A 917,230-nucleotide genomic window follows, 5' to 3' on the forward strand; every position below is an offset into this window, starting at 1 on the left:
CGCCGCGTCCGTGGGTTGTGCGCCGTCCTGGGATGACAGGGACGTGGACGCCCGCTCGAGGAATGGCGACGGGGCTTTACCGGCGGTGTGGTCATCTGCCCCCTTTTCGGAGGGCTGGCAAGATGGGCGGCATGGTCATCTCCGCGGACGGTCCGGACCGCTCGACGTCCGCCCGGCCGGTCGGGGGCACGCCTCCTCCAGTTCTCCGGGCGCGGCCTCCGGCACCCGGGCGGGGAGCAGCGTTGTTGGCCGTCGTCCTTCTCTCGGCCGGACTCGCCGCGTGCACCTCGGGGCCGCCGTCGGCGGATGGCGCCGCGGAGGACCTCGCCGCCGCCCTGCAGAGCGGAGATCTCACCGCCGCGCCGCTGGCGTCGGAGGGGCGTGAGACTGCCCCCGCCGAGGCCGCGGAGGTGCTCGGCGCGGTCGGTGATCTCCCACGCCAGGTGGAGGCCACCGTCGGCGGGGTCGACGACAGCGGTGAGAGCCCGGTCGTCCCGGTCGAGCTGGTGTGGACCGTCGACGTCGACTCCACGCCGGCCGACCTCACCTGGACGACGACGGCGGAGCTCATGTACGACGGCGAGTCGTGGCTGGTGCCGTGGGCGCGGACCCTTGTGCACCCTGACGTCGACGGCGGCGGTGTCCTCGACCTCAGCCGGACGCCGGCGGCGCGCGGGACCGTGCTCGGTGCGGGCGGCGTCGACATCGTCACGGAGCGGGAGGTGCTGCGAATCGGCGTCGACAAGGCCAACGCCGCCGACCCCACGGCCGCGGCGCTCGCCCTGGCGGAGATCCTGGGCTTCGACGATCACCAGGGGTACGCCGACCGGGTCGCCGCCGCGGGGGAGCGTGCCTTCGTCGAGGCGATCGTCGTCCGCCGGTTCGACCACGGCGACCTCGACGTCGAGGCTGCCCTGGCCGTGCCCGGTGTGCTCGGGGTCGAGGGCACCCTTCCGCTCGCCCCGACCGCGGAGTTCGCCAGGCCGGTCCTCGGAACGGTCGGGGCGGCGACGGCGGAGATCGTGGAGGAGTCGGAAGGTGCTGTACGGGCGGGCGACGTCGTCGGGCTCTCCGGCCTCCAGCGCCAGTACGACGACGCCCTGCGCGGGGAGCCGGGTACGACGGTCGTGCTCCGGCACGGTGATGGGACCACCGAGGAGCTGTTCGAGTCGGAGCCGCAGCCCGGGGCGGACGTCACCACCACCCTCGACCCCGAGCTGCAGATGGTCGCCGAGGGGATTTTGGAACCGGTGAGCTCGGCCAGTGCGCTCGTGGCCGTGCGCCCGTCCACCGGCGAGGTGCTCGTCGCGGCGAGCGGTCCGGGCTCCGCCGGGCTGAGCACCGCGACCCTGGGGACCTATCCCCCCGGGTCGACCTTCAAGGTCGCCACCGCGTTGGCACTGCTGCGCTCCGGCCTGGCACCGACGGACGCGCTCGAGTGCCCGGCCACGGTGGTCGCTGACGGCCGCGAGTTCCCGAACTACCCCGGCTTCCCCGACGACGGGCTCGGCGCGACCACCCTGGAGCGAGCGATCGCGACGTCCTGCAACACCGCCCTCATCGGGGTGCGGGACCGCGTGTCCGCCGGCGACCTGGCCGCGGCCGCCGCCAGCCTGGGGCTCGGGGTGCCGGCCGACGTCGGCGTGCCTGCCGTGGCCGGTGACGTCCCGGTCGACCAGGAGGGGACCGAGCTGGCCGCCGCCATGATCGGGCAGGGCCGGGTCACCGCCTCGCCGCTGGCGATGGCGACCGTGGCGGCGAGCGTCGCCGCCGGTGCGCGGGTGAGCCCGGTCCTGGTCACCGACGTCGGCGGGGAACCACCCGCGGCGTCGGAGGGGGACCGTGACGGCGCGGGCGACGACGGCGCAGGGAGTGGTGCGGATGTTGCCGAGCCGGCGCCGCTCACCGAGGAGGAGGCCGCTGCCCTGCGCGCGATGATGCGCGCCGTCGTCCTGGAGGGGACCGGCACCCGTCTCTCCGGCGTGACCGGTGACGTCCACGCGAAGACCGGCACCGCGGAGTACGGGGAGACCGGCGCCACCCGCGAGCACGCTTGGACGATCGCCTTCCGCGACGACCTCGCTGTCGCCGTCTTCGTCGAGGAGGGCGTCTCGGGGGCGGACACCGCCGTCCCGCTCGTCGCGCAGTTCCTCGAGTCGGTGCGGTAGGCCGGACCTGCCCTCTCGCCCGCCCGGCCGATCGCCCGCCCGGCCGATCGCCCGCCGCGGGCGATCCCGTCGCGAACGATCCCTTCGTCGCCGAACGATCACCCCGTAACCGAGTGAGAGTGGTCTACCGGGATCGTTCGGCAACAAAGTGATCAGTGGCGGAATGTCCCGCTGCTGCGGGCAACAGAGGGATCAGTGGCGGAATGGCCCGGTGCGGCTGGTCACAGAGCGCTCAGTCGCGAACCAGCGGCCGGGCTCGTGTTCGCCCGGGCCGCCCGGCACCCGCCCTACGGTGAGACCGTGAGCATCGACCCGAACGAGCTGCTGGCCGGTCCCCGCGGCAGGCGGCTGTGTCTCGTGCTCGCAGCGACGCCCGGTGAGGGCGGTGGTGCTCGGGAGGCCGAGGAGCTCCGCGTCGCGGTGACGTGGGCGGCGTACGACCTCGACCCGGGCCGCGGGACGTCCCGGGTCGTGCTCGCCTTCGCCGACGCGACGGGGACCGCGGAGCCCGAGGTGCCACGGTCCTCGAGCGCCGACGTCGCCCACCTCCTCGACGCCGTGCCGCTGAGCGCCCCCGGCCCGCGCACACTGCTCGACGCCCTGGGCCTGGCGGTCGACTTCGCGCGCTACTGGCAGGAGCCCGACGGCGAGGACGTCCTCGCCGCGGCCCAGGAGGTGCGTGAGGCCCTCGCCCGGGTCGCGCACGTCGTCGCCGGTGCAGCGGCGGCAGCATGGTGGACGAACCCGGTCGACAGGTCGGACCAGTGGTCGGTGACGTTCACGGACGGGCCGACGCCGACGCCGACGCCGGCGCCGCCGCCGGAGACCGTGGCCGAGCGCCTCGCGAGGTGGCGTCATGGCGCGGCCGCCGAGGAGGCGAGGGCCGCGCGGGAACGTCCCCACGATCCGAGCGCGAGCTGGAGCGGCACGTGGTGGTCGACCCCACCGTCCGACCTCAGACGCACCACCCGCAGGCTCGCGGGCCTCGGCCCCGCCGGACTGTGGCTGGTGGAGGACGCCGGGGGCTGGGACGAGGCCACCGCGCGACCGGTCACGGTCCCGCCCGAGGCGGCGGTGTACGAGATCGACGGGCCATTGGCGTGGGCGGAGCTGTGCCGGCGCTACCCCCTCGAGGTGACGGCGTCGCGCCGGCACGACTGGTACCGGACCACGGGACAGGACTCCCGCTGGGTCCAGCCGGACTGGTCCCGCGTCGCGGCCGACGTCGACGCGGTGCACCTGACGGTGGCCGGCTACCTCACGACCGCCGGCCGGGCGATCCCCGTCACCGACGACCTGCGCACCGTGCTCGCGGGCTGGAACCCGGACGAGACCTTCTGGCTGACCGACCGCGTCACGCCCGCCGCGGAGGAGCAGGGCTGGGCACGCGACGACGACGGCGGGTGGCGGGTCGTCCCCCGACCGCGCTGAGCTACGCCGGCGGCATCGCGACGATCGGCGTCGTGGTCGGCTGCGCCGATCCGCCGGCCGGCTCGACCGTCATGGCGAGGACGGCCCCCTCGGGCACCGGCGCCACCTCGGTGCTCGCCAGCCCGTCGCGCGCCTCGACGATGCCCGCCGAGGTGGGTCCGCCGTCGTCGATCACCCAGAGCTGGTAGTCCTGGTCGCCCTCGAGGGCCGGCAGGTCCCGCACGGTGAAGAACGCGCCTTCGTCGCCGACGACGGCGACGGCGCGACCCCCGCCGGTCACGTCGGCGCTGAGCAGCTCGGCACCCGGCCTGGCGAGCGCCTCGGTGATCGAGGCGACCTGGTCCTCGGCGAGCTGGGCGCGCTGGGCCTGCTGGACGGCGAGGGTGCCCGGGATCGCCGCGGCGAGCAGCACCGCGGCGGCGGCCAGCCAGCGCTGGTGGCGCGGCGCGGCGCGGCGGGCGGAACCGCTCCGGCCGGCGGTGGCGGCAGGGACTGTCGTGGGCAGGTGCGCCTCGCGCGAGGTGCCCGCGGTGCGGCCGGCGGCCGGGGCGCTCTCCTGCGGGGTCGTCGCGACGGCGGCCAGGACGGCCTCCCGCAGGGCCGGGGGCGGCGGGGCGGCCTGGCTGCCGGCGAGCATCGCGGCGGTCTCGCGCAGCGCCCGGGCCTCGGCGGCGACCTCGGGGTCCTCGCGGATGGCGCGCTCGACGGCGGCGCGCTCGACGTCGTCGACGGCGTCCAGCGCCCACGCACCCAGGAGCTCGCGCTCGGCGCGGTGATCGCTCATCGGTCCATCCCCAGACAGGTTCGCAGGCGGAGCAGGCCGTCCCGGATGCGGGACTTCACCGTCGGCAGGGAGGCGGCGACGTCCTCGGCGACCTCCCGGTAGGTCCGGCCCCCGTAGTAGGCGCGGGTGACGGCGTCGCGCTGGAGGTCCGAGAGGGTCCCGAGGCAGCTCAGGATGCGGTCACGGTCCTCGCGCTGGACGACGGTCTCGGCGACCTCGTCGAAGGGCCGGTCGTAGTCGCGGGCCGAGGCCCGGTGGTCGCGGTCGCGCTCGGACTGGACGGCGCGGACCCGGTCCACCGCCCGCCGGTGCGCCATGGTCGCGACCCACGCCAGGGCGCTGCCGCGGCCGGGGTCGAACCGGCCGGCGGTGCGCCAGACCTCCAGCAGCACCTCCTGGGTGACCTCGGCAGCCTGGTCCGGGTCCCGCAGAACCCGCAGCGCCGTGCCGTGCACCATCGGGGCGGTCTCGCCGTACAGGACCGCGAAGGCCTCCTGGTCCCCCCGGGCGACGGCGGTGAGGAGGGCGTCGACCCGCTCGGCCCGGTCGTCGCGCGTGCGGCCGGTCTCGTGCGGCGGCGTGCCGCGCCGGGTGTCCTCGCTCGGGGCGGCCTCGCTCGCGCCGGCCCCTGTCTGGGCCCGTCCGGGGAAGGTCACCCACCCATTGTGTCCCGGATCGTCCGGCCGGGCCGCCGGTGTGTCGAGAGCCGGGCCGCGCCCCCGGTCGCGACACACCGACGGCGGGCGGTGGACCGTCAGCCTCGCCATCGGTTCACCGCCCGTCGTCAGTGCTGGGGTCCGTCAGGCCTCGACCAGCGCCTCGGCGAGGGAGTCGATCGCCCCACCGAGGGTCTGGACGTGCATGGCGAGCCCCTCGGCGACGGCGTCGGCGGGCAGCTCGCCGCCGGAGATCTCCTCGAAGAACGCCCCGGCCTCGCCGCGGTAGCCGTCGAGCTCGATCAGTGCGGCCGCCGCGGCCTCGTCGTCACCGGACGCGACGGCGTCCGCGTAGTCGACGAAGTAGCCGATGTGCTCGCGCCACAGGGCGAGGAACGACTCGCCCTGCTCGGCCCCGGCGAGGGACCCGACGGCCTCGGACAGGGCCACGGAGTTCTCGTCGAGGGTGGCCGCGGCCGCCTCGAACGCCGCCGAGGACATGCCGCCGTCGGAGGTGTAGGCCGTGAACACGGCGAGCCCGGCGAGGTAGACGTGCTCCTGCAGGCCTGCGGTGAGCTGGGCGCGCAGGGTGGCGGCCTCGTCGGCCGGGTCGCCCTGGAGGCCCGCGGCGGAGGCCAGACCGCCGGCGATGACCGCGGCGCCCTCCCCGACGTGGGCGGCGGCGGCCTGCAGCGAGCCGTACGCCTCGGGACTGCCGGCGGCGAGGTCGTCGATGGCGGCGGTGAGCGTGGTGACGTGCATCTCCAGGGACATCGCGACGTCCGCGGCCGGCAGGGCGCCGCCGCTGACCTCCTCGAAGAACGCCCCGGCCTGGCCGGTGTAGCCGTCCAGGGAGGCGAGGGCCGCGTCCCGGGCGGCGTCGTCCCCGCCCTTGACGGCGACGGCGTAGTCGACGAAGTAGCCGATGTGCTCGCGCCACAGGGCGAGGAAGGCCTCGCGCTGCTCGTCCCCGGCGAGGGAGCCGACGGCGTCGGCGAGGGCGACGGAGTTGGCGTCGAGGGTGGCGGCGGCCGCCTCGAACTCGGGCGAGTCCGCGCCGGCGGTGTAGGCGGTGGCCACGCCGATGCCGGCGAGGTAGACGTGCTCCTGGAGCAGGGCGGTCAGGCCGGCGCGCAGGTCGGCGGCCTCGGAGTCGGTCTCGCCCGGGATCTCCAGGGCGGCGGCGAAGCCGGCCGCGAGGGTGGCCGCGGTCTCCGGCATGTGCTGGGCTGCCGTGCGGGCGTCGGCGAACGGGTCGCCGGTGCCCATCGGCATGACGGTGGCCGGCACCTCGGGCGCCGCCGACATCTCCTCGGTCATCTCCTCGGTGGCGTCGGTGGTCATCTCCTGCGTGGGCGTCGCCGCGGGGGCGGCCTCGGGCTCGGAGCTGCCGCAGGCGGCGAGGCCCAGCGTGAGGGCGATCGCGGCGCTGAGCGTGGCGGTGGGGCGGCGAAGCATGCGTGTGGTGGACATGTGACTTTCCCTCGTCTCGTTGGTGCGGTCGTCAGGGGTTCGGGGCCATGCCCGGATCGGATGGGTGGGAATCTGCGGAGCGGTGGTGAGCGGCGGTTCAGGCGCGGCGTGGCGAGGCCGCCGCAGCCGGTCGGCGACGCCGCCCCAGCCGGTCGACGGCGCCGCGCACCGGGGCGGTGTCGGCCAGGCCGGGCAGGGCGGCAACCGTCTCGTCGAGGTGCGCGAGGCCGAGCTCGGCGGAGGGGCCGACCCCTGCCGTGCCCGCGGCCGTGTGACCGGTGACCAGGCGTGCGGTGCCGGCCGTGACCGGGGCGTACCGCGTGCCGGGCCAGCGCCACCGGGCGGCGGCCCGCCGGGCCAGCCGGCGGGCTCCGGCGCTCGTGTTCAGCCGGCGTGCGGCGTCGTCGGCGTAGAAGGCCAGGTGCCGTGCCTTGATCCCGCCGGCGCGGGTGAGGAGCGGCTCCAGGCGGGGCTCCTCGGCCGCGAGGGCACGGTAGGTGTGGGTGAGCGCGGCGGCGTCGAGCCAGGCGGTGACGAGGTGCGCGGCCGTGACGTCGGCGCCGAGGAGGTTCGTCCGGACGGCCGCGACCGTGGGGCGGGCCCGGTCGTCCCACGTCCGTCGCAGGCGCCCGAGCGGACCGCCGGGCGGCTCGACGGCGGGACGGCCGTTCGCCTCGAGGACCGCCGCGAGCGTCTCGGCGAGCCAGAACTGCTCGTACGTCCAGGTGATGAGGAACGCCGTGACGCGGGGGTCGGCGTGGGCGGGTGTGACGAGGACGTCGCGCAGCAGGTCGAGCAGCGAGCGCTCCACGCGCCAGAGGTCCGCGAGGACGTGGAGCGCGGTCGGGGTGAGCCCGGTCAGCGCGTCGAGGCCGGCGTCCGAGGGGCGGATCTCCCGAGGGTCGGTGGTGTAGGCGCGCACGTCGAAGGCGGCCGTGGCCACGGCGTTCCGTTCCGTCGACGGCGCCCCGGCGCTCACGCCGCCACCCTCTCCAGGGCGTCGGCCACGATCGTCAGACCGGCCATCCCCGGCAGCGCGGCGACGTGGCGGTCGATCGCGTCGACCTCCTTGCGGCCCTCCGGGCCGGCGAAGAGCTGACCCATGACGTGGCTGACCTCCGCGTCGCTGGAGATCCCGGACCCGACCGGCTGCCACGCGGTGCGCAGCGCCAGGCGGGCCAGCCGCTGGGCCCGGGGGCTCTCGGCCAGCCGCGCACGGGCCTGGGTGGTGTAGAACGCGATGTGCTTGGACTCCTGCCCGGCGATCCGGCGCAGCAGCGCCGTGAGTCCGGGGTGAGCCTCGAGCGCCGCGAGCCTCTTGTACGCGGCGGCGGCCGAGCGCTCGTTCACCGCGCCCCACACCATGTGCACGGCCACGAAGTCCTTGCCCGCGAGGTTGGACAGCACGGACTGCTTGACCGGGCTCATCCGGTCGCGCCAGCCGAGCTTGACCCGGCGCGCCTTGACCTCGTCGTAGGTGACGGCGATCCCGTGCAGGCCCAGGACGTGCGCGAGCGCCTCCCCGTGCCAGAACTCCTCGCGGTTCCACATCGTCATGAACGCGCTGACCTCGCGATCCCCCCGCGAGGGCGTGACGAGCATGTCCCGCAGGTAGCACACCGTGTGGTACTCGACGTCGCACATGTAACGCAGGGTTCGCAGGGTCTGCGGCGGGAGCGGCTCATCACGGAAGACGTCGAGGTCGAGGTCGTCCCAGCCGACGGGAACGGAGTCGCGGGCGAAACGGTCGATGTCGAAGGCCATGGCCGGTCCCCCTAGGACGTCGCGCCGTCGGGGACGGCTGTCGGGGTCCGTGGGGCGAGGGGCGGCGGGTTGGGGGTCATGGTGGTCCTCCGGGATCGCACGGGCGGTGTCGTCGAGCGGTTCGGAGCTGGGCGTCGTCCGGATGGGTGCCGACCCGCGCCCATACTGGGCGCCATGGACGCCCCGCTCGTCGGCCCGGTGCGGGCGCCGGACCTGCACGTCATGACCTGGAACGTGCGGCGGCGGGTGCGTCACCTCGGCCGGCGGAGCCCGGACCTGTGGTCACGCCGCCAGGACCTCGTGCGCCGCCTCCTCGACGCCGAGCGGCCCGCCGTCCTGGGGGTCCAGGAGGCGCTGCCCGACCAGCTCGAGCTCGTCACCGCGAGCCTCGGACCCGGCTACCGGTGGGTGGGGCGGGGCCGTGACGCCGCCGGCGTGGACGAGCACGCCGCGCTCGTCTACGACGCGGGGCGGCTGCGGGTCTCCGCGCACACCCACCACGCCCTGTCCGCGACACCGCACGTCCCCGGCTCGCGCACCTGGGGCAACCTCCTGCCGCGTGCCGTCGTCGCCGCCGAGCTGACCGACCTCGCCACCGGCGCCGAGCTGCTCGTCCTCAGCACCCACCTCGACCACCTCTCCGGCCGGGCGCGCGAGGCCTCGGCGCGGATGCTCCACGACCTCGTCACGGCGGCGGACCGCCCCGTGGTCGTGCTCGCGGACGCCAACGCCCCCGTGGGGGCCGGCCCGTACCGCGAGCTCACCCGAGGAGGGGTCCTGGTGGACTCGTGGGACGTGGCCGAGCGGCGGCTGACCCCCGCGTGGGGCACGTTCTCGCGCTACCGCGACCCCGTTCCGGGCGGCGCCCGCATCGACTGGCTGCTGGTGACACCGGACGTCCACGTGCACGCGGCCGGCGTGAACGTCGCACGGTTCGACGGCGCGGCCCCCTCCGACCACGAGCCGGTCCAGGCGGTGCTCCGGCTCTGAACGGCCGGGCGGTCCCGTGCCCGGACTACGGCCCCGGCGGCGCCGACGCTCGAGCGGCACCCTCCCATATCCTGGTCAGGTGGCACGACGGAGCCCGCACCACGGTGCAGCTGAGGACGATCACGGCGCGGGCGCGGACGAGCGCGTGAGCGCGCTCGTGCTCGTCGGCCGCGGCCGGTACGAGGACCCGTGGCACGACCACGCCGCCGTCGCCCACGAGGTCGTGGAGGTCCTCGCCGACGGCGGTCTCGGCGTCACCGTGCGCGGCACCTTCCCTGGAGCGCTCGACGGCGTCGTGACCAGCGCCGGACGTCCCGAGCTCGTGGTCGTCGTCGCGGGCACCGGGCGCACCGACCCGGACTTCGACGGGACGGACGAGGACTGGTCGGGGTTCCACGCCGCCCTCGACGCTCTCGTGGGCTCCGGGGTGCCGCTCCTCGCCCTGCATGCCTCAGCCAACACCTTCACGGACTCCCCGGCGTGGGCGCGGCGCCTGGGCGGCCGCTGGGTGCCGGGAGTCTCCATGCACCCACCGATCGGCGAGGCTCGCTTCACCGTCACCGACGCCCACCCGGTCACCGCCGGGCTCGGCGACGTCACCGCCTTCGACGAGCGCTACTGCGACCTCGAGGTCGACCCCGCCTCGACGGTCCTGCTCACGACCGAGCACGAGGGCCGCGAGCACCCCGTGGTGTGGGTGGCCCCCGGGCCGGGACGAGTCCTGTACGACGCGCTCGGCCACGACCACCGCTCGTTCGCCAGTGCCTCCCGGCGTGAGCTGCTGCGCCGGGAGGTCGCGTGGCTCACCGCCCCGCCGGGGGGTCGGCGGTGAGCTCCTGAGGGTCGGGCGGCGAGCACCTGACGCCGAGCGCCGCCCGGGCGCACGGCGGTGTGGGCGGCGCCACCTACGCTGGAGATGTGCCCGTGGCGGAACTGCGCACCTGGCCCGACCTGCCCGGTGAGGACGACATCCTCGCCGCCGTCGGGCCGGGCGCGTTCGTGCGCGGCGGGCTCTACGCCCGGGAGGGGCGGGTCACCTGGCTGACCTCCGACCCGGACCGACGCGTCCTCTTCGCCGAGGTCGCAGGCAGCGAGGGCCGCCGGTACCAGACCATCGTCCAGGTGGGCGACGGAACCCGGCTCAGTCAGGGTCGGTGCACCTGCCCCGTCGCGGTGAGCTGCAAGCACGTCGCGGCCGTGCTGGTCGCGGCCCGCACCGACCTCGTCCCGGACCGGCGGCGCACCCCCTCCTGGGAGCGGCTGCTCGCCCGGGTCGTCGACGACGACGGCGAGCCGGACGGCGTCGAGCAGCCCATCGGCCTGCAGTTCGAGCCCATGGTCGTGCCGGGCTTCCGCGGGGACCCCGACTCGTTGCGGGTCCGGCTGCGCCCGGTGGTGCCGGGCCGGCGCTCCGCCTGGGTCCGCACCGGCATCGGCTGGCGGGACCTCGCGTTCCGGTGGGGTGCGCACAACCGCGTCGAGGCGCACCGGGAGGCCCTCCACGCCCTGCACGAGGCGCACCACCCGACCGGCTACACCGGCGGCGACGTCCACCTCGACGAGTTCGGTCCGGCGCTCTGGCCGCTGCTGCGGGCCGCCGCCGAGGCGGGAGTGCCGTTCGTCGACACCCGGGCCACCGGCGGCGTGGTCCTCGCCGACGCTCCCGCCACCGTCGCGCTGGACCTCGTGCGCGGCGACGACGGCGCCCTCACCGCCACGGCCGTCGTCGACCTGCCCGACGGGTACGGCCCGGACGGGCCCGGCGAGGTCTCCGCCGCCCCGCCCGAGGACGGTGAGCCCCGGCTCGCCCTGGTGGGCTCACCGGCTCACGGTGTCGTCGTCGACCGCGGCGAGCTCGTCCTCGCGCCCTTCGCCCGCGCGCTCACCGGCCGGGCCACGAGCCTGCTGGCCGCCGGTACGCTCCACGTCCCGGCCGAGGACACCGAGCGCTTCCTCGCCGAGTACTACCCCGCCCTGCGACGACTCGTGCCCGTGCGCTCCGACGGGTCGGTCGAGCTGCCCGAGGTCGCCCCGCCCCGGCTCGGCCTGACCCTGACGTACGCCGAGGACCACCACCTCACCCTGGAGTGGGACGTCCGCTACGACACGGGCGGCAGCACGCGCCGGGTGCCGCTGGGGTCCGGCGGCGGCGCCGGGCGGGACCGCACCGGGGAGCAGCGACTGCTCAGCGGCCTCGACCTGCCCGAGATCCTCCGCGCCGGCCCGGGCCCCACCGGCCCCGGCCCGATCGGGCCGGCCCCCACCCTGGTGCTGCGCGGGCTCGACGCCGCCGTCTTCAGCGAGGAGACCCTTCCGGGCCTGCGGGAGCAGGGCGTCGAGGTCGACGTCGTCGGCACCCCGCCCGCCTACCGCCGCTCCGACGCCGTGCCCGTCATCCGGCTCTCCGCCACCGAGGCCGAGGGGGACTGGTTCGACCTCGGGGTGAGCGTGGAGATCGACGGCGAGAAGATCCCCTTCGAGCGGCTCTTCGTCGCCCTCGCCCGCGGCGAGGACCACCTCGTCCTGGACTCGGGCACGTACTTCGGCATCGACCGGCCCGAGCTCGACCAGCTCCGTCGCCTCATCGAGGAGGCGCGGTACCTCACCGACCGGCCGGCCGCCGACGGCCCGCTGCGCATGACCAGCTACCAGGTGGGGCTGTGGGAGGAGCTGGCCGCCCTCGGCGTCGTCGAGGCACAGAGCGCGCGGTGGGCGTCCTCCGTGGACCGCCTCCTCGCCGGGCACGCCGCTGACCCGCCCGCCGTGCCCGCAGGCCTCGCCGCCACCCTGCGGCCCTACCAGGAGGAGGGCTTCCGCTGGCTCAGCCACCTGTGGGACGCCGGCCTCGGCGGGATCCTCGCCGACGACATGGGCCTGGGCAAGACCGTCCAGACCCTCGCGATGATCCTGCGCGCCCAGGAGACCGGGTCGTTGACGGCGCCCGTCCTCGTCGTCGCACCCACCTCCGTCGTGGCCGGGTGGGCGGAGGAGGCGGGCCGCTTCGCCCCGGGGCTGCGGGTGGTCACCCTGTCCGAGACGCAGCGCAAGTCCGGCCGCCCGCTCGCCGGCGACGTCGCGGAGGCGGACCTCGTCGTCACCTCCTACGCGCTGTTCCGCATCGACGAGGCGGCCTACCGCGGGCTCGCGTGGAGCGGCCTGGTGCTCGACGAGGCGCAGTTCGTCAAGAACCACCAGGCCAAGACCTACCAGTGCGCCCGGCGGCTCGCGGCTCCCTTCAAGCTCGCGATCAGCGGCACGCCGCTCGAGAACAGCCTCATGGACCTGTGGGCGCTGCTGTCCATCGTCGCGCCGGGGATGTTCCCCGACCCGCAGGTCTTCACCGAGGTCTACCGCCGGCCGATCGAGCGCGGCACGGACCCCGAGCGCCTCGCCACGCTGCGCGCGCGGATCCGGCCCTTCATCCGGCGCCGCACCAAGGAGCAGGTGGCCCCCGACCTGCCGCCCAAGCAGGAGCAGGTCCTCCACGTCCAGCTCAACCCGCGCCACCGCAAGGTCTACGACACCCACCTCCAGCGCGAGCGGCGCAAGGTCCTCAGCCTTCTCGACGACGTCGAGAAGAACCGGTTCACGATCCTGCGCTCGCTGACCCTCCTGCGCCAGCTCAGCCTCGACGCCGCGCTCGTGGACGAGCAGTACGCGTCGGTGCGCTCGTCGAAGGCCGACGTCTTCCTCGAGCAGCTCGAGGAGGTGATCGCCGGTGGCCACCGGGCCCTGGTGTTCAGCCAGTTCACGAGCTTCCTCGCCACCGTCCGCGACCGGCTCGACGAGCAGGGCGTCGACTACTGCTACCTCGACGGGCGCACCCGCAACCGGGCCCGCCGGGTCGAGGAGTTCAAGACCGGCCAGGCGCCGGTGTTCCTCATCAGCCTCAAGGCCGGCGGCTTCGGGCTCAACCTCACCGAGGCCGACTACTGCTTCGTGCTCGACCCGTGGTGGAACCCCGCCGCCGAGGCCCAGGCCGTGGACCGCACGCACCGCATCGGTCAGGACAAGAGCGTCATGGTCTACCGGCTGGTCGCGGAGGACACCATCGAGGAGAAGGTCCTGGCCCTCCAGGCCCGCAAGCGCGAGCTGTTCGACAAGGTCGTCGACGAGGGCGGCGCGCTCTCGGCGCCGCTGAGCGCCGGCGACATCCGCGAGCTGCTGGAGGCCTGAGGTGTGCGTTCAGCTTCCGTCGGTGAGCTGACGTCCGATCGCGGGAAGGTCGTACCTGAGGGTGTCCCACACCACCCGCCTCTCGATCGACTGGTAGTGGTGTGCGAGCTTGTCTCGCATGAGCCGGAGCTCCACCCAGGGCACCTCCTGGTGCGAGGCGCGGTAGGCCGGGGTGAGCAGGGACGCGGCCGAGCTGATGTCGATGATGATGGCCTTGGCTGCGAGGAAGAGGTAGGGCTCGTCAGGGTCGAAGAACGCCTCGGGGCCCTTCGCCACGAGACGGTCGGCGAGCCGGAGGTGCACGCGGATGTCCTCGACGTACCGGTCGTCCTTGCCGTCCACTACAGCGGCACCGCCTCGGCGCGGGCGGTCGTGAGCGCGGGAGTCGCGGGGTCGTCCACGACGATGTCGACAGGCAGGTCGAGCACGGCCCGCACCGCCTCCTCCATCCTGATGACGGCGATGAGGCCGGTGCCCTCCGGTGCGTCGACGAGGAGGTCGACGTCCGACCCGGGTTGGTCGGTGCCGTGGATCGTCGACCCGAACACCCGGATCCGCTGGGCGCCCATCGACTCGAGCAGGGTGCGGACCTCGGCGCGGTGGCGTTGCAGGGTCGGCCCCGGGCGCAGGAGTGAACGGATCGCACCCTCCACCCGGGTCAGGAGCGCGTCGCTCGTGGGCCGGCCGTTCTCGAGCGCGGACAGGTCCGGCTGGTGCATGCGGGCCGCTCGCGCGACCTCCGTCTGCGTGAGCCCGTGCTTGGTCCGCAGCGCCCGCAGCTCGCTCCCGTCCATCGTCCAAGTATAGGAGTGCACTATGGACTTGGTGATGACGGCACGTCGTCGTCGACGACGATCGCTGCCGGGCGTCCGCCGGACCTACTCGATGTCCAGGGTGGTGCAGATGTTCTGGAGGCTGTTGGCCGTGCACAGGCGGTAGACGCCGGGCTGGACCGTGTCCGGGATGGTGAGGGTGTCGGGCCCGGGGCCCTCGATCCCGATGTCCTCCCACCCCCTGCCCTCGTCGTCGTCCACGGACCACCACGAGGGGGAACCGGCGCCGTAGCCGTCGGTGACGGCGGTCAGGTAGTAGCGGGCCTGCCAGGTCTCGCCGTCCTGCTCCTCGAGGACCCACGCGATGCCCCGAGCGGTCTCCTGGGGGAACCGGACCTCGATGGTCTGCCCGGGGTTTACCTGCGACGCCGAGAGCTCCATCAGCTCGGGTCGCATCTGGGCCCCGGGATCGCTCGGCCCGAGGGTCCTCGGTGGGGTACCGGATGCGCTCGGCCCGGGAGTGCCGGGATCGCTCGCTCCAGGGGTCCCAGGCGCGCCGCAGCCTGCCAGCAGCGCAGCGAGGAGAGTCGTGGCGACGACCCGACGCCCGGATCCGCTCACGGCACCGACCTCCTGCCGTGATGCTAGCCCGGGTGTCGCAGCCGGACCATGCGCGCTCCGTCCCGGCCGGGCGACGGGTCCTCCACAGGGACGGGACGGTCGACGTGGAGCACCTCACCGGCGCCCGGCCGCCGGTCCTGCCGGTGGGTGTCACCGGTCGGTCATAGGCTGAACGGGCCGTCGACCACGGGAGGTGAACCGGTGCTCCACCTGCACCGTTCCGAGCGCGCGGACGCGCTCATCGCGCCGCTGGCCGCCGTGCTCACCGAGCCCCCCGAAGACGCCTTCGCGGCCGACGTCGTCGCGGTGCCCACCCGTGGCGTCGAGCGCTGGGTCGCGCAGCGGCTGTCCCACCACCTCGGGGCCGGTGACGGTGAGGCCGGGATCTGCGCGAACGTCACGTTCGGCTCCCCGGCCCGTCTCGTCGCCGATGTCGTCACGGCCGCCGCGGGCGTCGACCCCGACGAGGACCCCTGGCGCACCGAGCGGCTCACCTGGCCCCTGCTCGAGGTCATCGACGCCTCCGCGGGCGAGCCGTGGTGCGCGGTCCTCGACCGGCACCTCGGCGCGGGTGAGGACGACGAGGTCCGTCACGGCCGGCGGCTCGCCCTCGCCCGTCACCTGGCTCGGCTGTTCGACTCCTACGCCGCGCAGCGGCCGGGCATGACCGGTGCCTGGGCCCGTGGGCTCGACGACGACGGCGCCGGCGCCGCCGTCCCGCCGGACCTCGCCTGGCAGCCCGAGCTGTGGCGCCGCCTGCGCGAGCGGATCGGTGTGCCGAGCCCGGGGGAGTACCTCCCCGACGCGCTGCTCGCCCTCACGGAGCGGCCGGCGTCCGTCGACCTCCCCGCGCGGCTGTCCGTCTTCGGCCCCACCCGGCTGCCCGAGGACCAGCTCCGCGTGCTCCGCGCCCTCGCCGTCCACCGCGACGTCCACCTCTGGCTCCCGCACCCCTCCCCGGCGCTGTGGGACCGCGTGGCCGCTGCCCCGCGCCCGGCCTCGCCCCGCCGCCGGGACCAGCGCACCCACGCTCACCACCCCCTCCTGGCGTCGATGGCCCGCGACGCCACCGAGCTCCAGCTGCGGCTCACCGCCGAGCCCGGCGGCGCCGTCGTCGAGCACCACCCCGCGTCCGCGCCCACCCACACCCTCCTCGGTGCGCTCCAGGAGCGCCTGCGCGCCGACGACCCCCGGCCCGGGCCGCACCGCCTCGCTGCCGACGACCGCAGCGTTCAGGTCCACGCCTGCCACGGCCGCGCCCGGCAGGTCGAGGTGCTCCGCGAGGTCCTCGCCGGCCTGTTCGCCGACGACCACACCCTCGAGCCGCGCGACGTCGTCGTCATGAGCCCGGACATCGAGACGATCGCCCCGCTCGTCACCGCCACGTTCGGCCTCGCGGTGGACGAGCCGGCCGCCGGCCCGGCGGCCGAGCCCCACCCCGGGCAGCTCCTCCGCGTCCGGCTGGCCGACCGCTCGCCCAGCCACACCAACCCCCTCCTCGCCCTCCTTGCGGCGCTGCTCGCGCTGGCCGACGGTCGGGTGACCGTCTCCGAGGTGCTCGACCTCGCCGCCGGCGAGCCGGTCCGCCGCCGCTTCCGGTTCTCCGACGACGACCTCGCGCGGGTCCGGGACTGGTCCGTCGAGACCGGCGTCCACTGGGGTGAGGACGGCGCGCGCCGGGCAAGGTTCGGCCTGCCCGACCTGCGCCAGGGCACCTGGGAGGTCGCCCTCGACCGGGTGCTCCTCGGCGCCGCGATGGCCGAGGAGGACCACCGCTTCGTCGGCCACGCCCTGCCGCTCGACGACGTCGACAGCACCGACGTCGACCTCGCCGGCCGGCTCGCCGAGCTGCTCGACCGCCTCGCCGACGTCCTGCGCACCCTCGCCGGTCCGCACCCGCTCGGCACCTGGCTCGACCACCTCGACCGGGCCCTCACCCTCCTGGCCGACCCCGCCGAGGACTGGCAGGGCGTCCAGGCGCGCTGGGTTCTCGGTGACGTCCGCGACTCCGCCCACCCCGCCGGCGAGGACTACGAGGGCGCGGACCTGCGGCTGCCCGACGTGCGGGCGCTGCTCGACGACCGGCTCGCCGGCCGCCCCACCCGCGCCGGCTTCCGCACCGGGGCGCTGACCATGTGCTCGATGGAGCCCATGAGGGCCGTCCCGCACCGCGTCGTGTGCCTGCTGGGGGTCGACGACGGCACGTTCCCGCGGGGGACCTCCGCCGACGGCGACGACGTCCTCCTGCGCGACCCGTGCGTGGGCGAGCGGGACCGGCGCAGCGAGGACCGGCAGATCTTCCTCGACGCCGTCGCCGCGGCCGGCGAGCACCTCGTCGTGCTGTACTCCGGCGCCGACGAGCGCACCGGCGCCGCCCGCCCGCCGGCCGTCCCCGTCGGGGAGCTCCTCGACGCCGTCGACCAGGCCGCAGCCTCGCCCGACGGGCGGCCGGTGCGCGAGCACGTGCTCGTCCGCCACCCGCTCCAGGTCGTCGACGAGCGCAACTTCCTCCCCGGTGCGCTCGGCCGCCCCGGGCCGCTGAGCTTCGACGCCGTCGCCCACGCCGCTGCGCTCGCCGGACGCGGCGAGCGCAGCGGCGGCGGGCCGTTCCTCACGGCACCGCTCCCGCCCGAGCGCCCCGTCCCCGGCTCCCGCGCGTCGAACGGCGACGCCGGCGCCGAGAGCCCCGTCGTCGACCTCGCGGACCTCGTCGCGATGCTCGAGCACCCGGTGAAGTGGTTCCTGCGCCGCCGGCTCCAGATCTCCCTCGCGGGCGAGACCGAGGACGTCGAGGATCGGCTCCCGCTCGAGCTCGACCCGCTCGAGGCCTGGCAGATCGGCGACCGGCTCCTCACGGCGCGCCTGGACGGCGCGGACCCGAACCGGGCGTTCAACGCCGAGTGGCGCCGCGGTGAGGTGCCCCCCAAGGAGCTCGGCCGCGCGGTCCTGCTCGACGTCGGCGGGCGGGTCGAACCGGTCGCGGTGGCCGCCGGCCGGTACACCGCCGGGGAGGCGCGGGCGGTCGACCTCACGCTCTCCCTGCCCTCCGGGACCGTCCTGACCGGCACCGTCCCGGGCGTCCACGGCACCACGGTGGTGCGGGCCACGTACTCCAAGCTCGCGCCCAAGCACCGGCTGCGCGCCTGGGTGCAGGCGCTCGCGCTCGCCGCCGCGCAGGGCGGGCAGTGGCGGGCCGTCACCGTCGGGCGCCCCCCGGGGACGCGTCCGGGCGCCCTCATCGCCACGGTGACCGCTCCCGCGCAGGCGCAGGCCCTCGCCCGGCTCGACGAGCTCGTCCACCTCCGCGCCCTCGCCGCCCGGGAGCCGCTGCCCATGCCGGTGCCCGTCTCCTGCGCCTACGGCACCAGCCGTTTCGCCGGGGACAGCGAGGTCCAGGCCCTCGAGAGCGCGGGACGCGAGTGGGCGGCCGCGGCCCGCTTCCCCGACGAGCACCACGACCTGTGCTGGGGGGCCGGGGCCTCCCTCGCCGACATCCTCGGCGAGCCCACCGACGACGAGCGGCCCTGGTGGCCCGAGGACCGCAGCCGCCTGGGGGTCCTCGCCCGCCGGGTGTGGGAGCCCCTGCTCGCCCACGAGGAGACGGAGCCCGCGTGACCACGACCACCGACGCCCCCGTGTTCGACATCTGCGGCGCCCTGCCCACCGGCACCACGGTGCTGGAGGCGAGCGCCGGGACGGGCAAGACCTTCACCATCGCGGCCCTGGCCACCCGGTACGTCGCCGAGGGCGTGGCCGAGCTCGCCGAGCTCATGCTCGTCACCTTCGGCCGGGCGGCGACGTCGGAGCTGCGGGACCGCGTCCGCGAGCGGCTCGTCTCCGCCGAGCGGGCGCTGCGCGACCCCGCGGCCCGGGACAGCGACGACGCCCTCGTCGCGCACCTCGCCGCCGTGGACGACACCGAGCTGCAGGCCCGGCGCCGGCGCCTCACCACGGCCCTGTCCCAGTTCGACGCCGCCACGATCACCACCACCCACGGCTTCTGCCAGCAGATGCTCACCTCCCTCGGCGTCGCCGGCGACGTCGACGCCACCCCGACGTTCGTCGCGGACATCGCCGACCTCGTCGACGAGGTGGTCGACGACCTGTACCTGCGCCACTACGCCGCCGAGCGCTCCCCGGCGCTGACCCCCGCGGAGGCCCGCAAGCTCGGCCGCGCCGCCGTCTCGGACCACCAGGCTCGCCTCGAGCCTGCCGACGCCCCCGCCGACTCCTTGCCCGGGCACCGCTACGCCTTCGCCCGCGAGACCGCGGCCGAGGTGGTCCGCCGCAAGCGCTCCCGTCGGCTCCTCGACTACGACGACCTCCTCGTCCTGCTGCGCGACGCCCTCGTCCACCCCGAGCACGGCCCGGCCGCGGCCGGGCGGGTCCGCTCCCGTTATGCCGTCGTCCTGGTCGACGAGTTCCAGGACACCGACCCCGTCCAGTGGGAGATCCTGCGCACCGCCTTCCACGGCCACCGCACGCTCGTCCTCATCGGTGACCCCAAGCAGGCCATCTACGCGTTCCGCGGCGGCGACGTCGTCGCCTACCTCCACGCCCGCCGGGACGCGGCCGACACCTCCACCCTCGGGCGCAACTGGCGCAGCGACGCCCCGCTCGTGGACGGCCTCGGCACGCTCCTGGGCGGTGCGGCCCTGGGCGACCCCGAGATCGTCGTCCGGCCCGTCGGCGCCGAGCACCAGGGCTCCCGGCTCGACGGCGCCGGGGCACCGGTCCGGCTGCGGCACGTCACCCGGGTCCCGTTCGGGAAGAAGGGCACCGGCTCCCCGCGCGTGCCCGAGGTCCGCCAGCTCGTCGCGGCCGACGTCGCCGCGGACGTCGTGCGCCGGCTCGGCAGCACCCGCATCCGTGAGGGCGGGACCTGGCGCCCGCTCCAGCCCGGCGACGTCGCCGTCCTCGCGCGGCGCAACGCCGACGCCGCCGCGGTGCGCCAGGCCCTCGCCGACGCGGGGGTGCCGGCCGTGATCTCCGGCCTCGTCTCGGTCTTCGGCACGCCCGCCGCCCGGCACTGGCTCACCCTCCTCACCGCGCTGGAGCAGCCCGGGCACGCCGGGCGTGCGGCGGCCCTCGCGCTCACCCCGTTCGTCGGGTGGGACGCGGCCCGGCTCGCGGGCGCCGACGACGCCGCCCGGGACGACCTGTCCGACCACGTGCGCACATGGGCACGGGTCCTCGCCGACCGCGGCGTCGCGGCCCTCCTCGAGGCCGTGGGCGCCCGCCAGGCGGTCGGCGGCGGCCGGCCCGAGGGCGTCGCGGAGCGGCTCCTGCGCACGACCACCGGCGAGCGCACCCTCACCGACCTGCGGCACATCGGCCAGTCCCTCCACCTCGCCGCCGTCCACGACCGGCTCGGCGTCGCCGCCCTGACCGACTGGCTCCGACGGCGCATCGACGAGGCCGACGGCGACTACGCCGAGGACCGCAGCCGGCGGCTCGAGACCGACGCCGCCGCCACCCAGGTCGTCACGGTCCACGCCAGCAAGGGCCTGGAGTTCCCGGTGGTGTACGTGCCGTTCGGGTGGGACCGGTTCGAGAGCAAGAACCCGCCTTTGCTCGGCCACCACGACGACGCCGGGACCCGCGTGCTGCACGTCGGCGGCACCGAGGACCCCGGCTACGCCGCCGCCCGCGAACGGCACCTCGCCGAGGAACGGGGGGAGGACCTGCGCCTGCTCTACGTGGCGCTGACCCGCGCCGCGAGCCAGGTGGTGGTCCACTGGGCCCCGTCGACCAACTCCTCCGCCGGCCCCCTGAGCCGGGTGCTCCTCGGCGGCCACACACCGGGCGAGGAACCGCCGCCCCGGGTGGCGCTGGGCACCGACGACAAGGCCGCCGCCATCCTCGCCGACCTCGCCGCGCGCAGCGGCGGGACCATCGAGATCGAGAACGTCACCGCCTGGCCCGCACCGGCCCGGTGGACCCCGCCCCGCCGGGACCTGCCGCACCTCGACGTCGCGGTCTTCGGCCGCGAGCTCGACCACTCGTGGCGACGCACCTCCTACACCGGTCTCACCGCGGCGGCGCACACCGCGGGGGTGTCCAGCGAGCCCGAGACCACCGGGGTGCAGGACGAGAGCGACGACGCCGTCGTACCGGGCAGCGGTGCGGCGGGGGCCGCGCCCGGCGCCGGTGACGTGGGCGAGCCGGCCGGTGAGCTCCTCTCGCCGATGGCGGACCTGCCCGCCGGGGCGGCGTTCGGCACCATCGTGCACGCCGTCCTCGAGCAGGTGGACACCGGCGCCGCCGACCTCGGCGACGAGCTCCGGCGCCGCTGCGCAGAGGTCGGCACCGCCCGTGTGCCCGGCCTCGACCCCGGTGCGCTCGCGACCGCCCTCGCGCCCGTGCTCGCCACCCCGCTCGGCCCGCTCGCGGACGACCGCACCCTCGCCGACGTCGCCCCGGCCGACCGCCTCGCCGAGCTGGAGTTCGAGCTCCCGCTCGCCGGGGGCGACGGTCCCACCGGCGCGGCGGCCAGCCTCGGCGACGTCGCCGCCCTGCTCCGGCGCCACCTCCGCCCGGGGGACGTCTTCGCCGACTACGCCGACGAGCTCGAGGGTCTGGGCGAGGCGCGGCTGCGCGGGTACCTCACCGGGAGCATCGACGCCGTCCTGCGGCTGCGGGGGCCCGCGCCCGGTGGTGCCGGCGCCTCCGGTGGCGTCGGCGCACCCGGTGGCGAGGAGCGCTACGTCGTCGTCGACTACAAGACGAACCGGCTCGGCTCCTTCGAGGAGCCCCTCACCACGGGGCACTACCGCCCGGCGGCGATGGCCACGGCCATGATGCGGTCCCACTACCCGCTCCAGCTCCTCCTCTACCTCGCCGCCCTCCACCGCTACCTCCGCTGGCGACGGCGCGGCTACGACCCCGCCCGTCACCTCGGCGGCGGGCTCTACCTGTTCGTGCGCGGCATGGCCGGGCCCGCGACGCCCGTGGCGGACGGCACCCCGTGCGGCGTCATGGCCTGGCAGCCCCCGGCCGCCCTCGTCGTCGAGCTCTCCGCCCTGCTCGAGGGGAGGACCCGATGACGGCGACGACGGCGACGGCCGACGCCGCCGACCCACGACGGGCGCTGCGCGCCACCGGGCTGCTCGCAGACTTCAACGCCGCCGGCGTGCTCGGCGCCGCCGACGTCCACGTCGCGAGCCGGCTGGGCCGCCTCACCGGTGAGACGGACGAGCGCGTGCTGCTGGCCGTCGCGCTCGCCGTCCGCGGCGTCCGGGCCGGTTCGGTGTGCGTCAGCCTCGACGACCGCGCCGCCCTCGCGGACGCGGAGCAGGAGGTCGCGGTCGAGGACCTGCCCTGGCCCGACGGCGACGCCTGGGTGCGGGCCATCGAGGCGAGCCGGCTCGTGGCTGTCGGGGTCGACGGCGACGACAGCCGACCCGTCCGCTGGGCGGGGGACCGGCTCTACCTCGACCGTTACTGGCGCCAGGAGCTCCTCGTGCGGCGCGCGGTGGACGCCCGGCTGGGCGCCGGCGTGCTCGACGTCGACGGCGCCGCCCTCGCGGCCGCCGTCGGCCGGTTCTTCCCCGCCCGCGACGACGCCCGCCAGCGCCTGGCCGCGGCCGCGGCCGCGCTCGGCCGGTTCACCGTCCTCACCGGCGGGCCGGGCACGGGCAAGACGACGACGGTCGCGCGCATGGTCGCCGTACTGCAGGAGGTCGCCGGCCCGGGACTGCGGGTGGCGCTCGCCGCCCCCACCGGCAAGGCCGCCGCCCGGCTCCAGGAGTCCGTGCGGGCCGAGCTCGTCCGCCTCGCCGGCGGTGCGGAGGGCCGCGACGCTGGTAGCCGGGACGCCGCGACCATCAGCGGTAGCGCACCTGCCGCGGTGGCCACGACGATCCACCGCCTCCTCGGCTGGCGGCCGGACAGCTCCACCCGGTTCCGGCACGACGACCGCCACCACCTGCCCCACGACGTCGTCGTCGTCGACGAGACCTCCATGGTCTCCCTGCCCCTCATGGCACACCTGCTCGAGGCCCTGCGCCCCGACGCGCGGCTCGTCCTCGTCGGCGACCCGGACCAGCTCGCCTCCGTCGAGGCCGGCGCCGTCCTGGGTGACCTCGTCCACCGCGCCGGCCGGCCCGGTCCGGGCCCGGCCGAGGCCCTCGGCGCGGTCGTCCCCGGCGACATGCCCGAGGACGCCGCGGACCTGCGCGTGCTGCGATCCGGCGTCGTGCGTCTCGAGAAGGTCCACCGGCAGGAGCGCGACTCCGCGATCCTGCCGCTCGCGGCGGCCGTCCGCGCCGGCGACGCCGACGCCGTCCTCGGGCTCCTGCGCGCCGGCGGGGCCGGGGTGAGCTTCGTCGAGACGTCGGGGGAGCGACCCACGGAGGCCGAGCTCGCGGCCCTGCGCGCCGACGTCGCCGGCGCCGGGGCGGACATCGTCACCGCCGCCGGGGCGGGCGACGCCGCTGCGGCGCTGCGGGCGCTGGCCCGCCACCGGGTCATGGTCGCCCACCGGCGCGGGCCGTTCGGGGTGGCGCACTGGTCCCACCAGGTGGAGCAGTGGGTCGAGGAGGCCATGGGCGCGCGCGAGCGTGCCCGCGCCCGGAGCGCCCACGACGGCGTCCCGCGCGCCGGGGTGCGCCCGACCGGCACGCCCTGGTACCCCGGCCGGCCGCTGCTCGTCACCACGAACGATCGCGACTCCGGCCTGTACAACGGCGACACCGGTGTCGTCGTCGCCGACGGTCGCGGCGGGGTCATCGCCGTGTTCGGCGACCCGGCCGCCCCGCTGGCGGTGCGTCCGCACCGCCTGCCCGAGGTGGAGACCGTCCACGCCATGACGGTCCACCGCGGCCAGGGCAGCCAGTTCGAGCAGGTCTCGCTCGTCCTGCCGCCGGCCACCTCCCCGCTCCTGACCCGCGAGCTCCTCTACACCGCGGTCACCCGGGCGACGACGACCGTGCGGGTCGTCGGCACCGAGGAGGCCGTCCGCAAGGCGGTCACGACACCGGTGCGCCGCGCGAGCGGCCTGCGTGAGGACCTCGCGTGAGGCGGGCGGCGGGTGGTGGCGGCGGCGTCGACCGTGCGGTCGTCGCTCGTGCCGCGGCCGCCGGGCTCACCGCGGCGGCCGTCCTCGCAGGGTGCACCGACGCGACGGACGACGCGCTCGGCGGCTTCGGGTTGCCGGTCGTGGACCCCGACGACGTCCCGGGCGAGCGCGAGCAGCTGACCGGGGTGGTGCACGTCGAGCGGGACGGCTGCTTCACCTGGACCGGCGACGGCGACGGCGACGGCGACAGCGAGACCGACGAACGGCGCTGGGTGGTCTGGCCGCGCGGCGCCGAGCAGGACGGCGACCGGGTGCGCCTCGAGGACGGCGACGAGATCACCGACGGCGACACCCTCACCGGGACGGGCCTGCGCGCCGACGCCGCAGCCCTGCCCGACTGGGAGCTCACTGACGGCTACTTCCGCGCCTTCGGCACGTTCTGCGGCGCGGACGAGCGCGGGATCGTCGTCCTCGACGACGTCCGGCTCGACCGGCCCTGACCTCCGGCTCGACCGACCCTGAGGTCAGGGCAGGAGGGCCGCCGCCATCGTCTCGGCGACGAACGTGGCGAACTGCTCGGACGACCATCCGCGGCGCAGGACGAGCAGCTCGTAGATCTCGGCCGAGCTGCACGTCCACATGACGTCGGCGGCGTGCTCGGTGGTCACGCCGTCGCGCAGGTAGCCACGCTCCGCCAGGAACCGGGCGTTGTGGCGCATGCGCTCGAGCCGTTCGGTGTCGCTGTCGCGCAGGAGGGTGGCCATCGACGCGTCATGACCGGCGGCAGCCCTGACGATCAGCAGGACCGGCGTGAGCTGCTCGGCGACCTCGGCCGTGAGGGTGCCCCACGCCCGCATGAGGGCCCGCGGGTCCGTCTGCTCCAGCCGTACCGCGTCCGAGCGCTCGTACGCCGCCACCTGCCCCTGGCCGGCGAGGGCCCGCTCGTACAGGGCTCGGGCCAGCGCCGCCTTCCCGCCGAACGACTTGTAGATCGTCTCGACCGAGACACCCGCCTGGCGGGCGATCGCGGCGACCGTGGTCGTCGAGTACCCGACGTCGACAAAGCTGCTCCGGGCTGCGGCCAGCACCGCCTCCCGTGCGCGCGCGGCCTGGGCCCGACGGTGGGACGCGTCGTACCGCCGTCGGCTCTTGACCGGGTCCATGGTTCGTTCCATACTCCTGTAATCAGTACAGTCAACTGTATCGGAAAGTGTGAGACCGATGGGCGAACGCCACGGTGAGTCCGCACGAGTCCTGGTGGACCGACTGGCCGCGGCGGTGAACGCCCACGACCTCGACGCGCTCGTCGCCTGTTTCTCGCCGGACTACCGCAACGAGACGCCGGCTCACCCCCGTCGCGGGTTCCGCGGGGCGGCGCAGGTCCGCCGGAACTGGGAGCAGATCTTCGCCGCGGTCCCCGACCTCACGGCCAGGGTCCTCCGCTCGGCGGTGGCGGGCGAGGAGGTCTGGACCGAGTGGGAGCACGTCGGCACGCGCCGTGACGGAGTCACCCACCGGATGCGGGGCGTGGTCATCCTCGGGCTGGCCGGAGGCAGGTTCTCCTGGGCCCGGTTCTACCTCGAGCCCGTCGACGACGCCGCCGGCGACGCGGACGCCGCCGTCGCGAGCATCCTCGGGGTGACCTCATGATCCTCGTCGTCGGCGCCACCGGGGAGCTGGGCGGCCGGATCGCCCGGGCACTGCTCGACCGCGGCGAGGTCGTCCGGGCGCTGGTCCGCCGCCGGGAGGCGCTGGACGTCGTGCGCGCCATGGGCGCCGAGCCCGTCCTCGGCGACCTCCGTGATCCCGAGGGTCTCATCGCCGCGTGCCGCGACGTCGACGCCGTCATCACGACGGCGACGTCGGCGGCCGAGGGGTCGCCCGAGGCCGTGGCGGCCGTGGACCTCCGGGGAAACCTCGACCTCGTCGACGCTGCTGAGGCCGGCGGGGTCGGGCGATTCGTCTTCGTCTCGCCGCTGGGCGCGGCGCCGGACCACCCGGACCCGTTCATGCGAGCGAAGGGTGCCGTGGAGGAACGCCTGCGCCGCAGCCCCATGGCCTGGACCGTGTTGCAGTCCGACCTCTTCATGGACCGGTTGCCGATGCTCGTCGTCGGGCTCCCCGCGCTCACGGGCCGGCCGGTGGTGCTCGTGGGTGAGGGACGACGCCGCCACTCGCTCGTCGCGACCGCGGACGTCGCGGCCTACGCCGTCGCCGCGCTCGCCGATCCCGCGGCTGTGGGACGGACCCTGGTCGTCGGTGGACCCGAGCCGCTCTCGTGGCGGGACGTGGTCGCGACCTTCGCCCACGAGCTGGGCCGCGAGGTGCCGGTGGAGACGGTGGCCCCCGGAGAGCCGGTCTCCGGGGTTCCCGAGGTCGTCCAACCGCTCCTCGCAGCGCTCGAGACGTACGACTCCCTGCTCGACACGGCCCCGCTGGCCCAGGCCTACGGGATCAGGCCGACGGCGCTCGCCGAGGTCGTCCGCGGGCTCGTCGCTGGTGCCCGCGCCGCCTGAGCCGTCACCGCTCGCACACCCGCGACCGGTCCATCCCGGGCCCGTGGCGCCTGCGGGTGGGATAGGAATGACCGGTGGCCACCATGTTCCCCACCGACGTCGACTTCCCCGCCGGCCGGCACGGCGAGCGGACGGTGTGGGAGGCGCTGCGCGACCAGCTTCCCGACGAGGTCGTGGTCTGGTACTCGGTGCGGGTCCTTGACGGCGCCCGCGAGCGGGAGATCGACCTCCTCGTGGGCTGGCCCGGCGTGGGGTTCGCGGCCATCGAGGTCAAGGGTGGGCGGGTCGGCCGGACCGAGGAGGGCTGGTACTCCTCGGGCGCGGGCGGGTCCCACCGGATCGAGGACCCGGTGGCCCAGGTCCAGGACGCCCGCCACCACCTCACCAACCGGTTGCGTGAGCACGGCGTCGCGGCGCAGCGCGCGGTGGCAGCCCGGTGGGTCCACGTGGTCGCCTTCGCGGCCATGACCGTGCCGCCGTCGTGGGAGATGCCCGGCTGCCCGCGCGGCATCGTCATCGACCAGGTCGACCTCGACCACGTCGCCGAGCGCATCAGGGCCGCCATCAACCTCCACGGCACGGGCCACGCCCCGCCCGACGGTGACGACGTCCGTGCCGTCGCCGAGGCCCTCGCCGCCGTCCTCGCCGACCGGCAGGACCCGCGCACCCGCGCGCGCGAGCAGGAGACCGTCGCGGACCAGCTCACCGCCGACCAGGGCATGATCCTCGAGGCGATCCAGCACTGGCGGCGCGCCCGGATCATCGGCGGCGCCGGCACCGGCAAGACGTGGCTCGCCATGGAGCAGGCCCGGCGGCTGGCCGGTCGCGGCGAGCGGGTCGCGCTCGTCTGCTACAGCCGGGGCCTCGCCCGCTACCTGGAACGGCGGACCAGGACCTGGCGCAGGTCCGAGCGGCCCGCCTACGTCGGCCTCTTCCACGACCTGCCCGTGCGCTGGGGCGCCGAGCCCGGCGGCGACGACGACTCCGACTACTACGAGACCCGGCTGCCGCGCCGGCTGCGCGAGCTCGCCGCCGAAATGCCCCCTGCCGAGAAGTTCGACGCGATCGTCGTCGACGAGGCGCAGGACTTCTCCGACGCGTGGTGGCCGGCCCTGCTCGCCTGCCTGCGGGACGAGGATCGCGGGGGCCTGTTCGTGTTCCTCGACGACGGGCAGAAGGTCTTCCCGCGCCAGGGCCAGGACCCGATCAGCCTCGACCCGTTCCAGCTGTCGAAGAACCTGCGCAACACCAAGCAGATCGGGCAGCTCATCGGCTCGATGTCATCGGTGGCGATGATCCCCCGAGGCCTCCCCGGCCCGCCGGTCCGCGTCGCGGACGTCCCGGCGGAGAACGCCCTCGACGCCGCGGACGGCATCGTCGCTGAGCTCCTCGACCAGGGCTGGGAGCCCGGCGACGTCGCGCTCATCACGACGGCGCACCGGCACCCCGTGCAGAAGGAGCTCGTCGAGGGGCGTGGCTGGGACGCCTACTGGGACGAGTACTTCGACGGCGAGGAGGTCTTCTACGGGCACGTCCTCGGGTTCAAGGGCCTCGAGCGCCGCGTGGTGGTCCTTTGCGTCAACGGGCTGACCGGCGACCGCGCCCGCGAGCGGCTCTACACCGGGATGTCCCGCGCGACGTCGCTGCTCGTGCTCGTGGGGCCGCGCGACCTCGTCGAGAGCGTCGGCGGCGAAGGGGTCCGACGGCGGCTGACGTCCGCGGAACCGATGTAGGACGTGGGTCAGTCCGCGAGCTCCGCCGGCCACACGACGGCGAATCGCTCGAGGACGATCTCGTCGTCGTCCCGGAAGACGGCCCCCCGGGCGGCGCAGGTGCGCTCCCAGTACCGGCGGTGCTCCCGCGCCCACGATGCGAGGGTGCGGTCGTCCTCGCCCTCGTCGCGGGCGAAGGCCTCGTCGACATCGGCGATCGTCGCGATCCGCAGCTCCGTGCTGCGCAGCACGACCCTCGGGGTCCCGGCCCCGTCGCAGGCGATCCAGTGCGAGCCCACCCGCGGGAGCGGCTCGCCGCGCGCGGCGAACTCCCCGACCAGCTCCGCCGTCGCCCGCTTCGGGCCGGCCAGGACGAGGCCGAGCAGCTCGTCGGCCAGCTCGGCGGAGTCGCCGAAGCGGTCCACCACGTGCTCGGGGCAGGCGCGGACGACGGCGGGGTGGGCGGCGGCATACGCGGCCCACATCATCTCGGCCGCGGCGAGGTCGAGCGGGCCGGGCGCGGTGCGAGCGGTCATGGCCGCACGGTAGCGGTCCTCGGCGTGCGGGCTTCTCAGTCGGCCGTGAAGGTGACGTCCCGCAGCTCGTGCCAGACCTCCATGACGATGCCGCGTGCGTGGTCCTCGGCGGCGTCGACGTCACCGGTCGCCACCGCGCGGGCCAGCCGCTCGTGGTGGTCGAGGGCCTCGGCGACCGGGAGCTCGGGCGACAGGTGCAGCTGCGTGCGACCGGCGAGCACCTCGGCGATGACGTCGGCGAGCGCGCCGAGCATGTCGTTGCCGCTGGCCTCGATGAGCAGGGCGTGGAAGTCGATGTCGGCCGTGAGGTAGCCCGGGTCGGTGCCGCGCCCCTCCTCGCCCAGCCGCCGGAGCGTCGCGGCGAGCTCGACCAGCCGGGCCGCCGCCGCGGGCGTCGCCCGGAGCGCGGCCAGGCGCGCGGCCGTCGGCTCGACGGCGAGCCGCAGCTCGGTGAGCCGGCGCAGCTGCTCGTCGCGCTGGGGTCCTGAGAGCCGCCACCGGATCAGGCGCGGGTCGAGCACCTGCCAGTGCGTCGCCGGCAGCACCCGCACCCCCACGCGCCGGCGTGACTCGACCATGCCGAGCGACTCCAGGACGCGGACGGCCTCACGGATCACGGTGCGCGAGACCCCGTGGTCCTCGGCGAGGGTGGCGAGGGTCAGCACGCTCCCCGCGGGCAGCGAGCCGTGGGTGATCGCGCGCCCGAGGTCGTCCAGGACGTCGGTGTGCAGCACGGGTGCGGTGTCCCGCGCGCTTCGGTCTGTCATGCGTCCTCTTCGTCGCCGTCGGCCGTGAGGTCCACCGCCCTGTGTGGCGCCCATCCAACCAAAAGATGTGACCTTTGACAAAGGTGTGATCTTTGTGTGAGGGTGTCGCCGCACGCCTCGCGGGTGCAACTGATGGCAACTGCTTGCCGGGCCGCTGCGCCGCCGCACGAGCCCCCTGAAATCAACGGAGATCCTTCATGGAAGACTGGACACAGACCTTGGGAGCGGCCCCGCTCCTCGGGATCGCGGCGGGCGCCATCGCGCTCATCCTGATCCTGGTCATCAAGTTCAAGATGCACGCGTTCCTCACGCTCATCCTGGTCTCGCTGGCCACCGCCTTCGCCACCGGCATCCCGGTCGGCCAGATCGTCAGCACACTGGTGACGGGCTTCGGCGGCACCCTCGGCTCCGTCGCCCTGCTCGTGGGCCTCGGCGCCATGCTCGGCAAGATGGTTGAGCACTCCGGCGGCGCGAAGGTGCTCGCCGACAAGATGGTCGACATCTTCGGCGAGAAGCGGGCGCCGTTCGCCCTCGGCATCGCCTCGCTCATCATGGGCTTCCCGATCTTCTTCGACGCCGGGCTCGTCGTCATGCTGCCCGTGATCTTCGCCGTCGCCCGCCGCATGGGCGGCAACGTCCTGCTCTACGGCTTCCCCGCCGCCGCGGCCTTCTCGGTCATGCACGTCTTCGTGCCGCCGCACCCCGGCCCGGTCGCCGCGTCCGAGCTCTACGGCGCCAACGTCGGCATGGTGCTGCTCATCGGCCTCATCATCGTCTTCCCGCTGTGGTACGTCTCCGGTTACCTCTGGGGCAAGTACGTCGGCCGGAAGTGGATCTACCCGATCCCCGCGCTGTTCGGCTCCCTCGACGCCGACCAGCCCACCAACCCGCCCAAGGCCGGCACCGTCATCGGGGTCATGCTCGTCCCTCTGGTCCTCATCTTCATGAACACCGGGATCGACTTCCTCGACGCCGCCGGCGTCGTCGACGGCGAGGCCACCTGGGCCCAGGTCCTCACGGTCATCGGATCCTCCGCGGTCGCGCTGCTCATCTCGGTCCTCGTGGCCGTCTGGGTGCTCGGCACCCGCCGCGGCGAGCACGGCACGGCGCTGGAGAAGGTCGTGGACTCCGCGCTCGGCCCGGTGGCCTCGGTCATCCTCATCACCGGCGCCGGTGGCATGTTCGGTGGCGTCCTGCGTGCCTCCGGCATCGGCGACGCCCTGTCGGGCACGCTGGAGAACATCGGCCTGCCGGTGATCTTCGCCGCCTACGTCATCGCCGTCGTCCTGCGCCTGGCGCAGGGCTCGGCCACCGTCGCCCTCGTCACCGCCGCCGGGCTCATGGCCCCGGCCGTCGCCGCCGGCGACTACAGCGCGGTCCAGATCGCGGCGATCACGCTCGCCACGGCCGCCGGCTCCGTCTTCGCCAGCCACGTCAACGACTCGGGGTTCTGGCTCGTGGGCCGCCTCATGGGCATGGACGTCAAGACCACCCTGAAGACCTGGACCGTCCAGCAGACCATCGAGTCGGTCCTCGGCTTCCTCCTGACGCTCGTCATCTTCTGGATCGGCTGACGTGGCGGTCGTGAGCAACGTCTTCGACATCACCGGGAAGCTGGCGCTCGTCACCGGCTCCTCCCGGGGCCTGGGCAACGCCCTCGCGACCGGCCTCGCCGAGGCCGGGGCGCGGGTGGTCCTGCACGGGCGCGACGGCGCAGCGCTGGCGCAGGCGCAGGAGCGGCTCACGGCCCTGACCGGGACCGCCACCCCCGCCGTCTCCTTCGACGTGACCGACCAGGCCGCGGTCCGCGAGGGGGTGGCGGGGCTGGTCGCCGAGCACGGCGTCCCGGACATCCTCGTCAACAACGCCGGCATCCAGCGGCGGGCGCCGTTCAACGAGTTCGAGCCCGCCGACTGGGACGACCTCGTCGCGGCCAACCTCTCCAGCGTCTTCTACGTCTCCCAGCAGGTGACGCGGGGCATGGCCGAGCGCGGGTCGGGCAAGGTCGTCAACATCGGGTCGGTCCAGGCGATGCTCGCCCGCCAGACCATCGCCCCGTACTCGGCCACCAAGGGCGGCGTCGCCATGCTCACCAAGGGCATGGCCGCCGACCTCGCCCGGTTCAACATCCAGGTCAACGCCATCTCGCCCGGCTACTTCGCCACCGAGATGAACAGGGCGCTGGTCGAGGACGAGGCCTTCAACGCCTGGGTGGTGGGCCGCACCCCGGCCCAGCGCTGGGGCCGGTTCGACGAGCTCGTCGGCACGCTGCTCTACCTCGCGTCCGACGCCTCGAGCTTCGTCTCGGGCCAGAACATCTTCGTCGACGGCGGCATGACCTCCGTGGTCTGAGAGAGGGAGCACCATGAGAGCGATCGTCATCAACGGCAGGCTGGACCTCACCGAGGCCGAGGTCCCCACCCCCGAGCCGGGGCAGGGGCAGGTGCGCCTGCGCATGGCCTTCGGCGGGATCTGCGGGTCGGACCTGCACTACTACAACGAGGGCGCCAACGGCGAGTACGTCGTCCGGGAGCCCCTCGTGCCCGGGCACGAGGTCTCCGGCACGGTCGACCTCGACCCGTCCGGCGAGCTCGCCCCGGGCACGCCGGTCACCGTCCACCCCGCGCGGTTCGGCACCCCCGAGCCCGGCATCGAGGACCGCAGGCACCTGTGGCCCGGCGGCTCCTACCTCGGCAGCGCCTCGACCTGGCCGCACACCCAGGGCGGCATGAGCGAGTACCTCGTCGTCGAGAAGGACATGGTCCGCGTCCTGCCCGGCTCCCTGCCGCTGCGCCGCGCGGCCCTCGCCGAGCCGCTCGCCGTCGCCCTGCACGCCATCGTGGTGGCCGGCGGGGTGGCGGGGAAGCGGGTGCTCGTCTCCGGCTCCGGGCCCATCGGCCTGCTCGCCGCGGCCGCCGCGCTGGCGAAGGGGGCGGCCGAGGTCGTCGCCACCGACGTCCTCACCGGCCCGCTCGAGCGGGCCCGGGCCCTGGGTGTGCACGGCACCGTCCAGGTGGGGGTCGAGGAGATCCCCGCCGCAGCGTTCGACGTCGTCCTGGAGTGCTCCGGCGTCCCCGCCGCCATCAGCCCGGCCCTGGTCGGTGCCCGCCGGGCGGGCATCGTCGTCCAGGTCGGCATGGTGCCCAACGAGGCCAGGCCCGTGAACCTGGCCCCGCTTGTCTCCAAGGAGCTCCAGCTCCGCGGGACGTTCCGCTTCGACGACGAGATCGACGAGGCCGTGGCGATCCTCGACGCGACCCCGTCGATCGACCGGGTGATCACGCACACGCTGCCCGCGGGGCGGGCGCTCGAGGCCTTCGCCGCGGCCAAGGACTCCGAGCGGTCCGGCAAGGTCGTCGTCTCGCTGTGGGGCGACGACGAGCAGTGACCTGACGCCGGTCACCTGAGACCGGCCGACGACGGCGCGGATGTCGCACAGGGCGACGTCCGCGCCGTCGTCCGTGCTCCTGAGGCGTCACCGCCGACGACCGGGGCGTCAGGGGGGTACTGGCAGTCCCCGGACCGCCCGGCACTGCCACCACGGTCCCGGTCCGGCTTTGCTGGGTGGTGAACACGCGCCGTCGGCCACGAGCCCCGGCGCCCCACCACCCGAAGGGCACAACCACTTCCATGAGAGCAACGTTCATGTACGGCGCCGGTGACGTGCGGGTCGAGCAGGTCCCCGACCCGGTGATCCAGCAGCCGACCGACGCGATCGTGCGCGTCGTCGCCGCCTGCATCTGCGGGTCCGACCTGCACCCGTACCACTTGATGCCCGCCTCGGACCAGGGCGCCCCCATGGGGCACGAGTTCCTGGGCGTCGTCGAGGAGACCGGCTCAGCGGTGACCACCCTGCGCAGGGGCGACTTCGTCATCTCCCCGTTCGCCTTCAGCGACAACTCCTGCCCCTTCTGCCAGGAGGGCGTCCACACCTCGTGCGTCAACGGCGGCTGGTACGGCGCCGGCGGCGTCGGCGGCGGACAGGCCGAGGCCGTGCGCGTGCCGCAGGCCGACGGCACGCTCGTCGCCGTCCCCGGGGTGGACGAGGGCTCCGAGCTCCTGCCGTCCCTGCTCACGCTGTCCGACGTGTACCTCACCGGGTACCACGCCGCCCACATGGGCCGGGTGACCCCCGGCCAGGACGTCACGGTCATCGGTGACGGCGCGGTGGGCCTGTCCGCCGTGCTGGCCGCGCGGCAGATGGGCGCCGAGCGGATCATCCTCATGGGCCGCCACACCGCCCGCACCGACCTCGGCCGGGAGTTCGGCGCCACCGACGTCGTGGCCGAGCGCGGGGAGGAGGGGATCGCCAAGGTCCTCGAGCTCACCGGCGGCCAGGGCAGCCACGTCGTCCTCGAGGCGGTCGGGCACCTGCCCGCGTACGAGCAGGCCTACGGCGTCGTCCGGGCGGGCGGGGTCATCAGCCGGGTCGGCGTGCCGCAGTACGAGGAGGCCCCGATCGGCTTCGGGTCCCTGTTCGGCAAGAACGTCACCCTCACCGGCGGCCCGGCCCCGGTGCGTGCCTACATCGAGCAGGCCCTGCCCGAGGTCCTCGCCGGCCGCATCCACCCCGGCAAGGTCTTCGACGCCACGGTGAGCCTCGACGAGGTCCCCGCCGGCTACCGGGCCATGGACGCCCGCGAGGCGCTCAAGGTCCTCGTCCGGCCCTGACCCTCGTCCGGCCGGTGCCGCGACCCCGTCGCGGCACCGGCCGTGCCGACCTCAGGCCTCCGGGATCTCCCGCCCGAAGGTCTCCAGGGTGATGGCCGCAGGCTCCGGTCCGCGCCGCACGCCCTGGTCCAGGGCGTCGACGGCGGCGAGCTCGGCGCCGGTGAGCTCGAAGTCGAAGACGTCGAAGTTCTCCGCGATCCGCTCGGGCCGGGTGGACTTGGGGATCGCCGAGCGGCCCTGCTGCAGGTGCCACCTCAGCATCACCTGCGCGGGCGTCCTCCCGTGGGCGCGGGCGATCCCGGCGATCGTCGGGTCCTCCAGGGTGCTCCCGCCCTCGCCCTCCCGGTAGAACGTGATGCCGCCGATCGGCGACCACGCCTGCGTGAGGATGCCGTGCCGGGCGTCCTCGGCGATCACCTCCGGCTGCGAGAAGTACGGGTGCGACTCGACCTGGTTGACGGCCGGGACCACGGAGGTCGCCCGGAGCAGCTGGTCGAGGTGGTGGGGCATGAAGTTCGAGACCCCGATGGCCCGGACCCTGCCGTCGGCGAGCAGCGTCTCCAGCGCCCGGTACGCGTCGATGGTCAGGTCGAACCGGCTGGGCAGGGGCTGGTGGAGGATCAGCAGGTCGATCTGGTCGACACCGAGCTTGCCGGCGCTCTTGTCGAAGGCGTGCAGGGTCGCGTCGTAGCCGTAGTCGCTGATCCAGACCTTCGTCTCGACGAAGACCTCGGAGCGGTCGAGCCCGGAGCGGCGGATCGCCTCGCCGACCTCGCGCTCGTTGCCGTAGGCGGCCGCGGTGTCGACGTGGCGGTATCCCGTGCGCAGGGCGGTCTCGACGGCCTGGACCGTCTCCTCCGGCGCGGTCTGGAAGACGCCGAAGCCCAGGGCCGGCATGACGGTGGCGTTGTTCAGGGTGATGTTCACCCCCTCACGCTAGGCACGGCCGCGCGGGGGAGGGAGGGCCTGCTTGTGCCCCTCACGTCGGGAGGCGCGAGCGCCCCGTCTCACAGGCGCGAGCGGATCCAGTCGAGGTCGGCCCGGTGCTCCGCGGCCCCACCCGGGGTCTCGCACACCACCGGCGCGCCCGCGTCCCGGACGACGGCGGCGAGCAGGTCGGGATCGATCTGGCCCTGGCCGAGGCTCGTGTGCCGGTCGGCGCCGGAGTCGGCGGCGTCGCGGCTGTCGTTGAGGTGGACCAGGTCGATCCGGCCGGTGATGGCCCGGACCTGCCCGACGACCGCGGCGAGGTCGGCACCGCCGGCGTGGGCGTGACAGGTGTCGAGGCAGAAGCCCACCGAGCCGAAGCCCTCGGCGCCCGAGATCGCCTCCCACAGGCGCTCGAGGCGCTCGAGCCGGCGCGCCATCGCGTGGTTGCCACCGGCGGTGTTCTCGATGAGCAGGGGCACCTTGAGGTCGGTCTGCTCGACGGCCTTGCGCCAGTTGTCGAACCCCTTCTCCAGCTCGGCGTCCGAGCCCACGTGGCCGCCGTGGACGATGAGCCCCTTGGCGCCGACCTCGGCCGCGACGTCCATCTGCTGCTGGAGGATCTTGCGGCTGGGGATCCGGATGCGGTTGTTCAGGGTCGCGACGTTGATGACGTACGGGGCGTGGACGTAGAGGTCGACCCCGGCGGCCTCGGCGTCGGCCCGCAGAGCCGCGGCGCCGCCGTCGTAGGTCAGGACCGGCTTCTTCCACCCCTGGGGGTCGCCGACGAAGAGCTGGCTGAGCGTCGCACCGCGCTCGCGGGCGGCGGCGACCGGGTCGTCGTGGCGCACGTGGGCGCCGATCCGCAGCGTGGTGGCCGTGAGGGGGGTCGCGTCGGGCATGGCAGAACCATAGGCGCCCGCCGGGACCATGGTCCCGCAGCGGGGCCGAACTCGGGACAATTCGATCCCTAGATGTTGTGGTTGGCGTGGCGACACGCCACTACATGGTGTGTCCGTGCCCGGCGGTGGCCGTAGCGTCGGCGTTCCCACCACACCGAGGAGCGCCGCATGTCCCGTCCCGGACCCGCCCACCGCGTCGACGTCGACGCCGTCGCCACGATCGAGGAGTACCTGGACCGGTCCGACTGGCGGGTCAACGCCAACGCCAACCAGGGCTACTCCCTCGGCGGGATGATGCTCAACACCTCGGGCAAGGTCATCGCCAACTACTGGCTCTCGGAGGTCTACGCGCCCGACGCCGGCGCCGCCCACCGCGAGGGCGACCTCCACATCCACGACCTCGACATGTTCGCCGGCTACTGCGCCGGCTGGTCGCTGCGCAACCTCCTCGAGCAGGGCTTCAACGGCATCCCGGGCCAGATCTCCTCGGGCCCCGCCCGCCACCTGTCCTCCGCGCTGGGCCAGATGGTCAACTTCCTCGGCACGCTGCAGAACGAGTGGGCGGGCGCGCAGGCGTTCTCCTCCTTCGACACCTACCTCGCCCCGTTCGTCCGGCTGGACTCGCTCGGCTACGACCAGGTCCGCCAGCTCGTCCAGGAGTTCGTGTTCAACCTCAACGTGCCCTCGCGGTGGGGCACGCAGACGCCGTTCACCAACCTCACCTTCGACTGGGTGTGCCCGGCGGACCTGCGCGAGCAGGTCCCCCTCGTCGGCGGGGAGCCGTGCGACTTCGCCTACGGCGACCTCCAGGACGAGATGGACCTGCTCAACCGGGCCTTCATCGAGGTCATGACCGACGGCGACGCCGACGGCCGGGTCTTCACGTTCCCCATCCCGACGTACAACATCACCAAGGACTTCGACTGGGACGGACCGAACACCGAACGGCTGTTCACGATGACCGCGAAGTACGGCACCCCCTACTTCCAGAACTTCATCAGCTCCGACCTCGACCCGGGCATGATCCGCTCGATGTGCTGCCGCCTGCAGCTGGACCTGCGTGAGCTGCTCAAGCGCGGCAACGGCCTCTTCGGCTCGGCCGAGCAGACCGGCTCCCTCGGCGTCGTCACCCTCAACCTGGCCCGGCTCGGTCACGTCCATGCCGGCGACGAGGCCGGGCTGCTCGCCCGGCTCGACGAGCTCGTCGACATCGCGCGCGACTCCCTCGAGCTCAAGCGCGAGGTGATCCAGCAGCACATCGACGGCGGCCTGTTCCCCTACACGCGCCGTTACCTCGGCACGCTCGAGAACCACTTCTCCACCATCGGCGTCAACGGCATGAACGAGATGGTCCGCAACTTCACCCTCGACGAGGGAGACCTCACCGGCCCGGGCGGGCACGCGCTCGCGGTGCGGGTGCTGGACCACGTGCGCGCCCGGATGGTCGAGGTGCAGGAGGCCACGGGGCACCTGTACAACCTCGAGGCCACCCCGGCCGAGGGCGCCACGTACCGGTTCGCCAAGGAGGACCGCAAGCGTTTCCCCGGCATCATCCAGGCCGGTACGGCCGATAACCCGTACTACACGAACTCCTCCCAGCTGCCGGTGGGCTTCACCGACGACCCCTTCGAGGCGCTCGAGCGGCAGGAGGAGCTGCAGGGCAAGTACACCGGCGGCACCGTGCTGCACCTGTACATGGCGGAGAGGGTCTCGTCCGCCGAGGCCTGCAAGCAGCTCGTCCGGCGGTCGCTAAGCATGTTCCGCGTCCCGTACATCACCATCACGCCGACCTTCTCGATCTGCCCGGCGCACGGGTACCTCCCCGGTGAGCAGCACACCTGCCGGACGTGCGGCGCAGCGTGCGAGGTGTGGACGCGGGTCATGGGCTACTTCCGGCCCGTCTCCTCCTTCAACATCGGCAAGCAGGGCGAGTACGCCGAGCGGGAGATGTTCACCGAGGCGGCGATCGCGACGGCGGCCGTGCCGGTCGGCGCATGACGACGGCGCCCACGGCCGGGCCGCGCGCTGCCGGCCGGCCGGTGGTCGCCACCGGTGCGGGGGGCGGGGCGGCCGCGTCGCTCCAGGTCGCCGGGCTGAGCCGGCTCTCCACCGTGGACTGGCCCGGCCGGCTCGCGGCGACGGTGTTCCTCCAGGGCTGCCCGTGGGACTGCGTCTACTGCCACAACCCCGACCTCATCCCCCCGCGCACCCCCGGGGCCATGGCATGGGCGGAGGTGATGAGGTTCCTGGCCCGGCGCCGCGGGCTGCTCGACGCCGTCGTCCTCTCCGGCGGCGAGGCCACCCGCCAGCCGGGGCTGGTCGCCGCCGTCACCGAGGTGCGCGCGCTCGGCCTCGCCGTCGGCCTGCACACCGCGGGCGCCTACCCGCGCCGTCTCGCCGCCGTCCTGCCCCTGGTGGACTGGGTGGGCCTGGACGTCAAGGCGCTGCCGGAGGACTACCCGGCTCTCGTGCGCCGGGCCGGCTCGGGAGACGCCGCCTGGGAATCCCTCGACCTGGTGCTCGCCGCCGGTGTCGACCACGAGGTCCGCACCACCATCCACCCGGGCTCGCCGGCGACCACCCACGCCGTGGCGATCGCGCGCCGGTGCCGCGATCTCGGCGTCCGCTCGTTCGCGCTCCAGCAGGCGCGCGAGACCGGGGCGCGGCCCTTCCCTGCCCGCGCGCCGGGGTGGGACGACCGCGCCGCCGACCTGGCCGAGGAGATCGAGGCGCTCGGGTTCGAGGAGTTCACCTACCGATCTGCGTGATCCGACCCTCCTGGCGGGTCCGCCCCGCCCGGCTCCGCCCGGGCGGTCGGCCGCCACACCCCGCCGCGATGCCGCGTGCGGCGACCTGGGGAACAATCGAGGGGATGTCGACCAGAGTGATCGCCGGGCGCTACCAGCTCGACCAGAGGCTGGGCCGCGGCGGCATGGCCGAGGTGTGGCGCGGGATCGACCGTGTCCTGGGCCGGCGGGTCGCCGTCAAGACGGTCAGCCTCGCCGACGCGACCGACCCCACCCTGGCGGAGCGGCTGCGCCGGGAGGCCGTGGCGACGGCGGCGCTGGAGCACCCGGACATCGTCACCGTGCACGACGCGGGCGTCGACGGCGACACCGCCTACATCGTCATGGAGCGGCTGCGCGGCCAGGACCTCGCCGCCACCCTGCGCGGCGGCCCTCTGCCCCTGGGCGAGGCGCTGCGGATCGGCAGCCGGGTCGCCGGGGCCCTTGCCGCCGCGCACGGGGCGGGGATCGTCCACCGGGACGTCAAGCCCGCCAACATCCTCGTCGATGGCGAGAAGGTCACGGTGGTCGACTTCGGCATCGCGGCGTTCGAGTACCAGACCGCGGCGTCCCTCGCGGCGCCGGGCACCACCCTCGGCACCGCTGAGTACATGGCGCCCGAGCAGGCCCGCGCGGAGTCGACCGCCACGCGCAGCACCGACATGTACGCCTTCGGGTGCCTGCTCACGGCGATGGTCACCGGGCGGCCGCCGTTCGTCGCCAGCCGCGCCGGCTCGGTGCTGCACCACCACGTCTACATCGAGCCGCCACGGCTGAGCAGCCTCCGCGACGGCGTCCCGGCCGAGCTCGACCAGCTCGTCGCCGAGCTCCTCGCCAAGGACCCGGACCGCCGCCCCACCGCCACGGAGACCGCCGAGGTCCTCGCTGCGCTCGCTGCGGCCGCCGCCCCTGGCTCCGAACCCGACGACGGGCCCTCGACGCTCCCCGTCGCCGTCCCGAACGGGTTCACCGATGCGCCGACCATGGCGCCGGACGCCGTCGCCGGACCGACCATGGCGCCGGACGCCGTCGCCGGACCGACAACCGGATCGGACGGGCGGCCCCAGGAGCACCTCGAGCCCTGACCGGACCGTCAGCGACCGAGGTCGTCGGCCCGCCCCGCGGCCGCCTCGAGCGCCGCGACGGCCTGCGCCTGCGGGATGCCGGTGGCGCGCAGGACGTCGACGGCGGCACTGCGCAGCTGTCCGACGAACACCGTCCGCGCCTGGTGCCCCGGCAGCTGGGTGGACGCCGTGGTGGCGGCGTCGAGGGCCAGCCGGCGCGCAACCTCCGCCCGGCCCGCTCCCTCCACCCAGCGGCGCAGCTCGTCCAGCGCCCCTACGAGCTCCTCGGTGGCGTGGGCCAGCCCTGCTCGTGGCTCAGGCTCGAGCTCGGCGTGGCGCACGAGGTTGGCCGCCGCCCGGCACAGCCCGCGCGTCGTGGACACCATGACGGCCACACGTGCCGCGACGCCCTCGGCGGGTTCGAGGGCTGCCCGCCGTCCCCGCCGCTCGGACGGGCGCCAGGTGACCCGCTCACGGGTGGCGGCGAGCGCATCGACGATCTCTCCCCGGACTCCGTCCAGCGCCCCAGCGTCCTCCAGGGCTGCCTCCGCCTCGGCGAGGGATCCGGTCGTGAGCGCCGCACCCACCCGCCCCACGACCGCCGCGAGGCGTCCGACGGCGGCCCCGGTCACCGCCCGGGCCGCCCGGTGCGGGTCCGGTGCTGCGACGGCGTTGAGCACCACCGCCACCACGCCGCCCACCAGCGCATCACCGAACCGGATCCATGGGCCTGTGTCGAGGTAGGGCACCAGGGCCACGACGACGACCGCCGCCACCGCCGCCTGGTTGGCGAGGAGCCCGCTCGGACGGACGGTCACCGCCGCGGCCATCGCGAGGAGCACCGCGACGGCGAGCTGCCACGGCCCGGTTCCCAGCCAGCGGGTGAGCACGTCCGCCGCGAGGACCCCGAGAACCACGCCGACGGAGATCTCCGTCGCGCGGCGGACTCGCTGCCCGGCCGACAGCCCCGTGGCGACCACCGCGGCGACGGGTGCGAACACCGCGTTCTGCGGGCCGAACAACGCCCCGGCGACGAGGAACGCGAGACCGGCCGCCGTCGCCGCCAGCAGCAGCGACGGACCGTGCACGCGGACCCGGCGCGCGGCCGTGGTGACGACGGTCCCGGTCCGGCGCAGGGCGGCTGCGACGCTGCGGTGCACGGCTCGAGCTCACCCGTCCACGGGCAGGCCCGAGGTGATGGCGACGCCGAGGGCGGCCTGGCTGGTGTCGAGGTGGCGCAGCTGCGCGACGACCGGCACGTCGCTGTCCAGGACGAGCCCGTACGCGACGCCCAGCGGCACGGCCTGGGGGTCGATGAGGTCGTTGATGCGGACGTGACGCACCCGACGGGCGGGCACCGTCAGCCGGTAGGGCCCGACCGGGTCGCGGTCGGGGTGGTAGACGGTGAGCTCGACGCGGGCGTCGGCGCCGGCGCTGTTGAGCAGGCACAGCTCGTCTCGGCTCGTGAGCTCCGGCTCGTGTCCGGTGGTGCGCTCCGGCACGTGGCCGGCGGCGAAGACCCAGGTGCGGCGTCCGAGCTCGCGGTCGGTCATGACTCGTCCTCCAGGAGCGTGCGCAGGTACTCGGTGAGCAGCACGTCGCCGGGGTCCAGCCGGCGGCGGATGTCGGTGAAGGCGCCGAGGTCGGGGTACATCGCCCGGAGGTCCGGCGCCGTCCGCGTGTGCTTCTTGCCCCAGTGGGGGCGTCCGCCGTGCTCGAGCAGGAGCGGCTCCATGTCGCGGAAGTACGCCTCGTGGTCGAGGTCGGCATTCTGCAGCAGCGCGATCGTCATGGTCGGCCGCCGGTGGGCGGTGCTCAGCATCGCCTCGTCCGGCGCCACGGTCCGCACCAGCAGCCGCCAGCCGACGGATGACCGATGTCGTTCCTTGACCCGTTCCCGCACCTCTCGAAAGGTCTCGAGCCCGTTCTCGCGAGGGAGGAGGTACTCCATCTCGTCGAAGCGGAGGTCCCGCTCGTTGGGGATGATCGTGTGGGCCGGCCCGGTCTCGTCCGCACGCAGGTGTCCGGGGGCGTCCAGGTCGCCCTCCTCACCAGGTTCGTCCATGACCCGCAGCTGGGCGAGGTCGCTGCGCGGGTACCAGTAGAAGTCGACGTGGCGGTGACGGGCGGCGAGCTCGTCGAGGTGCTCGAGCACCCAGTCGACGTGCGTGCACCAGTTGCGCCGGTGCAGCTGGTAGGCGCGGCGGACCCGCAGGGTCATCGACGTCATCACGCCCAGCGCGCCCAGCGAGACCTGGGTGGCCCGGAGGAGCTCGGTGTCGCCGTCGCCGGCTGTGCCGAACGCGAGCGTCCGGCCTGCACCGGTGACGAGCGTGCCACCGGCGAGGGCGGAGGAGAGGTTCCCCAACCTCTCACCCGTGCCGTGGGTCCCGGTGGCGACGGCGCCGGCGATCGACTGGTAGTCGACGTCCCCCAGGTTCTCCAGCGCCAGCCCGACGTCGGCGAGGCCGTTGCACAGGTCGGACAGGCCGGTCCCGGGCAGGACCGTCACCAGCCCCGCGGCCGTGTCGTGCGCGACCAGTCCGGCGAGGTGCTCGAGCGAGACGAGGACGTCCGTCGTGGCGACGAGCGGGCTGGAGGAGTGGCCCGTGCCTACGGGCCGGAGCTTCCTCCCGTCGCGCGCGACCGCGCCGACGAGCTCGACCACCTCCTCGTGCGAGCGGGGCCGGGCGACCTGGGCCGGCGTGAAGCTCAGGCTTCCCGACCAGTTGGTCCACGGGCGCCCCGGTCGGACCATCGTCGCTCCCCTCGTTCCGCCCGTCGCCCCTACCCTGCGCCGTTCCCGGCCGTCGCGCACCCCGGGACCACGGGGGCGGCTCGGGGCGACCGGTCCTCGGACCGGAACGGTCCCCGCAGGACGTTTCCCGTGCGGCTCAGTAGGCTGACACACCGGCGCGGGGACAGACCGTAGCCCGGGGAGGGACGGCGCCGTGGTTGACGGGCACGCGATGGGCACGGCGCAGGGACCCGGTCCCGCTCGCGTCGACGCGCTCACCAGCGCCGAGCGCATCCTCGACTCGATCCCGACGGCGTTCTTCGCGCTGAGCCCTGACTGGCGGTTCACCTACGTCAACGCCGAGGCCGAGCGGCTCCTCGGCCGCCCCCGCCCCGAGCTGCTCGGTGGCGTGGTGTGGGAGCTCTTCCCCGCCGCCGTCGGCACCGACTTCGAGCGCCACTACCGGGCCGCCATGTCCACCGGGGAACCCGCGAGCTTCGACGAGTTCTACCCCGCCCCGCTGGACACGTGGTTCGAGGTCCGGGCCTGGCCCACGCCGGAGGGACTGTCGGTGTACTTCATCGACGTCACCGTCCGTCGGCGGCTCCAGGAGGAGACCGAGCGGATCGCCCGGCGGGCGGCGCTGACCGCCTCGGTCACCAGCGACCTCTCCCGGACCCTCGACGCCGAGGAGGCGGTCGCTGCCCTGGCCCGCACACTGGTCCCGGTCCTGGCGGACTGGTGCGTCGTCACGCTCGCCGACGTCGACGACGCGGGCCGGCAGGTCCTGCGCGACATCGGCTGGTGGCACCGTGACACCGAGGCCCTGCCGCTCGTGCGCGAGTACGCGTTCCACCGCCTCGCCTCGCTCACCGACCACTCGTTCCTGTACGAGGCGCTGCGCACGACCGACGTCATCCCCATCCCGACCGACGCCACCGCCCGGATCCAGTCGGTGCTGCGGCCGGGACGGGCCCACGAGCTCATCACCGAGCTCGCGCCGGATTCCGCGGCGGTGCTGCCGCTGCGCGGGCGGGGCCGGACCATGGGTGCCATCACGCTGTTCAACGGCCGCGGGCGCCCCGAGCTCGACGTCGAGGAGCTCGCCACCGCCCGGGACATCGCCGGCCGGGCCGGCATGGCGCTCGACAACGCCTACCTCTACGCGCGGCAGCGGCGCGTCGCCGAGGAGCTCCAGCGCTCCTTCCTCACCGACCCGCCCGTCCTCGAGAAGCTCGAGGTCGCCGTGCGGTACGTGCCGGCCTCCGAGGCGGCCCGGGTGGGCGGGGACTGGTACGACGTCTTCCCCCACCCCGACGGCGAGACGGTCGTCGTCATCGGCGACGTCGCCGGGCACGACCTCCAGGCGGCCGCCGCGATGGGCCAGCTCCGGTCGCTCCTGCGCGGGATCGCCGTGAGCACCGAGCCGGGCCCCGCCCACATCCTCACCCTCGTCGACCGCGCGCTCGGCGTTCTCGGGCAGGACACGGTCGCCACCGCCGTCGTCATGACCCTGCGGCCGACGGCGGACGGCAGCGTCGTCGCGCGGTGGTCCAACGCCGGGCACCCGCCGCCCATGGTCATCGGTGCCGACGGAGCGGTGAGATCCCTCGACGCCCGCAGCCTCGTGCTCGGCATGGACACCGAGGCCCGGCGCGGCGAGCACGAGATCACCCTCGAGCCCGGCGCCAGCGTGGTGCTCTACACCGACGGCCTTGCCGAACGGCGCGACCGGGGCCTGCGCGCCGGCCTGGACCACCTGCGGGCGGCGCTGACGGACCTGGCCGACCGTGGCGTCGAGGACCTGTGCGACGCGCTGCTGCTCCGCCTGCTCCCTCCGGCGCCGGAGGACGACATCGCGGTCGTGGTCGTCCGGGCGCCGGGCGGTCCGGCCGCGGACGGGTAGCCCCGCTGGAGCCAGGACGACCGTGTGCGAGCCGGCAGACCGCCGGTGCGTGGACGACGCCGAGCGGCTCAGCCCCGCAGGAGCTGGCAATTGGTGAAGCCGGCGTCCGGGTCGAGCACGAAGCCCTCGAGGTAGGTGCCGTCGCCGACGAAGATGATTCCGCCCGCCCCGACGACCTTGGACGCCGGGTGCTCGAAGTCGAAGTTGACGAGCACGCCAGGGCCGTTCACGCCGTCGTCGTACGGCGTGATCGACTCGATGAACCCGGTCTTGACGAGCGGCTGGGCGAAGTTGCCGCGGGTGGGATCGGACAGGCCCGCGGGGAACGGGTTGCCGTGCTCGGAGCAGAACATGCCCGTGATCTCGTGCACGGTCGCCGAGGCGGGCTGGACCGCCAGGCCGACGAGGGCCGCTGTGCCGATCAGGGTGAGGACGGTGCGCTTCATGACGTCTCCTCGAGTCCGCCGGCGAGCGCCGGCTGCGCCCATTGTTCGCCCGGCGCCTCGTGCCGCCATCCGTAGGACTGCGTAAACCGTACAAACCACATGGGGTCCTCGAGGGGTGTCCCGTCGTCCGCGCTGCTGGCGCTCGCGCTGGGCCCCGACGCGCCGCCGGGTCTTCCCCGCTTCGAGGTCACCGGGTTCGAGGTGAGCGAGGACGACGGCGAGATCGTCGTTGTCCTCCGGTTCCGCCTGCCGGCCGGTGACGGACCCGCCCTTGCGGACACCAGTCCCTGGCAGGCGCTCCGCCTCCTCACCCCGCGGGAGCAGGTGGTCGCCGAGCTCGTGGCCGGCGGCCTGCCGAACGGGGCCATCGCTCGCCGTCTGGGCCTGAGCGTCCGCACGGTGACCAGCCACCTCGACCACGTCTACGCCCGGCTCGGGATCCACTCCCGCGCCTCGCTGGCCGCGCTCGTCACCGAGCTTCGGCTGGCCGGGCCGGCGGTGGCAGACCGGCGCCCGGCGCCGCCGGAGACGGCGACGCCGGGCGGGCGGCTCAGCGTTTGACCCGGGGCGGCTCAGCGGGCGCTGACCGCCGCCGTCTCGCGCTCGGGGAACGTGCCCTCCTCGCGGATGCGCCGGTTGAGCTCGGTGAGGTAGAGGTCCTCGTCGAAGTCGAGCGGCACCTCCTGGCCCAGCCAGCTGGACAGGTGGATGGCGTTGGCCAGGCGCACGCCGTTGATGCCGTCGCTGCCCGGGGCGAGCAGCGGGGTGCCGTCGAGGATGTTCGCCGCGAAGTTCTCCAGCACGCCGGAGTGCTGCGCACCCCAGGCGGACTCGAACTCGATGGTCTCCTGGGAGTAGTACTCGGCCGGGTCCATCTCGCCCATGAACAGCTTGCGGACGTCGTCCATGCCCATGGCGTCCGAGAGCTCGCGCTCGTCCTTGACCAGGCGGGTGACGGTCGCCGTCTTCGACCCGTCGACGACGATCTTTCCCCGGTCGCCCAGGATCTCGAACCGGTCGGTGCCCACGAGGTCGTGGACCGCGGTGACGAAGGTTCCGGTGGCGCCGTCGCCGTAGTCGACGACGGCGGTGACCTCGTCCTCCACGGCGATGTCCCGGCGGAACCCGTAGGCGACCTTGGCGTAGACGGACTGCGGTACGCCGCAGATCCACTGCCACAGGTCGAGCTGGTGCGGGGCCTGGTTGACCAGGACGCCGCCGCCCTCACCACCCCAGGTGGCGCGCCAGTCGGACTGCTCGTAGTAGCCCTGCGGCCGCCACCAGGTGGTGATGATCCAGCTGGTCCGCCGGATCTTCCCGATCTCGCCGGCGTCGACGATCTCCTTGATCCGCTGGTACAGGGGGTTGTTGCGCTGGTTGAACATGATCCCGAACGTCAGCTCGGGGTGCTGGGCGGCGTACTCGTTGAGCTCGGCGACCTGGCGGGTGTAGACCCCCGCCGGCTTCTCCACCAGGGCGTGGACGCCGGCCTCGAGCGCGGCGATGCCCATCTCCGGGTGGAGGTAGTGCGGCACGCAGGTCACGACGGCGTCGACGTCGCCGCCGGCGAGGAGGGCCGTGTGGTCCTCGTAGACCGGCACGCCGTACTCCCGGGCGGCGAGCTCCCGCTTGGCCGGGTCGGTGTCCGCGATCGCACCGATGACCATGTTGGGGACGAGGCCGTCCCGGATGAATCGGGCGTACATGGATCCCTGGGCGCCGAGCCCGATGATCCCGAGCCTGACCTTGTCGGCCATGGTGGTTCTCCGTTCGTTCTGAGGGTGTGGCGGTGGTCGGTGCGTTCCGAGGGTGGCGGTGGTCAGTCGGCCGCGGCGAGCGCGGCGGCCTTGCGGGCCTCGGTCTCGGCCGTGATCTCCTTGAAGCGCTTGTCGGTCAGCGGGTACTTCGCCATGACCAGCAGGGTCAGCAGGGCGAGGACGGCCGGGACGAGCCCGGTGGCCACCCGGATGCCCTGGAGGGCGCCGTCGGTCTGGACGGCGGCGGTGCCGACGTAGCCGGTGAGGCCGATGATCCCGGCGGCGGCGAAGCCGCCGAAGGCCTGGCCGAGCTTGCGGATGAAGGAGAACACCGCGTAGGTGGTGCCCTCGGTCCGGCGTCCGGTCCTCCACTCGCCGAACTCGATGGTGTCGGCCTCCATCGCCCACATGAGCGTGTTGACCAGGCCGAGCCCGGTGCCTACGAGGAAGTAGGCCACGATCGCCATCCAGGGCGCGGACGCCGGGGTGACGAAGAGCAGGAGCGCGCCGACGATGAACGCGACCGTGCCGGCGAGGTAGCCGGTGCGCTTGCCGAACCGCGCCACGATCTTGGCGATGAAGGGGGCGAGCACGAAGATCGCACCGGTCTGGACGATCGAGAGGATCCCGAAGAGGCCGGCGTTGCCCAGGACGTCGCGGGCGTAGTAGATGCCCATGGTGCTGAACGTGATGAACGAGGTGAGGAAGAGCAGCGAGCCCACGCACAGCCACAGCAGCGGCTTGTTCTGCCGCAGCGTGTCCGTCGCCTCGCGGAAGGTGGCCCGGTCCTGCGCGGGCCGGACGACCTGCTCGCGGGCGGTGAAGAAGGTGGTGAGGTACAGCGCCATGCCGACGAAGACGAAGACCAGCGTCAGCGTGGTGAGCGAGCCCTGGAGGCCGGTGGCGGCCTCGGCCTGGGCCGCCGCCTGGGCGGCGGCGAGCTGGGCCGGGCTGGCCGCGGCCTCGCCGCCGAGCTCGGCGACCTTCTCCTGGTACAGGCTGGCCGAGCTCCACCGCTTGACCTGCGGGGCGACGACGAGCGCGAGCATGAGGCCGGTGGCCGCCGCTCCGACCGAGCGGAAGGTCGCGAGCTTGGCGCGCTCGGTGGGCACCTGGGTCATCGCCGCGGCCAGGGAGCCGTAGGGGATGTTGACCATCGAGTAGAACATCGCCAGGACGCCGTAGGAGAGGTACGCCCAGAACAGCTTCATGGTCAGGCTGTCGGCCTGCGGGATGGAGAAGACCCAGACGCTCGAGAGCAGCAGCGGCAGGGAGGACCACAGGATCCACGGGCGGAACTTGCCCCAGCGCGTGTTCGTCCGGTCGACCCAGCGGCCGACGATGACGTCGCCGATGCCGTCCCAGATGCGCACGATGAGGAAGATCGGCGCGGCGTAGGCGGGCGGGATGCCGACGACGTCGGTGTAGTACAGCAGGAGGAACATCGACGCCATGGTGAAGGCGAGGTTGTTGCCGGCGTCCCCGGTGGCGTAGCCGAGGTAGGCGCTCAGCCTGAGCTTCTTGGTCGGTGCGCCGACCGTCGTCGTCGGGGCGGTTGATGCAGTCATCGGATCAGGTCCCTTGGTCTCGAGCGCTGGTCGCGCTGCGGCTCCGTTGCGTTCACCACTGTGGGCGGACCCGCCGCGACCACCTATCTGTTGCCACGAGTTGCCATCGCTCCCGGCGACGGCGCGGCAACAGGTGGCAACCGGTAGGAGGTGTGGTGCCGGCCACCCCATGGTGGCTGTGCGACCCCTTCGACCCACGCTCAGTGAGGAGCACGCCCCATGTGGACACTCTCCGGATTCTCCGACGAGATCTCGCCCGACCTCGACGAGCAGGCCGCCCTCGTGACCAAGCTCGGGATGACGCACCTGGAGCTCCGCAGCGCGTGGGGCACCAACGTCCTGGACCTCGACGCCGACCAGCTCGCCCGGGCCCGGCGGATCCTCGACGAGCACGGGCTCAAGGTCTCGAGCATCGGCTCGCCCCTGGGCAAGATCTTCATCGACGAGGACTTCGGGCCCCACCTCGACCGGGCCCGTCACGCCGTCGACGTGGCCCACCACTTCGGTGCCCCCTACGTCCGGATCTTCTCCTTCTTCATCCGTCCGGGCGACGACCCCGACGACCACCGCGACGAGGTGCTGCGCCGCATGCGCGCCCTGGCGGACGTGGCCGAGCAGGGCGACGTCGTCCTGCTGCACGAGAACGAGAAGGAGATCTACGGCGACGTCCCGCGCCGCTGCGTCGACATCCTCGAGTCGGTCGGCTCGCCCAACCTGCGCGCCGCCTGGGACGCGGCCAACTTCGTGCAGGTGGGGGTCCGCCCGTTCACCGAGGGCTTCGCCGCCATCCGTCCCTACCTGGAGTACGTCCAGATCAAGGACGCCCACCTCGCCGACGGCGAGGTCGTGGCCGCCGGCCGCGGCGACGGCGAGGTCGTGGAGACGATCCGCGCGCTGCGCGAGGACGGCTTCGACGGCTTCTTCTCCCTCGAGCCGCACCTGTCCGCCGCGCACAGCCTCGGCGGGTTCTCCGGGCCGGACCTGTTCACCGAGGCGTGGCAGGCGTTCACCGACCTCCTGCGGGCCGAGGGCATCGAGTACCGATGAGCTCGGCCGCACCCGGGCGGGGCCGGATCGCCGTCAGCCCGCTCGGCTACCTCTGGGGGACGGTCGACGCGACGCCGCTGGAGCAGATGGCCCAGGCGTACGCGGACCTGCACGACATCGGCTTCACCGCCGTGCGCGTCGACGTCCCGGACGACCTGCCCGTGGACGACTACGCCCACTGGCTCCGGATCTACGACCTCACGCCCGCGACCGGCATCTTCGCGGCCACCTTCGACGGCACCGAGGCGCTGCCCGACATGCTCGAGCGGGCCCGGCGCACGGCCGCCCAGCACACCGCCCTCGGGCTGGACCGGGTCATGCTCATCCCCGACCCGGTGCCGTACCGGCTCGCCCGGCCGGCCGTGGGGGCCGGCGCGGACCCCGGCACCTTCGCCCGCGCCGTCGCCCAGATCGCGGCGGCCGCCGGCGTGCTCGCGGCCGAGGGCCTGCGGCCCCTGCTGCACCCCAAGGTGGGCGGGCTCGTCGAGACCGAGGCGGAGGTCCTCGGGGTCCTCGACACCCTGGACGCCGCGCTCCTCGGCTTCGGCCCCGACACCGGGCACCTGCGCTGGGCCGGCATGGACCCGGCCGCCCTGGTGGCCCGCTACGCCGACCGGGTCGGTGCCGTGCAGCTCTCGGACGTCTTCGCCGACTACGCCCGCCCCACCCGCCGCGGCCGGGGCAAGAGCTACGCCGAGCTCGTCGCCACCCGGCGGGTCTGGGCCGAGCCGGGGGCCGGCGTCGTCGACCTCGACGCGGTCCTCGCGGCCCTGCCGCCGCGCTTCGACGGCGACCTCATGGTCGAGATCGAGCGCCCCAGCAACGATTCCGTCTACCACTCCTACCTCCAGGCCCACGAGTGGGCCGCCGCCCACCTCGCCGCCGCCCTCACGTGAAGGAAGCATCATGACCACAGCAGCTGTCATCGGGTGCGGTGACGTCGCCACGATCCACTTCGAGGCCATCGAGGCGGTGGAGGACATCGAGCTCGTCGCCGTCTGCGACACGGACCCGGTCGCGCTCGCGGCCGCCGTCGAGCGGTACAGCGTGCCGGGGTTCGCCGACCACCGCACCCTCCTCGCGCACGTGCGGCCCGACGTCGCGCACGTCTGCACGCCCCACGACCAGCACGTGCCCGTGGCGCTGGACCTCCTCGACGCCGGCGTCCACGTGCTCACCGAGAAGCCGGTCGCGCACACCCTCGCCGACGCCGAGCGTCTCGCCGAGGCCGCGGAGCGCTCCGACGCCCGCCTCGGGGTGTGCTTCCAGAACCGGTACAACGCGACCTCGCAGGCCGCCCGGGCGATCCTCGACTCCGGCGAGCTCGGCGCCGTCCTCGGTGCGACCGCCACGGTCATGTGGACCCGGACCCCGGACTACTACCTCGCCAAGCCGTGGCGCGGCCGGTGGGAGCGGGCCGGCGGCGGCCTCCTCATCAACCAGGCGATCCACACCCTGGACCTCGTGCAGTGGCTCGTCGGCGACGTCGTCGAGGTCAGCGGCCGGGCGAGCACCCGGCTGTACGGCGACGTCATCGAGGTCGAGGACACCGCCGAGATGCTCCTGACCCACGCCGGCGGGGCGCGCAGCGTCGTCTTCGGCGCCCTCACGAACGTCGTCCACGCCCCCGTCACCATCGAGATCACCGCCGAGCGCGGGAGCCTGGCCATCCGCGGCGACCTCACCGTCACCCACGCCGACGGGCGGGTGGAGACGGTGACGGAGCGGCGTGCGCCCTCGGGCGGGCGGACCTACTGGGGCGTCTCGCACGAGGTCCTCGTGCGGGACTTCTACGCCCGGCTCGGCGAGCCCGACCCGTTCTGGATCGGCCCGCGCGAGGCGATGAAGTCGCTGCGCATCCTCAAGGACGTCTACGCCCAGAGCGGCCTCGACCGCGAGGTGGCCCTCGCGCGCTGAGCCGTCGCACCCACCCTCCGGCCGCGCGACGGCCGGTCCCGAACGGACGAAGGAGCTCCCCATGCCGAAGATCGGCGTGCAGATGATGATGCTCAAGGACAAGGTCGACCAGACCGGTCCCTACGAGGTGCTGCGGCGCCTCACGGACTCCGGCTTCACCGCCGTCGAGGTCTCGCAGATCGCCATGACCGCGGAGAACGTGGCCGAGATGCGCCGCGCCAAGGACAAGCTCGGCACCGACTTCGGTGCCCTGTCGGCCGGGCTCGGCGCCGGCCCGAACGACTCGCTGGTCACCGACTTCGACAAGATCGTCGACGACGCCCGCACCCTGGGGGCGTCCCGGCTGCGCATCGGCATGATGCCGTTCTCCGCGATGGCCTCGCACGAGGCGCTGCGGGACTTCTGCCGCCAGGCCCAGGAGGTCTCCACCCGGCTCGCCGACGAGGGTCTGACGCTCTACTACCACAACCACCACGTCGAGTTCGCCAAGGTCGGAGGCACCACCCTCCTCGACGTCATCCGCGCCGAGGCGCCGGACATGCGCCTGGAGATCGACGTGCACTGGGTCCAGCGCGGCGGCAAGGACCCCGTGCGCACCCTGGAGAAGTACGCGGGCCTCGTCGACCTCGTCCACCTCAAGGACTACCGCATCGGGGCGATGGACCCCTCGGCGTTCGGCGCCCTGGAGCGCGGTGACTTCGCCGCCTTCATGCAGGCGTTCACCGGCGTCGTCGAGTTCGGCGAGGTCGGCGAGGGCAACCTCGAGTGGACCGAGATCATCGACCAGGCGCTGGCTTCCGGTGCTCAGTACCTCCTCATCGAGCAGGACCAGCAGTACGGCCGCGACCCGTACGACTGCCTGAAGACCTCGCGCGAGAACCTCGTGGCCCTGGGGTACGAGCACCTCTTCTGAGGGGCGGGGCCGGGACCGGCCCCTCGTGCCGCAGGGGGTGCCGGCTGGACGCGGTGCCCCCTGTGGTCGGAGCATTCGTGCATGGGTCGACAGGGTGCGGAGCAGGGCGACGACGTGGCACGCGAGACGTACCGGACCCTGCGGCTCATGCTGGTCACGCTGCCGGTCCTGCTGCTGGTGGGCTCCCTGCTGATCTTCCTCACCACCGGCGAGGTCGAGACGTCCATCAGCGCCTACTACTTCGGGCCGATCCGGGACATCTTCGTCGGCGCGATGGTGGGCATCGCCGTCTGCCTCGTCGTGTACCGGGGCTCGTCGGCGTTCGAGGACCACATCCTCAACGTCGCCGGGTTCTACGCCGTCTTCGTGGCCCTGGTCCCGGCCGACCTCTCCAAGACGATCGAGGAGCTCGGCGCCGAGACGCCGGTGAGCGACGCCCTGCAGGAGGAGCCGTCGGTGGGCTCGCTCGACGTCGCGGCCGCGACGGTCCAGGAGCTCTCGGTGGAGCCGCTGAGGATCTCCGCCGGCGCGGCCCTGCTCGTGGCCCTGATGTTCGTCTACGTCCTGCGACGCACCCGCAGGTTCCCGGCCCCCGAGGTGGTCGCGGAGCCGAGGGCGCACGCCGCGTTCTGGGTCGTCAACGCCCTCGGCCTCGCGTTCGCGGGCCTGGTCGCCTGGCGGGTCGTCGAGGGCGCGGCCTTCGACTGGGTGCACTCCGGGGCGGCGGTCCTGCTCATTGTGAGCCTGGCCATCGCCGTCGCCAGCCACCTGTGGCCCGGCTTCTTCGGCGCCGAGGACCCCCCGAGCTACCGGTCCACCGCGATCTGCGGCCTGACCTACCGGTCGGCCTACGCGGTGATCCTGGTCCTCATGGTGGCGGGCGCCGGGGTGGTCGCGCTGGTCGCGGGGGAGTACCGGGTGATCGCCGTCGAGTGGCTGGAGGTGGCGCTGTTCGCCGTGTTCTGGGTGCTCGAGACCGCGCGGACGTGGACCCGGCTCCCCGCCCGCCGCCGGAGCCGCGCCGTCGTCCCCCCGTGACCGGGGCGCCACCCACCCACGTTCTCGGCCGGCCAGGTCCTGGTCAGCTGCTCGGGTCGAAGTGCCGCCGGCACCGCGCCTGGTAGGCCTCCGTGCCGCCGACGTGCGCCGCGGTCGGCACCTGGGCGTCTCCGACGTCACCCACCACCGTGCGCTGGTGGAAGGCGGCGTCGCGCCCGCAGACCGCGCACACCGCAGTGAGCTTGGTGACGTCCTCGGCGAGCGCCATGAGGGAGCTCAGCGGCTCGAACGGGCGGCCGTCGAAGGTCACGCACAGCCCGGCGACGACGACGGTCGTGCCGGCGAGCGCGAGCTCACCGACCGCCCCCACGAGGTCCGGCCCGAAGAACTGGGCCTCGTCGATCGCCAGGAGGTCGAGCCGGCGGCCCGCGACGACGGTGATGAGACCGGCGACGTCCGGCACCGAGTGCGAGGGCACGCTCAGCCCCGAGTGGGAGGCGACCCGGCCCGCGCCGTGGCGCTCGTCGAGGGCGTGGTTGACCACCTCGACGGCGAGGCCGGCGAGCTGCGCGCGGCGGACCCGCCGCAGGAGCTCCTCGGACTTCCCGGCGAACATCGGTCCGCACACCACCTGGAGCCGGCCCTGCGCGTCGCTGTGCATGGCGCCGACCCTACGACCGCGCCCGCGCGCGCGTCCGCGCCGGGCGTCCTACCGTGGCAGATCCCTGGTCCTCTACCGCCCGGAGCGTGATCCGGTCATGAGCACTCACCACGACGTCGTCATCGTCGGCGGCGGCAACGCCGGCATCTCACTGGCCGCCAAGCTGCGCCGGATGGGCTGCCGCGACGTCGCGATCGTCGAGCCCAAGCAGGTCCACCACTACCGGCCGCTGCTCAGCTACGTCGCCGGCGGGCTGGCCGCCATGGACGACCTCACCCGCGAGCAGTCCAGGTGCATCCCCGAGGGGTGCACCTGGTACACCGACGAGGCCATGGCGATCGACGCCGACCGCGCGGTCGTGCGCGTGTCGACCGGCGAGGAGCTGCACTACAACGACGTCGCGGTGTGTCCGGGCTCGCGGGTCGACTGGGACGCCGTCCCGGGGGCCTGGGAGGCGGTGGGGACGACGGTGGCCGCGACCAACTACCTGCCCGAGATGGCCGAGAAGACCTGGACGATGCTGTCCTCGCTCACGGCGGGCCGGGCGGTCTTCGTCATCTCCGACCGGCACGTGCCGTGCGCACCGGTGGGCCTCAAGCCGCTGTTCATGGCCGCCGACCACTGGCGCGACGCCGGCGTGCTCGGCGCCATCGAGATCGACCTGCTCGTCGAGGGCGAGCGGCTCGTCAACCACGACGGCGCCGACCGGGAGCTCCGGGCCGCGGCCGCCGACTACGGCGTCCGCGTGCGGACCGGGGCGCGGGTCGAGGCCGTCGACGCCTCGGCGCGGACCCTGCGGGTGCGGACGGCCGGCGGCAGCGACGAGCTGGGTTACGACGCCCTCTACCTTGCCCCGCCGCACCGCGCCCCGGAGTGGGTCGCCGAGAGCGGCCTCGCCACCGCCGAGAGCGACGGGTTCGTCGCGGTCGACCCCCGCACGCTCCAGCACCGCGTGCACCCGCGGGTGTGGGGCCTCGGCGACGTCGCGACCGTCGACACGCTCCCGTCCGGCGGGGCGCTGCGCAAGCAGGTGCCGGTGGTCGCCCACAACATCGCCGCGAACCGCGCCGGACGGACGTTGCGGCACTACGACGGCTACTCGGTCGCACCGGTGACCACCAGCCGCCGGGAGCTCCTGCTCGCCGAGTTCGACCGGGACGGGCGTCCGCAGCCGACGATCAGCACCCCCGACCTCGTGCGGCCGCGGCGCAGCACCTTCGTCTTCGACCGATACCTCGAGCCGCAGATCTACTGGCACCGTCTGCTCAAGGGCAACGTGAGCTGAGGTCCGCACAGGAGCGCCCCGTCGGATCACGTGGCCGCGGCTCCAGCGGAGACCTGGGCACCCCGACGGGCGGCGATGTGCTCCGCGACGTAGCGCCCGTCCCTGCTGGCGCCGAGGACGAGGCCCGAGGCGGCGGCGTACTGGAACGGCAGGCCCATGAAGTACAGCCCTTCGACGTCGTCGACCACGCCCCGTTGCTGGCGAGGGTAACCGTCCTCGGCCAGGGGCAGACCCTCGATCCAGCTCCAGTCCTCACGGAACCCGGTGCACCACAGCACGTTGCGGACGTCGAGCACCCGCCCGTCATCGAGCACCGGCAGGCCGTCGCGGGTCCCGGTCACGCGGTGGGGGAGCAGCACGACGCCGGCCCGTTCGAGGTCGGCCTTCTTGGGCCGTTCGAGCGGGGCGCCGTGGTGGCGGAACCGCTGCGCCAGCCGCCGCCCGACCGGTGTGCGGAGGGTGAGCACGTGCATGGCGGCGAACATGATGACGTGGTCCGCCACCACGCTCCCCGGCCCGCCGTTCCCGACCGGGATCTGGCCGTGGATCTTTCCGGCCAGGGAGGTCTCGTGCTCCGCTGCCGCCTCGAGGGCGAGGTCCGCGCCCGAGTGCGACGCACCGACGACGAGGACCGGCCCCGCCTGCAGCTGGCTCGGGTTCCGGTACCCGGTGGAGTGGAGCTGGAGGATCACGGGGTCGAGGTCGCGGGCGAGATCGGGCACGTACGGGCGGGTGTGTCCGCCGGTGGCGATCACGACGTCGTCGGCGTCGAGCTCTCCCTGGCTCGTCTCCACGGTGAACCCACCACCTCGGCGGCTGACCCGCTCCACGCGGACCCCCGTGCGGACGGGCAGCTCCATCGCGGCCGCGTACTGCTCGAGGTAGTCGCCCATGAGCCGCGCCGTCGGGAACTCGTGCCGTGGGCCGGGGAACGGCAGCCCCGGCAGGCCGTCGGCCATGCCCGGCGAGAAGAGCCGGAGGGAGTCGTAGCGCTCCCGCCAGGAGTCCCCCACCCGGTCTCGCGCATCCAGCACGACGGCGGGCTGCCCCAGCCGGCCGAGGTGGTAGGCCGTGACGAGGCCGGCCTGACCGGCTCCGACGATGACGGTGCTCATGGCGTCCTCCGATGTGTGACGAGCGGACCGGGACCCGGGTGGGCCCGGTGGGTCAGACCCCCAGCCGGACCGGCAGGTCGGCGTCGGCGACGCGGGTGGCGGGCTCCGTCGCGTGTGTCGAGGACCGGTAGCGCAGGCACCAGGCGAGCATCAGGGCGGAGCTGACCACGTAGAAGCCGTGTAGCACCCACACCGGCCCGACCGGCAGCGTGACCACGTACAGCGTGTGGACGACGTTGCCCGCGTTGATGAGCGCGATGTTGCCCAGGCTGTAGGAGCCGAGGTCCCTGGTCCGCGCCGCCTTGGCGAGCATCGGCAGCATGCTCCCGGCGAAGATCACCGTCGAGATGGTGCCGGCCAGCAGGGGGATGTCCATTCCTCAACGCTAGGAACTCGCGGCGCCGGCGACGTCGGCCGGATGACCACACCTTGCGCGGACGGTATGGGTAGAAATGCCCATCCCGGCACGATGGCGGCGGGGCCCGGTCCCGTCGTTCGCCGTTGAGCGCAGCGGTGCTCGCGGCCGCCTAGACCAGTCGGTGCTCGTAGGCATACGCGGTGGCGGCGGCCCGCGAGGGCAGGTCCAGCTTGGTGAAAATGTTGCTGAGGTGGCGCGCGACGGTCTTCTCGCTCAGGTGCAGCTCGCCGGCGACCGCCCGGTTGGTCCGGCCGGTGGCGACAAGGCGGAGCACCTCGACCTCCCGGGCGGTGAGGCCGCCCGGCTCCCCGTCGGCTGCGCCGAGGCGGACTGCGAGCTCGTCGGCCGCGGCCAGGTCGGTCCCCGCTCCCAGACGCTCGAAGGTCCGCCGGGCACGGTCGAGGTCCAGCTGAGCGGCCTCCACGTCCCCGGCTGCCATGCGGGCCCTGGCGAGCTTCAGCTCCACCCGACCGGCCTCGTGCGCGAGGCCGAGGGTGAGGCAGGTCTCGAGGGCGAGCCTCAGCTCACCGGCTGCCGCCGTCGCCCTGCCGTCCGCCAGCAGCACGGAGCCGCGCGCCGTGGCGGCCACGGCCACCAGGTAGGGGGTCGCCGCCTGGTCCGCGGCGTGCTGGGTGAGCTCCTCGGCCACCCGCCGGGCGCCGTCGAGGTCACCCGCGGCGAGGAGGACCTCCACCGCGGCGGGCAGCAGCCGGCACCGCGCGACGGCGTCAGGGGCCTCGGCCAGTGCCCTCCGCATGGCGGTCGCCGCCACGTCCGGACGACCCTGCGCGAGCCGCAGCAGGGCCAGGCCCGGTTGCGGTTCGAGCCCGCTCTCGTGCGCGCGCCGGTAGGCCTCCTCCGCCGCGAGCAGATCGCCGCGGACCCGGTGCAGCTCGGCCAGCTGGTACCAGGCCATGCCGGTCGCCGCGTCGTCCGCCCCGGTCAGCCTGGCGAGGGCCCCCTCGGCCTCGGTGACCGCTTCCTCCCAGCTGCCCCGGCGCTGCAGCACCTGCGACCGGTGTACCTGGCACTCGGCGCGGAAGGCCACGAGGTCCGGCTGCTGCCGGCGCCAGCGGTCGAGCGCGGCGGTCCACTCCGCTGCCCGGCCGACGTCGAACCGCTCCTCGCACAGGCCCACGACCACGCAGTAGACGATGCCCGTGGGGATCTCGGACACCGTGCCGTCACCCATCGAGAGCATGAGCTCGTCGAGCAGGGCGATGCCGGCTGCGACCCGGCCCTGACGTGCCATCGCCTCGCCCATGCCGACGGTGGCGAGCGCGATGAGGTCCTTGTCGCCGCAGTGCTCGCCGGTCGAGAGTGCGCCGGCGAAGGCCTCGAGCGCAGCCTCGGGTGCACCGGTGTAGAGCGCACGCATGGCGTGGGGGATGGTGACGTACCCGCCCAGCACACCGGACCCGGGCTGCTCGTCCGCGATGCGCTGCGCGCGGGCCAACCACCCTCCGGCCTCAGCCTGGTGCCCGCGGTTGAGGAGGCTGAAACCGACCCAGAACGCGCACCGACCTGCCTGCTCAGGATCGCCGGCGATCTCGAACGCGTGGTAGGCCTCGTCGAAGAGCTGGCAGCCCTCATCGTCCCGGCCGAGCAGGAAGGCTGCTCGGGCCAGCTCGCGCAGGTCCTCGGCCGAGATGTCGCCGCGCAGGCGTGCCGCGTGCAGGTCGGCGTAGCCGGCCGCCCACTCCTTGCGCGCGAGGGCCTGCCTGCCGAGATCGGCGAGCTCTTCCACAGTCATCGTGGCTCCGGCGGGCCCCGGCACGATGACGACGGGTGCCCGGTTCCAGGGTACGCCGCACGGATGTCAGGGCTCCATTCGCCAGTTCATCGGCATCACAGCCGCCTTGGGGGGGCCAACACGGTCCGAAGGTCGTCCGGGGAGAGGCTGCGTAGTACTTCACGAAGCGTTCGACTCCACGGACTACGCGATCGGCTACCGGCAGATCCGCTGGCCCGGGGAGACGCGGGAGCCGACCGGCGTGAATCGGCCGTTCGCACCCCCAACGAAGCCGCGGGAATGCCATGGCTTCAGCGTCGAGAACTGTGTGCCGCTGCTCGCGCAGGCGCTTGCGGACGTCGGCTGCCGGTGAGGCTTCTGAGCTGGCAGGTCCACTGTCGCAACCTGGTATCAACGTAGGCGCTGCGAGGCAGTGATCGACTACGGAGGTGAGAGGACCTTGTCCGCGAGCGTCGGGCAATTGGCCTCTCGGCTCAGGAAAATTCTACGGCTGCTCCGGCTAAGCTTCCCCTCAGGAGGCTGGCATGTCGGAATCAGTGATCGAACGCGAACTTGCCGCACGTCTCGCGGCCATCGACTGGTTAACGCGCCAGCGTGCTGCAGGCGTCGAATATTGGACGCACGCGGATCTCTCACTCTTCACATTTGACGGTACGCGGATTCCGTTGATGGACCGCCAGCGGGGGATACGAAAGCCAGCGGGCTTTGATGCGGCACTCGCCATACGAACCGTATTTCGACCTGAGGGGGCCATGCGCCCCTACGAGGACGGGATGGGCGCGGACGGGCTATTGCGATACAAATGGCGAGGCAGCGACCCGAACCACCCAGAGAACCGCGCTCTCCGGAAGGCGATGGAACGTCAGGTTCCGATTATCTGGTTCGAAGGCTTTGCTCCCGCCCTCTATACGGCCATTGCACCGGTCTACTTGCTGGCTGAGGAGCCTGAGCGGCAGCAGTTTGTTGTGGCGCTCGGAGAGGATCAGTTGGTCCTCGATGTCGGAGGGGAGGTCAATCCGCGGCGCAAGCGTTATGTCGAAACCATGACGAAACGCCGATTGCACCAGCCGCTCTTTCGGGCGGGTGTTATGCATGCGTATGAGACAAGATGTGCTATTTGTGCGTTCCGCCACGGAAACCTACTCGACGCGGCTCACATCACTCCTGATTCGACCGAGGATGGAGTTCCGGCGACATCCAACGGTTTGGCCCTCTGCAAGATTCACCACGGGGCCTACGATGCCAACATCATGGGTATCCGTCCGGACCTGGTCATCGAGGTGCGCCCGGACATTCTCGAAGAGATAGATGGCCCGATGCTGAAGCATGGCATTCAGGCACTCCACGGCGAAAAGCTCATGATGGTCCCCCGGTCGCGGAGGGAGAGGCCTGATGAGGTTCGGCTGGAAGCCCGGTACCAGCAATTTCGAACTGCGCCGGTATAACCCTTTAACATTAGAATGTCCAGGAGACGTCCAAAGAGCCAGCGGGGAGTCTGTGACGCACGTGGAGTGCCGATTGAGTCCGCGCACTTCCGCTTTCCCGAATCCGAAATGGCGGAAGGTCGCGACCTGACGCCGAAATAGGCTTCTCATACCTCTGATGGAAGCCTTGTGACCCTCAACCCGTGCTCGCAGGGCTCGGCGACGAGGCTATCACCATCTTGGTGGTCCCGCGGAGGTTGCCCGGGACGGATAGTTAACCCGGTAGCAAGAGAAGACCGTGACGGTCAGCGTACGGAACAGCGCCGTCGCGGCGAGTTCTGCGATGATCAGTGGCACCCGAGAGAAACGACAGAGGCGATCACGTGAACGAGCCGCAACATGGTACGAGCCAGTATCCCGCCTACCGCTTTGACCGGGGTGGCGTAAGTGTCTACGTCGTCGCCATGCCCATTCGTGCGGTGTCCCTGCACCTCCCTATTCCGGATCCGACGGAACCGTTTCAGGGAAACCGAAGGGTGGACGGTGCGCACGCTGAGGGTTTTGCCCAGTACTGGAAGCAGAATGAGCGGTGGGCGGCTCCGCCGCTTCTGCTCGATTCCCGAGTCAGTCTGCGCAAGTGGTTCGCGGTTAACCACACCACGGGCGGTGTTGCGCATGGAGTGCTGACGGTGCCGGACACGTCGGTCGATGCGATCAAGATCCTTGACGGTCAGCACCGTATCCTTGGGTGGAGCATCGCGGTGGAGCAGATTGAGGCCGAGTACTCCACGGCCCGGCGGGTGGCCGATCAGGCGCTTCGTGCAGGGGAGGCCCGGAGGATTCGCGAAGCCGAGACTCGGTTGGAGCGGGCCGAGCAGGCTCGGAACCGGCTGCGGCATGAGCACGTGACGGTCGAGATCTACGAGAAAATCGACGAGGTAGAGCACGGTCAGTTCTTCTCGGACATCGCCATCAACGCCAAGGGCATCAACAAGTCGGTTCTGGCAAGCCTCGACCAGCGCGACATCGTCAACCGAGTCGCGTCCGACCTTGCCGAGAGCCAACCCCTCCTGAAGGGCCTCGTGGACTTCGAGAAGGACCGGATGACCGTCAAGAGTGAGTCGTTCATCTCGGCCAAGAACTTGGGTGATGTCATCCGCGCCGCCGCGATCGGACCAGAGTCCCGCGCCACTCAACGACGCGAGGAGCGAATGCGGGCGGCCGACGTCAGTGTCGTGAGTGTTCAGTTCCTTGAGGTGCTCGAGGCGGAGATCGGCGACGTTCGGCGGCTCGCAGCCGGCGACGTCACGCCATCGGAGATCCGGGCGCGGAGCCTCATCGCCTCGCCAACGATCTTGAGGTGTTTGGCGGGAGCGTTCAGGGAGCTTGCGGTCTCGGAAGTCGAACGTGACCGTCCGCAAGTGGACCCTGAGGGCGTTGCCGTCTTCCGTCGGCTTCTCGGATCTCTCGACAGGCGGCTGGGATTCCCGATCGAGAAGCTCTGGTTTAGCACCGGGCACTTTCCAACGGAGTCCAGCAAGGCGCCCTCGTCGCGCGTACAGGACATTCGAGGTCTGACCAACACGCTAGTGATGTGGGGTCAGTTCGGCGTACCTCCCCGGACGTAGCGCGTGCGGCCCCTGGAGGTGGTCACGGCTCCGATCTCATCTGCTCAAGTGCCCTTTCGAGCACCGCACGCCACAGGTGCGGCGCGACCGTGTCCTTCAGGTCGTCTAGTACATCCTCGGCGTGGCGGTCGATGGTGCGCGCACGCCGGCTGGCCCGGTCGCCGGCGGCCACATCGCTGAAGGAATCTGTTGGCGCAGGCCGGGTGTCGTCGGCGGTCACCGGCAGCGAGTGCTCTGGCGAGGAGATCGAGACATCATCGATTGAGCCGTTGCCGTTAATGCTCCGCTCGGCCGACGGGCCGTCGTCGTCGAGATCCAGTTCCCCCGTGATCGGAACCGCGACACTCTCCGTCACGGGCTGCGAGGTACCGCCGAGTACCTCGGGCAGGTGCCCAGCAGGGTGGACGATGTTGAGGTAGTGAGTGGTCCGGGTCACCGCGATGTAGAGCATTCGGAATCCCTCGGGCCCCGCCTCGATGATCCGCTCGGGGTCGGCGATCACAATCGCGTCGAACTCCAGGCCCTTCGCCGCGACCGGACTGACGACGTTGATGGACTGGCTGAGCCCGCCGCGGTCCGCGTCGTTCCACTTCACACCCTCGCGATCTAAGAGCTCTTCGAGGTCTTGGCGGCGGGAGTCGGGGCAGATGACGCCGACGAATCGACCCACACCGCTGTGCGCCTTGACGACTTCAAGGACTGCCGCGTCAAAGTCCTCTTCGAGGTCGACCGAACGGAACTGCGGGCCGGGCGCTACGTCCCGGACGACCACCGGGGGAGTGATTCCCGGGGCAGCTTGGGTAAGGACGTCTGCAGCGAGGTCCATGACGGATCGAGGGACGCGATAACCGTGCGAGAGCTCAACGATTTCCGCCTCATATTTCCGCTCCAATTCGTCGACGACGTCGTCCCAGGAGTTGCGGGCCCAGTTCCCCGTCGACTGTGCGATGTCACCGACGACAGTCATCGAGCCCCCCGAAGAACGATTCGCGATCGCCTTGAGTTGCATCGGAGTGAGGTCCTGAGCTTCGTCGACCACGATGTGGTGGTACGTCTCCGTCGCACCGGACATTTCGCTCTGAACGGCGTCGAGTAGGACGAGGTCCTCCTTCGACCACGACTCCTCTGAGATCCGCGAGGCGGACTGGCGCCTCAGGAGTTGGATCTCTTCGCTTCCGAAGGCACGGGGAGCGGCAGCGACGAGGCGTTCGAGGCTGCCGAAGAGCTCGGACAGGAACTGCGGTGGTGTTAGGCGCGGCCAGACCCGCTCGACAAAGTTCTCGATGTCGGCCGCTCGGAGGAGCTCTTGCGGGTCGCGGCCGAGCCGGGTGCCGTCGTTGTCGAATCCACGACGGACGAGCACGCCGAGGCGGCTCATCAGGGCGGTGCGGAACCGAGCGCGACCGTTGTTGTAGTTCAACGGCAGCAGATTTTCGACAAGATCGTCGACGTCCTCCGGCGAGATCGATACCGCCCACGTGCGTCCCGTGACGGTAAACCGTGTGTCGTCCGCGGGACGCCGGACCCGGTTTCGCAGGCCGTTGAGGATGAGCTCGTCCATACGTCCGTCCCCCTTGAGCTTCGCGACGGCGGGCTCCTCTTTTCGAGTGACGCTGACGGTGACCGAGAGCATCCCCTGGAGATCGGTCTGATTGACGTTCTCGTCGCCGAGTTCGGGGAGCACCTGCCTGATGTAGCGCGTGAAGGTCGGGTTGGGGCCTACCACTAGGACGTCCCTGGGGTCCAACTGGTCGCTGTAGGTAAACAGCAGGTAGGAGACGCGATGGAGGGCCACAGCCGTCTTGCCTGTGCCAGGTCCGCCCTGGATTACGAGGAGACGCTCGAGCGGCGTCCGTATGAGCTTGCTCTGGGCGGCCTGGATCGTCTGGACAATCTGCTGAAGCTCGGGCGTCCGACCACGACCGAGTGCCTCTTGGAGGAGTTCGTCTCCCTCGATGACCGCAAGCGCCGGGTCGTCAAGGCTGGCGATCCTGCTCGCGAGCTCCGCGAAGACCACGTCATCAATGTTGATGATCCGGTTCTCGTTGATGGCTGTGGTGAAGTCACGCCGGCTACGGACATTGCTCGGATTCTCGGCGGTCGCCTCACGCATCCGCATGATGAGTGGAGCTTTCCAGGCGAAGACCTTGACCTGTCGCTTGGAATCGGTAATTGCGTGTTGCCCGACGTAGTACTCGGTGCCGTCATCCTGGATGAGCTTGGTGAAGGCGACCGCGTCCGTCGGCTTCCCGAGGGTGGAGTCGGAGTCAGCATTCTTCTTCAGAGCCGCCCGTGCCTTGGCGTCAGCGGCCTGCATGAATGCTGACTGCCGTGAGTGCCGCTTTTCCTCCCGCAACCGCAGAGCTTCGTCGAAGTAGTCCTGCTCGTGCTGAAGTTCTGGGTGCGCGTCAGTGCGCTCGATGAGGGTCATTGGGAGTTCTCTCGGGAGGTCAGTGGCTGTTTCGGTAAGTGTAGGTCTGGCCACCCAGATTTCAGCCCAGAGCGGCTGCTATCCAGCGCCGTTCGACACCGGGCTCGGCTGTCGACCACTCCCACCCACCTGTGTCGCCCAGTTCACATCCGGCGCCCGTGGTCCTCGCCTGGGAAGCCGCTGTGGGCAACGAGAATGTCTGCGAGGTCGATGACGGATGGACTTGTCCGCGGGGCGGCGCGCTGGATGCATGCTGGCATGCGGGACGTTTGAGAGAGATGTCGCCACCAGGCGCGCTGGCGCGCCGTAGTGATTAGCCCCGCTCCTTAAGGTGATGCGGGCTGGAATTCCCTGGCGCCGCCGTCGCTCGTGCTGCCACGATGACCATCCCGGTCAGCAAGCAGCCGGTCCGGCTTGCCGGGCACCGGTCCTGCGTGTCGGCGACCGGGGCCATCTGTCTGCGGAACAGATCCGGCACGGTGCGATGAGCACCTGGGGTTCAACTCCCCGAAGGACGCCGCCGTCCGGGCCATCACGGCCGGGTGCCAGCGGGCCTGCACTGCCAACGCGGAGCGCCGGTCCCCGTACCCGGCCGTGCCGGCCGGCGGCGTTCACCACGCACACGAGAGGAGGAAGGAAGATGTCGCTGTTCACCGTCACGGTGCCCGCGCGGCACTGCGCGGTCGTCTACCGGCACGGCCGGCTCGACCGCGTGCTCGAGAGCGGGCGGCACCCGCGTGGCTGGGCCACGCGGCGGGTGCTCGTCGACCTGCGCGACCACCTCCTGCCCCTTTCGCCGCAGGAGGTGCCCACCGCGGACGGCATCACCGTCAAGGTCAGCGCCGTCGTGCGGTGGGCGGTGGCCGACGCGGTGGTCTTCGTCGAGCGCGCTGCCGACCCGGTCGGCCAGGTCTACCTCGCCGCCCAGGTCGGGATCCGCGAGGCGCTCGGCGGACTCGCCGTCGAGGACCTCGTGCGCCGGGGTGCGTCGCTGCCCGTCGCCGAGCTCACCGCCGCGACGGACGCCGTCGCACGCACGGTGGGGATCGCCGTCGCCGAGGCCGTGGTCAAGGACGTGATCCTGCCTGCCGAGCTGCGGGCCGCGGCGACCGAGCTGGCCACGGCTCGACAGCGTGGGCAGGCGGTCCTGGAGCAGGCGCGCGCCGAGACCGCCGCGCTGCGGTCCATGGCGAACGGGGCCGCGCTGCTCGACGCCCACCCGGCGCTGGCGCAGCTGCGGCTGGTGCAGGCGGCGCCGATGGGCTCGACCGTGGTCCTGCACGTCGGCGACGCGAGCACGTCCACGTGACCGCGCAGTCGCCCGGATCCGCTCCGCGGGTCCGGGCGGCTGCTCAGCCCTGATCCACCGGAGTGTTGAGCGTGGCGTAGAGCGAGAGAGCCCTTCTGGGCAGGGAAGATCTGGATTGCGACGTCTAGATCCGACCACCCGGAAGGGCACCTCGTAAGTGAAACCTTCTCACACGATTCGACCGGTCTTCGATGAGTCCAATCTGGTGTCGGCGGCGGGTCTGGTCCCGGCCTTGCGGCTGGCGGAGTCCGCGGGTTTGTACGGCCTGCTCGAGGGGTTGACGGTGCCCTCACCCAACGCGGGGGTCAAGACGGCGAGTGTGGTCGGTGGGATGCTCGCCGGTGCGGACTGCATCGATGACCTGGACCTGCTGCGCCATGGCGGGATGGGCCGGGTCTTCGCCGGGGTCCGGGCACCGTCGACGCTGGGCACGTTCCTGCGCTCGTTCACCCACGGTCACGTCCAGCAGCTCGACAAGATCAGCGGCGCGCTGCTGGCAGGGCTCGCCCGGAAGGTTCCCGCCCTGGTAAGCAGCGGCGCGGGGGCGCAGGACATCGCGTTCGTCGATGTCGACGACACGATCCGGGAGGTCCACGGCTACGCCAAGCAGGCCGCGGCGTACGGCTACTCCGGGGTCCGGGGCCTGAACGTCCAGCTCGCCACCCTGGCCACGGAGGTCGCGGCGCCGGTGATCGTGCGGGCGCGGCTGCGGCGCGGGAACGTCGCCTCGCACACCGGGGCCGGCCAGCTCCTTGCCCAGGCCCTGGGGACCGCCCGCGCCGCGGGTGTGAGGGGACCGGTGCTGTGCCGGGCGGACTCGGCGTACTACGGCCACGCCTTCGTCGCCACCGCCCTGCGCCACGGGGTGTGGTTCTCGGTGACGGTGCGGATGAACCCCCAGGCCAAGGCGGCCATCGCGGGCATCGGCGAGGACGCCTGGACCCCGATCAGGTACCCGCACGCCCTCTGGGACGAGACCGAGCAGCGGTGGGTCTCCGACGCCGAGGTCGCCGAGGTCCCCTTCGTCGCGTTCACCCGTCGCCGCAAGGCCGAGCAGGTGACCTGCCGGCTGATCGTGCGCCGCGTCCGACGGCTCCAGCCCCTGGCCGGTGACGGCAGCGAGCAGGGCGAGCTGTTCGCGACCTACCGCCACCACGCGTTCATCACCAACTCCGACCTGGACACCATCGAGGCCGACCAACGCCACCGCGGGCACGCGATCGTCGAGCAGGTCATCGCCGAGCTCAAGGACGGGCCCCTGGCGCACCTGCCGTCCGGGAAGTACGCCGCGAACGCGGCCTGGGTCGCCATGGCGACGATCGCGTTCAACATCGCCCGCGCCGCCGCCGTCGCCGCGAACATGGCCACCGCCCGGTGGGCCACCCTGCGCCGCCGGATCATCAACGTCCCCGCCCGGATCGCCTCCACCGGCCGCCGCCTGATCCTGCACCTGCCCGCCCGCTGGGCCTGGGCCGAGCACTGGACCGCACTCCACACCGCCGCCACCGGGCCACCACCGGCCACCGTGTCCTGACCACCCAGCCCAACGGGCACGACCCGAGGAACCCCACCGTGGAAGAGCCGGCACAGACCGGCAGCCCCACCACGCCCAACGACCCGCTATCCCGGACACGCCACCCGACCAGCGACCACCCCGCCACGTCGGTGGATCAGGGCTCAGTGGTGGTTGCTCAATGGCCGTGGCCGTGGCCGTGGCCGTGGCCGTGGCCGTGGTGGCTCCCGTGCCCGTGGGCCATCAGCTCGGCCAGAGAGACCGTGGGCTCCTCGGCCAGCAGGGGCAGGATGTGCTCGTTCTCCTTCGCCTGGTGGCTGGAGAAGGTTTCGAACACCGCCCGCCCGTAGGCGCCCGCGGCGGCGGGGTCCTGCGTGCGTGCGGCCAGGTCGGCGAACCGCCGGATCAGGACGTGCTCGGCGAGCATGGCCGCGATGAGCAGCCGTCCCTCCGGCAGGTTCGCGGCCGCCGGGTAGGTGGTCGCCTCCTCCTGCTCGGCGTGGGGGACGAGCGTGGTGCGGATCCACTCCGTCAGCTCGGCCCGCGCCGGCGCAGGGTCGGTCCCTGACTCGGCCGCATCGACGAGCGCGGCGCTGAGCCGGTCGAGGTCGGCCCGCATGAGCGCGTGGTGGCTCCGGATCTCCTCCGCGACGTACGCGTCCGCGGCGCGGCGGTCCGTCGTCTCGGTCATGGTGCCCTCCTGTCGGTCTACGAGAGGCTCACCTCCACCTTCGCCCGCAGGGGGTCGGCTTCGCGTGAGGCCGAGGTCCCGCGACGGGAGGTGAGGTCACCGAGCACGGCCAGCGCCCGGCGCCTGGAGGGCATGAACCGCAGGAAGAACACGAGCCGGAGCACCCAGGCGACCGCGCCGGTGAACCCCACGCCGTACAGCTCGGCCACCGAGCGGCCGAGCCCGAAGGACGCCGCGCGGCCGAGCCCGCGGTAGGTGAACGGCCGCGTGGTGCGGCCGGCGATGGCCCGGGCGACGTTGTCACCGACGTGGGCTCCCGTCTTGATCGCCCACAGGGCGTTCGCCGGGACCGGCGCGTCGGTGCCCGGACGGACGACGCGTGCTGCGTCGCCGCCGGCCCAGACGTCGCCGGTCACCGACAGGTCGGGGGCGGTCACCAGCCGGCCCCGCTCGTCCCGGGTCGACCCGAGCCCGGGCAGCGGGACCGGCGCCTGCCCGACCGTGCCGAGCACGACCGCGGCGGGCAGGAACGTGCCGTCGTCGAGGTGGGCGCCCTCCGGCGTGACGGCGGTCAGCCGGGTCCCGGTGCGTACGACGACGCCGAGCCGGGCGAGCTCGCGCTCGGTCCGGGCGGCCAGGGCCGGCTGGTCGGCCCGCAGCTCCGGCACGATCCGCTCACCCGCGTGCACGAGGGTGACGGCGAGGGTGCCCCCGCCGAGGTCGGCGACGGCGGCTGCCATCTCCGCGCCCGCGAGCCCGCCGCCGGCGACGACCACCGAGGCGGCGGCCGGGTCCGCCGTCGAGCGGGCGCTCCGGTCGTCGCGCGCGGTCCGGGCGAGGGCGTGCACCGCCTGGGTGAGCGCCGCGATGTCGCCCGGTGCGCGCAGCGTGTACCCGTGCTCGCGCAGCCCCGGGACGCCGTCGACCGGCTCCTGCGCACCGGTCCCGACGACGAGGTGGTCGAACCAGAGCAGCTCCACGACGCCGTCGGTGATGTGCTCGTACGTGACGGACCGTGCCACCGGGTCCACGGCGAGCACCCTGGCGTGGACGAACCGGGCCAGAGGACACGCCTCCTGCAGTGGCGTCCGGGTGCGCTCGTAGGGCAGGAGCCCGGCCAGCACCTCGCCGGTGAAGCCGTGGAAGCTGTGGGCGTCGTCGGCGCTGACGACGACGATCTCCACCCTGCCCTCCCGCACCTCGCGGCCCAGCCGCCGCACGAGCGAGCGGTAGGCGTGCACCGTGACGTACCCACCGCCCAGGAGCACTACCCGCATCATGCCGTCACCGCCGTCGCCCGGGCGGGCACCAGGGGCGCCCCGAACGAGGTCGGCGCCGCGGGCCGGAAGCCGAGGTGCCCCTGGTCGGCCGCGACGTCGCGGATGTGGTCCACCTGCTCGAGCGTGGGGGTCCCGATCGCGAAGTGACCGGCGTGCCCGGTCAGGGCCAGCAGCGCCGTCTCGGCGAAGCAGGCGTAGGCGCGACCGTCGGGCAGCCCGATGTCCCCGCCGACCAGGCGCAGCGTGGGGATCTCCACGATGCCGCCGTCGACGACCAGGACATCCGGCCGGGCCTCGGCCAGTCCGGGCGCGGTGTTCCGCGGCTGGGTGGCGTCCAGGACGACGGCGCCCGGCGCCAGGTGGTGGGGCCGGAGCAGGGCGTCGGTGGACGCGGTGAGCAGGACGACGAGGTCCGCCTCGGCGACGACCGCGAGGTCGGTGGCCGTGACGGTCGGAACGGTGGGCCGGACGGCGTCGGCCAGCGCCGTCAGGCGGGCGGTGGAGCGCGCCACGAGGGTGAGCCGGTGCGCGGCACCGTCGCGGGCGAGCAGGCGCGTGACAGCCGAGCCGACGCTGCCGGTCGCCCCGACCACGGCCACGTGCCGGCCGCCGCGGGTGGCCAGGTCGAGCAGGTCCCGGACCTGGGCGTCGACGGTGGCGGCGGTGAACGCGTTGCCGTTGGTCACGCCGATGTCGTCCCGGGCGCGCAGGGCGAGGCCGCCGCCGGTCACGGTCGCGGTCAGCGCGCCGAGCCCGACGACGTCGGCACCGAGCCGGACGGCGCGGTCCACCGCGCGGACCACCCGGCGCCGGCCCTCGACCGGGTCCGCCAGGAGGTGCCGGGCCCCGTAGGGCACGAGGAGCACGTGGCCGACGTCGTGGCCGCCGATGCGCACGCCGGCCATGCGCACCGGGGGCAGGTCGAGACGGCGCAGGGCAGTGTCGTAGAACCGCTCGGGCACCGCGGCGAGCGGGGACCACACCCGGCCGAGGTCCTCGGCGAGGGAGGTGCGCGGGTGGACGAGGAAGGCGAAGCTGGGACTCATGATGGCTGCTCCGGGGTCAGGGGACCTGCTGACCCTGAGGAGGTGCCCGCGGCCGCGGTGATACCGCCGCGTCGCGCCCGTTGCTGCGGTGATGCGCCGTGCCGCACCAGCGCGTCTTGCCGAGGAGGACGTCAGGCAGGTCCGCACGGTCTCTTCGGCGAGCCAGGATGGTCCCGCCCTGCGGGCCGTCAGGCCGACGGCAGGGACCGGACCGTGTCCGCGAACGTGTGCAGGTTTCCCACCGGCGCGGTGAGCGGGTACGAGCAGGACGTGGCCAGGGTCAGCCCTGCGCCGCCGGCCGCCCACGCTGCACGCACGCCGGCGGCCACCTCCGCCGGGCCTCCACGTGCCAGGGCGCCGTGCTGGTCGAGCCCGCCGATGACCGCCTTCCCGGTCAGCTCCCTGCCCTCGGCGAGACCGGGACCGCCCTCTGCCGTGTGCTCCCAGCTCACCACGTTCACCGGCAGCTCCCGCGCGAGGGGCAGCAGCGGGAACGGCAGGTGGAAGTGGGCCACCCGCATCTGCGCCGGCTCGGCCGCCGCCATGACCGCCTGGTCCCACGGCAGGACGGCCTCGCGGTACTCCGTAAGCGAGAGCACGGCGGCGGAGGCAGGGAAGAGGGAGAAGTAGATCCCGTCAGCGCCCGCACCCAGGAGCGCCCGGACCAGGTCGACCGTCGTGCGGGTGACCGCGTCGAGCGCGCGGTCGACTGCCGACCGGTGCATCCGCAGATCTGCGACGAACCGCTCGCCCGCCAGGTAGCGGATCACGCTCAGCGGCGTGAAGACGGTGGGCAGGAGCGGGACGTCGGGGCCCAGCCTGTCCCGCAGGAGCCGGACGACCTCGACCTCCCGGCTGAGCGAGGGGGCGTCGGTGACGTCGATCGCCTCCAGGCGGAGCCAGTCCTCGGGCCCGGCGACCGGTCGGAAGGAGTAGTCGCGCACCCCCATGACGTCCCCGCAGTACTCGGTGCGCGCGCCCCACGCCTCGCTCATGAAAGAGGCGGACGGGGTGATCTTGAGCAGGTCGAGGCCGAGCGAGTCGTGGTGGGCGACCGCGGACCGGGCGTGGGCGGCGGCGTCCTGGTCGTCCACCGGCCAGTGCCGCCACAGGGTCATGGGCGGGCGGTCCGTCACCTCGCCCGCCAGCGCGGCGAGCACGCGTTCCCGGCCGGTGACGCTCACGTGCGCGTCCGCCCGATCTGCTGGCCGCGCGTGGCCAGGCCCGAGCGTTCGAGCGCCAGCACGGCGACGACGGCGAGCACGATGACCACCGTGGCCGCCGCGGCGACGGAGGGGTTCGCGGCGAACTGGACGTTGGTGTAGATCCGCATGGCGAGCGTGGTGGTGCTCGGCCCGGCGATGAACAGGGTGATGGCGAGCTCGCCGAACGCCAGGACGGCGGTGAAGGTGGCCCCGGCGAGCACACCGGGCAGCACGTGCGGCAGGACGACCGTGCGCAGCCGTCGCCACCGGCTCGCCCCGAGGCTCTCCGCCGCCACCTCGAGATCGGGGTCGAGGGTCTCGAGTGAGGCCGCGACGGTGCGGGCCACGTACGGCACGCCCACCAGCACGTACGCCGCCAGCAGGCCGGTGACCGAGCCGACGAGCCGGAAGGCGGTGAGGTAGTAGAGGAACGCCAGTCCCATGAGGACCTCGGCGACCATGAGCGGCGAGAGCATGAAGAGGGCGAGCGCGCCCCGTCCGGGGTACTCCCACCGGGTGATGGCGTAGCCGGCGAACGTCCCCAGGACGGTGGCGACCGGGGTGGCGACCGCCGTGAGCCAGAGGCTGAGCTGGAAGGAGCTGAGCCAGGCCCGGTCGGACAGGATCGCCTCGTACCACCGCAGGGAGATCCCCGTGGGCGGGAAGGTGAGGAAGCTGCCGGGGTTCACCGAGGCGCCGGCCACGACCACCAGGGGGGTGAGGAGGAAGACGAGGACGAGGATCCCGGCCGCGCGGGTGAGAACGACGAAGGCCCTATCGCGCACCGACGCCTCCCAGCCGTCGTAGCCAGGCGAACAGGGCCAGCAGGACGGCGGTCCCGGCCGCCGTGACCACGGCCAGCGTGAACCCCAGTGCCGACGCCGTCGGGTAGTCACCGAGCTGGAAGATCGTCTGGTAGACGCGGATGCCCAGGAAGGGCACCGTGTCGCCGCCGACCACGAGCGGGGTGACGTAGATGCCCATGGCGAGCACGAACACGAGCGTGGCCGCGACCGTCACGGAGGGCAGCGACAGGGGCAGGGTGACCCGGAAGAAGGTCCGGGCGGCCCCGGCCCCCAGGCTGGTCGACGCCGTCTCGAGGTCACGCGGCACGGCGGCGACGCCCGGGGCGATCGTCAGCGCCGCGAAGGGCAGGAGCACGTGCGTGGTGGCCACGAACGCCGCCGGGGTGTTGTAGAGCATCTGCGGCGCCGCCGAACCGGCGATCGTCTCCCACAGCGACGCCACCGCCCCGTTGGGGGCCAGGAGCACCAGCCAGCCGTAGCTGCGCACGATGACGCTCGTCAGCAGCGGGGAGAGCACCGCGATGAGGACGACCGCGCGGGTCCAGCGCGAGCGGGCCCGGGCGATCGGGACGGCCATGAGGTAGCCGCCGACGACGGCGGTGACCATGACGAGCAGGGCCAGCACCAGGGTCTCCCAGATGGCGTCGACGTAGTACCCGCTCGTCCACACCGTGCGGTAGTGCGCAAGTGTGAGCCGGCCGTCGTCGTCCTGGACGCTCGCCAGCACCAGCCGGACGAGGGGCCCGACGAACGCGACGAGCAGGAAGAGCGCGGGCGGCACCGCGGCGACCAGCGCCAGCCGCTTCCGCGCCCGGGCGCGGACGTCGGGCTCGGCCGGACCGCGGACCGCGGCCGGGGCGGCGCTCACCGGCTGCCGACCACGATGACGTCGTCGGGGTGCCAGCTCAGGGCGACGCGCTCCCCCTCGTCGGCGGCTCCGTCCAGCCGCGGCGGACCGGAGGCGTGCACCACGCGTCCGCCGTCGAGCCGGACCCGGTAGCGCCACGCGGAGCCGAGGAACGCGGACTGCTCGACGGTGCCCACGAGGCCGCCGGCCTCGACCGTGCCCACCCGGACGCGGTCGGTGCGCAGGACCACGGTCACCGGCCCCTCCGGGAGGTCCTGCCCCGGGATGGGGAAGGTCAGATCGGGCGCCTCGAGGACGGTCGTGCCGCCGTCGCCGCGGACGGCCCGGCCGTCGACCACGTTGCCGCCGCCGAGGAAGTCGGCGACGAAGGGCGTGCGCGGGCGGTGGTACAGCGCCGCCGGGGAGCCGACCTGCTCGACGACACCGGCGTTGAGCAGGATCAACCGGTCGGAGATCGTCATGGCCTCCTCCTGGTCGTGGGTGACGAAGAGGGTCGTCACCCCCACCCGCCGCTGGAGGTTGTGGAGCTCCTCGCGCATCTCGAGGCGGAGCTTGGCGTCGAGGTTGGACAGCGGCTCGTCCATGAGCAGCACGCTCGGGCTGACGGCGAGCGCCCGGGCGATCGCCACCCGCTGCTGCTGGCCGCCGGAGAGCTCGGCCGGACGGCGGGCGCCGAGGCTCTCGAGACCGACCAGGGCGAGCATCTCCCGCGCCCGCTCGTCCCGCTCGGGCTTCCGCACCCCTCGGCTGGCGAGGCCGTAGGCGACGTTGTCGGTCACGCTCAGGTGCGGGAAGAGCGCGTAGTTCTGGAAGACGAAGCCGAGGTCCCGCCGGGCCGGCGGGACCCGGACGAGGTCGCGCCCGCCCATCTCGATCCGACCCGCCCCGGCGGGTACGAAACCGGCGATCGTCTTGAGCAGCGTGGTCTTCCCGCACCCGCTCGGCCCGAGGATGCTGACGAACTCGCCCTCGGCGACCTCGAGGGAGACGTCCTTCAGCACCGGGGTGTCCCCGTAGCCGACGGTCAGCCCGTCGACCCGCAGGAACGGTTCGGGGGTGTTGGCCCCCTCAGCCACCGAAGATCTCGTTCCAGCGGTTCTGCCAGTCCGTGAGGTTCGGCGTGAGCGTGGCGTAGTCGACGAACACGTAGCTGTCGAAGGTCTCCAGGTCCGCGCTCACCGCACCCTCGAACGCCTCCGGGAACTCGGTCGTGACGTTCGACGTCGGGTACCACATCGCCTCGGCGAACTCGGCCTGTGCCCCCGGGTCGAGGAGGCTGTCGAGGAAGGCGTAGCTGGCGTCCTTGTCCGGGGCGTTGGCCGGGACGTAGAAGGTGGTCACGGCCGCGGTCGCGCCGGACTCGGGGTAGGCGAACGCGATGTTCGGGTCCTCCTGGGCGAGCGCCGCGGCGCGCCCGTCCCACCAGGGGGCGAGCCAGGCGGACCCCTGCTGCAGCGCCGTCTGGACCCCGACCGCGTTGTTGGGGGTCACCGAGACGGCCGGGGCAAGCTCCTCCAGGCGGCCGAACGCGGCGTCCACGGCCGCCGGGTCGTCCAGCGTGCCGCCCTCCTCGTGCACCAGGCCCGCGAACCACTGGGCGCCGGCCTGGAAGGTCAGCGGGAGGGCCGCGACGTGGCCGGCGTACTCCGGGTCCCACATGTCCGACCAGGCGGTGGGCGGGGTCTCGACGAGGTCCTTGCGGTAGGCGATCCCCAGCCCACCCGCCGAGAACGGCACGCCGTACTGCTCGCCGTCCTGCTCGAACGCCTCGGCGAGGGAGGGTGCGACGTCGTCCCAGTTGCTCAGGCGCGAGGTGTCGATCGGCTCCACGAGCCCCTCCTCGACCGCCTGGATCTGCTGCTCGGGCAGCAGGATCATGACGTCGAAGGGTGCGTCCCCGCCCTGAGAGGCACGGAGCTGGGCGAACCACGTCGCGTTGTCGCCGAGCGCGACCTCGACCTCCCCGCCCGTCTCCTCCTCGAACGCGGCGACCGCGCCGGCCTGGACCGCGGCCGCCCACGGGTCGCCGTACAGGGTGACCGTGACGTCGCCGCCCGCCTGCGGCGCGTCGCCCGTGGTCGTCTCGGCCGGCTCGGACCCGCCGTCGGCGTCCCCGTCCGTGGTGGGTGCCGCGCAGCCGGCCAGGGCGAGGGCGAGCGCCGTTCCGGCCAGAGCGAGGGTGCGCACGTGCTTCATGGGGGGCTCCTTGCGGATGGCGGAGACGAGGCTCCGGTCGGGGTACGTCGACCCATCCCACCCCGACGGCCCGATCCCGCGCCACCGCGACGGGGGTCGTTCCCGGATCGCGAGACGGCATCTCGACCGGCAGGCGGCCCGCCACGGGGGCGCGGGTAGGGTGACCCGGCGGCGAAGGGGGAGTGCTGGTGCGAGACATCCGGATCGGGATCGACGTCGGTGGCACGTTCACCGACTTCGCGGTCGTGGGCCACCGCGCCGACGGCACGACGGGCGTGCTCGAGCACAAGACCCCCAGCACGCCCGACGAGCCCGCGCGTGCGGTGGTCACCGGGCTGGAGGAGCTGGTCGCGCAGGGCATCGACCTCGCGCAGGTCCGGGCGGTCGCCCACGGGACGACCATCGGCCTGAACGCGATCATCCAGCGCTCGGGTGCCCGCGTGACGCTCGTGGTGTCCGCAGGGCACCGCGACCTGCTCGAGATCGGTCGGGCGCGGATGCCGCGCTCCTTCGACCTGCACGCGACGCCGGAGGTCTCGCCCGTCCCCCGCGACCGGGTGGTCGAGATCGCCGCCCGCCTGGGGTTCGACGGTGTACCGGTGGCGGCACCGGACGACGACGAGCTCGACCGGGTGGCCCGGGACGTACGCGCCACCGAGCCGGACGTCGTCGCCCTCGTCCTGGTCGGCGGCTTCGTCGACCCGGCGTTCGAGCGCGAGGTGGCCCGGGGGCTCCGAGCCCGGCTGGACGGCCTGGAGGTCGTGGCGGCCGCGGCCACCTGGCCCGAGATCCGGGAGTACGAGCGCGGTCTGGTGGCCGTTCTCGAGGCCTACATCCACCCGCTCATGACCCGGTACCTCACCGACCTCCAGGAGCGGCTGTCGCGCCTCGGGCTGACCGCCCCCCTGTACATCACCGGCTCGAACGGCGGCACGCTCTCGGTGGCGGCCGCGCTGAGACGGCCCCTGGAGACCGTGCTGTCCGGCCCGGCCTCCGGCGTCACCGCCGCCGCCCGGACGCTCGGGGCCGGCGGCCGGGCGGTCACCTTCGACATGGGCGGCACGAGCAGCGACATCGCCGTCGTCCTCCAGGGCCGCGGTGCGCTGACGACGGGGTCCCACGTCGGTGGTCTCCCGCTGATCCTGCCCGTCGTCGACGTCAACGCCATCGGCGCCGGCGGCGGCTCCATCGCCTGGATCGACACCGCCGGGGGGTCGGCCGCGCTGCGGGTGGGCCCCCGCAGCGCCGGCGCCGTCCCCGGGCCGGCGTGCTACGGGCTCGGCGGTGTCGACGCCACGATCACCGACGCGTATCTCGTCTCGGGGTTCATCGCCCCGGAGCACTTCCTCCACGGCGAGGTCCCGCTCTTCCGGCACCGGGCGGTCGAGGCGCTCGCCGGCGTCGCCGACGACCTGCGTCTGCCGGGCCGCGCCGACGAGGACGAGCGGGCGGTGGCGGCCGCCGACGCCGTGCTGCGCGTCGCGACGGCGCAGATGGCCACCGAGCTGCGCAAGCGCCTGGCCGAACGCGGTCACGAGGCGGCTGACCTCACCCTCGTGCCCTTCGGTGGAGCCGGTCCTACGCACGCCGCGCTCCTGGCGGAGGAGGTCGGGGTCACCGAGATCCTCGTCCCGGGTGCGGCGGCGACGTACTGCGCGCTCGGCGCCGCCGTGGCGCCGCTGCGCAGCGACTTCGCGCGAAGCCTGCGGCGGCCGCTGACGGAGGCCACGTTCCGCGACGTCCGTCAGGTCCTGGACGACCTGCTCGCGCGGGCCCGTGCGTGGATCGTGGACAACGGGGCACCCGTCGAGGCGTCCGTCGCCAGAGTCACGGCCGACATGCGGTACCTCGGGCAGGCCTACGAGATCACCGTCCCGCTGGCGGAGGGCCCGCTCGAGGATGCGGTCGAGCTGACGACGGCGCAGGTCGTCGCAGCGTTCGGGGCCGAGCACGAGCGGCTCTACGACTTCTCCGACCCGGCGGCGACCATCGAGGTCGCCACCGTGCGGCTCGCCGTCGTCGGGCCGGAGCCGGTGCTCCCGGTCCACGAACGACGCCGGGGCGCGGCCGACGGCACCGGCGGTGCCGCCGCCGAGCGACGGCCCCTGAGGTGGCACGGACGCTGGCACGAGACCCCGGTGGTGGAGCGCTCCGCGATCGGGGTGGGCGGAGCGGCCGTCGCCGGCCCGGCGCTCGTCGAGCAGGGCGACACCACCGTCGTGGTCCCACCCGGGTGGGCCGCGGCAGCGGACGAGGCGGGAAACCTGCGCCTGCGGAAGGACACGCCATGACGCTCACGAACGTCGACCTCGGCATCGTCGCGGCCAAGCTCGCCGCCGTCTCGGAGGAGATGTGCCTGACGCTGCAGCGGACGAGCCGGTCCCTCTACGTCAAGGAGACGGCCGACTTCTGCTGCGCCATCGCCGGCCCGGACGGACGGTTCGTCGCCTACCCCAAGGCCATCGGCGTGTCCGGCTTCGTCGGGCTCGACGTCCTCGAGACCGTCCGGGCCGCCGAGGTGGCCGGACCGCTCGAACCGGGAGACGTCGTCGTCGCCAACGACCCGTACCGCACGGGCGGTCTCGCCACCCACCTGCCGGACATCCAGATGGTCGCGCCCTACTTCCTCGACGGCGAGGTGGTCGCCTACGGGTGGGCGTTCATCCACTGCTCCGACATCGGCGGCCGCGTGCCGTCGTCGGTCTCTCCGTTCAACGACTCGATCTTCGCCGAGGGTCTGCGCATCCCGCCGGTTCGCCTGGTGCGCGGCGGGACGACGGTGCCGGACGTCGAGGCGCTCCTCCTCGCCAACACGCGTACGCCCGAGGCGAACCGCGGAGACCTCCAGGCCATGGTCAGCGCCCTGGCCACGGGGCGACGCCGGGTCGGCGAGGTCGCCGCACAGCACGGCCGCGCCGCCGTGCTGGAGGGCGGGGAGAGCGCCGTGGCGAGGACCCGCGAGCGCGCCCGCGAGGCGCTGCGGTCGCTGACCGACGGCACCTACCGGTTCGTCGACCTCCTCGACAACGACGCCGTCTCACCGGTGCCGGTGCGGATCTCGGTGACGGTCACCGTGGACGACGGGCGCATCCACATCGACTTCACCGGCACCGACCCGCAGGTGGCAGCGGCGTTCAACATCGCCTCCTTCGGCCGGCCGCACGCCTGGCTGACCACGCGCGTGCTCGCGCTCATCGGCACCATCGACCCCGACCTCGCTCTCAACGGCGGGCTCATGGACCTCATCAGCATCACCGCGCCGCCCGGGAGCGTGGTCAACGCCGTCGAGCCGGCCGCCGTCGGGGTCCGGCACGCCACCGCCTCCCGGGTCAACGACGCCCTGTCCGGGGCGCTCATCCAGGCGGCTCCGCGCATCGTTCCGGCGGCCAGCAGCGGCGTCGTCATCCCGGTGGTCCTGGCCGAGGAGACGGGCACGGGGCAGAACGTCCAGGTGGTCGAGCCCATGGTCGGTGGCACCGGGGGACGCTACGGCGGCGACGGGGTCGACGGCCGCGACGCCGGGATCTCCAACCTCTCGAACAACCCCGTCGAGACTGTCGAGGCCGAGCTCGGCGCCCGGATCCTGCGGTACGGGCTACGGCCCGACTCCGGTGGCCCTGGCACCTGGCGCGGCGGCATGGGGCTCGAGCTCGTGTTCCGGGTGGACGGGACCAGCTCCCTCCTGGCCCGTGGCCTGGAGCGGCAGGTCTTCGCGCCCTGGGGGGCGATGGGCGGGTCCCCGGGGCTGACGGCGGAGATCGTCATCAACGAGGGGACCGACCGAGCCGTGCGGGTCCGCACGGTCGACGTGCTGCCGCTCGACCCCGGCGATGTCGTGACCATCCGGACCCCCGGTGGTGGCGGGTACGGCGATCCGTTCGAGCGTGACGTCGCCGCCGTGCTCGACGACGTCCGCCGGGGGCTCGTGACACGTGAGCGCGCGCGCGCGGACTACGGCGTCGCCGTGACCGATGGCCTCACTCTCGACGAGACCGAGACCGCTCACCTTCGCGAGGAGCGCCCGAGCACCGGCTCGGGGCGTGGACTCGCGCGTGAGCGCTGGGACGCCGTCTTCACCGAGGATCTCCACGACGCGCTCGTCGAGGCGTTGGACGCCCTTCCGGTCGGCCGCCGGAGCGCTCGCAAGATCGAGATCGTCCGGGAGGTCCTCGCCGTCCTCCCGGCCGGCTTCCCCGGGGTCGACACGGCGGACGGGGAGCTCGAGGCGGCACGACGCCGGCTCGGGGCGCTGCTCGGCGGGTCGTAGCCGCGGGCTCGTGAGCATCTGACGACGCCGCGCCGACAGGTTGGCGCGGCGGTGAGTCTCGGCGCCTCGAGCGGGCCGCGCCCCATCCCTCGCCGAAGACAACGTCAGGGATGTCCTGACATTGTCTTCCGCTTGTTGTCCTCACGCCGGGTTGCGATGGGTCTCGCTCTGCGGGCGGGTGTTGGCGCCGGTCAGCGGGCCGGGCTAGCGTGAGGCCAACCCCCGGGGAGCGCTGATGTGGCGCTGAGAGTGCGGAGAGTCCGCAGACCCGTTTACCTGATCCGGTTCGTACCGGCGTAGGGAGCAGGGCACCTGCCCCACGTGCAGACGTGGGCGGGTCTCGACGTACCCGCGGGCCCGAGAAGGGACCGTGATGAGCACCCAGACCGACCGCACCACCACCGCACCGGCGCCGAACGGTGCACCGGCACCGGCGCCGACCGGTGCACCCGCACCCGCACCGGGAGCCACGCCCGACCGGCTCGGCGTCGGGATGCGCCTGAGCCTCCACCCGCACACCGACGACTTCGTCGGGGTCATCCTCGGCGCACTCGCCGACGTCGAGGCCGCCGGTCTCACCGCGGGCCTGGTCACCGAGACCGACGAGGTGAGCACCTACGTCGGCGCCCGCACCGCACCGGCCGAGCAGCGGCTGGCCGCGTACCTGACGGCGCTGGTCGCCGCGGCGTCGCGACGCTCGGGCGGCGGGCACGTGGTCGCCCACGTCCTGCTCTCCCGGGGCTGCCCGGGCGAGGTGAGCTGCGACCTCACCGTCACCGGCCTGCCGCACGCCGAGCCGGTCGCGATCGAACCGACCGGCATCCGCGCGGCGGCCCAGTGGTCCCTGTACCCGCTGCTCGACGGCGGGTCCGACGCCGGCGACCACATGGCCCACATCGAGGGCGCGATCGCCGCCGCCCAACGCCGCGGCGTCGCCGCGAGCCCGGCGCACTACGCCACGAGGCTCACCGGGGACGTGGCCGACGTCGTCGCGACCGCCGTCGACGCCTGGGCCCAGGTGGGCACGGAGGTGCCGCACGTCGTCACCCACCTGACGATCTCCGTGGGCTCGCCGAGCCCGGCACAGGCGTGAGGGGGCCGTCGATGAACGTCACCGCCGCCTCCGCCCGCCGCTGGGCCATGAAGGACCTCGTCCTCATGGTGGTCCTCGGCGTCGTCTTCGGCTTCGTCTACTGGGCGCTCGTCCAGGCCTGGAACGGCCTGAGCATCCTCATGGGCCCTGCCGGAGACCTCGCCCAGCACGTCCTCCTCGGGGGCTGGCTGCTCGTCGCGCCGATCGCCATCGCCATCATCCGCCGCCCCGGAGCCGGGATCGCCGCGGAGATCCTCGCCTCCGTGGTCGAGGTCGTCTTCCTCGGCTCACCGGTCGGCCCCATGCTCGTGGTGGCCGCCGCCATCCAGGGCATCGGCTCCGAGCTGCCCTTCGCGCTCACCCGCTACAAGAGGTACACCTGGGGCGTCTTCGCCCTCTCCGGGCTGCTCGGCGCGGGCCTGGTGTTCTTCTACTCAGCGTTCCGCGCCGGCTGGTACGGCCAGGACATCTTCGCGCTGCGCCTGGTGGTGCAGTGCCTCTCGGGCATCGTCCTGGGCGGTCTGCTCGCGAAGGTGGTCGTCGACGCCCTCGCCCGCACCGGCGTCGTGGACAACTTCGCGATCGGCCGCGAGACGGTCCGGGCGTGACCGAGCCCCTGAGTGACCGCGTCGCCCTGGAGGACGTCGGTCGTACGTCCGCCGGGCCACCCGATCAGGCGGAGACGCTCGCGCCCGGTGGAGCGGCCGTCGCGCTCGACGACGTCTCCGTCACCTTCCCGCGCCGGCCGGACCCGGTGCTGCGCGGGGTCTCCCTCCGCCTCGCGCCGGGTGAGCACGTGATCGTGCTGGGCGCGTCCGGGTCGGGGAAGTCGACCGTGCTGCAGCTCATCACCGGCGTCGTGCCGCACTCGGTCACCGCGGCGGTGGCCGGGTCGGTCGCCGTCGGATCGGGCTCGAGGTCGGGCGGCGGGACGGCGACGGCGGAGACGACCGTCGTCGAGCGGTCTCGCCACCTGGGTGTGCTCGCGCAGGACCCCGCGGCCGCCGTCTGCCTGCCGCACGTGGAGCAGGAGCTCGCCCTGCCGCTGGAGAACCACGGCGCCGATCCCGCGACGATCGGCCCGCGCATCGCAGCGGCGCTCGACGTCGTCGGGGCGACCGGGCTGCGCGGGCGGGCGACGGCGACGCTGTCCGGCGGGGAGTCGCAGCGGGTCGCGCTCGCCGCGGCGCTCGTCACCGAGCCCGAGGTGCTGCTCCTCGACGAGCCGACGTCGATGCTCGACCCGGCCGGGATCGCCGCCGTCCGCGACGCGCTCGACTCGGCCACGCAGCGGTACCGGCCGGCGGTCGTGCTGGTCGAGCACCGGCTCGACGAGTGGGCGGGTGCCGAGGGCGTCGTTGGGCTCCCGGGCCGGGCGCTGGCCCTGGCCGACGACGGCACGGTCCTCGCCGACGGTCCCACCGCCGCGGTGCTGGGGGACCACGCGTCAGCGCTGCACGCCGCGGGGTGCTGGCTGCCGCTCGAGACCGAGCTCCAGGCGCTCACCGGCGCTCCCGGCGGGCTCGGCGCAGCCGCCAACACCGCCCTGCTCACGGCGCTGGCCGAGCAGGCGGACGGGGTCGGGGAGGCTGGGCGGGGCGGCGCCGGGGCGGCTGGTGCGGACGTCGCCGGGGAGGCCGGTGGGGTCGACGCCGGAGGCGCCGGGCCGGTGATCGCGGCCCGGTCCCTCGCCGTCGGGCGCGGGGACGGGACGCGCGGGCGGCGGGGTCGGCGTCGTCGACCCACTGTGGAACCGGCTCCGGTTCTCGCCGGCGTGGACCTCGAGGTCGGCGCGGGGGAGGTGGTCGCGATCCTCGGCGCCAACGGCGTCGGCAAGTCCACCCTGCTGCTCACGCTCGCCGGGTTGCTCGAGCCGCTCGCCGGCGAGGTCACCGGGGCGCGGCCGGGACTGGTTTTCCAGAACGCCGAGCACCAGTTCCTCGCCCACACCGTGCGGGAGGAGATCGCCCACGGCCTGGCCGGCGGGGACGCCGAGGCGGTCGTGGCAGACCGGCTGCGCCGGCACCGGCTCGAGCACCTCGCCGAGCAGAACCCGTTCCGGCTCTCGGGCGGCGAGAAGCGACGCCTCAGCCTCGCCGCGATGCTCGCCCACGACCGGCCGGCCCTCCTCGCCGACGAGCCCACCCTCGGCCTGGACCGCCGAGATGCCGTCGCGACCCTGGCCACCCTGCGCGACACGGCCGCCGCGGGCACCGCCGTCGTCCTGGCCAGCCACGACCTCCGGGCCGTCGCCGCGCTCGCGGACCGCGTGGTCCTGCTCGGCGACGGCGGGCTGCTCGCCGACGGCCCGACCGCGGCGGTCCTCGGCGACGCCGCGCTGCTCGCCCGCGCCGGGGTGCGGGTCCCGCCGCTGGTCGCCTGGCTGCTCGAGCACGTGCCTCCACACGCGGTGGCGCACGTCCTGCGCGAGCTCGACGCCACGGTGGGGGTCGGCCGGTGAGCGCCTTCTCCGCGGCGCCGCTGGTGGACTCCGCGCTGGCCCGGCGGAACCCGACCGTCAAGCTCGCGCTGCTGACCGTCGTCTCGCTGGTAGTGATGTTCGTCCTGGACCCGGTGACCCCGGCGGTGCTGTACGTGCTCGCGCTCGGGGGTGTCGCGGCGTCGACCCGGCTCGCGCCGCGCTCGCTGGTCGTCGCTCACGTGCCGTTCGTCCTGTTCGCCATCGGGGTGCTCATGGTCAACGCGCTCGCCCGGCCCGGTGAGGTGCTGTGGCAGGCCGGGGCGCTGCGCGTGACGGTCGAGGGGCTGAGCGTCGGTGCGGCGCTGGCGGGACGCACCCTGCTCATCGGGGTGCTGGCCATCGGGTTCCTGGCCTCCACCGACGGCGTCGCCCTCATGACGAGCCTGCACCACAACGCCCGGCTCGGCGCCCGGGTGACCTACGCCGTCCTCGCCGGGTACCGGATGCTCCAGGAGATGCCGCGCGAGTGGGCGACCATCCGCCACGCCCACACCGTCCGTGCCGCGTTCGGCGGCGGCCGGCCGCCGCGCGGCCCCCGGCACCTCGCCGGGGTCGCATTCACCCTGCTCGTGGTCTCGGTGCGCAAGGGCGAGCGGATGGCGCAGGCGCTGGAGTCGCGCGGGCTCGGGCTCGAGCCGCGGACGACCTGGCGGCCGGTGGTGGTCACGCGCGCGGACCAGTGGTTCGCCGCCGGCGTGCTCGCCGTGGTGGCGGCCGTGCTCGCGCTGAGCGCCGGGCTCGGTTACCTGGAGGGGCCGGGTGCGCTGAGCGGGTGAGGGGACCGCCGGGCACGCCGGCCGGGATGGCGCTGCCGGGCGTGGTGGCCGGCGAGGGTGGCGCCGGGTCCACCCGGTGCGACGCCCCCGCCCGACGCTGTCCGGCGACGCGCCACCCGTAGCCGAAGAGAACGTCAGGCATGGCCTGACGTTCTCTTCGGCTCGTGCGTGACGCGACCTACGTGGTCACCACGTCCCGCCGGTGGAACGCCGCCAGCCCAGCTGCCACCCCACCGGCTGCCAGCGCGGCCAGCACCAGGACTGGGCCGAGCGTGAGGTCCTCGACCGGCAGCGCCGGCACGTGGTCCCAGGGCGAGAGCGCCGTCAGCCAGCCCGGCGGGTCGAGCAACGGCCCGAAGAACTCCATGACGAAGCCGACGACGACCACGACCCACGCCAGGGTGAGGGCCCGCGGGGCGATGCCGTAGAGCAGCGTGGCGACGCCGAGGACCAGCAGCACCGCGGGCGCGCTGACGAGCCCGGCGAGGGCGAGATCGCCCAGGTGGTGCCACTGGCCGGTGGAGGCCGCCGCCCCGAGCCCGACGGCGGTGCTGGACAGGACGACCAGGAACACCGAGGCGAGCGCCACGACGGCGACGTGCCCGCCGAGCCAGGACGTCCGGCTGGTCGCCGTGGCCAGCACCGGCTCGGCCCGGCCCTCGAGCTCCTCGGACCGGGCCCGCTGCACGGCGAGGACCGCGAACACGGCCGTGGCCACCGACATCATCGAGACCATGAGCGCGAGGTACCCGGCGACGCTGTCCTCGGCGTTGCCGAGCACCGCCGTGAGCTCGGGGGTGACGTCGACGAAGTTCTCGACGAGCGTGTCGGCCACCCCGCCGTAGACGAGGCCGGCGATCGTCAGGCCGATCGCCCAGCCGCGCACGCCCGAGCGCTGGAGCCGCCAGGACAGCGTGGTGGGTCCGTGCAGCCAGTCGGCGGCCTCGGCCCGTCCGCGCCGGGCCGGGCGGAGGCCCGCCCCGACGTCGCGGCGCAGCGACAGCGCGTACCCGAGCGCCGCCGCCCCGGCGGCGACGACGAGGGAGATCCCCAGCGGCCACCACCGCCCGTCCACGAACGGGCGGGTCTGCTGCGACCAGGCGAACGGCGAGAGCCAGGACAGGGCGGTGCCGTGCTCGCCGAGGGAGTCCCCGATGGCGCGCAGGACGAACCCGGCGCCCAGCACGGCGCCCGCCATGCTCGAGGCGGCCCGGGAGTACTCGGTCAGCTGGACCGTCACCGCGGTGACGCCGGCGAAGACCAGGCCCACGGCCGCGGTCCCGGCCCCGACCAGTGCGGCGCCGCCGAGCGGGGCGTCGAAGCCCCCGAGCGCCGCGGTGAGGACGACGGCGAGGGCGGCGTTGGCGAGGACCGCCACGACCAGCGCCGCGGTGAGCGGGGCGTGCGCGCCGACGACGTTGGCCCGGACGAGCTCGGACCGCCCGGTCTGCTCCTCGACCCGGGTGTGCCGGGAGACGAGCAGGATGTTCATCAGCGCGGCGGCGAGGAGGAAGTACAGCCAGTACACCGCGGCGAAGAAGCTCTGGTAGGTGATGTCCTCGCCCAGACCGTAGCCGGGCCCGCCGAGGAGGGAGATGACCGGGCCCTGCGTGAACGACGCCGCCTGCTGCAGGTCCGCCGTCGTGGGGAACAGCGCGCCGAACGCGGTGAAGAAGTACGGCACGAACAGGGCGATCCCGCCCACCCACAGGGGGAGCCGGACCCGGTCGCGCCGCAACATCAGACGCACGAGCGCACCGGTCCCGGCGAGCGCGCCGCGGGCGGCGTCGCGGGCGGGAGCCTCCGGGGCCACGGGGGTGGCGACGGCGGCGGTCACCGGGCATCGCCCGTCGCGGCGACCGCGTCGGCGTCGTCGACCGACCGGCGGTCGTGGCGGCGGCCCGGGCGGCGCCCGCTCCGCCCGTCGGTACCGCCCCGCCGGTCCGTGGGCGCCGGGGCAGCGGCGGCGTCGGTGGCGCCGTTGCCGTAGTGGCGCAGCAGCAGCTGCTCCAGCGTGGGCGGGTGGGCGACGATCTGGCGCACGCCGAGCTCGGCCAGGGCGCGCATGACCTCGGGCACGCGTTCGCCGTCGACCTCGAACCGGGCGGCGCCGTCGACCGGGCGCAGGTCGTGCACGCCGGGCAGGGCCGCGAGGGTGTCGGCCGGCCGGGCGGTGGTGGCCGTGACGGTGGTGCGGGTCAGGTGCCGCAGCTCCGCCAGGGTGCCGCTCTCGACCACGCGGCCCTGCCGCACGATCGAGACGCGGTCGGCCAGCACCTCGACCTGGGCGAGGATGTGGCTGGAGAGCAGCACGGTGGCGCCGCGCTCCTTCGCGCGGGCGATCTCCTCCTGGAAGACGGCCTCCATGAGCGGGTCCAGGCCCGCCGTCGGTTCATCGAGGAGGAGCATCTCGACGTCGGCCGCAAGGGCGGCGACGAGGGCGACCTTCTGCCGGTTGCCCTTGGAGTAGGTGCGGCCCTTCTTGGTCAGGTCCAGGTCGAAGCGGGTGGCGAGCTCGGCGACGCGGGCCCGGTCGGCGCCGCCGCGCAGGCGCGTGACGACGTCGATCGCCTCCCCGCCGGTGAGGTTGGGCCACAGCTCGACGTCGCCGGGCACGTAGGCGAGGCGCCGGTGCAGCGCGACGGCGTCGCGGACCGGGTCGGCGCCGAGGAGCTCGGCGGTGCCGGCGTCGGGGCGGAGCAGGCCGAGGAGGATGCGGATGGTCGTGGTCTTCCCGGCGCCGTTGGGGCCGAGGAAGCCGTGGACCTCGCCGCGGCGGATGGTGAGGTCGAGACCGTCGAGCGCGCGGGTGGTGCCGAAGGTCTTGACGAGGCTGTCGATGCGGATGACGTCGTCCATGTCGGTCTCCTGAGAGGGCGGCTGCGTCGCCGCCGGGGTGGTGCTGGCTGGGTGCCGGCCGTGCCGGTGTCGTGATCGCGAGGTGTCAGGGCTGCGGGGGCGACGGCGGGTCGGGGGCGACGTCGTGCGGCGCGGCATGGTGCCCGGAGTCGTCCCCGGCGTGCGCGGCGGCGGCGTCGACACCCCCCGCGGCGCCGCCGTCGACCCCCTCCGCCGCGAGGACCGCGTCGTAGATCGACGAGGTCGTGAACAGGCCGTAGGTGTAGAGCTCCAGGGTCGGCAGCATGGTGGTGCGCTCGAGCTCGCGCATGAAGGTCGCGACGTCGGGCCGGCGGCCCTGCGCCTCGTCCAGCCGCAGCTGCAGCAGCAGCCCGCCGAGCCCGCCGAGGGTGAGCTGGCGGGCGCGGGCCTCCGGGTCGCGGCTGGGGCGGATGACCCCGGCCGCGACGCCCTCCTCGAGGTAGGCGGTCGCATCGGCGACCATCTGCTCGAACAGGTGGGTGGCGAGCGCGCCGCCGGCGGTGAGGCTCGCGACCACGTACATCGCGATCGAGCCGTACTCGTCGAGCCGGGCGAGGTTGTCCAGGACGGCGCGCGGGTCCGCCGTCGCCAGGGACTCGGTCTTGGTCTCGCGGATGAGGGCGAGCACGTGCTCGTCGCAGGCCTCGCGCAGGCCGGCCTTGGAGCCGTAGTGCCGGATGATCAGCGCCGGGCTCACCCCGGCGTCCTCGGCGATGGCCCGCAGCCCCACGCCGAACCCCTCCGCGCCGAACCGGTGGATCGCGGCGTTGCGGATCCGTGCCCGGGCGTGGAGATCAGCGTCCGGGTCGGGCCTGCGCGAGCCATGGGGTGAACGCACGTTGATGATTGTAAACACCCGTTCAGCCCGGCGCCACCCATTTCGACGCCAACCGGAAAAGAACGTGAAACCGGAGGAAACCCCGCCGAAACGCGCGGTCCCTAGCGTCGGGAGGGTGCCGCGGGACCGGCCCCTGCGTGGTCCCGCAGCTCCTGACCCATCTGACCTCCGGAGACCCCGATGACCCGCTCATCCCGCCGCCTCGCCGGCCCCGCCGCGATCCTCACCAGCCTGGCCCTGCTCGCCGCGTGCTCCTCCGGCGCCGCCGAGCCCGCCGAGGGGGAGGCGAGCGGGACGCCCGACCTGGGCGACCTCACCGTCCAGCTCTCCTGGGTGAAGAACGCCGAGTTCGCCGGGGAGTACTTCGCCATCGAGAACGGCTACTTCGCCGACGCCGGCTTTGGCGAGGTCACCCTCACCCCGGGCCCGGCCGCGACCGAGACGATCGTCGCCTCGGGCGAGGCGCTGGTGGGCCTGTCCTCGCCGGTCGCCGCCGCGCCGGTCAACATCGAGCAGGACGCCGGCCTGCGCATCATCGGCACGACGTACCAGAAGAACCCCTTCACCATCCTGTCCCTGGCGGGGAACGCCATCGAGACGCCCGAGGACCTCGTCGGCAAGACGATTGGCGTCCAGACCGGCGGCAACGACACCCTCTTCGCGGCCCTGCTCGAGGTCAACGGGATCGACCCGGCCGACGTCGACATCGTGCCGGTCGGCTACGACCCCTCCGAGCTGACCAACGGCAACGTCGACGGCTTCTTCGCCTTCCTCACCAACGAGGCGATCACCGTCGAGCTCGCCGGGTTCGACACCGTCAACCTGCCCCTGGCCGACAACGGCCTGCCCTTCATGACGGAGAGCTTCATCGTCACCGAGGACTCCATCGAGAACGAGCGCGAGGCCCTCAAGGCCTTCCTCCACGCCGAGATCCTCGGCTGGCGCGACGCGATCGAGGACCCGGAGGAGTCCGCCCGGCTCGCGGTGGAGGAGTACGGCGCCGACCTCGAGCTGGAGATGGACAAGGAGGTCCGCCAGGCGGAGGAGCAGGTCGACCTCATCAGCACCGAGGAGACCGACGCCAACGGGCTGCTCACCATCTCCGACGAGCTGGTCGAGGCCAACATCGAGACCCTCGCCGTCGCCGGGTTCGACATCACGGCGGAGGAGCTGTTCGACCTGTCGCTGCTGGAGGAAGTCTATGACGAGCACCCCGAGCTCCTTGAGTGAGCCGACCACCCGCGCGGCCAGTGGCATCGACATCGCCGGGCTGGGCAAGACCTTCACCCTCGGCCGCCGGAGTGTCACCGCCCTGGCGGACGTCAACCTCTCCTCCGAGCGTGGCGCCTTCCTCTCCCTCCTCGGCCCGTCGGGCTGCGGGAAGTCCACGATCCTGCGGATCCTCGCGGGCCTGGAGACGGCGACGTCGGGCACGGCCACGATCGACGGGAAGACCCCTGCCGAGCTGCGCGCCGGGCGCGAGCTGGGCATCGCGTTCCAGGACTCGGCGCTCCTGCCCTGGCGCTCGGTGGCTGCCAACATCCGCCTGCCGCTGGAGGTCGCCGGCCTGCCGGTGGACGAGGCGTACATCGCCGAGCTCATCGACCTGGTCGCGCTCACGGGCTTCGAGAAGGCCCGCCCGGCGCACCTCTCGGGCGGCATGCGCCAGCGGGTCTCGATCGCCCGCTCGCTCGTCGTGCGGCCCTCGGTCCTCCTCCTCGACGAGCCCTTCGGCGCCCTGGACGACATGACCCGGCAGCGCCTGAACGTCGAGCTGCTGCGCATCTGGACCCAGAAGCCGACGACGACGCTCATGGTCACCCACGGCATCTCCGAGGCGATCTTCCTCTCGGACCACGTCGCGGTGATGAGCGCCCGGCCGGGGCGGGTGCAGGAGGTCATCGACGTCGACCTGCCCCGGCCGCGCACGCCGGAGATCATGCGCAGCCCGGAGTTCCACGCCCTGCACGACCGCGCGTCCGAGCTGCTCTTCGGCGCCGCCGGGCCGGGGGAGTGAGCATGGGCGTCATCCGCGGGGGGTCGGCCGGTGCCGGCCGCGCGAGCGGCGGCATGGCCGTCGTCGCCTTCGTGGGCCTGTGGTGGCTGGCGACGGCGACCGTCCTGGCCCCCGTCGGGCGCGCCCCCGGCGGGGAGACCGGCACGTTCCCGACCCCCGGGCAGATCGCGGCGAAGCTCGTCGAGGACGGCGCCGCCTTCCACTGGCGCAACCTCTCCCTCACCCTCGCCGAGGCCGGGCAGGGGTACCTCTGGGGCAACGGGATCGCCCTGCTCCTCGCGGCCCTCGTGCTCCTGGCGCCACGAGCCGAGGGCGTCATCACCCAGGTGGCCGTGGTCAGCTACTCCGTCCCCACGGTGGCGATCGGCCCGGTTGTCGCCCTCGTCGTCGGCGCGCCGGCCACGGGCGAGCCGTCGGGGACGGCCGTCTTTCTTGCCGCGATGTCGGTCTTCTTCACCACCCTCACCGGGGCGCTGGCCGGGATGCGGGCGGCCGACCGGGCCAGTCTCGACCTCGTCACCGTTTACGGCGGCACCCGCTGGCACCGGCTGGTCAAGGTCCAGGTGGTCGCCGCGCTGCCGAGCATCATGACCGCGCTGAGGATCGCCGTCCCCGCCGCGTTCCTCGGGGCGATCATCGGCGAGTACGTCGGTCAGGTGGACCGCGGTCTCGGCCCGGTGATGGTCAACGCCCAGCAGAGCCTCGAGGTCGCGCGCCTGTGGGGGGTCGCCCTGGTCTCCGGGCTCGTCGCCGGCGTCGGGTACGTCGTCGTCGGCCGGCTCGGCCACCTGCTCACCCCCTGGACCCGGGACGGGAGGTCCTCGTGAACAGGGCCCTGTTGCGTGCCACCGCTCGCGGGTTGGCCCAGGGGGCGGCCTCGCTGCTCGTCGTCGTCATTCTGTGGGAGGCGACGCTGCGCCTCCTCGACGTCTCACCGTTCATCGGCAAGGGCCCGCTCGACGTCTGGGGGTACCTCGTCACGGACGACGGCGCCGCCGAGAACCGCGCGGCCGCGACAGCCCTGGTGGGCCGCACCCTGGCGGACGCGGCGATCGGGTTCGTCGCCGGACTCGCCGCCGCGAGCGTCCTGGCGCTGATGTTCACCCTCTTCACCGCCGTCGAGCAGGCGCTCATGCCGCTCGCGATGCTGCTGCGCACCGTGCCGCTCATCGCGATGGCACCCATCATCGTGCTGATCTTCGGGCGGGACGCGGCCACGGTCGCCGTCATGGGCGGGATCGTCGTCCTCTTCCCCGCCCTGGTGAACATGGTGTTCGGGCTGCGCTCGGCCTCGCCGCCGATGCTCGACGTCGTGGCCGTCTACGGCGGGGGCCGCCTGGCGGCGCTGCGCAAGGTGGCTCTCCCGGCGTCGCTGCCCTCCTTCCTCGCGGCGGTGAAGATCTCGGTCCCCGGTGCCGTCACCGGCGCCGTCATCGTCGAGTGGCTCGCCACCGGGGCGGGCGTCGGGCACGGCATCGTCTACGCCATCGGGCAGGCGCAGATGGCCCAGGTGTGGAGCCTCGTCGTCCTGGTCACCCTCGCCACCGTGCTGCTCTACGGACTGGTCTCCCTGCTCGAGCGGCTCGTCCTGACGGGCGCTGGCCTGCCCGGCTCGTCGGGGGTCTGACCGCCACCGGCGCGCTCACACGAACACCTCACCGACACCGCTCCCACAGCCCTGCGCCCCACCCTCGCGCAGGACCCGAACCGAGAGGCGCCACCATGTCCACCGACCAGACCACAGTCCACAAGACAGCCGTCGACCAGTCCGCCGTCGAGAGGTCGGCCGGCGAGAGGTCGGCTGTCGACAAGTCCGCCGTCGGCACCGGCGTGCGGCAGTACCACATCGGCGTCGCGCCGGGCGAGGTCGGCACCGTCGCCCTGCTGCCCGGCGACCCCTTCCGGGTGCCGCTCGTCGCCGAGTTCCTCACCGACGTGCGGGAGGTCGCCCACCGCCGCGAGCACCGCACGATGACCGGTTACTACAAGGGCCGCCGCATCACGGCCACCTCCACCGGGATGGGCTGCCCGTCCACCGCGATCGCCGTCGAGGAGCTCGCCCGGGTCGGTGTGACCTCGGTGATCCGGGTGGGCAGCTCAGCGGGGCTCCAGCCCGGCGTCGAGCCCGGGGACCTGCTCGTCAGCGAGGGCACCCTCCGCAACGACGGCACCACCCAGGCCTACGTCCACCCCGGCTACCCCGCGGTGCCGGACCTCGCCATCACCACCGAGCTCGCCGCCGCCGCCCGGCGCCTCGCGCGGACGCGGGGCGGGTTCGCCGTCCACACCGGCATCAACGCCAGCGACGACGCCTTCTACGCCGAGGGCCCGGAGTGGATCGCCGAGCTCCACCGCCAGGGCGTCCTCAACGTGGAGATGGAGAGCGCTGCGCTGTTCGTCGTCGCACGGCTGCGCGGGATGCGCGCGGGGATGATCTGCGCGTGCTCGTCGAACCTCGTCGACGGCACCAGCGTCTACGACGAGAAGAACACGCGCCTCAAGGACGGCTGGGCCGCGAGCATCGAGGCGGCGCTGGAGACGGCGGTGCGGCTGGAGCTGTGAGACGGTCAGGCGGCGGAGGGCCGGCCCGAGCTCAGGTCATGCCGCGGCGGCGCCCGTCACCGGCGCCCGGGTCGCGCTGACCAGGCACCAGAGACCGCCGCGCCGGTCCGGCGCCGGCTCGAGGCCCTGCGCGCGCAGGACGGCGAGGATCTCCTCCGGTGGGTGCGCGAACGCCCGGTAGGTCCGCCCGAACAGGGCCTCGACGGCGTTCTCCACGACCAGGATGGCGCGCGTGAGGACGTTGGGTCGCGGGTAGGTCAGGACGACGAGCCGCCGTGCGCGCCCGGCTGCCGCGCCGAGGAGCCCGGCGAGGTCGGGGTAGCAGCAGACGACGCGGTTGAGCACGACGACGTCGGCGGGCTCCACCGCCGTCGGGTCGGTGGCGAGGTCGAGCAGCCGGCGCTGCACGCGGCCGGTCAGGCCCGCCTCGGCGAGCAGCTCGGCGGCATCGTCCTCGTAGGTCCCCACCAGCTCGAGGTTGGTGGCGGTGGCGGCGCCCCGGCGGAGCAGCTCCAGGTGCAGCGACCCCACCCCGCCGCCGATCTCGAGGACGCTGGCGCCCTCGATGCCGTGGTCCACGCAGCGCTGGACCACCCGGGCCGAGAGCCGGTCCAGACCGCGCCGCCGGTACCGCCGCGCCAGCCGGTGCGCGAACCTCGGGGTGAAGGTCGCGTCGTAGCCGCGCGGGTCGCAGCAACCCGTCATGCGGACCAGTATCCGCCCGCCGGCGCGGCAGGTCACCGGTCGCGGCGGTCTACCGGCGGGGGAACCTCGCCCAGACGTGCTTGGCCGTGCCGTCGGGGTACCAGGCGACCTCCAGGGCGATGCGCTGAGCGATCTTCAGACCGGCCCCGCCCTCACCGATCTCGCGGTTCCGGGCGATCTGCGGCGGCATGTCCGGTGCGTGGTCGATGACGTCGAGGACGAACTCGTCCGCGCCCACGAGCAGACGCACCCGGGTGGGCGGCAGGGCGTGGACGATCGCGTTGGTCGCGAGCTCGGAGGCGACGAGGACCATCTGGTCGGCTGTCCCGGTCAGGCCGCCCGAGTAGGACGCGCCGTGGTCGCGCAGGGCCTGGGTGAGGTCCGCCCGGAACGACGACAGGTGCTCGGGGCGGTCCAGGAGCCAGTGCGCGACGAGGTCGTAGGCCTCAGGCGGGTACGACTCGGTCGGCAGTCCGGGGTTCACGAGACTCCTTAGTTTGGCTAGTGAGGATTCATGGTCACGGCAGCGGGCCCCGGCGGCAACCGGAACGGCGTCCGCCGCCCCAGCGGTCAGCTCCTTGCCCCAGGGATCACGGGCAGCGCGGGGGATCGAGTGATCGAGGACACACCTGCGGGGAGGACGGGTCGCGCGGTACGGGACCTCCGTCCTGCTATGTCCGGGTTTGTCGCTTCTACGTTGTTCACGTAGCAAGTTCCGATCCGGTCGATGCCGGTGAGGCAGCAGATGAGCGGACCGCCAGGCGGTGGGCCGCACCGAAACCCTGGAGAAGAAATCATGAGCAAGTCCGCTACCAAGATCGCCGGGATCGTCTCGATCATCGCGGGGATCCTGTTCATCGTCGCTGGTGGGGTCACCTGGGGCATCGTGAGCAGCCAGCTCGCCGCGGAGAACATCACCGTGCCGGAGGACTCCTCGATGCTGCCTGGTGACAAGGTCGATGGTCCGTTCTCGGCGTACGCGCAGGCGCAGATCATCAACGAGCACGCCCTGGCCGGGACCGAGGGTCGGACGTACGCGGAGCTGGGTGCGGCGATGCGTGAGGTCGAGGAGGGCTCGGAGGAGCACCAGGCGCTGCAGCAGCAGCGGACCTCGGTGATGAACGCCTCGTTCCTGCGGGCGTCGCTGTTCACCTCGGTGGTCTCCTACGGTGTCGCGGCCCTGGTGATGGGTCTGGGTGTGCTGTGGGTCCTGGTCGGGTGGGCGCTGACCACGCTGCGGAGCGTCCCGGCCGCGCCGGTGGTGGCGCAGGACCGCACGCCGGTGACCGTCTGACACCCACCACCCGCTCCACCAGCACGACAGCCGGAGCCCCCGGCCCCCGCCACCCGGCGAGGGGTCGGGGGCTCCGCCGCGTCCGGTGCTCCCGCCGGCCACGTCGGCCCGTGACTCAGGACCGGGCGGGGTGAGCCAGCAGCGCGGAACCTCGACCTCACCCCGGAACCCTCGACCTCGACGCGGAGGTGCTGACCGGACCGGGCGCCCTGGCGTGGACGAGCGTCGCGCCGACGTCAAGCGGCGCGCGGCCGCCGAACCACGCCCGGGCCGGCTACCCCAGTCCCTGGATCGCGGTCGCCACCTGCCGGTGCCGGCGCAGGACGTCCTCGAGCCCGCCCAGGCGCAGCTCGCCCTGCCGCACCAGCTCCCGGCCGCCGACGAAGGAGGACCAGGCCCGCGACGGCCCCGTCCGCAGCCAGGCCTCCACCGGGTCGGTCAGTGCTCCCGCGAGGGTGAGCGGGGAGGACTCCCACACGACGACGTCGGCGCAGGCGCCCGGACGCAGGTGCCCGATCTCGTCGTCCCAGCCGAGGTTCCGGGCCCCGCCGCGGGTGGCCATCGAGAGCGCGTCGCGGGCCGTCATCGACCCCGGACCGTGCCGGTACCGGCCCAGCAGCAGCGCGCCGCGGGTCTCCAGCCACATCGACGCCGCGTCGTTCGAGGCCGAGCCGTCGCAGCCCAGCCCGACCGCCATGCCGAGCCCGCGCAGCGCCATCGCGTCGGCGGTGTCGCCGGCGAGGATCATGTTCGAGCTCGGGCACTGGGTGGCAGAGACCCCGGCGTCGGCCAGGCGCCGGTTCTCCGCCTCGGAGCCGTAGACGTAGTGCGCGACCCACGACCGCGGCGACGCCCACCCGACCCGCTCGAAGTACTCCACCGGCCGGCAGCCGTAGACCTCCTGGCTGTAGACGTCCTCGTCGCGGTCCTCCGCGAGGTGGGTGTGCAGCCGCACGTCGTGCTGCTCGGCGAGCTCGGCGGTGGAGCGCATGATGCTCTCGGAGACCGAGAACATCGAGCACGGCGCCAGCGCCACCCGGGTGAGGGAGCCGGGGGACGGGTCGTGGTAGCGGGCGACGAGCCGCTCGCTGTCGGCGAGGATCGTCTCCTCGTCCTGGACGACCTCGCGCGGCGGCAGCCCGCCGTCGTCGACGGAGCGCGTCATCGAGCCGCGGGTGGCCATGAACCGGAAGCCGATCTCGCGTGCGGCAGCCACCTGGGCGTCGATGAGGTTGGGTCGCGGGTGGACGTACAGGTGGTCCGACGACGTCGTGCACCCGCCGAGGAGCAGCTCGGCGATCCCGACGTAGGTGGACAGGTGCACCGCCTCCTCGTCCAGCCGCGCCCACAGCGGGTAGAGCGTGGTGAGCCACTGGAAGAGGGAGCCGTTGATCGCGGGGGCGTAGGCGCGGGTGAGGTTCTGGTACATGTGGTGGTGGGTGTTGACCAGACCCGGCGTGAGGAGCCGGCCGGCGGCGTCGACGCGGTGCGTCGCCGTCGGCTGGGGGTCGCCCGGCCCGCCGACGGCGTGCACGCGCCCGCCGTCGAGCGCGACCCACCCGCCCGGGATCTCCCAGCCCTCGTCGACGACCACGTGGGCGTCGTGGATGACGGTCTCGACCATGGCGGGCCTCCGGGCGAGCATCGCCCTCGCGGGGCGGTCGTCCCTGTCCCGGGTTCTGCTCGAGGCCCGGATCGTCACCGCTGCGCGGACGGGAAGCTGTTTCCCAACCTAGCGGGCGGCGGCGACGGCGGCGAGACTCGTCCCATGAGCGACGAGGCCTGGGTGCTGCACGTCGACCTCGACCAGTTCATCGCCGCGGTCGAGGTGCTGCGCCGCCCCGAGCTCGCCGGGCTGCCGGTCATCGTCGGCGGCCGCGGCGACCCCACCGAGCGGGCCGTCGTGTCCACCGCCTCCTACGAGGCCCGCGCGTTCGGCGTGGGGTCGGGCATGCCACTCAAGGTGGCGGTCCGCAAGGTTCCCGACGCGATCGTCCTGCCGGTGGACGCGCCCGCCTACGAGGAGGTCTCGGAGCGGGTGATGACCGCCCTGCGCGGGCTCGGCGCCGTCGTGGAGGTCCTCGGCTGGGACGAGGCCTTCCTCGGCGCCCGGACCGACGACCCCGAGGCCCTGGCCCGGCGCGCCCAGGAGGTGGTGCTCGACGCGACGGGTCTGCACTGCTCGGTCGGCATCGGCGACAACAAGGTCCGCGCGAAGATCGCGACGACGTTCGGCAAGCCGGCCGGGATCTTCCGGCTGACCGCCGAGAGCTGGGCCGAGGTCATGGGTGAGCGGCCCACCATCGACCTGTGGGGGGTGGGGTCCAAGGTCTCCCGCCGCCTCGCCGCGCTCGGCATCCTCACCGTGGACCAGCTCGCCGCCGCACCGGTGGAGGTGCTCACCGGCGAGTTCGGGCCCCGGATGGGCGTGTGGTACTCCGAGCTCGGCCGGGGGGTCGGGCCCGCGGTGGTCGACGACTCGCCCTGGGTCGCCCGCGGCCACAGCCGCGAGACGACGTTCCAGCACAACCTCACGACGCCGGAGGAGGTCACCTCCGCCGTGCGCGTGCTCGCCGAACAGGCCGCCGACGACGCCGCCGCCGAGGGGCGGGCCGTCACCCGGGTCACGCTCAAGGTCCGCTACGCCCCGTTCGAGACCCGCACCCGCAGCCACAAGCTGGCGGCCCCGACATCGGGGCGCGACGACGTCGTCGCCGCGGCGCTGGAGCTCGCCGAGGGGCTCGACCACGACCGCGAGGTCCGCCTCCTCGGGGTGCGCGCGGAGATGGTCATGCCCGACGGCGGGGACCCGGTCGAGCGGACCCCGGTGCGCGGGCGGCTGTGACCGGCGGGCTCTCACCCGCGACTCAGGCCCCGAACGGGTGGGCGCCTCCGCGCCCGGATCGTCACGCTTCGGGCGAATTCGCTGTCCCGAGGTCCGTGACCACCCCCACACTGGTCCGGTGTCCATCATCACCGCTCAGGGCGTCGTCAAGCACTACGGCAAGGTCAAGGCGCTCGACGGGCTGGACCTCACGGTCGAGCGCGGCACCGTCATGGGTCTGCTCGGGCCCAACGGCGCCGGCAAGACCACCGCCGTCCGCGTCCTGACCACCCTCCTGCGGCCCGACGCCGGCACGGCGAGCGTGGGCGGGCTCGACGTCGTGTCCGACGCCCGGGCCCTGCGCGAGCGCATCGGCGTCTCGGGCCAGTACGCCGCCGTCGACGAGAACCTCACCGGCTTCGAGAACCTCGACATGGTCGGCCGGCTCTACCACCTCGGCATCCGTCGCTCGCGCGCGCGGGCGTGGGAGCTCCTCGAGCGCTTCGACCTCACCGATGCCGCCAAGCGCCCGGTCAAGGGCTACTCCGGCGGCATGCGACGCCGGCTCGACCTCGCCGGGGCGCTCGTCGCCGCGCCGGAGGTCCTCTTCCTCGACGAGCCGACGACCGGGCTGGACCCGCGCAGCCGCCTGGGCATGTGGGAGATCATCGCCGAGCTCGTCTCGGGTGGCACGACCCTGCTGCTCACCACCCAGTACCTCGAGGAGGCGGACCGTCTCGCGGACCGCATCGCCGTCATCGACCAGGGGCGGGTCATCGCCGAGGGCACCTCCGACGAGCTCAAGGCCCAGGTCGGCGGCGAGCGCATCGAGGTCACGGTCGCGCACGAGGCGGACCTGCCCGCCGCCCGGTCGGCCCTGGCGGGCGTCGCCGTGGGTGAGGTCGCCACCGAGGAGCACACCCGGTCGCTCACCGCGGCGTCCGACGGCGGCGCCGCGACCCTCGTCGCCGCGGTGCGGGCGCTGGACGAGGCGGGCATCGAGGTGCAGGACGTCGGCATGCGCCGGCCCACGCTCGACGACGTCTTCCTCACCCTCACCGGGCACCACAGCGAGAGGGCCGCGGCCGGCCCCTCGTCCACCACCACGAGCGACCCGCCGCCGACCGCGGCGCCCGGACCCGCCGACGCGACCTCCGGAGGACGGTCATGACGAGCCTGACCCACGCGTTCGTCGACGGGTGGACCGTCACCAGGCGCAACCTCATCACGATCAAGCGGGTTCCCGACCTCCTCGTCGGCTCCCTGATCGCCCCGATCATGTTCGTGCTGCTGTTCGCGTACGTCTTCGGCGGGTCCATCTCGTTCCCCGGTGGTGCCGACGTCGACCCCGCCACCTACCGAGAGTTCCTCATCGCCGGCATCTTCGCCCAGACGGTGATCTTCGGTGCCACGATCACCGGTTCGGGCATGGCGCAGGACCTCAAGACCGGCATCATCGACCGGTTCCGGTCTCTGCCCATGGCGCCGTCGGCGGTGCTGGTGGGGCGGACCAACGCCGACGTCGTCAACAACGTCCTCACCGTGGTGATCATGAGCCTGACCGGGCTCGTGGTGGGCTGGCGGATCAGCGCGTCGGTGGCCGAGGCGGCCCTGGGATACCTGCTCATGCTCTGGTTCGCGTACTGCATCAGCTGGCTCATGGCCTACGTCGGGCTGCTCGTGCGCACCCCGGAGGTGTTCAACAACGCGGTCTTCGTCGTGATCTTCCCGCTGACGTTCCTCGCCAACACCTTCGTCCCGTCGGAGAACCTCCCCGGGGCGCTGCAGACCTTCGCCGAGTGGAACCCGGTCTCGTCGGTGACGCAGGCCGCCCGCGAGCTGTTCGGCAACGTCGTGCCCGGCACCCCGCCGCCGGACGCCTGGCCGCTGCAGAACCCGGTGCTCTACACGTTCCTGTGGGGCGCGGTCCTGCTGGTGATCTTCGTGCCGCTGACCGTGCGGCAGTACCAGCGGGCCGCGGCCCGCTGAGCCGGCCAGCTGCGCCCGCTCAGCCGACCGGTGTGCCGTTGCCGCCGGAGCAGGAGGCGCCGGGCTCGGGGGTCTGCTCGCCCTGGAGGTACTTGGTGAGGAAGGTGGGGATGCGGTCGTCCTCGGCGTCGTCGAGCTCGAGCTGCACCCCCCAGGCGGTGAGCACCACCGGGGCGGCGAGGTCGGGGTAGGGGCTCATGAGCGCGTAGGCCTCGCCCTCGACCTGGTCCCGGAGCTCGGCGACCTGGTCGGCCGACAGGTCCGGCCGGTAGGCCACCCAGACGGCGCCGTGCTCGAGCGAGTGCACGGCGTTCTCCGCGGGGACGGGGGAGTCGTAGATGCCGCAGTTCTGCCACACCGGGGCGTGGTCGCCGCCGAGCGGGGGCAGGGCCGACGGCGCGATCGTGGCCTCGACGTGCTCGGCTGACAACCCGGTCGTCTCCTCGACCTCCGGGATCGGCTGCGCGGCGGCCTCGACCACCCTGGCCTGCTCGCTCCGTGCGTCCAGGATGACCGCGGTGGTCGCGCCGGCGAGGGCGAGCACGGTCACCCCGACCGCGCCCACCGTGATGACGCGGCGTCGTCGTTCCCGGCGGTCGTGCTCGGCGCGCACGGCCGCCATCCGGGCGGTGCGCTCCTCGTGCCGCTCTTTGCTGGTGCTCACTGCTCTCCGTCGCGTCGGGGTGCCCGGCGGCGCGACCGTCGTCGCTCGTCCGGGAGTGCACCCAGCGTAGGCGCGTCGTCCGGACGCCGTGCCTTCCGGGGCCGGATCTTGACCGAACGTTCATGGGCCCGTCACCCGACCACCCCACCTGCGACGTCACGAACCGGTTACCGACGGGCAACACAGCGAAATAGGCGAGTAACCCCTCGGTATCCCCGGATCTGTACACCTCTCCTCACCAGCACCACACCGACCTCGGGAGACAGACGTGACAGAGACATCGATGGACCGGCGCACCACCTTGCTGACCCGCGCGCTCGCGCCGGTCCTCGCCGCCGGTGTGACGGCGGCGGTCGTGGCCGGGGCGATCGGCGCGCCCCCCGCGGCCGTCCCGGCGGCCGTCCACGCGACGGCGGGAGTCGTGGAGCCGGCGTCGATCCAGAGCGCGGCCTACACCACGGCCGTCAGCACGGCGAGGTCCACGACGCCCACGGTCACCGTCATCGGGACCGGCGGCACGATCTCGGCGATCGCGGACTCGCGGAGCAGCTTCACGAGCTACCGGTCCGGCCGGATCGCCATCGAGGACCTCGTGGCGCAGATCAGCCCGGAGATCGGCGAGGTGGCCGACGTCGAGACGATCCAGTTCGGCAACAGCGGCTCCAGCGGCTACACGATCGCCCAGTTCCACGAGCTCACCGCCGTGGTGGAGGAGGCGCTGGAGACCTCCGACGGCGTCGTCGTCACGAGCGGCACGGACACGATGGAGGAGTTCGCCTACTGGCTCGACCTCACCGTCCAGAGCCGCAAGCCGGTCGTCACCACCGGTGCCATGCGTCCGTGGGGCGCGCTCGACGAGAACGGTGAGCAGGTGCAGGTCTTCGGCACCGACGGGCCGGCGAACCTCTACAACGCGATCAAGCTGGCGGCGAGCCAGGCCACCTACTGCTACGGCACGGTCCTCATGCTCAACGAGGAGTTCCACGCCGCCCGCGACGTCACCAAGACCAGCTCGTACCGCGCGGACACCTTCCAGTCGCGGGAGTTCGGTGTGCTCGGCTGGATCGACGGCGACAACATCAAGGTCGGCCGCGCCCCGGCGCGGGTCGAGACGTGCGACAACCCCGAGCGCTGGGCGACGCCGTTCGACCTGAGCACGATCGAGGCGAGCGACCTCCCGCGCACCGAGGTCGTCTGGGGCTACCAGGAGGCCGGCGGCGAGGCCATCACCGCCTTCGCCGAGGCCGGGGTCGAGGGCATCGTCACCGCGGGTACGGGTGCCGGCGGGATCAGCTCCGCCCAGCGGGCCGCACGCACGGCGGCCGTCGCGGACGGCGTGACGTTCGTGAGCACGACCCGGACCGGCTCGGGCTCGGTGTACGGCGGCGGTGAGGGTGTCATCGCCGGTGACGACCTGATCCCGCAGAAGGCCAGGCTGCTGCTCCTGCTCAGCCTCGCCTTCGCCCCGGAGGACCCGGCGCAGGTCCAGGAGTGGGTGACCACCCTGGGGAACCCGGAGTTCGAGACGACGGCGCCGGTGGCCGGCACGGCGCCCGGCCAGGGCAAGGCCTGAGACCGAGGGCGGCCCGGTCCCGCTCCGGCGGGGCACGGGCCGCCCGTCTCGTTCCCCCGCGGGCCGCGGCGGCAACGCGTGCGTAGGGTCGGAGCAGTCCCGACCCGAGGAGAACCCGTGCGCACCATCGTCATCACCGGCGCCAGCGACGGCATCGGCGCCGCCGCGGCCCGCCGGCTCGCTGCCGACGGCGACCAGGTCGTGGTCGTCGGCCGCTCACCGGACAAGACGGCGGCCGTGGCCGCCGAGCTCGACGCCCCCTTCCACGTGGCCGACTTCGCCCGCCTCGCCGAGGTGCACAGCCTGGCCGAGCGTCTCGCCGGCGACCACGCCCGCATCGACGTCCTCGTCAACAACGCCGGCGGCATCATGGGGGAGCGGGAGCTCACCGAGGACGGGTTCGAGAAGACCCTCCAGGTCAACCACCTCGCACCCTTCCTCCTCACCAACCTCCTCATGGACCGGCTCCTCACGAGCCGGGCCACGGTCGTCAACACCTCGAGCGTCGCGGCACGTCTCTTCGGCCGGATGGACCTCGACGACCTCGACAACCACCGCCGGTACACCCCGGAGAAGGCCTACGGCGACGCCAAGCTCGCCAACATCCTCTTCACCCGGGAGCTGCACCGGCGCCTCAACGCCCGCGGGCTGGCCGCCGCCGCGTTCCACCCCGGCGGGGTGGCCACGAACTTCGCCGACGGCAGCACGAGCGCCATGCGGCTCGTCTACCGCACGCCGCTCCGGCACGTGTTCCTCATGAGTCCCGACCGCGGGGCCCGGACCCTGCTCTGGCTCCTCGCCCACGGCTCGCGGTGGCAGCCGGGGGAGTACTACGAGAAGAAGAAGGTCGCCCGCACCAACCCCCAGGCCGACGACGCCGACCTGGCGCGCGGCCTGTGGGAGCGCTCCGCGGAGATGGTGCGGGTTCCCGCGGTCTGACATACCGTCACCGCACCGCCGGTACGCCAGCGTCCCGGCCCCACCGATCAGGAGGCACCATGGCATTCCTCGGCAGGCTCGCCAAGACCGGGCTCGCGCTCAAGGCCGCACAGGTCATCAAGCGTGAGGCCTCGAAGCCGCAGAACCAGCGCAAGGCCCGGGAGCTGGTGGCGAAGATCGGCGGCAGGAAGAAGCGCCGCTGACGGCCGCGTCCCTCAGCCAGGGACCTCGCCCAGCCCGCCGCCCGGCCGCCTCGGCACGAGGCGCGCGGCGAGGATCCCGCCCGCGCTGTAGAGGATCGTCGCGGCGAGGACCACGAGCAGCGACGCCGTCCACCCACCGGTCGCCGAGTACAGCGCCCCGGCGACCGGTGGGCCGAGCGTCGCGGCCAGGTACCCGCCGGTCTGCACGCGGGCGGAGATCGACGCCGTCTCCCGGTCGGTCCGCGTGACCCGGGCGATGATCGAGAAGATCGCGGTGAACCCGCCTCCCTGCGCGACGCCGCCCACGAAGGACCACAGGACGTAGGCCTCGGGCGCCGCGAGCAGCCCGACCGGCAGGGCGGACCACAGCAGCCCGACGGCGGCGAAGGGCACCCACGGCGGTGTCCGCGTGGCGAGCACCGGCACCCCGAAGGCGCCCACCACCGCGGCGACCTGGAAGACCGCGGAGATCGCGCCCGCCGCCGACCGGTCCAGCCCGGGGCCGTCCGCGAGCAGCGTCGGCAGCCACGCGGTGACCGCGTAGTACGAGAACGCCTGGCCGGCGAACGCGAGCACCAGCCACCAGCCGATGCGGCTGACGGTGCCCGGCGCCGGCTGGGCCGGTTCTTCCGCCGACGCCGTCCCCGCCGCGGCGCGGCGGCGCCGGGTGAGCAGGAGCCAGAACGCCATCCCGACGACGGCGAAGCCGCCCCACGCCAGGAGCGCCCAGCGCCAGCCCACCGCCGCGGCGAGCGGCGCGGTGCCCAGGGAGGTGATCATCGAGCCGACGTTCAGCGCTGCCGTGTACGTCCCCGTCACCGCGGACGCGTGCCGCCACGGGACGTCACGCCGGATGATCACAGGGACGACGATGTTGCCCACGGTGATGGCGACGCCGATGATCGCCGTGCCGATCAGGACGGTCGCCGCGCCCCCGGCGGAGCGCACCGCGGTCCCGAGCAGCACGCCGAGCAGGCCGGTGACGACGGCGAGCTCGGGACCCACGCGCCGGATGAGCGACGTGGCCAGCGGCGTGGCGAGGGCGAAGAACAGCACGGGCAGCCCGGTGATGAGACCGGCGACCGTGGTCGAGAGTCCCACCTCGTCCTGGATCTGCCCGACGACCAGCGCCGGGGCCACGATCGGTCCGCGCAGGTTGAACGCCACCAGCACGATGCCGACCACCACCAGCCACGGCAGCGCGTCCCTGACGCGGGCGCTGGGAAAGGACGTCACCGACGTGATCGTAGGACGGCGGCACGCAGCGGACCTCCTCCGTCCAGAACCGGGCCGCCCGCCCGGTGGGTAGTGTCAGGACATGCCGCACCTGCCCGCCCTCCTCCGCCTCGCCGTCGGCCGCGACGGCGCGGCCCCCGCGCCGGACTGGGTGGTGCTCGACCTCCACGGCAGCTACCCCGCGCACCGCTCCGCCGACCCGGTCCAGGCCGTCCTCCACCGCTCGGAGTCCCTCGAGGGGCTCACGGCCCGGCTCGAGCGGATCGCCGACGCCGACTGGGTCACCGGGGTCCTCGTCCGCGTCACCGGCCTCACCGCGGGGCTGGCCACCTCCGACGCGATCGGCCGCGCGCTGGGCCGCCTCGACGCCGGCAAGCGGGTCGTCGTCTACCTCCCGCACGTGTCGATGCGCACCCTCCTCGTGGGGGCGCGGGTGAGGGAGGTCGTGGCGCCGGAGTCCGCTGAGGTCATGGTGCCGGGGTTCGCCGCCGAGCGGACCTTCTACGGCTCCTTCCTCTCCCGGCACGGGATCGCCTTCGAGAACCTGCGCATCCGCGAGTACAAGTCGGCGCTCACCCGGTTCTCCGAGGACCACATGGACAGCCACGACCGTGAGCAGCTCACCGCCTACCTCGACTCCGCCGAGCGGACGTGGCTGACCACCCTCCACGGCGCCCGGCAGGTCGACGGCGACGTCGCCCGGCGGTGGTTCGACCCCGACGAGGACCTTCCCCGGACCTGGTTCGCCGAGGAGCTCACGAACGCCACGCAGCTCCTCGAGACCGGACTGCTCACGCGTGTCGCCTACGACGACGAGATCGTCACGCCGGTCGAGCAGCACTGGGGCCGCGCCCTGGAGCTCGTGCTCGGCGAGCTCGGCGAGAGGAGGGCGGCCAGGAAGGCCGACGGCGTCACGGTCGTCCCCGTCATCGGCCCCATCGTCTCGGGCCGCAGCAGACCCACCCCGCCCGTGCCGTTCCTGCCCGGCCCGACCGCCGGCGCGGACACGGTCGTCGCCGCCCTGCGCAAGGCCGACCGGGACGAGCGGACGAGGGCGATCGTGCTCTACGTGGACTCACCGGGCGGGTCCGCCCTCGCCTCCGACCTCGTCTGCAGGGCGGTGGAGCGGTGCACCAAGCCGGTCGTCGCGGTCATGGGCGAGGTCGCGGGCTCGGGCGGCTACTACGTCCTCGCCCGGGCCGACCACGTCGTGGCGAGCCCCTTCACCCTCACCGGCAGCATCGGTGTGGTCGTGGGCAAGCCCGTCCTCACCCAGCTCAACGAGCGGCACGGCCTCAACCCCGAGGTCGTCGGGCGCGAGGAGGCCCTCTTCGACAGCCCCAACCGGCCCTTCTCCGACGCCGGGCGCGCCTGGGCCGAGCGGATGATGCACGAGGTGTACGACCGGTTCGTCGACCGGGTCGCCGCCGGCCGAGGGCTCACCCGCGAGCGGGTGGACGAGATCGGCCGGGGCCGGATCTGGAGCGGCGCCGACGCCGTCGAGCTGGGTCTGGTGGACGAGCTCGGCGACCTCGACGCGGGCGTGGCCGCGGCCCGCCGCCTGGCCGGGCTGCCGGACGACGCACCGGTGCGCGCGGCCGGGGGCGGGTTCACCCTCCCCGGCACCCCCACGTTCGGCAAGGACCCGGCGCGCCCCCTGGCCGGGCTGTGGCCGTTCGGCCAGGAGCGGGTCCTGACATGGATGGACGAGACCGTCACGATCCGCTGACGCAGCGGGTGGGCGACCCGCTCCCCGCGAGATCTCCCCGGCGGGGCTGTACTTTTCAGCGGTGATCAACCGCGACGAACGGAACGGGGCCACCGAGCTCGACGCCCTCTTCCGCTCCCGGGCGCTCGGCATCGGCCGGGGCGTCGACGGGGTGCTCGTCGACGCCAACGACGAGCTGCTGCGGATCATCGGGCGCGACCGCGACGAGCTGGCCGAGGGGATCTCCGGGCGCGGCCTCACCACCGCGCGGGACGTCGAGCGCGCGGCCGCGTCCCTGGCCGACCTCGACCGCGACGGCGCCACCAGCTACATGAGGGACCTCGAGCGCCCCGACGGCACGTCGATCCCGGTGCTGGTGGCCATCGTCACGACCGCCGGCCCCGGGCTGCGCTGGATCGCCGTCGTCGTCGACCTCAGCCGCGACGAGCGGCTGCGCACCCTGGCGACGGCCGAGGCGGCGATCGTCGCGACCCTCCTCGACGACGCCCCGATCGGCTTCACCTTCATCAGCCCCGACCTGCGCTTCCTGCGCGTCAACCGCGAGATGGCCGCGATGAACGGCTTCAGCGTGGCCGAGCACGAGGGCGTCGCGGTGTTCGACCTGCTGCCCGAGCTGCGCGAGACCGCCGAGCCGGTGCTGCGACGCGTCCTCGAGACGGGCGAGGGCCTGCGCGACGTCGAGATCGTCGGGGAGACGCCCGCGGTGCCGGGCGAGGTGCGGGTGTGGCGCGAGTCCTTCTTCCCGGTGCGGGTGCCGGACGGGCCGGTGATGGGGGTGGCGGCCGTCGCCCGCGACGAGACGGAGGTCCACCGGCTGCGCCGCGAGCTGACCGCGACCCTCGCCCGGCAACGCAGCGCCCTCGAGCGGCTCCAGACCGACCTCATGCCCGGCCGGCTGCCCGAGCACCCCTCGCTCGGCTTCGCGGCGCGGTACCTCTCGGCCGCGGAGGAGGTCCGCCTCGGCGGTGACTGGTTCGACATCGTCCACGCCGCCGACGGCCGGCTCGTCCTCTCCGCCGGGGACGCGGTCGGCCACGGGGTGGAGGCGGTGGGGCTGATGGCCCGGGTCAGCGCGGCGGTCCGGGCGTACGCCTGGCAGGGCCACGGCCCCGCGCAGATCCTCGCCCACCTCGACGGCCTCCTGCGCAGCCCCGACTCCGAGGGGGCGGCCAGCGCCGTCGTCGTCCTCCTGGACCCGGTGACCGGCGAGCTGGAGTACGCCGGCGCCGGTCACCCCTACCCCGTCCTGTGCACCCCCGGCGAGGCACCGCGCCTGCTGCGCGGCGCCCAGGGGCCGCTGCTCGGTTTCGGCGGCGGGCGGGCGTACCGCTCCGGCACCGCACACCTGGCCCCCGGCGGCGCCCTGCTGCTGTTCACCGACGGTCTGGTCGAGCGCCGCGGCGAGGTGCTCTCCACCGGCCTCGACCGGCTCCTGGACGCCGTCGGCCGCGCACCCGCCGGTGCGCAGAAGGTCCTCGACGCCGCCCTCGCCCGCTGCCTGGGGGACCGGGCGCCCGAGGACGACGTGTGCGTCCTCGCCGTCAGCCGCCGGGCGTAGCGGACCGCCGGAGGGCACTCACGCCCGCGCCTGGCCATCGACCCTCCGCGGCCACCCGACGTGAGTAGGGTCGGGAGCGATGGGCATCCTGGGCTCCGGCCCCACCGGCAGCGCGACCGGGCTCGGCGTGCACGACGTCGCGCACGCGTTCGGCGCGCGCACCGCGCTCGCCGGGGTCTCCTTCAGCGTGGTCCCGGGCGTCATCACCGGGCTGCTCGGACCCAACGGCGCCGGCAAGACGACCCTCCTGCGGGTGCTCCTGGGCGTCCTGACCCCGGACCGCGGCACCGTCACCCACGACGGGCGCGCCGTCGACACCGAGGACCGGCGCAGCTGGGGCTACATGCCGCAGGAGCGCGGGCTCTACCCGGCCATGCCCGCCGGGGTGCAGGTGGTCCACTTCGGTCGCCTCCACGGCCTGGGCCGGCGTGACGCCGTCGACCGCGCGCGGACGCTTCTCGACGAGCTCGGGCTGGGCGAGCGCTGGACCGACCGCACCGACAAGCTCTCCGGCGGCATGCAGCAGCGTCTCCAGCTCGCGACCGCCCTCGTGCACGGGCCTGACGTCATCGTCCTGGACGAGCCGTTCGCCGGACTCGACCCGGTGGCGGTGGAGAACCTCTCCCACACGCTGCGCCGCCGCGCCGCGCAGGGGTGCGTCGTGCTGTTCTCCAGCCACCAGCTCGACCTCGTCCAGGACCTGTGCGAGGACATCGTCATGGTCGACCACGGCCGGACCGTGCTCGAGGGTGACGTCGCCACCCTGCGCACCGCCACCGGCGAACGACAGCTGCGCGTCCTCGTGCGCACCGAGGACCGCTCCTGGCTCGGCCGCGTCCCGGGGGTGGTGGTCGTCAGCGACGACGCCGACGGCCTGCGGCTGGCCCTGTCGCCGGGCACCGACGCGCTCGCCGTCCTCGACGCCGCCCGCGCCGCGGGCCGGGTCGAGGACTTCGGCCTGGACCTGCCCACCCTGTCCCACCTGTTCCTGCGCGCGGCGGGCCGGGAGGCGTCATGACGTGGTGGACGGGCACGCGGCTGGTCGCCGGGCGGGCGATCCGGGAGAACCTGCGCTCGCGGACGTTCAAGATCGTCACGGCCTTCCTCCTCCTGCTCTCCGTGGCCGCGGTCCTCCTGCCCCAGCTCCTCGGCCAGGACGAGCGCGCCTTCACCCTCGCCACCGCCGGGGAGGTCCCGGCCGGGGTGGCCGCCACCCTCGACGCCTCGGCGCGGGCCGCGGAACTCGAGGTGGACTACCTCGCCGCGGCGGACGACGACGCCGTGCGGCTCGCGGTCGAGGAGGGCGACGCCGACGCCGGGCTCGCCGACGACGTGCTCTACACCGCCCAGCCCGGCGGCATCTTCCCGGCCCTGGTGGGCCAGGCGGCGGTCGCCGCCGAGCTGGCCGAACGGCTCGGCGCCGCCGGGCTGGACCCCGAGGAGATCGCCGGGGTGCAGTCGGTCGTCCCGCCCGAACAGGTGGGCGTCGGCGGCGTGGAGGACGCCGACCGGGCCGGGGTGGGGTTCATCGTCGGGATCGTCCTCTACCTGGCGGTCACCTTCGCCGGGAGCGCCATCGCCACCGCGGTGGCGACGGAGAAGTCGACCCGGATCTCCGAGGTGCTCCTCGCCGTCCTGCGGCCCAGCCAGGTGATGGTCGGGACCGTGCTGGCGGTCGGGGCCGTGACGTTCGGCCAGCTCCTCCTGCTCGCCACCCCGCTCGCCGTGGCCGTGCGGGTCACCGACGCGGTCGGGCTGCCGCCGGTCGCCACCACGGACATCGCGCTCGGCGTGGTCTGGTTCGTGCTCGGCTTCGCCACCTACGCGTTCCTCTTCGCCGCGGCCGGCTCGCTCGTGGACAAGCTCAGCGACCTCAGCGCGAGCATCACCCCGATCACCATCGTGCTCGTCGCCGGGTACATGGTGGGCGTGACGGTCGCGACGACCGACAGCGAGGGCGCCGCGAGCGTCGCCGCGTCGATCTTCCCGCTCAGCGCGCCGCTGGTCATGCCGATCCGCTGGAGCGTGGGAGAGGTGCCGGCCTACCAGCTCGCCCTGGCCATGGTGCTGAGCGCGGCGACGGCGGCGCTGCTGGCCGCGTTCGCCTCGCGCGTCTACAGCCGGGCGCTGCTCGTCACCGGGCGACGGGCCCGCCTGCGCGACGTCGTGGGCCGGGGCGCGACCGGCTGAACCCACCGGCCGCACGATGCCGGTGGAGCCACGGGCCGCGGGGTCGGCAGCGCGCCTCGGACATGGCAGCGGCCGGGCCCTGGCCGGGCCCGGCCGCGAGGGTGCGGCGGCCGCCCCTGCGAGCCGTCGGACCCCGACCTCCCAGAGGGTATTAGCCCGTCGCAGGTGCACCTGGGACGGAAGGCCCTCGCGCGGGGTGACGCCACCCTTCCCACCTGGTAGGACACCACCCGATCCGTGCAGGTCCACCCCCTTTGGTCCCGATGTCGGCGCCGCACCCGGGACGACGATGGGCACGTTGGTACCCACGCACACCGAAGGAGAACCGCAATGTCGCAGATCACTCCCGGCCGCTTCACCGGCAAGACCGCCGTCGTCACCGGCGCCGGGTCGGGCATCGGGCGGGCCACCGCCGTCCGGCTCGCCCAGGAGGGCGCCCGTGTCATCGCCACCGACGTCGTCGCGGAGCGCCTGGAGAGCCTCGCGGCCGAGCTCGCCGACGCCGATGTCACCACCGTCGTCGCCGACGTCTCGGACGAGGACGGCGTCGCCGCGGTCGTCGATGCGGCCGGCGGGCGCGTGGACTGCCTGGCCAACGTGGCCGGGATCATGGACAAGTTCCTCACCGCCCACGAGATCGACGACGCCACCTGGGAGCGCGTCATGGCGGTCAACGTCACCGCGGTCATGCGTCTGACCCGGGCCGTGCTGCCGCTCATGCTCGGTGCCGGCAGGGGCTCCATCGTCACGGTCGGCTCCGAGGCCGGCCTGCGCGGCTCCTCCGCCGGCGTCGCCTACACGACGTCGAAGCACGCCGTCGTCGGCTTCACCAAGAGCTGCTCCGTGCTCTACGCACCCAAGGGGATCCGGGTGAACCTCGTCGCCCCGGGCGCCGTGCGGACGAACATCGAGGCCCCGATGGCCTCGCAGTTCGCCGCCGAGCGCCTGGGACCGCTCATGCAGGTGGTCATCCCGCCGATCGCCGAGCCGGAGCACCTCGCCGCGGCCATCACGTGGCTGCTGAGCGACGACTCCGCCAACGTCACCGGCGCGATCCTGCCCTCCGACGGCGGGTGGTCGGCCCTGTAGGCCCACTCCGGACCGCGGCCCTGTGGCGCATGCCACGAAGTCCGCCCGGAATGAAGTTGAATGTTCACGCATTGAGGTGGAGGTACCGGACACAACCCGTCCCACCTCGAGGAGCACCATGACGAAGATCGCCATCATCACCGGCAGCGTCCGTCCCGGCCGGCAGAGCCTGAACGTCGCCACCTGGGTCAAGTCGATCGCCGACCGGCGCGACGACGCCACGTTCGAGGTCGTCGACATCGCCGACTTCAACCTGCCGCTGTGGCAGGAGCCCATGTCCCCGTCGTGGGGTCCCGCGGAGTCGGCCGAGGGCCGGGCGTGGTCGGCGAGGATGGCCGAGTTCGACGGCTACGTCTTCGTCGTCCCCGAGTACAACCACTCCGTGACCGGCGCCCTGAAGAACGCCCTGGACTACCTCAAGCCCGAGGTTGCCAACAAGGCTGCCGCGTTCGTCTCCTACGGCGCCGCCGGCGGCGCCCGGGCGGTGGAGCACCTGCGCGGGATCGTCGCGGAGATGGAGATCGCCCACGTGCGCAACACCGTGATGATGTCCCTGTTCACCGACTTCGAGAACTTCTCGACGTTCACCCCCACCGAGCAGGCCGTCGCCTCGGTCGCCCCGATGCTCGACCAGCTCCTGCCCTGGACCAGGGCCATGGAGGCCGTGCGGGCGGGCGACTTCGCCCCGGTCGGCGCCAACGCCTGACCCGAGGACGCACCGGCACGTCCCACCGACGCCCGGTGACGGCTCCTGCCGTCACCGGGCGTCGTCGTCCCCACCAAGAACCCGACCGGCCAGGACCCGGCCGGCCAGGACCCGGCCGGCCAGGACCCGGCCGGCCAGAACCTCACCGGCTCGGTGCGCGCCGTCAGTCCGCGATGTGCGCGACGACGCGGCCCGTCACGCGGTGGTTCCTGAGGTCGTCGAGCCCGCGCGGGATGTCGTCGAACCCGATCACCGTCACCTCGGGGGAGATGTCCCCGCGGGCGAGCAGCTCGTAGACCGCGGCCACGTCCTCCTTGGTCCCGCCGTTCGAGCCGACGAGGGTCGCCTGCTTGAGGATGACGTCGCGCGTGCTGATGGTGGCCTCGAGCCTGCCCATCCCCACGATGACGATGCGCCCGTCCCGCCGGATCGCGGCGACGGCGTCCGCGGTCGTGGTGCCGAAGCCCGCGTAGTCGACGATGAGGTCGAAGTCCTGGCCGGCCCACTCGGCCACGTCCTTGACGACCGAGACGGCGCCCGTCTCGCGCGCCCGGTCCCACACCGCCTCGTTGATCTCGGCGACGTGGACCTCCGCACCGTTGACGACGGCGACGCGGGCGCCCACCTGGCCGAGCCCGCCGAACCCGATGATGCCGACCTTGTCGCCCTTCCTCAGCCCGCCCTGGACCATGACGGCGTGGTACGAGGTCATCCCGGCGTCGGTGCCCAGGGCGGCGAGCTCGAAGGTCAGGCCCGCCGGCATCGGTACGAGGTCGCCGGCCAGGACGCGGTGCTGGTAGGTGAACCCGCCGTCGCGCGCGTATCCGGGTGCCCCCTCGCTCGCCGTGGGGCAGACCCCCACCCGGTCGCCGACGGCGACCTCCGTCACGCCCTCGCCGACCTGGGCCACGACACCGGCGATCTCGTGCCCGATGACGATGGGGCGGCGGGGGATGAGGGCGAGCCAGCCGGGGTCGGTCATGGCACCGACGTCGGAGTGGCACAGCCCCGCGGCCTTGATGTCCAGGACGACCTCGCCCGGGCCCGGCGTGGGCTCGGGGATGTCCGCCTCGACGAGCGGCTCGTTCGTGGTGGTGAAGTGCCAGGCCTTCATGGCGTCTCCTCGGGGAGGTCGGGTGTGATCGTCACCACCTTCCAGCACCGGAACCGTCCGATTCCGGGACCTCCGGCCCCGTCCCGCCGCGGCGGGACGCGGCTCAGGCGAGCTCGAGGACGTCCAGCCCGATGTCGAGCACCGGCGCCGAGTGGGTGACCCACCCGGCGGACATGAGGTCCACCCCGCTCGCAGCGACCGCCGGCGCCGTGGCCGCCGTCAGCCGTCCCGACGCCTCGGTCACCATGCGCCCGCCGACGAGGGTCACCGCCTCGCGCAGCTGCTCGGGGGTCATGTTGTCGAGCAGCACGGCGTCGACGGGGTCGGTGAGGACCTCGCGGAGCTGGTCGAGGGTGTCCACCTCGATCTCGATCTTCACGAGGTGCCCCACGCCCGCCCGCGCGGCGGTGATCGCCGCGCGCACCCCGCCGGCCAGGGCGATGTGGTTGTCCTTGATGAGGACGGCGTCGTCCAGGCCGAAGCGGTGGTTGACCCCGCCGCCGGCGAGGACGGCGTGCTTCTCCACGGCCCGCAGGCCCGGCGTCGTCTTGCGGGTGCACGTCACCCGTGTCGCGGTGTGGGCGACGGCGTCGGCGATCTGGGCCGTGGCCGTCGCGACGCCCGAGAGGTGTCCCAGGAAGTTCAGCGCCACCCGCTCGGCGGTGAGGATCCCGCGGGCCGGGCCGGTGACCCGGGCGACGACGTCACCCGGGGAGACCCGGGAGCCGTCCGGGCGCTGGACCGTCACCTCGGTCCGCGGGTCGACGAGCCCGAACGCGGTGACGGCGAGATCGGTGCCCGCGACGACGCCCGGGTCCCGGACCACGAGGGCCACCGTGGCGCGCCGCTCGGCAGGCACGACGGTGTCGGAGGTGAGGTCGCCGGCGCGGCCCAGGTCCTCGAGCAGCGCGGCACGCACGAGCGGCTCGACGAGGAGAGGGGACAGGGTTCTCACACGCTGCTCCGTTCGTGGGCGAGGTGATCGGCGGGCCGGCTGCGGTCCGGCTCGAGGGCCTCGGCGAGGGTGAGGGTGGTGTGGACCGGCGCGGCGGGTGCGGGGAAGTCGGTCCGGGTGTGTGCGCCGCGGCTCTCCTCCCGGCGCTGCGCGGAGGCGGCGACGAGGAACGCGGTCAGGGTGGCGTCGTCGACCGCGTCGGGACCTGCCGTCGTCACCCGCTCGCGGAGGTCCTCGACGGCGGCCGTGAGCCCCGGTCGGTCGCGCACCACGCCGACGCAGGCGCTCATGAGGGCGCGCAGGCTCGCGGCACCGTCGCTCGGGACGGCGGGCGGGAGGGCAGGCGCGACGGCGGACGAGACGGCACGCGGGAGCGGCAGCGGGAGGGGAGGCTGCGCCGCGGGCGCGTCCGCGGCTCCCGCCGAGCGGCCGGCGCGCACGTCCGCCGCGACCCACCCGGCGCAGACCGCCGCCTCGAGGAGGGAGTTCGACGCCAGCCGGTTGGCGCCGTGCAGCCCGGTGCTCGCGACCTCGCCCACCGCCCACAGGCCCGCGACCGACGTCCGGCCGTGGCTGTCCACGGCCACGCCGCCCATCGCGTAGTGGGCAGCGGGCCGCACGGGCACCACGTCGCGCGAGGGATCGATGCCGGCGGCCCGGCACGCCGCCGTCACGGTGGGGAAGTGTGCCGCGAAGCCCGGCACCGCGCGCGCGTCGAGGAGGACCTTCCCGCCCCGGTGCTGCTCGGCGAACACCGCACGGGAGACGACGTCCCGCGGGGCGAGGTCGTCGGCCAGCAGGCGTGCGCCGTCCGCGGTGACGAGGTGGGCGCCCTCGCCGCGCACCGCCTCGCTCACCAGCGGCATGGGGTCCAGGCCGACGTCGAGCGCGGTGGGGTGGAACTGCACCATCTCCAGGTCCCGCAGGACCGCGCCGGCGCGGGCGGCCAGGGCGACGCCCTGCCCGCGGGAGGCGGTCGGGTTGGTGGTGTCCCGGAACAGACCGCCGAGCCCGCCGGTGGCCAGGACCACCGCGGCGGCGGCCAGGACGGAGCGCTCGCCATCGCGCTCGACGACGACACCGGTGACCCGGCCGCCGTCGAGGACGAGCCGGCCGGCCCGGGCGTGCTCGACGACCGTGACCGAGGCGGCGGCGCGCACCGCGGCGGCGGCGGCACGCAGGAGCTCGCGGCCGGTGGCGTCACCGCCGGCGTGGGCGATCCGGTGGCGCGAGTGCGCGCCCTCGAGGCCCAGCGCGATCGAGCCGTCGGGCGCGCGGTCGAACCGGGCACCGAGGCGGGCCAGGTGGGCCACGGTCTCGGGTGCGGCGCCGGTGACGGCCTCGACGACCCCGACGTCGCACAGCCCCGCCCCCGCGTGGACGGTGTCGAGCGCGTGCAGGGCGGGGGCGTCGCCGTCGTCGAGCGCGGCCGCGATCCCGCCCTGGGCGAGGTCGGAGGAGGTGTGCTCGCCCAGCTCTCCGGTGGTGAGCACGACGCACGGCAGCGGAGCGAGGCGCAGCGCCGTGAGCAGTCCCGCGAGCCCGCCCCCGACCACGACGGCGGGTGCGTCCTGCGCGCGCGTCCTCATCGCACGGCCAGCATGCGCTCGACGGCCGCGCGGGCGCGGTCGGCCACCTCCGGGTCGATCGTCACCTCGTGGCGCATGTGCTCCAGCGCCGCCCGGATGGAGGCGAGGGTGTTGCGCTTCATGTGCGGGCAGAGGTTGCACGGACGGACGAACTCCACCGCCGGGTTGGCCGCCGAGACGTTGTCGCTCATCGAGCACTCGGTGATGAGCGCGACACGGGCGGGCTGCTCCACGGTGACGAAGTCCTGCATCTGCGCCGTGGAACCGGCCATGTCGGCGGCGTCGACCACCTCGGGCGGGCACTCCGGGTGGGCCAGGACGACGACGCCCGGGTGGTCGGTGCGGATCTGGGCGATGTCGGCCGGGGTGAAGCGCTCGTGCACCTCGCAGTGCCCCGGCCAGGTGATGACCTCCACGCCGGTCTGCCGGGCGATGTTCCGGGCCAGGTACTCGTCCGGGATCATGATGACCCGGTCCACGCCGAGGGACTCGATGACCTTGACGGCGTTGCCCGAGGTGCAGCAGATGTCCGACTCGGCCTTCACGTCGGCGCTCGTGTTGACGTACGTGACCACCGGGACGCCCGGGTGGGCGGCCTTGAGGGCGCGCACGTCGGCCGCGGTGATGGACTCGGCCAGCGAGCACCCGGCACGCAGGTCCGGGATGAGGACCGTCTTGGCCGGGTTGAGCAGCTTGGCCGTCTCGGCCATGAAGTGGACGCCGGCGAGCACGATGACGTCCGCCTCCACCGTCTGCGCCTCGCGGGCCAGGGCGAGGGAGTCCCCGACGATGTCCGAGACACCGTGGAAGATCTCCGGGGTCTGGTAGTTGTGGCCGAGGATGACCGCGTTGCGTTCCTCCTTCAGGCGAAGGATCGCCTCGACGTCGTCGGCCATCGTGGCCCACTCGACGCGGGGGATGACGTTTTGGACGCGCTCGTACAGGGCGTCGGTGCTGATCGTGACGGCGCTCATCGGCCGGCCTCTCTACTTATGCTGCAACTGAGCATTGCTAGTGCTGAGTGTGAGCATAAGCGGTCGGAGGTCGGCCTGTCACCTTGTTCTCACATCGAGAACATCGGCTCAGCGTCCGCGCTCAGGCGCCCGTGGACCGGCGTCCTCGTTCCGGCGTCGGCGGACCGGCGTCCTCGTTCCGGCGTCGGCGGCCGCGGCGCAGCCGGACGCCGCCCGGTGTGACTACTCCGCCGGGAGGGGGTTGCCCTGGTCGTCGACGAGGTCGACGATCTCGCCCACGCGCGTGACCTCGAGGACGAACTTCACCACGTCCGGCGGGTCGATCATGCGCAGCTGGCCGTCGGTGCGGCTCGCGAGCCAGGCGAGCGTGGCGACGGTGGAGGAGTCGATGAACGTCACCCCGCGGGTGTCGACCTCGACCGGCTTGCCGGCCTCGACCGCGGCGTGGGCGGCGTCGGTGAGCTCGCGGGTGAGGACGACGTCGACGGCGCCGCTGAGGACCAGGAGCACTCGGTCGTCGTGGTCGACGAGGTCGACGGAGCCCACGTCGGTCAGGTCGGCGAGAGTCTTGCGGGCCGGGACGCCGTGATCGCCGGGCGTCGTGGGGTTCGTGCTGATGATGGCCGTCCTTCTCGCCGTGCGTGGCGCCACAGAGTTCGCGGCCTGGTCCGCCCGGAAAGGGCACCGGGTGGAGACGGTACGCCGCGTGTGGCCTGCAGGACAACACCGAACCCCGGTGCCCTCCCGCCGGGTCGTTGGCGGGGAAGAACCCCGCCGGTCGGCTCCGTTGCCTTCCGGCGTTCTTCCCCTGGGAGAAGCGTGCACCCCCCTTGACCTTCTGGCAAGGGAGCGCGGCCGAGGGGGCCGAGCCGGTGGCTCGACCCCCTCGGGTGGTGCGGTCAGGCGCTCTGTCCCGTCAGGTCGTCAGCGGCGAGCCCTCGCTCCGAGGTTGACGACGTCGAAGTCGTAGTCGGCGTCGAGAACCGTGAGCTCACCAGTGGCGAGGTTGGAGATCACCACGAAGAAGTCCGCGGTGTTGCCGTTGGCGCACCTCGTGTCGAGGGCGCCCGTGCTGATGTCGCCGTGCTCGTCACCCTCGAAGCGGTAGACGAAGTTCCCCGCGTCGTCCGTGATCTCGAAGGTGCTGTCGGCGCCGGGGGTGAGGTCGCACGTGGAGACGACCTGGACGACCCACTGGTTGATCTGCTCACCCTTGATGAGGACCCAGTCGCCGCCCTCGGTCACGACGGCAGGCGTGCCGTCGACGAGGATCTCGTCGATGAACCAACCGGTGTCGAGGTAGGCGGCGTCCGTGGAGTACCGGAACTGCAGGTCGGTGGCGCCCTCGGGGACGGTCACCTCGTAGTCCAGGTACACCGGCTCGTCGACGAAGTACTCCCCGCCCGAGGTGCCGGTGATGCCGTTGCCCTCGGTGTTGTTGCCGTGCGGGTCGTCGTCCGTCGAGACGACCTCCCCGGTCGCGGCATCCCGGACCTCGAGGGTCACCCACTCGCCGCCGACGAGGGCCTCGACGAAGCCGTAGTCCCAGCCCTCCTCGATGAAGTGCCAGTTCGAGAAGGTCACGGTCTCCCCGCCGGTGATCGCGGTCTCGAGCCCGAGGATGTTGTCCGCCTGGCTCTCGTAGCCGGCCCACCAGTGCAGCTCGTCGGCGCCCTCGGCCGCGATCGTCGTCGTCGCCTCGCCGTCGAACTCGAGGCTGACCTGCGGGCCCGGGTTCCGGAACGTCTCGTAGGAGACGCCGAACGGCAGAGCCGTGGTGCCCGGGCGGTTCTTCAGCCGGTCCCACTTCGCGTCCGGCTGCGCGCCGCGGTAGCTGCCGCGGTCGTCCCAGAACAGGTCGTTGGCCAGGTCGATGGTCCAGCCGCCGGAGGCCGGTCCGAGGTCGAAGTTCTCCAGGTCCCACCTTGAGGAGTCCTCGTCGTCGAGCTTCATCGCGACGGCCCAGTCCTTGAAGAGCTCCTCCGCAGAGCGCAGGTCGTCCTCGGTCGTCGCGTTGTACGCGTCGATCGCGTTCTGGACGCCCTCCATGCCGTCCGCCTGCTCGGCGAAGATCAGGTTGATGAGGAGGTCACCGGCCGTGTCGTCGTAGACGAGGTCGGGTTCGAGGCTGTCGCCGCCGTTGCCGCCCGCCTGCTCCCACAGGTAGAGGAAGTAGCTGAACGACGCGCCGTAGTTCTCCAGGCCGCCGCCCCACCGGGTCAGCGAGGTCTCGCGGTGGAACACCTGCTGGTAGGTGAGGTGGCTGCCGGTCATGTCGTAGCCGTTGAGGAACGCCGCCATGTCGGCGAGGCCCTCGTCCACCCACGACAGCTCCCCGGCGTCGGCGTAGTTCATGAGCATGTGCTCGAGCTCGTGGGCGACGACGCCCTCGTAGAGCTCGGGCCGGTCGTTCGCCGGGTCACCGTCGGTCCACGGCTCGGCGGACGGGTCCTCGCCCACGCGGTTGGCCCAGTCGAAGGCGTCCAGCACCATGACGTTCATCCCCAGGCTCTCGGCGCTGAGGTACTCGGGGGCGAAGTAGCCGGCGGTGTAGGAGCTGACGGTGCAGTCGTAGTAGGAGTCGTCCTGGACGTTGTAGACGAGGGTGACGAGGGCGTCGCTGCCGGACGCCGCGGCACCGAGGTCACCGAAGTGCTCCTCGTTGACCGCGAGGATCTGGCCGGCCAGCGCGTCGCCGATGTACTCGACCTGGTCCTGGGTGAGGACGTAGTCGTCGGCGGAGTTGTCGGCGCACGGGACGAACTCGTCCGTCCCGTCGTGGTCGAAGGCCGGGTCCAGGCTGTGGACGCCCACGACGCTGTCGCCATCGAACGTACCGAGGGGGACGTAGACGTAGACGGGAGTCCCGTCCTCCGTCTCCCCGGCGTAGGCCCGTTCGAACGGCTGGTAGTACGTGCCGCCGGCCGCGCTGTCGTTGACGGGCACGATGATCGTGTCGTCACCGGCCGACCCGTAGTCGGCTGGCGCCGTGTCCGAGTGGGCGGCCATCGCGGGTGCGGCGAGTCCGGCCACTGCGAGTGCTCCGGCCGCGGATCCCGCGACCAGTGTGCGACGAAGTCGCATAGGTGTACCCCTTTCACGCCCTCCGTTGGGCGGATCGATCGACCTATGGAAGGAGGCGGGCGCGGGCTCATGGCGGTGACCGTCTCCGGCGACCCGGGACGAAGGTCCCAGGCGCAGGCTTCAACGTAGACCTTTCCGGCGGGCCCGGTCCATAGCCTGGACGTCCGTTCGCGTCCGCAATCCGAAGACTTCGTCCGGATTATCGTGATGAAGTCTTCTGGTAGAGCGTGCGGTGAGCCTGGAGGAGGCTCAGCAGTTCACCAGCGGCTCAGCGGGTCAGCGGTTCAGCGCGTGCGCGGGATCGGGAGCTTCGTGCCGGCGGCCTCGCGCTCGTCGAGCACCTGGCGGCGGAACCGGAAGAGCTTCGCCGGCCGCCCGCCGGTGTCGGCGTCGACGTCGCCGGTCTCCTCGACCAGCTCCTGCTGCTCCACGAGCCGGCGGAAGTTCTGCTTGTGCAGGTGCTGACCGGCCAGCGCCTCGACCGTCGTCTGCAGGCCGCCGAGCGTGAAGGCCCCGGGCATGAGCTCGAAGACGACCGGGCGGTACTGGATCTTGGCCCGCAGCCTGGCCACGCCGGTGGCGAGGATGCGGCGGTGGTGGCGGTCCATGTCGGCGCCCGGCACGCCGTCGCCGGGGCCTGAGCCGTTCCCGCCGGGCCCCCGGCGGTCCCCGTGCGCCTCGGGCACGAGCCCGGCCTCGTACAGCAGCTCGTAGCGCTGCAGCGTCAGGCCCGGCAGCCAGGGCCGGCCGTCCAGCCCGAAGGTCACCGCGGCGCGCAGGCGGCGGCGCTCACGGTCCTCGTCCCGGGCGGCCTCTGCCCAGCGGGCCAGCGCGGGGGCGATGGTGCGGGCCACCGTGTCGTCGCCGTCGCGGCGGTCCTCCCACGGGAAGTACTCGTACCAGCCGCGCCACTGCGCCGTCCGGGCCGGGACGGTCGTCAGCCCGAGGTAGGAGACCTCCAGGACGGGCCGGTCCCCCCGGTCGCGGTCGGCGAAGGTGTAGAGCTGCTCGACGTAGCCGAGGTCGTAGCCGGTCTGCTGCTCGACCCACGAGCGCATCCCCGCCTGCATGGAGCGGTGGCCGGGCTCGAGCGGGCCCGAGGGCAGGCGCCGGCCGTCCGCCGTCGTCAGGACGAGCGGTTCCCGGTCCTGGACCGCGGTGATGACGGCGACGAGCTCGGCGACGACGAGGTCGCGTTGCGCTGCCACCCGCTGCCCCCTCTTATCGCCGCCACCTGCTGCACCGCCATCATGCCAAGGTTCCGCCGGCTCGCCCGCCGGGCTCGCGACGACGCCGCGGCCGAGTCTGTGCCGGTGCGCCGCAGCCGCCGGGGAAAACGGGTCCACCGGGGGACGGCGGACGGTAGCGTCGGCCCACCGGGCGCTCATCTCGCCGGGGTCTCGGACCGGAGGAACCGCGATGCTCGACCTCGTCGACGGACTGCCGCTGCACCCCCTCGTCGTCCACGCCGTCGTCGTGCTCCTGCCCCTGGCGGTCCTGGGCACCCTCGCCGTCGTGGCGGTGCCCCGGCTGCGTCCCTTCACCCTGCTGGTGGCGCTCGTGGCGACGGCCGCTGCGGTGCTGCTGCCGGTCGCGTCCGAGTCGGGCGAGGCCCTGGAGGAGCGGGTGGGTGAGCCCGGTGTCCACGCCGAGCTCGGCGAGCAGCTGGTGGTCATCGGGATCGCCCTGGCCGTCGTGCTGTGGCTCCTCACGCTGCTGCGGCGGGGCGGCACCGGCCCGCTCACCGCGGTGGTCGCCGCCCTCGCCGTCGTCACGGCGCTCCTGGCGGGGGTCCAGGTCTACCGCGTGGGGGAGAGCGGTGCCCGGGCGACGTGGGGCGACGTCGCCGGGACGACGCAGCCGGGTGAGATCGAGGACGAGGACGAGGACGAGGAGGACTGACGCCGGTCGGCGACCGGGGGCGGTCAGCGAGGGGTCGTCAGCGCACGGGGTGGACCCCGCGCAGCTCGGCGTCGTCGTCGGGACGGTCCTCCCGGCGAACCTGGGGCCGGTCCTCCGGGCGGTCCTCGAGGCGGTTCTCCGGGCGGGACACGGGCCCGACGCGGGAGACCTCCTCCCAGCGCTTGTTGGTGTCGTGGATGCCCATCTCGACGCTGGTGAGCTGGACCTGCACGGGGATGCCGGGCCGGCCGCCGACCTTGATGAGGAACTTCCCGCGCCCGGGTGGTGCGGTCTCGCGGTTGTGGATGGGGTCCCACGCCGGCGGGTCCTGCCAGCCGATGAGCATCTCCTGCTCGGCCCGCGAGAGCGGCACGGCCTGGGTGAGCATGGCCATCTCCGCCCCGGGCAGGCCGCCGGCGATGACCATCCCCGAGCGCTCGACGAATCCGCGGGCCTTCATGCGGTCCTGCTCGGCGGGCAGCGCCAGGAGGTCCGACATCGTGTGCGAGATCATTGCCGTCCCCACGCCGCGGGTGCGGTTGAGGCGGGTGAGGGCGTCCACCCGGTCCACGAGGCCCCGGCCGGCGCGCAGCACCCGCCACAGCTCGTCGAGGACGACGAAGTAGTGCCGGCGCGGCTCCACCCCGGCGTCGGCGAGGGCGTTGGCGACGTTGACCATGCCGAACCCGGCGGACCAGCACGCGAGCATGACGGCCGCCTGGAGGTCGGTCTGGGCGTCGTCGATGTGCGAGACGTCGTAGACGACGGGCCGGTCGCGGCGCATCGGGCTCGACGTCGGCCGGGAGAACGTCCGGCCCAGCCGGCCGCCGTCGACGAGACCGATGAGCGAGGCCTCGAGGTTCTCCGTCAGCGACTGGTACCGGTCGATCGAGCCGCGGTCGAGCGCCACCTGGCGCACCGGGTCCGGCGCCTCCCGGATGATGCGGAGCAGGTCGGGCAGGACCGGCACCCCGTCGTGCCGCTCGTCCAGCACCGTCAGGGCCCGGTCGAGGATCGTCTCCTCGCGGTCCCCGGGCGGGGCGGCGCGCAGGATGGTCAGCAGCGAGGAGACCATCGCCAGGCGGCGGTCGTGGGCGTCGGCGAGGACCATCTGCCGGGCCGAGCCGGTCAGGCGCTCCGCCGCGGAGGTGGCCTCGCCGGGGTCGAGCACGTTGATGTACCCGCGTGACCCGCCGAGGGAGATGACCTGCCCGCCGAGGGCCTCGATGAGGTCGACGTAGTCGGGCTTGAGGTCGCCCAGGACGAGCGGCATGACCCCGTACCCGGCCAGCCCGGCGGCCATCCGGCGCACGAGCGTGGACTTGCCCAGGCCCGGCAGCCCCAGCACGAACGCGGACGGGTTGGAGATGAGGTTCGCGCGCTGGAACCACGAGACCGGGTCGCAGCACACCGTGGCGCCGGAGATCATGTTCCGGCCCAGCGGCACCCCCACCATGGGTGTGCCGGTGCCGATCGCGTAGGGCCACAGCCCGCACACCTGCCGCGTGGAGCCGCGCCACTCCGGGACGGGCTGGACGACCTTCGCCGCCCCGCGGCCCAGGCCGGCCCAGCCGCGGGGGCCCGCCCGGCGAGGCCCGCCGGCGTCGTCCTTCGCCCTGGTGCTCACGTTGCGCGCCCCCTCACAGCCGGTCCCGCACTTCGCTGGGCAGCGAGACGTGCCGGGGGAGTACGAGCCCGAGGGGCAGGGCGGCGGCGAACGCGGAGTCCTGGGAGCCGTACACCGGCCGCAGCCGCAGGCGTGCGGTGGCGGCGAGGTTCTCCACCGCGGCGCGGGCGTCCATCTCCCGGCCGGTGTCCATGACGGTGGCGGTGACGAGCATGCCGAAGTTGACCAGGCCGGCCCCGGCGGCCTCCTCCTGGGCGGTCAGGGCGGCGGCCCGGGTGGCCAGGACGTCACGCGCGGTGGGCTTGTCCGTGGCGGTCTGGCGGAACTGGGCGGCGCGCAGGTCCGCCTCGACGATCGCCGCGGCGGAGGCGGCGTCGATGGGCCGGTAGAGGAGGGTGACGCGCTTGCGGGCGATGTCGCGGTGCGGGGCGAGGAGCCGGGCGAGGATCGAGGACTGGACGTTGCCGCGCGGCGCACCGGTCATCGCCCAGGTGACGGACAGCCCCGAGTCGTGGCGGTAGGCGTCCCACGACGTCTCGTGGGCGGTGGGGCCGACGTCGGACCACGTGAGCGGCGGGACCTCCCCGGTCGCGTGGGCCTCGTCGATGGCGGTCGCCGCGGCGGGGTCGTAGGCGACCCGCACGATCTCGCACAGCTCGAGGGCGTCGACCGGGTGGGCCGGGCCGGCGCCGGTGGCCTGGAGCTCCGCGGTGAGCGCGGGCAGTCGGGCGCCGAGCTCGCGGGCGAACTCCGCGGGCTTGCGCCGCTTGCCGCCGCCGCGGGCGGCAGTGAAGGTCAGGGCCACGTACGCGCGGACCGTGGAGGAGCCGGCGGGGTAGTCCCGCACGGTCTCGGCGAGCAGGCGCCGGGCGAACTCGGGGGCGTCGGGGTCGAGGTGGGTCGTGACCTCGCGGCGCAGGCGCGTGCCCGTGTCGGGCGCGGTCTCGACCGTCACGGACGCGGCGATGATGCCGGGCTCGTCCCCGAGGTTCGCCAGCCACAGCCCCCAGTCCGAGACCCAGGCGTCCACCTGCTCCTCGTCGACAAGGGCCGCGCCGTCCGGCTCGGTGCCGATGACGACGGTGTACGACGTCGTCGCCGGGACGTAGACGAGGGCGAACGGCCGGCCGTAGGAGTCGTGGTGCTCGGTCAGGCGCGACGCCGCCGCGAGGCCGGGCAGCTGGTGGGTGCCCCACGGGGTCCGGCCCAGGGGTCCTGAGCGGTAGAGGTGCTCGCCGGCCGTGCGCTGGCGCCACCACCCCACGCGGGCGGTGCCCTTGTCGACGGCGTTCATCCCGTGCTTGTCGCGCACCGCGATGGAGAGCAGGACGACGCCGAGGGCCGCGGCCACGAGCAGCGCGGTGATGAGGTCGGCGAGCATGACGACCAGGACGACGACGATGAGCCCGCCGAGCAGGATCATCGTGCCGACGGTGCCCAGGCCGAGCAGGCCCGGTGACGTCGGGCGACGCCAGTTGCCGTAGGTCCGGGGCGCGTGCCCGGCGGGGTCAGCGGCTGCTGCCACGTCGACCATCTCCCTTGCTGGTCAGGCGGGGTGGGCCGCCCGTCCCGTTCGTGCCGTGCCCGTTGCCGTGCCCGTTCACGTCGGGACCATCCTGCCTCTCGGGGGCCGCCGTCGCACCGCCGTCGTCCGCCTCGGCGCTCTCGCCGTCCTCACCGGGGCCGCCGGCGGGGACCCGGCCGTCCGGGGCGATGGCGTCGCGCGCGCCGGCCGGGACGGGCAGCACGGGTGCCCCCTGGGTGGCCGCGCCGGCCGCGGCTGCGCCGGGCACCGGTGCGGCGCCGATCTCGGCGCGGGCGCCGGACGGACCGAGCTGCGTCACACGGCCGGCGGTGCCCACCGCACCGGCGGGTCCGGCGCCGCCGGCGCGTACCCGGGGGACCGGGACGGCGCCGGTGGGCAGTGCGGCGGAGGTCGACGTCGAGGTGGTCGTCGTCGCGGGCCCGGCCGTGCCGGTCACGGTGCCCACCAGCGGGGCCGCGACGCTGATGAGCGCCGGCAGCGCGAGCAGGGCCAGCGTCATGAGGATGATGCCGGTCAGGACCGGCACGAGACCGGAGCCGTCGTCGGCGAAGACGTTCTGGTCGCGCAGCTGGAAGGCGGTGGCGTAGACGATCGCGACGGCCGGCTTGTACAGGACGAACGCGATGATCCAGGCGACCACCCGGTGGAACCAGGTGCGACCGATCGCGGTGTTGGTGAAGGAGGCCGAGAGCGGGAAGATCCCCGCGAGGATGACGAGCATCGCCGCGCGCAGGACCATGAGCATGATCTGGGCGAAGGAGACCGCCAGCGCCGCGAGCCCCAGGACGATGACGATCAGGACGCCGAGGTCGTCGGAGAAGGTGAGCATCGCCTCGACCTGCGTGCCGAAGTCCGCCCCACCCGTGACCCGCTCGAGCAGCCAGGCCGCGAAGGAGTCCGCGGCGACGACGGCGAGCCCGATGACGGTCAGGCCCGCCCCGGCGACGACGACGAGCGTGAGGAGGGAGCGCACGAGGTCCCGGCCGGGGGCGGCGCGCTGCTCCCAGGCCATCTTCGCCCCGGCCACCATCACCGAGAGCACGGCCATCGCCGCGGTGAACCACCACAGCGCGTTCTGCGTCGCCGCCGCCGGTCCGCCGCCGGAGGCCGCGAACCGCTCGGGCGGGACGAGGGCGCTGACGATGGCCGAGGCGGACGAGACGAGGATGACGGCGCCGAGGACGACCCCGAGGCGGCCCAGCTGACCCTCGGCCTCCCCACGCCGGCCCTTGAGGGCCATCGCCGCGCCGAGGGCGATGATCGACATCACCGCGATGCCGAGCGAGACCCACAGCACCCAGGACAGGACGGTGTTGACCGTCTCCACGCTCCCGGGCGCCACCTCGCCCGGGGCGACCACCGGGGCGTCACCGTCGGTGAGCGACGGCGTGACGATCGACGTCCACATCGTCCCCAGCGAGCCGAGCGTGGTGTCGAGGGCCTCGCGCACGGCCCCGGCGAGCTGCTCGAGCGCGCCCGTGCCGCCGTCGGTGGTCCAGCTCGAGGTGGTGCAGGCGACGTCGAGGGGGTCGCAGCCGGTCCGGGTGCTCATCAGGCCCCCGACCAGACGGTGTAGCCGGCGAGGTTGGGGATCTGCGCCGGCGGGGTGGGCAGCGTGCCGATGTCGGTGAGGCGGACCTTCCAGTCCCCGCCCTGCCAGAGGAGGTCGACGACGAAGCTGCCCAGGGCGCCGTTGTCCAGGCCCAGGGCGATGTCGACGCTCGCGGAGGCGCCGTCGTAGGCGATGACGTGGAAGCCGCGGATCTGGTACCGGGCGACGGTCGCCGGCAGCGGGACGGGTGCGGGTGCCGGCGGGGCGGTGGTGGCTGCCGTGGGCTCGGTGGTGGCGCCCGTTGCCCCTGCGGTAGGCGTCGCGGTCACGGCGGCTGAGTCCGCTGCCGCGGCGTCCGCGGCCTCGGCGTCGAGGCGTGCCACGGCGGCGTCACGGCCGGGCCCGGTCGCGGTGAGCTCCGCCGTCGTGCGCGGCAGGAGGGCGTCGACCGACCCCATCGCGACGATGTTCGCCGCGGCGAGCAGCGCGCCGGTGGGGCTCTGGGCGTAGCAGGACCGGAAGCCGTCCGGCTCCTTCACGCCGGGGCCGGTCCCCGGCAGGGCCGGGGCGGCCACCGTGCCCACCAGCTCCCAGGCCACGCCCTCGGGCGCCCGGGTGACCGTGCCGTCCGTCTGGGCCGGGCCCATGCCGCAGACGCTCGGCTCACCCGCGGCGGCGGGGTCGGCGGTGTCGTCGGTGCCGGCCGGCGGCGCAGCGCCGGTGGCGCCGTCGCCGGGCTCGCCGTCGTCGGCGGGTCCGTCCGTCGCGCCGTCCGCGTCTGCGGTCGGGTCGTCGCTGCCGTCGGTGGTGGGGTCGTCGCCGGGCTCACCGGTGGGCTCGCCGGTGGCGGCGGCCCCGTCCGGCCCGCCGGTGGCCGGCGCCGTCGCGGCCGGCGGGGCGCCGTCGTCGCGCCGCTCGTTGGCGACGGCGAGCCACACGCCGAGGACGACGACGGCCACGACGAGGACCGCGGAGACGAGGAAGACCGGCCGAGCCCACACGCTGCGGTCGTCGAGGTCGTCGGCCATGGGGCGCCTGCTCAGGCGAGGGCTCCGACGAGGAAGTACGACGCCGAGATGACGATGACCCCGGCCAGGGCCATGCCGATCCGGCCCAGGTGCTCCCCGCCCTCACCGCGGCGGGAGCTGATGCCCATCATCGCGCCGGCAACGATGAGGCCGAGGACGCAGATGCCCAGGGCGATCCACTTGGTCCACGCCAGGACCTCGAGGAACCCCTCGGTCCCGGGTGGCGCCTCCCCCTCGCCCGGGTTGGGCACGTTGGCCAGGAGGGCCAGGGCGGCGGCGGGCAGCACCATGTGCTCAGACCCCCCGGCCCGGCAGGAGCGAGTCGAGGTCGTGAATCAGCCGGGTGAGCTCGCGCGGGACCGGCCGCGGCTCGTCGCCGAGGCGCCAGGCCTCGACCCAGGGCAGGTGCCAGACCCGCGGCACCCCGCCGCTGACGAGGTCGGCGAGCTCGCGCAGCGCCCGGGGGAGGCGGCCGGGGGCGTCGGCGAGCAGGACGAGCCCGACGAGCGTCACGCCGGGCACCGAGCCCGAGGCCCACTGGGTGGCGGCGAGCTGGGTGGCGCGCAGGCCGGTGAGGTGGGTGCGGGCGACGAGGACGACGTCCTGCGGGCGGGAGAGGTCCGAGGGCACGGGCCAGGCATGCCCGGCTGCGGCCGAGCCCGCGACCGCGCCGGCCAGGGTCGTCTCCCCGGCGCCGCCGTGGGTGCCGAGCCACCACGGGGCGGCGCGCTCGTGGCGCTCGCGGGCGGCGAGGCCCTCGGCGGGGGCGCGGACGCCGCGCTGGGGCGTGGCCGGGCCGGTGGGCAGCGGGAAGTAGTCGCCGGCCGCAGTCGAGCGTGCCCTTGTCCCTTCCGGGTGCCTGCCCATACCAACCCCATTCGCGCCGACACCTGCCCGGTGCACCAGTACGGACACCCATCATGCGTCCTTCTGGGATCATCGTGTCGTAGAACGGGATGCGAGCACAGATGTAAATGGTCCCGATCTGGCCCCCAAAATGAGGGAGCGTGCGAGCGATGGGCTCGGTGCGTGCGGGCACGGCGGTGGTGTCGCTCCTGCTCGCGGGCGCGCTCCTCGGCGCGTGCTCGGACGAGCCCGGGTCCCCGGCGCCGTCGGCGCCCGCCACCACCGCCGCTCCCGCGCCGCTGCCGGCGGTTCCGACCGCCACCGGGGAACCCATGGAGGGTGATCTCGGCTCGGCGACCGGGGCGCCCGCCCCGGTCTGGGACGAGGAGTCGCGGGCCGCCGCCGTCGCCACCGCGACCGCGGTGATGACCGCCTACGCCCGGCCCGCGCTCGACCCGGACGCCTGGTGGGGAGAGTTCTCGGGCTTCCTCAGCCCCGCCGCGCAGCAGGACTACCAGTGGGTCCAGCCCGCCTCGATCGCTGCCACCACGGTCGGGCCGGGGCCGGCCGTCCTCGTCGACGAGTCGAGCGTCTACCTCGCACGGGTCGAGGTACCCACTGACGCCGGGACGTACCGGGTGCTCCTCAGCCGTCAGGACGGGCCCACGTCGTGGCTCGTCGAGCGCGTCGAGCCGCCCGAGGGGGTGGCGTGATGCGCCTCCGTGCCAGGACGGTCGTCACGCTCCTCGTCGGGTTCCTCGTCGCCTCGCTCGTGGGACTCGTCGGGCTCGTGCTGTACATGGACGCCGACCGCTCCCCGCTGGCGGACTGCAACGTCACCGGAGGGTCGGTGCGGATCGTCGACGCCGCCGGGGTCGAGACCGCAGAGATCTCCGGGTACAGCGGCGTCCAGCTCGCCAACGCCGCGGCGATCGTCAACGCGGGCGCTGACCTCGGCCTCGGCGCCCGGGACCAGACCATCGGCGTCATGACCGCGATGGGGGAGTCCGGCCTGCAGGTGCTCGACCACGGCGACGCCGTCGGCCCCGACTCCCGCGGACTGTTCCAGCAGCGCGACAACGGCGCCTGGGGCACCTACGAGCAGCGGATGGACCCCACCGCGTCCGCGACCATGTTCTTCCAGGCGCTGTCGCGACTGCCGGACCGGTGGTCGCTGCCCCCGACGATCGTCGCCCACCGCGTGCAGATCAACGCCGACCCCTATCACTACGAGCGGTACTGGCCGGCCGCCGTCGCGGTGGTCACCGGCCTGGCCGGGCAGGACCTCGACGCGATCGCCGCCCTCGCCGGACCATCCCCCTGCAGCGCCATCTCCGCCGCCGGGCTGACCGCCGACGGCTGGACCGTCCCCCTGCTGGGCACCGTGCGCTACACCTCGGCGTTCGGCATGCGGGTCAACCCGGTCACCGGCGTTCGCCAGCTCCACTCCGGCGCCGACCTCGCCGCTCCCGACGGCACCCCGATCTACGCCGTCGGTCCCGGGGTCGTCACCATCGCGGGGCCCTCGAGCGGGGGGAACACCGGTTACATGGTGGCGGTCGACCACGGCGGCGGGGTGCAGACGAGGTACGTCCATCCCTGGCCGTCCGGCATCCTCGTGCGTGTGGGGGACCAGGTGACCGCCGGTCAGCAGATCGCCCGCGTGGGGTCCTCCGGCAACTCCACCGGCCCGCACCTGCACTTCGAGGTCCGCGTCAACGGCATCCCGGTCGACCCGATCCCCTTCATGGGGCAGCTCGGCGTCGGCCTGGCCGTGTAGGGCGGTGCGGCACGTCCCTCCGACGCCGGGACGTTCGTGCCGCGCCGCGGACCTTTCTGCTGGCGCTGGACGTTCGGGCCGCGTCCGGCGACGCCCGGCCCGCGCCGGTGCGCCGGGACCGGGTGTTGCTTCGGCGCCTGTTGGCCGATCGGGAATCGTGCTCGGCCCGGTGATCGCAGTGCTCGTTCCTGTTGCAGGCGTTCGTTCCAGTTGTAGGTGTTCGTAGCTGTTGCACGCGTTCGATGTGCCGACGGGTGCGCATGAACCGGACACGGAAGACGCCGGGCCGAACGGAACGTCCGTTTGGCCAACAGTGCTCACACATGGATCAGGTCGGAGACCTCGCCCTTGCCGTCGACAGCCCTCGCCCCCGGTCTGTGGCGGTGGCAAGGGCGGTGGTGCAGCAACCCCCGGGGATCGCGTCGTGGGACGCCTTGACGCCCTGTCGTAACCTCGGGACATGTCCAACGAAGGGCACACCGGCGTGACGACGGCGGGCGTGGACGCGCCCCCCCGACGCCCCGCCCCCGAGGTCCCGACCGGCACGGGCGAGAACCCGCCCAGCCCGGCAGACGGCGCCTCCGCCCCTACCGCGTCCCTGTCCGCCCCCGAGCTGCAGGTGCCGGTCCACCCCGTCCGGGTCGTCACGGCCGCGAGCCTCTTCGACGGCCACGACGCCGCCATCAACATCATCCGGCGCATCCTGCAGTCGCAGGGCTGCGAGGTCATCCACCTGGGGCACAACCGGTCCGTGGCCGAGGTGGTCGACGCCGTCGTCCAGGAGGATGCCCAGGCGGTCGCGGTCTCGTCCTACCAGGGCGGGCACCTGGAGTACTTCGCCTACCTCGTCGACCGGCTCAGCGAGGTGGGCTGTGGCCACGTGCGGGTGTTCGGCGGCGGCGGGGGCGTCATCGTCCCGGAGGAGATCGCCGTCCTCGCCGAGCGCGGCGTGCGGATCTTCTCCCCGGGGGACGGGCAGCGCCTGGGCCTGCCCGGCATGGTCAACACGATCGTCGCGGCCGCCGACGTCGACCCCCTGGAGGCCGCCGAGGGCAGTCCCCCCGCGCGGGACGACCGACGCGCGCTCGCCCGCACGATCACCGCCCTCGAGCTGGGCCGGCTCGACGACGCGGCGCTGACCGCCCTGCGCGCCGCCGGGTCCGCGCGGCCGGCCGCGGTCCTCGGCATCACCGGGACCGGCGGGTCGGGCAAGTCCTCCCTCACCGACGAGCTCGTCCGGCGCCTGCGCCTGGACCAGGGCGGCGACCCGCGGGTCGCCGTCCTGGCCGTCGACCCCACCCGGCGTCGTGGCGGCGGCGCCCTGCTCGGCGACCGCATCCGCATGAACGCCCTCGACGAGGGCACCTCCTTCCGCTCCATGGCCACCAGGGGGGCCGAGCTGCCCCCGGCGCTGGACGACGTCGTCCTGGCCTGCCGGGCGTGGGGCGCCGACGTCGTCGTCGTCGAGACGCCGGGGATCGGCCAGGGTGACGCGGGCATCGTCGGCCACGTGGACGTGCCCGTCTACGTCATGACGCCGGAGTTCGGGGCCGCCAGCCAGCTCGAGAAGATCGACATGCTCGACCTCGCAGACGTCGTCGTCATCAACAAGTTCGAGCGGCGCGGCGCCGAGGACGCGCTGCGCGACGTGCGCCGACAGGTCGCCCGCAACCGGGAGGTCTGGGACCCGTCCGCGGAGCTGCCGGTCTTCGGCACCATCGCCTCGCGGTTCAACGACGACGGCGTCACCGCCCTGTACCTGCACCTCCGTGACCGCCTCGTCGCGGCCGGCGCCCGCCTCGGACCCGGTCGGCTCGAACCGGTCCCCGGCCGGGTGTCCACCCGCGTCGCCCCGATCGTTCCCGCCCACCGGGAGCGCCACCTCGCCGAGGCGGCCGAGGCGGTCCGCCGCTACCACGACGACACCCGGCGGCAGGCGACGGCGGCCCGCCGGCTCCAGCGCCTGGAGGACGTCCGTGCCCAGCTCGCCGCGGACCAGGCCGACACCTCCGACGTCGACGCGCTCCTCGCCGGTGCGCGGGCCGCCGTGGACGACGACGCCACCGCCCTCCTCACCGGGTGGCCGGACGCCGCCGCGGCGGCGCGGGAGATCGAGCCGGCGCGCTCCCTCGCCGGCACCCCCGTCCCCCGGCTGGCGCTGCCCCGGCTGCACGACGACGGCGACCTGCTCCAGTGGCTGCGGGCGGAGCACCTGCCCGGGCACTTCCCGTACACGGCCGGCGTCTTCACCCGACGCCGCGTGGACGAGCACCCGGCCCGCATGTTTGCCGGCGAGGGGGACCCCGCCCGCACCAACCGGCGCTTCCACCTCCTCGCGGAGGGCCAGCCCGCGACCAGGCTGTCGACCGCTTTCGACTCGGTCACCCTCTATGGGTTCGACCCCGACGAGCGCCCCGACGTCTACGGCAAGGTCGGCAACTCCGGTGTCTCGGTCGCCACCCTCGACGACATGAAGGCCCTCTACGACGGGTTCGACCTGTGCGCGCCGGGCACGTCGGTCTCCATGACGATCAACGGACCGGCACCCGCGGTCCTGGCGATGTTCCTCAACACCGCGATCGACCAGCGCCTGGCGGCGTTCGAGCGCGAGCACGGCCGTCCGCCGGGGGCCGACGAGGCGGCGGAGGTCCGGGCTGCGGCGCTCCGTGACGTGCGGGGCACGGTCCAGGCCGACATCCTCAAGGAGGACCAGGGGCAGAACACCTGCATCTTCTCCACCGAGTTCTCCCTGCGGTGCATGGCCGACGTCCAGGAGTGGTTCATCGCCCACGAGGTGCGCCGCTTCTACTCGGTCTCCATCAGCGGGTACCACATCGCGGAGGCCGGCGCGAACCCCATCACCCAGCTCGCCTTCACCCTCGCCAACGGTCTGACCTACCTCGAGGCCTACCTCGCTCGCGGCATGGCCGTGGACGACGTCGCCCCGAACCTGTCGTTCTTCTTCTCCAACGGCATGGACCCCGAGTACGCGGTCCTGGGCCGGGTGGCGCGCCGGGTCTGGGCGATCGTCCTGCGGGAGCGGTACGGGGCGAACGAGCGCAGCCAGCGGCTGAAGTACCACGTCCAGACCTCGGGGCGGTCCCTGCACGCCCAGGAGATGGCCTTCAACGACATCCGCACCACGCTGCAGGCCCTCATCGCGCTCAACGACGCCGCCAACTCCCTGCACACCAACGCCTACGACGAGGCCGTCACCACCCCCACCGAGGAGTCGGTGCGCCGCGCCCTGGCCATCCAGCTCGTCATCGGCAAGGAGTGGGGCCCGTCGACGAACGAGAACCCCAACCAGGGCTCGTTCCTCCTCGGCGAGCTCACCGAGCTGGTGGAGGAGGCGGTGCTGGCCGAGCTCGAGAGGATCTCGGCACGCGGCGGCGTCCTGGGCGCCATGGAGACCGGCTACCAGCGCGGCCGGATCCAGGACGAGTCGATGCTCTACGAGCGGCGCAAGCACGACGGCTCGCTGCCCGTGGTCGGCGTCAACACGTTCGTCGCGCCCGACCGGCCCGCCGGCGAGCCGGACGCCGCGCACGGTCCGCGCCGGCTCTCGCGATCCACGGAGGAGGAGAAGCGGGGCCAGATCGCCCGGCTCCGGGACTTCCAGGCCCGGCACTCCGCGGAGCGGCCCGCTGCTCTCGAGCGGCTCCGCCGGGCCGCGCTGGCCGGGGACAACGTCTTCGACGTCCTCATGGACGCCGTGCGCGTGTGCTCGCTGGGGGAGATCACGCAGGCGCTGTTCGACGTGGGGGGCCGCTACCGGCGGAACGTGTAGGTGGCCGGGCGGAAACGTGCAGGTTAGGGCCGCTTCCGGCGGAACGTGCAGGTCGTGCCGCTGCCGGTGAACGAACGGGGAGGCCCGGCGGTCGTGCGGGCCCGTCAGCCGGTCAGCGCGCGGAGTGGCGCCCGGTCGCGCGCGCCGCCGCCTCCTCGGCCGCCTGGGCCTCCTCCGCCTCCTCGGCGAGGCGCTGCTCGCGCCGGGCGACGAGCACGTCGGGGAGGTTCTCGGCCAGGGCGTGCCCGTCCCGGCCCTTGACGGTCGGGACGCCGTGCTCGGCGTTGGCGTTGCGCAACGGGTTCGGCTCCTCGATGGGCTCGGCGGTGCCGTGGGAGAGGACCTGCTCGGCCGGGGTCAGCTCGCGGATCGCGATGGCGGCCACGTGGCGGGGGTGCTCGCGGGCGACCTCGTCGTAGACCATCGGGTCGTGCTGGCCGTCGTCGCCGACGAGCAGCCACCGGATGTCGGGGTAGGTGATCATGAGGTTCCGCAGCTGGGTGCGCTTGTGCTCCACGCCCGAGCGGAACAGGCCGGTCGGCGTCGGCCCCCAGTCCGTCATGAGCATCGGGCCCTCGGGGTAGCCGTGGGTCCGCATGAACCGTCGCAGGTTCGGCACGGTGTTCCACGCCCCGGTGGAGAGGTAGAAGACCGGCGCCGTGGGGTTGTCCTCCAGGACGGTGCGGTACAGCTCCGCCATCCCCGGCACGGGCTTGCGGGTGGTGGTGTGGCGCACGAAGGTGTTCCAGGCCGCGATGAACATGCGGGGGAGCATCGTGACCATGATCGTGTCGTCGATGTCGGAGACGATGCCGGCGCGGACCTCGGGGTCCACCACGAGCACCTTCGCGGTGACGGGCTCGGCGGCCCGCGCCTCGAGGACCACCTCGTGCCAGCCGGGGCCGAGCCCGTGGTCGCGGACCATGACGTCGATGTAGCCCCCGCGGTCCGTCGTCGTGCGGATCACCTGGCCGCCCGCCCGCACGACGACGGGAAGGAAGCCCGGCTGTGCGGTGAAGAACGAGCGCCAGCCGCGCTGGGCCTCGGCGGCGACGTTGATCGGCCCGACCGGCGCGATCTCCTCGCCCTCGTCACCGGCCTCGCCCGGGTCCGACATCACCACCCGGCCGAGCACGTGCAGGCTCTGGACGGAGCCGTAGCCCGTCAGGCCGATGGTGCGCGGGCGCCAGCCCTTGCTCCGGAGGTACCGGACGGAGCTCCGGTTGACGGCGTCGTCGATCGTGCCGGCGATGCGGGAGAGGCCCATGGCACCCCAACGTAGACGGACCGCGCCGCCCGGGCATGCCGAAGCGCGACGCGGTCCGTCCGGGCGGTGCTGCCCGCGGTCCGGAGCTGTCAGACCGGGTCGTTGGGGCCTCGCACGCGGCGGTCGTCGTGCCGCTCGACGTACTCGGTGTGCCGGGTGTTGGTGCGCTGCTGGTGCATGATCAGCGACGCGATCAGCCAGATCACACCGGCGACCATGAGGATGTAGCCCACCATCGTCAGGTCCACGCCGGAGATCATGTCCGCGATCGCGAAGGACAGGATCGCGCCGAGCGCGATGAGGAAGATGCTGCCTCCGATGCCCATGCGTCGTTCCTTTCGTCTGGACCCGACGGCGCGGGTCGTCCGGACCCGACGGCGCGGGTCGATACCCCCAGTGTTGCCCTCCCGGCCGGTCCCCGCACCCGGAGCGCTCCCTCGGTGACGACGCCCCCCACCCGGAGCGACCTGCACGCTTACAGCCCTGGCACCCCCGCGGCGCGCCCCGCCGTCCGGGCGAGGTGGTCCAGGTGCGACTCCCGCGCGTCGACGACGCGGTGGTAGTGGCCGAAGAGCTCGAAGCTCACGGCACCGAGGAGCACCGTCCAGGCGTCGACGACCGCGACGACGGCGCGCGGGTCGAGCCCCGCGAGCGGGTCGGCGTCCGGCATCGTCGCGGCGATCTCGGCCACCCTGGCCGCGGCGTCCGCCGCCAGGTCCGGCGGCAGGTCGGGTCCGTCCGCGGGCACCAGGCCGGGGCCGAGGGCGGCGTCGACGACGACGCCGGCCAGCAGCAGGGCCACCCGCCCGGCCGGCACGGCGGTGTCGGCCGGGGCGACGTAGCCCGGCACCGGCGAGCCGTAGATGAGCGCGTACTCGTGCGGGTGCGCCAGCGCCCAGCCGCGCACCGCGCGGAAGACCGCCAGCCACCGGCCCGCGAGGTCCTCGCGCACACACCCGGCCTCGGCGGCCTCGGCCGCGGCGCCGAGCCCCTCGTAGGCGTCGATGATGAGCGCGGTGAGGAGAGCGTCGCGGCTGGGGAAGTACCGGTAGACGGCGGACGGGGCCATCCCGAGCTCGCGGGTGACGGCCCGGACCGACAGCGACGACGCCCCGGTCTCGGCGAGCTGGCGGCGTGCGACGTCCGTGATCTCACGGGTGAGCTCGGCGCGGACGCGCTCGCGGGCGGTGGTCGGCACCGGTCCATCCTGCCACGGTCTTGTGAGCGGTGACCACTTCTGTGAACAGTGCTCTTGACGTGCGTCCGCTCCTAGAGCACAGTGTTCTCCAACAAGAACAGTGTTCTCACTCACGGAGGTCCTGCCATGCCGCTCCACGTCGTCGTCGGGGCCGGGCCCGTCGGCTCCACCCTCGCCGTCCTGCTGGCGGAGGAGGGGAACGAGGTCCGGCTCGTCACCCGTTCCGGGAGGGGGCCCGAGCGTCACGGGATCACCCGGGTGGCGGCCGACGCCGCCGTCCCCGGGGTCCTCGCCCGGGAGGCCGCCGGGGCCGTCGCGATCCACAACTGCGCGAACCCGCCGAGCTACGAGCACTGGGCGGCGCAGTGGCCCCCGCTGGCGGCCGCCCTCCTGGCCGCGGCGGAGGAGTCGGGCGCGGTGCTGGTGACCATGTCCAACCTCTACGGCTACGGCCCGGTGACCGGACCGATGACTCCCGACCTGCCGCTCGCCGCCACGGGGGAGAAGGGCAGGCTGCGGGCCGGGATGTGGCGCGACGCGCTCGCCGCGCACGAGGCCGGACGGGTCCGCGCGGTGGAGGTCCGTGCCGCGGACTACGTCGGTCCCGGCGTCGGGCCGGCCAACGGCCTCCTCGCCCGCTACGCCCGGTCGGTCCTCGCGGGCCACCTGGGTCTTCGGGGACCCCGACGCCCCGCACAGCTTCACCGACGTGCGCGACGTCGCCCGAACCCTCGCCGCGGTCGCCACGGACGAGCGGGCCTGGGGCCGGGCGTGGCACGCGCCCACGAACCCGGCGGTCCCGGTGCGGACCCTGCTGGAGGACGTCGCCCGGCGCGCCGGCGTCCGCGCACCCCGGATCCGCCGGGTCCCGCGCGCGGCCCTGCGCCCGGCCTACCCGTTCGTCCCGGTGCTGCGCGAGCTCGACGAGGTGCTGCACCAGTTCGAGCGTCCGTTCGTCCTCGACTCCTCCGCCACGACCGCGAGCCTCGGGCTGACGCCCACCCCGTGGGAGGACGTCGTCGCCGACAGCGTCGGGTCCTGGCGTGCTGCGATGCTGGTGCCATGACCGCGACGCGCCGCATCCCGCCCGGCCCCGGCGAGGAGTCCGTCTGGGACTACCCCCGCCCACCGCGCGTGGAGGCGACGTCCGCCCTGGTCGAGGTCGTCCTCGGCGGGGAGGTGCTCGCCCGGACCACCTCGGCGCTGCGGGTGCTCGAGACCAGCCACCCGCCCACGTACTACCTCCCCGTTGCCGACTTCGCCGCCGGCGCCCTCGTCCCCGCGGAGGGCTCCTCGGTGTGCGAGTGGAAGGGACGGGCGGCGTACCTCGACGTCCGGGGCGGCGGGCGGGTCGCGGCGCGCGCCGCATGGCACTACCCCGACCCGACGCCGGCGTTCGCGGTGCTGCGCGAGCACGTCGCGCTCTACCCCGGTGCCATGGACGAGTGCCGCGTCGACGGCGAGGTCGTCCGCCCGCAGCCGGGCGGCTTCTACGGCGGCTGGATCACCTCGGGCGTCGTCGGCCCGTTCAAGGGTGAGCCCGGCACCTGGGGCTGGTGAGCCGCTCCCGTCCGGGGCGCGCTTTCGGCGCGGCGGGAGGGCCCCGGACGGCGGCCCGGCTACAGGACCTTGGACAGGAACGCCTGGGTGCGCTCGTGGCGGGGGTTGGCCAGGACCTCGGTGGGGTCGCCCTCCTCGACGATCGCGCCGTCGTCCATGAAGATCAGGCGGCTGCCCACCTCGCGGGCGAACCCCATCTCGTGCGTGACGACCATCATCGTCATGCCCTCGCGGGCCAGGCCGCGCATGACCTCGAGGACCTCGCCGACCAGCTCCGGGTCGAGCGCGGAGGTGGGCTCGTCGAAGAGCATCATGTCGGGGTTCATCGACAGCGACCGGGCGATGGCGACCCGCTGCTGCTGCCCGCCCGACAGGTGGGCGGGGTGGGTGTCGGCGCGGTCGGCCAGGCCCACCCGCTCGAGCATCTCCCGGGCGACGCGGTCGGCCTCGGCCCTGCTGCGGCGCAGGACCTTCTCCTGGGCGATGGTGAGGTTGCGCAGGACGGTCATGTGGGGGAAGAGGTTGAACTGCTGGAAGACCATCCCGATCCGGGTGCGGACCTCGTCGACGTCGACCTCGGGATCGAGCAGGTCGACCCCCTCGATGCGGATGGACCCGCTGGTGGGCTCCTCGAGGAGGTTGACCGTGCGCAGCAGGGTGGACTTCCCGGACCCGGACGGTCCGACGACGCACACCACCTCACCGGTCTCGATCGTGAGGTCGATGCCCTTGAGGACCTCGTGGTCGCCGAAGCTCTTGTGCAGGTCCCGGATCTCGATCGCCGGGACGTCGGTGGTCGGGCTCATCGGGTCTTCGCCAGCTTCCTCTCGAGCACCGCGACCAGCCGGGTGAGCGGGATCGTGATGAGCAGGTAGAGCATCGCGGCCATCACCAGGGTGGTGCCGTTGGAGTTCACCGAGAGGCCGTCGCGTGCGAAGGTCGTCAGCTCCTTGGTGAAGACGGTCGAGCCGGCGATGAACAGCAGGGACGTGTCCTTGAGCAGGAGCACGAACTCGTTGGTCATCGGCGGGATGATGATCCGGAAGCCCTGGGGCAGGATCACCGAGAGCATCGTCCGGGCGGGCGACATGCCGAGGGACCGTGCGGCCTCGGCCTGGCCCTTCGGCACCGCCTCGATGCCCGCGCGGATCACCTCGGCCATGTACGCCGACGCCACGAGGATCAGGCCCACGAGGCCGGCGCCGACCTGGCCCCCCGGGACCTGCACGCCGAGCGCGATGGGGATGACGTACGCCATCGCGAAGATCGTCAGCAGGGCGGGCAGGCCGCGGAACAGCTCGATGTACGCCGTCGCGAACCAGCGGTAGGGCGGGACGGAGGAGAGCTTCATCAGCGCCATGACGACGCCGAGCACCACCCCGCCGAGGAACGAGACCACCGTGAAGACGATGGTGTTCTTCAGCGCGATGGTGATGATCTGGGGGAACTGCTCCCGGGCGATGTCCAGGCGCAGGAACTGGTTCTGCACGCGCGCCCAGTCGGTGGCGAGCACGACCGCCACGACGACGGCGAGGAACACCACGTACATCGCGCCGCGGGTGAGGCGGCGCCGGGTCGTCCTGCGCATGGCCACGGCTACGACGCGTCGGTGGCGAAGTAGGAGTCGTAGATCTCCTGGTAGGTGCCGTCCTCGCGGAGGCCGGCGAGGGACTCGTTGATCGCGTCGAGGAGCTCGGGGTTGCCGTCCTTGCTCAGCGCGAAGCCGTAGCTCTCGTCGGTGGCGTACTCCTCGACGATGACGAAGCCCTCGTCGGCCTGGGTGTGGACGACGTTGACGGGGAGGTCCTGGAGGATCGCGTCGATCTGGCCGGCCTGCAGCGCGGGCCACAGCTCGCCGTCGGAGGGGTACTCGACGATCTCGGTGCCCTCGGGGGCGTTCTCCTCGGTGTAGCTCTTCCCGGTGGTGCCCTGCTGGACGCCCACGGTCTTGCCCTCGAGGTCCTCGATCGACTCGATGCCCGAGTCCGCGGGGACGAGGAGGGACTGCAGGGAGTCGTAGTACGGCTCGGCGAAGTCGAGGTTCGCCTGCCGCTCCTCGGTGATCGTGATGGCCGAGGCGCCGAGGTCGCACTGCCCGGCGGCGAGGACCGTGCCGGACTGCAGGGCGTCGAAGCTGACGTCCTCGACGGCGAGCTCGAGGCCGAGGTCGTCGGCGACGGCCTGGAGGAGGTCGATGTCGAAGCCGCTGTAGCCGCTGGGGGCAGACGTGTCCTCGACCTCGAAGGGCGGGTAGGGCACGTCGGAGCAGGCGGTGAGGGTGCCGTCCGAGACGAGGTCGAAGCCGCCGGCCTCACCCTCCGCGGCGGGCGTGTCCGCCTCGCCGCCGCCGCAGGCGGCGAGGAGGGTCGCGGCGGCGAGCACGGTGAGACCGGTACGGAGCTGACGTGCGGACATGTGGGGGGTACCTCCCGGTCGGTCCAACGGGGCTGGCGCCCATGGAACCACGCTGGTGTTGCTCGGACGTTTCGGCGTGACCGTCCCGCGCGGGGGCCGCGACGCGCAGCGCATACTACGTGCCGCGCCGGGACCCCGCGCGGGCGCTCGGAATGTGGGCGGAAGGAGCGCGCGTCGTGGACGCGCGAGGGCGATGACATCCTTTGCCGGTGCTCACCCTCTCCGCCGGCGCCTCGACCGTCCTGGCCGTCGGCGCCCTGCTCGTCGGGCTCGCCAAGACCGCGGTGCCCGGTGCCGGGACCATCTCCGTGGCGCTCTTCGCCGCGGTGCTTCCGGCGAAGGCCTCCACCGGCGCGCTGCTGGTCCTGCTCATGGTCGGTGACCTCTTCGCGCTGTACGCCTACCGCGCGCACGCCGACCTCGCGGCCCTGCGCCGGCTCGTCCCGACGGTGCTGCTCGGTGTCGTCGCCGGGACCGCGTTCCTCCACCTCGCCGGCGACGGCGTGGTGCGGCGGGTCATCGGCGTCATCCTCCTGCTCCTGCTCGCGGTGACGCTGTGGCGCCGTGCGCGGGAGGGCCGGCCCGGCGGCGCCGCCCGGACCGACGGTGCGGGCCGGACGGGTACCGACGGCGAGCCGCGGGCGGCGGACGAGACCGGTCCGGCACGGCGGGCCGGGCGTGCGGCGCGCGGTCTGCGGTCCGGCGTCTACGGGGTGCTCGCCGGCTTCACGACGATGGTCGCGAACGCCGGTGGTCCGGTGATGTCGATGTACTTCCTCGCCTCACGGTTCCCCATGCGGACCTTCCTGGGCACCGCCGCGTGGTTCTTCTTCGCGGTCAACCTCGCCAAGACGCCCTTCTCGGTCTCCCTGGGTCTCATCACGGGCGAGTCGCTGGTCCTCGACGCCCTGCTCGCCCCGGCGGTCGTGGTCGGCGCGCTGCTGGGCCGGAGACTCGTGCGGCACATGAACCAGACCCTGTTCGACCGGCTGGTCGTCCTCCTCACCGCCGGCTCGGCGATGTACCTCCTGGTGTGAGCTCAGACGCCGAGGAGCCGGGCGAGCTCGTCGGCGTCCGCGGCGACGGCGCGGGCGCCGTCGGCCTCCTCGGGCCGGCCGTAGCCCCAGCGCACGAGGATCGTCCCGACGCCGTGGTGGGCGGCGCCGTCGACGTCGTGGTGACGGTCGCCGACCATGACGACGCCGGACAGGTCGGCCCCGGCGAGGCGCAGCCCGGCGAGCGCCTCGGCCACGACGTCCGCCTTGGAGCTGACCCGCTCGTCCGGCGAGGCGCCCTCGATGACGGTGAAGTACCCGTCGAGCCCCACCCCGGCGAGGATCTCGCGGGCGAGGAGCCGGACCTTGGACGTCGCCAGGGCGAGCGGGACGTTCGAGGCGTGGAGCCGGGCCAGGAGGTCCTCGATGCCGGGGTAGACGCTCGCCTCGAGCATTCGCGCGGCGTAGCGGCCCCGGTAGTCGTCCACGAGGGGCGTCGTCTCCTCCTCCGGCAGCCCGGTGAGCACGTGGAACGTCTCGCGGATCGGGGGCCCGACGAACCGCACGAGGGTCGCGGGCTCGTGGTGGCCGTACCCGTTGGCGTCCAGGGTCTCGGCGAGCGATCGGGTGATGACGGGGGCGGAGTCGGTGATGGTGCCGTCCAGGTCGAGGATGACGGCGGTGGGGGCGTCGGTGCGGTCGGTGGCCATCAGGGGCCCTCCTCGGGTTCGGTGTCGGTGGGCAGGTGGGCCTCGTCGCCGCGGTCGCGGGCCCGCAGCGCGGGCACGGCCGCGACGCCGGCGAGGACCGCGACGGCGCCGCTGCCGGCGACGACGACGAACCCGCCGTGCGAGCCGGCCGCGTCGATGACCGCGCCGGCGGAGGAGGCGCCCAGGGAGACGCCCACGTTGATCGCGGTGCTCAGCCAGGTCAGCCCCTCGGTGAGGCGCCGGCGCGGGACGATGTGCTGGACCATCGTGTTGCCGTTGATGATTGTGGGGGAGATCGCGAAGCCGGTCACGAACATGACCGCCGCCATGACGACGACGTTCGTCACCACGAGGAACAGCGCCGCGCCGGCGGCCAGGACGACGACGCCGCTGACGAAGCGGCGCCAGGCCGGTCCGGTCCACACCCGCGCCCCGTACAGCAGGCCGGCGAACATGGAGCCGGCGGCGAAGATCCCCAGCATGATGCCGGCGGCGCCAGGCCGGCCGCGCTCGGCGGTGAAGGCGACCACCGTGACGTCGGTGGCGCCGAAGATGCCGCCGACGAAGACGAACACGACGACGAGGCCCACCATCGCGGTGGAGCGCATGACGCTCGGGCCGTGCGTGGACGTCGCCGGGGCCGGCAGGGGTTCGGTGGAGCGCTGGCCGAGGAACGCCAGGCCGCCGAGGACCAGCAGCACCAGCGCCGTCGCCACTCCCGCCCACGGCGTCACCCCGGTCGCCAGCGCGGTCGCGGTGACCGGGCCGAGGACGAACGTCAGCTCGTCGAGGGCGGACTCGAGCGAGTACGCGCGGTGGAGCTCCTTGGGGGTACGCACCACCTGCGTCCAGCGGGCCCGGACGAGGGCGCCCATCGAGCCGGCGGTCGCCCCGGCGACCGCGGCGGAGACGAACAGCGTCCACGACGGCGCCCCGAGGGCCGCGGCGAGGACGAGGGCGAGCAGCCCGGTCGCGCTGACGGCCAGGGCCGGGAGCATGATCCGCGCCTGGCCGTGGCGGTCCACGAGCCGGGCGAGCTGCGGGGCGGCGATCGCCACGGCGACGACGAACGTGGCCGAGACCGAGCCTGCGAGGCCGTAGGAGCCGCCGAGCCCCGAGATCATCAGGACGATGCTGATCCCGACCATCGCCACGGGGAAGCGGGCGAGCAGACCGGCCGATGAGAAGGCCAGCGCCCCGGGGAGGGCGAGGATCTGCTGATAGGGGCCGGCCACTGCCTGATTCTCCCACCCCGGTGCGGGCGCACCGCTGCCGGGGCCGGTGAGATCGGACACCGGCCCCAGGTGTGTCAGGCCCGGGGACCCGTGGGGTGGGGGCCGGCGGCGACCGCCGCGGCCGGGGTCAGCCGCCGAGGGCGGCGTCGACGACCTTCTTCGCCTCCTCCTGCACGAGGGCGAGGTGCTCGGGGCCGCGGAAGGACTCGGCGTAGATCTTGTAGACGTCCTCGGTCCCGGAGGGCCGGGCCGCGAACCAGGCGTTCTCGGTGGTCACCTTGAGCCCGCCGATGGCGGCACCGTTGCCCGGCGCGGCCACGAGACGGTCGGTGATCGGCTCGCCCGCGAGCTCGGTGGCGGCGACGTCGGCCGGCTGGAGCCTGCCGAGCTTGGCCTTCTGCTCCTTGGTGGCGGCGGCGTCGATCCGGGCGTACGAGCTGGCGCCGTACTTCTCGACGAGCTCGGCGTGCAGCTCGCTGGGGCTGCGGCCGGTGACCGCGATGATCTCCGCGGCGAGCAGCGCGAGGAGGATGCCGTCCTTGTCGGTGGTCCACACGGTGCCGTCCGTGCGCAGGAACGATGCGCCGGCCGACTCCTCGCCGCCGAAGCCGACCGAGCCGTCGATGAGGCCGGGCACGAAGTACTTGAAGCCGACCGGCACCTCGATGAGGCGGCGGCCGAGCCCGCCGGCGACCCGGTCGATGAGGGCGGAGGAGACCAGGGTCTTGCCGATCGCGGCGCCGGCGGGCCAGTCGGGCCGGTGGGAGAAGAGGTACTCGATGGCGACGGCGAGGTAGTGGTTGGGGTTCATGAGCCCGCCGTCGGGCGTGACGATGCCGTGCCGGTCGGAGTCGGCGTCGTTGCCCGTGGCGACGTCGTACGGCGCGGGTCCGCCGTCGGCGCGCATCTTCTCCCGCAGGGACGCCATCGCGTACGGCGAGGAGCAGTCCATGCGGATCTTGCCGTCCCAGTCCAGGGTCATGAACGACCACCGGGGGTCGACGCGGGGGTTGACCACGGTGAGGTCGAGCCCGTGCCGCTCCCCGACGGCGGCCCAGTACTCCACCGACGCCCCGCCGAGCGGGTCGGCGCCGATGCGGACCCCGGCCTTGCGGATGGCCTCGACGTCGATGACGTTGACGAGGTCGTCGACGTAGGCGGTGAGGTAGTCGTGGCGCGAGACGTGCTCCGAGGCGAGGGCCCGCTCGAAGGGCATCCGCTCGACCTGCTCCCAGCCGGTGCGCAGGATCTCGTTCGCCCGGGCGGCGATGACGGACGTGGCGTCGGAGTCGGCGGGGCCACCGTGCGGGGGGTTGTACTTGAAGCCGCCGTCGCGCGGGGGGTTGTGCGACGGCGTGACGACGATCCCGTCCGCCCGGCCCGGTCCCTCGGTGCGCACCCCGCCGCTCGTGCCGGCGCCGTTGGCCCGCAGGATCGCGTGGGAGACCGCCGGTGTGGGGGTGTAGGAGTCCCGGGCGTCGACGCTGGTGTGGACGCCCGCCGCGGCGAGGACCTCCAGGGCCGTGCGCCACGCCGGCTCGGAGAGGGCGTGGGTGTCCCGGCCGATGAACAGCGGACCGTCGATGCCCTGGGCCCGCCGGTACTCGACGATGGCCGCCGTCGTCGCGACGATGTGGGCCTCGTTGAAGGCGGAGTCCAGGCTCGAGCCCCGGTGGCCGGAGGTCCCGAACGCCACCTGCTGGGTGGGGTCGGCGACGTCGGGCACCCGGTCGTAGTAGGCGGAGACGACCTCGTCGACGTCGATGAGGTCCTCGGGCAGGGCGGGGGTTCCGGCGCGCTCGTGCATGGTGGTGATCCTGCCACCGCGGGTCCGTCCTGGCAGCCCCTCGGCGGACGGTCGTGACCGGGGAGCCCGGCTCCGCGGACGTGGTGGGGAGCCCGGCTCCGCGGACGCGGCGGGGCGGCTCGGGCGTTGCGGATGCGCCGGGGCGGCTCGGGCGTTGCGGATGCGCCGGGGCGGTGGGTTCGTAGGCTGGTGGCATGGCTCTTCCCGACGTCCCCGGCGAGGCGGTGCGCGCCAGCGACCTCGATCCCGGGCAACCCGTCCCCGAGGGGTACGTGCTCCTCGACGTCCGCGAGCGTGAGGAGTGGGACGCCGGGCACGCCCCGGGCGCGGTCCACATCCCCATGGGTGAGCTCCCGACGCGCCTCGACGACATCCCCGAGGGGGACCTGCTCGTCGTCTGCCGCACCGGCGGACGCTCGGGCCGGTCCGTCGCCTGGCTCAACCAGGCCGGCTTCGACGCCTACAACGTCGACGGCGGGATGAAGGAGTGGGAGCAGGCCGGGCTGCCGGTCGTCAGCGAGAAGGGCGCGCCGCCTCAGGTGCTGTGACGGGCGGCGTCGACAGATCCCCCGTCGACTGATCACCTTGTCGCCCAACGATCCCTCGGTCGCCGAGTGATCCCCGCACACCGCTCTCACTCGGCAACCAAGGGATCGTTCGCGGTGCGGAGCGGCTTCGGCCGGCAACCAAGGGATCGTTCGCGGTGCGGAGCGGCTTCGGCCGGCAACCAAGGGATCGTTCGCGGTGCGGAGCGGCTTCGGCCGGCAACCAAGGGATCGTTCGCGGTGCGGAGCGGTCAACGTTCAGCAGCACCGGAGGTGCGGTGCGGCCAACCACGCGTTGGTCGACCGCGCGGCGGCGCCGGGTCCGGTGACCTCTACGCTTGGGCGCCATGGGTAAGAAGAGCCGCAAGCAGCGCCAGTCCGTGGAGTCCGCACCGAAGGTGAGGCGGGCGGAGGTCCCCTACGTCGAGCGGCCGTTCGAGGGCATCCCCGCCGAACCGGACCTCGTCGCCATGCGCGAGGTCATCCCCGCCGCGACGATGCCGGTGCGCACCACCGAGGCGTACGGCGCCCGCGAGGTCCTGCTCGTCACCCTCCTGCCGGACATGCTCCCGGCGCTGCACCGCGAGGACGGCACGGTGCTGGTCGCGCTGCAGACCCGCATGCACACCGGCGACGCCTCCCGCGACGTCGCCGCGGCCCTGCTCGACGCCCTCGAGCTCGAGCCCGGAACCCCGCTGACGACGGCGGAGCTGCCCGAGCCGGGTCCGCGGCTGCAGGACGTCCTCGTCCTCGACGCCCCGTTCGAGATCGCCGTCCACGACACCTTCGACTACTGGCTCACGGAGGAGGCCAAGCAGGAGGAGGGGGTCGGTCACGCCCTCGAGCACGCCAACGAGGAGATCGTGCCGACCGCGAAGGTCGACGGCGTCGACCACGCCTACTGGGTGCGCATGGGCCGCGAGTTCGTCCGCTGGGCGCGGCCGGAGGACCAGGAGCAGGTTCTCGACGCCCTCGCCCGCCTGCACGCCGCCCGCGCCTCGGCCATCGCCGACGGAGCGAAGTTCGTCGGCGCGTTCCGGTCGTGCGGGCTCCTCATCCCCGTCTGGGAGCTCGCGCCCGGCACGGAGGCCGACGAGCTTCCCGGCCCGATGGCGGCCTTCGGGGCGACCTTCGACAAGGCCCTCGCGTCCACGGAGCCGCTCACCGCCGAGGAGCGGCGCGCCCGCGCCGGCATCGTGTCCAGGCAGGTCGCCCTGCGGTAGCCGGTTCCCCGCGAGCTCGGGCCACCGCCCGGCTCCAGCCCGGAGGAGACCGGGCAGCGAGAGGTGCGTCACGCCGGGCGTCATGAGGTGGTCAAGGGCGCGCATGGACGAGATGCGCCATTGGTGCAGTTCGTGGATAGGCTTGCCGGGTGAGGCAGGCAGCCAGGTCGCAGCGTGTTGCGGTCATCATCCCCGCCAAGGACGAGGTGGACCGCATCGCCGCGACCGTGCGCGCCGCCCGCGCGATCCCGCACGTCGACCTGGTTCTCGTCGTCGACGACGGCTCGGAGGACGACACCCAGCACGCGGCCCGAGCCGCCGGTGCCGTCGTCGTGCGCCACTCCGTCAACCGGGGCAAGGCCTCGGCGATGGAGACGGGCGCGTCGGTCGCCGCCATGCGCGACGTCGAGGACGCCCCGCCGCGCCTGCTGCTCTTCATCGACGCGGACCTCGGCGACACCGCGGTGGCCACCGCCCCGCTGGTCCCCCCTGTCCTCGCCGGCCTGGCGGACTGCACCATCGCGGTACTGCCGCCCCAGGCCGGTGCGGGCGGGCACGGCATCGTCACCGGCCTGGCACGCCGCGCCATCGCCCGCGCGACCGGCTGGACCCCCGCGCAGCCGCTCTCCGGCCAGCGCTGCATGACGCGTGAGGCGTTCGAGGCGGCCAGCCCGCTCTCCCGCGGTTGGGGGGTGGAGACCGGCATGACGATCGACCTGCTCGTCGCCGGGCTCACCCTGCAGGAGGTGCCGTGCGACCTGCGCCACCGTGCCTCGAGCAACGACCTCGCCGGGCAGCTGCACCGCGGCGCCCAGTACCGCGACGTCGCGCTGGCGGTCAACGCCCGACGGCTGCGCGGCGTCCGGGTGCCCACCTCTCGCCGGGGCGACAACCCGGCGCGCCAACGACCCGGCCGGCCCTACCGGGCCTGGGCCCCGCCCGAGGACGTCTCGGCCGCACGGGACTCCGGTGTGGCGCCCTCCGCGGGCTCGGCACGCGTCGCCGGGGCACCCGGGTCCGCCCGTCCCCCCGGTTCACCTGGCTCGGCAGGTTCACCTGGTTCGGCAGGTTCGGCAGGCGCCGGCGCGGACCGGCGCGGACCGGCCGACTCCGGCGAGGCCTGAACCAGCCACCCGGCGAGCACGGACACCAGGAGCGGCACGGCGAGGGAGATCCCGATCGCGGGAATGACGATCCCGGAGTCGTTGACGGCGAACCCGATGGCGAACGTCGTCGCCAGCGCGGTCAGTCCCGGGACGAGCATGACGACGGCGCGGTCGATCCGGGCCGGCGGCGTTGTGCCCACGAGCCAGTCGTAGGGCCCGCCGCCGGTGCCGCGTCGCGCCGACCTCAGCGGGCGGCTCAGCAGCAGGACGACCAGGACGATGCCGCCGATCGCCAGGAACGTCAGGGTGGAGCCGAAGAGGTTGGCGAGGTTCTGCCCGGCCTTGCGGGCCACGACCGACCACAGCCCGCCGTCGAGGACGGTCTCGACGAAGCGGCCCAGGTGGGAGCGCTCGCTCGGGGGGCGCAGCCAGTCGACCACGGAGAAGCTCACCGCGACCAGCGCCGTCACGGCGAGCACGGCCAGCACCCGGCGCACGGTCAGGCGCACCCCGAGCGCGAGGAGGGCCAGGACGAGGAAACCGGGCACGAGGGCGGGCGGCCCGCCGAAGTCGGCGCCGATCGAGGGCAGGCCGTCCAGCGCCGTCGCCGTGGCCCCGATGACCGCGACCGCCGCCGCCGCGAGGCGACGCCGGCCGGTGCGCACGAGCGGCTCGGCGACGCACATCGCCACGAGGATCGTCGCGGCGGCGAAGAGGGAGAACGAGGAGTTGTTGAACCCGTAGAACCGCCCGCCCACCTGCGGCTGGATCCCCATGAGGGCCGAGACCTGCAGCCGGGCGCCGGTGAGGGCGTCGACGGCGAGGACGAGGGCGGTGAGCCCGGCGACGACGGCGACCGGGCCGAGCAGCTGCCGGCGCCACGGCCCGGCGAGGGCGACGACGGCGACGACGACCGCCAGCGCCGCGGTGGTCCCGTACAGGACCGCGCCGGGGCTGTCCGCCCGCCACCACGGGAGGAGGTTGGCGAGGTAGGAGGCCACCGGCACCGCCCCGACGACGACGGCGGCGGCGCGCAGGGCCCGCAGGGCCGTGGCCGGGCGGCGTGAGCGCAGCGCCCCGGCGAGCCGGTCACCGGTGCGGCGGCGGTCGAGCCAGTCGGCGGCACGGTCGAGGACCCGGCGGTTGAGACCGAGGGTGACGACCCCGTAGAGCAGGAGGTTCCCCAGGACGAGGGCGGAGTAGAACGGCCCGACGAGCGGACGGATCGCGACGGCGTGCCGACCGACGTCGACGAGGTGCGCGACCCGCTCGGGGCCGGTGCGCCCGTCGGGTGCGGCGCTGACCGGGGCGCCCGCCAGGCCTGCCGGGGCCTCGATGCCCAGGGCGGCCAGCACGGTCGGGGTGAGGTCGGTGGACTGGACCATCCCCGGCTGGCGGGTCGAGCGGGTGTCGAGGAGGGAGCCGCCCTCGGTGGCGGTCACGGTGGCCGGTCCCACGGTGACGAGGAGCTGCATGAGCGGCGCGGTGCCGGAGTCGGCGAGGGACGCCACGACGACGGTGGCGTCGGGCGCCTGCTGCCGGACGGCGTCGAGGACCGCGCCGACGCGGGCGTCGACGCGGGCCACCTGCGCGCTGCGCTCCGGGGCCGTGAGGAGCCAGGCCTCACTGGTGGTCGGCTCCTGCGTCTGGGAGGGGTCGGGCTCCTCGGTGGGGTCGTCGCTGCGCCCGGCCAGGCCCTCCGGCACGTCGACGAGGGGGCGGTTGCGGTCCCGGACGGAACCGACGTCGACGACGGCGAGGGCGTGCCCGGGCAGCGCCTGCGCCACCTGCTCGCCGAGGCGGTCGGCGGACGTGGAGGCGTAGGTGTGGTCCGCCGCGACGGTGCCGTCGGAGCCGGCCAGGGCGATGGCGGCGCCGGGCCCGACGGCGACGGCCGGCACCTCCTCGGCGGCGAGGAGGTCGCCGAGCAGGCCCGGCTCGGCGTCGTAGGAGGCGGCGCCGGCGGCGTCGACGTAGTCCGACCAGCCGCGCACCTGCCCGTCCGAGGTCGGCTCGCGCAGGAGGCGGCAGGTGCCGAAGGTGTCGGTGGGCAGGTCCGCCGCCCGGCGTCCCGCGGACAGGGCGAGCCACCCGTCGGCCGGGCAGGCGCTCGAGCGCACCGACCGCACGACCATGGTGGCCGCGCCGCCGGACCCGGCGAGCTCCCAGAGGTTCGGGGTGGCGAGGGCGCCGAGGTCCTCCCAGCGCAGGCCCGACGTGCCGATCACGACGAGGGGGGCGTCGACGTCGGCGACGGCGGCACGCACGGTGACGTCACCGCCGGCGGGGCGCTGATCGGCAGCCGCGGCGCTGACGAGCGGCAGGAGGAACGGCAGGATCAACACCAGCGCGACGACCGCCGCGATGACGACGGCCACCCGCCGGTTGCGCATCCTCCTCCTGCTGCCCACGCAGGAAGCGTACGTGCCGCCGATAGGCTCCCACCCGACGACCGTTCCTGGGAGGACACATGCAGCAGGACGTGCCCCGCGCCCGCTACGCCTACCTCGGCCCCGAGGGCACCTTCACCGAGGAGGCCCTGCGACAGGTGACGACCGAGGCGGAGTCGGACCTGCTGCCCTGCACCGACGTCGTCACCGCGCTGGACATGGTCCGCCGCGACGAGGCCGACTACGCCGTCGTCCCCATCGAGAACTCCGTCGAGGGCGGGGTCAACGCCACGCTGGACACCCTCGCCGCGGGCGAGCCGCTCGTCATCGTCGGCGAGATGCTCGTGCCCGTGACCTTCACCCTGGCCGCCCGGCCCGGGATGACGCTCGACACGGTCCGCCGCGTCGGCACCCACCCCCACGCGTGGGCGCAGTGCCGCGGGTGGGCCGCCCGGCACCTGCCCGGCGCGATCCACGTCCCGGCGACCTCGACCGCGGCCGCGGCAGCGCTCCTCGCGGGCGGGGAGACGGCGTTCGACGCGTCCCTCTCCTCGGCGCTGTCGGTGGAGAAGTACGGGCTGCAGGTCCTCGCCGCGGGCGTCGCGGACAACCCCCACGCCGTGACCCGGTTCGTCGTCGCGGCCCGGCCCGGGCTGCTGCCCGAGCCCACCGGGGCGGACAAGACGACCCTCATGGTCCACCTGCCCGACAACGAGGCCGGGGCGCTGCTCAACATGCTCGAGCAGTTCGCGACGCGTGGGGTCAACCTCTCCCGCATCGAGTCGCGACCGATCGGCGACTCCCTCGGCCGGTACTCCTTCTCCATCGACGCCGAGGGGCACGTCGCGGAGGAGCGGGTCCAGGCGACCCTCATCGGCCTGCACCGGGTGTGCCCCACCGTGCGGTTCCTCGGGTCCTACCCGCGCGCGGACGGTCAGGGCGCCCACCTGCGTCCCGGCACCCACGACGCCGACTTCCGGGCCGCCCGGGAGTGGGTGGCCGGCCTCCTCGAGCACGGCGGGATCGGCGCCGACGGACGCCCGGCTGCGGCGCCGGGGGACTGAGCTCCGGCGGGGGACTGAGCCCGCGCCGGCAGTGAGCCTGCGGGGCAGCGAGCCCACCGGGACGGCAGGACGCCACCGATCCCTTGGTCGCCGAGTGAGAGCGGTGTGCAGGGATCGTTCGGCTACCAAGGGATCGTTCGGCGACGGAGGGATCGTTCGGCGACGCAGGGATCGTTCGGCGACGGAGGGATCGTTCGGCTCGGCAGGGCTCTGCAGGCGCCGGCGGTCAGCCCCGGTGGGCGGCCGTGCGGACCACCAGGCCGCCCTGCTCGACCCGGGCGTGAACGACCGTGGCGTAGCCGATGAGGTCGCCGTCGACCTGCACGTGCTCGGGCTCCTCCGTGCGCACCACGACGCTGCGCGCGCGGCGGAACTCGATGAAGCCGGTGGAGTAGGGCATGACGTCCTTGCGCACGCCCAGCCCCTGGAGGGTGACCTTGCGCAGGAGGTCGGCCCACCCGATGATGCCGCCCTTGGTGTCGATGGCCGCGATGTCCAGCCAGCCGTCGTCGAGCTGGGCGTCGGGGAAGAGGACGACCCCGCCGGGCAGCCGGCCCACGTTGGCGAAGAGGATGGTCCGGGCGGTGAACGGGTCGCCCTGGCCGGACTCGCCGAGCTCGGCCGTGGCGTGGATCTTGCGGCCGGTGAGGTGCTTGACCCCGGCGAAGAAGTACGCGATCCAGCCGAGCTTGGCCTTGAGCTCGTCGTCGGCGCCGGCGACCATCGCCGCGTCGAACCCGAGCCCGCCGATGACGAGGAAGACGTGCTCCTTGTCGGGTTCCTCGGTGGGGATCTGACCGCTCTCGGCCGCCTTCTCCTCGAGCTCGCCGGTGTCCTCGGGAAGGGCGCTGTCGAGGTAGCGACCCTCGGCCGCCTCGCCGCTCTCGGTCTTCTCGGCCGACCGGGCGGTCGAGGCGTCGTCGCGGCCGCGGACCTTGCGCTCGTCGGCGTCAGAGAGGGGCTCGGTGCGCAGCCAGCCGAGGTCCATGGGGCGGTCCCGCCCGGTCAGGGCGGTGGAGACGAGCTCGCGCTCGCTCCCCAGCGGCAGGTCGAGGTTGCGGGCCAGGAGGTTGCCGGTGCCCAGGGGGATGAGGCCCATCGGCACCCCCGTGCCCGCGAGGGCCTCGGCGACGGCGCGCACGGTGCCGTCCCCGCCGGCGGAGATGACGACGGAGGCGCCCCGCTCCACCGCCTCGTGCGCCTGGCCCAGGCCCGGGTCCTCGACCGTCGTCTCGAACCACATGGGCTCGGGCAGGCCGGCGTCGGTCGCCGTCTGGGTGACCAGGCGACGCAGCGCCTCACCGTCGGCGGACTTCGAGGGGTTGAAGACGACGGCGGGCGGACCCACCGGGGGCGCGCCCTCGTCGTCCCGGTCGGGGCGCTCCTCGCCCTCGGCGGAGAACGACGGCGTGCGCCGGCGCACGGCCCGCCACGCCAGGGCCGCGAGGACCACGCCGACGACGGCAAGTACCAGCGCGACCAGCGCGACCCACTGTTCCCAACCCATGGCGCAAACGTAACGGCGCCCGCCCAGGTCGGCGCGGCGATCCGGGGTGCCCCGCACCACACACCGGGCGGCGGGCACGCCGACCGTGCCCATTAGGCTCGGAGCCATGATCGACCTTCGAGCACTGCGCGAGGACCCCGAGCGGGTCCGGGCCAGCCAGCGCGCCCGCGGCGAGGACCCCGGCCTCGTCGACACCCTCCTGGCCGCGGACGAGCGCCGGCGGGAGACGCTCGCCCGGTTCGAGTCCCTGCGCGCGGAGCAGAAGCAGGTCTCCAGGGGTGTCGGCAAGGCCTCCCCGGAGGAGCGTCCCGCCGTCCTCGCCCACGCGAAGGAGCTGGCCGAGCAGGTCAAGGCCGCCGAGGCGGCGGCGGGGGAGGCCGGCGCCGAGGTCGACGCGCTGCTCTACCGCATCCCCAACGTCGTCCTCGACGGCGTCCCCGTCGGCGGGGAGGACGACTACGTCGTCCTCCGGCACGTCGGCACCCCCCGCGACTTCGCGGCCGAGGGCTTCGAGCCCAGGGACCACCTCGACCTCGGCGAGGGCCTGCGCGCCATCGACACCAAGCGCGGCACGAAGGTCGCCGGGGCCCGCTTCTACTACCTCACCGGCATCGGCGCCCGCCTGGAGCTGGCGCTGCTCAACGCCGCCGTCGACCAGGCGGTCGCGAACGGGTTCACGCCGATGATCACGCCCACGCTCGTCACCCCGCAGACGATGTCCGGCACCGGGTTCCTCGGCTCGCACGCGGACGAGGTCTACCACCTGCCCGGCGACGACCTCTACCTCACCGGCACCTCCGAGGTGGCCCTGGCGGGCTACCACGGCGACGAGATCCTCGACCTCTCCGACGGGCCGCTGCGCTACGCCGGCTGGTCCACCTGCTACCGGCGCGAGGCCGGCTCCTACGGCAAGGACACCCGCGGGATCATCCGGGTCCACCAGTTCAACAAGGTCGAGATGTTCTCCTACGTCCCGGTCGAGGAGGCCGAGGCCGAGCACGCCCGCCTCCTGGCCTGGGAGGAGGAGATGCTCGCCAAGGTCGAGCTGCCCTACCGGGTCATCGACACCGCCGCCGGGGACCTGGGCACCTCCGCCGCGCGCAAGCTCGACTGCGAGGCGTGGCTCCCGACCCAGTCGCGGTACATGGAGGTCACCTCGACCTCGAACTGCACCACCTTCCAGGCCCGCCGGCTGGGCACCCGGGAGCGGGCGGAGTCCGGCACGCGGCCGGTCGCCACCCTCAACGGCACGCTCGCCACCACCCGCTGGCTCGTGGCGATCCTGGAGAACCACCAGCAGGCCGACGGCTCGGTGCGGGTGCCGCAGGGGCTGCGGCCCTACCTCGGCGGGCTGGAGGTCGTCGAGCCCGTATGAGCGGTCAGCTGAGCGGCACCGACGACGCCCCCGGTACGGCCGCCCCCCTGGCCGAGCGGGCCGCCCGCTGGCGCCGGCGGCTCCCCGCCGGGCTGCCGGCGGCCGGGCCGGACCTCCTCGTCGCGCTCGACATCGACGGCACGCTGCTCACCCACGACGGCGAGCTCGCCGAGGAGGTGGCCGCCGCCGTCGCCGACCTCGACGCCAGCGGCGCCCGGGTGGTCCTCTCCACCGGCCGGTCGCTCCAGGCCGTCACCCCGGTCGCGGCGCAGCTCGGCCTGACGTCCGGGTGGGCCGTGTGCTCGAACGGGGCGGTCGTCATCCGGCTCGACCCCGACCTCGAGGACGGCCACGAGATCACCGACGTCGTCACGTTCGACCCCGGCCCCACGCTGCGGCTGCTGCGCGAGGAGCTGCCCGACGGGCTCTTCGCCGTCGAGGACCTCGGCCGCGGCTTCAAGGTCACCGCGCCGTTCCCCATGGGCGAGCTGACCGGGGACGTCGAGGTCGTCGACTTCGAGGAGCTGCTCCACGCCCCCGCCACCCGCGTGACCCTGCGGGCGCCGCACCTGGCCTCCGCCGACTTCCACGCCCTGGTCCAGCGGGTGGGCCTGCACGGGGTCAGCTACGCCGTCGGCTGGACGGCGTGGCTGGACATCTCCCCGGACGGGGTGTCCAAGGCCAGCGCGCTGGAGACACTGCGGGGGCGTCTCGACGTCGCTGACGGCGCCACGGTCGCCGTGGGGGACGGCTCGAACGACCTGGAGATGCTCGGCTGGGCCGCGCACGGGGTCGCCATGGGCAACGCCAGGCCCGACGTCGTCGCCGCGGCGGACGCGGTGACCGACGCGGTGGGCGACCACGGCGCCGCCGTCGTGCTGCGCGCCCTGCTCGCCGCGCGCTGACCCTGCTCGCCGCGCGCTGACCGGGCCCCGGCGGACCGGGGCACCCGAGCGGGACCGTCGCCGCGCGCCCCTACCGCTCCGCGCGGTCGGCGTTGGCGTGGATGGCGTCACGGACGTACGCCGCCAGGCCGGGCCGGATGTCCTCGTACGTCCTGGTGAAGCGTGGGTCCGCCACGTACATGTCGCCGAGGCTGCGGTGGAACGCCGGGGTCAGGTCGTAGAACCGCTCGGCGATCTGGCGCCGGGCGGCCTCCGCGGCGTCCATCGCGGCGACGGACGTGGGCGGCTCGCCGGCGTCGAGGGCGGCGACGAACGCGGCGTTCACGGCGTCGGTCTCGGCCTTGACGGCGGCCCAGTCCGCCTTGGTGTACCGCGCGGTGCGCTCCTGCGACTGCTTCCAGGCCTCGGTGGCGCCCCACCGGTCCTGCGCCTCCGCGGCGTGGCTCTCGTCGAACGCGTCCCCGAAGAGCTCGCGCTGCTCGTCCCTGGTCAGGTCCATCCCGGTCCTCTCCTTCTCGATCGCTCGGTCGATGGCGACGACGAGGCCGCGCAGCTCCTCGAGCCGGTCGGCCACGGCGGCCCGCTGCCGCCGCAGGTGCTCCCCGACGTCGGTGCCGCCGTCGAGCAGCTGCTGGATCTGCTCCAGCGCGAAGCCCAGGCGCCGGTAGACCACCACGTGCTGGAGCCGGGTGAGGTCCGCCGCGGTGTAGAGGCGGTACCCGGCAGCGGTGCGCCCACCGGGACGCACCAGCCCGATCTCGTCGTAGTGGTGCAGCGTGCGCACCGTGACGCCGTGGAGCTCGGCCACCTGGCCGACCGTCCACGTCCCGGAACCCGTTCTCGTCGTCACGACCACCACTGTGGCGCCTCACGTCGCGTGAGGGTCAAGCCCCGTGGGCACGTCCGGCGGTCCGGCGACGAGAAGGGGGTCGGTGACGGCGAGAAAGGGTCGGCGACGGCGCGGAGCGAAGGGGGCCCGCCCGACGTTCCCCTGGGCGCAGCCCGCATTTCGGTCAGCGATATGCAGAATCGAGGCCAGAAATGCGGCGGTCCGCCTTTCCGTGCCTCGTGCTGGGGGCAGCCGACCTGCACCGTTGCAGGATCGTTACGGAAAAGAGGGTCGAGTGAGTTGAATCTCACTTCGTGGACGGGTTGGGTGTCAGTGGGAGCGATGAGCGCTCGTGACGATGATGTAACGAGGAGGACGCACGTGAAGATCACTGCGAAGAAGCGCGGCCTTTCCATGCTGGCGGGAGGTGCTGCGCTGGCCCTCGTCCTGACCGCCTGCGGCGGCGCCGACGACCTCGGTGGGGGCGGTGGCGGTGGCGGCGACGACGAGGCCACCGGCGGCGACACCGACTGCGCCGCCTTCGAGGAGTACGGCTCGTTCGACGGCGAGACCGTCTCGCTGTTCTCGTCCATCCGCGAGACCGAGGCGGACCAGCTCCAGGACACGTTCACCCAGTTCACCGAGTGCACCGGCATCACGGTCGAGCACAACGGCTCGGGTGAGTTCGAGCAGCAGATCGTCGTCCAGGCCGAGGGCGGCAACGCCCCCGACCTCGCGATCTTCCCGCAGCCCGGCCTGCTCTCGCGCATGGTGGGCGACGGCTACCTCGTCCCGGCGTCCGAGGCCGTCGAGGCCAACGCCGACGAGGGCTGGTCCGAGGACTGGAAGGCCTACGGCACGGTCGACGGCGAGTTCTACGCCGCGCCCCTCATGGCGAGCGTGAAGTCGTTCGTCTGGTACTCCCCGAGCGCCTTCGAGGAGGGTGGCTACGAGGTCCCCACCACGTGGGACGACCTCATGGCCCTCACCGAGGAGATCGCCGCGACCGGCACCAAGCCGTGGTGCGCCGGCATCGAGTCCGGCGGCGCCACCGGCTGGCCCGCCACCGACTGGATCGAGGACATGGTCCTGCGCTCCGGCGGCGGCGACGTCTACGACCAGTGGGTCACCCACGAGATCCCGTTCAACGACCCGGCGATCGTCGAGGCGACCGACATGGCCGGCGCCATCCTCAAGAACGACGACTACGTCAACGGCGGCATCGGCGACTCCCGGTCCATCGCGACGACGTCGTTCAACGACGGCGGCCTGCCCATCCTCGACGGTGAGTGCTACATGCACCGCCAGGCCTCCTTCTACGAGGCGCAGTGGCCCGAGGGCACCGACGTCAGCCCCGAGGGTGACGTCTTCGCCTTCTACCTCCCCGGCATGACCGAGGACGAGTCCCCGCTGCTCGTCGCCGGTGAGTTCGTCGGCGCGTTCAACGACAACGAGGCCACGCAGGCCGTCCAGGCCTACATGTCCTCCGGCGAGTGGGCCAACACCCGCGTCGAGATCGGTGGCGTGACCTCCGCCAACAGCGCGGTCGACCCCGAGCTCGCCTCGTCCGACGTGCTGCGCCTGGCGATCGAGCTGCTCCAGCAGGAGGACGCGGTCGCCCGCTTCGACGGCTCCGACCTCATGCCCTCCGCCGTCGGCGCCGGCTCCTTCTGGACCGGTATGACGCAGTGGATCGACGGCGAGGAGACCCAGACGGTGCTCGACCAGATCGAGGCCTCCTGGCCCGCCAGCTGACCATCGACGTGACAGGGGAGCGGTCCGTCGGGCCGCTCCCCTCTCCCGTCGGTGCCCCGTCCGTCGCCGAGGAGGGATGAGATGGACTTCTTCCTGTTTTCCAAGATCGGCCAGATGATCCTGGCCGTCCTCGTGTTCGCGGCCGTCGTCGCCCTCCTCATGGTGGTCGCGCGGCTCGCGGACAAGTACGCCGGGCGCTCCCGGACCGCCTGGGCGCTGCTCGTCTTCGCCGGTCCCGCGGCGCTGCTGCTGGGCGTCGGCCTCATCTACCCCGCGATCCGCACGACGACGATGTCGTTCATGGACAACCGGTCGGAGAACTGGGTCGGCCTGGCCAACTACGACTACGTCTTCAACAACCCCGACTCCATCCAGTCGTTCATCAACACGTTCTGGTGGGTCTTCCTCGTCCCGATCGTCTCGACGTCGGTCGGGCTGCTCTACGCGATCCTCGTGGACGGCAAGCGGTTCGAGAAGCAGGCCAAGTCCCTGCTGTTCATGCCGATGGCGATCTCGTTCGTCGGCGCCGGCATCATCTGGAAGTTCGTGTACGAGTACCGCGGGGCGGAGCAGACCCAGATCGGCCTGCTCAACGCGATCCTCGTGGGCCTCGGCATCGAGCCGGTCCGGTTCCTCCAGGACGGCCCGTGGAACACGTTCTTCCTCATCCTCATCATGATCTGGATCCAGGCCGGTTTCGCCATGGTGCTCCTCTCGGCCTCGATCAAGGCGATCCCGAACGACATCGTCGAGGCGGCGCGTCTGGACGGGGTCAACCCGTGGCAGATGTTCCGCTCGATCACGGTGCCCTCGATCCGGCCGACCCTCGTGGTGGTCCTCACGACGATCTCGATCGCCACGCTGAAGATCTTCGACATCACCCGTACCGTCACCGGTGCGCGGTTCGGCACCCAGGTGCTCGCGAACCAGATGTACGACCAGTCGTTCACCTTCGGCAACAACGGCGTCGGCTCGGCGACGGCGGTGATCATCTTCGTCCTGGTGATCCCGATCATCGTCTACAACGTCCGCCAGATGCTGAAGAACAAGGAGGTCCGGGGATGACCAGCAACCCGAGCGCGCTCGCGACGCCCGCGTCGGCCGAGACGGCCCGTCACGCCCCCCGCGTCTCCGCGGCCTCCCGCACCAAGACGATGCTGACCTCCAAGATCGCCTCCGCCGTCGCGATCTTCATCGCGTTCGTGTGGACGGTCCCGACGGTGGGCCTGCTCATCAGCTCGGTGCGCCCCGAGGGGGAGATCCGCACGACGGGCTGGTGGAGCTTCTTCACCGACCCGACCTTCACGATGGAGAACTACCAGGAGGTCCTCTTCGGGCGCGCGTCCTCCGGCGCCCTGGCGAACTTCTTCATGAACTCCCTCACCATCACGGTGCCCGCGACGGTCATCCCGCTGGTCATCGCGACCATGGCGGCCTACGCGTTCTCGGTGATGCAGTGGAAGGGCCGGGACACCGTCTTCGTCATCGTCTTCGCCCTCCAGATCGTCCCGCTCCAGATGGCGCTCATCCCGCTGCTGCGGATCTTCTCGGGCACGGAGCTGGCCGACGACTTCCCGTTCCTGCCGATCTGGGTGGCGCACGCCTCGTTCGGTCTGCCGCTGGCGATCTTCCTGCTGCACAACTTCATGTCCGAGGTGCCCAAGGAGCTCATCGAGGCCGCCCGCGTCGACGGCGCCGGGCACGTCACGGTGTTCTTCCGGGTGATGATGCCCCTCATGGTTCCCGCCATCGCGAGCTTCGCGATCTTCCAGTTCCTGTGGGTGTGGAACGACCTGCTCGTCGGTCTGACCTTCTCCGGCGGCAACAACCAGATCCAGCCGCTCACGGCGCGCCTGTCCGAGATGGCCGGCTCGCGCGGGCAGGACTGGCACCTGCTCACGTCCGGCGCGTTCGTCTCCATGATCGTCCCGCTCATCGTGTTCTTCGCGCTGCAGCGGTACTTCGTGCGCGGACTCCTCGCGGGCTCCGTCAAGGGCTGACCCGCCGGGCGGAAGGTCCCGCGCGCACCGAGGCCGCCGTGCCCCACCCTGGAGTGGTGGCCGGCGGCCTCGGTGCGTCACGGGGCCCATCGGACGCCGGGTCCGACGGGCGGAGGTCTCAGATGGGTCGCACCGACCTGCTCGGCGGCACACTCCCGGTGCTGACGTTCGGCCGCGGCCCGGACCTCGTCGTCCTGCCCGGACTCGAGGCCGCGAGCGGCAACCCGACCGGCCTGGCCCGCCGGATGGAGGAGGCCCGCTACGCGGCGTACGCGCGGACCCGGACCGTGCACGTGGTGCGCCGTCCGGTGGGCATCGCACCGGGCACGACCATGGCCGACCTCGCCGGCTCCCTCGCGTGCGCGATCACCGCGGACCTCAGCACCTCCGTGGACGTCATGGGTATCTCCACGGGCGGGTCGCTCGCCCTGCAGCTCGCCGTCGACCACCCGCAGGTGGTGCGCCGGCTGGTGCTGGTCTCCGCGGCTGCCCGGCTCCACGACGACGCCCGCGCCACGCAGCGACGGTGGGCCGAGCGGGTGCGGGCCGGCCGACGCCGGCGGGCCGCGGCCGGGCAGGCCGAGCTCATGGGCGCCAGTGCGGCGGGAGTCGCGTTCTGGCGGGCGGCGCTGTGGCTCGGCGCTCCGCTCGTGGTCCCGGACGACCCCACCGACCTGCTGCGCACGGTCGAGGCCGAGGACTCCTACGACGTCACCGCCCGGCTCGGCGAGGTCACCGCACCGACGCTGCTGGTCGCCGGGGCCCGCGACGGCAACTACGGCGCGGACCTCCTGCGGCGCACCGCGGCGGGGATCCCCGGTGCCCGCCTGCGCCTCCACCCCCGCTATGGCCACGCCGCCGCGACGAGCAGCCGCCGCGTGCCGGCGATGGTGCTGGACTTCCTCGCCGGGTGAGGCCGCTGGGGGACGAAGCTCTCCTGCGACCGTCCCGCGCCGCCGCTCCTCGTCCGCCGGCGCCGCGTCGGCCCGGGCTGCGTCCGCGCCGCGTCCGCCCGCGCCGGCGTCCCGGCTCGTCAGGGGACGAGCAGGACCTTGCCGAACACCGCCCCGTCACGCAGGAGCGCGTGGGCGCGCTCGGCCTCGGCGAGCGGCACCCGCTCCTGGACGAGCGGCCGCACGCGTCCGTCCTCGACCATCGGCCAGACGTGCTCGCGCACCTCGGCGACGACCGCGGCCTTCTCCGCGACCGGCCGGGCCCGCAGGGTCGTGGCGTGGATGCTCGCCCGCCGGGTCATGAGGGCGCCGAGGTCCAGCTCGCCGCGCCGGCCCTGCTGCGTCCCGATGACCACGAGGCGGCCGCCCGTCGCGAGCATCTCGACGTTGGCCGCCAGTGCGCCGGCGCCGAGGACGTCGAGGACGACGTCGACGCCCCGGCCGTGCGTCGCCTCCCGCACCGCCGCCGTGACGTCCTCCGTGCGGTGGTCGACGGCGACGTCGGCGCCGAGCTCGCGGCACCGCGCCGTCCGCTCCGGGCCGCCCGCCGTGGTGATGACCTGGGCGCCCAGCGCCGCGGCGATCTGGATCGCGGCCGAACCGACGCCACCGGAGCCGCCGTGGACGAGCACGGTCTCGCCGGCGCGCAGCCCGCCGGTCATGACGAGGTTCGACCAGGCCGTGCACACCGCCTCGGGCAGGGCCGCGGCGTCGACCAGGTCCACCCCCGCGGGGACGGGGAGGAGCTGCCCGGCGGGCACGGCCACGAGCTCGGCGTAGCCGCCGCCGGCGAGGAGGGCGGCCACCTCGTCGCCGACCGTCCAGCCGGTGACGCCCTCGCCCACGGCGGCCACCGTGCCGGCGGCCTCGAGCCCCAGGACGTCGCTGGCCCCCGCCGGGGGCGGGTAGTGGCCGGCGCGCTGGAGCAGGTCGGCCCGGTTGACCCCGGCCGCGGCGACCCGCACGAGCACCTCACCCGGTCCGGCCTCCGGGTCGGGCAGGTCGGTGAGCGTCAGGGTCTGGTCCTCGGTGGTGATGGCGCGCATGCCGCCATCCTGCCGGGAACGGCACAGGCGCGCGGCCCCTAGACTTGTGCGGCGTCGCCGTCGGGCTCCCGGGGCGGCGAGGAGGGCTGACAGAGCGGCCGAATGTGACGGTCTTGAAAACCGTTGTGCGGTAACCCCGCACCAAGGGTTCGAATCCCTTGCCCTCCGCAGGTGCGGACCCGGCCCGGGTGGGGGAGCCGCACGGTCGCGACGCCGGCACTGCCCTTGACGGGGCCGCGCCCACCGGGCAGGTTCGCGGCATGGGCGAGGACCGCGAGGCGATCTACTTCGACGGCCCCGCGGCGTGGCGGTCCTGGCTCGAGGAGAACCACGCCACCGAGCGTGAGGTCTGGGTCGGCTACTGGAAGAAGAGCAGCGGCCGGGCCGTCCTCACGTGGAGCGAGGCGGTGGACCAGGCCCTCTGCTTCGGCTGGATCGACGGCGTGCGCCAGAGCGTCGACGACGATCGCAGCAGACAGCGGTTCACCCCTCGGCGCGCCAGGAGCAGCTGGAGCCGGATCAACGTCGCCAAGGTCTCGGCCCTCGAGGAGCAGGGGCTGATGACCCCCGCCGGCCGAGCCGCGTTCGAGGCCCGGGTGCCGGAGCGGGAGGGGGTCTACACCTACGAGAACGGCGCGGTGGAGCTGCCCCCGGCGTACGCCGCGCAGCTCGCCGCCTCACCTCGAGCGCAGGCGTTCTTCGAGGCCCGGCGACCGTCGTACCGCAAGATCGCGAGGCAGTGGGTCATGTCGGCCAAGCGGGAGAGCACCCGCGACCGGCGGATGGCCGAGCTCGTGGCCGACTGCGAGGCGGGCCGGCTGATCCGTCCCCAGCGCTACGGCGCCGACGCCGGGTAGCGACGGCACCTGGTCGCGCTGACGCCGGGTAGCGACGGCACCGGGAAGCGACGGCACGGGTGGCCGCCGGCACCGGGAAGCGACGGCACGGGTGGCCGCCGGCACCGGGAAGCGACGGCACGGGTGGCCGCCGGCACCGGGAAGCGACGGCACGGGTGGCCGCCGGCACCGCGATGCGACGGCACGGGTGAGCGCCGGCCCGCGGCACCCCGGACGGGGACCTTCGGCCCCGGCGCGCGCGGCGCCTGTCCGGTTGCATGGGGCACCAGCCCCGCGACGGAAGAAGCCATGGACGTCGAACCCGCACGGCCCGCCGCCCCGCCCGCCGCCCCACCCTTCCCCGCCCCGCGCGCGGCCACGGCGCCGTCTGTGCGCTGCCCGTTCTCGCTCACGGCCGAGCGGATCGCCCACATGCTCAACCTCGAGCTCGCCGACCACCCGGTCTACGACGGCCTCGAGCTGCAGTGGTTCGACGACGACGTGCACGGCACCGGCATGCTCGCCTTCCTCTCGCGCCGGGCCGGCCGCGCGGTGGACTACTACGCCCAGCCGGGGCTGCGCCTGGACCCAGCCGGCTACCGGATCGGCGGCGGCACACGGTCGTGGAACGAGACCGAGTTCGCCGTCGCCCGGCTCGAGGTCGCCGACGACGGCGTCGACGCGCACGTGCGGTTCACCGACGTCGACGGCCGCGCCGTCGAGGTGCGCGTCCTCGACCGCGACGGCCGGAAGCGCCGCCGGGCGGCGCTCCTCGCCCCGGTGAGCGCCGCCGTCGAGCGGCCCGAGTCGATGCTCCTGGTGTGGATGACCGACTTCGATCTCGTCCACGTCGGACCGACGCGGCCGGTCGTGCGCATCGAGGGGCAGGACGCGGCCATCGGACGGCTCCCGGGGGAGCGGCTGCACCGCCGTCACCTCATCAAGTACGCGGGCTCGCTGTGCGCGGTGACGCTCAACCGGAACCACGACGGCCCGCTGGCCACCGCTCGGGATGCGACCGGCACCGGCTCCGCGCAGAGCCCTGACGGTTCCGGCGACGCCGGCACCGCCGTCCTCGGCGCCGACGCCGACGGGCACCGCGCCCGGGTCGTGCTCGACCCCGCGCTGCCCGACCTCACCTCGGTGACGGACGGGGCCACGACGACCGGACGCTGGCGCGTCACCGTCGACGGTGCCCGCCTCACGGGCGGGCGATGGTGGGTGCGGCGGGTCGGTGACCGGGCCGACCTTCGGCTGGACGTGAGCGAGCGGTGGCGGCCCCGCAGGCTGCCCCTGCTCATGCAGGTGGTCACCACCGTCGCCCCCGTCTTCCGGCGCTGGCCCACCACGTACCGGTGGCGTGCGCGAGTCGAGCTCGGCCCGGCGCCGGCGATGACCTCGAGGTGGGAACGGGTGGGCGGCGAGCGCGGGGCCGGGTACCGCCGTCTCACCGGCTCCTGAGCCGCCCGAGGTCCGCGGCGGTCACGGCGCCGTGCGTTTTTGACCGGCGCACCGGTCCGGGTAACCTGTGGGAGGGACTTGGAGACGTCGCATAGTCAGGTCTAGTGCGCATCCCTGCTAAGGATGTGACGGGGCAACCCGTCCGTGGGTTCAAATCCCACCGTCTCCGCCAGCGTCCGAAGGGGCCGCGAACCTCGGTTCGCGGCCCCTTCCGTGCCCGCGGCGTGGGGAACCGGACTCGCCGTCCGAGCGAGTGCTCGAACCGCTAGAGCACGTGCTGGAGCAGCTGGGCCGCCGTCACCCGCACGTCCCGGCCCTCGCTCAGGGCCGAGACGGCCGCGCCGTCGACGACGGCGATGACCAGCTCCGGTGGGCACTCGCTGCGGACCTGGCGCAGCACCCTGACCAGCGCACCGTTGAGGCGGTCTCGGCCCGTTCGGTAGGACCGCGTCACGGGAGCGGAGCGTGCTGCCGCGATCAGCTGGAGGTAGTGGCCGAGGAGCTCGTCGCCCTCCGGCAGGCAGGCCCGTAGGACAAGAGCCGTCACGGTCTCGCGGTCGGTCGGTGGTGGGTCGGCCTCCACCTCCTCTGCGACCGCTTCAGCCCGTGACGCCCACAGGCCGATGTTGATCCGGCCGGCTTCGCCGAGCAGCTCATCGAGGCTCTCGTAGTAGTAGGTCGTCAGGGACAGCGAGCAGCCCACGCGACGGGCGACGGTGCGGTGCGAGACGCCGCCCGGGCCCTCCTCGCGCAGGATGGCCGCTGCGGCCTCGGCGATCTCCGCCCGTCTCCTGCCGCCCCGGTCCGAACCGCCCTGGCGGGCAGTCGTCCGCTGGGCGACCGCTGAGCGGGTCTGTCCACTCATCGCCTGCCTCCCTCCGTCGCCGCTCCGCTGGCCACGCTCCGCAGGTAGCGGGCCACCACCCGAGCCGATAGTGCGGATCGTGCACTCGCCACCACGGTGTCGTCACGGGCGACGGTACCGACGATAGGTGCGATCCGGGCACGGTCGATCGCTGCTGCCGCCAACGGCCCGCCGCCGGGAACCGTCTCGATCACCACCAGGTCGTCCGACTGGGTCACCTTGCGCACGAGGCGCTCGAGGACGCGCAGGGACGACTGGCCAGGGCCTGCCCATCCAGCGCGCATCTCGGGCGCCGGCCCCGCGTGGCCGACCAGGGCGCTCATGCGGCACCGTCCGGCAGCACCATGGTCCCCATGTCCTCCTCGGTGAAGATCTCCACCAGCATCGAGTGCGCGTGCCGGCCGTCGATGACGTGGGCCTGTGGCACCCCACCGCGCACCGCCCGCAGGCACGCCGCCATCTTCGGTGCCATGCCGGACCGCAGATCTGGCAGCAGCCTCTCGAGCTGCGAGACCGAGACGCGACGCAGCAACGAGGACCGGTCCGGCCAGCGCTGGTAGAGGCCCTCGACGTCGGTGAGGATCACCAGCTTTCGGGCGCCCAGTGCGACGGCGAGTGCGGCCGCTGCCGTGTCGGCGTTGACGTTGAGCACGTGCTCGGGGTCGTCGATGTCAGGGGCGACGGTCGAGATCACCGGGATCCGGTCGCCACTGAGGAGGTCCTCCACGGCCTGCGGGTTCACCGTGACGACGTCGCCGACCAGGCCCACGTCGACCTCGTCCCCCGACGCGCCCGTACCCAGGCGTCGAGCGCGGAAGAGTCCGCCGTCCTCCCCGGAGATCCCGACGGCGTGGGCCACCCGGGCGTTGAGCAGCCCGACCAGCCTGCGCTGGACCTGTCCGGTGAGGACCATGCGGACGACGTCCATCACCTCGGGCGTCGTCACCCGCAGCCCGCTGCGGAACTCCGAGCTCATCCCGAGCCGGTCCAGCATCTGCGAGATCTGCGGCCCGCCGCCGTGGACCACGACCGGTTTCATGCCGACCCGGTGGAGGAACAGGACGTCCTCGGCGAAGGCCCGCTGGAGCTCCTCGTCCACCATGGCGTGCCCGCCGTACTTGATGACGACACGGCCACCGGCGAAGCGCTCGAGCCAGGGCAGCGCCTGGACGAGCACCTCCGCCTTCTGGTCGGGGCGCAGGTCTCGCTCGGTGGAGAACGCCTGCGCGACGGGGGACGGGAGAGTGGGGCGGTCGAGGGACTGTGTGGTCATGGTTGGGCCCTCAGTCGTTCGCGAGTTCGGTGAACGCGGTCTCCCGGCTCGCGATCATCGCCCCGAGGGCGAGGACCGCTGCGGCGGTGAGGTACCAGGCAGGGGCCGCTGCGGAGCCGGTCACCTGGATGAGCCAGGTGGCGACGAACGGCGCCGTCCCGCCGAACAGCGCGTTCGCCGCGTTGAAGCTCAGGGCGAAGCCGCTGTAACGCACGCGGGTCGGGAAGATCTCCGCCAGGAAGGTGGCGAGGGTGCCGTCGTTTGCGGTGAGCATGACCCCGAAAGCGATCTCCACCGCGATCACGACTGCGAGGTTGACTCCCTGCAGCAGCGTGAAGAGCGGGACCGTCAGGACGATGAAGAGCACGCACGCGAGGATCAGCATGCGCCGCCGGCCGAACCGGTCGGAGAGGTGCCCCATCGCGAAGACGGCCGCGATGTAGACGGTCAACGAGATCGTCGAGGCGAGGAACGACAGGTCCTCGCGCATGCCCAGCTCGGTGACGAGGTAGGTCGGCATGTAGCTGAGCAGCAGGTAGAAGGCCACCGCGTTGAGGCACGTCACGCCGAAGGCGATGGCGACCTTGCCCCGGTGCCGGCGCAAGACCTCCGTCACTGGCGCACACCTCGTCGTCTGCCGGTCGGCGCTCGCCGCCATCTCGCGATACTTGGGCGAGTCCTCGAGGTGGACCCGGATGTACCGGCCGACTAGGCCCAGCGGTCCGGCCAGGAGGAACGGGATGCGCCAGCCCCACGAGTCGAGCGCGGCGTCGGAGGTGGTGGCGTGCAGCAGCGTCACGAACAGCGATCCCGCGAGCAGCCCGGTCGCCGTGCTGGCCGGAACGAAGCAGGTGTACAGGCCCCGCCGCCCGGCCGGGGCGTACTCGGCGAGGAAGGCGGCTGCACCTGCGTACTCGCCAGAGGCGGAGAAGCCCTGGACCATGCGCAGCAGGAGCAGCAGCACCGGGGCCGCAAGGCCGATCGTGGCGTAGCCGGGGAGCAGTGCTATGAGGAACGTCGCCCCCGACATCAGGAGGATCGACCAGGACAGCGCCCACCTCCGCCCCTTGCGGTCCCCCAGGCTGCCCCAGAAGATCCCACCGATCGGACGCATGACGAACGAGACCGCGAAGACGGCGAACGTGGCGAGCAGCGCCGTCGTGCTGTCCGTCTCCGGGAAGAAAACGCGCGCGATGACCGTGGCGAGGAAGCCGTACGAGGCGTAGTCGAACCACTCGACGAAGTTGCCGATGAAGCTGGCCCCGGCGGCGCGGCGGAGGGCGCTGCGCTCCGCGCAGATCTCCTGAGCGGCTCGGTCGGGGCAGGTCGGCGGGGCGAGGGAACAGCCGTTGCCGAGCCTCGCGCCTCCGGCGCCCGGGACGCTGTCGTCGCTGCCGGAGACGGACGCTGCCCCGGTGTCGACGCTCGTGGAGCCAGCCTCTCGGATGTTCATGGCCGGCGTGGTCAGCGCTCGGGGAGTGAGGGAGCGGCTGCCGAGAGGCCCCCGGATCGGCGTGGCTTCATGACGAGCTCGACCAGCATGGGCCCCATCCCGCCGACGATGATGAGCACGCCACCGAGGGCGCCGATCGCCGTCATGGTCTCGGACCAGACGACCGCGCCGAGGATGATCCCGACGACGCACTCCCAGTACGACACGGTGGAGAGCTCGACCGCCATGAGGTGCTTACCCGCGACCGGGAGAAGGCCGATGGCGAACAGGCCGCAGAAGAGGAACATCCCGACCGCCCACGCCCAGTTCGTCGGCGTCATCACCTCGAGCGGGTTGGTGGGGTCCAGGGTGTTCATCCGGAAGATCATCACGGCGATGGCACCGACCGCTCCGAACGTGAAGTTCCAGAGCGACCGCACCTCGGAGCCCATGTCGCCGCGGTAGCGGTAGAAGAAGAGCGCGAGCCCGTAGAAGAGCCCGGAGGCGAGGCCGAAGACGTCGCCGAGCGTCTTGTTCGGCATCTCCGGGTCGGCGCTCAGGTCCAGGCCGACGACCAGTCCCTCGCCCAGCGTCCAGCTGACAAGTCCGATCGTCATGATCATGCCGAGGAACACCAGGAGCAGGAACAGTGCGTTCTTGAGGTCGATCCTCTCCTTGAGGAAGATCCACGCGAGGATCGCCGAGAAGAGCGGACCGGTGTAGATGAGGAAGACGGCGTTGGCGATCGTTGTCATGAGCGTCGCGGACACGTAGAACGCCAGCGACATGCCGATGCTCAGGCCTCCGGCGATGACGGCCGGGGAAAGCCTCGTCCGCCGAAGGTCGGGCATCTTCTTGAGGATGACGACGATGACGAGCATGCCGAGGGCGCCCACGGTCATGCGCCCGAAGGCGAGGAAGTCACCGGTGATGTATCGGACGCCGGTGGTGGGGTCGATCGGCGTGGAGAGCCGCCCGAATGTCCCGACGAAGCCCATGCCCGTCGCGGAGAGGAGCATCGCGGTGAAGCCGAGCTTCTTGTTCATGAGGTGCCCCGACACGGGGGCGACGGTCTGGGTGGTCATAACAGGTCCGTGACCTTTCGATGCTCGACGGCGCGGGGTCGGGTGCCGCCGGACGGCCCGCGCAGCGGGCTCTTCCATGGTGGGGTGTCGCGGTCCCGCGGGAGCGGGACCAGAGCCCTGAGGCGCGGCGGCCGGTCGGCACAGTGACGGCCGGCCGCCGCGCCTCGGAGCAGGTCAGACGAGGGTGGGGTCCTCGACCTGGTTCGGGAAGTAGTCCTCCATGCCGCCCTCGCGGTAGACGTCCGCTGTTGCGCAGTGCAGACCGCCGCCGAAGGGGTAGGCGTCGCGGAACGGTACGGGGATGACGTTCATCCCGAGCTTGTCCATCTGCTCGGCCTGGTAGACCTCGGACTCCTCGACCACGACGGTCTTGTGGTCCAGGACCAGGCAGTTCATCGACAGCCAGACCGAGGAGTAGCACAGCGGCGGCGGGCCGTCGTGGGCCGGCTTGGCGGCCTCGACGATCTGCCAGTCGTTGGCCTCGAAGATCGCCCGTTGCTCCACGGGGAGGGGACGGTGCGGGTTGTTGATGATGAGGCCCGGCCGCAGCGGCACGAACGTCGCGTCGATGTGGATCGGGTAGGGGTCCCCGGGGAAGTTCACCGAGTGCACCCGCAGGTCGGGGTAGTACCTCTTGAACCACTCCATGGCCTTGCGGTTGGTCGTCAGGCCGTGCTGGATGAACAGGTCCTTGCCCACCCGCATGACGTCCGCCGCGTCCCACATGGGCTCGACCTCGGTGGTGACGAAGTCCTTGTTGGCGGTGCGGACGAGCCGGTCCTCGAGGGAGATCTTCTCGTCGTAGTAGTTGTGCTTGTAGGACTTGTCCGTCAGGCGCGGCCGGGGGGCCTGCGACCACTTGAACTCCGGGTCGTTCTCGAAGTACTCGTTCATCAGGGGCCAGTAGGCCAGGTACTCGAAGTACCGGCACCGGAACGAGTTCGCCGAGGCCATGATCTCGTTGCCGATCGTGAGCAGGATGTCGCGGGGCGGCATCGCGGTCATCATCGAGTCGTTGCGGAAGTCCGGCGTCTGGATGTGCTGGTTCCACTGCAGCGGGGTGGGCCGGTCGGCCTTCACGCCGTGCTGCTCGAGCACCTTGACGTAGTTGTCGAGCTGCTCGTTGGCTCTCTCGACGGTCTCGGTGGGCCGCGGACCCCACATCCCGCGCATCTCGGAGTCCACCGGCACCTTCTCGGAGGTGGCCGGCTCCTCCGGCGGGATCATGCTGAAGTCGGCGCGCCCCACGATCGCGTGCTTGAGCGGGTCGAAGTCGTTCCACGAGTTGACGATCTTTGGCATCTCAGGACTCACTCCTCGTATCCGGTGCGCGGCGTCGCGCACCTCTTCTCGGTCCGGTGCGACGGGCGCACCGCTCCCGCCCCTGTGGGCGGGTCCGTCTGGCTACCCGCCGCGGTGGCGGCGGGGGACTGCTGGGCGAAGCCGTGTGCGGCACCTCGGGGGTCGCATCACCTCGTCCCGGGTGGCTCGGCTCATGCGCGGCGGATCATCGCCGTCTCGACGGGCTCGGGCAGCGGCGGCCGAATGTCGTCCGGTCCGCCGTAGTTCCCGCCCGGGGTGACGATCGTCCCGGCGTCGCCGGAGATGATCCGTGCGGCATCCTCGAGACGGCCGATGGCGGCCGTCTCGCCCGTGAGCTCGACGAATCGGCAGGCCGCCTCGACCTTCGGCCCCATCGAGCCGGCCGCGAAGCCCTTCTTGCGCATGAACGAGGGGGTCGCGCGGGGGATCTCGACCTGCTCGGGAGTTCCGTAGCCGTCGAGCACCGCCGGGACGTCGGTGAGGATCATGAGGAAGTCGGCCTCGATCGCCTCGGCGAGGACTGCGGCCGTGAGGTCCTTGTCGATGACGGCCTCGACCCCCTTGCGCAGGCCGCGCTCGTCGCGGATGACGGGGATCCCGCCGCCGCCGGCGCAGACGACGACGGCGCCGGACTCGATGAGGGTCCGGATGATCCGGGTCTCGACGATCCGCTGGGGCTTCGGGGAGCCGACGACGCGCCGGAAGTACTTGCCGTCCGGCTTCATCACCCAGCCGCGTTCCTCGGCCAGCTGTCTCGCCTGCTCCTCGTCGTACACCTGACCGACGAACTTGGTCGGGTTGTCGAAGGCGGGGTCACCGGCCAGGACGAGCGTCTGGTTCACGATCGAGGCGACGTGCCGCCCGGGAAGGTTGTTCTGCAGCGACTGCAGCATCCAGTAGCCGATCATTCCCTGCGTCATGGCGCCGAGGGTGTCGAAGGGGTACGGCTCGGTCAGGGTCGTGTCGTTGGCCGACTGGAGGGCGAGGACGCCGACCTGGGGGCCGTTGCCGTGGGTGAGGACCAGCTCGTGGTTCTCGGCGAGCGGCGCGAGGGCCCTGACGGCGCGTTCGACGTTGGCCTGCTGCGCGCGGGCGTCGGCGATCTGGCCTCGCTCGAGGAGGGCGTTCCCGCCCAGTGCGACGACGATGCGCATGATCAGCTCCCCAGGGTGGCGACCATGACGGCCTTGATGGTGTGCATCCGGTTCTCGGCCTGGTCGAACACGACCGAGGCGGGGGACTCGAACACCTCGTCGGTCACCTCGAGGGCGGTCATCCCGGTCTTCTGGAAGATGTCCTCCCCGACCTTGGTGCCCCGGTCGTGGAAGGCCGGCAGGCAGTGGAGGAACTTCACCTCCGGGTTGCCGGTGGCCGCCATGAGGGCGGCGTTGACCTGGTAGTCCTTGAGCAGGGCGATGCGCTCGTCCCACACCTCCTTGGGCTCGCCCATGGAGACCCAGACGTCGGTGTAGACGAAGTCCACGCCGCGCACGCCGGCGGCGACGTCGTCGGTGATGGTGATCCGGGCGCCCGTGGCGGCGGCGATCTCCGTGGCGGTGGCGACGACCTCGGGGGCGTTCTGGAGCTCTATCGGGGCGACCATGCGCACGTCCATGCCCAGCATGGCGCCGGAGATGAGCAGCGAGTTGCCGACGTTGTTGCGTGCGTCGCCGAGGTAGGCGAAGGCGATCTCGCCGTCGGCCTTGCCGCTGTGCTCGCGCATGGTGAGCTGGTCGGCGAGCATCTGGGTGGGGTGCCACTCGTCGGTCAGGCCGTTCCACACCGGGACGCCGGACTTCTCGGCCAGGACCTCCACGGCCTCCTGGCTCTTGCCGCGGTACTCGATGCCGTCGTAGAAGCGGCCGAGGACCCGGGCGGTGTCCGCGACGGACTCCTTGTGGCCCATCTGGGAGCCGGCCGGGTCGAGGTAGGTCACGTGCGCGCCCTGGTCGAAGGCGGCGACCTCGAAGGAGCAGCGGGTGCGTGTGGAGGTCTTCTCGAAGATGAGCGCGATGTTCTTGCCGGCGAGGTGCGCCACCTCGGTGCCGGCCCTCTTCTCGGCCTTGAGCACGGCGGCGAGGTCGAGGAGGGAGCGCCACTCGTCGGGGGTGAGGTCCAGCTCCTTGAGGAAGCTGCGCCCGTGGAGGCGGTGGGGCATCCGGACCTGCCCCGGAGCCGTGGTGCGGTCGGGGTTGGCGACCCCCGTGGTCTGTACCTGTGACATGTCAAATCTCCTCTCGGACGGTGGGGCAGCTCATGCAGCGCGGACCTCCACGTCCGCGTCCGAGCTCGGTACCGGGGACCTCGAGGACCTCGATGCCGTTCGCCCGCAGGTAGGCGTTGGTGGTGGTGTTGCGCTCGTACCCGACGACGACGCCGGGCGCGATGGCGAGGGTGTTGCAGGCGTCGTCCCACTGCTCGCGCTCGGCGGCCAGGGAGTCCTGCGGGGTGGTGAGGATCCGGATCCGGTCCAGGCCGAGGGCGCCGGCGATCACCCGGTACATGTCGTCCGCAGGGTTCGTGGTGACGGACAGCTCCTTGGGGGTCCGCCCGGGCCGGATGGTGAGCGAGGGGAGCATGCCGAGCCCGGCGTACTGGGTGAACGACTCCTGGTCGACCATGGTCATGACGGTGTCCAGGTGCATGAACGCGCGCGCCTTGGGCATCTGGAGGGCGATGACGGTGTCCGCGGAGCCCTCGGCGAACAGCCGGGCGGCGAGCCGCTCGACGCCCTGTGGGGACGTACGCTCGCTCAGCCCGACGAGCACCGCTCCGTTGCCGATCACCAGGACGTCGCCGCCCTCGACGGTCGCGACCCCCTCCGCGGTCCCGCCGGACCAGACGTGGTGCCCGGAGTACGCGAACCTCGGGTGCCAGCGGTAGATCGCCTCGTAGTTGACCGTCTCGCGCATGCGGGCCGTCTTGCGCATGGAGTTGACGGCGACACCGTCGTAGATCCAGCAGGACGTGTCCCGCGTGAACAGGTGGTTGGGCAGCGGGGCGAGGACGAAGTCGTCGAGGGTCATCGTGCCGAGGGCGACGGAGTCGGGCTCGACGATCTGGTCGAGGAGCTCGCGCTTGGTGATGCCGGCGACCAGCACGCTCGCGAGGGTGGCGCTGTCGAGGTTGTCGGCGTGGTTGCGGAGGGCGTCGATGGCGCCGAGCCCGTACACCCGCTCGTCGACGACGTGGTCGAGGACGAAGCGGCGGGCGCCGAGGTTCTCCAGCGTCTCGGCGAGGAGCTCCTCGAGGTAGAGCACCTGGACCCCCCGGCCCCGCAGGACGTCGGCGAACCGGTCGTGCTCGACCTGCGCCTGGGCGACCCAGAGGACGTCGTCGAAGAGCAGCTCGTCCTTGTTGGACGGCGTGAGCCTGGACATCTCCCGCCCCGGCCGGTGAAGGATCACCTGGCGCAGGGGGCCTACCTCCGACGCGACGCCGTACTCCTGCAGCGTCACGGTGGTGTTCAACGTCATCCTCGTCAGCCCTTCGTCTCATCCTTGAGAACCCGATGCACAGAAGTGAATCGCGTCCTGAACGGGCGTACAGGGGACTGAGGTCCCGATCCGCGGCACCTAGTTACTTAGGGCGAGCAGTATGTGGTACGTGCGTCCAGTCTGGTCATCGGGCCTGAGCCGCGGGGACCGTCCGACCGGTCCGGGACCGCAGCTGACGGCCCGCCGCGCCTCTCCGGGCGGAGAGGCGGCAGCCCGTCGGTCCACACTTGCCGGATCGCCCTGCCGGTCGGATGATCGACCTGCGGGGTGAAGTGTGGGGGCACCCCGCACGGTGCGAGGACGCGCCGTGCGGCCTCGAGGAGGAGAGCGCCATGACCATCGACCACCGCCTCGGAGACATCGGCGAGGAGGAGGAGGAGATCGAGCTCGAGCCGATACCGAGGGAGATTCCGGTCCCGGAGCCCTCGCCCGAGGAGATCCCGGCCTGACGATGGAGGCCGATGAGTTCGGCGGCCCCGCCCTCGTGCTGGGCTCGGTCCGAGGACGGCGGTCCTTCGGGGTGAGGGCTGACGGTCACCTCACCGGTGTCTTCCACACCCAGGTCTGGCACCCGGGGGAGAATCTGGCGCGGTGCCGCCGCGATGGTGGCGTCGTCGAGCGTCGACCCGACGGACGGATCGTCGTGAGGACGTCATCCTCGCGCGAGATCGGCACCGGGCACGGCCTCGGGGGGTGCACCTGTGGGTTCTACGCGTACTACCAGCAGGACCCGTACACGGCGCACCGCCGGCTTTCTGGAGTCGTCGAGGGGTACGGGCGGGTGGTGCTGGGGACCGCGGGCTTCCGCGCCGAGAAGGCCCGCATCCTTGCGCTGCTCCTGCCGGCAGAGCCGGCGTTCGATGTGCGCGGCCCCGGTGCCCCCGGGCAGCCCGTGCACCTCGACGACGTCGAGCCGGTCGAGCGACGCGAGGCTGACGTGACACGAATCCGGTCGACGTACCGGGACGTGGCCTTCTTCGCGCGCGAGGACGACATGCTCGCGGCATATCCGCCGACGGAGCGTGGTCCCGAGGTCTGACCTGGCCTGCGAGCCCCGGACCGCTCCGGGTACCCGACAGGGCGCTCCACATCGGGCGGGACGTGGGCGCCGGTGGTCGCCGCCGGTCCGGGCCGGCGTCGGGTGGGTCCGCGATGCGTCGCCGCGCTGGTCGCGGACCTTCGGACCTGGTCGTCCGGGAGGCCGCCCACCTAGCGTGGAGGTCGGCTCCTGGAACCCGGAGGTCACCATGGCAGCTGCAACCCGAGCCCGTCCGTCACGAGGGGCTCGCCGTGCCGGGTACGTCGTCTCGGTGGTGGTCAACGCGGCCCTGCTCGTGGCCGTGAACGGATGGCCGGGCTGGGAGGTGCTGCCCTTCCTCACCGCCGACACCCGGCAGGTCCTGGGCCTGGTGAACGCCTCGATCCTGCTCACCCTGGCCGTGAACCTGGTGTACATCGTCAGCGACCCGCGATGGCTGAGGGCCCTCGGCGACCTGATCACCACCACGGTCTCGATCGTCGTGACGGTGCGGATCTGGCAGGTCTTCCCGTTCGACTTCGCGGGCAGCGCCTTCGACTGGGGCCTCGTCGCCCGCATCCTCCTGGGCCTGGCGATCGGCGGCAGCGTCATCGGCGCGGTCGTCGCGCTGGTCGCCCTGGTCAGGGCTACGGCCGCACCTCCGGACGGGGGGGCCCGGAGCGGGGCCTGGCGTCACGCGTAGCGGCAGCACGGGCCCGCGCTCCCGGGTGACACCCGACACTCGACGCCCGGATGTGCCCCCGCTACCGTCGACGTCGTGGTCGACGCCGCGCTCGTCCCCTGGCTGCTGGACACCGACCCCGCCCTGCGCTGGCAGGTCGAGCGCGACCTCCTCGGCGAGCCGCCCGAGGTGTGGCAGGCCACCCGGGCCCGGATCGCGACCGAGGGGTTCGGTGCCCGCCTCCTCGCCGAGCAGGACCCCGACGGGCAGTGGGCCGGTGGCGCGTACTTCCCCGCCGACTTCGACTTTCAGGGCCCCGAGGCCGCGGAGGGGGCCGGCCAGCCCTGGACGGCGACGACGTGGACGCTCAACACCCTGCGGGAGTGGGGCCTGGACCCCGCCCCGCTGCGCGCGCGGCGGACGGCCGAGCTCCTCGCCGAGAACAGCCGGTGGGAGTACGAGAACCTCCCGTACTGGGGCGGTGAGGTCGACTGCTGCATCAACGGCTTCACGCTCGCGAACGGCGTCTGGCTGGGGCCGACGTGCGCGGCATCGCCGACTGGCTCGTCGAGCACCGGCTCACCGACGGCGGCTGGAACTGCGAGTGGATCGAGGACTCGACCCGCTCGTCGTTCCACTCCACCCTCAACACGCTCAAGGGCCTCCTCGCGTACGACGCCAGCACGGGCGGGACGGAGGCGAGCCGGGCGGCCCGCCACGGCGGCGAGGAGTACCTGCTGCGGCGCGGCCTCATCCGACGCCTGAGCACGGGCGAGCCGGTGGCCGACTGGGTGAACCACTACGCCTACCCGTTCCGGTGGGTCTTCAGCGTGCTCCACGCCGCGGAGTACTTCCGGCAGGCGGCCCTGCTCGACGGGCGCGAGCCGGACCGCCGCCTCGCCGACGCGATCGCGCTGATCCGCGCAGCCCGCCGACGCGACGGCACCTGGGTCCAGGAGCGCCGCCACGCCGGCCGGGTGTGGTTCGACATCGACGTCCCCGTCGGCGAGCCCTCGCCGTGGCTGACGCTCCACGCCACCCGGGTGCTGGACTGGTGGGACGGCCGGGACACCGCGGCTGCCTGACCCAAGGCGGCGCCGCAGGGACCAAGACCCCTGGTCAACGGCGCGGCACGGGCAGACGATGACCCCATGAGCGCGCGCCCGAACACGGTGCTGGCCGTGGTGGCGGGTCTCGTGGTCACCCTGGCGGTGGTCGCGGCGGTGGTCTCCGGTGCGCGGGAGCGCCCGGAGCTCGACCCGACCACCCCCGAGGGAACCGTCCAGCTCTTCCTCACCGCGATCTTCGACGGCGACCAGGACGCCGCGGCCGACCACCTCGACCCGGGCCTGGGCTGCGAGCCGCCGTTCGAGGCCTACCTCCCGCCCGGCGCACGCGTCGACGTGGTCAGCACCAGCACGGAGGGCGACGAGGCCCACGTCGTCGTCGACGTCGTCGAACGCACCGGCGGACTCGTCCCGGACGACTGGACGCACCGGCAGTCCTACGACCTCACCGCCGACGGGGACGGCTGGCTCCTCACCGGCGACCCGTGGCCGGTGTTCTGCGAGAAGGGGTGGTAACCGTGGGCATCGCGCTGTCGTTCATCCCGCTGCTCATCACCGTCGGGCTCGTCTACCTCGTGGTGAACGCATCACGTCGTCACGGTGGACCGGGCGCCCCGGACGCGCGCGGGGTGCGCCGCTTCTTCCAGTACGCGCTGCTGTGCGCGCTGGTGCTCGTCACGGCGACCGGTGTGTCCGACCTCCTCGGGCACCTGGTCGGCGACGGCGACCCCGACGACGAGGCGGCGCTCGCCCGCGCTCTGGCCTTCACCGTGGTCGGCGGCCCTCTCGCTGCTGCGCTGGCGTGGTGGACGCGGCGTCGCCATCTGCGCGACCCGGGGGAGACGGCGTCGACCACGTACGCGTCGTACCTGACCCTCACCGCGCTGACCGCCCTCGCCGTCGCCATGGTCCAGACGCAGGCCGCCGTGGCCGTCGCGCTGCAGGCGCGGCCGGGCTCGGCCGGTGCGGCCGTCGCCGTCCTCGTGTGGGGCGGGCTGTGGCTCGTGCACTGGTGGCTGGCCGAGCGCACGCTCAGCCGCGACCGCAACACGGGCCACCTGCTCCTGGGCTCCGCCGCCGGCCTGGGCACCGCGCTGGCAGGTTTCGTGCTGCTCCTGGCCGCGGCCCTCGACCTGCTCGTCCGCGCCGAGCCGGTCCTGGGCGGGACCGCCCGGCTGGGCACGGCCGCCGCGACGTTCCTCGTCGGCGCCGTCGTGTGGGTGCAGTACTGGGTGCTGAACGCCGCACGGGGCCCGCGCGGCGTCCCGTGGCTGCTGCTCGTCCTGCCCGTCGGTGTGGGCGGCGGGCTCGTGGTCGCCGTCGTCGGCGCGAGCGTCCTGCTCTGGGACGTGCTCGTGTGGTTCCTCGGGGACGTGCGGGCCCCGTCCGCGCTCGACCACTTCGCCGGCGCCCCGACAGCGGTGGGCGCCGTCGTGGGCGGCGCCGTCGTGTGGTGGTACCACCGCGCGGTGCTCGGCGAGACGAGGGTCGTCCGCACCGAGGTCCGGCGGATCTACGAGTACCTCGTGGCCGGCATCGGACTCCTCGCGGCCGCGACCGGCGTCGGCATGGTCGTCGTGGCCGCCGTCGAGTCCCTCACCCCGGGCGTCGACGTCGGCGTCACGGTGCGCAACACCCTCCTCGGTGCCGTCACCCTGCTCGTGGTCGGCGTGCCGCTGTGGTGGGGCTTCTGGCGGGGGATCGGGCGGGCCGTCGTCGCGAGCCCGACGACGGAGGTGGCGTCCCGCACCCGTCGCACCTACCTCGTGCTGCTCTTCGGCATCGCCGGGGTGGCCGCCGTCGTGGCCCTCATCGTGGCGGTCTACCTCCTGCTCGAGGACCTGCTGGCCGGCGAGCTCTCCGGCGCCACGGCGCGCGACATGCGCTACGCCCTCGGGGTTCTCGTCGCGGCCGCCGCGGTCTCGGCCTACCACGGGTCGGTGTTCCGCCAGGACCGCGAGCTCGTCCCGCCGACGCCGGAGCTGCCGGCCGGTCCGCGGTCGGTGGTGCTCGTCGGTCCCGCGGACGACCACCTCGCCCGCGAGCTCGCCCGGCGCACCGGGGCCCGGGTGGAGCTGTGGCCGCGCCTCGACGACGACGCCGCCGCGGCCTGGTCCCTGACGGACCTCGTGACCGCCGTCGAGGGATACCCCGGCGCAGACGTCCTGGTCCTCGGCGGGTCGCACGCGCCGGAGGTGGTCCCGGTGGGACGGCACCGCTGAGGCTGCTCGTTGCGGCCCGGTCGCGTCGAGGGCTGGTGCGGCCGCTCGGAGATCCCACCCGCGCGGTCCCGGCTCGCGCACCTCTCAGGCGCCGGTGCTGCTCAGCACGGTCGAGGCGGCGATCTTCAGCAACCCGTCCTCCTCCGCCAGACGGTAGGCGGTCCGCTCCACGACGACGCGGCCGTCGTCGAACCGGTAGGTCAGGGTCGCCTCTGCCTGGTCCGGGGGCAGGCCCTGGACGTCCGTCACCGCGACGTCCTCGATGTCGGCCCAGAAGGCCTCGTAGCTCTCGCGTCCCCCGGCGTGGCCCGACTGGTAGTCGGCGGTCATGCGCGGCCAGGCGGCGTCGGTGTCGCCCGGCATGAGCGCGTAGTAGTCGACCACCGCGGAGGCCAGCTGCGTCGCCCGGTCCGGGGCGGGCTCCTCGGCCGGGGCGGGCTCCTCCTCGGCCGGCGCCGGTTCGGGCTCGGGCTCCGGCGTCGTCGGTGCGGGGCTGGGCGGCGGTGTCGTGGCGGGCTCGGTCGGGGCGGGTGACTCCTCCGGAGCGGCCGTCGCCTCGCCGGTCGGCTCGGCGGACGGTGCGCTGGACGTCATCGGGCCGGGCTCGGCGGTGGTGCCCGGGTCGGGCCCCGTCAGCATCGCCGCGACGACCCACACCAGGGCGACCACGACGGCGGCGGCGGCCAGCACGCCGAGCAGGCGTCGGCGCGGCGGGTCACCGGCCGTGGCGCTGGTGACCGGTGGGACGGACGGTGTGCGGGCGTGCGCGGGGGGCCTGGAGGCGGGACGGTGCTGGTCCGGACGGCCGGCGGGCGGTGCGGGCGGCTCGGCGGCCGGTGCGGCTGCAGGCACCTCGTCGGTCACCGGCTCCTCGGGTGTCGCGGGGTGCGTCACCGGGACGTCCGCGGGCACCGGGACGACCGCCGGCTTCGGCTCCTCCGGCGCGGCCCGCTCCTCCCGCGCCACCTGCTCCTCGGTGGGCACGGCCGCGGTCGCCGAGAGGTGCGCGGCGACGGCTTCCATCGTGGGCCGCTCCGCCGTCTCCGCCGAGAGCATCCGGAGCAGGAAGGGGGTGAGCGGGCCGGCGCGGGTCGGTGGCTCGACCTCCGCCGCCGCGACCTTGTGCAGCAGGGCGATGGAGTTCGGCTCGGCGCCGAACGGCGGCCGGCCCTCGAGCGCCGCGTAGAGCGTGGCGCCGAGGGAGAAGACGTCGGACGCGAAGGTGGCGTCCCCGCCGCGGGCCACCTCCGGGGCGAGGAAGGCGGGGGTGCCGTGGACCATCCCGGTCGCGGTGAGGGTGGGGTCGCCCATGGCGTGCGAGATCCCGAAGTCGCTGATGTGCGCGGCGCCGTCGTCGGTGATGAGGATGTTCCCGGGCTTGACGTCGCGGTGGACGATCCCCAGCCCGTGGGCGGCGGCAAGGGCGGCGGCGACCTGCGTGCCGAGCCGTGCGACGTCGGTGGCCGGCAGGGGCCCGCGCTCGCGCAGGACGGTCGAGAGCGGTGTCGACGGCAGGAACGGCATGATGAGACAGGGCCGGCCCTCGTGCTCGACGGCGTCGAAGACGGGGACCGCGTGCGGGTGGTGCAGGCGCGCGGTGATCCGCGCCTCGCGCATCGCCCGGCTCTTCGCGAGCTCGGCCTCGGCCTCGGGGAGGCCGAGCGCGGTGTGCAGCTGCTTGATCGCGACCGTCCGCTCGAGGCGCTCGTCCCACGCCTCCCAGACCACGCCCATCCCGCCGGTGGCGATCACCCGGACGGGGCGATAGCGACCGGCGATGAGAGGCTGCGGCTCGCTCACCGGACCCCTTCCTCGTAGGACGACGCACCGAGCGTAAGGCTGGTGGTGGCCGGGCCGCCCGCCAGGGATGGCGGCGTCAGTGGTGCGCCCCGGCCTTCTTCTTCCGCGGGATGACGTGCATGACCGCGACGACGAGCGCGCCGGCGGCGAGGCCGAAGATCGCCGAGCCGAGCGTGTTGACGAGCCAGCCCACGAACGCGCCGACCGCAGGCAGGGCATGGGCCGCGGCCTCCTCGAGCTGGTGGACCAGCCCGTAGGGGCCGTGCCAGCCCAGCTCGTCCGTACCCACGAGGAGGATGTGCCCGCCCACCCAGAGCATGGCGACGAGGCCCACGGTGGAGAGGATCGCGAGGAGCTTAGGCATCGCCTTGACGAGGAAGCGACCCAGACGCTGGGAGAACGCGGACTCCCGCTCAGCCAGGTGCAGCCCGATGTCGTCCATCTTCACGATGAGTGCGACGACGCCGTAGACCAGCGCGGTGATGCCGAGCGCGACGACGACGAGGATGAGTGCGCGGGAGACGAACGGCTCGTCGGCCACCTCGTTGAGCGAGATGACCATGATCTCCGCGGAGAGGATGAAGTCGGTGCGGATCGCTCCGCTGACCATCGACTTCTCCTCCTCGGGCCCGACGACGGCGGCCGGCTCGGCCTCCTGCTTCTCCTCCTTGTGCTTGCCGGTGACGAGCTCGTAGATCTTCTCCGCGCCCTCGTAGGAGAGGTAGAGACCGCCGAGCATGAGGATCGGCGTGAGCAGCCACGGGATGAACTGGCTCAGCAGCAGGATGGCCGGGAGGATGAACAGCAGCTTGTTGCGGACCGAGCCGATGGCGATCTTCTTGATCATCGGCAGCTCGCGCTTGGCCGCGAAGCCGTGCACGTACCGCGGCGTCACCGCGGTGTCGTCGATGACGACGCCGGCGGCCTTCATGCTCGCCCGACCCGCGGCGGCCCCGATGTCGTCGACGGATGCTGCCGCGATCCTGGCCAGGGCGGCCACGTCGTCGAGCAGGGCGACGAGGCCCCCGCTCACCAGGGGCTCCCGGGTGCGCGCACGGGTCGGGCGGCGGAGGACGCGCGGGGCGTCGGGTACGTCGGCACGATCGTGAGAATAGGCGTTCGGGCGCCCGGCTGCCGCTCGGGCCGAACGGACCGGCCCGCGGCCGAGGGGCATGCCTGCGGCGGTGGTGGACAGTCCCCACTGCTCCCTCAGGGCGCGGACGGGCAGCCGGCGCCAGAGCGGGACGAGAGCGGAACGCGAGCCCGGTTTCCGGGCGTAGTGGTCCACATCTCGTCAGGTCACGACTTCGCAACGGCCCTTGACACGGTCGCGGCCGGGGCGCAAGACTCCCACCACTGCTCAAACGATTTAACACCACGGCAGGACCAACCTCGACGGGGAGGCTGATCATGACGAAGCGAGTCGGTATCCGGGACGTCGCCCGGGAGGCGGGCGTCTCCCCGGCCACCGTCTCCCTCGTCCTCAACGACCGCGCCGCGACGAGGATCCCGGCCAGCACCCAGGACCGGGTGCGCCGGGCGGCGTCGGACATCGGGTACTCACCGAACTCCGTGGCCCGGAGCCTGCGCACCCGCACCACCCGCACCATCGGCCTCATCTCCGACCAGATCGCCACCACCCCGTACGCCGTCCGGATGATCGAGGCGGTCCAGGACGGCGCGCGGGCCCACGGGCACCTCGTCTTCCTCGTGAGCACCGGGGCCGAGCGGTCCCTCGAGCGTGACGCGGTGGCCGCCCTGCGCGACCAGCAGGTCGACGGGCTGATCTACGCCTGCATGTGGCACCGCGACGTCGAGGTGCCGCAGGGGATGCCGCCGGGCTCGGTCGTCCTGGACGGGCGGCCCGACCGGGCGGGCTATCCCGCCGTCGTGCCGGACGACCGACGGGGTGCCGAGGCGGCCGTCCAGGCGCTCGTCGACGCCGGGCACCGGCGGATCGCGTACGTCGACATCGACGAGGACCCCGAGCCGCTCGCCTCGGGCCTGCGGCGCGAGGGCTACCTCGCCGTCCTGGCGGCGGCCGGGATCGACCCCGACCCCGCGCTCCACGTCAAGGGCTCGGCGGACGCCGTCGGCGCCCGGGACGCGGCCGGCCGGGTGCTCGAGCTGCCTCCCGGGCGCCGCCCCACCGCCCTGTTCTGCTTCAACGACCGCATGGCGATGGGCGCGTACTCGGCGGCCCGGCGCCACGGCCTGGAGATCCCCACCGACCTGTCGGTCGTCGGCTACGACGACCAGCAGCTCATCGCCGCCGAGCTCGACCCGCCGCTGACCACCGTCGCCCTGCCGCACTACGACATGGGGCGGTGGGCGGTGGAGGTGCTGCTCGGGTCGCGCGAGGCGCCGCCCGACCAGGGCGTGACGTTGATGCCGTGCCCTCTCATCACGAGGGAGTCGGTAGGTCCGCCGCCGGCCGAGCAGAAGGAGCCCGGCCGACGACGGACGTGAAACACCCTGTGGCCGTCGACCGACGGCCACCGAGCCGGGGGTCCGACCTTGCCCGTCGGGTCCCCAGGAAAGGAATCACGATGCGACGCAAGTCCTTCACGGCGATGGTAGCCACCACGGCGGCCCTCGGGATCGTGCTCACCGCGTGCGGACGGGCCGGTGAGTCCGACGGCGGTGGCGGCGGTGGCGGCGACGGCGAGACCACCGAGCTGACCATGTGGACGCACTCCGCCGGGAACCCGGCCGAGCTGGAGGTCTACGAGAAGATCGTCGCCGACTTCAACGACTCCCAGGACGAGTACGAGGTCGTCATGGAGTCCTTCCCGCAGGGCGCCTACAACGACGCGATCGTCGCCGCCGCGGCGTCGGGCGACCTGCCGTGCCTGCTCGACATGGACGGCCCGATCGTCCCGAACTGGGCGTGGGCGGGCTACATCCAGCCGCTCGGGCTCGACCCGGCGGTGACCGACGCCCTCCTGCCGACGGCGGTCGGGCGCTACCAGGACGAGATCTACTCCGCGGGCTACTGGGACGCGGCGCTCGCCGTCTTCGCCCGGCAGTCGGTGCTCGACGAGAACGGGATCCGCGTCCCGACCTTCGAGGAGCCCTGGACCCAGGAGGAGTTCGACGAGGCGCTGACCACGCTCCAGGGCGCGGGCTACGAGACGCCGCTGGACATCGGTGCCGAGGACACCGGCGAGTGGTGGTCCTACGCGTACTCGCCCATGCTCCAGAGCGCCGGTGGCGACCTCATCGACCGCGACACCATGCTCACCGCCGACGGGGCGCTCAACGGACCGGAGGCCGTGGAGTTCTTCACCTGGTTCCAGGGTCTGTTCGACCAGGGCCTCGCCTCGGACTCGGGCGAGATCGGCAACGAGGAGTTCAACAACGACGAGGTCGCGCTCAGCTACACGGGTGTCTGGAACGCGATGGACTCCCTGGACGCCGTCGGCGACGACCTGCTCATCCTGCCGCCGCCGGACCTGGGCAACGGCCCGGTCATCGGCGGTGCCTCCTGGCAGTGGGGGATCTCGGCCGAGTGTGACGCCGCCGACGGCGCCCGCGAGTACCTCGAGTTCAGCTTCAAGCCCGAGTACATCGCCGAGTTCGCCGACAAGCAGGTGGTCATCCCGGCGATGGCCGAGGCCGAGGAGCTGTCGGAGAACTTCGGTGAGGGCGACCCGCTCCAGCCCTTCGTCGAGCTCTCGCAGCGGTACGCGCTCGAGCGCCCCCCGACACCTGCGTACCCGGTGATCTCCAGCGTCTTCGAGCGCGCCGCGAAGGACATCATGAACGGCGCCGACGTCCAGTCCACGCTCGACCAGGCGGTCCAGGAGATCGACGCCAACATCGAGTCCAACGACGGGTACGGCTTCTGAGCCGACCGTCCTGAACGGCGGCCGGGGCGGCGCAGCCCGCTGCGACGACGCACCCAGGGTGCGCCGCCCCCACGCCCGCCGGAACGGATGTGCACCATGACCGTCCCCACCCAGCAGGTCTCACCGCACGCCGAGCCCCGCACGTCGAGGAAGGTGCGCCGCAACGCGCGTGCCTCGCGCGAGGGCAGCCGCTCCGCCTACGCGATGGTGGCACCGGCCACCATCCTCCTCGTCCTCTTCCTCATCGTCCCGGTCCTCCTCGCGTTCGGCCTGTCCTTCACCAACGCCCGGCTCATCTCGCCGAACCCGCCGCGGTTCGTCGGTCTGGACAACTTCGTCCGCGCCTTCACCAACGACCCGACCTTCATGAGGTCCCTCCTCAACACGTTCCTCTTCGCCGCCGTCGTCGTGCCGGTCCAGGCCGGCCTGGGCCTGGTGATGGCGATCCTCGTGAACCAGAAGCTGCGCGGCGTCACGTGGTTCCGCGTCATCTTCTTCGTCCCTGTCGTCACCTCGATCGTGGTCATCTCGATCCTCTGGGAGTTCATGTACCAGGAGAACGGCCTCGTGAACTCGATGATCGACACCCTCACCTTCGGCGCCTTCCAGGGCACCGACTGGCTGGGCAACACCGACACCGCGCTCGGCGCGATCATCGTGCTCTCGATCTGGCAGGCCGTGGGCTTCCACATGATCATCTGGCTCTCCGGACTCCAGACGATCCCCGGCGAGCTCTACGAGGCGGCCCGGATGGACGGCGCCAACGCCTGGCAGCAGTTCACGTCGGTGACGTGGCCGGGCCTGCGCTCGACGATGGTCTTCATCCTCGTCACCATCACCATCGCCGCGCTCGGGCTGTTCGTCCAGATCGACGTCATGACCCAGGGCGGCCCCCGCGACGCCACGACGACCCTGGTCTACCACGCCGTGCAGCAGGGCTACCGCCGGCAGGAGACCGGCTACGGCGCCGCGATCTCGCTCATCTTCTTCGTCATCGTGCTGATCATCGCGCTGGTGCAGCGGTACCTCACCCGAGAGAAGGACTGACCATGACCGCACCCGCCACCCAGACCGCGCGGCAGCGGTCCGGCGCCGCCGCCGACGCCGCGCAGCGGCGGAACCGCCGCCGCCTCGTCATCGGCTACATCCCGATGGTCCTGCTCGCGCTGTTCTTCCTCTTCCCGCTGGTGTTCATGTTCGTCTCGAGCCTCAAGCCGGACGCGCAGATCCTCTCCGACATCGACTCCCCGCAGGCCTTCCTGCCGGTGGGGGACATCTCCACCCAGAACTACGTCGACGTCTTCGACCGGGTGCCCGTCGCCCGGTTCATCCTCAACTCGGTGCTCGTCACCACGCTCATCGTCGGCCTCGGTCTCGTGGTCAACTCCATGGCCGGCTTCGCGCTGTCCAGGCTGGAGTGGTCCGGCCGGAAGGTGCTCCTGACGGTCATCATCGCCACCCTCATCGTGCCCTTCGAGACGATCGCGATCCCGATGGTCTACTGGGTCTCGAAGCTGCCGACCTTGGTGTTCGAGGGGGCGGTGCCGATGTACGACATCGGGTGGCTGAACTCCTACCACGTGCAGATCGTGCCGTTCATCGCGAACGCGTTCTCGATCTTCCTGTTCACCCAGTACTTCTCCACGATCCCGAAGTCGCTGGACGAGGCGGCCCGGATCGACGGTGCGGGCTGGTTCACCATCTACCGGCGGATCATCGTGCCGCTGGCCGGGCCGGCGTTCGCCACCGTCGCCATCCTCACCTTCCTGCCCGCCTGGAACCAGTACCTGTGGCCGCTCATGGTGGTCCAGCAGGAGGAGCTGAGGCCCGTCATGGTCGGCATGCAGTACTTCTTCCAGATCAACCCCGCCTGGGGCGAGATCATGGCGTACACCTCGCTCATCACCCTGCCGGTGCTGATCATGTTCCTGGCCTTCCAGCGGGCCTTCGTCAGCTCGATCGCCTCGAGCGGGGTGAAGGGATGAGCCTGCGACTGCCCGACCACTGGGTGTGGGACAGCTGGCCCGCCTTCGACGGCACCCACCACCACCTGTTCTTCCTGCGGGCCTCGCGGGCGCTGCACGACCCCGACCGGCGGCACCTGCGCGCCTCCGTCGGCCATGCCCGCTCGACGGACCTGCGCACCTGGGAGCTCCTGCCGGACGCGCTCGTGGCCGCCGACACGCCCGCCTGGGACGACCAGGCCACCTGGACCGGCTCGGTGGTCCAGGCCCCCGACGGCACCTGGCGCATGTTCTACACCGGGGTCGACCGGGAGGGCCGCGGGCTGGTGCAGCGGGTGGGGGTCGCCGTCTCCGACGACCTCATCACCTGGCACCGCCGGCCGGGGCCCATCACCGAGGCGGACCCGCGGTGGTACGAGAAGCTGGACCTCGACGCGTGGATCGACGAGGCCTGGCGCGACCCCTGGGTCCTCCCCGATCCCGACGGCGACGGCTGGCACATGCTCGTCACCGCGCGGGTCCCCGACGGCGACCCCGACGGCCGCAGCGTCATCGGTCACGCCCGCAGCGCCGACCTCGAGACGTGGGAGGTCCAGCCGCCGCTGACGACCCCGGCGGGGTTCGGGCAGATGGAGGTCCCGCAGGTCGCCGTCGTCGACGGCCTGCCGGTGCTGCTCTTCTGCTGCTGGCCGGACCGGATGTCCGAGGAGCGCCGCGCCTCGGCCCCCTCGGGCGGGATGTGGGTGGTGCCGGGGGAGTCGCTCCTCGGGCCGTGGGACCTCACGCGGGCGACGACGTTCGACCACCCGAGCCTCTACGCCGCGCGGCTGGTCGAGCGGACGCCGGGCGACTGGGTGCTGCTCGGCTTCCGCGACAAGGAGGACGGCGCGTTCGTCGGGGAGATCGCCGACCCGCTGCCCGTCGTCCGCGACGGGGACACCCTGCGGCTGGCGTGAGCCGGAGCGGCCGTCGGTATCTCGTGCCGACGGCCGCTCGGCGCGCCCGGACGCGGCAGTCCGGCGGCGACGTCGCCTGCCGCCCGTCGATCAGCCGAGCTCGATCGTCATGAAGGCACTGTGCGGACTCGGGCGGTAGTCGCCGAACGGCCCGCACGGGCGGAACCCGGCCCGGGCGTAGACGCGCCGCGCCGGCTCGAACGCCTCCGTCGGGCCCGTCTCGAGGCTCACGCGGGTGTAGCCCTGCGCGCGGGCCACGTCGAGGAGGTGCGCGACGACGGCGCTGCCCAGCCCCTGACCGCGGGCCTCCTCGGCCGTGTGGACCGACTTGAGCTCGGCGTGGTCGGGACCGAGCCGCTTCAGGGCGCCGATCGCCAGCAGCAGTCCGCCCTGCCGGGCGCCGAAGAGCTCCACGCCCGGTTCCGCGAGCCCCTCGACGTCGAGGGCGTGGACGTCCTCCGGCGGGCTCTGGCTGTGGGCGAAGGTGTGGTGCCGGTCGAGGATCTGGAGCACCTCGGGGGAGCGGGGGTCCTCCACGGTGATGATGAGGTCGGGCACGCAAGGAATGTAGGCGCTGCGCCGCGGTCGGGCTCCCGGGACGCCGGGATCCGGACATCGGCGCCACCATGACGCTCGTGCACGCGGCCACCATGACGCTCGTGCGCGCCGGGGCCGGTGAGGAGCCTCACCCGGTCACCGTTTGGACCGTCGGGCGGGGCACGCTAAAGTCTCCTTTGGCCCGAGTGGCCATGCGCCCGTAGCTCAATGGATAGAGCATCTGACTACGGATCAGAAGGTTGGGGGTTCGAGTCCCTTCGGGCGCACAGTGAGGCCCTGACCCGCGAGTGCGGGTCAGGGCCTTCGTCGTGGTCAGGGCCTTCGTCGTGGTCAGGGCCTTCGTCGTCCCGCGGTGTGCCACCAGGGTGCGACCCCCACGCCGGGCCGTGAGATCCCAGGGTCCGATCAGGGCTTTCCCTCATTCCGCCGCGCCCCTGCCGGGCGGTTGACTCGACAGCGACACGAACGCGAGGGCACCCGGCACGGACCGGGAGGTCCTCACCCCGGCGAGACGACAAGAGAGTCAGGCCATGATCGAGGCACGGAACCTCACCAAGCGGTACGGCGACAAGGTCGCCGTCGACCAGATCAGCTTCACCATCGAGCCCGGAACCGTCACCGGGTTCCTCGGCCCCAACGGGGCCGGCAAGTCCACGACGATGCGGATGATCGTCGGGCTCGACCGGCCGACGGCCGGCACCGTGACGGTCAACGGCAAGCCCTACGGCCAGCACCGCTCCCCGCTGAACGAGGTCGGCGCACTTCTCGACGCCAAGGCGGTGCACACCGGGCGCTCCGCCCGCTCCCACCTGCGCACCATGGCCGCCACCCACGGCATCTCCACGCGGCGCGTGGACGAGGTCATCGAGATGACCGGCCTGGCCGGCGTCGCCGGGAAGCGCGTGGGCGGGTTCTCCCTGGGCATGGGCCAGCGGCTCGGCATCGCCTCCGCGATGCTCGGCGACCCGCGGACCCTCATCCTGGACGAACCGGTCAACGGGCTCGACCCCGAGGGGGTCGTGTGGGTCCGGACCCTCGTGCGGCAGCTCGCCGCCGAGGGCCGCACGGTCTTCCTCTCCTCCCACCTCATGAGCGAGATGGCGCAGACCGCCGACCAGCTCCTGGTGATCGGCCGCGGCAGGATCATCACGGCCGGGCCCGTGCAGGACGTCATCGACGGCGCCACCGGCTCCGCCGTCCGCGTCCGCTCCCCGCAGGCTGCCGACCTCGCCGCCCTCGTCCAGGCCGACGGCGCCGCCGTCACGAGCCCCGAGGTCGGTGTCGTCGAGCTCCGCGGCATCAGCGCCGAGGAGGTCGGCGAGACCGCCGCTCGCCACGGCATCGTCCTCCACGAGCTCACGCCCCGGCGCGCGAGCCTGGAGGAGGCCTACATGAACCTGACCCAGGACGCGGTCGAGTACCGCTCCGAGACCGCCCCCGCCGCCATGGAGGCCGCGAGATGACCACCACCGTCACCCAGCCCACCACCGGAACCGACCTCCTGAGCGCAGGCGCCCGGCCACGTCCCACCAGCGACGTGCACGCCGAGCTCAGCTTCGCCGGCGTCGTGCGCGGGGAGTGGATCAAGCTCCTCTCCCTGCGCTCGACCTGGTGGACGCTCGCCATCACCGTCGCCCTCATGGCGCTCATCGCGCTCGCCGCCTCGGCGTCCCTGGCCGACATGGTCGGTGACGGGCCCGTCGACGCCCCGCTCCCGCACGGCGCCGAGTTCGTCACCACCGGGTCCCAGCTCGGGATCGTCACGGTCGCCGTGCTCGGCGCCCTGCTCATGACCGGTGAGTACTCCACCGGCATGGTCCGGTCGACCCTGGCGGCGGTGCCCACCCGGCTTCCGGTGCTCGCCGCCAAGGCCATCGTGCTGACCGTCGTCACGGTCGCGGTCACGATCGTCAGCATCGCCGCGTCCTACCTCCTCGCCCGGCCGTTCCTCGACGACCACGGCCTCGTCCCCGCCCTCGACGACGCCCAGACCTGGCAGGTCTTCGGCGGGACGGTCTACTTCTTCGTCGTGACGGCGCTCGTGGCCCTCGGCATCGCCACGGCGGTGCGGCACACCGCCGGCTCGATCACCGCGGTCCTCGGGCTGCTCCTGCTCCTCCCGGGCGTGCTGCAGTTCATCAGCATCGACTGGGTCCAGGACGTCACCAGCATGCTGCCGCTGCCCGCCTCCTTCGCCTTCCTCGGCGTCAGCGGCGCCATGGGCGGCAACGAGCTGCTCACGCCCTGGGAGGGGGTCGGTGTCGTCGCCGCCTACGCGGTCGTGACCCTGGCCGCCGGGGCCGTGCTGCTCCGTCGCCGGGACGCCTGAACCCGGACCCGGAGACGGTCTCCGGTTCGCCGCGCAGGGTGGGAGGTCGACGACCTCCCACCCTGCGTCGTCTCGGGCCCGCGGTCGGTGCCGCTGGCCGGGGCGGGCATCGGGTGGTGAGGTGTGATGGTGCGCGAGGAAGCTGCTCAGGACGACCGCGAGCCGGCGCCGGTGCTCACCGGCGTTCGTGACGCGCGCGTCGTCGCCCTCGTCGAGGGTGTCAGCGACCAGGTGGCCGTCGAGCGCCTCGCCCTCCGGCGCGGCCGGGACCTGGCCGGCGAGGGCGTGCTGGTGCTTCCGATGGGTGGGGCGACCAACGTGGGCCACCACCTCAGGGCCCTGGGCCGATGGGGGGTGCCGGCGTCCGGGTTGCTCGACATCGGGGAGGAGCGCTTCGTCCGGCGCGGGCTCGCCTCGGCGGGGCTCGGCGTGCCGGTCACCAGGTCGGACCTGGCGCGCGCCGGCTTCTTCTTCTGCGTGGCCGATCTCGAGGACGAGCTCATCCGGGCGCTCGGCGCCGCCGCCACGGAGGAGGTGCTGGCGGCGAACGGCGATCTCGCGCTCTTCCGGCGGTTCCAGCGCCAGCCGGCCCAGCGCGTCCGTCCGGTCGTGAACCAGCTGCACCGGTTCCTCGGCACCACCACCGGACGCAAGGCCCGGTATGCCGGGCTGCTCGTCGAGCACCTGGACCTCAACCGCGTGCCCGACCCGCTCGACGCCCTGCTCCGCCACGTGACCGCGTAGGACGCAAGGGGTGCGCCGCCCGGTCGCCCCTCAGCGGCGGAGGTCCGAGGCGCCGACCGCCGCCTTGCGGCCGTGGCGCAGGCCGGTGGGGAAGCCGATGACGGCGGGCTGCGCGGTCGAGCACACACCGGTCTCGGGCAGCTCGAGCTGGAGCCTGCCGGCCGCCTCGACGTCACCCGCCAGGTGGGCGGCCACCGAGCGGACCTGCTCGTACCCGGTCGCGAGCAGGAAGGTCGGAGCGCGTCCGTAGGACTTCATCCCCACGACGAAGAAGCCCGGCTCGGGGTGGGCGAGGGTGGTCGCGCCGTGCGCCGGGACCGTCCCGCACGAGTGGTGCTCCGGGTCGATCAGTGGCGCGAGGGCGCTGGGCGCCTCCAGCCCCGGATCGAGGTCGAGCCTCAGCTCGCGCAGCATCTCCAGGTCCGGCCGGAAGCCCGTCGCGCCGGCCACCGCGTCCACCCGCAGCCGCAGGGCGCCGGCGGGGCGCGCGAGCGTCACGTCGACCTGACGGCCGCCGGCCACGACCTCGAGCGAGGCGACGGTCGTCGACGTGAGGAGCTCGACCCGGCCGGCCTCCACGGCCTCCCGGACGCGCGTGCCGAGCGCGCCCCGCGCGGGCAGCGCGTCGGCGTCGCCGCCGCCGTGGGCCCGAGCGGCGGACTGCCCGCGCACCGCCCAGGTGATGCGCGTGGCGGGGGCTCTCTCCTGGAGCTCGACCAGGCTCAGCAGGGTGTTGGCCGCGGAGTGCCCGGCACCGACGACGAGGACGTGCCCGTCCTCGACGCGGGCCCGGTCGCGACCGAGCACGTCCGGCAGCGGCCCGAGGAGGAGCTCGGCGGCGTCCGCCTCCCCGGGGGCGGGCAGCCCGGCCGTGCCGAGCGGGTTGCGCCCCGACCACGTCCCCGACGCGTCCACGACCGCCCGGGCCAGGTGGTCGACGACCCGGCCGTCCACGACGCTCCGCACGAGGAAGGGGCGGTCCGCCCGCCCGGCGGCGTGGGTCTTGTCCGCCCCGTCGCGGCTGACGGCGACGACGCGCGCGCCGGTGACGATACGGCCGGACAGCGCCCGCGCGAGCGGCTCGAGGTAGTCGCTCACGAGCTCGCCCCCGGTGGGCAGGCCGTCCCTCGGCGGCGCCTGCCACCCCGTGCGCCCGAGCAGCCGCCGGGCCGCCTGGTCGACGTCGTACTCCCAGGGGGAGAACAGCCGGACGTGGGACCACTGCCGGACGGCGGCGCCGACGTCGTCCCCAGCCTCCAGGACGAGAGGCTCGAGACCTCGCTCGAGAAGGTGGGCCGCGGCGGCCAGGCCCACCGGGCCGGCACCGATCACCACGACGGGCAGGGAGTCGGCGGCGGCGGAGCCTGCCGCGCTCGCGGGCTGGGACATGGGAACCTCCGGTTCGTGCGCCGATGACCGGTCGCATTGATGAACGTCGATGGATGAAGCATGGAACAGGCATCGACGTTTGTCAATCGATCGGGCATACTGCCGGCCATGTCTCTCACCGTCACCGCCATGGAGCCGGGGCACTGGCCGCAGGTCGAGTCGATCCTCCGGGCCGGCATCGAGACCGGTCACGCGACGTTCGAGTCTGCCGCCCCCACCTGGGAGCGGTTCGACGCCTCGCACCTTGCGACGCACCGAGTCGTCGCCCTCGACGACGCGGTCCTCGACGCCGACGTCGTCCTGGGCTGGGCGGCGGTGAGTGCGGTCTCCACACGGGAGGTCTACGCCGGCGTGGTCGAGCACTCGGTGTACGTCTCGGACGCCGCGCGCGGGCGCGGCGTGGGCCGCGCTCTGCTCGAGTCGCTCGTCGCCTCCACCGAGGCCGCCGGCATCTGGACGATCCAGTCCAGCGTCTTTCCCGAGAACGTCGCCAGCCTCGCGCTGCACCGCGCGCTCGGCTTCCGCGAGGTGGGCCGTCGGCAGCGCATCGCGCGGATGACCCACGGCGAGCTCGCGGGCAGGTGGCGGGACACGCTGCTTCTCGAGCGGCGCAGCGCGGTCGTCGGGCGCTGAAGCCGGTCCCCTGGCGACGGTCGCGCCGGGATACGCTCGGCCGGTGACCGGGCCGGACGGCGTTGCAGTGACCGAGTCGATCGCCGCTGCTGCCGGGAACGCCGGGCTGGCCATGATCTTCGCGGCCTTCGTGGTCCGTGGGCTGTACCTCCGGTGGCACCGGACGGAGGCGGTCCACGTCGTCGAGGGCGGTCTGCACCGCCTTCGCTGGCACGGCCGGAGGCACATGCACGAGGTGTCCTACGAGCCGACGGGTCCCGCCCCGGCGGTGGGCGCGGTCGTGCCGCTCTGGTTCCACGCCGGCGATCCGTCCCGGTGGTCGCTCACGGCCCCGTACCGCGGCGCCCGTGCGCTGGCCGCCGCGGGTGCCGTCCTGGCCGCGGCCGGCCTCCTGCTCGGGTTCGTCCTGCCATGACCCGGTCCACGGGCGCGCCCTGACGGAAGGGCCGGGCGGGGTGCGCACCCGCCCGGCCCCGTCTCGCCATCCGCCGGTCAGGGGCGGCGGACCACCCACACCTCACGCAGGTCGACACCGGCGTCGGTGAGGAGGTTCAGCAGTGGGCAGCGGCGCCGCACCTGGTCCTTGAGCTCGGCCAGCTCGGCCTCCGGCACCGAGGTGGTGAGCGTGAGCGTCAGGGTCAGCTGCTGGAAGTGCGGCGAGACGTCCGCGGTGCCGAGGAACCCGCGGATGTCCAGGGTTCCGGTCGCGTGGCTCTCGAACGCCGCGACGGGGACGTCGAGCTCACCGGCGACGGTCTCGACGACGACCGAGACGCACCCGGCGAGCGAGCCCAGCAGGTACTCGATGGGGTTGGCGGCCTCGTCGGTGCCGCCGAGGGAGGTCGGCTCGGCGACGGTGAAGCCGAACCGGCGGGCCTCGACGGAAGTGGAGAGCCGGCCCTTCCACCGTCCGGCGGCGCTGAAGTCGGCGAGCCGGGGCGTGGGGTCGTAGGCGCGGACGGGGCTGACAGCGGTGGGGGTCTCGCTGGTGGTGCTGAGGGTGATGGGGCTGACGGTGGTGGGGCTGACGGTGGTGGTCATGGTCTTCTCCTGTGGCGGGGCGAGGGGGCGGATACGTCGTCGCCGCGCGCCCGGCAGCGCCTGACCGCCCGGGGCGGTCCGACGCGGGAGGGGGTCAGCGGATGACCCGTCCCCCGGACGCGCGGCCGCGCATTCGGGTCGCCCGGAGCAGCCGGACCGTCGTACCGGACATCGCTGCTCCCCTCTCGCGGACCTGGCCATCGGTGGATGGAGGGACGCTAACGGGTCCCCTCCCCGCACCGACCAGCGGCGACCGGCGACTGGGACGGCACAGGTGATCCGTCCCGGATGGTGGGAATTCACCGTTGACCGGTGGACGGCGAGGGCGGACCATCGAGGTGCGGCCGGCCGGGGAGTCCCGGCCCCGCCGAGGAGGCCGACATGGTCAGGAAGGTCGCGGACTGCCGGGACACCCCGAGCGTCATGGGGTGCACCCTCACCATCTCGGGTGAGGAGGAGGAGGTGGTGCGGGCCGCCGTCGAGCACGCCATCTCCGTCCACGGGCACGAGGACAGCCCGGAGCTGTGGGACGAGACGCGCCGCACCCTCAAGGACGAGGTCTAGGGCCTCTCACGCCTGGAAGATGGTCACCTCGGCCGTCTTGACGCTGAAGACGGCCTCGGTGCCCGGGGTGAGGTCGAGCGCGGCCACGGAGGCGGGCGTGATGTCCGCCGCGAGGACGTGCCCGGTGGCGGTGGTGCCCCGGACCCGGACGAGGTCGCCCTGGCGCTCGAGCGCGCCCACCCGCACGGGCAGGGCGTTGCGCGGGCTGCCCCCGGGAGGTGTCCGGTGCACCGAGACGGCGCGCGGCCCGAACGTCGCGGCGACCGCCTCCCCCGGTGCGCACCCGGCGTCGACGAGCCCGTGGACGACGAGGGCCGGCGCGCTCGTCCGGTCCGCCGCCGTCCCGGTGGCCGGTGCGATGACGGCGTCCTCGTCGTCGGCGAGGTTGCCCAGGACGAGGTTGACCCCGGCGAGCGCGGCGGCGAAGCGGGACCGTGGACGGGTCAGGACCTCCCCGACCGGCCCGGTCTCCACGACCGTCCCGCCGTCGAGCACGACGACGTCGTCGGCGACCGCGAGGACGTCGAGGAGGTCGTGGGTGACCAGGACCGCCGTCCGGCCGGAGCCGCGCAGCACGTCGCGCAGCAGGTGGCGCATCTCGGCCGCGGAGCCGACGTCGAGCGCGGAGAGCGGCTCGTCCAGGAGGACCACCTCGGGGTCGGGTGCCAGCGCCCGGGCCAGCGCCACCCGCTGCGACTGCCCACCCGAGAGCGCCGCCGGTCGCCGCCCGGCCAGGTCGGCGCACCCGACCCGGTCGAGCAGCGTCAGGGCCAGGCGGTCCGCCTCCCGGCGCCCCGCCCCCGCCGCGCGCGGCCCGAAGGCGACGTTGTCGAGCGCCGTGAGGTGGGGGAAGAGCAGGGGGTCCTGGGCGAGCAGCGTGACGCGGCGGTCGTGCGGCGGCGCCCAGGCGCGCGGGCCCGCGACGAGGCGCCCCCCGACGTGGACGGTGCCGGACGACGGCGCCGCCAGCCCCGCGACGAGCGCCAGGAGGGTGGACTTGCCCGCGCCGTTCGGGCCGAGCACACCGAGCACGCGCCCCGGCCGGGCCTCGACGTCGAGCCGCACGCCCCGGGCGGCCACCTCCGCGTGCACGGCCACCGCCGGGTGGTCGCCGGCCGGCGCGCCGGCCCGCGTGCCGTTCACCGTCGCGCCCGGTGGGTGGCCAGCACGACGACGACGGCGACCGCGACCAGCAGGACCGACAGGGCCAGGGCCGCCTCGGGGTCGGTCTCGCGCTGGAGGTAGATCTCCAGCGGCAGGGTCCGGGTGACGCCCTCGAGGGAGCCGGCGAACGTGAGGGTCGCACCGAACTCACCGAGGGAGCGGGCGAACGCCAGGGCGGTCCCCGAGCCGAGTGCGGGCAGCAGCAGAGGCAGGCTCACCCGCCGCAGGACGGTGGTCGGTCGGGCCCCCAAGGTCGCCGCCACCTGCTCGTAGCGTCCGCCCGCCGTGCGCACGGCGCCCTCGAGGGACAGGACGAGAAAGGGCAGGGAGACGAACGCCTGGGCGAGGACGACGGCCGCGGTCGAGAAGGCGATGTCCACGCCGAGCGCCTCGAGCCGGGCGCCGAGCAGTCCTCGCCGGCCCAGGGTGGCCAGGAGGGCGAGGCCCGAGACGACCGGCGGCAGGACGAGGGGGAGGAGGACCAGGGTGCGTACCACCCGCAGCCCTGGCAGCCGGGTGCGGGCCAGGACGAGCGCGAGCGGGACGCCCAGGACGACCACGATCGCGGTGGCCGCCGCGGAGGTGCGCAGGCTGAGCCCGAGGGCGGCAAGCGCGGAGTCGGTGGTCAGCAGCTCGGGCAGACGGTCCCACGGCACCCGGGCGAGCATGCCGAGGACCGGCAGGGCGACGAGCGTCGCAGCGACCGCGGCGGGCACGAACACCCAGCGGGGCAGCCCGGCGGTCCGTTCGTCGGGCCGTAGCGCGCCGACCTCGCGCGGGGCGTGGCCGCTCACGGCAGCGTGAAGCCGGCGTCGGCCAGGACGGTCCGGCCGGGCGCCCCCGTGACGGCGTCGAGCCACAGCGCGGCGAGCTCGGGGTCGCCGCCGGTCACGGCCGCCGCCGGGTAGCGGTTGAGCACGTCCGTCGAGCCGGGGACGTCGACCACCTCGACGGCGCCGCCGGCGCGGCGGGCGTCCGTGGCGTAGACGACCCCGGCGTCGGCCTGCCCGGAGGTGACCTTGCCGAGGACGTCGGTGACGGCGGACTCCTCGCTCACCGGTGCCAGCGTGACGCCGTCGCGCCGGGCCAGCTCGGCCGCGGCGGCCCCGCACGGCACCTGGGGCGCGCAGACGACGAGCGCGGCACCGTCGAGGTCGTCGAGGCCGGTGACCCCGGCGGGGTTGCCCGCCGGCACCACGAGCACGGGGGAGTTCTCGGCCACCACCACCGGGGCGGCGACGGCGCCGTCGTGCTCGGCCCGGGCCATCGTCGTCTCGTCGGCGGTCATGAGCACGTCGGCCGGGGCGCCGGCGAGGACCTGGGCCACGAGGTCGGCCGACCCGCCGAAGGAGAGGGTGACCTCGACCGAGGGGTGGGCCGCCTCGACGGCCGCGGCGAGCTCCTCCACGACCTCGCTCAGCGAGGCGGCAGCGAGGACGACGAGCTCGCCGGCTGCCTCGCCGGTGCTCCCCGCAGCACCGGCGGAGGACCCACCTGCGCCCTCGTCGCTCCCGCCGCCCGTGCAGCCCGCCAGCGTGGCCGCCACCACGGCGAGCAGGGCAGCGACGCGGCGTTGCCCCCTCACGCGCGCCCGGTGCCGGTGCGTCGTCACGCGTGCCCAGGGACGGTCTCGACGATGACGTTGGTGGCCTTGACCACGGCCGTCGCGGTCGAGCCGGGCTCGAGGCCGAGCTCGGTCGCGGCCTCCGCGCTCATGAGCGAGACGACGCGGAACGGCCCGCACTGCATCTCCACCTGGGCCATCACCGTGTCGGCGACGACGCGGGTGACCAGGCCGGTGAAGCTGTTGCGCGCCGAGCGGCTCACCCCGGCGTCCCCGGCGGGCTGGGCGGCCAGCTGCTGGGCGTGCCGGGCGAGCTCGGCGCCGTCGACGGTCTTCCGGCCCGCGGCGTCCGCACGCGCCGTCAGCCGGCCGTCGTCGACCCAGCGGCGGACGGTGTCGTCGCTGACGCCGAGCAGCCGGGCGGCCTCGGAGATCCGGTAGTGCGGCACAACGGCAAGCGTACTGCCGCAGCTGCGGCGCCAGTGAGCGGTTCTGTGTCGCGGGTGCGGGTGCGGGTGCGGGTGCGGGTGCGGGTGCGGGTGCGGAGTGTGCGGTTGTGCGGGTGTTCGGGCCCGGGTGCGTCTGCCCCGCCGTTAGTTCCGGGTGCTCGTCGGGCGGTTCCGGTCGCGGGGCCGGGTCGAGGGCTCCCAGCCACGGCGCGGGTCCCGCGTGGTGGTCCCGGCCTCGCGTGAGCGGTAGACGATGTACGGCCGCGTCGAGTACTGCACCGGCGCCGAGAAGGCGTGCACCAGCCGGGTGAACGGCCACACGAGGAACAGCAGGAACGCGGCCGTGATGTGGAGCTTGAACGGCAGCGGGACGTCCGTCATGAGCTCGGGCTGGGGCTGGAAGTACAGCAGCGAGCGCAGCCAGGGGGAGATGGTCTCCCGGTAGTCGTAGCCGTGCCCGTCGCCGAGGAGCTGCAGCTGGACGGTCGCCCAGGTCCCGAGCAGGATCGGCAGGGCCAGGAGGACGTACATGGCCTTGTCCACCCGCGTCGTCGCGAGGAACACCGGGCCGGTGCGGCGGCGGCGGTAGATGAGGATCGCCAGCCCGACGATGGTCATCACCGCGGCCACGGACCCCATGTAGGTGGCGATCCAGTGGTACCAGGTCTCGTTGAAGCCGACGGCCTCGGTGACGTCCTTGGGGATGAGCAGGCCCATGAAGTGCCCGAGCCCGACGAAGATGATCCCGAAGTGGAACAGCGGTGAGCCCAGCCGCAGGATCGTGTGCTCGTAGAGCTCGGACGAGCGCGTGGTCCAGCCGTACTTGTCGTAGCGGTACCGCCAGATCATGCCCACGACGAAGACCGCCATGGAGACGTACGGGAAGACCACCCACAGGAGGATCTCGGTGGCACTCATGCCCTCACCCCTTCGTGACTCGCCCCGCCCGGGGCGAACGGCTCCAACGGTCCGAGCGCGCTGAGCCCCACCATCTCGGTCGGTGGCCCGGCGGTGATGAGCTGGAGGAAGCGGTCCTCCACGTCGGGCGTCGGCCGGGGCAGCACCATGCACACCGCCTCGACGGCGGCGGCGTACGGGCTCCCGAGCGACGTCAGGGCCGAGCGGAGCACCTCCAGCCCCTCGCGGTGCGCGGCGAGCAGCGACGTGCCGATCTCGGCGTCGCCCACGGCGGCGAACTCGAGCGTGATCGGGAGGAAGTCGGGCAGCTCGTCGCGGTCGACCTCCCACCCGCCGGCCCGGTAGGCCTCGACGAAGCGCACGAGCGCGCTGCCGCGGCGGCGGGTGTCGCCGGTGTGGAAGTAGGACAGGTACATCGAGCACTTGCGCCTGAGGTCGAACGTGGCCACGTAGTGCCGGGCCGCGGCGTCGCCCTCGCTGCCCAGGAGGTGCTCGGCGACGGTCAGGAGGCGCTCGCGCACCTGTGGCGGCAGCTCGCCGACGCCGTCGCGGACCGCCGCGACGCGGCGGAGCTGGTCGGCGCCGGGGTAGTCCAGCAGGACCGACGCGGCCATGAACGTCACCGCCCGCTGCTCCGCGTCGACCGCCACGGTCGAGAGCCGAGGGAGCGCCGGGACGCGCGCGGGGCCGCTCATCGCCGGTCCTCCGGCCGCTCGTCCCGGCCGGGGCCCACGCCGGGCTCCTCGGGCCGGGCGCCGGTGGCCCGGGTGCCGCCCGCCTCGTGGAGCGGGTCGCCGCCGGCGTGCGGGGCGTCGGGCCCGGAGCCGGGCGCGGCCTCGGGGTCGGTGACGTCGAGGCTGCGCGGGTCCCGGCCGGTCTGGACGTCCGGCGGGAACAGCCCGTCGGTGCCGCCGCGGCCGTCCCAGTTGAGGAGGTTGACCCTCGAGCCGCCGGTGGGCACGTTCGGCGAGTCCGCGGTCTGCCGCTCCTTGAGGGCGTGGAACGTCTCCACGCTCACCGGCGTCGGGTGCCCCGAGGAGGTGCCGAACGGACCCTGACCGCCCATGCCCGGCCCGCCGTCGAAGTCCAGCGAGCAGGCCATCTCCTCCAGCCCGCGGGCGATCTCGGCGTGCGTGGTGGGGATGACGTAGCGGTCCTCGTACTTGGCGATCGCGAGGAGCCGGTACATCTCCTCGACCTGGGCGCCGGTCATGCCGACGGCCGCGGCGATCTCCTCGTCGCCCGGGTCGCCCATGTTGATGTCGCGCATGTAGGACCGCATCGCCGCCAGGCGGCGCAGCACGCGCTCGACCGGTGCGGTGTCGCCGGCCGTGAACAGCTCGGCGAGGTACTCCATGGGGATCCGCATCGTCGAGATGGCGGTGAGCAGGGTGCGGGCGTCCTCACCGTCGTTGCCCGAGCCGGTGACGACGTCGACGACCGGGCTGAGCGGGGGGATGTACCAGACCATCGGCAGGGTGCGGTACTCCGGGTGCAGGGGCAGGGCCACCTCGTACTCGGAGATGAGCTTCCAGATGGGGCTGGCCTGGGCGGCGTCGACCCAGTCGCGGGGGATGCCCTCGCGCTCGGCCGCGGCGATGACCTCGGGGTCGAACGGGTCGAGGAAGACCGAGCGCTGCGCGGCGAGGAGGTCGTGCTCGTCCTCGACGGCGGCCGCCTCGCCCACCCGGTCGGCGTCGTAGAGGACGAGGCCGATGTAGCGCAGCCGCCCGACGCACGTCTCCGAGCACACCGTCGGCAGGCCCACCTCGATGCGCGGGTAGCACATGGTGCACTTCTCGGCCTTGCCGGTCTTGTGGTTGAAGTAGACCTTCTTGTACGGGCAGCCGGTCACGCACATGCGCCACCCGCGGCACTGGTCCTGGTCGACCAGGACGATGCCGTCCTCGGCCCGCTTGTACATCGCGCCCGACGGGCACGACGCCACGCACGACGGGTTGAGGCAGTGCTCGCAGATGCGCGGCAGGTAGAACATGAAGGTCTTCTCGAACTCCATGTGGACCTGCTCGTTCATCTTCTTCAGGATCGGGTCCATCACCGCGATCTCCTGCGACCCGCCGAGGTCGTCGTCCCAGTTGGCCGACCAGGTGATGGACGTGTCCTCACCGGTGAGGAGGGACTTGGGGCGCGCGACGGGGGTGGTGCGCTGGTTCGCCGGGGCGGACAGGAGCATGTCGTAGTCGTACGTCCACGGCTCGTAGTAGTCGTAGATCGTCGGCATCTTGGGGTTGGAGAAGATCGTCGCGAGCTTCTTCAGCCGCCCGCCCGCGCGGAGCTTGAGCTTGCCCCGCTTCGTGCGGACCCAGCCGCCGCCCCAGCGCTCCTGGTCCTGGTAGGTGCGCGGGTAGCCCAGCCCGGGCCGGGTCTCGACGTTGTTGAACCACACGTACTCGGTGCCGGTGCGGTTGGTCCAGGCCTGCTTGCACGTCACCGAGCAGGTGTGGCACCCGATGCACTTGTCGAGGTTCATCACCATCGACACCTGTGCCATGACCTTCATCAGTACTCGACCTCCTGGCTGCGACGGCGGATGACCGTCACCTCGTCGCGCTGGTTGCCCGTCGGGCCGGTGTAGTTGAACGCGTAGGACAGCTGGGCGTAGCCGCCGATGAGGTGGCTGGGCTTGAGCAGGACCCGGGTGAGGGAGTTGTGGATGCCTCCGCGCCGTCCGGAGGTCTCCGTGCGGGGCACGTCGATGGTCCGGTCGGTGGCGTGGTGCATGTACACCGTCCCCTCGGGCATGCGGTGCGAGACGACGGCGCGGGCGACGACGACGCCGTTGCGGTTGTACGCCTCGATCCACTCGTTGTCCTTGACGCCGACCTTGGCGGCGTCCTGGGGGGACATCCAGATGTTCGGCCCGCCCCGGGAGAGGGAGAGCATGAAGAGGTTGTCCTGGTACTCGGAGTGGATGGACCACTTCGAGTGCGGGGTGAGGTAGCGCACCGCGACCTCGGCGAGGCCGGCCGAGCCGTCGGTCGCGTCGGCGCCGCCGGTGGTCCGGGCCCCCGGGACCGCGTCCCCGAAGAGCCGGTGCATGTCCAGCGGCGGCCGGAACACCGGCAGGTTCTCCCCGATCTCGCTCATCCAGTCGTGGTCGAGGTAGTAGTGCTGCCGCCCGGTGAGGGTGTGCCAGGGCTTGAGCCGCTCGACGTTGACGACGAAGGCCGAGTACCGCCGTCCGCCGTGCTCGGAGCCGGACCACTCGGGCGAGGTCACGACCGACTGCGGCCGGGACTGGACGTCGGCGAAGGTGATCCGGGTGCCCGCGTGGTCGCTGGAGAGGTCCGCGAGGCGGGTGCCGGTGCGCTTCTCCATGAACTCGAAGCCCTGGGTGGCCAGGCGCCCGTTGGTGGTGCCGGAGAAGGCGAGGATCATCTCGCAGGCCTTGGTGTCCTTGTCGAGGAGGGGCCGGCCGGCGGCGATGCCGGACGTCGCGCGGCCGTTCTTCTCCCCGAGGGCCCGGACCTCCTCGGTGGGGTCGAAGGAGACCCCCTTGGTGACCATCCCGACCTTGTCCGTGAGCGGACCGAGGGCGTTGAACTTCTCGAGGATGTTGGGGTAGTCGCGCTCGACGACGACGAGCTTGGGCATCGTCACCCCGGGCGTGGGCGGGAGCAGGTCCATCGCGGCCACGGCGCCGTGCGGGGTGGCGAGCTCGTCGGGGGTGTCGTGGGCGAGCGGCGCGGCGACCACGTCCCTGCGCACGCCGAGGTGGCCGTGGCTGAGCTCACCGACCCGCCGTGCGAGGGACTGGAAGATCGCGTAGTCCGAGCGGGTCTGCCACGGCGGGTTGATCGCCGGGGTGAACGCGTGCACGAACGGGTGCATGTCGGTGGAGTTGAGGTCGTACTTCTCGTACCAGGTCGCCGCCGGCAGCACGACGTCGGAGAACAGCGTCGTCGAGGTGTTGCGGAAGTCGATGGTGGTGAGCAGGTCGACCTTGCCCTCGGGGGCGTCCTCGCGCCAGACCATGTCACGCGGGCGCCGGTCGGGGGTGGACTCGGCGGCGCGGACGGAGGCCTCCGTGCCGAGGAGGTGCTTGAGGAAGTACTCGTTGCCCTTGGACGAGGAGCCGAGGAGGTTCGAGCGCCACACGGTCAGGACGCGGGGGAAGTTCTCCGGGGCGTCGGGGTCCTCGACGGCGTAGTGCAGCCGGCCGGCCGCGAGCTCGTCGACGATGTGGGCGGGGACCTCCTTGCCGGCCGCGGCGGCCTCGTCCGTGAGGTCGAGCGGGTTGCGGTCGAACGTCGGGTAGGAGGGCATCCAGCCGCGCCTGCTGGCCTCGACGAGCGTGTCCGCCGTCGTCCGGCCGGCGAACGCGCCCGTCGCGAGCGGCGAGGCGAGGGAGTCGGCGGGCAGGCCGTCGTAGCGCCACTGGTCGGTGGCCAGGTACCAGAACGCCGTCGCGATCATCTGCCGGGCCGGGCGCTGCCAGTCCAGGGAGAACGCGTACTGCGACCAGCCCGTGATCGGCCGGACCTTCTCCTGGCCGACGTAGTGCGCCCAGCCGCCGCCGTTGACGCCCTGGCAGCCGGTCATCGTCACCAGGGCGAGGAAGGTGCGGTAGATCGTGTCGGAGTGGAACCAGTGGTTGGTCCCGGCGCCCATGACGATCATGGACCGGCCCTGGGAGCGCACGGCGTTGTCGGCGAACTCGCGCCCGATGCGGGTGGCGGCCACCGCCGGGACGCCGGTGATCTCCTCCTGCCAGGCCGGGGTGCCCGGGGTGGAGGCGTCGTCGTAGCCGGTGGGCCACTGCCCCGGCAGGCCCGGCCGGGCGACGCCGTACTGGGCGAGGAGCAGGTCGTAGACGGTGGTGACGAGCCGCCCGCCGACCCGCCGGGCGGGGACGCCGCGGCGCAGGACGCCCGACCCACCGAGGTGGGCGCCGGTCTCCGAGCCGGGCTCGGGGGTGAGGTCGAAGCGGGGCAGGTCGACGGCGACCGGCTCGGAGCCGGCGATGTCGGCCAGCGACAGCAGCGGGTCGGTCTCCCCGAGGTCGAGGTTCCACCGCCCGGCTCCCTCGGGGCCGAAGCGGTCCCCGAGCGTGCCGTTGGGGACGACGGGGGTGCCGGCGGCGTCGAGGAGGACGGTGCGGAAGTCCGGGTGGGCGCCGTCGGCGAGGTGGCCGTGCTCGGCGTCGCCGGCGAGGTCGGCGGCGGTGAGGAACTTGCCCGGCACGTACGCGCCGTCGCGCTCGTCGAGGCTGACGAGGAAGGGGGAGTCGGTGTAGCGCTTCATGTACTCCACGAAACGCGGGGTGCGGTCGCGGACGTGGAACTCGCTGAGGATGACGTGGCCCATCGCCATGGCCAGGGCGCCGTCGGTGCCCGGGTGCACGGCGAGCCACTCGTCGGCGAACTTGGTGTTGTCGGCGTAGTCGGGGGAGACCGCGACCACCTTCTGACCGCGGTAGCGGGCCTCGACCATGAAGTGGGCGTCGGGGGTGCGGGTGACCGGGAGGTTCGAGCCCCACATGATGAGGTAGCCGGCATTGAACCAGTCCGCGGACTCCGGCACGTCCGTCTGGTCGCCGAAGACCTGCGGCGACGCCACGGGCAGGTCGGCGTACCAGTCGTAGAAGGACAGCATCGAGCCGCCCATGAGGGAGTAGAACCGGGACCCGGCCCCGTAGGAGACCATCGACATCGCAGGGATGACGGTGAAGCCGGCCATCCGGTCCGGGCCGTAGGCCTTGGTGGTGTAGACGTGGGCGGCGGCGACGAGCTCCTCGACCTCCTGCCACGTCGCCCGCACGAGACCGCCCTTGCCGCGGGCCGCCTTGTACTGCCGGGACCGCTCCGGGTCCTCGACGATGTCGCCCCACGCGAGCACCGGGTCGCCCAGGCGGGCCCGGGCCTCGCGGTACATCGTCAGCAGTGTCGAGCGGACGTACGGGTAGCGGATCCGGGTGGGGGAGTAGGTGTACCAGGAGAAGGCGGCGCCGCGCGGGCAGCCGCGGGGCTCGTACTCGGGTGAGTTCGGCCCGACGGTGGGGTAGTCGGTCTGCTGGGACTCCCAGGTGATGATCCCGTCCTTGACGTACACCTTCCACGAGCACGAGCCGGTGCAGTTGACCCCGTGCGTGGAGCGGACCACCTTGTCGTGGGACCACCGGTCGCGGTAGAACGCGTCGCCCTCGCGCCCGCCGGTGAGGAAGAGCTGGCGCAGGTCCTCCGAGGCCTCACCCCGCCGGAGGAACGTGCCGAGCCTGAGCAGCGGGTTGGTCTCCCGGTCGGTGGCGGGTCCTCGGGGCGTCGTTGCCGTCATGTCTGGCGTCCTTCCAGGGCTGCGGTGGGGGGTCGCGCCGGTGTCGGTCTCGGGGTGGGCCTCGTGTGGGTCGTTCGGTGGGTCTCGTCAGCCGTGCGCGTTGCGGCGCACCGGCCACCAGGTGAAGGCGGCGACGCCGATCGCCGTCGCCGCGAGCAGGAGCAGGCCGCCGGTGTAGTCGCCGGTGGTGCTGTAGAAGGCGCCCATGACCAGCGGCGGGAAGAACCCGCCCAGGCCGCCGGCGGCCCCCACGACGCCGGTGACCGACCCGACCTTCTCCGGGGGAGCGACCCTGGCCACGAGCGCGAAGCAGGCGCCGGCGGCCGAGCCGAGCATGATGCCCATGGTGAGGAAGGCGATGCTGCCGAGCGGCATGAGGGCGAGCTCGGCGGCCGCCACGAGCGCCATCACCGCGGTGACGACGAAGTTGACCACCAGCACCGGGATGGGGTGGAACCGGTCCGAGAGCCAGCCGCCGACGGGCCTGGCGAGGACGGCGAGGACGACGAAGCCGGCGGTGCGCAGCGCGGCGTCGGCCCGCTCGAGGCCGTAGGCGTTGACGAGGTAGGTGGGCAGGTAGACGCTGAAGGCGACGAAGCCGCCGAAGCCCATGGCGTAGATGAGTGAGAGCTCGAGCGTGGAGGGTAGCTTCAGCGTGGCCCACGTGCGGGCGACGAGCGAGCCGGCCGGCCGGCCCAGCCCCGGCGCGTCCCGGATGAGGGCGCGCGCCGCCACGGCGTAGGCGACGAGCAGGACCGACACGAGGATGAACGGTGCCGGGAGACCGAACGCGTCGGCGATGCCCACGGTGGTGAACGAGGCGACGGCGGTGCCGACCGTGCCCATGCCGAAGATGCCCAGCGCCATCCCGCGCCGCTCCGGCGGGAACCAGCGGTTGACGAACGGGATGCCGATGGCGAACGTGGTGCCGCCCAGGCCGAGGAAGAACCCGCCGATGAGGAGCGTGACGAAGCTGCGCGCCACCAGGCCGGTGAAGAGGGTGGGCAGCACGGTCAGGAGGGTGACCACCGGGAACATCGTCCGGGCGCCGAACCGGTCGGTGAGGGCGCCGACCGGGATCCGGCCGAGGGAGCCCACGATGACGGGGACGGCGACGGCGGCGGAGACCTGGACGGCGCTCAGCTGCAGCTCGTCGCCGTAGGTGGAGCCGAGCGGCCCGATGAGCGCCCAGGCCCAGAAGTTGAGCATGAAGCCCAGCGTCGCCATGAACAGCATGAGGTTGGCCCGGCCGGGGTCGCCCGCCGGCCTCGCGCGCCCGGTGCGGGCGGCGTCGGGTGAGCTGGGTGCCGTCACAGAGGCCTCCGTCGTTGGATGGTCGGCTCATGCGGTTCCCGCCACACGCTAGCGGGGCGGAGGGCGGAGAGCCATAGGGGTCCAGGCTGTGCGCCGGCACGCTGCGCGGAATGCCGGAACCCTCGCACGGGGCACCTCCGGATTCTCCGCGGCCTGGTCGGACGAGGCGCCGACATGCGGCTTTGCCGGCGCCTGGCAGCGATTATGCACGGCCCCGGCCGGTTGTGAAACCAGCGCGGGCGTGTCCCGTTTTATGTGATGGCTGCCTTTTCTAAATCATTCAACCAAGCGATTTCTTCCGTATTTCTCACGCCCCCACGGGCGGTCGGGGACGACGTCCGGGCGACGTCGACGGCGGGCCTCGACGCGGCCCCACGTCCCGCTACGGTGTCCCGGTGGACCATCACGACGGCGACCGGCCGAGCTCCCGGCCGGGGGGCCGGACCGCGGGGGCGGCAGCGGCCGCCGGCCCGCCGCCGACCGTGCGCGGTGCGGTCGTCACCGTCTCGGACCGGTGCGCGCGGGGGGAGGCCGAGGACACCTCCGGACCGCTGGCCGCACGCCTGCTCGCCGAGACGGGCGTGCTGGCCGAGGTCACGGTGGTCCCCGACGGCGCCGAGAGCGTCGCCGCCGCGCTCACCGCGGCCCTGGCGGCAGGCGCGCGCGTGGTGCTCACCACCGGGGGCACCGGGGTGGCGCCCCGCGACCGCACCCCGGAGGGGACCCGCCAGGTGCTCGTCCGTGAGCTGCCCGGCATCGCCGAGGCCATCCGGGCGCGTGGTGCGCGGACCGTGCCGGCGGCCGTGCTCACCCGAGGGCTCGCCGGCATCGCCGAGGGCGCCGCGGGGGAGGCGCTCGTGGTCAACGCCCCGGGCTCCCCCGGCGGGGTGCGCGACGTCGTCGCCGTCCTCGCCCCGCTCGTCCACCACGTCGTGGACCAGCTCGGCGGCGGCGACCACCCCCGCCCACCCCAGGGCTGAGTCAGGCCGGTGGCGGTCCGGCGCGGCCGGGCCCCGGCCGCCCCTCGAGCCGGTCGAGGTCGGCCCACGTGTCGACGTCGGCGGACTCCTCGCCCACGGCGCCGACCAGGACGATGTCGAGGTCGCCCAGGACGCTGCGCACGGAGCGGCCCCGCGTGCCGGCCGGGCCGGCCACCGCCGCCCGCAGCGACGCGGTGCGGTACACACCCGTGAGCCACTGGGCCGATCCCGCCGCGTCGACCAGGCACGCGCCGTCCCCACCTCCCGCTCCGGGAGCGCCCGCCGGGACGGCGCCGGCGGCCGCCGCGCGGAGCCGGTCGACCGCCGTGCCGGCCCGGGGCGCGTCGCACGCGAGCACCGCCGTCCAGGGCGCGGCGCCGTCCGTCAGCGCCGCGAGGCCCGCGGCGAGCCCGGCGACGGGGCCGCCGAGCGGCGGGTCCTCGAGGGTGCGCACGACCCCCGGCGGGACGGCGACGTCGTCGGGAGCCACGACGACCACGCGGCGGGCGCCGTCGACGGCGTCCAGGACGTGGTCGAGGAGCCGGCGCCCGGCGAGCCGGACCTCGGGCTTGGAGGCCCCGCCGAGCCGCCGCCCGGTGCCGCCCGCGAGCACCACGGCGTCGAACGGCTCGGCGTGGTCGGACCGGGCGTCGCGCGTCACCGTCAGGCCTCGGGCCGGCGCCAGTCCCCGGACCGGCCGCCGGACTTCGCGACCACCTTGACCCCGGTGATCTCCGCGGAGCGGTCCACGCCCTTGACCATGTCCACGACCGCCAGCGCCGCGACCGAGACGGCGGTCAGCGCCTCCATCTCGACGCCGGTCCGGTCGGCGGTGCGGACCGTGGCGGTGATGCGCACCCGGTCGGGGGCGAGCTCGAGGTCGACGCTGGCGCCGTGCACGCCGATGGTGTGCGCGAGCGGCAGGAGCTCGGGCGTGCGCTTGGCGGCCGCGATGCCCGCGATGCGGGCGACGGCCAGGACGTCGCCCTTGGGCACGGTCCCCTCGCGCAGGGCGGTCATGACCGTGGGGGAGCAGCGCACCTCGCCGACGGCCACCGCCTCGCGCACGGTGGGCTGCTTGGCGGTGACGTCGACCATCCGGGCGTGGCCGGCGTCGTCGAGGTGGGTGAGCCTGAGGGGCGGGGTGGTGGTCACGGCACCATCATGACGCTCACCGCGTCCCCCTCGTGGATCTCCTCGACGTCGTCGCCGACGACCGCCAGGGCGTCCGCGAGCGCCAGGCTGGCCACGAGGTGCGAGCCGGAGCCGCCCGCGGCGGCGGGCCGCACACGCACCGACCCGTCCGACCCGTCCGGCGTCTCCACGACGACGGGGATGTACTGGCGGCGCCCGGCCGGGCACCGCCACCCCTGCGCGGCGACGGCGGTGACCGTGGGGCGGGCGCCCCCGGCCACGAGCGCGCGCATGCGCGTCAGGGCCGGGTGGACGAACACCTGGAAGCTGACGAACACGCTCACGGGGTTCCCGGGCAGGGCGAACAGCGGCACCGGGCGCTCGCCGTCGCGCAGCGCGCCGAAGCCCTGCGGCTTGCCGGGCTGCATCGCGACCTTGTCGAAGGCGACGTCGCCGAGGGGGGCCAGGACCTCCTTGACGACGTCGTAGGCGCCGGCGCTGACCCCACCGGTGGTGACGACCGCGTCGACCTCGCCCAGCCGGGCGGCGAGGAGGCCGCGCAGGGCGTCGGGGTCGTCGTCGACCGCGCCGAGGAGCACCGGGACGCCCCCCGACTCGAGCACCATGCCCGCGACGAGGACGGCGTTGGAGTCGGGGATCTGACCGTGGGCGAGCGGGGCGCCGGGGGCCACGAGCTCCGACCCGGTGGAGAGCACGCCCACGCGCACGGGCGGGTGGACGAGGAGCTCGCCGTGACCGGCGGAGGCGGCGGTGGACAGGTCCCGCGCGCGCAGCGGTGTGCCGGCGCGCAGGACGACCGTGCCGGGGGCGACGTCGTCGCCGGCCCGACGGACGTGCGAGCCCGGGGGGACCGCGCGGCGGATCTCCACGGCCGTGGGGAGCGGGTGGGGACCCGGGGGGACGTCGGTGTCCTCGACCGGCACGACGGCGTCCGCGCCGGGGGGTACCGGTGCGCCGGTCATGATCCGCACGGCGGTGCCCGGCCGGACCTCGGGGCGCTCGCCGGACCCGGCGGGGAGGTCCGCGACGACCGCCAGCCGGACCGGGCCGGCGGCGGTGGCGGCACGGACGTCGGCGGCCCGGACCGCGAAGCCGTCCATGGCGGAGTTGTCGAACGGTGGCACCGCGACGACGGCGCGCACGTCCTCGGCCAGGACGCACCCGTGCGCCCCGGCGAGGGGGGTGCGCCGCGGCGTCGCCGGGCCGACGGCGGCCAGCACCCGTTCGAGGTGCTGCTCCACGCTGATCATCGCTCGGTCCTCCGGTCAGTAGGTGGGCAGGGTGGGGTCGACGTCCGCGACCCAGGCCAGGACCCCGCCCCGGACGTTGACGGCCCGCGCGCCGGCGTCGGCCAGGGCGCGGGTGGCCTGGGCGGAGCGCACCCCGCTGCGGCAGTGCACGAGCAGCTCGCGCGAGACCCCGCCGGGGTGGGCGAGGTCGAGGCGGTGCAGCGCACCCTCGGGGTCGGCCAGGACCTCGCCGAGCGGGATGCCCACGGCGCCGGGGATCGCGACGACGGTGCGCTCCGCGGCCTCGCGGACGTCGAGGAGGACGAAGTCGTCGTCCCCCCGCTCGCGGGCCGCGAGGCGACGGGCGAGCGCGGTGGCGGTGATCTCCGGGCGGTCGGCGGCGTCGTCGGCGGCCGGCCGGGCGGCGCCGGCGGGCAGGGCGCACCAGGCGGCGCCGGTGCTGCCCTCGGGGCTGCCGGTGGGGTCGTACCCGATCTCGGCGCGGGTGCGCGGCGCGGTCCCGGCGGGCCGCGGGCGCAGCGGGAGCTCCGCCCACCGGGCGGTGAGGACGTCGAGGACGAGGACCCGGCCGAGCAGGGTCTCGCCGCTGCCGGTGACGAGCTTGACGGCCTCGGCCGCCATGACCGAACCCACCTGGCCGCACATGGCGCCCAGGACCCCCGCCTCGCCGCACGAGGGTGTCGACCCCGGTGGGGGCGGAGCGGGGAAGAGGTCGCGCAGCGTGGGACCCGCGGGGGTCTCGTCGGTGGCGGGGTCGGTGGCGGCGGGGCGGGCGGCGGCGGTGACGGGGCGGGGCGCCGCCGCCGTGCGCGGCCGGGACCAGAAGACGGAGACCTGGGCGTCGAAGCGCAGGATGGACCCCCACACCAGCGGCACGCCGAGCTCGGCGCACACGTCGTTGACGAGGTAGCGCGTGGGGAAGTTGTCCGTCCCGTCGAGCACGAGGTCGTAGCCGGCGACGATCTCGCGGGCGTTGCTCGCGTCGAGGCGCACGTGGTGCCGCTCGACCGTGACCTCGGGGTTGAGGTCGCGCAGGTGCTCGGCCGCGGAGTCCACCTTCGCCCGACCGACGTCGGCGGCGGTGTGGAGGACCTGGCGCTGGAGGTTCGAGACGTCGACGACGTCGTCGTCGACCACCCCGAGGTGGCCCACCCCCGCCGCCGCGAGGTACAGCAGGGCCGGCGAGCCGAGTCCCCCGGCACCCACGACGAGCACCCGGGCGGCGAGGAGGCGGCGCTGCCCGTCGTCGCCGATCGCGCCGAGCAGGAGGTGGCGCGAGTAGCGCTGGACCTGCTCGCGGGTCAGGGGCGGCCCCGGGTCGACGAGGGGGGACAGGCGCATGGCCTCACTGTAGGCGGGAGGCTGTATCCCTCTGCGCCCCTCGTGCGTCCATGAGAGGTCAACCGCTCTGCGAGGAGGAGAACCATGAAGAAGAACATGAGCGACACCGACCGCAAGGTCCGCGCCGCCGTCGCCCCCGTGCTCGTCGTCGCCGGTCTGCTGGCCGGCCCCGGCGGCGCGCTGGCGATCACCCTGTATGCCGTCGCCGGGATCCTGCTCGGTACCGCCGCCGTCGGCTTCTGCCCGGCCTACGCCCTGGTGGGGTTCAGCACCGCACGGACGACCCGGACCGCGCCGGCGCGCTAACGTCGCCGTGGTGAGCCTGGATGCGTCGCTCGCGGACGAGGTCCCCGGTCTGCTGCGCTACGCCCGCGCGATCACGCGCGACCCGCACCGGGCCGAGGACCTCGTCCAGGCGACGCTCGTGCGGGCGCTGGAGCGGCGCGAGTCGTTCCGTGGCGACGCAGCGCCGGCGACCTGGCTGCACCGGATCCTCCACAACCTCGCCGTGGACGCCGCTCGGCGTGACCGGGAGGAGCCCAGCGACGCCGTCGCCGACGCGGTCGAGCGCAGCTGGCGCGACGACGCCTACACCGTGGACGCCGCGAGCGTCGTCGAGCGCGCCGAGACCGCGGAGGAGCTGCGGGACGCGCTCGTGCACCTGCCGTTCATCTACCGGGCAGCCGTCGTCCTGCACGACGCCGAGGGCATGACCGTGGCCCAGGTCGCCGAGATCCAGGGCGTCGGCCTGCCGGCGGCGAAGCAGCGGCTGCGCCGGGGCCGGATGATGCTCGTCAGCGAGCTCGCCCGTGGCCACGAGCGGCGCGAGGCGCTCGCCGGGGTGCCGCTGCGGTGCTGGGTGGCCCGCCGTCAGGTCTCGGACTACCTCGACGGGGAGCTGCCCCGTGGCCAGCGGGTCGCCGTCGAGCGGCACCTCGAGGGCTGCCCGACGTGCCCGCTGCTGTACACCGCGCTCGTCGGCACCCACGCGGCGCTCGGGGTGGTCCGGGACCCCGACTCGGTGGTGCCGCCGTCCACGGCCGCCCGCATCCAGCGGCTCGTGGGCGACGGCGAGCGGGTACGACGAACGCCACCCGTGGGGAACTAGATGCATGCTGCATGTACCTGTAAGTTCTGAAGGGTGTCCGAAACCCCTCACCCCTCCGCCCGCGTGCTCGACCAGATCGCCGCGCTCGCCCGCCGCAGCCGCACGAGCTCGGCCCTGGTCGCCCAGCTCTTCGGGCTGCACGCCACCCAGGTCCAGCTCCTCTTCGCCCTCCACCGCGCCTCCGAGTGCCGGGTCGCCGGCCTCGCCGAGGCCCAGCTGGTGGACCCCTCCGTGGCGAGCCGGCAGGCGGCCGCGCTGGAGAAGGCGGGTCTCATCGCCCGTCGACCCGACCCCGAGGACGGCCGTGCATCGCTGGTCTCCCTCACCGACGCCGGGCGCACCCGGGTCGCCGAGGTGCGGGCCCTGCACGTCCGGGCGGTCGCCGAGGCCCTGAGCGGCTGGCCGGTCGAGCGGATCGAGCGCCTCGCCGACGACCTCGCGGACCTCGTGGCCGTTTCGGGCGGGGTCTACGCCCGCCTCGCCGGCGAGCAGGCGGACGGGAGTGCGGCCCGGCCGCCGGTCACGGGCCCGGACGCCCGCGGGCAGGACGAGGCCGGCGCGCCGACCTCGGTGGCGGGCGCGTGAGCCGGGCACTGACCGAGCGCCGGGCCTACGCCGGGATGGAGCCTGCGGAGGCGCTCGCCGCGCACGAGGCCCACCGCGACATCCTCAAGGTCCTCACGGGGCTGCTCCTGGCGATGTTCGTGGGGAACATGTCCGCGACCATCGTGGGCAACGCGCTGCCGGTCATCGTCGGGGAGATCGGCGGCACCCAGCAGCAGTACACGTGGATCGTCACCTCGACGATCCTCGCCTCGACGGCCGTGACCCCGATCGCGGGCAAGCTCGCTGACCTCTACGACAAGAAGAGGCTCCTCCTCGCCTCGATGGTGGTCTTCCTCGCCGGCTCGGTGCTCGCGGGCCTGTCGACCTCGGCGGGCATGCTCATCGCCGTCCGTGTGGTCCAGGGGGTGGGGATGGGGGCCAACATGGTCCTCACCCAGATCATCATCGCCTCCCTCATCCCGCCGCGGCAGCGCGGCCGGTACAACGGCTACCTCGGCGCGGTCATCGCCGCGGCGACCGTCTCCGGCCCGCTCGTCGGCGGCATCATCGTCGACACCCCGTGGCTGGGCTGGCGGTGGACCTTCTGGGTGGCGGTGCCCTTCGTCCTCATCGCACTCGCCGTCCTCACCCGGTCCCTCCACGTGCCCGGTGGTGGCCGGCCCGGTGCCCGCGTGGACTGGCTGGGGGCGGCGCTGATCTCCCTCTCCGCCACCCTGGTCCTGCTCTGGGTCTCCTTCGCCGACCACGAGTTCGACTGGGTCTCCTGGGAGACCGGCGCGCTCCTCGGGGCGGCCGTCCTCGCCGCCGCGGCCTTCGTCCTGGTCGAGCGCCGCGCCCCCGAGCCGGTCGTGCCGCTGTCGATCCTCACCGCCCGCACGACGGCGCTCGCGGTGGTCGCGAGCCTCGCGGTCGGCACGGTGATGTTCGGCTCCAACGTCTTCCTCGGCCAGTACTTCCAGATCGGCCGCGGCTACTCCCCGACGGTCGCCGGCTGGCTGGGCCTGCCGCTCATGCTCGGGCTGCTCGTCTCATCCACGGTCGCGGGCAACCTCGTCACCCGCACCGGGCGCTGGAAGCCCGCCGTGGTCGGGGGCGTCGGGCTGCTCACCGTCGGCATCGGTCTCATGGCCACGGTCGGCTCGACCACGCCGGTCCCCGTGGTCGCCCTCTACCTGCTCGTCGCGGGCGTCGGGCTCGGCGCGTCCATGCAGAACCTCGTCCTGGCCGTGCAGAACACCGTCGAGCTGGGCGACGTCGGGGCGGCGACCGCGGTCGTCACCTTCTTCCGCACCCTCGGCGGCGCGGTCGGGATCCAGGTGCTCGGCGCCGTCTACGCCCAGCGGGTGACCGCGCTGACTCTCGCCGGCGCGGACGGTGCGGGGGTCGACGCCGCCGGCACCGACGCCGCGACCGCCTCGCTCGACCTCGGGGCGCTGCCCGCCGCGATGGCGGACCTCGTCCGCGGGGCGTACGGCGACGCCATCGGTTCGGTCTTCGCCGTCGCCGGCGTCGTCAGCCTCCTGGCGTTCGTCGCGACGCTCCTCATGCGGGGCTCGACGCTGCGCAGCACGTGGGCGACGGAGGTGGCCCGGGTGGCACCCGCGGAGGAGCGGCGCGCGGTCACCGACCTTCCGCCTACCGGCCGTCCATGAGGACGGCCGCGAGGTCCTGGCGCCCCCGGGCGCCTGTCTTGCGGTAGACCGACGCGAGGTAGTTGTCCACGGTGCGCACCGACAGCACGAGCCGCTCGGCGATGTCGCGTGACGACGCGCCGGCCCGGGCCATGAGCGCGACCTCCCGCTCGCGGCTCGTCAGGGGGTCGCGGGTGCGGACCAGGGCGGGCGTCGCGGCGTAGCCGGTGCGCTCGAGGTGGGCCGCTGCGAGGGCGTTGGCCCGGCCGGCGTCGCGTGGGTTGCCCGCCCGCCGGGCGAGCTCCGCGGCCTGGGCCAGCGCCTCCGCCGCCCACAGCGGCAGGCCCGCCCGGGCGAGCCCGGCGGCGACCTCCTCGAGGGCCGCCCGGTCCTCCGCGGCGAGCGCTCGCGCGTGCCGCACCCGCAGCTGCAGCAGCGGGGCGTCCCGGCCCTCGGCGAGGCGTTCGAGCGGGCCGAGGACGGCGCGGGCATCGCCGATCCGCACGGCGGCGTGGAGCTGTGCGCCCGCCCAGACGAGGTGGGAGTCCTCCGCCTCGGCCGCGTGGCGCAGGGCCAGCTCGGTCGCCCTGCTCACCTCACCGCGTGCTGCAGCGACCCAGATCTCCGCGTGGTGGACCAGGGTGCGGGTGCGCAGGTCGGTGCGCGGCACGGGACCGATCTGGTCGAGGTACCCCTGGGCGCGGTCGGCGGCGCCGAGTTGCGCGGCGCTCCGGGCGGCGACGGCCAGGGCGACGCCACGCACCCCGAGCGGGTCCAGGGCCTCCAGCCGGCGGGCCGCCTCCTGGGCCATCGCCTCGGCCTCGGTGAGGTGGCCCTGCTCGCACAGGGCCCAGGCGAGGCCGTTCGTCCAGGTGCCGACGGACGCCGGGACACCTTCGGCCGTAGCGGTGGCAAGGCCCCGCCGCGCCTCGGCGGTGGCGTCGTCCAGGCGGGCGGCCTCCATGAGGACCATGACGTGGTTGAGACCCGCCTGGTCCCGCGCCTGGGGTCGCTCGCGGTGGAGGTCCTCGGCGAGAGTCACGGCCCGCTCGGCCTCGGCGCCGGCGGTCGTGAGGTCGCCCAGGAGGGTGCGGGCGATGACCGACGCGATGAGGACGTCGAGCAGGGTCACCGGCCGCGGGTCCGGCCGCGCGAGCACCTGCTCGCAGGCGGCCAGGGCGGCCGTCATGTCACCGCGGAAGATCGCGGCGAGCGCCATGGCCGCGTCGAGGCGGTCCTGGGCGTCGGTGTCGGTGACGAGCTCCCGCGCCCTCTCCACCGTCGCGACGGCGAGATCGGGTGCGCCGCGCACGAACAGGTCGTTCGTGAAGCGCAGCAGGGTCGCCTCCGTGAGCTCGTCGTCGTCCGCGGCCCCCGCGCACGCGGCGGCGAGCGCCGTCTCGGCCTCGGCGCCGTGCCCCAGCCGGAGGAGGGTGTCCCCGCGCACCAGCAGCGCGGGCGTGCCACCGCCCCGCCGGACCGCCTCCTCCGCGAGCGTCGCGGCTCGCGCGAGGTCGCCCGCGGCGAGCACCTCGCGGGCGGCCGTGAGGAACACCGCCGGCGGCCCCTCGCGCCCGGAGCGCTGCCACAGCTCGGCCAGGGCGACGGGGTCGGTGATCTGCGCGGTCCCGTCGCCGTAGAGGTCGAGCAGCTCGCGGGCCAGGCGCACGAGACGGGTCTGGGAGGCGACCGAGCGGACGAGGGCCGCCGCCAGCGGGTGCACGAGCGTGACCCGGCGCCCGTGGTCGGCGTCGACGTGGACCGCCCCGCCCTCCTCCAGCGCCTGGAGGGTCTCGAGGTCGGTGAGGTCGGCGAGGACCTCGAGGGGCAGGCCCCCGGTCAGGGCCAGGGCCTCGACCGCCCGCCGGGGCATCTCGCCCACCTGCACCAGGTTCTGTCCGGCGAGCTCGGCCAGACGTGGGGTGACGGCCGGGACCGCGCGCAGGTGCCAGCGCCCGTCCGCCCGGTCGAGCAGGTCCTGGGACCGGGCCGCCTCGACGAGCTCGCGCAGCAGCAGCGGCCGGCCGTCGGCGAGCTCGCAGAGCCGCCCGGCGGACTCCGGGTCGAGCGGTCCCCCCAGGTCGGCCTCGAGGACGTCGGTGCTCGCCGCCAGGTCCAGCGGGCCGAGCTCCAGGCGCAGCGCGCCGTCGTCCTTCCACAGCAGCGTCAGCGCGGCGGGGACGGGGGCGTCGGCGCGTGCGGTGAGCAGGCTCGAGACCCCCGGCACGGACGCGAGCTGGCGCACGACGAGCAGCGAGCCCTCGTCGAGCAGGTGGGCGTCGTCGACGATCAGGAGCACGGGGCGCTGACGCGCCTCCGACCGCAGCAGCGAGCGGGCCGCGGCGAGGTCGGCCGTGCCGGCCCCGGGGAGCCCCAGCTGGACGAGGAGCCCGAGCGGCAGGGCGGCCGACCCCGGGGTCGCGGGGCACCAGTGGACCAGGCCGCCGGCGGCCTCCCACCGGCGCCGGACCTCCCGCGCGATCCCGGTCCGCCCCGCGCCGGCGAGGCCGTGCACGACGGCCGAACCGCCCGCGCGCAGCTGTCGCTCGAGGGCACTCACCTCGTCCCGACGACCGCTGACGGGCCACACCATGTCCGGAGACTAGCCAGACTGAGTAGCGCCGTGGGTGGAATGGAGTAACCGGGTACGGCACCGGGGTGAACGGCCCTGTGGTTGCCTGTGCCCAACGGGGTTCGATCCCCGTGGGCCTCGTGCCCCGACAGACTGCCCCCGGGTGGCAATTCCCCCCCCTGCGTCACCCGGGGGCATTGTTCGTGCACGGCGTCGGTCCGAGCGCGCGTCGCTTCGTGCACGACGTCGCCGGCGCGACCGGCTCCCTGTCCCGCGCCGCCCGGGCGGCGGGTCAGCCGTGCTGCGCGATGGCCTCGAGCCGGGCGTCCACCCACTCGATCGCCGCCCGGGTGAAGTACTCCCGGGCCGGCGCGGGGGAGAGGGCGAGGTCGTGCAGCCCGCCGGGGACCTGCAGGATCGTCACGTCCGGTCCGATCATCGGCGCCCGGGCGATCATCTGGCGCACGTCCAGCACGACGTCGGAGGAGGACAGGTCCGCCGGCCCCGGCGCCCTGCGGTCCCCGCTGCGGGTCGAGCACGCCAGCAGGACGGGGACGTCGACGTCCAGTCCCGCCGCGACCTCGGCGTGCGCGCGGCGCACCGACCGGATGAAACCCGCCCGTACCGGGAACCCCTCGTGGGGCTTGAGGGTGAGGTCGAAGTCCCACTCGCCGCCGCTGCCGGCGTGCAGGTGGCGTCCGTAGGCCTGGCGGAGGGCGCCGACCCGCAGCCCGGGCAGGCGTGCACCGACCCGGTCGAGCACGGCGGTGACCGGGCCGCGGGTGATCCACCCGGCGTTGAGGTCGAGCCACGGCGAGTTGAGCACGAGGGCGTCGACGCCGCCGGGGTGGTCGTGGGCCCACAGCACCGACAGGAGCCCGCCGGTGGAGTGGCCCAGGAGCACGACGTGCCGGGCGCCCGCCGCGCGGATCGTGGCGAGGGCGAGGTCGATCTCCTCGTGGTGGACCCGCAGGTCCCGCACGTCGGCGGGGCGGGGATGGGTGCCGGTGGACCGGCCGGAGCGCCGCAGGTCCAGGGCGTAGAAGTCGTACCCCGCCGCCGTCCACGCCTCGGCGTGGTGGGCCTGGAAGAAGTAGTCGGTGAACCCGTGGAGGTAGAGCACCGCCCGCTCCTGCGCGCCGGCGCCGTCGCGGTGGACGAGCGTGGCCACGTCCGGGGCGGCGGGGTCCTCGCCGCCGTCGAAGGTGCGCAGCGCCAGGGTGCGGGCGAGCCACGGCTCACCCAGGACGGGGTCGGGACCAGCCGGCTCCGTGGTCATCGTCAGCCGACGACGCCGTAGAGGCGGTCACCGGCGTCACCGAGGCCCGGGACGATGTACCTGCGCTCGTTGAGCCGCTCGTCCACCGCGGCGGTGACGATGGTGACGTCCCCGCGGGTGCCCACGGCCTCGTCGAGCTCGCGCAGGCCCTCGGGGGCGGCGAGCAGGCAGATGGCCGTGACGTCGCGGGCGCCCCGCTCGAGGAGGTAGTTGATCGCCGCCACGAGGGTGTGGCCGGTGGCCAGCATGGGGTCGAGCACGAAGCACTGCCGGCCCGAGAGGTCGTCGGGCAGGCGGTTGGCGTAGGTGATCGCCTCGTAGGTGGTCTCGTCGCGCTGCATGCCCAGGAACCCGACCTCCGCCGTCGGCAGCAGCCGGGTCATGCCCTCGAGCATGCCCAGACCCGCGCGCAGGATCGGCACGACGATGGGGCGGGGGGCGGCCAGGTGCGTCCCCACGGCGGACGCGACCGGGGTGGTGATCTGGACCTTGTCCACCCGTACGTCCCGGGTGGCCTCGTAGGCCAGGAGGGTGACGAGCTCGTCGACGAGGAGACGGAACGTCGGGGACTCGGTGCGCTGGTCGCGCAGGACGGTGAGCTTGTGGGCGATCAGCGGGTGGTCCGCGACGTGCAGGCGCATGGGCTCAAACTACCGTCCGCGCCATGATGGTCACATGAGACCGCACGCCGTGCCGGTGGCCACCGGGGTGACCGCCGCGATGGAGGAGGCCCTCGGCCTGGCCCGGGAGGCTCTCACCAGCGACGACGTGCCCGTGGGCGCCGTCGTCCTGGGCCCGGACGGGCGCGTCCTGGGGCGCGGGCGCAACCGGCGCGAGGCCGACGGCGACCCGACCGCGCACGCCGAGGTCCTCGCCCTGCGCGAGGCGGCCCGGGCGTTGGGGACCTGGCGGCTGGCGGGGTGCACGCTCGTCGTCACCCTCGAGCCGTGCACGATGTGCGCCGGCGCCCTGGTCCTGGCCCGGGTCGACCGGCTGGTCCTGGGGGCCTGGGACCCCAAGGCCGGTGCCGCGGGGTCGGTGCGCGACGTCGTGCGTGACGCCCGCCTCAACCACCGGGTCGAGGTGGTCGGCGGGGTGCGGGCCGAGGAGTCCGCCGAGCTGCTCACCACCTTCTTCCGTACCCGCCGGGCCGAGCCGTGATCCGCCGTCGCGTGGTGGTCCGCGGGCTCGTCCAGGGGGTGGGGTTCCGGTTCTCGTGCGCCGACGCCGCCCAGCGCGCCGGGGTGCGCGGCTGGGCCGCGAACCGGCCGGACGGCACGGTCGAGGCGGTGTTCGAGGGGGCGCCGGACGCCGTCGCGGCGATGGTCCGGTGGTGCGGGCGTGGCCCGCGCTACGCCGAGGTCACGGGCGTCGACGTGCACGAGGAGGAGCCGGAGGGCCTCGCGGGTTTCGACACGTTCTGACCGCCCGGTGGGCCGCGGCGCGGCCACGGCGGCGCGGTCAGGGCGGCGACGGCGGCGGCGCGGTCAGGGCAGCCGGTCGGCGAGGGCGGTGAGGGTCTCGGACGTGCCGGCGTCGAGCTTGACCGTGGCGAGCGGGTCGCCGCGGGTGGCGCCGCGGTTGACGATGACGACCGGCCGGCCCTGCCTCGCGGCGTGCCGGACGAAGCGCAGGCCGCTCATCACGGTGAGGGACGAGCCCGCCACGACCAGCGCGTCCGCCTCGTCGACGAGCGCGTAGGCGTCCGCGACCCGGTCCCGGGGCACGTTCTCCCCGAAGTAGACGATGTTCGGCTTGAGGATGCCGCCGCAGCGGTCGCACGCGGCCACGACGAAGTCGGCGGTGGAGGAGATGACGGCGTCGGCGTCGGGCGCGATCTCGACGTCCTCGACCCGGCGGTCGAAGCTGGGGTTGAGGGCGGTGAGCCGCTCGTGCACCGCGGCGCGGGAGACCACAGCACCGCAGCCGAGGCAGACCACCTCCTCGTAGTGGCCGTGCAGGTCGATCACCCGGCGCGACCCCGCGGCGCGGTGGAGAAGGTCGACGTTCTGCGTGACGATCCCGACGACGACGCCGCGCGCCTCCAGCCGGGCGAGCGCCCGGTGGCCGTCGTTGGGCTCGGCCCGGCGCAGGTGCCGCCAGCCCACGTGGTTGCGGGCCCAGTAGTGACGGCGGAACGCCTCGTCGCCGGCGAACTGCTGGAAGGTCATGGGGGTGCGCGGCGGGGAGCCCGGCCCGCGGTAGTCCGGGATGCCGGAGTCGGTCGAGATCCCGGCGCCGGTGAGAACGGCCAGCCGCCGTCCCGCCAGGAGGGCGAGCGTGCGCTCGAGGTCACCGGTCACGCGAGCAGGGTAGGCACGCGGGCGTGGTCCCCGCGCGTCCGCCAGCGGGCGGGGGAGGCACGGGCCTAGCGTGTCGTCATGGGCACGGACAGCGGCCAGGTGGACCACCGGCTGTACGCCCGCGGCCGCGACGTGGTCCTGTCCTACCTCACCGGCGCCGCCGGTGCCTGGGAGCTCGACGACGACGTCCTGGAGACCCTCACCCCCTCCGGCGGGCACCGGCGGATCCGGGTGTGCGTCACCGACGGCCCGCGGTGGGAGGTGCCGTGGGCCGACGCGCGGCCGCGCCACCGCCGCGAGCCGGACGGGTGGTGGGCGTTCGTGCGCCTGCGCGACGACGGCCACGAGATCTACCTCGCGGCCGAGTCCGAGGTGCGTGAGCGGCTCTACCTGGTGGCGGACGCCGGCAGCGGCGAGGACGCCCGTCCAGGCCGGGACGGGGGCCCGGACCCCGCCGCGGACGAGGTCGCGGACCCCGCCGCGGACGAGGGCGGACGCATCGTCCTGACCGACGACGACGTCAGGGCTCTCGCCCACCGCTGGGGCGAGCTCGACCTCACGCAGTGACCCCCGCCGTCGTCAGTGCTCCCCGTGCGCGGGCGGCAGCGGCTGACCGGGCTGCTCCGGGCCGACGCGGAACGGTCGCATCATCTCGTTGTCCTCGTGCTCGACGATGTGGCAGTGCCAGACGTACTGGCCCGGCCGGTCGAAGCGCATCTTCACCCGGGTGACCTGGCCCGGGTAGGCGATGACGGTGTCCTTCACACCGGTCTCCCAGGGCTCGGGCGGGGTGACGTGGCCGTCGAGGGTGGCGGGGCTCGCCACCTCGCCGAGCTCGTCGAGCACCAGGCCCTCGCGGCCGAGGACCTCGAAGGCGACCTCGTGGACGTGCATGGGGTGCGCGTCGCCCGTGGTGTTGTAGAACTCCCACACCTCGACCGCCCCGACGTCAGGGTTCTCGCTGACGGGCTCCATCCACTCCCGTGCCACCCAGACACCGGCCGGGACCTCGCCCTCGGCGTCGGAGGGCCCGACGGTGCCCAGCAGGGCCTCGACGGGGCCGTCGAGCATGTCCCCGGCGGCGTCGACGCCCACGCCCATCATCTCGATGAGTGCGAGCCCGCGCGTGCGGTCGGCGTCGGGCAGCGGCGCTGCGGCCGGCAGGCCCAGGTAGCGCGGCGGGGTGGTCGGGTCCGGCCCGCGGGCCGGCACGACCCGCAGCTGCATCACCTGGCCGGTGGTGTCCGGGTCCGCGGGCTCGAAGTCGCCCTCGTCCTCCTCGTGCGGTTCGCCGCCGCCGAACGGCTCGTCCGGGCCGACGTTGCCCAGCACGTAGCTGCCCTCGGGCACCCCGGTGAGGTCGAGGATGACGTCGGCCCGCTCCGCCAGGCCCAGGAGCAGCCGGTTTCCCGCTGCGGCCGCGAGGTCGACCGGCGCGTCGAGGAAGCCGCCCTCGTTGCCGACGACCCACGCCTCGGCGCCTGGGATCCCGCCGAAGTCGAGGATGAGGAACCGCGACTGGCAGCCGTTGAGGAACCGCAGCCGGTAGCGGCGCCGCTCGACCTCGAGGAAGGGCCACGTGTTGCCGTTGACGATGAGGGTGTTGCCGAAGAACTCGGGGTTCCACATCGGGGAGAACTCCCCGTCGGGGACGTACGGCGCGACCAGGCCGTCGAAGAACTCGCGGGTGTCGGGGTAGAAGAGCGAGCCGTCGGTGTTGAACGAGCGGTCCTGGATGGCGAGCGGGATCTCGTAGTAGGTCTTGTTGGGCGGGAAGGCGTCGTTCTCCCGGGGGGCGGGCCCGGGCAGGACGGCCCGGCGCCCGGTGCGGGTGTCGACGACCGCGTTGTCGCCGTGCGGGCCGCCGCGGATGATGTAGAAGCCGGCCGGGCCGGCGTAGACGTTGAGCCGGGTCATCCCCAGCGTGTGGTCGTGGTACCAGTTCGTCGACGCCCGGTCGAGGTTCGGGTACTGGAAGGTCGCGTACCCCCGGCCCCACGTCTCGTCGAACCCCTCCTTCGCCTTGCCCGCGAAGAAGTTGTACCAGGTGCCGGTCTCGGCGTACCCGGCCGGGACGTCGTCGGCGTCGGGCAGGTACCAGGCCTCGGCGTACCCGTCGCTCTCGTCGCCGACGCCGACAGCGCCGTGCACGTGGGTGACCATGGGCACGGGGCCGGTGTAGGGCTCCGGGGGCGCGTCGAACGTCGTCGGGCGTGTGTCACGGCCCATCGCCCCGCCCGGCGGGTTCGCCCAGTGCAGGGTGGGGTCCACCGGCAGCAGGTGGGGCAGGTGGTGGCCGTTCGCGTCCACGAGGTCGTTGATCCACCGGACCCGGACCGGGCGTCCGGCGTTCGCCTCGATGGTCAGGGACGGGGCGTTGTGGAGCAGCAGGCCGCGCGGGGCGGCGGCGCTGACCGCCCCGTAACCCCACACGGTCGTGGGCGGCAGGTCCGCGGGCAGCATCTGCTGCGCGAGCTGACGCATCGAGATCTCGTAGTAGTCCGCGTTCTGCCCGCCGCGGAGCGGGACCCGGCCGGCCCGGGGCATGGCCGGCGGGACGAGCAGCGGGGTGACGTACTTCGGGATCGACGCCGGGTCGAGGGTCCCGCCGGGGATGGCCGCGCTCGCGGGCACCTCCCAGGCGACGGGCCGGCCCGCGACCGACCCGAGCAGGAACAGCCCGAATCCGGCGCCGCCGGCCCTCAGGACCGTGCGCCGGCTGGGCCCGAGCGCGTCCCGGGCTGGGCGACGGTCGTGGGACATCCTGACCCCTCCTCGGGTCGAGCGGCCCCCCGCTAGAACCATCGAACCCGACCAACTCCGCATGTCAAGGGCCCACTGGTCCACTCAAGGGGGAACGAGGTCCCGGTTCACCCCCGTCCCACCCGCACTCCGGGCGGTGTGCCCGGGATTGTCCGATCGGTACCCTTCGGGCCATGCGGTGCGTGGTGGTGGGGGCGGGTGCCTGGGGCCTGCCGGCGGCGGCCGAGCTCGCCGCCCGCGGCCACGAGGTGCTCCTCCTCGACCGTCACGGGGTGGCCGGGCCGCTGTCGTCGTCCTCGGGGCCCACCCGGATGTGGCGCCTGAGCCACCCCGACCGGGCCCGCGTCCGCCTGGCCCGGCGTTCGGTCGAGGCGATGGAGCGGCTGGCGAGCGCCGGCGGGTCCGAGACGTACCTGCGCCGGGGCCTGCTCTGGCGCGACGACGCCACCCTCGGCGCCGTCGTGGACGCGCTCACCGCCGAGGACGTCCCGCACGAGGTGGTCGAGCCCGGCGACGTCGGCCGGTTCTTCCCAGGGTTGCGGCCCGACGGTCGCGCCGCCGTCTGGCAGCCCGACGCCGGGCCGGTGCTCGCGGCGGAGTCGATGGCGGCGCAGGAGCGGCTGCTCCGCGCGGCCGGCGGCCGGGTCGAGACCGGCCCCGAGGTCGTCCAGATCACCACCACGACGGCCGGGCCGGTGGTGGTGTGCGCGGACGGGCGGCGGTTCGCGGGCGACGTCGTCGTCCTCGCCCCGGGCCCCGGCGCGGCCGCGCTGCTGGCCACGCTCGGTGTGGACGTGGCACTGCGTCCCTCCCTCCAGCAGGTCGTCCACGTCGGCGGCCCCGGTGACGACACCGACCACCTCCCCTGCCTCTTCGAGGGCCCCCGGGACGGCGAGCCGGCGCTGTACGCGATGCCCACACCGGGACGCGGCTACAAGATCGGGCTCGACCGCGCCGTGCGCGACCTCGGGCCCGGCGACGACGACCGCACCCCCGACGCCGCCCGCACCGCCGAGATCCTCGAGCGGGTCCGCCGGGACCTGGACCTCACGCCGGTCGCGTGCGATGAGCAGGTCTGCTCGTGGACGACCTCGCCGGACGGCCGCTTCGTCGTCGACACCCTCCCGGGGGGCGTGGTGGTGGCCTGCGGCGACAGCGGCGAGGGCTTCAAGTTCTCCGCCCTCATGGGACTGGTCCTCGCCGACCTCGCGGAGGGCCGGTCGCCGGACCCGGACGTCGCGACCTTCTCCCTCGCCCGCCTGGACGGCCTCGCCCCGGGGACGCCGCACGTGCTCGGTCGGTGACCCGACCCCGGGCCGGCCACGCCGAGTTTCCTGGGCCGGGGCTGCGCCGTTTTGGCCGCTCGCCGTCTCTGCCGGTAGCATCGCCCGGCGAGGTAGCGTGTCCGAGCGGCCTAAGGAGCACGCCTCGAAAGCGTGTGAGGTTAACAGCCTCCGTGGGTTCAAATCCCACCGCTACCGCCAGCAGGGCCGAGGTCAGACCCGCTGACAGAACCCCCGTGCGGGGCCCGGAGGGGCCCCGAGCGGGGGTTCTGCCGTCCGCCCCGCCGGGGCGCGACCGGGCCGCCGCGGGTACCGTGCCGCAGATGGAGCGCAGCGAGCGGATCGTCGACGTCCTCACCGATGCCTTCGCCGACCTCATGGCGGCCGACCCTCGCGCCTTCCGTCACAAGTTCCGCGCGATGGCGGCCGACCCCTTCGCGTTCTACCGGGGCACCGCGTGCCTGTTCTACGCCGACGTCGCCGAGATCGAGGACCGGTGGGCGGACGAGCGCACCGGCCGGGTGTGGATCCAGGGCGACCTGCACGCCGCGAACTTCGGGACGTACATGGACAGCCACGGCTTCCTCGTCTTCGACGTCAACGACTACGACGAGGCCTACCTCGGCCACTTCACCTGGGACCTGCGCCGCATGGCCGCCAGCCTCGCGGTCATGGGGTGGACCAAGGCCCTGTCCGACGACGACATCGCCGGCCTCACCGAGACCTACCTCCGGGCGTACGTCGACCAGGTGCGCACCTTCGTCGAGACCGACCGGGACCACGAGTGGTCGCTGCGGCTGGACACCGCGCGCGGCGCCGTCCACGACGCCCTCCTCACCGCCCAGCTGCGCACCCGGGTGGGACTGCTGGAGAAGCTCACGGTGGTCGACGACTACGCCCGCCGGTTCCGCATCGGTCCCGGCGTGCGCGAGCTCGAGCCTGATGAGCGCGCCGCCGTGGAGGGCGCCTACCAGGCCTACCTGAGGACCATCCCCGAGTCCAAGCAGCTCGGGAGCCTGACGTACGAGCTCAAGGACGTCGTCGGCAAGGCCGGCTTCGGGATCGGCAGCGCCGGCCTGCCGGCCTACAACCTCCTCGTCGAGGGGCACACGCAGGCGCTGGAGAACGACGTCGTGCTCACCATGAAGCAGGGCGGGGTGCCCGCCGCCAGCCGCATCGCCCCCGACGCGCAGGCGGAGGAGTTCTTCGAGCACCAGGGCCACCGGACGGCCGTGTCGCAGCGCACCCTCCAGGCCTACGCCGACCCGTGGCTCGGCTGGGCGCGGATGGAGGGCGGCGAGCACGACGGCGTCGGGTTCGTCGTGTCCGAGCTCTCGACGAGATCGCGGACGTCCTCGAGCAGCTCGGCCGGGCGACGGCCAAGGTGCACTGCGTCTCCGACGTCGACGCCGAGCACGCCCCGCTCGTGGACTTCCAGACCGAGGACGCCGTCGCGGACGTGATCGCCGGCGCGGAGGACGAGCTCGTCGACGACATCGTCTCCTTCGGCCGTGACCACGGCGCCCGTGCCCGCGAGGACCACGCGCTGTTCGTCGACGCCTTCCGCAACGGACGGATCCCGGGCCTGGAGCCCGCCGGCTGAGCCGCCCCCGCGGGACGATGGCCACTTCCGCCCCCGCGGGTGCGGCGGGACCGTGGGGGTATGGCCGGTCACGAGCACCAGAGCCTGACGTTCCTCGGGGGTACGGGGACGGTCACCGGCTCGAAGTTCCTCCTCGAGGGCGGCGGCCACCGCCTCCTCCTCGACTGCGGGCTGTTCCAGGGCGAGCGGCAGTGGCGACGGAAGAACTGGGAGGCCTTCCCGGTCCCCCCGGACTCCGTCGACGACGTCGTGCTCACCCACTGCCACCTCGACCACTGCGGCTACCTGCCCGCCCTCGTGCGGGAGGGCTTCGACGGGCCGGTGTGGATGACCGAGAGCAGCCGCGAGCTCATCGAGATCGTCCTGCGCGACGCCGCCCACCTCCAGGAGCGCGACGCCCAGGACGCCCGCAGCGGCGGCTGGTCACGGCACGACCCGCCCCTGCCGCTGTACACCGTGGCCGACGCCGAGCGGTCCTTCGCGCTCTTCCGCGGGCGGCCGTTCGACACCGACACCGAGATCCGGCCCGGGACGACGGTGCGCCTCATCCGCGCCGGCCACGTCCTCGGCGCGGCGAGCGTGTCGGTGTCGACCGGCGCAGCGCGGGTGCTGTTCTCCGGCGACCTCGGCCGGCCCACCCACCCGGTCCTGCGCCCGCGGGGGACGCCCCCCGGCGCCCGGACCGTGGTCGTGGAGTCCACCTACGGCGACCGTGCCCACCCGGCCGGGACCGGCCACGCCGTCCTCGCCGACGCGATCCGCCGCACGGTCGGCCGGGGCGGCACCGTGCTCATCCCCGCCTTCGCCGTGGACCGCACCGAGCTCGTGCTGCACGCCCTGTCCGACCTCACCCGCCGCGGCCTCATCCCCCGGGTGCCGGTCTTCGTCGACAGCCCCATGGCCCTCGCGGCGCTCGACGTCTACCGCCGGGCGGCGGCGCGCGGGGAGCTGCGCGAGGACGTCGGTCCCGACCTCGTCGACCTGCCGGCCCTGCACACCGCGGCGACGCCGGAGGAGTCCATGGCCCTGGACACCGCCGTCATGCCGTGCGTCATCGTCTCCGCGTCGGGGATGGCCTCCGGCGGGCGGGTGGTCCACCACCTGCGCCACCTGCTGCCCGACCGGCGCAGCTGCGTGGTGCTCACGGGCTACCAGGCCGTCGGCACCCGGGGGCGGGCGCTCCTCGACGGCGCGCACGAGCTGAAGATGCACGGCCGCTACGTCCCGGTCCGCGCCGAGGTGGTGCTCGACGAGGAGTTCTCCGTCCACGCCGACGCCGGCGAGCTCGTCGCGTGGCTGCGGGACCTTCCCGAGGAGCCCGAGACGGTCTACGTCGTCCACGGCGAGGCCGCCGCGTCCCGGGCGCTGGCCGGGCGGATCCGCGAGGAGCTGGACTGGACCGTGGCGGTGCCCCGGCCGGGGGAGCGGGTGCGGGTCGACTGAGGGGCGGGCGACGGGGGCTCAGGCCGGGCCGCGGGCCGCCCGGGCGGCGAGCAGGCCCTCGACGAGCTCGGCGACCGCCTCGTCGGCGTGGTGGCCGATCTCGAGGTGGGCGAGCTCCTTGACGGTGGCCAGGGCGTTGCCCATCGCCACGGGGAAACCGATCCGGGTGAGCCAGACGAGGTCGTTCTCCCCGTCGCCCACCCCCGCGGTCCGGGCGGGGGAGACGCCCAGCCGGTCGAGGACCGCCGCGAGGGCGGCCCACTTGTCGGCGCCCTCGGGGCTCATCTCGAACGCCGTCGGCATCGACCGGACCATCCGCGGGAACGCCGCGCGGAGCTCCGCGTCGACGGCGTCGAGGCTCGCTGGCTCGCCGAAGACCACGGCCTTCGTCGTCCGGTCGTAGGGCAGGTCGGCGGCCGCGACGGCGAGCGTCGTCGCCTCGGGGTTCGCGGCGACCAGGAGGTCGTGGACCACGCTGCCGCGCTCGACCACCATCGCCTCGGCGGTGAACAGGCTCGGCTCCAGGGGCCGGCCCGCGCAGAAGTCGACGACCGCACGCGTCTCGGCGGGGTCCATGGTGGCCGTCCACAGAGGGCGACGGTCCCGGCTGTCGAGGGCGACGGCACCGCCGGCGGCGACGACGTACCCGTCGATCCCCGCGTCGGCGAGGATCGCGAGCGCGGCGTCGGCGATCCGGCCGGTGATGATGACCGGCTCGACGCCCGCGGCCCGGACGGCGGCGAGCGCGCGCAGCGTGCGCGGGCTCACCCGGTGGTCGGCACCGGCGAGGGTGCCGTCGACGTCGAACGCGATCGCGTCGACGTCCACCAGGTGCTCGGGCAGGTCCATGGTTCAGCTCCTCCGGGTCCGGCCCTCACCGTAGTGCGTGGTCCCGGCGGCGCGGCGCCGGGGTGCGCCGGCGCCGGCCCCCGGCAGAATCAGGTCGCATGTGGACCGCGTACTGGACGACCGGGCCCGGCGACGGGGAGCTGCGCACCGAGCCCGCCCGCGAGCCCGGGCCGGGCGAGGTGCTCGTGCGCGCGGTGCGCTCCGGCGTCTCGCGCGGGACCGAGCTGCTGGTCCACCGCGGGGACGTCCCGCCCGCCGTGGCCGACCTCATGCGGGCGCCGTTCCAGGTCGGGGACCTGCCCGGGCCCGTGAAGTACGGCTACCTCTCGGTCGGTGTCGTCGAGGCCGGCCCGGCCGAGCTCGTCGGCCGCCGGGTCTTCTGCCTGCACCCGCACCAGGACCGGTACGTCGTCCCCGCGGCCGCCGTCACGGTCGTGCCCGACGACGTCCCGGACGGCCGGGCGGTCCTCGCCGGCACCGTCGAGACCGCGGTCAACGCCCTGTGGGACGCGGGGCCGCGGCTCGGCGACCGGGTGGCCGTGGTGGGTGCGGGCATGGTGGGCTCCGCCGTCGCCGCGCTCCTGCGGCGGTTCCCCCTCGAGCGGCTGCAGCTCGTGGACGTGGACCCCTCCCGGGCCCGCCTCGCCGCGGCCCTCGGCGTCGAGCTCGTCGCACCCGAGACCGCCGCGGGCGACTGCGACGTCGTCGTGCACGCCTCGGCCAGCGAGGCCGGACTGGCTCGCGGGCTCGAGCTGCTGGGCGACGAGGGCGAGCTGATCGAGATGTCCTGGTTCGGCACGGCGTCGCCCCGGGTGCCCCTCGGTGCGGACTTCCACGCCCGCCGCCTCACCGTCCGGGCGAGCCAGGTCGGCGCCGTCGCCGCCGCCCGACGCGCCCGCCGGACCCCCGCGGACCGGCTCGCGCTGGCGCTGCGGCTCCTCGCCGACCCGGCGTTCGACGCGCTCCTCACGGGCCGGTCCCCATTCGCGGACCTGCCCGCGGCGATGGGCCGGCTCGCCGAGGACCGCTCCGCGCTGTGCCACGTCGTCGAGTACTGAGAGCGAAGGAGAACGATGTACCGCCTGACCGTTCGTGACCACATGATGGTCGCCCACTCCCTGCCCCACCCCGCCTTCGGGCCAGCGCAGCAGCTGCACGGCGCCACGTTCGTCGTCGAGCTGACGATCACCCGGCGAGACCTCGACGACGCCGGCATCGTCATCGACATCGGCGAGGCGACGACCTTGCTGCGCGAGGCGCTCGCGGACCTCGACTACACCAACCTCGACGACCACCCCGACCTCGCCGGCACCCTCACCACCACCGAGACCCTCGCCCGCGTCGTCGCCGAACGGGTGGCGGCGCGGCTGGCGCCCGGGGTCTACGCCGGCCTGGACGTCGTGCTGCGCGAGCACCCGGACGCGTGGGCGGGGTACGCCATGGACCTGGGGTGAACCTAGCGGGCCTCGCCCTCGTCACCTGGGACCGGGAGGCACCCAGCGGCGGGAACACCTACAACGACGAGCTCGTCCGAGCGCTGAGGCTGCTCGGCGCGGAGGTCGGGGTGCACCGCCTCCCTGGGACCTGGCCGGTCGCGGACGCGCTGGACCGGGCGGCGCTGACCGAGGTCCTCCTCGGGCAGCCGCTGAGCCTGGTCGACGGGATCGTGGCCTGCGGAGCCCCGGACGCCGTCGCGACCGCCGTCGCCGCCGGCCGACGGGTCGCCGTCCTCGTCCACATGCCGCTCGCGGAGGAGCGCGGCCTCACCGACGACGAGCGGGCCGAGCGGTCCGCGCTCGAGGCGCGCTCGCTCGGTCTCGCCTCGGTGGTCGTGGCGACCTCGCGCACGGCGGCGGACGACCTCCGGAGGCGGCACGGTCTCGCCTCGGTCGCCGTGGCCAGGCCCGGCGCCGTCGTGCCGGGCCGGGACTTCGTCGAGCCGGGTGGGCAGGCCGTCCTCCCGCGCGTGGAGGCCGGTGGTCGGACGACCGGGCCCGGTGCGGTGGCCGACGAGCCGCCCGGCCGTGCGCCGCACCTCCTCATGCTCGGGGCCCTCACGCCCACGAAGGATCCCCTCGGTCTGGTCCGCGCCCTGGGACTGCTGCGCGACCTCGCCTGGACCGCCACCATCGCCGGCCCGGGCGACGCCGAGCCCGGCTACGCCGGCCAGGTGGCACGGTCGGTGGCCGCGGAGGGCCTCACCGGACGGGTGCGCCTGCCCGGCCCCCTCACCGGGGCGGCGCTGGACGAGGAGTGGCGTGCCACCGACCTGCTCGTCCTGCCCTCCCGGACGGAGACCTTCGGCCTCGTCGTCGTCGAGGCGCTCGCCCACGGGATCCCGGCGGTCGTCGGGGCGGGCACGGGCGCGGAGGAGGCGCTCGGGCTCGGCCGGGGCGCTGGTGAGGCCGGGCGGGCGGCCGGGGGGCGCGAGGACGACGGGCTCCCCGGGGCCGCGGTCCAGCCGGGCGACCCTGTGCGGCTCGCGGAGGTCCTCCGGAGCTGGCTCGTCGACCCCGGCCTTCGCGCGCGGTGGCGCCGTGCGGCGTTCGAGGCCGCACCGAACCTGCCCACCTGGGAGGACACGGCGCGGGCGGCGGCGGCCGCACTCGGGCTCGTGGTGACGGGGTGGTAGGTCGGGGCGAGGTCGACGGTTCCGGCCGAGTTCGTAGGTAACGGGGCGAGTCAGCAGGCACGGGCATGCTGACTCGCCCCGTTGGCTGCTGATTCGACGGTGCTACCGGTTCGGGCGCCGGCTACCGGTTCAGGCGCGGCTACCGGTTCGGGCGCGGCTACCGGGTCAGGCGCGGCTACCGGTTCAGGCGCGGCTATCGGTTCGGGCGCCGGCTACCGGTTCAGGCGCGGCTACCGGTTCGGGCGCGGCTACCGGGTCAGGCGCGTCTATCGGTTCGGGCGCCGGCTACCGGTTCAGGCGCGGCTACCGGTGGGGCGGCCGCCGGCTCGGCGCGGGCTACCGGCTCGACCCGCCCACGCGCGCCGCGGCAAGGTCGAACTCCGTGCACACGTCGGTGCCCAGGACGAACCGCCGGGTGGGGGCGGCCAGGGCACCGGCGAGCCGGTCGGAGCCGGCAAAACGGATCCCGGGAACGCCGTCGCCGATGAGGATCGGTGCGACGGTGAGCGAGAACCGGTCGAGCAGCCCGGCGGCGAGGAACGCCGAGACGGTCCGTCCGCCGCCCTCGACGAGCACCCGGCCGAGCCCGCGCGAGTGCAGGAGGTCGAGCACCGCGGCGGGGTCGAAGCGTCCGTCGGTCACGGGGAGGCGCAGCACCTCGGCACGGGTCACCGGCACCTCCACCGACCCGCCGACCAGCCAGAGCGTCGGAGCCGCCCCGTCGGTGAGGACGCGTGCGCCGGCCGGCACCCGGCCGGCGGGGTCGAGGACCACCCGGACGGGATGCGGACCCTCGACCGCCCGCACGGTCAGGCGCGGATCGTCGGCGACCACCGTCGCGCCGCCCACGACGACGGCGTCCACGAGGGCACGCAGCCGGTGCAGGTGCTCGTGGTCCTCCTCGCCGGTGATGTTCTCGGCGTCGCCCGACCGGGCGGCGATGAACCCGTCCGCGCTCTGACCGAGCTGGGCGATCGTCGCCACGGGACCGAGGGCCACGAGCGGCCCGTACCGCTCGAGCAGGTCCGCGTCCTCGGCGCTGGGGGCCGCGGCCGGCACCCGGCCGGCCACGAGCTCGCCCCACACACCCGGCAGGGCGTCGTCGTGCCCCATGCGCATGCGCTTGGTGGTGAGGTAGAAGGCGTTCTCCGGCCGGTCGGGCACCGGCAGGCGACGCCGCGCGACCACCTCGATGCCGTGCTCCGCGAGCTTGGCGGACTTGTCGGGGTTGGACGACATCAGCCGGATGCGCCGGGCGCCGAGGTCGTGGAGGATCTCCGCTGCCTCGCCGTACGCGCGGGCGTCGGCGGGGTAGCCGAGGGCGAGGTTGGCGTCGACGGTGTCGACGCCGGCGTCCTGAAGCGCGTAGGCCTCGAGCTTGGCCAGGAGACCGATGCCCCGGCCCTCGTGGCCGCGCACGTAGACCAGGACCCCGCGCCCCTCGAGCGCGATCTCGTGCAGGGCGGCGGAGAGCTGCTCGCCGCAGTCGCAGCGGAACGAGCCGAGGGCGTCGCCCGTGAGGCACTCGGAGTGCACGCGGACGAGGGGCGCGAGGTCCTCCTCGGCCGCGACGTCGCCCATGACGAGCGCCACGTGACCCAGGCCCTCGGCGCCGTCGTAGCCGTGCATCTCGAAGACGCCGTGCTCGGTGGGCAGGGTGGTGGAGACGACGCGACGCGCTCCGTCGCGCGGGAGGGGGACGGCAGACATGGGGTCACGATGACACAGCGAGTGAGCGGCGGCACGGCGATCCTGCACCGTCGGCCCCGTCCGGGACCGCCGGCGCAGCTCCCCGTGCGCCCGGCCACGGTGCCGGCACCGGCTGTTCACCTCGTGGCGTCCTGGAGGTCACCCCGGCTCCCTAGCGTGGGCGCGCCCGGTCCACCCACCGAAGGAGTCCCGTGCCCATCCCCGCCTCCCCCCAGCCCGCCCGCCGCCCCGAACGGCGTCTGCCGGCCCGCGCGCTCGCACTCCCGCTCGTCGTCGCCCCGATGCTCGCGACGCAGCTCACCGGTACCGCCCAGGCGACGGTCGTGCCGGAGCCGGTCGTCCACTCCGCCGACGGCGCCGCCCTCGAGCTCACCCCGCTGGGCTCCTACGACAGCGGCGTGTTCGACGCCTCCGCGGCCGAGATCGTCGCCCACCACGCCGGCACCGACCGGCTGTTCGTCGTCAACGCCCAGGAAGGGGTCGTCGACGTCCTCGACGCCGCCGACGTCGCGGCGCCCGTCCACATCGGCGTCCTGGACACCGAGATCGCCCCGGGCGCCGTGGCCAACTCGGTGGCGGTACGCCCGGACGGGCTGGGCGTCGTCGCGGTCGAGGCCGCCGACAAGGTCTCCGACGGCCGGCTCGTGTTCTTCGACGCCCGCAGCCTGCAGGTCCTCGGCTCGGTGACGGTCGGCGCCCAGCCCGACATGGTCACCGTCACCCCTGACGGCCGTCGCGCCGTCGTGGCCAACGAGGGCGAGCCCGCGGCGGACTACTCCGTCGACCCCGAGGGCAGCGTCTCGGTGGTCGACCTGCCCCGCACGGTCGCCGCCCCCGACGAGGACGCCGTGGCCCACGCTGACCTCCGCGACGTCGAGCTGCCCGACGGCGTGCGCGTCTTCGGCCCCGAGGTCCCGCTCGAGGGGGAGGCGGGCTACCTCGCGGCGCAGAACCTCGAGCCGGAGTACGTCGCCGTCGACGCCCGCTCGCGCACCGCGTACGTCACCCTCCAGGAGAACAACGCCCTCGCCGTGGTGGACCTGGCCTCCGCCACGGTCACCGAGGTCCGTGCGCTGGGCACCAAGGACCACTCCCTTGCCGGCAACGGCCTGGACGTCTCCGACCGGGACGACGCGGTCGACATCGCTCCCCGGCCGGTCCAGGGCCTGTACATGCCCGACGCCGTCGCCGCTTTCACCACGCGCGGTGAGGAGTACCTGGTCACCGCCAACGAGGGTGACGCCCGAGAGTGGGACGAGGGTGAGGTGACCTGGGTCGACGCCCAGCGCGCCGGTGACCTGGGGGAGGACGGCACCCCGGCGCTGTGCGCGGCCACCGAGGCCGGCCTCGCCGCGTCCGGTGACCTCGCCGCTCTCGGCCGGCTCGAGGTGTCCGTCTCCTCCGGCCTCTCCGCCGACGGGAGCTGCGTCGAGGAGCTGCACTCCTTCGGCGCACGGTCCTTCTCCGTGTGGAGCACCGACGGCGACCTCGTCTTCGACTCCGGTGACGACCTGGAGCAGATCACCGCCGAGGCCCTGGCCTCAGTCACGGCCGACGGCGGATCGGGCTTCAACTCCAACCACTCCGCCACCGAGACCGACTCACGCTCGGACGCCAAGGGTCCCGAGCCGGAGGCCGTGGCCGTGGGTGAGGTCCGGGGCCGCACCTACGCCTTCGTCGGGCTCGAGCGTGTCGGTGGCGTCATGGTCTACGACGTCACGGTGCCGGCGGAGTCCTTCTTCGTCACCTACGTCAACAACCGGAACTTCTCGGTCTCGGTCGAGGACGCCTACGAGCAGGGCGACGCCGCGGGCGAGCAGGCTCTCGCGGACGCCGGTGACCTCGGGCCCGAGGGCCTCGTCTTCGTCTCCGCCACCGACTCCCCGACCGGCGGGCCGCTGCTCGTGGCTGGGAACGAGGTCTCCGGGACCACCACGGTGTACGCCGTCGGCGAGGTCGCCGGCGAGCGCACCGGCTGGGCCGAGGGACGCCCCGGCACCGCTCGCTGACCCTGCGGGCTCGCCGCCTCCACTGACCCCTGTCGGGCTCGTCGGGAAGCGGCGAGCCGAGGACGGCCGAGGGCCTCGACGCACCGGTGGGTGCGCCGAGGCCCTCGCGCTGCCCGGCCCGGCGGACGCGTGACCCGGCCACGCCTCCGGACGGTGGTCAGGAGGCGACGGCGGCGGGCTCGCGCCTGTCGCCGGCCGGCAGCGGGCGGCGGCGCAGGTACGCCGCGAGCAGGGCACCGGAGACGTTGTGCCAGACGGAGAAGACCGCACCGGGCAGGGCCGCCAGGGGGCTGAGGTGCTGGGCCGCGAGGCCGGCGGCGAGACCGGAGTTCTGCATCCCGACCTCGACCGCGACCGTGCGCCGGACGCGCTCGGGCTGCCGGGTCAGGGCGGCGAAGCCGTAGCCCACCGCGTAGCCCAGCCCGTTGTGCAGGACGACGGCGAGCAGCACGATGGCGCCCGCCTCGACGATCCGGTCGGCGCTGCCGGCCACGACCGCGACGACGACCAGGGTGATCGCGACGACCGAGACCCAGGGCAGCACCGGCAGCAGCCGCGTGACCACGCGGGGCAGGAGCAGCCGCACGACCAGGCCGAGCGCCACGGGGACGAGGACGATCTGGAGGATGGACAGGGCCATGGCCGGGCCGTCGACCGGCATGTAGGTCCCGGCGAGCCACAGGGCGAGCAGCGGGGTGAGCAGCGGGGCGAGCAGGGTCGACACCGACGTCATCGCCACGGACAGGGCGGTGTCGCCCTTGGCGAGGTAGGTGACCACGTTGGACGCCGTCCCGCCGGGGACCGAGCCGACGAGGATGACGCCCGCGGCGAGCTCGGCCGGGAGCTGCAGGACCCAGGCGATGAGGGCGCCGAGCAGCGGCATGATCGAGAACTGCGCGACGACGCCCAGGAGGATCGGCAGCGGACGGGTCACGACGAGCTTGAAGTCGGGGACCGTGAGCGTCAGGCCCATCCCGAACATGATGATCCCGAGCAGCGGGGTGATCCACGCCCCCAGGCCGAGGCCCGTGAACGTGCCGGGGGTGAGGAAGGCGACCCCCGCACCGGCGAGGATGAGCAGCGGGAAGAGGGTGACGGCGACGCGTGCGCTCGCATCCTCGGGGGTGGTGGTCTTGGCGTCCATGGTCGACGATGATCCGCCCGTGCCCGACATTCGGGACGCCTCATCTCGCGAATTGAGACGGTGGAACGGCTGCGCGAATGGCCAGACGGCGAGGTGCCGGGCGGAGCACCTGACGGCTCAGTACCGGGCGTAGCGCTCCACGAAGTTGCGCAGCAGCCGGTGCGCGCTGTCGACCGTGGCCGCTGCTGCCATGGTCTCGATGGCCGCCTCCTCGCCGGGCTCGTAGTACCCGGCGTCGCGGTAGATCCGCACCCGCTCCATGAGACCCGTCCGGTCGAGCTCGGGGTGGAACTGGGTGGCGTAGAGATGGGTCTTGACCCGGAACATCTGCACCGGGCAGCTGGCCGAGCGGGCGAGGAGCACCGCGTGCTCGGGCAGCCGGCTCACGGCCTCCTTGTGACCGACGAACGCCTGGAACTGCGGGGCGACACCGGCGAGCAGGGGGTCGACGAGCCCGGCCTCGGTCAGCTCGACCGTCGGCGCGGAGATGGGCTCGGCGTAGGTACCGTCGATCGAGGCGCCCTGGTGGCTGCCGAGCGTGCCGACGCCGTAGCAGGCCCCCAGGAACGGGAAGTCGACGTCGACCACCATGTCCAGCACCCGGGCGAGCTCGGCCTCCACCCGCAGCTGGGTGTCGCCCTTGTGCTCGCGCGGGATCGAGCCGGTGAACGGGCTGCCACCGACGAAGATGCCCGACCAGTCGGCCGGGTCGAGCACCGGGATCGGCACCGACTCGACCCGGATCCGCACCAGCTCGCGCTCCTGCAGACCGGCATGGCGCAGGAACGCCTCGTACTCGCCGTCGGCCGCGGCGTCCTCGGGCCGCGTGGCCAGCAGCAGGAACGGTTTCACGGGCACGAGGGTAACCGGGACGGACGACCGGTACCGGAGCCTGTCCGCGGCGCTACCCTTTCGCCCGACCAGCCCCTACGACGGCGTGGGCGCACGGCGCGATCAGCAGCGGAGGGTGACATGGCAACGACGAGGTTCGGCCGGTGGACGGTCCACGGGGACGGTGGGCACCTACCGCCCGGGGAGGTGGTCGCACCGGGGGAGCGGCTGAGCTGGCCCAGCACCATCGGCATCGGGGCGCAGCACGTGGTCGCGATGTTCGGCGCGACCTTCCTCGTCCCGCTGCTCACCGGTTTCCCGCCGGCCACGACGCTGTTCTTCTCCGCCGTCGGCACGCTCCTCTTCCTCGTCATCACCGGTGGGCGGCTGCCGAGCTACCTCGGCTCGAGCTTCGCGCTCATCGCCCCGATCACGGCGGCGACCGCCTCGTACGGGATGTCCTCGGCACTGGGCGGCGTCGTCGCCGTCGGTGTCCTCCTCGCGGTCGTCGGTGCCGTGGTGCACTTCGCGGGCGCCCGCTGGATCGACATCGTCATGCCCCCGGTCGTCACCGGCACCATCGTGGCGCTCATCGGGTTCAACCTCGCTCCCGCCGCCTGGGGCAACGTCCAGCAGGCGCCCGTGACGGCGCTGGTCACGGTGGCCGCGATCGTCCTCATCACCGTGGCGTTCCGCGGGATCCTCGGCCGCCTCTCGATCCTCCTCGGTGTGGTGACGGGGTACGTCGTGGCCACGCTGCGCGGCGAGGTGAGCTACGACGCCGTCGCCGACGCCGCCTGGTTCGGCCTGCCGGAGTTCACGACGCCCACCTTCGAGCCGGCCCTGCTCGGGCTCTTCCTGCCGGTGGTGCTCGTGCTCGTCGCCGAGAACGTCGGGCACGTGAAGTCCGTCGCGGCGATGACGGGCCAGAACCTCGACGACGTCACCGGCCGCGCGCTGTTCGCCGACGGCGTCGCCACCGTGCTCGCCGGCTCCGGCGGCGGCTCGGGCACGACGACGTACGCGGAGAACATCGGCGTCATGGCCGCGACCCGCGTGTACTCCACCGCGGCCTACCTCGTCGCCGGTGTCACCGCGCTCGTGCTGAGCCTGTCGCCGAAGTTCGGCGAGCTCATCAACACCATCCCGGCCGGCGTGCTCGGCGGCGCCGCGACGGTGCTGTACGGGATGATCGGCATGCTCGGCGTGCGGATCTGGGTCCAGAACCGGGTCGACTTCTCGGACCCGGTCAACCTCAACACCGCGGCCATCGCGCTGGTCATGGGGATCGCGAACTACACGTGGTCGGTGGGGTCGACCTCCTTCGCGGGAATCGCCCTGGGCACCGCCGCGGCGATCGGGGTGTACCACCTCATGCGGTCCGTCGCCCGGTGGCGCGGGACCAGCCAGGAGGCGGCCACCCCCGCCTCGGCGCCGGCCGGGACCGAGCTGGACCCGGAGGCGCTCCAGCACGACCGCTGACCCCGGCCGGCCGGCCCGGTGGCCGCCGGTCCGGCCGGCGACGTGGCCGCCGGGCCGCGCTCGGTCGGCCTCCGTCGGCCGGCCCCTCCGTCGGTTCGGTGCCGCCACGCCCTCAGAGAGCGCGGCCGTCGGCTCGGCCCGGCACGCTCGTCGCCGTCAGCTCGCTGCCGTCGGCTCGCTCACCGGCGTGCAGCCCTCGGGGGCGACCAGCGGGGCTGCGGGGTCCAGCGCGGCCACCTGGTCAGGGCTGAGGACGCTCTGGTAGCCCTGCCCCAGCACGACGTCGACGCTCTCGTCGGACCGGGTGGAGTCCAGGGCGACCGTCGCTCCCTCGAAGAGGCGGGCGAGGGAGTACGCCGCGCTGACGCCCAGCTGGCCGGAGACGATCTGGACGACGCCGTCGTAGGAGCCGGCCGGCCAGTTGGCCTCCTGGTTGACCACGACGCCGAGCGCGCCCAGGGCGGAGCCGGTGGCGCCGGCGAGACCGGCGCGGTCGGTGCCGTTGTAGACGTTGGCCGTGATCGAGGACAGCTCGACCGGCACCGCCCCCTCGGGCGGGCACGGCGTGACCAGGCTCTGCTCGGTGGTCTCCTCCGCGGAGAACTCCCGGGTGAACGGGGCGGGCAGGAGTCCCGTCCAGACGGCGCCGGCCACCAGGCCGGCGACGAGCAGGACCGTCACCAGGCCCCCGAAGACGACGGTCTGGCGCTGCTGGAGGCGACGACGCCGCGCGGCGCGGCGGACGGCTGCCTCGTCGGTGGTGGCGGTCACGGAGACACCGTATCCGCACTCAGGCGTGTGTGGTCGGACGCCCCGCCTCGTCCAGCTCGAGCACCCGCGCGTGGATGACGAGGCGCTGCTGCAGGGCGGCGCGCAGCGCCCGGTGCAGACCGTCCTCGAGGTAGAGGGTGCCGCGCCAGGCCACGACGTGGGCGAAGAGGTCGCCGTAGAAGGTGGAGTCCGTCGCCAGGAGCGAGCGCAGGTCGAGCTCGCTCTTCGTGGTGACCAGCTGGTCGAGCCTGACCTGCCGCGGCGGCACGACGGACCAGTCTCGTGGGGAGGTCAGTCCGTGGTCGGGGTACGGGCGACCGTCCCCCACAGCCCTGAACATCATCCCGCGATCGTACGGCCCGTCCGGCTCGGGTCTCGCCCGGGCCCCGTCCCGGGGCCCCGGCGTGTGGGGGTTGCCGGGGCCCTGGGATCTCGGCACGTGGGGGGTGCCGGGGCCCGGGACCTCGGCACTTGGGGGGATGCCGAGGTCCCGGGGTGTTACCGCGGGTACGACCTGACCGTCCTCAGGATGGGCCGGTATGTGGTGATACGGCCCGGGTGGGCCGTCGGATTGCGCCGGACGGACGGCCGGCCACCCTCAATTTTGGGGATCGGGCCACCCCAAGCCGGGGCTGCGACGGACCTGCCGCCGTCGGCGAGCATGGAGGCGCGGGGGGACCGTGGGGGATCACCTGTGGGGGTTCGACCATGAACACGACCGCGACCGCGACCGCGACGGCTCCGGCGCCGGCGCCCGCCGCCCGGCTGCGCCTGAGCGTGCGGGTCCTCGGGAACCTCTCCGTGCGCCGCGGGACGACGACCCTCGACGCCGCCGGCCTCGGGGGCCCCAAGCCCCGCCAGATCCTCGAGATCCTCGTCCTCAACCTCGGCTCGCCGGTGTCGAAGGACCAGCTGGTCGACACGATCTGGGCCGGGCGCCCGCCCGCCGAGGGCACCGCCACCCTCGAGAGCTATGTCAGCGTGCTGCGTCGTCACCTCCAGCCGGGCGCGGGCCGGACCGGTCCGCTGCGCACGACCACCGGCGGGTACGTCCTGGACCGTGACGCCGTCGACCTCGACCTGGACGACTTCGACGCCGCCCTCCGGGCCGGCGAGGCGGCCGCCGATCCCGACACCGCCTACGCCCACGTCGTGGAGGCGCTGCGGCTCGGCTCGGCGACGCTCCTCGCCGACGAGGTCCGCCCGTCGTGGGTCCAGGCCGCCCGCGACCTCCACGCCGCCCGGGTGCACGGCGCGCGGGTGCGTGCCGCCGAGCTCGCGGTGGGCACCGGTCGGTTCGCCGCCGCCGTCGGGTGGGCGCGGTCGGCGGTCGAGGACGACGTTCTCGACGAGAGGGCCTGGTGCCTGCTCATCCGGGCGCTCGAGCTGGACGGTCGTCCCGCTGAGGGGCTGCGCGCCTACGAGCGGTGCCGCCGGGTCCTCGAGCGCGAGCTCGGGTGCGCCCCTGGTCCTCAGCTCCAGGCGACCTTCGTCCGCCTCCTGCAGACCACCGCCGACGGCGCCGACGACTTCTCCCAGGCCCTCGCCGCGCTGCTCGCCATCCAGGAGCAGCTGTCCCGGGCCTCCGACGTCGCGCCGGACGCCGCGCGCCCGGTCGCTCCGGCGGTGCGGGAGACGCTCCGCGCCGCCGGCACCGTGGTCGACTCCTTCCTGAGGAGGGCCCTCGCCTTCACCTGATGCGCCCGACGGCGGACCGACCGTCCGCCGTGCCCCCACTTACGGGGCTCTGAATGGCTCCTGCGTGGGCAACCCCGGCAGGAACCGGTCAAAGCCCTATGCAGGGCGGACTCGCTGATCCATACTCCTACCCATCACATAGCGTCCGTCGGGGGGGCGACTAGTGGGGATCAGCAGTCATGACCACGGAAACACTGAGCGCCGAGATCGCCCTCACGCGCATCCTCATCATCGACGACCACACCACCTTCGCCGAGCTACTCGCCGGCGCGCTGGACCGAGAACCTGACCTCGCGGGAGTCGGCTGCGCAGCCACCGCCCAGGCCGGCGTGGTGCAGTTCCTCGAGACGACGCCCGACGTCGTCGTGCTGGACTACCACCTGCCCGACGGCGACGGGCTCGGCGTGGCCGAGCAGATCCTCGCGATGTCCGCCAGCACGCGGGTGGTCATGCTCACCGGCGACCCCACCCCCGGCGTCCTGGAACGGGCCGCCGCCCTGGGGGTCTGCGCGTTCCTGCCGAAGGACGGCTCCCTCGCGACGATGCTCGACACCCTGCGCCACGCCCGCCGCGGCAGCATGGTGGTGCACCCCTCGCTCCTCGCGCAGCTCGGCGCCCGCCGGGCACCGTCCGGCGGGGTGCCCGTGCCCACGCTCACCCAGCGCGAGCTGGAGGTGCTGCGGCTCATGGCCACCGGCAAGGACGTCCGCGGCAACGCCAAGGCGCTGGGCATCTCCCTCAACACGTGCCGCGGGTACGTCAAGTCCATCCTCGCCAAGCTGGGGGCGCACTCCCAGCTCGAGGCTGTGGTGACGGCGACGCACATGGGTCTGCTGGCCGGCCGCTGACATGGCCAGGCCCGCCGAGCGCGAGCCGAGGTGGCGAAGGAACGAGAAGGAGGACAGGTCCGAGGTTCGGGCCGCGGTCCAGCGCTTCACCGCACTCGGGCTCCTGACGTTCCTCGTCGTCGCCGTCCCGATCGCGTTGTGGCTGCGCCACCAGGCCGAGGCCGAGGCGCTCGACGACGCCGTCGGGATCACCGAGCGCCTCGCCCAGTTCGCCGTGGCGCCCCTCGTCACCGAGTCGCTCCTGGCCGGTGACCCGGACGCACTCGCGCAGCTGGAACGGCGCCTCGCCCCCTGGCTGGACGACACCCTCCTGCGGGCCAAGCTGTGGGACGAGGAGGGCACGATCATCTACTCCGACGTCGACGAGCTCATCGGTCAGAACTTCGGCCCGGACCAGTCGGCCCGCGCGATCCTCGACCCCTCCGGGTCCGACGTGAGCATCGAGGTGCACGACGACGCCGAGAACGCCTTCGAGACCGAGCACGGCGAGCTCGTCGAGGTCTACGTCGAGGCGTTCACCGACGACGGCCAGCGCCTCATGTTCGAGGGGTACTACGACGGCGCCCTCGTCCGGGACGAGCAGAACCGGGTCGTCCTCGCCACCGCCCCGGCGGTCGTCGCGGCGCTCGCTGTGCTCCAGCTGGCCCTCCTCGTCCCCGCGGTCCAGCTCGCGCGGCGCCTCGAGGGGCACCAGGCGGTGCGTCGACGCCTGCTCCAGCGTGCGGTCGAGGCGTCCGACCTCGAGCGCCGCCGCATCGCCCGTGACCTGCACGACGAGGTCATCCAGGACCTCGCGGGGCTGTCCTACGCGATCGAGGGGGAGGAGCTGCGGAGCGAGGAGGAGCACCGGCCGCTCCTCACGCGGGCCCGCACCATCCTGCAGGACAACGTCCGGGCCCTGCGGGCGATGACCGCCGAGCTCTACCCGCCCGACCTCGACGAGCTCGGCCTGCCCGGCGCGCTCAGCCAGCTCGTCCAGCCGCTCCTCGAGCGGGGCATGGTCGTGACCGTCGACCTGCCCGAGGAGTGCGACCTCGACCGGGAGCGCTGCGCGATGCTCTACCGCGTGGCTCGCGAGGCGCTGCGGAACGTCCTCAAGCACGCCGGCGCGGCGAGCGTGACGCTGCGTCTGAGCGCGGACCCGGGCCGGGTGGTGCTGCGCGTGGTCGACGACGGAGCCGGCTTCGACCCGCGGGGCGGCGCGGCGGACGGCCACCTCGGGCTGCGGCTCATCCGGGACACGCTGGAGGAGGCGGGCGGGAGCCTCGAGGTGCGCTCGGCGCCCGGCGAGGGCACCGAGGTGACCGCGGTGCTCGTCGGTGGTGCCGCCAGGTAGGTCCGGCTCAGCCGAGCTCGGAGAAGTCGACCGCGCCGTGGTCGGCCAGCCACGAGAGCGGCTCCACCGTGGTGAGGTTCTCGTCGACGTGCACCTCGAAGTGCAGGTGCGGGCCGGTGGAGCGGCCGTTGTTGCCGACGCCCGCGATGATCTCGCCGGCCTGGACGGCCTGCCCCTCGCTGACGTACAGGTCGTCGGCGAACATGTGGTTGTACCAGGTCTCCACCCACTGCCCGTCGACCTGGTGCTCGATGGTGATGAGCATCGAGGACCGGCCGTCCTTGCCCGGGCCGACGTACGTGACGACCCCGTCGGCGACCGAGCGGATGGGCGTGTCCAGCGGGGCGGCCATGTCGGTTCCCGTGTGCATGCCGGCGATGGGGAACGAGCGCATGCCGTAGCCGGAGGTGTTGCGGTACGCCCCGGCGTCGATGGGCATGACGACGGCCGGCTCCGGCGCGGGGGCGGGCTCCGGTGCGGGGGCCGGCTCCGGCTCCGGCTCGGGCTCGGGCTCCGGCTCGACCACCGCGGCGGCCGCGCCGCTCGCACCGGTGAGGGTGTCCTCGGGCAGCTCGGCGCGCTCGCTGGCGCGGGACGCGGCGGCGACCTCGGCGCGGGCGGCGGCCGCGGGGCTGGCGATGAGCTTCGTCGGGGCAGCGGCGGTGATCGAGGCCGCGGCGGCCCGCGCGTCGAGGAAGTCCAGGATGTTCGCCTGGGTGGCGACCGGGGCGGCGGCGGCACTCGCCGAGTCCTCCGTCGCGGGGAGCCCGCCGATGGGGATGGCGATCGTCAGGACCCCGAGCGCGCCCAGGACGGCGACGCGCGGGGCCATGGTGCGGTGGCGCCGGGTGGGCGCCGGCTCGGTGGCCGGCCGCAGGTCGCGCCGGTTCGCGGAGGCGAGGACGGGACGGACGATCGTGAGCGTCTGGGTGGCGTCCGGGTCGGCCATGAAGGCGCTCCCCCGGGGAGTGCCCTGGGCGGGGGTCCCGGCGGTGCCGTGCTCGGCCGCCTCGTCGACGGTGCCGGCCTCGGCCTGCGTGCGAGCCGCCTCGCGGGCCCTCTCGGCCTCACGGATCTGTCGGCGGGTCAGGTGCGTGCCGTTCGGCGCAGCACTGCCTTGCATATGTAGCCTCCTCGGACGGCCCCGAGAGAGGCCCAACGTCGATCGCGGCGCACGGGCCCCTCGTGGCGCCCGACTGAAGATAACGAAACCATAACGGGCTCGAGTTGCGGAAATCTAGCCCCTATGACTGTGGGAGCGGTCACCCGCCTTCCAGGACCTGTGGACGACAGTGGCCCCGGGGTGGACCCCGGGGCCGGCGCCGTGCCGGGGCCGATCGCCGCGCCGCTTCAGCGGCCGATCGCCTCGACGCTCGCCTCGGGCCGAAGGTCCAGACGCCGCAGCAGCTGCGCGTTGAGGGCGACGACCACGGTCGAGAGCGACATGAGGAGTGCGCCGACCGCCATCGGCATGACGAAGCCCACCGGGGCGAGGACCCCGGCCGCGAGCGGGACCGCGGCGAGGTTGTACCCGGCCGCCCACCACAGGTTCTGCGTCATCTTGCGGTAGCTCTGCCGGGACAGGTGGATGACCGAGAGGACCGACCGGGGGTCGTCGCTGGCGAGGATGACGCCGGCGGACGCGATCGCCACGTCCGTGCCCGCCCCGATGGCGATGCCGACGTCGGCCTGGGCGAGGGCGGGGGCGTCGTTGACGCCGTCGCCCACCATGGCCACCTTGCGGCCGCCGCGCTGGAGCTCGGCCACCTTCTCGCTCTTGTTCTCGGGCCGGACCCCGGCGAGGACCTGGTCGACGCCGAGCTCTGCGCCCACGGCGCGGGCCACGGGCTCGGCGTCGCCGGTGATCATCACGACCTCGACGCCGATGCGGTGCAGGGCGTCGATCGCCTCCCGGGACTCGGGGCGGATCCGGTCGGCCAGGGCGAGCGCCCCGGCGACCTGCCCGTCGTCCAGGACGTGGAGGACCGTCGCTCCCGCCCAGGCCTCTGAGTCGGTCAACGCCTGAGCGCCCCGTTCGGCCAGCAGGGCCGGTCCGCCGACCTCGACGGTGCGGCCGTCGACGGTGGCGCGGACGCCGAGGCCGGGAACGGCGCGGAAGTCCCGGGCGGTCGGCACGATCAGCGACCGGCTCGAGGCCTCGGTCACGACGGCCCGGGCGAGGGGGTGCTCGCTCGCGGTCTCGGCGGCGGCGGCGAGGGCGAGGACGTCGTCCTCGGTCCGTCCGGGTGCCGCGGCGAGGTGGGTCACGGCGGGGCGGCCCTCGGTGAGGGTGCCGGTCTTGTCGAAGAGGACGGCGTCGACGTGGCGCATGGCCTCCAGTGCCATCCGGTCCTTGACCAGGACACCGCCGCGGGCCGCGCGCTCGGTCGCGATGGAGACGACGAGGGGGATCGCGAGCCCGAGGGCGTGGGGGCAGGCGATCACGAGCACGGTGATGACGCGGACCAGGGCCTGGTCGGGCGTACCGAGAACCGTCCACGCGACCGCCGTGACCAGGGCCGAGACGAGGACGAACCAGAAGAGCCAGCCGGCGGCGCGGTCCGCGATGCGCTGGGCGTGGGTGGCGGAGGACTGGGCGTCGGCGACGAGGCGCCGGATGCCGGCCAGGGCGGTGTCCTCACCGACGGCGCTGACGCGCACCTGGAGCGCGGAGTCGGTCGCCACGGTCCCGGCGACGACGTGGTCGCCGGTCGTGCGGCTCACGGGCCGGGACTCGCCGGTGATCATCGACTCATCGACGTCCGCGCTGCCCTCGACCACCTCGCCGTCGGCGGGGACGCGCCCGCCCGGGCGGACGACCACGACGTCACCCACCGCGAGCTCCGCGGGGGAGACGGTCACGATGCGGTCGCCGTCGAGCCGTTCCGCCTCGTCCGGCAGCAGCGCGGCGAGGCTGTCCAGCGCCGACGCGGTCTGCGCGAGCGAGCGCATCTCCAGCCAGTGGCCGAGGAGCATGATCGCGACGAGGAGGGCGAGCTCCCACCAGAAGTCGAGCTCGTGGCCCAGGAGCCCCAGCGCGGCGGCCCACGAGGCGAGGAACGCCACCGTGATCGCCATCGCGACGAGGAGCATCATGCCGGGCTTGCGGGCCTTCGCCTCGGCGATCGCGCCCGTGAGGAACGGACGGCCGCCCCACAGGTAGATGACGGTGCCGAGCAGCGGGGGCAGGACGCCCAGCCCGGGCACGTCCGGGAGCTCGTAGCCCAGGAGCATCGCGAACATCTCGCTGAGCAGGACCGTCGGTACGGCGAGGACGAGAACGCCCCAGAACAGCCGGCGGTACTGGGCGACGTGGTCCCCGTGACCTCCGTGCCCGTGCTCACCGCCGTGAGCGCCACCGTGGCCGCCGTGGTCCTGACCGCCGTGCGCCTGACCGCCGTGGTCGTGGGGGGGCCCGCCGGGGCGGACGTCCTGGTCGTGGGCGGCCGGTGCAGCGGCGAGGGTGAGCGCCTTGCTCCGGTCGGGCATCGGCTCATCGCCGGTGTGGGCGTGGTGCTCGTTCATGAGAACCTCCTGGACTCGCCGCTGACGATACCCCCATGGGGTATCAATGTCACGGGGTCCAACAGGCGGCCACGTCGAGATGTTCCTGCGCCGCCGGACGGGCGGGCCGACTCCGGCCACGGCGGCGTCGGCCCACGGGACGCGCCGGTCCTGTGGCCGCGGGAGCGCGTGCCTACCAGAACAGGGATCACCGCGCCGGACGGGCGCCCCGGGACGACGAAGGGCCCGAACCGCATCGCTGCAGCTCGGGCCCGTCGCTCGGCGGAGGATGGGGGATTCGAACTGTTCGCGAGCCCCTCGCGGGCGGGATCACGGACCGGCGTTCTGGCGCGCAAACACTGGGGTTTGGGCGGGTCGGTCGGCGGATGGCAACGTTGAGATTCACCGATCTACAGGGCCGGTAGCACATGAGTTAGCACATGAAGGAGCGTTCACATGCTGTGCCGGCCGTGCGTGCGGGAAGGGGGTGTGTCCGACGGCTCATCCGGGCTATGGCGGTGGGCAGGTGCGGCGCCGACGGCGGCGAGCGTGGGCAAATCGGGGGGCCGTGACCCGATCGCCGCCAGCACAGCGGAGATCCACGCGGGTGCGAGCGCGAGCGGGCAGTCGGTGGTTCTCTCCTTCTCCTCGACGGTGGCGCTATCCAACTGCTGAAGAGGACGCGACACCGCCCCGGCGTGGGGCGGTTACAGGATCAGATCGATTCCATTCCTGAAGTAGCCCCGACATACCTGCCTCCCGCGACCCCAAGACGTGCCCACGATCGACCGAGATGACCCCTCTGCCGAGTGGTGGTGAACTGTTGGTGATGCGACATTGCCTGACCTGAACTTACTCACGCGGCCCACGACGGTTTTCTTCGTTAGCAAGAATTGCAGGTTCATGCCATGGCCTAAAGTGCCATGCTGTTCCTGTGGGTCCCGTGAACAGCAACATTACGCTCGGCTCAGTAGCTAAACGGCTACAACAGGACAAAGGGGTCACGCATGAGAATCAAGAGAACCTTCGTCGCCATCGCTCTCGCCATGACTGCGGCGCTCATGGGACCAATGGCCGTCAGTCACGCCACCGTCGAGCCGGCTCCGGATAAGTCCGACAGTACGGTCACGTATGTGCGCCCGATGACCGTTACCGGCTTCGACCCGGCAACCGCGGCGAAGTACGGCTACCCCACCGTGCGACCACTGAATGTGGTACCCGGAGATTGCGGTTCGTCGTACCTCTTTCTTGACGGACAACCACACGGTCTCAAGGTCCGCACCGGGTTTGATGTCTTCACACCCGCTGTAGGGTATTCGTGGGCGGTCGATGTCTACGGCAAGAGTGGTTTCAGAAAGACGTGGTCCGGTGTCCTGAACTCTGCGAGATCCTGGGATGGTACCGCCACGCAGGGATCGCTCGCCACTGGTACCTACAGAGGTATCGTCACCTCGCCAGCCTGGGCGCTGCTACGAGATGGGACCATTTGCAGTGCAGGCGCACCGTGGGAAGAGCAGCTCGTATTCTGAGCAATCTTGATTACGTGGGCGGAAGTGCCGGATGGGGGTTCCGAAGTTCGTCCGGCACCTTCCCCCAAGCGCTAGCCTCACATCCCCAAGATGGGCGGGCGTTAACTCTACGCAGCAGTTGCCGGCACTCCCGGCCGGACCGTATGCTGGGGAACGATGAGGCATCGACGATGACGGATGAGAGCGTGCACTTGCCACGTCTAGCAGGACAGGCCGCATCTTTGCTGCGCGAGGCATTTAAATCCTCACAGTTCCCGATCTATGGACTTGGTGCCGCCTGGAGCGGATCACGCCTCCTGCTGGGTGCCGAAACGACTGAGACCACCAGGCACTCCGACGCCAAAATTATGGCACATGCTGCCACCTTCACACTTGGCTATAATGGACAGAATGGTCAAAGCGTCACCGTCATCACAACCACGGAATCTGGCCAATCACTCGAATGGTATCTCGCCATTCATGCATTTCCAGCGATTGCACGAAATAAAAGTGAACCGCCAGAACGCATCATTGGAAAGAGTTCCGATTTTCAGCATCTGAAAGCGATGGTTGAGGTCGACGGCTCAGAGGCTGCATTCGACGTGCTTTCGCATAGGTCGGGCGCCTTTGTGGCGCGCGCTAGATTGCTACCATTTACAGTTGTGGTGGTCGGTAAGGGTGTCAGCATCGTCGATGTGAGACTCTCGACCATCTTGGATTTTTCTGAGTACAGCTCATCCTCTGACCCCATCTGACACATGTGCGTGACCTAACAGGGAGATTGGCGAAGAGCGTAGATATACGAGGGTTCCAACGAGATTGTTCTGGTGCAGCCGCACCCGGTCCCGCGCCGGGTCAGCGAGGCCATTGGCAACGTACTAGTGCGGCGTGTCGTTAGTTCCTAAATGGTTGTGAGTTGCGATCATGGGGTATGGCGAATCGTCCTGCCCCGGCGTTGGTGTTGCGTTCCGGTGATCGCGAGGCGCTGGTTCGGCTGACGCGGTCTTCGACGGTGCGGGCGGGTCTGGCGCTGCGGGCGCGGATCGTGCTCGCGGCCGCGGAGGGGGTGGCGAACGAGCGGATCGCCGAGCGGGTCGGGGTGTCGAAGGCGACGGTGCTGAAGTGGCGGGCGCGGTACGAGGCCGGCGGTCTGGCCGGGTTGGAGGACGAGGTGCGCTCGGGCCGGCCCCGCCGGGTCGATCACCGCGGCGTGGTGGCGGCGACGTTGAAACCGCCACCGAAGAAGTACGGGGTGACGCACTGGTCCTCGCGCCTGCTGGGCCGGCACCTGGGGATCGGGAACAAGACGGTGGCCACGGCGTGGCGCGAGTACGGGGTCCAGCCGTGGCGGGTGGAGACCTTCAAGTTCTCCACCGACCCGGAGCTGGTCGCGAAGGTCAGGGACGTGGTCGGGCTGTACCTGGCGCCGCCGGAGAACGCGATCGTGTTGTGCGTGGATGAGAAGTCACAGATCCAGGCCCTGGACCGGACCGCGCCGATGCTGCCGATGCAGCCCGGGCTGCCCGCGCGGCGCACGCACGACTACGTCCGGCACGGCACCTCGACCCTGTTCGCCGCGCTGGAGATCGCGACCGGCAAGGTCACCGCCGCGTGCAAGCCCCGGCACCGCCACCAGGAGTTCCTCGCCTTTCTCAAGCAGGTCGCCCGGGCCTACCCCGACCGCGAGCTGCACCTGGTGATGGACAACTACGCCGCGCACAAGAAGGCCGAGGTGCGGGACTGGCTGGCGGCGAACCCGCGGATCCGCGTCCACTTCACCCCCACCTCGGGATCCTGGCTGAATCTGGTCGAGGTGTGGTTCGGGATCATCGAGCGCCAAGCCATCCACCGTGGATCGTTCGGCTCCGTCAAGGACCTCAACGCCAAGATCCGCTCCTTCATCGACGGCTGGAACGACCGCTGCCACCCCTTCGTCTGGACAAAGACCGCAGACGAGATCCTCAAGAAAGCCAACCGTCAGACAACTTCAGACACGGGCCACTAGACACTGCACCACAGCCTATTGACTTTCGATTGATTTGAAGCGACCATCGATAGATGAACGTTATCGCCGCAAGGCTGCTGAGGGTGGCGTTAGGCGCACTTCTGCTCGGAGCGCTGCTGGCGCAAGTACTGGTGCCGATCGCCGCCACTGAAATCGGAGTGGAGTACCCGGAGGTCGCGCATCTTGTCATTCCCTACTCCGTGGTTGCCATCCTTGCAATAGCCTGCATCCAGGTGGCGCTGGGCGTGCTGTGGCGACTGCTAGGCCTAGTCAGCGGAGGCGTGATATTCACTCCCCGTGCCCTCCGCTGGGTGGACGTCATCACGTGTTGCGCCATCGCGCTCACTCTCCTGGCAGCGGGCGTCTTGGTTCATCTAGTTGGTGTCGTCCAGGTTGGGGGGCCCGGAGTCGTTCTTGTACTGGCGGCAAGCGTGGCCAGCGGCACCGCGCTCGTCCTGCTTATGGTCGTCATGCGTGGTCTGTTGAAGGTGTCCATCGCATATCGCAATGAACTCGACGCGGTGATCTGATGCCCATCGTCGTCGACCTGGACGTTATGCTTGCGCGCCGGAAGATCTCGGTGGGGGATTTTGCTGCCGCTGTGGGTATCACGCCCGCCAATATCGCGGTACTTAAGAACGGCCGCGCGAAGGCCATACGATTCTCGACCCTGGATGCGATCTGTCGCGTGCTCGAGTGTCAACCGGGTGACATCCTTCAATGGACTCCTGACCTGCCCGATTGATTCCGGCCTCGAAGTCGTCGCCGGAGCGCGTTGGTCGGCTCGCCGCTCTCGGCTATCCGATGTCTCCGCACGGTATGCTTCGCCGTTCTGTCGGCGACCTGCTCGACATGGGAGTCCTGTGACGGTCGAATTGGACATGTTTGCCCGTCTGAGGAGAATCGGCTGTCGATGCCCGGAGCCCGGCCCCGGTGGTCCCCACGGATGCGACGTCATCGGACACTTGGTACTTTCCGACGTGCTTCGTGCAACGGGAGTGTCGCCGAGGAAACTCGGACTTCGGGTAGGAGCTGATACAGCGTTATTCTGGGAACCTCTCCAGACGCACCTGCGGGCTGGGAACCTCGCCCGGGAGGACCTCGTCGTTATCCGGGACGTAGTTCTTCCCCGCGTGCTCGCACTCTGACGTCCCACACTCTGGGCTAGGCCAACTCTGATCCGCGTCTATGTGTCGAGATCGAAGAGGCGCAGGAACTTTTCGCGCGGGATGACCACGCGCCGGCCGAGCCTGACCGACGGGATCGTGCCGTTCTCGATGCCGGCGGTGACCGTGCGGGGGTCGACGCCCAGTGCCTGGGCCGCCTCCGTGCGGGTGATGACGAGGCTCCGCGAGGCGCGGAGCATGTCGATCGTGACCGTAGCGGTGCGCATTCCTACGTCCCCCGTCTCGCCTCGCCGTCGAGGTGTTCCCAGGAATCTACTCGGGGACCATTGCCGTGTCTAGCGTCGCTGTGTACGTTTCCTGTATGGAGACCAGGCAGCGGGGCAACCCGCCCGGACCCACCAACGCCCACGTGGCGGCGAACCTGCGCCGGGCGCGTCAGGGCATCGGCGTGGACCTGCGGGGACTGTCGGCCCGCGTGGCCGAGGCGGGTCGGAAGATCTCGCCGTCGGCGCTGAGCAAGATCGAGACGGGCGACCGCCGCGTCGACGTGGACGACCTGGCCACGCTCGCCTACGCACTCGAGACCACCCCGGCCGCCCTGCTCACCCCGCCCGAGGACGCACACGCCCCGACCGGGGTGCCGCCGCGGTTCGTGGCCGAGGAGATCAAGTCCTGGATCCAGGGCAAGGTCAAGCTCACCACTGAGGACCTGCTGCGCTACTGGACGGATGAGGCGCACCAGTGTCAGGGCTACATCTACCGGTTCAAGGAGCTCATCCGCGGCCAGGAGAGCATGACCCCGCCAAGTGGGCGGTGGGTCACGCCCACCGAAATGCTGCGGGAGCGCCTGGCCGGGCAGCGCGAACGCCTGTTGTTCATCCGCGGTCGGCTCCTCGAGCTCGACCCGATGGGCGTCCCCCTCGAAGAGACCAACCCCGAAGGATGGGACTGACGCGGAAGCGGAGGTAACCATGGCCCGCAGGAAGCACTCTAAGGACGGCGAAGGGACCGGCTCAGGGCGCCCACGACGCTCTCGGTCCCGGCACGCCGGGTCGATCGCCGGCTATGCCACCCGGCAGGGTCAGCGGTGGAAGTTTCAGATCTACGCCGTCAAGGACCCCGAGCGGCCCGAGCTCGGCGAGACGCGCATCACCCGCGGCGGGTTCAAGACCCTCGACGAAGCCCAGACCGCTCTCGTCGGCGCGCTCAGGAAGAAGGCGCAGAACGAGAGGTTCCAGGGCACGGTGCCCACGATCGGCGCCTACGCTGCGGAATGGATGAAGAGCCTGCGCCTCGAAGCCTCGACCGTGCAGGGCTACGAGAAGGTGATCCGCAACCACATCACGCCGGCGCTTGGGGGCATCCGCGTGGACAAGCTCACCGCCACCCGGATCGCGGCGCACTACCGCGACCTGGAAGAAGTCCGGCCGGCGCGACCAACGCGGCTACGGCAAGCCCCTGTCCGCCAACACCGTCAACAAGGTCCACGTCACCCTCGGGGCGATCCTCGAGGCTGCGCTCGCCGACGGCCTGATCAGGGTCAACCCGGCGAAGAAGAAACGGACCGTCAACGCTCCCACCGGTTCGCAGATTCGCGCGCAGCGCCCCGAGATCGTTACGTGGAGCGGTCCGCAGCTTCATGCATTCCTGGGCTGGAACCGCGACATCTTCAACGACGACCTGTTCCCGCTGTGGCGCACCATCGCTTACACCGGCATCAGGCGCAGCGAAGCCCTGGCCCTGCGTTGGGGCGATGTGAACTTCGGCACCGGCAGGCTCAGCATCCGACGGGCCGCCGACGTCACCACGCGGAACAAGGCGAAGTCGACCAAGACGGGGTCCGCCCGCGTCATCGATCTCGACGGTGAGACCCTGGCGACGCTGAAGGTCTACCGCACGAAGCGGGGCAGCATCTCGCTCGACCTCGCCCAACCCGACGCCTACGTGTTTGGCAACGACGCCGGCGCGATCCGTTCGCCCAACGAGGTCGGCAGGCGCTGGACCTACCGCGTCGAGCGTGCGCAGGCCGTGGTCGACGGCCTGCCGCGGATCACGCTCAAGGGGCTCCGGCACACGCACGCCACGCTGCTGCTCGAGCTCGGCGAACACCCGAAGGTGGTCCAGGAGCGCCTCGGGCACTCCACGATCACCACGACGATGAACATCTACAGCCACGTCACCCCGACGATGCAGAAGGCGGCGGTGGACCGCTTCGCGGCGCATCTCGACGAGGCTTAGCACATGGCTTAGCACATGGAGCGATGCTCGAAGGCCCCTGACCTGCGTTGCTGCAGGTCAGGGGCCTTGAGTACCGGCGGAGGATGGGGGATTCGAACCCCCGAGGGCTTGCACCCAACACGCTTTCCAAGCGTGCGCCATAGGCCACTAGGCGAATCCTCCTGGGAAAGACGCCTTGCGGCTGACTTCCGGTGGACGACGATACCCGAACTCACGGCCCCGACCGAACCGGTCGGGCCCCGCGGTGGCCGTGGGACTGGTCACGCTCGCCGGCCGGACGGGCCGGGTCGCGAGGGCCCCTGGGCACCGCCGAGCGTCCGCTAGACTCTTCGGCGACCCCTCGTGCGGCGTCATCTTGCCGAACTCCCCCAGGGCCGGAAGGCAGCAAGGGTAGGTGAGCTCTGGCGGGTGCACGGGGGGTCCCTTGCATCCTCCACCGGTGCGGCCTGCAGGTGTGCCCGGTGTGGGTCCCCCCGGCTAGGGTCGACCCGTGACGACCGCGCTGTACCGCCGCTACCGGCCCGAGACCTTCCAGGAGGTCATCGGCCAGGAGCACGTGACCGAGCCGCTGATGGCGGCCCTCCGGGCGGACCGCGTGACCCACGCCTACCTCTTTTCCGGCCCCCGTGGCTGCGGCAAGACGACGTCGGCGCGCATCCTGGCCCGCTGCCTCAACTGCGCGCAGGGCCCCACCGACACCCCGTGCGGGACGTGCGACTCGTGCGTGGAGCTCGCCCGCTCCGGGTCCGGCTCGCTCGACGTCGTCGAGATCGACGCCGCGAGCCACAACGGCGTCGACGACGCGCGCGAGCTGCGTGAGCGAGCGAGCTTCGCGCCGGCCCGGGACCGGTACAAGATCTTCATCCTCGACGAGGCCCACATGGTCACGCCGCAGGGCTTCAACGCCCTGCTCAAGCTCGTCGAGGAGCCGCCGGAGCACGTGAAGTTCATCTTCGCGACCACCGAGCCGGACAAGGTCATCGGCACGATCCGCTCGCGCACCCACCACTACCCCTTCCGGCTGGTGCCGCCGGACGTCCTCCTCGCCTACCTCGAGGAGCTCGTCACCGCCGAGGGGGTGCAGGTCGGCGGCGGGGTGCTGCCCATGGTCGTGCGGGCCGGCGGCGGCTCGGTGCGCGACACCCTCTCCGTGCTCGACCAGCTCATCGGTGGCGCGCAGGACGGCCGCCTGGAGTACGAGCGTGCCGTGGCCCTCCTCGGCTACACCGACGCGGCCCTGCTCGACGACGTCGTGGACGCCATCGCCGCCCGCGACGGCGCGAGCCTGTTCCGGGTGGTCGACCGCGTGATCGGCACCGGCCACGACCCACGGCGCTTCGTCGAGGACCTCCTGCAGCGGCTGCGGGACCTCGTCGTCATCGCCATGGCGGGCGAGCACGCGGCCGCGGCCCTGCGCGGCGTCCCGGCGGACCAGCTCGAGCGGATGCGCGCCCAGGCCCAGCACCTCGGTGCCGGCCAGGTCACGCGGGCCGCCGACCTCACGAACGACGCCCTCACGGAGATGAGCGGGGCGACGTCGCCGCGCCTGCAGCTCGAGCTGCTCTGCGCGCGCATCCTCCTGCCCGGCGCCGACGCGGGAGACGCGGGGTTCGCTGCCCGGCTCGACCGGCTCGAGCGCGGCGTGGCGGCAGCTCCCGCTCTCCCCGCCCACCCGACACCGGCCGGGCCCGTCGCGACGATGCCGGTGCCCGCAGCGGCGCAGCCCGGCCCTGCCGCCGAACCGACCTCGGCGGCACAGCCGTCGACCGACGGCGCGGCACCGCAGGCACCGGCGACCGCGTCCGAGCCCCGACCGGCGGCGCCCGGGCTCGACGTGCTCGATGATGTTCCGGCCGCTCGCGCCGCCGGTGAGGCAACCGCACCAGCCGCTCCCCGGGCGCACGCCGAGGTCGAGAGCCGCTCCGAGGCGCCTGCCGGCGCCGGGGGCCGGGCCCGCGACGAGGACGGGGGGCGTACCGAGGCTCCTGCCACCGAGGCTCCTGCCCTCGGGGCTCCTGCCCCCGGGGCTGCGACCGCCGCCGCAGCGACCGGCGCGGCGAACCCGGCCCGGCAGGCCGACGCGAACCGTCCCGCCGAGGGACGGCCCGCCCCGGCCGCCGCGGCGCCACCCGCGCCCGCCGCCCCCACGGCCCAGGAGTCCGAGGCGCCGGACACCGAGATGGTCCGGCACCGCTGGAGCGAGGTCGTCGCCACCCTCGCCCGGCTCAAGCGCACCACGTGGGCGCTCGTCTCGCAGAACGCCCAGGTGGGCGACATCTCCGGCGGCGCGCTGCGGCTGGTCTTCGACACCGCCGGCCTGGCCACCGCCTTCCGCGGCGGCCCCCACGCCGAGCACGTCCAGCAGGCCCTCGCCGAGACCCTCGGGCTGAGGCTCCGGGTCGAGCCGGTGGTCCGGGACGCGCCCCGCGGGGAGGCCACGCCGGCACAGCCCACGCCGTCGCGCCCGGACGCGGTGGACGCCGCCCGCTCGAGCTGGGCCGGTCCGGCGCAGCCCCCGGCAGCTCCCGGCGGGCGGTCCCAGCACGCAGGCGCGCCGGCCGACGGGACTGCGGCACCCGGCCGCGGACCCGCGGGTGGGCAGGCGCCTGACAGCGGCCCCGCGACGAGCCCGCGCGCCCCCGGAGGCGGCACCGGAACGGGTGGCCCCTCCGGTGGGCCCCGTGCGTCGTCCGCGCCCCCCGCGACCGCTCCGTCCGGAGCCACGGCTCCCGCAGTCGGTGGTCCCGCCTCCGGTGGACCGGCCGGTGCGTCACCGTCCGACGTGGCGCCGTCCGCGGAAGAGGACTACCCGCCCGAGCCGCCGGACGACGACTACGACGCGCCACCCCCCGAGGACGTCCGGCGTCCGTCGTCGACCCGGCCCGGGACGGCCACCGCGACCCGGCCCGCGAGGCCGACGCAGACCACCAGCCCGGCCCCCCGGCCGGCCGTGGTCTCTCCCGCCGACGACGTCGCGTCCCTCGACGATCCCGACGCCGAGGGGTCCGGCCTCGTGGGGGCCCCGCTGCTCGTCAAGCTCCTGGGCGGCCGGATCATCGACGAGATCACGCTGAACCCCGAGACGGGTGCGCCGTAGCGTGGCCGGGATGTACGAGGGTGCGGTCCAGGACCTCATCGACGAGCTCGGCCGCCTCCCTGGTGTGGGGCCCAAGAGCGCCCAGCGCATCGCGTTCCACATCCTGTCCTCGGACAAGGACGACGTCGCGCGGCTGGTCGCGGCCCTCACGCAGGTCAAGGACAAGGTCCGGTTCTGCGACATCTGCGGCAACGTCGCGGAGCAGGCGACGTGCCGGATCTGCCAGGACCCGCGGCGCAACCCCACCGTGCTGTGCGTGGTGGAGGAGGCCAAGGACGTCGTCGCGATCGAGCGCACCCGGGAGTTCCGGGGCCGCTACCACGTGCTCGGCGGGGCCATCAACCCCATCGACGGCGTCGGCCCGGACGACCTGCGCATCCGTGAGCTCATGACCCGGCTCGCCAGCGGCGAGATCGAGGAGGTGATCCTCGCCACCGACCCGAACATCGAGGGCGAGGCCACCGCCACCTACCTCTCGCGCATGCTGCGGGGGATGGGCATCGCCGTCTCCCGGCTCGCCTCCGGCCTGCCCGTGGGCGGTGACCTGGAGTACGCCGACGAGGTCACGCTCGGCCGGGCCTTCGAGGGGCGCCGCCGGGTCGAGAGCTGACGTGCCCGAGATCGACCTGCTCGCGCTGGCGCTCCTCGTCCTCGCGGGCCTGACCGCCGGCTGGGTGGACGCCGTCGTCGGCGGCGGCGGGCTCATCCAGCTCCCCGCACTCCTCCTCGTCCCCGGGATCACGCCGGTCCAGGCGCTGGCGACCAACAAGGTCGGCTCGATCATGGGGACGTCGGTCAGCGCGGCGACGTTCTACCGCCGGGTCGGCCCGGACCTGCGCACGGCCGCCCCGATGGCGCTGGCCGCCCTCGCGTCGGCCGTCGGCGGGGCGGCGGTCGCGAGCCGGATCCCGGCCGAGGCCTTCACGCCGATCATCCTCCTCGCGTGCGTCGCCGTCGCGGCCTGGACCCTGGCCCGGCCGAAGGTCGGCCGCACCACGGACCTGCGGTGGGAGGGCAACCGGCACGTCGGGGCCGCGCTCGGCCTCGGGGTCGTGATCGGTGCCTACGACGGCGTCCTGGGCCCGGGCACCGGGAGCTTCCTCGTCATCGCCCTCGTGGGAGTCCTGGGGTACGCGTTCCTGCCGGCGTCGGCGATCGCGAAGATCGTCAACTTCGCCACCAACGCCGGTGCCCTCATCTTCTTCGTCCCGCACGGCGCGGTCATCTGGAGCCTGGGCCTGGCGGTCGGCACCGCCAACCTCCTCGGTGCGTACCTGGGGGCACGGATGGCCGTGTCCCGCGGCAGCGCCTTCGTCCGGGTCGTGTTCATCATCGTGGTGTCGCTCCTGGTCGTCCGGCTGGGCTGGCAGACCGTGCAGGGGTGAGTCACAGCACTGCTCACCATGCGGATCGGACGATGACCGGAGCGTGAGACGGCTCTAGACTTGCCCGGAACGCACCGGCGCGCCCCCGACGGGGCGCCCGCCCCGACCCGTCCGGAGACCCAGTGGCCCTCGTCGTGCAGAAGTTCGGCGGCTCGTCCGTCGCCGACGCAGAGAGCATCAAGCGCGTCGCCCGCCGGGTCGTCGAGACCCGGACGGCGGGCAACGACGTCGTCGTCGTCGTCTCGGCCATGGGCGACACCACCGACGACCTCCTCGACCTCGCCGCCCGCGTCACCGACGAGCCGCCCGCGCGCGAGCTGGACATCCTCCTCACCGCCGGGGAGCGCATCTCCATGGCGCTGCTCGCGATGGCCATCAACGAGCTCGGCGTCAAGGCGCGCTCCTACACGGGCCAGCAGGCGGGCCTGCGCACGGACACCCGCTACGGGCGCGCCTCGATCGTCGGTGTCGTCCCGGAGCGGATCAACCGGGCGGTCGGCGACGGCCAGGTCGCCATCGTCGCCGGGTTCCAGGGCGTCAACGAGCTCAACGACGTCACCACCCTCGGCCGCGGCGGCTCGGACACCACCGCCGTGGCGCTCGCCGCGGCGCTGCACGCCGACGTGTGCGAGATCTACACCGACGTCGACGGGCTGTTCACCGCCGACCCGCGCATCGTCCCCAGCGCCCGCCAGATCAGCCGGATCACCTACGAGGAGACCCTCGAGCTGGCCGCCCAGGGTGCGAAGATCCTGCACCTGCGCGCCGTGGAGTACGCCCGCCGCTACGGCGTGCCGCTGCACGTGCGCTCCTCGTTCTCGACCAAGGAAGGCACCTGGGTCACCGACACCACCGTCGGCGACCAGGAGGAGGAAGCCATGGAAGCCCCGATCATCTCCGGCGTCGCCCACGACCGCAGCCAGGGCAAGATCACGGTCGTCGGCGTGCCCGACGTCCCCGGCATCGCGGCACGGCTGTTCGAGATCGTCGCCGCCGCGGACGCCAACATCGACATGATCGTCCAGAACGTCTCCTCCCAGGCGACCGGGCTGACCGACATCTCCTTCACGCTGCCCGAGTCCGACGGCCCCGCCACGCTCCGGGCGATCGAGGCGGCCGCGGACGACCTGCAGTACGCCGAGGTCCGCTACGACGACCAGATCGGCAAGCTCTCCCTCATCGGTGCGGGCATGCGCTCCCACCCGGGCGTCTCGGCCCAGCTCTTCGGTGCGCTGTCGGCCGCCGGCATCAACATCGAGATGATCTCGACCTCGGAGATCCGCATCTCCGTCGTCACCCGCGCCGAGGACCTCGACGTCGCGGTGCGGGCGGTCCACACCGCCTTCGACCTCGACACCGAGGAGTCCGAGGCCGTCGTCTACGGGGGGACCGGCCGATGAGCGACCAGCAGACCCACGGCGGCCAGGCCGCGCGCGGCGCCGGCGTGAGCGTCGCCGTCGTCGGCGCCACCGGGCAGGTCGGTGCCGTCATGCGCACCCTCCTGGCCGAGCGCGGCTTCCCCGCCGCCTCGGTGCGGTTCTTCTCCTCCGCCCGCTCGGCGGGGACGGTCCTGCCGTGGCAGGACGGCGAGGTCGTCGTCGAGGACGTCGCGACGGCGGACCTCACCGGCATCGACATCGCCATCTTCTCCGCCGGGGCCACCGCCTCGCGCGAGCACGCCCCCCGGTTCGCCGCCGCCGGCGCCGTCGTCGTGGACAACTCCTCCGCCTGGCGCAAGGACCCCGACGTCCCGCTGGTGGTCTCCGAGGTCAACCCGCACGCGCTGGCGCAGCGGCCCCGAGGGATCATCGCCAACCCCAACTGCACGACGATGGCCGCGATGCCGATCCTCAAGGTGCTCGACACCGAGGCCGGTCTGCGCCGCCTCGTCGTCTCCACCTACCAGGCGGTCTCCGGGTCGGGACTCGCCGGGGTCCGTGAGCTCGAGGGCCAGGTCCGCGCCGCCGTCGAGCAGGACATCACCGCCCTGGCGCTGGACGGCTCCGCCGTGACCATGCCCGCGCCGGAGAAGTACGTCGCGCCCATCGCGTTCGACGTCGTCGCCCTCGCCGGGTCCCTCGTCGACGACGGCTCCGGGGAGACCGACGAGGAGCAGAAGCTGCGCAACGAGTCCCGCAAGATCCTCGAGCTCCCGGAGCTCGCGGTCGCGGGGACCTGTGTGCGGGTGCCGGTCTTCACCGGCCACGCCCTGTCGATCAACGCCGAGTTCGCGCGGCCGATCACCGCGGCGCGCGCCACCGAGCTGCTCGCCACGGCCCCGGGGGTCGAGCTCTCCGACGTGCCGACGCCGCTGCAGGCGGCGGGCGCGGACCCCAGCTTCGTCGGGCGGATCCGCGAGGACCGGTCCGTGCCGGAGGGGCGCGGCCTGGCGATGTTCGTGGCCAACGACAACCTGCGCAAGGGCGCCGCGCTCAACACGGTGCAGATCGCCGAGCTGCTGGCCGAGGAGATCCTCGCCCGCTGACCGGCCCGGTCGTCGCCGGCGCGCCCGCCCTGGCCTGCCGCTGCCGGCCGTCGCTGCTCGCCGCCCCGTCGTGGCTTGGCGGTCGGCCCCGGGAGCCCGTCAGGGAGTGAGGTCCCGGTGGCGCCTGGCCGTCGGCGCGTTGAGCCGGTACCTGAGCCCGACCATGCGGATGCCGAAGCAGAGCACCGCGCCGGCCACCGCGCCGGCCGCACCGACCCCCGTGCCGACCGTCGCCACCGCCACCGAGGCGCCCAGCAGGGCGGGGATCGCGTAGAGCCCGCTGGTGAGCACCGAGGGGATCTCACCGATGAGCACGTCGCGGATGGTCCCGCCCCCGACGGCGGTCACCGCGCCGAGCGCGATGGCCGGCGCGGGGGAGAGGCCGAACTCGACGGCCTTGAGGGCGCCGACGACGCAGAAGAGGCTCAGCCCGACAGCGTCGAGGACGAGCATCGACCGGTAGAGCAGGCGCGGCGGCCGGCTGATGAAGAAGGCGACCAGGGCGCCGCCCGTGGCGACGGCGAGGTAGTACCACCGGGTGAACGCCGCCGGCGGGACGTCGCCGATGACGACGTCGCGGATCATGCCGCCGCCGACCGCGGTGATGATCCCCAGCGCGAGGATGCCGACGATGTCGAGCCGGACCTTCCGGGACGCGGTGATCGCGCCGTTGACCGCGAACGCGAAGGTCCCGAGCACGTCGAGCGCGAGGACCATGTCGGTGGGGCTCATCGGTCCAGATGGGCCGCGACGAACCGGAGCTGGCGGCGCAGCTGCTCGACCTCCTCGTCGTCCACGACCGAGCCGTGCCCCGAGCCGTAGGTGTACAGCTCGACCGGGCCGGCGTAGTCCTCGCGCGAGCGCAGCGCGCGGACGTAGTTGTCGATCTGGCCGATCGGGCAGCGGGGGTCGTTCTCGCCGGCGGTGATGAGGACGGGGGCACGGACCCGGCCGGCGTAGGTGATGGGGCTGGCGACACGGTACGCGTCGGGCACCTGCTCCGGTGAGCCGCCGAAGAGGGACCGGTCGAAGGCCTGCAGGTCGGGCATCTCCTCGTGGTAGGCCGCGACGTAGTCGGCCACCGGCACGTCTGCCAGGCCCAGGGTCCACCGGTCCGGTTGGGTGCCCAGGCCGAGGAGCGTGAGGTAGCCGCCCCACGACGCCCCGGCCAGGACCGACCGGGCGGGGTCGACCAGCCCGCGGCCGACGAGGTGGTCGTGCATGGCCGCGACGTCCTCGAGCTCGGTCAGGCCCACGCGTCCCTCGAGGGCGTCGCGCCAGGCCGAGCCGTAGCCGGTGGAGCCCCGGTAGTTGACGCTGACGACGGCGAAGCCGTGGTCGACCCACGCCGCCAGGTGGGGGGAGAACGCGTCCGAGCGGTGCCACGCCGGTCCGCCGTGGACGTCCACGACGACCGGGAACGGTCCCTCGCCCTCCGCGGGCAGGCGCAGCAGGGCGTGGACCGGTCCGCCCGGACCCGGCGCGCTGACCTCCTCGACGGGGACGGACGGCGCCGCGCGCAGCCCCGCGGGCGCCAGGACCTCCCGGCCCGTGCGGGCCGAGAGCACGGTGCGGGGGGTGGCCGCCGAGGACCAGCGCAGCCAGACGTCGCCGTCGGGCCGGGGCGCCGCCTCCGAGACGGACCCGTCCACCGGGCCGACCGGGGTGGTCGTGCGGGTGCCCAGCGGGTGGCGGTACAGCCGGGTGCGCGCGCGGTGGTCGACGGCGGCCAGGACGGAGCGCCCGTCGGGGTACCACCAGGCGGCGGTGACCTCGCCCGGCAGCGGCCGCCCGTCGTCCCCGGTGAGCCGGACGTCGCGCACGTCGCCCGTGCCGAGGTCCCACACCGCCAGCTCGGCGCGGCCCCGGCGCTCGTGCCCGACGAGCAGGCGCAGGTCGCCGTCGCGGGGCGCGAAGTCGTGCGCGGTCAGGGCCTTGCCGGGGCCGTCGTCGAGGTCCGCCACGACCGCGCCGGTGTCGGCCCGGACCACCCGCAGCGCCGGGTGGCGGTTGTCGCCCCGCTCGGAGTGCTCGATCGCGACGAGGTTGCCGTCGTGGGACAGGGCCGCGGCGCCGGCGTCGTTCGGGTGGGAGTAGAGCAGCACGGGCGCGGTGCCGGCCTCCCCGGCGCCGACCACGAGCTGGTGGACGTGGGTCCCACGCTCGTCCGTGCGCCCGACGACGACCGTGCCGTCCCGGGCGAGGAGGAGCCCGGCGTCGTAGGCCTCGGGCAGGTCGACGGGCGTCTCCACCCCGTGCCCGGGCGGGGAGCCGAAGGGCTGGCGGCGCCACCGGCCCCACTCGTCCCCGGCGGTGTCGTCGAACCACCAGAGCCATGACCCGTACGGGTCGATCGCGCACTCGGTGGTGCCCTGGTCACGGTCGGTGGCGACCACGAGGCGCCCGGTCGTCACGTCCCACGAGTGCACCTGGAGGATCCCGCGGTGGGTGGCCACGACGACGGCGCGGCCCGGCGCGTGCTCGGCCCACTCGGGCAGCTCGACCTGGGCGGCGCGTAGGCGCATCTCCCAGACGGGGCGGGGCCAGGCATCGGGGTCGGCGGTCATGGGGTCAGGGTAGGTCCAAAGGTTTCCCCAACCTCGCTGACCTAGCGTGCGCCGCAAGGGGGACGGGCCAGAAGTCGGGGGACAGCGATGAGGACCAGCACGCAGGTGCCGGCGCACCGCCCCCTCCGCGCGCGCCACGACCTCAGCCCGGACCGGAGCGGCCCCGGGCCGAGCGAGGGCGGCCCCCGGCCCCGTTCGGCCCGGGGCCGTGCGGCCCGGCGCACGCTCCTGGTGGTCGTCCCGCTGGTCGTCGCCGCGGCGGTGGCCCTGCTCCTGGGGGAGCGGGACGTCCCGGTCCCGGGGATCCGGGACGCCGGCCCGCTCAACGAGTCCGTCCTGCTGCTGACCCGGGCCGTCTCCGAGGTGGCGGCGGTCGGCACGGTCGGTGTCCTCCTCGTCGTGGCAGCCCTCCTCCCGGCCGACCTGGCCCGGGACCGTCTCGGCCGGCTCGGCACGGTGGCCGGCCGGTGGGCGGCCGTGTGGGCCGCGGCCTCGGTCGTCCTGCTGCTCGTGACGTGCGCGGAGATCGTCGGCCTGGGCGTGGTCGACCTCGTCCGCTCGGGCGGGCTGCCCGACCTCGTCGCCGTGCCCGCGGCGCGCGCCCTGGTCTCGACGACCGCGGTCGCGCTCGTCGTCGCCGTCGGCGCACGGGGTGCGAGCCGCCTCGTCGCGCAGGCACTGCTGGTCCTCGCCCTGGCCGGCCTGGTGCCGCCGCTGCTCACCAGCCACCTCGGTCACGGGGAGGAACCGGGGCTCGCGCTGGCGGCCCTGGTCGTCCACGTCCCGGCCGTCGCTCTGTGGGTGGGCGGCCTGCTGGCCCTGGTGCTGCACGGGCGAGGCCCGGCCCTGGGCCCGGCGATGAGGCGGTTCAGCCCCATGGCGGGGGTCTGTCTGGCGCTCGTCGCGCTCTCGGGTGCCGTGACCGCCGCGGGGCGCCTCACCGGGCTGGACGACCTGTGGTCCACGCCCTACGGCAGCCTGGTCGTCGTCAAGCTCACGGCCCTGGGCGTGCTCGGCGCCTTCGGGGCCATGCACCGGGCGCGGACCCTCCCCGCGCTCCAGGACGGGCGTCCGCGGGCGCTCCTGAGGCTGGCGTCGCTGGAGGTCGTGGTCATGGCCGCGACCGTCGGCGTCGCCGTCGGGCTCTCCACCACCGCACCACCGGTCTGACACGCACGGTTCCCGGCCGCGCAGGGGCCGCCGGGGCAGACCGTGACTGGTGGGGGAGAGGTCGGGTGGCACCGACGGGCACCGCCCGTCGGTGCCACCGTCGCGCGGCGCGGCCGGAGGGGCCCGCCCACGGGGGCCCTCGTTCACGCAGGCCTCGCCCACAGCTGGTGTCCCTCGCGCACTGATGCCGTACGGCGGTCGCGGACGGCGCCCTGCAGCAGTCGTGGGGGGCACCGTGCGGCGGTCGTGGCCGGCGCCCTGCAGCAATCGTGGGGGGCACCGTGCGGCGGTCGCTGAGGGCCGCTCGTTTGCGGGACGTTGCACGACCGTTTCACCAGTGGTTCCCAAGGTTTTCCCAGTCTGGCCGACCTACGGTTTCCACGACCGCCGGACAGTGTGCCGGCGCGGGGGCGTCCATCTCTGTGGGGGGGAAGGACAAGGAGTCATCCGATGGAAGTGACGAGGCGAGACCTCTTCAAGATCGGTGCCGTCGGCGGCCTGGGCGCGGTCGCACTCGCGGGACCCTGGGGCGGGGGCCTGCAGGGCAAGGAGGCCAGCGAGCTGCGGGACCGGAACTTCCCCGCGCGCTACGCCTCGGCGTTCTACCGGCCGCCGGTGCTGACGCCGTACGAGCGCACGGTCGACGCCGACGGTGCCCCGCTGCACAGGTACGAGGTCAGGCAGCAGGCGGGCCTGGCCAGGATCGTTCGCGGCGGCCTGCTCACCCCGGTCCTGACGTACAACGGGACCGTTCCCGGTCCCACGATCAGCGTCGACCGCGGCACGCGCATCAACCTGCGCCTGCGCAACCTGCTGCCCCTGGTCCACCCGCAGTGGGGCCACGCCCTGGACACGTCCACGCACCTGCACGGCTCGGCGTCGCTGCCCCAGTTCGACGGGTACGCCAACGACTTCACCTACCCCGCGTACAAGAAGTACTACCAGTTCCCCAACCACCAGCCGGCGCGGACGATCTGGTACCACGACCACGCCTCGCACCACACGGCGCACAACGTGTACTCGGGCCTGGCCGCGCAGTACCACATCCACGACGAGGCCGAGCGGGAGCTCCTTCCGCAGGGTGACTTCGACGTGCCGCTGACGATCGGCGACGCGATGTTCGAGGAGTCCGGGCGCCTGGCGTTCGACGACAACTCCACCTCGGGGCTGTGGGGCGACGTCATCCTCGTCAACGGCGTGGCCTGGCCGGTCATGAAGGTCCAGCCGCGCATCTACCGCTTCCGTGTGCTCAACGCCTCGATCTCGCGGTCGTACCGCTTCCGGCTCAGCACCGGGGACCCGGTGACCGTTGTCGCGACCGACGGCGGTCTCATGCCGACGGCGAGGCAGGTGACCTCCTGGCGCCACGCGCCGGCCGAGCGCTACGAGGTCCTCATCGACTTCCGGCGCCACCGCGGACGCCGCGTCGAGCTGCGCAACTCCTCCAACGACAACAACGTCGACTACGACTACACCGACCGGATCATGGCCTTCGACGTCCTCAACGTCGAGCCGACCAAGACGCGATACGACGCCCAGGGCGTGCTCGGTCCCGACCCGACGTGGGACACCCTGCCCACCACGCTGGTGAGCAGCGAGACGATGGACCTCCAGGAGTCCTGGTCGATGAAGAAGCGCCACTTCCGGCTCAAGAAGAACGACCTCGGCGTGTGGACGATCGGTGACCAGCGGTGGGACGACGTCGTCGCCTCGGGCTTCACCCAGGTCCTGGCCAACCCGGGTCTGAACGACACCGAGGTCTGGACGCTGGAGAACTCCTCGGGCGGCTGGTTCCACCCGGTCCACCTCCACCTCGTGGACTTCAAGATCCTCTCGCGCAACGGGCGACCGGCGTTCGACTACGAGCAGGGCCCGAAGGACACCGTCTACCTCGGCGAGGGCGAGACCGTCCGGCTGCTCGTCAAGTTCGGGCCGCACGAGGGCCGGTACATGGTCCACTGCCACAACCTGCCGCACGAGGACCACGACATGATGGCCCAGTTCCAGGTGGGCAACCCCGGCTTCCCCGACCCCAACGACCCGATCGAGGCAGCCCACTGCGTGCCCGACGACGACGTGTGACGATGCGCGCCCAGCCGCTGACAGGCGCGGGGCAGGCTTCGGCCGGCCCGGCGCGACCTGCCGGGCCGGGGGCACGGCGAGGCCTGCTCGTCACCGTCGTCGTCGTCGGTGCCGCCCTGCTGCTCCGGCTGTTCGTGGTGGGGTGGTACCCGGTGCTGTCGGACTCGATGGCTCCGACCGTCGCCTCGGGGGACCACGTCGTGGTCGACCGGGTGACCTGGCGCCTGGGGGGCCCGGACCGTGGTGACCTCGTGACCCTCGTCAGTCCCGAGGACGGGACCGCGCTGCTCAAGCGGGTCGTGGCCGTGGGCGGGGACGAGGTGCGCATCGACGACGCGCTCCTCGTGGTCAACGGCGTCGTGGTGGACGAGCCCTACGTCGACCACGCGCGCATCGACGCGACGTACTTCGGTCCGGTCCAGGTGCCCGCCGGCCACGTGTTCGTCCTGGGTGACAACCGGTTCGGCTCCATCGACTCGCGGGTCTTCGGCACCGTCGGCCTCGAGGACGTCACCGGCCGGGTCGTCCTCACGCTGGGGTAGGGGCACCGGTGCGCACACCCATCAGGCGCCCGACGGCGTGGCCCGTCCGCGCCCTGGCCGCTGCGGCCGCCCTCGTCGTGCTCGTCCTCGGGCCGCTCACGGGCGCGTACGCCCACGAGGACCTGCTCTCCTCGGTCCCGGCGGACGGGAGCACCGGCCCGGCCCCGGTGGCCGTGGAGCTCGTGCTCACCGCACCGCCGCTGGCTGTCGGCGCCCAGGTGGTGGTGAGCGGTCCGGCTGGACCGGTCGCCTCCGCCGCGCCGGTCGTCGACGGTGACCGGCTCACCGCCGCCCTCCCCGAGGGGCTCCCGCCCGGGGAGTACCGCGTGGCCTGGCAGGTCACCGCAGCCGACGGGCACCCGGTGACCGGGGAGCTCGGGTTCACGGTGGCCCCGCTCCCGGCCGCTACCGCGGTGTCCGACCCGTCGCCGCAGCCCGCCGGCACGGCGGAGCCGGAGCCCGCGGAGGACGCCGACGCGCCCGTGGGCGCCGGCCCGGCCGATCGTGCGGCCACCGGCGTCGCCGTCAGGCCGCTCGCGGCCGGGATCGTGGCGGTGGGCGCCGTCGCCGCCGGGTGGCTGGTCGTCCGGCGCCCCTGAGCCTCACAGGTCCGGGTGGACCGCCGCCAGGGTGAGCCAGCCCCCGGAGAGGTTGCGGGCGTCGAAGCCCTCGCCGAGGAGGATCCGGGTGGCGAGGTACGAGCGGACACCGCTGGCGCAGTGCACGCTCACGGGCCGCCCGGCCGCGGCCTCGCGCACCTGCTCGAGGTGGTCGCGCAGCTCCGTGTGGGGGATGTTGAGGGCCCCCTCGAGGTGGCCCCGCTCGTACTCCTTGTGAGAGCGGACGTCGAGGACGAGCGTGTCACGCCGGACGTCCTCGAGGTCCCACGCCTGCCACTGCGGCATCGTCCCGTCGAGGACGTTCTGCGCGACGAAGCCGAGCATGTTGACCGGGTCCTTGGCCGAGCCGAACGGAGGGGCGTAGGCGAGCTCGAGCTCGGCGAGGTCGTCGGCGGTCATGCCGGCGCGGATCGCCGTGGCCAGGACGTCGATGCGCTTGTCCACGCCGGCGCGGCCGACCGCCTGGGCGCCGAGCAGGGTGCCGTCCGGGGCGAAGCTGCCCACGAGGTGGACCTGCTCCGAGCCCGGGTAGTACCCCGCGTGGTGGCCGGGGTGGATGTGCATGACCTCGTGGTCGATCCCCGCGCGGCGCAGCGTCGCCTGGTTGAGGCCGGTGGTGGCGGCGGTGAGGCCGAAGACCCGCACGATCGACGTCGCCAGGACGTCCTTCTGCGGGGTGGTGCGCCGCCCGAGGACGGAGTCCGCGGCCCGCCGGCCCTGCCGGTTCGCCGGACCGGCCAGCGGCACCGGGATCCCGGCGCCCGTCCCGGCCTGGACGACCTCCACCGCGTCGCCGACGGCCCAGATGTGCGGGTCGGAGGTGCGCTGGTCGGCGTCGACGCGGATGGCGCCGCTCGGGCCGAGGTCCAGACCGGCCTGCTTGGCCAGGGCGGAGGCCGGCCGGACCCCGACGTTGACGACGACGAGGTCGGCGGGCAGCGTGGTGCCGTCGGAGAGGGTGACGGTGACCTGGCCGAGGGTGCCCTCGAGCTCGTCGCCGTACTCGGTCGGCTCGTCCGTGGCGGCCACGGACTGCGCGGAGACCCCCAGGTGCAGGCTCACGCCGTGACGGGTGAGCTCGTCCGCGAGCAGCGGGGCCAGCTCGGCGTCCAGCGGGGGCAGGACGTGGTCGGCCAGCTCGACGAGGTGGACCGCCAGGCCGCGGGCGGCCAGCGCCTCGACGGCCTCGAGGCCGATGAAGCCCGCCCCGATGACGACGGCGGATGGCGCGTCGCCCGCGGACCGTCCGGCCAGGACGGAGTCCACGGCTGCGCGCAGCCCGTCGACGTCGGGGACGGTGCGCAGGGAGTGCACGGCCGGGTGGTCCAGGCCCGCGATCGGGGGCCGGACCGGCACGGCGCCGGGGGCGAGGATCAGGGCGTCGTAGGGCAGGTCGTAGGTGCCCTCCGGCCCGGCGACGCTCACCCGGCGGGCGTCGCGGTCGACCCCGGTGACCCGGTGCCCGGTGCGGACGTCGAGGTCGAGGCTCGCCGCGAGGGTCGCGGGCGTGTGCAGGAGGAGGGCGTCGCGGCGGGCGATCTCGCCCGAGAGGTGGTACGGCAGGCCGCAGTTGGCGAACGAGACGTAGTCGCTCTGCTCGAGCACGACGATGTCGGCGTGCTCGTCGAGGCGGCGGGCGCGCGCGGCGGCGCTCATGCCGCCGGCGACGCCACCGACGACGACCAGGCGGGTCGCGGACATCAGCGGACCGTCCCGCCGGCGCGCTGCCACGCCGCCATGCCGCCGCTGAGGCTCGTGGCGTCGAACCCGAGGCCGCGCAGCTGCTTGGCGCCCGAGCGTGACCGTGCGCCGGAGGCGCAGACAACCACGACCGGCTTGTCCTTGGCCAGGCGCCGTGGGGCCTTCTCGCCGACCTCGGCGAGGGGCACGTGGACCGCCTGCGGCGCATGGCCGCTCTTCCACTCCTGGCGCTCGCGGACGTCGAGGAGGGAGGCGCCGTCACGGACGAGCTCCAGGGCGCGGGCGGCGTCGACGGTGGAGGGGAGCCGGCCGCCGTCGCCGCCTCCGCCGAGGAGGCCCTTGAGGCGTGCGAGGAGGCCGGGGGAGGAAGGAGGAGGAGTGGTCATGGTTGTCCTTTCGTCACCATCGACAATACCCAGGGGGGTATGGCATATTCCGGCCCGCAGCGGTGAGGACGCTCACGGCCCCACCGGGACCGAGGTCCCGCGGCCGGGCGGTCCGGGTCGGCGGTGGTCCGCACCCGGGTGCCCCGATGTGCCACCACTATGGCACCGGCCGCCGACGTGCGGGCAGGGTGGCCGGACGGGACGATCGTGAGGACGGAATATGCCAGGAGCCGGTGCGTTATACCCCGTAGGGTATCGACCGACCACGAAGGAGAACACATGTCCACCGTCAACCTGACCGCCGAGAGCTTCGAGAAGACCGTCCTGGACGGGGGAATCGTCCTCGTCGACTTCTGGGCAGCCTGGTGCGGCCCGTGCCGCATGTTCGCGCCCGTCTTCGAGAAGGCGTCCGAGGAGCACCCCGACATCGTCTTCGGCAAGGTCGACACCGAGGCCGAGCAGATGCTCGCCGCCCAGGCGTCGATCACCTCCATCCCCACCCTCATGGCCTTCCGTGACGGCATCCTCGTCTTCTCCCAGGCAGGCGCGCTTCCCGGCCCGGCGCTGGAGCAGCTCATCGACGCGGTCGAGGGTCTGGACATGGACGACGTGCGCGCGCAGATCGCGGCGCAGCAGAGCGCCCCGGTCTCCTGACGGGATCGACACGTCCGGCGACCCGACGCGCGCCGGTCCTGACCGGAAGCACGCCGGCCCCACCGGCCGGCGCCCACGACCGAACGACGAGAGGACCCACCATGAGCTACGGCATCACCGTGACCACCGCCATGCCGTTCGACGAGGCGGTCGCCGCCGTCCGGGAGGCCCTCGGGGCCCAGGGCTTCGGCATCCTCACCGAGATCGACATGGCCGCCACCCTCAAGAAGAAGATCGACGCGGACATCCCGCCCCAGGTCATCCTCGGGGCGTGCAACCCGCCGCTCGCCCACCGGGCGCTCCAGGCCGAGGAGTCCGTCGGGCTGCTCCTGCCGTGCAACGTCGTCGTGCGTGGGAGCGGCGGGGCGACGGTCGTCGAGGCGCTCGACCCGCAGATCATGGTGGGCGTCACCGGCAACGACGACCTCGCCGCGGTGGCGGACGACGCCGCGACCCGGCTCCGGGCCGCGCTGGGCACCCTGGGATGACGCAGCCCGTCACGTCGTCCCGGCCGGCCGTACCCTCAGGGGTATCCTGGGGTCCCGGGACGCAGAAGGGGGCGGTCATGGAGCTCGATCCCACCGAGATGGGCAAGGTCATCAACCGCCTCAAGCGCGCGCAGGGCCAGCTCGCGGGCGTGCTGCGCATGCTCGAGGAGGGGCGCGACTGCGAGGACGTCGTGACCCAGCTCTCCGCGGTCTCCCGCGCGTTGGACCGTGCGGGCTTCGCCATCATCGCGACGAGCATGCGGCAGTGCCTCGTGGACTCCGACGGTGAGGAGACCGTGGACGTCCAGAAGCTCGAGAAGCTCTTCCTCTCGCTCGCCTGATGCCCACCGAGGGCGTCGCGGCCTGGGACGCGCGGTACGCCGCCGCGGACCTGGTCTGGTCGGCCGAGCCGAGCCGCTGGGCGGTCGAGGTCCTCGGCGACCTGCCGCCCGGCGTCGCTCTCGACCTCGGCACCGGCGAGGGCAGGCACGCCGTCTGGCTCGCGCGCCGCGGCTGGCGCGTCACGGCGGTCGACTTCTCCGGCGAGGCGATCCGCAAGGCCCGTGCGCTCCAGCGGGCCCACCTGCCCGGCGCGCCCATCGACTGGCGCCAGGCGGACGTCCTCGCCGACCCGCCGCCGCGGGTCGCCTTCGACGCGGTGCTGCTGATGTACCTCCACCTGCCGCGGGCGCAGCACCGGACCCTGCTGCGCGGCGCCGCCCAGGCCCTCGCGCCGGGCGGCACGCTCCTCCTCGCGGGGCACGACCTGGCGAACCTCACCGCCGGGCGGGGCGGCCCGCAGGACCCAGAGGTGCTCTTCACCGCCGAGGACCTCGTCGCCGACCTCGAGGGCCTCGAGGGCCTCGAGGGGCTCGACGTCGTCCGGGCCGAGCGGGCCGAGCGAGCCGTGGGCGACGCCGTCGCCCTGGACACCGTCCTGCACGTGGTCCGGCGGGCCTGAGCACCTCGCCTGCGCCCGCCCGGCCCTTCACCGACCCTTCACGTGCGCGCCCCCACGGGCGACACGCGCGCCGCGCAGGCTCGTAGGCGCCACGGCGCCCCCGGCCGGATCCCGGGCTGGCACGCTAGGAGGGGCCGCGGTGCGTGTCGGCGGGTCAGGAGGGCTCACATGGGCAGGCAGGTGCTCGTCGTCGACGACGAGCCGGGTATCCGGCGGGTCCTGCGGGGCTACCTCGAGGGCGAGGGCCTGGAGGTGGCCGAGGCTGCCACCGGTGAGGAGGCGGTCGCCCGCGTGCGCCGTACCGGGCCCGACCTGGTCCTGCTCGACGTCATGCTGCCCGACGTGGACGGCATCGAGGTCCTCCGGCGGATCCGCACCTTCTCCGACGTCTATGTCGTCCTCGTCACCGCCCGCGCCGAGGAGACGGACAAGCTCGTCGGCCTCGCGATCGGGGCGGACGACTACGTGACCAAGCCCTTCAGCCCCCGGGAGGTCGTCGCGCGGGTCAAGGCGGTGCTCCGCCGGGGTCGTGGCGGTGCCGAGGAGGGGGCCCGGCTCGTGCTGGACGGCCTCGTCGTGGACCCCGTTGCGCACGAGGTCCACGTCGACGACCGGGCCGTGAGCCTCTCGGCCCTCGAGTTCGACCTCCTCGCCGCGCTCGCCGGCTCCCCGGGCCGCGTCTTCTCCCGCCGCCAGCTCCTCGAGCGCGTCTGGGGCTACGACTTCTACGGCGACGAGCGGGTCGTCGACGTCCACGTCCGGAGCCTGCGCAAGGAGCTCGGCGACGACGCCACCTCGCCGCGCATCATCGGCACCGTGCGCGGGGTGGGGTACAAGCTCCTCCTGGAGCCGACGTGAACCGGCTCTCGGTCCGGCTCCTCCTGAGCCATGCGCTCGTCGCCGCGATCGGCGGGCTCACCACCTACCTGCTGGTGCGGTACCTCGCCCCGCAGATGTACGACCGCGACGTGCGCATGATGGGCGGAGCGGGCGGGCCCGGCGGGCCGGGGGGCGGACCGGGCGTCGGCGGGGCAGGGCTGCGGGAGATCGCCGTCTCGGCGATGAACAGCGCCGTCCTCGTCGGGGTGCTCGCCGGGATCGTCACGGCCGTCCTGGCCGGCGCGTACTCCTCGAGCCGGGTGATGCGGCCGCTGCGTGCGGTGAGCGCGGCGACGCACACCCTCGCCCAGGGCCGCTACGACCGCCCGGTGGCCGTCCCGCGCGAGGCCGAGCTCGCCGCCGTCGCCGAGGACGTCAACGCCCTCGGCGAGCGGCTGGCCGAGACCGAGGCGCGCCGGGTGCGGCTGCTCGGCGAGGTCGCCCACGAGATGCGCACCCCGCTGACCGTGCTCGACGGGTACGTCGAGGGCATGGTCGACGGCGTCTTCGAGCCGGGTCCGGAGGTGCTCACCGAGCTCGGTGCCGAGGTGCGTCGCCTGCGCCGTCTCGCCGACGACCTCAGCGCCCTGTCCCGGGCGGAGGAGGGACGGCTGGAGCTCCGGGCGGCGGAGGTGGACCTGGCCGGGCTCGCCGTGCGTGCGGCCGAGCGGCTGCGCACCCAGCTCGACGACGCCGGGGTGCGCCTCGAGGTGCCCGCACCCACCGGTCCTCTGCCGGTGACCGCCGACGCCGACCGACTCGCCCAGGTCGTCACGAACCTCGTGGGCAACGCCCTCGCCGCGACCCCCGCCGGCGGGCTGGTCGAGGTGACCTCCCGGCGGGCGGGGGGCGAGGCCGTCGTCAGCGTGCGCGACACCGGCACCGGGCTCGCTGCCGGCGACCTCGAGCGGGTCTTCGAGCGCTTCTACCGGGTGCCCGGCGCGGACGCCCGTGCGGGCCGGCACACCGGCTCGGGCATCGGCCTGACCATCGCCCGTGGCATCGCCCGCGCCCACGGGGGCGACGTCATCGCGTCGTCCGGTGGTCCCGGACGAGGGTCCACGTTCGAGCTGCGGGTGCCGCTGAGCGGGTAGCGGTCCGGCGCCGACGAGCGCGCGGGTGCTACGTGCTGGGTGCTGGGTGCTCGGAGCCGGGTGCCGGGTGCCGGGTGCCGGGTGCCGGGTGCCGGGTCGTCGGGGCGGCGGTGCGACGGTGCGGTGGCAGAGTCGTACGCGGCTCGCTCACCTGCACGTTCTCCGAGTTCGCGGTGAGCGAGGGGGCTGCGGTGAGCGAGCGGGTCCGTGGTGACCGAGCGGGTCCGTGGTGACCGAGCGGGTCCGTGGTGACCGAGCGGGTCCGTGGTGACCGAGCGGGTCCGTGGTGACCGAGCAACGTCGGAGATGCTGAGTCGACCCGGGAGCCCCTGAGTCACCGCGGGGGGCGTCGCTGCCCGCGCGCACGGGGCGCGGCCACACCATGTGGCGCCGTCTCCGCGGTCGCCGTCCTGCGGTCACCGTCACCCGGCGTGGTGCCGTGACCGTGCCCGGCCGCGGCCGCGGCCGGGGTGCTGTGGCCGATGGTCGCCCCGATGACGGTCCACGATCGCGGTCCCGGCGCGGCTCGCGAACAGCACGTGCTCGGGGCGGCGAGACCTGCCAAGACGCATGAGCCACGTCACAGATCGGACCTTCGGTGCGCTTCGGCCAAATACCCCCGGGGGTAGGACGTACGGCCCGGTAAACCGGCAAACCGGGCGCGCATGATCGTCATGTCACCCCGAAGGCCCACGCACCACTCTGGAGGACGACGATGAAGCGTCTGGTCATTCTCGGCGGCGGAACCGCCGGGACGATGGTCGCGGTGAAGCTTCGCCGCAAGCTCAAGAAGGAGAAGTGGCAGATCACGGTCGTCGACCAGGACCTGCAGCACCTCTACCAGCCGGGACTGCTCCTGCTCCCGTTCGGCGTCTACGAGCCGCACGAGCTGGTCAAGCCGCGCGACAGGTACCTGCCGCGCGGGGTCGACCTCGTGATGGGGGAGATCGACAAGGTCGACCCCGAGGCGCAGCGGGTGGACCTCGCGGACGGCCGCACCCTCGACTACGACTACCTCGTCATCGCCACGGGTACGACCCCCCGGCCGGACCAGACCCCCGGCATGGAGGAGGGCGAGTGGCGCAAGAGCATCCACGAGTTCTTCACCCTCGAGGGCGCGATCGCCCTGCGGGAGGCGCTGGCCGACTTCACGGGCGGCCGCCTGGTGGTCCACATCACCGAGATGCCCATCAAGTGCCCGGTCGCCCCGCTGGAGTTCACCTTCCTCGCCGACGCCTTCTTCGAGGAGAAGGGCATGCGCGACAAGGTCGAGATCGTCTACGCCACCCCCCTCGAGGGCGCGTTCACGAAGCCGGTCGCCTCCGCCCACCTCGGCACGATGTTCGAGGACCGCAACATCCACATGGAGCCCGACTTCTACATCGAGCACATCGACCCCGAGACGAAGACCATGGTCTCGATGGACGAGCGGGAGATCCCCTTCGACCTCCTCGTGACGATCCCGCTCAACATGGGCGCCGACTTCGTGGCGCGCTCCGGCCTGGGTGACGACCTCAACTACGTCCCGGTCGACAAGGGCACCCTGCTCTCGACGAAGTACCAGAACATCTTCGCCGTCGGCGACGCCAGCAACATCCCCGCCTCGAAGGCCGGCTCGGTAGCCCACTTCGCGGTGGACGGGTTCACCGAGAACTTCGTCGACCACGTCCACGGCCGGCCCATGACCGACCTCTTCGACGGTCACGCGAACTGCTTCATCGAGTCCGGCCACGGCAAGGGCCTGCTCATCGACTTCAACTACGACACCGAGCCGCTGACCGGCGTCTACCCCTACCCCAAGGTCGGGCCCCTCAGCCTGCTGAAGGAGACCCGAGCCAACCACTGGGGCAAGCTCGCGTTCCGCCACCTGTACTGGAACGTGCTCATGCGCGGTCTGCCCATGCCCGTCTCCACCCACATGTCGATGGCCGGCAAGGAGACCGCCGGCACGAACGTCTGAGAGGTACGACAACCATGCCCGTCATCGAGATCTCCGGTAAGCCCGTCCACGTCAACGACGAGGGCTTCCTCACCGAGTACGACGAGTGGGACGAGGACATCGCCCGCACGCTCGCCCAGCAGATCGGCATCGACATGACCGACCAGCACTGGAAGGTCGTCCACTTCCTGCGCGACGACTTCAAGGCCCAGGGCGAGACCGCCACGACCCGCCGGATCAACACCGTCGGCGGCATCCCGGTCAAGGAGCAGTTCGCCCTGTTCCCCAAGAAGCCGGGCCGCAAGATGTCCTACATCGCCGGGCTGCCCAAGCCGCACGGCTGCGTCTGAGAGAGGCACACCGCCATGACCACCACACCTGTCACCGCACCGGCGATCGTCCCGAACTTCGACGACGAGGAGACCGACCGGAAGCTTGCGATCATCTGCTCCAAGGGCAACCTCGACATGGCCTACCCGGGGCTCATCCTCGGCAACGCCGCCCTCGGTGAGGGCATCGAGACGCACTTCTTCTTCACCTTCTGGGGCTTCGACATGATCATGAAGTCCCGGATGAACGACCTGACGTTCTCCCCGGTCGCCAACACCGCCATGCACCTGCCCATCCGGGACATGAAGCTGCCGCAGGCCCTCGCGCCGGCGCCCGGCATCAGCCGCATGACGACGAAGATGATGAAGAAGCAGATGGACGACCTCGGCATCCCCACGGTGCCGGACTTCCTCGACCAGATCGTCGCCGCCGGGGGTCACCTCTGGGCGTGCCAGCTCTCGGCCGACATGAACAAGCTCGACGCCTCGGACTTCCGGGACGACATCGAGGGGATCATCACCGCCGCGGACTTCATCGAGATGACGGGCGGCGCCCAGCTGCTGTTCATCTGAGGACCCGGACCGGGCGGCCCAGCCGCCCGGTCCGACGCCGGCGGGCCTGCGGGCCTCACCGCCGCCGGCGCAGGGGCGGGGGTTCCCTCGTCGTCACCGGTGTGGGCCGGGGGTACGCCTTCAGGGGCGGCGACGACGACGGGGACCCCCGCTTCGTCGTGCCCGGCGGGGTGCGACGGGTCGGGGACGCCCGGGTTGGGAACGTCCGGGTCGGGGACGCCCGGGTTGGGAACGTCCGGGTCGGGGACGCCCGGGCCGGGACGGCGGGCCGAGTGGAGCCCTGCCTACGGCGGGACGTGGCTCAGCGGGCGAAGAACGGCCCGCGAGCGGGGTCCTCGCGGAACGCCAGGGTGCGCGCCAGTCGCTCGCGGGAGGTCGCGGTGACGTCGTCGGGAAGCGCCCCGAGCGGGAACCAGCCCACCTCGGTGGACTCGTCGTCGCCCACGCGAGCCTCGCCGTCGACGTAGCGGCACAGGAACGTCAGGTCCAGGTACTGCGACTCGTCCCCGTTGGGGTAGGTCACGCGATGGGTCGAGGACAGGTGGGCCAGCGCGACCACCTCGGCGACGACGCCGGTCTCCTCCTCCACCTCGCGCACGAGGCCCACGGCGGGCTCCTCGCCGGGCTCGAGGATGCCCGAGACGAGGGCCCACAGCCCGTTGTCGGCGCGACGGCCGAGCAGGAGCCGGTCGTCGTCGTCCAGGACGACGCCCGTCACCCCGGGCAGCCACAGGAGGTCGTGACCGATGTGGGAGCGGAGGTGGGCGACGAAGGGCGGGACGGGCACGGCACCGAGCCTAGTGGCCTCCACCCCCGGGCTCCCTGCGCGCGGAGGTCTCCTGGGGCAACCCTCCGCCGGGGAAGAGGAAGGGCCGCGGACCCACGCGTGCGCGGATCTGCGGCCCTTCCGTCTGTCGGGGTGGCGGGATTCGAACCCACGACCTCTTCGTCCCGAACGAAGCGCGCTACCAAGCTGCGCCACACCCCGGTGGAACCGGTTCAGGATAGCCGACCGGTGCCGTCGGCGTGAAACCGGCGCGGTGAGACCCACGCCACGTCCAGGTGTCAGCGCGGGAGGAGGGTGAGCAGGCTCGCCTCGGGCCGGCACGCGAAGCGGAACGGCGCGTACGGGCTGGTCCCCAGGCCCGCCGAGACGTGCAGCCAGGTCGACCCGGCACCGCCGGGCGCGTCCGGGCGCGGGCCCGGCCAGCCGTGCAGACCCGAGGCCCGGCCCCGTTCCAGGTCGGAGTTGGTCACCAGCGCCCCGTAGAACGGCACGCACAGCTGGCCGCCGTGGGTGTGCCCGGCGAGGACGAGGTCGCAGCCGTCACCGGCCATGGCGTCCAGCACCCGGGTGTACGGGGCGTGGGTGACGCCGAGGTGCAGGTCCGCCCCGGGGCCGGGCGCGGGGAACGCGTCGCGGTCCAGGTGCGGGTCGTCCACCCCGACGAAGGAGACCGTCCGGCCACCGAGCTCGAGCGTCACGCGGGTGTTGGTGAGGTCGCGCCACCCGGCGCGGCGGAAGGCGGCGGTCATCTCCCGCCACGGCAGCTCCTCGGGGTCCTCGTGCGCGGTGCGCGCGTCGGGCAGGAGGTAGCGGGCGGGGTTCTTCGGCCGGGGGGCGACGTAGTCGTTCGAGCCGAGCACGAAGACCCCCGGACGGTCCATGAGCGGGGCGTAGGCCTCGAGGAGGGGACCGAGGGCATCGTGGTGGGCGAGGTTGTCCCCGGTGGTGACGACGAGGTCCGGCTCGAGCCGGGCGAGGTCGTGCACCCAGGCGACCTTGTCGCGCTGGACCGGGGTCAGGTGCAGGTCCGACAGGTGCAGGACCCTCAGCGGCTGCTCACCCGGGGCCAGGACGGGCACGTCGTAGCGGCGCAGCGTGAACATCGACGTCTCCGCCCACGCCCACGCGAGTGCCCCGGCCGCCGCGGCGGCGGCGCCTCCCGCGACGGCGGCGAGGCGGTGGCCGACGGTGCTCAGCCGTCTCCCTCCCCGCGGTTGCCGCTGTTGCCCGGGTCCTCCGGGGGCTGGGCGGGCGGTTCCTCCGCCGGTGGCGGCTCCTCGGCCGGCGGGGGCTCGGGGGCCGGCGCCGGGGCGGGTGCGGGGGCCGGGCCCGCGCTCGGGACGATGACGACGCTGGAGCCGGGGCTCACCCGGGTTCCGGCGGCGGGGTTGGTCGCGGCGACCGCGCCCGCCTGCCAGTCGGAGAAGACCGCGCCGCCGACGACGGGCTGGAGCCCTGCCGCGGCCAGGATGGCCTGGGCGTCGGCGACGCTGCGGCCGACGACCTCCGGGACGCCGACCCGTTCGCCGAACAGGGCGGTCTCGCCCGCGGCGGGGAAGCCGACGTGCCCAGTACCGGCGAGCGCGCGGGCGGTGTAGGCCCCCCAGGTCCGGGCCGGGTAGGAACCGCCGAAGACGTACTGGTTGTACGTCCCGGCGATCACCGCGTCGAACATGGAGATGTTGCCCTCCTGGTGGCCCATCCACACCGCGGAGGCCAGCTGCGGGGCGTACCCGACGAACCACGCGGCCGAGTCGTCGTTCGCGGTCCCCGTCTTGCCGGCCACGGGGCGGCCGTCGGGCTGGACGGCGTTGCGGCCGGTCGAGCCACGCTCGTTCGTCACCACGCGCTGGAGGGCGTGGTTGACGCCGTTCACGATGTCCGGCTCGAGCGCCTGGCTGCAGGAGGCCTCCGGCGCGGGCATCTCGTTGCCCGCGCGGTCGGTCACCGAGGTGATCGCCACCGGTTCGCAGGAGACGCCGCCGGCCGCCAGGGTCGCGACCGCCTCGGCCATGCTCAGCGGGGTCACGTTGTTGGACCCGAGGACCGCCGAGGGGTTGGGCTGCAGCGGCTGGCCGTCGCCGCGCTCGACGCCCATGCGGGCGGCGTTGTCCAGCACGCCGCACAGGTCCATCTGGTTGGCCATCTCGACGAACGTGAGGTTGACCGACTGCCGGGTGGCCTCGAGCACGCTCATCCGGGGTCCGCCGACGCCCTCGAGGTTGTTCGGCTCGTAGTCGTCGGCGTAGGTGGGGTTGCACGAGATGTTCCACGACTCGCGCGGGTACATCCGCTTGTTGGAGACCACCTGGTCGTTGAGCGTGTGACCCGTCCGCAGCCACTCGATGAGCGTGAAGATCTTGAACGTCGAGCCGGACTGGAAGCCCACGCCGCCGCCCATCGAGCGTCCGACGTTGAGGTTGACCCTCGTCGCGGAGGGGTCCTCCTCCGTGGCCGAGCCGAAGTTCGTGTTCTGGGCCATCGCGAGGATCTTGCCCGTGCCGGGCTCCACCGAGGACAGCGCCATCTTGATGCCCGAGGCGTCGTTGATCGGCACCGACGCCGTGACGGACTCGAAGGCCGCCTGCTGCTTGCCCGGGTCGAGGGTCGTCTTGATGACGAGGCCGCCGCGGTAGAGCAGCTGGCGGCGCTCCTCCGCGCTGGCGCCCCAGGCGTCGTTCTGGAGCAGGTCCTTGACGACGTACTCGCAGAAGTAGGCGGCGTTCCCGGCCGCCGCGCACCCGTTGGGGGTGGCGGAGACGTTGAGCATCTCCTCGATCGGCAGCGCGACGGCGGCGTCGAACTCCTCCTGGGTGATGAAGCCCTGGTCACGCATCGTCGCCAGGACGGTGTCGCGTCGGATCTTGGCGCCCTCGGGGTTGCGTACGGGGTCGTGCCGCGCGGGGGACTGCGTGATGCCCGCGAGCATGGCCGACTCCGGGATCGTCAGCTCCGAGGCGTTCTTGGAGTAGTAGTAACGCGCGGCGGCCTGCACGCCGTACTGGGAGGGCCCGAACTGGGCGAGGTTGAGGTAGCCGGCGAGGATGTCGTCCTTGCTCACCTGCTGCTCGAGGCCGATGGCGAGGCGGGCCTCCTCGAGCTTGCGACCCAGCGTGGTCTCGGTCGCGGCGGCGATCGCCTCCGGGTCCTCGGCGACCTTGCCGGCCTCGATGAGGACGTTCTTGACGTACTGCTGGGTCAGGGTGGAGGCCCCCTCGAGCGGGCCGCCGGCGAGATTGTTCACCAGCGCGCGGAGCATTCCCTCGGGGTCGATGCCCTTGTGGTCGTAGAAACGGCGGTCCTCGATCGCGACGACGGCGTCGCGGACGTAGGGCGAGATCTCCTCGAGGGGCACCACGACACGGTTGTCGGCGTAGATGGTGGCCAGGACCGAGCCGTTGGCGTCGAGGATGACGCTCTGCTGCGACGGCTGGGGGATGGCGAGCTCGCTGGGGAGGTCGTCGAACAGGTCGGTGGTCGCCTGGCTCACCGAGCCCACCGCGCCGACGGCGGGCATGACGAGGGCCGCGGTGAGCAGGCCACCCGTGGCCGCGACGACGACGAAGGCGAGCAGCATGACCAACAGCTGCAGGGGACGGACGGCCCGGCCGGACGCGGAGGGGGTCGACGACATGCCTCCAGCGTACGTGGCGCCGGGCCCGGGGCGCCCCGGCAACGCTCCCGGGACGGCGTAAACACATCGTCGGCCGAAATTCAATCCCTCATCTGGGGGAGGAATTCAGGGCCGGATCCGGATAATTTACGGGCCAGAGGTCCCGGTTCGGTCACAGCCCTTCCGTGGGACTGTATCCAGGGATAACGTCAGGTCGAGACAAAATACCTGCCGCGGGTCGGCGGAGGGGGATTCTGTCCTTCGACGTAGGAGGTGCCATGAAGGTCGACGACGACCAGACCTGGGCGTCACGCGCGGCCTGCGCCGGCAGCGAGCCCGACGCGCTCTTCGTGCGCGGTGCCGCGCAGCGGGAGGTCCGAGAGCTGTGCTTCGCCTGCCCGGTGAGGATGGAGTGCCTCGCCGACGCGCTGAACTCCCAGACGACCTTCGGGGTCTGGGGCGGGCTCACCGAGCGTGAACGCCGGGCGCTGCTGCGCCGCTACCCCGAGGTCGCCGACTGGTCGAGCTGGCTCGAGCGCGAGGACGACGAGCTCATCGCCGAGCTGCGGGCGCAGCGGGCGCCTCGGATCATCGCCCGGATGCGCTCGCACACGGGCTGAGGAGGCACGTTTCGCCGTGGCTCCTAGGATGTCGGCATGACGACCTGGGAGTACGCGACGATCCCCCTGCTCATCCACAACACCAAGGCGATCCTCGACCAGTGGGGTGCGGACGGGTGGGAGCTCGTCCAGGTGGTGCCCGGCCCCGCCGGCTCCAACAACCTCGTGGCCTACCTCAAGCGCCCGGCGGGGGAGCGGTGAGCACCGGTGAGCGCCTCGCCGCCCTCGGCCTGACCCTGCCTCCCGTGGCCGCGCCCGTGGCGGCCTACGTCCCGGCCGTGCGCTACGGCGACCTCGTCCAGACCTCCGGCCAGCTCCCGCTCGTCGGCGGTGCGGTCACCGTCACCGGGAAGGTGGGCGCCGGCGTCTCCCCGGAGGAGGCGACGGCCGCGGCGCGCACGTGCGCGCTCAACGCCCTGGCCGCGGTCGCGGACCTCGTGGGCGACCTCGACGAGGTCGTGCGCGTCGTCAAGGTCACCGGCTTCGTCGCGTCCGACCCCTCGTTCACCGGTCAGCCGGGCGTCGTCAACGGCGCGTCGGAGCTCCTCGGCGAGGTCTTCGGGGACGCCGGGCGGCACGCCCGCTCCGCCGTCGGCGTGCCCGTGCTGCCCCTGGATGCCGCCGTCGAGGTCGAGCTGCTCGTCCAGGTCCGCTGACCCCTCGTGAGGTCCGCTGAGCCCTGGCGCTCAGCGGGCCCGGCGGCGCAGCCGGTCGACGTCGAGGAGCAGGACCGCGCGACCGTCCAGGCGGATCCACCCGCGCGAGACGAACTCCGCGAGCGACTTGTTGACCGTCTCGCGGGAAGCCCCGACGAGCTGGGCGAGCTCCTCCTGCGTGAGCTCGTGCGGCACGTAGAGGCCCTCGTCGGTGCGCTCGCCGAACCGGTCGGCCAGGTCCAGCAGCGCCTTGGCCACGCGTCCGGGCACGTCGGAGAAGACGAGGTCCGCGAGTGCGGTGTTGGTCCGGCGCAGCCGCTGGGCGAGGGCGCGGAGCATGTGCTTGGCCAGCTCGGGACGGGTGTCCAGGAAGGCCATGAGGTCCTTGTGCTGGAGCTCGAGCAGGTGCGTGGGGGCCACGGCCGTGGCCGTCGTCGAGCGCGGGCCCGGGTCGAAGAGGGTCAGCTCGCCCAGGATCTCGCCCGGGCCGAGGACGGCGAGCAGGTTCTCCCGGCCGTCGGGCGCGGTGTGGCCGAGCTTGACCTTGCCGTCGATGAGCACGTAGAGCCGGTCGCCCGGGTCGCCCTCGTTGAAGAGGATCTCGCCACGGCGCAGGGAGGTCTCGGTCATGACGGAGCGCAGCTCGGACTGGTCCTGCTCGGCGAGCGCCTCGAACAGGGGTACTGAGCCGATCACGTTCTCTTCCACGGTGGTCCCTTCCGGCGAGTCCGTGCGGCGTCGGCCGCGACGTGACCATCCTGCCACCGCAGGTCACGGCAGGCACGGACACCGGCCGACGGGCGCGCCGTAGGCTGCCCGCATGGATGCAGCGCCTGCCGTCCCGGCCCGCCGGGCCCGCCGTCCGCGCTCGCTGCGGGCGGCCCGCGCCCAGGCGCTCGAGGTCGACCGGCGGCTCACCCTCGCCTGGCCCGACGCGCACTGCGAGCTCGACTTCCGCACCCCGCTCGAGCTGCTCGTGGCCACGGTCCTCTCGGCGCAGACGACCGACAAGCGGGTCAACGCCGTCACGCCGGAGCTGTTCGCCCGCTACCCGGACGCCGGCTCGTACGCTGGCGCCGACCGCGCCGAGCTCGAGGACCTCCTGCGCCCGCTCGGCTTCTTCCGGGCAAAGGCGCAGTCGCTCATGGGCCTGGGTGCGGCGCTGGTGGCCGACCACGACGGCGTCGTCCCCGGCACGCTCGCCGAGCTCGTGCGGCTGCCGGGGGTGGGTCGCAAGACCGCGAACGTGGTCCTCGGCAACGCGTTCGGCGTGCCGGGCATCACGGTCGACACCCACGTCGGCCGGCTCGCGCGACGGCTGGGCTGGACGGAGGAGAAGGACCCCGTCAAGGTGGAGAGCCGCATGGCCGAGCTGCTTCCCGCGGAGGTCTGGACGATGGCCTGCCACCGGCTGATCTTCCACGGACGGCGCGTGTGCCACTCGCGGCGGCCGGCGTGCGGGGCGTGCGTGCTGGCCGACCTGTGCCCGTCCTACGGCGAGGGGGAGACCGACCCGGAACGGGCGCAGGCGCTGGTGAGCCGGGGCTGACGGGGCGCTCAGCGCCCCACGGGCGCGTGCTCCGTGAGGAAGGCCAGCAGCAGGTCGCTGACGGCGTCCGAGGCCTCCTCGGGCAGGAAGTGCCCGGCGTCGTCGAGGACCTCCTGGCGCAGGGGCGCGCGGACGAGGTCCGCGTCCCGACCGAACGCGCGAGCGCCCATGAGGGGGTCCTGGCGGCCGCGGACGGTGAGGACCGGCACCCGGACCGGCGCGGCGAGCGCCGCGAGGTAGCGCCGGCCGTCGGCACGCGGCGTGGAGCGCGCCAGCCAGCGGAAGTGCTCCATCGCGCTGTGCGCGGCGAACGGCAGGCCCATCGCCTCGGTGTACAGCGCAGCCTGCGAGGTGGCGCCGTCGTTGCCCGGCGCGGACCACCGGCGCAGGAGCCGGGCCACGAGGTCCCCCTCGCGCAGGGCCCGCTCGGGGAACCACGGCACCTGGAACGCGGCCATCGTGCCGAGCGCACCCCACGGCAGGGCGGTGCCCGGGCGGTGGAGGGGCACCGGGTGGGGGTTGGCGAGGGTGACGACGGCGCGGGTCAGGTCCGGGGCCAGGGTGGGCATCGACCAGGCGACGGTGCCCCCGAACCCGTGACCGACGACGACCGCGCCCGCCGCGCCCAGGGAGCGGATGACCCCGGCGACGTCGCGCGCCAGGACGGCGGTCTCGTGCCGGCGCGGGGGTTTGTCGGAGCCGGCGAAGCCGCGCAGGTCCATGGCCGCGACCCGGTACCCGGCGTCGGCGAGCACGGGGATCTGGTGGCGCCACGCCCACCAGAACTGTGGGAACGCGTGCAGGAGGACCACGACGGGGTGTCCCTCGCCGGTGGGCCCGGCGAGCGCGACGTGGAACTGGGCGCCGTTCGCGGCGACGTTGCGGTGCTCCCACGGCCCGGGGACGAGGACGCAGCTCGAGTCGGCAACCACGTCCGGTCACGCTACCTGGTGCCCGGCCCCGCCCGTGCCTGTCACGGGGGCGCGGCGGGCGCCGTGTGCCCTCCCTCACACGAGGGCGACGAGCCCGACGTAGACACCTGTCCCGGCGACGATGCTCAGCAGGGCGTTGCGGCGCCACAGGTGAAGGCCGGCCGTCACGGCCACGGCCACGAGCTCGGGCAGCCCGTGCGGGGCGGCGGTGAGGTCCACCTCGGACAGCGTGTAGACGACGAGGACCGCCATCACCCCCAGCGGCATGGTGCGACCGAGGTAGCCGACGGCGCGCGAGCCGCCCATGCGCCGCAGGAGCAGGAACGGTGCCAGCCGGAGGGCGTAGGTGACCGCGAAGATCACCAGGAGGGTCAGGAGGATTCGCTCAGGTGTCATGGCCGCCGCCCAGGGCGAACCGTGCGAGCAGGACCAGGACGAAGGCGGTGAGGGCGATGACGAGCATGCTCCCCGGCGCCACCACGAGCGCGAGAGCGGCGCAGGCGAGCGCGACCACCAGCGTGGGGACGTCGGGGGAGGCGCGGAAGGCGTCGATCGTCAGGACGACGAAGAGCGCGGTGAGCGCGAAGCCCATGCCCTCCACCTGGAGCCCGAGCCGCGACCCGAGCAGCGCCCCGGTCGTCGAGCCGGCGACCCAGTAGGCGTGGCAGAGGATCTCGGTGGCCAGCACGCGCGTGCCGGTCAGCTGGGCGTGCGGGCGGGTGGCGAGGAGGGCGTAGGCCTCGTCGGTCAGCGCGTGGACGCCGTAGAGGCGGCCGGCGGTGGAGCGGATCTCGAGCAGCGGGAAGCTCAGGCCGTAGAAGACGTGCCGGAAGTTGACGAAGAACGTCGTCAGCGCCACCTGGGCCAGGCCGACCCCGCCGGTGACGAGGGAGATGGCGAGGAACTCCATGGAGCCGGCGTAGATGAGCACGGAGAAGACCGGCGCCCACCACCAGGCCAGGCCGCTGCCGACCAGGAGGATCCCGAACGCCGCGCCGAGCGGGAGGTACCCCATCCCGACGGCGGCCGTGTCCCGGACCGCCGCCGTGACCTCGCGCCGCTGCGCGGACGCGGCGGGGACGTCGGGCTCGGGCACGGGCCCAGGGTACGAGCGTGCGCCGGACGGCCGGGCCGGCGTCCGGGGGGAGGGGGTCGGCCGTGGTGGTGCGGCGCCGTCGGGGAGGGCCGGCCGTGGTGGTGCGGCGCCGTCGGGGAGGGCCGGCCGTGGTGGTGCGGCGCCGTCGGGGAGGGCCGGCCGTGGTGGTGCGGCGCCGTCGGGGAGGGCCGGCCGTGGGAGGCGCCGTCAGGAAAGGCCGGCCCGGTGGCACGCTCTCCGCGCCCGGTGCCCCGGCACAGATGCCGAAGGTTCCGTCAGGACTGGCCTGACGGAACCTTCGGCGTGCTGCGACCCGGCCGGTCAGCGGCTCAGCGGTGCATCCCCTGGCTGATCCGGCTCATCACGGTCGAGTCCGCCAACGTCGTGACGTCACCGGCCTCGCGCCCCTCGGCGATGTCGCGCAGGAGGCGGCGCATGATCTTCCCGGACCGGGTCTTCGGCAGCTCGGCGACGACGAGGATGGACCGGGGCTTGGCGATCGGGCCGATCTCCTTGGCCACGTGCGCGCGCAGCTCCGCGACGACGTCGGACCCCTCGCCCGCCTCGTCGGCCTTCTCGACGTGCTCGGCGCGCAGGATGACGAAGGCGACGACCGCCTGCCCGGTGGTGTCGTCGTTGGCCCCGACGACGGCGGCCTCGGCCACGTACGGGTGGGAGACGAGCGCGGACTCGATCTCCGTCGTCGACAGGCGGTGGCCGGAGACGTTCATGACGTCGTCGACGCGGCCGAGGAGCCAGACGTCGCCGTCCTCGTCCTTCTTGGCGCCGTCGCCGGCGAAGTACATGCCCTCGAAGCGGGACCAGTACGTCTCCCTGAACCGCTCGGGGTCGCCCCAGATGCCCCGCAGCATCGCCGGCCAGGGCGCGGTGAGCACGAGGTACCCACCACCGCCGTCCGGCACGGGCCTGGCCTGCTCGTCCAGGACGTCGGCGGCGATGCCCGGCAGCGGACGCTGCGCGGACCCCGGCTTGGCCGCGGTGACCCCCGGCAGCGGGGAGATCATCATGGCGCCGGTCTCGGTCTGCCACCAGGTGTCCACGATCGGGGTCCGGTCGCCACCGATCACCCGGCGGTACCACATCCACGCCTCGGGGTTGATCGACTCACCCACCGAGCCCATGAGCCGCAGGGAGCTCAGGTCGAACCCGGCGGGGATGTCCTCGCCCCACTTCATCGCCGTGCGGATCGCGGTGGGGGCGGTGTAGAGGACGGAGACCTTGTACTTCTCCACGATCTCCCACCACCGGCCCTTGTGCGGGGTGTCCGGGGTGCCCTCGTAGATCACCTGGGTCGCACCGTTGAGCAGGGGCCCGTAGGTGACGTAGGAGTGGCCGGTGACCCAGCCGACGTCGGCGGTGCACCAGTACACGTCCGTCTCGGGCTTGATGTCGAAGACGTTGCGGAACGTGAAGGCCACCTGGGTGAGGTAGCCGCCCGTGGTGTGCAGGATCCCCTTGGGCTTCCCCGTCGTCCCGGAGGTGTAGAGGATGAACAGGGGGTGCTCGGCGTCGACCTCGGCCGGGGTGTGCTCCGGGCTCGCGGCGGCCAGGGCGTCCTCCCAGCTGACGTCGCGCCCCTCGGTCCAGTCCACGTCCTGACCCGTGCGGTGCACGACGAGGACGTGCTCGACCGGCGTGCCCTTGGCCAGGGCCTCGTCGACGGCGGGTTTGAGCGCGCTCGCCTTCCCCCGGCGGTAGCCGCCGTCGGCGGTGATGACGACGCGGGCGTCGGCGTCGTTGATGCGGCTGTTCAGCGCCTCGGCGGAGAACCCGCCGAAGATCACCGAGTGCGGGGCGCCGATCCGCGCGCAGGCGAGCATGGCGACGACCGCCTCGGGGATCATCGGCAGGTAGATCGCCACGCGGTCGCCCTTGCGGACCCCGAGGGCCTCCAGCGCGCCGGCGGCCCGGGAGACCTGCTCCTGGAGGTCGGCGTAGGTCAGGGCGCGGGTGTCGCCGGGCTCGCCCTCGAAGTGGATCGCGACCCGGTCGCCCAGCCCCGCCTCGACGTGGCGGTCGACGGCGTTGTACGCGGCGTTGAGCCGGCCGTCGCCGAACCAGCGGGCGACCGGTGCGCCGGAGAAGTCCAGGACCTCGGTGAAGTCCTTCGACCAGGTCAGCAGCTCACGGGCCTGCTCCGCCCAGAAGCCCTCGCGGTCGGCGTCGGCGCGCTCGTACATCTCGGCGGTCGCGTTCGCCTGGGCCGCGAACTCGGCCGAGGGCGGGAACGAGCGGTGCTCGTGGAGGAGGTTCTCCAGGCCGCCCTGCGTCTGGGCGGTGTCGGGCTGGGACATCGGCGTCCTCTCGTTGGCGACGGCCACGACTGTGCCGTGGCTCACATTCCTGTCGACATCAAGATATCCGACTCTGGCGGATTGACCAGCCCCTGCCCGGGGCGGTCACCGGGGCGTGCGCAGCCGCTCCTCGCGCCGACCCAGCCGGCGCGCCCCGTGGGAGACGACGCCGACCACGAGCAGTCCCAGCCCGTACAGCGCGAGCCGGCCGGTCGAGACGTCGTTGTCGAGGTGGAACGCGGCGTTGTCCCCGAGGCTGCCCAGGGCGCCCAGGGTTCCCGAGAGCGTGTCGAGGAAGGTCGTGGCCTGGGCCGGCAGGGCGACGGCGACCAGGGCGAGGACCAGGACGACGGCGCCGACGGTGGTCGCGCCGAGCGAGGACCAGCGCGCGGCGAGCAGCAGCGCCGCCGTGACGACGAGGCCCGCCGCGAGCTCGACGAGGGCCGCGGGGTTGGTGATCTCGCCGGCCTGCCACTGGTTGTCGGCGCCGAGGGTGAGCCGGGCGCCGGCGTCGGTGACGAGGTACCAGGCCACCGGTGCGAGGACGAGGGTCAGCAGCAGGGCCCACCCGTGTGCCGCCGCACGCGAGCGCGGCCGCGTCTCGGTGGCGCCGTCGAGGAGCGGGTCACGGCCGACGGTGCGCTCCCGCGGCTCGGGCTGACGCGCCGCCGGTGCCGCGTCGCGACGCCCGGTGGGCGCGACGGGCGAGGCTGCGCCGTCGCCGCGCAGGCCGAGGAAGCCCTGACGCCGCGTCGCGGTCGTCTCGGTGTCCTCCCGGCGAGTCGACGGCTCGGCCGGGGTGCGGACGCCGTGGTCGTCGGCCGGCGGGTGGACGCGGGTGGTGTCGTCGGCGGGCCGGTGGACGCGGGTGGTGTCGTCGGCGGGCCGGTGGACGCGGGTGGTGTCGTCGGCGGGGCGGCCGTCGGGCTCCGGGTGCTGGTCGGTGCTGCTCACTGCGCCTCCTGGGTCTCTGGTGCCAACCTAGCCACCGGGCGCCGGGCGGCACGTCGAGCCGCGCCGGGGCACGTCGAGCCGCCGTCCGGAGGGCGGACCGCGCACTAGCCTGACCGGGTGAGCAGCGACGTCGTCCCCGCCCTCGAGCGGCTCGCGCTGCTAGACGGTGTGCCCGAGGCCGCGGCCCGAGCCCGGGAGGCCGCCGCGGACCTGCGCTGGCACGAGGGGCTGCGGCGTCGCTGGCGCGAGGCGAGGGCGGAGGCAGCGGTGCGCTCCGCCGTCGCCGGGGCCTCTCTCGACGGTGCCCGCGCTCCGGCGTCCTGGCTACGTGGCCGGGTGGCGGCCGGCGACGTCGACCCCGCCGCCGCGCGGGCCGAGGAGGCCGCCGTGCTCGCCGCCTGGCGTGCCCAGGTCCACGCCGGCGCGCTCTTCGGCGACCTGGGCGGACGCGCCCCGCGCGCCCCCGGTGCCGAGGTGATGGCCGGGCTGCACCGGGACCTCACCGCGCACCTGGTCGCGGCCGGTGCCCTGGTAGCCGGTGACGTCGGCCGGCCGCGGACCACCGGCCGGGCCCGCGACGCCCCGGGCGGGGACGAGCCGGTCGGCGTCGAGCTCGAGGCGCGCACCGCCCTCATCGTCGCCGTGCTCGACGCCGAGGCGGCGCCTGGTCTGGTGCGCGCCGCCGTCGTCCACGCCGAGGTCGCCACGGCCCGGCCCTTCGTGACGGCCAACGGCCAGCTCGCGCGGGTCCTGGCCCGCCTCGTCCTCGTGCGCAGCGGTCTCGACCCCACCGGCGTCGCCCTGCCCGACGAGACGCACGCGGGCGACGCGCTCGCCTACCGGCGGGCGCTCGCCGCCTACGCGACGGGCACCGCCGAGGGGGTGGCCACCTGGCTGGTGCACCAGGCCGAGGCGGTGACCGCCGGCGCCCGGGCCGGTGCCGGGCTGGCGACGGGTGTCCTCGCCGGCCGACCGGCGTAGTCCGGCCGCCACGCCGAGGCGCGCCGGTCACCCGTCGGGCCACGCCGAGGCGCGAGGTCACCCGTCGGCACATGGCCCGCGGGGGGACCGCCGCTCACCTCAGGCGGACCGCGGCCGCGTCGCCCAGAACCAGCCGCCCACGGCCGTCGCCACGCCGGCCAGGGCGAGGAGGACGCGGACCGGCGGCGGGCGCAGCGGCACCGGCCGCCGGAAGTGGCGCACCTGCCAGCCCCGCTCGCGGGCGATGCGCAGCAGCGCACGGTCCGGGTTGACCGCCACCGGGTGGCCCACGACCTCGAGCATGGGCAGGTCGGTGATCGAGTCGCTGTACGCCCACGACCGCGCGAGGTCGTACCCGTGGCGCTGCGCGAGGGCGGCCATCTCGGCGGCCTTGGCGGGGCCGTAGACGTAGTGCTCCGTCCGCCCCGTGAAGCGGCCGTCGGCCACCGCCATCGTCGTCGCGATGACGTGGTCGGCACCGATCATCGCCGCGATCGGCTCGACGATCTCGCGGGCCGACGCCGAGACGACGACCACGTCCTCGCCCGCGTCCTGGTGCGCGCCGACCAGGTCGAGAGCCTCGAGGTAGACCAGCGGCCGGACGGCCGTGCCCACCGCGGCCGCGACGGCGTCCCGGAACCGCGCGACCTCCCACCCGTTGACCGTGCGGGAGAGCTCCTGCCGGATCCGGTCGCTGCGGCGGTGGTCCGCGGCCACGAAGGCATAGCCCAGCTGCGCCCCGGCCGAGCGCAGGACGTCGCCGCGGCGCAAAAGGCCCGCGGCGAGGAGGGGCCGGGCGAGCGCGAGGGAGGACGACGTCGCGAGGACCGTCTTGTCGAGGTCGAAGAACGCCGCGGCGCGCCGGTCGGTGCCCATGCCACCTCCTCCCTGACCAGGCTATCCGCGCGGGCACGCCCGTGGTGCGCCACCGCGAGAGTCCCCGGCGGCGCTCCGGGGTGGGACCGCGTCCCCAGGCGGCCCGGGACCGTCGCCGTCCACAGGGTCGGGGCGGGCGACGGCGCACCCGGGGCACGGTGACGGCCTGGACAGGAGGTGGCCGATGGGGTCGTCGGGGAAGCTGCAGGTGGTGCTGCGCACGGGGGACGAGGCGGTCGCCGCCCAGGTCGGCCGGCTCACCGACCTCGCGGGGGTGGGCCTGCTCGTCGTCCCGCCGGACCGGGTGCTGCCGGCGGCCGCGGTGGTGCTGGACCACGAGCGCGCCGACCTGCCGGCGCTCAGGGTGCACGTCGACCCCGGCCGGGTGGGGCTCGTGCCCGGGTCGCCCGGGGAGATCCCCGCCGTCGTCGAGCTGCCCGGCGACACCCCCGTCCTGCTCGACCTCGTCGTCGCGGCCGGCACGCCGCACCGCGCCCGGACGGTGGGGGTGGTGGCCGCCCACGGCGGGGCAGGGGCCTCCGTGCTCGCCGCCGCCCTCGCCAGGGCGGCCGTCGACGACGGCGCGGCGACCGCGCTGGTCGACCTCGACCCGGCCGGCGGCGGCCTCGACGTCCTCCTCGGGCTCGAGCACGACCCCGGCCGGCGGTGGGCCGACCTGCGGGCCGAGCGGGGCGCGCTGCTGCCCGAGCGGCTGGCCCTCGCCCTGCCGTCCTGGCACCTCGTCCGGGTGCTCTCGGGAGACCAGCGCGGTGGGGTCGACCCGGCCGACCTCGTGGCCCGCTCCGCCGTGCGCGCGCTGGGCCAGGGGCACGACCTCGTCGTCCTGGACCTGCCGCGCCAGGTGCTCGCCGGCGGCGAGGCGGCCCGGACGTGGCTCGGCTGGTGCGGCGACGTCGTCCTCGTCGCCGGCGGTGGTGTCCGCGGCGCTGCCGCGGCCCGGGCGGGCGCCGCCGCGCTCGGGGCGAGCGGCTCCCGTGGACACCTCGTGGTCCGCGCCGGCGCGGTCGAGAGCGAGGAGGTGGCCGACCACGCCGGGCTCGGCCGGGCCGTGCGGCTGCGTGAGCAGCGGGGCCTGGCGGCGGGTGTCGAGCGCGGGCTCGCCCCCGGCGACCAGCGCCGCGGGCCGCTGCGCGCCGCGGCGTCTTCCGTGCTGCGCGACCTCGGACCGTGGCCGTGAGCCAGCCCGGCGGGGCGGCCGTCGTCGCGCGGGTGCGGGCCGCGGTGGCTGGAGGAACCCCGCTGGCCGGTGCGCTCGCGGAGGGGGCCGCCCGCACGGTGGGGGTCCGCGGGCTGCTCGACCTCGACGCGGACGTCCGCGCCCACCTGCGCGGCGCAGGACCGCTCCAGCACCTCCTGGACGACCCACGCGTGACCGACGTCCTCGTCAACGGTGCCGGTGGGGTCTGGCTCGACCGCGGCGACGGGCTCGAGCGGGTGGACGTGGGAGACCCCGCCCTCGCCGATCCCGCCGCCGTCCGGGCGCTGGCCGCCCGGCTCGCCGCGGCCAGCGGCCAGCGGCTCGACGACGCGAGCCCGGTCGTCGACGGCACCCTGCCCGACGGCACCCGCCTGCACGCCGTGCTGCCCCCGCTCTCGGCCGACGGCACCCTCATCTCGCTGCGCACCCACCGCGCGCGCGTCTTCAGCCTGACCGAGCTCACGTCGTCGGGGACCGTGCCGGCGGACGTCGAGCCCGTGCTGCGCGCCCTCGTGGACCGGCGGGCCAACGTCCTGGTCTCCGGCGCCACCGGGTCGGGCAAGACCACCCTGCTCGCCGCCCTGCTCGGCCTCGTGCCCGGTCGCGAGCGCATCGTGTGCATCGAGGAGTCCGCCGAGCTGCGGCCCGACCACCCGCACGTCGTCCACCTGCAGGTCCGCCGGGCCAACGTCCAGCGCGTCGGCGAGGTGCCTCTCAGCGAGCTCGTCCGGGCGGCGATGCGGATGCGCCCCGACCGCCTCGTGCTGGGCGAGTGCCGCGGGGCGGAGGTGCGGGACGTCCTGGGCGCCCTCAACACCGGCCACGACGGCGGCTTCGCCACGGTCCACGCGAACGCCTCGGCGGACGTCCCGGCCCGGCTCGTGGCGCTCGGCGCCCTCGCCGGGATGGCCGAGCCCACCGTCGCGGCCCAGGCCGCCAGCGCTCTCGACGCCGTCGTCCACCTACGGCGCGATCCGGCCGGCCGGCGCCGGGTCGCCGAGGTGGCGGTCCTGGGCCGCGTGGGCGCCGAGCTGCGCTGCGAGGTCGCCCTCGCCGCCACGGCGGACGGGGTGCGGCCCGGGCCGGGCTGGGGGCGTCTGCAGGAGCGGCTGGGAGCCGGGCGCCCGCCCTCGCCCGGCCGCCACGCCGCAGGAGGCACCCCGTGACGGCGGCGCTCGCAGCCGGCGCGCTGGCCGCCCTCGCCCTGGTGCTCGTCAGCCCTCCGCGCAGACGGGCGCGCCGCTCCGTCCGCCCACGCACCCCGCCCGCGTGGCCGCGCCGACGGCACCGGACCGACCTCGACCTGGGCGTGGTGGCGACCGAGGTCGCCACCCGGCTGCACGCGGGGGCCGGTGTGGAGGAGGCCTGGTCCCGTACCCTGGCCCGCGCGGGCCTGACCACGGGCGACGGCGGTGGACCCGCGGTCAGCGGCGTACCGCTCGCGCTCGCCCGGCTCGCCGGCTCCGGGCACCGGCTGGGCCCGGGCGCCGAGGCCGCCCTCCCGGCGACCGTGGCCGCCTGCCGGCTCACCCACGAGATCGGGGCCCCGCTGGCGCAGGTGCTCGAGCGGACCGCGCACGGCCTCACCGAGGCCGGCCAGGCCCGTGCCGCGCGGGCCGTCGCGCTCGCCGGCCCCCGGGCCAGCGCACGGCTCCTCGGCGTGCTGCCCGCCGCCGGGGTCCTCATGGGCGCCGCCGTCGGGGCCGACCCCGTCGCCTTCCTCCTCGACGGTGGCGCGGGGACGGCCTGCCTGCTCGCCGGCGCCGGGCTCATGGTGGCCGGGCACCGCTGGGTCGCGGCCCTCGAACGCTCCGCCCGCCACGCCGGTGACTGACGTGGTCGTCCTCGTCCTCGCTCTCGTCGCCGCCTCGCCCTGGGTCCTCCGCCGCCGGCGGCCCGGGCACCGGCGCCCGGCCCGGGCCCGGCGCGGTGCCGGCGCCGTCGACGTCGCCGTCCTGCTGGACCTGGCTGACGCGGCCCTCGAGGCCGGTGCGTCGGTCCCGGGCACGCTCGAGGCGCTGGGCCGTGCCCTCGGGGGCGAGGTGGCCGGGTCGCACGGCACCGTCCTGCGGCGAGCGGGCGGCGCGCTGCGGCTCGGCGCACCGTGGGACGAGGCCTGGGCCGGCGTCCCGCCCGCGCTCGTCCCGCTGGCGGACGCCCTCGAGCCCGCCTGGGTCGAGGGGTCGGCACCGGGCCCGCTGCTGCGGCGCGCCGCCGCGGCCGTCCGCGCGGGACGGCACCGCCGCGCCCAGGTGGCGGCCGCCCGCATGGCGGTGCGGCTCGTCCTGCCGCTGGGGCTGTGCTTCCTGCCGGCGTTCGTCCTCCTCGGCGTGGTCCCGGTGGTGGCCGCCGCCGGCGGCGGCCTCCTCGGCGGCTGACCCCGTCCGCTCCACAGCCCGGCCGGGGGCACCTGCCTCCACAGCGCCGCTGCGTGCGCCCGGTCCGCCGGGGCGGCCGGCGCGACGCTCGTCGTGTCGGCCGGCACCAGCCGGCCGTCCGGGCCCCCGCCGGGGCGGAGGGAAGGAGATCGACCATGCGAGCAGTGCGACGGCGTTGGGGAGGGGTGCGGGCATCGATGGTGCGTCGTGCCCGGACGCTGCGGCGTGAGGCGGGGATGGCGACGGCGGAGTACGCCATCGGCACGGTGGCGGCGGCGTCCATCGCCAGCGTCCTGCTGTGGATCCTCAAGAGCGACTGGGTCCGCGAGCTCGTCGCGGACCTCATCCGCAAGGCGCTCGGCCTGGGATGAGACGGCCATGTCGACCGGTGCCGGACGGGGGCCCCCGTCCGGCACCGGGCGCCGGCGCCCAGGCCGGCATGGTCACCGCCGAGCTGGCCCTGGTGCTGCCGGCGGTGGTGATGGTGCTCCTCCTGCTGCTCACGGCCGGGTCCGCGGCCCTGACCCAGGTGCGCGTGGCCGACGCCGCCCGGGCCGGTGCCCGTGCCGCCGCTCTCGGCGAGCCCGCCGCGGTGGTCGCTCGGGTCGCGGAGGACCTCGCGGGCGACCGGGCCCGGGTGCTCGTCGCCCGGGACGGCGCCTACGTCCTCGTGGAGGTCACCAGCGACCTTCCCGGCGTGATGGGCCTGACCGACCTGCGGGCACGGGCGCAGGCGCGGGCGCTGCCGGAGCCGGGCACGTGAGGCCCGGTGCCGGCCCGCCCGGGACCCGCTCGCACCGCCGTCCGGGCGACCGGGGCGCGGGCTCGGTGCTCGGACTGTCGCTCGTCGCGGTCGTCCTCGTCCTGGCCGTGGGCGTCACCGCCCTGGCCGGGGCGGTGCACGCCCGGGGCGTCGCCCAGACGGCGGCGGACCTCGGGGCGCTCGCCGCCGCCGAGGTCCTCCACGGCCGGGGTGGACAGACCGACCCGTGCGGGGCGGCGGCGCGCGTGGTGCGCGCCAACGGCGCCGACCCGGCTGGGTGCGTGGTGCGCGGGGACGTGGTCGAGGTCGTCGCACGGGTCGCCGTGCCGGTGGGTCCCGCCGCGCGGGCCACCGCCCGGGCCGGACCGGCGTGATCGGGGTGCTGCGTCGCGTCTCCGGTCGCCGGGATCACGCCTCCGGCGGCCGGCGGGCGCACCTCCGACGGCGCGCGTGAGCGCCCCTCGGTCCCCGGGCGCGGTCCGTCAGGCGGGCCCGGGCGGGGCGCTGCGCAGCAGCAGCCGGAGCAGCCGGGTCGCCCCGCGCTTGTCGAGGGGCGAGTTGCCGTTCCCGCACTTGGGCGACTGCACGCAGCTCGGGCACCCGTCCAGGCACCCGCACGCCGTGATCGCGCCGAGCGTCGCCTCGACCCACTCCCGGGCGGCGCGGTAGCCGCGCTCGGCGAACCCGGCCCCGCCGGGGTAGCCGTCGTGGACGAACACCGTCGGCTGCCCGGTCTGGGCGTGCACGGCGGTCGACAGGCCGCCGATGTCCCACCGGTCGCACGTCGCCAGCAGCGGGAGGAGGCCGATCGAGGCGTGCTCCGCGGCGTGGAGGGCGCCGGGCAGGCTCTCCTTGCCGACCCCGGCCGCCTCGCAGGCCTCGGCGCTGAGCGTCCACCACACCGCGGTCGTGGGCAGGACCCGTTCGGGCATGTCGAGGGCGTAGGAGCCGATGATGTCCATCCCCGGCAGCCGGCGCCGGTCGTACCCGGTCACCTGGCCCGTCACCTCCACGTCCCCGAACGACCACCGCACCGGCGCGCCCGCCGGGTCGTCCCAGGTGACGTGGTCGCGCTCGGCGACGATCCGGACGGTCGAGCTCGACCGCGCCCGCGTGCGGTAGGCCAGCTCCTGGTCGGCGTGGACGAGGGCGACGTCGTCCTCGAGCTGGTCGACGACGAACGTGCGGCCCTGGTGCACGTACACCGCACCGGGGTGGACCGTGCTGTCGGCGCGTGCGCCGTCGACCGTGCCCAGCACCGCGCCCGTGCCGGTCTCGACCACCTGGACCGGCTGGGACGACCCGCCGCGCAGGTCGGTGAGGTCCTGCGCCCGCTCGGGTCGTGCGAAGTTCCAGAACCAGCCCGTGGGGCGACGACGGAGCAGGTCGCGCCGGACGAGCTCGTCGAGCAGCGCGGTGCCGGCGAGACCGAAGGTCGGCAGGTCCGCGGTGGTCAGCGGCAGCTCCGACGCCGCGGCGCACAGGTGCGGGGCGAGCACGTACGGGTTGGCGGGGTCGAACGTCGTGGCCTCGACCCCCGTGCCGAAGATGGCCTCGGGGTGGTGGACGAGGAAGGTGTCCAGCGGGTCCTCGCTGGCCACGAGCACGGCCACACCGTCCGCGCCCGCCCGTCCCGCCCGCCCGGCCTGCTGCCACATCGAGACCCGGGTCCCCGGCCAGCCGGCCATGAGGACCGCGTCGAGGCCGGCGACGTCGACGCCCAGCTCGAGGGCATTGGTGGTGGCCAGGGCCAGCAGCTCGCCGCTGCGCAGGGCCCGCTCCAGCTCGCGGCGCTCCTCCGGCAGGTACCCCCCGCGGTAGGCCGCCACCCGCGCGGCCAGGGCGGGGTCGACCTCGCGCAGGTGCCGCCGGGTCTGCTCGGCGATCACCTCCGCGCCGTACCGGGAGCGGACGAAGACCAGGGTGCGTGCGCCGGCGGACACGAGGTCGGCCAGCAGGGAGGCCGCCTCGGCCCCGGCGGAGCGGCGCGGGCCGTCCAGGCTGGGGTCGTCCAGGCTCGGGTCGCCCGCGCCGTCCCCGGCGGGGTCCGGGGCCGTCGCCGCCCAGGCCTCGGCCAGGGCCGGCTGCCACAGGGCCACCGACCGGCGGCCGGTCGGCGCGGTGTCCTCGGTGACCGCGACGATGTCGGCCGGGTCGGCGCCGACCAGCCGGGCCGCGGTCAGGGCCGGCTCGGCGGTCGTGGCCGAGGCCATGAGGACCGTGGGGACCGAGCCGTAGTGCGCGGCCAGGCGGAGCAGCCGACGCAGGACCAGGGCGACGTGCGCGCCGAGGACCCCCCGGTAGGCGTGCGCCTCGTCCACGACGACGTAGCGCAGCCCGCGCAGCAGCCGCTGCCACCGCCGGTGCCCCGGCAGCATCGAGAAGTGGAGGAAGTCGGGGTTGGTCAGGACGACGTCGGCGTGGTCACGCGCCCAGTCCCGCTCCGTCAGCGGGGTGTCGCCGTCGCACGTCGCCACCCGCACCCCGCGCAGCGCTGCGGCGTCGAGGAGCCGCTGGAGGCCGGCCAGCTGGTCGGCCGCGAGCGCCTTGGTCGGGGAGAGGTACAGGGTCGACGGGCGCCGGGTGTAGGAGCCGATGCTCCCGGCGGCGGGGCCGGCGAGCTCGGCGGCCCCGGCCCGCACCGCCGACAGCGCGGGGAGCCAGGCCGCCAGGGACTTGCCCGAGCCGGTGCCGGTGGCGATGACGGTGTGCCGGCCCGCCCACGCGGCCTCGGCGGCCCGGACCTGGTGGACCCACGGCCGGTCGACCCCGAGCCGGCGGTAGCCGGCGACCACGTCCGGGTCGGCCCAGCCCGGCCAGTCCGCCGCCCGGCCCGGTCGGCCCGGCAGCTCCTCGAGGTGGACGAGCCGGCCGTCGCGCCGGCCCGCCGAGCGCAGGAGCGCGAGGACGTCGGGGCGGGGCACCGCTCCAGTGTGCCTCCCCGCCGGGATTCACGACGCGTCGGTCCCTGATCTGTTCGTCGCCCCCGCGGGGCACCGGTAGGCTCCGCGTCATCCATCCGCCCGGTGACACCGACGTCCCGGATGTGTGCTGCCAAGGAGGCCCGATGATCGAGCTCGGCCAGGGAAGCCTGACCATCGTCGCGGTGATCGGGGCGATCGCCGTCGCCGCGCTCGCCTTCGCGGTGGTGCTGCGCCGACAGGTGCTCGCCACCGACGAGGGGACACCGGCGATGAAGGAGATCGCGGGAGCCATCCAGGAGGGTGCCAAGGCCTACCTCACCCGGCAGTTCCGCACCCTCGCGATCTTCGCCGTCATCGTCTTCGGGCTGCTGTTCCTCCTGCCGGCGGAGCCGGAGATCAAGCTCGGCCGGGCCATCGCGTTCCTCTTCGGGGCCGGCTTCTCCGCCGCCATCGGCTACCTCGGCATGTCGCTCGCGGTCAAGGCGAACGTCCGGGTCGCCGCCGCCGCGACCCGGCCCGGCGGGCGCTCGGAGGGGGCGCGCATCGCCTTCCGGACCGGTGGCGTCGTCGGCATGGCGGTGGTCGGGCTGGGGCTGCTCGGGGCCGCCGGCGTGGTGCTGGTCTACCGGGGCGAGGCCCCGGCGGTCCTCGAGGGCTTCGGCTTCGGCGCCGCGCTGCTGGCGATGTTCATGCGCGTGGGCGGCGGCATCTTCACCAAGGCCGCCGACGTCGGCGCCGACCTCGTCGGCAAGGTCGAGCAGGGCATCCCCGAGGACGACCCCCGCAACGCCGCCACCATCGCCGACAACGTCGGTGACAACGTCGGCGACTGCGCCGGCATGGCCGCCGACCTCTTCGAGTCCTACGCCGTGATGCTCGTGGCCTCGCTGATCCTCGGCAAGGCCGCGATGGGCGAGCAGGGCCTCGTCCTGCCGCTGATCATCACCGCCATCGGCGCCCTCGTCGCCGTGCTGGGGGTCCTCACCACCCGGGTGCGAGGGGAGGAGTCGGGCCTGCGGGCCATCTACCGCGGCTTCTACGTCGCCGCGGTCGTCGGGGTGCTCCTCGCCGCGCTCGCCACGTTCGTCTACCTCCCGGGCACCTTCGCCGACGTCCCGGGGATCAGCGAGGCCCTCGCCGGCCAGCCCGGCGACCCGCGGCTGATCGTCAGCGCCGCGGTCCTGCTGGGCATCGTCCTGGCCGGGGTGATCCTGTGGCTCACCGGCTACTACACCGGCACCACCTCGCGGCCGACCCTCCACGTCGCGCGGACCTCGCGCACCGGCGCCGCCACGGTGGTCCTCTCCGGCATCGGCGTGGGCCTGGAGTCGGCGGTCTTCACCGCCGGCATCATCGCCGCCGCCATCTGTGGGGCGTTCCTCCTCGCCGGCGGGTCGCTCTCGCTGGCCCTGTTCCTCGTCGCGCTCGCGGGCTGCGGCCTGCTCACCACCGTGGGCGTCATCGTCGCCATGGACACCTTCGGCCCGGTCTCGGACAACGCCCAGGGCATCGCCGAGATGTCCGGCGACGTCGATGCCGCCGGCGCGCAGGTCCTCACCGACCTCGACGCGGTCGGCAACACCACCAAGGCCATCACCAAGGGCATCGCCATCGCCACGGCGGTCCTCGCCGCGACCGCCCTGTTCGGCTCCTACCGCGAGGCCGTCGACGTCGCGATGGGCGAGATCGCCGAGGCCGGCACGCAGGTGGCCGGCGGGATCGTCGGGGCGATGGTCGCCTACGACATCACCTCGCCCATCACCCTCGTCGGCGTCATCCTCGGCGGCGCGACCGTCTTCCTGTTCTCCGGCCTGGCGATCGACGCCGTCACCCGCGCCGCGGGGGCCATCGTCTTCGAGGTCCGGCGCCAGTTCCGGGAGATGCCCGGCATCATGACCGGCGAGACCCGCCCCGAGTACGGCAAGGTCGTCGACATCTGCACCAGGGACTCCCTCCGCGAGCTCGCCACCCCCGGGCTCCTGGCGGCCTCGGCGCCCATCGCCGTCGGCTTCGGCCTCGGCGTCGGCCCGCTCGCCGGGTTCCTCGCGGGCGCGATTGGCACCGGCGTGCTCATGGCGGTCTTCCTCGCCAACTCCGGCGGTGCGTGGGACAACGCCAAGAAGCTCGTCGAGGACGGCCTGCACGGCGGCAAGGGCTCCGAGGCCCACGCCGCGACCGTCATCGGCGACACCGTGGGCGACCCGTTCAAGGACACCGCGGGCCCGGCGATCAACCCGCTCATCAAGGTCATGAACCTCGTGTCGGTGCTCATCGCACCGGCGGTGGTGCAGATGTCCGTCCCGGCGGACACCAACCACGCCCTGCGCATCGGCCTGGCGCTCGTCGCGGCGGCCGTGGCCCTGGGGGCGGTGCTCGCCTCGCGGCTGCGGGCGGTGCGCTCCGAGCGCGACGACGAGCGGGACGACTCCCGGACGGCCGCCGGCGTCCTCTGACGGGGGCCCACCGGTCCCCGCGGCAGCCGCCGCGGGGACCGTCCGCTCAGCCGGCCAGGCGCTGCCAGAGGAACTCGAAGGCCAGCGCCTGCATGAACGCTGCCTGCGCGTTCGTCGCGGCGCCGCCGTGCCCGCCCTCGACGTTCTCGTAGTACGTGACGTCCTTCCCGGCCTCGAGCATCTTCGCCGCCATCTTCCGGGCGTGGCCGGGGTGGACCCGGTCGTCCCGCGTCGAGGTCGTGAACAGCACCGGCGGGCAGGGCGCCGCGGGGTCGAAGAGGTGGTACGCGGAGAAGGTGCGGATGAACTCCCACTGCTCCGGGTCGTCGGGGTCGCCGTACTCGGCCATCCACGAGGCGCCGGCGAGGAGGTGGGAGTACCGCTTCATGTCCAGCAGCGGGACCTGGCACACGACCGCGCCGAAGAGCTCGGGGTAGGTGGTGATCATGTTGCCCATGAGCAGGCCGCCGTTCGACCCGCCCTGGGCGCCCAGGTGCGCGCTGTCCGTCACGCCGCGCGCGAGGAGGTCGCGCGCGACCGCGGCGAAGTCCTCGTAGGCCCGGTGCCGGTTCTCCCGCAGGGCCGCCTGGTGCCACGCCGGCCCGTACTCCCCGCCGCCGCGGATGTTCGCGACGACGTAGACACCGCCGCGCTCGAGCCAGGCGCGGCCCACCCCGCCGGAGTAGCCCGGCAGCCGGGAGATCTCGAAGCCGCCGTACCCGGTGAGGAGGGTCGGCCGGGGGGCGTCCCCGACCGGCTCGCGCGAGACCTGGAAGTACGGCACCCGAGTGCCGTCGTCGGAGGTGGCGAAGTGCTGCTCGACGTCCAGGCCCGTGGCGTCGAAGAAGGCGGGCATGGACTTGAGCGGCTCGACGGCGAGGGTCGCGCCGTCGGCGTCGAGGTCCAGCCGGGACAGGGTGGTCGGGGTGACGAAGCCGGTGGTGGTCAGCCACAGCGCGTCCTCGGTGTCGGCGTCTACGGCGCCCACGGCCACGGTCGCCAGGGCGGGTGCGGCGGTGCCGGCGAGGTCCAGCGGCCGACGGCGCCAGGGGCCCGTGCCCGAGTCGGGCGGGGTGAGGACCTCCAGACGGTTGGTGACGTCGTCGAGGATGTTGAGCACGAGGTGGTGCCGGGTCCAGGTGTCCCCGGCGAGGGACGTCGTCGGGGTCGGGGTGTAGAGCACCTCGAGGTCACGGCTCCCGGCGAGGAAGTCGCTCAGCCGCGCGGCGAGGAGCGAGCCCGCCGGGTAGCGGTGCCCGCCCACCTCCCAGTCGTCGCGGAGCTCGACGGTGAGCCAGTCGCGCTGGACGCCCGGCTCGCTGGAGCGGGGGACGTCGAGGAGCTCGAGGGCGCCGTCCGGGCCGAGCAGGTAGGTCTCGGACTCGTAGAAGGCGATCGAGCGCACGACCACGTCGCGCTCGAACCCGGGTGTGAAGTCGTGGCCCGCGCCCACCGAGAGGTCGGTGTCCCGTCCGGCGAAGATCTCCGGCGCGTCCGCGAGCGGGGTGCCGCGGCGCCAGCGACGCACGGTGCGCGGGTAGCCCGAGGCCGTCATCGAGCCCTCGCCGACGTCGGTGTAGACGAACACGACGTCGCCGGTGGTGTCCGCCCACGCCATGCCGCCCTTGGACTCCTCGCGCGAGAACCCGTCCTCGACCCAGGTCCCGGTGGTGAGGTCGAGCTCGCGGGTGACGTCGGCGTCGGCGCCGCCGCGGGAGAGGTGGACCAGGGCCCGGTCGAAGGAGGGCCGCAGGACGCGGGAGCCGTGCCAGACCCAGCTCACGCCCTCCTCGGCGCCGAGGGCGTCGACGTCGAGGAGCACCTCCCACTCGGGCTCGGCGGTCCGGTAGGACTCCCAGGTGGTGCGCCGCCACAGGCCGCGGGGGTGCTCGGCGTCGGTCCAGAAGTTGTACAGGTGGTCCCCGCGCTGGACGACGGCGGGGATCTTCTCCGTCGAGTCGAGCACCTCGAGGGTCCCGGCGCGAAGGTCCTCGAACCGGGGCGTCGTCAGCGCCGCCACGGCCTCGGCGTTCCGGTCGCGCACCCAGTCCAGCGGTGCCGCCCCCTCGACGTCCTCGAGCCAGGCGTGGCGGTCGTCGAGGTCGGCGGGCGCGGGCGCGGCGGGGGTGGTCGGCGTCATGGCGTCATCCCATCACACGGAAGGACCCGGCAACCGTCGGTAGCCCCACGCACGGCTCGGCTGCGCGGACGTGTTCCCTGTACGCCGGCTCAGGCGACGACCCGCGCGAGGATCTCGGTGAACCGGTCGGGGTCCTCCAGGTGGGGGCTGTGCCCCACGCCGGGCAGGACGATCTCCTCGTAGGCGCCGCCGGCCGCCGCGTACCGGTCGAGGACGGCGCGCATCTGGGCGACCATCGGCTGGGCGGGGTAGGTCTCCTCGCCGGGCCAGCCCGGGACGGCGCCCGTCGCGCCGAGGTGGCCGATGTCCAGCAGCGAGGTGTCGGAGACGATCGCGTCGGCGTCCCCGCGCACCCACGTCACCGGGCCGACGCCCACGACGTCGGCGAAGGCGCTGACGTCGAAGTACCGCGGTGAGAGGGCGTTGTTCATCCCCGTGGTCCCCGGACCCGTGCCGGGCCAGTTCTCGCTGGGCACCGCCGGGCCGGGGTAGTGGTGCTCGCCGGTGCGGGTGGACAGGACCGAGTCCAGGAGGAGGTCCTCGTCCTCGAGCGCCGTGCCCGGTACGACGTAGAGCGACCGGAACACCGACAGCGGCGACGAGGCTCGCGCGGCGCCGCGCGCGCCCGCGGCGAGCGCGGCCACGAACTCGGGGTTGGCGGTCCCGCCGCCCGACCCGGCGAAGTCGGGCCAGCACGGGCGGCCCTCCGGCCCGGCGGTGCCGCCGAAGCCGTACGGCGACATCGGCGCCTCGAGCAGGACCGGCCCGACGAGGTCCGGCCGGTCGATCGCCAGCTGCATGACCGCACCGGCGCCGGCGGAGCGCGCGACGAACGCCGCCCGGGTGATCCCGAGCGTGTCGAGAAGGGCGGCGAGGTCGTCGGAGAAGTCCCGCATGCCCCGGGTGGCGTCCACCGGCAGGGGCTCGGAGTCGCCGAAGCCGCGCAGGTCCGGCGCCAGGCCGCGCCACCCGGCCGGCAGCCGGCCGAGCAGGTGGTGGAAGAACGCCGAGGACGAGCAGTTGCCGTGCACGAGCACGACCGTCCCCGCGCCGTCCGTCCGGGCCGGGTCCGCCGGCCCCGCGCCGGACGGCGCGGTCTCACGCACGTGGACCCGCCCACGTGGCGTGGTGACGTCGCGCTCGCTGATCCCCATGGTGGCTCAGCTCTCGAGCAGCAGGGCCTCGCCCTGGCCGCCGCCGCCGCACAGCGCGACACCGGCGCGGGCGTGGCCGCTGCGGTGGACCTGGTGGACGGCGTGGACGAGCAGGCGGGCGCCGGAGGCGCCGATGGGGTGCCCCAGCGAGATCCCGCCGCCGTGGGGGTTGACGCGCGCCGGGTCGGCGCCGAGCTCGCGCGTGGAGTGCACGACGACGGCCGCGAACGCCTCGTTGATCTCCACGAGGTCGAGGTCGGCGACCGTCCAGCCCTGCCGCTCGAGCGCGCGGTCCAGGGCTCGGGCGGGCTGGGCGTGCAGGGAGGTGTCAGGGCCGGCGACCTGACCGGCGGCGCGCAGGGTGGCCAGCACGGTCCAGCCCTGCTCCCGGGCGCGGCCCCGGGTGGTCAGGACCAGCGCGGCGGCGCCGTCGGAGATCTGCGACGCGTTCCCGGCCGTGATCGACCCGGTGGGGCTGAACGCCGGGCGGAGCCGGGCCAGGGTCTCGGTGGTCGTGTCGGGCCGGATGCCCTCGTCCCGCTCGACCACGGTCTCGCCCTTGCGGCCGGTCACCGTGACGGGGACGACCTCGCCGTCGAAGACGCCCTCGTCCCACGCCCGGGCCGCCCGCTGGTGGGAGGCGGCCGCGACGGCGTCCTGGTCCTCCCGCGTGACGGGGTAGGCGGAGGCGTTCCGGTCGTCGGTCGCCAGGCCCATCGAGCACGACTCGAACGCGTCGGTGAGCCCGTCGTGGGCCATGTGGTCCACCGCGGTGACGTCGCCGTAGGTCCAGCCCGTGCGCGAGCCCAGGAGTAGGTGCGGGGCGCGGGTCATGGACTCCATGCCTCCGGCCACGACGACGCCGGCCTCGCCCGAGCGGATGAGCCGGGCCGCGTCGATGACGGCGGTGAGCCCCGACAGGCAGACCTTGTTGACCGTGGTCGTGTGCGCCGACCAGGGCACGCCCGCCCCGATCGCGGCCTGGCGGGCGGGGTTCTGCCCGACCCCCGCCTGGAGGACCTGGCCCAGGATGACGGCCTCGACCGACTCGGGCGGGACGCCGCCCCGGGTGAGGGCCCCGGCGATGGCGACCGAGCCGAGCTCGGTGGCCGCCACCGGGGCCAGGGCGCCGTTCAGGCGTCCCTGCGGGGTGCGGGCGGCCCCGACGACGACGACGTCGAGGTCGTCGGTGGGTGACGTCGCAGCGGTGCTCATGCGAGGACCTCCAGGGTGTCCGGGACGGTGAGAGGGGCATCGGTGCGGGCGGCCACGTCGTCGGCGCTGACGCCGGGCGCGACCTCGACGAGGACGAGACCGGTGGGGGAGACGTCGATGACGGCGAGGTCGGTGATGATGCGGTCGACCACGCCCCGGCCGGTCAGCGGCAGGGTGCAGCGCCGGACGATCTTCGCATCGCCGTTCCTGGCGTTGTGCTCCATGAGCACGATGACCCTCCCCGCGCCGTGGACGAGGTCCATCGCCCCGCCCGGGCCCTTGACCATCTTCCCCGGGATCATCCAGTTCGCCAGGTCCCCGCCGGCGGAGACCTGCATCCCGCCGAGGATCGCGACGTCGATCTTGCCGCCGCGGATCATCCCGAAGGACGTGGCCGAGTCGAAGAACGCCGCCCCGGGCAGGGTCGTCACGGTCTCCTTGCCCGCGTTGATGAGGTCCGGGTCCACGTCCGCCTCGAGCGGGTACGGCCCCACGCCGAGGATGCCGTTCTCCGACTGCAGCACCACCTGACGCCCGGCGGGGACGTAGTTGGGCACCAGGGTGGGCAGCCCGATGCCGAGGTTGACGTAGGCCCCGTCGGTCAGCTCCGCCGCCGCCCGGGCGGCCATCTCCTGCCTCGTCAGCGCCATCAGCTCGCCCCTCCCTCGCGCACGGTGCGCTTCTCGATCCGCTTCTCGATCCCGGGGCCGACCTCGACCACCCGGTGGACGTAGATCCCGGGCAGGTGCACGCGGTCGGGGTCGAGGTCGCCGGGCTCGACGAGCTGCTCCACCTGGGCGACGCACACCCGGGCCGCCGTCGCCGCCAGCGGGTTGAAGTTCCGGGCCGCCTTGTTGAACACGAGGTTGCCGTGCCGGTCCCCGACGGCGGCGTGGACGAGGGCGAAGTCGGTGGTGATCGCCTCCTCGAGCACGTAGTCGCGCGCAGCGCCGCCGACGGTGAAGGTCCGCACCTCTTTGGCCTCGGACGCCACCGCCACCGCCCCGGCGCCGTCGTAGCGGCGGGGCAGCCCGCCCTCGGCCACCTGGGTGCCGACCCCGGTGGGGGTGAAGAAGGCCGCGATGCCGGCCCCGCCGGCGCGGAGCCGCTCGGCGAGCGTGCCCTGTGGGACGAGCTCGACCTCGAGCTCGCCGGAGAGGAACTGGCGCTCGAACTCCTTGTTCTCGCCCACGTAGGACGCCGTCATGCGGGCCAGGCGGCCCGCCCGCAGCAGAACGCCCAGGCCCCAGTCGTCCACGCCGCAGTTGTTCGAGACCACCCGCAGGCCGGACGCGCCCTGGGCGAGCAGGGCCTCGATGAGCGCCACCGGGTTGCCCGAGAGCCCGAAGCCGCCGACCGCCAGCGAGGCGCCGTCGCCGATGTCGGCCACCGCCTCCGCGGCCGAGGCCACCACCTTGTCCAGGCCGCGCGGGGGCGCGGGGGTCGTCCTGCTCATCGTCGAGCTCCTTCCAGCTGGTGGGAGACGTGCTGCGCCACGGCGCCGGCCCCGGCCCTGCCCATGATGATCGTCCAGTGGTCGGCGCCGGGCACGTCGGTGGTGCGGGGGCGGCAGCCGGACGGCCCACAGCCGGACCAACGCCGAGAGGGGGTTCGGAGTGCCGGCGTCGACGGGTGTCCGGACGTTCGGGCGCCGACAGCGGGTCGCCGTCGAGGAGGTCCCGCGGGCGCGAAGGAACGGGCCGGGCGTTGGGCGCGTCGATGGGCGGCAAGAACGAGGCCCGGGCGACGGGCGCGCCCGTGGTCGCCCCGCACCACCACGGGGCGCGACGAGGGCCGGTCCACGGTGGACCGGCCCTCGATGCTTGTTCTCCTCGCGCTGTCTGCGGTCACGCCTCCAGGGTGTGGAGATCTGCGGAGCTCACAGCCCGGTGCGCTCGCCGCCCTCGCCGAAGCCGACGTCCGGCTCGCCGTAGGTGCTGCCCTGCCCCTCGTCGAAGCGACCCTCGGGCAGCTCAGCCTCGACGTCGGAGGTCACCGCCTGGCCCTCGTCGAACCTGGCCTCGGGCAGCTCGGCCTCGACGTCGGAGGTGACGGCCTGGCCCTCGTCGAAGCGCTCCTCGGGCAGCTCGCCCTCGAGCGGCGCCGTGGCCGCCTGCCCCTCGTCGAAGCGGTCGTCGTTGTCCCGGTCGGGCAGCCCGGTGGTGCCCGGCGTCACCGCGTCGGCGCGGTGCTCGGAGTGGGCGTGGGTCTCGTGCGACCCGTGGTGGCCGTGGCTGTCGTGCGTCGCGTCGTGCTCGTGGTGGGTCATGGGGGCCTCCGCCTACTCGTCGCCGATGCGCTTGTCAGCGGTGTCGACGCCCTTGTCGAGGTGCTCGTCGTACTTGCCACCGGTCCGCTCGCCGATGAAGTCGGATCCCTTCTCCAGGGCGTCGTCGCTGTGCTGCTCGCCCTTGTCGCTGTCGAGGAAGTCCTTGGCCTTGCCGCCGAGGTCACCGATACCCATGGGGTCCCTCCCTGGAGGTCGTTGCCGTCCCGGTCGGAGCGGCTGCTGCGAGCATGTCCCCACCGATCCACGCCCGCAACTGCTGGCCCGGCACGACCCCGTCATCGCCGGGACCTGCGGTTCCGGCCCTGCCCTCGCCGGGGTCCGTCGGCTCATGCCTGCCCTCACCGCGGACGGCTGGCTCTTCCCCCGCCGGGTCGCGCCGGCTCGTGCCCCCGCCGGGGCCGCCGGCTCGGGCGACCCTCGCCCGTTCGGGTCTAGCGTGACGGGCATGACGAACCTCCACGAGCTCAGCGCGCTCGACCTGGCGGCAGCCGTGCGCCGCGGCGAGGCTTCCCCGCACGAGGTGGTCCGGCACACGCTCGACCGGGCCCGCCGCCTGGGCCCGCAGGTCGGTGCCTTCGTGCACCTCGCCGAGGAGCGTGCTTACGCCCAGGCCGTGGAGGCCGAGGAGCAGCTCGCCGCCGTCGGGGGCGCGGGCGACGGTCTCCCGCCGTTCCTCGGCGTGCCCGTGCCGGTGAAGGACCTCACGATGGTGGCCGGCCTCCCGTTCGAGGCGGGGTCCGCAGCGCTCGCCGGCTTCGTCGCCCCCGTCGACGACGGCGTCGTCACGTTGCTGCGGGCGGCCGGGACGTTCATGGTCGGCAAGACGACGACGCCCGAGCTCGGCCTGCCGCCCTACACCGAGCCCGACGTGGCGCCCCCGGCGCGCACACCGTGGGACCTGAGCCGCACGGCGGGTGGTTCGAGCGGCGGTGCGGCGGCCGCCGTCGCCGCCGGCATCGTGCCCGCCGCCCACGGCAGCGACGGTGGCGGGTCGCTACGCATCCCTGCGGCCGCGTGCGGGCTGGTGGGTCTCAAGCCCTCCCGCGGTCGCGTCTCGCACGGGCCTCACGGGGTGGCCGGATCGGGCCTGGCCACCGACGGGGTGCTCACCCGCACGGTGGCCGACGCCGCAGCCTTCCTCGACGTCCTGGCCCAGCCCTGGCCGGGCGACCACTACGTCGTGCCCGGACCGCGTAACTCCTTCCTCGAGGCGGCTCGCAGCAAACCGCAGGGGCTGCGCATCGGTGTGCTCCTCGACCCAGTCGTGGTCGCCGACGCACCCGTGCACGCCGGCGCCCGCGCCGCCGTCGAGCGGGCCGTCCGCCTCCTCGAGGGGCTGGGACACCATGTCGCCGAGGCGCCCGTGCCGTTCGCCCCCGAGCAGTGGGACGCGTTCATGCCGCTCTGGTCCGTGGGGGTGCTCCAGGCCCCGGTGCCGCGGGAGCGCGAGGAGCTTCTCGTCCCGCTCACCCGCTGGATGCGCGAGATCGGCCGTTCGTTCACGGCGCTGGACCACGCGGACGCCGTATCGGGGCTGCAGCGGCTCGCGCGGCAGACGGCGCTGGCCTGGTCGGCGTTCGACGTCGTCCTGTCCCCGACCCTCGCCCAGCCGCCGGTTGCCGTCGGGGCGATGCGCGACGACGCCGATCCTGCGCGCGACTTCCAGGCCCAGAAGGCGTTCACCCCGTGGACGTCGCCCTGGAACATCGTCGGTGCGCCGGCCATATCCCTCCCGCTGCACCGCGAGGAGGTCGACGGCGTCGAGCTGCCATTCGGTGTCATGCTCGGCGCACGGCTGGGACGGGAGGAGGTCCTGCTCGGGCTCGCGGCGCAGCTCGAGGCTGCCGACCCGTGGCCGCACTTCGCGCCGGGGTACCCGCGCGACTGAGGACCTTGCCCGCAGCGTGTCCACGGTGGGTGCGAATGGCGGGCCGCGGTGCGGTCGTGGCTGGTTGTCACGAGGTCACGCGGTTGCGGTGCGCCAGTCAGCGGAACCCGGTCAGCTGGTGGCGGTGTGCGCCCTGTCGGCTGGTGCTGAGAGCGCCCGGTCAGCTGGTGCCTGAGGCCCGTCTGGTGCGCGGTGCGCCACGTCGGTGCGTGAGGCGCCTCGTCTGGTGCGCGGTGCGCCCGGTCAGGCGGTCGCGGTGCCCTGCAGGTCGGTGGCGCCCTCGACGTGCTGGGACCCCTCGGGGCGGCCCTCGGCGTGCCGCACACTCTCCTCGGTCCGCTGGGCGTCCTCCTCGGCGGCGTGCGCGTGCGCCTTCTCCTGCTGCCACAGCTCCTTGGCCTTGCTGGCGAGGTCCTCGGTACTCATGGTCCGCCCTTCGTGTCGATTCGCTGAACGTATCCCGCACTCGCCTCGACCGCTCGTCCGGCGACTCCACCGCGCGCACCCGGCGGTCCGGCGGCTCGACCCGTCGGCCCGCCGCCAGCCTCCACGCGTAGGGCCGCTCCTCGCTCCTCGCTCCTCGCTCCTCGCTCGGCGTCGAGCTGTGGGTTGTGGTTGTCCAGTGGCCCGATTCGCAGCAACAACTTCCAGCTCGACGAAACGGCGCGCTGTGTCGGAGAGCCGGCGATGGCGTGGTCCGGCCGCGACCGCGGCGACGTCATCCCGCTCCGTCCGCGGACGATGGAACGCTGTTGCGGTTCTCTGGTCCGGGATCGCCGCAACACAGTGACATCGCCCGCCGAGACATCGCGCGCCGACACCACGCGCCGCGCACCGCGTGGTGTGACCTGGATGCGGTGTTGGCGGCTCAGGACGGGACGGTCCTCCGACCCGTGCGCGGCAAGGTTGAGCGGAATAGACTCAAGTTTGCGCAGGTTGATCTCTGCAGAACCGTTCCACCTGACCGGAGGTCCCCTTGGACACCAAGCTCACCACCAAGTCGCAGGAGGCTCTCGCCGCCGCGATCCAGGCCGCGTCCGCCGCGGGCAACCCTCAGCTCGAGCCCGTCCACGTCCTCGCGGCGCTGCTCGAGCAGGACGGCGGGGTCGCCGTCGCGCTGCTCGACGGGGTCGGTGCCGACCGCCGCGCCATCGCCCAGCGGGTCTCCGCCGCGATCGCCACGCTGCCGGGCGCGTCCGGCTCCTCGGTCGCGCAGCCCCAGACCTCGCGCGCCGCGATGACGATGATCACCGACGCCGGCAACGAGGCGAAGGCGCTGGGTGACGAGTACGTCTCGACCGAGCACCTCCTCGTCGCCCTGGCGGCCTCGACGTCGCCCGCGGGCGAGATCCTCCGGGGGGTCGGCGTCACCCGCGAGGCGCTGCTCGCCGCCCTGCCCGGCGTGCGGGGCTCGGGCCGCGTGACCTCCCCGGACCCCGAGGGGACCTTCAAGGCGCTGGAGAAGTACGGCAACGACCTCACCGCAGCCGCCCGTGAGGGCAAGCTCGACCCCGTCATCGGCCGCGACGCGGAGATCCGCCGTGTCGTCCAGGTCCTCTCGCGCCGGACCAAGAACAACCCCGTCCTCATCGGCGAGCCCGGCGTCGGCAAGACCGCCGTCGTCGAGGGCCTCGCCCAGCGCATCGTGGACGGCGACGTGCCCGAGTCCCTGCGCGACAAGCGCCTCATCGCCCTCGACCTCGCCTCGATGGTGGCCGGGGCGAAGTACCGCGGTGAGTTCGAGGAGCGGCTCAAGGCCGTCCTGCAGGAGATCAAGGACTCCGAGGGGCAGGTCGTGACCTTCATCGACGAGCTGCACACCGTCGTCGGGGCCGGCGCCGCCGAGGGCTCCATGGACGCGGGCAACATGCTCAAGCCCATGCTCGCCCGCGGTGAGCTCCGCCTGGTCGGCGCGACCACCCTGGACGAGTACCGCGAGCGCATCGAGAAGGATCCCGCCCTCGAGCGCCGGTTCCAGCAGGTCTACGTCGGCGAGCCGTCGGTGGAGGACACCGTGGCGATCCTGCGCGGCATCGCCCCGAAGTACGAGGCGCACCACCAGGTCACCATCTCCGACGGCGCGCTCGTCGCCGCCGCGACGCTGTCCGACCGCTACATCACCGGCCGGCAGCTCCCCGACAAGGCCATCGACCTCGTCGACGAGGCAGCCTCCCGCCTGCGCATGGAGCTGGACTCCTCCCCCGAGGAGGTCGACGCCCTGCGCCGGCAGGTGGACCGGATGAAGATGGAGGAGGCCTACCTCTCCGAGTCCGACGACGAGGCCTCGGCCGAGCGGCTGGAGAAGCTGCGCGCGGACCTCGCCGACCGGGCCGAGGAGCTGGCGGCGCTGACCGCGCGCTGGGAGCAGGAGAAGGCCGGCCACAACCGGGTCGGTGACCTCAAGTCCCGCCTCGACGCCCTGCGCACCGAGGCCGAGCGTGCGCAGCGCGAGGCCGACTTCGAGAAGGCCTCCCGCCTCCTCTACGGCGAGATCCCCGCCGTCGAGGCCGAGATCGCCGAGGCCGAGGCCGTGGAGGCCCGGGCCCAGGAGGACGCCCAGCGCCAGGCCCCGATGATCGCGGACAAGGTCTCCGCGGACGAGGTCGCCGAGGTGGTCGCGTCCTGGACGGGTATCCCGGTCGGCCGCCTCCTCCAGGGCGAGACGGAGAAGCTCCTGCGCATGGAGGACGTGCTCGGCCAGCGGCTCATCGGCCAGCAGAAGGCTGTGCGCGCGGTGTCCGACGCGGTGCGGCGCTCGCGGGCCGGGGTCGCCGACCCGGACCGGCCCACCGGCTCCTTCCTCTTCCTCGGCCCCACGGGCGTGGGCAAGACCGAGCTGGCGAAGTCCCTCGCGGACTTCCTCTTCGACGACGAGCGCGCCATGATCCGCATCGACATGTCGGAGTACTCCGAGAAGCACTCCGTCGCGCGGCTCGTCGGTGCCCCTCCCGGCTACGTGGGCTACGAGGAGGGTGGCCAGCTCACCGAGGCTGTCCGCCGGCGCCCGTACTCCGTGGTGCTCCTGGACGAGGTCGAGAAGGCCCACCCCGAGGTCTTCGACATCCTCCTGCAGGTGCTCGACGACGGCCGGCTCACCGACGGCCAGGGGCGCACCGTCGACTTCCGCAACACCATCCTCGTCCTCACCTCCAACCTGGGATCGCAGTTCCTCGTGGACCAGAGCCTGGACGAGGAGACCAAACGCCAGGCCGTCATGAGCGCGGTCCGCGGCGCGTTCAAGCCGGAGTTCCTCAACCGGCTCGACGACGTCGTGCTCTTCGACGCCCTGAGCATCGACGAGCTCGGGTCCATCGTGGACCTGCAGGTCGACCGCCTCGCGCGACGGCTCGCCGACCGGCGCCTGCGCCTGGAGGTCACCGACGGTGCGAGGGAGTTCCTGGCTCTGGAGGGGTACGACCCCGCCTACGGTGCGCGACCGCTGCGCCGCCTCGTCCAGACCGAGATCGGCGACCAGCTCGCCCGGATGCTGCTCGGCGGTGAGGTCGAGGACGGCGACACGGTCGTGGTCGACCGCTCCGACGACGGCGAGCTCGTCCCGGGCGAGCGGCACGGCCTCAGCCTGAGCGTCGTGGCGCCCGCGATCCGCTGAGCCGAGCGTCGTGCCGCAGAAGCTTCCGTCAGGCCCCGCCTGACGGAAGCTTCTGTGTTCCCGTGGGGTGCCGTCGCGAGCCGGTGCAGGGAGCCGGTGCAGGGAGCCGGTGCAGGGAGCCGGTGCGACGCTGGGTCTCGGCGCCGGGCGCGCTCGTGGCAGGCTGGCCGGGTGGAGATCTTCGACGTCCTGGACGAGCTCGACCACCCGGTCGCCGTGGTCGTGACCGACGCCGAGCAGGTGCTGGCCCGGCACGGCGAGACCACCGAGCCCCTGCGGTGGGCGTCGGTGACGAAGCTGGTCAGCGCGATGGCCTCGCTCGTCGCCATCCAGCGCGGGATGGTCGGTCTCGACGACCCCGCCGGACCGCCCGGGGCCACCGTCCGGCACCTGCTCGCGCACGCGGCTGGTGTGCCCTTCGACGACGGCGCGGTGCTCTCGGAGCCGGGGAGGCGGCGGGTCTACTCCAACCGGGGCATCGAGCTGCTGGCCGAGCACGTCGCCGAGCACGTCGGCACCGACTTCACCACCTGGGCCGAGCAGACCGTGCTCGAGCCGCTCGGGATGGCCACCGTGCTCATCGACGGCTCGCCCGCCCACGGCGCCGCCGGCTCCGCCGACGACCTCGCCCGGCTGGGCCGTGAGCTGCTCAGCCCCACCCTGCTGGGCCAGGAGCTCTTCGCCGAGGCGACCCACGTCGTCTTCCCCGGCCTGTCCGGCGTCCTGCCGGGCTACGGCCGGCAGAAGACCAACGACTGGGGCCTGGGTTTCGAGATCCGCGACCACAAGACCCCGCACTGGACCGGCGAGAGCTCCTCGCCCGCGACGTTCGGGCACTTCGGCCAGTCCGGCTCCTTCCTGTGGGTGGACCCGGAGGCGGGCCTGGCGACGGCGTTCCTGTCCTCGCGCCCGTTCGGCGACTGGGCGTTGACGGTCTGGCCGCCGCTCACCGACGCCATCCTCGCCGAGCACGCCCGCTGAGCCCGAACCCCGACCCGGTGGCCCCGACGGCTCACGCCGGTCCGCTGCCCCGGGTCGCGCCGGTCCGCTGACCGGGGTCGCGCCGGTCCGCTGACCCGGGTCGCGCCGGTCCGCTGACCCGGGTCGCGCCGGTCCGCTGACCGGGGTCGCGCCGGTCCGCTGACCCGGGTCGCGCCGGTCCGCTGACGTGGCCCGCGCGGGCGGCGTGTGGTCGGCCGCTCAAGCGATGTCGACGATGACGGGCACGTGGTCGCTCGCACCCTTGCCCTTGCGCTCGTTGCGGTCGATCTGCGCCCCGACGACGTGCGCCGACAACTCCGGCGAGGCGTGGACGAAGTCGATCCGCATGCCCTCGTTGCGGGGGAACCGCAGCTGCTTGTAGTCCCAGTACGTGTACTGGTCCACGTAGGGGCGTGTGACCTCGGTGAACCCGACGTCCTCCAGGGCACGGAAGGCCTCACGCTCGGGCTCGGACACGTGGGTCGCGCCCTCGAAGACCCGCATGTCCCACACGTCCTCGTCCCGCGGGGCGATGTTCCAGTCGCCGACGAGGGCGATCTGGGCGTCCGGGTCGGCGCGCAGCCACTCGCGGGCCGCCTCCCTCAGCGCCGTCATCCACTCGAGCTTGTAGACGTAGTGCGGGTCCCCGAGCGTGCGTCCGTTCGGCACGTACAGGCTCCACACCCGCACCCCGCCGCACGTGACCCCCAGCGCGCGCGCCTCGGCCGCCGCCGGCTCGCCCCATGTCGGCATCCCCGGGAACCCGACCTCGGCCTCGGCGACGCCCACGCGTGAGACGACGGCGACGCCGTTCCACTGGCTCAGCCCGTGCGTGACCACCTCGTACCCCGCGGCCTCGAAGGGCAGGAGGGGGAACTGCTCGTCCGTGCACTTGGTCTCCTGCAGGGCCAGGACGTCGGTGCCGGAGCGCTCGAGGAAGGCGACCACCCGGTCGACCCGGGTGCGGATGGAGTTCACGTTCCACGTCGCCAGTCGCATGGCGGTGACGTTACCGAACGCGACCGGCGGCCACCGCCCGGGTCTGCTGGACGGACGACGGCGGCTGGCGGCCGGGGACGGCGGCCCGGGGGACGGCGGCCGGGCGGAGGGCGCGGCCGCGCACCTAGTCTGGCTCCATGGGAACAGCACTGGTCACCGGCGCGACGTCCGGCATCGGCCTCGAGATGGCCTGGCAGCTCGCCGCCGCGCAGCACCGGCTCGTGCTGGTGGCCCGCTCCCTCGACCGGCTGGAGATGGTGGCCGAGCAGATCCGGGCCGCCGCCGGGGTCGAGGTGGAGGTGCTGGCGGCCGACGTGGGCACCGTCGAGGGCCGGGACGTCGTCGTCGAGCGGCTCCGCCGGGCCGAGCGGCCGGTCGGGCTGCTGGTCAACAACGCCGGGTTCACGCCGGGCCAGTCCTTGGTCGGCGGTGACCTCGCCCTGGAGGAGGAGGCGCTGGACGTCATGGTCCGGGCCGTGCTCGTGCTGTCCAAGGCGGCGGCCGAGGCGATGGTGGAGCGTGGTCGCGGGGCGATCCTCAACGTCTCCTCGGTCTCGGCGTTCACCGTCATGGGCACCTACGCCGCGGCCAAGGCGTGGGTCCTGACCTTCACCGAGGCCCTCGCCGCCGAGCTCAGGGGGACCGGGGTTACCGCCACCGCACTGTGCCCCGGGCTGGTGCGCACGGAGTTCCACGACCGGGCGGGGCTCGACGCCGCCGCCTGGCCGGAGGCGGGCTGGGTCGACATCGACCGGGTCGCCGCAGCGGGCCTGCGAGCCGTGCGGCGTGGTGACGTCGTCGTGGTGCCGTCGCTGCGCTACGCCACGCTGGCCACGCTGCTCCGGCACGCGCCGCGTGCGTTCGTGCGCGCCGTCGCCGGCCCGGGGACCAGCCGCCGGGCGATCGTCCAGGACCGGTTCCCGCGCCGTTAGGCTTTCGGCGTGATGACCAACGACACCCCGCGCGCACAGCTCGCCGCGCTCGTCCGTGAGCTCGCCGTCGTCCGCGGCGAGGTGACCCTCGCCTCCGGGATCACCTCGGACTTCTACGTCGACATGCGCCGTGCCACGCTCCACCACGCGGCTGCGCCGCTCATCGGGCACGTCATGCTCGACCTCCTCGAGGAGGCCGGTCTCGGCGCGGGCGAGATCGACGCCGTCGGCGGCCTCACGATGGGTGCGGACCCGGTCGCGACCGCCATCCTGCACGCCGCCGCGTCGCGCGGCCTCGACGTCGACGCGTTCGTCGTGCGCAAGGAGGCCAAGGCCCACGGGATGCGCCGCATGGTCGAGGGCCCCGACGTCGCCGGACGGCGGGTCGTCGTCCTGGAGGACACCTCCACCACCGGAGGCAGTCCCCTGCAGGCCGTCGAGGCGCTCCGCGAGGCGGGCGCGGAGGTGGCGGCGGTCGCCGTCGTGGTCGACCGCAGCACCGGCGCCAAGGAGCGCATCGAGGTCGAGGCGAAGGTGCCCTACCTGTACGCCCTGGGTCTGGCCGACCTCGGTCTCGAGGGCTGACGGTCCGGCTCGAGCTCCCGCCCGCGGGGCCGGCCCGCGGACGGGGCCCCCGACGCCAGGATCGTCAGATCAGCTCGATGAGGTCGGCGATGGAGTCGCGGACCTCGTTCGGCCGGTACGGGTAACGCTCGACGTCCTCGGCCTTCGTCGACCCGGTGAGCACGAGGTAGGTCCGCAGCCCGGCCTCCATGCCTGCCAGGACGTCGGTGTCCATCCGGTCCCCGATCATGGCGGTGGACTCCGAGTGCGCGTCGATGCGGTTGAGCGCGGCGCGGATCATCACGGGGTTGGGCTTGCCCACGAAGTACGGCTCCCGACCGGTGGCCTTGGTGATGAGCGCGGCGACGGCCCCGGTCGCGGGCAGCGGGCCCTCGCTCGACGGGCCGGTGGAGTCGGGGTTCGTGGCGATGAACCGGGCCCCGCCCTGGATGAGCCGGATCGCCTTGGTGATCGAGGAGAACGAGTAGGTGCGCGTCTCGCCGAGGATCACGTAGTCGGGGTCGGTCTCGGTCAGGACGTAGCCCGCCTCGTGCAGGGCCGTGGTGAGCCCCGCCTCGCCGATGACGTACGCGCTGCCACCGGGCAGCTGCTGGCCGACGAAGGCGGCGGTCGCCAGCGCCGAGGTCCACAGGCGCTCCTCGGGAACGTCGATGCCGGACGCGCGGAGCCGCGCAGCGAGGTCGCGGGCGGTGAAGATGGAGTTGTTCGTCAGCACGAGGTACGGCCGGCCGCTCTGGGTGAGCCGCTCGACGAACTCCGCGGCCCCGGGCAGCGCCTGGTTCTCGTGGACGAGGACCCCGTCCATGTCCGTGAGCCAGTTCTCGATCGGCTCGCTCATCGTCAGCTCCTGCGGCTCGGGTGCGAGGCGGTGCGCCCCGGCGCCCGGCGGCGCCGGGCCCACGCACAGACCTTAGCGACGACGGGGCCGCGTGCGCCGGAGTGCACCGCCGCTGGCAGGATGGCCCGGTGCACCCCGACCCCGCCGACCGCGAGGTGGGTGTCGGCCCGTGGCCCGGCGGGCCCGACGCCTGGCCGTCCGACCCCCGGCTCGACCCCGAGCTCCTGGCGGCAGGGGACCGGCGCAACGTCGTCGACCGCTACCGGTACTGGAGCGTCGAGGCGATCGTGGCGGACGTCGACGCCCGCCGGCACCCGTTGCACGTGGCCATCGAGAACTTCGCCCACGACATGAACATCGGTTCCGTGGTGCGCACCGCGAACGCGTTCGCCGTCGCGGAGGTGCACGTCGTGGGCCGACGGCGGTGGAACCGCCGCGGGGCCATGGTCACCGACCGCTACCTCCACCTGCGCCACCACCCGAGCGTCGCCGACCTCCTCGCCTGGGCCGCCGCGGCGGGCCTGCCGGTCATCGGGATCGACAACGTGCCCGGCTCGGTGCCGATCGAGCACCGGCCGCTCCCGCGGGCGTGCGTCCTGCTCCTCGGCCAGGAGTCCGCCGGCCTGAGCGAGGACGCGCTCGACGGCTGCGCGGAGGTCCTGCACATCACCCAGTACGGCTCGACGAGATCCATCAACGCCGGCGCCGCGGCCGCCGTCGCCATGCACGCGTGGATGCTGCAGCACGCGGGACCCGCCCCGGGCTGAGCCTCGCGACCGGGCGACCGGGCGACCGGGCGACCGGGCGAACAGGCTCGCTGCGAGGGCCTCGACCGCAGGCCCCGCCACCCGACTCCGACGGTTGTGACCGCCCTCACCGCGCCCCCGGGCCCCTGCGTCCTAGGCCCGGTACGGGGTGTGGTGGGAGGATGGCTCGCGTACCGACGTCGTCGACCACAGGAGAGCAGCCGTGCCCATCGCAACCCCCGAGTCCTACGCCGAGATGATCGACCGGGCGAAGGCGGGCAAGTTCGCCTACCCGGCCATCAACGTCACCTCGTCCCAGACCGTCACCGCCGCGCTCCGCGGGTACGCGGAGGCCGAGTCCGACGGCATCATCCAGGTCTCCGTCGGCGGCGCCGAGTACGCCTCCGGCTCCACCGTGAAGGACCGTGTCGCGGGCTCCCGCGCGCTGGCCGCCTACGCCCGCGAGGTCGCGGCCGGCTACGGCGTCACCGTGGCCATCCACACCGACCACTGCGTCAAGGACAACATCGACTCCTGGGTGCGGCCCCTGCTGCAGCTCGAGGCCGAGGAGGTCGCCGCCGGCAGGCTCCCCACCTTCCAGTCGCACATGTTCGACGGCTCCACCGTCCCGCTGGACGAGAACCTCGTCATCGCCGAGGAGCTCCTCGAGCTCTCCCAGAAGGCACGCACGATCCTCGAGATCGAGATCGGCGTCGTCGGCGGCGAGGAGGACGGCCACGAGGCCGCCATCAACGACAAGCTCTACACCACCGTCGAGGACGGCCTCGCCACCGTGCGGGCGCTGGGCACCGGCGAGCGGGGGCGCTACCTCACCGCGCTGACCTTCGGCAACGTCCACGGGGTCTACAAGCCCGGTGCCGTCAAGCTCCGCCCGGAGATCCTCGGCGAGATCCAGGACGCCGTCGGCAAGGAGGTCGGCAAGGACCGTCCGTTCGACCTCGTCTTCCACGGCGGCTCCGGCTCCACCGCCGAGGAGATCGCCCTCGCGGTGGACAACGGCGTCATCAAGATGAACGTCGACACCGACACCCAGTACGCCTTCACCCGGCCCGTCGTGGACCACATGTTCAAGAACTACGACGGCGTCCTCAAGATCGACGGCGAGGTGGGCAACAAGAAGGCCTACGACCCGCGCGCCTGGGGCAAGATGGCCGAGGCGGGCATGGCCGCCCGCATCGTCGAGGCCTGCGAGCAGCTCCGCTCCGCCGGCACGAAGATGGCCTGACAGCACTGACGACGGCGCCCGCCGCGGACCTCGGTCCGGGCGGGCGCCTTTGTCTCCGGCTGCGTCAGGCGGCGTCGGGCGGCCCGTCCTCCGGGAAGCCGGGGTCGGACTCGAGGACGTCGATGACGTCCCCGATCCGGGTGACCTCCAGGAGGAACCGGACGACGTCGGGCGGCTGGATCATGGTGATGCGGCCGGGGGTGCGGTGGGCCAGGCGGGCCAGCATGGTCACGCCGGAGGAGTCCATGAAGGTGACGTGCCGGGCGTCGATCTCGACGGGGAGGCCGGCGCGCTCGGCGTCGGTGACCGCCTCCGTCAGCTCGCTGCTCAGCGCGACGTCGATCTCGCCGGAGAGGACGAGCCTGGTCCGGGTGGGCGAGACCATGACGTGCACCGAGCCGCTGTCAGTGCCCGCGGGGGGCATCGGGGGCATCTCGCCGCCCGACGGGGGGGTAACCTCGCGCACCGCCTGTCCTTTCTCCGTACCGCTAGCTGGATCCCGCCGTGCGTGGCGCCCGATCCCAGTGCATCGTAGGGGACGCTAGACGATCGGAGACGTTCATGGTCAATCCCGCCGGCGGAGCGCACGCCCGCACCGGCTCCACCGACGCGCGCCCCGGCGCGCCCGGCCCGGACGCCGACCCCGGCACCGACGACCTCCTCGACCTCACCCGCCTGCCCACCCCCGAGGGTGACCGCCCGGGCTTCCGGGCCGACGAGTACTGGGCGCTGACGGTCCTCAAGCAGATGCCGCAGGCGGTGGTGGTGCTGGCCAACCGGCCCGGCGGCCGGATCGAGATCGTGGCGGCCAACCAGGCGGTGACGGTTCTCACCGGCTTCACCCGGGCGCAGATGATCACCGGCGCGCACGACCTGCGCGCCGTCGCGGGGGTCAGCCCCGAGAGCGAGCGGTCCATCGCCGAGGTGCTCGCGGCGGGGGAGGCGGCGGCACTGACGATGTCCGCCACCCACGCCGACGGGAGCCAGTACTGGGTGGCGCTGGAGCTCGCCCCGATGTCCGCCCACCCCAGCGAGGAGGACCTCTGGGTCGGCGTCATGCGCGACGTCTCCCTCGAGGTGGAGAACGCCCACCTCGAGCGCGTCCGCCTGGAGATGGAGCGCCGGGCCCGGCTGGGTCTGGCCCTGGTGGCCCGCGTCTCGGACCTGCTGCAGGAGACGGACGCGTCCGACGTGCTGCGCACCATCGCCGAGCTCCTCACGCGCCAGGTCGTCGCGTGGGCGGGGTTCTTCGTCCTGGGCCGCACCCTGCAGGAGGTCAACGGCACGAGTCCCGACCCGGCGGCGCCGATCCCGCCGGAGCTCGACACGACGGGCGACCCGGTCCTGGAGCTCCTCCAGACCCTGCGGATGCGCACCGTCGAGCTCGCCCCCGACACCCCGGCCGAGGAGGGGACCGTCACCGCCCAGCTCCTCGCCCAGGTCGCTCCGCACCTGCGCGGCAACGACGACGCCGAGCAGAAGATCCTCGTCCTTCCCGTCCTCGGACGGCGTCGCACGCTGGCGCTCCTGGTGGCCGTGCCCCGGCACGTGCCGCCCGCGTTCGCCGACAGCGCGGACCTGGAGGAGCCCCCCGCCCTGCGCGACGAGACCGGGACGGTCCTCGAGCTCGTGGCCCGCCGGGTGGGCATGGCCATGGACAACGTCCAGCTCTACGCCCGCGAGCACCTGCTCGCCGAGACCCTGCAGCGGGCGATGCTGCCGGAGCAGGCCGACGTCGAGGGCCTCGAGGTCTGGACGTACTACGCCCCCAACGCCGAGCACGCCCAGGTGGGCGGCGACTGGTACGACGTCGTCAACCTCAAGGACGACGTCGTCGCGGTGGTGATCGGCGACGTGGTGGGCCACGACGTCGAGGCGGCCGCGGCGATGGGCCAGCTCCGCTCGGTGGTGCGCGCCTACGCGGCCGAGCTCGTCGACCCCGCGACCGTGCTGGGTCGCGTCGACAGCCTGGTCAACGGCATGCGCATCCCCCGGACCGCCTCGCTCGTCTACGCCACCCTCACGCCGCGGGACGACGAGTGCTGGGACCTCGCCTACTCACGGGCCGGCCACCTGCCGCCGCTGCGGGTCCGCAGCGGCGAGGTGACCACGCTCGACGGAGCCGGTGGCTCGCTCGTCGGCTTCGGCACGGGCCAGCGCCAGACGGCGACCGTGACGGTCGAGCCCGGCGACGTGATCGTGCTGTACACCGACGGACTCGTCGAGCGGCGCGACCGGACCATGCGCGAGGGCCTCGAGGCCCTCGTCGAGCTCTGCCGCAGCGTGCCGAGTATCGACGTGGCCGGCGTGGGGGAGGAGATCCTCCAGCTGGCCGACGCGCCCGAGGACGACGTGGCCATGGTCGTCATCCGCGTCCCCGGCGGTCCCGACGGTCAGGTGGACCAGGCCGCCCCGCGCCGCCGCCGCTGGCAGATGCCGGTGGACGCGACGTCGATCGGGCGCGCCCGCCACGCGGTGCGCCGGGCGTGCGCGACCTGGGGGATCGAGAACGTCGGTGCCGCCGAGCTCGTCGTCTCCGAGCTCATGGCCAACGCCGTCATGCACGGCTGGGGCCGGATCGGGCTGCGGCTGCAGGACACCGGCGACGGCCTGCGCATCGAGGTCGAGGACGCCAACCCGGCGCCGCCCATCACCCGGGAGCGCCACACCGCCCGGGTGGGCGGGTTCGGCATGCACATCGTCGACCGGCTGGCGGACTGGGGCTGGCGCCCCACGCCGGGCGGGAAGGTCGTGTGGGCGCGTCTGCGGTCGGAGCCCGCCGCGACCGAGCCCCGCTGAGGCGGGCTGTTCGCGACGGGCGAGGCTGGCCGCTAGGCCGGCGAGGTGGGCTGCTCCCGGCCGGCAAGGTGGGCTGCTCGGCCGGCGGGCGCACCGGGGCCTGCTGCGGCGGCTGCTCGCCGGGCGCGCGTGCCCGGGTGACCGGGCGGCGCCCGGCAGGTGGGAAAGCGGCGGTCAAGGAGAGCGCCGGACGCTCGGGGAACCCGCCGGATGCGCCGGGCGCGCGCGGAACGTACAGGACGCGCCTTCGTACGCGAGCGCGCGGGAAGATCAGCCGACCTGGCGTGACGCGCCTCGGCGCGCACCTCAGGCGTCGATGTGGCGCGAGCTCCCGCGCGGTGCGGCGCTGTCGCAGAGGTGCTCGTCGTCCATGCGGAACATGTCGAGGGCACCGCAGATCTCCAGGACGAAACGCTCGCGGTCGTGGATGCCACGGAGGACGGTCGCGCCGCCCCGCTTGGCGGAGGCGTCGGCGAGGGCCATGAGGAAGGCCGCGCCGGTGGAGTCCATGAACGTGACCCGGCACATGTCGATGACGAGGAGCTGGCGCCGGAGGCCGCTGACACGCGCGGTCACCTCGGGGAACTGGGCGCGCTCGGCGAGGTCCAGATCACCTGCGATCGCCACCGTGGCGGTCGTCGCCGACGCCGAGATCTCGATCATGCCCGTGCTTCCTCTCCGTGCCACCGTGGTCGCGCCCACGCACCCGGGGGCACTCGGTCGCAGACACGACGCTAACCCGAACCGCGTCGAGATGCACACCGAGACGCGCTGGTGCACCGTTTCGGAACTGTTCGCGAACCGTGCCCAGGGGCGGCGCCGGGCGAGACGACTCCGCCCGCGCCGTCGCGGGACGGTAGCCTCGTCGGGGCGCCGACCGGCGCTCGCGGGCGGGGAGAGGACGAGTCAGATGCCAGCCGTGGTGGTCGTCGGGGCGCAGTGGGGCGACGAGGGCAAGGGCAAGGCGACCGACCAGCTCGGCTCGCGCGTGGACTACGTCGTCAAGTACAACGGGGGCAACAACGCCGGCCACACGGTCGTCGTCGGCGACGAGAAGTACGCCCTCCACCTCCTCCCCTCGGGCATCCTGAGCCCCGGCTGCACGCCGGTGATCGGCAACGGCGTGGTGGTGGACCTGGAGGTGCTCTTCCAGGAGATCGAGGGTCTGGGCGCGCGCGGCGTCGACACCTCGCGCCTGCTCGTCTCGGCCGACGCGCACATCATCCCCTCGTACAACCGCACCCTCGACAAGGTCTCGGAGCGCTTCCTCGGCAAGCGTCAGATCGGCACCACCGGTCGGGGGATCGGGCCGACCTACGCGGACAAGATGAGCCGGGTGGGCCTGCGCATCCAGGACCTCTTCGACGCCTCGATCCTGCGGCAGAAGGTCGAGGGCGCCCTGGCGCAGAAGAACCAGCTGCTCGTCAAGGTCTTCAACCGACGCGCGGTCGACGTCGACGAGGTCACCGACGAGCTCCTCGCCTACGCCGAGCGGGTGCGCCCGATGGTCGCCGACACCTCCCTGGTCCTCAACGACGCCCTCGACGCCGGCCGGACGGTCGTCTTCGAGGCCGGCCAGGCCACGATGCTCGACGTCGACTTCGGCACCTACCCCTTCGTGACCTCGTCCTCGGCGACGGCGGGCGGCGCGTGCACCGGGTCAGGGGTCGGACCCACGCGCATCGACCGTGTGGTGGGCGTGCTCAAGGCGTACACGACCCGGGTCGGCGAGGGCCCCTTCCCCACCGAGCTCGACGACGACATGGGGGAGTTCCTGCGCAAGACCGGCGGGGAGTACGGCACCACCACCGGGCGGCCGCGGCGCACCGGCTGGTACGACGCCGTCGTCGCGCGGTACGCCACCCGCGTCAACGGCCTCACCGACCTCGTGATGACCAAGCTCGACGTCCTCACCGGGCTCGAGAAGGTGCCGGTGTGCGTGGCCTACGACGTCGACGGCGTCCGGCACGACGAGATGCCGGCCGACCAGAGCTCGTTCCACCACGCCCGGCCCGTCTACGAGGAGCTGGACGGGTGGTGGGAGGACATCTCCCACGTGCGCCGGTTCGAGGACCTGCCCGAGAACGCCCGCCGGTACGTCCTCGCCCTCGAGGAGATGAGCGGCACGCGGGTCTCCTCGATCGGGGTGGGCCCGGACCGTGAGGCCACGATCGTCCGGCACGACCTGCTCGACTGAAGCCGGTCCGCCGGTCCGCCGGTCCGCCGGTCCGCCGGTCGGGTGGCCCGGCGGTCGGCCTACCCGCCGGCGCGGGTCACCGGCGGCGTCCGTCCTCCCCACCCGGCGAGGCGCTCAGTCCTGCGGCCCACCGCCGGCGTGACGCTCGAGGAAGGCGTAGACCGCGGCGTCGTCCACCCCGGGGTAGGTGCCCGAGGGCAACGGCGAGAGGACGTGGGCGTGCATCTTCGCGCTCGGCCAGGACTGCTCCCGCCAGCGCTCGGCCAGGGCGGGGTCGGGCCGGCGGCAGCAGGACTCGTCGGGGCACGACGACGCCGCTCGCCGCGTCGTCTCGCGGCCCCTGAACCACTTCGCGTGGGCGAACGGCACCCCCAGCGTGATGGAGAACTCCGCGTCGGTCCCCGTCCCGGTCTGGGTGCTGCACCAGTAGGTCCCGGCCGGGGTGTCGGTGTACTGGACGAACTCGTTGGTGCGTGAGCGCCGCTCGAACGCCGCCCGGGCCGCCCACCGCCGGCACAGGGGCTGGCCCTCGATGGTGCCGGTGGCGTCGGTCGGCAGCGGCACGCCGTCGTTGGCGTAGCCGCGGTGGAGCGAGCCGTCGTCATTGGCCCGGATGAAGTGGGTGGGGATGCCCAGGTGCGCCGTCGCGAGGTTGGTGAAGCGCTGGGCCGCCGAGTGGTGCGTGACCCCGAACGCGTCGCGGAAGTCCTCCATCGACAGGTCCTTCGCGGCCTTCTTCCGCTCGAGGAAGTCCGTCGCGGCGAAGCGCGGGACGAGGCACGCGGCGGTGAAGTAGGCCAGCTGCTGGCGCTGGCGCAGGAAGTCGCCGTAGTCCGCGGGGTGGGCGAACCGGAACAGGCGGTGCGCCATCGCCTGGAGCGCGAGCGAGCGCAGGCCGTACCCACCCGGGATCGAGGCGGGCGGGAGGTAGATGCGCCCGTTCTCCAGGTCGGTGACGGTCCGGGTGGAGCGGGGCAGGTCGTCGACGTGGATGATCGTGAACCCGAGCCGGTCGGCCATCTGGGAGACCATGTGGTGGGTGAGCGCGCCACCGCTGTAGCCCACGGACCGCACGAAGTCCTCGGCCATCTCCTCGATCTCGGGGACGTAGTTGTCCCGGGCCTGCATCTCCAGGCGCAGCTCCGTGTTGATGCGCCGGGCCTCCTCGGGGGTCGCGATCGACGCCAGGGCGCGGCGCTCGAGCTCGCCGTGGAGCGCCGCGAGCGACTCCAGGGCGTCCATCGGCAGGCGCCGCCCCGGGCGCACCGGCGCGATGCCGAGGCTCGCGAAGAGGGGGCTGCGCTGGGCCCGCTCGAGGGCGATCTCGAGGGCGGCGCGCCGGTCCGGTGGCGGCTCGGGCGCGAGGAGGTCGGCGGGGGAGGTGCCCAGGGCGTCGGCCAGGGCCGTGAGGAGGGACAGGCGCGGCTCGCGACGGCCGTTCTCCACGAGGGAGAGCTGGCTCGTCGTCGACCCGACGGTCGCCGCCAGCCGGCTGAGCGTCAGGCCACGGGCGGTGCGGGCATGGCGGATCCGCCGCCCCAGGACCAGCGGATCGGCCGGGTTTCTGGGAGCCTGGGAGGAGAGTTCGGAGGGCACCGTTTGACGGTACCGAAACTTCTGCTGTTTTTGCGCCACTGTCCGCTTGATGAGGAGCTGGAAATGGGCCCAGAGTTGAACCAGGCCGCGAGACCGCGCCAGGACACGACCTCGGAGGACAGCAGCATGACCATCACGGACCCGGACGCCCGGACCGCAGCGCCCATGAGCGGGGCGGAGATCACGGACGAGGCGCTCGCCGCCTGGGTGCGTGAGATCGCCGAGCTCACGCAGCCGGACGCCATCCACGTGTGCGACGGGTCCCAGGAGGAGTACGACCGCCTGACCGACGAGCTCGTCGAGGCAGGGACGTTCATCCGCCTGGACGAGAGCCGACGGCCCCGCAGCTTCCTCGCGCGCTCCGAGCCGTCCGACGTCGCGCGGGTCGAGTCGCGCACGTTCATCTGCTCGGAGAAGGAGGTCGACGCCGGCCCCACGAACAACTGGGTCGACCCGGCGCAGATGCGCGCCGAGCTGGCCGAGGTCTTCGCCGGGTCGATGCGCGGGCGCACGATGTACGTCGTCCCGTTCTCCATGGGCCCCGTGGGTGGTCCGATCTCCCGTGTCGGCGTCGAGCTGACCGACTCGCCCTACGTCGTCGTCTCCATGCGGATCATGACGCGCATGGGCGCCGAGGCCCTGGCCCAGGTCGAGCGCGGCGCCGACTGGGTCCCGGCGGTGCACTCGGTCGGCATGCCGCTCGTCGACGACGACGGGCTGCGCCGCGAGGACGTCCCGTGGCCCTGCAACGACACCAAGTACATCGTCCACTACCCCGAGACGCGCGAGATCTGGTCCTACGGCTCCGGCTACGGCGGCAACGCGCTCCTGGGCAAGAAGGCCTACGCCCTGCGGATCGCCTCGGTCCTCGGCCGGGACGAGGGGTGGCTCGCCGAGCACATGCTCGTCCTGAAGATCACGGGGCCCGACGGCCGGGTCTACCACCTCGCCGCGGCGTTCCCGTCGGCGTGCGGGAAGACCAACCTCGCCATGCTCCAGCCCACCATCCCGGGCTGGAAGGTCGAGACCATCGGCGACGACATCGCGTGGATGCGGCCCGGCGAGGACGGCCGCCTCTACGCCATCAACCCCGAGGCCGGCTTCTTCGGCGTGGCGCCGGGCACGGGCGAGATGACGAACCCGACGGCGGTGGCGGCGCTCGGCCACGACGTCATCTTCACCAACGTCGCCCTCACCGACGACGGCGACGTCTGGTGGGAGGGGCTGACCGACGAGGTGCCCGCGCACCTCACCGACTGGCAGGGGCAGGACTGGACGCCGGACTCGGGCCGGCCGGCCGCCCATCCGAACTCGCGCTTCACCGTGCGCGCCGACCAGGCGCCGTCGATCGCCCCGGAGTGGGAGGACCTCGGCGGTGTGCCGATCGACGTCATCCTCTTCGGTGGGCGCCGGGCCACCAACGTTCCGCTCGTCGCGGAGTCCTTCGACTGGGAGCACGGCGTCTTCATCGGGGCGACCGTGTCCTCGGAGCAGACCGCGGCGGCCGAGGGGGCCGTGGGTGCCCTGCGCCGGGACCCCTTCGCCATGCTGCCGTTCTGCGGGTACAACATGGCCGACTACTGGGGCCACTGGCTGGCGATGGGGGAGCGCCTGGGGAGTCACGCCCCGCGGATCTTCCAGGTCAACTGGTTCCGCAAGGGGGCGGACGGCTCCTACCTCTGGCCCGGCTTCGGGGACAACGCGCGCGTGCTCGAGTGGGCGCTGCGGCGTGTCAACGGCGAGGTCGACGCCGTCGATGCCCCCACCGGGCGGCTGCCGCGCCCGGAGGACCTCAACCTCGAGGGCCTGGACCTCACGGACGATCAGCTCGAGGCGCTCTTCGCCGTCGACCGTGCCGGCTGGCTCGCCGAGGCCGACCTCACCGAGGAGTACTTCGCGCAGTTCGGTGACCGGCTCCCCGCCGAGATGACACGCCAGCTCGACCAGCTGCGCGCGCGACTGGCGTGAGCTGACGGCTGCGGGCGTCTGGCGTGAGCTGATCGGTTGCGCGCGTCCGGCTTGAGCTGGCCGGCTGCGCATGCCCCGCTTCAGCTGGCCGCTGGGTGTGCCCGGCCGGCCTCAGCTCGGCCGCCAGGTCAGGCCGGCCGAGCGGCCGCCGATGTGACGGTGTGGCGGATCGGGGTCGAGTGCGAACCGCCACAGCGTTACACCGCCTGGCGCGCCGTCGCCTCGGCGGGCGGTGTGGGCGGCCGGCCGAGAACCGGTGCGCGCTGCTGGGGACCGCCCGGACGAACGGTGCGCCCTCCCTGGGTCCGGCCGGACAAACGGTGCGCTCGCTGGGGGCCGGCCGGCGGCGGGGCCCAGCCGGTGGTGTCTCGCCCGGTGGTGGGAGCCGGACGCCGTCGGCCGGCGCCCACCACCGGGGCTCTCAGCGTCGGGTCAGCCGCAGGCGCCAGGCCTCGGGCCCCTCCTCGAGGTAGGCCACCTCGAAGGCGCCGGGCTCGCGCTGCTCGACCTGGGCGAGCAGGGGCAGCGGGTTGTGCGGCGCGATGAGGTCCATGGCTGCTCCCGGCGTGATCGCGGACAGCGCACCGAAGACGGTCGCGTGCCGGATGGCGTGCGGAACGGCGCGGACGTCCAGCGCGGGCACGGCGTCGTCGTGCCCGCAGCTGCAGGCGTGGGTCTCGGTGATCTCGAGCGACATGGGGTCCTCCTGGGGTCGGGTTCCCACCTACAATAAGCAAGAAGAATTCCGTGATAAAGCCAGCGGCGGTGTGCCGGTCCCGGTGTCCGGTCTCAGGCTCGCGGACGCTCCGCCCCCGCCACGGCACGCCCAGTAGGGTGCGGTGCGTGAGGATCCTGCTGATCGGGTCGGGCGCGCGCGAGCACGCACTGGCCCGGACCCTGGCCCGAGACCCCCGCACGACCGAGCTGGTCGTCGCTCCCGGCAACCCGGGGACCGCCGGGGTCGCCACCAGCCTCGAGCTCGACATCCTCGACGGGCACGCCGTCGCGGCCGCGGCCCTGGGCATGCGGGCCGACCTGGTGGTCGTCGGGCCCGAGGCGCCCCTCGTGGCCGGCGTCGTCGACGCGGTGCGGGCCGCGGGCATCCCGTGCTTCGGGCCGAGCCGGGAGGCCGCCCGGCTCGAGGGCTCGAAGGCGTTCGCCAAGGAGATGATGGCCGCTGCCGAGGTGCCCACGGCGCTGGCCCACGTCTGCACCGACCTCGAGCAGGTCGCGGCCGCCCTGGACGCCTTCGGCGCACCGTACGTCGTCAAGGACGACGGCCTGGCCGCCGGCAAGGGGGTCGTCGTCACCTCCGACCGGGACGAGGCACTCGCCCATGCGATCGCGTGCCTGGCCAAGGACGGCGGCGGCGACGCCACGCAGGGGGTCCCCGCCGTCGTCGTCGAGGAGTTCCTCGACGGCCCGGAGGTCTCCCTCTTCTGCGTCAGCGACGGGACGGCCGTGGTGCCGCTCGAGCCCGCCCAGGACTACAAGCGTCTCGGCGACGGCGACGCCGGCCCCAACACGGGCGGCATGGGTGCGTACTCGCCGCTGCCCTGGGCGCCGGCGGACCTCACCGAGCAGGTGCTGGACCGGGTCGCGCTGCCGGTGGTGGCCGAGATGGCCCGGCGGGGCACCCCGTTCGTCGGGCTGCTCTACTGCGGGCTCGCGCTGACCTCGCGCGGGCTGCGGGTGGTGGAGTTCAACGTCCGCTTCGGCGACCCCGAGACCCAGGTCGTCCTCGCCCGGCTCACATCGTCCCTGGCCGACCTCCTCCTCGCCGCGGCCACGGGGCGCCTCGCGGAGGTGGACGAGCCCCGCTGGTCCGGCGGTGCGGCCGTCACCGTGGTGCTCGCCGCGCACGGGTACCCCGGGCAGGTGCGCAAGGGCGACGTCATCACGGGCGTCGAGGACGCCGAGGCGCTGGACGGGGTCCACGTCCTGCACGCCGGCACGTCGCGCGACGGCGAGGGCAGCCTCGTGGCCGCGGGCGGGCGGGTGCTCAGCGTCGTGGGGGAGGGCCCGGATCTCGCCGCCGCCCGCGAGCGGGCCTACGAGGGCGTCGCCCGCATCAGGTTCGACGGCGCCCAGCACCGCACGGACATCGCCGCCGGTCGCTGAGGTGCCGGCGGCCGCCGAGCCGGCAGCCCTGCCCCGCTGAGCCGCGTCGCGGAGTCGCCCGCCCCGCCCCACAGAACCGCGCCGGCGAGCCGCCCGCCCCGCCCCAGCGAGCCGCCCGCCCGCCACGTCGAGTTGTGAGTTGTTGTTGCCCTGGAGTGACCGGGATCGACCACAAGCCACAACTCGACGCGGCGTGGTGGCCGGCGTGCGGCGTGGTGCGCGGCGGTGTGGCGTGGTGGCCGGCGTGCGGCGGCGTGCGGCGGCGTGCGGCGTGGTGGCCGGCGTGGGGCTGCGCGGCCTGCGTACCAGGGGAGCGGCGTCGTCCGGTCAGCGGGCGCCCGGATACCCGGGCACCAGGTGACGGCGGCCAGACGCCGACGGCCGGCCACCCCGAGGGGTGACCGGCCGCCGGACGCGGACGAGAGGTCAGTCCTGCTGCTCCTCGGCGCGGTCGCCGGACCACAGGGTGTGGAACGTGCCCGGGCGGTCGACCCGCTGGTAGGTGTGGGCGCCGAAGAAGTCACGCTGCGCCTGGATGAGGGCGGCCGGGAGCCGGTCGGCCCGCACGCCGTCGTAGTACGCCAGCGACGAGGCGAACGCCGGGGTCGGGACGCCGTTGAGGGCGGCCTGCGCCACGATCCGCCGCCAGGCGGCCACGCCGTTGCCCACTGCCTCGGTGAAGTACGGGGCGGCCAGCAGCAGCTGCAGCTCGGGGTTCTCCTCGTACGCCTCGGTGATGCGGTTGAGGAACCGGGCGCGGATGATGCACCCGCCGCGCCAGATGCGGGCCATGGCGCCGCGGTCGATGTCCCAGTCGTTCTCCGCGCTCGCCGCGGCGATCTGGTCGAAGCCCTGCGAGTAGGCCACGACCTTCGAGGCGTAGAGCGCCTGGCGCACGTCCTCGATGAACGCGGCGCGGTCGGTCACCTCCCAGGTGCCGGCGTTGGCGGGCAGGACGCCGCGGGCGGCCTCGCGCTGAGGGACCGAGCCGGACAGGGCGCGGGCGAAGGTGGCCTCGGCGATCCCGGTGATCGGCACCCCGAGGTCCAGGCCGTTCTGCACCGTCCAGCGGCCGGTGCCCTTCTGCTCGGCGCGGTCCATGACGACGTCGACGAAGGCGTTGCCCGTCTCGGCGTCGGTGTGGGCGAGGACCTCGGCGGTGATCTCGATGAGGAAGGACTCCAGGTCGCCCCGGTTCCACTCGGCGAAGATCTCGCCGATCTCCGCGGCCGACGCGCCCAGACCCTGGCGCAGGATGTCGTAGGCCTCGGCGATGAGCTGCATGTCGGCGTACTCGATGCCGTTGTGGACCATCTTGACGAAGTGTCCGGCGCCGTCGGGGCCGACGTGGGTGCAGCACGGCACGCCGTCGACCTTCGCGGAGATGTCCTCGAGCATCGGGCCGAGGCGGTCGTAGGACTCCTTGGTGCCGCCGGGCATGATCGACGGGCCCAGGAGCGCGCCCTCCTCGCCGCCCGAGACGCCGGAGCCGACGAAGTGCAGGCCCTTGGCGCGCAGGGCGTTCTCCCGGCGGATGGTGTCGGGGAAGTGGGCGTTGCCGGCGTCGACGATGATGTCGCCCGGCTCCATCGCGGCGGCGAGCTGGTCGATGACGGCGTCGGTGCCGGCCCCGGCCTTGACCATGATGACGGCCACGCGCGGGCGCGAGAGCGAGGCGACGAAGTCCTCGACCGACTCCGACGGCACGAACGTCCCGTCGTCGCCGTGCTCGGCCACGAGCTTCTCCGTCTTGGCGAAGGAGCGGTTGTGGACGGCGACCTTGTAGCCGTGGCGTGCGAAGTTGCGGGCCAGGTTCGAGCCCATGACCGCCAGGCCGGTGACACCGATGTCGGCGACGCCGACGGGCTTCTCGCTTGCCATGTGTTCCTCCAGGTTCTCGGATCGATCCGGTGAAACCGTACGCGGTACCCGTGCGGACGTGCGCGGCTGTGCCATCAGTTGCCCGTGGCCGCCGGGACGGTCACCGCCGACGGCGTGCGACGGACCCTGCCAGGATGACCCCATGAGCATCGACGGCGGCACCGCGCCCGTGCTGGCGGGCTGGACCCACACCTACTCCGGCAAGGTCCGTGACCTCTACGTCCCCTCCGACGAGTCCTCCCACGCGGGCGGCGACGTCGTTCTCGTCGTCGCGTCCGACCGCATCAGCGCCTACGACTACATCCTCCCGACGACCATCCCGGGCAAGGGCCGGATCCTCACCGCGATGAGCCTGTGGTGGTTCGACCAGCTCGCCGACGTCGTCCCCAACCATGTGGTCTCCCTCGACGTGCCCGAGGAGGTGCGGGGCCGGGCGATGATCTGCCGGCAGCTGCGGATGTACCCGGTCGAGTGCGTCGTGCGCGGGTACATCACCGGCTCGGTCATGGCCGAGTACCGGACGTCCGGCACCGTCTGCGGGCTGCCGCTGCCGCCCGGGCTCGAGGAGGGGGCCCGTCTGCCGGAGCCCATCTTCACCCCGGCCGCCAAGGCCCAGGTCGGCGAGCACGACGAGAACATCACCTTCGAGGAGACCGCCGACCGGGTGAGCCTGCCCATCGCCCGCCGCCTGCGCGACCGCACCCTCGCCGTCTACCGTCGCGCCGCCGAGATCGCGGGCGAGCGGGGCATCATCCTGGCCGACACCAAGCTCGAGTTCGGTGCGTCCCTGCAGCCCGGCGAGCCGGTCATCGTCCTCGGGGACGAGGTGCTGACCCCGGACTCCTCCCGCTTCTGGCGGGCCGAGGACTGGGAGCCCGGCCGGGCGCAGACGAGCTACGACAAGCAGTTCGTCCGTGACTGGCTCACCTCGCCCGCCTCCGGCTGGGACCGACGCGCGGGGACGCCGCCACCGGCGCTGCCGCGCGAGGTGGTCGAGCGGACGAGCGAGCGCTACGTCGAGGCCTACGAGCGCCTCACCGGCCTCGTCCTCGAGGCATGAGACGCGGTCGAGCGCCTGACCAGGCGAAACCTACGCAAACGTAACCTCCTCTGTCGTGCGGGCCGGATCCGTGCCACACTCGGTCGCAGCGCCCGTACCCGGGCGTGTGCGGCCACGGGTCGCGCCCCTCGACCGACAAGGCGGCGGCCGTTGAGCCAGACCCTCGAACCCACGCGCACCCCGTCCCCCCGCACCCCCGGCGCGGCCCGCCGGCACCAGGTCAGCGACTTCACCGCGCTGACCGCCAAGGTGCAGGAGGCCGGGCTCATGCGGCGCGCGTACGGCTACTACTGGGCCAAGCTCATCGGCCTGACGGTGGCCGGGCTCGCGCTCATGGCCGTTTTCGTGGTCGTCGGTGACACGTGGTGGCAGCTCGTCACCGCCGCCGTGCTGGCCGTGCTCCTGACGCAGGTCGCGTTCGTCGGTCACGACGCCGCCCACCGCCAGATCTTCGTCTCGGGCAAGTGGAACGAGTGGGTCTCCCTCATCGTCATCAACCTCTACGCCGGGATGGGCCTGGGGTGGTGGCAGCGCAAGCACAACAAGCACCACGCCGCGCCGAACAAGGCCGGTGCCGACCCCGACGTCGAGCCCGGCGTCCTCGCGTACACCCCCGAGGACATCGCGGCCCGCAAGCACCCCGTCACCCGGTGGCTGGGGCGCAAGCAGGGCTGGTTCTTCTGGCCGCTGCTGCTCCTCGAGGGCGTCAACCTCCACGTCCAGGGCCTCAAGCGGGCGCTGGGCCGCGGCGAGGTGGTCAAGCGTCGTGGCGTCGAGATCGCCTTCATCACCGTCCGTCTCGTCGGTTACGTCACGCTCGTCTTCCTCGTGCTCTCGCCCGGCAAGGCCGCCGCGTTCATCGGGCTGCAGCTCGCGATCTTCGGCCTGTACATGGGGCTGTCCTTCGCCCCGAACCACATCGGCATGCCGATGGTCGCGCCGGACGTGAAGATCGACTTCCTCCGGCGCCAGGTGCTCATGAGCCGCAACATCTCCGGCGGGCGCGCCGTCGACACCTTCATGGGCGGCCTGAACTTCCAGGTCGAGCACCACCTCTTCCCCTCGATGGCTCGGCCCAACCTGCGCAAGGTCGCGCCGATGGTGCGCGAGTACTGCGACCAGCTGGGTGTGCGCTACACCGAGACCACCCTCGTCCAGTCCTACCGCGCGGTGGGGACCTACCTCAACCAGGTCGGCCGCGGCGGCCTCGACGTGTGGGCCTGCCCGCTCGCCGTCCAGTACCGGGTGTGACGGCGACGCGCCGCCCCACCCCCTGAGCCCGTCGGCCGGCTGCGGATCACCGCGGCCGGCCGTCGGCTTGTCCGGCGTCCGGCGGTGTCCGCCGTCTGGTGATGTCTGCTGTCCTCGATGTCCGCCGTCCGCGATGTCCGCCGTCCGCGATGTCGGCTGTCCCGCGACCTCCGGTGCCCGGTGACGTCCGGCACCACCCGTGGACACCCTGGCCGGGTGGCGCGCCGTGGCGGCTACCCTGGAGGCGCCGTCGTCCGCCACACGCCCAGGAGCACCGCAATGGGACGCATCGTCGTCGAGGTCATGCCCAAGCCCGAGATCCTCGACCCGCAGGGCAAGGCCGTGGCCCGCGCGCTGCCCCGGCTGGGCCTCGACCACTTCGCGGGCGTGCGCCAGGGCAAGCGGTTCGAGCTGAGCGTCGACGGCGAGGTCACCAGCGAGCTCCTCGACGCCGCCCGACGGGCCGCCGAGACCGCGCTGTCCAACCCCGTCATCGAGGACGTCGTGGGGGTCTACGAGGTCGACGAGGCCGCCCGGTGAACGGCGCGCGGATCGGCGTCGTCACCTTCCCCGGGAGCCTCGACGACCGCGACGCCCAGCGGGCCGTCCGCCTCGCGGGGGCCGAGCCGGTCGCGCTGTGGCACGCCGACGAGGACCTGCGCGGCGTCGACGCCGTCGTCCTGCCCGGCGGCTTCTCCTACGGCGACTACCTGCGCTGCGGGGCCATCGCCCGCTTCGCGCCCGTCATGGGCGAGATCGTCGCGGCGGCCGAGACCGGCCTGCCGGTGCTGGGCATCTGCAACGGCTTCCAGATCCTGTGCGAGGCGCACCTGCTGCCCGGCGCCCTCATCCGCAACGACCACCAGCTCTTCGTGTGCCGGGACCAGGACCTGCGCGTGACGAGCACATCCACGGCGTGGACGTCGGACCTCGAGCTCGGCGAGGTCATCACGGTCCCGCTGAAGAACGGCGAGGGGGGCTACGTCGCCGACGAGGACACGCTCGACCGGCTCGAGGGGGAGGGACGGGTCGTCTTCCGCTACGAGGGCGGCAACCCCAACGGCTCCCTGCGTGACATCGCCGGGATCGCGAACGCCCGCGGCAACGTCGTCGGGCTCATGCCCCACCCCGAGCACGCCGTCGAGCCCGGGTTCGGCCCGGACGAGCCGGGACGCCCGCGTGCCGGCACGGACGGGCTCCGCCTGTTCACGTCCGTCCTCGGCTCGCTCGTCAGCCGCTGAGCGTCGGCGCTGCCCGGTTTCGCGCGCCAGGTGCGCCCGGCGGGCCGATCCTCAGCCGCCGACGACCTCAGCCGGGTCGGCCGCGTCCATGCCGTGCGCCGCGGCGACGGCGGCGTTCGTCACGGTGCCGTCGTGGGTGTTGAGGCCGTGCGCCAGTGCCGGGTCGGCGCGCATCGCGTCGCGCCAGCCGCGGCCGGCGAGCTCGACCGCGTAGGGCACGGTCGCGTTGGTGAGGGCGTAGGTCGACGTGTGCGGCACGGCGCCGGGCATGTTCGCCACGCAGTAGAACACCGTGTCGTGGACGCGGTAGGTCGGGTCGGTGTGCGTCGTCGGCCGGGTGTCCTCGAAGCAGCCGCCCTGGTCCACCGAGATGTCGACGACGACGGAGCCGGGCTTCATCCGGCTCACCTGCTCGTTGGTCACCAGCCGCGGGGCCTTCGCCCCGGGGAGGAGGACCGCCCCGATGACGAGGTCGGCGTCGGCGATCGCGCGCTCGATCTCGTAGGAGTTCGAGGCGACGGTCTGGCAGTGGCCCTGGTAGATGGCGTCGGCGTGGCGGAGCTTGGCGATGTCGCGGTCGAGGAGGAGGACCTCGGCCTGCATGCCCAGAGCGATGGCCGCGGCGTTCATCCCGGCCACCCCGGCCCCGATGACGACGACCTTCGCGGCGTACACCCCTGATACCCCGCCCAGCAGCACCCCGCGCCCGCCCTGGGCGCTCATGAGGGTGTGCGAGCCGACCATGGGCGCGAGCCGGCCGGCGACCTCGCTCATCGGCGCCAGCAGGGGCAGCGTGCGGTCGCTGAGCTGGACGGTCTCGTACGCGACGGCGGTGACCCGGCGGCGCACGAGCTCCTCGGTGAGCTCACGGTCGGCGGCGAGGTGGAGGTAGGTGAAGAGGGTCTGACCCGCACGCATGCGGTGGTACTCCTCCGCCACCGGCTCCTTGACCTTGAGGATGAGGTCGCCGGCCTCCCAGACGTCGTCGGCGGAGTCGAGGATGGACGCGCCCGCCGCGGCGAAGTCCGGGTCCGGGATGGACGAGCCCGTGCCCGCCCCGGCCTCGACGACCACCTCGTGGCCCGCGCGGACGAGCTCGTGGACCCCGGCGGGCGTGAGCGCGACCCGGAACTCGGTGTCCTTGACCTCGCGCGGAACCCCAACCCTCATCGGACACACCCTTCGTCGTCGAAGCACCGCTGGGCGGCGTGCGTGGGGAAGTCTAGGGGCCCGGCGTCGTCGCAGGTCACCGGACGGGAGCGGCCTCCCCGTGCCATACTCTCGCCACGGTCGGGCCTCCACCCGGCCTCGGAGCGGCGAAGGAGCACCCCCATGCCGGAGATCGACGCGCAGCTCGGCGGCGAGTGGATGTTCGACCCGAGTCACACCCGGATCGGCTTCTCGGCCCGCCACGCGATGGTGACGAAGGTGCGCGGTGCCTTCAACGAGATCGACGGGCGCATGCACGTCGACGCGGACGACCTCTCGCGGTCCACCGTGACCGTGCGGCTCAGGACGGCGAGCGTCGACACGCGCAACGCCGAGCGGGACGCCCACCTGCGCAGCGCCGACTTCTTCGACGCCGAGCAGTACCCCGAGATCGTCTTCACCTCGACCGCCGTGGACGAGGTGGAGGACAACACGTACATGGTCGCCGGCGACCTCACGATCCGCGACGTCACCAAGCACGTGGTCATCCCGCTCGAGGCCGTGGGCGTCCAGCGGGACCCCTCCGGGGCCCTCCGTGCAGGGTTCGAGGGCACCCGGCGGGTGAACCGCCGGGACTGGGGCCTGGAGTGGCAGGTCGCGCTGGACACGGGCGGCGTGCTCGTCTCGGAGAAGATCACCCTCGAGTTCGAGATCTCCGCGGTGAAGATCGAGGACTACGGCAGCTAGGCCCGCGGCCGCCGGCCGGGCCGGCCGGTCGACAGCCGGGCGTCCGGCCGGACCTCAGACCGACTCGTCCGTGAGCCGGCCCGCGTCGAGGTGCCAGCGCCGGGTGGCGCGCACGTCGGCGAGCATGCGCCGGTCGTGCGTGACCAGCAGCAGGGTGCCGGCGAAGGACTCCAGCGCCTGCTCGAGCTGGACGATCGCGGGCAGGTCGAGGTGGTTGGTCGGCTCGTCGAGGACGAGGAGGTTGACCCCCCGCGCCTGGAGCAGCGCGAGCGCGGCGCGGGTGCGCTCGCCGGGGGAGAGTGACCCCGCGGGCCGCAGCGGGTGGTCCCCGCCCAGGCCGAACTTGGCCAGGAGGGTGCGCACCTCGGCGTCGGGCCAGTCCGGCAGCTCCTCCGCGAAGGTCGCCGCGAGCGTCCGGCCGCCGTCGAGGAGGGCGCGGGCCTGGTCCACCTCGCCCACCGCGACGCCGGCCCCGAGGCCGGCGCGCCCCTCCGACGGCTCCAGCCGCCCGAGGAGCAGGCCGAGGAGGGTGGACTTGCCCGAGCCGTTGGCCCCCGTGATGACGATCCGGTCGGCGTAGTCCACCTGAGCGGTGACGGGGCCGAGGGTGAAGGCCCCACGGCGCACGACGGCGCCGTCGGCGGTGGCGACGACCGCTCCCGAGCGGGGGGCGTGCGCGATCGACATGCGCAGCTCCCACTCCTTGCGTGGCTCCTCCACCTTGTCCAGGCGCTGGATGGCCCGCTCGGACTGGCTGACCTTGGCCGCCTGCTTCTCGGTCCGCGCAACAGCGCGGGCCTTGATGTGCTTGTCGGAGTCGCGGGCCTTGCGCCGGGCGTTGCGGACGCCCTTGTCGACCCAGCCCTTCTGCGTCTGCAGGCGCTCGGTGAGGGAGCCGAGCCGGTCCTCGTACTCGTCGTAGGCCTCGCGGGCCCGGCGGCGGGCCAGCTCGCGCTCCGCGAGGTAGGCGTCGTACCCGCCGTCGTGCACGCGCACCTGCCGCTGGGCCAGGTCCAGCTCGACGACGCCGGTGACGGTGCGCGCGAGGAACTCGCGGTCGTGGCTCACGACGACGATCGGCACCCTCGCCGCGGTGACGAACCGTTCGAGGCGGTCCAGGCCGGCCAGGTCGAGGTCGTTGGTCGGCTCGTCCAGGAGGAGCAGGTCGTAGCGCGAGAGGAGCAGGGCGGCGAGGGACGCCCGGGCCGCCTCACCGCCGGAGAGGGAGCTGGTGGGGGTGTCGAGGTCGACCGTGAGGCCGACGTCGTCGGCGGCCGCGCCGGCACGCTCGTCGAGGTCGGCCCCGCCGAGGGCGAGCCAGCGCTCGAGGAGGCGGGAGTAGTCGTCGGCGGTCGTGGGGTCCTCGGGGCGCTCACCGAGAGCGTGGGCGGCGGCGTCCATGTCGGCTGCTGCGGCGGCGACGCCGGTGCGACGGCGCAGCAGGTCCAGCACCGACTCGCCGGCCCGGCGCTCCGGCTCCTGGACGAGGTGCCCGACCGTGGCCGTCGGCGGGGCGAGCGTGATCGTGCCGTCGAGGTCCGCGCCGGTGGCGTGGCCGGCCAGGGCCGCCAGCAGCGTGGACTTGCCGGCGCCGTTGGCCCCGACCAGACCCCACACGTCACCCGGGGCGATCGTGAAGGTGAGGTCCGCGAAGAGCCGGCGCGGCCCGCGGGCGGCGCCGAGGCCGGTGACGTGCATGGTGGCGGACACACCGGAAGGGTACGTGGCCTGGCCGGCCGGTCCCGGTGCCGGGCACCCGGCGGCGGAGCGGGCCCTGTGCGGTGCCCTGCCGAGCTCACGCCCGGTGGCGCGAATGTGAAACGAAACACACTTCGCCGCGCTCCGGCGTCAACGGAGCATGGGGGCCCGCCGGGATGGTGTCCGTCCGGTGACGGCCACCCGAACACCGGGTGTCGAGGTGGTGGACGGGCCTGCCGCGACCTTCTCCACCGGTCGTCCACAGGGTTGTCCCCGGCTCTGTGTGTATGTGCACAAGCCTGTGGGTACTCGTGGTGGATAACTGACCGCCGAGACCCGTCCGGTGCTGCGCCCACCCCGACCGGCAGGGCGGGCGCAGCACCGGACGGCGTATCGGTGCACAACCGTTGCGACGCCCGGTGCAGGGGCCCCTGAGGACCACCGGCGCCGGATGCTCAGAGCGGCCGGACGGCCCCGGTGAGGTGGATCTTGCCCGAGCGCAGACCCCAGGCGGTGTACGTACCGCCCTGGGCCGCGAACGCCACGGTGGCGGGCAGGAGCACGGGCTTGCCGAACGTCGCGGTCCACTCGAAACGGTCCCCGCGTCCGGGCACGGCCGCGAGCGCCCGGGCCGCGGTGTACATCCCGTGCGCGATCGGCCGGGGGAAGCCGAAGAGCCGTGCGCCCAGGCGGGAGACGTGGATCGGGTTGCGATCCCCGGAGACCTCCGCGTACCGCCTGCCGACGTCCGGCCCGAGACGCCACAGCGCCGTCGGGACGGCGGGAGGTGCCCCCCGCTCGCCCTCGGGCAGCGCCGGGGCGAGCGGCAGCCCGGCCGGGACGCGTCCGGTGGCGAGGTACGTCGAGACGCCTCGCCACACGACCGTGTCGGCGGGTCCGGTGCTGGCCTCGACCACGAGGTCGACCTGGGCGCCCTTGCGGTGCTCGCGCGCGTCCTGGGCCCACGCCCGTACGGTCAGGCGCGTCCCGAGGTCGAGCGGGGCGAGCTGCTCGACGGTGTTGGCGAGGTGGACGAGCCCGAGGACCTGCAGCGGGAAGTCCTCGCGGACCATCACCGCCATCGCGAGCGGGAAGGCCAGCACGTGCACGTACCCGGCGGGGAGCCGGTCGGTGCCGGGCTCGTCGAGCAGGTGCTGGTACTCCGCCAGCGTGGCGACGTCCGGCCGGACGTCGTCGACCCGCAGCACGACCGGGGGCAGCCCGCCACGGGCCGCGGGGTTCCGGGCCATCACCAGCGTGCGCGTGCGTCCCACGGCCTGGGCGTAGAGCCGGCCCAGGCTGGGCATCGTGGGGAGCACCTCCTCCCGGTAGCCCGCCGGACGCCGGGACGCGGCGCGCACGCCGTCGCCGGTCACTGGCCGGTCTGCAGCTGCCCGCACACGCGGAGCACCTGCCCGTCGATACCGCCTGCCTGGGGGGAGGCGAGCAAGGCGATCGCCTCCGCGACGTCGACCGGGCGCCCGCCCTGCTGGAGGGAGCTCGCCCACCGCATGACCTGGCGAGGGACCGGCGGCACGCTGGCGGTCATCTCGGTCTCGATGAAGCCCGGGGCCACCGCGTTGACCGTCCCGCCGGCGTCCGTGAGCGACCCCGCCAGCGCCCGGGTCATGCCGATGAGGCCGGCCTTGGCGTTGGCGTAGTTGGTCTGGCCGCGGTTGCCGGCGATGCCGGAGGTCGAGGCCAGGGAGATGATCCGCGGCGCCGTCGACGGCGAACCGAGCACCCCGGGCCGGGCGAAGGTCTCGTTCATCCGCAGCGGGGCGGTGACGTTGACCGCGGTGAGGTCGTCGAACTTCTCGGCCGACATGTTCGCGAGCAGCTTGTCGCGCAGGATGCCGGCGTTGTGGACGACGACGTCGAGGTGCCCGTAGCGCGAGCGCGCGACGTCGAGGATGCGTGCGGCGGCGTCCTCAGCCGTGATGTCGAGCTGGAGGGCGACCCCGTGCACCTCGTTCATCACGGACGTGAGCGACTCCCCGGCGGCGGGCACGTCCACGCCCAGCACGTGGGCGCCGTCGCGCGCGAGGACACGGACCACCTCCGCGCCGATGCCGCGGGCGGCTCCGGTGACGACGGCGACCACCCCGGCGAGGGGGCGGGCCCAGTCCGCCGGCTCCGAGCCGGCGCCCGAGACGACCGGCAGGAGCTGGCCGTCGACGAACGCGGAGCGGGCCGAGAGGAAGAACCGCAGCGCCCCGCGAACGGAGGGCGCGCGGACGTCGACGTCGTCGGCCAGGACGACGCCGTTCGCCGTGGCGCCGTTCCGCAGCTCCTTGGCGACCGAGCGGACGAAGCCGTCCACGCCGGCCCGGGCGGCCGCGACCGCCGGGGCCGTCGTCGTGTCCGGGCCCGGGGCCCGGCGGGAGAGGGCGACGACCCGGGCGCCCGGTGCGAGTGAGCGCAGCACGGAGCCCAGCTGCATGGCGGGCGCGGACAGCGCGGCGGGGTGGGGCAGCTCGGTGAGGACCAGCACGACGGCGCCCCAGCGGGCGTGGTCCGGCAGCCGCACGTCGCGGTGGACGTCGAGGTCCCAGGCGAGCAGGCCCTCGGCGACCGTGTCGGCGTCGGCGGTGGAGGCGGCGTCGGACAGGACGAGGACCGGTCCGGGGGTCAGCGGCCGGTCGACCGACGTCGGGTCGGTGCGCCGCAGGCGGGCGGGCCGGGGGAGGCCGAGCTTCTTGGCGAGCTGCTGGGCCGGGCCGGGGGCGCCGACGAGCTTGGCGTAGGTGTCGCTCACGCTGCCTCCAGGATCATGGTGACGACCTGGCCGCCGGCCGCGCAGACCGAGATGAGACCGCGGGCGGGGGAGCCGGGGCGGACCTCGGACTCGCCGCGCTCGTGCAGGAGCTTGGCGAGCGTGCCGACGATCCGGCCGCCCGTGGCGGCGAAGGGGTGGCCGGCCGCGAGGGAGGAGCCGGTGACGTTGAGGCGGGAGCGGTCGACCGTGCCCACCGCGCCGTCGCGGCCGAGTCGGGTGCGGCCGAAGTCCTCGTCCTCGAGCGCGGCCACCGTCGCCAGGACGGTCGCGGCGAACGCCTCGTGGATCTCGACGAAGTCGAAGTCCTCCAGGCGCATCCCGGTGCGGTCGAGCAGGGTGGGGATGGCGTAGGCGCCGCCCATGAGCAGGCCCTCCTCACCGGCGACGAAGTCCACGGCCGCGGCCTGGGCGTCGACGACGTGGGCCAGGACCGGCAGGCCGCGCTGGGCGGCCCACTCGTCCGACGAGAGGAGCACGACCGACGCGCCGTCGGACAGCGGGGTGGAGTTGCCGGCGGTCATGGTCGCCGCCGGACCCTCGGGCGTGGCCGTCCGGGTGCCGAAGACGGGCTTGAGCTTGGCGAGCTTCTCCATCGAGGTGTCCGCGCGCAGCGACTCGTCGCGCGTGAGCCGGCGGTAGGGCGTCATGAGGTCGTCGAAGAACCCGCGCTCGTACGCGGCGGCGAGGTTGGTGTGGGAGGCCAGCGCCAGGGCGTCCTGGGCCTCGCGGGTGATGCCCCAGCGGGCGGTCGTGAGGGCCTGGTGCTCGCCCATGCTCAGCCCGGTGCGCGGCTCGGCGACGTCGGGTGCCACGGGGGCGAGGTCGCGCGGCCGGATCGCCGCGAAGGCCTTGAGCCGGTCCGGGAGGGTCTTGGCGCGGCTGGCCCTGAGCAGCGCCTTCCTCAGGCGCTCGGAGACGACCACCGGTGCGTCGGAGGCGGAGTCGACACCGCCGCCGACACCCACCTGGGCCTGGTCGAGGGCGATCTTGTTGGCGACGCCGACGATCGCCTCCAGGCCCGTGCCGCACGCGCGCTGGACGTCGTAGGCGGGGGTGTGGTGGTCCAGGGACGAGCCGAGGACCGTCTCGCGGGTGAGGTTGAAGTCGCGGGAGTGTTTGACGACGGCGCCCGCGGCGACCTCGTCCAGCCGTTCGCCGGCCAGACCGAAGCGGGCCACGAGGCCCTCGAGGGCCGCCGTGAGCATGTCCTTGTTGGACGCGCCGGCATAGGCGCTGCCGGCCTTGCCGAACGGGATGCGGTTCGCCCCCACGATCGCCGCGCGCTTCGCGGGGGTCTGCGGGGTGGGTGCTGAGGTCACGTCGTCGTCCTCTTCCTGCCGGTGCGGGTGTCTGCCGGGCGGGCCCGGCGTTCGCTGCGGAGCGGTCGTGGTGGGACGGGACCAAGGTCCGTCGCCCGCCGTCGACCATTGCGGTACTCACAGTACCTGATACTGTCAGTATCGTGATGCCTGTCACGGACCGCACCCCCACGCCCGGCGAGGACTCCGCGCTCGCCGGTGGATCCGGCGCCTCCCGACGCGGGGGCGACACCGGGCGCGCCGCGGGTTCTGCGCCGGCCGGTGACTCCGTGCCCGCCGGCTCCGCCCGCGCGCACGGGCGTCCGACGCCCGACGGGCGCTCCACGCGCTGGGCAGGGCACCGCACCTCGCGGCGCGAGGAGCTCGTCCGGGCGGCGCGCCGGGCCGTGCAGCACGGCGGTCCGGACCCGTCGATGGACGAGCTGGCGGCGGCGATCGGCACCTCCAAGTCGATCCTCTACCGCTACTTCACCGACAAGACCGGCCTCCAGACCGCTGTCGGCGAGGAGGTGCTCGGCCGGATGCGCATCGCCCTCGAGGAGGCGGCGGCAACGGCCGGGGGTCCGCGCGAGAGGATCTCGGCGATGGTCGCCGTCTACCTGGAGATGGTCGACCGCGCGCCGCACGTCTACACGTTCGTCACCCGCACCGAGGCCGCATCCACGGCCGGGGCGCTTCGAGGGTTCGTCGCCGAGGTCGCGGACCTCGTCGTCGACTCGCTCCTGCCCGCCCTGCGCGGCGAGGAGCCGGGTGACGGTCCCGACGACGTGACCCTCGCCGTCGCTCACGTGTGGGCGGCCGGCGTCGTGGGGCTGGTCCGCGGCGCCGCCGAGCGCTGGATCGCCTCGCGGGTGGACCGCCCCGGTGAGAGCGGGTCGGAGGCCGCGTCGACGCCGTCGGGTGCGGAGGGCGTCCTCGCCGAGATGAGCCGTGAGGAGATGACCGCCCACCTGGCCAACTGGCTGTGGGACGGAGCGGTCGGGGTGACACGGCGCGCGCGACGGCGGCCCTGAGACCGGGCGCACCGCAGGAGAGGGGCCACATCACTGACCTGTATCCACGAGCTGACCGGCAAGGACCCACCTGCACCACGAGGACCCGACCCGCACCACCGAGGATCTGACTCGCACCACCGAAGACCCGACCCGCACCACCGAAGACCCGACCCGCACCACCGAAGACCCGACCAGCAACGACGCGAACCGGAGAACCGATGAGCACCACGATCCCCACCAGCCAGAGCCCGGCGAGCCGGGCCGAGACCCTGCCCGCGAGCCCGGACGGCGGCGTCAACCCCGCCTCCCTCGAGCAGCTGCCCTCGGCCGCGACCCCGCCCAGCCCGGGCGTGACCCCGGTCGAGACCGGTGAGCGGGTCGACGTCGCCGCGCTGGGGAAGATCCTCGACGGGCGCTGGTGGCAGCTGCGACGGGCCGCCCGCGACCTCGCCCTCGACCCCGAGCTCCAGAAGATCGAGGGCCTGACCATGGACGAGCACCGGGAGCGCGTCCTGGCGCAGTCCCGGCGGCTCGCGGAGATGGGCCTCGTCCACCGTGCCTACCCGCCGGAGGTCGGCGGCAAGGGTGACCCCGGCGGGAATCTCGCCGGCTTCGAGGAGCTGGCGGTCCTCGACCCGTCGCTGCAGATCAAGGCCGGCGTCCAGTGGGGCCTGTTCGGCTCCGCGGTCCTGCACCTGGGCAACGAGGAGCACCACCGTCGGTGGCTTCCCGGCATCCTCGACCTCAGCGTCCCGGGCTGCTTCGCCATGACCGAGATCGGTCACGGGTCCGACGTCGCGTCCATCGCGACGACCGCGACCTACGACGAGTCGACGGCGGAGTTCGTCATCCACACCCCGATCACCGCCGCACGCAAGGAGTACATCGGCAACGCCGCGCTGCACGGCGTGGCGGCGGTCGTCTTCGCCCAGCTGGTCACCAAGGGCGTGAACCACGGGGTCCACGCCTTCTACGTGCCGATCCGGGAGAAGGGGGCCGACGGCGAGATGCGCTTCGTCGACGGGGTCCAGGGCTCGGACGACGGGCTCAAGGGCGGGCTCCGCGGGGTCGACAACGGGCAGCTGTGGTTCGACCACGTGCGCGTGCCTCGCACGAACCTCCTCAACCGCTACGGGGACGTCGCGGCGGACGGCACCTACTCCTCGCCGATCTCCAGCCCGGGACGGCGGTTCTTCACCATGCTCGGCACGCTCGTCCAGGGCCGGGTCTCCCTGTCCGGCGCAGCGGTGAGCGTGTCGAAGATGGCGCTCGCGATCGCTGTCACCTACGGCACCCAGCGTCGTCAGTTCACCGGCGCGGACGAGCACAGCGAGGTGGTGCTCATGGACTACCAGCAGCACCAGCGCCGGCTGCTGCCGCTCCTCGCCCGGACGTACGCGGCAACCTTCGCCCAGAACGAGCTGCTCGACCGGTTCGACGAGGTCTTCTCCGGCAAGCACGACTCCGACGAGCACCGTCAGGACCTCGAGACTCTCGCGGCCGCGGCCAAGCCGATGACCACGTGGCTCGCGCTCGACGCGCTCCAGGAGGCGCGGGAGGCCTGCGGCGGCGCCGGCTACATGGCGGAGAACCGTCTGGTCGGACTACGGCAGGACATGGACGTCTACGTCACGTTCGAGGGCGACAACAACGTCCTCCTCCAGCTCGTCGGCAAGCGTCTGCTCACCGACTACGGCCGGGAGATGGCGAAGGTCGACATCGCCGGCGCCGTCCGTTACGTCGCTGCTCGGGCGGCGGACATGACGCTGCACCGCACGCCGCTGCGCCGGGCCGCCCAGTCCGTCCTCGACACCGGTTCCCGGGCGCGCTCGGCCGGGCACCTGCGAGCCGCAGAGACGCAGCGCGAGCTGCTCGAGGACCGCGTGGAGTCGATGATCGCCGAGATCGCGACGGCGCTGCGGCCGGCCCGGCACGCCTCGCCGGTCGAGGCGGCCGCGCTGTTCAACGCCCACCAGCACGAGCTCATCGAGGCGGCGCGGTCGCACGCCGAGCTGTTGCAGTGGGAGGCCTTCACCGCCGCGCTGCCCACGGTGCGCGACCCTCGGACCCGGGAGGTCCTCACCACGCTCCGCGACCTCTACGGCCTCACCCTGATCGAGAAGAACCTCGCCTGGTACCTCATGAACGGGCGCATCTCGGGCCAGCGCGCAAAGACGGTCACGAGCTACGTCGACAGGCTGCTCACGCGACTCCGCCCGCACGTGAACGACCTCGTCGGCGCCTTCGGGTACACCCCGGGTCACCTGCGCGCCACGATCGCCACCGGTGTGGAGGCGGAGCGTCAGCGCGAGGCGCGGGAGTACTTCCGCCACCAGCGTGCCGTCGGGCGCGAGCCCATCAACGAGAAGGAGCTCCACGCCAGCCAGCAGCGCTCGGGTCTGGCGGAACCGGGAGCCTGACGCGCTTGCCCGGGACACCGGCCTCTGGGGGTCGGTGTGCCGGGCGAGCCCTCGAGGGTTCCGGATGATCCGCGTGGAGCCGTGAGCCGTGAGCCGTGAGCCGTGAGCCGTGAGCTGGTGCTGCCGCCCAGCGGTGACTCGATCGCGCGAGGATGACGGAGTGGGCATCGCCGTGGTGGACGTCTGGTTCGTCGCCGCCGGCGTGGGCGAGCAGTGGTTGACCGAGCGGGCCACCTCCGACGACCGCGGCCTGCCCGCCGAGCTGGACGCCGTTGAGGGGAGGCGCGCACGGCAGCTGCGGACGGACCGGCGAGCCGCCTTCGTGGTGGCACGCGTCATGCTGCGCCGAGTTCTCGGTGAGCGGCTGGGGCTCACTCCGGAGGACGTGCCGCTCGTCGCGCGCTGCGTGGTTTGCGGGGAGGCGCACGGGCAGGTCCATATTGAGGGCGTCGAGGGGCTGTGGGTCAGCGTGACCCGCAGCTCGGGTGTGCTCGCTGTCGCGCTGACTGACGCCGGACCTGTCGGCATCGACGTCGAGTCGGTCGCCTCCGTCGATGCAGCCCCGGTTGCGGACGTCGCACTCTCACCCGGTGAACGGCTCCACGTCGAGGCTCTCGCGCCGGCCGAGCGGCGGGACGCCGTCGCCGCCGCCTGGGTGCGGAAGGAGGCGGCGCTGAAGGCGCTCGGGACGGGTCTGCGGCGCTCCCCGTCTGACCTCGAGCTCGTGCCGCTCGTCGGCGGTGCGGCTGTCCGAGGTGTCCCCGATCTGCAGGTCGCCGACCTCGGGATCGGGGCTGGGATCGTCGGCGCGGTCGCCGTGCTGCTGCGCGGTGTTGACCCGGGCGGTGCAGCCACGGACGGACGTTCGCGGGTCGAGGTTCGGACCTTCGAGGGCGAGATCGTGCTGGCCGCGGAGCGGCGCGATCAGTAGGGCGGGGTGCCGGGGTCTGGGGGTGGATCGCCGGGTGCGGCGCCGGTGAGGTGTTTCGTCGTGGGTCGGCGGTCGGCGAGGTGGGGCGGTGTGTGGGGGAGCATGGTGATGGTGCCGTTGATCTCTCGTCGGTAGGCGTGTCCGGTGGGGGTGAGCCATTCGAAGATGCCGGGTTGGGGCTGGACGACGGTGAAGATGCCGGCGGTTTTGATGGTGTGGTCGCGGGTGCACAGGGGTCCGCCGTTGTGTGCGGCGGTGGGGCCGCCGTGGGCCCAGGCTTGGGTGTGGTCGTACTGGCAGCGGTGGGCGGGGGTGGTGCAGCCGGGGCGGACGCAGGTGCGGTCGCGTTGGCGGACGTGGTCGAGGAGGTCGGCGGGGGGCCGGTAGCGGGTGCGGCCGACGTCGAGGACGGCTCCGGTGAGGGGGTCGGTGACGATCCGGCGCCAGGTGCCGCCGGCGGCGAGGGCGCGGGCGACGTCGGGGGTGATGGGGCCGTAGCCGGTGAGGGTGGCGACACCGGCGGGCGGGTCGTCGGGGAACTCGCCGGGCACCGCGGGCGTGTCCTGCGGTGGGTCAGAGGTCGGCGTGTCCTGCGGCGGGTCGGAGGTCGGCGGGTCGGAGGTCGGCGGGTCGGAGGTCGGCGGTGACTCTGCCGGGTCGTCGGGGGGCTGGCCGGGCACCGTGGGAGCGTCCTGCGGCGGACCTGACGTCGGCGGTGGCTGCTGCGTGGTGGTGGTCGGTGGGGTGGCGGTGGCTGGTGGGAGGAGGACGGACAGGGGTACGTCGAGGCGGATGTCGACCTTGGGTGGGTCGCCGAACCACTCGCCGTCGGTGGGGATGAGCAGGTATAGCGGGGGCAGGCAGGGGCCCTCGCCGGGGTCCTGGGGGGCGGCGGGGCACCGGCAGGTCGTCCCGGACTCGACGGCCCCGGTCCCGGCATCGGCGTCGGCTGCGGTATCGGCTGCGGCATCGGCATCGGCTGCGGTGGCGGCGTCGGCGTCGGCGTCGGCGTCGCTGTTGGTGGCGGCGTGGACGTCGCCCTCGGCGTGGTCGTGGTCGTGGCCGGGGGTGTGGGTGGTGGGGCGGAAGCGGCCGGTGATGAGGGCGAGGAGGATGTCGGCTCGGAGCTGGTCGGTGGTGCGGGTGTCGCCGGCGGCGCGGGCGCTCTGGGCCATGTGGTCCAGGACGAGGTCGATCTGGACGCAGGTGGTGGCGGTGGTGACGGCGCTGATGCGGCCCATGCCGTCGGGTAGGGGCTGGGTGTGGGTGACGTGGCGGCGGGCGCGGGCGCGGTGGTGGCGGGCCTGGGCATCGTGGGGGTCGACGGCGATGAGCTTGTCGGCGAGGTCGCGCACGAGCTGGGGGTGGGTGCGCCGGTCGGCCTCGGTGAGGATGTCGTGCTCGACCATCCACGCCACGGGGGTGGGGCTGTGGTGGAGGGTGGCGACGATGGTGGCGGCCTTGCGGTAGTCGATCTGACCGGATTCGAGGTGGGCGCGGGTCGCGGTGAAGGACCGGGTCAGGCCCTGGCCGGTGGCGACGAGCTTGGCGGCGTCCTGCCGGGTGGTGGCCAGGCGTAGGGCGAGCTCTTCGGCGGTGCCGTCGATGGTCTTGGGGGCGGCGGCGCCGGTCTTGGCGTACATCACCGGTTCGGTGGCGACGTGGGCGGCGGCGAGCGCGGCCCGTCCGGCGGACCAGGACTCCAGGCGTTTGTAGGCGGCGACGACCTCGACCTTGGCGAAGGGGGCGAGGGCGTCGAGGTCGATCTCGTCCAGCAGGGCGGCGAGCTCGGGGCCCGGGGCCATCGAGGCCAGGACGTTCAGGGCCACCCCGAGGGTGGCCGCGTGCTCGGCGTAGACCTGGGCGATGACCTCCGCGATCGGCCGGTCGAGCCGACGCCGCCGCCTGACCCGCGCAGCATCTTCGTCCCCGACCCCGTCCCCGGCCGAGTCCTCACTGTCGACATCCGCGCCGGTGTCGGCGTTGGCGTCGGCAGCGGCAGTGGCAGTGGCCTCGGCGTCGGCCTCGGCGTCGGCAGCGGTGGTGTTCTCGGCCTGGTCGTCGCCATCGACGTGCGCGACGGTGGCTGAGCCGGAGCCGGAGCCGGAGCCAGAGCCGGAGCCGGCGGTCGGGTCGGTTCCGGAGTGGGCGGCCGGGTCGGTGTCAGTGACAGTGGGCAGGGGCGGGGTGAGGGTCTCGGCGACGGCCTGGTACCCGCCGGGGCCGAGGAGCTGGTCGAAGACGTCCTGGGACCAGCGGTGGCCGTCGTGGGCCTGGTCGGCCAGGCCCTTGATGCCCAGCGTGGTCAGGGTGCGGGCCCGGGCGATGCGTTCCTCGGTCCGCCACTGCCGCTGCACGGCGATCAGGTGCTCGCACCCACCGTTGGTCAGCGCGTCGGCGTAGCAGCAGTACCCGCGCTCGCGCGCCTGCGCATCCCGGTCATCGGCATCGCCGCCCTGGGCGGCCCGGGCGTCGCCATCACGAGTGTGGGTGTCCGCAGGCCGGTCGTCGCCGGCCGAGCCGCCGCGGTCGCAGGCCGCCGACTCCGGGTCCTGGTCCACCGCTCCCACCTCCACCTCGAACTGATGTTCCCACCGTAGAGAGGGGGTGTGACATCGACACCACGACTGTGAACACCGCCCCGACGACGGCCCTGTGAGCTCGCCGCTATGCCGGTACCCGAAGACGGCCTCGTGAAAGGCGGCGGACAGGAACTGAGGGTTGGCCCCCGAAGGTCAGATGGGCGTGGCGGTGGGAGAGCCCATTGGTCACGGGCCAGCGCCGGCCCCGTCGTGGCCGGCCGCCTACGACCCCGGCAGCGCGGGCAGCCGCGGGCGGTCGAGCCACGCGGTGAGGACGGCGTCAACGCGCTCGGCCAGTGCGGGGCCACCCGCCAGCTCCGCCCGATGGGCCGCCAGTGAGCGGAACTGTCCGATGGTGACGGTGCCGTACCGGTGCCGTCCGGTCCAGGTCCGCAGAAGCTCGAAGAACGCCTCGTCACCGAGCGTCCGGCGGAGCGCGTGCAGGGTCAGCGCGCCCCGCTTGTAGATGAGGTCGTCGAAGATCCGCTCGGGCCCGGGATCGGAGACGACGAGGTCCTGGGCGGCGCCGTCCAGCCGCCGGTGCCACGTCCGTGCGAGGGTGTCGGCGCTGTCGCCACCCGAGTGCTCGGACCACAGCCACTCGGCGTACGAGGCGAAGCCCTCGTTCAGCCAGATGTGCCGCCAGGAGTCCACGGTGAGGGAGTTCCCGAACCACTGGTGCGCGAGCTCGTGCGGGACCAGGCGTGCGCCGTCGTCGTCGCTCAGGTGGTTGGAGCCGAAGACCGACATCCCCTGCGCCTCGACCGGGATCTCGAGCGGGTCGGCGGTCACGACGACCGAGTACTCAGCGAACGGATAGGGCCCGAAGACCTCCGTGAAGTAGGTCATGAGCTCGCGGTGGCGCGCTAGCAGCCGCTGCGCGGCCGCGCGGTGGGCCACGGGCACGACCACCCGCTGCGGGACCGGGTGCTCACCCAGCGCGACGCTCTCGTAGTGCCCGACCTGGACGGTGGCAAGGTACGTGGCGGTCGGATGGCGCTCCTCGTAGACCCACGTGGTCGCCGAGGACCGCTCCTTGCGCGCGACCAGCTCCCCATGAGCCAGGACGAAGAAGGGCCGGTCCACCGTCAGCGCGGTCCGATAGGTGGACTTGTCGCCGGGCCGGTCGTTGCACGGGAACCACGACGGCGCCCCGGTCGGCTGGCTCGCGACGAGCACGCCCTCCTCCAGCTCCTCCCAGCCCACCGGCCCCCACGGGCTGCGCACGGGGACCGGCCGACCGCCGTAGCGCACGGAGATCTCGAGCAGCGCGCCGTCGCCGACCTCCTCCGCGAACCGCAGGACCAGCTTGTCGCCGCGGTGGCGGTAGCGCGTGAGCACGGCGCCACGCACCGCGACCTTCTCCACCGTCAGCCCCGCGAGGTCGAGAGCGATCTCGCGCACCTCCTCGCGTGTGCGCACGGTCAGCGTGGCGACGCCGGCGAGCACGTTGGGCACCACCCGGTAGGTCAGGTCCAGGTCGTAGTGCTCGACGTGGATGCTCCGGCTCCCGTGCGCGGGCTCGTACCGGTCGGTCTCCTCGTCGCCCGCGCTCACCGGCGGCTCCTCTCGTCGTCGGCACTGTCGTGGGTGGAACGTGGCCGGCCGGCCCTGTCGTCGGCACCTGACCGGTGACCGACCTTGCGGTCGCCACCAGCACGGAGGCCGGCTCCGTCGTCGTGGCGGGTTCCGTGCACGTCGGTGCGCCAGGGCGCGATCGGGTTGCCCACCCAGCGCGTGGCCGGGGGCACACGCTCGCCCCGCAGGACCAGCGACGCCGGTCCTACCGTGGCACCGTCCTCCAGGGCCGCGGCGGGGAGGATGACCCCGTGCGGGCCGAGGGTGGCCCCGTCAGCGAGGGTGACGGTGTCCAGGGCCATCACCCGGTCGTGGAAGAGGTGGGTCTGGACCACGCAGCCCGGCCCGACGGCGGCGCCGTCCCCCAGGTGGACGAGGTCGGCCTCGGGCAGCCAGTAGGTCTGGCACCAGACGCCGCGTCCGATCCGCGCTCCCATCGCGCGCAGCCACCACACCAGCGCGACGGTGCCGGCGACCGCGTCGGCGAAGAACGGGGCGGCGAGGACCTCGGTGAAGGTGTCCGCGAGCTCGCCGCGCCAGACGAACGAGCTCCACAGCGGGTGCTCCCCGGCACGCACCCGTCCCACCACGAGCCACTTCACCGCCACGGTCACCAGTGCGGCGACGGCTCCGGCGGCGAGGAGCACCAGGCCCCCCAGGGCGGCGGCGAGGCCCCAGCCGCCCGCGAGCACGAGCGCCTGGAGGAGCGCGGCGGTGCCCAGCGCGAGGAGGCCGAGCGCGACGACGGCGCCGAGCCGCATGATCTCGACCGCACCGCGCAGCCGCCTCAGCCGTGCGGGTGGGGAGTAGGTCCGCTCGCCGTCGTCGAGGGTCGCGGCCCGGGGAAGGAGGACCGGCGGGCTGCCGAGGTAGCTCGAGCCGGACCGCACCTTGTCCGGCGTCGCCGAGAGGACGGCCACGAGGCCGTTCTTCGGCACGGTCCGTCCCGGCGCCGTCATGCCGGAGTTGCCGAGAAAGGCCCGCCGGCCCACCTTCGCCCGGGCCACGCGCAGCCAGCCGCCGCCCAGCTCGTAGGCGGCGACCATGGTGTCGTCGGCGAGGAACGCCCCCGACTTCACCCGCATCATGCTGGGGATCCCGATGACGGTGGAGATTTCGGTGTCCCGGCCGACCTCCGCCCCGAGCAGCCGCAGCCAGGCGGGCGTGAGGACCGAGGAGTACAGCGGGAACAGCACGGTGCGGGCAGAGTCCATGAGCCGCTCGGTGCACCACGCCCGCCACGCCTGGGTCGAGCGGACCGGGTGGTACCCCTCCCGCAGCCCCCGGCCCAGCACCCGTACCACGGCGACGACGAGGCCCGCGTACACCGCGAACGCCACCAGCGCCGCCCCCGCCCCGGCCAGGAGGGCCGGCCCGAGCGCGGCGCCCGCGGTCGGTGCGTCGCGGACCGCCAGGCCCACCAGCACGAGCCCGACGGCGACGGCGAGCGGCCCCAGCGCCGCGATGCCCGCGCCGGACAGGGCGTAGACGAGGGGCCAGCGGCGCGGCTCGGGCGGCCGCTCGGCCGGCCACGGGTGGCGCGCGCGGCGCACCCGCGTGGCGGGCGAGCCCGACCAGTACTCGTCCTCCCCGGTGGCGCCGTGCAGGGCCGAGCCGGCGGCGAGGTCGGTGCCCGCCCCCACCCGCGCACCCGGGTAGAGCACGCTGCGGGCCCCCACCGTCGCGCGGGCACCGATGCTCACGTGCCCGACGTGGACGACGTCCCCGTCGACCCAGTGCCCGGAGAGGTCGACCTCGGGCTCCACGGCGCAGCGCCCGCCCAGCGTGAGCATCCCGGTGACCGGCGGGACGGCGTGGAGGGTGACCCCGCGACCCATGCGCACGCCGAGCGCCCGCGCGTACAGCCCCACCCACGGCGCGCTCGCCGGGGTGACGGCGCCGAAGCCCTCGGCGAGCCGCTCGGCCGCCCAGATCCGCAGGTGCACGCCCCCGCCGCGGGGGTAGGTCCCCGGCCGCACGCCGCGCAGGAGGAGGCGGGCGCCGAGGGCGCTGACCCCCATGCGTCCGAGCGGGCTCACCGTCAGGACCCAGCCGGCCACGACCCACCACCAGGACACCGGCGCCGCCCACGGCACGGCCCACGCGGCGACGAGGAGGTTGTTCAGCGCCGCGAGGGCCGTCAGCCAGCGCAGCGCGACGAGGGTGCGCAGCGGCACCAGGGCGAGGAGCTGGATGATCTGCGCGCGTCGCGGGACCGGGACGGGGACCGCGGGCGGCGCGTGCTCGACGGCCGCGGCGGGCCAGCGGGCGTCGAGGTGGTCGGCCAGGTCGCCCAGCAGCGGGTGGTCGTAGACCTCGGCGACCGTCATCTCCGGGTAGCGCCGTCGCAGCGCCGAGACGAGCTGGGCGGCGGTGAGCGAGCTGCCCCCGCGGGCGAAGAAGTCCTCGTCCTCGTCGGCGGGTCGGACCCCGATGACCTCCGCCCAACGCCCGGCCACCCAGCCGGCGGTCCCCCTCAGCGGGGACGGCGCCTCGGCGTCGCCCCCGGGGAGCGGCCACGGCAGCGCGTCGCGGTCGACCTTGCCGGACGTCCGTGTCGGGATGGAGTCGACGACGGCGAGCAGCGGGATCATCGCTGCCGGCAGGGTCTCGCGGAGGTGGGCCAGCAGCTCCGCCGGTTCCGGCGCGGGCAGGTCCTTCTCGGCGACGACGTACCCGACGAGGACGGCCACCCCCGACGGCGTGCGGCGCACCGCGCCGGCGGCCGCACCGACCCCCGGCAGGGCGAGCAGCGCGGCGTCCAGCTCGCCCAGCTCGATGCGGCGGCCGTTGACCTTGACCTGGTCGTCGGCCCGGCCGACGAACACCAGTCCCTCGGGGTCGAGCCGGACGAGGTCCCCGCTGCGGTAGGCCCGCTCCCACCCGAGCGAGGCCATGGGGGCGAACCGGGCGGCGTCGAGGGCAGGGTCGAGGTACCGGGCCAGCCCCACGCCGCCGATGACCAGCTCGCCGGTGCCGCCGGGCGGGACGTGCTCGCCGTCGCCGTCGACCACCGCGAGGTCCCAGCCGTCCAGCGGTGTGCCGATCCGCACGGGGGTGCCGGGAGTGAGCGGAGCGGCGCACGCCACCACCGTGGCCTCGGTCGGGCCGTAGGTGTTCCACAGCTCGCGGCCCGGCCGCCAGAGCCGCTCCGCCAGCTCCGGCGGCACCGCCTCGCCGCCGAAGATGAGCAGCCGCACCGCCTCGAGGGAGTCCTCGGGCCACAGACCCGCGAGGGTCGGCACGGTGGAGACGACGGTGATCTCCCGCTCGACCAGCCACGGTCCGAGCTCGGTGCCCGTGCGCACGAGCGCGCGGGGCGCGGGGACGAGGGTTGCCCCGTGGCGCCACGCGAGCCACATCTCCTCGCACGAGGCGTCGAACGCGACGGACAGGCCCGCCAGCACACGGTCCCCGGGGCCCAGCGGCTCGTCCTGGAGGAAGAGCCGGGCCTCGGCGTCGACGAAGGCGGCGGCGCTGCGGTGCGTGACCGCCACACCCTTGGGCGTGCCGGTGGACCCGGAGGTGAAGATCACCCAGGCGTCGTCGTCGGGTGAGGGGGCGGGCGGGACGTGCCGGCCGGGTGCGACCGGGGCGGGCGCGCCGCCGAGCCGGGTGACCTGGACGTCGTCACCGACCACCGCGACGACGGCCGCCTCGGTGAGCACCAGGTCGGCGCGCTCGTCGGGGTCGTCGGCGTCGACCGGGACGTACGCGGCGCCGGCGTGCATGACGGCCAGGATCGACAGGTACAGCCCGACCGTGCCGGACGTCGCGCGCACCCCGACCCGGTCGCCGGGCCGGACCCCGGCGGCGACGAGCCGCTCGGCCCGCACGGCGACGGCGTCAGCGAGGGCGGCGTAGGTGAGCTCCTCGTCGCCGTCGTCGATCGCGACGACGGTCGGGTGGCGCCGGACGGTCGCGGCGAAGACGTCCACCAGGGTGCGCTCCCGCGGCGCCCGCGACCCCGCGCGGAGGTCGGGCACCGCGGGGGCGCTGGGGGTGCTCACGGCCGGGTCCGTCCTCCAGGTCGCTCGTGGTCCGCCGCGCGGGCGGGTGGACCCGCCCGTGCGGGCGGGTGGACCCGCCCGTGCGGGCGGGTGGACCCGCCGCGCGGGGGAGGCCGGGCCGTCGGCATCGTCTCACGCGGCGGTGACGGAAGCTCCGGGACGCCCGGCAGCCGGGCGGGCGTGCGCGGGCCGGGCCGCGCGCGGTTGCGGAGCCGTGCCGGGCCCCGCAGGCTCGCCACATGGAGAGCGCGGGGAGCACGGGGAGTATGGGGAGCACCGAGGGAACCGAGGGCACGGGGACCGAGAGCGCGTACGACGTCGTCGTGATCGGCGGCGGGTCCACGGGCGAGAACGTGGCCGACCACGCTCACCGTGGCGGACTGAGCGTGGCCCTGGTCGAGTCCCACCTCGTCGGCGGGGAGTGCTCCTACTACGCGTGCATGCCGTCCAAGGCGCTGCTGCGACCGGCTCAGGCCCTCGAGGCCGCACGTCGCGTGGCCGGCGCGGCGGACGCCGTCGGTGAGGTCGACGCCCCTGCGGTGCTCGAGCGCCGGACGAGCTTCACCCACGGCTGGGACGACGCCTCCCAGGTGCGGTGGGCCGACGGCGCGGGGATCGACGTCGTCCGGGGACGGGGCCGGCTCGACGGCGAGCGGCGCGTCGTCGTCACGGGCCCCGACGGCGAACGTGTCCTGACCGCCCGGCACGCCGTCGTCGTGGCCACCGGCTCCGCGCCCGTCCTCCCGCCCGTCGACGGCCTGGCGGGCACCCGGTCCTGGACCACGCGCGAGGCCACGAGCGCGATGGCGGTGCCGCGCCGCCTCGTGGTCGTCGGCGCCGGCGTCGCCGGGACCGAGCTCGCCCAGGCCTTCGCGCGGCTGGGCTCGGCGGTGACGCTCCTGGCCCGCTCCCGGGTGCTGAGCGCGCTGCCGGCCGGCGCGGGGGACGCGGTCGCCGAGGCCCTGGTCCGCGACGGCATCGACGTGCGCACGGGTGCCGCGGTCACCTCCGTGGACCGACCGGCCGGCCCCGACGGCGAGGTGACCGTCCGACTCGAGGGTGGCGGCGAGGTCGTCGCCGACGAGGTCCTCGTCGCGGCCGGGCGCCGCCCCCGTACCGGCGACCTCGGGCTGGCGACCGTCGGCCTGGACCTGGACGACGGCGCCCCGCTCGAGGTCGACGACAGCGGCCGGGTCGGGGCGGTGGCGGGCGGGTGGCTCTACGCCGCGGGCGACGTCACCGGCCGGGCGCCGCTGACCCACCAGGGCAAGTACGCGGCCAGGGCCGTCGGCGTCGCCGTCGCCGCCCGTGCCGCCGGGACACTCGGCGACGACGTCGAGCCGTGGTCCGCCGCCGCGGCGACCGCCGACCACCGCGCCGTCCCCCAGGTGGTCTTCACCGACCCGGGCGTCGCGCACGTCGGCCTCGACGCCGACGCCGCGCGCGAGGCCGGGTTCACGGTGCGCACGGTCGAGGAGGACCTCGGTTCGGTCGCCGGCGCGTCCCTCCACGCCGACGGCTACACCGGCTGGGCCCGGCTCGTCGTCGACGCCGAGCGTGACGTCGTCCTCGGAGCGACGTTCGTCGGCCAGGACGTCGCCGAGCTGCTCCACGCGGCCACGATCGCCGTCGTGGGGGAGGTGCCGCTGTCCCGGCTCCGGCACGCGGTCCCGGCGTACCCCACGATGAGTGAGATCTGGCTGCGGCTGCTGGACCACTGAGGTCCGGGGGACCGGGGAGGAATCGGCGGTTCGGGTCGGTTCCGACGGCTGTCGGCCGCCGGAGCTGCCCCGTCGGTTGCCCCGGGGTAAACCGGGACCCGCCGGGCTGGACCGCGTCCGCGCCGGCCCGGCCGGGGCACCTAACCCAGCATCTCGGCGACGAGGTCGACGTACTGCAGGAGGTGGCGGTCGCTGAGATAGGCCTGACGCACCCGCGCGTGCGCGGTCTCGCCCAGCTGCCGGGCGAGGGCCGGCTCGGCGAGGAGCCGCCCGACGTGGGTCATGAGCTCGGCGAGGTCCCGCGGGTCGGCCACGAGCAGGCCGTTCTCGCCGTCGGTGATCTGGTCCTGGATGCCCCCGACCGCGGTCGCCACGACCGGCTTGCCCTTCCACAGCGCCTCGGCCACGGTGAGGCCGAAGCCCTCGGCGAGGCTCTTCTGGACGACGACGGTGGCGTAGCGCTGGACGGCGTTGACGACGGCGGCGCTCGCGGCCGTGTCGGGCAGGCAGGCCACGTGCACGCGGGCCCGGACGCCGGCCTCGAGCCCGGCCCACATCTGCAGGCACCGCTCGAGCACCTCCTCGCCCTCGGTGTCCTCCGGTCCGACGTCGGCGCCGGCGAGGAGGAGGTGGACGTCCTCCGGCAGCTCCTCGCACGCCTCGTCGAAGGCGATGAGCAGCCCGGTCATGTCCTTGAGGCGGTTCCAGCGCGAGAGCTGGAGCACCACCCGGGCCTCGGTCGGCACCGGACCGCCGGCCCGCACGACCGAGCCCGGACCGCCGGCCCGCACGACCGAGCCCGGACCGTCGGCCCGCGCGCCGGACCCGGGCCCGTCGAGGCCTGTGCTGCCACCGGCACCGGCACCGGCACCGGCACCGGTGAGGATGCCGACCCCGCGCAGGAGCTCACGCGCCTCGGCGTCCTCCAGCGGGCGGTTCTTCGCGGACAGCGGGTCCACGGACGGGGCGATGACGCGGACGGTGACGGCGTCGAGGAAGCCGGGCCGGTAGTCCGCGCGGCTGAACACCGACCGCTCGGCGTGGGCCAGCGACGGCTCGAGGAAAGCCCACCCGGCGTCGGAGACCTCGCCCGCCACGTCGCTGCCGATGTGGCAGCGCCACACCACGTGCGCCCCGCGCGCGGCCAGGCCCGGCGCCAGCCCCGCGGTACCGGGGTCGTGCAGGACGACGACGTCACCGGGGGCGACCTGGCTCCGGATCTCCTCGAGGTTCGCCGCCAGGACCCGGTCGTACATCGCCATCTCGTCGCGGCCGAGGGGCCCGCCGTCGCCCCGGTCGCCGTGGAGGGCGTGGTGGAGGCGGGCGGTGACGAGGCGGAAGTCGGCGTCGCCGTCGACGACGAGCCAGCGCACGTCCACGCCCGCCCCGGCCACGTAGGGCAGGAGGCTGCGCAGCAGCTCACCCACCCCGCCGACCTCGGTGGCCGAGACGTTCCACACCCGCCGGTCGGCGAGGAGCCCGCGGGCGCGGGCGGCCCCTGCCTCGAGCCGGCGGGCGGAGACCTCGTCCAGCGCGGCGACGAGGGTGGCGAGAGGGGTGGCGGCGACGTCGACGGTCCTCATGCCCCGATCAAACTCCGATCGCCCCGGACGCGCGGGGGAACGGACGGAGGAAGCGGGCGCTCACCAACGGCTCGCGACGTCCTCCGCCCAACCGACGAGGCCGTCGACCCGGCGCCGCTCACCGGCGTCGTCGACCACCCAGCCGGTCCAGGTGCCGAAGCTCTGGTACGTGGTGGTGGACAGCACGCCGAGCTTGGTCGTGGCCGAGCGGACGTGGAAGGGCCGGAGCTGCACCTGGACCCGGTCGCCGGTGACGAACCAGGTCGCGCCCCGGTCGGCCGCGTCGTAGGCCCACGAGAGGTCCTCGTTGATGCGGTGGACCCGCCCGTCCAGGACGATGGCGTTCTCGGTGGTGCCGGTCCTGTCCGTCCAACGGCCACCGAGCTGCAGGCCCGTGGTCACGCCGTCGACGAGGCCCGACCCGACGGCGGAGATCCACTCCACGGAGTACGGCCACCGGCCGCGCCCGTAGCCCGCCACCGCCCAGCTCGGGTCGTCACGCTCGACGGTGATCTCCCGCTCGTCCAGCCACATCCGACCCCGCACCGGCAGCGCGACCTGGCGCAGGCTGTACTGGAAGAGCCGGTCGCTCCACGGCACGACGACGCCGAGCGACTCGCGCTCGCGGACCTCCTCGACGACCAGGTCCAGGCGCAGCCGCGGCGCCACGGCGCGCAGCCGCATCCCCTCGGCCACCGGGTCGAACGCCACGGCGAAGGACCCGCTCTGCCCGCGGGCCGGACCGCCGCCGTAGCGGCTGGGCAGGCGCACGTCCCTGGCCAGCGGCACGGTGGCGGTCGAGCCGAGCTGGACGCCGGTGGCCCGGTCGAGGACCCAGACCTCGTGCAGCGCCGCGTAGTTCAGGCTCGAGAGCTGCAGGACGACGCAGTGCTCGGGGGTCTGGACGCTCCAGGAGTCCCACCGCTTGGTCCGCGCCCACGTGGCGGCCCGGCCGAGCGGGTCCCCGGTGCGCAGGTTGGCCCGGTGCAGCGGCGTGCGGGTCCAGCCCACCGCAGCGGGGTTGAGGGCCCCGGAGGGAAGGCAGAGGTCCACCTCGTGGGTGATCTCGGCCACCACCGCACCATCGTCGCGCACCGCCACCCCGCCCGCCCGGCGGACACGCACGAGGGCGGCCAGGACGCGCGGGTACCCTGACCCCGCACCCGACCCGAGCGGAGGAACCATGACTGGCGTGGTCGAGCCGGACACCGTCGCCCACGCGGCCGCCACCCCCGAGGTCCGGCTGCCGTACCGCGAGCTCGGGCTCAAGGACGACGAGTACGAGGAGATCGTCGGCCTGCTCGGCCGGCGCCCCACCGCCGCCGAGCTGGCGATGTACTCGGTCATGTGGTCCGAGCACAGCTCCTACAAGTCGTCCAAGATCCACCTGCGCCAGTTCGGGGAGAAGACCGACGACGCGATGCGCGAGCACCTCCTCGTCGGCATGGGCGAGAACGCCGGCGTCGTGGACATCGGCCAGGGCTGGGCGGTGACCTTCAAGGTCGAGTCGCACAACCACCCCAGCTTCGTCGAGCCGTACCAGGGCGCCGCGACCGGCGTCGGCGGGATCGTCCGCGACATCATCTCGATGGGCGCCCGGCCCGTGGCGGTCATGGACCAGCTCCGGTTCGGCGCGATCGACCACCCCGACACCGCCCGCGTCGTCCACGGCGTCGTCTCCGGCGTCGGCGGCTACGGCAACTGCCTGGGCCTGCCCAACATCGGCGGCGAGGTGGACTTCGACCCCTCCTACCAGGGCAACCCGCTCGTCAACGCCCTGTGCCTGGGCGTGCTGCGCCACGAGGACATCCACCTCGCCAACGCCTCCGGGACGGGCAACAAGGTCGTCCTCTTCGGCGCCCGGACCGGCGGCGACGGCATCGGCGGCGCGTCCATCCTCGCCAGCGAGACCTTCGTGGACGGGATGCCCACCAAGCGGCCGAGCGTCCAGGTGGGCGACCCCTTCATGGAGAAGGTCCTCATCGAGTGCTGCCTCGAGCTCTTCGCGGCGGGCGTCGTCGAGGGCATCCAGGACCTGGGGGCGGCGGGGATCTCCTGCGCCACGTCCGAGCTGGCCTCCAACGGCGACGGCGGCATGCACGTCGACCTGGAGAACGTCCTCCTGCGCGACCCCACGCTCACCGCGGGGGAGATCCTCATGAGCGAGTCCCAGGAACGCATGATGGCGGTCGTCGCTCCGGAGAAGCTCGAGGCGTTCCTCGAGATCACCGGCCGGTGGGACGTCGAGAGCGCCGTCATCGGCGAGGTCACCGGGACCGGCCGCCTCACCATCGACCACCACGGCCACCGCATCGTCGACGTCGACCCGCGCACCGTCGCGCACGACGCGCCGGTCTACGACCGGCCCTACGCGCGCCCCGCCTGGCAGGACGACCTCAACGCCGACTCCGCCCGCCACCTGCCGCGCCCGCGCAGCGGGGCGGAGCTGCGCGAGCAGGTGCTCGCGCTCGTGGCCTCGCCGAACCTCGCCTCCAAGGCGTGGGTGACCGACCAGTACGACCGGTACGTCCAGGGCAACACCGCGCTCGCCCAGCCCGACGACGCCGGCGTCGTGCGTGTGGTGGAGGAGACCAACCTCGGGGTGGCGCTCTCCACCGACGCCAACGGCCGGTTCACCAAGCTCGACCCGTACACCGGCGCCCAGCAGGCGCTCGCCGAGGCCTACCGCAACGTCGCGACCGTCGGCGCGAGGCCGCTGGCCGTGACCGACTGCCTCAACTTCGGCTCCCCCGAGGACCCGGACGCGATGTGGCAGCTGGTCCAGGCGGTCACCGGCCTGGCCGACGCCTGCAGGACGCTGGGCGTGCCGGTCACCGGCGGCAACGTCTCCCTCTACAACGGCACCGGCGAGCCGGGCCGGATCGACTCCTCCATCAACCCCACCCCGGTCGTCGGGGTGCTCGGGGTCATGGCGGACGTCACCCGCGCCACGCCCTCCGGGTGGACCGAGGCCGGGCTCGCCCTGTACCTGCTGGGCGCCACGGCCGAGGAGCTCGACGGCTCGGCGTGGGCCGACGTCGTCCACCACCACCTGGGCGGGCTGCCGCCCGCGGTGGACCTCGAGGCCGAGCGTGCGCTCGCCGAGGTCCTGCTCGGCGCCGCCGGTGGCCTCGCCCGGGCCGCGCACGACCTGTCCACCGGCGGGCTGGCCCAGGCCCTCGTCGACGGCGTGCTGCGCTACGGCGTCGGCGCGACGGTCGACCTCGATGCGGTGGTGACGCGCGACGCCGTCGACCTCACCACGCTGATGTTCGCCGAGACCGGTGCGCGGGCGCTCGTCGCCGTCGACCCCGGCCGCGCCGGGGAGCTCGAGTCCCTCGCCGCCGCGCACGGGGTCCCCGTCGCCCGGGTCGGCTCCACGGGCGGTGCCCGGCTCGACACGGGGGCCTTCTCCCTCACGATCGAGGAGCTCTCCGCCGCCTCGTCGGCGACCCTGCCGCGCCACTTCGGCTGACCCCACGCCGCGACGCGGGCCCGACCGGCGCGCCCGCGCCACCTCGACGAACGGACGACGAACGATGCAGGACGATCTCCAGGAGGTCTACGACCAGGTCCTCCACCGCAACCACGGCGAGGCCGAGTTCCACCAGGCCGTCCGCGAGGTCCTCGAGACCCTCGGCCCGGTGCTCGCGCGGCACCCGGAGTACCGGGACCACGCCATCCTCAGCCGGATCGTGGAGCCCGAGCGGCAGCTGATGTTCCGCGTGCCGTGGGTCGACGACGCCGGCCGGGTCCAGGTCAACCGCGGGTTCCGCGTGCAGTTCAGCTCGGCGCTCGGCCCGTACAAGGGCGGGCTGCGCTTCCACCCGAGCGTCAACCTCGGCATCGTGAAGTTCCTCGGCTTCGAGCAGATCTTCAAGAACGCGCTCACGGGGCAGGGGATCGGTGGCGGCAAGGGCGGCTCGGACTTCGACCCCCACGGGCGCAGCGACGGCGAGATCATGCGCTTCTGCCAGTCGTACATGACGGAGCTGTACCGCCACCTGGGCGAGCACACCGACGTCCCGGCCGGTGACATCGGTGTGGGCGGCCGGGAGATCGGCTACCTCTACGGCCAGTACAAGCGGCTGACCAACCGGTTCGAGAGCGGTGTGCTCACCGGCAAGGGCATCGGCTGGGGCGGCTCGCGGGCACGGACCGAGGCCACCGGCTACGGCGTCGTCATCTTCGCCGACCGGATGCTCGCCACCACCGGGCGGTCCATGGAGGGGCAGCGGGTGATCGTGTCCGGCTCGGGCAACGTGGCGATCTACGCCATCGCCAAGGCCCAGGAGCTCGGCGCCACGCCGGTGACGTTCTCCGACTCCAGCGGCTACGTCGTCGACGAGGACGGGGTGGACCTCCAGCTGCTCCGCGAGGTCAAGGAGGTCGAGCGGGGGCGGGTCGCGGACTACGTCGAGCGGCGCCCGTCGGCCCGGCTCGTGCGCGGCGGACGGGTCTGGGACGTGCCCGGCACGGTCGCCCTGCCCTGCGCCACCCAGAACGAGCTCGACCGGCACGGCGCGGAGACCCTCGTGCGCAACGGGGTCACGGTGGTCGCCGAGGGCGCGAACATGCCCTCCACCCCCGACGCCGTCGAGGTCTTCCAGACCTCCGACGTGCTGTTCGGGCCCGGCAAGGCGGCCAACGCCGGCGGTGTCGCGACGTCGGCGCTGGAGATGGCGCAGAACGCGTCGCGGCACGCCCGCAGCTTCGCCGAGGTCGCCTCGATGCTCGAGACGATCATGGACCGCATCCACGACACCTGCGCCTCGACCGCGGAGGAGTTCGGCTCCCCGGGCGACTACGTGCTCGGCGCCAACATCGCGGGCTTCCGCAGGGTCGCCGACGCGATGGTCGACCAGGGCGTCATCTGAGGTGGACCTCGAGATCGCCGTCCAGGACGTCGCGGGCGCGCAGACGGCCGCGGCGGGCGGCGCCGACCGGGTCGAGCTGTGCCAGGCCCTCTCCCTCGGCGGGCTCACGCCGTCGGCGGGCGCCATCGAGGCCGCGGCCGACCTCGGCGTCGCCGTGCACGTGCTCGTCCGGCCCCGCCCGGGAGGGTTCGTCTGCTCCGCCGTCGAGGTCTCGGGCATGGTGCGCGACGTCGAGGCGGCGATCGACGCCGGGGCCGCGGGCGTGGTCGTGGGGGCCCTGACCGCGGACGGCGCTGCACTGGACCGCCACGCCCTCAAGGCCCTCGTCCGGGCGGCCGAGGGTCGCGACGTCACCGTGCACCGGTGCGTCGACGTCCTCCTCGCCCGGGGGTCCGACCCGGCGGCCCTCGTCGACCAGCTCGCCGGCCTCGGGGTGCGCCGCGTGCTCACCTCCGGCGGTGCGCCGCGCGCGCTGGCGGGGGCGGGCGTGCTCGAGGCGATGACGGCGGCGGGCGGCGTCCAGGTCGTCGCCGGTGGCGGGGTCCACCCGGGCGACGTCGCCGCGCTCGCCGCCACGGGGGTGGCCGGCGTGCACCTCTCCGCCCGGGTGCGGGTGGCGGACGCCGGTCCCGCGGGCCCCGGCGGGGGCGACGACGGCTACGACGTGACCGACGCGGGGCTCGTCGCAGCGGCACGGGCCGCGGTCGACGCCGTCGCAGTCGCCGGCTGAGACGGGCTCACCGGGCGGGCTGCTCGCGCGGTCCGCGCCGGCGCCGCAGCGCGTCGAGGAGCGCCACCGTCAGTGCGACGGCGAACAGCGCGAGCGTGACCCGCAGGCTGACGCTCAGCGCCGGACCGTGCCCGCGCGCGGGACCCCCGGCCAGCGAGGAGAAGAAGACCGCCCCGATCCCGGCGACCCCGACCGAGGCGCCGATCCGCTGGGTGGTCTGGAGCAGGCCCCCGGCGGTGCCGCCGCCGGCGACGGGCACGTCGGCGAGCGTGAGCGCCTGGTTCGGTGAGATGACCGCGCCGTTGCCGAGGCCGGCGAGGGCGAACCACACCGCCATCCACACGGCGGCGGCCGGGCCGTCCAGCCGCGCGGCCGTGAGGTCGACCCCGAGCACCCCGCCGGACATGACGACGATGCCCGTCACGACCGTCCAACGGCCCCACCGCTGGACGAGCCGGCCGCTGACCGCGGCGGAGACGGCCCCGACGAGGGCGAACGGCGTCTGCACGAGGCCCGCCTGCAGGGGGCTCAGCCCCAGGCCGTTCTGCAGGTAGAGGGTGCCGACGAGGAAGATCGCGGTGAACCCGGCGAAGTAGGCGGTGCCGACGACGGCGCCGAAGGCGAACGAGGGCGTGCGCACCAGCGAGGAGGGGATGACCGGCGTGCGGCCGGCGCGCTCGACGCGGCGCTCCCAGGCGACGAGGGCCACGACCGAGGCCGCCGCGACGCCCAGGAGCCACCAGTGCGACCGCCCGCCCTCGGCGGCGTTGACGAAGGGCAGCAGCACGCACAGGACGCTCACGGCGACCAGTGCCAGACCGACGACGTCGAGGTCGAGCCGGGCGCCCGGCGCTCCCGTCGTCACCTGCCGGTCGGCGGTCGGCGGGCCCCCGGACGACGGGACCAGGGACGACGGGGCCAGGGACGCCCGGTCCGTCCGCGGCAGGTAGCGCAGGGCGAGCGGGATGAGCACGGCCCCGAGTGGGACGTTGACGAGGAAGACGGCGCGCCAGCCCTGGTCCTCGCCGAAGACGGCGAGGAGCAGCCCGCCCAGGAGGGGGCCGACGGCGGTGGAGACACCGATCGTCGCGCCGAACAGGCCGAACGCCCGGCCCCGCTCCGGGCCGGTGAAGAGCTGCTGGATGAGCCCGACGACCTGGGGGTTGAGCACGCCCGCGGCGAGGCCCTGCACGAGCCGCATCACCGCGAGCATCTCCGGCGTCGTCGCGAGGCCGCACGCGGCGGAGGCCACGACGAAGCCCGTCAGGCCCGCCACGAACACCGTCCGCCGTCCTCGCACGTCCCCGAGCCGGCCGGCGGGCACCAGGACGAGGCCGAACGCCAGGGTGTAGCCCGCGACGATCCACTGCAGGTCCGACGGGCCCGCGCCGAGCGAGGCCTCGATCGAGGGGAGGGCCACGTTGACGATGGAGACGTCGAGGAGCGTCATGAACCCCGCGCCGAGGCAGACGGCGAAGGCGCGCCACCGGTCGGTCACCTCGTCGCTCGGCACCCCCGAGGTCTAGCAGGACCGGGCCGGACGCGCGCGCAGGGCGGGCACCACGTGCCCTCCTCGTCGGGCGCAGGGGCCCCCGGTCCGAGGCCCGGACCACGCAGGGGCGACGCGGGGGATAACAGGCGGTTACGGCCGTATAACGATCCGGTCACCCCCGTTCAGGGGACTCCCGCTGTGTGTCCCGGACCACTATCGTCCGGAGCGTTTGCGTCCCCTTTTTCAGAGGTTCGAGGTCACGAATGTCACGTTCCAGAGCGCACTACCGTGCGTCAGTCCTCACACGCCCGGCGGCAGCGCTGGGCGTCGTCTCGTTGGCGGCCCTGGGACTGACCGTCCCCGCCACCGCCGACGTCACCGACCCCGGTGGAGCCGGGGTGAGCACCGGCGACATCGTCACCGACCCGGCCACGGAGCCTGCGACGGACCCGGTGACCGAACCGGCCACGGAGCCGTCCACCGAGCCGGCCACGGAGCCCGCCACCGAGCCGGCCACGGAGCCCGCCACCGAGCCGGCCACGGAGCCGGCCACGGAGCCCGCCACCGAGCCGGCCACGGAGCCCGCCACCGAGCCGGCTGCCACCGCGGAGGAGGCCGGACCGAGCACGGCCACGGTCGACGGCGACGTCGTGACCCTCGACATCCTCGGCATCACGGACTTCCACGGCGCGCTCGAGCAGGCACCCCGGATGGCGCAGGTCATCAACGAGATCCGCACGGCGAACCCGGACACCGTCTTCGTCTCCGCAGGTGACTCGATCGGCGGGTCCACCTACGAGTCGGCGATCCAGGAGGACGTCCCCACCATCGACGTCCTCAACGCGATGGGTCTGGAGACCTCCGCCGTCGGCAACCACGAGTTCGACAAGGGCTACGCAGACCTCGCCGGGCGCGTCGAGCCGCTCGCCGGCTGGGACTACCTCGGGGCCAACGTCGGCGGCGAGACCCCGGACATGCCCGCCACCTACGTGTGGACCTCGCCCGCCGGCGTCACGGTCGGCTTCGTCGGGACGGTCACCACCGACACCCCGACGATCGTCGCCCCGGACGGCATCGCCGGCCTGACCTTCGCCGACGAGGCCGCGACCACCAACGACTACGCGGCCCAGCTCTCCGACGGCGTCGACGGCAACGGCGAGGCCGACATCGTCGTCGCCCTCGCGCACACCGGCGCCACGGACGCCTTCCTCGGTGCTCTCTCCGCCGACGTCGACGCCGTCTTCACCGGCCACACCCACGTCGAGGTCAACGCCGCGACCACCATCCCGGTGATCCAGGGCGGCTCCTCGGGTGACTTCCTCTCCCGCATGACCCTCACCTACAACACGGCCGCCGGTGAGGTCACCGGCGCGACCGGCACGAACATCGCCATCGACGCCGCCGCCCCCGGCGACGCCGATGTCCAGGCGATCGTCGACGCGGCGCTCGCCGAGGCGGCCGTCCTGGGCCAGGAGGTCGTGGGCACCCTCGACGGGCCGCTCAACCACGGCTCGAACACCGGCGAGGTCGACGGCTCCAACCGCGGCACCGAGTCGCCCCTGGGCAACTTCCTCGGCGGGGTGGCCCTGTGGACGGCGGAGCAGGTGGGCCTCGCCCCCGATCTCGGCATCATCAACCCCGGCGGGATCCGCGCCGCGCTCGACGGCAACGCAGACGGCTCGGTCACCTACGCCGAGGCCTTCACCACCCAGCCGTTCGGCAACACCATCGGCACGATCGACCTCACCGGTGCGCAGGTCGCGCTCATGCTCGAGCAGCAGTTCCAGGACGGGTCCTCCCGCCCGGTCCTGCGCCTGGGCCTGTCCGACAACGTCGACTACGTCTACGACCCCGAGGCCCCGGAGGGCTCGCGCATCCTCGAGGTCACGATCGACGGCGCGCCGCTCGACCCCGCCGCGACCTACCGGGTCGCGTCGAACACCTTCCTCCTCGGCGGTCAGGACGGCTTCACCGTCTTCGACTCCGGGACGAACCTCATCGACACCGGCGTCATCGACCTCCAGGGCCTCATCGACTACCTCGAGGTCACGGGCACCGTCGAGGTCGACTACTCCCAGCGCTCCGTCGGCGTCACCGTGGGCGAGGTCGTCCCCGGCCGGTTCGCCGACATCGAGCTCTCCTCCCTGGCGTTCACCACGAACGAGCCCAAGCCCTCGACCGTCGAGGTGAGCATCGGCGGGGAGACGTTCACCGCCCCCGTCGACACGACGATCGTGCCCAGCCGCGACGAGACCGGCCGCGCCACCGTGACTGTCGCCGTCCCGGCCGACGCCCCGCTCGGCGGCGAGGTGGCCTTCACCGCGCTCACCGACGACGGCACCGCGCTGACCTGGGCGCTGCCCGTCGTCGAGGCGGTCCCCGCCCCGGCCACGGTCGACGTCCTGTCGATCAACGACTTCCACGGCCGCATCGAGGCCGACCGGCAGTCCGCCGGCGCCGCCGTGCTCGCCTGCGCGGTCGACTCCTTCCGTGCGGAGAACCCGAACACCCTGTTCGTCTCCGCCGGCGACAACATCGGCGCGTCGACCTTCGTCTCCGCCGTGGCGAACGACCAGCCCACCCTCGACGTGCTGAACGCCATGGGCCTGGACGTCTCCACCTTCGGCAACCACGAGTTCGACAAGGGCCGCGCCGACGTCGACGGCCGGGTCATCCCGGCCTCGGACTTCCCGTACGTCTCGGCGAACATCTACGAGAACGGCGAGCGGGTCTACGACGCGTACCACGTCGAGACCGTCGGCGGCGTCCGCGTCGGCTTCATCGGCGCCATCACCCAGGACATGCCGTCCCTCGTCTCGCCGACCGGCATCGAGGGCCTCGAGTTCCGGGACATGTCCACCGAGGTCAACGCCGTCGCCGCCGAGCTCACCGACGGCGACGCCGGCAACGGCGAGGCCGACGTCATCGTCGTCCTCGTCCACGACGGGGCCCCCAGCACGGACCTCGCCAGCGCCTCCGGCACCCCGTACGGCGACCTCGTCGAGAACGCCGACGACTCGATCACGGCCATCGTCTCCGGCCACACCCACCAGCCGTACGCCGTGAACGTGGACGGAACCTGGGTCACCCAGGCCGCCCAGTACGGCGAGCAGCTGGGCCACCTCAGCTTCGTCTACGACTTCGCCACGGGTGAGGTCGTCGCGACGGCGGAGCTCGTCGACCTGGTCGACGCCGACGGCGTGCCGTTCTGCGAGGGTGACGCCGACATCCAGGCGATCGTCGACGCGGCGGTCGCCGAGGCAGAGGTCCTCGGAGCGGTCCCGATCGGGGAGATCACGGCCGACTTCAACCGCGCCCAGCAGTCCGACGGCACGGAGAACCGCGGTGGCGAGTCCACGGTGGGCAACTTCATCGCCGACGTCCAGCTCTGGGCGGCGCAGCGCACGGCACCGGACGCGGAGATCGCGTTCATGAACCCGGGCGGCATCCGCGACGACCTCACCTACGCCGGCGAGGAGGGTTCGGACACCAACACCGACGGTGTGGTGACGTACGAGGAGGCGGCGGTCATGCAGCCGTTCGCCAACACCCTCGTGGTCAAGGACCTCACCGGTGCGCAGATCGTCGAGGCGCTCGAGCAGCAGTGGCAGCCGGACGGCGCCTCGCGCCCGTTCCTCAAGCTCGGCGTCTCCGCGGGCCTGTTCTACACCTACGACCCCGAGGCGCCCGAGGGCGAGCGGATCACCGAGGTGTGGCTGAACGGCGAGCCGATCGACCTGGCCGCGAGCTACAGCGTGGTGATGAACTCCTTCCTCGCCGGCGGCGGTGACAACTTCACCGTCTTCGCCGAGGGCACCAACGCCGCGGACACCGGGCAGATCGACCTCACCGCGATGGTCGACTTCTTCGCCGCTCAGGACGGCCCGGTCTCGCCCGACTACGCCCAGCGCGCCGTCGGCGTCGTGGAGAACACCGACACCTCGACGATAGAGACCGGCCAGGAGATGAGCATCGACCTCAGCTCGCTGCTGTTCTCCACCAACGAGCCGAAGCCCACCGAGCTGGTGGTCTACCTCGACGACACCGAGCTGGGCCGGTTCCCGATCGACCCGGCCATCGTCGACACCACCGACGAGGTGGGTCGCGCGAGCGCCGTCCTCACCATCCCGGACCTGTCCGGGTACGCCGACGGCGACATCGCCACCCTGGCCTTCGTGGCCGGCGAGACCGTCATCGCGTGGGAGTACGTCATCGAGGGCGTCGGCGGCGTGGTCGTCGACGGGCCCGACGACGACGGTGCTGCCGGCGACAAGGACGGCGACAAGGTCGGTCCCGGCGGGGCGCTGCCGCGGACCGGTGCGGACACGTCCGGCCTCGCGCTCGGTGCGGCCGCGCTCGTCCTGCTCGGCGGGCTCACCCTCGCCGTGACCCGGCGTCGTGGACTGGTCACCAGCGCCTGACGGTCTGAACGCCCCGCAGCCCCGTCCACCGACCCGGTGGGCGGGGCCGCGGTGCGCCGGCGCACGCGTGAGCGGACGGCCCGCACGCGGCCCCGGCACGCACTACCGTGGCAGGGTGCGCCGCCGGATCGACCCCGTGGAGGGGATGGCCGCCGTGCACCGCTGGGCCGGCGGCGACGCCCCCGCCCCGGTGGTGCGCACGGCGGTGCGTTTCGCGCTCGAGGAGCTCGCCGCGAGCTCACCGGGCAACAGCGTCGAGGTCCGGGTGCCCCCGGCCGGCGCAGTCCAGGCGATCGCCGGCCCGCGTCACACCCGCGGTACGCCGCCGAACGTCGTCGAGACGGATCCGCAGACCTGGCTCGAGCTCGCCACGGGCGCGCTGAGCTGGACGCGGGCGGTGGCCGAGGGGCGCGTGAGCGCGTCGGGCACACGCGCCGACCTCGGCCCCGTCCTGCCGCTGCTGCGGGTCTGACGGCGAGTCGGTCCCGGCCGCGGAGGACCGCCGCGGGCCTCCGGGGCGGCCGGGAGACCCGCGCGGCCGCCCCGCCCACGTGACGGCAGCACCTGCATATCAGCCGAGGATGCGGGCCGCCTCCGCCCGGGCGCTGCGCGAGTCGGGCGCGGTGAGCACCGCACGGCCGGCCTCCTGGCACTGCGCGGACGTGACCGACGCGAGCCGGGCACCGACCGCCGGGATCGCCGAGGACGCCATCGACAGCGACGTCACGCCCAGTCCCGTGAGGACGCACGCGAGGGTCGGGTCGGCCGCGGCCTCGCCGCACACCCCCACGGGCTTGCCGGCCTGCGCGCCGGCGGCCGCGGTGAGCGCCACGAGGGTGAGCACCGCGGGCTGCCAGGCGTCGGTGAGCGCCGCGAGGTGGGGGGAGAGCCGGTCGGCGGCCATCGTGTACTGGGAGAGGTCGTTGGTGCCGATGGACAGGAAGTCCACGTGCTCGAGGAAGTGGGCCGCGAGCAGCGCGACGGAGGGCACCTCGACCATGATCCCCGGCACGATCCCGCGCTCGCGCGCGAGCTCGGCGAACCGGGCCGCCTCCGGCACCGTCGCCACCATGGGCGCCATGACCCACGGGTCGGTGGCACCGACCTCCCGGGCAGCGACGGCGACCGCGTCGAGCTGGCGGGTGAGGAGCCCCTCCTCGCGCTCGGCGATGCGGATGCCCCGGACCCCCAGCGCGGGGTTGTCCTCGTGCTCGAGGTTGGCGAAGCGCAGGGGCTTGTCCGAGCCGGCGTCGAGCGTGCGCACGACGACCTTCCTGCCGCCGAACGCGCCGAAGACCTCCTGGTACATCGCCGCCTGCTCCTCGACCGACGGCTCCTTGTCCGCCGAGAGGAAACCCAGCTCTGTGCGGTAGAGGCCGACACCCTCGGCCTGCCCGCCCGCGGCCTTGCGCGCCGCCGCGCCGTCGCCGACGTTGGCGAGCAGCTGCTGCCGGACGCCGTCGGAGGTCGCGGCCGGTCCCTGCCAGCGCCGGACGGCGTCGCGGCGCTCGGCGTCGGCCGCGACCGCCGCGAGGGCCGCCTCGGGGTCGACGCCGAGCGTCAGGGTGCCGGCGGCGCCGTCGACGAGGACCGGCTCGCCCTCGGCCACCTCGCGGATCCCCGGGGCGGCCACCACGCAGGGGATGCCGAGCTGGCGGGCGATGATCGCGGTGTGGCTCGTCGGCCCGCCGAGGGAGGTGACCAGGCCGACGACGAGCGTGGCGTCCAGCCCGGCGGTGTCCGCGGGGGCGAGGTCCTCGGCGAGGAGGACGACGGGCTCGCGAGGGGTCGGCACCCCGGGCTCGGGGAGGCCCTCGAGCTCGGCGACGACGCGGTCGCGGATGTCACGGAGGTCCGTCGCGCGCTCGGCCATGAGCCCGCCCAGCTTCTCGAAGGCTGCGACGAACTGCTCCGTGGCGGCCAGGGCCGCCTGGGGTGCCGGGGTGCCGGCGCGCATGGCCTTGGTGGCCGCGCGGAGCCAGCCGCGGTCCTGCGCGAGGGCGGCGGTGGCGCCGAGCACCTCGGCGGCGGCGCCGGTGGCCCTCTCGGCCCGGGCGGTGAGCCGCCCGGCGACGGTCTCGGCCGCGGACTGGAACCGCGCCACCTCCGCCTCCCGGGCGTCCTCCGCGACGGCGGGCGCCTCGGCGGGGACCGTGGGGCGGGGCCGGGTCCAGGCCGCCGGGGCGTAACCCACCCCGGGCACGACCGCGGTGCCCTCGATCGTCGTGCTGCCCGTGGTGGTGGCCAGCGGTTCTGTGCTCATCAATGCCTCCGCGCTGAGGGGGCGGCGTGTGCCGCGTGGTATTGGCAGAACTGTACGCCAACCGCTCTTGCCAAAACAACAGAACCGGGGGTAATGTCACTCAACATCACATCCGAACGTGTGGGGATGTGTGACGACGAGGTCCACCGAAGGCGAGGACGCCCGCATGTACGCCGAGGAGCGGCAGCAGCTCATCACCCGGACGGCGCACCGGGACGGTCGCGTGTCCGTCAGTCGGCTCGCCGCCGAGCTCGAGGTCGCCTCGGAGACCATCCGGCGCGACCTGGAGATCCTCGACCGCCGCGGCATCCTGCGCCGCGTCCACGGCGGCGCCGTCCCCGCCGAGAGCCTGCGCCTCGTCGAGGTCGACGTGCCCGAGCGGGCCGCCACGCACGTGGCGGAGAAGGAGCGCATCGCCCGGGCCGCCCTCGCGCACCTGCCCGTCGGTGGCGGTGCCGTCATCCTCGACGGCGGCACGACCGCGGCCCAGCTGGCCGCGCTGCTGCCGGCCGACCCGGCGCTGACCGTCATCACCAACTCCGTGCCGGCCGCTGTGGCGCTCGCCGCCCGCGCCGTGATGCCCGTCTACCTGCTGGGTGGCCGGCTGCGCGGTGTGACCCAGGCCACCGTCGGCAACGAGGCGCAGAGCCTCCTCGGCCGTACGCGCGTCGACGTCACCTTCCTGGGGACCAACGGCATCACGGCTGCGCACGGCCTCTCCACCCCCGATCCCGACGAGGCCGGCACCAAGCGGGCCATGGTCGCGGCCGCCCGGCGCGTCGTCGCGCTGGCCGACTCCTCGAAGTTCGGCCAGGAGCACCTGGTCAGCTTCGCCCGGGCCGAGGACGTCGACGTCATCATCACCGACACGGGGGTCCCCGACGCCGACCGGGCGGCGCTGGAGGCCCTCGACGTGGAGGTCGTCGTCGCATGATCGTCACCCTGACCGCCAACCCCAGCCTGGACCGCACGGCCCACCTGCGCGGCCCCCTCGAGCGCGGCGGGGTCAACCGCATCGAGCACGTCACGGTCGAGCCCGGTGGCAAGGGCGTGAACGTCGCCCGGGCCGTCGCGCTCGCCGGCGAGGCCGCGGTCGCGGTGCTGCCCGCCCGTGGCGACGACCCGCTCCTCGCCGGGCTGGACCGGGTCGGCCTGGCCTACCGCAACCTCACGGTCGCCGAGCTCGCCCGCACCAACCTCACCGTGACCGAGCCCGACGGCACCACCACCAAGCTCAACGAGCCCGGTGCGGCGCTGACGGCCGCCGAGGTCGACGCGCTGGCGACCCTGCTCCTCGACGCCGCCGACGGCGCGGGCTGGGCGGCGCTGTCCGGCTCGCTCCCGCCCGGGGTGCCCGCCGGGTGGTACGCGCGCCTCGTGGCCGAGCTGCACACCCGGGGCGTGCGCGTCGCCGTCGACACCTCCGACGCCCCTCTGCGCGAGCTCGCCGCCCGGTTCCCCGCCGCCGCGCCCGACCTGCTCAAGCCCAACGCCGAGGAGCTGGGCCAGCTCACCGGCGCGGACGGGGCACTCCTGGAGGCGGCGGCGCAGTCGGGGGACCTCGCGCCCACCGTCGCGGCGGCCGGGGCGCTCGTCGCCCGGGGCGTGGGGGCCGTGCTCGCCACGCTCGGCGCCGCCGGTGCGCTCCTCGTCACCGCGGAGGGCGCGTGGTCCGCCGCGCCGCCCCCCATCACCCCTCGCAGCACGGTCGGCGCCGGGGACTCCTCGCTGGCGGGGTACCTCCTCGCCGCGATCGTCGGCGCGCCCGAGCCCGACCGGCTCCGACGAGCCGTCGCCTACGGCTCGGCCGCGGCGTCCCTCCCCGGGACGGCGCTGCCGCGACCTGAGCAGACCGACCCGGACCGGGTCGTCGTGACCCGCGTCCGCTGACGCCACCAAGAGCCCCAGCACCGCAAGCCAGCACCGCACCGCAGCACCGCACCCAGCACGCAGCACCGCACCGCAGCACCGCCCGACGGCTCGGCCCCGCACAGCAGCAGTCCGTCCGGCCCCATCAGGAAGGAAGACCATGTCCGCTGAGACCTCCGGGCTCATCACACCGGATCTCGTGACGCTCGACGCCGACCTCGGCTCCACCAAGGACCAGGTCATCGCGGCTCTGGCCGCCCGCGTGGCGGCCGCCGGGCGCGCCGACGCCGCCGGGCTCACCGCCGACGCCCTCGAGCGCGAGGGCAAGTCCGCCACCGGCCTCCCCGGTGGCATCGCCATCCCGCACTGCCGCTCGACGGCGGTCAGCGTGGGGTCCCTCGCCTTCGCCCGCCTCGACCCCAAGGTCGACTTCGGTGCGCCCGACGGCCCCGCCGAGCTCGTGTTCCTCATCGCCGCCGCGGAGGGCACCGGGTCCGAGCACATGAAGCTCCTCACCAAGCTCGCCCGGGCCCTGGTGAAGAAGGACTTCGTCGCCGCGCTGCGGGGAGCGGGCAGCGCGGAGGAGGTCGTTGCCCTCGTCGAGGGCGTCGTCAACCCGCCTGCCGCGGCCCCGGCGGACCAGGCCGTCGGCGCCGCCCCCTCGGCGGGTGCCGCACCGGCCGGCTCGGTGCCCGCCACGGCTGCTGCCTCCGCCACGCCGGGCGCGACGGCCGGCCCGGCCACCGCCGACGGCGCAGCCACGCGCCGCATCGTCGCCATCACGGCCTGCCCCACCGGCATCGCCCACACCTACATGGCCGCCGACGCGCTCGTGGCCGCGGGCCAGGAGGCCGGCGTCACCGTCGAGGTCGAGACCCAGGGCTCGGGCGCGACGACCCCGCTGAGCGCGGCCACCATCGCCTCGGCCGACGCGGTCATCTTCGCCACGGACGTCGGCGTCAAGGGCAAGGAGCGCTTCGCCGGCAAGCCGGTCATCGAGTCCGGCGTCAAGCGTGCGATCAACGAGCCCGGCGTGATGATCACCGAGGCGCTGCGCGCCGCCGACGACCCGTCCTCCCGCCGGGTCTCCGGCACCGCCTCCGACGCCGGCGCGCCGGCCGCCGCGGGCGGGCTGGGCATCGGCTCGCGCCTCAAGCAGGCGCTGCTCACCGGCGTGAGCTACATGATCCCGTTCGTCGCGGCGGGCGGCCTCATCATCGCCCTCGGCTTCCTCTTCGGCGGGTACGACATCGTCTTCGAGTCGGCCGACATCGTCGTCAACAACAGCCTCACGAACCTCCCCGACGGGGGCCTGACGGCCTACCTCGGCGCGGTCCTCCACCAGCTCGGGGCCGCGGCGTTCGCCTTCCTCGTCCCCGCGCTGGCCGGCTACATCGCCTTCGCGATCGCCGACCGACCCGGCATCGCCCCGGGCTTCACCGCCGGTGCCGTCGCCGTCTTCGTCGGCGCCGGGTTCATCGGCGGCCTCATCGGCGGTCTGCTCGCCGGTGTCGCGGCCCTGTGGATCTCCCGCATCGCCGTGCCGCGCTGGCTGCGCGGCCTCATGCCGGTGGTCATCATCCCGCTGGTGGCCACGGTCTTCGCCGGCGGGCTCATGTTCGTCGTCCTCGGGCAGCCGCTCGCGGCCGTGACCACGGGGCTGTCGAACTGGCTCGGCGGCCTCAGCGGCACCTCCGCCGTCATCCTCGGCATCATCCTCGGCCTCATGATGTGCTTCGACCTCGGCGGCCCGGTCAACAAGGCGGCCTACGCCTTCGCCACCGCCGGCCTGGTGGTGACCGACCCGGCCACGCTGCGCGTCATGGCGGCCGTCATGGCCGCGGGCATGGTGCCGCCGCTGGCCATGGCCCTCGCGACGGTGGTCCGGCCGAAGCTCTTCACCGAGGTCGAGCGGGAGAACGGCAGTGCCGCGTGGCTGCTCGGCGCCTCGTTCATCTCCGAGGGGGCGATCCCCTTCGCCGCTGCCGACCCGCTGCGCGTCATCCCCTCGATGATGGCCGGCGGCGCCGTCACCGGTGCCATCGCGATGGCCTTCGACGCCCAGTCCCGTGCTCCGCACGGCGGGATCTTCGTCTTCTTCGCGATGAGCAACGTCCTGGCGTTCGTCGGCGCTATCGTCGCCGGGATGCTGGTCTCCGCGACCCTTGTCATCCTGGCCAAGGAGTTCGTCGGCCGCACGGCCGACGAGCCCGCCGAGGACGTCGCGGTCGCGGCCGTCTGACCCGTTCGACAACCACCGAAGTCTGACCCGTTCGACAACCACCGAAGGAGCACACATGCCCAGCCAGACCGCCGTCGTCGGGTCCGCCGTCGGCCTCCACGCCCGCCCCGCCGCCATCATCGCCGCCGCCGCGTCGAAGTACGACGACGAGATCACCATCGCCATGGACGGCGAGGAGGCTGTCGACGCCGCGTCGGCGCTGATGATCATGACCCTCGGTGCCGAGAAGGGCGCCCAGGTCGTCGTCGAGTCCGACGACGAGACGGCGCTCGCCGAGATCGTCGCCCTGGTCGAGCAGGACCTCGACGCCGAGTGATCCGGCCGGCGGGTACGTTCGTCCTGTGAGCAGCACGAGTGTCCCCCCGCCCGACGACCGCGCCCCGGACGGCGCCGGAGCCGCGCCCACCGCGGCGGACCCGGCGCCGGACGGGGCGGTCGTGTCGCCGACGGTGGCCGACGCGCCCGTGGCGATGCAGGACCAGGCCGACGCACTCGAGGTGACGTCGGACCCGGCCGGCACACCTGACGCGACGCCTGGCACCTCCACACCCGGGGTGACCCCGGGCGCCAGCCCTGGACAGCCGGGAGCCGACGAGCAGGCCGCGGAGGAGCGCCGGGTCGCCGACGTCGTGGACCCCGCCACCGTGCGCCAGGCCCCCCGGATCGGCCGGTTCATCCTGCTGGGCGCCGTTCTCGGTACTGCTCTCGCCGCCGTCCTCGCACTGGCGACCCCGGCGTCCGAGCTCGACCGCTCCGACCTCTTCTGGTTCCTGCTGCTCGGGCTCGCGCCGGTCGGGGCGCTCGCCGGTGCGGTCGTGGCCCTCGTGCTGGACCGGCGTTCGTTCCGGGCGCGCTCCGCTCGCGGGGCGGGTGAGGGCGCGCGGCCGTAGGGTTCCCCCGTGGTCAGCCGTTACCTCCGCCTCGACGTCGCCCCGCCCGAGGAGGTGCTCCGGGCGCTCTCCTCCCTGCGCGACGAGCTGGGCATCTCCCCGGACTTCCCGCCCGAGGTCATGGCCGAGGCCGAGGAGGCCGCGGGCGGCTCCGGCGACGGCGCCGCGCCGGGTGGCGTCGCGCCCGGGGGTCCCACCCCCGAGGTGGCGACCGTGGACGCCACCGACATCCCCTTCGTCACCGTCGACCCGCCCGGGTCCCGCGACCTCGACCAGGCCCTCCACCTCGAGACCGACGGCGACGGGCTCCGCGTGCGGTACGCCATCGCAGCGGTCTCCACGTTCGTCACGCCCGGCGGGGCCATCGACCGCGAGGCCCACGCCCGCGGCGTGACCGTGTACGGCCCTGACGGCTCCTACGCCCTGCACCCGCCACAGCTCGGTGCCGGCGTCGCGAGCCTGCTGGAGGGGCAGAACCGGCCGGCCTACCTCTGGCACCTCCGCGTCGACGCCACCGGCGCGCTCGTCGACGCCAGGGTCGAGCTCGCCGTCGTCCGCTCCCGGGCCCAGCTCACGTACGAGGAGGTCCAGGCCGCGCACGACGGCCGGGCCCCGCTGCCGACCGGTGTGCCGGCGGACCTGCCGCGTCTGCTCCGACGGTTCGGTGAGCTGCGCGTGGAGCAGGAGCGCGCCCGCGGCGGGATCTCCCTCGACATCCCCGAGCAGAGCGTCGTGCGCAACGAGCACGGGTTCGTCCTGTCGTACCGCGCCACGCTCCCGGTGGAGGAGTGGAACGCCCAGGTCTCCCTCCTCACCGGCATGGCGGCGGCGGCGATGATGCGCGAGGCGGGCGTCGGCATCCTGCGCACGCTGCCGGAGGCGGACCCGCGCGACGTCGACCGGCTGCGCCGCACGGCCCGCGCGCTCGGCGTCGAGTGGCCGAGGTCGACCCCTTACCCCGAGCTCGTGCGCAGCCTCGACTCGGCGGTTCCCGCCCACGCGGCGTTCCTCAACGAGGCCACCACCCTGTTCCGCGGTGCGGGCTACCTGGCGTTCGGCGTCGGTGACGAGACCGGCGGCGACGCAGGGGGAGTCGAGGCGGGAGTCGGCGAGGCAGCGGGCGGCGAGGCGGGCGTCGGTCGGGCACGAGGCGACGCCGGTGCCGAGCCGACCAACACACGGCACGCCGCGATCGCGGCCGAGTACGCCCACGTGACCGCTCCGCTGCGACGGCTCGTCGACCGGTACGGCCTGGCGGTGTGCCTGGCCCACTGCAGCGGGAAGCCGGTCCCGCCCTGGGTGCTCGACGCCCTGCCGGGTCTGCCGGCGACGATGTCCGCGGCGACGCGGCGGGCCGGCGCGTACGAGCGCGGGGCAGTCGACGCCCTCGAGGCCCTGGTCCTCCGCGGTCGTGAGGGCGAGGAGTTCGCCGGGGTCATCACCGAGTCCGACGGAGAGGTCGCCCCGCCCGGCGGCACGGACCGCGAGGACGACCGGCGCGAGCGCGGGACGGTCGAGCTGCGGGAGGTTGCCGTCAAGGGGCGGGTCGAGGGCTCGTCCCTCCCCGTCGGCGAGGAGGTCCGCGTGCGCCTCGTCGAGGCCGACGTGCCCGGTCGGAAGGTGCTCTTCAGCCTGGTCTGACGCTCTTGCCCCGACGCTCGGACGCTCCCCACCGACGTCCCGGACGCGACGGCTCGCCCGCCACGAGGTTGCTCTTCTGGTCGCTGACAGCGACCAGAAGAGCAACCTCGTGTGCGGATCTCGGATCTCGCAGGGCTCACCCGATCCACGGGGGCGGATCTTGCCCCGGCCCGCACGGAACAGCCGGGAGCCGGGAGCCGGGCGCCCAGCGGAACGGGCGCCGTCCCAGCACCGCTCGACCATGACCGTTCTTGGCCGACTCTTGTCGAAACGTTTCAAGTGTCGCTAGTGTTCGGGTCGTCCCGGCTATGAAGCGTTTCAATCTCATCTCGACCTCTCCGGCCGGAACTCTCAACGACGAGAACCCAGGGGGAACGACAGTGTCATCACGAACGAGAAGACTGGTCGCCGCTCCGGTGGCCGTGGCCACCGCGCTCACGGCGGCGCTGGTCGGTCCCGGCGCCACGGCGGACGAGGGGCAGGCGTGGTCGTTCGACCTCGGCACCGCCGCCAGCCCCGTCGAGGCCGGGTGGACCGGCGTGCCGGAGAGCAACCGGTACACCGCCGAGGCCGGGTACGGCATCGTCACGGTGGACGGGGTGGCCCCGGTCTCGCGGTACCGCACCAGCGCTGCGGCCGACGCCGTGCGCAACGACTTCGTCCTCGCCACGGCCTGGGGCTTCGCCGTGGACGTGCCGGACGGCACCTACGACGTCCGGGTGCTCTCCGGGGACGAGCTCACCGGCACGAGCACCACGAAGACCCACATCGACCTCGAGGGCGTCCGGGCCGGCACGGTCCAGGCGCGGCAGGCCGTGTCGGAGCAGACGTGGCGGACCACCGTCGCGGACCGCCAGCTGTCGATCGGCATCACCGGCGACGGCGCGGGGGGCTATGTCAACGGCATCGAGGTGACCTCGGTCGCCGACGAGCCCGCGCCCGACCCCGAGCCCGATCCCGGCACGTCCGCCCTCGCAGCGCCGGACTCCGTGCGGATGGCCCACGTCACCGACGGGTCGGTCACGGTCCGGTGGGACGAGGTTCCCGGCGCCGCGGGCTACGTCCTGTCGCGCTCCGACGCCCCGGACGGCGAGTACACCGTCGTCGCCGAGACCGACCAGCGCACGGTGTTCGCCACGGACTCGGTCGACACGACCGTCGTCCACCACTACCGGGCGCAGGCTCGTGACGCCGAGGGACGGCTGAGCCTCCCGTCGGCGGCGGCGGTCTCCAGCCTGACCGTCGCGGCCCCGGACCTGCCCGGCTCGGGCGTCCTGAGCCTCGACCTCGGCAACGGCGACGTGGCTCCCGGCATGGTCGGCCTCGACGCCGCCACGGCCTACACCGCCGAGACCCGGATCGGGTTCGCCGACACCAGCGAGGTCACGGCGACGGACCGCGCCACCGGTGACGCCGTGCGGTCGGACTTCGTCACCGTCGCGGACACCGAGCTCGTCGTCGACCTGCCGAACGGCGACTACACCGTGGACCTCATCGCGGGCGACGCCGACGGAGGGACCGACATCGCCATCACCGCGGAGCAGATGGCGAAGGTCCAGCCCACCACCCGCGCCGCGGGAGAGTACCTGGAGATGTCCTTCGACATCGCCGTGGTCGACGGCCAGCTCAACCTCGAGCTCGCCGGCTCGGCCGCGAACCTCAACGCCCTCGTGCTCACCCAGCACAGCCCGCGCCCGGCCGGCGCCGAGCCGACCGTCTGGGTCACCGGCGACTCGACCGTGCAGACCTACACGGCCGACTACGTCCCGCAGGCCGGCTGGGGGCAGATGATCGACCGCTTCCTCACCGAGGACGTGACGGTGGAGAACAGGGCGATCGGCGGCCGCAGCTCGAAGAACTTCATCAGCCAGGGCCGCCTGGACGAGGTCCTCCGGGAGATCCGCCCCGGTGACTACCTCTTCGCCCAGTTCGGTCACAACGACAACTCCTACGGCGTCGACGACCGCTACGCCGCCCCCGGCGACTACCTCAACTACCTGCGGACCTTCGTCGACGGCGCCGTCCAGCGCGGCGCCACGCCGGTCCTCGTCACGCCCGTCTCCCGCCGCTCGTTCGACGCGGAGACCGGGCTGTTCAACGTCTCGTTCCCCGAGTACGTCGACGCCGCCACGGCGCTCGCCCAGGAGACCGGCACGCCGCTGGTGGACCTCTCCGCCTCGAGCCGGGCGTACCTGGACGAGATCGGCCCCGAGGCCGCGAAGTCGGTCTTCCTGCACGTCCCCGCCGGGATCTACCCGAACCGGCCGAACGGCACCGCCGACGACACGCACTTCCAGGAGTACGGAGCCATCCAGATGGCCCGCCTCGTCGCCACCGACGTGGCGAGCCTGGAGGTGCCGCTGGCCCAGGAGGTCGTGGAGACCGAGCCCCCCGCCAACGTCCCGGAGCCGCCGGCCGGCCTGGTCGTCGTGAGCGTGTCCCACGCCGGCGCCCAGCTGTCCTGGACCGCCGTCGAGGGCGCGGACATCTACAAGGTCCTCCGTCGGACGGCGGGCGAGGACTGGGTCCTCGCGACGACGTCCACCCTCGCCCAGGCGAGCGTCGGCGGACTGGCCGAGGGCACCGCCTACGAGATGCAGGTCGTGGCCGTCAACGGCCGCGGTGACTCCGAGCCGTCCGCGACGGTCGAGCTCACCACCAAGGCGCCGCTGCACAAGTTCGACCTGCAGCTCGCCGGGAACGTCACGATGGACGGCTACACGCCCATCGACGAGACCACGACCTACTCCGCGGAGACGGGCTACGGCTTCACCACCGACGCCCGGCCCGGCGGCCGGGACCGCGGGCTCGGCTTCGACCCCGTGCCCACCGCGCTCGAGCGCGACTTCCTCCTGCCGGGCAGTGCGCACGAGCTCGCCGTCGACGTGCCGAACGGCTCCTACGCGGTCAAGGTCTACTACGGCGACCCCCTGGGCACCGGCCGGCTCGGCATCACCCTCGAGGGCAAGGATCACGGCTCCCAGAACGCCGGCCGCGGTCGCGTGGTCTCCCGCACGCTCGAGCCCGTGCTGGTCACGGACGGCCAGCTCACCGTGGTCGGGGAGGGTTGGTTCAACGGGATGGAGGTCACCCCGCTGATCCTCGCCCCGACCGACCTGACCCACGACCTCGCGATCGACGGCGCCGACGTCGCGGTCGCCCTCTCCTGGACCGGCACCGAGGACGCCACGGCCTACCGGGTCTACCGCGCGTCCGACGCCGGCGCCGCACCCGAGGCGCTCGGCGACGTCGAGGAGCCGGCCTTCACCGACACCACCGCCGACGTCGGCCTCGAGTACACCTACACGGTGGTCGCGCTGGACGCCCTGGGCGGGGAGTCCGTCCCGTCCAACGCCGTCACGGTGGTCACGGTCGACGAGACCGTCACACCGCCGGCCGCGCCGACGGGCCTGACCGTCGGCGAGGTGGGCAAGACCGAGGTCGGGCTCAGCTGGGAGGCCGCGACGGACGCGCTGTTCTACCACGTCTACCGCGCCGACCCGCTCGCCGACGGCTCGGCGGGCACGTTCGAGCTCGTCGGACGCACGAGCGGGACCGAGTTCACCGACACCGGCGTGCTCACCACGGTCGAGTACGGCTACGCCGTCGCCGCGGTCAACGCCGGCGGACCCTCCGAGCTCTCGGGCACGGTCACCTCGCCCGCCGTCACCACGCTCGAGCGGCAGGCGGAGCGCCTCGACCGCGCTCCGGTCGCGGTCGCCACGGAGGGCGGCACCTACCTGGGCTGGCGGATGCTCGGGCTCGACGCCGAGGACGTGGCGTTCCACGTCTACCGCGACGGCGAGCGCATCACCCACGAGCCGGTCGGTGCCACCAACCTCCTCGACGCCGACGGGTCCCCCGGCGCCACCTACCGGGTCAGCACCGTCGACGACGGTCTCGAGTGGTGGGCCACGGACGAGTTCGGGGTCTGGGACGACCAGACGCTCGACATCCCGCTCGACAAGCCCGCCGACGCCTACGCCAAGGACGGTCAGCCGTACACCTACCGCGCCGGCGACGCCTCCGTCGGCGACCTCGACGGCGACGGCGAGTACGAGATCGTCCTCAAGTGGGACCCGTCCAACGCCAAGGACAACTCCCAGGCGGGCTACACCGGGAACGTCTACGTCGACGCCTACGAGCTCGACGGCACCCGGCTGTGGCGAATCGACCTGGGCCACAACATCCGGGCCGGGGCCCACTACACCCAGCCCCAGGTGTTCGACCTCGACGGCGACGGGCGCGCCGAGCTCACCATGAAGACCGCGGACGGCACGGTCGACGGCGCCGGCACGGCGATCGGCGACCCGCGCGCGGACTACCGCAGCTCCAGCGGATACGTCCTCACGGGGCCGGAGTACCTCACCGTCTTCGACGGCGAGACCGGTGCCGCCGTCGACACCGTCGACTACGTCCCGCCGCGCGGCAACGTCAGCGCCTGGGGCGACGGCTACGGCAACCGGGTGGACCGGTTCCTCGCCGGCGTGGCCTACCTCGACGGCGAACGCCCCAGCGTGATCTTCAGCCGCGGGTACTACACCCGCACGGTGATCGCGGCGTTCGACTTCGACGGCACGGACCTCACCGAGCGCTGGACCTTCGACTCCGACGTCGTGGGTGAGGACCACGCCGGGCAGGGCAACCACCAGCTCGCCGTCGCCGACGTCGACGGGGACCAGAAGGACGAGATCGTCTTCGGCTCCATGACGGTCGACGACGACGGGACCCCGCTGTACTCGACGGGTCTCGGTCACGGCGACGCCCTGCACGTCTCGGACCTCATCCCCTCGCGCCCGGGCCTGGAGGTCTTCGCGGCCCACGAGGACATGGGAGCGTCGGGCAACCTCGGCGCGACCATGCGTTCGGCCGCCACGGGCGAGGTCCTGTGGTCGATCCCGGCCGCCCGGGACACCGGCCGGGCCGCCGCGGCGGACATCGACCCCCGCCACGACGGTGCCGAGGGCTGGGCCGTCGGCGGCGACGCGGCGTGGGACTCCCCGGTCGGCGAGCTGCGGTCGGCGACGGGCGAGCTGCTCGCCGAGGAGATCCCCGCCGCCAACTTCGTCACGTGGTGGGACGGCGACCTCCTGCGGGAGATCACCGACCACGACTGGGACCAGGACGCCGGCACGGGCGTGCCCACCATCAGCAAGTGGGACTGGGACGCGCAGGAGGAGGTCGAGGTCTACCGCGCGGAGGGCACCCTGTCGAACAACGGCACCAAGGGCACCCCGGCGCTGCAGGCCGACCTGTTCGGCGACTGGCGCGAGGAGATCGTCACCCGCACCGAGGACTCCACCGCCCTGCGGGTGGCGACGACCGTCGACCTCACCGAGCACCGGCTGCGCACGCTGCAGTCGGACCCGGTGTACCGGCTCGGCGTCGCGTGGCAGAACACGTCGTACAACCAGCCGCCGCACACCTCCTACTTCCTGGGGGAGGGCATGGCCACGCCGGCCGCGCCGAGGATCGCCTACACCGGGGAGGCGACCGCGCTCGAGCGGGTGCCCGGCCCGGCCACCGGGGTCCCGGCCATTCCCGTGCTCCGCACCGACGACCCGCGCGGCCGCTCGGACGGCACGTTCACGCTCACGGCCCGGATCCCGGAGGGCCAGAACGCCAACCACGTCGTCTGGACCCTCGACGGCGAGGTGGTCGGCGAGGAGGCCCTCGTCGACCGCACGCCCGACGAGCAGGTCATGAGTCTCGCGGTGGAGGACCTAACCGCGGGATGGCACGAGCTGGGGTGCACGGTGTCGAACCAGCACGGTGACACCGTCTGCGAGCCCGTCAAGGTGCGGGTGACCGGTTGAGCGGGCGTCAGGGCACGGCCGGATCGTGACCGTCGAGGTGCCCGGCCGACCGTGACCGGGTGGACGACCGGACGAGAGCGCCACCCGTGGCCCCGAGAGGGGGCGCGGGTGGCGCTCTCGCCGTCCCGGGTGGCGCTCTCGTCGTCCCGGGTGGCGCTCTCACCATCCCGGGGAGCGCCGACGCCGTCCCGGCGTGGACGGCCTCGACGACGCCCCGGACCGGTGTGGGACCATGTGGCCGTGGCACGCGGCGACGGACGGCTTTCCCACGAGCTCCTCCCGGGCGAGAAGGGGCCGCAGGACGAGTGCGGCGTCTTCGGGGTCTGGGCCCCGGGCGAGGACGTCGCCCGCCTGACGTACTTCGGGATCTACGCCCTGCAGCACCGCGGCCAGGAGTCCGCGGGCATCGCCACCTCCAACGGTGAGCAGATCCTCGTCTACAAGGACATGGGCCTGGTCTCCCAGGTGTTCGACGACCGCGCCCTGCAGCCCCTCCAGGGCCACATCGCCGTCGGCCACGTGCGCTACTCCACCACCGGCGCCTCGGCGTGGGAGAACGCCCAGCCCACCCTCGGCCCGACGGCGGCCGGCACCGTCGCGCTGGGCCACAACGGCAACCTCACCAACACCACCGAGCTCATGGAGATGGTCCAGGAGCGATTCGGCAAGGACCTGCGCGGCGAGCTCGGCCGCGGCTCCTCCACCGACACCGCGGTCATCACCGCGATGCTCGGCGGCACCGCCCGGGCGGGGGAGCGGCTCGAGGACGTCGCGATGGAGGTGCTCCCGCTCCTCGAGGGCGCCTTCTCGCTCGTGTTCATGGACGAGCACACCCTCTACGCCGCCCGGGACGCCCACGGCATCCGCCCGCTCGTGCTCGGCCGCCTCGAGCGCGGGTGGGCCGTCGCGTCGGAGACGGCGGCGCTGGACATCGTCGGCGCCACCTTCGTCCGCGAGATCGAGCCGGGTGAGCTCGTCACCATCGACGCCGACGGGCTGCGCTCGCGCCGCTTCGCCGAGGCGACCCCCCACGGCTGCGTCTTCGAGTACGTCTACCTCGCCCGGCCCGACACCCGCATCGCGGGCCGCTCGGTCAACGCCTCGCGGCTGGAGATGGGCCGCGTCCTCGCCCGGGAGCACCCCGTCGACGCCGACCTGATCATCCCCACCCCGGAGTCCGGGACGCCCGCCGCCATCGGCTACGCGCAGGGCTCGGGGATCCCCTTCGGCCAGGGCCTGGTGAAGAACTCCTACGTCGGGCGCACCTTCATCCAGCCCACGCAGACCATCCGGCAGCTCGGCATCCGGCTCAAGCTCAACCCGCTGCGGGAGGTCATCGAGGGCAAGCGGCTCGTCGTCGTCGACGACTCCATCGTGCGGGGCAACACCCAGCGCGCCCTGGTGCGGATGCTGCGCGAGGCGGGGGCCGCGGAGGTCCACGTGCGGATCTCCTCGCCGCCGGTGAAGTGGCCCTGCTTCTACGGCATCGACTTCGCCACGCGGGCCGAGCTCATCGCGAACGGCCTGACCACCGACGAGATCCGTGCCTCCCTCGGCGCCGACTCCCTCGGCTACATCTCCCTCGAGGGCATGGTGGAGGCCACGGCCATCCCGCAGCAGCGGCTGTGCACGGCGTGCTTCACCGGTAGCTACCCGGTCCGCCTGGGTGAGCACGCCACCATCTCCGGCGCCGAGGCCCCGAGCGTGCCCCCCACCCCCGCCACCACCGGAGCAGCGCAGTGAGCGAGACGAGCCCGATCACCTACGCCGGCGCCGGCGTCGACACCGAGGCCGGCGACCGCGCGGTCGAGCTGATGAAGGACGCGGTGCGGGCCACCCACACGCCCGACGTGGTCGGCGGGGTCGGGGGGTTCGCCGGCCTCGTCGACGTCTCGGCGCTGCGGGAGTACCGGCGCCCCCTGCTGGCCACGTCCACCGACGGCGTCGGCACGAAGGTCGCCGTCGCCCAGGCGATGGACGTCCACCACACCATCGGCCACGACCTCGTCGGGATGGTCGTCGACGACATCGTCGTCGTCGGCGCCCGCCCCCTCCTCATGACCGACTACATCGCCTGCGGCAAGGTGGTGCCGGAGCGGATCGCCGACCTCGTCCGCGGCATCGCCGAGGCCTGCGCGCTGGTCGGCACCCCGCTCCTCGGCGGTGAGACGGCCGAGCACCCCGGCCTGCTGGGCGAGCACGAGTACGACGTCGCCGGTGCCGCCACCGGCGTCGTCGAGGCCGACGCCGTCCTGGGGGCCGAGCGGGTCCGGTCCGGGGACGTCGTCGTCGCCATGGCGTCCTCGGGCCTGCACTCCAACGGCTACTCCCTCGTGCGGCGCGTCGTCGAGGTCGCCGGCTGGGGCCTGGAGCGCCACGTCCCCGAGCTGGGCCGGACCCTGGGCGAGGAGCTGCTCGAGCCGACCCGGCTGTACACCCCGGCCTGCCTCGACCTCGTCGCGACCGGTCGGGTGCACGCCTTCAGCCACGTCACGGGGGGCGGCCTGGCGGCCAACCTCGCCCGGGTCCTGCCGGCCGGCCTGGTGGCGGACCTCGACCGCGCCAGCTGGACCGTGCCGCCGGTGTTCGAGCTGGTGCGCAGCCTCGGCCAGGTCCCGTGGACCGACCTGCAGAACACCCTCAACCTCGGCGTCGGCATGGTCGCGGTGGTGCCCCCCGACGCCGCGGACGCGACCGTGGCTGCCGTCCGGGCGCGAGGGATCGACGCCTGGGTGCTGGGGACGGTCCGCGACGACGAGGGCGCGCCGGGTCCCGACGGGCCGGCCGTGCGCGGCACCAAGGGGGTCGACGGCGGCGCGGTCCGGCTGCAGGGCCGCTACGTCACCGGCTGAGCCCGCCCGCCCGACCGAAGACCCCGGACGACGACGCCCGCCGGGGCGCCACGGCCCCTGCGCGGCCACGCCCGGGGGTTGGACCACGGCGCCGCAGAGCGCCTGAACGACCACGCCCGCAGGGCGCCGCTCAAGCGGTCGCACCCTGCGGGCGGTCGTCGTCACATCCCCGGCGGTGAGCCGGCGACGTCACGGGGTCCGGCGGATCTGACCCCAGTCGTCGTCGTCTTCCTCCATGGCGGGGGGGATCTCGGCGTAGTCGACATCGTCGTCCACGCCGTCAGTACGAGGAGACGTGAGCTCTCGTTCGAGAGCCCGGTAGTCGGTCTCGGGGCTGAAGTACTTCAGCTTCCGAGCGACCTTCGTCTGCTTGGCCTTCTGACGGCCGCGCCCCATGGCGTCGACCCCCTCCAACGTAGAACCGGGGCAGGCACCGTTCGGTGCGGCCCCGTGTTTATGGTCATCTGTGTCGTGGGGCAACGGTACATGCTTGCGGCCCCCCACAGCCATTCCGTGCCCGTGGGCGGGGTGTGGTCATCATCTCCGGCGCCGGGACCAAAGATGTCCATACGTCCAGAATGTCGGGACCATAGGCCCGCTCCCGTGCCCTGTACGCGTGGTTTGCTGAGTTCCACGAGGCGCCTCAGCGCCGGAGGAACGCGATCCCGGGAGGGTAGCCATGTCGATGACGGACGGGACCACTGAGCAGCTGCTCACGCCGTCGGAGGTGGCAGCTCGCTTCCGGGTGGACCCCAAGACGGTGACCCGCTGGGCGAACGCCGGCAAGATCTCCTCGATCCGGACCCTCGGCGGTCATCGCCGGTTCCGCCGCAGCGAGGTCGAGGCGCTGCTCCTGGCCAGCGGGCTGGCCGAGGAGATCCACGACAAGCCCGTCAGCGACGTCTCCACCGCAGCACGATAAGCAGGGCGGCCGCGGCCACGCTCGCACCGAGCGTGGCCAGCGCCTTGGGGTCGCGACGGCTGACGTCGTCGGCGAACGTCCTGGCCCTCTCCGTGGCGACCTCCTTCGCCGCGTCGATCTGCGCGCGCGGGTCGAGCCGGTCGCTGAGCTCGTTGACGGTGTCCGTCAGCTGAGCCCGGGTCCGGGCGATCTCGGCCTCGATCTGCTCCGGCGTGCGCTTCTTCACGGAGTCGGGCGTCTGCTTGGCGTCGCTCACTTCTTGATCCCCTTCTTCACCGCGTCGAGATCCTCCTTGATGCCCTCCTGGGGCTTGGCCTCGAACTCCTTGGAGGCGTCGATCGCTTTCTTGCCCAGGAGCGCCGCGATGCCGGCGACGACGAGCAGGACGACCGCGACGATGAGGGCGGAGAGCCACGCGGGCAGCGCGGTCGCGAGGCCGAGGACGGCGGCGGCGAGGAGCACGCCGAAGGCGTAGAGGCCCATGACGGCGGCGAAGCCGAAGAACCCGGCGCCGGTGCCCAGCCGCTTGCCCTTCTCGGCCAGCTGGGCCTGCGCGAGCTGGAGCTCGTCACGGATCAGTCGCGAGAACTGCTCGGAGACCGAGGAGACGAGCTCGCCGATGGTCTTGCCCCGCGGGGCGCCCCCTGGTGCCTGACCGCCCACGTACGCGTCCTCGACCACCGGAGTGGTCGGGCCGTCTGCCGATGTGCTCGCCACGATCTTCTCCTCGCATCCGTCTGACGGCACCGGAGCCGACGCCGACAGGCCCATGATTGCCGTCCCCGGCGCGCCCTGCACGCCAAGACTGCCAGGTTCCCACGGCGCTGACCTGCGTGTGCGGCAACCGCGCCGCCCGGCAGCCGACGGTCGCGGGTGTTTCGTCCGGGTGAACCCGATGTGAACCTTTGAGGGTTTCGGGAGATTCGGGTGGTGAAGTCCTTGACCTGCCGATTGCCGGTCAACATGATAGGGACGCTCTCCGTCGTCGATGCCGGGGGGTGACCGCGCGGCGATCCCGCGTCCGAACGATGCCGGCCCCCCGGCGCCCGAGGAGTCCTCTGTGAGTCTGTACCACCCACGCACGAGACGGACGGGGGTGGCGGCAGCCGCCCTCGGCGCCGTCGTCCTGGTCCCCGTCGTCGGCATCCCGGCCGCGTCCGCCGTCACGACCGACGGCCCCGTCTTCATCAGCGAGCTGCACTACGACAACGACGGCACGGACGTCGGCGAGGCGATCGAGGTCCAGGCGCCGGCCGGCACCGACCTCACGGGCTGGAGCCTCGTGCTCTACAACGGCAACGGCGGCACGTCCTACGGCACCAGTGCGCTGGGCGGTACGGTGCCGTCGTCCGGGGTCGTCGTCCGAGAGTTCCCGGGCGGCATCCAGAACGGAGCGCCCGACGGGATCGCCCTCGTCGACGCGACGGGCGCCGTCGTCGAGCTTCTCTCCTACGAGGGTGTTCTCACCGCTGTCGACGGCCCCGCCGTCGGCCTGGAGAGCACGGACATCGGCGTCGCCGAGGGAGCCGGCACAGCCGTCGGGCAGTCGCTCCAGAAGATCGACGGTGTGTGGACCGGCCCGCTGACGAGCACGTTCGGCAGCCTTCCGGCCGAGACGCCCGTGGACCCGCCGGCCGACACCTGCGGCGACCCGCAGGACGCCGTCGCGCTCGTCTCCGACATCCAGGGCACCGGCGCCACCTTCGAGACCACCTGCGCCGGCACCCAGACGGTCGAGGTGGTCGTGACCGCTCTCAAGCCGGGCCTGAACGGCTTCTACGTCCAGGAGGAGGCCGCCGACAGCGACGGCGACCCGCTCAGCTCCGAGGGCATCTTCGTCTTCGGTGCGATCCCGGCCGCCGTCGAGGTGGGCCAGCTCGTGCGGGTGACCGGCACCGTCGCGGAGTACTCCACCTCAGGCGCCTCCCAGACCCAGCTCGCCGACGCGACCGTGGAGGTCCTCGGTGCCGGCGCCGCGGTCGAGCCCACGCCCGTGACCTTCCCGGTGGCCGACCCGGCCGCGCTCGAGGCGTTCGAGGGCATGCTCGTCGAGCTCACCGACGAGCTCGTCATCAGCGAGTACTTCAACTACGACCGCTTCGGCGAGGTCGTGCTCGCCAAGCCGCTCGACGGCCAGGACCGCCTGCACACCCCCACCGCCGTCGTCGAGCCGGGCGCCCCCGCCCAGGAGCTCGCCGCGGAGTACGACCGCCGGGTCATCACCCTCGACGACTCCTCGTCCGCGCAGAACCCGGCGACGCTGCCCCACCCGGGCAACGGCGAGGTCTACACCGCCACGAACTCCTTCCGCGGCGGCGACACCGTCACCGGCGTCCAGGGCGTCGTCGACCACACCTTCGGCCTCTACCGGGTCCAGCCGACGACCTACGGCACGTACGCCGCCGTGAACCCGCGCCCGGAGGCCGCCCCGGCCGTCGGCGGGAGCCTCACCGTGGCGAGCTTCAACGTCCTGAACTACTTCCTCACCATCGACGACGGCACCAACGACGTCTGCGGCGCCGCCCAGAACATGGAGTGCCGCGGCGCCGACAGCGCGGCCGAGCTCGAGCGTCAGCGCACGAAGATCCTCGACGCCCTCGCCGAGCTCGACGCCGACGTCGTCGGGCTCATGGAGATGGAGAACACCCCCGGCGTCGAGCCGGCCGCCGACCTCGCCGCCGGGCTCAACGACCTCCTCGGCGCGGGCACCTACGACTACATCGACACCGGTGTGGTGGGCACGGACGCGATCCGGCTCGGGTACCTCTACAAGCCCGGCGCCGTCACCCCGGTCGGGGACCACGTGATCCTCGACTCCTCGGTCGACGCCCGGTTCGTCGACACCGCCAACCGACCCATGATCACCCAGACCTTCGACGAGGTCGCCACCGGGGAGCGGGTCACCGTCTCGGTCAACCACCTCAAGTCCAAGGGCTCCGCCTGCGACGACGGCTCGGACCCGGCCGACGGCCAGGGCAACTGCTCCGTCACCCGTGAGCGCGCCGTCGAGGCGATCGTGGACTTCCTCGCCGGCGACCCCACCGCCAGCGGCGACCCTGACCACCTGGTCATCGGCGACCTCAACTCCTACGACATGGAGGACTCGATCGACCTCCTCGTGACCGCCGGGTACACCGACCTCATCAAGGCCTTCGGCGGGGAGTACGCCTACGGCTACGTCTTCGACGGCATGGTCGGCTACCTCGACCACGCGCTGTCCAACGAGTCCCTCACCCCCCAGGTCACCGGGGCAGCCGAGTGGCACATCAACGCCGACGAGCCGGACATCCTCGACTACAACCTCGACTTCGGCCGACCGGCGGACTACTGGACGGCGGACGCGTACCGGTCCTCCGACCACGACGCCGTCCTCGTGGGCCTCGAGCTCACCAGCCCGGTCGAGCTGGTCGAGGTGACGCCGGCCCCGGTGACCTCGGTCGACGAGCCGGGCACCGAGGACGACACGTACACGATCCCGGCCGCCGAGGGCGTGGAGTACCTCGTCGACGGCGAGGTCCTCGCCGCCGGCACCTACCCCGGCAGCGGCACGGTGGTCGTCACCGCCCGTGCGACCGAGGGCTACGTCCTGGCCGAGGGTGCGGTGGCGAGCTGGGAGATCGTCTTCTCCGCCGAGCCCGCCCCGCAGCCGACGCCGGAGCCGACGCCGGAGCCCACCCCCGAGCCGACCCCGGCGCCCACCCCGGCCCCGGGTGGTGGCACCAGCGGCGGCACCGGTGGCGGCACCGGCGGCCTGCCGGTCACGGGCGCGGAGGCGGCCGGTCTCGCCGGCCTCGCCGCGATGCTCCTGGCCACCGGTGCGGCGCTGGTCTGGGCGCGTCGACGCGTGACCGCGTAGCGGACCGCGAACAGCGGCGGCCCCGCACCCTGCGAAGGGTGCGGGGCCGCCGTCGTCATGGGCAGCGAGGACGCGGGCCGGGACCGCCCGGGCGGTCCAGGCCGGGACCGCCCGGGCCGGGAGGTCCAGGCCGGGAGCGCGCGAGCCGGCAGGACGCCGGCGGGCGCCCCTGGGGCTACCGAACTCAGTCGTCGCTGACGGCCTGCAGCACCGGCAGCCGCGCCGCGCGTACCGCGGGCCACAGCGCGGCGACCACCCCGACGGCACCGGAGAGCAGGATCATCGTGGCGAGCAGGTCCCACGGGACGGCCAGCTCCGTCAGGCCCTGCTCGGCGAAGATGCTCGGCAGCGCCGAGGCCAGGCCCACCCCGACGACGACGCCGAGGATCGTGCCGTAGACCGCGGTCAGGACGGCCTCGACCGTGATCGTCGCGGCGAGCTGGAGCTGGCTGAGCCCCACGGCGCGCATGAGCCCGATCTCCCGGGTGCGTTCGATGACGGCCAGCGCCAGGGTGTTGACGATGCCGAGGACGGCGATGATGACGCTGAGGCCGAGCAGCGCGTAGAGGATGACCATCGCCTGGTCGACCTGGTCCGCCAGGGAGCCGGTGAGCTCCTCCGCGTCCTGGACCGTGAGGACGACGAACGGGTCGACCACCTCGCCGAGGGCCCCGCGCAGGTCGTCCGCGGCGATGCCGTCGGCCGCGTCGACGAGGACCGCCATGATGACCGTCTGCCCGCCGGGCACCGCCTCGGCGAAGGGCTCGGCGTCCATGACGACGGGCACGCCGAGCAGCTGGGACGCGATGACGGCGCCGACGCGCACCGGCTCGTCGAGCCCGGTCACCTCGAGCTCGTCGCCCACCGCCCAGTCACGTGCGACTGCCGCCGTCCGGCTCACGGCCACCTCGCCGTCGGCGAGCCCGGACAGGTCGCCCTCGACGACCTCGACCTCGATGGTCTCCCCGAACGCGTCGGCGGGCAGCCCGACGACCGAGACGGTGTCCGCGGCCCCGTCCGGCCCGGTGACGGTGGCGCGGCCGGTGGAGACGACGTCGGCCCGGCCGGCCTCGGGCAGGGCGGCGATCGCGTCGGCAGCGCCGGGGGGCACGGCGCGGGTGGCGGACTGGACCCAGAAGTCGGCGCGGGACTCGGTCCGCACGATCGAGCTCGTCGAGGCCTGCGCGGACTCGGCGAGGACGGCCGTGGCGCCGACGAGGGCCATGCCGATCATGAGGGCGCCGGCGGTGCTGGCGGTGCGCCGGGGGTTGCGCATGACGTTGCCGCGGGCGAGTCGGCCCACCGGCCGCAGCGCGACGACGGCCGGCCAGGCGAGCACGCCGAGGAACGCCCGGGCGATCGCGGGGGAGACCGCCAGCGTGCCCAGGAGGACGGCCCCGGCACCCACCCCGAGCCACGTGCCGGCCCGGTCCGTGCCCTCCTGGACGGACACCACGGTGGCGGCGACCCCCGCGGCGAGCAGGACGGCCCCGGCGATCGCGCGCACGTGCAGCGACCGCTCGACCACGGCGACGTCATCGCGCATCGCCTCGACCGGCGGGGTGACCGCGGCCCGCCGGGCGGGGATCGCGGCGGCCACGAGGGAGACGGCGGTGCCCAGGACGACGACGCCCGCGGCCTGTGCGGGGTCGATGACCACCTGGCCGCCCAGCTCCATGTCCATCGACGCCAGCCATCTGCGCACCACCGCGATGAGCCCGATGCCGCCGGCGATCCCGGCCGCCGAGCCGACGAGCCCGACGACCGCGGCCTGGCCGAGCACGGTCGTCATCACCTGCCCGGGCGAGGCGCCGACGGCGCGCAGGAGCGCGAACTCGCGCTGACGCTGGCGCACCGACATCGCGAACGTGTTGGCGATGATGAACCCGCCGACGAAGAGGGAGATCATCGCGAAGACGAGCAGGAACGTCCCGAGGAAGCCGAGCAGCTGGTTGATGGCCTCGTTGGCCTCCTCGCGCACCACGTCGCCCGTCGCGACCTCGACCGGCTCGCCGGCGACCGCCTCGGCGACGGCGTCGGCCAGCTCGTCGGGGTCGACACCGTCGGCGGCGAAGACGGCGACGGAGGGCACCTCGCCGCCGGGGGCGAAGGCCTCCTCGCCGGTCTCCGGGTCGACGAGGACGAGGGTCGTGCCGGCCATCGGGTTGCCGTAGGTCACCTCGCCGACGACCGTGACGTCGGTGAGGCCGCCGGAGCCGACGATGACCTGGGTCGTGTCACCGATGCTCAGGCCCGAGGTCTCCAGCGCCGTGGTCTCCAGGGCGATCTCCGAGGCGTCGCGGGGGGCGCGCCCGGCCACGAGGGTGCCGGAGGGGTCGTCCTCACGCAGCGCGCTGCCGAGGGAGGGCGCCTGGCCGTTGACGACGGCGCGGCCGTCGGCTCCGACGAGGACCACCGTGCCCAGCAGGTCCGGCACGGCCTGGTCGACGCCCTCGACCTCGCGCACGACGTCGACGAGCCCGATGTCGACGGCGGTGCGCTGCGGCCCCAGCATCTGCGTGCCGCCGCCCTGGCTGCCGCCCGGCTCCTCGGGGAGCTCGGCGCCGTCCGCGGGCAGCTCGGCGCCGCCCGGGACCTCCGGGGCGTCGGGCATGGTCGCCTCGCCGTCAGGAACGCCCGCGGAGGAGGCCTCGGCCGCGGTGGTGGGCCCGGCGGTCGGGGAGTCCTCGGCCGGGACCGCCTCGGCGTCGTCCGCGCCGGCCGACTCCAGCCCGCGGACGTAGACGTCCCCCTGGGTGGTCGAGGCGATGATCGAGGAGAACGTGTCCGAGAGGAGTGCCCGGAGGGAGAACGTGCCGGTGACGAAGGCGATCCCGAGGGTGACGGCGAGGACGCTGAGGACGAAGCGGACGAGGTGGGCGCGGATCTCGCGCAGCGCGACCCGGAGCATCAGCGGGCGGCCGGGACGGCCGCGCCCTCACGGCGCTGCTCGCGGGCGGATCCCAGGGTGCCGAGGGCGTCGAGGATCGACCCGGCGTCGGGGTCGCGAAGCTCGGCCTCGAGGCGCCCGTCGGCGAGGAAGAGGACCCGGTGGGCGTATGCGGCCGCCATCGGCTCGTGGGTGACCATGACGACCGACTGGCCGAGCTCCTCGACACTGCTGCGGAGGAACCCGAGCACCTCTGCGGCGGCGGTGGAGTCGAGGTTCCCGGTGGGCTCGTCGGCGAAGACGACCGACGGGGCGGCGATGAGGGCCCGCGCGCAGGCGACCCGCTGCTGCTGGCCGCCGGAGAGCTCGGTGGGCCGGTGGTGGAGCCGGTCGGCGAGCTCGAGGGTGCGCACGATGGTGTCGAACCGCTCGCGGTCCACCGGGCGCCGCGCGATGTCCAGCGGAAGGGTGATGTTCTCGCGGGCGGTGAGGGTGGGGACGAGGTTGTAGGCCTGGAAGACGAACCCGATCCGGGTCCGCCGGAGCTTGGTGAGCTGGCGCTGGCTCATCCGGGAGATCTCCACGCCGTCGACCTCGATCGACCCGGCCGTGGGGGAGTCCAGGCCCGCCATGCAGTGCATGAGCGTGGACTTGCCCGAGCCGGACGGGCCCATGATGGCGGTGAACTCCCCGCGGGCGAGGTCGACGTCGACGCCGTCGAGGGCGCGCACCTGTGTCTCGCCAGCGCCGTAGAGCTTGGTCAGACCACGCGCCGAGGCGATCGCGTCGGTCACCGGCCGGAAGCCGTCGGGACCGACGAGTGTCCCGTTCGGAGCGTCCCCGGGCTGCATCGGGGACGTGAGCCGGGCAGGCGGACCTGCTGTGGGCGCTGCGCCGGTCCGCTCCTGGTCGCCTGTGCCCTCTGCCTGATGTCTGCCCATGGTGAGATTCTCGCCCAGGGCGGGAGCCCGGTCGAACCGCTCCGCGGCGGGCGAACCGTGCATCCGTTCGGGCCGTTGCGGGCGAAGTACCTGACTCCCGAGAGGTGCTCGCCGGCGCGGGGCGCCGGCCGCGTCGACGGCGCGCACCCGCTAGTAGACGGGCCGGCCGCCCGAGGTACGCGCAGGACCGCCTGGGACGGCCGGAGCCGTCCCGGGCGGTCCGTCTCGCTCAGGCCGTCCGCCGCCGGGAGGCGGCGTAGAGCGCCGTCCCGCCCAGCGTGAGGAGCAGCCCCACCGCGCCCAGGCCGGCGGTCTCGGTGCCGGTCGTCGGCAGCTGCCTGGCCGGCCGGGTCACCGTCACGACGGCGGCCGGGGCGGCCGTGGGGGCGGGAGCCGGCACGACCGGTCGCACCGTGGGGATCGCCGGGGGAGGCGGCGGGAGGACGGGAGCGGCGTCGACACACACCTCGGCGGACGCCGTCGCCTCCTGCCCGGTCTCCTCGATCCAGGCGACGTTGGTGTACCCCACGCAACGACCGGCGGTGCCGGCCAGGGCGAGGTCGTACTCGAACGTCGCCGCGAGAGGCTCGCCGTCCTCGCCCGTGCCCGTGGTCCCGAGGACCACCGGGTGGTCGGGGTCGGTCCGGTCGTCCCAGACCGTGATGACGTCGTCGGTGACCTGGTCGAGGGTGAAGACGAAGTCGGCCTCGGCGGTCGCGGAGTGCCGCTCGGCCTCGTGCCCGTCGCCGTCCTCGACCTCGTGGCCGCCCTGGCCGCCGGAGCCGCCCTCGTGGCCGTCGTCGACGGCGACGACCACATCGCCGTGCCCGTCGTCGTGGCCGCCGTCGTCGTGGCCGGTCTCCCCGCGGCTCATCACCCAGGTGACCGTCACGGTGTTGGTGCCCGTGAGCACGCCGGGGGTGGCGAGGTCGGGTGCGCCGTCGAAGACGCACTCGTAGGGCAGCTCCCAGGTCGTGGCCGCGGGCATCTCGAGCTCGCGGTCGCCGACCGGTACGCCGTCGGCGTCGTAGACCGTGCAGGTCCCGCCGACGTCCGTGGTGTCGATGACCGTCACGGCCCCGACCGGACGGAAGTCGTTGGGGTTGGTCACGCTGATGACCCCGGTGACCGACCAGCCGTCGTCGACGTGCCCGGCGGGTGTCGCGGTGACGGTGTAGCGGAACTCGGCGTCGCCGTCGGCGTCCAGGGTCACCGAGTCGACGTCGACGTCCTTGGTGATCTCCCACAGGTAGGTGCGGTCGAAGGTGGCCTCGGCGGTCTTGTCCACCTGGAGCCCGCGACCCCGGCAGACCGTGACGACGGCGCTGTCACTGACCGTCGGCAGCTCCTCCAGCCACGCGGTGTTCGTGAACTCGATGCAGGTGCCCGGCTTCCCGGGGAAGGTGAGCTCGTAGCCGAAGCTCTCGACCAGACCCTCCTCCCAGGTGAGCACCCCGAGGATCTGCGGGACCCCGGCGAAGTGGAGGTCCACCGCGCTGGTGAGCACGCCGCCGTCGTCCCGGACGGTGACGGTCTCGTTCGCGGCCGTCTCGGACCACATGTCCTCGGTGATCACGACGGAGCCGGACGCGGTCCCGGTCGGGGTGCGGTGGGCCTGCGCGTCCCAGCTGGCCGTCGCGGTGTTGGTGCCGGTGGCCGGGCCGGCCAGGGTGCAGCCGTAGTCGAGCGTCAACGAGCCCTCGGCCGGCACGGTCGCAGCCGTGCCGCCCGTGACGGAGCAGGTCGCGCCGGGGAGGTCCGTGGTGTCGGTGACGTCCGCGACGACGTCCCACGTGTTGGGGTTCGTCACGGTGATGTCGCCGCTCATCGTCCACAGGTCAGCGCCGGCGACGGCGGAGACGGTGACCTCGTAGGCGAACGTGGCGACGTGGTCGGAGCCGGCGCCCTGACGGTCAGGAGGAAGCACGGCCTTCTCGAGCGCCCAGCCGTAGCTGGGCGTCAGGGCATCGACGGTCTTCGTGACGGTGAGGTCGGCGCCCTCGTTCCCCGGCTCGTGCGGGCCCGACGGGCGGGCCGCGCCTGTGGCTGGATCGCCGGACGTGGCGTCTGCGGCCCCGACCGGTGCGGCGACCGACGCCGGCCCGGCCGGGTCCGGCGCCGGCTCTGCGGTGAGCGCAGGCTCGGCGTCGGCGGGGGGCACAGTCCCTGCGACCGGCCCGGCCGGTGCGGCGACCGGCTCGGCAGGCACCGGAGCGGCGGGTGCGGTGGGCTCGGAGGCTGGTGCGACCACCTCGGGTTCGGGGGCGACCACCTCAGGTTCGGGGGCGACCACCTCTGCCGGGTCGGGCGCTGACGGCTCGGTGGGCTCGGGAGCAACCGACTCGGGTACGACCGACTCAGGGACCTCGGCCGCGGGAGCGACCACCTCGGCGACGTCGGCCGCGGCACTCTCAGGCGGCTCCGTGGGTGGGGTCGACATGCCCGTCAGGGCCACGACCACGGCCCCGGCGGAGAGGACGGTCACCGCTCTGCGGCGCCACCGTCGATCCGATCCGCTCGTCCTGGCGTGCCTGACGGTCTCCATGCCGCACACTCCCGCCCGCCCTGGGGCATCGACGCTGCGGGGCCCAACCTGGGGGAAGTCGCCCCGCTGACCACATCGTCGCGCCAGGGGCCAGAGGTGTCTCGGGTAGGAGGTCCCGGAATGCCGTCCGCACGGGGGGCGACGTCCTGGTGTCAGGGGCGGGCGCGGCAAAGTGGCGGCGCTGAGACGGAAGAAGCCGCGGACCTCGCGGTCCGCGGCTTCTTCCTCAGGTGGCTCCGACCGGCGTCGATCCGGTGACCTTTCGATTTTCAGTCGAACGCTCTACCAACTGAGCTACAGAGCCCTGACACGAACGCCCGGTCCTCTCGGACCGGGCGTCCGTACCGGCGACCCCGACGGGACTTGAACCCGCGACCTCCGCCGTGACAGGGCGGCGCGCTAACCAACTGCGCTACGGGGCCTCGTGTGAGGCGTGGAGCCTGGTACTACCTGGTGCTGATCCTGCGTGTCGTGCTGTCCTGCTGGTGGTGCGTACCCCCAACGGGATTCGAACCCGTGCTACCGCCGTGAAAGGGCGGGGTCCTAGGCCGCTAGACGATGGGGGCCCGTTGTGCTGGACGCCCGTGACGCCGCAGCGCCCCAAGACCTCGGACAGCATACGGGGAAGGAGCCCCCCGGAGCAAAATCGGCGGCCGTGTGCTCCTGGTCACGTGCCGGGCGCGGTGCGCAGGGGGCCGTGTCGCCGGGGGGCCGGGCAGGGCAGGATGGTGCCCGTGGTGGACATGACGCAGGACGCCTTCGAGGAGGCCGTGGCGGAGGCGCTCGACCTCATCCCGGTCGAGCTGGCCGAGCAGATGGACAACGTCGTCGTCCTCGTGGAGGACGAGCCCACCGCGGAACAGCTCGAGGGCAACGAGGACGAGGACCTCCTGGGCATCTACGAGGGGACCCCGCTGACGGAGCGGGACTCCTGGTGGGCGGCGGGCTCCCTGCCGGACCGCATCACCATCTTCCGCGGCCCCACCCTCCGGCTGTGCGAGAGCGCGGAGGAGGTCGTCGAGGAGGTTGCGATCACCGTCGTCCACGAGGTCGCTCACCACTTCGGCATCGACGACGCCCGGCTGCACGACCTCGGCTGGGCCTGAGGCGCCGCCCTCGTCACCTCGTCAGGCGTCGTCCTCCTCGGCGATCTCCCCGGAGGGGCGGTCCGCGCCCGTGGACATCACCGCACCCGAGCCGACGTCGACGAGCGGCTCCGCGGCCGCGACGGCGTCGGCCGCCGTGAACGAGGGCAGGGTCAGCCCGTCGTCGTCGTCGACGGGTGCGCGGACCATGGTCGCCGTGGCCCAGCCGCGCGCGAGGAGGTAGTGGTCGGTCCCGGGCTCGTCCTCGGCCTCGACACCGGAGTAGGTGAGCTGGACGTAGCCGGTGCCGACCTCCTTGACCCGGGCCTGGACCGCACCGAAGCTGGCGAGCGAGGCGGCCCGGAGCCCGCGGAGCCGGTCCGGCGCGACGTCGGGCACGTTGATGTTGAGGACCCGCTCGTGGAACGGCTCCGCGACGAGCCAGTCGTAGGCGCGGGCGGTGACGAGCCCGGCGGTGTCCCAGTGCTGGGGCTTGCCCGACGCGATGGAGACCGCCATGGCCCGGATCCCGTGGGAGGTGGCCGACAGGGCGGCACCCACCGTGCCCGAGTGCAGGGTCGCCCGGCCGGTGTTGGCGCCGAGGTTGATGCCGCTGAGGACGACGTCCGGCCGGGGCCCGAACGCGCCGAACGAGGCCACGAACGTGATGAGGGCGGGGGCGGCCTTGACCCCGAACGCCTCGACGCCGTCGGGCAGGCCCGGGGGCCGGCCCTCGACGAGCACGAGGTGCCCGTCCTCCTCCTGGGCCGTCAGCGCTGCCGACGCACCGGAGTACTGGCGGTGCGGGGCCGCGACGACGACCTCGTGGCCCGCGTCCAGCGCGACCTGGGCGAGGACGGTCAGGCCGGGCGAGGCGATGCCGTCGTCGTTGGTGACGAGAACCCGCACCGGGGACCATCTCCTTTCCGTCCGGGCGCCGACGCCGGCGCTGTCTAGAGGGACATCTCCTCGATGCTGATCCGCTGGGCGAACCGCTCGATCTGGTCCTTGCGGCCGGTGCCGAGGCCCCGGCGGGTGACGTTGAGCGCTCCCGCAGCGGCGCCCAGGCGCACCGCGTCGGCGATGTCGAGGCCCCGGCCCAGGCCGACGGCGATGCCCGCTGTCATCGAGTCCCCGGCCCCGCGGTGGTCCAGCGGGGTCATCACGGGCCCCTCGGCGAGGTGCGCGCCGTCGGCGGTGACGAGCAGGGCGGGCTCCTGGGCGCGCGAGACGACCATCGCCCCGACCCCCTGGTCGACCAGCGAGCGGGCCGCGGCGAGGAGGGAGGCCGGCTCCGGGTCCGCGGCGAGGCCGGCGGCCAGGATCTCCTCGTGGCTCATCTTCAGCACCGTCGGTCCGGCCTTCGCGGCGGCGACGGCGGCCTCGCCGGAGAGGTCGGCGACGACGGCACGACCGGCCGAGCGCAGGTCGCGCACGATCCGGCCGAAGAAGCTCGCGGGCAGGACGTCCGCGGGCTCCGCGCCGGTGACGACGAGGACGTCGGCCTCGAGGGCGTCGACGAGCAGGGTGCCGTACAGGTCGTCGAGCTCGTGGCGGTTGAGGGCGAAGGGTGGCATGTGGGCGACCGTCTCGCGGTCCTCGCCCCGCAGGTCGTGGATGTACGCGCCGTTGCCGCCGTTGTAGGTGACGCCGTGGATCGTCAGCTTCTCCGTGGTGAGCATCTGGGCGACGAGCGGACCGATCTCACCGCCGAACGGCCCGCACACCGTGACGTCCGCGCCGAGGGAGACGGCCATGCGCGCGACCCACAGGCCCTGCCCGCCCGGGTGGAGGTGGATGTCGGCCTGGGAGGTGGTGCGCCCCGGGATGGCCTGGGAGTCGGCGACCTCGACGACGAGCAGCGGGGTCGGCGCCAGGACGCAGATGCGCGGGCGGACCGGCGCGGCGTTGTCGTCGGGCGTGCGCAGGTCACGTCGCTGCGCCGCCTCCGCGGGGGACCCTCCCATGACCTGAGACTAGGGGCGGACCCCCGGCGCGGCCAGAGGGGTGTGCAGGTTCGCCGAACAGGGGCACGATGGGCGGATGACGACTCCCGAGCGCACCGCCGCACCGGCCACGCCCGTGCGCATCCTCGAGGGCCAGGCGGCCAGCGACCGGGCGGCGCGTGCGCTGGCCCAGTACTTCGCCGAGCTGGACGAGCGCTTCGCCGGGGGCTTCGACCCGGCGCTGACCGAGCAGGTCGACCCCGCGGACGTGACGCCGCCCAGGGGGGACTTCCTGCTCCTCACCGAGCTCGGCTCGGGCCGGGTCCTCGGGTGCGGCGGGGTGCGGCTGCTGCCCGGCGGCGAGGTCGAGCTGCGCCGGATGTGGCTGGTGCCCGACGCCCGTGGGCAGGGCCTGGGCCGGTTCCTCCTGCGGACCCTGGAGAACCGGGCACGGGCCCTCGGCGGGCGCCGCGTGGTGCTCTCGGTCAACGACGCGCTCACCGAGGCGGTCTCCCTGTACGAGTCGGCCGGCTACCGGCCGGCGGAGCCCTTCGAGGACAACCCCTACGTCCAGGTCTTCCTCGGCAAGGACCTCGGCTGAGCCCTCCGCCCGCGACCGGGCGCGGGCACCCGCGCCGTCCAGGGACCGTTCAGCGCACGCCCAGGGCGCGCACCTAACCTGGGCGCCATGAGCATGACCGCCCTGAGCATGACCATCGACGCAACGATCGACACCACCGTGGACGTCATCGCCCTGGTGATGTGGGTGGCCGGCGGCGTCGTCGCCGGCCTCCTCGTCTCCTACGTCGTCACCGGCGTCACCCGGGTGCTGGCCCGGCGGCACCCGGTCGCGGGGATCATCACCCGGCGCGGCCGGCGGCCGTTCCAGGCGATGCTCGTCGTCGCGGGCGCCTGGGTCGGGCTGGTGCTCGGTGCCCCGCTCGCGGCCGGGATCCGCGAGCCCGGCTGGCGGGCGGTGGCCCAGCACGTCCTGCTCATCCTGCTCATCACCGCCGGCACGTGGTTCGTCGCCCAGATGGTGCGGGTGGTCGAGGACGCCGCGCTCGAGCACATCCGCGCCCGTGGCGGTGCCGCCAGCGGGCGGGACCGGCGGGTCCAGACGCAGGCGCAGGTGCTGCGCCGGGTGGCCTTCGCGGTCGTCGTCATCCTCGGGATCGCCGCCGCCATGCTCACCTTCCCGGGCGCCCGCGCCGCGGGGGCCAGCCTGCTGGCCTCGGCCGGCATCGTCTCGGTGGTCGCCGGCCTCGCGGCGCAGACCACGCTGGGCAACCTCATCGCCGGCCTCCAGCTGGCCTTCACCGACGCGATCCGCGTGGACGACATCGTCATCGTCGAGGGCGAGTTCGGCTACATCGAGGAGATCACCCTCACCTACGTCGTCGTCCGGCTGTGGGACGACCGGCGCATGATCATGCCCTCGACGTACTTCACCACCACCCCCTTCGAGAACTGGACCCGGCAGGCGCCGGCGCTCCTGGGCACGGTGGAGCTCGACGTGGACTGGCGGGTGCCCGTGCCGGCGATGCGGGCCGAGCTCGAGCGGCTGCTCGAGGGCACGGACATGTGGGACCGGCGTGTGGGGATCTTCCAGGTGTACGACGCCACCGGGGGGTTCATCCGGGTGCGCGCCCTCGTCTCGGGCAAGGACGCCCCGACGCTGACCGACCTGAAGTACTACGTGCGCGAGCACCTCGTCGACTGGCTCCAGACCCACGCGCCCTACGCGCTGCCGCGTCAGCGCACCATGGAGGAGTGGGTCGAGACCACCGACGACCGGGCCGGCGAGCTCTACGGAGAGCTCGCCGAGGAGCTCACCGAGCTGGCCGACCTCGACGGCGCCGAGGCGCCCGAGCCGGACACCCTGGCGCTCGCGCAGACCCGTCAGGAGGACCCGGAGCAGCGTCGCCGGCGCGAGTCGGAGGCCCGTCGGGCACGACGGCGGGCGGCCCGGGAGGACCGCCGCCGCGCCCGCGAGCACGGCGGGCTGCCCGGCCGGGCCGCGGAGGAGCGGGCCCGGCCGTCCTCGGACGCCACGCGGGTGCTCGACCTCGCCGAGGTCGAGGCGGCGGCGGACGAGGAGAGCGGTGCCCGCGCCGTGGACGGCGGCGCCGCGGTCGACCGCACCGACCCGTCGGCGCCCCGGCGCACCTCGATCATCGACCGGGTCGACCCCCCGGTCGTGGTCGGGCGGGTGGCCCGCACCGGCCACGAGGCCAGCGTCTTCACCGGGTCGAAGGAGGCCGAGGAGCGGGCCAAGGCCTTCACCGGCCCGAGCGCGGAGGTGCTCCAGGAGCGCGAGATCACCGCCGAGCGCAAGCGGGCGGAGGAGTCTCCCCGCACGCCGACCGAGGGCCGGGCCGGCGAGCTGTACGGCAAGGACGCCGCACCTGACGGCGACACGGACTGAGCGCGGCGCCCCCGAGGTGACGACCGGCCCGCGGTGACGCACCATGGAGCCATGACGACGGACCGGGTCGAGAAGACCGACGAGCAGTGGCGCGCCGAGCTGAACGACTTCGAGTACCAGGTGCTGCGCCTGGCCGGCACCGAGCGACCCTTCACCGGCGAGCTCCTCGGAGAGGACCGGGTCGGGGTGTACCGCTGCCGCGGCTGCGGCGCCGAGCTCTTCCGGTCCGAGACGAAGTTCGACGCCCACTGCGGGTGGCCGAGCTTCTACGCGCCGCAGGACAGCGACGCCGTCGAGCTCGTCGAGGACCGCTCCCACGGCATGGTCCGCACCGAGGTGCGCTGCGCCCGGTGCGGCTCGCACCTCGGGCACGTCTTCGACGACGCCCCGCAGACCCCCACCGGTGACCGCTTCTGCATGAACTCGGTCTCCCTGACCTTCGAGGAGCGCGACGCCCAGCGGTGATCCGCCTCCTCACGCTCAACCTCCAGCACGGGCGGCCGGTCGCCGGCACACACGCACGCGAGACCGCGAACGTCGCGCAGCCGGGCGAACCAACCCCTTGGGGCCGTGCCCCCACCGGGCCGTCCCACGCCCTGCTCGCGGCCGCCGAGCAGGTCGCGGCCGCCCGTCCCGACGTCGTCCTCCTCCAGGAGGTCGACCGTGGTCAGCGACGCTCCGGCGGGATCGACCAGACGGCGTTCCTCGCCGGGGCGCTGGGCCTGCGCCACCACAGGTTCGCGCCGTCGCTGCTCGGCTCGGCCACCGGCCTGCGCCTGACCGCGCCGGGTCTGCTGCCCGTGCGGTGGCGGGCCGGGCGGGCGGGCTACGGCGTGGCGATCCTCAGCCGGCACCCGGTCCGCTCGTGGCACGTGCTGCGCCTGCGAGGCGGGGGTCTGCGACGGCACCCGGCGGGCACCCTGGCGTACGACGCGGGACGGGTGGCGCTCGCCGCGGTCGTGGACACCCCGGACGGTCCGCTGACGGTGCTCACCACGCACCTGTCGGTCGAGCCCACCACCGCCCGCACCCAGCTCGCCCGCGCCGCCGGCGCGCTGAGCACCCTCCCCGGGCCGCGCGTCCTCGGCGGTGACCTCAACCTCGACCCGGCCGACGTCGCCGCCGTGACCGGGCTGGGCCCCCTGGCGACGGCGCCGACGTTCACCAACCGCCGGCCGCGGCGCCAGCTCGACCACCTCCTCGGCGACGGCGTCCGGGCGGCTGGTCCCGGCCGGCCCTACCACCTCCCGGTCTCCGACCACGCCGGCCTCGGCGCGGACGTCGTGCTCGGCTGACGACGACGCGGTGGAACAATGACCGCCGGTCCAGGTCGGCGGGGGAGTGGTGTGCGTGGGTGGGGTGCTCACCGGCTTCTTCTCCCTCGGCGTCGTCGTCGCGCTGGGCTACCTCCTGGCGCGTCACGACGTTCTCGGTCCCGGCGCCGACCGGGTCCTGAGCAAGCTCACGTTCTTCGCCGCGACACCGGCGCTGATGTTCCGCACGCTCGCGGGCGCCGACGTCGGCGCCGTGTTCTCGACCGGTGCCCTGGTCACCGTCGCCACGGCGGTGACCATGGCGGTGCTCTACGCCGTGCTCGCGGCGGTGCTCCTGCGCCGCCGGGGCGCCGAGGTGACGATCGGCGCGCTGACGGCGAGCTACGTCAACGCCGGCAACCTCGGCATCCCCATCCTCGTGTTCGCCGTCGGCGACGCGACCGCCATCGCCCCGGTCCTGCTCCTGCAGCTGCTCGTGATGGTCCCCGTCGCCTTCACCGTCCTGGACCGGCAGACCGGGCGGCGCGGCGTCTCCCGCCTCGACGCCGTCACCGGGCCGCTGCGCAACCCGCTGGTCATCGGTGTCGGGGCAGGCCTCGTGGTGGCGCTGACCGGGGTGCGGCTGCCCGAGCCCGTCCTGCTGCCGGTGGACATCCTCGCCGACATGGCCGTCCCCGTGATGCTCATCGCGTTCGGGCTGTCGCTGCGGGGGGCGCCGCTGCCCGGTCGCGGCGAGGTGCGGGCGCCGATGTGGCTCGCGGCCGTCCTGAAGTCGCTCGTCGCCCCGGCGCTCGCGTACGTCCTCGGCCGGGCGGCGGGCCTGACCGGCGACGCCCTCCTCGCCCCGGTCGTGGTCGCCGCCCTGCCGAGCGCGCAGAACGTGTTCGTCTACGCCATGCGGTACGGGCGGGCGGTGGCGCTGGCCCGCGAGGTCATCCTCATCACGACGATCGCCTCGGTCGCGGTGGTCGTGGCCCTCACGGCGGTCCTCGGGTGAGCGACGCGGAGGGCCCGGGCGGGCCGGTACCAGGGGGAGCGGTCGGCGGCGCCGGGGTCGGTGGCCCAAGAGCCGGCAGCCCAGGGCCCGGCAGCCCGGGCGACGGCGGCCGGGGCCGACCGGTCGTCCCCGCGCCGGCGCTGTTCATGGCGTCGGGGGTCAGCCTGTACCTCGGCGCGGCGCTCGCGGTCTCGCTCTTCGCCGTCCTGCCGCCCGCCGACGTCGCCTGGTGGCGCATCGCCGTCGCCGCCGTCTTCCTCCTGCTGTGGCGGCGTCCCTGGCGCCGGACCTGGACCTGGCGCACCGCCGCGGGCTCGGCCCTGTTCGGGGTCGTGCTCGGCGGTATGAACCTCCTCTTCTACGGCGCCATCGCCCACCTGCCCCTGGGCACGGCGGTTTCCCTGGAGTACCTCGGGCCGGTCGCCGTCGCCGCACTCACCGGTCGCGGGCTCCGGGCCCGGCTCGCGCTCGTCCTCGCCGCGGGCGGGGTGCTGGCGATCAGCGGGTTCGGGGTGGACTGGTCCGCGCCGGGCACCGCGGCGGGGGTGGGCCTCGCCCTCGCGGCCGGGGCGTCCTGGGCGGGGTACATCCTCCTCGGCCGGCGCATCGCCGCGGGGCGCAGCGGTCTGGACTCCCTGTCCCTGGCGATGCCCGTCTCGGCGCTCGTCTACGCCCCGGTGGCCGCCGGCACGGTGGGGAGCGTCACGAGCGACCCCGCGCTCCTGCTCGCCGTCGTCGGGGTCGGTGTCCTGTCCTCCCTCGTCCCGTACGCCATCGAGCAGGTGGCGCTCACCCGGCTGCCCGCGGTGACCTTCGCGCTGCTGACCTCGCTGCTGCCGGCGACGTCGCTGCTCGTCGGTCTCCTCGTCCTGCGGCAGGTCCCCAGCGTCGGCGAGGTCCTCGGCCTCGTCCTCGTCTCCGCCGCCGTCGCGCTGGCGACGCGGGAGTAGGACGCGGGAGTGGCCCGGCTCAGCCGGGCGGGACAGGCGGCCCGGGCTGCGCGGGCGGCCCGAGGAGGGTCGGTGGCCCGGGCACAGCGGGCGGACCGACCCGGGCGGCGACCCGCTCCAGCCAGCCCGGCGGCAGCCAGGCCCCGCCGGCGAGCCGGGGATGCTCCGGGTAGCGGTCCAGGGCCCACATGGCGAAGACGAGCTCGGCCCAGTCGGTCTCGAGCAGCCAGCGCACCGGTCCGGTGGTCGAGCGCCCCGTGAGGTCCACGAGACCGCGGCGGCCCACCTCGCACGCGTCCACCGCCGTCCAGGGCCAGGGGGAGACCCCGTGCGGGCCGGAGAGGTAGAAGCCGTGGGTCGAGACCGTGAGGAGGCCGCCGCCCGCCTCGACCCACCGCGGCCGGGCCGCGCGCTCCGCCTGCCGCTTCCGGCGGCTGTTGCCCCAAGCCTGGCCGACGGCGACCGCCGCGGTGGCGGCCAGCCCCACCGCGCCCGTGGCGAAGAAGAACGCCGAGCTCTTCTGGTACGTCGCGTCCCCGGCAGCGAGCACGTACCGGGTGAACGGTCCCGCGGCGAGCACCACCTCGTCGCCGTCGAGGCTCGGCCGGACCGGTGAGGGGACGGGGACGGGCGGGTGGGGCACCCGTCCGGCGGCGCGGGCGGCGGCGATGGCGCAGGTGTGCCACAGCGCCGCGTCCGGGCCGGTCAGGCTCTCCCACCCCACGGGCACCAACCTACGTCGGCCACCCGCGGCGCGGGGGACGTGACGGGCGCCTCGCCGGGCCATCGGCCCTGATGAGGCGCGGGCGTGCCATACTTGGGGCAGGGAAGCGCCCGACTGCGGCGCCCCGACATCGCACTGCACGGCCACCGCGCCGGCGGGTCCACCGCCGATGACGAGTGAGCGGAGATGCCTGCGGTGACCTCTTTGACTGAGAGAAGCACCCCTCGTGCCCCAGAACTCCTCTGCGCCCGCCTCCTTCGACGCCCTCGGTGTCCCGAAGAAGCTCACGGCGAGCCTGACCACCCGCGGCATCGCCGCCCCGTTCCCCATCCAGGCCGCGACGCTGCCCGACACCCTCGCCGGCCGCGACGTCCTCGGCCGGGGCCGCACCGGCTCCGGCAAGACCCTCGCCTTCTCGCTGCCGCTGGTGGCCCGCCTGGCCGCGCTCGTGCCGTCAGGGGAGACCATCCCCGGGCGCTCGCAGCCGGGCCGTCCCCGTGGCCTCGTGCTGGCCCCGACGCGTGAGCTCGCCACCCAGATCGCCGAGACCGTCACCCCGCTGGCCACCGCCGCCGGGCTGAAGGTCATGACGATCTTCGGTGGCGTCAACCAGACCCGCCAGGTCGAGACGCTGCGCCGCGGCGTCGACATCGTCGTCGCCACCCCCGGCCGGCTCGAGGACCTCATGGGTCAGCGCCACGTCGTGCTCGACGCCGTCGCCGTGACCGTCCTGGACGAGGCCGACCACATGGCCGACCTCGGCTTCCTCCCCGGTGTCACGCGGATCCTGCGTGCGACCCCGGCCGGCACGCAGCGGCTGCTCTTCTCCGCCACCCTCGACCGGGGCGTGGACAAGCTCGTCAAGCAGTTCCTCGACCGGCCTCTCGTGCACAGCGTCGACCCGGCCGAGTCCGCGGTGACGTCCATGGAGCACCACGTCTTCCTCGTCGGCGACGCCACCGAGAAGACCGAGCTCGTGCACGCCCTCGCCTCGGGCAGCTCGCGGCGGCTGCTCTTCACCCGCACCAAGCACCAGGCCAAGAAGCTCGCCCGTCAGCTCACGTCCAACGGCATCCCGGCCGTCGAGCTGCACGGGAACCTCTCGCAGAACGCCCGCGAGCGGGGCCTGGACGCGTTCACCTCCGGCGACGTGCGCGTCATGGTGGCCACCGACATCGCCGCCCGCGGCATCCACGTCGACGACATCGACCTCGTCGTGCACGTCGACCCGCCCGCCGAGCACAAGGCGTACCTGCACCGCTCCGGGCGGACCGCTCGCGCCGGCAACGGCGGCGACGTCGTCACCCTCGTCCTGCCCGAGCAGCGCGGTGACTTCCGCGCCCTCGCCCGCGCGGCGAAGATCGACGCCGCCCCGGTGCGCGTCGGTGCCACCGACGACAAGGTCCTCGCGCTCGTGGGCGAGCTCGCCCCGGCCGTGAGCGCCGACAAGGCGCACGCCGCCGCGTCGCGCAAGCCCGTGGCCCAGCCGCAGGGCACTGGTCGCCGGCGCGGCGGCGCCGGGCGGTCCGGCGCACCGACCGACGGTGGCGCGGTCCGCGGCGGGCGTACCGGTGGCGCCGGGCGTTCCGGCGCCCGCTCGGGCGCCGGCCGTTCCACCGGCGGCGCCGGTCGAGCCGACGGTGGCGGTCGTTCCGACGGCGGTCGCTCCGGCGGCTCGCGCACCGTGTGGTCATCCTCGGGGGAGCGCTCGGGCGAGAGCGTCGGCCGGTCGTCGCGCGGCAGCCGCCGGGCGACGTCGCCGTCCCGCTCGGTCTGACGATCTGACGCCGGGTCGTCCGGTCCGCGCACGCGCGCGGCGGGCGACCCGGTCTCGCGTCCGGCGCGCTCGGGAATCACCGCCCGCCCGGCGCCAGCACGATGTGATGTTTCCGTAACCGTTTCAACGTGCGGCCCCCTCGCCGACCTGCCACGCTTCCCCTGTTGGATGCAAGGCCGCAGACCGTGGCACACGAAGGAAGCGAGGAACACCTCATGGGCGAACTCATCGGGCTCATCATCTTCGGCGCCGTGATCGGCGCGCTGGCCCGCCTGTTCATGAAGGGCGACCAGAACATCGGCATCATCTGGACGATCATCCTCGGCGCCCTGGGCGCCTGGGTCGGCTCGCTCATCGCGGGCCTGCTGGGCGTGGAGGACACCGCCGGCATCGACTGGATCCGGTGGATCATCTCCATCATCATGGCGATCATCTTCATCTCGATCTACATCGGTATCCGTCGCGGCGGTAGCCGTCGCGTCTGACGACGCCGACGGGCACGACGAAGGCCGGCAGCACCTCGGTGCTGCCGGCCTTCGTCGTTCGTCCGTCTCAGGCCGGTAGGGTCGGCGCCGGCACGAGGTCCCGGCTCACCAGGCCGTCCGCGATCTCGTGGGCGTAGGCGTCCACAGCCGCCCAGTCCCGGAAGTCCCCCACCGGGGCGTGCAGGCCCTCGATGGTGGCGCGGTCGTCGCCGTCGAGGACCGCCGGGTCGACCGCACCGGGGAAGACGCGGTGGTCGTAGGCGCCGACGGCGGTCGCGATGGAGCTGACGTGGACGTCCTCGGCGCGCTCGCGCGGGTCGCCGAGGGGACCCGAGGAGAAGAGCCAGACCCCGCGGGTGGCCAGGTCTGCCTCGAGCCGGTGGGCGAGCTCGCGCGCCGCGGGGAGCCAGGTGCCGGCATACACGGCACTGCCCAGGACGACGGCGTCGATGCCGTCGAGTGTGTCGACCTCACCCGGTGGTCGCTGCGTCACCTCGTGGCCGGCCGACCGGAGGACCTCGGCCAGACGGTCCGCCGTCGCGGCGGTCGAGCCGTACTTGGTAGCGGCTGTCACGAGGATGTGCATGGTGCCTCCCAGCGTCGTCGGTGGTCGTCCCAGCCTCCCCCAGGACCGTGGCGCGGGTGGTGGGACCAACGGCCCGCGGGTGGGGGCGCCTGCCGTGGTCCGGGTCCTAGGACCCGTGCGTCCGACGGTCGTTCGGCGTATCGATGAGCGTGGGCGCTCACGCGCCCGGCTCGGAGACGGCGCCGCGCCGGGGGGATGAGGACCGGGAGAGTGTCATGGCCGAGATCAGCAGGCGCAACATGCTCAGGGCGGCGGCCGTGGTGGCCGCGGGGGCGACCGTCGGGGCGCCGGTCGCCGCGCACGCCGCGCGTGGCCGGCCGGGCGGCGGTGGCGGCACGGGCGGCGGCTCGGGCGGTGGCGGGACGGTGCTCGACCCGCCGGTCGGCGGCCGGTTCGCCGACCCCGTGCTGCTGGCCGACGTCTCGGCCGACCCCGCCGTCGTCGACGTCGCGCTCACCGCGAGGATGGCCACCGTGACGGTCGGCGGGGCGACGGCGAGCCTCATGACGTACGACGGGCTCCGGCCGGGTGGGACCATCCGGGCCCGCCGGGACCAGCTGCTGCGGGTCCGGATGCGCAACGACCTGCCGGCGAGCGGCGCCCGGAACATCCTCGGCCACCCGCTCTACGACACCAACCTCCACACGCACGGCCTGCACGTCACCCCGGGGGACAACCCCAACGGCACCCACGGGGACAACATGATGGTGATGCTGAGGCCGGGGGAGAGCACGGTCTACGAGTACGACCTCAGCCTGCAGCGCCCCGGGACGCTGAACTTCTACCACCCCCACCTGCACGGGTCCGTGGCGGACCAGATGTGGGCGGGCATGGCCGGGGCGCTCGTCGTCGAGGACGAGACCGAGACGCTGTCCGCGTACACGGAACGGGTCATGGTGCTCCAGGACGTCACCGTCGTCGGCAGCGTCGCCGAGCCCCACGACGCGATGATGGACTACATGCACGGCCTCGAGGGCCGGGCCGTGACCGTCAACGGGTCGTGAACCCGCGGATCGACATCGCCCCCGGTCAGGTGCAGCGGTGGCGCCTGGTCAACGCCTGCGTCGCGAGGTTCTTCCGGCTCAGCCTCGCCGGTCACACGCTCCACGTCGTCGGTACCGACGGCGGGCTGCTCGAGAAGCCCTACGCCGTCGGCGAGCTGCTGCTCTCGCCCGGTGAGCGGGTCGACCTGCTCGTCAAGGCGTCGGGCTCGCCGTCGACGTCGTACAAGCTGCTCTCCCTGCCCTACAGCCGCCAGGGCGCCATGGGCGGGGACCAGGTCACCCTGGCCACGCTGACGTACGGCGGGAAGCGGACCCGCGTCGACCAGACGCTGCCCACCGTGGTCGACCCGGCGGCCACGCGAGCACGGATCGACACCGCCGGCCTCAAGCGGGTGCGCATGGACCTGTCGATGGGGCAGGGCCACGGCTACATCAACGGCATCAGCTTCACCGGCCACGACTCGTCGTACATGACGATGTCCGAGCTGGGGACGTGGGAGGTCTGGGAGGTCACCAACTCCAGCGGGATGGACCACCCCTTCCACCACCACACGAACCACGCGCAGGTGCTCTCCGTCACCGGTGGCGACCCCGGCTACGCGCAGCTGTGGACGAGCGCGGCGGCGTGGAAGGACGTCACCGTCGTGCCGAGGTGGGGCCGGGTCGAGCTGCTCGTGCCCGTGCGGGACCACGCCGGCATGTCGATGCTGCACTGCCACATCATCGAGCACGAGGACATCGGGATGATGGGCGTCTGGCACATCGAGGAGGCGATGGGACCGATGTAGCCGCCGGGCGCCGGCGCGAGATCCCGACGCGCGAGGACGCGGCCACGTGCCTCGAGCGCCTGCTCAGCGCCAGCCGAGGGCCGGCGCGACGTCCTCGACGATCGAACGGAGGAGGTGAGCGTTGTAGTCGACGCCCAGCTGGTTCGGCACGGTGATCAGGAGCGTGTCGGCCTCCGCGATCGCCTCGTCCTGGGCGAGCCGGCGGACCAGCTCGTCGGGCTCGGCGGCGTACGTCTTCCCGAACGTCGCTCGCCCGCCCTCCAGCATGCCGACCTGGTCGGTGCTGCGCCGCTCCAGGCCGAAGTAGGCGTGGTCCTCGGCGGTGACGAGGGGGAAGATGCTGCGGCTCACCGACACCCGTGGCTCGTGGGCGTGCCCGGCGGCGCGCCACGCATCACGGAACCGGCGGATCTGCTCCGCCTGGAGCTCGTGGAACGGTACGCCGGTGTCCTCCGTGAGCAGCGTCGAGCTCATGAGGTTCATCCCCTGGGTCCCGGCCCACTCGGCCGTGGCCCGGCTCCCGGCGCCCCACCAGATCCGCTCACGCAGACCTTCCGAGTACGGCTCCACCCGGAGCAGACCCGGCGGGTTGGGGAACATCGGTCGCGGGCTGGGCTCGGCGAAGCCCTCGCCGGTGATCACCTCGAGGAACCGGGCGGTGTGGCGTCGTGCCATGTCGGCGTCGCTCTCACCCTCGGCGGGGTGGTGGGCGAAGTGCCGGTAGCCCTCGATCACCTGCTCGGGCGAGCCACGGCTGATGCCGAGCTGGAGGCGTCCGCCGGAGATGAGGTCGGCCGCCCCGGCGTCCTCCGCCATGTAGAGCGGGTTCTCGTAGCGCATGTCGATCACGCCCGTGCCGATCTCGATGCGGCTGGTCCGTGCCCCGACGGCCGCCAGCAGCGGGAACGGGGACGCGAGCTGCCTGGCGAAGTGGTGGACCCGGAAGTAGGCGCCGTCGGCCCCCGCCTCCTCGGCCGCGACCGCGAGGTCGATCGACTGCAGCAGCACGTCGGAGGCGGACCGGGTCGCGGACTGGGGGTGCGGGGTCCAGTGACCGAAGGAGAGGAAGCCGATGCGTTTCACAGGTACGACAACGTCCTCCCTCGCCCGGCATTCCATCGCGACGACCGCACGACGGGAACAGAGGGCTGACACCGAGGGGGGAGCAGTCCCTTGGCCCGTTCCGCCACTTCCCTCAGTCGACGCACGTGTGGCACGATGGTTGTGTACCAAGCGGTAAGAAACTAGATCCCTTGAGGAGCCAGTCGTGGGGGCAGTCGGCAGACCGCGAGCGTTCGACACCGAACGTGCGCTCGATGCTGCCGTCGAGGTGTTCTGGCGCCATGGCTTCGAAGGTGCCAGCCTCGCTGCGCTGGCCACCGCGATGGGGGTCAACAAGCCCAGCATCTACGCCGCCTTCGGTGACAAGGCCCAGCTCTTCCATGCCGCACTGCGCAGGTACGTCGAGCGCAACATGGGGTACGTCGACGCCGCTCTCGCACGGCCCACCGCACGGGAGTGTGCGGAGGCGTTCCTCGTCGGTAACGCCCGAGCCGTGACCAGGCCTGACTACCCTCCTGGCTGTCTGTCCGTCCAGGCCGCCGTCGTCCCGGGGGGCTCCAACGAGTTCTCCATGCTCGCCGAGAACCGCGCAGACATCCACGAACGGTTCGCCCAGCGGTTCCGACGTGCGGTCACCGAGGGAGACCTCCCCCCAGAAGCCGACCCCGACGAGCTCGCCGGACTCCTCATCACCCTCTCCAGCGGCTTCGCGATCCGCGCGGCCGACGGAACCCCGCGTGGCTCACTGGAGGCCATTGCCCGCCGAGCCGTCGCCGTGTTCCCCACTGGCCGCGCCACCGGAACCGAACCCGTCACCCCGAAGGAGAACACCCATGACTGACTCGCCGCCTTCCCTCGCCGCAGCCCGCGAGCAGGCCCTTGCCGTCCGAGCCCTCTACGAGAACCTGGAGGAGAGACTCAACGGGAAGACCTGGTCCCTGCACGAGCTGCAGATCGGCTTCGCGAACGACGTCGGCTACATCGGCCGCCTGCTGCTCGCTCACGACGGCACCTGGGGCATCGACCGCGACCCGCGTGCGGAGCTGGAGCACAAGCTCGCCGAGTCGATGTGGTGGACCTTCGTCCTGGCCGACAAGCTGGGCATCGACATCGACGAGGCCTTCACTCGGACGATGGGCCGAATCCGCACCGGCCTGGAGTCGACCATCGCCCGAACCGACCCGGCCGCAGCCGCACACGGCTGACCACCCCGAATCCACAAGGAGAAGCCGCCACCATGAAGCCCACCGAGCACCTCTGCGCCGCGGATGACCCCGAGCACGTGCGGACGCCCCCGGTGACCTATGTTTCCGTCCTGGGCGGCGGGGCGCCGGGGACCGACGAGTTCTACCGGAAGAAGTCGCTGGTCACCGACATCGCGCGCGAGCTGAACGACGCCGAGGCGTCGCCGGTGGTGGAGATCCAGTACTGGTACCCCGAGGGATCGACCCCGGTGGAGATCGCTGACTTCTACAGCGTCAACCCCATCCCGTCTTTGCGCTACAGGGTCCTCTCCAAGGTCCAGGCAGCGACGACCCAGACGGACGTCGATACCGCCAGGACCCGGGCGGTGAGCGCCGCGGACAGGACCTCCGACGAGATAGCCGTGTTCTCCCTGCCCGAGCAGGACGTCGTCCAGGTCATGCACCACGGGCCGTTCGCCGAGGAGTACGCCACGCTCGAGCGGCTCGGCAACCACGCCCGAGGGCGCCGTGTCCGTCGCAGCGGGCCTCACCACGAGATCCATCTCGACGCCTTCACGCGCACCACGCCACAGGACACGCTGCGCACGATCCTGCGCGACCCCGTGGCTTGACCGGAGCCGCTGGGAGGGCGCACGACCTCCGTTGTCCGGGACGCACAGTCAGCATGGGACCGGGACGCCGTCGCCCGGGCCCAGGCTGGACCTCTTCCCCGCGAGGGGGCCCCGTGGGGGTGGGCCCCGTGGGGATCGAACCCACAACCCGCGGATTAAAAGTCCGCTGCTCTGCCGATTGAGCTAGAGGCCCAGGGGCCTGTCCGGTGTCCGGTCCAGCCCGCTACGGAAGTATGCCAGGCAGTCACCGGCTCGGGACCGTGCCCTGGAGCTCGGCGATCTCCGCCACGAACCGTCGCCGGAGATCGGCCTTCCGCGCGTCGGGCAGCCACGAGGCGTCCACCCCGGCCAGGGCCATCGCGGTGAGCCGCTCCACGGGCACGTGGAGCTCATCGGCGAGGATCCGGTACTCGGCGGCAAGGGTGGTGGGGAACATGCCGGGGTCGTCCGAGGCCGGGATGACGTTGAGGCCGGCCTCGATCATCGCGGCGATGGACGCCCGTCGCCACGGCCTCCACGACCGGCGAGAGGTGGTGGAGATGACGGTGAACGGGACCTGGTCCTCGCGCAGGCGCGCCACGACGTCGTCGTCCTCGAGGACGAAGTAGCCGTGGTCGATCCGGTCGCACCCGAGGAGGTCCAGGCAGGTGATCGTGTTCACCGCCACCGGCGCGTGCTCGGAGGAGTGCGCCGTCCGGCGCAGGCCCGCCTCCCCCGCCAGGGCGTACGCGGCCGCGAAGCGCTCGGGCGGACCCGCGGTCTCGAGGTTGTCCAGGCCGATCCCGACGACGTACTCGTGCGGGTTGTCCACGACGGTTCGCACCCGGTCGAGAGCCGCCTCGCCGGTGCCGCTGCGGTCGATCGCGGCGATGAGCCGGCCGGTCATGCCGAAGTCTCGCTCGGCAGCGCGAACCCCGTCGGCGAGCGCGTCGACCATGCCCGCGTAGCCGAGGGAGCTCAGGTGCTCGGGCACCGCATCGAAGGACACCTCGAGGTGGCGGGTGCTGCTCGTGCGGTGCGCGTCCTCGAACGCCTCGTAGGCGATGCGGGTGAGGTCGTCGGCGTGCCGGAGGACCTGCGTCACCCAGCCCGACACCTGGAACAGGGAGTAGGAGACGGCCGGCTCGTCGGCGCTGCGCCCCTGCGGCACCGGGATGCGCGTGTCCAGGTAGAGCGCCGGGTCGGGCGGCAGGGAGTTCACCCCGGCATAGATCTCCTCGGGCGTCGCGGGGAGCGGGAGTCGCTCCCGGCGGGCCAGCTCGGCGAAGGTGCTGCCCCGGACCGTGCCGATGAGGTGGCAGTGCAGGTCGACCTTGGGCATCCGGTCGAGGAGGTCGTGCAGTACGGGGCTGGTCATCGTGGTTCGAGACGTCCTGTTCTTCGGGCGGCGGGGCGAGGCGACGAGCGGGCGGCGAGGCGACGGGCGGCGCGCACGGCGGGACCGGCCCGGACCGCGCGGTCGCGCGGGCCGGGCCGGGCGTGCTCAGCTCGAGCTGACCTCGCGGGCGAACCGGTCGACCCACTCGGCCCGGGTCGGGACGAGCTCGGTCGGGTCGAGGGTGGCGTAGCCGGCGGCGATCGGGTCGGCGGCGATGTCGCCCACCACGTCCTCGATCGTCGTGGGCACGGTGGCCTCGGGGTTGACCGGGAGGTCGCCGACCAGCTCGGCAGAGGCGGTCTGGGCCTCGGCGGAGAGCAGGTAGTCGATGAACGCGTGCGCGCCCTCGACGTTCGGCGCACCCTCGGGGACCATGGCCCGGTTCGTGGCCATGTACCGGCCCTCGGCCGGCGGCGTCCACGCGATGGGCTCACCGGCTGCCACGAGGTTGGTCGCGAAGCCGCTGAGCGCGTCGGCGGCCACGATCTCGCCCTGGGTGAGCAGGTTCGTCACCTCGGTGGAGGACGTGTAGAACTGCAGCACGTTGGGCGCCCAGCCCGCCAGGGTCTCGAACGCGGTTTCCACGTCGTAGGGACCGTCCCCGTAGGCGTCGGCCACACCGGAGACCATGAGCTGGCCAGCTGTGACGGAGATGTCAGGCAGGGCCACCCGGCCGGCGTACTCGTCGTCGCCGTAGATCTCCCAGTCGGCAGCGGTCTCGGCGTCGAGCTCGTCGGTCCGGTACAGAGTTCCGTTGAGCTGGTAGCTGTACGCCGGGCCCATGTAGGCGTCCTCGGTCGCGAACTCGGCGATGTCGTCGATGGCGGGGACGTCCTCCGCCGTGACCTCCTGGAAGATGCCCTCCTCCTGGCCCAGCGCGGCGTAGTAGTCGGAGATCAGCACGACGTCGACGCCCGGGTCCCCGCCGGCGAGCGTGAGCTGGGAGAGCCGGTCCGCGTTCGACCCGGTCTCGACCTCGACCTCGATCCCGGTCTCCGCCGTGAACGGGTCGAACACGGCCTCCTGGAACTCCTCGACGCCGAACGGGAAGGTGCTGACGACGATCGTGCCGCCGGCCTCCGTGGCGGCCTCGCCGGTCTCGCCGGTCCCGTCGGCCGGCTCGGTCTCACCGCCGGAGCAGGCGGCGAGGAGGAGGGTGGCGGCGGTCAGGCCGGCACCCGCTCGGACGGTGTGACGTGCGGATCGCACCATGGGCGGTTCCTTTCGTGGTGGCCGTGGCGGCCTGCGGGTGAGGTTCAGTCGGCGAGTGCGACGAGGCGGGACTCCGGCGCGGTGACCGACACGGGCTGACCCGCCTCGACGCGCCCGGCCTCGGCCGCGCGCACGTCGCTGAGCAGGGTCACGGTCGCGCCGGAGGGGTCGACGGCCTCGACGGTGACGAGCATGTCGACGCCGCGGTACGCGACGTCGGTCACGGTGCCCGGCAGGGCGAGGATGCCCGCGGGCGCGGCGCCGTCGGCGCCGGCGACGACGCCGAGGTGCTCGGGACGCACCGTCAGGGTGGTGCCGTCGCGCGCGGTGAGGAAGTTCTCGTAACCGAGGAAGTCGGCGACGAAGCGGTTGGCCGGCGCAGGGAAGACGTCCTGGGGGGCGCCGTGCTGCATGATCCTGCCACCTTGCATGAGGACCATCTCGTCGGACATCTCCAGCGCCTCGTCCTGGTCGTGGGTCACGAGGATCACGGTCAGCCCCGTCTCGGACTGGATCCGCCGGATCTCGGCACGCATCTGGAGCCGCAGGCGGGCGTCGAGGTTGGACAGCGGCTCGTCGAGGAGCATGAGCCGCGGCCGGATGGCCATGGCGCGGGCGAGCGCGACCCGTTGCTGCTGCCCCCCGGAGAGCTTCTTGGGTCGCGTGTCGGCCAGGTGGGCGAGGCCGACCAGCTCGAGCGTCTCCATCACCCTGGTCCGGCGCTCACCCGAGGGCACGCGCCGCAGCTTCAGCCCGTAGCCGACGTTGTCCGCCACCGTCATGTGGGGGAAGAGGGCGTAGGACTGGAAGACCATGCCGAGGTCACGCTTCTCCGGCGGCGTCCGGGTGGCGTCGGCACCGCCGATGCGGATCGTGCCCGAGGTCGGGGTGAGGTAGCCGGCGATCATCCGCAGGGTCGTCGTCTTCCCGCAGCCGCTCGGTCCGAGAAGCGTGGTGAACCTGCCCTCGGGGATGTCGAGGTCGATGGCGTCGACGGCGGTGAAGTCCCCGAACTGCTGGCTCACGCCGATCAGCTCTGCAGCGACGGTCATCGGTTGATACCTCCGAAGATCTTGGCGAAACCCACCGTGCGCTCGGCCACGAGGGCGACGACCACCGTCCCGGCGAGCAGGAGTGTCGAGGTCGCCGCCACCATCGGGTCGTAGCTCTGCTGGACGTAGTCGAGCATCGTCACCGGCAGCGTCCGGAAGTGGCGGGTCTGCAGCAGCAGGGAGAGCGGGACGTTGTTGAACGAGGTGATGAAGCTGAGGAGCCCTGCCGAGAAGATCCCGGGCCGCAGCAGCGGGAGGGTGATCGTGAGGAACGTGCGCAGGGGGGATGCCCCCAGCCCCCGGGCGGCCTCCTCCAGGGCGGGGTCGGCCAGGGCCAGGGAGGCGCCGGTCACCCGGACGGCGTACGGGAACATCAGGACCGTGTGACCGATGAGCAGGGTCTGGAAGTTCGCCAGGCCCAGACCGATCATCAGCTGCTGGTACAGGGCCAGCCCGACCACCAGCTCGGGCACGATGAGCGGGGAGAGGAAGAGCCCCTCGACGAGGTTCCTGCCGGGGATGCGCCCCCGGTGGATCGCGAGTGCGACCGGCACGCCCAGGAGCAGGGCGAGGACGGTGGCGAGCGCCGCGAGCTGCAGGCTCGAGACCAGTGCCCCCATGAAGGGCTCGTACTCGAGCGCGGCACCGAACCAGCGCAGGGAGAACCCGTCGGGCGGGAAGCGCAGGGTGCCGCCGGCCGTGAACGAGGTGGCGACCACGAACAGGATCGGCACGATCATGATGACGTACGCCAGGACCGCGAGGGCCGCCATGACCGGGTGCCGGGTGCTCACGACGTCGCCCCCTTCCGCCCGGCCAGCGTGGCGAGCCCCGAGACGGCGAAGACGAGCACCGTCATGATGAGCGCCGTCGCCGAGGCGGCGGCCCAGTCCAGGGTCACGCTGGAGTAGGAGAAGAGCTGGGTCGAGAGCATGCGCTGCCGTGACCCGCCGAGGAGGTACGGCGTGGTGTACGCGGTGACGGAGCCGGCGAACACGAGCGTCGCCGCGACGATCAGCCCCGGCCCCGACAGCGGGATGACGACGTCCCAGAGCGTGCGGGTCCGGCCGGCGCCCAGGCCGCGGGCGGCGTCGTCGAGACCGGCGGGAACCTGAGCCACCGCGGAGTAGGAGGAGATGACCGCGAGGGGCAGGAAGAGCTGGGTCAGGCCCAGGACGATCGCGAGCTCGGTGTAGAGAAGCTGCGGGGCGGTCTCGACCAGCCCGAGGCCGGTGAGGAGCTGACCGATGACGCCGTTGGAACCGAGGATCACCAGCCAGCCGAAGGTCCGCACGACGTTGCTCAGCAGCAGGGGGAAGATCGCCAGGGCGAGCAGGAGTCCCGCCCAGCGTGAGGTCGAGCGCGCGAGGAGGTACGCGAGCGGGAACCCGAGGACGATGCACAGCACCGTGACGATCAGTCCCAGGCCGATCGTGCGCCCGATGATCCGCAGGTCGTACGGGTCGGTGAGCATGCGCCCGAGGCGGGCGAAGACCTCCGCCGTGGTCACGTCGGGTGGTGCGAGCAGCATGAGGACCGAGGGGACCAGGAAGCCGGCCAGCAGCACGACGAGGCCCGGTACCAGCAGGAGGCCCTGTCTACCTGTCCGCATCCGCATCTCCGATGTGTCCGGCATGTCCGATGTAACCGGTTGTGGAACCGGTTACGGTGGACCATAGCGGTCGCTCCGGGCGCGCGTCACCCCCCTCTCACCGAGCGGGACGCCCGGGCTGGAACAGGAAGTTGAGGGAGGCCATGGCCACGCTCTCGGACGTCGCGGACCTCGCGAAGGTCTCCAAGGCGACGGCGTCGCGGGCCCTGAGCCGGCCCGAGCTGGTCGCACCGGGCACCGTGCTGCGTGTGACCGAGGCCGCACGATCGCTCGGCTTCGTCCCCAACCGTGCGGCGCGCTCCCTCGCGCGGGGACGCACCTCCATCGTCGCGATCGTCGTCCCCACCCTGGAGAACCTCTTCTTCGCGCCCATCGTCGCGGGTGCTCAGGAGCGCGCGGCGTCCTCGGACATGCAGATCACCATCGCCGTCTACGCCCTCGAGGACGTCGGTGAGGTCACGGCCGTCGAACGGCTCGCCCGGCAGGTCGACGGGATGCTCGTGCTCGCCCCACGTGCCGAGGACGACACCGTCCGCGCCGTGGCGTCGTTCAAGCCCACGGTCCTCGTCGACCGGGAGATCCCCGGCCTGTCCTCCGTCGTCGCCGACACGGCGACGGCGTTCGGTTCGGTGGTCGCCCACCTCGTCGCCGCCGGGCACCGCCGGATCGCCTACGTCGGAGGTCCCGAGGGGTCGTGGCAGGACGCCCAGCGCACCGCAGCCGTGCGCGGGGCGGCCCGCGGGGCCGAGCTCGTCGTGCTCGGTCCGCACCCGGCCACGTTCGCCGCAGGGATCGCTGCGGTGACGGACGTCCTCGAGGTGGGCGCCACCGCCGTGGTGCCGTACGCGACACCGATCGGGCTGGGTGTGATGTTCGGTCTGCTCTCCGCGCGACGGGCGGTCCCGGGCGACGTCGTCGTCACCCTCCAGGCCGACGTGGTGGACGCCCTCGGGATGACGGACGTGCCTTCGATCGACGTCGACGGCGCAGAGCTGGGCAGGACTGCGATGGCTGAGCTGCTCGAGCTGATCGACCGTCCGGGCGCCACCTCCGACCAGCGCGTTCGTCTGCCGGTCCGGGTGAGCCGGCTCGGGCTCTGACCGTACGCCCAGCCCCGCGGCGCCCCGAGACGCGCTGACGGTCCCCCAGTGCGGGTGTCCCGGGCGGGGTGGCATCGCGGCGTCTCCGGTTGCCGGTACCGGGAGTCTCACCTAACGTCCCTGCATCCGCCGGGCGCCTCCCGCCCGGTTCTGACAACGACGACAGACGAAGGAGCACCCATGCGTTCGACCAGGAGGACCAAGAGTCTCGGGGCGGCGCTCGCCGTCGCCGCCACCGCCCTCGCCGGGGCCGTCGCCGCGGCCGCGCCCGCCGGCGGCGCCGTCACCGACGTCCCGCCCCCCGGCGCCAACGACTGGAGCTGCGCACCCCGCCCGGAGCACCCCGAGCCGGTCGTGCTCGTCCACGGCACCTTCGAGAACATGCTCAAGAACTGGTCGACGCTCGCGCCCCGCCTCCAGCAGGAGGGCTACTGCGTCTACGCCCTCAACTACGGCAACGACGCGACCGGCCCGGTGGCCGACTCCGCCCGCGAGCTCGCCCCCTTCGTCGACGCCGTCCTCGGCGCCACGGGCGCGAAGAAGGTCGACATCGTCGGGCACAGCCAGGGCGGCATGATGCCCCGCTACTACATGCACCTCCTCGGCGGGTCGAAGAAGGTCGACGACCTCGTCGGCATCGCGCCCTCCAGCCACGGCACCCAGGGACTCATCGTCGCCCTCGACGGCGAGATCGTCACCACGGCGAGCACCGTCGACAACCCCGCCTGCCCCGCGTGCCAGGACCAGCTCGCCGGCTCGGAGTTCATGCAGACCCTCAACGCCGACGGCGACACCGTCCGCGGCCCGGACTACACCGTCATCTCCACCCGGTACGACGAGGTGGTCACCCCGTACGAGAGCCAGTTCCTCGACGGCCCGGCCGACCAGGTGACCAACATCCTCATCCAGGACAAGTGCCCGCTCGACCCCATCGAGCACGACCAGACCCCGAACGACCCGGTCGTGCACCAGCTGGTCCTCAACGCCCTGGAGACCGACGGCCCGGCGGACCCGGCCTACCAGCCGAGCTGCGTGCCGGTCGGCTGACGCCGGACGGCAGCTGCCCGGGGGCGGGGCAGGGGCGCCTCGCGACGGCGAGGCGCCCCTGCGCGCTCGGCCGTCCCGTCAGGGACGGCCGGTGACGGTCAGGCGTGCCCGATCTTCTTCCCGTCGGCCCGCCACGCGACCGCGACCGACGGCCGCGGGATGGAGCCGCCGCCGTCGGGCCAGTGGGAGCTCGGGGACTCGAACGTCGAGCCGTCGGTCTCGCCGGGGTGCTGGACGCACACGAGGACCCGGTCGTCGTCGATCCACGGGCCGCAGGTCTCCGCACCGAACGGCACGGTAAGGAACTGCTTGACCTGGCCACGGTGCTCGCCGTCGACCGCCACCCCGAAGAGGCCGTCGTTGCTGCCGAGCGCGTTGCCGTCGGTGCTGATCCAGAGGTTCCCGTACTTGTCGAACGCGACGTTGTCCGGGCAGGAGATCGGCGAGACCTGAGACTTGTCGAACCCGGCAAAGTAGGTCGCGGGGTCCGCCGGGTCCCCGGCGAGGAGGAAGATCCGCCACACGAACGAGGCCGCGGCGTGGTCGCCGCCCGCCTCGGCGATCTCGACGACGTGGCCGTGCTTGTTCCCGATCCGCGGGTTGACCTCGTCCACCTGGGCAGCGGTGCGGCGGGAGTTGTTCGTCAGCGCGAGGTAGACCAGGCCGGTCACCGGGTTCGGCTCGACGTCCTCGGGGCGGTCCATCTGCGTGGCGCCGACGGCGTCGCCCGCCTGACGGGTGAAGAGCAGGACCTCGACGCCGGTCATGCCCGGGACGTGCGAGACGGCGGCGTCACCCGAGGACGTGACGAGGGGGATCCACTCGCCCGTCCCGTCGAACTCCCCGTCGGCGGGCAGCGTCCCGGTGCCGTCGATCTCGGACGACGGGGAGTCGCCGGTGAACCGGGCGACGTAGAGGGTGCCGTTGTCGAGCAGGGCGGCGTTGTGCGCGGCGTCGCCCTCGACCACGCGGTCGGTGGAGACGAACTTGTAGAAGTAGTCGAACCGCTCGTCGTCGCCCATGTAGACGGCGAGGCGCCCGTCCGCCGTGATCGTCGTGGTGGCGGCCTCGTGCTTGAACCGGCCGAGCGCGGTGCGCTTCCTGGGCGTGGAGGCGGGGTCGTACGGGTCGACCTCGACGACCCAGCCGAAGCGGTTCCCCTCGTTCGGCTCCTGGGCGAGGTCGAACCGGGGGTCGAACCGCTCCCACTTCCGCCCGCTCTCGCCGCCCGGCAGGCCGTACCGGCGCAGCCGCTCCCGCGTCTCGGGGTCGGTGACGGCGTCGGCGTTGGCGAAGTACTGGTTGAAGTTCTCCTCCGCGGTCAGCCAGGTCCCGTAGGGGGTGAGGCCGCCCGCGCAGTTGTTCAGCGTGCCGAGGACGGTACGGCCGGCGGGGTCGGCGGCGGTGCGCACGAGGGCGTCACCGGCGACCGGGCCGGTCAGCTCGAACGGGCTGCCGGTATGGAAACGGCGGTTGAGCGGGTGGTCGACCACCGGGTCGAGCGCGCCGGAGCGGCGGCCGCGCCGCCCGGCCGTCACCGCCACGACCGAGAGGCCGTGCGCGGCCCACGCCACCTCGACCTGCTCGCGGGTCGGGTTCTCCCCGTCGTACCCGGGGAACATGAGGACCTCGTCGGTGTACTCGTGGTTGGCCACCATGAGGAACTCGTGCTGGCCGCGCAGCGGCAGCAGGCCCAGGTAGTCGCAGTTGTACCCGAACTGGCGCTGCTGCCCGGCGGCGGTGTACTCGCCCGCTACGAAGTCGGGGGCGTCGGAGAACAGCTTGTCGCCCCAGCGGATGACGACGTCGGAGAGGTAGCCGCCGGGGACGGTCACGGCGTCGGCGGTGTTCGGTGCGACCGGGGCGAAGCGCAGGCCCGGCGCGCCGTCGGGCCCGCCGGTGACGGCCGGGGCGGCGATCGCCCGCTCCTGGCCGGAGGTGGCCACGGCGCCGGCGGCGGCGATGACGGCGCCAGCCTTGAGGACGGTGCGGCGGGAGAAGGCGCGGGCGGCGACGTCGCCGAAGTAGTCGTTGCCCGACGTGTTGGGCACGTCGTGGAAGCAGGCGTCGCCGCACCGGAAGCGGCAGGTGAGCGACGAGCGGTTCCCGCCGTGGTTCGACAGCAGCGGAAGGAAGCGGCGCGTGGGCGTGACGGTCATGGCACTCCTCGGGAGGTGGTCCTGGGATCGCCCACACGCTAGGAAGTCCGGCGAACCGGACGGTGAACACCGCGTGTACGCCCCGCGTCCGCCGGACGGCGGGTCGGCGGCGTCGAGGCCTAGAGCCAGCCCTTGCGCTTGAACACCGCCCACATCGTCACCGACGTCGCGACCATGAGGGCGAGGGCGAGCGGGTACCCCAGGGACCAGTGCAGCTCGGGCATGTGGTCGAAGTTCATGCCGTAGATCCCGCCGACCAGGGTGGGGGCGAAGAGGATGGCGGCCCACGCGGAGATGCGCTTGACGACGTCGTTCTGCTCCAGGGAGGTCTCCGTCAGGCGCTGGGTCTCCTCGTTCTGGCGCTGGCCGACCAGGGTGGCGTTGACGGTGAGGATGTTCTGCAGCAGCACCCGGAAGGCGTCGGCGCGCTCGGTGACACGCACCGCGTGGTCGGCGACGTCGCGCAGGCGCCGCTGGAGCTCGTCGTGCACGCCGTACTTGTCGAAGCCGCCCTGGAGCGCCTCGACCATGCCGACGAGGGGCTGGGTGGCGCGCTGGAACTCGATGACCTCACGGAAGAGGGAGTAGATGCGTCGTGAGACGTCGGGGTCGCCGCCGAAGACCTCGTCCTCGATCTCGTCGATGTCGTTCTGCAGGCCGGCGACGACCGGGGCGTACTCGTCCACCACCTGGTCGAGGATCGCGTAGAGCACCGCCTCCGGGCCCAGCCTCAGCAGCTCGGGGCTCTGCTCCATGCGCCGGCGCACCCGCGCGAGGTCGGGGGACTCCGCGTGCCGGACCGTGACGACGAAGTCCGGTCCCGTGAAGACGTGGACCTCCCCGAACTCGACCCGCTCCTCGTCCTCGAGGTAGCGGGCCGGGCGGAGCACGGTGAAGAGCACGTCGCCGTAGCGCTCGATCTTGGGTCGCTGGTGCGCCGAGACCGTGTCCTCCAGGGCGAGCTCGTGCAGCCCGAACTCCGCGGCGATCGAGCTGATCTCCGCGGCGTCGGGACGGTACAGCCCGATCCAGCCCATCCCGCCGCGCAGGCGCATGAGGTCGTACGTGACGTCGAGGGACTCCGGCTCGGCGTGCCGCTCGCCGCCGACGTAGACGGCGTTGTCCACGATGCCCATGGCTGCCTCCGTGCCGGTCAGGAGAGCCGGACCATCTCGTCGAGGTCGTCGGCGGGCAGGTCGCCCGCCACGGTCGCGTTGACGCTCAGGCGCGTGAGCCGCAGCGACGCCCCGTAGCTCGAGAGGAACGCGGTGTCGGCCGCGTCGCGGCCGGTGGCGATGCGCAGCAGCGTCTCGCGCGGGGCCAGGCTCGTGGCGTCGACGACGTGCCAGTCCTCGTCCACCCAGACCTCGGCGACGGCGTGGAAGTCCATGGGGCTCAGACCCGGGGCGTAGACGGCCGCCACGCGAGCCGGCACGTCGAGCGCGCGCAGGAGCGCGACGACGAGGTGGGCGTAGTCGCGGCACACGCCCCGGCGGGCGAGGAAGGTCTCGACCGCGCCGTCGGTGACCCGGCTCGATCCCGGCACGTAGGACAGCTGGGTGCCCACCCACGAGGAGACCGCCGTGACGAGGTCCCACCCCCTCAGCCCGCGGAACTCCGACAGCGCCAGCGGGCGCAGCCGGTCGGACTCGGCGTAGCGCGAGGGCCGGCGGTAGGTGAACAGCTCGGTGCGCTCCTGGGCGAGCGGGGGATGCGGGACGGCGCCCTCGCCGTCGACCTGGGCGCGGTAGGCGATCTCGAGGGTCTGCCCCGCCGGGGTCCCGGCGGGCAGGTCGAGGACGTGCACCACGCCCTTGTGCCGGCCCACGTGCTCGATCGGCACCAGGGCCGTCCCGTCGAGGGTGACCGAGAGCTCCTCGTCGATGTCCAGCCCCGGGATCCGGGCGACGGCGACCATCAGCTCGAGCTCGGCGGCCCCGGCCGAGGTGGTGAGCGTGATGCGGGAGGAGACGTTGCGGCGCACCGGCCAAGCGTAGGGCCGCGGGCGGCCGGTCGCGGACGAGGTCCCGAGATCGGCGGCGGGTGGTTTCGCCCTGTCCGCGTCTTGCGGCGCCCGGGCGGAGCGGGCGCTGCGGCGGGGTCGTGCGCAACGACGTGGGGGCTGCGCGCCCGGGCCCGGTGGTGGAGAATCGCGCCAGGCCGGCCACCGGCTGCGCCACCGCCGGCCGGCGGTGGCGGCCACGAGGGAGGGGACCCACGATGAGCGACAGGCGCGTACCGCGACGGCCGGCGATGCTGGACCCGATCCAGGCCGAGCTCATCGAGGGCGACGAGGACCCGGCGACCCGGTCCGACGTCGCACACACCACCGCCCAGGCGCTGGTCCACGGCGGCCGCGAGGGCGCCGACGAGGACCCCGAGCTGGTCCGCCGGCTCGTCACCCTCGTCGACCGCGAGGGCCTCGACGAGATCGCCGTGCTGTGGTCGCGCAGCCCGCACACCACCTTGCCGGGCACGCTGTGGCGGCTGTACCTCCTGCGCGAGTGGGTGCGCCGCGACCCCGACACCGTCTCCCAGCGCTACCGGCTCGGCCTCCAGCGGGCCGAGGTCGCGGGCGTCGTCGCCGGCGTGGCCTCGCCGCCGGGACCCGAGGAGGTCAGCGACGTCGTCGACAAGGTCCTCTCGGGCCTGTTCGAGCGTGACCTCGACGTCGCGCTCGAGCGGGCGTCGGCCTTCCTGCGGGTGCTGGCCACCGGCTCGGCGATGGACGCCGACTGGATCGAGGAGGACGACGACGAGCTCGCCTTCCAGGTCACGCGCCGCGCCTCGGCGCTGCTCACGACCGCCGAGGAGCTCGAGGAGGCCGCCGAGCTGCACCGCAACGGCCACCTGGACTGAGGAACGCCCACCTCGACCGGGCCGCCCCCTTCCCGCCCGCCCCCGAGTCGGTGATACTGCCGGTACCGGCAACGACGACGGGAGGCAGCATGGCTGCGACGGTGCGACCCACCGACACGACAGCCGCGCGGACCGGTGTGCGGGCGGACGGCCCGGCACACGTGAGCGAGCGCGAGTCACGCAAGGTGGCCGAACAGGCCCGGCAGAGCGATTGGAGCAGACCGAGCTTCGCCAAGGAGCTCTACCTGGGCCGGTTCCGGCCCGACCTCATCACCCCCCACCCGCGCCCCGCCCCCGAGGACGCCCGTCGTGGCGAGGCCTTCCTGGCCACCCTCGAGGAGTACGTCCGGGAGCACGTGGACGGCCTGGCGATCGACCGGGACGCCCGCATCCCCGACGAGGTGGTCCAGGGCCTGGCGCGCCTGGGTGCCTTCGGCATCAAGGTCCCGGCCGCCTACGGCGGGCTGGGGCTGGGGCAGGTCCACTACAACCGGGCGCTCATGGTGCTCGGTACGGCCAGCCCGGCCCTGGGCGCGCTCATCTCCGCGCACCAGTCCATCGGCGTGCCCGAGCCGGTCAAGCAGTTCGGCACCGAGGAGCAGAGGCAGAGGTTCCTGCCGCGGTGCGCGGCGGGCGCGATCTCCGCGTTCCTCCTCACCGAGCCCGACGTCGGCTCCGACCCGGCCCGGCTGCACACCACCGCCGCCCCCACCGACGACGGCGACTACGTCATCGACGGGGTCAAGCTGTGGTCGACCAACGGGGTCGTGGCCGAGCTGCTCGTGGTCCTCGCGCGCGTCCCCCGCTCCGAGGGGCACCCCGGGGGCATCACCGCGTTCGTCGTCGAGGCCGACAGCCCCGGCATCACGGTCGAGCGGCGCAACGCCTTCATGGGCCTGCGGGGCCTGGAGAACGGCGTCACCCGGTTCCACCAGGTGCGGGTCCCGGCCGCCAACGTCATCGGGCGTGAGGGCATGGGGCTCAAGATCGCCCTCACGACGCTGAACTCCGGTCGGCTGTCGATCCCGGCGCTGTGCGTGGGCTCGAGCAAGTGGAGCCTGAAGATCGCCCGCGAGTGGGCCGGGGCGCGCGTGCAGTGGGGCCGGCGGGTCGGCGAGCACGCCGCCGTCGCCCACAAGATCGCCTTCATCGCGACGACGACGTACGCCCAGGAGGCCGTGGTCGAGCTGGCCGGGCACCTGGCGGACTCGGGCGAGACCGACATCCGCATCGAGGCGGCGCTGGCCAAGCTCTACGCCTCGGAGAAGGCGTGGCAGGTCGCCGACGCCCTCGTCCAGGTCCGCGGCGGCCGGGGCTTCGAGACGGCGGACTCCCTCGCCGCCCGCGGCGAGCGGGCGGTGCCGGTCGAGCAGGTCCTGAGGGACCTGCGCATCAACCGGATCTTCGAGGGCTCCAGCGAGATCATGCACCTGCTCATCGCCCGCGAGGCGGTGGACACCCACCTCGCGGTTGCCGGCGACCTCGTCGACCCCGAGGCCTCCCTCGGGGCGCGGGCCGGGGCGGCCGGGCGCGCGGCGGCGTTCTACGCCGGCTGGCTGCCCGGGCTGCTCACCGGGGAGGGCCAGCGGCCGGGCGCCTACGGGGAGTACGGGCCGCTGGCGACGCACCTGCGCTTCGTCGAGCGGTCCTCGCGCCGGCTGGCCCGGTCGACGTTCTACGGGATGGCGCGGTGGCAGGGCGGTCTCGAGCACAAGCAGGGCTTCCTCGGCCGGATCGTCGACATCGGGGCGGAGCTGTTCGCCATGACGGCGGTGTGCACCCGGGCCCAGATGCAGCTCGAGGACGACCCGCCCGCGGTCGGCCGGGCCGCGCAGCGCCTCGCCGGCGCGTACTGCAGGCGGTCCCGGCTCGAGGTCGAGCGGCTCTTCGACGAGCTGTGGGCCAACACCGACGCCGACGACGAGCGGCTCGCCAAGGAGGTCCTCGACGGCACGCACACGTGGGCCGAGGCCGGGATCGTCGACCTCTCCGAGGGCACCGGTCCCTGGATCGCCGACGCGTCCCCGGGCCCGGCCCGGGCGCCCGACGTCTCGCGGCGCATGCTCGAGGTGCCCGGCGGCGTCACGTCGGTGGCCGACGTGCTCGGCGGGGCGGGCGCCGCCGCGGCGGCGCCCCGGTAGGGCGTCCGGATGAGCCCGGACGGGCCGGCCGGCCCCGCGCCGGCCGGCCCGTCCGTGCGCGCCCGCGAGGCCCGGGGGACAATGGCCGGGCGCACCCGGGGGCGGTGCGGGGAGGCGGGGTCATGGAGCTGAACGAGCCGCGCGAGCTCGGCGCACGGGCGGCGGAGGTCCTGGCCCTGGCGGCCGAGGTGGCCGTCGCGGACGGCGTCGAGGCCCTGTCCGAGCAGACACTGCTCGACGTGCGCAGCCCGGTCCGCAGCGTTCGCCACGTCCTGGCCGAGGCCGGCGGGGAGCTCCTCGGGTACGCCCAGGTCCAGCCGGGCGACCCGGCCTCGGCCGAGCTCGCCGTACGCCCGTCCCGGCGCCGGGCCGGCGTCGGGCGCGCCCTCCTCGACGCCGTGCGCGTCGAGCCCGTCTCGGTCTGGGCCCACGGGGACCTCCCGGCCGCGCGCGCCCTGGCGCACGCCGCCGGCATGGAGGCGGTCCGGGAGCTGCTCCGGATGGCCCGGCCGCTGGCCGCCGTGCGTGACGAGGCGGCGTCCGACGCCGCCACCGACGCCGCCGACGCTGACGACCACGACGACGCCGTCCCCGACGCCCGCTCGCGCCCCGCCGGTCCGGCGCCGGCGGGCGTCGTCGTCGAGACGTTCCGGCCCGGCCGGGACGAGGAGGACTGGGTCCGGCTCAACGCCACGGCCTTCGCCGCCCACCCGGAGCAGGGCCGCATGACCGTCGCCGACCTGCGCGCCCGGGAGGCGGAGGACTGGTTCGACCCGACGGTGCTCTGGCTCGCGCGGCCCGGACCCGGGGCGCCCGCGGTGGCGTCGATGTGGGTCAAGGTCGTGCCGGGCGAGGACGCCGGCGAGATCTACGCGCTCGCCGTCGACCCCGACGCGCAGGGCCGCGGCCTCGGCGGGCACCTCACCCGCCTCGCGCTCGCGGAGATGGCCGCGCGGGGTCTGCGCACGGCCACCCTGTACGTCGAGGGGGACAACGTCGCCGCGCGGCGCACCTACGAGCGGGAGGGCTTCGTGTGCGTCGCCACCGACGTCCAGTACCGCTGAGACGGCTGCTCGACGGCGGCCGCCGCCCGGGGTCCGGTCAGGTCACCCGCGGGACACCTGCAGGTGCCACCATGGGGACAGGAACACGCAGCACCGCCGCCCGCCCGGGCGGTGGGGGAGACGACGAGGTGAGGAACGTGCCCAGCACCGAGCCGGTCGGCGCCGTCGACCAGACCGACGGCGTCGAGACCGAGGCCGTCGACGAGACCGAGCCCGTCGACAGCACCGACACCGACCAGACCGACGGCGAGCGCACCGCGAGCGGGCCGGTCCGCGAGCCGGCCACCAGGCGCGGCACGCCAGCCGGGCCGGGCGACGGCGCGCTGCACCTCGACGGGCACGGGCCGTCGACCGGTGCCGACGACGACGAGGAGTCCGACGAGGACCCCGACGAGGACCTCGAGGAGGACGACGAGGACCTCCTCGCCGCCAAGGCCCGCCGGCGCTCGCGGGTCCTCGCCGGCGTGAGTGCGTCCTCGGCCTCGCTCGCCCAGCAGGCGGCCGCCGCCGTCGCCGAGGCGCGCGCGGACAACCGGCCCCCCGAGGAGGCGGACCTGCCCGAGGGCCGCTTCGCCGACCGCGAGCTGTCCTGGCTGGCGTTCAACGAGCGGGTGCTGGAGCAGGCCGAGGACCAGAGCGTCCCCATCCTCGAACGCGCCTGGTTCCTGGCGATCTTCGCCTCCAACCTCGACGAGTTCTACATGGTGCGCGTCGCCGGGCTCAAGCGGCGCATCGCCACCGGGATGGCGGTCACGGCCGCGTCCGGGCTCTCCCCGCGCCAGGTGCTGGAGGCGCTCAGCGCCCGCGCCAAGGAGCTCACCGAGCGTCACGCCCGGGTCTTCGCCGAGGACGTCCAGCCCAAGCTCGCCGAGGAGGGCATCGGCATCCTGCACTGGGAGGACCTCGCCGAGTCCGAGCGGGACCGGCTCCACAAGTTCTTCCGCAAGCAGATCTTCCCCGTCCTCACCCCGCTCGCCGTCGACCCGGCCCACCCGTTCCCCTACATCTCCGGTCTCTCGCTCAACCTCGCCGTGCTCGTGCGCAACCCCACGACCGGCAAGGAGCACTTCGCCCGGGTGAAGATCCCGCCGCTGCTGCCCCGGTTCATCGCCGTCGACTCCGAGGGCCGGCCCTACCGCCCCGAGGACGTGCCCACCGACGCCGGCGGCCGCACCTCCTACCTGCCGCTCGAGGAGGTCGTCGCCCACCACCTCGACGCCCTGTTCCCCGGCATGGAGATCGTCGAGCACCACACCTTCCGGGTCACCCGCAACGAGGACGTCGAGGTCGAGGAGGACGACGCCGAGAACCTCCTCAAGGCGCTGGAGAAGGAGCTCGTGCGGCGCCGGTTCGGTCCCGCGGTGCGCCTGGAGGTGGCCGCGGGCATCAGCTCCCACGTCCTCGCGCTGCTCAAGCGCGAGCTCGGCGTGGACGACCAGGACGTCTTCGAGCTGGCCGCGCCGCTGGACCTCACCGGGCTCAACGTCATCCACGACCTGGACCGGCCGGGCCTGAAGTACCCCAAGTTCGTGCCGGTCACCGCGCAGGGCCTGGCCGAGGTCGAGTCGGCGAACCCCACCGACTTCTTCGAGGCCATCCGCTCCCGGGACATCCTCCTGCACCACCCGTACGACTCGTTCTCCACCTCGGTCCAGCAGTTCCTCGCCCAGGCCGCCGCCGACCCCAAGGTCCTGGCGATCAAGCAGACCCTGTACCGCACGTCCGGGGACTCCCCGATCGTGGACTCCCTCATCGACGCCGCCACCGCCGGCAAGCAGGTCCTGGCCATCGTCGAGATCAAGGCCAGGTTCGACGAGCAGGCCAACATCTCCTGGGCGCGCAAGCTCGAGCAGGCCGGGGTGCACGTCGTCTACGGCATCGTCGGGCTCAAGACCCACGCCAAGCTCTCCCTCGTGGTACGCCAGGAGACCGACGGCCTGCGCCGGTACTGCCACGTCGGCACCGGCAACTACCACCCCAAGACGGCGCGCGGCTACGAGGACCTCGGGCTGCTCACCTGCGACCGGGACGTCGGCCAGGACCTCACCCGCCTGTTCAACCAGCTCTCCGGCTACGCCCCGCGCACGCGCTTCCACCGCCTGCTCGTCGCCCCCCGGTCGATCCGGCCCGGGCTGGTCGAGCGGATCGAGCGCGAGATCGAGAACAAGCGGGCCGGCAAGGAGGCGTGGGTCAGGTTCAAGTCCAACTCCATCGTCGACGAGGCGATCATCGACGCGCTCTACCGCGCCAGCCAGGCGGGGGTGCAGGTCGACATCGTCGTGCGAGGCATCTGCGCCGTGCGCGCCGGCGTTCAGGGGCTGAGCGAGAACATCCGGGTCCGCTCCATCCTGGGCCGGTTCCTCGAGCACGCCCGGGTGTACGCGTTCGCGAACGGCGGCGAGCCGGAGGTGTGGATCGGCTCGGCCGACCTCATGCACCGCAACCTCGACCGCCGGGTCGAGGCCCTCATCAAGATCGCCGACCCCGACCAGATCGACTACCTCGTCACGCTGCTGGACGTGTCCGTCTCGGACACCACCTCCTCGTGGCACCTCGACGCCGACGGGTGGCACCGCCGGCACCTCGGGCCCGAGGGGGAGCGGCTCGCCGACCTCCAGGAGATGCTCATGGCCCGGGCCCGGCGCCGCGTGGCGGCCTCGCGGTGAGCCAGGCGGCCGAGGCCGCCGCCGCGACCCGGACGTGCCAGGACGTCCAGGCGGCCGGTGCGCTCGTGTGGCGGCAGAACGGGCGGAAGCTCGAGGTGCTGCTCGTCCACCGGCCCCGCTACGACGACTGGGGCTGGCCCAAGGGCAAGCTGGACCCGGGCGAGAGCCTCGTCGAGTGCGCCGTCCGCGAGGTGGCCGAGGAGACCGGCGTCCACGTGGCCCTGGGCCAGCCGTTGTCCACGGTGCGGTACCGGCTCAAGGACGGCCGGGTCAAGCACTCGCACTACTGGGCCGCGGAGGAGATCGACGACGGCGCACAGAGCCCGCAGGGCCGACCGGCGGTCACGCCCGCCGACGGCAAGGAGATCGACGAGGTCCGCTGGGTCGAGGTCGGCGCGGCGCGGGAGCTGCTGACCTACCCGCACGACCGCGAGCCGCTGGGGGTGCTGGTGGACCAGTGGCGCGACGAACGGCTGCGGACCTGGACGATGATCGTCCTGCGTCACGCCCGCTCCCGGAAGCGCTCGGCGTGGAAGGGTCCGGAGTCCGCGCGTCCGCTCACCCCGGCGGGGGAGCTGCAGGCGCACAACCTCGTCCCGATGCTCGCCGCGTACGGGGTGGAGGAGGTCATCACCTCGCCGTGGGAGCGCTGCGCGGCGACCGTGCGGCCCTACCTCGAGGCCACCGGCATCGGGGCCGAGCTGCGGCCGGAGCTGACCGAGGACGCGCACGCCAAGCGCGCCAGGCCCGTGCGCGAGCTCGTGCGCAAGGAGCTCTCCCGGCGCAACGTCCCCGTGGTCGTGTGCACCCACCGGCCCGTGCTGCCCACGGTCGTGGCCGAGATCGCCAAGCGCACCCCGCACCGCATCATGCGCCAGGTGCCGGAGTCCGACCCGTGGCTGAAGAAGGGCGAGATGCTCGTGGTGCACGTCGCCAAGCGCCCGGGCCGCTCCGGCGTCGTCGCGGCCCTGGAGAAGTACCGCGCCCGGGAGTAGCCGGCTCGCGAGGCGGACGGTCGAGTCGCTGCCGCCCACCGTGCGGGGGGCGTGACGCAGGGCAGCCCGAGGTGCCGGGCGGCCGTGTTGCTCAACTGTGACCTGATGTGCGCTCGCGTTCATCCCTCGTTCACCCCCTGCCCGCCGACGCGTCACCCCGCTCACCTAGCGTCGATCACGGCCGGCGGCACACAGGCTCCCGGCCCACACCGACTCATCAGGGGATGGAATGACCGTCAAGCTTGGAAACCGTCGCTTCGCGAGCCTCGCCGCGATCGGCGCCCTCTCCCTCGTGCTCACCGCCTGCGGTTCGGGCGAGGCGACCGAGGGCAGCGACGAGGGCGGCGCGGCCGCCGCTGGACTGTCGGGGGAGCTCCCCGGCGCCGGCGCCTCCTCCCAGGAGAACGCCATGAACGGGTGGCTCGCCGGGTTCACCGAGGCCAACCCCGACGTCAACGCCTCGTACGACCCCACGGGCTCGGGCACCGGGCGCGAGCAGTTCATCAACGGCGCGGTCCTCTTCGGTGGCACCGACTCCACCTTCGACGAGGAGGAGCTCGCGGCCGGGTCGGAGCGCTGCTTCGGCGGCGAGGTCGTCGAGCTGCCCCTGTACATCTCCCCGATCGCCGTCGCCTACAACCTGCCCGGTGTCGACACGGAGCACATCAACCTCGAGCCCGAGACCCTCGCGGCGATCTTCAACGGCGACATCACGAGCTGGGACGACCCGGCGATCGCCGCGACCAACGAGGGAGTCGAGCTCCCCGACCTGCCGATCGTGCCGGTCAACCGCTCGGACGACTCGGGCACCACCGAGAACTTCACCGAGTACCTCGCCGCCGCCGGCGGGGACGCCTGGCCGCACGAGGCCAGCGAGACGTGGCCGGTCACCGGCACGCAGTCCGGTGCCCAGACCGCCGGCGTGGTCTCCACCATCGAGGCCGCCGAGGGCACCATCGGCTACCTCGACGCCTCGCAGGTGACGGACGTCATGGGCACCGTCGCCGTCGGCGTCGGTGACGAGTTCGTGCCCTTCTCGCCCGAGGCAGCAGCCGCCGTGGTCGACGCCTCCCCGGCCGCCGAGGACGCCAGTGACCTCCGGCTGACCATCGACCTGGCACGGGACACCGAGGAGTCCGGCGCGTACCCGATCGTGCTCGTCTCCTACTCGATGGCGTGCTCCACCTACGACAGCGAGCAGGACGCGGAGAACGTCAAGGCGCTCCTGACCTACATCGCCAGCGAGGAGGGTCAGCAGCGCGCGGCCGACCCGAGCGTCGCGGGCTCGGCGCCGATCTCGGAGCAGCTGCGCGAGAGCGTCATGGCTGCGATCGAGCAGATCACGGTGGCATGATCCGACCCGATCCAGCCTGACCTGCCCTGACCGACCCGCCGGGCGGGGTCGCGCCCCGCAGGGGGACGACCCCGCCCGCGCCTGCCTGCAGCGGGCCGTCCCCACCGGCGGGTGGTCGGGTCCCGACCGGCGGGTGGCCGGGTCGCGACGGCGGGTGGCCGGGTCTCCGCCGTGCGATGGATCGCGCGCGGATGTCCCCCTAGAGTGAGCGCTGCTGTTTCCGGCAGACGTGAGGGGCGAGGACGTGCACGCAGGATCGCGCCGGGCCACCGGGGCTCTGGGAGTCGTGCTCCTCCTGACCGCCTGCGGCGGGGCGGAGGAGGGCGGGTCCGGTCTGTCCGGCCCGCTGCCGGGCGCAGGGGCGTCCTCGCAGGAGGTCGCCATGATCGGCTGGCTCGCGTGGATGAGCGAGAACCACCCCGACGTGCTCGTCTCCTACGACCCGGTCGGGTCCGGCAGCGGACGCGAGATGTTCATCAACGATGCGATCCAGTTCGCCGGGTCCGACGCCGCGATGGAGGCCGACGAGCTCGACGCAGCGAGCGAGCGGTGCCTCGGCGGTGAGGTCATCGAGCTTCCCCTGTACATCTCCCCGATCGCCGTCACCTACAACCTCCCGGACCTCGACGTCGAGCACCTCAACCTCTCGCCGGAGACGCTGGGCCGGATCTTCGACGGCGACATCAGCACCTGGGACGACCCGGCGATCGCGGAGACCAACCCCGGTGTCGACCTGCCGGACACCGCCGTGGTGCCGGTCAACCGCTCGGACGACTCGGGGACGACGGAGAACTTCACCGAGTACCTCGCCGAGGCCGCCGGCGACGCCTGGCCGCACGAGGCGAGCGAGACCTGGCCGATCTCGGGCTCCCAGTCCGGCACCGGGACCTCCGGCGTCATCACGACCGTCCAGGCGGCCGAGGGCACGATCGGGTACGTCGACGCCGCCCAGGTCACCGAGGACCTCGGTACCGTCGCCGTCCAGGTCGGCGACGAGTTCGTGCCCTTCTCGCCCGAGGCGGCCGCCGCGGTCGTGGACGTCTCGCCCCCGGGGGACGGGGCGAGCGACCTGCGTCTGACCATCGACCTCGCGCGCGACACGGAGGAGTCGGGGGCCTACCCGATCGTGCTCGTCTCCTACACGATCGTGTGCTCGAGGTACGCGGAGGAGCGGGACGTCGAGAACGTCAAGGCGCTCCTGACCTACATCGCCAGCGAGGAGGGCCAGGAACGCGCCGGGGACCCGAGCGTGGCCGGCTCCGCGCCGATCTCCGACCAGCTGCGCGAGCGGGTCATGGCGGCGATCGACCAGATCACGGTCGCACCCTGACCGTCCTACCGCACCCGACCACGGACCGGCCGGACGGTCGGACCGTCGTCGGTGTCGACCCGGGACCCTGCTGCCGTAGTCTCCCAACGGGCCACGCCGGGGACACCGGTACGAGGATCCGGCGGCTCGTGGAGGGGAGGGGCTGTGAGGGACGGAACAGGCCGCGTTCACCGTCCGTTCACCGTGCACCCGCCGTCCGGACACCCGGGGTACCTAGGCTTGTGGTCGCCGTGTGCTGGCGAGTCCGTGCGCCCGCCGGTGGTCCTCCGACCGCTGCGTCGGGCCCTACCTACACCGGAGGAACAGTGGCCGCTGCCATGACCCCCACACCCGTGCGACCCTCACGGCTGAGCAGCGCCCCCGGCCGCGTCGGGAACAAGGTCTTCGCCGGCGTCAGCACCGGCTCGGGCCTGGTCATCCTCGTCATCCTCGCGGCGGTCGCCGGGTTCCTCCTCGTGAGGTCCTGGCCGGCCATCACCGCCGCGCAGGCCGACTACGACGCCATCGGCTTCATGCGGGGGGAGAGCCTCGCGAGCTACATCGCCCCGCTGATCTTCGGCACGCTGCTCTCGTCCGTCATCGCGCTGCTGTTCGCCGTGCCGCTGAGCATCGCGATCGGTCTGTTCATCTCGCACTACGCGCCGCGACGGATGGCGCAGGGGCTCGGCTACCTCGTCGACCTCCTCGCCGCGATCCCCTCGGTGGTCTACGGCATGTGGGGCATGACCTGGCTCGTGCCCCAGCTCAACCCGCTCTTCGCGTGGACCGGCTCGGCGCTCGGCTTCATCCCCCTCTTCCAGGGCTTCCAGGCCCCGGCGAAGAACATCATGTCCGCCGGGATCGTCCTCGCGGTGATGATCCTGCCCATCATCACGGCGACGATCCGGGAGGTCTTCCTGCAGACTCCTCGGCTGCACGAGGAGGCCTCCCTCGCCCTCGGGGCGACCCGGTGGGAGATGATCCGTCAGGCGGTCTTCCCGTTCGGCCGCTCCGGGATGATCAGCGCGTCCATGCTCGGGCTCGGTCGCGCGCTCGGCGAGACGATGGCCGTGCTGATGATTCTCTCGCCCGGCTTCCTCATCAACTTCTACCTCCTCCAGCCCGGCCAGCACCAGACGATCGCGGCCAACATCGCCAACCAGTTCCCGGAGGCCTCCGGGCTCGGGGCCGACGTCCTCATCGCGACCGGCCTCGCCCTGTTCGCGATCACCTTCGCGGTGAACCTCCTCGCCCGATGGGTCATCGCCCGCCGCGCCGAGTTCTCGGGAGCCAACTGATGCCCACCACCACCTCCTCGATCGTGCGCAAGCAGGGCGCCCTCCCGGCGTGGACGCCGTGGGCCGTGCTGGCCGGTTCGCTCGCGCTGGCTCTCCTCCTCTTCGCCGTCGTGTCCTCACCCACCCTCGCGCCGGTCGTCCTCGTGGGCGGGATCGTCTTCCTCGTGGCGAACTGGGCGGTCTCCCGCGCCGTCGAGGGTGAGCGGGTGGCGAAGGACCGGCTGGCCACCTCGCTGGTGACAGCGGCCTTCGTCATCGCGATGATCCCGCTGGTCTCGCTCGTGTGGATCGTGCTCAGCAAGGGCCTGACCCTGTTCAGCTGGGACTTCCTCACGACCGACATGACCGGCATCTTCGGCGACATGACCGAGGGCGGTGCCCTCCACGCCATCATCGGGACGCTGTGGGTGACCGGCATCGCGTCGCTCATCTCGATCCCGCTGGGGATCTTCACGGCGATCTACCTCGTCGAGTACGGCCGCGGCCGCCTGGCCCGCGCCATCACCGTCCTCGTCGACGTCATGACGGGCATCCCGTCGATCGTCGCCGGCCTCTTCGCCTTCGCCCTGTTCACGATCGTCGTCGGCCCGCAGTACCGCTCGGCGTTCATGGGTGCCGTCTCGCTCGCCGTGCTCATGACCCCGGTGGTGGTCCGCTCGGTCGAGGAGATGCTGCGGCTCGTGCCGAACGAGCTGCGCGAGGCCTCGTACGCGCTCGGCGTGCCCAAGTGGCTGACCATCGTCAAGGTCGTGCTCCGTACCGCCGTCGCCGGCATCACCACCGGCGTGATGATCGCCATCGCCCGGGTGATCGGCGAGACGGCCCCCCTGCTCATGACGGTCGGCATCGTGGCGACGATCAACAACGACCCGCTCGAGGGCCGCATCGCCACCCTGCCGGTCTTCGCCTACCGCCAGTACGCCCAGGGCGGCGTGGGGGCTGACCGCGCCTGGGCGGCGGCCCTGACCCTCGTGGCGATCGTCATGCTCCTCAACCTCGTGGCCCGCCTGGTGAGCCGGTACTTCTCACCCCGAGGGCTCGCCCGATGACACCCGTCGTGACCACCACGTCTCGAGCCGGACAGCCGGCCGCCCGCTCTGCCAGCTCCGGAAGGACCGCCCATGTCTAAGCGAATCGACGTCAAGGACCTCAACGTCTACTACGGGGACTTCCTCGCGGTCGAAGGCGTGACCATGACCATCGAGCCCCGCTCGATCACCGCCCTCATCGGACCGTCCGGCTGCGGGAAGTCGACGTTCCTGCGCACCCTCAACCGCATGCACGAGGTCATCCCGGGCGCGCGCGTGGAGGGCGAGGCGATCATGGACGGGCAGAACCTCTACGCCGACGACGTCGACCCGGTGCAGGTCCGGCGCCAGGTGGGCATGGTCTTCCAGCGCCCGAACCCGTTCCCCACGATGTCGATCGCGGAGAACGTGCTCGCCGGTGTACGGCTGAACAACCGCCGCATCAAGAAGTCCGAGGCCGAGGATCTCGTCGAGGACTCGCTGCGCGGCGCGAACCTCTGGAACGAGGTCAAGGACCGGCTCGCCCGGCCGGGCTCGTCGCTCTCCGGCGGCCAGCAGCAGCGCCTGTGCATCGCCCGGGCGATCGCCGTTCGCCCGGAGGTCCTGCTCATGGACGAGCCCGCGTCGGCGCTCGACCCGATCTCCACCCTCGCCATCGAGGACCTCATGGCGGAGCTGAAGGACGACTACACGATCGTCATCGTCACCCACAACATGCAGCAGGCGGCGCGGGTGTCGGACAAGACCGGCTTCTTCAACATCGCCGGCACCGGCAAGCCCGGCCACCTCATCGAGTACGACGCCACGGACAAGATGTTCTCCTCGCCCACCATGAAGGAGACCGAGGACTACATCTCGGGCCGCTTCGGGTGATGCCCGTCCGGGCGGCGGCCCTCAGCGCGCGGCACCCTCGAGGGACTCGCTGACGCTCTCCTCGAGCAGGAGCACGCACAGCGACTCGCGGTCCCCGGCACGCTCCCACCCGTCCTCGGTGGGGCTGAGCACCGAGAAGGACAGCTCGGACTCGGCGTACGGGACGCCGACGAAGCCTTCGAACTCGGCGGTGCACCGCTCCTCGGCCTCGACCCGGAGCTCCTCCGCCCCGGGGAAGTCGCCCTCGTGCGTGATCGCCGCGAACACCTCGGCGTCGTGCGGCTCCGAGCACTCCAGGGGCGTCACGGTGGTGACCTCGGGGCCGGCGAGCTCGGCCCGGTCCAGGCAGTCACCGACCTCCAGCGCGAGGACGCCGTCGTCGGTGCAGGCGGCCAGGGAGCCCAGGAGGGCCAGGCCCGCCGCCGTCGCGGCGACGCGATGGGCGGTGGCAGCCATGGGCACTCCTTCGGGACGTGCGGCCAGGCTAGCGCCGCCCCGGCGCCGCAGCACGGCGACGGCGCCCGGGCCGTGCCGGCACCGGTCGTGGGCGCTCAGGGTGTGAGCGCCGCCCCGAGCAGGTAGAACACCGCCGCGAAGAGGGCCGCGCCGGGCAGGGTGAGGACCCACGCCAGGAGGATGCGCGCCACGACGCTCCACCGGATCGCGGCGAGCCCGCGGGTCGCCCCGGCGCCGACGATGGCCGCGGTGATCGCGTGCGTCGTGGAGATCGGCGCCCGGAGGAGGACGGCGGTGGCGTAGGAGATGCCCGCCGCGACCGACTCGGCCACGAAGCCGCGGGGCGGGTCGAGGTCGATGACGCGCCGGCCCAGGGTGCGCACGATCCGCCACCCGCCGAAGGAGGTCCCGGCGGCGATCGCGACCGCCGAGGCGACCTTGACCCACACCGGGACCGCGGTGCCGTCCGCCAGCCCGCCGGCGACGAGCGCCAGGACGATGACGCCCATCGTCTTCTGCGCGTCCTGGAGGCCGTGGGCCAGGGCCATCGCCGACGCCGAGACGGTCTGTGCGGCGCGGAAGCCTCGGCTGGTCGAGCGGTACGGCCGGTCCCGGAAGACTGCGACCGTGAGCGCCATGAGGAGGTAGGCGAGGACGAAGCCCACGAGCGGGACGAGGAGCATCGGCAGCAGGACGGCGCCGACGACGACGTCACGGTGGACCTCGGTGGCCGAGGCCAGCCCGGCGCCGAGGAGCCCGCCGATGAGGGCGTGCGAGGAGGAGGACGGCAGGCCGAGCCACCAGGTGCTGAGGTTGAGGGCGATCGCCCCGGCGAGGGCGGCGAGCACGACCGTCAGTCCCGCCACGCCGGGCGGCGGGGTGACGATGCCCGAGCCGATCGTCAGGGCGACGCCGGTGCTGAGCAGCGCCCCGACGAGGTTCATGAACGCCGCCATCGACACGGCGAGGCGAGGCGTGAGCGCACGTGTCGTCACCGAGGTGGCGATCGCGTTCGCGGCGTCGTGGAAGCCGTTCGTGAACGCGAAGACCAGGGCGACCGCCACCACGACCCCGACGAGCAGCGGCTCCACCGCTAGGACTCCTTGAGCGTGAGCAGGGCGACCGCGCGGGCGAGCCGCTCGAAGGCGTCGGCCGCCGCCTCGAGGGCACCCGCGACCGCGGTGACCCGCTGCGCCCGCAGCGCGTCGCCGCCGTCGTCGCCGAGGACCTCGCGGAGGATGTCGTGGTAGACGTGCTGCGCCTGGTTCTCCAGGCGGTTGACCTCCACGCAGTACTCCTCCAGGCCGTCGCGCGAGCGCAGGTGCGGCACGGCGGCGGCGGTGAGCTCGGCGCAGCGCTGCAGCACCGCGACCTGCTGGCTCACGCCGTGGGGCAGCTCGCCCACCCGGGTGGCGACGACGACCCGGGCGGCCTCGTCCATGGCGTCGAGGCAGTCGTCCAGCGCCTCGACCAGACGGTGGACGTCCTCGCGCTCGTAGGGGGTGATGAAGACCCCGCCGAGGTGCGCCAGGACGGCGTGCGTCGCCTCGTCACCGGCGTGCTCGACGTCGTGGAGTCGCGCCGCGAGCTCGACCCGGCGCACCCGGTCCGATCCGAGGAGACGTGCGAGCAGCCCCGCCCCGGTGACGAGGTGCGCGGCGGAGGCGGTGAGCAGGGTGAAGAGCTCCGCGTCGCGAGGGAACGGCCTGAAGCGCAACTGATGTCTCCCCACGGGGCGTGTCCGGCAGTGTCTGCAGACAGGCTAGATGAGATCCGCGGGCGCACCGTTCCGCGTGCGACAGGCCACACCGAGGGCGGCGGCCGGGGGAGTGTGTGTGACGCCGGGCCGGAGAGCGCCAGTCGGCGCGAAGGCCGCTCTTGGCGGCTTTAGTTGGAGCCCGGGGCTTTCGCGACCCGGCGTCGCGACCACTGTACGACACCTCGTCCGCACGTGCCCAGGGAGCCGGGTCCCCGCTGGTCGGGCGGCGTGGCGGCGCTGCTCGGACGGTGTGGGGGCGTGGGGCGGACGGCGTGGGGCGGACGGTGTGGCGGCGGCGGCCACGAGCGTGACTGGCGACCCGGGTCCGGCGCGCGTGAGCGCTCAGGCGGTCGCGGGTGACGTCACCGGTGCGTCGGTGGCGTCGAGGCCGCGCGGGTCGAACCGGTAGCCGACGTTGCGGACCGTGCCGATCATCTGGTCGTGCTCGGAGCCGAGCTTCGCGCGCAGGCGCCGGATGTGCACGTCCACCGTGCGGGTGCCGCCGTAGTAGTCGTAGCCCCACACCTCCTGGAGGAGCTGGGCGCGGGTGAGCACCCGGCCCGGGTGCTGCACGAGGTGCTTGAGGAGCTCGAACTCCTTGTACGTCAGGTCCAGCGTCCGGCCGCGCACCCGGGCGGTGTAGGCGGAGGCGTCGATGACGAGCTCGCCGGCCTCGAGCTGCTCGGGCGCGACCTCGGCGGCCTCGTCCTTCGTGCGCTCGGCGACCATCCGCAGCCGGGCCTCGACCTCGGCCGGCCCCGCGGTCTCCAGGACGACGTCGGCGGCCCCCCACGTCGTCGACACGGCGGTGAAGCCGCCCTCGGCGAGGACGAGGATGACCGGCGGGGCCTCCATCGGCCCGGCGAGGAGGCGGCACAGGGTGCGGGCGGCCACGAGGTCGCGCCGGGCGTCCAGCAGCACCGCCGCGACCCCGAGGTTGTCCACCACGGACGACGGCGACGGCGGCGCGACGAGCACCTGGTGCCCCAGCAGGGTCAGGGCCGGCAGCGCGCGCGCCGCCCCTCCCGGCTCCGGGGTCAGCAACAGCAGCTGCGCCACAGGACTCCCCCTTCTGTACGAGGGGTCACTGTAGTGCCCGGCCGGGACGCCCCTCCGAGGGCGTGCAGCAGGCGGACACGGCAGGGTCTGCGACAATCGCCGGGTGCCCGCCTCATCGCCGACCCGTGCCGCCCAGCCGGGGTGGCGGCCGTGATGGGCGCATCGACCAGGGCGGCCGTCACCTCGGTGGGGGCCGCCGCGGTCGCGCTCGCCGGCTTCGCCGCCGACGGGTTGCTCGCCGGGGTCGTGCTGGCGCTGTCCATGGTCTTCGCCGCCGGGTGGTCGCGGCTGGTCGACCTCCCCACGCACCTGGGCGCCGTCGTCGTCGTCGCCGGGGTGTCCGTGGCGGCCCTCGCCGTGACCCTGACGAGCACGGTGGCGGTGCTCGGGATCGTCATGGGCCTGGCAGTCGTCGCCGCCTTCGTCCACCAGATGCTGCGCCGCGACGGCCGCCCCCGCCTCACCGAGTCGGTCTCGGGGGTCGTCAGCGGCGCCGTCGTCGTCGTCTCCGCGGCCGGCTGGGTCGCCGTCGGGACCTCGGGGTCCTCCCCGGCGCTCGTGGTCACCGGCGCGGCCACCATCGCCGCCGCCGCCGCGGTGACGACCGTCCCGGTCACCGCCCGCACGGTCGTCCTGCTCGCCCCGGCCGCCGGCGGGCTCGCCGGGCTGCTGGCGGGCGTCCTCCTGCTCGACGACGTCGGACCCGTGCCCGGGCTGCTCGTCGGCCTGGCGGCGGGCGTCCTCACCTCCGCCCTGCACGTCCTCTTCGGCCGGTTCCCCGCCTCGCGGCGGCTGCGCCCGGCCCTGGCGGCGGCCCTCCTCCCGGTCCTCGTCGTCGGTGTGCCGGTCTACCTCGTCAGCCGGCTCCTCGCCGCCTGAGGTACGCGGGTTAGCCTTGGGAGCATGGCCTTCACCATCCCCGACGACCTCGCCCCCGAGTGCCTCCCGCTCGCCTGGCTGCTGGGCAGCTGGCGCGGCTTCGGCATGCTCGGCTACCCCGGCGTGCCCGAGCAGGCCTTCGTCCAGGAGGTCCGGTTCGACCACGACGGCGGTCCGTACCTGCGCTCGCGCAGCACGATCTGGCTCGCCGACCGGTCCCGCTCGGGGGAGATCGCCCAGGAGATGACCGGGTCCGAGGGGGCGAGCGCCCTCGTGCCCGGCCAGCAGTGGTCCACCGAGACGTCGTACTGGCGACCGGTCCCCACCGCGGCGGGCGACGACGGTCCCGACGGCCAGGCCCGGGGCGCCACCGAGCTCGAGGTGCTCGTGGCCGACCCGGCCGGGCAGCTCAGCGTCTACCTCGGCGCCGTGCGCGGTGCCCGGGTGGACCTCGCCACGGACGCGGTGGTGCGCACCGCCACCGCGGCGGAGGTGGCCGGCGCCCGGCGCACCTACGGCCTGGTCCAGCACGACCTCATGTGGGCGATGGACCTGGCGGCCTTCGGCAACGAGCTGCAGTCCTACGCCTCCGGGCGCCTCTCCCGGCAGGACGGCTGAGGGCCGTGGACACCACCGATGCACCGGCCTACCGCAGCCCGCTGCTGTCGCGGCCGGGCGCCGTGGCGGCGTCGGGCCCGGACGCCGGCGTGGCACTCCACCACGGCGACCCCGTGCACGAGCAGCGTGCCCTCGCGCGCGGCCGGGGCGTGGTGGACCTGTCCCACCTCGGCGTCGTCACCGTCTCCGGCCCGGACCGCATCACCTGGCTCAACACCCTCAGCTCCCAGCTGCTGCTCGGCCTCGAGGCCGGGGCCGCGACGGAGATGCTGCTGCTGGACGTCCACGGGCACGTCGAGCACGCCCCGGCGGTCCAGGACGACGGCGAGCGGACCTGGCTCGTCACCGAGGCGGCCGACGCGCAGGCGCTAGCCGCGTTCCTGGACTCGATGCGATTCATGCTCCGGGTCGAGGTGGAGGTGCGCACCGACGTCGCCGTCCTCGGCACCGCCGCCGGCGGCTGGGCTCGACTGACCCCGCAGATCCTCACGTGGCGCGACCCGTGGCCGCGCACCGCACCGGGCTCGACGCACTACGGCCCGCCCGACGCCGAGCACCCCGGCACCGAGATCCACCGCGGCCTGACCCTCGTGCCGCGGGCGGACCTCGCCACCGTCGTCGACGCCTTCTGCGCGCCCCCGGCGGACGGTGGCCCCGCCGGCCGGCCCGCCGGCACCTGGGCGTGGGAGGCGCTGCGCGTCGAGGCGTGGCGACCGCGCCTGGCCACGGAGGTCGACGAGCGGACCATCCCGCACGAGCTCGACTGGCTGCGCACCGGCGTGCACCTGAGCAAGGGCTGCTACCGCGGCCAGGAGACCGTGGCCCGGGTGGTGAACCTCGGCCGGCCGCCGCGCCGCCTGGTGATGCTCCACCTCGACGGCTCCGACCACCTCCTGCCCGACCCGGGCGCGGACGTGAGACTGGGGGAGCGCAGCGTCGGCCGGCTCACCACGGTGGTGCGTCACGAGGAGCTCGGCCCGGTGGCCCTCGCGGTGGTGAAGCGCTCGGTCCCGGCTGACGCCGTGCTCGACGCCGGCGGGGTGGCCGCCGCGCAGGAGATCGTCGTCGACCCCGCGGGGACGACCGACGTGCGCCCGGCCGAGCGCCCCGGCGCCGGCCTGCTCCGCCGCGACCTGCGGCCGTGAGCCGGGGCCGGCGACCGTGAGCGGCGGCCGGGAGGCACGCCGCGCCACCGTGAGCGGCGGCCGGGAGGCACGCCGCGCCACCGTGAGCGGCGGCCCGCGGCGGTGAGCCGGCCCGAGGGCTCTGACGGCCCGGGCCGGCCGGGTGGGCCGGCGCAGGCGGCCCGGCTCGTCGCCGCGGGCCTCGGGCAGTCGATGGACCTGCGCCGGTGGAAGGTCTTCCTCGGGGTGCGCTCGCGCTTGGGCACCCGGCGGGTGCGAGAGGGGTTCGTGCCCGTCCTCACCGCGGCCCTCACCGCCGGCGTGGCCTACTTCGTCTCGCACGAGCTCCTCGGGCACGAGCTGCCGATGTTCGCCCCCATCGCGGCGTGGATCGTGCTGGGCCACAGCCAGGACCGGCAGGTGCGCCGCACCGCCGAGCTGGGGGCCGGGGTGACCATCGGCGTGTGGCTGGGGGAGGTCTTCGTCCAGGTCTTCGGCACCGGGGCGGTCCAGATCGCCGTCGTCCTGCTCCTCGCCGCCCTCGCGGCGCGGTTCATCGACCGCGGCCCCCTGCTCACCACGCAGGCGGGCGTCCAGAGCGTCGTCATCGTCGCCATGCCGACGACGATGGTCACCGACGGTGCCCTGGGCCGCTGGTCCGACGCGCTCGTCGGCGCCGCGCTCGGGCTGCTCGTCACCGCGCTGGTGCCCGCCGACGTCGTCGGCCGCTCACGGGCCCTGGCCCGTACCGCGCTGGACCAGCTCGCCACGATGCTCGCCACCCTCGCCCGGGGCCTGCGCGCCGGCGACCCGCAGGTCGCCGCGGACGCCCTCACCATGGGCCGGGCGTCGCAGCCGAGCCTGGACGCCTGGTCCTCGGCGATGCGCAGCGCCCGTGAGATGGTCCGGGTCAACCCGGTCGTGCGGGGCGAGCGGACGACCGTCGCGGAGCTCAGCCGGGCGGCCGTCCTGGCCGACCGCGCCATGCGCAACGCCCGGGTGGTGGCCCGGCGCGCCGTCGTCGCCGTCCAGGAGGAGGGGCCCGCGCCCGACGTCGCCGGGCACGTGGAGACCCTCGCCGTCGCCATGGGCTCCCTCGCGGCGGCGGTGGGCCGCGGTGACCCGCCCGACCACGCCCGGGCGCTGCTTCAGGAGGTCGCCGCGGCGCTGGCGCCCGAGGCCTACGCCGAGGGCTGGCGCCGCCAGACCCTCGTCTCCCTGCTGAGGTCCCTGGCCGTGGACGCGCTGGAGATCACCGGCATGTCGCACGGCGAGGCGACCGGTGAGCTCGCCGAGGACTCCTAGCCCAGGAGCACGTCCTCGCCCTCGACGCGCAGCTCCACCGGCGGCAGCGGCTGGGTGGCCGGTCCGGCGTGCACCGCGCCGTCGGCGGTGGAGAACGTCGAGCCGTGGCACGGGCACACCAGCTCGGTGCCCCGGGCGGCGACGAGGCAGGCCCGGTGGGTGCACACCGCCGAGAGGCCGTGGACGTCGCCGGCCTCGTCGCGCACGATGGCCACGCCCTCGCCGGGGCTGGGCTCCACGACGACGGCGGTGCCCGGGGCGAGGTCGGCCAGGGAGGCCAGCGGCGCGGGCCCGGCGGCGGTGCCGGTGGCAGGCCCGGCGCTGGGCGGCGCAGCCGGCTCGGCGGCGCCGCACGCGGCGAGCACCGGGACGGCCAGCGCGCCGGCGCCGGCGACGAGGAACGTGCGGCGGGTGGGGGCGTCTGCGGCGGTCATGAGGACATCGTGCCGCGCCGCTAGGCTCTGTGGGTGCTCGGAAACGTCCAGCTCCTCATCTTCCTGCTGCTCGCGGTGATCATGTTCGCCCTCGAGGTGTGGGCGCTCGTCGACGCCGCGACCCGGCCCGCGCCCGCGTTCCTCGCCGCGGACAAGCGCACCAAGAACTTCTGGCTGGCCCTGACGGGGGTCGCCGCCGCCATCGGCTTCATCGCCATCCCGCCCCCGCTGGGGCTCGGCCTCATGGGCGGCTTCCTGCAGTTCGTGGCCGTCGTGCCCGCCGCGGTCTACCTCGCCGACGTGCGGCCCGCCGTGCGCGGCTACCGGCCGCCCCGGCAGGGCCGGGGCTGGTAGCCCGGTGCGGGCCGTCCTCCAGCGGGTGACCCGCGCGGCGGTGCGGGTCGACGGCGAGGTGGTCGGGGAGGTCACCCGGCCGGGGCTGGTCGCGCTCGTCGGCGTCACCCACGACGATGGCGCCGAGCAGGTGGAGCGGCTGGCCCGCAAGATCGCCGAGCTGCGGATCCTGCGCGGGGAGACCTCCGTGGCCGACGCGGCCGCCCCGGTGCTCGTCGTCTCCCAGTTCACCCTGTACGCCGACGTCCGCAAGGGCCGCCGGCCCACCTGGAACGCTGCCGCCCCCGGGCCGGTGGCCGAGCCCCTCGTCGACGCGGTCGTCTCGGCGCTGCGGGAGCGGGGCGTCGAGGTCGCGACCGGCCGGTTCGGCGCGGACATGGCCCTCGAGCTCGTGGGCGACGGGCCGGTCACCGTCCTCGTCGACGTCTGAGTCCACAGCCGTTCGCACCGGACCGGCCGGTCACGGCAGGATCGGGGCATGAGGATCGAGGCCGTGCTCGGCGACATCACCCGTCAGGACGTCGACGCCGTCGTCAACGCCGCGAACTCCTCGCTCATGGGCGGCGGCGGGGTCGACGGCGCGATCCACCGGGCGGCCGGTCCCGGGCTGCTCGAGGAGTGCATGGAGCTGCGCCGCACCGAGCTGCCGGACGGTCTGCCCGTGGGCAGCGCCGTGCCGACGGCCGGCCACCGCCTCCCGGCGCGCTGGGTCATCCACACCGTCGGGCCCAACCGGCACCGCGGGCAGGACGACCCCGCCCTGCTCGCCTCGTGCTTCACCTCCTCGCTCGTCGTTGCAGCCGAGGTCGGCGCCCGCGAGGTCGCGGTCCCGGCCGTGGGAGCAGGGGCGTACGGCTGGGACCCCGCCGAGGTGGCCCGGGTCGCGGTGGGCGCCGTGCGGTCCTTCGCCGCCGCGCAGGACAACCGGGACGGCGCCGAGGTGTGCGGCCTTGAGCAGCGCGCCGTCGGCCTCACGCCCGTGGAGCTGGTCCGGTTCGTCCTGCACGACGAGGAGGTCCTGCGGGTCTTCAGCCGCGAGCTGGGCTGAGGCGCGGACCCGCCGTCCACCCCTCGCACCGCCCGCGACCGGGGCGGGGTCGTCACGCCGGTGGCGAACACGGGCAGTTGTGCGGGCCCCTCGCCGTTAGCCTTGACGAACGCTGCCCAGACCGGTCGCTGCCGGGCCCCGGCCGAGGTAGCCGCCCGTGAGGAGTGCACATGTTTGAGAGATTCACCGACCGTGCCCGTCGGGTGGTCGTCCTCGCCCAGGAAGAGGCGCGGATGCTCAACCACAACTACATCGGCACCGAGCACATCCTCCTCGGCCTCATCCACGAGGGTGAGGGCGTCGCCGCGAAGGCGCTCGAGGCCCTGGACATCTCGCTCGAGGCCGTGCGTGCGCAGGTCACCGAGATCATCGGCGAGGGCCAGCAGTCCCCGTCGGGTCACATCCCGTTCACCCCGCGCGCCAAGAAGGTCCTCGAGCTCTCCCTGCGCGAGGCGCTCCAGCTGGGCCACAACTACATCGGGACCGAGCACATCCTGCTCGGCCTCATCCGCGAGGGGGAGGGTGTCGCCGCCCAGGTCCTCACCAAGCTCGGTGCGGACCTCAACCGGGTGCGCCAGCAGGTCATCCAGCTGCTCTCCGGCTACCAGGGCAAGGAGCCCGTCGCCGCCGGGGGACCCACCGAGGGTCAGCCGGCCGGCTCGGCCGTGCTCGACCAGTTCGGCCGCAACCTCACCCAGGCCGCCCGCGAGGGCAAGCTCGACCCGGTGATCGGCCGCATCCTGGAGATCGAGCGGGTCATGCAGGTGCTCTCGCGCCGCACGAAGAACAACCCCGTCCTCATCGGCGAGCCCGGCGTCGGCAAGACCGCCGTCGTCGAGGGCCTGGCCCAGGACATCGTGCGCGGCGACGTGCCCGAGACCCTCAAGGACAAGCAGCTCTACACCCTCGACCTCGGCTCCCTCGTGGCCGGCTCCCGCTACCGCGGCGACTTCGAGGAGCGGCTGAAGAAGGTCCTCAAGGAGATCCGCACCCGCGGCGACATCATCCTGTTCATCGACGAGATCCACACCCTCGTCGGGGCCGGGGCCGCCGAGGGCGCCATCGACGCCGCCTCGATCCTCAAGCCGATGCTCGCCCGCGGCGAGCTGCAGACCATCGGGGCGACCACGCTCGAGGAGTACCGCAAGCACATCGAGAAGGACGCCGCGCTCGAGCGGCGCTTCCAGCCGATCCAGGTGGCCGAGCCGACCCTCGCGCACACCATCGAGATCCTCAAGGGCCTGCGCGACCGCTACGAGGCGCACCACCGCGTCTCCATCACCGACGAGGCGCTCGTGGCGGCCGCCACGCTGGCCGACCGCTACGTCTCGGACCGGTTCCTCCCGGACAAGGCCATCGACCTCATCGACGAGGCGGGCGCGCGCCTGCGCATCCGCCGCATGACGGCGCCGCCGGAGCTGCGCGAGCTCGACGAGCAGATCTCCGAGGTCCGCCGCGAGAAGGAGTCCGCCATCGACGACCAGGACTTCGAGCGCGCCGCGCGTCTGCGCGACGACGAGAAGCGCCTGGGCGAGCGGCGGCTCGAGCGGGAGAAGGCCTGGAAGAACGGCGACCTCGACGCCGTCGCGGAGGTGGACGAGGACCTGATCGCCGAGGTGCTGGCGATGTCCACGGGCATCCCGGTGTTCAAGCTCACCGAGGCCGAGTCCTCCAAGCTCCTCCACATGGAGGACGAGCTCCACAAGCGCATCGTCGGCCAGGACACCGCCATCAAGGCGCTGTCCCAGGCGATCCGGCGCACCCGCGCGGGCCTGAAGGACCCCAAGCGCCCCGGCGGGTCGTTCATCTTCGCCGGCCCCACGGGCGTGGGCAAGACCGAGCTGGCCAAGGCGCTCGCCGAGTTCCTCTTCGGGGACGAGGACGCCCTCATCCAGCTCGACATGTCCGAGTTCTCCGAGAAGCACACCGTCTCGCGGCTGTTCGGCTCGCCCCCCGGCTACGTCGGCTACGAGGAGGGTGGCCAGCTCACGGAGAAGGTGCGCCGCCGTCCGTTCTCGGTGGTCCTGTTCGACGAGGTGGAGAAGGCGCACGCCGACATCTTCAACTCGCTCCTGCAGATCCTCGAGGACGGCCGCCTCACCGACTCCCAGGGCCGGGTCGTGGACTTCAAGAACACGGTCATCATCATGACCACGAACCTCGGGACCCGGGACATCGCCAAGGGCCTGCTCACCGGCTTCCAGGCCGGCGGGGAGCTGTCCAACAGCTACGAGCGGATGAAGACGAAGGTCAACGAGGAGCTCAAGCAGCACTTCCGGCCCGAGTTCCTCAACCGCGTGGACGACGTCATCGTCTTCCCGCAGCTCTCCGAGGCCGAGATCATCCAGATCGTCGACCTCATGATCGCCCGCCTCGACGGCCGTCTGCGCGACCAGGACATGACCATCGAGCTGACCTCGGCGGCGAAGGAGCTGCTCGCCGAGCGCGGCTACGACCCGGTCCTCGGCGCCCGGCCGCTGCGGCGCGCGATCCAGCGCGAGATCGAGGACGTCCTGTCCGAGAAGATCCTGTTCGGCGAGATCAAGGCCGGGCAGAAGATCATCGTCGACGCCGAGGGGGAGGGCCTGCTGGGCCAGTTCACCTTCGAGGGCGTCAAGGTGGGCGAGATCCGCAAGCCCGAGCCCGTCGCGGTCGGTCACGGTTCGACGATCGAGCAGCGCGACATGCCGACGGCGCCCGACGGCGGCGGCGCCGGCGGGGGCGGGCAGCTCCAGCCCGAGCACTGAGCACGATCCGGGAGGGCCCGGCGGCCACGGCCGCCGGGCCCTTCGGCGTCGTCGGCCGTCGCGGCGTTGTCGGCCCTCGCGACGCTGCCGTCTTTCGCGGTTGCGGCTCCCCGGCGGACCCGGGACCGCCCGTCAGGCGGGCCGGGCGTAGCGCCGGACGAAGGCGCGCACGACCTCGTGGGAGTCGGTGACGTCGACGCCGCTGACGCGCACGACCACCGACTCGAACTCCTCCGCGGGGAAGTACCCGGCGTGGCGGTAGACGCTCATGCGGGTGATGACGGCGTCGCGGTCGGTCTCCGGGTGGAACTGGGTGACGTACTGGTTGCGGCCCAGGCGGTACATCTGCACCGGGCAGGCCTCGGACCGGGCCAGGAGCACCGCCCCCGGCGGCAGGACCGTGCAGGCCTCCTTGTGGCCGACGTAGGCGGCGAACGTCGGCGGCATCCCGGCGAGCAGGGGGTCGCCACGGCCCTCGTCGGTGAGGCTGATCTCGACGGCGGCGGTGCTCTCGGCGTACGTGCCGTCCACGACGCCGCCGGCGACCCGGCCCAACGCCCCGATGCCGAAGCACGTGCCGAGAAAGGGCAGGTCCCGCTCGTGGATCTCGCCCAGGACGACGTCGAGCTCGGCCTCGATCCGCAGCTGGTCGTCGCTCTTGTGCTCCGCCGGCACCGATGTCGTGAAGGGGCTGCCGCCGAGGAAGGTCCCCGCGAACCGGTCGAGGTCGAGCGGCGTGAACCGCCCCGACTCCATCCGGATCCGGACGAGCTCGTCGGCGCGCAGGCCGGTGAGCCGGAGGAACGAGGCGTACTCGCCGTCGGCGGCGGCGTCCTCGCTCCGCGAGGCGAGCAGCGCGAAGGGCTTGGTGGGCACGGGGAGAGTGAACACCACCGAGCCGGGCGTGTGCCTCCGTGTCCCGGGAACGGGTGTCCTCCGGATGCGGGGTCACCGGGGCGGACGTAGCGTGACGAGCATCCCCCCAGGGGGCCGACCGAGGACAGGAGCACGAGATGGGCTTGGACGACAAGATCCGCAACGCTGCCGAGGAGACGGGCGGCAAGGTCAAGGAGGGCGCCGGGAAGGCGACCGACAACGAGCGGCTCGAGGCCGAGGGCAAGGGCGACCAGGCCAGCGCGAACATCAAGCAGGCCGGCGAGAACGTCAAGGACGCCTTCAAGTAGCGAGAACGCTCGACGCGCCACCGCCCCGCGCAAGGGTGGCGAGGCCCCGCGGGAGACATCCCGTGGGGCCGTCCGCGTCCGGGGCCGCTACCGGTGCCGGGCGCTCTCGCCCAGCTCGTCCGCCGCGGTGGGCCTGGCCGCGGCTGCCTCGGTCACCGGGGCGGCCGCGGTCACCGCCGCCGCCGGGTCGTCGGCGCCCGCCCCGGCCGCCGTCGGCGTGCCCGGGGCGCCCGACGGGGAGCCCGGGACGACCGGGCGCCGCCCGGGACCGGCCGGGCGCAGGAGGTCCACCGACGGCTGCCGGGTGGACCGGCTGATGGCCGCCCCGAGAGCGAGGAGGACCGCGACGGTGACCACGGCCCGGACGACGCCGTCGCCCTGGACCGAGACGATGAGCGGCGCCAGGAGGACGGCGACGAGGTTCATCACCTTGATGAGCGGGTTGAGGGACGGGCCGGCGGTGTCCTTGAAGGGGTCGCCGACGGTGTCGCCGATGACGGCGGCCACGTGCTGGGGGGAGCCCTTGCCGCCGAGGTGGCCGTCCTCGATGTACTTCTTGGAGTTGTCCCAGGCGCCGCCGGCGTTGGACAGCATGACGGCGAGCAGCTGGCCGGTGAGGATCGAGCCGGCCAGGAACGCCCCGAGCGCCTCGGCGCCGAGTGCGAACCCGACCGCCACCGGTGTGAGCACGGCCAGCAGGCCCGGTGTGAGCAGCTCGTGCAGCGACCGCTTCGTGCACAGGTCCACCACGCGGGCGTAGTCGGGACGGACCTCGTAGGTCATGATCCCCGGCTCGTCGTGGAACTGCCGGCGCACCTCGACGACGACCTCGCCGGCCGCCCGGGAGACCGCGCGGATGAGCAGCGAGGAGAAGAGGAAGCCGACCGCACCGCCGATGAGCAGGCCGACCAGCACGTCGGGCTGGTCGACCCGGATGCCCTCGAACTGCATCCCCGCCGCGCGGAGCGCCTCCTCGAACGAGCCGAACAGGGAGGTGGCGGCGATGACAGCGGTGGCGATGGCGATGCCCTTGGTGATCGCCTTGGTCGAGTTCCCGGTGGCGTCGAGCCGGCCGAGGGACCGGGCGGCCTCGCCCTCGAACTCCCCGGACATCTCGGCGATGCCCTGGGCGTTGTCGGCCACGGGGCCGAAGGTGTCCATCGAGACGATGACACCGACGGTGGTGAGCATGCCCATGCCGGTGAGGGAGATGAAGTACAGGGCTTCGGCGGCGCCGTCGCCCATCGCGAACGCGGAGAGGATCACCAGCGCGATGGTGAGGATGGCCCAGACGGTCGACTCCAGCCCGAGGGAGAAGCCGGACAGGATCGTCGTCGCGGGCCCGGTGCGCGTGGACTCGGCGACCTCCTTGACCGGGCGGTACCGGGCGTCGGTGAAGTACTGGGTGAGGACCTGGATGACGCTGGCCAGGACGAGGCCGAGGATCACGGCGACGGCAGGTCGCAGGTCCTGCATGTACCAGCCGGACAGGGCCAGCACCGCGGCGGCCGAGAGGCCGGCGGAGAGGAAGAAGCCGCGGTTGATGGCCCGCATGCCGTGCTCGTCGTCGCCGCGCGGGTTCACCGCGACGATGCCCACCATCGAGGTGAGGACGCCGACCGCGCGCACGAGCAGCGGGAACATCACCCCGGCGATGGCGCCGGCCGCGGAGCCGGACCACGCGGCCGCGCCGAGGATGAGGGCCGCGACGAGCGTGACCTCGTAGGACTCGAAGAGGTCGGCGGCCATGCCGGCGCAGTCGCCGACGTTGTCGCCGACGTTGTCGGCGATGGTGGCGGCGTTGCGGGGGTCGTCCTCGGGGATGCCCTGCTCGACCTTGCCGACGAGGTCGGCGCCGACGTCGGCGGCCTTGGTGAAGATGCCGCCGCCGACGCGCATGAACATCGCCAGCAGCGCGCCGCCGAAGCCGAAGCCCACGAGGACGGCGGTGGCGTCCTGCTGGTAGATGAGGAGGATGACGGTGGCGCCGAGCAGACCCAGGCCCACGGTGAACATCCCGGCCACACCGCCGGCGCGGAAGGCCACGCGCATGGCCCGCCGCGCGCCGCTCTCGCGGGCCGCGGCGGCGGTGCGCACGTTCGCGCGCACGGCCAGCCACATCCCGGCGTAGCCGGTCAGCGCGGAGAACGCCGCCCCGAGGACGAACGCCAGGGACCGGCCCGCGCGCAGGACCAGCTCGGAGTGCGCGGCGTCGGCGGCGACGGGCAGGGCGAAGAACAGCACCACGCCCAGGACGAGGATGAACCACGACACCGTGCGCATCTGGCGGGCCATGTAGGCGCGGGCGCCCTCCTGGATGGCGCCGGCGATCTCGATCATCTTGACCGTGCCCTGCGGCGCCCCGAGCACCTCGCGCACGAGCTTGTACGCGAAGGCCAGTGCCAGCAGGGAGATGGCGAGGATGACCCAGAGGGCCGTCATCTCGAACGGTCCGAACACGGCCTGGAGCGGTGCGCCCTCGGCCGCCCGGAGGTCTGCGTACATGGCAACCCCGTCGTCGACAGTGGTGGCGGGCGGCTGCCCGTCTCGACCACCTCCACCGTAGGGCGGCGGCCGCGCCCCGCCGGAGGACCTTCGACCCCGCCGGGCCGGGGTCGGGTCAGGCCGTCCGGGGCGGCTCCGGCGCCGGGAACAGCGGCGGCACGTCGGTGTCGAGCACGGCCGCCACGACCGCCGGGTCGACCTTCTCCAGGGTGGGCGGGTCCCACCGCGGGCGCCGGTCCTTGTCGACCAGCTGGGCGCGGATGCCCTCGGTGAAGTCCGCGCGCGCCGCGAGACCGGCCCCCGAGCGGAGCTCCTGCTGCAGCGCCTCGCGCAGGGTCCCGCCCCGGGCGCGGGTGAGCGTCGCCAGGGCCACCTCGACGGCGGTGGGGGAGAGGGACCTGATGACCTCGGCGGTCCCACGCGCGGCGGGGTGGGGGTGGGCCGCCAGGCGCCGGACGACCGCCAGCGCCGTCGGGGCGTCGTAGCACTCGTCGATCCAGGCGCGGTGGCCGACCAGCTCGCCGGCGGGGGGCGCGACGGCGAGGGCACGGACCGCACCGGCGGGATCGCCGTCCTCCAGGACCGCGGCCGTCAGGGCCGGCAGGGACTCGGCGGGGACGAAGTGGTCGGCCAGCCCGGTGTAGATCGCGTCCCCCGGTCCCGCCACGGCGGCCGTGACGCCGAGGTGGACCCCGGTCAGGCCCGGTGCGCGGGCGAGGAGGTGGCTGCCGCCGACGTCGGGGACGAAGCCGATGCGCGTCTCGGGCATCGCGACGCGCGACCGCTCGGTCACCACCCGCAGCGAGGCGTGGGCGCTCAGGCCCACCCCGCCGCCCATGGTGATCCCGTCCATGACCGCGAGCACCGGCTTGGGGTACTCCGCGATCCGGGCGTTCAGCCGGTACTCCTGGCGGAGGAAGTCCAGGGCGCGGGCGGCCTCGCCGTCGAGCACGGCGCTGCGCAGCGCCCGCACGTCGGCGCCGGCGCACAGTCCCCGGTCGCCGGCGCCGTCGAGCAGCACGGCGGCGACGGCGGGGTCGTGCTCCCAGCCGGCGAGCGCGGCACCGACGGCGGTGAGCATGGGAGCGTCGAGCGCGTTGATCGCGCTCGGCCGGTTGAGGGTGAGGTGGCCGACCCGGCCCTCCACCCGGGCCAGCACCGACGTGCCCATCTGCGCCGCCGTCATCGCCGACCTCCCCATCGCTCCGGAAGGCCCACCGTACCGGTGGGACCGCGCGGCGCACGAGCGCTCGCGCAACCACCTCCTGTATGCAGACGCGCACTTCCGGCGTCGGAACCCGGCCGTGCGAGCCGTGTTTGTATACAAACCGCGCGTCGACGGGTACCGTCGGACCCGTGCGCGCCAGCGAACGGGTCTACGCCTCCCTCCGGGAGGAGATCGTCACCGGGCGCCTCGCCCCGGGGACGGTCCTGGGGGAGGTGGAGCAGTCCGCGCGCCTGGGGGTCTCGCGGACACCCCTGCGCGAGGCGCTCGGGCGGCTCGCCGCCGAGGGGCTGGCCGTGACCGGTCGGGGCCGCACCCTCGTCGTCTCCAGCCTGTCGGCGGTGGACGTGACCCACCTGTTCGAGCTGCGCGAGGCCCTGGAGACCCAGGCGGCCAGGCTCGCGGCGCGTCGCGGGGACCGCGCCGTCTTCACCGCGCTGCGCGAGAAGCTCTCCGCGCAGGTGGCGGACCGCCCGGACGGCGACGCCTACTTCGCGCTGGTCGCCGAGCTCGACGCCGCCCTCGACGAGGCCATGGGCAGCCCGTACCTGCGCCGGTCGCTCGTCGGTCTGCGCAGCCACGTCGCCCGGGCCCGCCGGCTCTCGCAGGACAACCCCGGCCGGCTCGCCCGCGCCGCCGAGGAGCACGCCCTCATCGCCGGTGCCGTCGCCGAGGGCAACGAGACCCTCGCGGCCCAGGCCACGGCGGTGCACCTGCGCTCGAGCCTGGAGACCATCCTGGCCGCGCTCGACCGGGCCGCCCCCAGCCCTTCCGCCCCGCCCGCACCCGCCCCAGGAGGCAGCCAGTGATCACCCACCACGTCCGTGTCCACCCCTCGAGCGCGAACCTGCCCCGCACCGACCAGCTCGCGTGGAAGATCGCCGAGGTCGCCGCCGACCCCGTGGCGGTGGCCCCGGAGGTGACCGAGATGGTGGTCAACCGGGTCATCGACAACGCCGCCGTGGCCACCGCGTCCCTCCTGCGCGCGCCCGTCGTGGCGGCGCGCGCGCAGGCGACGGCCCACCCCCGCACGCCCGGCGCGACCGTCGTCGGACTGCCCACGGCCGAGCGGGTGAGCCCGGAGTGGGCCGCGTGGGCCAACGGCGTCGCGGTGCGCGAGCTGGACTACCACGACACCTTCCTCGCGGCGGAGTACTCCCACCCCGGCGACAACATCCCCCCGATCCTCGCAGTCGCCCAGCACCTGGCGGCGCGGCGCGACCTCGGGGGAGCCGAGCTCGTGCGCGCCCTCGCCACCGGGTACGAGATCCAGGTCGACCTCGTCCGCTCGATCAGCCTCCACGCCCACAAGATCGACCACGTCGCCCACCTGGGCCCCTCCGCGGCCGCGGGCATCGGCACCCTGCTCGGGCTCGCCCCCGAGGTGATCTTCCAGGCGGTGGGCCAGGCCCTGCACACGACCACCGCCACCCGCCAGTCCCGCAAGGGCGAGATCTCCACCTGGAAGGCCTACGCCCCGGCCTTCGCCGGCAAGGTCGCGGTCGAGGCGGTCGACCGCGCCATGCGCGGCCAGACCTCCCCCACCCCGATCTACGAGGGGGAGGACGGCGTCATCGCCTGGATGCTCGACGGTCCGGGCGCCCACTACGAGGTCCCGCTGCCCGGCCCGGGCGAGGAGAAGCGGGCGATCCTGGACACGTACACCAAGGAGCACTCCGCGGAGTACCAGTCCCAGGCGCTCATCGACCTCGCCCGCCGGCTCCACCGCGAGCGTCCGGAGCTGACGGACCCCGCGAACGTGGCGTCGGTCGTCATCCACACGAGCCACCACACCCACCACGTCATCGGCTCCGGGGCCAACGACCCCCAGAAGTACGACCCCGCCGCGTCCCGCGAGACCCTCGACCACTCGATCCCGTACATCTTCACCGTCGCGCTGCAGGACGGGCGGTGGCACCACGTGGACTCCTACGCCCCCGAGCGGGCCGCCCGCCCCGACACCGTCGCGCTGTGGCGCACGGTCACCACCGCCGAGGACCCCGGCTGGACCCGGCGCTACCACTCGGCCGACCCGGCCGAGAAGGCCTTCGGCGGCCGGGTCGAGATCACCCTCACCGACGGCACGCAGGTGGTGGAGGAGATCGCCGTCGCCGACGCCCACCCCCTCGGCGCCCGGCCCTTCGCCCGCGAGCAGTACGTGGAGAAGTTCCGCACGCTCGCCGACGGCGTCCTCGAGCCCGCCGAGATCCGGCGGTTCCTCGACGTCGCCCAGCGCCTGCCCGAGCTGCGGCCCGACGAGCTCGGCGGGCTCACCGTCGTCGCCCCGGCCGCCCTCATGTCCTCCGTCACCGCACCCGAGGGGATCTTCTGATGCTCTACGCCCCCACCACCGCGGCCGCGAAGCGTGCCGCCCTGCGCGCGGCCCTGGCCGGGCCCGGCCTCCTGCGCTTCCCCGGTGCCTTCAACCCCCTCTCGGCCAGGCTCATCCAGGACAAGGGCTTCGAGGGCGTCTACATCTCCGGGGCGGTCCTGTCCGCCGACCTCGGCCTGCCCGACATCGGTCTGACGACGGCGACCGAGGTCGCCGGCCGCAGCCACCAGATCGCCCGGATGACCGACCTGCCGGCCCTCGTCGACGCCGACACCGGGTTCGGCGAGCCGATGAACGTCGCCCGCACCGTCCAGGAGCTCGAGGACGCCGGGGTGGCGGGCCTGCACATCGAGGACCAGGTCAACCCCAAGCGCTGCGGGCACCTCGACGGCAAGCAGGTGGTCGGGACGGACACCGCCGTCAAGCGCATCCGCGCCGCGGCCGACGGCCGCCGGGACCCCAACCTCCTCATCATGGCCAGGACGGACATCCGCGCGGTCGAGGGTCTCGACGCCACGCTGGAGCGGGCGCGCGCGCTCGTCGACGCCGGGGCCGACGCCATCTTCCCCGAGGCGATGACGGGCCTGGCCGAGCTCGAGGCGGTCGCCACGGCGGTCGACGTCCCGGTGCTGGCGAACATGACCGAGTTCGGCAAGTCCGAGCTCTTCACCGAGGACCAGCTCGCCTCCGCGGGGGCGCGGATCGTCATCTACCCCGTCTCCCTCCTTCGCGTCGCCATGGGCGCCGCCGAGCGGGCGCTGGACACCCTCGTGGCCGAGGGCTCGCTGCGCTCGGAGGTCGCGGGCATGCAGCACCGCGCGCGGCTCTACGAGCTCCTCGACTACCCGGCCTACAACACCTTCGACGCCGGCGTCTTCACCTTCACGGTCCCCGGCCGCTGATCACGCGGTCCCTCACGCAAAGGAGCGAGATATGACCGAGACCACCCAGGTCCGCAAGGGCCTGGCCGGGGTCGTCGCCGACACCACGGCCATCTCCAAGGTCAACCCCGAGACGAACTCGCTGCTCTACCGCGGCTACCCCGTGCAGGAGCTCGCCGCCCGGTGCAGCCTCGAGGAGGTGGCGCACCTGCTGTGGCACGGCGAGCTCCCGACGGCGGCCGAGCTCGCCGCGCTGCAGGAGCTGGAGCGGGCGAACCGGGGGCTCGAGGAGGACGTGCGCGCCGTCGTCGACCTCGTGCCCGTCACCGCCCACCCGATGGACGTCCTGCGCACGGCGGTCAGCCTCATCGGCGCCCAGGACCCGGCCGCCGGCGACCCCTCGTCCGAGGCCGCCCGCACCCGGTCGGTTCGGCTCCTGGGCCGCATCCCCGCCGTCGTCGCGTACGACCAGCGTCGCCGGCGCGGCCAGGAGCCCGTCCCCGCCCGGGACGACCTCGGCTACGCCGAGAACTTCCTCCACATGACCTTCGGGGAGGTCCCCGACCCCGTCGTCGTCGACGCTTTCCGGGTCTCCCTGGTGCTGTACGCCGAGCACTCCTTCAACGCCTCGACGTTCACGGCCCGGGTCATCACCTCGACGATGTCGGACATGTACTCCGCCGTCGTCGGCGCGGTCGGGGCCCTCAAGGGTCCCCTCCACGGCGGGGCGAACGAGGCCGTCATGCACGTCTTCGACGAGATCGGCGACGCCTCGCGGGCCGAGGCGTGGCTGGACCGGGCCCTGGCCGAGCGACGCAAGATCATGGGCTTCGGCCACCGGGTCTACAAGCACGGCGACTCCCGGGTCCCGACGATGAAGGCCGCCCTGGACACCCTCGTCGCCCACTACGCCCGCCCCGACCTCGCCGAGGTCTACGACCGGCTCGAGGCGGCGATGGTTGCGCGCAAGGGCATCGAGCCCAACCTCGACTACCCCTCGGGCCCGGCGTACCACCTCATGGGGTTCGACACCGCGACCTTCACCCCGATCTTCGTCGCCGCGCGGGTCACCGGCTGGACGGCGCACATCATGGAGCAGGCGGGCGACAACGCGCTCATCCGCCCGCTGAGCGCCTACGACGGCCCGGCCGAGCGGCACCTCCCGGACGGGCCGGACGAGGCTCCGGCGGGCGAATCGGGACGTAGGCCGTAAGTCACCCCTGTGACGTGCTCCACTCCATAACCTGGGGGCGTGACCCAGGTCACCCATAGTCTGATGATCGAGGCGCACGGACGGGCGCCGGGAGCCAGGAGGCGCGTGATGCCGCAGTACGTGTACCGCTTCAGCGAGGGCAGCAAGGACCAGAAGGACCTCCTCGGCGGCAAGGGGGCCAACCTCGCCGAGATGACCAAGCTCGGACTGCCGGTGCCCCCGGGCTTCACGATCACCACCGAGGCCTGCCGCGCCTACATGCGCGACGGCCACGTGCCGCCCGAGCTCCGGGTCGAGGTGACGATGGCGGTGCGCGAGATCGAGGACACGATCGGGCGGCGGCTGGGCGACTTCCACGAGCCGCTGCTCGTCTCCGTGCGTTCCGGCGCCAAGTTCTCCATGCCCGGCATGATGGAGACCGTCCTCAACATCGGGCTCAACGACGCCTCCGTCAAGGGGCTGGCCGAGTTCTCCGGCGACGAGCGCTTCGCCTGGGACTCCTACCGCCGGCTCATCCAGATGTTCGGCAAGACGGTCCTGGGCATCGACGGGGAGCACTTCGCGCACGCGCTGGACGAGAAGAAGCGGACCGCCGGCGCGGCGACCGACATCGACCTCACGGCCGAGGACCTCAAGGAGCTCGTCGCGGAGTTCAAGGCGATCGTCCAGGAGGACGCCGGGCGCGAGTTCCCCCAGCACCCGCGCGAGCAGCTCGACATGGCCATCGAGGCGGTCTTCGACTCGTGGAACACCGAGCGCGCGCGTCTGTACCGGCGTCGCGAACGCATCCCCAACGACCTCGGCACCGCCGTCAACGTCGTCACGATGGTCTTCGGCAACCTGGGGGACACCTCGGGCACGGGCGTGTGCTTCACCCGTGACCCGTCCACCGGGCACTCCGGCATCTACGGGGACTACCTCGCCAACGCCCAGGGCGAGGACGTCGTCGCCGGCATCCGCAACACCCTGCCGCTGGCCGAGCTGGAGACGCTGGACAAGAAGTCCTACGACGACCTGCGCCAGGCGATGCGCCGTCTGGAGACCCACTACCGCGACCTGTGCGACATCGAGTTCACGATCGAGCGCGGCAAGCTGTGGATGCTGCAGACGCGGGTGGGCAAGCGCACCGCGGCCGCGGCCTTCCGCATCGCCACCCAGCTCGTCGACGAGCACCTCATCACCATGGACGAGGCCATCTCGCGCTGCACCGGCGCCCAGCTCAGCCAGCTCCTCTTCCCCCAGTTCGACGGCGAGGCCGAGCGCCACCTCCTCACCAAGGCCATGCCGGCCTCGCCAGGCGCGGCGGTGGGCGAGATCGTCCTGGACAACGCCCAGGCGATCGAGCGCACCTCCGCCGGCGCCAAGGTCATCCTCGTGCGCCGCGAGACCAACCCGGACGACCTCGCGGGCATGATCGTCGCCGACGGCATCCTCACCGCGCGCGGCGGCAAGACCTCCCACGCCGCCGTCGTCGCCCGCGGCATGGGCAAGTGCGCCGTGGTCGGTGCCGAGGAGCTCGACGTCGACCGGGCCGGCGGCGAGGTGCGCATCAACGGCACGGTCCTGCACGCCGGCGACACCATCGCCATCGACGGCTCGAGCGGTGAGGTGTTCCTCGGCGAGGTGCCCGTCGTCGACTCCCCGGTGATGATCTACATCTCCTCCGGCCTCGAGGCCGGCCTCGCCGCCGCGGAGGACGAGGCGACGAAGGAGCTCGTCCACGCCATCGACCGGGTGCTCGGCCACGCCGACGACGTGCGCCGCATGCGGGTGCGCGCCAACGCCGACACCGCCGAGGACGCCCGCCGCGCCCGCGACCGCGGCGCGGAGGGCATCGGGCTGTGCCGCACCGAGCACCAGTTCCTCGGTGACCGGCGCGTCTACATCGAGCACGTCGTGCTGGCCGAGGACGACGAGGCGCGCCTCGCGGCGCTCGAGGAGCTGCTGCCCCTGCAGCGCACCGACTTCGTCGAGCTCCTCGACGCCATGGACTCCCTGCCCACGACCATCCGGCTCATCGACCCCCCGCTGCACGAGTTCCTCCCCGACCTCACCGAGCTCGCCGTCAAGGTGGCCCTGGCCAAGGAGCACGGGAAGGTCGACGAGCGCGAGGTCAAGCTGCTCGCCGCCGTCCAGCGCATGCACGAGCAGAACCCCATGCTCGGCCTGCGTGGCGTGCGCCTCGGGCTGAAGATCCCGGGCCTGTTCGCCCTGCAGATCAGGGCCATCGCCGAGGCGACCGTGGAGCTGCGCAAGGCCGGGAGGAACCCGCTGCCGGAGATCATGGTCCCGCTGGTGGGCTCCATGCGTGAGCTCCAGATCGTCCGGGAGGAGGCCGTGCGCATCCTCGCCGAGGTCGGCGCCGCGGCGGGCGTCACGCTCGACCTGCCCATCGGCTGCATGATCGAGCTGCCCCGGGCGGCCCTGACCGCGCACCGCATCGCCGAGGAGGCGGACTTCTTCTCCTTCGGCACCAACGACCTCACCCAGACCACCTGGGGGTTCTCCCGCGACGACGTCGAGGGAGCGTTCTTCGCCGACTACCTGGAGAACGGCGTCCTGACGATCTCCCCGTTCGAGACCCTCGACGCCGACGGCGTGGGGGCGCTGGTGGTCTCCGGCGTCACCGGGGGGCGCTCGACCAAGCCGCACCTGCACATGGGGGTGTGCGGTGAGCACGGCGGCGACCCCGAGTCGATCCACTTCTTCCACGACGCCGGGCTGGACTACGTCTCCTGCTCGCCGTTCCGGGTCCCCATCGCCCGGCTCGAGGCCGGTCGCGCCGCCGCCCTGGCCGGGGAGGATGCGACCGCCTGACGCCGCCGTCGCGCTGAGGGCTGCCGGGCTCGGCCGGCAGCCCTCAGGTGCGTCCGGCGCCGCGGCGCCACCGGCCAGGCGTCGGGACCAACGTCCCGAGCACACGTCGGCGCCACCCGACACGCTCTGACCATGTGGCTATCGGACTGCCCGGTGCCGGCGAGTGTGCGGGTCCTGGGTGTGCACGTCGACGACGACGTGCGCTCGCGGATCGCCGAGCTCGGCCTCCGGCCGGGCGCGCTCCTGCGCGTCACCCAGCACGCCGCCTTCGGCGGCATCGTCGTGGCCGCGGCCGGCTGCCGGCTGGCGGTCGACGCCGCGACCGCCCACCGGGTGGCGGTGCGGCCGGTGCCCGCGCGCTGAGCGCCGGGCGAGCGCAGGCTGATCGGTCCGTGCGCGAGAATTGAGCGGTCGTCGCGGCGATCTGTGTCGATCGATCCCGGCGTTGCCGAGCGCTCCCCGTGTTGCCGAGCGATCCCCGTGTTGTCGAGCGCTCCCCGTGTTGTCGAGCGCTCCCCGTGTTGCCGAGTGAGAGTGGTGTGCAGGGATCGCTCGGTCACAGAGTGATCGTTGGCGGCGACGAGGCGCGAGCGATCCCCGTGTTGCCGAGCGCTCCCCGTGTTGCCGAGCGCTCCCCGTGTTGCCGAGCGCTCCCCGTGTTGCCGAGTGAGAGTGGTGCGGAGGGATCGCTCGGTCACAGAGTGATCATTGGCGGCGACGAGGCGCGGGAGATCCCCTTCCCCCGCCCCCCTGCACGCGCGCGCCCGCGGGAGCGCCGTCGCTGCGACCGCACACGCCACCTGAGGCAGGCCGGCCACAGGGTGGCGACGCCGACCGGGTCCCGGACGGCGCGTGCCACACTGGCCGCCGTGAGCACCGTCACCAGCGCCGACCTGGCCGCCGAGCTCGACGCCGCCGTGGACGGGGAGGTGGACACCTCCGAGCGTCGCCGCGCCGAGTACTCCACGGACGCCTCGAACTACCGCGTCGTGCCGCAGGTGGTGGTGACCCCGCGCGACGAGGACGACACCCTCGCCGCACTCGACGTCGCCCGCCGCCTGGCGGTGCCGGTCACCGCCCGCGGCGCCGGGACCTCCGTGGCCGGCAACGCCGTCGGGCCGGGCATGGTGCTGGACTTCTCCCGGCACATGCACCGGATCGAGCGAGTCGACGCCGACGCTCGCACCGCGGTGATCCAGCCCGGGGTGGTGATGTCCTCGCTCCAGGCGGCCGCCCGGCCGCACGGGCTGTGGTTCGGCCCCGACCCCTCCACGCAGAACCGCGCGACCCTGGGCGGGATGATCGGCAACAACGCCTGCGGCCCGCACGCGGTGGCCTACGGCCGCACCGCCGACAACGTCAGCGCGCTCGACGTCGTCGACGGCACCGGCCGGCGCTTCGTCGCCGGCGCCGGTCCGGACGCGCTCGCGGCCGTGCCCGGGCTGGACAGGCTCGTCGCCGCGGAGCTCGCGACCATCCGCACGGCGCTGGGCCGGTTCAAGCGTCAGGTCTCCGGCTACTCCCTCGAGCACCTGCTGCCCGAGAACGGCCAGGACCTCGCCAAGATGCTCGTCGGCACCGAGGGCACCCTCGTCACCGTCCTCGGCGCCACCGTCGACCTGGTCCCGCTGCCCACCGCGCCCGTCGTCGTCGCGATGGGCTACCCCGACATGGCGACGGCCGCCGACGCCGTCCCGGCCCTCCTCGCCCACGCGCCGCTCGCCGTCGAGGGCCTGGACTCACGCCTCGTCGACGTCGTGCGCCGCCACCACGGCCCCGCCGCCGTGCCCGAGCTCCCGGAGGGGGCGGGCTGGCTCATCGTCGAGGTGGGCGGGAGCGACCCCGCCGACGCCCTGGCCCGGGCGCGCGCGCTCGCGGCCGACGGCGGCACCTCCGCGGTCCGGGTGGTCCCGGCCGGCGCCGAGGCCGCCGCCCTGTGGCGGATCCGGGCCGACGGCGCCGGCCTCGGCGGTCGGACGCCCGACGGTGCGCCGGCCTGGCCGGGGTGGGAGGACGCGGCGGTCCCGCCGGAGCGGCTGGGGGACTACCTCCGCGACTTCACCGCCCTCATGGCCGACCGTGGCGTGGACGGGCTCCTGTACGGCCACTTCGGGGACGGGTGCGTGCACGTGCGCCTGGACCTGCCGCTCGAGACGCCGGCCGGCATCGGGCCGTCCCGGGCGTTCCTCGAGGCCAGCGCCGACCTGGTCGCCGCCTACGGCGGCTCGCTCTCGGGCGAGCACGGCGACGGGCGGGCACGCTCGGAGCTCCTCGGCCGGATCTACAGCCCCGACGTCGTCGACCTCTTCGCCCGCGTCAAGACGCTGTTCGACCCGGCGGGGCTGCTCAACCCCGGCGTCGTCGTCGACCCTCGGCCCCTGGACGCCGACCTGCGCCGCCCCTACGCCAGGCTCACGCCTGCCGCCGACGGGTTCGCGTTCGCCGAGGACGGCGGGGACTTCGCGACGGCGGTGCACCGCTGCACCGGCGTGGGCAAGTGCCGTGCCGACACCTCCGCCGCGGGCGGGTTCATGTGCCCCAGCTACCAGGCCACCAAGGACGAGAAGGACGTCACCCGCGGCCGTGCGCGGGTGCTGCAGGAGCTGACCAACGGCTCGCTGGTGAGGGACTGGAACTCACCGGCGGTGCTGGCCTCGCTCGACCTGTGCCTGTCCTGCAAGGCCTGCTCCTCGGACTGCCCCACGGGCACCGACATGGCGCGCTACAAGTCCGAGGTGCTCCACCGCGCCTACAAGGGGAAGGTCCGCCCCCGCAACCACTACCTCCTGGGCCAGCTGCCGCGGTGGTCGGCGATGGTCACGGCCGTCCCTGCCCTGGCGCGGCTGGCCAACGTCGTGCTCGGGGCACGCCCGGTCGCGCGGGCGGTGCTGGCCGCCGGCGGGATGGACCCGCGGCGCTCCATGGTGAGCTTCGCCGACGAGCGCTTCTCCCGCTGGTGGCGCCGGCGTGAGGGGGGCAGCGCGACCTCCCGCGGCGCCGTGCTCCCGTCCCGCACCGGCACCGGCACCGAGACCGGGAACCGCACCGAGACCGGCACCGCCACCGACACCGACGCGCGGTTCGTCGTGCTGTGGGCCGACTCCTTCTCCGAGACCCTCGACGGCGCCGGGGCACGCGCCACGGTCGCGCTCCTCGAGGGCGCCGGCTACACCGTGATCGTCCCCCGGGAGCAGGTGTGCTGCGGCCTCACCTGGATCTCCACCGGCCAGCTCGACGGGGCGAAGAAGCGGCTGAGGGACCTCCTGGGGGTGCTGGCCCCCTACGCGGCGAACGGCATCCCCGTCGTCGGGGTCGAGCCCAGCTGCACCGCGGTGCTCCGCTCGGACATGGTCGACCTCCTCCCGGACGACCCGCGGGCACCGATGCTGGCCGCGCACACCTACACCCTCGCCGAGCTGCTCACCGCACCGGCCCCGGTGGGGCCCGGCCCGCACTGGGTCCCGCCGTCGCTCGAGGGCGTCGAGGTCGTGGCGCAGCCGCACTGCCACCACCACTCCGTCATGGGGTGGGAGTCCGACGCCGCGCTCCTGGCGCGCACCGGGGCACGCGTCACCACCCTGGCCGGGTGCTGCGGTCTCGCCGGCAACTTCGGGATGGAGGCCGGGCACTACGAGACGTCGGTCGCCGTCGCCGAGAACGCCCTGCTGCCGGCCCTGCGCGCGGCAGGCCCGGAGACGGTTTATCTCGCCGACGGCTTCTCCTGCCGCACCCAGGCCGAGCAGCTCGCCGGGCGCCACGGGGTCCACCTCGCCCAGCTCCTCACCGGGGACCGCTGAAGGCATCGCGCCACCCGTCCGGGACCGGGTGGTGCGGGTCCGGGCGGGGTCCCCGCGACCCTTCGCGGCGGTCGGCGTCGTGAGAAGATGAAGGCCGATCCCACCCACCCGCGAGACAGTCAGGTCGACGTCGTATGCCGTTCTTCGAGTTCGACGAGGGCCGCCTCGTCCCTGCCCAGTTCGGGCACGCCGTGACCGAGGACATCGACCCCGAGGTGCTCCAGGCGGTGCGCGACCAGGTCCTCGAGGTGGTCCAGCGGCCGCTGTTCCCCGTGAGCTGGTACGGCGACGTCCGGCGCGCGGGCACCTACGGCGCCACGGCGGCCTCACCACGGCTGACGGCGATGGACGCCTCCGGGCAGGTCGTGACCGTCGAGGTCGTCGACCGGCTCGACTCGGCCGCACTGGTCGCGGCGCTGTCGCGCTCGGGCCGCAACGCGGACCTCGGCTGGGCCGAGCTGAGCGGGCTCTACCCGCGCGGCGCCGACGCCTTCCGCCGGGAGTGGAACCTCTTCCGTGAGTCGATGCCGCCGCGCACCACGCCGGGTCCTCGCCTCGTCGTCGTCGCGGGCACCGTCGAGGAGGAGGTGCGCCCGGCGCTGGAGGTGCTCGGTGACTCCGGGGTCGTCGTCCACGAGATCGCCGTGCGGCGCATGAGCAACGGTCGCCAGTTCCTCGAGATCAACGAGCTCCGCCCCGACCTGCTCGAGGCCGGCGGTGCGCTGCTCACCTCTCGCGAGCGCTCCGTGGAGATCACCGCCACCGCCCGGCCGCGCGAGTACTCGCCGGACGAGCCTGGCAGCGTGCCGGACGAACCCGGCGGCACCGCGGACGGGTCCGCCGGTGTGCCGGACGAACCCGGCGGCACCGCGGACGAGCCCGCCGGTGTGCCGGACGGGCCTGCCGCCGCGGGGCAGCCCGACGAGACGAGCGGCGCACTCCCGCGCAACCGTGGCTCGGAGGAGAGCACGCCCCCCATGGGGGTGCCGGTCCACGGCGCGCACAGCGACGACGGTGTGACGGCCGCCGGCAGCGACGAGCCCGGGGACGAGGACCGGGAGGGCCTCGTCGTCGTTGCCGCGTCCCTCGGCTCGGACACCGTCCTGGTGTGGCACCAGCTGCGCCGAGGGGTGCGCCACGAGGCGATCCTCACGGCCGACGGGATGATCCGTCTCCCCGACGGCGCGACCTTCCTCGACCCCGACGCCGCGGCGACCGCCGCGTCGGGTCGTGACGACGTCGACGGCTGGCGGGTGTGGCGGTTCGGGGAGGCGGGTCCCACCCTGGCCGACGCCCGGTCCGAGCTGGCTGCCGCTGCGGGACGCGAGAACGGTGGCCGCCGACGCGGCTGAGCGACGGGACCGCCGCCGCTGAGTGCGGTGGCCGCCGGTCCGGCTGAGTGTCCAGGGTCCGGCTGAGCGCCGAGGATCCGGCTGAGTGTCCAGGCGGCCGCGCCCGGAGCAGGTGTTCGCTCCGGGGGGTCAGCCGGCGCAGTCGCGCTCGGCCGGCTCCTCGTACTCGGGCACCGGCCGGGCCTGCGCCTCCTCGGCGGTCGCGGCCACCCCGTTGCGCTCGATGTCCTCGATCAGCCAGTCCATCTCGAAGATCTCCCGGCGCTGCGCCTCGCTGATCTCCACGGCCAGCTCGCACACCCGGACGTCCTCGATCCCGGCCCGCTCCGAGCGGGTGATCGCCAGGGAGTGGTGAGGGATCATCCCGCGCATGAAGGAGGTGTCGTCCACCGTGGCCTGGCTGCGGTCGAGCGCGGCCCCCCCGCCGAGGAGCAGGAGGCTCACGGCGACGACGGCGATGTTGGCCTTGGCGCTCTTGTACATGTTGAGCATCCAGGCGAGCATCACCAGCCCCATCGCGCCGCCCATGGTGATCGCCATGAACACCCGGCTCTGGCTGAAGCGGATGTGGCTCCACTCCCACGAGCCGACGAACATCACGAAGTACATGACGACCATCCCGGTGAGGATCATCGCCGCGAACCGCAGGTACATCCCCTTGCCGTGGGACTGGCCGTGCCCCTCGTGGGACTGGCCGTGCCCCTCGTGGGACTGCTCCTGACCCCCGTGCGGGCGGCCGCCGTCTCCGCCGCCGCCGTCTCTGCCGCCGGCGGCGGAGCCCGACGGGCGATCGGCCTGGTGCGACATTTCGGACATGAGACGGCCCTCCTCCGTTTGCTACCTGACCTGCTCCATCCTTCCCTCCGGAGATTCCGGCGCAACCCGGCCCGGCGCCCCCACCCGGGACGCAGTCCTGCGTCGCACGACGGCCGCGAGCCCTGCCGGAGCTCAGCGCAGGACGTAGGCGCGGGCCCAGCGCCGCAGCTCGGCGTAGACCCGCCGGCGCACCGCCGCGGCCGAGAGCGTGACGTCGTGGATGGCGCCGTCGAACCGTGCGACCGTGACCAGCGGGCCGAGCTGGAGCGCGCGGCGGCGGATCTGCTCGACGTCGAGCACGGTGTCGGTCTCGCGCATCTGCTGGGACCACCGCGGGCTGACGAACGAGCGTCCCGACGTCATCACCAGCACCGGGCAGCTGATCTCGAGCTCGGCGGCGACCTGGGCGTGACCGGCGAGGATCGCGGCGAGCCAGCCCGCCCTGATCGGCGCCGCGGGTGAGGTCCGCCAGGCCGGCTCGGGGTTCCAGCCGGTGACGAACGGGTCGTCCTCGGAGCCGGCGGGGACGGGGCCGTCCGCCTCGGTCCACCCCATGAGGGCGCGCTGGTAGAAGCCGGGGTCGGCGGTGGGGAGGACGGAGCGGGGCTGGAGCCGGGCGAGGCTGCCCACGAGGGGGGTCGAGAGCGTGCGCAGCAGCGACGTGCCCTGCAGCTCCAGCCACGGGGAGTTGAGCACCAGCGCCCGCAGCGCCCCGGGGTGCCGGTGCGCCCACAGGGCCGTGGTGAGACCGCCGGTGGAGTGCCCGACGAGCACCAGGTCGGTGCCGACGCCGTGCTCGGCCCGCAGGACCTCCAGGGCGGCGTGGATGTCCTCGTCGTACGTGGAGAGGTTCTCGACGTAGCCGCGGGTCTGGTGCGACCGGAGCGAGCGGCCGTACTTGCGCAGGTCCAGGGCGTAGAAGGCGCCGCCGAGGGCGGACCACTCCCGCGCCTGCTCCCGGTGGTAGAAGTAGTCGTTCCAGCCGTGGACGTACAGCACGGTGAAGGTCGGCGTCGACGGCGTACCCGTGAGGGCCTCGGGGTCGGACACCGGGACGTGGCGCACGAGGGTGGCCACGACCTCACCCTCGTCGTCGTCGTGGAGGGGCAGCGTCCGGGCCTCGAAGCCCGCCCCGAGCACGTCCTCGACCCACCGGTCCGCCGGCGGCGGCGGGGGGAAGACGACGGCCTGCTCCGGCACGGCCTCGGCCTGGCTCGCAGCACCCTCCGTGGCGCCGGTGCCGTCCGGCGTCGACGTGGTCCCCGTCCCGCCGGCGCGCAGCCGCGCCGCCACCGCCTGCCGAACCCGTTCGGAGCGCGGGGGGACGACGTCGTCGTCCGGCGGGTCCTTGACCATGCACCCATGATGCCTCGCCGGCCCGGCGCGCGGGCGCGTCGTCGCGAGGGCTCGTCGGGGGGCCGGGAGCGGCCGGGTCAGCGCGCCGGTCGTCCCACCGGCGCCACGGCCCGGAGGAACCGGCCCAGCAGGGCGGCCACCTGGTCGTGCTCGATGAGGAAACCGTCGTGGCCGTAGGGCGAGCGGACGTACGCGACGGGCCCGGCGCCGGCGATCCCGGCGGCGATGCGCTCGGACTCGGCCGGGAAGAACAACCGGTCGCTGTCGACGGCGACGACGAGCGCCTCGGCGGTGACCTGGTCCAGGGCCGCCTCGACGCCGCCGCGGTCACGGCCGATGTCGTGGGTGACCATGGACCGGGTGAGGGTGAGGTAGGTGTTCGCGTCGAAGCGGGCGGCGAGCTTGCCCGCGTGGTGGTCGAGGTAGGACTGCACCGCGTACCGGCCGCCCTCCAGCGGCTCCTCGGCGTGCTGGGGCAGCCGGCCGAACCGGCCGTCGAGCTCCGTGGGGGTCCGGTACGTCGTGTGGGCGATCTGCCGGGCGAGGCCCAGGCCCGCGTGGGGACCGTGCCCCGGGGCGGCGTCGTAGTAGTCCCCGCCGCGCCAGCCCGGGTCGAGCTCGATCGCCTGGAGCTGGGCGTGCGCCCAGGCGATCTGCTCCGCCGAGCTCTGCGCGGTCGAGGCGACGACGGCGACGGCCCCGACCCGCTCGGGCTCCGTGACGGCCCACTCCAGGACCCGGTGCCCACCCATGGACGCGCCGACGACGAGCGCCCACCGCTCGATGCCGAGCAGGTCGGTCAGCTCGACCTCGGCGGCGACCTGGTCACGCACGGTCAGGAGCGGGAACCGCGACCCCCACGGTGCGCCGCCGGGGGCCGGGGAGGACGGACCGGTCGTGCCCTGGCAGCCGCCGAGGACGTTGGGGGCGACGACGAAGTAGCGGTCGGTGTCGATCGCCCGGCCCGGTCCCACCACCTGGGACCACCAGCCGTCGCCCTCGGGGTCGCCGGCGTGCCCGGTGACGTGGGAGTCGCCGGTGAGGGCGTGCAGGACCAGGACGGCGTTGTCGCCGGCCTCGTTGAGCTCACCCCACGTCTCGTAGGCGATCCGGACGTGGGGCAGGCGGCCGCCGCCCTCGAGGGGGAGCGCGCCGATGTCGGCGAACAGGCGCGGACCGGGGTCGTCGCCCGGGCGCCACGCCCCCGTCGCGGGGAGGGTGGCGGGGTCACGCTCGCGGCGGACGGGCCGGGCGCGCAGGGTCCGGGGCGCGGGGGCGCCGCCCGGCCGGGGGTGGCCGGGCGCTCCGTCGGGTGCCCCGTACCCCGGCGTGCCCTGCGTGCCCGGCATGCTCAGGCCTCCGCGCCGGCCGGCTCGGACGTGAAGGACGCGGCTGCGGCCAGTCCCAGCTCGAGGTCGGCGAGGATGTCGTCGATGTTCTCGATGCCCACCGCGAGACGCACCAGGCCCGGGTTCACGCCGGAGGCCGCGAGGTCCTCGGGCGAGAGCTGGGAGTGGGTGGTCGAGGCGGGGTGGATGACGAGGGAGCGCACGTCGCCGATGTTGGCGACGTTGGAGTGCAGCTTGAGCGCGTCGACGAACGCCAGGCCCGCCGCGTAGCCGCCGGCCAGCTCGAACGCCAGCACCGCGCCGGCGCCGCGCGGGGCGTACCGCTGCGCGAGGTCGTACCACGGGGAGGACGGCAGCGAGGCGTACGCGACGCGCGTGACCTGCTCCTGGCCCTCGAGGAACTCCGCGACGCGCCGGGCGTTGGCGACGTGCCGCTCGATGCGCAGCGACAGCGTCTCCAGCCCCTGCCCGATGAGGAAGGCGTTGAACGGCGAGACGGCCGGGCCGAGGTCGCGCAGGAGCTGGACCCGGGCCTTGAGGATGAAGGCGGGGGCGCCGAGGTCCTTGTAGACCAGGCCGTTGTAACTGGGGTCCGGCGTGTTGTAGTTGGGGAAGCGCTCGGGGTCGGCCGACCAGTCGAACGTGCCGCCGTCGACGATGACGCCGGCGATCGAGGTGCCGTGCCCGCCGAGGTACTTCGTGGCGGAGTGCAGCACGATGTCCGCGCCGTGCTCGAGCGGCTTGATGAGGAACGGCGTGGCGATGGTGTTGTCGACGACGAGGGGAACGCCGACCTCGTGGGCCACCGCGGCCACGGCCTCGATGTCGAGGACGGCGCTCTTGGGGTTGGCGATGGTCTCGCCGAAGAACAGCTTGGTGTTCGGCCGCACGGCCGCGCGCCAGGACTCCGGGTCGTCGGCGTCCTCGACGAACGTCGTGGTGATCCCGAACTTCGTCAGCGTGTTCTGGAGGAGGTTGTAGGTGCCGCCGTAGAGGTTGGGGCTGGAGACGACGTGGTCGCCGGCCTCGGCGATGTTGAGGATCGCCAGGGTCTCCGCGGCCTGACCCGAGGCCAGCAGCAGTCCGCCGATCCCGCCCTCGAGCGCGGCGATGCGGGACTCGACCGCCTCCTGCGTGGGGTTGGTGATGCGGGTGTAGATCGGGCCCGCCTCGGCCAGGGCGAACCGGCCGGCCGCCTGGGCGGCGTCCTCGAAGACGAAGGAGGTGGTCTGGTAGATCGGCAGGGCCCGCGCGCCGGTGGCGCTGTCGGGGGTCTGTCCGGCGTGGATCTGAAGGGTCTCGAAGGCCCAGCTCTGGGGGGTCTCGCTGCTCATGGTGGCTCCTGGTTCGGGGGAGTGGAGCGGGCAGACGAGGCTCGGCGTCGCCGCTGTCCCGTCAGCCCGCAGGGGGCCGGCAGTGACGTGCACGTCCGAGGGGGCGCCCGGTCCCGGCGGGCCGTCGTGAGGTCCCGGGGTGACGCGGCGGAGAGCCGACGTCAGGGCATGCCGAACGTGCGCGTCAGCGGCACATTCGACGGAACATGTGGCCGACTCTAGGAGCGGCGCGAACGCCTGAACAGACGCGTCTCATGTGGTGAGACCTGCGCCACCCGCGACTCGTGCGGGGCGCAGGTGGAGCGCCCCGCGCGTGCCGGGTTCGTCCCGGAGCGGGACAGGCCGGGGGCAAGGCGCTTGGTCGGCTCCAGTCGTCGTTGTCCGCGATCAGGTGCTTCGTGGGCTCAGGGTGTTGCTGGGCGAGCGATCCCTCCGTCGGCGAACGATCACCTCGTGACCGAGCGATCCCTCCACACCGCTCTCGTTCGGCAACGGAGTGATCACTCGCTGCACGACGTCGTGCGGGCGGTGGGACCTTGGTCGGTGGCGCCGGGCGTGACGGTCGCTCTTCCGCCCGGATCGGCGCTGCCGCGCCTACCTGTTACCAGTGTTACTAGAGATACGGATGTTCCCAAAGAGGTTCAAGTCCGCTACGGTGCGAGAGCGCGCGCCCCGCACGGTCCGCGCGGACCTGGAGGAACGGTGGACGCACGACCCGGTACGCGGCGGATGACGGCCGCCCTCGCCGTCCTTGCCCTGTCGACGGCAGGCTTCACGGCCGGTGCGACCGCAGCCCCGAGCGAGGACGAGATCGCGGAGTCCCGGGCCGCCGAGACGGTCACGGTCCGGTCGATCGCATCCCTCGAGGTCGAGCTCGCCACGGTGGCCGCCGAGGTCGAGGAGGCCGCGGTCCGCGCCTCGCTGACCAACGAGGACTTCCTCGCGGCGCAGGCGGCTCTCGCCGCCGCCGTCAGCACGGCGCAGGAGCGCCAGGCCGAGGCAGACGCCGCGGCCGAGGAGGTGGAGGCGGCACGTGCACAGCTCGGTCAGGTGGCCGCCGCGCTCTACCAGGACAGCTCGGTCGGACTCGCCCACATCACCCCCTACCTCTCCTCCGACAGCTTCGCGGAGGCGATGGGTCGCACGTCCACGCTCGAGCGCCTCGGCAGTCGCGCGGACAAGCACATCCAGCGCTTCCAGGCACTCGAACAGGTCCACCGCACGCTGCAGGGCCGTGCCGACGAGGCGGTCGCCGCGCAGGAACGGGCCACGGACGAGCTCGGCGCCGCGTCCGAGGCGGCCGAGGCCGGCTACGCCCAGGCGCAGGACCAGGCCATCGTTGCCGCGCAGCGGCGCGGGGAGCTCATCGTCGAGCTCGCAGCGCAGCGATCCACCACGGTCGAGCTCGAGCGTGCCCGTCAGGACGCGCTCGACGCCGATCGGCTCTCCCGTCAGGACGCCGCCGCCCGGTCCCAGGCCCTCGCCGCCATCCCGGCCGCCGCAGCGACGGGCCCTGCGCCCGCCGTCCAGAGCCCGGCTGCCCAGAGCCCCGCTGCCCAGAGCCCGGCTGCCCAGGCGCCGACCGCGCAGGCGCCGGCCGCGCCGAGCCCGGCCCAGGATCCGGAGCCCGCCCCGGCTCCCGCGCCCGCCCCGGCGCCCGCGCCCGCTCCGGCGCCCGCACCTGCTCCGGCCCCGGCGCCCGCTCCGGCCCCGGCGCCCGCTCCGGCCCCGGCGCCCGCTCCGGCCCCGGCGCCCGCGCCGGCGCCTGCTCCGGCGCCTGCTCCGGCGCCCGCACCTGCTCCTGCTCCGGCACCCGCGCCCGCACCTGCTCCGGCCCCTGCGCCCGCGCCCGCACCCGCCCCGCCGGTCAACACCTCGGCCGTCGACCGCGCGATCGCCTTCGCCCGGTCCCAGCTCGGTGTCCCGTACGTGTGGGGTGGAACCGGGAACCCCGGCTACGACTGCTCGGGCCTGACCATGCGGGCCTTCGGGGCCGCCGGGATCTCGTTGCCCCGCACCACCCGCGCCCAGTGGGACGTCGCGACCAAGGTGCCGCTGAGCCAGGTCAAGAAGGGCGACCTGGTGTTCTGGAGCAGCAACGGCCAGCGTTCAGGGATCTACCACGTCGCGATCTACACCGGTGGCAACATGCGCATCCACGCGCCCAGCCCCGGAAAGACCGTCGAGGAGGTGCCCATGTGGCACGTCAACATCATGCCGGTGGTGGGCCGCCTCTGAGCCGGCACCGCACGACTAAGGGCCCCGCCGGTCGGCGGGGCCCTCGGTCGTCGTGCGGGGACGGCAGCCGGTGGTGCGGCCAGCCCGTCGGTGACGTCAGTGGACGCCGTTGTTGTGGTAGCCCTGCTCCTTGGCCCGCTCGTACGACCGGCGGATCTCGTGCTCGGCCGCCTCACGGCCCACCCAGTGGGCGCCCTCGACCGACTTGCCCGGCTCGAGGTCCTTGTACACCTCGAAGAAGTGCTGGATCTCCAGGCGGTGGAACTCGCTGACGTCCTCGATGTCCGTGCGCCACGACGCGCGCTGGTCGGCCGCCGGGACGCACAGGACCTTGTCGTCCCCGCCGGCCTCGTCCTTCATCCGGAACATCCCCAGGGCGCGGCAGCGGATGAGGCAGCCGGGGAAGGTCGGCTCCTCGAGCAGCACCAGCGCGTCGAGCGGGTCGCCGTCCTCGCCGAGCGTGTCCTCGATGAACCCGTAGTCGTCGGGGTAGCGGGTGGACGTGAAGAGCATCCGGTCCAGGCGGATCCGCCCGGTCTCGTGATCGACCTCGTACTTGTTGCGGTTCCCCTTGGGGATCTCGATCGTGACGTCGAACTCCACGGCTACCCTTCCTCCGGCCCGGCCGCCCCACCGCGGGACGAGGGGGCGCGTCGTGTCCGCCCGGCGCGGTCCTGGCCGGACTCTCGGCACTAGTGTGTCGCACGTCAGGGGCTTTCGTGCACGCGCGGCGCCCGCCGGACCCGGGGAGGTGCCGTGGCACGGAGGAGGATCGCGGGTGTCCTCGCGGGCGTCCTCGTCCTGGGTGGGTACACCGCCGCCGACGCCGCGGACGTCGTGCCCGGGGTGCTCACCACCGATCCGGTCCCCGCCGACCCCCGGCCCTTCCCCGACATCCCGGGCGACGGCCTGCGCGCCCCCGCCGTCGCGGGCCCGGACACGGAGTCACCGGTGCCGGCGGCAGCGGCGCTGGAAGGGATGGCCGACAGCCTCCGGGCGGACCACCGCATGATCGGCGAGGCCTCCGTCGTCGTCGCCGACGGAGTGACGGGGGAGGTGCTCCTCGACTCCGAGGGCGCCACGCCGCGCCGGCCCGCCTCCTCGCTCAAGGTCCTCACCGCCGCCGCGGCGCTCGCCGCGCTCGGCCCGGACCGGGTCCTCACGACGTCGGTGGTCCAGACCGGCGACGACCGGGTCGTGCTCGTCGCGGGCGGCGACGTCATGCTCGCCGCGGGGCAGGGCGACCCCGCCGCGGTCCGGGGCCACGCCGGGCTCGCCGACCTCGCGGCCGCCACGGCGGCCGAGCTCACCGCGCAGGGGGTGGGCGAGGTGAGCGTCTCGCTGGCCGACGGCCTGTTCACCGGCCCTGTCCACGCGTCCGGCTGGAGCGGGCTGGACCTGGACTTCGTCATGCCGGTCCAGCCCCTCGCCGTCGACTCCGGCCGCGACGGTGCCGGCGGCTATCTCGACGACCCGGCCCTGGAGGCGGCCCGCACCTTCGCGGCCGCCCTGGCCGACGCCGGTGTCGCCGTCTCGGGGTCGGTCCGCCGCACCCCCCTGCCCGACGACGACCTCGAGCCGATCGCGACCGTCGAGTCCGCCCCGCTCGCGGCGGTGGTGCGCGAGGCCCTGCGCGCCTCCGACAACTCCGTCACCGAGGTCCTCGGCCGGCTGGTCGCGATCGAGCGGGGCGGAGCGGCGGACTTCGCGGGCGCGACCGCGGCGGTGCGCGACCAGCTGGCCGACCTCGGCCTCGACGTCGAGGGCGTCACCCTCGCCGACACCTCCGGCCTGAGCATGGACACCACCGTGCCGGCGCGCCTCCTCACCGACGTCCTCGTCGCCTCCCTCGACCCCGCCCGGCCCGAGCTCGCCGCGCTCGTGCCCGGCCTGCCCGTGGGCAACCTCGACGGCACGCTCGCCGAGCGCTTCACCGGCGACCTCGCCGGGCGTGTGCGCGCCAAGACCGGCACCCTCACCGTGGCCTCGTCCCTCAGCGGGACGGTGCTGACCGCCGACGGCCGCCTGCTGGTCTTCTCCGTCCTCACCGACGACCTCCCGGTCGGCACGACCTTCCAGGCCCGGCTGGCGATCGACGACCTCGTGCGCACGCTCGGCGCGTGTGGGTGCTAGGCCGCGCCGCGCGCCCGCCGACAGTAGGTTGGAGGCCATGAGCGAAGCCGTGGACTGGCAGGTCGCCGTGCGACGCGCGGGCGGCCTCGCCCGCCCGGGCCCGAGGGGCTCGCGCGCGGAGCTGCGGGCGCTCATCACGGTGCTGCGCACCGCCGCCCGGGAGGCCCCCCGCCACGTCGGCGCGATCACGGGGCTGCACGCCGCCGCCGAGGCCGCCGCCCGCGTGCCCGTGTACGTCGTGGACCGGCCGCGCTGGGCCGAGGCCAACGTCGAGATGTTCGCCCACCTCACCGACGGGCTGCTGCCCGCGGCCACCCGGCCCGGGGCCGCCCGGATCGCCGGCGAGGAGATGGGCGTGGTCCTCTCCCTGCTCTCGACCAAGGTGCTCGGCCAGTTCGACCCGTTCACCGCGGGCGCACCCGGTCGACTGCTCCTCGTCGCCCCCAACGTGCTGCACATCGAGCGCGAGCTGGACCTCGACGCCATGGACTTCCGCATGTGGGTGTGCCTGCACGAGCAGACGCACGCCGTGCAGTTCGCCGCCGCCCCGTGGCTCGCCGACCACCTGCGGACGAAGATGCGCTCGGTCGTCGACGAGGTCGCCGACAGCGACGACGCCCTCGCCCGCATCGCCCGGGCGGCCCGCGCCGTCGTGGAGACCCTCGGCTCGCTGCGCGGCGAGCCGCGCCCGCACGAGATGGGCGGCGCGCTCGTGGAGGCCTTCCTCGACGAGGAGGAGCGGGCCGCGATGGGTGAGGTCGTGGCGGTCATGAGCCTGCTCGAAGGGCACGCCGACGTCGTCATGGATGAGGTCGGCCCCGCCCGGCTGCCCTCGGTGCGCCGCATCCGCGCCTCCTTCGAGAAGCGTCGCGACGGCACCTCCGCCCCCGACGTGCTCCTGCGGCGCCTGCTCGGGATGGACGCCAAGGTCGCCCAGTACCGCAACGGCGCCCGCTTCGTCCGTGACGTCGTCGCCCGCGTCGGGCACGACGGGCTCAACGCCGTGTGGACCGGTGCCGAGCACCTGCCCAGCGCCGCCGAGATCGCCGATCCGGACGCCTGGGTGCGCCGCGTCCACGGCTGAGATGGCCGGACCGCCGCCCGACGTTGCCGCCGCCCGCTCCGCCGTCCGGACCGCGCTCGGCGACCTGCCGCCCGGCGCGAGGGTCCTCGTGGCCTGCTCCGGCGGGGCCGACTCGCTCGCGCTGGCGGCGGCGGCGGCGTTCGTCGCGGCGCGCGAGGGGTGGCAGGCCGGGGCCGTCGTCGTCGACCACAAGCTGGCCCCCGGCTCGGGGGAGGTCGCCGCCCGCGCGGCCGCGCAGTGCCGCGACCTCGGTCTCGACCCGGTCCTCGTGCGCGCCGTCGACGTCCGCGGCGGTCCCGGGGGCACCGGTGCCGGCGGCCCCGAGGCCGCCGCCCGCTCCGCGCGGTACGACGCGCTCGCCGAGGCGGCGACGGCGGTCGGCGCGGCGGCCGTCCTGCTCGGGCACACCCTGGACGACCAGGCCGAGACGGTCCTGCTCCGCCTAGCCCGCGGCTCGGGCGTCCGGTCCCTCGCCGCGATGGCACCCGTGCGGGGCCTGCTGCGGCGGCCGTTCCTCGGGCTGCGGCGCGAGCAGACCGAGGCGGTGTGCCGGGCGGCGGGGCTCGAGCCCGCCCGCGACCCGGGCAACGCCGCGGACGGCCCCTGGCGCGCCGCGGACGGCTCGGCGCTGCGCCGGGCGGCGGTGCGCGAACGGGCCCTGCCCGCCCTCGTCGCCGCCCTCGGCCCGGGGGTCGTGCCCGCGCTCGCCCGCACGGCCGAGCAGCTGCGCCGCGACGGCGCCCTCCTCGACGCCCAGGCCGGCGCCCTCCTCGACGACGCCGTCGTCGCGACCGCGCCCCTCATCCTCGACGCGGCCACCCTGGCCGCCGCCCACCCCGCGCTGCGCAGCCGGGCCCTGCGCACCGCCGCCCTGCGCGCGGGCGCCGCACCCGGTGCCCTCGCCGCGGTCCACCTCGACGCCCTCGAGGCCCTGGTCACCGCCTTCCACGGCCAGGGCGCCGTCCAGCTCCCCGGCGGTGTGGAGGCCCGGCGGCGGTGTGGCAGGCTTGCCCTGCACCCGGCCGGGACACCGCCCGGCGGCGGTACCGAGTGAGCGGGAGGGGCGCCTGCATGGACGCGCGTGACATGGGTGAGGACCTGGAGAAGATCCTCCTCACCGAGGAGCAGATCGGCACCCGGCTCGAGGAGATGGCCGCCCTCATCGACGCCGACTACGCCGGGCGCGAGCTGCTGCTCGTCGGCGTCCTGCGCGGCGCGGTGATGGTCATGGCCGACCTCTCCCGGCGGATGCACCTGCCGATCCAGATGGACTGGATGGCGGTCTCGTCCTACGGCTCGGGGACGAAGTCGTCCGGCGTCGTGCGCATCCTCAAGGACCTCGACAACGACCTCACCGGCCGGGACGTCCTCATCGTCGAGGACATCATCGACTCCGGGCTCACCCTGTCCTGGCTCGTGGCCAACCTGCGCTCGCGCGGGCCGGCCTCGGTGGAGATCGCGACCCTGCTGCGCAAGCCCGAGGCGGCCAAGGTCGACGTCGACGTGCGCTACGTCGGGTTCGACATCCCGCCCGAGTTCGTCGTCGGCTACGGCCTGGACTACGCCGAGCGCTACCGCCACCTGCCCTTCGTCGGGACCCTCGCACCGCACGTCTACGGCGGCTGAGCGCCCCGACCGGCGGCTCCGGCGCGGGCGCGGAACACCGGCACGCACCCGCCCGTTGTCCTTGAGGAAGACCCGTGCTCGGGCAAGCCCTGCGCGAACAACGGGCCGACCGGCCGGTGCCCGCCCGCCCCGGTCGGCTACCGTCGGGGAAAACGTGCGACCAGGAGGGACCGGGCCCAGGGCCCATCGTTCATGAATGCCAAGAACCTGCTGCGAGGACCACTGGTGTGGATCCTCCTCGTCCTCCTCCTCGTCTCCATGGCGTGGTCCCTCCTCGGGCAGGGGGCGACCCAGCGGATCGACACCTCCCAGGGCCTGGAGCTCCTCGCCGGCGACACCGTCGAGCAGGTGGAGATCACCGAGGGCTCCCAGCGGGTGCGGATGACCCTGTCCGAACCGTTCGTGGCCGACGACGGCGAGGGCGGGGAGGTCGACAAGGGCACCTCGGTCGAGTTCTACTACGTCGCCCCGCAGGGGGAGACGGTCGTCGGCGCCGTCGAGGCGGCCGACCCGGAGCAGGGCTACAACTCCGTGGTCCCGCAGCAGTCGTGGCTGTCCTCCCTGCTGCTGTTCGTCCTGCCGATGATCCTCATCTTCGTCGTCTTCTGGTGGATCCTCTCCCGCGCCCAGGGCGGGGCCGGCGGCATGATGAAGTTCGGCAAGTCCAAGGCCCGGATGGTCAACAAGGAGAACCCCGACGTCACCTTCGCCGACGTCGCCGGCGAGGAGGAGGCCGTCGAGGAGCTCGAGGAGATCAAGGAGTTCCTCGCCGAGCCGGAGAAGTTCCAGGCGGTGGGCGCGAAGATCCCCAAGGGCGTGCTCCTCTACGGCCCGCCCGGGACCGGCAAGACCCTCATCGCCCGCGCCGTCGCCGGCGAGGCCGGGGTGCCGTTCTTCTCGATCTCCGGCTCGGAGTTCGTCGAGATGTTCGTCGGTGTCGGCGCCTCGCGCGTGCGTGACCTGTTCGAGCAGGCCAAGGCCAACGCGCCCGCCATCATCTTCGTCGACGAGATCGACGCCGTCGGGCGCCACCGCGGCGCCGGCATGGGCGGCGGCCACGACGAGCGCGAGCAGACCCTCAACCAGCTCCTCGTGGAGATGGACGGCTTCGACGTCAAGACCAACGTCATCCTCATCGCCGCCACCAACCGTCCTGACGTGCTCGACCCCGCCCTGCTGCGGCCGGGCCGGTTCGACCGCCAGGTCGCCGTCGAGGCCCCCGACCTGCACGGGCGTCACGCCATCCTCAACGTCCACGCCAAGGGCAAGCCCATGGCCCCCGGCGTGGACCTGCGCATGGTCGCCAAGCGCACCCCAGGCTTCACCGGCGCCGACCTCGCCAACGTCCTCAACGAGGCCGCCCTGCTCACCGCCCGCTCGGGCGCCCAGCTCATCGACGACCGCGCCCTGGACGAGGCGATCGACCGCGTCGTCGCGGGGCCGCAGAAGCGCACCCGGGTCATGAACGAGAAGGAGCAGAAGGTCACCGCCTACCACGAGGGTGGGCACGCCCTGGCCGCGGCGGCCCTGCGCTACACCGACCCCGTGACCAAGGTGACGATCCTGCCGCGCGGCCGGGCCCTGGGCTACACCATGGTCATGCCCAGCGAGGACAAGTACTCCACCTCCCGCAACGAGCTCCTCGACCAGCTGGCGTACGCCATGGGCGGTCGCGTGGCGGAGGAGATCGTCTTCCACGACCCCACCACCGGAGCCTCCAACGACATCGAGAAGGCCACCGCCATCGCGCGGAAGATGGTCGTCGAGTACGGCATGAGCGACCGGGTGGGCGCGATCAAGCTGGGCAAGTCCGACGCCGAGCCCTTCCTCGGCCGCGACTACGGCCACCAGCGCGACTACTCCGAGGACGTCGCGCGCATCGTGGACGAGGAGACCCGCCGGCTCATCGAGGAGGCCCACGACGAGGCGTGGGAGATCCTCACCGAGTACCGCCACGTCCTGGACGACCTCGTGCTGCACCTCCTGGAGAAGGAGACGCTCAACGAGGCCGAGCTCGCGCGGGTCTTCGCCCCCGTCGTCAAGCGGGCGCCGCGCCCGGTGTGGCTCTCCTCCGACGGCCGGCCCGTCAGCGACCTCCCGCCGGTCCTCACCGCCGCCGAGCGGGACCGCGGGGAGCGCATGGCGCCCGAGGACCAGGCGGCCGCGGCGGGGGAGACCCCGCTCGACGGCGTCGGCCAGGTGCCGGGCGGCGGCCGCATCGGCGGGCCCGCCGAGGGGCTCTAGTGACCGGGGTCGTCCCACAGTCCCCGGAGGAGCCGGGTGGCGTCGCGGACCGCGCCAGCGACGCCGCCCCGCTGCTCGACGGCGGCACCGCCGTGCGGCCCTACGACCCCGAGGGCGTGCGGCGCGCGGTGCGCGACCTCCTCGTGGCGGTGGGGGAGAACCCTGACCGCGAGGGGCTCGCCGGGACGCCCGAGCGGATGGCCCGGGCCTACGCGGAGATGTTCGCGGGGCTGACGGAGGACCCCGCCGAGCACCTCGACGCCGTCTTCGACATCGGGCACGAGGAGATGGTCCTCGTGCGCGACATCCCCCTGTACTCGATGTGCGAGCACCACCTCCTGCCCTTCCACGGCGTCGCCCACGTCGGGTACATCCCCGCCGTCGACGGCCGGGTGACGGGGCTGAGCAAGCTCGCCCGCCTGGTCGAGGGCTACGCCCGCCGGCCCCAGGTCCAGGAGCGGCTCACCTCGCAGGTGGCCGACGCGCTCGTGGCCCGGCTCGAGCCGCGCGGGGCGATCGTCGTCGTCGAGGCCGAGCACCTGTGCATGTCCATGCGGGGCGTGCGCAAGCCCGGCGCCCGCACGATGACGTCGGCGGTGCGAGGTCGGATGCGCAACGCCGCCACGCGGTCGGAGGCCATGAGCCTCATCCTCGCCGGCACCCGCTGACGAGGCCGATAGCCTGGGACGGTGTACTCGAGCGATGGACCACGACGCCGGGCGCCGGCCGGGCTGCCGCGGGCGCTGCGGGACCGCTCGCGCACGCTCGTGATGGGCGTCGTCAACGTCACGCCCGACTCCTTCTCCGACGGCGGCCAGTGGTACGACACCGAGGTGGCCATCGCCCACGCCCGGCACCTGGTGGCCCAGGGCGCGGACCTCGTCGACGTCGGCGGTGAGTCCACCCGTCCCGGCGCCGAGCCGGTCACCCCGGCGGAGGAGCTCGCCCGGGTTCTGCCCGTGGTCGAGACCCTCGCGCGCGAGGGGGTCGCCGTCAGCGTCGACACCATCAACGCCATGACCGCGCGGGCGTGCGTCGAGGCCGGCGCCGTCGTCGTCAACGACGTCTCCGGCGGTCTGGCGGACCGGTCGATGGCGGCCACCGTGGCCGACACCGGCACCACGTACGTCATCCAGCACTGGCGCGGCACCCCCGAGACGATGGCCTCCCTGGCCGTCTACGACGACGTCGTGGGCGAGGTCTTCGCCGAGCTCGCCGACCGCATCTCCGCCGCCCACGCCGCCGGGGTGCGCGACGAGCAGATCGTCCTGGACCCGGGCCTGGGCTTCGCCAAGGAGGCGGAGCACAACTGGCGCCTGCTGGCGCACCTCGACGACCTCGCCGCCCTGGGCTACCCCCTGCTCGTGGGTGCCTCCCGCAAGCGGTTCCTCGCCGGGGTGGTCCCCGCACAGGTGGCGGCCGAGCCGCTGGCCCGCGACGCCGCCACCGCGGCCGTGAGCGCCCTGGCGGCCGCCGCCGGCGTCTGGGCGGTCCGCGTCCACGAGGTCGCCGGGACGGCCGACGCCGTGCGGGTCGCCGCGGCCTGGCGGTCGGGGCGCTGATCCGCAGGTGAGCATCCCGGGCCCCGACGGGCGCGACCTCGACCGCATCCGACTGCTCGGGCTGCGTGCCTTCGGCCACCACGGCGTGCTCGCGCACGAGCGCGCGCAGGGCCAGACCTTCACCGCGGACGTCGTGCTCCACCTCGACACGCGTGCCGCCGCCGCCACCGACGACCTCGCCGACACGGTCAGCTACGCCACGGTCGCCGAGGACGTCGTCGCCGTCCTCGGCGGGGAGCCGGTGGACCTGCTGGAGACCCTGGCCGAGCGCATCGCCGCGGTCGTGCTCGCCCACGGGGTCAGCGCGGTCGACGTCACCGTGCACAAGCCCGGCGCCCCGCTGTCGGTGCCCTTCGACGACGTCGAGCTCGTCATCCGCCGTCACGCGGGCCGCGACGACGAGGACCGCGGCACCCCCGGGATGCCGGCCGCCGGCAGCGCCGAGGACGTGAACGGCGAGGCGACCGGCGACGCGGGCCCGCTGACCACCCGCCCCGCCGCGGAGGTGCCTTTCGTCCTCGCGCTCGGGGCGAACCTCGGCGACGCCGCCGCCACCCTGCGAGAGGCCGTCGCGGCGCTGACGGCGGCCGAGGACGTCGAGGTCGGCGCCGTCTCGCCGCTCGCGCGGACCGCCGCGGTGCTCGCGCCCGGGCAGCCGGACCAGCCCGACTACCTCAACGCCGTCGTCGTGGGGACCACCGCCCTCGCGCCGCTGGAGCTCCTGGGCCTGGCGCGCCGCCTCGAGGACGCGCACGGCCGGGCCCGGGAGGAGCGCTGGGGGGCGCGCACCGTCGACGTCGACGTCATCACCTACGGCGACCTGCAGTCCGACGACCCGGAGCTGACGCTGCCGCACCCGCGCGCGCACGAGCGGGCGTTCGTCCTGCTGCCCTGGTCGCAGGTGGCGCCGGACGCGGTGCTGCCCGGCCACGGCGGCGTGGCCGAGCTCGCGGACCGGGCCGCCGACCGCTCCACCGTGCGCTGGCTGGCGCTCGACTGGCTCGAGGGTCCCGGCGAGCAGGGGGCCCGATGACCCGCACGTCGGCGCGCTCCCTCGTGCTCATCGCCGGTGGCGTCCTCGTCCTGGCGCTGCTGGTCCTGTCCGGCCTGGACGGGCGCGGCTACCTCCCCGTCCCGGTGCCGCTCGCCAGCGCCCTGGGGCCGGCCCTGCTCTCCGTGCTCCTGCTGTGGCTGGGGCGCGGGGTGCGGCGCCTCATCCGGCGTGAGCACACGTTCATGACCCCGCTCGGCGCGGCCCGGGTCGTCGCGCTCGCGAAGGCCTGCGCGCTCGTCGGCTCGGCCCTGGTGGGCTACTTCGGCGCCCAGCTGCTCCTCACCCTGGACAACCTGGGCGCCCCCCTGCCCCGCGCCCAGGCGTGGGCCGCCGGTCTCGCCCTCGTGGTGAGCCTCGTCCTCGTCGGCGTGGCGCTCCTCGTGGAGTGGTGGTGCCAGGTGCCCCCGGAGGACGACGACCCCGACCACCCGCGCGGCCCCCGGGCCGTGAACCCCGCCTGAGACGAAGGACACCATGGACGCCACCCCGGCCGTGCCGGTGCACGACCCCTTCCAGCCCGAGGGCATCACCTTCACCCCCGTCTCGCGCGGCCTCGTCACCGCCCGCCTCGTCGTCGCCGCGGCCGTGCTGGTCCCGGTCGGTGTCGTCGCCGTGGCGGCGGCGGTGATGGTGGGCGGATGGGCGTGGACGGCTCCCGCCGTCGTGGTCGCGGTCGCGGCCTGGCTCGTGTGGCTCGTGCCGCGCCAGGTCGGTGCCATCGGCTACGCCGAGGCCGAGGACGACCTGCTCGTGCGCAAGGGGATCCTCTTCCGCTCCCTCACGGTGGTCCCCTACGGTCGGATGCAGTTCGTCGACGTCGGTGCCGGCCCGCTGGACCGCCGCTTCGGGGTCGCCGGGGTGCAGCTGCACACCGCGTCTGCGCAGACCGACGCCAAGATCCCCGGCCTCCCGCCCCAGGAGGCGGCGCGGCTACGGGACCGGCTGACCGCGCGCGGCGAGGCCCGGCTGGCGGGGCTGTGACGCTCCTGCCCGGGGACGCGGCCGACGAGGGCGGGACCGTCTCCCCGACCGGGGCGGACGCCGCGCTCCGCGACGCGAGGGATCCCGGCGACGGGACGGCCCCGGGTCCGCAGTGGCGGCGGGTGCACCGCATCACCCCGGTGCTCAACGCCTGGAAGGCGGTCGTCGCGCTGCTGTTCTTCCTCGTGTGGCAGGTGACCGATCAGCTCGACACCGTGCCCACCGACCTGTGGCAGACGATGGGCCGGTTCCGGGGCGTCGCCCTGCTCGTGGTGCTGGGACTCGTCGTGGTGGTCGCGGCGGTGGCCACCCTCTACTCGGTGCTCGCCTGGCGCCGGACCCTCTTCGCGGTGGGCACCGAGTCGGTCGACCTCCACACCGGGATCCTGTTCCGCCAGCAGCGGCACGCCCGGCTCAACCGGGTGCAGGCGGTGGACGTCGTCCAGCCGCTGCTCGGCCGGCTCTTCGGGCTGGCCCAGGTGCGGGTGGAGACCGCGGGCGGCGGCGGGTCCAACGTCGTCATCGGGTACGTGCCCGAGGCCGACGCCCAGTCGCTGCGCAACGAGATCATGGCCCGCGCCGCCGGCGTGGTGGTCCCCGCGCCGGGGGAGGTGGGCGCCGGACCCGTCGCGGCGGCGCCCGAGCGTCAGGTCCTCGAGGTCCCGGCGACGCGCATCATCGGCGGGCTGCTGCTCTCCGGCGGCATGATCGGGTTCGTCCTGACGGTTGTCGGGCTCGTCGTCGTCGCCCTCGTCGTGGGCTCCGTCGGCCCGGTCTTCGGCGTGCTGCCCGCGCTGCTCGGCTCCGGCGGATACCTGTGGAGCCGCTTCGCGGGGGAGTTCGGCTTCCGCTCCGCGCTCTCGCCCGACGGCATCCGGCTGCGGCACGGGCTGCTGGAGACCCGCACGCAGACCCTCCCGCCCGGGCGGGTGCAGGCCGTGGAGCTGAGCCAGGCCCTGCTGTGGCGGCGGCGAGGATGGTGGCGCGTCCAGGTCAACGTGGCCGGGTACGGCGCCGAGACGGCGGGGAACAACGTGGTCGAGACGGTCCTGCTGCCCGTCGGGGACCGGGGCGAGGCGCTGACCTCCCTGTGGCTGGTGCTGCCCGACCTCGGGGTCGAGGACCACCGGGAGCTCCTCGACGCCGCCCTCGGCGGCGCCGGGGGCGGTGCCGGCTTCCTCACGAGCCCACGCCGCGCCCGGTGGGTCGACCCGTTGGCGTGGCGGCGCACCGGCCTGCGCATCACCGGCACGGCGATGGTGGTGCGCCGCGGCCGCCTCGTGCGGCGCGTCGTCGTCGTCCCGCACGAGCGGACCCAGTCCCTCGCCCTGTCCCAGGGGCCGCTGGAGCGTCGGCTCGGCCTGGCGGACCTGCACGCCCACTCGGTGCCCGGCCCCGTCACCCCGGTGGTGCCGCACCTCGACGCCGAGCTGGCCCGTGACCTGCTCCTGGAGCAGGCCCGCCGGGCCCGCACCGCTCGCGCGGCGGAGGGGCCCGAGGAGTGGATGCGCCGCGTGGCGGTCCCGGGGTCCGACGACGTCCCCGGCCCGGACGGCGACCGGCCCACCGGCACGGGCCTGGGATGATGGACCGGTGAGCAGCTCCACCACTCCTCGTCCGGGCCGGCTCGGCGTCGGCGTCGTCGGGGCCGGGCGGGTGGGCGCCGTGCTGGCCAACGCGCTGCGCGCGGCCGGGCACGCCGTCGTCGGCGCCACGGCCGTCACCGAGGCCAGCCGCGACCGGGTCGACGCCCTCCTGCCCGGCGTGCCGGTGCTCACGGTCGAGGACGTCGTCGAGCGCGCCGAGCTGGTCCTGCTCACCGTCCCCGACGACGTCCTGCCCGACCTCGTCCGGGGTCTGGCCGACCTGGGCCGGTGGCAGCCCGGCCAGCTCGTCGTCCACACCTCGGGCCGGCACGGCACGGAGGTCCTCGCGCCCGCCCGGGCGGCGGGGGCGATCCCGCTGGCGATCCACCCCGCGATGACCTTCACCGGCACCTCGCTCGACCTCAACCGGCTCAGCGGCTGTCCGTTCGCGGTGACCGCCGCCGCCCCGGTCCTGCCGATCGCGCAGGCGCTCGTCGTCGAGATCGGCGGGGAGCCGGTGGTCCTGGGCGAGGACCAGCGCCCGGCGTACCACGCGGCCCTCGCGCACGGCGCCAACCACCTCGTCACCCTCGTCGCGCAGGCCGGGCGTGCCCTGACCGCCACCGGGGTGGAGGAGCCGGGCCGCTACCTCGAGCCGCTGCTCACCGCGGCCCTCGACGGCGCCCTGCGCGGCGGCGAGCAGGACCTCACCGGCCCGGTCGTGCGCGGCGACGTCGGTACCGTCGGTGCCCACCTCGCCGCTCTCGCCTCCCTGGGCCCGGACCTCGAGGACGTCCTCGCAGGCTATCGGTACCTCGCCCGCGCCACCACCCGCCGGGCGCTCGCCGCCGGACGCATCGGGGAGGCGGCGGCCGCGCGGCTCCTCGACGTGCTCGTCGAGCCCGCCGGCGCTGCGCCGGTCGGCGGTGCGACCGCCGGGGCGCCCGGTGCGGTGACGGCCGCCGGGGGTGCGGCGCCCGCCGGGACGACCGGGCCCGCCGGGACGGCCGCGCCCGCCGACTCCGCCGCGTCCGCCGGGGCGGCCGCGCCTGGCGCCGGCGCGACGGCTGCCGTGGTCGAGCCGGTGCTGGCCCGCACCCGCCGCGAGCTCGCCGCCGCCCTGGCCGCGCTGCCCGGCCGGACCGCGCTGGTGATGACCATGGGGGCGCTGCACGACGGACACCTCTCCCTCGTGCGCGCCGCGCGGGAGCGGGCCGACCACGTCGTCGTCTCCGTCTACGTCAACCCGCTCCAGTTCGGCCCGGGCGAGGACCTCGACGCCTACCCCCGCGACCTCGAGGGCGACCTCGCGCTCCTCACCGGCGCAGGGGTCGACGTCGTCTTCGCACCCGACGACGCCGAGGCCTACCCCGCCGAGCCGCTCGTCCGCATCGACCCCGGTCCGGTGGCCGGCGTCCTCGAGGGCCGCACCCGACCGGGCCACTTCGCGGGTGTGCTGCAGATCGTGGCGAAGGTGCTCGCCCTCGTGCGCCCCGACGTGGCGGTCTTTGGCGAGAAGGACGCCCAGCAGCTCGCGCTCGTGCGCACCCTCGTGCGCGACCTCGACCTCGGCGTCGAGATCGTGGGCGTCCCGATCCGCCGCGAGCCCGACGGCCTGGCGATGTCCAGCCGCAACGCCTACCTCTCCGCCCCCGAGCGGACCAGGGCGCTGGCCCTCTCCCGGGCGCTGGCCGCCGGGCGGGACGCGGCGGGGCGCGGTGTCGCCGCTGCGCTCGCCGCAGCCACGGACGTCCTCGAGGCGGCCGAGGGGGTCGAGGCGGACTACCTGGCGCTGGTCGACCCCGACACGTTCCTGCCGCTGCCCGAGGGTGCGACCGGCCCCGGGCTGCTCGCGGTGGCCGCCCGGGTGGGCACCACCCGGCTCATCGACAACACCCGCGTCGATCTCGGGGGACAATGATCCTGATGACCGAGTTCACCACACCCCGATCCCTGCTCCGCCCGATGATGATCGCCAAGATCCACCGGGCGACGATCACGGCTGCCGACCTGCACTACGTCGGGTCGATCACCGTCGACGCGGACCTCCTCGACGCCGCCGACGTCCTGCCCGGCCAGCAGGTCGACGTCGTCGACGTCACCAACGGCGCCCGGCTGACGACCTACGTCATCCCCGGTGAGCGCGGCAGCGGCATCCTGTGCATCAACGGCGCGGCCGCCCACCTCGTCCACGCCGGGGACCTCGTCATCCTCATCGCCTACGGGCAGATGTCCGACGCCGACGCCCGCACCTACACCCCCCACGTGGTCTTCGTCGACGAGCACAACCACATCCTCGACGTCGGCGACGAGCCGGGCGAGGTCCCCGACGTCGACGCGGGGGAGGCGCGGCACGTCGAGCCCAGCGGGGTCTCCATCCACGCCTACCGCGACTCCCTGCCCGGTGCCCGCCGGTCCGAGTTCGACATCTGAGCGACCGCGCCGCGCGCGGCCGGGACGGGCCGTGACCGGGGTCATCCTGCGCCGGGGGATCCCGCGCGGGAGCGCGCCGCGGCCGGCGGCTACCCTTGTCCGGTGACCGAGCAGACCACCACCGTGGACACCGGCGACCTGGCGCACGACGACGCCCCCGAGCAGGTCCGTGTCCGGGCCGAGAAGCGCCAGCGCCTCATCGACGGCGGTGTCGACCCCTACCCGGTCACCGTCCCGGTCACGACGACGATCGCCGCGGTGCGCCGCGAGCACGCGGGGCTGGCCGCCGGTGAGGAGACCGACGTCGTCGTCGGCCTCGCCGGGCGCGTGATGTACCTGCGCAACACGGGCAAGCTCGCCTTCGTCACCCTCCAGGACGGCGAGGGCAACCGCCTGCAGGCGATGCTCTCGCGGGCCGAGGTGGGCGAGGAGTCGCTCGCCGCGTTCAAGACCGACGTCGACCTGGGCGACCACCTGTTCGTGCGCGGCCGGGTCATCGCCTCCCGGCGCGGCGAGCTGAGCGTCCTGGCCGACTCCTGGGCGCTGGCCGCGAAGGCCCTGCGGCCCCTGCCCAAGACGTACGAGACCGAGGACGGGCACCAGGTGGCCCTGTCCGAGGAGGGGCGGGTGCGGCGCCGTCACCTCGACCTCATCATGCGCCAGGGTGCCCGCGACATGGTCCGCACCCGGTCCGCGGTCGTGCGGTCCCTGCGCCGCACCCTCGACGAGCGCGAGTTCGTCGAGATCGAGACCCCCATGCTGCAGATCCAGCCCGGCGGCGCGGCGGCCCGGCCGTTCGTGACCCACATGAACGCCTACGACGTCGACCTGTACATGCGCATCGCCCCCGAGCTGTTCCTCAAGCGGGCGGTGGTCGGCGGCATCGAGAGGGTCTTCGAGATCAACCGCAACTTCCGCAACGAGGGGGCGGACTCCACCCACTCGCCCGAGTTCTCCATGCTCGAGGCCTACGAGGCGTACGGCTCCTACGACACGATGGCGGAGCTGACCCGCTCCCTCGTCCAGCGCGCCGCGACCGACGCCTTCGGGTCCACGACCGTGACCCTGGACACCGGCGAGCAGTACGACCTCGGCGGGGAGTGGACCACGCTGAGCCTGTACGACTCCCTCTCGGGTGCGCTGGGGGAGGAGATCACCCCCGGGACCCCGCGCGAGCACCTCGAGCGGCTCGCCGACCGCCTCGACCTCGACGTCGCCCCGCACTACACCCCGGGCAAGATCGTCGAGGTGCTGTGGGAGGAGCGGGTCGGCGACCACCTCATGGAGCCCACGTTCGTGCGCGACTTCCCGGTGGACACCTCCCCGCTGACCCGCGCCCACCGGTCGGTGCCCGGCGTGGTGGAGAAGTGGGACCTCTACGTGCGCGGCTTCGAGCTGGCCACGGCGTACTCCGAGCTCGTCGACCCGGTCGTCCAGCGCGAGCGGTTCGCCGCGCAGGCCCTCGTGGCCGCGGCCGGCGACCCCGAGGCGATGGTCCTCGACGAGGACTTCCTCGAGGCGATGGAGCAGGGCATGCCCCCGGCCGGCGGGATGGGCATGGGCATCGACCGCCTGCTCATGGCGCTGACCGGCCACGGCATCCGCGAGACGATCACCTTCCCGCTGGTCAAGCGCCGCTGACGGGCGGTCCGGTCGGCCCGGCCGGCGGGTGGGTCGGCCCGGTCGGCGGCTGCCGGGGCGGCGGGGCCTGCTGCGGGGCTGCGGCCGGCGCGAGCGGCTGGTGGGCGGGTGCCGGCCCGGGCCCACCGGGGTGCGGCGCGGCAGCCCGGCGACGGCGCCGCCACAGGGGCAGGGCGATCGCGGCGATGACGGCGGCGAGCGCGATCCACGGCAGGAGCACCCCGAGGGTCACGAGCACCGCGCCGACGAAGGAGACCAGCGCGTCCCAGCCGGTGCGCAGGCCGCCGAGGAAGCCCGAGGGCTCCAGGGTCGGCGAGCTGCGCGCCACGAGCTGGACCGAGACGGTGGCCATCGCGACCTGCTCGCCGATGTAGCGCCGCTCGGCCTTGAGCGCCTCGAGCTCGGACTGCCGCTCGTTGAGCGCGGACTCCGCGGCGATGAGTGCCTCGGAGCTCTGGGCGTCGGCGAGGAGGCCGAGCAGCCGGTCGACCGAGGCCTCGAGCGCGCCGATCCGCGCGTCCAGGTCGCGGGCGGTGCCCGTGACGTCGACCGAGCCGATGTCGAGGTCGCGCTGCTCACCCAGCTCGGCGAGCGCGTCGAGGGTGTCGTCGAGCTCGTCGGACGGGACCCGCACGACCAGCCACGCGGACGGCTCGAAGCCGTCGCCGCCGGCCTGTTCGGACCGCTCGTCCACGCGGCCGCCGGCCGCGCGGACGATGGCGGTCACCTCGTCGGCGGCCACCGCCGGGTCCTCGACGACCAGGGTCATCGAGCCGGTGCTGATGACCTGCCGGTCGCCGTCGACGACCTCCCCGTCGCTGTCCGTGACCGGGCCGTCGCCGCCCTCGTCGCCCCCGGGCGCGCCGACGCCCCCGCCGCCGGCGGACTCCTCCGCGGTGTCGCCGCCGCCCATGCTGCAGGAGGCGAGGAGGAGCAGCAGGACGAGCAGGGCCGAGAGCCGGCGCAGGAGCCTCATGCTCAGAAACTAGGGCCGCGCCGGGTCCGCCGTGGCCGCGTTGCTGGTTCGTGACAGGATCGAGGCCACCTCGTGACCTGCGGCGTCACCTCCGTGCGTCGTCACCGTGCCCCCGCCGGCCCCGTGCTCTACAGCGTCAGGGCCATCCCCACGGCCGGGTCGGTCTCGGCGAACCCGTGGCGCCGGTAGAGCGCGGCGGCGTCGGGCTCGGCGACGAGGGAGACGTACGCGCCTGCCGGGGCGTGGTCGCGCAGGTGCGCCAGGAGCTCGGCCACGACCTGCCCGCCCAGGCCTCGCCCCTGGTGCGCCGGGAGCACGCAGACGTCGACGAGCTGGAAGAAGCTGCCGCCGTCGCCCACGACGCGGCCCATCCCGACCACCTCGGAGCCGTGCCGCACGACGACGCCGTGCCAGGTCCCGGCCAGACCCGCCACGGCGGCCTCGTCGGTGCGCGGGGTCAGTCCGCACGCCGCCCGCAGCGCCCGGTACGTCTCGGGAGAAGGCCGGCCGGTCTCGACCCGGTAGCCGCCGGGCGCGGCGGGGAGGGGACGCTCCTCGGTGGCGGCTGCCCTCAGCAGGTCCTCGATCCGCGCCTCGGCCTCGTCCACCCGCACCTTCCGGGCCCCCTTGGCGGTGAGGTCGGCGATCATCGCGGGCTCGTTGCGGTACAGGCTCAGCCCGCGCCGCACCAGTGTGATCGGGGGCTTGCGGGACTCGCCGAGGTCGCGCAGGAGCCGGAACCAGAAGGTCTGGGCGCGGGGCCGCCAGATGCACAGGGCGTCGGCGAGGATGTCCTCCTCGCGGCACGCCTCGACGATCTCCGCGGCGAAGATACCCTCGGCGATGAACACCGGGAAGCCGTCCAGGGAGAGCTGGGTGGTGCCGGTGCGCCGGTTGGTGGGGATGTCGTAGACGGGCAGCTCCGCCTGCCCGGTGCTGGACAGGCGCAGCAGCGCGTCCATGGCGCCGGCCCGGTCCCAGGTGGCCGGGGAGTCCCAGTCGACGACGCCGTAGCGCCGGGGCAGGGCGGGGTGGTCGCCGTCGAGGTAGAAGTCGTCGAGGGAGACCACCGGCAGGCCCATGCGGCGGGTCAGCGACGTCTTGCCCGCGCCGGACGGGCCGGTGAGGAGCACGACCCGGGCGGTGGGCCGCCGGCTGCCCGGGGGCAGGTCGAACAGGCCCTCCTGGGGCCCGCCGGCGGGCCGGGAGGTGACGGCGTCGTCGGTGGTGGACGGCGCGCCGTCGGGCATGGTGGCTCCTGAGGTCGGGGGCTGCGCCGTCAAGGATAGGCGGTGCTCAGCCGAGGATGACGACGTCGAGGGTGCGGGGGCCGTGGACGCCCTCGACCCGGACGAGCTCGATGTCCGACGTCGCGGACGGTCCCGCGATCCAGGTCTGGGGGCGTTCGGGGTGCCGGCCGAGGACGGCGACGGCCTCGGGCACGGTGGCGACCACCTGGTCGCGGCGCAGGACGCACACGTGGTGGTCGGGCACGAGGCTGAGCGCGCGCCGGCCCTGGTCGGGCTGACCGTCGAGGACGATCGTGCCCGTCTCGGCGATCGCGACGCGGGCCGCCGTGACGACGGCGCCGGCCCGGTCGAGCTCGGCGTTGCCCAGCGGCGGGGTGTCGCCGAGGACCTCGAGGTCCAGGTGCTCCAGCAGCCCGGTCCACGGCAGGCCCGGGGGGACGACGACGGAGCCCGCCGCCGCGAGGAGCTCGGCCAGCACCTGCGGGAGGCCGGCCTCGTCGGCCGTGTGCACCCGGGCGCGGTAGTCGACGAGGCGGTCAATGAGCAGCTCCAGCGCCTCGGGTGAGCCGGGGGCGACGTCGGAGGAGGCCCGGTACGCACGGACCACCTCGGGCGCCGGGCCCTGCTGGGACCGTGCCAGCGCCTCGTGGACCCGGGCCAGGATCGCCTCGCGTGCCTCCATCACCGCTCCTCGCTCTCGTGCCGGGACCACCACTGCCGGAAGCTCTCGCGCGGGGGCGCCGGGACGTCGCGCACGGAGGTCCAGCCGGCCAGCGGCCCGGGGAGCCGGGCGATGCGCTCACCCCGGGCGACGACCCGGCCCAGGCCCGCCGCGCGGGCGGCCACGGCGAACCGCGAGCCGGACGTCATCACGGCGGCCGCGCCGCGCATCGCCGTGGCCCAGCCGGTGGGCAGCGGGCGGCGCTGCTCCGCCTCGACCATGCGGCCGCGCAGGTGCACCAGCGCCGTCGGGATGTCGATCTTGACCGGGCAGGCCTCGTAGCAGGCGCCGCACAGGGAGGAGGCGAACGGCAGGGAGGCGGTGGCGTCGTGGTGGGGCAGCGCCCCCTTGGTGCCGGTGCCCATGAGCTGGGGGGTGAGGATCGCCCCGATGGGGCCGGGGTAGACCGACCCGTACGCGTGGCCACCGGTGTGCTCGTACACCGGGCAGACGTTCATGCACGCCGAGCAGCGGATGCAGTGCAGCGCCTGGCGGCCCACCTCGTCGGCGAGGGCCTTCGTACGGCCGTTGTCGAGCAGGACGAGGTGGAACTCCTGTGGGCCGTCGCCCGGCGTGACCCCCGTCCACAGGGTCGTGTAGGGGTTCATCCGCTCGCCGGTGGACGAGCGCGGCAGGAGCTGGGCGAAGACCTCCACGTCGCGGAACGTGGGCACGAGCTTCTCGATGCCCATGACCGTCACGAGGGTCTCGGGCAGGGTCAGGCACATCCGCCCGTTGCCCTCGGACTCGAAGACGGCCACCGTCCCGGTCTCGGCGACGGCGAGGTTGGCGCCGGAGATGGCGACCTTGGCGGTGAGGAACTTCGCGCGCAGGTGCGCGCGGGCGGCCATCGCCAGCTCGCGCGGCTCGCTCGTCAGGCCCGCCGGTGCGTCGGCCATGCGGCCGGCGAAGATCTCGCGGATCTCCTCGCGGTTGCGGTGGATCGCCGGGACGAGGACGTGGGAGGGCATGTCGCCGGCGAGCTGGACGATGAGCTCGGCGAGGTCGGTCTCGGTGGCGGTGATGCCCTCGGCCTCGAGGTGCTCGTTGAGCCCGATCTCCTGGGTGGCCATCGACTTGACCTTGACGACCTCGTCGGCGCCCTTGGCCCGCACGAGGTCGGTGACGATCCGGTTGGCCTCCTCGGCGTCGCGCGCCCAGTGCACGTGACCGCCGCGGGCGGTGACGTTGCGCTCGAGCTCGACGAGCAGCGCCGGCAGCTCCGACATCACCTGGTGCTTGATCGCCGCGCCCGCGTCGCGCAGCGCCTCCCAGTCCGGCAGCTCGGCGGTCACGCGCAGGCGCTTGTCGCGGATGGTGCGGGTGGCGTGGGCGAGGTTGCGCCGCATCTGCCCGTTGGCCAGCGTCTCGTGCGCCGCCTCGGGGAACGGCTCACCCCAGCGCAGCGGGTGGGCGGGGGCGTGCGCCGGCTGCGGTCGGACGTTCGGCATGCCGAGGTAGGTGCTCACGGCTTCACCGCCTGGGCCGAGCGGGGCAGGAAGGTCGGTTCCCACGGTTGCTCCCGGGTGCTGGCGAGGATCTCGGCCAGGTGCGCCACGGTGACGCCGGTCCCGTCGCGGGAGAGGCGCCCACCCATGTTCATGAGGCAGGAGTAGTCGCCGGCGGTGAGGACCTCGGCACCCGTGGAGACGACGTTGCGCACCTTCTCCCCGACCATCGCGGCGGAGGTCTCGGCGTTCTTCAGCGCGAACGTGCCGCCGAACCCGCAGCAGGACTCCGCCTCGGGCAGGTCGACGAGGTCGATGCCCTCGACCGCGCGCAGCAGGCGCAGCGGCCGGTCGCCCACGTGCACCATCCGCAGGGAGTGGCAGGTCGGGTGGTAGGTCACCCGGTGCGGGAAGTGGGCGCCGACGTCGGTGAGGCCGAGGACGTCCACGAGGAGCTCGGAGAGCTCGTAGGTGTGCTCCGCGACGGCGGCGGCGTCGCGGGCCAGTCCCCGGTCGCCCACCCGGTCGGCGACCATGGCCTGCTGGTGGCGCACCGAGCCCACGCAGGAGCCCGAGGGCGCGACGATCGCGTCCCACTCGCCGTCGAGGACCGGCGCGAATGCCGCGACGTGGTTGCGCACGACCGGCACCGCCTGGTCGAGGTAGCCGGTGTTGGTGTGCATCTGCCCGCAGCAGGCCTGACCGGGCGGGAAGAGGACCTCGTGCCCGAGCCGCTCGAGCAGGCGCACCGTGGCGACGGGCGCCTGGGGGAACATCGTCTCGGCGATGCACGTCGCGAACAGGGCGATGCGCATGGGGCCTCCTCGTCATCGAGCGGTGACGCGGCTCACGCCGCCGGGCCAGCCTACGGCCTGAACCGGACGGTCACGGCGGGCTGGCGCCGTGGCGCCCGGCGTGATCACCCGGCGTAGGGCAGCACCGGCCGGCCGGGGACGTCCACGCGCAGGCGGAACAGCGCCCCGGCCTGCGGCTCGGGGTCCTCGAGCTTCTCCCGCGAGGTGGTGATGAACAGGTCCTTGCCGTCCTCCCCGCCGAGGGTGCAGGCCGTGACGAGCCGGACGGGGAGCTCGACCTCCTCGAGGATCTCGGCCTCGGGGGAGTACAGGCGCACCCGTCCCACGCGGTTGAGGGCGACCCAGACGTTGCCGGCCGAGTCCACGCACAGACCGTCGGCGCGCCCGTCGTCGGCGGAGTGGAACAGCCGCCGGTTCACCAGCTCTCCGTCGGTGACGTCGAAGACGTCGGTCCCGCCGGTGGCGGTGTCGTTGTAGTAGGCGCGTGTGCCGTCGGGCGAGAAGTCGATGCCGTTGGAGGTGGTGACGGCGGGCAGGACGACCGAGACGTCGCCCGCGGGGGTGATGCGGTAGAGGCGGGCGCCGCCGGGGGTGCGGTCGTAGGGCATGGAGCCGGCGTAGAGGTTCCCGGCCGGGTCGCAGCCGCCCTCGTTCATGCGGACGCCGGGGTCGGACCACATCTCCGGCAGCGGGGTCGCGGGCTCGTCGGCCGCGTCGGCGAGGCCGAGGCCGCGCTCGAGCCCGACGACGTACCCGCCGCGGCTGCGCGGGCGGACGAACGCGGCGACGTCCCCGACGTGGAGGCGGTCGACACCGCCGTCGGCGCGCAGGGTGAGCAGGTCCCCGGCGAGCATGTCGACCCAGCGCAGCCCTCCCCACGTCTCGGACCAGCAGGGCCCCTCCCCGTGGTAGGCGACGGCGTCGGTGATCTGCTCAGGAGTGCTCATGGCCCCAGTCTGTCGGCTCCGGGCGGGCCGCGCGCGGGAGCCGCGGCGCGCGGGACGAGCGCGAGCCCACGCATGCACGAGCCCGGCACGTACGAGGGCACGTACGACCCCGGGCACGTACGACCCCGGGCACGCACGACCCCGGGCACGCACGAGCCCCGGCACGCCAGGCGTGCCGGGGCTCGTGGTGCGGCGACTACTTCACGTCGTCGTCGACCCAGTCGAAGGTCCGCGTGACGGCCTTCTTCCACAGGCGGTAGGTGCGCTCGCGGTCACCCTCGTCCATCGAGGGCGTCCAGCGCTTGTCCTCGGCCCAGTTGTCGATGACGTCCTGCTCGCCCTGCCAGAAGCCGACGGCGATGCCGGCCGCGTAGGCCGCGCCCAGCGCGGTGGTCTCGGCGACCTTGGGACGCACGACGTCCACACCGAGGATGTCGGCCTGGAACTGCATGAGCGTCTCGTTGGCGATCATGCCGCCGTCGACCTTGAGCTCGGTCAGGGCGACGCCGGAGTCGGCGGTCATCGCGTCGTTGACCTCGCGGGTCTGGAACGCGGTGGCCTCCAGGACGGCCCGGGCGATGTGGCCCTTGTTGACGTACCGGGTCAGGCCCACGAGCGCACCGCGGGCGTCGGACTTCCAGTACGGCGCGAAGAGGCCGGAGAACGCCGGGACGAAGTAGGCCCCGCCGTTGTCGTCGACCGTCTTGGCGAGGTCCTCGATCTCGGCGGCGTTGGAGATGATGCCGATGTTGTCGCGCAGCCACTGCACGAGCGAGCCCGTGACGGCGATCGAGCCCTCGAGGGCGTACACGGCCGGCGCGTCGCCGATCTTGTACGCGACCGTGGTGAGCAGGCCGTTCTTCGACGGGACCGGCTCGGTGCCGGTGTTGAGCAGCATGAAGTTGCCCGTGCCGTAGGTGTTCTTGGCCATGCCGACCTCGAAGCAGGCCTGGCCGAAGGTGGCGGCCTGCTGGTCGCCGAGGATGCCCGCGATCGGGATCCCGGGCACCATGCCGCCCTGGCGACCCTCGCCGTAGACCTCGGAGGAGGAGCGGATCTCGGGGAGCATCGACATGGGGATCCCCATGTCCTTCGCGATCTCCTCGTCCCAGCTGAGGGTGGCGAGGTCCATGAGCATGGTGCGCGAGGCGTTGGTGACGTCGGTGACGTGGACGCCGCCGTCCTTGCCGCCGGTCATGTTCCACACGACCCAGCTGTCGGTGTTGCCGAAGAGGAGGTCCCCGGCCTCGGCGCGCTCGCGGGCGCCCTCGACGTTGTCGAGGATCCACTTGACCTTCGGGCCGGAGAAGTACGTGGCGAGCGGCAGACCGACCTTGGCCTTGTACTTGTCCTGGCCCTCCGAGCCGCCGAGCTCGTCGACGATCTTGTCGGTGCGGGTGTCCTGCCACACGATGGCGTTGTAGACCGGCTCGCCGGTGGTCTTGTCCCACACCACCGTGGTCTCGCGCTGGTTCGTGATGCCCACGGCGGCGATGTCGTGGTAGGTCAGGTTGGCGCGGGTCAGGGCGAGGCCGACGACCTCGCGGACGTTCTTCCAGATCTCCAGCGGGTCGTGCTCGACCCAGCCCGCCTTGGGGAAGATCTGCTCGTGCTCGAGCTGGCCCGTCTCGACGATCTGACCGCTGTGGTCGAAGACGATCGCGCGGGAGGACGTGGTGCCCTGGTCGATGGCGAGGACGTACTTCTTCTCGTCAGCCATGGTGTTCCTTTCACCTCGTTGTGATGTGCGTGTGGATCGCGGGCCGGGCGGCAGGTGGTCACCCACCGCCCGGCCGGGTGGCACCGGTCAGGGCGCGGGGTGCTGTCAGACGACCGCTGCGCCGAGCAGGCCGCCGAGGATGCCGCCGACGGCGGGGCCGGCGACCGGCACCCAGGAGTAGCCCCAGTCGGAGGAGCCCTTGCCCCGGATGGGCAGGACGGCGTGGGCGATGCGCGGGCCGAGGTCACGGGCCGGGTTGATCGCGTAGCCGGTGGGGCCACCGAGGCTCAGGCCGATGCCGACGACCAGGAGGGCGACGGCGAGCGGGCCGAGACCCGAGGGCGACGGGCCGAACAGCAGGATGACGAAGACGAGGACGAAGGTGCCGATGACCTCGGTGATGAAGTTCCAGCTGTAGCTGCGGATGGCCGGTCCGGTGGAGAACACGGCGAGCTTCGTGCCGGGGTCGGCGTCCTCGTCGAAGTGCTGCTTGTAGGCGAGGTACATGATGACGGCGCCGAGGAAGGCGCCGACCATCTCGGCGCCGATGTAGATCATGACGTTGCCGATGGTGGCCGGGATCGCGGCGATGCCGAGGTCCTCGTTGCCGCCGAAGAGGTCGCCGCCGCTGGCCCACAGGCCCAGGGTGACGGCGGGGTTGAGGTGGGCCCCGGACTTGTAGGCCACGTAGACGCCGGCGAAGACGGCGAGACCCCATCCCCAGGTGATGACGATCCAGCCGCCGTTGAACCCCTTGTTCTTGGGCAGGATGGCGTTCGCGACGACACCACAGCCGAGCAGGGTGAGCATGCCGGTGCCCATCACCTCTGACCAGAAGATGTCCAGCGCTGACAGTTCTTCCACTGTGCACTCTCTTTCCGGCGACATCGGCGTCGCCATCGATGCGTCTTGCGACGCGGAGGACGGAACACACACAACCGGGCAGGACGATCAAACACCCGGTGCGTGCTCCTGACCAGGAACGGCACCGGTCCTGGTCAGGCGTGTCGTGGGTGGCGGGCCTTTCCCCCCGCCGGTTTCACTCGGTGGCGAGGGGGCGGAGGGGGACGAGGTCGGGGGCCGCCAGGCGGGCCCGCTCGGCCTCCACGTCGGTGTGGGTGCGCAGGGCGGCGGCCTCGGCCTCCGCCAGGGCGGTGTAGGACGCCTTCTCCTCGAGCGCCCGGGCCTCGTCCCAGCCGAGCAGGGGCCGGACGATCTCCGCCATCTCGTCCAGGGCGGACAGGCCCCGGTCGGCGCTCTCGTAGAACAGGCGGATGCGGCGCGCGAGGATGTCCTCGAGGTGCAGGGCGCCCTCGTGGGTGACGGCCATGGCGACCTCGGCCCGGAGGTACTCGGGCGCGGCGGCGAGCGGACGGCCGAGGTCGGGGTCGTCGTCGATCATGGCCAGCAGCGTCGGCAGGTCGGTGCCGTAGCGGCCGAGGAGGTGCTCGAGCCGGTCCGCGGTCCAGCCGTACTGCTGGGCGATCCGGGGCGCCTGGCTCTCGTAGGCGGCCAGCCCGGCGGCCCCGACCAGCGGGGTCGTCGGCGTCACCGAGGGCTTCGCCTTCGCCTCGTGCTTGCCGAGGGCATGGTCCACGGCGTGCTCGGCCATGAGCCGGTAGGACGTGAGCTTGCCGCCGGAGATGACCGTCAGGCCCGGCGCCGCCTCGACGACGGTGTGGTCGCGCGAGACCTTGGTCGACGCCGCGCCGTCCTTGGTGCCGGGCTGGAGCAGGGGGCGCAGGCCGGCGTAGACGCCGATGAGGTCCGCGCGGGTCAGGTTCGAGCGGAGCACCGAGTTCGCGTGCTCGAGCAGGTAGTCCACGTCCTCCGCGGTGGCCACCGGGTGCTGGCGTCCCTCGACCTCCCACGGGGTGTCCGTGGTGCCGATGATCCAGTACCGCTGCCACGGGATGATGAAGAGGACGGACTTCTCGGTGCGCAGGAAGATGCCGGTGCTGCCCTTGATGCGCTCCTTCGGCACGACGATGTGGATGCCCTTGGAGGCCAGCACCTGCAGGCCCCCGCCCGTCCCGCCGAGCGCCTCGGTCTTCTCGGTCCAGACGCCGGTGGCGTTGATGACGTTCTTCGCGCGGATCTCGTGCTCGGTGCCCGTCTCCAGGTCGACCACCTTCGCGCCGGTGACCCGTCCGCCGGGTCCCTTGAGCATGTCCACGACCTGCGTGCGGGAGGCAGCCATCGCCCCGTAGGACTGGGCGGTGCGCACGAGGGTCATGACGAGGCGGGCGTCGTCGACGCGGGCGTCGTAGAACCGGATCGCGCCGATGAGCGCGTCCTCGCGGATGTCGGGGAAGACCTCCAGCGCACGCCTGCGGGTGTAGTGCTTCTGCACCGGGACCGCCATGCCCCGGTGGCCGGCGACCGCCATCGCGTCGTACATGCCCACCCCGACGGCGGAGTAGGCCCGCTCGATGAAGCGCTGCTTGAGGGGCCACAGGAAGGGCTGGGCCTTGACCAGGTGCGGGGCGGTGGTGGTGAGGAGGAGACCACGTTCGCGCAGCCCCTCGGCGACCAGCTTGAAGTCGAGGTTGTAGAGGTAGCGCAGGCCGCCGTGGATGAGCTTGGAGGACCACTGGGAGGTGCCCCCGGCCCAGTCCTGCATCTCCACGATGCCGGTGCGCAGCCCGCGGGTGACCGCGTCCAGCGCGATGCCGGCCCCGGTCACGCCCCCGCCGACGACGAGGACGTCGAGCTCCTCGCCCCCGGTCATCCGCTCGAGGGCCTCGGCCCGGCTCTCCTGCGTCAGCGCTGAAGACGTCACATCTGCTCCCCGCAACTCGGTCCCGAACGGCGACGTCCCAGGTGAGCGCCGCTGCGATTCCTCATCCTTGGGCGATTCGCACCATCGCGCAATTAGGATGCACGTATGTGCACCCCGGTGAGCGGAGCGTGAGCGAGCGTGAGGACGCCGTCTACGAGGCGGCGTCGATGTACTACCTGCAGGACGTCACGATGGAGGTGATCGCCCGGCGGATGGGCGTCTCGCGCTCGACCGTGTCCCGGATGATCAAGGAGGCGCGCTCCTCCGGGCTGGTCCGGGTGAGCATCGAGCCGCGCGGCGACGGCGCGAGCTCCCTCTCGCGCCACCTCCACCAGCGCTTCGGCGTCCGGGCCCGGGTGGTGCCGGTGCGGGCGGGCGCCACGGACGTCCAGCGGCTGGACCAGGTGGCCCGCGTGGCCGGGCGGCTCATCACCGAGTGGGTTCAGCCCGGCACCGTGCTCGGCCTGGCGTGGGGGACGACCCTGTCCGCCGTCGTCGAGCACCTCGTGCCGAAGCACGCGCCGGGCAGCGCGGTCGTCCAGCTCAACGGGGCCGCCAACCCGGTCACCTCGGGGATCCCGCACGCGGGGTCGATCATCACCGCCGCCGCGGAGGCGTTCGACGCCTCCGTCCACCACTTCCCGGTGCCGGCGTTCTTCGACTACGCCGGGACGAAGCAGGCGATGTGGCGCGAGCGCTCCATCCGCAGCGTCCTGACCGTCCAGGCCCGGGCGGACATGGCGGTCTTCGGGGTGGGCGCCTTCACCGGGGCGCTCGCATCCCACGTGTACGCCGGTGGCTACATGTCCGAGGAGGACCAGCAGCTCCTCCGGGCCGAGGGGGTGGTGGGTGACGTGTGCACCGTGCTGCTGCGCGAGGACGGCTCCTACGCCGACATCGAGCTCAACGCGCGCGCGACCGGACCGACCCCCGCCGAGCTCGCCCGCGTCGCGCGCCGGGTGTGCGTCGTCGCCGGCAACGCCAAGGTCCCGCCGCTGCTGGGGGCGCTGCGGGCGCGGGTCGCCACGGACCTCATCATCGACGAGGGGACGGCCCGGACCCTGCTGGACCGTGCGCGCCTGCCGATCCCGGCCGTGCCAGGATCGGGCCGTGGGGAACGCTGATGGCCGCTGAGCCGGTGGTGCGGCAGGCGCTGCCGGCCGACGTCCGCCAGATCTACGACCTCGTCCAGCCGTACGCCGACGAGCGCATCCTCATCGCCAAGGAGCTCATCGACTACTTCGAGGCGGTGCAGGAGTTCGTGGTCGCCGAGGAGCCGGGGTCGCCGGCCCTGCTCGGGTGCGGTGCGCTGCACGTCCTGTGGGACGACATCGCCGAGGTCCGTACCCTCGCCGTCGACGCCGCCGCCCGCGGCCGCGGGATCGGGCACCTGCTGCTCGACGCCCTCGTCGAGCGGGCCCGGTCCCTCGGCCTGCGGCGAGTCTTCTGCCTGACGTTCGAGGTGGACTTCTTCACCCGGCACGGCTTCCACGCGATCGAGGGCACGCCCGTGGGGATGGACGTCTACGCCCAGATGCTGCGCTCGCACGACGACGGCGTGGCGGAGTTCCTCGACCTCGCCAGGGTCAAGCCCAACACCCTGGGGAACACGCGGATGCTGCTCGAGCTCTGACAGCCAAGACTCAGTGGCCCGTCCGCGCGTGGTGACGGTCGGGCAGCAGCGGTGGCGCAGCAGCCGGTTGGGGGAGCAGCCGGTTGGGGGAGCAGCCGGGCGGGGGAGCGGTCGGTCAGGCGCGCCGGGCGGCGTCGGGCGCGTCGGCCTCGCCCGTCAGCCGGGCCGACCCGTCATGGGCGATGGTGCGCTGGGCTCAGCGGCGCAGCACGTGGAGCAGCGCGGCCAGCTGCGCGCTCACGAGGACGCACGCGACGACGGCGACGACCGCCTCGGGGCGCAGCAGCAGCCACGCCCCGGCGACGACCGCGAGGAGGACGAGCTCGGCGACGGCGAGGCGGCCGAGCCAGGACCGCACCGCCGTCGTCACCGTTCGGGGCGCCGCGCCGGCCACCACCCGGCGCAGCCCCCGCCAGGTCAGCGCGGCGGCGGTCAGGGCCACCAGCTGTCCGACGGCGAAGAGGCTCACCCCGGGCCACATGGTCGATGAGCCGGAGGTCAGCACCGCGACGAGCAGCCCCAGGACGCCGAGGGCGACGCTCGCCCCGGCGGTGGCGAGCAGCGTCGTGCGCAGAGCGCGGGTCGCCCGCACGGCCGGCTCCGCCGGATCCTGTTGGGCCGCCTGGTCCTGCTGGTCCGGCTGGTCCCGCTGGGCCGTCTGGTCCGGCTGGTCCGCTGTGCTCACCGGGCGAGGCTACCGGCCGGTGCGGCCGAGGGACGGAACGGGCGAAAGAGCGGGGAACGAACGACCGATCGGGTCACATCCGACGGCCAGTCCCCGCTGGACCATCCCCGATGAGCGCCACACCGATGAGCGCATCCCCGATGAGCGCGACACCGATGAGCGCGACACCGGTGAGGAAACAGCCGCGCTGGTCGGTCGAATCCTCACCGCAGGTGGCGACCACCGGCTGCCCGGTCACGGCAGGCGGTACCAGCCGGCACGGTCGTCCACCCCGGCGACGACCAGCCCGTCGGCGACGAGGGAGGCCAGCGCCCGTCCGGGCTGGGAGCGGTCGGGCAGGGCCGCCGGGTCGGCGCCGCCCGCCGCGGCCCGCAGGAGCTCGTCGTGACCGGTCCAGCCGTCGGCGCCCCGCAGCGCCGCCATGACCCGGCCGCGGGCCTGGCGGTCGGTGCCGTGCCAGGTCTGGGTCCGGCGGCGGTGCGCGTGCTCGTCCGCCGGCCGCCCGGCGCGCACCCACGCGCAGGTCGCGGCCAGCGGGCACGCCGGGCACCGGGGCGTGCGCGCCGTGCACACGAGCGCGCCGAGCTCCATGAGGCCGATGTTCCAGCGGACCGAGAGCGCCGCGTCGTCCGGCAGGTAGGTCCGCGCCCTCTCCTGCTCGGCCCGTGAGAGCGACGGCGCGGGCAGCGCCCGGCCCTCGAGGGCGCGGCCCAGGACCCGCCGGACGTTGGTGTCGAGCACGACGGCTCGCCGCCCGTGCGCGAACGCGGCGACCGCCGCCGCGGTGTAGGCGCCCACGCCGGGCAGCGCGAGGAGCGACTCCTCGTCCGTCGGCACGGTGCCGCCGTGGCGCTCGACGACCGCCCGTGCGCACTGCTGAAGCCGCAGCGCCCGGCGCGGGTAGCCCAGCCGGTCCCACGCACGCAGGACCTCGGCGGTCGGTGCGGCGGCGAGGTCGGCCGGGGTGGGCCAGCGACTCGACCAGGCCCGCCAGGCCGGCTCGACCCGCACCACCGGGGTCTGCTGCAGCATGACCTCGCTCACGAGGACGGCCCACGCCGTCGTGCCGGGGCGGCGCCACGGCAGGTCACGGGCGTTGGCGTCGTACCAGGAGACGACCGCCTCCTGGGTCGCGGCGAGGACGTCGGGCTCGGCGGGGTCCACGAAGGCAGTGTGCCGGTCCGGCGTGGGTGCCGCCGACCCGCGTGGAGCCGACGTACCGTCGCCCTGTGGCGACCACACGATCCCGACGGCCGGGGGAGCGGACCCCCACGGGCCGCACCGACGCTCCGGGCCGACCCGCCGCTCCGGCCGGCCGGGCCGCTCGCCCCGGGGCGGGCGCCGCGCCCGGCCGCACCCCGCCCCGGCGCCGTCCCAGCCGCGCGGTGATCCGGCGTCGACGGATCGTCGCGGTCCTCGTCCTGCTCGCCGTCCTGGCGCTCCTCGCCTGGGGGGTCGTCGCCGTCGTCGGCGCGGTGCGGGCGGGGGCGAAGGACGTCGCTGCGCCGGAGCCGACCACCTCCGCGGCCCCGCTCGACCCGACCGCGTGCGCGCCCGCCGACCTCGACGTCGACCTCGCCGCGCTGCCGGCGGGCGGGGGCGCACCGGTGGACCTGGACGTCACGGTGACCAACGACGGCGAGTCGCCGTGTCTCCTCGACGCCGGAGCCGGCTCGCTCGTCCTGACCGTCGTCTCGGGGGAGGACCGGGTGTGGTCCTCCGGGGACTGCGCGGGCGACGCCTCGCGGCGGCTGCTGCTGGACGCGGGGGACTCGGCCGACGCGTCCGTGTCGTGGTCCGGCGCCCGCTCTGCGCCGGGCTGCGCGGACGGGCAGGGCAGCTCGGGGGCAGGCACCTACCGCGTCGAGGCGACCCTGGGCGGGGTACCGCTGGACGTGCGCGAGGTCTTCACCCTCGGCTGACCGGGTCGCAGGCCGGACGGGCGGAACGACCGCCCCACCCGGTCAGGCGAAGCGCTCGAGGATCGAGGACTCGGCCAGGCGGGAGAGCCCCTCGCGCACGGCGCGGGCGCGGTGCGGCCCGACCCCCTCGACGGCCTGCAGGTCCTCGGTCGTGGCGGAGAGCATCGTCTGCAGGCTTCCGCAGTGCGCCGCGATGGACTCGGCCACCGAGCTCGGGAGGCGGGGGATCTTCGAGAGCACGCGGTACCCGCGGGGGCTGAGGGCCGAGTCGAGGGCCTCGCCGTCGGCGCCGCCGACGCCGAGGATGCGCGCGATGGTGGGCATGTCGATGAGCTCGGCGGAGGTCAGGCGGCCCAGCGCGGTCAGGACGTCCTCGGCGGGTCCGCCCGCGGAGGGGCCGAGGTAGTCGCGCACCACGAGGTTGCGGTCGGGGTCGAGACCGATGACGAGCTCCTCCAGCTGGAGGGAGAGGAGGCGGCCGTCCGTACCGAGCTCGATGACGTAGCCGGCGATCTCCTCGGAGATGCGCGAGACCATCTCCATGCGCTGGATGACCGTGATGACGTCGCGGACCGTGACGAGGTCCTCGATCTCCAGCGCGGACAGCGTGCCGGAGACCTCGTCGAGGCGGGACTTGTAGCGCTCGAGGGTCGCCAGCGCCTGGTTGGCCCGCGAGAGGATGACGTCGGAGTCCTCGACGACGTGGCGGTGCTCGTCGACGTAGAGCGCGACCGTCCGCATGGACTGGCTGACCGAGATGACCGGGTAGCCGGACTGCTTCGCCGCGCGCTCGGCGGTGCGGTGGCGCATGCCCGACTCGGAGGTCTCGATGCGAGCGTCGGGGAGCAGCTGGACGTTGGCCCGGCGGATCCGCCGGTGGGTGTAGTCCACGACGACGGCGCCGTCCATCTTGGCCAGCTCGCGCAGCCTGGTCGCGGAGAACTCCACGTCGAGGTGGAACCCGCCCGAGCACATCTCCTCGACCGCGTCGTCGTACCCGAGGACGACGATGGCGCCCGTCCGGCCGCGCAGGATGCGCTCGAGACCGTCCCGCAGCTCGGTGCCCGGCGCGATGGCCCGGAGCATGGCGCGGAGCTTCATCTCGGGCACTGTTCCTCACTGCGGGCGGACGGTATGGGCCACGTTCATCCTAGGGGCGACACCGACCGGGCCAGAGGTGTTCTCCGTCACTCGGTGCGCCGGTCAGTCGCGGACGGAGCCCACCGACCCGGGGTTCGTCAGGAGCATGGCCACCTCGACGGCCTGGCGCAGGTGGCGCACGGGGTGCACCTCCAGACCGGGCACGACCTTGAGGTCCTCGGCGCCGTGGTGGGGGACCACCGCGTGCCGGAAGCCCAGCCGCGCGGCCTCGGCGAGGCGGCGCTGCACACCGACGGTGGCCCGGACCTCGCCGGTGAGCCCGACCTCACCCACCGCGACGATGTGCGGCGCCAGCTCCCGTCGGTCCGCGGCCGAGGAGACGGCCATCGCCACCGCGAGGTCCACGGCCGGCTCCACCGCCCTGGCGCCGCCCACGGTGGAGACGTAGACGTCGCTGCCCCCCAGGACCGTGCCGAGCCTGGCCTGCAGGACGGCGAGGGTCATCGCGACCCGCGAGGAGTCCAGGCCCGAGGTGGTCCGGCGCGGGGAGGACAGGGGGGAGAGGGCGACCAGCGCCTGGATCTCGGTGGGCATGGGCCGGCGGCCCTCCAGCGAGATGGTCACGCAGGTACCGGGCACCGCGCTGCGGTCGCCGGAGAGGAACAGCCCGGAGGGGTCGGCCAGTCCGGTGATGCCGGTGTCGTGGAGGTCGAAGCAGCCGACCTCGTCGGTGGGCCCGTAGCGGTTCTTCACCGCCCGGACCATCCGCAGCCGCGAGTGCCGGTCGCCCTCGAACTGGCACACGACGTCGACGAGGTGCTCCAGCACCCGGGGACCGGCGATGCTGCCGTCCTTGGTCACGTGCCCCACGAGGAGGACGGGGATGCCGCGGGTCTTGGCGACGTGGATGAGGGCCTGCGCGACGGCGCGCACCTGGCTCACGCCGCCGGCGCTGCCGTCGACCGAACCGTCGGCGATGGTCTGGACGGAGTCGACGACCAGCAGCGAGGGGTCGGCGGCGTCGACGTGCCCGAGCAGCGTGGCGAGGTCGGTCTCGGCGGCGAGGAGCAGCGCCGGGGTGAGGGCGCCGATGCGCTCGGCGCGCAGGCGCACCTGGCTCGCCGACTCCTCACCGGTCACGTACAGGACGGGGTGGCCCGGCGGTGCACCGGCGGCGGCCTTCGCCGCGACGTCGAGCAGGAGGGTCGACTTGCCCACGCCGGGCTCGCCCGCGAGCAGCACGACCGCGCCGGGCACGATCCCCCCGCCGAGGACGCGGTCGAGCTCGCCGACCCCGGTGCTGCGGGCCTGGGCCGCCCGGGCGTCGACCTGGTCGATGGGCCGGGCGGGCGACGAGGGGGTGGTCGCCGTCGTCGACGAACGGGTCGCCGGGGCCGCCCCGGCCTCCTCGACCGTGCCCCAGGCCTGGCACTCGGCGCAGCGCCCGACCCACTTCGACGCGGTCCAGCCGCACTCGCTGCAGCGGAAGGCGGGTCGGGCTGTCCTCGGGCTCATGGGCACGAACGCTACCCACGCCCACCGACACCGTCCCCCGCGCCCCACGGGGTCGCCCGGCACCGTGCCCCGCGCCCCACGCGGCCGCCGGCAACTCGCCCGGCGCCCCCCGCGCCCACCCGACGGCCCGACACCGTGCGGCGGCAGGCCGCTGACGCCCTGCCGTGGCTAGCATGGACCGCACGGCCGGATGAGGGGTGAGCCATGCGCAGGTCCTTTCGGACGCGCGCCTCGGCGCCCTCCATGGCCGACGTCGCCGCCGTCGCGGGCGTCTCCCACCAGACGGTCTCGCGCGTGCTGAACTCCCCCTCTGCCGTCCGTCCCGAGACGCGCGAGCGGGTCGAGGCCGCGATCCGTGAGCTCGGGTACCGGCGCAACCCCGCCGCCCGGGCGCTGGTGACGCGCCGGACCGGGCTCATCGGCGTCGTCAACCCCGGCGAGGCGCGGTTCGGGCCGGCGAACACCACGATGGCGATCGAGGAGGCCGCGCGCGAGGCCGGCTACGCCACGACGCTGGCCGTCATGCGCGACGCCCAGGCCACGACGGTGGACGCCGCCCTGGAGTTCTTCCTGGGGCTGGGGGTGGACGGGATCGTCGTCATCGCCCCGGTGACCCAGGTCGCCGCCGCGGCCAACGAGCTCGCCAGCCAGCTCCCGGTGGTGCTCGTCGCGGCCGGGCTGCGGCCGACCTCCGAGCTGCGGGTGGTGGGCGTCGACCAGGAGGCCGGCGCCCGGCTCGCGACGCGACACCTCATCGACCTCGGCCACCGCGACATCGTCCACGTCTCCGGGCCTAACGACTGGTTCGACGCACGCTCACGCATCGTGGGCTGGCGGCGGGAGATGCACGAGGCGGGCCTGGAGGTGCCACCCCTCGTGCCCGCCGGGTGGGACGCCGTCGACGGCTACGACGTGGCCCGCACGCTCGTGCGCGAGCACCGCCTGCCGACCGCGATCTTCGCCGCGAACGACCTCCTCGCGCTGGGCATCCTCCGGGCGTTCCACGAGGCCGGCGTGCGCGTGCCCGAGGACGTCTCGGTCGTGGGCTTCGACGACACCGAGGGGGCCGGTTACTACGAGCCGCCCCTGACCACCGTGCGCCAGCCCTTCGCCGAGGTGGGCCGCCGCGCCATCGAGGTCCTCCTCGAGGCGCTCGCGGGGCACCGGTCGGAGTCGCGGATGATCCCGCCGGAGCTGGTCGTGCGGGCCTCGACGGGCGCCCCCCGCACCTGACCGGGCGTCGGGACCGCTGGCCCGCTCGCCGTCTGGGACCTCGGTCCCGCGCGCGACGGCGGCCGCCGTGGTCCGCTTTCCTGCGGCCCTTCTCGCGCCCGAAAGCGAACAGTCCAGTCCCGATCACAGTTGGATCACCTCGCTTGACAGGCCGGATGAGAGCGCTAACATCTCGTGTTAGCGCTCACATCGAGATGTGGCCGAACCGAACCGGACAACACCGCACAAGCAGGCAAGGGAGCCGTAGGCCCGTGGTCGATGTGGATCGCCAGGACGCCGTCGTCGTCGGCGTCGACTTCGGCACCCGCTCGGGCCGCGCCGTCGTGGTTCGCGTGGCCGACGGCGCCGAGCTCGGCAGCGCGGTGCACGAGTACCGCCACGGCGTGATGGACCGGACCCTGACCGCCCACGAGAACGAGCTCCTCCCACCGGACTGGGCGCTGCAGGCGCCCGGGGACTACCTCGAGGTGCTCAGGGTCGCGGTGCCGGCGGCGGTCCGGGCGGCCGGGGTCCGACCCGGCGACGTGGTCGGCGTCGGCACCGACTTCACCGCGTGCACGATGGTGCCGGTGCGGGCCGACGGCACGCCGCTCTCGGAGCTGCCCGGGCTGGCGGGCCGGCCGCACGCCTACGTCAAGCTGTGGAAGCACCACGCCGCGCAGGGTCAGGCGGACCGCATCAACGACCTGGCCGCGGACCGGGGCGAGGCGTGGATCGACCGCTACGGCGGGTCCATCTCCTCGGAGTGGGAGTTCGCCAAGGGCCTGCAGCTCCTGGAGGAGGACCCCGAGGTCTACGCGGCGATGGACCGCTGGGTCGAGGCCGCGGACTGGATCGTCTGGCAGTTCACCGGACGGTACGTGCGCAACGCCTGCACGGCCGGCTACAAGGGCATCTACCAGGACGGCGCGTACCCCGACCGCTCCTTCCTCGCCGCGCTGAACCCCGACTTCGCCGACTTCGTCACCGACAAGCTCGCGCAGGAGATCGGCCAGCTCGGGCACGCCGCGGGCGGGCTGACCGCCGAGGCGGCGGGCTGGACCGGGCTGCCGGAGGGCATCGCGGTGGCGGTGGGCAACGTCGACGCGCACGTGACGGCGCCGGCGGCCAACGCCGTCGAGCCTGGCCAGATGGTCGCGATCATGGGCACCTCCACGTGCCACGTGGTCAACGGGGCCAGGGTCGCCGAGGTCCCGGGGATGTGCGGGGTGGTCCGGGGCGGCATCGTCGAGGGCTACTGGGGCTACGAGGCCGGCCAGTCCGGCGTGGGCGACATCTTCGGCTGGTACGTGGACAACCAGGTTCCCGAGGCCTACGCGGTGGAGGCCCGGGCCCGCGGGATCGGCGTGCACGAGCTGCTCACCGAGAAGGCCGCGGCGCAGCCGGTGGGTGGCCACGGCCTCGTGGCGCTCGACTGGCACTCCGGCAACCGCTCGGTCCTCGTCGACCACGAGCTGTCCGGCCTGGTCGTCGGGCTGACGCTGACCACGCGCCCGGAGGACGTCTACCGGGCATTGCTGGAGGCGACGGCGTTCGGCACCCGCACGATCGTCGAGACCTTCGCCGCCGCCGGCGTGCCGGTCTCGGAACTGGTCGTGGCGGGAGGGCTGCTGAAGAACACCTTCCTCATGCAGATGTACGCCGACGTCACCCGCCTGCCGCTGTCGACGATCGTCTCCGAGCAGGGCCCGGCACTGGGCTCGGCCATCCACGCCGCCGTCGCGGCGGGGTACTACCCCGACGTGCGCACGGCGGCGAGGTCGATGGGCAGGCGTGTCGTGGCCGCCTACACCCCCGACGAGGACGCCGCCCTGGCCTACGACGCGCTCTATGCCGAGTACACCGCCCTGCACGACCACTTCGGCCGAGGAGGCAACGACGTCATGCACCGTCTGAAGAAGATCCGCCGCGAGGCCCTCGCCGCCCGCCCGCCCGAGCTGCGCACCGCCCGCGAGGAGAGCGCGCCGGGCGCGGGGCGCGGCGCCCGCACCGCGGGAGCCCACGCATGATCCGCCTCGACGACCTCGCCGAGGACGTGCGCACGGCGGTGGCGGCGGCCCGTGAGCGGGTGGCCGCGCTGCACGCGGAGCTCCCGCGCAACGAGCTCGTGGTGTGGACCGCGGGGAACGTCTCGGAGCGGGTCGCGGGCGCCGACCTGTTCGTCATCAAGCCGTCGGGGGTCTCCTACGACGAGCTCGCGCCCGAGGTCATGGTCGTCTGCGACCTCGACGGGACCAAGATCGACGACGGCACCGACGAGCGGCTCCAGCCCTCCTCGGACACCGCCGCCCACGCCTACGTCTACCGCAACATGCCCGACGTCGGCGGGGTCGTGCACACCCACTCCACCTACGCCACGGCGTGGGCGGCCCGGCGCGAGCCGGTCCCGTGCGTCCTGACGATGATGGCCGACGAGTTCGGCGGGGAGATCCCCGTGGGGCCGTTCGCGCTCATCGGTGACGACTCGATCGGCCGCGGCATCGTCGAGACCCTGTCGGGTTCGCGGTCCCCGGCGGTCCTCATGGCCAACCACGGCCCGTTCACCATCGGCAAGGACGCCCGCGCGGCGGTCAAGGCGGCGGTGATGTGTGAGGAGGTGGCCCGCACGGTCCACATCTCCCGCCAGCTGGGCGAGCCCACGCCCATCCCCCAGAGCGACATCGACTCCCTGTACGAGCGGTACCAGAACGTCTACGGCCAGCACGGCCCCAGCGAGGAGCAGCAGCGATGAAGAACCCCTTCGAGGGCAAGGAGATCTGGTTCCTCACCGGATCCCAGGACCTCTACGGCGAGGAGACCCTCGCCCAGGTGGCCGAGCAGTCCCAGGCCGTCGCGGCCGCGCTCGACGGCGCCGCCGACGTCCCGGTCCGCATCGTGTGGAAGCCGGTCCTCAAGGACCGTGACGCCATCCGCCGCGCCGCGCTGGAGGCCAACGCCGACGAGTCCTGCCTCGGCGTCGTCGTGTGGATGCACACCTTCTCCCCGGCGAAGATGTGGATCCTCGGGCTGGACGCGCTGACCAAGCCGATGCTCCACCTGCACACCCAGGCCAACGTCGAGCTGCCGTGGGCGGACATCGACATGGACTTCATGAACCTCAACCAGGCCGCCCACGGCGACCGCGAGTTCGGCTACATCGCCACCCGGCTCGGCGCGCGCCGCAAGACCGTCGTCGGGCACGCCACCAACCCGGCCGTCCAGGCCAAGGTCGGGACGTGGGCCCGGGCCGCGGCCGGCTGGGACGCCATGCAGCACCTGAGCCTGGCCCGGTTCGGCGACAACATGCGCAACGTCGCGGTCACCGAGGGCGACAAGACCGAGGCCGAGCTGCGCCTGGGCGTCTCGGTCAACACCTGGGCCGTGAACGACCTCGTGGCAGCCGTGGACGCGGCCACCGAGGCCGACGTCGACGCCCTCGTCGCCGAGTACGACGAGCTCTACGACGTCGCCCCCGAGCTCGGCCCCGACGGCGAGCGGCGCGACTCGCTGCGCTACGGCGCCCGCATCGAGCTGGGCATGCGCTCCTTCCTCGAGGCCGGCGGCTTCGAGGCGTTCACCACGAACTTCGAGGACCTCGGCGGGCTGCGGCAGCTCCCGGGCCTGGCCGTCCAGCGGCTCATGGCCGACGGGTACGGCTTCGGCGCCGAGGGCGACTGGAAGACGGCGATCCTCGTGCGGGCCGCGAAGGTCATGGGCCACGGCCTGCCCGGCGGTGCCTCGCTCATGGAGGACTACACCTACGAGCTGACCCCGGGGAAGGAGAAGATCCTCGGCGCCCACATGCTCGAGATCTGCCCCTCCCTCACCACCTCCCGCCCGCGCCTGGAGATCCACCCCCTGGGCATCGGCGGGCGCGAGGACCCGGTCCGGCTGGTGTTCGACACCGACCCGGGCGAGGGCGTCGTCGTGGCCATGTCCGACCTGCGCGAGCGGTTCCGGCTGGTCGCCAACGTCGTCGACGTCGTCCCCGGCGACGCCGAGCTGCCCAACCTTCCCGTCGCACGAGCCGTGTGGGTCCCCCGCCCGGATTTCGCGACCTCCGCGGAGTGCTGGCTCACCGCCGGCGCCGCGCACCACACGGTGCTCACCACCGCCCTCGGCCTGGAGGTCTTCGAGGACCTCGCCGAGATCGCCGCGGTCGAGCTGGCCGTCATCGACGCCGCCACCACCAGCCGCGGGTTCGCCCGCGAGCTGCGCTGGAACGCGGCGTACCACCGACTCGCCCAGGGCCTCTGACCACGGGCGTCACACCGACCCCACCCGTCCGGGTGGGGGGAAGACCTGGCCGGTCGAAGCCTGCTCGACCCGGCGGAGCCCGAGGGGCTCGACCAGCGCAGGTACCTTCAAGGAGGAAGAAAGATGCGTAACACCAAGATCGCGGCTCTCGCCGCGGGCCTGTCGCTGAGCCTGACCCTCGCCGCATGCAGCGGCGGCGGTGCGGGCAGCGGCGACGGAGACACCGACGCGACCGCCGGAGGTGGCGACACCGCTGCCGCCGAGGGTGGCCTCATCGGCGTCTCGATGCCGACGGAGACCTCCGAGCGGTGGATCGCCGACGGCGCCGCCGTGGAGGACGGGCTCACCGAGGCCGGGTACGAGGTGTCGCTCCAGTTCGCCGGCGACGACATCCCCACCCAGTCCCAGCAGATCGACCAGATGATCACCCAGGGCGTGGACCTGCTGATCATCGCGGCCATCGACGGCACGGCCCTGTCGGGCCAGCTCCAGGCGGCCGCCGACGCGGGGATCCCGGTCATCTCCTACGACCGGCTCATCCGTGACAGCGAGAACGTCGACTTCTACGTCACGTTCGACAACGAGGAGGTCGGCGTCCAGCAGGCCACCTCCCTCCTCGTCGGCCTGGGCATCCTCAACGAGGACGGCTCCGAGGGCGACGCCACCGGTCCGTTCAACATCGAGCTGTTCGCCGGCTCGCTGGACGACAACAACGCGCACTTCTTCTGGAAGGGCGCGATCGACACCCTGCAGCCGTACATCGACGAGGGCACCCTCGTGGTGAAGTCCGGGCAGACCGACATCGAGCAGGCCGCCACCCTGCGCTGGAGCCAGGAGACGGCCCAGAAGCGCATGGAGGACCTCCTCACCGCCGCCTACGGCGACGGCAGCAAGGTCGACGGCGTCCTCTCGCCGTTCGACGGCATCTCCCGCGGCATCATCACCGCGCTGCAGAACGCCGGCTACGGCCCGGGCATCGACGCCGGCATGCCGATCGTCTCCGGTCAGGACGCCGAGATCGCCTCCGTCAAGCTCATCGCCGACGGCGTGCAGTTCGCGACGATCTTCAAGGACACCCGCAAGCTCGCCGACCAGGCCGTCGTCACCGCCGAGGCCTACCTCGCCGGCGAGGAGCCGGAGGCCAACGACACCGAGACGTACGACAACGGTGTCAAGGTCGTCCCGTCCTTCCTGCTGGAGTCGGACATCGTCTACGCCGACAACATCCAGCCGCTGCTCGTCGACTCGGGGTACTACACCGCCGAGCAGGTCGAGAGCGGCCAGGCCTGAGCCTGATCGTCCCGGTGCGGGCGGCGCCACGGCGCCGCCCGCACCACCCGAGTCCTTAAGGAGGAGGACGCATGAGCGATCACATCCTCGAGATGCGCTCCATCACCAAGACATTCCCCGGCGTGAAGGCGCTGCAGGACGTGTCGCTCGAGGTCGAGCGCGGTGAGATCCACGCCATCTGCGGCGAGAACGGCGCCGGCAAGTCCACCCTCATGAAGGTGCTCTCCGGGGTCTACCCCGCCGGCACCTACGAGGGGGAGATCTACTTCGAGGGCGAGCCCGTGCGGTTCGGCTCGATCAACGACTCCGAGGCCAAGGGCATCGTCATCATCCACCAGGAGCTGGCGCTCGTCCCCTTCCTCTCGGTGGCCGAGAACATCTTCCTCGGCAACGAGCAGGCGAAGAACGGCCTCATCGACTGGCACGCCACCAACGCCAAGGCGGCGGAGCTCCTCGACCAGGTGGGTCTGCGCGAGAACCCCGTCACCCACGTCGGCACGCTCGGTGTGGGCAAGCAGCAGCTCATCGAGATCGCGAAGGCGCTGTCCAAGGACGTCAAGCTCCTCATCCTCGACGAGCCCACGGCGGCCCTGAACGACCAGGACTCCGAGCACCTCCTCGGCCTGCTGCGTCAGCTCAAGGAGCGGGGGATCACCTGCATCATGATCTCCCACAAGCTGGGCGAGATCGCCGCGATCGCCGACTCCACCACGATCATCCGCGACGGCAAGACCATCGAGACGCTGGACATGTCCCAGCCGGACGCGACCCAGAACCGCATCATCCGCGGCATGGTCGGCCGCGACCTCGACCACATGTACCCCGAGCACACCTCCCACCCCGGCGAGGAGGTCTTCCGCATCGAGGACTGGACGGTCATGCACCCCACGCAGGTGGGTCGCGTCGTCGTCGACGGGGCCGCGCTGAACGTCCGCGCCGGTGAGATCGTCGGCATCGCGGGCCTCATGGGCGCCGGGCGCACCGAGCTCGCCATGAGCGTCTTCGGCCAGGCCTACGGCCGGGACATCAAGGGCAAGGTCTTCATGCACGGCAAGGAGATCAAGGTCCGCACCGTGGCCGAGGCCATCGACAACGGCATCGCCTACGCCACGGAGGACCGCAAGCGCTACGGCCTCAACCTCATCGAGGACATCAAGCGCAACATCTCGGCCTCCTCCCTGGGCAAGCTCGCCCCGCGAGGGTGGGTCAACGCCAACGAGGAGATCGCCGTCGCCGAGCGCTACCGCGGCGACCTCAACATCAAGGCACCGTCCGTGATGTCGGTCGTCGGCAAGCTCTCCGGCGGCAACCAGCAGAAGGTCGTGCTGAGCAAGTGGCTCTACACCGAGCCCGACCTGCTCATCCTCGACGAGCCCACCCGCGGCATCGACGTCGGCGCGAAGTTCGAGATCTACACGATCATCAACCGCTTGGCCGACGCCGGGAAGGCCGTCCTGGTCATCTCCTCCGAGCTCCCGGAGCTCCTGGGGATCTGCGACCGCATCTACACCCTGTCCGCCGGCCGCATCACCGGCGTGGTGGACGTCGAGGAGGCCACCCAGGAGCGCCTCATGGAACTCATGACGAAGGAAAAGGACCAGGTCTCATGACCGGAACATCGAGCCTCAAGGACCTGCTGACGAGGAACCTGCGGCAGAGCGGCATCTACATCGCGTTCGTGTTCATCATCGCGCTCTTCGCGATCCTCACGGACGGCGTTCTCCTCAGCCCGGGGAACATCACCAACATCGTCCTGCAGTACTCCTACATCCTCATCCTGGCCATCGGCATGGTCATCGTCATCATCGCCGGCCACATCGACCTCTCGGTCGGCTCGGTGGTGGCGCTGACCGGCGCGATCTCGGCCGTGCTGGTCATCCAGCAGGGCATGCCGTGGTGGGTCGGGATGCTGGCCGCGATCGCCACCGGCCTCCTGGTCGGAGCCTGGCAGGGCTTCTGGGTGGCGTACGTCGGCATCCCGGCCTTCATCGTCACCCTGGCCGGCATGCTCATCTTCCGCGGCCTGACGCTCCAGGTGCTGGGCAACATCTCGCTGTCGCCGTTCCCGCGGGAGTACCAGCAGGTCGCCAGCGGCTTCCTCAACGGCCTGCTCGGTGGGCAGGGCTTCGACGCCTTCACCCTCATCATCGCGGCCATCGCGGTGGTGGGCTACGCGGTGAACTCCTACCGCACCCGCCGCCGGCAGATCGAGTACAAGCAGCCCGTCGAGTCGATGCCGCTGTTCGTGGCCAAGATCCTCGTCGTCGCGGCGATCGTCATGGCGTTCGCCTACCAGCTCTCGCGCAGCCGCGGCCTGCCGATCGTGCTCATCCTGCTGGCCTTCCTCATCCTCACCTACAGCGCGGTGACCAAGCGCAGCGTCTTCGGCCGCCACGTCTACGCCATCGGCGGCAACCTCAACGCCGCCCAGCTCTCCGGCGTGAAGGTCAAGAAGGTCAACTTCTGGATCTTCGTCAACATGGGCTTCCTCGCCGCTGTCGCGGGCATCGTGTACTCCTCGCGGTCCAACGGCGCGCAGCCGGCGGCCGGCAACATGTTCGAGCTCGACGCCATCGCCGCGGCCTTCATCGGTGGTGCGGCGGTCACCGGTGGTGTGGGCACCGTGGTCGGGGCCATGGTCGGTGGTCTGATCATGGGTGTCATGAGCAACGGCATGCAGCTCATGGGCATCGACCAGTCCATCCAGGCCGTCGTCCGCGGCCTGGTGCTCCTCCTGGCCGTCGCCTTCGACGTCTACAACAAGCGGCGCGCGTCCGGCGCCCGCTGATCGCGCGAGGAAGGGGCGGTGCCTGCGGGCGCCGCCCCTTCGTCGTCCTCGCCGCCCCTTCGTCGCCTCGGTCGCCTCGAGGTCCGGCCTGTGCTCCCTCGTCCTGGCCGCCGTGTCGTCGCGGTCGCCTTGATGTCGCTCCCCGCGTCCGGCCGGGCCGTCGCCCGACGCGCGAGCCCGCGTAGGGTCGAGGAGGACCACCGACCGCGAGAAGGAGCACGATGAGCCGTCAGATCCTGTCCGAGGACCTCCTCGAGCGCATCCGCGCCCGCGCCGCCCACTACGACGAGACGAACGGGTTCTTCGACGAGGACCTCGCCGAGCTGCGTGACGCCGGCTACCTCACCGCGTTCGTCCCGGAGGCGTTCGGCGGCGCGGGCCTCACCCTGGCGGAGATGGCCGCCGAGCAGATGCGCCTGGCCGGCGCCGCACCCGCGACGGCCCTGGCGGTCAACATGCACCACGTCTGGGTCGGCGTCGCCCGGGGCCTCAACGCCCGCGGCGACTCCTCCGCCGACTTCGTCCTGACGGAGGCCGCGGCGGGGGAGATCTTCGGGTTCGGCGTGTCCGAGCCCGGCAACGACCTGGTGCTCTTCGGCTCGCAGAGCCAGGCGCGGCCCGACGGCGAGGGCGGGTACACCTTCCACGGCACGAAGATCTTCACCTCGCTCTCCCCGGCCTGGACCCGGCTGGGGACGTTCGGGGCCGACACGGCCGGTCCGGACGGTCCGCGCAACGTGTGGGGATTCGTGCGCCGCGACGGCGGCGGCGTGAGCGTCAAGGACGACTGGGACGTCATGGGGATGCGGGCGTCGCAGTCCTGCACGACCGTGCTCGACGGCGCCCACGCACCCGCCGACCGCATCGTGCGTCGGATCCCGCCGGGGCCGACGACGGACCCGTTCGTGTTCGGCATCTTCGCGAACTTCGAGATCCTGCTCGCGGCGGTATACACGGGGATCGCGCGGAGGGCGATCGACGTCGCCGTCGCCGGGGTGCGGCGGCGGACCTCGCTCAAGAACGGTGGGGCGCCGTACTCCAACGACCCCGACATCCGGTGGCGTCTCGCGGACGCGGCGATCCAGCTCGACGGCGTGCTCCCGCAGATCGAGGTGCTCGCCCGCGACGTCGACGCCGGGGCGGACCGCGGCACCCTGTGGATGCCTCAGCTCTCGGCCCTGAAGTCCCGTGCCACCGAGGTGGCGTTGGACGTGGTGACCAAGACGGTGCGCGCGTCGGGCGGCTCGTCGTACTCCAACGGCCACGAGCTGTCGCGGCTCTACCGCGACGTCCTCGCGGGCCTGTTCCACCCCAGCGACGACGAGTCCGTCCACGGCGCGTGGGCGAACGCCCTGCTCGGACCGGTCGTGCCCTGGCCGCCGGAGGGCGAGGGGTAGCCGGCCGTCAGGCGGGCAGGGCCGCCGGGACCCAGCGCGCGGGGGCCTCGACGACCGTGGCCAGCGCGGTGAGGGCGGCGCCCCGGGCCGCGAGCGCCGGGTCGTGCCCGGCGGCCCGCACCGAGAGGGTCGCCCAGGGGGCGGCCAGTACCCGGGCGCGCAGCTCCGCCTCGACCGCGGGGGCGAGGCGCTCGGCGAGCGGGGCGAGCTCACCACCGAGGAGGATCTGGTCGATGTCGAGCAGGTTCACGGCGCCGGCGAGCGTGATCCCCAGTGCCCAGCCGGCCCGCTCGAGGGCCGCCCGGGCGGTCGCCCCGTCCGGCCCGTCGGCCCGTGCGAGGAGGTCCGCGGCGCTCGCCGTCACCGGCAGCCCGGCGGCCACCATGAGGGCCTGCTTGCCGGCGTACTGCTCGAGGCAGCCCCGCGCGCCGCACCGGCACTGCGGACCACCGGGTTCCACGCTGAAGTGGCCGATCTCCCCGGCCCACCCGTGCGGGCCGGTCATGACCTCGCCGTCGACGACGGCGGCGGAGCCCACGCCCACCTGGGCCGAGACGTAGAGGAACGTCCGGTCCGGCCCGAGGCGGCCCGGCGCCTCGGTCGCCGTGGCGAGGGCCGCGAGCTTGGCCTCGTTGGCGATGGTCACCTCGCCCAGGTCCGCCCCGAGGAGCGGCGCCGGCCGCAGCTCGCGCCAGCCGAGGTTGGGGGCGAGCAGGAGGCGGCCGGCGGGGGAGTCCACGAGGCCCGGCAGGGCGAGGACCGTACCCACGAGCCGGGCCGCCGGGCCGGCCTCGGTCACGAGCTCGCGGCCGAGGTCACCGAGGGCGGGGAGCACCACGGCCGGGTCGGAGCCGCGCATGTCCGACGGGACGAGGCGCTCGGCCACGGTCGCGCCGCGCAGGTCGAGGAGACGGCCCGCGACGTAGTCGACGTTGACCTCCAGCCCCAGGCCGAGCAACGTCCCGGGCGCGGCGCTCAGCGGCACCGCCGGCCGGCCGCGCCGGCCCGCCGGAGCAGGGTTCTCGGCGACGATCCCGGCGGCGAGCAGGTCCTCGACGAGCCGGGAGACGGTGGAGCGGGTCATCCCCGTGCGGGCGGAGAGGTCCGCGCGCGAGCGCGCCGTGGAGGACCCGAAGAGCTCCTGGACGAGCACCGCGAGGTTGTACTCGCGCAGGGCGCCCTGGCGGGCGCCGGCCGGGCCGGCAGCCGGGTCCGTGCCCGGGCCGGCACTCGGGTCCGAGGGGCCCGGCCGATCGTCGCCGGGTCCGTCCGGGCGGTGCGCGGGTTGCCCGGACCGCTCGGCGGCGGGCGTGCCCGCGCCGTCGCGGGTCGTGACAGGCGGAGTCGGCATGGGTTGACGATAGCCGTTCCCCCGTATAAGTTGCACCCAGAAACAAAACACACTCGACGAGGAGTCATGCCATGCGTACCCCCACCCCCCAGGACCGCTTCTCCTTCGGCCTCTGGACCGTCGGCTGGACCGCCCGCGACCAGTTCGGTGACGCCACCCGGCCCGCCCTGCACCCGTGGGAGTACGCCACGAAGCTGGCTGAGCTCGGCGCCTGGGGCGTGACCTTCCACGACGACGACGTCGTCCCCTTCGGCTCCGACGACGCCGAGCGCGACCGCATCTACAGCACCTTCAAGAAGGCCGTCGACGACGCCGGGCTGGTCGTGGAGATGGTCACCACCAACACCTTCTCCCACCCCGTGTTCAAGGACGGCGCGTTCACCTCCAACGACCGCTCCGTGCGCCGGTTCGCGCTGCGCAAGATCCTGCGCAACGTCGACGTCGCGGCCGAGATGGGCGCCGAGACCTTCGTCATGTGGGGCGGGCGCGAGGGCAGCGAGTACGACGGGGTCAAGGACGTCAACGCCGCCCTCGACCGCTACCGCGAGGGCATCGACACCGTCGCGGGCTACATCAAGGACAAGGGCTACGGCCTCCGGATCGCCCTCGAGCCCAAGCCCAACGAGCCCCGCGGCGACATCCTCCTGCCCACCGTCGGCCACGCGCTGGGCTTCATCGCCCAGCTCGAGAACGGCGACATCGTCGGCCTCAACCCCGAGACCGGGCACGAGCAGATGGCCGGCCTGAACTACACCCACGGCCTCGCGCAGGCCCTGTGGTCGGACAAGCTCTTCCACATCGACCTCAACGGCCAGCGGTCCATCAAGTTCGACCAGGACCTCGTCTTCGGCCACGGCGACCTGCTCTCGGCGTTCTTCACCGTCGACCTCATCGAGAACGGCTTCCCCGGTGGCGGCCCCACCTACACCGGTCCGCGCCACTTCGACTACAAGCCCTCCCGCACCGAGGGCATGGAGGGCGTCTGGGACTCCGCCCGCGCGAACATGGCCATGTACCTGGGCCTGGCGGAGAAGGCCAAGGCCTACCGGGCCGACCCGGAGGTCCAGGCCGCGTTCGAGCAGGCCGGCGTCCTCGAGCTGTCCAGGCCCACCCTCGCCGAGGGGGAGACCCTCGCCGACCTCCTCGCCGACCGCACCGCGTTCGAGGACTTCGACGCCGACGCCGCCGGTGAGCGCGAGTTCGGCTTCGTCCGGCTCAACCAGCTCGCGATCAACCACCTCATCGGCTGAGCGCACCCATGGCCGAGACGCTGGTCGCCGGGATCGACTCCTCGACGCAGTCCTGCAAGGTCGTCGTCCGCGACGCCGCGACCGGGGCGCTGCGGCGCTTCGGCCAGGCGCCGCACCCGGACGGCACCGAGGTCGACCCAGCCGCCTGGTGGGACGCCCTCCAGGCGGCCGTCGCCGCGGCCGGGGGGCTCGACGACGTCGCCGCCCTCGCGGTCGGCGGCCAGCAGCACGGCATGGTCGCGCTCGACGGCGACGGCGAGGTCATCCGCCCGGCGCTGCTGTGGAACGACACCCGCAGCGCCGGGGCGGCGGACGACCTCGTCGCCGACCTCGGCGGCGCCGCCGCGTGGGCGGAGGCCACCGGGTCCGTCCCGGTCGCGTCGCTCACCGTGACGAAGCTGCGGTGGCTCGCCGACCACGAGCCCGAGAACGCTGCGCGCATCGCCGCCGTCGCCCTTCCCCACGACTGGCTCACGTGGAGGCTCTCCGGCGCGGCGAGCTTCGACACCCTCGTCACCGACCGGTCCGACGCCTCGGGGACCGGCTACTTCGACACCGCTCGCGGTGCCTACCGCCGGGACCTGCTCGCCCTGGCCCTGCGGCGCGACGACGTCGAGGGCATCGTCCTGCCGCGGGTCCTCGGCCCCGGGGCCGTGGCCGGTCACGGCGACGGCGGCGCCGGTCTCGGCCACCTCGTCCTCGGGCCGGGGGCGGGCGACAACGCCGGTGCCGCCCTGGGCCTGGGCATGGTGCCCGGTGACGTCGTCATCTCCATCGGGACCTCCGGCGTCGTCTCGGCGATCTCGCGCGAGCCCGTGCAGGACCCCAGCGGTCTGGTCACCGGCTTCGCCGACGCCACGGGGCAGTTCCTTCCCCTCGCCGTCACGCTCAACGGCTCGCGAGTCCTCGACGCCGCGGCCCGGCTGCTCGGGGTCGACCACGCCGAGCTGGCGCGGCTCGCGCTCGCTGCCGATCCCGGCGCCGCCGGGCTCACGCTCGTGCCCTACCTCGAGGGTGAGCGCACACCGAACCTGCCCTGGGCGACCGGGTCGCTCCTGGGCCTGTCGCTCGCCGGCATGACGCGGGAGAACCTCGCCCGCGCCGCCGTCGAGGGACTCCTCAGCGGCCTGTCCGACGGCCTCGCCGCCATGCGCGACCAGGGCGTGCCGGTCGAGCGCGTGCGACTCATCGGCGGCTCCGCCCGCTCCGAGGCGGTCCGTCGCATCGCCCCGGCGGTCCTCGGCACCCCTGTCGAGGTCCCCGAGCCGGGGGAGTACGTCGCCGACGGCGCCGCCCGCCAGGCTGCGTGGGTGCTCGCGGGCACCGAGGAGCCGCCCGCCTGGACGACGTCGACGGTCACCACCTTCGACGCCGACCCGACGCCCGTCGTCCTCGAGCGCTACGCCGAGCGGCGCCACCTCGTCGTCGAGCGACCGGAGCCCGGCAACGGCTGAGCCGGGGTGCTTCCGCACGGCCGAGCGGGGTGCTTCCGCACGGCCGAGCCCGCGTGCTGACACCCGGCGGGGACGCGCCCCGTGACGCCGACGAGCGGATGGTCAGTGGATGACGGTGAGTGGCCCCTCGTCGGGCGTGGGGGCCTCGAAGTGGTCGAAGTAGTGCGCCACCGTGGACTCGTCGAGCGCGTAGTCGTCCGAGTGGTCGCCCCGTCGCTCCCGCATGCGCCGGAGCACCGTGTCTCGGTCCGTGGCGAGGTAGATGGTCTCAGGGACGACTCCCGTGGGGCGCAACAGCCTTCTCCACTCCTCGCGCATCTGACGTGACCAGAATGAGAAGTCCAGGACGACGTCTCGTCCCTCTGCGACCAGGGTGAGCAGTCGTTGTTGCAGGGTCGCTTCGATGTCTGCTCGCTCCTCAGGTCGGAGCACCGCCGTCGAGATGCCGCGATGCCACATCTCGACGTCGAAGGACAGGCGCGTCATGCCGCCGTTCTCCAGCTGCTTGGCGTACGTCGTCTTGCCCGCTCCGGCGGGACCACACATCAGCACGACGCGACTCATGCAGAGAACGTACCGAGCATTGTGGCGCGATGAGACGACCCCACGAGGTCCGCCCACGCCGATGAGCGGTAGGCGGCTCGTCGTCAGGACGAGGATCGATACCGGCGCTCAGCAGCGGTCCGGTGAGCCGCCGGTGTACGGCGTCCTGCGGTCCGATCACCGATCTGAGCGGGCCGCTGGCTCTACTCGGTGAGCTGGTTCCCACTGCGTGCCGACGACACGACGTCCACGATCGCCTGGGTGGTGGCAGCCGCCCCGCCCTCGGCCGCGACGAGCGACTGGTGGGTCTCGCCCTCGACGACCCTGTGCACACCGTTCGTCGACAAGGTGGCCAGGTGGGCGTGAGCCGCAGCGTCGCTCGGATCACTTCCGACGCCGGCAGTGAGCACGACCAGGGGCTTGTCGGCGAAGTCGACGAAGGATGCGGCTTGCTGCGCTGAGGCGTTCCCCCGCGCGAACTCCTCGACGAAGCTGCCGAAGTTGGCCGCCGTCGAGGTGGCGGCGCGAACCTCGCCCTCCGCCTGGGAGGGAAGGTTGCCCGACGTGAACTGGCTCTGCAGGCGGGCCACGCCGAGGCGGGCTGTGGCCGAGGCGAGAGCCGCCACGCGACCGACGGCGTTGTAGGAGTCGCGCCGGTCGGAAGAAGCGACCGCGGGCCCTGGCCCCGATGCCGGTGGTGTGGTGTCGATCAGGACCATTCCGGCGACCTCGTCGGGGTAACGCGCGGCGTAGGTGAGGACGTACCGGCCACCGAAGGAGTGGCCAGCCAGGACGTAGGGCCCGTCGACGTCTGCGCGTTGCAGCAGGGTGTGCAGGTCGGTGGCGATCTGTTCGGCGTCCTGGGCGGTGTCGGCGGCCTCGCTCCACCCGCGACCGGCCCGGTCGTAGACGCACACGCGTGTGCCCCGCGCCACGGCCGGCGCGATCAGCGCCATGTTGGAGGACATCTCACCCATGCCCGGCTGAAGAATCACCGTCGGGGCGCCGGAACCCGAGCAGCTCAGGTGGAGGCGGTGTCCGCCGACGTCGAACACCTGGCCGGGCATCGGGTACGCCCGGCCATCGGCCGCTGTGGCCACTGTCTGGTAGCCGCCGCCCACGGAGGCCAGCGCGAGCGTTGCGATCACCGGATAGAGCACCAGCCGCCTGCTGCGGCTGCGCAGTCGTCGGTGAGCCCGAACGACCATCCAGATGGCGAGCGCCAAGGCGACGGGGGGCCAGGCCCAGTCGAGCACGTCACGGACCGTGGGTCCGAACTCCAGCAGGAGAAGACCTCCCAGGCCCATGAGGAGCGCCGGGGCTGCGGCCCACCGCTGCGGCTGGTCGGTCAACCGCACCGAGAGCACAGCCAACAGCGCCCAGCCCAACGCCAAGCCGCACAGCACCGCCCCGGTGACGGCGTCCTCGTTCGCCGGGATGAATGGAGCGGCGACCAGCAGCACGGCGCAGAGGAGCCCCACGGCCAGCGAGCCGGCAACTATCCAGCCGATGTGTCCCTGCGGACGAGCATGCGGATCAGCGCCTGAGTCACGGTCCCGGCCGCTGTGCTCGGAGGTGGGAAGGGAGGTGGGCGTCCGGCTGGCGGTCACGATGGCTCGATTCGGCACGCACTGCTGGCGTCGCGTGAGTGCAGGGAACTGCACCTTGGACACGTGCCGTCATCTCAACGGTAGCCCCGCCCGGGCCATGTGGACCCGAGCCGACGGGGTGAGCTTGCGGGGCGTGGTCGTGGCAATGCCGAGACCCGAGCGTCAGGACGACGAGTGCGACTCGTGAGGAAGAGGGAGGTCGACAAGCAGGTGGTGGGCCACGGTGATCGGAAGTTCTGAGGTCGGTGTCAGCGGTGGTCCGGTGACACCGACCCGTCGGCCCGGATCAGCCCCGCCAACACCCCGTTGAGGGCGTGCCGGAGCTCCTCGGGGTCGAGGCCGTCAGTCGCGAGCACCGCCACGTCGTGGTCCTCGAACACGACGGCACGCACGCCCGGCACGGCGGCGAACCGCTCCTCCAGGCTCGCGTGGGCCTCACCGCCGAGCAGATCCTCGACCTCCTCCGGCAGGCTCACCTGCACGTCCCACATGCCACCCTTCAGCGCCGTCACCTCGACCGTGAGGGGTGCGGTCGCCGGCGTGGGTGCCTCGGCACGGACGACGTCGGCATCGCCCAGGGTCGGCGCACCTGCGAGCCGGCCGGCGGGGGCGTGCTGATCGATCATCCTGCGCACCAGCGCCGACAGTGGCCGACCGGTCCGGCCCGACAGCACGTCGGCCACCGCCAGCGATGCCAGCCGCTGCGGAGTGTTGACGATGCCCTGCAGAACCGGCTGGTGCCCCGTGACGAAGCGAGGATCGGTGTCGAAGACCCACTCGGCGCCTGTGCCCATGGTGATCACCTCGGCCACCGCGGCGGCGAGACCCTCGACCCACTCCGCGCCGACCTCGGTCCAGTCAGGCCGGTGCGCGGGCGCCTCGAACCAGTACGGCTCGACGGTCACCGGACCGGGGTCGTGCGCCCTCGCCGCGACGAACGCAGCCAGGGCGTCGAGCGACTCCACCGACCGGTCCACCCGGGGACCGTCCGCGGCGGCCACCCGGTCCCTGAACCAAGGCAACCGCCAGCAGAGCTGCTCGACGTAGGCACGCGCCATCGGGAGTGCGACCTCGCGTGAGGCTGGGGAGCCACTGTCGAAGTGAGGGGTCATGGCAGACAGATCCTGACCTTGATGCCGCACAATCTCAACAGCGTCCGGGGGCCGAGGTCGCCGACCGGATCTCCCGCTGTCCGCGCGAGCGGCGGTACAAGGGCCGTGGAGCCCACACCGGTGGCACCTGAGCCTCGACCGGCCACCCGAGGACCCGATCTGGAACGATCACCCCATGAGTGACCTCCCGAACCCCGGCGGGACCGCCGTGCGCCTGTCCGCGGGCCGCTACGAAGCCGTGGTCCACACCGTCGGCGCCGCGCTGGCGCGGCTGACCCTCGACGGCACCGACCTCGTGCTCCCCGTGGCCGACGACGAGCTCGCCCCGTCCTACGCCGGCAAGACCCTCGTCCCGTGGCCCAACCGGATCGTCGGGGGCACCTACTCCTTCGCCGGCCAGGACCACGAGGTCCCGGTCAACGAGCACGCCACCGGCTGCGCCCTGCACGGCCTCATGTGCTTCACCGACTACGCTGTGGTCTCGTCCTCCGGCGAGGAGGTGGTGCTCGCGGCCGACGTCCTCCCCCGCTACGGCTACCCGTTCCACCCGCGTTCGGAGGTCACCTACCGGCTGAGCGCCGGCGGCCTGGAGGTCACCATCGCCGCCACGAACGTCGGCGGCGCGGCGGCTCCGTACGGCGCCTCGTCGCACCCCTACCTCACGTGCGGTCTGGAGCCGGTAGACGGGTGCACGCTGGACGTGCCCGCGACCCGGGTCCTCACGGTCGACGATCGGCTGCACCCGGTGGCGCTCGCCCGCGTGGAGGACGAGGGGCTCGACTACCGCGGCGGCCGCGTGCTCGGCGCCGCGCAGGTCGACCACGCCTACACCGGCCTGCCCGCGGGGGAGTGGGAGGTCAGCCTCACCAGCTCCGACGGCACGGTCGTCAGCCGGTTGCGCGCCGACGCGCGGTGGCTGCAGGTCTACTCCGGTGACCTCGTGGGCCGGGTGGCAGCCGCCGTCGAGCCCATGACGTGCCCGCCGGACGCGTTCAGCTCAGGGACCGACGTCGTCGTCCTCGAACCCGGCGGGAGCCACCGGATCACGTTCACCATCGACGGCGAGGTCACCCCGCGCTGAGTTCTCGGCGCGCGGATCACCGGCCTCACGGCCGGTGCGCGAACGTCTCCAGGAGGTTGGTGTCGCCGCTGACGATGAGCAGGTCGTCCCCACCGATCCGGGTGGCCGGGGTGGCGTACTCGAACGGCTCCCCGGGCGGCTTGACCCCGATGACCGTCACGCCGTACTTCTCCCGGATGCGCGACTCGGCCAGCGTGAACCCGTGGGTCTCCCGGGGCGGGCGCATCTTGACGATGGTGAACCCGTCCTCCATCTCGATGTAGTCGAGCATCCGCCCGGAGACCATGTGCGCCACGCGCTGGCCGGCGTCGTACTCGGGGTAGACCACGTGGTGCGCGCCGATGCGCCGCAGGATCCGGCCGTGCTCGGCGCTGACCGCCTTGGCCCAGATCTGCGGCATCTTGAGGTCTACGAGGTTGGCGGTGATGAGCACCGAGGCCTCGAGCGAGGTCCCCACGCCGACGACGGCGACCGGGAACTCCTCCGCCCCGAGCTGCTGCAGGGCCTCGGGGTTGGAGGCGTCGGCCTCGACCAGGGGCAGGCGGCTGGACCACTGCTGGACCAGGGCGGCGTCCTTCTCGACGGCGAGGACCTCGCGGCCGAGCCGGTCGAGGGTGGCGGCGAGCGCGGCACCGAACCGGCCGAGCCCGATGACGAGCACGCCGGAGTCCCGGGACTGCTCCTTGGCCATGGCTTCCTTCTTCCTTGTGCTGCGGGCCGCCCTGCTCGTGCTGCGGGCGGCCGGACCGCCGGGGGGCTCAGCCGATGATCGGCCGCTCGTTGGGCATGCGGATGACGCGGCGGCGCTCCCGCAGGGCGAGCGCCGCGGCCACGGTCATGGTGCCGGTTCGGCCGGCGAACATCAGCGCGGAGAGCAGGTACTTCCCGCTGTCGGGCAGGTTCGGGGTGATGCCGGTGCTCAGCCCCACGGTCGCGAAGGCGGAGATCACCTCGAAGAGGATGACGTCCAGGCGCATGTTCGTCAGCATGAGCAGGGCAAGCGTGGAGATCCCCACCAGGCTCGAGCCGATGAACGCCACCGACACGGCCAGACGCACGGTGGACGAGCCCACCCGGCGCCCGAAGGCCTCGATGTCACGGTCGCCGCGCGCCTCGGCGACGATCGCGAGGACCAGCACGGCGAACGTGGAGACCTTGATCCCACCGGCCGTCGACGCCGAGCCGCCACCGACGAACATCAGCGCGTCCAGCATGAACCACGTCGCCTCGCGCATCTCCCCGACGTCGACCGTGGACAGCCCCGACGAGCGGGGGGTGATCCCGTGCACCAGGCTGGCGAGGATCTTCTCGCTGAGCGAGAGCGGCCCGAAGGTCTTCTCGTTGGTCCACTCGAACACCGCGACGGCCAGGACGGCGCCGACGAACAGGGCCGCGTAGGTGACGAGGGTGAGCTTGGTGTGCAGGCTCCACCGTCGCGGCGTGCGCCGGACCCGCCAGACGTTGAGGATCACGGGGAAGCCGACGGCGCCCACGAACGTGCCGACGACGATGGGCAGGCCGATCCACCAGTCGCCGACGAAGGGGGCGAGCCCGCCCTCGAGGACGACGAAGCCGGCGTTGTTGAAGATGCTCAGGGCCATGAACAGCCCGTGCCACAGGGCCGACGGGACGGACTCGCCGAGGGTCAGGAACCGGGGCACCAGGATGACCGTGAGGATGGCCTCGACGACGAGGGAGGCGACGACGACGGCCCGGACGAGGGAACCGACCTCGCCGAGCCGGGCGGTCTTGGTCTCCGACGCCGCGAGCATCCGCTGGGTCAGGCCGATCCGCCTCGAGACCGCCAGGCCGAGGATCGAGGCCAGGGTCATGACGCCGAGGCCACCGATCTTGATGCCCACCAGCAGCACGGCCTGGCCGAAGCCCGACCAGTACGTCGCGGTGTCCACGGTGACGAGGCCGGTGACGCACACCGCGGAGGTGGCGTTGAACAGCGCGTCGGCGAACGGCGCGCGCTCGCCCGAGGCCGTGGCGATCGGCAGCGAGAGCAGCGCGGTCTCGATGGCGATGATCGAGGCGAAGACGAGCAGCGCCAGCCGGGCGGGGGAGGAGCGGGCGATGTGGTCGACCCAGTCCCGGCCGGTCGCGAGGAAGCCCGGGATCGCCGAATCGCGCACCGAACCCGCCCTGCGCACCAGCCCTCCCTCACCGTGGTGGAGCCACCTTGGCACATCGGCGCCCGGTGCACCTGCCGCACCCGCCGGGCCTGCGACCTGCCCGCTACGGTGTGGCCATGCCCACCGACGCGCTGCTGGTCTGGTCCGACGACCTCGTCAGCTACGACTTCGGCGTCGGCCACCCCATGACCCCCGTGCGCCTGCAGCTGACCCACGACCTCCTCGCCGACCTCGGCGTCCTCGCGTGGCCCGGGCTGCGCGTCCTCCCCGCGCCCGTCGCCGGCGACGAGGACCTGCGGCTGGTCCACACCGAGGACTACGTCGCGGACGTCCGCGCGGCGGAGGCCGACGGCCTGCCGCGACCCGAGCGGGGCATCGGCGACGGCGACACCCCGGTCTTCGGGCACCTCCACTCCGCCTCGGCCCGGATCGTGGGCTCGACCGTGACCGCCGCGCGCGAGGTGTGGGAGGGCCGCGCGGCCCGGGCGGTGAGCATCGCCGGGGGCATGCACCACGCCATGCCCGGGCGCGCGTCCGGCTTCTGCGTGTACAACGACGTGGCGGTGGCGATCGCGTGGCTGCTCGACCACGGCGCACGGAAGGTCGCCTACGTCGACCTCGACGCGCACCACGGCGACGGCGTCGAGCGGACGTTCTGGGACGACCCGCGGGTCCTGACGATCTCGGTCCACCAGCACCCCGGCTCGCTCTTCCCCGGCACCGGTTACGCGCAGGACACCGGCTCACCCCAGGCGCGGGGCACCGCCGTCAACGTCGCGCTGCCCGAGGGGACCGCCGGACCGGCGTGGCTGCGTGCCGTCGAGGCCGTCGCCGAGCCGCTGGTGCGCGAGTTCGAGCCCGACGTCCTGGTCAGCCAGCACGGGTGCGACTGCCACGGGTCGGACCCGCTCGCCGGGCTCGACGTCTCCGTCGACGCCCAGCGCTCGGCGGCCCTCCTCCTCGCCGAGCTCGCCGAGCGGCACGCCGGCGGTCGGTGGGTCGCCACCGGCGGCGGCGGGTACGAGGTGGTCGGCGTCGTGCCCCGGGCGTGGAGCCACCTGGTCGCCATCGTGGCGGGGCGGCCGCTCGACCCGGGAACGAAGGTTCCCCCCGCGTGGCGCGACCGGGTGGAGGACCTCACCGGCGAGGGCTCACCGGACACGATGTCCGACGGCGAGGAGGTCGCGCTGCGTCCGTTCGCCGAGGGGTACAACCCCGACGACCCCGTCGACCGCGCGATCATGGCCACCCGTCAGGCGGTCTTCCCCTGGCACGGGCTCGACCCGATCACCTCCTGACGCCGCTCGTCGACGGCGCCCGCCGCCCGTCGTCGACGACGACCCCCAGGCGAGGACCGCACGCCGACGACGACACTTCTGCCCCTCGTCGGCGACACCGTTGGCCCCCGCCGGCGACACCGCTGGCCCCCGCCGGCGACACCGCTGCCGCGCTCCGATACCGACCCGGTCGTCCTGCCGGCTGCCGTGTCACCTGTGTGGCCGCTGTGACGGCAGTGAAAACGGGGGCGAGACGTCCCGCCCGCCCCTGGCGTGCGGGGCACGCGCGTCGCAGGTGCGGCGATTCGTTTCCGTACGGCGCGATCTGGCCCTATATTTCGTCGGTAGGCAGCCGCCGTGGGCGGCCCAGACGACGGACGGGTGAGCATGGGCGAGCAGATGGGGGCGCCGCGGTTCCTCACCGTCGCCGAGGTGGCCGAGCTCATGCGCGTGTCCAAGATGACCGTGTACCGCATGGTCCACGCGGGCGAGCTGCCGGCCGTGCGGATGGGCCGTTCCTTCCGCGTCCCGCAGGCGGCGGTCGAGAACATCATCGCCGAGGGTCTGGGCGACTGGGGCCAGGAGAGCGCCCAGAGCCGCTGAGCCACCGGTTCAGGCGCCGGTCCCGCCGGTGCAAGAGCCCCTCAGCCGCCGGTAGCGGCGCCGGCCCGCGTTGCGGGTAGACTCGCCCTGTTCTGCGCGCGGCCGGTCCGGCCGCGCGCGCCCGTGTCCCGCTCGATCAGCACCTGCGAGGTCCCCTATGGGTTCTGTCATCAAGAAGCGCCGCAAGCGCATGTCGAAGAAGAAGCACCGCAAGCTGCTTCGCAAGACCCGTCACCAGCGTCGCAACAAGAAGTGACGTCCCGGCGCTGACGCGCCCGCGATCCCAGGCCCGACCGTCCACGGTCGGGCCTGCGTCGTCCCTGGACGTGTCCACGTCCCCCCAGGTCCGGCGGGTCTGACGCCCCGGCCCGGCCCGTCACCTGCCCGACGGGCGTGCGCAGCGGGTCCGGGTCAGCCCCGCACGCGCCGTAGGCCGGCCCGGACGACGGCGGTGACCGCCCAGACCGTCCCCGTCCAGCTCGCCGACCTGGCGCCGGTGCGCAGGTCCTGCTTCATCGACCGTCGGCGACGAGCGAAGTCGCGGACCGGCCAGCCCTCCTCGGCGGCGCGCAGCCGCAGCCGCGGCTCGGGGTTGATCGCCACCGGGTGCCCGACCGCCGAGAGCAGCGCGGCGTCGTTGATGGAGTCCCCGTAGGCGTAGCAGCGCGCGAGGTCCAGGCCCCGTTCGGCGACCAGGGCCCGCACGGCCACCTCCTTGCCGGCGCCGTGGAGCATCGTGCCGTCGAGCTCGCCGGTGTAGAAGCCGTCCTTGCTCGCCGCGCGGGTGCCGAGCGCACCGGTGGCGCCGAGCCGTCGGGCGATGAGGTCGGAGATCTCCGTCGGGGTGGCCGTGATGAGCCAGACCTCGTGACCGGCACCGAGGTGCCCGTCGATGAGCGCCCGGGTCGCCGGGAACACCCGGGAGTCGAGCACCTCGTCGTAGACCTCCTCGCCGATCGAGATGATCTCGGCGACGGAGTGCCCGCGCATGATCCGCAGCGCGCGGGCCTTGATCCGGGCGATCCGGGTGAGGCTCTCGCCGCGCACCATGAACGCGACGGACTGCCGGGCGAAGAAGAAGATGTCGCGCACACCGAAGAACCCGCGCCGGTGGAGCTCACGGGCGAGGTGGTAGGCGCTGGCCCCGCGGATGACGGTGTTGTCGACGTCGAAGAACGCCGCCGCGCCGGTGTGAGGGGGCTGGGACACGTCGGCAGCCTACGACGTAGGGTCGCGGGCATGGACGACGTCAGAAATCCGCAACCGCGCGTGGTGCTCTACGGGCGGGTGGGCTGCCACCTCTGCCACGACGCCCGCTCGGCGCTCGAGCAGGTGGCAGAGCAGACCGGCGAGCGCTTCGCCGAGGTGGACATCGACACCGACCCCGCTATGCGCGAGCGCTACAGCGACCTCGTGCCGGTCGTCACCGTCGACGGCACCGAGCAGGGGCACTGGCACATCGACCCGGCGAGGGTCCTGGCGGCGCTGAACCGCTGAACCGCCGGGACGACGACGACGGCGGCGCCGAGGCGCCGCCGTCGCGGTGGTGTGCGGTCCGGTCGGACCGGTGCCGTCCCGGCAGCGGGCTGCCGGGACGGCGAGGGGGTCAGGCGTTGGCGTCGATCTGGGCGGGCACGGCCGCGACCTCGAGGCCGATCTTGACCTTGTCGCCGACGAGGAAGCCGCCGGTCTCCATGGCCGCGTTCCAGGTGAGGCCGAAGTCCTTGCGGGAGATCTCGGTCTCGGCGGAGAAGCCGATCCGGGGGGTGCCGAAGGCGTCCACGACGGAGCCGTTGAACTCGGTGGCGAGCTCGACGGGCTTGGTCACGCCGTTGATGGTGAGGTCGCCCTTGATGACGAAGTCCTCGCCCGAGCCCTCGACCGCGGTGGAGACGAAGGTCCAGGTGGGCTTGCTCTCGGCGTCCCAGAAGTCGGCGGAGCGGAGGTGGCCGTCGCGGTTGGCGTCGCCGGTGTTGATGGAGGCGGCGTCGATCGTGACGGTCACGGTCGAGGCGGTGAAGGGCTCCGCCACGACGACCTGGCCCTCGAACCGCTCGAACTTGCCGCGCACCTTGGAGATGCCGGCGTGACGGACGGTGAAGGCGACGTCGCTGTGGGACTGGTCGATCGTGTAGGTGCCGCTGGGAACCGTGCTCATGGTGCTCTCCTCAGGTGGGACGAAGTAGTTGACATTTGAACTATATACTGAGGGGGTCGGGACGGCGCAAGGGCTGTCCCGACGCGTGGACGGTGAGTGCGGCCACAGCCGCCGGTGACCCGGCTCAGCGCGCGGCCACCGTGTACCGACGGCACCGCCCCTGCCGTCCCGCTGCGCCCCGTGCCAGACTTGACCAGGCACTCGCCGTGCCGAGGAGGACGACCCATGCCAGCCCTGACCGAGCCCCGCTGGCTCGACGCCGACCAGCAGCGCAGCTGGCGTGCCCTGCTCCGCGGCTCCGCGAAGCTCTTCGAGGACCTCAACCACGACCTCGAGCGCGACTCCGGGCTGTCTCTCAACGAGTACGAGGTGCTGGTGCGCCTGTCCGAGGCCGAGGGGCGGACCATGCGCATGTCGGCCCTGGCGGCGGACCTGGTGCACTCGCGCTCGCGGCTCACCCACACCATCCGCCGCATGGAGTCGGACGGGCTGGTCGAGCGCACCACGTGCGCCATGGACCGCCGGGGCGTGAACTGCACGATGACCCCGGCGGGCTTCGCACGCCTCGAGGCGGCCGCCCCGCACCACGTCGAGTCCGTGCGTGAGCGGCTGGTCGACCGGATCACCCCGGCGCAGATGCGTGAGCTCGGCGAGATCATGGCCGTGCTCGCCGAGGACGCCGGCTCCGGCGAGGACGCACGGGACGGCCGCGACGCCGACGAGAGTGCACCGGAAGGCGTCGACGCCGGCGAGCGGTCACCGGACGGCACCGACGCCGGCGAGCGGTCGGAGCGCATCGCCTCCTGAGCGCCCGGTGCACGGACCGCGCCCAGGGTTTGCGACACTGGGGGGATGCAGCGAACGACCGTCCACCTCATGCGCCACGGCGAGGTGCACAACCCGCACGGGATCCTCTACGGACGCCAGCCGGGCTACCGGCTCTCCGACCGTGGCCAGGAGATGGTCCGGCGGGTCGCGGACGTCCTGCGCGAGGGCGGCAGCGACGTGCGGGCCGTCGTCGCCTCGCCGCTCCAGCGGGCCCAGGAGAGCGCGCGCCCGACCGCCGAGGCCTACGGCCTCGACCTGGGCACCGACGACCGGCTCATCGAGGCCGGGAACCACTTCGAGGGCCTCGCGGTCAACCGCAACCGCGCGATGCTGGCGCACCCGCGTCACTGGCGCTACTACGTCAACCCGTTGCTTCCGAGCTGGGGCGAGCCGTACACCGAGATCATCACGCGCATGAGCGCCGCGGTCTCCGGCGCCCTGACCACCGCGGTCGGCGGCGAGGCCGTCCTGGTCAGCCACCAGCTGCCCATCTGGACCATGCGGCGGTTCGTCGAGCGCCTCCCCCTCGTGCACGACCCGCGCCGTCGCCAGTGCGCCCTCGCCTCGCTCACCTCCCTGGACTTCGACGGGCGACGGCTCGTCGGTGTGCGCTACAGCGAGCCCGCCGGCGAGCTCCTCGTCGGTGCCACCGACATGGTCCCGGGGACCTCGGCGGCGGCGGAGAACGAGGGCGACGAGTGACGGTACGGGTCCTCACCCGGCGTGCCCTGCTCGGCGTGCTCGCTGCCGGGGTGCTCACGGCGTGCGCGCCGGGCGGCTCGACGGGGGCGCCCGGTGGCGCGGCCGACGCCGGCTACGTCGCGGGCGACGGCTCGTTCGCCACGTGGACGCCCGACGAGCGCGGTGACGCCGTCGAGCACACGGGGACCAGCTACTCCGGCGAGGAGATCGACCTCGCCACCTGGCGCGGCGACGTCGTCGTCATGAACTTCTGGTACGCCGCCTGCCCGCCGTGCCGGAAGGAGGCGCCGGACCTCGTGGCGCTGCACGAGGACTACGCGGGCGAGGGGGTGCGGCTGCTCGGGGTCAACCCGCGCGACGACGTCGGCACCGCGCAGGCCTTCGAGCGCACCTTCGCCATCCCCTACCCCTCCCTCCACGACGAGGGCGCCCGCGCCGTCGCCGCCTTCGAGGGGGTGGTGCCTCTGCAGGCGATGCCCACCACGGTCGTCCTCGACCGCGCCGGACGGGTCGCCGCACGCGTCCTCGGTCAGGTCGACCCCGTGGTGCTGCGCGGGCTCGTCGACGACGTCCTCGCCGAGGAGGCCTGAGCCGGCCGTGTGGGAGCAGATCGCTGAGCTCTTCCAGCGGACGGTCGTGGACGGGTCGATGCTGGCGGCTCTGCCCGTCGCCGTGCTCGCCGGCCTGGTCTCCTTCGCGTCCCCGTGCGTGCTGCCGCTGCTGCCGGGCTACGTCGGCTACCTCGGCGGCATGGCCGGGGCCTCGACGCCCGGCGCCCGGCCGGGGCGCGGCAACGGCCGGCTCCTCGCGGGGGTGCTGCTCTTCGTCGCCGGCTTCACCGCCGTCTTCGTCCTGCTCTCCCTCGTCTTCTCGGTGGTGGGGCTGGCGCTCGCGGCGCGGATGGACACGATCCTGCAGGTCATGGGCGTCGTCGTCATCGTCATGGGGCTGGCGTTCATGGGCTACCTCCCGTTGCTGCAGAACGAGCGCCGCCCCCACGTCGCGCCCCGGGCGGGTCTGCTCGGCGCGCCCGTCCTCGGCGCCGTCTTCGGGCTGGGCTGGGCCCCGTGCATCGGCCCGACCCTCGCGGCCGTCCTGACCCTGTCCCTCGGCGGCGCGGACCCCGCGCGCGGCGTGGCCCTGGCCGTCGCGTACTGCCTGGGCCTGGGCATCCCCTTCGTCGCCCTCGCCATGGCGTTCTCACGCTCGGCGCGGCTCCTCGGCTTCCTCCGGCGCCACCGCCGGACCATCCAGCGCCTGGGCGGCGGCCTCCTGGTCCTGCTCGGCATCGCCCTGGTCACCGGCCTGTGGGGCGAGCTCACGGCCTACCTCCAGGGGCTGGTCGCCGACTTCGAGACGGTGGTGTGATGGTTCGCCAGCTCGACACGGACCCGACGAACCTCAGCTCCAAGGCGGGGCAGGGCCAGGAGCCCGCGCCCACCGCCGGGGGGTCCGGCGGAGAGTCCGGCCGGCCTGCCGGCGGGCCCACGCAGACGGCGATCGGCGTGCGCGGCTGGCTGCGCTGGACGTGGCGTCAGCTCACGAGCATGCGGGTGGCGTTGCTGCTCCTGCTCCTCCTGGCGGTCGCGGCGGTGCCGGGCTCCCTCTTCCCGCAGGCCCCTCAGGACGCGGCGGCGGTGACCGAGTACTACCTCGAGCACCCCGACCTCGCCCCCTGGCTGGACCGGATGGGGTTCTTCGACGTCTACGCCTCACCGTGGTTCGCGGCGGTGTACCTGCTGCTGTTCACGTCCCTCATCGGCTGCATCCTCCCCAGGGTCGCCGTGCACTGGCGGGCGCTGCGCTCGGCGCCCCCGCGGGTGCCGCGCAGCTTCTCGCGTTTCGACGTGCGGGCCGAGCGTGCCCTCGGCGAGACGCCCGCCGTCGTCGAGGGCAAGGTTCTCGCGGCGCTGAGGGGCCGCTACCGGGCGGTGGTGACCCCGGACGGGATCACCGCCGAACGCGGCTACCTGCGCGAGAGCGGCAACCTGCTGTTCCACCTCTCCCTCGTCGGCATCCTCGTCTCGCTCGCCGCCGGGCAGCTCTACAGCTTCCGCGGGCAGGCGATCGTCGTCGAGGGGGAGTCCTTCGCCAACTCGGTCCTGGCCTACGACTCCTTCGAGCCCGGCACCTTCTTCGACACCGACAGCCTCGACCCGTTCACCCTCACCCTCGAGGACTTCAGCTCGACGTTCACCGTGGACGCCCAGGCCCGGGACTTCAACGCCCGGGTGCGTGTCGCGGAGCCCGACGGCACCGAGCGGACCGAGGACATCCGGGTCAACCGCCCCCTCGACGTCAACGGTGCGAACGTCTACCTCTCGGGCAACGGCTACGCCCCACGCATCACGGTCCGTGACGGCGCGGGCGAGCTCGCGTTCGACGGCACCGTGCCGTTCCTGCCGCAGGACGGGGTCTACACCTCCAAGGGGGTCATCAAGGTCCCGGACGTCACCGGCGGGCAGGAGCAGCTGGGCCTGACCGGGATGTTCCTGCCGACGGCGGTCCTGGACGACGGCGGGGCGGGCGTGCGCTCGGTGCACCCCGACCCGAGCGCGCCGCTCATGGTGCTGACGCTGTGGGCGGGCGACCTCGGTCTGGACGACGGCGCCCCGCAGAACGTCTACGTCCTCGACACCGACGCGATGCGGCAGGTGTACGAGCCCGCGGAGGACGGTTCTGCCGGGTCCGCGGACGGCGGGCAGCGACCCGTGACCCTCTTCCTCGCGCCCGGGGAGACGGTGGAGCTGCCCGAGGGGCTCGGGACGGTGACGTTCGAGTCGCTGCCGCGCTTCGCGGCGCTCGACCTGCGCTACGACCCCTCCCTCACCGCGCTGCTGGTGTCCTCGGTGCTGGCGATGGTCGGCCTGTTCGGGTCGCTGTTCGTCCCCCGTCGTCGCCTGTGGGTGCGGCTGGCTCCCGGGCCGGACGGCGGCACGCGGCTCTCGGCCGCGGCGCTCGCCCGTGGCGACGACCCAGGTCTGGCGGCCGATCTCGACCGGGTGCTCGGCGCCGTCGGGCCGCCCGCCACCGTGCCGACCGGCGGACCGGCAGGGCACAATGACGACGACGCCGCTCCCGGCGTCCCGGGTGGCACGGGTCCCCGTGCCGAGGAAGGACACTGATGCCGGAGAGCGACCTCGGGCAGCTCAGCACGCTGCTCGTCTACGGCGCGATGGCCGCCTACACGGTGGCCCTGGTGGGCTTCGCCGTCGACCTGTCGGGGCTGCGTGACCGCGGCCCGGCCGGCCGGCGCCGCCGCGCCGTCGGGATCGCGATGTCGACCACCTGGGTGGCGGCGGGTCTGCACCTGGCCGGCCTGCTCGTGCGGGCGGTGGCAGCGGGCCGGGTGCCGTGGGCGAACATGTACGAGTTCTCGCTCCTGTCGACCTTCATCGCCGTCGCGGTGTTCCTCGGCCTCCAGCGCGGCCGGGACCTGCGCGTGCTCGGCACCTTCGTCACCGGGCCCGTCCTGCTCTCCCTCGGCGTCGCGGTGTCGGTGCTCTACGTCAAGGCCGACGGCGTCCAGCCCGCACTCGCCAGCTACTGGCTGGTCATCCACGTCTCCATCGCCACAATCGCCTCCGGGGTCCTGGCCGTCGCCGCGGTGCTCTCGCTGCTCCAGCTCGTCCAGGAGCGCGCGGAGCTGCGGCGGGCGTCCGGCGACGCCGGCACCGGGACCCGCCTCGACGCCGTCCCCGGCGAAGCCGCCGGGCCGGGTGACGACGGCACGCCCCTCACCGGCACGCCTCTCCCCGGCACGGCGACGGCCGGTGGGGTGGACACGGTGGAGGCGCCTGCCGCCACGCGGACGGGCCTGTGGGGCCGGCTGCTGGAGTCCCTGCCGGTGTCCGGCGAGCTCGAGCGGCTCTCCTTCCGCCTCAACGCGGTCGGGTTCATGCTGTGGACCTTCACCATCATCGCCGGCGCGATCTGGGCCGAGCACGCCTGGGGCCGGCCGTGGGGCTGGGACCCCAAGGAGGTGTGGTCGTTCGTCGTGTGGGTGATCTACGCCGCGTACCTCCACGCACGCGCCACCCGTGGCTGGGAGGGCCGTCGCTCCGCGTACCTCTCGCTGGCCGGGTTCGCGGCGATCCTCGTGAACTACTTCGTCGTCAACCTCGTCTTCACCGGCCTGCACTCCTACAGCGGACTCGGCTGAGCTGCGGGGCGGCACTCACTCGGGATCATCTGAACGGACCCCGCCGAGCACCGGGACGGGCGTCAGGGTCAGGCCTGACGGGGCGGCTGCGCCCCGGCGTCGCCGTCCTCGACGTCGCGGCCCGGGTGCGGCTCGGCGCCGCCGTGGGCGGCCTCGTCGGGGGAGTGGGGCGCGTCGTCCGGCGAGACCTCATCGGGGGACCGGGGCGGGCGGCCGTCGTCCGTGACCGGTCCACCCGCGGGGTCCGCGGCCTCCTTCGCCCGGCGCTCACGCTCGCGGCGACGCCGCTCCGTCTCGAGCCGGGCGAGGAACTCCGGGTCGTCGTCGGGCGCGACCGGCCCGCGCGGACCGCGGGGGCCGCGCGGCGACGGGCGACCGGGTCCGCGTCCGGGCGACGGCGGGGAGGTGCGTCCGCCGCGGGCGAACCTGCTCACGGCCAGCCACGCCAGGGCGCCGAGGCCCGGGAAGACGAGGATCAGGGCGGCCCACAGGACCTTCGGGATGCCCACGGGCATGGAGTCCTCGGGCGTGCGCACGCAGTCGATGAAGGCGTACACCACCAGCGCCACGAGAAGGACGACGGGAACGATCCGGGCCATCCACCAAGGGTAGTCGGCGCGGCGTCCCGGCGCCGGACCGGGCATCGAGCCGGCACGGACCCGGCGGTCCCGTCGGCGTCCGGGGCTCCGCCGCCGCCGTACCCTGGGTGGGTGCGTCTGGTCGTCTACTCCCTGTTGCGCCTGCTCATGGTTCTCGCTGCCGCCGGCGTGCTCTACCTCGTCGGGCTGCGGTCGTGGGCCCTGTGGGCCGCTGCGATCGTGGTCGCCGCCCTGGTGTCCTACGTGGTCCTCGGGCGTCAGCGCGCCGCGGCAGCAGCGGTCCTGGCTGCGCACGACCCCACGCGGGGTGCTACCGACCGCCTCGCCAGGGCCGGTGACGCCGACGCCGCGTACGAGGACGCCGTGCTCGACGCCGACCCGCCCGCCGGCCAGAACCCTGAGCGTCAGGCCGGCGCGGACGGGCAGCTCGGCGACGGTGCGCTCAGCCCTGACCGCTGAGCGCCAGGCCGACGCCGAGCAGCACCCCGTAGGCGAGCTCGAGCAGCCCGGTGTCGCGCAGGATCACGATGAGGTCGCGGCCCGCGGCGCCGCCGAGGACGATCCGGGACAGGCGAACCACCCACGGCACCAGGACGAGGACGAGCAGCGCCCAGGGCGAGACCGTCGCGGCGAGGACGCCGAGCACGACGGGTAGGGCGATCATCGCCACGTAGGTCAGACGGGCCCGGCGGTCCCCGAGCAGCACCGCGAGCGTGGTCTTGCCGACCTGGGAGTCCGTGGGGATGTCGCGGATGTTGTTGACCATGAGCAGCGCGCACGCGACGAGGCCGACGCCCGCGGCGCCCGCCCACGCCGTCCAGGGCAGGCTGCCCGCCTGGGTCCACAGCGTGCCCAGGGTCGCCATGAGCCCGAAGAAGAGGAACACCCCCACCTCGCCGAGGCCGAGGTAGCCGTACGGACGGCTCCCCCCGGTGTACCCCCACGCCGCGGCGATCGCCAGCACGCCCAGGGCGAGCAGCCACCACGCCGCCGAGACGGCCACCAGCACCAGACCGAGGAGCGCGCCGACGGCGAGGGCGAGGATCGCCGCCCGCTTGACGGTGGCGGGGCCGGCCTTGCCGCCGCCGGTCAGGCGCGGCGGGCCGGTGCGGACGTCGTCGGTCCCGCGCACGCCGTCGGAGTAGTCGTTCGCGAAGTTCACGCCCACCTGGAGTGCCAGGGCCACGCCGGCCGCGAGGAGCGCCCGCACCGGCGACGCGGCACCCAGGCCGACGGCCGCGCCGGTCCCCAGCACGACGGGTGCGACGGCGGCGGGCAGCGTGCGCAGCCGCGCGCCCTCGAGCCAGTCGGAGAGGGTGGCCATGGGGCTCCGTCATCGTGAGGCTCGCGCGGGTCGCGAGCGGACGGCTCAGGATATCGGTCGGCCCGCGCTGCCCGTCTCGTGCGCCTGCCGGTCGATGCCGTGCCGCTCGACGCCGGGCCCTCCAGGGTCGGCCAACGCCTCGCGGGCCAGCCGGGCGACCGCCAGCCGGTCGACCTTGCCCGGACCGCGCAGCGGAAGCGCGTCGACGCGCACCAGGGCCCGCGGCGCGTGGGCGGCGCCGAGCTCCGCGGACACCGCCGCCCGCAGCTCGGCGAGGGTGCCGCCGGCGGTGGTGACGGCGGTGACCAGCTCGCCCCACTCGTCGTCCGGCACGCCGACGACGACCACGCCTGGTCCGGCCACCCGCTCGACGGCCGTCGGCGCGACCTTCACACCGCCCGTGTTGATGAGGTCGTCGACCCTGCCGAGCACGGTGAGGCGCACGCCCTGCGGGCCGTGGTCCAGCCGGCCGCGGTCGGACGTGCGCAGCCACCGCTCCCCGGCCTCGACGGCGAACGGACCGCCGTCGGGTTCGTCGAGGTAACCGCTCGCGAGCATGGCGCCGGCGATCTCCACCCGCCCGTCCGTCGTGGTACGCAACCGGACGCCCGGCAGCGGTACGCCGTCGTACACGCACCCGCCGCCGGTCTCGGTCATGCCGTACGTGGTCACCACCCTCAGGCCGGCCGCCCGGGCCTGAGCGAGCGTGGCCGGTGGGGTCGCGGCGCCGCCCACGAGGATGGCGGCGACACGACGCAGCGGCACCACGGCACCCGGACCTGCATCCAGTACCCGCACCAGCTGAGTCGGAACCAGCGAGAGGTAGCCGGGCGCGTCGTCGGGCATGGCGGTGACCGCCTCGGCCAGGGCGGCGGGGTCGAAACCGGCGGAGGTGTCGAGCAGGACGGGCGTCGTGCCGGCGACGACGGAGCGCACGAGGACCTGGAGGCCGGCGACGTGGTGGGCCGGGACCGCGAGCACCCAGCGCCCCGGCCCGCCGAGCCGCGCGTGGGTCGCTCGGGCCGATGCGACGAGCGCCGCGGCGCCGAGTGCCACGAGGTGGCCGGTGCCGGTCGTCGACCCGGACGTCCGCAGGATCACCGCCGTGTCCGCAGGGACCTCGGTCCGGAGGCGGGCGGCGACGGCGGCGAGAGGGTCGTTCTCGTCCGGGTCGTGCGGCACCAGCACACTCGGCCCGTCGATCCCGTCGATCCCGTCGATCCCGTCGATCCCGTCCGGGCCCCCGGCGCCGTCGACCCGTCCGCCGTGGCTCCCCGCCGCGACCGGGACCTCGCCGTCGTCCAGGGTGCCGCGGAGCCGAAGCTCGAGTGCACGTCGCAGCCCGGAGACGACGACGGGATCCCGCCCGCCGGGGACGGCGACGAGCCGCGCTCCGCTGCGTACGGCCGACGCGCCAGGCTCCGAGGTCACCCTGCCAGCCTAGGTCCGACGACTAGCCTGGAGCCGGACCTGGCGGGAGCGGGATCCGACCAGGCGGAGGAGCAGCACATGTGGGGCACGACGCGCGGGCGGGCAGTGCGCCGATCCCGGTTGCTCGTCGTCGCGGCGCTCGTCACGTCCGTGGCGGCATGCACGACCTCGACCCCGCCGACGGCACCGGAGCCGGCTCCGACGACAGCATCGCCCACACCGCTGCCCAGCTGGTCGGCCGGTTCGAAGGACCGGCTGCCGCCCGTCCCGCCCTCCTGGCCGCTGACCGGCCGGGCCGACGAGATCGAGCCCCGCCCCGCGCTGAGCATCAAGGTCGAGAACCACGCCGCGGCTCGGCCGCAGTCCGGCCTCGAGGACGCGGACGTCGTCTGGGAGGAGCTCGTCGAGGGCGGCCTCACCCGGTTCAACGCGGTCTACCACTCGGTGGTCCCCGACGTCGTCGGACCGATCCGGTCGGTCCGCCCCATGGATGCCGCCATCTCGGGTCCCTACGGCGGGCTGCTGGTGTTCTCCGGCGGTCAGGAGCAGTACATCGAGATGGTGCGCGACGTGGGCCTGCAGCTCGTCATCGACGACGATGACGACCCGGGCTTCTTCCGGAGCACCGACCGCGTCATCCCGCACAACCTCTACGGCAGCGGCGCGGACTTCCTCGACCAGGCCGACGGCGACCACTCGGAGCCGCCCGACCGCCAGCTCCGCTTCGCCGACGACCTGGCCACCGCGAGCGCCGTTGCCGACGGGGCGGCGGCGAGCCGTCTGGACCTGTCCTTCCCCAGCACCTCACCCGGCTGGGAGTGGGCTCCGGCCGGCGACGGGGCGTGGCGGCGGGAGGAGTTCGGACTCCCGCAGTCCTCCGCCGACGGCGATCCCTTGCTCGCCGTCAACGTCGTCGTGCTCCGCGTCCAGGTCGTGATGACGGGGGCGCGCGACGCGGCCGGGGCGCCCGTGCCGGAGACCATCCTGGAGGGCGAGGGGCCCGCGCTGCTCGCGACCGGAGGGAAGGTGGTGGAGGGCTCCTGGGCCAAGGATGGCGCTCTGGAGTCGCTCCGCCTGCTGAGCGAGGACGGTGAGGACCTCCTCCTCGCGCCGGGCAACACCTGGATCGAGCTGGTGCCGGTCGACGACGGCGCGGTCAGCTACGGCTGATCCGCCGACGTCGTGGGGGACGGGTCGAGCTCCGGCGTCGTGAACCAGGGTTGGGAGCCGGCGTCCTGAACCAGGGTTGGGAGCCGGCGTCGTGACGCGGCTTCCTCAGGGACGGCCGTGGTCCCAGTCGCTCCGGGTGCCGAGGGTGCGTCCCCGCGCCTTGTCGGCCGCGAGGATGCCGTGCTTCACGGCCGTGCGGATGACCCAGTAGCTGATCAGCAGGCCCAGCAACGCCGGGATGACGATCACGAGGAGGGACGCTAGCCCGAGCCAGTCGGTCGCGGCGGGCAGGAGCGGGTCCGAGGAACCCAGCAGAACCATTGACGCTGCCCTTCGGCCGAGAACGAGGAACGAGGAACGAGGAACGAGCGTGAGCCTAGTTGTCGGCGGATCGTTCGTCCGGGAGTTCGGGGTATCCCGGTCCCGGTCCCGACGTGGTCGCGATCCGGGCCCCGTCGTGGCGGCGATCCCGGGAGTCAGGGCGTGTACCGGTGTCAGTAGTAGTACGGGAACGCTGACCAGTCGGGCTCGCGCCGCTCGAGGAACGCGTCGCGGCCCTCCACCGCCTCGTCGGTCATGTAGGCCATGCGGGTGGCCTCCCCGGCGAAGACCTGCTGACCCGCCAGGCCGTCGTCGGCGAGGTTGAAGGCGAACTTCAGCATCCGGATCGCCTGGGGCGACTTCGTCGCCACGACTCGTGCGTACTCCAGCGCGAGCCCCTCGAGATCCTCGTGATCGGCAACCTCGTTGACCACGCCCCACCGCTCGGCGTCCTCGGCGGAGTACTCGCGGGCGAGGAAGAAGATCTCGCGGGCGCGCTTGTCGCCGATCTGGCGCGCGAGGAGGGCCGAGCCGTAGCCGGCGTCGAAGGACCCGACGTTGGCGTCGGTCTGCTTGAACCGCGCGTGCTGACGGGAGGCGATGGAGAGGTCGGCGACGACGTTGAGGCTGTGGCCCCCGCCGGCCGCCCAGCCGTTGACGGCTGCGATCACGACCTTCGGCATGGTCCGGATGAGCCGCTGGACCTCGAGGATGTGCAGGCGACCCGCCCGAGCCGGGTCGATCTGCTCGCGGCGCCGCTCCGTCGGGGCCTCGTCGTCGGCGCCCTCGGTCTCGTAGCGGTACCCGTCCCGGCCCCGGATGCGCTGGTCCCCGCCCGAGCAGAAGGACCACACCGCGTCCTTCGGGCTCGGTCCGTTCCCGGTGAGGATGACGGCCGCGACGTCAGAAGTCATCCGGGCGTGGTCGAGGGCGCGGTAGAGCTCGTCGACGGTGTGCGGGCGGAAGGCGTTGCGCACCTCGGGGCGGTCGAACGCGATCCGCACGGCGGGCAGGTCCCGCTCGGTGGTCAACCCGTCCGGCGTCGTCGTCCGCTCCACCGCCCGGTGGTACGTGATGTCGGTGAGGTCGAAGCCCTCGACGTCGCGCCACAGGGTGGGGTCGAACGTCTCGGACACTCGCTGGGGAAGATCGCTCACGCCGTCACCCTAATCCGGGCCCGACCAGCACCTCGGCACCGGGCCACCGACACCTCGGTCGTCGGTACGAGCGGGCGGGTCGGTGGGTGGGTGGGATTGTGAGCTCGGCCGGGCGGTCGTCAGTACGGCGGGGGGTCGTCGTAGCGCACTCGTCCGGGCGGGACGGGGACCGCGTCGCGGTCGGAGGTGTCCGTCACCCAGCCCAGGTAGGTGGTGGTCCCGTCCACCTCCCGCCGGTACGTGTGACCGGTGGTGCGGGAGATCCACTCGAAGATCCCGCCTGGTAGCTGCCGGACCCAGAAGTACCCCAGCGTCTTGAGCTCGTGGTCGATCTCGCAGCCGGGACCGAGGTTGGTGAGCGCGGTCGACCCTCCCTGGGAGAAGGGCCTGTTGTGGTCGAGCTGGCAGCCGCCGGCCCGGGCGGAGCAGCCCGGTCGGAAGCACGTCCGGTCCCTGGCACGAACGATCCGCGCGAGATCGGCGGGCACCCGGTACCGGCTCTGCCCCACGTCCAGCACCACCCCGCTGAGCGGGTCGGTGACGAGGCGTCGCCACGTCCCTCCGAGGGCGAGCGCCCGGGCGGTGACGGCGTCGATCGGCCCGTGACCGTCGAGATCGGCCGGCTCGTCACCCCCGAGGAGGGTGCTCAGCGGGACGGTCACGTTGATCTGCACAGGCACGCCGCCCACCGCGGCGAGCCGCACGCCCGGAGGCAGGGACGCACCGCCGTCGAGAGCGCCGAGGTCGTCCTCCCTCGCACCGTCGTCGTCCGCCATCGCCGACGGATCGGCAGATCGTCCGGGCTCCGGTAGCGGGAGGGCAGGCTGGACCGGGATCTGGCCGAACCAGCCGGTCCGCAGGGCATCGGTCCCGACACCGGTCAGCAGGTCGGCCCGCAGCTGGTCGATGGTGCGCTTGTCCCCGGCGGCGCGCAGCGAGCGCGCGGCGGAGTCGAGCGCGAGATCGAGGGCGACTCCGTCCGCCGCCGGCGCCACGAGGTAGGTTGCCCACCATGCCGTCCGGCAGTGGGCGGGGGTGGGTGATGCAGCGGCGGGCCCTCGCCGCCTGGTGCCGTTGCTGGGCGCCGTGGGGGTCGAGGCGCAGGAGGGCGTCGGTGAGGTCGTTCTGGAGCTGCCGGTGCGTGCGACGTCCGGCCCGGGGTAGCACCTCGTCCTCGACCGCAGCGGTGAGCGGGAACGCCTTGCCGTCCAGGGCCGTGGCGATGATCTCCGCCTTGCGCTGGTCGATCTGCCCACGTTCGAGCGCCTGCCCGGTCGCGCACAGCTGTCCCTCGAGCAGCACTCCGGTGCGGACGATGACCCCGGCCGCCGGGCGCGACATGCCCAGACGCATGCAGAGCTCCGTCGCGGCCACGGGAAGCCGGTTGCCCTTGCTGTCGCGGTGCAGGTTGCCCGCCGCGCCGTACTTCTCCTCGATCTTGCGCTCGAGAGAGGCCGCCGCGCGACCACGGCGTGCTTCGGCGAAGGACACCACCGCGGACCACAGCTCGACAGCGTCGACGAGGGCCGCCTCACCGAGCTCATCGGGATCGATCAGCTCGAGGGCCAACGCAAGGCTGAGTCCTCTCAGCTCGCGCGCGTGCCTGAGCGGATCGGAGCTGGGGTCGGCCGTCACGTCGCCTGTGGCGACGGCGGGGTCGGTCGTGGCGACCACGGCGGGATCGGCGCCGACCTCGTCGGAGGTCGTCCGAGGTTCCGGTCCGGGCGCCGGTGCCTCGTCCGACTCGGCGATCCCCTCAGGCATCAACAGTGCCCAGAGAGCCGACTCGAGGTTGCTGAACAGCTTGGGGTCCCGTAGGGGGAACACCACCTCCATCCGGAGGTCGGCCGTCGCCGGATGGAGCGTGTAGCTGCTCCGGAACGGCGGTGCTGCGGCGTCGTCGAACATGGGTGCGACTCTAGGGTGGGGGTCTGACATCGGACGGGGCCACGACCGCGGGTGCGGCGGATGGTCGGCCCGGGCCCTCCTATTGTGGCCACCATGCGTGCCCTGCTCACCGCCGACCCCGTGGTGTGGTCGACCCCGCTCCGAACCCGCTTCCGCGGTCTCGACGTCCGCGACGGCGTGCTGGTCCGGGGGGACGCGGGCTGGGGCGAGATCTCCCCGTTCTGGGACTACGGCGCCGAGGAGTCCGCCGTGTGGCTGCGGGCCGGGCTCGAGGCGGCCGAGGAGGGGTGGCCCGCCCCCGTGCGGACGAGCATTCCCGTCAATGTGACGGTGCCGGCCGTCGGGCCCGAGGCGGCAGCCCGGATCGTCCGTCACTCCGGCGGGTGCACGACGGCGAAGGTCAAGGTCGCCGAGCCCGGTCAGACCGTGGCGCAGGAGGAGGCCCGGCTGGAGGCGGTCCGCGACGCCCTCGGACCCGGCGGCCGGATCCGGATCGACGCCAACGGGGCGTGGGACGTCGAGACGGCCCTGGACCGTCTCGGCCGTCTCGACCGCGCCGCGGGCGGCCTGGAGTACGTCGAGCAGCCGTGCCCGACCGTCGACGAGCTGGCCGCCGTCCGGCGCCGCACGGACGTCCCGGTGGCGGCGGACGAGTCGATCCGCCGCGCCGAGGACCCCCTCGAGGTGCGAAGGCTGGCGGCGGCGGACATCGTCGTCCTCAAGGTCCAGCCCCTCGGCGGGGTTCGTGCGTGCCTCCGGCTCGCCGAGCAGGTCGGACTGCCCGTGGTGGTCAGCTCCGCGCTGGAGAGCTCGGTCGGCATCGCGGCGGGTCTCGCGCTCGCGGCGGCCCTGCCCGAGCTGCCCTACGCCTGCGGGCTGGCCACGGTCCACCTCCTCGAGCGGGACACGGTCGAGGAGCCGCTGCTGCCTGTCGACGGCGCGATCACCGTCCGTCGCCCCGAGCCGACGGAGCGGTCCCTCGCAGCGGTCCGCGCCTCCGACGCGACGTCAGCCCGGTGGTCCGAGCGCCTCGACGCCATGGTGACGGCGGGGGAGCGGGCTTGAGCGCCGTGGAGCCCTCGACCGGGACGGCACGCGAGCTCGTCACCGCACTCGTGGCCGGCGGCGTGCACGACGTCGTCCTGTCCCCGGGCTCGCGGAGCGCGCCGCTCGCCTACGCCCTGCAGTCGGCGGCCCGCGCCGGCTGGCTGACCCTGCACGTGCGGATCGACGAGCGCTCCGCCGGGTTCGTCGCTCTCGGGCTGGCACGTTCGGGCCCCGCGGCGCGGGACGGCCGGCGAGGCGCGAGCGGCCCCGGCCGGACGGGCACAGATGTTGCGGCGCAGGACGGCGGCTCAGATCCGGGGTTGCGCCCGGTCGCCGTCGTCACGACGTCGGGCACGGCGGTGGCCAACCTCCATCCCGCGGTCCTCGAGGCCGCGCACGCGCACGTGCCGCTCGTCGTCGTGAGCGCCGACCGCCCCCACGAGATGCGCGGGACGGGAGCGAACCAGACCACCGACCAGGTGGGGATCTTCGCCGGTGCCCCCCGGTACTCGGCCGACATCCCTGCCGGGACGCCCGGCGGGTCCCTGCTGACGCAGGTGGTCACCCGTGCTCTCGCCGCAGCCACCGGCGCCCGGAGCAACGACCCCGGACCCGTCCACCTCAACGTCGCGCTGCGGGACCCGCTCGCACCCGCGGCCCCGTGGGTGCCGGGCCCGGCGCCGGCAGCGCGCCGTGTCGTGGCCCCGGTCGGACCGCCCCCCGCCACCGAGCTCTCCGCCGGGCCGCGGACGGTCGTCCTCGCCGGGGACGGCGCGGGACCCGGCGCCCGGGTCCTCGCCGAGGAGGCCGGCTGGCCGCTGCTGGCCGAGCCCAGCTCCGGTGCCCGCTCGGGGCGCAACGCGGTCGGTCCCTACCGGCTCCTCCTGGACGAGGCGCGGCTGGGCCGAGCGATCGAGCGGGTGGTCGTCATGGGCCACCCCACGCTCTCCCGGCCCGTGAGCAGGCTCCTGGCCAGGGACGACGTGGAGGTCGTCGTCGTCGCACCCGCCGGGGCCTGGACCGACGTCGCAGGCACGGCGACGACGGTCGTCGGCGGCGTGCGCACACGCGCGGAGCTCGCGGGCACGTCCGGGGCGCTCGCGGGAACGACGGGCGCCCCCGCCGCGGCCGAGGAGTGGCTCGGTCGGTGGCAGCGCGCGGGTGAGCTCGCGCAGGCCGCCGTCGACGCCCTGCTCGACGACACCCGCCAGGTCGACGGACTGGTGCTGGCGCAGGCGGTGGCCGTGGCCTCGGACGCTCCCGGAGCCCCGCTGCTCGTCCTCGGCTCGTCCAACACCATCCGCGACGTCGACCTGGTCGCCCGCCCCTGGGACGGTCCGGTCGTGCCGCTCGCGAACCGCGGACTCGCCGGCATCGACGGGACCGTCTCGACGGCGACCGGCCTCGCGCTCGGCACCGGACGGCCCGTGCGTGCGGTGATGGGTGACCTCACCTTCCTCCACGACGCCGGGGGCCTCCTGCGCGGCACCCTCGAGGCCGAGGTGGATCTCCAGGTCGTCGTGCTCAACGACGGCGGAGGCGGGATCTTCAGCACGCTCGAGCACGGCGCGCCGGGGCGGGCGGGGGAGTTCGAGCGGATCTTCGGCACGCCGCAGCACGCCGACCTCGCCGCGCTCGCCGCCGGGTACGGCGCTGCCCACTCCCTCGTCGGGAGCACGCGGGAGCTGGGCCAGGTGCTGCGTGCGCCGGTCCGTGGTCGTTCGGTGGTGGAGGTCCGGACCTCGCGCGCCCACCTGCGTGACCGGCGTGCGGCGGTCGCCGAGGCGGTCCGGGCGGCGATCGCGACGCTCTGACACGGACCGCGTCGGTCTCATCCGGTCGCGACGGTCTGACCAGACCGCGTCGGTCTGATCCGGTCGCGACGGCCCGATCCCGCCGCGGCCGCGGCCCGGCGGTGCATGCAGGGAACTCCCAGGTTCTGCCAAGGCACCGGCAAGGTCGAGGCGTTCTCATGGTCCCGGACGAAACGAGACGGAGGAACCATGAGCAACGACGAGCGCACCCCGGCCCGACCGGAGGACCAGCCCCGATGGACCGCACCGAACCGCGAGAACGGCTGGACCGCCGAGCGCCCGCCCGCGCCCGCCGACGGCGCCGAGGCGCCCTTCGGGTACGAGCGCGCGGCGCGCCCCTGGCGTGACGGCCCGGACACCGTCGACGGCTCCACCACGCAGTACGGCGGCCAGGCCCACGCCCCGGGTGACACGCACCAGGGCGCCGCGCCGTACGGCGCCCCGCAGTACGGCGGGCACCCGTACGGGACGCCGCAGCGCGGCGGCCAGCCGTACGGGGGAACCCCCCCGTACACCGGCCAGCCCTACGGCGCCAGCCACGGGATCCCGGCTGCCTTCGGCGGCGGCGGGAACGCCGCACGGCCGGGCGACCCGGCCCGGCCGGGTGACCCCGGACGGCGCGGCGCCCGCCGGCCCGGCTGGGGCGCCCTCGTCGGCACCGCGGCCGCTACCGCGCTCGTGGTCAGCCTCGGCACGGCGGGGATCACCGGTGCGTTCGACGAGGAGGCGGCCCCGGCCGCGAGCACCTCCGTGACTGACAGCGCCGCCCGGGGGGAGCCGGTCGTGACGTCGACGACGGACGACCCGGACTGGGCGAACGTGGCAGCCGCCGTCCGTCCCAGCGTGGTCGCCATCGACGTGCGGACGGTCTCCGGGGAGGGTGCGGGCTCCGGCGTCGTGCTGGACGAGGAGGGGCACATCCTCACCAACGACCACGTCGTCGGGGACGCCGTCGACGGCGGCATCGTCGTCACCCTCGCCGACGGGCGCATGTACGAGGCGGAGATCGCGGGCCTCGACGAGTCCACGGACCTCGCCGTCATCACCCTCACCGACCCGCCGGACGACCTGGCGCCGGCCACCCTGGGCGACTCCGACGAGGTCGTCGTCGGTGACCCGGTCGTCGCGGTCGGCAACCCGCTCGGGCTCAGCTCCACGGTCACGACCGGCATCGTCTCGGCCCTGGACCGGCCCGTGACGACGAGCGAGCAGTCCCAGCAGCCCGGTCAGCAGGGCACGACCGTGGTGACGAACGCCATCCAGGTCGACGCCGCGATCAACCCCGGCAACTCCGGCGGCCCGCTCTTCGACGCCACGGGTCGGGTCATCGGGATCAACAGCTCGATCGCCGCGATGTCCGGCGCCGCCGGCGGCTCCTCCGGCAGCATCGGGCTCGGCTTCGCCATCCCGGTCAACCTGGCCCGGCAGGTCTCCGACCAGCTCATCGCCAACGGCGTGGCCGAGCACGCCTACCTCGGCGTGTCGATGTCGGACGGCACGGCAAGCGCCGGCGAGGTGACCCGCACGGGCGCACGGGTCGAGACCGTCCAGCCGAGCACGCCGGCCGAGTCGGCCGGACTGCAGGTCGGGGACGTCATCACCGCGATCGACGGCGACCCCGTCGGTGGCGCCGAGTCCCTCACCGGTTACATCCGTCAGTACGCCAGCGGCGACGACGTCACGCTCACCGTCGTCCGCGACGGCGAGGAGACCGAGGTCAGCGCCACGCTCGCCACCCGCGAGGACCAGCTCTGATCCGAGGGGCCCGGCGCGCGACGCGTCGGGCCCCCCAGCCCAGGGGGCGAGGGTGCGCGCGTGTCACGGGCGGGGTGCGCCGGTCTGGGCGAGCGCCTCGCGCATGGGCTGGAGCTTCGCCTCGGACTCGGCCAGCTCGGCGGCCGGGTCGGAGGCCGCCACCACCCCGCAGCCGGCGAACAGGCGGATCCGGCGGGGATCGTCGGCGGCGATCTCGCCCGAGCGCAGCCCGATGCCCCACTCGCCGTCGCCGTCGGCCCCGATCCAGCCCACGGGCCCCGCGTAGCGCCCACGGTCCATCTGCTCCGCCTCGGCGAGGACGGCCAGCGCCGCGGGTGTCGGTGTCCCGCCCACCGCGGCGGTGGGGTGGAGCGCCGCGGCGAGCGCGAGCGAGGACGGCCCCGACCCGCCCGGGGTGTGGGTCCGGTAGGTGCTCGGATGGCCGAGGGCCCCGTCGACGACGCCGGTGACGTCGCTGGCCAGGTGCATGACGTTGGGCAGGTGGAGGACGAACGGCGCCTCGGGCACGTTGATGCTCGCGCAGTACGGCCGCAGCGCCCGCACCAACGAGGCGACGGCGAGCTCGTGCTCCTCGAGGTCCTTCGACGACCGGGCGAGCTCGGCGGCGCGCCGCAGGTCGTCGGCGTCGTCCCCCGTGCGCCGGATCGTGCCGGCGAGCACCCGGCAGGCGGCCAGGCCCTTCTCCCGCCGCACGAGCAGCTCCGGCGTCGCCCCGACGAGCCGGTCGACGCTGAACGTCCAGCAGCCGGGATACCCCTCGGCGAGCCTCGTGAGCAGGTGGCGCACGTCGAGCGGCCGCTCGGTGGTGGCGACGACGTCGCGCGCCATGACGACCTTGACGACCTCACCGGCCCTGATCCGTGCGATGACGCCGGCGACGGCGGCCGACCACTCCCGTGCGCTCAGCGCACCGTCGGCGTAGCGCACCTCGCCGGGGGACGTGACGGGCGCGGGCGACGGCGTGCGCGCGGTGGCGGCGACGGAGGCGGGACCGAGACCGAGGTCGTCGAGGCCGAGGTCGTCCACGCCGGAGTGCTCGACGCCGAGGTGCTCGACGCCGGGCTGCTCGACGCCGGGCTGCTCGACGCCGAGCTCGTCGGCGCCCGGCTCGTCGCCCGCGGCACCCCGGACCGTCGTCAGCCAGCTCCGGCCCTCGCGGCGACCGAGCACGACCTCGGGCACCACGAGCACCCCGCCGGCCGGGGACCCTGCCGAGAAGGCGAAGGAGCCGAAGGCGACCGGGCCCGTGCCGGGCAGCCGGACGCCGTCCTCGACGGTCATCGCCGAGACGGCTGCGACCCACGCCCGGTCGGCCGCGGCGATGCGGTCCGCGCCGGACGTCTCGATCCGCAGCGCCTCGCCCCAGCCCACCACTCCCTCGCCGCGCCGGACCCAGGAGAAGGTGAGCGCGGGGTCGGCGTGGGGCAGGGCGGCCAGGAGGTCCCCGACGTCGTCGATCTCGACGGTCCGCACGAACAGCTCGCGCGCCGCGGGGACGGCGCCGGGCTCGGGCGGGAGGGGGCGGGGGTCGGTCGTGATCATCGCCCGCAACTCTAGGCTCCGGCGTGCGGGCGTGCCGATGGGATGATGTGCGCATGAGCCGAGCCAGCTTGGAGAAGAAGCCCCGTGAGGTCGCGGGCATGTTCGACGGCGTCGCCGCGCGCTACGACCTCACCAACGACGTCCTCTCCCTCGGGCAGGACCGGATCTGGCGGGTCGCGACGCGCAAGGCGGTCGGCGCGCGCCCGGGGGACCGGGTGCTGGACCTGGCCGCCGGCACGGGCACCTCGTCGGAGGAGTACGCCGACCGCGGGATCGACGTCGTCCCCTGCGACTTCTCGACCGGGATGATGGCCGTGGGCAAGCGCCGGCGCCCGGACCTGCCCTTCGTCGCCGGCGACGCGACGGCGCTGCCCTTCGCCGACGAGAGCTTCGACGCCGTCACCATCTCCTTCGGGCTGCGCAACGTCGTCGACACCGACCGTGCGCTGCGCGAGATGCTCCGCGTCACCCGGCCGGGCGGGCGCCTGGTCATCTGCGAGTTCTCCCGGCCGACCTTCACGCCCTTCCGGGCGGTGTACCACGGGTACCTCACCCAGGCGCTGCCGCGGGTGGCGTCCCTGGTGTCCTCCAACGCCGACGCCTACACCTACCTGGCCGAGTCGATCGTCAGCTGGCCGGACCAGGTGGAGCTCGGCGGCATCATGCGGCGCGCCGGCTGGCACGACGTCGCCTACCGCAACCTCTCCGGCGGGATCGTCGCGCTGCACCGGGCGACGAGGCCGGCCTGACGGGAGGTCGCCCTACCGAGCGGCCCGTGACACCGAAGACTTCGTCAGGGACAGCCGGACAGAATCTTCGGCCAGCACGAGACCGGCGGCCACGCGGGCCCGCCGACCGGGCCCGAACTAAGGACGACCTAACAAGACGGGTGCCGACGTGATTTGTAGACTCGAGCAGTACGGGCCGCTCTGGCCCCCGAAGCTTTTCCTGGAGCGATGACGGTGGGATCTGGCATGTCCGAGGCGGACGCCGACGTCATCGTCGTAGGCGCCGGCCCCGGTGGGTCGGCCACCGCGCACTACCTCGCCCAGACCGGGCTCGAGGTGCTCCTGCTGGAGAAGGGCACGTTCCCGCGCGACAAGGTCTGCGGCGACGGCCTGACCCCCCGCGCGGTCGCCGAGCTCATCCGCATGGGCGTGCCGACGCCCGAGGACGAGGGCTGGATCCGGAACTGGGGCCTGCGGACCTACGGCGCCGGGTACCGCCTTGAGCTGCCCTGGCCCGAGCTCGCCGAGATGCCGGCCTACGGCCTCGCCCGCTCCCGGATGAACCTCGACGAGACCCTCGCCCGCCACGCCGTTGCCTCCGGCGCGACGCTCCGCGAGGGCATGTCCGTCACGGGCCCGGTCCGTCACGAGCGCTCCGGCCGGATCCTGGGCGTCACGGCCCGCCCGGTCGACGCCGCCGGACGGCGCAGCGGCGACGAGGTCACCCTGCGTGCCCCGCTGGTCGTCGACGCCGGCGGCGTCTCGGCCCGCCTGGCCACCTCGATGGGCGTCGAGAAGAACATGAACCGCCCCATGGGGGTGGCCGTGCGCACCTACTTCCGCTCGCCGCGGCACGACGACCCGATGATGGAGTCGCACCTGGAGCTGTGGGACGGCAAGCCGGGCGAGTCCAACCTCATGCCCGGGTACGGGTGGGTCTTCGCCCTCGGCGACGGCACCGTCAACGTCGGCCTGGGCTCCCTCTCCTCGACGGCGCGGCCCACCGGGCTGGACTACAAGACGATGTTCCGCACGTGGATGGAGAACGCGCCGGCCGAGTGGGAGCTGACGCCGGAGAACCAGATCGGCGACCTGCGCAGCGCCGCGCTGCCGATGGCGTTCAACCGCAAGCCGCACTACACCCAGGGGCTCCTCCTGGTGGGGGACTCCGGCGGCATGGTCTCGCCGTTCAACGGCGAGGGGATCGCCTACGCCATGCAGGCCGGGCGCATCGCGGCCGACGTCATGTCCCAGGCCCTGGCCCGGAGCTCGGGGTACGCGCTGGAGAAGACCCTGCGCACCTACCCCAAGATCCTCGCCGAGGAGCTCGGCGGCTACTACAGCCTCGGCCAGGTCTTCGCCCGGATCATCGAGCACCCCGAGATCATGCGGATCTGCGTGCGGTACGGTCTGCCCCGGCCGGTCCTCATGCGGTTCGTCATGAAGCTCCTCTCGGACGGCTTCGACCGCCGCGACGGGGACTGGATGGACCGGCTCATCACGGCGCTGACGAAGATCGCCCCCGCGTCATGACCGACCGCACCGACACCCTGGGAATGCACAGGACCAAGGTCCCAGGTTCGAACCCCTACGCTGAGAATGTCCGTTACCGGCAGGCGCCGACGGCACGCACGACCGTGGAGGCATCATGACGAACCCGTACGTCCCGCTGCTCATCATGATGGCGGTGGCGGCAGCGATGGCTCTCGGGGGCCTCGGCGCGAGCGCGGTCATCGGGCCCAAGCGGTACAACCGGGCCAAGGTGGCCAACTACGAGTGCGGCGTGGACCCCACGCCCCGGGCGCCCAGCGCCGGCCGCTTCCCGGTGAAGTACTACCTGGTCGCCATGACCTTCATCATCTTCGACATCGAGGTGGTCTTCCTCTACCCGTGGGCGGTGGCGTTCAACGAGCTCGCCACCTTCGGGCTGGTGGCCATGCTCGGCTTCATCTTCCTGATCACGGTGCCGTACGTGTACGAGTGGCGCCGCGGCGGGCTCGAGTGGGACTGAGGTAGGACTGATGGGTATCGAGGAGAAGGCACCGGCGGGCTTCATGCTCGGCTCGGTGGAGAAGATCGTCGGCCTCGCGCGCAAGAGCTCCATGTGGCCCGTGACGATGGGCCTGGCGTGCTGCGCGATCGAGATGATGGCCACCGGCACGCCCCGCTTCGACATCTCCCGCTTCGGCATGGAGGTCTTCCGCGCCTCCCCGCGCCACGCGGACCTCATGATCGTCTCCGGCCGCGTCAGCCAGAAGATGGCCCCGATCGTGCGCAACGTCTACGACCAGATGCCCGAGCCCAAGTGGGTCATCTCCATGGGGGTCTGCGCCTCCTCGGGCGGGATGTTCAACAACTACGCGATCGTCCAGGGCGTCGACCACATCGTCCCGGTCGACATCTACCTCCCCGGCTGCCCGCCCCGGCCCGAGATGCTGCTCAACGCCATCCTCGCGCTGCACGAGCAGGTCCGGAACTCCCCGCTCGGCGTCAACCGCGTGGAGGCGGCCCGCAAGGCCGAGGAGGCCGCCCTGGCCGCCTCCCCGACCCACCGGATGAAGGGACTGCTGGCGTGAGCGAGCGCAACGACGACAAGCAGTCGGCCGCCGACGCCGCCAAGCCCGGCAACGCCACCGCCGGCATCGGGCAGTCCTCGACCGCGGCCGCCCTCGAGGGCGGGGCGCAGAACATCCCGGCCGGCCCGCTCGGCGGGCGCACCCAGCTCGAGGTCGTCGCCACCCGGCACGGCATGTTCGGCGCGGGGGAGATGGGGGACACCTCCGGCTTCGGCGGGCTCGTCACCACCGTCGCCCTGCCGCCCGCGTCCGAGCGGCCCTACGGCGGCTGGTTCGACGAGGCCGTCGATGTCCTCGTCGAGCTCCTCGCCGAGCAGGGTCTCGACCCCGACGCCGTCATCGAGCGGGTCGTCGTCGACCGCGGCGAGCTCACCCTCTTCATCGCCCGCGAGCACCTCGTCACGGTCTGCCGCAACCTCCGCGACGACCAGGACCTGCGCTTCGAGCTGTGCCTGGGCGTCTCGGGCGTGAACTACCCCGGCGACGTCGGCCGCGAGCTCCACGCCGTCTACCACCTCATGTCGGTGACCCACCGCCACAACCTCCGGCTCGAGGTCGCGGCCCCCGACGCCGACCCGCACGTCCCCTCCGTCATCGACGTCTACCCCGGCAACGACTGGCACGAGCGCGAGACGTGGGACCTCATGGGCATCGTCTTCGACGGGCACCCCGCCCTCGCCCGCACCGCCCTGCCCGACGACTGGGTAGGCCACCCGCAGCGCAAGGACTACCCGCTCGGCGGCATCCCCGTCGAGTACAAGGGTGCCGTCGTCCCGCCGCCCGACACCCGGAGGTCGTACAGCTGATGTCCGCGTCCACCACCCGCCCCACCGCCGCCGGCCCCGCCGGCGAGGCGCCGGGCGCGCCGGAGTTCGTCGCCGAGGGCGGCGACTGGGCCGAGATCGCCGCCGAGGCCGAGCGCCTGGGCGAGGAGCGCATCGTCGTCAACATGGGCCCGGTGCACCCGTCCACCCACGGCGTGCTCCGGCTCATCCTCGAGCTCGACGGCGAGACGGTCCGCGAGCTGCGCGTCGGCACCGGGTACCTGCACACCGGTATCGAGAAGAACATGGAGTACCGCACCTGGACCCAGGGCGTGACGTTCTGCACCCGCATGGACTACGTCGCCCCGTTCTACCAGGAGGTCGCCTACTGCCTCGGGGTCGAGAAGCTCCTGGGCATCACCGACCAGGTCCCCGCCCGCGCCACCCTCATCCGGGTCCTGCTCATGGAGCTCAACCGGATCGCCTCGCACCTCGTGGCCATCGGCACCGGCGGCAACGAGCTCGGCGCGACGACGATGATGACCGTGGCCTTCCGCGGCCGCGAGGACATCCTGCGCATCTTCGAGCGCATCACCGGCCTGCGGATGAACCACGCCTACATCCGGCCGGCCGGCGTCGCCCAGGACCTGCCCCCGGGTACCACCGACTACGTCCGCGAGCTGCTGCCGAACATCCGCCTCTCCGTCAAGGAGCTGCAGGACCTGACGGTGGAGAACCCGCTGTTCAAGCTGCGCCAGCAGAAGATCGGCTACATCTCCCTGGCGGGGTCCATGGCCCTGGGCCTGACCGGGCCCTGCCTGCGCGCCGCCGGCCTGCCGCTCGACCTGCGCAAGGACCAGCCGTACTGCGGCTACGAGACCTTCGACTTCGACGTCCCGGTCCGCGACTACTCCGACCCGTACAACCGCACGATGGTCCGGTTCGAGGAGTGCTACGAGTCCATCAAGATCGTCGTCCAGGCGCTCGACCGCCTCGACGCCACGCCGGGCCCGGTCATGGTGGCCGACAAGAAGGTCGCCTGGCCCGCCCAGCTCTCCATCGGCAGCGACGGCCAGGGCAACTCCCCGGAGCACATCAAGGAGATCATGGGGACCTCCATGGAGTCCCTCATCCACCACTTCAAGCTCGTGACCGAGGGCTTCCGGGTCCCGGCCGGGCAGGTGTTCCAGCAGGTCGAGCACGCCAAGGGCATCCTGGGCGTCCACCTCGTCTCCGACGGCGGCACCCGCCCGTGGCGGGCGCACTTCCGGGACCCCTCCTTCGCCAACCTCCAGTCCACGGCGATGATGTGCGAGGGCGGCCAGCTGGCCGACGTCGTCGTCACCCTCGCCTCCATCGACCCCGTCCTGGGAGGGGTGGACCGCTGATGAGCGAGTCGTTCGCACCCGAGGCCGACGCGCGCCTGCGCTCCGAGGCCGCCGAGCTGATCTCGCGCTACCCGGACTCCCGGTCGGCGCTGCTGCCCCTGCTGCACCTCGTGCAGTCCGAGGACGGCTACGTCTCCCCGCGCGGCATCGCGCTGTGCGCGGAGCTGCTCGACCTCTCCCGCGCCGAGGTCTCGGCCGTGGCGACGTTCTACAGCCAGTACAAGCGTCACCCCAACGGTGAGTACACCGTGGGGGTGTGCACCAACGCGCTGTGCGCCGTCATGGGCGGCGACATCATCTGGGAGCGGCTCTCCGAGCACCTCGGCGTGGGCCACGACGAGACCACGGCGGACGGCCGGATCACCCTCGAGCAGGTCGAGTGCAACGCGGCCTGCGACTACGCCCCGGTGGTCATGGTCAACTGGGAGTTCTTCGACAACCAGACGCCGACGTCGGCGGTCGACCTCGTCGACCAGATCGCGGCCGGCCGGCCCGTGCGCCCCACCCGCGGGGCGGACACGGTCGCCACCTTCAAGGAGGTCGAGCACGTCCTCGCCGGGTTCGAGGACGGCCGCGCCGACGAGGGCGTGGGCGCCGGGGAGGCCAGCCTCCTCGGGCTGCGCATCGCGCGCGACAACGGCTGGACCGCACCGCGCGTCGTCGCCGACGGCGAGGCCGGGGCCGGCGGGGACTCGCAGGTGCCCACGGAGTCGGCGCAGGCCGCGGACGACATCACCTCGCCGCCCGTCGGCGAGGAGGGCTCCAGCGCCGACCGGCAGCCGGTCACCGAGCGCGACGTCTCCCCCGAGACGGTCCGCGACGAGCACAAGGGGAATGTCGAATGAGCCTCACCGAGCCGGGCCGGCTCACCCCGGTCCTCACCGACATCTGGGACGCCGAGCGGTCCTGGAAGCTCGACACCTACCGTGACCGCGGCGGCTACGAGGGCTGGCGCACGGCCCTGACGATGGCCCCCGAGGACGTCGTCGGCGTCGTCAAGGACTCGGGCCTGCGCGGCCGCGGCGGCGCCGGGTTCCCCACGGGGCTGAAGTGGTCGTTCCTGCCCAAGCCCGACGGCGGTCCCCGCTACCTCGTGGTCAACGCCGACGAGTCCGAGCCGGGCACCTGCAAGGACGTCCCGCTCATGATGGCCAACCCCCACTCGCTCATCGAGGGCATGGCCATCACCTCCTACGCCATCGGCGGCAACGTCGCCTTCATCTACCTGCGCGGCGAGGTCGTCCACGTCTACCGCCGGCTCATGGCCGCGGTGCGCGAGGCCCGCGAGGCGGGCCTCATCGGCAAGGGCCTGGGCCCGAACGGCGACTACGACCTCGAGATCGTCGTCCACGCCGGTGCCGGGGCCTACATCTGCGGCGAGGAGACCGCCCTGCTCGACTCCCTCGAGGGTCGGCGCGGCCAGCCCCGCCTCAAGCCCCCGTTCCCGGCCGTCGCGGGCCTGTACGCCCGCCCGACCGTGGTGAACAACGTCGAGTCCATCGCCTCCGTGCCAGGAATCCTCGCCCACGGCAAGGACTGGTTCAGCTCGATGGGCACGCCCAAGAGCACCGGCCACGGCATCTTCTCCGTCTCCGGGCACGTGAAGAACCCCGGCCAGTTCGAGGTCCCGTTCGGCATCACGATGCGCGAGCTCATCGAGCTCGCGGGCGGCATGCGTGAGGGCCGGACGCTGAAGTTCTGGACCCCGGGCGGGTCCTCGACCCCGATCTTCACCGAGGCCGAGCTCGACGTCCCCCTCGACTACGAGGCCGTCGGGGCGGCGGGCTCCATGCTCGGGACCCGGGCGCTCATGGTCTTCGACGACACCACCTCCGTGGTGCGCGTCATCGCCCGGTGGACCGACTTCTACCAGCACGAGTCCTGCGGGAAGTGCACGCCCTGCCGCGAGGGCACCTACTGGATGAAGCAGGTCATGCACCGGCTCGAGGCCGGCAAGGGCCTGCCGAGCGACGTCGACCTCCTCCTCGACGTGGCGGGCAACATCGCGGGGCGCTCCTTCTGCGCCCTCGGCGACGCCTCCGCGACCCCCATCCAGAGCGGGATCAAGCACTTCCGCGCCGAGTTCGAGGCCGGGACGCACACGCCCGCCTGGGAGCTCTTCCCCTACGAGGCCTCCGCCCTCTTCAGCGAAGCAGGTGTCCGATGACAGCCACGACCGACCGCCCCACGACCGAGGCCGTGGAGCTGCTGACGGTCACGATCGACGGCGTGGAGGTCCAGGTGCCCAAGGGCACCCTCATCATCCGCGCCGCCGAGCGCGCCGGGATCCAGATCCCGCGCTTCTGCGACCACCCGCTGCTCAAGCCTGCCGGGGCGTGCCGCCAGTGCCTCGTCGACGTGGCGATGCCCGACCGCGAGGGCAACGTCAAGCCGATGCCCAAGCCCCAGACCTCCTGCACGATGGAGGTCGCCCCCGGGATGGTGGTGGCCACCCAGCACACCTCCGAGGTCGCCGACAAGGCCCAGCACGGGATCATGGAGTTCCTCCTGATCAACCACCCGCTGGACTGCCCGGTCTGCGACAAGGGAGGCGAGTGCCCCCTGCAGAACCAGGCGATGAGCAACGGCCGCTCCGCGACCCGGTTCGTCGACATCAAGCGGACCTTCCCCAAGCCGCTGAAGATCTCGACCCAGGTCCTCCTCGACCGGGACCGCTGCATCCTGTGCCAGCGGTGCACCCGCTTCTCCGCCGAGATCGCCGGCGACCCCTTCATCGCCCTCCAGGGCCGCGGCGGCGGCGCCCCCGGCCGGGAGCGGCACGCCATCAACGGCTCGCAGATCGGCACCTTCGACTCCAAGGTCCTGGGCATCGCCGACGACGAGGACGTCCCCGTGGTCCGCGCGGCGGACCTCACCGGTCCCGACGGCGAGGCCGGCGTGGTCGGCTCGCTGTCCTCCGGGCCGCTCGGCGTGGCGGAGGCCGACAGCTCGGGCCGCCCGTTCGCCTCGTACTTCTCCGGCAACACCATCCAGATCTGCCCCGTCGGGGCGCTGACCTCGGCGAGCTACCGCTTCCGGGCCCGCCCCTTCGACCTCGTCTCGATCGCCTCCGTGGCCGAGCACGACGCCGGCGGCTCCGACATCCGCGTCGACCACCGCCGCGGCACGGTCGTGCGCCGGCTCGCCGGCAACGACCCCGAGGTCAACGAGGAGTGGATCACCGACAAGGACCGCTTCGCCTACACGTGGCAGAGCGCCCCGGACCGCCTCACCCTCCCGCTCGTGCGGGAGGAGGAGACCGGTGAGCTCGTGCCCACGAGCTGGTCCGAGGCCCTGGACATCGCCGCGACCGCGCTGGCCGCGGCCCGCGCCGACGGCGGGGTGGGCCTGCTCCCGGGCGGGCGCCTCACCCTCGAGGACTCCTACGCCTGGTCGAAGTTCGCCCGGGTCGCCCTGGGCACCAACGACGTCGACCACCGCTCGCGGGTGCACTCGGCGGAGGAGGCGCAGTTCCTCGCCCAGCACGTCGCCGGACGCGGCCTGGGCGTGACGTTCGGCGACCTCGAGCGCGCCGGGCAGGTCCTCCTCGTCGGCCTCGAGCCCGAGGAGGAGTCCGGCACGATCTTCCTGCGGCTGCGCAAGGGGATGCTCGCCGGCACCGTCAAGGTCGCCACGATCGCGCCCTTCGCCACCCGCGGGGCCACCAAGATGCGCGCCCAGCTCGTCACCGCGGCCCCGGGCACCGAGCCGGAGGTCGTCGACGCCGTGCGCGCCGCCTCCTCCGAGCCCGAGCTCGCCGAGCTCGCCACCCGGCTGGCGGCCCCCGGCGCCGTCATCCTCGTCGGTGAGCGCGCCGCCGCCGTCCGCGGCACCCTCACCGCCGTCGTCGCCCTGGCCGAGCGCACCGGCGCCCGGCTCGCCTGGGTCCCGCGCCGCGCCGGTGAGGTCGGCGCCGTCGAGGCCGGCCTGCTGCCCGGGCTCCTGCCCGCCGGACGCCAGGTCGCCGACGCCGGCGCCCGGGTCGACGCCGGCGCCGTCTGGGGTGTCGAGCAGCTGCCCGGCCAGCCCGGCCGCGACGTCACCGGCATCCTGCGCGCCGCCCGCGAGGGGGCGCTCAAGGCGCTCGTCGTCGGCGGCGTCGAGCCGCTCGACCTGCCCGACCCGGCCCTGGCCCGCGAGGCCCTCGCCGCCGCCGGGTTCGTCCTCCAGCTCGAGGTGCGCCGCTCCGAGGTCACCGAGCACGCCGACGTCGTCCTGCCCGTCGCGCCGCCGGTGGAGAAGGCCGGCACGTTCGTCAGCTGGGAGGGCCGCCGCCGGCCGTTCGGCCAGGTGCTGGTCTCCCGGTCGATGTCGGACCGTCAGGTCCTGCAGAGCCTCGCCGCCGAGATGGGCGTGGACCTGCGCGTGGGCGACCTCACGGCCCTGCACGCCGAGCTCGCCGAGCTCTCCGGCTGGGAGGGCGCCCGCCCCGGCGCCCCCGAGGTGGCCCCCGCCGCCCTGCCCGCGCCCGGCACGGGCGAGGCGGTCCTGGCCACCTGGAAGCTCCAGCTCGACTCCGGACGCCTCCAGGACGGCGAGCCGCACCTCGCCGGCACCGCCCACCGGCCGGTCGCCCGGGTCTCCGCGACGACCGCCGCGGGTCTCGGCCTGGCCGAGGGCGCCCCGCTGACCGTCACCGGTCCCACGGGGAGCATCACCCTGCCCGTCTCGATCACCACGATGCCCGAGCACGTGGTGTGGCTGCCGCAGAACTCGCCCGGCTCCAGCGTCCACGCCATGCTCGGCGCGGGCGCCGGCGCGGTCGTCACGCTCTCGGCCAAGGAGGACCGATGACCACCCTGCTGCCGGCCACCGCCGCGCTGCCCTCAGCGGACTTCAGCCAGGACACCTGGTGGATCGTCCTGCTCAAGGCGGTCTTCATCCTCGTGTTCCTCCTGCTGTCGGTGCTCCTGGCCCTGTGGGTCGAGCGCCGCGGGCTGGGCCGGATGCAGACCCGCCCCGGACCGAACGTGCACGGCCCCCTCGGCCTGCTCCAGGCCGTCGGTGACGCGCTCAAGCTGGTCCTCAAGGAGGACTTCACGATCAAGGGCGCGGACAAGATCGTCTTCGTCCTGGCGCCCTTCATCGCGGCGTTCTCCTCGTTCATGGTCTACGCCGTGCTGCCGTTCGGGCCGGCGGTGTCGATCTTCGGCATCACCACCCCGCTCCAGCTCACCGACATCCCCGTCGCGGTCCTGTACATCCTGGCCATCACCTCCTTCGGGGTGTACGGCCTGGTGCTGGGCGGCTGGTCGTCGAACTCGACCTACCCGCTGCTGGGCTCGGTGCGCTCCTCGGCCCAGGTCATCTCCTACGAGCTGAGCATGGGCCTGTCGCTGGTCAGCGTCTTCCTCGTCTCCGGCTCGATGTCGACCTCGCAGATCGTCGACGCCCAGACCCAGCTGTGGTGGGTCGTCGCCCTGCTGCCCGCGTTCGTCGTCTACTACATCTCCATGGTCGGGGAGGTCAACCGCCTCCCGTTCGACCTGCCCGAGGCCGAGGGCGAGCTCGTCGCCGGCCACATGGTCGAGTACACGTCGATGAAGTTCGCGTGGTTCTTCCTCGCCGAGTACATCAACATGTTCAACGTCTCCGGCGTCGCGGTGACCCTGTTCCTCGGCGGCTGGCGCGCCCCGTGGCCCCTGTCGACCCTGGGCGACGGCGTCCTCAACACCGGCTGGTGGCCGATGCTGTGGTTCGTCGCCAAGGTCTGGGTGGTCATGTTCACGATGATCTGGATCCGCGGCACGCTCCTGCGCCTGCGCTACGACCAGTTCATGAAGCTGGGCTGGAAGGTCCTCATCCCCGTCGCGCTGGTGTGGCTCGTCCTCGTCGCCGTCGTCCAGGGCGTGCGCCAGTTCACCGACACCGACCTCACGACGATGCTGCTGTGGATCGCCGGGGTCTTCGCCGTGCTCATGGTGGTGCTGCTGGTGTGGCCCGCCCGCAAGGACGAGGAGCCCGTGGAGGTGGCGCCGGCCACGCGCGCCGACATCGTCCCCGGCTCCAGCGACTTCGACGCGTTCGCCGGCGGCTACCCCGTCCCGCCGATGCCCGGCCAGGTGCTCCCGCCCTCGCCGCGGCGCGCCCGGCGCGAGGCCGCCGCCATGGCCGCACAGACCCAGGAGAAGGAGGGCCACGATGGCTGAGGACACCACCGGCGGCGCGCTCGGTCGCCGCGACCGGCGCCGCGGCGAGGTCGCCAAGTTCGACCCGGCGGCGCTCGGACCGGCGCAGAAGGGCCCGGTGGGGCAGTTCTTCGCCCCGGTCGCGGGCTTCGGCGTGACCATCTCCTCGATGTTCCGGCCGATCGTCACGGAGCAGTACCCCTTCGAGAAGGTGCCCACCCAGCCGCGCTACCACGGTCGTCACCAGCTCAACCGCTACGCCGACGGCCTGGAGAAGTGCATCGGGTGCGAGCTGTGCGCCTGGGCGTGCCCCGCCGACGCGATCTACGTCGAGGCCGGCAACAACACCCCCGACGCCCAGTTCTCGCCGGGGGAGCGGTACGGCCGCGTCTACCAGATCAACTACCTGCGGTGCATCTTCTGCGGGCTGTGCATCGAGGCGTGCCCTACCCGGGCGCTGACGATGACCAACGAGTACGAGCTCGCCGGGCCCACCCGGGAGGGCCTCATCTACGAGAAGCAGGACCTCCTCGCCCCCATGCTCGAGGGGATGCTGGCCGCGCCGCACCCCATGGCCGAGGGCACCGACGACGACGACTACTACCGCGGCGAGATCACCGGACCGACCGAGGACCAGGTCGCCTGGGTGCGCGAGCGGCGCGCCGGCGACCCCACCCTCGGCACGGCCCGCGTCGCCTCGCCCGTGGGGGGGAGCACCAAGTGACCACCCTGCCCGCCGTCCTGCCGGCGACCCTGGCCCAGACCGGCACGGTCAGCGGCGGCGAGACCCTGCTCTTCTGGGTGCTCGCCCCCATCATGGTGCTGGCGGCCCTCGGCCTGGTGTTCGCCCACAAGGCCGTCTACGCGGCGCTCTGCGCCGTCGTGGTGATGATCTCCCTGGCGTTCCTCTACGTCGCCCAGGGCGCCCCGTTCCTCGGTGTCGCCCAGGTCGTGGTCTACACCGGCGCGATCATGATGCTGTTCCTCTTCGTGCTCATGCTCGTCGGCGTCGACGCCTCGGACTCCCTGCACGAGACGATCAAGGGCCAGCGCTGGGTCGCGGCCCTCGCCGGACTCGGGCTCGCGCTGGTGCTCGTGGGGGTCGTCGTCACGACGACGATGCCCGCCCCGGTCGGGATCGAGGCGGCCAACGCCGACTCCAACCCCGTGGGCGTCGCCCGGCTGATCTTCTCCGACCACGTGCTGACGATGGAGCTGACCGGGGCGCTGCTCATCACCGCCGCGCTCGGCGCGGTGACCCTCACCCACCGCGACCGGCTCACCGCGCGGCTGTCCCAGAAGGACGTCGCGGACGCCAAGATGCGCGCGTTCGCCGATCGGGGCGCCTCGATCGCGCAGCAGCCCGCCCCCGGCGTGTACGCGCGGTCGAACGCCGCGAGCGTGCCGGCCCTGTCGGCCGCGGGCCAGCCCATCGAGGACTCGGTCCCGCGCGTGCTGCGCATCCGCGGCCAGCAGGTCTCCATCGGTGAGGTCGCACCCCAGGTCGTCGAGGCGGTCGCGCGCCGCCGCGGCGCCACGCCCGCGGCCGACGTGCCCCAGTCCGGGCTGCCCGGCATGCCGGGCGAGCCGCCGCCGGCCCTGCCCGCGGCGCGCCAGGCCCCGGCCCTGACCGAGAACGCCGAGGACGGTAACCGATGAGCCTGCTCAACTACCTGGTGCTCTCGGGCATCCTCTTCGCCATCGGCGCCACCGCGGTGCTGCTGCGCCGCAACGCCATCGTGGCGCTGCTGGGCGTGGAGATCATGCTCAACTCCTCCAACCTCGCCCTGGTGACCTTCGCCCGCCTCCACGGCAACCTCACGGGCCAGGTGATCGCCTTCTTCGTCATGGTCGTCGCCGCCGCGGAGGTCGTGGTCGGCCTGGCGATCATCGTGTCCATCTTCCGAACCCGCAGGTCCGCGTCGGTCGACGACGTCAACCTGCTGAAGAACTGACCGGGAAGGCGTGAACACCACCATGCTGGGTTCTCTCACCGTGCCCACGGCCCTCCCGCTGGCCCTGCCGGGCGCCGTCGCCGAGCCGACGGCCGCCTCCGGCGCCGCGTCACTGGCGTGGCTCCTCGTCGCCGTGCCGCTGCTCAGCGCGGGTCTGCTGCTCGTCGCCGGACGCCGCGCGGACCGCTGGGGCCACTGGCTCGGGGTGCTCGCCTCGGCGGCGTCCTTCGTCGTCGGGCTCCTCGTCATCCTCCAGCTCCTCGGGCTCCCCGCGGAGGAGCGGGTCATGGACATCCACCTCTTCAGCTGGATCCCGGCCGGGGACCTCAGCGTCGAGGCCGGGATGCGGATCGACCCGCTGTCGATGACCTTCGTCATGCTCGTGACGTTCGTCGGCACGCTCATCCACATCTACTCCGTGGCCTACATGGAGCACGACCACGACCGGCGCCGGTTCTTCGCCTACCTCAACCTCTTCGTCGCGGCCATGCTCCTGCTCGTCCTCGCCGACAGCTACGTGCTGCTCTTCGTCGGCTGGGAGGGCGTGGGCCTGGCGTCGTACCTGCTCATCGGCTTCTGGAACTACCGCACCGACTACGCCGTGGCCGCGAAGAAGGCGTTCGTCATGAACCGGGTCGGCGACGTCGGCCTGCTCCTGGCGATGATGACGATGTTCGCCGCGTTCGGCGCCCTCGACTTCGCCACCGTCTTCAGCTCCGCCGCCGGCGCGGGGGAGGGGCTCCTCACTGCGATCGGGCTCTTCCTCCTGCTCGCCGCGACCGGCAAGTCGGCCCAGTTCCCCCTCCAGGCCTGGCTCGGCGACGCCATGGCCGGCCCGACGCCGGTCTCGGCGCTCATCCACGCCGCCACCATGGTCACCGCCGGCGTCTACCTCGTGGTGCGCTCCGGCCCGGTCTACGACGGGGCGCCGACCGCGCTTCTCGTCGTGGCGATCGTCGGCGCCATCACGCTGCTGTTCGGGGCGATCGTCGGTTCCGCCAAGGACGACATGAAGAAGGTCCTCGCGGCCTCGACCATGTCCCAGATCGGCTACATGATGCTCGGGGCGGGCCTGGGTCCCGTCGGCTACGCCTTCGCCATCTTCCACCTCGTCACCCACGGCTTCTTCAAGGCCGGGATGTTCCTCGGGGCCGGCTCGGTCATGCACGGCATGAACGACCAGGTGGACATGCGCCGGTTCGGCAACCTCTCGCGGTTCATGAAGATCACCTGGATCACCTTCATGATGGGGTGGCTCGCGATCCTCGGCGTCCCGCCGTTCTCCGGCTTCTGGAGCAAGGACAAGATCATCGAGTCCGCGTACGTGGGCGAGGGCTGGCAGCCCTGGGTTCTCGGCACCGTCGCGCTCCTCGGCGCCGGCATCACCGCGTTCTACATGTCGCGCATGTTCTTCATGACCTTCCACGGCAAGGCGCGCTGGACCACCGCGGAGGAGGGGGCCGAGCAGCACCCGCACGAGGCCCCGGCCCTCATGACGGTGCCCATGATCATCCTCGCGGTGGGCTCGGTGGGTCTGGGCTGGCTCATGGCCGCCGGCGACGGGTTCGTCACCTGGCTCGAGCCGGTCACCGGCCAGGTCGAGCACCGCGAGCCGGTGCTCCCGGTGCCGGTCATCGTGGTCGCCACCATCGTGCTCGTCCTCCTCGGCGCGTTCCTCGCCTGGCGCCGCTACGGCGCCGCCGAGGTGCCCGTGGTGGCCCCGGCGGGCTCGCCGCTCGTCGTCGCGGCCCGCAACGACCTGTACCAGGACGCCGTCAACGAGGGCGTCTTCATGCGGCCGTCCCAGTACCTCACCCGTTCGCTCGTCTACGCCGACTCTGCCGTCGTCGACGGGGCCGTCATGGGGCTGGCCCGGGGGACCTCCGGCACCGGCCGGGTCCTGGCCCGCCTCCAGAACGGTTACGTCCGCACCTACGCCGCGACGATGCTCGCCGGCGTGGTGCTCGCCCTGGTCGTCGTCCTCGCCTCGCGCGTCTAGGGCACTGAAGGAAGTAGAGGAAGTTGCAGACTATGAACGAGGCATCCTTCCCGTGGCTGACGGTCCTCATCGCGCTTCCGGCCGCGGCCGCCCTGGTGCTGTGGCTCGTGCGCCCGCTGCACCGCGTCGCGCGGCCCTACGCGCTGGTGGTGTCCCTGGTCGAGCTCGCCCTCGCCGTCGTGGCGGCCACCCTGTTCGACCTCGGCGCCGCCGGGGACGTCCAGCTCGGTGAGGTCACCCCGTGGATCCCGCAGCTCGGGGTCTCCTGGGCCCTGGGTGTCAACGGTCTGGGCCTGGTCATGGTCCTGCTCGCCGTGGCGCTCGTGCCGCTCGTCGTCCTGGCCGCGTGGCGCGACCAGGAGGTCGCGGTCCCCGGCACGGTGGTCGAGCGCCGCCAGATGGGCTACGTCGTGCTGGTGCTGCTCCTCGAGGCGCTCATGGTGGCGGTGTTCGCCGCCCGGGACGTGTTCCTCTTCTACGTCCTGTTCGAGGCGATGCTCATCCCGGTGTACTTCCTCATCGGCAACTACGGCGGCCCCCGCCGCCGCACCGCCGCCCTGAAGTTCCTCCTGTACTCGCTCGCGGGCGGGCTCATCATGCTCGTCGGCGTCGTCGCGGTGTACCTCGTGGGGCCCGGCGGCGAGCAGGGCTTCCTCGTCGACTCCCTCGCCGGGAGCATCACCACGAGCGTGTGGGGCGAACGGCTGCTGTTCCTGTCCTTCTTCATCGCGTTCGCGATCAAGGCCCCGATGTGGCCCGTGCACACCTGGCTGCCCGACACCGCCCAGCAGGCGCCGGCCGGCACGTCCGTCCTCCTCGTCGGCGTCCTGGACAAGGTCGGCACCTTCGGGATGATCACCCTGGCGATCCCGCTCTTCCCCGCGGCCGCCGAGTGGGCCGCGCCGGTCATCGTCGCCCTGGCCCTGGTCTCGATCATCTACGGCGGCCTGCTCGCGGTGGGCCAGCGCGACATCATGCGGATGATCGCCTTCACCTCGGTGAGCCACTTCGGCTTCATCGTCCTGGGCATCTTCGTCCGGGACGAGGTGGCCCTGGTCGGCGCGATGGTGTACATGGTCGCCCACGGCGTCTCGATTGCGGCGCTGTTCTTCGTGGCCGGGTTCCTCTCCGTCCGCGGCGGGACCCAGCACATCCCCGCCTACGGCGGGATGCAGCGCATCACGCCGGTCCTGGCGGGCACCTTCCTCGTCTCCGGCCTGGCCACGATCGCCCTGCCGGGCCTGAGCGGGTTCGTCCCGGAGTTCCTCGTGCTGCAGGGCACCTTCCGGGTCTCGGTCGTCGCCGGCGTCGTCGCCGTCCTCGGCGTCATCATCGCCGCCCTGTACATCCTGCTGCCCTACCAGCGGATCTTCACCGGCCCGCCGCAGGAGAGCCTGCTGGCGGTGCGCGACCTGCGCGCCCGGGAGAAGTGGGTCGTCGGCCCGCTCGTGGCCGCGATGCTCGCGCTGGGCTTCTACCCCGCCCCGGTCATCGACGCCGTGACCCCGCTGGCCGCGCAGCTCGCTCTCGACCAGCCCAGCTCCGTGGAGTCCGCCGACGCGGCCCACCTGCCGGCGTCCACCGCCGGGACGCACGAGGAGAACAAGTGAACACGTTCGTCGCACCCGCCGTCGACTGGGCGGCCCTGACCCCGATCCTCATCGTCCTGGGGGCCGCCGTCCTCGGTGTGCTCCTCGAGGCCTTCGTGCCGCGGCCGGCCCGCCGGGCCGTCCAGCTGGTGCTGAGCCTGCTCGCCACCGCCGCCGCGCTCGTGGCCGTCGTGTGGCGCTGGACGGTCGTCGAGGCCGAGGGGCCGCGTGAGATCGTCGGCGGCGCGCTCATCGAGGACGGTCCGACCCTGGCGGCCCAGGCGATCCTCGCGCTCGTGGGGTTCCTCGGGCTCCTCGTCATCGCCGACCGGACCGAGTCGGGCGAGGGGGCGTTCGTGGCCATGGCCGCCTCGCGGCCGGGCTCGCCCGAGGAGGCGGACTCCACCCGCGCCGCCTGGGTCCAGACCGAGGTCTTCCCGCTGACGATGTTCGCGCTGACCGGCATGCTGGCCTTCCCGGCCGCCGGCGACCTGCTCACCCTCTTCGTGGCGCTGGAGGTGCTGTCCCTGCCGCTGTACGTGCTCTCGGGCATGGCGCGGCGGCGGCGCCTGCTCTCGCAGGAGGCGTCCCTGAAGTACTTCCTCCTCGGGGCGTTCGCCTCGGCGTTCGTCATCTTCGGCATCGCGCTGCTCTACGGCTACTCCGGCACGGTGCGCCTGTCCGGCCTCGCGCAGGCCGTCCCGGCGACCGTGGGCATGGACTGGCTGCTCCTGGGCGGCTCCGTCCTGGTGATCATGGGCCTGCTGTTCAAGGTCGGCGCCGTGCCCTTCCACGCCTGGACCCCCGACGTCTACACCGGCGCCCCCACCCCGGTCACCGGGTTCATGGCGGCCGCGACCAAGGTGGCGGCCTTCGGGGCGCTCCTGCGCTTCGTCTACGTCGTCGTGCCCGACCTCGGCTGGGACCTCGCCCCGTTCATGTGGGCGGTGATCATCCTCACCATGCTCGTGGGCACGGTGCTCGGCATCATCCAGACCGACGTCAAGCGGATGCTCGCGTACTCCTCGATCGCCCACGCCGGCTTCGTGCTCATCGGCGTCATCTCCCTGCGGTCCCAGGGCATCTCCTCGGTGCTCTTCTACCTCCTCGCCTACGGCCTGGCCACGGTCGGCGCGTTCGCCCTGGTCACCCTCGTGCGCGAGCGTGACACCGAGGGCAACGTCACCGGCGAGGCGACGCACCTGTCCCAGTGGGCGGGGCTCGGGCGGCGCAGCCCGGCCGCGGCCGTCGCGATGGTCGTGTTCCTGCTGTCCTTCGCGGGGATCCCGCTCACCGGCGGCTTCATCGGGAAGTTCGCGGTGTTCTCCGCCGGCGTCGACGGCGGCGCGTGGGTCCTCGTCCTCCTGGCGGTGCTGGCCTCGGCCGCCACGGCGTTCTTCTACGTGCGCCTCGTCGTGCTCATGTTCTTCACCGAGCCCGACGGCGAGACCACCGCGGTGGTGGCCTCGGAGGGCCTGACCACGGTGGCGGTGGGCGTCGCCGTCGTCGGCACCGTGCTGCTCGGTGTCCTGCCCGGCCCGGTGCTCGACCTCGCCGCGCAGGCGGCGGTGTTCCTTCCTTGAGTACCGTTCCCCTCGTGACGACGACCATCCTCCCCCTGGGGGACGCCGAGCTCGAGGCCCGGCTCCAGCCCGCCATGACCGCGGTGGAGGAGCGGCTGCGCGCCGCCGTGGCCGGCGCCGACGCGCTCGTCGACGCCCCGGCGGCGCACCTGGCCGCGGCGGGCGGGAAGCGGCTGCGGCCGCTGCTCACCCTGCTGGCCGCCCAGCTGGGGGAGGGCACCGGCGACGACGTCCTCACCGCCGGGGTCGCCGTCGAGCTGACGCACCTCGCCACCCTGTACCACGACGACGTCATGGACTCGGCGCCGATGCGTCGCGGGGCGCCCGCCGCCCACGAGGTGTGGGGCAACTCCGTGGCCATCCTCACCGGGGACCTGCTCTTCGCCCGTGCGTCCCAGATGGTCGCCTCCCTCGGCCCGGACGCCGTGCGGGTCCACGCCGAGACCTTCGAGCGGCTGTGCCTGGGCCAGCTCCACGAGACCCTGGGGCCCGCCGACGGCCAGGACGCCCGCGCCCACTACATCCAGGTCCTCGCGGACAAGACCGGCTCCCTCATCGCGACCTCCGCGCGCTACGGCGCGACGTTCTCCGGCGCGGGCGCCGAGGTCGCCGAGGTCATGGCCCGCTACGGCGAGAAGGTCGGCGTGGCGTTCCAGCTCGCCGACGACGTCATCGACCTCTCGGCCGACGCCGCCACGACCGGCAAGACCCCCGGCACGGACCTGCGCGAGGGGGTCGACACCATGCCGGTGCTGCTGCTGCGCGAGCGTGCCGCCGCCGGCACCCTGGACGAGGCCGGCGCCGCCGTGCTGGCCCGGCTGGGCACCGACCTCGGCTCGGACGAGGACCTGCGTGCCGTCGTCGCCGGCCTGCGCGACCACGAGGTCGTCGCCGAGGCCAAGGCGCTGGCCACCGCGTGGGCCCACGACGCCGTCGCCGAGCTCGCGCCGCTGCCCGAGGGGCCGGTCAAGGACGCCCTCGGCGCCTTCGCCTCCCTGCTCGTGGACCGCCTGGCCTGACGCCTCAGGCGCGCACCAGGCGCCGGCGGGTCCGCTCGGCGCGCGCGCCGTCGACGCTGAGCACGACGATCGCGGCCCACACCAGCGCGAACCCCGCCCACCGCTCCGGCGGCATCGGCTCGTGGAAGACCGCCACGCCCACCGCGAGCTGGAGGGCGGGCGTGAGGTACTGGAGCATGCCGATGACGCTCAGCGGCAGCCGGCGGGCCGCCGCGCCGAACAGCAGCAGGGGCACCGCGGTGAGCGGCCCGGAGGCGACGAGGAGCGCCGTCAGGCCGGGGTCGGCACCGGCGACGCCGACCACCCCGGCGCCCGTCGCGCCCAGGACGACGAGGTAGGCGACCGCCACCGGGAAGAGCGCGGCGGTCTCGACGGTCAGGCCCGCCAGGGCGCCCACGGTCCGGCCCACGCGGTTCTTCACCAGCGAGTACAGGCCGAAGGTCGCCGCCAGGGTGAGGGAGATCCACGGCAGCTTGCCGTAGCCGACCGCGATGACGACGACGGCCGCCCCGCCGACCCCGGTCGCCACCCACTGCATCGGGCGCAGGCGCTCGCCGAGGACCACGACGGCGAGGAGGACGGTGACGAGCGGGTTGATGAAGTAGCCGAGCGCGGCGTCGACCGTGCGGCCGGTGTTGACCCCGTAGACGTAGACGAGCCAGTTCGCCGCCACCAGCGCCGCGCCGAGGGAGAGCACCGCCAGCGTCCGGCCGGAGCGCAGCACCGGGCGCAGGGTCCGCAGCGCACCGGTCACGGCCAGCAGGCCCAGGCAGAACACCAGGCTCCACGCCGCGCGGTGCGCGACGATCTCGACCGCGCCCGCCTCCTCCAGGAGGCGGAAGTACAGCGGGAAGGCGCCCCACATGAGGTAGGCGCCCAGGCCGTAGGGCAGGCCGCCGGTCGGCGTCGCGTCGGACGTCCGCCCGCCGGGTCCGGGGACGGTCCCGCCGGGGGCGCCGGGGGCGCCGGGGGCGGTGTCGGTCCCGGCGGCGGCTGCGGCCGGCGCTCCGGCTCCGGGCTCGGTGGGGGAGAGGCTCACCCACGCACTCTGGCAGATCCGCGGCCGGGGTGTGACGGACGCCGAACGACGCCGGACGCCCGCCGTCCTAGACTGGTCGCTGGACTTCCCAGGGCCGTGCCCAGCGCCGACGGCCCGGCACCCCGTACGAGAGGCACCCGTGACCAGCTCCCGCCCGTTGTCCGTCGCGCTCGTCGGCGCCGGCCCGGCCGGCATCTACGCCGCCGACATCCTGTCCAAGTCAGGGCTCGAGGTGTCCATCGACCTCTTCGAGCGGCTGCCCGCCCCGTTCGGCCTCGTGCGCTACGGCGTCGCCCCGGACCACCCGCGGATCAAGCAGATCATCGTGGCGCTGTACAAGATCCTCCAGCGCGGGGACATCCGGCTCGTCGGGAACGTCGACGTCGGCAAGGACGTCTCCCTGGCGGACCTGCAGCGGCACTACGACGCGGTGATCTTCTCCACCGGCTCCGACCGCGACGCCCCCCTGAACATCCCCGGGATCGAGCTGCCCGGCAGCTACGGCGCCGCGGACTTCGTCTCCTGGTACGACGGTCACCCCGACGTCCCGCGCACGTGGCCGCTCGAGGCCCGGGAGGTCGCGGTGCTCGGCGTCGGCAACGTCGCGCTCGACGTCGCGCGGATCCTCGCCAAGCACGCGCGCGACCTCATGGTCACCGAGATCCCCGAGAACGTCGCCCAGGCGCTGGCCGCGAGCCCCGTCACCGACGTGCACGTCTTCGGCCGCCGCGGCCCGGCGCAGGTGAAGTTCACCCCGCTGGAGCTGCGCGAGCTGGGCAAGGTGCCGGACGTCGACGTCGTCGTCTACGACGAGGACTTCCAGTTCGACGAGGGCTCCGAGGAGTCCATCCGGTCCTCGAACCAGACCAAGCAGGTCGTCAAGACCCTCATGGACTGGACGCTCAAGGACCCCGCCGAGCGGACCGCCCCGCGCCGCATCCACCTGCACTTCATGCACCGGCCCGTGGAGGTGCTCGGCTCCGACCGCGTCGAGGGCATCCGCACCGAGCGCACCGAGCTCACCGGCGACGGCAGCGTGCGGGGCACGGGGGAGTTCGTCGACACCCCCGTCCAGGCCGTCTACCGGGCGGTGGGCTACTTCGGCTCGCCCGTCCCGGGCCTGCCCTTCGACGAGCGGTCCGGCGTCATCCCCAACACCGAGGGCCGGGTCCTCGGCGACGACGGCGAGTACCTCACCGGCGTCTACGCCACCGGCTGGATCAAGCGCGGCCCGGTGGGCCTGATCGGCTCGACGAAGTCCGACGCCCAGCAGACGATCGCGCACCTCGTCGAGGACGCCCGGGCCGGCCTGCTGCGCGCGCACGGCGACGCCGTCGGGCACGAGGCGATGCTCGCCGAGCTCGACGCGGCGGGTGTGCGGTACACGACGTGGGAGGGCTGGGAGCTCCTCGACGCCTTCGAGCAACAGCTCGGCCAGGCCTACGAGGGGGTCGAGCGTGAGCGGGTCAAGGTCGTCGAGCGCGAGACGATGACGGCGATCTCCCGCGGTGAGGAGCACGACGGCCGCCTGCTCTGAGCAGGTCCCCGCGGCCGGATCGGCGCCGGAACCCCGGACGGGCGCCGATCGTTGTGGTCGGTGGTGGCACACCGGCCGAGGAGAGGATCGTGGATGAGGCACCACAACGGCCTGAAGACGACGCTGCTGTTCGGGGCGATGTGGGCCCTCATGCTCGGCATCGGCGCCCTCGTCGCCAACGGGACCGGCCGGTCGGCCTTCATCTGGGTCTTCGCGGTCATCGGCCTCGCCACTACCTTCTACGGCTACTGGAACTCCGACAAGATCGCCATCCGGGCGATGCGGGCCCGGCCGGTCAGCGAGGCCGAGGCGCCGGGCTACCACGCCATCGTCCGTGAGCTCGCGACGGCGGCCCGCCAGCCGATGCCCCGGCTCTACATCGCGCCCACGGCACAGCCCAACGCCTTCGCCACCGGGCGCAACCCGCGCAACGCCGCCGTGTGCTGCACCGAGGGCATCCTCCAGATGCTCGAGCCGCGCGAGCTGCGGGGCGTGCTCGGGCACGAGCTCATGCACGTGTACAACCGGGACATCCTCACCTCGTCGGTGGCCGCGGCGTTCGCGGGGGTCATCACCTCGGTCGCGCAGTTCATGCTCTTCTTCGGCGGCCGTGACCGCAACGCCAACCCGCTCGCCCTGCTCGCGACGGCGCTGCTCGCCCCGATCGCCGCCAGCCTCATCCAGCTGGCGATCTCCCGCACGCGCGAGTACGACGCCGACGAGGACGGCGCGCAGCTCACCGGCGACCCCCTGGCGCTGGCCTCCGCGCTGCGCAAGATCGAGGCCGGGACGAGCGCCCGGCCGCTCCAGCCGACGCAGCGGCTGGAGAACGTCAGCCACATGATGATCGCGAACCCCTTCCGGGGCGGCGGGGCCGCGCGGATGTTCGCCACCCACCCGCCCATGGCCGAGCGGATCGCACGTCTGGAGCGCATGGCCGGGTACTGAGCCGGTACCGTCCCCCCGTGCCGAGAGCGACCGGGTTCGACGACCGCCTGGCGTCCGTGCGCCCGAGCGCCCGCCAGCTCGCCTGGCAGGCGCGCGAGCTCTACGGGTTCCTCCACGTCGGGATGAACACGATGACCGACGCCGAGTGGGGGACCGGCCGGGAGGACCCGGCGCTCTTCGACCCGCCCGACGTCGACGCCGACGAGTGGGTCCGCTGCCTCGCCGGGGCCGGGATGACCGGTGTCGTCCTCACGGCCAAGCACCACGACGGCTTCTGCCTGTGGCCGACGGCGACGACCACCCACTCCGTCGCCGCATCCCCCTGGCGCGAGGGACGCGGGGACCTCGTCCGTGAGGTCGCCGACGCCGCCCAGCGGCACGGCCTCGCCCTGGGCATCTATCTCTCGCCGTGGGACCGCTCGCACCCCGCCTACGGCAGCGGTCGCGCCTACGACGACGTGTACGTCGCCCAGCTCACCGAGCTGCTGAGCGGCTACGGCCCGGTGTTCTCGGTGTGGCTCGACGGGGCGAACGGCGAGGGACCCACGGGCGCCCGGCAGGTCTACGACTGGGAGCGGTACCACGCCGTCGTCCGGGAGCTGCAGCCCGACGCCGTCCTCAGCGTGTGCGGGCCCGACGTGCGCTGGTGCGGCAACGAGGCCGGGCACACGCGCCCCGACGAGTGGAGCGTGGTCCCGCGGGCGCTCCAGGACGCCGAGCGGACCGCGAGCCAGTCCCAGCGCTCCGACGACCCGGGCTTCGCCCGGCTCGTGCGCAGCGACGATGAGGACCTCGGCTCACGCGCCGCGCTGGCCGGGCAGGACGAGCTCGTGTGGTACCCCGCCGAGGTCAACACCTCGATCCGCCCGGGCTGGTTCCACCACCCCGCCGAGGACGGCGAGGTCCGCTCCGCCGACGAGCTCTTCGCGCTCTACCGCTCCGTGGTCGGGGGCAACGCCACGCTCCTGCTCAACGTGCCCCCGGACCGGCGGGGCCGGATCGGGGCACCGGACAAAGAGGCGCTCGCCGGCCTCGGCCGGCGCGTCGCCGCGCTGCGGGCGTCGGCGCTGGACGCCGCCGTCGAGGCCTCCTCCGGGGAGGTCCTCGACCCGACCCTGCCGGCCGCCTCCCGGTGGCTCGGCGGCGTCGCCGGGACCGCCCCGTGGTGGCGGCCCGCGGCGGACGACCCCGAGCCGACGCTGACGCTCGACCTCGGCGCGGTCGAACCCGTGGACGCCGTCGTCGTCAAGGAGGCCATCCGCGAGGGGCAGCGGGTCGAGGGCCTCGTGGTCAGCGGCCGGCGCGACGGCGTGTGGCGCGAGCTCGCGCGCACCGGCTCGGTCGGTTACCAGCGCATCCTCGGCATCGGGGCCGAGGTCGACGCCCTGCGGCTGGCGGTCACCGCGGCCCGGGGGGTCCCCGTCCTGGCGGGAGCGGCTGCGCTGGCCGCCGGCGCGGTGCCGCCCGGCGCGGTGCCGCCCGGCGCTGTGCCGCCGCCCGGCGGCGGGTCCGCTCAGCGGTAGTTGACGAACTGGAGCGCCGCGTCGACGTCGTCGGCGCCCTTGAGCAGGGCGATGACGGCCTGGAGGTCGTCGCGGTTCTTCGAGCTCACCCGCACCTCGTCGCCGGTGATCTGGGCCTTGACGCCCTTCGGGCCGGCATCGCGGATCAGCTTGGTGATCTTCTTCGCGTTCTCCTGGTCCAGCCCCTCCTTGAGCGACCCGGCCAGCCGGTACTCCTTGCCCGAGGCGCGAGGCTCGCCGTCGCCGAGGTCCAGGGCCTTGAGGGAGACGCCGCGGCGGATGAGCTTGGTCTGCAGGACGTCCAGGACGGCCTTGACCCGCTCGGCGGAGTTGGCGGTCATGGTCACCACGTCGCCGGCGAGGGTCACCGAGGCGCCGACGTTCTTGAAGTCGTAGCGCTGCGCGATCTCCTTGGCGGCCTGGTTGACGGCGTTGTCCACCTCCTGGCGGTCCACCTTGCTGACGATGTCGAAGGACGAGTCGGCCATGCGTGTGCTCCTGTGGTCGGGACGGTCGGGATCTCACGGCTGTGACCATCATCGCGCACCCGCCCGGCGCGAGCACGCCGCGAACCTTGCTATCGTTGTCCGCGCACCAAGCCACGAGGCGGGTTACCCGAGTGGCCAAAGGGGGCTGACTGTAAATCAGCTGCGGAATGCTTCGGGGGTTCGAATCCCTCACCCGCCACCACAGGCGATGTCCGACATCGCCGCCGGCCCGGATCCTCCCAGGAGGGTCCGGGCCTCGTGCGTGCGGGCTTGGTGCGTCCAGGCCTTCGCGCGTCCAGGCCGGCCACCGAGGGCGCCCGTCGGCGGTCGCCGAGGGTGTTCAACCGCCTTGCCGGGGGGCCAACGGCGGTGTGAGCGGAGTCACCGGGCGGAGGCCGTCGACGGATTTCACGTTCGGCGCCGAGTCCATGTAGGCTCGTCCGCGCTGCCCCGATAGCTCAGTCGGCAGAGCGTCTCCATGGTAAGGAGAAGGTCAAGGGTTCGATTCCCTTTCGGGGCTCAGGTCTGCGGATCGTCGCACGGTCGACGGTCCGCCGACGAGGCGGGGTAGCTCAGTTGGTGAGAGCGCACGACTCATAATCGTGAGGTCGCGGGTTCGAGCCCCGCCCCCGCTACCGACAGACGAAGCAGCCAAACCCGGCCGCTCGCACGAGGCAGGAACGTGAGGAAACGCCGTGGCCAAGTCCACCGACATCCGCCCGAAGATCACTCTCGCCTGTGAGGTGTGCAAGGAGCGGAACTACATCACCAAGAAGAACCGTCGGAACAACCCCGACCGTCTCGAGCTGCAGAAGTTCTGCCCGCGCTGCAACGCCAAGACGGCGCACCGCGAGACCCGCTGACCCGCGGTCGTCCCCCTGCCCTAGGCTGGCGGGATGACCGAGAGCAGCACCCGCCCCACCGGCGTCGACCAGACGCTCGTGGGGCGTTCCTATGCCCCGCGGGAGACGTACGAGGTCTCCCGGGTCAAGATCGCCGAGATGGCCGAGGCGACGGGTGCGACCCACCCGGCCCACACCGACCCCGACGCCGCCTGGGCCCTGGGCTACGCCGACCTGGTGGCGCCCCCCACGTTCGCCGTCGTCATCGCCCAGCGCGCCGAGCAGGCCTACGTCGCCTCGCCCGAGTCCGGGATCGACTTCTCCCGCGTCGTCCACGCCGAGGAGCGGCTGACCCACCACCGGCCCATCGTGGCCGGGGACCGGCTGCGCACCACCGTCCACGTCGACCGCATCGTCGAGCGTGCGGGCATCACCCTCGTCACCACCCGGGCCGAGATCGCCGACGCCGAGGACGCCCCGGTCGCCACCGTCGTGTCCGTCCTCGCCGTGCGGGGTGAGGGGCGATGAGCGAGGTGCGCCGCCCCGTCCTGACCGAGCTCGAGCCCGGCACCGAGCTCTTCGCGCGGACCTTCACCGTCGACCGGGCCCGGCTGGTGCGCTACGCCGGCGCCAGCGGCGACTTCAACCCCATCCACTACAGCGACCGGGTCGCCCACGAGGTCGGGCTCCCCGGCGTGATCGCCCACGGGATGGCCACCATGGGACTGGCCGGGGCCGCCGTGGAGGACTGGGCCCAGGACCCCGGCGCCGTCGTCGACCTCGGGGTGCGCTTCACCCGGCCCGTCGAGGTCCCCGACCCGGGCGCCGCCGAGGTCGAGGTGGTCGGCACGGTCGGCGCCGTCGACCTCGCCGCCGGCTCCGTCAGGGTGGACCTGCGCGTGACGAGCGGCGGGACGTCGGTGCTGGCGAAGGCCCAGGCCGTCGTCCGGCTCGCGTGAGCGGCTCGTCCGCGGCGCACGTCCCCGGCCCCGGGCCCGGCGTGCCCGCCGAACGGCGCCGGGCCGACCGTGCCGCCTGGGCCACGTTCGCCGTCTTCACCCTCAACGGGCTCGTCTTCGCCAACTGGGTCTCCCGCCTGCCCGCCGTGCGCGACGCCCTCGACCTCACCCCGGCGCGCCTGGGGATCCTGCTGCTGGTGGGCTCGGTCGGCTCGGTCCTGGCGCTGCCCCTGACCGGGGCGGTCGTCCAGCGCATCGGGACGCGCCGCACCGTCGTCCTGGCCGCGACCCTCAACGTCGTCTCCTTCGCGCTCGTCGCCGTCGCGGTCGGCATCGGTGAGGTGGGGCTCCTCGCCCCCGCGCTGTTCGCCGCCCAGGCAGGGATCGCCGCGTGGGACGTCTCGATGAACCTCGAGGGCGGAGCGGTCGAGCAGGCCCTGGGCCGGGCGATCATGCCGCGGTTCCACGCCGGGTTCTCCCTCGGGACGGTGCTCGGGGCGGGGATGGGCGCCCTGGCCGCCCTCGCGGGGATCTCCGTGACGGTGCACCTGCTCGTCGTCCTGGGCCTGATCTACGTGGCGGTCCTGCTCAGCGTGCGCTCGTTCCTGCCCGACCCGCCACTCGCGGCTGCGGCGGATCGCCACCACGGCTGGCGCACCACCTTCCGCGCCTGGACCGAGCGCCGCACCCTGCTCGTCGGGCTCGTCGTGCTCGCCGCCGCCCTCACCGAGGGCGCCGCGAACGACTGGCTCGCCCTGGCCGTCGTGGACGGCTTCGGCACCACGAACGCGGTGGGCGCGGTCGGGTTCGGCATCTTCGTCACGGCCATGACGGCGATGCGCCTGGTGGGCACCGAGCTCCTCGACCGGTACGGCCGGGTGCCGGTCCTGCGCCTGTCCACCGCGCTGGCCCTGGTGGGGCTGCTGCTGTTCACCCTGGCGCCCGCGATGCTGCCGGCGCTGGCCGGGGCGGTGCTGTGGGGCCTGGGGGCGGCGCTGGGCTTCCCCGTGGGCATGTCCGCGGCGAGCGACGAGCCCGTGCACGCCGCCGCCCGGGTCTCCGTCGTCTCCTCCATCGGCTACACGGCGTTCCTCGCCGGCCCACCGCTGCTGGGCCTGCTCGCCGAGCAGGTCGGCTACCGGCTCTCGCTGCTCGCCATCGCCGTCCCGCTGGTGCTGGGCCTGGCCCTGGTGCCGGCCGCCCGGCCGATCGGCGCGGCGGCCCGCGAGGAGGAACCCCGCCCCTCCCGGCCGTAGCCTGGGTGCATGGCCGAAACCACCACGCCCGGCACGGACCCCGCCGGCGCCGCCCTCGCCGAGCGGCCCGTCGGCCCCCGGCCCACGCTCGCCGACCTCACCACCCTGCGTGTGGGCGGCCCGGTCGCGGCCTACGCCGAGACGCACAGCGAGGCCGAGCTCGTCGACGCCGTCCGCGGCGCCGACGAGGCGGGGACCCCGCTGCTCGTCCTCGGCGGCGGCTCGAACGTCCTCGCCGCCGACGCCGGGTTCGACGGCATCGTCGTGCGTGACGCGCGGCGCGGCGTCGACGGCGTCGCCGACTCCTCCTGCGCCGGTGCCAACGTCGTCGTGCCCGCCGGCCAGCCGTGGGACGAGGTGGTGGCCACCGCCGTCGCCGAGGGGTGGATGGGCGTCGAGGCGCTCTCGGGGATCCCCGGGTCCACCGGGGCCACGCCGGTGCAGAACGTCGGCGCCTACGGCCAGGAGGTCGCCGAGACGCTGTCGTCGGTGCGCGTGTACGACCGGCTCGAGCGGCGCACCCGGCTCCTCGCCGTCGGCGAGCTCGGCCTGGGCTACCGCACGTCGCTGCTCAAGCGCTCCCTCACCGACGGGACCGGGGGGCGGCCCTGGGGACCCACCGGGCGTTACGTCGTCCTCGACGTCACCTTCCAGCTGCGCCTGGCAACCCTCTCGGCGCCGGTGCGGTACGCCGAGCTCGCCCGGAGCCTCGGGGTCGACGTCGGGACGCGCGTCCCCGCCGCCGAGGTCCGCGAGGCGGTCCTGGCCCTGCGCCGGGGCAAGGGCATGGTCCTCGACCCCGAGGACCACGACACCTGGTCGGCCGGCTCGTTCTTCACCAACCCGGTCCTGCCCGTCGCCCTCGCCGAGGAGCGTCTGCCCGTCGACGCCCCCCGGTTCCCGGTCACCGACCACACCGCCATCGGCCAGATCGGCGGGGCCGCCCCGGTGGTCGAGGGCCTGGTGAAGACCTCGGCCGCGTGGCTCATCGCCCACGCCGGCTTCGAGAAGGGCTTCGGGGAGGGCCGGGCGACCCTCTCCACCAAGCACCCCCTCGCCCTGACCAACCGGGGGTCCGCCACGGCGGCCGACCTGCTGGCGCTGGCCCGGACCGTGCGCGACGGCGTCCGGGACCGCTTCGGCATCGAGCTCGTCCCGGAGCCGGTGCTGGTGGGCCTCGAGCTCTAGGGCGAGGTCTCGCCGCCGATCTCGGCGACGGCGTCGAGGATCTGGTCCACCACGGCCGGGTCGCCCAGCGGACGGAAGTGACCCTGGGCCGCCAGGTCCACGTTGCGGGCACCGGCCAGGCGCGACCTCCCCGGGATGTGGGGGTCCCAGGCGGGGGCGAGGGAGACGATGCGGGCGTCGACCGACCGCTCGCGGCGCAGCGTCCGCAACGACCTGGCCGTGGGCGACAGGCGGCCCACCGAGGTGAACGGCGGGAACATCCACGCCCAGACGGACCCGCGCCACGGCGTGGCGACGGCGACCATCCCCGCGACCCGGTGCCCGGCGGGGGAGAGCATCGCGGCCTTGCCGACGAGCCCACCCTTGGAGTGGGCCACGAGGACGACGTCGCGCAGGTCCCGCTCCTCGAGGTAGCGGCGCACGGCCTCCGCGCCCGCCGGCACGTCGCGGCGGTTGAGCCCGAGCGCCTCGACCACGTGCACCTCGTGCCCGGTGCGGCGCAGCCGGTCCGCGAGCGGGGCGAGGAAGCGCCAGGTCTCGAAGATCCCCGGCAGGAGGACCACGGGCGTGCCCGGCCCCTCCGCCACGCGCCCGGCGGCCGCGCCCGGTGCGATCTCCGCCAGCCCGCGCCCGGGCCGGACCTTGGCGGCGAGGTCACCGGCGCCCGCACGCACGAGGCGCGAGGTGGCCCAGACGTAGTCCGCGGCCCACGCCCGGGGGCGGGCGAGGAGCGTGCGCCGCCGGCTCACGGCGCGGCCACCGCGCGGGCCGCCGCGACGACGACGTCGGGGTCGTCCACGAGCACGGTGTGCGCGGCCCCCGGGACGGTCACCACCTCCGTCGGGGCGCCGCAGCGCCGGGCCAGGGTGGCGGACCAGTGGGCGGGCACGAGGGCGTCGTGCTCCCCCCGCACGATGACCACCCGGCCGTGGGGCGAGAGGCGGGTGATCGCGTCCTCGATCGGGTAGGCCAGCATGACCGGGACGACGTCGAGGAGCCACCGGGTGGTCGTGGCGAGGTAGGCACGCGCCACGAGGCGGACCACCCGCCCCGGCTCGTGGACGGCGGACTGGACGTAGCGCAGCACCTGACGGCCCAGCGACCGCTCACGGGCGTTGACCGGCGGGCCCACCAGGACCGCCCGGTCGTAGGTCTCGGGGCGCCGCGCCATGAGCTCCACCACCACCTGTGCGCCCATGGAGTGCCCCACCAGGACAGCCTCACCCACGCCGGACGCCGCCACCACCTGGTGCACCAGCTCGGCCTGCTCGGGTACCGAGAGGACCGCGGGCGGGGCGGGCAGACCGCGCGAGGCGGGCAGGTCCAGGAGCAGCACCTCCCCGTGCGCGGCCAGGCGCCGGGCCACCGGCAGGAGGTAGCGCGAGGACAGGCCGGCGCCGTGGACCAGGACGAAGGCGGGACCGGGCGGGCCGGGCATCCGCAACTCGCGCACGAACACCTCCCCGACGCGACGGACGGCGACCTCCTGGACCCGCCCCGGTGCGCTCCCGGCGCCGGCCCGTGGGTCCGTGACGGTCGTCGCGCCGTCGGCCGCGGTGCGGCCCTCGGGAGCCGGTCCCTCGGCCGCTGCGGGTCCCTCGGCTGCCAGGAAACCCTCGGCCGCCGCGGCTCCCCCGGTGGGCGCGCGTCCCTCGACATCCCCGGCGGGCGGCTCGACCCGGACGGTGCGCGGGCTCAGGACCGGCCCGGTCACGTCGCGAGCCAGGCGTCGACGTCGGCGAGCATGGCCGCCCGGGAGCGTTCGGTGGCGAGGGAGGCGCGGATGGATCCGCGCGCGAGGTCGGCGAGCGCGTCGTCGTCGAGCCCGTGCTCCTCCCGGGCGATCCGGTACTGGTCGACGAGCCGGGAGTGGAAGAGCAACGGGTCGTCCGCACCGAGCGCGACCTGCGCCCCGGCGTCGAGGAGCGCCCGCAGGGGAACGGCACCCGGCCCCGGGTAGACACCGAGGGAGACGTTGGAGGCCGGGCAGACCTCCAGGGCGATCCCCGCGTCGACGACCCGCGCGAGGAGGTCCGGGTCCTCCGCGCTGCGCACCCCGTGCCCGAGCCGGACGGGCTTGAGGTGGGCGACGACGTCACGCACGTGCTCGGGCCCGAGCAGCTCCCCGCCGTGGGGCAGACCGGCCAGGCCCGCACGGCGGGCGATGCGGAACGCCGCGGCCCAGTCGGCGGTGTCGCCGCGCCGCTCGTCGTTGCTCAGGCCGAAGCCGACCACGTCGCCCGGTCCGTCCCCGGCGAACCGGGCCGCGAGCCGGGCGAGGGTGCGCGCGTCGAGCGGGTGCCGGGTCCGGGACGCGGCGACGACGACGCCGACCTCCACCCCCGTCGCCGTGCTCGCCGCGCGGGCCTCGTCGACGACGATCTCCAGGGCCGGCGTCAGGCCACCGACCCAGGGGGCGTAGGAGGTGGGGTCGACCTGGATCTCGAGCCGGCGCGAGCCCTCGGCGGCGTCGTCCTCGACCGCCTCGCGAACGATCCGGCGCATGGCGTGCTCGGAGCGCACGACCGCGCGTGCGGAGTCGTAGGAGCGCTGGAAGCGGAACCAGCCGCGCTCGGATGCGGGGACGCGCAACGGGTCGGCGTCGAGGAGGTGATGGGGGAGCCGGACGTTCTGCTCGGCGGCGAGCTCGCGAAGGGTGGACACGCGCATGGACCCGGTGAAGTGGAGGTGGAGGTGGGCCTTGGGCAGCCGGGTCAGGTCACGCACCCGGCCGAGTCTGCCATCAGCGCCGCACGGCCGACGGCGCGGCGGGCCCGGGCACCCTCCCGACGACGGCGGCCGTGCCGGCGCCCCCGGCGTGCCGTGCCGACGCCCCGCGCGGCCGTGTCCGGCCGCCGGCAGCCGCGCGCTGTGGTCAACTAGGGCCATGAGCGTCCCCGTCTCCGCTCAGCACGAGCCGGCCGACGTCGCCCTGCTGACCGGCCCCGACGCCGGGGCCATGCTCGCGGACGCCCTCGGGGCGGAGGGGGGCCGACTGGTCGCCTGGCAGGTTCACACCGTCCACCACCGACCGGGCGCCGGGGTGACCGTGGGCTACACCGCCACCGTCGAACGGGCCGCCGAGGGCACCCCGGTGCGCGGCGAGGAGTACCTGTGCGCCACGACCGCCCGACTGAGCCGGCCGGCGGGACCGGGCCTGGTGCGGCTGGAGCAGGGTCCTGACGGACCCCCCGTCCACCTGTGGCGCCACCCCGCGGACCCCGAGCTGCCCGCGCTGCCCGTCGCCTGCGACCCCGCGGCGCTGAGCCGCCGCCTCGGCACCCCCGTCACGGTCGAGCTCCTCGCCTACCGGCCCACCAGGCGGGCGGTCCTGCGGGTCCAGGCACGCGAGGAGGAGTGGCGCACCGCCTACCTCAAGATCGTCCGGCCCTCGGCCGCGGGTCTCTTCGTCGACCGCCACCGGATGCTCGCCGCCGCCGGGGTGCCGGCCCCGCCGGTGCTGCGCGCCGACGACGACGGGCTGGTCCTCCTCGGCGCCGAGCGCGGGACGCCGCTGGCGAACCTCCTGGCGGAAGGGCTGGGCGAACGCGCCGTGCCCGTCCTCGACGCGCTCGTGCGCACCCTGGAGGCCCTTCCCCTCCCGCTCGTCGACCTGCCCCGGCGGCCCGCGTGGTCCGAGCGGGCCCAGCACTACGCCCACGCCGCGGCGACCGTGCTCCCCGAGCACGCGGCCCGGACCCAGGCGCTCGCGGACGGGATCGACCAGCTCCTCGCGGTGACCGACCCCGGGCCGGTCGTGCCCACCCACGGCGACTTCTACGAGGCGAACATCCTCATGGACCCGGCCGGGCCGACGGTCAGCGCCCTGCTCGACGTCGACGCCGTCGGCCCCGGCCACCGGGTCGACGACCTCGCGTGCCTCCTCGGTCACGTCAGCGTCCTGCCGCACCTCGCACCGGCGACCTACCCCCGGGTCCCACCCGTGCTCGCGGCGTGGACGCGCCGCTGCGAGGAGCTCGTCGACCCGGTCGCCCTCCACACCCGTGGCGCGGGCGTCGTCCTGTCGCTCGTCGCGGGGGCGCGCCGCACCGACGGCGCGCACTGGCGCGCCGACGCCGAGGGTCGCCTGGCCCGCGCCGAGGCGTGGCTGGCCCGGGCGCGGGAGATCCAGGCCCAGCGAGGACCGCACTGAGTAGGAGGACGCCATGATCGCCGTCGTCGGGCCCGGGGCCGTGGGTGGGCTGCTCGCCGCGCTGCTGCACCGGGCGGGTGAGGACGTCGTCGCCGTGGGACGCCCGGCGAGCGCGGCACGGATCGCGGCCGAGGGGGTGACCGTGCGCTCGGAGCTCTTCGGGGACTTCACCGCCGCCGTCCCGGCCACCACCGCGGTGCCCCGCGGGGCGGCCGTGGTGCTGGCGGTCAAGGCCTACGGGCTCGCCGACGTCCTGCCCGGGATCCGGGAGGCGCGGGCCCCCGAGGTGCTCGCGCTGCTCAACGGCGTCGAGCACGCGGCGGCGCTGCGCGACCTGCCCGGGGCGGTGGTCTCCGGCTCGGTCCAGGTCGAGGCGGACCGGGTGGACTCGGTGGTGGTCCAGCGCGGGCGGTACCTCGTCGTCACGGTCCCCGACGGCGCTGAGCACTCCGCGACCGCCCGCGCGCTGGCCCGCGCGGGTGTGAGCGTGCGCGCCGGTGGCCCCGAGGCCGAGGTGCTGTGGCGCAAGCTCTCCTTCCTCGCACCCACGGCGCTGCTCACCACGTGGGCGGGCGCCCCGCTGGGCCCCGCCCTGGACCGCGACCCCGCGGTGACAGACGCCCTGCTGGGCGAGGTCGCCGCGCTGGCCGACGCCCAGGGGTGGCCGACGACGGCGAGCGACATCGGGTCGTTCCTCCGGCGCCTGCCACCGTCGCTGGAGTCCTCGATGCAGCACGACGCCGCCCGCGGCGGGCCCACCGAGCTCGACGCGGTCGGCGGGGCGCTGGTGCGCCTGGGGCGGGTGCTGGCGGTCCCGACGCCGACGCTCGAGCGCCTCGTCGCCGAGCTTCAGGCGCGCGGGTCGACCAGCCGGTAGCCCATGCCGCGCACGGTGACCACGTGCTCGGCGCCGATCTTGCGGCGCAGGTAGCGCACGTAGACGTCCACGACGTTCGAGCCGGGGTCGAAGTCGTAGCCCCACACCCGCGAGAGGAGCTGCTCGCGGGAGAGGACCTGCCCGGGGTGGGTGAGGAACGTCTCGAGCAGGGCGAACTCGCGGGCGGACAGGTCGACCTCCCGCCCCTCGACGCTGGCCCGCCGGGTGCGCAGGTCCAGGCTGAGCGGACCCGCGGCGAGCGTCGTCGTCTCGCCCGGGGCGACGTCCTGGCGCAGCCGCAGGCGCACGCGCGCGAGGAGCTCCTCGAACCGGAACGGCTTGGCCATGTAGTCGTCGGCCCCGCCCTCGAGGGCGGCCACGGTGTCGTCCACCGAGGTGCGGGCGGTGAGGATGATGACGGGGAGGGCCGAGCCCTCGCCGCGCAGCTGCCGCAAGACCTCGAACCCGTCGACGTCCGGCAGCCCGATGTCGAGGACCATGAGGTCGTAGCCCCCCGTGCGGGCGTGCGTCAGCGCGTCGGCACCCGTGGTCACGGCGGTCGGCTGGTGGCCCGCTGCGCGCAGCCCCTTCGTGACGAACGACGCGATCCCGGGCTCGTCCTCCACGATCAGGATCTGAGCCATGGTCCTCCTCCCGCGCCCCAGTCTGGCAGGGCGGGGCGGATGCGTGCGCCGTCAGGACCGACCGGTGCGCCTGCCCGAGGGTGCGGCGCCCCGGCCCGCGCGGATCGCGGCGCCGTCGGTGCCGACGGCGCCGGTGCTCCTCGGGACCGGCAGCTCCTCGGTCGGTGGGCCGGTGACGGCGCCCCGGGCGGGGAGGTCGAGCACGAAGACCGAGCCCGCGCCCGGCTCGGAGTCGAGCCGGACCTGCCCCCCGTGCGCCTGGGTGATCGCCGAGACGATCGCCAGGCCGAGGCCCGACCCCTCGCGCGCCGGTCCGGGGGTCCGGGCGCGGGCGAACCGCTGGAAGATCCGCTCCCGCTCCTGCGGTGCGACACCGACCCCCTCGTCGCGCACCCACAGCAGCAGGCGCCCCTCGTGCAGCGCGGAGCCCAGGGCCACCGTCGAGCCCTCGTCGGAGAACTTCACCGCGTTCGCGGCCAGCTGCAGCCAGGCCTGCGTGATGCGCTGCGCGTCGACCTCGACGTCGGCCTCGAGACGGGCGTCCACGCGCCACCGGCGCGGCCCGAGGGTCCGGGCGCGGTCGAGGGTGTCGTCGGTGAGGCGCCCGATGCTCGTGCGCACGGGCTGGACGAAGTCCGGCTGGTCGGCCTTGGCCAGGACCACCAGGTCGTCGGTGAGGCGGTGCATGCGGTCCAGCTCGGCCAGGGCCAGCTCACGGGTGGCCGCCGCGTCCTCGGCGTCGGTGGGGTCCATCAGCTCGAGGTGGCCGCGGATGACGGTGATGGGCGTGCGCAGCTCGTGGCCGGCGTCGTCCAGGAGGCGGCGCTGGGAGAGGAACGCCTCCTCCAGGCGGGCCAACATGGCGTTGACGGTGCGGGCGAGGTCCGAGAGGTCGTCGTCGCCCTGGACGTCGATGCGGCCCGAGAGGTCCGTGTCCGAGATCTGCTCGGCGGTCTCGCGCAGGCGGCGCAGGGGGCTGAGGAGCCGGCCCGCGAGCCGCCAGCCGACCACAGCGAGGAGCACCAGGGCGGCGACGCTGACGAGGACGTAACGGCGGAAGGTGTCGACCACCGCGCTCGTCTGGGCGCTGCGGTCCCAGACGACGGCCAGGGCGCCGGTGGTCGCGCCGTTCTCGTCCGAGACGGGGACGATGGACAGCCGGTACTGGGAGGTGGGCGTCGTCACCGTCCTGGTCGCGCCCTTCTCCTCGTGCGCCATCGAGGAGAGCCGCTCGATGAGCACGGCGTCGTCGGTGAGGTCGACGCCGCCCGCCGACACCACCGAGACGAGCTCGAGCCGGTCACCCACGAAACCCAGCCATCCCTCGTTCGTGGCCGGCACCTCCTGGCCGATCGCGGCGCGGAGGAACTCCTTGACGTCCGGGTAGGGCCTGCCCGTGTCGGGGTCGACGGGGTCGGCGTCGGCGAACGTGCGGAACTCGGTCACCGAGCGTGCCAGGCTCTCGTCGATCGCGTCGTCGACCTGGTCGCGCTGGAGGAGGTACGCCGTCCCTCCCGCGACGAGGAGCGCCAGCGCGGTGATGGACAGGACCGTGGCGAGGATCCGTGCGCGGACGGTCAGCGCGCGGCGCGGCGCCCTCACCCCGGCAGCCGATCAGTCGCCGTCATCGTGGTCCCGGTCGTTGCCGTCCCGGTCGTCCCGGTCGTCCCGGTCACGGTCGTCGTCGTCGCGGCCGTCCCGGTCGTCGTCGCGGTTGCCGTCGTCCCGGTCGTCCTCGTCCCGGTCGTCCTGCTTCCCGTCGTCGTCCCGGTCGTCCCCGGCCCGGTCGTCCTGCTTGCCCTCGCCGTCGTTGCCGTCCCGGTCGTCCTCGTCCTCGTCGTCCTGCTTCCCGTCGTCGTCCCGGTCGTCCTCAGCTGCGACGTCGCGGGGCGGGGCGGGGCGAACCACCTCGGGGGACGCGGGCGTCAGGTCCGTGGGCGAGATCGCCCTGGCGGGCGACGTCTGCGGGGAGGGGACGGCCGCGGGCTCGGCGGGGCGTGCGGCCGGGGGTTCGGCCGTGGCGTCGACCGTGGGCGGGGCGGGGGCCGGCGCGGTCGAAGGCTCCGGCGCGGCGGACGGCGCCGAGCCCGCCCCGTCGGCGGGGACCACCGGTGCGGCGATGGGGATCTCGGCCGGAGGACGCGTCAGCGCCTCCGCCGCGACGAGCGCACCGACGCCGGCCGACAGGGCCACCAGGACCCCGACGGCCGCGACGCGCCACGTCGTCATCGCTTCATGGTCATCGGCGCTGATGAGAAGGCCATGAGACGACCCTGAGGGTTCGCGACCGGCCGTCAGGCCAGCAGCTCCTGGATGCGGCGCACGCCCTCCACCAGGTCGTCGTCACCGAGCGCGTAGCTCAGCCGGAGGAAGCCGCTCGGTCCGAAGGCCTCGCCCGGCACCACCGCCACCTCGACCTCCTCGAGGATGAGCGTGGCGAGCTCGGCCGACGTCGTGGGTGTGCGGCCCCGGATCGACCGCCCCAGCACGCCCTCGACCGACGGGTAGGCGTAGAACGCCCCCTTCGGGGTGGGCAGGACGACACCGTCGATCTCGCGGAGCATCTCCACCATCGTGCGGCGCCGACGGTCGAACGCCGTGCGCATCGCGGCGACGGCCGAGAGGTCGCCGCTCACGGCGGCGATGGCGGCGCGCTGCGAGACGTTCGCGACGTTGGAGGTCAGGTGGGACTGGAGGTTCGTCGCGGCCTTGATGACGTCGGCCGGACCGATCATCCAACCCACCCGCCAGCCCGTCATGGCGTAGGTCTTGGCGACGCCGTTGAGCACGATGGACGTCTCGACGAGCTCGGGCACGACCCGCTGGACCGGGGTGAAGACGGCGTCGTCGTAGACCAGGTGCTCGTAGATCTCGTCCGTGATCACCCAGATGCCGTGCTCGAGGGCCCAGCGCCCGATGGCCTCGGTCTCCTCGGGCGTGTAGACCGAGCCGGTCGGGTTCGAGGGCGAGCAGAAGAGCAGCGCCTTCGTCGCGTCCGTGCGTGCGGCCTCGAGCTGGTCGACCGTGACCTTGTACTCCTGGTCGGCGCCCGCGAACACCTCCACGGCGCGGCCGCCCGCGAGCGAGATCGCCTCCGGGTAGGTGGTCCAGTAGGGCGCGGGCAGCAGGACCTCGTCACCGGGGTCGACGACGGCGGCGAACGCCTGGTAGACCGCCTGCTTGCCGCCGTTGGTCACCAGGACGGCGTCCGGGGAGACCTCGTACCCCGAGTCGCGCAGGGTCTTGGCGGCGATCGCCTCCCGCAGGGCCGGAAGGCCCTTGGCGGGGGTGTAGCGGTGGTTCGCCGGGTCCTTGGCCGCGGCCACCGCCGCCTCGACGATGTAGTCCGGCGTGGGGAAGTCGGGCTCGCCGGCGCCGAAGCCGATGACCGGGCGGCCGGCGGCCTTGAGGGCCTTGGCCCGGGCGTCGACCGCCAGCGTGGCGGACTCGGCGATCGCCGCGAGGCGGGCGGACACGCGCGGCTTGGACACGGGAGAGGTCGGTGCGCTCACGGGACGTATCGTGGCACGCCTGGCCGAGCGACGGTCCGGGACGGCCGAGGGATGGTCATTGCGGCCCGGTTCGACCTTTCGCCCCAGGACCCCGTACACTCGACGCGGTGGTTGACGTCCGCCAGGCTGGAGCGCGCCCCTCGAGGTGTCTCCAGGCGGAGCGGGCGGCCCCACTGATAGGGCAGTGGCGCAATTGGTAGCGCACCGGTCTCCAAAACCGGCGGTTGTGGGTTCGAGTCCCTCCTGCCCTGCCAGGGTCGGCACCCTCCGGGGGTCGACGTCCTGAAGGCTCCGCCTCGAGGCGAGCCGCGGCCCGCCCGAGCCGGGCGGCGTCGAACCCGGCCGGAGAACCACGAAGGATGAATCTGTGAGCGAGTCTGCGAGCGCCACCTCGGGGCGGCCCGAGCGCGCCGGCAGCGCGCCGGCGCCGGGAAAGAAGGAGCGCGGCTTCTTCGGCCGGATCGCCCTGTTCGTGCGGCAGGTGATCGCCGAGCTGAAGAAGGTCGTCCGGCCCACCCGCAACGAGCTGCTCACGTACTTCGTCGTCGTGCTGGTCTTCGTCCTGGCGATCATGGCCTTCGTCGGACTGCTCGACCTGCTGTTCGGGCAGGTCGTGCTCTGGATCTTCGGCTGACTCCCATGACGCCCGCACCCGTCGGGGGCTGGCCCACCGACCAGCCCGTCCACCACTGAGCAGAAAGCAGGTCACACGTGCCTGAGGACAATCTCGAGCCCACCACCGAGGCGTCGCTCGAGCCCGAGCCGACCCCCGAGGCGCTCGAGGGCCGGGACGTTGCTGACGAGCTGGACGAGGTCGGCGGGGACGCTCCGGTCGAGGAGGCCGAGCTCGACGCCGACGCCCCCGCAGATGAGGCCGCCGAGGACGTCGTGACCGACGAGCCCGCCGTGACCGACGAGCCCGCCGTGACCGACGAGCCCGCCGAGGACGCCGTCGTCGACCCGGTTCAGGCGTTCCGCGACGAGCTGCGCACGCTGCCGGGGGAGTGGTACGTCGTCCACACCTACGCCGGCTACGAGAAGCGCGTGAAGACCAACCTCGAGAACCGCATCCAGAGCCTGAACATGGAGGACTACATCTTCCAGGTCGAGGTGCCCATGGAAGAGGTCGTCGAGATCAAGAACGCCCAGCGCAAGGTCGTGAGCCGGGTCCGTGTGCCCGGCTACACCCTCGTGCGCATGGACCTCACCGACGAGTCGTGGGGTGCGGTGCGCCACACCCCCGGCGTCACCGGGTTCGTGGGCAACACCCACCAGCCGGTGCCGCTGACCGAGGACGAGGTCTTCTCGATGCTCGGCGCCACCATCAAGGCGGCCCCCGGCGCGGGTGCGCCCAGCCGGACCACCGCCCAGGGGGCGGCCGCGTCGCCGATCGAGGTCGAGTTCGAGGTAGGCGAGTCCGTCACCGTCACCGACGGCCCGTTCGAGACGCTGCCCGCCACCATCTCCGAGATCACCCCCGAGAGCCAGAAGCTCAAGGTGCTCGTCACGATCTTCGGCCGGGAGACCCCGGTCGAGCTGTCGTTCTCCCAGGTCGCCAAGATCTGAGAGACGGCAGCATCCCCGCCGGCCGCCCGTGCCGGTGGGACAGCCAGGAAGAACCGTAAGGACCCGACATGCCTCCCAAGAAGAAGGTCGCAGGCCTGATCAAGCTCCAGATCCAGGCCGGCGCTGCGACCCCCGCGCCCCCGATCGGCCCCGCGCTCGGTCAGCACGGCGTCAACATCATGGAGTTCTGCAAGGCCTACAACGCGGCCACCGAGGCCCAGCGTGGCAACGTGATCCCGGTCGAGATCACCGTCTACGAGGACCGGTCGTTCACGTTCGTCACGAAGACGCCGCCCGCGGCCGAGATGATCAAGAAGGCCGCCGGCGTCGCCAAGGGCTCCGGCACCCCGCACACGGTCAAGGTCGCCAAGATCACCCGTGAGCAGGTCCGCGAGATCGCCCGCACCAAGGCCGAGGACCTCAACGCCAACGACATCGAGGCCGCCGAGAAGATCATCGCCGGCACCGCCCGCTCCATGGGCATCACCGTCGAGGGCTGATCCACCCCACCCGTATCCGCACCCTCCCGGGTGCGCAGTGGCAGGGTCCGCGCGGACCCGCAGACCACGACTGCAAGGAGAGAAGCAGATGGCAACGCGCAGCAAGAACTACCGCAAGGCGGCCGAGAAGATCCACGGCGGCGAGCTCTACTCGCCGCTCCAGGCCGTGCGCCTGGCCAAGGACAGCGCCACCACCAAGTTCGACTCCACCGTCGAGGTCGTCTTCCGCCTCGGCGTCGACCCCCGCAAGGCGGACCAGATGGTGCGTGGCACCGTCAACCTGCCGCACGGCACCGGCAAGACCGCTCGGGTCCTGGTCTTCGCCGTCGGTGACCGCGCGCAGCAGGCGCTGGACGCCGGGGCCGACGAGGTCGGTGGCGACGAGCTCATCGAGAAGGTCGCGGCCGGGTACACCGACTTCGACGCGGCCGTGGCGACCCCCGACCTCATGGGCAAGGTCGGCCGCCTCGGCCGGGTGCTCGGTCCCCGTGGCCTCATGCCGAACCCGAAGACCGGCACCGTGACGATGGACGTGACCAAGGCCGTGTCCGACATCAAGGGCGGCCGCATCGAGTTCCGTGTCGACAAGCACGCGAACCTGCACTTCATCATCGGCAAGGCCAGCTTCGACGAGAAGTTGCTCGTGGAGAACTACGCCGCCGCGCAGGAGGAGATCCTGCGCCTCAAGCCGGCCAGCTCCAAGGGTCGCTACATCACCAAGGCGACGCTGACCACCACGATGGGCCCGGGCATCCCGCTCGACGCCACCAAGACGCGCAACCTCACCTCCGAGGACGCGTCCTGACGCACGCATGAGACGGCGGCCCGGCACCTGGTGGTGCCGGGCCGCCGTCGTTGGTGGGGCCGTCCCGAGCGTCGTCTGTCCGAACCGTCCCGGCCGTCGTGTGTCCGAGCGGCCGTCGGGGCGGTCACTCAGTGGCGGTGCGTCGAGCGAGGACCTCCGGCCGTCGGGGCGGTCACTCAGCGGCGGCGCGCCGAGCGAGGACCTCCCGCCCCACTCGCTCACCCCGCTCTCTCCGATGTCGGCCCACCTTCCGCTCCTCGAACGGCGGATGCCTCCACCGGGCCTGGCTCGGCGGCTCACGCGCACGGCTCGCCGCTCGGCCGGCGCCTCCACAACGCGTCGCTCGGCGGGCCGCTCCCCAGCCAGTGGCTCGGCGGGTGCCTCGGGCCAGTGCGACGGGAGAACGTGCCGACATGGAGCATCCGCCCGGTCCGCCCACCCCGCCGCCGGTGATACTCACCCGTGACTACGGCCGCGACGCGGTGCGGGCGGCACGCCGACGGGGCAGGCTGACGCAGGTCCGTCGTGGCGCGTACGTCGTCCGGCCCGACGGGAGCCCGCCCTGGGTGCAGCGCGAGCACATGGCGCTCGCCGCCTGCGTCGCTGCGGCGGCTGAGCTGCGGTGCGAGTACGCGTTCAGCCACGAGACGGCGGCACTCATCCACGGCTGCTGGCTCTCCGGGATGGACGGCGACACGCACATCACGCAGCGCACCCGGCCCAGCTGCGGCGGAGGCCTCCGGCGCCATCAGGGCCGGCTCCCGGCGGGCGACGTCACCGTCGTGAACGGCCTGCCCGTGACCACACTCGGACGCACCGTGGAGGACTGTGCCAGGACGATGCCGCCGCGTCGGGCGCTGGCCGTCGCAGACAGTGCGCTACGGATACTGGCGCGGCCGGACCGTCGTGACCGCGCCGGGTCTACCGCGCGTCTGGAGGCCGCCCGCGCGGAACTGCTCGAGCGGCTCGACCGCCGCGGCGGGGACCGCGGCGTCGTCCGTGCCCGCGCGGTCATCTGCTGGGCGGATGGGTTCGCCGAGTCGGCCGGTGAGTCGGAGATGCGTTGGCTCGCGGTCGCGAACGGGCTTCCTCGTCCGACCAGCCAGATGCCGGTGCTGACCGAGAAGGGGGAGTACTTCACCGACCTTGGGTGGCGGCTGGCCGCGACCGGCACCGACGAGCGCTGGACGGTGGCCATGGAGTACGACGGTGCCTGCAAGTATCAGGCCGGACCGGAGAGCCTCTACGCCGAGAAGGTCCGTGAGGATGCCATCCGGGCGGTCGTGCACCGGTTCCAGCGGTTCGTCGCCGCCGACCTCCGCTCGCCCGACCGCGCTTTCGCGCGCATGGTGGGTGCGTTCCCTTCGGGCGTGCGGCGCGCTGTCCGCCCGGTGCGGGGACTGCGGAGCGTCCCGGGAGCCGACTGAAGCATGCGTGCGTCGCCCCGTCCGACCGGCAGGGTTGCGCTCCGCCGTCGAGACCCTGCGGCTCAGTGCGGCCCGCAAGGTTCGAAGCGCCGTGCTCAGACGGTATGAGGGTCGGCTTGGGCCTGGTTGGTCTGGTCGGGGATTCCGCTGCTGGTGATCGATGGTGGCGGTCTCCGGCGGGGAGTCAAGGCACTTCGTCCCTGCGGGCGGCCTGCGGCCGGTCTTGACTCCCCGCCGGAGACCGCGCGTTCGCCTGGATCAGGGGAATCCCCTCGACGACTGCACGGAACTCCCCTCTACCGGGGGTTGTAGTGCAGGAAACCTCCACGGCGCATAGTCGTGAGTTACCACCGGTGGCCATCCGGGACCACCGGTGGACGTCACAGTCGTCGGGAGGTTCCCTGTGTTCACCAACACTATCCCCGCCGCTCGTGAGCGGTGGGTCGTGGGCCTGGACGTCCACGCCCGTTCGATCAGCGCGTCCGCGCTGGACCTGCTCACCGGGGAGCTGATCAACGCCCGCCTGGCCGCCGACCCCGCCACGGCGTTGAGGTTCGTCACCGGCCTCGGCGCAGACTCGGCGGTGGCCTACGAGGCCGGCCCGACCGGGTTCGGCCTGGCCCGGGCCCTGGACCAGGCCGCGATCCGGTGCGTGGTCGCGGCGCCGTCGAAGATCGCCCGCGCCCCGGGTGATCGGGTCAAGACCGACAAGCGTGACGCGACCCTGCTCGCCCGTCGCCTCGCGGCCGGGGACCTGACCGCGGTGCGAGTGCCGTCCCCGACCGAGGAAGCCGCCCGCGACCTGACCCGTGCCCATGAGGACGCTCGCGCGGACCTGATGAGCGCCCGGCACCGGGCGTCCAAGCTGCTCCTGCGCCACGGCATCGTCTACTCCGGGGGAGCACCTGGAGCCGGGACCATCACGCCTGGCTGGCCCGCACCCACCTCGACCAGCCCCCCGCCCAAGACGCCTTCGAGGACGCCTACCAACAAGTCCTGCTGCTCGAGGTCCGCAAGAGGAACCTCGCCGCCAAGATCACCCACCTGGCCACCAACAGCGAGTTCACCGACGTCGTCCACGCCCTGGGCTGCCTGCGCGGCATCTCCGTGCTCACCGCGATGTTCCTGGCCGTAGAGATCGGTGACTGGGACCGTTTCACCGGCGCCTCGATCGGGGCCTACCTCGGCCTGACCCCCACCGAGCACTCCTCCGGCAGCTCACGACGCCTCGGGCCGATCACCAAGGCCGGCAACCCCCACATCCGTCTCCTGCTCGCCGAGGCCGCCTGGCACCACCGTCCCGGCTACCGCGTCGGCACCACCCTGCAAGCACGGTTCGACGCCGCCACCCCCGCCCAGGCCGCCCGCGGTCACGAGGGCAACCTGCGCCTGCACCGCCGCTGGGTCCACTTCACCACCCAGCACAAGCGCACCACGATCGCCAACACCGCGATCGCCCGAGAACTCGCCGGATGGTGCTGGTCCCTGGCCACCACCCGGTGAACAAATCCTGGGCCCCGACAACCCCCCGGCCGGGAGCAGCGTGACGGGGACGACCCACGACTGCTCTGTGAGCACCCGACCCCGACCAGGACGGACACGCCCGACCTCAGACAGTGCCGACCGTCCCCCGCCGAACACCACCGTCATGCGGCAACCAACCCGCGCATATCAGACTCGACACCCGCGTCGAACAGACACGCACCCAGCCCGGGAACCCCAGGGACCAGGAACAAGAGGAAGACCGCCGACCCGAGCACCCAGCCCGGGCCGACGGCCATCCCCTGCCCTCTTGACAAACCGACCTACATATCAGAGCAGGCGACGGCGACGGCGCCTCCATCGTGGGCACCCGGTGAGGTCGAACTGAACGGGTGAGGTCGTACCGGACGGGTTGAGGTCGGCTCGTACGCTGTGCTGGCTCAGCCCGGTTGGTGCTGAGTGGGCGCGGGGCCTCGAACTCGTTGCAGGGAGAACTCAGGGTCGGGCCGCCCACCGTCGCTGGTGGCCGGTGAGGTCGTGGCAGACGGGTGAGGTCGTAGCGAACGGGTTGAGGTCGGCTCGTACGTGGTGCTGACTCGGCCCGGTTGGTGCGGACTGAGCGCTGAGCCCCGCACTCGGCCGGGGGAGTGTGGCAGCGAACCTGACGATCGGGCTGATGGCTCCGGACTCGGCGGGGGAGCGCGCCAGGTACCCGCCGACCGCGCACGACAGCCGCCGGGCGACGGCATGCGACGCGGCTCACCCCCGCCGGGAAGGCACCGAGTTGGAGCACGGTGCCGCGACGGGGTAGTGTGCTCCTTGCCAAAGACCGCCGGTCGCCCGTCCGCCAGGACGGGGCCAAGTCCGCGAACGCGGAGCCAGCGCAGGCGTGCCAAGAGCGAGAGCATCTGATGCCCGAGCCCCGTGCCGTCTGCACGGGGCTTCTTTCGTTCTCGGACCCTCCCGGCCGCGGTTCACTATCGGAAGGAGGGCCATGGCGAGGCCTGACAAGGCGGCAGCGGTCGCCGAGCTCACGGAGCAGCTCCGTGGGTCGAGCGCCGTACTGCTGACCGAGTACCGCGGGCTCAGCGTCGCCCAGCTCAAGCAGCTGCGCCGCTCGCTCAGCGGGCACGCAACCTACGCCGTGGTGAAGAACACGCTGACGGCCATCGCGGCGAAGGAGGCCGGCCTCGACTCCCTCGAGGACGAGCTGTCCGGCCCGACGGCAGCCGCCTTCGTGACCGGTGAGCCGGTCGAGGCGGCCAAGTCGATGCGCGACTTCGCCAAGGCGAACCCCCAGCTGGTGATCAAGGGTGGTGTCCTGGAGGGTCGCAAGCTCTCCGCCGCGGACGTCACCAAGCTCGCCGACCTGGAGTCCCGCGACGTGCTGCTGGGCAAGGCGGCCGGAGCTTTCAAGGCTGCGCTCTTCGGTGCTGCCTACCTCTTCACCGCGCCGGCCACCCAGGCCGTCCGCACCATCGAGGCCCTGCGCGAGAAGCAGGCCGCCGAGGCCTGACGGTCCCGGCAACCACCAACCCCGCTGCTCGCGTAGCAGTCACTCAAGGAAGGAACGCCGCTCATGGCGAAGCTCACCACCGACGAGCTCATCGAGGCTTTCAAGGAGCTCACCCTCATCGAGCTCTCCGAGTTCGTGAAGCAGTTCGAGGAGACCTTCGAGGTCACCGCCGCCGCTCCCGTCGCCGTCGCCGCCGCTGGCGCGCCGGCCGGTGGCGCTGCCGCCGAGGAGGTCGAGGAGAAGTCGGAGTTCGACGTCGTCCTCGAGTCCGTCGGCGACAAGAAGATCCAGGTCATCAAGGAGGTCCGTGCGCTGACCTCCCTCGGCCTGAAGGAGGCCAAGGACCTCGTCGACGGCGCCCCCAAGGCCGTCCTTGAGGGCGTCTCCCAGGAGGCCGCGGACAAGGCCAAGGAGCAGCTCGAGGCCGCCGGCGCCACCGTCACCCTCAAGTGACCGCCCCCGGCCGGGGCTGAGGGCGCCCAGGCGCCCCGACCACGGCCGGCGGCACGCTCGACGACGAGGCCCGCACCGGTACCCGGTGCGGGCCTCGTCGCATCACCGTCGCTGGACACCGCCTGTGCCCGCGGCTATGCTGTCGCTTTGCGCTGACTTCTGCCTGCCCGCAGGCATCCCCACCCGTACCGGTGGTCAGTGTGTGCAAACCAATCGCAGGGAAGGACCCCCTTTGGCTGCCTCGCGCACCTCTTCCGCACCTACTGCTGACGCTATCGCCAACCGCACGGCCTCGCGCCGTGTCTCCTTCGCCAAGATCCACGAGCCGCTCCAGGCCCCGAACCTCCTCGGCCTGCAGACCGAGAGCTTCGACTGGCTCCTCGGCAACGACGCCTGGCGCGGTCGCGTCGCGGCGGCGGCCGAGATCGGCGACACCAACGTACCGTCCACCTCCGGTCTGGAGGAGATCTTTGCAGAGATCTCCCCGATCGAGGACTTCGGGCAGTCGATGTCGCTCTCGTTCCGCGACCACCGCTTCGAGCCCCCGAAGTACACCGCGGAGGAGTGCAAGGAGAAGGACTTCACCTACGCGGCACCGCTGTTCGTGACGGCGGAGTTCGTCAACTACACCACCGGCGAGATCAAGTCGCAGACGGTGTTCATGGGCGACTTCCCGCTCATGACCGAGCGCGGCACCTTCATCATCAACGGCACCGAGCGTGTCGTCGTCTCGCAGCTCGTCCGGTCCCCGGGCGTGTACTTCGAGAAGCTCGCGGACAAGACCTCCGACAAGGACATCTTCACCACGAAGGTGATCCCGTCCCGCGGCGCGTGGCTCGAGTTCGAGATCGACAAGCGCGACGCCGTCGGCGTGCGCATCGACCGCAAGCGCAAGCAGTCCGTCACGGTCTTCCTGCGCGCCCTGGGCATGACCGAGTCCGAGATCCGCGACGAGTTCGCCGACTACCCGGTCCTGCTCGAGACCCTGGAGAAGGACAACGTCCACACCCAGGACGAGGCGCTGCTGGACATCTACCGCAAGATCCGCCCGGGCGAGCCGCCCACGGTCGAGGCCGGCCGGACCCTGCTGGAGAACTACTACTTCAACCCCAAGCGCTACGACCTGGCCAAGGTCGGCCGCTACAAGATCAACAAGAAGCTCGGCCTCACGGCCGACCTGGGCGAGTCGGTGCTGCGCATCGACGACGTCACCGCCGCGATCAAGTACATCCTCGCCCTGCACAAGGGTGTGGAGGAGCTCCCGGGCACCCGCAACGGCGAGCCCGTGCAGCTGCGCGTCGAGACCGACGACATCGACCACTTCGGCAACCGCCGCATCCGCGCCGTGGGCGAGCTCATCCAGAACCAGGTCCGCACGGGCCTGTCCCGGATGGAGCGCGTCGTCCGCGAGCGGATGACCACCCAGGACGTCGAGGCGATCACGCCGCAGACCCTGATCAACATCCGCCCCGTGGTGGCCTCGATCAAGGAGTTCTTCGGCACCTCCCAGCTGTCGCAGTTCATGGACCAGAACAACCCGCTCGCGGGCCTGACGCACAAGCGGCGTCTGTCGGCCCTCGGCCCGGGTGGTCTCTCCCGTGACCGCGCCGGCATGGAGGTCCGTGACGTCCACCCGTCGCACTACGGCCGCATGTGCCCCATCGAGACCCCCGAGGGCCCGAACATCGGTCTCATCGGCTCGCTGGCGACGTTCGCCCGCATCAACCCCTTCGGCTTCGTCGAGACCCCGTACCGCAAGGTCACCGGGGGCCGCGTCACCGACGAGGTCGTCTACCTCACCGCCGACGACGAGGACCGGCACGTCATCGCGCAGGCCTCGGCCCCGCTCGACGACAACGGCACCTTCGTCGAGGACCGCGTGCTGTGCCGCCTCTCCGGCGGTGAGCCGGCCCTCGTGGCCGCCGACGAGGTCGACTACATGGACGTCTCCGCGCGCCAGATGGTCTCGGTCGCGACGGCGATGATCCCCTTCCTCGAGCACGACGACGCCAACCGTGCGCTCATGGGCGCCAACATGCAGCGTCAGGCGGTCCCGCTGCTGCGCAGCGAGGCCCCGCTCGTGGGCACCGGCATGGAGCGGCGCGCCGCGGTGGACGCCGGGGACGTCGTCGTGGCCACCAAGCCTGGCGTCGTCACCGAGGTCTCCGCCGACGCGATCCACGTCGCGGGCGACGACGGGACCACGCAGGTCTACCGCGTGGCCAAGTTCCGTCGCTCGAACCAGGGCAACTCCTACAACCAGCGCTCGCTGGTGGAGGAGGGCGCCCGGGTCGAGGTCGGCTCCGTGCTGGCCGACGGTCCCGCCACCGACGAGGGCGAGCTCGCCCTGGGCAAGAACCTCCTCGTGGCGTTCATGTCCTGGGAGGGCTACAACTTCGAGGACGCCATCATCCTGTCCCAGCGCATCGTGGCCGACGACGTGCTCACCTCGATCCACATCGAGGAGCACGAGGTCGACGCCCGCGAGACCAAGCTGGGCCCGGAGGAGATCACCCGGGACATCCCCAACGTCTCCGAGGACGTCCTGGCCGACCTCGACGAGCGCGGCATCATCCGCATCGGCGCCGAGGTCAGCTCCGGCGACATCCTCGTCGGCAAGGTCACGCCCAAAGGCGAGACCGAGCTGACGAGCGAGGAGCGGCTGCTCCGGGCGATCTTCGGCGAGAAGGCCCGCGAGGTGCGCGACACCTCGCTCAAGGTGCCCCACGGCGAGTCCGGCATCGTCATCGGCGTGCGCGAGTTCTCCGCGGACAACGACGACGAGCTGCCCCCGGGCGTGAACCAGATGGTGCGCGTCTACATCGCCCAGCGCCGCAAGATCACCGACGGCGACAAGCTCGCCGGCCGTCACGGCAACAAGGGCGTCATCTCCAAGATCCTGCCGATCGAGGACATGCCCTTCCTGCCCGACGGGACCCCGGTCGACATCATCCTCAACCCGCTCGGTGTGCCCGGCCGCATGAACGTCGGCCAGGTCCTCGAGCTGCACCTCGGCTGGATCGCGGCGCAGGGCTGGGACGTCACCGAGGCGGCCAGGGCCGCGGAGGAGTGGACGAAGAACCTGCCGCCCGAGGCGCTGACCGCCGACCCGCGCACCCCCGTGGCGACGCCGGTGTTCGACGGCCTGCAGCCCGAGGAGCTCCAGGGCATGCTCGCCCACACCCTCCCGGGCCCGTCCGGGGAGCGGATGGTCGGCACCGACGGCAAGGCGCAGCTCTTCGACGGCCGCTCCGGCGAGCCGTTCCCGGAGGCGATCTCGGTCGGCTACATGTACATCCTCAAGCTCCACCACCTCGTGGACGACAAGATCCACGCGCGCTCGACGGGTCCGTACTCGATGATCACGCAGCAGCCGCTGGGTGGTAAGGCGCAGTTCGGTGGCCAGCGCTTCGGTGAGATGGAGGTCTGGGCCCTGGAGGCCTACGGCGCCGCCTACGCCCTCCAGGAGCTGTTGACCATCAAGTCCGACGACGTCACCGGCCGCGTGAAGGTCTACGAGGCGATCGTCAAGGGCGAGAACATCCCCGAGCCGGGCATCCCCGAGTCCTTCAAGGTGCTCATCAAGGAGATGCGGTCGCTGTGCCTGAACGTCGAGGCCCTCGACGCCGACGGCAACGCCATCGAGCTCCGGGACGCCGACGACGAGGTCTACCGCGCGGCGGAGGAGCTCGGCATCGACCTGTCCCGCCGTCCTGACGCGAGCAGCGTCGACGAACTCTGAGCCTCACGGGCCCGCCGGGCCCGGGAGACCTCTCCCCAGCAGTACACGGTGTTCTACCTTCAGGAAGTAGGAACCCTTGCTCGACGTCAATGTCTTCGACCAGCTGCACATCTCCCTCGCGACCGCAGCGGACGTGCGCGAATGGTCGCACGGTGAGGTCAAGAAGCCCGAGACGATCAACTACCGCACCCTCAAGCCGGAGAAGGACGGTCTCTTCGGCGAGCAGATCTTCGGCCCCACCCGTGACTGGGAGTGCGCCTGCGGCAAGTACAAGCGCGTGCGCTACAAGGGCATCATCTGCGAGCGGTGCGGCGTGGAGGTCACCCGGTCCAAGGTCCGGCGTGAGCGGATGGGCCACATCGAGCTCGCCGCCCCCGTCACCCACATCTGGTACTTCAAGGGCGTCCCGTCGCGCCTGGGGTACCTGCTCAACCTCGCGCCCAAGGACCTCGAGAAGGTCATCTACTTCGCGGCGTACATGATCACCGAGGTCGACGACGCCGGCCGCCACGAGGACCTCAGCTCGCTCCAGAACGAGATGGACCTCGAGCGCCAGCAGGTCGAGCACAAGCGCGACACCGACATCGAGGCCCGCGCCCAGCGGCTCGAGGCCGACCTCGCCGAGCTCGAGGCCGCCGGTGCGAAGGCCGACGCGCGCGACAAGGTGCGCAAGTCCGCCGAGCGCGAGATGGCGCAGATCCGCAAGCGCGCGGAGACCGACGTCGAGCGCCTGGACCGCGTGTGGGACCGCTTCAAGAACCTCAAGGTCGGCGACCTCGAGGGCGACGAGCTGCTCTACCGCGAGCTGCAGGCCCGCTACGGCATCTACTTCAAGGGCTCGATGGGCGCCGAGGCGATCCAGAAGCGCCTGGAGTCCTTCGACCTGGTCGCCGAGGGCGACACGCTGCGCGAGATCATCGCCACCGGCACCGGGCAGCGCAAGACCCGGGCGCTCAAGCGCCTCAAGGTCGTCAACGCCTTCCTCACCACCGGCAACTCCCCGCTGGGCATGGTCCTGGACTGCGTCCCGGTCATCCCGCCGGACCTGCGCCCGATGGTCCAGCTCGACGGCGGCCGGTTCGCCACCTCGGACCTCAACGACCTCTACCGCCGCGTCATCAACCGCAACAACCGCCTCAAGCGGCTGCTGGACCTGGGCGCGCCGGAGATCATCGTCAACAACGAGAAGCGCATGCTCCAGGAGTCCGTGGACGCGCTGTTCGACAACGGCCGCCGTGGACGCCCCGTCACCGGTCCGGGCAACCGGGCGCTGAAGTCGATCTCGGACATGCTCAAGGGCAAGCAGGGCCGGTTCCGCCAGAACCTGCTCGGCAAGCGCGTGGACTACTCGGGCCGTTCGGTCATCGTGGTGGGCCCCACCCTCAAGCTGCACCAGTGCGGCCTGCCCAAGCAGATGGCGCTGGAGCTCTTCAAGCCGTTCGTCATGAAGCGGCTCGTCGACCTCAACCACGCCCAGAACATCAAGGCCGCCAAGCGGATGGTCGAGCGCTCCCGCCCCCAGGTGTGGGACGTGCTCGAGGAGGTCATCCGTGAGCACCCCGTGCTGCTCAACCGCGCGCCCACGCTCCACCGCCTGGGCATCCAGGCCTTCGAGCCCCAGCTCGTCGAGGGCAAGGCCATCCAGCTCCACCCGCTCGTGTGCGGCGCGTTCAACGCCGACTTCGACGGCGACCAGATGGCCGTGCACCTGCCGCTGAGCGCGGAGGCCCAGGCCGAGGCCCGCATCCTCATGCTGTCCTCGAACAACATCCTCAAGCCGTCCGACGGCCGCCCGGTGACCATGCCCTCCCAGGACATGATCGTGGGCCTGCACCACCTCACGGCGGACCGCGCCGACGCCCTCGGGCACGGCCGGTCGTTCTCCTCCGTGGCCGAGGCGCAGATGGCGTTCGACCGCGGCGAGCTGGACATCAACGCCGTGGTCAACATCCGCGTCGAGGGCCTCGTGCCGCCTGCCGGCTGGACCGCGCCGGAGGGCTGGGAGGCGGGCGAGCCCGTCGTCCTGGAGACCACGCTGGGCCGCGCCCTCTTCAACGAGGCGCTGCCCGTGGACTACCCCTACATCAACCACGTCGCGGACAAGAAGGTCCTCGGGACCATCGTCAACGACCTCGCCGAGCGGTACCCCAAGGTCGAGGTCGGGGCCAGCCTGGACGCCCTCAAGGAGGCCGGCTACCGCTGGGCCACCTGGTCGGGCATGACGATCGCCATCTCCGACGTCGTCGTCCCGGAGGCCAAGGCCGAGCTGCTGGAGAAGTACGAGGGCGAGGCCGCGAAGATCCAGGACCAGTACGACCTGGGCCTGATCACCGACGACGAGCGCCGTCAGGAGCTCATCGACATCTGGACGCAGGCGACGAACGAGGTCGCCGCGGTGATGCAGGAGAACTTCCCGGCCCGCAACACCGTCTACCGGATGGTCTCCTCCGGTGCGCGAGGCAACTGGATGCAGGTGCGCCAGATCGCCGGCATGCGTGGCCTCGTGGCGGACCCGAAGGGCGAGATCATCCCGCGCCCCATCAAGTCCAACTACCGCGAGGGCCTGTCGGTCCTGGAGTACTTCATCGCCAGCCACGGCGCCCGCAAGGGCCTGGCGGACACGGCGCTGCGAACCGCTGACTCGGGGTACCTCACCCGTCGTCTCGTCGACGTCTCCCAGGACGTCATCGTCCGCGAGGACGACTGCGGCACCCGCATGGGCCTGACGATGACCATCGCCGAGCCCGGCCCGGACGGCACGCTCGTGCGCGCCGACACGGTCGAGACCAGCGTCTACGCCCGCACCCTGGCCCAGGACGTCAAGGCGGCCGACGGCACCGTCCTCGCCGAGGCCGGCGCCGACATCGGCGACGTGGTCATCTCCCGGCTCGTCGCCGGCGGGGCGACCGAGGTCAAGGTCCGCTCCGTGCTGACCTGCGAGTCCCGCGTGGGCACCTGCGCGCTGTGCTACGGCCGCTCGTTGGCTACCGGCAAGCTCGTCGACATCGGCGAGGCCGTGGGCATCATCTCGGCCCAGTCCATCGGTGAGCCCGGCACGCAGCTGACGATGCGGACCTTCCACACCGGTGGTGCCGCCTCCGCGGAGGACATCACCCAGGGTCTGCCCCGTGTCCAGGAGCTGTTCGAGGCCCGCACCCCCAAGGGTGAGGCCCCGATCGCCGAGGCCGCGGGCCGGATCAAGGTCGACGACTCCGAGCGCACCCGCAAGCTCGTCATCGTGCGCGACGACGGCCAGGAGGACGTCGTCTACCCGGTGAGCAAGCGCTCGCGCCTGCTGGTCGAGGACGGCGAGCACGTCGCCGTCGGCAAGCAGCTCGTGTTCGGTGCCGTTGACCCGAAGAAGGTCCTGCGCATCCTCGGGCCGCGTGCGACGCAGAAGCACCTCGTCGAGCAGGTCCAGGAGACCTACCGCTCGCAGGGTGTGGACATCCACGACAAGCACATCGAGGTCATCGTCCGGCAGATGCTGCGCCGGGTCACGGTGCTCGACTCGGGCGACTCGCGCCTGCTGCCGGGCGAGCTCATGGAGCGCTCCCGGTTCGAGGACGAGAACCGCCGCGTCGTCTCCGAGGGCGGCACCCCCGCCTCCGGACGGCCCGAGCTCATGGGCATCACCAAGGCGTCGCTGGCGACCGACTCGTGGCTCTCCGCCGCCTCCTTCCAGGAGACGACGAAGGTGCTCACCGAGGCGGCCATGTCCGGCCGGCGCGACCCGCTGCTCGGCCTCAAGGAGAACGTCATCCTCGGTAAGCTCATCCCCGCCGGGACGGGCCTGCCGCGCTACCACGAGGTCGTCGTGGAGCCCACCGAGGAGGCCAAGGCGCAGGCGTTCTCCCGCCTGGGCTACAGCGACATCGACTTCGCCCCGGCCGGCGGCTCGGGCGAGGCCATCCTGCTCGAGGAGCTGGACTTCGGTCCGGACACCTACGGGCTGGAGTTCCGCTGACCTGACCGCGTCGGCGGCGGGGGAGACCCCGCCGCCGGCCCGGGCGGGCCACCGCACGTCCCGGACGTGGCGCAGACCACCCCGGGGCCACCTCCCTGCCTTTGACGCTGTCAACCGCCGCAGAGTACGCTGGTCGGCGGTGCCCGCGACATCGGGCTCTCGTGCGTGCGGCTGTCCCGGGGTCCCAACCCCCGGTGGAGGCAGGAGTGCGCAGGCGTTCTCGCCAGCCGGACAGGTCCACGTCTCCCCAGGGTGACGCACGACCGGGTCCACCTCTGGTCGACACGCCCGACAACGGGGGCTGGGGGAGCGAGCCTGGACGGGCCGCACGGCCCGGGCCGGTCGACCCCACGGTCGGGCGAGCAGTGACATTCGACAGCCAAAGAACTTCGAGACGGAGAAGTAGTGCCCACGATTCAGCAGCTGGTCCGCAAGGGCCGCAGCGTCAAGGTCGGGACCTCCAAGACGCCGGCCCTCAAGGGCAGCCCGCAGCGTCGCGGTGTGTGCACCCGCGTGTACACCACGACCCCGAAGAAGCCGAACTCGGCCCTTCGCAAGGTCGCCCGCGTGCGTCTGTCGAGCGGTATCGAGGTCACCGCGTACATCCCCGGTGTCGGCCACAACCTGCAGGAGCACTCGATCGTGCTCGTGCGCGGCGGTCGTGTGAAGGACCTGCCCGGTGTGCGTTACAAGATCGTCCGCGGAGCGCTCGACACCCAGGGTGTGCGCGGCCGCCAGCAGGCTCGCAGCCGGTACGGCGCGAAGAAGGAGAAGAAGTAATGCCTCGTAAGGGCCCCGCCCCGAAGCGTCCCCTCGTCGTCGACCCGGTCTACGGCTCCCCGACGGTGACCCAGCTCGTCAACCGCGTGCTGATGGACGGCAAGAAGTCCACCGCCGAGCGCATCGTGTACGGCGCGCTCGAGGGCGTGCGCGACAAGACGCAGGGTGACCCCGCGGTCGTCCTCAAGCGCGCGCTGGACAACGTCCGCCCCGCCCTCGAGGTCCGCTCCCGCCGCGTCGGTGGCGCCACCTACCAGGTGCCCGTCGAGGTCCGCCCCAGCCGGCAGACCACCCTCGCGATGCGCTGGCTCGTCGACTACGCACGCTCGCGCCGCGAGAAGACGATGACCGAGCGCCTCATGAACGAGATCCTCGACGCCTCCAACGGCCTCGGCGCCGCTGTCAAGCGCCGCGAGGACACCCACAAGATGGCCGAGTCCAACAAGGCCTTCGCGCACTACCGCTGGTGACGCCGGCCGGCCGCCGGTGACCCCGGCGGCCGTCGCCGCCCCCTGTCCAGCCCCGAGACCCGAGAAGAGAGCCTCACGTGGCACTTGACGTGCTGACCGACCTGACCAAGGTCCGCAACATCGGCATCATGGCGCACATCGACGCCGGCAAGACGACGACGACCGAGCGGATCCTGTTCTACACCGGCATCAACTACAAGATCGGCGAGACCCACGACGGCGCCTCGACGATGGACTGGATGGAGCAGGAGCAGGAGCGCGGCATCACGATCACGTCGGCCGCGACGACCTGCTTCTGGAAGAACAACCAGATCAACATCATCGACACCCCCGGCCACGTGGACTTCACGGTCGAGGTCGAGCGCTCCCTGCGCGTCCTCGACGGCGCCGTCGCCGTCTTCGACGGCAAGGAGGGTGTCGAGCCCCAGTCCGAGACGGTGTGGCGCCAGGCCGACAAGTACGACGTGCCGCGCATCTGCTTCGTCAACAAGATGGACAAGCTGGGCGCGAACTTCGACTTCACGGTCAAGACGATCGTCGACCGGCTCAAGGCCACCCCGCTGGTCATGCAGCTGCCGATCGGCGCCGAGTCCGAGTTCGCCGGCGTCATCGACCTGGTCGAGATGCGCGCGCTGACCTGGCGCGGCGAGGTCAAGATCGGCGAGGACTACGAGATCGAGGAGATCCCGGCCGACCTGCGCGAGAAGGCGGAGGAGTACCGCAACAAGCTCATCGAGCAGGTTGCCGAGGCCGACGAGGAGCTGCTCGAGAAGTACCTCGGCGGCGAGGAGTTCACCGTCGCGGAGATCAAGCGGGGCGTGCGCGCCCTGACCGTCTCCTCCTCGGCGTACCCGGTCTTCTGCGGCTCGGCGTTCAAGAACAAGGGCATCCAGCCCATGCTCGACGCCGTCATCGACTACCTCCCCTCCCCGCTCGACGTCCCCGCCGTCCAGGGCCACGACGTCAAGGACGAGGAGGTCATCCTCGAGCGCCGGCCGTCCGAGAGCGAGCCGTTCTCCGCGCTGGCCTTCAAGGTCGCGTCGCACCCCTTCTTCGGCAAGCTCACCTACGTGCGGGTCTACTCCGGCACGGTGGCGCAGGGCGCCCAGGTCATGAACTCGACCAAGGGGAAGAAGGAGCGCATCGGGAAGATGTTCCAGATGCACTCCAACAAGGAGAACCCGATCGACGAGGCCCACGCCGGCCACATCTACGCGTTCATCGGCCTCAAGGACGTCACCACCGGTGACACCCTGTGCGCCCAGGACGCCCAGATCGTCCTCGAGTCGATGACCTTCCCCGAGCCGGTCATCCACGTCGCGATCGAGCCGAAGACCAAGGGCGACCAGGAGAAGCTCTCCACCGCCATCCAGAAGCTCGCCGAGGAGGACCCCACCTTCTCCGTGCGCCTGGACGAGGAGACCGGCCAGACCGTCATCGGCGGCATGGGCGAGCTCCACCTCGACATCCTCGTCGACCGCATGCGTCGCGAGTTCAAGGTCGAGGCCAACGTCGGCGCCCCCCAGGTGGCCTACCGCGAGACCATCCGCCGCAAGGTCGAGAAGATCGACTACACGCACAAGAAGCAGACCGGTGGCTCCGGGCAGTTCGCCAAGGTCCAGATGACCTTCGAGCCGCTGGACACCTCCGAGGGCGACCTGTACGAGTTCGAGAACAAGGTCACCGGCGGCCGCATCCCGCGCGAGTACATCCCCAGCGTGGACGCGGGCATCCAGGACGCGCTGCAGAACGGCGTCCTGGCCGGCTACCCGCTCGTGGGCGTCAAGGCGATCCTGCTCGACGGCGCCTACCACGAGGTCGACTCCTCGGAGATGGCCTTCAAGATCGCCGGCTCGATGGTGCTCAAGGAGGGCGTCCGCAAGGCCGACCCCGCGCTGCTCGAGCCGATGATGGACGTCGAGGTGCGTACGCCCGAGGAGTACATGGGCGACGTCATTGGCGACCTGAACTCGCGTCGTGGCATGATCCAGTCGATGGAGGATGCCTCGGGCGTGAAGGTGGTCCGTGCCCTCGTGCCGCTGTCGGAGATGTTCGGCTACGTCGGCGACCTGCGGTCGAAGACCCAGGGCCGCGCGGTGTACTCCATGCAGTTCGACAGCTACTCGGAGGTTCCTCGGAACGTCGCCGAGGAGATCATCAAGAAGACCCGGGGCGAGTGAGTCCCACAGGTCGACCCTGCAAGTAATCCATAACCGACCCGTAGGATCCCAACCGCCCCGGCAGGGCCAGGACGCGCCTGCCAGAGCTGTGAGACAACTACCCGAGTCCTCAGGAGGACCCAGTGGCGAAGGCCAAGTTCGAGCGGACCAAGCCGCACGTCAACATCGGCACGATCGGTCACGTCGACCACGGCAAGACGACGCTGACCGCGGCCATCACGAAGGTGCTGGCCGACAAGTACCCGGACCTGAACAAGTTCACCCCGTTCGACCAGGTCGACAACGCTCCTGAGGAGCGTCAGCGCGGCATCACGATCAACGTCTCCCACGTGGAGTACCAGACCGAGAAGCGCCACTACGCGCACGTCGACGCCCCGGGTCACGCCGACTACATCAAGAACATGATCACCGGTGCGGCGCAGATGGACGGCGCCATCCTCGTGGTCGCCGCCACCGACGGCCCCATGGCCCAGACCCGCGAGCACGTCCTGCTCGCCCGTCAGGTCGGCGTGCCCTACCTGCTCGTCGCGCTCAACAAGTCCGACATGGTCGAGGACGAGGAGATCCTCGAGCTCGTCGAGATGGAGGTCCGCGAGCTGCTGACCGCCCAGGGCTTCCCCGGCGACGACGTCCCGGTCGTGCGCGTCTCCGCGCTCAAGGCGCTCGAGGGCGACCCGGAGTGGGTCAAGTCCGTCGAGGAGCTCATGGAGGCTGTCGACGAGAACGTGCCGGACCCGGTGCGCGACATCGACAAGCCGTTCCTCATGCCGATCGAGGACGTCTTCACCATCACCGGTCGCGGCACCGTCGTCACCGGTCGTGTCGAGCGCGGCCAGCTCAAGGTGAACGAGGAGGTCGAGATCGTCGGGATCCACCCCGAGAAGATGAAGACCATCGTCACCGGCATCGAGATGTTCCGGAAGCTCCTCGACACCGCCGACGCGGGCGAGAACGTGGGCCTGCTGCTGCGTGGCACCAAGCGCGAGGAGGTCGAGCGCGGGCAGGTCGTCTGCAAGCCGGGCTCGATCACCCCGCACACCAACTTCGAGGGCCAGGTCTACATCCTGGCCAAGGACGAGGGCGGGCGTCACAACCCGTTCTACTCGAACTACCGCCCGCAGTTCTACTTCCGTACCACCGACGTCACCGGCGTCATCACGCTGCCCGAGGGCACCGAGATGGTCATGCCCGGCGACAACACCGACATGACGGTGGAGCTCATCCAGCCCATCGCCATGGAGGAGGGCCTCGGCTTCGCCATCCGTGAGGGTGGCCGGACCGTCGGCTCGGGCCGCGTCACCAAGATCCTCAAGTGACGCCCCGCCGGGTCTGACCCGGCAGCCGGCCCCGGCCGGCACGCAGGACCCCCGAGGGCCCGGCAGCTGCCTCACGGCGCTGCCGGGTCCTCGTCGTCGTCGAGGTGGCGGGACGGGTGCCGCCGGATGGCGCGGGGTCGGCGCGGTCCGTTCCCCGGACGCAGCACCCGCCCGTGCGCAGCCTCACAGCCGGTGCACCGCCGGGGCCTCGCCGTCACGCCGGCCGGCTGGTAGCGTGGGTGCGCCGGATCGCGCGCGAGCGCGGCGCCGGACGTGACCGGCCCCTCATCCGGAGGAGCCTTCCGGATTAGGCAAAGCGCCTGTCCGTCTGGCAGACTGTTCAGGTTGCCTGGGCCCCGGCCCGAGGCGCCAAAGACTGCAGGATCGGGCGGCCCCGCCCAGGTCCGACCAAGCATCACAGCGACCACCCCCCGCGAGGGGAGAACCGGTCGAGCGTGTCACCAACCGCGACACGCCCGAGCGCGGGGGTCGGTGCAAGTTGCGGTACGAGAGAGGTTAGACGACGCCATGGCGGGACAGAAGATCCGCATCCGGCTCAAGTCCTACGACCACGAGGTCATCGACAGCTCGGCGCGCAAGATCGTCGACACGGTGACTCGCGCTGGTGCGACGGTCGTGGGCCCGGTGCCGCTGCCGACGGAGAAGAACGTCTTCGTCGTCATCCGTTCGCCCCACAAGTACAAGGACAGCCGCGAGCACTTCGAGATGCGCACGCACAAGCGGCTCATCGACATCGTCGACCCGACGCCGAAGGCCGTCGACTCGCTCATGCGTCTCGACCTGCCCGCGGACGTCAACATCGAGATCAAGCTCTGAGGACATCTGCCATGACTACCCTTTCCCAGCAGGCTGCCGGCCGCGCCGTCACGGCGCTGCTCGGCACGAAGCTCGGCATGACCCAGGTCTGGGACGAGGCCGGCCGCCTCGTGCCGGTCACGGTCGTCCAGGTGGGCACCAACGTCGTGACGCAGGTGCGCACCCCCGAGACCGACGGCTACAGCGCCGTCCAGCTCGCCTTCGGCCAGATCGACCCCCGCAAGGTCACCCAGCCCCTCAAGGGCCACTTCGGCAAGGCCGGGGTCACCCCCCGCCGCCATGTGGCCGAGATCCGCACCACCGACGCCGCCGAGTACTCGCTCGGGCAGGAGATCACCGCCGAGGCCTTCGAGGCCGGCGCGAAGGTCGACGTCGTGGGCACCACCAAGGGCAAGGGCACCGCGGGTGTCATGAAGCGGCACGGGTTCCACGGTGTCGGCGCCTCCCACGGTGCGCACCGCAACCACCGCAAGCCCGGCTCTATCGGTGGCGCCTCGACGCCCTCGCGCGTGTTCAAGGGCCTGAAGATGGCCGGACGCATGGGCCACGACCGTCACACCACCCAGAACCTCACGATCCACGCCGTCGTCGCCGAGAAGGGTCTCCTGCTCGTCGCGGGCGCCGTTCCCGGCCCCAAGGGTGGCGTCGTCGTGATCCGTACCGCCGCGAAGGGGGCGTGAGCCGCATGGCTACCACCCAGACCGTCGACATGCTCGACGCCACGGGCGAGAAGGCCGGCTCGGCCGAGCTTCCCGCCGAGGTGTTCGACGTCCAGACGAACGTGCCGCTGATCCACCAGGTCGTCGTGGCGCAGCTCGCCGCCGCGCGTCAGGGCACGCACGCCACCAAGACCCGCGGCGAGGTCCGCGGCGGTGGCCGCAAGCCCTACAAGCAGAAGGGCACCGGCCGCGCCCGTCAGGGCTCGACCCGCGCCCCGCAGTTCGCCGGCGGTGGCGTCGTCCACGGCCCGCAGCCGCGCGACTACAGCCAGCGCACCCCCAAGAAGATGAAGGCCGCCGCCCTGCGCGGGGCCCTGTCGGACCGGGCCCGCGCCGGCCGCGTGCACGTCGTCTCCGGGCTCGTCGACGCCGGCGCCGAGCGCCTGACCCGCACCGCGGTCAGCGCCCTGCGCACGATCGTCGCCGACCGGACCGCCCTCGTGGTGGTCGAGCGCAGCGACGAGCACACCGTCCTCGCGCTGCGCAACGTGCCCACCGTGCACCTGCTGTGGGTCGACCAGCTCAACACCTACGACGTCCTGGTCAACGACGACGTCGTGTTCACCTCCGGTGCGCTCGAGACCTTCCTCGGCGGCCCGAAGGCCGAGGAGGAGACCAAGTGAGCCTCGAGGCGAGCAAGAACCCCCGCGACATCATCGTCAAGCCGATCGTGTCGGAGAAGAGCTACAACCTGATCGACGAGGGCAAGTACACCTTCGAGGTGGACCCCCGCTCGAACAAGACCGAGATCAAGAACGCCGTGGAGAAGATCTTCGACGTCAAGGTCGCCTCGGTGAACACCCTGAACCGTCCCGGCAAGACCCGCCGGACGAAGTTCGGCCTCGGCAAGCGCAAGGACACCAAGCGCGCGATCGTCACGCTGCGCGAGGGAACCATCGACATCTTTGGCGAGGTGGCCGGCTGAGGCCGGTCTGCCGGAGAGATTGAGGATCTGATCCATGGGAATCCGTAAGTACAAGCCGACGACGCCGGGCCGCCGCGGTTCGAGCGTGGCCGACTTCGTCGAGATCACCCGGTCCGAGCCGGAGAAGTCGCTGGTCCGTCCGCTGACCAAGACCGGTGGCCGCAACTCCACCGGCCGGATCACCACCCGGCACAAGGGTGGCGGCCACAAGCGTGCGTACCGCGTCATCGACTTCCGTCGTCACGACAAGGACGGCGTGCCGGCGAAGGTCGCCCACATCGAGTACGACCCCAACCGCACCGCGCGCATCGCGCTGCTGCACTACGCCGACGGCGAGAAGCGCTACATCCTCGCCCCGAACAAGCTGCAGCAGGGCGACCGCATCGAGAACGGCGCGGGCGCGGACATCAAGCCCGGCAACAACCTGCCGCTGCGCAACATCCCGGTCGGTACGGTCATCCACGCCATCGAGCTCAAGCCCGGTGGCGGCGCGAAGATCGCCCGCTCGGCCGGTGCGTCGGTCCAGCTCGTCGCCAAGGAGGGCCGCTTCGCCCAGCTGCGCATGCCCTCCGGCGAGATCCGCAACGTCGACGTGCGCTGCCGCGCCTCCGTCGGCGAGGTGGGCAACGCCGAGCAGTCGAACATCAACTGGGGCAAGGCCGGCCGCATGCGGTGGAAGGGCAAGCGCCCCACCGTCCGCGGTGTCGTCATGAACCCGGTGGACCACCCGCACGGTGGTGGCGAGGGCAAGACCTCCGGTGGCCGTCACCCGGTCAGCCCGTGGGGCCAGCCCGAGGGCCGCACCCGCCGTCCGAACAAGCCGAGCGACAAGCTCATCGTGCGCCGTCGCCGTACCGGCAAGAAGCGCTGATAGGGAGACGACGACATGCCGCGCAGTCTGAAGAAGGGTCCCTTCGTCGACGACCACCTCCAGAAGAAGGTGGACGTCCAGAACGAGAAGGGCACCAAGAACGTCATCAAGACCTGGTCCCGCCGGTCGGTCATCACGCCCGACTTCCTGGGTCACACCTTTGCGGTGCACGACGGCCGCAAGCACGTCCCGGTCTTCGTCACCGAGTCGATGGTCGGCCACAAGCTCGGGGAGTTCGCCCCGACCCGCACCTTCCGCGGGCACGAGAAGGACGACCGCAAGGCCCGCCGCCGCTGACGCGGCCGCGGACCTCCCGAGCACACCGAACCGACAAGTAAGGCAGGAACATGGAAGCCAAGGCGCAGGCGCGATTCGTCCGCGTCACGCCTCAGAAGGCGCGCAGGGTCGTGGACGTCGTCCGCGGCAAGCGCGCCGAGGAGGCCGTGAGCGTTCTGCGGTTCGCCCCGCAGGCGGCGGCGGAGACCGTGCGCAAGGTCGTCGAGAGTGCGATCGCCAACGCCCGAGTGAAGGCCGACCAGGCCGGCGAGGCGTTCGACGAGTCCAGGCTCGTCGTCGTCGAGGCCTACGTGGACGAGGGTCCGACCCTCAAGCGGTTCCGTCCGCGGGCCCAGGGCCGGGCCAGCCGCATCCTCAAGCGCACCAGCCACATCACCGTCATCGTCGGCGAGGCTGAGACCACCGGCGCGGCCAAGAAGGCCGCTGGCACGAAGGGGAGGACCCGATAGTGGGTCAGAAGGTCAACCCGACCGGGTTCCGACTCGGCATCACCACAGACCACCGTTCGCGCTGGTTCGCGGACTCGACCAAGGTCGGCCAGCGCTACCGCGACTACGTGCGCGAGGACGTGGCGATCCGTCGCCTCATGTCCGCGGGCATGGAGCGCGCCGGCATCGCCAAGGTCGACATCGAGCGCACCCGCGACCGGGTCCGCGTCGACCTGCACACCGCCCGCCCGGGCATCGTCATCGGGCGCCGCGGTGCGGAGGCCGACCGGCTGCGCGGCGAGCTCGAGAAGCTCACGGGCAAGCAGGTCCAGCTGAACATCCTCGAGGTCAAGAACCCCGAGATGGACGCCCAGCTGGTCGCCCAGGGCATCGCCGAGCAGCTCGCCTCGCGCGTGTCGTTCCGCCGCGCCATGCGCAAGGGCATGCAGTCCGCCCAGCGCGCCGGCGCCAAGGGCATCCGGGTGCAGTGCGCCGGCCGCCTCGGCGGCGCGGAGATGTCGCGCTCGGAGTTCTACCGCGAGGGGCGCGTGCCGCTGCACACCCTGCGCGCGAACATCGACTACGGCTTCTTCGAGGCCCGCACCACCTTCGGCCGCATCGGCGTGAAGGTGTGGATCTACAAGGGCGACATGACCGAGAAGGACTACGCCCGCGAGCAGGCGGAGGGCGGCTCCCGCGGCGCCCCCCGCGGCCGTGGTGGCGAGCGTCGTGGCGCCCCGCGCCGCGACGGCGCCCCTCGCGACGGCGCCCCCCGCGACGCCCGCACCCAGGCCGCCCCGGCCCAGGAGGCCCCGGCCTCCGAGCCCGGCGCGGCGTCGACCGGAACGGAGGCCTGAGCCGTGCTCATCCCCCGGCGGACCAAGCACCGCAAGCAGCACCACCCCACGCGTCGCGGCGTGGCCAAGGGTGGCACCGAGATCTCGTTCGGCGACTTCGGCATCCAGGCCCTCGAGCCCGCCTACGTCACCAACCGGCAGATCGAGGCCGCCCGTATCGCCATGACCCGTCACATCAAGCGTGGTGGAAAGGTGTGGATCAACATCTTCCCCGACCGCCCGCTGACGAAGAAGCCCGCCGAGACCCGCATGGGTTCCGGCAAGGGCTCCCCGGAGTGGTGGATCGCCAACGTCAAGCCCGGCCGCATCATGTTCGAACTGGCCGGCGTGGATGAGGAGCTCGCCCGCGAGGCCATGAGCCGCGCGCAGCACAAGCTCCCGATGAAGACTCGCTTCGTGAGTCGTGAGGGTGGTGAGAGCTGATGGCCATCGGAACCAAGGGCATGGCCCCGGCCGACCTGGACCAGATGGACGACGAGAAGCTGGCCCAGGAGCTGGAGAAGGCCAAGGCCGAGCTGTTCAACCTGCGGTTCTCCGCCGCGACCGGGCAGCTCGAGGACCACGGCCGGCTCAAGGCCGTGCGCCGCGACATCGCCCGCATCTACACGATCGTGCGCGAGCGCGAGCTCGGCATCCGCACCGCGCCGAGCACCGAGAAGTGAACGAGGGACCCGTGAGCGAGAACACCACGCCCGCCGAGGGCGACACCACGCGCAGCACCGACCGCAAGACGGCCCGGGGCTACGTGGTCAGCGACAAGATGGACAAGACCGTGGTGGTCGAGGTCGAGGACCGCGTCAAGCACGCCCTCTACGGCAAGGTCATCCGCCGCACCCGTCGGGTCAAGGCCCACGACGAGAACGGCGAGGCCCACGTCGGCGACCTCGTCCGGATCATGGAGACCCGGCCGCTGTCCGCCACCAAGCGTTTCCGCCTCGTCGAGATCCTCGAGAAGGCCAAGTAAGCCACGACCACCAGGTCGAAGCCCACCATCCGTTCGGCAAGGCTCGCCCCGTGCGAGAACCGGCACGACGACAGGAGTACACCTCATGATCCAGCAGGAGTCGCGGCTGAAGGTCGCCGACAACACCGGTGCGAAGGAGATCCTCTGCATCCGTGTGCTCGGCGGCTCCGGCCGGCGCTATGCCGGCATCGGCGACGTCATCGTCGCCACCGTCAAGGACGCCATCCCCGGCGGCAACGTCAAGAAGGGCGACGTCGTCAAGGCGGTCGTGGTCCGCACCACCAAGGAGCGCCGTCGTCCCGACGGCTCGTACATCAAGTTCGACGAGAACGCGGCCGTCATCCTCAAGAACGACGGCGACCCGCGCGGTACCCGCATCTTCGGGCCCGTGGGGCGCGAGCTGCGAGACAAGAAGTTCATGCGCATCATTTCTCTGGCGCCGGAGGTGCTCTGACCATGGCGAAGATCAAGAAGGGCGACCTCGTCGTCGTCATCGCCGGCCGCGACAAGGGCAAGCAGGGCCGGGTGCTGGAGGTCCAGCGCGACGCCGACCGCGTCGTCGTCGAGGGCGTCCAGCGCGTGAAGAAGCACACCAAGGTGGGCCAGTCCAGCCGCGGTGCGCGCACCGGCGGCATCGAGACCGTCGAGGCCCCCATCCACGTCAGCAACGTGATGCTGGTCGACCCGGAGACCAAGAAGGGCACCCGGGTGGGCTACCGCACCGAGCAGGTCGAGCGTGACGGCCGCGACCGCAGCGTGCGGGTCCGTGTCGCGAAGCGCTCCGGTAAGGACATCTGAGCATGAGCGAGACCACCACCACCGCACTGCCGCGCCTCAAGCAGCGCTACCGCGACGAGATCGTCGCCGGGCTGCGCGAGGAGTTCCAGCACGCCAACGTCAACGAGGTCGCCGGCCTGACCAAGATCGTGGTCAACATGGGCGTGGGGGACGCGGCGCGTGACTCCAAGCTCATCGAGGGCGCGATCCGCGACCTGGCCCAGATCACCGGTCAGAAGCCGCAGGTGACCAAGGCCCGCAAGTCCATCGCCCAGTTCAAGCTGCGCGAGGGCCAGCCGATCGGCGCCCACGTCACCCTTCGCGGGGACCGCATGTGGGAGTTCCTCGACCGGCTGCTGTCCCTGGCGCTGCCCCGTATCCGCGACTTCCGCGGCCTGAGCCCGAAGCAGTTCGACGGCCACGGGAACTACACCTTCGGTCTGACCGAGCAGTCGATGTTCCACGAGATCGACCAGGACAAGATCGACCGCGTGCGCGGCATGGACATCACGGTCGTCACCTCGGCCACCACCGACGACGAGGGTCGCTCGCTGCTGCGTCGCCTCGGATTCCCTTTCAAGGAGGACTGAGATGGCGAAGACCGCTCTGATCCAGAAGGCCAACCGGAAGCCGAAGTTCGGCGTCCGCTCGTACAGCCGGTGCCAGCGCTGCGGGCGTCCGCGCGCGGTCTACCGCAAGTTCGGACTGTGCCGTGTCTGCCTGCGCGAGATGGCGCTGCGCGGCGAGCTGCCCGGTATCACCAAGTCCAGCTGGTAACACTGACGTCGCAGGTCCCGCGAGGAAACCACGACGAGGAAGGGCCGAGGCCCGATGACTATGACAGACCCCATCGCGGACATGCTCACGCGTCTGCGTAACGCCAACTCGGCGTACCACGAGTCGGTGACCATGCCGTACTCGAAGCTCAAGGCGAACATCGCCGAGATCCTCAAGGCGGAGGGCTACATCGCCGCCTGGACCGTCGAGGACGCCGAGGTCGGCAAGAAGCTGACCCTCGACCTGAAGTTCGGCCCCAACCGTGAGCGCTCGCTCGCGGGGGTGCGCCGTGTGTCCAAGCCCGGTCTCCGGGTCTACGCCAAGTCGACGAACCTGCCCAGGGTCCTCGGCGGCCTCGGTGTGGCGATCCTGTCCACCTCCTCCGGCCTGCTGACGGACCGCGAGGCGCAGAACAAGGGTGTGGGCGGGGAAGTCCTCGCCTACGTCTGGTGACCCGGAAGGAATAAGAGCATGTCCCGAATCGGTAGGCTCCCCGTCCCGGTCCCCGCTGGCGTCGACGTCACCATCGACGGCTCCACCGTGACGGTCAAGGGCCCCAAGGGCACCCTGGCGCACACGGTGGTCGAGCCCATCTCCGTCGCACGCGACGAGGACGGCGCCATCGTGGTGACCCGGCCCAACGACGAGCGCGAGGCGCGCTCGCGCCACGGCCTGACCCGCACGCTCCTGGCCAACCTCGTCACCGGGGTGACCCAGGGCTACACCAAGGACCTCGAGATCGTCGGTACCGGTTACCGCGTCCAGGCGAAGGGCTCGGACCTCGAGTTCGCGCTCGGGTTCTCCCACCCGGTGTCCGTGAGCGCCCCCGAGGGCATCACGTTCACGGTGACGGGCCCGACGAAGTTCTCGGTCTCCGGCATCGACAAGCAGCTCGTCGGCGAGGTCGCCGCGAACATCCGCAAGATCCGCAAGCCCGAGCCGTACAAGGGCAAGGGCGTGCGCTACGCCGGCGAGCAGGTCCGCCGCAAGGTCGGAAAGGCTGGTAAGTAAGCCATGGCTATCTCCATCAAGGGCAAGGGCAAGTACGTCGCCCGTCAGCGCCGCCACCTCCGGGTGCGCAAGCGCATCACGGGCACGGCCGAGCGTCCCCGCCTGGTCGTCACCCGCTCTGCCCGGCACATGGTCGCCCAGCTCGTGGACGACTCCACCGGCCGCACGCTGGCCTCGGCCTCCACGCTCGAGGCGGACCTGCGGTCCGCGGAGGGCGAGAAGGTCGCCAAGGCGCGCAAGGTCGGCGAGCTCGTGGCCGAGCGGGCCAAGGCCGCCGGCATCGAGGCCGCCGTGTTCGACCGCGGGGGCAACAAGTACCACGGGCGGGTCGCGGCCGTGGCCGACGGCGCCCGCGAGGGTGGTCTGGCCCTGTGACCACGCAGACCGTACGAGAGCAGAGGAACATCTGATGGCTGCACCGCAGCGAAGCAGGACCGGCTCCGCTACCGGCGCGGGGGAGAACCGCGAGGGCGAGAGCACCAACCGGCGCGACGGCCGTCGCGGCGGCGGCGACCGCCGGGACAACCGGCGCGGCGCCGAGGAGAAGAGCCAGTACATCGAGCGCGTCGTCACGATCAACCGTGTCGCCAAGGTCGTCAAGGGCGGTCGCCGCTTCAGCTTCACGGCGCTGGTCGTCGTCGGCGACGGCGACGGCACCGTGGGTGTCGGCTACGGCAAGGCCAAGGAGGTGCCCGCGGCGATCGCCAAGGGCGTGGAGGAGGCGAAGAAGAACTTCTTCCGCGTCCCCCGCATCGCCAAGACCATCCCGCACGTCGTGCAGGGTGAGGCTGCGGCCGGCGTCGTCTTCCTCCGGCCGGCGTCGCCGGGTACCGGTGTCATCGCCGGTGGTCCCGTCCGCGCCGTCCTCGACTGCGCGGGCATCCACGACATCCTGAGCAAGTCGCTCGGCTCGTCCAACGCGATCAACATCGTCCACGCCACCGTGGCGGCGCTCAAGGGGCTCGAGCAGCCCGAGGCCGTCGCCGCGCGTCGTGGTCTGCCGCTGGAGCACGTGGCCCCGGCCGCGATGCTGCGCCAGCGCGCCGCGGGCGAGGCGAAGGACCGCGCCGAGAAGTCGGGCGACCAGGCGACCGTCGGGGCAGGTGCGTGATGGCCGAGCTCAAGGTGACCCAGACCAAGTCCGTCATCGGCGGCAAGCAGAACCAGAAGGACACCCTGCGCACCCTGGGGCTCCGCCGCATCGGCCAGTCGGTCGTGCGGGAGGACAAGCCCGAGGTCCGCGGCATGATCCAGACGGTGGCGCACCTCGTCTCCGTCGAGGAGGTCGACTGACCATGGCTGAGAACGAGAAGAACGAGACCGTGGGCCCCGCGCTGCGCGTCCACCACCTCCGCCCCGCGCCCGGCGCCCGGACCGCCAAGGTCCGCGTCGGCCGTGGTGAGGGTGGCAAGCGCGGCAAGACCGCCGGTCGCGGCACCAAGGGCACCAAGGCCCGCTACCAGGTGCCCGAGCGCTTCGAGGGCGGGCAGATGCCGCTGCACATGCGGCTGCCCAAGCTCCGGGGCTTCAAGAACCCGTTCCGCACCGAGTACCAGGTCGTCAACCTGGACAAGCTCGGCGCGCTCTACCCCGAGGGTGGCTCCGTCACCGTCGAGGACCTGGTCGCCAAGGGCGCGGTGCGCTCCGGCAAGCCGGTCAAGATCCTCGGCACCGGTGAGCTCGGCGTGAAGCTCGAGATCGCCGTCGACGCGTGGTCGGCCTCGGCCAAGGACAAGATCGAGGCTGCCGGCGGGACCATCTCCGCCGCGTGAGCCACGACGAGGGCGGCCCGGCACACGTGCCGGGCCGCCCTCGTGCGTCCGGGGCCCCCGGCGGCCCGCGCCGGCGCGCATCCGCGATAGTCTGACGCGCGGCCCGCGCCGTGACCCGGCCGCACCCCGCAGCGGGCCGACGTGGCCCGCCACCACCATGCAGGAGGAAGTTTGCTCAGCGCATTCGCCCAGGCGTTCCGCACGCCTGACCTACGGCGCAAGCTGCTGTTCACGCTGGGGATCATGGCGATCTTCCGGCTGGGCACGTTCATCCCGGCCCCGGGGGTCTCCTACGTCAACGTCCAGCAGTGCCTGTCGCTGCAGGGCACGAGCGACCTCCTCGGCATGGTCAACCTCTTCAGCGGCGGTGCCCTCCTCCAGCTGAGCGTGTTCGCGCTGGGGATCATGCCCTACATCACGGCGAGCATCATCGTCCAGCTCATGCGGGTGGTCATCCCGCGGTTCGAGGAGCTGCACAAGGAGGGCCAGGCGGGGCAGTCCAAGCTCACGCAGTACACCCGCTACCTCACGATCTTCCTCGCGATCCTGCAGTCCTCGGTGATCGTCACGGTGGCCAACAGCGCCCTCTTCCCGGGCTGCCCCACCCCGCCGATCCCGGACGACTCCCCGCTCTCGCTCCTGCTGACCATCACGGCGATGACCGCCGGCACCGGGCTGATCATGTGGCTGGGCGAGCTCATCACCGAGCGCGGTGTCGGCAACGGCATGTCGCTGCTGATCTTCACCTCCATCGCCGCCTCGTTCCCCTCGGCGCTGTGGTCGATCGCCGGTGGCGCCGACGGCGCCGGCCGCCTCGCGATCGTCGTAGGTCTCATCCTGCTCATCACGCTGCTCGTCGTGTTCGTCGAGCAGTCGCAGCGTCGGATCCCCGTCCAGTACGCCAAGCGGATGGTGGGGCGGCGCATGTACGGCGGCTCCTCGACCTACATCCCGATCAAGATCAACATGCCCGGCGTCATCCCGGTCATCTTCGCCTCCTCGCTCCTGGCCCTGCCGACCCTCGTCGCGCAGTTCGGCGACCAGACCGAGCCGTGGGTGCAGTGGGTCATCGCCAACGTCGCGAACCCGGCCTCGCCCCTGTACATCGCGCTGTACGCGGTGCTCATCCTGTTCTTCGCGTTCTTCTACACCTCGATCACGTTCGACCCCGACGAGGTCGCGGACAACATGAAGCGGTACGGCGGGTTCATCCCCGGCATCCGTGCGGGCCGGCCCACCGCCGAGTACCTGCAGTACGTCATCATCCGCATCACGACGGCCGGCGCCATCTACCTGACCCTGGTCGCCCTCATCCCGACGATCGTGTTCGCGCAGATGAACATCACGCAGATCGCGTTCGGCGGCACCTCGATCCTCATCGTCGTCGGCGTGGGTCTGCAGACGGTCAAGGAGATCGACTCCCAGCTCCAGCAGCGGCACTACGAAGGGTTCCTCCGATGAGCGCACGTCTCGTCCTCCTCGGCCCCCCCGGCGCCGGCAAGGGGACCCAGGCCGCGCGGATCTCCGAGCGGCTGGGCGTCCCGGCGGTGTCCACCGGGGACATCTTCCGGGCCAACGTCGCCGGCCAGACCGAGCTCGGCCGCCGCGCCCAGCGCTACATGGACGCCGGGGAGTACGTGCCCGACGAGGTCACCAACGCCATGGTGCGCGACCGGCTCGCGCAGTCCGACGCCGCGGACGGCTTCCTCCTGGACGGCTACCCGCGCACCGACGACCAGGTCGTCGAGCTCGACGCCATGCTCGCCGACGCCGGGCAGGCGCTCGACGCCGTCGTCGAGCTCACCGCGGACACCGACGAGGTGGTCACCCGCCTGCTCGGGCGGGCCCAGGAGCAGGGCCGGGCGGACGACACCGAGGTGGTCATCCGCCGCCGGCTCGAGGTCTACGCCGAGCAGACCCAGCCGCTGGCCGACGTCTACGCCGGGCGGGGCCTGCTCGTGCAGGTCGACGGCATCGGTTCGATCGACGAGGTCACCGAGCGCATCATGACCGCCCTCGCGCCCCGCCTCGGCTGAGGCGGACCGTGTTCGGGCGCGAGCGGATCGAGTACAAGACCCCGGAGCAGATCGCGGTCATGCGGCGGGCGGGCCTGGTGGTCGCCGACATCCACGCGGCGCTGCGCGAGGCCGTCGCGCCCGGGACGACCACGGGCGAGCTCGACGCCGTCGCCGCCGACGTGCTGGCGCGAGCCGGAGCCACCTCGAACTTCCTCGGCTACCACGGCTACCCCGCGACGGTGTGCATCTCCGTCAACGAGGTCATCGTCCACGGCATCCCCGGCGACCGGGTCATCCAGGAGGGCGACGTCGTCTCCTTCGACTGCGGCGCCGTGGTCGAGGGGTGGCACGGTGACGCCGCCTTCACCACGATCGTCGGCGAGCCCGCCGACGAGGAGGACCGCCTCCTGGTCGACATCACCGAGGAGGCGATGTGGGCCGGGATCGCGGCACTGGCCACCGGCACCCACCTCGGCGCCGTCGGGGACGCCGTCGAGGACGTGGTCGAGCGACGCGGCGGCGAGACCGGGGTCCGGCTGGGGATCGTCGAGGAGTACGTCGGGCACGGCATCGGCTCGGCGATGCACCAGCCGCCCGAGGTGCTGAACTACCGCACCAAGGACAAAGGGCCCCGCCTGCGCCCGGGGATGGCGCTGGCGGTCGAGCCGATGCTCACCGCCGGGTCCCCCGCGAGCGAGGTCCTCGCCGACGACTGGACCGTGGTCACCCTCGACGGCGCCCGCGCCGCGCACTGGGAGCACACGGTGGCGCTGGGTGAGCACGGCATCTGGGTCCTCACCGCGCCCGACGGCGGGGCCGCCCGGCTCGCCGCGCTCGGCGTCGAGGTCGCACCCGGCTGACCCGCCCTTCGCCGCCCCATCTCTGTGTGCCCCGATCTCTTCGGGCACGAAATCCCATGTTCGGGGGATATTGCCGCCGAACCGTTCCACAACGCCGTCCCGAGGCCCACAATGGCAAGGGCACCGTACGGCGGCGCCGGCGTCCGGGGACGGACGTGCGGGGGGAGGGGGTGGCGTGGTCGCGTCGCTCCCCGCCGTCCTCGAGCTCCGGCCGCGCACGGCCCGCGAGGTCGAGGTCGACCCGGCACTGATCGCCATGCTCGACGCCCGCGCCCCGCTCACGGTCGTCCGCGGACCACGCGGCTACGGCAAGTCCACCCTGCTCGGGGCCTGGCTGGCCACCGGTGGTCCGGGGCACGCGGTCGTCTCCCTCGCGCTCACCCGCGAGGCCAACGACGCCGCGGAGTTCTGGGCCGGGGTCGCCGGTGCGCTCGAGGCGGCGGGGGTGCTCCAGCAGGAGCGGGCCGTCGCCGGGCCCGCACCGGCCGGGGACACGGACCGGCTGCGCGTCCTCGGCGCGCTCGGCGCCCGGCGCACCCCGCTGACGATCGTCCTGGACAGCTACCACCACGCCGGACGGCGGGACGCCGCAGCGGAGATCGACGACGACCTCGTCGAGCTGGTGCGCCAGAACGACCAGCTCTACCTGGTCGTCGCCACGCGGACCATGCGCCTGCTGGAGACCTCCGGGTCCCTGTCCGTCGACGCCACGATCATCTCGCCGCAGAACCTGCGGCTCGACGCGGTCGCGGTCGCAGCGCTGGCGCGCCGGCTCGGCGTGCCGATCTCCGGGCGCGACGCCGGCCGGCTCGCCGACGGGTTCGGCGGCTGGCCCGCCGCCGTGCGCGACGTCCTGGTGCGCTCGCGCACCGAGGGTGGGCAGGTCAACCTCGCCCTCGCCGACGAGTACATCGCCTCGATGGTCCGGGACCTTCGCCACGAGGCCGTGCGGAGCTTCCTCCTGCGGGCCGCCGTCCCGGAGGAGTTCGACGCGGAGGTCGCCCAGCTCCTCGCGCCCCAGGACACGACGCCGCAGATCCTGCGCAACGTCCGGGCCGCCGGGCTGCTCCGCGAGGAGATCCGCGACGGCCGGCGGGCCTACTCCTTCGCCCCGATCGTGCGGCAGGCCCTCGTGCGGATGCTGGCCGAGTCCCGCCCCGACGAGCTGCGCGAGGTCCACCGCATCCTCATGGACCACCACGCCCGCGGGGACGACCACCTGCGGGTGCTCGTCCACGCGGTCCACGCCGGCGCCTGGGAGACCGCGGAGCGCGTCCTGGAGCAGGAGTGGCACCACATCGTCACGGAGGAGCCGGTGGTCCTCGTGGCCGCCGCCCAGCTCATCCCGCCTGAGGTGGCCGCCGCGCACCCGCGGTTCCGGGTGGCCCGCGAGGACGTGACGGGGTCCCTCCCGCCCGGCGGCGACCGACCGCCGGCGCCGCCCTGGCGCACGGGCGACATCCGCGGGATCACCGCCGAGTTCTCGCCCCAGCGCACCCACGGACGTGTCGAGCCCACCTCGGTCGCCCTGCTGCAGTGGGGGGTCGCCGCCGTCCTCGCCGGGGACGAGTCCGCCGCCCTCTACGCGTTCGGGCGGGCCCGGTCCCGGGCGCAGGAGCCCGGCGGCAACCCCACGTCGGTCCGGCTCGCCACCGTGGGCCTGGCCATGACCCACGCCATCTACGCCGACGCCGACATCGCCGCCCGCTGGCTCGCCGACCCGGTCCTGGCGGCGGTGAACCGTCCGGACCACGAGGACCACGCGCTGGTGGGCCCGTGGCTCGCCCAGGCCGCCGCCCTCGTCGCGCTGGACCGCCTCGACGACGACCTCGCGGAGCGCGTCGCGGCGATGCCGCAGCGGCACCGGCGCGACGAGGTCTGGGCGCTGTCGGTCCTGGTCTCGGCCCTGCACGCCTCCCTCGACGGCGGCCCGGCCGACGTCGCGCGGTGGGCGGCGAACCTGCGCGCGGCCCGGCACTACCTGCCGCGCGGAGGCCTGACGGAGATGCTCGTGCGCACCTCCGAGGTCGAGGTCCTCCTGGCCGGCGGGCTGGACGTCGCGGCGCGCAAGGCCGCCGAGGACCTGCCGGTGTCGGTGGTCAGCGCCGCCACCCACGCGCGTCTCGCCCTCGCCGCCGGTGACCACCGCCGGGCCATGGCCCGCGCCCGGGCCGCGCTCGAGATGCCCGGTCTCACCCAGCGCTCGGTCATGGAGTGCTGGCTCGTCGTCGCGGCGGCCCACCACGCCCTGGGGGAGCGGGTGCCCGCCCGGGCGGCCTTCGTCCGCGCCGTCCGCGCCGGCGAGTCGTCCGGGCTGCGCCGGCCGTTCCTCGTCATCCCGCGCGGGGTCTTCACCGCCCTCGCCGGCGCCGACCCGCAGGTCCTGCAGATGTGGCCCGCAGGGCTCGCGCCCGCGCCCGACGCCGTGGCCGCCGGCGGGGAGGAGCTCACCGAGATCCTCACCCCGCGCGAGCTCGAGGTCCTCCAGGCCCTGCACGTCCACGCCGGCGCCGTCGCGGTCGCCCGGGAGCTGGGCCTGTCGGTCAACACCGCCAAGTCCCACCTCCGCAGCATCTACCACAAGATGCGGGTGACGAACCGCGCGGAGGCCCTGCGCCGGGCCGAGGAGCTCGACCGCTCCGCGCAGCCGGCGACCGTCGCCGGCGGAAGCGACGAGTGATGCCACCGTCGCGCCGCGACGGTGACGGACGGGGCCTGCCACGCGTCCCCGAGGCGTTCTTCCCCACCGACGCCGCCTGGTCACGCCTGAGCGGCCTGCCCGCGCTCGTCGTGGTGCAGGCCCCGCGCGGCTACGGCAAGACGACGACCGTCTCGGCGTGGCTGCGCCGGCGCGACCTGCCCGAGCACGACCTCGTGTGGGCGGCGGTGCCGCCGTCGGTGACGGGCCGTGCGGAGTTCTGGGCCGCGCTCCACGACGCGGTCGTCCTCGCGGGCCACGAGAACCCCGGCGTGGGCGAGGACGGCTGGCAGCGCCTGGCCCGCACCGCCGGGGCCCGCCGGCGCGACCTCGTCATCGTCGTCGACGCCTACGACCGCCAGCCCGAGGAGTCGGTCGACGCCGAGCTCGTCGAGCTCGCGCACGAGCACGAGCAGCTCCACCTGGTCCTGCTCATGCGGGCCACCCGGCCGGCCGTGGCGCTCGCCGGCGCGAGCGGTGACGCGGTCGTCCTGCGCGCCGAGGACCTCGCGCTGGACCCCCGGCGGGTCGCGCTGCTGGGGCGGTCGCTGGGGGTGTCCGTCAGCCCGGACGCCGCCGCCGAGCTGTGCGCCGCGACCGGCGGGTGGCCGGGACTGCTGCGCGTGGCCCTGCTCACGTCCACCCCCGACGAGGAGGGCGACCCGCTCCCCGACGTCTCCGGCATCGCCGCCTACCTGCGGGTGGTCCTGGCGGACCTCGACGCGGACGGGGACGCCGGGGCGCTGACCGCCCTGGCGGTGCCCGGCACCCTCACGAGGGAGGCCACGGCCGCCCTCCTGGCCCCTGGTGAGGCGACTCACGTCGAGACCGTGCTCGCGCGGATGGCCCGGGCCGGGCTCCTCCTTCCCGGCGGTGCCGGCGAGCTGCGCTACCCGCCGCTGCTGCGCGCGGGCGGGCGACAGATCCTCCTCGAGGACGACCCCGCCCGGTTCCGTGCCCTCAGCGCCGCGAGCGCCCGTCTCGCGACGGCGGCCGGGGACGCGCCCGCGGCGCTCCGGCACGCCGTCGACGCCCAGGACACCGATCTCCTGCGCGCCACGGTCGAGACGACGTGGGCGGCGGTCCTCGAGGGTCACCGGGACCTCCTGCGCGAGGCGCTGACCCGCCTGCCCGACGACGGTCCCCGGGTCCGGGCGCTGCGCGAGCTCGTCCTCCCCGCGTCCGTCCCTCGGTGGTTCGCCGAGGCGCTGCAGAGCGGGCTGCCGCTCGTCGAGCCGGGTGGGGAGGGCCTGCCGCTCGCCGCCGCCGCGTCCGACCCGCCCGGGCTCCCCGCCGCGATCGCCGACCTGGCCTCGGCCGAGCTGCGCGGGGCCGACCTGCTGCGCGCGGCGCACGCCTTCCACGAGGCGGCGCGCCGCGCGTCGCCCGGGCCGACCCGGCGCGAGGCCGCCTCGGGCCTCGCGCTGACCCTGGCCCTCATGGGGCACCCGCGCACCGCCTCGCGCTGGCTCGCGTGGGGCCGGCGGGACCGGGGCGGGACGGACGGGCCGCTGGAGCGGGTGGCCGCGACCGCCGTCCCCGCGATCCACGATCTCGACGCCCTGCACCCCGCGTCCGCGCCGGGCAGCCCGCCGGCGCTGGGCGAGGGCGAGCGCTGGCTCGAGGCGGTCCTGCTGTACGTGTGGGCCGGCCGGTCCCTCCACGGGACGGGCGCCGAGGAGCACCTGGCCGACCTCGAGCGCTACCGCGAGCAGCGGGGCGCCGGGGTGGAGCGCCTCACCGAGACCCTCCTGCTCACCGCCCTGGTGGACCTGTGCCTGGCGACGGACAACCTCACCCGCGCCCGGACCCTGCTGACCGACGTCCGAGGAGCCGACCCGCACTGGGCCGACGTCGCCCGGGCGAAGGTCGCGCTGTACACCGGGGACGACCGCGGCGCGCTCGACCTCAGCCGGGCCCCGGCCGGTGTGGTCCCGCTGCTCTGCCGGCCGGCGCTGGAGGGCCTGCTGGTGCACGCGGTGGCCGCCCACCGGCTGGGGGAGCGGGCCACCGCCACCGGAGCGCTGGACCTGGCCACCCGGATCGCCGAGCGCACCGGGCTGCTGCGCCCGTTCCTCCTCGTCCCGCGGGGCGACCTCGAGTCGGTCGCCGCCACCCTGCCCGGCGGGGGCGAGGTGCTCGACCGCTCGGTGCTGGCCGCGGGGAGCGGCCCGTTCCCCGAGCCGGTCCGCTCCGAGCCGCTCAGCGGGCGGGAGCTGAAGGTCCTGCGCGAGCTCGCGAGCGGCCGGCCGGTGGCCGTCATCGCCCGTCGCCTGTACGTCTCCGAGAGCACGGTCAAGACGCAGGTGCGCAGCATCTACCGCAAGCTCGGGGTCCACACCCGCACCGACGCCGTCGCGCGTGGTCAGCTCCTGGGGGTCCTGGCGCCCGAGGACTGAGGACTCCCCACACAGCCTGCTCGCCGGGGTGGTCCGCCTCACCCGGGCCGCGGTTCCGCCGGCGCCGGCGATGCCGTAGGATTGTCCGCTGGGCGTGGGCTCGCCCTGCACGCGTGCGTGCGGGTCGCCACGGCCACCTTTCGAGCACACCAACGTTAGCGGGAGTTCATGGCGAAGAAGGACGGCGTCATCGAGATCGAGGGCAGTGTCGTCGAGGCACTGCCGAATGCGATGTTCCGGGTGGAGCTGAGCAACGGGCACAAGGTGCTCGCGCACATCTCGGGCAAGATGCGCCAGCACTACATCCGGATCCTCCCCGAGGACCGGGTCGTCGTGGAGCTGAGCCCGTACGACCTCACCCGGGGTCGCATCGTCTACCGCTACAAGTAACCACCACGAGCACATCGCCGCCGTGACGGCCCCTGCGGGGCCCCGGCATGCGCGGCGGCGGAGGAAGAATCATGAAGGTCAAGCCCAGCGTCAAGCCGATCTGCGACAAGTGCAAGGTCATCCGTCGCCACGGCCGCGTCATGGTCATCTGCGAGAACCTGCGTCACAAGCAGCGCCAGGGCTGAGTCCCTGACCGCCGGGGTCCTCCCGGCAACCGCACCACCAGCACCCACGGGTGCCACCCCCGGCTCGGAGGCCGGGGCCCGCAGCAGCGGCGAGGGTGGTGAGGCAGACCTCCGACCCACAACAGGAGTCAAAGTTGGCACGTCTCTCCGGCGTCGACCTCCCCCGCGAGAAGCGGCTCGAGATCGCGCTCACCTACATCTACGGCGTGGGCAGGACCCGCGCCAAGGAGACCCTCGAGGCCACCGGGATCAGCCCTGACCTGCGCGTCAAGGACCTGACCGACACCGACCTCGTCGCTCTCCGTGACCACATCGAGGGCAACTTCAAGGTCGAGGGTGACCTCCGCCGCGAGGTCGCCGCGGACATCCGCCGCAAGGTGGAGATCGGCTGCTACCAGGGCCTGCGCCACCGTCGTGGTCTGCCCGTGCACGGGCAGCGCACCAAGACCAACGCGCGCACCCGCAAGGGCCCCAAGCGCACCGTCGCCGGCAAGAAGAAGGCCGGCAAGAAGTAGCAGCCGTCCGCGTCCGGCGCCCACCGGCGCCCGCGGACCGGTCCGACGACCTCACCCCAGGAGAGAAAGCACCTCATGCCCCCCAAGACCCGTACGGCGACCGCGGCCCGCAAGCCGCGCCGCAAGGAGCGCAAGAACGTCTCCCACGGCCACGCCTACATCAAGAGCACGTTCAACAACACGATCGTCTCCATCACCGACCCGACCGGCGCCGTCATCGCCTGGGCGTCGTCGGGCCAGGTCGGCTTCAAGGGCTCGCGCAAGTCGACGCCCTTCGCCGCCCAGCTCGCCGCCGAGGCCGCGGCCCGCCGCGCGCAGGAGCACGGGATGAAGAAGGTCGACGTCTTCGTCAAGGGACCCGGCTCCGGCCGCGAGACCGCGATCCGCTCCCTCCAGGCCACCGGCCTCGAGGTCGGCTCGATCCAGGACGTCACCCCGCAGGCGCACAACGGCTGCCGCCCGCCCAAGCGCCGCCGCGTCTGACGCGACCCCGCGGGGTGCGCACGCCCCTCGGCGCGCGCACCCCGCCTCTGCACGCAACGGCACGACCGCCGGCCGGACCAGGCCGGTCCTCAGGCGTCATATAGCGGACGCCGATCGAAAGGAAACCCACCAGTGCTCATCGCACAGCGCCCCGCCCTGACCGAAGAGGTCGTCTCCGACTACCGCTCGCGCTTCGTCATCGAGCCGCTCGAGCCGGGCTTCGGCTACACCCTCGGCAACTCCCTGCGCCGCACCCTGCTCTCCTCCATCCCCGGTGCCGCCGTGACGTCGATCCGGATCGACGGCGTCCTGCACGAGTTCTCCACCGTGCCGGGGGTCAAGGAGGACGTCACCGAGATCATCCTCAACATCAAGAACATCGTCGTCTCCTCGGAGAACGACGAGCCCGTGGTGATGTACCTGCGCAAGCAGGGCCCGGGCGTCGTCACCGCCGGTGACATCACCCCGCCGGCCGGCGTCGAGGTCCACAACCCCGACCTGCACGTCGCCACGATCAACGGCAAGGGCAAGCTCGAGATCGAGCTGACCGTCGAGCGCGGGCGCGGCTACGTCTCCGCCGTGCAGAACAAGAGCGCCGACTCCGAGATCGGGCGCATCCCGGTGGACTCGATCTACTCCCCGGTGCTGAAGGTGACCTACAAGGTCGAGGCCACCCGCGTCGAGCAGCGCACGGACTTCGACAAGCTCGTCGTCGACGTCGAGACGAAGAACGCGATCGCCCCGCGCGACGCGCTCGCCTCGGCGGGCAAGACCCTCGTCGAGCTCTTCGGCCTGGCCCGTGAGCTCAACGTCGAGGCCGAGGGCATCGAGATCGGCCCGTCGCCGACGGACGCCGCGCTCGCCCAGGACCTCGCCCTGCCGATCGAGGACCTCGGGCTGCTGTCCCGGTCCTACAACTGCCTCAAGCGTGAGGGCATCCACACCGTGGGTGAGCTCGTGGCCCGCAGCGAGGCCGACCTCCTCGACATCCGCAACTTCGGCGCGAAGTCGATCGGCGAGATCAAGGAGAAGCTCACCGGACTGGGCCTGACCCTCAAGGACAGCCCCGCCGACTTCGACCTGGCCGCCCACGCGGGCGACGAGGACGAGGACGACGACGTCTACGGCGACATCCAGTTCAGCGACGAGCAGCCCAGCTGACCTGCTCACCCGACACCATCACTAGGAGTTAGACATGCCTACCCCCTCCAAGGGTCCCCGTCTGGGTGGCAGCGCGGCGCACGAGCGGCTCATGCTGGCCAACCTGGCCACCGCGCTGTTCGAGCACACGAAGATCACGACCACGGCGCACCGGGCCAAGCGGCTGCAGCCCGTGGCGGAGAAGCTCATCACGCTGGCCAAGCGCGGTGACCTCCACGCCCGCCGCAAGGTCATGACCACCGTGCGCCGCAAGGACATCGTGGCCGAGCTCTTCGAGCAGACCGCCCCGAAGTTCGCCGAGCGCAACGGCGGCTACACCCGCATCACGCAGGTGGCGCCCCGCAAGGGCGACAACGCCCCCATGGCCGTGATCGAGCTCGTCCTCGAGCCCGTCAGCCCCAAGCAGGCCACGGTCCGCGAGGCCGAGAAGGCCACCGCCCGCGCGGCCGCCGCCCCGGCTCCCGAGACCGCCGAGGTCGAGGAGACCACCGCGGCCGCCGTCGAGGCCGAGGCCCCGGGCGAGCAGGGCTCCGCCACCGAGGGCGTCGAGGGCTCGACCACCGTCGAGGCCCAGCAGGCCGACGCCGAGACCGCGGCCGTCCAGTCCACGGACGAGGCCACCGACGCCCAGGCCGGCGCGGCCGAGGGTTCGGTCGACCCGCGCGCCTGACGCACGACGCACCACCGACGAAGGTCCGGTCCCCTCGGGGGCCGGGCCTTCGTGCGTGGCAGGCGCCGCTTTCGTGCGTGGCAGGCTGGGACGATGACGACCGTCCTCCTCGTCCACGGCATCCGCACGTCCGCGACGATGTGGCGGCGTCAGGTGGGCGCCCTCGAGGCGGCCGGGGTGCAGGCGCTGGCCCCCGACCTGCCCGGGCACGGCACCCGCCGGGGGGAGGAGTTCACCGTCGCCGGCGCGATGGCGACCCTCACCGCCGCGGCGCAGGTCCCCGGCCCGCTCGTGGTGGCGGGCCTGTCCCTCGGGGGCTACCTCGCGATCCACTGGGCCGCGACGGGGGCGCGGCCCCCGGACGCGGTCGTCGCGGCGTCGTGCAGCACCGTGCCGCGCGGGCCGGGCCTCACGGGGTACCGGGCCCTGGCCCGTCTCGTGGCCCGGCTGCCGGACCGCGGGGCGGGCCTCGGCGACGCGCTCGCCCGACGGTTCCTGCCGCCGGAGGCCGTGACGGACGTCGGCGCGGGCGGGATGGCCCTGGAGGTCATGGACGCCGCCCTGGCCGGCGTCGCCGGGCTGGACCCGCTCGCCGAGCTCGCCGCGATCACCGCACCGGTGTGGATCGTCAACGGCCGCCTCGACCACTTCCGGCTCCACGAGCGGCGCTACCTGCGCGCGTGCCGCGACGGCCGGCTCGTGCACGTCCCCGGCGCCACGCACCTGGTCGCCCTCACCGACCCGGTGCCGTTCACCCGGGTGCTCCTCGAGGCCGCCGCCGTCGCCGACGCCCGGGCCGTGCGCTAGCCCTCGAGGGGCCGGGGGGCGCCGGCCCGCGGGAGCTGCAGCTCCCACGCGCGCACCCCGCCGACGATGCCGGCGCTGTTGGGCACGACGACGACGTCGTCACCGAGCCGGCCCAGGACGGCGGCGGAGATGCGCCGGGAGTTGCCCCCGCCGACGTAGAGCCGGTCCCACAGGTACATCGGGCGGAGCGCCTCGATGACGTTGCGGACCCGCCGCGACCACATCGCGTCGCCCAGGCGCAGGCGCTCGTGCTCGCCGATGTAGTCGTCGTAGGTCAGGCCCCACTTGACCGGGCCCTGGCTGAGCTCGACGTGCGGGGCCAGCGCGCCGCCGTCGAAGACGGCGTTCCCCAGCCCGGTGCCCAGCGTGAGGATCATCTCCAGACCGGCCCCGGCCACGACCCCCGCGCCGTGGACCTCGGCGTCGTTGAGGACGAGCGCCGGCAGCCCGAGGGCATCCTCCACGGCCGAGCGCATGTCGAAGCCGGACCAGTGGAGGACGAGCTCGGGCAGCACCCGCGTGCGCGGCCCCGCCTTGGTGACGTAGTGCGGCGTCGCCACCACGACACCGTGGCGCAGCATCCCGGGCATCCCCACGGTCACCCGGTCGGCGGCCGGCAGCTGCTCGGCGAGGGAGGAGATGACCGAGACCAGGCGCGAGGGCGGCAGCGGGTACGGCGTGCTCGCCCGGACGGGCTGGGCGTGCATGGTCCCCGCGGCGTCCAGCACGGAGGCCTTGATGCCACCGCCGCCGCAGTCCACCGCCAGGGTGGTCAGAGAGGGCTCCACGAGGTGACCGTACCGGAGCGGACCTCGCGCCGGTCGTCGGGCAGCCGCCGGGTGACGCCGAGCCGGTCCAGGTGCTCGAGCAGGGGGAGCGCGACGCGGCGGGTGGTGCCCAGCGCCGCCCGGGCCTGCGCCGCGGTGAAGGGCTGGGGCAGGGCCGCCAGCCGGCCCGCAGCGGCGGCCGCCGCGTCGGGGAGCAGGACGAGCCCCGGCGCGGGGCGCAGGAGGAGGCCGGCGCGGGCGGCCGCGGCGAGGGCCCGGTCGTCGAGGCCGAGCTCTTTCAGCCGGTCGGCGGTGGGGGCCGCGAACGGCTCGGCCCGCAGGTCCTCCCGGACCCGGCCGACAGCCTCCGCGACGGCGGGGGGCAGGCCCGCGCCGAGGGTGACCCGGCCGGCGCCGAGGACGAGCGGCGGCCCGAGCACGGCGCGGGCCACCTCCGAGGGCAGCCCGAGCCGCTCGGCGAGTGCCGGCAGCGGCACCCCCGGGTCGAGCGGATGGGCGCGGTCGTGCTCGGCGACCACGGACCTGGCCGCCGCGCCCGCCGCGGCCGCCCGGTCGGCCGACAGCAGCCACCCGCCCGCGGTGACGCCCGCCTCGCCGGGCACCCCGATGCGGCGCAGGAGCTCGCGCTCGACCAGGCCGCGACGCCGGACCTCCGCCGCGGCGTCGGGTCGCCCGGTCGCCGCGGCGAGGGCGTCAGCCCGCCGGCCGGCGTCGCCGCGCCGCACGAGGGCGGGCGGGGCCGGGTCGAGGACCACCACGCCCCACAGCTCGCGGCTGCCGGGGTCGCGCAGGACCGCCCGGTCGCCGACCCGCAGCGGCAGGGCGCGGTCGAGGGTGAGCCGGGCGAGGCCGGCGCTGAGGGGGCGGTGGTGGACGGCGAGGTCCGCCGCCCCCACGTGCAGGACGGGACGCTCGGGCGGGCGCTCGCGGGTGCCCGCGGCGGCCGTGAGGCGGACGTCGACGACCGTGGTGAGGTGGAACGCGCCCGGCGTGAGGAGCACCCCGCCGCGGCCCGGGGCCGGGGCCCCGGCGAGGTTGAGCGCCACGCGGGCGGTGCCGGAGACGGACTCGACGGCGCGGCCCAGCGACTGCACCGCACGCACGCGCAGGCTCACGTCCCCACCGGTGGTGAGGGTCTGCCCGACCCGGACCGTGCCGGCCGGCAGGGTGCCGGTGACCACGGTCCCCGCGCCCGCGACCGTGAAGCGACGGTCCACCCACAGCCGCACGTCGGCTCCGGCGTCGGGCACGGGCAGGTCCGCGAGCACCGCGGCGAGCGCTGCCCGCAGCGCACCCAGACCGGCGCCGGTGCGCGAGCTCACGGCCACGGCGGGTGCGCCCGCGAGGCCGGTGCGTGCCAGGGCCGCGAGGGCGCGGTCACGGGCCGGGGCCGGGTCGGCCAGGTCCGCGCGGGTGACCGCCACGACGCCGTGGCGCACGCCGAGGGCGTCGAGGGCGGCGAGGTGCTCGGCCGCCTGGGGCATCCACGGGTCGTCGGCGGCCACCACGAGGAGCACCGCCGGGACGGGACCGACCCCGGCGAGCGTCGTCGTGAGGAACCGCTCGTGGCCGGGCACGTCGACGAACGCGACCTCCCCCGCCCCTGGCAGGGTCGTCCACGCGTGACCGAGCTCGATGGTCAGACCGCGGCGCCGCTCCTCCGCGAGCCGGTCCGGGTCCGTCCCGGTCAGCGCCCGGACGAGCGCGGACTTGCCGTGGTCGACGTGACCCGCGGTGGCGACGACGTGCATCAGCGGCCGCCGGCCGCCGCCCGCACCGCCTCGACGAGGGCGGCGTCGTCCTCCGGCGGGACGGCGAGGAGGTCCAGGAGCAGGACGCCGCGCTCGACGTGCCCGACGACGGGTCGCGTCCCCGCGCGCAGCGGCCCGGCGAGCGCCGCGGGCAGCGTCACCGCCGCGCTGGCCAGCTCCACCCCGGGCGCACCCCCGCCGCCGACGGCCGCGACCGAGCGGGCCGCCGTGGCCGCGACGACGCCGGCGAGGGCCGCGGCCACCGCCCGGGCGCGGGCGAGCAGCGCGTCCGCGTCGCCGGCCAGGGCGAGCGCCACCGGCGGCGGCGGGCCGGTCAGGGTCGCCTCCAGCGCGGCGAGGGTGAGCTTGTCGGCCCGCACCGCCCGGGCGAAGGGGTGCCGGCGCAGGCGGTGGACGAGGTCGGCCCGGCCCAGGAGCAGGCCGCACTGCGGGCCGCCGAGCAGCTTGTCCCCCGACGCCGTGACCAGGGCGGCGCCCGCGCGCAGGGCCGTGGCGGCGTCCGGCTCGGCCGGCAGCCGCGGGTGGGGGGACAGCAGACCCGACCCGATGTCGGCCACCACCGGGACGGGCAGGCCCGCGAGGTCGGCCACGTCGACCGAGGAGGTGAAGCCCGACACGACGAAGTTGGAGGGGTGGACCTTGAGGACGAACGCGGTCCGGTCGTCGACGGCGTCGGCGTAGTCCTGCGTGCGCACCCGGTTGGTGGTGCCCACCTCGCGGAGCTCCGCCCCGACGGACTCGAGCAGCTCGGGGATGCGGAAGCCGTCGCCGATCTCGACCAGCTCCCCGCGGGCCACGACCACGGTGCGCCCGGCCGCCAGGGCGAGGGTGACCAGGGCCAGGGCCGCGGCGCCGTTGTTGACGACGTGCACCCCGCCGGCGTCGGGCACCGCGGCGGCGAGCGCGGCGAGGGCGCCGCGGCCGCGTGGTCCCCGCCGGCCGGTGGCCAGGTCCAGCTCGACGTCGGTGGGCCCGGCCGCGACGGCCAGCGCCCGGACCGCGGCGGCGGACAGCGGCGCCCGGCCGAGGTTGGTGTGGACCAGGACCCCGGTCGCGTTGATGACCGGCCGCAGCGACGTGGCCGCCGCGGGCAGGGCGGCAACGGCGGCGTCGACGACGTCACCCGGGGCCAGGTCGCCGCGCCGGCACCGCTGCAGGGCCGCGGCCACCGCCTCCTTGACGGTGGCGCGGCCGAGCTCCGCCGCGGCGCGGGCCAGGCGCGGGTCGGCGAGCACGGCGTCGGTGCGCGGCACGGCGCGCCGGGGGTCACTCACGCGCGCACCTCCATCGTCCGGCGGAGGCGGACGGGAATCGAACCCGCCTGACCGGGATCCCCGGTCACTACGGTTTTGAGGACCGCGCCCGTCACCAGACGAGGTACGCCTCCGCGGCACACCCTAACGGGGCCCGGCGCCGCCGGCGCCGTGGACACCGGCCCCGGGAGTCCCAGGAGGCCCCGGCGCCGTGGACACCGGGCCCCGGTGTCCCTAGAGTCCGACAGGTGAGCGCCGGAGCCCCGCTGCGTCTGACGCAGCACGCCGCCGGGGGCGGGTGCGCGTGCAAGGTGCCCCCGGGAGAGCTCGAGGCCCTCCTCGGCGGGCTCGTCACCGGTGGGGGCCGCCGCGGCACCGCCGGCCCGGAGGGCGGGCTGACCGAGCTCATGGTGGGACCGGAGCACGGTGACGACGCCGCCGTGGTCCGCATCGAGGGCGGACGGGCGATCATCGCCACCGCCGACTTCTTCACCCCCGTCGTCGACGACCCGTACGACTGGGGCCGTATCGCCGCGACGAACGCGCTCTCGGACGTCTACGCCATGGGCGGGACGCCCCTGGTGGCGGTGAACCTGCTCTCCTGGCCGCGCGGCAGGATCCCCCTCGAGGTCGCCGCCGAGGTCCTGCGGGGCGGCTCCGACGTGTGCGCCGCCGCCGGCACCTTCCTCGGCGGCGGGCACAGCATCGACGACCCCGAGCCCAAGTACGGCCAGGCCGTCACCGGCATGGCCGACGCCGACCACCTCCTGCGCAACGACGCCGGGCTCGCCGGCACGCCGCTGACCCTCACCAAGCCGCTCGGCCTGGGGGTGCTCAACAACCGCCACAAGGCGACGGGGGAGCGGTTCGACGAGGCGGTGTCGGTCATGACCACCCTCAACCGCGACGCCGCCCGCGCCGCGCTGGCCGGGGGCGCCCGGTGCGCGACCGACGTCACCGGGTTCGGCCTGCTCGGTCACCTCCTCAAGCTCGTGCGCGCCAGCGGGGTCTCCGCCGTCGTCGACGCCTCCGCCGTGCCCTACCTCGACGGCGCGCGGCGCTCCCTGGCCGAGGGGTTCGTCCCGGGCGGCTCCCGGCGCAACCTCACCTGGGTGCGTCCGTACCTGACGTCGGGCGTCGACGACGACGAGCTGCTCCTCCTCGCCGACGCGCAGACCTCCGGGGGCCTCCTCGTGGCCGGGGAGGTCCCGGGCCACCCGGTCGTGGGCGAGCTCGTGGCGGCGGGCGAGCACGCCATCACGGTGCGCTGAGAGGGCGCGCGGCGGCGAGCGCTTCGCTACGGTGAGGGCAGGAGGAGGCGGGCCGATGGAGACCAGCAAGGTGTTCCTGTCCTGGCCGGTGCTGCGCCAGCTGACCGGCACCGACCCGCTCGGCCGCGGCCCGGCCGTCCGGTCCGCCCGGACGGAGCGCCTCACCGCCCGCACCGAGACCGCCGACCGCGTCGCCCGCAGCGTGTGCCCCTACTGCGCGGTGGGGTGCGGGCAGCGGGTCTACGTCAAGGACGACAAGGTCGTGCAGATCGAGGGCGACCCCGACAGCCCCATCTCCCGCGGCCGGCTGTGCCCCAAGGGCTCGGCCAGCAAGAACCTCGTCACCTCGCCGCTGCGGCTGACCAAGGTCCGCTACCGCCGTCCCTACGGCACGCAGTGGGAGGACCTCGACCTCGACGTCGCGATGGGCATGATCGCCGACCGGGTGGTCGACGCGCGACGCCGGACGTGGCAGGACCGCGACGAGGAGGGCCGGTACGTCCGCCGGACCCTCGGGATCGCGAGCCTGGGCGGGGCGACCCTGGACAACGAGGAGAACTACCTCATCAAGAAGCTGTTCACCGCGCTCGGCGCCCTGCAGATCGAGAACCAGGCCCGTATTTGACACTCCGCGACGGTCCCCGGTCTGGGGACCAGCTTCGGTCGCGGCGGCGCCACCGGCTTCCAGCAGGACCTGGTCAACGCGGACTGCATCGTCATCCAGGGCTCGAACATGGCCGAGGCCCACCCGGTGGGCTTCCAGTGGGTCGTCGAGGCGAAGGCCCGCGGCGCGCGCGTCATCCACATCGACCCCCGGTTCACGCGCACGAGCGCGCTCGCCGACACCTACGTGCCCATCCGGGTGGGCTCGGACATCGTCTTCCTCGGCGCCGTCGTCAACCACGTGCTGAGCAACGGGCTGGACTTCCGCGAGTACGTCCTGGCCTACACCAACGCCGCGACGATCGTCTCCGAGGACTACCTCGACACCGAGGACCTCGACGGGCTGTTCTCCGGGTTCGACCCGGAGACCCGCACCTACGACTCCGCGAGCTGGCAGTACGCCGGCAGCGAGGGGGCCGGCGAGGAGGAGGGCGAGGAGGCCCGTGACCGGGCCACCGCCCGTGCCATGGAGCACGAGACCCACGGGATGCAGGTCCCCGCCGAGGTCCGGCGAGACGAGACCCTCCAGCACCCGCGCACCGTCTACCAGATCCTGCGGCGGCACTTCGCCCGGTACACCTCCGAGGTCGTCGAGGAGGTCTGCGGCATCTCCCGCGAGCAGTTCCTCGACGTCGCGAACGCGTGGGCGGCGAGCTCGGGCCGCGAGCGCACCACCGCGCTGGTCTACAGCGTCGGGTGGACCCAGCACAGCGTGGGCGCGCAGTACATCCGCACCGGCGCCATCCTCCAGCTGCTGCTGGGGAACATGGGCCGGCCCGGCGGCGGCATCCTCGCGCTGCGCGGGCACGCCTCCATCCAGGGCTCGACCGACATCCCCACCCTGTTCAACCTCCTCCCGGGATACCTGCCGATGCCGCGCGCGCAGGACCACCCCGACCTGGAGTCCTGGGTGGGCGGGATGCGGCCCGCCACCGCCAAGGGCTTCTGGAGCATGTCCCGCGCCTACTCGATCAGTCTCCTCAAGGCGTACTGGGGCGCGGCCGCCACCGCGGAGAACGACTTCGCCTACGACTACCTGCCGCGCCTGACGGGCGACCACGGGACCTACCGCACCGTCCTGGACATGATCGACGGCAAGGTCAAGGGCTACTTCCTGCTCGGGCAGAACCCCGCCGTCGGCTCCGCGCACGGCAAGGCCCAGCGCCTGGGCATGGCCAACCTCGACTGGCTCGTGGTGCGTGACCTCTACGAGATCGAGAGCGCGACGTTCTGGCGCGACTCCCCGGAGGTCGAGACGGGGGAGATCGTCCCCGAGCAGTGCCGCACCGAGGTCTTCCTCATGCCCGCCGCCTCCCACGTGGAGAAGGAGGGCACCTTCACCCAGACCCAGCGCCTGCTGCAGTGGCGGGAGAAGGCGGTCGACCCGGAGGGGGACCGGCGCTCCGAGCTGTGGTTCTTCTACCACCTCGGCCGACTCGTCCGCGAGCGGCTGGCGGGCTCCACCGCGGACCGCGACCGACCCGTGCTCGACCTGGCCTGGGACTACCCCACCGACGGCGATGAGCCGTCCGCCGAGGCGGTGCTCCGGGAGATGAACGGGTACGAGGTCGCCACCGGCCGGCCCCTGTCGACGTTCACCGAGCTGCGCGACGACGGCACGACCGTGGGCGGGTGCTGGATCTACACCGGCGTCCTCGCCGACGGCGTCAACCAGGCCGCCCGCCGTCGGCCCGGCTCCGAGCAGTCCTGGGTGGCGCCGGAGTGGGGCTGGGCCTGGCCCGCGAACCGCCGGATCCTGTACAACCGCGCCTCCGCCGACCCGCAGGGCCGGCCGTGGAGCGAGCGCAAGGCGTACGTGTGGTGGGACGACGACGCCGGGAGGTGGACCGGGCACGACGTGCCCGACTTCGAGGCGACCAAGCCCCCCGGCTACCGCCCGCCGCCGGGCGCCACCGGTGTCGAGGCCATCGCCGGGGACGACGCGTTCATCATGCAGGGCGACGGCAAGGGCGCCCTCTTCGTCCCGTCCGGACTCGTCGACGGCCCCCTGCCCACGCACTACGAGCCGGTGGAGTCCGTCGTCCGCAACGCGCTGTACGGCCAGCAGTCCAACCCCACGCGGGTGCAGTACCGGCGCCCGGACAACCCGATGAACCCGCCGGACGACGACGTCTTCCCGTACGTGTTCACCACGAGCCGGCTCACCGAGCACCACACCGCCGGGGGGATGAGCCGGTTCCTGGAGTACCTCTCCGAGCTCCAGCCCGAGATGTTCGTCGAGGTCTCGCCCCAGCTGGCCGCCGAGCGGGGCCTGACGCACCTGGGGTGGTGCCACGTGGTCACCGCCCGAGCCGCCGTGGAGGGCAGGGTGCTCGTCACCGAGCGGCTGCGCCCGCTGCGCATCGAGGGCAGGACCGTGCACCAGGTCTGGCTGCCCTACCACTGGGGCAGCGGGGGCCTGGTGACGGGGGACGCCGCGAACGACCTCTTCGGCATCACCCTGGACCCCAACGTGCTCATCCAGGAGACCAAGGCCGGCACGTGCGACGTCCGGGCAGGCCGGCGCCCCCGCGGGCGCGCCCTCCTCGAGCTCGTGGACGACTACCGCCGACGCGCCCGCACCGACGTCGACCGGCCGATCGTCACCGCGTCGCCGGCCGCGGTGACGCGGTCCCACGAGGTGGGCGGGACCGGCGCGCCGCACGACGACACCGACGGAGGCGACGATGGCCGGTAGACACTCCCTGTTCGGGCCCATCGACCCGGCGGCCGACGCCGGCTGGGTGGACCCGCCGCCGCGCAAGGGCTTCTTCACCGACACCAGCGTGTGCATCGGCTGCAAGGCCTGCGAGGTCGCCTGCAAGGAGTGGAACCTCCTGCCCGACGACGGTTTCGAGCTGCTCGGCTCCTCCTACGACAACACCGGGGCCCTCGGGGCCACCACCTGGCGGCACGTCGCGTTCGTCGAGCAGGGCGGACGGGCGAGCGTGGACCTCGGGATGCCCGGCCTCGGGCCGCCCGCCCCGGCCGCGAGCGAGCCGCCCGCCCCGGCCGCGGGTGACCTGCCCACCCCGGCCGCGGGTGACCTGCCCACCCCGGGACCGGACGGGAGCGACCTGCGTCATGCGCACGCGACCACGCCGGCCGGGGAACGCCCGGACTTCCGCTGGCTCATGTCCTCCGACGTGTGCAAGCACTGCACCCACGCGGCGTGCCTGGACGTGTGCCCGACCGGCTCGCTCTTCCGCACCGAGTTCGGCACCGTCGTCGTCCAGCCCGACGTGTGCAACGGCTGCGGCTACTGCGTGCCGGCCTGCCCGTACGGCGTCATCGAACGGCGCCGCGGACCGGCCGGGGACCCCCTGGCCGGCATCGCCCAGAAGTGCACCCTCTGCTACGACCGGCTGCGCTCGGGCGCCCAGCCCGCCTGCGCCAAGGCCTGCCCCACCGACTCCATCCAGTTCGGCGACGTCGAGGAGCTGCGCGAGCGCGCCGCGGCCCGCCTCGACGTGCTGCGGGCCGCCGGGCAGGACGAGGCCCGGCTCTACGGCGCCGACCCCGGCGACGGCGTCGGCGGCACGGGGGCCTTCTTCCTCCTCCTGGACGAGCCCGAGGTCTACGGCCTGCCCCCGGACCCGGTGGTGACCACCAAGGACCTGCCCCACATGTTCAACCGGGCCTCCGCCGCGGCTCTCGCCCTCCTCGCCGGGGCGGCGCTGTCCTTCCTGGGGCGCCGGTGAGCCCGCGCGGGGGCGGCGAGCCCGCCGTGGTCCCCGACGCCGAGTTCACCTCCTACTACGGGCGGCCGGTGGTCAAGCCGGCGCCCTGGGAGGCGGACATCCCCGCCTACATGTTCGCCGGCGGCCTCGCGGCCGGTTCCTCCCTCCTCGCCGCCGGGGCGGACCTCACCGGCCGGCCCGCGCTGCGCCGCAGCGGCCGGGTGACCGCCCTGGCCGCGCTCGGCTTCAGCGCGGCGGCCCTCGTGCACGACCTCGGCCGCCCGTCCCGGTTCCTCAACATGATGCGCACGGTCAAGCTCACCTCACCGATGTCCGTGGGCACGTGGATCCTCGCCCTGTACGGCCCGCCTGCCGGGCTGGCCGCCGTGGCCGAGCTCGCAGCCCTGGCGGGCGTGCCCCGGTGGGTCGGCCGGCCCCTGGGAGCGGTCGGCCGCCCGGCCGGGCTCGCCGCCGGCCTGCTGGCCCCGCCGGTCGCCGCGTACACGGCCGTCCTGCTCTCGGACACCGCCACACCGTCCTGGCACGAGGCCTACCGTGAGCTCCCGTTCGTCTTCGTCTCCTCCGCCGCGGCCGCCGCGGGCGGGGCCGCCCTGCTCGCCGTCCCCGCGGCCCAGGCGGGACCGGCCCGGCGGCTGGCGGCCGCCGGGGCCCTGGCCGAGCTGCTCGCCGAGGCCCGGATGGAGCGCTCCATGGGGATGACCGCCGAGCCGCTCCACGCCGGCCGTGCCGGTCGGCTCATGCGGGCCGCCAGGCTGCTCACGGGGGCCGGCGCCGCCCTGACCCTCCTCGCCGGCCGGCGCCGGCCCGTCGCGGCGCTCGCGGGCGCGGCGCTCCTGGCCGGGTCGGCGTGCACCCGCTTCGGCATCGTCGAGGCGGGGCTCGCCTCGGCCCGCGACCCGCGCTACACCGTCGTCCCGCAGCGGCGGCGCCTGGCTCAGGCCGCGACCCGGTCGCCGCGGGCGTAGACGTTGGCACTGTCCCCGCGGCTGAACGCCACGAGGGTCAGCCCGGCCTCCACCGCGAGCTCGACGGCCAGCGTGGACGGCGCGCTCACGGCGGCCAGGAGCGGCACGCCCGCCATGCACGCCTTCTGCACCAGCTCGAAGGAGGCGCGGCCGGAGACCTGCAGCAGGTGCCCGGCGAGGGGCAGCCGGCCCTCGCGCAGGGCCCAGCCGAGGACCTTGTCGACGGCGTTGTGGCGGCCCACGTCCTCGCGCAGGCAGACCAGCCGGGCGACGCCGTCGGACCCCAGGACGAAGAGGCCCGCCGCGTGGACGCCGCCGGTGCGGTCGAAGACCCGCTGCCCCTCGCGCAGCCGGTCGGGCAGGGCGAGCAGCTCGGTGAGGCCGACCCGCAGGCCGTCGGCCGCGACGTCGAACCGCGACGTGCGCGAGACCGCCTCGATCGAGGAGGTGCCGCAGATCCCGCACGAGCTCGAGGTGTACACGTGCCGCTCGAGGGAGGGGTCGGGCGGCGTGACCCCGGCGGCCAGGGTCACGTCGACGACGTTGAAGCTCGCCCGGCCGTCGGCGTCCACACCGGGCCCGTAGGCGATCGAGGCGAGATCGTCCCGGCACCCGACCACCCCCTCGGAGACGAGGAAGCCCGCGACCAGGTCGAAGTCCGCACCGGGGGTCCGCATCGTCACCGCGTACGGCGCGCCGCCCACCCGGATCTCCAGCGGCTCCTCGCCGGCGACCGTGTCGGCGCGGCGCCGCCGCGAGCCGTCCGCGCCCAGCCGCTCGACGGGGTGCAGCCTCGTCACCCGCACGCTGCTCCCTCCGACGGTCCTGCGTGGAGGCTAGCGGGCCGCGCGCGGGTCGGTAACCTCGGGCCGTGGACGACGCAGGGGAGCCGGGCCCGGAGCCCGCCGGGCGGGCCGCCGGGCAGCGGGGCGCAGCGGAGCCGGCCGTCGGGGACCGGGGCGCCGTCCGCGTGCGTCTCGACCTCGCCTACGACGGCACGGCCTTCGCCGGCTGGGCCACCCAGCCGGGCCTGCGGACCGTCCAGGGCGTGCTCGAGGAGGCCCTCACGACCGTCCTGCGCCTGGACCGCCCGGCGCGGCTCACCGTCGCCGGCCGCACCGACGCCGGGGTGCACGCCCGCGGGCAGGTGGCCCACGTCGACGTCCCGCCGGCGGCCTGGCACGCACTGCCCGGCCGCGGTGACCGTCCGCCGGGCGAGGCTCTCGTGGCCCGCCTCGCGGGCGTCCTCGGGCGCGGCGGGACGCCGCGCGGCGCCGCCGACGTCGTCGTGCGCCGCGCGAGCCTGGCCCCGGCCGGGTTCGACGCCCGCTTCGGTGCGCTCTGGCGGCGCTACGCCTACCGCATCGCCGACGGGGTGGCGGGCCGGGACCCGCTGCACCGGGCGGAGGTGCTCTGGCACCCCCGCCCGCTCGACGCCGTGGCGATGGACGACGCCGCCGGCCGGCTGGTCGGCGAGCACGACTTCGCGGCGTACTGCCGGCCCCGGGAAGGAGCGACGACCATCCGCACCCTCCAGGCGTTCGGGTTCCACCGGGTCGGCGGAAGCGACGGTCCCCGCGAGCGCCCGGGCACCGGTGAGCCCCGCGGCACCCCCGGTGGGCCGAACGAGGACGGCGGGCTCGTCGTCGCGACCGTACGTGCCGACGCGTTCTGCCACTCGATGGTGCGCGCCCTCGTCGGGGCGTGCCTGGCGGTGGGGGAGGGACGGCGCGACGCGGGCTGGCCGGCCGAGGTCCTCGCGGCCGGCCGCCGCGACCCCGGCGTCACCGTCGCCGCCGCGCACGGCCTCACGCTGGAGGAGGTCGCCTACCCGCCCGACGCCGCGCTGGCGGCCCGGGTGGCGCAGGCGCGGAACGTGCGCAGCCTGACGCCGCCCGGCTGAGGGCCGATCAGCGCTCCCGGCGGCTCACGGCCGGTCGGGGTCGATCGTCCCGCCCTCGTCGACGGCGCCCTGGTCCTCCAGGTGCATGGCGGCCTCCTCGGGCATGAAGCGGGCGCCGTCGACACCGACGTCCTCGGCGAGGACGTCCTGGGTCTCACCGGGCAGGTCCTCGGGGCCGTCGTCGTCGGGCTCGGCGACGAGGCGTCCCACGGAGGTGTCGGTGGCACCGTCGGGAGCCGTCTCACCGCTCAGCCCCGGTCCCGCGAGCGGGGAGGCGTCGGCCCCGGGCTGGTCCTCCCAGACCTCGGGCTCCTCGCGGGCGAGGCGGTCGTCGAGGTCCTCGCCCTCGCGCTGGCCGGACTCGGTGAGGTCCAGGCCCGCGAGCGGGTCGTCGTCGGGGGCGGTGAGCCCCTCGTCGAGGACGTCGCCCGAGGGGCTGTCGAGGAGCATGTCCTCCTCGCCGGGCTGCCAGGACTCGTCGGAGAGGAACTGGTCGTCACCGGGGCTGCCGGTGGGAAGGCTGGGTGTGCTCATGCCGCCAGCGTGCCACCGGCCCGGCGGGGTGCGCACGCCGAGGCTCAGCGGCGCTCGTCCCAGACCGGTCCCCACGGGTCCGGCTCGTCGGTCAGGCCGCCGTCGCCGTCCCGGACGAGGTGCATGGCCGCCTCCTCGGCGGTGAGGTCGGCGGCGCCGGCGTCCTCGGCGAGGACGTCCTGCCACTCGCCCGGCTCGTCGGTGTCGTCGTCGTCGTCCGGCAGGGCGACCAGGCGCCCTACCGGGCGGTCGGCCTCGTCGTCGGCGAGGTCGGGGTCGTCCTCCTCCTCGACGGCCGGGTCCTCCTCGCCGTCCTCGGCCCACCGGTCGGGCTCCTCGCGGGCGAGCCGGTCGCGCAGGGCCTCGCCCTCGACCTGCCCGCGGGGACTGAGGTCGAGCCCGGCGAGCGGGTCGTCCACGGGGGCGGTGAGGCCCTCGTCGAGGACGTCCTCGCTGTCGGTCTGCAGCAGGCCGTCCTCCTTGTCGGGCTGCCAGGACTCGTCGTCGAGGAACTGGTCCCGCCCGGGGGTGCCCAGTGGGATGCTCATGCCTCCAGCGTGCCACCGGTCGCGGCGGAGCACAGCAACCTTTGGTCACGTGCCCGGGGTTCTTGCCGCCCGGCGCGCGCCGGCGGACGCCGGCGACGCCGGATATGACGTGGACCGCGGCCGGGCCCAGGAGGGATGCTTCGGCCGTGGCCCACCTCGACCTCGCCGGCATCGGCTACGACCTGCCCGACGGGCGCGGGCTCCTCGCCGACGTCTCCCTGCGGGTCGGCGCAGGTGAGCGGGTGGCCCTCGTGGGCCCCAACGGCGCCGGCAAGACGACGCTCGTGCGCATCGCCACCGGCGCCACGGCGGCGCACCGCGGCACCGTCGCCCGGTCCGGCTCGCTGGCGGTCATGGGCCAGCTCGTCGGCATCACCGACGACGGACGCACGGTGCGGGACCTGCTGGCCGAGCACGCGCCGCCGCGGCTGCGCGACGCCGCCCGGGCCCTGGCGGACGCCGAGCTGGCGATGATGACGGTCGACGACGAGCCCGCGCAGCTCGCCTACGCCCAGGCGCTCGTGGACTGGGCCGACGCGGGCGGCTACGCCGCGGAGGCCGAGTGGGACGAGATCACCGCCGAGGTCCTCGCGCAGCCGTTCGACCGGGCCCAGTGGCGCGCCGTGAGCACCCTCTCCGGCGGGGAGGCGAAGCGGCTCGTGCTCACCGCGCTGCTGCGCGGGCCCGCCGAGCTGCTGGTCCTCGACGAGCCGGACAACTCCCTCGACGTGCCCACCAAGCGGTGGCTGGAGGAGCAGCTGCGGGCCACGGCCAAGGGGGTGCTCTTCGTCAGCCACGACCGCGAGCTCCTCGCCCGCACCGCCACCCACGTCGCCGCGCTGGAGCCGGGACCGGCGGGGGCCGCGCTCTGGGTCCACGGCGGCTCCTTCGCGACCTTCCCCGCCGCCCGCGCCGAGCGCATGAGCCGGCTGGAGGAGCTGCGCCGACGCTGGGACGAGGAGCACGCCAAGCTCCGCGAGCTGGTGGTGATGTACAGGCAGAAGGCCGCCTACAACGCGGACATGGCCTCCCGGCTCCAGGCCGCCCGGACCCGGCTCGCCCGGTTCGAGGAGGCCGGTCCGCCCGAGGTGGTCGCGGGCGAGCAGCGCGTGACCATGCGGCTGCGGGGCGGACGCACCGGGAAGCGCGCCGTGGTGTGCGAGGGCCTGGCCCTGGCCGGGCTCACCGAGCCGTTCGACCTCGAGGTCTGGTACGGCGAACGGCTGGCGGTCCTGGGGGCCAACGGGACGGGCAAGTCCCACCTGCTGCGCCTGCTCGCCGCAGGCGGCACGGACCCCGGCCCGGAGCACGGTCCCGCCGACGGACGGGTGGTCGAGCCGGTCCCGTACACCGGCGTGGCCCGGCTGGGTGCGCGGGTGCGGCCGGGGTGGTTCGCCCAGGGCCACGTGCGCGCCGACCTGCGGGGGCGGACCCTCCTCGAGGTGCTCGGCCGCGGCGAGGGTGACCGCGGGGGCATGGCGCGCGAGCAAGCCGCCCGCGTCCTGGACCGGTACGAGCTCGCCCGCGCGGCCGAGCAGCGGGTCGAGACGCTCTCGGGCGGCCAGGGCGCCCGGTTCCAGATCCTGCTCCTCGAGCTCTCCGGAGCCACCCTCCTGCTGCTGGACGAACCGACCGACAACCTCGACCTGCACTCGGCCGAGGCGCTCGAGGCCGGGCTCGCGGCGTTCGAGGGAACCGTGGTCGCGGTGACCCACGACCGGTGGTTCACCCGCGGCTTCGACCGCTTCCTCCACGTCGGCGCCGACGGGGCGGTGCGGGAGACCCCGACGCCGGTGTGGGACGACGACGGCGTGCGGGTGCGCTGAGCCCGGCGCCCGGCGCCCGGCGCCCGGAACCCGCGACGTGTCGCGTCTCACCGTGGCCACGTGCCCCGGTGGTTTTGACCCTCCCGGGCGCGGGGCGGTAGTCTGGGACGTCGTTGTGCATCCCCATGCGCTCTCCGGTGTCTCCCACTCGCCGGCAGCGGCGCGGATGCGCGCAGCGAGCACCATGTCCATGGGTCGCGGCCACGCCATAGCCGCACCCGATCGAGAGAACGCTGAAGAAACGAAGGCTACGCCCGTGCGCACGTACACACCGAAGCCCGGCGACGTCACGAAGAACTGGTACGTCATCGACGCTACCGACGTCGTCCTCGGCCGTCTGGCGACCCAGGTCGCCGCTCTGCTCCGTGGGAAGCACAAGCCGACCTTCGCCCCGCACGTGGACAACGGCGACTTCGTCATCGTCATCAACGCTGACAAGGTCGCCCTGACCGGGAGCAAGCGCGAGAAGAAGCTTGCCTACCGCCACTCCGGCTACCCGGGCGGGCTGAGGGCCACCACCTACGCCGAGCTGCTCGAGAAGCGGCCCGACCGCGCCGTGGAGAAGGCCGTCCGCGGCATGCTCCCGAAGAACAGCCTGGGCCGGGCCCAGATCGGCAAGCTGAAGGTCTACGCCGGTGCGGAGCACCCGCACGCCGCGCAGCAGCCGCAGACCTTCCAGATCACCCAGGTCGCCCAGTAAGCGCGTGAGCGCTCGCGGCACCGCAGAGACAAGGACCGAGGAGAACTGTGGCTGAGACCACCGCCGAGTACGAGCTGGAGGACGAGAACGTCCCCGCCAGCTACACCACCGAGAGCGAGGCCGGTCAGGCCGGGCAGGGCCAGTCCCTGACCGCGCCGGGCCAGGCGCTCGGGCGCCGCAAGGAGGCCGTCGCCCGCGTGCGCCTCATCCCGGGCACCGGGGAGTGGAAGATCAACGGGCGCTCGCTCGAGGACTACTTCCCCAACAAGCTGCACCAGCAGCTCGTCCGCTCGCCGTTCACGCTGCTGGACATCGAGGGCCGGTTCGACGTCGTGGCCCGCATCCACGGCGGCGGGATCTCCGGCCAGGCCGGCGCCCTGCGCATGGGCATCGCCCGCGCGCTGAACGAGATCGACCGCGACTCCAACCGCGCGTCGCTGAAGAAGGCCGGTTTCCTCACGCGCGACGACCGCACGGTCGAGCGCAAGAAGGCCGGTCTGAAGAAGGCCCGCAAGGCCCCGCAGTACTCCAAGCGCTGATCCCAGCGCCCGGCCCGCGGCCCCCCACCGGCGACGGTGCGGGGCCGCGGCGCGTCCGGGCGGCCCCCGCCCGTGGCACCATGGTCCGCGGTACCGGCGCACGCCCGGCCCGCGGCGCGGCGCCCGGGCGTGCGCGCCAGCGAACGCTCACGGAGGTAGCACATGGCACGGCTCTTCGGCACCGACGGCGTACGGGGGCTCGCCAACCGCGACGTCACCGCGGAGCTCGCGCTGGGCCTCGGCGCCGCCGCCGCGCAGGTCCTGACCGCCTCGGGCGACTTCACCGAGCGCCGTCCCCGGGCGGTCATCGGCCGGGACACCCGCATCTCCGGGGAGTTCCTCTCCTCCGCGCTCGGCGCCGGGCTGGCCAGCGCCGGGGTGGACGTCACCGACGTCGGCGTGCTGCCTACCCCCGGGGTGGCGCACCTCACCGCCAGCACCGACGTCGACCTCGGCGTCGTCGTCTCGGCGTCCCACAACGCGATGCCCGACAACGGCATCAAGTTCTTCGCCCGCGGCGGGTACAAGCTCGACGACGTCGTCGAGGACGCCATCGAGGCCAGGCTCGGCCAGGCCTGGGACCGGCCCACCGGCGACGGCGTCGGCTCGATCTCCACCGAGACCGCGCTGGCGGACCGCAGCTACATCGACCACCTCGTCGCCGCCGCCGCGCCGTTGAAGGGCCTGCGGATCGCCGTGGACTGCGCCAACGGCGCCGCCAGCGACGTCGCGCCGCTGGCGCTGCGGGAGGCCGGCGCCGACGTCGTCGTCGTCAACGCCTCCCCGGACGGGCGCAACATCAACCGCAACTGCGGCTCGACCCACCCCGAGCAGCTCCAGGCCGTCACCGTCGCGGCCCAGGCGGCGTTCGGCGTGGCCTACGACGGCGACGCCGACCGGTGCCTGGCGGTGGACCACACCGGGGCGCTCATCGACGGCGACCAGATCATGGGCCTCCTCGCGACCGCGATGAAGGAGGACGGCACCCTCGCCCGGGACACCCTCGTGGTCACCGTCATGAGCAACCTCGGCCTCATCCTCGCCATGCGCGAGGCCGGGATCGAGACCGTCCAGACCGGGGTGGGGGACCGGTACGTCCTGGAGGCCATGCGCGCCGGCGGCTTCACCCTGGGCGGGGAGCAGTCCGGGCACATCATCAACTCCCACCACGCCACCACCGGCGACGGCATCCTCACCTCCCTCCTCCTCGCCTCCCGGGTGGTCTCCTCCGGCCGGAGCCTGGCCGACCTCGCGGCCGTCGTCACCCGGCTCCCGCAGCGCCTGGTCAACGTCAAGGACGTCGACAAGGCGCGCGCAGCGACCGACGAGGGCGTCGCGGAGGCGGTCCGGGCCGCCGAGGCCAGCCTCGGCGAGACCGGCCGGGTGCTCCTGCGCCCCTCGGGGACCGAGCCGCTCGTGCGGGTCATGGTCGAGGCGGCCACCGAGGACCAGGCCGAGGTGGTCGCCTACGGCCTCGCCGACGTCGTCGCCGAGCGTCTGGCCCTGTAGGCCGACGTGCTCGAGACGGCGAGGGCGGTCGAGGACCTCGTCCTGTCGCTCGCCGGCTCGCCGTGGCTCCTCCTCGTCGTCGTCGTCCTGGTCACCGTCGACGGGTTCTTCCCGCCGGTGCCGAGCGAGTCCGTGGTCATCGCCGTCGCCGCACTGACGGCCGCCGAGGGGGGCCCGCCGCTGGCGCCGCTCGTGCTCGCGGCAGCGGTCGGCGCGTTCTGCGGCGACCTCGTGGCCTACACCATCGGCCGGCTGGTGCCGGTCGAACGGCTGCGCGTGATGCAGGGCCGGCGGGCCCGGCGCGCCTTCGACCGGGCCCGGTACATCCTCGCCACCCGAGGGACCGTGCTCATCCTCTCGGCCCGGTTCGTCCCGATCGGGCGGGTCGCGGTGAACATGAGCGCCGGTGCGGTGGACTTCCCCCGCCGCCGGTTCGTCCTCATCGCCGCGATCGCCGCGCTCGTGTGGGCCGGGTACACCACCGCCCTGGGGGTCGGGGCCGGGGTGTTCCTGCAGGACCACCCCCTCGCGGCGGTCGCCGTCGGCGTCGTCGGCGGGGTGGTCCTGGGCCTCGTGGTGGATCGGCTCCTCACCTGGGTCCACGCCCGGCTCCTGCCCGGTCTGCCGACGACGGGGGAGATGCTCGAGGGTGAGGGGCCGGACTGAGCGGCTCAGAGCTTGCGCAGGCGCATCCGGTGCATCCGGTGGTCCGCGGTCTTGGTGAGCACCAGGGTCGCCCGGCCGCGGGTGGGGAGGATGTTCTCGGCGAGGTTCGGGGCGTTGATCGTCTCCCAGATCTCCTCGGCGCGGGCGGTGGCCGCGGCGTCGTCGAGGTCGGCGTAGACCCGGAAGTAGGAGTCCGGCTGGGAGAACGCCGTCCGCCGGAGCTTGAGGAAGCGCTCGACGTACCACCGCCGCACGTCGGCGGAGCGGGCGTCGACGTAGATGGAGAAGTCGAAGAAGTCGCTCACCGCCAGGGACGACGTGCCGTTCGCGGTCGCCCGGGCGGGCTGGAGCACGTTGAGGCCCTCGACGACGAGCACGTCGGGGGAGTGCACCACCTGGCTGCGCCCGGGGACGATGTCGTAGGTCACGTGGTCGTACAGGGGTGCGGAGACCTCCGGCGCGCCACCCTTGACGTCGGCGACGAAGCGCAGCAGCGCGCGCCGGTCGTAGGACTCGGGGAAACCCTTGCGCTCGAGCAGGCCCCGCCGGCGCAGCTCGGCGTTGGGGTAGAGGAACCCGTCGGTGGTGACGAGCTCGACCCGGGGCGTCTGGGGCCAGCGGCGCAGCAGCTCGCGCAGCAGACGGGCCGTGGAGGACTTGCCCACCGCCACCGAGCCGGCCACCCCGATGACGTAGGGGGTGCGGGTGGACCGCTCACCGAGGAACGTCGAGGTCGCCTGGTGCAGGGCCCGGGTGGCGGCGGCGTAGAGCTGCAGCAGCCCCGACAGCGGCCGGTAGACGGCGTCGACCTCGGCCAGGTCCAGGGGGTCGCCCAGCCCGCGGAGGTTGACCACGTCCTGCGCGGTCAGCGGCAGCGGGGTCGAGGCCGCCAGGCGGCTCCACGCGGCCCGGTCGAACTCCACGAACGGGGAGGCGGGCTCCTTGGGCGCCGGTCGCGAGAGGGACACGGCCCCAGTGTGTCCTACCGGCGCGCGGCGCGGGCCGCGCCGGGCGCACGGCCCGCCGGGCGGGCCGGGCCGGCGGCGGCGGATATCCTGGCCCGCATGTGTGGAATCGTCGGCTACGTGGGCCCCGCCCAGCCCAGCTCCCGTCCCCTCGAGGTCGCCCTCGGCGGCCTGGCACGGCTGGAGTACCGGGGGTACGACTCCGCCGGCGTCGCCCTCGTCACGCCCGACGGGCTCGCCACGGCCAAGAAGGCCGGCAGGCTCGCCAACCTGCGCGAGGCCCTGGCCGCGAACCCGCTGCCCGACGCCACCGCCGCGATCGGGCACACCCGGTGGGCCACCCACGGCGCCCCCACCGATGCCAACGCCCACCCGCACCTGAGCGAGGACGGCCGGCTCGCCGTCATCCACAACGGCATCATCGAGAACTTCGTGCCCCTGCGCACCGAGCTGCGCCAGGCCGGGGTGACCTTCGCCTCCGAGACCGACACCGAGGTCGTCGCCCACCTGCTCGCCCGCGCCTACGACGAGACCCGCGACCTCACCGCCGCCATGCTCGCCGTCACCCGGCGTCTCGAGGGCGCCTTCACCCTCCTGGCGGTGCACGCCGACGAGCCCGGCACCGTGGTCGGCGCCCGCCTGAACTCCCCCCTCGTCGTCGGCCTGGGCGAGGGCGAGAACTTCCTCGGCTCGGACGTCTCGGCGTTCATCGCCCACACCAAGGAGGCCCTCGAGCTGGGCCAGGACCAGGTCGTGACCATCACCGCCGACTCCGTCACGGTCGTGGACGGCGACGGCAACCCGGCCGAGGGCCGCCGGTACACCGTCGACTGGGACGCCGACGCCGCCGTCAAGGGCGGCTTCGCCACGTTCATGGACAAGGAGATCCACGACCAGCCCAAGGCGGTGGCCGACACGCTCCTGGGGCGCACGGACGAGGCGGGCAACCTCATCCTGGACGAGCTGCGCATCGACGAGGCCGTCCTGCGCAGCGTCGACAAGATCATCGTCATCGCCTGCGGGACCGCCGCCTACGCCGGGCACGTGGCCAAGTACGCGATCGAGCACTGGGTGCGCATCCCCGTCGAGGTCGAGCTCGCGCACGAGTTCCGCTACCGCGACCCGGTCGTCAACGAGAAGACCCTGGTCGTCGCGGTCTCCCAGTCCGGGGAGACCATGGACACCCTCATGGCGCTGCGCCACGCCCGTGAGCAGGGCTCGAAGGTCCTCGCCGTCGTCAACACCCACGGCTCGACCATCGCCCGCGAGGCCGACGCGGTGCTGTACACCCACGCCGGCCCGGAGGTGGCGGTCGCCTCCACGAAGGCCTTCCTCGCCCAGATCACCGCCACCTACCTCCTGGGCCTCTACCTCGCCCAGCTGCGCGGCACGAAGTACGCCGACGAGGTGGCCGGCTACCTCGCCGAGCTCGCCCTGCTGCCCGCGAAGATCCAGCAGGTCCTCGACCACGCGGAGGAGGTGCGCGAGGTGGCCCGCTCCATGAAGGACACCACCTCGGTGCTCTTCCTCGGCCGTCACGTCGGCTTCCCCGTGGCCCTGGAGGGGGCGCTCAAGCTCAAGGAGCTCGCCTACATCCACGCCGAGGGCTTCGCCGCCGGCGAGCTCAAGCACGGCCCCATCGCCCTCATCGAGGAGGGTCAGCCGGTCTTCGTCGTGGTCCCGACGCCGCGCCGGCCCACCCTGCACAGCAAGGTCGTGTCCAACATCCAGGAGATCCGCGCCCGCGGCGCCCGGACCCTGGTCATCGCGGAGGAGGGGGACGAGGCCGTCACGCCCTACGCCGACGTCGTCTTCCGGGTCCCGCGCACCCCGACCCTCATGATGCCGCTCGTCACGGTCGTCCCGCTGCAGATCTTCGCCGCGGAGCTCGCCACCGCCAAGGGCCTGGACGTCGACCAGCCCCGCAACCTCGCCAAGTCCGTGACCGTGGAGTGAGGCGGCCGGCCGGCGGGGGGACGCCGTGATCGTCTCGGTGGGCATCGACGTCGTCGACGTCGCCCGCTTCGTGGCCGAGGTCGAGCGCGTCCCGCGCCTGCGGGAGAAGATCTTCACCCCCGACGAGCGGGACCTGCCCGACGCCTCCCTCGCCGCGCGCTTCGCCGCCAAGGAGGCGATCGCCAAGGCCCTGGGCGCCCCGGCGGGCATGCGCTGGCACGACTGCACGGTGCACCGCGTCGTCGGCGGCCCGCCCGTGGTGGAGATCCGCGGCACGGTGGCCGCCCGGGCCGCCGAGCTCGGCATCACCCGCTGGCACCTGTCGATCTCCCACGACGCCGGCATCGCCTCGGCGATGGTCGTCGCCGAGTCCTGAGCGTCCGGCCCGTCGGCCGGTGCGGCGGCGCCCGGCGGGGCACGATGGGGGCATGATCAACGCGCACAGCGCCGCCGCGGTCCGCGCGGCGGAAGAGCCCCTCCTGGCCGCCGGCCGCCCCCTCATGGCCACCGCCGCCTTCGCGCTGGCCACCCGCGTCGCCGCCGCGCTGCGGCGCGAGGGCTACCGGGTGAGCGGCTCGATCGTGCTGCTGCTGGTCGGCGGCGGCAACAACGGCGGGGACGCGCTCCACGCCGGGGCGCACCTGGCGCGCCGGGGCTGCCTCGTCCACGCCGCGCTGCTCGGCCGCGCCCACCCGGGCGGCCTGGCCGCGGCCACGGCCGCCGGGGTCCAGGTGCACGACCTCACCGAGGACGACGACCCCGCCGGGGTCGTCCTGGAGCTCGCGGGCTGGTCCGGGGTGTGGGTGGACGCCCTCGTCGGCATCGGTGCGCGCGGGGCCCTGCGCGAGCCGCTGGCGGGGGTGGTCGAGGCGCTCGCCGAGGAGCGGGCCGAGAACCCCGGTGGCGCGATCGTCGTCGCCGTGGACGTCCCCTCCGGCATCGGGGTCGACGACGGCACCCTGCCCGGGCCCGTGCTCCCGGCGGACGTGACCGTCACCATGGGGGCGCCCAAGCCCGGCCTGCTCCTGCCGCCCGCCGCCGACCTCGCCGGCCGGGTGGAGGTCGCCGACGTCGGGCTCGACGCGCTCGACGACGCCGTCCCGGCCGTGTGCCGTCTCACCGGCGACGACGTCACCGCGCTGTGGCCCGTGCCCGGGCCCGGCGACCACAAGTACACCCGCGGGGTCCTGGGGCTGGTGGCCGGCTCCCAGACCTATCCCGGCGCGGCCGTCCTGGCCGCCGCCGGGGCCCTGCGCACGGGCCTGGGCATGGTCCGCTACCTCGGCCCGGAGGTCCCCACCGCGCTGGTCCACCAGCGCTTCCCCGAGGTGGTCGCCGTCCCCGGCCGGGTGCAGGCCTGGGTGCTCGGCCCCGGGGTGGGGCCGGAGCCCTCGGTGCGGTCGGAGGAGGTCGGCGAGGCCCTCGCCGCCGCCCTGGCGGCGCACCAGCCGGTGGTGCTCGACGCCGGGGCGCTCGCCCTGCTCGGTGAGGCCTTCACCGACCTGCCCGCCACCGTCGTGCTGACCCCGCACGCCGGTGAGCTCGCCGCGCTGCTCACGGCGCGCGGGGAGGAGACCAGCCGCGAGGACGTCGAGGACGCGCCCGCCCGCCACGCCCGCCTGGCGGCGGAGATCACCGGCGCGACGGTCCTGCTCAAGGGCGCCACCACGGTGGTGGCCGCCCCGGACGGCCCGCTCTACGCCCAGGCCGAGGCCACCGGCTGGCTGGCCACCGCCGGCGCCGGGGACGTCCTGGCGGGGATGGTCGGGGCGCTGCTGGCGGGGTACGGCGACCTGCTCGCCGGTGAGGTGCACGGCGCCCTGCCCTCCGACGGCGCGGGCCTGCCCGCGCGCCTGGCCGCCGCGGCCGCCCTGGTGCACGGCCGTGCCGCCCGGACCGCCGCGGGGCTGACCGGCGAGGACGCCGCCGGCGGTGCCGGGGCGCCCGTCACCGCCATGGACGTCGCCGCCGCGGTCCCGGCCGCGCTGCGTGCCCTGCTCGGCTGAGCCGCGATGGGTGGGAGACTGGGCGCCGTGAGCACCCCGGACGGCGAGCACGACGGCGCCCCCGCCCACCCCGCCCGGGCCGTCGTCGACCTCGGTGCCGTCGCCGGCAACGTGGCCGCGCTCCGCGGCGCGGCCCCGACCGCGGAGATGATGGCGGTGGTCAAGGCCGACGCGTACGGCCACGGGCTCCTGCCGGTCGCCCGCACGGCGGTCGCGGCCGGCGCGACGTGGCTCGGCGTCGCCCAGCTCGAGGAGGCGCTGCTCCTGCGGGCGGGCCTGCCCGGCCCGCGCATCCTCACCTGGCTCTACGCCCCCGGCGCCCCGCTGCACCTGGCGCTCACGGCCGACCTCGACCTCTCCGCGTCGGCGCCCTGGGCGGTGCGGGAGGTGGCGGCCGCCGCCCGCGCGACGGGTCGGACCGCCAGGGTGCACCTCAAGGTCGACACCGGGATGGGCCGCGGCGGCGCCCGGCCCGAGGCGTTCGGCGACCTCGTCGACGCCGCACGCCGGGCCGAGGCCGAGGGCACGATCGAGGTGGTCGGCATCTGGTCGCACCTGGCGTGCGCCGACGAGGTGGACAGCCCTGTCACCGCCGCGCAGACCGAGGCCTTCGCCGCCGCCGTCGCCGCTGCGGAGGCCGCCGGGCTGCGGCCGCAGGTCCGCCACCTCGCCGCGTCCTCCGGGACGCTGTTCCACCCCGCCACCCACTTCGACCTCGTGCGCCCGGGCATCGCGGTCTACGGCCTCAGCCCCGCCCCGGAGGTCGCCGGCGCCGAGGCCCTCGGGCTGCGCCCGGCGATGCGGCTCGAGGCCCGCCTGACCCTGGTCAAGCCCGCCCCGGCGGGCACCGCGGTGTCCTACGGCCACACCGAGCGCACCACGACCGACACCCACCTCGGCGTCGTCCCGCTCGGCTACGGCGACGGCATCCCCCGGGCGGCCTCGTCCGCCGGCCCGGTCCAGGTGGCCGGCCGGCGCCTGCGCGTGACCGGCCGGGTGTGCATGGACCAGGTGGTCCTCGACCTCGGCCCGGACGGCGGCGCGGTCGCCGAGGGGGACGTGGCGGTGCTGTTCGGCGAGGGCCGGGCGGGGGAGCCCACCGCGGACGACTGGGCGCGGGTCTGCGGCACCATCAGCTACGAGATCGTCACCAGGCTCGGGGCTCGCGTGCCCCGGCACTACCTCCCCGGGGAGCACGCATGACCACCACCGTCCACGTCGCCGACGCCGAGGCCACCCGCGAGCTCGGGCGGCGCCTCGCCGGGCTGCTCCGGGCCGGGGACCTCGTGCTCCTCTCCGGCGGCCTCGGGGCCGGGAAGACCACCCTGACCCAGGGGATCGGTACCGGTCTGGACGTGCGCGGCCAGGTGGCCTCGCCGACCTTCATCATCGCGCGCGTCCACCCCGCGCTCTCCGGCGGCCCCGACCTCGTCCACGTCGACGCCTACCGGCTCAGCTCCCTCGACGAGGTCGACGCCCTCGACCTGGACACCTCCCTCGACGACTCGGTCACGGTCGTGGAGTGGGGCGAGGGCAAGGTCGAGGCGCTCGCCGCCGACCGGCTCGAGGTGGAGGTCCGCCGCCCCCGCGGGGGCGCCGCCACGTCGATGGACGACCTCGCCGCCCCGGCGCCCCGTGAGGTGGTCCTCCGCGGGGTCGGCGAGCGGTGGGCCGGGGTGGACCTCGCCGCGCTCGCGGAGGCCGGGTGAGCCGCGGCCCGGCCGGCCGCACCACCCCCGGCCGCACCACCCCCGGCCGCACCACCGCTGGCCCGCGCACCGCGCACGTCACCGCGGCGGTCGCGCTGGCCCTGACGCTGGTCGTGCTCACCCTCGCCGCGGCGCTCGGACTCGCCCCCGCCGCGGGTGCCACCCCCGCACCGGAGGGCACGGCCTCGCCGTCGCCGTCGCCGGTGGCCGTGGCCGACGGCGTGCCGGCCGACGTCGTGGAGTGGTTCACCACGCAGACCGGCCCGGTCGTGGCCACGGAGGGTGCCGGCGAGCTCGACGAGCTCACCGCCGAGGAGCGCGGCCAGGTGGTCCCCGGCACCGTCCGGCCGGTGATGGGCTGGGCCCCGGGCGTGCTCGACGGCACCGACCTCGAGCCGCCCGCGCTCGCGACCCGGCAGTGGGTCGCGCCGCTCCTGCTGGGCGAGGAGCCGGTGGGCAGCCTCTTCGTCGCGGCCGACCCCGACGGCGCCGGCCCGGTCCTGGACCACATCGACGCCTCGGCCGACCTCGCCGCGGCCCTCGCGGAGCTCGACCCGGCGGCCTCGCTGGTGTACGACGCGCCCCTCGACGCCTGGTTCGCGGTGAGCGACGCCGTCGTCCGGCCCGTGGGCGAGGCCGCCGGCGAGGTGCTCGCCGGGGCGGTCGCCCTGGAGACCTACCAGCCGTTCCTGGCCGAGCGGTACGCGGCGGGGGACGACCCCGCCCAGGACCACGCGCCGCCGGAGGAGGGCGGCGGGTGGGGACCGGTGGCCGTCGTCGCCGCGGTCCTCGTCCTCGTCCTGGCGTGGGCGGCCCTCGTCGTCTGGCTGCGCCGCCCCGACCCCGCAGCCGGCGAGCCCGCCCCGGACCCGGCCCGGCACCCCCGCGACCCGCGGGTGCGCCGGTGACCGACTCGCGCACTACCCTGGGGCCCGTGCGGATCCTGTGCATCGACACCTCCGGCGGGAGCGCCGTGGCGCTCGTGGACGTCCCCGAGGAGGGCGGCACGACCGTGCTGTCGGCAGCGTCGGGCGAGGACCCCCGACGCCACGCGGAGAGCCTGAGCCCCCTCGTCGCCGAGGTCCTCGGCGGCGGGACGTTCGACGCTGTCGCCGTGGGCACCGGGCCTGCCCCCTTCACCGGTCTGCGGGTCGGCCTCGTCACCGCCCAGGTGCTCGCCCGCGGCCGGGGGGTGCCCGTCCACGGCGTCTCCACCCTCGACGTCCTGGCGCGCCAGGGCCTGGACGGTCTGCCGGTGGGCGAGGAGGTCCTCGTCGTCACCGACGCGCGGCGCAAGGAGGTCTACTGGGGCCGGTACGTCGCGGACGGCCCCGACGACGTCCGGCGGCTCGCGGGACCGGCGGTCGCCGCCCCTGCCACCCTCGACCCCGCCGGGGCCACCGTCCTGGGCCCGGGCGCCGCCCGCTACCCGGAGCTGCTCGTCGCCGCGCCCGGCACCCCTGCGAGCGTCGACCCGGCGGTGCTCGCCCGCGTCGTGCGGGCCCGCCTCGCCCGGCGGGCCGCCGGCGCGGAGGTCGAGCTCGGGACCGAGCCGCTGTACCTCCGGCGCCCCGACGTCCACCCGGCCGGCACCCCCAAGCGGGCGACCGCCCCCGCGCCGTGACCTCCCCGGCCCGCCTCCGCCCGCTCGTGAGCGCCGACCTCGACCGCGTCGTCGAGCTCGAGGGGGAGCTTTTCGGCCCCGGCGCCTGGAGCCGCGGGGTCTACCTCGACGAGCTCGCGGCCCCCGGGCGGACCTACCTCGCAGCCGTGGTCGACGGGACCGTCGTCGGCTACGCCGGCCTCGCCGCCGGGGAGGAGGCGCAGGTGATGACCGTGGGCGTCACCGCGCCCTACCGCCGTCGCGGCATCGCCCGCCAGCTCCTCGAGGCGCTCCTGTCCGCCGCCCGCGCGGACGGCTCGCGCACCGTCCTGCTGGAGGTGCGCGCCTCGGACGCCGGCGCGCAGCGGCTGTACGAGGGAGCGGGCTTCACCCGCATCGGGCTGCGGCGCGGCTACTACGCGGCCGAGGGCGAGGACGCCGTGGTCATGCGTGCCCGGCTCACGGCCTCCCCCGGCCCGGTGGGGAGCGAGCCGTGAGCAGCCCCCGCGAGCAGGTCCTCGTCAGCGCCGAGGAGCTGGCCGCCGAGCTCGCCGGCCCTCGTCCGCCGGTCCTGCTCGACGTGCGGTGGTCCCTCGCCGAGCCGGACGGACGCCCGGCGCACCGCGCCGGGCACCTGCCCGGGGCGGTCTTCGTCGACCTCGAGCGCGAGCTCGCCGCACCGCCGAGCCCGGCCGCCGGCCGCCACCCCCTGCCCTCGCCCGCCGACCTGGAGGCCGCCGCGCGCCGCTGGGGTCTGCGCCGCGACCGCGGCGTGGTCGCCTACGACGCCGTCGGGGCGACGTCCGCAGCCCGCGCCTGGTGGCTGCTGCGCTGGGCCGGGCTGGGGGACGTGCGCCTCCTCGACGGCGGCCTCGACGCCTGGCTCGCCGCCGGCGGTGCCCTCGAGACCGGGGAGGTCGTGCCCGACCCGGGCGACGTCGTCCTGCCGCTCGCCGCCGGCGGCCCGGCCGCGATGCCGACCACCGACGCGGACGGCGTCGCCGCCTGGGACGGGACGCTGCTCGACGCCCGTGCCGGGGAGCGCTACCGCGGCGAGCACGAGCCCGTGGACCCCCGGGCCGGCCACATTCCCGGCGCCGTCAGCGCCCCGACGACGGCGAACCTCACCGCCGCCGGCACCTTCCTCCCCGCGGCGGACCTCCGGGCCCGCTTCGACGCCCTCGGGGCGGTGGGTGCCACCGACGCCACCGACGCGACCGGCGTCGCGGTGGCCGTGTACTGCGGCTCGGGAGTGACCGCAGCCCACGAGATCGCCGCCCTGGCGAGCCTCGGTGTGCCCGCGACGCTCTACCCGGGCTCGTTCTCCCAGTGGTCGTCGGACCCCGGGCGCGAGGTCGTCACCGGCGGCTGAGACCCGGCCGGAAGTGACCAGCAGGCACACCGCCGTGCGCTGACGGGCGCCTCCATCGCGGCCGCCCGGAGGTTTCCGGTCAGATCCGTCCGTCATGCGCACAGGCGTACGCTCACGCGCTGGCCGTGGTCCCGGATGTGACCGAGAACTCGCTACGATGCAGGACCATGGTCACTGCCACTGCGCCGACGAAGCCGCGACGCGCCAACGGCACCACCGTCGCCCTGAAGTGGGCGATGGCGGTCTCGGGAATCGTCTTCGTCCTGTTCGTCCTGCTCCACATGTACGGCAACCTCAAGATGTTCTCGGGCCAGGAGGCGTTCGACGCCTACGCCGAGTCGCTGCGGGACCTGCTCTACCCGTACCTGCCGCACATGGGCTTCCTGTGGATCCAGCGCATCGGGCTGCTCGTGGCGCTCGCGGTGCACGTCGTCGCCGCCGTGACGCTGTGGCGCCGGGCGCGCGAGGCCCGCCGGGACCGTTACGTCATGCACAAGCGCCTCGCCCAGACGTACTCGGCGCGCACGGTGCGGTGGGGCGGGCTGATCCTGCTCGCGTTCGTCGTCTTCCACCTCCTGCAGTTCACGACGCTGACCATCAACGTCGGTGGCACCTTCGACAGCCCGTACGAGCGGTTCGTCGCCGCCTTCGAGCACTGGTGGCTCTACCTCGTCTACCTCGTCGCGATCGTCATGCTGACCATGCACGTGCGGCACGGGGTGTGGAGCGCGCTGCAGACCCTCGGCGCCTCGAACCGCCGTCGTCAGGGCGCGATCAACGCCACCGCCTATCTCGTCGCCGCGGCGCTGCTGGTCGGGTTCATGGCCCCCCCGACCGCCGTCCTGCTCGACTTCGTCAACTGAGGAACGAGAAGATGACAACGACTGACACGCTCGTCGCCGGCCTGTACAGCGAGGGCGAGGCGCTGGTCGACAGCAAGGAGCCCGCCGGCCCGCTCGCCGAGCGGTGGTCCAAGCGCAAGTTCTCCGCCCGCCTGGTCAACCCCGCGAACCGCCGCAAGCTCCACGTGATCATCGTCGGCACGGGTCTGGCCGGGGCGTCCGCCGCCGCCACGCTCGGCGAGGCCGGCTACCAGGTCAGCTCGTTCTTCTACCAGGACTCGCCGCGGCGCGCGCACTCCATCGCCGCGCAGGGCGGCATCAACGCCGCGAAGAACTACAAGAACGACAACGACTCCGTCTACCGGCTGTTCTACGACACGGTCAAGGGCGGGGACTTCCGGGCGCGGGAGTCCAACGTGTACCGCCTCGCCGAGGTCAGCGCGAGCATCATCGACCAGGCCGTGGCCCAGGGCGTGCCGTTCGCCCGCGAGTACGGCGGGCTGCTGGACAACCGATCGTTCGGCGGCGTGCAGGTCTCCCGCACCTTCTACGCGCGCGGGCAGACCGGCCAGCAGCTGCTCATCGGCGCCTACCAGGCCCTCGAGCGCCAGGTGGCGGCCGGCACCGTGACCACGTTCTCCCGGCACGAGATGCTCGAGCTCGTCGTCGTCGACGGGCGCGCCCGCGGCATCATCGTCCGGGACATGGTCACCGGCGAGATCGAGACCCACCTCGCCGACGTCGTCGTCCTGGCCACCGGCGGCTACGGCAACGTCTTCTACCTCTCCACCAACGCGATGGGCTCCAACGTCACCGCGAGCTGGCGCGCGCACCGCAAGGGCGCCCACTTCGCCAACCCCTGCTACACCCAGATCCACCCCACGTGCATCCCGGTCTCGGGCGACTACCAGTCCAAGCTCACCCTCATGAGCGAGTCGCTGCGCAACGACGGACGCATCTGGGTGCCCAAGGCGCCGGACGACACCCGCGACCCCCGGGAGATCCCCGAGGCCGAGCGGGACTACTACCTCGAGCGGATCTACCCCGCCTTCGGCAACCTCGTGCCCCGCGACATCGCCTCCCGGGCCGCCAAGTACGTCTGCGACGAGGGACGTGGGGTGGGGCCGGAGGTGGGCGGCGTCCGGCGCGGGGTCTACCTCGACTTCGCCGACGCGATCAGCCGCCTGGGCAAGGCGTCCGTCGCGGCGAAGTACGGCAACCTCTTCGACATGTACCAGCGCATCACGGGCGAGGACCCCTACGAGGTCCCGATGCGCATCTACCCGGCCGTGCACTACACGATGGGCGGGCTGTGGGTGGACTACGACCTCCAGTCCTCCGTCCCGGGGCTCTTCGTCGCCGGCGAGGCGAACTTCTCCGACCACGGCGCCAACCGGCTGGGCGCCTCCGCGCTCATGCAGGGCCTCTCGGACGGGTACTTCGTCCTGCCGAACACCATCAACGACTACCTCGCGGACGGCCCCTTCGAGAAGGTCCCCGCCGACCACCCCGCCGTCGTCGAGGCCGTCGAGTCCGTCCGGTCGCGCATCGCGCGCCTCCTCGGCGCCCGTGGCATGCGGTCGGTCGACTCCTTCCACAAGGAGCTCGGCCACATCATGTGGGAGTACTGCGGGATGGAGCGCACCGAGGAGGGCCTGCGCCTGGCCATCGGGCGCATCCGTGAGCTGCGTGAGGAGTTCTGGCGCGACGTGCGTGTGCTGGGTACCAACGAGGAGCTCAACCAGGCGCTCGAGCGGGCCAACCGCGTGGCCGACTTCATCGACCTCGGCGAGCTCATGTGCATCGACGCCCTCCACCGGCGCGAGTCCTGCGGCGGGCACTTCCGGGCGGAGTCGCAGACCCCCGACGGCGAGGCGCTGCGTGACGACGAGCAGTTCGCCTACGTCGCGGCGTGGGAGTGGGGCGGCGACGGCGTCCCGGTCCTGCACAAGGAAGACCTCAACTACGAGTACGTCGAGATGAAGCAGCGGAGCTACAAGTGAAGATCACCCTCAACGTCATGCGCCAGGCGTCCGCGGCCGCCGAGCCCCGTCTGGTCGCCTACGAGCTCGTGGGGATCTCCGAGGACATGTCCTTCCTCGAGATGCTCGACGTCCTCAACGAGGAGCTCACCCAGCGCGGCGAGGACCCCGTGGCGTTCGACTCCGACTGCCGCGAGGGCATCTGCGGCATGTGCGGCATCGTCATCAACGGCGTCGCCCACGGCCCCGAGCGGACGACCACGTGCCAGCTCCACATGCGCTCGTTCAAGGACGGCGACTCCATCACCCTGGAGCCGTGGCGCGCCAGCGCGTTCCCGGTGATCAAGGACCTCGTCGTGGACCGCACCGCCTTCGACCGGATCATCCAGGCCGGCGGGTACATCTCGGTCAACACCGGCGCGGCGCCGGACGCCCACGCGGTCCCGGTGCCCAAGGCCGCCGCCGACCGTGCCTTCGAGGCGGCCGCCTGCATCGGGTGCGGCGCCTGCGTGGCGGCGTGCCCGAACGCCTCGGCGATGCTCTTCACCGCGGCGAAGGTCACCCACCTGGGGCTGCTGCCCCAGGGCCAGCCCGAGCGCGAGGCCCGCGTGGTCGACATGCTCCACCAGCACGACGCCGAGGGCTTCGGCGGGTGCACGAACATCGGCGAGTGCGCCGCGGTGTGCCCCAAGGAGATCCCGCTCGACGTCATCGGCACGCTCAACGCCGACCTCGGGCTGGCGATGCGCGCCGGCCGCTGAGCCCGCCGGCGGGGCCGGGGACGCCCACCCCGGGGGGTGGTCGCCCCTGGCTTATCCTGGGGCGGTGAGCGACCCCATCGTCCTCGGCATCGAGACCTCCTGCGACGAGACCGGCGTGGCCCTCGTGCGCGGGCGCGAGCTCCTCGCCGACGTCACCGCCTCGTCCATGGACGAGCACGCCCGGTTCGGCGGCATCGTCCCGGAGGTGGCCTCGCGGGCCCACCTCGAGGCGTTCCTCCCCACCATCGACGCCGCGCTCGAGGCGGCCTCGCTCGAGCTGAGCGACGTCGACGCGATCGCCGTGACCGCCGGTCCCGGCCTCGTGGGATCGCTCACGGTCGGCTCGGCCGGCGCGAAGGCCCTCGCGCTGGCCACCGGCAAGCCGCTGTACGGCGTCAACCACGTCATCGGTCACGCCGCCGTCGACGAGCTCGTGCACGGCCCCTTCCCGGACCGTTTCATCGCGCTCGTGGTCTCCGGCGGGCACACGTCGCTGCTGCGGGTGGGGGACATCGCCACCGACGTCGTCGAGCTCGGCCAGACCCTCGACGACGCGGCGGGGGAGGCCTTCGACAAGGTGGGCCGCCTCCTGGGCCTGCCCTACCCGGGCGGTCCGCACGTCGACCGGCTCGCCCGCACCGGCGACCCGCAGGCGATCCGGTTCCCACGGGGGCTCTCGGCCGGCAAGGACAAGGTGCGCCACGCCTACGACTTCTCCTTCTCCGGCCTCAAGACGGCCGTGGCCCGGTACGTCGAGGGGTGCCAGGACCGCGGCGAGGAGGTGCCCGCGGCCGACGTCGCCGCGGGCTTCTCGGAGGCGGTGGCCGACGTCCTCACCCGCAAGGCGCTCGACGCGTGCGCGATGGACGGGATCGACACCCTCGTCATCGGCGGCGGCTTCTCGGCCAACTCGCGCCTGCGCGAGCTCGCGGCCGAACGGGCGGCCGAGCGCGGCATCACCCTGCGGATCCCGCCCATCCGGTACTGCACCGACAACGGGGCGATGATCGCGGCGCTCGGCGCGGCGCTCGTGCGGGCCGGGGCCGCGCCGTCGTCGCTGGAGCTGCCCACCGACTCGGGCATGCCGCTGGAGACCATCCGGGTCTGAGGCCCTCGGGGCCTGGGGGTCCCCACCGGTGCCGCCGCCTCCCGTCAGCCACCGTCCCGTCAGGCGTCGACCGGTCCCGGCGCGGTCCCGTCAGGCGCCGTCCCGTCAGGTGCCGACCGGTCAGGCCCCCACCGGTTCCCGGCGCCGTCCGGGCAGGACCCGCCACAGCCGCGACGTCGTCACGAAGAGCACGGCCGCCACGACGAGGCTCCACGGGACCGTGCTCGTCACCTCGAGGGAGGCCGCGTCCGCGGAGCGGACGACCGTGACCTCCGCCCACAGCAGCCGGGCGCTCGCGCCGCCGGGCAGGTCGGGCGCGACCTGGGCCAGCGCGGCGGCGAAGACGGCCAGCGCGACGAGGCACAGGAGGAGCCAGCCGGTCGCCCAGCTCAGGCCGAGGGCCCACCGGACCCGGCCCGGGGGCAGTGCGGCGGTGTACTCCTGGGCGAGGGCCCGGGCACTGCCGAGCGAGGCCACGGCCTCGCGCATCGAGGAGTGGGCGGCGGCCTCGTCGAGGTGGGTGCGCAGCTGGGCCCGCACCGCCCGTCGCTCGTGACCCGGGTGCTCGTCCATCCACAGGGCCAGGCCGGCGAGGTAGGCCTCACGGCGGGCGGTGTCGGCGAGTCTGGTCATGGGGACTCCTCGGTTCGTGGCGGCGGGGTCAGGGCCATGCGGACGACGTTGCCAAGCTGCTGCCAGGCACGGCGCTGCTCGGCCAGGTGGGTCAGGCCGGCCGGGGTGGGCGCGTAGTACTTGCGGGCGGGCCCGGACGCGGACGGCACGAGGTAGGAGCGCAGGTGGCCCTCGCGTTCCAGACGTGCGAGCACCGGGTAGACCGACCCGGCGGAGATGTCGGTCAGCCCCGTCTCCTGCAGGCGCACGACGAGGTCGTAGCCGTAGGAGTCGCGCTGGCGCAGGACCGCCAGGACGAGCATCGGCAGGACACCCTTGAGCAGCTGGGGGTCGCGCGGGGGAGCGGGGGCCACACCGAGACGGTATCGCCCGCTACTAGGTGATGACAAGTACTGGTCGATGCGGAGGAGCGCCGAGCCCGGCGCGCCGACGGGTTGGCGTTCCGCACGCGAGCCGCGACCCGTCCGCGATGGTCGCGCGCGGGGTCAGAGCGGGTGGCCCGCGCGCATCTCCCGAACCAGGGACTCCACGACCCCGTCGAGACCGGACCGTCCCGCGACGGCGAGCTGGCGCTGGTACGAGGCGCCGCCGTCGACGATCGCGGCGACGTCCGCGAGCTCCTCGACGCAGCCGAGGCGCTCGGCGACGGGCGCGAGCTCGGTGAGCATGCGGCTGACCGTCTCGCCGACCAGCTCCTCCTCGCCCGCGTCGTCGAGGATGAGGATGGCCTCCATCCCGTACCGGGCGGCGCGCCACTTGTTCTCCACCGCGAACCACCGTGGGACGGTGGGCAGCTCCAGCCCGCGGTCGAGCATCGTCGAGTAGTGCTCGACCAGGCAGTGGGTCAGCGCGGAGAGCGCCACCGTCTCGCGCAGGGTGGGTGAGGCGTCGCAGACCCGCACCTCGATCGTGCCCAGCCGCGGCGACGGACGGATGTCCCAGCGCAGCTCGTCGAAGGAGTCGATCACGCCCGTGCGGGTCATGTCCCCGACGAAGTGCTCGAGATCCGCCCAGCGCCCGAACTGGTAGGGGATGCCGGCCGTCGGCAGCTGCTGGAACATCATCGCCCGGTTCGAGGCGTAGCCGGTGTCCTCACCGGCCCAGAAGGGCGAGGACGAGGCGAGCGCCTGGAGGTGGGCGAACCGGGTGAGCAGCGCGCCGATGATCGGCAGCACCTTGGCGCGGTCCTCGATGCCGACGTGGACGTGCACGCCGTAGAGCAGCATCTGCCGGCCCCACCAGCGGGTCCGGTCCATGAGGGTGGCGTAGCGGTCCTTGTTGGTGACCTTCTGGAAGGCCGGCCGCGCGAACGGGTGCGTGCCGGCGCCGACCAGCTCGATGCGCAGCGGGTCGGTCACCGCGCGCAGGTCCGTCACCGCGCGCGCGAGGTCGGCGCCCGCCTGGCCCACGCTCTCGCTGACGCCGGAGACGACCTCGACGGTGTTGAGCAGCAGCTCGGGGTGGACGTTGGGGTGACCGCGGCCGTCGGGGAGGGCGACGCCGTCGAGGACGGCGGTGGCGGCCTGGCGCAGGTCGCCCGAGTCGGCGTCGACGAGCTGGAGCTCCCACTCCAGACCGACCGTCGAGCGCCGCGAGGGGGCGAAGGGCAGGTCCACGGGGCCAGTGTGCCGTGCGTGGCGCCCGGCCGCGACGCACGCCCGGGGCGGGTGGCCCGCGAGCGCCGGCGGCCGGACCGTGCTCGGGACCAAGGGCCCGTTCCCGGACATAGCGGGACGAGGACGCTGGGACGAGCGTGTCCTGTGTCACAGCACCGACCGATGCTGCAGGGCACCGGCTCGGAGGAACCATGAAGGCACTCGTCTACCACGGACCCGGCAACAAGGCCTGGGAGGACGTCCCGGACCCCACGATCATCGACCCCACCGACGTCGTCGTGAAGGTGGAGACCACCACCATCTGCGGGACCGACCTGCACATCCTCAAGGGCGACGTCCCCGCCGTCACCGACGGACGCATCCTCGGCCACGAGGGTGTCGGCACGATCACCGAGGTCGGCGCCGCGGTGACCACCCTCAAGGTCGGCGACCGGGTCATCATCTCGTGCATCAGCGCGTGCGGCTCCTGCTCGTACTGCCACCAGGGCCTGTACGCGCACTGCCTCGCGGACGAGGGGGCGAGCGGGATCGGCTGGATCTTCGGCCACCTCATCGACGGCACCCAGGCGGAGTACGTCCGCGTGCCCTTCGCCGACAACTCCCTGTACAAGGTGCCCGAGGGCGTCTCCGACGACGCCGCCGTCATGCTCTCCGACATCCTGCCCACCGGGTTCGAGATCGGCGTCCGGTACGGCAAGGTGGAGCCGGGCGACGTCGTCGCCGTCGTGGGTGCCGGGCCGGTCGGTCTGGCCGCGATCATGACCGCGGGCCTCTACGGTGCGGCGCGCGTCATCGCCATCGACCTCGACGACAACCGGCTCGAGATGGCCAAGGCCTTCGGCGCCACCGACGGCGTCAACAGCGGGTCGCCGGACTTCGTCGAGACGGTCAAGGCCATGACGGACGGCCTCGGTGTCGACGTCGCGATCGAGGCCGTCGGCATCCCGGCGACCTTCGACACGTGCCTCAAGCTCGTCCGGTCCGGTGGCTCGGTCGCCAACGTCGGCGTCCACGGCAAGGCCGTCGAGCTCCCGCTGCAGGACCTGTGGATCCAGGACATCGCGATCACCATGGGCCTGGTGAGCACGTCGACGACGTCGATGCTCCTCAAGCTCGTCGCCCAGAAGAAGCTGCCGGCCGAGAAGTTCGCGACCCACCGCTTCACCTTCGACCAGATGCTCGAGGCCTACGACACCTTCGGCCGCGCCGCCGAGACGAAGGCGCTCAAGGTGGTCATCTCCGGCTGATCCGCCCGGGCGCGCCGCGGAGTGCTCCGCGGCGCGCCCTCGCGCGTGCGGCGCGCCGTGGCCTCGGCCGGCCCGGGCGCTGTCACACCGGCTCGACGACGATCACGACCTGGCGTCCGGCGAGGCGGGTCAGGACCACCGTCGCGCTCGCCCGCCCGGCGAGTCCCAGCCGCCGGCGGAGCTGCTCCGGCTCGACGGCGGTGCCCCGCTTCTTGATGGTCAGGGCGCCCACGTCCCGGGTCCGGAGGTACTCGCGCAGCCGCTTGAGACCGAAGTCGAACAGGTCGAGCACCCGGTAGGAGGTGGCGAACGGGCTCGCGGCCGGGGCGTCGCCGGTGAGGTAGGCGATGTCCTCGTTCACCAGTCCGGCGCCGAGGTCCTCGGCCAGCCGGGCCACGAGACCCGCGCGGATGACCGCGCCGTCGGGCTCGTGGAGGAACGCCGCCAGCGGGCGTACCTGCCCGGCGCGCACCGGTGCGTCCGCCGGGACGGGGGCGGGCTCGGCGAGCACGGCCGCGCCGCGCGGCCCCAGGACGAGGGCCGAGCGGCCCGGGCCCTCGGGGGCGAGGCCGGCGAACCACAGGCCCGCCTCGACGACGTCACCGTCGACGCTGACCCACTGCGCGTGCGCGTCGGCGGGCAGGGCGGCGTGGGGGATGCCGGGCGCGACCTTGAGGCCGAGGTCCGGCACCCGGGTCCGCAGGTCCAGCAGAGCCCCCAGCGGCGGGGAGTACGCCGCCGGGTCGAAGACGCGCCGGCCGCCGCCGGTGCGGCGGGCCGGGTCGGCGAAGACGGCGTCGACCCCGTCGAGGGAGACCGCGAGGGCGTCGCCGTGGCGGGCCTCCACCCCGGGGAAGCGAGCGAGGTTGGCGGCGGCCAGGGCCGCCGTCGCCGCGTCGGCCTCGACGGCCAGGACGCGGACGCCCGCGGTGGCGAGGGCCATGGCGTCCCCGCCCAGGCCGCAGCCGAGGTCCGCGACCATGCCGGCGCCCGCAGCGGCGTAGCGCCGGGCGTGGTGCGCCGCCACCTCCCGGCGGGTGGCCTGCTCCAGGCCGGCCGGGGTGAGGTACATCGTCGCCGCGGCGTCGCCGAACTTCGCCCGGGCGCGCTGGCGCAGCCGGGCCTGGGTCAGGGCCGCTGCCACGAGGGCGGGGTCCGTCCCCCGCGCTCGCAGGGCCGTGCCCAGACGCAGCGCGTCCGCCTCGGCGTAAGGAGGCAGACCCTCCAGGAGGGCCCGGCCCTCGGGGCTGAGGAGCGCGGCGACGGCGGAGGGGTCCACCCGTCGATCGTGCCACCGACCGGCCGGTGGGGACACGTTGGCACTCACCTTGACCGAGTGCTAACTCACGCCTAGATTGGCACCAGACGCGGCCGCTGGCCGCGGCAGCGCCTCCGGAACCTGACGCGCCCGACCCCCGCGACGGCGGGCGTCCACGGTGATGGTGGCGTCATCCCTGATCCGTCCCATCACATGCGAAGGGGAGGTCCGCAGTGTCGGTCTCCATCAAGCCGCTCGAGGACCGTATCGTCGTCCAGACCCTCGAGGCCGAGCAGACCACCGCGTCCGGTCTGGTCATCCCGGACACCGCCAAGGAGAAGCCCCAGGAGGGCACCGTCCTGGCTGTCGGTCCGGGCCGTGTCGACGACAACGGCAACCGCGTCCCGCTCGACGTCGCCGTCGGCGACGTCGTCATCTACAGCAAGTACGGCGGCACCGAGGTGAAGTACGCCGGCGAGGACTACCTCATCCTCTCCGCGCGCGACATCCTCGCGATCGTCGAGAAGTGACCCGCGCCTGACAGCGCGACGAAGCCCCGGCCTCCTGGTGGAGACCGGGGCTTCGTCATTGTGGGGCAGACCGGGGCCTCGTCTCTTGGAGCAGACCGGGGCCTCGTCACCTCCAGTGGTCACCAGGGCCGGGTCGAGCGCGGTCACGGTGGACGAGACGTGACCCGCGCCTGACAGCGCGACGAAGCGCCTGACAGTGCGACGAGGCCCCGGCCTCCCGAAGGAGACCGGGGCCTCGGCGTGCTGGTCGAGTGGTCACGCGCCGGGCTTGCGGTGTGTCGGCGCCGAGCTGCCGGGGCTCCCCTGCAGGCCCCGGCCGCCCGCAGCGGTCAGGAGGCGCGGCGCTCGGTGGTGCCGGAGAGGATGGACAGGCGGTCGTCCTCGCTGAGGCCGCCCCAGACGCCGTACGGCTCACGGACCTTGAGCGCGTGCTCCCGGCACTCGTTGATCACCGGGCAGGTGGCGCAGACGGCCTTCGCTGCCTCGTCGCGCCGACGGCGGGTGCCCCCACGCTCACCCTCCGGGTGGAAGAACAGGTCCGGGTCGGCATCGCGGCACGCGCCCTCGTACTGCCACTCCCAGAGGTCCATCACCGGGCCGGGAAGCCTTGACAGCTCAGCCATGTCGTTCGTCCTTCCGTCACGCCGACCACTCGGCGAATCGATGTTGCCGCGCTCAACCTACCAACCGATGCGCAACTTGTTCAAGCCCCTTTCGGAACTGATTCACGAAACGTTTCGTCGGCGGTGCGGCCGGGCCGAGTGGCACGCGGGCATGGATCGCGTCAAGATCGCTTCATGACCATGTGGCAGAGGGTGGAGCCGAGGCGATGACGGCGACCCCCGACGCCGGCGACGGCCGAGACGACAGCGCCATCCAGGCCCAGGAGGGCGTCCCCCTGACCGTGGCTGCGGTGGCGGCCCGCCTGGGCGTGGCGGCGTCCACCCTGCGCACCTGGGACCGGCGCTACGGCCTCGGCCCCACGGCGCACGAGGCCGGCGCGCACCGGCGCTACTCGCCCGACGACGTGGCCCGGCTCGAGCGGATGCGCCACTTCACCCTCCAGGGCGTCGCCCCGGCCGACGCCGCCCGCGCGGCGATGAGCGCCGACCCCGAGGACCTCCAGCAGGCCCCGTCCCTCGACGGCGCGCCGGGTCCGTCCGTGCCGCACGAGCCGCTGCTCGTGGACCCGCTCTCCCTGGCCGCCGCCGCGATGGAGCCCGACCAGCCGCGCGTGCAGCGCATGCTCGCCCAGGAGGTCCGTGAGAAGGGCATCGTGCGCGCGTGGACGGCGCTGGCCCGGCCCGCCCTGTCGATGCTCGGCAAGCGCGACCGCTCGGACCGTCCCGGCGTCGACCCCGAGGAGATGGTCCAGGCCGCGGTCCTCACCGCGGTGCGCGACGTCACCGCGCAGGCCGAGCGCGGCCACCACGCCCGGACCGGTGCCGAGCCGCGGCGCACCGTCCTGCTCTGCGCCGGGCACGACCACCGGCTGCGCGCCCACGTCATCGGCGGCGCCCTGGCCGAGCGAGGCGTGAGCGCGCGGGTGCTGCGCGCCGAGAACGCCGGCGGCGCCGACGACCTCCTCGCCGCCCTGGACAGCCGCGGCGCGCGGGTCCTCGCCGTCCTCGGCCACCCGCCGGGGGCCGAGGAGCTCGTCCGTGCGGTGGCCGAGCGCGGGGACATCGAGGTGTTCCTCCTCGGCGAGCACCCGCCCGACGTCTGGCTGCCCCGCGTGCGGCGCGTGCGCACCCCCACCGCAGCGGTCGAGGAGATCGCCGGGATCCTCGAGGACTGAGCCGGCCGGTTCCCTCGAGCGACTGAGCAGCCGGTTCCCCCGAGGAGCGGGACGCCACGGCGGGCCCGCGCCGTGCGCACGTACTATCACGGGGTGAGCGAGACGACCGCACCCGCAGACCCGTTCGGCCTCGTGGGGCTGACCTACGACGACGTCCTCCTCCTGCCCGGGGCGACCGACGTCATCCCCTCCGAGGTCGACACCTCGAGCCGGCTGACCCGCGGGATCACGCTGCGGGTCCCGCTCGTGTCCGCGGCGATGGACACCGTCACCGAGGCCCGGATGGCCATCGCGATGGCCCGGCAGGGCGGTCTGGGCATCCTGCACCGCAACCTCTCCATCGAGGAGCAGGCCCAGCAGGTGCGCGTGGTCAAGCGCTCCGAGTCGGGCATGGTGAGCGACCCCGTGACCATCGGGCCGGACGCCACCCTGGCCGAGCTCGACGCCCTCTGCGGGCGCTACCGCGTCTCCGGGCTGCCGGTGGTCGACCACGAGGGCGTGCTGCTGGGCATCATCACCAACCGCGACCTGCGGTTCATCCCGCCGGCGGACTTCGCCACCCGGGCCGTCCGCTCCGCGATGACCCCCATGCCGCTGGTGACCGCCCCGGTCGGCATCGCGTCGGCAGACGCCGCCGCGCTGCTGGCGAAGCACAAGATCGAGAAGCTCCCCCTCGTCGACGACGCCGGGCGCCTGCGCGGGCTCATCACGGTCAAGGACTTCGTCAAGTCCGAGCAGTACCCGCGCGCCACGAAGGACGACGACGGCCGGCTCATGGTCGGTGCCGCCATCGGCTACTGGGGCGACGCGTGGGACCGGGCCGCGGCCCTGGCCGAGGCCGGGGCCGACGTCCTCGTCGCCGACACCGCCAACGGCGAGGCGAGGCTCCTGCTGGAGATGATCGCGCGGATGAAGAAGGACAAGGCCTTCGCGTCGCTGCAGATCATCGGCGGCAACGTCGCCACCCGCGAGGGGGCGCAGGCACTCGTGGACGCCGGCGTCGACGCCGTCAAGGTCGGCGTGGGCCCCGGGTCGATCTGCACCACCCGGGTCGTCGCCGGCGTCGGGGTCCCGCAGGTCACGGCCGTCCACCTCGCCGCCCAGGCGGCCAAGCCGGCCGGCGTGCCGGTCATCGCCGACGGCGGCCTGCAGTACTCCGGCGACATCGCCAAGGCGCTCGTCGCCGGGGCGGACACGGTCATGCTCGGCTCGCTGCTCGCCGGGTGCGAGGAGTCGCCCGGCGAGCTCATCTTCGTCAACGGCAAGCAGTACAAGCACTACCGCGGGATGGGCTCCCTCGGGGCGATGGCCTCGCGGGGACGCGTCTCGTACTCCAAGGACCGCTACTTCCAGGCCGACGTCGACACCGACGACAAGATCGTCCCGGAGGGCGTCGAGGGTCGTGTGCCCTACCGCGGCCCGCTGTCCGCCGTGGCGTACCAGCTCACCGGCGGGCTGCACCAGTCCATGTTCTACGTCGGCGCGCGCACGATCCCCGAGCTGCAGCAGCGAGGACGGTTCGTGCGGATCACCTCGGCGGGTCTGAAGGAGTCCCACCCCCACGACATCCAGATGACCGTGGAGGCCCCGAACTACGCCGGCGGGCGCTGAGCCCGGCGGGGTCACCGGCGCCGCGGCCGCCCCGGCCGGCGGAGCTAGGCGCGCCACGTGAGCCGCCCGCGCCGCCGGAACCAGCCCGACCGCCACCCGTGGCGCCGGAGCCACCCGCGGACCCCGCGACGGCACCGGGTCGTCGGCCCCACCGGCATCGGCCAGCCGGTGTCGGGTCCGGGACCGCTGGCACCACGCTCCGCCCTCGCCGCCCGAACGCCCTCGGCCCAGCTGCGGTGGTGCACCACCTGCCAGTCGTGCAGCTCGGCGAGCGTGCGGCCCGCGACGTCGGGGTACCGGGCGGCGATGCGCCCGAGGACGTCGAGGGTCGCGACGACGTCGACCTCGGCAGTGTGCAGGTCGGCCCCGTCGGCCACCGCGTAGTGCAGGCACAGGTCGCCCAGGGTCCGCCGACCCTGCCGCCCGGGGTCGAGCGCGCGGTCCAGGACCAAGGGGTCGATGACCGGCATGCAGTCGTGGCCCAGCCGCTCGGCGAGCGGGACCAGGCCGTGGCGGTGCAGCTCCCGCTCGAGGAGGGCGAGGTCGAACGCCGCGTTGTAGGCGACGATCGGCACACCCTCGCGCTGGGCACGGGCAATCTCCTCGGCGATCTCCTCCAGCGCTCGGGCCGGCGGGGCGCCCTCGGCCCGGGCCCGCCGCGTGCTCACGCCGTGGATGGCGGCGGCCGGCGCCGGGATCTCCACGCCGGGGTCGATGATCCAGGTGCGCACGGACGTCCCCGTGGCGTCGCGGCGCACCAGGGCGGCCGTGACGATCCGGTCGTGATCGACGTCGACGCCGGTGGTCTCGGTGTCGAACCCGAGGAACGGCCCGTGCGGCCAGCTGGTCATGGTGGTCTCCTTCACTGCCCCCACCCTGGCACCGACCACCCACGCCCGGGTAACCGTGCGGGGACGGGCCGGACCTAGGCTGGGCCGGTGGACAGCCACCCCGCAGCCGGCGCCCCGCCCGGGCGCGCCCGGGCGGACCTGACGGCGCTGGCCGAGCGCGGGCGTGCCGGGACCATGACGCCCCTGGGCGGCCTCCACACCTACGACGCCGCGACCGCCGCCGGCTACCGGGCCGCTGCCGTCCTGGCCCTGTTCACCCCGACCGCGGCCGGCACCGAGGTCTTCCTCGTCCGCCGCGCCGACCACCTGCGCCACCACCCCGGCCAGATCGCCCTGCCCGGTGGACGGGTGGAGCCGGACGACGCGGGCGAGGTGGGGGCCGCTCTGCGCGAGACCCAGGAGGAGACCGGCCTGGACCCGGAGCGCGTCGAGGTCCTCGGTCCGCTGCCGCCGGTCCTGGTCCCGGTGAGCCGGTACGCCGTCACCCCGGTGCTGGGCTGGACGGAGCACCCCGACGTCGTCTCCGTCGTCGAGCCGGGGGAGGTGCTGCACACCCTGCGGGTGCCGGTCGGTGACCTCCTCGACCCGGCAGCCCGGGCGACGGTGCGGATCGCCGCCCCCGCGGGCCCCGTCTTCCGCAGCGCCGGATTCCGCACGAGGAGCGGCTGGGTGTGGGGCTTCACCGGCAACCTCCTCGACCACCTCTTCGCCGAGCTCGGCTGGACGCTCGCGTGGGACACCTCCCGTGAGGTGGCCTTCGGGTACGACGCCGCCCGCGGCCTCGCCGTCCCGCCCTCGGACGCCACGTGGTGAGCGCGCGCCGCAGCGGTAGCCTCGGGGCGTGAGCAACGAGATCGAGATCGGCCGGGCCAAGCGCGCACGACGCGCGTACAGCTTCGACGACGTCGCCGTCGTCCCCTCGCGGCGCACCCGCGACCCGGAGGACGTCTCGGTGAGCTGGCAGATCGACGCGTACCACGTGGACCTGCCCGTCCTGGCCGCGCCGATGGACTCGGTCATGAGCCCGGCCACCGCGATCGAGCTCGGCCGGCTCGGCGGCATCGGCGTCCTGGACCTCGAGGGCCTGTGGACCCGGTACGAGGACCCCGAGCCCATCCTCGCCGAGATCGCCGAGCTCTCCGAGGAGCGCTCGGTGCTGCGGATGCAGGAGCTCTACGCCGAGCCGGTCAAGCCCGAGCTCATCACGGCCCGCCTCAAGCAGGTCCGCGCCGGCGGGGTCACCGTGGCGGGGTCCCTGTCACCGCAGCGCACCCAGGAGCACTGGCGCACCGTCGTCGAGGCGGGCGTCGACCTCTTCGTCATCCGCGGCACGACCGTCTCTGCCGAGCACGTCTCCTCCCGCGCCGAGCCGCTGAACCTCAAGCGGTTCATCTACGAGCTGGACGTCCCCGTCGTCGTCGGCGGAGCGGCCACCTACACCGCGGCCCTGCACCTCATGCGCACCGGCGCCGCAGGGGTCCTCGTCGGCTTCGGCGGCGGGGCGGCGCACACCACGCGCCGCTCGCTGGGCATCCACGTCCCCATGGCGACGGCGGTGGCCGACGTGGCCGCCGCCCGGCGGGACTACCTCGACGAGTCGGGGGGCCGCTACGTCCACGTCATCGCCGACGGCAGCGTGGGCCGTTCCGGGGACCTCGTCAAGGCCATCGCCTGCGGTGCGGACGCCGTCATGCTCGGCGCCGCCCTGGCGCGCGCGAGCGAGGCGCCCGGGCGCGGGTGGCACTGGGGTTCCGAGGCGCACCACCCCGTCCTGCCCCGCGGCGAGCGGGTGCACGTGGGCACGGTGGGCTCCCTCGCGGAGATCCTCCACGGTCCCTCGACGCAGGCGGACGGGACGGTCAACCTCATCGGCGCGCTGCGCCGGACGATGGCGACCACCGGGTACTCCGACATCAAGGAGTTCCAGCGGGTCGAGGTCGTCGTGTCCCCGTACAGCGGCTGACCCCACGGGGCGCTCCGGCGCACGAGCGCACGGGCGCGCGCACGAGGTGGAACCGGGCGCGGCCGATGGGCCAGGATGGCAGCGACAACGGCGCGCGGGCGCGCCGTCGCGAACCAGGGATGGAGCAGCAGTGACGCACAGCGACCACGACTTCCGCATCGAGCACGACACGATGGGGGAGGTGAAGGTCCCGCGGGACGCGCTCTACTCCGCCCAGACCCAGCGCGCGGTCGAGAACTTCCCCATCTCCGGGCGCGGGCTGTCCGCGCACCACATCGCCGCGCTCGGGCAGGTCAAGCGCGCCGCCGCGCTGGCCAACGCCGAGCTGGGGGTCCTGCCCGAGGACGTCGCCCGGGCCGTCGCCACGGCCGCCGACGAGGTCATCGCCGGCATGCACGACCGCCACTTCCCGATCGACGTCTTCCAGACCGGCTCCGGGACGTCGTCGAACATGAACACCAACGAGGTGGTCGCCAACCTCGCCGGCACCATCCTGGGCCGGCCCGTCCACCCCAACGACCACGTCAACGCCTCCCAGTCCTCCAACGACGTCTTCCCCTCCTCCATCCACATCGCCGCCATGCAGGCGGTGACCGAGGAGCTGCTGCCGGGGCTGGAGGTCCTCGCGGCGTCCCTCGAGCGCAAGGCCGAGGAGTTCGCCGACGTCGTGAAGTCCGGGCGCACGCACCTCATGGACGCCACGCCGATCACGCTCGGCCAGGAGTTCTCCGGCTACGCCACGCAGATCCGGTACGGCATCGCCCGGGTCGAGGCGACCCTGCCGCGCCTCGCCGAGCTCCCCCTCGGCGGCACCGCCGTCGGCACCGGCATCAACACCCCGCCCGGCTTCTCCGCGCGCGTCATCGAGCTCATCGCCGAGAACACCGGCCTGCCGCTCGTGGAGGCCCGGAACCACTTCGAGGCCCAGGCCGCTCAGGACTCCCTCGTGGAGACCTCGGGGGCGCTGCGGACGATCGCGGTGTCCCTCACCAAGATCGCCAACGACCTGCGGTGGATGGGCTCCGGGCCCCGGACCGGCCTGGGCGAGCTCGCCCTGCCCGACCTGCAGCCGGGCTCGTCGATCATGCCCGGCAAGGTCAACCCGGTCGTCCCCGAGGCGACCGTCATGGTCGCTGCGCAGGTCATCGGCAACGACGCCGCCATCGCCTTCGCGGGCGCCCAGGGCAACTTCGACCTGCTCGTGATGCTCCCGGTCATGGCGCGCAACCTGCTCGAGTCCATCACCCTGGTCGGCAACGTCTCGCGCGTCCTGGCCACCAAGACCGTCGACGGGCTCGTGGCGAACGTCGAGCGGTGCCTGGAGCTGGCCGAGTCCTCGCCGTCGATCGTCACCCCGCTCAACCGGGTGATCGGGTACGAGGCGGCCGCGAGGATCGCGAAGCACTCCGTGAAGAAGGGGATCACGGTGCGCGCGGCGGTGGAGGACCTCGGCTATGTCGAGCGCGGCGAGATCACCCCCGCGCAGCTCGACGAGGCGCTCGACGTGCGGTCCATGACCGCGCCGCGCCAGCCCTGAGCCCGCGGGGGTCGCCCGCGCCGAGTCAGCATCTTCGCGGCCGAGTCAGCACGAATTTTCATGCTGACTCGGCCGCTGAACTGCTGACTCGCCGCGTCCCTGCTGAGTGAGCCGTGCCGCGGGCCCTGCTTAGTCGTCGCGTCACTGCTGAGTGAGCCGGTGCGAGCGGGCGGCGGCGCGGCCGCACCTGCTGACTCGTCGCGTACCTGCTGAGTGAGCCGGTGCCGGGCGTCCCCCGGCACCGGCCGCGGCCTCAGAGCTGAGTGAGCGCCTGGCGGGCGATGGCCAGCTCCTCGTTGGTGGGCACCACGAGGACGGCCACGCGGGCGCCGGCGGGGGAGATGACCTTGGCCTCCTTCATGCGGCCGGCGTTGAGCTCGGGGTCGATCTGCACCCCGAGGAACTCCAGCCCACGCACGGCCTCGGCGCGCACGACGTCGTCGTTCTCCCCGACCCCCGCGGTGAAGGCCAGGACGTCCAGGCCGCCCATGACGGCGGCGTAGGCGCCGATGTACTTGCGCAGCCGGTGGGTGTAGACGTCCAGGCCCACCCGCGCGGCGGTGTCACCGGCGGCGACGAGGTCGTGGAGCTCGCGCAGGTCGTTGACGCCGGTGAGGCCCTTGAGGCCGGACCGCTTGTTGAACAGGTTGTCGATCTCGTCGATGCTCATGCCCGCGTTTCGCGCGAGGTGGAACACCACGGCGGGGTCGATGTCCCCGGTCCGCGTGCCCATGACCAGCCCCTCGAGCGGCGTCAGGCCCATGGACGTGTCGACGGCGTGCCCGCCCTTGACCGCCGACGCCGACGCCCCGTTGCCCAGGTGGAGGACGACGGTGCGCAGCTCGGCCAGGTCGCGGCCGAGGACCTCCGCCACCCGGGTGGAGACGTACTGGTGAGAGGTGCCGTGGGCGCCGTACCGGCGCACCGAGTACTGCTCGGCGACCTCGCGGTCGAGGGCGTACGTGGCGGCGTCGTCGGGCAGGTTGCGGAAGAAGGCGGTGTCGAAGACGGCCACGTGGGGGACGTCGGGGAAGAGCTCGCGGGCCACCCGGATGCCGGTGAGGTTGGCGGGGTTGTGCAGCGGGGCGAGCGGGGAGAGCCGCTCGATCGTGGCCAGCACGTCCTCGTCGACGCGCACGGGACCGTCGTAGTACCGCCCGCCCATGACCACCCGGTGGCCGACGGCCACGACGTGGGCCTCGGCGAGGGAGGGACCCACCTCTTCGAAGAGGCCCGTGACGATGCGCAGGCCGTCGCCGTGGTCGGCCACGGCCGTCTCGCGCTCGGTGGTCTGCGTGCCGTGCTTGTGCACGACCCGGCCCGTCCGCTCGCCGATGCGCTCGACGAGGCCCGAGGCGAGGGCCGTCCCGGCCGCGGGGTCGACCAGCTGGTACTTGATCGAGGACGATCCCGAGTTGATGACGAGGACGGTGTCGGTCATGCGGAGGCCTCCTGCGGGGCGGGTGCGGGGGTGGTGTCGGGTGCGGGGGTGGTGTCGGCGTCGGCGGCGGCCGCGGCGGCTGCCTTCTCGGCCTGGGCCTGGACGGCGGTGATGGCGACCGTGTTGACGATGTCCTGGACCAGGGCGCCGCGGGAGAGGTCGTTGACGGGCTTGTTGAGGCCCTGCAGGACCGGCCCGACCGCGACGGCGCCGGCCGAGCGCTGGACCGCCTTGTAGGTGTTGTTGCCGGTGTTGAGGTCCGGGAAGATGAAGACCGTCGCGCGGCCCGCGACGTCGGAGTCCGGCAGCTTCGACCGCGCCACGGAGGCGTCCACCGCGGCGTCGTACTGGATCGGGCCCTCGACGAAGAGGTCGGGACGGCGCTCCCGGACGATCTCGGTGGCCCTGCGGACCTTCTCCACGTCGGCGCCCGAGCCGGACTCGCCGGTGGAGTACGAGAGCATCGCGACCCGCGGGTCCACGCCGAACTGGGCGGCAGTCGCGGAGGAGGAGATCGCGATGTCCGCGAGCTCCTCGGAGGTCGGGTCGGGGTTGACCGCGCAGTCGCCGTAGACGAGGACCCGGTCGGCCAGGCACATGAAGAACACCGACGACACGATCGAGGTGCCCGGCTTGGTCTTGATGATCTCGAAGGACGGCTTGATCGTGTGCGCCGTGGTGTGCGCGGCGCCGGAGACCATGCCGTCGGCGAGACCGAGGTGGACCATCATCGTGCCGAAGTACGACACGCCCCGGACGATCTCGCGGGCCCGGTCGATGGTCATGCCCTTGTGGGCGCGCAGCCGGGTGTACTCCTCGGCGAAGTCCTGCAGCAGCGGCGAGCAGGCCGGGTCCAGGACCGTGGCGGCCTCGATGTCCAGGCCGAGCTCGGCCGCGCGGGCCCGGACCCGCGACTCGTCCCCGAGGATCGTCAGGTCCGCGACCTGGCGGGAGAGCAGGGTCGAGGCGGCGCGCAGGATCCGGTCGTCCCCGCCCTCGGGCAGCACGATGTGCTGGCGGTCCGACCGCGCCCGCTCCAGGAGCGCGGACTCGAACATCAGCGGCGTGACGACCTCGCTGCGGGGCACGTCCAGGACCCGCATGAGCGACTCGGGCTCGATGTTCTGCTCGAAGACGCCCAGGGCGGAGTCGATCTTGCGCTGGGTCCCGCGCGCGAGGAGCCCGCGGGTCCCGGCCACGATCCGCGCCGCCTCGAACGTGTCGTGGCGGGTGACGATCACCGGGAGCCGGTTCCCCAGGCCCTCGACCAGGCGCAGCACCTGGGCGGAGGGGGCGTAGCCACCGTTGAGGACGACGCCGGCCAGGGACGGGAAGCCCTCGGCGGCGTGCGCCGTCGCCAGGGTGATGAGGACCTCGGGCCGGTCGCTGGCCGCGATGCACAGCTGGCCCTCGCGCAGCCGCTCCAGGACGTGCTCGGTGTTCATCCCGGAGATGAGCATGTGCTCGGCCTCGCGGCCGAGGAGCTCGGCGTCGCCCAGGATGAGCTCGCCCTCCAGAGCGGTCATGACGTCGCGCACGATGGGGGCGGACAGCAGCGGGATCTCCGGCAGCGCCCACACCGGCACGCCGAGCCCGGCGAGACGGTCGCGGACGACGTCGAGCTGGTCCGCGCCGCAGCGGTTGGCCACGACGCCGACCGTCGCGGCGTGGGCCTGCTCGATCTCCCCGACCGCGATCTCGACGAGGCTGTGGATGTCCTCGGGGGAGCGGTTCAGCGCCGAGACGACCAGCAGGACCGGGGCGCCGAGGTTGGCCGCCACCCGGGCGTTGAAGGCCAGCTCGGTCGGGCCGGCGACGTCGGTGTAGTCCGAGCCGACGATGAGGACGGCCTCGCACTGGCGCGCGACGTGCTGGTAGCGGTCGACGACCGTGGCCAGGGCCGCGTCGGGGTCGGCGTGGACCGCGTCGTACGTCACGCCCACGACGTCGTCGTAGGTGAGGTCGACGCCGTCGTGCTCGAGCAGGAGGTTGACGATGACGTCGTCCCCGCTCGCCGAACGGGTCACCGGCCGGAAGATCCCCACCCGGCCCACCCGCCGGGCCATGAGGTCCAGCAGGCCCAGGGCCACGATGGACTTGCCGGTGTACCCCTCCGGGGAGGCGATGTAGATGCTGGAGCGAGCCATCTGGCCGTCCTTCCTCGTCGCTGCCACTACTCGTTGTCCCCGCCCGTGGCGGCCGACGCGGTCGGTCCGCCGCGCTCGGTCGCGGTGTCACCGACGTCCGGCCACACCCAGTCCGCCACGGCCGGGATGTCCTCGCCGTGCTCCCTGGTGTAGGCGCGGGCCTCGTGCCGGGCGTCGATCATCCGCTGGCGCAGCAGGCCGTGCCGGGCGGCGAGGCCGGGCACCCGGTCGATGACGTCCATGACGAGGTGGTACCGGTCGAGGTCGTTGAGCATGACCATGTCGAACGGCGTCGTCGTCGTGCCCTCCTCCTTGAACCCGCGCACGTGGAGGTTCTTGTGCCCGGTCCGGCGGTAGGTCAGACGGTGGATGAGCCACGGGTAGCCGTGGTACGCGAACACGATCGGCCGGTCGGTGGTGAAGATCGTGTCGAAGGCGCGGTCGCTCAGCCCGTGCGGGTGCTCCTTCTCGTCCTGCAGGCGCATGAGGTCGACGACGTTGACGACGCGCACCTTGAGGTCGGGGATGTTCTGGCGCAGGATGTCCGCCGCGGCGAGGGTCTCGAGGGTGGGCACGTCCCCGGCGCAGCCGAGGACGACGTCGGGCGGCGTGCCCTCGACCTCGGTGCCCGCCCACTCCCAGATGCCCAGGCCGCGCGCGCAGTGCCGGTCGGCGTCGTCGACGCCGAGGAAGTTCGGCGCGGGCTGCTTGCCGGCGACGACGACGTTGACGTACTGCTTGGAGCCCAGCACGTGCGCGTACGTCGACAGCAGGGTGTTGGTGTCCGGCGGCAGGTACACCCGGATGATGTCGGCCTTCTTGTTGACCACGTGGTCGATGAAGCCGGGGTCCTGGTGGGAGAAGCCGTTGTGGTCCTGGCGCCACACGTGGGAGGACAGCAGGTAGTTGAGGGAGGCGATGGGCCGGCGCCACGGGATGTGGTTGGTGACCTTGAGCCACTTCGCGTGCTGGTTGAACATCGAGTCGACGATGTGGATGAACGCCTCGTAGGAGCTCATCATCCCGTGCCGGCCGGTGAGCAGGTACCCCTCGAGCCAGCCCTGGCACTGGTGCTCGGAGAGCACCTCCATGACGCGACCGGCGCGGGCGAGGTGGTCGTCGGCGTCCGTGGGCAGGTAGCCGGCGTTCCACTGCTTGTCGGTGACGTCGTAGACGTCCTGGAGGCGGTTCGAGGCGGTCTCGTCCGGCCCGAAGATCCGGAAGTTCTCGGGGTTGAGGCGCACCACCTCGGTGAGGAACTTCCCCAGCACCCGGGTGGCCTCGGTCATCGGGGCCCCGGGGACGTCGACCTCGACGCCGAAGTCGCGCCAGTCGGGCAGGCGCAGGTCCCGCAGGACCAGACCGCCGTTGGTGTGCGGGTTGGCGCTCATCCGCAGGTGCCCGGCGGGGGCGAGGGAGGCGACGGCCGGGTCCAGCCGGCCCTCGGTGTCGAACAGCTCCTCCGCGCGGTAGCTGCGCAGCCAGGCCTCGAGGTCGGCGAGGTGCTCGTCGGTGTCCCGGGCGCTGGCCAGCGGCACCTGGTGGGAGCGCCAGGAGTCCTCGGTGCGCTTGCCGTCGATCTCCTTCGGACCGGTCCAGCCCTTCGGGCTGCGGAAGACGATCATCGGCCACGCCGGCCGGTCCATGTCCGGTTCGGCGGCGGCGCGCGCCTTGATCTCGGCGATCTCGTCCAGGACGACGTCGAGGAGCTTGGCGAAGCGGCGGTGGACCGCGGCGGGGTCCTCGCCGTCGAAGCCGCCGGTGAAGAAGTGGGGCTTGTGGCCGTAGCCCCGCATGAGGTCGGCCAGCTCCTCCTCGGGGATCCGGGCGAGGACGGTGGGGTTGGCGATCTTGTAGCCGTTGAGGTGCAGCACCGGCAGGACGACGCCGTCCTTGGCCGGGTTGACGAACTTGTTGGAGTGCCACGACGTGGCCAGGGGGCCGGTCTCGGCCTCGCCGTCACCGACGACGGCGAGGACGAGCAGGTCGGGGTTGTCGAACGCGGCGCCGTAGGCGTGGGAGAGGGCGTAGCCGAGCTCGCCGCCCTCGTGGATGGAGCCGGGGGTCTCGGGGGCCACGTGGGAGGGGATGCCGCCGGGGAAGGAGAACTGCCGGAAGAGGCGGCGCAGTCCCTCGGCGTCCTGGGTGATGTCCGGGTAGGTCTCGCTGTAGGTGCCCTCGAGGTAGGTGTTCGCCACCAGGCCGGGCCCGCCGTGCCCCGGGCCCGTAATGTACATGGCGGAGAGGTCGCGCTCGGCGATGGCGCGGTTCATGTGCGCGTAGAGGAAGTTCAGCCCCGGCGTCGTGCCCCAGTGGCCCAGCAGGCGCGGCTTGACGTGGTCGCGGTGGAGCGGCTCGCGCAGCAGGGGGTTGTCGTGGAGGTAGATCTGACCGACGGAGAGGTAGTTCGCCGCCCGCCACCAGGCGTCGACCCGCTCCAGGGTCTCGGCGTCCAGGGGGGCGGTCGTCGCGTCCGAGCGGCGCTGCCACGCGGCGGGGGCGGCGGAGGTGGTGGTCATCCTGGGACTCCTCGGTGAGAAGGGCGCGGCCCGGTGGCCACGGCGGGCGGCCGCGGACCGGTCGAGGTTCGGACACGCCCAGTCTGCCCGTTTCCCCCCTCCGGCGCCGCCGCTGTCGCGGCCGGGTTCGAGCCCGGGAGAGCGCGGTGTGCCCGAGAACACAGCCGGGGGGCACACCGCCGGCGACGTAGCCTAGGTCCGTGGACCCAACCGCCCCCTCCCGCGCTGTGGTGAGCGCCACGCCGGACGTCGGCGCGGGGCGGCCGGCGGTCTCGTGGACCTGGCGCGACTACCGCGCTGCCGCGCTGACACCCCGCATGATCGGGATCTTCGTCCTGCTCCTCGCCGCCGCCGTCGTGTCCGTCCGTCTGGGTGCCTGGCAGCTCGACCGTGCGTCCGTGCGCGGCGCCGCCGAGGCCGAGGCCGCGCACGCCGCGGTCCTGGCCGCCGACCCCGTGCCGCTCGAGGACGTGCTGCGCGCCCAGACCAGCTTCACCGCCGAGCACCTCGCCCGGACGGTGGCCGTCACGGGCGAGCTCGAGGACGACCACCAGGTGCTCGTCCCCGGGCGGTCGGTGGCCGGGGAGGACGCCGTCCTCGTCGTCACCGCCCTGCGGGTGACGCAGGGACCGGACACCGGGGCGATGATCCCCGTCCTGCGCGGGTGGGTGCCGGCCGACGACGTCGTCGTCGACGACGACGGCTGGCGGCCCCGCGACGCCTCGGTCGCCGCGGTGCTCGCCGTCCCGGCCGGTGAGCAGCGGGTGACCGGGTACCTCGGCGGCTCGGAGGCGGGGGTGAGCGCCGACCTGCCCGCGGGCATGGTCGCCGCCGTCAGCTCGGCCGAGCTCGCCGGGCTCTGGGGCGGGCCCACCTACGGCGGCTACCTCGTCCAGCTCACCGAGGAGGCGGGCGGCGGGCGGGCGGCCGTCTCGGCGGAGGGCCTGGCCCACGCCCCGCCGCCGTCGATGGCGCAGGAGACCGGGCTGAACTTGCAGAACCTCGCCTACGCCGTCGAGTGGGTGATCTTCGGCGGGTTCGCGATGTTCCTGTGGGGCCGCATGGTCCGCGACGAGGTGGTCTACCGCCGCGAGGACGCCGCGGCCGTCCGCCACCAGGAGGAGACGGCACCGGCGGCACCTGGCTCCTCCTGACGGCGGCGCGGTATCCCTGCTGCGAGGGGTGCCCGCGGTCTCACTCCTGCTGCCAGGAGTGCCACAGGGCGGCGTACTCCCCGCCCCGGGAGACGAGCTCGTCGTGGCTGCCCAGCTCGACGATCCGGCCGCCCTCGACGACGGCGACCCGGTCGGCGTCGTGCGCGGTGTGCAGCCGGTGGGCGATCGCGACGACCGTGCGCCCGGACAGCACGGCCGAGAGGGAGCGCTCGAGGTGCCGGGCCGCCCGCGGGTCGAGCAGGGAGGTCGCCTCGTCCAGCACCAGGGTGTGCGGGTCGAGCAGGACCAGGCGGGCCAGGGCCAGCTGCTGGGCCTGGGCCGGGGTCAGGTCGGTCCCGCCGGAGCCGACCTCGGTGCGCGCCCCCTCGGGCAGCCGGTCCACCCACTCGAGGGCGTCGACGGCGGCCAGCGCGGCGCGCATCTCCTCCTCGCTCGCCCCCGCCCGGGCCAGTCGCAGATTGTCCTCCACCGTCCCGACGAAGACGTGGTGCTCCTGGGTGACGAGGGCGACGTGGGAGCGCAGCTCCTCCTCGGGCAGGTCCACCAGGGGCACCCCGCCGACCGTGACGCTGCCGCCGCCGGGCGGGTGGATCCCGGCGAGCATGCGACCCAGCGTGGACTTGCCCGCCCCCGAGGGGCCCACCACCGCGAGCCGCTCGCCGGGCACGAGGTCCAGGTCGACCCCGTGCAGGACGTCCTGGCCCTCCCGGTAGGCGTAGCGCACCCCGGCGGCGACGACGTGGTCGTCGGCCGGGACGGCGCCCGAGGGGCTGCGGTCCGGCTCGACGAGGGTGACGCCGAAGAGCCGGGCGAGGCTGGCGTTGGCCACCTGGAGCTCGTCGATCCAGAAGAGCAGCTCGTCGACGGGGCTGCGCACCTGCATGGCGTACAGCGCCACGGTGGTGACCGCGCCGAGGGTGACGAGCCCGGCGTCGAGGAGCCAGGCCCCCCACAGCAGGGTCGCGACGATCGGCAGCGTGAAGGACAGGCCCAGCCAGAAGAAGAGGACCACCCGCATCCGCAGGGTGACGACCTCCGTGTCCCAGGCGCGCGCGACGGCGGCGTCGGTCCGGGCACGCCGGCGCCGGCCCAGGCCGAGGGCGTCGACCGTGGCGGCCTGCTCCACGGACTCGGTGAGCACCCCGTTGAGCCGTGCGTAGGCCTCGGAGTTCACCAGGTAGGCCGGGGTGGCGGTGCGCAGGTAGCGGCGGGTGGCGACCGTGATGAGCGGCACCGCGACCAGCAGGGCCAGCGCCACCAGCGGTGAGGCGAGCACGGCGGCCGCCAGGGTGAGCAGGATCGTCGCCGAGGTCACCAGCAGCCGGGGCACGCCGAACCGCACCGTCCACTGCACGCGGTCGATGTCGTTGGTGGTGCGACCCAGGAGGTCGCCGGTGCCGGCGCGCTCGACGGTGGACAGCGGCAGGTGCGTCACGGCCAGGAGGAAGTCCTCGCGCAGCCGTGCGAAGACCTCCTCGCCGAGGATCATGGCGCCGCGCTGGGCGAAGCGGGTGATGACCGCCTGGACGACGACGACACCGACGATCGTCAGGCCGACCGAGTTGACGTGGGCGAGGGTGGTGCCCTGCGCGACGGCGTCGACGAGGTCGCCGAGCAGCCACGGCACGGCCAGGGCCGCCACGGCGGCCAGGGCCTGGAGGGTGACGACGACCACGAGCCGTCGGCGGTAGCGGCGCAGCAGCGCCATCGACAGGGAGCGGACGGTGCGCGCGTCCGCGACGGGCAGCTGCATCAGCGGGCCTCCTCGGCGTGGACGAGCTCGGCGGGGTTCTCGCCGTCGCCGCCGGCGCGGGCGACGACGTCGCGGTAGGCCCGCGCGTCCGGGTCGCCGGCGGCGGCCCGGGCGAGCAGGTCACGGTGACGGCCGCGGGTGCGCTCGGCGCCGCCGACGAGCAGCACGACGTCGTCGGCGTGCTCGAGGACCAGCGGCGAGGCGGTGACGACCACCGTCGTGCGGCCGTGCCGGGCCGCCCGCAGCCGGGCGGCGATGCGGGCCTCCGTGTGGGCGTCGACCGCGCTGGTGGGCTCGACGAGGACCAGCGTCTCGGCGCCGGTGAGCAGCGCCCGCGCGAGGGCGACCCGCTGGCGCTGACCGCCCGAGAGGGACCGGCCCTTCTCGGTGATCTCCCCGTCGAGACGCTCGGGCATGGAGTCGAGCACGTCGGCGGCGTCCGCCACGGCGAGCGCCTCGTACAGGGCGTCCTCGTCGCCGCGGTCGCGCACGTCCAGCTCCTCGCGCAGCGTGCCGGTGAAGAGCTGGGGCGTGGCGTCGGCGACGACGATCCGCTCGCGCACCCGCGCGACGGGCAGGTCGCGCAGGGGCACGCCGTCCACCGTGACCTCCGGTGCGGCGTCGTCGAGACGCCCGAGCCGGCGGGCCAGCTCGGCGGCCTCGTCCGGGCGCGCGGAGACCAGGGCCGTGAGCCGGCCCGGACGCACCCGGACGCCGCTGGTGGTGTCCACGAGCAGGCCGTCACCGGCCGGCACCGCGGGGGTCGCGCCGTCGTCGGCGGCCTCGGACTCGGCCAGGGTGCCCGCCGCCGGGGCGACGGCGAGGACCTTGACGATCTTCCGGGCGCCCACCCGGGCGCGGGTGAACATGGTGATGAACTGCGTGGCGGCGCGCAGGGGCTGGGCCAGCAGGGCGGTGGCGCCGTAGAAGGCCACCAGCTGACCGGCGGTGACCTCCCCGGTCAGGGCGAGGCGGGCGCCGAGCCAGACGACGCCGGCGACGAAGAGCCCGGGCAGCAGGATCTGCAGCGCCTCGAGGAGGGAGGAGACCGCGGCGACCCGGACCCCGGCCGCGCGCACCACCTGGGACTGGGCGGCGTACCGGGCGGCGAAGACGTCCTCGCCGCCGATGCCGCGCAGGACGCGCAGGCCCGAGACGGTGTCGGAGCCCAGGGTCGTCAGGCGCCCCGTGGCCTCGCGGTGGGCGGCCTGGCGGGCGTGCAGGGGCTTCACGAGGAGGGCGAGGACGGCCATCGTCACCGGCAGGCCGACGAGGACGGCGAGCCCCAGGGTCGCCGAGTACTGCAGAAGAACCACGGCGACCGCGAGGAAGGCGACCACCGACCCGACGAACCGGGGGAGGAGCTCGGCGGTGTTGCCGACGTGGAAGGCGTCGGAGGCGACCGTGGAGACCACCTCGCCCGTGGGCATGTCCGACGCGACGGCGCTGCCGGTGCGGGTGACGTGGTGGCCGACCAGGCGCGAGACGCGGAAGGCGCTGCCGAGCCACCCCCAGATCTCCCCGATGTGGCCGAGCGCGTCGGCGAGCGCCTGGACCACGCCGATGGCGAGGAGCAGCACGCAGGCGGTGAGCAGGCCGCGGGTGAGACCACCCTCGAGGCCGGCGTCGAGGGCGGCGCCGAGGACGAAGGGGATCGCGGCGTAGGCGAGGGCGTTGACCGTGGCGAGCGCGACGGCGCCGGTGAGGACGCCGCGCTGCCGGCCGGCGATCCAGCCGAGCAGCGCCAGCGGCGAGGTCAGCGGGGGATGTCCAGGATGACCCTGGGGGGAACGGAGCACCTGCTGAGGTTACGGCCCTTCGGGCCCGCCTCTCCACGTCATTTCCGGCGTCGGCCGAGGTGCGGGGTGGGGTGCGGCCGACAGGTGAACCCGCAGGCCACGGGCGCCGGCCGGGGGAGGAGCGGCCCCGCCGCACGACGGTGCCGTGGACCCGGCGGCGGCGTGCGGTGAGAGACTGGCTCCCGTCCCCCCGTCGAGAGGCTGTCATGTCCACGTCCCGCGCCGTCGAGCCGGTCGCCCAGGCCGGGCGCAAGGCCCGCTCCGCCTTCGCCTACTACCGCGCCATGGCGTTCGTCACCGGCGCGATGCTGCTCGTCCTCACCCTGGAGATGGTGCTGAAGTACGTCCTCAACGGCGGCGAGCCGGTGATCGGCACCTGGGTCGCGATCGTGCACGGCTGGATCTACGTCGTCTACATCGTCACCGTCTTCAACCTGTGGTCGCTCATGCGCTGGGACTTCGGCCGCATCGTCGCCCTCGTGGCCGGCGGCGTCGTCCCGGTGCTGTCCTTCGTCATGGAGCGCCGGGCCCACGGATGGTTCGAGGCCGACCTGCCCGCCCTCCTCGCCCGCACGGCGGACCGGGCCCGCTGACCCGCGCCGCCGCCGTCTATCCTGACGCGGTGAGCACACCCGAGCACCTCGCGCCCGGCGAGCCGGCCCCCGCCCCGACGCCCACCGCCGGGACCCCGCGACCCGTCCTCGTCGTCGACTACGGCGCCCAGTACGCCCAGCTGATCGCCCGGCGGGTGCGCGAGGCCAACGTGTACTCCGAGATCGTCCCGCACACCATGGCGGTGGCGGACATGCTCGCGAAGGAGCCCGCCGCGATCATCCTCTCCGGCGGCCCCGCCTCGGTCTACGCCGAGGGCGCCCCGGCGACCGACCCCGCGCTCTTCGACGCCGGGGTCCCCGTGCTGGGCATCTGCTACGGCTTCCAGTCCATGGCCCGCGCCCTCGGCGGGACGGTCGCCCACACCGGCGCCCGCGAGTACGGCTCCACCGTGGTCCGCGTCGCCGGCACCGGTGAGCTCCTGGCGGGCTCCCCGGTCCAGCAGACGGTGTGGATGTCCCACGGCGACGCCGTCCACGCCGCCCCGGCCGGGTTCGAGGTGCTCGCCACCTCCGACGGCTCGCCCGTCGCCGCGTTCGAGGACCGCGAGCGGCACCTGTACGGCATGCAGTGGCACCCCGAGGTCAAGCACTCGGTGCTCGGCCAGGAGGCGCTCGAGCGGTTCCTCTACGAGGGCGCCGGGCTGGAGCCCACCTGGACCCCGGGCAACGTCATCGCCGAGCAGGTCCAGGCCATCCGCGCCCAGGTCGGCGACGCCCGTGTCATCTGCGGCCTGTCCGGCGGCGTGGACTCCTCCGTGGCCGCCGCGCTCGTCCAGGAGGCGGTGGGGGACCAGCTCACCTGCGTCTTCGTCGACCACGGGCTGCTGCGCGCCGGCGAGGCCGAGCAGGTCGAGCAGGACTTCGTCGCCGCGACCGGGATCCGGCTCGTCGTCGTCGACGCCGCCCAGCGGTTCCTCGACGCCCTCGCCGGGGTGAGCGACCCCGAGACCAAGCGCAAGATCATCGGCCGGGAGTTCATCCGCGTCTTCGAGCAGGCCGCCCGGGACGTCGTCGCCGAGGCGGGCGCGCACGGCGAGGAGGTGAAGTTCCTCGTCCAGGGCACGCTCTACCCCGACGTCGTGGAGTCCGGCGGGGGCGAGGGGGCGGCCAACATCAAGTCCCACCACAACGTCGGCGGTCTGCCCGAGGACATGCGCTTCGAGCTCGTCGAGCCGCTGCGCACCCTGTTCAAGGACGAGGTGCGCGCCGTCGGTCTCGAGCTCGGCGTGCCCGAGGCGATCGTGTGGCGTCAGCCCTTCCCGGGCCCGGGCCTGGGTATCCGCATCATCGGCGAGGTCACCGGCGAGCGGCTGGAGATCCTGCGCGCCGCCGACGCCATCGCCCGCGAGGAGCTGAGCGCGGCCGGGCTCGACCGGGACATCTGGCAGTGCCCGGTGGTGCTCCTCGCCGACGTCCGCTCCGTCGGCGTCCAGGGGGACGGGCGCACGTACGGCCACCCCGTGGTCCTGCGGCCGGTCTCCTCCGAGGACGCCATGACCGCGGACTGGTCCCGGGTGCCCTACGACGTCCTCGCCCGCATCTCCACGCGGATCACCAACTCCGTCCCGGAGGTGAACCGGGTCGTGCTGGACGTCACGAGCAAGCCGCCGGGCACCATCGAGTGGGAGTGATGCGCCGCGTCGTCCACGTCTCCGACTGCTACCCGCCCAGGGTCGGGGGCATCGAGACGCAGGTCCGCGACCTGGCCCACCGTCAGGCGGCGGCCGGCGACGACGTCCACGTCCTCACCGCCACGCCCGGCGAGGAGCCCGGGCCCGGTGGGCGACCCGGCGAGGGGGCCGGCACGCAGGGCCGCGCAGAGCCCGTCGTCCACCGCATCGCGACCCGGCTGGCCCTCGGGGTGCCCGTCCACCCCCTCGAGCGCCCGCTCCTGCGACGCGCCCTGGCCGACCTGCGGCCCGACGTCGTCCACGTCCACGCCGGGGTCGTCTCGCCCTTCGCCTACGACGGCGCCCGTGCGGCCCGCGCCCTCGGTCTGCCCCTGGTTATCACGTGGCACTGCATGCTCGACGGTGTCGTGCCCGCGTACCGGGTCGGTGCGCGCCTGACCGGGTGGGACGAGGCGGCAGCGGCCTTCACCGCGGTCTCCGCCGTCGCCGGCGCCCGGGCCGCCGAGGTGGTCGGTGGGCGGCCGGTCGCGGTCGTGCCCAACGGGCTGGACGTCGCGGCCTGGACGCCGGTGGGCGGCCCCCCGCCGCTGCCCCCCGCGGGACCGCTGCGGGTCGTCGCCACCCAGCGCCTCGCCCCGCGCAAGCGGGCCGTGCCCCTGGTGCGCATCATGGCCCGGGTGCGCGAGGCCGTCGGCCCGGGCGTGCACCTGAGCCTCGTCGGCTCCGGTCCCGCGGAGCAGGCCGTGCGCGCGGAGATCGCCCGGCTCTCCCTGGGCGGGACCGTCGAGCTGGTCGGCCGGGTGCCCCGCCGGATCCTGCGCGAGCGGTACGCCGGCGAGCACGTGTTCGTCGCGCCGGCCCGGCTGGAGGCGTTCGGCATCGCCGCCCTCGAGGCCCGTGCCGCCGGGCTCGCGGTGGTCGCGGGCCGGGGGACGGGCGTCGGGGAGTTCGTCACCGACGGCGTGGACGGCCTGCTCACCCCCGACCGCTCCGACGGGCTCGACGACGAGGCCGCGGACGCCGCGCTCGCCGGCGCCCTCGTCCGTCTCGCGACCGAGCCGGGTCTGCTCGGTGGCATCCTCGCGCACAACCGCTCGACGGCTCCCGCAGCGGACTGGGCCGACGTGCTGGCAGCCTGCGAGGCGGCCTACGCCCAGGCGTCCGACCGGGCGGTCGCCGGCGATCCGTGACGTTCTGCGCGGAGTGTGCCACGATGCCTGCTATCAGGACCTTTGTCTCATTTGCACCTGTTCTGCCCGGCCTACGTTGGTCCTGAGAGCGGGACGGGGCCCACACCCGGAACGCAGGAGCTGCCGGCTCGCGGTGAGGCGGCACAGAACCGTCCGGAAAGGACAGAGCCATGAGGAGTTCCGCCGCCAGGATCGCCGGGATCGTCTCGATCATCGCCGGGATCGTCTTCATCGTCGCCGGAGCGGCGACGTGGGCGCTCATCACGTCCAACCTCGCCGACCAGAACATCACGGTCGCCGACGACTCGCCCATGCTGGCCGGTGACGACGTCAACGGGCCCTTCTCGGCGTTCGCCGAGGCTCAGATCATCAACGAGCACGCCCTCGACGCCACTGGCGGCAAGACGTACGCCGAGCTCGGTGGCGAGGTCCGCGCCGCCGAGGAGGCGGGTGACACCGCGCTGGCGGAGGAGCTGCAGGGCCAGCGCACGACGGTCATGAACGCCTCGTTCCTGCGGGCGTCGCTGTTCACCTCGGTCGTCTCCTACGGCGTGGCCGCCCTGGTCATCGGCCTGGGCGTGCTGTGGGTCCTCGTCGGGTGGGCGCTGACCTCCCTCGGCAGGTCCACCGTCCCGGCCTACGCCGCCACGGACCGGCGCGTCAACGTCTGACCCCGCACGGCGGAGGGCGGGTGCCGTGATCACGGCACCCGCCCTCCTGTGCGTCCGCGCTCAGCCGGCCCCGTCCCGCCGGCGCCGGTTGCGCTGGAGGACGGGCACGAGCAGCAGTGCCAGGGCCGCCACCACCAGCAGCCCGATGAAGGCCAGCTGCAGGTCGATGGTGTAGCCCAGGCCGACCGCGACCGCGGTGGCGCCGCAGATCGCGAGCACCAGCCCGAGCACGACCGTGCCGGTGCGCGGCCCGCCGGGACGCACCTCCGGCGGGGCGGTCGCCGCGGACCACACCTGGCCGGTCGGCGTCGGGGCCCACGGTGTCTCGGCAGGACCGGGCGCCCGCGCGCCGTCGGGGGTGGTGGTGACGGGGCGGGTGGCCGCGCCGTCGGGGGTGGTGGTGACGGGGCGGGTGGCCGCGCCGTCGGGGGTGGTGGTGACGGGGCGGGTGGCCGCGCCGTCGGGGGTGGTGGTGGTCCGGGGGACGTCCGTGGTGGGGTCGTCGCCCGGACGGGGGGTGTCGCTCATCGTTGCTCCTCGATCAGGATGTCGGACGCGCCGGCGGTGATGACGACGACGAGGTCCGCGCCGTCCTCACCCGCGGCGGGCGAGGTCAGCTCGTGGGAGATGTTCACGCCCGACGCCCAGGTGGTGCGACGGCGCTCGGACTCGTCGGCGGACCCGGCGAAGGGGCTCACGCCGTCGTCGTCGGTCCACCCCGGGCCCGTGATGCTGGCGAGGTTGCCCGCTCCGACGTCGACCCGGACCACCGTGGCCGAGGCCTCGGGCAGGACGACGGTGACGTCACCGGCACCGACGTTGACGGGCACCGTCACGGTGCCGTCGGTGGGGTCGGCCCCGCTCAGGTCCAGGCCGGTGAGGTCGAGGCGGAGGTCACCGGCGCCGAGGTCGTAACCCTGCCGTGCCTCGTCGACCGAGACGGGGGCGGCGTCGAGGTCACCGAAGGTCGCCGAGGACTCGAGGTTGAGCGCGACCGGAGACGTCGAGACCGCGAGCGTGGCCGGGACGACCAGCAGTGCCAGGAGGACGCCGAGGATGGACAGGGCCCCGCCGCGTCGGCCGGTGACGCCGGCCGCCAGGGCGCCCAGGCCGAGCAGGGCGAGCACGATGCCGCCCAGGACGAGGGGCAGGAGCCAGCCCACGGGCTCCATCCGGTCGAGGAGGAGCAGCCCCGCGGTGGCCAGGAGCGCGAGCGCGATGACGACGGCCACGAGGCCGGAGCCCGGCCCGGGGGTGCGAGGCCTCGGCGGCACCGGCGGGGCCGGCGGCGAGGCCGGGCGGTAGGGCACCGGTGGGACCTGGCCGTAGGACACCGGCGGGGACTGGCCGTAGGACGCGGCCGCGTAGGCCGTCGTGGGGGCGGGCGGGGGCGGTCCCCAGCCCGGCCCGGGGTGTCCGGCGAGCTGCTCGGGTGACGCCGGCCCAGGACGACCGGGGGAAGCGGTGGACTGCCAGGCGGTGGGGCTGCCCGGTCGGGGTACGCCCGGGCCCGGGTACGGGGCGCCCGGCCCGCCGGAGGTGCCCCCGGTGTGCGGGTACGGCACGCCCGGGTGGGCGGAGGCGGTCGGCGCAGGTGCGCCACCCGCCGCGTACGGCGGCGGCGGGGCCGCTGCACCGCCGGGCGTGCCCACGGCCGGGCGGTGGGAGCCGCGCCGGGCGAGGGCCACGACGCCCAGGACGATGAGGGCGAGGAGCCCCAGTCCGAACAGCGGCCAGAACACACCGCCGCGCTCGTCCCAACCGGCCCACCAGGCGCCGGGCCGGGCCAGGCCGAGGATGACGAAGGCCAGCGCACCGGCCAGGGCGGCGTCGACGTTGCCGCGCAGCGCCTCCTGGAGGTGGATCCGGCCGTCCGACTCCTCCGGGAGCAGCGCCCAGGCGAGGCCGTACAGGAGCATGCCGAGGCCGCCGAAGAGCGTGAGGACGACGAGGACACCGCGCACGAGCAGCGGGTCGATGTCCAGCCGCCGGGCGACCCCCGCGGCGACGCCGCCGATCCATCGGTCCTGCCCGCGCCAGACGCCGGTCCGGCGCAGGGAGGTGAAGAAGGAGGACTCGGCTGCGCCCGCGGGCGGGTTCTGGTGGCCGGCCCAGGGCGGGTCGACAGGTGGTGTCCGGTGGGCGGACGGGAATCCCTCGTCCGGCGAGGGGCCGGCCGTGGAGCCGGTGTCGGGTGCGTTCGTGTTCATGCTCCCAGCCAACCGTCCCGGGTGGTCCCGGGACCATCGGGGACCACCCTGGTCGGACCCTGATCCTCGGTCGCGGCGACCCTGGATCCACCCCGGGCGGGCCTCGCCGCCGGGGAGAGCGTGTGAGGATGAGGACGTGAGCGCCGCCGTCCCCTCCGTGCGCGTGCCGCTGCGCCGTCCGCGCGACGGCCGCGCGGTCGCGGGTGTGTGCGCGGGGGTGGCCGCCCACCTCGGCCTGCCGGTGACGACGACGCGCTGGATCTTCGTCCTCGCCTCCTTCGTCGCCGGCGCCGGGGTCGCGATGTACCTGTGGCTGTGGGTCACCGTGCCGGTCACCGACGGCTCCGGCGGTGCCGGGCAGCGCCTCGCCCCCCGGCTGCGCCTCGGGACGCTCTCCGGCCCCGCGCGCGACGTCGCCATCGCGGTGGTGCTTCTCCTCACCGCCGGCATGCTGCTCCTGTGGCGCGCCGACCTCGCGCCGAGCGCCTCGTGGGTGGTGCCGGCGCTGGTCGTCGCGGCCGGTGCGGCACTCGCCTGGGGCCAGCTCGCCGAGGTCGCCCGGGCCGGCGCGAGCCCGACCCGACGGGGCGCCGTGGTGGCGCGGGTCGGCGCCGGCGTCGCCCTCGCCGTCGTGGGCGCGCTCCTGCTCGTCGGCCGGGGCGAGAACCCCTGGGTCCTCCTCAGCGGCGCCGCCGCGGGCCTGGCCATCGTCTTCGGCGTGGCCGTCGTCCTCGCCCCCCTGCTCCTGCGCCTGGTCCGGGAGCTGGGCGCCGAACGGGTCGCCCGCGCCCGGGAGGCCGAGCGGGCCGACATCGCCGCGCACCTGCACGACTCGGTGCTCCAGACGCTGTCGATGATCCGTGCCCGCGCCGGGGACAACGAGGAGGTGGCGCGGCTCGCCCGCGCCCAGGAGCGCGAGCTGCGCGACTGGCTCTACACCGACCGGCCCGAGCCGGGGACCTCCACCGCGGCCGTGGTGCGCCAGGTGGCCGCCGAGGTCGAGGACCTGCGCGGGGTGCCGATCGAGGTGGTCACCGCCGGCGACGCCGAGCCGGGTCCCGAGACGGCCGTCCTCGCCGCCGCCGCGCGCGAGGCCCTCGCGAACGCCGTGGCCCACGGACGGCCGCCGGTCAGCCTCTACGTCGAGGTGGGGCCCGAGGCGGTCGAGGTCTTCGTGCGCGACCGGGGCGACGGCTTCGACCCGTCGGCCGTCCCCGCCGACCGGCACGGCGTCCGCGAGTCCATCGTGGGCCGGATGGCCCGGCACGGGGGGCGCGCCGTGGTCCGCTCACGCGCGACGGGCACCGAGGTCCACCTGGTCATGCCGAGGAAGGAACAGTCATGAGCGAGCAGCCGGGGATCCGCGTCCTCATCGTCGACGACCACGCGCTGGTGCGCACCGGTGTCCGGGCCGAGCTCGGCCGCCACGCCCCCGACGTCGACGTCGTCGGCGAGGCCGAGGACGTCGAGGGCGCCGTCGCGGCCGTGCACGCCCTGGCACCTGAGGTGGTCCTGCTCGACGTCCACCTCCCCGGCGGCCAGGGCGGCGGCGGGGCCGAGGTGGTCACCCGGTGCGCCGATCGCCTCGCCACCACCCGGTTCCTCGCCCTGTCGGTCTCGGACGCCTCCGAGGACGTCGTCGCCGTCATCCGTGCCGGCGCACGGGGCTACGTCACCAAGGCGATCACCGCCACCGAGCTGGCCGAGGCGATCCGGCGCGTCGCCGCCGGCGACGCCGCGTTCAGCCCCCGCCTCGCCGGGTTCGTCCTCGACGCGTTCGGCACCGGGGCGGCGGACGTCGCCGTGCACGACGACGAGCTCGACCGGCTCTCGGCCCGGGAGCAGGAGGTCATGCGCCTCATCGCCCGCGGGTACACCTACAAGGAGGTCGCCGCCGAGCTGTTCATCTCGGTCAAGACGGTCGAGACACACGTCTCGGCGGTGCTGCGCAAGCTCCAGCTGTCCTCGCGCCACGAGCTCACCCGGTGGGCCGCAGCCCGCCGTCTCCTGTGACGCGTGCGCTGTGAGGAGCCTCTCCGCCCGGCCGGCGCCGGCGTGGCGCCGGGGCGTCGGCGACGCCCCTTAGGGTGACGACCATGTCTACCCTCTCCGGCATCCTCCTCGTCATCCACATGATCGGCTGGGCCATCGTGCTCGGCGCCACCGTGACCAACCTGCGCCCGCCGCGGATCGTCAAGGGCGTCACGCACGGCGCGCTGACCGCCCTCGTGGCCGGGATCCTGCTCGTGGGCGTGGCGGAGATGGGCGACCGGGACGTCGACAACGTCAAGATCGCCGTCAAGCTCGTGGTCGCCCTGGCCGTCACCGCGCTGGCGATCTACGGCGCCCGCCGGGAGGAGAGGGCCACCACCGCCCTCGTCGGGTCCGTCGCGGGGCTGACGGTCCTCAACATCGCCGTCGCGGTGCTCTGGCGCTGAGCACCCACCCGACCCGTCCCCCAGGAGGCCCGCATGGACCCGTTCGGTGAGCTGCTCGTCGGTGTCGCCGTCGCGATCGGCATCGTCGGCGCGATCATCCAGCTCTACCCCGGCAGCATCATCGTCCTGGCGGCGGTGGCTGTCTGGGGCGTCGTCACCGGCGGGGCCGTGGGGTGGACGGTCGTCGTCGTCGCCACGCTCGCCGTGGTCCTCGCCGGGGTCGCGAAGTACCTGCTCGCGGGCCGCTACCTCACCGGGGCGGGCGTCCCGGGCCGCACCATGGTCGTGGGTGCCGCGCTCGGCGTCGTCGGTTTCTTCGTGGTGCCCGTGGTGGGTCTGCCGCTGGGGTTCGTCCTCGGCGTCTACCTCGCCGAGACCGGCCGACGACGCAACCACGCCGACGCGTGGCGCGCGACCGTCGTGGCCATGAAGGCGACGGGCCTGACCATCCTCATCGAGCTCGCCGGTGCTCTGGTCGCCACCGGGGCGTGGGTCGTGGGGCTGCTCCTCACCTGACCCTGTGGGCCGCGTGCAGCGGTGTCGGTGGAGCCGCTTACCCTTGGGGTGAGATGAACACCTTGTTCGACAACCTCCCGCTGCCCGGCCTGTCCACCACCGACCGGCTGCCCTCCGCCGTCCCCCCGCGCGACGACCTGCCCACCGGGCGCCCGGTCGGTGACGACCCGCCCGGGAGCGCCCGCGACGTCGCCGCGGACCCGGTGGAGCGGGCCCGCCGGCGCGCCGGGCTGTCCACCGCCGGCCGTGGCCGGCCGGACGAGGCAGCCCTCCTCGAGGGGCTCAACCCCCAGCAGCGCGCGGCGGTCGTGCACACCGGCGGCCCGCTGCTCATCGTCGCCGGCGCCGGCTCGGGCAAGACCCGGGTCCTGACGAACCGCATCGCGCACCTGCTCGCCACCGGCCGGGCCCGGCCGGGGGAGATCCTCGCGATCACCTTCACCAACAAGGCCGCGGCCGAGATGCGCGAGCGGGTCGAGCACCTCGTGGGCCCCGACGCGCGGCGGATGTGGGTCTCGACCTTCCACTCCGCGTGCGTGCGCATCCTGCGCAAGGAGCACGCCACCCTCGGGCTGCGCTCGAGCTTCTCGATCTACGACGCGGCCGACTCCCAGCGGCTCATGACCCTGGTGTGCCGCCAGCTCGACCTCGACCCCAAGAAGTACCCGCCCAAGACGTTCTCCCGGAAGGTCTCCGACCTCAAGAACGAGCTCGTCGACCCCGAGGACTACGCCGCCACGGTCAGCTCGGCCAACTCCTTCGACTCCGCCCTCGCCCAGGCCTACACGCTGTACAACCAGCGCCTGCGCCAGGCGCACGCGCTCGACTTCGACGACCTCATCATGGTCACCGTCAACCTGCTCCAGGCCTTCCCCGCCGTGGCCGAGCACTACCGCCGGCGGTTCCGCCACGTCCTCGTCGACGAGTACCAGGACACCAACCACGCCCAGTACGTGCTCGTGCGCGAGCTCGCCGGGGTCGACCGGGACGCCGACGGCGCCGGCGACCGCGACGGCCTGCCCCCGGCCGAGCTGACGGTGGTCGGCGACGCCGACCAGTCCATCTACGCCTTCCGCGGGGCCACCATCCGCAACATCCTCGAGTTCGAGGAGGACTACCCGAGCGCGACGACCATCCTGCTCGAGCAGAACTACCGCTCCACCCAGAACATCCTCTCCGCGGCCAACGCCGTCATCTCGCGCAACCCCGGCCGGCGCGCGAAGAACCTGTGGACCGACTCGGGCGAGGGACCGCTCGTCGTCGGCTACGTCGCCGACTCCGAGCACGAGGAGGCCAGGTTCATCGCCGAGGAGATCGACCGCCTCGCCGCGGCCGACGGCACCCGGCCGGGCGACGTCGCCGTCTTCTACCGCACCAACGCCCAGTCCCGCGCGCTGGAGGAGGTGATGGTCCGGACCGGCATCCCGTACAAGGTGGTCGGCGGGACCCGCTTCTACGAGCGCAAGGAGATCAAGGACGCCGTCGCCTACCTGCGTGCCGTCGCCAACCCCGACGACGCCGTCAACCTGCGGCGCATCCTCAACGTCCCCAAGCGGGGTCTGGGCGACCGCGCCGAGGCGATGATCGCCGCCCACGCCGAGCGGGAGCGGGTCTCCTTCGGTGCCGCGATCGCCGACGCCGCGGCCGAGCCGGGCGCCACCCGCGACGGCCTGCCGGTGCCCGAGGTCCTCGGCCTGGCCACCCGCGCCCGCACCCAGGTCCGCGCCTTCCACCAGCTCATGGAGGACCTGCGCGCCATGGACGCGGCGGGTGCACGCCCGGCGGAGGTCCTCGACGCCGCGCTGGACCGCTCGGGCTACCTCGCCGAGCTGCGGGCGAGCGAGGACCCGCAGGACGCGACCCGCGTGGAGAACCTCGCCGAGCTCCACGCCGTGGCCGCGGAGTTCTCCGAGCAGGATGCCAAGGGTGGTCTCGGGGACTTCCTCGAGCGGGTCTCGCTCGTGGCCGACAGCGACCAGATCCCCGATGCCGCGGGCCAGGAGGCCGGTCAGGTCACCCTCATGACCGTGCACACCGCCAAGGGGCTGGAGTTCCCGGTCGTCTTCGTCACCGGGATGGAGGACGGCACCTTCCCGCACCAGCGCTCGCTCATGGAGGAGGACCAGCTCTCCGAGGAGCGACGACTGGCGTACGTCGCGCTCACCCGCGCCCGACAGCGGCTCTACCTCTCCCGGGCCGCGGTGCGCACCGCCTGGGGGATGCCCCAGGAGCTGCCCGCGTCCCGGTTCCTCGACGACATCCCCGGGTCGCTGCTGGACTGGCGGCGGGCCGAGTCCTCGATGGACACCCTGCGCGGCCGGGCCGGGTCGGGGTTCCGCACGGCCGGGCCGGGCTACCGCTCCACCGAGGGCAGGGCCGGTGACGGCCGGCGGGGCCCGGCTCGGTCCGGACCGGTGCGCACCGGCAAGCTCGAGTCGACGGGGGCGAAGCTCGGCTCCGCCACCCCCCGCGCGGACGTTCCCGGCCTGGACCTGGGGGACAAGGTCACCCACGACAGCTACGGCGTCGGGACCGTCGTCGGCCTCGAGGGGTCCGGCAGCTCGGCCGTGGCGAAGATCGACTTCGGCGGTGGGCAGGTCAAGCGTCTGCTCCTGCGCTACTCACCGGTGACGAAGCTGTAGCCGCGGCCCGCTCAGGCCCGGAGCACCGGCAGCGCCTCACCGGCCGGGGTGCCCTGGCGCGAGACCGCCTCGATCGCGGGACGCAGGCCGAGCCACCACTGGTGCCGCGGCCGGCGGGCGGACAGGTCGACCTCCTCGTCCATGTGCACGAGCGGGTGGGCGACGACGTCGCTGCCCACCAGGCCGAGGTAGCGGCCCTCGGCCGTGCCGGTCTCGAGCTGGCCGGCGAGGTCCGCGATCGCGTGGGAGACGAGCCGGGTGGCGAGGATGCGGTCGAACGGCGAGGGGTTCCCGCCCTGCTGGAGGTGTCCGAGGACCGCCTGGCGCACGTCGTACAGGCCGTGCCCCTCCTCCTGGAAGATCCGGGCGAGGACGTCGGTGGTGTACAGGTCGGAGGCGGTCTCGTTGCGGATGGCCAGGAACAGCCGGCGCCCGGCCCGGAAGCTGGCCACCATGCGCTCGGTGTCCGTGGCGAGCTCGGCCAGGCTCATGCCCTCTTCGGGCAGGTAGACCCGTTCGGCGCCGGCGGCCAGCCCGGCCATGAGCGCGAGGTAGCCGCAGCGCCGCCCCATCGTCTCGACGACGAAGCACCGCTTGGCCGCGCTCGCGGACTGCTTGATCTTGTCCAGGGCCTCGACGATGTTGTTCAGCGCCGTGTCGGCCCCGATGGACAGCTCCGAGCCGGGCAGGTTGTTGTCGATGCTCGCCGGGACGCACACGATCGGCAGCTGGAACGCGGGATAGCGGTCCCGTTCGCTGACCATGCGGTGGGCCGCGAGGTAGGCGTTGAACCCGCCGATGATGAGCAGGCCGTCGAGCTCGAGCCGCTCGATGGCGCGGCCGAGGGCGTAGAGCTGCTCGACCTCGGGGACCGCCCGGCGGGTGCCCAGACCGGCACCGCCCTCGCCGACCCAGCCCTCGACGTCGTGCCAGGCGAGCTCGGCGACGTCACCGTCGATGAGTCCGGGGAAACCGCCGTTGACGCCCAGGACCGTCATGCCGCGGTCGATCCCGAGGCGCACCGCGGCCCGGGCGGCGGTGTTCATGCCGGGGGCCAGGCCGCCGGCGTGCAGGACAGCGACCCGCCGCCGCGGGCCCGGCGCGGAGGCGACCGGTGGGCGCGACATCGTGGCGTACGTGCGCACCATCTCCGTGAAGCTCGACCCGCGCGCGGTCATCGCCCCCGCGTAGTCGCCGGCGTCCACGGCGGTGGCGACGGCGCGTGTCGCGCTGACGGCCTCGACGAGCGGGAGCAGGGTGATGCGGTTGTGCCGCACCCCGACCACGTGGGGCTCCCCGCCCGGCTCGGCGGAGAGGACCTCCTGCGCGGCGGCGTAGCCGAGCAGGGTGCTCATCCACCGGTCGTACGCGGAGGGCGCCCCGCCGCGCTGGACGTGCCCGAGGATCGTCACCCGGGCGTCCTCGGAGAGCCGGTCCTGCAGGACCCCGCGCACGTAGTCGGCGGTGATGGGCGCGCCCGCCCGGTCCCGGGCCCCCTCGGCCACGAGGACCATCGACTCGCGGCGTCCGGCGGCGCGGGAGTCGCGGAGCTTGTCCACCATCTCCTCCTCCCAGCCCGGCGCGGGCGGGGACTCGGGGATGAGGACGTAGTCGCTCCCGCCCGCGACGGCCGCCATGAGCGCGAGGTACCCGCAGTGCCGGCCCATCACCTCCACGACGAAGGTGCGCTGGTGGCTCGCGGCGGTGCTGGCGATGGCGTCGAGGGCCTCGACGATGCGGTGCAGCGCCGAGTCGGCGCCGATGGTCATCTCGGTGCCGACCATGTCGTTGTCGATGGAGCCGACGAGACCGGCCACGAAGAGCTCGGGGTGCGCCGCGGCGGTGGCGGCGTCGAGCTCGCCGGTGGCCACGAGCTCCTCGAGCAGACCGGGCCACTCGGTGCGGAAGAGCTCGGTGCCGGTGAGGCTGCCGTCCCCGCCGACGACGACGAGACGGTCGATGCCGCGCCGGAGGAGGTTGCGGGCGGCGCGGAGCCTGCCCGGCCGGGTGCGGAAGTCCGCCGAGCGGGCGGTGCCGATGACGGTGCCGCCGCGGTTGAGGATGCTGCCGACGTCGTCCCACGCCAGGGCGCGGATGCGACCGTCCACGGCGCCCTGCCACCCGTCGTCGACGGCGAAGACCTCCGCCCCGAGGTGCAGGCCGGTGCGCACCACGGCGCGCACGGCGGCGTTCATGCCCTGGGCGTCACCCCCGCTGGTGAGCACGCCCAGGCGCGAGCTGACGTCCACTGGTCCCCCTCCGGCGTTGCGACCGGACCATCATGGCCTACCCGGGAGGCCTCCCGCCGGGACCCCGGTCCGGGACCCGCCCGGGACGCCCGCCGACGGCGGCGCCCGGGCCGCGGGCCGGCGTCGTCCGCGACACCCGCGCGCCTGCCGGGCCGGGCGAGGGGCCGACCCTAGCCTGGACCCGTCGGGGAACCCGGGGAGGCGCAGATGGCCACGCAGGTCCAGGAGCGACGTCCGCGTCCGGTCGCCGCCCGTGCGCCCCGCCGTGGCGCCGGGCGCATCGAGGGGCTCGACGGGCTGCGGGCCCTGGCGATCGCAGCGGTCCTGGTCTACCACCTGCGGCCGGAGTCCCTCCCCGGCGGCTACCTGGGCGTCGACGTGTTCTTCGTCGTGTCCGGCTTCCTCATCACCACCCTGCTGCTGCGTGAGCTCGACGACCGCGGCCGCATCGACCTGCCGCGGTTCTGGGTGCGGCGTGCCCGCCGGCTGCTTCCCGCGCTCGTCGCGGTCGTCGTGGTGACCATCCCCGCCGCGTGGCTGGCCGGGACGGACCTGCTCGTCGGGATCGGCCGCCAGGCGCTGGGGGCGCTGACGTTCTCGAGCAACTGGCTCGAGATCGGTGCCGGCTCGTCCTACTTCACGGCCACCGCGCCGCAGCTCTTCGTCAACTTCTGGTCGCTGGCGGTGGAGGAGCAGTTCTACCTCCTGTGGCCCCTGCTGCTCGCCCTCGTCGTCGCCGCTACGTCCGCCGCGCGGACCCGGGCGCGGATCGCCCTGACCGCTGCGGGGGCGTCCGCCCTGGGAATGGCCCTGCTGCACACCCCCGGGGCGGACGCCACCCGCGTCTACTACGGCACCGACACCCACGCGTTCGGCCTCATGATCGGCGCCGCCCTCGCCTTCGCCCTGGCGGGCGGCCCGTTGCCGGCCGCTGCCCGGCGGTGGGCGGGACCAGCCGTCCTGGTCGCCCTGGCCGGGCTCGTGGCGCTCATGCTGACCCTGCGCCAGTCCGGGCCCCTGACGTTCCGCGGGGGCATCCTCCTCGCGAGCGTGCTGACCGCCGTCCTCGTCGCGGGGCTGCTGGCACCGGCCGGGCCGTACCGCCGGCTCATGCGGCTGCGGCCGCTGGAGTGGCTGGGGCAGCGCTCCTACGGCATCTACCTGTGGCACTGGCCGGTCATCCTCGTCCTGGCCCAGGCGATCCCCACCGCGCACGACTCGGCCGCGCACTGGGGCGTGCGGGGGCTCTCCCTCACCGTGACCCTCGTCCTGGCCGCTGCGTCGTTCCGGTGGCTCGAGGGGCCGGTCCGCGAGCACGGGTTCCGCCACAGCCTCCGCCGTGCCGGCGCCGCCCTGTGGAGCCCGCTGCGGGGCCGGCGCGTCGTGGCGCGGGCCGGCGCCGGCGCGGCCGTGGCCCTCGTCCTCGCCTCGGGGGCCGCCGTCGCCGTCGCTCCCGAGCGCTCGCAGACCCAGATCGCGATCGAGGCGGCGCAGGCGGAGGTGGACGCCTCCGCGGAGGAGGCCGAGGTGGTCGAGGTGGTCGAGGCCGACCGCTCGATGCCCACCGGGGAGGAGATCACCGGGTTCGGCGACTCGATCGTCGTCACCAGCAAGGACGGTCTGGAGTACCGCTTCCCCGGGATCATGCTGGACGCGCGCTCGATCCTGCAGTGGCCCGACGGCGAGCGGGCCGTGCGGGCCCGGCTCGCCGAGGGGACGGTGCGCCGGGCGGTCTTCCTCGACTACGGCACGAACGCCGGCGTCACCGACGAGGCCCTGGTGCGACGTGTCCTGGACGCCCTCGGGCCCGACCGGATGATCGTCGTGGTCAACCTCTACGGCGGCAGCGCCTGGGTGCCGGAGGCGAACGCCACCCTCGCCCGGATCGTGGCCGACTACCCCCACGCGGTCGTGGCCGACTGGCACGGGGCCATCTCCGCCCGGCCCGAGCTCCTCCAGGCCGACGGGATCCACCCCGGGATCGAGGGGGCGCACCTGTACGCCTCGGTCGTGGAGAAGGCCTTCGCCGAGCTGTCCGAGCGGCTCACCGGCGTGCCCGTGACCCTGCCGGGCGAGCCCGGCGACGCCCCCGCGGCGAACCCCGCGGAGAACCCCACGGCCAACCCTGCGGAGGGGTCCACGGTGAGCCCCGGGACGGGGACCGGTGATCCGGCCGGCGGCGAGACGGCGGCCCCGCCGGGGTGAGACCGCCGCCACGGCGCGGTAGTCTTCCCCGAGATGTCTTGACGTCGAGGCATCTCGCCATGTCAACGGAAGGACGCAGTCGGGTGGATCTCTTCGAGTACCAGGCTCGGGACGTTTTCGAGAAGCACGGGGTCCCCGTGCTGCGCGGGATCGTCGCGACGACACCGGCCGAGGCGCGCGCCGCCGCGGAGCAGCTGGGCGGCGGCACGGTCGTCGTCAAGGCGCAGGTCAAGACGGGCGGGCGCGGCAAGGCCGGCGGCGTCAAGCTGGCCCACAGCCCCGAGGAGGCGGAGGCCCGCGCGGCCGAGATCCTCGGCATGGACATCAAGGGCCACACCGTCCACCGTGTGATGGTCGCCGAGGGCGCCCGGATCGCGGAGGAGTACTACTTCTCCGTGCTGCTGGACCGCAGCGAGCGGCGCTACCTCGCCATGGCCTCGGTCGAGGGCGGCGTGGAGATCGAGCAGCTCGCCGTCGAGCGTCCGGAGGCGCTCGCGCGCGTCGCGGTCGACCCGACGGTCGGGATCGACGCGGCCAAGGCCGCCGAGATCGCCGCGCAGGCCGGGTTCGCGCCCGAGCTCGCCGACGAGGTCGCCGCCGTCTTCCAGAAGCTCTGGACGGTCTACACCGAGGAGGACGCCACCCTCGTCGAGGTCAACCCGCTCGTGCGCACCGAGGACGGCGCGGTCATCGCGCTCGACGGCAAGGTCACCCTGGACGAGAACGCGGCGTTCCGGCACCCCGACCACGCCGACCTCGTCGACCGGGCGGCCACCGACCCCCTCGAGGCCAGGGCCAAGGAGCTCGACCTCAACTACGTCAAGCTCGACGGCGAGGTCGGCATCATCGGCAACGGCGCCGGGCTGGTGATGTCCACCCTCGACGTCGTCGCCTACGCCGGCGAGGCCCACGGGGTCAAGCCCGCCAACTTCCTCGACATCGGCGGCGGCGCCAACGCCCAGGTGATGGCCAACGGCCTCGACGTCATCCTCGGCGACCCCCAGGTGAAGTCGGTGTTCGTCAACGTCTTCGGCGGGATCACCGCCTGCGACGAGGTCGCCACGGGCATCGTCAAGGCCCTGGAGATCCTCGGCGACAAGGAGAACAAGCCCCTCGTGGTGCGCCTGGACGGGAACAACGTGGAGGCCGGCCGCAAGATCCTCGCCGACGCCGCCCACCCCCTCGTCACGCTGGTCGCCACCATGGACGACGCCGCGGCCAAGGCCGCCGAGCTCGCCGCCGCGAAGTAAGGAACCCCCATGTCGATCCTCCTCAGCTCCTCCTCCAAGGTCCTCGTCCAGGGCATGACGGGCGCGATGGGCCAGATCCACACCCGCCGCATGCTCGACGCCGGCACCCGGATCGTCGGCGGGGTCAACCCCCGCAAGGCGGGCACCGCCGTCGACTTCGACGTCCAGCCCACCGGTCCCGGCGCGGAGACCCGGCAGACCGGCACCGTCTCGGTCCCGGTCTTCGGCTCGGTGGCCGAGGCCCGCGAGGCCACCGGCGCCGACGTCTCGGTCATCTTCGTCCCGCCGGCCCACACCAAGGCCGCCGTCATCGAGGCCGTCGACGCCGGCGTGCCGCTGGTGGTCATCATCACCGAGGGCGTGCCCGTGAAGGACACCGCCGAGTTCTTCACCTACGCCCGCACCAAGGGTGTGCGCCTCATCGGCCCGAACTGCCCGGGCATCATCACCCCCGGCCAGTCGAACGTCGGCATCACCCCGGCCAACATCACCGGTCCGGGCCGGATCGGGCTGGTCTCGAAGTCCGGCACGCTGACCTACCAGATGATGTACGAGCTCTCCGACATCGGGTTCACCACGTGCATCGGCATCGGCGGCGACCCGATCATCGGCACCACCCACATCGACGCCCTCGAGGCGTTCGAGGCGGACCCGGAGACCGAGCTCATCGTCATGATCGGCGAGATCGGCGGCGACGCGGAGGAGCGTGCGGCCGCCTACATCAAGGAGCACGTGACCAAGCCCGTGGTGGGCTACGTCGCCGGCTTCACGGCCCCCGAGGGCAAGACGATGGGCCACGCCGGCGCCATCGTCTCGGGATCCTCCGGCACCGCCGAGGCCAAGAAGGTCGCCCTCGAGGCGGCCGGGGTCAAGGTCGGCAAGACGCCGTCCGAGACCGCCCGCCTGGCCCGGGAGCTGCTCGGCGCCTGACGCCCCGCACCCCGCCACGACGGCGGTCGCCCCTCCGGGCGGCCGCCGTCCGCCGTCTTCCGACACGCCGGGGCGCGCACCACCGCCCCGCGGCGCGCAGGCCGGACGATGGGGTGGATGGCCACCACCGACACCCGCCCGCCCGTCGTCATCGACGTGCCCGGGCCCCAGCGCGTCCGCACCCTGCCGGAGGGCTGGCTGCGCGGGCTGGTCGCCGGCGGCGAGGCCGCCGTGCTCAGCTGGCTCACCGTCGTCGTGCCCGCGGTCGCGACCTACATCGCCACCGCGGCCGCCCCCGCGCTGGGGGAGGCGTCCTGGCAGGGGGCCGCCCGAACCGGCACCTCCCTGTGGCTCCTGGGCCACGGCGGGCGGCTCGAGGTCGGCGGTGGGACGGTCGTCTCGCTCGTGCCGCTCGGTGTGGCGCTGCTCTCCCTCGCCCTCGTGCACGTCTCGACCCGCCGGATGCGGCTGACCTCGGTGGCCGCCGCCGCCCTCGTGCCTGTCGGCTACGTCGGGGCGACCGCACTGCTGTCCCTCGCCGCCGCGGTCCCCGCCGGACGCGCCGGTGCCCTGGCCGGCGCCGCTCTCGTGGCGGTCACCGCGGCCGCCACCGCGGCAGCGCGGGACCGCCTCGTGCTGCCGGCTCGGGTCCACGGCGCGGTGCGCGACGGTCTCCTCGCTGCGCTGTGGTCCCTCGCCGCCCTGACCGCGGCATCCGTCGTCCTGGGGGCCGTCGCCGTCGTGGCGGGCTGGGACCGGATCGTCATGATCCAGCAGTCCTACGGCACCGACGTCGTCAGCACCGTGGTGCTCCTGGGCGGCCAGCTCGCGTACGTGCCGACCGCGCTCGTCTGGGCGCTGGCCTGGATCGCCGGGCCCGGCTTCGCCGTCGGCGCGGGCACCCACTTCGCCGCGGCCTCCGTCCAGACGGCCCCGCTCCCGGCGGTCCCGCTCCTCGGGGCCCTGCCCTCACCCGGCTCGCCCGGTCAGGGGTGGGTGGCGGTCCTGCCGGTCCTCGTGGGCCTGGCGGCCGGGGTGTGGCTGCTGCGCAGGGACGGCGATCGCGGTCTGCGCGCCGCCTCCGCCGCGGCCCTGCTGGCCGGCGCCGGCACCGCCGCGGTGGTGCTCCTGCTCGCGGCGGCCGCGTCGGGCTCGGTGGGACCGGGACGGCTGGCCACGGTCGGACCGGACCCCGTTCTCCTCGCGGCCACCGTCCTCGCCCAGGTCGGGGGCGCCGCGCTGCTCACGGTCCTGGCGGCTCACCCGCGCACCCGTGCCGCGCTCGGAGCGGGCGGGAGCGCCGCGCGGCAGCGGGTCGAGGAGCACCGGGCGGCCCGCGCCGACCGGCGGGAGGCCGCGTCCGCCCCCGACGGCCCACGCCTCGACGACGCCGTCCCGACGGTCCCGGGCCGGCTGGCCGGCGACGAGTCGGACGGGGCGGTGGAGCCGCCTGGACCGGCCGGACCCGGCACGGCGGGAACCGGCACCGCCACGGCCGTCGCGACCGAAGGCGGCGGGCGGGCAGCGACGGGTCCGGACGGTGGGTCGCCCCGGCCGCCGGTGTGGGCCCGGCTCGACACGCCCCCGGCCGACCCGCCGGAAGCGCAGCCGCAGGCCCCGGACGGCGGCCGCTGGTCCGGTCCGCGGCTGAGCCAGTGGTCGGCCACGCCGTAGCGCGCCCGCGCGGCCGCTAGCCCATCCCGAGCCGCTCGCCCAGCGCGTTCTCGAGCTGAGCGCGGCAGCGGTCCTGCGCCTGCCCGGTCAGGGCCGACCGCACGCACCGCGCGTACCGGTCGTACTCGTCCCAGAACACCGCCTGCGTGAGCGAGGTGGCGCTCAGGACCCCGGCGAGGACGAGGGCCGCCACGAGCGCGGGCCGCAGCGCGCGACCGGCGCGGGCGCGCCGCAGCCGCGCCAGCGCAACCACACCGAGGACCAGCGCGGCGAGGCACAGGACACCCGAGAGCAACGGGTAGGGCCAGGGGAGGGCGACCACCCCCAGGCCGACACCCAGGAGCAGGGTCGCGCCGAACGCGCGGACCCACCCCATGGCCCGCGCCCGGTCCGCGTCGGTCTGCTCGGGCGGGCGTGCGGTGGCCATGCGCCCATCATCGCCCAGGGGGGCACTACGCTCGCGCAGGTGAGCGCCCCCCACGTCACCGAGCCCGCCGGGCGGCCGGCGCGGCTGGTCGTCCTCGTCTCCGGCGGCGGGTCGAACCTCGCCGCCCTGCTCGACGCCACCGCCGACCCCTCCTACGGGGCGTCGGTCGTCGCGGTCGGCGCGGACCGCGACGGCACCGGCGGTGTCGCGATGGCGCGCGAGGCCGGCATCCCCACCTTCGTCTGCCGGGTGGGTGACCACGCCGACCGGGCCCGGTGGGACGAGGCGCTGACGGCGGCCGTGGCCGAGCACGAGCCCGACCTGGTCATCTCCGCCGGCTTCCTCAAGCTCTGCGGCCCCCGGTTCATGTCGGCCTTCGCGGGGCGCTACGTCAACACCCACAACTCCCTCCTGCCCGCCTTCCCCGGGATCCACGGCCCGCGCGACGCCCTCGAGTACGGCGTGCGCATCGCCGGCGCGACGCTGTTCTTCGTCGACGAGGGCGTCGACACCGGGGTCATCGTGGCGCAGGTGGCCGTGCCGGTCCTCGACGACGACGACGTCGAGACCCTCACCGAGCGGATCAAGGTCGCCGAGCGCGCCCAGCTCGTCGAGCAGGTCGGCCGGCTCGCCCGCGAGGGCTGGCACATCGAGGGCCGCCGGGTCCGTCCCGGCCGCTGACCGGCCGGGTCGCCGGCCCGCCGGCCCCCGGCGGGCCACGGTAGGATGGCCCCGGCCGTGACTGGCGAGCCAGGTGGAGACCACCACCGGGGAGCGGCCGCAGTTCCCCTGCTGGAGCACCGCGCGCCTGGGTGCCTGGGTCGGGTGCCCCGTGCACCCTGTTCGCGCCGTCGACCCAGGAGTGACCATGACCACGCCGCCCGCCGCCCCCACCGACCGCGTGCCCCTGCGCCGCGCCCTCGTCTCGGTCTACGACAAGTCCGGCCTGGAGGACCTCGCCGGCGCCCTGCACGCCGCGGGGGTGGAGATCGTCTCCACCGGCTCCACGGCCGCCCGCATCGCCGCCGCCGGCGTGCCCGTCACCGGCGTCGAGGAGGTCACCGGCTTCCCGGAGTGCCTCGACGGTCGGGTCAAGACGCTGCACCCGCGCGTCCACGCCGGGATCCTCGCCGACCGCCGCAAGGCGGGGCACCGCGAGCAGCTCGACGAGCTCGGCGTCGCTCCCTTCGACCTCGTCGTCGTCAACCTCTACCCGTTCACCGCCACCGTGGCCTCGGGCGCCGGTCCCGACGAGTGCGTCGAGCAGATCGACATCGGCGGTCCCACGATGGTGCGCGCCGCCGCGAAGAACCACCCCTCGGTCGCCGTCGTCGTGGACCCGGCCCGCTACGGCGATGTCGCCCGGGCCGCCGCGGAGGGCGGGTTCACCCTGGCGGAGCGCCGGGCGCTCGCGGCCGCAGCCTTCCGCCACACCGCCACCTACGACGTCGCCGTCGCCTCGTGGATGGGCAACGTCCTCAGCCCCGACGACGAGGTCGACGGGACGGCCACCGGCTTCCCGGGGTGGATCGGCGCCACGTGGGACCGCCGTGCGGTCCTGCGCTACGGCGAGAACCCCCACCAGCGGGCCGCGCTCTACACCGACGGTCACGGTCCGGTCGGGCTCGCGCAGGCCGAGCAGCTGCACGGCAAGGCGATGAGCTACAACAACTACGTCGACGGCGACGCCGCCTGGCGGGCCGCGCACGACCACGACCAGCCGGCCGTGGCGGTCATCAAGCACAACAACCCCTGCGGGATCGCGGTCGGCGGGGACGTCGCCGAGGCGCACCGCCGTGCCCACGCCTGCGACCCGGTCTCCGCCTACGGCGGCGTCATCGCGGCCAACCGGCCGGTCACCGCCGAGATGGCCCGCCAGGTGGCCGAGGTCTTCACCGAGGTCGTCCTCGCACCGGGCTTCGAGCCCGAGGCCGTGGAGATCCTCGCCCGGAAGAAGAACATCCGGCTCCTGCGCGTCGACGGCGCCCCCGCGGCGGGCGTGGAGACCAGGCCCGTCAGCGGTGGGCTCCTCGTGCAGTCCGTGGACCGGGTCGACGCCCCCGGCGACGACCCGGCCGGGTGGACCCTCGCCGCCGGCGAGCCGGCCGACGAGGCGACCCTCGCCGACCTGGTCTTCGCCTGGCGCTCGGTCCGCGCGGCACGGTCCAACGCCATCCTCCTCGCCCGCGACGGTGCCTCCGTGGGCGTGGGCATGGGTCAGGTGAACCGGGTGGACTCGTGCCGCCTGGCCGTCGAGCGGGCGAACACCCTCGGGGTCGGCGTCAGCAGCGACGTCGACGGGGCGGGCGGCGCGGCGAACGCGTCGGCCGCCGGTGCCCCCGAGCGCGCCCGGGGCGCGGTGGCCGCCTCCGACGCGTTCTTCCCGTTCGCCGACGGCCTGCAGGTCCTCCTCGACGCCGGGGTCCGCGCGGTCGTCCACCCCGGCGGCTCCGTCCGGGACGCCGAGGTGGTCGAGGCCGCCCGGGCCGCCGGGGTCACGATGTACCTCACCGGGACGCGCCACTTCGCCCACTGAGGACGAGGCACCGGGCGGGCGTCCGGGCCCGCACGCCCGCCCGGGCCAGCGTCGCGCCGGCGTTGCCGATGTTGCGACAGCGTCGCGCCGGTGTTGCGCCGGCGTCCGGCCGGTGTCAGCGCACGGCTCGGCGCAGCGGCACCTCGGGGTCGCTCGCCCGCCCGACGTCCAGCGCGGGGTCGGACCCCGCGGCGAGGAGGCGACGAAGTGCGGCGACGTCCCGGGGCCGGTCCGCGGTCAGGCCCGCCGCGAGGCGGTGCCCGGGCCGGAGGTAGAGGACCGTGAACCCGGCGGTGACGTCGCCGCGGAGGACGACCTCGACGTCGTCGTCCGCGGGAGGCTGACCGACGAGCGTGAGGTCGTGGCCGAGCTGGGTGGAGAACACGTAGGGGACGGGCGTGGGCGGTGCCGGCCGGCCGAGCAGGCCCGCGGCGAGGGCCGCCGGGTGGCTCAGGGCCGCGTCCCAGTGCCCGCCCGGCACGGTCCCGAAGGTCGGCGTCGTCATCTCGGCGCAGTCCCCGACGGCCCGGACGCTGGGCGGACCGCCTCGCACCCGGCCGGCGGCGTCGACCGGGACGGCGCCCTGCCCGGTGAGCGGGACCGCCCCCGCCAGCCATGCCGTCGCGGGGCGCACGCCCGTGGCCGCCAGGACGACGTCGGCGGCCACCTCCTCGGCCGGCTCCCGGGCGCTCGCGGCGAGGACCACGGCGTCCGGGCGCACGGCCGTCACCGCGCGGCCGCACCGCAGGTCCACGCCCGCCGCCGCGTACCAGGGCGCGGTCAGCGCCCCGGCGGCGGCCCCGACCTGGCGGTGCAGCGGTGTGGGGGCGGCCTCGACGACCGTGACCTCGCACCCGTGCAGGGCCGCCTGCCCGGCGACCTCGGCGCCGATCCAGCCGGCGCCCACGACGACGAGGCGGGCGCCCGGGACGAGCAGGCCGCGGAGCCGCGCGGCGTCGTCGGCGCCGTGGAGGGTCAGGGCGTGGTCCCAGGAGGACGGCCGGGCGGCGGCGGCGCCGACGGCGAGCACGACGACGTCGGCCTCGACGGTCTCCTCGGCGCCCGTGCGTGTCCCCGCCGGCGGGCCGGCCGGCGCCAGGGTCACCCGTGCGCGGGTGCCGTCCGCCTCCAGGCGTCGAGCGCGCCGCCCGAGCAGGACCCGGTCGGCGAGCTCGCCGAGGTCGCCGTAGCCCTCCTCGGCGAGCCACAGCGGCTCGGTGCGGGTGAACAGCTCCTTGGACAGGGGCGGCCGGTCGTAGGGTGCCCGGTCCTCGGCGCCGACGACGGTGAGGCGCCCGGTGAAGCCCTGGGCGCGCAGCTCGGCCGCGGTCCGCAGCCCGGCCAGCCCGGCGCCGACCACGAGGACCGAGCGCGGCGGGACGTCCCGCCCGCGGGTGGGCGCGGACTCGGGCACGATCGGGACGGGCACCCGTCCCACGGTAGTCTCGCCGGCATCATGTCCCCCGCACGCGGCCCCCGGCTGGCCCTCCTGGCGGTCCTCGTCCTCGCCGTGGCCCTCGTGGCGCTCGTGGCGGTGTGGTCCGACGCCCGGACGGCGGCCCTCGTCCTCGCCGGGCTCCTCGCCGCCGTCGCGGTCGCACGGGGGGTCCTGCCCGAGGCGCTCGTGCCGGGGTCGCGCTCGCGTCCCGTCGACGTCGTCCTCCTGCTCGCCCTCGCCGGCGCCCTGGTCTACCTCGCCCCCTGGGGCAACGCGACGCTCGCGCTGCCCTGACGGCCCGGCGCCCGCCGTGCGCCAGGATGGTGGCGTGAGCGACCTCGTCCCCGACATCGTCCTCGTCCTGCTGTTCATCGTGCTCGGCGGTGTCTTCGCCGCCTCGGAGATGGCTCTGGTCTCACTGCGGGAGAGCCAGGTCCAGTCCCTCGCGGAGCGGGGCGGGGCCGGCCCGCGGGTGGCGCGCCTCACCGCCGACCCCAACCGGTTCCTCTCCGCCGTCCAGATCGGCGTCACCCTCACCGGGTTCTTCTCCGCCTCCTTCGGGGCCGCCCAGATCGCGCCGCAGATCGCCCCGCTCCTGCGCGGCTGGGGCCTGGCGGAGGGGACCGCCTACGGCCTGGCCTTCGTCGGGACGACCGTGCTCGTCTCCTACCTCTCGCTCGTCCTGGGCGAGCTGGTCCCCAAGCGGCTGGCCATGCAGAGCGCCGAACGGTTCTCGCTCGTCGTCGCCACACCGCTGGACTGGGTCGCCGCGGCCATGCGTCCGGTGATCTGGCTCCTGGGTGCCTCCGTCGACGTCGTCATGCGGCTGCTGGGACGCGACCCGTCCGCCCCCCGGGAGGAGATGGGCACCGAGGAGCTGCGCGCCCTCGTCGCGCGCCACGAGGCGCTGGGCGTCGAGGAGCGCGACATGGTCGTCGACCTGCTCTCGGTCGGCGACCGCACCGTCCAGGAGGTCATGACCCCGCGCACCGAGGTCGAGTTCCTCGACGCCGCCCTGCCCATCGCACGCGCCCAGGCTCTCGTGCGCGGGCTCGAGCACTCCCGCTACCCGGTGAGGGGCGAGGACACCGACGACGTCCTGGGGTTCATCCACATCCGGGACCTCATCCACCCGGAGGAGCACGTGCGCAGCGTCGGCGACCTCGTGCGCCGGGTGCTGTTCTTCCCCACCGGCACCCGCGTGCTGACGGCGCTCACCGAGATGCGGGGCAGCCACGCGCACCTCGCGATCGTCGTCGACGAGTACGGCGGCACCGACGGGATCCTCACGCTCGAGGACGTCGTGGAGGAGTTCGTCGGCCAGATCCAGGACGAGTACGACCGGGAGGTTCCCGAGGTCGTCGCGACCGGGGCCACCGAGTCCGTCGCCGGCCGGCTCGGCCGCGCCGACGTGGGCAAGGTGCTCGGTCGGGAGCTGCCCGAGGGGCCCTTCGACACCCTCGGCGGCTTCGTCATGGCCCGGCTGGGGCACGTGCCCGCCCCGGGTGACACCATCACCTGGGACGACCTCGTCCTCACGGTCACCGAGATGGACGGGCGGCGGGTCGACCGCCTCGACGCCCGCCGCACGGGCTGAACGGGTCGAGCCGAGCGCGGTATCTTGACGTCGAGTAATCTGTTCCAGGCGCCGGTGCCCCGGCGCGGAGTCGAGCGCCCTCCGGGCGGTCAGGAGAGTAGCGGCACATGGCGAAGATCAAGGTGGCGGGCCCCGTCGTCGAGCTCGACGGCGACGAGATGACGAGGATCATCTGGCAGTTCATCAAGGACCGTCTCATCCACCCGTACCTCGACGTCGACCTGCGTTACTACGACCTGTCGATCCAGAACCGCGACGCCACGGACGACCAGGTCACCATCGACGCCGCGAACGCGATCAAGGAGCACAACGTCGGCGTCAAGTGCGCCACGATCACCCCCGACGAGGCGCGCGTCGAGGAGTTCGGCCTCAAGAAGATGTGGGTCTCGCCCAACGGCACGATCCGCAACATCCTCGGCGGCGTCGTCTTCCGCGAGCCCATCATCATCTCCAACGTCCCGCGCCTGGTCCCGGGCTGGACGAAGCCGATCATCATCGGCCGTCACGCCCACGGCGACCAGTACAAGGCGACCAACTTCAAGGTGCCGGGCGCCGGGCAGCTCACCATGACCTTCACCCCGACCGACGGGTCGGAGCCGGTCCAGCACGTCGTCGCGAACTACGGCGACGACGGCGGCGTGGCGATGGGCATGTACAACTACAACAACTCCATCCGGGACTTCGCCCGTGCGTCGTTCGCGTACGGCCTCCAGCGCGGCTACCCGGTGTACCTGTCCACGAAGAACACGATCCTCAAGGCCTACGACGGCGCGTTCAAGGACATCTTCGCCGAGGTCTTCGAGACCGAGTACAAGGCGCAGTTCGACGCCGCCGGCCTGACCTACGAGCACCGCCTCATCGACGACATGGTCGCCGCGGCCATGAAGTGGGAGGGCGGGTACGTCTGGGCGGCCAAGAACTACGACGGCGACGTCCAGTCCGACACCGTCGCCCAGGGCTTCGGCTCGCTCGGGCTCATGACCTCCGTCCTCATGACCCCTGACGGCAGGACCGTCGAGGCGGAGGCCGCCCACGGCACGGTGACCCGGCACTACCGCCAGCACCAGCAGGGCAAGCCCACCTCGACCAACCCCATCGCCTCGATCTTCGCCTGGACCGGTGGCCTCAAGCACCGCGGCAAGATCGACGGCACCCCCGAGGTCACGGGCTTCGCCGAGACCCTCGAGGACGTCGTCATCAAGACCGTCGAGTCGGGGAAGATGACCAAGGACCTCGCGCTGCTGGTCGGCAAGGACCAGGAGTGGCAGACCACCGAGGACTTCCTCGCCACCCTCGACGAGAACCTCTCGGCCCGCCTGGCCTGAGCACGGCCCCGACGCCCGGCCGGCCCTGCGGGGAGGCCGGGCGTCGGCGCGCCCGGGGGCCGCCAGGTGCCCGCCACCCGGACTCCCGGGTGTGAGCCTGGCCACCCGGGGTAATCTTGATGCCGAGATACTTTCCGAGCCACACGAAGGAGTGCCCCGATGACCACGACCCCGGTGAACGTCACCGTGACCGGAGCGGCCGGACAGATCGGCTACGCGCTGCTCTTCCGGATCGCCTCGGGCCAGCTGCTCGGTCAGGACACCCCGGTCCGCCTCCGCCTGCTTGAGATCCCCCAGGGCGTCAAGGCCGCCGAGGGCACCGCGATGGAGCTCGACGACTGCGCGTTCCCGCTCCTGGCGGGCATCGACATCTTCGACGACGCCCGTCAAGGGTTCGACGGCGCCAACGTCGCCCTCCTCGTCGGAGCGCGGCCGCGCAGCAAGGGCATGGAGCGCGGCGACCTCCTCGAGGCCAACGGCGGCATCTTCGGCCCGCAGGGCGAGGCGATCAACGCCGGCGCCGCGGACGACGTCAAGGTCCTCGTCGTGGGCAACCCCGCCAACACCAACGCCCTCATCGCCCAGCGCCACGCCCCCGACGTCCCCGCCGAGCGCTTCACCGCCATGACGCGCCTGGACCACAACCGCGCCCTCCACCAGCTCGCCACGAAGGCGGGCGTCGCGGTGAACGAGGTCGAGCGGCTGACCATCTGGGGCAACCACTCCGCCACCCAGTACCCGGACATCTTCCACGCGCGGGTGGGCGGGCGTGCCGCCACCGACGTCGTCGACGAGGCCTGGCTCGAGAGCGAGTTCATCCCCACGGTCGCCAAGCGCGGCGCCGCCATCATCGAGGCCCGTGGGCTGTCCTCGGCGGCGTCCGCCGCCAACGCGGCCATCGACCACGTCCACGACTGGGTCACGGGCACCCAGGGGGAGGGGTGGACCTCCGCCGCCATCGTCTCGGACGGCTCCTACGGCGTGCCCGAGGGCCTCATCTCCTCCTTCCCGGTCCGCGCCCGCGACGGCCGCTGGGAGATCGTCCAGGGGCTGGAGGTCAACGACTTCTCCCGCGCGAAGATCGACGCCTCGGTGGCCGAGCTCGTCGAGGAGCGCGACGCCGTCCAGCAGCTCGGCCTCGTGTGAGCACAGCCTGATCCTCGGCGCCCCGGCCGCACGGCCGGGGCGCCGCTCGTGCACGTCACGCCGCCGCCCGGCGGCGTCTCCCGGCCGGTCGAGCCACCTGTCGCTGGGGCAGCCGTCGCTCTCGTCGGGTGGGCGCCGGGTCTGGCTCGACCGGGTTCGCCCCGTTTCGCGCGTCTCGCCATGCGAGCCGTTGCAAGGCTTGCTGAAATGCTTGCAGAGCGGCTAGCCTCCGTCGAGACCTGCGCGAGGGCGCGCAGCCGACGAAGGAGTCCCACCGCATGCCACGCCGTCTGCGCGCCGCCATCGCGTCGCTGAGCACCGCCACCCTCGCCCTGACCGGGCTGGCCGCCCTGACCGCGGCCGCTCCCGCCCAGGCGGCCGACCGCCTGGTCACCCTTGTCGGGAACCTCCAGGACGAGCTCGGCTGCGCCGCCGACTGGGCGCCGGAGTGCCCCGACACCGTGCTCGCCCCGACCGCCACCGAGGGCCTCTACGCCACCGAGTTCGAGGTCCCGGGCGGCTCCTACGAGTACAAGGTCGCCCTCGACGGCGCGTGGGACGAGTCCTATCCCGCGGACAACCGGCCGCTCGTCCTCGCCGGGCCGGCCACGGTGCGGTTCACCTTCGACGACACCACCAAGCAGCTCGCCCTCGAGGTGCTCAGCGTCGCCGGCGGCTACACCGCCGCCGACGACGCCCTCGTCGCCGCGCCGGTGCGCACCGAGGGTGCGGGGGAGAGCTTCTACTTCGTCCTCACCGACCGCTTCGCCAACGGCGACACCACCAACGACACCGGTGGCATCGCCGGCGACCGGCTCGACCACGGCCTCGACCCGGCCGACAAGGGCTTCTACCACGGCGGTGACATCGCGGGCCTCAGCGAGCAGCTGGACTACATCGAGGGGCTGGGCACCACGGCCATCTGGCTCACGCCGTCCTTCAAGAACAACCCCGTCCAGGGCGAGGGCGCGGACGCGTCCGCCGGGTACCACGGCTACTGGATCACCGACTTCACCCAGATCGACCCGCACCTGGGCACCAACGCCGAGCTCGAGGCGTTCGTCGACGAGGCCCACGCCCGCGGGATCGACGTCTTCTTCGACATCATCACCAACCACACCGCCGACCTCATCGACTACGAGGAGGGCGTCTACAGCTACGTCGAGAAGTCGGCGAGCCCCTACCTCGACACGGCGGACCAGCCGTTCGACCCGGCCGACTACGCCGGCACGGGCGACTTCCCGGCCATGGACACGACGTCCTTCCCGTACACCCCGGTCCGGACGGGCGGCGACGTCACCCCGGCCGCGCTGAACGACGTCACGCTCTACCACAACCGTGGCGACTCGACCTGGACCGGGGAGTCGGTCACCTACGGCGACTTCATCGGGCTCGACGACCTCATGACCGAGCACCCCACGGTCGTGTCCGAGATGGTCGACATCTACCGCGCGTGGATGGACATGGGCATCGACGGGTTCCGCATCGACACCGCGAAGCACGTGAACTTCGAGTTCTGGGAGGAGTGGACCACCGCGATCGACGCCCACGCCGCGGAGGTCAACCCCGACTTCTTCACCTTCGGCGAGGTCTTCGACGCCGACGCCCGCCTGACCTCCCCCTACGTCCGCAAGACCGAGATGTCGTCGGTCCTGGACTTCGCGTTCCAGTCCGCCGCCCTCGGCTACGCCAAGGGTGCCGGGCCGGCCGGTCTGTCGAGCTTCTTCGCCACCGACGACTACTACACGACCGCGGACTCCAGCGCCGACGCCCTGCCGACCTTCCTCGGCAACCACGACATGGGCCGGGTGGGCTACCTCCTCCAGGGCAGCGGCTCCGAGCTCGAGCGCTCGGAGCTGGCGCACTCGCTCATGTACCTCACCCGCGGCCAGCCGGTGGTCTACTACGGCGACGAGCAGGGCTTCATCGGGACGGGCAACGACAAGTCGGCCCGCCAGGACATGTTCGCCTCCGCCACCGCGGAGTACCTCGGCCAGCCCACCCTCGACGGCACGTACGGCACCGGGGACCACTACGACACCACCGCGCCGCTGTACACCCACATCGCCGAGCTCGCCGCCCTGCGCGACGCCCGCCCGGCCCTCGACCGCGGCGCGCAGATCGAGCTGCACGCCGCCGACGGCGTCTACGCCTTCGCGCGGGTCGACCGCGACGAGAAGGTCGAGCACCTCGTCGCGACGAACAGCACCGGCACCGAGCAGAGCGCCACCTTCACCACCCTCACGCCGGGCGCCACGTACACGCCCCTGCACGGCACCTCCACCGCGGTGACGGCCGACGCGAGCGGCTCGGTGACGCTCACCGTCCCCGCGCTGTCCGCCGTCGTGCTGGTCGCCGACGCCACCGTCGGCGCGCCCGCCGAGGCTGCACCGATCACCCTCACCCCCGCCCACGGCGCGAAGCTCGAGGGCCTGGTCCCGGTGACGGCCGACGTCGCGGACGACGTCTGGTCCGAGACCACGTTCTCCTACCGCATCGTGGGTGAGACCGCGTGGACGACCCTCGGCACCGCCGAGGACGACACCCCCCGCGTCTTCCACGACGTCGACGGCCTCGCCGCCGGCACGCTCGTGGAGTACCGGGCCGTGACGGTCGACGCCGCCGGGAACACCGCCGCGGCCTCGACCGTGGGCTCGGTCGGCGTCGACGTCACCGGCGCCCCGCCCGCGCAGCCGGACGAGGAGCTCTTCGTCACCGTGCCGGGGGACCACAACTCCGAGATGGGCTGCCCGGGCGACTGGCAGCCGGACTGCGCCGCCGCTGCCCTGACGCTCGACGAGGCGTCCGGCAGGTACGTCGGCACGTTCGACCTGCCCGCCGGCGACTACAAGTACAAGGTCGCCGTCGGCGGCAGCTGGGACGTCAACTACGGCGTCGGCGGGGTGCCGGGCGGGTCCGACATCGCCTACACCCACTCCGGCGGGCCGGTGACGTTCGTCTACGACCCGGTCAGCCACGTCGTCACCAGCTCCGCCGAGGGTCCGTTCGTCACCCTGCCGGGCAGCTTCCAGAGCGAGCTCGGCTGCCCGGGGGACTGGCAGCCCCAGTGCCTGGTCTCGCTGATGGTCGACCCCGAGCGGGACGGCACCTACACCTTCACCACCGGTGACATCCCCGCCGGGAGCTACGAGGTCAAGGTCGCGCACAACCTCTCGTGGGACGAGAACTACGGGACGGGCGGCGCCCCCGGCGGTGCCAACTACACGTTCTCGGCCCCCGGCGACGGCAAGGCCGCGACCTTCTCGTACGACATCGCGACCCACCTGCTCACCATCGAGGTGACCGACCCGCCGCTGGCCGGGACCGGCCAGCAGCTCGCCCACTGGCTCGACGCCGACACCCTCGCCTGGCCCGCCGACCTCCTCGGCGGAGCCGACCCGGCCGACCTCACCTGGAGCCTCCACCACGCGGCGGAGGGCGGTCTCGGCCTCACCGACGGCGCCGTCACCGGCGGCGCGAGCACGGCGCTGACCTACGCCGGCACCGGCCTGGACGAGGGCCTCGCCGAGCGGTTCCCGCACCTGGCCGGCTACGTCGCCCTCGACGTCGAGGGCCTGGACCGCGGGCAGGTCGAGGAGCTGCTCACCGGCCAGCTCGCCGTCCTCCTCAGCGGGCCCGACGGGCCCGTCGCGTTCACCGGCGTCCAGATCCCGGGGGTCCTCGACGACCTCTACGCCGACGCCGCGGGCGAGCGGGTCCTCGGCGCGGACTTCTCCGGTGGCGCCCCGGCGCTGGCGCTGTGGGCACCGACCGCCAAGGACGTCACGCTCCTGCTCCACGCCGACCCGGCCGGCACCGGCGAGCCCGAGCGTGTCGCCATGGAGCGCCAGGCCGACGGCTCGTGGACCGTCCAGGGCGAGGCGGACTGGGAGGACCGCGCCTACCGCTACGAGGTGGAGGTCTACGTCCAGACCACCGGCGCGGTCGAGACCAACGTGGTCACCGACCCGTACTCGGTCGGCCTGACCCTGAACTCGACCCACTCCGTGCTCGTCGACCTCGACGACGACACCTGGGCGCCCGCCCTGTGGGCGCAGACCCCGGCGCCGGAGATCGACGACCCGGTCGACCGGACGATCTACGAGCTCCACGTCCGCGACTTCTCGATCGCCGACAGCACCGTCCCGGAGGAGCTGCGCGGCACGTACGCCGCGTTCACCCTCGAGGGCACGGACGGGATGACCCACCTGCGTGAGCTCGCCGACGCGGGCATGAACACCGTCCACCTGCTGCCGACGTTCGACATCGCGACCATCGAGGAGGAGCGCGCCGCGCAGGCGGTGCCGGAGATCCCCGAGGGCGCCGCGCCCGACTCCGCCGAGCAGCAGGCCGCGGTCATGGCCGTGCGCGACGAGGACGGCTTCAACTGGGGCTACGACCCGCTGCACTTCTCCACCCCGGAGGGGTCCTACGCCTCGGCCGGCAACCAGACCGGCGGTGCCCGCGTCGCCGAGTTCCGCTCGATGGTCGGCGGGCTGCACGACGCCGGCCTGCAGGTCGTCCTCGACGAGGTCTTCAACCACACCGCGGCCGCCGGGCAGGCGGAGACGTCGGTGCTGGACCGTGTCGTCCCCGGGTACTACCACCGGCTCAGCGGCACGGGCTCGATCGAGACGTCCACCTGCTGCCAGAACGTCGCCACCGAGCACGAGATGGCCGAGAAGCTCATGGTCGACTCCGTCGTCACCTGGGCCGCGGACTACCGCGTCGACGGCTTCCGCTTCGACCTCATGGGCCACCACAGCCGCGACAACATGGAGGCGGTCCGCGAGGCCCTCGACGCCCTGACCGTCGAGGAGCACGGCATCGACGGCGAGGAGGTCTACCTCTACGGCGAGGGCTGGAACTTCGGCGAGGTCGCGAACAACGCCCGGTTCCACCAGGCCACCCAGGGCCAGCTCGACGGCACGGGCATCGGCACCTTCTCCGACCGGCTGCGCGACGCCGTCCGCGGCGGTGGTCCGTTCGACGAGGACCAGCGCACCCACCAGGGCTTCGGCTCGGGCCTGGCCACCGACCCCAACGCCGTGGCCGCCGGCACCCCCGAGGAGCAGGCCGCCCGTCTGGCGCACGCCACCGACCTCGTCCGCCTCGGTCTGGCCGGGAACCTGCGCGACTACACCTTCCTCACCTCGGCGGGGACCGAGCAGTCGGGCGCGGAGCTGGACTACAACGGCCAGCCCGCCGGGTACGCCACATCCCCGGAGGAGGTCATCACCTACGTCGACGCCCACGACAACGAGACGCTGTTCGACTCGCTCACGTTCAAGCTGCCGGTGGAGACGTCGATGGACGACCGGGTGCGCATGAACACGCTCTCGCTCGCCACCACGGCCCTGGCCCAGACGCCCAGCTTCTGGCACGCGGGCACCGACCTGCTGCGCAGCAAGTCCCTCGACCGCAACAGCTACAACTCCGGGGACCACTTCAACCTGCTCGACCTGACCATGCAGACCAACAACTTCGGTGTCGGTCTGCCCCCGGAGCCGGACAACGGCGACAAGTGGGACGTCATGGCCCCGCTGCTGGCGAACCCGGACCTGCGTCCCGCACCCGAGCACATCGCGGCGTCGGCCGCCCAGGCCCAGGACCTGCTCCGGCTGCGCCACTCCACGGACCTGTTCCGCCTCGGCTCGGCGCAGCTCATCCAGGAGAAGGTCAGCTTCCCGGCCTCCGGGCCGGATGCGGCGCCGGGCGTGCTCGTCATGCACGTCGACGACCTCGTCGGGGAGGACGTCGACAAGAAGCTCGACGGCGTCCTGACGGTGTTCAACGCCTCGCCGGAGCCGGTCACCCAGGCCCTGCCCGAGCTGGCCGGGCGCGAGTACGCGCTCTCCCGGGTCCAGGAGCAGGGGGCCGACGCCGTCGTGCGGGGCACCACGTGGGACGCCGCCACCGGCACGGTCACCGTGCCGGCCCGCACGGTCGCCGTGCTGGTCGACGCGGCCGACGGCCCGGGCACCGGACAGCCCGGCGACCGGCCGACCGGCCCCGGCGAGCCCGCCGAGACCCCGGTCGGCCCGCCGGCCGACCGGCCCGGCCGCGGCCCGCAGCGCTAGTCGGGGTGAAGGAGGAGGGGCGCCCCCCACGGGGCGCCCCTCCGTCGTCCGTGCAGCGCCCGGGACGGCGGGTCAGCCGCGGGCGATGTCCCCCAGGCACCGCTGGAGACCGGCCGGGTCGTCCTGGTAGACCTCGACGCACTGCTCGAAGTCCGGCCCGAGCCGGGCGAACAGGGCCGCGCCGAAGACGGTGGAGGCGATGCCGAGCAGGATCGCGAGCACGCCGACGGCGATCCCCGCGACGGAGGTGCCGCGGTTGGTCGCCTCACGCCGTCCGACGCGCTGAAGGGCGACCGCCCCCATGATGACCGCGACCAGACCACCGAGCGCGCCCAGCAGCCCGACGAACGGCACCCAGGCGATGAGCAGGGAGAGGATGCCCACGACGAGCGCCCCGACGCCCAGACCGTTGCGGGGACCGTAGCCGCCGGGCCCGGCGGCGTACTGCTGTCCGTACTGCTGTCCGTACTGGGGCTGGCCGTACTGCTGGCCGTACTGGGGCTGGCCGTACTGAGGCTGGCCGTACGGGCGTTGGCCGCCGTACGGGGGCTGGCCGTACGGCTGGGATGGGCCGTCCTGCCGGCCAGCGTCCCAGGGCTGCTGCTGCCCGCCGTCCTGCTGGTCCTGCCGGCCGTGGTGCGGCTGACCGGGCGGCTGCTCCCCGTGCCCGGGCTCGCCGCGGTCGGGTGGACCGCCCTGCTGGGGCTGGTCACCGTCGGACCACGGCCGGGGCTGCTCGGAGCTCATGGTTCCTCCCTCGTCGGGAGCTCCATCGTCGCAGCCGTGGGCGCCGGCGTCGACGGTCGCTCGTCCTACGGCGTCGGCGTGCCCGCGCGGCTGCGACGACCGCCGCTACGGGAAGACGACGGTGCGGCGCCCGTCCACGAGCACGCGGTGCTCGGCGTGCCAGCGCACGGCGCGGGCGAGGACCCGGCGCTCGACGTCCTGGCCCCGGGCGACCATCTCGCCGACGTCGTCGGAGTGCGTGACCCGCTCGACGTCCTGCTCGATGATCGGGCCCTCGTCCAGGTCCGCGGTCACGTAGTGCGCCGTCGCGCCGATGAGCTTCACGCCCCGCCCGTGGGCCTGGGCGTACGGTCGGGCCCCCTTGAAGCTGGGCAGGAACGAGTGGTGGATGTTGATGACGTTGCCCGCCAGCTCGGTGCACACCTCGTCGGAGAGGATCTGCATGTACCGGGCCAGGACCACCAGCTCGACGTCGCCGGCGTGGACGATGTCCAGGAGCGCGCGCTCGGCGTCGGGCTTGGTCTCCCGGGTGACCGGGATGTGGTGGAAGGGCGCGTCGTAGGACCTCGCGACGGGCTCGAGGTCGGGGTGGTTGGCCACCACGCCCACCACCTCGATCGGCAGTCCCTGGTACCGCTGCCGGAAGAGCAGGTCCACGAGACAGTGCGGGTCCTTGGACGCCATGATCAGGGTCCGGACCGGGCGGCCGACCCGGTCGAGCTTCCAGGTCATGCCGAACTGGCGCGCGACGGCGCTCAGGGCGGCCTCGACCTCGGCGCGCGGCGCCGCGGTCTCGACCTGCACCCGCATGAAGAACAGACCCGTGGAGGGGTCGCCGAACTGCTGCGACTCGGTGATGTTCCCCCCGTGCTCGGCCAGCGCGCCGGAGACGGCGTGGACGATCCCGGGCTGGTCGGGGCAGGACAGGGCGAGGACGAGGTGCTCGGCGCTCGCGGTCGCGGACGGCTCGGCGGTGGTCACGAGAGGCGAGGGTAGCCGCCGGCGCGCCCGCCCGGCCCGGGCGTCCGCGGATGAGGACCCGGCCGGGCACGAGGTGATGCCACACTGTGGCCATGGACGACGTCAGGATCGACCTCATCACCGTCGACGAGGCCGGGGAGCTGCTCACCGTGCGACGGGCGGCCTTCGTCACCGAGGCCCAGCTCTACGGCGACCCCAACCTCCCCGCGCTGACGCAGTCGCTCACCGAGCTCGTCGCCGACATCGAGCGCCCCGACGTCGTCACCCTCGGTGCCTGGTCGGGCCACCGGCTCATCGGCTCGATCCGCGTGGAGCTGGAGGCCGAGCGCGCCACGCTCGGCCGCCTCGCCGTCGTCCCCGACCTCCAGGGCCAGGGAATCGGCACGCAGCTGCTCATGGCGGTGCTGCAGTACCTGCCCGAGCAGACCAAGGAGGTCTGGGTCTTCACCGGGCAGGACTCCAAGCAGAACATCTCCATGTACGCCAAGCACGGCTACGAGCACCAGTACGACCAGCACACCGGGGACCTCACCTACGCCTACCTTCGCCGGATCCTCGGCGAGGGGGGAGACGAGGACGAGGAGGAGACCGTCGCCGGCTGAGCGGCGAGGAGTTGGTAGCCTGTCCCCGTCGCGACTGGCGCCACAGGTGGTCCACCACCGGGGAGCGACGGCACCACCGACTCCGAGGTCGTCCGCCTGGGCCGAGGGTCACCACCTTCAGTGCTCGCGCACCGGGTGTGCGTGACCGAACCCCGGAGGAACGATGACCCAGCAAGACGCCACGTCCGTGGCCGACCAGAGCCTCGCCGAGCTCGACCCCGAGATCGCCGCCGTCCTCGACGGCGAGCTCGTCCGCCAGCGCGAGACGCTGGAGATGATCGCGTCGGAGAACTTCGTCCCGCGCGCCGTCCTGCAGGCGCAGGGGTCGGTCCTGACGAACAAGTACGCCGAGGGCTACCCCGGGCGCCGGTACTACGGCGGCTGCGAGCAGGTCGACATCGCCGAGAACCTCGCCATCGAGCGGGCGACCTCCCTCTTCGGCGCGGAGTACGCCAACGTGCAGCCGCACTCCGGTGCCCAGGCGAACGCCGCGGTCCTGCACGCGCTCGCCACCCCGGGCGAGACCATCCTGGGCCTCTCGCTCGCCCACGGCGGGCACCTCACCCACGGCATGAAGATCAACTTCTCGGGCAAGCTCTACAAGGTCGCCGCGTACGGCGTCGACGAGCAGAGCCACCGCATCGAGATGGAGACGGTGCGCGCGAAGGCGCTCGAGTCCCGGCCCAAGGTCATCATCGCCGGCTGGTCGGCCTACCCCCGCCAGCTCGACTTCGCCGCCTTCCGTGAGATCGCCGACGAGGTGGGCGCCTACCTGTGGACCGACATGGCCCACTTCGCCGGGCTGGTCGCCGCGGGCCTGCACCCCTCCCCGGTGCCGCACTCCGACGTCGTCTCCTCCACGGTCCACAAGACCCTCGGCGGCCCACGCTCGGGCTTCCTGCTCGCTCGGGACAAGGAGGCCTTCGGCAAGAAGCTGGACTCGGCGGTCTTCCCGGGTCAGCAGGGTGGGCCCCTCATGCACGTCGTGGCCGCCAAGGCGGTGGCGTTCAAGGTCGCCGCCGGCCAGGAGTTCCGCGACCGGCAGGAGCGCACCCTCGAGGGCGCGCGGATCATCGCCGAGCGTCTGACCCAGCAGGACGTGCGCGACTCCGGGGTCTCCCTCGTCACCGGCGGCACCGACGTCCACCTCGTCCTGGTGGACCTGCGCAGCTCCGCCCTGGACGGCCAGCAGGCCGAGGACCTCCTCCACGCCGCGGGCATCACCGTCAACCGCAACGCCGTGCCGTTCGACCCGCGCCCGCCGCGGGTGACCTCGGGCCTGCGCATCGGCACCCCGGCGCTGGCCAGCCGCGGCTTCGGCGCGGCGGAGTTCACCGAGGTGGCCGACATCATCGCCACGACGCTCGTCGGTGGCGCCGGCACCGACGTCGAGGCGATGCGGGCCCGGGTGCGGGCGCTGACCGAGGCCTTCCCCCTCTACCCCGGGCTGCAGCAGTGACGGCCCGGGTCCTGGACGGGCGGGCCACCGCCGCCACGATCAAGGCCGAGCTCGCCGAGCGCGTCGCGGCCCTGACCGCCCGCGGGCGCACCCCCGGCCTCGGCACCGTCCTGGTGGGGGAGGACCCCGGCTCCCGGGCGTACGTGGCGGGCAAGCACCGCGACTGCGCCGAGGTCGGGATCGCCTCGATCCGCGTGGACCTGCCGGCGACGGCGAGCCAGGCCGACGTCGAGGCCGCCGTCGCGCGGCTCAACGCCGACCCCGCCTGCACCGGGTACATCGTCCAGCTCCCGCTGCCGGCCGCGGTGGACACCAACGCCGTCCTCGAGCTCATCGACCCGGCCAAGGACGCCGACGGCCTGCACCCGACCAACCTCGGCCGGCTGGTCCTCCGGGTCAAGGAGCCCGTGACGTCCCCGCTGCCCTGCACCCCGCGGGCGGTGCTCGAGCTCCTCGCCCGTCACGGCATCGACCTGGCCGGGAAGGACGTGTGCGTCGTCGGCCGCGGGACCACCGTGGGACGGTCCATCGGCCTGCTCCTGACCCGCAAGGACGTCAACGCGACCGTCACGCTCACCCACACCGGGACGGCGGACCTCGCCCACCACGTGCGCGCGGCGGACGTCGTCGTGGCGGCGGCGGGGCAGCCCGGGATCATCACCGCCGACATGGTCCGGCCCGGCGCGGTCGTCCTCGACGTCGGGGTCTCCCGCGTGGTGGACCCGGACACCGGGAGGGCGACCCTGCGCGGGGACGTCGACCCCGGCGTCGCCGATGTCGCCGCCTGGCTCTCGCCCAACCCCGGCGGGGTGGGGCCGATGACCCGGGCGATGCTGCTGGCCAACGTGGTCGACACCGCCGAGCGCCTCGCCGGCTGAGCGCCGTCGCGTCGCGGACGTCGTCCCACCCTGTCGGTGGGATCGGGGAGGATGTCCCGGTGCTCACTGTCGCCTCCGTCAACGTCAACGGCGTCCGCGCCGCCTTCCGCCGCGGCATGGCCGCCTGGCTCGCCGCCCGCAACCCGGACGTCCTGCTCCTCCAGGAGGTCCGGGCCGACGACCGGACCCTCGCCGAGCACCTCGGTGAGGGCTGGCACGTCGCGCACCAGGCGAGCGACGCCAAGGGCCGGGCCGGGGTCGCCGTCGCGTCCCGCGTCCCGGCCGCCGCGGTGCGGGTGGGGCTGGGCAACGGCACTCCCGAGCCCGCCGTCGACACCGGCCGCTGGGTGGAGATGGACCTCGAGGTCGGCGAGCGGCCCCTCACGGTCGTCTCGGCCTACGTCCACTCCGGCACCGCCGGCACGGAGAAGATGGACCTGAAGTACGCGCACCTGGACAAGGTGAGCAGGCGCCTGGAGGAGCTCACCGGCCAGGCGCGGGCGGGGGAGCGAGAGGTCCTCGTCGCCGGAGACGTCAACATCGCCCACGGCGAGCGGGACATCAAGAACTGGAAGGGCAACCACAACAAGACCTCGGGCGCCCTCGACGCCGAGATCGCCTACCTCGACCGGTGGACCGGCGAGCTCGGCCTCGTCGACGTCGCGCGGCGGATCGCCGGGGACGTGCCCGGGCCCTACACGTGGTGGTCCTGGCGGGGAAAGGCGTTCGACAACGACGCCGGCTGGCGCATCGACTACCAGCTCGCCACCCACGGGCTCGCGGAACGGGCCGTCGACGCCGGCGTCGACCGGGCCGCCACCTACGACCAGCGGTTCTCCGACCACGCGCCCGTGGTCGCCACCTACGACCTCTAGCCGCCCGGGAAGCCGGTGAGGAGGCGCGGCACCCCACGGCCACCGGGCACCTCGGCCACGATGGCCGCCGGGTCCACGAAATCTGGGGGCGTGTGCCGGACATGTACGGGGTGAGAGGCCGGGACGGGCGGCCGCCGAGCACGAGGGGATGACGTGCCGACCGACCACACCGGCGCCGTCGAGGCGCTGTACGACCAGCACGCCGGGACCGTCCACCGCTACGTCTACCGGCGGGTGCTGGACCGGGCGACGGCCGACGAGCTGACCAACGACGTCTTCCGGATCGCGTGGCAGCGGCTGCAGACGGCACGCCCGGTGGACCTGCCCTGGTTGATCGGTGCGGCGAAGAACCTCGTCCTCAACGAGGTCCGTGCGCGTGGCCGGCGGCAACGGCTGACGGCGAGGCTGCGCGACGAGGCCGTCACGTGGGCGCCCGGCCCGGACGTGGTGCGCGACCGTGTCCTCGAGGTGCTGTCGACCATGCGCGAACGAGATCGGGACATCCTCATGCTCGCCTACTGGGACGGGTTCCGGGGGGCCGACCTGGCCGCCGTCCTGGGCTGCGGCGAGGCCACTGCCGCCTCGCGACTGTTCCGTGCCCGCAAGGCCTTCGCCCGGCTCGCGCCACCGGAGCTCGTCGGGCACGAGATCGTCATGAACGGAGGGCAGCGCTGATGGACCGCATCGAAGAGCTGATGAAGGTTGCCGACCCCGCGCGTGACGCCCCCGGCCCGCGCCCGTTCCGCCTCGCGGAGGTGGCCGGACCGTCGGTGGCGTCTACGGCGCGACGGCGTGGGCGTCGCGATCACCTCGCGGTGTGGGGCAGCGCCGTCGGGGTGGCGGCCGCGCTGGCCGGCGGCCTGGTCATCGCCCACGAGTGGCGGACCGCCCCGGACACGCCCGCCCCGCCCGCCGGCAGCGGCGCGGGCGAGGGAAGCACGCCTGCGACGACGTCTCCCGATCCCGCCCTCGCACCGACCGACCTGCCCAACGGCCTGGTCCCGGCGCACGACCAGGTCTACCTCGAGGACTCCGACGCCTGCGCCGCCCTCGACGTCACCCAGGTGCTCACCCAGGGCGACCGGGCACTCGCCACCGAGCCGTGGGAGTACCCGGTGGTCGGCTGCGTGGACGGCATCGCCGCGCTGACCATGTCCGACCGGGCGGTCCATGCGGCCGGCCTGGACGACGTCGTGACGGGTGTCGTCCTGGCCCGCTGGGAGGACGGCCGGTGGGCCGTCGAGGACCCGCGCGAGCTCGACGGCGGTCAGGTGGCGGTGCCGGTGTACCACTCCTGGCCCGCCCTCCTGGGGTACCAGCTGCCCGGCGACCCGCCCGCCGCGGAGCGGATGGCCGAGCAGTACGCGCAGATCGGCGTCGACGCCGGGACCGGTGAGCGGCTGCTCGGCCCGGAGACGACCGCCTGGACGGTCGACACCCCAGCCGGGAGCTGGACGCCCGGGGCCGCAGGACCGGCCGAGTTCTCCTGGCGGTCCGACGCGACCTGGGCGCACGACGAGCTCAGCGGTGCGGCGGCCGGTGGCGGCGCCGAGGACGTGCGTCACGAGGTCGTCTACTTCGACCCGCGGGGCAGGAGCGTCGCCCGGCTCGTGGTGACGACGTCGGCGGAGCAGGCGGGGTGCGCGCTGACGGACGCGACGTACGTCGTCGAGGGTCGCCGGCCCACCGGTCTGCGGTCGCAGCTCGGGTCCCTGGACGTCGGACTGGTCACGGCCGAGGACGTCCTGGGGGTGGAGGTCTCCACGACCAGGCTCGTCCCGTCCTCCGCACCGGACTCCGGCGCCTCGTGCGACCTGCCCGAGGAGCACGCGGTCGGCGACGTCGCCGTCCACCTCGACGGCGGCCGGTACCAGTTCCGCACCGCGCAGGAGCGGGAGGAGTACCTCGCCACCCAGGAGTACGCCGACGTCGTCCGGCTGGCCGCGTCGGTCGAGCTCGGCTGAGCCCCGGCGGTCCGTCAGCCCGGCCGCCGGGCTGCCGGACGGCCGGGTCCCCGGTCGCCTCAGCGGGCGGCGGCCCGGGCGCAGGAGACGCAGCGCGTCGCCGTCGGCCGTGCCTCCAGACGGCCCGGCCCGACCGGGTTCCCGCAGCGCTCGCAGGTGCCGTAGGTGCCGCGTTCGAGCCGGTCGAGCGCGGCGTCGACCTCGCCGAGCGTGTGCCGCGCGCTCTCGGTGAGTGCCACCACCTGGGCCCGCTCGTAGCCGATGGTGGTGCCCTCCGGGTCGTGCTCGTCGTCGGTGTTCGCCCCCTCGGCGGCGGCCACGACGTCGGCGAAGGAGCGGTCCAGCGCGGCGAGACGGGCGGCGGTCGCCGCCCGCAGCGCCGTCAGCCGCTCGCGTGCCTCGTCCTGCCCCGACACGTGCTAGCCCACGGGGGCGGCCGCGCCGGCCGGCTCGGCGACGAGGAACTCCGGCCGGGCGAACCCGGCGGCGGCGAACGCCCGCTCCACGGCGTCGGCCACCGCGGCGGCGGAGGCGGCGTCCACCAGGGCGATGGCCGAGCCGCCGAAGCCCCCGCCGGTCATCCGGGCCCCGTGCGCGCCCGCGGCCCGGGCGGCCGTCACGGCCACGTCCAGCTCGTCGCAGGAGACCTCGTAGTCCGCGGCCAGGGAGGCGTGGGACCCGTCGAGGAGCGCCCCGGCCTCGGCCAGCGCCGTCCCCGTCAGCGCGGCCCCCGGCGCCGCCGAGAGCACGCGCACCAGCGCGCGGACCCGCTCGATCTCGGTGACCACGTGCCGCACGCGCCGGCGCTGCTCGTCGTCGGCCAGCCGGTCGAGCACGTCGGTCAGGGTCGTCGTGCCCGCCGCGAGCGCGTCGGCCACCACCCGGAGCGAGGCGACCCCCAGGACCGCCGCGGCGCTCTCGCAGACCTCCCGGCGGCGGGCGTACTGACCGTCCACGAGCCGGTGCTCGGCGCGGGTGTCCACCACGAGCAGGGCCAGCCCGGCCGCTGCCAGGTCGAACGGGATCTGCGTGACGGAGCCGTCGGAGGTGTCCAGGAGCAGGGCGTGCCCGGGCCGGCAGCGCAGCGCCGCCGCCTGGTCCATGCCGCCGGTGGGGGCGCCCGCGACCTCGTTCTCCGCGCGGACGCACGCCGCGGCGAGCCGGGCCCGTCCGGCGTCGTCGTCCGGCCCGGCCTGACCGAGCCCGCCGACCCCGTCCAGCGCGACCGCGACGGCGCACTCGATCGCGGCGGAGGAGCTCAGACCCGCGCCGTAGGGCACGCACGAGTCGACCGCGACGTCGAACCCGGGCACGGGGTGCCCGTCGCCCGCCAGGGCCCACGCCACCCCGGCGGGGTAGGCGGGCCAGCCGTCGACGGCGCCCGCGGACCCGGCCGGCCCGACGCCGTCGAGGTCGACCTCGCGCACGGCTCGCCGTCCCGCCGCGCCGCCCGGCGCCGCGCCCTCCTGGGCGCTGACGAGCCGGGCGGTGCGGTCGGGCCGCGCGCGCAGCGCGACGAACGTGCGGTGCGGCAGCGCCAGCGGCAGGCACAGGCCGTCGTTGTAGTCGGTGTGCTCCCCGATGAGGTTGACCCGGCCCGGGGCCGCCCACACCCCGTCCGGCTCCCCGCCGAGCGCCTCGGCGAAGAGCGCACGCACCCGTGCGGCCCCCTCGGCGTCGGTCCACGCCGGCAGCAGCGGGACGCTCACGCCTGACCCGCCCCGGCCGGGACCACCTCGCGCAGCCGGTCGGCGATGCGCTCGGGGGTGGTGTCGGAGATCCACGCGCCCATGCCCGACTCCGAGCCGGCCAGGTACTTGAGCTTGCCGGGGGCGCGCAGGACCGAGAAGAGCTGCAGGTGCAGGCGCAGGTCGTCGCGGCCCTCGCGCACCGGTGCCTGGTGCCACGCCGCGATGTAGGGCAGGTGGATGGGGCCGCCGGAGTCCTCCTCGCCGGGCGGGACCACGAAGAACCGGTCCCCGCCCTGGAGCAGGCGCAGGTAGATCCCGGCGAGGTCGTCGCGCTCGGCGTCGGTGAGGGCGGGCAGGTCGGGCACGTCGCGGCGCGGCGCGAGGTGGACCTCGACGGGCCAGCGCGCGGCCGCCGGGACGTACGCCGCCCAGTGCTCGGACTCGGCCACCACGCGGCGGCCCGAGCGCAGCTCGGCGTCGAGGACGTCGCGCAGGAGGTTGCGCCCGGTGCGCGCGCGGTGGGCGCGCGCCTGGCGCAGCATCGTCGCGGTGCGCGGGGTGAGGTAGGGGTAGGCGTAGATCTGGCCGTGGGGGTGGTGCAGCGTCACGCCGATCTCCCGGCCGCGGTTCTCGAAGCAGAACACCTGCTCGATCCCCGGCAGGGCGGAGAGCTCGGCCGTGCGGTCCGCCCACGCCTCGATGACGGTGCGCATCCGACGACGACCGACCCCGGCGAGGGAGGCGGTGGAGTCGGGCGAGAAGCAGATGACCTCGCACCGGCCCGCCGCCGGGCGGGTGGGCCACAGCTCCTCGCCGTCGAGGGGGGTGACGACGTCGTCGACGCCGGGCACGGCCATGAGGGAGGGGAAGCGGTTCTCGAACACGACGACGTCGTAGTCGGTGTCCGGGATCTCCCCGTCGGAGTAGGCGGCGCCCGGGCGGGCCGGGGCGAGAGGGTTGGCGTCGGCCGGGGGCAGGTGCGTGCGGTTCATCCGGTGCGCCGCCATCGGCACCCACTCGCCGGTGAGGACGTCGTAGCGCATCTCCGGTCCCGTCACCGGCCGCGGCACCCCGTCCTCGCCCGTGACCGGCGCGAACCGGTCCGGGAGCGGTCGGGGGTCGTCCAGGCGGCGGGTGGCCCCGCCGGAGACGTAGGGCTCGGAGTCGTCGAAGTAGATGAGCTCGCGTCCGTCGGCCAGGCGGGTGCTGGTGCGGCGGACCGAGGCGATCTCGGGTGCGGTCATGGGTCTCACTCCTGGGTGATCTCGAGGACGATGCCGTGCTCCTCCGCGGCGGTGACGGTCGCGGGCCCGGGGGGCTCGTCGGTGACGAGCACCGCCAGCTCGTGCACGGAGCAGAAGGTGCGCAGGCCGATCGCGCCCCACTTCGAGGCGTCGACGACGGCGACGGGGGTCCGGGCGGCGCCCACCATCGCCTCGTTGGTGGCGCCCTCGGCGAGGTTGGGCGTCATGAGGCCGGTGGCGGGGTCGAACCCGTGCGCACCGAGGAACGCCCACTCCACCCGCATCCGCCGCAGCGTGTCGACCGCGAGCGGACCGACGAGCGCGTCGGAGCGGGTCCGCTCACCGCCGGTGAGCAGCACCGTGGGGGCGGGGCGGGAGTCGGCGCGGGCGCGCTCGGCCTCGTCGTGGAGGACCTGGGCGGCGGGCAGGGAGTTCGTCACCACCGTGAGGGTGCCCACGTGGGGCAGGGCGGCCAGGGCCTGGGCGACGGCGAGGGTGGTGGTGCCGCCGGTCAGCGCGACGGAGTCCCCCGGGCGCACCAGCGAGGCGGCGCGGCGCCCGATGGCCGCCTTCTCCCCGGGGTGCTGACCCACCTTCGTGCCGAAGAGCGGCTCCTCCGCGGCGCCCGCCGTGGCGACCGCGCCGCCGTGGACCCGGTCGACCAGGCCGCGCGAGACGAGCTCGGTGATGTCGCGCCGCACGGTCATCTCCGAGACGCCGAGCGCGTCGACGACCTCCGCCACCCGGACGGCCCCGTGCCGGGCGACCTGCTCGAGGATGAACTCCTGGCGCTGCCGCGCGAACAGGGGCGCGGTTCCCTCACGTTCCATGACCACCAGCATACACTGACCCGAACACGAACGAACACGGCCGAACAGGCCGGGCCCGCGAGTTCCCGAGCGGCCCCGGAGGTGCCAGGATGGGGACGTGCCCACCTCGTCCCGCGCAGCCCTCGGCCGCCACCCCGGGAGCCGGTAGGCGTGCACCTCCCCGAACGGTCCGGCGACCAGGTGCGCATCGGCGTCGCCCTGCAGGTCCCGGCCCCCTACGGCACCCTCGTGCAGGCCGTCCGGGCGCGGGTGGGCGACCCCTTCGCCCACGCCATCCCCCCGCACATCACGCTGCTGCCGCCGACCGTCGTCGAGCGGGACCACCTGCCCGACGTCGTCGCCCACCTCGCCGCGATCGCGGCGGCGGAGGCCCCGTTCGTCGTCGCCCTCGAGGGTGCCGGCACGTTCCGGCCCGTCAGCCCGGTGGTCTTCGTCAAGGTGGCCCGCGGCGCCGAGCGGTGCGCCGCGCTGGAGTCCCTCGTCCGCAGCGGGCCGCTCGCCCAGGAGCTGCGCTTCCCCTACCACCCCCACGTCACGGTGGCCCACGACCTCGACGAGGACACCCTCGACCGGGCGCACCTGCTGGTGGAGGACTTCGAGGCCACCTACGCCCAGGGCAGCATGCGGCTGTACGAGCACGGCGAGGACGGGGTGTGGCGCACCGTCGCGCGGCTGCCGCTGACGGGCACGTCGGTCCACGCGGCCACCGCGGACCGGGTCGGCTGACCACGCCCGGGCGCGGCTAGGGTGCCTGCTATGACCGAGCCCGTCCTCCACGCGATCGTGCCGGCCGGCGGTGCCGGCACCCGGCTGTGGCCCCTGTCCCGGCGTGCGGCACCGAAGTTCCTCCTGGACCTCACCGGTGCCGGCCGCACCCTGCTCCAGCAGACCCTCGACCGCCTCGCCCCGCTCACCGGCCCGGGCGGCACCGTCGTCGTCACCGGCGCGGTCCACGCCGAGGAGGTGCACCGCCAGCTGCCCGACCTGCGCGAGGCCGACCTCCTGGCCGAGCCCTCCCCCCGGGACTCCATGGCGGCCATCGGCCTGGCCGCGGCGGTCCTGCTGCGCCGGCACGGCGACGTCGTGGTGGGCTCGTTCGCTGCCGACCACGTCATCACGGACGGGGCCGCCTTCGTCCGCGCCGTGCGGGAGGCGGCCGACGTCGCCCGCGCCGGCTACCTCGTCACCATCGGGATCGAGGCCGACCACCCCTCCACGGCGTTCGGCTACGTCCGCGCCGGGGACCCGGTCGACCTCGGCGGCGCACCGGCGCCCACGGCGCGGGTGGTGCGCGGTTTCACCGAGAAGCCCGACGCGGCCACCGCCGAGCGCTACCTCGCCACGGGGGAGTACCGGTGGAACGCCGGCATGTTCGTCGTGCGGGCCCAGGTCCTGCTCGACCACCTCGCCGAGCAGCGCCCCGAGCTGGCCGCCGGTCTGGCCGCGATCGCCGACGCGTGGGACGGCCCGGCCCGGGCCGAGGTCCTCGGGCGGGTCTGGCCGGGGCTGGAGAAGATCGCGATCGACCACGCCATCGCCGAGCCGGTCGCGGCCCGGGGCGGCGTCGCCGTCGTCCCGGCCGCGATGGGCTGGGACGACGTCGGCGACTTCGCCTCCCTCGCCTCGATCGTCGCCGGCGACGGCGCGGTGCTCGGTGACCCCGGGCTGGTCATCACGGAGGCCTCGGACGGCGCCCTCGTGGTCCCCGCCGGGCGTACCGTCGCGGTCCTGGGCATCCCCGGGGCGGTCGTGGTGGACACCCCGGACGCGTTGCTGGTCACCACCCGCGAGCACGCCCAGCGGGTCAAGGGCGTCGTCGACCGGCTCACCGCGCAGGGCCGCACCGAGCTCCTCTGAGGCCGTGCGCCGACGCGGCGATAGGGTCTGAGCGTGCAGACCGCGACCGCCCGCTCCGAGACCGCCCGACGCATCACCGCCGTCGTGGCCGGGCTCGAGGACGAGCTCGTCGCGCTGCGCCGCCGCATCCACGCCCACCCCGAGCCGGCGTGGATGGAGCACGAGACGACCGCGCTGGTGGCTGAGCGCCTCCGCGCCGCCGGGCTGGCCCCGCGCCTGTTCGAGGGCACCGGCCTCATGGTCAACATCGGGGCGGACCCGCGGGGGCGGGGCCGGCGCCGCATCGCCCTGCGGGCCGACCTCGACGCCCTGCCGCTGCAGGAGACCTCCGGCCTGCCCTTCGCGTCGGAGAAGGACGGCTTCGCGCATGCCTGCGGCCACGACCTCCACACCGTCGCCCTCCTCGGTGCGGCGCTGACCCTCAAGGCGCTCGACGACGCCGGCGAGCTTCCGGTGGGGGTGCGGTGCATCTTCCAGCCGGCGGAGGAGGTCCAGCCCGGCGGCGCCGAACGGTCCATGGGGGAGGGCGTGCTCGACGGGGTGGAGCAGATCTACGCCCTGCACTGCGACCCCAAGCTCGACGTCGGCTTCGTCGGCTCGCGGATCGGACCCATCACCGCCGCGTCGGACACCGTCACCGTCACCGTCCAGGCCGAGGGCGGGCACACCTCCCGCCCGCACCTGACCGGCGACGTCGTCTTCGCGCTCGGCGAGCTCATCACCTCCCTGCCGGCGGTGCTCGGCCGGCGGATGGACCCGCGGGCGGGGGTCAACCTCACGTGGGGCGCCGTCCACGCCGGCCGGGCGTCCAACGCCATTCCGGCCAGCGGCACGATCACCGGGACGCTGCGCTGCCTCGACGGCCGGGCGTGGCAGCGGGCCGCCAAGGTCATCCAGGACGCGATCCCGCAGATCCTGGGACCCTACGGCGTCGAGGTCGACGTCAACTACGTGCGCGGCATCCCGCCCGTGGTGAACGAGGAGCGGGCGGTGCGCACCGTCGACGCGGCCGTCAAGGACATCCTCGGCGCGGACGCCGTGGTGCTCGCCGAGCAGTCCCTGGGCGGGGAGGACTTCGCCTGGTACCTCACCCGGATCCCCGGCGCGCTCGTGCGGCTCGGCACCCGCACGCCGGGCGGACCGTCCTTCGACCTCCACCGGGGCGACATCGTCTTCGACGAACGTGCGCTCGGGCTCGGCGCCCGGGTCCTCGCCCGTGCGGCGGTCCTCGCCGGCGCCACCGCCGTGGACGAGCCGGAGGGGGTCCCGGCGCGGGTGCACGGGCCGCTCTGAGCCCGCCCGGCCCGGCACGGCGCGGGGTCTGTGTCCCCGGAGTGACCGGCGGAGCACAGATCGGTAACGTTTCGCGGCACATCTCACGATGTGGCGTGGGACACCCCTTCCCGACGGCTAGTCTCGTGGGCGATACCCGCCGAGAACGGATCTGGCTGGGCACGCCGACCCTCCAGCGGCACCCGCCCAGCAGGTCCGCGGCATCTCACAGCAGGAGAAGACGCGTGAAGAAGAGCATCTACGCGACGGCGCTGGCCACCACGGCCGCCCTGGCGCTCGCCGCCTGCGGCGCTGCCCCCGAGGAGGAGACCCCCGCCGGGTCCGAGACCACGGGCGGCGAGGAGACCACCGAGACCGCCGAGGCCACCGAGGGCGCCGCCGCCGAGGACTACCTCGCCTGCCTGGTCTCCGACCAGGGTGGCTGGGACGACCAGTCCTTCAACCAGTCCGCCTTCGAGGGCATGGAGATGGCCGTCGAGGAGCTCGGCATCGAGATGGCCGACGCCGAGTCGCAGTCCGACAGCGACTACGGCCCGAACGTCGACTCCATGGTCCAGCAGGGCTGCGACCTCACCATCGGTGTCGGCTTCCTCCTCGAGGACCCGGTCCAGGCGGCCGCCGAGGCGAACCCCGACGCGAACTTCGCGCTCATCGACTCCGCCTTCTCCGGCCCGGACTTCGCCCCCGTCGAGCTCGAGAACGCCAAGCCGATCCTCTTCAACACCGCCGAGGCGTCCTACCTCGCCGGCTACGTCGCGGCCGGCGTCACCGAGACCGGCACCGTCGCCACCTTCGGCGGCATGCAGATCCCGTCCGTCGCGATCTTCATGGACGGCTTCGCCGACGGCGTCGCGAAGTACAACGAGGACAACGGCACCGACGTCCAGCTCCTCGGCTGGGACAAGGAGGGCCAGACCGGCTCCTTCTCCGGCGACTTCGAGAACCAGGCCGCCGGCCAGACCCTCACCGAGCAGTTCATCGCCCAGGGCGCGGACATCATCATGCCCGTCGCCGGCCCGGTCGGCCTGGGTGCCGCCGCGGCCGCCGAGGCGGCGGACGGCGTGAAGATCATCGGTGTGGACTCCGACTGGTACGAGTCGACCGAGTACGGCGCCATCACCCTGACCTCGGTCGTCAAGCAGATCGGTCAGGCCGTCTACGACACGGTCGAGCAGTCCTCGACCGGCGGCTTCTCGGCCGAGCCCTACGTCGGCACCCTGGAGAACGAGGGCGTGGGCCTGGCCCCGTTCCACGACTTCGACGCCGAGGTCCCGCAGGAGCTCAAGGACGCCGTGACGGCCCTGCAGGAGCAGATCATCTCCGGCGAGCTCACGGTGGAGACGCCCAACGCCCCGTGACCTGATGGACGACTGACGGCCCGGCCCTCGGGGGCCGGGCCGTCAGTCGTCACCAGCGGGTAGCGTGTCCCTCCCGGCCGCACCCCCCCACCGCGCGTCCCCTCCCGCGCACCGTGACGGATGGAGTCCTCCGACGTGAAGCTTGAGCTCCGCGGCATCACCAAGGTCTTCGGCCCCCTCGTGGCCAACGACCACATCGACCTCGTGGTCCAGCCCGGGGAGATCCACGCCCTCCTCGGCGAGAACGGCGCCGGCAAGAGCACGCTCATGAACGTGCTCTACGGCCTGTACACCCCGGACGACGGCCAGATCCTCCTCGACGACGCCCCCGTGACCTTCGCCGGCCCGGGTGACGCCGTCGCCGCGGGCATCGGCATGGTCCACCAGCACTTCATGCTCGTCCCGGTCTTCACGGTCGCCGAGTCCGTCGTGCTCGGGTACGAGCCCACCGGTGCCGCCGGCCTCATCAACGCCGCCGAGGCGCGCCGCCGCGTCAAGGAGATCTCCGACCGCTTCGGGTTCGACGTCGACCCCGACGCGACGATCGAGGACCTCCCCGTCGGCGCCCAGCAGCGCGTGGAGATCATCAAGGCGCTCTCGCGCGACGCCAAGGTCCTCATCCTCGACGAGCCCACCGCCGTGCTCACCCCGCAGGAGACCGACGAGCTCATCGCGATCATGCGCCAGCTCAAGGAGAACGGCACCTCGATCGTCTTCATCACCCACAAGCTCCGCGAGGTCCGCGCCGTCGCGGACCGCATCACCGTCATCCGTCGCGGCAAGGTCGTCGGCGAGGCGAGCCCCACCTCCACCGAGACCGAGCTGGCGTCGATGATGGTCGGCCGCTCGGTCAACCTCGGCGTCGACAAGGCCGTGGCCGCGCCCGGCGAGGAGTCCTTCGTCGTCGAGGGCCTCACCGTGCTCGACGCGGCGGGCAAGCCCGCGGTCGACGACATCTCCTTCGGGGTGCGCCGGGGCGAGATCCTCGCCGTCGCCGGCGTGCAGGGGAACGGCCAGACCGAGCTCACCGAGACCATCCTCGGCCTGACCCCCTCGGTCGCCGGGACCATCAGCCTCGACGGGCAGGACCTCGCCGGCGACGGCGTCAAGGAGCGTCTGCGCGCGGGTATCGGCTTCGTCCCCGAGGACCGCTCCACCGACGGCATCATCGCCAGCTTCTCCGTCGCCGAGAACCTCGTCCTCGACCTCTACGACACCGAGCCCTTCGCGAAGGGCCTGGCGATGAACCCCGCACGGGTGCGCAGCAGCGCGGAGCAGCGCTCCCAGGAGTTCGACATCCGGCTGACCTCCGTCGACGACCCCATCTCGACGCTGTCCGGCGGCAACCAGCAGAAGGTCGTCATCGCCCGCGAGATGTCCCGGCCCCTGCGGCTGCTCGTCGCCTCCCAGCCCACCCGCGGGCTGGACGTCGGCTCCATCGAGTTCATGCACAAGCGCATCGTCACCGAGCGCGACAACGGCACCCCGGTGATCATCGTCTCCACCGAGCTCGACGAGGTCCTCGCCCTGGCGGACCGGATCGCCGTGATGTACCGCGGCCGGGTCGTCGGCATCGTCGACGGCGACACCGACCGGGACGTCCTGGGCCTGATGATGGCCGGGGTCCCGCTCGAGGAGGCCCGGGCCCAGGCGGCCGAGCACCACACGACCACGGGCGGGGCCGACGCCGCCACCACCCAGGAGGGAACGCTGTGAGCGACCCGGTTCACGACCACCCCCAGCAGCCCGCGCAGCCGGGCGACGTCGTCGCCGAGGGTGAGCAGAAGCCGGCGCCCGAGGGGGCGCCGGCCGCCGGGGGGACCCGCACGCAGAGCTTCGTCAAGGACCTGCTCTCGGGGTCCTGGCTCGTCTCGCTCCTGGCCGTCGTCGCCGCCCTCGTCATCGGCGGGGTGCTGATCGCCCTGGCCGACCCGCGCGTCCAGGAGACCGCCGGCTACCTCTTCGCCCGTCCCGGCGACTTCGTCGGCGCGGCGTGGGACGCCGTCTACGGCGCCTACCGCGCCATGTTCCGAGGGGCGATCTTCGACTTCGAGGCCACCACGGCGGCCCGGATGTTCCGGCCCATCACCGAGACGCTCGTCTTCTCGATCCCGCTCATCCTCGCCGGGCTCGGCCTGGCGGTGGGCTTCCGGGCCGGCCTGTTCAACATCGGTGCCCAGGGCCAGATCATCCTCGGCGCCATCTTCGGCTCGTTCATCGGCTTCACCTTCGACCTGCCCCCCGTGCTCCACGTGACCCTCGCCGTCGTCGGCGCCGCCCTCGGCGGCGGGCTGTGGGCGGCGATCGCCGGCGTCCTCAAGGCCCGGACCGGGGCCAACGAGGTCATCGTGACGATCATGCTCAACAACATCGCGATCTACCTCGTCGCGTACCTGCTCACCACCACGGCGTTCCAGCTGCCCGGCTCGCCCTTCCCGAAGTCCCCGCCCATCCCCACGGACTCGGCGACCTTCCCGCTGCTGCTGGGTCCCTCGTTCCGCCTCCACGCCGGCTTCCTGCTGGCGATCGCGGCGACCGCCTTCGTCTGGTGGCTCCTCGAGCGCTCCACGCTCGGCTTCGAGATCCGCGCCGCGGGGGCCAACCCGTCCGCGGCCCGGACCGCGGGCATCTCGGTCAACCGCGTCATCGTCACCACGATGGTCATCTCCGGTGTCCTCGCCGGCCTCGCCGGCTCCTCGATCGTGCTCGGCACGGAGAAGGCGCTGACCGCCGGGGTGGCGGCGAGCTACGGCTTCGACGCCATCACCGTGGCGCTGCTGGGCCGCTCCCGCCCGGTGGGGACCTTCGTCGCCGGGCTGCTGTTCGGGGCGCTCAAGGCCGGCGGCTTCCTCATGCAGTCGACCACCGCGACGCCGATCGACATCATCCTCGTCGTCCAGTCCGTCATCGTCCTGCTCATCGCGGCCCCGCCGCTGGTGCGCGCGATCTTCCGCCTGCCCGCCCCGGGCGCCCGCCCCCGCCGCCGGCCCGCCCCGGCGGCCGTCAAGGAGGCCGCAGCATGACCGCCGTCGCCACCGCGCCGGCCGGCGCGCAGCAGCGCACCGTCCTGGCCCCCATCAGCTGGCGCTGGCCGCTGATCTACGGCGTCCTCGCCCTGGTCGCCCTGGTCTTCTTCACCCTGCTGCCCGAGGGTGGCCGGGAGACCAACTACCAGATCTCCCGCGGGGGAGACCTGTGGACGATCCCCAACTTCACGGTCCCGCTCACGGCGACGAACCTCGTTCTGTCCGTCGTCATGCTCGCGCTGACCGCCTACGTGGTCCGGGCGACGGTCGGGCGGCACCGGATCCCCACCTGGGTGCCGATCGTCTTCGGGATCGCGTTCGTCCTGGCGTTCCTCACCTGGGTGGGCGCGGGACGGGCGACGGTCATCCCTGTCACCACCCTGCTCTCCGGGGCGCTGGCGCTGTCGGTCCCGCTGGTCTTCGGTGCCCTCTCCGGGGTGGTGTGCGAGCGCTCGGGCATCGTCAACATCGCCATCGAGGGTCAGCTCCTCGCCGGCGCCTTCCTCGGGGCCGTCGTCGCCTCCCTCACCTCCAGCGCCTACCTCGGCCTGGTCGCCGCGCCGCTGGCGGGCGCCGCCGTCGGGGCGATCCTGGCGTTCTTCGCAGTGAGGTACTGGGTCGACCAGATCATCGTGGGTGTGGTCCTCAACGTCCTCGTCATCGGCCTGACGAGCTTCCTGTTCTCCACGGTGCTCACCGAGAACAAGGCCACCTGGAACGCCGCGCAGCGCCTGCCCACCCTGCCCGTCCCGCTGCTCAGCGAGATCCCGGTGATCGGGCCGGTGCTCTTCCGCCAGACCCTGCTGGTCTACCTCATGTACGCGGCGGTCATCGTCCTCCAGGTCTTCATCTTCCGCAGCCGGTGGGGCCTGCGGATGCGCTCGGTGGGCGAGCACCCCAAGGCGGCCGACACCGTCGGGATCAAGGTCAACCGCACGCGCGTGCTCAACACGATCCTCGGTGGCGCGATCGCCGGGCTCGGCGGGGCCTTCTTCACGGTCGGCTCGGGCCTGGCCTTCGGCAAGGAGATGTCCGCCGGCCAGGGCTTCATCGCCCTCGCCGCGATGATCCTCGGCCGCTGGAACCCGGTCGGTGCGGTGGCCGCCGCGCTGCTCTTCGGCTTCTCCAAGAACCTGGGGAACGTCCTGTCCACCATCGGCTCCAACGTGCCGTCGGAGTTCCTCCTCATGCTGCCCTACGCGGTGACGATCTTCGCCGTCGCGGGCCTCGTGGGACGCGTGCGCGCCCCGGCCGCCGAGAACATCCCCTACATCAAGTGAGCGGGGCGGGCATGGGCGTGGACGAGGGAACCTGGGAGTCGCTGCGTGAGCTGGCGCGCGAGGCCATGGACCGCGCGTACGCGCCGTACTCCGGGTTCCCGGTGGGCGCCGCGGCGCTTGTCGACGACGGCCGGACCGTCTCGGGCTGCAACGTCGAGAACGCCGGCTACGGGGTGACCCTGTGCGCCGAGTGCGGGCTCGTCTCCGACCTCGTGCGCACCGGCGGGGGGAGACTGGTGGCCTTCACGTGTGTCGGGGGGCAGGGCCGGCCCCTCGCGCCGTGCGGGCGGTGCCGCCAGCTGCTGTGGGAGCACGGCGGCCCCGACCTCCTCGTCGAGCTGCCCGGCGGGATCCGGCCGATGTCCGAGGTGCTGCCCGAGGCCTTCGGGCCCGAGGACCTGCGCACACCATGAGCGAGGACGCCGCCCACCCGGCGGCGCCCGCCCCACCCGCCGGCGCCCGCCCCACCCGCCGGCGCCCGACGAAGGAGAGACCCATGACCGAAGCCTTCGACGCCGTCGACGTCATCCGCGCCAAGCGTGACGGCGCCCGCCTCAGCCCGGCCCAGATCGACTGGGTCATCGACGCCTACACCCGTGGGGTCGTGGCCGACGAGCAGATGAGCGCCCTGGCCATGGCGATCTTCCTCAACGGCATGGAGCGCGCCGAGATCTCCCGCTGGACCGAGGCGATGATCCGCTCGGGGGAGCGGATGGACTTCTCCGGCCTCGACCGACCCACCGCGGACAAGCACTCCACCGGCGGGGTGGGGGACAAGATCACGCTGCCGCTGGCTCCGCTCGTGGCCGTCTTCGGCGTCGCGGTGCCGCAGCTGTCCGGGCGCGGCCTCGGCCACACCGGCGGCACCCTGGACAAGCTCGAGGCGATCCCCGGCTGGCGCGCGAGCCTGAGCAACGAGGAGATCCTCGCCCAGCTCGGCGATGTCGGCGCCGTCATCTGCGCCGCGGGCTCCGGCCTGGCGCCGGCCGACAAGAAGCTCTACGCCCTGCGCGACACCACCGCCACCGTCGAGTCGATCCCGCTGATCGCCTCGTCGATCATGAGCAAGAAGATCGCCGAGGGGACCGGCTCGCTGGTCCTGGACGTCAAGGTCGGCACCGGGGCGTTCATGAAGGACCGCCACCGTGCCGGTGAGCTCGCCCAGACCATGGTCGAGCTCGGCACCGACGCCGGGGTCCGCACCGTCGCCCTGCTCACCGACATGTCCACCCCGCTCGGGCTCACGGTCGGCAACGCGCTGGAGGTCCGCGAGTCGGTGGAGGTGCTCGCCGGCGGGGGCCCCGCCGACGTCGTCGAGCTCACCGTCGCCCTGGCCCGGGAGATGCTCGACGCCGCCGGGCGCCGCGACGCCGACCCCGCCGCGGCCCTGGCCGACGGCCGGGCGATGGACGTGTGGCGCCGCATGATCGCCGCGCAGGACGGCGACCCCGACGCAGCCCTGCCCGTGGCCCGGCACACCGAGCAGGTCCTCGCCGACCGCGACGGCGTGGTCACCGTGCTCGACGCTTACACCGTCGGCGTCGCCTCGTGGCGCCTCGGCGCCGGACGCGCCCGCAAGGAGGACCCGGTCCAGGCCGGCGCCGGCATCGAGCTGCACGCCAAGCCGGGTGACCGGGTCCGCGCCGGGCAGCCGCTCATGACGCTGCACACCGACACCCCCGAGCGCTTCGCCCGCGCGCAGGAGGCGCTCGAGGGCGGCGTCACCGTCTCCGCCCAGGAGTCCCCGCGCCCGCACGGCATCGTCCTGGGGCGGGTGGCCGGCTGATGCCGGCCCGCTGGCGACGGCTCTCCCTCGGCTCGGTCCTGGCGCGGCTGACGGCGATCGGCGACGCGGACTCAGGCGACGTGGGCGACCCCGGCGCCGCCACGCCCGTCGGCGGGGCCATGCCCGTCGACGGGGCCATGCCCGTCGGCGCTGCCGGCCTGACGGCCCCGACCGGTCGCGGGTCCGCCCCCTCGCCGGTCGACCCGGTGGCGGCGCGCGACGGCGTACCCGTCACCCTGGGCGGCGCGCCCGTACGGCAGGTCGACCCGACGACCTGCGGCTCCGCCGTCCTGCTCATGCTCGCCGCCACCGGTGACCCGGCCCTGGCGGCCTGGCTCGAGGACGGCCGGCTGCCGCACGGGATCGCCCCGCACCGGGTGCCGCCGGAGATCCCGCCCACGCTGCTCACCGGGCCGCTGGGCCCGGGTGCCGCGGCGCGCCGGATCGGGGCCGCCCAGACGCGGATCAAGGAGCGGACCTCGGCCCGGGCGGTCGGCAAGCTGTCCTGGCCCGCCTCCTACGGCACACCGCCGTGGACGGCCGCGCGCGAGGCCCGCTTCCCCGGGGTGCGGTACCACAGCCGTCCCCTGGACGACACCTCGGCGCAGGCGGCCGCGCTGCTCGCCCGTGCGCACGCCGCGACCGTGGCCGGGATCCCCGTCCCGCTGTACACCGGGGGAGACCTGGGCGCCGGGCCGGCGACCGCGGTGCCGCGCCACGTCGTCCTCGCCGTCCCGCCCCCGCCCGGCCCCGGCCGCGGGTACGACGAGCACGGCCGCCCCGTCCTGCACCTGTACGAGCCCTCCAGCGCCCGCGTCTACCGCCTGCTCGTCGCCGAGCTCCTCGGCCGCACCGAGCGATCGCGTGCCCTCGGCGGCTGGACGCACGTCGCCTGGGTGCTGCTCCCGACCACCGACGGCGCCGTGGCGGCGGGGTCCGCCGACCTTGCGTCCGCCGACCCCGCGGGCCAGGGTGGACGTGCAGGGTCCCACCGAGCCGAGGAGGAGTCATGAGCACCGAGCGCGCCGACGACGTCGAGCACGACCCGGACATCGACGGCCAGGAGCACGTCGTCGACACCGACCCGGCCCGCGCCCCGGAGGAGTACGCCCCGGAGGTCGAGGTCGACGAGCCCACCCGGGAGGCGGAGCCCGCCGACGTGGCGGAGCAGCTCATCGAGGTGCCCGTGCCCGAGGACGAGGAGAGCGACGCCGCGGAGCCCGCGGAGTACTGACCGGGCCGTTAGGCTGGTCCGCCGGGCCGCCCGCCGAGGGCGGCCCGGCCAGCACCGGGCCCGCGCCCGCACCGAAGGAGAGACGATGAGCCCCACCCGCACCGAGGTCGCCCGCATGGTCGACCACACCCTGCTCAAGCCGGAGGCCACGGAGCAGGACGTCGCCGCGCTCGTGGCGCAGGCCCGCGAGCTCGGGGCCTACTCGGTGTGCGTCTCGCCCAGCATGCTCCCGCTCACCGGCACCGGGGAGGTCAAGGTCGCGACCGTGTGCGGCTTCCCCTCCGGCGCCCACCACGCCGACGTCAAGGCCGCGGAGGCCGCCCGGTCCGTCGCCGACGGCGCCGACGAGATCGACATGGTCGTCAACCTGGCCCTGGCCACGACCGGACGCTACGACGACGTGCGCGGCGAGATCGCCGCCGTCCGTGCCGCCGCGCCCGCCCCGGTCGTCCTCAAGGTCATCATCGAGTCCGCGGCGCTGACCGACGACCAGGTCGTCGCGGTGTGCGAGGCGGCGGAGGCCGCCGGCGCCGACTTCGTCAAGACCTCCACCGGGTTCCACCCCGCCGGCGGGGCCAGCGCGCACGCGGTGGCGCTCATGGCCCGCACGGTGGGCGGACGCCTCGGCGTCAAGGCCTCCGGCGGCATCCGCACCACCGAGGCGGCCCTGGAGATGATCGCCGCGGGGGCGACCCGCCTGGGCCTGTCCGGGACCGGCGCCGTCCTGGACGGACTCTCCGACTGAGCCCGCCGGGCTCCCCGACCACCACGAACCACGACGAGCCGACGGCTCGGCGCCGACAGGACGGAACTGCCTTGGCCCTGCTGGACGGCAAGACCCTGCTCGTCACCGGAGTGCTCACGGAGGGCTCGATCGCCTTCCACGTGGCGCGGCTCGCGCAGGAGCAGGGCGCCGAGGTCGTCCTGACGTCCTTCGGACGCCAGCTCCGGCTCACCCAGGCGATCGCCCGGCGGCTGCCGGCCGCCGCCCCCGTGGTCGAGCTCGACGTCACCTCCGACGACGACCTCGCAGCGCTCGCAGCGAGGGTGGGGGAGCACACCGACCACCTGGACGGCGTCGTGCACTCCATCGGCTTCGCGCCGCAGTCGGTGCTCGGCGGCAACTTCCTCGCGGCGCAGTGGCCGGACGTGGCGACGGCGCTCCAGGTCTCGGCCTTCTCGCTCAAGGCGCTGGCCGCCGCCGCGCAGCCGATGCTCGGCCGGGGCTCCTCGATCGTCGGGCTGACCCTCGACGCGACCGTCGCCTGGCCCGTCTACGACTGGATGGGGGTGGCGAAGGCGGCCCTGGAGTCCACCGCCCGCTACCTCGCCCGGGACCTCGGCCCGGACGGCATCCGGGTCAACCTGGTCTCCGCCGGGCCCGTGCGCACCAAGGCCGCGACCTCGATCCCCGGCTTCGAGACCCTCGAGGGCGGCTGGGACGCGCGCGCCCCGCTGGGCTGGGACGTCGCCGACGCCGAGCCGACGGCCCGCGCCGTCGCGGCCCTGCTCTCCGACTGGTTCCCGGCGACCACCGGCGAGATCGTCCACGTCGACGGCGGCGTGCACGCGATGGGCGTCTGAGGGGCTCCACCACCGCCGCCGGGGGCGAGAGTCCCGGACCGCGGCGGGAACCCCGCGCCCGCCGCCGGCCCGCCCGGGCGGGCGCCGGCCCGCGCGCGGGCGGGCGCGGGCCCCCGCCCGGTCCTAGCATTCGTCCGTGGTCCTGCCTCGATCCCGCACCCGCAGGCTGCTGCGCGCGGTGGCGTTCGCGGTGGGCCTGACGATCCCCGTGGCCGTGCTCGCCTACCTCGTCCGCGCGCAGGCGAGCCCGGTCGTGGACCTCGACCACACCTCCGTGGCCGCCGGCACTGCGCTGACGCGCGCAGAGCCCGCCCTCCACTCCGTGCTGCTCGCCTGGCAGCTCGCCCTGCAGGCGCGCTGGGTGAACCTCGCGGTGACGGTGCTGTGCCTCTGGGTGTGGCGCCGGCACGGTCTGCGCACCCGGGGCGACGTGGGCGTTCGTCACGCTCATGGTGGCGTGGGGACTGAACCTCGTGGTCAAGGAGGCCGTCCAGCGGGCCCGACCGGTCGTGGCGGACTCCGTCGTGCACGCGCCCGGGTTCAGCTTCCCGTCCGGTCACGCCATGAACACCGCCGTCGCCGGGTTCGTGGTGACCGCCCTGCTGTGGCCGCTGCTCGGCCGGGGGGGCCGCGTCGGCGTCCTCGCCGGCGTGAGCGCCGTCGTGGTGATCACCGGGGTCGACCGGGTCATGCTGGGTGCGCACTACCCCTCCGACGTCGTGGCCGGGATCCTCCTCGGTGGCGCGACGGCCGGGGGCTCCCTGCTCGGCTACCTCGGGTGGAACCCCGCGCACCCCGCGGACCTGCCCGAAGGGACCTGACGATGGGATCTCTGCGCCGCTGGGAGGACGACCCGAGCCGGCCGACCCCCGGGCGGGCCCTGGCGGACCTCGGTCGCCGCGCCCTCGCGCCGGCCGTGCCGCTGTGGGGCCTCGTCGTCGGGACGGGGCTCCTGATCGTCGGACCGTTGGACTCGCTGCCCGAGGAGGAGGCGGTCAACGAGGCCCTCGCGGCCGGGCGCACCCCCTCGCTGGACGCCGTCACCTCCGTGCTGTCCAACATCGGCGCGACCCTGTTCATCGTCAGCGCCTGCCTCGTGGCGATGGCCACGCTGTGGTGGCGCACCCGGCAGTGGTGGTTCGCCGTCGTGCCCGGGATCGCGGTCGCGCTGCAGGCCGCAGTGTTCGTCACGGCAGCGGCCGTCGTCGGCCGGGAGAGACCCGACGTCGACCACCTCGACGAGGCCCCGCCGACGTCGAGCTTCCCCAGCGGTCACACCGGTGCCTCGACGGCCTTCTACCTCACCATGGCGATGCTGGCCCAGCGCATCCGGCGCCCCGTGCTGCGCCGGGTGGCGACGGCGGTCTGCATCCTCGTCCCGTTCCTCGTGGCGACGGCCCGGCTGTACCGCGGCATGCACAGCCCGACCGACGTCGTCGTCGGCATGCTCAACGGGATCGTCTGCGCGCTCCTGGGCTGGCACTACCTGCGCCGCGAGGAGGACGGGCGAAGGCGTCAGACCCGCGCGTACCGGGCCCGGCCGAAGGAGTAGACGCCGTACGCCGCCAGGCCGAGCGCGACCGCGGTGAGCAGCGCCTGACCGAACGGCACGCCCTGGAGCGACCGCAGCGCGCCGTCGAGCCCCGCGGCCCGATCCGGGTCGGCCGTGACCGCGGCGGCGACGAAGAGCGCGCCGACGATGCCCAGGGCGACCCCCTTGGCGACGTACCCCACGCGGCCGGCACGGACCAGCCACGTCCCGGGGTTCTCGCGGAGGTCTCGGAGGAACTTCGCCTTCCAGCCCTTGACCACGTGGTACGCCCCGACGGCGAGCACCCCGATCCCGACCACGGCCACGAGCACCCGGCCGAAGGGCTGGGCCATCAGGGAGGCGGTGAAGCTCTCGGTCTGGCCGGCGCCCGACGAGGACGTCCCCCGCAGCACCGACACGCCGGTCCAGGCCAGGGCCAGGTAGAGGACGGCCTTGCCGGCGCTCTTGACGCGCGACCCGGTGTCGCCGCGGGCCACCGCCTCGGCGACCTGCCAGAGGGCGAGCAGGACGAAGCCGGCGACGACGACCCACAGCAGTGCCGAGCCGACCGGGCTCTTGGCGAGCTGCGTCATGGCACCGGTCTGGTCGGAGGAGCCGCTGGAGCCGCCCCAGGCGATCTGGAGCGCCAGCCAGGCCACCAGGAGATGGATGAGGCCGCTCGCCGCGTACCCCAGGCGTGCCCCGGTCTCGAGCATCGGGTGGTCACCGGCCTGGGCGGCGGTGCCTCGTACCGTCTCGTTCATGAGGACACTGTGGCACCGCGTCGGCCACGGCGCGCGTCCGGAGGCGTGCCTTCTCTCCTCGTCGACGCCCACCGCGGCTGCGCCGAGGCCCTTGCCCGCCTCCCGTCGAGGGCGACGCCACCGCTCCGACGTCACCACCGGTGTGACCAGCACCGACGCGTCCGACCGGACCAAGGTCCCGGGGGTGGGTGACCTCCCTCCCCGCACACTGGCCGGGTCAGAAGTTACGGTGCCGTAGGTTTCGGAGAGTCCCCCATGCTCGTGCAACCGGACGACGGCGCTGCTCCGCGTGGGCCGGGCCCCACCCTGCCCACGATCATCCAGGGCGGCATGGGGGTGGCGGTGTCCTCGTGGCGGCTGGCCCGGGCGGTCTCGCTCACCGGCCAGCTGGGCGTGGTCTCGGGCACCGCCCTCGACGTCGTGGTCGCCCGCCGGCTGCAGGACGGCGACGACGGCGGCCACGTGCGCCGGGCCCTGGCGCACTTCCCGGTGCCGGCCGTCGCCGAGCGGGTCCTCGCCAGGCACTACCGGCCGGGCGGCCGCGCTCCGGGACGGCCCTACGTCCCTGTGCCGAAGGTCAGTGCCCGACCGACGACGACCGCCCTCGAGCTGTCGGTGGTGGCCAACTTCGCCGAGGTGTGGCTCGCGAAGGAGGGCCACGACGGCGTCGTCGGCATCAACTTCCTCGAGAAGATCCAGATGGCCACGCCGAGCGCCGCGTACGGGGCGATGCTCGCCGGTGTGGACTACGTCCTCATGGGGGCCGGGATCCCCACCGAGATCCCGCGCCTGCTCGACGCCCTGGCGCGGCACGAGCCTGCGTCGATCGCCCTGCACGTCGAGGGCGCCGGCCGGAGGTACTCCGTCGGCCTGGACCCGCAGGCGCTGACCGGGGGCGGCCTGGCACCGCTGCGGCGACCGCGTTTTCTGGCGATCATCTCCGCGCACGTCCTCGCCACGCATCTGGCGCGCGAGGACGCGACGCGACCCGACGGCTTCGTCGTCGAGGGACCGCGTGCGGGCGGCCACAACGCCCCGCCGCGGGGCCGGCTGGTGCTCGACGACGACGGCCAGCCCGTCTTCGGGCCCCGCGACGAGGCGGACCTGGCCAGGATCGCCGCCGTCGGCCTGCCGTTCTGGCTCGCCGGGGGCTACAGCTCACCCGAGCTCGTCGCCAAGGCCCGGGCGGCCGGCGCCGCGGGGGTCCAGGTCGGCTCGATCTTCGCGCTCTCCGCCGAGTCCGGGCTGCGGCCCGTACTCCGTGAACAGATGCTCACGGCCCTCGCCGAGGACCGGCTCGAGGTGCGGACCGACCCGCACGCCTCGCCCACGAGCTTCCCGTTCAAGGTCGTCTCGCTGCCCGGCACGCTCTCCCAGCCGCAGGTCTACGAGGCCCGGCCGCGGCTGTGCGACGTGAGCCACCTGCGGGTGCCCTACGAGCGCGAGCCCGGCGTCCTGGGCTACCGCTGCCCGGCCGAGCCGGTGGACATCTACGTCGGCAAGGGCGGGTCGGTGGAGGACACGGTCGGGCGCAAGTGCCTGTGCAACGCCCTCCTCGCCGACGTCGGCCTCGGACAGACCCGCCGCGACGGCTACGAGGAGGACTCCCTGGTGACCCTGGGCACGGACCTCGACGGGGCGGCCGCACTGGTCGCGGCCGAGCCGGCCGGGTGGAGCGCGGCCCGCGCCGTCGAGTACCTCCTGGACTGACCCCCGGGGACGCCGGCGGCCCGCTGAGAGCCGGCCTCCCGTCGCCTCGGTGCGGCCCTCGGGCGGGGCGCCCGCTGGACCGTCAGAGGCCGACCGCGGCCGCCACGTCGGCCCGCAGGAGCGCCATCCGCTCGCGGGCGTCCCGGCGGGCGCGAGCGACGTCGGTCCCGGCGCGCACCTCGCTCACGACCTCGAGGTAGCACTTGAGCTTCGGCTCCGTGCCGGACGGTCGCACGATCACCCGGTCGCCGGCGGCCGTGAGGTAGACGAGCGCGTCCGTCGCGGGCAGCTCGGGCGAGCCCTGCGCCAGGTCGGTGGTGGTCGTGACCGGCGAGCCCGCCAGCGTGGCGGGGGCGGCGGCCCGAAGCCTCGCCATGGCGCCGGCGATGAGGCCGAGGTCGGCCACGCGGAAGGAGAGCTGGTCGCTCAGGTGCAGCCCGTGCCGGCGCGCCAGGTCGTCCAGCGCTCCCGGGACGTCCCCGCCGTGGTCGCGCAGCTGGGCCACGAGGTAGGCCAGCCGCACGGCGGCGGTGATGCCGTCCTTGTCGCGCACGGCAGCAGGGTCCACGCAGAAGCCGATCGCCTCCTCGTAGCCGAACACCAGGCCCTCCGTGCGGGCGATCCACTTGAACCCCGTCAGGGTCGTGCGGTGCTCGAGGCCGTGCGCGGCCGCGATGCGGGCCAGCTGGCGGGAGGAGACCACGGAGCTGGCGAGCACGCCGTGGCCGCCCAGCGCGGCGACCGCCGCGCTCTGCTCGCCGAGGAGGGAGCCGATCTCGTCACCGGTGAGCTGGCGCCACCCGCCCGCGACGGAGTCGTCGGGCACCGCCATCGTGCACCGGTCGGCGTCGGGGTCGGTGGCCAGGACGACGTCGGCCTCGACCCGCCGGGCCAGGGCGACGGCGAGGTCGAGGGCGCCGGGCTCCTCGGGGTTGGGGAAGGCGACGGTGGGGAAGTCCGGGTCGGGCTCGGCCTGCTCGGGCACGGGGTGGACGTCGGTGAACCCGGCGCGGGCGAGCGCCTCGAGGGTGGTGCGCGAGCCGACCCCGTGCATCGACGTCAGGACGATCCGCAGGCCGCGGGTGTGCCCGGCGGGGACGAGCGAGGCGGCCCGGGCGAGGTAGGCCTCGTGGACCTGCGGGCCGAGCACCTCCCACCCGCTCTCGGCCCGGGGCACGTCCAGGGCGGGCGGCGCCGCGGCGATGCGGGCGGCGATCTCGCCGTCGGCGGGCGGGACGATCTGGACGCCCTGCCCGGCGCCGGTGGCGGCGCGGCCCCCGAGGTAGACCTTGTACCCGTTGTCGCGAGGCGGGTTGTGGGAGGCGGTGACCATGACCCCGGCGTCGGTGCCGAGGTGGCGCACCGCGAACGCGAGCACCGGCGTGGGCAAGGGCCCGGGCAGGAGCAGGGCGGTGCCGCCGGCGGCGGTGACCACCGCCGCGGTGTCGACGGCGAACTCGGCCGAGCCGTGGCGGGCGTCGTATCCCACGACCACCCGGAAGCCGGCGCCGACCTGCTCGGCCAGGTAGGCGCTCAGCCCTGCCGCCGCGCGGATGACGACCGCGCGGTTCATCCGGTGCGGACCGGCGCCGATCTCACCGCGCAGCCCCGCCGTGCCGAACTCCAGCGGTCCGGAGAACCGGTCGTCCAGGTCGGCGGCTGCCTCGTCCGAGCCCCCCGTGGCTCGCTCCAGCAGGTCCGTGAGCTCGCGGCGGGTCGCCGGGTCCGGGTCGGCCTCGACCCACGCTCGGACCTGCTCGGGGGTGACGTTCACGGTGGTGCTCCTCTCGTGGGCGCGGGCACGCCCCGCGCGGCTGCTCAGATGGCGCGGACGATCTCGGCCAGCAGGCGGGAGATCCGCGGACCCGCGGCCCGGCCGGCCTCGAGGACCTCGGTGTGGGACAGGGGCGTGGGGGAGATCCCGGCGGCGGGGTTGGTCACCAGGGAGATCCCGAGCACCTCCAGCCCCACGTGCCGGGCGGCGATGGCCTCGAGCGCCGTCGACATCCCCACGAGGTGGCCGCCCAGCCGGCGGGCCATCTGGACCTCGGCCGGCGTCTCGTAGTGGGGGCCGCGGAACTGGACGTAGACGCCCTCGGGGAGCTCGGGGTCCACCGACCGGGCGAGGGCCCGCAGGCGCGCCGAGTACAGGTCGGTGAGGTCGACGAAGGTCGCGCCCTCCAGCGGCGAGGTGCCCGTGAGGTTGATGTGGTCGCTGATGAGGACCGGTGTCCCCGGCGCCCACTCCGGTTCCAGCCCTCCGCAGCCGTTGGTCAGGACGAGGGTCCGCGCGCCCGCGGCCGCGGCGACGCGGACGCCGTGCGCGACCCGCCGCACGCCCCGGCCCTCGTAGTAGTGGGTCCGCGCGCCCAGGACGAGCGCGTGCCGGTCCGTGCCGGCGACCCGGACGGAGGAGAGCGTGCCGGCGTGGCCGACGACCGCGGAGGCGGTGAAGCCGGGCACCTCGTCAGCCGGCACCTCCGCGACGACGTCGCCGAGCAGGTCGGCGGCGCCGCCCCAGCCCGAGCCCAGCACGAGCGCGACGTCGTGGCGCTCGACGCCGGTGACCTCGGCCAGGTGCGCGGCGGCCGCACGGGCCACGTCCTGCGGATCGGTACGGGGGTCGTCGAGGTCGGGCACGGGCACGCTCATGGGCCAGACGTTATCGCGAACCCGAGGCGCCCCGGGCCTTCCCGTGGGCTCCCCGGGCCTCTCCCACGCCGTCCCGAGCCTCCCCGGGGGCGCCCCGGGGTGGGGCGGGGGCACAATGCCTCGGGTGAGCACCGCACCCGGACCCGTCCCGCCGCCCGACCAGGCCGAGCACGCCGCTCCGGCCGCCGAGCACCACGCGGGGGCCTCCCCGGTGCGCCAGGGCTCGCGCGTCGTCATCATCGGCGGCGGACCGGGCGGGTACGAGGCCGCCCTCGTCGCCACCCAGCTCGGCGCGCGCGTGCACGTGGTCGAGCGGCAGGGGATGGGCGGGTCCGCCGTCCTGACCGACGTCGTCCCCTCCAAGACCCTCATCGCCACCGCCGAGTGGATGACCGTCACCGAGCAGGCGGGCGAGCTGGGCATCGGCGCCGAGGACGACGGCGCCGGAGGCGCGCTACGGGCCGACATGGACGTCGTCGACCGGCGCGTGGTCAGGCTCGCCCAGAAGCAGTCCCGCGACATCCGCGGCCGCCTCGAGCGCGAGGGTGTGCAGATCACCCTCGGGACCGGCCGGATCGCGCCCGGCCTCAGCCCCGCGGGCACCCGGGACGTCCTCATCACGACCAGCGAGGGCGAGGAGCTGCGGGACGAGGCGGAGATCGTCCTCGTCGCCACCGGCGCCACCCCCCGGATCCTGCCGACCGCCCAGCCCGACGGCGAGCGGATCCTCACCTGGGCGCAGATGTACAACCTCACCGAGATCCCCGAGCACCTGGTGGTCATCGGCTCGGGCGTGACCGGGGCGGAGTTCGCCGGTGCCTACAACGCGCTCGGGGCACAGGTCACCCTGGTCTCGAGCCGGGAGCGGGTGCTGCCGGGCGAGGACGAGAACGCCGCCGAGCTCATCGAGGCCGTCTTCCGGCGCCGCGGCATGACCGTGCTCTCGCGCTCGCGGGCGGCGGGGGTCACCCGCACGGGTGACGGCGTCGCGGTCGAGCTCACCGACGGCCGGGTGGTCGAGGGGTCGCACTGCCTGGTCGCGGTGGGCGGCGTGCCGGCGACCGCAGGCATGGGGCTCGAGGAGGCGGGGGTCGAGCTGAGCCCGTCCGGGCACGTCCAGGTCGACCGTGTCTCGCGCACCCGGGCGCTGCGCGTCTACGCCGCCGGCGACTGCACCGGGGTCCTGCCGCTGGCGTCGGTGGCAGCGATGCAGGGCCGGATCGCGATGTGGCACGCCCTCGGTGACGCCGTCTCCCCGCTCGACCTCGGCGTCGTCGCGGCGAACATCTTCACCGCGCCCGAGATCGCCACCATCGGCGTGACGCAGAAGCAGATCGAGGACGGCGAGGTGGACGGCGACGTCACCCGCCTGCCCCTGTCGCGCAACCCGCGCGCGAAGATGCTCGGCATCAAGGAGGGGTTCATCAAGCTGTTCTCCGACCGGTCGACCGGCACGGTGCTCGGCGGCGTCGTCGTCGCCCCGCGCGCGGCGGAGCTGGTCTACCCCATCACCATCGCCGTCACCGAGCGGCTGACCGTCGACCAGCTCGCCAACGTCTTCACCATCTACCCCTCGCTCACGGGCTCCATCGCCGAGGCGGCCCGCACCCTGCACCGGGCCTGACGCGCCTTCCTCGGGTCGGCGCCTGCGCGCCGAGCGATCCCGTTGTTGCCGAGCGATCCCCTTGTTGCCGAGCGATCCCCTTGTTGCCGAGCGATCCCCTTGTTGCCGAGCGATCCCTTCGTTGCCGAGCGATCCCGTTGTTGCCGAGCGATCCCCCTGTTGCCGACTGAGAGTGGTCTGCGGGGATCGTTCGGCGCCAGAGTGATCGCTGGGCGACAGCAGGATCGTTCGTGAGCCGATGCACCCGTCGTCGCCCGTGGATCTGCGGCCGCGCCGGGCCGCCCGTTCGTCGCCCGCTGATCTTCGCCGTAGTCCGGCCGCCGAGCGATCCCCTTGTCGCCTGTCAGCGACGGTCGAAAAGTAGGCCAGTTCTGACGGCTGAAAAGTAGGCCACGTTGTGTGTGTGGTTAGTGTGCCTGGTTCTCCGCGGCTGCGGAGGGCAGTGTGTCGATCTCGGTGTGGCGGAGTCGGTAGCTGGTGCCTTTGAGGGTGATGACCTCGGCGTGGTGGACGATGCGGTCGATCATGGCCGCGGCGACGGCTTGGTCGCCGAAGACCTCGCCCCAGCGGGAGAAGGGCAGGTTGGAGGTCAGGATGATCGAGGCGTGTTCGTACCGGGACGCGACGAGCTGGAAGAACAGGTTCGCGGCTTCGGCCTCGAAGGGGAGGTAGCCGACCTCGTCGATGACCAGCAGCCCGTAGCGGCGTAGCCGGCGGAGCTCGGCGGGCAGCTTGCCCAGGGCGTGAGCGGCGGTGAGGCGGGTGACCCACCCGGTGGCGGTGTCGAACAGGACACGGGTGCCGTGCTCGGCGGCGGTGATCCCGAGCGCGGTGGCCAGATGGGTCTTGCCGGTGCCGGGCGGGCCGAGGAGGACGATGTTGCCGGCCTCGGTGAGGTAGGCGCCGGCGGCGAGGCGGTGGATCTGGCCGCGGTCCGCCGCGGGCTGGTGGTCGAAGTTGAAGTCGGTGAGGGTCTTCCTCGCGGGGAAGCTCGCTGCGCGGATGCGGATGTTCGCGCCGGAGGCCTCTCGGGCGGCGACCTCGCGGCCCAGGACGGCGGCGAGGTAGTCCTCGTGGGTCCAGTTCTCCGCGCGGGCCTGCTCGGCCAGCCGGGCGGCGGCTTCGCGGATCCGTGGGGCTTTGAGGGCCCGGGTGTAGTACTCCAGCTCCTTGACCGCCTGGGTTTGGGGGGCGCCCATCAGGCGACCTGCCCGTCCAGGCCGGTCACACCGAACGCGGTGTCATAGACCGACAGATCCCGCATCAGGTCGACGGCGTGCTCAGGGACCTCCCGCGGGGCCAGGAATCGCTGACGCAGAATCTTCGCGGTGGCGACATGGCCCGGGTCGGTCACGGTCGTGCCAGATGCCCAGGAGCGGACGTGGTCGGCGACGACCTGTCCCTCGCAGGTCACCCGAACCCGTTCGAGGTCCGAGGTGACCTCGACGAGGCGACCGATCACGGCCGGGTCGACGGAGTAGTCGTTTGTGGCGGCGCGGACGTAGTAGTCGCGTCCGAGCCGGGTCACCCACCGCGCCCCGACCGATGGCGTGACCGGCGGCAGCTGCAGCATCGCCGCCCGGTCCGCAACGACGAGGTCGACCGGCCGGGCGGCCAGGGCCCGGACGGTCCGGGCGTTGGCCCGCGGCCAGGCCTCGAGCTGAGGGTTGAAGTCGGCCGGTGAGGCGAAGACCCGACCCGGCAGGAACGAGGTCTCGAGGAACTGGTTGGCCCGCTCGACGATGCCTTTGGTCTCCGGGTCGTACGGCCTTGCCTGGACCAGCCGGGTCGCCAGCGTCCCGCAGAATCCCGCCACGCCGTCGGCGAGGCGACCACTGCGGCCGATGCCGGCCTCGTTGTCCCACAACAGCGCCCGGGGCACCGCCCCAAGCTGCGAGCTGAGCAGGTGCCACATCCCGGCGAGCAGGTCCCCGGTCGTGCGTGAGGGCAGCATCATCGCGGTCAGGAACCTCGAGTGCGACGCGGCCATCACCAGCACCGGCAACGACGCCTGCTGCCCGTTACCGACCGGGACCTTCACCGGCGGGAACCACAGGTCGCACTGCACCTGCTCCCCGGGGGCATGGGCCAACCGGTCGGCCGGGTCCACCGGCAGGTACCGCGGCCGTAGTCGCGCGACGTTCTCCCGCAGCCACGTCACCGACCCCGTCCAGCCCACCCGCTCGGCGACCACCGTGGCCGGCATTCGCGGATGCTCGGCCAGCAGCGCCCGCACCGCCGGCTCCACTCGCGACCATGCCGAGCCCGTCACCGGCGGTCGGGGCTTGTACTGAGGTGGCAGATCCGACCGCAGGGCCCGGACCACCGTGTCTCGGGCTAGCCCAAGCTCCTCGGCGATCCGCCGCTGCGACAGTCCCTCGGCCTCGTGCAGATGCCGGATCCGCGCCCAGTCCTCCACGCTCATCACCTGTCCGATACTCGTCAGGTGGCCTAGTTTTCGACCGTCGTTCCTGGCCTACTTTTCGACCGGCGCCGACATCGCCGAGCGATCCCCTTCGTTGCCGAGCGATCCCCTTGTTGCCGAGCGATCCCTTCGTTGCCGAGCGATCCCTTCGTTGCCGAGCGATCCCGTTGTTGCCGAGTGAGAGTGGTCTGCGGGGATCGTTCGGTGACAGAGTGATCGTTCGGCGAAACAGTGATCGTTCGTGCCGTGCGGCCGGGGATGCGCCGCCGCACGGGGCCTGACGCGGAGCCGGTGCCCGTCGCCGGACCCGGTGGCGGCCGACGCCCCGGGCCCGCCGCGGAACCGGTGGGGGCCGGCGCCCCGGGCCCGCCGCGGACCAGGTGCCCCGACGCCGGTTAGGGTCGGTCCATGTCCGCCTCGCCGACCTCCGTCCCGCCCGGCACGGCCGCGACCGCCCCGGCCGCGGCGCCTCTGGGGCGCCCCGCCCTGCCCGACCTCGCAAGCACCGACGTCGTCGACCTCACCGCCGCGGTGTGCGACATCCCCTCGGTCTCCGGCGAGGAGACCGCGCTCGCGGACGCCATCGAGACCGCGCTCCGTGGCCGGCCGCACCTCGAGGTGCTGCGCGACGGTGACGCCGTCGTCGCGCGCACGCACCTCGGGCGGGAGCGCCGGGTGGTGGTCGCCGGCCACATCGACACCGTGCCGGTCAAGGAGAACCTGCCCACCCGTCGCCGGCAGGGCGACGGCGGCGAGGAGGAGCTGTGGGGCCGGGGCACGACCGACATGAAGGGCGGCGTCGCCGTCGCCCTCCACCTCGCGGCGACCGTCACCGAGCCGCTCTGGGACGTCACGTGGGTCTTCTACGACCACGAGGAGGTCGAGGCCGACCTCAACGGTCTTGGCCGGCTCGTCCGCACCCGCCCCGACTGGGTGACCGGCGACCTCGCGGTCCTCGGTGAGCCCACCGCGGGCGGCATCGAAGGGGGGTGCAACGGCACCCTCCGCGCCGAGATCCGTACCCACGGCCGCACCGCCCACTCGGCGCGCGCCTGGCGGGGCGTCAACGCCGTTCACGCCGCCGGGGAGGTGCTGGCCCGGCTGAGCAGGTACACCCCGGCCGAGGTCCTCGTCGACGGGCTCGTCTACCGCGAGGGGCTGTCCGCGGTGGGCATCCGCGGCGGCATCGCGACCAACATGATCCCGGACGAGTGCGTCGTCACCGTCAACTACCGCTTCGCGCCCTCCCGCACCCCGGCGGAGGCGGAGGCCCACGTGCGTGAGGTGTTCGACGGCTACGACGTGCAGGTCACCGACCTGGCACGCGGTGCCCGGCCCGGTCTGGACGACCCCTTGGTGGCCGGGTTCGTCGCCGCGGTCACAGCCGTGACCGGCGGCGCCCCCGGGCCCAAGTACGGGTGGACGGACGTCGCGAGGTTCGCCGAGCTCGGCGTCCCGGCCGTGAACTTCGGCCCCGGTGACCCGATGCTCGCCCACGCCGACGACGAGCGGTGCCCGGTCGGCCAGATCCGCACGTGCGCCCGCGCCCTCGGGTCCTGGCTCGCGGGGACCACCGACGGCGGGACAATGGGGACATGACGCGAGAGGTGCACAACCACCACGCCCGTGGCGCGGACGACACCGGTGCGCCCGCCGGTGGCGCCACCCAGCGGGGCGAGACCACCAACGGACGCAACGGCTACCGCCGGGGACCGGTGCTGCTGCGCGGCGGACAGATCCCGGGCGAGACCACCGACGCCCGCCTCCTCAAGCCGGACCAGGACGTCAGCTGGCTCCACCTCGACCCCTGGCGGGTGCTGCGCATCCAGTCCGAGTTCGTCGAGGGCTTCGGGGCCCTGGCGGACCTCGGACCGGCCATCTCCGTCTTCGGCTCCGCCCGGATCCACCGTGACGAGGCGGAGTACGCCCTCGCCGAAGAGGTCGGGCAGCGGCTCGTCGCGGCGGGCTTCGCGGTCATCACCGGCGGCGGCCCGGGCGTCATGGAGGCCGCCAACAAGGGCGCGTGCGAGGCCGGCGGGGTCTCGGTGGGCCTGGGCATCGAGCTGCCCTTCGAGCAGGGCATGAACCGGTGGGTCGACCTCGGCGTCAACTTCCGGTACTTCTTCGCCCGCAAGACCATGTTCCTCAAGTACTCCCACGGCTTCATCGTCCTGCCGGGCGGTTTCGGCACCATGGACGAGCTCTTCGAGGCCCTCACCCTCGTCCAGACGCAGAAGGTGTCCTCGTTCCCCATCGTCCTGGTGGGGCGGGAGTACTGGGGCGGCCTCGTGGACTGGATCCGCACGACGATGGTCGCGCGCGGCACCATCGCGCCGCCCGACCTCGAGCTCCTGCCCGTCGTCGACACCGCCGAGGAGGCGGTGGAGGCGGTGCTGTCCGGGGTCGAGCTGCTGGTCAGGGAGCAGCAGGCGCAGGCTGCGGCCGCGTCCGAGGCAGGTTGGGCGGCCGAGTGATCTAGACTGGGCCCCGGCGATCACCGGCCGCTGCGCGCGACGCGAGCGGTCCGGGTGGTCGAGGATCCACCGAGAATGAGGGGTGCACCACATGGCCGCGATGAAGCCGAGGACCGGAGACGGCCCGCTCGAGGTGACCAAGGAGGGACGCGGCATCGTCATGCGCGTGCCCCTCGAGGGTGGAGGTCGCCTTGTCGTCGAGCTCACCCCGGCCGAGGCGGGCGAGCTGAGCGAGGCGCTGAGCGCCGTCGCCGGCTGAGCACCGAGAACCGCAGCACCGGCGACGGCCGGCCAGCCCCGCTGGCCGGCCGTTCGCCGTCCCTGCCGTACCTCGGGTCGTCAGCTGTCCTGCAACCACCGGTCGGCCGTCCTGCAACCACCGGTCGGCTGCCCTGCCGCCCTCCGGTCGGCCGCAGCCCTGCCTGACCCAGCCGGTTCCCCACGCCCCATCCCTGAAAGGCCGTCCCCGTGATCCAGCCGGTCCTGCCCGAGATCGTCGTCCTGGACGAGTCGCTCGCCGACCCCGCCGCATCCTGGCGGGGCCTGGGCGCAGAGGTGCTCGGCGTCGTCCGGGACACCTCCGGGACGGTCGACGACGCCGCGGACCTGTACGGGGTCGACCTCACCAGGGACGCTGACTCCCTCGAGGGCAACGGCGGCGCGAGCGCCGTCGTGACGCTTCCCCACCTGCGTGGCGGCGCCGCGCCGTGGGAGGGCCTGCCGGGCCGGGTCGTCCTGCTCGGCGAGGGTGACGGCGGCCCCGACGACGCCCGGCGCGCCGGCCTGGCGCTGGGCCGGGCCGCGACCGGCCGGGACACCGTCGTGCTCGTGCTCCCGCCGGGGGCGCGCGAGGATCGGCTCCAGGCCCTTGCGGAGGGCTTCCTCCTCGCCTCGTTCCGCATGCCCCGCACCGCGCGCGAGCCCGACGGCAAGCCACCCGCCCGTCGCCTCGTCATGCTCAGCCGCGGTGGCCCCACGGCGGACGCGCTGGCCCGTGCGCGCACCGCGGTCGAGGCCACGCTCCTGACCCGGGCGCTGGCAGCCACGCCGTCGTCGACGAAGAACCCTGGCTGGCTCGCCGACCAGGTCCTCGGGCTCACCGCGGCGGTCTCCGCCGAGATCCCCGCCTCCGCGGGCACGCTGAGCGCGGAGGTCCGCGACGAGGACTGGCTGGAGCGGCACGGGTTCGGCGCGATCCTGGCCGTCGGCGCCGCCTCGGCCACCCCGCCGCGGCTGGTGACCCTGACCTGGGAGCCCGCCGCCGCCGACGCCCCCGTCGTCGCGCTGGTGGGCAAGGGCATCACCTTCGACACCGGCGGCATCTCGATCAAGCCTCGCGAGGCCATGGTCCCCATGAAGACCGACATGGCCGGCGCGGCAGCGGTCCTGGCCGCCGTCCTGGGCGCCGCACGCCTGACGCTGCCCGTGCGGACGACCGCGGTCCTGCCGCTCGCGGAGAACGCCGTCGGCGGGGCGGCCTACCGCCCGGGGGACGTCGTGCGCACCTACGACGGCACCACGGTGGAGATCTCCAACACCGACGCCGAGGGCCGGATGGTCCTGGCCGACGCCCTCGCGTGGGCCGTCGAGCAGCTCGCGCCCGACGTCGTCGTCGACGTCGCCACGCTCACCGGTGCCGCCAGCCAGGGCCTGGGCCGCAGCCACGCCGCCCTCTACGCCACCGACGACGACCTCGCGGCGGACGTGCTGGCCGCCGGTGGCCGGGCCGGCGAGCCCGCGTGGCGGATGCCGCTCGTGGCGGACTACCGCCCGGCGCTGGACTCCGACGTCGCGGACGTCGCCCACGCGGTGCGTGACCCGCACGTGGGTGGCGGGTCCATCACCGCGGCCCTGTTCCTCCAGCGGTTCGTCGCGGACGTGCCCTGGGCGCACCTGGACATCGCCGGGGCCGGCCGTGCCGGCAGCAAGCAGGGCGAGGTCCCGGCCAACGGGCCCACCGGTTACGGCTCGCGCCTGCTGGTGGAGTACCTGCGGGCGGTCGGCTCAGCGGCGCACGGCGACGAGAAGCCCGTCCCCGCTCGGTAGCAGGGCCGGGACGAGGCGCTCGTCCTCGCGCACCCGGCGGCCGAGCTCGCGGACGGCGACGGTCGCCTCGTCGCGGCGGGCGGGGTCGGCGACCCGGTCGTGCCACAGGGCGGCGTTGACGGCGAGCACCCCGCCGCGCCGCAGGAGCCGGACGGCCTGCTCCACGTCCTCGGCGGCCTCGGCCGGGTCGCCGTCGACGACGACCATGTCGTAGGCGCCGTCGGCGAGCCGGGGGAGGACCTCCAGCGCCCGGCCGGCGATGAGCCGGGTGCGGGCGGGCCGGTGCCCCGCGGCGGCGAAGGCTTCGCGGGCGGCGCGCTGGTGCTCGGTCTCCCGGTCGATCGTCGTCAGGACGCCGTCGTCGCTCATCCCTGCGAGCAGCCACAGGCCCGAGACGCCGGTGCCGGTCCCCACCTCGGCGACCGAGCGCGCCTGGCAGGCCGCGGCCAGCAGCCGCAGGGCCGCCCCGGTGCCGGGGTGGACAGGGGTGACGCCGAGCTCCTCGGCGCGCATCCGGGCCTCCCGCGCCGGCTCGTCCTCGGGCACGAACTCCTCGGTGTACGCCCAGGACAGGGCCTTGTCGGCGGTGATGGTGGCCTCCTGGGAGCTCGGCGGCGGCGGCCGCGGGTGGGACGTGCCGATGCTACCGGTGTGGCGCCCCCGCGGGCGGGAGCTCCACCCGGCGATCCCGCCACTCACGCCTTCCCAGGCGGCTTCCAGGTTCGGTCCCTAGCATGGACGTTCACGCAGACGGGAGACGAGGACAAGATGCCCGACGCCGGCCTGACCGCAGGTCAGCCGCAGCCCCGGCCCACCGGTGAGACCCGCCCCGGTGACCCCGGCGCGGACGACCGTGCCGCCGTCACCGACGACCTGCCGGTGTGGGCGCCGCCGAGCTGGGAGCAGATCGTCACCGAGCACTCCCCACGCGTGTACCGGCTCGCCTACCGCCTCACCGGCAACCGCGCCGACGCCGAGGACCTCACCCAGGAGACGTTCGTGCGGGTGTTCCGGTCCCTGCACAGCTACCAGCCCGGCAACTTCGACGGCTGGCTGCACCGCATCACCACCAACCTCTTCCTCGACCAGGCCCGCCGCCGCTCCCGGTTGCGCCTGGACCCCATCGGCGAGGCCACGGAGCGGCTGCCCGCCGCCCGGGACACCGACGAGCCCGAGCGGGGCTTCGAGCACGCGCACCTCGACCTCGACGTCCAGGCCGCCCTGGACGCGCTGCCGCCGCGGTACCGCGCCGCCGTCGTGCTGTGCGACATCGAGGGCTTGTCCTACGAGGAGATCGCGGCGACCCTGGACATCAAGATGGGGACCGTGCGCTCACGCATCCACCGTGCCCGCGCCATGCTGCGCGAGCAGCTCGAGCACCGCCGCCCGGCCGGGGCGACGGCACCGCAGGCCGTGAGCGCGGGAAGGGCGTGATGGCGCACCTCGGTGACGACGTGAGTGCACTGGTCGACGGCCAGCTCCCGCACGAGCGTGCCGAGGCCGCCCTGGCCCACCTCGTCAACTGCGAGATGTGCGCGGCCCAGGTCGCCGTCGAGCGGGCCTCCCGGCGGCACCTGTCCTCCGCCCGTGACGTGCGCCCCAGCGCCGAGCTGACCGACCGCCTCATGGCCCTGGCCCGGGAGGTCCCGGAGGCGCCCCAGGGTGTGCGGGCCGCCGCCGGCCGGGCCTGGGCACCGCTGGCCAGCGGTCGGACCCGCCGCCGGCTGGCGCTGCGGTCCACCGCGGTCCTCGCCGGGGCCGCGGGCGTCGTCGGTGCCCTCGTCGTGGTGGGGACGCTCGCCGAGCGCACGGGGGACCCGGCCGCGATGCTCGCCCGCTTCGCCGGCCCGGAGCGGCACGAGGCCGAGCTCGTCGTCTCCGCCGACACCCTCAGCACCAGCGCCGGCGGCACCACCGCGGCGGCGCTGAGCTGGCTCGGCGAGCACGGCTGGGCGCCGCCCGTGGCGCTCCCCGAGGACGCCAGGATCACCTCGGTCACCGCCGCGGAGGGCCGCAGAGGCGAGGAGGTCCTCGAGCTGAGCGTCGTGCTCGACGGTCACCCGGTGGACGTCCTGCAGCAGCAGGCGGTGCTCGACCCGGACTCGCTCACGGGCCTCAGCGCCGTCGACGGCGAGCACGTCTTCGAGCTCCCCGGGACCGGCAGCCGTCTGGTGCTCCAGAGCGGCGACGTGACCGTGCTGGTCTCGGCCCCCGACGACCCCGCCCTCGCCCGCGCCGTCGCCGCCGCCTTCCCCGTCACCGAGCCCGGCGCGGGGATGGGGGACCGACTCGGTCGCGGCTGGCATACGATCGTGGCCTGGACGGACCTGCTGGTCGAGGCGCCGTGACCCCGCCCGCCGGGACGGAAGGAACTCCCATGGACGAGGAACCCCCGGGCCGGGACACCGAGGCACCCACGGATGCGTCGCCGTACGACTACGAGGCCACCCCGGCGCCGCGTCCCGAGCCCTTCCACCGGGTGGGGCACGGCGACGCCGCGCACCCCGCGCTCGACCGGGACGACGCCGCCGCTGCCGGACGGCGGTTCGGGGCCCGCTGGCGGCGACGCGCGACGAGCGCCCACGCCGACGACGACGGGCCGTCGCGCCGCGCCACGCCCACCTCCTGGCCCGCACCGCCGCCGTCCGACGGCGGACCGGTGCGCCCCCCGTCCTACCCGCCGGTCCGGACGTCGTTCGGACCGCCCCCCGCGCCGGCCGACGGAGCCGGCACCCGGCCGGTCGACGGGACCGGCTGGTCCCTCGGCGGCGGCTCGTCGGACGGTCCGGCGCCCGGCCACCCCGGCGGCCCGCAGGGCGAGACCCACCCCGGCCCGCAGGTCGGGACCCACCCCGGCCCCCAGGGCGAGACCCCCGGCCGCGCCGGCGCCTCGCCGGACGCGGCCCGGCACGGCACCACCACCGCCGGCCCGGCCGGACCGTGGGGGCGCCCCGAGGGTGAGCGGCCCGCGAGCCGGGGCGTGCCGTGGACGAGCGGCGCGACCGCGACGGCGGACGCCGGCCCCTGGCGACGACCTGGCTCCAGCGAACCCGGCCCGGGCGCGCCGCCCCCCACGGACGGCGTCGCCACGATCTTCGCGCCCTCACCGGACGCCGCCGGCTGGGCCCGGTACGGACCCGCCGAGCCCGAGCCGGAGCGGCAGCGCCGCGGCGTCGCCCGCGGGGTCGTCGTACTCCTGGTCCTGCTGGCGCTCGTCACCGGGATGCTGCTCGGCGCGCTGGGCGCCCGGTCCTTCTTCGACGTCGGAACCACCGGTGCCTCGGCCACGCTGCCCGTCTCCTCCGGCGCCGGGGCGGACCGGGCGCCGGAGTCGGTGGCCGGCATCGCCGAGCAGGTCCTGCCCTCGACCGTCTACATCGAGGCGCAGGGCGGGGGGCAGGCGAGCTCGGGCACGGGCATGGTGCTGCGCGAGGACGGCTACCTCGTCACCAACAACCACGTCATCGAGGTCGCGGCGGACGGCGGCAGCGTCGTCGTCGTCTTCCCCGACGGCGCGCAGGAGGCGGCCGAGATCGTCGGCCGCACCTCCGACTACGACCTCGCCGTCCTGCGGGTGGGGCGCACGGGCCTGATCCCGCTGGTCCTGGCCGACTCGGACTCGATCGCCGTGGGCGACCCCGTCATCGCCGTCGGCGCGCCGCTCGGCCTGGAGGGCACGGTCACCACCGGCATCGTCAGCGCGCTCAACCGGCCCGTCCGCGCGGGGACCACCGCGCAGACCTTCATCAACGCCATCCAGACCGACGCCGCCATCAACCCCGGCAACTCGGGCGGGCCGCTCGTCGACGCCGCCGGCCAGGTCATCGGCATCAACAGCGCCATCGCCCAGACCCCCGGCGCCTCGCAGGCCACCGGGAGCATCGGCCTGGGCTTCGCGATCCCGGCCAACCAGGTCCGGCGCACCGCCGAGCAGCTCATCGCCTCCGGCCGGGCCACCTACCCGATCATCGGCGTCGCGCTCGACACCCGGTACTCAGGTGAGGGCGTGCAGGTGATGACCGACGACGACGGCGACACCGAGGCCGTCACCTCCGGCGGGCCCGGCGCCGTCGCCGGCATCGAGCCGGGCGACGTCATCCTGGCGATCGACGGTCGCCCGGTCACCGATCCCGACGAGCTCATCGTGGCCATCCGGTCGCGCGCCCCGGGGGAGACGGTGACCCTCCTGGTCAGGCGGGGTGCGGACGAGCGGGAGGTCGACGTCGTCCTGGGGGAGGGGCCGTGACCGAGGGCGCCCGCCGGGGCGGTGCCCGCCCCGTATCCTGACGCCGTGGGTATCAACGGAGGCGAGTGGGTCGTCCTCATCGTGCTCGCCTTCCTGCTCATCGGCCCCGAGCGGCTGCCCGAGGTCGCCCAGCAGCTCGGCCGGCTCACCCGCGAGCTCAAGCACCTCGCCACCGGCGCCAAGGAGAAGGTGCGCGAGGAGCTCGGTCCCGAGATGGACGACCTCGCCGTCTTCGACCCTCGCCAGTACGACCCGCGCCGCATCGTGCGCGAGGCGCTCATGGAGGACGAGCCGTCCGCGGCGGTGCGTCCGGCCCGCCCGCCCGCCGCGAGACGTCGGCCCGCCCCCCGGACCGCGCCCGCCCCCGTCGGCCCCGCCACGGCGGGAGCCCTCGCCGGTGCGGCGGGCGGGGCGGCGGCCGCCGCCGCAGGCGCCGGCCCGGGAGCCGCGGTGGTCGCGGGAGCCGGGGCCGGGGTCGTCCCACCGGCGGGCAACCGGCCGCAGCCCGCGGACGGTCCGGGGGGCGGGTCGGGCGTCACCGGTGCGGCGACGGGCGACGAGGACGGCACCGGCGTCGCCCACGTCGACGCCGTGGTGGGTGAGGGGGCCGACCCGGCGGCCTACGTCGTCCCGTTCGACGACGAGGCCACCTGAGGTCTGGCGACGCCCGGCTCAGCGACCCAGCGGGCTGATCCCCAGCGAGCGGCCCGCGAGGCCGCGGGCGCGGTGCGACAGCGACCGCGCGAGGCCGCGCAGCGCCTCGGCCGCGGGGCTGGTGCCCTCGCGCAGCACCAGGGGCAGACCGTCGTCGCCGGCCTCGCGCAGCTCCTGGTCGAGCGGGACCTGCGCGAGCAGCGGGACCGGGTAGCCCAGGGCGGTGCCGAGCTCGGACGAGACGCGCTCGCCGCCGCCCGAGCCGAAGATCTCCAGGCGTGAGCCGTCGGGCTGCTCCAGCCACGACATGTTCTCCACGACGCCGACGACGTGCTGGTGGGTCTGCTCGGCGATGATCCCGGCGCGCTGGGCCACCTCCGCGGCGGCCACCTGGGGCGTCGTGACGACGAGCACCTCCGAGTTCGGCAGCATCTGCGCCACGGAGATGGCGATGTCGCCGGTCCCGGGCGGCAGGTCGAGGAGCAGGACGTCCAGGTCGCCCCAGAAGACGTCGGCCAGGAACTGCTGCAGCGCGCGGTGGAGCATGGGTCCGCGCCACACCACCGGCCGGCCGTTCTGGGTGAACATCCCGATGGAGATGACCTTCACGTCGTGCGCGACCGGCGGCAGGATCATGTCGTCGACCTTCGTCGGCGGGTACGTCACGCCGAGCATGCGCGGGATCGAGAAGCCGTAGATGTCGGCGTCGACGACGCCGACCTTGAGGCCGTCCGCCGCCATCGCCGCCGCGAGGTTGGCCGTCACCGAGGACTTGCCCACCCCGCCCTTGCCGGAGGTGACGGCGTACACGCGCGTCAGGGACCCGGGCTGGGCGAACGGGATGACCGGCTCGGCCTCGCCGCCGCGGAGCTGGGAGCGCAGGGCCTTGCGCTGCTCCTCGGTCATGACGCCCATGTCGACGCGCACCGCGCTCACGCCGTCCATGGCGCCGACGACGTTGGTGACGTCGCGGGTGATGGTGTCCTTCAACGGGCAGCCGGCCGTGGTGAGGTCGACGCCGACGACGACCAGACCGCCGGGTTCGACCTCGACGGAGCGGACCATGTTCAGCTCGGTGATCGGGCGGCGGATCTCGGGGTCCAGGACGTTCCCGAGCTCGGCCTGAACGGCCTCGACGGTGGGTGCACTCATGCCCTCCATCGTAGGCGGCCCGGGACCCGTCCCTCGTCGGCCCCCGGTAGTCGCGGTCTCCCGGCCGCTGCCGTCGCCCGTGCGGCCGCCGCGCTCGTCGACGCTCTCAGTCGCCGCCCTCGCCGGCGCCGCCCTCGCCGGCGCCGCCCTCGCCGGGGCCGCCCGGGCCGGGCGCGTCCGGGGGCGCAGCCGACGGGCGGAGGCCCTTGCCCTTGCCGCCCTTGCCCTTCGACCGCGCACCCGCGCGCTCGACGGTGCGCTCCATGTCCGAGAGCTCCTGCTCGAGCTCTCGGATGCGCAGCTCGCGCTCCTCGACGATGTCCTCGAGCAGTCCCCGCAGCTCCGAGCGCACGAAGTCGCGGGTGGCGACCTCGTTCATCGCCAGCCGGAGGGCCGCCATCTCGCGGGCGAGGTACTCGGTGTCGGCGAGGTTGCGCTCGGCGCGCTGCCGGTCCTGCTCGGCCGCGACCCGGTCACGGTCGTCCTGGCGGTTCTGGGCGAGGAGGATGAGCGGGGCGGCGTAGGACGCCTGCAGCGACAGCATGAGGGTCAGGGCGGTGAAGCCCAGGGCGGCGGAGTCGAACTGCAGCGGCACCGGGCCCCAGGTGTTCCACGCGAGCCAGACCGCCACGAACGCGCTGAGGTAGACGAGGAACCGCGGGGTGCCCATGAACCGGGCGATCGACTCCGAGGTGCGGCCGAAGAACTCGGGGTCCACGCGCGGGCGCCACCGCCGGCGTGCCTCGAGGGGGGTGTCGAGGCGCTCAGCCATGGGCGGTCCTCGTCATCGCCTCGTCGGTGACCTCGTCCTCGGCGTCGCGCCAGTCGTCCGGGAGCAGGTGGTCCAGCACGTCGTCGACCGAGACGGCGCCGAGGAGCCGGCCGCCCGCGTCGACGACGGGCAGGGCCGTGAGGTTGTAGGTGGCGAGCAGCCGGGTGAGCTTGCCGATGGGGTCCTCGGGGAGCACCGCCTCGACGTCCTTGTCCAGCATCGTGCCGAGCATGGTGTGCGGGGGCTCGCGCAGCGCCCGCTGCAGGTGCACGACGCCGAGCAGCTTGCCCGTGGGGGTCTCCAGCGGGGGCCGCACGACGAAGATCATCGCGGCCAGCGCCGGGGTGACGTCGGTGCGGCGGGCGTGGGCGAGGGCGTTGGCCACGCTCGCCTCGGGCGGCAGGACCAGCGGCTCGGTGGTCATGAGGCCACCGGCGGTGTGCTCGTCGTAGGCCAGGAGCCGGCGGACGTCCTCGGCCTCCTCCGGCTCCATCCGATCGAGGAGGTCGCGCGCCTTGTCCGAGGGGAGCTCGGAGACGAGGTCGGCGGCGTCGTCGGGCTCCATGGCATCGAGGACGTCGGCCGCCCGCTCGACGTCGAGGGCCGAGACGATCGCCACGCGGTCCTCCTCGCCGAGCTCCTCCAGGACGTCGGCGAGCCGCTCGTCGTCGAGCTCGCTGGCCACCTCGAGGCGCCGGACGTCCGGCAGGTCTCGCAGGACGTCGGCGATGTCGGCCGGCTTGAGGCCCTCGAGGGTGGCGAGCAGGGCGGTCGCGCCCTGGGCCCGTCCGCCGGCGAGGCCGGTGACCTCCTCGACGTCGACGACGAACGCCTCACCGCGGCGCAGCAGGCCCGTGCGGCCCGTGTGGCGGCGGACGAAGAGCTTGGTGATCATCCAGTCACCGGTGCGGCGCTGCTCGAGGGCGACGTCCTCGATGACCGCGGTGCCCGAGCCGTCGCGCAGTGTCACGGTCCGGTCGAGGAGCTCGGCGACGACGAGGGTCTCGGTGGCGCGGCGCTGGAACCGGCGGATGTTGACCAGGCCCGTGGTGATGACGGCCCCGGCGTCGATGCTCGTCACCCGGGTCAGCGGCACGAACACGCGCCGCTTGCTGGCCACCTCGACGACGAGGCCGACGGCGCGCGGGGCCCCCTTGAGGCGGATGAGGACGACGACGTCGTGGACCCGCCCCACCTGGTCGCCCAGGGGGTCGAAGACGGCCGTGCCGGCCAGCCGCGCGACGTAGACGCGGCTCGGCGGGTTCGGGCGGGCGGGGGGCGTGCTCACGCCGGCCAGCCTAGTCGTGGCGGCCGGACGGTGGTCGGTGGGGAACCGCCCGCCGAGGCGCGTCGCCGACCTCGGGCGCCGTGTGACGCACGCGACCCGCCGGCACGGAATGGTTGAACCGTCATCTAACTTGACTCCTTCGTACCCCTGACACCCCCTCGAAAGGTTCACCATGGAAATCGGCCTCCTCCTCGTCCGCGTCGTCGTCGGCGCCCTCCTCGTCGGTCACGGCGCCCAGAAGCTGTTCGGCTCCTTCGGCGGCTACGGCATCGCCGGCACCGGTGGCTGGTTCGAGTCCATCGGCTTCCGGCCGGGCCGGGCGATGGCCGTCGTCGCCGGCCTCTCCGAGCTCCTCGGTGGCCTCCTGCTCGTGCTCGGCCTGCTCACCCCGCTCGCCTCGGCCGCCATCGTCGGCACGATGGTCGTCGCCGCCTCCACCCACGCGGCCAGCGGCCTGTGGAACACCGCCGGCGGCTACGAGCTGCCGCTCGTCCTCGCCGTCGTGGGCGCCACCGTGGGCCTGACCGGTCCCGGCGCGTACTCCCTCGACGCCGCCCTCGGCCTGCAGCTCTCCCCGGTCGTGGGCCTCGGTGCGATCGCGCTCGGTGTCGTCGCCGCCCTCGTGGTCGTCGCCCGCGCCAGGGCGGCCGTGCGGGCCGTCCCCGTCGCCGCCTGAGGTCCCCGGCGCGGCCTGAGGTCCCCGGCGCGGCCTGAGCTCGCCGACGCGCCGACCGGGAAGAAGGGTCCGTCCCGTTGCGGGGCGGGCCCTTCGTCGTCGGAGCGGCCGGCTGGTGGCCCGGGAGGTGGAACGCGTGGCGACGCCCTCGTCAGGGGTGGAAGATCGACCCATGCCGTCCACGCGCAAGCAGACCGACCCGAGGCTCCCCACGCTGCCCACCGGCGTGGAGGTGGCCTCCTACACGACCTATCTCGAGGCCCAGCAGGCCGTCGACCGACTGTCCGACGAGGCCTTCGACGTGCGGGCGGTGACGATCGTGGGGACCGACCTGCGCATGGTCGAGCGGATCACGGGGCGTCTGACCTACGCCCGCGTCGCCGGCGCGGGGGCGATGAGCGGGGCCTGGTTCGGCCTCATGATCGCGCTGGTGTACTGGGTCTTCACCCCCGAGGGCACCTTCCCCGTGGTGGCGGGCGTCCTCATCGGTGTGGCGTTCGGCATCCTCTTCGCCGTGGTGTCCTACGCGTTCACGGGGGGGAAGCGGGACTTCACCTCCGCCAGCCAGGTCGTGGCCGGGCGGTACTCCATCCTGTGCGCGGCCGAGAGTGCGGGGCAGGCGCGCCAGCTCCTGCGTTCCGTCGCGGCTTCGCCCGGGTGGCGCGCGCCGTCCGCGCCCGGGCAGGGCGGTGCGTCCGGGCAGGGCGGTGCGCCCGGTGAGCGTGACGCCCCCGGGCGGGGACGGGCGGACGCCGGTCGGCCGGCACCAGACAGCCACGACAACCCCTACGCCGCCCCCGGGACGCCGTGGCGCTCCGGCGGACCGGCCCCCGAGCGACCGACGGCTCCCGCGCCGGAGCGGACCGTGGCGCCCGCCGAGGGCGCCGGCACGACGGCCGGGACGGGCGCCGGGCCGACCGGGAGGACCGAGCGTCCGCGCTACGGTCTGCGCCTGGAGGACCTCGAGGGCGCCGACGGCACCGAGAAGGAGACCGGACCCGACCGCGAGGCCGGCGGCGAGCGGAGGGAGTGAGCATGGGGATCCCCGTCGGACTGTCGACGTCCTCGGTCTACCCCGCGGGTGTCACCGAGACCTTCGCGCTGGCCAAGGAGCTCGGGTACGACGGCGTGGAGGTCATGGTCCTGCGCGACCCCCACAGCCAGGACGAGGTCAAGCTCCGTGAGCTCATGGACACCTACGAGCTGCCCATCCTCTCCATCCACGCCCCGACCCTCCTGCTCACCCAGGGGGTCTACGGCAAGGACCCGTGGGACAAGGTCGACCGGTCCACCGAGCTCGCGCACGACGTCGGCGCCCACGTCGTCGTCCTCCACCCGCCGTTCCGGTGGCAGCGCGCCTACGCCGAGCACTTCGTCGGGGCGATCGCCGAGCGCGAGCGTCTGGACGACATGCGCCTGGCGGTGGAGAACATGTTCCCCTGGCGGGCCCGGACCAAGAAGCGCGAGCGGGTGATGCAGGCGTACCTGCCGGGCTGGGACCCCCTCGAGCACGACTACACCCACGTCACCCTCGACCTGTCGCACACCGCCACCGCGGGCATGGACGCCGACGCCTCCCTCGCCATGGCCGACGAGCTCGGACCGAGGCTGGCGCACCTCCACCTCGCCGACGGCACGCCCACGTTCATGGACCAGCACCTCGTGCCCGGCCACGGCGAGCAGCCGTGCGCCGAGGTGCTGCACATGCTCGGCTCCCAGGGGTTCGACGGCAGCGTCGTGGTGGAGGTCAACACCCGCAAGATGTCTCCGGAGGACCGCCGGGCGGCCCTGGCGGAGTCTCTCGCTTTCGGGCGCGAGCACCTCGCCACGGGCGAGAGCAAACGGGTCGCCGCGCTCGTCGAGGTCCCCGAGGAGGGGTAGGGACTCGGTCGCGTGCCCGGGACGCTCAGCCGCGGAGCGAGGCCATCCACGCCTCGATCTGCCCGGGCTCGCGGGGGATGGCCGCGGAGAGGTTCTCCACCGTGCCGTCCTCGCGGATGAGCACGTCGTCCTCGATCCGCACGGCGATGCCGCGCAGTTCCTCGGGCACCTTGAGGTCGTCCTCCCGGAAGTACAGGCCCGGCTCGATGGTGAAGACCATGCCCGGGGCGAGCTCGGCGTCGAGGTACATCTCGCGCCGGGCCTGGGCGCAGTCGTGGACGTCGAGACCGAGGTGGTGGCTCGTGCCGTGCACCATCCAGCGGCGGTGGTACTGGCCCTCCGGCGCCAGCGACTCCTCGGCCGTGCCGGGCAGCATGCCCCACTCGGCGAGCCGGGCGGCCAGGACCTCCATCGCGGCGGCGTGCAGGTCGCGGAAGCGGGCGCCGGGCCGTCCGGCCCGGGCGAACGAGGCGTCGGCCGCCTCGAGGACCGCCTCGTAGACCTTCCGCTGGGCGGGGGTGTAGCTCCCGTCCACGGGGAGCGTGCGGGTGATGTCCGCGGTGTAGAGCGAGTCGACCTCGACGCCGGCGTCGACCAGGACGAGCTGCCCCGCGCGCACGGGCCCGTCGTTGCCGATCCAGTGCAGGGTGTTGGCGTGGTTGCCCGCGGCCGCGATCGTCTCGTACCCGACGCCGTTGCCGTTCTCGCGGGCGCGGGCGGCGAAGGTGCCCTCGATGACCCGCTCGCCGCGGTGGTGCGCCACCGCCCGGGGCAGGGCGCGGACGATGTCGTCGAAGCCCTGCGCGGTCGCGGCCACCGCCGCGCGGAGCTGGTCGACCTCGTACGGGTCCTTGCGCAGGCGCAGCTCGGACAGCGCGACGGCGAGGTCGGCGTCGGTCCCCTCGGTGACGCTCTGCCCGGCCTGGGCGCGGACCTCGGCCACGACGGCCTCGACGGCGGCGTCCGCCTGCGGGACCACCCGGAGCTGGACCTGGCCCGCGCCGGCGTCCTTGGCCAGCGCGTCGCGCAGGCTGTCGATGTGCTCGGCGCGCAGCCCGGTGCGGGCGGAGACCTCCGCCAGGGACGGCCGCACCCCGACCCACAGCTCGCCGTAGCGGGAGTCGGCGTAGAACTCCTCGGTGTCGCGGCCCGCACGGGGACGGAAGTACAGGACGGCCTCGTGGGTGGGCGCGTCGCCGTCGGCCGGCTGACCGCCGGTCGCCTCGTCGAGGGGGTGCAGCACGAGGACGGCGTCCGGCTCCTCGTCGGTGCCCAGACCGGTGAGGTGGGCGAAGGCCGAGTGCGGCCGGAAGCGGTAGTCGTTGTCGTTGTTGCGGGTGACGAGGCCGCCGGCGGGCACGACGAGCCGCTCGCCGGGGAAGAGGCGGCCGACGGCGGCGCGGCGGGCGGCGGCGTGGTCGGCCGCGGGGGAGCGCTCGGGCAGGAGGTCCGGCCGCGGGCCCCAGCCGTCGGCGATGAACGCGCGGAAGGCCTGGCTCGTGGGCCGCTGGGAACGGTTGTCGCCGCGCTCGGACAGGGGCTGGGCCTCCGGGCCGGTGGCGGTCGGGGGGGTGTCCTGGGCCCGGTCCGGGGTGGCGGCGTCGCTTCGTTCGTCGGTCATGGCGCCATGATCGCACCGTCGGCCGACACGGTGGGCACCGGGGTGCGCGGGCCGCACGCCGCCGCACTGGGCACCGGTGCCGCACCAGTACCCTTGCCCGTGTGTCCGGGATGCGCATCGACCTCCACGCGCACACCGCCACCTCCGACGGCACGGAGTCGCCCACCGAGCTCATGCACGCCGCTGCCGCGGCCGGGATCGACGTCCTCGGCCTGACCGACCACGACACCGTCGGTGGCTGGGCCGAGGCGCAGGACGCCGTCGCCGCCACGGGCGTCGCGCTCGTGCGCGGCGCCGAGCTCTCCACCCAGTCCCGCGGGATCTCGGTGCACCTGCTCAGCTACCTCCACGACCCCGACGACGCCGAGCTCGCGGCGGAGATGCTGCGTGCCCGCCGCTCGCGGGACGAGCGGGCCCACGACATGGTCGAGCGGATCTCCCGGGACTACCCGATCACCTGGGCCGACGTCGAGGCGCAGGTCGCCGACGGCGCGACGGTGGGTCGGCCGCACATCGCGGACGCCCTGGTCGCCGCCGGCCTGGCGCCGGACCGGTCGAGCTGCTTCGAGACGATCCTGTCCGTCCGGGGGCGCTACTACGTGCCCTACCACGCGCCCGACACCGTCGAGGCGGTGGAGATGGTCCGGGCCGCCGGGGGCGTCCCGGTCATGGCGCACCCGCGCGCCGCCGCCCGCGGGCGGGTCGTGACCGACGCCGTCGTGGCGGCGATGGCCGCTGCCGGGCTCGCGGCCCTCGAGATCGACCACCGCGACCACACCGCCGCCGACGTCGAGCACCTCGAGGCCCTCGCGTCGCGGCTGGGCCTGGCCCGGACCGGCTCGAGCGACTACCACGGTGCGGGCAAGCCCAACCGGCTGGGGGAGCGCACGACGGCGCCGGAGGTCCTGTCGATGATCGAGAGCGAGGGGTTCCTGCCGGTGGTGCGTCCGTGAGCGGCTACATCGACCTGACGTTGCTGTCGACGACCTTCTTCACCCTCTTCGTCATCATGGACCCGCCCGGGACCGTGCCGGTCTTCCTGGCACTCACCTCACGGATGACCGGTGCCCAGCGTCGCGCGGCGGCCCGGCAGGCCACGCTGGTGGCCTTCGGCGTGATCCTGACGTTCACGCTGTTCGGCCAGTACATCCTCGGCTTCCTGCACATCTCCGTGCCGGCGCTGCAGCTCTCCGGTGGGCTGCTGCTGCTCCTGGTCGCGATGGAGCTGTTGACGGGTCAGGCGGAGGAGCCCACCCCGTCGGCCTCGGGCGTCAACGTCGCCCTCGTGCCGCTGGGCACGCCGCTGCTCGCCGGACCCGGCGCGATCGTGGCGGCGATGCTGGCGGTCGAGCAGTCGGACGGCTCGACCGGCGACCGGGTGGCGATCGGCCTCGCGCTGGTGGCCATCCACGTCGTGCTGTGGCTCGCGATGCGCTTCGCGGTGGTCATCCACCGGGTGCTCGGCGAGGGCGGCACGACGCTGGTCACGCGCCTCGCCGGTCTGCTGCTGGCGGCGATCGCCGTCCAGCTCATGGCCGACGCGGTGTTCGCCTTCCTCGACGCCCGGGGCTAGCGGCGACGGTCGGCCCGACCGGAGCCGCCGGGCGCGCCCCTCGCCGGGGCGCGCCTCCGGCCTCAGCCCTGGGTGTCCTCGGCCGCCTGGCCGCCGCGGGTGCGACGGCGCGACCGGGTCCGGCGCGGACGCTCGGGGTCGCTCTCGGCGGGGCGCTCGGCGTGCGAGCCGGACCGGCCCCGGTCGTGACCGCGTCCGCCGTCCCGCCCGCGGTCGCCCTCGCGGCCGCGGTCGCCCTCGCGCCCGCGGCCACCGCCGGTGCGGCCGCCGCCGTGGCGCTTGCCGGTCTCGCCGAGGTCCTCGATCTCCTCGGCCGCCAGCCCGGCGCGCGTGCGGGCCGACCGGGGCAGGCGCCCCGTCGTGCCCTCGGGGATCGACAGGTCGGCGTAGAGGTGCGGCGAGGTGTGGTAGGTCTCGATCGGCTCCGCCGCACCCAGGCCCAGCGCCTTGTTGATGAGCGACCAGCGCGGCATGTCGTCCCAGTCGACGAACGTCACGGCCGTGCCGGTGTTGCCCGCGCGGCCGGTCCGGCCGATGCGGTGGAGGTAGATCTTCTCGTCCTCGGGGCACTGGTAGTTCACGACGTGCGTGACGTCGTCGACGTCGATGCCGCGGGCCGCGACGTCGGTCGCCACCAGCACGTCGACCTTGCCGGCGCGGAACGCGCGCAGGGCCTGCTCGCGGGCCCCCTGGCCGAGGTCGCCGTGGATGGCCGCGGAGGCGAACCCTCGCTCGGCGAGGTCGTCGGCCACCTTGGCCGCGGTCCGCTTGGTGCGCGTGAAGACGATCGTCAGGCCGCGCCCGTCGGCCTGGAGGATGCGGGAGAGCACCTCGACCTTGTTGAGGGCGTGCGCGCGGTAGACCACCTGCCGGGTGTTCTTCACCGTCGCGCCCTGGTCGTCGGGGTCCTGGGCGCGGATGTGGGTGGGCCGCGACATGTACCGCCGGGCCATGGCCACCACCGCGCCGGGCATGGTCGCGGAGAACAGCATCGTGTGCCGCGTCGCCGGGGTCTTGGACAGGAGCGTCTCGACGTCGGGCAGGAAGCCCAGGTCGAGCATCTCGTCGGCCTCGTCCAGGACCACCGTCCGCACGCGGGAGAGGTCGAGGATGCGCTGCTTGAGCAGGTCGATGAGGCGACCCGGGGTGCCGACGACGACCTCGGCGCCACGGCCGAGGGCCTCGATCTGCGGCTCGTAGGCGCGGCCGCCGTAGACCTGGACGATCCGGACGCTGCGCCGGCGCGAGGCCGCGGTCAGGTCGTCGGCGACCTGCTTGGCCAGCTCGCGGGTGGGGACGATGACCAGACCCTGCGGGGCGCCGGCGGCCTCGAGGTCGTCCCAGCCGTCCTCGCCCGGGGCGACGACGCGCTCGAGGAGCGGGATGCCGAACCCGAGGGTCTTGCCGGTGCCGGTCTTGGCCTGGCCGATGATGTCGTGGCCGCTCAGGGCCACGGGCAGGGTCAGCGCCTGGATGGGGAACGGGTGGGTGATGCCGACGTCGCGCAGCGCGCCGACGATCGGCTCGCTCACCCCGAAGTCCGCGAAGGACTTCTCCTCGAGATGGGCGGTGGCGGTCCCGTCGTCGGTGATGTCGGGGGTGACCTCGTCGGCCACGGGCAGCACGGGGGTCTCGACGAGGTCGAGGACGCCGGAGGCATTGGTTTCGGTCATGTTCAGCTGTCGCCTTGTCGCTCGAGGCGGACGGCCGGCACCGCACCGGCGCTCTGCCGGGGTGCTGGCTCCACCATGTCGTGGCAGCCGATCGTGATCATGTCGTGCCGCGTCGGCGGCTTCAGGCTCAGGTTTCTACGAGACGACCGGGCAACCGTTTACTTCCCCAGGGTAGCGCGAAGCCGCCCGGTCGTGCTGACCGGGCGGCGTGGGGGTGGTCACCCGGGGCGGCGCGGCCCCCGTCCTCGGCCTCAGACGAGACCGAAGCCCACCCGGCGCTGCTCGGTCGGGCCGAGCTCGACGAAGCCCAGGGCCTCGGCGGGGACGACGACGTGCCGGCCCTTCTCGTCCTCCAGGACCAGCGGTGCGGAGTCCTTGAGCGACGTCCGCACGGCCGCGAGCACCTCGTCCGGGCTCTGCGTGGACTCCAGGCTGATCTCGCGCGCGACGTTCCGGACGCCGATGGTGATCTCCACGGTGCTCCTCCTTCATGCGGGGTCGATGCTGTCGCCCATCGTAGGTGGTGACACCGACGGCGCCCGCCCGGCCGGGGCGGCGGACCGGGCCACAACCTGGCGTGGCGGGTGTCACGGCCCGGACCACCCGGCGTCGGAGCGGTCGTCCGCCACGGCGGTGAGAGGATGGGACCGTGCGTCCCGCTCCTGCCGCCGTCGCCGCCGTGCTCGCCCTCGCGGGCCTGCTGGCGCACGCCGCCGCTCTCGCGCCGGCCACGGCGGCGGGCCTCGCGGGCACCTCGACTGTCCTGAGCGCCTCGGTCCGCACGCCCGACCCCGACGTCTCCGCGTGGCCGCCCGAGGACGCCGGCGCCGCGGCCGAGCGTGCCGAGCGCGCCCGGGCCGGCCTGACCGCGGACGAGGTCCCCGCGGCCGCCTCCGGGAACCTCGTCACCGTCCCGGGGTCCACCGAGGCCCCGCGGCCGGCGCAACGGGTCCGCACCGTCCGGGTCCAGTTCGAGGAGGGCCTCCCGGTGGACGGGGCGGCGTTCGCCGAGCTCGTCATGGACGTCCTCAACGACGAGCGCGGATGGGGCCACGACGGCTCCGTCGTCTTCGCCCGCACCGACGGCGAGGCGGAGATCTCGGTCGTCCTCGCCTCCGGGGCCACCACCGACGAGCTCTGCGTCCCGCTGCGGACCATGGGGGAGTACTCCTGCGGGCGCAACGGACGAGCCGTCCTCAACGCCGAGCGGTGGTCCTCCGGGGCGGAGCCCTTCCTCGCCGCGGGCGCCGACCTCACCGCCTACCGCGAGTACCTCGTCAACCACGAGGTCGGCCACCTCCTGGGCCGCCCGCACGTCACCTGCCCCGCGCCGGGCACCGTCGCGCCGGTGATGGTCCAGCAGAGCATCGACCTCGGCGGCTGCCTGCCCAACGGCTGGGACGCCCTGGCCGGATGAGGCCGGGCGCGCCGCGTCGGTGCGCCCGGATGTCGGTGGGGTGTGATGGCATCGGGGGCATGGAGACGGCGACCCGCAGCACCGGCCCGCGGCTCGCCCTGCCCGCACCGGCACCCGCGCCGCCGGTCCTCGACGCCCGTCAGGCCGAGGCCGTCGCGTGGGGCGCCGGCGCCGGCAACCTCCTGGTCGTCGGCGCCCCCGGGACCGGCAAGACGACGACGGCGCTCGAGGTCTTCCTCGCGCGGGCGCGAGCCGAGGCCCCACCGGCGGGCGCCACGGTGGCCGGTGCGCAGGGGCCGCTGCTGCTCGTCCCCACCCGGCGCGGCGCGGCGCGCGTGCGCGACGCCGTCGCGGCCCGGCTGGGGCGCACCACCGGGCAGGTCCTCGTCCGGACCCCCGCCTCCTTCGCCTACTCCGTCCTGCGGCTGCGCGCCGCGCTCCTGCACGAGCCGGCCCCCACCCTGGTCACCGGACCGGAGCAGGACCAGATCCTCGGTGAGCTGCTCGAGGGGCACCGCCTCGGCCTGGGCGCGGCGGTGCGCTGGCCCGCGTCGGTGACGGCCGAGACCCTGGCCCTGCCGGCGTTCCGGGACGAGCTGCGCGACCTGTTCATGCGCGCCGCCGAGCTGGGCCTGGCCCCGGAGGACCTCGCCGAGCGGGGCGAGCGCCACGGCCGACCGGAGTGGGTCGCCGCCGCCGTCCTCCTGGGCGAGTACCAGGAGGTCACCGCGCTGGGGGAGATGACGCCCGACCGCGGGGCCCGCCTGGACGCCGCCCGCATCGTCGACGAGGCGACCGCGGCGCTGCGCGCGTGGGAGCGCGAGGTCCCCGACCACCCCCGCCCCCGGTGGTCCACGGTGGTCGTGGACGACCACCAGGACTCGACCCTCGCCGCCGCCCGGCTCCTGCGGGCGCTGGCCGACGACGGCTCGCAGCTCGTGCTGCTGGGCGACCCCGACACCGGCGTCCAGGGGTTCCGCGGCGGCACCCCGGCCCTGGTCGGCCTGGCCGAGACCCGCGCCGCCATCGGCGGGTTCGGGGCACGGCGCGTCGTGCTCGAGACCGTCCACCGGGGTGACGCGGAGCTGCGCCGGGCGACGGCGGCCGTGACCGGCGCCGTGTCGACCGCGGGCGCCGTCCGCCACCGGTCCGCCCGGGTCCCCGAGCCCGACGCCGGACCCGCCGCCGCTGCCGGTGGCGGGGCCGGCGGCGCGGGCGCGCCACCGTCCGGCACGACCGTGACGGTCCTGCGCTCCCGGGCCCAGGAGGGCGCCCTCATCGCCCGGTCGCTGCGGGAGGAACGTCTGCACCACGGCACCCCCTGGTCCCAGATGGCCGTGGTCACCCGCTCGGCGGGGCAGGTCGCGGCCCTGCAGCGGGCGCTGCGGGCCTGGCGGGTGCCGGTGGCCGGCGGCTCCGGGCCCGGCGTCCTCCGGGAGGAGCCCGCGGTCCGGCCGCTCCTCGTCGCGCTCGCCGCCGTCCTCGCCGGCACCACCACCGCCGAGCAGGCCGTGGAGCTGCTCACCTCCCCGGTCGGCGGCCTGGACGCCGTCGCCCTGCGCACCCTGCGCCGGGCGCTGCGGGCACGGGAGCGGGCCCGCGAGGGCACACGCACCGTGGACGAGCTCCTCGTCGCCGCGGTCGACGACCCCGCCGACGGGGCGGACCTGCCGGCCGGCGCCCGCCGCGGCCCGGCGCGCGTCGCCGCGGTCCTCGCCGCGGGCCGGGCCGCCCTGGAGCGGCCCGCCGCCACGGCCGAGACCGTGCTCTGGGCCCTGTGGGACGCGGCCGGGCTGGCCGAGCCCTGGCGCCGCCGCGCGCTCACGGGCGGCCCGGGCTCGGACCGCGCCGACGCCGACCTCGACGCCGTCATGGCCCTGTTCCGCGCGGCCGAGCAGTACACCGACCGCACCGTCGGCGGCGGCCCCGCCGGGTTCCTCGAGCACGTCCGCGCCCAGGACCTGCCCGCCGACACCCTCGCGGCCCAGGGCCAGCGCGCGGAGACCGTCCAGGTCCTCACCCCGGCCGCCGCGGCGGGCGAGGAGTGGCAGGTGGTCGTCGTGGCCGGGCTCCAGGAGGACGTCTGGCCCGACCTGCGCCTGCGCGACTCCCTCCTCGGGGCCGGCGCCCTCGCCGACGTCGAGGCCGGCCGGTCGCCCGACGGCCGCCGCGCCTACGGCCCGGCCCGCAGGCAGGTCCTCGACGACGAGCTGCGGATGCTCGCGGTCGCGGTCTCCCGGGCCGCGCGGCGCCTCCTCGTGACCGCGGTCCTCGACGAGGACGAGCGCCCCTCGACCTTCCTCGACCTCCTCGCACCCGACCTCGACCCGACCGACGCCCGCACCGCGCCGCCGCCGCTGGACCTGCGCGGCCTCGTCGCCGAGCTCCGCGGCGCCGTCGAGCACCGCACCGACCGGACGGGAGCCGCCGCCGAGCTCCTCGCCGACCTCGCCGCCCGCGGGGTCGCCGGGGCCGACCCCACCACCTGGTCCGGCCTCGCCGCACCGAGCACCGAGGTACCCCTGCGGCCGGCCGAGGCCCAGGTGCCCGTCAGCCCCTCCGGCGTCGAGCTCGCCACCACGTGCGGGCTCCGCTGGGCCCTGGAGCAGGCCGGCGGACGCGGGGAGCGGTCGGCGGACCAGAGCGTCGGCTCCCTCATCCACGAGATCGCGGCGGAGCACCCGCACGGCAGCGCCGAGGAGCTGCGCACCGCCCTGGCCGCACGCTGGCACGAGCTCGGGCTGGGCGAGTCCTGGGTGGGGCGGCGCCAGCGGGTCCTCGCCGAGGCCATGGTCGACCGGCTGGCGGCCTACATGGCCGGCGTGCCGGGCGACGTGGACGTCGAACGCGCCTTCACCGCCGACGTCGGCCGGGCCCACCTCACCGGGCGCATGGACCGGGTCGAGCACCTCGACGACGGCGCCGCCCGCGTGGTCGACCTCAAGACCTCCGCCAACCCGCTGCCCAAGGACAAGGCCGCCGAGCACCCGCAGCTCGGCTCCTACCAGGCGGCCGTCGAGGCCGGCGCGTTCGGGCCCGTGCGGCCCGCGGGCGCACGGCTCGTCTACCTCGGGGCCGGCGCGAAGGGCGCCACCCTGCGGCCCCAGCCGGCGCTCGCCGACGCCGCCGACCCGGCGTGGGCGGCCACGCTCGTCGGGGAGGCCGCCGAGGTCATGGCCGGCGCCGGTTTCGTCGCCCGCCTCAACGACCACTGCCGGCACTGCCCGGTGCGCCGCTCCTGCCCGGTCCAGGACGACGGGGAGCGGGTGACCCGATGAGCGCCCTGCCCCCGGCCGCCGCCCCGCCCCGCCGGCCCGCCGCGACCGCCCCACCCCGACACTCCGCCGCGGAGATCGCCGACGCGCTGCGCCAGCCCCCGCCCACCCCGGAGCAGACGGAGGTCATCGAGGCGCCCCTCGCGCCCCTGCTCGTCGTCGCCGGCGCCGGCTCGGGCAAGACCGAGACGATGTCCGCCCGCGTCGTCTACCTCGTCGCCAACGAGATGGTGCGCGCCGAGGAGGTGCTCGGCCTGACCTTCACCCGCAAGGCCGCCGCGGAGCTGGGCCACCGGGTCCGCAAGCGCCTGCGCGCCCTGCGCGGGGCCGGCCTGCTCACCACCGCGGCCGACCCCGCCGACGGCGCCGCCGTCCTCGACGTGGACCGCCCCACCATCGCCACCTACAACTCCTTCGCCGGCAACCTCGCCCGCGACCACGCCCTGCGGGTCGGCGCCGACCCCGACGCGCGCCTCATCACCGAGGCCGCCGCCTGGCAGCTCGCCGACGACCTCGTCCAGGGCTGGGCGGAGGAGCTCGCCACTGACCGCTCGCCCGGCGCGGTCACCGAGGCCGTCCTCAGCCTGTCCGGCGCGCTGTCCGAGCACCTCCTCGACCCCGCCGACGCCCGGGAGCTCCTCGCCGACCTCCGGACTGACCTCGTCGACAAGGCCGCCGGGCCGCGCGCCAGGGGCCCGCTGGCCCCGGTCGCGAAGGTCGCGGCCACCCTCAGCGAGCGCATCGCGCTCCTCGACGTCGTCGAGGCCTACGCCCGGCTCAAGCGGGAACGGGGCCTCATCGACTTCGGCGACCAGGTCGCCCTCGCCGCCCGGATCGCCGCCGAGGTCCCCGAGGTGGGCCACCAGCTGCGGGCCCAGTACCGCGTCGTGCTCCTGGACGAGTACCAGGACACCTCCGTGGCGCAGCTGCGCCTGCTCTCGGCGCTCTTCGGCGCCGGCCACGCCGTCACCGCCGTCGGGGACCCCAACCAGGCCATCTACGGCTGGCGCGGAGCCTCCGCCGCGTCGCTCGCGACCTTCCCAGGAATGTTCCGCTCCGCCGACGGCCCCGCGACCCGGACCCTGGCGCTGAGCACCTCCTGGCGCAACGACCGGGCCGTCCTGGACGCCGCCAACACCGTCTCCGCCCCGCTGCGCGAGCCGGGCGCCGTCGTCGACGTGCCCGTCCTGCGCGCCCGGCCGGGCGCCGGACCGGGCGAGGTGCTGGGCCTGTACGCCCCGACCCAGGAGGAGGAGTCGCGCCAGGTCGCCGCGTTCGTCGCCGACCGCTGGACCCCGGACTCCCCCCGCACCGCGGCGGTGCTGTGCCGCAAGCGCAGCCAGTTCCCCGACGTCGTCGCCGCCCTGCGGGACCGGGGGCTGCCCGTGCGGGTCCTGGGCCTCGGCGGGCTGCTGAGCACCCCGGAGGTCGTGGACCTGCGCGCCGCGCTCGAGGTCGCCCACGACGCCGGCCGCGGCGATGCGATGATGCGGCTGCTGACCAACCTGCGCCTGGGCATCGCGGACCTGCACGCCCTGCAGGACTGGGCCCGTGAGCTCGCCCGCCGGGCGTCCACGGCGGCGACCGACGACGCCGGCCGCCGCCTCGACCCCCGCGAGGAGTCCAGCATCGTCGAGGCGGTCGAGCAGCCGCCCGCGGCCGGCTGGTCCAGCCCCCGCGGTCACGTCTTCACCCCCGCCGCCGCGGCGCGGGTGGGGCGCCTGGGCGAGGTCCTGCGGCAGGTCAGGTCCCTGTCCTACCTCTCCCTTCCCGAGCTCGTCGTGGCCACCGAGCAGCTCCTCGAGCTCGACATCGAGGTCGCGACCCGGGCGGGGGCCGGTGGTGCCGGGGCGGCCCGGTCCGCCCTGGACGCCTTCGTCGAGGTCGCCGCCGGGTTCGCCGCCGACAGCGACCGGCCGAGCCTCGGCGCGTTCCTGTCCTGGCTCGACGCCGCAGAGGAGCGCGAGCGGGGGCTCGACGGCGGCGGCACGGCGGAGGAGGAGCCGGACACCGCGGTGGTGCAGGTCCTCACCGTCCACGCCGCCAAGGGCCTCGAGTGGGACGTCGTCGCCGTCCCCGGCCTGGTGGAGACCCAGTTCCCGGGGTACGACTGCGCCCCCCGGGACGACGGGCGCGTCACCGCCGGCGCCTGGCTGACCGCGGTGGGCGAGCTGCCCTACCCGCTGCGCGGCGACGCCGAGTCCCTCCCGCGCCTGCCCCTCGCCGGCACGGCCACCCACCGGGACGTCGCCGACGCCCTGGACGCCTTCCGGGTCGACGCCGGCGCCCACCGCGTGGCCGAGGAGCGGCGCCTGGCGTACGTCGCCGTCACCCGGGCCCGCTCCACCCTCCTGCTCTCCGGGTCCTGGTTCCGCACCGGGAAGACGGCCCTGCCGCCGTCGCGGTTCCTCACCGAGCCGCGCGACGCCGGGCACGTGACCGCCCTCGAGGACGGCTTCGTCCCCGCCCCCGCGGCCGGGACCGAGAACCCGGCGCTCGCCCAGGCGCTGGAGCGCTCCTGGCCGACCGACCCCCTCGGCCCCCGCCGCCCCGCCCGCGAGGCCGCCGCGGCCGCCGTGCTCGCGGCCGCCGGCCGGCTCGCCGCCGCGGCCGGGCACGACGACCTCCCGGTCCTGCGCCGGCTCGCGGTGAGCGACGACGACCTCGTGCGCGACTGGGCGCGCGACGCCGAGCTGCTGCTCGCCGAGCGCGACGAGGCCGCGAGCCCCGACGCCACCGTGCACCTGGCCGGGCACCTGTCCGCCTCGGCCGTCGTCAGGCTCGTGTCCGACCCCGAGACCTTCGCCCGCGACCGTCGACGCCCGGTCCCCGCCGAGCCGACCGTCGTCTCGCGGCGCGGCACCCGTTTCCACGAGTGGGTCGAGCGGTTCTACGGCCGCGCCGCCCTGCTCGACGTCGACGACGTCCCCGGCAGCGGCGACGAGGGTGCCGGCCCGCTCGCCGACGACGACCTCACCGCGCTGCAGCGGACCTTCGCCGCCTCACCCTGGGCGGCGCGGGTGCCCGTCGCGGTGGAGGTCGACCTCGAGACGCCGGTCGCCGGGACGATGGTGCGCTGCCGCATCGACGCCGTCTTCGCCGACGGCGGTGACGTCGAGGTGGTCGACTGGAAGACCGGACGGCCCCCGCGTGACGCCGAGGACCTCGAGCGCCGCGAGATGCAGCTCGCGCTGTACCGGCTCGCCTGGGCCCGGGCGACCGGCACCCCCCTCGAGCGGGTCGGGGCGGCGTTCTACTACGTCGGCGCCGACACCACCGTCCGGGCCGGTGACCTCACCGAGGAGGAGATCGTCGACCGCATCACCGCTGCGCTGGCGGTCCCGGTGAGCTGACCCGCGACCCGGAGGTCAGCTGTTCGGGCGGTCCTCGCGCAGGAAGTCGGGCAGGTCGCGGCCGAGGTGGAGCTCCTCGGTGACCGCGGCGTGGTCCTGCCGCCGTGCCGGGCCGGGAGCGGACTCGCCGGCCGGGTCGTCGGCAGGCGCGTCGACGCCGTCGTCCTGACCTTCGGTGCCCGGCTGGTCGACCTCATCTGCGGTCCCGGCGTCGACGTCGTCTGCGGGCGTGGGCCGGTCGTGGTTCTCCGGCCCGTCGCCGGCGGGCTCCGGAGCCCGGTCGCCGTCGGTGTGCGGGAGGGCGTCATCCTCGCCCCAGCCGCGGTCGGGCAGCACGACGGGCTCGCGAGAGCCGATGGGCGGGGCGTCCTCGACGTCGGCGGCGAGCTCGCGCAGCATCGCGGCCGCGTCGTCGATCACCGCCTGCTCGCCGGTGCGGGTTCCGTGGAGCAGCCACCGCGCCAGCGCGAGCTCGGAGACGAGCAGGGCGCGGTCGAGCAGGTGCTTGTCCGTGCTCTCGGTGCGGGCGAGGGAGTACGCCTCCTCGATCGCGTCGAGGGACTCCTCCGGCGCGGACGCCGTCAGCCAGGCCAGGTCCTCGGCGGGGTCGCCGACGTGGGCCTCGGCCAGGGAGAGCACGGCGCTGACCCTCCCCTCGTGGACCAGGACGTGGTCGGGGGCGAGGTCGCCGTGCACCGGCACCGCCCGGAAGCGCCACAGTGCGACGTCCTCGAGGGCGTGCTCCCACCGGTTGAGCAGGACCGCCGGCACGTGCCCGGTGCGGGCGGCCTCGTCGACCTCGGCGAGGCAGCGGCGACGGTAGGCGTCGGCGTCGTAGACGGGCAGACCCGCCTCGGCGACGACGTCGGTGTCGAGCTCGTGGAACGCGGCGATCGCGCGGCCGACCTCGGCGGAGAGCCCCGGGCCGGCGGCGAGCCTGGTGAGGTCGAGCGGGCGGCCGACGAGCTGGCGGTGGACCATCGCACGCCCGCCCTCGGGGAGGGCGGCGAAACCGGCGGGGCGGGGGACGTCGAAGGGCAGCCGGCCGTCGTCCACGGCCTTCGCGAGGTTCGCCAGGACCGCGACCTCGCCCTCCAGGGCGGCCCCGGCCGCGGCGTGCAGGGGCGCGACGACCACCCAGCTGCGCCCGCCGCCGTCGAGGACGCCGGTGGTCTGGAAGTCGGTGGTGACCCGCTGGGGTGGTCGGGTCGCCACCACGTCCAGGCCGGGCACGGCCGTGGTGGCGAGGGCGGCGAGAGCGAGGGCGGATCGGACCACGGCAACACGGTAGGCGGCGGCGGGGGCCGGTGCGCGGTGCACGCGCCGGAGGAGGGGCCACCGGTGCGGCGGTGCCACCACCGCTGGTGGCGGCGGCTCCTGTCCGCGAGGGCCGGGGAAGTTTTGTCCACAGGGGCGTGAAAACCTGCCCACGACCCTCGTCCGTCCAATATGTTCGGCCTCTGACCTGGTAGAACGCTCCAGCGGCGGCGGCGGAGGTGCGGCGTGGAGGACGGTGTGGCGCTGCTCGAGTCCGAGGTGCGGGAGCTGGTCCGCCGTCAGGGTCTGGACCCCGCCCGTGACACCGACGGTGTGCGCTCTCTCGTCGCCGCCGTCGTGGCCGACTACGACGAGCGGTCGCTGGCCGGGCTCGTCCCGCCCCTCGCGGACCCCGGCGCGGCCGCCAAGGAGGTCGTCGACGCCGTGGCCGGCCTCGGTCCGCTGCAGCGCTACCTCGACGACCCCGAGGTCGAGGAGGTGTGGATCAACGAGCCGGGCAAGGTCTTCGTGGCACGAGCCGGCCGGTCGGAGCTGACGACCACGATGCTCACCCACCAGCAGGTCCGCGACCTCGTCGAGCGGATGCTCCGGGCGTCCGGTCGCCGGCTCGACCTCTCCACACCCTTCGTCGACGCCTCGCTGCTCACCGGCGAGCGCATCCACGTCGTCATCCCGGACATCACCCGCTCCGCCTGGGCCGTGAACATTCGCAAGTTCATCACCCGGGCGCGGCGTCTCAGCGACCTCGTCGCCGTCGGGTCGCTGACGCCCCAGGCTGCGGCGTTCCTCGACGCCGCCGTGGTCGCGGGACTCAACGTGCTCGTGTCCGGCGCGACCCAGGCCGGCAAGACCACGCTCGTCACCGCCTTGGCGGGGGCCATCCCAGCCGGCCAGCGGATCATCACCTGCGAGGAGGTCTTCGAGCTCCGGCTCGCCAACCGCGACGCCGTCGCCATGCAGACGCGCCAGCCGAACCTCGAGGGAGTCGGAGAGGTGCCGCTGCGGCGCCTGGTGAAGGAGGCGCTGCGCATGCGCCCCGACCGGATCATCATCGGCGAGGTCCGTGAGGCGGAGGCGTTCGACATGCTCGTGGCGCTCAACGCCGGGATCCCCGGGATGTGCACCCTCCACGCGAACTCCGCCCGGGAGGCGGTGACGAAGCTGTGCACCCTGCCGCTGCTCGCGGGCGAGAACGTCACGGCCTCGTTCGTGGTGCCGACCGTCGCGAGCGCCGTCGATGTCGTCGTGCACCTGGAGCTCGGCCGGGACGGGCGCCGGAGGGTCCGCGAGATCGTCGCGGTGACGGGCCGCGTGGAGGACGGTGTCGTGGAGACCGCGGAGCTGTTCGCCCTGCACGACGACCGGCTCGAGCGATCCGGCGGGTACCCCAGCCACCCGGAGCGGTTCGCACTGGCCGGGTACGACCTGGCCGCACTGCTCGCGGCCGGCGACCGGGGGTAGCGGGCCGTGGGTGCGATCTCGGGACTGCTCCTCGGGACCGGTCTGCTCAGCATCTGGTTCTCCTTCTTCGAGCGCCCGGCCGTCCGCGCCGCGCCGCGCGGCTGGTCTCGACGGACCCAGGACCTGCTCGTCCAGGCGGGTGCCCCGTCCGTCTCGCCCACCTCACTGGTCCTCACCGCCGTCGGGCTCGGGGCGACCGTCCTCGTCCTCGGCGTCGCACTGACGTCCGCGCCGCCCATCGCGGCGTGCTTCGCGGCGATCGCCGCGGGCGCACCCTGGGCGCTCGTGCACTCGCGGGCGCGTCGGCGGCGGACGGAGCTGCGCACGGTCTGGCCCGAGGTGGTCGACGACCTGGTGTCCGGCATCCGCGCCGGCCGGTCCCTCCCGGAGGCGCTCATCTCGCTCGGCGAGCGTGGGCCGGAGGAGGTGCGGGAGGAGTTCCGGCGCTTCGCCGAGGACTACCGGGCCACGGGACGGTTCGACGACGCGCTCGAGATCCTCAAGGCGCGCCTGGCCGACCCGGTCGCCGACCGGATCGTCGAGGCGCTGCGCCTGACCAGCGAGGTCGGCGGCACCGAGCTCGGGCGGCTGCTGCGCACCCTTGCGCAGATGCTCCGCGATGACCTGCGGACGCGCGGCGAGCTCGAGGCCCGACAGTCGTGGACCGTCAACGGGGCACGCATGGCCGTCGCCGCGCCGTGGGTGGTGCTGCTGCTGCTCGCCACCAGACCGGAGGCCGCGAAGGCGTACGACAGCCCGATCGGGGTGGCGGTGCTCGCGGTGGGAGCGGCGAGCTCCGCGCTGGCCTACTGGCTGATGATGCGCATCGGCCGGCTGCCCGAGGAACAGCGGGTGATGCGATGAGCACCGCCCTCACCGGCGCGCTCGCCGGGTTGCTCGGCGGGACCGGGCTCTCCCTCGTGCTGTGGCGGCTGGGCTCGCGTCGCATCACGCTCTCGCAGCGACTGGCCCCCTACCTCCGGGAGCGGCCCCGCACCTCGCGGCTGCTGGCCGAGAGCCAGCTCCACACCCCCTTCCCGACCCTCGAGCGGCTGCTGGCCCCCGGGTTGCACGACGTCGCGCGCCTCCTCGAGCGACTGGGCTCGTCCTCGGTGAGCATCAGGCGCCGCCTCGTCCTGGCCGGCTCACCCGTCACCCACGACCAGTTCCGTATGGAGCAGCTGCTGTGGGGTGCCCTCGGCCTGGCCGGCGGGCTCCTCCTGGCCCTGACCGTGGGCCTGGTCCGTGGCGCCGCCGTCGTGCCGCTGCTGCTCGGGGTCACCCTCAGCGCGGTGGGGGCCGCCGTCGCGCGCGACCAGCTGCTCACCTGGCAGGTGCGGCGTCGGCAGGACCGGATGCGCGCCGAGCTGCCCGACGTCGCCGAGCTGCTCGCGCTCGCCGTCGGTGCGGGTGAGGGAGCCGTGGCGGCGCTTGAACGGCTCGCGCGGGCCACCCGTGGCGAGCTCACCGGCGAGATCGACCGCACCCTCGCCGAGGCGCGCTCCGGCGTCCCGCTCGGCCAGGCACTCGAACGCATGGCCGGACGCACCGACGTACCCGCGGTCGCGCGGTTCGCCGACGGCGTCGCTGTGGCGCTCGAGCGGGGATCGCCGCTGGCCGAGGTGCTCCGCGCGCAGGCGCAGGACGCCCGAGAGTCCTCGCGCCGTGAGCTGATGGAGACGGGCGGGAAGAAGGAGCTGGCCATGATGGTGCCGGTCGTCTTCCTGGTCCTGCCCGTCACCGTGCTCTTCGCGATCTTTCCCGGCCTGGCCGTGCTGGAGGTGGGGCTGTGACCGCCGCCTCCCGTCCGGCGCCGCCCCGCCGTGCGTACCGGACCCCGTTCGCACGACCGACCCCTCCCGAAGGAGACCGCCATGTGGATCACCCTGCTCACGCTCGCCTCGAAGCACCTCACCTGGCCACCGCCGGAGGACCGCGAACGCGGCGACGTGCCCGGCTGGGTGCTCGTCACCCTCATGACGGCGGGACTCGTGCTGACCATCTGGGCGCTCGCCGGTCCGGCGCTGGGCAACGTCTTCCAGACCGCGATGAACCGCGTGCTGGGATTCTGACGTCGCGCCCCCGGGGACACCGCCCTCGAGACGACGCAGCACGCCGGGCATTCGGACCTGGTCGTCCGCACGGCCCGGACCGCGGGTCAGCAGTGGTCGACTTCGTGCTCGTCTCGGTGCTGGTCGTGACGGTCGTGCTCGCGGTCGTCCAGCTCACCCTCGGCCTGCACGTGCGCAACACCCTCATCGACGCCGCGTCCGAGGGTGCCCGTCACGGCGCGCTCGTCGGCTCCAGCCCTGCCGCCGGAGCTGAGCGCACCCGGAGCCTGATCGCGATGTCGTTGTCGTCGCGGTACGCCGACCGCGTCTCGGCGGGCACGGTGCAGCGGGCCGGGACCACCCTCGTGCGGGTCGACGTCAGCGCTCCGCTACCGGTGCTCGGCCTGCTCGGTCCGTCCGGTGTGGTGGAGGTCAGCGGGCACGCGGTGCTGGAGCGACCCCTGTGAGGGCGCGCCTGAGACGGCTCAGCGGCGATCGGGGCAGCGCGGTGGTGGAGTTTCTCGGCGTCAGCGTGCTGCTGCTGGTCCCGATCGTCTACCTGGTCCTGACTCTCTCGCGGGTCCAGGCCGCTGCGTTCGCGGCCGAGGGGGCGGCGCGTGAGGCGGGGCGCATCCTGGCTCAGGGCGGGGAGCCCGCCGTCGCCATGGGAGCGGTGGAGCTGGCGTTCGAGGACCAGGGGTTCGACGTCTCCGGCTCCGAGGCGTTGACCTTCTCGTGCGGGACAGGGGGGTGCCAGGCGCCCGGCGCACGGGTGGTGGTGGAGGTCGCCACGGTGGTCGATCTGCCCCTCCTCCCCGACCTGGTGACTGCCGTGGTGCCGGCCGAGGTGCCGGTCAGTGCCACGCACCTGGCGGTGGTGGGCGACTTCCGGGACGCGCCATGAGGCGCAGCCGGAACGCTGGGCCGCGAACCGGCGAGGAGGGCCAGATCATGCTCCTCACCCTCGGCTTCGCGGTGCTGCTCCTCGCCCTGGTCCTCGTCGTGGTCAGCGCCTCGGCGGTCCACATCGAGCGCAAGCGGCTCCTGGCGCTGGCGGACTCCGTCGCTGCCGACGCAGCCGACGCCGTCGACCTCGACGCCTACTACTCCGCCGGCGTCCCGGCTGGCACGACTCAAGCGGGTGGTCCGACGACTGTGCCGCTCTCGGACGCGACGGTCCGTGCCGCGGTGGACGGCTATCTGGCGTCGGCGCCTTCCGCCGTCGTGGGGGAGTTCTCCGGACTGCGCGTGCTCGAGCCGACGGGGTCGCCCGACGGCGTCACCGCTGAGGTCACCCTCGGTGCGACCGTGCGTCCGCCGCTCGTGCCGTGGGTGCTCGCGCCGTGGAGCGAGGGCATCGCCCTGCGGGCGACCTCGACCGCCCGCGCCGGTTGACCGCGTGAGATGGCGACACGACTGCGCGGCCATGGCCGCAGTTCCTTCCGCCCGTCGGTCGACGAGTGCGAGCTCAGACCCGGACGAGCTTCTCCGTCAGGTCCGGCGTACCCGTCGCCCGTAAGCCGGTGTCCGTGGTGCGGGTCTCGCGCGTCCCGGCGGCGGTGCGGCGGGACGGTCGACGCGACCGTCCCGAGCGCGGTGCCGCGGCCGGCCGGCGCGACGCGACCGGGCCCTCGGCACCGGCCGGGCGCCGCACCAGCACCGGTCGGTGGAGCCCGACCGGGTGGCGCAGGTCGCGCGCGAGCCGGGCCGCGGCCGCACGCGCCCGCCGGGCGATGACGGCCCGCTTGACCGAGAGCAGGCCCTGCACCCCGATCGCGACCCACACGACGTTCGCCACGGCGGAGGGCCACGCCGCGTTCACCGACGCGCTCACGGCGAGCGCGGTGGCGCCGCCGATGTTGAGCCCCTGGAACAGCAGCGAGTCGGGCTCGATCCGGCGCTGGGTGACCATCGCGTAGGCCCCCAGGGACGCGGCGGCGCCGACCCATCCGACGATGGAGACGGCGAGCGCGGCGAAGTCGTTCATGGTGTCCATCGTGGCGCCCCCGATGGTGAAGATCAATCGAACGATCGAGCATCCGGCATACAGTTCTGCTTCATGGAGATCGACCCACGAAGACTTGGATTCCTCTTGGCCGTCAACAGGTACGGAGGAGTCCTGGCGGCGGCCGACGTGCTGCGTGTCAGCCCGTCCGCCGTCTCCCAGCAGATCGCCCGGCTCGAGGCCGAGACCGGGGTGCGGGTGCTCGACCGCCAGCCCACCGGCGCCACCCTCACCCGGGCCGGGCGGATCCTCGCCGAGACGGCCGAGCGCATCGAGTCCGAGGTGGGGGAGGCCCGCCGATCCCTCCTCACGCTCGAGGGCGACATCTCCGGCGTCGTCGTCGTGGGGGCGTTCCAGACGGCGATCCGCGCCGTCCTCGTCCCGCTGGTCACCGAGCTCGAGCAGACCCTCCCCGGTGTCCAGCTCGTCGTCAACGAGGTGCCCGAGGAGCACGGCCGCCGCGCGCTGCGCCGGGGCGAGCTCGACCTGCTCGTCATCGAGCACGACGTCTCGGCGCCGAGCCCGGCCCCGCAGGGCGCCCGCGACGTCCCCTTCCTCGACGAGCCGTGGGTGGTGGCGCTGCCCGCGGGGGAGCCGGTGCCGACGACGCTCATGGACCTGGCCGAGCGCACCTGGCTCGGGCCCGAGCCGGGCGGCGCCGCCGAGCGCGCGCTGCACCGCCTCGCCGCCGAGCTGTCGTTCGACCCGCGTACCCGGCACCGCTACCTCGACTTCGACGTGGGCCTCGCCATGGTGGGTGCGGGCCTCGGGATCGCGCTGCTGCCCTCGCTCGCCCTGCGCCGCCACCTCCCGGAGAACGTCCAGTGGGTCGCGCTGCCCGGCCTGGGCACGCGGCGGCTGTTCGTCCGGCACCGCGTCACCCGCACCGAGCCGCGGGCCGCCACGCTCGCCGTCCTCGAGCAGATGGTCCAGGTGGCCGGCGACCTCGAGGCGCTGTAGCCGGTGCGCCGTCACGTGACGTGAGTCCTGTCACGATGCCCGGCGCGGGGGTGGCGGGGGGCCCGGCGCGTGCCAGCATGAGGCAGTGACATTCCCCGCCGCCGTCCGGCCACCGGCGTCGTTCGTGCTGCTCCTCGGGGCGATGGCCGCTCTCCCCGCGGTGACCACCGACCTGTACCTGCCGTCCCTGCCCGACGTCGCCCGCGACCTGGAGACCTCGGCGGCCCTCGTCCAGGCGACGATCACCGGCGTCCTCATCGGTGGCGCGGTGGGCCAGATCCTCATCGGCCCCCTGTCGGACCGCTACGGTCGGCGTGCCCCCGTCCTCATCGGCATCTCGGTGCACATCGTCGCCTCGCTGCTGGCCGCGATCGCGCCGTCGATCATCCCGCTGCTCGCGCTGCGGGTCATCCAGGGCGTGGGGAACTCCGCCGCGATGGTCTCGGCCATGGCGGTCATCCGGGACCGCTACAGAGGCGCCGGCGCCTCCGTCATCCTCTCCCGGCTCATGCTCGTCGTCGGCGTCGCCCCGCTCTTCGCGCCCACCGTTGGCGGGCTCATCGCCCACCTGTGGGGCTGGCGGGCCAACTTCACCGTTCTGGCGATCCTCGGACTCGTCCTCCTCGTCGTGGTGGCCCGCGCCCTGCCCGAGACCCACCCGCCGGAGCGGCGCGTGGCCCGCGGGATCGGCGGGACGGCCCGCAGCTACGGCGTCCTCCTCGCCGACCGTCAGTTCATGGCGCTCGCGCTGCTCCCGGGTCTCGGCCTCGGCGCGCTCATCAGCTACGTGGCCGGATCGCCGTTCGTCCTGCGCGAGGGCTACGGCCTGTCCGAGAACGCCTTCGCGCTGCTGTTCGCGCTCAACGGCGCCGGTCTCGTGCTCGGCTCGCAGGTCAACGCCTCGCTCGTGCGCCGTTTCGAGCCGCTCAGGATCATCCGCGTGGCGATCCCGCTGGCGATGCTCCTCGCGGTGGTGCTCGTGGCGGTGGCCGCGACCGGGGCGGGCGGGCTCGTCGGGCTCATGACCCCGCTGTGGTTCATGCTCGCGGTCAACGCGTTCGTCCCGCCCAACGCCTCCGCGCTGGCACTCACCCGGCACGGGGAGCGGGCCGGTACCGCGGCCGCACTCATCGGCGCGATGCAGGCCGGCGTGGCCGGGACCGTGAGCCCGCTGGTGGGCGTGCTCGGCGGCGACGCCATCGCGATGGCCACCGTCATCCTCGGTGCCGTCGCCGCCGCGTTCGTCGTCCTCGTGGTGGCCACCCCGGCCTACCGCCGGGGCGGCGACCCCGCGGGCGAGCCCGCGTAGTCGCCAGGACGTCGGACCCGACAGCGCGAACGATCACCTCGTCGCCGAGCGAGAGCGGTGTGCCGGGATCGCTCGGCGACCGAGGGATCGGTGGGCGACCGAGGGATCGGTCGCCCACCGAGCGGGGCGGGGGCGCGGGCTCCGGACGCCTGGGTGGGAGCTGCCGTCGCCACGCGCACCGGACGGCTCAGCCGCGCTGCACCTGGACCTTCCTCGGCGGGGTCTCCTCGGGCGGCGCCGGTAGCCGCACCTCGAGGACACCGTCGCGGTAGCTGGCCGAGACGTCCTCGGTCCGCACGCCCCGAGGCACGGGCAGACGGCGGACGAAGCTGCCGTACCGGAACTCGCTGCGGTAGCTCTTGTCCTCCTTCTTCTCCGTGGACTCGCGGCGCTCGGCTCGGATCGTGAGGATCCCGTCCTCGACCGTGACGTCGATGTCCTTCTCCGGGTCGACACCGGGCAGCTCGGCGCGGACGACCACGTGGTCGCCGTCGCGGTGCTCCTCGACGCGGATCGGCACGCCGGCCGGACGACCGGCCTCACGGAACGGCCAGGGGAAGTCCCCGAACGGCCAGGACTCCCAGAGCTGCTCCGCCAGCTCGCGCGGAGAGCGGTGGAGCGGGCCGACCGCGCCCGCGGTGCGCTGCTCCGGTTCGTTGGTGGGCTCGACGTCCTTGGCGGGCTCGGCGTCCTTCATGGGGTCGACGCTCATCGTGATCCCTCCCTCCGGGCGCAGGACACGGGCGGACCGGCGCCCACCTCCAGGGTGCGACGCCGCCGGCGCGGAGGGAAGGGGCGAAGGTCGCACCCGAACGTCCCTTCCCCCCGGCACCGGTTCGGGGGACGCTGAAGCATGGGGTGGTTCGGGCAGTCGGACATCTTCCGGGACCGGGTCGAGGCGGGGCGGCTCCTCGGGGAGCGGCTCGCAGCCGTCGGCGGACTGGCGGGGGAGCGCACGGCCGACGACGACCTCACCCCGGCACGGGCCCTCCCGCCCGAGGCCGTCCGCGGTGGGCGGCACCGGCCGCCGCTCGTCGTCGGCCTCCCGCGCGGCGGGGTCCCCGTGGCGGCCGAGGTGGCCCGGGCGCTGGACGCCCCGCTGGACGTCGTCGTCGTGCGCAAGCTCGGGGTGCCCTGGCAGCCCGAGCTGGCGATGGGGGCGATCGGCGAGGAGGGCGTGCGCGTGATCAACCCCGCCGTCGCCGCGCGGGTCGACCCGGCCGACCTCGACGCGGTCACCCGCCGGGAGCAGCTCGAGCTCGACCGCCGCGTGCGGGCCTGGCGCGGTGTGGGCGCCGGGCACGAGGTCGCCGGGCGCACGGTGGTCGTGGTCGACGACGGGATCGCTACCGGCGCCACCGTCCGGGCCGCCGTCGCCGTGCTGCTCGGACGCGGCGCCGACCGCATCGTCCTGGCCGTGCCCGTGGTGGCCCGGGACGTCGCCGCCGAGCTGCGCGGCGCCGTCGACGACCTCGTCGCGCTGAACGAACCCGCCGACCTCCACGCCGTGGGCGCCTGGTACGAGGACTTCTCGCCCGTGCCCGACGAGGACGTCCGCACCCTGCTCGTCGCCTCGCGCGCCCGCCGGGCCAGGGAGCGGGAGGTCCTCGTGCCCACCGAGGCCGGTCCGCTGCCCGCCACCGTCACCCTCGCCGACGACACCGCCGGCGTCGTCCTGTTCGCACACGGTTCGGGCAGCAGCCGGCTCAGCCCCCGCAACCGGGCGGTGGCGGCCATGCTCCACGAGGTGGGGCTCAGCACCGTGCTCATGGACCTGCTCACCGAGGACGAGGGCCGGGACCGCTCACTCGTGTTCGACATCCCGTTCCTCGCCGGGCGGCTGCGGACGGCGACGGACTGGACCTCCGGTCTGATGGCGCTGCGCGGCCTGCCGCTGGGCTACTTCGGCGCGAGCACCGGGGCCGGCGCGGCCCTGTGGGCGGCCGCCGACCACCCGGCCCGGCTGCGCGCCGTCGTCTCCCGCGGCGGACGCCCGGACCTCGCCGCCCCGCGGCTCGGCGAGGTCGAGGTGCCCACCCTGCTGGTGGTGGGCGGGCTCGACACCCAGGTGCTCGAGCTCAACCGGGCCGCGCTGGAGCAGCTGCGCTGCCCCGGTGAGCTCCTCGTCGTCCCTGGGGCGACGCACCTGTTCGAGGAGCCGGGCACCCTTGAACGGGCCGGCGCCGCGGCGGCCGCGTGGTTCCGCCGCCACCTCACCTCCTGAGTCGGAGCGCCGGCGCCTGGTGGAGCGGGGGCGTCGTCGTCCGGGTGGTGTTCCCTCGACGCCGGTGTGCGGGCCGCTGGCGAGGTCGTGCTGGTCACCCGCCGGTGAGGTCGTAGGTTGCGGGACGAGTCAGCGGCTCCTGAGCTACCGAGTGAACCCGGAAGGTCCTGGGTCGGGCGGGAGCCACTGAGTGGACCCGGAACGTCCTGGGTCGGCCGCGAGTTGCTGAGCGGCTGACGAGGCGGGCTCGGCGGGCCCGTCGCCACGCGGCGAGTGCGCGCCCGGCATCGCGTAACCTTGAAGATCGTGGCCACCGACTTCTCCTCCGAGATCAACCAGCTCCGCAGCACCTACGAGTCCATCGCTGCCGTGACGGACCCGGACGCCCTGCGCGCCTCGATCGCCGAGCTCTCCGAGAAGGCCGCCGCGCCGGACCTGTGGGACAACCCCGAGGCCGGGCAGGCCGTGACGTCCCAGCTCTCCCACACGCAGGCCGAGCTCGACCGCGTGGAGAAGATGGGCGAGCGCATCGACGACCTCGAGGCCCTCGTCCAGCTCGGCCAGGAGGAGAGCGGCGCCGACGCCGACGCCTTCATGGACGACGCCGAGGCCGAGCTCACCGCCATCCGCAAGTCCCTGGCCGACCTCGAGGCCCGCACCCTGCTCTCCGGCGAGTACGACCAGCGCGAGGCGGTCGTGACCATCCGCTCCGGCGCCGGCGGCGTCGATGCCGCCGACTTCGCCGAGATGCTCCTGCGGATGTACCTGCGCTGGGCCGAGCGGCACGGTTACCCCACCCAGGTCCTCGACACCTCCTACGCCGAGGAGGCGGGGCTGAAGTCCGCCACCTTCGAGGTCAAGGCGCCCTACGCGTTCGGCACCCTGTCCGTGGAGGCCGGCACGCACCGGCTCGTGCGGATCTCCCCGTTCGACAACCAGGGCCGGCGCCAGACCTCCTTCGCCGCCGTCGAGGTCATCCCGCTCATCGAGCAGACCGACAGCGTCGAGATCCCCGAGAACGAGATCAAGGTCGACGTCTTCCGCTCCTCCGGACCCGGCGGGCAGTCCGTCAACACCACGGACTCCGCGGTGCGCATGACGCACATCCCCACCGGCATCGTGGTGTCGATGCAGAACGAGAAGTCGCAGATCCAGAACCGCGCCGCGGCCCTGCGCGTGCTGCAGTCCCGCCTGCTCCTGCGCCGCCAGGAGGAGGAGAGCGCCGCGAAGAAGGCCATGGCCGGCGACGTCAAGGCCTCGTGGGGCGACCAGATGCGCTCCTACGTCCTCCAGCCCTACCAGATGGTCAAGGACCTGCGCACCGAGCACGAGTCGGGCAACCCCGGCGCGGTCTTCGACGGCGAGATCGACGACTTCATCGACGCCGGGATCCGCTGGCGCAAGAACACGCAGAACGCGGCCGAGCAGAGCTGACCACGGGGCGCGCCCGGCGCCCCGCCCCGCTGCGCCCACGCGGTGCGGCCGACGCGTTCGACCCCGCGCCGGCCCGACGTCCCCGCGCCGCGCGCCGGCCCGACGTCCCGCGCCCCGCGCCCCGCGCCGGCCCGACGTCCCGCGCGGTACGCCGCCGGCCGCTTTCCGGCGCGGCCGTGCGGCGTGTCGGTCCGGGCGCCCGGGCGCCGCTGCCTACTCTCGGTAGCGGCCAGAGCTGTACTTCCCCACTGTCGAGACTGGCCACGAGCTGTCGTGATCAGATTCGAGAACGTCTCCAAGGTCTACGCGCGCGGGGCCCGCCCTGCCCTGGACCAGATCTCCATGGAGGTCGAGCGCGGCGAGTTCGTCTTCCTCGTCGGGTCCTCCGGCTCGGGCAAGTCGACCTTCCTGCGCCTGGTCCTGCGCGAGGAGCGCCCGACGTCGGGGCAGATCCACGCCCTCGGCCGCGACCTGTCCCAGGTCTCGCGGTGGAAGGTCCCGCACCTGCGCCGCCGCATCGGCACGGTCTTCCAGGACTTCCGCCTCCTGCCGAACAAGAACGTCTTCGACAACGTCGCGATCGCCCTGCAGGTGATCGGCAAGCCCCGCCACCACATCCTCACCACCGTGCCGGAGACCCTCGACCTCGTCGGCCTGGCGGGCAAGGAGAAGCGGCTCCCGCACGAGCTCTCGGGCGGCGAGCAGCAGCGCGTGGCCATCGCCCGCGCCATGGTCAACCGCCCCCAGGTGCTCCTCGCCGACGAGCCCACCGGCAACCTCGACCCCACCACCTCGATCGGCATCATGCGCCTGCTCGACCGCATCAACCGCACCGGCACCACCATCGTCATGGCCACCCACGACGACGAGATCGTCGACCAGATGCGCAAGCGCGTGGTCGAGCTCGCCGACGGCGTCATGGTCCGTGACCAGTCCCGCGGCGTCTACGGGGCGGGGAGGTAGGGCCGTGAGACTGCGCTTCGTGCTGTCCCAGACCTTCCAGGGACTCTCCCGGAACCTCGCGATGACCGTCTCGGTCGCCCTGGTCACGTTCGTCTCGCTCATGTTCGTCGGGGCCGCGGCGCTGCTGCAGACCCAGGTGGGCAACCTCAAGAACGACTGGTACGACAAGGTCGAGGTCTCGGCCTTCATGTGCCCGGCCGGCTCGCCGGAGCCGGGCTGCGCGGCGGGGGAGGCCACCGAGGACCAGATCGGCGAGATCGGCACCCTGCTGGAGTCCGAGGCGCTGAGCCCCTACGTCGACGAGGTCTACCTCGAGACCAAGGACGAGGCGTACGAGGCCTTCCAGGAGCAGATGGCCGACACCGTGTGGGCGCAGTCGCTCACGGTCGAGCAGATGCAGGTCAGCTACCGGGTCAAGCTCGTCGACCCCGAGCAGTACCAGATCGTCGCCGACGAGCTCGAGGGCCGGGCCGGCGTCGAGGTCGTCGTCGACCAGCGCGAGCAGCTCGAGCCGCTCTTCCTCGTCCTCAACCGCGCCACCCTGCTCTCGGTGGGCCTGGCCAGCGTCATGATCGTCACCGCCGTCCTGCTCATCACCACCACGATCCGGCTCTCGGCGATGTCGCGCCGGCGCGAGACGGGCATCATGCGCCTGGTCGGCGCCTCGAACCTGTTCATCCAGCTGCCCTTCATGCTCGAGGGCGCCATCGCCGCGCTGGTCGGCGCCGTCCTCGCCGTCGGCGGGCTGTTCCTCGGGGTGCGCTACCTCGTGGAGGACTGGCTGGCCGGCTCGACGCCGTGGGTGCAGTTCGTCGGCACGGCGGACGTCCTGGCCATCGCGCCGCTGCTGGTCCTGGCGGCGATCGCGCTGGCCGGCATCAGCTCGGTCGTCACGCTCGGCCGGTACACGAAGGTCTGAGGGGGAGACGCTCATGCACAGCTGGGGAACCGGGCGCGCCCGCCGCTCCGTGCGGCTCGGCGCCGCGCTCCTGACCGTCGTCGCGCTCGCCCTGGGCGGCACCGCCGCGCAGGCCGACAGCCGCGACGACCTCGTGCGCGAGCAGCAGGAGAACGAGGCCGAGCGCGAGCGCCTGGAGTCCTCCCTCGAGGGTGTCGAGACCAACCTGGCCGAGACCTACCTCGCGCTCGAGGACGCCAAGAACCGCCTTCCGGAGGCCCAGGAGGAACTGGCCGCCGCGCAGGAGGCCCTGGCCGCCGCCGAGCGCAAGCAGGAGCAGGTCGCCGGGCGCCTGGAGCTGGCGCAGGCGGAGATCGTCACGATCGAGACGGCGATCGCCGACAGCGCGGAGCGGATCGACTCGACCCGCTCGGCGATGGGCGAGCTGGCTCGCAGCACCTACCGCGGCGACCACGCCGTCAGCTCCCTCGAGGTGGTCCTCGACGCGTCCTCCACCGAGGACTTCCTCCAGAGCTACGCCGTCCGGGAGACGGCGGTGCGCGCCCAGACGCAGGTCCTCGACGAGCTCGAGACGGCCAGCGCCGTGACCCGCAACCAGCGCCAGCGCCAGGCCGCGGTCACCGAGCGCATCGCCGAGCTCAAGGTCGAGGCGGACGAGGCCGTCGTCGCCGCCGACGAGGCCCGGGCGGAGGCCAAGGAGCGCAAGGCCGAGATCGAGCAGATCCAGGCCGAGATGACCGACCTGGCCGAGCAGCTCGAGGAGAAGAAGGTCGAGCACACCGGCCAGATCGCCGAGCTCGAGGAGTCCAACGCCGAGCTCGCCCGGGAGATCGCCCGGATCGACGAGGAGAACCGCAGGGCGGAGGAGGCGCGCAAGGCGGAGGAGGCGCGCCGGGCCGAGGAGGCCCGCAAGGCCGAGGAGGCCCGGCAGCTGCGGCTCGCCCAGGAGGCGGCCCGCCAGGCCGAGGCGGCCCGCCGGGCCGCGGCCGAGGCCGGCCGGCCAGCGCCGGCGCCCGCACCCGCGCCCGCCCCTGCTCCGGCGCCGGCTCCCGCGCCCGCCGCGCCGTCGGCCGCCCTCGTCCCGCCCGTGCGGCCGCTGTACGTCACCTCCGCCTACGGGTACCGGGTCTACCCGATCACCGGCGGCTGGTACATGCACAACGGCGTCGACCTGCGCTCGGCGTGCGGCAACGTCCAGGTCTCCGCCGCCGACGGCACCGTCGTCTCGACCAAGCCGCCGTGGCAGACCGGCACGAGCGGCAACCAGGTGATCATCAACCACGGGATCATCGGCGGCAGCTCGTACATCACCGTCTACAACCACCTCTCCGCCTTCGCCGTGAGCCCCGGCCAGCGGGTGGGCCAGGGCCAGGCGATCGGCCGCACCGGCGCCACCGGCAACGTCACCGGCTGCCACGTCCACTTCGAGGTGTGGCGCAACGGCGCCACCATCGACCCGATGGCGCTGCCCGGGTTCTGACCGCCCCTCGATGACGACGGCGCCGCGGGACACCCTGTCCGGACCCGTGCCCGGGCGGGGACCCGCGCGCTCCGCCGACGGCGGAAAGGGTTCGTGCGGGCCCGGCCTGCTGACCTAGGCTGGGAGGTCGGCGCCGCACAGGCGCCGGGCCGCGCGCCGCGCGGCCGGAGCAGACGGAGGTAGGACCAGTGGCTGGCACGAAGGCCCCGGCACCGAGGAAGCCGGCCCAGGCGGAGCGGGCCAAGGCCGACGCGGACGCGAAGAAGGTCGTCGCGCGCAACAAGAAGGCCCGCCACGACTACCACATCGACGACACCTTCGAGGCGGGCCTGTCGCTGACCGGCACCGAGGTCAAGGCGCTGCGGATGGGCCGGGCGTCCCTGGTGGACGGCTGGGTCGAGATCGACCGCGGCGAGGCCTGGCTCCACGGGGTGCACATCCCCGAGTACGCCCAGGGGTCGTGGACCAACCACGGTCCCCGGCGCAAGCGCAAGCTGCTCCTGCACAAGGAGGAGATCGAGAAGCTCGCGGTGAGGTCCCGGGAGAAGGGGCACACGATCGTCCCGCTCGAGCTGTACTTCACCAAGGGCCGCGCCAAGGTCGAGATCGCCCTCGCCCGCGGCAAGCAGGAGTGGGACAAGCGCCAGACCCTGCGGGAGAAGCAGGACGAGCGCGAGGCGCAGAAGGCCATGAGCCTGCGCCGCCACGACTAGGGCGACCACCCGGCGCCGGTCCCGGGCGTGCGCCAGACGTCACGGACGGATGAGGCACGCACCACAGATGGACACACCATGAGCCGCGGCTGGAATAGTGCGGCGATCCCGGTGTTGGCACGGACATGGAACTCGGCCTCTACACCTTCGGTGACCTCGGCACCGGCCCCGACGCCGCCCCGGTCGGGCAGCGTCTTCGCGACGTCCTCGAGCGCGTGCGCCTGGCCGAGCAGGTCGGCCTGGACTACGCCGGCATCGGTGAGCACCACCGGCCCGACTACGCCATCTCCGCGCCGTCGACCGTCATCGCCGCCGCGCTGGCGCAGACCGAGCGCATCCACGTCGGCTCCGCCGTCACCGTGCTGTCCACCGAGGACCCGGTCCGGGTCTACCAGCAGTTCGCCACCATGGACCAGTACTCGGGCGGCCGGGTGGAGCTCCTCGCCGGGCGCGGCTCGTTCATCGAGTCCTTCCCGCTGTTCGGGGCGAACCTGGAGGACTACGACGAGCTCTTCGCCGAGAAGCTCGACCTGCTCCTCACCCTCGACGCCGGCAACCCGGTGACGTGGTCGGGCCGGTGCCGCCCGCCGCTGCAGCAGGCGCAGATCCTGCCGCGCCCGACGGCGAAGCGTGGCCTCGGCGAGCACCTGCGCATCGCCGTCGCGACCGGCGGGTCCCCGGCGTCGTCGGTGCGCACCGGCCGGCTCGGCCTGCCGGTCAACTACGCGATCATCGGCGGGGAGCCCCGCCGGTTCGCCCCGCTGGTCGACCTCTACCGCCAGGCGCACGCCGAGGCCGGCCACCCCGAGGAGCGCCGCTCCGTGGCGGTGTCCGTCCACGGCTTCCTCGCCGACGACGACCGCGAGGCGCTGGACTTCTTCTACCCGTACTACCTGCGCACGGCCACCACCATCGCCCACGAGCGCGGCTTCGCCATCCCCAACCGCATCTCCTACGAGGCGCAGGCGAGCGGGCACGGGGCGTTCTTCGTCGGGTCCGCGCCGAGCGTGGCCGAGCGGGTCCTGACCCTGCACCGGTCGCTGGGGCACGACCGTCAGATCTTCCAGATGGACCTCTCCGGCGTCCCGCAGGCGCAGTCCCTGCGCGCCGTCGAGCTCCTCGGCGAGGTCAAGCGGATCGTCGACGCCGAGCTCGGTGCCCCCGGCCGGGAATGAACGTGCAGCACGGGTGGTTGACCACGTAGCATGGAGGACGCCGGCACGACCCGTCAGGGCCGCGGCGGTGACAACTCAACAGGGGGATGATCGGTTTCGACGATGGTCGTCGTTCCAGGAGAAGCGGGTCGAGGATGCAGAGTCATCTCGTCAACGCTCTCTGCAAACCAATAGGTGCCGATTCCAAGCGCACCGAGTTCGCCCTCGCCGCCTGAGCGAGTAGCGACTCCGTCAGCCCGGGCTAGCTCTCGTCCCGGTTCCTGGCGTCATCTAGAGAGCCACTGCTCGTAGTCCTCGTCATCGGGGCTGCGGGAACACTCAGATGACTGGGCCTGTCAGCGACTTGTCTGCGAGATCGCTGGGGCCGAGAAAATCGTCAGCAGACTGCACCCGGAGAAGCCCTGGTTCCACGCCGTCGGACGCGGGTTCGATTCCCGCCATCTCCACCAACGGTGGCTGCCCGGCAGCCGTCGCTGATCACCCCAAGAACGAGAGGCCGCCCCACCGGGGCGGCCTCTCGTCGTCGTGGGGGCGGGCCTCCCGCGGGATCGAGCCCCGCGTGGTCGTGGGTGGCGAGCCTCCCGTGGGGGCGGGCCTCCCATGGGGCCGGGCCTAGGGAACCGGCGCCGCGGCGGGTGCGGCCGGGACCGGCTGGAGCCGGGCGAACAGCGCGTCGAAGACCGCGCCGCGGTCGAACTGCAGGGCGTGGGCACGGGCCTCGCGCTCGCGCCGGGCCCGCTCCTGCGCCGGCATGGCGGCCACCCGGTCCAGGGCCGCGGCGATCGCGCCCGGGTCGTCCACCGGCACGATGAGGGCGTGGTCGCCCACGGCCTCGCCGATCCCGCCCGTCTCCGTCGTGACCACCGGGCCGCCGCCGGCGAGCATCTTCTCCACCAGGGCGATGCCGAAGGTCTCCACGAACTCCGGCAGCGGCTTGCTCGGCAGGACGTACGCCGCGCAGCCGGCCATGAGGGCGGGCTTCTCGGCGTCGTCGACGTCGTCGAGGAAGACGATCCGACCGGCCGCCGGCGACGCCGCCGCGACCGCCCGCAGCTCCTCCGCCTCCGGCCCACGGCCGGCGACGACGAGGCGCAGCCCCGCTGCGCCGTCGCTCGCGGCGAACCCGGCGATGAGGTCGTCGACGCCCTTGGCGCGGCTGAGCCGGGAGAGGAAGAGGACGTAGCCGTCCCGGCGCAGCCCCCGACGGGCCAGGACCGCCTCGACCTCGGCGTCCGCCAGGTCGAGGTAGGCGCTGGTGTCGATCGCCGGGTAGGAGATGCCGATGCGCTCGCGGCACCGCCGCGCGTAGTCGGTGCCGTGACGGGCGTCGATCGCGGCGGCCTCGGCGACGATGAGGTCGCGGGTGTACGCCGACACGGCCACGCAGTGGTCCTGGGCGAGGTAGGACGACAGGACGTGGGCGGCGGCCCCGAACCGGTCCTCCTCCACGCAGGCGCGCACGACGTTGGTGACGTCGGAGCCGACCGCCTCGGCGATGGTGGTGACCTCCACCGGAAGGCCGGTGTCCCTGGCGACCCGGACGGCGTCGGCGACGGCGACGGTGTGCGGGCTGAGGTAGAGGGACAGGCACACGGTGGGCACGCCGTCGGTGAAGAGCTCGACGAGGCGGCCGGTCAGGCCGGCGAGGTAGCGCCCGTCGGGGACCTTGTAGTCCCCGACCGGGGCGGGGCGCTCGACGACGATCCCGGGGCTGTAGGGCAGGACCCCGTCGAGGGGCTTGAGGGGCAGGCCGGTGGCCTCGAGCCGCTCCAGCGGCCAGGTGAGGATCCGGACCTCGTCGAAGCCTCGCGTCAGCGCCGCCTCGGCGAGGTTGCGCGCCTCGCCGGAGTGGCCACAGATCACCGGGTCGGCGCGCACGACGATCACGAGGCGGCGGTCGGGTCGCTCGGTCATGGAACCTCCGGTCGGGGGACGGGGCGGGTGGAGGCCGACGGCGGTCGACCGTCGTTGCCCCACCCGGTGGGGGTGTCACCGAGCTCGAGGGCGAGGTGGCCACCGTGGTGGACCTCGTCGCCGCCGAGCCAGGTGCGCTCCAGGGGCTCGCCGTTCAGCGTGGCGGCGCGGACGTATTGTGCACGACCGCCGGGCTCCGGCTCGACGAACCCGGTCGTCGTGATCTCGAAGGACCCGCCGGGGACGGCCAGGCGCGCGCGGGGGAAGGACGGGGCGTTGACGAGGAAGAGGTGCTGACCCGCCACGGGGAAGAGCCCGAGCGAGGCCCAGACGTACCACGAGCTCAGCCCGCCGGAGTCGTCGTTGCCCGGCAGGCCGCCCCGGCCGGTGCCGAACTGCTGGTTGACCACGGCGTGGACGACCTCGGCGGTGCGGTCCGGGCGGCCGGCGTAGTGGTAGGCCCACGGCGCGTCCATGTCCGGCTCGTTGTTGAGCCCCTCGAACCGGCCGAGCGCGTAGCCCTCGGCGAGCTCCGCCGTCGTCGGGGCCAGGCCCGGCAGCCGCACGGGGGCAGCGCCGTAGCCGAAGAAGGTGTCGAGCATGCCGACGAACCTCTCGTCGCCCCCGGCGAGCCCGATCCGGGCGGCCATGTCGTGCAGCAGCCGGAAGGAGTAGTTCCACGGCCCGCCCTCGTAGAAGGTGGAGTCACGCAGCAGACCGGTCGCGGGGTCGTAGGCCGCGGCCCACCCGCCGGCGAGGCGGTCGAACTGGGCCGCGAGCGTCCGGTCGCCGACGTGGGCGGCCACCTTCGCCGTGCACCAGTACCCGAACGCCAGGTCGAGGGTGTGGCTGATGGGGTGGGCCACCCCGCGCAGGAGGTACTCCTCGCCGTAGGTGCGGCGAAGGTCGTTGTGCATGTGGACCAGGGCCCAGTCCCAGTCCAGCGGCAGCCCGGCCTGGCACAGGTCCGCGAGGAAGGTGTGCGCGAGCGCGCTGCCCTGCCGGGAGAACCGGTCGGCCCCGCGGGCCATGCGGTAGCCGACGGGGAGGTTGCCCTCCTCCTCGCAGATGGTCAGCAGGGCGCGGGCGAGCTCGACGGCCCGGTGCGGCAGCAGCGTCGTCAGCAGCGGCAGCTGGGTGCGGTAGATGTCCCACATCGTGGAGATGTCGAAGGCGAACGGCCCGTCCCCGGGCCAGAAGGGGCTCTCGGCCGGCGCGAAGGAGGGCTTGACGAGGGAGTGGTAGAGGGCGGTGGAGAAGACGGTCCGGCGCTCGGGGGAGGAGGTCTCGACCTCGACGAGGTCGAGGTGCTCGTCCCAGGTCCTCGCCGTCGCCGCTCGCCGGGAGGTGAAGCTCGAGCGGGCCGGACCGCAGTCGCGGTACAGGTTCTCCCTCGCCTGCTCGGGCCCGCGCAGGGAGAAGCCCATGCGCAGCTCCACGCTCTGTCCCGCCTCGGCCGGCCCGGCCCACATGAGCCCGAAGGAGCGCAGGGTGGTGGGGCGGATGGCGTCGAAGTCCAGCCGGGTCCCGCCGGGCATGAGCCGCCGGTCGTACCAGAGCAGCTGGCGCCAGTCGGTGTCGCACTCCAGGTGCACGGCCAGGGGTGCGCCCTCAACGACGATCTGCCCCTGCGCCATCCCCGGCCCCACGCTCTGCAGGTACGCCCGCAGCGGCACGGTCGCCCCGAACGGGATGGCCAGACCGCCGAGGGAGAGGTCGACGACGAGCCGCGCGTCGGGGTGGCGCGGGAACGTGTACCGGTGCACGGCGCTCTTCGGCCCCACCGTCACCTCGCACCGGATCCCCGTGGACAGCGTGGCGCTGTACCAGCCCGGCTCGGCCTCCTCGTCCTCGATCTCCCACAGCGTGCCCAGGGCGTCCAGGGGCTCGACCATGGGGGTGACGCGGAAGTAGTTGTAGTACTTGCGGATCGCTCCCGTGCCCGACTGCTGGAAGTGGGTCACGCCCGAGGCGAGCTGACGCTCGTGCATCGGCGCCGGCACGCCCTCGGTGCTGAGGTCGTAGCGCCCGTACCCGGTGGGGTACGCACCGGAGTAGGCGCACGCGGAGACCATCCCGAGCGGGTAGGTCGCGCCCGGGTGGGTGTTGCCGATCTGCGGCTTGGGCGACCACCAGCGCGCCGCCAGCCCGGTGCGGTGGGGCAGGTCGGTGACCTCGGTGCCGATGAAGGGGTCGACCCGGGCGGTGCCGGGTGCCACCGGTGCGTTCATGGCCCAACCCTAGGGACGGGCCCGCCAGGCGTCGTCGCTGCCATGCGGGCAACTTAGGTGGTGGAGATGTCCGGCGGGTTACGCCGCCCGCGGGAGAATCGGCCCATGACCTCCCGCGGCTTCACCTCCGACAACGCCTCCGGCGTCCACCCGGCCGTCCTGGCCGCCATCGCGGCGGCGGGCGAGGGCCACGAACCCTCGTACGGCGGGGACCGGACCACCGCGGCACTCGGCGAGAGGGTGAGCGAGGTCTTCGGGCCCGACGCGCGGATCTTCCCCGTCTTCAACGGCACCGGCGCGAACGTCGTCGCCCTGCAGGCGATGCTCCAGCGGTGGGACGCCGCCGTGGCCACCGAGGTCTCCCACATGGTCACCGACGAGTCCACGGCGCCCCAGCTGGTCGGCGGGACCCGGATCGTCACCGTCACGCACACCAGCGGCAAGGCGACGCCGGCCACCCTCGCGCCGGCCTTCGACGCCTACGACGGGACCGTCCACCACGCCCGGCCGGCGGCCGTGAGCCTGGCTCAGAGCACCGAGCTGGGCACGGTCTACACCGGCGACGAGCTCGCCGCCGTCACCGTGTTCGCCCGCGACCGGGGGGCCCGGCTCCACGTCGACGGCGCCCGGCTGGCCAACGCCGCCGCCCGCCACCGCGTGGGGCTCGCCGAGGCCTGCGCCGGGGCGGACGTCGTCTCCCTCGGGGCCACCAAGAACGGTGCCATGTTCGGCGACGCCGTCCTCGTCCTGGACCCCGCCCTTGCGGAGCCGGTGGACCGGCTCCGCAAGGCGTCCACCCAGCTGGCCTCGAAGATGCGGTTCGTCTCCGCCCAGCTCCTCGCCCTGCTCACCGACGACCTGTGGCTGACGGGGGCCCGCCATGCCAACGCCGTCGCCGACCACCTCGCCGCGCGGCTGGGCGACCTCGGCGTCGCGCTGCGCCACCCCGTCGAGGCCAACGCCGTCTTCTTCGCGGTCGACCCGGGCGTGCTGCCCGGGCTGGTCGCCGAGGCGCCGGTCCTCGCCTGGGACGCGGCGACCGTGCGGGCGGTCGCGTCGTTCGACTCCACCGAGGAGGACGTCGAGGACCTGGTCGCCGTGGTGGCGCGGCACCTGCGCTGACCGCCGCACTCTGTCGCACGTCCGGCGGCAAGGGTGAGAACGGGGGAGCGCGCGAGATCACCCCGGAAATCATCCTCAGCCCCCTTACCGCCGCCGGGACAAGGGCCTAAGGTCCCGGACTGTCCGGTACCGACGGGGTGCCGCTCCTCAAGGAGGACCACGATGGGGTGGAAGGCAGCACGGACCGGCATCGCACTTGCCGGTGGGCTCGTCATGGCGGGCGTCGCGGTGGCACCGGCGACGGGCGACGCCCACTACGACACGATCGTCTCGGGCCTGGCCGGACCGAGCGGGCTGTCGGTCGGCTCCGACGGGTCGATCTACGTCGCTCAGATGTTCGGCGGGGCGCTCTCCGAGGTCAGCTCGGGTGAGATCGTCGACCTCGCCCACCCGGCGGCGGGCATGCTCATCACCGGGGTCGACGCTCGCGGTCGCGGCACGCTCACCTACCTCGAGTCGGGCGGTGGCATGGGCACCACGGACGGCTTCGTCTACCGGCTCCTGCCCAACGGCCGCACCAGGCTGCTCGCCGACCTCGGGACGTACGAGGACAACCACAACCCCGACCAGGGCAACACCTACGGCCTCGTCGGCCTCCCTGAGGGCTGCACGGTGCCGGAGTTCCTCCTCCCCTACGACGGGGGCCTGGACTCCAACGTCTACTCCGTGACCATCCTCGACGACGGCAGCCGGGTGGTCGCCGACGCCGGTGGCAACGACCTGCTGCGCGTCCGTCCCAACGGCGGGGTCGAGACACTCGCCGTCCTTCCACCGATTGCCCTCACGGTGGACCAGACGGTGATCGACGTGGCCATGGCGGACTTCGGCGCCGACATCAGCTGCGCCGAGGGCGCAACACTCAACCTCGAGCCGGTCCCCACCGACGTCGAGGTCGGTCCGGACGGCATGCTCTACGTCACCTCCCTGCCGGGCGGACCGGAGAGCGACGCGCTGGGCGCGAACGGTTCCGTGTTCCGGGTGGACCCGGCCACCGGCGACGTGGAGCTCGTGGCCACGGGGTTCCTCGGCGCCACGGACCTCGCCGTGGCCCCCGACGGCACGATATATGTGACCGAGCTGTTCGGTGGCCGCATCTCGATGGCGGACGGCGACACCCCGGTCGAGGTCCTCGCCGTCGGCGGACCAAACGCCGTCGAGTACCACGACGGTGCGCTCTACGCCGCCGTGGGCTTCGGCTTCGGACCGCCGACCGGGTCGGTCATCACCTTCGTCCCGTAGGCATCACCTGCCGGTAGGCATCACCTGTCGGGCCGGCGGGACGGGCCCGGGCCCGTCCCGCCGTGCGGCCTGACGGGCCCGGGCCCTGCTGATGTCACCAGCGGTGGTGCACCTGCGCCCGGATCCGCTCGTCGTAGAGGCGCTCGACAGCGACGAGCAGCTCCTCGGAGAGCTCGGGCAGCTCGCCCGCGGCGGCGTTGGCCCGCGCCTGCTCGGCGTTGCGCGCCCCCGGGATCACCGTGGTCACGCCCGGCTGCTGGACGATCCACCGCAGCGCGACCTGGGCCGGGGTGGCGCCCGCCGGACCGAGCTCGGCGGCCAGGGCGCTGAAGTCCTTCGCGGCGTCCACGCCCGTGTCGTAGTCGACGCCCGAGAAGGTCTCGCCGACGTCGAAGCTCTCCCCGTGGCGGTTGTAGGTGCGGTGGTCGCGCGGGGCGAAGACCGTGTCGTGGGTGTAGCGCCCGGACAGCAGCCCCGAGGCCAGCGGCACCCGCGCGATGATCCCCACGCCCTTCTCCGCGGCGGTGGGCAGCACCCGCTCGAGCGGCTTGCGTCGGAAGGCGTTGAGGATGATCTGCACGCTCGCCAGACCCGGGTGCTCCATGGCGGCCAGGGCCTCGTCGCACGTCTCGACACTGACGCCGTAGGCCGCGATCCGGCCCTCGTCCACGAGGGTCTCGAGCGCCTCGAAGACGGCGTCGTCGCCGTGGACCACGGTGGGGGGGCAGTGCAGCTGGACCAGGTCGAGCCGCGCGACCTCGAGGTTCTCCCGCGACCGGTCGGTCCAGGCCCGGAACGCCTCGAGGTGGTAGTTCTCGGGCACCTGCTCGACCCGCCGGCCCATCTTCGTCGCGACGGTGACCGCCGGCCCGGCGTGGGCGCGCAGGAAGGCGCCGATGATCGACTCGCTGCGCCCGTCGCCGTAGACGTCGGCGGTGTCGAAGAACGTCACCCCGGCGTCGACGGCCGCCTCGAGCACACCGCGGGCCTGGGACTCGTCCACCTCGCCCCAGTCCGCGCCCAGCTGCCAGGTCCCCAGGCCCACCACCGAGACCTCGCGCCCCGTCGCGCCCAGCACCCGTTCCTCCATGTCCGCTTCCCCTCTCGTCGGTGTCCGGCGTCCATCCTGCCCCCGATCACGTGCCCGTGCGTGCCGGGCCGCGGGGGAGGGCGTGCCGGACGGGACCCGGCCGGGGCGGCTACCGCTCGCACCGGAGCGGCGGGCGGGACCCCGGTCCCGGTCCGACGCGGCGAGGCGCCGGTAGTGTGCCGGAACGTCCGGTTCGACCCAACGGCGGAGGAGTAGCCGTGATCCGACTCGCCATCGTCTCGGCGTCCACGAGCCCGAACCGCACGGGCAGCCCGATCGCCGCCTGGGTCGCGGAGCGGGCCCGCCACTGCCGCGCCTTCGAGGTGGACGAGATCGACCTCCAGCAGGTCGCCCTGCCCCTGTTCGACGAGCCGTTCCTGCCGCGCTACCGGCGCTACACGCACCCGCACACCCTGCGCTGGTCCGAGCGCGTCGAGAGCCAGGACGCCTTCGTCTTCGTCATGCCGGAGTACAACCGCGGGTACCCGGCCCTGCTGAAGAACGCCCTCGACTTCCTCGTGCAGGAGTGGGCGTTCAAGCCCGCCGGCATCGTCTCGTACGGGTCGGGGATGACCGCCGGGATCCGCGGCGCCGAGGCGCTGCGCGGCGTCCTCAGCGCCCTGCAGATGCATCCCGTGCGGGAGACGGTCATGGTGCCGTGCGTGGACGCGCACCTCCACGGCGGGGTGTTCGCACCGACCCCCGGCATGGTGGAGGGCGCCGAGCTGATGCTCGAGTCGATCGTGCGGGCCGACGCGGCGATGAACCTGCTCCGCACCACGACCGAGGAGGTGGGCGGGCAGCAGGGCGACGACCCCGAGCTCGCCGACCGCGGCGACGGCGGCTACGCCCCGCGACCGGCGCGGGACGAGCGGGAGGCGTGGCGGCGCTCCGCGATGGGTCCCGGCAGCGCTCGCGGCTGAGCGCACGGCGGCACGGCACCCGGCGTGCGACGCCTGTGTGACTTGTGTGACAGATGTGACGGATGAGGTGGACCGAGGGTCTCGTCAGAGGGCCAGATCGGCGCAGACACGCGGAAAGGTGGCGTGTGCGGACGACATCGGCGCCCGGCTGTGCGTAGTGTCGGGCGCAGCGGCACCCGATACGGGTGCCCGTTCCGAACGATGAGAGGGTTTCTATGTCCGTCAACCGCACCGAGCTCGTCGCCGCCGTCGCCGAGCGCGCCTCGCTCTCCAAGACCCAGGCCGACGCCGCCCTGTCCGCGCTGCAGGACGTCCTGGTGGACTCCCTCGGCAAGGGGGAGGCCGTCAAGGTCACCGGTCTGCTGAGCGTGGAGCGCGTCGAGCGCGCCGCCCGCACCGGTCGCAACCCCCGCACCGGCGAGGAGATCCAGATCCCCGCCGGCTACGGCGTCAAGATCTCCGCCGGCTCGGCCCTGAAGAAGGCCGTCGCCAAGTGACCCTGCGCTGACGCGCGAGGGACGGGCAGGACCACACCGGTCCTGCCCGTCCCGTCTTCACCGGCGCGGCGGCGACGCCCCGCGTCCCCGGCGCCCCGCGCCCCGAGCACCAGGAGAGTGACGTGGAAGTCGTCATCCAGCCCGATGCGGCGGCCATCGCCCGGCTCGTGGCCGACGAGGTCCAGAGCCTCCTCGCCGACCGTCCCGACGCCGTGCTCGGCCTGGCCACGGGCTCCAGCCCCCTGGCCGTCTACGACGAGCTCGTCCGCCGGTACGAGGCCGGCGCCCTCAGCCTCGCCCGGGTGCGGGCGTTCATGCTCGACGAGTACGTCGGGCTGCCGGACGACCACCCGGAGCGGTACCGCAACGTCATCGAGCGCGAGTTCGCCGGGCGCGTGGACCTCCCGGACGGCGCGGTCCAGGGGCCCGACGGCAACGCCGAGGACCTGCCCGCCGCGTGCACCGCCTACGAGGCGGCCATCGCCGACGCGGGCGGGGTCGACCTCCAGCTCCTCGGCATCGGCAGCGACGGCCACATCGCCTTCAACGAGCCGGGCTCCTCCCTCGCCTCGCGCACCCGCATCAAGACCCTGACCTCCCAGACCCGGCGGGACAACGCCCGCTTCTTCGACGGCGACGTCGACGCCGTCCCGCGGCACTGCCTCACCCAGGGTCTGGCGACGATCATGTCCGCCCGCCACCTCGTCCTCGTCGCCACCGGCGCCGGCAAGGCCGAGGCAGTGCACCACCTGGTCGAGGGCCCCGTCAGCGCGATGTGGCCGGCCACGATCATGCAGCACCACCCGCGGGCCACCGTGCTCGTCGACGACGCCGCGGCCTCCCGCCTCCAGCTCGCCGGCTACTACCGCGAGGTCTTCGCCGGCAAGCCGTCCTGGCAGGGACTCTGACGACGTCGGGACCTGGGTCCCTTGCGCCGTCGGCACGCGAGCGTGGCGCCCGGGTGTGGCACCCGCGGCGGTGCTTAGACTGGGTGCCATGAGCTCCACCCCCGACCGGCCCACCGGTCCGCAGCAGCCGGCACCCCCCTCCAGCGCCCCCGCGGGCGGCACGAGCGTGCTCGAGCGCGAGGAGGTGCGCGAGCAGGTCTCGCCCGGGGACGACGAGCGCTACGCCCACTACGTCCGCAAGGACAAGATCACCGCCGCGGCCGTCACCGGCCAGCCGGTGGTCGCCCTGTGCGGAAAGGTCTGGACGCCGGGGCGCGACCCGAACAAGTACCCGGTGTGCCCCACGTGCAAGGCGATCTTCGAGGGCATGAACCCCGGCGGCGACGAGGGCGGCAAGGGGCGTGGCTGGCCCTTCGGGCGCGGCCGCAAGGACGGCGCCTCCTCGGGAAGCGGGGAGTGAGCGCGGAGCACCCGCGCCGCTCGACGCCGAGCCACCCCGCCGGACCGACCGCCGTCTCCACGGCGGCGGCCGAGAGCCTCTCGCCCGCCTACCCCGCGCGGGCGGCCTGGGGCACGGCCTCGCGCCTGCGCGCCTGGCAGGCGGACGCCCTGGCGCGGTACCTCGAGCGTCAGCCGCGGGACTTCCTCGCCGTCGCCACGCCCGGGGCCGGGAAGACGACGTTCGCCCTGCGGATCGCCACCGAGCTCATCGCGGCCGGGACCGTGCGTCGGGTGACCGTCGTCTGCCCCACCGAGCACCTCAAGACCCAGTGGGCCGACGCGGCCGCGCGGGTCGGCGTGCACCTGGATCCCGCGTTCACCAACGCCCAGGGACGCCACGGCGCCTCCTTCGACGGCGTGGCCCTGACCTACGCCCAGGTGGCCGCCAACCCCGCCCTGCACCGGGCCCGCACCACCGCCGAGCCGACCCTGGTCATCCTCGACGAGGTCCACCACGGCGGCGACGCGCTCAGCTGGGGCGACGCCGTCCTCGAGGCGTTCGAGCCGGCCCGGCGGCGCCTCGCCCTGACGGGAACCCCGTTCCGGTCCGACACCGCGGCGATCCCGTTCGTGGAGTACGCGCGCGACGCCGACGGCATCCGCCGCTCCCGGCCGGACTACTCCTACGGCTACGGCGACGCGCTGCGCGACGGCGTCGTCCGCCCGGTGATCTTCCTGTCCTACTCCGGCCAGATGCGCTGGCGGACCAAGGCGGGCGACGAGGTCTCGGCGACCCTGGGCGAGCCGCTGACCAAGGACTTCACCGCCCAGGCGTGGCGCACGGCGCTCGACCCGGCCGGGGAGTGGGTCCCCGCCGTGCTCGCGGCGGCGGACCAGCGGCTGAGCGAGGTCCGCCGGCAGGTGCCCGACGCCGGCGGGCTCGTCATCGCCACCGACCAGACCAAGGCGCGCGCCTACGCGCGGATGCTTGAGCAGATCACGGGCGAGCCCGCGGTGACCGTGCTGTCCGACGACGACGGGGCCTCGGCCCGCATCGACGCCTTCTCCGAGGGTGAGCAGCGCTGGATGGTCGCGGTGCGGATGGTCTCCGAGGGGGTGGACGTCCCGCGGCTGGCGGTGGGGGTCTACGCCACCGCCACCTCGACGCCGCTCTTCTTCGCCCAGGCCGTGGGCCGGTTCGTCCGCGCCCGTCGCCGGGGCGAGACGGCATCGGTGTTCGTGCCCTCGGTCCCGCACCTGCTCGGCCTGGCCGGCGAGCTCGAGGTCGAGCGGGACCACGCCCTGGACCGGGTGCTCACCGCCGAGGAGAAGGGCACCTTCTACAACCCGGAGGACGCCCTCGTCGCCCGGGCGAACCAGGCCGAGCAGGCCTCGGACTCCCTCATGCTCCCCGGTTTCGAGGCGCTGGGCTCACAGGCGTCGTTCGACAAGGTGCTCTTCGACGGTGGGGAGTTCGGTACCGGCGCCGAGGTCGGCTCGGTCGAGGAGCAGGAGTACCTGGGGATCCCGGGCCTGCTCGAGCCCGAGCAGGTGACCACGCTGCTGCGGGCCCGCCAGGCCGAGCAGGTCCGGGCGCAGCAGCGCCAGTCGGCCGCCGAGTCCACGCGGCGGCACAACGCCGGTGCCGACGACCACCGTCGCCGGGCCGCCGCCCGCAAGGAGCTCTCCGGTCTCGTCTCGGCGTGGTCGCGGCGGTCGGGCACCCCGCACGGTGTCGTCCACACCGAGCTGCGCAACAAGTGCGGCGGACCGGAGGTGGCCCTGGCCCGCACCGAGGAGATCGAGGCCAGGATCGCCCTCCTGCGGAAGTGGTTCGTCGGCCGGAGCTGACGGTCCCGCCGCGCTGACGTGCGGTCTCGGGATGCGGGGGTGACCCGGCGGTGCCACGCTGTGACCATCGAAGGTGCACGGCACGTCCCCGAACCCCGGGGGCGGGAGTCGTTCACAGAATCGGGAGGAACCCCATGTCCCTCTGGCTCATTCTCATCATCGTCGGTGTCGTGCTGTTGGTACTCGGCATCGCGGAGGTTGTCGGTCAGGCCCTGCTCTGGATCGGCGTGATCCTCCTTGTGGTCTCACTCATCATGACGGTCATCTCGCGCGGCAAGTCGCGCGTCTGAGCCGGTCCGGGCCTCAGCGCCCGGTCCCGCAGGAGGCCGCCCCCACCCGGGGGCGGCCTCCTGCCGTCTGCGGGGGTCATCGGGGGCGCGGTCCGCGCGCGGCGGGACAAGCGGCGAGCGTGTGCGGGCGAGCGGGGACGATCTGCCGGGTCGGGGCACTTCCGACGGGTGACAGCCGCCGGATCGTCCCCGGTGAACGAGCGAGGGGTGGCGGGCAACGGGGCCCCCGCGGCCGGCCCGGCCGTCCACGCGCTCAGCGGGCGCGGCGCTCGTCGTCGCGCGGGTCGAGGTCGACGTGCCGGGTCGGGATCGCCGGCTCGCCCTCGCTGAGGCGCCAGGCCTGGTACGGCAGCTCCGCCCGTGAGGCGAGGTGACGCTGGGCGGCGGCCTCCAGGGCACCCGGACCGCGGTGCTCCTCGACGATCTCCCCGCCGACCACCAGCGGTACCTGCAGCGGCCGGGCGCCCGCCCGCTCGATCTCCGTCCGCGCCCGGGCCACGTCGGACGTGGCGACCACGAGCTCCTCGACGGCCCGGCCGGCCTCGTCCAGCACCCGGCCGGCCACCTTGTGCCCGCCCATCGAGGTCTTCGAGGCCGACGCCTTGGCGACCTCCTCCATCCGGCCCTCGGCGTCCTCCCGGACGACGATCTTGTACACGAGCTCGGCCGTGGGGTGGCCCGAGCCGGTGACGAGCTTGGTGCCGACCCCGTAGGAGTCCACCGGTGCGGCCCCGAGCGCGGCGATGGCGTACTCGTCCAGGTCGGAGGTCACCGTGATCCGGGTCGAGGTCGCACCGAGCGCGTCGAGCTGCTCGCGGACGGTGAAGGCCTGGGCCACCAGGTCGCCGGAGTCCAGGCGCACCGCGCCGAGCTCGCCGCCGGCCGCCCGCGCCGCCGCCACCGCCCGCTCGACGCCGCGGGGGACGTCGTAGGTGTCCACGAGCAGGGTGGTGCCCGGGCCGAGGGCCGCCACCTGCGCGGCGAAGGCCGCCTCCTCGTCGTCGTGGAGGAGGGTGAAGGAGTGCGCGGCCGTCCCGATGGCGCGGATGCCGTAGGAGCGGCCCGCCTCGAGGACCGACGTCCCGGCGAACCCGCCCACGACGGCGGCGCGGGCGGCGGCCACCGCGGCCGCCTCGTGCGTGCGCCGTGCGCCCATCTCCAGGCAGGGTCGCCCGTGGGCGGCCACCGTCATCCGGGAGGCGGCCGCCGCGACGGCGCAGTCGTGGTTGAGGATGGACAGGATCACCGTCTCCAGCACGACGGCGTCCGCGAAGGTGCCCTCGACCGTGAGCACCGGTGACCCGGGGAAGAAGACCTCACCCTCGGCGTAGCCGGTGATGTCCCCGCCGAAGCGGTAGCCCGCCAGCCGGTCGAGCGTCTCCCCGCTCACGACGCCCGCGGCCCCGAGGTAGTCGATCTCGGCCGGACCGAACCGGAACGCCTCGACCGCGTCGAGGATGCGGGCGGTCCCGGCGACGACGCCGTACCGGCGCCCCGCCGGCAGCCGACGGGCGAAGACCTCGAAGACGCTTCGCCGCTCGGCGGTCCCCGAGCGCACCGCTCCCTCGATCATGGTCAGCTCGTACATGTCCGTCAGCAGCGCCGTGCTCGCCGTGGTCCTCATGGCCACACGGTAGTGGGCCGCCGCTCTGCCTAGAGTGGGGGGTGTGAGTCCACCCCCCGCCGTCCCGGTCCTCGCCCTGCCCGTGGAGCAGCGTGCCGAGGAGACGGACGAGGCCGAGGAGGTCGAGGCCGACCAGCCTTGGCGGACCATCGTCTGGGACGACCCGGTCAACCTCATGAGCTACGTGACGTACGTCTTCCGCACCTACTTCGGCTACGACGAGCCCCGCGCGCACCGGCTGATGATGGAGGTCCACACCCAGGGCCGGGCCGTGGTCTCCACCGGTCACCGTGAGCAGATGGAGGTCGACGTGCAGGCCATGCACTCCTACGGGCTGTGGGCGACCCTGGACCAGGAGGCCTAGTGCACGCCTTCGTCCCCGTGCCCGGTGGGCACGCCTCGAAGCTCGCGGAGACCGAGCGCACGGTCCTGGCCCGCCTCGTGGCCGACACCGCCGAGCTCCTCGGCACCCGCCTGGCAGAGACCGGCTCGGGAGCCGGGACGGGCACCGGCGCCGGCGAGCTGCCCGCCGCCGGCGGCACCCGCCTCACCCCCGACGACGCCGTCCTCGCCGCCCTGGACTTCACCCCCGCCGAGCACCTGGCCCCCGACGCCCCCGCCGACCCGGCCCTCGCCCGGCTCCTGCCGCCGATGAGCCACGACGACCCCGAGCTCGCCGCGGAGCTGCGTGCCCTGACCGAGGGCGGCCTGCGCTCGGCCAAGGTCTCCCGGCTCGAGACGGTCTGGCGCGAGCTGCGCGGGCCCGCCCGGCCCGGCGGCGCCGCCGTCGTGCGCACGGGGCAGGAGGGGGCGTGGCTGGCCGCCCTGACCGACGTGCGTCTGGTGCTGGCCTCGCGCCTGGGGATCGAGGACGACGACGACGCCGAGGAGGTCTACGACCGCGCCCAGTCCGCCCGCTCGGGCGGCGACGACGGTGACGACGGTCACGACCCCGTGACGGACGCCCTGGCCACGATGTACGCGGCCCTGACGTGGTGGCAGGAGTCACTGCTCGAGTCCATGGAGCGGGCCCGGCGCGCGAAGTAGGCTCGCCCACCATGGACGACGCACCCATCGGCATCTTCGACTCCGGGGTGGGCGGACTGACCGTCGCCCGCGCGGTGCTCGACCAGCTGCCGGGGGAGTCCGTCGTCTACATCGGCGACACCGCCAACACCCCCTACGGGCCCAAGCCCATCGCCCAGGTCCGGGCGCTCGCCCTGGACGTCATGGACCGCCTGGTCGTCTCGGGCGTGAAGATGCTCGTCATCGCCTGCAACTCCGCCTCGGCGGCCGTCCTGCGTGACGCGCGGGAGCGCTACACCGTCGACGCCGGCGTCCCGGTCGTCGAGGTCATCCAGCCCGCGGTGCGCCGCGCCGTCGCCGCCACCCGCAGCGGGCGCGTCGGCGTCATCGGCACCCGGGCGACCATCGACTCCGGCGCCTACCGCGACGCCTTCGCCGCCGCCCCGCACCTGGACCTGACGATGGCCGCCGCCCCACGGTTCGTGGAGTTCGTCGAGCGCGGCATCACCTCCGGCCCGGAGGTCCTCGCCGCCGCCGAGGAGTACCTCGCCCCCGTGCGCGCCGCCGGGGTGGACACCCTCGTCCTGGGCTGCACCCACTACCCGCTGCTCACCGGCGTCATCTCCTACGTCATGGGGGAGGACGTCACGCTCGTCTCCTCGGCCGAGGAGACCGCCAAGGACGTCTACCGCACCCTCGTCGCGCACGACCTCGAGCGCGACCCCGCGTCGGGCCCGCCCGAGCACCGGTTCCTCGCGACCGGGGACACCGGGTCGTTCCAGCGCCTCGCCCGGCGCTTCCTCGGCCCGGAGGTCGTGGCGGTCCAGGGTGCCGCCGAGCTGGAGGGCGCGCGGTGAGGCTGACGGTCATCGGCAGCTCGGGCTCGATGTCCGGGCCGGCCTCCCCGGCGTCGTGCTACCTCGTCCAGGCCGAGGGGCCGGGGCCCGACGGCGCCGTCCGCACCTGGTCCGTGGTCCTCGACCTCGGCCCCGGCGCGATGGGCGCCCTGCTCAACCACGTCGACCCCGCCCAGGTCGACCTCGTGGCGATCACCCACCTGCACGCCGACCACATGGTCGACCTCATCGGCATGCAGGTCTACCGCCGCTGGCACCCCGACGGCGTCCTGGCCCCCGTGCCCGTCCTCGCCCCCTCGGGCGCCCTCGAGCGGGTCCGTGGCGTCGGCGGGGACCCCGAGAGCGAGACCTACTCCGGGGAGTTCCGCTTCCTCGAGCACGACCCGGCCACGCCGCTGCAGGTGGGGCCGCTGCGGGTGGAGTCCTTCCCGGTCGAGCACCCCGTCCCCGCCTACGGCATCCGGGTGACCGGACCGGGCAGCGTCCCGGGCGGGCCCGCGGAGGTCTCGCTCGCCTACACGGGCGACACCGACTCGTGCCGAGGGGTGGTGGAGCTGGCCACCGGCGTGGACCTGCTCCTGTCCGAGGCCGCGTTCCAGGAGGGCCGCGACACCGTCCGCGGGGTCCACATGACCGGCTGCCGGGCGGGCGCCGCGGCCACCGCCGGCGGCGCCCGCCGCCTGGTCCTGACCCACCTCCAGCCCTGGACCGACCCCGACGTCGTGCGGGCCGAGGCCGAGGACACCTTCGCGGGCCCGGTCGAGGTCGCGGTCCCCGGCGCGACCTGGGAGCTCTGACCCCCGCTCCTCGGCGCCGTGCCGGCCTGCTCCCGACGCCGTCTTAAGGAATGGTCATGTCGGGGTGAGGGAAACCTCACGCCCCGGTCACGGCGCGGCACCGGCGGCCCTCGGTAGCCTTCAGGACCATGAACCCACGCAGCGACGAGCACTCCCGCGGGGCGGCCCGCCACGAGGTGCCCGAGGTCATGCGCGACGACGTCCGGCTCCTGGGCGGGATGCTCGGCCGGGTGCTGACCGAGTACGGCTCGCCCGGCCTCTACGAGGACGTCGAGCGCCTGCGCGAGCTCGCCATCGGCGCGGTGGAGCAGCCCGGCGCGGACCTCACCGCCGCCGAGGAGCTCGTGGCCTCCCTCGCGCCCGGCCGCGCGGAGGAGGTGGCCCGGGCCTTCACCTGCTACTTCCACCTGAGCAACCTCGCCGAGGAGCAGCACCGCGTCCGGACGCTGCGGGCCCGCGACGGCGAGGTGCCGCTGGCCGAGCAGCGCCCCTCCGACTCCGTGGCCGCCGCCTACGCCCACCTCGCCGGCGAGGTCGGCGAGGACGAGGCCCGGCGCCGGCTCGCGGCGCTGCGCTTCCACCCGGTCCTCACCGCCCACCCCACCGAGGCCCGCCGCAACGCCGTCGCCAGCAGCGTGCGGCGCCTGGGCGAGCTCCTCGACGAGCGTGACGACCCACGCCTGGGCCCCGGTGCGCGGGACGAGAACGAGCGGCGCATGCTCGCCGAGGTCGACAACCTCTGGCGCACCGCCCAGCTGCGCCCGGCCAACCCCTCCCCGCTGGACGAGGTGCGCACCTCCCTCGCCGTCTTCGACACCTCCCTCTTCGACGTCTTCCCGGCCGTCTACCGGCGCCTGGACGACTGGCTCCTCGGCTCGGGCCGCGGCGCGGCCGAGCCGCTCGCCCCGGCGTTCGTGCGCCTGGGCACGTGGATCGGCGGCGACCGCGACGGCAACCCCAACGTCACCGCGGCGATCACCCGCCAGGCCGCCGCGCAGTCGGCGGACCGGATCCTCACCGCCCTGGAGCAGGTGACCCGGCGGGTGGGCCTCGGCCTGACCCTGGACGACCGGTTCGCCCGGCCGAGCGCCGAGCTCGGCGCGCTCTGGCAGCGTCAGCGCCAGCTCTCCCCGGAGGTGACCCGCCAGGCCACGGAGAACTCCCCGGGCGAGACCCACCGCCAGGTCCTCCTCGTGGTCGCCGAGCGCATCGCCGCCACCCGCCGGCGCGACGCCGACCTCGCCTACGCGCGGCCCGAGGAGCTCCTGGCCGACCTCGCCGTCGTCCAGTCCTCCCTCGTCGCCACCGGCGCGGCCCGCGCCGCGTACGGCGACCTGCAGACCCTCGTGTGGCAGGTGCGGACCTTCGGGTTCCACCTCGCCGAGCTCGAGGTGCGCCAGCACTCCAAGGTCCACGCCCAGACCCTGGCGTGGCTGGCGGACCCGGCGGCCGTGCCCTCGCCGGCGGTCCCGCCCGAGGAGGTGCTCGACACCTTCCGCTCCATCGCGGCGGTCCAGGCCCGCCACGGCGTCGAGGCGTGCCGGCGCTACATCGTCTCCTTCACCCAGTCGGCGCAGAACCTCGCCGACGTCTACGCCCTCGCCGAGGCCGCGATGGGCTCCGCCGAGGCCGCACCCGTCCTCGACGTCATCCCGCTCTTCGAGACCTTCGACGACCTGCGGGCCGCGCCCGACGTCCTCGAGGAGATGCTCGCCATCCCCGCCGTCCAGCGGCGGCTCGAGGCCACCGGGCGCCGGATCGAGGTCATGCTCGGGTACTCCGACTCCGCGAAGGACGTCGGACCGGTCTCGGCCACGCTGGCCCTGTACGAGGCGCAGCAGCGCATCGCCGACTGGGCCCGCACGCACGACATCACCCTCACGCAGTTCCACGGCCGCGGCGGCGCCCTCGGGCGCGGCGGCGGCCCCGCCAACCGGGCCGTCCTGGCGCAGCCGCCCCACTCGGTGGACCTGCGGTTCAAGGTCACCGAGCAGGGCGAGGTCATCCAGGCGCGCTACGGCAACCGAGACATCGCGGTGCGGCACATCGAGCAGGTCGCCGCCGCGACGCTCATGGCGTCGGCGCCCTCGACCGAGCGGCGCAACGCCGAGGCCGCCGAGCGCTACACCGACCTGGCCGGGCGCCTCGACGAGGTCTCCCGCGCCCGGTTCTACGACCTCATCCACGCCGAGGGGTTCGCCCCCTGGTTCGCCGAGGTCACCCCCATGGAGGAGGTCGGGCTCCTCGCCATCGGCTCGCGCCCCGCCCGCCGAGGCCTGAGCGTGGAGTCCCTGGAGGACCTGCGCGCCATCCCGTGGAACTTCGCCTGGACCCAGGCGCGGATCAACCTCACCGGGTGGTTCGGGCTGGGCACCGCCCTGGACGCCGTCGGCGACCTGGACCTCCTGCGCCGGGCGTACGCCGAGTGGCCCCTCCTCGCCACGATGATCGACAACGTCGAGATGTCCCTGGCCAAGACCGACCACCGCATCGCCCGGCGCTACCTCGAGCTCGGGGACCGGGACGACCTCGCCGAGATGGTCATGACCGAGCTGGACCTGACGACGTCGTGGGTGCTGGCCATCACCGGGCACACCCGCCTGCTCGAGGGCCACCGGGTGCTGGGCCGGGCCGTGCAGCTGCGCAACCCCTACGTCGACGCCCTCTCGCTCCTGCAGCTGCGGGCCCTGCGGGCGCTGCGGGACAGCTCGGCCGAGCTGAGCGAGGACGAGACCGCCGACCAGCGGCGCCTGCTGCTGCTCACCCTCAAGGGTGTCGCGGCGGGCCTGCAGAACACGGGCTGATCCCGCGGTCGAACCCGCACCCGGGGCACCCCGCCCCGGGTGCGGGCCCGGGCACGGCTGCCGCGCCCGCACCGGTAACCTCGGGGGCATGACCACCTCCCCCAGCACCGCCCTGCGCGCCGACGGCCGCGCCCCCGACGAGCTGCGCGAGGTCCGCCTCACACGGGGCTGGCTCGACGAGGCCGAGGGCAGCGTCCTGGTGGAGTTCGGCCGCACGCGCGTGCTGTGCGTGGCCTCGTTCACCGAGGGGGTGCCGCGCTGGCGGCAGGGCTCGGGCCTGGGCTGGGTCACCGCGGAGTACGCCATGCTGCCCCGGGCCACCTCCACCCGCAGCCAGCGTGAGTCGGTCAAGGGCAGGATCGGCGGGCGCACCCACGAGATCTCCCGGCTCATCGGCCGCTCGCTGCGCGCCGTCGTCGACCTCTCCGCGCTCGGCGAGAACTCGGTGGTCCTGGACTGCGACGTCCTCCAGGCCGACGGCGGCACCCGCACCGCCGCCGTCACCGGCGCCTACGTCGCGCTCGCCGACGCCATCGCGTGGGGTACCCGGGAGGGGCACGTCCGGCCGCGGGCCGGCGCGCCGGTCCTGACCGACTCCGTCGCCGCGGTCTCCGTCGGGATCGTCGACGGCCTGCCGGTGCTCGACCTGCCCTACGTGGAGGACGTGCGCGCGGAGACCGACATGAACGTCGTCGTCACCGGCGCCGGCGACTTCGTCGAGGTCCAGGGCACCGCCGAGGGCGTGCCCTTCAAGCGTGCCGAGCTCGACACCCTGCTCGACCTGGCCGTCGCGGGGACGGCCCGGCTGCGCGACCTCCAGGCCGAGGCGCTGGAGCGGCCCCTCGAGCGTCGCCCGTGAGCGGTCCGCGTCTGGTCCTGGCCACGCACAACCCGCACAAGGTCGGCGAGCTCCGGGAGATCCTCCGGCCGTTGCTGCCCGGGCTGGACGAGGACGACGTGGTCGGCGCCGCCGACGTGGGCGCCGACCCGCCCGTCGAGGACGGCGTCACCTTCGCCGAGAACGCCCTGCTCAAGGCCCGGGCGCTCGCCGCGGCCACCGGGCTGCCCGCGGTCGCGGACGACTCGGGCCTGTGCGTGGACGTCCTCGGCGGGGCGCCGGGGGTCTTCTCCGCCCGGTGGGCGGGGCGGCACGGCGACGACCGCGCGAACCTCGAGCTGCTCCTCGCCCAGCTCGCCGACGTGCCCGAGGCGCACCGCGGGGCGCACTTCGCGTGCGCGGCCGCGCTCGTCACGCCCGACGGCCTGGAGGTGGTCGAGGAGGGCACGATGCCCGGCACGCTGCTCACCGCGCCGCGCGGCACCGGCGGGTTCGGCTACGACCCGATCCTGCGCCCGGCGGGGGAGGCCCGGTCCTCGGCGGAGCTGACCCCGGCCGAGAAGAACGCCATCAGTCACCGCGGCAAGGCCTTCCGGGCCCTGGCACCCCACCTCGTGCCGCTGCTGGGCTGACACCCCCGCGCACGGCTCCCGGCGCGCGCGCGGGCCGCCGCTCGACTAGAGGTAGCGCGCGCGCCGCTCCCGTCGCCGCTCGACGACCTCGGGGACCACGCGCCAGCCGACGAGCAGGAGCCCGAGGACCCCGAGGGTCACCCACGGGAACGCGCCGGACATGCCGCCGCCCGAGACGGCCCGCAGCGCCAGGCCGATGCCGGCGGTGAACACCCAGATCATCACCCCGGAGGGCCAGATGAGCAGCGGCAGCGCCCGCACGGCCGGGACGAACCACGCCACGGCCAGGCCCACGAGGAAGGGCCAGACGATGCCGAGGTACCCGTCCGAGCCGTGGCTGAGCATGCCCACGAGCGCGAAGACCAGGACGGCGGCGGCGTCGATCCCGAACCACCACGCGGGGTGGACCTGGTCCGGGACGACCGGCTCCGGTGCGGTGTCCATCAGCGCAACCTCCCCAGGTGGGCGAGCGCCTGCCGCAGCAGGGTCGCGTGCCCCTCGATCATGTCACCGAGGATCTCCGGCGTCTGCGCCTCGGCGGCGGTGAGCCACGTCAGCTCCAGCGTGTCGTGGCTCGGCCGGCAGTCGCCGGCGACCGGGACGACGTAGGCGAGGGAGACGGCGTGCTGGCGCGGGTCGTGGAAGGGGCTCCCGGGCGTCGGGAAGTACTCCCCGACCGCGAACGGGTGCAGGGAGAGCGGCAGCCGCGGCAGCGCCATCGGCCCGAGGTCCTTCTCGAGGTGACGCTCCAGCGCCTCCCGGATGGTCTCGTGCAGGAGCACCCGGCCCGAGACCAGGGCCCGGGAGATCGTCCCCTCGTCCGTCGCCCGCAGGAGCAGCCCCACCGCCTCGAGGTCCCCGTGTGCGTCGACCCTCGCCGGGATCGCGTCCACGTAGAGGATCGGCACCTTCCGGCGCACCAGGTCCAGGTCCTCGGGGGAGAGCCACGGGCCCATGTCCCCGCTCGCGATGTCACTCACCCCCCGTTTGTATCGTGCCCGGCGCCCGCGCGCGACGCCGCCTCGCCGTTCACCGCCCCGAACACGAGCGTGCCGGCCAGTCGCAGCGTCAGCAGCGGCCGGCGGCGGGCGAGGTGGCCCAGCGGCCCCGCCGGGTTGAAGTCCCACGCCGAGCGCAGCCCGCCCACCCGGGCCGAGAGCCGGTGGGTCGCGCGGTGGTCCGCGCCGTCGAGGCGCTGCGCCGTCGCGAAGGACAGGCGGACCCGCCCGGGCAACCACCGCCGGGCGCGGGTCCGGACCCGGACGAGCGCCGAGGGCCCGTCCTCGGCGGCGGCCGGCCCGCTCGCAGGGACCGCCGCCGCCAGCGCCCCGAACGCGGCGAGCTCCTTGGGGATGCCCCACAGGGCGCGGGCTCCGTCGCGGGAGGCGGGCGAGTCCACCCAGATCTGGGTGACCGTGACCACGGGCCGCAGGCCGCAGCGGCCGAGGACGGCGACGACGAGCTCGTCGTAGGTCAGGTCACCGGGAGGTCCGTACCGGACCAGCGCGACGCCGGTGAGGAGCCTCCCGGCGAGGACCACCGGCCGACAGCCGGCCGGCGTCACCGGTCGGGCCGCCGGGGGCACCGTTGCTCGCGGGACGACGACGAGCGAGAGCGCCGCGGACGCGGTGAGCGACCACGGCGCCGCCGGCCAGTCCCCCATCCGTCCTCCTCGACCGAGGGTCGTCCGTGCGCGAGAGGGGACTCGAACCCCTACGCCCGAAGGCACCAGGACCTAAACCTGGCGCGGCTGCCAGTTACGCCACTCGCGCTCGGCGGACAGCCTACGCGGGAGGAGGGACCGCTCCGGCACCGCGTGGCCGCCACCCGCGGCGGGCCGATCAGCCGACGCCGAGCTCCTTGCGCAGCCGCGCGACGTGACCGGTGGCCTTGACGTTGTACTGGGCGAGGGTGACCGTCCCGTCCGGGCCGACCACGACGGTCGACCGGATGACGCCCACCGAGGTGCGCCCGTAGCTCGACTTCTCCCCCCAGGCGCCGTAGGCCTCGAGCACCTCGTGGTCGGGGTCGGACGCCAGGGGGAAGGGCAGCGACTCCTCCTCGGCGAAGCGGGCGAGCTTGGCGACGCGGTCGGGGGAGATCCCCACCACCGCGTAGCCCGCGGACCGCAGCGCGGCGAGGGAGTCCCGGAAGTCGCAGGCCTCCTTGGTGCAGCCCGGGGTCGCCGCGGCCGGGTAGAAGTAGACGACGACGCCGCGCTCGGTGCCGGCGCGGAGCTCGCCGAGGGCGACCTCGCTGCCGTCGGCCGTGGGGAGGCGGAAGTCCGGGGCGGTGTCGCCGGGGGCGAGACGGGGCATGGTGCGGCTCCTTGTGCGGGTCGGGCGGCGAGGGGTCAGCGGTCGAGGCCGAGATCGGCGCGCAGCGCCGCGACGTGGCCGTCCGGGTCGACGTCGTACTGCGCCAGCCGCAGCGTGCCGTCGGGCTCGACCACGAAGGTCGAGCGGTGCACGACCTCGCGGGTGACGCCGTTGCGGGTCACGGGCCCCCAGGTGCCGTAGGCCTCGGCGACGGCGTGGTCCCGGTCGGAGGCGAGGGGGAAGGTCAGCTGCTCCGCCGCGGCGAAGGACTCCAGGTCCTCGAGGGGGTCGGCCGAGAGTCCGACGACGGAGTAGCCGCCACCGCCGAGGGAGGCGAGGTTGTCGCGGAAGTCGCACGCCTCGGTGGTGCAGCCGGGCGTGGCGGCGCGGGGGTAGAAGTAGACGACCACGCCGCGCTCGCTGCCCCGGCGGAGCTCGGCGAGGGAGACCTGCCCGCCGCCGGCGGCGGGCAGGGTGAAGTCGGGCGCGGTCGTTCCGGGTTCGAGACGGCTCATGCGCCCATCCTGTCATCGCCCGGCCGGGTCCTCCCGTCGGTGCGTCCGTCCACGGCCGGACCTGCGTCCCTCGCGCGGCGTCCGCTCGGCGCCTGTACTGGGACGAGGGGGTGAGAGCGGAGGGCAGTGACATGCTGGTCGTCATCGCCGGTGGCACGGGCCGGCTCGGGACCGCGGTGGCAGGCCGCCTGGTCGAGGCAGGTCACCGGGTGCGGGTGTTCAGCCGCGGGCTCACCCCGCGCGCACAGCTCGACCCGCGCGTGGAGGTGGCCGTGGCGGACGTGCGCGACCCGGCGAGCCTGCCGCCGGTCCTCGCCGGCGCCTCGGTGGTGGTCTCCGCGGTCCAGGGGTTCGTCGGCCGGGGCGGGGCCACCCCGGCGAACACCGACCGGGACGGCAACGCCGCGCTCGTCGACGCGGCCCGGGCGGCCGGGGCGGACGTCGTCCTCGTCTCCCTGGTCAACGCCTCGCCCGACAGCCCCATGGAGCTGGCGCGCGCCAAGGCGGCCGCCGAGGAGCACCTCCGGCGCTCGGGGGTGCGGTGGACGATCGTGCGCTCGGACGCCTTCATCCAGGCGTGGGTCGCCCTGCTCGAGCAGACCTCGAAGGACGGCAGGCCCGTCGTGTTCGGCCGGGCCGACAACCCGGTGGCCTGGGTCGACGTCGAGGACGTCGCCGACGTCGTGACGGCGGCCGTGCTGGACGGTTCGCTGCGCGGGCGCACCCTCGACGTCTGTGGGCCCGAACGGCTCACGCTCGGCCAGCTCGCTCTGGCGGTCATGCGCCGGGGCGGTGTCGCGGGCAGGCCCCGGCGGGTGCCGCGCCCGGTGCTGTACGTCGCGGCCCGGACCGTGGGCGTGGCGAGGCCGGTGCTCGGCCGGCAGATGCGGGCGGCGCTCGCGATGGACGTGATGCCGCCCGCCGACGACTCCGTCACCCGCGCGGAGCTTCCCGGCCTCGCCGGGCGCGGGGTGAGCGACGTGCTGGGGCTCCGGCGCCGGTGAGCCGTCGCGGTCGCGGACCTGTGCGCCATCTCACCCACCGGGACGCCGGCCCGGCTTGGGCCCTTCCCGAGGGGTGCGGTAATGTCTCATCCGCGCCACGCACCGCTAGCTCAATTGGCAGAGCAGCTGACTCTTAATCAGCGGGTTCTGGGTTCGAGTCCCAGGCGGTGTACTCCTCGAAGGTCCTCGGCCCGCTCCGCGGGCCGGGGACCTTCCTCGTCCTGCGCTACCCGCGAAGGCGTAGCCGGTACCACCGCGGCGACGTCCTCGTCAGCGGCCACCCCAGACCTGTGGTCTCCGCGGCCTCGACGGAGACGGCCTCCCAGCCGGCGAACGCGGCCTCGACCTCCGCGCGCGTCACACCGCCGACGACGGAGCGGATCGCGGTGGCCCCGAACGCGAGCATCAGCAGTGTCGCCCCCGGTTCGGCGAGCGCGGTGACCCCCCGCCCCTCGGCGAGACGGTCCTCGGCGCCCAGGCCCTGGAAGCAGCCGACGTCGAGGAAGAAGTCGAACGAGCCCAGGCGGTCCCGCGACAGGTCCGTCACGTCGCCGACGACGAACGTGGCGTCCAGGCCCCGCCCGCGCGCCGCGTCGATCGCCCGTGGGACGTCGTCGACACCCACGAGCTGCCACCCGCGCGCCAGAAGGGCGGGAGCGTACTGGCCCCGGCCGCAGCCGAGGTCGAGCGCCCGGCCGGGTGGGTGGGGCCGTTCGGCGACCTCCCGCTCCAGCAGGGCCTCGATGCCGGCGCGGGCGGCCCGGCCGTGGCGTTCCCACGGGGTGAGCCCGAGGAGGTACGAGAGCGAGTATCTCCGCATCCGCCTCACCTCTCGTCGGTGCGCCGCGTCCCGGCCACAAGACATCGTCAGCCCTGCCCGCGACGCGCGTCCAGGGCCGCGCCGCCGGTGGCCCTCACGGTTGAAGGGCCTCGTGGCGTACGCCGCCGCCGGCGGGCACCTCGTCCTGGGCCGCGCACGGGCTACGCCGACCCCGAGGCGCGGGCGCGGACGGAGGCCAAGCCGGGGTGCCTCGCCGACGCCGCGGGGTGCGCTACCAGGAGTTCGCGAACCTCGCCGAGCCGCTGCCGGTCCAGGGCACCGACGGGCTGGCCCTGCCGGCCGGGGCCCGCGCCACCGGGTGGGCCGACGCGCTGCTGCTCGGCGGGGCCGAGATCCTCGCCCGGTACGACCACCCCCACCACGGCGCGTACCCCGCCGCGGTCACCGCCGCGCACGGCTCCGGACGGATCATCACCGTCGGCACGGTCCCGGACGACGTGTTCGCCCGGGCGCTGGTCGACATGGCCCCCGGCGGGGGAGGACCCGTGGCGCGCCCTGGTCGCCGGGTCGGTGACGGTCCTGTCCGGCACCAACGGCGCGGGCGCGCGGGTGCGGTTCGTCCACGACTGGTCGTGGGAGCCGACGTCGGTCACCGTGCCGACCGCCGTGCGGGACGTCCTCGCGGGGACGTCGAGCGACGCCGGCGGCGAGGTCGAGCTCGGCCCCTGGGACGTCCGGGCGCTCGTCGAGGAGCGAGCCGGCGGGCCCGGAGCCCGCGTGGCTCCCGGCCCGTGCCCGGGGTCCGTCAGCCCGCCCAGGCCTCGACGCGGGTCCCGCCGGTCGTGCGCGTCCGGGCGGAGTCCTCCACGGCGAGGGCGAGCATGTGGTCCTGGAGCCCGCCGGCGAGCGGGTACGGGGCCGGCCCCTCGCCGCGTCCCCACCGGGCGGCCTCGACGAGGATCGCCGCGACGGCGAGGTCGTCCTCGGACAGCCGTGCGCCGAGGAACGAGTTGCGCCACCGCACCTGGCCGTCCACCGAGATGTGGTCGAGGTCGAGGGCCCTCGAGGTTGAGGTCGGTGCCGACCACTCGGCGCAGGAGTGCGGACTCCACCGGGGTGCGGGGGTCGGCCAGCCGTACTGGAGGTGTCGAGGAAGTTCACCGGCCCGGCGAGCGCGCGTCGGAGCGTCTCCCGGGCGCGGTCCGCCGGCACCTCGTAGCCGTAGATCGCCGGTGAGCTGCCCAGGGCGCTGGCCCCGACGGAGACCTCGGTGACCGCGAGGTCCGTCCTACCCAGTGTGCGGGTCGTCAACATCGCCCCAGGCCAGTGCGACGAGGCCCGCCCGGCCGTGGTGGCCGGGCGGGCCTCGTCGGCCGTGGAGCTACCTCCTGGGTCCACCCTTGGTGCGGGCGGGCTCAGGGGCGGTGTCCGTCGTCGCCGTCGTGAACGCGGCGTCGAGCGCGGCGGGGACGTCGACGACGCCCGACCCACTCGCGTCGACGCCCCAGGCGATGGTGCGCAGGCCACCGAGGTTGGGGTCGAAGACCTCCCGCTCGCCGGCGGGCAGCGCGGTCGCCGTCTCCTCGAGGATGCGCTCGGCGTCGGCCTGGGCCAGGGCCGGATTGCGCTCGGCCATGAGTGCGACGGCGCCCGCGACGTGCGGCGACGCCATGGACGTACCGCCGAGGAAGTAGTAGCTCTGCTTGGCGTTGAGCTGGTAGGGCCCGACGATCCACGAGCCGGGGGCGGCGACGTCGAGGTCCTGGCCGGCGAGCTCGCGGGAGGAGAACTCGGCGATGTAGGCGGTCTCGGCCACGGCGCCCTCGGCGACGTCGACGCCTGTCCACCACGAGGTGTCCACCGGCGCCTGCCACTCCCCGGTCCAGCCGTTGGCGGCCACGGAGATGACCGGCTCGTACGCGCCGGGGTAGCCCATGCCGGCCTCGCCGGAGTTGCCGGCCGAGGCGACGATGAGCACGCCGGCCTCGACCGCGCGGTCGATGGCGGCCGTGCTCAGCGCGTCGTTCGTGGGACCGCCGAGGGACATGTTGATGACGACGGGCGCGTCGCCGAGGACGCCGCTCTCCTTGAGGTCGGTGACGTAGTCGATGCCCGCCGCCACGACCGAGGACCAGCCCGAGCCGTTCTGGTTGAGCACCTTGACCGGGATGACCGTGGCCTCGGGCGCGACGCCGGCGATGGCCGTGCCGTTCATGTTGTAGCCGAGGATCGTGCTGGTCACGTGCGTGCCGTGGCCGTTCTGGTCCACCGACCACTTGTTCGGCTGGTAGGAGATCGAGCCCCGCTCCCCGCCGCCGCCGCCGATGGCGACGCCGAGCTCCTCCGCGATGCGCTCCTCGCCGAAGTACGCCGGCCACGAGCTGTGCAGCCCGGTGTCGAGGACCGCCACGTAGACGCCCGCTCCCGTCTCGGCGACCTCGCGGGCCTGGGTCGCGACGTCCTGGACGTCGATCTGGTCGGTGTGCCAGGTGGCCAGGCCGTCCTCGAGGGTGGAGGTGAACGGGCTGGAGGCCACCGGCTTGCCGATGACCTCGACGTCCTTGTTCACCGCCTCGACGTAGGGCAGCCGGCCGATCCCGGCGACGGCGGAGGCGGGCGCGCGCATCGTCAGCGCGTCGATCTCGGGGTACTGCTCGTTGACCGCGCCGTACGCGGAGAGCTCGGCGAGGATCGCGGGGGTGATGTCGGTGGAGAGCACGACGTTTACGCCCACGTCGTTGCCGGCGGCCTGGGCGACCGGGACGGTCGCGAGGGTCAGGGCGGCAAGGGCGGAGAGTCCGGTGACGGCACGGCGCATGGAGCGACTTCTTCCTCTAGGTGCTCGGGCGACCCGCCCCGGGGGCAGGGGGAGGGGCCTGGTGCTCAGAGCCTAGGGGTGCCCGCTCCCCGTGCGGGGGACGACGGGCCGGTGACCTGCGGTTGTCCGCGGGGCGGCCACGCCCCGGCTGCTGCGTGGCTACCGGCGCAGGACCTTGCGCGCGAGGTGGTTGCCCAGGAACTGCACCGCCTGGACGAGGGCGACGATGACGAGCACCGTGATGTAGGTGACGCCCCAGTCGAAGCGCTGGTAGCCGTAGGTGAGCGCGAAGTTGCCCAGCCCGCCGCCGCCGACGATGCCGGCCAGGGCGGACATGTCCACGACGGCGACGAAGAGGAACGTGTAGCCCAGGATCAGCGGGGCGAGCGCCTCCGGGATGATCACGGTGAGGATGATCCGGACGGGTGAGGCGCCCATGGACCGGGCCGCCTCGATGACGCCCGGGTCGAGGGCCACGAGGTTCTGCTCGACGAGGCGGGAGGTGGCGAACGCCGCCATGATCGCCGCGGGCACGATGAAGGCGTCGGTGCCGATGCGCGAGCCCACCAGGGCCAGGGTGAGCGGTCCGACGGCCGTGAGGAAGATGATGAACGGGATCGGCCGGACGAAGTTGACCAGGACGTTGAGCGCCGCGAAGACGTACCGGTTCGCGAGCAGCCCGCCGCGGCGGGTGGTGTAGAGGACCAGGCCCAGCACCAGGCCGATCGCGCCGCCGATGCCCATCGCGAGGGCGACGATGTACAGCGTCTGCCAGAACGCCTCGAGGAAGAGGTCCCAGTCGGCCGCCCAGTCGAACTTCATCGTGTGGCCTCCAGCTCGGGGTACTCCTGGACGGTGGTGAAGTGCCGCAGCTCCGCCAGCGCGGCCCCGATCGCGGCGGGCTCGCCGGTCAGGGCCAGGGTGAGGGAGCCGAAGGGGCGCTCGCCGATCTCGGTGATGCCGCCGTAGACGATGGCCCCGTCGACGGCGTTGACGGCGAGGGTGCGCATGATCTGCGCGCTCGAGCCGTGGTCCTCCTGCACCCCCACCGTCACCAGCGTGCCGGGGTGGCTGGCCGCGAGCCGGGCCAGGACCTCGGGGGTGGGCCGGTCGCGCAGCGAGGTCCCCACGAACCGCCGGGTGGCCTCCTGCGTGGGGTGGGAGAAGACGTCGTAGACGCTGCCCAGCTCGACGACGCGGCCGCCCTCCATGACCGCGACCCGGTCGCACAGGTACTTCACGACGTCCATCTCGTGGGTGATGACGACGATGGTGACGCCGAGCTCGGCGTTGACCCGCCGGAGCAGGGACAGCACGTCCCGGGTGGTCTCGGGGTCCAGCGCCGACGTCGACTCGTCGGCGAGGAGGATCTTGGGGCTGCTGGCCAGCGCGCGGGCGATGCCGACCCGCTGCTTCTGCCCGCCCGAGAGCTCGGCCGGCCGGGCCCCCGCCTTGTCGGCCAGGCCGACGAAGCGCAGGAGCTCGGCCACGCGCTCGCGGCGCCGGTCCTTGTCCCACCCGGCGACCCGGAGCGGGTAGGCGATGTTCTCCGCGACGGACTTGGCGGAGAAGAGGTTGAACTGCTGGAAGATCATGCCGATGTCGGCACGGACCGGCCGCAGCTGCTTCTCCGTCATCGCCGAGACCGTCCGGCCGTCGACGACGACGGTGCCCGCCGTCGCCCGTTCGAGCCCGTTGACGAGCCGGACCAGCGTGGACTTCCCGGCGCCCGAGTAGCCGATGACGCCGAAGATCTCGCCCTGCGCGATCTCCAGGGTGACGTCCTCGACGGCGCGGACCGCCCCCGGGCCGTCGCCGAAGACCTTGTGCACGCCGTCGAGCCGGATGATGGGGGAGCTCATGGGGCCATCATCGCGGGCCGTGCCCGGCGCCGCCCGGCGGCACCGGGCACGTGCGCGCTCACTCGGTCAGGCCCGCCTGGACCTCGGCGAGGATCTCCTGGAGCTCGGCGGCGTCCTGGTCGGCGAAGGAGGCGGTGCCGCCCGCGGTCTCCTGGACCGCGTCGAGGACCTCCTGCTCGTGGTAGAGCTCGACGAGACGGGCGTAGGTCTCGTTGTCGGCGTCCTCGGCGCGGGCGACCCAGATGTTGATGTAGGGCCGGGCGCCCTCGCTCTCGGCGCTGTCGGCGAAGATCGCGTCGTCGGGCGTGAGGCCCGCGTCGGCGACGAAGTCGTTGTTGACGACCGAGGCGGCCACCGAGTCCAGCGCGACGACGGTCTGGTTGGCCTCGACGGGGGTGACCGTGACGGTGGAGGCGGCCTCGTCGATGTCCGACGGGGTGGGCACGGTGCCGGCGTCGTCGTCGAGGGTGAGCAGCCCCGCCTCCTCCAGGACGAACAGGGCCCGCGCCTGGTTCGTGACGTCGTTGGGGATGGCGATCTCGGCGCCGTCGGGGATGTCGGCCACGTCGTCGTACTCCTGGGAGTACACGGCCAGCGGGTAGACCGCGGTGGCGCCGATCGGGGTGAGGTCCTGCCCGTCCGCCTCGTTGTACTGGGCGAGGTAGAGGATGTGCTGGAACTGGTTGAGGTCGAGGTCGCCGTCGGTCAGGGCCGGGTTGGGCTGGGTGTAGTCGCTGAAGTCGACGATCTCGACCGCGATGCCCTCCTCGGCGGCGAGGTCCTCGAAGATCGTCCACTCCGGGTTGGCGGCGCCGACGACGCCGATGCGGACCGGGTCGTCCTCGGTGCCGCCGGCGGCCGTGGTGGCCTCCCCGCCGCCGCAGGCGGCCAGGGTCAGGGCGAGGGCGGCGCCGGCCGTGAGGGCGGCGGCGCGGCGGGGGCGGAGCGTCATGGTGGTCCTTCGCTGGTTCGGCTCGTGCTGGGTCGTCGGTCGCGGCGCGGGGCGTCGCCGGGTCCCAGGTTCGCCGCTGCCCCCGTCACGGGGCGACCCGAGACGGAGCCGTCTCAAGATCCGGACGCCCACCGGGGTGGTTTGAGAGGAGCATCACGTGGGGGCGGGAGACGTGCCGCGCCTGCCTCGATCCTGTCCTGGCGCGCAGCCGACGTGGCCGCACCTCCGTAGGAGGGCATCGCGCTCGTCCGGAGTGACACCCGACTGTGGCTCGCGTGTACCTTCAACCTTCGGCGGTGCCCCCGCTGTCCATGCCGGGGCCCACGAACGTGGCGGTCCGGTCCTCGATGGTGATGACGATGTCTACCTCGCCGGCGAGCTCGCCCCTCCGTTCGGTCAGCTCGAGATCATCGAGTGGGGCGCCGACGATCTCCACCGAAGGCTCAGAGCACTGCTCGGGGTCGGAGTCCGCGACCGAGTCGCAGAGGAAAGGGACGCCGTCCTCGGTGACCAGAGTTGTCTGCACCCGCACCTGCTCGCCGGCTTCGACGCGGTCGAGGGCATCTCTGATGGAGATCGGCTCCCGCGCGGAGGCGCTGGACGTGGGTTCGTCAGGCACTGGCGCCGGCTCTTCGGTGCATCCGGCCAGAAGCACCATGAGCGCTGTGACAGTGCAAACGCCCATCACCGTGCGCAAGGCGACCACCCACCTACTCCTTGGCTCGGACGGTGACGCTGCTCATAGCGTCCCAGTTTGCGGCACCCGAGTATCGATGGGGCCGCTTCTGGTTGACCGCACCTCAACGTATCGGGTGATATCTCTCATGGCGGGTGCTGGCGCGGAGTCCATGGCGGCTCGTTGGACGCGGACTCGGGAGTTCTTACCGACGTCACCGACAGGAGGACACCGTGAGCGAACCACGATCCGCGCCGGCTGCGGCGGACCGCGCGAAGGTGCGAACGCTGATCGGCCTGACGGCCGAGCTCGCCGCTGTACCGGAGGTGCGCCGGCAGGGTGAGGGCGACGTCGTCGACGGTGTGCGGGTGCGGCGCCTCGTGCTGACGTCACCCGACGGCGGTGACGTGCCCTGCCTCTATCTCACGCCCGGGTCCGAGGGACCCTGGCCCGGTGTGGTGGCCGTGCACCAGCACAACGACGAGTTCCATCTCGGCAAGAGCGAGCCGGCGGGTCTGGCCGGCGATCCGACCATGGCCTACGGCGCCGCGATGGCGCGGCTGGGCGTCGCCGTCGTCGTCCCCGACCTGCTCGGTTTCGAGGACCGGCGGGCAGCGGGCCCGCGCGGCGAGCGGGGGTACGAGCTCCTGGAGGCGTTCCACCTGCTCGCCGTGGGTACGACGCTGCAGGCGCAGCACGTCCGCGACGTCGCGCTGGCGGTCTCGTTCCTCGGCACCCAGGCGGACGTGACGGACCGGATCGGCGTCATCGGTCACTCGCTCGGTGGGCAGGTGGCGCTGTTCGCGACGGCGTGCGACCCGCGGATCGGCTCCGCCGTCCTCAGCTGCGGGGTGGGGACGGTGGAGTCGTTCCACCGCGAGTCCGTGCTGCACAACCCGGCCTGGTACGTGCCCGGCGTCATCCCTGCGGGTGACGTCCCCGCCGTCGCGGCGGTCGCCGCCGGGCAGACGTTCTGGGTCTCGGCCGGCTCCGCGGACCCCCTCTTCCCCCTGGACGGGGTCGAGGCGGTCGTGGCCGGGTTCCCGGCCGGAGCGGCCGAGCTCCATGTGTTCGACGGCGGGCACGCCTTCCCGCCGCAGGTCGCGGGGCCGGCGACCACCTGGCTCGCGCGTGCGCTCGGGGCGACCGTCGCCGGCTGACGTGGCGGGTTCGCCTGGGCGTGGCCCCCGCACGTGCTCACCGACCACGACCCGACAGGGACCAGATCGGTGGGTCCTGGTTCAGGACGAGCCGCGCACCACCAGGGCCGTGGGGAACTGGACGGACTCGGTGCCGCCGGTGCCCTCGAGCTGGGCCAGGAGCATCTCCACGGCGCGGCGGGACATCGCCTGGGCCGGGTTGACCACGGTCGTCAGCGGCGGGCGCGTGCGGGCCGCGAGGCCCATGTCGTCGAAGCCGACGACCCGGACCTGGTCCGGCACCGCGATCCCGCGGCCGCGCAGCACCTCCATCGCGGCCTCCGCCATGAGGTCGGAGGCGACGAACAGGCCGTCGACGTCCGGGTGGTCGTCGAGCAGCCGGCCGGTGGCGGCCGCGGCCGCGTCGGCGGTCCAGTCGGTGTGCTCGACGGCGTCGGTGGGCAGGCCCGCCGCGGCGACGACCTCGGCCCAGCCGGCGAGTCGGTCGCGGCCGGCGGCCATGTCGGCGGGTCCGGCCACCGTGGCGGGGCGCCGCGCACCGCGGGCGAGGAGGTGCTCGGCGGCGAGCCGGCCGCCGCCGGCGTTGTCGACGTCGACCCAGGTCAGCGGCAGGGACGCGTCCCAGGGGCGGCCGATGAGCACCGCGGGCACGGCGGACTCCGCGAGCGCCTCGACGACGTTGTCCATCCGGTGGTGGGAGACGACGATGGCGCCGTCGGCGTGCCCGGCCTGGAGGTAGTTGACCATCCGGGCCGCGCGCTCGCCGGGCTGGCCCACGAGCAGGACGATCTGCAGGTCGGTGCTCGACAGGGCCGTGGTCACGCCGTGGAGCACGGTCGCGAAGAACGGGTCGGTGAACAGGGTGGAGTCGGACTCGGGGATGACCACGGCGATGGAGTCGGTGCGCCGGGTCACCAGGCTCCGGGCGGCCTGGTTGGGGCGGTAGCCGATCTCGCGCACGGCGGCCTCGACGGCCGCCCGGGCCTCCGGGCTGACCCGCTCCCCGCCGCGCACGGCTCGGGACGCCGTCGCCCGGGAGACCCCTGCGAGCCGGGCGACCTCCACGAGGGTGGGGGCCGGTGAGCCGGTCCTGGTCATCGTCGCCCCCGTTCCGTTCGTCCGTGCGGGGCTGGTCGCCCCACCGGTGGAGTCTGCCACCCACCGGGCCGCGCGGGGCCCGCTCCGTGGGTCCCGCGCGGCCCGGCCGCCGCCGGCCGGGACGGTCCTAGTCCCTGCCACCGGGCAGGGACCGGCTGTGGGTGAGGTCGGCGTACCACAGCGCGCTGGCCTTGGGGGTGCGCTCGAGGGTGTCGTAGTCGACCCGGACGACGCCGAACCGCTTGCCGTACCCGAAGGCCCACTCGAAGTTGTCGAGCAGGGACCACACGAAGTACCCGCGCACGTCCGCGCCGGCGTCCACCGCGTCGGTGACCGCGGCGAGGTGGGCGGCGACGTAGTCCCGGCGCTCGGCGTCGTCGACGAACCCGTGCGCGTCGGGGGCGTCGTCGAACGCGGCGCCGTTCTCGGTGACGTACACGGGGATGCCTGCTGGGCCGGTGTACTCCTGCTGGAGCCGCACGAGGAGACGGGTGAGGCCCTCGGGCTGGACCTCCCAGCCCATGGCGGTCGTCGGCAGGCCCCGCGGCACCGCCCGCAGGTGCTCGGACCCGACGAACGGGCTGCGGCGCTGGCGCCCCCCGAGGGTGGCCTGCGGCTCCGTCGCGTCCGCCGGCCGCCCGTCCGCGGTGAGGCCGGTGGTTGCGCCGCCGTTGTAGTAGTTGACGCCGAGGAAGTCCAGGGGCGCGGAGATCGTCGCGAGGTCGCCGGCGCGGACGAGGCCGTCCGGCCAGTGGGCGGCCATGTCGGTGCGGACGTCGTCGGGGTACTCCCCGCGCAGCACCGGGTCGAGGAAGATCCGGTTGAACGCGCCGTCCACCCGGCGGGCGGCGTCGACGTCGGCGGGCTCGGCCGGGTCGGCGGGGTCGGAGACCGTGAGGTTGAGGGTGATCCCGAGGTGGAGGTCGGCGTCGCGCTCGCGCAGGGCCTCCACCGCGAGGCCGTGCGCCAGGAGGAGGTGGTGCGCGGCGGCGACCGCCTCGGCCGGGTCGGTGTGGCCGGGGGCGTGCTCGCCGGCGGCGTAGGAGAGGAACGAGGAGCACCAGGGCTCGTTGAGCGTGGTGATGTGCCGGACCCGGTCACCGAGCGCCTCGTGCACGCTGACGGCGTACTCGGCGAACCGGTGGGCGGTGTCCCGGTCGGTCCAGCCGCCCCGGTCCTGCAGCGCCTGCGGCAGGTCCCAGTGGTAGAGCGTGAGCCACGGGGTGATCCCGGCGCCGAGGAGCTCGTCGACGAGGCGGGAGTAGAAGTCCAGCCCCGCGGGGTTGACCGGGCCGCCGTCCGGGCGCACCCGCGCCCACGAGGTGGAGAAGCGGTAGGCGTCCAGGCCGAGGTCGGCCATGAGGGCGACGTCCTCGCGGTAGCGGTGGTAGTGGTCGACGGCGACCGTGCCGTCGTCGCCGTTCACGACGGCGCCCGGGACCCGGCAGAACGTGTCCCAGATGGAGTCGGTGCGCCCGTCCTCGTGGGTGGCACCCTCGATCTGGAAGGCGGCCGTGGCGGCGCCGAGGACGAACCCCGGCGGCAGGGCCCGGCCGGCGCCCGCGGGGCGGGTGGCCGTGGCCGTGGTGGCGGACTCGGCCGTGGTGGCGGTGGGGTTCATCCCTTGACAGCTCCTTGCATGATGCCGGTCACGAGGTGGCGACCGGCGAGGGCGAAGACGAGGACGAGCGGCAGCGTGGCCGCCACCACCCCGGCCATGATGAGCGAGTAGTCCTTGAAGTAGGAGGCCTGCAGCAGCTGCACGGCCACCGTGAGGGTGGGGTTGGTCGAGCCGAGCACGATGAACGGCCAGAAGAAGTTCGTCCAGGAGCCCACGAACGTGAACAGGGCGAGCATCGCCGCGGCCGGCCGGGCGGCCGGCATCGCCACGTGCCAGAAGGTGCGGATCATCGAGCACCCGTCGACCCGGGCGGCCTCGACCAGCTCGTAGGGCAGAGCCTCGGAGAGGTACTGGGTCATCCAGAACACCCCGAAGGCGGTGACCATTCCGGGGACGATGACGGCCTGGAGCTGGCCCACCCAGCCGAGCTCGGACATGACGATGAACAGCGGGACGATGCCGAGCTGGGTCGGCACGGCCATCGTCGCGACGACGAACACGAGCAGCGGACCGCGCCCGCGGAAGCGCAGCTTGGCGAAGGAGTACCCCGCGAGGGTGGAGAAGACGACGACGGAGAAGGCCGTCGCGGTGGAGACGATGACGCTGTTGCCCAGCGCGCGCCAGAACTGGATGTCGGAGTCGACCACCCGGCGGAGGTTCTCCAGCAGGTTGCCCTCCGGGACGAGGGACGGCACGGGGTTCTGGGCGATCGTGGCCGCGTCGGAGGAGGCGAGCAGGATCGCGTAGTAGATGGGGTAGACCGAGACGAGGAGGACGACGGCGAGGAGGGTGTAGGTGACCCAGCCCGGACGGCGGTTGCCCCCCCCCGCGGCGGCGGGCGGCGGCGCGGGCGGCACCCGGTCCGGCGGTCTGGCGGATGACGGCGATCGAGGGGGCGCTCATCGGGCCCCTCCCTTCGTGGCGGCGCCGGCGGAGGCGATCTTGCGGGTGAGGGCGAAGTTCAGCAGGCCGATGCCGACGATGATGAGGAACAGGATCCACGCGACGGCGGAGGCACGGCCGAAGCTCTTCTGCGCCCCCCAGCCGAGCTCGTAGAGGTACATCGTCACGGTCATCCACTGCCGGTCCGCGCCGCCCTGGCCCAGGGTGTCGAACATGCGCGGCTCGTCGAAGATCTGCAGGCCGCCGATGGTCGAGGTGATGACGACGAAGATCAGCGTGGGACGCAGCATGGGCACGGTGACGGAGAGGAACTGGCGCAGCCGGCCGGCGCCGTCGATGACGGCGGCCTCGTACAGGTCCCGGGGGACGGCCTGCATCGCGGCGAGGAGGATGAGGGTGTTGTAGCCGGTCCAGCGGAAGTTCACCATGGTCGCGATGGCCACGTGGCTCGCCAGCGGGTCGGAGTGCCAGCCGATCGGGTCCAGGCCCACGCCGGCGAGAACAGTGTTGATGAGACCGGACTGGTCGGCGAACATCTTGGAGAAGATGAGGGCCACCGCGACCGGGGCGACGACGTAGGGCAGGAGCACGCCCATGCGCCAGAAGGTCTTCGCGCGCAGGTTGGCGTCCAGGACGGCCGCCACCACGATGGCCACGACCAGCTGGGGCACCGAGGACAGCAGGAAGATGCTGAAGGTGTTGCGCAGGGCGGTGAGGAAGCGCGGCTGGGTCAGGACGTCGGCGTAGTTCTGCAGGCCGACGAATCCGCCCTGGCCGCCGATGAGGTGCCAGTCGTGCACCGAGACGTACGCGGTGTAGACGATGGGGAACAGGCCCGCGACGGCGAAGACGAGGAAGAACGGGGCGATGTAGAGGTAGGGGGAGAAGGTGACGTCCCACCGGGCCAGGCGCTGACGCAGCCCGCGGGGGGCGGTGTCGGGTCGGGCGGTGGGCCGGGACGGCGCGGGCGTCGGCGGCGCCGGGGTGGTGACGGCCATGAGGGACCTCCGGGACGGGCTGGGGGACGGGGGCCGGCCGGACGGCCGGCCCCCGCCCGGCTGTCAGAGACCGAGCTCGTCGAAGGCGGTCAGCGCCTTCTCCCACGAGGTGGCGGCGTCGTCGGTGCCGTTGGCGTCGACGCGGACGATTGCGTCGGAGACGGCCAGGTGGATGGCGAAGTAGTTCGGGCCCTTGAACGGGGTGACCGTCACGGCCTCGGCGCGGTTGGCGAGGATCTCACCGGTGGGGGCGTCGTTGAAGAACGCGTTGGTCTGGCCCAGGAGCTCCTCGCTCTCGAGCGCCTCGACCTGGCTGGGGAAGGTGCCCTTGGAGACGAACGCCTTGACCTGCTGCTCCGGCGCGGTCAGCCAGGCGGCGAGCGCCTTGGCCTCCTCGGGGTGCTCGCCCTGGGTCGGGACGGTGAGGAAGGACCCGCCCCAGTTGCCGCCACCGCCGGGGAAGACGTCGGCGATGTCCCAGCCCTCGACGCCGGCCGCGTTGCCCTCGATGACACCGAGCATCCAGCCCGGGGCCAGCATGGTGGCGAAGCCGTCGTTCTGGAAGGCGTTGGTCCAGTCCTCGCCCCACTGCTCGAGGCCCGCGGAGAGGCCGTCGTCGACGGCGGCGGTGAGCACCTCGTCGTACAGGGCCTTGACCTCGGTGTTCCCGGCGAGGTCCTTGGGCGTGCCGTCGGTCTCCTCGTAGGCGTTGGGGAGCTGGTTGACCATGCCCTGGTACGTGGCCTGGGCCGAGTCGAACCACGGGACGTCGGAGCTCTCGGCGAACTGGCGACCCACCTCGAAGTAGGTGTCCCAGTCACCCTCCAGCAGCGCGGCCACCTCCTCGCGGTCGGTGGGCAGCCCGGCCTCGGCGAAGAGGTCGCTGCGGTACGCCACGGCCTCCGGGCCGATGTCGGTGCCGTAGCCGATGAGCTTGCCGTCGGCGGTGGTGGCCTGCTCGACCTTCCAGTCGAGCCAGCGGCCCTCGAGCTCGGGGTCGGACAGGTCCACGAACTGGTCGGGGTACTGCATGAGCTCGGGGAGCCAGTCGACCTCGATGGCCTCGACGTCGGCCAGGCCGGACCCGGCGGCGAGGCGGGTGTTCATGTTGTCGCGGGCCTCGTTGGAGGTCGCCGCCTTCTTGTGCTCGACGGTGATGCCGGGGTTCTCGGCCATGTACTCGTCGAGGAGCTCCTCGTAGCCGAACTCGTTGAACGTGGCGACCGTGAGGGTGATGTCACCGGCCTCCTCGGTCGAGCCGCCGCCGCCGGCGGCGGCGTCGCCGTCGGCCTCGGTGCCGCCGCAGGCGGCGAGGACCAGGCTGAGCCCGGCCAGACCGGCCGCACCGGCCGTGAGACGTGTGATGCGCACTGTGACTCCTTCGTCGTGTGCGGCGGTGAAGCCGCCTGCGGGCGGGACCGGGGGGGGGTTCCGGGCCCTGGTGTGGGAGCGCTCTCACGTTCGCGCACGGCTTGGCGTGGGAGCGCTCTCACGGGATGGATGGAGAATGACAGAGCCGGGCCGGGCGCGTCAAGCGCGGTTCGCGACGTTCGCCGTCACGTCCGCGCGGTGGCGCCCGTCACGGTAGGTTGAGCGCGTGCCGAAGCCGATCGTGAACCTCGTGACCAGCGCCTCGCAGCCCCGCCTCGCCGCCGACGACGCCGCCCTGCCGGACGCCCTCGCCGATCGGGGTATCGAGCCGCGGATCACCGTGTGGGACGACCCGTCCGTGGACTGGAGCCAGGGGATGTCCGTCGTGCGGTCGGTGCACGACTACGCCCACCAGCGGGAGAAGTTCCTCGCCTGGGCCGAGTCGGTGCCGCGCCTGGTCAACCACCCCGACGTGCTGCGGTGGAACACCGACAAGCACTACATGCTCGAGCTGGAGAAGCGGGGCATGCCCATCATCCCGACCACCTGGTTGGAGCCGGCCGCCGGGCTCAGCAAGCACCAGCTGCACACGCGGTTCCCCGCGAGCGGCGACTTCGTCGTCAAGCCGGCGGTGTCCTCCGGCGCCCATGACACCGGCCGGTACACCTCCAACGACGCACGCTCGCGGCAGGCGGCGATCGCCCACGCCACCGAGCTGCTCGCGGAGGGGCGCACGGTCATGGTCCAGCGGTACCTGGAGTCGGTGGACCGCCGGGGGGAGACCGCCCTGATCTTCATGAACGGCCTGGTCTCGCACGCGGTGGAGAAGGACGCCATGCTCCACGGCCCGTTCCGTCAGCAGGCCGACGCCCCGGAGGAGGTGGCCCACCCCCGCCAGGCCACGCCCGCGGAGTGGCGGCTGGGGGAGAGCGCGCGCACGGCGATCCACTCCTACATCAAGAGCCGGATCGGCCGCGACGAGCAGCTCGTCTACTGCCGGGTCGACGTCGTCGAGGGCGACGGCGGCCAGATGTACGTCATGGAGGTCTCGCTCGTCGACGCCTCCCTGTACCTCTCGACGACGCCCGGCGCGGTCGAGAACTTCGCCGACGCGATCTCGGTCCGCGCCTTCTGGTGAGGCGCCCGGGGCGGGTTGGGCGACCGGCCGCCGCGGCGGGTCGTGGGCGCTCCGGCGCCTGCACCGGTCGAGGACCACGGAGCGACGACCCGGCCCACGGAGCGATGACAAGGCCCCCGCGGCGAACCGCGGGGGCCTTGTCGACGGGGTGAGTAACGGGGCTTGAACCCGCGACCTCCTGGACCACAACCAGGCGCTCTACCGGCTGAGCTATACCCACCATGCCTGTGCCGGCGAACCGGCGGCGACGACCAAGCATAGCCGACCGGCGCAGGGCGCCGGGACCGCTGCGGCGGTGGCGTGGGTCACTCGGCGGGCGCCGCGGGCTCGTCCGTCGGGCCGGCCGCCGGCTCGTCCGTCGGAACGGCAGCGGGCTGCGCGGCGAGCTCGGCGTGCCGGGCCACCGCGAGCGCGGTCGGGGCGGCGGTCACGGCGGCCGCGGCCTTCCGGGCGGTCGCGGAGTCGGGCCCGTCCCCGGCGGGGAAGAGGACCGAGCGGTAGTACCGCAGCTCGTCGATGGACTCGAGGATGTCCGCCAGCGCGCGGTGCCCGCCGTTCTTGGCGGGGGACTGGTAGTAGGCACGGGGGTACCACCGCCGGGCGAGCTCCTTGATGGAGGAGACGTCGATGATGCGGTAGTGGAGGTGGTCGACCAGCTCGGGCATGTCCCGCGCGAGGAAGGACCGGTCGGTCCCCACGCTGTTGCCGGCGAGGGGGGCCTTGCGCGGCTCCGGCACCCATCGGCGGACGTAGTCGAGGACGGCGCGCTGAGCGAGCTCCATGGTGGTCCCGCCGGCGAGCTCGTCGAGCAGCCCGGACTCGGTGTGCATGGTTCGCACGACCTCCTCCATCTGCTCGACGCTGCCGGGCGTGGGGGCGATGACGACGTCGATGCCGGCGTCGAGCGGGGTCAGCTCGGAGTCCGTGACGACGACGGCGACCTCGACGAGGGCGTCCTTGACGAGGTCCAGCCCGGTCATCTCGCAGTCGATCCAGACGATCGGGTCCTGGGGGGAGGGGTTTCGGCTCACGTGCCCCCAGCAGGACTCGAACCTGCAACCTACGGATTAGAAGGCCGTTGCTCTATCCATTGAGCTATGGGGGCGCCGGTCAATCGTACCGGGCGGGCCCCGTCCGCCCGCAGCGGCGGGCGCCCCGCGACGCCCCGCACCGGCGTGCTTGCCGCGGGCGGGAGCCCGGCTGACGGAGAATGGCCAGGTGACCACCGACGCCCCCGACTCCGCGCTGCGCGCTCCCCGGCTCGACGTCGTCACGGACCTGCGCGCCGAGATCGAGCGCGCCGCGTTCCCCCTCGACCTGCCCGGCGCCGCGGGGCTGCGGGCCCTGCGCGAGCAGCTCCTCACGCAGATCGACGCGCGCCTGCTGCCGCGGCTCGCGCGGACCGCCGGGCCCGCCGTCGTCGTCCTCGGCGGCTCCAGCGGCGCCGGCAAATCCAGCCTGCTCAATGCGGTCGTCGGCCGCGAGATCAGCGAGGCCGGCGTCCTGCGCCCCACCACCCGCCGGGCCGTCCTTGCCGTCCACCCCGACGACGTCGCCGCCCTCTCCGGCGGGCCGCTCGAGCGCCTGGCCGACGTCGTCGTCGACGAGGGGGTCCCCCGCGGGCTCGCGCTGCTCGACGCCCCGGACCTCGACTCGGTCCACCCCCACAACCGCTCCCTCTCGGCGCAGCTGCTGGAGACGGCCGACCTGTGGGTCTTCACCACCACCGCCTCGCGCTACGGCGACGCCGCCGCGTGGCACCAGCTCACTGCCGCCCACGAGCGCGGCATCACCACCGCCGTGGTGCTCAACCGGGTCCCCGGCCGCGTCCTCGCCCCGGTCCGGGCCGACCTGCTGGCCCGGATGGACGACCTGGGCCTGGGGTCGGCGCCGCTGTTCGTCGTCCCCGACGCCGGTGCCCTGGACGGGCCCCTGCCGGACGGGCTCGCGGAGGAGCTCGGGGCGTGGCTGCGCCTCGTGGCGGCCAGCCACCAGGGCGAGGGTCTCGCCGGGCGCACCACCCGCGGCGTGTGGGCGGCGCTGCGGGAGCAGCTCCTCGACCTCGCCGTCGGCCTCGACGACCAGGTGGAGGCCGCCGACGCGCTGCGCGCGGCGGTCCACCACGCCGCGCAGGGGCCCGCGGAAGGTGTCGCCGACGCCCTGCGTGCGGGCCGCGCCGGCGCGGGGGCGCCGACGACGAGGTGGCTCTCGCTCGCGTCGACCGGCGGGCCGCTCGCCCCGCTGGTGGACCCGCGGCTGCGGCCCGGCCGGCGCGGGGGTGCGGCGGCGGCCCGCTCCGCGGCGGCCGCGGGGCTGGGGGACGAGGTCGGCGCCGCCCTCGAGGTGGTCGTCGCCGACGCCGTCGCCACGGCGACCGACGCCGTCCGGCGCGCCTGGCACGGCCGGGAGCTGGGGGCCGAGCAGGTCGGGGTGGAGGTCCCCGCCGACCGCTCGCACGAGGTGGTGGCCCGGTGGCGCGCGGACGTGCGCGCCGTCGTCACGGCACCCGCGGGCGTCCTCGACGACGACGGGATCGCCGGCCTCGTGCAGGCCGGGGCCGCCGGCGTCGCCGGGGCGGCCGAGGCCGCCGCGGCGCTCGCCGGTGCGGAGGCGGTGCCCCGGGCGCGGGAGTCCCTCGCCGAGGCCGCCGCGGAGGCCGTGCGCTCGGTGGTCCAGCCGTTCCTCGACGCGGTCGACGAGCTGCCGGTCACCTCGGGAACGGGACTGAGACTGCGGGCGAGCGAGCTGAAGGAGCACGCATGAGCACCGATGTGCGCGACCACGACCTCATCGACCGGGCGGAGGAGCAGGGCGACGGGCAGGCGCCGGCGGCGGGGACCGCACCGGCGCACGACGCGCCGGCTGATGACGCGCCCGGTGGACGCGCCGGCGCCGCGGACGCGCTCACGGCCCGGGTGGCCGCGGTGCGCTCGGCGCTCGACGCCGCGCAGCAGCACCTGGACCCCCGCACGGTGGCCCGCGCCCGGACCGACCTCGACGCCGCGGAGGCCCGCCTCGCCGTCGGGGTGGACCGCACGGTGGTGGCGCTCGTCGGCGGCACCGGGTCGGGCAAGTCGTCGTTGTTCAACGCGATCTCGGGGTTGGAGTTCGCGGACGTGGGGGCCCTGCGCCCCACCACGGAGGTCGCCGCCGCGTGCGTGTGGGGCGGTGACGCCGAGGTGCTGCTCGACTTCCTCGACGTCGCCCCGACCCGGCGGATCCGGCGCGAGTCGGTCCTCGACGCCGACCGGGAGAGGGCCCTGGCGGGGATGGTCCTGCTGGACCTGCCCGACCACGACTCGGTCGCGCTCGGCCACGCCCGCCAGGTGGACCGGCTCCTGCCGCTCGTCGACCTCCTCGTCTGGGTGGTCGACCCGCAGAAGTACGCCGACCACCTCCTGCACGAGCGGTACCTCCGCGCGCTGGTCGACCGGCAGGAGAGCATGCTCGTCCTGGTCAACCAGGCGGACACCATCCCGGCCGACGCCGTCGAGAAGGTCCGGGCGGACGTCGCCGCACTGCTCGCCGCGGACGGCCTCGACCGGGTGCCGGTCCTGGCCACGTCCGCCCTGGCGCACACCGGGATCGCCGAGGTCCGCCGGGCGCTGGCCGAGGCGGTGGCCCGCCCCTCGGCCGCCGCGCGCACCGCCGGCGCCGAGCTCGACGCCATGGCCGCCCGACTCGCACCGGCGCTGGGCCGCGCCCCCGAGCCCGACCCCGAGGAGACGGCGCGGCTCGCCGCCGACCTGACCCGGGCCAGCGGCGCCGACGCCGTGGCCGGTGCCATCCGCACCGCGCTCGCCGCCCCGCGCGGCGGCGCTCTCGCCCGCCCCGAGCCGCCCGCCGCCGCGACGGTGGCCGCCGTCCGCGACCGGTGGACCACGCGCGTGGGGGAGGGCCTGCCCACCCGGTGGCGCGCCGCCGTCGACGCGGCCGTGCCGGACGTGGCGGCGCTGCGCAGCCTGACCGCGGAGGCCGCGGCCGGGGTGCCTCTGCCGGCGGGCCGCAGCACCCGCGGGACGCGCGCGCTCGTCCTCGCCGGCATCCTCGCGCTGGTCGGGATCGCGCTCGCCGTGGCCGCGGCCGGTGCGGGCCAGATCCTCCTCGGTCTCGGGGCGCTGGCCGGTCTGGGCGCGGCTGGTGCGCTCGTCGTGCGCGCGCGCGGCCTGCGTGAGCAGGACGCCGCGGAGGAGGCCGAGCGGTACGTCGCGGAGTCGCACCGCCGGGCGGTCGAGGTCGTCGAGGATCACCTCGTGCGGCCCACCGAGGAGGCGCTCGAGCCGCACCGAGCGCTCACCCGGGCGCTCGGCCGGTAGCCCGGCCCGGTCCGCCCGCCGGGCTGCGCGCGGGCGACCTGCCGGGCTGCGCGGGGGCGTGACCCGACCGGGACGGCCACCCGCGTCCCCAGGACCCGGGTGCGACTCGGCCGTCCCCAGCGCCGCCCCTGCGGCCGCACGCACGTCCCTCGCCCGCGGGCACTGTCGACCCGTGGCCGGCGCCCGGCCGGCCGGATCGGGGAGCGAACATGAAGGACAACGCCGACATCACGGTCCTGGGCAGACTGGGGAGCGAACCGGTGCTGCGGACCTCGGCCGCCGGCAGGCCGTGGGTCTCGTTCCGGGTGGTGGCCAACTCCCGCCGCCGGGAGGAGGACGGCCAGTACCGGGACGTCGCGAGCTACTGGTTCACCGTCAAGGCGTGGGACGACCTGGCGCGCAACGCGGGCTTCTCCCTCCACAAGGGCATGAGCGTGGTCGTGCAGGGGAAGCTGAGCGTCGAGACCTGGACCGGGGAGGACGGCCAGAAGTTCGACCACGTCCTCAAGGCCGACGCCATCGCCGTCGAGCTCGGGCTGGGCATGGTCAACTTCGTCAGGACGGCGCCGCCCCGGGTCACCTCCGGCGACGACGCCGCCGGCGCCGTCGCCGGCGCGGACACCGTGACCGGACCGGACGGCTCGCGGTGGGAGAGCGTGGACCTCCCCGAGGGGGAGACCGAGGTGGTCGGCGAGGACCGCGCGGGTGACGTGCCGGAGGACGTGACCGACGAGCTGCCGGGGCACGGGCCCGAGGACGACCCGGACGGTGACGACGACCACCTCGGTCTGTCCGCGGCGGTCGCGGCGAGGTAGGCCGCGGGGCGGGAGTGGCCGGATGCGGGGCCCCGCGCTGAGCACCGGGCGGTGGTGTCCTACCCTGGAGACAGCAACGGCCCGCCCCACGGCGGGCCACCACCCCCACCCACGATGCGGAGAGCAGTGGCCGAGTACATCTACTCCATGGTCCGGGCGCGCAAGGCGCACGGCGACAAGCTGATCCTCGACGACGTCACGATGGCGTTCCTGCCGGGCGCCAAGATCGGCATGGTCGGTCCGAACGGTGCCGGGAAGTCCACGATCCTCAAGATCATGGCCGGGCTCGACACGCCCTCGAACGGTGAGGCCCGCCTCACGCCCGGCTTCAGCGTCGGCATCCTCCAGCAGGAGCCGCCGCTCAACGAGGAGAAGACCGTCCTGGGCAACGTCCAGGAGGGTGTCGCGGAGATCCTCGGCAAGGTCGAGCGGTTCAACGAGATCGGCAACCTCATGGCCGAGCCCGACGCCGACTTCGACGCCCTCATGGAGGAGATGGGGCACCTCCAGACCGAGATCGACGCCGCGAACGCCTGGGACCTCGACGCCCAGCTCGCCCAGGCGATGGACGCGCTGCGCTGCCCGCCGCCCGACGCCGACGTGACCCTGCTCTCCGGCGGTGAGCGACGCCGCGTCGCGCTGTGCAAGCTCCTGCTCGAGGCGCCGGACCTGCTCCTGCTCGACGAGCCCACCAACCACCTCGACGCCGAGTCGGTGCTGTGGCTCGAGCAGCACCTGGCGAAGTACGCCGGCGCCGTCATCGCCGTCACCCACGACCGGTACTTCCTCGACCACGTCGCGGAGTGGATCGCCGAGGTCGACCGTGGGCGCCTGTACCCGTACGAGGGGAACTACTCCACCTACCTGGAGAAGAAGGGCGAGCGCCTGCAGGTGCAGGGCAAGAAGGACGCCAAGCTCGCCAAGCGCCTCAAGGAGGAGCTGGAGTGGGTGCGCTCCAACGCCAAGGGGCGCCAGGCCAAGTCCAAGGCCCGCCTGGCTCGCTACGAGGAGATGGCCGCCGAGGCCGAGCGCACCCGCAAGCTCGACTTCGAGGAGATCCAGATCCCGCCGGGCCCCCGCCTGGGCTCGGTCGTCATCGAGGCCGAGGGGCTGCGCAAGGGCTTCGACGAGCGCGTCCTCATCGACGGGCTCTCCTTCTCCCTGCCCCCCAACGGCATCGTGGGCGTCATCGGCCCCAACGGCGTCGGCAAGACCACGCTGTTCAAGACGATCGTCGGCCTGGAGTCCCTCGACGACGGCCGGCTCACCATCGGCGAGACCGTGAAGCTGTCCTACGTGGACCAGTCCCGCGCGGGCATCGACCCGAAGAAGAGCCTGTGGGAGGTCGTCTCCGACGGTCTGGACTTCATCCAGGTCGGCAACGTCGAGATGCCCTCGCGCGCCTACGTCTCGGCGTTCGGGTTCAAGGGCCCGGACCAGCAGAAGCCGGCCGGTGTCCTCTCCGGCGGGGAGCGCAACCGCCTCAACCTGGCCCTGACGCTCAAGCAGGGCGGCAACGTGCTGCTCCTCGACGAGCCCACGAACGACCTCGACGTCGAGACCCTCGGCTCGCTCGAGAACGCGCTGCTGGAGTTCCCCGGCTGCGCCGTCGTCGTCAGCCACGACCGGTGGTTCCTCGACCGCGTCGCCACCCACATCCTCGCGTGGGAGGGCGACGACGAGAACCCGGCGAAGTGGTACTGGTTCGAGGGGAACTTCGAGTCCTACGAGGCGAACAAGGTCTCCCGGCTGGGCGCGGAGGCCGCGCGGCCCCACGCCGTGACCTACCGCAAGCTCACCCGCGACTGAGCCCACGGCCGGGCGGCGACCGCGCCGCCCGGCCGTCCTCGCCGCCGCGTGCACCGACGAGAGGAAGAGGGTTCCCGGTGAGCCGGCTGACGATCCCCGTGAAGCTGCGCTGGAGCGACATCGACGCCTACCAGCACGTCAACAACGCCCGGATGTTCACCATCCTCGAGGAGACGCGCATCGCCGCGTTCTGGGCGTCCGTCCCCGGTGACGCCCATCGTGCGGAGGTGGACCGGGCCGCGACCGCGGGCGGTGCGGACCGGCCCGGCGACGCCGCGGCGGGCGGTGACGGGCACGGTGACGCCGCCGGTGACCGGCCCGGCACGCGGGTCCTCGACACCGGCCCCGGCTCGGGGACGAACACCTACATCGCCCGGCAGGAGATCGAGTACCTCGAGGCGGTGCCGTACTCGCTGGAGCCGCTGCCGGTGCAGCTGTGGATCTCCCACCTCGGCGGGGCGAGCATCGACATCTGCTACGAGATCGCCGGACGGACCGGGCCCGCTGTGCGGGCGATGACCACCCTCGTCCTCGTCGACGAGGCGAGCGGCCGCCCGCGTCGGATGAGCGAGGCCGAGCGCGCGTCCTGGCTCGAGTTCGTCGACGAGCCGCTGGTCTTCCGGCGCCGGCGGGGCGAGTAGCTCCCCCGGCCGCCGGCGCGAGCGGCTGCCGGCCACGGGACCGTCGTACACGCCGGGCGCGGCGTGGGAGTCACCCGAGCAGCTCGAGCAGTGCGCCCTCCACCGCGCCGCGGGTGTCGGGCGGGAGGAGGTCGTCGCCGTCCGCCCGACCCACGACGCGCCGGGCGAGCGCGGGGTCGATGGTCTGGCCCCGCTCGAACAGGTCGACGACGCGCGCGTCGACGTAGGACGCCCGGCACACCGCGGGGGTGTTGCCCAGGTACCCCGCGACCACCTGCACGGCCTCACGGACCGCCCGGCTCCGCGCGCGGTCGCTCGCTCCCGGCTCGACGCGCACGGCCAGCTCGACGGCAGCCAGAGCGGTGCCGTGCCAGGTGCGGAAGTCCTTGGCTGAGGCATCCTCACCGAGGAGGTCCTTGACGTAGTCGTTGATGTCGGTCGAGGTGATGTCGTGCCACTGCCCGCCCGCGCGGTGGGCGAGCAGCTCGTCACCGCCTCCGCGGCGCCGCCGGAGCATCGACACCGGCCTGATGAGGTCCTCGTCGCGCAGGCGCAGCACCCGGTGCTGTCCCGACTTGGCCGTGTAGTCGAACGTCAGGGTCCCGTCCCGGCCGATCCGCACGTGGTCCTTGCGCAGGGTGGCCAGGCCGAAGCTGCCGTTGACCTCGGCGTAGCCCTCGCCACCGATCCGGAAGTAGCCGAGGTCGAGCAGGCGGAACGCGACCGCCAGGGCCCGCTCGCGGGGCATGCCGGTGCCGCTGAGGTCCATCGTCACGCGGCGCCGCGCCGAGGGCAGCCGCCGGGCCAGCGTGACGACCCGTTCGTGCTTGGCCGAGTCCCGGCTCTCGCGCCACGCCGGGTGGTAGAGGTACTGGCGCCGGCCGGCGGCGTCGGTCCCCACGGCCTGGATGTGGCCGTTGGGCACCGGGCAGATCCACACGTCGGTCCACGCCGGCGGGATGACGAGGTCGCGGCAGCGGGTGAGGACCTCCTCGTCGGTGACCCGGTTGCCGCCGGCATCGAGGTAGACGAACCCGCGACCCACCCGGCGGCGGGTCAGCCCCGGCGTGCCGACCTTGACCTTCCGCAGCCTCATGCGGCGTACCCGGCGCTCATGGTGACAGTGTGGGGGCGCAGCGGCGGCTCCGCGCGTCGTCAGCGCAGCGAGGGGCGACGCCACTCGCCGTCGGCAGGGGTCTCCGGCACGGCACCGTCGCTCGGGGCGTCGGCGGACCGGGCGTCGTCGTCGGGCACCCGGACCATGCCCTCCTGGGCGATGGTGGCCACGTGCGTGCCGGCGCGGTCGAAGACCTGGGCGGTGCCGAGGCCCCGCCCGCCCTGGGCGCTGGGGGAGTCCTGGACGAAGAGGAGCCAGTCGTCGACCGCGACGTCGCGGTGCCACCACATCGAGTGGTCCAGGCTGGCGACGCTGAGTCCCCGGGTGCGCCAGGACAGCCCGTGCCGGCGCAGGACCGGCTCGAGGAGCACCTGGTCGCAGGCGTACGCGAGCAGCGCGCGGTGCTGGAGCTGGGTGAGGCCGGCCGGCAGCGGGGACCGCGCGCGCATCCACAGCATCTGGGTCCGCTCCGCCGACCCGGCCGGGCGCAGGTACACGTCCTGGTCGACGTGGCGGATGTCGAACGCCGCGATCGAGGACATGAACTTCGCGACCGGGTGGTCGATCTCGCCGAAGAGCGTGATGGCGCTGCGCAGCGTCTCCGGGTCCGGCGCGGTGGGGGCCGTCGAGGAGTGGTCGCGGCCGGGCTGGTCCTCCTGGTAGGAGCTGATGAGCGAGAGGATCGGCTTGCCCTGCTGCAGGGCGTGGGTGCGGCGCGTGCTGAAGGACCGGCCGTCGTGGAGCCGCTCGACGGCGAAGCTGATCGGCAGGTCCACCTTCCCGGGGCGCAGGAAGTACCCGTGGACCGAGTGGAGCTGGCGGGCGCCGTCGGCCGGGAGCGTGGCGTGCGCGGCCAGCACGGACTGCGCGAGCACCTGACCGCCGTAGATCCGGCCGCTGAGCTGCGGCAGGGACGTGCCGGTGAACTGGTCCGGGCCGAGCCGGCCCAGGCGCAGGATGCGCAGGACCGTGGCCATCGGCTCGACGTCGCTCTGCGGGACGTCGAGGGTCTCGGTGACGCCCTCGGCGTGCTCGACCTCGTCGGGCATCGACGCTCTCCTCGCGGTGGTACGACGGCGGGTCGCCGTCAGATCAGGGGGGTCCGGCCGGGGCTGTCCGTGTTGACCATGGCGTGGGCGGCCCGGACGAGATAGTCCCACAGCAGCGCCTCCGACTCGGCCGGCAGGGCGAGCTCGTCGACCGCTTCGCGCATGTGGGCGAGCCAGCGGTCGCGGGCGGCCGGGGTGACGGTGAACGGCATGTGGCGACGGCGCAGCATCGGGTGCCCGCGGCGCTCGGAGTACGTGGTGGGACCGCCCCAGTACTGCTCGAGGAACATCCGGAGCCGGTCCTCCGCGCCCTCCCAGTCGTCCTGCGGGTACATCGGGGCGAGCAGCTCGTCGGTGCGCACGCCGGCGTAGAACCGCTTCACCAGGCGCGCGAAGGTCTCGTGCCCGCCCATCGCGGTGAAGAGCGAGTCCATGTCCACGGGTTCGGTGCTCACGGCTCCCATTCTCCCAGGTGCGCGGCGGCCGCTCGTCCGTTGGTCCGCCCGTCCGCCGTCCGCCGGTCTGCCGGTCTACAGCGCCAGCTCGGCCAGGACCGGCAGGCCCGCCCGCACCCGGGCGCGGCCCTCCTCCGCGGACTCGGCGTCCACGGCGGCGCGGGCCAGCTCGCGGCAGCGCTGCAGGTCCGTGGCCGCCAGGACGGCAGCGACGTCGGGGATGGCCCGGGGGGTCATGGACAGGGTCGCGACGCCCAGGCCCACGAGGACGACGGCGAGGGCGGGGTCCGCGGCGGCCTCCCCGCACACGCCCACCGGCCGGGACTGCTGCGCACCGCCCCGGCAGGTCTCCTCCACCAGTCGCAGGACCGCCGGCTGCCAGGAGTCGGAGAGGTCGGCGAGGGGGCCCAGGAGCCGGTCCGCCGCCATGACGTACTGGGTGAGGTCGTTGGTCCCGACGGAGGCGAAGTGGGCCCGGGCGAGGATCGGCCCGGCCAGCAGGGCGGCGGCGGGCACCTCGACCATGACCCCCGACCGGTCGAGGCCGTGGGCGGCGCACGCGGCCACGAAGCTCTCGGCCTCGGCCACCGTCGCCACCATGGGCGCCATCACCCAGACCTGCGCCTCCTCCGCCGCCGCGGCGGCCGCGATCGCCTCGAGCTGGTGGTCGAGGACGGCGGGGGAGCGGCGGGCGGTGCGCAGGCCGCGCACCCCGAGTGCGGGGTTCGCCTCGGCGGTGTCGGTGAGGAAAGGCAGCGGCTTGTCCGCGCCGGCGTCGAGCGTCCGCACGACCACCTTCCGGCCGGGGAAGTGGGCCAGCACCTCGCGGTAGGCGGCGGTCTGGTCGGCGACCGAGGGCTCCTCGGCGCGGTCGAGGAAGCAGAACTCCGTCCGGAAGAGGCCGATCCCCTCCGCGCCGGCGGCGGCCGCGGCCTCCGCCCCGCGGGCGTCGCCCACGTTGGCCAGGAGCGCCACCTCGTGCCCGTCGGCCGTGCGACCGCGGCCGTCGAAGCTGCGCCGGCGTCCCGCCGCGACGGCGGCCCGCGCGAGGTCGTCGGCGTCCGGGTCCAGCCGCACGGTCCCGGCCCCGCCGTCGACGAGGACGGCCCGGCCCTCCGGCAGGGCGTCGAGCGCACCGGCCAGGGCCACGACCGCGGGGATGCCCAGGGAGCGGGCGAGGATGGCGGTGTGGGACGTCGGGCCGCCCTCGGCGGTGACGATCGCCCGCACCCGCGCGGGGTCGAGGAGGGCGGTGTCGGCGGGCGCGAGGTCCTGCGCGACGAGGACGAACGGCTCGGCCCGGGTGGGGACGCCCGGCAGCGCCGTGCCGGTCAGGACGGCGACGATCCGGTTGCGCACGTCGGTGACGTCCTGGGCGCGCTCGGCCATGTACCCGCCCAGGGCGCGCAGCTGCTCGGCGACGGTCCCGGCCGCCTCCCACACGCCGCGGGCGGCGGTGAGCCGGTCCGCCCGGACCCGGCGGGCGGCGGTCTTGACGAGGCTCGGGTCCCGCGCCATCTGCGCGGTGGTCTCGAGCAGCTCGCGGGCCTGCCCCTCGACGGTGGTTGCCGCGGTCTCGAGCCCGGCGGCGACCTCCTCGGCGGCGGCGCGGACCCGCGCGGCCTCGGCGTCGACGTCCGCCCCCGGGGGCAGGGTCTCGCGAGACGGCTCCACGGGCGCCGCACCGAGCCGCGCCACGGGCCCGGCGGCAAGGCCCGGACTGACGCCGACGCCCCGGAGGTCGCGGGCCCGCAGGCCCGGCTGGTCGTTCATGGCGCTCCTCCCTCGTCGGCGACCATCATGCCGCCTCTGCCGCAGGGTCGCCCGGCGCAGGTAGGCTCTCCCCGGACCGAGACCCCGGTCACACCTGACGACCGACGACGCCCGGAGGCACCGACGATGACCAAGGCCGAAGACATCCTCACCGCGCTGGGAGGTGCCGGGAACGTCGTCGACGTCGAGCCGTGCATCACCCGCCTGCGGGTGGAGGTCCGCGACCCGGCGGCGGTGGGGGAGCGCGACCTCAAGGCCACGGGCGCGTTCGGCGTGGTCCGCTCCGGCCGCATCGTCCAGATCGTCGTCGGTCCCGAGGCGGACGACCTGGCCGAGGCGATCGGCGCCATGCTCTGAGCCGGTCGCCGGTGCGCCCCGGCGGGCGCGGGCGGCAGCCTCTGGCAGGATCGTCTCGCGACGAGGGCGACCGACCGCCCCTCGCGACGTGAGGAGCGAGATGACAGACCCGGCCGCCGCCGAGGCCCCCGGACCGTCCCTGCACCGGCTGGCCGACGCCCTGGGCGTCGCCACGGACTTCTGGGACTTCACGGGACACCACCGGACCGTCGGTGCACCGACCATCCGTGCGGTGCTCGCCGCGCTCGGCGTCGACGCCGCGACCGAGGAGGCCGCGGAGGCGGCGCTGGCGGAGATCGACGTCGCCCCGTGGCGGGCCACCCTCCCGCCGTCCGTCGTCGTGCGGGCCGGGCGTGAGCACGACCTGGCCGTCCACGTCCCCGACGGCACCGCCGTGCGGGTGCACGTCGCGGTGGAGGACGGCCGCCGCTGGGAGCTCACCCAGCGCGAGGTGTGGACCGCCCCGCGGGACGTCGACGGCGTGCGCACCGGCCGGGCGACGTTCGTCCTGCCCGCGGACCTTCCGCTGGGCTGGCACGAGCTGGTCGCCGACGTCGAGGGCGGCAGCCGGGCGACGGCGCCGCTCGCCGTCACCCCCGCCGCCCTCGAGGCCCCCACCCTGGCCACCGACCGCGGCTGGGGGGTCATGGCGCAGCTGTACTCCGTGCGCTCGGCCACCTCGTGGGGGGTGGGGGACCTCGCCGACCTCGCCGAGCTGACCGCGTTCTTCGGTGACGTCGGCGCGGACTTCCTCCTCATCAACCCCCTCCACGCGGCGGAGACCACCGGGCACATGACGCCCTCGCCGTACCTGCCGGTCAGCCGCCGGTTCTTCAACCCTCTGTACATCCGTCCCGAGGACATCCCCGAGACCGCCTACCTCACCGGGCCCCAGCGGGCCCTGGTGGAGTGGGCCGCGCAGGAGGTCCGCCCCGCGAACACGACCAACGAGCCGCTCGACCGCGACGCCTCGTGGGCGGCGAAGCTGCGGGCGCTCGAGGTCGTCCACGCGGCGGGCCGGTCCCGGTCGCGCCAGCGCTCCCTCGACCGGTTCCGCGCCGAGGAGGGGCAGGGCCTGGAGGACTTCGCCCTGTGGTGCGCGCTGCAGGAGAAGTACGCGGGCCGGCCGTGGCCCGAGGAGCTCGCGGACGCGCGCTCGCCCTTCGCCGCCCGGGAGCGTCGCGAGCTCGCCGACCGCGTGGACTTCCACGTTTGGCTGCAGTGGGTCGCGGACTCCCAGCTCGCCCACGCCCAGCGGGTCGCCAAGGAGTCCGGGATGGGCCTGGGCGTCATGCACGACCTCGCCGTGGGCGTCCACCCCGACGGCGCCGACTCGTGGTCCCAGCGCGAGGCCTTCGCCCTCGGGATCGGTGTGGGCGCGCCCCCGGACATGTACAACCAGCAGGGCCAGAACTGGCACCAGCCGCCCTGGCGGCCCGACGCCCTGGCCCGCACGGCCTACGCCCCGCTGCGGGAGATGGCCCGCACGGTGCTGCGCCACGCCGGGGCGGTGCGGGTCGACCACATCCTCGGCCTGTTCCGGCTGTGGTGGATCCCCGACGGCATGGGCGCCGGCGAGGGCACCTACGTCCGCTACGACCACGAGGCGATGGTCGGGGTGCTCCTGCTCGAGGCCCACCGCGCCGGCGCGGTCGTCATCGGTGAGGACCTCGGGACGGTCGAGCCGTGGGTCCGCGGCTACCTCGCCGAGCGCGGGGTGCTGGGCACGTCCGTGCTGTGGTTCGAGAAGGACGCCGCCGGCTGGCCCCTCGAGCCGGGCGACTACCGCGAGCTCGTCCTGGCCACGGTCGACACCCACGACCTGCCCCCGGTGGCCGGCTACCTCGCCGAGGAGCACGTGGACCTGCGCGAGCGCCTCGGGCTGCTCACCACCCCGGTGGAGGAGGTGCGGGCCGAGGCCCGGCTCGAGCGCGAGCGGATGGTCGCGCGGCTGCGCGAGCACGGGCTGGTCGACGAGAACCCCACCGAGCGCGAGCTCGTCGAGGCTCTGCACGCCTACGTCGTGCGCACCCCGGCGGTCCTCGTGGGCGTCTCCCTCACCGACGCCGTCGGCGAGCGGCGTGCGCAGAACCAGCCCGGGACGGACACCGAGTACCCGAACTGGAAGGTCCCGCTCGCCGACGGCGCGGAGCGCGTCGTCATGGTCGAGGACCTGCCGGGGTCGGCCCGCCTGCTCTCCCTCGTGGCCGCGGTGCGCGCCGCCATGGGCGACGACGACCGGTTGGCCTGACCGGCGCGGCGGGTCGCGGTTGACACGCCCCCGCGCGCAGGGTGTCATCAGCATGACGGGCCGCACGGCCCGGCACGGCGCGCACGGCCGCACGGATGTTCCCGTCGCCCGCCGGCAGTGACGACAGGAGCGAAAAGATGAGCCAGGCCGAGCAGATCCTCGCGGCACTCGGCGGGGACGCGAACGTCCTCGACCTCGAGGCGTGCATCACCCGCCTCCGCGTGGAGGTGGAGGACCCGTCCAAGGTGGACGAGGCGGCCCTCAAGGCCGCGGGCGCCTTCGGCGTCGTGCAGCAGGGTGCCGCCGTGCAGGTCGTGGTGGGCCCGCAGGCGGACACCATCGCCGAGGACATCGAGGACCTCCGCTAGGACGCCCGACCCCGCCGCGCCCGGCGCGGCGGAGGGGTCGCGGTGCCCGGACCGGCCGGCGGGACGTCCCGCCGGCCGGTTCTCCGCGCGCCCGCTCAGGCGGTCGAGGCCACCCCGGCGTCCGCGGCCTGCGCCCGCACCGCACGGCGGGCGGCGTCGAGGTTCTCCACCACCAGGCGGCGCAGCGCCGGGGGCGCTGCAGGGTGGTCGGCCAGCCACTGCTCGGTGAGCGCGACGACGTCGACGCCGTGCTCGCCGGCGAGCCCGGCGAGCTTGTGCGGGTACAGGCCGATGACGATGTTCTGCGCCATCTCGTTGGTGCGCTCGCGCCACACCGTCTCCAGGGCGCCGAAGTACCGCCCGGCGAACGGCACGAGCAGCCCCCGGTCGTGGACCTGGGAGAACCCGCCGATGACGTTGGACTGCACCGCGTTCGGCAGCGCGTCGGAGTCGACGACGTCGGCCCAGGCGGCTGCCTTGTTCTCGGCGGTGGGGATCGCCGCCCGGGCCCGCGCCGCCTGCTGGTGCCCGGTGGCCGTGGCGTCCCGGCCGAGCTCGGCCTCGATGCGCGCGGCGTCGGCGCGCCCGCCCGCGACCAGGCCCTGCAGGAGGGTCCAGCGCAGGTCGGTGTCGACCTCGAGGCCGTCGAGGTCCACGGTCCCGTCGAGAAGGCCGGCGAGGACGTCGAGCTGCTCCGCGGTCACGGCGTGCTGGGCGAGCGCCCGGACCAGCTGGAGCTGGGTGTCGGACCCCCCGCGCGAGCTGCGGGCCAGCGCGAGGAGACGGTCCGCGACACGCGCGGCCAGGTCGGTGCGCGTCCCCGGTGCCGAGTACGAGCCCACCGCGGTCGCGAGCTGGCGGAGCAGCACCTGGACCACGGAGGAGTCCGACTCGCCGGGGATCGCGGCGAGCACGAGCTCGGTGAACTCCCGGGCCGGCCACTCGCCGTCACGGGTGGTGTCCCAGGCCGAGGCGAGCACCAGCGCGCGCGGCAGGGAGTGGGTGAAGCCGCCCAGGTTCGCCCGCGCCGTCGCCAGGGAGGCCTCGTCCAGGCGGACCTTGGCGTAGGCGAGGTCCTCGTCGTTGACCAGGACGAGGTCCGGCCGGCGCTCGCCGACCAGCTCGGGCACCTCGGTCCGGGGGCCGTCCACGTCCAGCTCGACGCGCAGGCGCCGCTCGAGCCGGTCCCCGACGACGTCGTAGCCGCCGACGACCAGCCGGTGCGGGCGCAGCGTCGGGTGCTCGGCGGGCGCCTCCTGGAGCACCGCGAAGGAGGTGACGGTCCCCTCGCCGTCGACCTCGATCTCCGGGCGCAGCAGGGTCACGCCGGCCTGCTCGAGCCATACCTGCGACCACGCCGCCAGGTCGCGGCCGGAGGTGGTCTCCAGCTCGGTGAGGAGGTCGGTGAGCTCGGTGTTGGCGAAGGCGTGCTTGGCGAAGTAGCGCTGCAGGCCCGCGAGGAACGCCTCGCTGCCGACCCACGCGACGAGCTGCTTGAGGACCGAGGCGCCCTTGGCGTACGTGATGCCGTCGAAGTTGACCTCGACGTCCTCGAGGTCGTTGATGGGCGCCACGATGGGGTGGGTCGAGGGCAGCTGGTCCTGGTTGTAGGCCCAGGACTTCTCCAGGGAGGAGAAGGTGGTCCACGCGCTCGTCCAGCGGGTCGCCTCGGCGGTGGCCAGGTGGGAGGCGTACTCCGCGAAGGACTCGTTCAGCCACAGGTCGTTCCACCAGCGCATGGTCACGAGGTCGCCGAACCACATGTGGGCGAGCTCGTGGAGGATCGTCACGGCCCGGCGCTCGACGGTGGCCTCGGGCACCTTGGAGCGGAAGACGTAGTTCTCGAGGAACGTCACCGCGCCCGCGTTCTCCATGGCGCCGGCGTTGAACTCGGGCACGAAGAGCTGGTCGTACTTGGCGAAGGGGTAGGGCCGGTCGAACGCCACCTCGTAGAAGGCGAACCCGGCCCGCGTGATGTCCATGATCTCCTCGGCGTCGACGTACCGGGCCAGGGAGGCGCGGGCGTAGACCCCCAGGGGGATGGTGCGGCCGTCGGTGGAGACCAGCTCGCCGGTGAAGCGCGAGTACGGCCCGGCGATGATCGCCGTCAGGTAGGAGGAGATGACGTCCGTCGGCGCGAAGCGCCACGTGGCCACGTCCTCACCGGCCGGCTCGGGGTCGGGGGTCGGGCTGTTGGACACCACGGTCCAGTGCTCGGGGGCCGTGACCGTGAAGGTGAACGTGGCCTTGAGGTCGGGCTGCTCGAACACGGCGAACACGCGGCGGGAGTCGGCCACCTCGAACTGGGTGTAGAGGTAGACCTCCTCGTCCACCGGGTCGACGAAGCGGTGCAGACCCTCACCGGTGTTCATGTAGCGGCACGTGGCGACGACGACGAGCTCGTTGTCCGCGGCGAGGTCGGTGAGGGCGATCCGCGAGTCGGCGAAGGCGGAGGTGGCCACGGCGGCGCCGTTGAGGGTGATCTCCTCGACCGACTCGGCGATGAGGTCCACGAACGTGCTCGCGCCCTCGCGGGCGGCGAACCGGATCGTCGTCGTCGAGCCGAACACGCGCTCGCCCCGGGTCAGGTCCAGCGCGACGTCGTACGTGGACGTCGTCACGGTCCCGGCCCGCTCCTGGGCCTCGGCGCGGGTGAGGTTCTCTCCGGGCATGGGTCTCCTTCGTCCGGGCCGCCGTGGCGCCCCACTCCCGGCGCGCCATGACGCGCACCGCCGGCGCCGTGCGCGCCGACGACGATCCTGCCACCCGGGGGCCGTCCGGGCCGAGCCCAATACCGCCCGGCACGCGGACCGGCGCGTGGACCGACGTGCGGGCCCTGGGCGGCGTCACGCAGGATGGTCCCATGACGGACACCCACCGCGCCGACTTCTGGTTCGACCCCTTGTGCCCCTGGGCCTGGATGACCTCCCGCTGGATGGGCGAGGTGGAGAGGGTGCGCGACGTCGAGGTGAGCTGGCACGTGATGAGCCTGGCGGTCCTCAACGACGACCCCGACGACGGTGAGGCCGGCGGCCGGTGGGGGCCGGTGCGCGTGGTCAACGCCGCCCGTGAGCTCCACGGACCGGGGGTCGTCAAGCCGCTCTACGACGCGCTCGGCACCCGTATCCACCCCGGCGGCCGCGGCGGGGAGCCGGGCGCCGTCATCGACGAGGCGCTCGCCGAGGTCGGGCTGCCCGCCGAGCTGGCGCGGTACGCCACCTCGGACGAGCACGACGACGCGCTGCGCGCCTCGCACCAGCGGGCGATGGACCTTGTCGGCACCGACGTCGGGACTCCCGTCGTCGCCGTCGACGGCGTCGCCTTCTTCGGTCCGGTCGTCACGCCGGCCCCGCGCGGTGAGGCGGCCGGACGGCTGTGGGACGGCGCCGTGCTGGTGGCCGGGACGCCCGGCTTCTACGAGCTCAAGCGCAGCCGCACCAGCGGCCCGGTCTTCGACTGACGGCGGCCGCTCGCCCGTCGGCGGCCCCGGTCCTCGGGCGGGACCGGGGCGCGTCAGGACCGATGGCGTAGCGTGACCTCCCGGCAAACCCGGGAACGAGGAGGGCAGATGGCACAGGCAGGCGCGCGCAGGCTCAGCGGCGGCGAGATCGCGGTGGTGGTCGTGTCCCTGCTCCTCGTCGCTGCCTTCGTCGTCATGCTGGCGGTGCGGCTGTCGACGGCTGACGACGCCGGGGCCGCCGGGGCCGGCAGCGGGTCGACACCCACCGGGACCTCCGCCCCGGGCGGCACGCCCGAGGCGAGCACGGAGCCCCCGGCCGGTGAGGACCTCTCCGGCGTCGAGTTCGACTTCGTCAGTCCCAGCGGCAACATCGCCTGCGACATCGACGGCGAGCGCGCCCTGTGCGGCATCGCCGCGTTCGACTACGCCGAGGAGATCCCGGAGGCCGAGACCCGTGCCTGCGAGGGGACCGTGGGGCACTACCTGCAGGTGACGGCGGAGGGCGCCTCCCTCGTCTGTGACACCTCCGGGCAGGCGCCCGCCGTCTCCGCCGGCACCGCGGTGCTCGACTACGGGCAGACCGAGAGCGTGGACGGCTTCACGTGCCAGTCGAGCGAGACCGGCATGACCTGCACGCACGACGAGTCGGGATACTCCTTCTCCGTGCGCCGCGCCGGCTACACCCTCTCCTGACGACGGACGCCGCCCGAGGGTCACGACACGTCACGCTCAGTGGCCGCCGGGTGAGCGCGTGGCTTCGGGGTGAGCGCGTGGCTTGCGGGTGAGCGCGCGGCTTCGGGGTGAGCGCGCGGCTTCGGGGTGAGTGCGTGGCTTCGGGGTGAGCGCGCGGACCCGGACGCACTCGCTCACCCCGAAGCCTCGACCTCGGCGCACCGGGCTCGTGCCCCCCGATGCCACCGTGCGACGCCGAGGCGTCGCGGCCGGTCACCAGATCCGCACGCGCTCCTCCGGCGGCAGGTACAGGGCGTCCCCGGGCCGGACGTCGAAGGCCTCGTGGAAGGCGTCCATGTTCCGCACCACCCCGTTGCAGCGGAACTCCGCGGGGGAGTGCGGGTCGATGGTCAGCAGGCGCACGACCTCCGCGTCCCGGCTCTTCTCGCGCCAGATCCGCGCCCACGACGCGAAGAGGCGCTGCAGGCCCGAGAGACCCTCGACCACGGGCGCGGCGTCGATGCCGGGCAGCCCCTGACGGCGCAGGGCGATCTCGTACGCCTTGAGCGCGATCGACAGGCCGCCGAGGTCGCCGATGTTCTCGCCGATCGTCAGGGCACCGTTCACGTGGTGGGACCCGTCCAGCTGGGCCGGTGAGAACGCGTCGTACTGGGCGATGAGCGCCTTGGTCCGGGACTCGAACTCGCGCCGGTCGTCCTCGGTCCACCAGTCCGTGAGCCGGCCGGTGCCGTCGTACTTCGACCCCTGGTCGTCGAAGCCGTGCCCGATCTCGTGGCCGATGACGGCGCCGATCCCGCCGTAGTTCCAGGCGTCGTCGGCGTCGGGGTCGAAGAACGGCGGCTGGAGGATCGCGGCGGGGAAGACGATCTCGTTCATCGTCGGGTTGTAGTAGGCGTTGACCATCTGCGGCGGCATGAACCACTCGTCGCGGTCCATCGGCCTGCCCAGCTTGGCCAGGTCGCGGCGCTCCTCGAAGACGTTGGCCGCGCGGACGTTGCCGAGCAGGTCGGTCGGGTCGACCTCCAGCGCGGAGTAGTCGCGCCACTTGTCCGGGTAGCCGATCTTCGGGGTGAAGGCCTCGAGCTTGGCCAGCGCCCGCCGGCGGGTCTCCTCGCCCATCCACTCCAGCGAGGCGATCGACTCGCGGTACGCCTCGACGAGGTCGGCCACGAGGGTCTGCATGGCGGCCTTGTGCGCGGGCGGGAAGTGCCGGGCCACGTAGAGCTCACCGACGGCCTCGCCGAGGGCGCCCTCGACCAGCGCGACCCCGCGCTTCCAGCGCTCGCGCAGCTCCTCGGCCCCGGTGAGGGTGCGGCCGTAGAAGTCGAAGTTCTCGTCCACCACGTCCGCGGGGAGGTACGGCGCCCGCGCGTGGACGACGTGCCACATCAGCCACATCCGCAGCGAGTCGACGTCGGTCTCGGCCCACGAGCGTGCGAAGTGGGTGATGTAGGAGGGCATGGCCACGATGAGCTGGTCGAACGCGCCCTCGGGGACCCCCAGCGCGGCCCGCCACAGCGACCAGTCGAAGCCGGGCGCGCTCGCGACCGTCTCCTCCCAGGTCATGGGGTTGTTGAGCTGGTCGGCCTCGCGGGAGCGGACCTTGTCCCAGTGGCCGGCAGCCAGGGTGGTCTCGACCTTCATGACACGCTCGGCGGCCCCCATCGCCTCGTCCTCGGTCACCAGACCGGTCAGGGCGAGCATCGCCGCCACGTGCGCGACGTAGGCGGTGCGCGTGGCCGCGTGGACGTCCTCGCGGTAGTAGGACTCGTCCGGCAGTCCCAGACCGGACTGCCAGAGGTAGACGGTGTACCGCTCGGGGTCGTTGAGGTCGGTGTCCACCTGGTAGGCGACGGCGCCGCCGACGCCGGTGGGCTGCAGGGCGCCCATCGCGCGGGTGAGGGCCTCGTGGTCGCGGGCGGCGGTGAGCGCCTCGAGGTCGGCCCGCAGGGGGGCGGTGCCCAGGGCCTCGACCCGCTCGGTGGCCATGAAGGACGCGTAGACGTCGCCGATCTTCCGGGCGTTCTCCGGGTTGCCCTCGGTGCCCCGGCCGGCCGCCGCGTCGTCGATGATGGCTCGCACCCGCTCCTCGGAGAGGTCGCGCAGGGCGGTGAAGGATCCGTCGCGCGCGCGGTCGGCGGGGATGACGTGCTCGCGCAGGAACGTGCCGTTGAACCGGCGGAAGAGGTCGTCCTGGGGACGGACGCCGTCGTCCATGGCCTCGGCGTCGCTCATCGGTGCGGTGTTCGTGGTGGTCATGCTCCGACACTACGGGGCGAGGGTGCGGGACCGCTCCCGCGCACCGGGCACAATGTCCCCATGCGCATCCACATCGCCGCTGACCACGCCGGGTTCGAGCTCAAGGCGGTGCTCGTCGAGCACCTGCGGGGAGCGGGGCACGTGGTCGTCGACCACGGTGCCGCGACCTACGACGCCGAGGACGACTACACCTCCTTCTGCTTCGCCGCCGGGGAGGCCGTCGCCAGCGAGACCGGCTCCCTGGGCATCGTGCTCGGCGGCTCCGGCAACGGTGAGCAGATCGCCGCGAACAAGGTGCCCGGCATCCGCGCCGCGCTCGCGTGGAACACCGACACGGCGCGGCTCGCCCGCGCCCACAACGACGCCAACGTCCTGGCGATCGGGGCGCGCCAGCACTCCCTCGACGACGCCGTGGGGCTGGTCGAGACGTTCGTCGCCGAGCCGTTCTCCGGGGAGCCGCGCCACCAGCGCCGCATCGACATGCTCACCGCGTACGAGGCGCTGCGCAGCCAGTAGCCCGGCCGAGCCCCGAGCGCCTCAGAACCCCCACCCGTTCGCAGGCGCGACCGGCCAGCCGAACGCGGTCGCGGCCGGCGCGAGCGCGGCGCCGTCGAGGACCTGCACCCGCCCGGCGGCGGCGAGCGCCGCCAGGGACGTCCCACCGAGGTAGGCCGAGCCGAGGTCGGCGACGTCCAGGGACAGGTGGGCCGGGGCCGTCGTGGCGGCGACCTCGGCGCCCGCCGTCCCGCCGCGCAGGTGCCAGTGGCCGGCGTTCGCCGGGACGAGGTCGTCACGGACCTCGAGGACGACGTCGACGTCGGCCGCGTACGCGCGCCCGGCCAGGGCCCGGGGGACGTCGAGCAGACGCACCCACAGGTCGTCGCTGAGGCGGACGGAGGCGCCGCGCAGGTCCGCGAGGAGGTGCAGGAGGGGGTCGTCCAGGGGGAGCTGGGCGGTCTCGACCTTCGCCATGAGGTCGAGGTCGGTCAGAGCCCCCCACAGCGCCCGCGCGGCCGGGGCGTCGAGCGCGGCGGACTCGCGGACCTTCACGGTCCCCTCGGGCACCCCCGCGTCGGACCACTTGCCCTTGCGGCGGAAGATCGCGTAGGCGCGCGGCTCACCCGCGGGGGTGCGCACCACCGCCACCCGCAGGCCCTCCATCTCCTTCCGCGCGGTGGGCCAGTCCACGAGCTGGGCCGCGCGCAGGGCGTCGGTGTCGCGGCTGATCCACCCCGGCCGCACGACGGCCGTGTGGACCTGCTCGATCACCGCGCCGTGGCGGGCGGGGTCGAGGCGGTCGAGCTCGACGACGAGGTCCGCGGCGCCGGGCACCTCGCGCAGGTCCGCGCCGCGGCCCACGGTCAGGGTGGCCGTCTGGCTCGCCACCCCGTAGCCGTAGCGGCCGTAGATGCCGGTCTCGGCGGCGTACAGGACCGACAGCGCCTCCCCGCGCCCGACCGTGCGGGCCAGGTGCGCGGTGAGCATGGCTCGGGCCAGCCCCCGGCGCCGGTGGCCGGGGTGCACCGCCACCCACGTCAGGCCCGCGGCGGGCAGGCGCGCCCCGCCGGGCACGGGCACGGCGAAGGCGTACGAGGAGTGGACGGCGGCCAGGCGGGCCTCCGCGCCCCGCTCGTCCCAGACCCCGACGGTCCGGCCGGGCTCGAGGTCCCACACCGCCACCGCCTCGTCCTCGGGCGCCATCTCGAAGGCGAAGCCCCAGCGGTCGACGTCGATGATCTGCGCACGGTGCGCGACGTCGTCGAGCTCGGCGAGCCGGTACCCGGCCGGCACGGCGGTGGTGCGGACCGCGGTGGTGGTGGCGTCGGCTGGGGTGGTGGCGTCGGCCGTGGTGGTGGCGTTGTCGATCACGCCGAGAAGCATGTCAGGGCAACCCGGGACGGGGCGAGGACATTTCGGTGGCGCCTCGCGTCGGACGCCGGACGCCTCGCGCACGACGCCGGCCGCCGCGCGGACCGGGTCAGGGCCGTTCGAGCGACCGGCGGGCAGCGAGGGCGACGACGGCGGGCGCCAGGGGCACGAGGACGACCACCGCCGGGGCCACCACGCCGAGCAGCCACGTGGCCGCCCCGACGAGGACACCCTGGGCGGCCCAGCGGGCGGAGGTCGGGTCGTGGCTCCCGCGGTCGGCGACCGCGCCGGCGCGGGCCCGCTCGCCGGCGTCGCCCGCGGTGAGCAGCAGCCGGTTCCGGGACCGGACCCGCGCGGCCTCCGCCAGCGCCGTGACCAGCAGCCACGTGGTGGCGGCCACGAGCGCCACCGCCCAGCCCGGTCCGGTGACCGCGGCGACCACGAGGGCGACGAGCGGGGTCAGGGCCGCCGTCGTGAGGGAGGCGCCCAGGACGGCGACCGAGCCGGACGTGCGCCGCCGCGCCGAGCCCGCGACGACGACGCCCACGCAGGCGACGGCGACGTACCCGGCCAGGGTCAGCCCCGCGGCGCCTGCCGCCAGTCCCGGCCCCGCGACGAGGGCGGCCAGGACCACGGCGGCCGCCGTGAGGGCCCCCGCGACGGCGACCATCGTCACCGCCCGGCGCCGCGCCGCGCGGCGGGCGCCGTCGATGACGGCGGGCACGTCGAGGTGCTCGTGGGGGACGGAGGTGTCGCAGTGGTGGCAGGCGTCGGAGGCGGGTCCGGGCCCGGCGGTGGCGTGGGTGCTCATCTCGCTTGCGATCATAGGCGGGTGCAACCCGAACGGACGGAGCTGACCGAGCTCGTGCTCGACGTCGTCGACCAGGTCCCCACCGGCCGTGCCACCACCTACGGCCACGTGGCCGAGGCGGTTCGCGCGCGGACGGGGCACGGGCACGCCCGGCACGTGGGCCAGGTCATGGCCACGTGGGGCGCGGAGGTGCCGTGGTGGCGGGTGGTGCGCGCCGACGGCACCCTGCCGCGCCAGCTGCGCTCCGGGGCGCTGGAGCACTACCGCGAGGAGGGCACACCGCTGACCCCGCACGTGCCGGTCCGCGTCAACCTCGACCGGGCGCTGTGGGACCCCGCCGACGCGTGGGTCCCGCCGGCCGGGGTGGGGGAGCACCGTGCCTGAGGGGCACACCGTCCACCGGCTCGCGCACGCCTTCGCCGAGCTGTTCGGCGGGCACCGCCTGGCCGTCAGCTCGCCGCAGGGCCGCTTCACCGACGGCGCCGCGCTCCTGGACGGCCGCGCGCTCGTGGGCACCGAGGCCCACGGGAAGCAGCTCTTCCTCGCCTTCGCCGGGCCCGACCGGCACGCCTTCGCCGGGCCCGACCGGCACCGGCCGGCAGCCCTGGGGACCGCGGACGGCAGCGACACGGCCACCGTCGAGGCCGAGCCCCGGTGGCTCCGCGTGCACCTGGGCCTGTACGGGTCGTGGACCTTCGACGGCGACGAGTCCTTCCGCGCGCCCCACGCCATCGGCGCCCCGCGCCGGCGGGTGGCCGAGGAGGAGGTGGCGGTGCGCCAGGCCGGTGTGCCCGTCGCCGGCGACTGGTCACCGCCCGCCCCGCGCGGGGCGGTGCGGGTGCGCCTGCTCGGCGAGCACGGGGTCGCCGACCTCACCGGCCCGACCGCCTGCGAGGTGGTCACCGCGCAGGAGAAGGCGGCCGTCCAGGGGCGGCTCGGGCCCGACCCGCTGCGGAGCGACGGCGACCCCGAGGCGTTCGTCCGTGCCGTCCGCACCACCCGTCGCCCGGTCGGGGAGCTGCTCATGGACCAGGCGGTCCTGGCGGGTGTGGGGAACATCTACCGCGCCGAGGCGCTCTACCGGGCGCGTCTGCACCCCCGCCGGGCCGGCCGGGACGTCCCCGCCGCCCGCCTGCGGGCGATGTGGGCGGACCTGCGCGAGCTCATGGCGGACGGCGTGGCGACCGGCCGGATCGTCACCACCCGGCCCGAGCACCGGAACCACCTCGGCGAGGCGGGCGACGTCGCCCTCGTCCCCGACGACGACGACCGCTGGTACGTCTACCACCGCTCGGGCCGGCCGTGCCTGGTCTGCGGTACGAAGGTGAGCGAGGCCGAGATGGCCGGGCGGCGGGTCTTCTGGTGCCCCCGCTGCCAGCGGGCGCCGCGCGCCTGACCTCCCCGCACGGACGACCCGACAGCGGACCGGGGCGTACCGGCGGCCGGTTCGGGGACCAGGCGGCTCAGATGTAGATCGCGGGCTCCGACCACGGGTCGAGCAGGGCGCCCGGCGGGGCCGGCTGGGCCCGGGCGGGAACGCCCACGGCGACGGCACCGGCCGGGACGTCCTTGACCACCACGGCGTTCGCGCCGACCCGCGCGTCGGACCCGACCCGGATGGGCCCGAGGACCTTGGCGCCGGCGCCGATGAGCACCCGGTCGCCGATCGTCGGGTGGCGCTTGCCCCGGCTCATCGAGACCCCGCCGAGGGTGGTGCCGTGGAAGAGGACGACGTCCTCGCCGACCTCGGCCGTCTCGCCGATGACCACGCCCATGCCGTGGTCGATGAAGAGCCGGCGGCCCAGGACCGCCCCGGGGTGGATCTCGATCCCCGTGGCGGCCCTGAGCACCTGCGAGAGCAGGCGGGCCGGCAGCTTCAGCAGCGGGCTGGCGTGCCACATCCGGTGCGCCAGCCGGTGACCCCACAGTGCGTGCACGCCGGGGTAGGCCAGCGCGACCTCGACCAGGGTGCGCGCCGCCGGGTCCCGGCGGCGCGCGGCCTGGAGGTCCTCCAGCAGCAGCTGGCGGAACGGCACGTGGGAGTCGTGCAACTCAGTCCACCAGTCCCTCGAAGAGGATGGTGGAGAGGTAGCGCTCGCCGAAGGAGGGGATGATGACGACGATCGTCTTCCCCGCCATCTCGGGCCGCTGGGCGACCTGGACCGCGGCGGCCAGGGCCGCGCCGGAGGACAGGCCCACGAGCAGCCCCTCCTCGGTGGCGGCGCGCCGCGCCCACGCCACGGACGTCGCGGCGTCGACGTCGATGACCTCGTCGTAGACCTCGGTGTCGAGGATCTCGGGGACGAAGTTCGCGCCGATGCCCTGGATCTTGTGCGGTCCGGGCTTGCCGCCGTTGAGGATGGGCGACTCCGCCGGCTCGACGGCGATGATCCGCACCTCGGGCTTGCGCTCCTTGAGCACCTGCCCGACACCGGTGATCGTCCCGCCGGTGCCGATGCCGGCGACGACGGCGTCGACCTCGCCGTCGGTGTCGGCCCAGATCTCCTCGGCGGTGGTGCGCCGGTGGATGGCCGGGTTGGCCTCGTTGGCGAACTGCCGGGCCAGGACCGCGCTCTCACGCTCGGCGGCGATCGCCTCGGCCCGCTCGACGGCGCCCCTCATGCCCGTGGACGGGTCGGTCAGGACGAGCTCGGCGCCGAAGGCGCGCAGGAGTGCACGGCGCTCCTTGCTCATCGACTCGGGCATCGTCAGGACGACCTTGTAGCCGCGCGCCGCGCCCACCATCGCCAGCGCGATGCCGGTGTTGCCCGACGTCGCCTCGACGATCGTGCCGCCCGGGGGCAGCTCGCCCGACGCCTCGGCGGCGTCGACGATCGCGACGCCGATGCGGTCCTTGACCGAGTTGGCCGGGTTGTAGAACTCGAGCTTGGCGAGCACGGTGGCGCCCGCGCCGTCCGTGATCTTGTTCAGGCGCACCAGGGGGGTGCGGCCGATGAGCTGGGTGACGTCGTCGTAGATGGTTGCCATGGTCCTCTTCCTCGGGGGTGGGTGGCCTGGGCGGCCGGGGCGCGTTGCGTCGGTGCCGCCGGGCGGCGGCGGTGTGAGGAGCGCCTGGCATGCGGTCAGGGGCCGCACGCTTGAGCCGGGCGCTCTACCGACAACGGCAGGACCGGACCGTCGAGGGCCGGTCGACGAGCGTCGTGCTCATGGCGGCATCCTTCCGACGGAGCGGCGGCGCCCACGGGCGCCGGTGCCGGGACCGGCACCTTGAAGTGTCAACAACACTAGTGCCTCGGCCGCTCCAGCCGCACCCCCTCCCAGATGGCGGCCGGCGCTCCCGGGCGGAGGCCTCGGTCGTCACAGCGGGCGCTCGACCGCCGTCGCGCCCACCAGGACCGGACGCGCCGCACCGGCGGTGAGGGCGGCCAGGCGGGTGGTGAGGGCGGCGCCGTCGACCACCGCCAGGGTCAGGCGGACGCCGTCGGGCTCGTAGGCCACGAGCTCGACCCGGACGTCGTGGTCGTGCAGGTCCGCCTCGACCCGGCCCGCGTCGGCGTGGGGGAGGGCCACCTCCCACAGCTCGTGCTCGACCACGGTCACGACGGACGCTGCGTCCAGCGCCGCCCGGACCGCGTCGCCGTAGGCCCGCACCAGCCCGCCGGTCCCCAGCTTCACCCCGCCGAAGTACCGCACGACGACGGCGGCCACGTCACGCAGTCCGGAGACCCGCAGCGCCTCGAGCACGGGCATCCCGGCGGTGCCGGCAGGCTCACCGTCGTCGCTGGAGCGCTCGACGGCGCTGGTGCCGGGCAGGTCGAGGATGAAGGCGGAGCAGTGGTGCCGGGCGTCGGGGTGGCGGGTGCGCAGCTCGGCGACCAGCGCCCGGGCGGCCTCCTCGCTGTCGACGCGGCGCAGCGTGGTGAGGAACCGTGAGCGCCGGACCTCGATCTCGGCGACGGCGTCGCCCGCCAGCCTGAGGTCGCTCATGGCACGAGTATCCCGCGACGGGAATGCGTGGGCCGGTGGGCGTGTTCGCGTCTCAGTGAGAACAGTTCTCAGGAGGTTGAGATGAAGCAGACCGTCCACCCCGACTACCACGCCGTCGTCTTCCAGGACGCCTCGGCGGACTTCCGGTTCCTCACCCGGTCCACGCTCACCTCGAGCCGGACGATCGAGTGGGAGGACGGGCAGACCTACCCGGTGGTCGACGTCGAGATCTCCTCGGCGTCGCACCCCTTCTACACCGGACGCTCCCGCGTCATGGACACGGCGGGCCGGGTGGAGCAGTTCCGTCGCCGGTACGGTGACCGGGTCCGCTGACCGTCGCGGCGCGTTCCGGGCTGTGCGCGGCCCATCTCACACCTGGGGTAGGCTGTCCCGGTTGGCCTGACGGAGCCCTCTCGTGGGAGGGTGTACGTCGGCAGGATCCCCCTCAACGACGGAAGGAGCGGCAAGGGCATGGCAGTTCCCAAGCGCAAGATGTCCCGCAGCAACACCCGCTCTCGCCGGTCCCAGTGGAAGGCCGAGCTCACCGAGCTCGTCGCCGTCCGCGTCCAGGGCCGCGAGCTCAAGGTGCCGCGGCGGCTGGCCAAGGCTTACCAGAAGGGTCTGATCGCCGCGGAGTGACGCGACGACCTTCCCTGCACGCAGGTCCCCACACCCTCGGGTGCGGGGACCTTCGTCGTTCTTGCGCCGGCCGGCCCGGCCCGGTGGCGCTGGGCGAGGCGGGTTCAGTGGAGCAGCTTGAGCCCGACCACGCAGCCGACGATGCCGCCCAGGAGCAGGATCTTCGCGAGCGAGGCCGCCTCCTCGCCGGTGAGCATCGCGTACGCCACGGTGAGCACGGCGCCGATGCCGACCCAGACGGCGTAGGCGGTCCCGACCGGGATCGAGCGCATCGCGTACGCGAGCCCGGCCATGCTCAGGCCGAGAGCGAGGAAGAACGTCACGGTCGGGGCGAGGCGGGTCATCCCCTCGGAGCGGCCGAGGGCGGTGGCCCAGACGGCCTCGAGGACGCCGGACAGGACGAGCACGAGCCAGGACATGACGGTTCTCCCTCATGGCCGTCTTGTCGCTCGCCGGGTACGGCTCCCTCGTCCGGTGCCCCGATGGGGGTCGGCGTCCGGCGCCACCCCGGAGGGGGAGCCGCCTGACGTGGAGCGGGTGACCGGGATCGAACCGGCACCATCTGCTTGGAAGGCAGAGGCTCTACCATTGAGCTACACCCGCGGGCCTGAGCCGCACGAGGAGTCTACCCGGACCCCGCCGTCGGCTCGAACCGCGTGGTGCGACGGCCCGGTCAGGTTGGTCACAGGGGCCGGTCGCGGTGGCCGAGCCCCTAGACTGCACCTTCGCACCCGCGAGGTGCGACGGGATGTGGCGCAGCTTGGTAGCGCGTCCGCTTTGGGAGCGGAAGGTCGTCGGTTCGAATCCGTCCATCCCGACGGTTGCCGGCCACGCGGTGCGGGGCGCACGGGTTGAGCTCCGGACCTGGGCTCACCGAGGGCGAGTTCGTCGCCCGCGAGGTCCCCGCGCGCCGGTGAGGTCTCAGAGCCGCCGGGTGGAACCGCGCACGACGAGCTCGGTGGGCAGCTGGACGTGGGCGTCGCGCTCCTTGCCGTCGAGCAGGTCGATGAGCAGGCCCAGCGCGGCCCGCCCCATCGCCTGCATCGGCTGGTTGACCGTGGTCAGCGGTGGCTGCGCCAGCGCCGACTCGGGCACGTTGTCGAAGCCGACCACCGAGACGTCGCCGGGCACCGAGAGCCCGAGCCCACCCGCGACCTCCATCGTCCGGATGGCCGAGAGGTCGTTCGCCGCGAAGATCGCCGACGGGCGCCGCGTCAGGGTGAGCAGCCCCCGGGCCGGCTGCTCGGCGTCGTCCGCCCGGTACCCGCCCACCCGGATGAGCTCGGGGTCGACGTCGAGCCCCGCGCGCTCGAGAGCCGTGCGGTAGCCCGCCTCCCGCAGCCGTGAGGACTCCAGGTCCGGCCGGCCGGCGAGGTGCCCGATGCGCGTGTGTCCCAGGGCGATGAGGTGCTCGGTGGCGCTCAGGGCGCCGGAGAAGTTGTCCGCGTCCACCGTGGGGAAGCCGGAGGGCCCGGTGTGCGGGTCGATCGCCACGACCGGGATGCCGTACTCGGCGTCGACGACGGTGGGCGTGACGAGGATGGCACCGTCGATGAGGGTGCCGCTGAGCCGGGAGAGGTAGCGCCGCTCCCACCCGGCGTGGCCGCCGGCCCGGCCGCCGCCGGAGTAGGCGAGGAGCTCGTACCCGGTGCCCTGGACGGCGCTCGAGACGCCCTTGAGGAGCTCGGTGGAGTAGGGCTCGAACTCGGCCACGAGGATGCCGATGACGTTGGTGCGCAGGCTGCGCAGGCTCCGGGCGACCAGGCTCGACTCGTAGCCCAGGTCGTCGATGACCCGCTGGACGCGCTGGGAGGTGGCCGCGGCGACGCCGTAGCGGCCGTTGATGACCTTCGAGACGGTCGCGACGGAGACGCCGGCTGTCCGGGCGACGTCGCCGATGGTGGTCCTGGGCCGCTGCACCCCTCCAGCGTACCCGTGTCGAAAACGTTATCGATACCGATTGACATTAGTTCGTCCATGCGGCAAAACTGTGTCCCGACCGTTAGTCAACGAAGACCGAGGGGATCGACCCATGAGGATCGTCCGAGCAGCCGGGACAGCCGTCGCGCTGACCCTGAGCGTTGCCATGCTGGCCGCGTGCGGCGGCACCGATGCCGAGAACGGCGCCGGCGGGGGTGAGGCCGGCGCGGACGGCGACGTCACGCTGACCTGGTGGCACAACTCCAACAGCGAGCCCGGCAAGGGCTACTACGAGCAGGTCGCCGCCGACTTCGAGGCGGCGAACGAGGGGGTGACGATCGAGATCAGCGCCCTCGCCCACGAGGACATGCTCACCCGCCTGGACGCCGCGTTCCAGACCGGTGACGCGCCCGACGTCTTCATGGAGCGCGGTGGCGGCGAGCTCGCCGCCCACGTCGAGGCCGGGCTGGTCAAGGACCTCACCGACGTCGCGGCCGACACGATCGACACGCTCGGCGGTTCCGTCGCCGGCTGGCAGGTGGACGGCCAGACCTACGCGCTGCCGTTCTCGGTCGGCGTCGTGGGCTTCTGGTACAACGAGGCCCTCTTCGAGCAGGCCGGCATCACCGAGGCGCCCGAGACGATGGAGGACCTCTACGCCGCCGTCGACGCGCTCAAGGCCGAGGGCATCGAGCCCATCTCCGTCGGTGCCGGCGACAAGTGGCCCGCGGCGCACTACTGGTACTACCTCGCCCTGCGCGAGTGCAGCGAGGACGTCCTCTCCGACGCCGTGACCTCGCTCGACTTCTCCGACCAGTGCTTCGTCAAGGCCGGCGAGGACCTCGTCGAGCTCATCGGCGCCGAGCCCTTCAACTCCGGCTTCCTCGCCACCCCGGCCCAGACGGGGCCGACGAGCGCCTCGGGCCTGCTCGCCACCGAGAAGGTCGCCATGGAGCTAGCCGGTCACTGGGAGCCCGGCGTCATGCAGGGCCTCACCGAGGACAACCAGGGACTGGGCGAGAACACCGGCTGGTTCCCCTTCCCGTCCGTCGAGGGCGGCGAGGGTGACCCCGAGGCCGCCCTCGGTGGTGGCGACGCGTGGGCGTGCTCGCAGGACGCCCCGGACGTGTGCGTCGACTTCGTCGAGTACCTGCTGAGCGACGAGGTCCAGACCGGTTTCGCCGAGAACGACATGGGCCTGCCGACCAACCCCGCGGCCACCGGCTCGGTGTCCGACCCGGTCCTGGCCGACCTCCTGAAGTTCCGTGACGAGGCGCCCTACGTCCAGCTCTACTTCGACACCGCCTTCGGCGAGAACGTCGGCGGCGCCATGAACGACGAGATCGCCCTGGTCTTCGCGGGCGAGTCCTCGCCGCAGGGCATCGTCGACGCGACCCAGGCCGCAGCCGACCTCGGATGACCTCGATGGCAGACGACGTGACCCACCGCACCGGCACGGCCACGGTTGCTGCCACCCCCACCGCCGCCGGCCGGGCCCCCACCCGGCCGGCGGCCCCGGGGGCGCGGCCCCGGCTCTCCTCCCGGTGGCGCAAGCGCCTGGAGATCCTGTTCTTCGTCACCCCCGCGCTCACGCTGTTCGCGATGTTCGTGGTGGTCCCCGTCGTCCAGGCGGGGCGGTACTCGGTGTTCCGGTGGAACGGGCTCGGTCCGATGGACAACTTCGTCGGCCTGGAGAACTACGCCAACGCCCTGCGCGACCAGGTCTTCACCGACGCGGTGATGCACAACCTCACGATCATCGTCCTGTCGATCCTCATCCAGCTGCCCCTCGGGCTGGCCGTCGCGCTCCTGCTCAACCGCGACATGTGGGGCCGCGCGGCGATGCGCGTCATCATCTTCGTGCCGTACGTCCTGGCCGAGGTGGTCGCCGGCGTCGTGTGGCTCATGCTGCTCCAGCCGAACGGGGTCGTGGACGCCGTCCTCGACGCCGTCGGCCTCGGCGGCCTCACCCAGCTCTGGCTCGGCAACCCCGAGATCGCGCTGTACACGGTGATGTTCGTCCTGACCTGGAAGTACCTCGGCCTGGCCGTCATCCTCTTCCTCGCGGGCCTCCAGGGGGTCCCGCCGGACCTGTACGAGGCCGCCCAGATCGACGGCGCGTCGTGGTGGCAGGTCCAGCGCCGGATCACCATCCCGCTCCTCGGGCCCACCATCCGCACCTGGGGCTTCCTGTCCATGATCGGCTCCCTCCAGGTGTTCGACATGGTCTGGATCCTCACCAAGGGCGGACCGGCCAACTCCACGGTGACGATGGCGACGTACCTCATCAACCAGGGCACCAACCGCAGCCTCTACGGCTACTCCTCGGCCGTGGCGGTGCTCCTCTTCGGCATCTCCCTGGTCCTCGCGCTGGCCTACCAGGTCTTCGTGCTGCGCCGGGACAACGAGGACGCTCCCCAGCCCAGGAAGGCAGCTCGATGACCGCGCCCCTCACGGCCGTCCCCGGACAGCCCGCGCCGCTGACCGACGCCCCGCCCCGCCGGCGCCGGTCGTTCTCCGGCGGCAGCCCGCTGGTCTACGCCGCGGCCCTCGTCGTCGTCGCGGCGACGCTCGGTCCGGTGGTCTACGCGATCCTCGGCGGCTTCCGCTCCAACGCCCAGCTCGCCGCCGATCCCGTCGGCCTGCCCGACCCGTGGGTGACGACGAACTACCTCAACGTCCTCACGTCGTCGAGCTTCTGGCGGTACGCCCTCAACTCCACGGTCGTCGCCGGGATCACCACCGTCGTCGTCGCCGTCTTCGGGGTCATGGCCGCCTACCCGCTGGCGAGGTACCGGTTCCGGGGCCGCGAGGCGCTGTTCCTCGTCTTCACCCTCGGCCTGCTGTTCCCGCTGACCGTCGCGATCATCCCGCTGTTCCTCATGCTGCGGGACCTCGACCTCACCAACAGCCTGTGGGGGGTGGCCCTGCCGCAGGCCGCCTTCGCCCTGCCGATGACGATCGTCATCCTCCGGCCCTTCCTCATGGCGATCCCACGCGAGCTCGAGGAGGCGGCGATGCTGGACGGCACCTCCCGGATCGGCTTCTTCTGGCGGATCCTGCTCCCGCTGTCCGGGCCCGGTCTGGTCACGGTCGGCGTGCTCGCCTTCGTGGCCTCGTGGAACTCCTACCTCCTGCCGCTGCTCATCCTCAGCGACCCGGCCGCGCAGACCCTGCCCCTGGGGGTGGCGACCTTCTCGAGCGAGCACGCCCAGGACACCGCCGGCGTCCTGGCCTTCACCTCCCTGGCGATGATCCCCGCCCTGGTGTTCTTCCTGGCGATGGAGAAGCGCATCGTCAACGGCCTCCAGGGCGCCGTCAAGGGCTGACCCGCCCGACGCCCGGCAAACCGACCCTCCGTCCGGCCGCCACCGCTGCGCGCCGCGACCGCCACCGCACCACCACGCAGTAAGGACATCGACGTGACCGAAGCCCAGGTCCGACCGACCACCACCCAGAACCCCCCGGACCGGGCCGGTGCCGCACCCGGCGCGGCGCAGGGGGCCGGCGGCGCCGACCGTCCCGGCGCCCTCCTCGCCGCGATGACCCTGGAGGAGAAGCTCGCCCAGATCGTGGGTTTCTGGGTGGACGAGGGCGGCGAGGTCGTCGCGCCCCTGCAGAGCGAGATGGCCGACGACGCCACCCCCGAGAAGCTCGAGGAGGCCACCCGGCACGGGCTGGGGCACTTCACCCGCGTGTACGGCACCCGTCCGGTCGAGCCTGCCGAACGGGCGGCGTGGCTGCGCGACGCCCAGCGGCGCCTCGTCACCGGGACCCGCCTGGGCATCCCGGCGATCGTCCACGAGGAGTGCCTCACCGGGCTCGCCGCGTGGCAGGCCGCGACCTTCCCCACGCCGCTGGCGTGGGGCGCCTCCTTCGACCCGGACCTCGTCGAGGAGATGGGGGCGGCGATCGGCACCTCCATGCGCGAGCTCGGGATCCACCAGGGCCTCGCCCCGGTCCTCGACGTCATCCGCGACCCGCGGTGGGGGCGCGTCGACGAGTGCATCGCCGAGGATCCGTACGTCGTCGGCACCGTGGGCACCGCGTACGTCCGCGGCCTCCAGGGGGCGGGCGTCATCGCCACCCTCAAGCACTTCGTCGGGTACTCCGCCTCCCGCGCCGGCCGCAACCTCGCGCCGGTGCACGCCGGCCCGCGCGAGATCGCCGATGTGCTCCTGCCGCCGTTCGAGATGGCGGTCCTCGACGGCGGGGTCGGGTCGGTCATGCACTCCTACGCCGAGATCGACGGCGTCCCGGTCGCCGCGGACCCCCGCCTGCTCACCGAGCTGCTGCGCGAGCGCTGGGGCTTCGACGGGACCGTCGTCGCCGACTACTTCGGCGTCGCCTTCCTCCACGCCCTCCACGGTGTGGCCGCCGATCTCGGCGACGCCGCCGGGCAGGCCCTCGCCGCGGGTGTCGACATCGAGCTGCCCACCGGCAACGCCTACCTCGCCCCGCTCGCGGAGAAGATCCGCGCCGGCGAGGTCGACGAGGCGCTCGTCGACCGGGCCGTGCTCCGCGTGCTGCGGCAGAAGGAGGCGCTCGGCCTCCTCGACGAGACCTTCGAGGCGGAGCCCCCGGCGGTGGTCGACCTCGACCCGGCCGGGCACCGCGAGATCGCCGCCCGCCTCGCGGAGGAGTCCGTCGTCATGCTCCGCAACGACGGCGTGCTGCCGCTGCGACCGGCGACGACGCGCCGGGTGGCGGTCATCGGCCCCAACGCCGACCGGGCCCCCGCGCTGTTCGGCTGCTACTCCTTCACCAACCACGTCCTGGCCCACCACCCCGACGTGCCGATGGGCATCGACGTGCCCACCGTCCTCGAGGCGGTCCGGGCCGAGGTCGGCGCCGAGGTCACCCACGCGCGGGGCTGCGCCGTCGACGACGACGACCGGTCCGGCTTCGATGCCGCGGTCGCCGACGCTCGAGCCGCCGACGTCGCCGTCCTCGTCATGGGCGACCACGCCGGCCTCTTCGGCCGGGGCACCGTGGGCGAGGGCTGCGACCGCGACGACCTCGAGCTCCCGGGGGTCCAGCGCGAGCTCGTCGAGGCCGTCCTGGCCACCGGCACCCCCGTCGTCCTCGTCCTGCTCACCGGCCGGCCGTACGCGCTGGGCTGGGCGCTGGAGGCGTGCGCCGCGGTCGTGCAGGCGTTCTTCCCCGGCGAGGAGGGCGCCGCGGCGGTCGCCGGTGTGCTGTCCGGGCGGGTCAACCCCTCTGGTCGCCTCCCGGTGAGCCTGCCGCGCTCCGCCGGGTCGCAGCCGTACTCCTACCTCCACCCGGCGCTCGGTGGTGCCTCACCCGTCACGAGCCTCGACCCGGCCCCGGCCCTGCCGTTCGGTCACGGCCTGTCGTACACCTCGTTCACCCGGACCGGGCTCACGGCGGAGGCCACCGCGCCCACCGACGGTGCGCTCACCGCCACGGTCGTCGTGACGAACACCGGCGACCGGGCGGGGGAGGACGTCGTCCAGCTCTACGGCCACGACGTCGTCGCCTCCGTCACCCGGCCGACCGCCCAGCTCCTGGGCTACCGGCGGGTCGCGCTCGCCGCCGGGGAGTCCGCGACCGTGCGGTTCACCGTCCCCACCACCCGGCTGGCGTTCAGCGACCGGGACCTGCGCCGCGTCGTCGAGCCGGGCGAGGTCGAGCTGTGGGTCGGCGGCTCCTGCGCCCACCGCGAGACCGTCGCCCGCGTGGAGCTCACCGGCCCGGTCCACCCGGTCACCGTCACCGACGCCCGGTGGGTCACCACCGACGTGGTCCGGGCATGACCGGCCGCGTGGGCGGTGGGGCGGGCCAGGCCGTCGTCGCCGTCGCCGATCCCGGTGCGGACCTGCGCCACCGGGTGACCGAGACCACCGTCACGCTGCGCGGCGCCGACGGCGCTCCGCTGGCCGCGCACGAGGTCACCGTCGAGCAGCGCTCCCACGCGCTCGGCCTGGGCAACATCGGCTTCGACCTCATCCCGCTCGCCAACGGTGAGACCACGGTCCGCCCGGCCGACGTCGAGACCTTCGGCGGGGCGTCGCTCGACGGGCTCGAGCACCTCGCCGAGCTGTGGCTCGAGGTGTTCAACACCGCCACGCTGCCCTTCTACTGGGGCGCGTTCGAGCCCCGGCGCGGCGAGCCGGGCACGGAGCGGCTGCGCCGCACCGCGCAGTGGTTCGCCGACCGCGGCGTGGCGCTCAAGGGCCACCCGCTCCTGTGGCACACCGTCACCGCCCCGTGGCTGCTCGACCTCGACGTCGACGAGATCGAGCGCGCCCAGCGGGAGAGGATCCGCCGCGAGGTCTCCGGCTTCGCCGGCCTGGTCGACACCTGGGACGCCGTCAACGAGGCGGTGATCATGCCGGTGTTCGACAAGGAGGACAACGGCGTCACCCGACTGTGCCGGGCCCGCGGGCGCATCGCCACGGTGCGGATGGCCTTCGAGGAGGCGCGCGCGGCCAACCCCGACGCGACGCTGCTGCTCAACGACTTCGACATGTCCACCGCGTACGAGTGCCTCCTCGAAGGGGTCCTCGAGGCGGGGGTCGGCGTCGACGTCCTGGGCCTGCAGAGCCACATGCACCAGGGCTACTGGGGCGAGGAGAGGACCCTGGCGGTCCTCGACCGCTTCGCCCGCTACGGCCTGCCGATCCACCTCACGGAGTCCACCCTGCTGTCCGGGGACCTCATGCCTGCCCACGTCGAGGACCTCAACGACTGGCAGGTCGAGCACTGGCCGTCCACCCCCGCGGGGGAGGAGCGCCAGGCCGAGGAGATCCTCCGGCACTACCGCACCCTCGCCTCCCACCCGTCCGTCGAGGCCGTGACGTACTGGGGCCTCACCGACGACGGCGCGTGGCTCGGCGCGCCCGCCGGGCTGGTCCGCACGGACGGCACCCCGAAGCCGGCCTACGAGGCGCTGCGCGACCTGGTCAAGGGGGCGTGGTGGCTGGCGCCGACGACGACGCGCACCGACGACGAGGGCCGGGTGACGGTCCGGGGCTGGGCGGGCGACTACCGGCTGACCACGGCCGCCGGCGTCGTCGACGTCCGGCTGGGCGGGCCGGCGCGGACCGGGACGTCCGGCGAGCCGGTGGACGTCTCCGTCAGCGGTTCCGCAGCCGGGTGAGGACGAGGTAGAGCTCGCAGCCCAGGCAGAGCCCGACGACGGCGTTGAGGAACGCCGCGACGAGGGCCGCGCCCGCCGCGATTTCGAGCGCCCACGGCACCCCGAGCAGGGCGAGGGCCAGGCCGGCGCCGGTGATGACCAGGCCGACGACCTGGGCGAACCGCGGCGGAGCCGCGTCCTCCAGCTCCACGGGGGCGGCCAGGCGCGGACGGACCAGCCCCTTGTACAGCGCCCCCTGCCAGGTGCCCTGCGCCCCGCGCGCGGCGCCGATCGCGAACGAGGCGACCACCACGCCGAGGAGCGCGAGCCCGGCGGTCGAGGCGCCGAGGAGGAGGACCACCACGAGGAGCACGGCGGTCACGGCCGCTCCGAAGCGGGGACCACGCGGGTCGATGGCCGCCTGGCGGCCGGTGGCCGCGGACGCCGCGGCGCTCATGCCGCCCGCCCGGCGCCCACGAGCCCGCCGACGATCTCGCGCGCCTGCGCCGCCGTCGGGGCGCCGCTCACCCGCCCCACCGCCGTCCCCGTGTGGTCGAAGACCAGGGAGGTCGGGGTCCGCATGACCCCGAGCGTCCGCACGAGGTCCAGGTGCTCGGCGGCGTCGAGCTCGACGAGGGCGACGTCCTCCCCGCCGACCAGGGTCCAGGTGCGCGCGCTCGCCCGGCACGGGGTGCAGACCTCGGACGAGAGCTGGACCACGACCGGTCGGCCGGGCTCGGCGAGCTGCCGGCCGGTGGCCGCGCGGAGGGTCTCCAGGGTCACGGCACCCTCGCGCTCGGTGCGCGTGGTCCGCAGCGAGCCGCGGCGCCGCTCCGCCAGCCACCAGGCGGCGGTGGCGACGACGAGCAGGAGGAGCACGGCGAGCAGCCGTGGGAGGAGGTCGGTCACCCCGCGAGGGTAGGTCGCCCGGGCCCGGACATACCGGGCAGCCTCCCGCCGTCCCGGATGGTGGACGCCGCCGGACGGTGCCCGCATCCGGACGGTGCCCGCCGCCGGACGTTGCCCGCTGCCCCGCCGCCGCCGTGCCCCGCAGCGTGGGGGAGCGGGGCCCGCGCGTGCCGCCCCGGTGGGACGTGCCCTAGGATTGGCCGGTCTGTGCTCCGTGATCGCGATCGGTCACCCGGCCAGACGCACAGCCTCCCGCCGTGACCGGCGGGCCCGTCACGACCATCCGATGAGTGGAGACCACCGCAGTGAAGAGCGCCGTCGAGAACCTCGAGCCCACCCGGGTGAAGCTGACCGTGGAGGTGTCGTACGACGAGCTCAAGCCGAGCCTCGACCACGCCTACGCCCACATCGGCGAGCAGGTCAACATCCCCGGCTTCCGCAAGGGCAAGGTCCCCCCGCGCGTGCTGGAGCAGCGCGTCGGCCGCGCCGCGGTGATCGAGCACGCCGTCAACGACGCCGTCCCCGGCTTCTACAACCAGGCCGTCTCCGAGACGGACGTCAAGCCCCTGGGCCAGCCGAGCATCGAGGTCACCGAGATCCCCGCGGTCACGGGCACCCCGGGCGGCCAGCTCGTCTTCACCGCCGAGGTGGACGTCCGCCCCGAGATCGAGCTCCCCTCCCTCGAGGGCGTCGAGCTCACCGTCGACGACGTCGAGGTCTCCGACGTCGACGTCGAGGAGCGTCTGACCACCCTGCGTGAGCGCTTCGGCTCCCTCGTGGGCGTCGACCGCCCGATCGGCGACGGCGACTTCGTCGTCATCGACCTCGCCGCCAAGGTCGGCGAGGAGGAGGTCGACTCCGTCTCCGGTGTCTCCTACCAGATCGGCGAGGGCAACATGCTCGACGGTCTGGACGAGGCGCTCACCGGCCACAGCGCGGGAGAGACCGTCACGTTCACGGCGCCCCTGGCCGGCGGCGACCACGCCGGCGAGGACGCCGAGGTGACCGTCACGGCCACTGCCGTCAAGGAGCGCGAGCTCCCCGAGGCCGACGACGAGTTCGCCCAGCTCGCCTCCGAGTTCGACACGATCGACGAGCTCCGCGCCGACCTGCGCACCCAGGCCGCCCAGGAGAAGTCCTCCGAGCAGGCCGTCCAGGCCCGCGACCTGCTTCTCGAGAAGCTCCGCGGCGGGGCTGACTTCCCGGTCCCGGCCGGGATGGTCGAGAGCGAGATCGAGCGGCACCTGCAGGCCGAGGGCAAGGAGAAGGGCGACCCGCACGGCGAGGAGGTGCGCGAGGAGGTCACCGGCCTGCTGCGCGACCAGCTGCTCCTCGACACCCTCGTCGAGAAGCTCGCCGTCGGCGTGACCCAGAACGAGCTCCTCGAGTTCCTCGTCTCCAACGCCCAGCAGTACGGGATGGACCCCAACCAGTTCATCCAGGCCGCCTCGCAGACCGGGCAGCTCCCGGCCTTCATGGGTGAGATCGCCCGCAACAAGGCCCTCGCGGTCGCGCTGCGCCAGGTGAGCATCAAGGACGGCGCCGGCAACGACGTCGACCTCTCGGAGTTCATCGGCTCCGACGAGCTCGACGCCGCCGGGCCCGAGGGTGAGGCCGGGTCCGCCGACGCGTCGGGGTCCGCCGGCTCGCCGGAGTCCCCGGAGTCCGCCGACTCGCCCGAGTCCGCTGACTCGCCCGAGTCCGCTGACTCGCCCGAGTCCGCTGACTCCGCCGGGTCCGCCGACACCCCGGACGAGGCGGCCGAGGAGCCCGCCGCGGCGCCGAAGAAGAAGGCCACCAAGAAGGCCGACAGCGCCGAGGACTCTGAGGCGAAGAAGCCTGCCGCGAAGAAGGCGGCCGCGAAGAAGCCTGCCGCCAAGAAGGCGGCCGCGAAGGACAAGACGTCCGACGAGGGCTGATCTTCGCAGGTTCGACGTCCGGCGGCGCCGGGGTGCTGACGAGCACCCCGGCGCCGCCGTCGTCGGTAGGCCCTGATGGCGGGACGCCGTCCTCCTATCACTGGGCCCGGGCCGAGTCGCCCGCGGGCAGGCGCGGTCCGCGGCTCGGCGGTGTGGTGCAGCGAGGGCGGGGTGCTTCCCGGCCGAGGTCCCGGTGGGTGCTCGTGCGGCGAGGTCGCGGGTTCCGGGGTCAGTCAGCAGAAACTGGTCTGCTGACTGGACCCGGTCGGTACTCGTTCACCGCGAGTGTGCTGACTGGGCGGAGGCGAGGGCCCGGTGCGGGGTGCTGACTGGACCCGGTCGGTACGGGCTCGTCACCGCCGAGCTCCGACCCCCGACGTGTCCGCGCCGGCCGTACCGTCCCGCGCATCGTGCGCCGTGAGCGAAAAGGCCGCCCCCGGGCGGGGTGCGGGGCGGCGTCAGCGTTAGGGTCCTGGGACAGACCCTGATGGCGACACCCGGGTGCCATGGTGCCCGAGACGAAGGAGCGTGCACGTGAGCGAGCAGATGCCGCAGGCGAGGACCGAGGGCGCCGGCATGGGCCTGAACGACAACATCTACAACCGGCTCCTCAAGGAGCGCATCATCTGGCTGGGCTCGGAGGTGCGCGACGAGAACGCGAACGCCATCTGCGCCCAGATGATGCTCCTGGCGGCGGAGGACCCGCAGAAGGACATCTTCCTCTACATCAACTCCCCGGGCGGCTCGATCACCGCGGGCATGGCGATCTACGACACGATGCAGTTCGTTCAGCCGGACGTCGCGACCGTGGCGATGGGCATGGCGGCCTCGATGGGCCAGTTCCTGCTCTCCTCGGGCGCCAAGGGCAAGCGCTTCGCCACCCCGCACGCGCGGGTGATGATGCACCAGCCCTCCGGCGGCATCGGGGGCACGGCGACGGACATCCGCATCAACGCCGAACTGATCCTGCACATGAAGCGGGTTCTCGCCGAGCTCACGGCCGAGCAGACGGGCAAGCCCGTCGAGCAGGTCAACGCCGACGCCGACCGCGACCGCTGGTTCACGGCGACCGAGGCCCTGGAGTACGGCTTCATCGACCACGTCGTCGAGCACTCCCACTCCGTGCCCGGTGGCGGCGGCACGGACTCCAAGTGACGCCCCCCGACCCGAGAACCCCAGGAGCAACCGTGACCAGCCCCTTCCTCGCCCAGGCCGGCATCATGCCGGCGTCCGCCGCCCCGGCCTCCCCGGGCGCGCGCTACGTCCTCCCGCAGTTCGAGGAGCGCACCGCCTACGGCTACAAGCGGCAGGACCCGTACACCAAGCTCTTCGAGGACCGCATCATCTTCCTCGGCGTGCAGGTCGACGACGCCTCCGCGGACGACGTCATGGCGCAGCTGCTCGTCCTGGAGAGCCAGGACCCCGACGGCCTCATCACCATGTACATCAACTCCCCGGGCGGCTCCTTCACGGCGCTGACGGCGATCTACGACACGATGCAGTACATCAAGCCGCAGATCCAGACCGTGTGCCTGGGGCAGGCGGCCTCGGCCGCGGCGGTGCTGCTCGCCGCCGGCTCCCCGGGCAAGCGGCTCGCCCTCCCCAACGCCCGCGTGATGATCCACCAGCCGGCGATGGAGGGCGGCGGCTACGCCCAGGCCTCCGACATCGAGATCCAGGCGAACGAGATCTTCCGGATGCGCGAGTGGCTCGAGGAGACCCTCGCCCACCACACGGGCACCCCGGTCGACCAGATCCGCAAGGACATCGAGCGCGACAAGATCCTCACCGCCGCCCAGGCGCGGGACTACGGGCTCGTCGACCAGGTGCTGGAGTCCCGCAAGGCTCCCCAGCTCACCGCGGGCTGAGACCCGCGTCGCCGTCGGCGCCGTCCGCTCCCGAGCGGGCGGCGCCGACGTCGTCGTGAGGACCACCACCGGCGCGCCGCCCCCACGGGCAGGACAGCACCATGCCTCGTGGTGTGGAATGGTGGGGTGAGCGCCCGAGGGCGGCACGGACGAGACGAGAGAGGGGTGGAGCCCGGTGGTACGCACGGGTGAAGGCGCAGACCTGCTCAAGTGCTCGTTCTGTGGCAAGAGCCAGAAGCAGGTCAAGAAGCTCATCGCGGGACCCGGGGTCTACATCTGCGACGAGTGCATCGACCTGTGCAACGAGATCATCGACGAGGAGCTGGCCGAGGCCAGCGAGCTCGGTCTCGTGGACCTGCCCAAGCCCCGGGAGATCTACGACTTCCTCGAGGAGTACATCATCGGCCAGGACCGCGCCAAGCGGTCCCTGGCCGTGGCCGTGTACAACCACTACAAGCGTGTCCAGGCGCGTGAGGCGAGCAGCGACGACGACGGCGTCGAGATCGCCAAGTCGAACATCCTCCTCATCGGCCCCACCGGCACGGGCAAGACCTATCTCGCGCAGACGCTGGCGAAGATGCTCAACGTCCCGTTCGCGATCGCCGACGCCACGGCGCTGACGGAGGCGGGGTACGTGGGCGAGGACGTGGAGAACATCCTCCTCAAGCTCATCCAGGCCGCCGACTTCGACGTCAAGAAGGCCGAGAAGGGCATCATCTACATCGACGAGATCGACAAGATCGCCCGTAAGAGCGAGAACCCGTCGATCACGCGCGACGTCTCGGGCGAGGGCGTCCAGCAGGCGCTGCTGAAGATCATCGAGGGCACCCAGGCCTCGGTGCCGCCGCAGGGCGGGCGCAAGCACCCGCACCAGGAGTTCCTCCAGATCGACACGACGAACGTGCTGTTCATCGTCGCCGGGGCCTTCGCGGGCCTGGAGGAGATCATCTCCTCGCGCGTCGGGCGGCGCGGCATCGGCTTCGGCGCCCCGCTGCGCTCCGCCGACCAGGACGTCGACCTCTTCGGCGAGGTCCGGCCCGAGGACCTGCACAAGTTCGGGCTCATCCCCGAGTTCGTCGGCCGCCTGCCGATCGTGGCCACGGTGAGCAAGCTCGACCAGGACGCGCTCGTGCGCATCCTCACCGAGCCGCGCAACGCCCTCGTCAAGCAGTACCAGCGGATGTTCGAGATCGACGGCGTCGAGCTCGAGTTCACCGACGACGCGCTCGACGCCATCGCCGAGCAGGCGCTCCTGCGCGGCACCGGTGCGCGCGGGCTGCGGGCCATCATGGAGGAGGTCCTGCGCGAGGTGATGTTCGAGGTGCCCTCGCGCGACGACGTCGCTCGCGTCGTGATCAACCGCGAGGTCGTCCTCGAGAACGTCAACCCCACGCTCGTGCCGCGCGAGACCGCGGCCAAGCGGCGTCCCCCGCGGGAGAAGTCCGCCTGAGACCCCTCACCGACGCGCGCGGCCGGCCCTCCGGGGCCGGCCGCGCCGTTCGTGGGGCCGGTGGGGCGAGTTCGTCGCCGCGGCCGGAGCGGTAGGTCCGGACCCTGGTCCGGGTGCCGGCGCGGGCGGGTCGCACCGCGCGCCGCCCGACCGGTGAGCGGGCCCGCCCAACCCTGGCACCGCGCCGCCGGAAGGGGCAGAGTGGGGGCATCAGTTCCCGACACAGTGAGGTGCCAGATGCGACTCGACCTTCTCACCGCCGACCTGCCCACCGACGTCCCGTTCGCGACCGTGGTGATGGACGCGACGCGGGAGAGCGAGACGGGTGACCAGGCCGTGCTGACGCGGTGGAAGGACCTGCGCCGCAGCCTCGAGGAACAGGGTGCCGACGCCGCCACGCTCGACGAGATCGGTGAGCGGGTGCGCACGATCAGCAAGGCGGCGGGCCAGCACGGCCGGGTCCTCGTGGCCGCCCGCGGGCAGATCCTCCTCGACTGCGCCCTCCACGAGCCCCCCGCCACGGACGAGGCCGTCTGGGACCACGGCGCGAGCGCCTTCGCCCTCGCCCGGGTCGCCGACGAGCACGTGCGCTACCTCATCGCCTCGGTCGACCGGTCCGGCATGGACCTCATCCTCCGCGAGTCGGCGACGGCGAGCGAGGCCGGCGGTGACGCCGAGTCCTTCGAGGGCGGTCACGACGAGCTGAGCAAGACCAACACCGGCGGGCGCTCGCAGCGCCGCTACGAGTCCCGCGCTGAGGACTCGTGGGAGCGCAACGCGGAGGCGGTCGCGGCCGAGCTCGACCGGGTCGTCGCCGAGCGCCGCCCCGAGCTGGTGCTCCTCACCGGTGACGTGCGGGCCCGCGCCCTGGTCCTCGACGCGCTGGGACGCACCACCCGTGAGCACGTCATCACGGTCGAGGGCGGCTCGCGCTCCGAGGGGGCCAAGCCCGAGACGTTCAACGCGCACGTGGCCGAGGCCGTGGAGGCCTTCCGCCTGCGCCGGCGGGAGAAGGTGCTCGACCGCTTCCGCGAGGTGCACGGGCAGGACGGCGCCGCGATCACCGGCCGGGAGGGCGTCCTGGACGTCCTGCGCCGCGGCCAGGTGGCCGAGCTCGTCGTCACCGAGGCGGTGGCCGGGCCGCCGTCGTCGCTGGCGGGCAAGAAGCTGTGGGTGGGGGACTCCCCGCTGGCGATCGGCGCGAGCCGGTCCGACGTCGAGGACCTCGGCGCCACCGCGCCCCACCAGATGCGCGCCGACCTCGCGATCGGTCGTGCCGCCCTGGCCCAGGGGGCCGGCATCACGGTCGTGGACGAGAACGCCGTCTCCCTCCACGACGGCGTGGGGGCGCTCCTGCGCTGGAACGACGCCGCCACCCCCAACGACCACGTCTTCAGCCAGAGCGGCGACCCCCACCGTGAGGCGCGCGTGCGCCGCTGAGGCGCACCCGGCGTGCCCCGGTGCCCGTCCCGACGGGTGCGCGCCGGGGCGGTGATCACCGGGCGGCCGCGGCGGCGGCCGCCCGGTTGTCGTCCGCGCCCGCGGCGTGGGCGGCGAGGCGCCGGCGGATCGTGTCGTGGCAGCCGCCGCAGCCGGTCCCGGCCCGGGTCGCCCGGCCCACCTCGGCGACGGTGGCGCACCCACCGGCGACGGCGTCGTCGATGCTGCCGAGCGTCGCGCCCGAGCACCGGCAGACCGTGGCCGAGGGGCTCGCCGGCGCCGGGGCCGGCTCCCCGGCGGCGTCGAGGCGGAACAGGCTCGTACGGTCCGCCGGGAGCTCGTCCCCCCGTTCGTACAGCAGCACCAGCTCCGCCGCGGTGCGCGGCATGCCCACGCACGCGAGCCCCTCGAGGACGCCGCCGCGGGTGACCATCTTGACGTACCGGCCGTGCTCGGGGTCCGACCACTGCGCCACCCGCAGCGGCAGGCCGTCCCCCTCCTCCGGCTCGTCCCAGGGCTCGGGGGCGACCCGCCCGGCCGCGGCGAGGTCGAGGGAGCGGGCCTTGAGCAGGATCGTCCCCGGCAGCTCGGCGCCGAGGGGTGACCCCACCGGGGCGGCCGGGACTGCCGGCTCCGTCAGGTCCCCCGGGTCGGCCCCGTGCGGGTCGCCGGCCAGGACCGCGGCGAGCCACTCCGCCTGGCGCCAGCCCGGGCCGATGAGTCCCGAGGGGCCACGGCCCTCCCGGCCCTCGCAGTCCGGGCACCGCCCGCACAGGACCTCGGCGCAGTCCCCGATCGCGAAGACCCGTCCCTCGCCGTCGGCGCGGAGGTGGTGGTCGACGAGGACCCCCTTGCCCACGGGCAGCGCGCAGGTCCGGGCGAGCTCGACGCGCGGCCGGACGCCGCAGGAGAGCACGAGCAGGTCGCCGGGGACCTCGGTGCCATCGTCCAGGCACAGGGCGCGGAAGGCGGGCACCCCGCCGGGCCCCGGCGCGGTCGCGACCCCGATCGCCGTGGCCGCGGGGTGGACGGTGATGCCCTGCGTGCGCAGGGTGGCGGTGAGCACGTGCCCGGCGCCGGCGTCGAGGTTGCGGGCCATGGGGCGCGGGCCGTGGTGGACCACGCGGACCCGCGCGCCCTCCTCCGCGGCGGCGAGGGCGACCTCGAGGCCGAGGACGCCGCCCCCGAGCACGACGATCTCGCGGCCGGCGTCGACGGCCGCCCGCAGACGGTCCGCGTCGTTGAGGTCCCGCAGGGTGGTCACCCCGGCGGGCAGGCGCCGCCCGGCGGGGTCGAGCCCGGCCAGCGGCGGGATCGCGGCATCGGCGCCGGTGGCCAGGACGAGGCGGTCGTAGCGGGCGGTGCGGCCGTCGGCGAGGACCACCTGGCGGCCGGCCCGGTCGACGGCCACCGCCCGCGTGCCCAGCAGGACGCGGACGCCGTCGGCGGCGAGGTCGCCCGGGTCGGCCAGCGCGAGGGCCTCGCGGGTGGTCCGGCCCACGGCGAGGTCGGCCACGAGCACACGGTTGTAGGCGGGCTCGGTCTCCTCGCCGAGGACGAGCACCTCGAGGCGGCCCGCCCGGACCGCCGGCAGCAGCTCCTCGACCAGCCGGGCCGCCACGGGCCCGAAGCCGACGACGACGACGCGTTCGCGGGTGCGTTCGCTCATGCGGGCTCGGCCTCCAGGGCTCGGACGGTGACCGGGGTCGACTTGAACTCCGGCATGCCGGACACGGGGTCGGTGCGGTCGCGGGTGAGCAGGTTCGCCGATCCGGCGCCGGGGTAGTGGAAGGGCAGGAACACGGTGTCGGCGCGGATCCCGGTGGTCAGGCGGGCGCGGCTCGTCACCGTGCCGCCGGCGCCGTCGACCGCCACGCGCTGCCCGTCGCGCACGCCCAGGCGGGCCGCGGTGTCCGGGTGCAGCTCGAGGAGTGGCTCGGGCTGGGCGGCGGCCAGCTCGGGCACGCGCCGGGTCTGGGCGCCGGACTGGTAGTGCTCGAGGAGCCGGCCGGTGACGAGGGTGAGCCGGCCGGTGGTGGCCGGGGCGGGGGAGACCGGCACGAGGCGGGCGCGCCCGTCGGGGTGGGCGAAGCCGTCGCGGAAGAGCCGGGGGGTGCCCGCCGAGCCGGCCGGGAAGGGCCAGTACGCGGCGACGCCGGTGTCGAGGAGGGCGTGGTCGAGGCCGGAGTAGTCGGCGGGGCCCCCCGCGGAGGCGCGGGCGAGCTCGGCGAAGACCTCCGCCGGGTCGGCGCTGAACGTGGCGGGCGAGCCGAGGCGGCGGGCGAGGTCGGCGAGCAGGCCCAGCTCGTCGCGCACCCCAACGGGCGGGGGCTGCGCCCGGCGTCGCCGCAGCACCCGGCCCTCGAGGTTGGTCATCGTGCCGTCCTCCTCCGCCCACTGCGCGACCGGCAGGACGACGTCGGCGCGCGCCGCGGTCTCGGAGAGGAAGAGGTCGCAGACGACGAGGAGGTCGAGCCGGTCCAGCCCGGCGGTGACCGATCCGGCGTCGGGCGCGGAGACCACGGGGTTGGAGCCGTGCACGAGGAGGGCGCGGACCCCGCCGGGGCGGCCGAGGCAGGCGAGCATCTCCACCGCCGGGAGGCCAGGACCCGGCAGCGCGACCTCGGGCACGCCCCACACGGCGGCGACGTGGGCGCGGGCCTCGGGGTCCGTGATCTTGCGGTAGCCGGGGAGCTGGTCGGCCTTCTGGCCGTGCTCGCGCCCGCCCTGCCCGTTGCCCTGACCGGTGAGCGTGCCGTAGCCGCACCCGGCCGTGCCCGGCAGGCCGAGCAGGAGGGCGAGGTTGATCGCGGCGGTCGCGGTGGCGGTGCCGTCGACGTGCTGCTCGACGCCGCGGCCGGTCAGGACGTACGCGCCGCCACGCCCCTCGCGGGCGTCGCGGGCGCCGGCCGCGAGGAGGTGGGCGACCTCCCGCACCCAGGGCGCCGGCACCCCGGTGACCGCCTGGACCCGTTGCGGCCACCAGGGGGCCAGGGAGCGCACGAGCGCGTCGCGGCCGGTGGTGCGGTCGCGGAGGTACCGCTCGTCGGCGAGACCCTCCTGGACGACGACGTGCGCCAGGCCGAGCAGGAGCGCGAGGTCGGTGCCCGGCGCGGGCTGGAGGTGCACGCCCGCGCCGGCACCGGTGAGGTCGGCGGTGGCCGAGCGGCGCGGGTCCACGACGACGAGGCCGCCGCGGGAGCGCGCACCGGCCAGGTGCCGGACGAACGGGGGCATCGTCTCGGCGACGTTGCTGCCGAGCAGGAGCACCACCGAGGCGTCGGCGAGGTCGGTGACGGGGAAGGGCAGGCCCCGGTCCAGGCCGAAGGCCCGGTTGGCGGCCGCCGCGGCCGAGGACATGCAGAACCGGCCGTTGTAGTCGATGCGGGAGGTGCCCAGGCCGACGCGGGCGAACTTCCCCAGCTGGTAGGCCTTCTCGTTCGTCAGCCCGCCGCTGCCGAAGACGCCCACCGCGTCGGCGCCGTACCGGGCCTGGGTGTCACGGATCCCGCCGACCACCCGGTCCAGCGCCTCCTCCCACCCCGCGGCGTGCAGCACGCCGTCCCTGCCGCGCACGAGCGGGGTGGTGAGCCGCTCGGGGGAGGTGAGCAGCGCCGTCGACGTCCAGCCCTTGCGGCACAGGCCCCCGCCGTTGGTCGGGAACTCCCGGCCGGTGGCCGTGAGGACGGTCGGCGCGCTCGCCCCGTGGCGCGGGCTCGGGGCCGGGACGTCGACGGACGCGGGAGCCAGCGTCATGGCGCACTGCAGGGCGCAGTACGGGCAGTGCGTGGCGGTGCCCACGCTCACACCCCGGCCCGGGCGAAGGCGGAGGTGGGGCGGAGGTAGACGAGCCAGGTCACGGCGAGCATGAGGACGTAGGCGACGACGAAGCCGTAGAACGCGGCGTGGTAGGCGCCGGTGACGGCGGCGGAGGCCGACAGCACCTGCGGGATGACGAACCCGCCGTAGGCGCCGATGGCGGAGACCAGGCCGAGCGCGGCCGAGGCCTTGCGCTCGCTGCCCACGGCCGGGCGAGGGGCCACGGCGTCGCGCCCCGCGTGGTCGGTCGCGACGGCGTCCGCCGTGCTCTCCGCCGACGCGACGGCGTCGGCCTCCCGGCGGCCTCGCACGGCGAAGATCGTGGGGATCATCTTGTAGGTCGCCCCGTTGCCGAACCCGCTCGCGGTGAACAGCACGAGGAAGAGGGCGAGGAAGAGCCAGAAGTTCGCGAGCGGGAGGGTGAGTACCACCGTCAGCGCGACCACCGCCATGACGGCGAAGGCCAGGACGGTCATCCGGGCCCCGCCGAACCGGTCGGCGAGCCGCCCGCCGAAGGGGCGGGTGAGGGACCCGACGAGCGGGCCGAGGAACGCCAGGGACAGGGCGGCGCCGCCGACGGCGAAGGAGGAGAACTCGGGGAAGACGTCGTTGATGAGCTTGGGGAAGACCCCGGAGAAGCCGATGAACGAGCCGAAGGTGCCGATGTAGAGGAACGCCATCACCCACAGGTGCGGCTCGCGCAGTGCGGCCAGCGAGCCGGCGACGTCACCCCGGGCGTGGGAGAGGTTGTGCATGTGCCGGCGCGCGCCCCAGGCGGCGAGCAGGATGAACGGCACCCAGACGAGGCCCGCGAGCGGCAGGTTCAGCGTCGCCGCCGCGCCGACGGAGATGACGACGGGGACCACCAGCTGGGCGACGGCGGCGCCGAGGTTGCCCCCGGCGGCGTTGAGGCCCAGGGCCCAGCCCTTCTCCCGCGCCGGGTAGAAGTACGTGATGTTGGCCATCGAGCTGGCGAAGTTGCCACCGCCGAAGCCGGCCAGGCCGGCCAGGAGGAGGAGCGTGGCGAAGGACGTACCCGGGTCGGACACCGCGACGGCCAGTCCCACGGTCGGCACGAGCAGGAGCAGCGCCGAGACGACCGTCCAGTTGCGCCCGCCCACGAGGGGGACCATGAACGTGTAGGGGATCCGCAGGGTGGCCCCGACCAGGCTCGGCATGGAGATGAGCCAGAACACCTGCGCGGTGGTGAGGTCGAACCCGACGGCCGGCAGCTGGACGGCCACGATCGACCACAGCTGCCACACGACGAAGCCGAGGAACTCGCAGAAGATCGACCAGCGCAGGTTCGTCCCGGCGATCGACCGGCCGGTGGAGGCCCAGAAGCCCTCGTCCTCGGGGTCCCAGCCGTCGAGCCAGCGGCCCGGGCGCTCGCGCAGCCCGGACGGTGCGGACGACGGAGGTGCCCCGGCGGGTGCGGACGACGGAGGTGCCCCGGCGGGTGCGGACGACGGAGGTGCCCCGGCGGGGCGGGCTGCGGTGGTGCGGTCCAGGGTCACGGCTGACCTCCAGGGTCGGTCGGAGCGGGGGTTGATCCGGTGCTTCCCACGCTAGGGAGGCGGTGTTTCGGTCCGGGCGACGGGCTGTGAAGACTGGGAAACCTTCCTCTCACCCCCGCCGCGACGGGTGGTGAGGTCACACCTCCAGCCGGTACCCGCGCTTGACCACCGTGGCCACGAGGCGGGGGTCCGGCAGGGACTGCCGCAGCCGGGTCATCGCCATGTCGAGGGCGTGCTCGTTCGCGGCCTCGGGCAGGTGGGCGATGAGCTGGGGACGGCTGAGGATGCCGCCGCGGGCGGCGGCGAGGGCCCGGAAGATCGCCAGGGGCGCGGGGGAGAGGGTTCCCACCGCCCCGCCCAGCACCACCGACCGGCCGCGCAGCTGCACCGGGCCGAGCCGGGTGGGGATCTCCTCGACGCGGCGCTCGAGGTGCTCGCACACGAGCCGGATGAGGGCGCCCATGCGGTAGCGCTCGGGGACGACCGGCCGGGCCCCGGCGGCGACGAGCGGCCCCGCGGTGACCGGGCCCACGGCCGCCGCCAGGACCTCGCCGCCGAGGGCCGAGCGCACCTGGTCGGTGAGCCCGGCGTGGGCGGCGGCGGAGAGGAAGGCGTCGACCGCGGGGGCGGAGGTGAACGTGACGGCGTCGACGGCGGCGGTGGCCACGGCCTCGACGAGCCGTGGCAGCCGGTCGACGCCGTCGGGGCGGACCCACCGGTAGGGCTCGACGGTCAGCACCGTGGCGCCGGCGTCGCGGAGGCGGTCGAGCTGGTGGCCGTCGGTGTAGCCGTGCAGCTGCACGGCCACCGTGCGGCCGGCCACCCCCTCGGCGAGGAGCATGTCCACCACCGAGGAGGTGCGCTCGTCGTCGGCGATCCCGGTGTCGTCGAGGCCGGCCGCCCGGACCGCGCCACGGGCCTTGGGACCGCGGACGAAGATGCGCGAGCCCGCCAGGACGTCCATGAGCTCCTCGCCGAGACCGGCCGCGTCGGCGCCCTCGGTCCACCGCCGCATCCCGTAGGCGGTGGTCACGACGGTGACGTCCGGCCGGGCCGCGAGGATGGCGCCGGTGTCCGCGATGAGCTCGCGGTCCTCGGCCACCGGGGCGATCCGCAGCGCGGGGGCGTGCAGCACCTGTGCCCCGCGGCGCTCCAGGGCGGTGATGAGGTCCTGCGCGCGGCGGTCGGACGTCACCGCGATGCGGAAGCCCGCGAGCTGGTCGGCCGCGAACGCGACCGGCTCGGGTGTCGTGGTGGTCCCCGCCGCGGGCGGGCTGACCGCGCCGGCCGTCACGCTCCCGCCCCCGCCAGGACGCCGACCGCGCTTGCGATCTCCGCCGGGCAGTCCCGGCCGAGCCGGACCACCTCGCCGATGACGACGACGGCGGGGTTGGCGCAGCCGGCGAGGGTCCCCCGGGCGGCGGCCGCCCCGAGCGTGGAGTACGTCGTCGTCTGGTCGATGCGATACCCGCGCTCGACGACGGCGACCGGCGTGGACGCCGCGAGCCCGGCCCGGCGCAGCCCGGCGAGAAGGTGGTGGAGCGTGCCCACCCCCATGAGCACGACGATCGTGCCGCCGAGACCGGCCAGGTGCTCGTGCTCGGCGTCGCTGAGCGGGGCGTGCCCGGAGACGACCGTGAACAGGTGGCTGACCTCGCGGTGCGTGACGGGGATGTCCGCGGCCGCCGGCACGGACACCGCGCTGGTGACGCCGGGGACCACGCTGACCGGGATGCCCGCCGCCAGCGCCGCCCCGAGCTCCTCCCGGCCCCGGCCGAAGACGTAGGGGTCGCCACCCTTGAGGCGGACGACGGTCCGGCCCGCACGGGCGTGGTCGACCATGAGCGCCTCGATCTGGTCCTGCGGGACGGCGTGGCGGCCGGGCCGCTTGCCGACGTCGACCAGCTCGGCGCCGTGGGTGAGCGCGGCGAGGTTCTGCCACGGCGCGAGCCGGTCGTACAGGACGACGTCGGCCTCCCGCAGCGCCCGCCGGGCGGCCACGGTGAGGAGCTCCTCGACGCCGGGGCCGCCGCCCACCAGGACGATCTGGCCGCCCGGCGCCGCCGCCGGCTCGGCGACGACGAGGGCCCGGCCCCGCAGGCGCTCCAGCACCGGGGCCCAGTCCTGGCCGTCGGCGACCGCGGCGACGAGGTCGACCCCCAGGTCGAACCCGGCCACCTCCGTGCCGGCCACGCCGGTCAGCTCGGAAGGCGCGGTGACGGTGCGCACGGCCGCGCCGGCGTGGGCGTAGCGCCGCACGGCCCGCCGGGCCGCGTGCGCGGCGCCGAGGACGAGGACGGTGCGGCCGGTGAGGTCGGCGTCGAGGATCATGCGCGGGCCTCCGCGGTCCGGACGGGGATCGACGCGCCGGCGACGAGGACCGGGGCGGGGCCGGCGGCGTCGGCGGCGGTGACGCCGTCGGCGAGGACGCCCGCGCGCTCGGCCGCGGTGGCCGGCCGCCGCTGGCCGCGGTCGAGGACGTAGGCGGGGTTCGCGTCGGGCTCGGCGGGGGCGTTGACGAAGGAGCGGAACCGGCGCAGCCGGTCCGGGTCCTGCAGGGTGGCGGCCCACTCGTCGGCGTAGGTGTCCACGTGTCTGGCCATGGCGGCCTCGAGGTCCGCGCCGATGCCGAGGGAGTCCTCGACGACGACCCGGTGGACGTGGTCCACGCCGCCGTCGAGCTCCTCCATCCACCGCGCGGTGCGCTGGAGCCGGTCGGCGGTGCGGACGTAGTACATGAGGTAGCGGTCGATGTAGCGGATGAGGGTCTCGTCGTCGAGGTCCTTCGCGAGGAGCTGGGCGTGCGCGGGGGTGGCCCCGCCGTTGCCGCCGACGTAGAGGTTCCAGCCGTCGGCGGTGGCGATGACGCCGACGTCCTTGCCGCGGGCCTCGGCGCACTCGCGGGCGCACCCGGAGACGCCCATCTTCAGCTTGTGCGGCGAGCGCAGGCCGCGGTAGCGCAGCTCGAGCCGGATGGCCATGGCCACGGAGTCCTGGACGCCGAACCGGCACCACGTGGACCCCACGCAGGACTTGACGTTGCGCAGCGCCTTGCCGTAGGCGTGCCCGGACTCGAAGCCGGCCTCGACGAGCTCCTTCCAGATGTCGGGGAGCTGTTCGAGCCGGGCGCCGAACATGTCGATCCGCAGGGCGCCGGTGATCTTGGTGTAGAGCCCGTACCGCTCGGCCACCCGGGCGATCACCGCGAGCCTGGCCGGGGTGATCTCCCCGCCGGGGATGCGCGGCACCACCGAGTAGGTGCCGTCCTTCTGCATGTTCGCCAGGGCGCGGTCGTTGGTGTCCTGCAGGGCGCCGCGGCCGCCGTCGAGCACGTACTCCCCGGCGGTGGAGGCCAGGATGGAGGCGACGGCGGGCTTGCAGACGTCGCAGCCACGCCCGCCGCCGAAGCGGTCGAGGATCTCCTCGAACGAGGTGAGCTCGAGCGCCCGGACGGCCTCGAACAGCTCGGGCCGGGAGAGCTCGAAGTGCTCGCACATGGCTGTGGAGACCGCGACGCCGGCCTTCGTGAGCTCGCCGTCGAGGGTCTTCTTGAGCATCGGCACGCAGGAGCCGCACTGCGTGCCGGCACGGGTGCACGCCTTGAGGGCGGCGATGTCCCGGCACGGGTCGGCGCCACCGTCGCCGCGCACCGCCGCGCGGACGGTGCCGACGGCGACGTTGTTGCAGGAGCACAGGATCGCGTCGTCGGGCAGCTCGGTCTGGGGTGCCTCCCCGCCGCCGGCGGAGAGGAACGCACCGGGCTCGGCGCCGAGCTCGCGGCCGAGCATGGGCCGCAGCGCGGTGTAGGGCGAGGCGTCGCCGACGAAGATCCCCCCGAGGAGGGTCGTCGCGTCGTCGGTGACGACGAGCTTCTGGTACATCCCGCGGGCCGGGTCGGCGTAGACGACCTCCAGGGCGCCCTCGGTGGCGGCGAACGCGTCGCCGAAGCTGGCGACGTCGACGCCGGAGAGCTTGAGCTTCGTGGCGGTGTCGAACCCGGGGAAGGTGGCCGCGCCGCCGTGGAGGTTCTCCGCGCACACCTCGGCCATGGTGTTGGCCGGGGCCACCAGGCCCACGCACCGGCCCTCGAAGGCCGCGACCTCACCGATGGCCCACACCCCGGGGACGGACGTGGCGCACCGCTCGTCGATGACGGCGCCGCCGCGGGGGCCGAGCTCGAGCCCGGCGGCGCGGGCCAGCTCGTCTCGCGGCCGGACCCCGATCGCGACGATGACGAGGTCCGCCGGCAGCGCCTCGGCGTCCTGCAGCTCCAGCGCGGTCACGGCGCCGTCGTCGTCGAGGGCGACGCCGACGGGCATGACGCCGCACCTGACGTCGATGCCGGTGGCGGTGATGAGCCGGCCCAGGGCCTGCCCGGCGCCCTCGTCGAGCTGGGCGTTCATGAGCCAGCCGGCGACGTTGACCACCGTGGCGTCCGCGCCGAGCTCCTGCACGCCGCCCGCGGCCTCGAGCCCGAGGAGCCCGCCGCCGACGACGACGGCGCGGGGCCGCCGCCCGAGGTCGGCGGCCAGCCGGGTGACCTCCCGGCGCAGGGTCGCGACGTCCTCCAGGGTGCGGTAGACGTGCGTCGCCTCCGCCCCGGGGATCCGCAGCCGGGCGGCGTCGGAGCCTGTGGCCAGGACGAGGTCGTCGTAGGCGAGCTCCGCGGTGGGGGTGCGCACGACCCTGCGGGCGACGTCGATCTCGGTCACCGGCTCCCCGGTGCGCAGCTCGACGGCGGGGTCGTCCCACACCGCCGGGTCGAAGGTGAGGTCGACGTCCCCTGTCAGTGCCCTGCTCAGGGCGACCCGGTCGTAGGGCCGGTGCGCCTCCTCGGCCAGGACGGTCACGCGGGTCCCGGCGCGGCCGCGGGCGCGCAGCGCCTCGGTGACGCGGTGGGCGGCGGGGCCGCCGCCGACGACGACGACGTGGTGCTCTGCGGTCATGTCCGGTTCCTCCGGTTCGGTCGGATGCTGCGACCGTACGGAGCCGCGGTTTCCCCGCCGTCTCGCCCGTGTTAAACCGCCGTAACACCTCGATCACCCGATGGCGCAAGAGGTGTGAGGAGAAATTTACGGACCCGCAACACCGGGATGAGCCCGGCGAAACACCCCGTCCGTAGGTTCGCCGTGCAGTCCCCGAACCGACAGGAGCGAGACCATGACCGAGACCCTGCTCGAGCCGCCCCGCACCGTCGTCTGGTCGAGGGTGTGCGCGCTGAGCGACCTCGACGTCGGCTGGGGCGAGGCCGCGCTCGTGGGCCGGGACCAGGTGGCGCTGTTCCGCCTCGACGGCGAGGAGGTGCTCGCCGTCGACAACCGCGACCCCGCCACCGGGGCGTGCGTCATCTCCCGCGGTATCACCGGCTCACGGCACGTCAGCGGGCTGGGCGAGCGGGCGACCGTCACCTCCCCGCTGCACAAGGAGGTCTACGACCTCGTGACGGGCGCGTGCCTGACCTCCCCGGCGCTGCGGCTGCGCACGTTCGCCACCCGGGTGGTCGGCGGGTACGTGGAGGTCGCCGGATGACCACGGTCACCACCCTGCGCCCGCCCGTGGGCCGGCACCCCCGCACCCGTGCCGCGGTCGCGCCGGCCCTGCTCGCCTGCTCCCACGGGACGTCGGCCCCCGATGGTCAGGCCGCCGTCGCGGGCCTCGTGGCCGCGGTCGCCGCCCGGCGCCGCGACCTCGTCGTGGCGCCGGCGTTCGTCGACGTCCAGCAGCCCGACGTGCCTGTCACCCTCGCCGGGCTGGGCGAGCGGGCGGTGCGCATCGTGCCCCTGCTGCTCTCCGCCGGCTACCACGTGCACGTCGACCTCGCCCGGGCCGCGCGCGGCGCCCACGAGGCCGTCGTCGGGCCGGCACTCGGTCCGGACCTCCGCCTCGCCGAGATCCTGGCCCGGCGCCTGCGCGAGGCCGGGCTCGGCCCGGGCGACTCCGTCGTCCTCGCCGCGGCCGGCTCGTCCGACCCCCGCGCGGTCGCCGACTGCCGCGTGCAGGCCACGATGCTCGCCGGCGTGCTCGGCCGGGGGGTGACCGCCGGGTTCATCTCCGCGGCTCAGCCGGCGCTCGCGGACGCCGTCGCCGAGGCCCGTCGGGCCCGGCCCGGCGCCCGGGTGGCGGTGGCCACGTACCTGCTCGCACCGGGGTACTTCGCCGACCTGGCGGCCGCGTGCGGCGCGGACCTCGTCAGCGCCCCGCTGCTGCTCCCGGAGGAGGCGCCCGCCGACCTGGTCGACGTCGTCCTCGACCGCTACGCGGCCCCGGCCCGACCGCCGACGCCGGCCGTCCGCCGCTGACCGGGCGGCACCGGCGCCGCCGGGGAGCCGCCCGTAGGATCGCCACCATGACGCGACCCGGGATCCACGCCAGCCCCGAGCCCGACGAGGTGCCGGCCGAGCTGCGGGCCGCCCGCGGCACGATCGACAACATCGACGCCGCCCTCGTGCACCTGCTCGCCGAGCGGTTCCGGTGCACCCAGCAGGTCGGGGTGCTCAAGGCCAGGCTGAGCCTGCCGCCGTCGGACCCGGCCCGCGAGCAGCGTCAGGTCGCCCGGCTGCGGGCGCTGGCGGAGGAGGCCGGCCTCGACCCGGTGTTCGCCGAGAAGTTCCTCGCGTTCATCGTCGAGGAGGTCATCCGGCACCACACGGTCATCGCCGACACGATCGCCACCGGCGGCGACGTCGCCGGAGCAGTCCCGGGCAGCGTCGGCCCCGGCGCGTGAGCCGGCGGGGCGTGTGAGCCGCCCGGGCGCCTGAATCGCCCCGGCGCGTGAACCGCCCCGGCGCGCGAACCGCCCCGGCGCGCGAACCGCCCCGGACCCTGAACCCCCCGGAGCCTGGGGCCTCAGGCGTACAGCGCGTCGATCTCGGCGGCGAAGTCGCGGGCGACCTCGCCCCGGCGGACCTTCATCGACGGGGTGAGGTAGCCGTTCGCCTCGGTGAAGTCCGTGGTGAGCACGCGGATCTTGCGGATGGACTCCGCGCGGGAGACCGCCTCGTTCGCCCGGGTCACGGCCCGGTCCAGCGCCGCGAGGACGTCCGGGTGGGTCGCCGCCTCCTCCACGCTGAGCGCCGGGAGCCCGTGGTTGGCCAGCCAGCCCGGCAGCAGGTCCGCGTCGAGGGTGACCAGCGCGCCGATGAAGGGCCGGGCGTCGCCGACGACGACCACCTGGGAGACGAGCGGGTGCCCGCGGAGACGGTCCTCGAGAACGGCCGGGGCGACGTTCTTACCGCCGGCGGTGACGATGATCTCCTTCTGCCGGCCGGTGATGGTGAGGAAGCCGTCGTCGTCGATCGCACCGAGGTCGCCGGTGAGGAACCAGCCGTCCCGGAACGCGGCCGCGGTGGCCTCGGGGGCGCCGTGGTAGCCGCGGAAGACGTGCGGGCCCTTGACCATGACCTGCCCGTCGTCGTCGACGGCGAGCGTGGTGCCGGGGTAGGCCGGACCCACCGTGCCGATCTTGACCTGGCCGGGCCGGTTGACCGCGGTGGGGGCCCCGGTCTCGGTCATGCCGTAGCCCTCGAGGACGACCACGCCGATGCCGCGGTAGAAGTGGCCGAGGCGCTCACCGAGCGGTGCGCCGCCGGAGACGGCGTAGACGAGGTCGCCGCCCATGGCGGCGCGGATCTTGCCGTGGACGAGACGTCCGGCCGCGGCGTGCTGGGCGCGCAGGGCCGGCGAGGGCCCGGCGCCTGAGTCCAGCGCCCTCGAGTACTCGATGGCGACCTTCGCGCCCCACCGGAAGATGCGCTGCTTCGCGCCCGAGCCGGCGCGGGCGTCGGCGGAGTTGTAGACCTTCTCGAACACGCGCGGGACGGCGAGGAGGAAGGTCGGGCGGAACGCGCCCAGGTCGGCCACGAGGTTCTTGGCGTCCGGGACGTGCGCCATGACGGCGCCGGAGTACACGCACAGCACCTGGACGAAGCGGGCGAAGACGTGCGCCAGCGGCATGAAGACCAGCGTGCGCTTGTCGGCGCCCGTCACCACCTTGCTCAGCTCGGGGTCGCGGGCGCCGTCGACGACGAGCGCGACGAGGTTGCCGTGGGTGAGCTCGACGCCCTTGGGGCGCCCGGTGGTGCCGGAAGTGTAGATGATCGTGGCGAGGGCCGCGCCGTCGGTGGCCCCGGTGCGCCGGACGACCTCCTCGTCGGGGACGTCGGCGCCGGCCGCGGCCACCTGGCTGAGCGCGAAGTCGTCGATGACGCGGACCTCGGGGCCGGCCGGCACGAGGGCGGCCTGCGCCCGGGTCTCGGTGAAGACCAGCCGCACGCCGGCGTCGGAGACGATCCACTCCACCTGGCTCGCCGAGGACGTCTCGTAGATCGGCACCGGGACGGCGCCGGCCGACCAGGCGGCGAAGTCGAGCACGGACCACTCGTAGCTCGTGCGGCTCATGATGGCCACGCGGTCACCCGGCTCGACGCCGAGGGCGACCAGGCCCTTGGCGACGGCACGTACCTCGTCGGCGAACACCCGGGTGGTGACGGGCACGAACTCCGAGCCGAGGGCGCTCTGGCGCTCGAAGATCGTGCTCTCGGGCGTCGCGGCCAGGCGGTCGCGCAGGATCGTGGGGATCGACATCTCCGGGGTGGCCAGGCCGGATCCTGGCGTGGCTGTCTGCGTGGTCACGTGGTGCGGGTCTCCTGCGGGTCGTCCGGGTCGAGCGGTCGTGGGGCTGCCGGCGCGGTCAGCGCCGCTGCTCCGGCTCGTCGAGCTCGTGCTCGGTGACGACCGCCTCGGTCTCGCCCGAGCCGAGGATCTCCAGGTCCCCGCGCACCCGCCCGGCGGCCCGCAGGTCCGTCAGGGCCTGCTGGACGGCGCCCACCTGGGCGGCGGGCAGGGCCAGGCGGACCCGGGCGAACGTGGTGCGCTGGGAGACCTTCGCCTCGGACTTGACCTTGCGCAGGGCCGCGAGGGCCTGCCCGGTGGCGCCGATGAGGGCGGGGTCGCCGTCGGCCGCCGCGGCGCGCAGCGGGGCGGCCTCCGGCCAGGCGGCGCGGTGGACCGAGCCGGGCCGGTACCAGCGCCACACCTCCTCGGTGGCGAAGGGCAGCACCGGGGCGAACAGGCGCAGGAACGTGTCCACCGCGAGGGCCAGGGCCGAGCGGGCGGAGGCGGCGTCGGCGGCGGGCAGGACGCCGTCGCGGTTGTAGGCGCGGTCCTTGACCAGCTCGAGGTAGTCGTCGCAGAAGGTCCAGAAGTAGGTCTCGGAGACCTCCAGCGCCCGGGTGTGGTCGTAGGCCTCGAGGGCGGCGGTGGCCGTCTCGACGACGTCGGCCAGCCCGGCGAGCATCGCCCGGTCGATCGGGGCCGTCACGGCCGCCGGGTCGAGGACGAGCGGGTCGTCCCCGGCCATGGTCAGCGCGAACTTGCTGGCGTTGAGGACCTTGATCGCCAGGCGGCGGCCGATCTTCATCTGGCCGACCTCGAACGCGGCGTCGGTGCCCAGCCGGGCCGAGGCGGCCCAGTAGCGCACGGCGTCGGAGCCGTGCTCCTCGAGCAGGCCCATGGGGGTGACGACGTTGCCCTTGGACTTGGACATCTTCTTGCGGTCGGGGTCGAGGATCCACCCCGAGACCGCGGCGTGCCGCCACGGCAGCGCCCCGAACTCCAGGTGGGCGCGCACCACGGTGGAGAACAGCCAGGTGCGGATGATGTCCTGGCCCTGGGGGCGCAGGTCCATGGGGTAGACGCGGGCGAAGAGGTCCTCGTCGCGCAGCCACCCGCCGGCGATCTGCGGGGTGAGGGAGGACGTCGCCCAGGTGTCCATGATGTCGACCTCGCCGACGAAACCGCCGGCCGCGCCGCGCTGGTCCTCGGTGTAGCCCGGGGGGACGTCGGTGCTCGGGTCGACCGGGAGCTGGGCGGCCTCGGGGGTCAGGACCCGGTCGTGGTCGACCTCGCCGTCGGCGCCCACCGCGTACCAGACGGGGATCGGGACGCCGAAGAAGCGCTGGCGCGAGACGAGCCAGTCGCTGTTGAGCCCCCCGACCCAGTTCTCGTAGCGCACGCGCATGAAGTCGGGGTGGAAGTCCAGCTCCCGCCCGCGGGCGAGGAGGTTCTCGCGCAGGTCGGTGCCGTCGGTGTCGGTGTGGGGGCGCCCGCCGTTGCGGATGTACCACTGGCGGGAGGTGACGATCTCGAGGGGCTTGTCGCCCTTCTCGTAGAAGTTCGTCTTGCGCTGGGTGGGGGCCGGCTCGCCGTCGAGGTCGCCCGAGTCACGCAGGGCGTCGACGACGGCGGTGCGGGCGGAGAAGGCGGTCTTGCCCGCCATCTCGGCGTAGGCCTCCTGCCCGGCGGGGTCGGTGATCCACTCGGGGGTCTCGCGCAGGATCCGGCCGTCGCGCCCGAGGACCGGGCGGGTGGGCAGGTCCAGCTCGCGCCACCACTGCACGTCGGTGAGGTCGCCGAAGGTGCAGCACATGGCGATGCCGGCGCCCTTGTCCATCTCCGCGGCCGGGTGCGCCAGGACGGGCAGCTCGACGCCGAAGACCGGGGAGGTGACGGTCGTGCCGAACAGCGGCTGGTACCGCTCGTCGTCGGGGTGGGCGATGAGGGCCACGCAGGCGGGCAGCAGCTCGGGCCGCGTCGTCTCGATGTGGACGTCGGTGCCGTCCGGGCGGTGGAACGCCACCTTGTGGAAGAAGCCCGGGTAGTCGCGCGCCTCGAGCTCGGCCTGGGCGACGGCGGTCTGGAAGGTGACGTCCCACAGGCCCGGGGCGGCCGCCTGGTAGGCCTCGCCGCGCTCGAGGTTGCGCAGGAACGCGGCCTGCGCCACGAGCCGGGCGTCGGCGCCGATCGTCTGGTAGTGCTGGCGCCAGTCGACGCTGAGGCCGAGGTGGCGCCACAGCGCCTCGAACTGCTGCTCGTCCTCGGCGGTGAGGCGCTCGCACAGCTCGACGAAGTTCTTCCGGCTCACCGGCACCTGGTCGGCGGCCCGGACGCTCTTGCCCTCCCCGCCCACGTGCGGGGGGACGAGGTCGGGGTCGTAGGGCAGGGACGGGTCGCAGCGGACCCCGAAGTAGTTCTGGACGCGCCGCTCCGTGGGCAGGCCGTTGTCGTCCCAGCCCATGGGGTAGAAGACCGACTTGCCGCGCATGCGCTGGAAGCGGGCGACGACGTCGGTGTGGGTGTAGCTGAAGACGTGCCCCACGTGCAGGGAGCCCGAGACGGTCGGCGGCGGGGTGTCGATGGAGTAGACCTGCTCACGCGTGGCGGTGCGGTCGAAGGCGTAGGTCTGCTCCTGCTCCCACGCGGCGTTCCACCGGTCCTCGAGGCCCTCGAGGCTGACCTTGTCCGGTGCCGACGGGGGCGGGAGGGTCTCGGCGTCGCGGGTGGTGGGCGTCTGGCTCATGGTCCCCGATTCTTCCACGGCGCGGCGGCGCCCCTGGTCACGCCGCGGGCCGTCACCCCTCGGCGGGCGGCCGCCCTCACTGGCGGGCGAGGGTGAGCAGCCGGTCGAGGATCCGCTCGCCGTCGGAGCGGATGCCGTCGTGGTGGTACTCGTTCGTCACCCACGGCCGCAGCCCCCGCACCGCGGCGGCGGTGGCGCGGGAGAGCTCGAGCGGGACGAACATGTCGTCGACGTACACGGCCGCGGCGACGGGCACCTCGTTGGCGGCCAGCACCTCCGGGTCGTACAGGGCGGGGAAGTCGGCCTTGGCGGCGAGGAGGTCGGCGGCGTCCGCGAGCGGGGCGAGGGCCGGGTCCTCCCGCAGCTGCCAGGGGTACACGTGCTCCCCGGTGAGGTGGTACGGCCGGGAGGTGTCGGCGGGGTCGGCGTCCTCGGCGAAGCCGTCCCACTCCTCGCGCAGGCGGTGGGCCGCCCAGCGGGTGGCCGAGCCCTGCGCGTAGATCGGCTCGTGCAGGACCGCGTAGAGCGGGTTCGTGGCGTGGCTGAGCAGGGCGCCGGCGTCGGCGAGGAAGGAGCGGGCGAGGCGGCGCGTGCCGCCGACGGTGACGAACGGTGCCTCGAGGACGTGGTGGAGCGCGTCGAAGCCGAGGTCGGCGCCGAGCCGGATGCCGATCTGGCGCAGGCGGCGGGCGGAGAGGACCTCGCCGGTGGGCAGGCGCTCCTCGGTGTCGGCCAGGTGCCGCGCGACGTCGCGCAGGGCCTGCTCGTCCGCCGGGTAGCGGGCGAGGTACTCGAGGTTGCGCGCGGCGGTGCGGGCGTAGGTGAGGCGGTAGACCTCCTCGGCGCTCGCGGTCAGTCCCGGCAGGCCGCCGGTGACGAGCACCTCGCGCAGGCCGTGCGGGGCCCGGGAGAGGTAGGTGGTCAGGACGAACCCGCCGTAGGACTGCCCGAGGGCCGACCACGGCCGGCCGCCGGTGAGCTCGGCGCGCAGGGCCTCGGCGTCGGCGACGATCGCGTCGGCCCGGAAGTGCGCGAGGTAGTCGGCCTGGGCCTCGGCGTCGCCGCACGCGGGGACGGTCAGGGCGTCCGCGGGGGTCGAGCGGCCGGTGCCCCGCTGGTCGAGCAGGACGACGCGGAAGTCGTCCAGGGCGCGGTCGACCCAGCCGGTAATCCGGGCGGGCCGGTCCGCCCGGCCGCCGGGGCCGCCCTGGAGGTAGAGCAGGTGCGGGCGGTCCGCGCCGCCGTCGCGCACGATCTCGCGGGCGAAGACCTCGATCCGCTCCCCGCCGGGGGCGGTGTGGTCAAGGGGCACGGTGAGGGTGTGCTCGAGGACGTCGTGGCCGGGCAGGCGCAGGCGGGTGGTGTCCATGGTGTCCTCGGTGGTGCGGAAGGGTCAGTGGTCGCGCAGGGTCGGGGCGGGACCCCCGCCCGGCTGGGCGTCGGAGAACCGCGCGAGGGTGGCCTCGGCCCGCCGGACCCGGGCGAGGGGGTGGCCCCGCAGAGCCTCACCGAGGAACGCGTAGTGCTCGGCGGTGGCCCGGGCGGTGCGGTCGCCGGTGCGGGCCGCCGCGACGGTGGCGCTCCACCAGTCGGCGAGGTCGCCCCACCCGGGTGCGGCGAGCGAGCCGCCGAAGTGCTGGACGGCGAGCGCCGAGCACAGCACCGCGAACCGCAGGCGCTGCTCCAGCTCCCAGCCCTGCAGGGTGGCCGTGACCAGGGCTGCGGTGAAGACGTCCCCGGCGCCGGTGGGGTCCACCGCCACCACGGACAGGGGCTCCACCCGGACCTCGGCGCCGGTGGCGGCGTCCACCGCGAGGGCGCCGTCGGCGCCGAGGGTGACCACCGCGAGCGGCACGTGCTCGGCCAGGGCCCGGGCCGCGGCGGCGGGGGAGTCCGTGCGCGTCCACGCCATCGCCTCGTCGGCGTTGGGGGTGAAGACCGCGCACCCTCCCAGCGCGGCGGCGAGCCGGGCGGGGTCCCACCGGCCGGTGGTGTCCCAGCCGCCGTCGGCCACCACCAGGGCGCCGGCGTCCGCACGGGGGCGCCACCAGGGCTCACCCCCGGCGAGGACGTCGACGACGACGGCGCGCGCAGGCGGTGCGGCCGCGGCGAGGACCGCGGCGGGCTCGGGGTCGGGGTGACCGTGGGTGATCATCGACCGGTCGCCGTCGAGAGCGACCGAGACCGTCACGGAGGAGTGCCAGTGCCGGTAGCGGCGTGCGGCCGAGAGGTCGACGCCCTCCTGCTCCCCGAGGACCGTCCACAGCCAGTCCGCGTAGGCGTCGTCGCCGAACGCGGCGGCCAGACCGGTGCGCAGGTCGAGCCGGGCGGCGGCGACGGCGAGGTTGGCGATACCGCCCGGCGCGGAGCCCATGCCGCTCGCCCACACCTCGGTGCCCGGGCGCGGGGTCTCGGGCAGGCCGGTGAAGACGATGTCGACGAAGACCTGGCCGGTGACGAGCAGGTCGAGGGGGCGGGGGTCGGCGTTCATGGTGGTCCCGATCCTGCCACCGGTAGCGTGACGGGCGTGATGCTCACGATCGTCGGCGGGGGCGGGTTCCGCGTGCCCCTCGTCCACCAGGCCCTCCTCGCCGCCCGGGACCGGGTCGACGTCACCGACGTCGTCCTCCTCGACACCGACCCGCGCCGGCTCGCGGTGATGACCGACGTCCTCGACCAGGCCGGGTCCGCCGGTGGCCCGCGCGTCCGGGCCACCACCGAGCCCGCGGAGGCGCTGACGGGCGCCGACGTCGTCTTCGCGGCCGTCCGTGTGGGCGGCACCGCCGGGCGCACCCGGGACGAGCGCGACGCCATGGCCGAGGGTCTCCTCGGCCAGGAGACGGTCGGCCCCGGCGGCCTGGCGTACGCGCTGCGGACGGTGCCGGTGGTGGACGCGCTCGCCGCGCAGATCGCCGAGCACGCCCCGGCGGCCTGGACGATCACCTTCACCAACCCCGCCTCGATCGTCACCGAGGCGATGCGCGACCGGCTCGGTGACCGCGTGGTCGGGATCTGCGACACGCCCATCGCGCTCGTGCGGAACGCCCTGCGTGTCCTGGGCCTCGACCCGCGCGGGTTCGACACCGGTGAGGTCGCGGTCGACTACGCGGGCCTGAACCACCTGGGGTGGTTGCGTGGCCTCCGCCGCGACGGCACCGACCTGCTCCCCGGGCTGCTCGCCGACGACGCCGCGCTCGCCGGGATCGAGGAGGCCCGGCTCATGGGAGCGGACTGGCTGCGTGCCCTGCGCGCCATCCCCAACGAGTACGTCTACTACTACGACTTCGCCCGCGAGGCAGTCGCGGCGCTCGCCGCCGCGCCGCGGACCCGCGGCGAGTACCTCGCCGAGCAGCAGGAAGCCTTCTACGCCGCCGCCGCCGCGCGGCCCAGCGAGGCGCACGCGCTGTGGCGGGCCGCCCTGGCCGAGCGGGAGGCCACCTACATGGCCACGGAGCGGGAGAGCGCCGACGCCGGGAAGCGGGGCGCCGAGGACCTTGGCGGCGGTTACCACGAGGTCGCCGTCGACCTCATGGCGGCACTGCTCGGCGGTGAGGAGCACCGGATGATCCTCGACGTCGCCAACGACGCGGGCGACGGCACGGCGGTCGTCCCGGGCCTGCCCGCGGACGCCGTCGTCGAGGTGCCCGTCCTCGCCTCCGCCGCCGGGGTGCGGCCGCTGCCGGTGCGCACGGGCCTCGACCCGGTGATGACCACCCGGCTGCAGGCGGTCAAGGCCGCGGAGCGGCTCACCATCGAGGCCGCCCGCACCGGGTCGGTGACCACCGCGTGGCGGGCGCTGGCCGCCCACCCGCTGGTGGACTCGGTCGCCGTGGCCCGCCGCCTTGCCGAGCGCGCCCTCGGCAGCCGGTGACTCGCCCGATGCCTGACGGTCCTGACTCGCCCTACGCGGTGCTCGGCGTCGACCGCCGCGCGTCCGCAGCGGAGCTGCGCCGCGCCTACCGGCGGCGTCAGCGGGAGACCCACCCCGACCTCGGCGGCGACCCGGCGGCCTTCCACGCCGTCCAGGTTGCGTGGGAGCGCATCGGCACCCCGGCCGCCCGGGCCGCCTACGACCGGGAGGCCGCCGGCGCGCCCCACCGCCCGGGCGGGCGCGAGGAGGAGGGGACGCGGACGTGGACGTCGGGGACCCGCGGCGGCAGCGCCCGGGCGCCGTCCCGGGCACGGTCGTACGGCCACCCGGGCGGAGCGTCCCGCCAGCGCTTCCTCACCCTGGTGCGCGAGTGGGCCGGGCGAGGTGCTCGGCTCGAGGACCCCTACGACGAGGACCTCCTCGCCCGTGCCCCGGTGGAGATCCGGCACGCCCTGGCCGACGCCCTGGCGGAGGAGAGCACGGCCCGCACGCTCGGCGCCCTCGGCTCGTCCTGGGTGCTGTGGCACGACGTGGCCACCGAGGCCGGGGAGTGGACACTACGGGCCGGTGCCCCGATCACCGATCCGCCGAAGATCGACCACGTCGCGCTCGGACCGACCGGCCTGTTCCTCGTCCAGTCCGAGGACTGGGGCGCCCCCGTGACCGTGCGGGGCAGCGAGCTCGTCAGCCCCGGCCTGCCGGTGGGGGAGGAGCCGGTGCGGGCGTTCGTCCGGCGCGCGCGGATCGTCAAGGGCTGGCGGGTCGCGCCCACCGGTCTCGTCGTCGTGCTGCCCGACGAGGCGCTGGCCGAGGACGTCGTCCTGCTGCACCGGGCCGGATGGCGCCGTCCCGCCACCTACGCGGTGCGGCGCCGCGCCCTGGCCGGGCTGCTCACCGGCGGGGCGGCCCGGCGCCTGGGGGACGAGGAGTTCTTCGCCACCCGCGACCGGCTCAACCGAGTGATCCGGTTCGTCTGATCGGGTGTGTCCGATTCGGTGCCCAGACCAGACGGTGATGTTTGCGGACATGCCGGGTTCGGGGTGTCCCACGCGCTGGCGTTGGACATCCTCATCTGCCGAGATTCGGACAACCTCGGCAGGACGCGGAGAGTCGCCGAGGATCACATCAGCGAGCAGCACGATGCTGCTGTCACTTCTCGACGAGCATCAGAATGGCTGTTCGTGCGTTGCGCCCGTGAGCGGGTCGGAACCCTATGAGCTGGTCCTGACTCCGCCGGCGATCCGTGCGATCCAGTTCCGGTTGACCGAAGGCGTGGCGGCGGCCGTCGTCGAGTTCCTCACTGGCGCCCTGGTGGTCAACCCTCGCCGGGTCGGCAAACCGCTGCGCGGCGATCTGGCGGGCATCTACGCCGTGCGAAGGGGGACTTACCGGGGTGCTCTACCGGATCAACGACGACCTGCGCGAGGTCGTCGTCCTACGCATCGAGCACCGCGCCGACGCGTACCGGCCTCGGTGATCGGAACTGCCGCCGTCCGCGCGGTCCGAGGCTCCGGCAGTGCGGTCCCCGCGACTTCAGTGACGTTCATCAGTGCGTTGGACGCGCTTCCGGGGAATCCCGGTCACCAGGGCTGGGATTCCGCGGGGCCCGCCGCTGAGCAGGTCATCCATAGTGGTAGCGACAGGCGGCGACGCGGACCTCGTTGCCGTGGATCTTGTAGACCAGACGGTGCTCGTCGGTGATGCGTCGCGACCAGTAGCCGGCGAAGTCGTGCTTGAGTGCCTCTGGCTTTCCAATGCCTTCGTTGCCGTTGCGCTGAACGTCGGTCAGGAGCGTGTCGATCCGTCTGAGAACCTTCCGGTCTTGGGCCTGCCACCAGAGGTAGTCGTCCCACGCGTTCTCGTCCCAGACGAGGAGCACGTCAGTCCGTCTCGATCAGCTCGTGCGGTTGACCGCGGCCGGCCTCGAGACGCTCCATGGCGTCGAGGAGGCGCCGGGCGTTGGCCGGGGAACGCATCAGGTAAGCGGTCTCGCGCAGGGACTCGTAGTCCTCGAGCGAGACGATGACGACGGACTCGTGACCTGAACGAGTGATGACCACCTCTTCGCGGTCGTTGATGACGCCGTCGAGCACCTCGGCGTAGCGGGCGCGCGACTCGGTGTAGCTCATCGTCTTCACAGTAGGCCTCCTGTACAGGAAACTGTACGGCAGGCAGTCCGCGGGAACAAGACACAGCATCCGCTCATGCCGCCGTCGGCCGGTCCAGGGCCCGTCCGCGCGGTCCAGGGCCCGGCTGTGCGGTCCCGCCGAGTTCAGTGACGTTCGTCAGGGCGTCTGGACGCGCTTCCGGCGGATTCCGGCCACCAGGGTCAGGGCCCCGGCCAGCAAGATCGGCAGGCCGATGGTGAGGATTGCCAGCACACCCAACGCGACCAGAGAAAGTCCGCCGAGCAGGAGAACCGCCCGCCCGTACGGGACCTTCTCCACCGCGCCATAGGCGGCCGCAGCGGCACCGCCGATCAACACAGCGACCGCCCAGGCGGCCGGTCGACCCGCCTGTTCTTGCGTCACCGAGAAGTACACGACCACCATGACCATGGCCAGCACTGATG

General features: G+C 73.9%; 807 protein-coding genes, 21 tRNA genes, 2 other RNA genes, 6 pseudogenes and 4 riboswitches (1 of these 840 cut by a window edge). Of the genes and pseudogenes, 513 read left to right on the forward strand and 323 right to left on the reverse strand.

Features of this window, described 5'->3' with window-relative positions:
* Positions 1–245 precede the first annotated feature (245 nt).
* Complete coding sequence (locus tag AAEM63_RS00745) at positions 246–2,168, forward strand: penicillin-binding transpeptidase domain-containing protein (RefSeq protein ID WP_341359837.1); 1,923 nt, start codon at positions 246–248, stop codon at positions 2,166–2,168.
* A 300-nt stretch (positions 2,169–2,468) separates the two neighbouring features.
* Positions 2,469–3,599 (forward strand): hypothetical protein, encoded by a 1,131-nt coding sequence (locus AAEM63_RS00750; protein ID WP_341359838.1) that lies wholly within the window; start codon positions 2,469–2,471, stop codon positions 3,597–3,599.
* Position 3,600: 1 nt separating this feature from the next.
* Here AAEM63_RS00750 and AAEM63_RS00755 read toward each other — a convergent pair whose 3' ends face one another.
* The 5 genes from AAEM63_RS00755 to AAEM63_RS00775 all read right to left on the reverse strand — a co-directional run bounded on the left by AAEM63_RS00755 (position 3,601) and on the right by AAEM63_RS00775 (position 8,276).
* Positions 3,601–4,383, reverse strand: coding sequence for an anti-sigma factor (locus AAEM63_RS00755; protein WP_341359839.1), 783 nt, complete (start codon positions 4,381–4,383; stop codon positions 3,601–3,603).
* Positions 4,380–5,039 carry an ECF RNA polymerase sigma factor SigK gene (gene sigK, locus AAEM63_RS00760; protein ID WP_341359840.1) on the reverse strand — a complete coding sequence of 220 codons (660 nt, stop codon included), beginning with the start codon at positions 5,037–5,039 and terminating at the stop codon, positions 4,380–4,382. The genes AAEM63_RS00755 and sigK overlap by 4 nt, the downstream gene beginning before the upstream one ends.
* A 144-nt stretch (positions 5,040–5,183) precedes the next feature.
* Positions 5,184–6,512, reverse strand: a complete 1,329-nt coding sequence (locus AAEM63_RS00765; RefSeq protein ID WP_341359841.1) for a hypothetical protein — start codon at positions 6,510–6,512, stop codon at positions 5,184–5,186.
* Positions 6,513–6,609: 97 nt separating this feature from the next.
* Positions 6,610–7,491 carry a hypothetical protein gene (locus AAEM63_RS00770; RefSeq protein WP_341359842.1) on the reverse strand — a complete coding sequence of 294 codons (882 nt, stop codon included), beginning with the start codon at positions 7,489–7,491 and terminating at the stop codon, positions 6,610–6,612.
* Entirely contained in the window at positions 7,488–8,276 is a 789-nt protein-coding gene (locus AAEM63_RS00775; RefSeq protein ID WP_341359843.1) for a ferritin-like domain-containing protein, read from the reverse strand. Before AAEM63_RS00775 ends, AAEM63_RS00770 begins: the two co-directional genes overlap by 4 nt.
* A 174-nt stretch (positions 8,277–8,450) precedes the next feature.
* Between AAEM63_RS00775 and AAEM63_RS00780 the strand changes: the two genes are divergently transcribed.
* The 3 genes from AAEM63_RS00780 to AAEM63_RS00790 all read left to right on the forward strand — a co-directional run bounded on the left by AAEM63_RS00780 (position 8,451) and on the right by AAEM63_RS00790 (position 13,442).
* A complete protein-coding gene (locus AAEM63_RS00780) occupies positions 8,451–9,266 on the forward strand; it encodes an endonuclease/exonuclease/phosphatase family protein (protein ID WP_341359844.1) in 816 nt (271 codons plus the stop codon).
* A gap of 79 nt (positions 9,267–9,345) precedes the next feature.
* The gene (locus tag AAEM63_RS00785; RefSeq protein WP_341359845.1) at positions 9,346–10,098 is read left to right on the forward strand and encodes a ThuA domain-containing protein; all 753 of its coding nucleotides are present in this window, start codon (positions 9,346–9,348) and stop codon (positions 10,096–10,098) included.
* 86 nt (positions 10,099–10,184) lie between these two features.
* The gene (locus AAEM63_RS00790; protein WP_341359846.1) at positions 10,185–13,442 is read left to right on the forward strand and encodes a DEAD/DEAH box helicase; all 3,258 of its coding nucleotides are present in this window, start codon (positions 10,185–10,187) and stop codon (positions 13,440–13,442) included.
* A 9-nt stretch (positions 13,443–13,451) separates the two neighbouring features.
* On the opposite strand, the gene AAEM63_RS00795 is transcribed toward AAEM63_RS00790, so the two are convergent.
* The 3 genes from AAEM63_RS00795 to AAEM63_RS00805 form a co-directional block, all read right to left on the reverse strand.
* Complete coding sequence (locus tag AAEM63_RS00795) at positions 13,452–13,784, reverse strand: HepT-like ribonuclease domain-containing protein (RefSeq protein ID WP_341359847.1); 333 nt, start codon at positions 13,782–13,784, stop codon at positions 13,452–13,454.
* Positions 13,784–14,236, reverse strand: a complete 453-nt coding sequence (locus tag AAEM63_RS00800; RefSeq protein ID WP_123916074.1) for an XRE family transcriptional regulator — start codon at positions 14,234–14,236, stop codon at positions 13,784–13,786. The genes AAEM63_RS00795 and AAEM63_RS00800 overlap by 1 nt, the downstream gene beginning before the upstream one ends.
* Before the next feature lie 84 nt (positions 14,237–14,320).
* Positions 14,321–14,671: a hypothetical protein gene (locus AAEM63_RS00805; protein WP_170175237.1), complete on the reverse strand. Its 351-nt coding sequence runs from the start codon at positions 14,669–14,671 to the stop codon at positions 14,321–14,323.
* Between the two features lie 366 nt (positions 14,672–15,037).
* Between AAEM63_RS00805 and recC the strand changes: the two genes are divergently transcribed.
* From recC to AAEM63_RS00825, 4 genes are read left to right on the forward strand one after another with little or no spacing between them, the layout of a single operon-like run.
* On the forward strand, positions 15,038–18,451 hold the full coding sequence (recC, locus tag AAEM63_RS00810) for an exodeoxyribonuclease V subunit gamma (RefSeq protein ID WP_341359848.1): 3,414 nt from the start codon (positions 15,038–15,040) through the stop codon (positions 18,449–18,451).
* Positions 18,448–21,882 carry a UvrD-helicase domain-containing protein gene (locus AAEM63_RS00815; protein ID WP_341359849.1) on the forward strand — a complete coding sequence of 1,145 codons (3,435 nt, stop codon included), beginning with the start codon at positions 18,448–18,450 and terminating at the stop codon, positions 21,880–21,882. The genes recC and AAEM63_RS00815 overlap by 4 nt, the downstream gene beginning before the upstream one ends.
* Entirely contained in the window at positions 21,879–23,855 is a 1,977-nt protein-coding gene (gene recD / locus AAEM63_RS00820; RefSeq protein WP_341359850.1) for an exodeoxyribonuclease V subunit alpha, read from the forward strand. The genes AAEM63_RS00815 and recD overlap by 4 nt, the downstream gene beginning before the upstream one ends.
* Entirely contained in the window at positions 23,852–24,355 is a 504-nt protein-coding gene (locus AAEM63_RS00825; protein WP_341359851.1) for a hypothetical protein, read from the forward strand. The genes recD and AAEM63_RS00825 overlap by 4 nt, the downstream gene beginning before the upstream one ends.
* Before the next feature lie 24 nt (positions 24,356–24,379).
* Here the strand turns inward: AAEM63_RS00825 and AAEM63_RS00830 are convergent, their stop codons facing one another.
* Positions 24,380–25,018, reverse strand: a complete 639-nt coding sequence (locus AAEM63_RS00830; RefSeq protein WP_246006018.1) for a TetR/AcrR family transcriptional regulator — start codon at positions 25,016–25,018, stop codon at positions 24,380–24,382.
* A 58-nt stretch (positions 25,019–25,076) separates the two neighbouring features.
* On the opposite strand from AAEM63_RS00830, the gene AAEM63_RS00835 reads away from it, so the two are divergent.
* The 3 genes from AAEM63_RS00835 to AAEM63_RS00845 all read left to right on the forward strand — a co-directional run bounded on the left by AAEM63_RS00835 (position 25,077) and on the right by AAEM63_RS00845 (position 28,104).
* Positions 25,077–25,505 carry a nuclear transport factor 2 family protein gene (locus AAEM63_RS00835; protein ID WP_123916088.1) on the forward strand — a complete coding sequence of 143 codons (429 nt, stop codon included), beginning with the start codon at positions 25,077–25,079 and terminating at the stop codon, positions 25,503–25,505.
* Positions 25,502–26,371 (forward strand): NAD(P)H-binding protein, encoded by an 870-nt coding sequence (locus tag AAEM63_RS00840; RefSeq protein ID WP_123916090.1) that lies wholly within the window; start codon positions 25,502–25,504, stop codon positions 26,369–26,371. Before AAEM63_RS00835 ends, AAEM63_RS00840 begins: the two co-directional genes overlap by 4 nt.
* Before the next feature lie 83 nt (positions 26,372–26,454).
* The gene (locus AAEM63_RS00845) at positions 26,455–28,104 is read left to right on the forward strand and encodes an NERD domain-containing protein (protein WP_341361280.1); all 1,650 of its coding nucleotides are present in this window, start codon (positions 26,455–26,457) and stop codon (positions 28,102–28,104) included.
* An 8-nt stretch (positions 28,105–28,112) separates the two neighbouring features.
* Here AAEM63_RS00845 and AAEM63_RS00850 read toward each other — a convergent pair whose 3' ends face one another.
* Positions 28,113–28,619 carry an ASCH domain-containing protein gene (locus AAEM63_RS00850; RefSeq protein ID WP_123916092.1) on the reverse strand — a complete coding sequence of 169 codons (507 nt, stop codon included), beginning with the start codon at positions 28,617–28,619 and terminating at the stop codon, positions 28,113–28,115.
* A 35-nt stretch (positions 28,620–28,654) separates the two neighbouring features.
* A complete protein-coding gene (locus AAEM63_RS00855) occupies positions 28,655–29,386 on the reverse strand; it encodes an FCD domain-containing protein (RefSeq protein ID WP_123916094.1) in 732 nt (243 codons plus the stop codon).
* Between the two features lie 197 nt (positions 29,387–29,583).
* Here AAEM63_RS00855 and AAEM63_RS00860 point away from each other — a divergent pair, with 197 nt between their 5' ends.
* From AAEM63_RS00860 to AAEM63_RS00875, 4 genes are all read left to right on the forward strand, one after another.
* Entirely contained in the window at positions 29,584–30,960 is a 1,377-nt protein-coding gene (locus AAEM63_RS00860; protein ID WP_341359852.1) for a GntP family permease, read from the forward strand.
* Between the two features lie 10 nt (positions 30,961–30,970).
* Complete coding sequence (locus tag AAEM63_RS00865; protein WP_341359853.1) at positions 30,971–31,738, forward strand: SDR family oxidoreductase; 768 nt, start codon at positions 30,971–30,973, stop codon at positions 31,736–31,738.
* 13 nt (positions 31,739–31,751) lie between these two features.
* Complete coding sequence (locus AAEM63_RS00870) at positions 31,752–32,774, forward strand: L-idonate 5-dehydrogenase (protein WP_341359854.1); 1,023 nt, start codon at positions 31,752–31,754, stop codon at positions 32,772–32,774.
* Positions 32,775–33,016: 242 nt separating this feature from the next.
* Positions 33,017–34,057, forward strand: coding sequence for an alcohol dehydrogenase catalytic domain-containing protein (locus tag AAEM63_RS00875; RefSeq protein WP_341359855.1), 1,041 nt, complete (start codon positions 33,017–33,019; stop codon positions 34,055–34,057).
* 51 nt (positions 34,058–34,108) lie between these two features.
* On the opposite strand, the gene AAEM63_RS00880 is transcribed toward AAEM63_RS00875, so the two are convergent.
* Both AAEM63_RS00880 and AAEM63_RS00885 read right to left on the reverse strand, forming a co-directional pair.
* Positions 34,109–34,984 (reverse strand): aldo/keto reductase, encoded by an 876-nt coding sequence (locus tag AAEM63_RS00880; protein ID WP_341359856.1) that lies wholly within the window; start codon positions 34,982–34,984, stop codon positions 34,109–34,111.
* Between the two features lie 80 nt (positions 34,985–35,064).
* Positions 35,065–35,886, reverse strand: coding sequence for a deoxyribonuclease IV (locus AAEM63_RS00885; protein WP_341359857.1), 822 nt, complete (start codon positions 35,884–35,886; stop codon positions 35,065–35,067).
* Positions 35,887–36,054: 168 nt separating this feature from the next.
* Between AAEM63_RS00885 and AAEM63_RS00890 the strand changes: the two genes are divergently transcribed.
* The 3 genes from AAEM63_RS00890 to AAEM63_RS00900 all read left to right on the forward strand — a co-directional run bounded on the left by AAEM63_RS00890 (position 36,055) and on the right by AAEM63_RS00900 (position 39,757).
* Positions 36,055–37,884, forward strand: a complete 1,830-nt coding sequence (locus AAEM63_RS00890; RefSeq protein WP_341359858.1) for a ribonucleoside triphosphate reductase — start codon at positions 36,055–36,057, stop codon at positions 37,882–37,884.
* Positions 37,881–38,654: an anaerobic ribonucleoside-triphosphate reductase activating protein gene (locus AAEM63_RS00895; protein WP_341359859.1), complete on the forward strand. Its 774-nt coding sequence runs from the start codon at positions 37,881–37,883 to the stop codon at positions 38,652–38,654. Before AAEM63_RS00890 ends, AAEM63_RS00895 begins: the two co-directional genes overlap by 4 nt.
* A gap of 104 nt (positions 38,655–38,758) precedes the next feature.
* The gene (locus AAEM63_RS00900; RefSeq protein ID WP_341359860.1) at positions 38,759–39,757 is read left to right on the forward strand and encodes a serine/threonine-protein kinase; all 999 of its coding nucleotides are present in this window, start codon (positions 38,759–38,761) and stop codon (positions 39,755–39,757) included.
* A gap of 8 nt (positions 39,758–39,765) precedes the next feature.
* On the opposite strand, the gene AAEM63_RS00905 is transcribed toward AAEM63_RS00900, so the two are convergent.
* From AAEM63_RS00905 to AAEM63_RS00915, 3 genes are read right to left on the reverse strand one after another with little or no spacing between them, the layout of a single operon-like run.
* Positions 39,766–40,896 (reverse strand): FUSC family protein, encoded by a 1,131-nt coding sequence (locus AAEM63_RS00905; protein ID WP_341359861.1) that lies wholly within the window; start codon positions 40,894–40,896, stop codon positions 39,766–39,768.
* 9 nt (positions 40,897–40,905) lie between these two features.
* Positions 40,906–41,289 (reverse strand): sensory rhodopsin transducer, encoded by a 384-nt coding sequence (locus tag AAEM63_RS00910; RefSeq protein ID WP_123916110.1) that lies wholly within the window; start codon positions 41,287–41,289, stop codon positions 40,906–40,908.
* On the reverse strand, positions 41,286–42,494 hold the full coding sequence (locus tag AAEM63_RS00915; protein WP_341359862.1) for a D-arabinono-1,4-lactone oxidase: 1,209 nt from the start codon (positions 42,492–42,494) through the stop codon (positions 41,286–41,288). Before AAEM63_RS00915 ends, AAEM63_RS00910 begins: the two co-directional genes overlap by 4 nt.
* A gap of 193 nt (positions 42,495–42,687) precedes the next feature.
* Here AAEM63_RS00915 and AAEM63_RS00920 point away from each other — a divergent pair, with 193 nt between their 5' ends.
* A complete protein-coding gene (locus AAEM63_RS00920; RefSeq protein ID WP_341359863.1) occupies positions 42,688–44,379 on the forward strand; it encodes a SpoIIE family protein phosphatase in 1,692 nt (563 codons plus the stop codon).
* Between the two features lie 68 nt (positions 44,380–44,447).
* Here the strand turns inward: AAEM63_RS00920 and AAEM63_RS00925 are convergent, their stop codons facing one another.
* Positions 44,448–44,825, reverse strand: a complete 378-nt coding sequence (locus AAEM63_RS00925) for a hypothetical protein (protein ID WP_341359864.1) — start codon at positions 44,823–44,825, stop codon at positions 44,448–44,450.
* 99 nt (positions 44,826–44,924) lie between these two features.
* Here AAEM63_RS00925 and AAEM63_RS00930 point away from each other — a divergent pair, with 99 nt between their 5' ends.
* Entirely contained in the window at positions 44,925–45,386 is a 462-nt protein-coding gene (locus AAEM63_RS00930; RefSeq protein WP_341359865.1) for a helix-turn-helix transcriptional regulator, read from the forward strand.
* An 11-nt stretch (positions 45,387–45,397) separates the two neighbouring features.
* Here the strand turns inward: AAEM63_RS00930 and AAEM63_RS00935 are convergent, their stop codons facing one another.
* A complete protein-coding gene (locus tag AAEM63_RS00935) occupies positions 45,398–46,582 on the reverse strand; it encodes a Gfo/Idh/MocA family oxidoreductase (protein WP_123916120.1) in 1,185 nt (394 codons plus the stop codon).
* 62 nt (positions 46,583–46,644) lie between these two features.
* A complete protein-coding gene (locus AAEM63_RS00940; protein WP_341359866.1) occupies positions 46,645–48,150 on the reverse strand; it encodes a glycoside-pentoside-hexuronide (GPH):cation symporter in 1,506 nt (501 codons plus the stop codon).
* Positions 48,151–48,369: 219 nt separating this feature from the next.
* Here AAEM63_RS00940 and AAEM63_RS00945 point away from each other — a divergent pair, with 219 nt between their 5' ends.
* From AAEM63_RS00945 to AAEM63_RS00965, 5 genes are all read left to right on the forward strand, one after another.
* The gene (locus tag AAEM63_RS00945; protein ID WP_341359867.1) at positions 48,370–49,197 is read left to right on the forward strand and encodes a sugar phosphate isomerase/epimerase family protein; all 828 of its coding nucleotides are present in this window, start codon (positions 48,370–48,372) and stop codon (positions 49,195–49,197) included.
* Complete coding sequence (locus AAEM63_RS00950) at positions 49,194–50,093, forward strand: sugar phosphate isomerase/epimerase (protein ID WP_341359868.1); 900 nt, start codon at positions 49,194–49,196, stop codon at positions 50,091–50,093. Before AAEM63_RS00945 ends, AAEM63_RS00950 begins: the two co-directional genes overlap by 4 nt.
* A gap of 10 nt (positions 50,094–50,103) precedes the next feature.
* On the forward strand, positions 50,104–51,114 hold the full coding sequence (locus tag AAEM63_RS00955) for a Gfo/Idh/MocA family oxidoreductase (RefSeq protein WP_341359869.1): 1,011 nt from the start codon (positions 50,104–50,106) through the stop codon (positions 51,112–51,114).
* Between the two features lie 61 nt (positions 51,115–51,175).
* Positions 51,176–52,027: a sugar phosphate isomerase/epimerase gene (locus tag AAEM63_RS00960; RefSeq protein WP_341359870.1), complete on the forward strand. Its 852-nt coding sequence runs from the start codon at positions 51,176–51,178 to the stop codon at positions 52,025–52,027.
* Positions 52,028–52,108: 81 nt separating this feature from the next.
* A complete protein-coding gene (locus AAEM63_RS00965) occupies positions 52,109–53,065 on the forward strand; it encodes a hypothetical protein (RefSeq protein ID WP_341359871.1) in 957 nt (318 codons plus the stop codon).
* Positions 53,066–53,108: 43 nt separating this feature from the next.
* On the opposite strand, the gene AAEM63_RS00970 is transcribed toward AAEM63_RS00965, so the two are convergent.
* Positions 53,109–53,687: a thymidine kinase gene (locus AAEM63_RS00970; protein ID WP_341359872.1), complete on the reverse strand. Its 579-nt coding sequence runs from the start codon at positions 53,685–53,687 to the stop codon at positions 53,109–53,111.
* 97 nt (positions 53,688–53,784) lie between these two features.
* Between AAEM63_RS00970 and AAEM63_RS00975 the strand changes: the two genes are divergently transcribed.
* Positions 53,785–54,972 carry an FAD/NAD(P)-binding oxidoreductase gene (locus AAEM63_RS00975; protein ID WP_341359873.1) on the forward strand — a complete coding sequence of 396 codons (1,188 nt, stop codon included), beginning with the start codon at positions 53,785–53,787 and terminating at the stop codon, positions 54,970–54,972.
* 26 nt (positions 54,973–54,998) lie between these two features.
* Here the strand turns inward: AAEM63_RS00975 and AAEM63_RS00980 are convergent, their stop codons facing one another.
* The 3 genes from AAEM63_RS00980 to AAEM63_RS00990 all read right to left on the reverse strand — a co-directional run bounded on the left by AAEM63_RS00980 (position 54,999) and on the right by AAEM63_RS00990 (position 58,258).
* Positions 54,999–56,087, reverse strand: a complete 1,089-nt coding sequence (locus tag AAEM63_RS00980; protein WP_341359874.1) for an NAD(P)-binding domain-containing protein — start codon at positions 56,085–56,087, stop codon at positions 54,999–55,001.
* A gap of 52 nt (positions 56,088–56,139) precedes the next feature.
* Positions 56,140–56,463 (reverse strand): hypothetical protein, encoded by a 324-nt coding sequence (locus AAEM63_RS00985; RefSeq protein WP_341359875.1) that lies wholly within the window; start codon positions 56,461–56,463, stop codon positions 56,140–56,142.
* A gap of 151 nt (positions 56,464–56,614) precedes the next feature.
* Entirely contained in the window at positions 56,615–58,258 is a 1,644-nt protein-coding gene (locus tag AAEM63_RS00990) for a LuxR C-terminal-related transcriptional regulator (RefSeq protein WP_341359876.1), read from the reverse strand.
* 524 nt (positions 58,259–58,782) lie between these two features.
* Here AAEM63_RS00990 and AAEM63_RS00995 point away from each other — a divergent pair.
* Together AAEM63_RS00995 and AAEM63_RS01000 are read left to right on the forward strand one after the other, a co-directional pair.
* On the forward strand, positions 58,783–59,703 hold the full coding sequence (locus tag AAEM63_RS00995) for an HNH endonuclease (protein WP_341359877.1): 921 nt from the start codon (positions 58,783–58,785) through the stop codon (positions 59,701–59,703).
* A gap of 362 nt (positions 59,704–60,065) precedes the next feature.
* A complete protein-coding gene (locus AAEM63_RS01000; protein ID WP_341359878.1) occupies positions 60,066–61,310 on the forward strand; it encodes a DNA sulfur modification protein DndB in 1,245 nt (414 codons plus the stop codon).
* Between the two features lie 22 nt (positions 61,311–61,332).
* Here AAEM63_RS01000 and AAEM63_RS01005 read toward each other — a convergent pair whose 3' ends face one another.
* Complete coding sequence (locus tag AAEM63_RS01005; RefSeq protein ID WP_341359879.1) at positions 61,333–63,741, reverse strand: UvrD-helicase domain-containing protein; 2,409 nt, start codon at positions 63,739–63,741, stop codon at positions 61,333–61,335.
* A gap of 640 nt (positions 63,742–64,381) precedes the next feature.
* Here AAEM63_RS01005 and AAEM63_RS01010 point away from each other — a divergent pair.
* Both AAEM63_RS01010 and AAEM63_RS01015 read left to right on the forward strand, forming a co-directional pair.
* Positions 64,382–65,050: a slipin family protein gene (locus AAEM63_RS01010; RefSeq protein ID WP_341359880.1), complete on the forward strand. Its 669-nt coding sequence runs from the start codon at positions 64,382–64,384 to the stop codon at positions 65,048–65,050.
* Positions 65,051–65,225: 175 nt separating this feature from the next.
* Entirely contained in the window at positions 65,226–66,584 is a 1,359-nt protein-coding gene (locus AAEM63_RS01015; protein WP_341361281.1) for an IS1380 family transposase, read from the forward strand.
* Positions 66,585–66,741: 157 nt separating this feature from the next.
* Here AAEM63_RS01015 and AAEM63_RS01020 read toward each other — a convergent pair whose 3' ends face one another.
* From AAEM63_RS01020 to AAEM63_RS01055, 8 genes are all read right to left on the reverse strand, one after another.
* Complete coding sequence (locus tag AAEM63_RS01020; RefSeq protein ID WP_341359881.1) at positions 66,742–67,254, reverse strand: hemerythrin domain-containing protein; 513 nt, start codon at positions 67,252–67,254, stop codon at positions 66,742–66,744.
* Positions 67,255–67,271: 17 nt separating this feature from the next.
* Positions 67,272–68,534 (reverse strand): FAD-dependent oxidoreductase, encoded by a 1,263-nt coding sequence (locus tag AAEM63_RS01025; protein WP_341359882.1) that lies wholly within the window; start codon positions 68,532–68,534, stop codon positions 67,272–67,274.
* Complete coding sequence (locus AAEM63_RS01030) at positions 68,531–69,580, reverse strand: saccharopine dehydrogenase NADP-binding domain-containing protein (RefSeq protein ID WP_341359883.1); 1,050 nt, start codon at positions 69,578–69,580, stop codon at positions 68,531–68,533. The genes AAEM63_RS01025 and AAEM63_RS01030 overlap by 4 nt, the downstream gene beginning before the upstream one ends.
* Positions 69,581–69,768: 188 nt before the next feature.
* The gene (locus AAEM63_RS01035) at positions 69,769–70,764 is read right to left on the reverse strand and encodes a uroporphyrinogen decarboxylase family protein (RefSeq protein ID WP_341359884.1); all 996 of its coding nucleotides are present in this window, start codon (positions 70,762–70,764) and stop codon (positions 69,769–69,771) included.
* The gene (locus tag AAEM63_RS01040; RefSeq protein WP_211338757.1) at positions 70,761–71,570 is read right to left on the reverse strand and encodes an ABC transporter permease; all 810 of its coding nucleotides are present in this window, start codon (positions 71,568–71,570) and stop codon (positions 70,761–70,763) included. The genes AAEM63_RS01035 and AAEM63_RS01040 overlap by 4 nt, the downstream gene beginning before the upstream one ends.
* Positions 71,560–72,459: an ABC transporter permease gene (locus tag AAEM63_RS01045; RefSeq protein ID WP_341359885.1), complete on the reverse strand. Its 900-nt coding sequence runs from the start codon at positions 72,457–72,459 to the stop codon at positions 71,560–71,562. Before AAEM63_RS01045 ends, AAEM63_RS01040 begins: the two co-directional genes overlap by 11 nt.
* Positions 72,456–73,535 (reverse strand): ABC transporter ATP-binding protein, encoded by a 1,080-nt coding sequence (locus tag AAEM63_RS01050; protein WP_341359886.1) that lies wholly within the window; start codon positions 73,533–73,535, stop codon positions 72,456–72,458. Before AAEM63_RS01050 ends, AAEM63_RS01045 begins: the two co-directional genes overlap by 4 nt.
* The gene (locus AAEM63_RS01055; RefSeq protein WP_341359887.1) at positions 73,528–74,655 is read right to left on the reverse strand and encodes an extracellular solute-binding protein; all 1,128 of its coding nucleotides are present in this window, start codon (positions 74,653–74,655) and stop codon (positions 73,528–73,530) included. The genes AAEM63_RS01050 and AAEM63_RS01055 overlap by 8 nt, the downstream gene beginning before the upstream one ends.
* 188 nt (positions 74,656–74,843) lie before the next feature.
* Between AAEM63_RS01055 and AAEM63_RS01060 the strand changes: the two genes are divergently transcribed.
* The 6 genes from AAEM63_RS01060 to AAEM63_RS01085 all read left to right on the forward strand — a co-directional run bounded on the left by AAEM63_RS01060 (position 74,844) and on the right by AAEM63_RS01085 (position 83,273).
* Entirely contained in the window at positions 74,844–76,946 is a 2,103-nt protein-coding gene (locus AAEM63_RS01060) for a hydantoinase/oxoprolinase family protein (RefSeq protein WP_341359888.1), read from the forward strand.
* Positions 76,943–78,922 carry a hydantoinase B/oxoprolinase family protein gene (locus AAEM63_RS01065; protein ID WP_341359889.1) on the forward strand — a complete coding sequence of 660 codons (1,980 nt, stop codon included), beginning with the start codon at positions 76,943–76,945 and terminating at the stop codon, positions 78,920–78,922. Before AAEM63_RS01060 ends, AAEM63_RS01065 begins: the two co-directional genes overlap by 4 nt.
* Positions 78,923–79,135: 213 nt before the next feature.
* Positions 79,136–79,244, forward strand: a riboswitch (TPP riboswitch).
* A 51-nt stretch (positions 79,245–79,295) separates the two neighbouring features.
* Positions 79,296–80,015, forward strand: a complete 720-nt coding sequence (locus tag AAEM63_RS01070; protein WP_341359890.1) for a YkoF family thiamine/hydroxymethylpyrimidine-binding protein — start codon at positions 79,296–79,298, stop codon at positions 80,013–80,015.
* 11 nt (positions 80,016–80,026) lie between these two features.
* Positions 80,027–80,623, forward strand: coding sequence for an ECF transporter S component (locus tag AAEM63_RS01075; protein WP_341359891.1), 597 nt, complete (start codon positions 80,027–80,029; stop codon positions 80,621–80,623).
* A complete protein-coding gene (locus tag AAEM63_RS01080; protein WP_341359892.1) occupies positions 80,620–82,476 on the forward strand; it encodes an ABC transporter ATP-binding protein in 1,857 nt (618 codons plus the stop codon). The genes AAEM63_RS01075 and AAEM63_RS01080 overlap by 4 nt, the downstream gene beginning before the upstream one ends.
* Complete coding sequence (locus tag AAEM63_RS01085; protein WP_341359893.1) at positions 82,473–83,273, forward strand: energy-coupling factor transporter transmembrane component T; 801 nt, start codon at positions 82,473–82,475, stop codon at positions 83,271–83,273. Before AAEM63_RS01080 ends, AAEM63_RS01085 begins: the two co-directional genes overlap by 4 nt.
* Before the next feature lie 178 nt (positions 83,274–83,451).
* On the opposite strand, the gene AAEM63_RS01090 is transcribed toward AAEM63_RS01085, so the two are convergent.
* The 3 genes from AAEM63_RS01090 to AAEM63_RS01100 form a co-directional block, all read right to left on the reverse strand.
* Positions 83,452–85,110 carry an ABC transporter permease gene (locus tag AAEM63_RS01090; RefSeq protein ID WP_341359894.1) on the reverse strand — a complete coding sequence of 553 codons (1,659 nt, stop codon included), beginning with the start codon at positions 85,108–85,110 and terminating at the stop codon, positions 83,452–83,454.
* A complete protein-coding gene (locus AAEM63_RS01095; RefSeq protein WP_341359895.1) occupies positions 85,107–86,132 on the reverse strand; it encodes an ABC transporter ATP-binding protein in 1,026 nt (341 codons plus the stop codon). The genes AAEM63_RS01090 and AAEM63_RS01095 overlap by 4 nt, the downstream gene beginning before the upstream one ends.
* A gap of 85 nt (positions 86,133–86,217) precedes the next feature.
* The gene (locus AAEM63_RS01100; protein WP_341359896.1) at positions 86,218–86,991 is read right to left on the reverse strand and encodes a TetR family transcriptional regulator; all 774 of its coding nucleotides are present in this window, start codon (positions 86,989–86,991) and stop codon (positions 86,218–86,220) included.
* Between the two features lie 180 nt (positions 86,992–87,171).
* On the opposite strand from AAEM63_RS01100, the gene AAEM63_RS01105 reads away from it, so the two are divergent.
* The 5 genes from AAEM63_RS01105 to AAEM63_RS01125 all read left to right on the forward strand — a co-directional run bounded on the left by AAEM63_RS01105 (position 87,172) and on the right by AAEM63_RS01125 (position 91,570).
* Positions 87,172–88,221, forward strand: a complete 1,050-nt coding sequence (locus tag AAEM63_RS01105) for an ABC transporter substrate-binding protein (RefSeq protein ID WP_341359897.1) — start codon at positions 87,172–87,174, stop codon at positions 88,219–88,221.
* Positions 88,193–89,008, forward strand: a complete 816-nt coding sequence (locus tag AAEM63_RS01110; protein ID WP_341359898.1) for an ABC transporter ATP-binding protein — start codon at positions 88,193–88,195, stop codon at positions 89,006–89,008. Before AAEM63_RS01105 ends, AAEM63_RS01110 begins: the two co-directional genes overlap by 29 nt.
* Before the next feature lie 2 nt (positions 89,009–89,010).
* A complete protein-coding gene (locus AAEM63_RS01115) occupies positions 89,011–89,835 on the forward strand; it encodes an ABC transporter permease subunit (protein WP_341359899.1) in 825 nt (274 codons plus the stop codon).
* On the forward strand, positions 89,832–90,635 hold the full coding sequence (locus tag AAEM63_RS01120; RefSeq protein ID WP_341359900.1) for an ABC transporter permease subunit: 804 nt from the start codon (positions 89,832–89,834) through the stop codon (positions 90,633–90,635). The genes AAEM63_RS01115 and AAEM63_RS01120 overlap by 4 nt, the downstream gene beginning before the upstream one ends.
* 95 nt (positions 90,636–90,730) lie before the next feature.
* Positions 90,731–91,570, forward strand: a complete 840-nt coding sequence (locus tag AAEM63_RS01125; RefSeq protein WP_341359901.1) for a nucleoside phosphorylase — start codon at positions 90,731–90,733, stop codon at positions 91,568–91,570.
* A 36-nt stretch (positions 91,571–91,606) separates the two neighbouring features.
* On the opposite strand, the gene AAEM63_RS01130 is transcribed toward AAEM63_RS01125, so the two are convergent.
* Together AAEM63_RS01130 and AAEM63_RS01135 are read right to left on the reverse strand one after the other, a co-directional pair.
* Positions 91,607–92,275: a methyltransferase domain-containing protein gene (locus tag AAEM63_RS01130; RefSeq protein ID WP_341359902.1), complete on the reverse strand. Its 669-nt coding sequence runs from the start codon at positions 92,273–92,275 to the stop codon at positions 91,607–91,609.
* Between the two features lie 49 nt (positions 92,276–92,324).
* Positions 92,325–92,759, reverse strand: coding sequence for an ATP-binding protein (locus AAEM63_RS01135; protein ID WP_341359903.1), 435 nt, complete (start codon positions 92,757–92,759; stop codon positions 92,325–92,327).
* 312 nt (positions 92,760–93,071) lie between these two features.
* On the opposite strand from AAEM63_RS01135, the gene AAEM63_RS01140 reads away from it, so the two are divergent.
* Positions 93,072–93,569, forward strand: a complete 498-nt coding sequence (locus tag AAEM63_RS01140; RefSeq protein WP_341359904.1) for an aromatic ring-opening dioxygenase LigA — start codon at positions 93,072–93,074, stop codon at positions 93,567–93,569.
* A gap of 274 nt (positions 93,570–93,843) precedes the next feature.
* Here AAEM63_RS01140 and AAEM63_RS01145 read toward each other — a convergent pair whose 3' ends face one another.
* Positions 93,844–95,193, reverse strand: coding sequence for an 8-oxoguanine deaminase (locus AAEM63_RS01145; protein ID WP_341359905.1), 1,350 nt, complete (start codon positions 95,191–95,193; stop codon positions 93,844–93,846).
* 144 nt (positions 95,194–95,337) lie between these two features.
* Between AAEM63_RS01145 and AAEM63_RS01150 the strand changes: the two genes are divergently transcribed.
* The 3 genes from AAEM63_RS01150 to AAEM63_RS01160 all read left to right on the forward strand — a co-directional run bounded on the left by AAEM63_RS01150 (position 95,338) and on the right by AAEM63_RS01160 (position 98,382).
* Positions 95,338–96,414 (forward strand): DNA polymerase IV, encoded by a 1,077-nt coding sequence (locus AAEM63_RS01150; protein WP_341359906.1) that lies wholly within the window; start codon positions 95,338–95,340, stop codon positions 96,412–96,414.
* A 118-nt stretch (positions 96,415–96,532) separates the two neighbouring features.
* The gene (locus tag AAEM63_RS01155) at positions 96,533–97,564 is read left to right on the forward strand and encodes an ATP-binding cassette domain-containing protein (protein ID WP_341359907.1); all 1,032 of its coding nucleotides are present in this window, start codon (positions 96,533–96,535) and stop codon (positions 97,562–97,564) included.
* Positions 97,561–98,382, forward strand: coding sequence for an ABC transporter permease (locus tag AAEM63_RS01160; RefSeq protein ID WP_341359908.1), 822 nt, complete (start codon positions 97,561–97,563; stop codon positions 98,380–98,382). Before AAEM63_RS01155 ends, AAEM63_RS01160 begins: the two co-directional genes overlap by 4 nt.
* Before the next feature lie 19 nt (positions 98,383–98,401).
* On the opposite strand, the gene AAEM63_RS01165 is transcribed toward AAEM63_RS01160, so the two are convergent.
* Complete coding sequence (locus AAEM63_RS01165; RefSeq protein ID WP_341359909.1) at positions 98,402–99,046, reverse strand: DUF3105 domain-containing protein; 645 nt, start codon at positions 99,044–99,046, stop codon at positions 98,402–98,404.
* Positions 99,047–99,314: 268 nt separating this feature from the next.
* Between AAEM63_RS01165 and AAEM63_RS01170 the strand changes: the two genes are divergently transcribed.
* From AAEM63_RS01170 to AAEM63_RS01180, 3 genes are all read left to right on the forward strand, one after another.
* Positions 99,315–100,619 carry an asparaginase gene (locus AAEM63_RS01170; protein ID WP_341359910.1) on the forward strand — a complete coding sequence of 435 codons (1,305 nt, stop codon included), beginning with the start codon at positions 99,315–99,317 and terminating at the stop codon, positions 100,617–100,619.
* 117 nt (positions 100,620–100,736) lie between these two features.
* The gene (locus AAEM63_RS01175; protein WP_341359911.1) at positions 100,737–101,558 is read left to right on the forward strand and encodes an SDR family NAD(P)-dependent oxidoreductase; all 822 of its coding nucleotides are present in this window, start codon (positions 100,737–100,739) and stop codon (positions 101,556–101,558) included.
* 59 nt (positions 101,559–101,617) lie between these two features.
* Positions 101,618–101,761 carry a hypothetical protein gene (locus tag AAEM63_RS01180; RefSeq protein ID WP_170175244.1) on the forward strand — a complete coding sequence of 48 codons (144 nt, stop codon included), beginning with the start codon at positions 101,618–101,620 and terminating at the stop codon, positions 101,759–101,761.
* 12 nt (positions 101,762–101,773) lie between these two features.
* Here the strand turns inward: AAEM63_RS01180 and AAEM63_RS01185 are convergent, their stop codons facing one another.
* The gene (locus AAEM63_RS01185; protein ID WP_341359912.1) at positions 101,774–102,997 is read right to left on the reverse strand and encodes an MFS transporter; all 1,224 of its coding nucleotides are present in this window, start codon (positions 102,995–102,997) and stop codon (positions 101,774–101,776) included.
* Positions 102,998–103,079: 82 nt separating this feature from the next.
* Here AAEM63_RS01185 and AAEM63_RS01190 point away from each other — a divergent pair, with 82 nt between their 5' ends.
* The 6 genes from AAEM63_RS01190 (at position 103,080) to AAEM63_RS01215 (ending at position 110,269) form a co-directional block, all read left to right on the forward strand.
* A complete protein-coding gene (locus AAEM63_RS01190) occupies positions 103,080–104,726 on the forward strand; it encodes a S49 family peptidase (protein ID WP_341359913.1) in 1,647 nt (548 codons plus the stop codon).
* Positions 104,727–104,787: 61 nt separating this feature from the next.
* Positions 104,788–106,284, forward strand: a complete 1,497-nt coding sequence (locus tag AAEM63_RS01195; protein ID WP_341359914.1) for a SpoIIE family protein phosphatase — start codon at positions 104,788–104,790, stop codon at positions 106,282–106,284.
* Between the two features lie 79 nt (positions 106,285–106,363).
* A complete protein-coding gene (locus AAEM63_RS01200) occupies positions 106,364–107,302 on the forward strand; it encodes an ATP-binding cassette domain-containing protein (protein ID WP_341359915.1) in 939 nt (312 codons plus the stop codon).
* Complete coding sequence (locus AAEM63_RS01205) at positions 107,299–108,474, forward strand: ABC transporter permease (protein WP_341359916.1); 1,176 nt, start codon at positions 107,299–107,301, stop codon at positions 108,472–108,474. Before AAEM63_RS01200 ends, AAEM63_RS01205 begins: the two co-directional genes overlap by 4 nt.
* Positions 108,475–108,804: 330 nt before the next feature.
* The gene (locus AAEM63_RS01210) at positions 108,805–109,563 is read left to right on the forward strand and encodes an SDR family NAD(P)-dependent oxidoreductase (RefSeq protein ID WP_341359917.1); all 759 of its coding nucleotides are present in this window, start codon (positions 108,805–108,807) and stop codon (positions 109,561–109,563) included.
* Positions 109,564–109,681: 118 nt separating this feature from the next.
* The gene (locus tag AAEM63_RS01215) at positions 109,682–110,269 is read left to right on the forward strand and encodes an NAD(P)H-dependent oxidoreductase (RefSeq protein WP_341359918.1); all 588 of its coding nucleotides are present in this window, start codon (positions 109,682–109,684) and stop codon (positions 110,267–110,269) included.
* Positions 110,270–110,432: 163 nt separating this feature from the next.
* Here AAEM63_RS01215 and AAEM63_RS01220 read toward each other — a convergent pair whose 3' ends face one another.
* The 7 genes from AAEM63_RS01220 to AAEM63_RS01250 form a co-directional block, all read right to left on the reverse strand.
* Positions 110,433–111,383 (reverse strand): zinc-binding dehydrogenase, encoded by a 951-nt coding sequence (locus AAEM63_RS01220; RefSeq protein WP_341359919.1) that lies wholly within the window; start codon positions 111,381–111,383, stop codon positions 110,433–110,435.
* Between the two features lie 103 nt (positions 111,384–111,486).
* On the reverse strand, positions 111,487–112,338 hold the full coding sequence (gene nadC / locus AAEM63_RS01225) for a carboxylating nicotinate-nucleotide diphosphorylase (RefSeq protein WP_341359920.1): 852 nt from the start codon (positions 112,336–112,338) through the stop codon (positions 111,487–111,489).
* On the reverse strand, positions 112,335–113,927 hold the full coding sequence (locus AAEM63_RS01230) for an L-aspartate oxidase (protein ID WP_341359921.1): 1,593 nt from the start codon (positions 113,925–113,927) through the stop codon (positions 112,335–112,337). Before AAEM63_RS01230 ends, nadC begins: the two co-directional genes overlap by 4 nt.
* The gene (nadA, locus tag AAEM63_RS01235; RefSeq protein WP_341359922.1) at positions 113,924–114,901 is read right to left on the reverse strand and encodes a quinolinate synthase NadA; all 978 of its coding nucleotides are present in this window, start codon (positions 114,899–114,901) and stop codon (positions 113,924–113,926) included. The genes AAEM63_RS01230 and nadA overlap by 4 nt, the downstream gene beginning before the upstream one ends.
* Positions 114,902–115,123: 222 nt before the next feature.
* Complete coding sequence (locus AAEM63_RS01240; protein WP_341359923.1) at positions 115,124–115,552, reverse strand: STAS domain-containing protein; 429 nt, start codon at positions 115,550–115,552, stop codon at positions 115,124–115,126.
* Between the two features lie 273 nt (positions 115,553–115,825).
* Positions 115,826–117,934 (reverse strand): hypothetical protein, encoded by a 2,109-nt coding sequence (locus AAEM63_RS01245; protein ID WP_341359924.1) that lies wholly within the window; start codon positions 117,932–117,934, stop codon positions 115,826–115,828.
* 335 nt (positions 117,935–118,269) lie between these two features.
* Positions 118,270–119,193 carry a hypothetical protein gene (locus AAEM63_RS01250; protein ID WP_341359925.1) on the reverse strand — a complete coding sequence of 308 codons (924 nt, stop codon included), beginning with the start codon at positions 119,191–119,193 and terminating at the stop codon, positions 118,270–118,272.
* Between the two features lie 211 nt (positions 119,194–119,404).
* On the opposite strand from AAEM63_RS01250, the gene AAEM63_RS01255 reads away from it, so the two are divergent.
* On the forward strand, positions 119,405–119,887 hold the full coding sequence (locus tag AAEM63_RS01255; RefSeq protein WP_341359926.1) for a DUF2231 domain-containing protein: 483 nt from the start codon (positions 119,405–119,407) through the stop codon (positions 119,885–119,887).
* A gap of 37 nt (positions 119,888–119,924) precedes the next feature.
* Here AAEM63_RS01255 and AAEM63_RS01260 read toward each other — a convergent pair whose 3' ends face one another.
* Genes AAEM63_RS01260 through AAEM63_RS01285 form a run of 6 tightly spaced genes read right to left on the reverse strand, consistent with a single transcriptional unit; the run spans position 119,925 to position 126,507 of the window.
* Entirely contained in the window at positions 119,925–121,514 is a 1,590-nt protein-coding gene (locus AAEM63_RS01260) for an ATP/GTP-binding protein (protein ID WP_341359927.1), read from the reverse strand.
* A 13-nt stretch (positions 121,515–121,527) separates the two neighbouring features.
* Positions 121,528–123,039, reverse strand: coding sequence for an SCO6880 family protein (locus AAEM63_RS01265; protein WP_341359928.1), 1,512 nt, complete (start codon positions 123,037–123,039; stop codon positions 121,528–121,530).
* Complete coding sequence (locus tag AAEM63_RS01270; protein ID WP_341359929.1) at positions 123,023–124,612, reverse strand: hypothetical protein; 1,590 nt, start codon at positions 124,610–124,612, stop codon at positions 123,023–123,025. Before AAEM63_RS01270 ends, AAEM63_RS01265 begins: the two co-directional genes overlap by 17 nt.
* On the reverse strand, positions 124,612–125,640 hold the full coding sequence (locus AAEM63_RS01275) for a hypothetical protein (protein ID WP_341359930.1): 1,029 nt from the start codon (positions 125,638–125,640) through the stop codon (positions 124,612–124,614). The genes AAEM63_RS01270 and AAEM63_RS01275 overlap by 1 nt, the downstream gene beginning before the upstream one ends.
* Positions 125,641–125,651: 11 nt before the next feature.
* Positions 125,652–125,930 carry a hypothetical protein gene (locus AAEM63_RS01280; RefSeq protein ID WP_341359931.1) on the reverse strand — a complete coding sequence of 93 codons (279 nt, stop codon included), beginning with the start codon at positions 125,928–125,930 and terminating at the stop codon, positions 125,652–125,654.
* Positions 125,931–125,934: 4 nt separating this feature from the next.
* Positions 125,935–126,507: a DUF6668 family protein gene (locus AAEM63_RS01285; protein WP_123916256.1), complete on the reverse strand. Its 573-nt coding sequence runs from the start codon at positions 126,505–126,507 to the stop codon at positions 125,935–125,937.
* A gap of 140 nt (positions 126,508–126,647) precedes the next feature.
* On the opposite strand from AAEM63_RS01285, the gene AAEM63_RS01290 reads away from it, so the two are divergent.
* From AAEM63_RS01290 to icmF, 3 genes are all read left to right on the forward strand, one after another.
* Positions 126,648–127,199, forward strand: a complete 552-nt coding sequence (locus tag AAEM63_RS01290) for a hypothetical protein (RefSeq protein ID WP_341359932.1) — start codon at positions 126,648–126,650, stop codon at positions 127,197–127,199.
* Positions 127,199–128,266: a M23 family metallopeptidase gene (locus tag AAEM63_RS01295; protein WP_341361282.1), complete on the forward strand. Its 1,068-nt coding sequence runs from the start codon at positions 127,199–127,201 to the stop codon at positions 128,264–128,266. The genes AAEM63_RS01290 and AAEM63_RS01295 overlap by 1 nt, the downstream gene beginning before the upstream one ends.
* A 460-nt stretch (positions 128,267–128,726) precedes the next feature.
* Positions 128,727–132,056 carry a fused isobutyryl-CoA mutase/GTPase IcmF gene (gene icmF, locus AAEM63_RS01300; protein WP_341359933.1) on the forward strand — a complete coding sequence of 1,110 codons (3,330 nt, stop codon included), beginning with the start codon at positions 128,727–128,729 and terminating at the stop codon, positions 132,054–132,056.
* Between the two features lie 112 nt (positions 132,057–132,168).
* On the opposite strand, the gene AAEM63_RS01305 is transcribed toward icmF, so the two are convergent.
* The 3 genes from AAEM63_RS01305 to AAEM63_RS01315 all read right to left on the reverse strand — a co-directional run bounded on the left by AAEM63_RS01305 (position 132,169) and on the right by AAEM63_RS01315 (position 134,521).
* Positions 132,169–133,323 carry a phosphatase domain-containing protein gene (locus AAEM63_RS01305; RefSeq protein WP_341359934.1) on the reverse strand — a complete coding sequence of 385 codons (1,155 nt, stop codon included), beginning with the start codon at positions 133,321–133,323 and terminating at the stop codon, positions 132,169–132,171.
* Positions 133,324–133,412: 89 nt separating this feature from the next.
* Positions 133,413–133,649, reverse strand: a complete 237-nt coding sequence (locus AAEM63_RS01310) for a DUF6458 family protein (RefSeq protein WP_123916264.1) — start codon at positions 133,647–133,649, stop codon at positions 133,413–133,415.
* A gap of 149 nt (positions 133,650–133,798) precedes the next feature.
* Positions 133,799–134,521, reverse strand: coding sequence for a TetR/AcrR family transcriptional regulator (locus AAEM63_RS01315; RefSeq protein ID WP_341359935.1), 723 nt, complete (start codon positions 134,519–134,521; stop codon positions 133,799–133,801).
* A gap of 583 nt (positions 134,522–135,104) precedes the next feature.
* Here AAEM63_RS01315 and AAEM63_RS01320 point away from each other — a divergent pair.
* Both AAEM63_RS01320 and AAEM63_RS01325 read left to right on the forward strand, forming a co-directional pair.
* Positions 135,105–135,587, forward strand: coding sequence for a hypothetical protein (locus AAEM63_RS01320; protein WP_341359936.1), 483 nt, complete (start codon positions 135,105–135,107; stop codon positions 135,585–135,587).
* Entirely contained in the window at positions 135,584–136,081 is a 498-nt protein-coding gene (locus AAEM63_RS01325; protein WP_341359937.1) for a DUF427 domain-containing protein, read from the forward strand. The genes AAEM63_RS01320 and AAEM63_RS01325 overlap by 4 nt, the downstream gene beginning before the upstream one ends.
* A gap of 59 nt (positions 136,082–136,140) precedes the next feature.
* Here AAEM63_RS01325 and AAEM63_RS01330 read toward each other — a convergent pair whose 3' ends face one another.
* The 3 genes from AAEM63_RS01330 to AAEM63_RS01340 are packed head-to-tail and all read right to left on the reverse strand — an operon-like array spanning position 136,141 to position 138,496.
* Positions 136,141–136,887: an amino acid ABC transporter ATP-binding protein gene (locus AAEM63_RS01330; protein WP_341359938.1), complete on the reverse strand. Its 747-nt coding sequence runs from the start codon at positions 136,885–136,887 to the stop codon at positions 136,141–136,143.
* Positions 136,884–137,669, reverse strand: a complete 786-nt coding sequence (locus AAEM63_RS01335) for an amino acid ABC transporter permease (RefSeq protein ID WP_341359939.1) — start codon at positions 137,667–137,669, stop codon at positions 136,884–136,886. Before AAEM63_RS01335 ends, AAEM63_RS01330 begins: the two co-directional genes overlap by 4 nt.
* 8 nt (positions 137,670–137,677) lie before the next feature.
* Entirely contained in the window at positions 137,678–138,496 is an 819-nt protein-coding gene (locus tag AAEM63_RS01340; protein ID WP_341359940.1) for a transporter substrate-binding domain-containing protein, read from the reverse strand.
* 203 nt (positions 138,497–138,699) lie between these two features.
* Between AAEM63_RS01340 and AAEM63_RS01345 the strand changes: the two genes are divergently transcribed.
* Complete coding sequence (locus tag AAEM63_RS01345) at positions 138,700–139,533, forward strand: sulfite exporter TauE/SafE family protein (protein WP_341359941.1); 834 nt, start codon at positions 138,700–138,702, stop codon at positions 139,531–139,533.
* Between the two features lie 2 nt (positions 139,534–139,535).
* Here AAEM63_RS01345 and AAEM63_RS01350 read toward each other — a convergent pair whose 3' ends face one another.
* The 3 genes from AAEM63_RS01350 to pgm form a co-directional block, all read right to left on the reverse strand.
* Positions 139,536–140,201, reverse strand: a complete 666-nt coding sequence (locus tag AAEM63_RS01350) for an HAD hydrolase-like protein (protein WP_341359942.1) — start codon at positions 140,199–140,201, stop codon at positions 139,536–139,538.
* A complete protein-coding gene (locus AAEM63_RS01355) occupies positions 140,201–141,436 on the reverse strand; it encodes an MFS transporter (RefSeq protein WP_341359943.1) in 1,236 nt (411 codons plus the stop codon). Before AAEM63_RS01355 ends, AAEM63_RS01350 begins: the two co-directional genes overlap by 1 nt.
* 127 nt (positions 141,437–141,563) lie before the next feature.
* Positions 141,564–143,243 (reverse strand): phosphoglucomutase (alpha-D-glucose-1,6-bisphosphate-dependent), encoded by a 1,680-nt coding sequence (gene pgm / locus AAEM63_RS01360; protein WP_341359944.1) that lies wholly within the window; start codon positions 143,241–143,243, stop codon positions 141,564–141,566.
* A 194-nt stretch (positions 143,244–143,437) separates the two neighbouring features.
* Here pgm and AAEM63_RS01365 point away from each other — a divergent pair, with 194 nt between their 5' ends.
* The 3 genes and pseudogenes from AAEM63_RS01365 to AAEM63_RS01375 form a co-directional block, all read left to right on the forward strand.
* Positions 143,438–143,791: a rhodanese-like domain-containing protein gene (locus AAEM63_RS01365; protein ID WP_123916303.1), complete on the forward strand. Its 354-nt coding sequence runs from the start codon at positions 143,438–143,440 to the stop codon at positions 143,789–143,791.
* Between the two features lie 344 nt (positions 143,792–144,135).
* Positions 144,136–145,011 (forward strand): DUF5926 family protein, encoded by an 876-nt coding sequence (locus tag AAEM63_RS01370; RefSeq protein ID WP_341359945.1) that lies wholly within the window; start codon positions 144,136–144,138, stop codon positions 145,009–145,011.
* 149 nt (positions 145,012–145,160) lie between these two features.
* Positions 145,161–145,868, forward strand: a pseudogene (locus AAEM63_RS01375) (glycosyltransferase); the annotation flags it as partial.
* Positions 145,869–145,930: 62 nt separating this feature from the next.
* Here the strand turns inward: AAEM63_RS01375 and AAEM63_RS01380 are convergent.
* A complete protein-coding gene (locus tag AAEM63_RS01380; RefSeq protein ID WP_341359946.1) occupies positions 145,931–148,528 on the reverse strand; it encodes a hypothetical protein in 2,598 nt (865 codons plus the stop codon).
* Positions 148,529–148,587: 59 nt separating this feature from the next.
* Between AAEM63_RS01380 and pheA the strand changes: the two genes are divergently transcribed.
* The gene (gene pheA / locus AAEM63_RS01385) at positions 148,588–149,571 is read left to right on the forward strand and encodes a prephenate dehydratase (protein WP_341359947.1); all 984 of its coding nucleotides are present in this window, start codon (positions 148,588–148,590) and stop codon (positions 149,569–149,571) included.
* Positions 149,572–149,797: 226 nt separating this feature from the next.
* Here the strand turns inward: pheA and AAEM63_RS01390 are convergent, their stop codons facing one another.
* The gene (locus tag AAEM63_RS01390; RefSeq protein ID WP_341359948.1) at positions 149,798–151,078 is read right to left on the reverse strand and encodes a diacylglycerol kinase family protein; all 1,281 of its coding nucleotides are present in this window, start codon (positions 151,076–151,078) and stop codon (positions 149,798–149,800) included.
* 106 nt (positions 151,079–151,184) lie between these two features.
* On the opposite strand from AAEM63_RS01390, the gene serS reads away from it, so the two are divergent.
* The gene (serS, locus tag AAEM63_RS01395) at positions 151,185–152,453 is read left to right on the forward strand and encodes a serine--tRNA ligase (protein ID WP_341359949.1); all 1,269 of its coding nucleotides are present in this window, start codon (positions 151,185–151,187) and stop codon (positions 152,451–152,453) included.
* Positions 152,450–153,358, forward strand: a complete 909-nt coding sequence (locus tag AAEM63_RS01400) for an HAD family hydrolase (RefSeq protein ID WP_341359950.1) — start codon at positions 152,450–152,452, stop codon at positions 153,356–153,358. Before serS ends, AAEM63_RS01400 begins: the two co-directional genes overlap by 4 nt.
* A 70-nt stretch (positions 153,359–153,428) precedes the next feature.
* Here AAEM63_RS01400 and AAEM63_RS01405 read toward each other — a convergent pair whose 3' ends face one another.
* Complete coding sequence (locus AAEM63_RS01405; protein ID WP_341359951.1) at positions 153,429–154,208, reverse strand: MerR family transcriptional regulator; 780 nt, start codon at positions 154,206–154,208, stop codon at positions 153,429–153,431.
* 360 nt (positions 154,209–154,568) lie between these two features.
* Here AAEM63_RS01405 and AAEM63_RS01410 point away from each other — a divergent pair, with 360 nt between their 5' ends.
* The 4 genes from AAEM63_RS01410 (at position 154,569) to AAEM63_RS01425 (ending at position 158,856) form a co-directional block, all read left to right on the forward strand.
* A complete protein-coding gene (locus AAEM63_RS01410) occupies positions 154,569–155,942 on the forward strand; it encodes an ABC transporter substrate-binding protein (protein WP_341359952.1) in 1,374 nt (457 codons plus the stop codon).
* A gap of 81 nt (positions 155,943–156,023) precedes the next feature.
* Positions 156,024–157,007 carry a sugar ABC transporter permease gene (locus tag AAEM63_RS01415; RefSeq protein WP_341359953.1) on the forward strand — a complete coding sequence of 328 codons (984 nt, stop codon included), beginning with the start codon at positions 156,024–156,026 and terminating at the stop codon, positions 157,005–157,007.
* Positions 157,004–157,942, forward strand: coding sequence for a carbohydrate ABC transporter permease (locus AAEM63_RS01420; RefSeq protein ID WP_341359954.1), 939 nt, complete (start codon positions 157,004–157,006; stop codon positions 157,940–157,942). The genes AAEM63_RS01415 and AAEM63_RS01420 overlap by 4 nt, the downstream gene beginning before the upstream one ends.
* A gap of 122 nt (positions 157,943–158,064) precedes the next feature.
* Positions 158,065–158,856, forward strand: coding sequence for an alpha/beta fold hydrolase (locus AAEM63_RS01425; RefSeq protein WP_341359955.1), 792 nt, complete (start codon positions 158,065–158,067; stop codon positions 158,854–158,856).
* A 119-nt stretch (positions 158,857–158,975) separates the two neighbouring features.
* On the opposite strand, the gene AAEM63_RS01430 is transcribed toward AAEM63_RS01425, so the two are convergent.
* The gene (locus tag AAEM63_RS01430; RefSeq protein ID WP_341359956.1) at positions 158,976–159,941 is read right to left on the reverse strand and encodes an NAD(P)H-quinone oxidoreductase; all 966 of its coding nucleotides are present in this window, start codon (positions 159,939–159,941) and stop codon (positions 158,976–158,978) included.
* Between the two features lie 80 nt (positions 159,942–160,021).
* On the opposite strand from AAEM63_RS01430, the gene AAEM63_RS01435 reads away from it, so the two are divergent.
* The 4 genes from AAEM63_RS01435 to AAEM63_RS01450 all read left to right on the forward strand — a co-directional run bounded on the left by AAEM63_RS01435 (position 160,022) and on the right by AAEM63_RS01450 (position 162,410).
* A tRNA-Ser gene (locus AAEM63_RS01435) sits at positions 160,022–160,109 on the forward strand.
* 92 nt (positions 160,110–160,201) lie between these two features.
* Complete coding sequence (locus tag AAEM63_RS01440; RefSeq protein ID WP_341359957.1) at positions 160,202–160,798, forward strand: YdeI/OmpD-associated family protein; 597 nt, start codon at positions 160,202–160,204, stop codon at positions 160,796–160,798.
* A gap of 288 nt (positions 160,799–161,086) precedes the next feature.
* Positions 161,087–162,238 (forward strand): hypothetical protein, encoded by a 1,152-nt coding sequence (locus AAEM63_RS01445; protein ID WP_341359958.1) that lies wholly within the window; start codon positions 161,087–161,089, stop codon positions 162,236–162,238.
* Positions 162,239–162,318: 80 nt separating this feature from the next.
* Positions 162,319–162,410 (forward strand) — tRNA-Ser (locus tag AAEM63_RS01450).
* A 93-nt stretch (positions 162,411–162,503) separates the two neighbouring features.
* On the opposite strand, the gene AAEM63_RS01455 is transcribed toward AAEM63_RS01450, so the two are convergent.
* The 9 genes from AAEM63_RS01455 to AAEM63_RS01495 form a co-directional block, all read right to left on the reverse strand.
* Positions 162,504–163,103 (reverse strand): TetR/AcrR family transcriptional regulator, encoded by a 600-nt coding sequence (locus tag AAEM63_RS01455; RefSeq protein ID WP_341359959.1) that lies wholly within the window; start codon positions 163,101–163,103, stop codon positions 162,504–162,506.
* Positions 163,100–163,426, reverse strand: a complete 327-nt coding sequence (locus AAEM63_RS01460; RefSeq protein WP_341359960.1) for a hypothetical protein — start codon at positions 163,424–163,426, stop codon at positions 163,100–163,102. The genes AAEM63_RS01455 and AAEM63_RS01460 overlap by 4 nt, the downstream gene beginning before the upstream one ends.
* Positions 163,423–164,376, reverse strand: a complete 954-nt coding sequence (gene argB / locus AAEM63_RS01465; protein WP_341359961.1) for an acetylglutamate kinase — start codon at positions 164,374–164,376, stop codon at positions 163,423–163,425. Before argB ends, AAEM63_RS01460 begins: the two co-directional genes overlap by 4 nt.
* Positions 164,377–164,386: 10 nt before the next feature.
* On the reverse strand, positions 164,387–165,829 hold the full coding sequence (locus AAEM63_RS01470) for an MFS transporter (RefSeq protein WP_341359962.1): 1,443 nt from the start codon (positions 165,827–165,829) through the stop codon (positions 164,387–164,389).
* Between the two features lie 11 nt (positions 165,830–165,840).
* Complete coding sequence (locus AAEM63_RS01475; protein ID WP_341359963.1) at positions 165,841–166,893, reverse strand: DMT family transporter; 1,053 nt, start codon at positions 166,891–166,893, stop codon at positions 165,841–165,843.
* 174 nt (positions 166,894–167,067) lie between these two features.
* Positions 167,068–168,195 carry a serine/threonine protein kinase gene (locus tag AAEM63_RS01480; protein WP_341359964.1) on the reverse strand — a complete coding sequence of 376 codons (1,128 nt, stop codon included), beginning with the start codon at positions 168,193–168,195 and terminating at the stop codon, positions 167,068–167,070.
* Positions 168,196–168,386: 191 nt separating this feature from the next.
* Positions 168,387–169,370: a carbamate kinase gene (gene arcC / locus AAEM63_RS01485; protein WP_341359965.1), complete on the reverse strand. Its 984-nt coding sequence runs from the start codon at positions 169,368–169,370 to the stop codon at positions 168,387–168,389.
* Between the two features lie 2 nt (positions 169,371–169,372).
* Complete coding sequence (gene argF, locus AAEM63_RS01490) at positions 169,373–170,374, reverse strand: ornithine carbamoyltransferase (protein ID WP_341361283.1); 1,002 nt, start codon at positions 170,372–170,374, stop codon at positions 169,373–169,375.
* 67 nt (positions 170,375–170,441) lie between these two features.
* Positions 170,442–171,668, reverse strand: a complete 1,227-nt coding sequence (locus AAEM63_RS01495; RefSeq protein WP_341361284.1) for an arginine deiminase — start codon at positions 171,666–171,668, stop codon at positions 170,442–170,444.
* Between the two features lie 496 nt (positions 171,669–172,164).
* On the opposite strand from AAEM63_RS01495, the gene AAEM63_RS01500 reads away from it, so the two are divergent.
* From AAEM63_RS01500 to AAEM63_RS01520, 5 genes and pseudogenes are all read left to right on the forward strand, one after another.
* Positions 172,165–172,752, forward strand: coding sequence for a hypothetical protein (locus AAEM63_RS01500; protein WP_341359966.1), 588 nt, complete (start codon positions 172,165–172,167; stop codon positions 172,750–172,752).
* A gap of 208 nt (positions 172,753–172,960) precedes the next feature.
* The gene (locus tag AAEM63_RS01505) at positions 172,961–173,434 is read left to right on the forward strand and encodes a hypothetical protein (protein ID WP_341359967.1); all 474 of its coding nucleotides are present in this window, start codon (positions 172,961–172,963) and stop codon (positions 173,432–173,434) included.
* A gap of 75 nt (positions 173,435–173,509) precedes the next feature.
* A pseudogene (locus AAEM63_RS01510) lies at positions 173,510–174,498 on the forward strand (squalene cyclase).
* A 66-nt stretch (positions 174,499–174,564) separates the two neighbouring features.
* The gene (locus AAEM63_RS01515) at positions 174,565–174,996 is read left to right on the forward strand and encodes a hypothetical protein (RefSeq protein WP_341359968.1); all 432 of its coding nucleotides are present in this window, start codon (positions 174,565–174,567) and stop codon (positions 174,994–174,996) included.
* Positions 174,997–174,998: 2 nt separating this feature from the next.
* Entirely contained in the window at positions 174,999–176,702 is a 1,704-nt protein-coding gene (locus AAEM63_RS01520) for a DUF5671 domain-containing protein (RefSeq protein WP_341359969.1), read from the forward strand.
* Positions 176,703–176,786: 84 nt separating this feature from the next.
* Here the strand turns inward: AAEM63_RS01520 and AAEM63_RS01525 are convergent, their stop codons facing one another.
* Both AAEM63_RS01525 and AAEM63_RS01530 read right to left on the reverse strand, forming a co-directional pair.
* Entirely contained in the window at positions 176,787–178,502 is a 1,716-nt protein-coding gene (locus AAEM63_RS01525; RefSeq protein WP_341359970.1) for a serine/threonine-protein kinase, read from the reverse strand.
* Between the two features lie 76 nt (positions 178,503–178,578).
* On the reverse strand, positions 178,579–179,535 hold the full coding sequence (locus tag AAEM63_RS01530) for a DUF808 domain-containing protein (RefSeq protein ID WP_341359971.1): 957 nt from the start codon (positions 179,533–179,535) through the stop codon (positions 178,579–178,581).
* A gap of 377 nt (positions 179,536–179,912) precedes the next feature.
* Between AAEM63_RS01530 and AAEM63_RS01535 the strand changes: the two genes are divergently transcribed.
* The 5 genes from AAEM63_RS01535 (at position 179,913) to AAEM63_RS01555 (ending at position 185,273) form a co-directional block, all read left to right on the forward strand.
* Positions 179,913–180,971 (forward strand): LacI family DNA-binding transcriptional regulator, encoded by a 1,059-nt coding sequence (locus AAEM63_RS01535; protein WP_341359972.1) that lies wholly within the window; start codon positions 179,913–179,915, stop codon positions 180,969–180,971.
* 80 nt (positions 180,972–181,051) lie between these two features.
* A complete protein-coding gene (locus AAEM63_RS01540; protein ID WP_341359973.1) occupies positions 181,052–182,353 on the forward strand; it encodes an extracellular solute-binding protein in 1,302 nt (433 codons plus the stop codon).
* A 96-nt stretch (positions 182,354–182,449) separates the two neighbouring features.
* A complete protein-coding gene (locus AAEM63_RS01545; RefSeq protein ID WP_341359974.1) occupies positions 182,450–183,400 on the forward strand; it encodes a sugar ABC transporter permease in 951 nt (316 codons plus the stop codon).
* 2 nt (positions 183,401–183,402) lie between these two features.
* Positions 183,403–184,338, forward strand: a complete 936-nt coding sequence (locus AAEM63_RS01550) for a carbohydrate ABC transporter permease (protein ID WP_341359975.1) — start codon at positions 183,403–183,405, stop codon at positions 184,336–184,338.
* Complete coding sequence (locus AAEM63_RS01555; RefSeq protein ID WP_341359976.1) at positions 184,335–185,273, forward strand: glycosyl hydrolase family 32; 939 nt, start codon at positions 184,335–184,337, stop codon at positions 185,271–185,273. Before AAEM63_RS01550 ends, AAEM63_RS01555 begins: the two co-directional genes overlap by 4 nt.
* A gap of 90 nt (positions 185,274–185,363) precedes the next feature.
* On the opposite strand, the gene AAEM63_RS01560 is transcribed toward AAEM63_RS01555, so the two are convergent.
* The gene (locus AAEM63_RS01560) at positions 185,364–185,831 is read right to left on the reverse strand and encodes a GNAT family N-acetyltransferase (RefSeq protein ID WP_341359977.1); all 468 of its coding nucleotides are present in this window, start codon (positions 185,829–185,831) and stop codon (positions 185,364–185,366) included.
* Between the two features lie 193 nt (positions 185,832–186,024).
* Here AAEM63_RS01560 and AAEM63_RS01565 point away from each other — a divergent pair.
* From AAEM63_RS01565 to AAEM63_RS01580, 4 genes are all read left to right on the forward strand, one after another.
* Positions 186,025–186,097, forward strand: a tRNA-Arg gene (locus AAEM63_RS01565).
* Between the two features lie 264 nt (positions 186,098–186,361).
* Entirely contained in the window at positions 186,362–187,294 is a 933-nt protein-coding gene (locus AAEM63_RS01570; RefSeq protein ID WP_341359978.1) for an ATP-binding cassette domain-containing protein, read from the forward strand.
* Complete coding sequence (locus tag AAEM63_RS01575; protein ID WP_341359979.1) at positions 187,291–188,160, forward strand: ABC transporter permease subunit; 870 nt, start codon at positions 187,291–187,293, stop codon at positions 188,158–188,160. Before AAEM63_RS01570 ends, AAEM63_RS01575 begins: the two co-directional genes overlap by 4 nt.
* A 126-nt stretch (positions 188,161–188,286) precedes the next feature.
* On the forward strand, positions 188,287–188,904 hold the full coding sequence (locus tag AAEM63_RS01580; RefSeq protein WP_341359980.1) for a TOPRIM nucleotidyl transferase/hydrolase domain-containing protein: 618 nt from the start codon (positions 188,287–188,289) through the stop codon (positions 188,902–188,904).
* 30 nt (positions 188,905–188,934) lie between these two features.
* On the opposite strand, the gene AAEM63_RS01585 is transcribed toward AAEM63_RS01580, so the two are convergent.
* The gene (locus AAEM63_RS01585) at positions 188,935–190,293 is read right to left on the reverse strand and encodes an FAD-dependent oxidoreductase (RefSeq protein WP_341359981.1); all 1,359 of its coding nucleotides are present in this window, start codon (positions 190,291–190,293) and stop codon (positions 188,935–188,937) included.
* 108 nt (positions 190,294–190,401) lie between these two features.
* On the opposite strand from AAEM63_RS01585, the gene AAEM63_RS01590 reads away from it, so the two are divergent.
* Entirely contained in the window at positions 190,402–190,926 is a 525-nt protein-coding gene (locus AAEM63_RS01590; protein ID WP_341359982.1) for an N-acetyltransferase family protein, read from the forward strand.
* 43 nt (positions 190,927–190,969) lie between these two features.
* A complete protein-coding gene (locus AAEM63_RS01595) occupies positions 190,970–191,341 on the forward strand; it encodes a hypothetical protein (RefSeq protein WP_341359983.1) in 372 nt (123 codons plus the stop codon).
* A gap of 77 nt (positions 191,342–191,418) precedes the next feature.
* Here the strand turns inward: AAEM63_RS01595 and AAEM63_RS01600 are convergent, their stop codons facing one another.
* A complete protein-coding gene (locus tag AAEM63_RS01600) occupies positions 191,419–191,967 on the reverse strand; it encodes an OsmC family protein (RefSeq protein WP_341359984.1) in 549 nt (182 codons plus the stop codon).
* 381 nt (positions 191,968–192,348) lie between these two features.
* Between AAEM63_RS01600 and AAEM63_RS01605 the strand changes: the two genes are divergently transcribed.
* Positions 192,349–192,531: a DUF1059 domain-containing protein gene (locus AAEM63_RS01605; RefSeq protein ID WP_123916376.1), complete on the forward strand. Its 183-nt coding sequence runs from the start codon at positions 192,349–192,351 to the stop codon at positions 192,529–192,531.
* A gap of 6 nt (positions 192,532–192,537) precedes the next feature.
* Here AAEM63_RS01605 and AAEM63_RS01610 read toward each other — a convergent pair whose 3' ends face one another.
* The 9 genes from AAEM63_RS01610 to AAEM63_RS01650 all read right to left on the reverse strand — a co-directional run bounded on the left by AAEM63_RS01610 (position 192,538) and on the right by AAEM63_RS01650 (position 204,234).
* Positions 192,538–193,674 carry an ATP-binding cassette domain-containing protein gene (locus AAEM63_RS01610; protein WP_341359985.1) on the reverse strand — a complete coding sequence of 379 codons (1,137 nt, stop codon included), beginning with the start codon at positions 193,672–193,674 and terminating at the stop codon, positions 192,538–192,540.
* The gene (locus tag AAEM63_RS01615; RefSeq protein ID WP_341359986.1) at positions 193,671–194,489 is read right to left on the reverse strand and encodes an ABC transporter permease; all 819 of its coding nucleotides are present in this window, start codon (positions 194,487–194,489) and stop codon (positions 193,671–193,673) included. Before AAEM63_RS01615 ends, AAEM63_RS01610 begins: the two co-directional genes overlap by 4 nt.
* On the reverse strand, positions 194,486–195,280 hold the full coding sequence (gene modA / locus AAEM63_RS01620; RefSeq protein ID WP_341359987.1) for a molybdate ABC transporter substrate-binding protein: 795 nt from the start codon (positions 195,278–195,280) through the stop codon (positions 194,486–194,488). Before modA ends, AAEM63_RS01615 begins: the two co-directional genes overlap by 4 nt.
* A 23-nt stretch (positions 195,281–195,303) precedes the next feature.
* Positions 195,304–195,708, reverse strand: coding sequence for a helix-turn-helix transcriptional regulator (locus AAEM63_RS01625; RefSeq protein ID WP_341359988.1), 405 nt, complete (start codon positions 195,706–195,708; stop codon positions 195,304–195,306).
* A 144-nt stretch (positions 195,709–195,852) separates the two neighbouring features.
* Positions 195,853–196,626 carry a respiratory nitrate reductase subunit gamma gene (gene narI, locus AAEM63_RS01630; RefSeq protein ID WP_341359989.1) on the reverse strand — a complete coding sequence of 258 codons (774 nt, stop codon included), beginning with the start codon at positions 196,624–196,626 and terminating at the stop codon, positions 195,853–195,855.
* A complete protein-coding gene (narJ, locus tag AAEM63_RS01635) occupies positions 196,623–197,321 on the reverse strand; it encodes a nitrate reductase molybdenum cofactor assembly chaperone (RefSeq protein ID WP_341359990.1) in 699 nt (232 codons plus the stop codon). The genes narI and narJ overlap by 4 nt, the downstream gene beginning before the upstream one ends.
* Positions 197,318–199,147 carry a nitrate reductase subunit beta gene (narH, locus tag AAEM63_RS01640; protein ID WP_341359991.1) on the reverse strand — a complete coding sequence of 610 codons (1,830 nt, stop codon included), beginning with the start codon at positions 199,145–199,147 and terminating at the stop codon, positions 197,318–197,320. Before narH ends, narJ begins: the two co-directional genes overlap by 4 nt.
* Entirely contained in the window at positions 199,147–202,920 is a 3,774-nt protein-coding gene (locus AAEM63_RS01645) for a nitrate reductase subunit alpha (protein WP_341359992.1), read from the reverse strand. Before AAEM63_RS01645 ends, narH begins: the two co-directional genes overlap by 1 nt.
* Positions 202,921–203,007: 87 nt before the next feature.
* Positions 203,008–204,234: an MFS transporter gene (locus AAEM63_RS01650; protein ID WP_341359993.1), complete on the reverse strand. Its 1,227-nt coding sequence runs from the start codon at positions 204,232–204,234 to the stop codon at positions 203,008–203,010.
* A gap of 395 nt (positions 204,235–204,629) precedes the next feature.
* On the opposite strand from AAEM63_RS01650, the gene AAEM63_RS01655 reads away from it, so the two are divergent.
* A complete protein-coding gene (locus tag AAEM63_RS01655) occupies positions 204,630–205,214 on the forward strand; it encodes a MogA/MoaB family molybdenum cofactor biosynthesis protein (protein WP_341359994.1) in 585 nt (194 codons plus the stop codon).
* Between the two features lies 1 nt (position 205,215).
* Here AAEM63_RS01655 and AAEM63_RS01660 read toward each other — a convergent pair whose 3' ends face one another.
* Genes AAEM63_RS01660 through moeB form a run of 4 tightly spaced genes read right to left on the reverse strand, consistent with a single transcriptional unit; the run spans position 205,216 to position 208,960 of the window.
* Positions 205,216–205,875, reverse strand: coding sequence for an NTP transferase domain-containing protein (locus tag AAEM63_RS01660; RefSeq protein WP_341359995.1), 660 nt, complete (start codon positions 205,873–205,875; stop codon positions 205,216–205,218).
* 2 nt (positions 205,876–205,877) lie between these two features.
* Complete coding sequence (gene moaC, locus AAEM63_RS01665; RefSeq protein WP_341359996.1) at positions 205,878–206,369, reverse strand: cyclic pyranopterin monophosphate synthase MoaC; 492 nt, start codon at positions 206,367–206,369, stop codon at positions 205,878–205,880.
* Entirely contained in the window at positions 206,366–207,619 is a 1,254-nt protein-coding gene (gene glp, locus AAEM63_RS01670; protein WP_341359997.1) for a gephyrin-like molybdotransferase Glp, read from the reverse strand. Before glp ends, moaC begins: the two co-directional genes overlap by 4 nt.
* A gap of 15 nt (positions 207,620–207,634) precedes the next feature.
* On the reverse strand, positions 207,635–208,960 hold the full coding sequence (gene moeB / locus AAEM63_RS01675; protein ID WP_341359998.1) for a molybdopterin-synthase adenylyltransferase MoeB: 1,326 nt from the start codon (positions 208,958–208,960) through the stop codon (positions 207,635–207,637).
* An 84-nt stretch (positions 208,961–209,044) separates the two neighbouring features.
* Here moeB and AAEM63_RS01680 point away from each other — a divergent pair, with 84 nt between their 5' ends.
* The 4 genes from AAEM63_RS01680 to AAEM63_RS01695 are packed head-to-tail and all read left to right on the forward strand — an operon-like array spanning position 209,045 to position 212,287.
* Complete coding sequence (locus tag AAEM63_RS01680; RefSeq protein WP_341359999.1) at positions 209,045–209,266, forward strand: DUF2892 domain-containing protein; 222 nt, start codon at positions 209,045–209,047, stop codon at positions 209,264–209,266.
* A gap of 10 nt (positions 209,267–209,276) precedes the next feature.
* A complete protein-coding gene (locus AAEM63_RS01685; protein ID WP_341360000.1) occupies positions 209,277–210,068 on the forward strand; it encodes a sigma-70 family RNA polymerase sigma factor in 792 nt (263 codons plus the stop codon).
* Positions 210,069–210,101: 33 nt separating this feature from the next.
* A complete protein-coding gene (locus tag AAEM63_RS01690; RefSeq protein WP_341360001.1) occupies positions 210,102–210,653 on the forward strand; it encodes a MarR family winged helix-turn-helix transcriptional regulator in 552 nt (183 codons plus the stop codon).
* A complete protein-coding gene (locus AAEM63_RS01695) occupies positions 210,650–212,287 on the forward strand; it encodes an MFS transporter (RefSeq protein WP_341360002.1) in 1,638 nt (545 codons plus the stop codon). The genes AAEM63_RS01690 and AAEM63_RS01695 overlap by 4 nt, the downstream gene beginning before the upstream one ends.
* Here the strand turns inward: AAEM63_RS01695 and AAEM63_RS01700 are convergent.
* The 3 genes from AAEM63_RS01700 to upp all read right to left on the reverse strand — a co-directional run bounded on the left by AAEM63_RS01700 (position 212,271) and on the right by upp (position 216,758).
* Positions 212,271–214,859 (reverse strand): LuxR C-terminal-related transcriptional regulator, encoded by a 2,589-nt coding sequence (locus AAEM63_RS01700; RefSeq protein ID WP_341360003.1) that lies wholly within the window; start codon positions 214,857–214,859, stop codon positions 212,271–212,273. The two genes, AAEM63_RS01695 and AAEM63_RS01700, sit on opposite strands and share 17 nt — an antisense overlap.
* A 271-nt stretch (positions 214,860–215,130) precedes the next feature.
* Positions 215,131–216,117 carry an alpha/beta hydrolase gene (locus tag AAEM63_RS01705; RefSeq protein ID WP_341360004.1) on the reverse strand — a complete coding sequence of 329 codons (987 nt, stop codon included), beginning with the start codon at positions 216,115–216,117 and terminating at the stop codon, positions 215,131–215,133.
* 2 nt (positions 216,118–216,119) lie between these two features.
* Positions 216,120–216,758, reverse strand: coding sequence for a uracil phosphoribosyltransferase (gene upp, locus AAEM63_RS01710; protein WP_123916400.1), 639 nt, complete (start codon positions 216,756–216,758; stop codon positions 216,120–216,122).
* Positions 216,759–216,792: 34 nt separating this feature from the next.
* Between upp and tadA the strand changes: the two genes are divergently transcribed.
* Entirely contained in the window at positions 216,793–217,278 is a 486-nt protein-coding gene (tadA, locus tag AAEM63_RS01715) for a tRNA adenosine(34) deaminase TadA (protein WP_341360005.1), read from the forward strand.
* Entirely contained in the window at positions 217,275–217,541 is a 267-nt protein-coding gene (locus tag AAEM63_RS01720; RefSeq protein ID WP_341360006.1) for an acylphosphatase, read from the forward strand. The genes tadA and AAEM63_RS01720 overlap by 4 nt, the downstream gene beginning before the upstream one ends.
* Before the next feature lie 63 nt (positions 217,542–217,604).
* Here AAEM63_RS01720 and AAEM63_RS01725 read toward each other — a convergent pair whose 3' ends face one another.
* Entirely contained in the window at positions 217,605–218,420 is an 816-nt protein-coding gene (locus AAEM63_RS01725) for an NAD-dependent protein deacetylase (protein ID WP_341360007.1), read from the reverse strand.
* A 78-nt stretch (positions 218,421–218,498) separates the two neighbouring features.
* On the opposite strand from AAEM63_RS01725, the gene AAEM63_RS01730 reads away from it, so the two are divergent.
* On the forward strand, positions 218,499–218,987 hold the full coding sequence (locus AAEM63_RS01730; RefSeq protein WP_341360008.1) for a hypothetical protein: 489 nt from the start codon (positions 218,499–218,501) through the stop codon (positions 218,985–218,987).
* A gap of 12 nt (positions 218,988–218,999) precedes the next feature.
* On the opposite strand, the gene AAEM63_RS01735 is transcribed toward AAEM63_RS01730, so the two are convergent.
* Positions 219,000–221,183, reverse strand: a complete 2,184-nt coding sequence (locus AAEM63_RS01735) for a multicopper oxidase (RefSeq protein ID WP_341360009.1) — start codon at positions 221,181–221,183, stop codon at positions 219,000–219,002.
* A 173-nt stretch (positions 221,184–221,356) separates the two neighbouring features.
* Between AAEM63_RS01735 and AAEM63_RS01740 the strand changes: the two genes are divergently transcribed.
* From AAEM63_RS01740 to AAEM63_RS01760, 5 genes are all read left to right on the forward strand, one after another.
* Positions 221,357–222,487, forward strand: coding sequence for an FAD-dependent oxidoreductase (locus AAEM63_RS01740; RefSeq protein ID WP_341360010.1), 1,131 nt, complete (start codon positions 221,357–221,359; stop codon positions 222,485–222,487).
* Between the two features lie 91 nt (positions 222,488–222,578).
* A tRNA-Ser gene (locus AAEM63_RS01745) sits at positions 222,579–222,667 on the forward strand.
* Between the two features lie 122 nt (positions 222,668–222,789).
* Positions 222,790–223,929 carry a DUF2252 family protein gene (locus AAEM63_RS01750; protein ID WP_341360011.1) on the forward strand — a complete coding sequence of 380 codons (1,140 nt, stop codon included), beginning with the start codon at positions 222,790–222,792 and terminating at the stop codon, positions 223,927–223,929.
* The gene (locus AAEM63_RS01755; protein WP_341360012.1) at positions 223,893–224,069 is read left to right on the forward strand and encodes a hypothetical protein; all 177 of its coding nucleotides are present in this window, start codon (positions 223,893–223,895) and stop codon (positions 224,067–224,069) included. The genes AAEM63_RS01750 and AAEM63_RS01755 overlap by 37 nt, the downstream gene beginning before the upstream one ends.
* Before the next feature lie 60 nt (positions 224,070–224,129).
* Positions 224,130–225,512, forward strand: a complete 1,383-nt coding sequence (locus AAEM63_RS01760; RefSeq protein ID WP_341360013.1) for an MBL fold metallo-hydrolase — start codon at positions 224,130–224,132, stop codon at positions 225,510–225,512.
* An 18-nt stretch (positions 225,513–225,530) separates the two neighbouring features.
* On the opposite strand, the gene AAEM63_RS01765 is transcribed toward AAEM63_RS01760, so the two are convergent.
* Positions 225,531–226,361, reverse strand: a complete 831-nt coding sequence (locus tag AAEM63_RS01765; protein WP_341360014.1) for an HAD hydrolase family protein — start codon at positions 226,359–226,361, stop codon at positions 225,531–225,533.
* A 98-nt stretch (positions 226,362–226,459) separates the two neighbouring features.
* On the opposite strand from AAEM63_RS01765, the gene AAEM63_RS01770 reads away from it, so the two are divergent.
* Genes AAEM63_RS01770 through AAEM63_RS01780 form a run of 3 tightly spaced genes read left to right on the forward strand, consistent with a single transcriptional unit; the run spans position 226,460 to position 228,993 of the window.
* A complete protein-coding gene (locus AAEM63_RS01770) occupies positions 226,460–227,419 on the forward strand; it encodes a zinc-binding alcohol dehydrogenase (RefSeq protein ID WP_341360015.1) in 960 nt (319 codons plus the stop codon).
* Positions 227,420–227,434: 15 nt separating this feature from the next.
* A complete protein-coding gene (locus AAEM63_RS01775) occupies positions 227,435–227,815 on the forward strand; it encodes a 6-carboxytetrahydropterin synthase (RefSeq protein ID WP_123916422.1) in 381 nt (126 codons plus the stop codon).
* Positions 227,812–228,993 carry a glycosyltransferase family 4 protein gene (locus AAEM63_RS01780; RefSeq protein WP_341360016.1) on the forward strand — a complete coding sequence of 394 codons (1,182 nt, stop codon included), beginning with the start codon at positions 227,812–227,814 and terminating at the stop codon, positions 228,991–228,993. Before AAEM63_RS01775 ends, AAEM63_RS01780 begins: the two co-directional genes overlap by 4 nt.
* Positions 228,994–229,329: 336 nt before the next feature.
* On the opposite strand, the gene ribA is transcribed toward AAEM63_RS01780, so the two are convergent.
* The gene (ribA, locus tag AAEM63_RS01785; protein WP_341360017.1) at positions 229,330–230,703 is read right to left on the reverse strand and encodes a GTP cyclohydrolase II; all 1,374 of its coding nucleotides are present in this window, start codon (positions 230,701–230,703) and stop codon (positions 229,330–229,332) included.
* 191 nt (positions 230,704–230,894) lie between these two features.
* Here ribA and AAEM63_RS01790 point away from each other — a divergent pair, with 191 nt between their 5' ends.
* Positions 230,895–232,712 carry a choice-of-anchor I family protein gene (locus AAEM63_RS01790; RefSeq protein ID WP_341360018.1) on the forward strand — a complete coding sequence of 606 codons (1,818 nt, stop codon included), beginning with the start codon at positions 230,895–230,897 and terminating at the stop codon, positions 232,710–232,712.
* Between the two features lie 157 nt (positions 232,713–232,869).
* Here AAEM63_RS01790 and AAEM63_RS01795 read toward each other — a convergent pair whose 3' ends face one another.
* Together AAEM63_RS01795 and AAEM63_RS01800 are read right to left on the reverse strand one after the other, a co-directional pair.
* Positions 232,870–233,856, reverse strand: coding sequence for a bile acid:sodium symporter family protein (locus AAEM63_RS01795; protein ID WP_341360019.1), 987 nt, complete (start codon positions 233,854–233,856; stop codon positions 232,870–232,872).
* A 117-nt stretch (positions 233,857–233,973) separates the two neighbouring features.
* Entirely contained in the window at positions 233,974–234,708 is a 735-nt protein-coding gene (locus AAEM63_RS01800) for a glutamine amidotransferase (RefSeq protein ID WP_341360020.1), read from the reverse strand.
* A gap of 120 nt (positions 234,709–234,828) precedes the next feature.
* On the opposite strand from AAEM63_RS01800, the gene AAEM63_RS01805 reads away from it, so the two are divergent.
* On the forward strand, positions 234,829–236,169 hold the full coding sequence (locus AAEM63_RS01805; protein ID WP_341360021.1) for a solute carrier family 23 protein: 1,341 nt from the start codon (positions 234,829–234,831) through the stop codon (positions 236,167–236,169).
* Between the two features lie 156 nt (positions 236,170–236,325).
* On the opposite strand, the gene AAEM63_RS01810 is transcribed toward AAEM63_RS01805, so the two are convergent.
* A complete protein-coding gene (locus AAEM63_RS01810) occupies positions 236,326–236,940 on the reverse strand; it encodes a LytR C-terminal domain-containing protein (protein ID WP_341360022.1) in 615 nt (204 codons plus the stop codon).
* Positions 236,941–236,959: 19 nt separating this feature from the next.
* The gene (locus AAEM63_RS01815; protein WP_123916438.1) at positions 236,960–237,283 is read right to left on the reverse strand and encodes a type II toxin-antitoxin system VapB family antitoxin; all 324 of its coding nucleotides are present in this window, start codon (positions 237,281–237,283) and stop codon (positions 236,960–236,962) included.
* Between the two features lie 365 nt (positions 237,284–237,648).
* On the opposite strand from AAEM63_RS01815, the gene AAEM63_RS01820 reads away from it, so the two are divergent.
* From AAEM63_RS01820 to AAEM63_RS01830, 3 genes are all read left to right on the forward strand, one after another.
* Positions 237,649–238,638: a BTAD domain-containing putative transcriptional regulator gene (locus AAEM63_RS01820; RefSeq protein ID WP_341360023.1), complete on the forward strand. Its 990-nt coding sequence runs from the start codon at positions 237,649–237,651 to the stop codon at positions 238,636–238,638.
* A 179-nt stretch (positions 238,639–238,817) separates the two neighbouring features.
* Positions 238,818–239,486 carry a response regulator transcription factor gene (locus tag AAEM63_RS01825; protein WP_341360024.1) on the forward strand — a complete coding sequence of 223 codons (669 nt, stop codon included), beginning with the start codon at positions 238,818–238,820 and terminating at the stop codon, positions 239,484–239,486.
* A 1-nt stretch (position 239,487) separates the two neighbouring features.
* Positions 239,488–240,822, forward strand: a complete 1,335-nt coding sequence (locus AAEM63_RS01830; protein ID WP_341360025.1) for a sensor histidine kinase — start codon at positions 239,488–239,490, stop codon at positions 240,820–240,822.
* 7 nt (positions 240,823–240,829) lie between these two features.
* Here the strand turns inward: AAEM63_RS01830 and AAEM63_RS01835 are convergent, their stop codons facing one another.
* Positions 240,830–241,945 carry a M23 family metallopeptidase gene (locus AAEM63_RS01835; protein ID WP_341360026.1) on the reverse strand — a complete coding sequence of 372 codons (1,116 nt, stop codon included), beginning with the start codon at positions 241,943–241,945 and terminating at the stop codon, positions 240,830–240,832.
* 227 nt (positions 241,946–242,172) lie between these two features.
* On the reverse strand, positions 242,173–244,347 hold the full coding sequence (locus AAEM63_RS01840) for a heavy metal translocating P-type ATPase (RefSeq protein ID WP_341360027.1): 2,175 nt from the start codon (positions 244,345–244,347) through the stop codon (positions 242,173–242,175).
* Positions 244,348–245,333: 986 nt separating this feature from the next.
* On the opposite strand from AAEM63_RS01840, the gene AAEM63_RS01845 reads away from it, so the two are divergent.
* From AAEM63_RS01845 to AAEM63_RS01865, 5 genes are all read left to right on the forward strand, one after another.
* Positions 245,334–245,855 carry a hypothetical protein gene (locus tag AAEM63_RS01845; protein ID WP_341360028.1) on the forward strand — a complete coding sequence of 174 codons (522 nt, stop codon included), beginning with the start codon at positions 245,334–245,336 and terminating at the stop codon, positions 245,853–245,855.
* Between the two features lie 170 nt (positions 245,856–246,025).
* Positions 246,026–246,589 carry a hypothetical protein gene (locus AAEM63_RS01850; protein ID WP_341360029.1) on the forward strand — a complete coding sequence of 188 codons (564 nt, stop codon included), beginning with the start codon at positions 246,026–246,028 and terminating at the stop codon, positions 246,587–246,589.
* Between the two features lie 176 nt (positions 246,590–246,765).
* Positions 246,766–247,839: an IS630 family transposase gene (locus tag AAEM63_RS01855; RefSeq protein WP_341360030.1), complete on the forward strand. Its 1,074-nt coding sequence runs from the start codon at positions 246,766–246,768 to the stop codon at positions 247,837–247,839.
* A gap of 53 nt (positions 247,840–247,892) precedes the next feature.
* Complete coding sequence (locus AAEM63_RS01860) at positions 247,893–248,369, forward strand: DUF2975 domain-containing protein (protein WP_341360031.1); 477 nt, start codon at positions 247,893–247,895, stop codon at positions 248,367–248,369.
* On the forward strand, positions 248,369–248,584 hold the full coding sequence (locus AAEM63_RS01865) for a helix-turn-helix transcriptional regulator (protein WP_341360032.1): 216 nt from the start codon (positions 248,369–248,371) through the stop codon (positions 248,582–248,584). The genes AAEM63_RS01860 and AAEM63_RS01865 overlap by 1 nt, the downstream gene beginning before the upstream one ends.
* 441 nt (positions 248,585–249,025) lie before the next feature.
* On the opposite strand, the gene AAEM63_RS01870 is transcribed toward AAEM63_RS01865, so the two are convergent.
* Positions 249,026–249,232: a helix-turn-helix domain-containing protein gene (locus tag AAEM63_RS01870; protein ID WP_341360033.1), complete on the reverse strand. Its 207-nt coding sequence runs from the start codon at positions 249,230–249,232 to the stop codon at positions 249,026–249,028.
* 95 nt (positions 249,233–249,327) lie between these two features.
* Between AAEM63_RS01870 and AAEM63_RS01875 the strand changes: the two genes are divergently transcribed.
* On the forward strand, positions 249,328–249,918 hold the full coding sequence (locus AAEM63_RS01875) for a helix-turn-helix transcriptional regulator (protein WP_341360034.1): 591 nt from the start codon (positions 249,328–249,330) through the stop codon (positions 249,916–249,918).
* Positions 249,919–250,319: 401 nt separating this feature from the next.
* Positions 250,320–251,204: a tyrosine-type recombinase/integrase gene (locus AAEM63_RS01880; RefSeq protein ID WP_341360035.1), complete on the forward strand. Its 885-nt coding sequence runs from the start codon at positions 250,320–250,322 to the stop codon at positions 251,202–251,204.
* Between the two features lie 77 nt (positions 251,205–251,281).
* Here the strand turns inward: AAEM63_RS01880 and AAEM63_RS01885 are convergent.
* A tRNA-Ser gene (locus tag AAEM63_RS01885) sits at positions 251,282–251,366 on the reverse strand.
* Positions 251,367–251,535: 169 nt separating this feature from the next.
* Between AAEM63_RS01885 and ffs the strand changes: the two genes are divergently transcribed.
* The 6 genes from ffs to AAEM63_RS01915 all read left to right on the forward strand — a co-directional run bounded on the left by ffs (position 251,536) and on the right by AAEM63_RS01915 (position 258,171).
* An RNA gene (gene ffs, locus AAEM63_RS01890) (signal recognition particle sRNA small type) lies at positions 251,536–251,632 on the forward strand.
* 62 nt (positions 251,633–251,694) lie between these two features.
* Positions 251,695–254,301 carry a DNA polymerase III subunit gamma and tau gene (locus AAEM63_RS01895; RefSeq protein WP_341360036.1) on the forward strand — a complete coding sequence of 869 codons (2,607 nt, stop codon included), beginning with the start codon at positions 251,695–251,697 and terminating at the stop codon, positions 254,299–254,301.
* A gap of 10 nt (positions 254,302–254,311) precedes the next feature.
* Complete coding sequence (gene recR / locus AAEM63_RS01900) at positions 254,312–254,911, forward strand: recombination mediator RecR (RefSeq protein WP_341360037.1); 600 nt, start codon at positions 254,312–254,314, stop codon at positions 254,909–254,911.
* A 1-nt stretch (position 254,912) separates the two neighbouring features.
* A complete protein-coding gene (locus AAEM63_RS01905) occupies positions 254,913–255,686 on the forward strand; it encodes a TSUP family transporter (RefSeq protein ID WP_341360038.1) in 774 nt (257 codons plus the stop codon).
* A 122-nt stretch (positions 255,687–255,808) separates the two neighbouring features.
* The gene (locus AAEM63_RS01910) at positions 255,809–257,086 is read left to right on the forward strand and encodes an aspartate kinase (RefSeq protein WP_123916456.1); all 1,278 of its coding nucleotides are present in this window, start codon (positions 255,809–255,811) and stop codon (positions 257,084–257,086) included.
* The gene (locus AAEM63_RS01915; protein ID WP_341360039.1) at positions 257,083–258,171 is read left to right on the forward strand and encodes an aspartate-semialdehyde dehydrogenase; all 1,089 of its coding nucleotides are present in this window, start codon (positions 257,083–257,085) and stop codon (positions 258,169–258,171) included. The genes AAEM63_RS01910 and AAEM63_RS01915 overlap by 4 nt, the downstream gene beginning before the upstream one ends.
* A 99-nt stretch (positions 258,172–258,270) precedes the next feature.
* Here the strand turns inward: AAEM63_RS01915 and AAEM63_RS01920 are convergent, their stop codons facing one another.
* Complete coding sequence (locus tag AAEM63_RS01920) at positions 258,271–258,903, reverse strand: trimeric intracellular cation channel family protein (protein WP_341360040.1); 633 nt, start codon at positions 258,901–258,903, stop codon at positions 258,271–258,273.
* The gene (locus AAEM63_RS01925; protein ID WP_341360041.1) at positions 258,900–260,738 is read right to left on the reverse strand and encodes a prolyl oligopeptidase family serine peptidase; all 1,839 of its coding nucleotides are present in this window, start codon (positions 260,736–260,738) and stop codon (positions 258,900–258,902) included. Before AAEM63_RS01925 ends, AAEM63_RS01920 begins: the two co-directional genes overlap by 4 nt.
* An 87-nt stretch (positions 260,739–260,825) precedes the next feature.
* On the opposite strand from AAEM63_RS01925, the gene AAEM63_RS01930 reads away from it, so the two are divergent.
* The 4 genes from AAEM63_RS01930 to AAEM63_RS01945 all read left to right on the forward strand — a co-directional run bounded on the left by AAEM63_RS01930 (position 260,826) and on the right by AAEM63_RS01945 (position 265,131).
* Complete coding sequence (locus tag AAEM63_RS01930) at positions 260,826–261,908, forward strand: CopD family protein (RefSeq protein ID WP_341360042.1); 1,083 nt, start codon at positions 260,826–260,828, stop codon at positions 261,906–261,908.
* Positions 261,909–262,358: 450 nt separating this feature from the next.
* Entirely contained in the window at positions 262,359–263,990 is a 1,632-nt protein-coding gene (locus AAEM63_RS01935) for a multicopper oxidase family protein (protein ID WP_341360043.1), read from the forward strand.
* A 2-nt stretch (positions 263,991–263,992) separates the two neighbouring features.
* Positions 263,993–264,532, forward strand: coding sequence for a signal peptidase I (lepB, locus tag AAEM63_RS01940; protein WP_341360044.1), 540 nt, complete (start codon positions 263,993–263,995; stop codon positions 264,530–264,532).
* A gap of 8 nt (positions 264,533–264,540) precedes the next feature.
* Entirely contained in the window at positions 264,541–265,131 is a 591-nt protein-coding gene (locus tag AAEM63_RS01945) for a copper resistance protein CopC (protein WP_341360045.1), read from the forward strand.
* 3 nt (positions 265,132–265,134) lie between these two features.
* On the opposite strand, the gene AAEM63_RS01950 is transcribed toward AAEM63_RS01945, so the two are convergent.
* The gene (locus AAEM63_RS01950; RefSeq protein ID WP_341360046.1) at positions 265,135–266,853 is read right to left on the reverse strand and encodes an FAD-dependent oxidoreductase; all 1,719 of its coding nucleotides are present in this window, start codon (positions 266,851–266,853) and stop codon (positions 265,135–265,137) included.
* Positions 266,853–267,239 (reverse strand): rhodanese-like domain-containing protein, encoded by a 387-nt coding sequence (locus tag AAEM63_RS01955; protein WP_341360047.1) that lies wholly within the window; start codon positions 267,237–267,239, stop codon positions 266,853–266,855. Before AAEM63_RS01955 ends, AAEM63_RS01950 begins: the two co-directional genes overlap by 1 nt.
* Positions 267,240–267,518: 279 nt before the next feature.
* Between AAEM63_RS01955 and trxA the strand changes: the two genes are divergently transcribed.
* From trxA to AAEM63_RS02000, 9 genes are all read left to right on the forward strand, one after another.
* On the forward strand, positions 267,519–267,893 hold the full coding sequence (trxA, locus tag AAEM63_RS01960; RefSeq protein WP_341360048.1) for a thioredoxin: 375 nt from the start codon (positions 267,519–267,521) through the stop codon (positions 267,891–267,893).
* A 101-nt stretch (positions 267,894–267,994) separates the two neighbouring features.
* Positions 267,995–268,381 carry a DUF302 domain-containing protein gene (locus AAEM63_RS01965; RefSeq protein ID WP_341360049.1) on the forward strand — a complete coding sequence of 129 codons (387 nt, stop codon included), beginning with the start codon at positions 267,995–267,997 and terminating at the stop codon, positions 268,379–268,381.
* 77 nt (positions 268,382–268,458) lie between these two features.
* On the forward strand, positions 268,459–268,722 hold the full coding sequence (locus AAEM63_RS01970) for a metal-sensitive transcriptional regulator (protein ID WP_341360050.1): 264 nt from the start codon (positions 268,459–268,461) through the stop codon (positions 268,720–268,722).
* Complete coding sequence (locus AAEM63_RS01975; RefSeq protein WP_341360051.1) at positions 268,722–269,342, forward strand: class I SAM-dependent methyltransferase; 621 nt, start codon at positions 268,722–268,724, stop codon at positions 269,340–269,342. Before AAEM63_RS01970 ends, AAEM63_RS01975 begins: the two co-directional genes overlap by 1 nt.
* Before the next feature lie 168 nt (positions 269,343–269,510).
* Positions 269,511–270,200, forward strand: coding sequence for a response regulator transcription factor (locus AAEM63_RS01980; RefSeq protein ID WP_341360052.1), 690 nt, complete (start codon positions 269,511–269,513; stop codon positions 270,198–270,200).
* Complete coding sequence (locus tag AAEM63_RS01985; protein WP_341360053.1) at positions 270,197–271,315, forward strand: HAMP domain-containing sensor histidine kinase; 1,119 nt, start codon at positions 270,197–270,199, stop codon at positions 271,313–271,315. Before AAEM63_RS01980 ends, AAEM63_RS01985 begins: the two co-directional genes overlap by 4 nt.
* Before the next feature lie 715 nt (positions 271,316–272,030).
* Positions 272,031–273,275, forward strand: a complete 1,245-nt coding sequence (locus AAEM63_RS01990) for an FAD/NAD(P)-binding oxidoreductase (protein ID WP_341360054.1) — start codon at positions 272,031–272,033, stop codon at positions 273,273–273,275.
* A 14-nt stretch (positions 273,276–273,289) separates the two neighbouring features.
* Positions 273,290–273,604, forward strand: a complete 315-nt coding sequence (locus AAEM63_RS01995) for a TusE/DsrC/DsvC family sulfur relay protein (RefSeq protein ID WP_123916486.1) — start codon at positions 273,290–273,292, stop codon at positions 273,602–273,604.
* A 15-nt stretch (positions 273,605–273,619) separates the two neighbouring features.
* Positions 273,620–274,156: a DsrE/DsrF/DrsH-like family protein gene (locus AAEM63_RS02000; protein WP_123916487.1), complete on the forward strand. Its 537-nt coding sequence runs from the start codon at positions 273,620–273,622 to the stop codon at positions 274,154–274,156.
* A gap of 301 nt (positions 274,157–274,457) precedes the next feature.
* On the opposite strand, the gene AAEM63_RS02005 is transcribed toward AAEM63_RS02000, so the two are convergent.
* The 4 genes from AAEM63_RS02005 to AAEM63_RS02020 form a co-directional block, all read right to left on the reverse strand.
* Positions 274,458–274,943 carry an NUDIX domain-containing protein gene (locus tag AAEM63_RS02005; RefSeq protein ID WP_123916489.1) on the reverse strand — a complete coding sequence of 162 codons (486 nt, stop codon included), beginning with the start codon at positions 274,941–274,943 and terminating at the stop codon, positions 274,458–274,460.
* 127 nt (positions 274,944–275,070) lie between these two features.
* Positions 275,071–275,144: transfer RNA gene (locus AAEM63_RS02010), tRNA-Pro, on the reverse strand.
* A 77-nt stretch (positions 275,145–275,221) separates the two neighbouring features.
* On the reverse strand, positions 275,222–276,046 hold the full coding sequence (locus AAEM63_RS02015) for a metallophosphoesterase (RefSeq protein ID WP_341360055.1): 825 nt from the start codon (positions 276,044–276,046) through the stop codon (positions 275,222–275,224).
* 89 nt (positions 276,047–276,135) lie between these two features.
* Positions 276,136–278,577 carry a penicillin-binding protein gene (locus tag AAEM63_RS02020; protein ID WP_341360056.1) on the reverse strand — a complete coding sequence of 814 codons (2,442 nt, stop codon included), beginning with the start codon at positions 278,575–278,577 and terminating at the stop codon, positions 276,136–276,138.
* Between the two features lie 257 nt (positions 278,578–278,834).
* Between AAEM63_RS02020 and AAEM63_RS02025 the strand changes: the two genes are divergently transcribed.
* Genes AAEM63_RS02025 through AAEM63_RS02035 form a run of 3 tightly spaced genes read left to right on the forward strand, consistent with a single transcriptional unit; the run spans position 278,835 to position 279,832 of the window.
* Positions 278,835–279,176, forward strand: a complete 342-nt coding sequence (locus tag AAEM63_RS02025; RefSeq protein ID WP_123916509.1) for a WhiB family transcriptional regulator — start codon at positions 278,835–278,837, stop codon at positions 279,174–279,176.
* Positions 279,177–279,212: 36 nt separating this feature from the next.
* Positions 279,213–279,377 (forward strand): DUF4177 domain-containing protein, encoded by a 165-nt coding sequence (locus AAEM63_RS02030; protein WP_123916511.1) that lies wholly within the window; start codon positions 279,213–279,215, stop codon positions 279,375–279,377.
* A complete protein-coding gene (locus AAEM63_RS02035; protein WP_123916513.1) occupies positions 279,374–279,832 on the forward strand; it encodes a RidA family protein in 459 nt (152 codons plus the stop codon). Before AAEM63_RS02030 ends, AAEM63_RS02035 begins: the two co-directional genes overlap by 4 nt.
* Before the next feature lie 30 nt (positions 279,833–279,862).
* Here the strand turns inward: AAEM63_RS02035 and AAEM63_RS02040 are convergent, their stop codons facing one another.
* Positions 279,863–280,510 carry a Crp/Fnr family transcriptional regulator gene (locus AAEM63_RS02040; protein WP_246006263.1) on the reverse strand — a complete coding sequence of 216 codons (648 nt, stop codon included), beginning with the start codon at positions 280,508–280,510 and terminating at the stop codon, positions 279,863–279,865.
* Positions 280,511–280,652: 142 nt separating this feature from the next.
* On the opposite strand from AAEM63_RS02040, the gene nth reads away from it, so the two are divergent.
* Complete coding sequence (gene nth, locus AAEM63_RS02045; RefSeq protein ID WP_123916514.1) at positions 280,653–281,381, forward strand: endonuclease III; 729 nt, start codon at positions 280,653–280,655, stop codon at positions 281,379–281,381.
* Between the two features lie 8 nt (positions 281,382–281,389).
* Here nth and AAEM63_RS02050 read toward each other — a convergent pair whose 3' ends face one another.
* The 5 genes from AAEM63_RS02050 to AAEM63_RS02070 form a co-directional block, all read right to left on the reverse strand.
* On the reverse strand, positions 281,390–282,313 hold the full coding sequence (locus AAEM63_RS02050; protein ID WP_123916515.1) for an alpha/beta hydrolase: 924 nt from the start codon (positions 282,311–282,313) through the stop codon (positions 281,390–281,392).
* Positions 282,314–282,388: 75 nt separating this feature from the next.
* A complete protein-coding gene (locus AAEM63_RS02055; RefSeq protein WP_123916516.1) occupies positions 282,389–282,709 on the reverse strand; it encodes an AzlD domain-containing protein in 321 nt (106 codons plus the stop codon).
* Positions 282,699–283,409: an AzlC family ABC transporter permease gene (locus AAEM63_RS02060; RefSeq protein ID WP_341360057.1), complete on the reverse strand. Its 711-nt coding sequence runs from the start codon at positions 283,407–283,409 to the stop codon at positions 282,699–282,701. The genes AAEM63_RS02055 and AAEM63_RS02060 overlap by 11 nt, the downstream gene beginning before the upstream one ends.
* Positions 283,410–283,738: 329 nt before the next feature.
* Positions 283,739–285,724, reverse strand: coding sequence for an acetate--CoA ligase (acs, locus tag AAEM63_RS02065; protein ID WP_341360058.1), 1,986 nt, complete (start codon positions 285,722–285,724; stop codon positions 283,739–283,741).
* A gap of 105 nt (positions 285,725–285,829) precedes the next feature.
* Positions 285,830–286,678 (reverse strand): hypothetical protein, encoded by an 849-nt coding sequence (locus AAEM63_RS02070; protein ID WP_341360059.1) that lies wholly within the window; start codon positions 286,676–286,678, stop codon positions 285,830–285,832.
* Positions 286,679–286,795: 117 nt separating this feature from the next.
* Between AAEM63_RS02070 and AAEM63_RS02075 the strand changes: the two genes are divergently transcribed.
* Complete coding sequence (locus AAEM63_RS02075; protein WP_341360060.1) at positions 286,796–287,659, forward strand: Fic family protein; 864 nt, start codon at positions 286,796–286,798, stop codon at positions 287,657–287,659.
* A gap of 99 nt (positions 287,660–287,758) precedes the next feature.
* On the opposite strand, the gene AAEM63_RS02080 is transcribed toward AAEM63_RS02075, so the two are convergent.
* Positions 287,759–288,535 carry an HAD-IB family hydrolase gene (locus AAEM63_RS02080; protein ID WP_341360061.1) on the reverse strand — a complete coding sequence of 259 codons (777 nt, stop codon included), beginning with the start codon at positions 288,533–288,535 and terminating at the stop codon, positions 287,759–287,761.
* Between the two features lie 184 nt (positions 288,536–288,719).
* Here AAEM63_RS02080 and ssd point away from each other — a divergent pair, with 184 nt between their 5' ends.
* The 7 genes from ssd to AAEM63_RS02115 all read left to right on the forward strand — a co-directional run bounded on the left by ssd (position 288,720) and on the right by AAEM63_RS02115 (position 293,269).
* Positions 288,720–289,733: a septum site-determining protein Ssd gene (gene ssd / locus AAEM63_RS02085; RefSeq protein WP_341360062.1), complete on the forward strand. Its 1,014-nt coding sequence runs from the start codon at positions 288,720–288,722 to the stop codon at positions 289,731–289,733.
* On the forward strand, positions 289,730–290,920 hold the full coding sequence (locus AAEM63_RS02090) for a TadA family conjugal transfer-associated ATPase (protein WP_341360063.1): 1,191 nt from the start codon (positions 289,730–289,732) through the stop codon (positions 290,918–290,920). The genes ssd and AAEM63_RS02090 overlap by 4 nt, the downstream gene beginning before the upstream one ends.
* Positions 290,917–291,588, forward strand: coding sequence for a hypothetical protein (locus AAEM63_RS02095; RefSeq protein ID WP_341360064.1), 672 nt, complete (start codon positions 290,917–290,919; stop codon positions 291,586–291,588). Before AAEM63_RS02090 ends, AAEM63_RS02095 begins: the two co-directional genes overlap by 4 nt.
* Entirely contained in the window at positions 291,581–292,132 is a 552-nt protein-coding gene (locus AAEM63_RS02100) for a type II secretion system F family protein (protein ID WP_341360065.1), read from the forward strand. Before AAEM63_RS02095 ends, AAEM63_RS02100 begins: the two co-directional genes overlap by 8 nt.
* Positions 292,133–292,287: 155 nt before the next feature.
* Complete coding sequence (locus AAEM63_RS02105) at positions 292,288–292,503, forward strand: DUF4244 domain-containing protein (protein ID WP_341360066.1); 216 nt, start codon at positions 292,288–292,290, stop codon at positions 292,501–292,503.
* Positions 292,504–292,520: 17 nt separating this feature from the next.
* Positions 292,521–292,895 (forward strand): TadE family type IV pilus minor pilin, encoded by a 375-nt coding sequence (locus AAEM63_RS02110; RefSeq protein ID WP_341360067.1) that lies wholly within the window; start codon positions 292,521–292,523, stop codon positions 292,893–292,895.
* Positions 292,892–293,269 carry an Rv3654c family TadE-like protein gene (locus AAEM63_RS02115; protein WP_341360068.1) on the forward strand — a complete coding sequence of 126 codons (378 nt, stop codon included), beginning with the start codon at positions 292,892–292,894 and terminating at the stop codon, positions 293,267–293,269. Before AAEM63_RS02110 ends, AAEM63_RS02115 begins: the two co-directional genes overlap by 4 nt.
* Positions 293,270–293,377: 108 nt before the next feature.
* On the opposite strand, the gene AAEM63_RS02120 is transcribed toward AAEM63_RS02115, so the two are convergent.
* Entirely contained in the window at positions 293,378–295,819 is a 2,442-nt protein-coding gene (locus AAEM63_RS02120) for a DEAD/DEAH box helicase (protein WP_341360069.1), read from the reverse strand.
* Between the two features lie 143 nt (positions 295,820–295,962).
* On the opposite strand from AAEM63_RS02120, the gene AAEM63_RS02125 reads away from it, so the two are divergent.
* A complete protein-coding gene (locus AAEM63_RS02125) occupies positions 295,963–298,272 on the forward strand; it encodes a sodium-translocating pyrophosphatase (RefSeq protein ID WP_341360070.1) in 2,310 nt (769 codons plus the stop codon).
* Positions 298,273–298,318: 46 nt separating this feature from the next.
* Here AAEM63_RS02125 and AAEM63_RS02130 read toward each other — a convergent pair whose 3' ends face one another.
* The 7 genes from AAEM63_RS02130 to AAEM63_RS02160 form a co-directional block, all read right to left on the reverse strand.
* Entirely contained in the window at positions 298,319–300,412 is a 2,094-nt protein-coding gene (locus tag AAEM63_RS02130; RefSeq protein ID WP_341360071.1) for a prolyl oligopeptidase family serine peptidase, read from the reverse strand.
* Positions 300,413–300,501: 89 nt separating this feature from the next.
* Positions 300,502–301,566 (reverse strand): alpha/beta hydrolase, encoded by a 1,065-nt coding sequence (locus AAEM63_RS02135; RefSeq protein ID WP_341360072.1) that lies wholly within the window; start codon positions 301,564–301,566, stop codon positions 300,502–300,504.
* Positions 301,567–301,572: 6 nt separating this feature from the next.
* Positions 301,573–302,781 carry an acetyl-CoA C-acetyltransferase gene (locus tag AAEM63_RS02140; RefSeq protein ID WP_341360073.1) on the reverse strand — a complete coding sequence of 403 codons (1,209 nt, stop codon included), beginning with the start codon at positions 302,779–302,781 and terminating at the stop codon, positions 301,573–301,575.
* Positions 302,778–303,431, reverse strand: a complete 654-nt coding sequence (locus tag AAEM63_RS02145; protein ID WP_341360074.1) for a 3-oxoacid CoA-transferase subunit B — start codon at positions 303,429–303,431, stop codon at positions 302,778–302,780. The genes AAEM63_RS02140 and AAEM63_RS02145 overlap by 4 nt, the downstream gene beginning before the upstream one ends.
* A complete protein-coding gene (locus AAEM63_RS02150; protein ID WP_341360075.1) occupies positions 303,431–304,237 on the reverse strand; it encodes a CoA transferase subunit A in 807 nt (268 codons plus the stop codon). The genes AAEM63_RS02145 and AAEM63_RS02150 overlap by 1 nt, the downstream gene beginning before the upstream one ends.
* A 423-nt stretch (positions 304,238–304,660) precedes the next feature.
* On the reverse strand, positions 304,661–305,050 hold the full coding sequence (locus AAEM63_RS02155; protein WP_341360076.1) for a hypothetical protein: 390 nt from the start codon (positions 305,048–305,050) through the stop codon (positions 304,661–304,663).
* Between the two features lie 12 nt (positions 305,051–305,062).
* A complete protein-coding gene (locus AAEM63_RS02160) occupies positions 305,063–305,245 on the reverse strand; it encodes an antitoxin (RefSeq protein ID WP_123916589.1) in 183 nt (60 codons plus the stop codon).
* Positions 305,246–305,516: 271 nt separating this feature from the next.
* Here AAEM63_RS02160 and AAEM63_RS02165 point away from each other — a divergent pair, with 271 nt between their 5' ends.
* Entirely contained in the window at positions 305,517–306,959 is a 1,443-nt protein-coding gene (locus AAEM63_RS02165) for an amidase (protein WP_341360077.1), read from the forward strand.
* A 243-nt stretch (positions 306,960–307,202) separates the two neighbouring features.
* On the opposite strand, the gene AAEM63_RS02170 is transcribed toward AAEM63_RS02165, so the two are convergent.
* A complete protein-coding gene (locus tag AAEM63_RS02170) occupies positions 307,203–307,385 on the reverse strand; it encodes a hypothetical protein (RefSeq protein WP_341360078.1) in 183 nt (60 codons plus the stop codon).
* 550 nt (positions 307,386–307,935) lie between these two features.
* On the opposite strand from AAEM63_RS02170, the gene clpB reads away from it, so the two are divergent.
* The gene (clpB, locus tag AAEM63_RS02175; RefSeq protein WP_341360079.1) at positions 307,936–310,569 is read left to right on the forward strand and encodes an ATP-dependent chaperone ClpB; all 2,634 of its coding nucleotides are present in this window, start codon (positions 307,936–307,938) and stop codon (positions 310,567–310,569) included.
* 171 nt (positions 310,570–310,740) lie between these two features.
* Complete coding sequence (locus AAEM63_RS02180) at positions 310,741–311,550, forward strand: serine hydrolase domain-containing protein (RefSeq protein WP_341360080.1); 810 nt, start codon at positions 310,741–310,743, stop codon at positions 311,548–311,550.
* 219 nt (positions 311,551–311,769) lie between these two features.
* Here the strand turns inward: AAEM63_RS02180 and AAEM63_RS02185 are convergent, their stop codons facing one another.
* On the reverse strand, positions 311,770–312,549 hold the full coding sequence (locus tag AAEM63_RS02185; RefSeq protein WP_341360081.1) for an exodeoxyribonuclease III: 780 nt from the start codon (positions 312,547–312,549) through the stop codon (positions 311,770–311,772).
* Between the two features lie 137 nt (positions 312,550–312,686).
* Here AAEM63_RS02185 and AAEM63_RS02190 point away from each other — a divergent pair, with 137 nt between their 5' ends.
* Together AAEM63_RS02190 and pyrE are read left to right on the forward strand one after the other, a co-directional pair.
* Positions 312,687–313,481: an SDR family NAD(P)-dependent oxidoreductase gene (locus AAEM63_RS02190; protein ID WP_341360082.1), complete on the forward strand. Its 795-nt coding sequence runs from the start codon at positions 312,687–312,689 to the stop codon at positions 313,479–313,481.
* Between the two features lie 12 nt (positions 313,482–313,493).
* Entirely contained in the window at positions 313,494–314,066 is a 573-nt protein-coding gene (gene pyrE / locus AAEM63_RS02195; protein ID WP_341361285.1) for an orotate phosphoribosyltransferase, read from the forward strand.
* Between the two features lie 64 nt (positions 314,067–314,130).
* Here the strand turns inward: pyrE and AAEM63_RS02200 are convergent, their stop codons facing one another.
* Positions 314,131–314,904 (reverse strand): HAD-IIA family hydrolase, encoded by a 774-nt coding sequence (locus AAEM63_RS02200; protein WP_341360083.1) that lies wholly within the window; start codon positions 314,902–314,904, stop codon positions 314,131–314,133.
* 128 nt (positions 314,905–315,032) lie between these two features.
* Between AAEM63_RS02200 and AAEM63_RS02205 the strand changes: the two genes are divergently transcribed.
* Both AAEM63_RS02205 and fbaA read left to right on the forward strand, forming a co-directional pair.
* Positions 315,033–315,671, forward strand: a complete 639-nt coding sequence (locus AAEM63_RS02205) for a TrmH family RNA methyltransferase (protein WP_341360084.1) — start codon at positions 315,033–315,035, stop codon at positions 315,669–315,671.
* Between the two features lie 202 nt (positions 315,672–315,873).
* Positions 315,874–316,896 carry a class II fructose-bisphosphate aldolase gene (gene fbaA / locus AAEM63_RS02210; RefSeq protein ID WP_341360085.1) on the forward strand — a complete coding sequence of 341 codons (1,023 nt, stop codon included), beginning with the start codon at positions 315,874–315,876 and terminating at the stop codon, positions 316,894–316,896.
* A gap of 64 nt (positions 316,897–316,960) precedes the next feature.
* Here the strand turns inward: fbaA and AAEM63_RS02215 are convergent, their stop codons facing one another.
* The gene (locus tag AAEM63_RS02215) at positions 316,961–317,362 is read right to left on the reverse strand and encodes an STAS domain-containing protein (RefSeq protein ID WP_246006045.1); all 402 of its coding nucleotides are present in this window, start codon (positions 317,360–317,362) and stop codon (positions 316,961–316,963) included.
* A gap of 95 nt (positions 317,363–317,457) precedes the next feature.
* Here AAEM63_RS02215 and AAEM63_RS02220 point away from each other — a divergent pair, with 95 nt between their 5' ends.
* The gene (locus tag AAEM63_RS02220) at positions 317,458–319,695 is read left to right on the forward strand and encodes a SpoIIE family protein phosphatase (protein WP_341360086.1); all 2,238 of its coding nucleotides are present in this window, start codon (positions 317,458–317,460) and stop codon (positions 319,693–319,695) included.
* 306 nt (positions 319,696–320,001) lie between these two features.
* Here the strand turns inward: AAEM63_RS02220 and AAEM63_RS02225 are convergent, their stop codons facing one another.
* Complete coding sequence (locus tag AAEM63_RS02225) at positions 320,002–320,358, reverse strand: STAS domain-containing protein (protein WP_341360087.1); 357 nt, start codon at positions 320,356–320,358, stop codon at positions 320,002–320,004.
* A 247-nt stretch (positions 320,359–320,605) separates the two neighbouring features.
* Between AAEM63_RS02225 and AAEM63_RS02230 the strand changes: the two genes are divergently transcribed.
* Positions 320,606–321,892, forward strand: a complete 1,287-nt coding sequence (locus AAEM63_RS02230; protein WP_211338774.1) for an adenylosuccinate synthase — start codon at positions 320,606–320,608, stop codon at positions 321,890–321,892.
* A gap of 114 nt (positions 321,893–322,006) precedes the next feature.
* Here the strand turns inward: AAEM63_RS02230 and AAEM63_RS02235 are convergent, their stop codons facing one another.
* On the reverse strand, positions 322,007–323,488 hold the full coding sequence (locus AAEM63_RS02235) for a helix-turn-helix domain-containing protein (protein ID WP_341360088.1): 1,482 nt from the start codon (positions 323,486–323,488) through the stop codon (positions 322,007–322,009).
* A gap of 126 nt (positions 323,489–323,614) precedes the next feature.
* Between AAEM63_RS02235 and AAEM63_RS02240 the strand changes: the two genes are divergently transcribed.
* Positions 323,615–325,456 (forward strand): phosphoenolpyruvate carboxykinase (GTP), encoded by a 1,842-nt coding sequence (locus tag AAEM63_RS02240; RefSeq protein WP_341360089.1) that lies wholly within the window; start codon positions 323,615–323,617, stop codon positions 325,454–325,456.
* A 421-nt stretch (positions 325,457–325,877) separates the two neighbouring features.
* Here AAEM63_RS02240 and AAEM63_RS02245 read toward each other — a convergent pair whose 3' ends face one another.
* Positions 325,878–326,153: a DUF2249 domain-containing protein gene (locus AAEM63_RS02245; protein ID WP_341360090.1), complete on the reverse strand. Its 276-nt coding sequence runs from the start codon at positions 326,151–326,153 to the stop codon at positions 325,878–325,880.
* 146 nt (positions 326,154–326,299) lie between these two features.
* Between AAEM63_RS02245 and purD the strand changes: the two genes are divergently transcribed.
* The gene (purD, locus tag AAEM63_RS02250; protein ID WP_341360091.1) at positions 326,300–327,577 is read left to right on the forward strand and encodes a phosphoribosylamine--glycine ligase; all 1,278 of its coding nucleotides are present in this window, start codon (positions 326,300–326,302) and stop codon (positions 327,575–327,577) included.
* Between the two features lie 426 nt (positions 327,578–328,003).
* On the opposite strand, the gene gndA is transcribed toward purD, so the two are convergent.
* Entirely contained in the window at positions 328,004–329,458 is a 1,455-nt protein-coding gene (gene gndA / locus AAEM63_RS02255) for an NADP-dependent phosphogluconate dehydrogenase (RefSeq protein WP_341360092.1), read from the reverse strand.
* A 142-nt stretch (positions 329,459–329,600) separates the two neighbouring features.
* Between gndA and AAEM63_RS02260 the strand changes: the two genes are divergently transcribed.
* The 4 genes from AAEM63_RS02260 to purQ all read left to right on the forward strand — a co-directional run bounded on the left by AAEM63_RS02260 (position 329,601) and on the right by purQ (position 333,010).
* Positions 329,601–330,518: a phosphoribosylaminoimidazolesuccinocarboxamide synthase gene (locus AAEM63_RS02260; RefSeq protein WP_341360093.1), complete on the forward strand. Its 918-nt coding sequence runs from the start codon at positions 329,601–329,603 to the stop codon at positions 330,516–330,518.
* A gap of 150 nt (positions 330,519–330,668) precedes the next feature.
* Positions 330,669–331,769, forward strand: coding sequence for an acyl-CoA desaturase (locus AAEM63_RS02265; RefSeq protein ID WP_341360094.1), 1,101 nt, complete (start codon positions 330,669–330,671; stop codon positions 331,767–331,769).
* Positions 331,770–332,048: 279 nt separating this feature from the next.
* Positions 332,049–332,309, forward strand: coding sequence for a phosphoribosylformylglycinamidine synthase subunit PurS (locus AAEM63_RS02270; RefSeq protein ID WP_341360095.1), 261 nt, complete (start codon positions 332,049–332,051; stop codon positions 332,307–332,309).
* Positions 332,306–333,010, forward strand: coding sequence for a phosphoribosylformylglycinamidine synthase subunit PurQ (gene purQ / locus AAEM63_RS02275; protein ID WP_341360096.1), 705 nt, complete (start codon positions 332,306–332,308; stop codon positions 333,008–333,010). The genes AAEM63_RS02270 and purQ overlap by 4 nt, the downstream gene beginning before the upstream one ends.
* 51 nt (positions 333,011–333,061) lie before the next feature.
* Here the strand turns inward: purQ and ald are convergent, their stop codons facing one another.
* On the reverse strand, positions 333,062–334,180 hold the full coding sequence (gene ald, locus AAEM63_RS02280; RefSeq protein WP_341360097.1) for an alanine dehydrogenase: 1,119 nt from the start codon (positions 334,178–334,180) through the stop codon (positions 333,062–333,064).
* Positions 334,181–334,342: 162 nt separating this feature from the next.
* Here ald and AAEM63_RS02285 point away from each other — a divergent pair, with 162 nt between their 5' ends.
* A complete protein-coding gene (locus tag AAEM63_RS02285) occupies positions 334,343–334,906 on the forward strand; it encodes a YceI family protein (RefSeq protein WP_341360098.1) in 564 nt (187 codons plus the stop codon).
* Positions 334,907–334,960: 54 nt separating this feature from the next.
* Here the strand turns inward: AAEM63_RS02285 and AAEM63_RS02290 are convergent, their stop codons facing one another.
* The 4 genes from AAEM63_RS02290 to AAEM63_RS02305 all read right to left on the reverse strand — a co-directional run bounded on the left by AAEM63_RS02290 (position 334,961) and on the right by AAEM63_RS02305 (position 340,702).
* The gene (locus tag AAEM63_RS02290; protein ID WP_341360099.1) at positions 334,961–336,616 is read right to left on the reverse strand and encodes an ATP-binding cassette domain-containing protein; all 1,656 of its coding nucleotides are present in this window, start codon (positions 336,614–336,616) and stop codon (positions 334,961–334,963) included.
* Between the two features lie 443 nt (positions 336,617–337,059).
* Complete coding sequence (locus tag AAEM63_RS02295; protein ID WP_341360100.1) at positions 337,060–338,004, reverse strand: MaoC/PaaZ C-terminal domain-containing protein; 945 nt, start codon at positions 338,002–338,004, stop codon at positions 337,060–337,062.
* A complete protein-coding gene (locus tag AAEM63_RS02300; RefSeq protein WP_341360101.1) occupies positions 337,977–339,362 on the reverse strand; it encodes a 3-oxoacyl-ACP reductase in 1,386 nt (461 codons plus the stop codon). Before AAEM63_RS02300 ends, AAEM63_RS02295 begins: the two co-directional genes overlap by 28 nt.
* Positions 339,359–340,702 carry an acetyl-CoA C-acetyltransferase gene (locus tag AAEM63_RS02305; RefSeq protein ID WP_341360102.1) on the reverse strand — a complete coding sequence of 448 codons (1,344 nt, stop codon included), beginning with the start codon at positions 340,700–340,702 and terminating at the stop codon, positions 339,359–339,361. The genes AAEM63_RS02300 and AAEM63_RS02305 overlap by 4 nt, the downstream gene beginning before the upstream one ends.
* A 146-nt stretch (positions 340,703–340,848) precedes the next feature.
* Between AAEM63_RS02305 and AAEM63_RS02310 the strand changes: the two genes are divergently transcribed.
* From AAEM63_RS02310 to AAEM63_RS02320, 3 genes are all read left to right on the forward strand, one after another.
* Positions 340,849–341,715, forward strand: coding sequence for a TetR/AcrR family transcriptional regulator (locus tag AAEM63_RS02310; protein ID WP_341360103.1), 867 nt, complete (start codon positions 340,849–340,851; stop codon positions 341,713–341,715).
* 200 nt (positions 341,716–341,915) lie between these two features.
* On the forward strand, positions 341,916–344,117 hold the full coding sequence (locus tag AAEM63_RS02315) for an acyl-CoA dehydrogenase (RefSeq protein WP_341360104.1): 2,202 nt from the start codon (positions 341,916–341,918) through the stop codon (positions 344,115–344,117).
* Between the two features lie 160 nt (positions 344,118–344,277).
* Positions 344,278–345,048 carry a 4'-phosphopantetheinyl transferase superfamily protein gene (locus tag AAEM63_RS02320; RefSeq protein WP_341360105.1) on the forward strand — a complete coding sequence of 257 codons (771 nt, stop codon included), beginning with the start codon at positions 344,278–344,280 and terminating at the stop codon, positions 345,046–345,048.
* On the opposite strand, the gene AAEM63_RS02325 is transcribed toward AAEM63_RS02320, so the two are convergent.
* The 3 genes from AAEM63_RS02325 to AAEM63_RS02335 form a co-directional block, all read right to left on the reverse strand.
* Positions 345,042–347,609, reverse strand: a complete 2,568-nt coding sequence (locus AAEM63_RS02325; protein WP_341360106.1) for a DUF222 domain-containing protein — start codon at positions 347,607–347,609, stop codon at positions 345,042–345,044. The genes AAEM63_RS02320 and AAEM63_RS02325 overlap by 7 nt on opposite strands.
* Positions 347,610–347,852: 243 nt before the next feature.
* Positions 347,853–349,187, reverse strand: coding sequence for a M1 family metallopeptidase (locus AAEM63_RS02330; protein ID WP_341360107.1), 1,335 nt, complete (start codon positions 349,185–349,187; stop codon positions 347,853–347,855).
* Positions 349,184–353,218 carry a Pls/PosA family non-ribosomal peptide synthetase gene (locus AAEM63_RS02335; protein ID WP_341360108.1) on the reverse strand — a complete coding sequence of 1,345 codons (4,035 nt, stop codon included), beginning with the start codon at positions 353,216–353,218 and terminating at the stop codon, positions 349,184–349,186. Before AAEM63_RS02335 ends, AAEM63_RS02330 begins: the two co-directional genes overlap by 4 nt.
* A gap of 266 nt (positions 353,219–353,484) precedes the next feature.
* Here AAEM63_RS02335 and AAEM63_RS02340 point away from each other — a divergent pair, with 266 nt between their 5' ends.
* Positions 353,485–354,939 (forward strand): NAD(P)/FAD-dependent oxidoreductase, encoded by a 1,455-nt coding sequence (locus tag AAEM63_RS02340; protein WP_341360109.1) that lies wholly within the window; start codon positions 353,485–353,487, stop codon positions 354,937–354,939.
* Between the two features lie 140 nt (positions 354,940–355,079).
* On the opposite strand, the gene AAEM63_RS02345 is transcribed toward AAEM63_RS02340, so the two are convergent.
* Both AAEM63_RS02345 and AAEM63_RS02350 read right to left on the reverse strand, forming a co-directional pair.
* Positions 355,080–356,522 carry a glycosyltransferase gene (locus tag AAEM63_RS02345; protein WP_341360110.1) on the reverse strand — a complete coding sequence of 481 codons (1,443 nt, stop codon included), beginning with the start codon at positions 356,520–356,522 and terminating at the stop codon, positions 355,080–355,082.
* A gap of 60 nt (positions 356,523–356,582) precedes the next feature.
* Positions 356,583–357,596, reverse strand: a complete 1,014-nt coding sequence (locus tag AAEM63_RS02350; protein WP_341360111.1) for a DUF2804 domain-containing protein — start codon at positions 357,594–357,596, stop codon at positions 356,583–356,585.
* Positions 357,597–357,705: 109 nt separating this feature from the next.
* Between AAEM63_RS02350 and purL the strand changes: the two genes are divergently transcribed.
* The 3 genes from purL to AAEM63_RS02365 all read left to right on the forward strand — a co-directional run bounded on the left by purL (position 357,706) and on the right by AAEM63_RS02365 (position 362,129).
* Positions 357,706–359,997, forward strand: coding sequence for a phosphoribosylformylglycinamidine synthase subunit PurL (gene purL / locus AAEM63_RS02355; protein WP_341360112.1), 2,292 nt, complete (start codon positions 357,706–357,708; stop codon positions 359,995–359,997).
* 64 nt (positions 359,998–360,061) lie between these two features.
* Entirely contained in the window at positions 360,062–361,399 is a 1,338-nt protein-coding gene (gene gdhA / locus AAEM63_RS02360; protein ID WP_341360113.1) for an NADP-specific glutamate dehydrogenase, read from the forward strand.
* A gap of 1 nt (position 361,400) precedes the next feature.
* Positions 361,401–362,129, forward strand: a complete 729-nt coding sequence (locus tag AAEM63_RS02365) for a copper homeostasis protein CutC (RefSeq protein WP_341360114.1) — start codon at positions 361,401–361,403, stop codon at positions 362,127–362,129.
* Positions 362,130–362,136: 7 nt separating this feature from the next.
* Here AAEM63_RS02365 and AAEM63_RS02370 read toward each other — a convergent pair whose 3' ends face one another.
* Positions 362,137–363,642: an MFS transporter gene (locus AAEM63_RS02370; protein ID WP_341360115.1), complete on the reverse strand. Its 1,506-nt coding sequence runs from the start codon at positions 363,640–363,642 to the stop codon at positions 362,137–362,139.
* Positions 363,643–363,884: 242 nt separating this feature from the next.
* Between AAEM63_RS02370 and AAEM63_RS02375 the strand changes: the two genes are divergently transcribed.
* Both AAEM63_RS02375 and AAEM63_RS02380 read left to right on the forward strand, forming a co-directional pair.
* Positions 363,885–368,042 (forward strand): 5'-nucleotidase C-terminal domain-containing protein, encoded by a 4,158-nt coding sequence (locus AAEM63_RS02375; protein WP_341360116.1) that lies wholly within the window; start codon positions 363,885–363,887, stop codon positions 368,040–368,042.
* A gap of 145 nt (positions 368,043–368,187) precedes the next feature.
* Positions 368,188–368,514 (forward strand): sterol carrier family protein, encoded by a 327-nt coding sequence (locus AAEM63_RS02380; protein WP_341361286.1) that lies wholly within the window; start codon positions 368,188–368,190, stop codon positions 368,512–368,514.
* A gap of 99 nt (positions 368,515–368,613) precedes the next feature.
* Here the strand turns inward: AAEM63_RS02380 and AAEM63_RS02385 are convergent, their stop codons facing one another.
* On the reverse strand, positions 368,614–370,305 hold the full coding sequence (locus AAEM63_RS02385) for a putative PEP-binding protein (protein WP_341360117.1): 1,692 nt from the start codon (positions 370,303–370,305) through the stop codon (positions 368,614–368,616).
* A 166-nt stretch (positions 370,306–370,471) separates the two neighbouring features.
* Between AAEM63_RS02385 and AAEM63_RS02390 the strand changes: the two genes are divergently transcribed.
* From AAEM63_RS02390 to purM, 9 genes are all read left to right on the forward strand, one after another.
* Positions 370,472–371,239 (forward strand): DeoR/GlpR family DNA-binding transcription regulator, encoded by a 768-nt coding sequence (locus tag AAEM63_RS02390; protein WP_341360118.1) that lies wholly within the window; start codon positions 370,472–370,474, stop codon positions 371,237–371,239.
* On the forward strand, positions 371,236–372,195 hold the full coding sequence (locus AAEM63_RS02395; RefSeq protein ID WP_341360119.1) for a 1-phosphofructokinase family hexose kinase: 960 nt from the start codon (positions 371,236–371,238) through the stop codon (positions 372,193–372,195). Before AAEM63_RS02390 ends, AAEM63_RS02395 begins: the two co-directional genes overlap by 4 nt.
* 139 nt (positions 372,196–372,334) lie before the next feature.
* A complete protein-coding gene (locus AAEM63_RS02400) occupies positions 372,335–374,416 on the forward strand; it encodes a fructose-specific PTS transporter subunit EIIC (RefSeq protein WP_341360120.1) in 2,082 nt (693 codons plus the stop codon).
* A 55-nt stretch (positions 374,417–374,471) separates the two neighbouring features.
* Complete coding sequence (locus AAEM63_RS02405) at positions 374,472–374,732, forward strand: HPr family phosphocarrier protein (protein WP_341360121.1); 261 nt, start codon at positions 374,472–374,474, stop codon at positions 374,730–374,732.
* Between the two features lie 25 nt (positions 374,733–374,757).
* Positions 374,758–375,306 (forward strand): hypothetical protein, encoded by a 549-nt coding sequence (locus tag AAEM63_RS02410; protein WP_341360122.1) that lies wholly within the window; start codon positions 374,758–374,760, stop codon positions 375,304–375,306.
* 9 nt (positions 375,307–375,315) lie between these two features.
* Entirely contained in the window at positions 375,316–376,947 is a 1,632-nt protein-coding gene (locus AAEM63_RS02415) for an RNB domain-containing ribonuclease (RefSeq protein ID WP_341360123.1), read from the forward strand.
* Positions 376,948–377,369: 422 nt separating this feature from the next.
* Complete coding sequence (locus AAEM63_RS02420) at positions 377,370–382,763, forward strand: fibronectin type III domain-containing protein (RefSeq protein ID WP_341360124.1); 5,394 nt, start codon at positions 377,370–377,372, stop codon at positions 382,761–382,763.
* Between the two features lie 240 nt (positions 382,764–383,003).
* On the forward strand, positions 383,004–384,506 hold the full coding sequence (gene purF, locus AAEM63_RS02425) for an amidophosphoribosyltransferase (protein WP_341360125.1): 1,503 nt from the start codon (positions 383,004–383,006) through the stop codon (positions 384,504–384,506).
* The gene (purM, locus tag AAEM63_RS02430; RefSeq protein ID WP_341360126.1) at positions 384,503–385,615 is read left to right on the forward strand and encodes a phosphoribosylformylglycinamidine cyclo-ligase; all 1,113 of its coding nucleotides are present in this window, start codon (positions 384,503–384,505) and stop codon (positions 385,613–385,615) included. The genes purF and purM overlap by 4 nt, the downstream gene beginning before the upstream one ends.
* A 189-nt stretch (positions 385,616–385,804) precedes the next feature.
* Here purM and AAEM63_RS02435 read toward each other — a convergent pair whose 3' ends face one another.
* A complete protein-coding gene (locus AAEM63_RS02435; RefSeq protein WP_123916691.1) occupies positions 385,805–386,011 on the reverse strand; it encodes a DUF3073 domain-containing protein in 207 nt (68 codons plus the stop codon).
* A 283-nt stretch (positions 386,012–386,294) separates the two neighbouring features.
* On the opposite strand from AAEM63_RS02435, the gene AAEM63_RS02440 reads away from it, so the two are divergent.
* Positions 386,295–386,537 carry a BldC family transcriptional regulator gene (locus tag AAEM63_RS02440; RefSeq protein ID WP_123916693.1) on the forward strand — a complete coding sequence of 81 codons (243 nt, stop codon included), beginning with the start codon at positions 386,295–386,297 and terminating at the stop codon, positions 386,535–386,537.
* Here the strand turns inward: AAEM63_RS02440 and AAEM63_RS02445 are convergent.
* Both AAEM63_RS02445 and AAEM63_RS02450 read right to left on the reverse strand, forming a co-directional pair.
* Positions 386,509–386,793 carry a DUF3618 domain-containing protein gene (locus tag AAEM63_RS02445; RefSeq protein WP_123916695.1) on the reverse strand — a complete coding sequence of 95 codons (285 nt, stop codon included), beginning with the start codon at positions 386,791–386,793 and terminating at the stop codon, positions 386,509–386,511. The two genes, AAEM63_RS02440 and AAEM63_RS02445, sit on opposite strands and share 29 nt — an antisense overlap.
* A complete protein-coding gene (locus AAEM63_RS02450) occupies positions 386,790–387,254 on the reverse strand; it encodes a phage holin family protein (protein ID WP_341360127.1) in 465 nt (154 codons plus the stop codon). The genes AAEM63_RS02445 and AAEM63_RS02450 overlap by 4 nt, the downstream gene beginning before the upstream one ends.
* Positions 387,255–387,597: 343 nt before the next feature.
* Here AAEM63_RS02450 and AAEM63_RS02455 point away from each other — a divergent pair, with 343 nt between their 5' ends.
* On the forward strand, positions 387,598–390,393 hold the full coding sequence (locus AAEM63_RS02455) for an ExeM/NucH family extracellular endonuclease (protein WP_341360128.1): 2,796 nt from the start codon (positions 387,598–387,600) through the stop codon (positions 390,391–390,393).
* 184 nt (positions 390,394–390,577) lie between these two features.
* Here the strand turns inward: AAEM63_RS02455 and AAEM63_RS02460 are convergent, their stop codons facing one another.
* From AAEM63_RS02460 to AAEM63_RS02485, 6 genes are all read right to left on the reverse strand, one after another.
* On the reverse strand, positions 390,578–393,304 hold the full coding sequence (locus AAEM63_RS02460; RefSeq protein ID WP_341360129.1) for an FtsX-like permease family protein: 2,727 nt from the start codon (positions 393,302–393,304) through the stop codon (positions 390,578–390,580).
* Positions 393,304–394,077: an ABC transporter ATP-binding protein gene (locus AAEM63_RS02465; RefSeq protein WP_341360130.1), complete on the reverse strand. Its 774-nt coding sequence runs from the start codon at positions 394,075–394,077 to the stop codon at positions 393,304–393,306. Before AAEM63_RS02465 ends, AAEM63_RS02460 begins: the two co-directional genes overlap by 1 nt.
* A gap of 376 nt (positions 394,078–394,453) precedes the next feature.
* On the reverse strand, positions 394,454–396,709 hold the full coding sequence (locus AAEM63_RS02470) for an LPXTG cell wall anchor domain-containing protein (protein WP_341360131.1): 2,256 nt from the start codon (positions 396,707–396,709) through the stop codon (positions 394,454–394,456).
* Positions 396,710–397,000: 291 nt separating this feature from the next.
* A tRNA-Phe gene (locus tag AAEM63_RS02475) sits at positions 397,001–397,073 on the reverse strand.
* A gap of 44 nt (positions 397,074–397,117) precedes the next feature.
* Positions 397,118–397,191, reverse strand: a tRNA-Asp gene (locus AAEM63_RS02480).
* Positions 397,192–397,262: 71 nt separating this feature from the next.
* Positions 397,263–397,335, reverse strand: a tRNA-Glu gene (locus AAEM63_RS02485).
* A 177-nt stretch (positions 397,336–397,512) separates the two neighbouring features.
* On the opposite strand from AAEM63_RS02485, the gene AAEM63_RS02490 reads away from it, so the two are divergent.
* On the forward strand, positions 397,513–397,875 hold the full coding sequence (locus AAEM63_RS02490; RefSeq protein ID WP_341361287.1) for a metallopeptidase family protein: 363 nt from the start codon (positions 397,513–397,515) through the stop codon (positions 397,873–397,875).
* A gap of 21 nt (positions 397,876–397,896) precedes the next feature.
* On the opposite strand, the gene AAEM63_RS02495 is transcribed toward AAEM63_RS02490, so the two are convergent.
* Together AAEM63_RS02495 and AAEM63_RS02500 are read right to left on the reverse strand one after the other, a co-directional pair.
* Positions 397,897–398,763, reverse strand: a complete 867-nt coding sequence (locus AAEM63_RS02495) for a 5'/3'-nucleotidase SurE (RefSeq protein ID WP_341360132.1) — start codon at positions 398,761–398,763, stop codon at positions 397,897–397,899.
* 44 nt (positions 398,764–398,807) lie between these two features.
* Entirely contained in the window at positions 398,808–399,821 is a 1,014-nt protein-coding gene (locus tag AAEM63_RS02500) for a PfkB family carbohydrate kinase (RefSeq protein ID WP_341360133.1), read from the reverse strand.
* A gap of 76 nt (positions 399,822–399,897) precedes the next feature.
* Between AAEM63_RS02500 and AAEM63_RS02505 the strand changes: the two genes are divergently transcribed.
* The 6 genes from AAEM63_RS02505 (at position 399,898) to AAEM63_RS02530 (ending at position 405,449) form a co-directional block, all read left to right on the forward strand.
* Positions 399,898–400,401 (forward strand): GNAT family N-acetyltransferase, encoded by a 504-nt coding sequence (locus AAEM63_RS02505; protein WP_341360134.1) that lies wholly within the window; start codon positions 399,898–399,900, stop codon positions 400,399–400,401.
* An 87-nt stretch (positions 400,402–400,488) separates the two neighbouring features.
* Positions 400,489–402,228 (forward strand): mechanosensitive ion channel domain-containing protein, encoded by a 1,740-nt coding sequence (locus AAEM63_RS02510; RefSeq protein WP_341360135.1) that lies wholly within the window; start codon positions 400,489–400,491, stop codon positions 402,226–402,228.
* A 51-nt stretch (positions 402,229–402,279) separates the two neighbouring features.
* Positions 402,280–402,693, forward strand: coding sequence for a peptide-methionine (R)-S-oxide reductase MsrB (gene msrB / locus AAEM63_RS02515; protein ID WP_341360136.1), 414 nt, complete (start codon positions 402,280–402,282; stop codon positions 402,691–402,693).
* On the forward strand, positions 402,690–403,523 hold the full coding sequence (locus tag AAEM63_RS02520) for an endonuclease/exonuclease/phosphatase family protein (RefSeq protein ID WP_341360137.1): 834 nt from the start codon (positions 402,690–402,692) through the stop codon (positions 403,521–403,523). Before msrB ends, AAEM63_RS02520 begins: the two co-directional genes overlap by 4 nt.
* A gap of 55 nt (positions 403,524–403,578) precedes the next feature.
* Positions 403,579–404,499, forward strand: coding sequence for an AEC family transporter (locus AAEM63_RS02525; protein WP_341360138.1), 921 nt, complete (start codon positions 403,579–403,581; stop codon positions 404,497–404,499).
* A gap of 146 nt (positions 404,500–404,645) precedes the next feature.
* On the forward strand, positions 404,646–405,449 hold the full coding sequence (locus tag AAEM63_RS02530) for an EamA family transporter (RefSeq protein WP_341360139.1): 804 nt from the start codon (positions 404,646–404,648) through the stop codon (positions 405,447–405,449).
* Positions 405,450–405,468: 19 nt separating this feature from the next.
* Here AAEM63_RS02530 and AAEM63_RS02535 read toward each other — a convergent pair whose 3' ends face one another.
* Entirely contained in the window at positions 405,469–406,173 is a 705-nt protein-coding gene (locus AAEM63_RS02535; protein ID WP_341360140.1) for a hypothetical protein, read from the reverse strand.
* 226 nt (positions 406,174–406,399) lie between these two features.
* Between AAEM63_RS02535 and AAEM63_RS02540 the strand changes: the two genes are divergently transcribed.
* Together AAEM63_RS02540 and AAEM63_RS02545 are read left to right on the forward strand one after the other, a co-directional pair.
* On the forward strand, positions 406,400–407,950 hold the full coding sequence (locus tag AAEM63_RS02540; protein WP_341360141.1) for a DEAD/DEAH box helicase: 1,551 nt from the start codon (positions 406,400–406,402) through the stop codon (positions 407,948–407,950).
* Between the two features lie 215 nt (positions 407,951–408,165).
* Entirely contained in the window at positions 408,166–408,435 is a 270-nt protein-coding gene (locus AAEM63_RS02545) for a GlsB/YeaQ/YmgE family stress response membrane protein (protein WP_341360142.1), read from the forward strand.
* Between the two features lie 67 nt (positions 408,436–408,502).
* Here the strand turns inward: AAEM63_RS02545 and AAEM63_RS02550 are convergent, their stop codons facing one another.
* Positions 408,503–409,021: a flavodoxin domain-containing protein gene (locus AAEM63_RS02550; RefSeq protein WP_341360143.1), complete on the reverse strand. Its 519-nt coding sequence runs from the start codon at positions 409,019–409,021 to the stop codon at positions 408,503–408,505.
* A 215-nt stretch (positions 409,022–409,236) separates the two neighbouring features.
* Here AAEM63_RS02550 and AAEM63_RS02555 point away from each other — a divergent pair, with 215 nt between their 5' ends.
* Both AAEM63_RS02555 and AAEM63_RS02560 read left to right on the forward strand, forming a co-directional pair.
* Positions 409,237–410,025: a multicopper oxidase domain-containing protein gene (locus AAEM63_RS02555; protein ID WP_341360144.1), complete on the forward strand. Its 789-nt coding sequence runs from the start codon at positions 409,237–409,239 to the stop codon at positions 410,023–410,025.
* Positions 410,022–410,813 carry a multicopper oxidase domain-containing protein gene (locus tag AAEM63_RS02560; protein ID WP_341360145.1) on the forward strand — a complete coding sequence of 264 codons (792 nt, stop codon included), beginning with the start codon at positions 410,022–410,024 and terminating at the stop codon, positions 410,811–410,813. Before AAEM63_RS02555 ends, AAEM63_RS02560 begins: the two co-directional genes overlap by 4 nt.
* A 63-nt stretch (positions 410,814–410,876) precedes the next feature.
* Here the strand turns inward: AAEM63_RS02560 and AAEM63_RS02565 are convergent, their stop codons facing one another.
* A complete protein-coding gene (locus tag AAEM63_RS02565) occupies positions 410,877–411,896 on the reverse strand; it encodes an LLM class flavin-dependent oxidoreductase (protein WP_123916767.1) in 1,020 nt (339 codons plus the stop codon).
* 184 nt (positions 411,897–412,080) lie between these two features.
* Here AAEM63_RS02565 and AAEM63_RS02570 point away from each other — a divergent pair, with 184 nt between their 5' ends.
* From AAEM63_RS02570 to AAEM63_RS02580, 3 genes are read left to right on the forward strand one after another with little or no spacing between them, the layout of a single operon-like run.
* Complete coding sequence (locus AAEM63_RS02570; protein WP_123916769.1) at positions 412,081–412,716, forward strand: TetR/AcrR family transcriptional regulator; 636 nt, start codon at positions 412,081–412,083, stop codon at positions 412,714–412,716.
* Complete coding sequence (locus AAEM63_RS02575; protein WP_123916771.1) at positions 412,709–413,080, forward strand: hypothetical protein; 372 nt, start codon at positions 412,709–412,711, stop codon at positions 413,078–413,080. Before AAEM63_RS02570 ends, AAEM63_RS02575 begins: the two co-directional genes overlap by 8 nt.
* Positions 413,081–413,112: 32 nt before the next feature.
* Positions 413,113–413,691: a hypothetical protein gene (locus AAEM63_RS02580; protein ID WP_341360146.1), complete on the forward strand. Its 579-nt coding sequence runs from the start codon at positions 413,113–413,115 to the stop codon at positions 413,689–413,691.
* Between the two features lie 120 nt (positions 413,692–413,811).
* Here the strand turns inward: AAEM63_RS02580 and AAEM63_RS02585 are convergent.
* The 6 genes from AAEM63_RS02585 to AAEM63_RS02610 form a co-directional block, all read right to left on the reverse strand.
* Positions 413,812–413,884: transfer RNA gene (locus AAEM63_RS02585), tRNA-Lys, on the reverse strand.
* 51 nt (positions 413,885–413,935) lie between these two features.
* Positions 413,936–415,048 carry a hypothetical protein gene (locus AAEM63_RS02590; RefSeq protein WP_341360147.1) on the reverse strand — a complete coding sequence of 371 codons (1,113 nt, stop codon included), beginning with the start codon at positions 415,046–415,048 and terminating at the stop codon, positions 413,936–413,938.
* A gap of 126 nt (positions 415,049–415,174) precedes the next feature.
* Complete coding sequence (locus AAEM63_RS02595) at positions 415,175–416,281, reverse strand: ABC transporter substrate-binding protein (RefSeq protein WP_341360148.1); 1,107 nt, start codon at positions 416,279–416,281, stop codon at positions 415,175–415,177.
* 44 nt (positions 416,282–416,325) lie between these two features.
* Positions 416,326–417,333 carry an ABC transporter ATP-binding protein gene (locus AAEM63_RS02600; RefSeq protein ID WP_341360149.1) on the reverse strand — a complete coding sequence of 336 codons (1,008 nt, stop codon included), beginning with the start codon at positions 417,331–417,333 and terminating at the stop codon, positions 416,326–416,328.
* Positions 417,330–418,127, reverse strand: a complete 798-nt coding sequence (locus AAEM63_RS02605) for an ABC transporter permease (RefSeq protein ID WP_123916779.1) — start codon at positions 418,125–418,127, stop codon at positions 417,330–417,332. Before AAEM63_RS02605 ends, AAEM63_RS02600 begins: the two co-directional genes overlap by 4 nt.
* Positions 418,124–418,945 carry an ABC transporter permease gene (locus AAEM63_RS02610; RefSeq protein WP_123916781.1) on the reverse strand — a complete coding sequence of 274 codons (822 nt, stop codon included), beginning with the start codon at positions 418,943–418,945 and terminating at the stop codon, positions 418,124–418,126. The genes AAEM63_RS02605 and AAEM63_RS02610 overlap by 4 nt, the downstream gene beginning before the upstream one ends.
* 143 nt (positions 418,946–419,088) lie before the next feature.
* Between AAEM63_RS02610 and AAEM63_RS02615 the strand changes: the two genes are divergently transcribed.
* Both AAEM63_RS02615 and AAEM63_RS02620 read left to right on the forward strand, forming a co-directional pair.
* The gene (locus AAEM63_RS02615) at positions 419,089–420,045 is read left to right on the forward strand and encodes a LacI family DNA-binding transcriptional regulator (RefSeq protein WP_341360150.1); all 957 of its coding nucleotides are present in this window, start codon (positions 419,089–419,091) and stop codon (positions 420,043–420,045) included.
* Between the two features lie 180 nt (positions 420,046–420,225).
* Positions 420,226–421,092, forward strand: a complete 867-nt coding sequence (locus AAEM63_RS02620) for an alpha/beta fold hydrolase (protein WP_341360151.1) — start codon at positions 420,226–420,228, stop codon at positions 421,090–421,092.
* Positions 421,093–421,190: 98 nt separating this feature from the next.
* On the opposite strand, the gene AAEM63_RS02625 is transcribed toward AAEM63_RS02620, so the two are convergent.
* From AAEM63_RS02625 to AAEM63_RS02635, 3 genes are all read right to left on the reverse strand, one after another.
* Positions 421,191–423,251 carry a PhoX family phosphatase gene (locus tag AAEM63_RS02625; RefSeq protein WP_341360152.1) on the reverse strand — a complete coding sequence of 687 codons (2,061 nt, stop codon included), beginning with the start codon at positions 423,249–423,251 and terminating at the stop codon, positions 421,191–421,193.
* Positions 423,252–423,370: 119 nt separating this feature from the next.
* Positions 423,371–424,387 carry a magnesium and cobalt transport protein CorA gene (locus tag AAEM63_RS02630; RefSeq protein WP_341360153.1) on the reverse strand — a complete coding sequence of 339 codons (1,017 nt, stop codon included), beginning with the start codon at positions 424,385–424,387 and terminating at the stop codon, positions 423,371–423,373.
* Between the two features lie 17 nt (positions 424,388–424,404).
* A complete protein-coding gene (locus tag AAEM63_RS02635; protein WP_341360154.1) occupies positions 424,405–425,235 on the reverse strand; it encodes a transglutaminase family protein in 831 nt (276 codons plus the stop codon).
* A 236-nt stretch (positions 425,236–425,471) separates the two neighbouring features.
* Between AAEM63_RS02635 and AAEM63_RS02640 the strand changes: the two genes are divergently transcribed.
* From AAEM63_RS02640 to pstB, 10 genes are all read left to right on the forward strand, one after another.
* The gene (locus AAEM63_RS02640) at positions 425,472–426,110 is read left to right on the forward strand and encodes a hypothetical protein (protein WP_246006054.1); all 639 of its coding nucleotides are present in this window, start codon (positions 425,472–425,474) and stop codon (positions 426,108–426,110) included.
* Positions 426,111–426,199: 89 nt separating this feature from the next.
* Positions 426,200–428,251, forward strand: coding sequence for an acyl-CoA dehydrogenase family protein (locus tag AAEM63_RS02645; RefSeq protein WP_341360155.1), 2,052 nt, complete (start codon positions 426,200–426,202; stop codon positions 428,249–428,251).
* Positions 428,252–428,373: 122 nt separating this feature from the next.
* Positions 428,374–429,315, forward strand: coding sequence for a GNAT family N-acetyltransferase (locus AAEM63_RS02650; protein WP_341360156.1), 942 nt, complete (start codon positions 428,374–428,376; stop codon positions 429,313–429,315).
* Positions 429,316–429,452: 137 nt separating this feature from the next.
* Entirely contained in the window at positions 429,453–431,981 is a 2,529-nt protein-coding gene (locus AAEM63_RS02655) for an RNA degradosome polyphosphate kinase (protein ID WP_341360157.1), read from the forward strand.
* Positions 431,978–432,976, forward strand: coding sequence for an NUDIX hydrolase (locus AAEM63_RS02660; RefSeq protein ID WP_341360158.1), 999 nt, complete (start codon positions 431,978–431,980; stop codon positions 432,974–432,976). Before AAEM63_RS02655 ends, AAEM63_RS02660 begins: the two co-directional genes overlap by 4 nt.
* A 229-nt stretch (positions 432,977–433,205) precedes the next feature.
* Positions 433,206–434,330 carry a phosphate ABC transporter substrate-binding protein PstS gene (pstS, locus tag AAEM63_RS02665; RefSeq protein WP_341360159.1) on the forward strand — a complete coding sequence of 375 codons (1,125 nt, stop codon included), beginning with the start codon at positions 433,206–433,208 and terminating at the stop codon, positions 434,328–434,330.
* Positions 434,331–434,616: 286 nt separating this feature from the next.
* Positions 434,617–435,660 carry a phosphate ABC transporter substrate-binding protein PstS gene (gene pstS / locus AAEM63_RS02670; protein ID WP_246006056.1) on the forward strand — a complete coding sequence of 348 codons (1,044 nt, stop codon included), beginning with the start codon at positions 434,617–434,619 and terminating at the stop codon, positions 435,658–435,660.
* A 317-nt stretch (positions 435,661–435,977) separates the two neighbouring features.
* A complete protein-coding gene (gene pstC / locus AAEM63_RS02675; protein ID WP_341360160.1) occupies positions 435,978–436,937 on the forward strand; it encodes a phosphate ABC transporter permease subunit PstC in 960 nt (319 codons plus the stop codon).
* The gene (pstA, locus tag AAEM63_RS02680; RefSeq protein WP_341360161.1) at positions 436,937–437,986 is read left to right on the forward strand and encodes a phosphate ABC transporter permease PstA; all 1,050 of its coding nucleotides are present in this window, start codon (positions 436,937–436,939) and stop codon (positions 437,984–437,986) included. The genes pstC and pstA overlap by 1 nt, the downstream gene beginning before the upstream one ends.
* Before the next feature lie 72 nt (positions 437,987–438,058).
* Positions 438,059–438,838, forward strand: coding sequence for a phosphate ABC transporter ATP-binding protein PstB (gene pstB, locus AAEM63_RS02685; RefSeq protein WP_123916811.1), 780 nt, complete (start codon positions 438,059–438,061; stop codon positions 438,836–438,838).
* Positions 438,839–438,859: 21 nt separating this feature from the next.
* Here pstB and AAEM63_RS02690 read toward each other — a convergent pair whose 3' ends face one another.
* From AAEM63_RS02690 to AAEM63_RS02705, 4 genes are all read right to left on the reverse strand, one after another.
* Positions 438,860–439,294, reverse strand: a complete 435-nt coding sequence (locus AAEM63_RS02690; protein WP_123916813.1) for a septum formation family protein — start codon at positions 439,292–439,294, stop codon at positions 438,860–438,862.
* Between the two features lie 95 nt (positions 439,295–439,389).
* A complete protein-coding gene (locus tag AAEM63_RS02695; RefSeq protein ID WP_341360162.1) occupies positions 439,390–440,385 on the reverse strand; it encodes an inorganic phosphate transporter in 996 nt (331 codons plus the stop codon).
* 2 nt (positions 440,386–440,387) lie between these two features.
* Positions 440,388–441,011, reverse strand: a complete 624-nt coding sequence (locus AAEM63_RS02700; protein WP_123916817.1) for a DUF47 family protein — start codon at positions 441,009–441,011, stop codon at positions 440,388–440,390.
* Positions 441,012–441,395: 384 nt separating this feature from the next.
* Positions 441,396–442,112, reverse strand: coding sequence for a response regulator transcription factor (locus tag AAEM63_RS02705; RefSeq protein WP_341360163.1), 717 nt, complete (start codon positions 442,110–442,112; stop codon positions 441,396–441,398).
* A 153-nt stretch (positions 442,113–442,265) separates the two neighbouring features.
* On the opposite strand from AAEM63_RS02705, the gene AAEM63_RS02710 reads away from it, so the two are divergent.
* The 4 genes from AAEM63_RS02710 to AAEM63_RS02725 all read left to right on the forward strand — a co-directional run bounded on the left by AAEM63_RS02710 (position 442,266) and on the right by AAEM63_RS02725 (position 446,038).
* Positions 442,266–442,991, forward strand: a complete 726-nt coding sequence (locus tag AAEM63_RS02710; RefSeq protein WP_341360164.1) for a hypothetical protein — start codon at positions 442,266–442,268, stop codon at positions 442,989–442,991.
* 24 nt (positions 442,992–443,015) lie between these two features.
* Positions 443,016–443,609, forward strand: coding sequence for an FABP family protein (locus AAEM63_RS02715; RefSeq protein WP_341360165.1), 594 nt, complete (start codon positions 443,016–443,018; stop codon positions 443,607–443,609).
* 5 nt (positions 443,610–443,614) lie between these two features.
* Positions 443,615–444,754, forward strand: coding sequence for a folate-binding protein (locus AAEM63_RS02720; protein ID WP_341360166.1), 1,140 nt, complete (start codon positions 443,615–443,617; stop codon positions 444,752–444,754).
* A 102-nt stretch (positions 444,755–444,856) separates the two neighbouring features.
* The gene (locus AAEM63_RS02725; RefSeq protein ID WP_341360167.1) at positions 444,857–446,038 is read left to right on the forward strand and encodes an FUSC family protein; all 1,182 of its coding nucleotides are present in this window, start codon (positions 444,857–444,859) and stop codon (positions 446,036–446,038) included.
* On the opposite strand, the gene AAEM63_RS02730 is transcribed toward AAEM63_RS02725, so the two are convergent.
* Positions 446,035–446,472: a Rieske (2Fe-2S) protein gene (locus AAEM63_RS02730; RefSeq protein ID WP_341360168.1), complete on the reverse strand. Its 438-nt coding sequence runs from the start codon at positions 446,470–446,472 to the stop codon at positions 446,035–446,037. The genes AAEM63_RS02725 and AAEM63_RS02730 overlap by 4 nt on opposite strands.
* 33 nt (positions 446,473–446,505) lie before the next feature.
* Between AAEM63_RS02730 and AAEM63_RS02735 the strand changes: the two genes are divergently transcribed.
* The 4 genes from AAEM63_RS02735 (at position 446,506) to AAEM63_RS02750 (ending at position 450,621) form a co-directional block, all read left to right on the forward strand.
* Entirely contained in the window at positions 446,506–446,826 is a 321-nt protein-coding gene (locus tag AAEM63_RS02735; protein WP_341360169.1) for a DUF2516 family protein, read from the forward strand.
* A 4-nt stretch (positions 446,827–446,830) separates the two neighbouring features.
* A complete protein-coding gene (gene dtd / locus AAEM63_RS02740; protein WP_341360170.1) occupies positions 446,831–447,256 on the forward strand; it encodes a D-aminoacyl-tRNA deacylase in 426 nt (141 codons plus the stop codon).
* A gap of 48 nt (positions 447,257–447,304) precedes the next feature.
* Positions 447,305–447,874, forward strand: a complete 570-nt coding sequence (locus AAEM63_RS02745) for an O-acetyl-ADP-ribose deacetylase (RefSeq protein WP_341360171.1) — start codon at positions 447,305–447,307, stop codon at positions 447,872–447,874.
* Positions 447,875–448,044: 170 nt separating this feature from the next.
* Positions 448,045–450,621, forward strand: a complete 2,577-nt coding sequence (locus tag AAEM63_RS02750; RefSeq protein WP_341360172.1) for an ATP-dependent Clp protease ATP-binding subunit — start codon at positions 448,045–448,047, stop codon at positions 450,619–450,621.
* Between the two features lie 132 nt (positions 450,622–450,753).
* Here AAEM63_RS02750 and AAEM63_RS02755 read toward each other — a convergent pair whose 3' ends face one another.
* The gene (locus tag AAEM63_RS02755; protein ID WP_341360173.1) at positions 450,754–451,497 is read right to left on the reverse strand and encodes a glutamine amidotransferase; all 744 of its coding nucleotides are present in this window, start codon (positions 451,495–451,497) and stop codon (positions 450,754–450,756) included.
* A gap of 137 nt (positions 451,498–451,634) precedes the next feature.
* On the opposite strand from AAEM63_RS02755, the gene AAEM63_RS02760 reads away from it, so the two are divergent.
* On the forward strand, positions 451,635–451,805 hold the full coding sequence (locus AAEM63_RS02760) for a CsbD family protein (RefSeq protein ID WP_123916857.1): 171 nt from the start codon (positions 451,635–451,637) through the stop codon (positions 451,803–451,805).
* Positions 451,806–451,892: 87 nt separating this feature from the next.
* On the opposite strand, the gene AAEM63_RS02765 is transcribed toward AAEM63_RS02760, so the two are convergent.
* Both AAEM63_RS02765 and AAEM63_RS02770 read right to left on the reverse strand, forming a co-directional pair.
* Entirely contained in the window at positions 451,893–454,247 is a 2,355-nt protein-coding gene (locus tag AAEM63_RS02765; protein WP_341361288.1) for a sodium-translocating pyrophosphatase, read from the reverse strand.
* Positions 454,248–454,425: 178 nt separating this feature from the next.
* Positions 454,426–455,496: an enoyl-CoA hydratase/isomerase family protein gene (locus AAEM63_RS02770; RefSeq protein WP_341360174.1), complete on the reverse strand. Its 1,071-nt coding sequence runs from the start codon at positions 455,494–455,496 to the stop codon at positions 454,426–454,428.
* Positions 455,497–455,666: 170 nt separating this feature from the next.
* Between AAEM63_RS02770 and AAEM63_RS02775 the strand changes: the two genes are divergently transcribed.
* The 8 genes from AAEM63_RS02775 to AAEM63_RS02810 all read left to right on the forward strand — a co-directional run bounded on the left by AAEM63_RS02775 (position 455,667) and on the right by AAEM63_RS02810 (position 467,927).
* Positions 455,667–456,344, forward strand: a complete 678-nt coding sequence (locus AAEM63_RS02775; protein WP_341360175.1) for a GntR family transcriptional regulator — start codon at positions 455,667–455,669, stop codon at positions 456,342–456,344.
* On the forward strand, positions 456,341–457,867 hold the full coding sequence (locus AAEM63_RS02780; protein ID WP_123916865.1) for an MmgE/PrpD family protein: 1,527 nt from the start codon (positions 456,341–456,343) through the stop codon (positions 457,865–457,867). Before AAEM63_RS02775 ends, AAEM63_RS02780 begins: the two co-directional genes overlap by 4 nt.
* The gene (prpB, locus tag AAEM63_RS02785; protein ID WP_341360176.1) at positions 457,867–458,769 is read left to right on the forward strand and encodes a methylisocitrate lyase; all 903 of its coding nucleotides are present in this window, start codon (positions 457,867–457,869) and stop codon (positions 458,767–458,769) included. The genes AAEM63_RS02780 and prpB overlap by 1 nt, the downstream gene beginning before the upstream one ends.
* Positions 458,770–458,800: 31 nt before the next feature.
* A complete protein-coding gene (locus AAEM63_RS02790) occupies positions 458,801–459,961 on the forward strand; it encodes a bifunctional 2-methylcitrate synthase/citrate synthase (protein ID WP_341360177.1) in 1,161 nt (386 codons plus the stop codon).
* Between the two features lie 108 nt (positions 459,962–460,069).
* On the forward strand, positions 460,070–462,778 hold the full coding sequence (gene ppdK, locus AAEM63_RS02795; RefSeq protein WP_341360178.1) for a pyruvate, phosphate dikinase: 2,709 nt from the start codon (positions 460,070–460,072) through the stop codon (positions 462,776–462,778).
* Between the two features lie 132 nt (positions 462,779–462,910).
* A complete protein-coding gene (locus tag AAEM63_RS02800; protein WP_341360179.1) occupies positions 462,911–463,141 on the forward strand; it encodes a FeoA family protein in 231 nt (76 codons plus the stop codon).
* 506 nt (positions 463,142–463,647) lie between these two features.
* Positions 463,648–466,575, forward strand: a complete 2,928-nt coding sequence (locus AAEM63_RS02805; protein ID WP_341360180.1) for an FAD-linked oxidase C-terminal domain-containing protein — start codon at positions 463,648–463,650, stop codon at positions 466,573–466,575.
* Positions 466,576–466,709: 134 nt separating this feature from the next.
* Positions 466,710–467,927, forward strand: coding sequence for a hypothetical protein (locus tag AAEM63_RS02810; RefSeq protein WP_341360181.1), 1,218 nt, complete (start codon positions 466,710–466,712; stop codon positions 467,925–467,927).
* A 129-nt stretch (positions 467,928–468,056) separates the two neighbouring features.
* Here AAEM63_RS02810 and AAEM63_RS02815 read toward each other — a convergent pair whose 3' ends face one another.
* From AAEM63_RS02815 to AAEM63_RS02830, 4 genes are all read right to left on the reverse strand, one after another.
* On the reverse strand, positions 468,057–468,743 hold the full coding sequence (locus AAEM63_RS02815; RefSeq protein WP_341360182.1) for a DUF305 domain-containing protein: 687 nt from the start codon (positions 468,741–468,743) through the stop codon (positions 468,057–468,059).
* Positions 468,744–468,875: 132 nt separating this feature from the next.
* The gene (locus tag AAEM63_RS02820; protein ID WP_341360183.1) at positions 468,876–470,099 is read right to left on the reverse strand and encodes an alpha/beta hydrolase; all 1,224 of its coding nucleotides are present in this window, start codon (positions 470,097–470,099) and stop codon (positions 468,876–468,878) included.
* Between the two features lie 77 nt (positions 470,100–470,176).
* A complete protein-coding gene (locus AAEM63_RS02825) occupies positions 470,177–471,448 on the reverse strand; it encodes a homoserine O-acetyltransferase (protein WP_341360184.1) in 1,272 nt (423 codons plus the stop codon).
* Between the two features lie 2 nt (positions 471,449–471,450).
* A complete protein-coding gene (locus AAEM63_RS02830; protein WP_341360185.1) occupies positions 471,451–472,782 on the reverse strand; it encodes a bifunctional o-acetylhomoserine/o-acetylserine sulfhydrylase in 1,332 nt (443 codons plus the stop codon).
* A gap of 702 nt (positions 472,783–473,484) precedes the next feature.
* Between AAEM63_RS02830 and AAEM63_RS02835 the strand changes: the two genes are divergently transcribed.
* The gene (locus AAEM63_RS02835) at positions 473,485–475,020 is read left to right on the forward strand and encodes a C40 family peptidase (protein ID WP_341360186.1); all 1,536 of its coding nucleotides are present in this window, start codon (positions 473,485–473,487) and stop codon (positions 475,018–475,020) included.
* Between the two features lie 96 nt (positions 475,021–475,116).
* Here AAEM63_RS02835 and AAEM63_RS02840 read toward each other — a convergent pair whose 3' ends face one another.
* Positions 475,117–475,623 carry an inorganic diphosphatase gene (locus AAEM63_RS02840; protein ID WP_123916885.1) on the reverse strand — a complete coding sequence of 169 codons (507 nt, stop codon included), beginning with the start codon at positions 475,621–475,623 and terminating at the stop codon, positions 475,117–475,119.
* A 153-nt stretch (positions 475,624–475,776) separates the two neighbouring features.
* On the opposite strand from AAEM63_RS02840, the gene dacB reads away from it, so the two are divergent.
* The 15 genes and pseudogenes from dacB to lysS all read left to right on the forward strand — a co-directional run bounded on the left by dacB (position 475,777) and on the right by lysS (position 491,364).
* Entirely contained in the window at positions 475,777–477,153 is a 1,377-nt protein-coding gene (dacB, locus tag AAEM63_RS02845; protein WP_341360187.1) for a D-alanyl-D-alanine carboxypeptidase/D-alanyl-D-alanine-endopeptidase, read from the forward strand.
* Between the two features lie 37 nt (positions 477,154–477,190).
* Positions 477,191–478,237: a zinc-dependent metalloprotease gene (locus tag AAEM63_RS02850; RefSeq protein WP_341360188.1), complete on the forward strand. Its 1,047-nt coding sequence runs from the start codon at positions 477,191–477,193 to the stop codon at positions 478,235–478,237.
* Position 478,238: 1 nt separating this feature from the next.
* Positions 478,239–479,291, forward strand: coding sequence for a tRNA lysidine(34) synthetase TilS (gene tilS, locus AAEM63_RS02855; RefSeq protein ID WP_341360189.1), 1,053 nt, complete (start codon positions 478,239–478,241; stop codon positions 479,289–479,291).
* 17 nt (positions 479,292–479,308) lie between these two features.
* Positions 479,309–479,863, forward strand: coding sequence for a hypoxanthine phosphoribosyltransferase (gene hpt / locus AAEM63_RS02860; RefSeq protein WP_123916893.1), 555 nt, complete (start codon positions 479,309–479,311; stop codon positions 479,861–479,863).
* Between the two features lie 192 nt (positions 479,864–480,055).
* Positions 480,056–482,107: an ATP-dependent zinc metalloprotease FtsH gene (gene ftsH, locus AAEM63_RS02865; RefSeq protein ID WP_341360190.1), complete on the forward strand. Its 2,052-nt coding sequence runs from the start codon at positions 480,056–480,058 to the stop codon at positions 482,105–482,107.
* 71 nt (positions 482,108–482,178) lie between these two features.
* Positions 482,179–482,775 carry a GTP cyclohydrolase I FolE gene (folE, locus tag AAEM63_RS02870; protein WP_341361289.1) on the forward strand — a complete coding sequence of 199 codons (597 nt, stop codon included), beginning with the start codon at positions 482,179–482,181 and terminating at the stop codon, positions 482,773–482,775.
* A 102-nt stretch (positions 482,776–482,877) separates the two neighbouring features.
* Positions 482,878–483,669: a dihydropteroate synthase gene (folP, locus tag AAEM63_RS02875; protein WP_341361290.1), complete on the forward strand. Its 792-nt coding sequence runs from the start codon at positions 482,878–482,880 to the stop codon at positions 483,667–483,669.
* 7 nt (positions 483,670–483,676) lie between these two features.
* Positions 483,677–484,702 (forward strand): 2-amino-4-hydroxy-6-hydroxymethyldihydropteridine diphosphokinase, encoded by a 1,026-nt coding sequence (folK, locus tag AAEM63_RS02880; protein WP_341360191.1) that lies wholly within the window; start codon positions 483,677–483,679, stop codon positions 484,700–484,702.
* Positions 484,699–485,184, forward strand: a complete 486-nt coding sequence (locus AAEM63_RS02885) for a DUF3180 domain-containing protein (protein WP_341360192.1) — start codon at positions 484,699–484,701, stop codon at positions 485,182–485,184. The genes folK and AAEM63_RS02885 overlap by 4 nt, the downstream gene beginning before the upstream one ends.
* Before the next feature lie 13 nt (positions 485,185–485,197).
* On the forward strand, positions 485,198–485,704 hold the full coding sequence (locus tag AAEM63_RS02890; protein ID WP_341360193.1) for a PH domain-containing protein: 507 nt from the start codon (positions 485,198–485,200) through the stop codon (positions 485,702–485,704).
* Positions 485,701–487,290 (forward strand): PH domain-containing protein, encoded by a 1,590-nt coding sequence (locus tag AAEM63_RS02895; protein WP_341360194.1) that lies wholly within the window; start codon positions 485,701–485,703, stop codon positions 487,288–487,290. Before AAEM63_RS02890 ends, AAEM63_RS02895 begins: the two co-directional genes overlap by 4 nt.
* Positions 487,291–487,297: 7 nt before the next feature.
* Positions 487,298–488,185, forward strand: a pseudogene (locus AAEM63_RS02900) (DUF2520 domain-containing protein); the annotation flags it as partial.
* Between the two features lie 216 nt (positions 488,186–488,401).
* Positions 488,402–489,211 (forward strand): annotated as a pseudogene (panC, locus tag AAEM63_RS02905) (pantoate--beta-alanine ligase); the annotation flags it as partial.
* A 5-nt stretch (positions 489,212–489,216) separates the two neighbouring features.
* On the forward strand, positions 489,217–489,723 hold the full coding sequence (panD, locus tag AAEM63_RS02910; RefSeq protein ID WP_341360195.1) for an aspartate 1-decarboxylase: 507 nt from the start codon (positions 489,217–489,219) through the stop codon (positions 489,721–489,723).
* A gap of 102 nt (positions 489,724–489,825) precedes the next feature.
* On the forward strand, positions 489,826–491,364 hold the full coding sequence (gene lysS, locus AAEM63_RS02915) for a lysine--tRNA ligase (protein ID WP_341360196.1): 1,539 nt from the start codon (positions 489,826–489,828) through the stop codon (positions 491,362–491,364).
* Here lysS and AAEM63_RS02920 read toward each other — a convergent pair.
* The 9 genes from AAEM63_RS02920 to AAEM63_RS02960 form a co-directional block, all read right to left on the reverse strand.
* Positions 491,351–492,340: a DUF4349 domain-containing protein gene (locus tag AAEM63_RS02920; RefSeq protein ID WP_341360197.1), complete on the reverse strand. Its 990-nt coding sequence runs from the start codon at positions 492,338–492,340 to the stop codon at positions 491,351–491,353. The genes lysS and AAEM63_RS02920 overlap by 14 nt on opposite strands.
* A 128-nt stretch (positions 492,341–492,468) precedes the next feature.
* Positions 492,469–493,590: a GNAT family N-acetyltransferase gene (locus AAEM63_RS02925; RefSeq protein WP_341360198.1), complete on the reverse strand. Its 1,122-nt coding sequence runs from the start codon at positions 493,588–493,590 to the stop codon at positions 492,469–492,471.
* Positions 493,591–493,636: 46 nt separating this feature from the next.
* Positions 493,637–494,272 carry a lactate utilization protein C gene (locus AAEM63_RS02930; RefSeq protein ID WP_341360199.1) on the reverse strand — a complete coding sequence of 212 codons (636 nt, stop codon included), beginning with the start codon at positions 494,270–494,272 and terminating at the stop codon, positions 493,637–493,639.
* Entirely contained in the window at positions 494,272–495,762 is a 1,491-nt protein-coding gene (locus AAEM63_RS02935) for a LutB/LldF family L-lactate oxidation iron-sulfur protein (protein ID WP_341361291.1), read from the reverse strand. Before AAEM63_RS02935 ends, AAEM63_RS02930 begins: the two co-directional genes overlap by 1 nt.
* A gap of 14 nt (positions 495,763–495,776) precedes the next feature.
* Complete coding sequence (locus tag AAEM63_RS02940; protein WP_341360200.1) at positions 495,777–496,574, reverse strand: (Fe-S)-binding protein; 798 nt, start codon at positions 496,572–496,574, stop codon at positions 495,777–495,779.
* Positions 496,575–496,678: 104 nt separating this feature from the next.
* A complete protein-coding gene (locus AAEM63_RS02945; protein WP_341360201.1) occupies positions 496,679–497,521 on the reverse strand; it encodes an SMP-30/gluconolactonase/LRE family protein in 843 nt (280 codons plus the stop codon).
* 196 nt (positions 497,522–497,717) lie between these two features.
* Positions 497,718–499,241, reverse strand: a complete 1,524-nt coding sequence (glpK, locus tag AAEM63_RS02950) for a glycerol kinase GlpK (protein ID WP_341360202.1) — start codon at positions 499,239–499,241, stop codon at positions 497,718–497,720.
* A 105-nt stretch (positions 499,242–499,346) separates the two neighbouring features.
* Positions 499,347–500,096 carry an MIP/aquaporin family protein gene (locus tag AAEM63_RS02955; RefSeq protein ID WP_341361292.1) on the reverse strand — a complete coding sequence of 250 codons (750 nt, stop codon included), beginning with the start codon at positions 500,094–500,096 and terminating at the stop codon, positions 499,347–499,349.
* A gap of 184 nt (positions 500,097–500,280) precedes the next feature.
* Entirely contained in the window at positions 500,281–501,972 is a 1,692-nt protein-coding gene (locus AAEM63_RS02960; RefSeq protein WP_341361293.1) for a glycerol-3-phosphate dehydrogenase/oxidase, read from the reverse strand.
* A gap of 179 nt (positions 501,973–502,151) precedes the next feature.
* On the opposite strand from AAEM63_RS02960, the gene AAEM63_RS02965 reads away from it, so the two are divergent.
* Both AAEM63_RS02965 and AAEM63_RS02970 read left to right on the forward strand, forming a co-directional pair.
* On the forward strand, positions 502,152–503,147 hold the full coding sequence (locus AAEM63_RS02965; RefSeq protein WP_341360203.1) for a sugar-binding domain-containing protein: 996 nt from the start codon (positions 502,152–502,154) through the stop codon (positions 503,145–503,147).
* Complete coding sequence (locus AAEM63_RS02970; RefSeq protein WP_123916922.1) at positions 503,147–503,656, forward strand: amino-acid N-acetyltransferase; 510 nt, start codon at positions 503,147–503,149, stop codon at positions 503,654–503,656. The genes AAEM63_RS02965 and AAEM63_RS02970 overlap by 1 nt, the downstream gene beginning before the upstream one ends.
* Before the next feature lie 196 nt (positions 503,657–503,852).
* Here the strand turns inward: AAEM63_RS02970 and AAEM63_RS02975 are convergent, their stop codons facing one another.
* A complete protein-coding gene (locus tag AAEM63_RS02975; RefSeq protein WP_341360204.1) occupies positions 503,853–504,341 on the reverse strand; it encodes a hypothetical protein in 489 nt (162 codons plus the stop codon).
* A gap of 234 nt (positions 504,342–504,575) precedes the next feature.
* Positions 504,576–505,505, reverse strand: coding sequence for an A/G-specific adenine glycosylase (locus AAEM63_RS02980; protein ID WP_341360205.1), 930 nt, complete (start codon positions 505,503–505,505; stop codon positions 504,576–504,578).
* 65 nt (positions 505,506–505,570) lie between these two features.
* Here AAEM63_RS02980 and AAEM63_RS02985 point away from each other — a divergent pair, with 65 nt between their 5' ends.
* Positions 505,571–506,263 (forward strand): hypothetical protein, encoded by a 693-nt coding sequence (locus tag AAEM63_RS02985; RefSeq protein ID WP_341360206.1) that lies wholly within the window; start codon positions 505,571–505,573, stop codon positions 506,261–506,263.
* Between the two features lie 42 nt (positions 506,264–506,305).
* On the opposite strand, the gene disA is transcribed toward AAEM63_RS02985, so the two are convergent.
* Positions 506,306–507,364 carry a DNA integrity scanning diadenylate cyclase DisA gene (gene disA / locus AAEM63_RS02990; protein ID WP_341360207.1) on the reverse strand — a complete coding sequence of 353 codons (1,059 nt, stop codon included), beginning with the start codon at positions 507,362–507,364 and terminating at the stop codon, positions 506,306–506,308.
* 102 nt (positions 507,365–507,466) lie between these two features.
* Positions 507,467–508,879 carry a DNA repair protein RadA gene (radA, locus tag AAEM63_RS02995; RefSeq protein WP_341360208.1) on the reverse strand — a complete coding sequence of 471 codons (1,413 nt, stop codon included), beginning with the start codon at positions 508,877–508,879 and terminating at the stop codon, positions 507,467–507,469.
* 204 nt (positions 508,880–509,083) lie between these two features.
* On the opposite strand from radA, the gene AAEM63_RS03000 reads away from it, so the two are divergent.
* The 8 genes from AAEM63_RS03000 (at position 509,084) to AAEM63_RS03035 (ending at position 519,823) form a co-directional block, all read left to right on the forward strand.
* Positions 509,084–510,112: a LacI family DNA-binding transcriptional regulator gene (locus AAEM63_RS03000; RefSeq protein ID WP_341360209.1), complete on the forward strand. Its 1,029-nt coding sequence runs from the start codon at positions 509,084–509,086 to the stop codon at positions 510,110–510,112.
* A gap of 260 nt (positions 510,113–510,372) precedes the next feature.
* A complete protein-coding gene (araB, locus tag AAEM63_RS03005) occupies positions 510,373–512,121 on the forward strand; it encodes a ribulokinase (protein ID WP_341361294.1) in 1,749 nt (582 codons plus the stop codon).
* A complete protein-coding gene (locus tag AAEM63_RS03010) occupies positions 512,118–512,843 on the forward strand; it encodes an L-ribulose-5-phosphate 4-epimerase (protein ID WP_341360210.1) in 726 nt (241 codons plus the stop codon). The genes araB and AAEM63_RS03010 overlap by 4 nt, the downstream gene beginning before the upstream one ends.
* On the forward strand, positions 512,840–514,348 hold the full coding sequence (araA, locus tag AAEM63_RS03015; protein ID WP_341360211.1) for an L-arabinose isomerase: 1,509 nt from the start codon (positions 512,840–512,842) through the stop codon (positions 514,346–514,348). Before AAEM63_RS03010 ends, araA begins: the two co-directional genes overlap by 4 nt.
* Before the next feature lie 123 nt (positions 514,349–514,471).
* Positions 514,472–515,638, forward strand: coding sequence for a multiple monosaccharide ABC transporter substrate-binding protein (chvE, locus tag AAEM63_RS03020; RefSeq protein ID WP_341360212.1), 1,167 nt, complete (start codon positions 514,472–514,474; stop codon positions 515,636–515,638).
* Positions 515,639–515,709: 71 nt separating this feature from the next.
* Entirely contained in the window at positions 515,710–517,248 is a 1,539-nt protein-coding gene (mmsA, locus tag AAEM63_RS03025; protein WP_341360213.1) for a multiple monosaccharide ABC transporter ATP-binding protein, read from the forward strand.
* The gene (gene mmsB, locus AAEM63_RS03030) at positions 517,245–518,426 is read left to right on the forward strand and encodes a multiple monosaccharide ABC transporter permease (protein ID WP_341360214.1); all 1,182 of its coding nucleotides are present in this window, start codon (positions 517,245–517,247) and stop codon (positions 518,424–518,426) included. Before mmsA ends, mmsB begins: the two co-directional genes overlap by 4 nt.
* Before the next feature lie 221 nt (positions 518,427–518,647).
* On the forward strand, positions 518,648–519,823 hold the full coding sequence (locus tag AAEM63_RS03035; protein WP_341360215.1) for an acyl-CoA dehydrogenase family protein: 1,176 nt from the start codon (positions 518,648–518,650) through the stop codon (positions 519,821–519,823).
* A 7-nt stretch (positions 519,824–519,830) separates the two neighbouring features.
* Here the strand turns inward: AAEM63_RS03035 and AAEM63_RS03040 are convergent, their stop codons facing one another.
* Positions 519,831–521,174 (reverse strand): ROK family transcriptional regulator, encoded by a 1,344-nt coding sequence (locus tag AAEM63_RS03040; protein ID WP_341360216.1) that lies wholly within the window; start codon positions 521,172–521,174, stop codon positions 519,831–519,833.
* Positions 521,175–521,245: 71 nt separating this feature from the next.
* On the opposite strand from AAEM63_RS03040, the gene xylA reads away from it, so the two are divergent.
* Both xylA and xylB read left to right on the forward strand, forming a co-directional pair.
* Positions 521,246–522,424, forward strand: coding sequence for a xylose isomerase (xylA, locus tag AAEM63_RS03045; protein ID WP_341360217.1), 1,179 nt, complete (start codon positions 521,246–521,248; stop codon positions 522,422–522,424).
* Between the two features lie 8 nt (positions 522,425–522,432).
* Positions 522,433–523,878: a xylulokinase gene (gene xylB / locus AAEM63_RS03050; protein ID WP_341360218.1), complete on the forward strand. Its 1,446-nt coding sequence runs from the start codon at positions 522,433–522,435 to the stop codon at positions 523,876–523,878.
* 102 nt (positions 523,879–523,980) lie between these two features.
* Here xylB and AAEM63_RS03055 read toward each other — a convergent pair whose 3' ends face one another.
* The 3 genes from AAEM63_RS03055 to AAEM63_RS03065 form a co-directional block, all read right to left on the reverse strand.
* Entirely contained in the window at positions 523,981–524,442 is a 462-nt protein-coding gene (locus AAEM63_RS03055; RefSeq protein ID WP_341360219.1) for an ATP-binding protein, read from the reverse strand.
* A gap of 182 nt (positions 524,443–524,624) precedes the next feature.
* The gene (locus tag AAEM63_RS03060) at positions 524,625–526,094 is read right to left on the reverse strand and encodes an alpha/beta fold hydrolase (RefSeq protein WP_341360220.1); all 1,470 of its coding nucleotides are present in this window, start codon (positions 526,092–526,094) and stop codon (positions 524,625–524,627) included.
* A 185-nt stretch (positions 526,095–526,279) separates the two neighbouring features.
* Positions 526,280–527,089: a hypothetical protein gene (locus AAEM63_RS03065; protein ID WP_341360221.1), complete on the reverse strand. Its 810-nt coding sequence runs from the start codon at positions 527,087–527,089 to the stop codon at positions 526,280–526,282.
* A gap of 229 nt (positions 527,090–527,318) precedes the next feature.
* Here AAEM63_RS03065 and AAEM63_RS03070 point away from each other — a divergent pair, with 229 nt between their 5' ends.
* Entirely contained in the window at positions 527,319–528,224 is a 906-nt protein-coding gene (locus AAEM63_RS03070) for an aldose-1-epimerase (protein WP_341360222.1), read from the forward strand.
* Between the two features lie 25 nt (positions 528,225–528,249).
* Here the strand turns inward: AAEM63_RS03070 and AAEM63_RS03075 are convergent, their stop codons facing one another.
* Both AAEM63_RS03075 and AAEM63_RS03080 read right to left on the reverse strand, forming a co-directional pair.
* A complete protein-coding gene (locus AAEM63_RS03075; RefSeq protein ID WP_341360223.1) occupies positions 528,250–528,915 on the reverse strand; it encodes a TrkA family potassium uptake protein in 666 nt (221 codons plus the stop codon).
* Between the two features lie 67 nt (positions 528,916–528,982).
* Positions 528,983–530,380: a potassium transporter TrkG gene (locus AAEM63_RS03080; RefSeq protein ID WP_341360224.1), complete on the reverse strand. Its 1,398-nt coding sequence runs from the start codon at positions 530,378–530,380 to the stop codon at positions 528,983–528,985.
* A 98-nt stretch (positions 530,381–530,478) separates the two neighbouring features.
* Here AAEM63_RS03080 and AAEM63_RS03085 point away from each other — a divergent pair, with 98 nt between their 5' ends.
* From AAEM63_RS03085 to AAEM63_RS03095, 3 genes are all read left to right on the forward strand, one after another.
* Entirely contained in the window at positions 530,479–531,660 is a 1,182-nt protein-coding gene (locus AAEM63_RS03085; RefSeq protein ID WP_341360225.1) for an acetoin utilization protein AcuC, read from the forward strand.
* A gap of 366 nt (positions 531,661–532,026) precedes the next feature.
* Positions 532,027–532,242 carry a helix-turn-helix domain-containing protein gene (locus tag AAEM63_RS03090; protein ID WP_123920416.1) on the forward strand — a complete coding sequence of 72 codons (216 nt, stop codon included), beginning with the start codon at positions 532,027–532,029 and terminating at the stop codon, positions 532,240–532,242.
* Between the two features lie 157 nt (positions 532,243–532,399).
* The gene (locus AAEM63_RS03095) at positions 532,400–532,498 is read left to right on the forward strand and encodes an AURKAIP1/COX24 domain-containing protein (RefSeq protein ID WP_005504750.1); all 99 of its coding nucleotides are present in this window, start codon (positions 532,400–532,402) and stop codon (positions 532,496–532,498) included.
* A gap of 155 nt (positions 532,499–532,653) precedes the next feature.
* On the opposite strand, the gene AAEM63_RS03100 is transcribed toward AAEM63_RS03095, so the two are convergent.
* On the reverse strand, positions 532,654–533,451 hold the full coding sequence (locus tag AAEM63_RS03100; protein ID WP_341360226.1) for an HAD-IB family hydrolase: 798 nt from the start codon (positions 533,449–533,451) through the stop codon (positions 532,654–532,656).
* A 30-nt stretch (positions 533,452–533,481) separates the two neighbouring features.
* Here AAEM63_RS03100 and AAEM63_RS03105 point away from each other — a divergent pair, with 30 nt between their 5' ends.
* Entirely contained in the window at positions 533,482–533,739 is a 258-nt protein-coding gene (locus tag AAEM63_RS03105; protein ID WP_341360227.1) for a glutaredoxin family protein, read from the forward strand.
* 109 nt (positions 533,740–533,848) lie between these two features.
* Here AAEM63_RS03105 and AAEM63_RS03110 read toward each other — a convergent pair whose 3' ends face one another.
* Positions 533,849–534,400, reverse strand: coding sequence for a YceI family protein (locus AAEM63_RS03110; RefSeq protein ID WP_341360228.1), 552 nt, complete (start codon positions 534,398–534,400; stop codon positions 533,849–533,851).
* Positions 534,401–534,625: 225 nt separating this feature from the next.
* On the opposite strand from AAEM63_RS03110, the gene AAEM63_RS03115 reads away from it, so the two are divergent.
* The 6 genes from AAEM63_RS03115 to ccsB are packed head-to-tail and all read left to right on the forward strand — an operon-like array spanning position 534,626 to position 540,092.
* Positions 534,626–535,207, forward strand: a complete 582-nt coding sequence (locus AAEM63_RS03115; protein WP_341360229.1) for a MarR family transcriptional regulator — start codon at positions 534,626–534,628, stop codon at positions 535,205–535,207.
* Positions 535,208–535,252: 45 nt separating this feature from the next.
* Positions 535,253–535,930, forward strand: a complete 678-nt coding sequence (locus AAEM63_RS03120; RefSeq protein ID WP_341360230.1) for a histidine phosphatase family protein — start codon at positions 535,253–535,255, stop codon at positions 535,928–535,930.
* A complete protein-coding gene (locus tag AAEM63_RS03125; RefSeq protein ID WP_341360231.1) occupies positions 535,927–536,520 on the forward strand; it encodes a TlpA disulfide reductase family protein in 594 nt (197 codons plus the stop codon). Before AAEM63_RS03120 ends, AAEM63_RS03125 begins: the two co-directional genes overlap by 4 nt.
* A 7-nt stretch (positions 536,521–536,527) precedes the next feature.
* On the forward strand, positions 536,528–537,298 hold the full coding sequence (locus tag AAEM63_RS03130; protein ID WP_341360232.1) for a cytochrome c biogenesis protein CcdA: 771 nt from the start codon (positions 536,528–536,530) through the stop codon (positions 537,296–537,298).
* Positions 537,298–539,055, forward strand: a complete 1,758-nt coding sequence (locus AAEM63_RS03135; protein ID WP_341360233.1) for a cytochrome c biogenesis protein ResB — start codon at positions 537,298–537,300, stop codon at positions 539,053–539,055. The genes AAEM63_RS03130 and AAEM63_RS03135 overlap by 1 nt, the downstream gene beginning before the upstream one ends.
* Positions 539,055–540,092: a c-type cytochrome biogenesis protein CcsB gene (gene ccsB, locus AAEM63_RS03140; RefSeq protein WP_341360234.1), complete on the forward strand. Its 1,038-nt coding sequence runs from the start codon at positions 539,055–539,057 to the stop codon at positions 540,090–540,092. Before AAEM63_RS03135 ends, ccsB begins: the two co-directional genes overlap by 1 nt.
* A gap of 68 nt (positions 540,093–540,160) precedes the next feature.
* Here the strand turns inward: ccsB and AAEM63_RS03145 are convergent, their stop codons facing one another.
* Complete coding sequence (locus AAEM63_RS03145) at positions 540,161–540,691, reverse strand: PLD nuclease N-terminal domain-containing protein (protein ID WP_341360235.1); 531 nt, start codon at positions 540,689–540,691, stop codon at positions 540,161–540,163.
* Positions 540,692–540,802: 111 nt separating this feature from the next.
* On the opposite strand from AAEM63_RS03145, the gene AAEM63_RS03150 reads away from it, so the two are divergent.
* Positions 540,803–541,150, forward strand: a complete 348-nt coding sequence (locus tag AAEM63_RS03150) for a DUF4229 domain-containing protein (RefSeq protein WP_341360236.1) — start codon at positions 540,803–540,805, stop codon at positions 541,148–541,150.
* On the opposite strand, the gene AAEM63_RS03155 is transcribed toward AAEM63_RS03150, so the two are convergent.
* Both AAEM63_RS03155 and AAEM63_RS03160 read right to left on the reverse strand, forming a co-directional pair.
* Positions 541,134–542,015 (reverse strand): 1,4-dihydroxy-2-naphthoate polyprenyltransferase, encoded by an 882-nt coding sequence (locus AAEM63_RS03155; protein WP_341360237.1) that lies wholly within the window; start codon positions 542,013–542,015, stop codon positions 541,134–541,136. The genes AAEM63_RS03150 and AAEM63_RS03155 overlap by 17 nt on opposite strands.
* 45 nt (positions 542,016–542,060) lie before the next feature.
* Positions 542,061–543,446: an AMP-binding protein gene (locus tag AAEM63_RS03160; protein ID WP_341360238.1), complete on the reverse strand. Its 1,386-nt coding sequence runs from the start codon at positions 543,444–543,446 to the stop codon at positions 542,061–542,063.
* 78 nt (positions 543,447–543,524) lie between these two features.
* Between AAEM63_RS03160 and AAEM63_RS03165 the strand changes: the two genes are divergently transcribed.
* Entirely contained in the window at positions 543,525–544,616 is a 1,092-nt protein-coding gene (locus tag AAEM63_RS03165; RefSeq protein ID WP_341360239.1) for a DUF3048 domain-containing protein, read from the forward strand.
* 105 nt (positions 544,617–544,721) lie between these two features.
* Here AAEM63_RS03165 and AAEM63_RS03170 read toward each other — a convergent pair whose 3' ends face one another.
* From AAEM63_RS03170 to AAEM63_RS03180, 3 genes are all read right to left on the reverse strand, one after another.
* On the reverse strand, positions 544,722–544,937 hold the full coding sequence (locus AAEM63_RS03170) for a hypothetical protein (protein WP_341360240.1): 216 nt from the start codon (positions 544,935–544,937) through the stop codon (positions 544,722–544,724).
* Positions 544,938–545,110: 173 nt separating this feature from the next.
* Positions 545,111–546,094, reverse strand: coding sequence for a 1,4-dihydroxy-2-naphthoyl-CoA synthase (locus AAEM63_RS03175; protein ID WP_341360241.1), 984 nt, complete (start codon positions 546,092–546,094; stop codon positions 545,111–545,113).
* A 119-nt stretch (positions 546,095–546,213) separates the two neighbouring features.
* Positions 546,214–547,089, reverse strand: a complete 876-nt coding sequence (locus tag AAEM63_RS03180; protein WP_341360242.1) for a hypothetical protein — start codon at positions 547,087–547,089, stop codon at positions 546,214–546,216.
* A gap of 1,006 nt (positions 547,090–548,095) precedes the next feature.
* Here AAEM63_RS03180 and AAEM63_RS03185 point away from each other — a divergent pair.
* The 3 genes from AAEM63_RS03185 (at position 548,096) to AAEM63_RS03195 (ending at position 552,618) form a co-directional block, all read left to right on the forward strand.
* On the forward strand, positions 548,096–549,067 hold the full coding sequence (locus AAEM63_RS03185) for an o-succinylbenzoate synthase (protein ID WP_341360243.1): 972 nt from the start codon (positions 548,096–548,098) through the stop codon (positions 549,065–549,067).
* A gap of 5 nt (positions 549,068–549,072) precedes the next feature.
* Entirely contained in the window at positions 549,073–550,863 is a 1,791-nt protein-coding gene (gene menD / locus AAEM63_RS03190) for a 2-succinyl-5-enolpyruvyl-6-hydroxy-3-cyclohexene-1-carboxylic-acid synthase (RefSeq protein WP_341361295.1), read from the forward strand.
* Between the two features lie 189 nt (positions 550,864–551,052).
* Positions 551,053–552,618 (forward strand): trypsin-like peptidase domain-containing protein, encoded by a 1,566-nt coding sequence (locus tag AAEM63_RS03195; RefSeq protein WP_341360244.1) that lies wholly within the window; start codon positions 551,053–551,055, stop codon positions 552,616–552,618.
* A 63-nt stretch (positions 552,619–552,681) separates the two neighbouring features.
* Here the strand turns inward: AAEM63_RS03195 and AAEM63_RS03200 are convergent, their stop codons facing one another.
* Complete coding sequence (locus AAEM63_RS03200) at positions 552,682–554,181, reverse strand: isochorismate synthase (protein ID WP_341360245.1); 1,500 nt, start codon at positions 554,179–554,181, stop codon at positions 552,682–552,684.
* A 53-nt stretch (positions 554,182–554,234) separates the two neighbouring features.
* Here AAEM63_RS03200 and AAEM63_RS03205 point away from each other — a divergent pair, with 53 nt between their 5' ends.
* From AAEM63_RS03205 to AAEM63_RS03285, 17 genes are all read left to right on the forward strand, one after another.
* Complete coding sequence (locus tag AAEM63_RS03205; protein WP_341360246.1) at positions 554,235–554,930, forward strand: demethylmenaquinone methyltransferase; 696 nt, start codon at positions 554,235–554,237, stop codon at positions 554,928–554,930.
* A 207-nt stretch (positions 554,931–555,137) separates the two neighbouring features.
* The gene (locus AAEM63_RS03210) at positions 555,138–556,442 is read left to right on the forward strand and encodes a geranylgeranyl reductase family protein (RefSeq protein ID WP_341360247.1); all 1,305 of its coding nucleotides are present in this window, start codon (positions 555,138–555,140) and stop codon (positions 556,440–556,442) included.
* Between the two features lie 115 nt (positions 556,443–556,557).
* Positions 556,558–556,920: an NADH-quinone oxidoreductase subunit A gene (locus AAEM63_RS03215; RefSeq protein WP_123917001.1), complete on the forward strand. Its 363-nt coding sequence runs from the start codon at positions 556,558–556,560 to the stop codon at positions 556,918–556,920.
* Between the two features lie 10 nt (positions 556,921–556,930).
* Positions 556,931–557,485 (forward strand): NADH-quinone oxidoreductase subunit B family protein, encoded by a 555-nt coding sequence (locus AAEM63_RS03220; protein WP_341360248.1) that lies wholly within the window; start codon positions 556,931–556,933, stop codon positions 557,483–557,485.
* Between the two features lie 113 nt (positions 557,486–557,598).
* A complete protein-coding gene (locus AAEM63_RS03225) occupies positions 557,599–558,291 on the forward strand; it encodes an NADH-quinone oxidoreductase subunit C (protein ID WP_341361296.1) in 693 nt (230 codons plus the stop codon).
* On the forward strand, positions 558,291–559,637 hold the full coding sequence (locus AAEM63_RS03230; protein WP_341360249.1) for an NADH-quinone oxidoreductase subunit D: 1,347 nt from the start codon (positions 558,291–558,293) through the stop codon (positions 559,635–559,637). The genes AAEM63_RS03225 and AAEM63_RS03230 overlap by 1 nt, the downstream gene beginning before the upstream one ends.
* Positions 559,637–560,482, forward strand: a complete 846-nt coding sequence (gene nuoE, locus AAEM63_RS03235; protein ID WP_341360250.1) for an NADH-quinone oxidoreductase subunit NuoE — start codon at positions 559,637–559,639, stop codon at positions 560,480–560,482. Before AAEM63_RS03230 ends, nuoE begins: the two co-directional genes overlap by 1 nt.
* Positions 560,479–561,804 carry an NADH-quinone oxidoreductase subunit NuoF gene (gene nuoF / locus AAEM63_RS03240; protein ID WP_341360251.1) on the forward strand — a complete coding sequence of 442 codons (1,326 nt, stop codon included), beginning with the start codon at positions 560,479–560,481 and terminating at the stop codon, positions 561,802–561,804. Before nuoE ends, nuoF begins: the two co-directional genes overlap by 4 nt.
* A complete protein-coding gene (locus AAEM63_RS03245; protein ID WP_341360252.1) occupies positions 561,801–564,431 on the forward strand; it encodes an NADH-quinone oxidoreductase subunit G in 2,631 nt (876 codons plus the stop codon). Before nuoF ends, AAEM63_RS03245 begins: the two co-directional genes overlap by 4 nt.
* On the forward strand, positions 564,428–565,786 hold the full coding sequence (gene nuoH, locus AAEM63_RS03250) for an NADH-quinone oxidoreductase subunit NuoH (RefSeq protein ID WP_341360253.1): 1,359 nt from the start codon (positions 564,428–564,430) through the stop codon (positions 565,784–565,786). Before AAEM63_RS03245 ends, nuoH begins: the two co-directional genes overlap by 4 nt.
* Positions 565,779–566,489: an NADH-quinone oxidoreductase subunit NuoI gene (gene nuoI, locus AAEM63_RS03255; protein ID WP_341360254.1), complete on the forward strand. Its 711-nt coding sequence runs from the start codon at positions 565,779–565,781 to the stop codon at positions 566,487–566,489. The genes nuoH and nuoI overlap by 8 nt, the downstream gene beginning before the upstream one ends.
* Before the next feature lie 5 nt (positions 566,490–566,494).
* Entirely contained in the window at positions 566,495–567,424 is a 930-nt protein-coding gene (locus AAEM63_RS03260) for an NADH-quinone oxidoreductase subunit J (RefSeq protein WP_341361297.1), read from the forward strand.
* A complete protein-coding gene (nuoK, locus tag AAEM63_RS03265; protein WP_123917021.1) occupies positions 567,421–567,720 on the forward strand; it encodes an NADH-quinone oxidoreductase subunit NuoK in 300 nt (99 codons plus the stop codon). Before AAEM63_RS03260 ends, nuoK begins: the two co-directional genes overlap by 4 nt.
* A gap of 22 nt (positions 567,721–567,742) precedes the next feature.
* On the forward strand, positions 567,743–569,719 hold the full coding sequence (nuoL, locus tag AAEM63_RS03270) for an NADH-quinone oxidoreductase subunit L (protein WP_341360255.1): 1,977 nt from the start codon (positions 567,743–567,745) through the stop codon (positions 569,717–569,719).
* A gap of 32 nt (positions 569,720–569,751) precedes the next feature.
* A complete protein-coding gene (locus AAEM63_RS03275) occupies positions 569,752–571,329 on the forward strand; it encodes an NADH-quinone oxidoreductase subunit M (RefSeq protein ID WP_341360256.1) in 1,578 nt (525 codons plus the stop codon).
* Entirely contained in the window at positions 571,326–572,891 is a 1,566-nt protein-coding gene (nuoN, locus tag AAEM63_RS03280) for an NADH-quinone oxidoreductase subunit NuoN (protein ID WP_341360257.1), read from the forward strand. Before AAEM63_RS03275 ends, nuoN begins: the two co-directional genes overlap by 4 nt.
* 14 nt (positions 572,892–572,905) lie before the next feature.
* Entirely contained in the window at positions 572,906–573,910 is a 1,005-nt protein-coding gene (locus AAEM63_RS03285) for a polyprenyl synthetase family protein (protein ID WP_341360258.1), read from the forward strand.
* A 4-nt stretch (positions 573,911–573,914) separates the two neighbouring features.
* Here the strand turns inward: AAEM63_RS03285 and rarD are convergent, their stop codons facing one another.
* Positions 573,915–574,949, reverse strand: a complete 1,035-nt coding sequence (gene rarD, locus AAEM63_RS03290; RefSeq protein WP_341360259.1) for an EamA family transporter RarD — start codon at positions 574,947–574,949, stop codon at positions 573,915–573,917.
* 139 nt (positions 574,950–575,088) lie between these two features.
* Between rarD and AAEM63_RS03295 the strand changes: the two genes are divergently transcribed.
* The 3 genes from AAEM63_RS03295 to AAEM63_RS03305 all read left to right on the forward strand — a co-directional run bounded on the left by AAEM63_RS03295 (position 575,089) and on the right by AAEM63_RS03305 (position 578,957).
* A complete protein-coding gene (locus AAEM63_RS03295; protein ID WP_341360260.1) occupies positions 575,089–576,486 on the forward strand; it encodes an FAD-dependent oxidoreductase in 1,398 nt (465 codons plus the stop codon).
* 93 nt (positions 576,487–576,579) lie between these two features.
* Positions 576,580–577,434 carry a zinc metalloprotease HtpX gene (htpX, locus tag AAEM63_RS03300; protein WP_341360261.1) on the forward strand — a complete coding sequence of 285 codons (855 nt, stop codon included), beginning with the start codon at positions 576,580–576,582 and terminating at the stop codon, positions 577,432–577,434.
* A gap of 17 nt (positions 577,435–577,451) precedes the next feature.
* Positions 577,452–578,957 (forward strand): alpha-L-fucosidase, encoded by a 1,506-nt coding sequence (locus AAEM63_RS03305; protein ID WP_341360262.1) that lies wholly within the window; start codon positions 577,452–577,454, stop codon positions 578,955–578,957.
* Here AAEM63_RS03305 and AAEM63_RS03310 read toward each other — a convergent pair.
* Complete coding sequence (locus AAEM63_RS03310; protein WP_341360263.1) at positions 578,948–579,445, reverse strand: YajQ family cyclic di-GMP-binding protein; 498 nt, start codon at positions 579,443–579,445, stop codon at positions 578,948–578,950. The genes AAEM63_RS03305 and AAEM63_RS03310 overlap by 10 nt on opposite strands.
* Positions 579,446–579,562: 117 nt before the next feature.
* Between AAEM63_RS03310 and AAEM63_RS03315 the strand changes: the two genes are divergently transcribed.
* The 8 genes from AAEM63_RS03315 (at position 579,563) to AAEM63_RS03350 (ending at position 583,690) form a co-directional block, all read left to right on the forward strand.
* Positions 579,563–579,647: transfer RNA gene (locus tag AAEM63_RS03315), tRNA-Tyr, on the forward strand.
* Positions 579,648–579,892: 245 nt separating this feature from the next.
* A tRNA-Thr gene (locus AAEM63_RS03320) sits at positions 579,893–579,965 on the forward strand.
* A gap of 41 nt (positions 579,966–580,006) precedes the next feature.
* Positions 580,007–580,080, forward strand: a tRNA-Met gene (locus AAEM63_RS03325).
* 60 nt (positions 580,081–580,140) lie between these two features.
* Positions 580,141–580,308, forward strand: coding sequence for a 50S ribosomal protein L33 (gene rpmG, locus AAEM63_RS03330; protein ID WP_123917029.1), 168 nt, complete (start codon positions 580,141–580,143; stop codon positions 580,306–580,308).
* Between the two features lie 33 nt (positions 580,309–580,341).
* A complete protein-coding gene (locus tag AAEM63_RS03335) occupies positions 580,342–580,815 on the forward strand; it encodes a MaoC family dehydratase N-terminal domain-containing protein (protein WP_341360264.1) in 474 nt (157 codons plus the stop codon).
* On the forward strand, positions 580,812–581,246 hold the full coding sequence (locus AAEM63_RS03340) for a MaoC/PaaZ C-terminal domain-containing protein (RefSeq protein WP_341360265.1): 435 nt from the start codon (positions 580,812–580,814) through the stop codon (positions 581,244–581,246). The genes AAEM63_RS03335 and AAEM63_RS03340 overlap by 4 nt, the downstream gene beginning before the upstream one ends.
* Positions 581,243–582,502: an MFS transporter gene (locus AAEM63_RS03345; RefSeq protein ID WP_341360266.1), complete on the forward strand. Its 1,260-nt coding sequence runs from the start codon at positions 581,243–581,245 to the stop codon at positions 582,500–582,502. The genes AAEM63_RS03340 and AAEM63_RS03345 overlap by 4 nt, the downstream gene beginning before the upstream one ends.
* A gap of 9 nt (positions 582,503–582,511) precedes the next feature.
* Positions 582,512–583,690, forward strand: a complete 1,179-nt coding sequence (locus AAEM63_RS03350; protein WP_341360267.1) for a UDP-N-acetylmuramate dehydrogenase — start codon at positions 582,512–582,514, stop codon at positions 583,688–583,690.
* Here the strand turns inward: AAEM63_RS03350 and AAEM63_RS03355 are convergent.
* From AAEM63_RS03355 to AAEM63_RS03365, 3 genes are read right to left on the reverse strand one after another with little or no spacing between them, the layout of a single operon-like run.
* On the reverse strand, positions 583,687–584,439 hold the full coding sequence (locus tag AAEM63_RS03355) for an alpha/beta hydrolase (protein ID WP_341360268.1): 753 nt from the start codon (positions 584,437–584,439) through the stop codon (positions 583,687–583,689). The genes AAEM63_RS03350 and AAEM63_RS03355 overlap by 4 nt on opposite strands.
* A complete protein-coding gene (locus AAEM63_RS03360) occupies positions 584,436–585,404 on the reverse strand; it encodes an alpha/beta hydrolase (protein WP_341360269.1) in 969 nt (322 codons plus the stop codon). The genes AAEM63_RS03355 and AAEM63_RS03360 overlap by 4 nt, the downstream gene beginning before the upstream one ends.
* Positions 585,401–586,417 carry an adenosine deaminase gene (locus AAEM63_RS03365; protein ID WP_341360270.1) on the reverse strand — a complete coding sequence of 339 codons (1,017 nt, stop codon included), beginning with the start codon at positions 586,415–586,417 and terminating at the stop codon, positions 585,401–585,403. Before AAEM63_RS03365 ends, AAEM63_RS03360 begins: the two co-directional genes overlap by 4 nt.
* A gap of 160 nt (positions 586,418–586,577) precedes the next feature.
* On the opposite strand from AAEM63_RS03365, the gene AAEM63_RS03370 reads away from it, so the two are divergent.
* Both AAEM63_RS03370 and AAEM63_RS03375 read left to right on the forward strand, forming a co-directional pair.
* Complete coding sequence (locus AAEM63_RS03370; RefSeq protein ID WP_341360271.1) at positions 586,578–587,843, forward strand: aminoglycoside phosphotransferase family protein; 1,266 nt, start codon at positions 586,578–586,580, stop codon at positions 587,841–587,843.
* Positions 587,844–587,856: 13 nt separating this feature from the next.
* Positions 587,857–588,720, forward strand: coding sequence for a 2-dehydropantoate 2-reductase N-terminal domain-containing protein (locus AAEM63_RS03375; RefSeq protein WP_341360272.1), 864 nt, complete (start codon positions 587,857–587,859; stop codon positions 588,718–588,720).
* Here the strand turns inward: AAEM63_RS03375 and AAEM63_RS03380 are convergent.
* From AAEM63_RS03380 to AAEM63_RS03395, 4 genes are all read right to left on the reverse strand, one after another.
* The gene (locus AAEM63_RS03380) at positions 588,693–589,364 is read right to left on the reverse strand and encodes a response regulator transcription factor (RefSeq protein ID WP_341360273.1); all 672 of its coding nucleotides are present in this window, start codon (positions 589,362–589,364) and stop codon (positions 588,693–588,695) included. The genes AAEM63_RS03375 and AAEM63_RS03380 overlap by 28 nt on opposite strands.
* 51 nt (positions 589,365–589,415) lie before the next feature.
* Complete coding sequence (locus AAEM63_RS03385; RefSeq protein ID WP_341360274.1) at positions 589,416–590,966, reverse strand: HAMP domain-containing sensor histidine kinase; 1,551 nt, start codon at positions 590,964–590,966, stop codon at positions 589,416–589,418.
* Between the two features lie 12 nt (positions 590,967–590,978).
* On the reverse strand, positions 590,979–591,593 hold the full coding sequence (locus AAEM63_RS03390) for a hypothetical protein (protein WP_341360275.1): 615 nt from the start codon (positions 591,591–591,593) through the stop codon (positions 590,979–590,981).
* 65 nt (positions 591,594–591,658) lie between these two features.
* Positions 591,659–592,876: a pyridoxal phosphate-dependent aminotransferase gene (locus tag AAEM63_RS03395; protein WP_341360276.1), complete on the reverse strand. Its 1,218-nt coding sequence runs from the start codon at positions 592,874–592,876 to the stop codon at positions 591,659–591,661.
* Between the two features lie 178 nt (positions 592,877–593,054).
* Here AAEM63_RS03395 and AAEM63_RS03400 point away from each other — a divergent pair.
* The 49 genes and pseudogenes from AAEM63_RS03400 (at position 593,055) to AAEM63_RS03640 (ending at position 635,501) form a co-directional block, all read left to right on the forward strand.
* Positions 593,055–593,130: transfer RNA gene (locus AAEM63_RS03400), tRNA-Trp, on the forward strand.
* A 113-nt stretch (positions 593,131–593,243) separates the two neighbouring features.
* A complete protein-coding gene (gene secE, locus AAEM63_RS03405) occupies positions 593,244–593,510 on the forward strand; it encodes a preprotein translocase subunit SecE (protein ID WP_341360277.1) in 267 nt (88 codons plus the stop codon).
* A 77-nt stretch (positions 593,511–593,587) separates the two neighbouring features.
* A complete protein-coding gene (gene nusG, locus AAEM63_RS03410; RefSeq protein WP_341360278.1) occupies positions 593,588–594,442 on the forward strand; it encodes a transcription termination/antitermination protein NusG in 855 nt (284 codons plus the stop codon).
* Between the two features lie 68 nt (positions 594,443–594,510).
* Positions 594,511–594,942 (forward strand): 50S ribosomal protein L11, encoded by a 432-nt coding sequence (rplK, locus tag AAEM63_RS03415; protein WP_341360279.1) that lies wholly within the window; start codon positions 594,511–594,513, stop codon positions 594,940–594,942.
* Positions 594,943–595,030: 88 nt separating this feature from the next.
* Entirely contained in the window at positions 595,031–595,747 is a 717-nt protein-coding gene (gene rplA, locus AAEM63_RS03420; RefSeq protein WP_341360280.1) for a 50S ribosomal protein L1, read from the forward strand.
* A 413-nt stretch (positions 595,748–596,160) separates the two neighbouring features.
* The gene (locus AAEM63_RS03425) at positions 596,161–597,174 is read left to right on the forward strand and encodes a hypothetical protein (protein ID WP_341360281.1); all 1,014 of its coding nucleotides are present in this window, start codon (positions 596,161–596,163) and stop codon (positions 597,172–597,174) included.
* A gap of 403 nt (positions 597,175–597,577) precedes the next feature.
* Entirely contained in the window at positions 597,578–598,309 is a 732-nt protein-coding gene (locus AAEM63_RS03430) for a transposase (RefSeq protein WP_341360282.1), read from the forward strand.
* A pseudogene (locus AAEM63_RS03435) lies at positions 598,282–598,449 on the forward strand (transposase); the annotation flags it as partial. The gene AAEM63_RS03430 and the pseudogene AAEM63_RS03435, both read left to right, overlap by 28 nt.
* Positions 598,450–599,650: 1,201 nt before the next feature.
* Positions 599,651–600,172: a 50S ribosomal protein L10 gene (gene rplJ, locus AAEM63_RS03440; RefSeq protein WP_341360283.1), complete on the forward strand. Its 522-nt coding sequence runs from the start codon at positions 599,651–599,653 to the stop codon at positions 600,170–600,172.
* Positions 600,173–600,235: 63 nt separating this feature from the next.
* Positions 600,236–600,625: a 50S ribosomal protein L7/L12 gene (gene rplL / locus AAEM63_RS03445; protein ID WP_341360284.1), complete on the forward strand. Its 390-nt coding sequence runs from the start codon at positions 600,236–600,238 to the stop codon at positions 600,623–600,625.
* A 232-nt stretch (positions 600,626–600,857) separates the two neighbouring features.
* Positions 600,858–604,367 carry a DNA-directed RNA polymerase subunit beta gene (gene rpoB, locus AAEM63_RS03450; protein ID WP_341360285.1) on the forward strand — a complete coding sequence of 1,170 codons (3,510 nt, stop codon included), beginning with the start codon at positions 600,858–600,860 and terminating at the stop codon, positions 604,365–604,367.
* 76 nt (positions 604,368–604,443) lie between these two features.
* Positions 604,444–608,334 (forward strand): DNA-directed RNA polymerase subunit beta', encoded by a 3,891-nt coding sequence (locus AAEM63_RS03455; protein WP_341360286.1) that lies wholly within the window; start codon positions 604,444–604,446, stop codon positions 608,332–608,334.
* Positions 608,335–608,739: 405 nt separating this feature from the next.
* Positions 608,740–609,114: a 30S ribosomal protein S12 gene (gene rpsL, locus AAEM63_RS03460; RefSeq protein ID WP_043498211.1), complete on the forward strand. Its 375-nt coding sequence runs from the start codon at positions 608,740–608,742 to the stop codon at positions 609,112–609,114.
* Positions 609,114–609,584, forward strand: a complete 471-nt coding sequence (rpsG, locus tag AAEM63_RS03465; protein ID WP_123917073.1) for a 30S ribosomal protein S7 — start codon at positions 609,114–609,116, stop codon at positions 609,582–609,584. Before rpsL ends, rpsG begins: the two co-directional genes overlap by 1 nt.
* 77 nt (positions 609,585–609,661) lie before the next feature.
* Entirely contained in the window at positions 609,662–611,764 is a 2,103-nt protein-coding gene (gene fusA / locus AAEM63_RS03470; protein ID WP_341360287.1) for an elongation factor G, read from the forward strand.
* 122 nt (positions 611,765–611,886) lie between these two features.
* Entirely contained in the window at positions 611,887–613,080 is a 1,194-nt protein-coding gene (tuf, locus tag AAEM63_RS03475) for an elongation factor Tu (protein ID WP_123917077.1), read from the forward strand.
* Between the two features lie 528 nt (positions 613,081–613,608).
* Complete coding sequence (gene rpsJ, locus AAEM63_RS03480; protein WP_006502853.1) at positions 613,609–613,917, forward strand: 30S ribosomal protein S10; 309 nt, start codon at positions 613,609–613,611, stop codon at positions 613,915–613,917.
* Between the two features lie 11 nt (positions 613,918–613,928).
* The gene (gene rplC, locus AAEM63_RS03485) at positions 613,929–614,597 is read left to right on the forward strand and encodes a 50S ribosomal protein L3 (protein WP_341360288.1); all 669 of its coding nucleotides are present in this window, start codon (positions 613,929–613,931) and stop codon (positions 614,595–614,597) included.
* 5 nt (positions 614,598–614,602) lie between these two features.
* On the forward strand, positions 614,603–615,259 hold the full coding sequence (rplD, locus tag AAEM63_RS03490) for a 50S ribosomal protein L4 (RefSeq protein ID WP_341360289.1): 657 nt from the start codon (positions 614,603–614,605) through the stop codon (positions 615,257–615,259).
* Positions 615,256–615,561 (forward strand): 50S ribosomal protein L23, encoded by a 306-nt coding sequence (gene rplW, locus AAEM63_RS03495; RefSeq protein WP_123917083.1) that lies wholly within the window; start codon positions 615,256–615,258, stop codon positions 615,559–615,561. The genes rplD and rplW overlap by 4 nt, the downstream gene beginning before the upstream one ends.
* Positions 615,562–615,595: 34 nt before the next feature.
* Positions 615,596–616,432, forward strand: a complete 837-nt coding sequence (gene rplB / locus AAEM63_RS03500) for a 50S ribosomal protein L2 (protein ID WP_123917085.1) — start codon at positions 615,596–615,598, stop codon at positions 616,430–616,432.
* A gap of 15 nt (positions 616,433–616,447) precedes the next feature.
* Positions 616,448–616,729 (forward strand): 30S ribosomal protein S19, encoded by a 282-nt coding sequence (gene rpsS / locus AAEM63_RS03505; protein ID WP_123917087.1) that lies wholly within the window; start codon positions 616,448–616,450, stop codon positions 616,727–616,729.
* 50 nt (positions 616,730–616,779) lie between these two features.
* A complete protein-coding gene (gene rplV, locus AAEM63_RS03510) occupies positions 616,780–617,178 on the forward strand; it encodes a 50S ribosomal protein L22 (RefSeq protein ID WP_123917089.1) in 399 nt (132 codons plus the stop codon).
* Positions 617,178–618,014 (forward strand): 30S ribosomal protein S3, encoded by an 837-nt coding sequence (gene rpsC / locus AAEM63_RS03515; protein WP_341360290.1) that lies wholly within the window; start codon positions 617,178–617,180, stop codon positions 618,012–618,014. The genes rplV and rpsC overlap by 1 nt, the downstream gene beginning before the upstream one ends.
* A 3-nt stretch (positions 618,015–618,017) precedes the next feature.
* A complete protein-coding gene (gene rplP, locus AAEM63_RS03520; RefSeq protein WP_123917093.1) occupies positions 618,018–618,437 on the forward strand; it encodes a 50S ribosomal protein L16 in 420 nt (139 codons plus the stop codon).
* On the forward strand, positions 618,437–618,676 hold the full coding sequence (gene rpmC, locus AAEM63_RS03525) for a 50S ribosomal protein L29 (RefSeq protein ID WP_123917095.1): 240 nt from the start codon (positions 618,437–618,439) through the stop codon (positions 618,674–618,676). The genes rplP and rpmC overlap by 1 nt, the downstream gene beginning before the upstream one ends.
* A gap of 11 nt (positions 618,677–618,687) precedes the next feature.
* Entirely contained in the window at positions 618,688–618,978 is a 291-nt protein-coding gene (rpsQ, locus tag AAEM63_RS03530; RefSeq protein ID WP_341360291.1) for a 30S ribosomal protein S17, read from the forward strand.
* Between the two features lie 85 nt (positions 618,979–619,063).
* On the forward strand, positions 619,064–619,432 hold the full coding sequence (gene rplN / locus AAEM63_RS03535) for a 50S ribosomal protein L14 (RefSeq protein WP_123917097.1): 369 nt from the start codon (positions 619,064–619,066) through the stop codon (positions 619,430–619,432).
* A 2-nt stretch (positions 619,433–619,434) separates the two neighbouring features.
* A complete protein-coding gene (gene rplX, locus AAEM63_RS03540) occupies positions 619,435–619,776 on the forward strand; it encodes a 50S ribosomal protein L24 (RefSeq protein ID WP_123917099.1) in 342 nt (113 codons plus the stop codon).
* Between the two features lie 2 nt (positions 619,777–619,778).
* The gene (gene rplE, locus AAEM63_RS03545; RefSeq protein WP_123917101.1) at positions 619,779–620,345 is read left to right on the forward strand and encodes a 50S ribosomal protein L5; all 567 of its coding nucleotides are present in this window, start codon (positions 619,779–619,781) and stop codon (positions 620,343–620,345) included.
* Position 620,346: 1 nt separating this feature from the next.
* Positions 620,347–620,532, forward strand: coding sequence for a type Z 30S ribosomal protein S14 (locus AAEM63_RS03550; RefSeq protein WP_341360292.1), 186 nt, complete (start codon positions 620,347–620,349; stop codon positions 620,530–620,532).
* Between the two features lie 54 nt (positions 620,533–620,586).
* Positions 620,587–620,985: a 30S ribosomal protein S8 gene (rpsH, locus tag AAEM63_RS03555; RefSeq protein ID WP_123917105.1), complete on the forward strand. Its 399-nt coding sequence runs from the start codon at positions 620,587–620,589 to the stop codon at positions 620,983–620,985.
* Positions 620,986–621,003: 18 nt separating this feature from the next.
* Complete coding sequence (gene rplF / locus AAEM63_RS03560) at positions 621,004–621,543, forward strand: 50S ribosomal protein L6 (protein ID WP_123917107.1); 540 nt, start codon at positions 621,004–621,006, stop codon at positions 621,541–621,543.
* Positions 621,544–621,546: 3 nt separating this feature from the next.
* Positions 621,547–621,918 (forward strand): 50S ribosomal protein L18, encoded by a 372-nt coding sequence (rplR, locus tag AAEM63_RS03565; protein ID WP_123917109.1) that lies wholly within the window; start codon positions 621,547–621,549, stop codon positions 621,916–621,918.
* A 34-nt stretch (positions 621,919–621,952) separates the two neighbouring features.
* Positions 621,953–622,654 carry a 30S ribosomal protein S5 gene (gene rpsE / locus AAEM63_RS03570; protein ID WP_341360293.1) on the forward strand — a complete coding sequence of 234 codons (702 nt, stop codon included), beginning with the start codon at positions 621,953–621,955 and terminating at the stop codon, positions 622,652–622,654.
* Complete coding sequence (gene rpmD / locus AAEM63_RS03575; RefSeq protein ID WP_123917113.1) at positions 622,654–622,836, forward strand: 50S ribosomal protein L30; 183 nt, start codon at positions 622,654–622,656, stop codon at positions 622,834–622,836. Before rpsE ends, rpmD begins: the two co-directional genes overlap by 1 nt.
* Before the next feature lie 2 nt (positions 622,837–622,838).
* The gene (gene rplO, locus AAEM63_RS03580) at positions 622,839–623,315 is read left to right on the forward strand and encodes a 50S ribosomal protein L15 (protein ID WP_341360294.1); all 477 of its coding nucleotides are present in this window, start codon (positions 622,839–622,841) and stop codon (positions 623,313–623,315) included.
* A 171-nt stretch (positions 623,316–623,486) separates the two neighbouring features.
* Positions 623,487–624,776: a preprotein translocase subunit SecY gene (secY, locus tag AAEM63_RS03585; RefSeq protein ID WP_123917117.1), complete on the forward strand. Its 1,290-nt coding sequence runs from the start codon at positions 623,487–623,489 to the stop codon at positions 624,774–624,776.
* On the forward strand, positions 624,773–625,351 hold the full coding sequence (locus tag AAEM63_RS03590; RefSeq protein ID WP_341360295.1) for an adenylate kinase: 579 nt from the start codon (positions 624,773–624,775) through the stop codon (positions 625,349–625,351). Before secY ends, AAEM63_RS03590 begins: the two co-directional genes overlap by 4 nt.
* Before the next feature lie 8 nt (positions 625,352–625,359).
* A complete protein-coding gene (gene map, locus AAEM63_RS03595) occupies positions 625,360–626,193 on the forward strand; it encodes a type I methionyl aminopeptidase (protein ID WP_341360296.1) in 834 nt (277 codons plus the stop codon).
* Positions 626,194–626,368: 175 nt separating this feature from the next.
* Positions 626,369–628,873, forward strand: coding sequence for a LuxR C-terminal-related transcriptional regulator (locus tag AAEM63_RS03600; RefSeq protein ID WP_341360297.1), 2,505 nt, complete (start codon positions 626,369–626,371; stop codon positions 628,871–628,873).
* Positions 628,873–631,290, forward strand: coding sequence for a LuxR C-terminal-related transcriptional regulator (locus AAEM63_RS03605; RefSeq protein WP_341360298.1), 2,418 nt, complete (start codon positions 628,873–628,875; stop codon positions 631,288–631,290). Before AAEM63_RS03600 ends, AAEM63_RS03605 begins: the two co-directional genes overlap by 1 nt.
* Before the next feature lie 168 nt (positions 631,291–631,458).
* Positions 631,459–631,680 (forward strand): translation initiation factor IF-1, encoded by a 222-nt coding sequence (infA, locus tag AAEM63_RS03610; RefSeq protein WP_043501486.1) that lies wholly within the window; start codon positions 631,459–631,461, stop codon positions 631,678–631,680.
* Between the two features lie 71 nt (positions 631,681–631,751).
* Positions 631,752–631,865, forward strand: coding sequence for a 50S ribosomal protein L36 (gene rpmJ / locus AAEM63_RS03615; RefSeq protein ID WP_015883600.1), 114 nt, complete (start codon positions 631,752–631,754; stop codon positions 631,863–631,865).
* Between the two features lie 134 nt (positions 631,866–631,999).
* A complete protein-coding gene (gene rpsM, locus AAEM63_RS03620; RefSeq protein WP_123917127.1) occupies positions 632,000–632,380 on the forward strand; it encodes a 30S ribosomal protein S13 in 381 nt (126 codons plus the stop codon).
* Positions 632,381–632,455: 75 nt separating this feature from the next.
* On the forward strand, positions 632,456–632,863 hold the full coding sequence (gene rpsK / locus AAEM63_RS03625; RefSeq protein ID WP_123917129.1) for a 30S ribosomal protein S11: 408 nt from the start codon (positions 632,456–632,458) through the stop codon (positions 632,861–632,863).
* A gap of 132 nt (positions 632,864–632,995) precedes the next feature.
* Entirely contained in the window at positions 632,996–634,024 is a 1,029-nt protein-coding gene (locus AAEM63_RS03630; RefSeq protein ID WP_123917131.1) for a DNA-directed RNA polymerase subunit alpha, read from the forward strand.
* A gap of 34 nt (positions 634,025–634,058) precedes the next feature.
* On the forward strand, positions 634,059–634,694 hold the full coding sequence (gene rplQ, locus AAEM63_RS03635) for a 50S ribosomal protein L17 (RefSeq protein WP_341360299.1): 636 nt from the start codon (positions 634,059–634,061) through the stop codon (positions 634,692–634,694).
* A 93-nt stretch (positions 634,695–634,787) separates the two neighbouring features.
* Positions 634,788–635,501, forward strand: coding sequence for an alpha/beta hydrolase (locus tag AAEM63_RS03640; protein ID WP_341360300.1), 714 nt, complete (start codon positions 634,788–634,790; stop codon positions 635,499–635,501).
* Here AAEM63_RS03640 and AAEM63_RS03645 read toward each other — a convergent pair.
* The 4 genes from AAEM63_RS03645 to AAEM63_RS03660 form a co-directional block, all read right to left on the reverse strand.
* Positions 635,498–636,289: an ROK family protein gene (locus AAEM63_RS03645; protein WP_341360301.1), complete on the reverse strand. Its 792-nt coding sequence runs from the start codon at positions 636,287–636,289 to the stop codon at positions 635,498–635,500. The genes AAEM63_RS03640 and AAEM63_RS03645 overlap by 4 nt on opposite strands.
* A complete protein-coding gene (locus tag AAEM63_RS03650) occupies positions 636,274–638,040 on the reverse strand; it encodes a SelB C-terminal domain-containing protein (protein ID WP_341360302.1) in 1,767 nt (588 codons plus the stop codon). The genes AAEM63_RS03645 and AAEM63_RS03650 overlap by 16 nt, the downstream gene beginning before the upstream one ends.
* Positions 638,040–639,335 (reverse strand): L-seryl-tRNA(Sec) selenium transferase, encoded by a 1,296-nt coding sequence (gene selA / locus AAEM63_RS03655; protein WP_341360303.1) that lies wholly within the window; start codon positions 639,333–639,335, stop codon positions 638,040–638,042. The genes AAEM63_RS03650 and selA overlap by 1 nt, the downstream gene beginning before the upstream one ends.
* Positions 639,336–639,356: 21 nt before the next feature.
* Positions 639,357–639,448: transfer RNA gene (locus AAEM63_RS03660), tRNA-Sec, on the reverse strand.
* A 114-nt stretch (positions 639,449–639,562) separates the two neighbouring features.
* Between AAEM63_RS03660 and selD the strand changes: the two genes are divergently transcribed.
* From selD to nrfD, 4 genes are read left to right on the forward strand one after another with little or no spacing between them, the layout of a single operon-like run.
* Positions 639,563–640,585: a selenide, water dikinase SelD gene (gene selD / locus AAEM63_RS03665; protein WP_341360304.1), complete on the forward strand. Its 1,023-nt coding sequence runs from the start codon at positions 639,563–639,565 to the stop codon at positions 640,583–640,585.
* Between the two features lie 55 nt (positions 640,586–640,640).
* A complete protein-coding gene (gene fdh / locus AAEM63_RS03670; RefSeq protein WP_341360305.1) occupies positions 640,641–643,946 on the forward strand; it encodes a formate dehydrogenase in 3,306 nt (1,101 codons plus the stop codon).
* Positions 643,936–644,949 (forward strand): 4Fe-4S dicluster domain-containing protein, encoded by a 1,014-nt coding sequence (locus tag AAEM63_RS03675; protein ID WP_341360306.1) that lies wholly within the window; start codon positions 643,936–643,938, stop codon positions 644,947–644,949. Before fdh ends, AAEM63_RS03675 begins: the two co-directional genes overlap by 11 nt.
* Positions 644,946–645,914, forward strand: coding sequence for an NrfD/PsrC family molybdoenzyme membrane anchor subunit (gene nrfD, locus AAEM63_RS03680; RefSeq protein ID WP_341360307.1), 969 nt, complete (start codon positions 644,946–644,948; stop codon positions 645,912–645,914). Before AAEM63_RS03675 ends, nrfD begins: the two co-directional genes overlap by 4 nt.
* On the opposite strand, the gene fdhD is transcribed toward nrfD, so the two are convergent.
* Entirely contained in the window at positions 645,884–646,720 is an 837-nt protein-coding gene (fdhD, locus tag AAEM63_RS03685; RefSeq protein WP_341360308.1) for a formate dehydrogenase accessory sulfurtransferase FdhD, read from the reverse strand. The genes nrfD and fdhD overlap by 31 nt on opposite strands.
* Positions 646,721–646,884: 164 nt before the next feature.
* Here fdhD and AAEM63_RS03690 point away from each other — a divergent pair, with 164 nt between their 5' ends.
* Positions 646,885–647,817 (forward strand): tRNA pseudouridine synthase A, encoded by a 933-nt coding sequence (locus AAEM63_RS03690; protein WP_341361298.1) that lies wholly within the window; start codon positions 646,885–646,887, stop codon positions 647,815–647,817.
* 24 nt (positions 647,818–647,841) lie between these two features.
* Here the strand turns inward: AAEM63_RS03690 and AAEM63_RS03695 are convergent, their stop codons facing one another.
* Both AAEM63_RS03695 and AAEM63_RS03700 read right to left on the reverse strand, forming a co-directional pair.
* Positions 647,842–648,351, reverse strand: a complete 510-nt coding sequence (locus AAEM63_RS03695; RefSeq protein WP_341360309.1) for a DUF5709 domain-containing protein — start codon at positions 648,349–648,351, stop codon at positions 647,842–647,844.
* A gap of 44 nt (positions 648,352–648,395) precedes the next feature.
* Positions 648,396–648,899 carry a DUF5709 domain-containing protein gene (locus tag AAEM63_RS03700; protein ID WP_341360310.1) on the reverse strand — a complete coding sequence of 168 codons (504 nt, stop codon included), beginning with the start codon at positions 648,897–648,899 and terminating at the stop codon, positions 648,396–648,398.
* A gap of 146 nt (positions 648,900–649,045) precedes the next feature.
* On the opposite strand from AAEM63_RS03700, the gene AAEM63_RS03705 reads away from it, so the two are divergent.
* From AAEM63_RS03705 to AAEM63_RS03725, 5 genes are all read left to right on the forward strand, one after another.
* Entirely contained in the window at positions 649,046–650,725 is a 1,680-nt protein-coding gene (locus AAEM63_RS03705; protein WP_341360311.1) for an ATP-binding cassette domain-containing protein, read from the forward strand.
* A gap of 256 nt (positions 650,726–650,981) precedes the next feature.
* Complete coding sequence (gene rplM / locus AAEM63_RS03710; protein WP_341360312.1) at positions 650,982–651,425, forward strand: 50S ribosomal protein L13; 444 nt, start codon at positions 650,982–650,984, stop codon at positions 651,423–651,425.
* Between the two features lie 47 nt (positions 651,426–651,472).
* On the forward strand, positions 651,473–651,964 hold the full coding sequence (gene rpsI, locus AAEM63_RS03715) for a 30S ribosomal protein S9 (RefSeq protein ID WP_123917161.1): 492 nt from the start codon (positions 651,473–651,475) through the stop codon (positions 651,962–651,964).
* Positions 651,965–652,126: 162 nt separating this feature from the next.
* The gene (gene glmM / locus AAEM63_RS03720) at positions 652,127–653,473 is read left to right on the forward strand and encodes a phosphoglucosamine mutase (RefSeq protein WP_341360313.1); all 1,347 of its coding nucleotides are present in this window, start codon (positions 652,127–652,129) and stop codon (positions 653,471–653,473) included.
* Positions 653,474–653,479: 6 nt separating this feature from the next.
* Positions 653,480–654,139 (forward strand): VTT domain-containing protein, encoded by a 660-nt coding sequence (locus AAEM63_RS03725; protein ID WP_341360314.1) that lies wholly within the window; start codon positions 653,480–653,482, stop codon positions 654,137–654,139.
* Between the two features lie 5 nt (positions 654,140–654,144).
* On the opposite strand, the gene coaA is transcribed toward AAEM63_RS03725, so the two are convergent.
* Positions 654,145–655,107 carry a type I pantothenate kinase gene (gene coaA / locus AAEM63_RS03730; protein WP_341360315.1) on the reverse strand — a complete coding sequence of 321 codons (963 nt, stop codon included), beginning with the start codon at positions 655,105–655,107 and terminating at the stop codon, positions 654,145–654,147.
* A gap of 96 nt (positions 655,108–655,203) precedes the next feature.
* Here coaA and glmS point away from each other — a divergent pair, with 96 nt between their 5' ends.
* From glmS to tsaD, 13 genes are all read left to right on the forward strand, one after another.
* Positions 655,204–657,060 (forward strand): glutamine--fructose-6-phosphate transaminase (isomerizing), encoded by a 1,857-nt coding sequence (gene glmS / locus AAEM63_RS03735; protein ID WP_341360316.1) that lies wholly within the window; start codon positions 655,204–655,206, stop codon positions 657,058–657,060.
* Between the two features lie 25 nt (positions 657,061–657,085).
* Positions 657,086–657,436, forward strand: a complete 351-nt coding sequence (locus tag AAEM63_RS03740; protein WP_123917171.1) for a holo-ACP synthase — start codon at positions 657,086–657,088, stop codon at positions 657,434–657,436.
* Positions 657,437–657,488: 52 nt separating this feature from the next.
* Positions 657,489–659,066: an NAD(P)H-hydrate epimerase gene (locus AAEM63_RS03745; RefSeq protein ID WP_341360317.1), complete on the forward strand. Its 1,578-nt coding sequence runs from the start codon at positions 657,489–657,491 to the stop codon at positions 659,064–659,066.
* A gap of 27 nt (positions 659,067–659,093) precedes the next feature.
* Positions 659,094–660,269 carry an alanine racemase gene (gene alr / locus AAEM63_RS03750; RefSeq protein ID WP_341360318.1) on the forward strand — a complete coding sequence of 392 codons (1,176 nt, stop codon included), beginning with the start codon at positions 659,094–659,096 and terminating at the stop codon, positions 660,267–660,269.
* Complete coding sequence (tsaE, locus tag AAEM63_RS03755) at positions 660,266–660,775, forward strand: tRNA (adenosine(37)-N6)-threonylcarbamoyltransferase complex ATPase subunit type 1 TsaE (protein ID WP_341360319.1); 510 nt, start codon at positions 660,266–660,268, stop codon at positions 660,773–660,775. Before alr ends, tsaE begins: the two co-directional genes overlap by 4 nt.
* Entirely contained in the window at positions 660,772–661,683 is a 912-nt protein-coding gene (locus AAEM63_RS03760) for a hypothetical protein (RefSeq protein ID WP_341360320.1), read from the forward strand. Before tsaE ends, AAEM63_RS03760 begins: the two co-directional genes overlap by 4 nt.
* Before the next feature lie 26 nt (positions 661,684–661,709).
* Positions 661,710–662,399: a tRNA (adenosine(37)-N6)-threonylcarbamoyltransferase complex dimerization subunit type 1 TsaB gene (gene tsaB / locus AAEM63_RS03765; RefSeq protein ID WP_341360321.1), complete on the forward strand. Its 690-nt coding sequence runs from the start codon at positions 661,710–661,712 to the stop codon at positions 662,397–662,399.
* A gap of 26 nt (positions 662,400–662,425) precedes the next feature.
* Positions 662,426–662,875: a ribosomal protein S18-alanine N-acetyltransferase gene (rimI, locus tag AAEM63_RS03770; RefSeq protein WP_341360322.1), complete on the forward strand. Its 450-nt coding sequence runs from the start codon at positions 662,426–662,428 to the stop codon at positions 662,873–662,875.
* Positions 662,872–663,750, forward strand: a complete 879-nt coding sequence (locus AAEM63_RS03775; protein ID WP_341360323.1) for a sulfurtransferase — start codon at positions 662,872–662,874, stop codon at positions 663,748–663,750. Before rimI ends, AAEM63_RS03775 begins: the two co-directional genes overlap by 4 nt.
* A 167-nt stretch (positions 663,751–663,917) precedes the next feature.
* Positions 663,918–664,613, forward strand: a complete 696-nt coding sequence (locus tag AAEM63_RS03780; protein ID WP_341360324.1) for a succinate dehydrogenase cytochrome b subunit — start codon at positions 663,918–663,920, stop codon at positions 664,611–664,613.
* Between the two features lie 11 nt (positions 664,614–664,624).
* Complete coding sequence (locus tag AAEM63_RS03785; RefSeq protein WP_341360325.1) at positions 664,625–666,595, forward strand: fumarate reductase/succinate dehydrogenase flavoprotein subunit; 1,971 nt, start codon at positions 664,625–664,627, stop codon at positions 666,593–666,595.
* 17 nt (positions 666,596–666,612) lie between these two features.
* Positions 666,613–667,335, forward strand: a complete 723-nt coding sequence (locus tag AAEM63_RS03790; protein ID WP_341361299.1) for a succinate dehydrogenase/fumarate reductase iron-sulfur subunit — start codon at positions 666,613–666,615, stop codon at positions 667,333–667,335.
* Positions 667,336–667,399: 64 nt separating this feature from the next.
* Positions 667,400–668,443 (forward strand): tRNA (adenosine(37)-N6)-threonylcarbamoyltransferase complex transferase subunit TsaD, encoded by a 1,044-nt coding sequence (tsaD, locus tag AAEM63_RS03795; RefSeq protein ID WP_341360326.1) that lies wholly within the window; start codon positions 667,400–667,402, stop codon positions 668,441–668,443.
* Positions 668,444–668,563: 120 nt separating this feature from the next.
* Here tsaD and AAEM63_RS03800 read toward each other — a convergent pair whose 3' ends face one another.
* From AAEM63_RS03800 to AAEM63_RS03810, 3 genes are all read right to left on the reverse strand, one after another.
* Positions 668,564–669,076, reverse strand: coding sequence for a hypothetical protein (locus AAEM63_RS03800; RefSeq protein ID WP_341360327.1), 513 nt, complete (start codon positions 669,074–669,076; stop codon positions 668,564–668,566).
* Positions 669,073–669,429, reverse strand: a complete 357-nt coding sequence (locus AAEM63_RS03805) for a PadR family transcriptional regulator (RefSeq protein WP_341360328.1) — start codon at positions 669,427–669,429, stop codon at positions 669,073–669,075. Before AAEM63_RS03805 ends, AAEM63_RS03800 begins: the two co-directional genes overlap by 4 nt.
* Positions 669,430–669,561: 132 nt before the next feature.
* Complete coding sequence (locus tag AAEM63_RS03810; protein WP_341360329.1) at positions 669,562–670,692, reverse strand: glutamate--cysteine ligase; 1,131 nt, start codon at positions 670,690–670,692, stop codon at positions 669,562–669,564.
* Between the two features lie 191 nt (positions 670,693–670,883).
* Here AAEM63_RS03810 and AAEM63_RS03815 point away from each other — a divergent pair, with 191 nt between their 5' ends.
* The gene (locus AAEM63_RS03815) at positions 670,884–671,939 is read left to right on the forward strand and encodes a zinc-dependent alcohol dehydrogenase family protein (protein WP_341360330.1); all 1,056 of its coding nucleotides are present in this window, start codon (positions 670,884–670,886) and stop codon (positions 671,937–671,939) included.
* Between the two features lie 82 nt (positions 671,940–672,021).
* On the opposite strand, the gene AAEM63_RS03820 is transcribed toward AAEM63_RS03815, so the two are convergent.
* Positions 672,022–673,218, reverse strand: coding sequence for an SAM-dependent methyltransferase (locus AAEM63_RS03820; protein WP_341360331.1), 1,197 nt, complete (start codon positions 673,216–673,218; stop codon positions 672,022–672,024).
* Positions 673,219–673,430: 212 nt separating this feature from the next.
* Between AAEM63_RS03820 and groES the strand changes: the two genes are divergently transcribed.
* Positions 673,431–673,727 (forward strand): co-chaperone GroES, encoded by a 297-nt coding sequence (groES, locus tag AAEM63_RS03825; RefSeq protein WP_123917213.1) that lies wholly within the window; start codon positions 673,431–673,433, stop codon positions 673,725–673,727.
* Between the two features lie 329 nt (positions 673,728–674,056).
* Here the strand turns inward: groES and AAEM63_RS03830 are convergent, their stop codons facing one another.
* A complete protein-coding gene (locus tag AAEM63_RS03830; RefSeq protein WP_123917215.1) occupies positions 674,057–674,350 on the reverse strand; it encodes a WhiB family transcriptional regulator in 294 nt (97 codons plus the stop codon).
* Between the two features lie 206 nt (positions 674,351–674,556).
* Between AAEM63_RS03830 and AAEM63_RS03835 the strand changes: the two genes are divergently transcribed.
* Both AAEM63_RS03835 and guaB read left to right on the forward strand, forming a co-directional pair.
* Complete coding sequence (locus tag AAEM63_RS03835; RefSeq protein ID WP_341360332.1) at positions 674,557–675,525, forward strand: MerR family transcriptional regulator; 969 nt, start codon at positions 674,557–674,559, stop codon at positions 675,523–675,525.
* Between the two features lie 93 nt (positions 675,526–675,618).
* Positions 675,619–677,136 (forward strand): IMP dehydrogenase, encoded by a 1,518-nt coding sequence (gene guaB / locus AAEM63_RS03840; RefSeq protein ID WP_341360333.1) that lies wholly within the window; start codon positions 675,619–675,621, stop codon positions 677,134–677,136.
* A 44-nt stretch (positions 677,137–677,180) separates the two neighbouring features.
* On the opposite strand, the gene AAEM63_RS03845 is transcribed toward guaB, so the two are convergent.
* Positions 677,181–677,987: an exonuclease domain-containing protein gene (locus AAEM63_RS03845; protein WP_341360334.1), complete on the reverse strand. Its 807-nt coding sequence runs from the start codon at positions 677,985–677,987 to the stop codon at positions 677,181–677,183.
* An 87-nt stretch (positions 677,988–678,074) separates the two neighbouring features.
* On the opposite strand from AAEM63_RS03845, the gene AAEM63_RS03850 reads away from it, so the two are divergent.
* The 3 genes from AAEM63_RS03850 to AAEM63_RS03860 all read left to right on the forward strand — a co-directional run bounded on the left by AAEM63_RS03850 (position 678,075) and on the right by AAEM63_RS03860 (position 681,487).
* Positions 678,075–678,800 (forward strand): CoA pyrophosphatase, encoded by a 726-nt coding sequence (locus tag AAEM63_RS03850; protein WP_341360335.1) that lies wholly within the window; start codon positions 678,075–678,077, stop codon positions 678,798–678,800.
* A gap of 28 nt (positions 678,801–678,828) precedes the next feature.
* Positions 678,829–679,950, forward strand: coding sequence for a GuaB3 family IMP dehydrogenase-related protein (locus AAEM63_RS03855; RefSeq protein WP_341360336.1), 1,122 nt, complete (start codon positions 678,829–678,831; stop codon positions 679,948–679,950).
* A 130-nt stretch (positions 679,951–680,080) separates the two neighbouring features.
* The gene (locus AAEM63_RS03860; RefSeq protein WP_341360337.1) at positions 680,081–681,487 is read left to right on the forward strand and encodes a class II fumarate hydratase; all 1,407 of its coding nucleotides are present in this window, start codon (positions 680,081–680,083) and stop codon (positions 681,485–681,487) included.
* A 253-nt stretch (positions 681,488–681,740) separates the two neighbouring features.
* On the opposite strand, the gene AAEM63_RS03865 is transcribed toward AAEM63_RS03860, so the two are convergent.
* The 3 genes from AAEM63_RS03865 to AAEM63_RS03875 are packed head-to-tail and all read right to left on the reverse strand — an operon-like array spanning position 681,741 to position 687,594.
* Positions 681,741–682,928, reverse strand: a complete 1,188-nt coding sequence (locus AAEM63_RS03865; RefSeq protein WP_341360338.1) for an acetate kinase — start codon at positions 682,926–682,928, stop codon at positions 681,741–681,743.
* Positions 682,925–685,075 carry a phosphate acetyltransferase gene (gene pta / locus AAEM63_RS03870; RefSeq protein ID WP_341360339.1) on the reverse strand — a complete coding sequence of 717 codons (2,151 nt, stop codon included), beginning with the start codon at positions 685,073–685,075 and terminating at the stop codon, positions 682,925–682,927. The genes AAEM63_RS03865 and pta overlap by 4 nt, the downstream gene beginning before the upstream one ends.
* A gap of 26 nt (positions 685,076–685,101) precedes the next feature.
* The gene (locus AAEM63_RS03875) at positions 685,102–687,594 is read right to left on the reverse strand and encodes a phosphoketolase family protein (RefSeq protein WP_341360340.1); all 2,493 of its coding nucleotides are present in this window, start codon (positions 687,592–687,594) and stop codon (positions 685,102–685,104) included.
* A gap of 200 nt (positions 687,595–687,794) precedes the next feature.
* Here AAEM63_RS03875 and AAEM63_RS03880 point away from each other — a divergent pair, with 200 nt between their 5' ends.
* Positions 687,795–688,748 carry an SURF1 family protein gene (locus AAEM63_RS03880; protein ID WP_341360341.1) on the forward strand — a complete coding sequence of 318 codons (954 nt, stop codon included), beginning with the start codon at positions 687,795–687,797 and terminating at the stop codon, positions 688,746–688,748.
* A 40-nt stretch (positions 688,749–688,788) separates the two neighbouring features.
* On the opposite strand, the gene AAEM63_RS03885 is transcribed toward AAEM63_RS03880, so the two are convergent.
* Positions 688,789–690,522 carry an ABC transporter ATP-binding protein gene (locus AAEM63_RS03885; RefSeq protein ID WP_341360342.1) on the reverse strand — a complete coding sequence of 578 codons (1,734 nt, stop codon included), beginning with the start codon at positions 690,520–690,522 and terminating at the stop codon, positions 688,789–688,791.
* Positions 690,522–692,321 carry an ABC transporter ATP-binding protein gene (locus tag AAEM63_RS03890; RefSeq protein ID WP_341360343.1) on the reverse strand — a complete coding sequence of 600 codons (1,800 nt, stop codon included), beginning with the start codon at positions 692,319–692,321 and terminating at the stop codon, positions 690,522–690,524. The genes AAEM63_RS03885 and AAEM63_RS03890 overlap by 1 nt, the downstream gene beginning before the upstream one ends.
* Before the next feature lie 206 nt (positions 692,322–692,527).
* On the opposite strand from AAEM63_RS03890, the gene AAEM63_RS03895 reads away from it, so the two are divergent.
* From AAEM63_RS03895 to AAEM63_RS03910, 4 genes are all read left to right on the forward strand, one after another.
* A complete protein-coding gene (locus AAEM63_RS03895; protein WP_341360344.1) occupies positions 692,528–692,914 on the forward strand; it encodes a DUF3817 domain-containing protein in 387 nt (128 codons plus the stop codon).
* A gap of 29 nt (positions 692,915–692,943) precedes the next feature.
* On the forward strand, positions 692,944–694,566 hold the full coding sequence (guaA, locus tag AAEM63_RS03900) for a glutamine-hydrolyzing GMP synthase (protein WP_341360345.1): 1,623 nt from the start codon (positions 692,944–692,946) through the stop codon (positions 694,564–694,566).
* Entirely contained in the window at positions 694,566–695,756 is a 1,191-nt protein-coding gene (locus AAEM63_RS03905) for a glycosyltransferase family 4 protein (RefSeq protein WP_341360346.1), read from the forward strand. The genes guaA and AAEM63_RS03905 overlap by 1 nt, the downstream gene beginning before the upstream one ends.
* 170 nt (positions 695,757–695,926) lie before the next feature.
* The gene (locus AAEM63_RS03910) at positions 695,927–696,427 is read left to right on the forward strand and encodes an aromatic ring-opening dioxygenase LigA (RefSeq protein ID WP_341360347.1); all 501 of its coding nucleotides are present in this window, start codon (positions 695,927–695,929) and stop codon (positions 696,425–696,427) included.
* Positions 696,428–696,487: 60 nt separating this feature from the next.
* On the opposite strand, the gene AAEM63_RS03915 is transcribed toward AAEM63_RS03910, so the two are convergent.
* Together AAEM63_RS03915 and AAEM63_RS03920 are read right to left on the reverse strand one after the other, a co-directional pair.
* Complete coding sequence (locus AAEM63_RS03915; protein WP_341360348.1) at positions 696,488–696,955, reverse strand: hypothetical protein; 468 nt, start codon at positions 696,953–696,955, stop codon at positions 696,488–696,490.
* Positions 696,952–698,637, reverse strand: a complete 1,686-nt coding sequence (locus AAEM63_RS03920; RefSeq protein ID WP_341360349.1) for a PspC domain-containing protein — start codon at positions 698,635–698,637, stop codon at positions 696,952–696,954. The genes AAEM63_RS03915 and AAEM63_RS03920 overlap by 4 nt, the downstream gene beginning before the upstream one ends.
* Positions 698,638–698,773: 136 nt before the next feature.
* On the opposite strand from AAEM63_RS03920, the gene AAEM63_RS03925 reads away from it, so the two are divergent.
* The 5 genes from AAEM63_RS03925 (at position 698,774) to pcrA (ending at position 704,233) form a co-directional block, all read left to right on the forward strand.
* Positions 698,774–699,982 carry a PspC domain-containing protein gene (locus AAEM63_RS03925; RefSeq protein ID WP_341360350.1) on the forward strand — a complete coding sequence of 403 codons (1,209 nt, stop codon included), beginning with the start codon at positions 698,774–698,776 and terminating at the stop codon, positions 699,980–699,982.
* Positions 699,979–700,650, forward strand: coding sequence for a response regulator transcription factor (locus tag AAEM63_RS03930; protein WP_123917251.1), 672 nt, complete (start codon positions 699,979–699,981; stop codon positions 700,648–700,650). Before AAEM63_RS03925 ends, AAEM63_RS03930 begins: the two co-directional genes overlap by 4 nt.
* Positions 700,651–700,733: 83 nt before the next feature.
* The gene (locus AAEM63_RS03935; protein ID WP_341360351.1) at positions 700,734–701,075 is read left to right on the forward strand and encodes a hypothetical protein; all 342 of its coding nucleotides are present in this window, start codon (positions 700,734–700,736) and stop codon (positions 701,073–701,075) included.
* Between the two features lie 33 nt (positions 701,076–701,108).
* Positions 701,109–701,591 carry a DUF456 domain-containing protein gene (locus AAEM63_RS03940; RefSeq protein WP_341360352.1) on the forward strand — a complete coding sequence of 161 codons (483 nt, stop codon included), beginning with the start codon at positions 701,109–701,111 and terminating at the stop codon, positions 701,589–701,591.
* Between the two features lie 53 nt (positions 701,592–701,644).
* A complete protein-coding gene (gene pcrA, locus AAEM63_RS03945) occupies positions 701,645–704,233 on the forward strand; it encodes a DNA helicase PcrA (RefSeq protein WP_341360353.1) in 2,589 nt (862 codons plus the stop codon).
* Between the two features lie 11 nt (positions 704,234–704,244).
* Here the strand turns inward: pcrA and AAEM63_RS03950 are convergent, their stop codons facing one another.
* Entirely contained in the window at positions 704,245–706,482 is a 2,238-nt protein-coding gene (locus tag AAEM63_RS03950) for a 6-phosphofructokinase (protein ID WP_341360354.1), read from the reverse strand.
* Between the two features lie 207 nt (positions 706,483–706,689).
* Between AAEM63_RS03950 and AAEM63_RS03955 the strand changes: the two genes are divergently transcribed.
* From AAEM63_RS03955 to AAEM63_RS03970, 4 genes are all read left to right on the forward strand, one after another.
* Positions 706,690–708,687: an acyltransferase family protein gene (locus AAEM63_RS03955; protein ID WP_341360355.1), complete on the forward strand. Its 1,998-nt coding sequence runs from the start codon at positions 706,690–706,692 to the stop codon at positions 708,685–708,687.
* Between the two features lie 83 nt (positions 708,688–708,770).
* A complete protein-coding gene (sucC, locus tag AAEM63_RS03960) occupies positions 708,771–709,937 on the forward strand; it encodes an ADP-forming succinate--CoA ligase subunit beta (protein ID WP_341360356.1) in 1,167 nt (388 codons plus the stop codon).
* Positions 709,938–709,946: 9 nt separating this feature from the next.
* Complete coding sequence (gene sucD, locus AAEM63_RS03965) at positions 709,947–710,867, forward strand: succinate--CoA ligase subunit alpha (protein WP_341360357.1); 921 nt, start codon at positions 709,947–709,949, stop codon at positions 710,865–710,867.
* Between the two features lie 117 nt (positions 710,868–710,984).
* Positions 710,985–712,541, forward strand: a complete 1,557-nt coding sequence (locus tag AAEM63_RS03970) for a DUF6350 family protein (RefSeq protein WP_341360358.1) — start codon at positions 710,985–710,987, stop codon at positions 712,539–712,541.
* A 16-nt stretch (positions 712,542–712,557) separates the two neighbouring features.
* Here the strand turns inward: AAEM63_RS03970 and AAEM63_RS03975 are convergent, their stop codons facing one another.
* On the reverse strand, positions 712,558–712,968 hold the full coding sequence (locus tag AAEM63_RS03975) for a hypothetical protein (RefSeq protein ID WP_341360359.1): 411 nt from the start codon (positions 712,966–712,968) through the stop codon (positions 712,558–712,560).
* Positions 712,969–713,007: 39 nt separating this feature from the next.
* On the opposite strand from AAEM63_RS03975, the gene purN reads away from it, so the two are divergent.
* Together purN and purH are read left to right on the forward strand one after the other, a co-directional pair.
* Entirely contained in the window at positions 713,008–713,649 is a 642-nt protein-coding gene (gene purN / locus AAEM63_RS03980; RefSeq protein ID WP_341360360.1) for a phosphoribosylglycinamide formyltransferase, read from the forward strand.
* 47 nt (positions 713,650–713,696) lie between these two features.
* Positions 713,697–713,789: riboswitch (ZMP/ZTP riboswitch) on the forward strand.
* 47 nt (positions 713,790–713,836) lie between these two features.
* The gene (gene purH / locus AAEM63_RS03985) at positions 713,837–715,504 is read left to right on the forward strand and encodes a bifunctional phosphoribosylaminoimidazolecarboxamide formyltransferase/IMP cyclohydrolase (protein WP_341360361.1); all 1,668 of its coding nucleotides are present in this window, start codon (positions 713,837–713,839) and stop codon (positions 715,502–715,504) included.
* 115 nt (positions 715,505–715,619) lie between these two features.
* On the opposite strand, the gene AAEM63_RS03990 is transcribed toward purH, so the two are convergent.
* Positions 715,620–716,933 carry an FAD-dependent oxidoreductase gene (locus AAEM63_RS03990; protein WP_341360362.1) on the reverse strand — a complete coding sequence of 438 codons (1,314 nt, stop codon included), beginning with the start codon at positions 716,931–716,933 and terminating at the stop codon, positions 715,620–715,622.
* Positions 716,934–716,960: 27 nt separating this feature from the next.
* On the opposite strand from AAEM63_RS03990, the gene AAEM63_RS03995 reads away from it, so the two are divergent.
* The 5 genes from AAEM63_RS03995 (at position 716,961) to pulA (ending at position 727,090) form a co-directional block, all read left to right on the forward strand.
* Positions 716,961–717,236 (forward strand): DUF3017 domain-containing protein, encoded by a 276-nt coding sequence (locus AAEM63_RS03995; protein ID WP_341360363.1) that lies wholly within the window; start codon positions 716,961–716,963, stop codon positions 717,234–717,236.
* 34 nt (positions 717,237–717,270) lie between these two features.
* Complete coding sequence (locus tag AAEM63_RS04000) at positions 717,271–718,539, forward strand: hemolysin family protein (protein WP_341360364.1); 1,269 nt, start codon at positions 717,271–717,273, stop codon at positions 718,537–718,539.
* A gap of 107 nt (positions 718,540–718,646) precedes the next feature.
* Positions 718,647–719,864, forward strand: a complete 1,218-nt coding sequence (locus tag AAEM63_RS04005) for an NADP-dependent isocitrate dehydrogenase (protein ID WP_341360365.1) — start codon at positions 718,647–718,649, stop codon at positions 719,862–719,864.
* Between the two features lie 159 nt (positions 719,865–720,023).
* Complete coding sequence (locus tag AAEM63_RS04010) at positions 720,024–721,010, forward strand: malate dehydrogenase (protein WP_341360366.1); 987 nt, start codon at positions 720,024–720,026, stop codon at positions 721,008–721,010.
* 278 nt (positions 721,011–721,288) lie between these two features.
* Entirely contained in the window at positions 721,289–727,090 is a 5,802-nt protein-coding gene (gene pulA, locus AAEM63_RS04015) for a pullulanase-type alpha-1,6-glucosidase (protein WP_341360367.1), read from the forward strand.
* Between the two features lie 72 nt (positions 727,091–727,162).
* Here pulA and AAEM63_RS04020 read toward each other — a convergent pair whose 3' ends face one another.
* Together AAEM63_RS04020 and purU are read right to left on the reverse strand one after the other, a co-directional pair.
* On the reverse strand, positions 727,163–727,837 hold the full coding sequence (locus AAEM63_RS04020; RefSeq protein WP_341360368.1) for a DUF4190 domain-containing protein: 675 nt from the start codon (positions 727,835–727,837) through the stop codon (positions 727,163–727,165).
* A 105-nt stretch (positions 727,838–727,942) separates the two neighbouring features.
* Positions 727,943–728,818 carry a formyltetrahydrofolate deformylase gene (gene purU, locus AAEM63_RS04025; protein WP_341360369.1) on the reverse strand — a complete coding sequence of 292 codons (876 nt, stop codon included), beginning with the start codon at positions 728,816–728,818 and terminating at the stop codon, positions 727,943–727,945.
* Positions 728,819–728,910: 92 nt separating this feature from the next.
* On the opposite strand from purU, the gene AAEM63_RS04030 reads away from it, so the two are divergent.
* The 6 genes from AAEM63_RS04030 to AAEM63_RS04055 all read left to right on the forward strand — a co-directional run bounded on the left by AAEM63_RS04030 (position 728,911) and on the right by AAEM63_RS04055 (position 734,596).
* Positions 728,911–729,420 carry a GNAT family N-acetyltransferase gene (locus tag AAEM63_RS04030; RefSeq protein ID WP_341360370.1) on the forward strand — a complete coding sequence of 170 codons (510 nt, stop codon included), beginning with the start codon at positions 728,911–728,913 and terminating at the stop codon, positions 729,418–729,420.
* 20 nt (positions 729,421–729,440) lie between these two features.
* Positions 729,441–729,529, forward strand: a riboswitch (ZMP/ZTP riboswitch).
* A gap of 54 nt (positions 729,530–729,583) precedes the next feature.
* Positions 729,584–730,879 carry a serine hydroxymethyltransferase gene (glyA, locus tag AAEM63_RS04035; RefSeq protein WP_341360371.1) on the forward strand — a complete coding sequence of 432 codons (1,296 nt, stop codon included), beginning with the start codon at positions 729,584–729,586 and terminating at the stop codon, positions 730,877–730,879.
* Positions 730,876–731,757 carry a bifunctional methylenetetrahydrofolate dehydrogenase/methenyltetrahydrofolate cyclohydrolase gene (locus AAEM63_RS04040; RefSeq protein WP_341360372.1) on the forward strand — a complete coding sequence of 294 codons (882 nt, stop codon included), beginning with the start codon at positions 730,876–730,878 and terminating at the stop codon, positions 731,755–731,757. Before glyA ends, AAEM63_RS04040 begins: the two co-directional genes overlap by 4 nt.
* Positions 731,758–731,816: 59 nt before the next feature.
* The gene (locus AAEM63_RS04045) at positions 731,817–732,632 is read left to right on the forward strand and encodes an exodeoxyribonuclease III (RefSeq protein WP_341360373.1); all 816 of its coding nucleotides are present in this window, start codon (positions 731,817–731,819) and stop codon (positions 732,630–732,632) included.
* Positions 732,633–732,785: 153 nt separating this feature from the next.
* Positions 732,786–733,307, forward strand: a complete 522-nt coding sequence (locus AAEM63_RS04050; protein ID WP_341360374.1) for a sigma-70 family RNA polymerase sigma factor — start codon at positions 732,786–732,788, stop codon at positions 733,305–733,307.
* The gene (locus AAEM63_RS04055) at positions 733,307–734,596 is read left to right on the forward strand and encodes a hypothetical protein (RefSeq protein WP_341360375.1); all 1,290 of its coding nucleotides are present in this window, start codon (positions 733,307–733,309) and stop codon (positions 734,594–734,596) included. Before AAEM63_RS04050 ends, AAEM63_RS04055 begins: the two co-directional genes overlap by 1 nt.
* Before the next feature lie 59 nt (positions 734,597–734,655).
* On the opposite strand, the gene AAEM63_RS04060 is transcribed toward AAEM63_RS04055, so the two are convergent.
* The 4 genes from AAEM63_RS04060 to AAEM63_RS04075 are packed head-to-tail and all read right to left on the reverse strand — an operon-like array spanning position 734,656 to position 738,361.
* Positions 734,656–735,012, reverse strand: a complete 357-nt coding sequence (locus AAEM63_RS04060) for a TraR/DksA C4-type zinc finger protein (protein WP_341360376.1) — start codon at positions 735,010–735,012, stop codon at positions 734,656–734,658.
* A 3-nt stretch (positions 735,013–735,015) separates the two neighbouring features.
* On the reverse strand, positions 735,016–736,305 hold the full coding sequence (gene galK, locus AAEM63_RS04065) for a galactokinase (RefSeq protein WP_341360377.1): 1,290 nt from the start codon (positions 736,303–736,305) through the stop codon (positions 735,016–735,018).
* On the reverse strand, positions 736,302–737,531 hold the full coding sequence (gene galT / locus AAEM63_RS04070; RefSeq protein WP_341360378.1) for a galactose-1-phosphate uridylyltransferase: 1,230 nt from the start codon (positions 737,529–737,531) through the stop codon (positions 736,302–736,304). The genes galK and galT overlap by 4 nt, the downstream gene beginning before the upstream one ends.
* A gap of 5 nt (positions 737,532–737,536) precedes the next feature.
* Positions 737,537–738,361 carry a DeoR/GlpR family DNA-binding transcription regulator gene (locus tag AAEM63_RS04075; RefSeq protein WP_341360379.1) on the reverse strand — a complete coding sequence of 275 codons (825 nt, stop codon included), beginning with the start codon at positions 738,359–738,361 and terminating at the stop codon, positions 737,537–737,539.
* Between the two features lie 150 nt (positions 738,362–738,511).
* Between AAEM63_RS04075 and AAEM63_RS04080 the strand changes: the two genes are divergently transcribed.
* The 15 genes from AAEM63_RS04080 (at position 738,512) to AAEM63_RS04150 (ending at position 753,331) form a co-directional block, all read left to right on the forward strand.
* Complete coding sequence (locus tag AAEM63_RS04080) at positions 738,512–739,087, forward strand: 2'-5' RNA ligase family protein (RefSeq protein ID WP_341360380.1); 576 nt, start codon at positions 738,512–738,514, stop codon at positions 739,085–739,087.
* Between the two features lie 30 nt (positions 739,088–739,117).
* Entirely contained in the window at positions 739,118–740,218 is a 1,101-nt protein-coding gene (locus tag AAEM63_RS04085) for a mannose-1-phosphate guanylyltransferase (protein WP_341360381.1), read from the forward strand.
* Between the two features lie 33 nt (positions 740,219–740,251).
* Positions 740,252–741,511: an amidohydrolase gene (locus AAEM63_RS04090; RefSeq protein ID WP_341360382.1), complete on the forward strand. Its 1,260-nt coding sequence runs from the start codon at positions 740,252–740,254 to the stop codon at positions 741,509–741,511.
* A gap of 224 nt (positions 741,512–741,735) precedes the next feature.
* Positions 741,736–742,869 (forward strand): BMP family ABC transporter substrate-binding protein, encoded by a 1,134-nt coding sequence (locus tag AAEM63_RS04095; protein WP_341360383.1) that lies wholly within the window; start codon positions 741,736–741,738, stop codon positions 742,867–742,869.
* Positions 742,870–743,004: 135 nt separating this feature from the next.
* Positions 743,005–744,585, forward strand: a complete 1,581-nt coding sequence (locus tag AAEM63_RS04100; RefSeq protein ID WP_341360384.1) for an ABC transporter ATP-binding protein — start codon at positions 743,005–743,007, stop codon at positions 744,583–744,585.
* A gap of 131 nt (positions 744,586–744,716) precedes the next feature.
* A complete protein-coding gene (locus AAEM63_RS04105) occupies positions 744,717–745,892 on the forward strand; it encodes an ABC transporter permease (protein WP_341361300.1) in 1,176 nt (391 codons plus the stop codon).
* Complete coding sequence (locus tag AAEM63_RS04110; protein WP_341360385.1) at positions 745,889–747,175, forward strand: ABC transporter permease; 1,287 nt, start codon at positions 745,889–745,891, stop codon at positions 747,173–747,175. The genes AAEM63_RS04105 and AAEM63_RS04110 overlap by 4 nt, the downstream gene beginning before the upstream one ends.
* 11 nt (positions 747,176–747,186) lie before the next feature.
* A complete protein-coding gene (locus AAEM63_RS04115; RefSeq protein ID WP_341361301.1) occupies positions 747,187–747,588 on the forward strand; it encodes a cytidine deaminase in 402 nt (133 codons plus the stop codon).
* A gap of 83 nt (positions 747,589–747,671) precedes the next feature.
* The gene (locus tag AAEM63_RS04120; protein ID WP_341360386.1) at positions 747,672–748,961 is read left to right on the forward strand and encodes a thymidine phosphorylase; all 1,290 of its coding nucleotides are present in this window, start codon (positions 747,672–747,674) and stop codon (positions 748,959–748,961) included.
* On the forward strand, positions 748,961–749,974 hold the full coding sequence (locus tag AAEM63_RS04125; protein ID WP_341360387.1) for a hypothetical protein: 1,014 nt from the start codon (positions 748,961–748,963) through the stop codon (positions 749,972–749,974). Before AAEM63_RS04120 ends, AAEM63_RS04125 begins: the two co-directional genes overlap by 1 nt.
* Positions 749,971–750,195, forward strand: a complete 225-nt coding sequence (locus tag AAEM63_RS04130) for a hypothetical protein (RefSeq protein ID WP_341360388.1) — start codon at positions 749,971–749,973, stop codon at positions 750,193–750,195. The genes AAEM63_RS04125 and AAEM63_RS04130 overlap by 4 nt, the downstream gene beginning before the upstream one ends.
* Before the next feature lie 85 nt (positions 750,196–750,280).
* Positions 750,281–750,940, forward strand: coding sequence for a deoxyribose-phosphate aldolase (gene deoC, locus AAEM63_RS04135; protein WP_341360389.1), 660 nt, complete (start codon positions 750,281–750,283; stop codon positions 750,938–750,940).
* Between the two features lie 71 nt (positions 750,941–751,011).
* Positions 751,012–751,779: an enoyl-ACP reductase FabI gene (fabI, locus tag AAEM63_RS04140; RefSeq protein ID WP_341360390.1), complete on the forward strand. Its 768-nt coding sequence runs from the start codon at positions 751,012–751,014 to the stop codon at positions 751,777–751,779.
* Positions 751,780–752,231: 452 nt separating this feature from the next.
* Positions 752,232–752,600 carry a phosphatase PAP2 family protein gene (locus tag AAEM63_RS04145; RefSeq protein ID WP_341360391.1) on the forward strand — a complete coding sequence of 123 codons (369 nt, stop codon included), beginning with the start codon at positions 752,232–752,234 and terminating at the stop codon, positions 752,598–752,600.
* A 2-nt stretch (positions 752,601–752,602) separates the two neighbouring features.
* Positions 752,603–753,331, forward strand: a complete 729-nt coding sequence (locus AAEM63_RS04150; RefSeq protein WP_341360392.1) for a phosphatase PAP2 family protein — start codon at positions 752,603–752,605, stop codon at positions 753,329–753,331.
* Here AAEM63_RS04150 and AAEM63_RS04155 read toward each other — a convergent pair.
* Positions 753,295–754,074: a DUF1206 domain-containing protein gene (locus AAEM63_RS04155; protein ID WP_341360393.1), complete on the reverse strand. Its 780-nt coding sequence runs from the start codon at positions 754,072–754,074 to the stop codon at positions 753,295–753,297. The genes AAEM63_RS04150 and AAEM63_RS04155 overlap by 37 nt on opposite strands.
* Before the next feature lie 255 nt (positions 754,075–754,329).
* Here AAEM63_RS04155 and AAEM63_RS04160 point away from each other — a divergent pair, with 255 nt between their 5' ends.
* Positions 754,330–755,784 (forward strand): nitronate monooxygenase, encoded by a 1,455-nt coding sequence (locus AAEM63_RS04160; protein WP_341360394.1) that lies wholly within the window; start codon positions 754,330–754,332, stop codon positions 755,782–755,784.
* 82 nt (positions 755,785–755,866) lie between these two features.
* Here AAEM63_RS04160 and AAEM63_RS04165 read toward each other — a convergent pair whose 3' ends face one another.
* Positions 755,867–757,558, reverse strand: coding sequence for a phospho-sugar mutase (locus AAEM63_RS04165; protein WP_341360395.1), 1,692 nt, complete (start codon positions 757,556–757,558; stop codon positions 755,867–755,869).
* A gap of 44 nt (positions 757,559–757,602) precedes the next feature.
* Positions 757,603–758,436: a purine-nucleoside phosphorylase gene (locus tag AAEM63_RS04170; protein WP_341360396.1), complete on the reverse strand. Its 834-nt coding sequence runs from the start codon at positions 758,434–758,436 to the stop codon at positions 757,603–757,605.
* A gap of 115 nt (positions 758,437–758,551) precedes the next feature.
* Between AAEM63_RS04170 and AAEM63_RS04175 the strand changes: the two genes are divergently transcribed.
* On the forward strand, positions 758,552–760,060 hold the full coding sequence (locus tag AAEM63_RS04175) for an NAD(P)H-quinone dehydrogenase (protein ID WP_341360397.1): 1,509 nt from the start codon (positions 758,552–758,554) through the stop codon (positions 760,058–760,060).
* A 407-nt stretch (positions 760,061–760,467) separates the two neighbouring features.
* Here AAEM63_RS04175 and istB read toward each other — a convergent pair whose 3' ends face one another.
* A complete protein-coding gene (istB, locus tag AAEM63_RS04180) occupies positions 760,468–761,259 on the reverse strand; it encodes an IS21-like element helper ATPase IstB (RefSeq protein WP_341360398.1) in 792 nt (263 codons plus the stop codon).
* Entirely contained in the window at positions 761,259–762,479 is a 1,221-nt protein-coding gene (gene istA, locus AAEM63_RS04185; RefSeq protein WP_341361302.1) for an IS21 family transposase, read from the reverse strand. Before istA ends, istB begins: the two co-directional genes overlap by 1 nt.
* Positions 762,480–762,893: 414 nt before the next feature.
* Here istA and dapE point away from each other — a divergent pair, with 414 nt between their 5' ends.
* The 4 genes from dapE to AAEM63_RS04205 all read left to right on the forward strand — a co-directional run bounded on the left by dapE (position 762,894) and on the right by AAEM63_RS04205 (position 767,005).
* Positions 762,894–764,084, forward strand: a complete 1,191-nt coding sequence (gene dapE / locus AAEM63_RS04190) for a succinyl-diaminopimelate desuccinylase (protein ID WP_341360399.1) — start codon at positions 762,894–762,896, stop codon at positions 764,082–764,084.
* Positions 764,081–764,959, forward strand: coding sequence for a TIGR00730 family Rossman fold protein (locus AAEM63_RS04195; protein WP_341360400.1), 879 nt, complete (start codon positions 764,081–764,083; stop codon positions 764,957–764,959). The genes dapE and AAEM63_RS04195 overlap by 4 nt, the downstream gene beginning before the upstream one ends.
* A 91-nt stretch (positions 764,960–765,050) precedes the next feature.
* Positions 765,051–765,218 (forward strand): DUF3117 domain-containing protein, encoded by a 168-nt coding sequence (locus tag AAEM63_RS04200; RefSeq protein ID WP_123917334.1) that lies wholly within the window; start codon positions 765,051–765,053, stop codon positions 765,216–765,218.
* A gap of 209 nt (positions 765,219–765,427) precedes the next feature.
* Positions 765,428–767,005: a leucyl aminopeptidase family protein gene (locus AAEM63_RS04205; protein WP_341360401.1), complete on the forward strand. Its 1,578-nt coding sequence runs from the start codon at positions 765,428–765,430 to the stop codon at positions 767,003–767,005.
* Here the strand turns inward: AAEM63_RS04205 and AAEM63_RS04210 are convergent.
* On the reverse strand, positions 766,964–767,596 hold the full coding sequence (locus AAEM63_RS04210) for an O-methyltransferase (RefSeq protein ID WP_341361303.1): 633 nt from the start codon (positions 767,594–767,596) through the stop codon (positions 766,964–766,966). The genes AAEM63_RS04205 and AAEM63_RS04210 overlap by 42 nt on opposite strands.
* Positions 767,597–767,773: 177 nt before the next feature.
* Here AAEM63_RS04210 and sigE point away from each other — a divergent pair, with 177 nt between their 5' ends.
* Genes sigE through AAEM63_RS04230 form a run of 4 tightly spaced genes read left to right on the forward strand, consistent with a single transcriptional unit; the run spans position 767,774 to position 771,905 of the window.
* The gene (gene sigE, locus AAEM63_RS04215) at positions 767,774–768,439 is read left to right on the forward strand and encodes an RNA polymerase sigma factor SigE (RefSeq protein WP_341360402.1); all 666 of its coding nucleotides are present in this window, start codon (positions 767,774–767,776) and stop codon (positions 768,437–768,439) included.
* The gene (locus AAEM63_RS04220; RefSeq protein WP_341360403.1) at positions 768,439–769,353 is read left to right on the forward strand and encodes a hypothetical protein; all 915 of its coding nucleotides are present in this window, start codon (positions 768,439–768,441) and stop codon (positions 769,351–769,353) included. The genes sigE and AAEM63_RS04220 overlap by 1 nt, the downstream gene beginning before the upstream one ends.
* A 29-nt stretch (positions 769,354–769,382) precedes the next feature.
* On the forward strand, positions 769,383–771,251 hold the full coding sequence (locus tag AAEM63_RS04225) for a trypsin-like peptidase domain-containing protein (RefSeq protein ID WP_341360404.1): 1,869 nt from the start codon (positions 769,383–769,385) through the stop codon (positions 771,249–771,251).
* 45 nt (positions 771,252–771,296) lie between these two features.
* Positions 771,297–771,905, forward strand: coding sequence for a twin-arginine translocase TatA/TatE family subunit (locus tag AAEM63_RS04230; RefSeq protein ID WP_341360405.1), 609 nt, complete (start codon positions 771,297–771,299; stop codon positions 771,903–771,905).
* A gap of 18 nt (positions 771,906–771,923) precedes the next feature.
* Here AAEM63_RS04230 and AAEM63_RS04235 read toward each other — a convergent pair whose 3' ends face one another.
* From AAEM63_RS04235 to AAEM63_RS04245, 3 genes are all read right to left on the reverse strand, one after another.
* Positions 771,924–773,066, reverse strand: coding sequence for a P-loop NTPase (locus AAEM63_RS04235; protein ID WP_341360406.1), 1,143 nt, complete (start codon positions 773,064–773,066; stop codon positions 771,924–771,926).
* Between the two features lie 97 nt (positions 773,067–773,163).
* Entirely contained in the window at positions 773,164–773,829 is a 666-nt protein-coding gene (locus AAEM63_RS04240) for a DUF1003 domain-containing protein (RefSeq protein ID WP_341360407.1), read from the reverse strand.
* Complete coding sequence (locus tag AAEM63_RS04245) at positions 773,822–775,117, reverse strand: CBS domain-containing protein (RefSeq protein WP_341360408.1); 1,296 nt, start codon at positions 775,115–775,117, stop codon at positions 773,822–773,824. Before AAEM63_RS04245 ends, AAEM63_RS04240 begins: the two co-directional genes overlap by 8 nt.
* Positions 775,118–775,289: 172 nt before the next feature.
* Here AAEM63_RS04245 and AAEM63_RS04250 point away from each other — a divergent pair, with 172 nt between their 5' ends.
* The 3 genes from AAEM63_RS04250 to AAEM63_RS04260 all read left to right on the forward strand — a co-directional run bounded on the left by AAEM63_RS04250 (position 775,290) and on the right by AAEM63_RS04260 (position 777,674).
* A complete protein-coding gene (locus tag AAEM63_RS04250) occupies positions 775,290–775,793 on the forward strand; it encodes a DoxX family protein (protein ID WP_341360409.1) in 504 nt (167 codons plus the stop codon).
* A gap of 172 nt (positions 775,794–775,965) precedes the next feature.
* Complete coding sequence (locus AAEM63_RS04255; protein ID WP_341360410.1) at positions 775,966–776,826, forward strand: general stress protein; 861 nt, start codon at positions 775,966–775,968, stop codon at positions 776,824–776,826.
* A 2-nt stretch (positions 776,827–776,828) separates the two neighbouring features.
* On the forward strand, positions 776,829–777,674 hold the full coding sequence (locus tag AAEM63_RS04260) for a sugar phosphate isomerase/epimerase (protein WP_341360411.1): 846 nt from the start codon (positions 776,829–776,831) through the stop codon (positions 777,672–777,674).
* A gap of 25 nt (positions 777,675–777,699) precedes the next feature.
* Here AAEM63_RS04260 and AAEM63_RS04265 read toward each other — a convergent pair whose 3' ends face one another.
* Complete coding sequence (locus AAEM63_RS04265; RefSeq protein WP_341360412.1) at positions 777,700–779,295, reverse strand: aminopeptidase P family protein; 1,596 nt, start codon at positions 779,293–779,295, stop codon at positions 777,700–777,702.
* Positions 779,296–779,405: 110 nt separating this feature from the next.
* On the opposite strand from AAEM63_RS04265, the gene AAEM63_RS04270 reads away from it, so the two are divergent.
* Both AAEM63_RS04270 and AAEM63_RS04275 read left to right on the forward strand, forming a co-directional pair.
* A complete protein-coding gene (locus AAEM63_RS04270; RefSeq protein ID WP_341361304.1) occupies positions 779,406–780,248 on the forward strand; it encodes a PHP domain-containing protein in 843 nt (280 codons plus the stop codon).
* On the forward strand, positions 780,245–780,868 hold the full coding sequence (locus AAEM63_RS04275; RefSeq protein ID WP_341360413.1) for a MarC family protein: 624 nt from the start codon (positions 780,245–780,247) through the stop codon (positions 780,866–780,868). Before AAEM63_RS04270 ends, AAEM63_RS04275 begins: the two co-directional genes overlap by 4 nt.
* A gap of 62 nt (positions 780,869–780,930) precedes the next feature.
* On the opposite strand, the gene AAEM63_RS04280 is transcribed toward AAEM63_RS04275, so the two are convergent.
* Entirely contained in the window at positions 780,931–782,541 is a 1,611-nt protein-coding gene (locus AAEM63_RS04280; protein WP_341360414.1) for a DEAD/DEAH box helicase, read from the reverse strand.
* A 251-nt stretch (positions 782,542–782,792) separates the two neighbouring features.
* Positions 782,793–783,017: a DUF3107 domain-containing protein gene (locus AAEM63_RS04285; protein ID WP_341360415.1), complete on the reverse strand. Its 225-nt coding sequence runs from the start codon at positions 783,015–783,017 to the stop codon at positions 782,793–782,795.
* 173 nt (positions 783,018–783,190) lie between these two features.
* On the opposite strand from AAEM63_RS04285, the gene AAEM63_RS04290 reads away from it, so the two are divergent.
* From AAEM63_RS04290 to AAEM63_RS04300, 3 genes are read left to right on the forward strand one after another with little or no spacing between them, the layout of a single operon-like run.
* Complete coding sequence (locus tag AAEM63_RS04290) at positions 783,191–783,958, forward strand: DUF3152 domain-containing protein (RefSeq protein WP_341360416.1); 768 nt, start codon at positions 783,191–783,193, stop codon at positions 783,956–783,958.
* Between the two features lie 59 nt (positions 783,959–784,017).
* A complete protein-coding gene (locus AAEM63_RS04295; RefSeq protein ID WP_341360417.1) occupies positions 784,018–787,236 on the forward strand; it encodes a PD-(D/E)XK nuclease family protein in 3,219 nt (1,072 codons plus the stop codon).
* Positions 787,233–790,586, forward strand: a complete 3,354-nt coding sequence (locus AAEM63_RS04300) for an ATP-dependent DNA helicase (protein ID WP_341360418.1) — start codon at positions 787,233–787,235, stop codon at positions 790,584–790,586. Before AAEM63_RS04295 ends, AAEM63_RS04300 begins: the two co-directional genes overlap by 4 nt.
* Positions 790,587–790,601: 15 nt before the next feature.
* On the opposite strand, the gene AAEM63_RS04305 is transcribed toward AAEM63_RS04300, so the two are convergent.
* A complete protein-coding gene (locus AAEM63_RS04305) occupies positions 790,602–791,864 on the reverse strand; it encodes a phosphotransferase (protein ID WP_341360419.1) in 1,263 nt (420 codons plus the stop codon).
* A gap of 225 nt (positions 791,865–792,089) precedes the next feature.
* Between AAEM63_RS04305 and AAEM63_RS04310 the strand changes: the two genes are divergently transcribed.
* From AAEM63_RS04310 to AAEM63_RS04340, 7 genes are all read left to right on the forward strand, one after another.
* Positions 792,090–793,325: an ATPase, T2SS/T4P/T4SS family gene (locus tag AAEM63_RS04310; RefSeq protein WP_341360420.1), complete on the forward strand. Its 1,236-nt coding sequence runs from the start codon at positions 792,090–792,092 to the stop codon at positions 793,323–793,325.
* A 6-nt stretch (positions 793,326–793,331) separates the two neighbouring features.
* Positions 793,332–794,189 carry a type II secretion system F family protein gene (locus tag AAEM63_RS04315; protein WP_341360421.1) on the forward strand — a complete coding sequence of 286 codons (858 nt, stop codon included), beginning with the start codon at positions 793,332–793,334 and terminating at the stop codon, positions 794,187–794,189.
* A complete protein-coding gene (locus AAEM63_RS04320) occupies positions 794,186–795,118 on the forward strand; it encodes a type II secretion system F family protein (protein ID WP_341360422.1) in 933 nt (310 codons plus the stop codon). Before AAEM63_RS04315 ends, AAEM63_RS04320 begins: the two co-directional genes overlap by 4 nt.
* 81 nt (positions 795,119–795,199) lie before the next feature.
* Positions 795,200–795,397, forward strand: a complete 198-nt coding sequence (locus AAEM63_RS04325) for a hypothetical protein (protein WP_341360423.1) — start codon at positions 795,200–795,202, stop codon at positions 795,395–795,397.
* 92 nt (positions 795,398–795,489) lie between these two features.
* Positions 795,490–795,843 (forward strand): TadE/TadG family type IV pilus assembly protein, encoded by a 354-nt coding sequence (locus AAEM63_RS04330; protein WP_341360424.1) that lies wholly within the window; start codon positions 795,490–795,492, stop codon positions 795,841–795,843.
* A gap of 44 nt (positions 795,844–795,887) precedes the next feature.
* Positions 795,888–796,280, forward strand: coding sequence for a pilus assembly protein (locus AAEM63_RS04335; protein ID WP_341360425.1), 393 nt, complete (start codon positions 795,888–795,890; stop codon positions 796,278–796,280).
* Between the two features lie 47 nt (positions 796,281–796,327).
* The gene (locus AAEM63_RS04340; protein WP_341360426.1) at positions 796,328–796,771 is read left to right on the forward strand and encodes a hypothetical protein; all 444 of its coding nucleotides are present in this window, start codon (positions 796,328–796,330) and stop codon (positions 796,769–796,771) included.
* A 73-nt stretch (positions 796,772–796,844) separates the two neighbouring features.
* Here AAEM63_RS04340 and AAEM63_RS04345 read toward each other — a convergent pair whose 3' ends face one another.
* Positions 796,845–797,372, reverse strand: a complete 528-nt coding sequence (locus tag AAEM63_RS04345) for a hypothetical protein (protein WP_341360427.1) — start codon at positions 797,370–797,372, stop codon at positions 796,845–796,847.
* Positions 797,373–797,435: 63 nt separating this feature from the next.
* Here AAEM63_RS04345 and AAEM63_RS04350 point away from each other — a divergent pair, with 63 nt between their 5' ends.
* Entirely contained in the window at positions 797,436–798,341 is a 906-nt protein-coding gene (locus AAEM63_RS04350; RefSeq protein ID WP_341360428.1) for a LysR family transcriptional regulator, read from the forward strand.
* Positions 798,342–798,426: 85 nt separating this feature from the next.
* Positions 798,427–799,650, forward strand: a complete 1,224-nt coding sequence (locus AAEM63_RS04355; RefSeq protein WP_341360429.1) for a multidrug effflux MFS transporter — start codon at positions 798,427–798,429, stop codon at positions 799,648–799,650.
* Between the two features lie 187 nt (positions 799,651–799,837).
* Here AAEM63_RS04355 and AAEM63_RS04360 read toward each other — a convergent pair whose 3' ends face one another.
* Positions 799,838–800,362 carry an Hsp20/alpha crystallin family protein gene (locus tag AAEM63_RS04360; RefSeq protein WP_341360430.1) on the reverse strand — a complete coding sequence of 175 codons (525 nt, stop codon included), beginning with the start codon at positions 800,360–800,362 and terminating at the stop codon, positions 799,838–799,840.
* Between the two features lie 141 nt (positions 800,363–800,503).
* On the opposite strand from AAEM63_RS04360, the gene AAEM63_RS04365 reads away from it, so the two are divergent.
* The 8 genes from AAEM63_RS04365 to ssrA all read left to right on the forward strand — a co-directional run bounded on the left by AAEM63_RS04365 (position 800,504) and on the right by ssrA (position 809,007).
* Positions 800,504–801,874 carry a phosphoribosyltransferase family protein gene (locus AAEM63_RS04365; RefSeq protein WP_341360431.1) on the forward strand — a complete coding sequence of 457 codons (1,371 nt, stop codon included), beginning with the start codon at positions 800,504–800,506 and terminating at the stop codon, positions 801,872–801,874.
* Between the two features lie 306 nt (positions 801,875–802,180).
* Positions 802,181–803,308, forward strand: coding sequence for a peptide chain release factor 2 (prfB, locus tag AAEM63_RS04370; protein WP_341360432.1), 1,128 nt, complete (start codon positions 802,181–802,183; stop codon positions 803,306–803,308).
* A 273-nt stretch (positions 803,309–803,581) separates the two neighbouring features.
* Positions 803,582–804,271: a cell division ATP-binding protein FtsE gene (gene ftsE, locus AAEM63_RS04375; RefSeq protein WP_123917386.1), complete on the forward strand. Its 690-nt coding sequence runs from the start codon at positions 803,582–803,584 to the stop codon at positions 804,269–804,271.
* Positions 804,272–804,275: 4 nt separating this feature from the next.
* Positions 804,276–805,190, forward strand: a complete 915-nt coding sequence (gene ftsX, locus AAEM63_RS04380) for a permease-like cell division protein FtsX (RefSeq protein WP_341360433.1) — start codon at positions 804,276–804,278, stop codon at positions 805,188–805,190.
* Positions 805,191–805,203: 13 nt separating this feature from the next.
* Positions 805,204–806,670, forward strand: coding sequence for a peptidoglycan DD-metalloendopeptidase family protein (locus AAEM63_RS04385; protein ID WP_341360434.1), 1,467 nt, complete (start codon positions 805,204–805,206; stop codon positions 806,668–806,670).
* 188 nt (positions 806,671–806,858) lie between these two features.
* Positions 806,859–807,383 carry an SsrA-binding protein SmpB gene (gene smpB / locus AAEM63_RS04390; RefSeq protein WP_341360435.1) on the forward strand — a complete coding sequence of 175 codons (525 nt, stop codon included), beginning with the start codon at positions 806,859–806,861 and terminating at the stop codon, positions 807,381–807,383.
* Positions 807,384–807,508: 125 nt separating this feature from the next.
* A complete protein-coding gene (locus tag AAEM63_RS04395) occupies positions 807,509–808,558 on the forward strand; it encodes an LLM class flavin-dependent oxidoreductase (RefSeq protein ID WP_341360436.1) in 1,050 nt (349 codons plus the stop codon).
* A gap of 82 nt (positions 808,559–808,640) precedes the next feature.
* Positions 808,641–809,007: a transfer-messenger RNA gene (gene ssrA / locus AAEM63_RS04400) on the forward strand.
* A 163-nt stretch (positions 809,008–809,170) separates the two neighbouring features.
* Here ssrA and AAEM63_RS04405 read toward each other — a convergent pair.
* Positions 809,171–810,472, reverse strand: a complete 1,302-nt coding sequence (locus AAEM63_RS04405; protein ID WP_341360437.1) for a glycosyltransferase — start codon at positions 810,470–810,472, stop codon at positions 809,171–809,173.
* Positions 810,469–812,703: a glycoside hydrolase domain-containing protein gene (locus AAEM63_RS04410; protein ID WP_341360438.1), complete on the reverse strand. Its 2,235-nt coding sequence runs from the start codon at positions 812,701–812,703 to the stop codon at positions 810,469–810,471. Before AAEM63_RS04410 ends, AAEM63_RS04405 begins: the two co-directional genes overlap by 4 nt.
* Positions 812,704–812,808: 105 nt before the next feature.
* On the opposite strand from AAEM63_RS04410, the gene AAEM63_RS04415 reads away from it, so the two are divergent.
* Together AAEM63_RS04415 and AAEM63_RS04420 are read left to right on the forward strand one after the other, a co-directional pair.
* On the forward strand, positions 812,809–813,825 hold the full coding sequence (locus AAEM63_RS04415) for a beta-eliminating lyase-related protein (RefSeq protein WP_341360439.1): 1,017 nt from the start codon (positions 812,809–812,811) through the stop codon (positions 813,823–813,825).
* A gap of 162 nt (positions 813,826–813,987) precedes the next feature.
* A complete protein-coding gene (locus tag AAEM63_RS04420) occupies positions 813,988–815,064 on the forward strand; it encodes a ScyD/ScyE family protein (protein ID WP_341360440.1) in 1,077 nt (358 codons plus the stop codon).
* A 94-nt stretch (positions 815,065–815,158) separates the two neighbouring features.
* Here AAEM63_RS04420 and AAEM63_RS04425 read toward each other — a convergent pair whose 3' ends face one another.
* A complete protein-coding gene (locus AAEM63_RS04425; protein ID WP_341360441.1) occupies positions 815,159–816,154 on the reverse strand; it encodes an aldo/keto reductase in 996 nt (331 codons plus the stop codon).
* A gap of 218 nt (positions 816,155–816,372) precedes the next feature.
* Here AAEM63_RS04425 and AAEM63_RS04430 point away from each other — a divergent pair, with 218 nt between their 5' ends.
* The 6 genes from AAEM63_RS04430 to AAEM63_RS04455 all read left to right on the forward strand — a co-directional run bounded on the left by AAEM63_RS04430 (position 816,373) and on the right by AAEM63_RS04455 (position 821,064).
* Positions 816,373–817,077, forward strand: coding sequence for an NAD(P)H-dependent oxidoreductase (locus AAEM63_RS04430; protein WP_341360442.1), 705 nt, complete (start codon positions 816,373–816,375; stop codon positions 817,075–817,077).
* Positions 817,078–817,292: 215 nt separating this feature from the next.
* Entirely contained in the window at positions 817,293–817,574 is a 282-nt protein-coding gene (locus tag AAEM63_RS04435) for an HU family DNA-binding protein (protein WP_123917403.1), read from the forward strand.
* Positions 817,575–817,696: 122 nt separating this feature from the next.
* Positions 817,697–818,482, forward strand: a complete 786-nt coding sequence (gene nagB / locus AAEM63_RS04440) for a glucosamine-6-phosphate deaminase (RefSeq protein ID WP_341360443.1) — start codon at positions 817,697–817,699, stop codon at positions 818,480–818,482.
* Between the two features lie 88 nt (positions 818,483–818,570).
* Entirely contained in the window at positions 818,571–818,942 is a 372-nt protein-coding gene (locus tag AAEM63_RS04445) for a DUF3039 domain-containing protein (RefSeq protein WP_341360444.1), read from the forward strand.
* Positions 818,939–820,774, forward strand: coding sequence for a DEAD/DEAH box helicase (locus tag AAEM63_RS04450; RefSeq protein ID WP_341360445.1), 1,836 nt, complete (start codon positions 818,939–818,941; stop codon positions 820,772–820,774). Before AAEM63_RS04445 ends, AAEM63_RS04450 begins: the two co-directional genes overlap by 4 nt.
* A gap of 134 nt (positions 820,775–820,908) precedes the next feature.
* Positions 820,909–821,064 carry a hypothetical protein gene (locus AAEM63_RS04455; protein ID WP_341360446.1) on the forward strand — a complete coding sequence of 52 codons (156 nt, stop codon included), beginning with the start codon at positions 820,909–820,911 and terminating at the stop codon, positions 821,062–821,064.
* 253 nt (positions 821,065–821,317) lie between these two features.
* On the opposite strand, the gene AAEM63_RS04460 is transcribed toward AAEM63_RS04455, so the two are convergent.
* The gene (locus AAEM63_RS04460; RefSeq protein WP_341360447.1) at positions 821,318–822,688 is read right to left on the reverse strand and encodes a nicotinate phosphoribosyltransferase; all 1,371 of its coding nucleotides are present in this window, start codon (positions 822,686–822,688) and stop codon (positions 821,318–821,320) included.
* Between the two features lie 76 nt (positions 822,689–822,764).
* On the opposite strand from AAEM63_RS04460, the gene clpS reads away from it, so the two are divergent.
* The 7 genes from clpS (at position 822,765) to rdgB (ending at position 829,642) form a co-directional block, all read left to right on the forward strand.
* Positions 822,765–823,052 carry an ATP-dependent Clp protease adapter ClpS gene (gene clpS / locus AAEM63_RS04465; RefSeq protein ID WP_341361305.1) on the forward strand — a complete coding sequence of 96 codons (288 nt, stop codon included), beginning with the start codon at positions 822,765–822,767 and terminating at the stop codon, positions 823,050–823,052.
* Positions 823,052–823,735 (forward strand): DUF2017 family protein, encoded by a 684-nt coding sequence (locus AAEM63_RS04470; protein ID WP_341360448.1) that lies wholly within the window; start codon positions 823,052–823,054, stop codon positions 823,733–823,735. The genes clpS and AAEM63_RS04470 overlap by 1 nt, the downstream gene beginning before the upstream one ends.
* Before the next feature lie 11 nt (positions 823,736–823,746).
* Complete coding sequence (gene murI, locus AAEM63_RS04475; protein WP_341360449.1) at positions 823,747–824,571, forward strand: glutamate racemase; 825 nt, start codon at positions 823,747–823,749, stop codon at positions 824,569–824,571.
* A complete protein-coding gene (locus tag AAEM63_RS04480) occupies positions 824,568–825,368 on the forward strand; it encodes an MBL fold metallo-hydrolase (protein WP_341360450.1) in 801 nt (266 codons plus the stop codon). The genes murI and AAEM63_RS04480 overlap by 4 nt, the downstream gene beginning before the upstream one ends.
* Before the next feature lie 128 nt (positions 825,369–825,496).
* The gene (locus AAEM63_RS04485; protein WP_341360451.1) at positions 825,497–828,172 is read left to right on the forward strand and encodes a phosphoenolpyruvate carboxylase; all 2,676 of its coding nucleotides are present in this window, start codon (positions 825,497–825,499) and stop codon (positions 828,170–828,172) included.
* Positions 828,173–828,260: 88 nt separating this feature from the next.
* Positions 828,261–829,031, forward strand: a complete 771-nt coding sequence (gene rph, locus AAEM63_RS04490) for a ribonuclease PH (RefSeq protein WP_341360452.1) — start codon at positions 828,261–828,263, stop codon at positions 829,029–829,031.
* Entirely contained in the window at positions 829,028–829,642 is a 615-nt protein-coding gene (rdgB, locus tag AAEM63_RS04495) for an RdgB/HAM1 family non-canonical purine NTP pyrophosphatase (RefSeq protein ID WP_341360453.1), read from the forward strand. Before rph ends, rdgB begins: the two co-directional genes overlap by 4 nt.
* Before the next feature lie 45 nt (positions 829,643–829,687).
* On the opposite strand, the gene AAEM63_RS04500 is transcribed toward rdgB, so the two are convergent.
* The 6 genes from AAEM63_RS04500 to AAEM63_RS04525 all read right to left on the reverse strand — a co-directional run bounded on the left by AAEM63_RS04500 (position 829,688) and on the right by AAEM63_RS04525 (position 832,475).
* Positions 829,688–830,086, reverse strand: coding sequence for a DUF3054 domain-containing protein (locus AAEM63_RS04500; RefSeq protein ID WP_341360454.1), 399 nt, complete (start codon positions 830,084–830,086; stop codon positions 829,688–829,690).
* Complete coding sequence (locus AAEM63_RS04505; protein ID WP_341361306.1) at positions 830,086–830,598, reverse strand: NUDIX hydrolase family protein; 513 nt, start codon at positions 830,596–830,598, stop codon at positions 830,086–830,088. Before AAEM63_RS04505 ends, AAEM63_RS04500 begins: the two co-directional genes overlap by 1 nt.
* 20 nt (positions 830,599–830,618) lie before the next feature.
* Positions 830,619–831,305: an acetoacetate decarboxylase gene (locus AAEM63_RS04510; protein WP_341360455.1), complete on the reverse strand. Its 687-nt coding sequence runs from the start codon at positions 831,303–831,305 to the stop codon at positions 830,619–830,621.
* A 27-nt stretch (positions 831,306–831,332) separates the two neighbouring features.
* A tRNA-Leu gene (locus AAEM63_RS04515) sits at positions 831,333–831,414 on the reverse strand.
* Between the two features lie 69 nt (positions 831,415–831,483).
* On the reverse strand, positions 831,484–831,960 hold the full coding sequence (locus AAEM63_RS04520; protein ID WP_341360456.1) for a peroxiredoxin: 477 nt from the start codon (positions 831,958–831,960) through the stop codon (positions 831,484–831,486).
* A 35-nt stretch (positions 831,961–831,995) separates the two neighbouring features.
* Complete coding sequence (locus tag AAEM63_RS04525) at positions 831,996–832,475, reverse strand: peroxiredoxin (protein WP_341360457.1); 480 nt, start codon at positions 832,473–832,475, stop codon at positions 831,996–831,998.
* Positions 832,476–832,606: 131 nt separating this feature from the next.
* Between AAEM63_RS04525 and AAEM63_RS04530 the strand changes: the two genes are divergently transcribed.
* Positions 832,607–833,479, forward strand: coding sequence for an NAD(P)H-binding protein (locus tag AAEM63_RS04530; protein ID WP_341360458.1), 873 nt, complete (start codon positions 832,607–832,609; stop codon positions 833,477–833,479).
* A 99-nt stretch (positions 833,480–833,578) separates the two neighbouring features.
* Positions 833,579–833,651, forward strand: a tRNA-Lys gene (locus AAEM63_RS04535).
* Positions 833,652–833,705: 54 nt separating this feature from the next.
* Here AAEM63_RS04535 and AAEM63_RS04540 read toward each other — a convergent pair.
* From AAEM63_RS04540 to AAEM63_RS04570, 7 genes are all read right to left on the reverse strand, one after another.
* Complete coding sequence (locus tag AAEM63_RS04540; protein ID WP_341360459.1) at positions 833,706–834,299, reverse strand: class I SAM-dependent methyltransferase; 594 nt, start codon at positions 834,297–834,299, stop codon at positions 833,706–833,708.
* A gap of 766 nt (positions 834,300–835,065) precedes the next feature.
* Entirely contained in the window at positions 835,066–835,296 is a 231-nt protein-coding gene (locus AAEM63_RS04545) for a hypothetical protein (protein ID WP_341360460.1), read from the reverse strand.
* 345 nt (positions 835,297–835,641) lie between these two features.
* A complete protein-coding gene (locus tag AAEM63_RS04550; protein WP_341360461.1) occupies positions 835,642–837,078 on the reverse strand; it encodes a S8 family serine peptidase in 1,437 nt (478 codons plus the stop codon).
* 159 nt (positions 837,079–837,237) lie between these two features.
* Positions 837,238–837,900: a methionine ABC transporter permease gene (locus AAEM63_RS04555; RefSeq protein ID WP_341360462.1), complete on the reverse strand. Its 663-nt coding sequence runs from the start codon at positions 837,898–837,900 to the stop codon at positions 837,238–837,240.
* Complete coding sequence (locus AAEM63_RS04560; protein WP_341360463.1) at positions 837,897–838,940, reverse strand: methionine ABC transporter ATP-binding protein; 1,044 nt, start codon at positions 838,938–838,940, stop codon at positions 837,897–837,899. Before AAEM63_RS04560 ends, AAEM63_RS04555 begins: the two co-directional genes overlap by 4 nt.
* Positions 838,941–838,998: 58 nt before the next feature.
* On the reverse strand, positions 838,999–839,892 hold the full coding sequence (locus AAEM63_RS04565; protein ID WP_341360464.1) for a MetQ/NlpA family ABC transporter substrate-binding protein: 894 nt from the start codon (positions 839,890–839,892) through the stop codon (positions 838,999–839,001).
* 283 nt (positions 839,893–840,175) lie between these two features.
* Complete coding sequence (locus AAEM63_RS04570) at positions 840,176–840,598, reverse strand: hypothetical protein (protein WP_341360465.1); 423 nt, start codon at positions 840,596–840,598, stop codon at positions 840,176–840,178.
* A 203-nt stretch (positions 840,599–840,801) separates the two neighbouring features.
* Between AAEM63_RS04570 and AAEM63_RS04575 the strand changes: the two genes are divergently transcribed.
* A complete protein-coding gene (locus tag AAEM63_RS04575; RefSeq protein ID WP_341360466.1) occupies positions 840,802–841,728 on the forward strand; it encodes a dienelactone hydrolase family protein in 927 nt (308 codons plus the stop codon).
* Between the two features lie 81 nt (positions 841,729–841,809).
* Here AAEM63_RS04575 and AAEM63_RS04580 read toward each other — a convergent pair whose 3' ends face one another.
* From AAEM63_RS04580 to AAEM63_RS04600, 5 genes and pseudogenes are all read right to left on the reverse strand, one after another.
* Positions 841,810–842,826, reverse strand: a complete 1,017-nt coding sequence (locus tag AAEM63_RS04580) for a LacI family DNA-binding transcriptional regulator (protein ID WP_341360467.1) — start codon at positions 842,824–842,826, stop codon at positions 841,810–841,812.
* A 127-nt stretch (positions 842,827–842,953) separates the two neighbouring features.
* Entirely contained in the window at positions 842,954–844,447 is a 1,494-nt protein-coding gene (locus tag AAEM63_RS04585; protein WP_341360468.1) for a family 1 glycosylhydrolase, read from the reverse strand.
* Positions 844,444–845,350 (reverse strand): annotated as a pseudogene (locus tag AAEM63_RS04590) (carbohydrate ABC transporter permease). Before AAEM63_RS04590 ends, AAEM63_RS04585 begins: the two are co-directional and overlap by 4 nt.
* Positions 845,347–846,348, reverse strand: a complete 1,002-nt coding sequence (locus AAEM63_RS04595; RefSeq protein WP_341360469.1) for a sugar ABC transporter permease — start codon at positions 846,346–846,348, stop codon at positions 845,347–845,349. The pseudogene AAEM63_RS04590 and the gene AAEM63_RS04595 overlap by 4 nt, the downstream one beginning before the upstream one ends.
* 63 nt (positions 846,349–846,411) lie before the next feature.
* Complete coding sequence (locus tag AAEM63_RS04600; RefSeq protein WP_341360470.1) at positions 846,412–847,719, reverse strand: extracellular solute-binding protein; 1,308 nt, start codon at positions 847,717–847,719, stop codon at positions 846,412–846,414.
* A gap of 226 nt (positions 847,720–847,945) precedes the next feature.
* Between AAEM63_RS04600 and AAEM63_RS04605 the strand changes: the two genes are divergently transcribed.
* Positions 847,946–848,857, forward strand: a complete 912-nt coding sequence (locus tag AAEM63_RS04605; RefSeq protein WP_341360471.1) for a hypothetical protein — start codon at positions 847,946–847,948, stop codon at positions 848,855–848,857.
* Positions 848,858–849,004: 147 nt separating this feature from the next.
* On the opposite strand, the gene AAEM63_RS04610 is transcribed toward AAEM63_RS04605, so the two are convergent.
* The 3 genes from AAEM63_RS04610 to AAEM63_RS04620 form a co-directional block, all read right to left on the reverse strand.
* A tRNA-His gene (locus AAEM63_RS04610) sits at positions 849,005–849,077 on the reverse strand.
* An 85-nt stretch (positions 849,078–849,162) separates the two neighbouring features.
* Positions 849,163–849,888 (reverse strand): oligoribonuclease, encoded by a 726-nt coding sequence (orn, locus tag AAEM63_RS04615; RefSeq protein ID WP_341360472.1) that lies wholly within the window; start codon positions 849,886–849,888, stop codon positions 849,163–849,165.
* Between the two features lies 1 nt (position 849,889).
* Positions 849,890–849,962: transfer RNA gene (locus AAEM63_RS04620), tRNA-Arg, on the reverse strand.
* Between the two features lie 113 nt (positions 849,963–850,075).
* Between AAEM63_RS04620 and AAEM63_RS04625 the strand changes: the two genes are divergently transcribed.
* The 5 genes from AAEM63_RS04625 to AAEM63_RS04645 all read left to right on the forward strand — a co-directional run bounded on the left by AAEM63_RS04625 (position 850,076) and on the right by AAEM63_RS04645 (position 856,438).
* Complete coding sequence (locus AAEM63_RS04625; protein WP_341360473.1) at positions 850,076–851,620, forward strand: GTPase domain-containing protein; 1,545 nt, start codon at positions 850,076–850,078, stop codon at positions 851,618–851,620.
* Complete coding sequence (locus AAEM63_RS04630) at positions 851,617–853,173, forward strand: GTPase (RefSeq protein ID WP_341360474.1); 1,557 nt, start codon at positions 851,617–851,619, stop codon at positions 853,171–853,173. The genes AAEM63_RS04625 and AAEM63_RS04630 overlap by 4 nt, the downstream gene beginning before the upstream one ends.
* 209 nt (positions 853,174–853,382) lie before the next feature.
* Complete coding sequence (locus AAEM63_RS04635; protein ID WP_341360475.1) at positions 853,383–853,988, forward strand: single-stranded DNA-binding protein; 606 nt, start codon at positions 853,383–853,385, stop codon at positions 853,986–853,988.
* Positions 853,989–854,114: 126 nt separating this feature from the next.
* A complete protein-coding gene (gene ettA / locus AAEM63_RS04640) occupies positions 854,115–855,797 on the forward strand; it encodes an energy-dependent translational throttle protein EttA (RefSeq protein ID WP_341360476.1) in 1,683 nt (560 codons plus the stop codon).
* Between the two features lie 77 nt (positions 855,798–855,874).
* A complete protein-coding gene (locus tag AAEM63_RS04645; RefSeq protein ID WP_341360477.1) occupies positions 855,875–856,438 on the forward strand; it encodes a thioesterase family protein in 564 nt (187 codons plus the stop codon).
* A 70-nt stretch (positions 856,439–856,508) separates the two neighbouring features.
* Here the strand turns inward: AAEM63_RS04645 and AAEM63_RS04650 are convergent, their stop codons facing one another.
* From AAEM63_RS04650 to ptsP, 4 genes are all read right to left on the reverse strand, one after another.
* A complete protein-coding gene (locus AAEM63_RS04650) occupies positions 856,509–857,534 on the reverse strand; it encodes a DNA topoisomerase IB (protein ID WP_341360478.1) in 1,026 nt (341 codons plus the stop codon).
* A gap of 59 nt (positions 857,535–857,593) precedes the next feature.
* Positions 857,594–858,604, reverse strand: coding sequence for an acyl-CoA thioesterase domain-containing protein (locus tag AAEM63_RS04655; RefSeq protein WP_341360479.1), 1,011 nt, complete (start codon positions 858,602–858,604; stop codon positions 857,594–857,596).
* Between the two features lie 38 nt (positions 858,605–858,642).
* On the reverse strand, positions 858,643–859,038 hold the full coding sequence (locus tag AAEM63_RS04660; protein ID WP_341361307.1) for a globin: 396 nt from the start codon (positions 859,036–859,038) through the stop codon (positions 858,643–858,645).
* Between the two features lie 96 nt (positions 859,039–859,134).
* Positions 859,135–860,832, reverse strand: coding sequence for a phosphoenolpyruvate--protein phosphotransferase (gene ptsP, locus AAEM63_RS04665; RefSeq protein ID WP_341360480.1), 1,698 nt, complete (start codon positions 860,830–860,832; stop codon positions 859,135–859,137).
* Between the two features lie 126 nt (positions 860,833–860,958).
* Between ptsP and AAEM63_RS04670 the strand changes: the two genes are divergently transcribed.
* The 3 genes from AAEM63_RS04670 to AAEM63_RS04680 all read left to right on the forward strand — a co-directional run bounded on the left by AAEM63_RS04670 (position 860,959) and on the right by AAEM63_RS04680 (position 863,808).
* Positions 860,959–861,189, forward strand: coding sequence for a glucose PTS transporter subunit EIIB (locus AAEM63_RS04670; RefSeq protein WP_341360481.1), 231 nt, complete (start codon positions 860,959–860,961; stop codon positions 861,187–861,189).
* Positions 861,190–861,289: 100 nt separating this feature from the next.
* Entirely contained in the window at positions 861,290–863,440 is a 2,151-nt protein-coding gene (gene malQ, locus AAEM63_RS04675) for a 4-alpha-glucanotransferase (RefSeq protein WP_341360482.1), read from the forward strand.
* 137 nt (positions 863,441–863,577) lie between these two features.
* On the forward strand, positions 863,578–863,808 hold the full coding sequence (locus AAEM63_RS04680; RefSeq protein WP_123917497.1) for a PTS glucose/sucrose transporter subunit IIB: 231 nt from the start codon (positions 863,578–863,580) through the stop codon (positions 863,806–863,808).
* 95 nt (positions 863,809–863,903) lie between these two features.
* Here the strand turns inward: AAEM63_RS04680 and pepN are convergent, their stop codons facing one another.
* Positions 863,904–866,480 (reverse strand): aminopeptidase N, encoded by a 2,577-nt coding sequence (gene pepN / locus AAEM63_RS04685; protein WP_341360483.1) that lies wholly within the window; start codon positions 866,478–866,480, stop codon positions 863,904–863,906.
* A gap of 191 nt (positions 866,481–866,671) precedes the next feature.
* Between pepN and AAEM63_RS04690 the strand changes: the two genes are divergently transcribed.
* Both AAEM63_RS04690 and AAEM63_RS04695 read left to right on the forward strand, forming a co-directional pair.
* Entirely contained in the window at positions 866,672–867,268 is a 597-nt protein-coding gene (locus AAEM63_RS04690) for a disulfide bond formation protein DsbA (protein WP_341360484.1), read from the forward strand.
* Between the two features lie 108 nt (positions 867,269–867,376).
* Positions 867,377–867,961 carry a hypothetical protein gene (locus AAEM63_RS04695; RefSeq protein WP_341360485.1) on the forward strand — a complete coding sequence of 195 codons (585 nt, stop codon included), beginning with the start codon at positions 867,377–867,379 and terminating at the stop codon, positions 867,959–867,961.
* A gap of 252 nt (positions 867,962–868,213) precedes the next feature.
* Here the strand turns inward: AAEM63_RS04695 and AAEM63_RS04700 are convergent, their stop codons facing one another.
* Positions 868,214–870,220 carry a M13-type metalloendopeptidase gene (locus AAEM63_RS04700; RefSeq protein WP_341360486.1) on the reverse strand — a complete coding sequence of 669 codons (2,007 nt, stop codon included), beginning with the start codon at positions 870,218–870,220 and terminating at the stop codon, positions 868,214–868,216.
* A 60-nt stretch (positions 870,221–870,280) separates the two neighbouring features.
* Between AAEM63_RS04700 and AAEM63_RS04705 the strand changes: the two genes are divergently transcribed.
* Entirely contained in the window at positions 870,281–870,736 is a 456-nt protein-coding gene (locus AAEM63_RS04705; RefSeq protein WP_341360487.1) for a ribose-5-phosphate isomerase, read from the forward strand.
* A gap of 21 nt (positions 870,737–870,757) precedes the next feature.
* Here AAEM63_RS04705 and AAEM63_RS04710 read toward each other — a convergent pair whose 3' ends face one another.
* The gene (locus tag AAEM63_RS04710; protein WP_341360488.1) at positions 870,758–872,089 is read right to left on the reverse strand and encodes a GNAT family N-acetyltransferase; all 1,332 of its coding nucleotides are present in this window, start codon (positions 872,087–872,089) and stop codon (positions 870,758–870,760) included.
* Positions 872,090–872,198: 109 nt separating this feature from the next.
* Positions 872,199–872,900, reverse strand: a complete 702-nt coding sequence (locus tag AAEM63_RS04715; RefSeq protein ID WP_341360489.1) for a hypothetical protein — start codon at positions 872,898–872,900, stop codon at positions 872,199–872,201.
* Between the two features lie 21 nt (positions 872,901–872,921).
* Between AAEM63_RS04715 and AAEM63_RS04720 the strand changes: the two genes are divergently transcribed.
* Both AAEM63_RS04720 and AAEM63_RS04725 read left to right on the forward strand, forming a co-directional pair.
* Complete coding sequence (locus AAEM63_RS04720) at positions 872,922–873,284, forward strand: MGMT family protein (protein WP_341360490.1); 363 nt, start codon at positions 872,922–872,924, stop codon at positions 873,282–873,284.
* A complete protein-coding gene (locus tag AAEM63_RS04725; RefSeq protein WP_341360491.1) occupies positions 873,277–874,296 on the forward strand; it encodes a zinc finger domain-containing protein in 1,020 nt (339 codons plus the stop codon). The genes AAEM63_RS04720 and AAEM63_RS04725 overlap by 8 nt, the downstream gene beginning before the upstream one ends.
* 67 nt (positions 874,297–874,363) lie before the next feature.
* Here the strand turns inward: AAEM63_RS04725 and epsC are convergent, their stop codons facing one another.
* The 3 genes from epsC to AAEM63_RS04740 all read right to left on the reverse strand — a co-directional run bounded on the left by epsC (position 874,364) and on the right by AAEM63_RS04740 (position 876,848).
* A complete protein-coding gene (gene epsC / locus AAEM63_RS04730) occupies positions 874,364–874,936 on the reverse strand; it encodes a serine O-acetyltransferase EpsC (RefSeq protein ID WP_341360492.1) in 573 nt (190 codons plus the stop codon).
* Between the two features lie 16 nt (positions 874,937–874,952).
* A complete protein-coding gene (cysK, locus tag AAEM63_RS04735) occupies positions 874,953–875,888 on the reverse strand; it encodes a cysteine synthase A (protein WP_341360493.1) in 936 nt (311 codons plus the stop codon).
* A 330-nt stretch (positions 875,889–876,218) separates the two neighbouring features.
* The gene (locus AAEM63_RS04740) at positions 876,219–876,848 is read right to left on the reverse strand and encodes a YigZ family protein (protein WP_341360494.1); all 630 of its coding nucleotides are present in this window, start codon (positions 876,846–876,848) and stop codon (positions 876,219–876,221) included.
* Positions 876,849–876,929: 81 nt separating this feature from the next.
* On the opposite strand from AAEM63_RS04740, the gene AAEM63_RS04745 reads away from it, so the two are divergent.
* Both AAEM63_RS04745 and rpmF read left to right on the forward strand, forming a co-directional pair.
* Positions 876,930–877,181, forward strand: a complete 252-nt coding sequence (locus tag AAEM63_RS04745) for a type B 50S ribosomal protein L31 (protein WP_341360495.1) — start codon at positions 876,930–876,932, stop codon at positions 877,179–877,181.
* A gap of 138 nt (positions 877,182–877,319) precedes the next feature.
* A complete protein-coding gene (rpmF, locus tag AAEM63_RS04750; protein ID WP_341360496.1) occupies positions 877,320–877,487 on the forward strand; it encodes a 50S ribosomal protein L32 in 168 nt (55 codons plus the stop codon).
* 104 nt (positions 877,488–877,591) lie between these two features.
* Here rpmF and AAEM63_RS04755 read toward each other — a convergent pair whose 3' ends face one another.
* Complete coding sequence (locus AAEM63_RS04755; protein ID WP_341360497.1) at positions 877,592–877,906, reverse strand: SMR family transporter; 315 nt, start codon at positions 877,904–877,906, stop codon at positions 877,592–877,594.
* Positions 877,907–877,919: 13 nt separating this feature from the next.
* Positions 877,920–877,981, reverse strand: a riboswitch (guanidine-III (ykkC-III) riboswitch).
* 35 nt (positions 877,982–878,016) lie between these two features.
* Positions 878,017–878,090, reverse strand: a tRNA-Gly gene (locus AAEM63_RS04760).
* A gap of 141 nt (positions 878,091–878,231) precedes the next feature.
* On the opposite strand from AAEM63_RS04760, the gene AAEM63_RS04765 reads away from it, so the two are divergent.
* Positions 878,232–878,305 (forward strand) — tRNA-Pro (locus AAEM63_RS04765).
* A 103-nt stretch (positions 878,306–878,408) separates the two neighbouring features.
* On the opposite strand, the gene AAEM63_RS04770 is transcribed toward AAEM63_RS04765, so the two are convergent.
* A complete protein-coding gene (locus tag AAEM63_RS04770; protein WP_341360498.1) occupies positions 878,409–879,407 on the reverse strand; it encodes a LacI family DNA-binding transcriptional regulator in 999 nt (332 codons plus the stop codon).
* 112 nt (positions 879,408–879,519) lie between these two features.
* Between AAEM63_RS04770 and AAEM63_RS04775 the strand changes: the two genes are divergently transcribed.
* From AAEM63_RS04775 to AAEM63_RS04795, 5 genes are all read left to right on the forward strand, one after another.
* Positions 879,520–880,827 carry an extracellular solute-binding protein gene (locus AAEM63_RS04775; protein WP_341360499.1) on the forward strand — a complete coding sequence of 436 codons (1,308 nt, stop codon included), beginning with the start codon at positions 879,520–879,522 and terminating at the stop codon, positions 880,825–880,827.
* A gap of 5 nt (positions 880,828–880,832) precedes the next feature.
* Positions 880,833–881,849 (forward strand): sugar ABC transporter permease, encoded by a 1,017-nt coding sequence (locus AAEM63_RS04780; RefSeq protein ID WP_341360500.1) that lies wholly within the window; start codon positions 880,833–880,835, stop codon positions 881,847–881,849.
* The gene (locus AAEM63_RS04785; protein ID WP_341360501.1) at positions 881,846–882,736 is read left to right on the forward strand and encodes a carbohydrate ABC transporter permease; all 891 of its coding nucleotides are present in this window, start codon (positions 881,846–881,848) and stop codon (positions 882,734–882,736) included. Before AAEM63_RS04780 ends, AAEM63_RS04785 begins: the two co-directional genes overlap by 4 nt.
* 213 nt (positions 882,737–882,949) lie before the next feature.
* The gene (locus AAEM63_RS04790) at positions 882,950–885,184 is read left to right on the forward strand and encodes a glycoside hydrolase family 3 N-terminal domain-containing protein (RefSeq protein WP_341361308.1); all 2,235 of its coding nucleotides are present in this window, start codon (positions 882,950–882,952) and stop codon (positions 885,182–885,184) included.
* Positions 885,181–886,530, forward strand: coding sequence for an endo-1,4-beta-xylanase (locus AAEM63_RS04795; RefSeq protein WP_341360502.1), 1,350 nt, complete (start codon positions 885,181–885,183; stop codon positions 886,528–886,530). The genes AAEM63_RS04790 and AAEM63_RS04795 overlap by 4 nt, the downstream gene beginning before the upstream one ends.
* On the opposite strand, the gene AAEM63_RS04800 is transcribed toward AAEM63_RS04795, so the two are convergent.
* On the reverse strand, positions 886,508–886,966 hold the full coding sequence (locus AAEM63_RS04800; RefSeq protein WP_341360503.1) for a DUF4395 domain-containing protein: 459 nt from the start codon (positions 886,964–886,966) through the stop codon (positions 886,508–886,510). The two genes, AAEM63_RS04795 and AAEM63_RS04800, sit on opposite strands and share 23 nt — an antisense overlap.
* Complete coding sequence (locus AAEM63_RS04805; RefSeq protein ID WP_341360504.1) at positions 886,963–887,418, reverse strand: thioredoxin family protein; 456 nt, start codon at positions 887,416–887,418, stop codon at positions 886,963–886,965. Before AAEM63_RS04805 ends, AAEM63_RS04800 begins: the two co-directional genes overlap by 4 nt.
* Before the next feature lie 305 nt (positions 887,419–887,723).
* Here AAEM63_RS04805 and tig point away from each other — a divergent pair, with 305 nt between their 5' ends.
* The 5 genes from tig (at position 887,724) to AAEM63_RS04830 (ending at position 894,095) form a co-directional block, all read left to right on the forward strand.
* Complete coding sequence (gene tig, locus AAEM63_RS04810; RefSeq protein ID WP_341361309.1) at positions 887,724–889,337, forward strand: trigger factor; 1,614 nt, start codon at positions 887,724–887,726, stop codon at positions 889,335–889,337.
* 546 nt (positions 889,338–889,883) lie between these two features.
* Positions 889,884–890,492 (forward strand): ATP-dependent Clp protease proteolytic subunit, encoded by a 609-nt coding sequence (locus tag AAEM63_RS04815; RefSeq protein ID WP_341361310.1) that lies wholly within the window; start codon positions 889,884–889,886, stop codon positions 890,490–890,492.
* A gap of 65 nt (positions 890,493–890,557) precedes the next feature.
* Complete coding sequence (locus AAEM63_RS04820) at positions 890,558–891,205, forward strand: ATP-dependent Clp protease proteolytic subunit (protein WP_170175379.1); 648 nt, start codon at positions 890,558–890,560, stop codon at positions 891,203–891,205.
* A 175-nt stretch (positions 891,206–891,380) separates the two neighbouring features.
* Positions 891,381–892,655, forward strand: a complete 1,275-nt coding sequence (gene clpX / locus AAEM63_RS04825; RefSeq protein ID WP_341360505.1) for an ATP-dependent Clp protease ATP-binding subunit ClpX — start codon at positions 891,381–891,383, stop codon at positions 892,653–892,655.
* Positions 892,656–892,892: 237 nt separating this feature from the next.
* Positions 892,893–894,095, forward strand: coding sequence for a Vms1/Ankzf1 family peptidyl-tRNA hydrolase (locus tag AAEM63_RS04830; RefSeq protein ID WP_341360506.1), 1,203 nt, complete (start codon positions 892,893–892,895; stop codon positions 894,093–894,095).
* Positions 894,096–894,150: 55 nt separating this feature from the next.
* Here AAEM63_RS04830 and AAEM63_RS04835 read toward each other — a convergent pair whose 3' ends face one another.
* The 6 genes from AAEM63_RS04835 to nirB form a co-directional block, all read right to left on the reverse strand.
* A complete protein-coding gene (locus AAEM63_RS04835; RefSeq protein ID WP_341360507.1) occupies positions 894,151–895,764 on the reverse strand; it encodes an FAD-dependent oxidoreductase in 1,614 nt (537 codons plus the stop codon).
* Positions 895,761–897,851, reverse strand: coding sequence for a molybdopterin oxidoreductase family protein (locus AAEM63_RS04840; RefSeq protein ID WP_341361311.1), 2,091 nt, complete (start codon positions 897,849–897,851; stop codon positions 895,761–895,763). Before AAEM63_RS04840 ends, AAEM63_RS04835 begins: the two co-directional genes overlap by 4 nt.
* A gap of 47 nt (positions 897,852–897,898) precedes the next feature.
* Positions 897,899–899,311, reverse strand: coding sequence for an MFS transporter (locus AAEM63_RS04845; RefSeq protein WP_341361312.1), 1,413 nt, complete (start codon positions 899,309–899,311; stop codon positions 897,899–897,901).
* A gap of 256 nt (positions 899,312–899,567) precedes the next feature.
* The gene (locus AAEM63_RS04850) at positions 899,568–900,725 is read right to left on the reverse strand and encodes a uroporphyrinogen-III synthase (protein ID WP_341360508.1); all 1,158 of its coding nucleotides are present in this window, start codon (positions 900,723–900,725) and stop codon (positions 899,568–899,570) included.
* Entirely contained in the window at positions 900,722–901,762 is a 1,041-nt protein-coding gene (cobA, locus tag AAEM63_RS04855; RefSeq protein WP_341360509.1) for a uroporphyrinogen-III C-methyltransferase, read from the reverse strand. Before cobA ends, AAEM63_RS04850 begins: the two co-directional genes overlap by 4 nt.
* Positions 901,759–904,377, reverse strand: a complete 2,619-nt coding sequence (gene nirB / locus AAEM63_RS04860; RefSeq protein WP_341360510.1) for a nitrite reductase large subunit NirB — start codon at positions 904,375–904,377, stop codon at positions 901,759–901,761. Before nirB ends, cobA begins: the two co-directional genes overlap by 4 nt.
* Positions 904,378–904,591: 214 nt before the next feature.
* On the opposite strand from nirB, the gene nirD reads away from it, so the two are divergent.
* The 3 genes from nirD to AAEM63_RS04875 are packed head-to-tail and all read left to right on the forward strand — an operon-like array spanning position 904,592 to position 906,155.
* Positions 904,592–904,960 (forward strand): nitrite reductase small subunit NirD, encoded by a 369-nt coding sequence (gene nirD, locus AAEM63_RS04865; RefSeq protein WP_341360511.1) that lies wholly within the window; start codon positions 904,592–904,594, stop codon positions 904,958–904,960.
* On the forward strand, positions 904,957–905,730 hold the full coding sequence (locus AAEM63_RS04870; protein WP_341360512.1) for a CbiX/SirB N-terminal domain-containing protein: 774 nt from the start codon (positions 904,957–904,959) through the stop codon (positions 905,728–905,730). Before nirD ends, AAEM63_RS04870 begins: the two co-directional genes overlap by 4 nt.
* A gap of 47 nt (positions 905,731–905,777) precedes the next feature.
* Entirely contained in the window at positions 905,778–906,155 is a 378-nt protein-coding gene (locus AAEM63_RS04875; protein ID WP_123917543.1) for a chorismate mutase, read from the forward strand.
* A gap of 122 nt (positions 906,156–906,277) precedes the next feature.
* Here the strand turns inward: AAEM63_RS04875 and AAEM63_RS04880 are convergent, their stop codons facing one another.
* The 4 genes from AAEM63_RS04880 to AAEM63_RS04895 form a co-directional block, all read right to left on the reverse strand.
* Positions 906,278–908,014 carry an AMP-dependent synthetase/ligase gene (locus tag AAEM63_RS04880; protein WP_341361313.1) on the reverse strand — a complete coding sequence of 579 codons (1,737 nt, stop codon included), beginning with the start codon at positions 908,012–908,014 and terminating at the stop codon, positions 906,278–906,280.
* A gap of 106 nt (positions 908,015–908,120) precedes the next feature.
* The gene (valS, locus tag AAEM63_RS04885) at positions 908,121–910,787 is read right to left on the reverse strand and encodes a valine--tRNA ligase (RefSeq protein WP_341360513.1); all 2,667 of its coding nucleotides are present in this window, start codon (positions 910,785–910,787) and stop codon (positions 908,121–908,123) included.
* Between the two features lie 76 nt (positions 910,788–910,863).
* On the reverse strand, positions 910,864–912,156 hold the full coding sequence (locus tag AAEM63_RS04890; RefSeq protein ID WP_341360514.1) for an alpha/beta fold hydrolase: 1,293 nt from the start codon (positions 912,154–912,156) through the stop codon (positions 910,864–910,866).
* A gap of 24 nt (positions 912,157–912,180) precedes the next feature.
* Positions 912,181–913,278, reverse strand: a complete 1,098-nt coding sequence (locus AAEM63_RS04895; RefSeq protein ID WP_341360515.1) for a PfkB family carbohydrate kinase — start codon at positions 913,276–913,278, stop codon at positions 912,181–912,183.
* 39 nt (positions 913,279–913,317) lie between these two features.
* Between AAEM63_RS04895 and AAEM63_RS04900 the strand changes: the two genes are divergently transcribed.
* Positions 913,318–914,658, forward strand: coding sequence for a 6-phospho-beta-glucosidase (locus tag AAEM63_RS04900; protein ID WP_341361314.1), 1,341 nt, complete (start codon positions 913,318–913,320; stop codon positions 914,656–914,658).
* Positions 914,659–914,666: 8 nt separating this feature from the next.
* A complete protein-coding gene (locus tag AAEM63_RS04905; RefSeq protein ID WP_341360516.1) occupies positions 914,667–915,635 on the forward strand; it encodes a DnaJ domain-containing protein in 969 nt (322 codons plus the stop codon).
* A 644-nt stretch (positions 915,636–916,279) separates the two neighbouring features.
* Here AAEM63_RS04905 and AAEM63_RS04910 read toward each other — a convergent pair.
* The 3 genes from AAEM63_RS04910 to AAEM63_RS04920 form a co-directional block, all read right to left on the reverse strand.
* Entirely contained in the window at positions 916,280–916,537 is a 258-nt protein-coding gene (locus tag AAEM63_RS04910) for a Txe/YoeB family addiction module toxin (protein ID WP_341360517.1), read from the reverse strand.
* 1 nt (position 916,538) lies between these two features.
* Complete coding sequence (locus AAEM63_RS04915; RefSeq protein ID WP_341360518.1) at positions 916,539–916,796, reverse strand: type II toxin-antitoxin system prevent-host-death family antitoxin; 258 nt, start codon at positions 916,794–916,796, stop codon at positions 916,539–916,541.
* Between the two features lie 147 nt (positions 916,797–916,943).
* Positions 916,944–917,230, reverse strand: partial view of a hypothetical protein gene (locus AAEM63_RS04920; protein WP_341360519.1) — the 3' portion only. It continues 22 nt past the right edge of the window; only the last 287 of its 309 coding nucleotides appear in the window; its start codon lies beyond the right edge, outside the window — the gene reads right to left on this strand; it ends in the stop codon at positions 916,944–916,946.

This window comes from Georgenia sp. M64 (assembly GCF_038049925.1).
Taxonomy (GTDB): domain Bacteria; phylum Actinomycetota; class Actinomycetes; order Actinomycetales; family Actinomycetaceae; genus Georgenia.

Coding starts and splice junctions, on each gene's coding strand:
- AAEM63_RS00755 (WP_341359839.1), bottom strand. CDS start 4,383: ATGAGCGATCACCGCGCCGAGCGCGAGCTCCTGGGTGCGTGGGCGCTG.
- AAEM63_RS00765 (WP_341359841.1), bottom strand. CDS start 6,512: ATGTCCACCACACGCATGCTTCGCCGCCCCACCGCCACGCTCAGCGCC.
- AAEM63_RS00775 (WP_341359843.1), bottom strand. CDS start 8,276: ATGGCCTTCGACATCGACCGTTTCGCCCGCGACTCCGTTCCCGTCGGC.
- AAEM63_RS00780 (WP_341359844.1), top strand. CDS start 8,451: ATGGACGCCCCGCTCGTCGGCCCGGTGCGGGCGCCGGACCTGCACGTC.
- AAEM63_RS00800 (WP_123916074.1), bottom strand. CDS start 14,236: ATGGACGGGAGCGAGCTGCGGGCGCTGCGGACCAAGCACGGGCTCACG.
- AAEM63_RS00805 (WP_170175237.1), bottom strand. CDS start 14,671: ATGCGACCCGAGCTGATGGAGCTCTCGGCGTCGCAGGTAAACCCCGGG.
- recD (WP_341359850.1), top strand. CDS start 21,879: ATGACGGCGACGACGGCGACGGCCGACGCCGCCGACCCACGACGGGCG.
- AAEM63_RS00830 (WP_246006018.1), bottom strand. CDS start 25,018: ATGGACCCGGTCAAGAGCCGACGGCGGTACGACGCGTCCCACCGTCGG.
- AAEM63_RS00835 (WP_123916088.1), top strand. CDS start 25,077: ATGGGCGAACGCCACGGTGAGTCCGCACGAGTCCTGGTGGACCGACTG.
- AAEM63_RS00840 (WP_123916090.1), top strand. CDS start 25,502: ATGATCCTCGTCGTCGGCGCCACCGGGGAGCTGGGCGGCCGGATCGCC.
- AAEM63_RS00845 (WP_341361280.1), top strand. CDS start 26,455: ATGTTCCCCACCGACGTCGACTTCCCCGCCGGCCGGCACGGCGAGCGG.
- AAEM63_RS00850 (WP_123916092.1), bottom strand. CDS start 28,619: ATGACCGCTCGCACCGCGCCCGGCCCGCTCGACCTCGCCGCGGCCGAG.
- AAEM63_RS00855 (WP_123916094.1), bottom strand. CDS start 29,386: ATGACAGACCGAAGCGCGCGGGACACCGCACCCGTGCTGCACACCGAC.
- AAEM63_RS00860 (WP_341359852.1), top strand. CDS start 29,584: ATGGAAGACTGGACACAGACCTTGGGAGCGGCCCCGCTCCTCGGGATC.
- AAEM63_RS00870 (WP_341359854.1), top strand. CDS start 31,752: ATGAGAGCGATCGTCATCAACGGCAGGCTGGACCTCACCGAGGCCGAG.
- AAEM63_RS00875 (WP_341359855.1), top strand. CDS start 33,017: ATGAGAGCAACGTTCATGTACGGCGCCGGTGACGTGCGGGTCGAGCAG.
- AAEM63_RS00885 (WP_341359857.1), bottom strand. CDS start 35,886: ATGCCCGACGCGACCCCCCTCACGGCCACCACGCTGCGGATCGGCGCC.
- AAEM63_RS00890 (WP_341359858.1), top strand. CDS start 36,055: ATGTCCCGTCCCGGACCCGCCCACCGCGTCGACGTCGACGCCGTCGCC.
- AAEM63_RS00895 (WP_341359859.1), top strand. CDS start 37,881: ATGACGACGGCGCCCACGGCCGGGCCGCGCGCTGCCGGCCGGCCGGTG.
- AAEM63_RS00900 (WP_341359860.1), top strand. CDS start 38,759: ATGTCGACCAGAGTGATCGCCGGGCGCTACCAGCTCGACCAGAGGCTG.
- AAEM63_RS00910 (WP_123916110.1), bottom strand. CDS start 41,289: ATGACCGACCGCGAGCTCGGACGCCGCACCTGGGTCTTCGCCGCCGGC.
- AAEM63_RS00915 (WP_341359862.1), bottom strand. CDS start 42,494: ATGGTCCGACCGGGGCGCCCGTGGACCAACTGGTCGGGAAGCCTGAGC.
- AAEM63_RS00925 (WP_341359864.1), bottom strand. CDS start 44,825: ATGAAGCGCACCGTCCTCACCCTGATCGGCACAGCGGCCCTCGTCGGC.
- AAEM63_RS00930 (WP_341359865.1), top strand. CDS start 44,925: ATGGGGTCCTCGAGGGGTGTCCCGTCGTCCGCGCTGCTGGCGCTCGCG.
- AAEM63_RS00935 (WP_123916120.1), bottom strand. CDS start 46,582: ATGGCCGACAAGGTCAGGCTCGGGATCATCGGGCTCGGCGCCCAGGGA.
- AAEM63_RS00940 (WP_341359866.1), bottom strand. CDS start 48,150: ATGACTGCATCAACCGCCCCGACGACGACGGTCGGCGCACCGACCAAG.
- AAEM63_RS00945 (WP_341359867.1), top strand. CDS start 48,370: ATGTGGACACTCTCCGGATTCTCCGACGAGATCTCGCCCGACCTCGAC.
- AAEM63_RS00950 (WP_341359868.1), top strand. CDS start 49,194: ATGAGCTCGGCCGCACCCGGGCGGGGCCGGATCGCCGTCAGCCCGCTC.
- AAEM63_RS00955 (WP_341359869.1), top strand. CDS start 50,104: ATGACCACAGCAGCTGTCATCGGGTGCGGTGACGTCGCCACGATCCAC.
- AAEM63_RS00960 (WP_341359870.1), top strand. CDS start 51,176: ATGCCGAAGATCGGCGTGCAGATGATGATGCTCAAGGACAAGGTCGAC.
- AAEM63_RS00965 (WP_341359871.1), top strand. CDS start 52,109: ATGGGTCGACAGGGTGCGGAGCAGGGCGACGACGTGGCACGCGAGACG.
- AAEM63_RS00970 (WP_341359872.1), bottom strand. CDS start 53,687: ATGCACAGCGACGCGCAGGGCCGGCTCCAGGTGGTGTGCGGACCGATG.
- AAEM63_RS00975 (WP_341359873.1), top strand. CDS start 53,785: ATGAGCACTCACCACGACGTCGTCATCGTCGGCGGCGGCAACGCCGGC.
- AAEM63_RS00980 (WP_341359874.1), bottom strand. CDS start 56,087: ATGAGCACCGTCATCGTCGGAGCCGGTCAGGCCGGCCTCGTCACGGCC.
- AAEM63_RS00985 (WP_341359875.1), bottom strand. CDS start 56,463: ATGGACATCCCCCTGCTGGCCGGCACCATCTCGACGGTGATCTTCGCC.
- AAEM63_RS00990 (WP_341359876.1), bottom strand. CDS start 58,258: ATGACTGTGGAAGAGCTCGCCGATCTCGGCAGGCAGGCCCTCGCGCGC.
- AAEM63_RS00995 (WP_341359877.1), top strand. CDS start 58,783: ATGTCGGAATCAGTGATCGAACGCGAACTTGCCGCACGTCTCGCGGCC.
- AAEM63_RS01005 (WP_341359879.1), bottom strand. CDS start 63,741: ATGACCCTCATCGAGCGCACTGACGCGCACCCAGAACTTCAGCACGAG.
- AAEM63_RS01010 (WP_341359880.1), top strand. CDS start 64,382: ATGTCGCTGTTCACCGTCACGGTGCCCGCGCGGCACTGCGCGGTCGTC.
- AAEM63_RS01020 (WP_341359881.1), bottom strand. CDS start 67,254: ATGACCGAGACGACGGACCGCCGCGCCGCGGACGCGTACGTCGCGGAG.
- AAEM63_RS01025 (WP_341359882.1), bottom strand. CDS start 68,534: ATGATGCGGGTAGTGCTCCTGGGCGGTGGGTACGTCACGGTGCACGCC.
- AAEM63_RS01030 (WP_341359883.1), bottom strand. CDS start 69,580: ATGAGTCCCAGCTTCGCCTTCCTCGTCCACCCGCGCACCTCCCTCGCC.
- AAEM63_RS01055 (WP_341359887.1), bottom strand. CDS start 74,655: ATGAAGCACGTGCGCACCCTCGCTCTGGCCGGAACGGCGCTCGCCCTC.
- AAEM63_RS01065 (WP_341359889.1), top strand. CDS start 76,943: ATGACGCTCACGAACGTCGACCTCGGCATCGTCGCGGCCAAGCTCGCC.
- AAEM63_RS01070 (WP_341359890.1), top strand. CDS start 79,296: ATGAGCACCCAGACCGACCGCACCACCACCGCACCGGCGCCGAACGGT.
- AAEM63_RS01075 (WP_341359891.1), top strand. CDS start 80,027: ATGAACGTCACCGCCGCCTCCGCCCGCCGCTGGGCCATGAAGGACCTC.
- AAEM63_RS01095 (WP_341359895.1), bottom strand. CDS start 86,132: ATGGACGACGTCATCCGCATCGACAGCCTCGTCAAGACCTTCGGCACC.
- AAEM63_RS01105 (WP_341359897.1), top strand. CDS start 87,172: ATGACCCGCTCATCCCGCCGCCTCGCCGGCCCCGCCGCGATCCTCACC.
- AAEM63_RS01110 (WP_341359898.1), top strand. CDS start 88,193: ATGACGAGCACCCCGAGCTCCTTGAGTGAGCCGACCACCCGCGCGGCC.
- AAEM63_RS01115 (WP_341359899.1), top strand. CDS start 89,011: ATGGGCGTCATCCGCGGGGGGTCGGCCGGTGCCGGCCGCGCGAGCGGC.
- AAEM63_RS01125 (WP_341359901.1), top strand. CDS start 90,731: ATGTCCACCGACCAGACCACAGTCCACAAGACAGCCGTCGACCAGTCC.
- AAEM63_RS01130 (WP_341359902.1), bottom strand. CDS start 92,275: ATGACGGGTTGCTGCGACCCGCGCGGCTACGACGCGACCTTCACCCCG.
- AAEM63_RS01140 (WP_341359904.1), top strand. CDS start 93,072: ATGAGCAAGTCCGCTACCAAGATCGCCGGGATCGTCTCGATCATCGCG.
- AAEM63_RS01145 (WP_341359905.1), bottom strand. CDS start 95,193: ATGGTCGAGACCGTCATCCACGACGCCCACGTGGTCGTCGACGAGGGC.
- AAEM63_RS01150 (WP_341359906.1), top strand. CDS start 95,338: ATGAGCGACGAGGCCTGGGTGCTGCACGTCGACCTCGACCAGTTCATC.
- AAEM63_RS01160 (WP_341359908.1), top strand. CDS start 97,561: ATGACGAGCCTGACCCACGCGTTCGTCGACGGGTGGACCGTCACCAGG.
- AAEM63_RS01180 (WP_170175244.1), top strand. CDS start 101,618: ATGGCATTCCTCGGCAGGCTCGCCAAGACCGGGCTCGCGCTCAAGGCC.
- AAEM63_RS01190 (WP_341359913.1), top strand. CDS start 103,080: ATGCCGCACCTGCCCGCCCTCCTCCGCCTCGCCGTCGGCCGCGACGGC.
- AAEM63_RS01200 (WP_341359915.1), top strand. CDS start 106,364: ATGGGCATCCTGGGCTCCGGCCCCACCGGCAGCGCGACCGGGCTCGGC.
- AAEM63_RS01205 (WP_341359916.1), top strand. CDS start 107,299: ATGACGTGGTGGACGGGCACGCGGCTGGTCGCCGGGCGGGCGATCCGG.
- AAEM63_RS01210 (WP_341359917.1), top strand. CDS start 108,805: ATGTCGCAGATCACTCCCGGCCGCTTCACCGGCAAGACCGCCGTCGTC.
- AAEM63_RS01215 (WP_341359918.1), top strand. CDS start 109,682: ATGACGAAGATCGCCATCATCACCGGCAGCGTCCGTCCCGGCCGGCAG.
- AAEM63_RS01220 (WP_341359919.1), bottom strand. CDS start 111,383: ATGAAGGCCTGGCACTTCACCACCACGAACGAGCCGCTCGTCGAGGCG.
- AAEM63_RS01230 (WP_341359921.1), bottom strand. CDS start 113,927: ATGAGGACGCGCGCGCAGGACGCACCCGCCGTCGTGGTCGGGGGCGGG.
- nadA (WP_341359922.1), bottom strand. CDS start 114,901: ATGAGCGCCGTCACGATCAGCACCGACGCCCTGTACGAGCGCGTCCAA.
- AAEM63_RS01255 (WP_341359926.1), top strand. CDS start 119,405: ATGCTCGACCTCGTCGACGGACTGCCGCTGCACCCCCTCGTCGTCCAC.
- AAEM63_RS01270 (WP_341359929.1), bottom strand. CDS start 124,612: ATGAGCACCCGGACCGGCTGCGACCCCCTCGACGTCGCCTGCACCACC.
- AAEM63_RS01275 (WP_341359930.1), bottom strand. CDS start 125,640: ATGGCCGACGACCTCGACGACCGCAGCGTGTGGGCTCGGCCGGTCTTC.
- AAEM63_RS01280 (WP_341359931.1), bottom strand. CDS start 125,930: ATGGTGCTGCCCGCCGCCGCCCTGGCCCTCCTGGCCAACGTGCCCAAC.
- AAEM63_RS01285 (WP_123916256.1), bottom strand. CDS start 126,507: ATGGGCAGGCACCCGGAAGGGACAAGGGCACGCTCGACTGCGGCCGGC.
- AAEM63_RS01295 (WP_341361282.1), top strand. CDS start 127,199: ATGCGCCTCCGTGCCAGGACGGTCGTCACGCTCCTCGTCGGGTTCCTC.
- icmF (WP_341359933.1), top strand. CDS start 128,727: ATGTCCAACGAAGGGCACACCGGCGTGACGACGGCGGGCGTGGACGCG.
- AAEM63_RS01305 (WP_341359934.1), bottom strand. CDS start 133,323: ATGGGCCTCTCCCGCATCGCCGGCACGATCGACGACGCCGTCAACCGG.
- AAEM63_RS01310 (WP_123916264.1), bottom strand. CDS start 133,649: ATGGGCATCGGAGGCAGCATCTTCCTCATCGCGCTCGGCGCGATCCTG.
- AAEM63_RS01325 (WP_341359937.1), top strand. CDS start 135,584: ATGACCGCGACGCGCCGCATCCCGCCCGGCCCCGGCGAGGAGTCCGTC.
- AAEM63_RS01330 (WP_341359938.1), bottom strand. CDS start 136,887: ATGAGCCCGACCACCGACGTCCCGGCGATCGAGATCCGGGACCTGCAC.
- AAEM63_RS01335 (WP_341359939.1), bottom strand. CDS start 137,669: ATGCGCAGGACGACCCGGCGCCGCCTCACCCGCGGCGCGATGTACGTG.
- AAEM63_RS01340 (WP_341359940.1), bottom strand. CDS start 138,496: ATGTCCGCACGTCAGCTCCGTACCGGTCTCACCGTGCTCGCCGCCGCG.
- AAEM63_RS01350 (WP_341359942.1), bottom strand. CDS start 140,201: ATGGCCACCGACCGCACCGACGCCCCCACCGCCGTCATCCTCGACCTG.
- pgm (WP_341359944.1), bottom strand. CDS start 143,243: ATGCACGAGCGCGCCGGAACCCCCGCCCTGCCCGAGGACCTCATCGAC.
- AAEM63_RS01365 (WP_123916303.1), top strand. CDS start 143,438: ATGGCTCTTCCCGACGTCCCCGGCGAGGCGGTGCGCGCCAGCGACCTC.
- AAEM63_RS01370 (WP_341359945.1), top strand. CDS start 144,136: ATGGGTAAGAAGAGCCGCAAGCAGCGCCAGTCCGTGGAGTCCGCACCG.
- pheA (WP_341359947.1), top strand. CDS start 148,588: ATGCAGCAGGACGTGCCCCGCGCCCGCTACGCCTACCTCGGCCCCGAG.
- AAEM63_RS01390 (WP_341359948.1), bottom strand. CDS start 151,078: ATGGGTTGGGAACAGTGGGTCGCGCTGGTCGCGCTGGTACTTGCCGTC.
- serS (WP_341359949.1), top strand. CDS start 151,185: ATGATCGACCTTCGAGCACTGCGCGAGGACCCCGAGCGGGTCCGGGCC.
- AAEM63_RS01400 (WP_341359950.1), top strand. CDS start 152,450: ATGAGCGGTCAGCTGAGCGGCACCGACGACGCCCCCGGTACGGCCGCC.
- AAEM63_RS01415 (WP_341359953.1), top strand. CDS start 156,024: ATGGACTTCTTCCTGTTTTCCAAGATCGGCCAGATGATCCTGGCCGTC.
- AAEM63_RS01420 (WP_341359954.1), top strand. CDS start 157,004: ATGACCAGCAACCCGAGCGCGCTCGCGACGCCCGCGTCGGCCGAGACG.
- AAEM63_RS01425 (WP_341359955.1), top strand. CDS start 158,065: ATGGGTCGCACCGACCTGCTCGGCGGCACACTCCCGGTGCTGACGTTC.
- AAEM63_RS01430 (WP_341359956.1), bottom strand. CDS start 159,941: ATGCGCGCCATCACCACCGAGGACCAGACCCTGACGCTCACCGACCTG.
- AAEM63_RS01440 (WP_341359957.1), top strand. CDS start 160,202: ATGGGCGAGGACCGCGAGGCGATCTACTTCGACGGCCCCGCGGCGTGG.
- AAEM63_RS01445 (WP_341359958.1), top strand. CDS start 161,087: ATGGACGTCGAACCCGCACGGCCCGCCGCCCCGCCCGCCGCCCCACCC.
- AAEM63_RS01455 (WP_341359959.1), bottom strand. CDS start 163,103: ATGAGTGGACAGACCCGCTCAGCGGTCGCCCAGCGGACGACTGCCCGC.
- AAEM63_RS01460 (WP_341359960.1), bottom strand. CDS start 163,426: ATGAGCGCCCTGGTCGGCCACGCGGGGCCGGCGCCCGAGATGCGCGCT.
- argB (WP_341359961.1), bottom strand. CDS start 164,376: ATGACCACACAGTCCCTCGACCGCCCCACTCTCCCGTCCCCCGTCGCG.
- AAEM63_RS01470 (WP_341359962.1), bottom strand. CDS start 165,829: ATGAACATCCGAGAGGCTGGCTCCACGAGCGTCGACACCGGGGCAGCG.
- AAEM63_RS01475 (WP_341359963.1), bottom strand. CDS start 166,893: ATGACCACCCAGACCGTCGCCCCCGTGTCGGGGCACCTCATGAACAAG.
- AAEM63_RS01480 (WP_341359964.1), bottom strand. CDS start 168,195: ATGCCAAAGATCGTCAACTCGTGGAACGACTTCGACCCGCTCAAGCAC.
- arcC (WP_341359965.1), bottom strand. CDS start 169,370: ATGCGCATCGTCGTCGCACTGGGCGGGAACGCCCTCCTCGAGCGAGGC.
- argF (WP_341361283.1), bottom strand. CDS start 170,374: ATGCCCCACCGCCTCCACGGGCGCAGCTTCCTCAAGGAGCTGGACCTC.
- AAEM63_RS01500 (WP_341359966.1), top strand. CDS start 172,165: ATGGAGGCCGATGAGTTCGGCGGCCCCGCCCTCGTGCTGGGCTCGGTC.
- AAEM63_RS01505 (WP_341359967.1), top strand. CDS start 172,961: ATGGCAGCTGCAACCCGAGCCCGTCCGTCACGAGGGGCTCGCCGTGCC.
- AAEM63_RS01515 (WP_341359968.1), top strand. CDS start 174,565: ATGAGCGCGCGCCCGAACACGGTGCTGGCCGTGGTGGCGGGTCTCGTG.
- AAEM63_RS01535 (WP_341359972.1), top strand. CDS start 179,913: ATGACGAAGCGAGTCGGTATCCGGGACGTCGCCCGGGAGGCGGGCGTC.
- AAEM63_RS01540 (WP_341359973.1), top strand. CDS start 181,052: ATGCGACGCAAGTCCTTCACGGCGATGGTAGCCACCACGGCGGCCCTC.
- AAEM63_RS01545 (WP_341359974.1), top strand. CDS start 182,450: ATGACCGTCCCCACCCAGCAGGTCTCACCGCACGCCGAGCCCCGCACG.
- AAEM63_RS01550 (WP_341359975.1), top strand. CDS start 183,403: ATGACCGCACCCGCCACCCAGACCGCGCGGCAGCGGTCCGGCGCCGCC.
- AAEM63_RS01555 (WP_341359976.1), top strand. CDS start 184,335: ATGAGCCTGCGACTGCCCGACCACTGGGTGTGGGACAGCTGGCCCGCC.
- AAEM63_RS01570 (WP_341359978.1), top strand. CDS start 186,362: ATGATCGAGGCACGGAACCTCACCAAGCGGTACGGCGACAAGGTCGCC.
- AAEM63_RS01575 (WP_341359979.1), top strand. CDS start 187,291: ATGACCACCACCGTCACCCAGCCCACCACCGGAACCGACCTCCTGAGC.
- AAEM63_RS01580 (WP_341359980.1), top strand. CDS start 188,287: ATGGTGCGCGAGGAAGCTGCTCAGGACGACCGCGAGCCGGCGCCGGTG.
- AAEM63_RS01585 (WP_341359981.1), bottom strand. CDS start 190,293: ATGTCCCAGCCCGCGAGCGCGGCAGGCTCCGCCGCCGCCGACTCCCTG.
- AAEM63_RS01590 (WP_341359982.1), top strand. CDS start 190,402: ATGTCTCTCACCGTCACCGCCATGGAGCCGGGGCACTGGCCGCAGGTC.
- AAEM63_RS01600 (WP_341359984.1), bottom strand. CDS start 191,967: ATGACCACCACCGTCAGCCCCACCACCGTCAGCCCCATCACCCTCAGC.
- AAEM63_RS01605 (WP_123916376.1), top strand. CDS start 192,349: ATGGTCAGGAAGGTCGCGGACTGCCGGGACACCCCGAGCGTCATGGGG.
- narI (WP_341359989.1), bottom strand. CDS start 196,626: ATGAGTGCCACCGAGATCCTCCTGTGGGTGGTCTTCCCGTACGTCTCC.
- narJ (WP_341359990.1), bottom strand. CDS start 197,321: ATGAGCGGCCCCGCGCGCGTCCCGGCGCTCCCTCGGCTCTCGACCGTG.
- narH (WP_341359991.1), bottom strand. CDS start 199,147: ATGAAGGTCATGGCACAGGTGTCGATGGTGATGAACCTCGACAAGTGC.
- AAEM63_RS01645 (WP_341359992.1), bottom strand. CDS start 202,920: ATGACGGCAACGACGCCCCGAGGACCCGCCACCGACCGGGAGACCAAC.
- glp (WP_341359997.1), bottom strand. CDS start 207,619: ATGATCAGCGTGGAGCAGCACCTCGAACGGGTGCTGGCCGCCGTCGGC.
- moeB (WP_341359998.1), bottom strand. CDS start 208,960: ATGCGCCTGTCCCCCCTCGTCGACCCGGGGCCGCCCCTGACCCGCGAG.
- AAEM63_RS01680 (WP_341359999.1), top strand. CDS start 209,045: ATGAAGAAGAACATGAGCGACACCGACCGCAAGGTCCGCGCCGCCGTC.
- AAEM63_RS01700 (WP_341360003.1), bottom strand. CDS start 214,859: ATGGTGTGGCCCGTCAGCGGTCGTCGGGACGAGGTGAGTGCCCTCGAG.
- AAEM63_RS01705 (WP_341360004.1), bottom strand. CDS start 216,117: ATGACCACGGAGCCGGCTGGTCCCGACCCCGTCCTGGGTGAGCCGTGG.
- upp (WP_123916400.1), bottom strand. CDS start 216,758: ATGCGCCTGCACGTCGCGGACCACCCGCTGATCGCCCACAAGCTCACC.
- tadA (WP_341360005.1), top strand. CDS start 216,793: ATGAGACCGCACGCCGTGCCGGTGGCCACCGGGGTGACCGCCGCGATG.
- AAEM63_RS01730 (WP_341360008.1), top strand. CDS start 218,499: ATGGGCACGGACAGCGGCCAGGTGGACCACCGGCTGTACGCCCGCGGC.
- AAEM63_RS01735 (WP_341360009.1), bottom strand. CDS start 221,183: ATGTCCCACGACCGTCGCCCAGCCCGGGACGCGCTCGGGCCCAGCCGG.
- AAEM63_RS01740 (WP_341360010.1), top strand. CDS start 221,357: ATGCGGTGCGTGGTGGTGGGGGCGGGTGCCTGGGGCCTGCCGGCGGCG.
- AAEM63_RS01750 (WP_341360011.1), top strand. CDS start 222,790: ATGGAGCGCAGCGAGCGGATCGTCGACGTCCTCACCGATGCCTTCGCC.
- AAEM63_RS01760 (WP_341360013.1), top strand. CDS start 224,130: ATGGCCGGTCACGAGCACCAGAGCCTGACGTTCCTCGGGGGTACGGGG.
- AAEM63_RS01765 (WP_341360014.1), bottom strand. CDS start 226,361: ATGGACCTGCCCGAGCACCTGGTGGACGTCGACGCGATCGCGTTCGAC.
- AAEM63_RS01770 (WP_341360015.1), top strand. CDS start 226,460: ATGTGGACCGCGTACTGGACGACCGGGCCCGGCGACGGGGAGCTGCGC.
- AAEM63_RS01775 (WP_123916422.1), top strand. CDS start 227,435: ATGTACCGCCTGACCGTTCGTGACCACATGATGGTCGCCCACTCCCTG.
- ribA (WP_341360017.1), bottom strand. CDS start 230,703: ATGTCTGCCGTCCCCCTCCCGCGCGACGGAGCGCGTCGCGTCGTCTCC.
- AAEM63_RS01795 (WP_341360019.1), bottom strand. CDS start 233,856: ATGGACGCCAAGACCACCACCCCCGAGGATGCGAGCGCACGCGTCGCC.
- AAEM63_RS01805 (WP_341360021.1), top strand. CDS start 234,829: ATGGCAACGACGAGGTTCGGCCGGTGGACGGTCCACGGGGACGGTGGG.
- AAEM63_RS01815 (WP_123916438.1), bottom strand. CDS start 237,283: ATGATGTTCAGGGCTGTGGGGGACGGTCGCCCGTACCCCGACCACGGA.
- AAEM63_RS01820 (WP_341360023.1), top strand. CDS start 237,649: ATGAACACGACCGCGACCGCGACCGCGACGGCTCCGGCGCCGGCGCCC.
- AAEM63_RS01825 (WP_341360024.1), top strand. CDS start 238,818: ATGACCACGGAAACACTGAGCGCCGAGATCGCCCTCACGCGCATCCTC.
- AAEM63_RS01830 (WP_341360025.1), top strand. CDS start 239,488: ATGGCCAGGCCCGCCGAGCGCGAGCCGAGGTGGCGAAGGAACGAGAAG.
- AAEM63_RS01835 (WP_341360026.1), bottom strand. CDS start 241,945: ATGCAAGGCAGTGCTGCGCCGAACGGCACGCACCTGACCCGCCGACAG.
- AAEM63_RS01840 (WP_341360027.1), bottom strand. CDS start 244,347: ATGAACGAGCACCACGCCCACACCGGCGATGAGCCGATGCCCGACCGG.
- AAEM63_RS01845 (WP_341360028.1), top strand. CDS start 245,334: ATGAGAATCAAGAGAACCTTCGTCGCCATCGCTCTCGCCATGACTGCG.
- AAEM63_RS01850 (WP_341360029.1), top strand. CDS start 246,026: ATGACGGATGAGAGCGTGCACTTGCCACGTCTAGCAGGACAGGCCGCA.
- AAEM63_RS01855 (WP_341360030.1), top strand. CDS start 246,766: ATGGCGAATCGTCCTGCCCCGGCGTTGGTGTTGCGTTCCGGTGATCGC.
- AAEM63_RS01860 (WP_341360031.1), top strand. CDS start 247,893: ATGAACGTTATCGCCGCAAGGCTGCTGAGGGTGGCGTTAGGCGCACTT.
- AAEM63_RS01865 (WP_341360032.1), top strand. CDS start 248,369: ATGCCCATCGTCGTCGACCTGGACGTTATGCTTGCGCGCCGGAAGATC.
- AAEM63_RS01870 (WP_341360033.1), bottom strand. CDS start 249,232: ATGCGCACCGCTACGGTCACGATCGACATGCTCCGCGCCTCGCGGAGC.
- AAEM63_RS01875 (WP_341360034.1), top strand. CDS start 249,328: ATGGAGACCAGGCAGCGGGGCAACCCGCCCGGACCCACCAACGCCCAC.
- recR (WP_341360037.1), top strand. CDS start 254,312: ATGTACGAGGGTGCGGTCCAGGACCTCATCGACGAGCTCGGCCGCCTC.
- AAEM63_RS01915 (WP_341360039.1), top strand. CDS start 257,083: ATGAGCGACCAGCAGACCCACGGCGGCCAGGCCGCGCGCGGCGCCGGC.
- AAEM63_RS01920 (WP_341360040.1), bottom strand. CDS start 258,903: ATGAGCCCCACCGACATGGTCCTCGCGCTCGACGTGCTCGGGACCTTC.
- AAEM63_RS01925 (WP_341360041.1), bottom strand. CDS start 260,738: ATGACCGCCGACCCCGATGCCTGGCCCCGCCCCGTCTGGGAGATGCGC.
- AAEM63_RS01930 (WP_341360042.1), top strand. CDS start 260,826: ATGAGGACCAGCACGCAGGTGCCGGCGCACCGCCCCCTCCGCGCGCGC.
- AAEM63_RS01935 (WP_341360043.1), top strand. CDS start 262,359: ATGGAAGTGACGAGGCGAGACCTCTTCAAGATCGGTGCCGTCGGCGGC.
- lepB (WP_341360044.1), top strand. CDS start 263,993: ATGCGCGCCCAGCCGCTGACAGGCGCGGGGCAGGCTTCGGCCGGCCCG.
- AAEM63_RS01950 (WP_341360046.1), bottom strand. CDS start 266,853: ATGTCCGCGACCCGCCTGGTCGTCGTCGGTGGCGTCGCCGGCGGCATG.
- AAEM63_RS01955 (WP_341360047.1), bottom strand. CDS start 267,239: ATGACCACTCCTCCTCCTTCCTCCCCCGGCCTCCTCGCACGCCTCAAG.
- trxA (WP_341360048.1), top strand. CDS start 267,519: ATGTCCACCGTCAACCTGACCGCCGAGAGCTTCGAGAAGACCGTCCTG.
- AAEM63_RS01965 (WP_341360049.1), top strand. CDS start 267,995: ATGAGCTACGGCATCACCGTGACCACCGCCATGCCGTTCGACGAGGCG.
- AAEM63_RS01970 (WP_341360050.1), top strand. CDS start 268,459: ATGGAGCTCGATCCCACCGAGATGGGCAAGGTCATCAACCGCCTCAAG.
- AAEM63_RS01975 (WP_341360051.1), top strand. CDS start 268,722: ATGCCCACCGAGGGCGTCGCGGCCTGGGACGCGCGGTACGCCGCCGCG.
- AAEM63_RS01980 (WP_341360052.1), top strand. CDS start 269,511: ATGGGCAGGCAGGTGCTCGTCGTCGACGACGAGCCGGGTATCCGGCGG.
- AAEM63_RS01990 (WP_341360054.1), top strand. CDS start 272,031: ATGAAGCGTCTGGTCATTCTCGGCGGCGGAACCGCCGGGACGATGGTC.
- AAEM63_RS01995 (WP_123916486.1), top strand. CDS start 273,290: ATGCCCGTCATCGAGATCTCCGGTAAGCCCGTCCACGTCAACGACGAG.
- AAEM63_RS02000 (WP_123916487.1), top strand. CDS start 273,620: ATGACCACCACACCTGTCACCGCACCGGCGATCGTCCCGAACTTCGAC.
- AAEM63_RS02015 (WP_341360055.1), bottom strand. CDS start 276,046: ATGTTCACGCTGCGCCGCTACGACGTGCCCGTCCTGGCCCCGGGTGAG.
- AAEM63_RS02020 (WP_341360056.1), bottom strand. CDS start 278,577: ATGTCGTCGACCCCCTCCGCGTCCGGCCGGGCCGTCCGTCCCCTGCAG.
- AAEM63_RS02025 (WP_123916509.1), top strand. CDS start 278,835: ATGAAGGTCGACGACGACCAGACCTGGGCGTCACGCGCGGCCTGCGCC.
- AAEM63_RS02030 (WP_123916511.1), top strand. CDS start 279,213: ATGACGACCTGGGAGTACGCGACGATCCCCCTGCTCATCCACAACACC.
- nth (WP_123916514.1), top strand. CDS start 280,653: ATGGATGCAGCGCCTGCCGTCCCGGCCCGCCGGGCCCGCCGTCCGCGC.
- AAEM63_RS02055 (WP_123916516.1), bottom strand. CDS start 282,709: ATGACACCTGAGCGAATCCTCCTGACCCTCCTGGTGATCTTCGCGGTC.
- acs (WP_341360058.1), bottom strand. CDS start 285,724: ATGTCCCAGCCCGACACCGCCCAGACGCAGGGCGGCCTGGAGAACCTC.
- AAEM63_RS02080 (WP_341360061.1), bottom strand. CDS start 288,535: ATGGGCACCGACCGGCGCGCCGCGGCGTTCTTCGACCTCGACAAGACG.
- ssd (WP_341360062.1), top strand. CDS start 288,720: ATGGGGTCGTCGGGGAAGCTGCAGGTGGTGCTGCGCACGGGGGACGAG.
- AAEM63_RS02105 (WP_341360066.1), top strand. CDS start 292,288: ATGCGAGCAGTGCGACGGCGTTGGGGAGGGGTGCGGGCATCGATGGTG.
- AAEM63_RS02125 (WP_341360070.1), top strand. CDS start 295,963: ATGATCGAGCTCGGCCAGGGAAGCCTGACCATCGTCGCGGTGATCGGG.
- AAEM63_RS02130 (WP_341360071.1), bottom strand. CDS start 300,412: ATGACGCCGACCACCCCCGCCGCGCCCGCGCCCGCCGACCTCGACGAC.
- AAEM63_RS02135 (WP_341360072.1), bottom strand. CDS start 301,566: ATGGGGATCAGCGAGCGCGACGTCACCACGCCACGTGGGCGGGTCCAC.
- AAEM63_RS02140 (WP_341360073.1), bottom strand. CDS start 302,781: ATGAGCACCGCTGCGACGTCACCCACCGACGACCTCGACGTCGTCGTC.
- AAEM63_RS02145 (WP_341360074.1), bottom strand. CDS start 303,431: ATGGCGCTGACGAGGCAGGAGATGGCCGCCCGGGCGGCGGCGGAGCTG.
- AAEM63_RS02150 (WP_341360075.1), bottom strand. CDS start 304,237: ATGAGCAGGACGACCCCCGCGCCCCCGCGCGGCCTGGACAAGGTGGTG.
- AAEM63_RS02155 (WP_341360076.1), bottom strand. CDS start 305,050: ATGACCCACCACGAGCACGACGCGACGCACGACAGCCACGGCCACCAC.
- AAEM63_RS02160 (WP_123916589.1), bottom strand. CDS start 305,245: ATGGGTATCGGTGACCTCGGCGGCAAGGCCAAGGACTTCCTCGACAGC.
- AAEM63_RS02165 (WP_341360077.1), top strand. CDS start 305,517: ATGACGAACCTCCACGAGCTCAGCGCGCTCGACCTGGCGGCAGCCGTG.
- AAEM63_RS02170 (WP_341360078.1), bottom strand. CDS start 307,385: ATGAGTACCGAGGACCTCGCCAGCAAGGCCAAGGAGCTGTGGCAGCAG.
- AAEM63_RS02185 (WP_341360081.1), bottom strand. CDS start 312,549: ATGCGACTGGCGACGTGGAACGTGAACTCCATCCGCACCCGGGTCGAC.
- AAEM63_RS02190 (WP_341360082.1), top strand. CDS start 312,687: ATGGGAACAGCACTGGTCACCGGCGCGACGTCCGGCATCGGCCTCGAG.
- pyrE (WP_341361285.1), top strand. CDS start 313,494: ATGACCAACGACACCCCGCGCGCACAGCTCGCCGCGCTCGTCCGTGAG.
- AAEM63_RS02200 (WP_341360083.1), bottom strand. CDS start 314,904: ATGAGCGAGCCGATCGAGAACTGGCTCACGGACATGGACGGGGTCCTC.
- AAEM63_RS02220 (WP_341360086.1), top strand. CDS start 317,458: ATGGTCAATCCCGCCGGCGGAGCGCACGCCCGCACCGGCTCCACCGAC.
- AAEM63_RS02225 (WP_341360087.1), bottom strand. CDS start 320,358: ATGATCGAGATCTCGGCGTCGGCGACGACCGCCACGGTGGCGATCGCA.
- AAEM63_RS02230 (WP_211338774.1), top strand. CDS start 320,606: ATGCCAGCCGTGGTGGTCGTCGGGGCGCAGTGGGGCGACGAGGGCAAG.
- AAEM63_RS02240 (WP_341360089.1), top strand. CDS start 323,615: ATGACCATCACGGACCCGGACGCCCGGACCGCAGCGCCCATGAGCGGG.
- AAEM63_RS02245 (WP_341360090.1), bottom strand. CDS start 326,153: ATGTCGCTCGAGATCACCGAGACCCACGCCTGCAGCTGCGGGCACGAC.
- gndA (WP_341360092.1), bottom strand. CDS start 329,458: ATGGCAAGCGAGAAGCCCGTCGGCGTCGCCGACATCGGTGTCACCGGC.
- AAEM63_RS02260 (WP_341360093.1), top strand. CDS start 329,601: ATGAGCATCGACGGCGGCACCGCGCCCGTGCTGGCGGGCTGGACCCAC.
- AAEM63_RS02270 (WP_341360095.1), top strand. CDS start 332,049: ATGGGACGCATCGTCGTCGAGGTCATGCCCAAGCCCGAGATCCTCGAC.
- ald (WP_341360097.1), bottom strand. CDS start 334,180: ATGAGGGTTGGGGTTCCGCGCGAGGTCAAGGACACCGAGTTCCGGGTC.
- AAEM63_RS02285 (WP_341360098.1), top strand. CDS start 334,343: ATGCCGGAGATCGACGCGCAGCTCGGCGGCGAGTGGATGTTCGACCCG.
- AAEM63_RS02310 (WP_341360103.1), top strand. CDS start 340,849: ATGCCTGTCACGGACCGCACCCCCACGCCCGGCGAGGACTCCGCGCTC.
- AAEM63_RS02315 (WP_341360104.1), top strand. CDS start 341,916: ATGAGCACCACGATCCCCACCAGCCAGAGCCCGGCGAGCCGGGCCGAG.
- AAEM63_RS02340 (WP_341360109.1), top strand. CDS start 353,485: ATGGGGAGCACCGAGGGAACCGAGGGCACGGGGACCGAGAGCGCGTAC.
- AAEM63_RS02345 (WP_341360110.1), bottom strand. CDS start 356,522: ATGAGGACCGTCGACGTCGCCGCCACCCCTCTCGCCACCCTCGTCGCC.
- purL (WP_341360112.1), top strand. CDS start 357,706: ATGACTGGCGTGGTCGAGCCGGACACCGTCGCCCACGCGGCCGCCACC.
- gdhA (WP_341360113.1), top strand. CDS start 360,062: ATGCAGGACGATCTCCAGGAGGTCTACGACCAGGTCCTCCACCGCAAC.
- AAEM63_RS02375 (WP_341360116.1), top strand. CDS start 363,885: ATGTCACGTTCCAGAGCGCACTACCGTGCGTCAGTCCTCACACGCCCG.
- AAEM63_RS02380 (WP_341361286.1), top strand. CDS start 368,188: ATGGCCGCCGTGCACCGCTGGGCCGGCGGCGACGCCCCCGCCCCGGTG.
- AAEM63_RS02385 (WP_341360117.1), bottom strand. CDS start 370,305: ATGAGCACAGAACCGCTGGCCACCACCACGGGCAGCACGACGATCGAG.
- AAEM63_RS02390 (WP_341360118.1), top strand. CDS start 370,472: ATGTACGCCGAGGAGCGGCAGCAGCTCATCACCCGGACGGCGCACCGG.
- AAEM63_RS02395 (WP_341360119.1), top strand. CDS start 371,236: ATGATCGTCACCCTGACCGCCAACCCCAGCCTGGACCGCACGGCCCAC.
- AAEM63_RS02400 (WP_341360120.1), top strand. CDS start 372,335: ATGTCCGCTGAGACCTCCGGGCTCATCACACCGGATCTCGTGACGCTC.
- AAEM63_RS02405 (WP_341360121.1), top strand. CDS start 374,472: ATGCCCAGCCAGACCGCCGTCGTCGGGTCCGCCGTCGGCCTCCACGCC.
- AAEM63_RS02435 (WP_123916691.1), bottom strand. CDS start 386,011: ATGGGGCGCGGCCGTCAGAAGGCCAAGCAGACGAAGGTCGCTCGGAAG.
- AAEM63_RS02440 (WP_123916693.1), top strand. CDS start 386,295: ATGTCGATGACGGACGGGACCACTGAGCAGCTGCTCACGCCGTCGGAG.
- AAEM63_RS02460 (WP_341360129.1), bottom strand. CDS start 393,304: ATGCTCCGGGTCGCGCTGCGCGAGATCCGCGCCCACCTCGTCCGCTTC.
- AAEM63_RS02490 (WP_341361287.1), top strand. CDS start 397,513: ATGACGCAGGACGCCTTCGAGGAGGCCGTGGCGGAGGCGCTCGACCTC.
- AAEM63_RS02500 (WP_341360133.1), bottom strand. CDS start 399,821: ATGGGAGGGTCCCCCGCGGAGGCGGCGCAGCGACGTGACCTGCGCACG.
- AAEM63_RS02505 (WP_341360134.1), top strand. CDS start 399,898: ATGACGACTCCCGAGCGCACCGCCGCACCGGCCACGCCCGTGCGCATC.
- AAEM63_RS02510 (WP_341360135.1), top strand. CDS start 400,489: ATGAGCATGACCGCCCTGAGCATGACCATCGACGCAACGATCGACACC.
- msrB (WP_341360136.1), top strand. CDS start 402,280: ATGACGACGGACCGGGTCGAGAAGACCGACGAGCAGTGGCGCGCCGAG.
- AAEM63_RS02530 (WP_341360139.1), top strand. CDS start 404,646: ATGGCGTCGGGGGTCAGCCTGTACCTCGGCGCGGCGCTCGCGGTCTCG.
- AAEM63_RS02545 (WP_341360142.1), top strand. CDS start 408,166: ATGGGCGAACTCATCGGGCTCATCATCTTCGGCGCCGTGATCGGCGCG.
- AAEM63_RS02550 (WP_341360143.1), bottom strand. CDS start 409,021: ATGCACATCCTCGTGACAGCCGCTACCAAGTACGGCTCGACCGCCGCG.
- AAEM63_RS02555 (WP_341360144.1), top strand. CDS start 409,237: ATGGCCGAGATCAGCAGGCGCAACATGCTCAGGGCGGCGGCCGTGGTG.
- AAEM63_RS02575 (WP_123916771.1), top strand. CDS start 412,709: ATGACTGACTCGCCGCCTTCCCTCGCCGCAGCCCGCGAGCAGGCCCTT.
- AAEM63_RS02580 (WP_341360146.1), top strand. CDS start 413,113: ATGAAGCCCACCGAGCACCTCTGCGCCGCGGATGACCCCGAGCACGTG.
- AAEM63_RS02590 (WP_341360147.1), bottom strand. CDS start 415,048: ATGACCAGCCCCGTACTGCACGACCTCCTCGACCGGATGCCCAAGGTC.
- AAEM63_RS02595 (WP_341360148.1), bottom strand. CDS start 416,281: ATGGTGCGATCCGCACGTCACACCGTCCGAGCGGGTGCCGGCCTGACC.
- AAEM63_RS02600 (WP_341360149.1), bottom strand. CDS start 417,333: ATGACCGTCGCTGCAGAGCTGATCGGCGTGAGCCAGCAGTTCGGGGAC.
- AAEM63_RS02610 (WP_123916781.1), bottom strand. CDS start 418,945: ATGCGGACAGGTAGACAGGGCCTCCTGCTGGTACCGGGCCTCGTCGTG.
- AAEM63_RS02615 (WP_341360150.1), top strand. CDS start 419,089: ATGGCCACGCTCTCGGACGTCGCGGACCTCGCGAAGGTCTCCAAGGCG.
- AAEM63_RS02620 (WP_341360151.1), top strand. CDS start 420,226: ATGCGTTCGACCAGGAGGACCAAGAGTCTCGGGGCGGCGCTCGCCGTC.
- AAEM63_RS02625 (WP_341360152.1), bottom strand. CDS start 423,251: ATGACCGTCACGCCCACGCGCCGCTTCCTTCCGCTGCTGTCGAACCAC.
- AAEM63_RS02630 (WP_341360153.1), bottom strand. CDS start 424,387: ATGGGCATCGTGGACAACGCCGTCTACGTCGGCGGCGAGCGGCACGCC.
- AAEM63_RS02640 (WP_246006054.1), top strand. CDS start 425,472: ATGAGCGACAGGCGCGTACCGCGACGGCCGGCGATGCTGGACCCGATC.
- AAEM63_RS02645 (WP_341360155.1), top strand. CDS start 426,200: ATGGCTGCGACGGTGCGACCCACCGACACGACAGCCGCGCGGACCGGT.
- AAEM63_RS02650 (WP_341360156.1), top strand. CDS start 428,374: ATGGAGCTGAACGAGCCGCGCGAGCTCGGCGCACGGGCGGCGGAGGTC.
- pstS (WP_341360159.1), top strand. CDS start 433,206: ATGACCGTCAAGCTTGGAAACCGTCGCTTCGCGAGCCTCGCCGCGATC.
- pstC (WP_341360160.1), top strand. CDS start 435,978: ATGACCCCCACACCCGTGCGACCCTCACGGCTGAGCAGCGCCCCCGGC.
- pstA (WP_341360161.1), top strand. CDS start 436,937: ATGCCCACCACCACCTCCTCGATCGTGCGCAAGCAGGGCGCCCTCCCG.
- pstB (WP_123916811.1), top strand. CDS start 438,059: ATGTCTAAGCGAATCGACGTCAAGGACCTCAACGTCTACTACGGGGAC.
- AAEM63_RS02690 (WP_123916813.1), bottom strand. CDS start 439,294: ATGGCTGCCACCGCCCATCGCGTCGCCGCGACGGCGGCGGGCCTGGCC.
- AAEM63_RS02710 (WP_341360164.1), top strand. CDS start 442,266: ATGGGCGCATCGACCAGGGCGGCCGTCACCTCGGTGGGGGCCGCCGCG.
- AAEM63_RS02715 (WP_341360165.1), top strand. CDS start 443,016: ATGGCCTTCACCATCCCCGACGACCTCGCCCCCGAGTGCCTCCCGCTC.
- AAEM63_RS02730 (WP_341360168.1), bottom strand. CDS start 446,472: ATGACCGCCGCAGACGCCCCCACCCGCCGCACGTTCCTCGTCGCCGGC.
- AAEM63_RS02745 (WP_341360171.1), top strand. CDS start 447,305: ATGAGGATCGAGGCCGTGCTCGGCGACATCACCCGTCAGGACGTCGAC.
- AAEM63_RS02750 (WP_341360172.1), top strand. CDS start 448,045: ATGTTTGAGAGATTCACCGACCGTGCCCGTCGGGTGGTCGTCCTCGCC.
- AAEM63_RS02760 (WP_123916857.1), top strand. CDS start 451,635: ATGGGCTTGGACGACAAGATCCGCAACGCTGCCGAGGAGACGGGCGGC.
- AAEM63_RS02765 (WP_341361288.1), bottom strand. CDS start 454,247: ATGACGGCCCTCTGGGTCATCCTCGCCATCTCCCTGCTGGCACTGGCC.
- AAEM63_RS02770 (WP_341360174.1), bottom strand. CDS start 455,496: ATGACGGCGGCGCAGATGGGCACGTCGGTGCTGGCCCGGGTGGAGGGC.
- prpB (WP_341360176.1), top strand. CDS start 457,867: ATGCTCTACGCCCCCACCACCGCGGCCGCGAAGCGTGCCGCCCTGCGC.
- AAEM63_RS02790 (WP_341360177.1), top strand. CDS start 458,801: ATGACCGAGACCACCCAGGTCCGCAAGGGCCTGGCCGGGGTCGTCGCC.
- ppdK (WP_341360178.1), top strand. CDS start 460,070: ATGCCGCAGTACGTGTACCGCTTCAGCGAGGGCAGCAAGGACCAGAAG.
- AAEM63_RS02800 (WP_341360179.1), top strand. CDS start 462,911: ATGTGGCTATCGGACTGCCCGGTGCCGGCGAGTGTGCGGGTCCTGGGT.
- AAEM63_RS02810 (WP_341360181.1), top strand. CDS start 466,710: ATGCCGTTCTTCGAGTTCGACGAGGGCCGCCTCGTCCCTGCCCAGTTC.
- AAEM63_RS02815 (WP_341360182.1), bottom strand. CDS start 468,743: ATGTCCGAAATGTCGCACCAGGCCGATCGCCCGTCGGGCTCCGCCGCC.
- AAEM63_RS02820 (WP_341360183.1), bottom strand. CDS start 470,099: ATGGTCAAGGACCCGCCGGACGACGACGTCGTCCCCCCGCGCTCCGAA.
- AAEM63_RS02825 (WP_341360184.1), bottom strand. CDS start 471,448: ATGCCGGGCACGCAGGGCACGCCGGGGTACGGGGCACCCGACGGAGCG.
- AAEM63_RS02830 (WP_341360185.1), bottom strand. CDS start 472,782: ATGAGCAGCGAGACCCCCCAGAGCTGGGCCTTCGAGACCCTTCAGATC.
- AAEM63_RS02850 (WP_341360188.1), top strand. CDS start 477,191: ATGAGCGAAGCCGTGGACTGGCAGGTCGCCGTGCGACGCGCGGGCGGC.
- tilS (WP_341360189.1), top strand. CDS start 478,239: ATGGCCGGACCGCCGCCCGACGTTGCCGCCGCCCGCTCCGCCGTCCGG.
- hpt (WP_123916893.1), top strand. CDS start 479,309: ATGGACGCGCGTGACATGGGTGAGGACCTGGAGAAGATCCTCCTCACC.
- ftsH (WP_341360190.1), top strand. CDS start 480,056: ATGAATGCCAAGAACCTGCTGCGAGGACCACTGGTGTGGATCCTCCTC.
- folP (WP_341361290.1), top strand. CDS start 482,878: ATGGGCGTCGTCAACGTCACGCCCGACTCCTTCTCCGACGGCGGCCAG.
- AAEM63_RS02885 (WP_341360192.1), top strand. CDS start 484,699: ATGACCCGCACGTCGGCGCGCTCCCTCGTGCTCATCGCCGGTGGCGTC.
- AAEM63_RS02890 (WP_341360193.1), top strand. CDS start 485,198: ATGGACGCCACCCCGGCCGTGCCGGTGCACGACCCCTTCCAGCCCGAG.
- panD (WP_341360195.1), top strand. CDS start 489,217: ATGACCGAGTTCACCACACCCCGATCCCTGCTCCGCCCGATGATGATC.
- AAEM63_RS02920 (WP_341360197.1), bottom strand. CDS start 492,340: ATGAGGCTCCTGCGCCGGCTCTCGGCCCTGCTCGTCCTGCTGCTCCTC.
- AAEM63_RS02925 (WP_341360198.1), bottom strand. CDS start 493,590: ATGCCCGACGGCGCGCCGTCCACCACCGACGACGCCGTCACCTCCCGG.
- AAEM63_RS02930 (WP_341360199.1), bottom strand. CDS start 494,272: ATGGAGGCACGCGAGGCGATCCTGGCCCGGGTCCACGAGGCGCTGGCA.
- AAEM63_RS02935 (WP_341361291.1), bottom strand. CDS start 495,762: ATGCCGAACGTCCGACCGCAGCCGGCGCACGCCCCCGCCCACCCGCTG.
- AAEM63_RS02940 (WP_341360200.1), bottom strand. CDS start 496,574: ATGCGCATCGCCCTGTTCGCGACGTGCATCGCCGAGACGATGTTCCCC.
- AAEM63_RS02945 (WP_341360201.1), bottom strand. CDS start 497,521: ATGAGCACTCCTGAGCAGATCACCGACGCCGTCGCCTACCACGGGGAG.
- glpK (WP_341360202.1), bottom strand. CDS start 499,241: ATGGCTGACGAGAAGAAGTACGTCCTCGCCATCGACCAGGGCACCACG.
- AAEM63_RS02960 (WP_341361293.1), bottom strand. CDS start 501,972: ATGACCGGGGGCGAGGAGCTCGACGTCCTCGTCGTCGGCGGGGGCGTG.
- AAEM63_RS02970 (WP_123916922.1), top strand. CDS start 503,147: ATGGCCGCTGAGCCGGTGGTGCGGCAGGCGCTGCCGGCCGACGTCCGC.
- disA (WP_341360207.1), bottom strand. CDS start 507,364: ATGAAGCTCCGCGCCATGCTCCGGGCCATCGCGCCGGGCACCGAGCTG.
- radA (WP_341360208.1), bottom strand. CDS start 508,879: ATGAGCCCGAGGACAGCCCGACCCGCCTTCCGCTGCAGCGAGTGCGGC.
- AAEM63_RS03000 (WP_341360209.1), top strand. CDS start 509,084: ATGCGCAGGTCCTTTCGGACGCGCGCCTCGGCGCCCTCCATGGCCGAC.
- AAEM63_RS03010 (WP_341360210.1), top strand. CDS start 512,118: ATGATCCGCCTCGACGACCTCGCCGAGGACGTGCGCACGGCGGTGGCG.
- araA (WP_341360211.1), top strand. CDS start 512,840: ATGAAGAACCCCTTCGAGGGCAAGGAGATCTGGTTCCTCACCGGATCC.
- chvE (WP_341360212.1), top strand. CDS start 514,472: ATGCGTAACACCAAGATCGCGGCTCTCGCCGCGGGCCTGTCGCTGAGC.
- mmsA (WP_341360213.1), top strand. CDS start 515,710: ATGAGCGATCACATCCTCGAGATGCGCTCCATCACCAAGACATTCCCC.
- mmsB (WP_341360214.1), top strand. CDS start 517,245: ATGACCGGAACATCGAGCCTCAAGGACCTGCTGACGAGGAACCTGCGG.
- AAEM63_RS03035 (WP_341360215.1), top strand. CDS start 518,648: ATGAGCCGTCAGATCCTGTCCGAGGACCTCCTCGAGCGCATCCGCGCC.
- AAEM63_RS03040 (WP_341360216.1), bottom strand. CDS start 521,174: ATGCCGACTCCGCCTGTCACGACCCGCGACGGCGCGGGCACGCCCGCC.
- xylA (WP_341360217.1), top strand. CDS start 521,246: ATGCGTACCCCCACCCCCCAGGACCGCTTCTCCTTCGGCCTCTGGACC.
- xylB (WP_341360218.1), top strand. CDS start 522,433: ATGGCCGAGACGCTGGTCGCCGGGATCGACTCCTCGACGCAGTCCTGC.
- AAEM63_RS03055 (WP_341360219.1), bottom strand. CDS start 524,442: ATGAGTCGCGTCGTGCTGATGTGTGGTCCCGCCGGAGCGGGCAAGACG.
- AAEM63_RS03065 (WP_341360221.1), bottom strand. CDS start 527,089: ATGGCGCGTGCCTACGTCGAGCAGCTCTGCTGGCGGTTGCCTTGGTTC.
- AAEM63_RS03070 (WP_341360222.1), top strand. CDS start 527,319: ATGAGTGACCTCCCGAACCCCGGCGGGACCGCCGTGCGCCTGTCCGCG.
- AAEM63_RS03075 (WP_341360223.1), bottom strand. CDS start 528,915: ATGGCCAAGGAGCAGTCCCGGGACTCCGGCGTGCTCGTCATCGGGCTC.
- AAEM63_RS03085 (WP_341360225.1), top strand. CDS start 530,479: ATGCCCACCGACGCGCTGCTGGTCTGGTCCGACGACCTCGTCAGCTAC.
- AAEM63_RS03090 (WP_123920416.1), top strand. CDS start 532,027: ATGGGCGAGCAGATGGGGGCGCCGCGGTTCCTCACCGTCGCCGAGGTG.
- AAEM63_RS03095 (WP_005504750.1), top strand. CDS start 532,400: ATGGGTTCTGTCATCAAGAAGCGCCGCAAGCGCATGTCGAAGAAGAAG.
- AAEM63_RS03105 (WP_341360227.1), top strand. CDS start 533,482: ATGGACGACGTCAGAAATCCGCAACCGCGCGTGGTGCTCTACGGGCGG.
- AAEM63_RS03110 (WP_341360228.1), bottom strand. CDS start 534,400: ATGAGCACGGTTCCCAGCGGCACCTACACGATCGACCAGTCCCACAGC.
- AAEM63_RS03115 (WP_341360229.1), top strand. CDS start 534,626: ATGCCAGCCCTGACCGAGCCCCGCTGGCTCGACGCCGACCAGCAGCGC.
- AAEM63_RS03120 (WP_341360230.1), top strand. CDS start 535,253: ATGCAGCGAACGACCGTCCACCTCATGCGCCACGGCGAGGTGCACAAC.
- AAEM63_RS03135 (WP_341360233.1), top strand. CDS start 537,298: ATGGTTCGCCAGCTCGACACGGACCCGACGAACCTCAGCTCCAAGGCG.
- ccsB (WP_341360234.1), top strand. CDS start 539,055: ATGCCGGAGAGCGACCTCGGGCAGCTCAGCACGCTGCTCGTCTACGGC.
- AAEM63_RS03145 (WP_341360235.1), bottom strand. CDS start 540,691: ATGGCCCGGATCGTTCCCGTCGTCCTTCTCGTGGCGCTGGTGGTGTAC.
- AAEM63_RS03155 (WP_341360237.1), bottom strand. CDS start 542,015: ATGGCCACCCTCTCCGACTGGCTCGAGGGCGCGCGGCTGCGCACGCTG.
- AAEM63_RS03165 (WP_341360239.1), top strand. CDS start 543,525: ATGTGGGGCACGACGCGCGGGCGGGCAGTGCGCCGATCCCGGTTGCTC.
- AAEM63_RS03170 (WP_341360240.1), bottom strand. CDS start 544,937: ATGGTTCTGCTGGGTTCCTCGGACCCGCTCCTGCCCGCCGCGACCGAC.
- AAEM63_RS03185 (WP_341360243.1), top strand. CDS start 548,096: ATGCGTGCCCTGCTCACCGCCGACCCCGTGGTGTGGTCGACCCCGCTC.
- AAEM63_RS03195 (WP_341360244.1), top strand. CDS start 551,053: ATGAGCAACGACGAGCGCACCCCGGCCCGACCGGAGGACCAGCCCCGA.
- AAEM63_RS03200 (WP_341360245.1), bottom strand. CDS start 554,181: ATGATCACGACCGACCCCCGCCCCCTCCCGCCCGAGCCCGGCGCCGTC.
- AAEM63_RS03205 (WP_341360246.1), top strand. CDS start 554,235: ATGAGCCGAGCCAGCTTGGAGAAGAAGCCCCGTGAGGTCGCGGGCATG.
- AAEM63_RS03210 (WP_341360247.1), top strand. CDS start 555,138: ATGACGGTGGGATCTGGCATGTCCGAGGCGGACGCCGACGTCATCGTC.
- AAEM63_RS03215 (WP_123917001.1), top strand. CDS start 556,558: ATGACGAACCCGTACGTCCCGCTGCTCATCATGATGGCGGTGGCGGCA.
- AAEM63_RS03220 (WP_341360248.1), top strand. CDS start 556,931: ATGGGTATCGAGGAGAAGGCACCGGCGGGCTTCATGCTCGGCTCGGTG.
- AAEM63_RS03230 (WP_341360249.1), top strand. CDS start 558,291: ATGTCCGCGTCCACCACCCGCCCCACCGCCGCCGGCCCCGCCGGCGAG.
- nuoE (WP_341360250.1), top strand. CDS start 559,637: ATGAGCGAGTCGTTCGCACCCGAGGCCGACGCGCGCCTGCGCTCCGAG.
- nuoF (WP_341360251.1), top strand. CDS start 560,479: ATGAGCCTCACCGAGCCGGGCCGGCTCACCCCGGTCCTCACCGACATC.
- AAEM63_RS03245 (WP_341360252.1), top strand. CDS start 561,801: ATGACAGCCACGACCGACCGCCCCACGACCGAGGCCGTGGAGCTGCTG.
- nuoH (WP_341360253.1), top strand. CDS start 564,428: ATGACCACCCTGCTGCCGGCCACCGCCGCGCTGCCCTCAGCGGACTTC.
- nuoI (WP_341360254.1), top strand. CDS start 565,779: ATGGCTGAGGACACCACCGGCGGCGCGCTCGGTCGCCGCGACCGGCGC.
- nuoK (WP_123917021.1), top strand. CDS start 567,421: ATGAGCCTGCTCAACTACCTGGTGCTCTCGGGCATCCTCTTCGCCATC.
- nuoL (WP_341360255.1), top strand. CDS start 567,743: ATGCTGGGTTCTCTCACCGTGCCCACGGCCCTCCCGCTGGCCCTGCCG.
- AAEM63_RS03275 (WP_341360256.1), top strand. CDS start 569,752: ATGAACGAGGCATCCTTCCCGTGGCTGACGGTCCTCATCGCGCTTCCG.
- htpX (WP_341360261.1), top strand. CDS start 576,580: ATGAGGCACCACAACGGCCTGAAGACGACGCTGCTGTTCGGGGCGATG.
- AAEM63_RS03310 (WP_341360263.1), bottom strand. CDS start 579,445: ATGGCCGACTCGTCCTTCGACATCGTCAGCAAGGTGGACCGCCAGGAG.
- AAEM63_RS03335 (WP_341360264.1), top strand. CDS start 580,342: ATGACCGAGAGCAGCACCCGCCCCACCGGCGTCGACCAGACGCTCGTG.
- AAEM63_RS03340 (WP_341360265.1), top strand. CDS start 580,812: ATGAGCGAGGTGCGCCGCCCCGTCCTGACCGAGCTCGAGCCCGGCACC.
- AAEM63_RS03350 (WP_341360267.1), top strand. CDS start 582,512: ATGGCCGAAACCACCACGCCCGGCACGGACCCCGCCGGCGCCGCCCTC.
- AAEM63_RS03370 (WP_341360271.1), top strand. CDS start 586,578: ATGAGCGTCCCCGTCTCCGCTCAGCACGAGCCGGCCGACGTCGCCCTG.
- AAEM63_RS03375 (WP_341360272.1), top strand. CDS start 587,857: ATGATCGCCGTCGTCGGGCCCGGGGCCGTGGGTGGGCTGCTCGCCGCG.
- AAEM63_RS03380 (WP_341360273.1), bottom strand. CDS start 589,364: ATGGCTCAGATCCTGATCGTGGAGGACGAGCCCGGGATCGCGTCGTTC.
- AAEM63_RS03390 (WP_341360275.1), bottom strand. CDS start 591,593: ATGACGACGTGGCGCGTCGCGGCCGTCGGGGTCCTGGTGGCCCTGTCG.
- rplK (WP_341360279.1), top strand. CDS start 594,511: ATGCCTCCCAAGAAGAAGGTCGCAGGCCTGATCAAGCTCCAGATCCAG.
- rplA (WP_341360280.1), top strand. CDS start 595,031: ATGGCAACGCGCAGCAAGAACTACCGCAAGGCGGCCGAGAAGATCCAC.
- AAEM63_RS03425 (WP_341360281.1), top strand. CDS start 596,161: ATGGAGCATCCGCCCGGTCCGCCCACCCCGCCGCCGGTGATACTCACC.
- rplJ (WP_341360283.1), top strand. CDS start 599,651: ATGGCGAGGCCTGACAAGGCGGCAGCGGTCGCCGAGCTCACGGAGCAG.
- rplL (WP_341360284.1), top strand. CDS start 600,236: ATGGCGAAGCTCACCACCGACGAGCTCATCGAGGCTTTCAAGGAGCTC.
- rpsG (WP_123917073.1), top strand. CDS start 609,114: ATGCCTCGTAAGGGCCCCGCCCCGAAGCGTCCCCTCGTCGTCGACCCG.
- rpsJ (WP_006502853.1), top strand. CDS start 613,609: ATGGCGGGACAGAAGATCCGCATCCGGCTCAAGTCCTACGACCACGAG.
- rplC (WP_341360288.1), top strand. CDS start 613,929: ATGACTACCCTTTCCCAGCAGGCTGCCGGCCGCGCCGTCACGGCGCTG.
- rplD (WP_341360289.1), top strand. CDS start 614,603: ATGGCTACCACCCAGACCGTCGACATGCTCGACGCCACGGGCGAGAAG.
- rplB (WP_123917085.1), top strand. CDS start 615,596: ATGGGAATCCGTAAGTACAAGCCGACGACGCCGGGCCGCCGCGGTTCG.
- rpsS (WP_123917087.1), top strand. CDS start 616,448: ATGCCGCGCAGTCTGAAGAAGGGTCCCTTCGTCGACGACCACCTCCAG.
- rplV (WP_123917089.1), top strand. CDS start 616,780: ATGGAAGCCAAGGCGCAGGCGCGATTCGTCCGCGTCACGCCTCAGAAG.
- rpmC (WP_123917095.1), top strand. CDS start 618,437: ATGGCCATCGGAACCAAGGGCATGGCCCCGGCCGACCTGGACCAGATG.
- rplN (WP_123917097.1), top strand. CDS start 619,064: ATGATCCAGCAGGAGTCGCGGCTGAAGGTCGCCGACAACACCGGTGCG.
- rplX (WP_123917099.1), top strand. CDS start 619,435: ATGGCGAAGATCAAGAAGGGCGACCTCGTCGTCGTCATCGCCGGCCGC.
- rplE (WP_123917101.1), top strand. CDS start 619,779: ATGAGCGAGACCACCACCACCGCACTGCCGCGCCTCAAGCAGCGCTAC.
- AAEM63_RS03550 (WP_341360292.1), top strand. CDS start 620,347: ATGGCGAAGACCGCTCTGATCCAGAAGGCCAACCGGAAGCCGAAGTTC.
- rpsH (WP_123917105.1), top strand. CDS start 620,587: ATGACTATGACAGACCCCATCGCGGACATGCTCACGCGTCTGCGTAAC.
- rplF (WP_123917107.1), top strand. CDS start 621,004: ATGTCCCGAATCGGTAGGCTCCCCGTCCCGGTCCCCGCTGGCGTCGAC.
- rplR (WP_123917109.1), top strand. CDS start 621,547: ATGGCTATCTCCATCAAGGGCAAGGGCAAGTACGTCGCCCGTCAGCGC.
- rpsE (WP_341360293.1), top strand. CDS start 621,953: ATGGCTGCACCGCAGCGAAGCAGGACCGGCTCCGCTACCGGCGCGGGG.
- rpmD (WP_123917113.1), top strand. CDS start 622,654: ATGGCCGAGCTCAAGGTGACCCAGACCAAGTCCGTCATCGGCGGCAAG.
- rplO (WP_341360294.1), top strand. CDS start 622,839: ATGGCTGAGAACGAGAAGAACGAGACCGTGGGCCCCGCGCTGCGCGTC.
- AAEM63_RS03590 (WP_341360295.1), top strand. CDS start 624,773: ATGAGCGCACGTCTCGTCCTCCTCGGCCCCCCCGGCGCCGGCAAGGGG.
- AAEM63_RS03605 (WP_341360298.1), top strand. CDS start 628,873: ATGCCACCGTCGCGCCGCGACGGTGACGGACGGGGCCTGCCACGCGTC.
- infA (WP_043501486.1), top strand. CDS start 631,459: ATGGCGAAGAAGGACGGCGTCATCGAGATCGAGGGCAGTGTCGTCGAG.
- rpmJ (WP_015883600.1), top strand. CDS start 631,752: ATGAAGGTCAAGCCCAGCGTCAAGCCGATCTGCGACAAGTGCAAGGTC.
- rpsK (WP_123917129.1), top strand. CDS start 632,456: ATGCCCCCCAAGACCCGTACGGCGACCGCGGCCCGCAAGCCGCGCCGC.
- rplQ (WP_341360299.1), top strand. CDS start 634,059: ATGCCTACCCCCTCCAAGGGTCCCCGTCTGGGTGGCAGCGCGGCGCAC.
- AAEM63_RS03640 (WP_341360300.1), top strand. CDS start 634,788: ATGACGACCGTCCTCCTCGTCCACGGCATCCGCACGTCCGCGACGATG.
- AAEM63_RS03650 (WP_341360302.1), bottom strand. CDS start 638,040: ATGCACGTCGTCGCCACCGCGGGTCACGTCGACCACGGCAAGTCCGCG.
- AAEM63_RS03675 (WP_341360306.1), top strand. CDS start 643,936: ATGGCCGGTAGACACTCCCTGTTCGGGCCCATCGACCCGGCGGCCGAC.
- AAEM63_RS03695 (WP_341360309.1), bottom strand. CDS start 648,351: ATGAGCACACCCAGCCTTCCCACCGGCAGCCCCGGTGACGACCAGTTC.
- AAEM63_RS03700 (WP_341360310.1), bottom strand. CDS start 648,899: ATGAGCATCCCACTGGGCACCCCCGGGCGGGACCAGTTCCTCGACGAC.
- glmM (WP_341360313.1), top strand. CDS start 652,127: ATGGCACGGCTCTTCGGCACCGACGGCGTACGGGGGCTCGCCAACCGC.
- glmS (WP_341360316.1), top strand. CDS start 655,204: ATGTGTGGAATCGTCGGCTACGTGGGCCCCGCCCAGCCCAGCTCCCGT.
- AAEM63_RS03745 (WP_341360317.1), top strand. CDS start 657,489: ATGATCAACGCGCACAGCGCCGCCGCGGTCCGCGCGGCGGAAGAGCCC.
- tsaE (WP_341360319.1), top strand. CDS start 660,266: ATGACCACCACCGTCCACGTCGCCGACGCCGAGGCCACCCGCGAGCTC.
- AAEM63_RS03780 (WP_341360324.1), top strand. CDS start 663,918: ATGGTCACTGCCACTGCGCCGACGAAGCCGCGACGCGCCAACGGCACC.
- AAEM63_RS03785 (WP_341360325.1), top strand. CDS start 664,625: ATGACAACGACTGACACGCTCGTCGCCGGCCTGTACAGCGAGGGCGAG.
- AAEM63_RS03790 (WP_341361299.1), top strand. CDS start 666,613: ATGCGCCAGGCGTCCGCGGCCGCCGAGCCCCGTCTGGTCGCCTACGAG.
- AAEM63_RS03800 (WP_341360327.1), bottom strand. CDS start 669,076: ATGACCAGACTCGCCGACACCGCCCGCCGTGAGGCCTACCTCGCCGGC.
- AAEM63_RS03815 (WP_341360330.1), top strand. CDS start 670,884: ATGAAGGCACTCGTCTACCACGGACCCGGCAACAAGGCCTGGGAGGAC.
- AAEM63_RS03830 (WP_123917215.1), bottom strand. CDS start 674,350: ATGGCTGAGCTGTCAAGGCTTCCCGGCCCGGTGATGGACCTCTGGGAG.
- AAEM63_RS03835 (WP_341360332.1), top strand. CDS start 674,557: ATGACGGCGACCCCCGACGCCGGCGACGGCCGAGACGACAGCGCCATC.
- AAEM63_RS03845 (WP_341360334.1), bottom strand. CDS start 677,987: ATGACCAGCTGGCCGCACGGGCCGTTCCTCGGGTTCGACACCGAGACC.
- AAEM63_RS03865 (WP_341360338.1), bottom strand. CDS start 682,928: ATGACCGACACCGTCCTCGTCATCAACTCGGGATCGTCCTCGATCAAG.
- pta (WP_341360339.1), bottom strand. CDS start 685,075: ATGGCTCGCTCCAGCATCTACATCGCCTCCCCGGAGGGGTACACCGGC.
- AAEM63_RS03875 (WP_341360340.1), bottom strand. CDS start 687,594: ATGACCACCACCTCCGCCGCCCCCGCCGCGTGGCAGCGCCGCTCGGAC.
- AAEM63_RS03885 (WP_341360342.1), bottom strand. CDS start 690,522: ATGCAGCTGCCCGTCGCGGACGCGCGCACCGTCCGCTCCCTGTCGATG.
- AAEM63_RS03895 (WP_341360344.1), top strand. CDS start 692,528: ATGTCCACGTCCCGCGCCGTCGAGCCGGTCGCCCAGGCCGGGCGCAAG.
- AAEM63_RS03905 (WP_341360346.1), top strand. CDS start 694,566: ATGCGCCGCGTCGTCCACGTCTCCGACTGCTACCCGCCCAGGGTCGGG.
- AAEM63_RS03910 (WP_341360347.1), top strand. CDS start 695,927: ATGAGGAGTTCCGCCGCCAGGATCGCCGGGATCGTCTCGATCATCGCC.
- AAEM63_RS03915 (WP_341360348.1), bottom strand. CDS start 696,955: ATGAGCGACACCCCCCGTCCGGGCGACGACCCCACCACGGACGTCCCC.
- AAEM63_RS03920 (WP_341360349.1), bottom strand. CDS start 698,637: ATGAACACGAACGCACCCGACACCGGCTCCACGGCCGGCCCCTCGCCG.
- AAEM63_RS03930 (WP_123917251.1), top strand. CDS start 699,979: ATGAGCGAGCAGCCGGGGATCCGCGTCCTCATCGTCGACGACCACGCG.
- AAEM63_RS03935 (WP_341360351.1), top strand. CDS start 700,734: ATGTCTACCCTCTCCGGCATCCTCCTCGTCATCCACATGATCGGCTGG.
- AAEM63_RS03940 (WP_341360352.1), top strand. CDS start 701,109: ATGGACCCGTTCGGTGAGCTGCTCGTCGGTGTCGCCGTCGCGATCGGC.
- pcrA (WP_341360353.1), top strand. CDS start 701,645: ATGAACACCTTGTTCGACAACCTCCCGCTGCCCGGCCTGTCCACCACC.
- AAEM63_RS03955 (WP_341360355.1), top strand. CDS start 706,690: ATGGCCACGCAGGTCCAGGAGCGACGTCCGCGTCCGGTCGCCGCCCGT.
- sucD (WP_341360357.1), top strand. CDS start 709,947: ATGTCGATCCTCCTCAGCTCCTCCTCCAAGGTCCTCGTCCAGGGCATG.
- AAEM63_RS03970 (WP_341360358.1), top strand. CDS start 710,985: ATGGCCACCACCGACACCCGCCCGCCCGTCGTCATCGACGTGCCCGGG.
- AAEM63_RS03975 (WP_341360359.1), bottom strand. CDS start 712,968: ATGGCCACCGCACGCCCGCCCGAGCAGACCGACGCGGACCGGGCGCGG.
- purH (WP_341360361.1), top strand. CDS start 713,837: ATGACCACGCCGCCCGCCGCCCCCACCGACCGCGTGCCCCTGCGCCGC.
- AAEM63_RS03995 (WP_341360363.1), top strand. CDS start 716,961: ATGTCCCCCGCACGCGGCCCCCGGCTGGCCCTCCTGGCGGTCCTCGTC.
- AAEM63_RS04005 (WP_341360365.1), top strand. CDS start 718,647: ATGGCGAAGATCAAGGTGGCGGGCCCCGTCGTCGAGCTCGACGGCGAC.
- AAEM63_RS04010 (WP_341360366.1), top strand. CDS start 720,024: ATGACCACGACCCCGGTGAACGTCACCGTGACCGGAGCGGCCGGACAG.
- pulA (WP_341360367.1), top strand. CDS start 721,289: ATGCCACGCCGTCTGCGCGCCGCCATCGCGTCGCTGAGCACCGCCACC.
- AAEM63_RS04020 (WP_341360368.1), bottom strand. CDS start 727,837: ATGAGCTCCGAGCAGCCCCGGCCGTGGTCCGACGGTGACCAGCCCCAG.
- AAEM63_RS04030 (WP_341360370.1), top strand. CDS start 728,911: ATGGACGACGTCAGGATCGACCTCATCACCGTCGACGAGGCCGGGGAG.
- glyA (WP_341360371.1), top strand. CDS start 729,584: ATGACCCAGCAAGACGCCACGTCCGTGGCCGACCAGAGCCTCGCCGAG.
- AAEM63_RS04055 (WP_341360375.1), top strand. CDS start 733,307: ATGGACCGCATCGAAGAGCTGATGAAGGTTGCCGACCCCGCGCGTGAC.
- galT (WP_341360378.1), bottom strand. CDS start 737,531: ATGACCGCACCCGAGATCGCCTCGGTCCGCCGCACCAGCACCCGCCTG.
- AAEM63_RS04075 (WP_341360379.1), bottom strand. CDS start 738,361: ATGGAACGTGAGGGAACCGCGCCCCTGTTCGCGCGGCAGCGCCAGGAG.
- AAEM63_RS04085 (WP_341360381.1), top strand. CDS start 739,118: ATGACCGAGCCCGTCCTCCACGCGATCGTGCCGGCCGGCGGTGCCGGC.
- AAEM63_RS04110 (WP_341360385.1), top strand. CDS start 745,889: ATGACCGCCGTCGCCACCGCGCCGGCCGGCGCGCAGCAGCGCACCGTC.
- AAEM63_RS04115 (WP_341361301.1), top strand. CDS start 747,187: ATGGGCGTGGACGAGGGAACCTGGGAGTCGCTGCGTGAGCTGGCGCGC.
- AAEM63_RS04120 (WP_341360386.1), top strand. CDS start 747,672: ATGACCGAAGCCTTCGACGCCGTCGACGTCATCCGCGCCAAGCGTGAC.
- AAEM63_RS04125 (WP_341360387.1), top strand. CDS start 748,961: ATGCCGGCCCGCTGGCGACGGCTCTCCCTCGGCTCGGTCCTGGCGCGG.
- AAEM63_RS04130 (WP_341360388.1), top strand. CDS start 749,971: ATGAGCACCGAGCGCGCCGACGACGTCGAGCACGACCCGGACATCGAC.
- deoC (WP_341360389.1), top strand. CDS start 750,281: ATGAGCCCCACCCGCACCGAGGTCGCCCGCATGGTCGACCACACCCTG.
- AAEM63_RS04150 (WP_341360392.1), top strand. CDS start 752,603: ATGGGATCTCTGCGCCGCTGGGAGGACGACCCGAGCCGGCCGACCCCC.
- AAEM63_RS04155 (WP_341360393.1), bottom strand. CDS start 754,074: ATGAACGAGACGGTACGAGGCACCGCCGCCCAGGCCGGTGACCACCCG.
- AAEM63_RS04160 (WP_341360394.1), top strand. CDS start 754,330: ATGCTCGTGCAACCGGACGACGGCGCTGCTCCGCGTGGGCCGGGCCCC.
- AAEM63_RS04170 (WP_341360396.1), bottom strand. CDS start 758,436: ATGAGCGTGCCCGTGCCCGACCTCGACGACCCCCGTACCGATCCGCAG.
- AAEM63_RS04175 (WP_341360397.1), top strand. CDS start 758,552: ATGCCTCGGGTGAGCACCGCACCCGGACCCGTCCCGCCGCCCGACCAG.
- istB (WP_341360398.1), bottom strand. CDS start 761,259: ATGGGCGCCCCCCAAACCCAGGCGGTCAAGGAGCTGGAGTACTACACC.
- dapE (WP_341360399.1), top strand. CDS start 762,894: ATGTCCGCCTCGCCGACCTCCGTCCCGCCCGGCACGGCCGCGACCGCC.
- AAEM63_RS04195 (WP_341360400.1), top strand. CDS start 764,081: ATGACGCGAGAGGTGCACAACCACCACGCCCGTGGCGCGGACGACACC.
- AAEM63_RS04200 (WP_123917334.1), top strand. CDS start 765,051: ATGGCCGCGATGAAGCCGAGGACCGGAGACGGCCCGCTCGAGGTGACC.
- sigE (WP_341360402.1), top strand. CDS start 767,774: ATGCCCGACGCCGGCCTGACCGCAGGTCAGCCGCAGCCCCGGCCCACC.
- AAEM63_RS04220 (WP_341360403.1), top strand. CDS start 768,439: ATGGCGCACCTCGGTGACGACGTGAGTGCACTGGTCGACGGCCAGCTC.
- AAEM63_RS04225 (WP_341360404.1), top strand. CDS start 769,383: ATGGACGAGGAACCCCCGGGCCGGGACACCGAGGCACCCACGGATGCG.
- AAEM63_RS04235 (WP_341360406.1), bottom strand. CDS start 773,066: ATGGAGGGCATGAGTGCACCCACCGTCGAGGCCGTTCAGGCCGAGCTC.
- AAEM63_RS04240 (WP_341360407.1), bottom strand. CDS start 773,829: ATGGCTGAGCGCCTCGACACCCCCCTCGAGGCACGCCGGCGGTGGCGC.
- AAEM63_RS04250 (WP_341360409.1), top strand. CDS start 775,290: ATGGAAATCGGCCTCCTCCTCGTCCGCGTCGTCGTCGGCGCCCTCCTC.
- AAEM63_RS04255 (WP_341360410.1), top strand. CDS start 775,966: ATGCCGTCCACGCGCAAGCAGACCGACCCGAGGCTCCCCACGCTGCCC.
- AAEM63_RS04260 (WP_341360411.1), top strand. CDS start 776,829: ATGGGGATCCCCGTCGGACTGTCGACGTCCTCGGTCTACCCCGCGGGT.
- AAEM63_RS04265 (WP_341360412.1), bottom strand. CDS start 779,295: ATGACCGACGAACGAAGCGACGCCGCCACCCCGGACCGGGCCCAGGAC.
- AAEM63_RS04270 (WP_341361304.1), top strand. CDS start 779,406: ATGCGCATCGACCTCCACGCGCACACCGCCACCTCCGACGGCACGGAG.
- AAEM63_RS04280 (WP_341360414.1), bottom strand. CDS start 782,541: ATGACCGAAACCAATGCCTCCGGCGTCCTCGACCTCGTCGAGACCCCC.
- AAEM63_RS04295 (WP_341360417.1), top strand. CDS start 784,018: ATGGAGACGGCGACCCGCAGCACCGGCCCGCGGCTCGCCCTGCCCGCA.
- AAEM63_RS04300 (WP_341360418.1), top strand. CDS start 787,233: ATGAGCGCCCTGCCCCCGGCCGCCGCCCCGCCCCGCCGGCCCGCCGCG.
- AAEM63_RS04320 (WP_341360422.1), top strand. CDS start 794,186: ATGAGCACCGCCCTCACCGGCGCGCTCGCCGGGTTGCTCGGCGGGACC.
- AAEM63_RS04325 (WP_341360423.1), top strand. CDS start 795,200: ATGTGGATCACCCTGCTCACGCTCGCCTCGAAGCACCTCACCTGGCCA.
- AAEM63_RS04340 (WP_341360426.1), top strand. CDS start 796,328: ATGCTCCTCACCCTCGGCTTCGCGGTGCTGCTCCTCGCCCTGGTCCTC.
- AAEM63_RS04345 (WP_341360427.1), bottom strand. CDS start 797,372: ATGGACACCATGAACGACTTCGCCGCGCTCGCCGTCTCCATCGTCGGA.
- AAEM63_RS04350 (WP_341360428.1), top strand. CDS start 797,436: ATGGAGATCGACCCACGAAGACTTGGATTCCTCTTGGCCGTCAACAGG.
- AAEM63_RS04360 (WP_341360430.1), bottom strand. CDS start 800,362: ATGAGCGTCGACCCCATGAAGGACGCCGAGCCCGCCAAGGACGTCGAG.
- AAEM63_RS04365 (WP_341360431.1), top strand. CDS start 800,504: ATGGGGTGGTTCGGGCAGTCGGACATCTTCCGGGACCGGGTCGAGGCG.
- AAEM63_RS04385 (WP_341360434.1), top strand. CDS start 805,204: ATGCACAGCTGGGGAACCGGGCGCGCCCGCCGCTCCGTGCGGCTCGGC.
- AAEM63_RS04395 (WP_341360436.1), top strand. CDS start 807,509: ATGGAACTCGGCCTCTACACCTTCGGTGACCTCGGCACCGGCCCCGAC.
- AAEM63_RS04405 (WP_341360437.1), bottom strand. CDS start 810,472: ATGACCGAGCGACCCGACCGCCGCCTCGTGATCGTCGTGCGCGCCGAC.
- AAEM63_RS04410 (WP_341360438.1), bottom strand. CDS start 812,703: ATGAACGCACCGGTGGCACCCGGCACCGCCCGGGTCGACCCCTTCATC.
- AAEM63_RS04415 (WP_341360439.1), top strand. CDS start 812,809: ATGACCTCCCGCGGCTTCACCTCCGACAACGCCTCCGGCGTCCACCCG.
- AAEM63_RS04420 (WP_341360440.1), top strand. CDS start 813,988: ATGGGGTGGAAGGCAGCACGGACCGGCATCGCACTTGCCGGTGGGCTC.
- AAEM63_RS04425 (WP_341360441.1), bottom strand. CDS start 816,154: ATGGAGGAACGGGTGCTGGGCGCGACGGGGCGCGAGGTCTCGGTGGTG.
- AAEM63_RS04435 (WP_123917403.1), top strand. CDS start 817,293: ATGTCCGTCAACCGCACCGAGCTCGTCGCCGCCGTCGCCGAGCGCGCC.
- AAEM63_RS04445 (WP_341360444.1), top strand. CDS start 818,571: ATGAGCTCCACCCCCGACCGGCCCACCGGTCCGCAGCAGCCGGCACCC.
- AAEM63_RS04455 (WP_341360446.1), top strand. CDS start 820,909: ATGTCCCTCTGGCTCATTCTCATCATCGTCGGTGTCGTGCTGTTGGTA.
- AAEM63_RS04460 (WP_341360447.1), bottom strand. CDS start 822,688: ATGAGGACCACGGCGAGCACGGCGCTGCTGACGGACATGTACGAGCTG.
- murI (WP_341360449.1), top strand. CDS start 823,747: ATGGACGACGCACCCATCGGCATCTTCGACTCCGGGGTGGGCGGACTG.
- AAEM63_RS04485 (WP_341360451.1), top strand. CDS start 825,497: ATGAACCCACGCAGCGACGAGCACTCCCGCGGGGCGGCCCGCCACGAG.
- rph (WP_341360452.1), top strand. CDS start 828,261: ATGACCACCTCCCCCAGCACCGCCCTGCGCGCCGACGGCCGCGCCCCC.
- AAEM63_RS04500 (WP_341360454.1), bottom strand. CDS start 830,086: ATGGACACCGCACCGGAGCCGGTCGTCCCGGACCAGGTCCACCCCGCG.
- AAEM63_RS04505 (WP_341361306.1), bottom strand. CDS start 830,598: ATGGGCCCGTGGCTCTCCCCCGAGGACCTGGACCTGGTGCGCCGGAAG.
- AAEM63_RS04510 (WP_341360455.1), bottom strand. CDS start 831,305: ATGGGGGACTGGCCGGCGGCGCCGTGGTCGCTCACCGCGTCCGCGGCG.
- AAEM63_RS04520 (WP_341360456.1), bottom strand. CDS start 831,960: ATGCCCCGTCTCGCCCCCGGCGACACCGCCCCGGACTTCCGCCTCCCC.
- AAEM63_RS04525 (WP_341360457.1), bottom strand. CDS start 832,475: ATGAGCCGTCTCGAACCCGGAACGACCGCGCCCGACTTCACCCTGCCC.
- AAEM63_RS04530 (WP_341360458.1), top strand. CDS start 832,607: ATGCTGGTCGTCATCGCCGGTGGCACGGGCCGGCTCGGGACCGCGGTG.
- AAEM63_RS04540 (WP_341360459.1), bottom strand. CDS start 834,299: ATGCGGAGATACTCGCTCTCGTACCTCCTCGGGCTCACCCCGTGGGAA.
- AAEM63_RS04550 (WP_341360461.1), bottom strand. CDS start 837,078: ATGCGCCGTGCCGTCACCGGACTCTCCGCCCTTGCCGCCCTGACCCTC.
- AAEM63_RS04555 (WP_341360462.1), bottom strand. CDS start 837,900: ATGAAGTTCGACTGGGCGGCCGACTGGGACCTCTTCCTCGAGGCGTTC.
- AAEM63_RS04560 (WP_341360463.1), bottom strand. CDS start 838,940: ATGAGCTCCCCCATCATCCGGCTCGACGGCGTGCACAAGGTCTTCGGC.
- AAEM63_RS04565 (WP_341360464.1), bottom strand. CDS start 839,892: ATGACGCTCCGCCCCCGCCGCGCCGCCGCCCTCACGGCCGGCGCCGCC.
- AAEM63_RS04580 (WP_341360467.1), bottom strand. CDS start 842,826: ATGACCAGGACCGGCTCACCGGCCCCCACCCTCGTGGAGGTCGCCCGG.
- AAEM63_RS04585 (WP_341360468.1), bottom strand. CDS start 844,447: ATGAACCCCACCGCCACCACGGCCGAGTCCGCCACCACGGCCACGGCC.
- AAEM63_RS04595 (WP_341360469.1), bottom strand. CDS start 846,348: ATGGCCGTCACCACCCCGGCGCCGCCGACGCCCGCGCCGTCCCGGCCC.
- AAEM63_RS04630 (WP_341360474.1), top strand. CDS start 851,617: ATGAGCACCGATGTGCGCGACCACGACCTCATCGACCGGGCGGAGGAG.
- AAEM63_RS04635 (WP_341360475.1), top strand. CDS start 853,383: ATGAAGGACAACGCCGACATCACGGTCCTGGGCAGACTGGGGAGCGAA.
- AAEM63_RS04650 (WP_341360478.1), bottom strand. CDS start 857,534: ATGAGGCTGCGGAAGGTCAAGGTCGGCACGCCGGGGCTGACCCGCCGC.
- AAEM63_RS04655 (WP_341360479.1), bottom strand. CDS start 858,604: ATGCCCGACGAGGTCGAGCACGCCGAGGGCGTCACCGAGACCCTCGAC.
- AAEM63_RS04660 (WP_341361307.1), bottom strand. CDS start 859,038: ATGGACTCGCTCTTCACCGCGATGGGCGGGCACGAGACCTTCGCGCGC.
- ptsP (WP_341360480.1), bottom strand. CDS start 860,832: ATGAACGACCAGCCGGGCCTGCGGGCCCGCGACCTCCGGGGCGTCGGC.
- AAEM63_RS04670 (WP_341360481.1), top strand. CDS start 860,959: ATGACCAAGGCCGAAGACATCCTCACCGCGCTGGGAGGTGCCGGGAAC.
- malQ (WP_341360482.1), top strand. CDS start 861,290: ATGACAGACCCGGCCGCCGCCGAGGCCCCCGGACCGTCCCTGCACCGG.
- AAEM63_RS04680 (WP_123917497.1), top strand. CDS start 863,578: ATGAGCCAGGCCGAGCAGATCCTCGCGGCACTCGGCGGGGACGCGAAC.
- pepN (WP_341360483.1), bottom strand. CDS start 866,480: ATGCCCGGAGAGAACCTCACCCGCGCCGAGGCCCAGGAGCGGGCCGGG.
- AAEM63_RS04690 (WP_341360484.1), top strand. CDS start 866,672: ATGACGGACACCCACCGCGCCGACTTCTGGTTCGACCCCTTGTGCCCC.
- AAEM63_RS04695 (WP_341360485.1), top strand. CDS start 867,377: ATGGCACAGGCAGGCGCGCGCAGGCTCAGCGGCGGCGAGATCGCGGTG.
- AAEM63_RS04700 (WP_341360486.1), bottom strand. CDS start 870,220: ATGACCACCACGAACACCGCACCGATGAGCGACGCCGAGGCCATGGAC.
- AAEM63_RS04705 (WP_341360487.1), top strand. CDS start 870,281: ATGCGCATCCACATCGCCGCTGACCACGCCGGGTTCGAGCTCAAGGCG.
- AAEM63_RS04715 (WP_341360489.1), bottom strand. CDS start 872,900: ATGAGCACCCACGCCACCGCCGGGCCCGGACCCGCCTCCGACGCCTGC.
- cysK (WP_341360493.1), bottom strand. CDS start 875,888: ATGGCAACCATCTACGACGACGTCACCCAGCTCATCGGCCGCACCCCC.
- AAEM63_RS04740 (WP_341360494.1), bottom strand. CDS start 876,848: ATGAGCGACCTCAGGCTGGCGGGCGACGCCGTCGCCGAGATCGAGGTC.
- AAEM63_RS04745 (WP_341360495.1), top strand. CDS start 876,930: ATGAAGCAGACCGTCCACCCCGACTACCACGCCGTCGTCTTCCAGGAC.
- rpmF (WP_341360496.1), top strand. CDS start 877,320: ATGGCAGTTCCCAAGCGCAAGATGTCCCGCAGCAACACCCGCTCTCGC.
- AAEM63_RS04755 (WP_341360497.1), bottom strand. CDS start 877,906: ATGTCCTGGCTCGTGCTCGTCCTGTCCGGCGTCCTCGAGGCCGTCTGG.
- AAEM63_RS04775 (WP_341360499.1), top strand. CDS start 879,520: ATGAGGATCGTCCGAGCAGCCGGGACAGCCGTCGCGCTGACCCTGAGC.
- AAEM63_RS04780 (WP_341360500.1), top strand. CDS start 880,833: ATGGCAGACGACGTGACCCACCGCACCGGCACGGCCACGGTTGCTGCC.
- AAEM63_RS04785 (WP_341360501.1), top strand. CDS start 881,846: ATGACCGCGCCCCTCACGGCCGTCCCCGGACAGCCCGCGCCGCTGACC.
- AAEM63_RS04790 (WP_341361308.1), top strand. CDS start 882,950: ATGACCCTGGAGGAGAAGCTCGCCCAGATCGTGGGTTTCTGGGTGGAC.
- AAEM63_RS04795 (WP_341360502.1), top strand. CDS start 885,181: ATGACCGGCCGCGTGGGCGGTGGGGCGGGCCAGGCCGTCGTCGCCGTC.
- AAEM63_RS04800 (WP_341360503.1), bottom strand. CDS start 886,966: ATGAGCGCCGCGGCGTCCGCGGCCACCGGCCGCCAGGCGGCCATCGAC.
- AAEM63_RS04815 (WP_341361310.1), top strand. CDS start 889,884: ATGCCGCAGGCGAGGACCGAGGGCGCCGGCATGGGCCTGAACGACAAC.
- AAEM63_RS04820 (WP_170175379.1), top strand. CDS start 890,558: ATGCCGGCGTCCGCCGCCCCGGCCTCCCCGGGCGCGCGCTACGTCCTC.
- AAEM63_RS04830 (WP_341360506.1), top strand. CDS start 892,893: ATGCGACTCGACCTTCTCACCGCCGACCTGCCCACCGACGTCCCGTTC.
- AAEM63_RS04835 (WP_341360507.1), bottom strand. CDS start 895,764: ATGAGCGAACGCACCCGCGAACGCGTCGTCGTCGTCGGCTTCGGGCCC.
- AAEM63_RS04840 (WP_341361311.1), bottom strand. CDS start 897,851: ATGACGCTGGCTCCCGCGTCCGTCGACGTCCCGGCCCCGAGCCCGCGC.
- cobA (WP_341360509.1), bottom strand. CDS start 901,762: ATGATCCTCGACGCCGACCTCACCGGCCGCACCGTCCTCGTCCTCGGC.
- nirB (WP_341360510.1), bottom strand. CDS start 904,377: ATGACCGCAGAGCACCACGTCGTCGTCGTCGGCGGCGGCCCCGCCGCC.
- nirD (WP_341360511.1), top strand. CDS start 904,592: ATGACCGAGACCCTGCTCGAGCCGCCCCGCACCGTCGTCTGGTCGAGG.
- AAEM63_RS04870 (WP_341360512.1), top strand. CDS start 904,957: ATGACCACGGTCACCACCCTGCGCCCGCCCGTGGGCCGGCACCCCCGC.
- AAEM63_RS04875 (WP_123917543.1), top strand. CDS start 905,778: ATGACGCGACCCGGGATCCACGCCAGCCCCGAGCCCGACGAGGTGCCG.
- AAEM63_RS04880 (WP_341361313.1), bottom strand. CDS start 908,014: ATGTCGATCCCCACGATCCTGCGCGACCGCCTGGCCGCGACGCCCGAG.
- valS (WP_341360513.1), bottom strand. CDS start 910,787: ATGAGCCAGACGCCCACCACCCGCGACGCCGAGACCCTCCCGCCCCCG.
- AAEM63_RS04890 (WP_341360514.1), bottom strand. CDS start 912,156: ATGGACACCACCCGCCTGCGCCTGCCCGGCCACGACGTCCTCGAGCAC.
- AAEM63_RS04895 (WP_341360515.1), bottom strand. CDS start 913,278: ATGAACGCCGACCCCCGCCCCCTCGACCTGCTCGTCACCGGCCAGGTC.
- AAEM63_RS04900 (WP_341361314.1), top strand. CDS start 913,318: ATGCTCACGATCGTCGGCGGGGGCGGGTTCCGCGTGCCCCTCGTCCAC.
- AAEM63_RS04905 (WP_341360516.1), top strand. CDS start 914,667: ATGCCTGACGGTCCTGACTCGCCCTACGCGGTGCTCGGCGTCGACCGC.